Consider the following 922746-nt stretch of genomic DNA (forward strand, 5'->3'; position numbering starts at 1 on the left):
AGATAGCCCGTGGGCGGTGATCTTTCCACAGATCTGCTCGAAGGAATCCAGCGCTGCAATGAAGTACTGCCGAAGCAGCGAATCGTGCAGGCGTGGTCTCAGCGACTTGATGAATCCCAGGTAACGACTTTGAACATCGCCCCCCTTATCCTTACGACGAAACTCGGTGAACCAACTGTAGAGTTCAATGATGACCGGGCTGGCAAACAGGAAACCGACCTTCACATAATTGCCAAAATTCTCGGCGATAGCTCGGCCCTGCGGCCCAAGACCCAGCCACGTTTCCAGCCGCTGGCGTGTAGTTTCGGGCAATCCTTCATACATCAAGCCCCACAAAGTCGGCATCGTTTTTTCGTACTGTTCACCCGCTCCCCGCGTGCGCTCCTCGTGAAGCGCAAGACGAGCCCGCAACGCTGCGCCCCCGTAATCGTCCCGATCCCGCTCGCCCACGCGCTTGCGGTCATATCCGGTATATCCGCCGCAGCGGTAGTCACTTGCAGGCTCCAGCAACAACGAAAACAGGCTCTCCGGCTTTCGCAAGCGCAAGCTGAAATTCGAGCAGTCCGTGGTCCGGTCTTTGCTCTGTTTCTTGACCACGAACAAGTCAGCAATGTGCGAGGCCAGCTTTTCATCGCCACCCAAGCCATCACGGACCTCAGTCAGATCTTCATCTTGAAGAAAATCATGGTAGCCCGATTCTTCAGCCACCTGCTGGGAGACATATCGAATGAAGAAGGCTCGCGACCAATTCTTCTTCCGCCACCCCTCCACCAACTTCTTCGGATCTCCCGGGTGCCAGGCCTGGACGATACGCCGCGCCAACATCAGGTCACTGGCTGCGTTCATGCGCTGGGTTATCTCCCGCACCGAAGCAATCCGCCTCACAAATACCAGGTGCTTGTGCTCATGCAACGGCATACGAGTGTCGAAGACATCCTCAGGCTGGCACTCGATCATCAGCGTGTCGTACTTGGGATGATCGGGATGGCTCTTGAAATACTCACGGTGCAATTGAGTGAGCTGAGTCAGAATCCCGGTATCCGGGGCACCGGAAAATGCCTGTGCAGAGTGTTCCTGTTCCAGTGATACGGTCGCGCTGGCTGCGGTACCCGGCTGCGTGCCAACAGATTCGAACCCTTCGAGGTAGCCGTACAGGAATCTGCGGCCGCTACCCCTCTGGCCTAGTTGCTGCACCAGCTTCTTCTGGTACAACGCAAAAAACATCTCGGCCTCAGGATTGTCCAGAAAACTGGCCGGCAGCGTCTTTTCATGGCGGTAGTTGTATTTGTTGCGGTAACCCTCAGCGCCCTGCATAAGGCGCAAACGGCGCAATGCATACTTGGCGAGCAACTCATCCGGAGCAGGTTGTGGCCCGTCAGGAGACGGGTCGATGAAATACCCGAGAATGGAGGCTATATCCCGGAGCGAAGAATGGCTAGGCGTGGCGGTAAGCAACAAGACTTTCTGCCCGAGCCGGCCGCCTACTTCCCCGAAGAACTTCCGTGCGGCCTTGGCGCGTTGAGAGCTGCCATCGGCGTTACGGAAATAATGAGCTTCATCCACCACGACCAGGTCAAAGCCCTTGTTCCCCAACGATGACTTGAGCGCACGGTGAATCCTGCCAGCCTCTTCTTGGGCTTTGACGGACACATCACCCGATTGCTTATCCTCCCGCTCAACCAAGTTGCTGAGCGAATGGATAGTGGTGAAGTAAAACTGCCCGCTACCCTGCGCCACTGCATCACTCAGATCATGGAGCCGCTTGTGAATCTGCGCCTCGTGCAGCGGGCTTTTTTCAGGCCCGTCGCAGGTAAGGTGCGTACCGCCCTTGTAGTGGTCGCGCAGGAACGCGGCATACTCACGCGCCCACTGGTGGCATATGTCTTCCCGGGGAGCCATGACCAGCACCTTGGCGTCGGGCTTCAGCTTCCACAGCAACGCGATGACGCCCAATGCCTGGAACGTCTTGCCCATGCCGACCTCGTCGGCCAGCAATGCCACATTGTGCATGGACAACTTGTTCCACAAGCCAGCAACACCCTCGATTTGCCGGGTGGGCATGGAGATGTCGTTAGGCGAGTATTGCCACGCCTCATTGCCAGCGTCGAAGTTGATCCAGTTCGCGACCTGTTCCGGCTTCAACCCACCCCAACCAGTGTCACGCATAACCACATTCCTTCTGAACACGGCGAACATAAGCCAGCTTCCTTTGCAGTTCCTTCGGCAAGCGTGGCGTCGGCACCTGTAGTGTCGACCACAACTCGTCTCCCGCCGTACGGTGGCCGGCCTTGCGGTACAGCCCGGCTGCCAGTTGGTGAAGAGAATTGACCTCCTGGGCGAGGAACCAGTTGAACACGCTGGGCGGGCTGCCGTTAATCTGCTGTCGTGCCTTGGCCGCCAGTTCCTGTAGACAGCCCGGATGACCGAATACCCACAACTCGAGCTGGACCGTATCGGAAGCTGCACGCAAACGCTCGCGATACTGTTCGACTGCGTGGAACAACCGGAAGTAAGACAACGCGTCCTGTTCGATAACGGTTGAGGGCGCTGTCAGGTCCTCATCCGGCCCGGCACCATTGCGCAGGCAAGAGCGCAACACCGTGTTGGTGTCGCTGTTCGGATCGACTCCGGCCAACAGACTGTCGAGCAGGTCCTTCAGTGACTCGAAACTTTGTGCGCGTCGGAAAGACTGACCGCTCTCAACAATGATGCCCCTGAACACCGCAGGGCTGTTCTTGCGCAGAAGAATGCCGTAGCTATGGTCGGCGAGCATGGCTTCGTTATCGGGTGTCACCTGCTTGATCGGTATCAGCAACCACATACCCTCATGGCGCCGTGTGCGCCACTGCAGCGGAATCGGTTCGCTCACACCCGGTAACTTCAGCCAATAACCATCACGGGGTTTGCCTACCCACCAGTTGCCTGATACTGAAAAACAGGCACGCTTCCAGTCATAGAGCACCTGCAGGTCGAAAGGCAGCTCTTCCGGCACATCCAGACGATCGTCGGACAACAACTGCTCGCTGGCAAAATCGGCTTCGGTGACGTCAATGCGCGCTCCCAGCATGTCTGCATCACGCTTGAAGTTCAGCACGATACCGGCTTCGATATTGCGCTGCTCGAAACTGCTGGTACCGGCATGGGTGAAATTCCATGAGCCGATTGCCAGGCAGCTCCCCTGGGGGGCGCGACACAGCCAGGCCTTGGCATGGGTGATTTCGGTGAGCAGATCAGGCGGAGACGGGTTTTTGTGGAACGCCAGCGTTTCCGTCTCTATGCAGGCCGCCAACGCCTCACTCCAAGGCGTCCGGAAGTACCGCCCCTCTAAGCGGTCCGCGACCAGAGCCACCTTCAAATCAGGATTACCTGATTGCTCCTGGAGCCGCTCTAGCAAGTTGGGCACGTCGGCCGCCAGGTAGGGGGACCAAATCTGCAGTGAGGTGATGCGGTCCTGTGCCATGAGATGCTCAAGGAAGGTGCGTTTGTCGAAACTGTGCACAAATTGCCAATCAGGCCCTTCGGCCAGGCGAGGCCGGGTGCGCCAGCGGAGCTCCAGTTCCAGAGGCTCGGCCAAGGCATCGAAGAACTTCTGAATCTGCCTATATTGGTCGTTACTGCAGACGCGCTGGAAGGTGAACACCTCCTGATTGCGTCCCCAGCCGCCGACAGTCAGGTTCGCGCTGCCCGCCCCCAACACCATCTCCCCATTCTTGCTCTCCAGAAAGATGAGCTTGGGGTGAAACAACGTCTGATCGGTAAAACCATGGTAAGAATTCAGAGCGCGAGCAGACACACAATGAACGTTGATGGCCGTGCGCTTGTACTGGTCGGCGCCCAGCATCCGCTTGTCGCAGAACACCCGGAAGTCGATATCTTTCTCCACTAGGTGTGCCTGAAAGCCTTCGAAGTCCATGCGGTTGCGCGGCGGGTCCATGTTCAGCACTGCCGGAAGCAGGTGGGATTCGACAAAACCGAGGTTGAGGTTGAACGTGGTCAGCCAGACCCGTTTGAGTTCGCCCATTTCCTTCAGTTGCTGCTTGAAGGCTCCGATCAGCTTCATGCGGCCACCCCATGCAAGCCCGCAAGAAAGTGCCGAAACTGGGGAATGTAGTACTGGTGCACCCAGCCACCCAACGGACGCTCGGCAAGGGTCGGCTCACTGCGGGGCCGCACATGGATCTTTAGCTGCTTGCTATCGGCCCGGGTCACCCACGGCGACTGGCCGCGGTTTTCCATGATAAACGCGTGATAGCTCAACAATGCGTCCATCTGTGCGTCGGCGTCGCCTTGGCCTGCCACGTTCAACAAACCCTGGAGGCGTGCTTGCCCAGTAGTGGAAAGCACCGTCGTCATGGAGCTGTCGGCTTTGATGGCAGCCGCACAGGCGGCCAGGGTCGAGGCATTACGCCCCAGGGCTTTCCAGCGCTGCCAGACCGTTTTGACGGGCTGGGATTTCTCGGCCAGCGTCAGGTGGAACAACAGGTCCAGCTCGCTGAGCAGCGGTTCCAGCAAGCGCACGTGCACGAGTTTTCGCTGTGCGTCTTTCGGCAGCGGCTGCTTCATCGCCTCCTCAAAGACATTCGCAACCGCCCCGTCGCCGTGCTTGGGCGAAGACAACACGTTATACAAGGCTCCCGGGGCACCCCGATCCAGGTCCGTGGTGGACAACCAGAAACCGCATGTTCTGGCACCTACCGCCGCCGATGACGGAAAGGCCTCGACCAGAGCCTCGGGAAGCGTTGCCGGTATGTCCTGGAAGTTTATCTTCGGCTGGCTGCGACTGTTTGCCAGCAGGTCTTGCAGGTGAGGACGCAGGAGGTTGTAGAGGCGGGAAAGCGTCGGGGTGATGCTGATCAACGCGTCTGCGTCTTTCCACAGTACCGTCGCCGTGGGCAGGTTGTAGCGATAGTGACGGTCGAAGAAGCCCATTTCTACCAACGGCGTCTTGTAGCGGCCGCTTACGCCTAGCAGGGTTTGCCGAGCCAGTACCTGCGCTTCCGGGACATGGCTGAAGGTGAGCGAAGGGTTCCCTGTACTGTCGAACCACCCTCTTCGCGCCTTGCTGATCCCCAGCACGCCGGTGCTTTCCAGACCCGCGGTATTTTCATGGGCGATGACGCTGTAGACGTAGAGATTTTCCAGGTACACCAAACAGGCATGTTTGAACCTGAGATCGTGTTTGCCATCGTAGACCCTCTTCAATCCGCTGCCTAGCGCAATTGAGTCGTCCTCGACTAGGCTCTTGATCAAGAAGTGATTGAACAGGTTCAGGGTGAAATTACGGATATCGTTGGAAATGGAGCTGATTCGGTTCTGGAAAATCTGCTGGCCGAATCCAGACCAGATCACCTGCAACCCCAAGGGATCGATATTCAGTTCATTACCGAGGCTTTCGTCGTACTCGGTCAGAAAAGCATTTAGCAACACACCCGGACACCTCTAAAACGGACAATTCCTTTGTATCCGCCCTTGAAGCTGGCTGGATCCAACCCGACCCGAAAAATTGCATTTCGCCACTATCACTGTCAAGGGCGGCGCCGTCGTCGCTGGAACGGCAAGTTCAAGCCAGCCATCGACGAATGTTTATCAATGATCCGCGCTTCAGCTGCTGGATCCGTAGGACTAAGTCCATCTCTCCTCCTATTCGAAGTACTCGGGTAGTTACCACACAGTCAGGGTGGATATAGCTACCGCTGAGACAAGCGGCCCCCTTAAGACACGGCCTCGCCCTGCTTCTGACTATCCCGCCATGGAGCTACTCTGACGTCCAGAGTGCACCACCACGACAGCTGTCAGGAATCGCCATTCACGATCGCTAGCACAGCCGGTGCAAGTGGAGCACAGCTTGGGGCACAACTCTTTTTTATCGGCCTGAAATAACCGTCTTAGAGCCCAGTCAAAATGTTTTTCGGCTACCCTGAGAGTCTTTAGCTTTCGTCGGGCAGGCTGTTTAGGCGATCATTTATGCCTTTTCATAGACCATGGAGATCTACCCACCTCCAGAGGATTCCCACACTCGGGGCATATCTGAAGGCATGCTTTGGATGATTTGAGAAGGATGCCCCTACCAGAAATGCTGGTGGTGATGGAATGATACTGCTTCGCGGATACATCTCAGTGAAGCACCTAAACCCCTCACCTGCTCTCCAGCACCTGCTTGCCCACCCCATAAGCCGTCCCGCTGATCCCCAGAAAAATCAACCAGGTCGGATCGAACACCGGATAGCTCAACTGCTGCTGTACATGGAAGATTCCCACCACCAGCAGCAGGATATTCACCACCACCGCCTGGTAGCGATGCAGTTGCTTGCGCTCGTCGAAGCCGGTTAGAAGGTCGTACCAGAACCCACGACTTGGCACGTAGCTGCGGCCGCTCGGGGCATTGCGGTCAGTGATCCAGGACAGGCCCGCCGTGCCGATACTGATGCCGAGCAGGACCAGCAGCGATCCATCTATCCGACGCAGGTCCCCATACAACAGCCACAGGAACAGCCCGGTGGCAACGGCGAAAGTGAACCACAGTGCCATCTGAGTGCGGCTAAGGCTGAAGGACGCGCGCACGGGTTTCCAGTCGGGCTTGCGCAGCGCCAGGCCAAAGCATGTGGCATCGACGTCCGCCGCCTCGACCGGCTCCCCAGCAAGTGCCTTGCTGGCCAGGTCGTCGTAGCGCAGGACATCGGTTCCGTCATAGCCGGGGTATTCCTTGAGGTACTGGTTCCGAGTCGTATCGTCCGGAAACTGCGCCAGCCTGGTCCGGAGCTTGCGTGCTTCCTTCCACCACGGTGGGATCGTCGAGTCCGGCTCGTCACGCAGGGTGTCCGTCGCCCTTCCGACATATACGATGGCGGCGATGGCCAGCACGACCAGCAAAAGCGCAAGCGCCAGCCTGGCTCCGGTGGTGATGCTCACTGATGTGGCCTGGCCACGTGATGGAATCATCGCCAGCGCGGCATCGTTGCTGGACTGCCATCCGAGTGCCGCATACAGGTCCGTCGGGGCAAACAGGGCCCCGTCGGCATACAGCATGGACCACAGGCGTTGGGTTTCCGGCCCCTGGCGGATCCGGAACCTGAGCTGGACATATTGATCCACCGTTTCTGAGGCGATCAGCACGGCATCGTCGGGCAAGGGCACGCCATTGAGATACAGCACGAATGCCCCGTTCAAGGCTTCCTGCGACGTCTGCAAGGCAGTGAACGCCGCCTTGTCCACGGCTATGACCAAGTCGCCGGTGCCGACCAACGGACGAGCGTCGCTACCCAGGGTGGCACAAGCCGGGTCGCGGTTGCTCTCGCCTGTCTTGAGTGTCGCGTTCTTTTTGTCGGCCAATCTGCTTTCAAAAAGCCCTGAATCTCTTACCACTATGCATTTTGTCGCCAGTTGCGGCGTTTCCGTGGCCGCCGCGCCGGCGGCAAACAGATTCAGCGCCAGCAGTGCGCCCATGAGTCCCCACAGCTTTTTCATCATCGCAATCGCCCTCCTCTTTCGATGAGCCGCAGGTCAATGCGCCCGCGACCTGCATGTCCCTTTGCCCCACCTCAACCGTTCATGGAAATCAGTGGTGATACCGAGATGATCCTTGCTTGAACCTCATGCAATCCACGCAGCGCGTCTTCGCTTGCGGCGGTGTCGGGCGACAGCGGGTCGGCCCCGAAGAACCAGTCCAGATCCAGGGTGCTATTGAAACCGTGGCGAGCGCTGTTGCCTTCGGTCAGCGAGGTGGCGAGCATCGCGACCTCTAGCCAGAGCTCACGGTCCAGCCCGTCCTTGAATTTCGCCGGCTCGACGGTCATGACCAGCCCCTGCATCGCGTCGGTGTTCCATGGGATTCCGAGCCACTGAGCGTCCACCGCCTGCCGCATACCGTCGCGGTCGACGGCCCACGCTGCCAAGACCTGGACCTTTCCGGTACCATCGACACTGAGATCCACGCCGAACGTAGCCCACTCGCTGACGGAGGTGCTCTTCAACTCCAAAACACCGACCTCGCTGGTCTTCGTGCTCTCGGGACGCAGGCCCAGGCGAAGCTCCACCACTCTGGAGCGCGCCTCCAGATTTGCGACCAGCCGCATATTCAGGGACAGCAGCGTTCGTGCCCCGGACGCCGGCGGTACTGCGATACCCGGTGCGACCAGGTCCAGATAACCGAACTTGTATTGATCCGGTATGCTCACGGCACCACGGCCAATAATGATGGCCGGGGTCTCGAATTCGACCACCCGCACCCGCCCGTTTTTGACGTCAGGCACGACGCCAGAAATCCCTTGGAGGCTGTTCGAGCCAAGCATGTACAGTGCCGTCGGCCGCTCCAGCGGCCGACCTAGGCCTGAACGCACCTCACTGAATAACAAGGCAAGATGACGCTGGGTGTGGGTTGGGAACGGCTGCATCCCTTGAGCGGGCCTGAGCCACAAGCGCCCGTTGGCAGATTCCCTGGCGTTGAACTTCAGTGCACCATCCTCCAGACGCGCCTGCAAATCCTTGACCTGCCGGGGCTTGCCCATTTCCAGTGGATTGCCATCCGCAACGAAAACGGTGGCGAAGTTGCGGTTGGTTCTAGCCCAGTGCATTGACGTGCTCTGGCTGAGGCAGATTTCGCACGTCCACATGTGCTTGTCCTGCGCAGGGACCTGCACGTCAGCGAAGCCATGACCGGCCGGCAACGTCCATTCGATACTTGCCAGCAACTTCGGAGCATTGCCGGCGCCTCGCTCCTCGGCCGTCGGCGGCACCAGGAAGACCGAAAGCAATGCTCGCCGTTCGCTCATTGGCGCATGCAGTAGCGCGCACTGCCAGCCGGTGAAGGCTTTGACCGTGGGCAGCCGCAGCAACGACATGCGCTGGTCCCCGGTCGCCGTGATGTCCAGTATCCGCCAATCCAGGGTCACCTCCCATGCCGTTGCGGACATGTCGATTTTTACAAGGTCCATGGCGCCTCCCCCTGAGCCTAGAGAGAGAGTGCCTTGCATGCCCGGCAGTTGAATCCAGCAGTTGCGGGTCAGGTCCGGCGGGTTCTGCCAATCGATGCCACTGACCAGCCAATGCGGATGTAGGTAGCGCCGCAAGCCGACGCTGAGGAAATGTTCCTCCAGTTCCAGTGACTGCATGGTCGGTACGCCGTGGGTGTCGACCTCCAGGCTCACCGGATCGAGCACCAGCGCGGTATTGGGGAATGCCGGCGCCGAGACCGCATCTGATTCAAAGGTGAGACCGATCGGCCCCTCAATGGAGAGCAGCGTGTTCTTCCCCTTGGCCTCGTCATAGGCTTCATAGGCAAGGCGTGGATCGCGGCCGATTTCCTTGCGTACGTCGGCTGGGTGGACAATTCCGCTGGCGCCGGCAGACATGGCATACCCGACACCCGAGCGAACCTCAGCGATGACACGGTCCGCCAGCCCGCCATGGGCGAAGGGCCGCTCTTGCAGGATGGCCATCAGCGGCGGCGTGCGTCCCTCGCCCTCCTCCGGCGACTGGGTCAGCGGAATCAGGGCGCGCAACTGCGGCCGGGTCAGCTCGATTCGGGCCGCTTCGGCAAGCATCGCCACGCGCAGCCAGGCCCGCTCGAGGTCGTCGGACCACGCCTGGCGCCACCCGTCAGTCTCGCGCTGGAACGCAGCGGTGTAGCGAGAATGCAGAGTGAAGCGATGACGGAACACGGTAGCCGAGGGCTTTTCCCAATGAACGGTGCGCAGGGTGGTGCTGGCCGGCGCGGGCAGCAGGTTGATCGTGGACGACTGACCATCCCTGTCGCGCCCGGCAAAGGCCTGTATCTCGAAATTGGCCAACTGGCTGTTGCCGGTGAGCAAACGCGAAGCGCGCCCGGGTTTTTCGACCCTGACGTCGTTCTCCTTGGGGTTGATCCAAGCATAGATCGGCCGACCGTCGAAGCGCCAGCGTTGGGTCAGTACGGTGATCGCGCCCAGTTGCCGCCATTGCCATGCCCTGGCGTAGGAGGGGTCGGCCTTGAGCATATAGCTGCGCGCGGTTCCGGCTGCCTCATAGTGGATATCGGAGTGAGCCAGTGTTGTCCATTCTTCACGACTCGCTGACAACACCTGCATGCTTTCGATCAGTACCCTTGCGCCATCGAACACCACGAGATTGCCATTTCTGCCTATGGCCAATGTCTCCAGGCGGCTGTCGAGCACTCCCGATTGAGCGCTGAACAGTCCGGATTCGACTTGTGGTCTTGCGAGCAACTGGACACAGGTACCAGCGGGGACATGCAATACGCGGCCATCGAACGAAAGTGCCTGGCCGGTGTTCGCGGCGAAGCTGCGGACGCTCAGGGAGTGCCGGCATTGCTTGTCCACCAGCGTCAGGATATCTTTGATGCGACCCTTATCGAGTAGCGTACCAAGGCGGGCTCCAAGACTCGCGAGGATCTCGCCCAGTGATGGAATCTTCTTCTGATAGACCGTCTGGGGCTTGAGCTCCGGCCGCTGACCCAGCCGCTCGGTGGAATCCATCAGCCCATCCAGTACCACCACGTCCAGGCGCAGACTGCTTACTGCGGGATCGAGCAGTGCGTCCAGTAATTTGCCAAGCTCCAGATCGCGCGAACGGTCGATGTTGGCGGCTTCGAGCAGACATAAGAAGAGTTTGATCTGGTGGTCATCCTGCAGGCCTGTGAACACATTACGGCGAAGGTCCGGATTGGCGATCCAGCGCACGAAGTCGCTGTAGGGCACCCGTGGGAAGTTCACCTTGAGGGCGGCGTCATTGCCGAAAGGAGCCCGCCATCCACCGCCGGCGAGCCCCGTGAACGACGCCCCCAGCAGGAGCAGGTTCTCCGCTTTTGGGCCCTGCCCCGTGGCCCGCTCTACCGACGCGGCAGGATCGGCGAAACTGACGGTTGCCAAGCCTGGTGAGGTCAAACCCAGGCGTAACGACAACGAGTCGACTCCGTGCTCCTTCGCAATGCTGATTTTTTTACCTTCGAAATCGATCTGGAACGTGTCGCCCTCCAGCACAATCGACAGTGCCTTCTTCGCTGATGTACCCGAGATCGGTACTGCCGGAACTGTGTGGAGGGTGGCACCATGGTAAATACTCAGCGTTAACTTGCCGCCGTCCGGCCCCGAGTAGCGGAAATCCTCCAGATAGATTTCCCTGGACGGTTGAGCCGCATCGAAATGCAACGCACCGCTGCCATCCACCTGGCGGAACAAATCCAGCGGCAGACTCGCATCGCTGTGCAGGCCCAGTCGTGGATAGTCCGCCGACAAGGGTTGCAGGCCTGCAGGGATCACGCCGAGGCGCTGGACAGTTTCACTGTCGTTGATGGTCGTGCGACCAATCGCCGTGCGGCGCGAATACATCAGGCTCAGTTTCGGTTTACCGTCGACCTCGATCTTCGCTGCGGGCAACCAGGGGACGCTACCCTGCATGCCCCTCGGCAAGCTTCCACTACGCCCGACGACATGGGCGCAGACCTCATACCGCGCACCGTAGGCGAGCGTTGGCAACGCTTGGAAGCCATTTTGCAGTGTCGCCGGATAGTCCGTACCAAAAAACGCCTTGCCCAGAGGATCGAAGCCGGCACCCGGCAGGCTTTCGTCAAAAGCGCTGCAGGCCAGTGGCAGTCCGTCATAGTGCAGGAACAAGGATCGACGGCCATCGTTGATAGTCGTGGGCACCGCTTGTACGGTAATCGTGTCGGCCAGTGAGGCAGGTGACGGGCTGGCCGGATGATGGAAATCGGCGAGGTTGGCGTAGGCCCACGGGGTGTACGTCGTGTCATCGAAAGTTCGCCGCAGGGCCAGCGCCATCCCGGAAAAAGCGGCGGAGAATTCGTCCTTCTCCAAGTCGTCGATCACCGGGTCGACGGTGAGCGGGATCGCCAAGGGACTCGGAGCGAGGTCAGGAGAAAAGCGGGTACTGGCCGGAACGAACAGTTCACGCTGCACGGCCCCCTGCATCTGTTCGCTGACCAACGCCAGGGCTGCCAATGCCTCTTTATCTGCCGGGAGTTCCGTGGGCTGGCCCTTGGGCAGGTCTGTGAAAAAATCATCAAAAGTGGGGATGAACGCCAGGCAATCGAGCAGTGATTGCGTGGTGTCCGGCACCGGCCCGGTTCCACGGCCGCCCAGCCGCCAATTCCAGAACTCAAGCCCTTGGGCTGCTTTTTCCAGCGTCTGGGTAGTCGCTTTCGACTGATGCAGTACCATGTCACAGATCAGTTTGCCTACCGATTGACGGGCGGCATCGGCGCCGTTGAGTCCTGTGTTCAGCAGTCCTTCGAATTCCAGCACTGCCTGATCGTAAACCGTCAGGGCCTTTTTCGGGTCACCTTCGACGAACTGCTTGAGACTTTCGGAAACTGTCTCGCGAATCTGGCGCAACAAGCGCAGTACTGTTGATTCGAAGCCGTTCTCACTGAGAATTGCCTCTTGCAGGGGTGCCAGTTCGGCACTGAGTTTTTCAAGCGGGAGTGTCTCCAGTTCCTTCCATTTCTGCACTGTCGGTTGGGCAGAGGCTTGCAGCAATCGATACAGCATCGAGTCGGTAGCGGCGAACGAGGATGTCCCCTGCCCGCCCTGCGGCCGACAGATGTCCAGCAGCACGTCGATATAGGCTTTCATGTCCACCGGTTTCAGCATGTGCTGAATACCTCCCCGGATGGCCTTGCGCAGCACAGAGCGAGGCGTGTCGGCGGGCATACCGTCCTTTTTCAGGCCTTCGATCAGCACATCGAGCAAAGGCCCGAGCAAGCCCCCTTCCCGTGGACTGTCCGCCGTCTGGTCAACGTGAGGCATCATCAGCGCCAGCAGCAGGGTGTCCAGGCTGGTGGCTAGCGTGACCAAGGCACGCCAGGACTCGCGACGCACCTTTTGCAACGGCGAGGGTTTATCCTTCCATTGCACCTCACTGACCGCAAAGAAACCGGTGAACAACGAACCAGCCCGCTGCTCGAGCCTTGTCAGCGCTCGGTAGGCTGCCTGTTCAGAGTCATTGTTCCCGAAGTTGACGAAGCCCGTCTCCGGATCAATCAGCATGTCACCCATCGCCGGGCGGTGAGCGCGGTTCGAACTGCAGAAATCCGCTATCCCCGATGCATAGGCGAACTCCACATCATCCGCCTCGAGCCGACCTTCGGTGTCCCCAGGTGAAAGAACGTCATCGATAAAGGGCTGGAATACCACATCCTCACTGCCCGCGTAGTCGATGTGCAGGACATAGGCGAGCCCCAGGCGCTGCGGGACCGGAGCGACCCAACTGGATGCGCCCACCAGCACGGCATGGGCATCGAGATTCGCTGTGTTATCGATGCCATTGAGATAGATACCGCGCAGGGCCCAAAAGCCTGCACCTTTGTTCGCGGCGACTTGTTCGTGGTCCTCGAACCAGGTCCTGAAATCATCGAGCAGCGCCGTGGTCACGCCGGGTGGTGGCTGAAGGTCCGCAATCGCCTTGGGGGGTTGGCCGTCAACGACGGTATAGGCACGAAACTTCAAGCCTCCGCCGCTCAGCAAATCGAAGAACGCCTGGTATGCCTGACGAGCCTGTTCCTCCGTTTCTCCCTCCGCCGTCTCTGCCTTGAAAGCGAGCCGGACTGAAAACCCACGCTGTTGTTCGCCCTGGAATCCCTTGAGCTCTTCCTCGGTCATGCAGATGATGGTCCGCTTCATCCTTTCAGCCTCCCCTGTCCATCGATCAGTTTCCGGGCCTTCTCAAGGCTCTCGGAACGCACCTGGCTTTCGCTGCTGCTCGTGACCTCCTTGCGCCCCCCGGTCATGCGATAGCGCACCTGCCCCCCGGCACTCACGGTGAAGAATCGCGAAATCCGAATGCTCACTCTGAAGGTCCCGATAGCATCGATATCGCCGTTGTCCTGGTAACTCAGGCGCAGGGTCACCGAGAGGTAGGCGCTGGCGATCCGCAGCACATCGACCACGCCGACGATGACCACCACCATCGATACAGTCAGCCCGCCGCCGGGCTGGCCGATCAGCTTGCGGTAGGTCAGTGCGACGTTGAGCGAAATCGATACCGTTCCCGACACGCCGCAGAAGGAAAACCCCAGCGAGCCCGAGCCGCCCGCCGCCGCATCCACCACCACCGCCAGTTCGTTCTTGAACGGCCGATAGTTCAGGTCGACGGTGAGCCAACCGCTGCCGCCGATGATGAATACCGAGAACAGGAACGGTAGGTCGGCACGGGCCAGGGCGAAGCTGTTGCTGATGACAAAATCGGGAAACGCCAGCAGGCGGAATGCGTTGCTGATCTGGATGTTCTGCACCCCGCTGGTGCCGAACATCATGCCCATGGGTGGCAGCGCGAACAGGTGCTCCACGCCGACGGGAATGCCGTTGTCCTTGATGATCTTGAGCCCGCCGATCTCGTCGCCGAAGATCGACTGAAAAGTGTTCTGGATGAACTGGAAGCTCGGATTGAGGCGGATCTGGCGCGGGTCGAAATCGACTTTGAGGCCTCCGCTCTTGTCGAAGCGCACGGCCACTTGGCTTAGTGTAACCATGGACGTCCCGGCGACGACTGCATCGAAGTCGGTCAACAGTATCGCCGTGCCGCTTTGCTCGACTTCGGCGCTGTCCTTCGAGGCCTCCAGGCGCACGACCGCGGAGATCCTCGTGTTGAGCAGGTCCAGGGACACCGGTCCGACGCTGAAAAGGGAGCGACGTTCGGGCAATGGCAGGTCGACATCGACCTGGACCCAGGCTCGCAGGTTCTTCTTGTCGAACTCATGGGTGACGCGGATGGCATCCTTAGCCGCGGCCGGTAGCGTGTAGCCGGGCAGGAGTTTACGCAGGTCGAGCCCAGCCAGGTTCTGCAGGACCTTGCCGATGTCCTGCTTCGACAGGTCGACCGGGATCAGGCGCTCACTGAGTCCGTCGATCTGCATGTCCAGGCCCAGTGCCTTGAGATCATCCCCCAGTCGACCGAACCAGGCATCGATCTGCGGCATGTCCACCCGGTCCTCGACCCAGCCGAAGAAGTACGGCGAATTCAGGCGCGAGAAGTCCAGGTTGGGCAATTCAGGCGTGGAGCCAAAGGCTGCCATGGCCCGCAGGATGTTGTTGGGGGCAGCCAGCAGGCCGCCCTCGCCCAGGCGGCCGACGGCGTCGATCACCCGGTCGCCGTAGCCTTCGACCAGGTTGCGGGTTGCGGCGAGGTCGTTGCACAGGCCGCGGACGTCCTGGCCGAAGGTCTCGAACTTATTCAGCAGTGTCTTGTACTTTTCGTCATCACCCAGCATGTCGTCGAGGCTGGCGAACAGTTCCTTCTCTGCCTCTTTCAGACGATCTTTAAGAGGCAGCATTATGTCTGCAGTTTTCTGGACAAGTCGATCCCGCAATCCACTGATCCCGCTAGCCACGCTTCGGCAAGCTTCCAGGACTGCATCATTGACGCCCCCGAGCAGTGCAGCCGCGTTGTCCAGACTGCTGATCAATTCGTCGGTGCAAGTGTCAATCAGGTCGATGGCCGCTTTGCGCCGATCCTCGATCGCCTGCGTGGTGTCGAACACCGAAGGCCCCACCCGGTCCAGAACCAGAACTACTGCCGGCAGGCCCTGCAGGCCCCTCACCAATTGCTCTACCAGCGCTTTACTGCCTAACGCTTCCTCCGCCTTGTTCACTTTTTCAAGGGTCGTCTCGATAACCCTTTCGAGCTCCTCATTCAACGGCCTGGTTTGGCCTGTAAGCCATTGTTCGCTGTCATCAATGGCTATCCTGGCCTGCTCAAAAAGATGGTCGGCCCATTTCCCTGCCTGCGGAAATACCGCAAGCAATCTCTCGACCTCGGCCGGAACGGTAATCGACACCGAGGCCAGCGCTGCGTCGAACGCTTGGAGCAAATCATCGACGACGTCGGAAACCGCCTTCTTCAGATCGCCACTCAGGGTACTCGCCTCCGTTTTCAGACGCTCCCGCGCATCCACCAGATGGGCGACGATTGCCACTGCCTCTTGCGAGAGTAGTTCACCCGGTACAGCCAGTTTCTCGGAAACCGTTCTGGCGTTGTCCAGCCCTTCGCCAATCGACTTCAGTGCGCTGCGGATCGGTTTGAGCGCCTCGACCCGCTCGGGGGTCGTCTCGATTTTCAGCAGTACGTTCTCGACGTTCGCCACGTATGCCGTCACGACGGCTGCGTCAGGCAAAACGTTTTTCACGCTAGCAAAGAACCGGGCCAACAATTGCAGTTGCATTGCCCCCTTGAGGGCCTGTTCGATCACCCGGGTAGCGACCGCCCCGATACGCTGGGCAAAGTCGTCGAGTTCCACGGACAGACGCTGCCGGGCACTGTTGAGTTCTCCCTGAAGCACCTCGCTCGTGCGCGTCAGCGCACGAGCGATCTGTTGCTCCAGATCTTGCCCACGGCTGGCTGACCAAGGTTTAGCCTGGTCGATAGTCTTGCTCAGGGCATCGACTTCGGCGCGTGCCCGGTCAAACCCGTCATGCCCGGCAGCTATCGCCCCGTTGACGGTGAGACGGGTGATTTCGATACCGCGCCGCAACTTGCCCAGTTCTGCCGTTGTTGACTCGAACAGGGGCAGCAGCAGCTTTTTCAGTTCCCTTTGCAGGTACAAGTCAAAGTCACTACGGAGGGCGAACTCGCCGGGTAACGCCCGGGACAGCATCTGAATCTGTTCCTGCCGCCAGGCATCCAGTTCCTGAACCATGGCCATGCGCCTGGCCGTGATTGCGCTGCCGAGGTTCTTCTGCAAGGCCGCACAGGGCAAAGGTACCGAACCGTCCAGTTGCTCGAATTGCTTTTCTAGGCTCTTGAAGGCTGTGTCGCAACCGGCTTTCAGATTATCGAAGTGCTGCTGAATGCCGCTTTTGACGATGGCATCCGGTGATGCCGCAGCACCCAGCGCAACCAGGCGCGCCTTCAGGGCGCCCAGTTCCGCAGCATCCGCCGGACGTTTCGCCGGCAGATCGCCAACACTCGCCAGGCAGCTGGACAACTCCCTCAATGGCCCCGTAACCACTTTCCCCTTACTCAGCACCCCTTCGAACAATTCCTTGGTAAGGTCACCTTGCTTCAGGGCAGTAGGCAACTTATCCAGCAGTATCCGTGCAGAGTTCTCCGGCAGGTTCTGCGGACTTTCCTGTCGCCCGGCACGCATGAAGGTCAGCGTTTCCAGCCCGACATACACCGGTTTGTCGGCCCGTCCGGCATTGATCGTGGTGCGTTGCGCCGCCGGCGCCAGGCGCCAGGTGAACCGGGCGAAGCCTGCCGGCACCGTGGCCGTGGCGTCAGCGTGCCGGGGCGGCGGCAGGTCGGTGTAATCGATGCCCCGATGCACGGCCCAGGCGTTGGTGTCGTCGGTTTGCCCCGGGGTGGTATCGGCAAAGAAGTACAGGTTGTCGGGGTTGAGGCACTCCTGGGCAGCCCGCGGATCGTCGCCATCGCCTTCGGCAGCAGTGACGAAAGCGACGTCAGGCATTGCATAAACCTGCGGCCGCTGCCTGGCGGCATGGCGGTTCCACAGCGGGACGATCCAGCCACTGGTGCCCACGTCTTCGGCCCAGAAGCTGTCCACCGGAATGATCCGCTTGTTGAAGCGCAACGCCCTCAGGAAACTGCTGGTGTGCGCCGCGGCGGTGGGCATGTCCGGATACTGACGCTCCGGCTCGAGGATCTCGATGTATTCGCTGATCTTGCGCAGCACCGGCCGGCGGGTTCGGGTTCCCAGCCCGCCCTCGGGGGTGAACTGCGCGGAAGGGTTGACCGTGCGTTCGTACACCACCACATGCTTGGCACGGTGCCAGAACACCGCGATGCGACCGAGCACTTCGACCTTCTGGCGCTGGACGAAGCCGCCGCGGGTCTCGCTGATGATCGACACGCGATTGTTGTTGAACTTGACCGTCTGGTCGGCATCACCGCCGAGGGGCGACAAAGCGATGCTCTCGATCGAACCACCGCTGGCCCGTGGCTGGGTCAGGACCAGCCGCAGTACGTTGGCTGACTCGATCGGCCACAGCGCGCCCCCGGACAATCCGTTCGGATGCAGGCGCGGCGACAGCTCGGGCACTACCTGGACTGGCGTGCCCGGCGTCCTGTCCAAGTCGACCGGTGCCTCCAGCGCTGCCACGGCCGCTCGGTGCAGTGCCGTCGTGCGCAAGGCGAAACACGCGCCAGCGCTGAAGCGCACTGGCGCGAACTGCAGCCGCTGCGCAGGATCGTCAGCCCACAGCTCGAGGCGCTGCGGGCGAGTCTGCAGCGACTTGTGCAACAGGTTCCAGCGGTCTTGTTCACGCCCCTCGTAGGGCGGCACCGGGCGCCCGGTCAGCGCCTCGATTTCTGCGACCCGGGTGCGCCGCGCAGCGCCCTGTTCCAGTTTTGGCGTCACGCCGAAGGCCAGGCCGTAGAGGAATTCCCCATGCAGCGAGGTCAGCGCGCACCCCAGACCCAGCTCGCCACGCTGGCTGAACAGATCGGCCGCGGCCCACTCAGGCAGCACGTAGTTGCGCTCCACATCCGCCGGCCGAATCCACAGGTGGGCGGCGGGCGTCAGGCGGAATTCGACGGCGCGCCGGTATGACTGGGTGACTGTCGGGTCCTGGCTTGCGTCGATCGGGCGAACGAACCCGTTGGCGGTGAATTCCGTCCCGACATTGGCATCCTGCAGTTCAAGCCGGCGCGGCTTGTCCATGCTCTCGCCGATTACCTGTGGGGGCAGCACATAGTGGTAGAGCCCGTTGGACTGCCTGAACTTCCAGCCCCGGTCATCGCTGTCGTAGCTGGCGATGGTCGCACTATCTACGCCACTGAGCATGTCCAGCGGTGTGGAATAGAAACGCTGGATCGTGAAGGGTTGCTCGCCTATCAACAGGCTCTTTTGCGCCCCTGAATTGCTCTGGATGTCTTCATCCAGATTGGCCTGCAGGCGCCATTGGCGATCGCCGCGGATCTCTTCGGTGCACTTGAGCAGGTATTGGCCGCTGCCGGCCTTGGCACCCGGTTCGCGATACAGCAATGGCTGGGCACGCCCGCTGCGGTCGCCGCGCAGGACGTCCACGGCCAGCGGTTCGACCCTCGCGACGGCGAGCTTCAGGAGCACCTTGATGCCTAGCATTGCGGCGGTACCGCTGACGCCTGGACCGTCGCGCAGCCGCATACGGATCGACGTCGAATCGACAAATACAGGCTTGTCGTGGATAAGTTCCAGACCGCCCAGTAAGGCAATGAGGGGCATTTTGCCGACGAGATTTTCGGTTTGTACCAGTTTTAGACGGATGCCGCGAAGGTCGTCTTCATCATCGCCTGTCTCATGGGACAGGTAGCATCCCAACGGCATGGGTTGCCGATGCAATGAAGGCCAACTGACCCGTAATGGTATACGCGTCTGCATTTCGGCCTTTGCGCGGTCATTGAAGACACTCGTATCTTCGGGATTGGCCAACATCGCCGACCAGATCCACGGTTTCTCATCGAGTTCAACCATGCCATCGGACAGGAGACCGCTGCGACACTTGGCGTACAGCCCGAAATGCATCGGCCCATTGCCTGACGGGGTCGCCACTTCAAGCTTTGGCAGGCTCGACTGGGGCTGGTCAGGCGCTAACTGGTGCAACGAAAACCGTGCACGGTTCATGGAGGAAATGGAGGCATGGATCAGTTCAAGAAAGTCAGTGCCCTGAATTCTGGGGGCAAAGTTGCCGCTCACTTTCCCTAAATCATTGGAGTTGTACTCCGTGATACCGCCAATGCTCACCTGCACGGAGATTTCGTGCTTTTCGCTCCAGACGTCAGTGACCGTCCCGGTCATGACCACGGTGATATGCAACTGCTTGCCAAAGCTGAGCCAGGTACCATCCATGCCTTCAGCGCGCAGCTCGATAAGGTTGCTTCTGACCCTGATATCCGAGGCCATGTCCTTACCCGAAGATGGGAGCTGGGAATTCAAAGCGAATCGTTGTTCGATGCGATAACCGGGGCGGTCTCTTTCCCCTGAACTTCTGATCGCAACGCCGAGCGCGGGCAACAGCGCCCCGATGTCGCCCTCTTCGAAGCGAACGTCGAACGCAGCACTGTCGGGAGGGGGACGCACACCCAGAACGGGTAGCAGATGCCCCAGGATCGATTTCGCAGAGGGCCAATAATCCGGTTTTCTGATTTCGACCCAGGACTCTACGTTCCTGTTTTTTGGCCAGGTGTCCCAGGCGAAGCCGAATCGGCCAATAGCCTTCATCGAAGGTGGTCGCAACGAGCTGAATGAAACGCCCTGCTCCCCAACGCTTCCGGTGGAGCGATCCTGGCGACCGAACGCCATGTTCTCCACGAGCAAGGGTTGCGCAATCGGTGTGAAACCGGACACGGCCTCCCTGGAGTGATACAACGCGGAAAACGCGACAAATGCTCGTCCTGCCTTGAACTGCTCATCATCCTGGGGTGACAGTAGCGGCAGCGCCAGGTCGAACCGCAACAGGGGATTTTTGTCCTGACCAATCAGTACCCGGCTCTTGTAGTGACTCGCTGAAACTGAAGGAAAGTGCTCTCGGACCAAGGCGACCCGCAGATCCAGTTCCTGTTGAAATGCCCCCGCCTGGTCTTTGCGCACAGCGTACTGCTCGAATACCTGCACGCCTTCGAATGCCAGCACGACACCCGATTGATCGAAACGCCACGCATGAGTCTTGTCGGCGGCATTTTTCAGCGCAGTCTTGGCAGCATCCGTGGTCTTCGGTAAGGGTGGGATGTCGCCCAGGGAGGTCGTGAATTCGAGATCCGACTTCCAGGTGTCCCTGGGCACCCAGCGCGCGCACCCCACCATTGCGGCTTTCTCGGCATCGAGAACGTAATGAATCTCGAGCACCCCCTGCACTGCCGGTTCGTCGGGCTCGACGGACTTCAACGGCGGCCAGGCGAAAGTACCGAAACAACGAAACGCCAGAAAACGGTCAGACATTGTCCACCTCCCTGTGAGCCCGTGCATTTGCCAGAGAACGGCGTGTTCGGGTGCCTCGGCTGTTTGCAGGAACAGACGCTGCATTGATAGCAATATGCTAGTCGTCGTTTTGTTTCGCGCTATGCATGCAAACAAATTTTTTTTGGCTACATTCCCTGAACGTATCAACTTCAAAGGAATGTTCTCGTGGCCAACAGCGTCTCTGTAAAACTAACCATCGGTATTCCCAGCGAAGCCGTCTATTACCTTACCTATGCCTTCAGTGGCGGCACCAAGTGCAGCCCGAGTGCGACGCTGGATCTGGATCAGGCGGGCCCGACTTCTTTGAAACTTCCCGAGTTGGCCTGGGGCTCCACGCGCGAGTACGCCAGTGGCGATGTATTGACTATTCCCGGAAAACCGGACTGGTTCCGCTCCCTCCGCCCGGGTGCGAAGCCAACCGGGACAGCTACCCTGGCGCGAACGGCGGACAACCTGAATGTGGGCTGGACGTCTTTCGACGGCGCCAGCCATGCGGTGAAATTTATCGTCGACGGGGGCAACCCGATGATGCCCGTGGCACCCCATATCGATGCCGCGATCCTTGTCGGTCTGCGCAAGGCCGGCGGTGGCGTGCAGTTCAGTGTCGACGGCATACATGACGGATTTCCCAACTACACGCTGCAGATTAATGGCAAAACGGTCTACGAGTGGGATGCCGTAAAACAGGGTGAAGATCCATCTGCCCTGGGAGGTACAGGCGATCAAAGTATAAAGATCGCCTGGAAGACACTATGACGATCTGATGGTCGAACTCGAGATTGCGCCCGGAAATTGCTTGAACTTGGCTGGAGATTATTCAATTTGCAGAGATGTATGCCGTTCGAATGGCCTCTGGCGACCCTGAGAGCCTTTAGGTTTCGTCGGGCAGGCTGTTTAGCTGATCATTTCTGGCTTTTCATAGGCCATGGAGATCCATTTACTTCCAGACGATTGCTACATTGGGGGCATATCTGAGGGCATGCTTTGGATGGTTTGAAAAGGATGCCCCCAGCCTAAAGCCAAGCAGGTTGTTGGATGGGGATAGCTCCAACTGAATTTCTGCGATTCGATAGACCGGCCTGAGGCTTTCAGCGAAACGGTGGACATTGCAACCGATGAACAAACAACACTACCTCCGTAAAGACTCGTTTTCCAATGTAGTAACTAATCATTAATAATCATGCACTTACTTAGCAATATCGCGTTAGCTCTGCCCGAGTAACTCAAGATTGGAGGGGGCTGACACTTTCCATGCGCTAGATCCAAGGGCTAGGCTCTGGGTGGCAACATTCATAGATAGCACGGCGCATTTTCCTTCAGTGCTCACCTATCAATGCATACGCTAGTTCATTCTGACACCTGCGAGGATTGTTTGGCAGATTCAGCCGCTAATTTCAAAGCTAATGCATAGGGACCTGATGACGTACAAAGATATCGATCTCGGAAATTTGCTGGCCGACCCGCTGCCGGTGATCGCCGACATTCTTGATCCCATGCTTGGCGAGTTGCCTTGGAAACTGATGCATTGGGAAAGTTTTCAGAAGCTTTGCGCTCAGCTGATCCAGCGTCAGTACATTGGAAGTGGCACCCAAGTGTTCCAGTTCGGAAAATCTGGTCAGGCGCAGGGTGGAATCGACATAATTTGGAAAACCACCAAGGCGAACAAATACAGCGTTGCAGAGGTGAAACACTGGGAAACCGTCAAGCCGTCAAACATTCGAAAGTGGCTGAATGCATTCCTGGATGGCCAGTTAGCGAAGGATTCCCGCGTTTGGATTCTCTGCGTCTCAGTCAACATAGAACATGACGATAAGCTCGTGAAAGCTTGGCACCTCGCAGAAGCCGAGCTTGAGTCACGCGACATCCAAGCGGTGGTTTGGGACCGAGGCGTTATTGAAGAGCTTCTTCGGGACAGCCCTGAGCTTGTCGAGCGTTTTTTTTCTAAGGAGATTCGCGACCGCTTTTGCTACACCCTCAGCATGCCAACCGAAGAGCCAACACTCTTTCGTCGTACCTACATCAGCCAATCCGACTCTCGTCTCACTGCCGAAAACGAAAGCGTCAGAATGGAGGTGATTCTGCCCAATCGCAGCTCCCCCCGCGCGTCTGCCATTCTCTCGTTCGCCCGCTCCAATTTAGAGGGCGTATCACTCGCAATTGACGGAAAAGATCTTGTGCGATGGGTGCAATGGGCAGGACATCCTCACAATCCGCTTAAGAGCCCTTTCACTCTGCCGTTGAGCGACCCAGATCGTTTTCTCCTCACAACACCAAAGTTTCAACTAAGCCTGGATAGCACTGAGCTCGAACAGCTAGATTGGTGCCTGCGACAGACATGGACCCACTACCTTTCCGCAATAGAGGCACTGGAAAACGATTGGAGGTCTCTGCGGTTTAAGAGACTCAGCGAATCAACCGAACCAGTCCATGCGCTGGTCAGCCTGCCACGACCTCTGTGGCGTGTGATCATGGATTACGTCAACGAACACGATTACAGCAAAGGTGAGTCTGATAAGCACATTTTCGATGCGTCCAACAGCGTCCTAAAAGTGTTTTCGCCAATAACGACAGCTGCGATGGACGCTGGATATCATCTGATTTCATATGCGTATGACGAAGGGGGTCCAACAGGCCGCTACGAACCTGATATCACCATTTGCTGGAACCCCAATAATCTGCGCGAGCTTTCCAGCGTTTGGGGGCCGAGAGGACAATGGGATGCTGAATTTACCCATGATTGGATGTTTTCGACACTGCTGCCTAACGTCAGGGGTTGGTACCGACACAAAACCCAGCAGGAGCTATCATGGTTGACCAACCCAGTTGAAAAGCTCACGGGTAATGTTCCGGTTTTTGCCACAGAGGAGTATGTCATTTCGCTAGCTCGGCTCAGCGTGCGACATATAGCAGCGGCAATGACAGCCGAGCAATTGGACAGTTGCCTGCATTCAATGCAGTTGCATTTCAGCTGCCTTGCCACTGCGGCTGATATTGAGCACGACTTGCTGAAGCGTGTTTTACGCTGTGTTCAACATTTGGCATACCGCCTGCCTGAGCAGCACCACAGTTACATCCGAAGCAATCTCCAACTGGATCAAAGGCCACTGGTAGAAAGCCTTGCAGATCTGACAGAGCACAGCAGTACGCGCTTGACCAGTTGCACGATGTTGGAAATGGCGCTTCGGTCGCTTATTTGCTGCTTTGAGGCCATCAGCTGCACTGCGGACGACTTAAAGTGGACTAGACAGATGCTCGACCCAGTCTGGGCAAGGATGCGTGAAGACTTGTTATGCGAAATGTTCTCCTGAAGTCTCGAACAAGGCTTGAACCAGGCGCTTCAGTTCGAAACCGCACCACGCGGCTGGTGGGTATTGATTTAGTGATGAGTTTTGCTGGATGTGAAGGAGGATGGAACCATGACTGATACTGCACAAAGTGCGAGCGAGCTGTGGCTATACATGCATGCACCAGGTTTTCGGGATCTACCTGATCAGGATCGCCGCGCCATTTTTGACTTCTCCTTCCTTTGGAGTCTGTTCGAGTCAAAAATCATGGGCAATTACGCGCAAGCAGGCCTCATTCGTGCGAAGGTCGATGATTGGGTAGCAGAAGGTACGCTTGAGGATGGCCTGTACGATGAAGAACTTACGTATTTTCAGAACCGCTATTTCGCGAACGGCGAACTGACACATCACTTCCAGTTTCTCAACCTTCGAACCTCAGATCACCCTGACCTCGTGGTAAGTGTGATTGAGCGAAAGAACGACGATCCGCGTGACAAAATACTTTGCCTACTCATGATCGTATGGAGGCTTAGGAACAACCTGTTCCATGGCGAAAAGTGGGCATATTACCTCAGAGATCAACTCGACAATTTTACTCATGCCAATAGCGTCTTGATGACAGTGCTAGAGCGCCATGGACGACTCTGGTAACAACCATATATATCTTGCCCTGGTTGACGCAGAGAAGAACATTGCCAACGATCACACGACCATAAAGATGCACCGAAAGAGCGATGCCAGTCGCCAGGCAGCAAAGGTTTGATGCTGCCGTGGTGCGTCATGAATGAATTGCAATTTTACGAGTCGCTGGGGAAGGTAATTCGAGATGCCTGCAATCAAAAAACTGATGCTCCAAAACTTCAAGAAGTTCGACTCGCTGATGCTCGAGTTTGATGCCGGGGTCAACGTGCTGATCGGTGACAACGAGACAGGCAAAAGCAGCGTGCTGCTCGCATTGGATCTTGCCCTAAGCGCGAGCCGAAGCCGTGTTGAAACCATCGGCTATGAATCAATTCTTGCGCAGGCAGCGGTGCGTGCTTTCAAACGAGGGCCGCGGACTCTCGACCTGCTTCCGACGTTGATCGTGGATGTATTCTTGGAGGAAGGTGACGACCAAGGATTCTACGGCACGCAAAATTTGGCAGGAGCGATGACTGATGGAATCCGGATGGAGATTGCGCCTCTGATCGAGGAATTCGGCGCGACGATCCTGCAATTGCTTCGCGAGGATCCCGATAATTTCCCTTACGAATACTACGCCGTGAAATTCTCCACGTTCTCAGCGGCCCCGCATGTCAGCTACCGACGTCCAGTGAAGCACCTGATGCTGGACAGCTCTCGCATCGATAGCGAATACGCAGCGCGAGAGTACACGCGCACAGTTTTCAGCTTCAACGCTGAACCGGCGCAGCGCTACAGCCTCGAGAACTGCTATCGTCGAGGCAAAGAGGCGTTCCGTGATAACGAACTTGCTGCACTTAATGCAGAACTGGGCGCCTATCAATTCGGGGTAAGAACCAGCATCCGCTCCAATCTCGAAACCGATCTGATCATCACCAAAGATGGCATCCCCATCGAAAACCGCGGCAAAGGTGAGCAGTGTTTCATCAAGACAGAGTTCGCGCTGCGACGGCATGAGGCCAAAGGCGAACTGCACGCCCTGCTCCTCGAGGAGCCCGAGAACCATCTCAGCCATACTAAGATGAAGCTCTTGGTCGAGCAGTTAGCCAACACAGCGGGCAATCAGCTCTTCATAGCCACACACAGCAGCCACATCTGCTCCAGGCTCGACCTTCGCCATGCGCTACTACTGGGGAGCGACCAGAAGGCTGGTCGTCTAAGAGCGCTTTCCGACGGCACCGCCACCTTTTTCATGAAGGCTCCTGACAACAACGTCCTGGAGTTTGCGCTCTCCAAGAAGGTCATTTTGGTCGAGGGTGATGCCGAGTTCATCCTCATCGAAGAGATGTACAAGAAGTACTCCGAAGGCCGATCGCCACAAGCGGATCAGGTGCACATCATTTCCATCGGTGGCACCAGCTTCAAACGCTACCTGGAGCTCGGAAAGCTTCTGGGAATCAACGTGGCGGCAATCCGCGACAACGACGGGAACTACCAGCAGTACTGTGTGGAGAATTATGAGGGCTGCCTCTACAACGGCGCCCGAATATTTGCAGATCAGGACAACAATCGCTCGACGTTCGAGATCGGTCTGTACCAGGACAACCAGGCCGCCTGTGAAGCCCTGTTCGCCGCAGGGCGGAAGAAGCTAACCGTTCAAGAGTACATGCTCAAGAACAAGGCAGACGCAGCCTTCGAGCTGCTCACAAAGAAAGCGGACGAGTTGGTTGCCCCTCAGTACATCAAGGATGCGATCGCATGGATAAAAGAGTGATCTTTGCAGTGGCAGGCTCGGGTAAAACCACGCATCTGATCAGCTGTCTCAGCTTGGAAAAGCGCGCTCTTATCATCACCTACACCGAGAATAACCATAGCCACCTGCGTAACCGAATCATTCAGAAATTTGGCACCATTCCGTCGAACATATCCCTGATGACCTACTTCTCGTTCCTGCATGGATTCTGTTATCGCCCCATAATGCAGCTTCAGATGAACACGAGGGGAATGAATTTCAGGCGACCGCCACAACGGAACTTTGCACTCGATGACATGAGACGTTATCGCGACCCTAGCGGAAGGCTGTACCACAACCGTCTCGCTAAGTTGATCGAGGTGAAGGGCTTCCTGCCGGTAGTTAGGGCTCGCATCGAACGGTTCTACGATGCCGTTTACGTTGACGAAGTGCAGGATTTTGCCGGGCACGATTTTAATCTCTTACTGGAGATATCTGCCGCCAACGCCGACATGCTTCTCGTGGGCGACTTTTACCAGCACACATTCGACACAAGCCGCGATGGGGCGGTCAATGGCTCGCTCCACAACGACATATTGCGTTACGAGAAGAGGTTCAAGGACGCCAAAATCACGGTCGACAAGGAGACCCTAAGCAAGAGCTGGCGATGTGGGACGACAGTGTGTGAGTTTATTCGTGTTCACCTGCAGATCAACATAGACGCTCATGAAGACAGGGTGAGCGAGGTGGTGAACGTCAACACCCAGGAGCTAGCCGATCAGCTTCATCGCGATCAAAACGTGGTCAAACTCTTCTATGAGCAGCATTACAAATACGGGTGTTGCTCGCAGAATTGGGGAGCAAGCAAGGGCCAGGATCACTATGAAGACATCTGCGTGATACTAGGCACTAAAGCGTGGAATCAGTATCTCGAGGGCAAACTTCACGAGTCTGTGGCTCAGACGCGAAATAAGCTTTACGTGGCATTCTCGCGGGCGCGAGGTAGGGTCTATGTGGCGCCAGACAACCTATTCAAGCAATACAAAACTTAGCATTCGCGCATATGTGGAGTGCTCATCCTAACCACTTCTGCATGCTGGAGGTGTGCCAATGTTGTTGAGCGAAATGCCTGGGTATACATATCCGACGCTGGCGACCTTTCCGTTTCGCTGGTATGAGACGAATCGCTGGTTGATCTACGCCCTCAAGTTACTTCCTTCAGGTGACCTGAAATGGCTGCCTGATTACGTTGAGTCAGAAGGTCACGCTAAGGCGCACAACTACGCAACGCAGGAGGAAGCTCGACAAGTCGCATCTAGTTTCAATGAAGGTATTGCGGAACGGATCGAGATGCTTGGCCTCAGCGAGCCTCAGAAGACATCAGTGACCCTCAAGGCCGAAAAAGAAATCACCGTGCAAGAACGCCTGGCTGATGAAGAACTTCTGATGCTCACTGAGGCGCTGCGCAGGCATGCTTCCAGTCCACGCCCTGCGGCGCAAGACCTCATTCTGCCCTCTGAACTTCAGGGGCTGCACGAGGATCTTGTCCGTCAACTCGAGGAAGCCCCCTACCTGCAAATCATCAACTTCCCGCGTTACCGAGTCGCCTTAGCTCGGACGAAGGAATTCGACTGGACACATCGCTTAAGCCCCTCCAAAAAATGTGCGGTGTACTGCGTTCGCGAAAAAATAGCGAGAGGGTTTGGTTTCTCAGGTACTGACCATTGGGGGAAGACAAAAGCTGCGATCCGCGCCTTGCTGCTGCCTCGCGCCAACCAGCTGCTTCAACATGCAAGCATCCAGAAGATTCTGCTTGAGGCCAAGTCCCGCGGTCAGCGGGTAGTGGTCATGAGTGGCTTCGTTTTTTGGTACGAGGAAAATGGTAAACCAGGCTGGGTAGTCAAAACCATCGGTGGCGACTCAGCTAGCGGCAGCGGCCAAACTATTTGGCACGAGGGCACGATCATCTCGAAGAATCATGGCCGTATCGTCGTGCTCCCCTACATCAAGGAGAATGGTGAAAAGGTGCAGGGTCATACGAAGAACTCGAGTCATGACGGTAAAGCCATTCCTAGGCATCCGGACGAGTATATTGAGCTCCCATTTGAAATCCTCAGTGGGGATCTGATGATAGGGCTTCTTGGTGAGCTGCCTTACGAATGAGGTCTTCGAACCGACTGCGCTCTTAGCTCGCCCTCAGCTGCATTACAGACCTTTCTTAACGGCGCTTTTCTCGTCCCAAGTTTCGATAACGAATGCACTGATGGTGTGCGCTGCATGGATAGCAAGCCGTGCATGGCGGGGTTTAAGCTTGTAAGGCCGCTTTCCTGCGCCGTGGGCGGAGCTCGCATGGGTGCGCAAGGCGCCGATCCCATTGACGGTGGCTACAACACCCGTGACGATCTCTTGAAGATCTCGCTCTTCGAGGATCGATGCATCCAGTCCAAGGTCTGCCCTGACGATTTTCCACACACCCTGCAAGTCCTGTTTGGCGGGCATGATGAGATGAGCGTGCTCTTCGATGTAGACCTTGAAGACTGATTCGAGAATATTGCATGCCGCAGACACTGCTTCACGCGGGCTTGATTCAATATTTTTCAACGCGCGCTCGAACTCAAAGTCGATCGCCTGGATGTTCCGGCTTTTGATGAGCTCCGACAGGGTTTTGGTGGCTAGGCCTTCGCCTTTGGAGAGAATCCCGCCGTTCGTGTAGACGATGCTTGCCCGCCCTAATGCTTGCTTAATCCTGTCGATCCTAAGCTTCTTCTCCTTAATAATCGCTTCCCCGCCAAAAAGGCTCGGAGTGTCTTCGATCTCTTCCTCCATGTACTTTTCGATAATTCGTCCAACTATCGAGAGGGTTTCCTTACCACCTTCCTTATTGATCCTCCGTAGCCATTCCAGAGCTTTTACAGCCTTGCTCCCCTCGGGTGGATCTCCTGGAGCATTTGCGTACATGAACAGGCTATCAAGACCCGCATGGGTCTCTGAGGATGAAACGGCGTCAGCGATAGCAGAGATCAGATACGAGGGGATAGCAAAGTTTTCCATTTTTCATCCTGAATGGCGGTCTAACGTGGGGGAGCGCAAGCCAGCAGCGCTGCAGTGAGGTCACCTGACTGACTCAGCGGTTCCACGATACACGAGCCCTTTCCATGGTCGCAGTGATGCCGACAAGCCGAAGGGCGTTTCGGCAACTTTCATCTCATAAATGGGCGTTGGTTTGAATTTTTCAAGGTGGAAGCATTGGCCTTGTATGATGCGTAAACCAAGTGCGTACGGTATCAGGGTCTCTCAGCCAGAGCGTGCCCCTTAGTCGTCACGGATTACTATCACAGGAAAGCCACCCCATGGATCTGGATGAGCTCATAACAATCGAGCCCGCTGCGTTTAAGCAACTCCTGGAAGAAGACTATTTCGACAACAACGGCATCTACATCATCCGGGTCTACAACGCGCTGATGCGCAGTGCGCAGGATCAACCTGTCCAAGTTGCATGCCTTGCTGAAGTTGCCGTCGAGGTCTATTCCGAAGCAGGGAAAGACGACGAGACAATCTTGTACCTTGAGCTGCAGATACGCGCATTGCTCTGCGATCAGAATCTCAATCAAGTAATGCTTCTAGTCGAACGTATTGCCTGTATAGACCATGGCGCCAGTGAGACAACCGTGCTGGAGCTGGCCGAAGACATCTTGAGCAGTAATCATATGGGGTTAGCGTTGACCAGCGTCCACGCATCCTCGCTCATGTTGCGCGGCTGATTCAACGCTATGGTCAACAGGAGAGAGTGGCCCATCTCTATCTGGAGGCTGCCAGCCTCTACTCAAGTCATGGTGCGTTTCAACCGGCATATCGCTGTGTGGTTGATGCCGAAGAAATCTCCCAATCATTGGACTCATTGGCGCTTAAGGCACGTTGCTATGCAACCCTGATGAGCGTCGCGTGCGAAGAAAATGATTACAGCTTTGGTGTGACCACGGGTGAAATGGCAATAAGTGCCTATCAGGCGTTTGGTGAGACATCTCCCGCCATGCTTCTTGGAAATCTAGGCGTGGCTTACATGAACTCTGATGAGGAGGATAAAGCGATCGGCTATTTCGAACAGGCCCTCGCGAGTGCTGATTGCACGGATCACATGACAATCACGGTAAGAGGCAACCTGTCCGTATGTCTGAGACGCTGCGGTCGGCTCGTTGAGGCCGAAAATGTGCTTGCCATGGCCGAAGCCGCGCTCGTGGACGATGCACAGAACCCAGAAGGACTTTTAGAGATTTCTTTGAGCGGTGCAAAGCTAGCGATAGAACGACAGGATGCACCGCTTCTGATCAAGCGGCTTCAAGACGCCTCGCATCATTTCGATCGAATTCTTTCCGATGCATTAAGACTGCACCACCGACGCGGTATCCGAGAGCGTTATATCACCAGAATTGAAGGCCTGCTGCGTGCATTGCCTCCTACTGGAAGCACTACAGATGCGCTGTTGCCTATCGTCGCTACTAGGGGCAATGCGATGGGAGACTGGCTTACGATTTTGAGTTGGGCTAGCGATGTCCGCACGTCTCGACCAGCGTTGGACGAAACCGTCCTGCAGCTTGACCGCGCGCTACAGGCCATACGAGAGATCGGCGCTCCTCATCTCTATGGAATAAGAGAAAAAGGGGATGATGCATGGAGTGTCTTCAACACCACGCGCGTGTGGGACGAACTCTCAAATATCGCTGCGATCATTTACTCCCAGAGTGCCGATCGCCCCCTCGATTGCGCTAATGCTCAACATCAGGCCGCGCTTTGCCTTTCTCGCCTAAATGCTGGTCACTGCCTGATGGTAATGACTTATGCGGGGGAATCGGCGTTGCTTTGGCACTTCATCGGCGGTCAGTACAAACGGATCTCCATTCCATTAGCCCCAATGACGGAGTGGCATGCAGCTCAGCTCGATTTTGCTCAGCAGTTCATGAGCAGGAGCGATTTTATGGCGGCGATTAGCAAGCTGATCACTTCGCTAGCGCCATCGCTGGACAACGTGTTCTCTGATATTGCCGGGGCAGGCTGTAAGTCCGTCCGATTCATTGAGGACTGTTTTAATGACGTCCCGCTGATAGAGTTTGCACTGCGTAATTCCGAGCTCTGTGCACGGATGGCGGAGGGGAAGTTTGAGGTCAGAATGGTTCCCGCCCTAATCGAACCGATTGAAGTAGAGGGCCCTCTTTTAACCACCGCCGCTATAGTTGACCGCAAGGAAGACCTTCTGCTCGCCCCCTATGAATCCACGGCTTTTACCCAGGCTGCGGGTCTGGCTCCGGCTGTGTTGATGCAAGCAGATGGGCATGCTGATCTAGAAGATCTCATGGGAAAATACGATGCGTTGATCGTCTCCACACATGGTCATTCGTTGAAGTTTTTCCAAGACGCTTATTTTGCTCATCTGGGGAGCCGTGAACACCCGCACCCTATTAGCGTTGCGGCTATGCAGGTGGCCGCACCAAATCTTCAACTGCGCTTAGCATTAATAAACACGTGCTTCTCTGGTTCAAGGTCTTCGCGCAATTTCCAAAAGAGGTTTCGTACGAGTGACTCTGTTGCATTACCAAACCTCTTTTTGCTCAATCGAAAAGCCATCGCGCTCGCTGGAATTTGGAAGATATCTGACACTGCATGTTTCACACTTACATACCTGGCAGGCGAAGGGCTCAAGCTCGGGCTTGAGCCCTCCATTGCGGTGGCGAGGGCGGATGCGAAGGTTCGCATGAGCACGCTTACATCTGTGACCAGCATCCTAATAAATAACCTCCCTGCATCGCTTCATGCTGAGGCACTCAAGCGGATATCAGGCGCTCCAGAGGTTGGAATGTTCTCTAGCCCTTATGTCACAGCAGGTTTCACCATACACGGCCTCCTATGACAGCATTCACGGTTGCCGATCGCATGCTTGTCGTTTGGAAACTTCCAGCCGTTACACATCGGATACCAACCGTGACCAAAAGTAGTATGAGCTAGGAGACTTAATGGCACCACTCTGATCGAGCAGCAGTCTTCTATGTAACTCGAGAAAATCGTGATCTCGTAGGTCTGTTCTCATCACTGCTCAACTCCGTTGTGCCCAATCGTGACTCTGCGCAAGCGTCCGGCCAAGTCGCCTGCCCCCACCTGAATGACAGATTGCAGGGTGGGGACACGGCTACAAGATGTGAAAGGCAAGACTGCGCAACTGAACCGCCTCTGATATAGGGCAACGCTGAGCATGTCCTGCTCAGCGCCTAAGGCCGCGATTAGCTGAGCTCTGGAGAGTAAAAATTAGGTTCAGATGCTTTCAGGCACCCACAGGATTGTCTTCACCGGACGTGTGCAGCGTCCGCTTACGTTCGACGGATCACAAGAGTGGATGGTCTGCCAACTTCGATAGAAGCGAGAATCGTCTAAGGCTGGCGCATAAGTCTCCAAGAGTCAGAACGCGTAGCTTTGCGCTACGCGTTAACTATTTTTGAGCTCAGACGTCTTGAGGCTTATCGGCACCAGACGTCAGAACGGCCAGCGAAGCCAGTCTTCATTGCGCACACCAAATCTAATATTTGACCATTCATCCGTCATTTCACAGATTTTCTGATAGTGCTCGTGATTCGCAGGAAGGTCAGCCGTCATTCGCCAAGAAACAAAGCCCTTATCACCAGCAGCACATATCAACTTATCAGTATAGTTCTTTATACCAATTTGCATGCCAAGGTGCGTCTGCTTGTTACCACCACATAATTGATGCTCAAGAGATGTGGCCTCAATGCTCTGCAGTCTGAATAGATGGGATGGGTAATCATCATCTTGAGTGTCATTGCGCATTGGCCGCTGAAAACTTAACGCCCAGAACAAGGAAGCAACCATGTAGATGCACATGCCAAAATTTATGACGCGCAACCCACCCTCATCTCGACCAGCGTATTCCGACTCCGGAAGTAAGCATTCTCTGAGCTCGACAAGCATGAACTGAAACGCATAAGTATCAGCAATTATTTCGCGAGTGTGTGTGGCTAGCCTGTCGGCCTCACTTTCCGCCTCAGCGCTTCCTAAAGCCTCATGAACGAAGATTTCATCAGCGTCTAAAGAGGGTGAAGATTTTGAGTTCCCAGCTCGTCTGTCCCCATGCAAATTGTGAAGATGCCCTATTTCATGCAAGACAAGGAATACAAATAAGCCTTCGGCAAGCATTTCAAAAGCTTTTCTATAATCATTCTGATGAAGCCACCAATACCTTTCATCCGACCAATCGAATTCCGCATTCTTAAACCAAAAGCTAAGATTGTTTCTCCAAGGCTCGTAGAATTCATCCTCTGGAAATTTTTGGCGCCGCTCTGCTCCTACCATCATTGCGGAGGCACGAAATATCAGATCTAGCATCCCCTTACAAACTAAAACTGCCTGGTGGCCATGAACAGCAGCGGCTTGGACTTGCACGCTATCTAAGAGATAGAAACTCGAATCACCCTCAATATACTTCTGGCACAACAATCGACCGACAAAATCTAACTCAGAATAGATTACATCTTCTTCAATCGAAGGATCGAGAAATGCCTCACCAGTTTTTGAGAAGATGTGCCTCTGAATATAATCTTCAACCGTATCTTTATAGCTTTGCATAACAATCCCTTGTGCAGGTGATATTTCGGGTTTGAGTGTTGGAAAAATTCAGGGCTTACTTATAAGCCTGATCATGCAAGAACACCATGGCCGAAGCTGTCACGTTGAGCGCGTACTTTGCTACATGCTCGGGAACCACCTTCGCCTTCTCTCCTGCTCCGTGGGCGGAGCCAAGTTTGTTGCGAAGTGTGCCCACAATTAAGAGTGGCGACTCCCAGAAGCTGTCCATTTGAGTCTGCCCCATGATCGTTCTCAAGAGCTTCGAGGTGGTGTCTCCCTGGGTATACCCGAAGCCCTTCTGGCCGCAGATCACCTTCATCACGCTTTCGTAGCTGGAATTACACTTGGTGACACAGTCTCCAAATTTCTGGTGTCTGTAGTCCTCCAGTGCAGCTATGAATTCGGTATTGGCATGGCGGAAGGCGGGTTGCCGAAGCAACTGAAGAGCCGGCTCGATCGCCGTTTCATGGATCACTTGGCTGTCTTTCGGAATTACCTTGGACTCTTCGAGCAACCGGATGGATTGGCCGCGAAAGTCGTCACTCTGCCAAGGCTCCCAAATCTGCTTAGTGATGAAATAAGGTAGGTCGTCGACACTCAAAAACTCGTTCAGCCTATCCACTACCTTCTCTTGCTGTCCGCCCAAGCAACGGTGTGCTTCTGAATGGACAACGTATTCCACAGCATCGAGAAAGTGGGCGTCACTACACGTACGGAGGAACTCCATGGCATCCTCCATAATAGAGTCAACCTTGGACTGAGTCAGCGGAACTCGACCAACCAAATAGGCCAGTTTTCCATGAAGAAACTCAAGGATTTCATACAGACTTCCGCCATTTGCATCGCGTAGCAACATGAGCGTGCGATGCCTGAATCCGGCTGTCAGTGGTTTTCTAACCACCGTCTGGTTTTCCTTCCTTCGAGAAAAGACGTTGAAAATGTTGCCTATCACATCGTCATCCTATTGCTAGGTAAACAGGAGAGCAGCGTATATGGAATGTATCCTGAGAGGTAACCCATCAAATAGGTAGAGGCTCAGCCGGCATTGACTCATATCGCATCACGGCGCGTGCCCACACGTCGCCTTTGATCGCCGCCTTCTTAATCGAGGAAGGCGATGTCGCCAGCCACTTGCCGATTTTCGGCTTGACCAGAGGCTGCGCCATGCGGGCGTGACAGGCTGCCAGGAACGGCACCATTTTTTCGATGATGTGTGGTTCGAGATGGGCTACTTCCGGCGAGGAATAACGAGCTTCATGAGCATATCTGAGCCCTTTGGGCATGCGATAACCCGTATCCCAAAACAGCGCCGGCATCTCACTTGCCGGGAAGCTTGAGCCTATGGGCAGGTAATATGTGCCCAGATCAATGATTGCACCGTCAAGCTCTATCCAATAATGAGAGTGCCCGCCCGAATCAGATGCATATCCTTGCATGGTGGCCTGACGTTGATCCCGCGAGACGACAAAGGCTAGGAAATCCCCCCCCACGACTGCAGGGCTGCGCCCCATTGCTTGAAGGAGACCGTGCACACCAAAGGATGCGTACAGACACCGCTTGTAGTAATCGTCAGGAAACTGGCCTTTCAGACATCTATCAACCACGCAGAGGACGCGCTCAATTACGGCAGCATCAACCAAAACAAACTCCTTCTCGATAACGGCGACTCCATATAATGGCCATTACATGGCATATGCTAGGTAAAGTCCACCCTTAAGGCTCCATAATGCTCGCGCCCTCTGTGGGGCTTCACTATGAGTAGCGGCACCGGCATTGGGACTTTTCACAGTCCACAGTCCAGACGGACACGATATGGCAAGGACATAAAGATGGGGGGGAAGTATGCAGGAGTCGGAAGAATTCATGTCGTCAACAGAGTTTGTTGGCATGATGCTTGGCCAGGTTCATCCAGTGATCCTCAGCAGTGAGCACCATGACGAGCACTTTTCCCACCATGGAGTCGGAACTGCTTTCGTGCTGGAGTATGCGGGAGAACTCTTCGTATTAACCGCCCAGCACGTGCTCAACAATCAAGGTGCAGCGCATAACGAATTGCGGATTCTGCTCCGGAACGCGCCTCTGTCCATCCTGTTCGATCAGCACGCAGTTTTCCGGGACGAATCTGACCCCGATCTGGATTCCGACCTAGTCATTCTGCGGGTCGTGAAATCCCAGCATGCAGCCTTGTTCGCCGCAGGGCTCGCAAGCCTGGACGCGGCCCGTTGCGCGGAAACCGAAGACTTTGGCCGAGCTGACCTCTTCCACGTTTTCGGCTACCCAGACGAGGGCCGAGGGTACGACTACGACAACAGGGTGTTGGACGCGCAGTTGCACTGGCTTAGAGGGCAGCTCGTCGCACCAGGAACTCCTGGCCTTTCAACCATAAAAATCGTGGGTGATCGTCCGGAGGACTTTCGTGGCATGAGTGGGTCGGTGGTCATCGCCGATGCCGATGACGTCTGGAGGTTTGCCGGCATGGTCACGCTTGCAAGCGAGAAGAATGACCTTTTGAATTTCATCCCCGCAGGGAAGATTGCTTACTATTTGAACAAGATGGTGCTGACGGAAATGGTGGCGCGTTGATGACGACTCGGGAGACACGCCAGCAGGCTTTTTCCCGTCTGGTTGGCCGACATTATCACCACTCGCGGAAGCCAACCACTCCATTGCAGCCTTAACGCTTGAGGCACCTGCTACGGCTGATTGCTTTCAATGCGGTCCTCACCGCCAAGGGATCGACCACCCCCTGAACCCCAGCAGGCGAGACAACCGTGAAAAACGCAGACTCGCTGTGAATCGTTGTGATGCCTTCGCCGTGATTGCTACTGACCCATGCCTCCGTCGGCCCCCACCTTACTTTGTTCAGGGGGCACCGCCGTTTGAAATCAGGCGATTCTTGTTGCGACAACTTGCAGGACGAGCGCTGAAATGGCTTTAGCTGTCACCGCCTACAACCTTAAGCGGGCGATCAGTGTCCTAGGCGCTCGGAAAATGATGCAGTTGTGGGCTGAAGAGCCTTCTCCAAATCGAGTAGGAGTCCGCCGCCTTGACGCCGCGCTGTCGCGCAGAGAACACGCCGATAAAGTGGCTAAAAATTTATATTACTTATGAGATAGATCGCAGTTCGTAATCGCGCGTGCATCCCGTGTTACTGGGGGCAAATCTGGGGGCATATCAAGATTTTTTAAAGCTGAAAATGCCGTCTTAGAGCCATGTCAAAATGTTTTTTGGGGACCCTGAGAGTCTCTAGGCGTCCTCGGGCAGGCTGTTTATCTGATTACCAATGGAGATTTTTTGTTTGCGGGAGCGTCGATCATTCCCGCTCTCCAGCGTAGGAGCGCAGCCGTGACGCTCTCACGCCCCTGCGTGGAAATGCAGTCTGAGACCGCCGCCCCACGGTATAAGGCTATAAATTAAAGGCATCCATAGAAATTACTCTCTGACCTGAGAAAAAGTTACCACTGGGCCATATTCCTGATCGGACACTATCGCTTGCACACAAAATTTCTTTTCTGGAAATTTACTCAGCAACACCATCCTCCATGACTGAGCAACAATCCTGCACAGCTGTTCATAAACAGCCTCATCCACTCTATCCCTGCAACCTCCAAAAACATCATACAGATGCGTATGATTCAAAACCTTCTCCACTGCCACCACATCATTATTACAAGCTTCCATCCAAGTAGAGAACGCTTCAACAGTAAAGCTGCGCTCCAGAAACACACCTGATTCATGAATGACAAAATCTGGAAATAAAACCTTGCAAAACAACAAGGCATCTTCAGGATGTACAACATCACTGATATAAGAAAACTCATCCAGCTCGGACTGATCCTCCCATTGGCTTTTCCAATGCTCGTATCTTGGAGAACTGACTGAGTCTGTAATCTTGATTATTTTCATGGAATTTCTTCTGCACTGATGCCCCGTGGAGGTTTCTTGCTCGATGGAGATTGTACCCTGATCGATCCATCCGGCAACTTGTTGCGACCATAGTCAATAGCATGAGGCGTAGGTATCCCTGCATGTGAATCGCCCGTCACATCGACCCGCTTGAGAATCATACCTTTATCATCATAAACGGCATAACTCGTTATATTCCCTTTATTATCAGCACGATAAAGAGTTCCATTGGCAGGCCCTCCCTCCAGCATAAAATGCCCACTGAACTTATCGGCTTTCTCCAGAGGTCCGCCTTCTAGATTCTTGGCATTCCTCGGCACTACAGGCTTGCCATTAATATCGCACAGACCAACGTTGTGCACCCAGGTCTTCAACTTACCCACATAAAACGTATGACCAACGTCCACGGTCAGGTTATAGGTTTTTCCTTGTGGAAGAAACAACTCCAGAGACTCAACCCTGGTCGAGACACCTTCAGTAGGACCGTCCCCTAACGACTGAAGCAAATCGCCTGATTTAAGCTGGATAACCGGCACAAAGTCATGTCGTGCGGGAACGTAGAATGGATGGCCCGGTGTAACCAGAAGCGTTTCTTTCTCTGAAACTCCATCTGCCCGGATGTTTTTCAACTTGAGCTGGTAAATCGGCTGATCAGTACGAATGTGTGTAGCCGAAATAGCGGCGGCGAATGGCTCCCCCCCTGTTTCTCGCTTACTCCAGACAATATCTCCCACGCTTAGGGTATCAATCGCGCGAGGGCCTTGCGGGGTGGCAACCATGGTTCCTGCGGCGAAACAGCAAGGCTTGACCGGTTTCGTAACAGTGGGGCTATTTCCGAACCCATCGGCATCCGTCGACACACCATTGCCGGGTTTCCCGCCTTTACCGACACCCGCAACAATCTTGGTCCCCCACCCCTCGGTCAGCAACGTGTTGCCCATGTTGCTGATCATGGCGGCTCTTTCGGCCACGCTGAGTTTGCGGCCCGCCGCATCGTCCAGCCAGGAGGTCTTGTTTTCCCATTCTTTGAGATTGGCGCTCTCGGCGGGCGTCAACCAGCCTTCCTTGATGTACTTGGCCGTGATGATCTGGTCATCGGTCACATAGGTATTACCCCAAGGGTCATACCCTTGAGCCGGTTGTGCGATGAGCCCTGGATTGCCCACCAGCATCCCGACCATGTCATAGGAGACCTTGTTCCGGTAGAAGCTGAGCAATTCCTGTGCAACCGGATCGTCCATGGCGATGGTGTTGGCTTTCAAGCCTTCGACACAGGCCCGGGTTTCACACAAATCGATCAACTGCGAACGTTCGGCCGAGATCTTTTCAAACTTGTCTATCAGGTCTCGCTGTTTCGCTTCGGTGCAATTTCCGCCGGACTTACAGCCCTTCAGTTCGTTAAGCAACCGCTCGGCGGTCGGGTGATCGAGGCTGTTGAACTTGGTGGCCTGTTGGGCGACCCAGCCCGCCACTTCCTGTTCTTTATCAGAGCCGCCTGCGGCTGCCGAGACCGTTACGCCGATCAATTGCGAGGTCATCGCCAGCAACTGATCATGCATGTCGCCCACGAAGATCTTGTCGCCGACCGAGGCGACAAAGGCCTCATTGGCACCGGCTGCCAAGGCCCCAGTCCGGAAGCTGCCTCCGGCTGCTTCCGCGATCAGGCCACCGACAATCGCATGAGCGCCGACCTTGGCCGGAATCCCGGTGAATTCCAGCTGGGTACCCAATCGGTTATAGATGGAAGCTGAAAGGACATCAGCAGCCGCACTGATACTGGCCTGTGCCAGATTGTTCTTGAGGCTGCCACCGTTGATCGCGGTATTGGTGACCGCACCAAAGCCCTTTTCAGCCAAGGTGTAACCGACAAACTTGGTCAGGCCATCGGTGCTCGCCAGTTCAAAGCCATGCGTCGCTTTACTGGCATTTTCGGCGGAAACACCAAACGCCTTGTCCAGGACACCCGATGCAAAACCCGCAGCCAGCCCACTGGTCAAATAACCCTTGAGGCTTTCCGTCGAGGTGACATCCTTGAGGACCGCGCCCAGGTTGCCTTTGTTGTTTATCGTACTGACCACCGACTGAACCACGGCAGCGGTGTAGGCTGCCGATGCAGCCGCACCAATCGCGGTGGCCGTGGTCGCACTGATCCCCACGGCTGTCGCGGCCCCGCTTGCGCTGGTGCCAACGGTAGCGGCGGTTCCCGAACCCGCCGTCAGCACCGTCACGATAATAACCACCGCCAGCATTGCCCCCGTGCCCATGCCGGAGTTGCTGTATTTGAAGGAGTCGTGGACCTCTTTCACGCGCCGCCAATCGACATCGCCACGCTGCTCGGCTTCTTTGAGCCAAGCCAACTGAGGGTCCGCCTGAACCATCGCATCAATGGTCTGACTGACCGTCTTCTGGTCAATCTGCTTGATGTCGATATGCACGCCCTTGGCGGCAGTGATCGCCAGGTCCCCCTTGCTGATCAACTCGCTCTGGCGCAGGGTCTCGTCGGTATGGCCCTTACCCTTCGATGAATTCCAGGCGAGGCTGTTATTGCTCTTCTCGTGGCTCTCCTGGCTCAGGTCCTTGACGCCCTCGAAGGTGATGGCTCCGCCACTTCTCAGTGTCAGATCCGCGCCACTTTCAAGCTTCGCGACCTGATAACGTTGGTCACCACCACTGACCAGCGTCAGATCACGCCCCGTGGTGATCTGGGTGCCGACGTTGATGGTTTTTGTCACCTCATCGTGTCGGGTCTGCTTGCGCCCCCAACTGCCCTTCTTCTTTTTGTCATACAGCGAGTAATCCGTGTCCTGGGCCGCCAGCACATCGAGTTGTCCAACCGCTGCCAGGTAGGCCTCGTTGCCAGCATTGATCCGGCTCGAGATCAGCGTCATATCGTTGCCGGCATTGAAAGTAACGTCTTGCCCGGCGCTCACGACACTGGAAACCTGTTTGACGTGATCTTCCTGTTTCGTGACTTTCTTCGATTTGGAATACGAATGGCTTTCATTGGCAGCCGAAGCCACCGTAAGGTTTTCGCCTGCGCCGAAATCGATGTACTGATTTGCCTCTATCTGGCTGGCAACCACTGCCAGATCACGCCCCGCCTGGACAGAGAGGTCACGCCCCACCGTCAGATCCGAGCCGTACTGGGTAACGCTGCTGCTCTTGGTATCAGCCACAACGCTGTTGTGCTGTTCGGCGGCCGCGATGAAAGCGTCCCGACCGGCGGTGATCGTGGTGTCGCTACCACTTTGCAAGGTGCTGCCGGTGCTGACGAAGTCCCGCGCGGCCTTGATGGTTAGGTCGTTCGCAGCTTCTATTCGGGACCCGCTGTCGACATACTCGCTGTGCGCGTTTTCTCCCTTGTAGCGTATATCGGTGCCGGTCACCATGCGTTGGTTGATCACGTCACCGGCAATCGCGGTCATGTTGACATCGCGCCCCGCGATGACTCCGCCCGCCTTGTTGATGATGTCGTTACCGGCCAGCAGGTCCAGACGGTTACCGGCCTCGATCAGACCACTGTTGACCAGGTCGTTGCCGGCCGTGGCCGCCAGGTTGTTGCTGGCACGCAGGGTACCGACGTTGTTCAGGTTCTTGCCGGCGATCAACGTAACGTCCGATCCTTGGATCAAGGCCCCGTTCGGTGCCAGGCGGTTCGTGGCCTGGGCCAGGTACAGCACCGGCACCAGAACCTTCTCGCCATTCACTTCATGCTCTTCGAGCCAGACGATATCGTGGGTCAGCGCCGCGACCTGCTGGGAGGTCAGGCTGACCCCCACCGACAGGTCGAGTTGTTGCTTGCTCTTGATGGCGTTGTCCATCAGATATCTATAGAGCGCTTCGTCGGAGGTCTGGCCGTCGATAAAACGTTGACCGGTGCGCGCGATTACCGCCTGCTGGATCAGCTTCTGTTCATAGAATCCATCGCCCAGGCGCTTGGCGCTTTCATCAGGGTTGTAGCCGAGGTTCGCCAGCAGGTAGTCCGAACTCATGAACTGCCTTAGGTCGGTCAGCACCGGGTTGGTTTCAATCAGGTACTTCTGTGGATTGGACCGGCCCGAGGTGTCCGGCAGGCCCTGCACGCGATTGATGACCTGGATGCCCACCGGGGAAACCACGCCCCCCTGCCCTGGCAACTCGACACTGCCGGAATCGCCCGGGGCACTGACATTGATCACGCTGCTGGAAACACCGCCGCCCGTGGCCTGGCGGGTAGTTTGTTCGAGCTGAAGATTACTCGCGGCGATCCGCGCCGCATCGGTGAATTGCAGGTTGCGCGCCTGGACGTCATCCGCACCCTGCTGGCGCTGGGCACTGCTCACCGCCGCGCTGCCCATGCTCCAGGATTGGGCCCCCGCGTTGGCCTGGCTGGCCTGCGTCGGCGAACCACCCTGCCCACTCAGACGGAACAGGCCGTTTTGTCCGATCGGCAGGCTGAATCCCGGTAGAACCAGGGGATTGACCTGCTGCTTGGCAAGGTCCGGCGGCAACTGGGCATTGAACCGGATCACGACGGGCGCGCCAGTGCCTGCCGCTTGCGTGCCCTGGACTTTGTTGGCGCCCGGACCGACCGCGTAATCCTGGTGGATGACGCTGTTGTTCAGATTCTGGGAAGCAGTAATCGAAACCTTGCCACCTGCCTGGATAATTGCACTGCGCCCTGAACCACTGCCATCTCTCGAAACTTCAACGTCGCCGGTCTGGGTGTACGACTGCAATTGAGCGGGCAGCGCCATTAGATTATTCGGGTCATACTGGGGCGGTTGGTTCAGCCCGTACCGAGTGCCAAAGGCCAATGTGGTTACCAACTGGCCCGTGACGGCATCCCTGAACCGGACAGCTGGAGCCGTGGTTCCCGGGCTTCCTACTGGGACGGGGCGCTCATAAGTCTCGGCAATCGCCTTGCTCAGGCCCCCAGCGTCATTGATGTAGTAAATGTTCGGGTAGTCGGGATCATTTCGCGCGTTGTAGCTGACAGCCTGGTTAACGAAGGCAAGAGCAGTGAGGTTAGCAATCGCTTGTGTGCGATAACTGCGCGTACGCTCGATGATGCCGCCCATCGAGCCTACGTTGGTCAGATTGCTTGCCTGGATGGAAATATTGCCGCCTGCACTGACGGTACTCTTGCTATTGAGAAAGTCGCCACCGCTAAAAACGAAGTCTCCGCCTGCTGAAAGCAAGGCCGCCGCACTGGTGTCGTTGTCCTGTCCTTCGTAAGTCTCACGAACGGCGATGCTGAGATCATAGTCTCCTCCCCCGCAATCCAGACATCGGACGGCGATAGACGCCGAAATCAGTTTGCGTCCCAGGCTAAAACCTTCTGTGCGATTTTCGAAGCTGGCGGCATTTATGCTGAATCTACCAATACTCTCCAACGACCCGGAGATATTGGTGACTTGAGCCGACTGAGCCTGCCCCCCAAAGCCTTCGATACTGACGGTACCCAGGCTGTAGAGTTGTGCCGTATGGTTAGTGAAACCATTGACCTGTAACTTTGTGTCGCCGCCGCTGAACATCAGGCCATTTTCGTTCAGTAAGCCAGGGGTGTTCAGCAGCAGGTTGGCGTTGCTGCCCAAAGTTCCGTAGTTGTTGATCGACCCGGCGTTCACCCTCATCCCGGCTGCCGAAGTGATTCGGCCGTAGTTATTCGCCTGCCCACCGACGTTGATCAGAGTATCGGCCCCTCCGGCGATGCTGCCTGTGCTGCCCAGGTTGAACGAGGCGGCTGTCAGGCCCAGCGTATTCAGGCTGGTATAACGTCCACGGCCGTTGTAGCTGCCACTCAGGTTCAGGTTCGCAGTCCCATCGCTGGCGATCAGCCCGTCGTTGTTCCAATTGCCGCCGTTGCCGGCCAGGCTGTCGGAGGCCAGCAGTTGTCCACCCGCCGTCTGGTTGAGAGTGTTGACGTTCACCGTCAGGCGCCCGGCCTGGATCACGCTGCTGTTGGTCCAGCTGTCCGCCGTGAGCGTCAGGCCGCCACGGGTCACCAGGCTGCCGCCGGCATTGGTGATGTTGGCAGTGCTGATATCAAAGGTACCGTCGCCCACATGCAGCAGTCTGCCCCCCAGGTTCTGGAAGCCGCTGGCATTGAGCGTCAAGTCGCTGTTGGCGGTTTCCAGCTTGCCGTTGCGGTTATCGAACAGGCCGCCGATCTGGAAGTCGGTCTTGCCGTCGGCGCCCAGCGCACGGATCTGGCCGGTCTGGTTGTCGAGGCTGGCTGCGCGTACGCGCAGTGTGCTGTCGCTTTCAATGACACCCAGGCGATTGTTCAGCACGCCGTTGAGGCTAAGGTCGATGCGTTGGCCGGCGATCTGCCCGCCGTTGTCGCCACTGTTGTCGAAGTTGTTGCCGCTGACCTGCACCAGTCTCTTGGCGTAAAGACCACCATTGCGGTTGTCGAAGTCGGCGGTGGTGACCAGGGCATCGCCGCTCTGCGCCGCGATCCGCCCGCCGTAGTTATCGATGCCGCCCTGGGCGCCGAGATTCAGGCGCTGGGCCTGGACGATGCCGCCCTGGCGGTTGTTGCCCAGGTCATAGCCGTTTTTCAGCACGCCGACGATACGGGCCTCGAGGGCGCCCTTGACGCTGGCCAGGGTGCCGCCACGGTTGTCGAGGTTGGCCGCGCTCACAGTCAGGTCGCCATTCTGGGCAATCAGCCTGCCGCTCTGGTTGTCAATATTGCCGCTGACGGTCAGGTTCAGCGCACCCTGCCCTTGCAGGGAGCCCTTGCCGTTGGCGAGGCTCGTGGCGTCCAGGCGGACGTCGGCGTTCTGGCTGTAGATCAAACCGTCGCTGTTGTTCTGTACGGCGCCAGTACTGCTAATGACGAGGTTGTCATTGGCCGCGACGGTACCACGATTTCGATTGTCCAGACTGCCGGTGAACAGGCTCAGCAAGCCCTGGCTGACCAGTTGGCCGCCCTGGTTGCCGATCTGGCTGCTGCGGCTGATCACCAGCGGCCCGGCGCTGGCGAGCTTGCCGTTGGTGTTGGTCAGGGCTCCGAGCAGATCGAGGCTGACCGCGCCCTTGCCGACCAGGGTGCCGTTGCTGTTATCCAGGGTGGTGCCGGTGAAACCGATGCTCTGCTGCGCGCTGATGGTGCCGCTATTGTTCAGGGCCATGGCTTGCAGGGTCAGGGCCGCACCGCTGTCGATGGAGCCGCCCTGGGCGTTGTTCAACAGGCCGCTGACCGTCAGCTGCTGGGCGCCGCCACTGGACAGAATACCGGCGCTGTTTTCGAGGCTGGCGGCGTTGACGGTCAAGGCCTGCTGGCTGACCAGCGCACCGGCATTGCTGTTGAGCAATGCGCCGCTGACGTTGACACCAAGGTTGCCGTTGCGGCTGGACAAAGTACCGCTGTTGCGGTTGTCCAGGCTCGCGCCGTTGACGGCCAGTCCCTGCCAACCGGAAATCAGGCCGCCCTGGTTGATCAGGCTGTTGCCGGTCACGACCAACTGGTTGTTGCTGATCAGCTTGCCGCCGCTGTTGTCGAACGTCCGTCCGACGAGGTTGAAGCTCTGGTTGCTGGAAAGCTCGCCACCCTGGTTGTTCAGGTCACGCAGACGATTGAGGGTCAGGGCGCCCTTGGCGTTGAGCAGGCCGTTGCGGTTGTCGAGATCACCACCCGCCAGGTCGAGGCGGATGGCCTGGTCGCCGAGCAGGCGACCACCGTTCTGGGCCAGAGTCCCAAGGGTCAGGTCGATATCGCCCTTGGCCGAGACTTCACCGCCATTGCCGGAGTCCAGGCTGCTGGCGTTGATCGTCAGACCGCCCTGGCTGTTTATCAGGCCCCTGCCACTGTTGCTCAGCGCCATGGCGTTGAGGGTCACGGCGACGGCACCGAGCAAGGCGCCGCCCTGGTTGTCGAGGTCGGCGCTGCTGAGCTTCAAGGCTTGCGCGGCGTTGATCAGACCCTGGCTGCGATTGCTCAGTTGACCACTGGTGGTCAGGTCGAGGTCGCCACGGCTGGTGACGGTACCGCCACTGTTGTCGAGGCTGGCGGCGCGGATATCGAGCGCAGCGGCGGCGATTTGGCCCTTGAGGTTGACCAGCGCCTGGTTGATCCGCAGGGTCACGGCCTGGTTGCTCAGCAATTTGCCATTGCTGTTGTCCAGGCTGTCGGCGGTCAGTGCGAAGGCCTGGGCGCTGGAGATTTCACCGCCCTGGTTGTTCACGCCCTTGAGGTTGTCGAGCACCAGTGACGGCGCGTTGATCAGACCGTTCTGGTTGTTCAACTGGCCGTTGTTCAGGTCCAGGGTCAGTGCCGTGTTGCTGAAGAGCTTGCCGTCCTGCTGGTCCAGGCCAGTGACGCTGGCGACCAGGGCCTTGTCGCTGCCGATGCGGCCGTTCTGGTTGCTGACCTGCCCTGCCGTCAGGGTGAGGCTGTCGCTGCTGCTCAGGTTGCCGGTGCGATTGTCATAGGCGCCGGTACTGACAGTGACCGCACCTTTACCGCTGATCACTCCCCGCTGGGTGTTGTCGAGACTGGCACTGCTCAGGTTAATGCTGCTGTCACTGACCAGGCGTCCACCCTGGTTGCCCAATGTACCGCTGGCCTTGACCTTGAGAGCCCCGGCGCTCGACAGGCTGCCGGTAGTGTTGGTCAGCCCGGCGCTGCTGACGTCCAGCCGGCCTTCGCTGCTGATCAGGCCACCGCTGTTGTCGAGGTCCGCGCCGAGGGTGAGTCGTGCATCTTGGTCACTGAGTAGTTGGCCGTCGGTATTGTCGAAGGTCTGGCCGTCCAGCGTGACGCCGGTCTTACCCTTGAGCAGTCCTAGGTTGCGGTTGAGTACCTCAGCCATTTCGAGTGTCAGTGTCGTATCGGCAAGGAGCTTGCCGCTGTCGCTATTGTCCAGGCGCTTGCCGGTCAGGCGGATATTGGCACTGCTGGAGAGTTCACCGCCGCGGTTGTCGATAGCATCGACATCGAGTGTCAGCGCTTTTGTCGCCCCTACCAGACCGTTCTGGCGGTTATCCATGAAGGCACCGCTCAGGGTCAGCGCGCCGCTGGCGATCAGCTTGCCGCTGCGGTTGTCCAGGGCGGCAATATTCGCCGTGGCATCGGCCTTGCCGGAGACGGCACCGTTGCTGTTATCCAGGCTGTTGGCCGCCAACAGGATCGTGCCGTCGCCCACCAGGGTACCGCCCTGGTTGATAAACGCCCCGCTCACACCCAGGTCGATCGCACCCCGGCTGCTGATCAAGCCCTGGCTGTTGTCCAGGCTGGCGCTACGACTGTCGAGAGAAACTGCGGCCACTAAGCCCTTGATGTTGCTCAGCACCTGATCGATACGCAGGGTCAGGCCCTGGTTGCTCAGCAGCTTGCCGTTGCTGTTGTCGAGGCTTTTCGCGGCCAGGGCAAAGGCTTGGGCACTGGAGATTTCACCGCCCCGACTGACCACCTCGTCGAGGTTCTTCAGCACCAGCAGCGGGCCGTTGATCAGGCCGCCACTGTTGTCCAGGCGGCCGTTGTGCAGGTCCAGGCTCAGTTGGGTCTTGCTGAACAGTTCGCCACCCTGCTGGTCGAGGCCGGTGACGCTGGCGGTCAGGTCCTTGGCACTGGCAATACGGCCGGAAGTACCATTGCTCACCTGGGTCGCCGTCAGGTCCAGGCGGTCATCGCTGGTCAGCCGGCCTCCCTGGCTGTTGTCGAGGGTGCCAGTGGTGACGCGGGTGGCACCCTTACCGCTGATCAGACCTTTGCGGCTGTTGTCGAGGCTGCTGCTGGCGAGTACCAGGTCCTGGTCCGTGAGGATCGAGCCGCCCTGATTGAGCAACGCCCCCAGGCTGTCGACCGACAGGTCGGCGGCACTGCCGAGCTTTCCGGCCGTGTTGTCCAGGCTGCCGACCTTGAGGCCCAGGGCGCCTTCGCTGCTGAGCAAGCCGGTGTTGTTGAGCAGCGCGCCATCGAGGCGGATATCCAGACCCTGGAGGGCGGAGATGTTCCCGCCGCTGTTATCCAGGGTCGTGCCGTTCAGGTTGACACTGCCCCTGGCGAACAGGCGGCCCTTGTTCTGGTTGATCACTTGCGCCACGACAAGGCCGAGGTCGGTCTCGGTCAGCAGCTTGCCGCCATCGCTGTTATCCAGGCGCTGTCCGCTGACACTGACGCTGCTGCGGGTGCTAGACAGCTCGCCGGCACGGTTGTCAATCTGTTCGACATTGACGGTCAGGCCCTGGGTGCTGGCGACCGTACCGCCATTACGGTTGTCGAGACTCTTGCCGGTCAGCAGCAGAGAACCCTGGGCCACCAGCGCCCCGCCCTGCTGGCTCAGGCTGTCGATGCTGGCTTCGAGGTCGCCCTGGCTGGCAATACGGCCCTGGGTGTTGGCAACCTCCTTGGCCTTGAGACGGATCGGGCCGACTGCGCTGAGCAGACCGCCGCTGTTGTCCAGGCGGGTGCCTTCGAAGTCGATGGTCGCCCCGGCGACAAGATTGCCCTTGTCGCGGTTGTCCAACTGATCGACCAGCAGCTTGAGGTCCTTGTCGGCCTGGATCAGGCCGCCACGATTGTCCGCCGAACCGCCGCGCAAGGTCAGGTGATCCTTGCCCGCCAGGCTGCCGCCGCGGTTGTCCAGGCTGCCGGCGTTCAGTTCGATGCTGCCCGTGGCGCGCAGCTTGCCCTGTTCGCGGTTATCGAATGCGCCGTTGAGGGTGGCGCTCAGCTTGCCGTCCGCCGCAAGCACCATGCCCGCCGCGCGGTTGTCGAGGCTGGCGGCGGCCAGGGTCAAGGCCTTGCCGGAACCCAGGATCCCACCGTGGTTATCCAAGGCGTCGCTGAGGTCGATGCTTAAGCCCAGATCGCCGGTGATCTGCCCCCGAGTATTGTCCAGGCTGACGGCCTTCAGGATGGCCAGGGTTGAACTCGACAAGGTGCCATCACGGTTATTGATCGCACCGCTGGCCGTGAGACTGAGCCCCTTGTCAGCCGCGATCAGGCCGGAGGTATTGTCGAGGCTGGCGACATTCAGGGTGACATCGGCCAGACTGGAAATTTCCCCGCCGCGATTGCCCAGCGCGTCGACGTTGACTACCAGGTCGCCGTTGCTGGAGATCAGACCGTCCTGGCCGTTCACGGCCTTGTCGGCGGTCAAGGTCAGACGGTCGGCGCTGATCACCCGGCCCTTGTTCTGGTTGTCGAGGGTGCCGGTGATGACGGTGGTCTGCCGCTGTCCGCTGAGGGTGCCGCCCTGGTTGTTCAGAGTCTGGGTGGTGGTGATGTCGAGGTCACGGCTGGCAATGATGTTCTTGCCGAGGTTGTTGAGGCGCTGCGCGCTGATGCTGATATCGGCGTCGGTGTTGCGGGTGTTATCGAGATTGACCCCGGCTTCGATGATGCCGTTGTTGGTCAACTGGCCGCCGCTGGCGAGGGTGATGCGGTCCTTGGCGACGAGGTTGTTCTGGCTGGTCAGGTCGCCCTGGGTTTGTATGTCCAGGGTGGTACCGGCGTAGACCGGGCCTTTGGTCTCCAGGCTCTGGGCCTTGACGTTGACCGCGCCGGTCGCCGCCGTGTCGACCATGCTCAGGTGCCCGTTGGCGTCGAGCTGGATGTCGCCACCGCTGGCGACCATTTTGCCGTCGAGTTTTACCCCGACACCGGCTTCGGTACCCACCAGTTTGATAGCGCCGGCGTACATGCCGCCGAGGGCCGAGGAATCGATCGCCAGTTGCGGGGCAGTGGCGGGATTGGCAGTGCGTGCCGTTGCTTTCAACGTCTGGGCATCGACATCGTTGGCGCCGGCGATGATCGCCAGGTTCTTCGCCTGGATCTCGGCATTGAGCCTGACCGAGCGGGTGATGATTTCGAAGCGGTCGATATTGTCGGCGTTAAGCCCGGCACCTTCGATGGAAACGCTGCCCTGGTCCACCTGATAACCCGACACCTGGCCGTTGGTAATCACCGCCTTGCCGGTGGTCAGGGTCGCCTGAGGTGTGTTGATAAAACCGCAGCCGCTGCAACTGATGCCATAAGGGTTAGCGACGATCACATGGGCCGACTGCCCCGCCACTTCGGTGTAGCCGCGTAACTGGCTGGGGTTACCGCCGTTGACTTCGTTGAGGATGGTCGTGGCGGCCGTGCCGTTGAAGTTCGGGTTACCGAGGATGATCCCGCCCAGTTGCGTGGGCTGGGTGCGGGCGGTGGCGTTGTTGAGGATCACACCGTTGCTGCCGACGTTGTAATCCTGGAATTGGTTGTGGGACAGGCCGCTGCCGTTGGGCCGGGCGATGTTGATGATGGGCACGCCATTGCCGGCTTGATCGAGCGTCGTCCCCGACGCGCTGACCACAATACCGTCCGCCTGCGCCCATAGCGGCTGCCAGAACATGACGTTCGCCAGCAGGAACGCCAAGCCGCGCTTGGGCAGTCCGAGGAAGTGCTCATGATTTTTCAGGGCAGCGGAAGGCTGGCGCGCAAGAAGCGCGAACTGGCGGACGTCCATGTCAGGAATCTCGAATCAGATGAAACGCAGGGTGAGAAGACGCTCAACTGCAAGGAGATCGTGTACGACGGGCAGCCACCCGGCCGGATACAGTCGGCAAGTGAAAACCTCGGTTTGATCCCCCCGAAACAAGCGGTAACATCAAAATGACATCGCGATGCTAAAGAGACAAAACAATGGCGTCAATTAAATTGCGGAAAATATTTCAGTCCCGATACATGCCGGAAAATCACCCTGCCGGGCGCGATCAAAGCCGACCGGGTCCTCTCGCCACAAGGGTTCTATCGTTCCCAGCTTCAGCGTGGGCAGGATTGGTAATTGCCGCAGAATCAGAAAAGATCCACGGTATGCGTCAGGTACACCCAGTGCCTGGATGCGTTTCTTGTCACGCTAAAAATTTCGCGACCTGAAACCACCGTCCTAGAGCCCAGTCAAAATGTTTTTTGGCGATCCGGATAGCCTTTAACGGATCTCCACTGTATTGAAAACCCTTCCCAAAGTGACTCACGAGCCGTGTTGAACTGTTTCAGTTGGCTTGCCATGCTGCGCATGCGATGGCATTAGCGGCAAAGGCAACCGCTGCCCCCTCACAAATGATCACCTTCAAATGCCTTTCGCTTCAGAAGCGATAAAGCCCCCATTTCACTCTCGCCGCAGGAGAGTGTGGGGAGCAATGCCGAACGCCTTGCGAAAAGCGTGGCTGAAATGAGAGAAGTCGGAGAAGCCGAAATCCAGCGCCGCCTGGGAAATACTGCGGACTTGACCGCGCTCAATCGCGTCGCGGCTCGCGAGCAATCGCGCCTTCCAAATTTCCGCGACCGGCGATTTCTGATGACGAGCGAAAGCACGCGTAACAGTGCGCGTGGAGACATGGTGAGCTTGAGCAATGCGTTCGAGCGACAGGTCCGCCTCGGTCAAATATTGGCGGATGTAATTCATGATCCGACCATACAGGTCCAACTCGTCATGAGTCTGCTTTAAATCCTGGAGTTCCAGGCTGACCACCAGAAGGTCGAGCAACGTGCTGGAGTAACGACTGGATACTCCTGTGTTCTGGAAGCCTAATGGCATACTCGCAGCCTGGCGTAGCATCTCGCGTAACGGAATCACCCCTGGACGACGATCATCCAGAACCACAGCGGTGCAATCTGCTATGCCGGGCAACCGCTGGCTGAGCAGTTGTCGCGGAATGCGGACAAGGTGATTGTCCGTACCACCGAAGCTGAATCTGAACGGCTGGGATGCGTCATAAAGAAACAGATCGTCCGCCGTCAGCTTCGTCCGTCGGTCAGCTTGCTCCAGTTCGCCATAACCGCTCCTGGTAAAGCCCAACCACAAATCGTCGTTAGGATCACTGCGTAAGTGCTGGGCGGACCGCTCCCAATAGTGCAAGGGTGCAGACAACGTGCAGATGTCCAATACGCCCATGCTATGTACCTCCAGCGCCCCGTCAAAATCGCTCTGCGCCAGCAGTTTGCTGTCTGCGTCCAGGCAGTGGTGACAAACCACTTCCTTCCAGTAATCGAACCGCAGGGGTGCCGTAACGGCAAGAGTTGAATACTGACATGTCTGGCTCATTGCATTCACCTCGCGGCGGCGGTTCAACAAAAAAGCTTGGTAACGTTTTTTGCGAGCAAAGCAATTAGCAGGCCATCTCCACAGCCTCATTCCCGCTGTCAGACACCTTGGAAGATAGCCGCCTGCGAACTCGGCTGGCGTTAAATAGGTAGATCCTTCCAACACTCCCCATGCCACTTCTCGGGGCGCCTCGCCCCCTTGTTTCACAAGCCCCGCACCATTGCTGCGCGCTGATATGCCGGCCTTTTTTACCTGTCCTTTTTAACCAAACGGTTGTCCATTCGAGCCAAGCACGTTTCATCTCCCCTGGATAATTTTCACTCCACACCGTGTCCCTACAAGCACGAATGATGAGGTGTCTCATGCATCCACGAGAACAGCAGCGACTGTCCGATTCATCCTGGTTTCTACAGAGATGGGACATGGCACCCGAAGAGTTTGCCACTTACCTACTACAGCTCGGGACCTTGGTGCTGCAACGCCGACGGAGTGGTACCCACCGCAAAACACCAACATCCACTGGGATGTAGAACAGCGAACCGTCCGTTTGAGACGGAAATAAAGGAGCCCCCATGGAATCTGCAATCGATAAACATCTCAAATGTCCCCGGACTTTGTCCCGTCGTGTTCACGACGATTACAAGCCGCCCTTCCCGATGTTTGTTGGGCGAGCTGACGAAAACGTGAAGCAAGTTGTGATGGCCTACCTCGGGGTGCAATTTCGCGACGAACAACGCGCCGCCGCCCTGCAGGCCATGCGCTACATTGACGCCAGCTTTGCCCTCGCCGATGGACCCGGGAATCACGACCTGACCTACCACCTCGACAATCAGGGTTATGGAAACTTCATCGCCGTGGGCTACTGGCGTGATCCCGCCGCCTATCACCGTTGGTTACTTTCAGCGCCTGTAGCCGACTGGTGGGGTGACGAGGCACGCCTGAGCGAGGGACTGGGGTATTTCCGCGAGGTCATCGCACCGCGCACCGATCAGTTCGAGACGTTGTATGCATTCAAGGAAGATTTGCCAGGTGTCGGTGCGGTCATGGACGGCATTAGTGGCGAGGTCGAAGAGCACGGCTACTGGGGTTCGGCACGCGACCGCTTTGCCATCTCACAGACCGATTGGATGCAACCGACCGGCGAACTACAAGTGATTTCCGGGGACCCGACCAAGGGCGGCAAGGTCGTGATACGCGGCCACGACAACCTGACGCTGATCCGTTCTGGACAGGACTGGGTCGAAGCCGGCGAGGAAGAGCGCGCGCTGTACTTCACCGAAATGCTCCCCCCTCTACAAGACGGCATGAACTTCCTGCGTGACGAGGGCCAGGCATTGGGCTGCTACAGCAATCGCTTCGTACGCAATGTCGACCTGGATGGCAATCTGCTCGACATCGCCTATGACATCGGTCACTGGCGATCGCTCGACAAACTGGAACGCTGGGCAGAATCCCATCCCACTCACTTGCGCATTTTCACCACGTTCTTTCGCGTGATCGGGGGCCTTTCGAAGCTGCGGCTGTATCACGAGGTCTCGGTAGCGGACGGTAGCCAGCAACTGTTCGAGTACATCAACTGCCATCCGCAGACCGGGATGATGCGCGACGCGCAAGTGTCGCCCACCTGACTCCATCGCTGACTCCACTTTTAGCCCTGCGCGTCGCCTGATTGGCGCCTGCGGGGCTCTTTTTGCCCGAAAAAAGGATCTTCGATCATGAAACAGTTCCGCTACCTGTCGCTTGCAGCCCTCCTCCCCAGCCTTTCCTCCCACGCTCTCGAGGTGGATCCTGGCGATTACGAGCCGCTCCCCGTTGGGGCGACCATTGGCGTGGTCTACTACCAGCACGCCACCACGGACAACGCCTACTCCCAGGGGCACAAGACCAGTTCCGATTTCAACCTGACTTCCGATATCGGCATTCTGCGTCTGCTGCACGTCTACCAATTGAGCGAGCGGCTGACCATCGAGCCGCAATTCCTGTTGCCCTTCGGTCATGTCTCAGGCGGTGGCGACGCTTCTGGTTTAGGCGACGCCAGCGGCATCGGCGACCTCATTCTTACAGCGCCACTCAAGTACCGTCTCAACGACGCCAATGACACCCTCGGTGCGACTGCTTACTTGTACGTGCCGACTGGCGACTATGACAAAGACGACGCACTCAACCTTGGCGAGAACCGTTGGAAGGTCGATCTCCAGGCCGCTTACGTCAAGCACTTCTCGGACAAGTGGGCCATCGACCTCGTAGGTGACGCCATCTGGTACGCCGACAACAACGACTTCGGCGCCAGCTCCGCCCGTCGGGAGCAGGACGTTTCCTACGGCGCTCAGTTGATGGGGCGCTACATGCCCAACGAGACAACTGCGCTGGCTATCGGCTTCGGCCACAGTTGGGGCGGGGAAAACCAGATCGATGGAGTCAACCAGGACGACAGGATGGAAAACACCAACGTCCGCGTCACGGCCAGAAAGTTTTTCACCGCCAAGGACCAAATCCAAGTGCAACTTGGACGCGACCTTGCGGTAGAGAACGGCCCCAAGGAGGACTTTCGCATGAACCTGCGCTACGTGCGGGTTTTCTAGATCCGCCCGCCTCCACCAACCGTTGTCCTTATCAACCAAGCGTGTGCCCAACGACGAATTCGACTTGGATCCGTCGCAAGACTTCACATCCCGTAGCAACCGTGCCAACGCGACAGTTGGCTAATGAGATGACCCTCACTCGAAACGGAGAAACCAGGCAATGACCGACCAGCAACCCTCCATGGAAAAACAACCCTCCCTCTATACCCGTCTTGGTGGCTATGACGCTATCTATCAGTTCGCAGGCGCAGTGTTGAGAAAAACAATGGGACACCCCGCCATCGGGCACATCTGGGCCCATATGTCGGAATCAACGTTCCAAAAGGAGCACATCAATTTTGTCGATTTCCTTTCCGAGCACTGGGGTGGAAGCGCCAAATACAGGGGCAGAGACATGGTCACCGCGCACCGCGGGATGGGCCTGACCGAGGTGCACTGGCAAGCCGTGCTCGATTGTCTCGAAGCGTGCTACGACGATTACGGTCTGGCACCGGATCTGCGCAAGGAGGTCAATGACTTCCTCATCAAGTTCAAACCGGCGGTGATTGGGAGCCCCTCCTATCGGGACGTCGTACTCGCGCACCCGGAAATGGACCCAGCCAAGGGAATGAAGAGCGTTGGGGTTTTCTGGCCGAAACCCGGGAAGTCATCTCAGAAACAGACCACGCCTGAATCCGAAAACTGACACGCTCGTCAAAAAACTGAGCCACACCAATGGGGGCGCATCCATGGGGTGCCCTCCATGCTGCAGAGGCTCGCTCCGGCAGCCGACGGTTACCGTGGCGTGGCTAAAAAAACACGGGCACCCGTGTCCCGCTCAACCAAGCGAATGTCCTCCTCAACCAAGCACCGCTCAATTTGCGGAGATAGCTTGATACCAGCCCCGGCCGCGACTTCGCCAATAGTGCACACCGTGCCCGGGCATCCCGAGATGACGTTTGAACAGACATTGCCACCCTACGGGTTGGCACAGGAAACAGGACACCCCATGGCCATCATCCGCCCGACTCTCGAACAAGTGCAGGATCTCGCCAACCGCCTGCACATACAGCTGACACCCGAGCAAGCCAGCGAATACCTGGCACTTATGCAACCCAGTTTTGATGCCTATGATCTCGTCGATGAGTTGCCAGACTTCATCCCTCCAGTGCGCTACGAGCGCAGTTCTGGTTATCGCCCTTCAAGCACAGATAATCCGCTAAACGCCTGGTACTACAGAACGGAGGTGATGGGCGCCAGTTCGGGCAAGCTTGCTGGCAAGACGGTAGCGCTCAAAGACAATATCTCTCTGGCCGGTGTCCCCATGATGAACGGTGCCGCACCACTGGAGGGTTTCATACCGTCGTTCGATGCCACCGTGGTGACGCGTTTGCTCGACGCTGGAGCAACGATTCTCGGCAAAGCCACCTGTGAACATTACTGCCTCTCCGGTGGTAGCCATACCTCAGACCCAGCGCCTGTGCACAACCCTTTTCGCCAGGGTTTCACGACGGGCGGTTCGTCTTCTGGCAGCGCGGCGCTTGTGGCAACGGGCGAGGTCGACTTGGCTATCGGTGGAGACCAAGGCGGCTCCATCCGCATTCCTGCAGCATGGTGCGGCATTTATGGAATGAAGCCCACCTTCGGTCTGGTGCCCTATACCGGCGTCATGGCGATCGAGTCCACCTTCGACCATGTCGGCCCCATGACGAGCAACGTACGCGATAACGCTCTCATGCTGGAAGTGATGGCCGGAGCGGACGGGCTCGACCCTCGCCAGACCACCCCCAAGGTCGATGCCTATTGCGATTATTTGGAACGAGGCGTGATCGGACTCAGGATCGGGGTTCTCCAGGAAGGCTTCCAACTCGCTAACCAAGATCCACGTATCGCAGAAAAGGTGCGCAGCGCTATCGCCCAGCTCGAGGCTTTGGGCGCGCTGGTCGAGGAGGTATCGGTTCCCGAACACAACCTGGCGGGATCGTTGTGGAGCCCTATCGGCTGTGAAGGCCTGACCATGCAAATGATGCACGGCAATGGAGCGGGTTTTAACTGGAAGGGGCTTTACGACGTGGGCCTGCTGGACAAACAGGTCGGTTGGCGCGATCAGGCCAACGCATTGTCCCCGTCACTCAAGCTTTGCATGTTCGTGGGCCAGTTCGGCCTGGAGCGTTACAACGGTCGCTACTACGCCAAGGCCCAGAACATTGCGCGCTTTGCCCGAGACGCCTATGACAAGGCGTTGAACACCTATGACCTGCTAGTCATGCCGACTGTGCCAATCACCGCTCAGCCGCTGCCGGAACCGGGTTCTTCAATCACCGAGAACGTCACTCGTGCGTTGGAGATGCTTGGCAATACGGCCGCTCAAGACATTACGGGGCATCCAGCCATGTCGATCCCTTGTGGCCTGGTGGACGGACTGCCCGTGGGGCTGATGCTTGTCGGAAGACATTATGCGGAAGGCACCCTCTATCAAGCGGCGGCAGCATTCGAGGCCTCTGTCGACTGGCGGACGTTGTAAACCTACGCATCGCATTGGCGAACAAACACCGGCAAGCAGCACTGAAAGTGAGTATCAACTTCAGAGGAGCCAATACATGAGCCATACGCACGAACATCATCACCATCACGACCACACCGAGCCACCCGAGGCCATCGCCTTGCGTGTCAAGGCGCTCGAATCCCTGTTAATAGAAAAGGGCTTGGTCGACCCAACCGCCATGGATGCTCTGGTGGACACTTACCAGCACAAGGTCGGCCCGCGCAACGGCGCTCAGGTGGTCGCCAAGGCCTGGTCCGACCCCGAATACAAACATCGGCTGCTGGAAGATGCCACGGCGGCCATTGCCGAACTGGGGTTTTCCGGCGTGCAGGGCGAAGACATGGTGGTGGTGGAGAACACCGCGACCGTGCACAACGTGACGGTCTGCACGCTGTGCTCCTGCTACCCCTGGCCGACCCTGGGCCTGCCCCCAGCCTGGTACAAATCCGCGCCCTATCGGTCACGGATAGTCATCGACCCGCGCAGCGTGCTGGCCGAATTCGGTTTGGGCATTCCCAATGACAAGGAAGTTCGCGTCTGGGACAGCAGTGCTGAGTTGCGCTACCTGGTTCTGCCGGAACGTCCGGCGGGCACTGACGGTTGGAGTGAGGAGCAGTTGGTCGAGCTCGTAACGCGTGACGCCATGATCGGCACTGGCCTGCCCAAGACGCCGGGCGACGAAGCCTGAGCCCGAGAAGGAGAAAACCATGAACGGTGTACACGACTTAGGCGGTATGCACGGTTTCGGCCCAGTGCTCACCGAAGAAAATGAACCCATCTTCCATCACGACTGGGAGCGCAGGGTCTTCCCGCTGTTTGCCTCGCTCTTCGTCGGCGGACACTTCAATGTCGACGAATTCCGACACGCCATTGAACGCATGGAACCGGCTGAATACTTGCAGTCGAGTTACTACGAACACTGGCTTCACGCCTTCGAGACCCTGCTGCTGGAAAAAGGCGTGATCAGCGCTGCCGAACTGCAAGGCACGGTCAAACCGACCTCACCGGCACAACCCCCTACGGTGCTCACACCGGACATCGTCGAGGCTGTGATCCTTGGAGGCGCCTCATCCAGGGCAAAGGAACATATCTGCGGCCGCTTCCGGGTCGGTGACCGGGTGCGGACGAAGAACCTCAATCCAACCACCCACACCCGACTGCCGCGCTACGCGCGCGGCAAGGTCGGGACAATCGAGATTGCACACGGCGCGTTTGCCACCCCAGACACAATGGCCCACGGTCTGGGCGAACAACCCCAACAGGTCTATGCCGTTCGCTTCAGTGCCACAGAATTGTGGGGAGTGGCGCGACCGGACAGTGTTTGCATTGATCTGTGGGACAACTATCTGGAGGCCGTATGAGCGCAAGCATGCCTCTCATCCCCCCAATAGCCGGTCTGTCTCTCGACGATGAAGGCCCGGTGTTCGACAAACCTTGGCAGGCCCAGGCTTTTTCCCTGCTGCTACACCTGCACCAAATCGGTCTATTCCCCTGGAAGGACTGGGTGCAGGTATTCAGCGACGAGATCAAGGCGAACCCGGCGCAGCCCGGAGAAAGCGTCAACGACACTTACTACCGGCAATGGATCACTGCGATGGAAAGAATGGTCACCACACTCGGTTTAACGGGTATGGCGGACATCACCCAGCGCACCGAGGAATGGCAGCGAGCTTACTTGAATACCCCCCATGGACAACCGGTAACACTGCTCAACGCGAGTTGCCCACCGGCCCATGGAAACGGGCACGAACACCTGCCACGGCACGAGCCGGTAGCGATCAGCCGTGCCACTCGCTGAGGCCTGGATAGTCTTATTTTAACTTTCGAGGTCGCGAAGCGGCCAAGGGGCAATCGTCATGCATATCGAACCTAATCTGGTGGAAGCTGGAAAAATCTGGCTGAGCTATGTCACTGCCGCAGGTGTCGGCGCCTATACACTCAAACTCGCTGCGCAAGCCATTGGTGAGCGTGGTGTCTTCTCGCTTCTCGCTCGCACTGTCACTGCCACAGCCCTGGTATTCAGCTTCTTCGAGCTACTACCGCACTATCCAGTCGGTGTTTCCGAGGTGCATCTCATCCTGGGGTCAACGCTGTTTCTGCTGCTTGGCGCCGCACCCGCAGCGGCGGGCCTCGTCCTGGGACTGCTGATCCAGAGTCTGTTCTTCGCGCCATTCGACCTGCCGCAATACGGCATGAACGTCACCACTCTTCTGGTACCGCTGTTCGCAGTCGCTGCCCTGGCGAAACGCATCATCGCGCCAAACACGCCGTATGTGGAGCTGAGCTATAGACAAGCTCTGGGGCTGTCGACGGCCTTCCAGGCGGGCATTGTCGCCTGGGTTGCCTTCTGGGCCTTCTACGGGCAAGGCTTCACAGCAGAAAACGCAATGTCAATTCTGACCTTCGGCAGTGCCTACATGACCGTCGTCACCCTCGAACCGCTGTTGGACCTGGCCGTGCTGGCCGGTGCCAAGGCAACCCATCGTCTGCGTGGTAGCACGCTGGTCGAGCGCCGGCTGTACCAGGCCGCCTGAGTCGGCGTACGCCAGTCCAAGTCAGACTGTCCCCGGGCATTCGAAGGCCGTAATGCTCGGGGCGTCAAGAGCAACATCACCCCGCAACCTCGAGAGCAAAAGCAGAGGAATTTGATGTTTTTCAGAAATAGCACCCGCAAGGAACTGAAGCTGCTCGGCGACAGGCTGGAACACCCCGACGGCGAGGGGGTATCCATAGCGGCGAGCGATTCGTTACTGCGACGGGTACTGGATGGCGTAGAACGCCTGCTCTCCGATCGCACGGCGCTCCGAGCCAGCGTGGTCGACCTTAATGCTGAACAACAACGCCTCAAGCTTCAGCTTGGTGAATACGAAACGCAGTTGCACGATCAAGAACAACTTTGGCAATTGGCGGCATGCGGGGCGGGTGATTTGCTCTGGAAATTGCAGCTCAATGGCAGCCTGCAGCCCTCCCGCGACACAGTACTGCAATGGTTCGGCAACCTGCCCACCCAAGCGGACCTCCCCGTCTATCTAGGCCCCTGGAACGATTGTCTTCACCCTGATGACCGCCAGGCCAACCTGGATGCCCTGGCTCATCACCTTGCCGATCGCAACGGGCATGCCCCCTACCAGGTGGAGGTGCGCCTCGCGAGCCACTCGGGAGAATACCGCTGGGTCCAAATCTCTGGCGAAACGCTCCGTGACAAACGGGGCATGCCACAGGTCAGCGTCGGTATTTTGCGTGACATCCATAAGCAGCGCCTGCGAGACGAAGAATTCGCGATGCTTTCAGCCCGCTTCGATATTTCCCGCGAATGCATTCAGGACGCACTCTGGGACATCAATATCATCGCAGGCGATCCAGCCAACCCGCACAACGTCATCTGGTTCTCGTCCCAGATGCGTCGCCTGCTCGGCTACGAAACCGTCGAACAGTTTCCCAATGTATTCGAAAGCTGGTTGTCTCGCCTGCATCCCGAAGACAGCCAGCGTGCCGTGCAGGCTTTTGTCGAACATGTCGCCGATCGCTCCGGCCAAACACCCTTCGATGTGACCTACCGCCTCAGGCACCGCAACGACGAGTATCGTTGGTTCAGAGGCAAAGGTCAGACCCAGCGAAGCACCGACGGCACTCCCTTACGTACAGTGGGGGCGATCACAGACGTGCACTCCTTCCGCGAGGAAAGCCAATTGCGCCAGACTCAGGAACGTCAGCATCAAGCTATGCAGGAAAACCTCGCTCAGCTGACGCAGATAGTCGCCACCATCCAAAGCATCGCCAAACAGACCAATCTACTGGCACTGAACGCGGCCATAGAGGCGGCCAGAGCCGGTGAGGCCGGAAGGGGCTTCGCTGTAGTCGCCGACGAGGTCCGCAAGCTGGCCACCCGTACCAGTCAAGCGACCCAACAGGCGGCCGACATGATGGAGAAGTATTGAGTTCAAGCTACTCGGTGCGAATGGGGTAAAAATGGGGGTATAACTCGCTTTTTTTTGAGCTGAATCCACCGGCCTAGAGCCCAGTCCAAATGTTTTTTGGAGATCCGGAAAGCCTGTAACAGAACTCCACCGAGTTTCGAAAAACGTTTAATACGACTGCACCGCAACGCGGTCCTATTTACACAGGTGTTGAGTGGCCTTGACAGCTTCAGTCATTGAAACAGTCATGGCGCACTCAACAACGGATTACGCTCTCGACCTCGCAAAATCCTAGGCTAGAGCTCTGATTTCTTCAGACTAAAACCTGTGTGGCATCACACTCTCCACTCCGCTTTAAGGCTCAAACCAATTCGGCTAAAGACGCCGGATTGAAGCCCTTCAGCTCCGCGTAATCGCCATTTTCCACTTTGGCGACCCAATCCTTGTCACTCAGCAGAACACGTCCTACGGCGATCAGATCAAACTCTTCGCGCTCCATACGCTCGACCAGGCGGTCCAAGCTTGCAGGGGCTGAGCCCTGGCCGGCGAAGGCGTTAGTGACATCGTTATCCAGCCCGACCGAGCCGACGCTAATGGTTGTGGCTCCAGTGACTTTCTTCGCCCAGCCCGCGCAGTTCAGCCCGTTCTCACCATCAATTTCGGGAAACTCAGGATCCCAGAAGCGTCGCTGCGAGCAATGCAGAACATCAACACCCGCCTCAACCAATGGCAGCAACCAGTCTTCCATCAGTGCTGGGGTCTCGGCGAGACGCACCCCAAAGTCCTGCTGCTTCCACTGGCTGACGCGCATGATGATAGGGAATTCGGGGCCGACCGCATGACGAACGGCAGACACAATCTCAGCGGCAAAGCGCGAGCGCTCTTTGATCGTCGGTCCGCCATAACGATCGATGCGCTGATTGGTGCCAGCCCAGAAGAACTGATCGATCAAATAACCATGGGCCCCATGGATCTCGACGGTGTCGAAACCCAGTCGTTTGGCATCCGCTGCTGCCTTGGCAAAAGCAGCAACTGCGTCTGCAATATCCTCTTCGCTCATTGCCACACCGCGCGGGACATTTGGCGAGTCGAGGCCAGATGGGCTTTCAACCGGCGCATCAGGCTCCCAGCCGCTGACGTCACGCACAGCACCGGTGTGCCAGAGTTGCGGCCCCATACGGCCACCCGCGTTGCGAACAGAATCAATCACGTTCTTCCATCCAGCCAGCGCTGCTTCACCGTGGAAAAAAGGAATGCCGGAACCGTTACGTGAAGCGGGTCGATTAACGACGGTCCCTTCTGACAAAATCAATCCGACCCGCCCCTCGGCCCGCCGCCGGTAGTAGGCAGCGCTCCCTTCACCGGGGATGCCCTCTGGCGAAAATTGCCTCGTCATCGGCGACATGACAATCCGGTTTTTCAGTTCAAGCGATCGGATGGAAAAAGGGCGGAATAGAATGCTGGTATCAGGGTTTGACATTGGATGGACTCCGTTTGCTTTTGGAAGCCATATAAGTATATTTTGTAAACCAGATGTCAATTAGGCACTTAGAGTCGCCTAGGTATACATGAGGAAACGTCGATGCTGGAATTAAAGCCGCAATGTTTTTCGTCGGAGTGCCCAAGCCGGGCGCTGTTCGACCAGATCGCAGATAAGTGGTCAATGATGGTACTGGCGGTGCTGGATGATGGCCCGCACCGCTTTAATGCCATCAAGCGCCGCCTGGAGGGCGTCACTCAGAAGGCACTGACACAGTGCTTGCGGCGGCTGGAACGAAATGGCCTCGTCTCGCGCAAGGTCATTTCGTTCTCGCCCGTGGCAGTGCAGTATGAGATCACCCAACTGGGTCGAACACTGCAGCAGCCATTTCGCGAATTGCATAAATGGACACTCGACAAATTGCCTGAGGTTGAAGCGGCCCGTTTGAAGTTTGACGAGACTGCTGAGGTAAACCTACAAATGCCACATTAAGTGCCTGTTTGACCCTAGGCTTACCTGCAACCGCCTGATGAAGTTAGTTGCTGTTCAAGCGATCGCAGAAGCCACGCTGCCAGGTATTGGGCGAGCGGAATTCGTCACAATAACGATATAGGGTAATTAATAAAGATCCGATTTTCATCAAATTCGTTGGTACTGAAGTCCCTGCGAATACTCGAGTTTCGCCATCTAACGCTGAGATTTTTCAGCGCGCCGGACTGCACCACGTAGGCCAGTTCCGATTCTCGGCCCCATTCTTTGCCATCGGTAATCGGACCTGTATGGACATCATCACCGCTGATATATCGGTTCATTAATGTCAGGCCCGGTACGCCGAGTACCACGAAGTTGCGCGGTCTCTGTCTGGATTAAGGTGATTGGGTCGCTTAATTAGTCGAGCCGTCCACCATTCTCCCGTGCGTGCTTGATGTCTCTTGAGGGTGGGGCTCCGAAACGCCGGGCATATTCGCGACTGAATTGAGCGACGCTTTCATAGCCGACCCGCAACGCGGCGGTATTCACGTCTACCCTCTCGGTCAACATCAGGCTGCGCGCGGCTTGCAGCCGTAGCGATTTTTGATACTGAATGGGGCTGGTACCTGTCAGCTTGCGAAAGCGGTGATGCAGGGTAGAGCTGGCCATGCCCGATCGTTCGGCGAGGTCGGCCACTTGCAACGGTTTATCGTAGTGATATTTGAGCCATTCAATGGCTCTCACGATGCCCTTGTCTCGGTAACCCTCGCGAGTGACACTGCGCAACAAATGCCCCGCTTCACTGAGCAGCAGCCTACCGTATATCTCCCGCTTGATAAGGCCCGACATCAAGCCTGCTTCAAGCGGCCGTTCGATCAGCGTGGCGAGTCGAACGAACGCATCGAGCATCTCACTCGTCGCCACACCGGATACGAAGCCCCGCGCCGCAGTAGTCATTTCCTGCTTTGGCGGTTCCAGGGTCAGGATCACTTCATTGAGCATGGAAAAATCGAGCTTCAACACAACTGATAAATAAGGGGTTTGCTCGTTAGCCGCGGTAACGCGAGCCAGTGTGGGTATATCGACCGAAGTGACGAAAAACGCCCCTTGCTCAAACTCACAGGCTTGCTCGCCGAACGCGATCTCCTTCGCGCCCTGCAGAATGATGGCCACGCAAGGCTCATAAATGCAGTACGTGGGCGTACCTAGCTCGGCTACTCGATAAAAGCTCAAGCCTGGAATCGACGTTGTGCAAGCCTCGTTCAACCCAATCTGCCGGGTGACTTTTTCAATAAGCCGTCTGAGTGCCTGGAGGCGTTCGTTGGGCTGAGCGGGTTCGTGCATGCCCAGGGAACGCACATGGCTGAAACGGAACTGCGAGGAGGAACCGCTCGTCATCACATGTGCCCCTATATAAGGAATGCTCGAGTTTGCTGAGAGTGCGTGACCAGCACAAGTGCATCGGCAGGATTGTGCAAAAGATATGGCGTATTAGGGTCACTCGGCTAACCCTCGTTGCTCTAACTTCTAGTACCAATTACCGGCTTCGATGAGCCCGAGAACCCTCAGTCGCGAAAGGAATGCTGGATGGACAGACGAGATTTTCTTACCTATTCGGCGGCTGGCGCTGTTGCAGCCGCTTTGCTGCCAGCATCGACTGTCGCAAGTTCGCTGGCTACAGCTCCAGCGCCCTCTTCGCTGACAGAACGCGGAAGCGTGATGCCTACGCAAGGGCGGCTCGTGCGCACAGACCTGCCCCTCAATTTGCCCTCGCTTGCCATGAGATACATGACGCCTCAACGCTTTGGTATGGGCGGGACGCAGATTGGCAATATCTTTGCGCCAATCAGCGACGAGCAGGCGGCTTTGGTTCTGCAAGCTGCTTGGGGTGCCGGTGTAAGGCTTTACGACACGTCGCCGTTCTACGGGTTTGGCTTGAGTGAATATCGCCTAGGCCGCTTCCTGCACGACAAAAATCCAGACGATTATGTGGTCTCAACCAAGGTCGGCCGCGTATTGACGGCCGCTGGCGGCCGGCGTGCGGACCATGCCATCTGGAAGTCGCCGGCGCCCTTCAACTATCGATATGACTACACCGCAGCAGGCACGCGCCGCTCCGTGGAAGACAGCCTGCAGCGTCTGGGGTTACCCCGTATCGATATCGTCTTTATCCATGACCTCTCGCCAGATAACACTGAGCTGGAGGGCGGATGGGAAGCGGCGTATCAAATTGCGCGCACAGGGGCGATGGTTGAGCTTGAAAAGATGCGTAATGAAGGGCTCATCAAGGCATGGGGCTTCGGAGTCAATACACCGAACGCCGTGGTTCAGGCCCTGACCAGTAATGACCCGACGCCCGACATCGTGTTGCTTGCCTGCCAGTATTCCCTCCTCGACCACAGCGATGCGTTGCGCAACACCTTTCCGGCATTGAGAAGCAAGGGCACCAGTGTCGTGGTTGGAACACCCCTGAATGATGGATTTCTGGGAGGGCGCAGCCGATACAACTTCAGCCTGGATCTACCTGCCGGAGCGGTAGAAAAACGCGCGCGGATCATGACGGTTGCCAGCCGACATGGCATCGACATTCATACTGCCGCCCTGCAGTTCGCCGCGGCACATCCGCAAGTGTCCGCGATCATTCCGGGGGCACGTTCGCCGGGGCAGATAGTTTCCAATGTACAAGCGATGAAGGTCGGTATTCCGTCAGCCTTTTGGGAGGAGCTCAAGAGCCAGAGCTTGATCGATGCGCAAGCACCGGTTCCTTCCTGAATAGGGTCCACGCCCGTGCTACCAGCTGAATAAGAACACTAGCCTGAGGTCGTAACAAATGAAGATACGAACTTCTTTCATGATTTTCGGCGGCCTACTTGCGCTCTCCAGTAGCGGTCACTTACTCGCGGACACACTTGCGCTGAGCGTTCCCTTGCCTGACCCATTCCCACAGCTAAACGTTCTGACACTCCTTGTAGGTATACACCTGCTCGGTATGTGCTTCGGTCTCGGCGGGGCAACGATGCTGGACCTCTGGATTTTGCGGTGGATGCGCAGAGGTAGCCTCCCCGTTGAAATCGGACGCACCTTTCACTTCATCAGCGACGCGGTCACTGCTGGACTATGCCTCCTGTGGCTTTCAGGCCTTGGTTTCCTGGCCCTTTACGCGATGGAGTCGCCGGAAAAGTTGGAAAATCCTAAACTCTGGGCCAAGGTGATTGTGGTGATCGTCCTGACCATCAATGGAATAATCATCCACGCGTTTGTGTTGCCAGCAGCCCTACGCGACTTGAGTCGTCCGCTGCTCTTTGGAGTCTCCCGCAGGAGAGCTGCCTTATTTCTCGCATCAGGTGCAGTTTCGGGTGTGTCTTGGTACACCGCTTTTGCCTTCGGCATTTTCCGTGAGTTGAATAATACCGTCACATTCCCCCTGTTGGTCATCATGTGGCTCACGCTGATAGTAGCCGCCTCTCTCGCAGCCATTCTGCTCTGGCTAAACTCTGTAGCAGGCGCAAGAAAACTTCCTTCGCTCAGCCCTCCCACTTAAGCGGAGCCTGGACCTGACGATTGTGTACGGGACAACCACATGGGTTACAAAAAAAGTGCATTCCCATAGGTGACACTTTGATTGAAACATAGCCGTCCTTTGCCTCCCTGGCGTTGACCTGACCTTGAGGGTATATAGCGGGAGGCCGGGGTTTTCTAGCCAACCGGGCTCAATTCGCTCAGGAAGTTGCAAGCCGACAGGCAGCGGGAATGTCCTATTGGCGGGCCAGTTCTTCAAAGTACGCCCGCAATGTGCGCGGCTCACGACCGAGGATCGTCCGCAGGGCCAGTGCGCTGCCGAGCAGACCCGCATGTTCATAGTGCGCGAACATGCTGATCATGTCGCCCGGCGAGTCAGTGAGCATTGCGCGGTCGATCGTACCAACCCCGATATTTCGTCCAAGGACCTCACTCAGTATCGCTGCCACTTCGGAGCGAGACTGGATACCTGGCGCGCACAGTTCGAAGGTACCGTACGCCAGTCGATCCTCAGTCAACGCAATGGCCGCCACTTCGGCAACGTCGTGAAACGGATACTCCGCTGCGAACGAAATATCCTTTTCTGAAAATGTTTAAAGCTTGTGGCTACCCAGGGCCATGAACCGCTCCGGGGACACCTGGCGAAGTCGCGCGGCCAGGAACACGCCAGCCAGCAGGGCCGCGGGAATGATCGCGCAGAGTCCATATGACAAGGCCTTGCTCGCGCCCGTCAGCACATCGAAATGCACCACTGCGATAAACAGGACTGCCAACAGTGCAACGCAAGAGAATCCCGGAAAAATCCGTCCACGCCAGATCCCCAGCTTGAGCTCGGGGTGACGCTGGGCAAAGACCCATACCGCGGCGGAAGTGAGCGCCATCAGCAAGATCACGCAAAGCGTAGCCAGGTTGGACAGCCAGGCAAACAACTGCAGGATCGGATCGGCGTCCATGGCGGCGAAAATCAGCACGACTACGGCGGAGATCAAGCTCTGCAACACCGAGCCCATGTGCGGACTCTGGTGCACACGATGGGTGGTCCCCAGCCGGCTGTGCAGCAAACCGTCACGGCCGATCGCATAGAAGTAACGGGCCGCGGCATTGTGGAACGCCAACAGCCCGGCGTAGATACTGACCATGAACAGCACGCGGATGACCTGGGTCAGGTGCGGGCCGACAAAGTGATCGGACATGCCATAGATGAACGTCGTCGGGTCCTGCAAGGCCTGGAGCGTGGCGACGATTTTGTCCGCCCCTACGCCGATCACCATCGACCAGACCGACAGCGCGTAGAAACCACCGATCAGCAGCACCGAGCAGTAGGTTGCAATCGGGATCGTGCGTTGCGGGTTCTTGGCTTCTTCGCCGTAGATGGTGGTGGCCTCGAAGCCGATGAACGCGGCGAAGCAGAACAGCAAGCCGATTGAGGGAGTGCCGCTAAGTACGTGGCTGCGATCGAATGCGTCGAGATTGATGCCACTGTCACCGCCCGTCCTGAGAATGGCGAAGTCCAGGAGCAGGATTGCCAGGTATTCGGCGATCACGATGACCGACAACACCCGGGCGGACAGGTCGATCTTGCGATAGCCAAGGATCGCAATGCTGGCCATCGCCATCAGCGAATACGTCCACCAGGGCAACACCAGGCCGAACACACTCGCCATCGTGCCGCTGACCACGCCACCGAACATGCCATACAGCCCCACCTGGAGGATGTTGTAGGCAAACATCGCCAACACTCCCGCCGCCCCGCCAGCCAAACCACCCAGGCCGCGAGAAGTGAATGCATAGAAACCACCGGCGTTGGTGACATGCCGGGACATGGTGGTGTAGCCCACCGAGAACGCCAGCAACACCAGCAGGGCCAGGATCAGCAAGGCCGGTGTACCGGCGCCGTTACCCAGCATGATGCCTATGGGGAAGCCGCCGGCGATGACACTCAAGGGACTCGCCGCCGAAACCACGAAGAAGATGATGAAGCCGACACCCAGGGCCCCACGCTTGAGCTCCGTGGAGCTGTTGACCGGGAGAGATACACTCATGTTTTCTTGACCTTATTGTATGAGGCAGTCGCTGTAGGATCGATGCAGTCAACCGCTCACCGCCATCGAATAGCGTTGTCGTTCTCGTTGCACGCTGGATTCGATCCTATGCCTCTCCCTGAACGCTCCACTATCCCAAATCGGTAACCAGAGTCCGCTCCTCGAAAAAAACCGCAGGGCTGTCATCCGGCCCCCGCTATCACCTCATTGCAAGGCGATGCGCGCCGTCAGTTCCGACGCCGCGCCGGTCACCAGATCGCACAGGTAGCCCGGTTGAAACGCACGGAACCGCTCACTGCGTCCAACCAGGGTCATGCTGCCAAGGACGCGCTGCTTTTCGTCGAAGATCGGCGCCGCGACGCCACTGCGTCCCGGATGCAGCTCGCTTTCGCTCATACAGTAGCCCTGCTTGCGGATGGCAAGCAGGCTCTTGCTGAACGGTTTCCACGCCAAGCCCTGCTGCTGGGGTTCGGTTGGGTGCGCGTGAGCGTCATAGATGCGGCGGATCTGGCGTGGCAGCAGATACGCCAATACGACCCGTGAAGTCGCGCTGTGGAGCAGATCGATCGGTCGTCCCCTGTCGCCACCAACCGGGCCGACATCGGAGCCCCGCTGGATCAGCACGTTGACCACTGAATCACCATGCCATTCGCTGACCAGCGCATCCAGGCCGGTATCGTCGACCAATTTATCGACCAGGTCCCGGCTGCACGCCAGCAAGGGATCGTACTTCGTCATCTGATGCTCCAGCGTGACGATTCGCGGGCCGAGTGCGTAGCCGCGCGGCAATCGCTTCAAGAAGCCGGCATCGCCGAGTTCGCGCAGATAGCGATAGGCGGTCGCGGGCGTGAAGCCGAGTTCCTGGCAAATGATCTCCACGTCAATGACCGGTTGTTCAGGGCGAAACAAGTCGAAGACCATGAGCAGGCGGCGAAGGCTATTCATCTTTTCTACATCCTTGTGCAGTCGACACCATGCTCGGTAGATGCTCAGGCACGCGCGCAATCGGCGATGGCCGCGCGGGCGGTATGGGAGGGCAATTCTGCGAACAGTTCCTGATACTCCGCCGCAAAATGACTGAGGTGATAGAAGCCCCATTGGGCCGCGACATCACCGATCGAGAGATGCGCGGCCCGGGTGGACATCAAGGTTCGGCGTACACCGTTGAGCCGCACGGAGCGCAAGTAATTGATGGGTGTCGTCTCGGCAACCGAGCGGAAGCTGTTCTGCACGGTACGTCGACTCACCTGGAGTCGCTGGCACAACTCGTCCACGCTGGGCACGTTGTTCAATTCCGCGGTCGCCAGGCGATGGCACTTCTCGACAATAAAGCTGCGTGTGGAGCTTGGAAGACGCTGCTGCTTGTCGCAGGCCGGGTCGGTCATCAGTTGCAGCAACTCGCCGAGCATGGCCTGTTCCAGTTCCAGCTCCCGATCTTGCGTATTGCCAAGATCTTCGTTCGAGAGCGCCTGGGAGAATACGGCCAGCATTCGACGTCGAGCGTCTGCATAGCGTTGCGTGGAGACCCTGATCACCGGCTGACGCAGCAACTGGCTGATTTCCCTGGCCGATGCTGTTTGTGCCAGCGCCTGCTCGAACAGTTCACGTTCGAAGGTAATGGCCAGCAGCTCCATGCCCACCGGCATGTGAAACATGAACTCCTCGCCACCGTGAAGAAAGAACAGGCTGCTGTCGTCCACTTCCCGCCCCTGCATCCGAATCGAACCCGGGACGGTGATGGGCACGGCAAAGCACATCTTGCCTCGGGGGGCCACGCCATGCTGCACCACGCGTTGGTTGATCTGCTCGCGGAATATGTGGCAACGCGCCGTCGTCAACTGTATGAGCGAACTCTCGATCGAGCCAGCGGTTAACTGGCTGTAGTCCTGATTCCACTCCTGGACGGTAGCGGCGTGGACATGGATGTCACGAAAGTGGCTGATGTTCTGAATTTTCATGATGACGAAAGCCTCGGCCAATATTCTTCTTTTTAGGTTGCCCTCCTTGGCGATATTCTCACATTAAGAGAATTCTGCAAATTTCTTTGTGCAAGGGGTCATTCTTCGAAACAAGCGTTCGAGGCGACCCTCCCAATGTGCCGATTCGGGCTACCGGCCAGACAGACGCGACGGGGATGATCGAGACACTGAAAACCGACATCCTGAGAGACCGTCATGAGTGAAACCAAGCTTGAATCCCTCCACTTCGCGGATGCCCCGCGGATCACTTCCACCATTCCTGGCCCCAAGACCACCGAGGCCCTGGCGTTGTCGGCGCGTACCGAGTCGATGGCCCGCGGCGGCGGACGCATGCCCGTGGCCATGGACCGGGCTTTCGGCGCGACCTTCAAGGACGCTGATGGCAACACCTATATCGATTTGTCCGCAGGCGTGGGCGTCAGCAGCGTAGGTCGCTGCCACCCGAAAGTGGTGCAGGCCATCCGCGAACAGTCCGAAGTGCTGATGCACGCCCTGGAAGTCAACAGCACCCGGCGCACCGAACTGGCCGCCAAACTCTCCGAGATCGCACCCGACGGCTTGCGCGGCGATTGCATTACGTTCTTCACGCAAAGCGGCAGCGATGCGCTGGAAGCCGCGATCAAATTCGCCAAACGCGTTACCGGACGGCACCAGATCATCGCCTTCCATGGCGGCTACCACGGCGTGTGGAACGCCTCCGGTGCGCTGACGACCGGTACGGCCTACCGCAAGGGTTACGGCGCCCAGATGGGTGGCGTCATTCACGCCCCCTACCCTTATGCCTACCGCTTCCCCTTCGACACCACGCACAAAAGCGCCGAACAGATCGCCGGCGACTACGTGGATTACCTGCTGAATACCCCTTACACCGCCGCCGATGACGTGGCCGCCGTGATCGTGGAGCCGGTACAGGGTGAAGGCGGCTACGTGCCTCCCTCGCCAGAGTTCCTGCAACTGCTGCGCAAGGCCTGCGACCGCAGCGGCGCGTTGTTGATCGTCGATGAAGTGCAATCCGGGGCGGGACGTACCGGCAAGATGTGGGCGGTCGAGCATTCGGGTGTAAAACCCGACATGCTTACCTTCGGCAAAGGTATCGGCAGCGACCTGCCGATGGCGGGCCTGATCATGCGCTCGGACCTGGCGGCGGCGATTCCTGACGGTTCGATGCCCAATACCTTCGCCGCCAACTCGTTGTCTGCGGCAGTGGCGCTGACCAACATCAGCATCCTGCAGGACCCTGAGCTCGATCTGCTCAATCGCGCTCACACGCTGGGCCTGGAAGCCCAGGAGCGTATCCGTGGCTTCAAGAGCCCCTTCGTCGGCGAGGTTCGCGGGCGTGGCCTGATGATCGGTATCGAGCTGGTCGAAGACCCGGTCACCAAAGCACCGCTGGAGGGTGCCAAGATCGGTCAACTCATGGGTTACCTGCTGAACCACGGCGTGCTGATGATTCCCTGCGGTCGCTACAGCAACGTGATGCGCGTCATGCCCTCGCTGACGATCACACGCTCGCTGTTTTTCAAGGCGCTGGACATCTTTGGCGACGCCCTGGCCTCCCTCGAAGCATGAGGCGCGCAACCCCCGATCACTCACATTACGCAGGGCCCCTAACATGACTCAGCACCTGAATCACTTCATCCAAGGAGCGTCCTTCGAGGCCTCCGACGGTGGGCGCATAACCCTCATCAACCCCGTGACAGAACAGGTGTACGGCAGCTCCGCACGCGGCACGAGCGCGGATGTGGACCGCGCCGTGGAGGCAGCGCGCAGCCAACTCGAGGGTGGCGCCTGGAGCCAGCTCGACGGTGCCCAGCGCGGTCGACTGCTGTCGAAGCTGGCTGACCTGGTGGAACGCGACACCGAGTTGCTGGCTGATCTGGACGCCAACGCCATCGGTCGCTCCCCGATCGAGCCACGCCGGATGGACCTGCCCAACGCGATCGCCAACCTGCGCGCCGCCGCCGGCTGGGCCAACCAACTGGAGGGGCGCACCATTCCCACCGGTGGCTACTTCGGCAGCAAGACCCTCTCGTACACAGTGCGCGAGCCGGTGGGCGTGGTTGGTGCCATCGTGCCCTGGAATTCGCCGCTGATGATCACGGTCTGGAAGCTCGCCGCTTTGCTGGCGGCAGGCTGCACCGTGGTCATCAAGCCTTCGGAAGAAACCCCGCAGTCGGCGCTGCACCTGGCGGCGCTGGCCCAGGAAGCGGGTTTCCCTGATGGTGTGATCAACGTGGTTACCGGCTACGGTGCACAGGTGGGTCGCGCCTTGTGCGAACACCCGCACGTGGCCAAGATCAGTTTCACCGGCAGCCCCGAGGCCGGACGCGAGATCCAGCGCACCGCCGGCGTGCTGTTCAAGCGTGTGGCACTGGAGCTGGGCGGCAAGAGCCCACAGATTGTCTTTGACGACGCGTCCTTCGACGACGCGTTGCGCGGCTGCGCGCTTGGCTTGTTCGTCAACCAGGGCCAGGTCTGTGCCGCTGGCTCGCGTATCCTGGTGCAGCGCAGCATCGCCGATCGCTTCGCCGCAGCGCTTGCCGATGCCGCCCGAGCAGTCAAGGTGGGCGATCCTCGACAGCCCGACGTGCAGATGGGGCCAGTGGCCAAGAAAGCACAGTTCGAGCGGGTCAACCGTTACATCCAGCTGGGCATCGAACAAGGCGCCTCCCTGCTGGCCGGCGGCGTATCGAACCCCGAGCAGGGCTGGTTTGTGCAGCCGACCATCTTCGCCAACGCCCGCAATGACATGGCGATCGCCCGAGACGAGATCTTCGGCCCCGTTGGCACGGTGATCACGTTCGACAGCGAAGATGAGGCGATCGCAATGGCCAACGATTCCACCTACGGCCTGGCGGCCACGATCTGGACGAGCGATCTGGTGCGAGCGCACCGCGTCGCCGCGGCGGTAAAGGCCGGTGCCGTGGGCATCAACTGCTGGAGCCCGCTGGATGCCAACCTGCCCTGGGGCGGCGTCAAGTCCAGTGGCATTGGCCGTGAAGGCGGGTTCAGCGGCGCGTTGGCCTATACCGAAGAAAAGGTCATCACCGTGCTGCTGCCTAACTGAGAACAAAAAAAACCGCACTGACCGGACCACCCTCCAAGCCCCTGTGTCGTAGAGGGTGGCCGTTCAAATGTGCATTGCGATGCCTTGATGATCGATGGAGAGACTGCGATGAATCCGGTAAATCAAACAACAATTGATCGGTATCCTACGTCCCTGCGTATGTTGCACTGGGTGCGCGCCGTGCTCATCGCCGGCCTCCTCTGGGCTGGCTGGCATATGACCGGGATGAATGATGAAGTGGCAAGCAAATACGAACTCTATTACCCGTGGCACAAATCCTTTGGGGTGTTGATGCTGTTGGTGGTTCTGGTCCAGATCGCCCTGCGCTGGCGCACCCCCAAGCTTCCACAACCCCTGGAAACACTGGCTGGACATGAGCGGTTTTTGTCACAGCTTGTGCAGCGTGCCATGTACGTGCTTATCGTGATTGTGCCGTTGATGGGTTACTCGATGTCGAGTACCTACACGATGAGCGACGGGGTATTCTTTTTTGGGGTGAACCTGCCGGAGCTGCTACCGAAAAATGACGACTGGTTCGTCGTCTTCCAGTGGCTGCACAAAGTACTCGCCTATACCCTGCTCGGCCTGATCGTGCTGCATGTCGCCGGCGCCCTCAAGCACCGGTTCTTCGACCCGGACCCTCGCAACGACGTCCTGCGCCGCATGCTGTGACCGTCCCGTCTTAATCACCTCTCCCGCCGGAAAGCGCCACCGCTGGTGGCGCCTGCGCATCTAACTCTCTGCAACAGATGCCGCCAGCGGCGACTCAGATCAGAACGTCACCCACACGATGAACTGCAAGTAAGTGTTGGTTGATGCGCTCCCGCTCTGCAAACCACCGTCGCCGAGCCACTTCCTTGGCTTGTAGAAACCCACCAGCGGCGACAGCGTGACGTTATCCGTCACCATCCAGTCCAGATACAGGTCGACCTCACGGGCACTGAAGTCTTGAGTGTCCCGGTCGGAGAGTTGGTTATAGTGGAAGTACATCGCGTTGAGTGTCAGTTTGTCGGTCGGCTGAACCGAGAACAGCACATCGTTGATTTGCATGTTCGAAGTCACTGAACCGGCATAGTTCGCGGCGACTTCACCTTGGTATCGTTTGCGGAAACCGCCCTGGAACAGGAAGTCCCAGCCTTCGGAATAACGCGAATAACGGTAACTTACCGCCGGTTGCCATTTGACGTCGGCAAAGGTGTAGCCCGCGTCGAAGAACATCGCCCGCTGCGACCCCGAACGTTTTTCCTGGCGCGCCACCTCGAATGCAAAATCAGCGTTCTCGATGCCGGCATTGCCCTGGCCACGGATGCTGTAGATATCCATGCCCTTGCGCTCACTCCGATCGGCGAAGGTATATCGCTCGTTGACATCCAGCCCGTGCACATAGGTCGAACCAATCGAGCCGATGGCCGTCGTGTAGTCGATGGTGGCGGCCGCCACTTCGGTCTCCGACTGTCCTGGATTGTCCGACTTCAACCACATCAGGCTGCCGTGAAGCCCCTGCGTACCGCCCAGCTTCAGAACGGCCGTATTGCCGAAGGCCAATCGCGGCCCCAGGTAAAAGGCGCCGCCGCGATTGAACCGACCGTCCGCGACACCAGGGATGGGGCTGAAGGCCTTGCCGGGGGCGAACCCGTCGTCGGTGATCAGGAAACCGTCCACCGTCACGATCTGCCGACCAAAAGAGAAATCAACGCCATCCGTACCCAGGGCGGGAATCAGATCACCTGACTTCCAACCCAGATAGGCATCTTCTACCGCCGTTCTTCTTTCATTCCCGGCAGTGATCGCTCCCGCGTCCCCGTCGCCCCATGAGCCCGTACTGATCAGGCTGAACCCGCCGTAGATCGAGCCGGGACCGATCTTGTCCGTCGTGCCGTTTACACCGTACTTGGCGAAGCCTTCCTGCCATCGCATCCTGCCGGGCTCCTCCTGCGGGTTGGCGAGGTAATTCTTTTCACTGCCGAACCAACCAAACCCCGCCCAGAGGTCGGCATTCAGGACAGTTGCACCATCGTCTTCGTTGTAGAGCTCGTAGGCCTGTGCCTGCGGCTCCAATGTGCAGAGTGCAACCAACGAAAGTAATGGGGCGTAGTGGGGGGTGCGCATGACGTCTCTCCTGTTTTTATATTTATGAGGCGAGTCATGAGTGTTCCGACTCGGGCTGCCCATGCGGTAGCCCAAATCAGCATGTGGACATGGGTTGCCCCTCCATTCCCTTGGTCCCATCGCTGCCCACTGAAAACCTGTCCTGGGATTTGAATGGTTGCCGTTTTGGGCTACGGCCTGCGCAGGTGTCCCCCTATGCTGGGGCCATAAGAACGCATAAGAACGAGGCATCCGTCATGATCCCATCCCCGCTGTTACGTCAGGGGCTTTGCCTGCTGACCATCGTCGCTTGCAGTGCCCTACCGTCCCTGGCCACCGCCCACCATTCATTCGCGCTTTTCGACCAGACCAAGACGGTCACGGTCCAGGGCGTGGTCGAGCGCTTCGCCTGGACCAATCCGCACATCACGATCTACCTCGATACGCCCGGCCCGCCCTCCCAGCGCTACAAGATCGAGACCGGCAGTGTCAACGCGCTGCAACGCGCGGGCTGGAGCGCTGACTCGATCAAGGCCGGCGAGAGCGCCGAGGTGTCCTTCAGGCCGCTGAAGAACGGTGACCCGGGAGGACTGCTCGTGGAGATCAAGATCGGTGACGTCGTGCTCACGGGCGGCGGTTAGGCGAAGTCCTTCCCTCCCCCGCTTCATGACCATCGAACTTAACCGAACCAAACAGGCCAGCAGCGTGGAGACGTTTCAATGAAACCGACACGAACCTTGAGCGCAGCAACGATCTTCCTCGGCATCGTCCTCGTGACCGTCGCCGGGATGTGCAACGCGGCAGCGTCGAAGACCCAGCACGACAAGCGCCCGGACATCAGCGGCACCTGGGAAAGGACTCCGGATGACTGGTTCGGAGAGAACCCGGACGAGCCGGTGCACCCGGGCGGACCGATGGACCTGAAGGAACCCTATGCCAGCCAATACGCCGAGTTGAAGAAAAAACAGGCCGTCGCGAACGAAGCCGGGACGCCGCTGGCCACGACGAGCTCCAGATGCCTGCCCGAGGGCATGCCAACGTTGATGGCGGCGCTCTTCCCGATCCAGATCATTCACGACGACAAGCAAGTGGTTGTCCTTGGCGAATACCTCCAGCAGGTACGCCGGATTCTCTTGAACGAGGCAATGCCGCCAAAAGAGAAGCTCGACCCCAAGTACCAGGGCCATTCGCGCGGCCACTGGGAAGGCGACACGCTCGTCGTGGAGACACAACGTGTGCGAACGGACGTGACGTTCTATGACGTTCCCCATGGTGCGGACATGAAGATCACCGAACGCATCAGGCTGCGGGGGCCGGACCACTTGGAGAACCAGGTGGTGATCGAGGACCCGCAGGTGCTCAACACCCCGTATCGCTTCACGTTCGACTACAAGCGCTCCAACTACGCCATTCAAGAGTATGTCTGCGAGAACAACCAGATCGTGATCGACAGCGAGGGCAAGGCGTCCCTCAGCCGTGAGTGAAGCCCTATCAATGACCCCTTGGAGGTGACCGGATGGAACGACCGATGACCATCAGCATCCTGCGGCCAACGCTACAAGGCGCCCTGCTGTCGCTGATGCTGACCTCGAACACCTTCGCCGAGGTGCCCCGCATGCCCACGGTCATTGCCGTGCCGCCCTCCAGCGTACTGCCGCTGTCGTCGGCGAAGCGACCGGGCACCGAACACAGCGACCTCGACATGTACGACTACATCGAAGAGGAGTTTTACCTGCAAGGCATCGCCCCGGCCATTACCGCCGCGGGCAAAACCCTCCTCGAGGCGCCCTATACCACGCGCATTCTGGTGCGCAAGCCGGCAGACCCCGCGCACTTCAATGGCACGGTGGTAATCGAGCCATTCAGTTGGTTTGGCGAGCGCGGCGCGGGATGGATCCTGACCCGTGATTACTTGCTGCGGCGTGGCTACGCGTACATCGGCTACACGCTGAACATGAACAAGCCGACTGTCGATCCCAAATTCATCTCGGACACCCCGGCTGCCGAGGCCGAGCAGGTCGCCCAATACGGACGGATCGTGAACTTCGAATTCATGCGCCGCTTCGACTACGCACGCTATGCGCCGTTGGGCACCTATTACGATCCGGAGCGTTTCACGCGCGGTGCCGGTCCCGATCCGTTCGCTCCACAATCCCAGGGCATTGGCGCGCAACTGGCGCTGCTGCTCAAGACCAATGCGGCGCAAGGCCCGTTGGCAGGCCTCGACGTGAAGCGAGTCTACGTCAATAGCTGGGCCGTGACCGCGCAAGTCTGGATGGACTACCTCGACCAGGGCCGGCACCAGCAATGGCGCATGCCCGACGCAAGCCCCTTGATCGATGCCTACATGACGGGGCGCATGGCCTATGGCGAGGTGGGCGGCGACGTCATCCGGCTGCCGCGGCAGATGCCCGACGGCGCGCCGTTCGTGACCGTCTACAGCCAGTCCGAACTGATGCACGACGTGATCGAAGGCATCGACCTGCCGCCGGATACCGACAGCCCGCAGCTTCGCTACTACGAAGTGACCGGCATACCGCATCTGCGGCTGGCCGACCTCGGTACGGAGCATACCGAACTGTTAGCTGCCGACATCGGCAAGGGCGACGACCCACGGTGCCGGACGCTGTACGACGAACCGGTGGAGCTGGTCGTCTCGGCGCTCCTCGATGGCATGGACCAATGGGCGCGCGAGGGCAAAGCCATGCCGAAGGCGCCGCGAGTCCTGCGCGAAGGCAAGGCCGTCGCACGCGACCCCGCCACCGGCAACCTGCAAGGAGGCGTGCGCCCGCCGTGGATCCAGGTGCCCAGCGCGACCTACCTCACGGACCAGGAGACCGGTTGCGGCCTGATCTACGACACCAAAGTGCCCTATTCCAAGGAAGTGCTTGGTCAGCGCTACGGTAGTTTCAGCCACTACGAGCAGGCATTCGAAGAGGCCAAGGGCCTCTCGATCAGGCAGGGCTATCTCCTCCCGGAGGATGCCAAGGGCCTGCGTCCGATCGCAAAACCCCAAGACTTCTAACCCCATGCGGAAGCAAAGCAAATGTCATCAGAACTCATCATCGCCTGGATCTACGCATCACCGTTGAGCACTGCCATCAGGGACCTGTCCTGGGTCGTGCCCACCATCCAGAGCGTTCATATCATTGCCATCGCGGTGATCTTCGGCGCCGCCGTGATCTCTGACCTGCGGCTGGCCGGCATGCTCGCCACGGACGAACCCTTGCGCGGCGTCATTCGCCGTTACTACCCATGGATGCGCGCCGCACTCATCGTCCTGCTCCTCACCGGGTTGGTGATGATCATCGGCGAGCCAGACCGCGTACTGGTCAACACGACGTTCTGGCTGAAGATGTTCCTGGTCGTTGCCGTGTTCACCCTGGCCTGGACAATTCGACGTCCATTGTTGCGCCCCGCTGCTCAGGCTCAAGGCGATAACGAGAAGCCTCCCATCAAGGCGCTGGCCTGGCTGTCGATCGCCCTGTGGTGCGGCGTGATCTTCTGTGGTCGCTGGATTGCTTACTGATCCCAGCGTGTTCAACGAACGTTTTCTCAGGTATTCGCCATGGACATTCAATCGATACTGCAAGCCCTCGAGGACACCCCGGTCGCCGCCCAGATCAGAGAGTCGGGTTCCATTTTCCCAAACCTGGAGTCGGTGCATGTGATCGGCATCGCCCTCGTGTTCGGGACCATCGCCGTCGTCGACTTGCGCCTGCTCGGCGTCGCCTCCCATCGCCGAAGCGCGCTACGGCTGATCCGGGAACTGCTGCCATTCACCTGGGTTGCCTTCGCAGCCTGCGTGATCACTGGCCTGCTCATGTTCGCCTCCAATGCCACCACCTATGCGCAGAACAGCGTTTTCTGGTGGAAGATGGGGCTGTTGGCGCTGGCCGGCCTCAACATGGGGATATTCCACCTGGGCGCCTATCGCCGGATCGACGAGTGGGACACCACCCTGCCGCCTCCCAGCCAGGCACGTATCGCCGGATTCAGTTCGCTGACACTGTGGGTGAGCGTGATATGCCTTGGCCGCTGGATCGGGTTTGTCTGATGGCTCACCTGTCACGAACCAGCCTCGGCGATAACGTAAACGGAGCGGTCCATGTCGTGCGCCCGGCTTCCAGCCGCTGGGAATCGCTGGCCCTGCTGTTTGCAGCCCTGGCAATCATCGCCAGCGTGACAGGTTATGTGCTGCTGCGCCCACAGCACGCCGGCCCACCGACACCCTTGAGCTGGCAGGTGCGCTCCTTCGATGGCCTCGGTGCAGTCGACCAGGCCATCCACAGCGCCCTGCTGCCCGCCGGTGAAGAAATCATCTGGAACAATAACGACACCGGCGGTTGGATCACCCTGGAGCAAGCCCAGAAGATCTTGCTGCCGCCGTTCTACCGAGACGCCTTCTGGAAGACCAATGGCGAGGTGCATTGGCAGTTGATTTTGCCTGGCACCCACCTGCCTCATGCTGGTTCCGTCGATGATCACGACGACGCCGACGCCCCGACGCCGCCGAGCCCCAGCGACGTCTCGAAAGCCACCCAGGGCCAGGGCGCCACGGTCTACTACGGCTCCGTCGGTCGCGCGCGCGGCCAGAGCGCCTACCTGCTCGTCATTGGGCACGCCCATGCCGGCGTCATGTGGGCCAACCAGGCCACGATCTGGATCCACCGCGACCCGAACGCACCTTACCCAGGCATCGTCAAGCCCGAATCGCTGGTCGGCCAAGGTTGGCGCCAGGTCATTCCTTACGACGGTGCCAGCGAAGTCGAACGTGTAAAAGGAAACCAGCCATGACCGTTTCTACCAGACGCCGCGCACTGTGGCGCAGCTGCCTTGCGCTGCTGGTGCTGATACCTGCCCTTGCATTCGCCGGCCCGACAGCGCCCTTGGGCAAGAAGCTCAAGATCGGCGTCACCCTGCACCCCTACTACAGCTTCGTGGCGAACATCGTCGGCGATCGGGCCGAGGTCGTTGCGCTCATTCCGGCGCAAGCGAACCCGCATAACTATCAGCCGCAGCCCGACGACATCACCCGCGCGATGACCCTCGATGCCCTGGTCGTCAACGGCATCGGCCACGATGAATGGGCCTTCCAGATCATCAAGGCCGCCGGTCGCGGGACGACGCTGCCGATCATCCAGGCCAATGCCTCGGTGGCCCTCATTCCCATCGGTGGCGACCAGGACGGTGCCAAGGTGGTCAATCCACATACCTTCGTTTCCACCACGGCGGCGATACAGCAGGTCTTCGAGATCACTCGCAGGCTGGGGGAGCTGGACCCACACAACGCTGCTGCGTATCGACAGAACGCCCTGGCCTATGCCGCGCGCATCCGCGCGCTACGGGCCGGTTTCATGACCCGCTTCGCCGCGCTGGATTTGTCTTCCTTCCGCTGCGCGACCACGCATGCCGGCTACGACTACATGATGCAGGAGTTCGGCCTGTTCGTGAGCGCTGTGATCGAGCCCCGTCACGGCGTCGCGCCGACCGCGCGGCAACTGGCCAACACCCTCGACGCAATCAAGAAGGCCAATGTGAAGGTGTTGTTCGCCGAGAAAAACTTCTCCCTCGATCTCGCCAAGCCTATCGAGGCCGCCACCGGCGTGAAGGTCTTCTCGCTGTCTCATATCACCGGCGATACCTACAGCGCGGACGAATTCGAGGTGGCGATGCGCGAAAACCTCGAGACCTTGGCCGAAGCCGTTGAGTTCATGCAGCGATGAAGGAGAAACAAGCGATGTGCGGTCCCGCCATAGTGTTCGACAACGTCTCCCTGCGACTGGGAGGCACGCAAGTGCTTGAAGACGTCAGTTTTCGGGTGGAAGCCGGGGCGCTGCACTGCCTGGTCGGCCCGAACGGTGGCGGCAAGACTTCACTGGTGCGTGCGCTGCTGGGCCAGATGCCGCATTCGGGAGCGGTCCGCTTCGAGGGCCAGGTCACGACCCCCGTGGGCTATGTCCCGCAATTGCCGGACTTCGACCGCAACGTGCCGATGACGGTCAACGATCTCATGGCCCTTCTCGGTCAACGCCGGCCGGCCTTCCTGGGTGCCAACCGATCCGCCAAGTCGGCCAATGCCGAGGCCCTGTCTCGTACCGGCATGGCCGGAATGGGCACCCACCCCTTTGGCAGCCTGTCCGGTGGCCAGCGCCAGCGAGTATTGCTCGCCCAGGCGATCAGCCCGGCGCCCTGGTTGCTGATCCTCGACGAACCGACTGCCGGCATCGACGAATCGGGGGTGCGACTGGTGGAGGCGCTAGTGGCCGAGTTGCACGGCCGTGGCGTCACCATTCTGTGGATCAACCATGACCTGGAACAAGTCAGGCGCATCGCCCAATCGGTGACGGTTATCAACCGCAGGGTGCTGTTCCATGGCGCCCCCGACCAAGTCGCTTACTCGCTGGAGGGGGCCCAATGAGCGCCCTGTACGACTTCATTCGCAACCACCTGCAGGCGCTCGCCGCGAGTGGCATCCTGCCGCAGCCGTTCGAGTATGAGTTCGTGATCAACGCCCTGCTCTGCGCAGTGCTCATCGGCCCCCTGCTGGGCGTGCTGGGTACGATGGTAATGATCAAGCGCATGGCGTTTTTCAGTCAGTCCGTCGGCAATGCTGCGATGACCGGCGTCGCCATTGGCGTGCTGATCGGCGAATCCTATACGTCTCCCTACTTCTCGATGTTCGGCTTCTGCCTGCTGTTCGCGCTGACGCTCAAGTACACGCAGCATCGCACCACGTTGGCCAATGACACGCTGATCGGTGTGTTCCTGTCCATCTCACTGGCGGTCGGTGCCTCGCTGTTGCTGTTCGTATCGGCAAAGATCAACACCCACGTGATGGAAAGCGTGCTGTTCGGCTCGATCCTGGCGGTGGACCACACCGACATGAACGTGCTGCTTGGCGTAACGGCGCTGTGTGCCGTGCTCGGACTGCCGCTGTACAACGGCATGTTGTTGGCCAGCCTCAATCCGAGCCTGGCCCATGCTCGCGGTGTGCGGGTGCGAAGCGTCGAGTACCTGTTTGTGGTGCTGGTCACCCTGGTGACGGTCGCTTGCCTGAAAATCATCGGCGCCGTGCTCGTCGAAGCCCTTCTGCTCATACCGGCGGCGGCAGCACGCAACATCAGCCACTCGCTCCCGGGGCTGGTCGCACGCGCCATCCTGATTGCGACCTTTTCCTGCGTGGTGGGGATCCTGGCGCCGATGCAATTCCACATCCCCGTACCAACCGGCGGGGCAATCGTGATAGTCGCCGCCCTGGTGTTCGTCGTCACCACCGTCATGCGCGCTACCGCGTCCCGATTCAGGGGGGCCAGCGTATGAATAGGAAAGGGTTCTACAGGTCCTGGCTGACGATGCTGGCACTGTTGCTGGGCCTCCCTTTTTCGGCCTTTGCCGATAACGCAAGGCAGCAGGTGCTTGTCGCACTGCCTGCCGTGTATGCGCTCACCTCGGCACTCAGCGAGGGCACGACCCTTGAGGTCGTCCGTCTTCCGGCGGAAGCTGCGGTGCCTATGGAAAGCCAGGCCAACGCGCTGTCACGCCTGGACGCCAAGGTGTTCCAGCAAGCCGAAGCCGTGGTCACCCTCAGTAGTCTCTGGCGTGCCGACCCGCTGTATGCGACGGCGCGCCGCCACAATCTGCGGATCATCGAGATCGATGCCTCGCGCTCATGGGACACCGTTAAACCCAGCGTGGCGGTGACCCGCGTACCGTCGAGCGACGTTCCCTGGGCCGCGGCGAGCGATGTCGAAGAGGGCCCGTCGCCGTATGCCTGGCTCGGTCCCGTCAACGCCATGCGCATGTCGGCACTGATCGCCACCGACCTGGAACGCCTGGCCCCCGCCGATGCGCCGCGAATACAGCACAACCTCGCCGCACTTGAAGACCGTTTGCGCCGGCTCAAGGCTGACTACGGTACCCGCCTGACGGCGGTGCCGGATCTGCGCGTGCTGTCGCTGGCCAATGAGTTCATCTACCTGTTCGGCGAATTCGGCGTCTTTGTCGACGGCTGGTTCGTCCGACAGGACATCGACTGGAGCGACCCTGACTACGCCGCGCTGACCCATTACCTGCGCGAGCGCGACATTCGCGTGGTGGTCCACAAGTGGGCACCGGACGCCAAGATCGTCAAAGCCATCGAGGACGGGGGCGCGCGGTTGTTGGTACTCGATACGGGCAACCCGGGAATACTCGCCGACACGGCCAACGGATACGAAGCGCTCCTGGACTCGAACCTGCAAGCCTTGCTGGCGGCCTTCGCCGCGACTGGCAACGACAACACGAGAGGCGACGGCCAGTCGCCTGCCCAATGATCGATCTTGACGGCGAGGCGTTATGAAACCCATAGGTTCAGCAATGCGAATAGCGATGGCAGGTGCTCTGGCGTTCTGCCAGGCGACCTTCGCCCATGGTCCCGTCTTCGATTGCTACATCGAGGGCGATAACCAGGTGAAGTGCGAGGCGGGCTTCACCGATGGCAGCTCGGCCAACGGCAGAAAAATCCATGTCCAGGACCCAAGCAACAAAGTGTTGCTTGAGGGCGAAGTCGGCAAGGACAACACCTACACGTTCCAGCCCCCCACAGGAAACTACTCCGTGGTGTTCCTCGGTGGCGCCGGCCATGAACTCACGATTCAGTCTTCCGACATTTCAAGGTGAAAACGACCATGACGTTCAAACGAAAACTGCTCCAAGCCCTTGCCGCTACGACATTCACTGGCTTGGCCGGCGCTGCGCATGCCCATTTCCAGATGCTCTACGTGGAAGAAACGGCGCTGCAGCGTGCGGAAAATCTCGAGTTCGCGCTGGTGTTCACCCACCCCTTCTCCGGCGGCCCCACCATGGCCATGGGTACACCTCGCGCCTTCAATCACATCAGCTCCCACGGCGGGGAGAAAATCGACCTGCGCAAGTACTTGCGTCCCATCGAGTGGCAGAGTCGCGACAACCGGACGCCGGCCTATCGCGCCTCGATTCCACGGGAGTTGGTGCGTTCACTGGGTGACCATATCTTCGTACTCGAACCCGAGCCTTACCTGGAAACTGAAGAAGATGTCTACATCCAACAGTTCACCAAGTTGATCGTGAACGTGGGCGGAGTCCCCGGAAACTGGTCAGAGCCACAAGGGTTGCCGGTGGAGATCCAGCCACTGAACAAGCCTTATGCCAACTGGACGGGAGGTGTGTTCCGCGCGGTGGTGCTGGCCGATGGCAAGCCTGTTCCGTTCGCCGAAATCGAAATCGAATACGTCAACCATTCCGTTGATCTTGAAAAAAACGCTTTCGGCCAGCAAGACTATGTGACGGCACCTCAAGCATCATTCAAAGCCCTGAGCACCTACGCGGACGCCCAAGGCATCGTGACCATTGGCCTGCCCCGGGCCGGCTGGTGGGGCATCGCGGCGCTCGACATCGGTACAACGAAGACCCACATGGGCAAGCCCTTGTCGCAAGACGCAGTGTTGTGGGTGCAGGCCAGAGACATGAAGTGATCAACAGCACCCCAGGGCGCCAGTGTTTACGCTGAGATGCCGTCATGGGAATCGGCTCGCCGAAAGAATCAGGCGTTCACATCCACGACGGTGCGCCCGCGAACCTTCCCTTCCAGCACCCGACCGGCGATTGCCGGAACTTCAGCCAGGCCCACGACTTGGGTGGTGCGGGCAAGCTTGTCCACGTCAAGGTCACGCGCCAGTCGTGACCATGCTTGCACACGGGCACTCTGGGGCGCATTGACAGAGTCGATACCGGCCAGGGTTACGTTACGCAGGATGAACGGCAGCACCGACCCCGGCAGATCTGCCCCCTGGGCCAAACCGAAGGCGGCGACAACCCCTCGGTATTGGGTCTGTGCCAACGCATTGACCAGGGTATGACTACCGACAGAATCGATGACGCCCGCCCAGCGTTCCTTGCCGATCGGGGCGCCTGCCTCGGACAGGGTCCGACGATCGATGACCTGTGCCGCACCGAGCTCGTGCAGGTAGTCGGTTTCCTCTTGCCGCCCGGTCGAGGCGATCACGCGATACCCCAGGCCCGACAACAGCGCGATCGCCACCGAGCCGGCACCGCCACTGGCGCCAGTCACCAGGATATCGCCGCGCTCGGGGCTCAGGCCGCCATGCTCCAACGCCAGCACGCTGAGCATTGCCGTGTAGCCCGCAGTGCCGATGGCCATGGCTTGCTGGGTTGAAAATGCCTCTGGGACCTTCACCAGCCAGTCGCCACTCACCCGCGCTTTCTGCGCGAAGCCACCATGGTGGGTCTGGCTCAGCCCCCAACCGTTGACCAGCACCCGATCGCCGGCCGCGAAACCGGGATGGCTGGAGGTCTCGACGATACCGGCGAAATCAATGCCCGGGATCAACGGAAACTGGCGAATGACCGGCGAGCGACCACTCAGGGCCAAGGCATCCTTGTAGTTCACGGTCGAATACTCAATCACAACGGTCACGTCGCCCGGCATCAGGTCCTCGTCCTGGAAGTCGACCAGGTGGGTCGCGATTGCATCGCCGGGTTTGCTTGCGAGCAGAGCCTTGAATGTCATTGTTTTTCTCCGGTTCGGATGAGCGGGTTATCCGCCCCCGCTTGTAGACGTCTCAGGCAAACAGGTCAGTATGCCTTTTGAGTATCGAGCTGCAGCGACTTACGGATGCCTGCATCCAGCATCCGCTGCGCAGAAGCATCGCATGAATTGCAGCAGGCCGGCTGCTTTGCCAGCGGGCGTGAGGTTGCCAGGCCCGAAGGCCCGGCGCCCTTTCAGATGGCCGCGGCCAGATGCTGGAGATGCTCATACCCTGCTGCTTTGGCGAAGAGGGGCAGGCTCCAGATGACGCCATTGGCTCCCCACGCGCCGTCAGCCACGTCGTGCAGCACGATCGAAGTCACCAATTGGCGTTTGTCATCGACAGGCAGCGCTTGCGTGAAAGCGCCGTGCATCAACTCGACATAGCTGGCCCTTGAGACCGCATCCAGTACCCCGGCCGGTACGTAGACCATGGCCATGCAGGGCAGCATTTGCGAGGTCACATCGACGGAGCCACAGGTCCAACCTCCAGGCTCAACCTCCTCGACAACCACCCAACACAAGAATCGCTTCTTCGGATCGTCCGCAATCCGCTCTGCAAGGGCGGCGGCCGCGTTGATGCGGCGGACCAAGGTCGATCGCGCTTCACCAGGGAAAGAACCCTTCGGTATTTTTAAAAGGACATTAGGCATGAACCGCTCCAGTGGTTGAGGTGTACGGCATTAGGCGCTGAGAAGCTGTAGGCTTACAGTGTCCGATATGACTCCTTTCAGGCCTTTTAAGACAATGCACGATTTCACCCTCCTGGTCCTTCCTGGGGCCTATGCGACCAGCGTCGCGGCAACCCTGGATATCTTGAATGCCGCAGTCACGCTAGCGCCACGGCTTAAGGTGACTCGTCCGACCTGGCGCATCGTTTCTGCGCACGGCAAGTCGGTCGCGTTGAGTGGTGGATTGAGCGTCGAAGCGACACCGATACCCCGCGCAGTGCTCACCGATCAGAGCACCTGGATCGTTCCGGGGTTGGGTGTCGAGAGTGCCCATGACCTAGCAGGACGGCTGGCGAGCGACGCTGGGCAACGCGCGATCGAGGCCATCAAGGCGCATGGAGCTCACGGCGGCTCAGTAGCGGCATCGTGCACGGGGGTTTTTCTGCTGCAGGCTGCGCAGTTGCTCATGAATCGCCGAGTGACAACTTCATGGTGGCTGGCCGCAGAGTTGCGCCAACTCGAGCCACGCTGCGTTGTCGACGTGGATCGGATGGTGTGCGCCGATGGCCCGGTCATAACGGCGGGAGCGGCCTTCGCGCAAACCGATTTGATGCTTCATTTGTTGCGGTCGCGCTTTGGAGCCCCGCTGGCGGACGAAGTGGGTCGTGTGCTCTTGATTGATGGTCGCCAGGCTCAGTCACCGTTCATCGTTCCGATGATGCTTTCCAACGGCAACGAGTTGATTGCTCGCCTGACCCAACGCATCGAATCAGCGTTGCCGAACCTTCCAAGCGTGGCCGCACTGGCGGATGAATTTGCCATGTCTACGCGAACGCTCTCACGGCACGTGCAGGCAGCCACGGGCAAGAGCACGCTGGCGCTTGTGCAAAGCGTGCGGCTCAATCGAGCCCGCATGTTGATCGAGACCAGCCGGATGACGATCGAACAGGTCGCGGCGCAAGTGGGTTACGAGGACCCCACCGCCCTGCGCCGGTTGATGCTGAAAGTGTTCGGGGCCAACCCGAGCAAGTTCCGGTTGGCGCTGATGGAGGGTTGAGCGGCATCCTCTGCTTGCGAAGAAGATGCCCTTCCAGTTAGAACCAGGTTTCCATCTGTATGCCGTATTGCCACACGCCGCCTGCGTTGAAGTCAGACTTGCCGAAGGAATCCGCGGTGCTGTATCTGTCCAGATCCGAGGACCAGTCCATGACACTGGCAAACACACGCAGTTCGGGGCGTGTGAGAAGGTCCCCGAAATCAGGCTTGAAGGTCGGGGCAACCGTGAACTTCCAGAAGTTACCGTTGACCGCATTGCGTTGCATGTAGCCCTTGGGATCGAGGTCCATGGTCTGCCAGCTCATCTCGTAGGCCATCTCGAAATTGCTGTTGATTTCATTGGCCAGGCGCACGTTCAGTGTCATCCAGCGGTAGTCATCGCCTTTGACGTATCGATCCTTGCTCTGTTCGGCCAGTAAACTGGGACCGATGCGCCAGCCGGGAGCGATAGGTGTTTCACCGTAGAGCGCCAGGCGCAGTGCGCGGGCATCGTCGATCAGTTCGCCATCCGCGCCAATGTTCTTGACCTCTGCCCCCAGGCCTTGCCCGTAGAGCAGCGCCGCCTTGGTGAAACCTTCCCTGCCGAAAAAGTTCTTCTGATGGTTGGCCACCATGCTGTGCAAGCCCGAATCGGCAGGCGTCAGGCCCGCTTCATTGCTACGAGTACCGATGTCGTTTTCCTTGGCACCGATGGCGTTGAACATCCACTGCCACTGGCCATTGTCGAAAAACTGGTTGGAGGTCAGGACGTAGCTTTCCACATCGGCATTGACGCCGCCCTCACTGAACTCGCCGTAGTTTCGTCCGATCAACGAGTAATTCGAGCGCCAATTCTTATTCATCTGCACGTCGTAGATTCCGCCCCCGGTGCCAGCCAGGTAGACGACGTCCGAGTCCAGCCAGTGAATATCGAAATTGTCTCGATCGAAACGCTTGCCTGCCCACAGGGTGGCGTTTTCAAACACCGAGTTTCCCTTGAAGGCAGCGATATGATCGAGTTCGGTAAACACCTGGCGCACGTTCAGGTCGCTTTCGTCGGCAGTCCAGTCATTGGAGCTTTCCACGCCATCGGCGATGGATACCGTGAATTTGGAACGGGTGCCGTTCTGCGCGTACATTTCTTTGGACAGATCGATGCGCATGTAGGTGTCGTCCTCGTTACCGAGTCGCCCGACAGCGCCACCGACAGAGCCGGCTGGAGTGGTATAAGGACCGCCGCGACCACCGCCCAAGCCATCATTGACCAACAATCCGGAACGAGCGTAACCCTTGAAGCTGAACCCATCCGTGAGGTGTGCGCTACTGCCCTGCTTTTCCATGCTTTGCTGGCGGGCTTCGAGGTTTGCCAACCGCGTGTCCAGCGTGGGGTTCGTAACAGTCGCCGTGGACGCCACAGGTTGGATGGCAGGCGTGGCGCGTTTGAGTTGCTGCAGCTCCCTGGCCAGCGCCTGGGTTTGCTGTTCGGCTGCGGCGGCGCGCTTTTCCGCTGCGCTGGCACGGGCTTCGAACGCAGCCATACGTTCTTCCAGCGTCGCAGCTTGAGAGGTGGCCGCCGAGGTGCCGAGCACGCCTGCGAGAAGCCAGCTTGATGCTTTCTGCATGTGGATTTCCCTGTTTTGTTTTTATTTTTTTGTCCCGCGACTGTCTTTTCCCTTGGCTTTTGGATTGTCCAAGAACCGCGAAAAAAAGGATGCCTCATCGCAAATACGCTGCTACATTTGGCGATGTTAACGTTAACTTTTCTAAAAACAAAAATAAAGAGGGCTTTATGAAACAGCTCAAAACGCTCCTTCCTGCTGCGCTGCTCGGCCTTTGTGTCGGGCTTCCATCCCTTTCGACTGCCGCCAATCTGACGATCTCCTGCGGTGCGGTGGGGGCTGAATTGCAACTGTGCAAGGAGGCTGTCGAGACATGGTCGAAGCAGACCGGCAACAGCGTCGAAGTGGTGTCCACGCCTAACTCGGCGACCGAGCGGTTGTCGTTCTACCAACAGATCCTCAGCGCCCAGTCCAGCGACATCGACATCATTCAAATCGACATGGTGTGGCCGGGGATGCTGGCCAAACATCTGCTGGACCTGCGCGAGGTGCTTCCCGCCAACGCGACCCAGGGCTACTTCAAGGCCCAGGTGGATAACGCCACGGTAAACGGACGGCTGGTAACCATGCCGTGGTTCACCGATTCGGGCCTGCTGTATTACCGCAAGGACTTGCTTGAGAAGTACCACAAGCCGGTGCCGCAGACCTGGGAGCAAATGACCGCTACGGCCAGGGAAGTTCAGCAGGCCGAACGCAGCGCCGGGAACGCCAATGCCTGGGGTTACGTATTTCAAGGTCGGGCCTACGAGGGCCTGACGTGCAATGCGCTGGAGTGGATCAGCAGCCAACCGCAAGGCGGGCTGGTCAATTCGCAAGGCGACATCGTGGTCAACAGCCAGGCCTCAAGAGCGGCGTTGACCCTGGCGAAAAGCTGGGTGGGCGACATTTCCCCGCGCGGTGTACTCAATTACACCGAGGAAGAAGGACGTGGCGTATTCCAGTCGGGTAATGCGCTGTTCATGCGTAACTGGCCGTATGTCTGGGCCTTGGTGCAAAGCCCCGACAGCGTCGTAAAAGACAAGGTCGGTGTCGCGCCCCTGCCCCGCGGTGGCGAGACGGGCACCCACGCGTCCACCCTCGGTGGCTGGGGCCTGGCGGTGTCGCGCTACAGCGCCAACCCCAAGCTGGCCGCAGAATTGGTGAGCTACCTGAGCAGTGCTCAACAGCAGAAACATCGTGCCCTGGTCGGCGCCTATAACCCGGTGATCGAGTCGCTTTATCAAGATCCCGAGTTACTCGCGGCGATGCCTTACTACAGCCAACTGCACAGCATTCTCAATGACGGGGTCATGCGCCCCGCCGCCATCACCGCCGATCGCTATCCACGGGTCTCCAATGCGTTCTTCGACCAAGTCCACGGCGTGTTGGCGGGCGAGCGGCCTGTCGAGCAGGCGCTGGCCGAGCTGGAAAGCGAACTGACGCGCATCAAACGCCGGAACTGGTAAGCCACAAGGAAGGAAATCACCATGTCTGTCTCCACTACCCTGGCCCCCGATGATGAGCTGTTGCTCACCCGGGAAACGCCGGTACAACGCCGCCGGGTTCGCGCCGCCTGGCTGTTTCTGACACCAATGTTGCTGTGTCTGGCCCTGGTGGCGGCGTGGCCGCTGCTGCGCACATTCTGGTTCAGCCTGACCGACGCCAGCCTGGCGGACACCGGTGATGCAACCTTCGTCGGCTTGAGCAATTACCTGTTCCACAGCGGCTCCGGCTGGTCAGGCATCCTGGTCGATCCACAATGGTGGAACGCCGTGCGCAACACCCTGCATTTCACCGTGGTCTCAGTGGGATTGGAAATGGTGCTGGGGCTGTTGGTGGCGCTGCTGCTGAACGTCAAGTTCACCGGACGCGCCCTGGTGCGGGCATTGATTCTGATTCCCTGGGCGATACCCACCATTGTCTCGGCGAAGATCTGGTCATGGATGCTCAACGACCAGTTCGGCATCATCAATCATCTGATGCTGGGCGCCGGCCTGATTGACGCGCCCCTGGCCTGGACGGCAGACGCGGACCTGTCGATGTGGGCAGTGATTATCGTCGACGTCTGGAAGACCGTCCCGTTCGTCACGCTGCTGATGTTGGCGGCCTTGCAGATGTTGCCGGGCGATTGCTACGAAGCCGCCCGCGTCGACGGCATTCATCCGCTGAAGGTGTTCTGGCGGGTCACGCTGCCACTGCTGATGCCGGCGTTGCTGGTGGCGGCGATCTTTCGCATTCTCGACTCCTTGCGGGTGTTCGACGTCATCTATGTGCTGACCTCGAATTCGTCGAGCACCATGAGCATGTCGGTCTACGCCCGCCAGCATCTGGTGGAGTTCCAGGATGTTGGCTACGGCAGCGCGGCCTCGACCCTGCTGTTTCTGGTGGTTGCGGTGATCGCCATGGCTTACCTGTACCTCGGACGCCGTCAAATGGAGGTTCGCTCATGAGCCCGCGCCTATTGAAAAAAGCGCTGCTGCGCGTCGGATTCTGGTGCCTGATCGGGATTTTGCTACTGTATGCGGTCTTCCCTTTCTACTACGCCATCGTGACTTCGCTGAAGTCATCCAGCGCCTTGTTCCAGGTGAGCTACTGGATCGACAACCCCGACTTCTCCAACTATGCCGCCGTGCTCCACCAAGCCTCGTTCCTGCGGGCGATCGGTAACTCTCTGGTGGTTGCGCTGAGTGTGGTCGCGCTGGCGCTGTTCCTCAGCCTGACCGCCGCCTATGCCTTGGGCCGGGTGAAGTTTCGTGGACGTGGCACGGTGCTGATGCTGGTCCTTGGCGTGTCGATGTTTCCCCAGGTCGCGGTGCTGTCGGGGTTGTTCGAGGTGATCCGTGTCCTGGGACTGTACAACACGTCCTGGGCGCTGATCCTGAGCTACACGATTTTCACCCTGCCCTTCACCGTCTGGGTACTGACCACGTTCATGGGCCAACTGCCCCATGAACTGGAAGAGGCGGCGATCATGGATGGTGCCTCACCCTGGGTCACCCTGACCCGCGTGCTGTTGCCGCTGCTCTGGCCCGCGCTGGTCACCACTGGCCTGTTGGCGTTCATTGCCGCGTGGAACGAGTTCCTGTTTGCCCTGACCTTCACCCTCACCGACACGCAACGCACGGTGCCGGTGGCCATCGCCCTGATTTCCGGCGGCAGCTCCCATGAGTTGCCTTGGGGGCTGTTGATGGCCGCTTCGGTGCTGGTCACCGTCCCATTGGTGATTCTGGTGCTGATCTTCCAGCGCCGAATCGTTTCCGGCCTCACTACCGGCGCGTTAAAGGGTTGATGCCCAACAAAGACAAGAAGGAACAGCATCGTGATCAAGTTGAAACTGGACAACGTGAACAAACAACTGGGCGGCATGCGCATTCTTCGCGACGTCAGCCTGGAAATCGCCGCGGGTGAATTCGTGGTGTTCGTCGGTCCTTCGGGCTGCGGAAAGTCGACCCTGTTGCGACTGATCGCCGGACTGGACTCCATTTGCGCCGGCGACCTGCTGATCGATGGACGCCGGGTCAACGACCTGGAACCGCGCGAGCGTGGCGTCGGCATGGTGTTTCAATCGTATGCGCTCTACCCGCACATGAGCGTCTACGACAACATCAGTTTTGGTCTCAAACTGGCCAAGACTGAAAAGACCAGCCTGCGTGAGCGTGTGCTGAAAACCGCGCAAATCCTGCAATTGGATAGACTGCTGCAACGCAAGCCCAAGGAGTTGTCGGGCGGACAGCGCCAGCGCGTGGCCATGGGCCGGGCCATGGCGCGGGAGCCGGACATTTTGCTGTTCGATGAGCCGCTGTCCAACCTGGACGCCTCGTTGCGGGTGCAGATGCGTAACGAAATCGCCCGGCTGCATGCCCGATTGGGCACGACCATGATCTACGTCACCCACGACCAGGTCGAAGCAATGACCCTGGCCGACAAGATTGTCGTGCTCAATGGCGGTCGTATCGAGCAGGTTGGCTCGCCACGTGAGCTCTATGAACGCCCGGCCACGCGCTTTGTCGCCGGTTTCCTGGGGTCGCCCAGAATGAATTTTCTTCCAGCGTTCCTGTACACGCCTGGCGAAACCAGCCTGGTTGAAAGCCTCGTATTGGGGAAGGCTTCCCTGCCCTTCGACAGCTCGGGCCTGGTGGCGGACACGCAACTGAGCCTGGGGATCCGCCCGGAACATGTATCGCTCAAGGCAGCGCAAGGCAGCGCTGGCGTCGCCGTGACCGTTGTCGAATACCTGGGCAGCGAAACCTATGTGCACCTCGATACCGGTCAGCAAGAACCGCTGATCTGTCGTTGTGAGGTCAACGCCGGATGGCGCGTGGGAGATCGGGTCGAATTGCAGCTGGAGACCGATAACCTGCACCTGTTCGATGTCGACGGCAGGGCCTTGAGCCGCCCCCCAAAAGCCACTGAAAACCCGTCGGATGACGCCACCCTGCGCTCGGTACGAGCAGGCGCCCTATGACTGTGTCTGTAAATGCCATGAGTGCTCCAATGTCCGCAGCCCTTGAACTTGCGCAGCAGGCGCTGAAGGATGGCCTGTCTCGCGTCATCGACGCCTATCGCCCCGATTATCATCTGGCCCCACCGGTGGGCTGGATGAACGACCCGAATGGCGTGGTGTACTTCCAGGGCGAGTATCACGTGTTCTATCAACACCACCCCTTCGATGCGAAATGGGGCCCGATGTATTGGGGGCATGCCAAGAGTGCCGACCTGGTCCATTGGCAACACCTGCCCATCGCGCTGGCGCCGGGCGATGACTTTGACCGCGACGGTTGCTTTTCCGGCAGCGCGGTGGTGTGTGGCGATACCCTGGCGTTGATCTACACCGGGCACACCTGGCTGGGGGAAGTGGGTGACGAACGCCAGATCCGTCAAGTCCAGTGCCTGGCCACCAGTGTCGACGGCATCCGGTTCGTCAAGCACGGCGCCGTCATCGAGACTGCGCCGCAAGACGCGATCATGCACTTTCGTGACCCCAAGGTCTGGAAGGAAAATGACCATTGGTACCTGATTGCCGGCGCCCGTCTGGACGATACGCCGCTGCTCCCGCTGTACCGTTCCACGGACCTGCACGCCTGGGAATTCCTTGATTACGTGTCCAGCGGCAACGAGGGCGATGGCTACATGTGGGAGTGCCCGGATCTGTTCCAACTCGATGGCCGCGATGTACTGCTGTACTCCCCCCAGGGCATGCAGCCCGAGGGTTACGACCGGCTCAACAAGTACCACACCGGTTATCGAGTAGGCCAACTCGACAGCGAATGGCATTTCAGCGGCGGGCCGTTTATCGAACTGGATAACGGCCACGATTTCTATGCCGCGCAAACCTTGGTGGCCGCCGATGGTCGGCGCCTGGTGTGGGCCTGGCTCGACATGTGGGAAAGCCCGATGCCAAGCCAGGCTCATCACTGGTGCGGCATGCTCGGACTGCCACGCGAGCTGCAATTGCATGCTGATCGCCTCAGGGTATTCCCGGCCCGGGAACTGACGGCGTTGCGCAAGGCGCCGTTGCCAAGCACGCCTGCGTGGGGTGAATCAGGCAGTCGGTGGGTACCGCAAGTGAATGGCGACAGGCTCGAGATCCATGTGCAGCTGGATTTACTCGACTGCACCGAAGGCACGCTGGGCATCGCCCTGCGCTGCAGTGCCGATGGCGATGAATACACCCTGCTTTACTACGATGCGTCACTGCGGCGCCTGGTGCTCGACCGCAGTCGTTCGGGGGCACAAGTGAGCGGTCAGCGCAGTGTGGCGATCGACCGGGGGCAAGAGCATCTGCAACTGCGTGTGTTTCTGGACCGCTCGTCCATCGAGGTGTTTGAGGAAAGCGGGCGCTTCAGTCTCAGCAGCCGCATCTACCCTCAGCCCGACAGCCTGGGGGTGAAGTTGCTCGCAAGCGGGACTGGCGGGGACGTCTCCATCACCCACGCATGGCCTTTGGCCTCGGGGTGGCTATGAGCATCGTCATTCGAGTCGCGAGAAGCCCGGGCCCTGTGTCATGATTCTGCGTCAACCTGACTGGCCGCACCTCGCATGACTTCAGTGAAAGACGTTGCACAGCTGGCCGGCGTGTCCCTGATGACGGTTTCTCGAGCGCTCAATACCCCGGAAAAACTGAGCCCCGAAACCCTCCAGCGGGTGCGTCGCGCCATTGACGAATTGCAATTCGTACCGAGCCTGTCGGCGCGCAGGATGCGCGGCGACAACCTCCAGGCGCGAACCATTGGTGTGTTCGCACTGGACACCGCGACCACCCCCTTCGCGGTCGAGCTGCTGCTGTCCATCGAACAGACCGCGCAACAAGCGGGCTGGAATGTCTTTATCCTCAACTTGCTGAGCAACCCGCCCACCGACCAGAACATCGACCTGATGCTGTCGCACCGTCCCGACGGGTTGATCTTCAGCGCCATGGGGTTACGCCAGGTGAGCATTCCCGAGCGGTTGAAAAGCAAACCGCTGGTGCTCGCCAATTGCCTGGCCGATGACAGTCGCCTGGTCAGTTACGTGCCCGATGATGAAGCGGGGCAGTATCGAGCCGTGCATCATGCGTTGAGCCAAGGCTATCGGCGCCCGCTGTGCATCAATCTGCCAAAACAGAGTGTGGCCTGGAGCCTGCGCCAGGCAGGCCTGCGGCGTGCCTGTCAGGCATCCGGGCTGGCGCCTGAAGCCCTGCTGCAATACGACCTTTCTGATCACGATGCCTATGGCGAAACCGCTGCCATCCTCGACCGGCACATTGTCGAGGGTCGCCCCCAATTCGACATCCTGATCTGCGGCAACGACCGCATTGCCTTTTGTGCCTATCAGCTGTTGTTGGGACGCGGCCTGAAGATTCCCGAGGACGTCGCCGTGCTCGGCTATGACAACATGATCGGTATCGCCGAACTGTTCATCCCGCCACTGACAACGGTACAGCTGCCGTACTACGAGATCGGGCGCCAGGCGGCCCGACACCTGATCGAAAGCCTCGAGGTGTCGGGTGCCCAGCCCGTGGATTGCCCGCTGGTGGTCAGGGCGTCGGTATAAACTCAATGGCTCAGGGGGATCCCTCCCCCATGCCTTGGATTTACCGCAACGGGACGCAAGGCCGCTTTATCAAGCGACCAAGTCATTGGCGGTGAAGGTGTTGACACCCACTAACTGGATCTCGAAATCCGCTCCCAGATCGCCGTTGATGTTGCCGGAAAGCACTTGATCGACGAAGCGCAGTTGCCCTGCACCCGTGAAGTCATTCGAATCGATGAAAGTGAACTTTTCAAACAGCAGCGTCGGGGCATTGGCATCCAGTTTCGACAGGTCAACCTTATCGCCCTGAAGTCTGCTGAAGTCGAAAATAGTGTCGCGGGCAATTCCCAGGCCCAACTCATTCAAGAAGCTGAAAACAAACCGGTCGGCGCCATCGCCACCGGTCATGGTGTCAGTACCCATTCCGCCGTTCAGCGAGTCATTGCCGGCACCGCCGTTGAGTTGATCGTTGCCTGCCCCACCGGTTAATACGTTGTTCCCGGCGTTGCCGATCAGCACGTTGTCCAAACCGTTGCCGGCGCCATTGAGGTGGGCAGCGCCGGTTAGCGTGAGATTCTCCAGGTTGGCGCCCAGGCTCCAGCTCACCGAAGAGCGCACGGTATCGATTTCGCTGGCCAGGGTGTTGGTTTCGCTGACGATGTCCTTGAGATTGTCGACGATGTAGGTGTCGTTGCCGGTGCCACCGATGAGGGTGTCGATACCGGCACCACCGTCCAGGGTGTCCGCACCGTCCAGGCCATTGAGCACGTTGGCGCCGGCGTTGCCGATCAGGCTGTTGTCCGAAGCGTTGCCGACCAGACTGAGGGCGGCGACGCTTAACAGTTGTCCATCTTCGACGTTGGCGGACAAGGTATGGCTCACCGTCGTGCGCACCAGGTCGCGGCCTTCGTTGGCGAGCTCAACGACGCTGTCGCCGAGGTTGTCGAGCATATAGATGTCGTCGCCGGCACCGCCGATCAGCGTGTCCCGCCCGACGCCACCGTTGAGCAGGTTATTGCCGGCGTTACCGGTCAGCACGTTGTTCAGCGCATTGCCGGTGCCATTGAGGTGGGCGATGCCGGTCAGCGTGAGGTTTTCCAGGTTGGCGCCCAGGCTCCAAGTCACCGAGGCGCGCACGGTATCGATTTCGCTGGCCAGGGTGCTCGTTTCGCTGACGAGGTCCTTGAGGTTATCGACCACATAGGTGTCGTTGCCGGCACCACCGATCAGGGTGTCGATACCCACACCGCCGTCCAGAACGTTGGCGCCGGCGTTGCCGGTGATGCGGTTGTTCAGTGCGTTGCCGGTACCGTTGATGCTGCCACTGTCGCTGAGGGTCAGGACCTCAAGATTGCTGCCAAGGGTGTAACTGATCGACGAGATAACGCTGTCGATTTCGGTGAGCGAGGCGCCTCGCTCGATGATCGTATCGCCGAGGTTGTCGACCACATAAGTGTCGTTGCCGGCGCCACCGTCAAGTTGGTCGCTGCCGGCACCACCATTCAATACGTTGTTCCCGGCGTTGCCGGTCAGCACGTTGTCCAGGGCGTTGCCGGTGCCATTGAGGTGCGCGGTGCCGGTCAGCGTGAGGTTTTCCAGGTTGGCGCCCAAGCTCCAGCTCACCGAGGAGCGTACATTGTCGATTTCGCTAACCAGGGTGCTGGTCTCGCTGACAACATCCTTGAGGTTGTCGACGATGTAGGTGTCGTTACCGGTGCCACCGATGAGAGTATCGATACCGGCACCACCGTCCAGGGTGTCCGCACCGTCCAGGCCATTGAGCACGTTGGCGCCGGCGTTGCCGATCAGGCTGTTGTCCAAAGCGTTGCCGACCAGACTGAGGGCGGCGACGCTTAACAGCTGTCCATCTTCAACGTTGGCGGACAAGGTATGGCTCACCGTCGTGCGCACCAGGTCGCGGCCTTCATTGGCGAGCTCAACGACGCTGTCGCCGAGGTTGTCGAGCATATAGATGTCGTCGCCGGCACCGCCGATCAGCGTGTCCCGCCCAACGCCACCGTTGAGCAGGTTATTGCCGGCGTTACCGGTCAGCACGTTGTTCAGCGCATTGCCGGTACCATTGAGGTGGGCGATGCCGGTCAGCGTGAGGTTTTCCAGGTTGGCGCCCAGGCTCCAAGTCACCGAGGCGCGCACGGTATCGATTTCGCTGGCCAGGGTGCTGGTTTCGCTGACGAGGTCCTTGAGGTTATCGACCACATAGGTGTCGTTGCCGGCACCACCGATCAGGGTGTCGATACCCACGCCGCCGTCCAGAACGTTGGCGCCAGCGTTGCCGGTGATGCGGTTGTTCAGTGCGTTGCCGGTACCGTTGATGCTGCTACTGTCGCTGAGGGTCAGGACCTCAAGATTGCTGCCAAGGGTGTAACTGATCGACGAGATAACGCTGTCGATTTCGGTGAGCGAGGCGCCTCGCTCGATGATCGTATCGCCGAGGTTGTCGACCACATAAGTGTCGTTGCCGGCGCCACCGTCAAGTTGGTCGCTGCCGGCGCCACCGTTCAATACGTTGTTCCCGGCGTTGCCGGTCAGCACGTTGTCCAGGGCGTTGCCGGTGCCATTGAGTTGGGCAGCGCCGGTTAGCGTGAGATTCTCCAGGTTGGCGCTCAGGCTCCAGTTCACCGAGGAGCGCACGGTATCGATTTCGCTAACCAGGGTGCTGGTCTCGCTGACAACATCCTTGAGGTTGTCGACGATGTAGGTGTCGTTACCGGTGCCACCGATGAGAGTATCGATACCGGCACCACCGTCCAGGGTGTCCGCACCGTCCAGGCCATTGAGCACGTTGGCGCCGGCGTTGCCGATCAGGCTGTTGTCCAAAGCGTTGCCGACCAGACTGAGGGCGGCGACGCTTAACAGCTGTCCATCTTCAACGTTGGCGGACAAGGTATGGCTCACCGTCGTGCGCACCAGGTCGCGACCTTCGTTGGCGAGCTCAATGACGCTGTCGCCGACGTTGTCGAGCATATAGATGTCGTCGCCGGCACCGCCGATCAGCGTGTCCCGCCCGACGCCACCGTTGAGCAGGTTATTGCCGGCGTTACCGGTCAGCACGTTGTCCAGGGCGTTGCCTGTGCCATTGAGGTGGGCGATGCCGGTCAGCGTGAGGTTTTCCAGGTTGGCGCCCAGGCTCCAAGTCAAGGAGGAACGTACGGTATCGATTTCGCTGGCCAGGGTGCTGGTTTCGCTGACGAGGTCCTTGAGGTTATCGACCACATAGGTGTCGTTGCCGGCACCACCGATCAGGGTGTCGATACCCACGCCGCCGTCCAGAACGTTGGCGCCAGCGTTGCCGGTGATGCGGTTGTTCAGTGCGTTGCCGGTACCGTTGATGCTGCTACTGTCGCTGAGGGTCAGGACCTCAAGATTGCTGCCAAGGGTGTAACTGATTGACGAGATAACACTGTCGATTTCGGTGAGCGAGGCGCCTCGCTCGATGATCGTATCGCCGAGGTTGTCGACCACATAAGTGTCGTTGCCGGCGCCACCGTCAAGGGTATCCGCACCGCCCAGACCATTGAGGACGTTGGCGGCGTTGTTACCGATCAGGCTATTGTTCGAGGCGTTGCCGACAAGATTGAGGGCGGCAATGCCGAGCAGTTGGCCATCCTCGACATTGGCCGACAAGGTGTAGCTGACCGTTGTGCGTACCAGGTCGCGGCCTTGGTCGGCGAGCTCGATGACACTGTCACCGAGGTTGTCGATCATATAGGTGTCATTGCCGACAGCACCGATCAGCGTGTCCCGTCCGACGCCGCCATTGAGCAGGTTGTCACCGGTGTTGCCGGTCAGCACGTTGCCCAGGGCGTTGCCGGTGCCATTGATATTGGCACTGCCCGTCAGCGTGAGGTTTTCCAGGTTGGCACCCAGGCTCCAGCTTACCGAGGCGCGCACGGTGTCGATTTCGCTGACCAGGGCACTGGTTTCGCTGACGACATCCATGAGGTTGTCGACGACGTAGGTATCATTGCCTGCCCCGCCGGTCATCGAGTCTATGCCGGCGCCACCATTTAGAAGGTTGCCCAGTGCATTGCCAATCAGGGTGTCGTTATTGGCCGAGCCAATTGCGTTTTCGATTTTAGCGCCGTAGGCAATCGCGAGCCCTTCATTGAAGGAAGCCCCGGTCTTGAGGTTGGTGAAGGCCTGGCCGATCTTGCTGAACTGGCCTTCATTCAGGTTGATGCGCACCGCTCCTGCCTGATTGCTTGCATCAATGGTGTCATTGCCGCCAGCGTCCCAGATCGTCTCGAACACCGATTGACCCGCCGCCCAGCTATAGGTGGTATTGCCAGTCTGCCACTGGGTGTTTGCGCCATAGAGACTCTGGATGGCAGCGATATCCAGCAGCATGGGCGTGGTCGGCTCATAGGAATACCCAGTGTTGTAACTCATGAGCGTGTAGCGCACGTCATCAAACTGAGCGGAAAGCACCGTGGGGTTTGACAGGACTTTGGAGAACGGATGCTTGAGGCCCAACGCATGGCCGATCTCATGCATGAAAACCAGGTAGTCGTAGGAACCCTTGTCGGGTGTCGGATCGTTCGTGACTGGCCCCAGCCAGACGTCACCAGCGCTGGGAGTGTTACCGGGAAGATAGGCCCAGGCAGCAGTGTTGTCGTCCATCCACCAAAAGCCACCGAACCGCAAGTCACCGACATTGGTGGAGGACTCTTCGACTTGGGTGAACTTAAGATTGGCGACCGCACTCCAGGTAGCGAGTGCGCTGACAATGCCGTCTTGCTGTGCTGACGTCAGGACGTAGTCGGCCAGGTCCTCTCTTTCTTCGCTATAGCGGCGGGCGTAACTCGAATTCACAGTTATGAAGCTATACGTGAGAGACGTACCCGTGATCGCGTTGCCGGTCCAATAAGTGCCATAAAGCAAGCTGTTGACCTGCACGTTACCGGTCAACTTTGCGGACGAAACGGATGAGTAACCAGTTGGACTAGGCATACGAGCTTCCTGTGAACTATCTACGGCCCTTCCTGGATGCGACCGCTACAAAAAACGTTATTTTGCATGAGAAACAGTGGCATTGATATCACTTGGCCACCTATTTAACCATTAGTCCGATGTCGACGGCGCAACCAACCATTCGTTAGCCTTGCGAATATCCCCATCGGCCAATCTTCCGCTCCAGCGATGCAGCACCAGCAAACTGGTCACGAACCGGTATTGGGACTGATAGAAATCACGCCGTGCGCGAAACGCTTCCTTGATGCTGTCCAGGACATCGACGGCATTCTTGACCCCGTACGCAAAGGCTTTCTCCGTGGCTATCCGTGACTTTTCAGCGGATTCCAGCGCCCGGCGCGTCGCCTTGATTCGACTGAGTTCTGCCGTCATCCCCAGGTAGGCCGTGCAAGTTTCCTTGATGACCTGGCGCCGCAGGGCTTCCAGCTCTTGCTGGGCGACTTCCTTATCGCTTTCCGAGGTCGACACCCGGGCACGGGTGGAGCCGCCACTGTAGAGCGGCACCTGCAAGTCGAGGGATGCGATGAGGTTGTCCGAGCGCGGCGTCAACGTGCCCTCGTAGCCGATATCACTGCGTTGCGCCGTCAAGTTCAGGCCCAATCGGGGTAGATGGCCGGCCTTGGCTTCGCCAATCGCCGCATCGGCGGCACGGATACTGTGTTCGCGGGCGTGCAGTGCCGGGTTGCTGTCCAGTGCCGTCTGCACCCAGTAGTCCTGCGCCTGCGCGGGCAGACTGAACGCCGGATTGTCGCCGATGCGCTTGAACGGCTCCTGGACGTCGCGCCCCACCAGCTCGGAAATCGCTTCACGACTGACCTGGACCTTGTTGGTGGCTTCGATCTCGTCAGCCTTGAGCGCATCCACTCGAGCCTCCAGGTCCAGCGTGTCGGTCACCATCGCCATCTGGCGCGCATACAGGGCATTGACTCGCTTGAGGTTACGCTCGGTCGCCTCCAGCTCGCTGCGCACCAGGGACAGCTCGTCCTCGGCCGCCAGCACAGCGAAATAGCGCTCGGACAGATCAATGCTGGCCTGCACCTGGGTGTCATCGGATTCGTATTCGCCCTGCCGGGCCAGCTCTACGTACTTCTGATAGCTGCGCCAGACCTGCGGATCGTAGATCACCTGATTGAGCACCAGCGCCATGCGCTTGCCGTTGTACTGGATACGCTCCAGGTCATCGTCGCGTCGACTGCGATTGACACTGCCGCTGGCGTTGAGCTGCGGCAGCAATTGACCAAAGGCTGCACGTTCGTTGCCCTCACCACTACGGATCAGCGCCTGCGCCCGCAGGATGCGCGGATCGGCGCCCTGTGCTTCCTGATGCAGTTGCCACAGGTCGATATAAGTGTTGTCAGCCAGGACGCCAAGCGGCATGACGGCCAGACACAGCGCGATCAAAGACTTCATGTCAGTCCTCGATCAACGAACGGGCGAACGCATTGCTGGCAGGCTGCATCAAGTACTGCAACAACGTCCGCGCCCCCGTATTGATCAGCACTTCGACCGGCATTCCCGGCACCAGGGTGAGATCGCCCAGGGCCTGACGCCCGTTGTCGGTCAGGGCCACGCGTGCCAGGTAATAAGCGGTGCCGGTGTCTTTATTGGTCAGGCGATCGGCGGATATCTGCACCAACTGCCCTTCGATGACCGGCGTGGTGCTGCTCTTGAACGCACTGAAACGGATCTGCGCCAGTTTGCCCAATGCGATACGATCGATGTCCATCGGTGAAATCTGCGCTTCGACGATCAGCTCTTCGTTGGCCGGGACGATGTCCAACAGCGCAGTACCTGGGCTGACCACCCCGCCCGTCGTGTGCAGGGTCATCCCCATGACCATCCCCGACTCGGGCGCCAGGATATCGGTGCGCTGGTCGCGGTCCTGCAGGCTGGCCAGGCGCTCGCGCAGTTCATACACCTTGCTCCGCGCATCGCCCAACAGACCGGCGACCTCGGTGGCAAAGGTCTTTTTCAACTGCAGTATTTTCAACTGCGCCTCGTCGATATGAACCCGCGCTCGCGCAATTTCGGACTGGCTTTCAGCTATTTCGGCCTGCAGCCGAGAGAGCGCGCGCTCCTGCTCACGCAGGCGCTGCTTGTCCACGTAACCGTCGGCCAACAGGGCGCGCAAGTCGACAATCTCTTCTTGATAGGACGCCGCCAGTGTCTGCTTGCTGGCAATGATGGCCTTGAGGCCGCGAATCTGCTCCTCGATCTGTCCGATGGACTTCTCCTGCAAGCCGATTTCGCCGAGCAACGAGGTCCGTCGGGTCTGGAAGATCCGCGCTTCACTGTCGCGGGCTTCGCGCACGCGCGGGTCAGCCGGATCCAGCGTCGGCTCGGCGGGTGGTTCGGGCAGCGAGTCACGTTCAGCCACCAGTCGGGCTTGCAGTTCGAGCGCGGCGATCAACTGGCTGCGCATGGCTTCCATTTCCGAACGTGCCTGGGTGTTGTCGAGCACCAGCAACACATCACCGGCTTTCACCCGGTCGCCATCATGCACACGCAGTTCACGCACGATGCCGCCTTCAAGATGCTGTACGGTCTTGCGGTAGCTTTTGACCGTGACCACGCCTGGCGCAAGTGCCGCACTGTCGAGCGGCGCCAGGGTAGCCCAGCCGCCGAACAGGCCAAAGGTGACCAGCAACATGAGGTAGCCGATACGCCGTACCGGCGCATCATCGATGGGGAGCCCGGGTGAATCGGCGGATGAGTACTGACTGTTTTGCATAAAGTTGCTCATCCGCCTCTTACGGTTGAATCGCGCTAGCGGGGTGGATTGCAGGCGTAACGCCCTGCAGTCGCGCCAGGACCTTGTCGCGCGGCCCGAACAGGCTTAGCTCGCCCTGATTGAGCACCAGCAATTTATCCACCTGCGCCAATACCCCGGACCGATGGGTAATGACAAACACGGTGGCACGGCTCTGCCTGAGTTTTTGCAGTGCCTCGGCGAGCATTTTTTCTCCAGCGTCATCGAGATTGGAGTTCGGTTCATCGAGCACCACCAGGCGCGGCTCACCGTACAAGGCGCGGGCCAGCCCGATGCGCTGCCGCTGGCCGCCGGACAAGCCACCGCCATTGGCGCCGATCACGGTGTCGTAGCCATCGGGCAGTTGCAGCACCAGCTCATGGACGCCGGCCATGCGCGCGGCGGCGACCACCGCGGGCGCATCTGCCGGGCCGAAGCGCGAGATGTTCTGGCTGATGGAGCCCTCGAACAGTTCGATGTCCTGTGGCAAATAGCCGATGTACTGACCCAATTCGTCTCGGCGCCATTGGCTGATGTCCGCACCGTCCAGGCGCACAGTACCGGCCTGGCTTGGCCAGACCCCCAGCAATGCCCTGGCCAGGGTCGACTTGCCGGCGCCGCTGGGTCCGATGATCCCCACCACCTCACCGGCGGATACCTGGAAGTCCACCCCGCGAATAATTGGCTTGCCACCGTGCGGGGGGGCCACCGAAAGCCCCTCGACACGGATCGCCCCTTCAGGCGCGGGCAAGGACATGCGCTCAGGCTCGGCGGCAATCTTGACCAGCAATTCGTGCAGCCGGGCATATTGCGAGCGTGCGCCCAGGAAGCCTTTCCACACGCCGATCAACTGATCGATGGGCGCCAGCGCGCGCCCCAACAAAATCGAACCGGCAATCATCAACCCGGAAGAAATCTCATGATTGATCGCCAGGTAAGCCCCCAGGCCCAACACCAACGACTGGACGATCTGACGGAACGTCCTCGACACGGCGGAAATGGTCGTGGCGCGGTCGCTGGCCAGGCTTTGCAAGGTCAGGACCTTATGGGTTTGCCCGTTCCAGCGCTGGCGCAGACTTGCAAGCATGCCCATGGACTCAACCACTTCGGCATTACGCAAGCTCTTGTTGGTGAAGGCGGTGGCCGCCATCTGCTCACGGTTGGCCGCCTGCAGCGGTGCACGGGTGAGCTTTTCGTTAACGAAGGCCAACACCCCCAGGAACACCGCGCTCAACACCCCCATCCAACCGTACCAGGGGTGAAAAATGAACATGACGGCCAGGTAGATCGGAATCCAGGGCGTGTCGAAAAACGCAAACAGGCCGTTACCGGTGAGGAACTGGCGCAACGCATTCAGATCGCTCAATGGCTGGGCCGTGGCATTCATGCCACCGGTATTGAGCGCCTGCTTGAAGCTGGCGTCGAACAGACGTTGGCCCAGCAGCGTGTCCAGGCGAGTACTGATTCGCACCATGATCCGCGAGCGAACCCATTCCAGGCCCCCCATCGTAACCATCAACAGCAACATGATCAGCGTCAGCATCAACAGCGTCGACAGGCTGGCACTGACTACAGCGCGGTCATACACCTGCAGCATGTAGAACGATGGAACCAGCATCAGCAAGTTGACGAAAAAGCTGAAAAAACCAACGGAAAGAAAACTGCCCTTGCAGGCGGCAAGGGCGCTTTCCAGCTCGGTCCTGGGATGGGCTGACATGGTTTATTACCTGAGGTCCGCTTATGTACAAACCTGCAAAAACGTAGTGGATACAGGCGAACGAACGCCTTGGGAATTTTGCGCAGGACTCCGCTGGCGGCTGCACAATAGGACCTACGCGCGTTGTATCGGCATGTTTGGGCGGTTCTGAAGGGCTTGGACGACGGCTTACTACCAGCGCGTGCGCAAAGTCATGCCGACGCTGCGCGGATCGCCGGTCAGCACCCCGTAGTCACCCGCACCCAGCTTGGCGTAGACAGCAGTGATGTACTGCTCGTCGAACAGGTTGCGCGCCCATAGTTCAGCTTCCCAGCGCCTGTTGCTACGGCGCAAGCCAAGACGCAGGTTGGTCAGCCCATAGGACGGTTGATAGCTGCCGGGGCCGCCTTCGAGCGTGCCGTAGTAACCGCTGCGGAACTTGTAATCAAGGCCACTGAACAGCTCCAGGCCGTGCTCCAGCGGGTGGCGATAGTCAATCCCAGCGTTGGCGTTCCACTCCGGTGCGTTGAACAGACGCTGGCCTTTCAAGTCGCAGGACCACTGCGCGCTGGCCGGTGAACAGGGCGCATTGGGAAACTCACGGTAGCGTGCGTCGTTCCAGGCGATCCCCAGCCGCAGATCGATCCGTTCGCTGGCCCGCAGCAGGGCGTCCAGCTCGATGCCACGCAGGCGCACCTTGCCGACATTGATCAGGTTGTCGCGGATCGGTGGGGCAAACGGGCTAGCCGGCGCACGGTTGGTCAGCGCCTGGTAATCGTCGACATCCATCTGGTACACGGCCACGTCGAGCTGGCCCCGGTCGCTCCAGAAACCCTGCTTGACCCCAACCTCGAGCGAGCTCACCCGCTCGGCATCAAACGTCGACTCGGCGCTGGGACCGATCACCTCGAGGTTGATCCCGCCGGCCTTGTAGCCACGCGCCCAAGTGGCATAGCCGAGCAGGTCATCGCGAAACTGGTAGCTGAAGGTCAATTGCCCGGAGAGGTTGCCCTCCTCTACCGCGTCACGCCGGTAATACTCGCCGCCAAGTGCGGTACTGCGCAGCAAAGGTCCCGCCAGCTGGGAAACCAAGTCCGGCCCGAGCGGCGCCAGCCCCGAGACGCTACGGGAAATCCAGCCCTGCTTGCTTTCACGGGTGTAACGCAGTCCCGGCGTAATCGCCAGGCGGTCGGTGGCATGCCAGGTAAGCTGGCCGAACACGGCGCGACTGTCGGTGCGCTGCTCGCCATCGAAGCTCTGCTGCGCGCCCTCCAGCAACGAGGCCGGAATCATCCCCGGCGTAATACCGAGCAATGCGATTTCCGGTCGATCACCCAGAAAGTAAGCCGCCGCGTCCTTGCCGAAGCGCACACCCACCTCACGGTTCAACTTCTGCCGCAAGTAATAGAGACCTACCACGTAATCGAAGTGCTCGTTAGGCGAATCGGCCAGACGCAACTCCTGGCTGAATTGATGGTGATTGAGCTGCACGGCGGCGTTTTCGGCGATGGACAGCGCCATGCCATCGCCATCCTGGTCGGTGTCGTAGGTCCAATCCCGATATCCGCTGATGCTGGTCAGCGTGGCCCCGCTGTCCAACCACCAGTTCAGCTCCAGCGAGGCACCGGTCTGCAATGTCTTTATATTATTCGGCTCATCCTGCTGCACACGGCGCGCGTAGGGGTCGACAGGCAACTGGCGGTAGCCGACGAAAGCGGCCCGCTTGAGGGTCGTCTCACTGTAGTTACTGGCCGCATAAGCACCTCCCTGCTCGTCCTGCCAACCGTACTCGCCGATCAGCCGCGCGCTGAACGCTTCGCCGGGTGTCCACAGCAATTGGCCGCGCAGACCTTGGCGGTTCTGATCGCCAAGGTGGCTGCCGTCGTAACGGTTATCGATGAGACCGTCGCGCTCCACGTCGTAACCGGTCAGGCGCCCGGCCAATACGCCGTCGATCAGCGCGCCTGAAACCGTACCGCGGTACTGACGCAACCCCTTTTCACCGACCGAGACCTCGCCACTGCCCTCCGGCTCGAAGGTCGGCGCGCGACTGCTGACGTTGATCGCGCCGGCCGTGGTGTTCTTGCCATACAAGGTCCCCTGTGGCCCGCGCAATACCTCGACGCGTTCGACGTCAACCAGGTCGCCAAGCGACATGCCTTGGCGGCCCAGGTAAACCCCATCGAGAAACACCCCGACACTGCCATCGATGCCATCGTTGTAGGAGCTCGTGCCCAGCCCGCGAATGCCGTAGCTGGCATAACGCGCACTGGGCACCGTCACCAGCAGACTTGGTACGCGCTGCTGCAGGTCCTCGGTTCGGTAGAGGCCGGCATCGTTCAACTGCTCGCCATTGAGTACGCTCATGCTGATCGGCACTGTCTGCTGGAACTCCTCGCGACGCCGCGCCGTGACCGTTACCTCGTCGAGCACCAGGGCTGAATCGAGACGGGGCACAGCCTGCTCAGCGACCGGATATTCTGCAGCATGCGCCTCACTCAAACAGAAAAGACACACCACATAGAGCGGGCAGCCATTGCGCAATGCTCAATCCTCTTCAACGGTAGCGAGCGCCCCCGTTCATTCGCCGGCGGGACGCGCGAAAGCGTTGAGCGTGTCACGGAGTGCTTCCTGCCCATCGTCATCAAGCTGGCAAGCGGTGTTGATCTTATCGGTCACAGCCAAGAGTTCTTTACTCAACGCCAACGCGGCGTCAGTCAGGGCAATCAGCACACGACGTTCGTCACCTCTGTCTCGGGTTCGAGTCACCATGCCCGATGCCTCGAGACGCTTGAGCAACGGCGTGATTGTCCCGGTATCCATGGCGAGTTTGGTGCCCAGGTCGCCTACGGTCCTGGGCGCTTCAGTGAACAGTTCCAACATCACGAGGTATTGGGGGAACGTCAGCCCCAGCGGTTCCAACAAGGGTTTGTGCAGGCGAATCATCCGATTGGCCGCACCGTACAAGGCAAAGGACAACTGTTCCCCCACTTCCCCGGAGGCTGCAGCGCCATGAGCAGGTACCTGTTTCTGTTGCTCAATATTATCTAGCACACTAGTTAATATTGAATCTGACTGCTTATGCTGCGGCGCGTCTGTCGCCGCCCACCCAGACGGCTTATCAACATCAAGTAGCTCATCACGCGTCGCGCGTAAAATTCGATCCGATAGCTGCGGCTCATCCACTGCGCGGGCGAGCACCATCGCGCCGACAATCGCCGCCAGGAAGCCGATCGCCTGGTCCTCCCTGGAGCGACCGCGCCGCCAGGGAAGACTGGAGGTGAGCAACTCGATCATCCCGACCACCCGGCTCGTGAAGGCGCGGCGCATCCCCGGCTCACGGGAAACATCGATGGCCAGCGCAGGCATGGCGCACCCGGCTTCCGGGTGGTCGCGGTGTCGCTGGCTGAGGTACCTGCCCAGAAAGGCCTCCTTGGGCGCATCACTGCCGGAGACCGTTTCCCGCAGTTCGAGCGCCAACTGGTCCATGGCGCGCTCAAGGCTGGCACAGACCAGCGCGTCCTTGGAGTCGAAATGCGCATAGAAGGCACCGTGGGTCAGGCCTGACGCCTTCATGACTTCGGCAATGCTCGCCCCGGCGATACCCTTGCCACGAAATAGCCGAGACGCCTCCTCCAGGATTTTCTCGCGTCGCTCTGCAGTCTGGCTTGGGGGATGCCTCATGAAAAACCTCCAATCTTGAACTTGACGAATTGCATGATGATCATCATGCTCACCTCACAATATGACGACCATCATACATGCTGGCAGGAAGATCAAACCGATTTCGCATCTACCGGTTCGACCTACCGCAACCGCGCCTACAAACGCCAAAGGTGTAAATCCATGACAACAACTGTTGCGACTGCCCCGACTCAAACCGTCCAACCGCTGACCGGGAAGGTTGTGGCACTGCTTGCAGGCCTGGCGGCAATCAGCATGTTGTCCACGAATATCATCCTCCCGGCGTTCCCAGCCATTGGTGAAGACCTCGGGGTGAGCGCACGGGAGCTTGGCCTGACACTGTCCAGCTTCTTCATCACCTTCGCACTGGGCCAGTTGGTGGTCGGGCCGTTGGCCGACCGTTACGGGCGCAAGAAACTGGTGCTGGGCGGGCTCTGCATTTTTGTCGTCGGCACCGTCATCGCAGGCTTGGCTTCCACGCTCGACATGCTGATTGCGGGGCGCATCATCCAGGCCCTGGGGGTATGCGCCGCCTCGGTGTTGTCGCGCGCCATCGCACGGGATCTATTTGAAGGCGAGACGCTCGCTCGCGCCTTGTCCTTGACCATGATTGCCACCGCCGCCGCGCCAGGTTTTTCGCCACTGCTTGGCAGCCTGCTGTCCGCCACGCTCGGATGGCGCGCCATCTTCATCCTGGTGGGGCTGGCCGCTGTCGCACTGGCGTTCTTCTATGTCCAGAGCCTGGGAGAAACCCATCCCGTCGACCGCCGAGCCCCGCATTCAACCAGGAGCGTGGTGCTCGCCTATCGAAAATTGGCACTGGATACGCGCTTCATCCTTCCGGCCGTTTCGATGAGTCTGTTGATGAGTGGGTTGTTTGCATCATTCGCCGCAGCCCCGGCGATCCTGATGAAAGGGATTGGCCTGACGTCATTGCAGACCGGCTTGTACTTCGCCGCCACGGTGTTCGTCGTGTTCGCCGCCGGCATGGCGGCTCCGCGCCTGGCGCACCGCCACGGTTCCCGGATCATTACGTTGCTGGGCATTGCCTGCGCCATGGCGGGCGGCGGCCTGCTGCTCGTGGGCCCGGCCGATCCAAGCCTTGGCTGGTACGCCTTATCGATGGTCACGTTTCTCTGGGGCATGGGGCTCGCCAATCCACTCGGCACGGCCATCGCCATGCAGCCTTTCGGCAGAGAGGCCGGGATGACTTCCGCGCTGCTGGGTTTTATCTCCATGGGCGCCGCTGCACTCACCACCTGGCTGGCCTCGGTGCTGACCTTCGCGCCAGTCACGACACTGGGGGGCATCCAGGCGACGGCCTGCCTGATCGCATGGGTCTTGTTTGTTCTGCGAGGCAGTCTCGCGAAGTAAACCAGTAAGGCGCTCATGCGCCGCTTTGTTCTTTTTCGTCAATCATTGGAGAATCGACATGCAAATCAAAGGCAGTGTGGCGCTGGTGACCGGCGCCAACCGTGGCCTGGGCAAGGCATTCGTGCAGGCACTTCTCGCGGCGGGCGCCGCAAAGGTGTATGCCGCGGCACGCGACCCGGCCACCCTCGAAGCCCAGCCCAATGTGGTGCCGATCAAACTCGACGTCACCCGCCCCGAAGACATCGCGGCCGTAGCCGAGAGCGCACCGGATCTGACATTGCTGATCAACAACGCGGGCATCAGCGGATTCGAAGGCAAAGACCAGGACAGCAACAGCCTGACCACTCTTCGCCACGAGCTTGAAACCAACGCAGTCGCTCCGCTGGCCACCAGCCTGGCCTTCGCGCCAATCCTGGCGGCGAACGGCGGCGGGGTTATCGTCAACATGCATTCGGCCCTGAGCTGGGTGAACCTTCCCGGCACCCTCACCTATTCGGCCAGCAAAGCAGCCGCCTGGTCGCTCACCAATGGCCTGCGCCTGCAATTGGCAGCCCAGGGCACGCTGGTAGTGGGCGTGCACGTTGCGTTCGTGGACACGGACATGACACGGGGCATCGAAGGCGTGCCAAAGGCGTCTCCCCAGGATGTCGTCCAGCGCGTACTGGATGGGGTGATCAACGGCCAGCCGGAGGTGTTGGCAGACGAGACGAGCCAGCAACTCAAGCAGAACCTGAGTAACGGTATTTACCTGCGGCCGATCTCCTGAAACCAAACGCTCCCACAGATCTTTGTGGGAGCGCGCTTGCTCACGATAGCGGTGGGTCAGCCTGCATCAATGTTGACCGTGCCGGATCAAGCCTCCCAGCGCCGAAACAGCACACTTGCATTCACCCCGCCGAACCCGAATCCATTTGAAAGTGCGTGGGTGATCGGCATCTTCCGAGCATTCAGGGCGACCAGATCGAGCCCCTCGGCGGCCTCGTCAGGGTGAAGCAGGTTCAGGGTTGGTGGCACCACCTGATCACGAAGCGCCAACACCGTGAAGATCGCCTCGATGCCTCCCGCCGCGCCCAGCAGGTGCCCGGTAGCAGATTTGGTCGAGGTGATTGCCACGCCGGAATCACGCCCGAACAACGAGCGAATCGCCGCTAGTTCCCCGCTGTCGCCAACCTGGGTGGAGGTGGCGTGGGCATTGATATGCTGCACGTCGGCAGGGCTGACAGTGGCCTGGCGCAGCGCCTGCTCCATCGCCCGCCGTGCGCCGTTGCCATCTGCCGGACCTGCCGTCAGGTGATAGGCATCGGCACTGGTGCCATAGCCGACCAGTTCCGCCAGGGGTTTGGCACCACGACCCAGGGCATGCTCCAGCGATTCGATCACCAGCAACCCGGCACCTTCGGCCATGACAAAGCCGTCACGATCACGATCAAAGGGACGCGAAGCTTCTTGCGGGCGCTCGGCAAACCCCGTGGAGAGTGCGCGGGCGGCCGCAAAACAACCCAGCGTCACACGGTCTATCGCCGCTTCGGTGCCGCCGCACAGAGCGATATCCGCCTCACCACTTCGGATGAGCCTGGCCGCATCACCAACGGCCTGCACCCCGGCAGCACAGGCTGTGACGGGCGCGCCGAGAGGCCCTTTGAAACCGTGACGGATGGAAACGTGCCCAGCCGCCATGTTGGCGAGAAAGGCCGGTGCGCTGAACGGCGACAAGCGGCGCGGACCACGAGCATCGGTGGTGCGTACAGCATCGGCAATCGCGCCAAAGCCACCCACGCCCGATGAAATGATCGTCGCGGTGCGTTCCTGATCGGCGGCGTCAGTCGGATGCCAGCCCGCCTGCGCCAGCGCTTCGTCAGCGGCCACCAGGGCGAACTCAATGAAACGATCCATTTTCTTGCGGTCCTTGGTCGAGATGAAACGCTCCGGGTCATACCCCGCAACGGCATCCACCTCCAGGGACGGCACCCGCCCACCCACTGCAACACCCGTTCCCTCAGTCATATCGTCGGGCAGGTGACGAATACCAGAGCAGCCAGCCAGCAACCGCCGCCAGACTTCCTCTACGCCGCAGCCCAGTGGCCCGACAATTCCAACGCCCGTGACGACAATGCGTTTTTGGCCTTCAGGAGTAATCATAAGAACCTCTTCATTTCTCGGTCGACGCCCACTAACAGCAGCATCCGCTTGCTGGCTTACACCCGCCTCGCGGCTTCGGTTTGCGCTGGATGCTCAGGACGGATCTTGAACCAGATGGAATACATCGCCGGCAGGAACACCAGCGTCATGATGGTGCCAACGAACGTGCCGCCAATCAGGGTGTAGGCCAGCGTTCCCCAGAACACCGAGTGCGTCAGCGGGATAAACGCCAGAATGGCCGCCAGTGCCGTCAGCAGCACCGGGCGGGCCCGCTGGACCGTGGCCTCGATCACTGCATGGAACGGGTCCAACCCTTCTTGCGTGTTGTGATGGATCTGCCCGATCAGAATCAACGTATTGCGCATCAGAATGCCCGAGAGCGCGATCAGGCCAACCAAGGCGTTGATGCCAAACGGCTGCTGGAAAATCAGCAAGGTCGGGACCACGCCAATCAATCCCAGCGGTGCGGTGAAGAACACCATGATCATGGCCGAGATCGAACGCACCTGGACAATGATGATCAGCAGCGTCAAAGCCACCATGATCGGCACCAGCGGCACGATCGCCTTGCCGGCCTTGCCGGATTCCTCGATAGCCCCCGCCTGCTCGATCCGGTAGCCGTCAGGAAGGCTGTCGATGACCGGCTGCAGTTGCTTGATGATTGCGCTCGAGACGTCCGGAGGCTGCAAGTCTTCGGCGATGTCGCCACGCACGGTAATGGTTGGCGTGCGATCACGCCGCCGCAGGATCGGATCCTCCATGCGCACATCGACCTCGCCGACCTGGGACAACGGAATACGCTGCCCCGCTGAGCCCACCAACGTAAAGCCTTCTATCCTGGCCGGGTCGAGGCGGATATCACCGGCCGCGCGACCGACCACCTGCACCGAGCGGATGTCTTCACGAACTGCGGTGATCGGCACCCCCGTGAGCAGGAACTGCAACTGCTGGGCGACGGCATTTGAGGTCAGGCCTACTGCCTGCATGCGGTCCTGATCCAGGCTGAAATGCAGCGCCGGCGTCAGTGGGCCCCAGTCGGTATTGACGGTGCGCATCATCGGGCTCGCTTGCATGACGTCTCGTACCTGATCGGCAATCTCGCGCAGCTTTGACGGATCAGGCCCCATCACCCGATAGGCAACCGGGAATGGCGAATACGGACCAAACACCAATTGAGTCACCCGCACCCGTGCCTGGGGAGCGAGCCCTTCGGCGACCGCTTCACGCAGGCGGAACTTGAGGGTTTCACGGGCCTCCTGGCTGTCCGTCAGCACCACAATCTTGGCGAACGACGGGTCGGGAAGCTCCGGCGCCATCGCCAGGTAGAAGCGCGGTGCGCCTTGACCGATGTAAGCCGTGACGATTTTTGCCTCATCCTGCTTTTGCAGCCATTGCTCGACCTTGGCGGTAGTGGCGCTGGTTTGCTCGATGGAGGTCCCATAGGGCATTTGCACTTCGATCAGCACCTCTGGACGGTCCGAAGTGGGAAAGAACTGCTTCTTGACCAGGCTCATGCCAAGGATTGCCACGACAAACGTCGCGATCACCGTGCCGGCCACCCACCATTTATGGGCAATGACACGCGTCAGAACCTGGCGAAAGCGATTGTAATGACGGGTGTTGTAGATGGCCGCGTGACCGCCCTCGACCTGCTTGATGTCCGGCAACAGCTTCACCCCAAGATAAGGGGTAAAAGCCACCGCGACGACCCAGGAGGCGATCAGGGCGATGCCGACGATCCAGAACATGTTGCTGGTGTACTCGCCAGCGGTCGATTGCGCGAAACCGTTGGGCATGAAACCGATGGCCGTTACCAACGTACCGGACAACATCGGCGCGGCGGTATGACTCCAGGCATACGCGGAGGCTTTGATCCGGTCGTAGCCCTCCTCCATTTTCACCACCATCATTTCGATCGCGATGATGGCGTCGTCCACCAGCAATCCGAGCGCCAGAATCAGCGAACCCAGAGTAATCCGGTCGAAGTTCTTTCCGGTGGCCGCCATCACTACAAACACTATCGCCAGTGTCAACGGTACGGCGGCTGCGACCACAACGCCTACACGCCAGCCCATGCTTAGAAAGCAAACGAGCATGACAACCAGCAGCGCGACAAAAAATTTGACCATGAACTCACCGACAGCCGAGTCAATGTTCACGGCTTGATCGGTGACCTTGGTCAACGTCATGCCCAGTGGCATGCCTTCATTTATCTTGGCCGTCTCCGCGTCCAGGGCCTTGCCCAGGTCCAGGCCGTTCCAACCCTCTCGCATTATGACCCCCAGCAACAAGGCCTCCTCGCCGTTACTGCGCACCAGGAAGGTGGCCGGGTCTTCATATCCGCGCTCGACTGTCGCGACGTCCGAGAGCTTGAGCGTGCGGCCTTGAATCGCAAGGGGGGTGTCACGAATTTTCGCCAACTTATCGAAGGCGCCGTCCACCCGCAGGACGACCTGCGGCCCATTGGTTTCGATCGAACCGGCGGGCGTCAGCACGTTCTGGCTGTTCAGCGCGGCGAAGATGTCCTGGGGCGAGACGCCCAAGGTGGCCAGCCGATCATGGGAGAAGGACACAAAAATGCGTTCGGCTTGCTCACCGATGATGTTGACCTTCTTCACCCCCGCCACGTGCAACAGGCGCTGGCGCAACGCCTCAGCATCTCGCACCAGCAAGCGCTGCGGCTCACCCTTGGCTTTCAGGGCGAACAGCGCGAATGTCACATCGGCAAACTCATCGTTGACCATCGGCCCGATGACGCCCGCCGGCAGCCTCGCGGCCTCATCGTCGAGCTTCTTGCGCGCCTGATAGAACTCCTCCTGCACTTGCGAGGGCGGCGTGCGATCGACCAACGACACCATGGTGAAAGCCAGACCGGGACGGGTGTAGGTTTCCGTGCGGTCGTACCATTTCAGTTCTTGCAGGCGCTTTTCCAAGGGTTCTGCGACCTGATCCTGCATCTCCTGCGCCGTCGCGCCCGGCCATGCGGTAATGACGGTCAACTGCTTGACCGTAAAAGGAGGATCCTCGGCCCGCCCCAGCTGGAAGAACGCCAGCGTGCCCGCCACGGCGATCAGGAAGATCAGGAACACGGTGATAGAGCGCTCGCGAACGGCGAGCGCCGATAAATTGAGGCTCATTGACGGCCCCCGGCAACCTTCACATCACCCTGTTGAGCCAGCCGTACTTCCTCGCCATCGCGCAGCAGATGCGCGCCGAGCCCGACAATGTGCTCGCCCACCTTGAGATCGCCGGCGACGCGTGCGGCGTCGTCGCTCAAGCCCAGGACCTGGACGGGTCGCCAGGTGACTTTCGCAGGCTCACCGGCGATCACCCACACGCCAGTGCCTTTGCCCGGGTCATACACCGCGGCGATCGGCACTTGCAGCACCTGTTCCTGCGCTGCGCCTTCGGCAATGCGAAGGGTGACGGTCGAACCCAGCGGCGCATTCGCCAGCGCCCCCTCCAACACATACCGCGCCTCAAAGGTGCGCGTCACACGGTCAGCCGAATCCGAAAGCAACCTCAGCTTCGCGGTGACCGCAGCCGAGGTATTGCCATACAACGTCGCCTGCGCGGTGGCCCCTACCGCCGGCCGTAGCGTCTCTGGCAGTTGCACCAGGGCTTCGCGCTGCCCGGCCCGCGCCAGTCGAACCACGGTTTGCCCGGGGCTGACGACTTGCCCCGGCTCGGCGAGCGTTTCCATCACCACACCATCGGCGTCGGCCAGCAGCACGGCATAGCCCGATGCATTACGGGCCACGTCAGCCTGGGCTTGCGCGGCACTGAGTTGTGCCTTGGCGGTATCGGCCGCGGCTTTGATCTGGTCGTAGCCCGAGGCAGAAATGGCGCCTGCGGCCACCAGATCACGATAGCGAGCCTCGTCATCGGCAGTCTGTTTGGCTCGGGCTTTGGCGGCAGCGACCGCCTCCTGCTGCGCTCGCGCCTGCAACCCCAAGTCGATGGGGTCAAGACGCATGAGCGGTTGACCCCGTTTAACGGTCTGCCCGGCATCGACCAAACGCTCAAGCACCTTGCCCGACACCCGGAAACCCAGGTCGCTCTGGACCCGAGCCGCCACGACGCCGGTAAAAGAACGCGAGATATTGGACGAACCCTGAACTTCAGAAACTCTCACCAGGGGGGCGAGCGTGCGCGGATCTTTGGCGGTGGAAGCGTCACCACACGCCGTCAGGACGAGAGGCAACAAGCAAGCGGCGAAGGTGACAGGTCGGAGCCGGAGCATAGGTTCCCTTTACTTGAGCAAATTAGGACAGGAGCCATATTCTCAGTCTCGTGACCAATACTGTCAATGGTCACATAACGCCCGACATCCACCTTTTAGATCCCCTCCCCTATGCTTCCAGTTAACTCTGGATCGCTCAGCAAGAGCATCAATTGACAGAAAGTGACCATAATATAATATGGTCACAAATCAACCGCCCCTTCCAGGAATCCCAATGCCGCATCTCCGCCCCCTTGCTCTTTTGGTGAGCGCCAGCTTGATGGCCGGTTGCGCGGTCGGTCCGGACTACCATCGTCCGGAGACTGCGCTTTCGAACCGCTTCCTGGGTCAGTCTTCTGTCGAACAGAGGCCCGGCGCAACACGTGCCAGTCTTGTAGCCTGGTGGGAAGGCTTTGGTGATCCAGTGTTGACCGAGTTCGTCGCCAAGGCGCTTGAACAGAACCTGGACCTGGCTCAGGCGGCTGCGCGAGTCGCGCAAGCACGGGCAGGCCTGGGGGCCGCCAATGCCGCGTTACTGCCTTCGGGCAACATCAACGGTCAAGCCGCGCGCGCCCGCCAGTCTGTGGAGACGCCACTCGGCCAAGTGCTGAACTCGACGCCCGGCTATGATCGGTATGGCAGCGCCTATGAACTCAACCTCAACGCCGGTTGGGAGATAGACGTTTTTGGTGGCCTGCGACGCGGACGCGAGGCCGCACTGGCTGAATACCAAGCCTCTGAAGCGGGCGTCGCCGCCACACGCCTGGCCGTCGCCGCGCAGACCGCCGATATCTACATCACCCTGCGCGGGCTGCAGGCTCGGCTGGACATTACCAACCGACAAGTCAAAACCCAGCAAGACCTGCTGGAGAAAGTCCAATTGCTCTATAGCAAGGGCCTCGCCGCCAACTATCAGGTTCACCAGACTGAGGGCGCCCTGTCTCAAGTCCAGGCGACAGTACCGGTGCTGCAAACCGGCCTGGATTCCGCCATGAACGCGCTGGATGTCATGCTCGGCACACCGCCGGGCACCCATCGCCGGCAACTGGCAACGATGGAAAGTATCCCTGCGGCACCGCAGATAACCGCCATGGGCACGCCGGCCGATCTGCTGCGCCGCAGACCGGATCTCATCGTCGCTGAGCGCCGCCTCGCGGCCTCCAACGCCCGCATCGGCGAAGCAATCGCCGAGTACTACCCAAAATTTTCCCTCAGCGCGTTGCTCGGCAGTGCCACGGCGGTATCCGCCGGAAACCTGTTCACTGGCGACGCCAGCCAGGCGACGGGCGCACTGGGCCTGCGCTGGAGACTCTTCGACTTTGGCCGCATCAACGCCCAGATTGATCAAGCCAAAGGACAGGAAGCCGAAGCCCTCGCCGCTTACCGCCAGTCCGTGCTGCGCGCCACCGAAGACGTTGAGAACGCCTTCTCGGCACTGGTCAATCGAGAAACCCAGACCACCACCCTCACCCAGGGCGAAGCGTCACTGACCCAGGCTCGACAATCATCATTCATCGCCTATCAGAAAGGCACGGCCAGCCTGATCGATGTTCTGAATGCCGACCAGACACTGCTGCAGGCCTCCGATGCCCGGGCCCAAGCACGAACGGAGTCGGCCCGTGCGGCGGTCGCGGCATTTCGGGCGCTCGGGGGTGGCTGGCAGCCGCCTGACGCCCAGCCAGTGGCAGCCAGATGACTGATACCCCTTTCTTTCAACTCAACAACCCGAGACCAACGACATGAAACCGAACGATAACTCCTGGGTGCTCATCACAGGCGCCTCAAGCGGATTTGGCGAGGAGTTTGCCCGGCAATACGCAGCACAAGGGAAATCTCTCGTTCTGGTAGCACGCAGGCTGGATAAGCTCGAAACGCTATCGGCGCAATTGCGCGAACGTTTCAGTGTTGATGTCATAGTCGAGCAAGTAGACCTTTCCTCGATCCCGGCGGTCATCGAGTTGCACCAGCGGCTGCGCGAGCGCAATGTCGTGATCGATGTGCTCATTAACAATGCGGGACATGGCTTGCAGGGGCCTTTCCTGGATCAGCCCCTGGACCAGTCCCTAGCCATGATTGATTTGGATATCGCCAGTCTGACGGCCCTGACTCACGTCTTCGCGGCAGACATGCGAGCCCGCAAACGTGGACATATCCTGATGGTCGCCAGCCTGCTGTCTTTTCAAGGCGTGAAGAATTTTGCCGTTTACTCTGCCGCTAAAGCTTACGTGCTGCGCTTCTCTGATGCGTTGCATCGTGAACTCAAAAGCGACGGCGTCATCGTGACGGCACTTTGTCCGGGGATGTCGGATACCGGGTTTGCGCAAAGCGCCAGGCAAACGATTACGCCAGCCTTGAAAATGGTGATGATGCAGCCACAACCCGTTGTAGCGGCAGGAATCCGTGCACTGCAAGCCGGACGCATAAGTGTCGTACCCGGCTTTGGCAACAAGGCTATGACCGTCCTGACCTGGGCCACGCCTCGCCGGTTTCACCAGGGTCTTATGGCGCGCATCATGGGTGCCTGAGCAGGTAATGAAGCGGCCTTGCACACGCCAACCAAAGGCCGGGGCAGCATGCGCTCCCGGCTTTTAGAGCAGCACTCAATCAAAAGCGATAGCTGACCGAAGTCCCGAAACCGCTCGCACTGTTTTTGTACTTGGAGCTGTAGGCACCCCGGGTGGCCGAGGCATCGTTGACCTGCACGCTTTCTTCCCACAGATAGGAATAAGCGACATCCACGGTGACATTGTCCACCGGAGTCCAGCCCGCGCCGAAGCTGATCACCTGCCGGTCGCCGGTAGGAATACGTGGCCCGCGGTTGGTGTTGTTGGCAGGCGACTGGTCAACCGAAAAGCCTGCACGCAGCACCCACTGATTGTTCAATCGATACGCCGTACCGATAGCGTGAGCCCACGTGTCATGCCAGTTCTGCTCTTCGCTGATGGTACCCAACTGACCGCTCAACAAAGGCGGCAGCCCGGAGTTCTCGATGGTCAGCTCCTTGAAGCGACTCCAGCGTGTCCAGGTACTGCCCAGGTACAGAGTCCAGTCATTGTTGAGCTGGTGAGTCACCGAGAAGTCGACCGATTCCGGGGTATCCACATCCAGCGAAGCGTCATAGCTGCGCCCGCTTACACCTAACAAGCTGAAGGTTCCGCCGCTGACCTTGGTCTTGGCGTCCAAGCGGTAACTGACCTTGGAATGGTAGGTCAACCCCAGGCGGGTTCGGTCTGTCGCCTGCACCAGGATCCCCGCGTTGAAACCCAGGGCCGTGTCGTCGCCGGTGCTTTTGAGTTTTCCATCATTGCTACCCGGACTGAATGCATTGGGCACCATCGCGGATATCTCACCGCTGATGCGGTTGATCGTAGGTCCAAACCCGATCGACACCGTGTCGTTGAAGGCATAGCTGATAGTGGGCTGGAACGTGAGTGTCTTGACCTCGCTTTTATTAGCGTAATAACGCCCGGCGAAATCACTGCCGTAATCGGTAATCAAGCCGAACGGCACATAAAAACCAACGCCGAACGCCCAGTGTTCATCCACGGGTTTGACGTAGTAACCCATCGGCACCGTGGTTGTTGGCACCATGTCACCGTCTTCCTGGCCGCCGAAGGTACTGCGGGTCCGGCTTATTTCGGAGTTGGTGAAAAGCGTCGCCGCCCCCAGGCTGACCTGTTCCTTCTTCAAGCGAGACATCCCCGCCGGATTACCGAAGACCGTGCTCGCATCTTCAGCGGAGGAAGAACGGCCGGCAAAGCCTGAGCCCATCCCACTGACGCTTTGTTCATTGAGCGCGAAGCCGCTGGCAAACACATGAGAACTTGCGAGCACGACGGAGAGACCCAGCGGGGTCTTGAGCAATATTTTTTTCATTATGAGAACTCTAAGGAGCAGTAGCTGAGGTAATGGAGCGGTTGGGTTGTGTTACGTAAAAATCGCCACGGTCTGGCGAGCCCAAAGCACTCGCCGACCGCTCTCGTCCCAGATCTCCATATCCTGCAGTGAGTAACCTTCCAGGGCCTGCTGGCTAAAGGAGTTGATCAGGAACCACTCTCCACCGACGGCCGGCTGCGGCAGATCGATCGTCCAGGACGCAGAACTGATGGCGGCGGGCTCGGTGAAGCAGGTCATGGCGGCCGGCGGCAAACTGTCAGCCAGGGCAATCAGGGCGACTGCCGGGTCTACACCCCGCGCATCCAGATGGCGCACCCACATCAGTAATTCTGGATTATCAGCGCCGGATACCGGGAGCGAACCACCCGCAGGACGCATCTCAAAGTTGTAGGCACAGGCTGGTGCGACCCGGCTGTCCAACTCCAATGTGGCGTACCGGGAGGGTCCGTCTACCAGCGGACGCCCCCAAGCATCATGGGTAATACGGCTCGCCCGTGGCTGAGCGAACAGCAGGGTCGTGCGCAACGCCAGGTCATCACCCGACAGGCAGTCGACCGATACCGAGGTGACTGACCGGCCTTGACGCAACACGCTGACATCGAATGTCTGGGCCTGCGTGACCGGACCTATGAACGACACCTGGGCGGACTTGAACGGCGGAAAACCCGTCGGACGCTCAAGCAAAACCGCTTGCAGTGACAACGCTGCGGACAGCCCTCCAAAAATCGTACGGCCCTGCCGCCAGTTGGGCGGAGACACAAACGGCGCATCCGGATCGAATTGCTGCAGCAACTGGGCGAAGCTCGTCATGCCGACGCTCCCTGGGCCAAGGGCAGATGCACCATACTTATTCATGTGACTATTTGTGTCAATAGTCACAATCGAAGTAAATGAATACCCTATATCAACCCGCCATGACCGAGCGTTGAAAACGAGGAGGAATGTGTCGTTTGCAAACCGTCAGCCGACGATCACGGCATGAGGCTACGTAAAATGAGATTGGAGGTGAGCGTGGGGGCCTCTTCGATGACGTCGAGGCTGTACTGCAACAGCAACGGATTGACGAAAGGCCGTAGCGCCAAGTGGATCGCATCTACTGTCTCGTCCAGCGGCGTCTTGCGTTCGAACTCACCGAGTTCTCGTCCTTCTCGCACGATTTGCAACACGAAGCTCTTGATTCGTGCGTTATAGACTTGCGAGCTGGGCCAGCGCTCCGACGCCGAGAACGCGGCAATGTCATAGAGCTTGCGGTCATTGAAGAACAGGTTCACGCCGGTAGTCACCAGGGTTTTGACCAGGCGTCGAAAACGCTCCGTCGGCGAGAGCCCCTCTTCGCTGATGGCCAGCTCCACCGCCGCAACGATTTCCGCCAGGCACCGGGTACAGATGGCCTCGCCGATCGCCTGCTTGGAGTCGAAGAACTTGTAGATGTATGCCTTGGAAAACCCGATGGCCTTGGCCAGGTCGGACACCGTGGTCTTACCGTAACCGTATTGACTGAAGTGCTCATTGGCCGCCGCGACGATCTGATCTCGGATGTCGTGATCGGCCGGGCCGCGGGTGCTGGGCGAAGATGGGGATGGCTGGTTCATGGGGGCAGCTTACGCATCCTGGAGACGGTTGACAACTTGTGACTCTTTTACAACAAAGTCACAAATCGTACATTAGCAGAAGCGCTTCCAGGGATCACGGCCCGGGCAAAAAAACGAATTATTCATAAGGTCAGGGCCTTCCCCGATGCGAGGATTTCGGTTCAAGTTTTCGCAACGGCTGGACCGGGCCGCACAAAGCACTGCTCCGTGACCCACTCTCCCCATTGCTGCCCCTCTTGCTCCCGCTCCAGCCTGAAACCAAAGTCTTCATACAATTTACGCGCGGCATCAAGGCCCTGGAACGTCCAGAGCCTCGTTGCACAAAAACCCCATTCGTCACAGAACTTCATTGCCTCAGCCAGCAAGCGTTTGCCCGCGCCCTTGCCTCGTGCAGAGTCATCCAGAATAAAGAAGCGCAGAACCGCCTCACCGCCTTCTCCTTCACCATCAATAGCGATCGATCCAACCATTCGCTGATCATCCAATGCCACCCAGACCTCATTGCGTGGGTTGTGCAAACGCCCCATGAGGTTAGCCATATCCGCGGCAACCAGGCTCTCGAAGGGCTGGCCAAAACTGAAATATCTTGCGTAGTAGTCAGCATGCATTTGCACGACGCGAGCAATTACGCCAGGCCGATAACCTCGTGCGATACCCAGCTCGACAGTGGCCGGCGGTTGTGTATCGAGTCGATGGGCTTGCAGGGCTGCGGCATAGTTGGCAATGCCCTCACTCGCTGTTTGCCATTGCTCGCGGGTCAAATGAGCCATGGCTGCCGCCACCTGTTTCGTAGCAAACGAATCAATGGATTGCAGGGTCCGTTTGCCTTGAGTCGAGAGCTGCAGCTTCTTGGAGCGCGCATCCTCCTCATGGGCAATTTCTTCAATTTCACCGGCCTCCACCAGCTTGCGAACCATCCGGCTCACGCTGGATTTTTCCAGGCCGAGCAGCTCAACAAGCTCCACCGCCGTCAGCGCCTGGCGATTCCCGATCTCAATGATTGCGTGCACGGATGACGCCGGATACCCCGTCGCCGCCAGCGTGGCGTGCAAAAAGCCCAGCTCTCGCACCATGAGGCGCGAAGCCGAACGGATTTTCTCAATCAACGCTTGTTGGGAATGGATCAAGGGAAATGCCTCAAATGGAACAGTCACATAGTTGTATCGCACAACTAATTACAGGTCAATTGAGGTCACACGCTGCGTAAACCCAGGTCCTTGCAACGCCTGGGCCACAGGGGCTCAGTTTTCATGGATGCAACGGTCACGCTATCTATCCAGCCGGCATCAATTTTCAAGGCTCAAGGTTTTTGTCAATTGGATGATCTATACCTTAGGAACACGCAATAAGGCCAAGACGACAACGTTGACGTGCCCCGATAAAAAGACTGTGGCAAACCCGCTTTCGGTTCGCTGCATCGCATAACACATTGGCCTGCTGGACGATGTTTCCCGACGCCAAGCACACGTAGAATGGCGCACCACTTTCAATGCCTGAAGTATCGATCATGAGCCCGATCCCCCGCGTTTTGAATGTCCACACCAAGGCGCTTCGCAGGCTTTGTCTGTTGTTACCGCTGCTGGTTGTCTATAACGCGTGCGGTGAACCCCTAGTGATTGAATTGCACATCCTGGACGCTCCCCCGCTAACCTTTGTCAACGACCCCAGGGGCTACGGAGTCGTGGGCGATGTCGCCGTGGCAGCCATGGCCAAAGCCGGATACACGATGAAAATCCATGTGCTCCCCTGGGCCAGGTCGCAGAAACACGTGAGCGAGGAACATGACCATTTGATCACCCCCCTGTCGCGCATACCGGAACGTGAAGACCGCTTCACCTGGATCGCCTCGATCATGCCCATGGAGCGAGCCTTTTTCAGCCTCGACCGGAAAGTGAACAGTTTCGCGCAAGCAAAAGAAACCTACCGCAAGATTGGCGTCGGCCTGGGCAGTGCCCAGGAGCAGATCCTGCGCAGCGAAGGATTCAGCGATGAGCAGATCTATCCGCTGGCCATTGGCGATAACCCCGCCCAGATGCTTTTGATGGGACGCATCGATGCCTGGTTCAACGGCGTCCCGGAGAGTCGCTACATTTGGCCGAACGTGTCCAAACGTAAACTGCTCATGAGTACAGTCGGCAGCCATGCCGATCTCTACCTGGCCTGCTCGAAGCACTGCTCGCCCAAAATGGTGGAGGATTTGCGCGAAGCGGTTGAAGCGCTTCACAAAGACGGTTCAGTCAAGCGTATCCATGATCTCTATTTGCCGGAATAGGCTCCTCCAGAGAGGATTCTCGCCAGCAAACGAGCATTAATTAGATTGATAGCTGACTAACGAAAGCCCCAGCCTAGAGGGCTCGTCGATGGCTTATATCATTCCGAATGATAGTTACCTTTGTTTCATTCGATTCGTTCCCCTGCCTTCGGCCACGCATCATCCGCCCATTCTCAATACATTGGCGGATGCTATCCATGGAACATTCACTTTCAAAACTGCGCTTTCCCCTCGCACTGCTGGCAGTGCTGGTGATGAGCGCCTGCGGCAAGACTCCCGACACGGCAGCGTCGATGCCGCCGGCCAAAGTCAGCGTGGCCAAGGTGCTGGAGCAACCGGTCAACGAATGGGATGAATTCACCGGGCGCCTCGAGGCACCGGAAACCGTCGAGATCCGCCCACGGGTTTCCGGGCAGATCGACGAAGTCGCCTTCACTGAGGGCGCGCTGGTCAAGAAAGGCGACCTGTTGTTCCAGATCGACCCACGCCCGTTCCAGGCTGAAGTACGTCGTCTCGAAGCCCAACTGGCCCAGTCCCGTGCTACCGCCACCCGTAGCGAGAACGAAGCCCAACGTGGCGAACGCCTGCGCTTGAGCAATGCCATTTCCGCCGAGCTGGCCGACTCGCGCACCAGCGCCGCCCAGGAAGCCCGCGCCGCCGCTGCGGCCATCCAGGCACAACTGGACCTGGCCAAGCTGAACCTGAGCTTCACCCGCGTCACCTCGCCCATCAGTGGTCGCGTCAGCCGGGCAGACATCACCGCCGGTAACCTGGTGACCGCCGATGTCACGCCGCTGACCAGCGTGGTCTCCACCGACAAGGTCTACGCCTACTTTGACGCCGACGAGCGCGTCTTCCTCAAGTACACCCAACTCGCCCGCCAGGGCCAGCGCGGCCAGGCCACGCCGGTCTACATGGGCCTGTCCAACGAAGACGGCAACCCGCACCAGGGCCAGATGAACTTCATCGACAACCAGGTCAACCCGCAAACCGGCACCATCCGTGGTCGCGCCGTATTCGACAACAAGGACGGCGCCTACACCCCTGGCCTGTATGCCCGCCTGAAGCTGGTGGGCAGTGGCACTTATTCCGCCGTGCTGATCAACGACGAAGCCGTAGGCACCGACCTGGGCAAAAAATTCGTGTTGGTGATGGATGCCGACAACAAGCCGGCCTACCGCGCTGTCGAGCTGGGGCCGAAAATCGAAGGCCTGCGTATCGTGCGTAACGGCCTGAGCAAAGACGACACCATCATCGTCAAGGGCCTGCAGCGGGCTCGCCCGGGGTCGCCGGTCACGCCTGAAACCGTGCCGATGGCCAGCGACGAAACCATTGCCGCCCTGGCACAACAACGTAAAGCGCTCGAAGCCAGCAACCTGCCCCAAGTCGCGCCGTCCAAGGCCGCGTCTGGATCGGCAGGCAAGCTGGCCGCTGCGACCCCACGCGGTTAAGGGACTGAATCCAAGATGAAATTTTCCCAGTTCTTCATTTCGCGGCCGATCTTCGCAGCGGTACTTTCGCTGCTGATCCTGATCGCCGGCGCCATTTCGCTGTTCCAGTTGCCGATCAGCGAATACCCGGAAGTCGTGCCACCGACGGTGGTCGTGCGCGCCAACTTCCCGGGCGCCAACCCCAAGGTCATCGGCGAAACCGTGGCCGCGCCCCTGGAACAAGCCATCACGGGTGTCGAGAACATGCTGTACATGTCCTCGCAGTCTACCGCTGACGGCAAGATCACCCTGACCATCACCTTCGCCCTGGGCACCGACCTGGACAACGCTCAGGTGCAGGTGCAGAACCGCGTCACCCGGACCGAGCCCAAGCTGCCGGAAGAAGTGACCCGGATCGGCATCACGGTGGACAAGGCGTCGCCCGACCTGACCATGGTCGTGCACTTGACCTCGCCGGATCAACGCTACGACATGCTCTACCTGTCCAACTACGCCCTGCTCAACATCAAGGATGAGCTGGCGCGCCTGGGCGGCGTGGGGGATGTCCAGCTGTTTGGCATGGGCGACTATTCCCTGCGGGTCTGGCTGGATCCGAACAAGACCGCTTCGCGCAACCTGACCGCCACCGACGTGGTCACCGCGATCCGTGAACAGAACCGTCAGGTCGCCGCCGGCGCCCTGGGTGCGCCGCCAGCGCCGAACGCCCAGGCCTTCCAGCTCTCGATCAACACCCAGGGTCGCCTGGTGAATGAGGAAGAGTTCGAGAACATCATCATTCGCTCCGGGGCCAACGGTGAGATCACTCGCCTGAAAGACATTGCCCGGGTCGAGCTGGGTTCCAGCCAATATGCCCTGCGCTCACTGCTGGACAACCAGCCAGCGGTGGCGATCCCGATCTTCCAGCGTCCGGGCTCCAACGCCATCCAGATCTCCAATGACGTTCGCGCCAAGATGGACGAACTGAAGAAGGGCTTCCCGGCGGGGATGGACTACAGCATCGTCTATGACCCGACGATCTTCGTCCGTGGCTCCATCGAGGCGGTGGTCCACACCCTGTTCGAAGCACTGATTCTCGTGGTGCTGGTGGTGATCCTGTTCCTGCAGACCTGGCGCGCCTCGATCATTCCACTGGTGGCTGTGCCGGTATCGCTGATCGGTACGTTTGCCGTGATGCACCTGTTCGGCTTCTCCCTCAATGCCCTCTCGTTGTTCGGCCTGGTACTGGCCATCGGCATCGTGGTGGATGACGCCATCGTGGTGGTGGAGAACGTCGAGCGAAACATCGAACTGGGGCTCACCCCCGTGGAGGCGACCAAGCGCGCCATGGGCGAAGTGACCGGGCCGATCATCGCCACGGCGCTGGTGCTGTGCGCGGTCTTTATTCCGGCGGCGTTCATCAGTGGCTTGACCGGACAGTTCTATAAGCAGTTCGCCCTGACCATTGCCATTTCCACGGTGATCTCGGCGGTCAACTCCCTCACGCTGTCCCCCGCCCTGGCCGCGGTATTGCTCAAGAGCCACGACGCGCCCAAGGATCGCTTCTCCAAGTTCCTGGACAAGATTTTCGGTGGCTGGCTGTTCCGTCCGTTCAACCGTTTCTTCGAGCGTGCCAGCCACGGCTACGTGGGCACCGTTGGACGCGTGATCCGCAGTAGCGGCATCGCCCTGCTGCTCTATGCGGGCCTGATGGTGTTGACCTTCTTCGGTTTCTCCAACACCCCGACCGGTTTCGTGCCCGGCCAGGACAAGCAGTACCTGGTGGCCTTCGCACAACTGCCGGATGCGGCGAGCCTGGACCGCACCGAAGACGTGATCAAGCGCATGTCCGACCTGGCTCTCAAACAACCGGGCGTACAGAGCGCGGTGGCCTTCCCTGGCCTGTCGATCAACGGCTTCACCAACAGCCCGAACGCCGGCATCGTGTTCGTGACCCTCAAGCCCTTCGACGAGCGCAAGGACCCGAGCATGTCGGCCGGTGCCATCGCCGGAGCCTTGAACGGCCAGTACTCGGAGATCCAGGAAGCCTACATGGCGATCTTCCCACCGCCGCCGGTACAGGGCCTGGGCACCATTGGTGGTTTCCGCCTGCAAATCGAAGACCGGGGCAACCTGGGCTACGACGAGCTGTACAAAGAAACCATGAACATCATCACCAAGAGCCGCAGCGTGCCGGAACTGGCCGGGTTGTTCACCAGCTACACCGTGAACGTGCCGCAGGTCGATGCCGCCATCGATCGTGAAAAAGCCAAGACCCACGGCGTGGCCGTCAGTGACATCTTCGACACCCTGCAGATCTACCTGGGCTCGCTGTATGCCAACGACTTCAACCGCTTTGGCCGCACCTATCAGGTCAACGTTCAGGCCGAGCAACAGTTCCGCCTGGAGTCGGACCAGATTGGCCAGCTCAAGGTGCGCAACAACCGTGGCGAGATGATCCCGCTGGCGACCTTCATCAAGGTCAGCAACACCTCGGGGCCGGACCGTGTGATGCACTACAACGGCTTCATCACCGCTGAAATCAACGGTGCCGCCGCCCCTGGCTACAGCTCCGGCCAGGCTGAAAAAGCCATCGAGAAACTGCTCAAGGACGAACTGCCCAACGGCATGACCTACGAGTGGACCGACCTGACGTACCAGCAGATCCTCTCGGGCAACACCGCGCTGTTCGTGTTCCCGCTCTGCGTCCTGCTGGCGTTCCTGGTGCTTGCAGCTCAGTACGAAAGCTGGAGCCTGCCGCTGGCGGTGATCCTGATCGTACCGATGACCCTGTTGTCGGCCATTACCGGGGTGATTCTGTCCGGCGGTGACAACAACATCTTTACCCAGATCGGCTTGATCGTACTGGTGGGGCTTGCCTGTAAGAACGCGATTCTGATCGTCGAGTTCGCCAAGGATAAACAGCTTGAGGGCATGAATCCGCTGGCCGCGGTGCTGGAAGCGTGCCGGCTGCGTCTGCGGCCGATCCTGATGACCTCCTTCGCCTTCATCATGGGCGTGGTGCCCCTGGTGTTCTCCAGCGGTGCTGGTGCCGAAATGCGCCATGCCATGGGTGTGGCGGTGTTCTCCGGGATGCTCGGGGTGACCTTCTTCGGCCTGCTGCTCACGCCAGTGTTCTATGTACTGATTCGCAACTTCGTCGAGCGCAGCGAGGCCCGCAAGGCGGCCCGGGCTTTGAAACTGGAGGCGCAACAATGAGTTTGAAAGTGTTCATGCCGAGCTTGCTGGTTCTGGCACTGAGTGCCTGCGCTGTAGGCCCGGACTACAAGGCACCGCAGACGGAGGCGGCGACTATCACCACCGCCACCGACGGCGCCGCCGGCCAGAAGAATTTCGACCGGGCCCGTTTCGAAGGCATCTGGTGGCAGCAATTTGAAGACCCGACCCTCAACGCACTGGTGACCCGCTCCCTGGACGGCAACCGCGAGTTGCGCGTGGCCTTCGCCCGTTTGCGGGCAGCCCGGGCCATTCGCGATGACGCCAGCAATGACGTCATGCCGACCATCACCAGCCGTGCCAGCAGCGAACTGGGCAAAGGCCAGAATCCAATGGGGCAAACTGACGACCGGGTCAATTCCGAGCGTTACGACCTGGGCCTGGACATGGCCTGGGAGCTGGATCTGTTCGGGCGCATACGGCGCAACCTGGAAGCCACCGACGCAGACCAGCAGGCGATCGAAGCCGACCTCTATCAGCTGCAGGTGACGATGATCGCCGAACTGGTGGACGCCTATGGTCAATTGCGCGGCGCCCAACTGCGGGAAAAAATCGCCCTGGCGAACCTCAAGAACCAACAGGACTCGCGCAAGATCACCGAAAGCCTGCGTGACGCCGGCGTCGGTGATCAACTCGACGTGGTCCGCGCCGATGCGCGCCTGGCCTCGGTAGAAGCCAGCGTGCCGCAACTGCAGGCCGAACAGGTGCGTCAACGCAATCGCATCGCCACGTTGCTGGGCGAGCGCCCGGACAAACTGAGTGTGGACCTGAGCCCGCAACAGTTGCCAGCCATCGCCAAGGCCCTGCCCATCGGCGACCCGGGCGAACTGCTGCAACGCCGCCCGGATATCCTCAGCGCCGAACGCCAACTGGCCGCCGCCACGGCACGCATCGGCGTGGCCAAGGCCGACCTGTTCCCACGGGTCAGCCTCAGCGGTTTCCTGGGCTTTACCGCCGGGCGCGGTTCGCAGATCGGTTCCTCGGCGGCCAACGCCTGGGCACTGGGCCCGAGCATTACCTGGGCGGCTTTTGACCTGGGCAGCGTGCGGGCTCGCCTGCGCGGGGCTGACGCCGAGGCCGATGGCGCCCTGGCGAGCTACGAACAGCAAGTGCTGTTGGCCTTGGAAGAATCGGAAAATGCCTTCAGTGATTACGGCAAGCGCCAACAACGCCTGATCTCGCTGATCCGTCAGAGTGAATCGAGCCGCGCCGCCGCTGACCTGGCCGAGATTCGCTACCGCGAAGGCACCGTGGATTTCCTCGTGTTGCTCGATGCCCAACGGGAACGCCTGGCCGCCGAAGACACCCAGGCCCAGGCCGAAGTGGAGCTGTATCGCGGCATCGTCGCAATCTACAAAGCTCTGGGCGGCGGCTGGAAACCGGAAACCGTCGCCAGCAACTAATCCCCTTTCTCCACCGAGCTCCTTTGGTTGGCCGCAACCAACCAAATTTTTGCCCCGCCTCCCATTTGGAGGCGGGGCTTTTTTTGCTTCAGCACACCATGGATTCGAGGCCACCCAGCCTCAAGCAGCGCCCTATGCCTGCTGCAGATGGCTGGAGCGGAAATCCTTGGGCGAGCGCTCGAACTGCTTTTTGAACGAACGGCTGAAGTGGGCCGAATCGGTGAAGCCCCACTTGTAGGCGATCGAAGTAATGGATTCGTCCCGCAAGAACGGGTTGCTCAGGTCGTCGGCGCTGCGTTTGAGTCGAGCGCGCTGGATGTAGCGGCAGACGCTGTCATCCTGCTCTTCGAACAAACGGTACAAATGCCGCACCGAAATGTTCAGGCGATTGGCCAGGCCCACCGGGCTCAGGCCGGGTTGAGTCAGGGATTCATCAATGACTTTCTGCACATAGCTGCGCAGTTGGCTACCTTGCAACGCGGCCCCCTCGTCACGGGCGTCGGTGTCCTGATCCAGAGCCGAACCCAACAGCGAAACGAACGCACTTTGCAACGCCTCCCCCTCTCCTGCCACCCCCTCGCCGTCCGGGGTGTCCTTGCATAGCTGATCCATCAACACATGCAGCATCCGCCCGCAGGCCTTGCTTGAGGAAATCTTGCCAAAGGTCTTGGCTTCTCCGCCCAGTTGCCGGGACACGTCCTGGCGAGACAGGGACAGCACGACGTGTTCAATCAGGCCGAACGGACTGATTTCAAGAGCGCCCACCGAATCCATCAATAACAGTTCGCCGGGCGCCAGTTGAATGCTCAGGCCGTTCTGGGTAATCCGGGAAAAGCCGCTGCGCTGGCTGACCAGAAAGCAATCCTGGTCGTCGTCATGATCTGGATTGGGTGAGTGGCGCTTGATGGCGCCGGCGTTGGTGCGCAGGTTGGCGAGGGCAAGGCCGCCCCGGGAGAAATTGGACACCTGGCCGATAAACAGCGCGCGATTAAAAGCCAGTTCCGTATCGAAATGACCGCAAGTCGCGCGCAGATCCCGGTTCCACGTCTCCAGCCCGTCTTGCCCAGCCTGTTGCATGCTCATGGCGTTCTCCGCAGTGGCTTATTGTTTTTGTCCGGCAATAGTTAACATGTTATCTATATGCGCGCAACAAGTACCTGATCGCCAGAGCAGTAGCAGGATTGATGCCAGGACAACGCCAAAAATCAGAGGGTTCCCAATACCCGCTGCAAACCGCTCAAGGCCGCCAGCAAGGCAGTACGCTGCTCGCGGCCCAGAGGAATGTAACGACGAAAGGCCGGCATGCGGTTCACCACTTCACTGCCGCCCATGTGCTCCAACCGTACGCACCATTGGCGCCCTTGCAGGTCAATGCGCAGGCGTTTGAAGTCCAGGGGCATGAGGGCTTGATACAGCGCTGAATCGCTTTCTATCGCCGCCTTCAATCGGTCCGACAGCTCCCCGTCGCCGCCGCGCTGCCGATAGCTTATGCCACGGCGTCGAACCGCCCCGCTGTGGTGCAACTCCAAGCGTGCCGCGCCCTCTCTCGACGCAGGCACGCGCAGTACGAACTCAGTCATCACCAGATGCATCAACAGCTGCGACTCGGTGCGCTCGACAATCTCCAACTGCAGGCGGTCATCGTCGGTGGCGACAGTCGCCGTCGCCGGCCCCGACATCTCGAATCGTGCCAGTCCGAGGTTGCGCCGCAACAGCGCCAGGGTCACCCCCGGTCGGTAGCCGGCCGGGGCACGCTGGGCACTGAACAGCTCAGACAGTTTTTGCAGCACGGTCATCAAACTCACCGGCAGATTGCCCTGGCTCATGGGAAAACTCCTTGGCCAGCACGTCTTCCACCGACGCTGGCTTGAATGGATTGACCTTCTGCACCACCAGGGTCCAGAACAAAGCGTACACCGCGGTGCCACCGAGCATCACTGCGAACGGAATGTAAATGTCCGCCGGGTTCATGCCAGGCGGGGTAATGAACCACATGCCAATGACGATGCCGACACTGGACAGGATTTGCGGCAACGGGAAAAACGGCGAGCGATAGGCACGCGGCAGGTCCGGGCGGCGAATGCGCAAACTGACCACTGACACGGTCACCAGCAGGTAGGCGAAACTCCAGGCACACACGGCGGCCAGCACCAGGTGCATGATGTTGTCGGTGTTGCCGCCAAGCCACAGTGCGTGCAAGCAAGGAATCAGCATCGCCACCAGGATGCACAATAGCGGCGTCTTGAAGCGCGGGTGCAGATAGGTGAAGACTTTCGGCAACGCACCATCTACCGCCATGCCGTAGAGAATCCGTGGCACCCCGGCCATCAGGGTATTGATAGTCGCCGCCCCGGCAAACAGGAAGCCGATCCCCAGCCACATCGGGCCTATGTCGCCCATGACCTGCTCGGCAAAACGCGGAATCGCCATGGGCGTATCCAGCAAATGCACGCCGCTGGTGGCATCCAACAGCACGTTTTCCACCTGGCGCTTCATCGCCGCGCCGTAAATGAACATGCAGGTGGCGACGCTGAATAACCCCAGCATCATGGCCCGGGGCATGGTTCTGGCCGAACGGCGCAGGTCCGGCGCCAGTGGCGTGACGAATTCGCAGCCGACAAACATGAACATCGCCATGCCCACCAATGACAGCACCGTGACCAGGTCGGTGCCCACTACGGAAGCGCCGAACCAGCCCTCCAGCTCCACCGCCGGTGCGGCGATCAGACCCAACACACCGAACACCATCAGGGTCGTCCACATGCCAAACGTGAGGATGATTTCAGCCCGGCCAAAGGCGCTCACGCCGAACCCATTGAGTACGCCAAACACCACGACAAACCCCACGCCCAGCAACCATGAACCACCCGCCGATTCGGCCAGGGTGTTGAGGTGCTCGAAATTCACCAGGGCCATGACCCCGGCCAGGATGGTCTCGGCGGTGCCGGCGAACACATGGACAATCAAATAAGCCGACAGCGTGCCAGTGATCGCAAAGAAGCGTCCCATGCCACAGTTGATGTAGTCATAGACCGAACCGGTAGTGGGCAGGATCGACGCGGCCTCGGCGAAGGTGGTGGCCTGGGCCATCATCATCACCAGGGCGATCAGCATCGCCATGGCAAAGGCACTGCCGCCGATGCCGAAACCCATGGTCGCGGTGAGGATCACCGGGCTTGCCATGATCAGGCCAATGGTGCTGGCCAACGCGGTGGGGAAGCCCACCGTACCCCGGTTCAAGTGCTCGGTGAGCCTGTCATTGATCGACATGGTGCAGATCCTCGAAAGCGGATTTTTAGTATGGATGCCTCAGCCGTCCAGGAGCTGGCGTTCAACCCTCCCCAGCCAGTCCCTGATCGAAACGGCGGTGCGTGCAGCATTACTCTGCGCCGCGCCGCCTCGGGCGTCTTGCCCATGTCTGCCGTCGGTTTTGTTGCTGCCTGCCAGCACTCGCCCCTTGGCGGGCTGAATCAATTGCCTGGCAGGCAGGTGAAAGACTTCCCCGTGCCCTACTCCCCTTAATGCGCGCTCTGCTGACCTATCACACCGGGGAAACCACCATGGAGCAAACACGCAAAGCACCTTTGTTATCCAAGGCAATCGGCCTGGGCATCGCCCTGCTGGTCGCCGATTCATCGGCCCACGCTTATGAGCTGTACGCCGACGAAGACACCACCGTTACCGGCAACTTCCTGGCGGTCTACGGGATGTTCAACAGCCGCAAGAACTACGACGGCAGCACCGGCGGTTCGAGCTGGCGCGAGGGCTTTATCAAGTATGGCTTGAGTATCGATCAGACGCTCAATGGCCTGGGCAGTGTCTACGGGACGGCCAACCTGGTCAGCTCTGGCACCTGGGGCGACGGCGATGCGGCTGGCCTGAGCGATGGTTCCGAGCGCACCACAAAATTCGATGAAGCCTTTGCCGGCTGGCGTTCGGGGGATCTGTTCCCGGTGCTGGGCAAGGACGGCGTCGACGTGTCCTATGGTCGCCAGGTAATCACCCTCGGCGATGGTTTCATCGTCAACGACGACGGCCTGAACCTGGGCAAAGGTGTGGCCGATGGCGAACTCAACCGCGGCGGCGCCTATTACCTGGCGGCCCGTCATGCCTTCGACAAAACCGCCGTGCTGCGCCTGGGTGGCAAGGAAGGCGTGCATGGCAGCCTGATGTGGATCAAGTCCGACAATCGCGCCCAGGCCAACACTGAAATGGCCGCCGGCACCCTGGAGTACAGCGCCGCGCCTGGCACCCTGGGGCTGACCTATATCCATGGCATCGATGTCGACGACCACTACGCCAGCGACTTCCAGAAGCAACGCGAAGGCATGAACATCTACAGCCTGCGTGGCGCCGGGAACGCCGGCATCGAAAACGCCCACTTCGCCTTCGAATACGCCTGGCAAGACAAGGACGCCGGCCCGGAGAAAGCCTGGTACACCGAAGCCGGCTACACCTTCGCCGACCTGCCCTGGACGCCCGACCTGACCTATCGCTACAGCCGTTATTCGAAAAACTGGGACTCGATGTTCAACGGCCAGAACCGTGGCTATGGCACCTGGTTCCAGGGCGAAGTGGCCGGCAACTACTCCGGGCCATTCAACAGCAACACCGCGATCCAGCACGTCGGGCTCAAGCTCAAACCAGCGGAAACGGTGACCATCGGCGCATTGTTCTTCGACTACAAAACCCTGCACACCCGCGAGGCGTTGAACCTCGATGGGCGCGAAATGGACCTGTATGTGGAATGGGCGGTGAACGAGCACCTGATCGTCACGCCGTTGGTGGGCTTGTACAAGCCTGAGAAGGATGCGGACAGCGGCGGCAATCAGGTGGGCGGCAATGGCACCAACGTCTACAGCCAATTGGTGGTGGCGGTTCCATTCTAACGGTGTCGGGAGCTGCCCCAGCGGCGGCTCCCGCCCGGTTTATTGTTTGTGCTGATGCAACATGGTCTGGATCTGATGCGTTGCCTGGCGGGTGCTTTCAGCCAACTTGCGCACCTCGTCGGCGACCACGGAGAAACCGCGCCCGACCTCACCAGCCCTGGCGGCCTCAATCGCCGCGTTCAGTGCGAGCAGATTGGTCTGGTCGGCAATGCCCTTGATCACCCCCACCACCGTGGCAATCTGGGCGTAGGTCACCTGGTTCTGCTCCAGCATGCGCTGATGGGTGGACTGGGCCGAGCGTTCATCGCTGATGTCGCGTACCGCGCCGATGACGCGAACCAGGCAGCCCTGGGCGTCCCGGACCGCACGACCACGTTCGCGGCACCAGATGTAATCCCGCGTCTTGTGGCGCATCCGGTATTCGAACACGTATTCGCCGCTGCCTTGGGAACCGAGGATTTCCCGATCGAAAATCGCCATGATCTTCGGCAGGTCATCCGGGTGGGTAATGCCGACTTGTGCATCCCAGCCGTCAGGCAATTCGTTTGCCCCGTAGCCCAGCAACGCGCGAAACTGGCTGGAAAATCGCATGCCGCTGGCCGGGTGCTGAAGATCACCGTTGACCACCGTGATGTCCCAGCAGCCTTCGGTCAGGGTCGATTGCAACAGCTCCCAGATCTGCGCTTCCTGGCGCTGTTGCTGTAGCTGCTGGCTGTGCTCATCCAGGCGGGCTTGCAGCAGCTGTTCGCGCTCCCGGGCCTGTTCCAGTTGTTGGCGAACGGCTTCCAGCGCGTGCTCACTTTGCTGCCCCCGACAGGTTTGCTCAGTCAGCCGTTCTTCGGCCTGGCGAAGCTGCTCGGTAGCGTTGGCCATCTGCCGGGCATGCTGCTCCAGACAACCGCGCAGTTGCGGATACGTCTCCAGCATCGGCGCATCGTCCGTTGCGCCGGCCAGGGTTCGCTGCATTTGTTCGATCAATGCCAGTTTCTGTTTGTTGGTCTGGAGAAACATCGCCCGCCCCTTTGCCCATCAAGTCGAAACACTGATCTGAACGCAAACCGGACGTGCAGGCTTGTACTTGGCTGCACCGGCCTTTGCACCAGCCTGCCAGCCCCAGGCAATTGGCAGCCACAGACATACCGTGGGGCAGGCACAGTCAAGCGCCCCTGCGCCCCGGGGATTAACCTCGGGCTTTCCCTTGTTCGCGATCAGGAACCCCTCATGAGCGATATTGCCCTGCTGCCTCAGGTCAAAGCCTTTCTCGGTCGACACCACGCACTGTTCATCGATGGCCACGCCCTCGAAAGCCAAAGTGGCCAGACGCTGGACGTCATCAATCCCGCCACCGGCCAGGTCATTGCCCAGGTCGGCACTGCATCGCCGGGCGATATCGACGCGGCGGTGGCGTCTTCCCGGCGCGGCTTCAAGCAGTGGTCCCAGGCAGCGCCAGCAGTTCGCGGCCAGGTGCTGCTCAAGCTGGCGGATCTGTTGGAACAGCATCGTGAAGAGCTGGCGCAGATCGAAACCTGCCAGTCGGGGAAAATCATTCATATTTCCCGCGCCTTCGAAGTCGACCAGGCCGCCCACTTCCTGCGTTACTACGCCGGTTGGGCCACCAAGATCGGCGGCCAGACGATCACCCCGTCTCTGCCCTCCTTCGCCGGGGAACGCTACACCGCGTTCACCCTGCGTGAACCGGTCGGGATAGTGGTCGGCATCGTGCCGTGGAATTTTTCCACCATGATCGCCATCTGGAAACTCGCCTCGGCGTTGGTGACCGGCTGCAGCATCATCATCAAACCCAGTGAGTTCACCCCACTGACCATCCTGCGCATCGCCGAACTGGCCATGGAGGCCGGCCTGCCGGCGGGCGTCCTCAATGTAGTGACCGGTGGCGGCCAGGTGGGCCAGGGCTTGATCGAGCATCCGGGCACCAACAAGGTCTCGTTCACCGGTTCCGTGGCGACCGGCATCGCCGTCGGCCAAGGCGCCATGGGCGCCGGGTTGACCCGAGCGACCCTGGAACTTGGCGGCAAGAATGCGGCGGGGTTCCTGCGGGATGTGGATCCCGACGTGGCAGTCAACGGCATCATCGAAGCGGGCTTCCTGCACTCGGGGCAAATCTGTGCGGCGGCCGAGCGCTTCTTTGTCCATCGCTCGCAACTTGAACCGATCGTGGACAAACTGGCCCAGCGCCTGAGCAAGCTCAACATCGGCTCGCCCCTGGACGAGCGCACCGAGTTCGGCCCGGTTACCAACCGTCAGCATCAACAGAAACTCGCGGCGTTCTTCGACAAGGCCCGGGCGCAAAACAACACCATCGTCCACGGCGGCAAACTGATCGACGGCCCTGGTTGCTACGTCGAGCCGACCATCATCCTCGCCAACCGTCGCGACGACAGCCTGCTCAACGAAGAGACCTTCGGCCCGATTGCCACGTTCTTCCCCTACGACAGCGAAGAGGAACTGCTGGAGCTGATGAACGACACGCCTTATGGCCTGAGCGCCAGCCTGTGGACCAACGACCTGGGCAAGGCCCTGCGCATGGTTCCCGCCATCGAAGCCGGCACTGTATGGGTGAACATGCACACCCTGCTCGATCCGGCGGTGCCCTTTGGTGGCAGCAAATCTTCAGGGATAGGCCGGGAGTTTGGCAGCGCGTTTATCGACGACTACACCGAACTGAAATCGGTGATGATTCGATACTGACGGTCAACGCCCAGGAGTCTGCGTCCAGCACATTTTCCGGGGTGCCCGGAGAGTTTGTGTACACCCCAAAATCCCCTGTGGGAGCGGGCTTGCTCGCGATAGCGGTGGGTCAGCTTGCAACGAAGTTGACTGGATACACGAAAAAACCGGAACTGCCCAAGCCTCCCGTCAGTCGCATGAACAGGTACGTCTGATTCAGGAGTAAATGTGACTCACGATCCCGACTGGCGGGCCGTCGAATCAGTGCCATTGGGCTCGCCTGCGGCGGTCCACCGGCTGCGGGTTCTGACGGTCAACACCCACAAGGGTTTCACCGCCCTCAACCGTCGTTTCATCCTGCCCGAATTGCGTGAAGCGGTGCGCAGTACCGGCGCCGACCTGGTGTTCCTGCAAGAAGTGCTGGGTGTACACGACCGCCACGCATCGCGCTACGACAACTGGCCGCAGACGTCGCAATACGAATTTCTCGCCGACAGTATGTGGAGCGACTTCGCCTACGGTCGCAACGCGGTGTACCCCGACGGCCATCACGGCAATGCCTTACTGTCCAAATACCCGATCCGCCAATTCCGCAACCTCGACGTCTCGATCACCGGCCCGGAACGACGGGGGTTGCTGCATTGCGTGCTGGACGTCCCCGGCCACGCCGAGGTCCATGGGATCTGCGTGCACCTGAGCCTTTTGGAAAGTCATCGCCAATTGCAGCTCAAACTGCTCTGCCAATTGCTCGACTCGCTGCCCGACGACGCCCCGGTGATCATCGCCGGCGATTTCAACGACTGGCAGTTGCGCGGCAATACCGCCCTGGCCCGCCGTCAATACCTGCACGAAGCCTTCGAGCACCATCACGGCCGCCCTGCCCGGACCTATCCGGCCCGCTTCCCCCTGCTGCGCCTGGACCGCATTTACCTGCGTAACGCCACCAGCCGTGCCCCACAAATCCTCGGCAGCAAACCCTGGACCCACCTGAGCGATCACCTGCCACTTTCGGTGGAAGTGCATCTATCCCCCCCCTTAAAAGCTGCGCCCTACCTGTAAGTTCTGACAGTAGCGACGCCCCTTATTCGTTGTTAGCGTGCCATTCCATACAGCGAGCGTTGCCAGGCCCTGTGTGCCTTCTGTAGTGCAACCGATGCTGAATCCGGCATACCACGGATGCCGAAGCAGAGGGATAGCACATGAACTTGCGCGAGCATGGATTCAATCGGCTGTTCAACGCCCTATGGGTATCGGCCCCCTTCCTCCTACCTGTCCCGTCTGCCCTGGCGGCTTGCACGTTGACGCCAACCGCTGGCAATGACACCTATGTCTGCGACAGTGGCACCAGCCCCGGGCTGACGGATCTTTCAGGCAATAACCGCCTGACGATGCCGGCCAATGGTGGCGGCGTCATTCAGGGTGACGTCACTTTTGGCGCCGGAGTCGACAGGATCGAGATTAACGCCAACGGTGTGATTCAGGGCGACGTACAACAAGGCTCCGGCATTGACGATTTCGTCATGAATGGCGGCACCATCGAGTCACTGGCCCAAGGCGACGGCCTCGATACATTTTTCATGACTGGCGGCACCATTATCGGAGCGTTCGAAGACGGCGATGAAGCCAAAATGACCGGTGGCACCATTGGTAGGGTCGACATGAAACTCGACGACAACATTTTCGATATGTCCGGCGGGCAGATTCTCGGCAATTTGGTGACCGGTTTTGGCCAGGACACCATTACCCTGTCCGCAGGACGCATCGGCGGTAACGTGAGTGTCAGCGGCGGCAACGACAGTATTACCGTGAGCGGTGGCGAAATCGTCGGCGAGGTCCGTAGCAGTTTCGGCGATGACCAACTGCAGTGGAGCGGCGGCCTGATTCGCTCGGCCATTTTGATGGGTGAAGGCAACGACACGGCGCTGCTGAGCAGCCTCGATGAAACCGTGCTCGCCACCACACCCAGCCTGGATGGCGGGTTGGGCCAGGACGTTTTGAGCTTCGAAGGCACGACCTCCGGCACCGGCTCCCGCTACATCAACTGGGAAACGGTCAACCTCACCCAAGGCTCGCGCCTGGACCTCAATGACACGCTGACATTGGGCGACAGTGCCACCGCCACCGGGACACTCAACATCGAAAGCGGTAGCACGCTGACGGCGACCCAAGGCGTCATTGCCCCTTTTACTGCCGGTCAACTGGCGACGCTCAACAACGCCGGCACGGTTGACCTTACCGCCGACAACAGCCGCACCGACGATACCCTCACCGTCCAGGGCAATTACGTCGGCAACAATGGCCAGTTGCGCCTGCAAACGGTACTCGGCGCCGACGACTCCCCCAGCGATAAACTGGTGGTCAATGGCGCAACGCTCACCGGCAGTACCGCCATCACGGTCACCAACCTGAACGGCGCGGGCGCCTTGACCACCCAGGACGGCATCGAACTGGTCCAGGCACAAGGCGGGGCTGTCAGCGACAGCGGTGCTTTTTCACTGGCCCAAGCGGTCTCGGCCGGCGCATTCGACTACCGCTTGTTCAAGGGGGGTGTGACCGGCAATGAAAACAACTGGTACCTGCGCTCCACCGTGGTAGCAGGCCCGATAGCGGCGCCCAGTCCGACATTGCCTGCTCTACCTGTCGCGGTGCCCGGTGCCGCGCCGATTCCGTTGTATCGCCCGGAAGTGCCGACCTGGTCGGTGTTGCCTCCTGCTGCGGCGCAACTGACGCTGATGGCCCTGGGCACGTTCCATGACCGCCAGGGTGACCAGCGCTTGCTCACGGAGACCGGGGCATTCGCCGCGGGTTGGGGCCGGGTCTATGGCAAGGATCTGGATCAGACCTGGGCCGGCACCGTAACCCCGCGCCTGGACGGCTCCATCAAGGGCTTTCAAGTAGGCAACGATCTGTACAGCTCGGCGCTGTCCGGCGGCCAGACCCAACGCCTCGGCTTCTTCGTCGGCCATACCGAACTCAATGGCGATGTCAAAGGTTTCAACCTGGGCTTCCAAGGTCGGCACGCCGGCAAGATAGAACTCGACGGCGACAGTTTCGGGCTGTACTGGACCCTCATCGATCCCTCCGGTGGCTACGTCGACACAGTGATGATGGGCACACGGCTGAATGGCGACAACCGTTCCGAACGCGGGGTAAAAATCGACAATCGCGGGCACGCCTTGACCTTATCGGCGGAGGCTGGTTATCCCTTCGCCATGGCCGCCAACTGGGTCCTCGAACCCCAGGTCCAAATCATCCATCAGAAAGTGTCCCTGGACACCCAGGATGACGGGATCTCCAGGGTCGAGTTCGATTCCGACAGTGCCAGGACTGGCCGCCTCGGCGCTCGCCTCAAGGGCCGCTATCAGGTCAGCGGCATACCCGTGGAACCGTATCTGCGTGCCAACCTCTGGCACACTTTTTCCGGCACCGATGCGGTGACGTTCGACAATGTCCAAAGGATCGAAACTCAACAGCGCGCCTCCACTGGCGAACTGGGTATTGGTGTCATCGTGAGCCTGGCCCCCACGGTCAACGTCTACGCCGGGGCGGACTACAGCAACAACCTCGACAGCAATCAGCAGCGCAGTCTGGCCGGCAAACTCGGCATAAGGATCAGATGGTAAACCTGCAACCATTAAAAAATAAAATACGATATAAAACATCAAGTTATACATCCTGATTAAACATTGCCATTCATCGTCCATTTTCTTGACGCAACGGCATCGATCCTCTTGACTACAACGTACTACCCCCGGAAATACAGTCAGGGGCAGGCCTCTGGAACCCGCTACAACGGGCCGCCAGAGGCTTGCCTCAATCCATTCGGTCGCCCCTCATTCGGGGTAGGAGAGACGCCAAAAGCGAGAAACGCATGCGATTGCAAGGCAGGCCCCCATGAAAACCTCCCTCCGCCCACAAGAGATCACCACCACTTTTTACACCGTCTCGACGTCGTTGCTGCTTCTTTCGTCCATGGAGGTTCAGGCCTGGCCTGTCGAAGAGACGTCGCAACCCTGGTACGGTCGAACATCGCAGGACAGCCAGAATGCCGCGGTCAGCGGCACTGACGTGGCATCGAACAAAAGCCCCGCCCTATTCACACTGCGCAACGACAGCGGGCACACCCAGCGTATGGGTCTGATCAGTGGACAAAACCAAATCATCTCCAACGCCGGTGGCGTGCTGATGACGCCAGCCATGGCCGAACCGGGAAAAGACGCGTTGAACCTGCAGGGCCCTAACCTGGGTGCCTACTGGAGCCTGACCGGACCCACCGGCTGGCACGTGGACCTGAGCGCCAGCGGTGGGCGGGTCAACGGCTACGGCCGAACCGAACAAGGCCAGCGCCAGGCTGCCGAAGGCAACGCTGTGACGCTGTCGGTCGAAGGTGGCTTTCCGATCGGCATCAGCACCCACTGGGTGGTCGAACCCCAGGCGCAATTGATCAACCAGCGCGTCACCCTCGAAACACCGAATGCCGAGAGCGGCACCCGTAATGAACTGAACACCTGGAGCGGTCGCGTTGGCGCACGCCTCAAAGGTAATTACCAGGTCAACGGCCTGGGCGTGGAGCCCTACGTGCGAACCAACCTGTGGCATACCGTCCAGAACAACGACACCTTGACCCTGGACAAGGTCGACAAGATCAGCAGCAGCCGCAAATCTTCCACCGTCGAAGTTGGCCTGGGCCTGGTGGCCCGGGTCACGCCGCTGGTAAGCCTGTATGTCAGCGCCGACTACAGCAGTGATGTCGACGACAACGATTTGAACGGCATCATTACCAGCATGGGTGTGCGGATGCGCTGGTAAAACCCTGCCAAGGCGGGTCGGCACAACGTGCTGCCGGCCCGTCGGGCTGCTCGGTTAAAATTCCCGTCACCCGCCCATGCCACTTAAAAAAAACCTCCATTAAGGCGTATAACGCTAAAAGCGCTTTACGCCTGCAAGCCGTTTGCCCATGGCTCATTTCATTGATGGAGTAACGACATGACCACAGCCCCTCTCCTCGCCAAGCTGTTTCCCAGTGCTGCCGAGATCCCGGATGCCTACCGCCTCGAGGGTCAGATCGAGCAACGCGAGTACCTGGTCGATGGCGTCCTGGAAACCTGGCAAGGGCCGCTGGCCACGGTGCGCAGCCCGGTGTACCTGGCCGGCCCCCATGGCGATGAGCAAGTGATTCTTGGCAGTACGCCGCTGCTCGATGCCGAAACAGCCCTCACCGCCCTGGATGCGGCCGTCCGGGCCTATGATCGCGGCCAAGGCCAGTGGCCAACCATGCGCGTCGCCGAGCGTATCCGTCATGTGGAAACCTTCCTGGCACGCATGCGCGAGCAACGCGAAGCGGTGGTCAAGTTACTGATGTGGGAAATCGGCAAGAACCTCAAGGACTCCCAGAAGGAGTTCGACCGTACCTGCGACTACATCGTCGACACCATCAATGCCCTCAAGGAACTGGACCGGCGCTCCAGCCGCTTCGAACTCGAACAAGATACCCTCGGGCAGATCCGCCGCGTGCCCCTGGGCGTAGCCTTGTGCATGGGGCCCTACAACTATCCATTGAACGAAACCTTCACCACGTTGATTCCCGCCTTGATCATGGGTAACACCGTGGTGTTCAAGCCGGCCAAACTCGGGGTCCTGCTGATTCGTCCGTTGCTGGAGGCCTTCCGCGACAGCTTCCCGGCAGGCGTGATCAATGTGATTTACGGCAGCGGCCGGGAAACCGTCAGCGCGCTGATGGCCAGCGGCAAGATCGACATCTTCGCCTTCATCGGCACCAACAAGGCCGCCAGTGACCTGAAGAAACTCCACCCGCGCCCACACCGTTTGCGTGCTGCCCTGGGCCTGGACGCGAAGAACCCCGGGCTGGTGCTGCGGGACGTCGACCTCGACAACGCCGTCAGCGAGGCGCTGACCGGCTCGTTGTCATTCAACGGCCAGCGCTGCACGGCGTTGAAAATCCTGTTTGTCCATGAAGATGTGGCACCGGCGTTCATCGAAAAATTCAATGCCCGGCTCGCGGCCCTGAAACCCGGCATGCCGTGGGAAGACGGCGTGGCGCTGACGCCGTTGCCGGAGGCAGGCAAGGCCGACTATCTGCACTCGCTGGTGGCCGATGCGCTCGCCAAAGGCGCAGCGGTGACCAATGCCCACGGTGGCGAATCCCGCAGCTCGTTCTTCTACCCGGCCGTGCTCTATCCGGTGAATACCGCGATGCGGGTCTACCACGAAGAACAATTTGGCCCGGTCGTCCCCATCGTGCCGTACCGCGACCTCAATACCGTGGTCGATTACGTGCTCGAATCCGACTTCGGCCAACAGCTGAGTATTTTCGGCACCAATCCGGCCGAAGTCGGCAAGCTGGTGGACACCTTCGCCAACCAGGTCGGGCGCATCAACATCAACGCCCAGTGCCAGCGTGGCCCCGACACCTTCCCGTTCAACGGCCGGAAAAACTCCGCCGAGGGCACCTTGTCCGTGCACGATGCCCTGCGTACTTTTTCGATCCGCACCCTGGTGGCAACCAAGTTCCAGGACAACAACAAGGCGCTGATCAGCGACATCATCCGCGACCGGGACTCGAACTTCCTGAGCACCGACTACATTTTCTGAACCACGCCGAACGGTGGGCTACGACAGGGCTGGGCGACGCAACTTGATGCCCCAGCCCTGTTGCATACCCGCCGCCGCCAACAGGATCGCCGCCACCCCCAGCCATTGCAGCGGCTCGAGGCGATGACCGAAGGCAAACCAATCGACGAAGATCGCCGCAATCGGATAAATGAACGACAGCGCGCCGGTGAGCGCAGTCGGCAATCGTTGAATCGCGCTGTACAACAACACGTACATCACGCCGGTGTGCACCATGCCCAGGGTCAGCAGGCTGGCCCACGCTTCGGCGTGTTGCGGCAGCGCAGAGAAGTTTGCCCAGGGCGCCAACAGCAATACACCGGTGCTGACCTGAATCAGCGCGATCAGATGCGGCGGCGTGCCGGTCAGGCGCTTGATGATCAGCGCCGCGATGGCATACAGCAATGCTGCGCCCAGCGCCAACGCGATGCCCAGCAGATAGTCGTCGCCACCCTGCCCTTGCTCACCGTGGGCGCTGACGATTGCCAACATTCCAAGAAACGACACCGCCAGCCAGAGCAGTTTTTGCGCGGTGATCTTTTCCCCGAGGAACAACGCCGCCAGCCCCACCAACATGAACGGTTGAACGTTGTACACCGCCGTACCGATGGCAATCGAAGCGCGGGAGTAAGAGGCAAACAACAACACCCAGTTGCCGACAATCGCCACACCACTGAGCACCGCCAGCAGGAATGTCGTACGCGTCAGGATGCCCGGACGCAAGAAGCCGAAACCGGCGCAGATCAGTAACAAGGTGGCGGCACCGAACACGCAGCGCCAGAACACCACATCCAGCACCGGCAGGCCCGAGACCAGCACGAACCAGCCGATGGTTCCGGAAATCAGCATGGCGGCCGTCATTTCGAGCGAACCGCGGCGTAGGGTCTTGTCCATCTTCAGGCTCCTTCAGCAAGTGAGGCACAGTATGCCGAGCCGGCGGGAGGCTTCTCCATGGCTTGAAAAAGGCTAAACTGGCTTTCGACCTTTTTTATCAAGGCAACTTCGAGCATTCACCTAACGGAGCCGAAATGACTGACGACATCGACCAGATCCTCATCAGTGCCCTGATGGAAGACTCCCGGCGCTCCCTCAAGGCCCTGGCAAACCTCAGTGGCCTGTCGTCCCCCAGCGTCGCCGAACGACTTCGCCGGCTCGAAGAGCGCGGCGTACTCAGGGGCTACACCGTGGAGGTGGACCCGAAGTGCTTTGGCTATCAACTCCAGGCCATTGTGCGAATTCGCCCGCTACCGGGGCAGTTGCAGGAAGTGGAACGGCAGATCCAGGCCATCGCTGAATTTACCGAATGCGACAAGGTGACCGGTGACGACTGCTTCATCGCCCGGCTGCACGTGCGCTCGATGGAACAGCTGGACACGCTGCTGGACAGGCTCAATGTCCTGGCCGAGACCAATACGGCTATCGTCAAGAAGACGCCAGTCAAGCGGCGCTTGCCACCGATGGCGTGAGTTGGATCCGGCCTCGGTGTGTATCCGAGGCCGGAGGGTACGCTACTCCAGGTCTTCCAGTTCAGGGCTGCGTTGGACTTTTTGCACCTCTTGCTCAGGTGCATTGCTCGCTTTTATCAGCTTAAGTGTCTGTATTTTGGCGCAAGCATTGATGCCGTCCGCATAGATTCCGCTGTGGTTGCATTTCCAGTCGTAGAAGTTGGCCAGGGCGCCGGACAATTGCAGGCTGTAGTCGGTGCTCTGGGTGCCTGGGGTAAAGGGTTGACCCGCCGGAATGTTCTGGAACCACTTCATCCAGATATCACCACCAACGGGTGGCGAACTGGCCTGGAAGGTTGGGTTCATAATCGCCAGTTGTTGGTACTCAGCGGTCATGTGGCAACTCAGGCAGGAAGCCTGGGGGTTGTCCACGGGACCATTGAGGCGCCCGTTCCAACCCAGATGGGTCGGTGGCAGCTCTTTGGTATTGGCATTGATGGCGGTCTGCTTGAGCGCACGGTTGATTTTGGTTTCAGTGGGTGTCGGGTTGGTGAAATTGTTGCCGGTCTCTTTCGGATCGTTCCCCCACATGATCCCCACGGGCACCAGATTGTCCCAGCCCGGCTTACCGGTTACGGCACCGTTGTATTGGAAGGTGCCAAACAGCCAACCGGTATCTTTCACACGGGTATCCCGTACCGCGATGTCCATCTGAATCAATGCAACCTTGGTGACCTGGCGTTTTGTCGAGTAGAAGTCCGTGGTGGTGTAAGCACTCCAGAGCACTGGATTGACCAGAAACGGCACCGTACTGACGTCGATGTCGGCAAACAGCGCCTTGCACACCACCGTGCCGTTCGGAAAGCTTTTAGGGCTTGATGTATAGCTCGGGTCAGGATTCTGCGGGTCCTTCCAGACCTGGCCAATAGTGTAGGCGCCTATGTCGTTATAAATGCCCACTGCATAAGTCTGGCCACTCCCGGCTTGCGAACTCGCCAATTGATTGGGTTGGATCGGAGCTTCTTTGGTAAGGCCGTGCATAGCTTCACGGCCGTTGGGGCCATAATGCTGCCAAGGCATGTGATACCACTGACGAACCTTGTTTTTCTGCACATTCCAGTTGACCTCCGTATTGCCCTCTAGGCAGTACTTTTTCACCTCGTTCATATAGCTGCGCCAGGTTTCAAAATCGTTGTTGAAATTGGCGGGCAGTTGCTTGAAGAACGCCGGCATCGAAGAAGAGCCCGGCGCCACGGTGGGATAGTCCTGGCTGAGACGGAAAAGTTGAGTTCCGCCGGGGTACGCGGTCTTGGGCGGAGCAAAACCGAAATCCGGGAAGGTTCCAGCGTTGGCGCCAGCCATGTACAACGCGCCTGTCATGGCCAGCAGTGCAGCGATCTTTCCTTGGGGGTGGTTCATCAATATCTCCTTATAGGGAGAACGCCTGCCGTCCCATCGGATTGCTGACCGATGCGCAGGGCCTCCTTCTGTTATCAGGCTGAGGCAAAATGCCTAGCCCGCTCACGGTCCGCGTTCAGTGATGTGATACACCTCCTTGGTGCCCGGAAAACGGGCACGACCAGACAAGGCCGGGTAGCCAAATGCGTACGGTATGGGGGGGTTGTGGCGAGATTTCGCGCAGTCACTGATCGATCCACTTCATGCCGCCCCTGGCAATGCATTCCCTAGCCATAGGTGTAGATCATTTGTGCAAAGGTGCCATCACGTTTAAGGCTTTTTGCGGGCCATTGGCCACAGCACCAAAACGCAGGCGAAAAAAAGCCCGCCGAAGCGGGCTTTTCGTTCATCGCGAATGCAATCAGTCGTCGCGGCCCATCAGGCCGAACAGCTGCAGCAGGCTGACGAACAGGTTGTAGATCGACACATACAGGCTGACGGTCGCCATGATGTAGTTGCGCTCGCCGCCGTGGATGATGGCGCTGGTCTGGTACAGGATGCAGACCGACGAGAACAGCACGAAGCCGGCGCTGATCGCCAGTTGCAGGCCGCTGATCTGGAAGAAGAAGCTGGCCAGCACCGCGCCCATCAACACGAAGAAACCGGCGGTGATGAAGCCACCCAGGAAGCTCATGTCCTTGCGGGAGATCAGCACATAGGCCGACAGACCACCGAACACCAGTGCGGTCATGGCGAACGCCGAGCTGACCACTTCGGCACCACCCTGCATCTGCAGGTAACGGTTGAGAATCGGGCCGAGCAGGAAACCCATGAAACCGGTCAGGGCGAAGGTCGATACCAGGCCCCAGGCCGAATCACGGAGCTTGTTGGTGAGGAAGAAAAGACCGTAGAAACCGATCAGCACGACGAAGATGTTCGGGTAACCCACGCGCATCTGTTGTGCGACGTAGGCCATCACACCGCTGAAAGCGAGCGTGAGGGCCAGCAGGCCATAAGTGTTGCGCAGGACGCGGCTAACCTCTAGCTGCTCAGCCTGCACGCTGTTGTTCACTGCGTAATCCTGTTCGCGCATGGCGACACTCCTCCGGTTTTGAAACATTCAGTGGCAAGGATCATAACAGACGCTCTGTAACAAGCTACGTAGAGAGTTTGACAGTGTGTTTCATTCGGGTATTATGGCGCCCGCAACGCAATACGGAGGTGTGGCCGAGTGGTTTAAGGCAACGGTCTTGAAAACCGTCGACTGTAACAGGTCCATGAGTTCGAATCCCATCGCCTCCGCCATTTTCTTACGTTAAAGCCCTGATTATTCAGGGCTTTTTCGTGTCTGGCGTTCAGAAAGAATGCCCGCTTCGGTTTCAACATAGGTGCATAGCTATGGCAAAACCTACCCCTCCACTCAAGGAAAGAAACGTGACCAGTAAAACCATCGGATCTCTAGTGGCGGCACTCACAGGCATCGTCCTGTTGTTTGTCTTCTTTGGCAGTTGGTACACGGTCGACGAAACCGAACGCGGTGTTCTGCTGCGCAACGGTGCGCTGGTCGGGGTGGTGGAGCCAGGGCTGTCCTTCAAGACGCCGTTCATCGAGTCGGTACGCCTGATCAGCGTACAAAGCCAGGTTACGGCTTATGAAGACCTCCAGGCCTACAGCAAGGACCAACAGTCCGCGCAGCTCAAGGTATCGGTGTCCTGGCACATCGCGCCTTCCGATGTGGCGAAGGTCTACACCCAGTTCAAGGACCTTGAAGGCATCCGCGACCGGATGATCAGCCGCCAAGTGCCGACCCAGGTCGAAAACGTGTTCGGCAAGTTCAACGCCGTGGCCGCCGTGCAGAACCGTGTTCAGCTGGTCAACGATATTTCAACCGCTATCAAGGCGACCATCACCGGGCCGGTAATCATCGACAGCGTCCAAGTCGAAAACATCGACTTCAGTGACGCTTATGAGAAAGCCATCGAAGCGCGCATGGCGGCCGAAGTACAGGTTAAAACCCGTGAGCAGCAACTGGCGACCGAGCAGGTTCAAGCCCAGATTCGCGTGACCCAGGCCCAGGCGGAAGCCGACTCGCAAGTTGCGCAGGCCAAGGCAGACGCACTGGCCACTGAATTGCGTGGCAAGGCCGAAGCAGAAGCGATCAAGGCTCGCGCCCAGGCCCTGGCCAGTAACCAGAACCTGGTAGAGCTCACCAAAGCCGAACGCTGGAATGGTGTATTACCCACCACCGTGCTGCCGAACGGCGCCCTGCCCTTCATTGACATCAAGAACCAGTAAGCCCTTACCGGCGCGGCCAGTCCTGGCCGCGCTCGTCCGTCGTCTCGGTCCTTGCGGTCAATGACATCGACCTGTCTCGTTAACGCTACACTGACCTCACTGACGACCCCCGACGTTCACCGTTAGCAGGGAGCTCAACGTGTACCCAGGCAAAAGCACAGCGACGCAACTGTCGATACGACAACTACATCTTCACCCCCGCGATTACCGCCTTGAGCAGTCCTCCCCACTCGGAAATTCACCTATACCCTCGATAGCTGCTCTGCACAGGAGAACGGCGTGAGCACCCTTATCAAAAAATATAAATGGCCGGCCTTACTGGCTGTCGCGCTGATTGTCTTTTCCGCACTGATATTCTTTTTGATCAAGTCATACACCTACGACTCTTCGACCTACTTCGAATCCCGCGACTTCATTCGTCAGCTCAAACAATCGGATGCGAACTGGAGCGTCAAGATCCTGAGGAAAAAGATCGGCCTCAACAACAACCTGTCGCTGGCCCCACCGCTTGAAGCGAATAGCCGATGGGAGCAGTTGGAGCGACTCAATAACGCAGGGCCCCTGGCGGCGCTTTGGGCGTCCAGGCGCCAGGGCTATGTGGATGCGGTCAAGAACAAGACCCTGCTGGTCGAGCAATTCCAGCAACACAACGCCAATCTGCGCACATCCCTGGATGCGCTGCCGCTTGTCGAAGACCAGATTCAAACGTTGCTCAAGGACATGAACATCGAAAGCCCTACGCAGCGCCTGACCGCGGCGTCGAATATTCTTGAGCTGACACTGACCACCCTGGAATACACCCTCTATGTGACGTCAAGCAAAGCCAAGGAAGTGCAAAGCCAACTGGATGAGTTTGAGCAATACATTGCCCAGTTGCCTGCCGCCCATCAGCCACCCTTCATCATCCTGACCCAGCACATCAAGACCATTATCCAGGAACAACCGATCGTCAATGATCTGCTTGACCGCATCAGCGTGATTCCGGTCGCCCAGGAACTGGACAACATCACTGAGCTGCTGAACGAGACACAGCGCAGGACCGCCGCAACGGATCGTCAATATCATATCTATCTGGCCGTGTGTGCCAGCCTGATGGCGCTTTTCATGATCTACCTGGCAGTGCGGTTGGTGCGCAGCTACGCCGTCATCAACCAGATCAACCACGAACTGCAATCGTCCAATGAGCGGCTCGAGGAGCGAGTGCAAGAGCGTACTCGCGAGCTGATGGAGGCCGAGCGCGAACTGGTAGAGGCTGCGCGGATGGCGGGAATGGCCGAGATCGCCACGAATGTCTTGCACAACGTCGGGAATGTGCTCAACAGCGTGAATATTTCCGCGGACCTTGTGACGCGGAAATTGCGCAGCAGCAAGACACAGGGCCTCGCAAAAGCGGTAAAAATGATGAATGAACATGCCGAAGACCTCGGCCAGTTCATCACCTTCGATGAAAAAGGCAAATTATTGCCTCGCTACTTCAACGAGCTGGTCGACTCCATCGCCACCGAACAAGCACAGCTCATCGAAGAACTGGCGCAACTGACCAAAAGCATCGACCACATCAAAGAAATCGTCACCACTCAACAATCTTATGCCGGCGCCGCCAGGCTGATCGAAACGCTCAATATCAGTGACCTGTTCGAAGACGCATTACGCATGAACTCGGGTGCACTCAGTCGGCATCACGTCACCGTCATCAAAGATTATCAGGACGTCCCTACGATCGCTGGCGACAAGCACAGGTTGCTGTTGATCCTGATCAACCTCATCAGTAACGCCAAATTTGCGATGTCTCACGTCAGCGATCATCCGCGGGAAATGACGCTGGGGATCCGGATCCTCGATCAGACGACGTTGTGCCTCAGCGTCAAGGATCGAGGCGAGGGCATTGCGCCCGAGAACCTGGCCCGCATCTTCAACCACGGCTTCACGACTCGTAAGGACGGCCATGGCTTCGGCTTGCACAGCTGCGCCCTGGCCGCGGTTGAAATGCATGGCCGCCTCCACGTTCATAGCGACGGGCCGGGACAGGGAGCCTTGTTCACCTTGGAGATTCCACTGGAGCTGGCACACAGCTAAAGGCCCGTGTCGCCTGACGCCACGCTCGTGGGGCCCTGTCAGTGGGAATCCGAATCCCATAACCAATCCCACAAACCAGGCAGATGCACCGACTGGGCGGTGTCCTTGACCGTGCGCGCCAGCGCCGCGCGCTCCAGCGCCTGACGGTCATCATAGAAAGGCTTGGCGTCGGTCTTCACCCCCGTAGCTCGCGCAGCGTCGATCAGGATCTGCAGGTATTCCCGGGCATGTCGGGCGGTATAACGATTGAGGTCGTGAAAGGTGACCACCACCGGAATCACCCCATCAACCGCAGGCAACTGCCCCGCAGCGATGCGCTCACGCACTTCCGAGAGCTGGCGCGTCAGGTTGATTCGCCGTCGCGGGCTGACAGTGATACCCCAGACTTTGCCGTCATTGGCGCTCAGGTCAGTCAGCAATACATGCAGACCGTGCTGCTGGTAGGCCGCAAAGGTACGTCTGTTGTAGCTCCAGAACGGCGGCCTCACCAAAGTCGGCGCGGCACCGGTGATCGCGGCAATATCGGCGCTCCCCCTGACGAGTGACTGCTCCAGTTCGTCAGCACTCAAAAAGCGGTGATTGGTGTGCCAATAGGTCGCCGTATGAAAACCCAGTACGTGACCTTCGCGATGCTCACGGTGCATTACCGAGCGTCCGATATCACTGTTACCGGCTCGTAACGCACGGGTCTGGACAAAAAATACCGCCTTGATCCCCGGTTGCACGGGGTTGTGTTCAAGGGCATCCAGCACGTCCAGGCTCGGGTTCCAGAAGGACGATGCGCTGGGCCCGTCATCGAATGTCAGCAGGAAACGGATCGGGGGTTGTGACTGCAGGCTTTGCTCGGTTTTCGGGGTCAATTCGATGGGCGGGCCGATGCATCCCGACACACCGATGGCGAGGACTGCAATAGCCAGCGCCCTGACGATGTTTTTCATGTTTTGCCTTAATGTGATGCCGCACTGCCTTGCCTTTAATCCCTGGCCACGGTGTTGAAGCTCACCTTGGAGAAGGTTAACCGGGTTTGGTTCCTGACCGTGAGCACCGACTTGGCTGCTCTGGCTCCTGGTCTGATTTTTGACCGTCTGGATAATCCGATGGAATTTTCCGCCCGCCTCCGCATCCATCCGTATAGAACTAATTAGGGAGGATTTATGGGCGGGCCATCGCTTTACATCATCGACTACGTGCTCCATGGCGAGCCGAAGTCATTCATCATTCGCGCTGAAGTGATGAATAACTCCGAGGCTTGGCATTGGGCCAGTTGCGACGCGGGGGTCGGGCGCATACCGAAATTCGGACGGGAAAAGGTCAAGCGGGTCTCCAAACCCCTTGCCGAAAAATACGGCATTACCGACGTACGCTGGAGAGCGAGCGTCGCGCCGTCCTGGATCAAGGAGTCCGGCTGACTTAAATAACCCAGTTTCCGGCGCACCGGTTGTCCAGCCGGGCGCCGAATTCTTCGACAGAACCGATATAACTCAACTACGCTTAAACGACAGCATCACCCGCCTCTGGCGGGCTTTGTGCTGCCTTATCAACTTTGAATGCAACTCTGAATGTCTGAATGGAGGTGTGACATGTCCGAAAAAGAGTCCATCACCACGCTGCTTACCTTACTCGAATCGCGCCAGGCTAGACTCGCGGCGGCCTGCAAGGAAATCGCCGACTGGGTCGACCACCAGGGCGGGCATCCTACCGCGGTACGCATCCGCGACCGGCTCAACGACATTGATAAAGATGCTCCGTCGATCCAGAGCGCACTGACTTCGCTTAAGCCCATTGAGCGACCATTACCCAAGTTCCGCTAACGTTAGCCAGAGACATCGCTCCCCCTGGGCTCTACCGGCTGGAAAGCCGATGGACCGAGGGCGTTCTTTGCGCCTCGATTTTGATAAGTACCGATGCAAAGAGCCGCAGATGACGGGCGTTCGTTATGGATTAGGTGTAACCGCCCAGCCGTCGTTCAAAGAACTCGCGCCCTGGGGCGCGCGTTGCATCTACAGTCGCTCATTCAGATGAGCAACCCACTGCTCATAGGCTTCATGTTGACGCTGGACCGCTTCTTCCCAGGCTGTCCCGGTCATCTGATGAACACAAATGAGCTTCATCATTTCAGATGTCGCCGCGTCGAGCTCCACCAGGAGCTCGTGGGATTTGATTTTGAAGTCTTCAACGGTGGTCATCTTTTCTCTCCCCAATGCCAGGGGCTGGCCATCCACCCAATGAGCAATGGATTCATTTTTTCCAAGCTGATTCATTCCAGGCGATGACCGGTACTCCGCGCTAGGCCGGTGCTTGGCTTGATAGAACGAGCCTCAAACCAAGAATGAATTCAATCTTTACCCTCTCGTGGCGGTCGTACTGATATGACCTCGGAACAATCGCTTTTTTGAACAAGCTGATGACGCCTGGAACAAATATTGCAGTTATATTTCAATTTAATGACAGTCACTGATTGAGCAAGCCTATGAAAATTCGAGCGACCGTCATCTGCGAAGAGGATCGCCACATCCTGCTGGTCCGCAAAGCCAACAGCCGTTGGACACTGCCGGGGGGTACCGTCGAGCGCGGCGAAACCCATGCTGGGGCTGCACTCAGAGAGCTGGCGGAAGAAACCGGATTGGGCGCCGAAGACCTGCTGTACTTGATGCGGATCAGCGACGGTGAAACCGAACACCACGTGTTCGAAGCCTCGGTCAGTGACTCAAGGGCAGCCAGGCCACAAAATGAAATCAGCGATTGCCTTTGGCATCCGCTGGATGCCATTGCCCAATTGCAGATGAAAAAAGTCACGCGGGAGATTCTCGAGGCGTTTCGGCGGCGGTTGTGAGACATAACTCTCGGCGCCGGCATGAACAATGGAGACAAAAAAGGTTGCATGAGAAATCTCATGCAACCTTTTGTTTTTAACTCACTCGGATCTCGACACCCTTCCCGCCACCCAATAATGCGCACCCAACTCGACCCAGCTTCCATAACGCACCGGGCAAGCCTTTCTGGAGGGGTGGATTCACTTTTTCTTCCAGTCGGTGCTGATCGGATTGATGACCGTATTTTTTTCCTGCGTATAGGTTCCGTTCTGCTGTGCAATCGCCTCGCCAGTATCAACAATGGCGTTTTGGATGAACACGTTTTCCGTATCACCTCGGATAAAGGTCAGCTGGTGATACGCCGTTTTGTTCCCCCAGTCTGCGGAAGGCAGGGAGATAAATTTCACGGTGTACGTCTCATCACTGTGTTGTCCCTGCAAGACATAGACACCGTAATGATTTTCTCCCTGGGAAATGATCTTATACAGCCCGTTGCTGTAGTAATAAATTTCCGCATCGGGAAAGGGTTTCTTGTCGTACATTTTTCGATAGTGGAGCACCTGTTTAACCGTCGGCTCGCCGAAGTTCACGGCCAGCGTTTTCCCATCAGGGGACGTCGTTTCCCCTGCGCATACGGCACTGCTACTCATCAAGCCCAATAGGCTCATCGCTGCAACTGTCTTCACTGGATACCTCTTCCTTGGGGTTAAAGGATTAGCACACTGGACAGGTTCTGGAATCCGATAGCCGCAGCATTGCATTGCGCAGCCACCACTGTTGGCCATACCGCCAGGCCAACTCACCTTGCTAATCTCAACGCCCATTGTAGAGACTCGTGCTGAAAACACCCGCCTTCGCCTGGGATACCGGTTGCCCTGTTACCGTGGACGCACTTTAAAAAAGTGCTCGACCTCAGGTCTCATCTTCGGCGCTAGCCGGAGGAAGTGCTCCACATGAAAAAGGCTCGATGCAGGAAACTGTTGAAGCGAGCGGCATCACGCCGTAGCCCTGCCTGTTGACCACCAATCAGGCACAGATGGGCCATCTGACCAATCACTTCTGCTTGGCCTGGCATACGGACCAAGCGGCGGCTCGTCTGTATCGCGAAATCCAGTCGCCTTGTGTCAACACGCTGCTGAAACTCACCTACCAACGGATCGTGCAGCGACCAGGCTCGGATGGAAACTTCCCGCCCAGGTTGTTTCTCAGCGGCAATACTCAAGTAGCGTTTCAAGATTTCGCCCGCGCTACGACCCTGCGCCGCATAAGCGAGCATGCGCTCCGTGTAGTCTTCTTCCCAAGCGGCCAGCAAGGTGCGGACGAAGTCTTCGCGATTGCGGAAATGGTGATAGAACGATCCGCGGGTCACATTCAATCGGCGCGATAGACTCTCGGCCGAAACGCCAACATGCCCTATTTGGTCGAGAGCCTCAAAACCAGCCACGATCCAATGGTTACGAGTTAGTTTTCTCACCCGTTATGTCGCTCCCTATTTAGCGCCATACAGGCTGTGTATGGTGCGCAATCGATTGATACGCTGCGAACACCAGCAAAGATGGCCGTTGCGTTCTGCACGCCAGCACTTTTCATGGAGCTCGCCTTGAAGAAAATCGCTCTGATTGCTTTCGACCAATTCACTGATATCGACCTATTCCTGATGTGGGACATTCTAGGCCGCAACACTGAGGACTGGCACGTCCGAATATTGGGTTCTCGCTCTATCGTGCGATCGGCGCACGGCCTGCCTGTTGCGGTGCACGGTCCGCTTTGCGAGGCCAATAGTGCCGACGCGGTCTTGTTCGCCAGCGGCAAGGAAGGGATACCCGCCGCACTTGCCGCCCCAGATTTCCTGCCGTCGTTTGAACTTGACTCCAGACGCCAGCGAATCGGCTCCATATGCGCCGGAGCTTTCATTCTCGAACGGCTTGGGCTGCTCAGCGGCCAAGCGACTACACACCCGGATGCACGATCGAACTTGCAAGCTCTGGGACTTGAATCCGTGGACAAGCCTCTTGTGTCCCAGGGGAACGTTGCAACCGCTGGCGGATGCCTTTCGGCACTCTATCTGGTGGGATGGCTGGTTGAATCCTGGTTCGATGTCGACAAGCGCCGTGCGACGTTGCGCCCTGTTCTGCCCGCTGGGCAGCAAGAGCTCTATGATGCCTTGATCGGGCTCAGCATCCGACAAGGAGAAGTTGGCGCCTCAACAACATCCAGTTAATCCGTGCTCGCGCCATCGCCACAAGAAACGCGACATGGCATGTCGTCTAATTAGTCGTTAGAACTCAGGAGAGATCCCCGATGCCCCGAGAATTTGAGCTCATCATGTCCGTGCCAGTCCCCTCGAGGTCCGGCATCACCCACCTTTACAAGTCGATGAACCTGGCGGACGCTTTTGCAGTTCGGCTCCCTGCGGGCACATCCAGCAATCCAGACTTGCTAGCTCGATTCATCCTTTCCCACCAGCCATCCTGGATCGGATGGCTCCTGAAAGTCCGAGACACTATCGTTGTCTGTTTTGGTCTCAAGACAGCCAAACACTTGGCATCACTTGCTAATCGGATTGGCGTTTTCAAGGTCTACAGCACGAACCAGACTGAAATCGTGTTGGGAGAGGACGACAAGCACCTCGACTTCCGGATATCGATCCTATGTTCTGGAGAGGCAGAGCCAGAAGGCAGTCGCCAACTCGTTTTTTCAACCGTGGTCCACTGCCACAACCGTCTAGGCCGGGCCTACATCTTCGTTATTGCACCCTTTCATCGCTTGGTTGTTAAGGCCAGCCTCCTGCGTGCAGCGCGCATCGGTTGGCCTCTGCAAACGTTAGACCTCTAAGGCTTATTGTAAGCGCACGCCCAACTCACCTTGCGTAAGTCAGGCCTCGGCAGCCGTGCCAGAAAGGTGCCACAGGCGGCAGCGCTTTTGGCCGGCCCGTTCACGCTGACGGGGCCACGCGGGTGCTGGATTTCAACGCAGATGCTCAATGAAGGAGCCAGGAGACGCCCTTAGGCTAGCGGCATATGAAGTGGAGTATTTTTGCGGGGCAGAAACGAACAAGGGTTTACATCAGCTTTCGCTCGCAAACCCTTGATTTTAGATGGTGCCCGAAGCCGGAATCGAACCGGCACGCCCTTACGAGCGGGGGATTTTAAGTCCCATGCGTCTACCAGTTTCGCCATTCGGGCGGTAGCGCGGTCAAGCTGGGTGGAACTGGCAAATATCGGATTGGCCAGTTTCGAGCCTGGTGCAGCAGAGGGAGGAATATATACATCCCACCCCGCCGAAGCAAGGAGGCCCAAGGCCTTTTCCAGACAAAACTTTTCATTGCCTCGAAAATAAAAAAGCTCTGTAGATCAAAGATCTACAGAGCTTTTTAAAAGTGGAATTCGAAGTCGGAATCGAACCGCCGTAGGTGGGATTTCAATCCATCCACTTTGTTCAGCTTTTCAATAGCTTAGCATCGGAATCGTCCCGTAGGCTACAGATTTTTGACGGTCTATAGCAGGGTTCCATGGTCGATATCCACTGACGCCGGCGGTGGTACTGGCCGCCGACCTGGCCCGGGAATGGCTAGCTGCTTCGGCAGGATATCCTTGGCTCCGATCAGGTCGGGGTCGTTCAGGTCGCTTTGTTCCAGCAGCCGAACTGGTATGGCTTCAGGCAGAAACCGCCATAGCCCTCGCCCCACCACGAACGGTCCTTTCCGTCGAGCACGCGATAGGCCACGGAGATCTGGCCGGCGAGGCCTTCACCCTTTGTTTCACCCCACAGAGGGCGCGCCAGGCTGTCGCGCCCCTTCTCGGTTACGGTCATAAGTTTCCTCCAGACAGAAGAGTCCTGTCTCAGTCGGAGCAAAAGGATTTGTCACTGTTTGTAGAAAAAGATATCCATTCCGATACAATGCCGGCCCCATAATCCCTCCGGTGATGTCCTAACTGATGACCATGCCAATCGCGCCTAATGGAACCAGAGTGTCGTATTCCTACAGAGTGGAAGCTCTGGATTGGCAGCGAGGACTACTAGCACTATCCATCATGATTTATCATCTAATGTTCTGGCATGGAGAAACAACCACTGCCTCGAGCGTTATCGGTCGCTTAGGCATTTATGCGGTATCAATGTTCTTTGTTCTTTCAGGCCTGAGCATGGCCATCGCCCATGAGCGTTACGAACTAACAATAAAAAGCTCCATTCAGTTCTATATCAGACGAATCTTTAGGATATGGCCGTTACTTTGGCTAGCTATTTTCGCAGTCACAGCCAAAAGCCTGCTACTAAAGAACGAAGACATATCGATATATAAAATACTGTTAAATCTAACAACAGCCTTTGGCTTTATCGAGCCATCCGCATACTTGAATACAGGCGCGTGGTCAATCGGAAATGAAATGGTGTACTACGCATTGACACCGATCATTCTTGTAATTTATCGCAGAAGCGTGACCGGAGGGAACATTCTAGCTTTGGCCTCCATCGCAATCGGGGGGGTCTACGCATTAAATCTTCTTACCCCGGCCCAACCACTTGAGCTCCAGTGGAATACATATATACACCCACTCAACAACCTATTTTTTTATGTCATGGGCGTTGCTATATACTACAATGCAAAACACCTAAAGCCACAGCTCGCACTACCAGCCGCATGCATCTTTTTATCGGCATGCATCTTTGCGATCTTCCCAAGTGGCAGCGACAACTCATCTATTGTAACGAGCCTCAACCGCCTGGTTTTTTCCTCAGCCTCGGTACTGATGGTGTTCGGTTTTTTCAAAATAACGCCAATTCTATCGAAAACGCTATCCAGCCCCCTAGAGAGGCTGGGCATCATTACATATGGCGTTTACCTTCTGCACCCCATCGTGAACTCTGCAGTGACTATGTTATTTGCCAGGCTCGACTGGCAACTGGGAGCACCGACAAGGATCCTTATTATTTCGCTGGCCACCATTGCAGTAGCAAACATTGCGTATGAGCTTATTGAAAAACCAATGATACGACTTGGCAAAAAATTAGCGTGAAATCGTCGCCCCGAGGGCATAAACACCTGCGGGGCATTCAACCTGCCTTAAATGCCGCAAGCTCTTCAAGCGACATCACCTCAGTGTTCTGCCCAGGCAGAGATCTGTTCAGCACACTCCCCACTCTGAACCCCGCGAGGTTTATGGAGCGCTTACTGTGCCATTATCAGCAACGCCCACGCATGAGCCAGGCGATGTTACGCGAAGCAAGGGAAAAGGCAGTTGTTAAGGCTGCGGCCGAGGGTGACTGACTCTACGCTGAGCACAGCTACTACTCGTCAGCTCCAATTCCAGGATATTCGACCCAAAGCAGCGAGCGAAATTGAGGAAATCACCGCACATCGCTTAGAAGCAGTCAAAAAAAAACCCGTAACTCATTGAGCTACGGGTTTTTCAATAGTGGAGGCCGAAGTCGGAATCGAACCGGCGTAGGTGGATTTGCAATCCACTGCATAACCATTTTGCTATTCGGCCTCAAAACGCTTGATGCAATACAGCCACATCAACCGCGTACAAACCTGATCAGGAAACAGAGCACTTATGCAGCGCTATCTCCTTGAAAACATTGAGATTTTTTACGTCCCAGTGCGTTCGATGGGCGCAATTATGGACTCATTTGCCTAAGCTGACAACCCCTTGATTTCAAAAAAAAATCGTCGATTGTTCGGCTTCCGCAGGCGCCTGCTGCATTTTTTTCTTGCTCAGATCCACACAACTGTCGGATAAGACTCAGCCTTCCGCCTCTGCGAGTCTGTCCATGCCCCGTGCCGGTATCCCCCAGGGTTCGAGCGTTCGCTTGCTGATCTATCTGTTGTTTGCGATCCAGCTGGTTTCCATGGGCGCAATGGAGATGAGCGGGCCGTTCTGGCCCGTTCACCTGCGACAACTGACCAGCAACGATGCGGTGTTCAGCTTCGCCAGCACGGCGGTGTATGTCGGCCCTATGCTCGGCATTATCCTGACCAGTGCTTTCTGGGGCCGTATCGGTGATCGCTACGGGCATAAATTGATGATGATTCGGGCACTGGCCGGGTTGTCCCTGACTCAGCTTGGCCTGGCGCTATGCAACGATATCTGGGTGATCCTGGTCCTGCGCTTCCTGCAGGGTGCGTTCGCCGGGTATATCGCCCCCGCCCAGGCCTATGGCGTGAGCATCGAGGCACCCTCGCGGCGGGCCAGGCTGTTTGCCATCCTGCAGATTTCCACCAATGTCGGCTCGCTGCTGGGCGCGGTCGCGGGCGGGCTGATCCTGGACCATGCCACGTTTTTCTGGATCAACATCGTGGCCTCAGGCTTGTGCGCATTGTGTACCGTGATCGCGGCGTTGACGCTGCCCGACGTAGCGCCGGCCACGAAGACAACCGCCAGCAGCGCTCCCTCCGCCCCCTCGCGCCCCGGGCTGTATAACCCGCTGACTTTATCGCTCCTGGGTATCATGGGTCTTCTGCTGCTGGCGCGAATGCTCCCGCAGACTTCGTTTTCGCTGTATGTCAGCTCGACCTTCGACGTCAGCAATGCCCTGGTCGGGCTCTGCTATGGCCTGCTGGCCCTGGGCTTTATCCTTTGCGCAACGTCCTGGTCACGCTACTTCGAGCAACGCAACCCGACACAGACGCTGCAGGCCATCACCGCCATCGTGATCGCTTGCATAACCCTGACCGCCATGGCCGGCCTGACGCGTCAGCCGTTGGTCTTCGCCATTGTCTACTTCGCCTGGGGCGTCCTCTTGGGCGCAACCACCCCGGTACTGACCGCGCTCATCTCCAAAAGCACCGACAACAGCCGCCAAGGCCAGGTGCTGGGACTCGCCCAAGGGGTTTCGCAAACGGCGTCCATCATCGGCATTTCCCTGGGTGCCTTGCTCAGCCAGGTCTATGGCCTTCAATACACCTACCTTTACGTCAGCCTTGCCTATGGCGTGGTGCTGTTGCCCTTGGTGCTACTGCGCTACAGGTCGGTCGGCGTGCTGGACCGGGCGAGCGAATAGCGGTTCTCATCCCCCCTGCCCCAACACAATTGCTCATTGCCGCAGGATGATCTTGCGTGCCGCCGAGCACCTCCACTACTATTGGGAATAATTCTCACTATCAAAAATATAAACAGCCATGAGCGATCCCGGTTCAGCGACCAACGATTGTCATCTGCGCACCGTCGCAGACCTCTACAGCGGACACCATGGCTGGTTGTACGCCCGACTCTACCGCAAACTGGGCAATGCGCTGGATGCCGCAGACCTGGCGCATGACACCTTCATCCGTATCCTCGCCTCGAAGGTCGCGGTCATCGAAGAGCCACGCGCGTACCTCAGCTGCGTGGCCGGTGGCATCCTGGTCAACTGGTTCCAGCGCAAGGCCTTGGAGCGTGCCTATCTGCAGGCACTGGCGCTGCTGCCCGAACCCGAAGCGCCCTCGCCGGAACGCCGCCTGCTGGTGCTGGAAACCCTGCATGAAATCGACGCTATGCTCGACACCCTCCCCGGGCCGGTCAAACGGGCGTTTCTGTTATCGCAAATCAGCGGCTTGAAATACAACGACATCGCTCATCAGTTGGGAGTCTCGCTGATTACGGTCAAGCGCTACATGAAGCAGGCCTTCCTGCACTGCCTGATGTTGGTGGACTGAATGCCTGCTCGCGATAGTCACGCCGTCGATCCCGCCATCCTCAATGAAGCAGCCGACTGGCTGATGCGCCTGAGCGAAGGCAGTGTCAACGACAGCGAGCGCCTGGAATGGGAACGCTGGCGCAACAGCAGCCCGGCGCACCGCCAGGCCTGGGCACGGGCCGAATTGCTGCTGAGCAAACTGCAAGGCTTGCCACCGGCGTTGGCCATGCCGGCGCTGGACCGTCCCAGCAACCCCGAGCGCCGTGCCGCCATGGGCAAACTGGCGACCTTGCTCGCGCTGGCGCCACTGGCCTGGGGCAGTTGGAAGCTCAACGACTGGCAGAACTGGACCGCCGACTACCGCGCGCCCGTGGGCGAGCGTCGCGACCTGACATTGACCGACGGTACTCGCGTGACGTTGAACACCGACACCGCCATTGATGTGTATTTCGATCAGCGCCAGCGCCTGTTGCTGTTGCGCCGCGGCGAAATATTGGTCCAGACCGCACCGGACCCGTCGCCTGTCGCCCGGCCATTCAGGGTGGAAACCCACGAGGGCCGGATGCAAGCGCTCGGCACGCGTTTCAGTGTTCGCGAAGAGCGCGGGCACACCCGCCTCGCCGTGCTCGAGGGCGCAGTCAGTATCCAGCTCAAAGGCATTGGTGAGAAAGTCGTCGAGGCTGGTCAGAGCAGTGGTTTCACAGCGTTCGCCATTGACGGATTGAAACCTGTCGATAAATCGGTGCTGGCCTGGACCCAAGGCATGCTGATGGCCGACAACATGCGCCTGGCCGATTTCATCGGTGAACTGACCCGCTATCGCAACGGCGTCCTGCGTTACGACCCGGCCATCGCCGACCTGCGGATTTCCGGTGCCTTCCCCATCAGCGACACTCCACGAACCCTGAACATGCTCGCCCGGACCTACCCAATCCGCGTCACTTCGCGCCTGGGCGACTACTGGATCATGTTGGCACCGGCGTGAGCCAAAAAATAATCGTGCGAGGGTGATACTTTTTTCGATCCTGGCTGGCTAGAGAACAAACCCCTCTGAACAGGATCATCAAGCCATGCCCGTTGCCCGCCCCCTGCGCTCGGATCGCACGCTGAATCTGGCGATTCGCAGTGCAATGCTCGGCCTTGCACTTTCGACCTTAAGCCCAGGCAGCTGGGCCGCACCGGGCGCGCCGCTGGACAGCATCGCCAGCCAATCCTACAACATTCAACCCGGTCCCCTGGGGCCGACCCTCTCGACGTTCGCCGTGCAGGCCGGCGTCGCCCTGTCGTTCGAACCGTCCCTGACCCAGGGCCTGGACAGCCCAGGCCTGTCCGGTCAGTTCACCGCGCGCGAAGCGTTTGCCCGGCTGCTGGCCGGCAGCAGCCTGGACCTGGTGGCTCGCGACGATGGCAGCTATACCTTGCAAAAACGCAGCACCGACGGCGGACTGACCCTGGCGCCAACCACCGTCAGCGCCACCGAAGCTCGCCCTGGTGATTTGCCGGCCGCCTACAGTGGCGGTCAGGTCGCCCGTGGCGGTCGTGTAGGCCTGTTGGGCAACAAGGACCTGATGGACACACCGTTCAGTGTGAGCAACTACACCTCGACGCTGATGAAAGACCAACAAGCCGTGACCGCCGCCGACGTGCTGGAGCGTGACTCCTCGGTGCGCTCAACCGGCCAGACCGGCGGCATCGTTGACTCGTTCTTCATTCGTGGCTTTCCCGTGGGCGAAGGCAACCTGGGGGAGTTGGCGTTCGACGGCGTGTACGGCGTAGCCCCCAACTATCGGGTATTTACCGAGTACGCTGAGCGTATCGAAGTGATCAAGGGCCCGGCCGCCCTGCTCTACGGCATGTCCCCCAACAGTGGCGTGGGCGGTGTCATCAATATCGTACCCAAGCGCTCGCTGGACGAAGACTTGACCCGTGTGACCGCCAATTACGCCATGGACTCGCAAGCGGGTGGCCACGTCGATATCAGCCGTCGCTTTGGCGAGGAACGACGCTTTGGCGTGCGGGTCAATGGCAGTCTCCAGGGCGGCGACACGGCGATCGACAAGCAGTCGCGGGATGTGGGTATCGGCTCGATCTCCCTGGATTACCAGGGCGACCGATTCAGGACCAGCCTGGACCTGATCAGCCAGGAAGAACAGTGGGACGCGCCGTCCCGACCGTTTCAGATCGCGAACGGTGTCGAGGTACCGTCGGCCGCCAACGGGCGCAGCAACGTGACCCAGGAATGGGGCTGGTCGAAGACCCGCGATAAATCGGCGTTGCTCAGTGGTGAATATGACCTGAGCGACAGCCTGACGGTATTTGGCCATGCTGGGGGCGGCAAGTCCGATGTAGCAAGGCTGTCGGACCAGACACCCACAATTATCAATAGCGCCGGGGATACCCGATCGACGCCCGGCTATTACAAGTTCGAAGTGGAGCGCTACACCGTGGACGCTGGTGCCCGGGCCCGTTTCGAGACTGGTCCGGTCAGTCACAGCACCACGCTGCAGGTCAGTCGCTACCGCGATGAACTGCGCAGGGGGATCAATTCAGGCGCCCCCGTATTATCGAACATCTACCACCCGGTGGAGCGCGGCAAACCCTCCATTGCCTCCCCCGACGTGCTGAAGATTTCCGACACCGAACTGTCTGGTGTCGCCCTGGCCGACACCCTGTCGATCCTCGACGAACGTGTTCAGGTGACCTTGGGCCTACGCAAGCAAAGCATCGAATCGAACAACTATAACGCTGCTGGAGCGGTCACCACTGCGTATGACGAAAGCGAAACCACACCGCTGTTCGGTGCGGTGATCAAGCCTTGGGAACATGTATCGTTCTACTACAACTACATCGAAGGCCTGAGCAAGGGCGATACCGCGCCTGCGAATGCGAGCAACTCCGGTGAAATATTCAAGCCCTACATCTCCCGCCAGCAGGAAGTTGGGGTCAAGGTCGATTACGGCACCTTCACCTCGACCCTGGCGCTGTTCCAGGTCAAGAAACCCGCCGGCGAATTGACTAACAACACGGCAAACAGTGTGTATTCGGTCCAAGGCGAACAACGCAACCGTGGCATCGAGCTGAACATGTTCGGTGAACTGCGCGAAGGCACTCGCCTGTTGGGTGGTGTCACGTTGCTGGACGGCGAACTGACCAAAAGCGGCACCGCCGCCAATCGCGGCAACAAGCCGGTCGGCGTACCCGAAGTGCAGGCCAACCTCTGGGCCGAATGGGACACGCCATGGGTCCAGGGCGTGACCCTCACCGGCGGCGCGATCTACACCGGCAGCCAGTACGTCGACCAGGCCAACACCCGCGAACTCGATCCTTGGACGCGCTTCGACGCGGGTGCTCGTTATAGCACCGTGCTCGATGGCCGGCCGACTACGTTCCGCGCCACGGTGCAGAACGTCTTCGACCGCGAGTACTGGTCCGGCGTGGCCTCCTATGGTGCGTTCTCCCAAGGGGCACCGCGCACCCTGCTGCTCTCGGCCACGGTCGACTTCTGAGTTTCCCCCGGCCCGGCAGCGCGTGCATCGCTGTCGGCCGGGGCCGTCATCAAGGTTTAAACGATGTTATCCAGACCTCGAAAGCTTGCGTCGCTCATCGCTGTGCTGCTGGGCGCCATGACCCTGCTGCTGAGCGGGTTCGCCTGTTCAGACACGGCACCAGACAGCACGCCAAGAACCACTGTCACCGATTTACTGGGCCGCCAGGTCCAAGTGCGCATTCCCGTACGCCGGGTGATCCTGGGTGAAGGTCGTCAGCTGTATCTGGTGGCAGCCCTCGACACCGCCAACCCGATCCGGCGCATCGTTGGCTGGCGCAAGGATCTGATCCAGTCCGACCCGGACACCTACGGCGCCTACCTGCGGCGTTATCCGGACCTTGCCAAAGTCCCGACGTTCGGCGGTTTCGAAGACGGCACCTTCGACATCGAGCAAGCGATCAGCCAACAGCCGGACGTCATTATCCTCAACATCGAAGCCCAGCATGCCACCGAGGACGCCCGCTACATCGAAAAGCTCGACGCCCTTGGCATCCCGGTGGTGTACGTGGATTTTCGCAACAACCCGATGCAGAACACCGAACCGACCATGCGCCTGTTCGGCCAGTTGTTCGGCGAAGAAGCCCGCGCCGAGGCGTTCATTGCCTTTAGCCAGCAACAGATCCGGCGTGTCACCGATGTGATCGAGGCCCGCCAACCGCCCAGGCCCAAGGTCTTCATCGAACGCATCGGCGGCTACACCGACGACTGCTGCTTGAGTTTCGGCAATGAAAACTTCGGCCGTTTCGTCGAACTGGCCGGCGGTCACAACATCGCCCGCGCCATCATCCCCAACACCTTCGGCCAGTTGAACCCCGAACAGGTGATCGTCGCCGACCCGGATCAGGTGGTGGTCACCAGCGCAAACTGGCAAGCCTTCGCCCCTGGCGGACATTGGGTTGGTGTCGGGCCCGGTGCCGATCTGGTCGAGGCACGGCGCAAACTGCAGTGGTTCACCCAGCGCCCCGCCTACGCCGGAATCAAGGCCCAGCAAACCCGGGCGTTTCACGCCATCTGGCATCAGTTCTACAACAGTCCTTACCAGTTCATCGCCATCCAGCAACTGGCCAAGTGGTTCCACCCGGATCTGTTCGCCGACCTGGACCCCGATGCCACGTTTCGTGAGTTCCACGACCGATTCCTGCCGGTGCCCTATGAACCAGGCTATTTCGTCAGCCTCAAGCCCGCGCAGGCCCAACCATGAACGGCGGTATCGATCAACTCGCCCTCGGCACGATCTATCGCGCGCAGGTCTGGCGTAAACGACTGATTCTAGTTGGCCTGGGAGCGCTGTTGCTGTTCAGCGTGCTGCTGGACCTGGCCCTCGGCCCGGCCAGCTATGGCCTGGCCGAGGTGCTGGGCGCGCTGTTTGCGCCCGAGTCCGCCGCCCCCCAGGTACGGGTGGTGATGTGGGACATTCGCCTGCCGGTGGCACTGATGGCGGTGGCAGTGGGCGCCGCGCTGTCCTTGGCCGGCGCGCAGATGCAGACCATCCTCAACAACCCATTGGCCAGCCCGTTCACCCTGGGCATCTCGGCGGCGGCCAGTTTTGGCGCCGCCCTGGGGCTGGCGTTCGGCGTGGCGCTGGTGCCGGTGATCGCTCAATACATGGTGCCACTCAACGCCTTTGTCATGGCGATGCTCTCGGCGTTGCTGATTCATGTGTTGAGCCTGCGCCGCGGCATGACCAGCGAAACCATCGTGCTGCTGGGTATCGCCCTGGTGTTCACCTTCAATGCCCTGCTGGCGCTGGTGCAGTTCTTCGCCACCGAGCAAGCCGTTGCGGCAGTGGTGTTCTGGACCATGGGCAGCCTGACCAAGGCCACCTGGCCGAAGCTTGGGGTGATTTGCCTGGTGATCCTTGTCACCTTGCCGATTTTTGCCCGCCGCGCCTGGGCCATGACCGCGCTGCGCCTGGGGGATGAGAAGGCCGCAAGCTTCGGCATCAATGTGCGCAAGTTACGTTTGCAGACCCTGATCATGGTCAGCCTGCTGGCCTCATTTCCCGTGGCGTTTGTCGGCACCATCGGCTTCATCGGCCTGGTGGGCCCGCACATTGCGCGGATGCTGATCGGAGAGGACCAGCGCTTCTTCCTGCCGGCCTCGTTGCTGACTGGCGCGTTGATCCTGTCGGCCAGCTCGGTGGTGAGCAAAACCCTGATACCAGGCGCGATCTTCCCCATCGGCGTGGTCACGTCACTGATCGGCGTGCCTTTTTTCATCTCTCTCATTCTTGGCGGGAAGAAGCAGTCATGGTGACGATTGAACTGACAGGCCTCGGCGCCCGTTATGGTAGTCGACCGATCCTCGAGGCAATCAATACCCCGGTTTTCTGCGGTGGTGAAGTGGTTGCGGTGGTTGGCCCCAACGCGGCCGGTAAATCCACGCTGTTCAAACGCATCGCCGGCCTGATCGACGGCCCCGGCCAGGTGCGGTTGGAAGGTTCGCGCAAAGGCCCGGAGGGCATCTGCTACATGCCGCAGAACCTCAACACCAGTGCCCGGCTGACGGTCTACGAATCGGTGCTGCTGGCCCGCAAGCAACAGGCTCCGGGCTGGGCCGTACAAGCCGATGAACTGGCGGTGGTGGACCGCATCCTTGCATCCCTGGGCATCAGCGAGCTGTCGTTTCGCAACCTCGGTGAATTGAGCGGCGGGCAGCAGCAACTGGTGTCCATCGCCCAGACACTGGTGCGCGAACCCGAGGTCTTGCTGATGGATGAGCCCACCAGTGCCCTGGACATGCACCGTCAGGTCCAGGTCCTGACCTTCATGCGCACCCTCGCCCGCCAACATGGAATCATCCTGTTCATCGCCATCCATGACCTGAACCAGGCGTTGCGCTTCGCTGACCAGGTGTTGGTCATCGCCCAAGGCACCCTGCAAGGCAGCGGTCCGAGTGAGGACGTCATCACCGAGCAGATGCTGCGCACGGTGTACCGGGTCCAGGCGCGGATCGAGCGGTGTTCACGGGGTGAGCGGCATATCATTGTCGATGATGTGGTTTGAGGGCTGTGACCGAACTCTGTGGGGGCTTACGGGACTGCGCACCCACCGGCTGTCGCAGCCCTGCACCATTATGGGTAACATACCGGCCTTCCCCGCAGCCCTTCTGCGATCTGCCGAATAAGTCCATTCCATGCCTTTCGAACTCAGTGTTGACCTCACTACCCTCGCTATCCTTGCCGTTGTCGCCTTCATTGCCGGTTTCATCGATGCCATAGCCGGCGGCGGTGGCCTGTTGACCACGCCTGCGCTGTTGACCGCCGGCCTGCCACCGCACCTGGTGCTGGGCACCAACAAGCTCAGCTCGACCTTCGGCTCGGCCACGGCCAGCTTCACCTTCTACAAGCGCAAGCTGTTCCACCCCCGGCAATGGACCCACGCCCTCGTCGGCACGCTGGTGGGTGCCTTGACCGGCGCCATCGTCGCCCATTACCTGCCTGCCGAATGGCTGAACAAGATGCTGCCGGTGATCGTCTTCGCTTGCGGCCTGTACCTGCTGTTCGGCGGCACGCCCAAAGCGCCGCTGGACAGCGACGCACCGATCAAGAAAACGTGGCAATCACCCCAGGGCTTCAGCCTGGGTTTCTATGACGGCGTGGCCGGCCCAGGCACGGGTGCGTTCTGGACCGTCAGCAGCCTGCTGCTCTACCCCATCGACCTGGTCAAGGCCAGCGGCGTGGCCCGCAGCATGAACTTCGTCAGCAACATCGCGGCGCTGTCGGTGTTCATCTTCTCGGGTCAGGTGGATTGGATCATCGGCCTGAGCATGGGCCTGTCGGTGATGGTCGGCGCGTTCTTCGGCGCTCGCACCGCCATCAGCGGTGGCGCGAAGTTCATTCGACCGGTGTTCATCACCGTGGTACTGGGCTTGACCGTGCGCCTAGCCTGGCAGCACTGGTTCAGCGTGGCCTAAACGCCGCGCCACGTAGAGATCGATCAGGTAACGGGCGATGGAACGCGAGGCCGGCAACGGCGGCAGGTCGTGGACGTTGAACCACTGGGCGTCCTCGATTTCATCCTCCTGGGGCACGATGTCGCCACTGGCGTATTCGGCGTGAAAGCCCAGCATCATCGAATGGGGGAACGGCCAGCACTGGCTGCCCATGTACTGGATGTTCTTCACCTCGATGCTGACCTCCTCGCGCACCTCGCGAATCAGGCAATCCTCAGCCGACTCGCCCGGTTCGGCAAACCCGGCCAGGGTGCTGTAGACGCCGGTGACGAAACGCGGCGAACGGGCCAGCAGGACTTCATCGCCGCGGGTAATCAACACGATCATGCTCGGTGAGATCCGCGGGTAATGCCGCAGATCACAGACATCGCAATACATCGCCCGCTCCAGCCGGATCTGACTCATGCGCTTACCGCAACTGCCGCAGAAACGGTGTTCCCGGGCCCAGGTACCGATCTGCGCCGCGTAGCCCAGCACTTTGTACAGCGTGTGGTCATCTTCGAGCATGAAGGCCCGCAGGCCTTTCCAGTTACAGCCGGGAACGTCCAGCGAGCTGTGCAATTCCAGCAGGTAGACCGGCTCACCATCCAGGTGGCCGATACCGTGCTCGGCAAGAATCGACAGGTCCTGGCGCTTGAGCCAGTCGCGGGGAAACAGCGCGCCGTTGTCATCGAACAGAAAGCCTTCCGGGCTACGGGCCACGGCCCAGCCGCCAGGAAGGTCGGTATCGAGTACTGCGGTGGTCCAGCGTGAAATCATGATCATTCAATCCAGAAATTCGGGCTTCTGTTTGCTCATATGGGCGGCCATGGCCACACGCAGGTCGGTCGATTGCAGCATGGCGGCGTTCCACGTGGCGACGTATTCCAGGCCGTCGTCGATGCGGTGATCGCGCATGTAGCTGATCATTTCCTTGGTACCGGTCACGGCAATCGGCGACTTGGCGGCGATTTCCCGGGCAATGCCCATCACCCCGTCGAGCAGGCTGGCGGCATCGCTGTAGACACGATTGACCAGGCCGATGCTGCGCGCTTCTTCGGCACCGAAGGTGCGCCCCGTATAAGCGAGTTCACGCAGCATGCCGTCCCCGATGATCCGCGGCAAGCGTTGCAAGGTGCCAACGTCGGCGGCCATGCCAATGTCGATTTCCTTGATGGAGAACTGGGCGTCCTCGGCGGCGTAACGCATGTCGCAGGCGGCAATCAGATCAATGGCGCCGCCCAGGCAGTAGCCCTGGATCGCTGCGAGCACCGGTTTGCGGCAGTTGTCCACGGCGTTGAACGAGGCTTGCAGTTGCAGGATCTTGCGCCGTAACAGGCGCGCATTACGCCCCACATCCTTGCCCAGTTCGTTGGCCACACCGGCCAGCATCATCAGGTCTATCCCTGAGGAAAAGTGTTTGCCAGCACCGCTGAGCACCACCACCCGTGCTTCGTCGGTGTCATCGATCCATTGGAAAATTTCGATGATCTCGCTCCAGAACGCGGCATTCATCGAGTTGATCTTTTCCGGGCGATTGATCTGCACATGGGCGATGTTGTCTGCAAGTTCGACGTTGAACGCTTGGTATTGCGACATGGCAGTGATCCTTTACCGGTTGAAAAGAGGCCTGAACTATAACAAGCCAACGCGACAGGTCGTAGACAGTGCATCGGCCAAAAGCGGGACTGCCTAGGCATTACAGGAGCCCTTGCTCGCGATAGCGGTGAACCAGTCAATACAGATGTCGGCTGACTTGACGCTATCGCGAGCAAGCTCACTCCCACAGGTTTTTGCAGCGCCCTGGTTCCTCGCGATTATTCGTTCACCTGCATCTGCCCATCCCACCCCCCACCCAGCGCAGCGATCAACTGCACGCTGGCAATCAACCGGCTCTGCTGAAGGCTCAACACATTGCGCTCATTGCTCAAGGCCGTGGCCTGGACCGTCACCACGTCAAGGTAGGCAATCAGCCCGGCCTTGTACTGGTTCTGGGTCAGGCGCAGGGATTCACGGGCGGCATCCAAGGCTTCCTGGCGCACACGAGCTTCGTCTTCCAGCACCTTGAGCTGGATCATGTAGTTTTCCACCTCGCGAAAACCGTCGAGCACGGTCTGGCGGTAGGTGGCGACGGTCTGGTCATAGGCCGCGACCGTGCGATCGACTTCCGCCGAACGCTGGCCGCCGTCAAACAGCGTCATCGCCAATTGCGGCCCTACCGACCAGAAGCGGTTCGGCACGCTGACCCAATTATCGTAGGTACTGCTGCTGTAGCCACCGCTCAGGCTCAGGGTCAGGTCCGGGTAATAGGCGGCCTTGGCCACGCCAATGTTGGCGTTGGCGGCCATCACCGAGCGTTCTGCCGAGGCGATGTCCGGTCGGCGTTCGAGCAGTTGCGACGGCAGCGCCACCGGAATTTGCGGCAGCGCCGGGATGTCCTGGGTTTCGGCCAGGTTGAACTCGGCGGGCGGCAGGCCCATCAGCACGGCGATGGCGTTTTCGAACTGGGCCCGCTGCCAGATCAGGTCGATCAGGTCGCCCTGGGTGGTCTTGAGCTGGTTCTGCGCCTGGGCCACCGCATCCTTGCCGGACACCCCGGCGCGGTACTGGTTTTCGGTCATCTTCAGCGAGCGCTGATAGTTGTCGACGGTGGTCTGCAACAGGCGTTTCTGTTCATCGATGACCCGCAATTGCAGGTAGTTCTGCACCAACTCCGATTGCTGACTCAGGCGCATCGCGGCCAGGTCGGCGAAGCTGGCTTGCGCGCTGGCCTCGTCGGCTTCCAGGGTCCGACGCAGTTTGCCCCAGACGTCGGCCTCCCAACTGACTCCGGCCTGGGCATTGTAGGTGTCGCGGATGCCGCTGGAGGAGCTGCTCAGGCTCGAACTGCTGCTGCCGGTGCCCTGGCTGGAGCGGGTCTTGCCCACGGTCAGGTCGACGGTCGGAAAAAATGCGCCACGGGCACTGCGCACCAGCGCCCGGGCCTGCCGGTACTGGGCTTCGGCCTGGGCCACGGTCTGGTTGGAGGTGTTGAGTTTCTCCACCAAACCATTGAGCTGCGCGTCACCGTACAACTCCCACCAGGCGCCACGGGCCAACGCGTCACTGGGGTTGGCCTGGCGCCAGCCCTGGGCCTCCTTGTACTGCACCGGCGCGGCAGCCGGCGGGCGCTGGTAATCCGGGCCGATGGCGCAGGCGCTGAGCATCGCCACGCACAGGGCCAGGCTCAGCACCCGCGAGCCACGGGCAGTCGCCAGCGGTGCGGCAAGATTGAAAAGCGAACGGTCGGTCATAGCGGAGTTTCCAGGGCAGCATCAGTGCGCACGCCGCGCCAGCGATTGAAACGATGGCGCAGTTTATCGAGATAAAGGTAAACCACCGGGGTGGTGTAAAGGGTCAGGACCTGGCTGAACACCAGCCCACCGATGATGGTCAGGCCCAGCGGCTGGCGCATTTCCGAACCTTCGGCGGCACCGAGTAGCAGCGGCAAGGCGCCGAGGATCGCCGCCAGCGTGGTCATCAGGATCGGTCGCAAGCGCAACAGGCAGGCACTGCGGATCGACTCCAGCGGCGCCTGGCCTGCGCGTTCCAACTGCAGCGCCAGGTCAATCATCAGGATCGCGTTTTTCTTCACCACACCGATCAGCAGGAACAACCCCAACAGGGAGATCAGGCTGAACTCCCCGCCCAGTGCGTAGATCGACAGCAACGCGCCGACCCCGGCCGATGGCAAGGTGGACAGAATGGTCAACGGATGGATGTAGCTTTCGTACAGCACGCCCAGCACCAGGTACACCGCCAGCAACGCGCCCAGGATCATGAACGGCTGGCTCTTCTGGGTGGCGGCGAAGGCGTCGGCGGTGCCGGCCATTTTCGCGATGACATCCTCGGGCAAGCCCAGCTTGGCGATGGCCCGTTCAATGGCAGCGGTGCCCTGCTCCACCGTCACGCCTTCGGCCATGTCGAAGGAGATGCCCTCGGACGCGAACTGGCCTTCATGGCTGACCCGGTCGTCCTCCAGGCTGTTTTCATAATGGGCAATGGCCGACAGCGGCACGCGCGCGCCGTCAGCGGTAATGACCTGGACCTGTTCAAGGGTCTTGGGGTCCTGGGCGTACTTGGGATTGACCTCCATTACCACCTGATACTGGTTGAGGCTGTCGTAGATGGTGGAAATCTGCCGCTGGCTGTAGGCGTTGTTCAGCACGGCGGTGACCATGTCCATATCGATGCCCAGGCGCTTGGCCTGGTCGCGATCCACCACCAGCGTCACCTGCTGGGCACCACCGCCGTCACGGGCGTCGATGGCGGTCAGTTCCGGCAAGGCACGGAAGGCGGCCACCACCTTGGGGTACCACGTGCGCAGGGAGGCCAGGTCTGCGCTTTGCAGGATGTAGGAGAACTGCGAAGTGGTCTGCTCGCGGCCGCCGCCAAACTGCAGGTCCTGGTCGGCCATCAGCATCAATTGGCCGCCGGGAACCTTGGGCATTTCCTTGCGCAGGCGCTCGATGACTTTCTGCGCGGAAATCCCGCGCTCCTTGATCGGCTTGAGGCGCACCAGCATGAAGGCATTGTTGGTGCCGTTGTTGCCGCCGATGAAACCGGCGACGCTCTGCACCGCCTCGTCCTTGAGCACGGCGCGGCGAAAGATTTCCATCTTCGGCTGCATTACGTTGAACGACAGTCCGTCATCGCCACGCACGAAACCTATCAACTGGCCGGTGTCCTGCTGCGGCATGAAGGTCTTTGGCACTACCACGTACAACGCGATGTTCACGCCAATGGTCAGCAACAGGCTCAGCAAGGTCAGGCGCCGATGGCGCAGGACCCAGTCGAGGCTGGTGGCGTAACCACGGACCATCCGCTCGTTGAGCCGCTGGCTCCAGCGCTGCAAGCGGTTCTCCTGACCAGGCACGTGCGGCTTGAGCCAACGCGCACAGAGCATGGGCGTGAGGGTCAGCGACACCACCAGCGAGACCACGATGGACGCCGCCAGGGTGATGGAAAACTCACGGAACAGGCTCTCGATGATCCCGCCCATGAACAGGATCGACAGGAACACCGCCACCAGCGAGACGTTCATCGACAACAACGTAAAGCCGACTTCTTCGGCCCCCAGGTAGGCGGCTTTCATCGGCGGCACGCCTTCGTCGATGTGCCGGGAGATGTTCTCCAGCACCACGATGGCATCGTCCACCACCAATCCGGTGGCCAGGATCAGCGCCATCAGTGACAGGTTGTTCAAGGAAAAGCCGTAGAGGTACATCACCGCGAATGTGCCCACCAGCGACACCGGCACCGCCAGGGTCGGGATCAGTGAAGCGCGGAAATTACCGAGAAACAGGAACACCACCAGCACCACCAGGGCGACGGCGATCAGCAAGGTCATTTCCGCTTCATGCAGCGTGGCCTTGATTACCGGCGAGCGGTCCATGGCCAGGTTCAACTTGACGCTGGCCGGCAGCACGGCCTGCAACGCCGGCAGTTGGGCCTTGATCTCGTTGACCGTCTCGATGATGTTGGCGCCGGCCTGGCGGTTGATCACCAGCAGCACGGCGGCATCGTTATTGAAGAATCCACTGTTGTAGCGATCCTCGACACTGTCGGTGACTTTCGCCACGTCCTTGAGCCGCAGCACCGAGCCGTCCTGGTAGCGGATGATCAGCGTTTCGTAGTCCTTGGCCTTCTCCAACTGGTCATTGGCCTGGACCTGCCACATGCGTCGGTCATCCTCCACCGAACCCTTGGGCCGGCGTACGTTGCTGTCGGCAATGGCGGTGCGCACATCATCCAGGGCCACGCCGTACTGATTGAGCAACTGCGGTTCCAGTTCGATACGTACCGCCGGCAAGGAGCTGCCGCCAATCTGCACCTCGCCGACGCCCGAGACCTGGGACAGGCTCTGGGACAGGATGGTCGAAGCCAGGTCGTAGAGCTGGCCCTTTTCCAACACATCCGAGGTCAGCGACAGCACCATGATCGGCGCCTGGGACGGGTTGACCTTCTTATAGGTCGGCATACTGCGCATGCCGCTGGGCAGCAAATTACGCGAGGCGTTGATTGCCGCTTGTACCTCCCGCGCCGCGCCGTTGATGTCGCGGTCCAGGTCGAATTGCAGGATCACCCGGGTCGAGCCCTGGCTGGAACGGCTGCTCATGGTGTTGACGCCGGCGATGGCGCCGAAGGAGCGTTCCAGCGGGGTCGCTACGGTGGAAGCCATCACCTCGGGGCTGGCCCCGGGCAAGTTGGCCTGGACCACGATCACCGGAAAATCCATCTGCGGTAGCGGTGCAACCGGCAACAGGCCAAAGCACACACCGCCGAGCAGCATGATGGCGAAGCTCAGGAGCATGGTTGCTACAGGGCGGCGGATGAAGGGGCCGGACAGGTTCATCGGCAGCCGCTCCAGACTTCAAGCGACTGGCTGCAAGAAATGGCTAGGCTTTTGTGGTGAGGGAGCTTGCTCCCGCTTGAGTGCGCAGCGCTCACAAAAGGGGCTGCTGCGCAGCCCAGCGGGAGCAAGCTCCCTCGCCACGAAAAGCCTCCATGTCCCAGGATTCCGGACGCGGCCATCATACCTGGACCTCTTTCCCTTCCGGCTTGGCAAACCGCCGCCCCAGACGATCAAAATACAGGTAGATCACCGGGGTGGTGAACAACGTCAGTATCTGGCTCACCAACAACCCACCCACCATCACCAACCCCAGGGGCTGGCGCAGTTCGGCACCGGAACCGGTGGCGAGCATCAGCGGCACCGCGCCGAACAAGGCCGCCAAGGTGGTCATCAGGATCGGCCGGAAGCGCAGCAACGCAGCCTGGTAGATCGCCGTCTGCGGGTCCATGCCCTGGTTGCGTTCGGCGTCAAGGGCGAAGTCGATCATCATGATCGCGTTCTTCTTCACGATGCCGATCAGCAGGATGATGCCGATGATTGCGATCAAGCCCAGGTCGTTGCCACTGATGATCAACGCCAGCAAGGCGCCGATGGCCGCCGAGGGCAATGTCGAGAGGATAGTGATCGGGTGGATGTAGCTCTCGTACAAAACGCCCAGGACGATGTACATGGTCACCACCGCCGCCAGGATCAGCAGCAAGGTGCTCGACAACGATGCCTGGAACGCCTGGGCCGCGCCCTGGAACTCGGTCTGCACGCCCACCGGCATGCCGATGTCCTGCTGGACCTTCTCGATCACATCCACCGCATGCCCGAGGGCCACGCCCGGCGCGAGATTGAACGACATCATCACCGCTGGAAACTGACCGATATGGGCAATCGCCAGTTGCGCCTGACGCTCCTCGACACGGGCCAGGCTCGACAGTCGGACCTGGCCGCCATCGGTGGTCTTGACGTGAATCTGATCCAGCGCCTGCGGTCCGATCCGTTCCCCAGCCTGGGCTTGCAGCACCACACGGTACTGGCTGGCCTGGGTGTAGATGGTGGAAATCTGCCGCTGGCCGAAGGCGTCATACAACGCATCGGTGATGTTCGACACCGACACGCCCAGGCGTGAGGCGGCGTCGCGGTCGATCACCAGATAAACCTGCAAGCCCTTATCCTGCAAGTCACTGGCGACGTCGGTCAGTTCCGGCTGCTGGGCCAGGGCCTCGACCAGACGACCGCTCCAGAGGCTGAGCAACTCGGCGTCCGGCGACGACAGGCTGAACTGGTACTGGGTGCGACTGACCCGATCTTCGATGGTCAGGTCCTGCACCGGTTGCATGAACAGGCGGATGCCCACCAATCGGTCCAACTGGGGCTGCAAGCGGGTAATGATCTCGCTGGCGCTGTCATCCCGCTCGCTGTGGGGCTTGAGGTTGATCAGCAGCCGGCCACTGTTGAGCGTGGCGTTGTCGCCGTCCACGCCGATGTAGGAAGACAGACTCTCCACCGCCGGGTCGGCGAGGATCACCTTGGCCAGTTGCTGCTGGCGCTCGCTCATGGCCGCGAAGGAAATCGACTGCGGCGCCTCGGAAATGCCCTGGATTACCCCCGTGTCCTGCACCGGAAAAAAGCCCTTGGGCACGGCCAGGTACAACACCACCGTCAGCACCAGGCTGCCCACCGCTACCAGCAGGGTCAACGGCTGATGCTTGAGCACCCACTGCAACTTGCGCCCATAGGCGGCGATCAGCCAGTCGATCCAGGCGCCGCTGGCGCGGTAGAAACGGCCCTGTTCTGCCTCCTTGGGTTCACGCTTGAGCAGCCGGGCGCACATCATCGGCGTCAGGGTCAGGGACACCACCAGGGAAATCAGGATCGCCACCGCAAGCGTGATGGCGAACTCACGGAACAGCCGCCCCACCACGTCGGCCATGAACAACAGCGGGATCAGCACTGCAATCAGCGACAAGGTCAGGGAGATCAACGTGAAACCGATCTGCTTGGCGCCCTTGAGCGCAGCCTGCAATGGGCTGTCGCCCTCTTCGATGTAGCGGGCGATGTTCTCCAGCATGACGATGGCATCGTCCACCACGAAACCGGTGGCGATGGTCAAGGCCATCAGCGTCAGGTTGTTGATGGAGAACCCGGCCAGGTACATCACGCCAAACGTACCGATCAACGACAGCGGCACGGCCACCGACGGAATGATGGTAGCGCTGACGCGACGCAGGAACAGGAACGTCACCATGACCACCAGGACGATGGCGATCAGCAATTCATGCTGCACGTCGGTGACCGAGGCGCGGATGGTCTGGGTGCGGTCGGTGAGCACCGTGACGTCCAGGCCGGCCGGCAGGTTGTCGGTGATGCTCGGTAGCAGGGCCTTGATCCGGTCCACCACTTCGATGACGTTGGCCCCTGGCTGGCGCTGGATGTTCAGCAGCACGGCCTGGTTTTCATTGGCCCAGGCGGCAAGACGCTCGTTTTCAGCGCCGTCGACAATCTGCGCCACATCCTTGAGCCGCAACGGTGCGCCGTTGGCGTAGGCCAGGATCAGTTCGGCGTAATCCTTGGGCGAGGTCAACTGATCGTTGGCGTCGAGCATCGAGACCCGGGTCGGGCCGTCGAAGTTACCCTTGGGCTGGTTGACGTTGGAAGCCCCGATCAGGGTGCGCACATCCGCCAGGTTCAGGCCGTTGGCCGCCAGGGCCTCGGGGTTGACCTTGATCCGCACGGCCTGGCGCTGGCCACCGGCGATGGTGACCATGCCCACCCCGCTGATCTGGGCGATTTTCTGCGCCATGCGGGTGTCCACCAGGTCATTGAGCTTGGGCAGCAGCATGGTCTTGGAGGTGATTGCCAGGGTCAGCACCGGGGTATCCGCCGGGTTGACCTTGTTGTACACCGGCGGTGCCGGCAGGTCCTTGGGCAACAGATTGGTGGCCGCGTTGATCGCCGCCTGCACCTGCTGCTCGGCGACGTCCATGTTGATGTCGAGGTTGAAGCGCAGGGTAATCACCGACGCGCCGCCGGAACTGGTGGAGGCCATCTGCGTCAGGCCCGGCATCTGCCCGAACTGGCGCTCCAGGGGGGCGGTCACCGCGCTGGTCATCACATCGGGGCTGGCGCCCGGGTACAGGGTCATCACGCGGATGGTCGGGTAATCGACCTGGGGCAATGCCGACACCGGCAGCAGCCGATAGGCGATCAGGCCAGCCAGGATGATGGCCAGCATGCTCAGGGTGGTGGCGACCGGGCGAAGGATGAACAGCCGCGAGAGATTCATGCGCCGCCCTTTTTCGCCTTGTCGGCCACGGCCGATTCAGTCGGGGTCGCCGCGGTTTTGCCTTGCAGGTGCTCGGTCGGCGTAGTGGGTACGTCCTGGCTGTCGTTGACCACTTCCACTTCGCTGCCCTCCTTCAAGCGATCGGTACCTTCGAGCACGACCCGGTCGCCAGCGGCCAGGCCTTCGGTGACCACGGTATTTTCACCGTCGCTGGCGCCGATTTTCAGCTTTTTGATGGTGACTTTCTTATCGCCGTCCAAGGCATAGACGAAGGTGCCGTTGGTGCCGAACTGAATGGCGGCCGTCGGCGCCAGGACCACACCTTTGAGGGTGTCGGCCAGCAGGTGGACGTTGACGAATTGGTTGGGGAACAGCGACTGGTCGCGGTTGTCGTAGCGGGCCTTGAATTTCAGGGTGCCGGTGGTGATGTCAATCTGGTTGTCCAGGCTTTGCAGCACACCGCTGGCCTGGAGTTTCACGTCGCCACGGTCCCAGGCGTCGACCGGCAGTTTCGCCCCGCTGCGGTAGCGGGCGAGCACTGTGTCGAGGTTGTTTTCCGGCAGGGTGAACACCACGCTGATGGGCTGGGTCTGGGTGATCACCGCCAGAGCCGTGGTGTCGTTGGCCGCCACCAGGTTGCCGACGTCCAGTTGTCGCAGGCCGACCCGCCCGGAAATCGGCGCACGAATCTTGGTGAACTCCAGGTTGAGCTTGGCGTCGTTGACCGCCGCCTGGTTGGTCTTGACCGTGCCCTGATACTGACCCACCAGCGCGGCGGCGGTGTCGAGGGTCTGCTTGGCAATGCTGTCCTCGGCATACAGGCCACGATAACGCTCGAGGTCCACCTGGGCATTCTTCAATTGGGCCTGGTTCTGCAACAGCGTGCCTTCGGCCTGGAGCAAAGCGTTCTGGTACGGACGCGGATCGATCTCGACCAGCAGGTCCCCGGCCTTGACCATTTGCCCTTCTTCAAAAGCAATCTTGACCAGCTCACCGCCCACCCGGCTGCGCACATTGATGGTGTTGAGGGCCGTGACCGTACCCAGCGCCTTGTAGTACAGCGGGAAATCCCCGGTGACCGCCGGTGCCACCCGCACCGGGATGGGCCCCGTTGCACCGCCGAACCCAGGTCGCATGCCACCCGATCGTCCCATGTGTCCAGCTGCGGCCTTCTGCTCTGCCGCGGTTTTTGGAGCCGTGCCGGCGGGCCAGAATTTCCAGACCAGCAGCGCGACGACCAATACGACAAACAGACCGAACAGCCAGCGACGGGAATTGCGGGAAACAGAGGATTGCATGGAGTGATCAACCATTGGGCGCGTGGGCTTCTTTTACAGGAGGCTGAACGATAAGCACTGGCAGGTATTTAGCAAAGCGCCTTTACCGGCAATTTACCTTTGGCTTACGCATCGCATAGTCGGCTAAGGCCTTGAAGCGCAAATAAAAACGGCCTGGACGAGACCAGGCCGTTAATAATTGTAATAAATACGTTACTTCAGAACGGCGAGCGCGGCGTCGTAGTTCGGTTCTTCACCGATTTCCTTGACCAATTCGCTGTGCAGCACGGAGTCGTTTTCGTCCAGCACGACCACGGCACGGGCGGTCAGGCCTTTCAGCGGACCGTCAGCGATGGCCACGCCGTAGTTCTCGATGAACTCGGCACCACGCAGTGTGGACAGGTTCTGAACATTTTCCAGGCCTTCGGCACCGCAGAAACGTGCCTGGGCGAACGGCAGGTCAGCCGAGATGCACAGCACCACAGTATTTTTCAGATCATTGGCCTGGGCGTTGAACTTGCGTACGGAGGTCGCGCAGGTCGGGGTGTCGACGCTTGGGAAAATGTTCAGCACTTTGCGCTTGCCGGCGAAATCCTTCAGGGAAACGTCCGACAGATTGCCGGCCACCAGGGAAAAGGCTGGCGCCTTGGAACCGGCTTGTGGCAACTGGCCATTGACTTGAACCGGGTTGCCTTTGAGAGTGACTTGAGCCATGAACGGTTTCCTTCTGACTTGTTTGAAAATGGTGGAGGCCGGAGTTAACCATAAAACGGCTTCTCGACCTATGGCTGGATTATGTAGGAGCTGGCAAAACCTGCGATCTTTTGATTCTTGATTTTTCGCTTGAGACTCAAGTGTCAGGGGAAAGATCGCAGCCTCGCTTCGCTCGGCAGCGCCTACGGATGTCAGCGCCTATTTAGCCTTGAGCTTGAGAAACGACTGGTGCAGATCCGCCGCCCAGCCATCGATCACGCCCTTGACGTCATCGGGTTTCATCACCTGGGACTCGTTGGACAACGGTTTACCGGTGCCTTTGCGCACCACCTGGGCAACCACCGCATTGCTGCCACCGTCGAGGAACACCGCTTCGGTGCCCAGTGTGGTTTCCTGGTCGCGAATGCCGCTGGCAGTGCTGACGGCGGCGGCCACCAACGCAATCGGAACCACCTCATAGGGTTTCAGGCCTTCGGTCTTGCTGCTGACTGCGGTAATGGCCGCGCGCATCACCAATACCCCCGGCCCGGGCGCGGTTGCCAAGGGCAAGGATTTTCCCGCTTCGCGCTTGAGCGCCTGGTCGTAGTAACCGGTGATGCCGGACAAGGTCGCCTGGGGGATCCTGGTGGTCGGCTGCGGCTTGGGATAAAGCTGCGTCGGCTCGATGTAAAGGCTGGTGTACTTGCCCGGATCGATCTTGGGATCGACCCAGCGCATCACCTCGGCCCCCGACGGTGATTTTTCCTCCTTGAGCCGGCTGTAATCCCCCAGGAAACCGGAGTATTCATCCGGCTGGGTGATCTTGCTGGAGCAACCCGCCAAGGCGAGCGAGGCGATGCATACGGTGCCAATCATTGACGCGAACTTCATGCTGTCACTCCTGTAAGCCACACGAGATGGGGCCGGGCATTACAGGTATAGCCAATGGTCAGGTTTTTGCCTGCTCTGAAAAGAACAAGTGATTCAGCTTCGCTCACGCGGTATCAGGCTTTGTAACTGCTGTGCGAGAAAACCGGCGTCGAAGGCAAACGTGTCCGGGTCTTTCAACCCGTTGGTCCGGCGCCATTGCCACTGCACCGAAGGTGGCTGGCAAACCAGCGAAATGCTGCCATAACGTGTTGCGGTCAGTCCCATGATCGACAGGGAAATCTGTCCGCCCGGCCCCATGACCTCCGGCACGAACTCCACCGGCTTGCCGGTAATGGACAAGGTCAGTTTTTCCGTCTTGAAAGCCGACGTTTCTACCGGAACACTCGGCCCATGCGCCACATACGCCTCACGGCGCAACTCCAGGAGGTTCGGCGCCATGATTGGCGCCAGCCATTGTTCGATTTGCCCGTACAACGCCTCGATCTGTTGCGCCCACACCGCTGCCTGGGCCTGGTGCTGTTGCTTCTTGTGCGCCTCGCTGTCGGCGTAGTGACGAAGCATCTCGCCCAATTGCTGTACATCGTCCATGCGCTGTTCCTCGATTAAGGGCCTGCTGCGAAACTGGATGATGACAGGTTCAAGACGCCGGCGTACGCAAAAGCCACTTCGCCTGACCGGCTGCCCCTTCAGCGCAGTCGCGCCATGGCCAGGGTGTCCACCCAGCGCCCGTCACGCACGGCATAGTCGCGCATCAAGCCTTCGGTTTCGAAGCCGAACTTTCGGTACAACCCGATGGCGGCCTCATTGTCAGCGTATACGGTCAACTCGACCCGCCGCAGATTCATCCAATTGTCCGCCACGTCCAGCGCGGCGGCCAGCAGCATCGAACCCACGCCCCTGCCCTGCCAGGCGACTGCCACCCCCATGCCCAGACTGCCGCAATGAGCACGACGGATGCGCGAGTACTGTTCCAGCCCGAGATTACCGATGACCTCGCCCTGATGCAGCGCCACCAGTTTCACCAGGCGTTCATCATCCATCGCCAGGCGCTTGCGCCAGACCTCGGTGGACTGGAAAGGCATCTGCAGCACCTGACGGGTGACCGCCGGGTCGTTGTAGAGCGCGGTGACACCTGTGATATGGGCTTCAGTGAAGCGTGCAAGGGTGATTGAAAACTCGGACATGTGGCTCCTCCCTGGAGAGATGACAAGGCCAATCACTATAAGCCGTCGATCATCCAAGTGGCCAGGTCCCCTGTGGGAGCGAGCAAGCTCGTTCCCACAGGTTTATCGCGATGCCAACTAGGGTTGAAACCACTCCCTGCGTTCATCCAGAGTGTGGTGAATCAGCTCGACGAGCATCTGCACCTCCGGCGAGCCTTGGGCCTGGGCGTTGATTGCCATCCACAGGTGGCGCTGCATCGGCAGGCCGAACAGCCCCGGCAAGGCGACCAGACCCCGGTCAAAGCGACTCATGTACTGCGGCAACAGGCCAATGCAGGCGCTGCAGCGAATCATTTCCAGCATCAATTCGTAGGATTGCACCTGCACCACACCCACACGGCGTTGCTCCATCAAGGCGTTCCACGGCGTGAAATTGTCCACCTGACGGTCCGCCTGCCATTGCACCAGCATGTAATCGTTCAAGTCGTCCAGACAGTCCGGGCGGGTCGTCGGTCTTGAATAACGTTTGGCGATATGCGGCACATAATCCAGGCGTCCCAGTCGCTCTGGCGCCAGGGTGGCAAAACTCGGCCCCGGCACCGCGGCGTGCGCATCGCTCAACCACAGCACCAGGTCGGCAGTGACAGCCTGCAGCGCCAGTTCACTGTCCAGGGTAATGATCTGCAAGCGCACGCTGGCATTGCGTCGCAGCAAGGAGATCAGGTTGCGGCCCAGGATGTCATGCAGGATCGACTCGGCCACAGCCAGGCGAATCAGCGGTTGATCGGCCAGGGACGGCAGGCCTTCGTTAGCCAGGGCCACCAGCCGCGCCTGCAACTGCCGGCCTTCACGACTGAGGGTCAAGGTGTTGCCCTGAAAGCTGAACAACGTGCATTGCAGGCGCGCCTCCAGATGCGCCAGTTGCTTGCGCAACCAGGTCGTCTTGACGTTGAGGCTGCGGGCCGCCTGCATGAAGCAGCCGCAACGGGCACTGACCAGAAAACACTGCGCCACCTGCGGCTCGATACCCCCGACCAGCGCCAGCCAGGGAGCGGGAACACGCAACGGCGTGCGATAAGGGGTAATAGCCTGGCGTCCTGCGGGCTCGATGAATGACATTGGTGACTCCCTGTCGGTTATGCGAATACGTGTGGCTGCGCGAGTCTTCCAAACAACACAGCTCCCTCGCCACGGGTTTGGTGTAGACCTGGCTAAAGCCCCTCCTCCAACACCTTGCTCAACTGTGCCCCATCAATACTCAAGGTCGCGGTGTCGAGCATGCCGTCCAGGTAGGCCTTGGCGATCTGCTCCTGGCGCTGGGCGCGCAAGGCCTGGGTCAGGCGCTCGCGGACTTCGTCCAGGGTCGCCTCCCGGGCCGGTTGTTGTTCGGTGAGCTTGATCACATGAAACCCCGCCGCACTCTGCACCGGGTCCGACACAGCGCCGATTTTCAAGCGTGCCACCGCCTCACGCACCGGCGGCACCAGTTGCTGCAGCGGCTGGAAACCACTGTCGCCACCGCGCTCGGCACTGGCGCGATCCTGGGAAAAACGGCTGGCCAGGACGGCAAAATCGGCGGGCGACGCCTGGGCTTTTTTGCTCAGCTCCAGCGCTTGCCGGCGCACCGCTTCTACCGTTTGCGGCTCGGTCGCCGCCAGGAAAATCTGACTCACCCGGTACAACGCTGGCGCGGTCCAATTGGCTTTCCCGGCGTCGTAAGCCTGTTTCAACTCTTCGTCACTGGGAAAGCCGGCCGGCACCTGGCTGACTGACTGCAAGTAGTCGCGAAAGACGATTTGCTCGACGGCAGCCTGCGTCTGGCGTTCCACTTCCGGACGCTGCCGCCAGCCCTGGGCATCGGCTTGCTCCAGCACGGCTTTTTCCGCCAGCCGCGCACGGATCCAACCTTCCAGCGCGGCCCGGTTGCCACGCATTTGCTGGCGAACTTCGGGGGCCAGGGTTGCCAACAACGTCTTGAGTTCATCAGGGCTGACTTGCTGGTTGCCCAGCCGCGCCAGGCTCGGCGCGTCGACTGAAACAACGCTTGCGGCTTGCACCGCAGCCACCGGATCGTTGCCCGGCCGCAGGCCAAGCACCACGGCCACGGCGACCAGCCCTAGCGCCGCGGCGCTGATGACGACAGTCGGTTTTTTCACGATGCGGCAACCTCCTCCAGCGAGACCTCGGCGGCCTCGTCCTGGGTTTGCACTCGCGCCGCGTTCTGGCTGTATTCGCGCAGGTAGACAATGAACTCCTGCAACAGGCGATCCCACAGCTCCAGATTGCTGCGCAAATGATCGGCGCTCACGCCTGCGGCGACCACCACGTCCATTTCCATCACCAGGAACTCGCCTTGCAGCGACAAACGGGCAAAGCGCCGCGAGGCGTTCCACAGTTCCACCAACCCGGCCGGCAACTCACCCTGCACGCGCAAGGCGCAGCTAAAGGTGAAGTCCAGATACTCGCCCGCCGTCGGCGCCGGGTTGCCGAAGCGCACCGCATAGCCGATGCCCTGGCTGGCACTGAGCAGCTGCACGATGCCGTTTTGCTCGGTTTCGTTGACCCGGTATCCGGCGGTCTGCAACAGCTCGGTCAGGGACTTTACCGAGACGTGTTCGATCATTGAAGTCATGTCGATTCTTCCTTGCTAATCAGTGAGTGATCGAGGCCTGGGGCGCATCGAAACGGTTCTTGTAGAGGTCATCGCCAAAGCCTTGGGCCAGTTCTTCGAAACGCACCCGAGTCTTGGCGGCGAACGGCTGGCGGATCTTCATGATGTCGCTCACATCAATGGTTTCGTAGGCGTGGAGCAGCGTCTTGGCGACTTCGTACATCTGCTGATTCTTGACCGAACATTGCTGCACTTGTGTGTCACGCTCGGTCAATTGCGCCGCCAGACGCGCGCGCTCGGTCTCCTTGCCACGGGCCAGGGTCAACAGTTCGTCGTAGGCTTTCTTGAACTTGCCGATCTGCTCGTTGCTGGCCGCGACCTGCGCCTGGGCCTGGCTTTGCAGGTTTTGCTGGTGCCCGGCCAACTGCTCATTCAGGGCCTGGGCCTTGCTCAGTTGTGCAGTCAATTGCTTGATCTGCGCCTGGGCCTCCTTGGCTTGGCCCTCTGCAGCCTGCCGCGCTGCGCTGGCCTGGGCCTGTTCGCTCTGCAGGGCTTGCAACTGCGCGGTGGTGCTGCGCAGCTGGGCCCGCAGTCGTTCTTCCAGGCCTTCGCCGTGAGCCAGGCCGCTCAGCAGCAGCCCCAGCACCAGCAACGCACCCGGACATGGGTATTTGGCTCGCCTTTTCATGAGGCCTCCCTGCGCTTAAAAGCGCGTGTTGATTTCAAGCTGCAAGACATCGATGTCGTACGGCGCGCCGTACACCGCTTCGGAACTCAGCCAGCGGCCAGTGGCGAAGACGTTGCTCGCCAAGCCATAGTTGCCGCCCAGGAAATAGCCCTTGGCGTTGGTGCCGCCCAAGTGGAACGACGAGTCATTGAAGCCGTCCGGCAAGGCGTCCGGCTGGATGTACTTGTAGCCGGCGAACAGGTTCCAGTCGCCCTCGCGCTTGAGCTCCAGCGAATTGCCCAGGGTGAACTGGAGCATCCAGGCGTTCGCGCCGCTTTCCACGTTGCCGTCACTGTCCAGGTTGTTGGCGAACTGCCCTGCGGAACGCTTGCGCATCTCGCCTTCGTCGTAGCCCAGGTTGTGGACGTAGTTGGCCTGGCTGCGCAGTTTCAGGTCTTCGGGCAGATCGGCATCCCATACCAGGTTCAGGTCCAGCAGGTTGAACTCCGAGGCCAGGCCGACATACTGCGGCTGTGGCGTGGTGGACGGGTTGAGCGGGTTGGGCGTGATGTCCCGCAGCAGGAACACGGTGTTGCCCTTTTGCATGAATGCCACGCGTGAACCGTCGCTGTCGCAGCCAGGGTCCCCTGCCCAAGGTTGGCACGGCGAAGAACGCTGGCCTTCGATGTCGTCGAAACGGTAGTAGGCCAATGCCCCCTTGAGGCGGTTGCTGCCGTTGATCGCCCAGTTGGCCCCCAGTTGCGCGCCGTACAGCCACTTGTTGTCGCTCTCTTCCTTGTCCGAGCCATTGCTGGTGCTGGTGTCGTTGGTGTACTCCACCGGAAACGCCCCGACGGTGCCGAACAGGCCCCAATCCTGATTGAGCTTGCGGTTGAAAATCGCCGCCACGCCGTCGAAGTTCAGGTCACCGGAATAGAGCAGATCGGTGGCGAAAAACGGGTTGGCGATACGCCCGCCGGTCAGGGTCAATTCATCCGAGGGCTTCCAGGTCAGGTAACCCTGGTCGAGCCAGATGTCTTTCTTGCCAAAACCGCCGCCCAGGGTCTGCGTGGTGGACACCGGGTTGTTGTCCGAGCCGGTGCCGATGCGAATGCCCGCGGTCCATTGCGGGGCTATCACCGCTTTCATACCCAGGCGTGCGCGCAGGCGAAACAGGTTTTCCCGGTCTTCGCGGGTGTTGAGCAACGGTGGCAGGCTGGAACTGCTGTTGGGATTGACGTCGTACGGCCCCCGGTCATTGAGTCGGGCGAAGTCGACGATTTCATTGCTGTTGGTGCCCGAGTAGTAGCGCGACTCATCCCGCAGGCGAATGTCGCCATCAAAACTGATCCGCGAAACCCAATCCGGGAACGTGTTGGGCTGCGCCCAGTTTTCCTGTTTGGCGGTGGCCATGACTTCAGCCTTGACCTGATCCCGAATCTGCTCGCGCACGATATTCGGCACGTATTGCACCCGCACGTCCCCCGGCGCCCCGGCGGGCGCTGCGGCAACCGCCGTGGCCGCCTGGCGGGCCTGCACGGCTTCCCGTTCGGCCTGGGCGATCAAGCCATCGGCCTGGTCCTGCTTCAACACGCCCTGCTGCACCAGCAGGCGGATCAGATTGATCGTGGCGTTTTCCGAAGGCGCCGGGGCGGCCAACGAGTGCCCGGACAGGCCCAGAACGATCAGGCCGACTGCCCACGACAATCGATTCACATTGGAAATCATCTGCACACAACTCCTGTTGGCAAGCTGTCAAATAGTCGGTTAACCCGGACGCCGTCCCTGCAAGGACAGGCGTACAGGCAAAGTCAGGGAGGCCGGTGGCCGCTCACTCAAATGGGGCGCGGTACGCAGGGCTGTCATCACCTGTTCATCCACTTGCGGGTTGCCGCTGGACTTGACCAGCTCGACCCGGGTGATTTCGCCCACGGCACTGAGCCAGACGTCGGCCTGCAGCGAGAACGCCAGGCTGCGCAGGTCGGGGTTTTCCCGCAGCAGACGCTGAAAGGTGAACGCCAGGAACTGGCTATAGGTGCCATTGCCCAGGCGTCCGCCGCCGGCCCCGGCCATGCCGCCCCCCTTGCCGGCGCCGATGTTGAAAGCGTCATTGCCAGACTGGGCATCACCCTCCATCTGCATCGGGTTGGCCAGGTCATCCACCGGCGACGGCGGCGCTTCTTCCTCGGGCTTGACCTCTTCGGGTTCCGGGGTCGGCTCTGGCTCGGGCACCTTTTCCTCGACCTGGGGCTCCGGTTCCTTGGGTTTCTCCGGCGGCGGGGGTGGCGGTGGCGGCAGTGGGATAATGGTCGGCACCTTCGGCGCTTCGCGCCGCACACCGCTCATGTCGTTGGCCCACTGCCACAGCAGCCAGGCCGCCACGGCGCCGAGCACCAGGCCAGCGGCCCACTTGAGCAGGCGCAGCGGCGAGGTCTTCACCGGGGGCGGGTTGATGGGAAGTCTGGCAGTCATGATCAGCCCTGACTCGGTTTGCCGGTCACGAGACCGACCTGGGACAGTTCCAGACGCCGCAACAGATCCAGCACTTCGATGACTTTCTGGTACTGCACCGTGGCGTCGCCGCGCACGATGATCGGGAAGTCCGGGTTCTGGGCCTTCTCGATGCGCAGGCGCTCTTCCAGCTCGGCCAGGGTCACCGGGTAGGCATCGAGGAACACCTGCCCGCCGTCATTCACCGAAATCGCCTTGGTCTTGGCCTCGGACAACGACACCGAGGCGCTGGCCTTGGGCAGATTGATCTGGATACCCGACACCTGGGCCGTGGCGGTGAGGATGAACATCACCAACACCACCATGAGCACGTCCACCAGCGGCGTGATGTTGATGCTGTCGACCGCCGCGTCATCGTCGTCATCGTGTGAAGCGTTTACGCTAGCCATGACAATTTCCTCAGGCCGGTACGGACGATGGGGCGTGATGATTGCGGCGCTGCGCCGCTTCACCGGACTGGCCTTCACCGTGCATCTCGGCCAGGCGCGTGATGAACTCGTCGACGAACACCCGCATGTCGGCGCTGACTTCCTTGTTGCGGGTGATCAGGCGGTTGTAGCCAAACAGCGCGGGAATCGCGACGAACAGGCCCATGGCGGTGGCGAGCAATGCCGCGGCCATGCCCGGGGCGATGGCGTTGATGTTCACGTCACCGGCCATCGCCGTGCCGAGGAACACCACCATGATCCCCAGCACCGTGCCGAGCAGGCCGATGTACGGGCCGCCGGCGATGGCATTGGACAGGGTCGAGAGCTTCGAACTGAGCTGCTGGTTTTCTCGGGTGCGCACACCGTCCATGGAGCAGCGGATCGCTTCGATGGTGGCCGCTGACACCGACGAGGTGTCGGCGCCCTGCTCGCGGCGGGTGCGGATTTCCTTGACGGCCACCAGGTACAAGCGCCACAAGGACGAGTGTTGCAGGCGCTGGGCGAGGTCCTGGTCGTCGGCGAACATTTCCAGGCGTGTACCGATCCTGGCGAACTGCTCGCGGAAGGCTTCGTTGGCCACGCTGAGGCGACTGACCATGCGGTTCTTGCGGATCATGATGATCCACGACTGGAACATCATCAGCACCAGCACCCCGATGATCACCCAGGCGTCCATCGGCACGGCGTTGAGCAGGAAACCCAGGCTGCCGAAACCGAAGCCGGATTGCTCTTCATCGACCCCATAGGCCACCAGTTTCGATTCCGCGCCCTGGGCATTGGCGTCGGCCAACAGCAGTGGCGCCGGGCGGGCAACCTTGGACAGGCGCGCTTCATCCATGGCCCCGCTGAAGGGCGCGAAGGCCCCGGCGGAAACGTCAGCGCCCAAGGCAATCGGCGCATTGAACGCTGGCATCGCCACCGCCAGACTCGCGGTTTCACGTCCATTGACATACAACACGACCCGGTCGCCCGAGGCAGTCAACGCCAGGTGCTGCCATTGGCCGGGATTCAGCGGCTGGGTCGAGACCGCGCGCTGGTCGTTGATCGCTACGAACGGCACACCCTGGTTTACGCCAATCAACAGGCTGGTGGCGGCTTCGCGACGGGCCAGGACGATTTGCTCGCCGCTGGCCTGGTCCTGACGCAGCCAAGTGCTGAAGGTGAACGCCGCGCCAGCACTGTGTTGCAACGAAGGGCTGGCCGGCAACAACAGCGGCTGGCCGTTGAACTGCAAGGCACGCCCGATCACGCCGTCGATGCTGGTGCCGGCCGCACCCTGGGCATTGTTACCGTAGGCGGTGGTGTCCTTGGGCGGTACGCCAGTGGCGCCGTCGAAGTGATACAGCGCGGTGTAGTCCGGGTCGAAGGTCAACTGGCCGCTGCCGGTGGCCGGCGCTTTCTGGTTGCCGTAATACATCCACAGGTCCTGACGCTGACCGCCCTCCACGCTTGGCACATCGACCCAGATCAGCGCCATGCCCATCAGCGGGTCGAAGCTTTCGACCTGGTGATTGAACACGGTCTTGTCATCGGCACTGACAAAGCGCAGATCCGAGCCGTCGTCCTTGACGCCGTCGAAGGTGAAGTTGCCGGTGTGCAGACGCACCAGCAGCGCGGTGCGCCCCAGGGCCTGGGTGATGGCAGCCCCCTGGGGCGTGGTGTCCACCGAAATCTGTTTGCGATAATGCCAATCGTCCTGCCACCAGGCATTGGCGGTGGCCGGAAGCGCCAGCCCCAGGCAAATAAACAGGGATAACAATAAGCGTTGCATGGACATGACTCCTGGGTTCAAAACGTCGCTTGCAGGTTGAAGTGCAGGCGCGATTCCTGTTTCAAGGTGTTCGGCCCGTCGAGCAGCGGGAAGCCCCAATCGAGGCTGCCTGACAGCCATTTGCTCAGGCTCGCGCGAGTGCCCAGGCCAACGCTGGCCAGGCTGTAGTCGGCTTCCTGGTCAGGCAGTTCGTCACGCAGGTACAACTGGGCGCCTTCGGCGAAGGCATAGAAACGCCATTCCTGGACGTAGCTGCCGAGGAACTTGGCGAGGGACGGTGTGCGCAGCTCCTGGGACAGCAGGTAGCCGTCGTCCCCGGTGCGCTCGGCGGCCAGATAACCGCGTACCGACGTGGCGCCACCGGCGGAAAACTGCTCGTTGGAGACCAGCGGCCCGGAGGCGAGCTGGAAGGCAGCCTTGGACGCAGTCTGCCAATCGTTGCCGAAGGTGAAGGTGTAGTTGCCGTCGCCCTTGAGCACCGCGAAGCTGGGGCTGGCGCGATAGCGTTTGTAGTCGAACTCTTCGTCGGAACTGCCGTAACCCAGCAGGCTGCGAGTGCCCGCCACCAGGCTCAGGCCGAGGCCCAACTGGCTGTTTTCGGTGTAGCGAAAGCCGTTGTAAGCGAACGTGAATGGCGCGTACTTGAGCGGAGCCTTGTCACTGGCGCCGCCCAGGTTCAGCTCTTCCTCGAAGTCCTTGAAATCGACTCCGACGGAAAAGGTGTTGGCCCAGGCGCCGCTGGACGGCAGGGTGTAGATCGCCGAGACACCATAGGAATGACCTTTGCCTAACACATTGCTACCGCCCACCGTTGCCACGTTGCTGTCGGACTGATAACCAGAGAACTGCACGCTCCAGCGTTCGCTCAACGGTGCGGTATAGGAACCCGACCAGACCTTGGCATTCTCGGTGTCCTGGGGCGCGGTGAAGAAGGTCAGCGAAATGCTGTGGCCCAGTTGCCAGAGGTTGTTGTAGCCCAGGCTGGCGACGGTGCGCAGCTTCTCGGTGTCGGCGCTGTAGTCGTTGTTCAACCCCAGGCTGGCTTGCCAGGGGTTCTGGTCTTCGACCTGCAAGTCAACGTCCATGGTGCCCGGTCGCTGGCCCTCGCGCACCAGCGGCATCACCTGCCGTCCCGGGGTTTTGTTCAATTGCGCCAACTCGCTCTGGACCTGGGCGAAGTCGGGCACTTCACCCTCCTTGAGCGCTGGAACATCCTCGCGAATTTCCACGGGCGAATAGTGCTTGGCCCCGACGACACGGACCCGGCCGACCTTGGTCTCGCTGACCTGCAAGTAGACGATACCGTCCTCGACCTTCTGCTCCGGCAGCTCGACGAACACCGATTGATAACCGCGTGCCTGATAAGCTTTTTGCAATGCTTCCCGGGCCCCTTCAATATCGCTCAAGGCCTTCTGTGGGCCGAGGAACGGATATACCGCTTCTTCGATGGCCCGGGCGTCGAGCACGGTGTTGCCGCGGACGAAATACTCGTTCACATCCACCAGGCGCGCCGGTGCCGCTTCGGCCTCCTGCCCTCCTTCTGCAGCGAATGCCGACGGCCCCCCGACCGCCAGCAACAGCCAGCCCCACAGCGCTGGCCGCGATTTGAAGAAATGCTCCACACCACCCCCTGAATTCAAAGTACGGCTCAATTACTTGCGGTCGATGTCGTGATGTGCCGGGCCAGCCAGGTGTGCAACAGTGCGAAGTTCAAGGAGAACTCCGGCATTTGCAGCAAGGCGCCACAGAACACTTCACCGATGATTTTCTGGATGAGCCTCACCGCACGCGCATCGCCCAGCAGCGTGGCGAGGTCTTTGCTCAGGACGTTGAAGCTCCAGACCTTCTGATTCAGGTCCAGGCCGACGAACCAGCGGAACAGCAGGTTGTAGTTGAGTTGTTCATAGAGCTGCTGCTCGCTGGGCACCGAATAGAGCAGTTGCAGCAGGAGGATATGCATGGCGGTCTGTGGCGCGATCAGCATTTCGGCGTGCGCGTTGAGGCCTTGCAGCACGTCACGATGCTCGTCCAGCAGGTCGTCGATCTGCGGACGCAGCAACACCAGGGAATGGCCCTGTGGGATATAGCTGGACACCTCCTTGAGCGCGCCCTGCCAGTCATCCTGGGAAACAATCCAAACCCACGGAGCGCCGTAGCGATACACCGAGACCGGCTGCTTGCGCGCCGCCTCGACGATCTTCGACAGCCGCTGGTCGAGCTCCTGCATGCCCACTTTTGAATAACGTTCCATAGTCCCCATTGCCTCACTCCCGGCTTCGCGCCCCGGTTCCAAAACGACCTTGCAGGTCCCCTTGAACACGTCACACAGGCATGACGGGAATGGCGATGTGCTACCGAACTTTTGTCACGAAAGCTTCATTTGGTGGGTACGCAGGGGTCAGGGGTGACGGCTGATTTTTGTGGGCGAGCGAGCCTGCTCGCGATGGCGGTGAGTCAGCTTGCGGCGATGTTGGCCGGGCGACCGCCATCGCGAGCAAGCTCGGCTCCCACAGGGGTTCTCGGGTGTTTTCAGATCTGATGCTCGCCACAGACCTTCTGTGGGAGCGGGCTTGCTCGCGAAAGCGGTGGGTCAGCTGACGGTTATGTCGGATGGGCTGCCGCCATCGCGAGCAAGCTCGCTCCCACAGGGGTTCTCGGGTGTTCATCGATTCGATGTTCACCACCAATACCCGTGGGAGCGAGCCTGCTCGCGATGAGGTCTTCAGGTTTACTGGGCTACTGGTGCTGCACCTGCACCATCGAGCTCACCTGCACCCTTGCCTGCATCTGCTCCGCCCCGCCGCCGCGACGCATGCCGCGTACCGGGCAGGCGTCGAGGTAGTCCAGGCCGACCGCCAGTTTCAGGTGGCGGTCTGGGCGAGTCAGGCGGTTGGTCACGTCGAAGCTGTACCAGCCGTCGTCCAGCCAGGCTTCCGCCCAGGCATGGCTCGCCAGATGGTTTTCATCTTCGGTGCACAGGTAACCGGACACATAGCGTGCCGGGATCCCCAGGCTGCGCGCGCAGGCCAGGAACGCATGAGTGTGGTCCTGACACACCCCGCTACCACCGGCAAACGCCTCGGCGGCGGTGCTGCTGACTGCCGTCGTGCCGGGGCTGTAGGGCATGCGGGCAGCCAGGCCATGCATCAAGTCGGTCAGCGCCGCACGATCACGCCGTGCCCCGCATTGCTCCACAGCGAAGGCGCTGAGCGCATCATCTGCCTGGGTCAGAGGGCTGGTGCGCAGGAATGGCAATGGCGACTGAGTGTCCGCCTCCATCTCCACCGTCTGGTCGATTTCCACCTGGCCATAAGCCGTCAGCACCAAGGCGCCGTGGGGCTCGTCCATGGTCATCACGTGCAGGATGTTGCCGTAAGGGTCGATCTGACTGCGCACCAGCCGCGGCAGTTCCAAGTGCCACTCAAGGATGCGCTGGCGCTCGGTGTTCTTGGGCGTCAAACGCAGAAACTGGATGCTGGTGCAGACTTCATCGGCATAGCTGTAGGTCGTGTCGTGGCGTATGGACAGTTTCATACGACCTCCAGATAAGACTCGTGAACGGTCTGGCCCAAATGGCGGATCTGGCCAATGAGGTCGGTCAACCACTGGTGCAGGCCCGAGGCGAGGATCTCGTCGATCCCGGAATAGCGCAGGCGCGCATTCAGCTCGGCGGCCAGGCGCTGCGCCGGCCGGCCGTTGTTGCCCGGCAGGCTGGCGAGGATATGGTCCAACTCCTCGATACAGGCATGCAGCGAGCGCGGAACGTCGGCGCGCAGCAGCAACATCTCCGAGACCTGCTCGGCATTGGGCGCGTTACGGTAGATCTCGTTGAACGCTTCAAACGAGGACAGCGCGCGCAACAAGGCGCTCCATTGGTAATAGCCACGGGCAGAATTGTCGCTGACCTCCTCCGACTCCTCGCCGAACATTTCGTAGCGTGCGTCCAGCAGGCGCAGGGTGTTGTCCGCCCGCTCGATAAAGGTCCCAAGGCGAATGAAGCAGTAGGCATCGTTGCGCATGATGGTGCCCGAGGTCGCGCCACGGAACAGGTGCGAGCGCTCCTTGACCCATTCGCAGAAATGACTGATGCCATAGCGGCCCAGGCCGTTGCTGGCGATGTTGCGCATTTCCAGCCAGGTGGCGTTGATGTTCTCCCACATGTCGGCGGTGATCCGCCCGCGCACCGCATGGGCGTTGGTCCGTGCGGCCCGCAGGCAGCTATAGATACTGCCCGGGTTGGTTTCATCCAGCGCGAAGAAGTGCAGCATGCGTTCGGTGTTCAGCGCGTCATAACGCGCGTTGTAATCGTCCAGCGTACCAGCCGCCAGCAGCGACATCGCCAGCTCGGCATGGCCATCGCTGCGTCCGGCCTGGGGCATCAATGACAGCGAGTAACTGACTTCGAGCATACGCGCCAGGTTCTCGGCGCGTTCCAGGTAGCGGGACATCCAATAGAGGTCAGAAGCGGTTCTTGAAAGCATGTCTTAGTCCTCCACTACCCAAGTGTCTTTGGTGCCGCCGCCCTGGGACGAGTTCACCACCAGCGAGCCTTCGCGAAGCGCCACGCGGGTCAGCCCGCCAGGCACCAGGCGGGTTTCCTTGCCCGACAGCACGAACGGACGCAGGTCGATGTGACGCGGGGCGATGCCGCTCTCGACAAAGGTCGGGCATGTGGAGAGGCTCAAGGTTGGCTGGGCAATGTAGGCTTCGGGACGGGCCTTGAGGCGCGTACGGAAGTCTTCGATTTCCGCCGCCGTGGCCGCAGGGCCGACCAGCATGCCGTAGCCGCCGGAGCCTTGGGTTTCCTTGACCACCAGGTCGGGCAGGTTGGCCAGCACATGGGACAGGTCCTGGGGCTTGCGGCACTGCCAGGTGGGCACGTTCTTCAGGATCGGTTCTTCGGTCAGGTAGAAACGGATCATCTCGTCGACGTAAGGGTAAATCGACTTGTCATCGGCCACGCCCGTGCCGACCGCGTTCGCCAGTACCACATTGCCCGCACGGTAAACGGCGATCAGCCCTGGAACACCCAACATGGAGTCGGGGTTGAACGACAACGGGTCGAGGTAGGCATCGTCAAGACGGCGATAAATAACATCCACCTGCCGAGGGCCGGCGGTGGTGCGCATGTAGACGTGGTCGTCACGCACAAACAGATCGGCGCCTTCCACCAGTTCCACACCCATTTCACGGGCCAGGAACGCGTGTTCGAAATAGGCACTGTTGAAGCGGCCCGGGGTCAGCACCACGGCGGTGGGATTGTCCAGGGGGCTTGAGCTTTTCAGGGTATCGAGCAGCAGGTTCGGATAGTGGTCGATGGGGGCTACGCGTTGGGCGGCAAAGAGCTCAGGGAACAGGCGCATCATCATCTTGCGGTCTTCGAGCATGTAGCTCACGCCGCTGGGGGTGCGAAGGTTGTCTTCGAGCACGTAGTAACTGCCGTCACCGTCGCGAACCAGGTCGACACCGGCGATGTGGGCATAAATGCCCCGGTGCAGGTTCAGGCCCTGCATCGCGATCTGATAACCCTCGTTGGCGAGCACCTGCTCGGCTGGAATGATGCCTTCCTTGAGGATGTGCTGCCCGTGGTAGATGTCGGCCAGGAACATGTTCAGGGCCTGGACCCGCTGGATACAGCCCCGCTCGACCATCTGCCACTCGCTGGCCTTGATGCTGCGAGGAATGATGTCGAATGGAATCAACCGTTCGGTGCCCTGCTCGTCCCCATAGAGGGTGAACGTAATACCGGCCCGGTGGAACAGCAGGTCAGCTTCGCGACGGCGTTGTTCAAGCAGTTCAAGCGGCGTGTCCGCCAGCCAGCGTGAGAAGGCTTGGTAATGCGGGCGGCAGTCACCCTTTGCGTCATACATTTCATTAAAAAAAGCGTGGGGCATAGCCAACTCCGAGCCGCGTTCTACACGGCATTTCTTATCACTTCGTCATTCCAATGGTCCGGCCTTGCTTTGTTTTAATGAGCCCTGTTTCTCTGAGCACCTCGATAGCAACGGTCTCTGATCTGGCCTTTGCGTCTGGATGACGTGCGCCCCCTTGATTAAATCTGCGTGGCGAAATGACTCCTATACTGAATCCAACGATGCGCTGGTTTTCGCTATTGAGCCGTAGCAAAGGCTGTGCCCAAGCGCGATGCATCAAGACTGCGCTAGAAAAACCGGCGCAAAGTTACGGCAAAGCGAAATTTATTTTCGTTTTTGCGACAAAACAGCCTAAAAAAGCTGAAACGTTTATTTCAGCTTTTTTAGGCGAGCCCTGGAACGGGTCGAATAGGTGCAAAAAGGCAGGTAACAGGGATTGAGTGCCCTGAAAGGGGGAAATTTTTACTCACTGCTGGCTGCGAAGGCTGGGTTCCTTCTGGGAGAGCCGCCTAGATAACGTTTGGATCAAGCTCACCGGCCCAAGCCAGTAATGCCGCCAGCAGGAAAAAACTGCCACAGGCCGACTCCACTTTCTGCTCCTCAGCGGCCGATGTCCGGTAGCAATGGCCGACGAAACGTCCCTCGTGAAAATCGCCGCCGCGAATAATCGCCGCCAGTTGCGCACCGACCTGATGGTGCAGTACCTCGCCGGCGGGTACCTGGGACGCCAGCCCTAGGAGGGCCAGCGACGCCATCGCCGCCGCACAGGGATCGTCCGGCCCCTGGGGTTCGGAAAGGCGATTGAACGGTGCGTCCACACCCCGACTGCGTTGCCAGTACTGGCAGGCCTGCACGGCATCCTGTTGGTAAGGCGCGCCATACAACCGGGCACCGACACTCAGGCCAAGCATCGCCCAGGCCTGGCCCCGGGACCAATTGCCCGGCCTGTCGTCGGCACGCCACTGGCCATTTTCATGGCAAGCCTGACTGCTCCAGGCCCCGTCGCCAGCGGCGCAACCACGAAAGGAAGCCTGCAGTTGTTGCCGTCCGAGGCTCAACAGCCGAGGGTCGGCCCGACGCGAGAACAATTGCAGTGTGGCAGCCAGCGGGTCGATGCTCAGGCGCTGATCACCCTGCTCGCCGCCGCCCATGTCCCGCCCCAGTGCAATGCAACCGAGCAACGGATCGAAGGCCCGCGCCAGTTCCAGCACCGCTTGCTCCGCGAGTTCATGGGCCATGGCGTCATCCAGCAAACAACTGCCCAGCCCTGCGCCGTAATGAAAGATCAGGCTGCGATGATGCGTGGCGCTGCCCAGTTTGTCCCGCAGCCGTTCGGTGATCCGGCGGGCCTGGCGACGGTCGTCCAGCAGTGCGCTGCGATGGGCGCGCAGCCACCACATTCCAGCCCAGAACCCGCCCAGCCAGGAGCCGCCAGCCGACACTTTCCAATGACTGTCAGCCCCCGTGCAATACAACGGAAAACCCTGCGCACAAGAGGCCTGGATCTGCTCCATGCGCCTGAGGATCGCCGCAATGGCGCGATAGGTCTCATCGAGCCGCAACGGTTCTTGCCACGCCTGGGCGAGGTTCATTTGACCGCCCTCAGCCCGGTGACGGCCGACGCCTTGTGGCGTTGCCGCAGACGAATCAACAGCAGGCTCGACGCGCCACCCACCACGAGTACGCCGATCAACAGCAACCACGCATCGGCGAACCCCCACGGTCCGCGCTGGAACAGGCCAAACAAAGGTGGCCCCACGGCAAACCCGCCGAAAAAACCCGCCGACAGCAGCCCGGCAGCCGACGCCGGGCTACCAAACCCTGGATCGCGCAGCACCATGCTCATCGCGATGGCGTTGGTCGCCACGGCGGTCAAGCCCATGCCCAAGGCGCCCGCCCACAGCGGCCAATGACGCACAGGCAAGGCCAACGAGGTCAGCCACAACGCCACGCCTGACAACAGCAACAGCACCAACAGCAACCAGGACTCATCGACCATCCGCGCGCCCAACGGGGTGAGCACGACCCGGGCGGCGATGCCCATCACGCCGAAACCGGCGATCAATGCGCCGATCCATTGCGCGGTCATGCCTTGCTGGGCGGCAAAGACCCCAAGAAAAGTCACGAACGACGACAACACGATGCCTACACACAGTTGCACGCTCATCAGCAACGCCAGGCGTGTGTTGGGTCGACTCAAGGCAAATCCCAGGGGGTTGCCCGAATGTTCACGGGCGGCCACCCGCGGGCCCAACAGCGCCAGGAACAATGCTGGCAACAGCAGCGTGGCCAAGGCACCGCGCCAGCCCAGACTCAGGGCCAGGCTGGGCAACAACAGGCCAGCGAACAAGGCCGAGACCTGCACCCCGGACTGTTTCAAGCCGACCACCGCCGCCTTTTGCCGGGGCTCGACGCGCTCGGCGATCAACAGATTGGTCGCCGGATTGGCCAGCGCCTGGGCAATGCCGCAGGCCGCCAGGGCCAGTACGACGCCCATGAATCCGGGCAAGCTCGCCAGTAACCCATAAGCCGCCACCGTGCTCCAGAACAGCAATGCCAGGGCACGCCGGGTTCCCAGACGATTGACCAATGGCCCGGCCCACAACGACAGCACGGCGGCAAAACCGAACGCGCTGGTGATCAGCCATCCCAACCAATGGGTCGGCACACCGAGGTCTGCGACCATCAACGGCCCGAGGGTGCCGACTGCGTAGAAAATCAGCATCGGCAAGGCCATTGCCGCCGTCAGCACCAGCCGCAGCCAAACGCCCCGTGAAGGATTGTGCTCGCTCATCGACCTGCCCCCGCCATCACGGACGGCCAATCGAAGTCCAGGCCCGTTTCGTCGCAGCTGTCGAGCAACTGCCGGCCTACCGCGCTCACCAGCGCATCGTCGGTGCCGTCGAGGATATGGGTGGTGCGCGCCGTGCGATAAATCCCCGACAACGGTGACAGTTCGCTCAGGCCTTCGGCACCCATGATCTGGATCGCCGAGTCCGCAGCCTCGCTCAAGGCCTGGGAAGCGGCGACCTTGGCGATGTTCACCTCAATACTGTTGGCAACGCCGGCATCGTATTTGTCGGCGGCGTCGTGAAGCAGTGCGCGCGCGCTGGCAATGCCCTGGTAAACCCGGAACACCCGCTGGCGCACCAGTTGTTTGTCCGCCAGCCGCGCCTGCACGCCGCGGGCCGAATGGATGCGTGCGCACATCAGGTCGAAGCAGCGTTGGGCCAGCCCCAGCCAATGCACCGAACGCAGGATGCGCCCCAGCGCCAGGCGCTCTTGCATCAATGCCAGGCCCTGCCCTACCTCGCCCAGCACATGACTGGCCGGGACTTGAACCTGATCGAATGAAAGCTCCCCCTGTCCGGAAAACCGCCCGAGAATCGACAAGGGTCGTTCCACGCGAAAGCCAGGCAAGTCGGTGGGAACCAACAACATCGATAACCCACTCTCCAATGGCCCTGGCGCGGTGCGGGCAATCACCGTGACCAATGCCGCCCGTTCGGCACGGCAGATGAACCACTTGCGCCCACTCAACCGCCAGTGGCCGTCAACCAGTTCGGCGTGGCTGCTCAGGGTCGCCGGGATCGAACCGATGCTGTCCGGCTCGGACATGCCATAGCTGGAGACCATCGTCCCCGCCGCCAACGGAGCAAGAAAGCGCTGGCGGATCTCCTCGCCGGCATGGCGGCTCAACATGTGCAGATCCAACGTGGCGTCGTCGCCGAAGATCGCCGGCCCGTACTCGGACCGGCCCTCCTGCTCGGCCACCAGCAGATAAGCACGCAGGCTGGCAATCCGACCGCCCAAGGCCTGGGGGTAGAAGCTGCCCCACAACCCGGCAGCCCGGGCCTGGGCACTCAGTTCGGCGATACGTCGAGCGGCTTGTCGGGGTTCGGCCGCCAGCTCGGGCTCCACCGGAAGGATGCGCTCATCGACAAAACGCCGAACCTGGCGCGCCCGCTCATCAACGTCCTGAGCGCTGCCGACTCTCATCGCGCTCAACATGCGATGCCCGCCCCGCTCTCCAGGAACGCCACTTCGGCGGCCAGGGATTTCTTGTCGATCTTGCCCGCGGGTGTCAGCGGCAGCTGTTTATAGAAGCGCAGGTACTCGGGCAGTTTATTGACTTCCAATCCTTGCTCGCGCAGGTAGTCGGTCAATTCACTCAAGCTGAAGCGCGGCGCGCCCTCGCGCAGGGTCACGCAAATGCACACGCGCTGGCCCAGGTCCGGGTCCGGCACGGCCACACAGGCGACACTGACCACATCGGGATGACCGGTCGCCAGGGTTTCGATCTGCACCGGGCTGATGTTGGCGCCGCCACGGATAATGATGTCTTTCTTGCGTCCGGCCAGAATCAAATAGCCGTCTGCATCGATGTAGCCAAGGTCGCCGGTCTTGACCCAGCCTTCGGCGTCTCGATACTGCGCATCGAGTTCCGGAGCGTTGACGTATTGCATCGGGCTCAGGGGCCCCCGCGCGCGGATTTCACCGACGCTGCCCTGGGGCAGTTCCTGGTCCTGCTCATCGAAAATCTTGATGGCGCACACCGCCGGGTTCGGTCGGCCGACACTGTAGAACACCACCTCCAGCGCATCGTCCAGCGTGTTGTGGCAGTTCACCCCGTCCGCCGAACCATACAGGCTGATGAAGCCACAGCCAAAGGCCTCGACACAACGGCGCACCGTGACTTCGTCGATCAGCGAGCCGCCGCAGATCAAACCCTGCAGGCTGGATTTGTCGACTTCGGCCAGACGTGCATCGGCTGCGATGCGCTGAAGCATCGTTGGCACTCCGAGGATGTGGGTCGGGCGCAGCCGTTCAATGGCCTCGATGGCCGCTGCTACATCGAACTGCGGCAGGACGGCAATCGACCCACCGAGCCACGACAGGCTGCCAAAGGTGGCGGTGGAACCGAACGATGAGCCCAGCGGCACCAGGTACAACCCGCGGAACGTGGCGCCCTCGGGATGGATGCGTTGCAGGAAGCGCCCGCGTCCGCCCACCAGGGCATTGTGCGAGTAAGCCACCAGTTTGGGTTCCGACTCGGTGCCGGAAGACACCAGCAGGCGCACCGGTGAATTGGGGCAAACCTGAGGCAGTTGCGCCGCTTCAAGGGGCTCGGTTTCGAGCAGGTCCTGCAGGCTCAACCAGCCATCGCGGGTACTGCCCTCGACGATCAACACCCGGAGTGACAACAAGGTCGGGCGCAGTGCCTCGACGACCTGGCATAGATCGATGCCGGCATACTCGGCCGGAACGATCACGGCCCGGGCATCGCAGCGCCGCACCAGTGCCTGGATGTCCAGGCTGCCGCGTCCTGGCGGAAACGGCGCAACCACGGCGCCCAGCGCCGCGGCGGCCAGGTCGATGGCGCAGCAACGCCAACTGTTGGTGAGCTGGTAGGCCACCACATCGCCGGGCATGATCCCGGCGGCGCGCAGTCCGGCGGCCATGCGCAAGGCATAGTCATGCAACTGGCCATAACTGAGGGTGCCCTCGGGTGAGAGCACGGCGGTTTTTTCCGGCTCACGCTGGGCGTGCTCGCGGAACAGTTGGTAAACCGAACGGTTGGGGTAGGTTCCGTCACGTTCCCAGACACTGCGAACCTCAACGGGAACCAGATCAATGATGCCTGCGTTATTCATCGAAAACTCCAGTGAGCGTTGACTGAGGTATAGGCATTGAGGCTTAAGCACGGCTTCAATCGGCGGTCTTGGGCCAGCTGCGACAGGTCGTCTACGACCACGCAGGCCGGTATGGCAGCGGCGTCCAGCGCCTGTTCCCAGGTCGCGGCCGCTTGCGAAGACAGGGCGCTGCCCAGCAATGCGTCCAACCTCTGCGGGCTGGTTTGCGGGTCCAGGGCGAGGATTCGGTTCAGTTGTTCAAGTTGCGCCGGGGTCTGGCAATCGATCGCCAGTAACCCGGACTGGGTCGGGTACACCCCCTTGAGCAGGCTGGCCTGGGGCTGATCCGCGTCCTGCAGTGATGGGGCACACAATAAATTGGCCGCCCCGAGCAAGGAGCTGTCGACGCGCACTGACTGGCCGCTGAGGGCACGATGGACCAGGGCGGCGGTCACCCCTTGGGCGGCGACCACACCGCCCAGCACATCGAGCACGGTGAACAGCGAGCCACCCGGGGTGCCCGAGGCCTGGCCGATCTGTTCGCCGACACCGGACCATGCCTGGACAACAAAGTCGGTGCCCGGCAAGGGTTCACCTGGGCGGTCATGGCCCCAGCCACCGGCATAGGCATACACCAGGCCCGGGTTGATCCGTGCCAGGTCGGCGCGGTCCAGCGCCAGCTCCGCCGCCTTGCCCGGTGCCCAGTTGTGCAGGAACACGTCAGCATGACGGACCCGCTCGTAGAGCTCTTCGCGACCGGCGGCTGACTTGATATCGAGTTCGCGTACCGGCTTGAGGCGATTGAGGGCATCGAAGCGCACCGACACGCCGTCGACGCACGGCGGCATGGCCCGCAACGGATCGCCACCGGGCAACTCGATGCGCAGCACCTCGGCACCCAGCATCGCCAGTAAATGACCGGCCAACGGCCCCTGGATCCGGCGACAGGATTCAATCACCGTCAGACCGCTCAAGGGCAACTCGCCCAGTGCCAGCGCGGGCAATGTCCGGCCATCGGCAGCGCTGCAGTCGAACGCCCAAGGGCCTTGTTTCAATTGCCCGGGCAAATCTTCGTCGGCACGCCGCTCGGCGAGGCTGCGCAGCGGGCACACAGCCATGCCGTTCAACGCGCACAAGGCACTGATGCGAGCCATGGACAGCCGCGCCAAGGCCTGGCGAAACACCGTTGGCATCGGCGCAACCGCCTTGGCGTAACGCAACAGGAACGCCTTCCAGCCCTGCCCGGCCTGTTCGGCGTCGATGCCCACCGCAGCCCAGAAACGTCGCCAAGGCTCGGCGTCGAGGGTTTCCAGTTCGAAATGCACACCGTCGGCGGAAACGAAAGGTGGACGATTCTTCGAACAGGTCGCGCCGGGGAGCAGCCGTTCGGCCTCATCAGAGGCCGTGGCACCGGCCAGGTATTGACCAACACCGAGCACCCCGGCGGCGCCCAGGGAACTGCTGACGTGACTGAAACGACCGCCACGCAACTGCCCCAGGGCGGCGGCCAGCGCGCCCTGGAGGGCCAGGCTGGCGCTCAAGGTCGAGACATAATCGAGCCCCAGCCCCTGGGCCTTGCCACTGGCCCGGCCATGCACCGACATCAATCCGCAGGCCGCCTGCACGGTGTGTTCGGTGACGCCGTGGGCACGGCCATCGGGCCACCCGTGAATCACCCCTTCGATGGGCGAAAGATCCGGATGATGAAAGGCAAACCCCAGACCGCAAGCCAGCGGATCACCCTGGGAGTGGCGGTGCTCCAGGCCCAGCGCCGTCGCCTGGTAGCGCAGTGACGCGGCCAGCGCAGCAAAGCCGGCGGGCACCTGTTCAACACAGCCAGAGAGGCTGCAACCTTGTAGAAGACGCGACATAAGACATACACCAGCAGGTTTCCATACCGCCACGCGCGGGCCTCTGGTGAGGTGCCGCGCGCAGCCCCGGGTCAGCGTCCGGCCTCAACCACCAGCGACGGCGGGGAGGATGGTGAGGCTGTCGCCGGCCTTGAGCGTGGTGGCGAGATTGTCGGCAAAGCGGATGTCGTCATCGTTGACGTAGATGTTCACGAAACGATGCACCTGACCGTCGCCGATCAGTCGTTCCTTGACCCCCGGATACTGTTTTTCCATGTCTTCGATGACTTCAAGAACGGTCTGCCCCTGGACTTCGACGCGTTTTTGATCTTGGGTAAACGTACGCAACAAAGTTGGCACCGTGACAAAAATCGACATGCAAAACTCCCTGAGCCTTATACAGCTCTTTGATCATTGATTACTTAATTGAGCGACGCCGCTTATAAGTTTCAGCGAACCACGCAAATACGCTCTTCGGTCACTTTGTTATTGATGATTCGAAAACTTCGAATGCACTCATCAACCGTCTGCAGTGTTGAAACAATGACGTAATGCACCGATGAATCACCGGCAAAACGCACATCTTCGGCGCTCGGAAAGGCGATGCTGGCGGTATGGGAGTGATAGATCACCCGACACTCCTCGTCTCGCTCATCCAGCGCTCGCCAGACCGCCAGTTGTTGCCTGGGATCAAAACTGAAGAACGTTGGCGAACGGGCGGCGTTGTCCATCGGCACCAATCGTTCGGCGGTGCGAACACCTGCCGGTGCGACGACAATGCCGCAGGTTTCCAATGGATGATCCCGCCGCGCCTGCTCCAGCATGGCTTCCAGTAGGCCGGCACGAATACTCAACATCCTCGGTCCTCATCTTCAGGTTCAGTAGGCCGGCAACGCAGGGTCGATATCCCGGACCCAGGCCAGCACGCCGCCTTCAAGGTTGCGTACGTTGCTGAAGCCTCGCGCCTGGAGTTCACGCAATACCGCCTTGGAGCGCACACCGGTTTTGCAGTGCAGGACCAGATTGGCCTGCTTGCCGAACCGAGCTTCGATCAGCTCTGCCGTCTTCGGGCCCTTGGGAAGGTGCTGGGCGCCGTGGATCCGCACGATGTCCCATTCAGCGCGGTCACGCACATCGATCAACAACACGTTCTGGCCGCTTTCACGCAACGCCTGCAATTGCCTGGCACTGATCGAGGGAATGTCCGAATCCTGCACACCCTGGGGCGCGCTCAGGCCGCAAAAGGCCTGATAGTCGCTCAGGGCCGTGATGGGCTGGCGGCCCGGGGAGCGGCGCAACGGCATCTGCCGGTAGGTCATATCCAGCGCGTCGTAGACCATCAGGCGCCCCAGCAGGCTATCGCCGATGCCAGTGATCAACTTGATCGCCTCAGTGGCCATGATTGCGCCGATGGATGCACACAGAATGCCCAGCACCCCACCCTCGGAACAGGATGGCGCCAGCTCGGGCGGAGGCGGTTCGGGGTATAGGTCGCGGTAGTTGAGGCCGACCCCGCCCGGCGCGTCTTCCCAGAACACCGAGGCCTGGCCTTCGAAGCGGAAGATCGAACCCCAGACATAGGGTTTGCCGGCCAACACACAGGCATCGTTGACCAGGTAACGAGTGGCGAAATTGTCAGTGCCATCGAGGATCAGGTCGTACTGGCTGAACAACTGCACGGCGCTTTGCGGCTCCAGCCGCTGTTCGTGGCGTTCGACTTTCACATAGGGGTTCAGCGCGTGGATGGCCTCGGCGGCACTGTCAACTTTCAATTGGCCCACCGTGGCAACCCGGTGGATCACCTGGCGCTGCAGGTTGGACTCGTCCACCCGGTCGAAGTCGATGATGCCCAGGGTACCGATACCGGCCGCCGCCAGGTAAAGCAACGCCGGCGAACCCAGCCCCCCGGCACCGATCACCAATACTTTGCTGCTTTTTAAACGACACTGCCCTTCCAGGCCCACATCAGGAATCAATAAGTGTCGACTGTAACGGGTTATCTCTTCGTTACTTAGACTCGAAACAGCAGCGACAAGCGGAGGAAGTTTCATGTTTAATACCTGTTACTGAATGTAAGTAATTCTCATGCAGCGTCTTTGATTAATCAATTCAAAGGGCTTTGAATTTCATATGCACAAGGTCCGTTTTCGTATGCATTTAGAATGGCCATTACGCGATATGCGTTTATCGACAGCATGGATCGAGGAGAAACTTCGCAGTAACTCCCACGCCACAAAAACACCGACAGATAGACAAAAGCCCTCTTTCGAGGGCTTTTGCAGGTCGTTCGACCGGTCAGGCGAGAAAAGTCGACATGTCCTTGCACACGGCGCTGAAGGCGTCGACAAAATGCTGCGCTTCGACATCAGTAAGCACCAGCGGTGGCTGGATGCGCATGACCCGGTTGTTGTTGGCGGTGACGAAAGTCAGCACACCATGCTCTTGGGACAATTTGCTGACGAAACGCAAAACGAACATCTCCTCGAAGTTTTTCTCCACCTCACTGATGGCCTCCTCGATATACCGCTTGGCCTTGCCCGAAAGCATGCGGTAGGTGCCTGCGGCGTTGCCCGGGATGCGGCTGGCAAATTCCCGCACGAAGGCCTCGACGCCGCCCTTGAAGCTGTATTCGAACTCGATGGCGATCATCAACCCGACGCCGCGTACTTCACGAATGAACGGGTACGGACTGACCGCCTCCTGCAGGGCCTGCTTGAGCTGCCCCCCCACCCGGGCGGCGTTGCCGGCCAAGTCTTCTGTGGCAATCACCTCAAGCGTCGCCAGGGCCGAAGCCGAGGCAAAGTTGCCGCCGCCGAAGGTCGAGGTGTGCAATGCAAAGGTGTCGATGCTGCCATAGGCACGATCCCACAACGCCGCGCTGGACAGCGTCGCGCCAATGGGTACCGCACCGCCAGACAACGATTTGGACAGCACCAGGATATCCGGCACCACCGCCTCCCACTCACAGGCGAACAACTTGCCGGTGCGGCCCAGGCCGGTCTGGATTTCATCGACAATCAATAGGCAATCGTAGGCGCTGCAAAGCGCGCGAACCTGCTTCAGGTAGCCCTGCGGCGGCACGATCACCCCACCCTCACCCTGGATCGGCTCGAGAATAAAGGCGCCGACATCCCCGTGGCGCAAGGCATCTTCCAGCGCCGCCAGATCGCCAAAAGGGATCGAATCGCAGCGCGCCAGCAAGGGTTTGAAGGGCTCGCGGTGCTTGTCCCGTCCAGTGACAGACAATGCCCCCAGGGTCTTGCCGTGATAGCCGTTGTCGCAATACAGGACTCGAGGTCGCTGCATGGCAGCCATCGCCAGCTTCAACGCCGCCTCGATCGCCTCGGTGCCCGAATTACTGAAAAACACTCGCTCCAGGTTCCCCGGCGCCAGCTCACTCAGGCGCTGGGCCAACAGGCTGGTCTGCAAGGGCACCGACACGTATTGGACGAACGTGGGGTATTGCTGTTGCAGATACGCCTGTAGCGCCTGGTTGATGTGCGGATGATTGTGTCCGGTATTGAGGCAACCATAGCCTGCGACGAAATCCAGGTAACGGCCGCCGTCCAGGTCCGTCAGCCAGCAACCACTGCCATGGGTGAACACCCGTTCGATGTGGTTGAACTGGTAGAACTCACGCAGCACCGGGTTGATGTGCTGACCGAAGCAACGCAAGGCTTCGGCACGCAGGGCTACCGGCTGATCGGCGGCTTGTTCGAGGACGGCGGGGACTTTCGTGGTCCGATGGAAGCGTCGCAGGGCCTGGAAATCCGCATCGGCCAGGCGCTCGCCATAAGACGCCATGGGCGACGGTGAGAAACCGTGCAGTTCGGCGATGCGGCCGATCTCCAGCACCCGCTCCTCGGGCAATTCGCGACCGATGGAAAACGCCTCGGCACGCCCCTCCAGTGCCAGCACCAGGGTTTCCGCCAGGCAGCCGTTGAGGAATTTTTTCGGCGCCAACCCCAGGGTTTCAGTGCCGAAACGCAAATCGGCGCTGGCCGACACCAGGCCACCGTCAATGATCAGGATGTCCTGGCGGTCTTGATGAAACGGCAGCACATCCCGGGGCAGCGCGGCGTCCACCACCACCGACCCCGGCGCGAGTCGGTAGGGGTCGATCACCCCGCCGCTGGACGTCGCCGCTACGTAAAAACGCACGTGCTCGTAGCAACTGTCGATATCCGTCGTCAGTTGTACCTGGCCGTGAAATTGCGCTGGCAGCCAGGCCAGGCTTTCACGGCCCTGCTCCGCGCTGCCACGATGGACCAGGCGCAGGCGGCAACCGTCGCGGGCCAGTAGTTTGGCGATGACCAAAGCAATCGAACCGGGATAACCAACCACCGCCACTTCACTGTCAGCCGGCGCCACCTCCAGCCGGGCCATGGCCTCCAGCACGTTCTTGTAGGCGGCGTAGGCCGTCAACGAGTTTCCGGTGGTGACCGGTACACCGCTGCGGTCCAGGGTCTGCAACCCGCGGTTGCCGACAATCGCGGTAAAGCCCCCCAGACCTACCAGTTGCGCGCCCTGCTCCTGCAGGCTGTGTACGCCTTCGAGTACCCGTGCGGCAATGGTTCGCGGCTGGCTGAGCATTTGCTCGGCGGTCAGCGGCAGGTAATGCAAGATGCCCTCGCACACCGCGCCACTGGCGCTGACGATGCGCCCGAAGTCCGCGAACGGCACCAGGTTGCGCGACTTCCAGAGCTGAGCCTGATACCCGCGGTCCTGTTCAGCGAGCGTGCGGTCCAACAGGTCGATGATCTTCACCTGACGTTGCAGGGCAATGGAGGTCGGGTGGGCGATGAAGCCGAATTTCATAGGGGTGCGTCCTTGGCGAGGGTTCATTGACGGTTCCAGGCGGTTTCGGAGACCAGGCTCAAGCCGTCGCCCTCCGAGTTATGGGCCAGCAATACGTCGAAAATGTTCAGTTGTCCGGGTTGTGTCAGGGCTTGGCGCAAGGCGGCTTCGTCGAAGTTGACCAGGCGTTCGCGGTGCACACTGATGGCCCCGATCCGTTCCAGTGGCGCGGCCATTGCCGCGGCGCTGGTCACGGCGACTTGCTGGGCACCGTTGTGGGCATAGCGTTTATCGAGGTACGTCTGGATCAACGACAACATGCCGTTGGTGAGGTAGAAAAGACTGACGTTGCGCTGGTTCGCGCACGGGTCCTGGGCCAATCCTTGCGCCAGGCGTGCCTCGATATCCGGCACCAGCGCCCGGGCACCATCGCCGATAAAGGCCAGGACATTGCCCTCGGCGGTCATGGCGATATAGGGCAAGGCCATCAGCGCATCGCCCATCAACGCCCGACCATACCATCCGGAAAAACCCGGGTCGGTACGTGGCACGTTACGCACCGCCGAAATACCGCAGCGGCCGACATCGTAGACACCGATATAGCGATAACCCTGGTGCTCGATCAGCTCGCGCACCAGGTGGCCGAGTCGATGGAAAAAGTAGTTGGCGGTCATGGGCAGGGTCTCGATGTGATCCGCCGCCACGGTTTCGCTGCGCTGCGCCATCTCCCGCAGCTTGCCACGCCGCAACGCGAGCACCTGGGGCTCGACCTGCAATCCACGCTCGATATGGTCCAGGAACACATCCAGCGGCACGTCCAGCGCCAGGTCCGTGAACGGTGAAAGGTGCCGTGGTTCATGATTGACCTGGACCACCCGCAGCTGACGCTTGAGCTTGCCTTCGGAAAATGGCGTGGAGGCTTGGTCGACCTTGCCCTTGAGAAAGAACACGCAGTGGTCCTGGGCCCCGTTCAACTCATGCTCGCAATGCATGAACTGGTACACCCGCCGGCTGAACCCATAGAGAGACAGTGGCCCAAGGTATTCGGGCACCGCCCGCCCCTCGTAATAGGGACCGACACTGCCGGGTTGGGTAATACTGTCAGCCAGGCCGATGGCACCACGCTCAGCCAGGGCATGGACCCGGCGGCGCTGCTCGGCGCTGAGCTTGCCGCACTGCCATAACAGGTGCACCGACTCGTGATTGATCAGATGCAGGGCCTGGTCCAGCGCAGCGGCCTGCCGTGCGTCGGGGCGCCAGGTCGGCACCGGCATGACCTCGGGCAGGCGTACGTCCAGCGGCACCAGTGGCCGGGATTCAAGTACCCCCTGGGTGGCCAGGATGAACACCGGTTCGGGCCGTTCGGCGAGCATGGCGAACGCCTCTTCCAGGCGCGGGCCGATTTCCTCGACCTTGCGGATGAAGACCTGGCGCAGACCCCGGGCTTCGATGACCCGGCAGCCATCATTGTCCAGGTCGTGGGTACCCTGGAAGGCAAACCAGACGTTCTCCGGGCTGTCGGCACAGACGATCAACCCCGGGGCACCAAGGCGCTTGAGATTGGCCAGGGTGCCGCGAAACTCATCGATCATGCCCGAGGTCACGGCAATCACGTAGGCCCGGCCGAACAGTTGCCAGCCAGCCATGGCGCTGACCGCCAGGCTGTGTTCGTTGCAGCCGCTCAGGCAACGCACGCCGGTGCCGGCGACGTTCTGCTGCATCGACTGGATCAGCCCCGCCACCATCGATCCGGTGTAGGCATGAAAGTCCCAGCGCTGTTGCCAGCGGTTGCACATGAACCGGGTGATTTCCGTCGCCAGGCTCACCGACAGCAGCGGACCGCTGATGGAGCGCGCCAGCAAACGGTTGAAGTGCGCGTGCTCCAGGTGATCGAGGATGATTCGCAGCAGGTCCGCCCGACGCGCGGCCCGGTCCTGTCCCGTGACCCGCAGATGACGGTTGCCGCCGATCCGGTTCATCCAGCCCGGCAGCGCCGGCAAGGCGCAATACAGCAGCGCCGAATGGGGTGACAGGCGTGAGCCGGGCGCGGCGGCGATCAGTTCATCGAAGGGGTCCTGATCCCCCGCCTCGGTTTGCTGGCAAAGATCGAGAATGAATAGCTCGTTGGACAACGGCGGGGTCTGTCGTCGTAAGCTTTGCCGGGCGGCCTGGGCTGAATCAAAGGTCAGCACCCACAAGTCGGGCACGGCCGCAGCTACGCACGGGTTGCCCTGTAAATAGCGCTGGGCCTGGACCATCAGGGTCTCCAGGACCGCTTCGCCGTGGGGCCTGGGGCCCAAGGCGCGATGCATTGGCTCATTGCCTCTGATCGAGATCGGCCAATCGGGATTATTTGCCGGAGGCTGCAAGCAGGCCTGCAAATAATCAACGACAAATGCCACATCCTCGATCAGAGGCTGCGTCTGGGTAATCAAACAGATACCTAAGGTTGCCTTCATGGACTCCATTCCTATTGAGTCTAACTAACTTGTGGGGCGGGTTTACTTTTAGCTCGGTCAGCTCGGTCGTCGGGGATACAGGCATCCACCGTGGCCTGGGCAATCGAACGTCGCGCAGCCATCGCCAGCGCACACACGCCGAGCGTTGCCAGGCACAAGCCGACAAGCATTCCCGCCGGGCCACTGCGATCGAGCAGCGCTCCGGCGCCGATCGGCACCAACAGGCGCGTGAGCACAAACAGGCTGGCCTGGAGGCCGTAGTCGTCGGCCTGGTGCTGCTGGCGGGAGAAAAACATCATCAGGCCAAACATCAGGCTCGATACCGCGCCCATGGCCGTGGCCAATAGATAAGCCGCCACCACCAGCCACAAGGTCGAGGCCTGGAGCCATACCGCGCCAGTCAAGGCCAGCAGCGCCACCAAGGCCCCGACCATGAACCACGGCGTCACCCAGGCCGGGCCCAGGCGTTGCACCAGCCTGGCGCCCAGAATGCTCGCCAGGACACCGACTACTCCGCCGCCGACGCCGGCAACCCAGGCCACCTGCTGCGCAGGCATCCCCTGGTCCAGCAACAGCGGCTTGAGGTAAAGCCACGCGGCGCCGAGAAAGGGGAAACCACTGAGCAGCAGCCAGATCCACAGACGTGCGCCGGGCTGCCGGAAAAAACCCGACCAATCCACCAGTGCCGGCCGGGTTGCCTGGCACTCGACAGCCAGGACATCCGCCTCGTGCAGTCGCCCGAGAAACGGCAGCGCCAGCAACAGCCCGGCGGCCATCAACAGAAACGGCGCCTGCCAGCCCCAGCGCTGCTGCACCAACAGCATCACCCCGGCGCCCACAATGGCAGCGAGGAACAGCGCCGCCGAACGAATGCCCCCTGCCCTCAATCGCTGCGTTTGTGGCAATAACTTGATGGCCAGGGCATTGACCGGAATGTCGGCCCAGGTCGCCAGCACCCCAGCGGCAAAAGCCAGGCCGAAAAGGACCAGGCGATTGGTGGTCATCGCCTGCTGACTAGCCAACACCAGCAGCAGCGCCAGCAGCAGGCACAGCCCCAGCGCCCAAAGGCGATAGTGCCCCTGGGGCGCGCGATACCGCTGCACGGGCAAGGCCAACAGGAATTTGAACACCGCTGGCAGCCCCGTCAGTTGGAACAATCCGATGTCAGTGCCGGACCAGCCGTGTTCGCGCATGACCAACGGAAGCCCCAGCAGCAGGTAGATGCTGGGTACTGCAAGGACGAAATGGAGCCAGCCGAACAGCAACTGAAGGCGCCACATACGGGCGCTTTCCTGACCTTTCATGGATGACTCCTACGCGCCACTTGTACCGCGACCGGCGCGACGGCAAAGGCCACTTCAGGGTAATGGTCGATATCGACGAAACCGGCCTGGGTCAATGCATCGGCCAGGCCGCCGGCGTGGGTGACCTGGCGACCGAGCATCTGCATCGACAGGTAGTAAGGCATGACCCGCCGGGCCAGCTCCGGGTCCAGGGGGACTTCGGCATGAGCACTGACCAGCACGCCGCCAGGACGCAACGCGGCGTGGATTTTCTTGAGGCTGGCGGCCAGGTCCGGGACAAAGTGCAGCACCGAGGAACACCAGATCAGGTCATAACCCTCACCGATGTCGTCGTTTGCCAGGTCTCCGCCACGGACCCCGAGGCGCTGCTGGAGGCCGGCCTTATGGATATTTTCCGCCGCCACGCTGACGGTCTGGGGGAAATCAAACACTTCACCACTCAACATCGGGTTATCCCGGGCCAAAGCAATCGCAACCAGCCCTGGGCCGCCCCCCAGGTCGAGGAATCGACGGGCGTGGACGAACTCGGGAATCCCTGCCATCAGGCGCAACGCCACCTCAACGGTAACCGCCCGTTGCTCCTGGGCCAGTTGCAAACGCGCAGCGGCCGTCCAGTTCTCGATGGTGGTCGCCACGTTCGGCGCCTGTCCGCTGGGCTGACCCGCCCGTACCTGGTCGCCCAACTGCCCTCCGAAATGCCGAAGCCCGCGCAGACGGAACGTCCACGCATCACCGCAGTAATCCGGTGCCTCGGCGCGCAAGTAGTCGTGGGCCACAGCGGCGTTGTGGTAACGCGGCGGTTGCTGTTGGTCACGGACCAGCAAGGCCATGCTCCATAGCGCTTCCAGCCAGTAACCGGTGTTGACGGGGTCGAGTTGCAACTGCCGGGCAATGGTCTGTGCCGTGACAGGCACTTGCAGCAAGTTGAACAGCTTCCATTCCAGCGCGATGCGCAAGGCGTCGGCGCGCACGCCGGCCAGGGTCAGATCCCAGTAGGGTTGCAGGGGATGTGGTGTTGCCAGGTCGCTTCCATTCATCATTCGCAGCTCACAGTTCATAGCTCACACGCAGGCCGATTTCCCTTGGCGGGCTGTAGACCCGCGCGGTGCCGTTCAAATAGCCGACGGCGTCGTAGCGCTTGTCGGCGGCGTTCTTCACGTAGGCACTGATGCCGTATTGGCCAAAGTCATAACCGGCATTGAGGTTGATCAAGCCGTAGCCGCCACGGCTGTACTGGTTGGCCGAGTCCAGGTAGGTCTTGCCGACCACGTCCACGCCACCCTGGGTCCACCAACCGGTGGGGGCGTCGTAGCGCAGGCTCAGATGGCCGGTGAAGTCGGGGGCGTAGGGATTGCGATTGCCCTGGTAGTCATTGTTGCCGTCGCTGAAACGCTCGAAACGGGTGCGGTTCAAGCCCACGGAACCGACCAGCGTCCAGTTGTCGGCGAGGAGGTACTGGGCTTCGAGCTCCATCCCCGTGGAATGCGCCGACGCCGCGTTGGTGATGTACACCACGCCCGGCTGGAGCAGTTGCTGCACTTGCATGTCGCGCACGTCCATCCAATACAGCGCCGCCGAATAACGCAGGCGCCGGTCGTCCAGCCAGCCCTTGGCGCCGACCTCATAAGTCTTGACCTTTTCCGGGTCATAACCGGGGTAATTGGCGGCGCTGGAAAAGGCATTGAAACCGCCGGCGCGAAAACCTTCGGCATAGCTGGCGTACAGGTAGGCATCCGGCTGCCACTCGTATTGCAGCGAGACCTTGGGGGTAAAGCGTTGCCATGCCTGGCTCTGGCGCCCAGCACCCCGGGGGTCGATGTGCACTTTGTCCTGTTCGACGCGGGCGCCGAGGGTCAGGGTCCAGCGTTCGGCCAAGGGCATCAGCCACTGGCCGAACAGCGCCGTGGTGTTGCCACCCAATTGCACATCCGTGCGGGACAGGCCGCCGGGCAATTTCTGTTGGTAAGACAGGTCGTGATCATCGCGGTCCGCATAGACGCCGAGCAGCCACTGGCTCTCATCCCATTGGCCCTCCAGACGGAACTCCTGGGACAACGTGTTGAAGTGGTAATCACGGGCGACGTGGAAGCGGTCGACCGGCTGGAAATCGGTGTCTTGGCGAACCCGGTCGTAGAAATCATTGCGTGCGGTGATCGAGCGCAACTTCAGGCCCGATTCGAACTCATGCAGCACGTCCAAAGACAGGCTGCGACCGCTGGAATGGTTCCAGCTCGAGGTGCCGGAGCGTACCTGGCGCCGGGATGACTCCGCCGGGCCCCACTGAGAGCCGCCGTCGCGATAATCCTGGCGGCTGTAACGCAGGTTGACGTCCGTGGCCAACGTGGGCGTCCAGCGCAGCACCATGCGGGCGCTGTGACGTTCGCGATCATCGGCTTGCCCGCCGCGCCAGTCGTTGTCGATGTAGCCATCGCGCGCTTGCCATTGCCCGGAAACCCCGGCGTACAGCATGTCCGGGAGCAGCGCGGCACTGGTATCAACGCCCAAGATACGCTCGTCGCGGCTGCCGCCACCGCCTTCGATCCGGGCGTAGGGCAGTGCTTCAGGCTGGCGAGTGTGGATGCTCAATACGCCGGCTTCTGCGTTGCGGCCATACAGGGTCGACTGGGGGCCGCGCAGGATTTCGATGCGCTCCACGCCCAGCAGATTGTGGTCAAAGCCCTGCCCCATCAAGGTCGGCACGCCGTCGACCAACATCAGCATCGAAGAGGAAAACGCCGTAGGACTGGCAGTCAGGCCACGCACCACAGGCAGGTTCGTACCCGACTGGCCGAATGGCTGGAAAGTAAAGCCGGGAGTGGCTCGCGCCAGGTCTTGCAGGTCACTGATGCCGCCCTTGCGCAGGTCTTCGCCCGATAGCACCGACAGACTGGCGGGAACCGTTTCCTGAGCCTGTTCAATCTTGTTCGCCGTCACCGTGACCGGCGCCAGCTCGGTCTGCGCCGCCACGTTCACGGCCGCACCCAGACAGCAACCGATGCACAGCATGTAACCGCAGGCTTTCAATACAGGCTTGCCCATCGCACTCCCCATCAATGAATCAACGACCGCCTCGTTCTTGCGATAGCAGTTGAGATGCAAACATGGTATTGATTAATGAGAATAGTTATCATGTAGTTCATATGGAATCTGGATCAATCCATATGCAAGCCAGAGTCAACCAAGGAGGACAATAAAAGTGGCGGCCTTACAGAAGATTTCCCAGTCGTATCGAGTTGCGCCAACGCACTCGCGGCTGATCAGCAACGACCCCTGTGGCTGGACACGTCAGCAACTGCCGGGGGAACTGGGCGAGTGCTATTCCGAGCGCTATTTCGTCGACAACGACCTGATGGTGGTGCGCTCGCGCTACCGGCCCACACGTAATCTGATCGAAGAAACCGTCAGCCCGCACAATCGGCACATGCTGGTCATCACGTTCGGTATGCAAGGCGATTCCGGATACAAGGGCGCCGACGGTTCGGCAGTGTCGTTCCGAGCCGGCTACACCACCATCACCTCGTTCCAATTAAGTCTGGGCGAGCGGTGCTACGAAGCCGGGACGACCGTATCCCAGCTCAGGCTGTTGATCGGTGAAAGCATGCTCAACAAATACATCGGCGAGCAGCGCACCCGCCAGTTGCTGGGCAACGGCAATGTGCGCCAACTGGCCTTCCAGAAAACCTCGGCTACCAGCGCCAGCCACGCCACCGCCCTGGCGCGCTATCTCAACCAGGGCGCCACCGGTGCGTTGGACATGCACATCCACACCCTCTGCCTGCTGTCCGAACAGCTGAAACTGCTGAGCCCACCCACCTGTATCCAGAACCCGCAATTCAGCGCCAGTGACATCGAAAAGCTCGACCAGGCACGGGACATCATGATCGAGCAAATGGACCAGCCGCTGACCATTCCCTACCTGTGCGCCGCGGTCGGGCTCAACGAATTCAAGCTCAAGGAAGGCCTGCACTACCGCTTCAACTCCACGCCCCACCGCATGCTTCACGAGATCCGCATGCGCAAGGCCTACACATTGCTTGAAAGCGGTTGCCAGGTCGCCCAGGCGGCTTACAAGGTCGGCTACAAATTCCCGAATAATTTCAGCGCCGCGTTCACCCGGTTCTTTGGCAAATCGCCGAAAACAGTATTTGGCAAACGCCGCTGAGTCCGCCCTGGCGCCCAGGTAATTCGGGGCGCCAGACCCTCGCCTCTTAAAATCCCCCGAATCCCCCGCCACGGCTACCTGCTGGCCAGGGCGGCCTTCTGTCGCCTTCCCACGCACAAACGCCCAACCGCCACTTGCGCTAGCAATATTATGGTATACCATCATACGCACAGACCAATTTCCACCCTCCTACGGAGCAGCTCATGAGTTTCGAAATTCGCAAGATCGTCAGCTATGTCGAAGAAACCTTTATCGAAGGCGGCAAGGCCAGCGATAAGCCGGTGACCATGGTCGGGTTGGCGGTGGTGATGAAAAACCCTTGGCTGGGCCGTGGCTTCGTTGAAGACCTGAAACCGGAAATCCGCGCCAACTGCTCCGACCTCGGTGCTCTGATGGTCGAACGCCTGGTGGGCATCATTGGCGGCGCGGAAAAAATCGAAGCCTATGGCAAGGCCGCCGTGGTCGGTGCCGATGGCGAAATCGAGCACGCCTCCGCCGTGATCCACACCCTGCGCTTCGGCAACCATTATCGTGAAGCGGTCAAAGCCAAGAGCTACCTGAGCTTTACCAACAAACGCGGCGGCCCGGGCACATCGATCCAGATCCCGATGATGCACAAGGACGACGAAGGCCTGCGCTCGCACTACATCACCCTGGAAATGCAGATTGAAGACGCCCCGCGCGCCGACGAAATTGTCGTGGTGCTCGGTTGCGCCGATGGCGGCCGCCTGCATCCGCGTATCGGCAACCGCTACATCGACCTGGAAGAACTGGCCGCCGAGAATGCGCAGTAATCCAGCCTGGGCAACCACAATAAAAAGGCATGCAGGAGCGCTCCATGATTCGGCTCACCGCTGAACTCACCCCGGCCGGCACCAGTTACCTGGCGACCGGCCAAGGCCAGCCCGTGGTCCTGATCCACGGTGTGGGCCTGAACAAAGAAATGTGGGGTGGCCAGATCGTTGGCCTGGCCACGAAATACCAAGTGATTGCCTACGACATGCTCGGCCACGGTGCCAGCCCGCGCCCCGACAGCGGCACCGCCCTGCTGGGCTACGCCGACCAGTTGCTGGAGCTGCTCGATCATTTGCAACTGCCTCAGGCGACGGTGATCGGTTTCTCCATGGGCGGCCTGGTGGCCCGGGCGTTTGCCTTGCATTACCCGCAGCGCCTGCACGGCCTGGTGGTGCTCAACAGCGTGTTCAACCGCAGCGCCGAACAGCGTGCCGGGGTCATCGCCCGCACCGCCCAGGCCGCCGAACACGGGCCGGACGCCAATGCCGAGGCCGCGCTGTCGCGCTGGTTCAGCCGCGAATACCAGGCGGCCAACCCGGCGCAGATTGCCGCGCTGCGCCAGACCCTGGCGGGTAACGATCCCCAGGGCTACCTGACCACCTATGAACTGTTCGCCACCCAGGACATGTACCGCGCCGATGACCTGGGCAATATCCAGGTGCCGACGCTGATCGCCACCGGCGAACTGGACCCCGGCTCGACGCCGGAAATGGCCCGGCAGCTGGCCAAGCGAATTCCTGGCGCCACCGTTGCCGTGCTCGCCGAGCAGCGGCATATGATGCCGGTAGAATCGCCGCGCCTGGTCAACCAGTTGCTGCTGGCGTTTCTCGACACGGCAAGCGCCCGACAAAACCAGATAAAGGGGATCGTTGCATGACACTCGCACGTTTTTCGATGTGCATCGGCGGCGAATGGGTCGATGCCCTCTGCGGCAAGACTTTTGAAAGCCTGAACCCGGCCTCGGCCCAGCCCTGGGCTGAATTGCCCGATGCCGACGAAGCCGATGTCGAGCGCGCCGTGCAGGCAGCGCAGGCCGCTTTCGAGAGCCCGGCCTGGCGTGGCTTGACCGCCACCGCTCGCGGCAAACTGCTGCGACGCCTGGGTGACCTGATCGCCGAAAACAAAGAACAGTTGGCCCAGCTGGAAAGCCGCGACAACGGCAAGCTGATCCGCGAAACCCGTGGCCAGGTCGGCTACCTGCCGGAGTTTTTCCACTACACCGCCGGCCTGGCCGACAAACTCGAAGGCGGTACCCTGCCGCTGGACAAGCCGGACCTGTTTGCCTACACCGTGCACGAAGCCATGGGCGTGGTCGCGGCGATCATTCCCTGGAACAGCCCGCTGTACCTGACCGCGATCAAGCTCGCCCCGGCACTGGCGGCGGGCAACACCATCGTGATCAAACCGTCTGAGCACGCCTCGGCGACCGTTCTGGAGCTGGCTCGCCTGGCCCTCGAAGCCGGGATTCCGCCGGGCGTGGTCAACGTCGTCACCGGTTACGGCCCAAGCACCGGAGCCGCCCTCACCCGCCATCCGCTGGTGCGCAAGATCGCCTTCACCGGCGGCGCCGCCACGGCCCGGCATGTGGTGCGCAGCAGCGCGGAGAACTTCGCCAAACTGTCCCTGGAACTGGGCGGCAAATCACCGAACATTATCTTTGCCGATGCCGACCTCGACAGCGCCATCAATGGGGCGATTGCCGGGATCTACGCGGCATCCGGCCAGAGCTGCGTGTCCGGTTCCCGGCTGTTGGTGCAGGACGAAATCTATGACGAGTTCGTCTCGCGCCTGATCGAACGCGCCCAACGCATCCGTATTGGCAATCCGCAGGAAGACGCCAGTGAAATGGGCCCCATGGCCACCGCCCAGCAACTGGCCGTGGTTGAAGGCCTGGTGGCCGATGCCATCGCCGAAGGTGCGCGTCTGCGCCTGGGCGGCAAGCGTCCGCAAAACCTGGGCGACGGCTGGTTCTACGAACCGACCCTGTTCGAATGCGACCACAACTCGATGAAGATCATGCAGGAAGAAGTCTTTGGCCCGGTGGCCTCGGTCATCCGTTTCAAGGACGAAGCCGAGGCGCTGGCGATTGCCAACGACTCGCAGTTCGGCCTCGCCGCCGGCATCTGGACCCGCGACCTGGGACGGGCCCACCGTCTGGCCCGGGACGTGCGCTCCGGGATCATCTGGGTCAACACCTACCGTGCGGTCTCGGCGATGGCGCCCATCGGCGGCTTCAAGAACAGCGGTTATGGACGCGAAAGCGGCATCGATTCGGTGCTGGCTTATACCGAACTGAAGACGGTGTGGATCAATCTTTCCCAGGCGCCCATGCCTGATCCGTTCGTGATGCGCTAGGAGTCCTGAGAAATGATCGAACCCGGCATCTACAAAGAAGTCATGAGCTCCTTCCCGTCCGGCGTCACAGTGGTCACCACCCTGGACCCGGACGGCAATATCGTCGGCATCACCGCCAGCGCCTTCAGTGCGCTGTCAATCGACCCGGCGCTGGTGCTGTTCTGCCCCAACTACGCTTCCGACACCTACCCGATCCTGCGGGACAGCAAGCAGTTCGCGATCCACTTGCTGTCCGCCGACCAGACCGCCGAAGCCTACGCGTTTGCAGGCAAAGGCAAGGACAAGGCCAAAGGCATCGACTGGCACCTCAGCGCGCTGGGCAACCCACTGCTGAGCAAGGCCACGGCGATTATCGAATGTGAACTGTGGCGCGAATACGACGGCGGCGACCACGCGATCATCGTTGGCGCGGTGAAGCACCTGATCCTGCCCGAACAGCCGGTCACACCGATGATCTACCACAAAGGCAAGCTGGGCCCGCTGCCGGCACTGGCCTGAGGTTACTTTTGGGTTGCACCTCACCACTCCCTGGTGCGGCCCGTTTTTATACTAGCCCCCACGCCCCTGAGTGATGGGCTGACTTAAGAGCACACACCGATGAGCAACGATAAATACGAACAAGGCCTCAAGATCCGCACTCAGGTGCTGGGCGAGGCTTATGTGCAGCGCTCCATCGAGAACGCCGACGACTTCACCCGCCCCCTGCAGGAAATGGTCACCGAATACTGCTGGGGCCATGTCTGGGGTCGTGAGGGTTTGTCGCTCCAGGAACGCAGCATGATTAACCTGGCGATGATCTCGGCACTCAATCGCCCCCACGAACTCAAGCTGCATGTGCGTGGCGCCTTGCGTAACGGCTTGAGTCGTGAGCAAATACGCGAAATTCTGCTTCAGGTCGGTATCTATTGCGGCGTCCCGGCTGCCGTGGACAGTTTCCGGCTTGCCCGTGAAGCCTTCGCCGAAGCCGACGCCGAGGCCTCCAGTCAACCCTCGGCTGTTTGATCTGAACGTGCACGGATGTTGCCCGTTTGGCATGGACAGCCATATTACAGAGCGGACCCCATGAAACGCCTGCCACTCGACGACAGCTTCAAGGTCAATCGCAACCCCGTTACCCTGCGCGAGATCGTGCTGGATAAATTGCGAAGTGCCATCATGAACTTCCAGCTTCTGCCGGGCGATCGCCTGGTCGAACGCGATCTGTGCGATCGCCTGGGCGTGAGCCGCACGTCGGTGCGCGAAGCCTTGCGTCACCTCGAGTCTGAAGGCCTGGTGGAATTCGCCGATGCCAAGGGACCACGGGTGGCGATCATCACCCTGGCCGATGCCGGCGACATCTATGAATTGCGCTGTGTGCTCGAAGGCTTGATCGTCCAGCTCTTCACCCTGCGGGCCAAGGCCAAGGACATCAAGGCGCTGGAGAAAGCCCTGGAAGAGAACCGCAAGGCCCTCAAGGATGGCGAGCTGCAACAGGTCATCGACTCGGTACAGGGCTTCTACGACGTACTGCTCGAAGGTTCCGGCAACCATGTCGCCGCCACCCAGTTGCGCCAGTTGCAGGCCCGCATCAGCTACCTGCGGGCCACATCGGTGTCCCAGGAAAACCGTCGCGGCAGCAGCAACCAGGAAATGGAACGCATGGTCGAGGCCATCAAGAGCGGCGATCCGCTGGCCGCCCACCAGGCGTGCGTCGACCACGTGCGCGCCGCCGCCAAGGTCGCTCTGGACTACCTCAAGCGCAAGCAGGAAGAAACCGGCGACATCCCTGAAATCACGGCGCCCATCGCCCTGAAAGAACCTCGCATAGGTCGCTGATATGTTCAGCCCGAGCTTTTGTCCAAAGTGTGGCGGCAGTGACCTGAGTCACCGCCTGCCAGCGGGCGATACCCACCAGCGACTGATGTGCGGCGGCTGCGGCTACATCCATTACGTCAACCCGAAGATCATTGCCGGCTGCATCATCGAGCAGGACGGCAAATACCTGTTGTGCCAGCGCGCCATCCCACCGCGCCCCGGCACCTGGACCTTGCCGGCCGGTTTCATGGAAGGTGGCGAAACCACTGAGGACGCGGCGCTGCGGGAAGTCTGGGAAGAGACCGGCGTGCGCGCAGAAATTGTCTCGCCCTACTCGATTTTCAGCGTGCCGAAGATCAGCGAGGTGTACATCATCTTCCGCGCTACAGCGCTGGAGATCACCGGCCAGTACGGGCCGGAAACCCTCGCCTGCCAGTTCTTCGCCCCGGAAGACATTCCGTGGGACAGCATCTATTACCCGGCCATCCGGCAGATCCTCGAACGTTACATCGAGGAACGCCAGGCCGGGGTCTATGGCATCTACATCGGCAACGACGACAGCGGCAAGATCCATTTCATCCGCTGACAGGCCTCAGGTTGCCACGCCCTCGACGATGATCACCTCGGCCCGGGCCACACCCTCGCGATGCCCCTTCGCCGCCTGATACTGCTCCGAGTGATAACAGGCCAGCGCCTGCTCGTAGGAGTCGAACTCGATGACCACGCTACGTTGCGGCGTAGCCCTGCCTTCCATCGCCTCGCTACGCCCACCCCGAGCCAGCATCCGACCGCCATACAGAGCAAACGCCGCTGGCGCCCGCTGGGTGTATTGGCTGTATTGATCGGGGTCGGTGACATCCACATGAGCAATCCAGTACGCCTTCATAGTGACCTCTCGGGTTATTTTGTATTATGGTATACCACAAGATAATTCCAGCAAGCGCCCATCAAAACAAAGAGAGCCCGACATGGCCTTTAACAGCATTCAGGAAATCATCGAAGACTACCGCCTGGGCAAGATGGTGTTGCTGGTGGATGACGAAGACCGGGAAAACGAAGGTGACCTGCTGCTGGCCGCCGACTGCTGCAACGCCCAGGCCATCAACTTCATGGCCCGGGAAGCCCGCGGGCTGATCTGCCTGACCTTGACCGACGAACACTGCCAGCGCTTGGGTCTGGAACAAATGGTACCGAGCAACGGCAGCGTGTTCAGCACCGCGTTCACCATTTCTATCGAAGCCGCCACAGGCGTGACCACCGGCATATCCGCCGCCGACCGTGCGCGTACCGTCGCCGCCGCCGTTGCCGCCGACGCGGGGCCCGCCGATATCGTGCAGCCGGGGCATATCTTCCCGTTGCGCGCCAAGGAAGGTGGCGTGCTGACCCGCGCCGGACACACCGAAGCCGGTTGCGACCTGGCGCGCCTGGCCGGCTTCACGCCAGCATCGGTGATCGTCGAAGTGATGAACGACGACGGCACCATGGCCCGCCGCCCGGACCTGGAGGTGTTCGCCCGCAAGCACGGAATCAAGATCGGCACCATCGCCGACCTGATCCACTACCGCCTGAGCACCGAACACACCGTGCTGCGCATCGGCGAACGGGAGTTGCCCACGGTGCACGGCACATTCCGCTTGTTCACCTTCGAAGATCGCATCGAAGGCGGCGTACACATGGCGATGGTCATGGGCGACATTCGCCGGGAAGAACCGACCCTGGTGCGGGTGCACGTGATCGACCCGCTGCGGGATCTGGTGGGCGCCGAATACAACGGTCCTTCCAACTGGACCCTATGGGCGGCCCTACAACGGGTCGCCGAAGAAGGCTGTGGCGTGGTGGTGGTGCTGGCCAACCACGAGTCGTCCCAGGCGCTGCTCGAGCGTGTACCGCAACTGACCCAGCCGCCGCGACAGTTCAGCCGGTCGCAATCGCGCATCTATTCTGAAGTGGGCACCGGGGCGCAGATCCTCCAAGACCTGGGCGTCGGCAAATTGCGTCATTTGGGCCCGCCGCTCAAGTACGCGGGGTTGACGGGGTATGACTTGGAGGTGGTGGAGAGTATTCCCTTTACCGGCTAGGGCCGAGCCTACATACACGGACCTGTGGGAGCGGGCTTGCTCGCGAAAGCGGTGGATCAGCTTGCAGCAATGTTGAATGTTGGGCCGTCTTCGCGAGCAAGCCCGCTCCCACAGGGGTACACAAAAACTCATTCAGGCAGATAGCCGGTACGGCAAAATGCTTGCAGAAAGTTTGGAATACCATAATATGATATTCCATAGACCGAACACTTCAGCCAAGTGCCCCCTGACAGGGAAAGCACAAACAAGAGCCCTTGGCACGGTCGCCTTTAAGGCCAGATGGACCTACTGCTCCCGATAGGCGGGCAACAAAAGCCCGCTCAAAAACACAACAATGAGGGCGTGAAAATGGTGTTGAAGAAAAGTGCAGCCGCAATCTTTTTTGCGGGCCTGTTGAGCGTCGCCAGCCAGGCAACGTTGGCAGCTGAAAGCGTCAACTTCGTCAGTTGGGGCGGCAGCACCCAGGACGCGCAGAAGCAGGCCTGGGCCGACCCGTTCAGCAAGGCCAGCGGCATCACCGTGGTCCAAGATGGCCCGACTGACTATGGCAAGCTCAAGGCCATGGTCGAAAGCGGCAACGTGCAGTGGGACGTGGTCGATGTCGAGGCAGACTTCGCCTTGCGCGCCGCCGCTGAAGGCCTGCTCGAACCCCTGGATTTCTCAGTCATCCAGCGCGACAAGATCGACCCGCGCTTCGTCTCCGATCACGGTGTCGGTTCGTTCTACTTCTCGTTCGTCCTCGGTTACAACGAAGGCAAGCTGGGCTCCGGCAAGCCCCAGGACTGGACCGCCCTGTTCGACACCAAAACCTACCCAGGCAAACGCGCCCTGTACAAATGGCCGAGCCCAGGCGTCCTTGAACTGGCCCTGCTGGCCGATGGCGTAGCGGCAGACAAGCTCTACCCGCTGGACCTGGACCGCGCCTTCAAGAAACTCGACACCATCAAGAAAGACATCGTCTGGTGGGGCGGCGGCGCCCAGTCCCAGCAACTGCTTGCCTCCGGCGAAGCCAGCATCGGGCAGTTCTGGAACGGGCGCATCTATGCCCTGCAACAGGACGGCGCGCCGGTTGGCGTGAGCTGGAAGCAGAACCTGGTCATGGCCGACATCCTGGTCATCCCAAAGGGTTCGAAAAACAAGGCCGCAGCCATGAAGTTCCTGGCCAACGCCAGCAGCGCCAAGGGCCAGGCCGACTTTTCCAACCTGACCGCCTATGCCCCGGTCAACGTCGACAGCGTCGCGCGCCTGGACTCGGTGCTCGCCCCCAACCTGCCGACCGCCTACGCCAAGGATCAGATCACGCTTGATTTCGCGTACTGGGCCAAGAACGGTCAGGACATCGCGACACGGTGGAACGAATGGCTGGTGAAATGAAAATGTCGGCAACGACACCCCGCACCGGGAGCGCCCTTGGCGCTGCCGGTACGGCAACCGGCAAGACGCTGGCGACTGCGCAAAACCCGTCGCTGGCCCAGCGCTGGCGCGGGGTCGGCAACCTGGTTCCCGCCCTGCTGTTCCTCGGCCTGTTCTTCCTGGCGCCGCTGATTGGCCTGCTGTTGCGTGGGGTGTTGGAACCGGTGCCCGGCTTGGGTAATTACGAGCAACTGTTCGCCAACTCGGCCTATGCCCGGGTGTTGTTCAACACCTTTTCGGTGGCCGGGCTGGTGACGCTGTTCAGCCTGTTGCTGGGCTTTCCCCTGGCCTGGGCCATCACCCTGGTGCCCCGAGGCTGGGGGCGCTGGATGCTGAACATCGTCTTGCTGTCGATGTGGACCAGCCTGCTGGCCCGCACCTACTCCTGGCTGGTGTTGTTGCAAGCCTCCGGGGTGATCAACAAGGCGTTGATGGCCATGGGCATCATCGACCAGCCGTTGGAGATGGTGCACAACCTCACCGGCGTGGTGATCGGCATGAGCTACATCATGATCCCGTTCATCGTCCTGCCGTTGCAGGCAACCATGCAGGCTATCGACCCGATGATCCTGCAGGCCGGCTCCATCTGTGGCGCCAGCCCCTGGACCAACTTCTTCCGGGTGTTCCTGCCACTGTGCCGACCGGGGCTGTTCTCCGGTGGGTTGATGGTGTTCGTGATGTCCCTCGGTTACTACGTGACCCCGGCACTGCTGGGCGGTGCGCAGAACATGATGCTGCCTGAATTCATCATCCAGCAGGTGCAGTCGTTCCTCAATTGGGGCCTGGCCAGTGCCGGCGCCGCCTTGTTGGTGGCGATCACCCTGGTGTTGTTCTACTTCTACCTGAAGCTCCAGCCGGAATCCCCGGTGGGTGCCAGCAACGCGAGGTAAGCCGTCATGCTCCTGACCCCCAATGCCATGAGCCGGCGCATGCGGTTCGGCCTGTACTTCACCACCGGCCTGATCGCGCTGTTCCTGCTGTTGCCGATCGTGTTCATCGTGCTGCTGTCGTTCGGTTCATCCCAGTGGCTGGTGTTCCCGCCACCGGGCTGGACGTTGAAATGGTACGGCCAGTTCTTCTCCAACCCCGACTGGATGAACGCGGCGCTGACCAGCCTCAAGGTCGCGGTCCTGACCACCGTCTGCGCCGTGGCGCTGGGTTTGCCCACCGCGTTTGCCTTGGTCCGCGGACGTTTCCCGGGCCGGGAACTGCTCTATGGCCTGTTCACCCTGCCGATGATCGTGCCGCTGGTGATCATCGCGGTGGCGGTGTACGCGCTGTTCCTGAAACTGGGTTACACCGGGACGCTGTTCGCGTTCGTGGTCAGTCACGTGATCGTCGCACTGCCCTTCACCATTATCTCGATCATCAACTCGCTCAAGCTGTTCGACCAATCCATCGAGGACGCGGCGGTGATCTGCGGCGCCTCACGCCTGCAAGCGGTGTTCAAGGTGACGTTCCCGGCGATTCGCCCGGGCATGGTTGCCGGCGCCCTGTTCGCGTTCCTGGTGTCGTGGGACGAGGTGGTGCTGAGCGTGATGATGGCCAGCCCGACCCTGCAAACCCTGCCGGTAAAAATGTGGACCACCCTGCGCCAGGACCTGACGCCTGTGATCGCCGTCGCTTCGACGCTGCTGATCGGCCTCTCGGTGTTGGTGATGGTGATCGCCGCCGCCCTGCGCCGGCGCAATGAAATCAGCGCCTGAGCGCCTAGGAGAACACGATGAGTGCCGTCAAAGACCCCGCACAACAGCACAACAAGACCCTGGTCAGCCTGCGCAACCTGAACAAGCACTACGGCGACTTTGCCGCCGTGGACGATATCTCCCTGGACATCCAGGACGGTGAATTCCTGACCTTCCTCGGCTCCAGTGGCTCGGGCAAGAGCACCACGCTGTCGATGCTCGCCGGGTTTGAAACCCCCAGCAGCGGCGAGATCCTCGTGGACGGCAAGTCCCTGGTCAACGTCCCACCGCACAAACGCGACATCGGCATGGTGTTCCAGCGGTACTCGCTGTTCCCGCATCTGTCGGTGCGCGACAACATCGCGTTCCCTTTGGCGATCCGCAAACTGGCGACGGCTGAACGCGAGCGCCGGGTCGATGCGATGCTCAAGCTGGTGCAACTCGGAGAATTCGCCCATCGTCGTCCTTCGCAACTCTCCGGCGGCCAGCAGCAGCGCGTGGCGATTGCCCGGGCGCTGGTCTATGAGCCACGCATCCTGCTGATGGACGAACCTCTCGGCGCGCTGGACAAAAAACTCCGTGAAGACCTGCAAGATGAACTACGCCAGCTGCATCGGCGCCTGGGCATTACCATCGTCTACGTGACCCACGACCAGGAAGAAGCCATGCGCCTGTCCCAGCGCATTGCGATTTTCAGCCACGGCAAGATCGTCGGCCTGGGCAGCGGCTATGACCTCTATCAGAACCCGCCGAATGCCTTCGTGGCCTCGTTCTTGGGCAACTCCAATTTCCTCAAGCTCAAGGCCCAGGGCAACGCGGTGGCGACCTTTGAAGGCCAGTCACTGTCGATCCGCCTGACCGCCGGCCTGCAAACAGACCAGGATGTGCTGCTGATGGTGCGTCCGGAAAAAGCCCTCGCCTTGAGCGTCGAACAAGCCGCCCAGGAGCCCTTGGCAGCCGGCTGGAATGAAGTCTCGGCCAAGGTCGTCGAAGTGCTGTTTCTCGGCGAAAGCCAGACCTGCAGCGTGGTGACTTCCAGTGGAACCGCCATGACCGTCAAGGCGCTTTCCGCCGCCGGCATGCCCCTCAAGGCCGGCGACCCGGTGCGTGTGCGCTGGGCCACCGCCGATGCCTGCGTCTACACCCAATGGGTCGAGAGCGACCTGAACAAAGCCGCCGGTGCCCATTGATGAACGCCGCCTGCCCCTCCATGAAAGCCGCACCCGAGGATCGTCCAATGATCGACGCCGCCGTTTACAAACAAGTCATGGGCTCGTTCCCGTCCGGCGTGACGGTGATCACCACGCTCGATGACGATGGGCAAATCGTCGGCCTCACCGCCAGCGCGTTCAGCTCGTTGTCGATGGACCCGGCCCTGGTGCTGTTCTGCCCCAACTACAGCTCCGATTCCTACCCGGTGCTGATCAAGAACCGCCGCTTCGCCATCCACGTGCTCTCCGGCGGGCAACAGAACGAAGCCTACGCCTTCGCGCGCAAAGGCAAGGACAAGGCCCAGGGCATCGAGTGGACCCTGAGCGAGTTGGGCAACCCGCTGCTGAGCAATGCCACCGCCATCATCGAATGCGAACTGTGGCGTGAATACGAAGGCGGCGACCACGCCATCATGGTCGGTGCCGTGAAGAATCTGATCGTGCCGCAACACACACCGGGGCCGCTGGTTTATTGCCACGGCAAGATGGGCGCCCTGCCCGTCCTCGCCTGAACCGATCGTCAACGACAAGAGAAAGCGCCATGAAATTTTCCCTGTTTGTACACATGGAGCGTTGGGACGAAAGCGTCAGCCATCGCCAGTTGTTCGAGAACCTGAGCGAGCTGACCCTGCTGGCCGAGGCCGGCGGCTTCAGCACCGTGTGGATCGGCGAACACCACGCCATGGAATACACCATCTCGCCCAGCCCGATGCCGCTGCTGGCGTACCTGGCGGGCAAGACCACCACCATCCACCTCGGCGCCGGCACCATCATCGCGCCGTTCTGGCATCCGCTGCGGGTGGCCGGCGAATGCGCGCTGCTGGACGTGATCAGTAACGGCCGCATGGAAGTCGGTCTGGCCCGTGGCGCCTATCAGGTGGAGTTCGACCGCATGGCTGGCGGCATGCCAGCGTCCTCCGGCGGCCAGGCCCTGCGGGAAATGGTCCCGGTGGTGCGCGCCCTGTGGCAAGGCGACTACGCCCATGACGGCGAAATCTGGAAGTTCCCCACCTCCACCAGCGTGCCCAAGCCGATCCGCAAACCCTACCCGCCGATGTGGATCGCCGCCCGCGACCCGGACTCCCACAACTTCGCCGTCGCCAATGGCTGCAATGTGATGGTCACGCCGTTGATGAAGGGCGATGAAGAAGTCCTGGACCTGAAGAACAAGTTCCAGGCCGCCCTGGACAACAACCCTGACGTACCGCGCCCGCAATTGATGGTGCTGCGCCACACCCACGTGCATGCCGTGGACGATCCCGAGGGCTGGAAAGTCGGTGCCCAGGCAATCTCCAAGTTCTATCGCACCTTCGATGCCTGGTTCGGCAACAAGCAAGTGCCGGTCAACGGTTTCCTCGCGCCAAGCCCCGAAGAAAAATTCGCCGAGCGTCCGGAGTTCCAACTGGAAAACATCCGCAAGAACACCATGATTGGCACACCGCAGGAAATCATCGAGCGGATCAAGTACTACCAGGAATTGGGGGTGGATGAGTTCAGCTTCTGGTGCGACAACAGCTTGTCCCATGCCGAGAAGAAGAAGTCTCTGGAGTTGTTTATCCAGCAGGTGGTGCCGGCGTTTCGCTGATCCGCAGCCCTTGAGACCTGATAGTGGGAGCGAGCTTGCTCGCGATGGCGGCCGAAATCTGAAGGTGATCCCCAAAAAAATGCCCGGACTTCAAGGTCCGGGCATTTTGTTTTCAGGAGGGATCAGAACGTCACGCTGGCACTCAGGCGGGCGGTACGCGGTTCACCGACATTGACTTGCTGTTCGCTGCCGGTGGACGACGGGTAGTACTGCTTGTCGAACAGGTTGTCCACGTTCAACTGCAACGAGGTTTTGTGCCCCAGCACTGGAGATTCCCAGCGCAGGAACGCGTCGGCGACGGTGTAGCTGCTGAGCCAGAAGTCGTTGGCCTTGTTAGCGGCGCGCTCGCCGACATACCGCGCACCGGCGCCGGCGTGCCAGACACCGAATTCGGCTGGCACGTTCAGGTGGTGGCTCAGGTATAGGCTGGCGGTGTGCTTGGGTGCATCGGCGAGGCGATGGCCTTCGTCCTTGGGATCATCAAGTATTTCTGTATGGGTATAGGCGTAGGTGCCGATCAAGTCCCAACGCTCAGCCAAACGACCGGTGATGTCGAGTTCCAGGCCTTGGGAGCCGACTTTGCCGGCAGCCTCCGACAGGGTCACACCATTGACAGTGGAGGACGTCACAACGTTCTTTTTCACGATGTCGAACAGTGCCAGATTGATATTCAGCCCCGGCAATGGATCGTACTTGGCGCCGACTTCGTAACTGCGTCCTTCCTCCGGTTTAAAAGTGCTGAGATTGTCGTCGACGGTATCGTTGGGCTTGAAAGAGCGACTGTAGTTGCCATACAGAGACAGGGTCTCGGTGGCTTTATAGACCAGTCCCAGGAACGGAACAAAAGCATCACCATTGTCGTCACGAACCGGCACGCTCGTGATCAGCCCCTGCTTGCTGAATTGGTCGTAATGCTGGTAGCGCCCCCCAAAGACCAGGATCCAGCGATCATCCAGGTGCCAGTTGTCTTTCAGGTACACCGAGCTGGAAGTCAGTTTGTTGCTCAAGTTGCTTTGGCCTGGACTGATGACGCTGGGTTCTTCCAGACCACCGTACACCGGTGCTGTGATGTCGAAACCCGCTTGATAGGCCCCACGGTAGGTCTTGCCACGGAACTGATCGGATACCTGGTTATCCACGCCGATCAACAGGTCATGACGTTGACCGAATAGCTCCTGCTTGCCGATGAAATCCCAGCTGGCGTAGCGGGTTTCATCGTCGTAGTGCGCGCCGTTGGCAGCACGCTGGAAAACACCGCCGCTTGTCATCCGCGGCTGCGCGATTGAAAGGCTATACCGGTCATTGTTCCAGCCATAGGTGACCCGCGTTTTCCAATCCTCGCTCAGTTCATACTCAAACCGCGCCGTGGCCGTCTCGCGAATTCCCACGCTCTTGGCCCACGGCTCATCCAGACGCTTGTCATAGTCGATATCCTCCGGATGCCCATTCCTGAACACCGTTCCGCGATCGAATGGATTGGAATATTCGTTGTACTCGTAACTGAGGTTCAACGAAGCCCGCTCCCCCGTCCAAGCCAAGGACGGCGCCACCAGCGTGCTCTCGTTGACGCCGTAGTTGCGCCAGTAGTCCTCGTGCCCACGCTCGGCAATCAAACGATAAGCCAGGCCGGTATCGCCCAACGGCCCAGTGGTGTCCAGGGCCATGGTGCCGCCGCCCTCGCTGTAGGCCGAGCCGCTCAGCGTGGTGCTCTGGGTGTACTCGGGTTTCTTGCTGATGACGTTGACCAGGCCCCCAGGCTCCAGCGCGCCGTACAGCATCGAGGCCGGGCCCTTGAGCACTTCGACCCGTTCGGTGGTGGCGCTGAAGTTGTGCCCCAGGTTCGAACGCACGCCATCACGCAGGATCGAGCCGTCGTCGTTGGTGCCAAAACCACGCTTGACCAACGAGTCCCGCGAGCCGCCCAAGGTATTGCCCTGGCTGACGCCGCTGACGAACTTCATTGCGTCGGCCAGCGAACGCACCTGATAGTCGTCCAGGGTCTGCTGGGTCACCACGTTGATCGATTGCGCCTCTTCCTTGATCGGTACATCGCTTTTGCTCGCCGTGCTGGCTTGCGATGCCGTGTAGCCCTCGTCCTGAGTGATGCGACTGCCCTGGATGTCCGTAGCCGGCAGTTCAAGGGTGTCCTGTGCCCACACCGGACTTGCGATGAAGCAGCAAGACAAGGTTGGCAATACACACTTGATGAAGACGTTGCGATTAGCGAGGGGGGTGGAACGATTCAAGACGCTGCACTCATAGGGGGGGATGTTAATGAGAGCGAATATACTTTGAGAACGATTCCCAGTAAATCTTTTCTATTCATTACTGACCATCATCAAACCCCTGTGGGAGCGGGCTTGCTCGAATGCGATGGGTCAGTTGCATCAGTGTTGAATGTGCTACCGCCTTCGCGAGCAAGCCCGCTCCCACGGGTCCGTGCTGCGCTGGGCTACGCCAAATCACGTAAAGTGATATCAAATCGCCCTATCCCCCTAAAGCTTTGCCACTCGCGGTCGAATGTATTCCATTGAGAGATTTCTTTGCCCAGGAGCAGCGGCATGCAGACGTTAAAGGCCTTGTACGAGTCTATCGAAATGCAATTTTTCGATACGCTCACCAAAAAGCTGTCGAGCCTTTTCCTGCTGGTGTTGGTCAGTGGCCTGCTGTACTGGGTGACCCTCAGCGCACGCGCCGATATCCTGCTGCAATTGCGCAACGCGCAGTTGGACGGCGCAATGCTGGGGCAGATCGAGGGTCGGCTCGACAGCCTCACCCATGCCCTGCTCTTCGGTGCGTTTCTGTCGCTGTGCATGATCAGCTTCATGGTCTGGTACTTGCGCCACCTCATCGTGCGCCCCGTCACCGCCATGACCAAGGCCCTGGAAGAGATCGCCAACGGCGAAGGCGACTTGTCCAAGGACCTGCCGCTGGTGACCCACGACGAGATTCGGACGCTGGCCGGCACCTGCAATCGTTTCCTGGCCAAGCAGCGGGAGATCATCAGCAACGTCCAGGCCCTGACCGTGCACATCGCCGTCGAATCGGCGCGTTCGCTGAAGAACATCAGCGATTCCAGTGACAGCGCTACCCACCAGGCCCGCTTCGCCAAGGAAGTGATGGACCAGAGCAACACCGCCGTGGGCCGCATTGAAGAAGTCTCGCGCCAGACCCAGGGCATCTCCAGCACCACCGCCCAGAACCTGAGCATGGCCCGCGACTCCTACGCCGAGCTTCTGGAAGTGACTGGCAACATCAGTGAAATCTCCAGCAGCCTCAATGAATTCGCGACGCTGGTGGGCGCCTTGAACCAGCGCTCTTCAAGCATCAAATCCATTGTCGGGTTGATCCAGCAAATCTCTGCCCAGACCAACCTGCTGGCCCTCAACGCTGCCATCGAAGCCGCCCGGGCTGGTGAAAGTGGCCGGGGCTTCGCCGTAGTGGCCGATGAAGTGCGCACATTGGCGCAGAATGTCAGCCGGGCAACGGACGATATCTCGCGCAACATCGACGCCATGCTTGAAGAGGTCGGCTCCACCCACGAGCAGACCACCCAGATCAGCCACAGCGCCCGGGAAACTCAGAAAGTGGTGGAGCGCGCCTCCGGTCATTTCGAAAGCATGATCGGCGATTTCGAATCCACCAACGGCAAACTGGCGGACATTGCCACGCATATCCAGCAGTTCGCCGACAGCAATACGGGCATCAACGAACGGGTGACCCAGATCCATGCCGATAGCCAGTTGATCGACCAGCGTATGCAGCATTCGGCGACGGCGACCCGTGACCTCTCCGGTGTTGCCGAAAAAGTGCAGGCGCTGTTGGGTCGGTTCGTGCTCGGCCACGGCAAGCTGGATGCCGCCATCACCCGGGCCAGCCAGTGCCGCGACATCCTCCAGGTACGCCTGGAAGCGCTGCAAAAGGAAGGCCTCAACCTGTTCGACCAGAACTACCAATTGATCCCCGGCACCGACCCCAAGCAATACATGACCGGCTATACCGAACGCTTTGCCCAGGTCTGCCAGGAAGAATGCGACAAGCTCACCCGCAGCACGCCGGGTGGCAAGGTGTCGTTTATCGTCGATACCAAGGGCTATTGCCCGGTGAACAACAGCTGGGTGTCGAAGCCGCCCACGGGTGATCGCACAGTCGACCTGCCGGTATGCCGCAACAAACGGATCTTCGGCGACCCGATCGGCCTGCGCGCAGCGGGCAACGTCCAGCGCTTCCTGCTCCAGACCTACCTGCGCGATACCGGGGAAATCATGACCGAGATCGACGTACCCTTCTTCTTCGGCGGCCGTCATTGGGGCAACTTGCGGGTGGGTTTCGATGCGGCGGTGTTGTTGGCGGAGTGATCGCCAGGCAAATACCCCGTGGCGAGGGCGCTTGCTGCCACAGGGTTTGCATTTTAATGGTGTATCCGGGCCGACGCTGAGGTCTTCAGCGAGCCAAGCAAGCCGCTGCGGGTCGCCCGGTTGACGGCGCTCACCAAGGCCTTCAAGGACGCCGACAGGAAGCTGCCATCGCGCGCCGCGCCAAAGATGAACTGGCTGCCCAAGCGGATCTCGACGTAGGCAATTGCTTCGGATTGAGCTCCGTCACGCGTCGCATGCTCATGGTAATCGGCAATATCCAGGTTGATGCCGCAGGCGGCGAGCGCATCGACCATGGCCGCCAACGGGCCGTTACCCTCGCCGGCCAGGTGCACCGGGCCCTGTGGTCCGACCAACCGCGCATCGATGTAGGTCGTGTCACCTTCGCTGACCACTTGCGGTTTGCCGAGCCGGTAAGGCATCCCTTCGGTGAGGTACTGTTCGGTAAAACACTCCAGGATCATCTCGCTGGTGATCTCCCGGCCTGTATCGTCAGCCACTTGCTGGACCAGGCCGCTGAACTCCATTTGCAGGCGCCGCGGCAGGACGATGCCGTATTGCTCCAGCAGGTAGGCCACGCCGCCCTTGCCGGACTGGCTGTTGACGCGGATGACCGCCTCATAGCTGCGCCCCATGTCTGCCGGGTCGATGGGCAGGTAAGGAACTTCCCAGAACCCGTCGGGGTGGGCGTTGCGGGCGGCAAAGCCTTTCTTGATCGCGTCCTGATGCGAACCGGAAAACGCCGTGAATACCAGCTCGCCGGCATAGGGATGCCGCGGGTGGGTCGGCAACTGGTTGCAGTACTCGACTTCACGCTGCACATGCACGATGTCGGAAAAGTCCAGCCGTGGGGAAATCCCGCTGGTATAGAGGTTCATTGCCAGCGTGAGGATATCGACGTTACCGGTACGCTCGCCATTGCCAAACAGCGTTCCTTCGATCCGCTGGGCACCCGCCAGGCAAGCCTGCTCGGCCGTGGCGACACCGGTGCCGCGGTCGTTGTGCGGATGGACGCTGATGATCACGCTGTCCAAACGACTGAAGTGACGGCAGAACCATTCGATCTGATCGGCAAACACGTTCGCGGTGGAGACCTCCACGGTGGTCGGCAGATTGAGGATCATTTTGTTCTGCGGGGTGGGCTCGAATTGCGCGGCCACGGCCTCACAAATCTCCAGGCCGAAATCCAGCTCGGTGAAACAGAAGGTTTCCGGCGAATACTGGAACGTCCACTCGGTCTGCGGGTACTGCTGCATCAGCGCCTTGATTTCCCGCGTTGCATCGGTGGCAATCTTGATGCAACCGGCTTTATCGACCCCGAACACCACATCACGGAACACCGGTGCGGTGGCGTTATAGACATGAACGATGGCACGCGGGGCGCCCTTCAGCGCTTCGAAGGTTCGCTCGATCAAATGCGTACGCGCCTGGGTCATGACCTGGATGGTCACGTCCGGTGGAATTTTGTTGCCCTCGATCAACTCACGCACATAGTCGAAATCGGTCTGCGAAGCGGCGGGGAAACCCACCTCAATCTCCTTGAAGCCGGTCTTGACCAACAGCTCGAAGAACCGCCGCTTGCGCTCGGCGTTCATCGGCTCGATGAGCGCCTGGTTGCCATCGCGCATGTCGACGCTGCACCAGGTCGGTGCCTGGCGCTGGACCTTGGACGGCCATTGCCGGTCAGGCAAGTCCACGGTGGAGAAATGGCGGTATTTGAGGGAAGGGTCGCTGAGCATCATGCGTTCGTCTCCTTGAGGACAACAGCCACTGGATCGATTCGCGAGAGGCGAACCAGATTGGATCCAATACACCGTATTCTAGAGATTGCCGGCTGCTCAAGGATTGCAAACTATGTCTTAAAATACGAAGAAAATGATAGCAAAAACGAATTATCAAAACTTTTCAGCAATAAATAATCAAAATAGCCGCATCATCAACAACGCCAAAAACCTGCACGTCAACGCGCCCCTGTGCACCAATTACGACCACCACTAAGTTAATCAGCCCTACAGCCGATAAAGGACAGGTGCGGGTGAAATCGCTTTTGGCTGATGACTTATTTATGACTGAAGATGCTGGCAACGACTCAATCGTTCTTTCCCCGGGCTCGCCAACCCGAAGCTTCACCCGTCGTACCTTCCCGGCCATCATGCTCCTGCTGTTTGTCATGTCCGCATTGGCGATCGCCGTGTTGCTCAACATCACCCAGGTCCAGGACCAGCGCGCCCGTGAACAGAGCCTGTTTTTTGCCCAGCGGGCCATTGATGGTATCCGCACGGGCATCGGGCGGGACCTGAGCGATTATTCCAAGTGGAGCGATGCTTACCGGCATTTGCATGTCGAAATGGACAAAGAGTGGGCCTACGACCAGGAAAATGTCGGCAGCAGCGTTTACTCGCTCTACGGTTACCAGGCGGTGTTTGTCATTTCCCCGACAGGTAAAACCGTCTATTCGGTGATCGATGGCAAGATGGATGAGGTCGATGCCGACACATGGCTGACCGGCAACCTGCGCGCATTGGAGGAAAAAGCCAGTGCATCGGAGAACCGCGATGAAGTTGTCGTCGAACTGTTGCATCACGACGGCATGCCCGCGTTCGTCGCCACTTCCGCCATCACCACCGGCACGGACGATAGCGTGGCCGAAATCCCCGGCCCGCCCAGCCTGCTGCTGTTCGTAAAAGTCCTCGATTCCGCCGCCCTGCAAGGCCTGGCGCGGGACTTTGCCCTGCCCGATGCCCATATCGCCAGAACACCGGGCCCCAGTGATACCGCCCAGGTGCTGCTCGACAACTTGACCCAAGAGGCCCTGGCATGGCGGCCATCGACGCCGGGTCAGGATCTGCGCAGGATCCTGCTGCCCTTGCTGGCCCTGGCATTACTGGTCTTGGCCTTTCTGGCGCTGGCCGTGTTACGCCATGCCCTGGCCATGCTCCGCGCACAGGAGCGCCAGTACACCAGCTTACTGGCTCACCGCAAGGCCTTGGAACGCAGTGAAGAACGCTTCAGAGACATTGCCGAAGTGTCCTCTGACTGGCTGTGGGAGATCGACTCGAACGGGACGCTGACCTACCTGTCTGATCGCTTCGAACAAGTGACCGGGTTCAGCCCTACCGAGTGGTTGGGCAAGCCCCTCTACCGGCTGCTGCACCCCCACGGTGGCTCGATTTCGATTGCTCAATGGTTGCTCGGCGGCGCCGACAGCGCCTCATCCGCCCCACTGTTATGCGAGTACACCGCACGCAACCAGCGCATCCGCACCTGCAAGCTGTCGGTGCGGGCCATCGAATCCGGCGCGTTGGGATTTCGCGGCACCGCCACCGATATCACCGACGAGCTACGGGCCCTGGCGCAGATCAAGCATCTTTCCCTGCACGACCCGCTGACCGGCCTGGCCAACCGAAACCATCTGTTCGATTGCCTGCGCAAGCACCTGGATCGATCTGACGGTACCTCGCTGGCGGTGTTGAACCTGGACATGGATCGGTTCAAACCGGTCAACGATTCCCTGGGGCATGCCGTGGGGGACAAGGTGCTCAGGGAGGTGGCCCATATCCTTCAGCAAAACGTGCGCGACACCGATCTGGTGGCCCGTCTGGGCGGTGATGAGTTTGTCATCGTCATGCCCGACCCGGGCAATGCGCACGATCTCGATCAACTCTGTGAGCGCTTGATCGATTGCATGCAACGCCCCATGCACCTGGACGGTAATACCCTGTACCTGGGGGTGAGCATCGGCGTTGTCTGGTCGCAACCCGGCGACGAACATGCCGATGAATTATTGCGCCACGCTGATATTGCCTTGTATGCGGCCAAGGCGGCTGGTCGTAATACCTGGCGCGTATATGTCGAGGCCATGGGCAATGTGGCCCGCGACCGTCGACGATACGAGCAACAACTACGTGATGCGATGCAGGAGGATCAGCTGGAGCTGCGTTATCTACCGCGCTTCAACGTGAGCGCCGAGCAACTGCATGGCTTTGAAGCCCAGACCTTCTGGCATCATCCCGAAAAAGGTGAACTGGGCGGGTCCGACTTCATACCGGTCGCCGAAGCGTCAGGCCAGTTGGAAGAACTGGGGACCTGGATGCTGATCAACGTCTGTGAGGAAGCAGCTACCTGGCCGACCGCCGTCAGCGTGTCCGTCGCGGTTTCGCCCAAGTGGTTCAGCAGCAGCTTTCTGCTCAACCAGGTGCAAACGGCCCTTGACGCAAGCGGCCTGGAGCCTCATCGGCTGACCCTGGAAGTGGCCGAAGGGGTGCTGTTGGCCGACCATAAGACCGTCGCCCGCACCCTTCATGCCCTGAAAGATCTCGGCGTACGGATCAACATCGACAAGTTCGGCACGAGCATCGCATCCCTTCGCGAAGTATTGAACCAGCCGTTCGATGGCATCCGCTTCGATCGCAATATCCTCGCGCAGCTGGGCTTGGAACATGACCAGGAAGGCGTCCTGGCGATGATCCGATTGAGCCGCAGCGTAGGGCTGATGGTCACCGCCGAAGGCATCGAAAACGCCCGGCAATTCAGCCAACTGCGCAGCGTCGCTTGCGACCATGTGCAAGGCCCCTACTTCGGCTCGGCACTGGCCCGCTCGGAAATGGCCTCGTTCTTCACCACGCCCAGGTGGTTATAGAGCTGGCTCGCGCCTTTCTCCCACAGGAGATTCGGAGTGGATACATTTGATGGGATCTGAGTCTTCCGCCCTCCAGGACTAGTCCATCAATGACTCATCGGCGACATGGCCGTCGCCTGCCCCAACAACTGCTGGTCAATGTCGTCCAGGCGCAACACCCGGCCGCCGGTGTCCCTGGCGAGTTTTTCCGCCGCCTGGGCGTCGGAGAACGAGGCCAGGACCACGCCCATGGCGCCCTTGAGCCCGGAGCCGATCACGAAATAAGCGGTCCTGGCATCGATCAGATGAGCATCATCCGGCGTATCCCAATGGCTGCGCCCCATGTCGTGGACGTACAGTTGCACATCGGCGCGGTGGTTTTCCGGCTGTAACCACCAGCCAAGCATCTCCGCCGGCGAGCAGAACTTCCTGACGTTCCCCGCGCCGACCGCTGCGCCCTTGGGCCCGGGAAAGTCGTTGATGACCATGCCGCAGACGTGGCATTCGTCAGTGGGGTGAAACGCCAGCGCCGCCTCGCTGACCGGTGGCGGGGCTTTGTCACACGCCACCAGCGCCAGGCACACCAACACCCCGGCCAAGAGACGGCTCGCCTTGAAATACAGCCTGTTCATCGTTGCATGCTCCCTTATAAACATCAGAAATCACGGACACCGGCGATTGAACAACCGATAAGCCAACCACAACGGCAATGCCACCCACAGCCACAGGCACACCCACAGCAAAGGCCCCGACACCGGCAGGTCGCTGCCCAGGGTCAGCACGGCGGCGCCGCTGGACGCAGGATCGAACCCGGACAGATTGATCAGCCGATACACATCCGTGGGGTTGAACAGCAGCAACCACGGCAACAGGTCCGGGCTGAACCGGCCTTCGCTAAGCACCAATAGCGCCAGCAGCACCAGGTCGAACACCAGCACAAAGAAAAACCACACCCCCAGCGCCAGCCCGGCTGCGGTGGACTTTTCCGCCGAGAGGCTGCTCAGCACATAGGCCAGCCCGAGAAAGCCCCAGCCGAGCAAGGTGGTGGACAACATGAAGCGGCCGAAGGCCCAGAGCAGCAGGCTCAGTTCGATATCGTCCACCAATAGGGCAATGGCCAGCATCGCGCAACCGAAGCCAATCAGCGTCGCCAGGGTCAGGATCAGGCCCTGACCGACGAACTTGCCCAGCAGCAACTGACCGCGCCCCAACGGATAGGTGAGCAACAGCAGCAAAGTGCCGCTCTCGTCTTCGCCGACAATCGCGTCGTAGGCCAAGAGCAAGGCGATCAAGGGCATCAGGAACGTCGCCAGGCTGGCCAGGCTCGCCACCGTCGCTGGCACCGAGGTAAACCCCAATTGGCCAGAGGCCGCCGCGCCGAGCCAGGCGATGCCGATGGCCAGCGCCGCGAACAACAGGCTGATCGCCAGCAGCCAGCGATTACGCAAGCCATCGCTGAATTCCTTGCGGGCCATGTTCCAGATCGGGTTCATGAGCTGGCCTCCTCGGCCGCCGCGCGGACCATGTAATGGCGGTACAGATCCTCCAGGGACGGCGGCTTGATCTCGACATCCGTCGGGTTGTCCTGGGCCAGCAACTGCCGCAGCAAGACGAGCTTGCTGCCGTCCGGCGCGGACACCTGCAAGCCTGCCGCGCCCCAACCCTGGGTGACATGCCCTTCGCTGCGCCAGCGTTGCAGCAACTGCGCGGAACGAACCAACCCCGAAGCACGGATCAAGGTCGGCAACCCTGCGTCTTCGCGCAACCGAGCCAGACTGCCCAAGGCCAACAGACGCCCCTGGGTCAGGATCGCGGCGCGGTTGATGTGCGCCTCGACCCCCGGCAGGACATGGGAGCAGAGAATGATGCTGGTGCCCTGCCAGCGCAGGCGATCAAGCAGTTGATAGAGGTCCTGGGTGGCGATGGGGTCCAGGCCCACGGTCGGTTCGTCCAGCAGCAACAGACGCGGCTGGCCGAGCAAGGCTTGCGCCAGGCCAAGGCGTTGACGCATGCCCTTGGAATAGGTTCGCACGCGCCGCCGGGCCGCATCTGCCAGCCCTACCTCCTCCAACAAACGCTCGACCTGTTCCGGTGCCGCGCCTTTGAGCCGGGCAAAGTGACGCAGGGTTTCCAGCCCACTCAACTGCGGGTAGAACATGACGTTCTCCGGCAGGTAGCCGAGCATCTGCCGCACGCTCGAGTCGCTGGGCGCTCGACCGAAGACACGCACCTGGCCTTCGCTGGCCCGCAGCAGGCCGAGTATCAACTTCATGGTCGTAGTCTTGCCCGCACCGTTGTGCCCGAACAGGCCCAGCACTTCGCCCTGGGCCAAATTCAGGTTCAGCCCGCGCAACACTGCGACGTCGCCGTAGTGTTGGCTGACGCCTTCGATCTCGACGACGTTCAAGACGCGTCCTCCTGCGCACTGTTGCGTGATGGGGGATGGACCGGGGTTTCCATCAACGGATGGCTGTCCATGACCCCAGGGGATTTCATCACCGGGAACGCCCGCTGCACCCAACGCAGCAGTTCGATCCCCGGACTGTTCATCAACAGCCGTACCTGGGGGTACAGCCACAGCAGGCGATCAACGTTGTCGTTGGGTTCATAGGCCACGTCCCCTACCCCGTCACCGTTGCGATCCCAACCCAGGTAGTCGCTCCAGTAATTGCCGCGCCCCTCCGCCGACCATTCCTGCAGCCGGGTGGCGACGTATTTGACTTGGCGCTGGTTATGGACGAAGGCGTTGCCGGCGATGCGGTTGTCCTCCGAGCCGGCAGTCAGGTGGATGCCCACCGCACTGCGTTCGAAGTGATTGCCTTCGATGCGGTTGAACAACGAGTTGTAGATGAACAGGGCCTTGCCCTCCGCGCCGGTGATCATGGTGTCGCCGGTAGACCCGTCGCGCACGTCGGTGACGAAGTTGTCGCGCAGGGTGGAATAGGTGATGTAGTTCATCAGGATCCCGTAGTTCTGGTCCTGTTCGGAACGGTTGCCGATCACGGTCAGCTGACGACTTTGCATCAAGGCATAACCGGTGCGAGTACGCCGGGTGACGTTGTCCAGCAGGCGGTTATCGTTGGCGAACATGTAATGCACGCCATAGCGCAGGTCCTCCAGGGTATTGCCCTGCAACAGGTTGCCGCTGGAGGTGTCGATGTAGATGCCGTCGCGGGTTTCGCGCACCTGGTTGCCGATGACGCGGGCACCGTGCACGGCATACAGATGAATGCCATTGCCGCGATCCTGGGAGCGCAGGCTGGGGTCGCCCTGGATGCGGTTGTCGATCAGGCTCACGTCCCGCGTGCCATCGACCCAGATGCCGAAGCCCTGGCCCTGCATCCGGTTTGCGCGAACCACCGCACCCTGAGCGACGGGCTGAATGAATACGGCAGCGTTCATGGCCGTCAGGTCATGTCCCCAGTCCAGGAACGTGCAGCCCTGGACCTGGACGTTCGGCGCGCGAATGATCAACCCGTTGCCCTCGCCCTGCCCCTGGAACACAGCGCCCGGCGCACAGGTGAGCGTCATCGGCTGGTCGATGCTGAACGAGCCCTGGTATTGCCCGGCAGGTAGACGCCAGTGCTGGTCGCCCTCGGCCTGCAAAGGCAGATTGGTGATCGGCTGCGGCGCGGCGAGCGCACCGCCCGACATCAAACAAAGCACCAGCGCAATGACCGGTTGGCGAGCATGGCCCGCAGGTTGCTGCGTGTTCCCAGTCATTGAACCTGCCTCCTTGATAAGCCGTCTCAGGCCTTTTCAACCAGCATGCGCCCGACCATCTCCATGTGCAGGGCATGGCAGAACCAGCTGCAGTAGTACCAATGCAAGCCAGCCTTATCGGCGATGAAGGTGATCGATGAGGTCTGTTGCGGGCTGATCTCCATGCTCGCGCCATGGTTGGTCATGACAAAACCGTGGGAAACGTCCTCGATCTGGTCGATGTTGGTGATGGTGACCGTCACCTCGTTGCCTTGCTTGACGGTGAACTCGGTCAAGCCATAGGCCGGCGCCATCGACGTCATGTAGACCCGCACCTTGTTGCCGTCACGGATGACTTTGTTGTCGGTCTCCAGGTTGATGCCGTCTTTCTTGGCCAGCTCCACGGTGCCGGCGAAGAACGGGTCGTTGCGGTTCCAGATCTTCTGGGTCTTGATCTGGTCGCGCCGGGCGAGGATGCAGTCGTGGGGTTCGGCGAAGGCCGGGCCGTCGTGCACCAGCTTCATTTCCTCGCCGGAGATGTCGATCAGTTGATCGTTCTCCGGGTGCAGCGGACCGGTGGGCAGGAAACGGTCCTTGGAGAACTTGCACAACACCACCAGCCATTTGCCGTCCGCCTCGCTGGTTTCGGTCAGGGAGGCATGGTTGTGGCCGGGCTGGTACTGCACGTCGAGTTTCTGCTTGATGTAGTTGACCTTCTCACCCTTGTAGGCGCGGATCGCCTCGTCCATGTTCCACTTCACCACCTGGCTGTCGATGAACAAGGTCGTGTAGGCATTGCCGCGTCCGTCGAACGTGGTGTGCAGCGGCCCCAGGCCCAGTTCCGGCTCGGCGACGATCACTTCGCGAGGGTCTTTGAAGCGGTCGGCGAACAGGTCATCGAGGCGGTCGATGGCGATCATCGAGACGGTGGGCGACAGCTTGCCGTTGGCGATGAAGTATTTGCCGTCCGACGAGGTATTGAGCCCGTGGGGATTCTTCGGCACGGGGATGTAGCGGGTGAACTCGGAGTCCTTGCCATCGGTCTTGCGGCCATCGACCACCGGCACTTTGGAGCCGTCCAGGTGAATGAATTTGCCGGCCTTGATCGCGGCTTCGATACGCGGAATGTTGAACACCACCACCCAATCGCGCTCGTTGCGCATCATGCCGCCCAGGTCGTAGGCCTTCTCCGAGTTGTAGCAGGTGCTGGCAGCGTATTTGCCGGTGTAGTCGGCGTCGGAGTTGTCCAGGTTACCGTCGACGATCACCTGGAAAGCCATTTCCATTTTCTCGGCATCGATGGCGTTGAACATCGTGAAGCTGTTTTTGTCTTGCAGGTCGAAGGTATGCCCGTCGTTGGGGTGCGGGATCACGAACTCGGCGTTAGCGAACACGTACTTGGTGTACGGCACCTTTTGCAGGCGCAGGCCGTGGATCGCCTGCACGTTGGGCACGGTGAGAATCTTGTCGCACTTCATGATGTCCAGGCGAATACGCGCGACCCGGGAGTTGGCCTTGTCGTTGATGAACAGGTATTTGCCGTCGTATTTGCCGTCGGTCATGGAGATGTGCGGGTGGTGGCAGTCGCCGTTCTGATATTTGGCGCTGTCGCCCAGGATGCGCTTGCTTTCGTTGGTCAGGCCCCAACCGGTGGCCGAGTCCACGTTGAACACCGGGATGCGCATCAGCTCGCGCATCGACGGCACCCCCAGCACCCGCACCTCGCCTTGGTGGCCGCCGCTCCAGAAGCCATAGTATTCATCCAGCTCGCCAGGCCCGACATGGACCTTGGACTTGGCCTCCTTGGCCGCTGCGGCCCAGGACTCACGCGTGAACGTGCCGGCGCCCAGCGCCGTGGCGCCGGCCAGTACCGCGCCGGTGACGGCACCGGTGCCCAGAAAGCTGCGTCGGCTGACACCCCGGGGTTCTTCCGCTGTACCGGTGGTTTCGGTTTTTTTGTCGCTCATGCTGTGTGCTCCACGAAGAATGAAAGGATCAAGGGACAGGACATTCGGGTGCCTCAAGGCGCCGGGCTCACCTGCACCACGGGAATCAATTGCGCCTCGGTCGCGGTCGCCTTGCCGCGCTTCTTGCGCTTGTTGATCAGCGGCGGGCATTTTTTTTCGTTGTGCCAAGTCATCTGGCAGTCGAGGCAGTAGTGACATTCGTTGGCGTTGATCCGGCCATCGGGGTGAATCGCCTGGATCTCGCATTCCTTGGCGCACAACTGGCAGGGGTTGCCACACTCCTTGCGGCGCTTGAGCCAGTCGAACAAGCGCAACCGGGTGGGCATCGCCAGGGCGGCCCCCAGCGGACAGATGTAGCGGCAATAGACTTTGCGGGTGAACAGGTTGACCAGCAGCAGGCCCGCCGCATACGCCACGAACCACCACTGACGGTCGAACCGCAGGGTGATGGCGGTCTTGAAGGGCTCGACTTCAGCCAGCCGTTCGGCGGTGGCCATCGACTCCAGGGAGACGCCGAACAGCACCAGCAAAATGATGTACTTGATCGCCCACAGCCGCTCGTGGATGGCGAACGGCAGTTCGTATTGCGGCACCTTGAGCTTGCGCGCCAGCTCGTTGATCAACTCCTGCAGCGCGCCGAACGGACACAGCCAGCCGCAGAACACCCCGCGGCCCCAGAGCAGAATGCTCGCGGCGGTGAACACCCAGAGGATGAAAATCAACGGATCGGTGAGGAACAGTTCCCAGCGAAAGCCTTGGAACAGTGCGTGGACGAAAGTCAGCACGTTGACCACCGACAGCTGCGCCAACCCATAGCCACCGAGAAACACCACGGTGAACACCAGGTAACCGCGACGCACCCAATGCAACAGTTTCGGCCGCCGGGCCAAGGCATCCTGAAAGAACAGGATTGCCGTGAGCACCAGCAAGGCAACTCCGAGTATCGAGATTTCGACGTTTTTCTGATACCACAGGGTCAGCCACATCGGCCGGCTGGCTTCTTCGGCCGCCGCCAATTGCTCAGCGCTAGGCAATGGCCGCTCCAGATACGGCTCGGGCAGTTGATAGGCCAGCTCGAAGCTGCTGAAGGTGCCGCTGACCGGCCCGGTCTGGCGGCGCACCAGCAACTCCAGGCTCCAGGGCGAACCGGGATCGAAACGGTGCGCGGCGCGGACGATGAAAATCGCCATTTCGTCGAACTCAGGCATGTCCTCGGCGGCCACGTCATCCAAACGCTGGAAATCCAGGTCGCGGAAACTGATGGCATCGCCGAACTGACGCAACAGCACCCGATCGAAAATACCGCCGCGCACATACCCAGAGCCCTTGAAGGAATAGCGCCCGCTGCCCATCACGGCGATGGCTTGCTCGCCCGGCTTGAGTTCGCTCATCAGCGTGCGGTATTGCGCCTCACCCAACAGGTTGCGACCGATGGTGGGTGGGTTGAGGTGGGTGACATAGAGGTCGATGAAGGTGTCGCCTGCCTGCTCGGCGCTGGCGACTTCGACCTGTTCGGCTTCGGTTCCCTTGAAGGAGGCATCTACTTGGCCGCGGGTCAGGTGCAAACGACGTATTGCACCGTTACCGGTCAAGGTCGCCCAGTCAGCGGGTTGATAGAGATCATCGCGCACACGGGCCGGCGCCACGGCCAGCCCCGCGTCACCCTTGACCAGGCCCAGGGAGACCGCGACATCGTGGGCGGCACGCATGATGACTTCGTTGACCACCATCGCCGTCACGGTGGCCCCCGCGATGGCATCCACCGTTACCGCATTCGGGTCACTGGAATGCCCCACCACCACCCGCTGGTTGACCTTGATGCCGCTGTAGCGCGCACTGAACGCGTGGAGTTTCTCTTCGGCGATGCCGATCAGCAGAATCGGCTCATGGTGTTCAAGCACGTAGGCATCGAGGATCACACCGGCAGGATCGAGGATCACCTGGACATTGATCGGCTTACCTGAATAGGCGGGAATGTCCACGACATCCAGGCTTTGAAACACATAACCCAGGACCTTGCCCGCCGCAGACAGCGTGCGCACCTTGAAGGGCCCTTCGGGCTCGGAGATCGCGTCGGTCTGATCCAGGACATGGTGGATGCGCTGTTGCTGGATCTCACCGTAGTCCTTGGCCTGGGCCAGGCCCGCGAATAGGAACAAAAGAGTGAACAGTGCACGGAGCCAGAAGCGGGGTGGGTATTGCATCGCAAAAAGAGGGGTCATGGACGCCAGGTCTTGAAGACAGGATCTTGGCGATCATCGTAGGGCTCGCCCCCCTGCCCGGCCCTTGATTGAAATCAACTTGAAAAAAACTTAACCCCGAACGGTCCGTATCCGTGGGAATTGCACAGCTTTTCTCCACTCCTGCGTCCGGAATGAATTTTTATTGCACGAGAACGGTTGAACCCGGTCGCATAATTGTCGGCGCTGTGATCCAGTCCACTCTCCCACCGCCATAACGCCCCGATGCGTTGCACCAACGTCCACAAGGAATACCCGATGCCCTCACGCTCCTTCCCTGCTCCAACCGCTGACTTGCCACAAGACACTGGTTTCGTCCGGGTGCGTGGCGCGCGCGAACACAACCTCAAGAATGTTGACGTGGACATCCCACGCAATGCCTTGGTGGTGTTCACCGGCGTGTCGGGCTCCGGCAAGTCATCACTGGCCTTCTCCACGCTCTACGCCGAAGCCCAGCGTTGCTATTTCGAGTCCGTCGCGCCTTATGCGCGGCGCCTGATCGACCAGGTGGGTGTGCCGGACGTGGACAGCATCGACGGCCTGCCGCCGGCAGTGGCTTTGCAGCAACAGCGCGGCACGCCCAGCGCGCGCTCTTCGGTGGGCAGCGTCACCACCTTGTCGAGCCTGATCCGCATGCTCTACTCCCGCGCCGGCAGCTACCCGGCCGACCAACCGATGCTCTACGCCGAGGACTTCTCGCCCAACACGCCCCAGGGCGCCTGCACGGAATGTCACGGCCTGGGTCGGGTCTATGAAGTGACCGAAGCCTCCATGGTGCCCGACCCTTCGCTGACCATCCGCGAACGCGCCGTGGCAGCCTGGCCCATGGCCTGGCAGGGCCAGAACCTGCGGGACATCCTGGTGACCCTGGGGTATGACGTCGACATTCCCTGGCGCGACCTGCCGAAAAAACAGCGGGACTGGATACTCTTCACCGAGGAAACACCCACCGTTCCCGTGTATGCCGGCCTCACGCCGGCCCAGACCCGCGCCGCCCTAAAACGCAAGCTCGAGCCCAGTTACCAGGGCACCTTCAGCGGCGCCCGGCGCTATCTGCTGCACACGTTCATGCACTCGCAAAGCGCCCAGATGCGCAAACGCGTGGCGCAATACATGCGTGCCAGTCCCTGCCCCGTGTGCGAGGGCAAGCGGCTCAAGCGCCAAGCGTTGACGGTGACCTTCGCCGGCCTGGACATCGCCGAACTGTCTCACCTGCCCTTGCTGGAACTGGCCAAGGTACTTAAAGAGGTCGTGGCGCCGGTTTACCTGGAGCAGGCCGAAGAACCGGGGGAAGTCCTCAGCCACCGGCAAACCCGTGAGGCTCGCGAGCAACGCGCCGCCAGGGACGACAACCCCCACGCGGGAGGGCCGGACGCCCGCCACACCCCCAACCTGTCTCTGGAAAAACGCCTGGCCGCCCAGCGCATCGCCGCTGAACTGCTGGAGAGGATCGTCACCCTCATCGACCTCGGCCTTGGCTACCTGGCCCTGGAGCGCAGCACGCCCACGCTGTCCTCCGGCGAACTGCAACGCCTGCGACTGGCGACCCAGCTCAACTCCCAACTGTTCGGCGTGATCTACGTGCTGGACGAACCTTCCGCCGGCCTGCACCCGGCCGACAGCGAAGCGCTGTTCGACGCCCTGCAGCGTCTGAAGGCCGCGGGCAATTCGGTGTTTGTGGTTGAACACGACTTGGACACCATGCGCCGCGCCGACTGGCTGATCGACGTCGGCCCGGATGCGGGTGAACAAGGCGGGAAAGTCCTCTACAGCGGTCCACCCAAAGGACTGGAGCAAGTGCCTGAGTCACGGACCCGTACCTACCTGTTTTCCGAAGACTGCGCCGCCGCGCGCAGCCCTCGAGAGCCCAAGGATTGGTTGCGTCTGGACGGCATCACCCGCAACAACCTCGACAACCTGAGCGCCGCGTTCCCCCTGGGCTGTTTCACCGCGGTAACCGGCATCTCGGGCTCAGGTAAATCCAGTCTCGTCAGTCAGGCCCTGCTGGACCTGGTAGGCGCGCACTTGGGCCAGGCCAGCCCCAACGCCGAACCCGATGAACAAAGCCTCGAAGACGAGCCCGCGCAAACCAGCGGCGGTCGCGTCAGCGCCGGGCTCGACGCCATCAAGCGGCTGGTGCAGGTGGACCAGAAACCCATCGGCCGCACGCCACGCTCCAACCTCGCCACCTATACCGGGTTGTTCGATCACGTGCGCAAACTGTTCGCCGCGACCGAGCAGGCGCAGGCGTTGGGATTCGATGCCGGACGGTTTTCCTTCAACGTCGCCAAGGGGCGCTGCGAGACGTGTGAGGGCGAGGGTTTCGTCAGTGTGGAATTGCTGTTCATGCCCAGCGTGTACGCGCCCTGCCCCACCTGCCACGGGGCACGCTACAACCCGCAGACCCTGGAAGTGAACTGGCAGGGCTTGAACATTTCCCAGGTGCTGCAACTGACCGTGAACCAGGCACTCGAGGTGTTTGCCGAGCACGCGGCGGCCAGGCGTTCATTGCAAGTGCTGCAGGATATCGGCCTCGGTTATTTGCGCCTGGGACAACCGGCCACGGAACTGTCCGGCGGTGAGGCGCAGCGGATCAAGCTGGCGACGGAACTGCAGCGCAAGGCCCGGGGAGCCACGTTGTATGTGCTGGATGAACCGACTAACGGGCTGCACCCCCAGGACGTGGATCGCTTGCTGCTGCAGTTGAATCGACTGGTGGTGGACGGTCATACGGTGGTGGTCGTGGAACATGACATGCGAGTAGTCGCCCAAAGTGATTGGGTCATCGATATCGGCCCGGGGGCTGGGAACCAGGGTGGGCAGGTGGTGATATGCGGCGACCCGCAGAAAGTGGCAAGATGCAATGATAGTCGGACAGCAGCATTCCTGAAAAAAGCTTTGCAGCTTGAAAAGTAAAGCTTTTTTTAATGTTTTTCGCTGTTTCGAAAAAGATGTCTATACTGTCCTCCAGTTAATCGTTTCAGTAGTCGAACTTAACTGCAGCCTCATGGAGTAACGGTATTGAGGCTGCCCATGCCAGGAGGCGCAATGACAGCAACCTTGTCGAGAAAAGCAGAACTGCACCGCGAGCCGAGACATTCCTATCGCTCCTCGCACCGCCTCCCGCTGAACGGCTACCCGCCCAACACGCCGAGTCCATTCATAATGCTGACTGCGGCCACAAAATACGCTTGTGGTTGTTGATACCGGCGCTATAAAAAATTGCAGTTCCCGCTTGCCGACTATCAAGATAAAGCGTCTGGCCACTGCATAGTCTCAAATCAATATTTCGAGCGCGTCCATTATGCTCAAGCCCACTTCAAGCCATCTATTCAATTTAATTCAAGAGATCGAGAGTAATATTTCAGGGGCAAACAAAGACGAGTACACCGAACTCTTGGCCTGGACATTCTCGAAACTGGGAATCAACAAGTTTGCCTATGTCCACCTGGAGCCCACGCCCTTCAATAACTCAAAAATCTCTATCCACAGCAACTACCCCGCCGAATGGGTTGAAACTTACCGCAAGAACGCACTCTATAAATCAGACCCGGTCATGGCCAATACAGCCATTACCGCCACCCCTTTTTTCTGGGATGAAATCCCTCAAGAAATAGACAATAATCCTGAACTATTTGATCAATCAGCCGCCTATGGCATCAAGCAAGGGTTCACCGTTCCAATTCACGAACCCGGCAGGTCATTCGGCTCCATTCATTTATCTTCCGAAGAAAATGACCCGGATTTCCCCATCCTCGTTCGTTCGCATCTGGTCATTATAAAAACCCTCAGCATCATCGCCAATCAGCATCGTCCCACGGAGGACAGCAATGAGATCAACCTCAAACTATCCCCCAGGGAAATTGAATTCCTGCGCTGGCTCGTGCTGGGGAAAAATTACAAGGAGATAGGTCTGATCATGAACATCACCGAGCGAACAGTAAAGTTTCACGCCAAGCAAATGACTGAAAAACTGGACTGTATCAATGTCAAGCAGGCGATGTTCAAAGCCGTGCATTTGAACCTCGTTTAAAGTCACGCCATCGCTCGTCCACCAAGACTGTCCTGCTCGAATAGCATCGGCCCGGCTGTACAGAGCCGACGCCATGTTCAACTTATCCCCTACTCAAGCAAATCCGGCCTGCGCGGCAATGTTGAACAGCATGCCGCATGCAAACAAACCAATCACCAAGGAAATCGCTCGACTTAACAATCGTCCCGATACAATCGCGTGCAATTTCCGCCCGCAAAAAGCTCCTGCCGCAATCCAGACCAGCCCTACCGGAAAAATAATCAGCGAAAATAGCAACATGAATGACACCCAGCTATTCAGCGACAAGAATGTGCCTGCGGGCGCAACGAAGGAAACAAAAAACAACCCTTTGGGATTGGTCAGCGTCGCCACGAACAGATCAGGCACGGCAATTCCCGTGGTTGCACCTGGCGTGTTGTCTTTTACTGAAAACCACAATTTCAAGGAAATATAAAATAAAAAGCATACGGCAAAAATCTTCGTTGCAATCACCACCCAGGAATGCTCGGTCATCAGTAGATCAATGAACACGCCCCATAGGGTCATCTGAATGACGTAAGCCAACCACTCGGCTGCGACGAACCTCATTGAACGCGCGTTGAACCCTCGGCTTACACCGATTTGCAGCAACAATGAGTTCGTCGGCCCCGGAACCAACAGTACAGTCAACAGTGAAAGCGCAATATAATTCATAACACCATCCATATGAGGAGCCTGCACGGCTCATTTTTCAGGGTCAGATCAATCCATCATCTTTCCACATGACGTCCGCCTCTAGTCATGCGAGGTCAGACATCCAGCCAATAGAGTAATCACACTAGACCAACATCAATGTGCCACTCACTTATTTCAACTCGCTAGTCGATGCCATTGCATCCATCAGGCAAGCACACGTTCGCTAGCGAAAGCAACGCTGCCACAACTCCATGACTCTCTGATTACATGCGTCAAATTAAGGGCCGAGCACGTCAATTTTTTGAATCACTAAATATCATACAGTTAGGGCCACTAATTTCGTGCGTCAAAAAAACGATGCATGCAATGGACGCCCGTACAAGAGAATAACCCTGGAACACCCCCCATTCGCCACTACTGCATGTCTATACTTTTTTGGATTCACGATGATACAAATCTTACTACTGACATCCACACTAATACTTATAAGCCACCTGCGGAAAGCCGCCGACTAATTAGGCTATCCACTCTATAAATCAAAGACTGTACTTTAGGACAGTTGAAATGCGTTAGTGCAAAGTTAACAGTAGCTTCACCTTGCAGCCAAGAACTCGCACTCATGAACTACTCCCCGTGCACCTATCAATTTTCCGGCGTCACCACCCGCGTCGCAGGCTACTCGAAAATCCCACCAAAAATCCTCGAACAAATATTTTCCATTCGCAAACTCGCTTTCATCGACAGAAAAAAGTGGGACATTGAAAGTTACCAAGGCAGTGATTACGAGTGGGATGAATACGACGACCTCGATGCGACTTATATCTATACCCACCAAAACGATCAAGTAACCGGCTGTGTTCGACTACGCCCCTCCAGCAAACCGACGCTGATGAGTGGCCCTTTGAGCTTTATCCTTCCAACTGAAGAAACCAGAGCACACTTACAGCATTGCTGGGAAGCCACGCGATTTGCACTTTCGAGCGATGACTTCGCAACAGGAGAACTCACTCAAGCTAATGTAGACATTCGCACGGCGGCACTTTTCCTGTCAATGATTAAGTTTGCCCAACAACAAAATGTACGCACTTATGAAATTGTCGTTGACACCATGATGGAAAAAATACTCAAGCGTTCCGGATGGACAGTTGATCGGCGCAATATTGCATTGGGATCGAAAGGTGAAAAAATCATCTACGGCACATTGCCATGCACACTCCTGACTTATGAAGAGGTCCTCAAGAAAAACGCCATCCACAAAGCCACCGTATATCACCAACCCCTTATTACCTGCCGTTCGTCAGACTCACTCGATAAACCCCAGGTAATCCCCCAAACACTCCCAAACCGAAACATTCCAGCAAAGATATCTATGCACACTGTGCTTCAGCTATAAATCAGATACTTGGATGAGTTAGGAGAAAGGATGAACCTACAACGATTGTTCCCGCACGTTGGCAAAGTCATTGCCAGTACAGGCAGCCGCCATTTTCCTCGCATGCTGCACGACCTCATACTCACGGAAATACCTGTAGATGCAACACATATTACTGAGCAAAGGATAGGCACAAGTAATATTTCTGAGCCGAGCACCTCCAGCATCGGTTGCGTCGGCATGGATAACGCCTGCATCGACGCTGTCATGGACGCTCATACAGCAAAGCCTTTTTTCCTGGCCGACGATATTTTTTTTGAAGAGGCAGCGCCGCAAAAAGTGCCCAACTTCTCCCGCTGTCTACTCGCCCGCGAGCGTCCGGATAAAACGCCTTCTCACAACACCACGACTCAATTACACCTGACCACCCGAAAGAATGGTCGCCGTTATGTACTGTCCATCTACCGTTCACCTTTTTCCAAAGGATTTTCCGCGCAGGAACATGCTTTGCTGAAAGATTTTTCCTGCCTTTTATTGCCCATGGTCGAAGAGCACGTTGCTGCCCTGGCTCCAGCAGAGTCTGTTCGGCAAGATCCCGGTCTTGCATTGGATACTTCGGAAAACGGAGGCATGGAAGCGCTGCGCCAAAGATTCGCCGATCGGTTACTTTTATCTGGCTTGAGTTTGTCCTCTCGTGAAACGGAAGTGTGCGTTGGTCTGCTGGCCGGGCGTACTGCACCTGAACTTGCAGAGCAACTGAACCTGAAAGTCAATACGGTGGAAAGTTATCTGAAACGCGCAGCCATAAAGATGGGGATTGGCGGACGCCGCTCGCTGATCCGATGGATGCATTCGATGGATGCCACCCCCGCGCAGGTCGAATGGAATGGTAATGGCGTGATCCAACAAGCCGTATAAAACCTCCCCCCAACGACTGCTCGATCACCGCCGAATCGAGTATTTGTTGGGGGATTACTGCTCACCCCCTCGAACTCCCCTCTGCCACACTTCCTTCCATTGCTGTCCGAGTACGACGTTTCAACCACTCCAGCACATCATCCACATAAGTAAAAATCACCGGTACCACCAACAGGCTCAACAGCGTCGAAGTCAGCAAACCACCCATCACCACCACAGCCATCGGCTGCCTGAAACTGGGGTCTTCGCCCATCCCCATCGCAGTCGGCAACATCCCCGCGCCCATGGCGATGGTGGTCATCAGGATCGGGCGGGCGCGCTTGTGACAGGCATCCACCAACGCCTCGTATCGACTCAGGCCATAATCGCGGCGGGCCATGATGGCGTACTCCACCAACAGAATGGAGTTCTTGGTCACGATCCCCATCAACATCAGCAAACCGATAACCGATGGCAGGGAAAAACTGAAGTTGCACAGCAACAGGGCTAGCAGCGCCCCCCCCAGGGAAAGCGGGAGTGCCGAAAGAATCGTGGCCGGCTGCAAGAAGTCATGGAACAACAACACCAGGACCGAATAGATACAAAACACACCGATGGCCATGGCCAGGCTGAAACTGCCGAACAGTTCAGTCATCAGTTGCAATTCGCCCTGCTGCACCAGTTTCACTTCGGCTGGAAGATTGCGCATCACCGGCAGTTGGCTGGCTTCGGCCATGACCTCGCCCAGATTGCGCCCATTGAGTTCGATAGACAGGGTGATATTGCGCAGGCGATCCAGGCGACTGATTTGTGCCGGCCCACTGCCCATGCTGATCTCCCCCAACGAAGACAGGGCGACCTGACCGTCGCGACCGGTCACCCGCAATTGACTGATGGTCTGCAGGTCATCGCGTAGCAGCGAATCCATACGCACCCGCACATCCACCTGGCGCTGGGACAGATTGATTTTGCCCAGTTGCGAGGAATATTCACCGTAGGTCGCCATGCGCAAGGTGTCGGCGATATCCTGACTGGTGATGCCCAGTTCCGCCGCTCGGGCGAAATCCGGCCGCATTTGGATTTCCGGGCGTTGCAAGGCGCTGCTGGACGACACGTTTCCAATCCCGTGCAGTTCACGCAACTGCGGCTCAAGGGCACTCGCCGTGCGTTCCAGCAGATCACCGTCATCACTGGCCAGGACAATATTGAGTTTCTCTCCGCTGCCATCGCCGCCAACATTGATGCGAACCCCTGGCAGGGTACGCAACACCTGACGCATCTGTGCTTCGACCTCCACCTGCTTGCGATCCCGTACCTCTCGATCCGCCAGCGTCACCGTCAGGATGGCATCGCCGGCACCGGTGATATCTCCAGGCCCGGAGCCCGAACTACTGGCTGTTCCCACCGAGCTGAAGACATGTTTGACATCCGGTATGTCCCGCAATCTTTCGCTGGCCTGCAATGCCATCGCGGTGGTTTGTTCCAACGTCGTACCGGGTGGCAGCTCCAAGGTTATTTTGCTGCGACCGGTGTCCTGCGCGGGAAGGAAGCTGGTGGGCAGCAATGGGACCAGCGCCAAGGCGCCGACAAAACATAGGCTGGCCAGTAACATCGTGGTCTTGCGCCGGGTCAGGCTGGCGTGAATCCAGCCCAGGTAGCGGGTCATCAACGGGCCGTCGGCGGCGGTTTGATGGGTTGCCTTGAGAAAATAGGCCGCCATCATTGGCGTCAGCACGCGCGCCACCAGTAGCGAAAACAACAGCGCCACCGAAGCCGTCACGCCAAACTGACGAAACAGTTTCCCGGCAATGCCACCCATGAATGCCGTGGGCAGGAATACCGCAACCAGGGTGACTGTCGTGGCGAGCACTGCCAGGCCGATTTCATCCGCCGCCTCGGTGGCGGCCTGACGGGGGGTCTTGCCCATGCGCAAATGCCGCGCGATGTTCTCGATCTCGACGATCGCATCGTCCACCAATACACCGATGACCAACGCCAGGGCCAGCAGCGAAACCGCATTGAGTGTAAACCCGGCCAGGTACATCACGCCAAAGGTGGGGATGATCGACAACGGTAACGCCGTGGCCACGATGAGCGTGGCGCGCCAGTCCCGCAAGAACCACCAGACCACCAACACCGCCAGCAGCATGCCTTCGTACAGCAGGTTCATCGAGTCGTGATAATTGGCGAGGACGGCCTTGACCGTGTCATTGGCTTCAACGATCCGCACGTTGGGATGCTGTTCCACGAACGTGGTCATGGCCTTGCGTACGTCATTGGCCACGCCGACATCGGAGAACCCCAGGGAACGGGTGACCTGAAAGCCGATGACCGGCCTGCCGTCATGAAACGCCCGGGTACTGCGTTCAGCGTGGGTGTCGCGAATGTCGGCCAACTGACTCAACGCCAACAGGCGACCGTCACCGCTGGGGATGTCGATGGCTCCAAGGGCTGCCGGATCGTCAATGGCCCCCAAGGTCCGCATGGCCTGCTGACCACTGCCCAGGTTGCCCTGGCCGCCGGAATTGTCCTTCTGCATGGCACGCAGTTGGCTGGCTACATCCGAAACGCGAATGCCCAGCCCCGCCATCAGGGCCGGATCGAGATTGACCTGGACCTCCCGATCGACGCCCCCCATGCGCGAGATCAGTGCCACCCCCGGCACCGCCAGCAGTTGTTTGCTCAGTTCATTGTCGACGAACCAGGACAAGGCATCTTCATCCAGATTGTCGGAGTCGATAACATAGGTGAGCAACGCGGAGGCACTGGTGGTCAGCCGGGAAACCGATGGTGTGTCCAGGTTCGCCGGTAGCTGCGGCATGGCGCTGTCGACCGCGTTACGCACTTCGTTCAGGGCCTCGTTGCCATCCTTGTCGATGTCAAAGCTGACGTTGATGGTGACGGCACCGTCGGTGATGATCGTCGTGACATGCTTGAGCAAGCGCAGGGACGTCAGTTTATCCTCGATCTTGCGCGCCACTTCCGTTTCCAGTTGCTCCGGGGCCGCGCCTTCGAGCGAGGCGCTGATCACCACCACCGGCAGGTCCATGTCCGGGAAATCCTGGATGGCGAGTTTTCCAAAACCGGCCAGGCCCAAGAGCGTCAGCAGAATGAACAGCATGACGGCCGGAACCGGATAGCGGATCGACAAGGCTGAGATGTTCATGGCTGGGCGACCTGGGCTTGGACGAGGGTCACACTCGCGCCATCGTTGAGGAACGCGCCGCCGGCGCGCACGATTCGGGCAGGCTCATCGAGGCCGCTGAGGATCTCCACGGCCTGGTGCAAGCGTCGGCCGACCACCACCGGTCGCTGGACGACGCGCATGTCCTCATTGAGCGTGAACACATAGGAACGTCCATCCCGCAGGATGACCGCGGTGTCCGGTACCGTGACGGCCTCACGAGGCGCCAACTCGATCTGGCCACTGGCGTACATGCCGGCCTGGGCTGCGCTGTCGTTTGGCAAGGAGATGTAGACCAGCGCCCGGCTGGTCTTGGTGCTCAAGGTGGGCGATACCAGACGCACTCGCCCTTCCACGCTCTGACCGCCCGGCAATGTCATACGGGCGATCTGGCCAGGCTGAACCTGGGCCAACTGGCGTGCATCCAGTTCGGCCTGCCATTCGATGCGGCCGTCGCGCACCAGGCGAAACAGCTCGTCGCCGGCGGAGAGGACCTTGCCGAGCAACGCCGTGCGCGCCGAAATGATGCCGTCGTCCACCGCCACGATGCGTGTCTGCCTGAGCCTGATGCGAGTGCTCTGCAATTCGGCGCGGGCGCTGGCCAGATCCGCCTCGGCGAGTGCGACCTTGATTCGATAGTCTTCGCGCTGCTGCTCCGACAAGGCCCCACCCTCTCCGACGACCTGGGCGCGACGATCATTGGAACGGGCCTGCTTCAGGTTTGCCTCGGCTTGGGCGACGAGTGCCTTCTGTTTGCTTTCTTCGGCGACGACCGTTTCGGAGGCCAGCGTGGCCAGCAATTGGCCCTTCTTCACCCGGCTGCCCACATCGGCCTCAATGCTGGCAATGCGCAGGTTGCTGGTCTCGGCATTGATGACCGCTTCCTGCCAAGGCGCTAGCGCTCCATTGGCAAACAGCAGTTGCGGCCAGATCTGGCGCCGCGCCTGAACGACCTCCACGCTCAAGCTACTGACCTCGGGAGCGGCCACCGCCGGTTCGGCGCCGCGGCGAAAATAGATCGACGCCACCACGAGCGCACATACTATGATCGCCAACGCGAATCTGCCTGACCTCGACCTCACGCGCCCTCTCCACTCAATGCCCGGCTCCGCGCCAATGGTTGACTGGCTTGCCAGCCGCCCCCCAGCGCCTTGTACAGGGCGATCCAGTAGCGCACTTGATTCTGCTGCAGGGTGATCAATTCAATCTCGGCGGTCAGCGCCTGGCGGCGTGCGGTTTCCCGGTCCAGCAAGCTGACATTGCCGGCTTGCCAATTGCGGTCGATGGCCTCGAAAGACTCACGAAACCCGGCCGTGGAGCGTTCCACATCCAACTCCCGGCGACGTGCCGAATCGAGGCGTACCAGCGCCTGCTCCACTTCCATCACGCTGGTGCGCAGCGTCTGGCGATAGACCGCGAGTGCCGCGTCATAAGAAGCCTTGGCACCGTCGACCGCCGCGCGGCGCTTGCCACCATCGAACAGCGGAATCGACAACACCGGGCCCAGCGACCAGGAACGGTTGCGCTGACCGACCATGGTGCCCACGGAAAATGTCCCGGAAAGACTCAGGCTCGGCAATCGATCCGCCTGGGCCACGCCGATCTCGGCGTTGGCCGCAGCCAACTCGCGCTCACTGGAGGCGAGGTCCGGGCGCTGACGCACGAGATCGGCGGGTATCTGCTGCACATTAAGCTCAGCCGGTTGAGGCAACTGCGCCGGGGTGTGGCCGAGCACCTCCAGCAGTCGTCCTTCATCACTGCCGGTCAGCGCCACCAGGCTTTTGAGCAGCACCTGGCATTCACTCTGCTGCTGGACCAGGGTCGCGACGCTGCTGGCAGCGCTGGCATCGGCCAGGGCCGCGTCAGCGGAGGACGTGAAGCCCGCCCCGAACGACTGGCGAGTGATACGCGCGGTGTCCTGTTGTGACTGGGCCTGGTCCCCATAAGCCAGCACCAGCTTCTGGCAACCACGGTATTGCACGTAGTAGTCGCCGACCTGGGCCGCCAGCGAAACCCGCGCGTCATGCCAATCATCCACCCGCGCCTGGACACGGGACTTTGCCGCTTCATTGTTGCGGCGCAACTTGCCGAACAGATCGAGTTCCCAGGCCGCATCCATTGTCGCCGAAGAGCCCGACCCACCCAGGCGTTCAGCACCGGTCTGTTGCCCGCCACGGCCACCGGACAATCTGCCGTCGATTTTCGGCAAGGCGTCCGCAGCGTCACTGGCAGCGGTAGCCCGGGCCAACGAGATATTGGCCCAGGCCTGGTCCATGGACGGGCTATCGGCTTCGGCCAGGCGCAACAGTTCGGCCAACGCCGGGTCGTCGAACTGCTGCCACCAGTCGGCCAACGCTACCACCGACGCACCATGGGGCAGCGGCGCTTGCCATTTGGCCGCCACCGGGACGTCCGGCAGTCGATAGTCAGGGCCCAACATGCAGCCACTCAAGGCCACCGCACACAGTGTCACCAGCAATACGTTTTCTGCAGGCTTGAGGACATGCATAGGGTTCTCTATGGGGTGACAAGGTGAAGAAAAGCGAGGCACCCGGCACCGGCATAGCTCTGGAAGTGGGCAGATTATTGACGATGGCTTGATGAGGCTCGTGTGGCAGTCATTTAACCCTGTGCCGGATTGGGTGTCTGGCGTGGAAAACGGGGACAGGTGCCGGCAAGAAAACTCGCGGTAAAGACGGGGGCCTGTTGAAATGACCCGGACCTGCCAAGTACAGACCGCCCCCGCTGTCGAGCACGAATGACAGCCTCGCTCGGTTCACTTTCCATAGCCAATGGATGATCGAATATGGAAGCACTCAATTACCTCGAAAACGTCGAGTCAAACGCACGCACCTATGCGCAGACTTTCCAGCGAATGTTCGTCAGCGGCAAAGGCATGCGCATCAAGGACGCCAGCGGCCAGGAGTTCCTCGATTGCCTGTCGAACGCCGGGACCCTGGCCCTCGGTCACAATCCGCCCGAAGTCCGGGATGCGGTGATGCGTTTCCTCGACAGCGACCACCTGCAGCAGGCACTGGACCTGGCCACGCCAGCCAAACACGCGTTTGTGCAGGAGCTGTTCTCGATGCTCCCGGCGCAAATGCGCGACACCAGCAAGATTCTCTTCTGTGGCCCCAGTGGCTCGGATGCGGTCGAGGCAGCCATCAAGTTGGCGCGCCACTACACCAAGCGCTCGCCATTGATGGCCTTCCACGGTGGTTACCACGGGATGACGGCCGGTGCACTGTCGGCGATGGGCAAGCTGTCTCCCAAGAGCGGTGATGGCCTGATTGCCCAAGGCACGCACTTTCTACCATTCCCCTACCGGTTTCGCTGCCCGTTCGGCACCGATGGCGAGCACACCGACCAACTGTCCATCGACTACATCCGCACCGTCCTGTCGGACCCCGAAGGCGGCGTTGCCAAGCCGGCGGCGGTTATCGTCGAGGTGGTACAAGGCGAAGGCGGTTGCATCCCGGCCTCGGCCAACTGGCTGCGCGCCCTGCGGGAAATCACCCTGGAACAGGACATCTTGCTGATCGTCGATGAGGTCCAGACCGGCCTCGGCCGCACCGGCAGCACGTTCGCCATTGAACACGCAGGCATCGTCCCCGACATCCTGGTGCTGTCAAAAGCCATTGGCGGTGGCTATCCGCTGGCGGTGATCGTGTATGCCGATTACCTGGACACCTGGGGCCCCGGCATGCACGCGGGGACTTTCCGTGGCAATCAAGTGGCGATGGTCGCCGGTGCTGCAACCATGCAGCAAATCCGCAAAGACAATCTCGTCGCCCATGCCGCCCGGATGGGCCAGAAATTGGAGAGCGGCCTGGAGCAAATCGCCCAACGCTTTCCATGTATCGGCGATATCCGCGGTCGCGGCTTGATGATCGGCGTGGAAATCACCCAGCCAGGCAGCAACCAGCGCGCCGGCCAGGCTGACGGTGTCCGTGCCCACGCCATCAAGCTCAACTGCTTCGACAACGGGTTGATGATGGAGACCGGTGGACGCCATGGCGCGGTGCTCAGGTTCCTGCCGCCCCTGACCATCACCGAGGCCGAGGTCGGCATGGTATTGGAGCGTTTCGAACACGCGGTGAGGAAAGTCGGCGAGCCGCGCTCCCATGCGGCCCGAATAGCGGTATAAGAGGCCTGGCACAGGCCTTTGTGGCGAGGGCGCCATGCTCTCGCCACAGGGGCATGCTCCTGGTTCAAGCCATGCAGGTCAGCTCAATCACGCGCTAACGCGTTGATCGGATCGAGCCGCGCGGCATTGCGCGCGGGCACGAAACCAAACACGATCCCGATGAGGGTCGAACAGACGACCGCGGTGACAATCGACCCCACCGAGAACACCATTTGCCATTCCTTGACGAAGATCGAAAAGACGTAACCGATCCCGAACGACAAGGCGATGCCAATCGTGCCCCCCATCAGGCACACCATCACCGCCTCCACCAGGAACTGCTGGCGTATGTCGGACTGGCGTGCGCCGACGGCCATGCGGATACCGATCTCACGGGTACGTTCGGTCACCGAGACGAGCATGATGTTCATCACCCCGATGCCCCCCACCACCAGCGAAATGATCGCAATCAACGAGAGCAGCAGCGCCAACGACTGGCTGGTCTTCTGCACCGTTTGCATCACGCTGTCGAGGTTGTAGGTGAAAAAGTCCTTGGTCCCATGGCGCTGCTCCAGGAGCTTGACCACGCTGTCTTCCACTAACTTGCTTGGTTGCCCGTCCTTGATCCGCACCGTGACGCTGTCCAGGAAACGCTGGCCCAGTAACCGACCGGCTGCGGTTTCATAGGGCATCCAGATATTCAGGTTCTTGCTGGTGTTGAACACACTTTTGCGGTCTTCGGTCACGCCGATGACCGTGCAAGGCAAGTTGTCGACCAGAATCACCTTGCCCAGTGGGTCTGTGTGTAAGCCAAACAGTCGTTTGCTCGTGTTGTGGTCGATCACCACCACTTGCGACTGCCGGCGGCCATCGTCCTTGCCGAACGCCACACCCGAGCCGATCTTGATCCCGCGAACCTGGAAATAGCTGGCGCTCACACCGTTGACGGTCGCATTGACGTCGATGTTTTCATAACGCAACAACAGGTTGCGCCCCAGGTTGGGGGTGGCGCTGTCGATGTAATATTGGTCGCTCAGGGCGGTCACGTCGGACAACACCAGCGTCTCGATGGCGGTCGAACGACTGTCCCCCCAATCGGCCCCAGGCATGATCTCGATCGTATTGCTGCCGATCGCCTCGATGTCTTTCAGGACATATTGCTTGACCCCCTCACCGATGGCCACGATCGACACCACGGAGGTGATGCCAATAATGATGCCCAACATGGTCAGCAGGGTTCGCATCCGGTGCGAGATCAACGCCACCCAGGCCATGTTGAACGCTTCGCTGAACAGTCCGAAACGGGCAAGCAGACCGTTGGTGGGCTTGACCTTGGCCGGACGCACGTTTTGTTCCGGCAGATCTTGCAGCGGCCCCTGCGGATTGGGACGATCACTGACGATCTCGCCGTCGCGGATCTCGATGATGCGCTGGGCGTGGGCCGCCACTTTCTCATCATGGGTCACGATGATGACCGTATGCCCCGCCGCGTTGAGCTCCAGCAGGATCTTCATCACCTCCTTGCCGCTGGTGGTATCCAGTGCACCGGTGGGTTCGTCCGCCAGAATGATCTCGCCGCCATTCATCAGGGCCCGGGCGATACTCACCCGCTGCTGCTGGCCACCGGAGAGTTGGCTGGGCCGATTGCTCAAGTGCCCTACCAGTCCCAGCCGTCCCAACAACTCTCCGGCGCGCGTGTGCCGTTGTTTCTCTGCCGCGCCAGCGTAAATGGCCGGCATCTCGACGTTGTGCAAGGCACTGAGGTGCGGCAGCAAATGGTAACGCTGGAAAATGAAACCGAAGTGGTCACGCCGCAGCACCGCCAGCTCGTGATCGTCCATCGAGCCGGTTTCGCGTCCGTCCACTTTGTAACTGCCGGAATTCGGATGGTCGAGGCAGCCGAGCACGTTCATCAGCGTGGATTTGCCGGAGCCGGAAGCGCCGGTGATCGCCACGACCTCTCCGGCGTTGATCGTCAGGTTGATGTTCTTGAGCGCGATGAACTCCTTTTCACCCGCGAGGAAACTGCGGGTAATCCCCTCGAGTTCCAACAGTGGTCGCGTCATGGTCAGGCTCCCGCCACGGCTGGGGTCGGCTCGCCGATGACGACCTTGTCACCTTCCGCCAGGCCATCCTTGATCTCGGCCCGGACGTTGTTGTTGATGCCCATCTGTACATTGCGCGGCTGGGCCTTGCCTTCGGCATCGAGGACACGGACCACATAGCTGCCATCCTGGTTTTTTGCACCCAGGGCGGCGACGGGGACCGTCAATACATCCTTGGCCTTGTCCAACACGATACGGACCTGGGCCGTCATGGAAATACGCAGGCGATGATCAGGGTTCGGCACGTCGAAGAGGCTGTTGTAGAACACTGCCGTATTTTGCTTCGGCGCCCCGGCGGTCTGGGTTTCGAGGAAGTTCTGTGGCGCCGGCTCGGTGCCCCGCAGCTTGGCGTAATAGCGCTTTTCCGATTCCCCCAGGATAGTGAAATACACCTCCTGGCCGGGAACGATGTGAATCACATCGGCTTCCGAGACCTGGGCCTTGACCGTCATGGTGTCCAGGTCGGCAAGCTTGAGCAGCACCGGCGCCAGTTGCTCGGCGATCACGGTCTGGCCTTCCTGCGTCACGATCCCCACGACATAGCCATCGATCGGCGCGACGATGTGGGTGTAGGCCAGGTTGACCCGCGCGGTTTCCACCTGGATACGGGCGTCCTTTATCTGCGCATCGAGAGAGAGCAGGTTCGCCGCTTCCACCTTGTAGTTCGACTCAGCGGTCTCGTACTCCTGCTTGGAGATCGCGTCGTCCGGTTGCAGTTTTTTGTAACGATCATAGGTGGCCTTGGCGTCCTTGAGTTGCGCCGCCGTGGCCTGCCGCTTAGCCATCAGGTTCTCTTCATTGACCTGGGCCTGGCGCAATGAATTCTGCGCCAGCATAGGGTCGATTTCCGCCAGCCACTGGCCCTTCTTGACCTTGTCGCCCAGTTTGACCTTGAGCGATTTCAGTTGGCCCGACACTTGTGCACCGACATCGACCTGCTTGACGCCCTGCAGCGTCCCGGACGCCAGTACCGCGTTCTCGATGTCAGTACGTTGGACCTCGGCAGTCAGGTACTCCGGCGGTTTGCCCGGCGACTGCGCACTGTAGAAAATCAGCGCGGCCACCACGACCAGTACAAGCACGATAGCGATTTTGCGAAACTTCGACTTTTCCATAAATAACCATGAGTGCGTTGATTTCAGGCCCGGCCAGTGAGGCGCCGGGTTCCATGGATGCGCGCGAAGGAAGGACGGCTAGACACAATCACTGGCCGCCTCCTCATCGAGCATGGGAAGGCTGTCCTGCCACCAGGCTGCCAGGTTGTGTACATGAGGGGCCTTGAGGATCGTGAAGTGGTTACCCGGACCGTACCAGATACTGAGGTCAGGGATATGCTTGCGCCATCCTTCGATCATTTGTTCCTGTTCACGTTTGTTACCGGCTGTGTCCAGGGTTGGATCATTGGCCAACACCAGCCGCACCGGCCCGGTGTATCGATGTTGTGGTTGATAAACCGTACGCAGGGCCGTGCCAAAGGCCCGCGCCGGACCGCGCATCGAATCCACCGCCGAACGCTGCGGCAGCATGCCGGCACGGACCATGCCGGCATGCAGCAAACGCATCTGCGCGGTATCGTCCTGGGCACCGAAGAACGTGGCATCGATACCCAGGGACTTGCCGGAAGCCAGCTGCATTGCCTCGATCAACCGATTCAAGACTCCCGTCGCGGTGTAAGGCCTACCCACCACCCCGTTGCCACCCGGCGACTCACTGTCGATCAGTGTCAACGAGGCCACCTTGCGACCGCGAGCGTGCAGGCGGGCCGCCATTTCGAAGACGATCCAGCCACCGAAGGAATGGCCGAGCAGATGCACCGGGCCCTGCGGTTGCACCTTGTCGATGGCTTCGAGATAGGCCTGGGCGGCGGTTTCCACGAGACCGAAAGGCTCGGTGTTGCCGTCCAATCCACGAGGTTGCAACCCATGGATGGGCCAGTCCGGGCCAAAGGCGTCGGTCAGACCGATAAAACCAGTCACGCTGTCGCCGGCACCAGGTACACAGAAGATCGGCGCCCGATCGGCACGCCCTCCCTGGATCGTCAGCAGCGGCTGGTAACTATTGCGCCGGGAAGGCGCCGGGCGCGAAGCGACGGTGCGCAATGCATCGTCAATGGCCTGCCCCAATGCCTTGACCTGGGGCGCCTGCATCATCGTCTGATGGTTGCCCGGAACCTTGACGCAGTGGATCTGGGCCTTGGGCAGGACCGCATCCCAGCCCAGGTAGCCGGAATGTTCGGGCGCATCGTCCTTGCGCTCCTCGGCGACCAGCAGGTGCACCGGCACCGAAATCGGATACACCGAGTAATGGGCCAGCGCATGACCGTGGGCGACTTCGCGATCCAGGTATTGCCAGAGCTGGGCCGCGTTGTAGTCCGCCAGTTCCGGCGGTAACAGGCCTTGCTCAGCGCACCGCTGTACCAGCCCCTCGAACTCGAAGTCACTCAGTTGAACCTGCAGGCTGGCCAACTTCGTGAGGACCAGGGTGAGGTCCCCGTCGACCACTGTTCCAGCCCTCCAGAACACCTCGCAACGGTCGAGCAAATGACGTTTGTGCGCTTCGTCCGGCGACCAGCGCTCCCTGCCCTGGTCCACCAGCCGAGGCAGGTAGCTGTCGATCAGGCCGAGGAACTCGACCTCTTCGTCAAGGCCAATGAGCTGGATGGCGATCTCGTACGCCAGCACACCACCGAATGACCAGCCCGCCAGGCGATAAGGCCCCTTGGGCTGGACCGAACGGATGATGCCCACCAGCCGCGAAGCCAGGCACTCCATCGTGTGCAACTGTGGTTCACCCCACGCAATGGCGGGCAGGCCATAGACCGGGATATCCGGATCGATGTGCTTGCCCAGCACCGGAAAGTAGAGATCCAGGCCGCTGAACTCATGCACCAGGAACAACGGATTCTGCTGGCCGGTGGTGCGCACCGGCACGAACGGCTCCTGCACTTGGACCTCGGTGGTACGGTTCTGCAGCAGCGATGCCATGGACGCGACACTTTCATGCTGGAACAACTCGGCCAGTGACACCGTCAGGTTGGCCTGCGCCAGCAGCCCCACCAAGCGGATCGCCAGTAGGGAATGCCCGCCCATTTCGAAGAAGTTGTCATGGCGACCGACCCGTTGCAGGCCCAGCAAGTCTTGCCAGAGCTGCGCCAACAAGGTTTCCACCTCACCTTGCGGGGCTTCGTAGGCACGGCTGACGAAGGCGTCCTGATCCGGTGCCGGCAATGCCCGACGATCCAGCTTGCCGTTGGCGGTCAGCGAGAAGGCTGGCAGCGCCACGAAGGCGCTGGGCAGCATGTATTCCGGTAACTGCGCCTGCAGATAGCCGCGCAAGTCTTCGACCGGCAGCATTGCGTCCACCGCGTGCTGGGTAAAGTAAGCCACCAGGCGTTTCTCGCCCGGGGCGTCTTCACGCACCAGCACTACCGCTTCCTTGACCTCGTCATGCAGATTCAACCGCGCTTCGATCTCGCCCAATTCGATACGGAAACCACGGATTTTCACCTGGTCGTCGTTACGCCCCAGGTAATCCACCGTGCCGTCCGCCCGCCAGCGCGCCAGGTCGCCGGTGCGGTAGAGCAAGGCACCGGGATCGGCATTGAACGGATCGGCGACGAACTTCTCGGCGGTCAGTTCAGGGCGATTCAGATACCCTTTCGCCACGCCGTCGCCACCGATGTACAACTCGCCGGCCACGCCGATGGGCACGGGTTGCCGGTTGGCATCCAGCACATAGACCCGGCTGTTGCCAATCGGTCGGCCAATCGGGATTCCACCCTCGCCCACGGTTTTGATCTCGTGGGTGGTGGTGAAGGTGGTGGCTTCGGTCGGGCCGTAGCCGTTGAGCAGATGAGCCGGTGCGCCTTCCTTCAGGACGCGGCCGATCACCGCCGGGTCGAGCACATCGCCGCCGACGATCAGGTAGCGCAACTGGGCGAACACTGACATCAGCCCGGCGGCGTACTGGTGGAACAGGCCGGCGGTCATCCACAGCACGCTGACCGATTGCTCTTGCAGCAGTGCCGCAAAACGTTCCTGTGTCAGCAACACGTCCTGGTCGACCACCACCACGCAACCGCCGTTGAGCAACGGCGCCCAGACGTCGAGGGTACTGGCGTCGAATGCCGGGTTGGAGGCAAAGGCCACTCGATCCTCGGCGTTGAAGTCGGCGTAACCGTTATTGATCACCAGCCGGTTGATCGCCCGGTGCGGCACCAGCACACCTTTGGGGGTGCCGGTGGAACCGGAGGTGTACATGATGTAGCCCACCGACTCGGTGCTTTGCGTCAGGTCGAGGTTATCGGCGGCTTCATTGACGACCAGCGTATCCAGGTCCACCCGTTGCGAGGCTTCAGGCGCTAGCGCCGTGCTCAACGTCAGCACGACTTGCGCGCCGCTGTCCTGGACCATGAACTGCTGACGCTCCAGCGGTGCGCTGATGTCCAGCGGCACGTAGGCGGCGGCGCACTTGAGAATCGCCAGTTGGCTGACCAGCAGCTCAATCGAACGCTCCAGCGCAATCGCCACTCGATCGCCCGGTTGCACACCGAGACCGACCAAATGGCGCGCCAGGCGATTGGCCCGGTGGTTCAACTCGACATAGCTCAGGCTGTACGCGTCGTGCACAGCTGCAATAGCCTGCGGACGCTCCTTGGCCTGGGCTTCGAACAGGCCATGAACGGTCCTGTCCTGGGGATAGCGACGGGTCGTGGCGTTGAAGTCCACCAACAATTGCCGACGTTCGGCGGACGGCAGGATCGACACGCTGCTCAACGGCGCCTGCGGTGCCTGTTCCAGCGCCTGCACCAGATGCTCCAGGGCAATGTTCATGTAAACACACATCCGCTGCGCGCCGATCCGCGGCAGCGCCAGTGCCGATACGCTAAAACCTTCGCCCAGGTCATCCACCGACAAGGTCAAAGGATAGTTGGTGCGCTCTTCACTGCTCAGGGCCTCGATGCCTTCCCAGGCGTTCAGGGCTTCGCTCGAAACCGTCTGGCCTGCGCTGTGCCGGTAATTGAGCAAGGCACTGAACAACGGCAGCGGCGCGGCCACTCCGCTGCAACGTTGGGCCAAGGCCAGCGAAGCGTGCTCATGGCCGAGCAGGCCGGTGAGGCGAGCGTGGGTGGCTTTCACACCGTCACGCACACCTTGGCTACCGAGATCCACTCGCAGTGGCAAGGTGTTGATGAACATACCCAGCGCCCGGTCGGCGCCCTCGCCGCCCTGCATCCGGCCCATCAGCACGGTGCCAAAGACCACGTTCTGTTTGCCGGACACCTGCCCCAGCACGTGTGCCCAAGCCAAGTGATGCAGGCTCGCCGCGCTCACACCCAATTGACGAGCCTGAGCCCGCAAACGACGACTCAGATCGGCAGAAAGGTTCAGTCCGGCGGTTTCGATATCGCTGCCGTCGCCATGTACATCCAGCACGCCGAACGGCAATGTCGGCTCGTCCACATCACCCAGCATGTCGCGGAAGAACCCTTCATGCTCCTCGCGACTGATGCCCAAACGGGCCTGGGCCACGTAATTGCGGAACGGTACTGCTGCGCCCAACTGATCGGCCTGGCCCAGCAAATGCGCCTGCATCTCGTGCTGCACCACCTCCAGCGCCGTGTGATCGAGGGCCATGTGGTGGAACAGCAGCATGGCGATCCAGCGCTGGTTGGCCGGGTCATGGGCAAACGCCATGCGCATCAGCGGTGCCTGGCGTACATCGAGGCTGTAGTGTCGAGGGTTGAAGCGTTCGAGCAATTGCGCGGTGATGTCATCACTTGGCTCGAAAACACACTCTTGCAGAATCAGTCGTGCCTGGCGAAGCACCACCTGGACCGGCTCGCGCAGTCCTTCCCAAAGCACGGCGGTGCGCAGGATGTCGTGCCGATCGATGACAGCTTGCAAAGCGTCGACAAAGGCCTGCAGCCGGCCACGATCCTTGAAGTTGAACGTGGCCTGCTGCACATAGAGATCGCCCTGCTGCGAAGCCAGGTGGTGATACAGGATCCCTTCCTGCAATGGCGCCAGGGCGTAGATGTCCTGGACGTTTGCCACGCCGCCGGGCACCGTCGCGGCAATCTGATCGATCTCGTCTTGCGACAGGTCGATGAGGGGCAGCATGTCCGGCGTGATGCGTTGGCCAGCCTGGGTAATTGCGTTGTCCGGCACCACGACCTCCGTCGTACCGCCCACTGCCGCCGCCAATGCCGCCAACGTCGGCTGGCCGAACAGTACGCGGACATCGGCACTCAAGCCTACCTGGCGCATGCGTTCGATCAACGTGACCGCCAACAACGAGTGACCGCCCAGTTCGAAGAAGTGGTCATGCCGCCCCACCCGCTCAACCTGGAGCAAATCGGCCCAAAGCTGCGCCAACGTTGTCTCGGCCGTACCTTGCGGTGCCTCGTAATCCCGGGTGATAACCGAAGCCAGGTCCGGCGCTGGCAAGGCCTTGCGGTCGAGCTTGCCGTTGGGGGTCAGCGGCAAGGCGTCGAGGCGCACGTAGGCGCTCGGCACCATGTACTCCGGCAGTTGCCCTTGCAGATGGGCGCGCAGGGCTTCGATATCGGCAGCGGCCTCGACAGCATGCGTGGTGAAATAAGCCACCAGGCGCTTCTCGCCTGACGCCTCTTCACGGGCCAGCACCACGGTTTCCTTGATACCCGCGTATTGCGCCAGCCGGGCTTCGATCTCGCCCAACTCGATGCGGAAACCGCGGATCTTCACCTGGTCATCGTCACGCCCCAGGTAGTCGATGTTGCCGTCCGGCAAATAGCGTCCCAGGTCGCCGGTTTTGTACATACGCGCGTTCGGGGCCGTGCTGAACGGGTCTTTGAGGAAACGCTCGGCGGTCAGTTCCGCACGGTGCAGGTAACCCCGCGCCACCTGGACCCCGCCGATATAAATCTCCCCAGCCACGCCCATGGGCACCGGTTGTTGATGGGCATCGAGCAGGTAGATCCGCGTGTTGGCGATCGGCTTGCCAATGGGCGTGCTGTCCGGGGTTTGCGCGCCTGCGCAGTCCCACGCGGTCACGTCCACCGCCGCTTCGGTCGGGCCGTACAGGTTGTACAAGCCGGTCTGCGGTAGTTGCGCCTTGAAGCGCCGCACCAGGTGCCCCGGCAAGGCCTCGCCGCTGCACATCACCCGGAGCAGGCTCGCGCACTCGTCCGCCTCGCCATGGGCCAGGAACACATCCAGCATCGACGGCACGAAGTGCAGCGTGGTGATGCCTTGGGCCTGGATCACTTCGCGCAGGTACGCCGGTTCGCGATGCCCGCCGGGGCGGGCCATCACCAGCTGCGCACCGCTGAACAGCGGCCAGAAGAACTCCCACACCGACACGTCGAAGCTGAACGGGGTCTTTTGCAGCACAGCGTCCGCGGCGGTCAGTTTGTATTCGTCCTGCATCCACAGCAGGCGGTTGACCACCGCGCCATGCTCGTTCATCACGCCTTTTGGCTGGCCAGTCGAACCCGAGGTGTAGATCACATAGGCCAGGTGATTGGCCTGCAGGCCCTCCACCAGCGGATCGCTGGTCGGCTGCGTCGAGAAGCCTTCCTCGTCGGCCGCGTCCAACAGCATGACTCGGGCAGTGGTCGCCGGCAGGCTGGCCTGCAAGGCACGCTGGGTCAGCACCACCGTCGGCGCGCTGTTTTCCAGCATGTAGGCCAGCCGATCGAGTGGGTAATCCGGGTCGAGCGGCACATAGGCCGCACCAGCCTTGAGGATGCCCAACAGGCCCGCGACCATCTCCACGCTGCGATCCACACAGATCGCCACGCGGTCGTCCGGGCGGATACCCAGGGCCAGCAGTCGGTGGGCAACCTGATTGGCGCGGCGGTTCAATTGCGCGTAACTCAGTTGTTCTTCGTCGGAGACCACGGCCACGGCATCCGGACTCGTCGCAACCCGCGCCTCGAACAAACCATGCAGCGTCAGGCCTGACGGATATTCAACCGTGGTGGCGTTGAACCCTTCCAGCAGATGCTCGCGCTCGTTGTCACCCAGCAGTGGGATCTGCGCCACGATAGCCTGCTCGTCGGCAACCATGGCCCGCAGTACGCATTCGAGGTAACCGAGATAGCGTTCCATCGTGGCCTGGTCGAACAGCGCCGTGGCGTATTCCAGCGAACCGAACAGGCGCCCATCGATCAGGGCCATGTCCAGCAACACATCGAACTTCGCGGTGCGGCTGGTCACGCCCAGCCCTTGCAGGGAGATATCGCCCAGTTCCAACCCGGTGCTTTCGTTGTTCTGCCAGGACAGCATGGCCTGGAACACCGGGCTGTGGGACAGGCTGCGCAAGGGCCGGACCACTTCCACCACTTGCTCGAACGGCAGGTCCTGATGCGCCTGGGCCCCCAAGGTCTGGGCCTTCACCTGTTGCAGTAAGCCTTGAACCGTCAGGTCGGCCGCCACATCGACGCGCAGCGCCAGGGTGTTGACGAACAGACCGATCAGGCCCTCGACCTCCGATTGCATGCGGTTCGCCACGGGCGTGCCGATGACAACGTCGTCCTGCCCGGCCATGCGACTGAGCACTGCGGCCCAGGCGGCCATGACCGTCATGAACAACGTGGCGCCATGGCGCTGGCTCAACGCCTTGAGGTTTTCAGTCAGGCTTTCATCCAGTGCAATCCCCACGGCACTGCCTGCATGATCTTGTTGTGCGGGGCGTGGCCGGTCGGTCGGCAACGTCAGCAGCGCCGGTACATCGGCCAGGGTTTGCTGCCAGTAGCGCTCCTGCTGCTCCAAGACCTCGCCGGTGAGCCAGTGCCGTTGCCATAGGGCGTAGTCGGCGTACTGGATTGGCAGGGCCGGCAGCGGGTCATCCCGATCCTGGCTGAACGCCTCGTACAGCACGCCCAACTCATGGGTCAGTACATCGGCGGACCAACCATCGGCGACGATGTGATGCAGGGTCACCAGCAGCACGTGGTCGTCGTCAGCCATACGTACCAGTCGACCACGGGCCAGTGGACCACGGGCCAGGTCGAAGGCTTGGCGAGCCTCTTGCTCGGCCATGATCAACAACTCGGCCTCGGCATCCGGACGCCCGGCCAGGACATGTCGTTGCAAGGCAAAACCGATGTCAGCCGGGGCAATGCGTTGCTGTGCCTCCTGCCCCTGCGCCTGCACAAAGGTGGTACGCAGCGCTTCGTGACGGGCCACGATGCGATCCAGTGCGCGAGTGAGCGCCGGCATATCCAGCGCACCCCGCAAACGCAGGCCGGTGGGAATGTGATACGCCGCGCTGCCGCCGTCCAGTTGCGCCAGGAACCATAGGCGTTGCTGGGCAAACGACAACGGCAGGACCTGGTCACGGGACACCGGCACAATGTCCGGCCGGGTGCTGCGTGCTGCCTGGGAAAGTATCTGGGCCAGCGCGCTTAACTGCGGTTGGGCGAAGACATCGCTCAGATTCAGCTCCACACCCAGTTGTTCGCGCACCTGGGCGATCAAGCGCATCACCAGCAATGAATGGCCACCCAGTTCGAAGAAGTGGTCATGACGCCCCACCGACTCGACCTTGAGCAGAGTTCGCCAGATTTGCGCCAGGGCGATTTCAGCCTGGCCTTGGGGCGCTTCCTGGCTACGGCTGGCGTAGGCCTCGGCATCGGGCGCCGGTAATGCCTGGCGGTCGAGCTTGCGGTTCGGTGTCAGCGGCAGTGCGGACAGGCTGACGAAGGCACTGGGCAGCATGTATTCGGCCAGTTGCATCGACAACTGCGCGCGCAAGGCCGCTGGGTTCAGGCTCGCGTCGGCCTGCGGCACCACATAGGCCACCAGGCGTTTGTCGCCCGGGGTGTCTTCGCGCACGATCACCGCCGCTTCCTTGACTCCGGCACAGTGGCCCAGCCTGGACTCGATCTCGCCCAGTTCGATACGGAACCCACGGACCTTGACCTGGAAGTCATTGCGACCCAGGTACTCAAGGCGTCCGTCCGCACGATAACGGGCCAGGTCGCCGGTCTTGTACATCCGCGCATCGGGCTGATCGCTGAAAGGATCGGCCAGGAAACGTTCAGCGTTGATAGCGTCAAGGTTCAAGTAACCACGCGCCACACCCTCGCCACCGATGAAGATTTCCCCCGCGACGCCGAACGGCACCGGCTGGCGATGCCCATCGAGCAGGTAAATACGAGTGTTGGCCATCGGCGTGCCAATCGTTGCATTGCCACAGGCAGCGTCGTACTTCATATACGCGGCGGTGCAGGACACCGTCGCCTCGGTCGGGCCATAGGTGTTGATCAGTTGCGTATGGGGCGGACGAATCGCGTCCCACATCTGCAACTTCTGCGTCGACAAGGCATCCCCAGTGACGTTGATCAACCGCACGTCCCGCAGCAGGTCGCGGGCCAGAGCCGGGGTGTTGTGCCACTCGGCCGCGAGGGTATGCCAATGGGCCGCCGTCAGGTGCAGGAAGGTCGGACGGACGTCGCCATTGCTTTGCAGCTCGGCACTGCCAAACAGCTGCCGGGTCGGCGCCAGGGTGGCACCGGCAAGCAGTGCCGGGAAGATTTCCTCCACCGACAGGTCGAAGTTCAGGGTGTTCTGTTGCAGCACCGTGTCGGCCGCAGTCAGGCCGAACAGCCGGACCGCATCGACGCAGTAGTTGACCAGGCCCCGGTGTTCGATCATCACCCCTTTGGGGTTGCCGGTGGAGCCCGAGGTGTAGATCACGTAGGCCAGGTGGCGCACGCCCAGGGACGCTACGAGCGGGTTGTCGTCGCGCCCGACGCAAATGCCGCTACGAACACGCTCAGCGTGATCGAGCAACACCACTGGCACCGTCAATGCCGGCAGACGACCTTGCAACCCACCTTGGGTCAGCAGCGCCACCGGGGCACTGTCGGCGAGCATGTAGGCCAGGCGTTCAGCCGGATATGCCGGATCGAGCGGCACATAACCAGCGCCGGCCTTGAGAATCGCCAACAGGCCGACCAGCATTTCAGCGCCGCGTTCGACACAGATCGCCACCCGATCATCCGGGCGAATACCCAGTCCGATCAGGTGATGGGCCAGCTGGTTGGCCTGGCGGTTCAGTTCCGCGTAGCTCAACCGTTCACCCTCGAACAGCACCGCGATGGCGTCTGGACGAGCCGCGACCTGCGCTTCGAACAACTGATGGATGGTCTGTCCACGAGGGTATGCGGCCTGGGTAGCGTTGAGGTCCACCAGCAAATGCTCGCGCTCGGCTTCGTCCAGCAACGCCACCCGTTCGATCAAGCTCTGGTCACCAGCCACCATCGCTCGCAGCAGGCGCTCGAAGTAGCCGAGATAACGCTGCACCGTGGTCTCGTCGAACAGCGCCGTGGCGTATTCGAGGGCGCCGAACATCTGCCCTTGGGCCTCGCCCAGCTCCAGGGACAGATCAAACTTGGCGACAGTGCTCGCCGCGCCCAGGCCTTCGAGTTTCAGGTCACCCAGCACCAGCTCGGTGTTGTCCACCGTCTGCCATGACAGCATGGCCTGGAACAGCGGCGTATGGGCCAGGCTGCGCACCGGCTTGAGCACTTCCACCACTTGTTCGAACGGCAGGTCCTGATGCGCCTGGGCGCCCAAAGCCTGAGTCTTGACCCGCGCCAACAGGGTTTCGACAGTCGGCGCCCCCGAAACATCGACGCGCACCGCCAGGGTGTTGACGAAGAGACCGATCAACCCTTCGACTTCCGAGCGGGTACGGTTGGCCACCGGCGAACCGATCACCACCTCATCCTGACCGGAAAGCCGGCTCAACAGTGCGCCCCAGGCGGCCATCAACGTCATGTACAGCGTGACGCCGTGGCGCTGGCTCAGCGCCTTGAGGCTTGCCGTCAGGTCGGCGTCGAAGGCCACTGGCAATGCAGCCCCGGTGTAGTCTTGCTGAGGCGGCCGTGCCCGGTCGGTGGGCAGCATCAGCAGCGCCGGCGCGTCGGCCAGGGCTTGCTGCCAGTAGCTGCTCTGGGTTTGCAGCACCTCACCGCTCAACCAGCGGCGTTGCCAGACGGCGTAGTCGCTGTACTGCACCGCCAGCGCCGGCAGCGGATCGTCCAGACCGTGACGGAACGCTTCATAGAGCGCCGCCAGTTCCTTGATCAACACGCCGATGGACCAGCCGTCCGAAACGATGTGGTGCATGGTCACCAGCAGCACATGGTCCTCGCTGCCGAGGCGGATCAGCCTTCCCCGGATCAACGGACCGTGCTCCAGGTCGAAAGCGTTCGTGGCTTCCTCTGCCAGCAATGCCTGCAGATGGCCCTCGGCATCGTCCTGATCGGACAGGTCCTGCTGGAACAGTGCAAGACCGATCTCGGCAGGCGCGACGCACTGCCGTGCCTCCTGGCCTTGCTCCTGCACGAAGGTGGTACGCAGCGCCTCGTGACGGGCGACGATGCGATCCAGCGCCCGCTGCAAGGCCACGCGATCCAGGATGCCACGCAGGCGCAGGCCAGCGGGCATGTGGTAGGCCGCGCTGGCGCCTTCCATCTGCGCCAGGAACCACAGGCGCTGCTGGGCGAACGACAGCGGCAGGTCTTTCTCACCAGAGACCTGGACGATCTCCGGCAATGTGCTGCGCCCGGCGTGGGCCACCGCCTGCGCCAGGTCCATGAGTTGCGGATGGGCGAACAGCTCGGCCAGGCTGAGTTCAACGCCCAAGCGCAGGCGCACCTGGGAAATCAGCTGGATCGCCAACAACGAGTGGCCACCCAGCTCGAAGAACTGGTCATGGCGACCGACCTGTTGCAGGCCCAGCAGGTTTTGCCAGATCTGCGAGAGAGTGGTTTCGAGCTCGCCTTGTGGGGCTTCGTAGCCGCGGGAGATGACTGAATCCTGGTCCGGCGCCGGAAGTGCCTTGCGATCGAGCTTACCGTTGGGGGTCAGCGGCAGTGCGCCGAGGCGTACGTAAGCCGACGGCACCATATAGGCCGGCAGCCGGATCTGCAGATGACTACGCAGGGCTTCGACATCGATGTCGTCACCCGGCGAATGTTCGGTGAAATACGCGACCAGGCGCTTGTCACCCGGGACGTCTTCGCGGGCTTGCACCACGGCTTCCTTGAGAGCCGGGTGCTGGGCCAGTTTGGCTTCGATCTCACCCAGTTCGATGCGGAAACCACGGATCTTCACCTGGTCGTCGTTGCGCCCCAGGTATTCGATGTTGCCGTCCGCCAGGTAGCGACCGAGGTCACCGGTCCTGTACATCCGGGTATTTGGCGTGGTGCTGAACGGGTCTTTGAGGAACCGTTCGGCGGTGAGGTCATCGCGGTTGAGATAACCACGGGCCACCCCGGCACCACCGATGTAGATCTCGCCAGGTACGCCCAGCGGCACCGGTTGTTGGTGCTCGTCCAGCAGGTAGAACTGGGTGTTCGCCACCGGCTTGCCAATGTGTGCCGCAAACCCGTCCTCACGAGCCATCGACACCCAACTTGAGTAGGTCGTGGTTTCCGAAGGGCCGTAGAGGTTGCACAGACGCTTGACCTGGGTCTGTTCGAACAGCGTTTCCACCAGGCTGCGCTTGAGCGCTTCGCCAGCGACGTTGACCGTGTCGACGCCCTCGCCCAGTCCCCCGGACTCCAGCAAGGCCTTGAGCGCCGAGGGCACGGTGTTGATCAGGGTGATGTCGTGCTCACCCTGTTGCAGTTCCAGCACATTAGTCACGACTTCGATGCTGCCGCCCGACGTCAACGGCGCGAAGCATTCATAAACGGCCAGGTCGAAGTTCAGCGAGGTGGAAAACAGGGTTTTCGACAACGTGGCGTCATCGAACGAACGATGGGCCCAGGTCAGGAAGTTCACCGTGTTGCGGTGTTCGATCATCACGCCCTTGGGCAGACCGGTGGAACCGGACGTGTAGATCACATAGGCCAGGTGTGACGAGGTCAGGCCCGGCACCTGTGGATTAGGCGCCGCTTCGTCCTGCCAGACGCCCTGGTCGAGGTCGATCACCGGTACCGCCATCTCGCCCAGCAAGTGGCGCGTGGTTCCTTGAACCAGGATCGCCGCCGGGGCACTGTCTTCGAGCATGTAGGCAATGCGGTCCTGCGGATAAGCCGGGTCGAGCGGCACATAACCGCCCCCGGCCTTGAGAATCGCCAGCAAGCCAACGACCATGTCGATGCCGCGTTCGACGCAGATCGCCACCCGCGAATCCGGCTGCACGCCCTGCTTGCGCAGGTAATGGGCCAAGCGGTTGGCCAGGCCATTGAGCTCGCGGTAGTTGAGCTGACGTCGGCCATGGCGCACCGCCACGGCATCCGGCGTACACTGCACCTGTTCTTCGAACAACCCATGAATCGTCTGCTGCCGCGGATAGTCTGCCTCGGTGGCGTTGAACGTCACCAGCAGTTGCTCGCGCTCCGTGGCCGGCACAATCGACAGTTCACGCAACGCCAGGTCAGGCGTGTGCTCCAACGCCATCACCAGGCTTTCCAGCGCCGTGTGCATGTACCCGCAGACACGCCGGGCACCCACTGCGACCACGGTCTGGGCCGTGAGCCGGAAGCCTTCGCCCAGGTCGTCCACGTTCAGGCACAACGGATAGTTCGTCCGCTCCTCCATGCTCAGGGTTTGAATGCCGTGCCAGGCCGATATGGCCGTGTCGGACACCGCTTCCGCCGCGCTGTGTCGATAGTTCAACAAGGTACTGAACAACGGCAGCGAGGCCGGTACGCCACTGCAACGCTGGGCCAGGGACAACGAAGCGTGTTCATGCCCGAGCAAGGCCGACAGCCGCCCATGGGTCGCCCGGACACCTGCCCGGGCGCCTTGGCCACCGACGCTGACGCGTAATGGCAAGGTATTGATGAACATCCCCAGGGCCCGATCAGCCCCGTCGCCGCCCTGCATCCGCCCCATCAGCACGGTGCCGAACACCACTTCTTCACGGCCCGAGACCCGGCCGACCACCTGCGCCCAGGCCAGGTGCACCAGGCTTGCCGCGCTCACCCCGAGCTGACGGGCCTGCATTCGCAGGCGCTGGGCCAGTTCGGCATCCACATCCAGGTGCTGTTCTTCGATACCGCTGCCATCCCCCTGCACATCCTGCAGGCCGAATGGCAGCGTAGGCTCATCGATATCGGCGAGCATGTCGCGGAAAAACGCTTCATGCTGCTCACGACTGACCCCAAGCCGGGCCTGCGCCACATGGTTGCGATACGGTACCGCTGGCGAAAGCAACTGGGCCTGCCCCAGCAGGCTGGCCTGCATTTCGTGCACCACCACTTCCAGCGCCGTATGGTCCAGGGCCATGTGATGGAACAACAGGATGCCGACCCAACGCTGATTCGCCAAATCCTGGGCATAGGCCAGGCGCATCAGCGGTGCCTGGGCGATATCGAGGCGGTAATGACGCGGATCGAAGCGCTCGTGCAGTTGCTGCACCACGTCATCCCCGGCCGGATCCACTTCGATCTCCTCAAAGCCCAGGGTCGCATGCCGCCAGACCACTTGCACCGGCGCTTCAAGGCCTTGCCAGACCATGCTGGTGCGCAGGATATCGTTACGCGAAACCACGCTCTGCAAGGCATGGGCGAAGGCTTGCAGCCGCTCACGGTTGTCAAAGCCAAACAGTACCTGCAGCACGTAGGGGTCGCCCTGCTCGGCGGCAAGGTGGTGGTAGAGAATCCCCTCCTGCAACGGCGCCAGGGCGTAGATATCCTGCACATTGGCCACGCCGCCCGGCACCGTGGCCACGATGCGGTCGATGGCAGCCTGGCCCAGATCGGCCAGGGGCAACATGTCCGGGGTGATGCGCATGCAGCCGTCCGGGATGGCGTTATCCGGCACCACGACTTCCGTGTGCCCGCCCACGGCGGCGGCCAATGCGGCCAGCGTCGGCTGGCCGAACAGCACCCGCACATCGGCGGCCAGGTCGACCTGACGCATGCGCTCGATCAACTTCACGGCCAACAACGAGTGCCCGCCCAGCTCGAAGAAATTATCGTGGCGACCGATCTGCTCGATCTTGAGCAAGTCTTGCCAGATCCGCGCGATAGCCACTTCGACTTCGCCTTGCGGAGCCTGGTATTCACGACTGATCACCGCCGACTGATCCGGTGCCGGCAGCGCCTTGCGGTCGAGCTTGCCGTTGGTGGTCAATGGGAACGCGGCCAGCGTCACAAAGGCGCTAGGCACCATGTATTCGGCTAACGAAGCCAGCAACTGGGTACGCAGGTCAGCGGCTGACAGCTGCGCGTCTTCGTCGGCAATCACATAGGCCACCAGGCGCTTGTCGCCCGATTCGTCTTCGCGGGCAATGACCACCGCCTCGCTGACCCCCTCGCACGCGGCCAGCGCTGCTTCGATCTCGCCCAGTTCGATGCGGAAACCACGGATCTTCACCTGGTCATCGTTGCGGCCCAGGTATTCAATGCTGCCGTCCGCCAACCAGCGACCGAGGTCGCCGGTCCGGTACAGGCGGGCGTTCGGCGCGGTGCTGAACGGGTCGTCGAGGAAACGCTCGGCGGTCAATGCCTCGCGGTTCAGATAACCACGACTGACGCCGGCCCCTCCCACGTACATCTCACCGACCACGCCCACCGGCACCGGCTCGCGCTGGGCATCGAGCACGTACAGCTGCAAATCGGGAATGCGTTTGCCGATCGGGCTGATACCCGTCAATTGCGCGTCCGCTGCGGTCAGGGGACGGTACGTCACGTGCACCGTGGTTTCAGTGATGCCGTACATGTTGACCAGTTGCGTTCCGGCATTGACTCCACGGGCATACCACGGCTTGAGAATGCCGGTTTCCAGTGCCTCGCCGCCGAAAATCACCTGGCGCAGGCTATGGCTCAGGTCGCTTTCGCCCTGGGCCGCGATCAACTGCCGGAAAGCACTCGGCGTCTGGTTCAGCACCGTGACACCGGCCTCGCACAACAGCGCGTAGCAGTCCTGTGGCGAACGGCTGACCCATTGCGGCACCACCAGCAAGCGGCCGCCATGGGTCAGTGCGCCCCAGATTTCCCAGACCGAGAAATCGAAGGCAAAGGAATGGAACAGCGCCCACACGTCGTGCGGACCGAAATCGAACCACGGTTGTGTCGCCGAAAACAGCCGGGCGACGTTGCGGTGTTCGACCATCACGCCCTTGGGCAATCCGGTCGAACCGGAGGTGTAGATCACGTAGGCCAGATGGCTGGAGTCCAGGCCCGGCACTTGTGGGTTGGCATCGGACTGGTCCTGCCAGTTGCCGTCATCGAGCACCAGCACCGGTACCGAAACTTCAGCCACTGCACGGTACGTGGCGGCTTGGGCCAACACTGCCATGGGTGCGCTGTCACGCAACAGGTAGGCAATACGTTCGGCCGGATAGGCCGGATCCACGGGCACATAACCGGCGCCGGATTTCAGGATCCCCAACAGACCAACGATCATGTCCAGGCCACGTTCGACACAGATCGCGACCCGATCATCCGGGCGAATACCTAGCGATAGCAAGCGATGAGCGACCCGGTTCGCCCTGGCGTTGAGTTCGCCATAGGTCAGCGTCCGATCTTCTAACACCACCGCCACCGCATCAGGCTGCGCGGCGGCGCGAACTTCGAATTGGCCATGGATCAAGGAGTCATCGGCGTACAAGGCATCTGTCGTATTCCAGGTTTCGAGCAACTGTCGGCGCTCGGCCGGCGGCAGGATTGCCAACCCATGCAATGGGGCCAGCGGTGATTGCTCCAGGGCCCGCACCAGGTTTTCCAGAGCGCAGTTCACATAGCTGCAAACCCTCCCAGAGCCAATCGGTGCCTGGGCCATGACCGTCAGGTTGAAGTCTTCGCCCAAGTCATCCACCGACAACGTCAGCGGATAGTTGGTGCGTTCCTCACCTTCCAGCGTCTGGATACCGTTCCAGGCGGCTATGATTTCGCTGGAAGCCGTCTGCGTACCGAGATGGCGATAGTTGAGCAACGCGCTGAACAACGGAGTCGGCGTGGCCACGCCGCTGCAACGTTGCGCCAGGACCAGCGAGGCGTGCTCGTGCCCCAGCAACGCCGTCAAACGTGCATGGGTAGCCTTGACCCCGGCGCGTACGCCTTGCGCCCCCAGGCCGACACGCAACGGCAGGGTGTTGATGAACATGCCCAACGCCCGGTCGGCGCCTTCGCCGCCCTGCATGCGCCCCAGCAACACTGTGCCGAAGACCACGTCGTCCTGGCCCGACACCTTGCCCAACACCTGCGCCCAGGCCAGGTGATACAAGCTTGCCGCGCTTACGCCGAGCTGGCGCGCCTGCACCCGCAGACGCCGGCTGAGCTGGGCATCGACCCGCTGGCGGACCTCCTCGATATCGTGTCCATCGCCCTGCACATTCTGCAAACCGAAGGGCAGCGTCGGTTCGGTCACATCACCCAGCATTTCGCGGAAAAAGGCTTCGTGGTCCTCGCGGCTCACGCCCAGCCGCGCTTGTGCGACATAGTTGCGATACGGCACCGATGCCGCCAATTGCTGCCCGTTCCCGGCCATGTAGGCGCCAATTTCCGCAGTGAGCATGCCCAGCGAAGTCGCGTCATCCACCATGTGGTGGAACAGCAACATGCCCACCCAACGATTGTTCGTCACATCTTGTGCATAACCGATACGCATCATCGGCGCCCGGCGAATGTCCAGGCGATAGTGCCGTGGGTCCAAGTGTTCGCGCAGTTGCCGGGCAATATCCCCCGCCTCAGCGTCCAGTGCTATCTCCTCGAGCTCCAGTTGCGCCTCACGCCAGACCACCTGGACCGGGTCGTCCAAGCCTTCCCAGACCACTGCGGTGCGCAAGATGTCATGCCTGGACACCACGTTCTGCAGTGCCTGGGCGAAGGTATCCAGATGTGCACGGCTGTCGAAAGCAAACAGCACGTATTGCAGGTAAGGATCACCTTTGGCCGCCGCGAGGTGGTGGTACAAAATCCCTTCCTGCAGCGGTGCCAGGGCGTAAATGTCCTGCACATTGCCCACGCCGCCGGGCACCGTCGCCACGACGCGGTCGATCTCGTCCTGGCTCAGTGTGGCCAGTGGCAACAGGTCTGGCGTGATCCGCGAACAGTCGTCCGGAATGAGGTTAGCCGGCACCTGGACTTCCTGGCTGCCGCCCACCGCCGCGGCCAGGGCCGCCAGCGTCGGCTGGCCGAACAACACTCGCACGTCGGCGGCCAGGTCGACCTGACGCATGCGCTCGATCAATTTCACCGCCAACAACGAATGCCCGCCCATTTCAAAAAAGTGGTCATGACGACCGACCCGTTCCACCTGCAACAGGTCTTGCCAGATCCGCGCAATGCTCGTCTCGACCTCACCTTGGGGCGCTTCGTATTCGCGGGTCACCACCGACGACTGATCCGGTACTGGCAAGGCCTTGCGATCCAGCTTGCCATTGGTGGTCAACGGGAAGGCCGTCAGCATCACGAACGCGCTGGGCACCATGTATTCGGCCAGCGAACCCAGCAACTCAGCACGTAGCTCAGCGGCCGACGGTGGCTCGCCCTCTTCGGCAATCACATAAGCCACCAGGCGCTGATCGCCCGGCGCGTCCTGGCGGGCCATCACCACGGCCTCACGTACACCGTTGCAGGCAGCCAGCTTCGCCTCGATCTCTCCCAGTTCGATACGGAAACCGCGGATCTTCACCTGGTCGTCGTTGCGCCCCAGGTATTCAATGCTGCCGTCCGCCAACCAGCGGCCGAGGTCACCGGTCTTGTACATCCGCGCGTTCGCCTCGGGGCGGAACGGGTTGTCGAGGAAACGCTCGGCGGTCAGTTCGTCACGGTTCAGGTAACCACGACTGACACCCGCTCCCCCCACGTACATTTCCCCGACCACGCCCACCGGCACCGGCTCGTGCTGGGCATCGAGCACGTACAGCTGCAAATCGGGAATGCGTTTGCCGATCGGGCTGACACCCGTCAATTGCGCGTCCGCTGCGGTCAGGGGACGGTACGTCACGTGCACGGTGGTTTCGGTGATGCCGTACATGTTGACCAGTTGCGTCCGAGCGTTAGCTTGGCGGGCATACCAGGGCTTGAGAATGCCGGTTTCCAGTGCCTCGCCGCCGAAAACCACCTGGCGCAGGCTGTGTCCCAGGTCGCTTTCACCTTGGGCGGCAATCAGTTGGCGGAAGGCACTCGGCGTCTGGTTGAGGATGGTCACGCCCGCTTCGCACAACAAGGCATAGCAATATTGCGGTGAACGGCTGACCAATTGCGGCACCACCAGCAAGCGGCCGCCATGGGTCAATGCGCCCCAGATTTCCCAGACAGAGAAATCGAAGGCAAAGGAATGGAACAGCGCCCACACGTCGTGCGGGCCGAATTCGAACCACGGCTGGGTCGCCGAAAACAGCCGGGCGACGTTACGGTGCTCGACCATCACCCCCTTGGGCAGGCCGGTGGAGCCGGAGGTATAGATCACGTAGGCCAGGTGGCTGGAGTCCAGACCCGGGACGTCGGGGTTGTGCTGCGGTTGCTGGCTCATTTCGCCGGCGTCGGCCAGGTCGAGCACAAGGGTGGGCACCGGCAATACCGGCAGGCTGTCGCGCCATTGCGCCTGGGTCACCAACGCCACGGGGCTGCTGTCATCCAGCATGTAGGCGATGCGCTCGGGTGGATAAGCCGGGTCCAGCGGTACATAGCCCGCACCGGCTTTCAGGATACCCAGCAGGCCAACGATCATGTCCAGGCCGCGCTCGACACAGATCGCCACGCGGTCATCCGGGCGAACACCCTGGGCCACCAGTCTGTGGGCCAGTTGGTTGGCGCGGGCATTGAGCTCACCGTAGGTCAATGCCTGGTCTTCATGCACGACGGCCACGGTGTCGGGTTGAGACGCGGCCCAGCCCTCGACTTGCCGATGGATCAGGGCATCGTCGGCATACACGGCGTCGGTCGTGTTCCAGGTTTCCAGCAACTGCCGACGCTCGGCCGGTGGCAGGATCGCCAAGGCGTGCAGCGGAGTGTGCGGTGCCTGCTCGAGGGCCACGACCAGGTTTTCCAGGGCCACCTGCATGTAACCGCAAATACGCTGCGCACCGATGGACGTATCGACCATCGCCGTGAGGAAGAAGCCGTCGCCCATATCATCCACGTTGAGGGTCAACGGATAATTGGTCCGCTCATCACCGCCCAGCGCGTTGATCCCGCTCCAGGCCGACAGGGCGTCCTGGGTCACTTGGACTGCGCTGTGGCGGTAGTTGAGCAAGGCACTGAACAGCGGCGTCGGCGCGACCACGCCACTGCACCGTTGCGCCAGTGCCAGCGAGGCATGTTCGTGGCCCAGCAAGGCCGTCAATCGCCCGTGAGTGGCCTTGACGCCGCTGCGTACGTCCTGGGTGCCCACATCCACCCGCAACGGCAAGGTGTTGATGAACATCCCCAGGGCACGGTCGGCACCGTCGCCGCCCTGCATCCGGCCCAGCAGGACCGTACCGAACACCACCTCTTGTTTGCCGGATACCTTGCCCAGCACCTGCGCCCAGGCCAGGTGCACCAGGCTGGCGGCACTCACCCCCAGGTGGCGTGCCTGTGTCCGCAGGCGCCTGGACAACGCCAGATCCACCGGCTGGCGGACCTCATCGATGCCATGCCCCTCACCCTGCACGTCCTGCAGACCAAAGGGCAGCGTCGGCTCGTCGATATCGCCGAGCATCTCGCGGAAAAAGGCTTCATGTTCTTGTTCGCTGGCCCCCAGACGGGCCTGGGCCACGTAGTTGCGATACGGCATCGCTTCGCCCAACTGGCCGTCCTGGCCCAACAGGTGCATTTGCATCTCGTGCTGCATCACATCCAGGGCCGTGTGGTCCAGGGCCATGTGATGGAACAGCAGGATCGCCACCCAGCGATCCTGGGCCTCATCGCGGGCGTAAGCCAATTGCAGCAACGGCGCCTGGCCCAAGTCGAGGCGATAGTGTCGGGCATCGAAACGGCTGGCCAGCTGCGTCGCGATGTCGCCAGCCGAAGCGTCTGGAACAATGCATTGCGGCGCCAGCACCACCTCGCGCCAGACCACTTGCACCGGCTCATCCAACCCTTCCCAGACCACGCTGGTGCGCAAGATGTCGTGGCGATCGATCACCACTTGCAGCGCCCCGATGAAGGCGTCGAGGCGTTCACGGTTGTCAAAGGCGAATTGCGTCTGCAATACATAGGGGTCGCCCTGCTCGGCGGCCAAGTGGTGATAAAGAATCCCTTCCTGCAACGGTGCCAGCGGGTAGATGTCCTGCACGTTGCGCGCACCACCGGGCACCGTGGCGACGATCTGGTCGATGGCGTCCTGGGACAGCGTGACCAGTGGCAGCATGTCCGGGCTGATGTGCTCGCAATCTGCCGGGATCCGATTCGCCGGAACACGGATCTCCTTACCGCTACCAACGGCCGCCGCCAGCGCCGCCAGGGTCGGTTGGCTGAACAGCACGCGCACGTCGGCGCTCAAGCCGGCCTGGCGCATGCGTTCGATCAGCGTGACCGCCAGCAACGAATGGCCGCCCAGCTCAAAGAAATGATCGTGGCGACCGACTTTCTCGACCTTGAGCACATCGACCCAGATCTGTGCCAGGGTCTGCTCCACCTCACCCTGCGGCGCTTCATATTCGCGCGAGGCATAGGCCTCGGCATCCGGCGCCGGCAGTGCGCGGCGGTCCAGCTTACCGTTGGCGGTCAGCGGGAAGGCTGGCAGCACCACCAAGGCGCTGGGCAGCATGTAGTCGGCCAGCACGCTCGACAATTGCCCCCGTAAGTCGTGAACCGACAAGGTCACGCCCGGTTCGGCAATCACATAACCCACCAGGCGCTTGGGCCCGGCATCGTCTTGCCGCGCCAGCACCACCGCGTCTTTCACGCCCGGGCACTGGCCCAAGCGGGCTTCGACCTCGCCCAGCTCAATGCGGAAACCACGGATTTTCACCTGGTCGTCGTTACGCCCCAGGTAATCCACCGTACCGTCCGCCCGCCAGCGCGCCAGGTCGCCGGTGCGGTAGAGCAAGGCACCGGGATCGGCATTGAACGGATCGGCGACGAACTTCTCGGCGGTCAGTTCAGGGCGATTCAGATACCCTTTCGCCACGCCGTCGCCACCGATGTACAGCTCGCCGGCCACGCCGATGGGCACGGGTTGCCGGTTGGCATCCAGCACATAGACCCGGCTGTTGCCAATCGGTCGGCCAATCGGGATTCCACCCTCGCCCACGGTTTTGATCTCGTGGGTGGTGGTGAAGGTGGTGGCTTCGGTCGGGCCGTAGCCGTTGAGCAGGTGCAGCGGCGCGCCTTCGTTCAGGACGCGGCCGATCACCGCCGGGTCGAGCACATCGCCGCCGACGATCAGGTAGCGCAACTGGGCGAACACTGACATCAGCCCGGCGGCGTACTGATGGAACAGGCCGGCGGTCATCCACAGCACGCTGACCGATTGCTCTTGCAGCAGTGCCGCAAAACGTTCCTGTGTCAGCAACACGTCCTGGTCGACCACCACCACGCAACCGCCGTTGAGCAACGGCGCCCAGACGTCGAGGGTACTGGCGTCGAATGCCGGGTTGGAGGCAAAGGCGACGCGGTCCTCGGTGTTGAAGTCGGCGTAACCGTTATTGATCACCAGCCGGTTGATCGCCCGGTGCGGCACCAGCACGCCTTTGGGGGTACCGGTGGAACCGGAGGTGTACATGATGTAGGCCACCGATTCGGTGCTTTGTATCAACCTCAGGTCATGATCCGCCTCGCTATCCAGGACGACGGTGTCCAGATCCACACGGGCAATCCCCTCAGGGGCCGTCATCGTGCTCAGGCTCAGAAGCGTCCGGGCACCGCTGTCGCGCACCATGAACTCCTGACGCTCCAGCGGCGCGCTGACGTCCAGCGGCACGTAGGCGGCGGCGCACTTGAGAATCGCCAGTTGGCTGACCAGCAGCTCAATCGAACGCTCCAACGCAATCGCCACTCGATCGCCCGGTTGCACACCGAGGCCGACCAAATGGCGCGCCAGGCGATTGGCCCGGTGGTTCAACTCGGCGTAGCCCAGGCTGTACGCGTCGTGCACAGCTGCAATAGCCTGCGGACGTTCCTTGGCCTGGGCTTCGAACAGGCCATGGACGGTCCTGTCCTGGGGATAGCTGCGAGTAGTGGCGTTGAAATCCACCAGCAATTGCCGACGCTCGGTCGACGGTAGAATCGACAGGCTGTGCAACGGCGTCTGCGGAGCTTGTTCCAGCGCCTCGACCAGATGCTCCAGGGCAACGCTCATGTAAGCACACATCCGTTGCGCGCCGATCTGCGGCACCGCCAGCGCCGACAAGCGGAAATCTTCGCCCAGGTCATCCACCGACAAGGTCAGCGGGTAGTTGGTACGCTCTTCGTTGCTCAGCAGTTGAATACCGTCCCAAGCCACCAAGGCTTCGCTCGAGGCGGCATCCGCGGCGCTGTGCCGGTAATTGAGCAACGCGCTGAACAATGGCAGCGGCGCGGCCACGGCGCTGCAACGCTGGGCCAAGGCCAACGAGGCGTGCTCGTGCCCCAAAAGACCGGTCAGGCGCGCGTGTGCGGCTTTCACCCCGTCGCGCACGCCTTGGGCTCCGACACTCACCCGCAGCGGCAAGGTGTTGATGAACATGCCCAGCGCCCGGTCGGCGCCCTCGCCGCCCTGCATCCGCCCCATCAGCACGGTGCCAAAGACAACGTCCTGCTTGCCGGATACCTGCCCCAGCACGTGTGCCCACGCCAGGTGATGCAGGCTCGCGGCGCTCACGCCCAATTGACGGGCCTGGGCCCGCAGACGACGACTCAAGTCGACAGGCAGACTCAGTCCGGCTTCTTCGATATCGCTACCGTCGCCGCGAACGTCCAGCACGCCAAACGGCAATGTCGGCTCGTCGACATCGCTCAACATGTCACGGAAGAACCCTTCGTGCTCCGCGCGGCTCACGCCCAGGCGGGCCTGGGCCACGTAATTGCGAAACGGTACTGCCTCGCCCAACTGGTCGGCCTGGCCCAGCAGGTGCGCCTGCATCTCGTGCTGCACCACTTCCAGCGCCGTGTGATCGAGGGCCATGTGGTGGAACAGCAGCATCGCCACCCAGCGTTGATGGGCAGGATCGTGGGCGTATGCGATGCGCATCAATGGCGCCTGTTGCATGTCCAGGCGGTAATGCAGGGTGTCGAAGCGCTCGTGTAACTGCCCGGCGATGTCGCCCGCCTCGGCGGTCAGCGCCAGCTCTTCCACCGCCAGTTGCGCTTTGCGCCAGACCACCTGCACCGGCTCGTCCAGGCCTTCCCAGACCACCGAGGTGCGCAGGATGTCATGGCGATCGATGACGCCTTGCAAGGCCTGGGCAAACGCCTCCAGCCGCTCGCGATCCGTGACGATGAACGTGGCTTGCAACACATAGGGATCCCCCGTGTGCGCAGCGATGTGGTGATAGAGAATCCCCTCCTGCAACGGTGCCAACGGGTAGATGTCCTGCACGTTGCGCGCACCACCCGGCACCGTCTCCACGATGCGGTCGATGTCTAGCTGGTCCAGCACCACCAAGGGCAGCATCGATGGCGTGATTCGGGTACAGCCCAGCAGAATGCCGTTGTCCGGCACCACAACCTCGCTGCCACTGCCAACCGCCGACGCCAGCGCCGCGAGCGTTGGCTGGCTGAACAGCACCCGCACGTCCGCCGACAAGCCGAGCTGGCGCATCCGGCCAATCAAGCTGACGGCCAACAGCGAATGCCCGCCCAGTTCGAAGAAATGATCATGACGGCCCACACGCTCGACCTTGAGCAGGTCCTGCCAGATCTGCGCCAGGGCGGTTTCGACTTCGCCTTGCGGGGCTTCGTAGCCACGGGTGATGACGGCATCCAGGTCCGGCGCCGGTAGCGTCTTTCGATCAAGTTTACCGTTGGGGGTCAGCGGTAAGGCATCCAGGCGCACGTAGGCGGCAGGTACCATGTAAGCCGGCAGTTGCGCTTGCAAGTGCGTGCGCAGGGTTTCTATTTCTACTGTTTCATCCGGTGAGTGTTGGGTGAAATAGGCCACCAGGCGTTTGTCGCCCGGCACGTCTTCGCGGGCCAGGACCACGGTTTCCTTGATGTTTGGAGCCTGGACGAGCTTGGCTTCGATCTCACCCAGTTCGATGCGGAAACCACGGATCTTGACCTGGTCGTCGTTGCGGCCCAGGTATTCGATGTTGCCGTCCGGCAGGTAACGGCCCAGGTCGCCGGTTTTGTACATGCGCGCGTTCGGGGCCGTGCTGAACGGATCCTTGAGGAAACGCTCGGCGGTGAGGTCATCGCGATTCAGGTAACCCCGCGCCACGCCGGCACCACCGATGTAGATTTCACCCGGCACGCCCAATGGCACCGGCTGTTGGTGTTCGTCCAGCAAGTAGAACTGGGTATTCGCCACCGGTTTGCCGATGTGTGCGGCAAACCCGTCTTCGCGAGCCATCGACACCCAACTTGAGTAGGTTGTGGTTTCCGAAGGGCCGTAGAGGTTGCACAGACGCTTGACCTGGGTCTGTTCGAACAGCGTTTCCACCAGGCTGCGCTTGAGCGCTTCGCCAGCGACGTTGACCGTGTCGACGCCCTCGCCCAGTCCACCGGATTCCAGCAAGGCCTTGAGCGCCGAGGGCACGGTGTTGATCAGGGTGATGTCGTGCTCACCCTGTTGCAGTTCCAGCACATTAGTCACGACTTCGATGCTGCCGCCCGACGTCAACGGCGCGAAGCATTCATAAACGGCCAAGTCGAAGTTCAGCGAGGTGGAAAACAGGGTTTTCGACAACGTGGCGTCATCGAACGAACGATGGGCCCAGGTCAGGAAGTTCACCGTGTTGCGGTGTTCGATCATCACGCCCTTGGGCAGACCGGTGGAACCGGACGTGTAGATCACATAGGCCAGGTGTGACGAGGTCAGGCCCGGCACCTGTGGATTAGGCGCCGCTTCGTCCTGCCAGACGCCCTGGTCGAGGTCGATCACCGGTACCGCCATCTCGCCCAGCAAGTGGCGCGTGGTTCCTTGAACCAGGATCGCCGCCGGGGCACTGTCTTCGAGCATGTAGGCAATGCGGTCCTGCGGATAAGCCGGGTCGAGCGGCACATAACCGCCCCCGGCCTTCAGAATGGCGAGCAGCCCTACAACCATGTCGATACCACGTTCGACACAAATCGCCACCCGCGAATCAGGCTTCACACCCTGCTTGCGCAGGTAATGCGCCAAGCGGTTGGCCCGTTCATTCAACTCGCGATAGTTCAGGCGTTGCTCGCCGCGAATCACCGCAACGGCATCCGGCGTACGCTGCACCTGCTCCTCGAACAGCCCATGAATGGTCTGCTGCCGCGGATAATCGGCTTCGGTGGCGTTGAACGTCACCAGCAGTCGTTCACGTTCCGAGGCCGGCAGGATCGACAGGCGATACAGAGCCGCCTGTGGCGTCTGCTCCAGTGCCTGCACCAGCGTTTGCAGCGCTGCGTGCATATAAGCGCAAACCCGTTGGGCGCCGATCTGCTGCGCGACCAGCACCGTCAGGTTGAAACCGGTCCCCAGGTCATCGACGTTCAAGGTCAACGGATAATTGGTACGGTCTTCCCCATCCAGGACGTTGATACCGCGCCATGCTTGCAATGCCTGAGCCGACGCCTCGCCCGTGGCGCGGTGCCGATAGTTGAGCAAGGCGCTGAACAGCGGCAACGGCGCCGCCACACCACTGCAACGCTGGGCCAGCGCCAGCGAAGCGTGCTCGTGCCCGAGCAAGGCCGTCAGTTGCCCATGGACCGCCTTGACACCAGCCTTGACACCTTGGCCGCCCAAGCTCACGCGCAGCGGCAAGGTATTGATGAACATCCCCAGTGCGCGGTCGGCGCCCTCGCCAGCCTGCATCCGGCCCATCAGGACCGTACCGAACACCACCTCCTGCTTGCCGGACACCTTGGCCAGCACTTGCGCCCACGCCAGGTGCACCAGGCTGGCGGCACTCACCCCCAGTTGACGGGCTTGGGCCCGCAAGCGCAGGTCCAAGGCGGCATCCACCGCCTGGGTGGTCTCTTCAATATCGCGACCACCACCCTGCACGTCCTGCAGATTGAAGGGCAGTGTCGGCTCGTCGATATCGCCGAGCATGTCGTGAAAGAACGCCTCATGTTCTTCCCGACTCACACCCAAGCGTGCCTGGGCTACGTAATTGCGATAGGGCACCGCTGCGGTCAGTTGCCCGGCTTCACCCAGCAGGTGCGCTTGCATCTCGTGCTGCACCACGTCCATCGCCGTGTGGTCCAGGGCGATGTGATGGAACAACAGTGTCGCGACCAAGCGATGATTGGCCTCGTCCCTTGCGTAAGCCAAGCGCATCAGCGGCGCCTGGGCGACATCGATACGGTGGTGGCGCGGGTCGAAACGCTGGCGCAATTGCCCAACGATATCGCCAGCGGCCGGGTCGAGATCGAGCGCTTCGAGGTGCAGCCTGGCTTCACGCCAGACCACTTGCATGGGCTCTTCCAGGCCTTCCCAGACGATGCTGGTGCGCAAGATGTCATGACGATCGATGACGACCTGCAATGCCTGGACGAACGCCTCGAGACGCTCCTGGTTGTCGAAGGCAAACTGTGACTGGAGCAGATACGGGTCGCCCTGCTCGGCAGCCAGGTGATGATAGAGGATACCTTCCTGCAATGGAGCCAGCGGGTAGATATCCTGCACATTGCGCGCCCCGCACGGCACCGTCGCCACGAGACGGTCGATGGTTTCCTGGGAGAGGTTGGCCAGCGGCAACAGATCGGCGGTGATGCGCTCGCAATCCAGCGCAATGAGGTTCGCCGGAACGCTGACTTCCTTTCCACTGCCAACGGCGGCCGCCAGCGCGGCCAGGGTCGGTTGATTGAACAGTACGCGCACATCGGCGCTCAAACCGGCCTGACGCATGCGTTCGATCAGGCTGACCGCCAGCAGCGAATGCCCGCCCAGTTCGAAGAAATGATCATGACGGCCCACACGCTCGACCTTGAGCAAGTCCTGCCAGATCTGCGCCAGGACGGTTTCGACTTCGCCTTGCGGGGCTTCGTAGCCACGGGTGATGACGGCATCCAGGTCCGGCGCCGGTAGCGCCTTTCGATCAAGTTTACCGTTGGGGGTCAGCGGTAAGGCATCCAGGCGCACGTAGGCGGCAGGTACCATGTAAGCCGGCAGGTGCGCTTGCAGGTGCGTGCGCAGGGTTTCTATTTCTACTGTTTCATCCGGTGAGTGTTGGGTGAAATAGGCCACCAGGCGTTTGTCGCCCGGCACGTCTTCGCGGGCCAGGACCACGGTTTCCTTCAGCCCATCGTGGCGCGCAAGTTTGGCTTCGATCTCGCCGAGTTCAATGCGGAAGCCGCGGATCTTGACCTGATCGTCGTTGCGGCCCAGGTATTCAATGTTGCCGTCCGGCAGGTAACGGCCCAGGTCGCCGGTTTTGTACATGCGCGCGTTCGGGGCCGTGCTGAACGGATCCTTGAGGAAACGCTCGGCGGTGAGGTCATCGCGATTCAGGTAACCCCGTGCCACCCCGGCACCACCGATGTAGATTTCACCCGGCACACCCAATGGCACCGGCTGTTGGTGCTCGTCGAGCAGGTAGAACTGGGTGTTCGCCACCGGCTTGCCAATGTGCGCGGCAAACCCGTCTTCGCGAGCCATCGACACCCAACTTGAGTAGGTTGTGGTTTCCGAAGGGCCGTAGAGGTTGCACAGACGCTTGACCTGGGTCTGTTCGAACAGCGTTTCCACCAGGCTGCGCTTGAGCGCTTCACCGGCGACGTTGACCGTGTCGACGCCCTCGCCCAGTCCCCCGGACTCCAGCAACGCCTTGAGCGCCGAGGGCACGGTGTTGATCAGGGTAATGTCGTGCTCACTCTGTTGCAGTTCCAGCACATTAGTGACCACGTCGATGCTGCCGCCCGACGTCAGCGGCGCGAAGCATTCGTAGACCGCCAGGTCGAAGTTCAGCGAGGTCGAGAACAGGGTTTTCGACAGGGTTTGAGCATCAAACGAACGATGCGCCCAGGTCAGGAAGTTCACCGTGTTGCGGTGTTCGATCATCACACCCTTGGGCAGACCAGTGGAACCGGAGGTGTAGATCACGTAGGCCAGATGTGCGGACGTCAGCTCGGCAACCTGCGGATTCTGGACGGATTCGCCCTGCCACAGCCCGCTGTCGAGATTGATCACTGGCATCGAGGCGCCGGCCAGCAGTTCAACAGTCGCGGTCTGGGCCAACACCGCTGCTGGGGCACTGTCTTCCAGCATGTAGACAATGCGGTCCAGCGGATAGGTCGGGTCCAACGGCACATAACCGCCGCCGGCCTTGAGGATCGCCAGCAGGCCCACAACCATGTCGATACCACGTTCGACACAAATCGCCACCCGCGAATCAGGCTTCACACCCTGCTTGCGCAGGTAATGCGCCAAGCGGTTGGCCCGTTCGTTCAACTCGCGATAAGTCAGCCGTTGCTCGCCACGGATCACCGCAACGGCATCCGGCGTACGCTGCACCTGCTCCTCGAACAGCCCATGAATGGTCTGCTGCCGCGGATAATCGGCTTCGGTGGCGTTGAACGTCACCAGCAGTTGTTCACGTTCCGAGGCTGGCAGGATCGACACGTGCTGCAAGGGCAGGTCCGGCGTCTGTTCCAGCATGCGGACCAGACTTTCCAGTGTCTGGCGCATATAGCCAGCAATGCGCTGGGCGCCAATCCCGGCCAGGGCCAGCACGCTGAGACTGAAGCCTTCGCCCAAATCATCCACCGATAAGGTCAGTGGATAGTTGGTGCCCTCCGCACCGCCCAGCGAATGCAGACCCTCCCACGCCTCCAGCGTCTGTACCGTGGGCGCTTGCGCCGTGCCGCTGTGGCGGTAGTTGAGCAACGAACCGAATAACGGCGCGGGCGCGGGTACACCGCTGCAACGCTGGGCCAACGCCAACGAAGCGTGTTCATGGCCGAGCAACGCTGTCAGGCCCGCGTGGGTGGCCTTCACGCCTTCGCGCACACCCTGCCCGGCCAGTTTCACCCGCAACGGCAGTGTGTTGATGAACATGCCCAGTGCGCGGTCGGCACCGTCGCCACCCTGCATCCGGCCCATCAATACTGTGCCGAACACCACGTCCTGTCGGCCGGAAACAGCGCCGACCACCCGCGCCCAGGCCAAGTGATACAAGGCTGCCGCGCTGACACCCAACTGGCGGGCCTGCGCTCGCAAGCGACGGCTCAATTCTACATCGATCGGCAGGTGGACTTCCTCGACCACCGATTCGCCTTCGGGCACTGCGGAAAACCCCAGCGGCAACGTTGGCTCATCGACATCGCCCAGCATCTCGCGGAAAAATGCTTCATGGGAATCGCCGCCCACACCCAGGCGGACCTGCGCCACATAGTTGCGATAAGGTACGGGCTCGGGTAACTGGTCGGCCTGCCCGAGCAGAAACGCCTGCATCTCATGCTGCACCAACTCCAGCGCCGCATGGTCCATCGCCATGTGGTGGAACAACAGGATCGCGACCCAACGCTGGTGGGTTTGATCCTGCGCACAGACCAGACGCATCAGCGGCGCCTGGCCGACGTCCAGTCGGTGATGCCGAGTGTCGAAGCGTTGCTGCAGTTGCCAGAGAATCTCGCCATCGGCAGGGTCCAGCACGATCTCTTCCAGCGACAATCTGGCCTGGTGCCAGACCACTTGCACGGGCTCGTCCAAGCCTTCCCACACCATCGAAGTGCGCAATATGTCGTGGCGATCGATCACGCCTTGCAGAGCCTGGGTAAAGTCATCCAATCGTGCGCGTCGGTCCGCGCCGAACAAGGCCTGCAACACATAGGGATCACCCTGCTCCGCGGCGAGGTGATGATAGAGAATGCCCTCCTGCAACGGCGCCAGGGGGTAAATGTCCTGCACGTTGCCCGCACCGCCAGGAACGCTGTCGACGATCCGGTCGATCGCCTCCTGGCTGAGGCGGGCCAGGGGCAGCATGTCTGGCGTGATACGGAATGCCGGGCTCAGCCAGTCGCCACCGTTTCTCTCCACCAGCTCAAGCAGTTCGCGCTTATGGACAATGAGGCTGTCCCACAGCGCGTTGTCCAGTCCTTCGTCGTCGCCCAGGATCACAAGGTTGTCGTCGTCCTGTTGGAGACGGATCGGGTACTGGGACAGAGCTGTCATCAATTCGCTGAATTGCATCGAAGGACCTGCTTTTCTAGTTCGGAGTGGTTGACGATAAAAACGTGTTGTTCAGGTACGGCGCCGCGCCTGGACGGTGGTTGGCCGACCTCGGCGCACGGGCCAAAGCGATGGATAATCGTCACGTTCAACCGAAGGAGGCGGTTTGCGAACCGCCCCCTTACAGGCCAAAAAAAATTAGAGCATTCGGTAGGTGATGTCTGTCATGGGAAGCAGGGACAAGCCCCGACGTCGCTCAGCCAGGACGTACAGACGCGCAGGATTCGGGGCGAGCGCCCTGCCCGGAAAGCCCGGGACAGGGCATTCACCCCTCGGATGAAGCTGCCGACTCAGATACTGCGTTTGCGCGTGAGCGCGGGAATTTTCGTCATCGGCACATCGATATGCCGTACCTCGCCCACGGCGGCAGCCACGAGGGCCAGGGTGGGCTGGCCGAACAACACACGGATATCGGCCTCCATGCCGTCCTTGCGCATGCGTTCGATCAGCGTCACGGCGAGCAACGAGTGACCACCCAGTTCGAAGAAGTGGTCATGACGCCCCACCCGCTCGACCTTGAGCAACTCCGCCCACAACGCCGCAAGCTTGACCTCCATATCGCCCACCGGAGCCTCATACAGACGCGTGGTGTACGCATTGCTGTCGGGGGTCGGTAGCGCCTTGCGGTCGAGCTTGCCATTGGGGGTCAACGGCAATGCATCCAGGCGCACGTAGGCGGCAGGTACCATGTAAGCCGGCAGTTGCGCTTGCAGGTGCGTGCGCAGGGTTTCTATCTCTACTGTTTCATCCGGTGAGTGTTGGGTGAAATAGGCCACCAGACGCTTGTCACCCGGCACGTCTTCGCGGGCCAGGACCACGGTTTCCTTGATGTTTGGAGCCTGAGCGAGCTTGGCTTCGATCTCACCCAGTTCGATGCGGAAACCACGGATCTTCACCTGATCGTCGTTGCGGCCCAGGTATTCGATGTTGCCGTCCGGCAGATAACGACCCAGGTCACCGGTCTTGTACATCCGGGTATTTGGCGTGGTGCTGAACGGGTCCTTGAGGAAGCGTTCAGCGGTGAAGTCATCGCGGTTGAGATACCCGCGAGCGACCCCGGCACCGCCGATGTAGATTTCGCCCGGCACGCCCAGTGGCACCGGTTGTTGGTGCTCATCCAGCAAGTAGAACTGGGTATTGGCCACCGGTTTGCCGATGTGTGCAGCGAAACCGTCCTCACGGGCCATCGACACCCAACTGGAGTAAGTCGTGGTTTCCGAAGGGCCATAGAGGTTGCACAGGCGCTTGACCTGGGTCTGTTCGAACAGCGTTTCCACCAGGCTGCGCTTGAGCGCTTCACCGGCGACGTTGACCGTGTCGACGCCCTCGCCCAGTCCCCCGGACTCCAGCAAGGCCTTGAGCGCCGACGGCACGGTGTTGATCAGGGTAATGTCGTGCTCGCCCTGTTGCAGTTCCAGCACATTAGTGACCACGTCGATGCTGCCGCCCGACGTCAGCGGCGCGAAGCATTCATAAACGGCCAAGTCGAAGTTCAGCGAGGTCGAGAACAGGGTTTTCGACAGGGTTTGAGCATCAAACGAACGATGGGCCCAGGTCAGGAAGTTCACCGTGTTGCGGTGTTCGATCATCACACCCTTGGGCAGGCCGGTCGAACCCGAGGTGTAGATCACGTAGGCCAGATGTGCGGACGTCAGCTCGGCAACCTGCGGATTCTGGACGGATTCGTCCTGCCACAGCCCGCTGTCGAGATTGATCACTGGCATCGAGGCACCGGTCAACAACCCGACTGTAGCGTCCTGGGCCAACACGGCTGCTGGCGCACTGTCTTCCAGCATGTAGGCAATCCGGTCCAGCGGATAAGCCGGATCCAGCGGCACATAACCACCGCCGGCCTTGAGAATGGCGAGCAGCCCTACAACCATGTCGATACCACGCTCGACACAAATCGCCACCCGTGAATCAGGCTTCACACCCTGCTTTCGCAGGTAATGCGCCAAGCGGTTAGCCCGCTCGTTCAGTTCCCCATAGCTCAGGCGTTGCTCGCCGCGAATCACCGCAACGGCATCCGGCGTAAGCTGCACCTGCTCTTCGAACAACCCGTGAATGGTCTGCTGCTGTGGGTAATCGGCTTCGGTGGCGTTGAACGTCACCAGCAGTTGTTCACGTTCCGAGGCCGGCAGGATCGCCAACTGATGCAGCGGTGCCTCCGGCGTCTGCTCCAGCATCCGGACCAGATTCTCCAGCGTGTGCTGCACATAACCACAAAGCCGCTGCGCACCAATGCGTGCCGGGGTCATGACGGTAAAGCTGAACGCCTCGCCCTGATCGTCCACCGACAACATCAATGGGTAGTTGGTCCGCTCTTCGCCACTGAGAATCTGGATACCGTTCCAGGCTGACAATGCCTCGCTCGACACTGTCGCGCCGGTGTGGCGGTAGTTGAGCAAGGCACTGAACAACGGCGTCGGCGCCTCTACGCCGCTGCAGCGTTGCGCCAGCGCCAAGGCGGCGTGTTCATGACCGAGCAATGCGGTCAGGCGAGCGTGGGTCGCTTTCACACCCGCACGAACGCCGGTTTGCCCGACACTCACTCGCAGCGGCAAGGTGTTGATGAACATCCCCAGCGCCCGGTCGGCGCCCTCGCCGCCCTGCATCCGCCCCACCAGCACCGTACCGAACACGACATCGTCCTTGCCCGATACCTTACCCAGGACCTGCGCCCAAACCAGGTGATACAAGCTCGCCGCGCTCACCCCAAGCTGTCGCGCCTGAGCTCGCAGCCGGCGACTCAGAGCGGCCTCGACCTCCTGACGCACCTCTTCGAGGCCGCTGCCGTCGCCTTGCACATCCTGCAAATCGAACGGCAACGTCGGCTCTTCGATGTCCCCGAGCATCTCGCGGAAGAAGGTTTCGTGCGCTTCACGGCTCACACCCAAGCGGGCCTGGGCCACGAAGTTGCGGTACGGCACCGACGCCGACAGCCGCTGCGCCTGGCCGAGCATATGCGCCTCGATTTCCGCGGACAGCACCGCCAGTGACGTAACGTCGTCCACCAGATGGTGAAACAACAGCATGCCCACCCAGCGTTGGTTCGCCGGGTCTTGCCCATAGACCAACCGCATCATGGGCGCCTGACGAATGTCCAGGCGGTAGAACCGGGGGTCGAACCGCTGGTGCAGTTGCGCGGCGATGTCACCCTGGGCCGGATCCAGCTCAACCGACTCGACACTCAATGGCGCGTCACGCCAGACCACCTGCATGGGCTCGGGCAGGCCTTCCCAGAGCACGGCGGTGCGCAGGATATCGTGCCGGGCAATGACGGCTTGCAGCGCGTGGGCGAAATCTTCCAGGCGCGTGAAACGGTCGAAAGCGAATATCACCTGTTGCAGATAGGGGTCGCCTTCGGCGGCGGCCAAGTGGTGATAGAGGATCCCTTCCTGCAGCGGCGCCAGGGCATAAATGTCCTGGACATTGCTCACGCCGCCCGGCACCGCCGCGACGATCTGCTCGATCTCTTCTTGGGACAGATCCGCCAGCGGCAGCATGTCCGGTGTGATGCGGGTGCAACCGGCCGGGATATCGTTGGCCGGCACGATGACTTCCCGGTAGCCACCGACGGCGGCGGCCAACGCTGCCAGCGTCGGCTGACCGAACAAAACCCGCACATCGACGCTCAGGTCGACCTGGCGCATGCGTTCGATCATTTTCACCGCCAACAGCGAGTGCCCGCCCAACTCAAAGAAATTGTCGTGACGACCGACTTGTTCAAGCTTGAGCAAGTCCTCCCAGATCCGGGCAATGCTGGTTTCCACTTCACCTTGTGGCGCCTCGTATTCGCGGACAATCACCGCTGAATGATCCGGTGCCGGCAACGCCTTGCGATCGAGCTTGCCATTGGGAGTCAACGGCAGTGCAGCGAGCCGCACGTAAGCGGTCGGCACCATGTATTCCGGCAGTTGCCCTTGCAAATGGGTGCGCAGGCTTTCGATATCCGCCATCTCATCCACCGAATGCGTGGTGAAATAAGCCACCAGACGCTTCTCGCCCGGTACGTCTTCACGGGCCAGCACCACGGTTTCCTTCACCGCCTCGTGTTGCGCCAGTTTGGCTTCGATCTCGCCCAACTCGATGCGGAAACCACGGATCTTCACCTGGTCATCGTTACGCCCCAGGTAATCGATATTGCCGTCCGGCAGGTAACGACCCAGGTCGCCAGTGCGGTACATCCGGGCGTTCGCCGCGTCGCTGAACGGATCGCGCAGGAAACGTTCGACGGTCAGTTCCGGACGGTTCAGGTAACCCCGCGCCACCTGCACACCACCAATGTAAATCTCGCCGGCCACACCCAGGGGCACCGGTTGTTGATGGGCATCGAGCAGGTAGATCCGCGTGTTGGCAATCGGCTTGCCGATGGGCGTGCTGTCCGGCGTCTCTGCACCCGCGCAGTCCCACGCGGTCACGTCCACCGCCGCTTCGGTCGGGCCGTACAGGTTGTACAGGCCGGCGTGCGGCAGTTGCGCCTTGAAGCGTCGCACCAGATGCCCCGGCAAGGCCTCGCCGCTGCACATCACCCGCACCAGGCCACCGCACTCGCCCGCCTCGCCATGGGCCAGGAACACATCCAGCATCGACGGCACGAAATGCAACGTGGTGATGCCTTGGGCCTGGATCACTTCGCGCAGGTACGCCGGATCGCGATGCCCACCAGGACGGGCCATCACCAGCCGTGCGCCGCTGAACAGTGGCCAGAAGAACTCCCACACCGACACGTCGAAGCTGAACGGGGTCTTTTGCAGCACCGCGTCCGCCGCGCTCAAGCCGTATTCGTCCTGCATCCACAGCAGGCGGTTGACCACCGCGCCATGCTCGTTCATCACACCCTTGGGCATGCCAGTGGAGCCTGAGGTGTAGATGACATAAGCCAGGTGATTGGCCCGCAGACCCTCGACCTGGGGATTGTGGGTCGGCTGCGTCGAGAAACCTTCCGCCTCATCCAGCAGCAGGGTCCGCGCCTGCGTAGCCGGCAGGCTGGCCTGCAACGCACGTTGGGTCAGCACCACCATCGGCGCGCTGTTTTCCAGCATGTAGGCCAGCCGATCGAGCGGGTAATCCGGGTCCAGCGGCACATACGCCGCGCCGGCCTTGAGAATGCCCAACAGGCCCGCGACCATTTCCAGGCTGCGGTCCACGCAGATCGCCACGCGGTCATCCGGGCCAATGCCCAGCGACAGCAGACGATGGGCAATCTGGTTGGCACGCTCATTGAGTTGCCCATAGTTCAGTTGCGTCTGGCCCGATACTACGGCGACCGCGTCCGGGCAAACCGCGACCCGCGCCTCGAACAATCCGTGCAAGGTCAGGCCTTGCGGGTAGTCGACCGCAGTGGCATTGAACGCTTCCAACAGGTGCTGACGTTCGGCCACCGGCAGGCTCGCGAGGGCATGCAGAGGTGTATCCGGCGCCTGCTCCAGTGCCTTGACCAGGCCTTCGAGCGTAGTCTGCACATATTCGCCAATACGCCGCGCACCAGTCCCCACCAGCGCCTGCACCACCAGGCTGAAGCCCTCGCCTTCATCATCCACGGCCAGCGCCAAAGGGTAATTGGTACGTTCTTCACCGCCAATCGACTCGATGCCTTGCCACGCCGTCAGCGCCTGCGCGGTCACCTCGACCCCGCAATGACGATAATTGAGCATCGAGCTGAACAATGGCGTTGGCGCAGCCACACCACTGCACCGCTGGGCCAGTGCCAACGGTGCATGCTCATGGCCCAGCAGGCCAGTGAGTCGCTGGTGGGTAGCCTTTACCGCTGCGTATACGCCTTGACCACCCAGGCTCACCCGCAATGGCAGGGTGTTGATGAACATGCCCAGGGCCCGATCAGCCCCGTCACCGCCCTGCATGCGGCCCAACAGCACGGTACCGAAGACCACGTCGTCGCGACCGCTGACACGGCCCAAGACTTGCGCCCAGGCCAAATGCATCAGGCTGGCCGCGCTGACGCCCAACTGACGGGCCTGGACGCGCAGACGACGGCACAGGCCCGCTTCCATGGCCAGCTTCACCTCTTCCACGCCATTGCCATCACCCTGCACGTCCCGCAGGCCGAACGGCAGCGTTGGCTCGTCGATATCGCCGAGCATCTCGCGGAAAAACGCTTCATGCGCCTGTTGGTCGATACCCAGGCGCGCCTGAGCCACATAGTTGCGATAAGGTACCGACTCGCCCAGTTCGTGCACCTTGCCCAGCAACTGCGCCTGCATTTCACGTTCCAGCACTTCCAGGCCGGTATGGTCCAGGACCATGTGGTGGAACAGCAGCATGGCGACCCAACGCCGGTTGGCGACGTCCTCGGCGATGGCCAGACGCAACATGGGTGCCTGACGCACGTCCAGTCGGTAATGCCGCGCATCGAAACGCTCATACAACCGGGCAACGGCATCGCCGGCACTCGGGTCCGCGTCCAACTCGTCAACGCTGAGCCGAGCCTGTCGCCACACCACTTGCATCGGTTCGTCGAGGTTTTCCCAGACCATCGACGTCCTGAGAATGTCGTGCCGGTCGATCACCCCTTGCAATGCCTGGGCAAAGTCATCCAGACGGGCGCGGCTGTCAAAACCGAACAGCGTTTGCAGTACGTACGGATCACCCATTTTTGCCGTCAAATGGTGATACAGAATGCCTTCCTGCAACGGCGCCAGCGGATAGATCTCCTGCACGTTGCGCGCCCCTCCCGGCACGCTCGCCACGATCCGATCGATGGCCTCCTGGCTCAATGCAGCCAGCGGCAACATATCCGGGGTGATGCGCTCACAGCCTTCGACAATGGCGCAAGCCGGCACCATCACGTCCCGGTGCCCGCCCACCGCAGCGGCCAGTGCGGCCAGGGTCGGTTGGCTGAACAGCACACGTACATCCACCGACAGCTCAGCCTGGCGCATGCGCTCGATCAACCTCATCGCCAGCAACGAGTGGCCACCCAGCTCGAAGAAATTGTCGTGGCGACCGATCCGTTCCACTTTCAACAACTCGGCCCACATGCCGGCCAAGGCCTGTTCGACCTCACCCTGCGGCGCCTCGTAGGCCTGGCTGGCGTAAGCCTCGGCATGCGGTGCCGGCAAGGCCTTGCGGTCCACCTTGCCGTTGAGGGTCAATGGGAACGCCGGCAGCATCACGAACGCCGCGGGCACCATGTAGTCAGACAGGACCGTGGACAATTGCTCGCGCAACGCGGCAACGCCCAGCGTGACCTGCGGCTGTGCAATGACATAGGCCACCAGGCGCTTCTCACCCGACTCGTCGGCCCGCACCATGACCACTGCGTCCTTCACGCCATCGCAGGCGACGAGTTTGGCTTCGATCTCGCCCAGCTCGATGCGGAAACCGCGGATTTTCACCTGATCGTCGTTACGTCCCAGGCATTCCAGGTTACCCTCCGGCAACCAGCGCCCGAGGTCGCCGGTGCGGTACAGCAACGCGTCCGGTTCATGGCTGAACGGATCGGCGATGAATTTTTCCGCGGTCAGGTCAGGTCGATTCAGATACCCCTTGGCCACGCCCTTGCCGCCGATATACATCTCGCCGACGACACCCAATGGCGCCAGTTGCTGGCGCGCATCGAGCACATAGACCTGGGTATTGCCAATTGGGCCGCCGATGGGCACGCATTCGGCGTCCGCCGCCACGGCCTTCACCTCCAGGGTGGTGGCGTAGGTGGTGGTTTCGGTCGGGCCATAGCAATGCACCAGGCGCAAACTGGGCGCCAGGTCCAGCAAGCGCCGGAACGACGCTACGTCGGCCCGTTCGCCGCCGCACAACAGGATGCGCAAGCCGCCAATGGCCTCCGGGATCAGTTGCACGTACTGATTGAAAATCGCCGTGGTCACGAACAGCACCGTGACGCCCGCGTCCTCCAGCACTTGGGCGAACTGCGCAGGCTCCAACAAGGTTTCGTGGTCGATCACCACCACCTGGCCGCCATTGAGCAAGGCGCCCCAGACGTCCATGGTGCTGGCGTCGAACGCCGGGTTGGAGGCAAAGGCGATCCGGTCGCGCTCATTGAAATCGGCGTAACCGTTGTTGATCACCAGGCGGTTGATGGCCCGGTGCGGCACCAGCACGCCTTTCGGGGTGCCGGTGGAGCCCGAGGTGTACATGATGTAGGCAATCGATTCACTGGACTGCGCCAGCGCCGGGTTATGCCGCAGCCCCTGGTCGTCCAGCGTGTCCAGGTCGATGCGCGAGGCGCCCTCAGGCACAGTCTCGGTACTGAACGTCAGCAGGCACCGGGCCTGGCAATCCTCGAGCATGAAGCCCTGGCGTTCCAGGGAGGCATTGCGGTCCAGCGGCACATAGGCCGCCGCACACTTGAGGATCGCCAACTGACTGGCCAGCAGCTCGATGGAGCGTGGCAGCAGGATCGCCACGCAGTCGTCCGGCTGCACGCCAAGGCCGATCAAGTGATGGGCCAGGCGATTGGCCCGCTCGTTCAGCTCTGCGTAAGTCACTTGGCGCTGCCCGTGCACCACTGCAATTGCATGTGGCAGGTGCGCCGCCTGGGCCTCGAACAGGGCCAGCACGGTCTGGTCCTGCGGATAGGCACGCTTGGTGGCGTTGAAATCCACCAGCAGCTGGTTGCGTTCGCTTTCCGGCAGGATCTCCAGGCGGTTGAGTGGCGTCTGGGGCGCGTGTTCGAGGGCCTGTACCAGGCTTTCCAGGGCGGTGTGCATGTAGGCGCAGATGCGCGCCGCACCAATCCCCTGCAATACCAGGGCACTCAACAGGAAGCCATCGCCCAGGTCATCCACCGACAGGGTCAGTGGGTAGTTGGTCCGCTCTTCGTTACTCAGGATTTCCATGCCCTGCCAGGCACTCATGGCCTCGGCTGAAGCCGAACCGGTCGCGCTGTGCCGGTAGTTCAGCAGCGCGCTGAACAACGGGGCCGGTGCGGCCACGCGGCTGCAACGTTGCGCCAGGGCCAACGAGGCATGCTCGTGACCGAGCAATGCCGTCAGCCGCCCATGGGTGGTCTTGACCCCGGCGCGTGCGCCCTGCTCATCCAGGTTGACCCGCAGCGGCAAGGTGTTGATGAACATGCCAAGGACCCGGTCGGCACCCTCGCCGCCCTGCATCCGGCCCATCAGGACCGTGCCGAACACCACGTCCTCCCGCGCGGACAGGCGCCCCAGTACCTGCGCCCAAGCCAAGTGATGCAGGCTGGCCGCACTCACACCGAGCTGCCGCGCCTGCGCCCGCAAGCGGCGGCTCAAACTGGCGTCCAGTTCCAGCTTGGCTTCCTCGATCCCGCGACCGTCACCCTGCACCTGCTGCAGCCCCAACGGCAGGGTCGGCTCGTCGACATCGCCGAGCATCTCGCGGAAAAACCCTTCGTGCTCTGCCTCGCTGACACCCAGGCGGGCCTGGGCCACATAGTTGCGGTACGGCAGCGCGGCGGCCAATTGGTCGGCCTGGCCCAGCAGGTGCGCCTGCATTTCCTGCTGTACCACCTCCAGCGCGGTATGGTCCAGGGCAATGTGGTGGAACAACAGCATCGCCACCCAGCGCTGGTTGACCGGGTCATGGGCATAACGCAGGCACATCAGCGGGGCCTGGCGAATGTCCAGGCGATGATGACGGGAGTCGTAGCGTGCATGCAGTTGGGTCACGGCATCGGCATCCGACGCGTCCAACTGCAGTTGCTCGACGCTCAACAGCGCCTTGCGCCAGACCACCTGAATCGGCTGCTCCAGCCCCTCCCACAGGATCGAAGTGCGCAGGATGTCATGGCGGTCGATGACACCTTGCAATGCCTGGGCGAAAGCATCGAGGCGCGCTTCGTCCTGAAAGGCGAACAGCGCCTGCAACACATAGGGGTCGCCCTGCTGCGCCGAGACATGGTGATAGAGAATACCTTCCTGCAACGGCGCCAGCGGGTAGATGTCCTGTACGTTGGGCACACCACCCGGCACCGTGGCAACGATCCGATCGATCGCCTCCTGGGTCAATGTCGCCAGCGCCAGCATGTCCGGGGTGATCCGCTCACAATCGGAGGTGATGCCGTTGGCTGGCACCTGGACCTCACTACCGCCCCCCACTGCCGCAGCCAGTGCCGCGAGGGTCGGCTGGCCGAACAGCACGCGGACATCGGCACTCAAGCCGACCTGGCGCATCTGCTCGATCAGGTTGACCGCCAGCAAGGAATGGCCGCCCAGTTCGAAGAAATGATCGTGGCGTCCCACCCGCTCGACGTTGAGGACTTGCCGCCACAGGCGGGCCAGGGTGATTTCGGTGTCGCCCAGCGGGGCTTCATAGCCCCGGGTAATGATGGACGCCTGGTCCGGCATCGGCAGCGCCTTGCGGTCGAGCTTGCCGTTGGGGGTCAGCGGCAAGGCATCGAGCCGTATGTAGGCCGCCGGAACCATATAGTCCGGCAAACGGCTTTGCAGGTGCACGCGCAGGGCTTCGATGTCCGCGCTGTCATCCGTTGAGTGCAAGGTGAAATAGGCCACCAGGCGTTTTTCGCCGGGAACGTCTTCGCGCACCAGTACCGTCGTTTCTTTCACCGCAGCGTGTTGGGCCAGGCAGGCTTCGATCTCCCCCGGTTCGATGCGAAAACCACGGATCTTCACCTGGCCGTCGTTGCGGCCCAGGTACTCGATGTTGCCGTCCTCCCGGAAGCGGCCGAGGTCGCCGGTGCGGTACATCAAGGCCTGGGCGGTCTGGCTGAACGGGTCGAGGAGAAATTTCTCGGCACTCAGGTCCGGGCGGTTCAAGTAGCCTTTGGCGACCCCCAGGCCGCCGATGTGCAGCTCGCCGACTACGCCTTGGGGCACGGGTCGCTGCTGCGAATCGAGGATGTAGACCCGGGTGTTGCCCAAGGGACGGCCAATCGGGACGCTGCCCTCGCCCACAGCCTTGATTTCGTAGGTGGTCGAGAACGTCGTCGCTTCCGTCGGGCCGTAGCCGTTGAGCAGGTGGGCCGGCGCGCCGTCCTTCAGGACACGGCCGATCACCGCCGGATCCAGCACGTCCCCCCCGACGATCAAGTAGCGCAATTGGGCGAACACGTCCATCAGGCGGTCGGCATATTGGTGAAACAGCCCCGCGGTCATCCACAACACATTCACCGCCTGCTCTAGCAACAGCCCGTGCAAGCGCTCCTGGGACAACAGCACGTCCTGCTCGACCACGACGACGCAGCCACCGTTGAGCAATGGCGCCCAGACTTCAAGGGTGCTGGCGTCGAAGGCCGGATTGGAAGCGAAGGCCACCCGATCCTGCTCGTTGAAGTCGGCGTAGCCGTTATTGATCACCAGCCGGCTGATGGCCCGGTGCGGCACCAGCACGCCCTTGGGCGTACCCGTGGACCCTGAGGTGTACATGATGTAGGCCGGCGCTTCGCTGGACGCCGGTTGCTGGCTGCAATGGGCCGACGACAAGGGAAGGTCGACGCTGTCCAGGTCCACCCGACGCATGCCCGGCGCCAAGGCTTCGCGGCTGTGAGTCAAGGCCAATACAGCGTGACTGTCCTCGATCATGAACTGCTGGCGCTCGGCGGGCGCGTTGACGTCGAGTGGCAGGTACACCGCCGCGCACTTGAGGACCGCCAACTGGCTGATCAGCAGATCAAGCGAGCGCGGCAGCAGGATCGCCACGGTTTGACCCGTTTGCAGGCCAAGGTCGAGCAGATGCCTGGCCAGACGTTCGGCTTTGCTGTCCAGTTCGCGGTAAGTCAGGACTTGCCCACCCTGCACCGCAGCCGGCGCGTCTGGACGCACCTCGACCTGGGCCTCGAACAAGGCATGAATCGACTGTTCCCGCGGATAATCACGGTCGGTGTCGTTGAAGGACAACAGTACCCGTTCGCGCTCCGATGCCGGCAGGAACGACAGGCTGTTGAGCATCGCTCCGGGCGCGGATTCCAGGGCCGCAACCAGACTTTCAACGGCGGCCAGCATGTAATCGCCGATGCGTAGCGCGCCAATCAGCGCAGTGGCTTGCACCGACAAGGCGAAGTCATCGGAAAAATCGTCCACCGAGAGGATCAGCGGGTAGTTGGTGCGTTCTTCCGCGCCCAGTGCCTCGATACCGTCCCAGGCCAGGCTGACCTCGGCCGGGAGCTCTTGAGCGGCGCTGGCACTGTGACGATAGTTCAGCAATGTGCTGAACAGCGGCGCCGGCGCGGCCACGCCGCTGCAACGTTGGGCCAGGGCCAGGGACGCATATTCGTGACTGAGCAGGCGGCTCAACCAGGCATGGGTGCTTTTCACCCCATCGCGCACGTTCTGTGCACCGACGTTCACGCGCAGGGGCAAGGTATTGATGAACATGCCCAGCGCCCGGCTCAGACTCTCGCCGGCCTGCATGCGCCCCAGCATCACCGTGCCGAACACCACGTCTTCGCGGCCCGATACGCCGCCCAGCACCTGGGCCCAGGCCAAGTGGAAAATGCTCGCCGCACTCACACCGAGCTGGCGCGCCTGCGCGCGTAGGCGGCGGCTGAGGTCTGGCGTCAGCGCTTGATGGCTCTCTTCGATGGCGCTGCCGTCGCCCAAGACGTCCTGTTGGCCGAAGGGCAAGGTTGGCTCTTCGACATCCCCCAGCATTTCACCAAAGAACGCCTCGTCGGCCTGGCGCTGGCCGGCCTGGCGGGTGCGCACCACGTAATGACGGTAAGGGATGGCGGGTTGCAATTGCCCGGTCTGCCCCATCAGCCAGGCCTGCATTTCGCTCTGCACCACCATCAGGGCCGCGTGGTCGAGGGCCATGTGATGGAACAGCAGCATGGCGACCCAGCGCTGGTTGGCCGGGTCTTCGGCGACCACCAGCAGCAACAGCGGCGCCTGGCTGACGTCCAGGCGATAGTGCCGAGGATCAAAGCGCGCCTGCAATTGCGCCATGACGTCGCCCTCGGCGAGATCGGCGCTGATGTCCTTGACCCCCAGGCGGGCCTCGCGCCAGACCACCTGTACCGCCTCTTGCAACCCTTCGCGGACGATGGCGGTGCGCAGGATGTCGTGGCGATCGATCACGCTTTGCAAGGCGTCGACAAAATCCGTCAGGCGCTCCTGTCGGGTGATGCTGAAATGCGCCTGCAACACATAGGGATCGCCCTGGGTGGCAGTCAGATGGTGATAAAGAATGCCCTCCTGCAACGGTGCCAGCGGGTAGATATCCTGCACATTGGCCGCGCCGCCCGGCACGGTAGCAACGATACGGTCGATGGCCGCCTGGTCCAGGGTCACCAACGGCAGCATCTGCGGCGTGATGTGCAGGCAACCGGCCGGGATGGCGTTGTCCGGGATGTCAACCTCACCAGCCTTGCTGGCATCGTATTGTCCAGCCTGGATCAACTCGATCAGCGCGGCTTTGTGCTCGCGCAGCAAGGCCAGCACCGCCGGCTCGCTCAGCGACTGCTTCCGTCCCCGTACCACGAGCTGATCGCCCTTGACTGAAAGCTGTACGTCTTTTTCTTTTAGTGTCGCCAACAGTTCGATCACACTCACAGGACAATCTCCATTTTTTCTGTCGTTGCCGCGTATTCCGAGAGCGTGGGCCGCTCGAACAACGTCCGTACATCCGCTTCCATACCCTCTTGGCGCATCCGCTCCATCAGGCTGACGGCAAGCAAGGAATGCCCGCCCAGCTCGAAGAAGTGATCGTGACGGCCAACGCGCTCTACGTTGAGCACTTCAGCCCACAACTGGGCCAGTGTGATTTCGGTTTCGCCGATGGGGGCTTCGTAGCCCCGGGTGATGAAGGCATCCAAGTCCGGTGCCGGCAGCACTTTACGGTTGAGCTTGCCGTTGGGCGTCAGCGGCATGGTGTCGAGGCGTACATAGGCCACCGGCACCATGAAGGCCGGCAGTTGGGCCAACAGGCAGGCACGCAGCGCGTCGATGTCCACTGTTTCGCCCGCCGCGTATTCGGTGAAATAGGCCACCAGGCGTTTTTCCCCCGGTACGTCCTCGCGGACCAGCACCGCAGCCTCTTTCACCGTATCGTGTTGGGCGAGCTTGGCTTCGATCTCACCCAGTTCGATACGGAACCCGCGGATCTTCACCTGATCGTCATTACGCCCCAGGTACTGCAACGTGCCGTCGGGCAACCAGCGACCGATGTCGCCGGTCTTGTACAGGCGGGCGTCGGCCTTGCCATAGAACGGGTCGGCGATAAAGCGCTCGGCGCTGAGCTGCGGCAGGTTGAGGTAGCCGCGCGCGACTCCGATACCGCCGATGTGGATCTCACCGGGTACGCCCACCGGCAGCAACTGCCCGTGGCTGTCCAGTACATGCAACTGCATGTTGCGGATCGGTCGGCCAATCGGGATCGACTGGTGCCGGTAGGTCTCGAGATCGCTATCAGCGGTGTACCAGGCGACCACGTCACTGCACTCGGTCGGCCCGTAGCTGTTGATCACCGTTGGCCGTGGCAGAGGGAGTTTTTCCAGCATGGCGAGCTGGATCGGCTCACCGCCCAACACCACCCGTTTCAGACAGGCAAGGGCTTGCTGATGATCGGCGTCCACCAGCGCGTGGAAGGCGCTGGGCGACATGTTGAGGTGCGTGATGCCGGCGTCGGCGATCTGCGCGACGATGGCGCCGGGGTTGAAGGGTTCTTCGGCCAGGTGCAGCGTGGCGCCGACCAGCAGTGGCGCGAGGATGTTTTTCTGGGTCAGGTCGAAGTTGTAGGAGGACGCCAGCAGCACGGCATCGCCAGCATCGAACGCCAGGTCTTCGAGGTACCAGTCCAGCAGGTTGCGCAGGCCGCGATGTTCAACCATCACGCCCTTGGGCAAGCCGGTGGAGCCGGAGGTGTAGATCACGTAGGCCAGGTGGGCCGGCGCCAGCTCGCTGACCTGCGGAACCTGTTCCGGCTCGTCTTGCCACGGGCCGGCGTCCAGGTCGATCAGTGGCACCTGGACCTGCGACAAGAGCCCTCGGGTCGCTGCCTGGGCCAGCACCGCAGCCGGCTCGCTGTCGGCCAGCATGTAGGCAATCCGTTCCGCAGGATAAGCCGGATCCAATGGCACATAACCACCGCCCGCCTTGAGAATCGCCAACAACCCGATCACCATCTCGGCGCTGCGCTGGACACAGATCGCCACGCGCGAATCCGCTTGCACGCCCTGCTTGCGCAGGTAATGCGCCAACTGGTTGGCTCGCGTGTCCAACTGGCGATAGCTCAACGCGTGCTCGCCATGCAGGACGGCCACGCTGTCCGGCGTGCGCTGGACCTGGGCTTCGAACAGGCCGAGAACGGTCTGCTCCCGCGGGTTATCGGCGCCACCGGTATTGAACTCGGCCAACAGTTTCAGACGCTCGCTCGGCGGCAGGATCGACAACTGGTGCAACGGCGCTTCTGGCGTCTGCTCAAGCATCTGGATCAGGCCTTCCAGCGCCTGCCGGACATACCCACAAAGCCGCTGCGCACCGACGCGGGCCGGGGTCATGACGGTGAAACTGAACGCCTCGCCCTGGTCATCCACCGACAACGTCAGCGGGTAGTTGGTCCGTTCTTCGCCACCCAGCACCTGGATACCGTCCCAGGCCGACAGCGCTTCGGCGGAAGCGGTCACGCCGGTGTGGCGATAGTTGAGCAAGGCACTGAACAATGGCGTCGGCGCCTCTACGCCGCTGCAGCGTTGCGCCAGCACCAGCGAGGCGTGCTCATGGCCGAGCAACGCGGTCAGTCGGGCATGGGTCGCTTTCACACCGGCACGGACCCCGGTCTGCCCCAGGCTCACCCGCAACGGCAACGTATTGATGAACATCCCCAGTGCCCGGTCGGCGCCCTCGCCGCCCTGCATCCGTCCCACCAACACCGTGCCGAACACCACGTCGTCGCGACCCGACACCGTGCCCAGTACCTGGGCCCAAACCAAGTGATACAGGCTCGCCGCACTCACCCCGAGCTGACGGGCCTGGGCCCGCAATCGACGACTGAGGTCGGCCTCGACCTCCTCGCGAACCTCTTCGATGCCGCTACCATCGCCCTGCACATCCTGTAAATCGAACGGCAATGTCGGCTCGTCGACATCACCGAGCATGTCGCGGAAGAACAGCTCATGGGCTTCGTGACTCACACCCAAGCGAGCCTGGGCTACGTAGTTGCGGTACGGCACCGATGCCGGCAAGCGTTGCGCCTGGCCGAGCATGTGCGCCTCGATCTCGGCCGACAGCACGGCCAGCGAGGTGGCATCGTCCACCAGGTGATGGAACAACAGCATGCCCACCCAGCGCTGGTTGGCCGGGTCTTGCGCATAAGCGACCCGCATCAGCGGCGCCTGGCGGATGTCCAGGCGATAGTGCCGGGGGTCGAAACGCTGATGCAACTGCGTGGCAACCTCCCCGGCCGCCGGATCCAGCTCGACCGACTCGACCACCAGCCGCGCCTCACGCCAGACCACCTGCATCGGCTCGACCAGGCCCTCCCAGAGCACACCGGTGCGCAGGATATCGTGACGGGAGACGACGGCTTGCAGTGCTTGGGTGAAATGGTCCACGTGGACGAAGCTGTCGAACGCGAACATCACGTATTGCAAGTAGGGATCGCCCTGGGCGGCGGCGATGTGGTGATACAGGATCCCTTCCTGCAACGGCGCCAGGGCGTAGATATCCTGCACATTCGTCACGCCACCTGGCACCGTGGCCACGATGCGGTCGATGGCGTCCTGGTCCAGATCGGCCAGGGGCAGCATGTCCGGGGTGATCCGCGTGCAACCGTCCGGGATCGCGTTGCCCGGCACCACGACTTCTGTGTGCCCGCCCACGGCGGCGGCCAACGCGGCCAGCGTCGGTTGGCCGAACAGCACCCGCACATCGGCACTCAAGCCGACGTGGCGCATGCGCTCGATCAGCTTCACCGCCAGCAGCGAATGACCGCCCAATTCGAAGAAATTGTCGTGACGACCGATCCGCTCGAGGTCCAGCAGGTCTTGCCAGATCGCGGCGATGATCGTCTCGGCCTCGCCTTGCGGCGCTTCGTATTCACGGGTCGCCACCGCCGATTGATCCGGCACCGGCAAAGCCTTGCGGTCGAGCTTGCCGTTGGTGGTCAGCGGGAACGCCTCGAGGACCACGAACGCGCCAGGCACCATGTAGTCCGCCAGCGAAGCCAGCAATTGTGTACGCAGCTCGGTGGCTGACGGTTGCGCGCCGTCTGCGGCAATCACATAACCCACCAGGCGCTTGTCGCCCGGCGTGTCTTCACGGGCAATCACCAGCGCCTCGCTGACCCCCTCGCAAGCGGCCAAGGTCGCTTCGATCTCGCCCAACTCGATACGGAAACCGCGGATTTTCACCTGGTCATCGTTGCGGCCCAGGTATTCGATGCTCCCGTCCGCCAGCCAGCGACCGAGGTCACCGGTCCTGTACAGGCGCGCCCCTTCACACCCGCTAAAGGTGTCGACGATAAAGCGTTCCTGGGTCAACTCGGGACGATTCAGGTAACCCCGTGCCACACCCGCGCCGCCCACATACATCTCACCCACCACCCCCACCGGCACCGGCTCGCGCTGGGCGTCGAGCACGTACAGTTGCAGGTCGGGAATGCGCTTGCCGATCGGGCTGACGCCGGTCAACTGCGCGTCCGCCGCTTCTAGCGGGCGATACGTCACGTGCACCGTCGTCTCGGTGATGCCGTACATGTTCACCAACTGTGTCCCGGCGTTGGCTACACGGGCATACCAGGGCTTGAGAATGCCGGTTTCCAGCGCTTCGCCACCAAAGATCACCTGGCGCAGGCTGTGGCGCAGGTCGCTTTCGCCCTGGGCCACGATCAGTTGCCGGAAAGCGCTCGGCGTCTGGTTCAACACCGTGACGCCAGCCTCGCATAGCAGCGCGTAGCAGTCTTGCGGGGAACGACTGACCAACTGCGGTACCACCAACAGGCGGCCACCATGGATCAACGCCCCCCAAATCTCCCAGACCGAGAAGTCGAAAGCGAAGGAATGGAACAGCGCCCATACATCCCGCTGGCCGAACTCGAACCAGGGCTGGGTCGCCGAGAACAGCCGGGCGACGTTGCGGTGCTCGACCATCACGCCCTTGGGTAACCCGGTGGAACCGGAGGTGTAGATCACGTAGGCCAATTGCGACGACGTCAGGCCAGGCACTTGCGGGTTGACGGTGGACTGGCTGCGCAATGCCGGGTTATCGAGCTCGATCACCCGTATGGACTCTTCGGCCAGCAGCACATGGGTGGCGGCATGCACCACGATCGCCACGGGGGAACTGTCCTCGAGCATGTAGGCAATGCGTTCGGCCGGATAAGCCGGATCCAGCGGCACATAACCGGCGCCGGACTTCAAGATGCCCAGCAGGCCGACGATCATGTCCAGGCCGCGTTCGACACAGATCGCCACCCGGTCATCCGGGCGAATGCCCAGCGACAGCAGGCGATGGGCGAGCTGGTTGGCCTGGGCGTTGAGCTCGCCGTAGGTCAGCGCCTGATCTTCGAACACCACCGCTACCGCGTCGGGTTGCGTCGCGACCTGGGCCTCGAATTGACGATGGATCATCGCGTCATGGGCATACGTCGCCTCTGGCGCATTCCAGGTTTCCAACAGTTGCTTGCGTTCGGCCGGTGGCAATACCGCGAGGTTGCGCACCGCCGTCTGCGGCGCGTGTTCCAGGGAGTCGACCAGGCTCTGCAGGGTCACCTGCACATAGTCACAGATACGTTGCGCACCGATCCGGGACTCGACCTGCACCGTCAGGCTGAAGCCTTCGCCCAGGTCATCGACGTTCAGCGTCAGCGGATAGTTGGTGCGCTCCTCGCTGGACAACATTTGCATGCCGCTCCAGGCCGACAACCCCTCATCCGTCACCTGCAGCGAACTGTGGCGGAAGTTCAGCAGCGTGCTGAACAGTGGCGCTGGCGAGGCCACGTCACTGCAGCGTTGGGCCAAGGCCAGGGACGCATGCTCATGCCCCAGCAACCCGGTCAGGCGTGCATGGGTGGTCTTCACTGCATCCCGCACGCTCTGCTCATCCACGGGCACGCAGATCGGCAAGGTGTTGATGAACATGCCCAGGGCCCGGTCAGCCCCGTCGCCGCCTTGCAACCGTCCCAGCAGGACCGTGCCGAAGACCACGTTCTCCTGGCCCGAGGCCACGGCCAGGACCCGGGCCCAGGCCAGATGGACCAGGCTGGCGGCACTGACACCAAGCTGGCGGGCTTGAGTCCGCAGGCGCAGGCTCAAGGCGTCATCGACAAACACTTTCACTTCCTCGATGCCATGCCCGTCGCCCTGGACCTGGGCCAGGCCGAATGGCAGCGTCGGCTCGTCGATATCACCGAGCATCTCGCGGAAGAATTTTTCGTGTTCCTCTTCGCTCGTCCCCAGACGGGCCTGGGCCACGTAGTTGCGATAAGGCACCGATGCGCTCAGGTGTTCATCCTGACCCAACAGGTACATTTGCATCTCGTGCTGCATCACATCCAGGGCCGTGTGGTCCAGGGCCATGTGATGGAACAGCAGGATGGCGACCCAGCGATCCAGGGCCTCGTCCCGGGCGTAAGCCAGGTGCAACAGCGGGGCCCGGCCCAAATCCAGGCGGCTGTGCCGCGCATCGAATCGACTGGCCAGTTGCGTGGCGATGTCGCCGGCCGAGGCATCGAGAACAATGCACTGCGGCGCCAGCACCACCTCGCGCCAGACCACTTGCACCGGCTCATCCAACCCTTCCCAGACCACACTGGTGCGCAAGATATCGTGGCGATCGATCACCACTTGCAACGCCCCGATGAAGGCGTCGAGGCGTTCACGGTTGTCGAAGGCGAACTGGGTCTGCAACACATAGGGGTCGCCTTGCTCGGCGGCCAAGTGGTGATAGAGGATGCCTTCCTGCAACGGTGCCAGCGGGTAGATGTCCTGTACGTTACGAACGCCACCCGGCACGCTGGCGACGAGTCGGTCGACGGCGTCCTGGCTCAGGTTGACCAGCGGCAACAAGTCCGGGGTGATGCGTTCGCAATCCAAAGCAATCAGGTTCGCCGGAACACTCACCTCCCTGCCGCTGCCAATCGCCGCGGCCAGTGCGGCCAGGGTCGGTTGGCTGAACAGCACGCGCACATCGGCGCTCAAGCCGGCCTGGCGCATGCGTTCGATCAACGTCACCGCCAGCAACGAGTGGCCACCCAGCTCGAAGAAATTGTCGTGGCGACCGATCCGTTCCACCTTCAACAACTCGGCCCACATGCCGGCCAAGGCCTGTTCGACCTCACCCTGCGGCGCCTCGTAGGCCTGGCTGGCGTAAGCCTCGGCGTGCGGTGCCGGCAGGGCCTTGCGGTCCACCTTGCCGTTGAGGGTCAATGGGAACGCCGGCAACATCACGAACGCCGCGGGCACCATGTAGTCAGACAGGACCGTGGACAATTGCTCGCGCAACACGGCAACGCCCAGCGTGACCTGCGGCTGTGCAATGACATAGGCCACCAGGCGCTTCTCGCCCGACTCGTCGGCCCGCACCATGACCACTGCGTCCTTCACGCCATCGCAGGCGACGAGTTTGGCTTCGATCTCGCCCAGCTCGATGCGGAAACCGCGGATTTTCACCTGATCGTCGTTACGTCCCAGGCATTCCAGGTTACCCTCCGGCAACCAGCGCCCGAGGTCGCCGGTGCGGTACAGCAACGCGTCCGGTTCATGGCTGAACGGATCGGCGATGAATTTTTCCGCGGTCAGGTCAGGTCGATTCAGATACCCCTTGGCCACGCCCTTGCCGCCGATATACATCTCGCCGACGACACCCAATGGCGCCAGTTGCTGGCGCGCATCGAGCACATAGACCTGGGTGTTGCCAATTGGGCCGCCGATGGGCACGCATTCGGCGTCCGCCGCCACGGCCTTCACCTCCAGGGTGGTGGCGTAGGTGGTGGTTTCGGTCGGGCCATAGCAATGCACCAGGCGCAAACTGGGCGCCAGGTCCAGCAAGCGCCGGAACGACGCTACGTCGGCCCGTTCGCCGCCGCACAACAGGATGCGCAAGCCGCCAATGGCCTCCGGGATCAGTTGCACGTACTGATTGAAAATCGCCGTGGTCACGAACAGCACCGTGACGCCCGCGTCCTCCAGCACTTGGGCGAACTGCGCAGGCTCCAACAAGGTTTCGTGGTCGATCACCACCACCTGGCCGCCATTGAGCAAGGCGCCCCAGACGTCCATGGTGCTGGCGTCGAACGCCGGGTTGGAAGCAAAGGCGATCCGGTCGCGCTCATTGAAATCGGCGTAACCGTTGTTGATCACCAGGCGGTTGATGGCCCGGTGCGGCACCAGCACGCCTTTCGGGGTGCCGGTGGAACCCGAGGTGTACATGATGTAGGCAATCGATTCACTGGACTGCGCCAGCGCCGGGTTGTGAACCGCACCCTGCGTTTCCAGGGCGTCGAGGTCGATGCGCGAAGCGCCCTCAGGCACGGTCTCGGTACTGAACGTCAGCAGGCACCGGGCCTGGCAATCCTCGAGCATGAAGCCCTGGCGTTCCAGGGAGGCATTGCGGTCCAGCGGCACATAGGCCGCCGCACACTTGAGGATCGCCAACTGACTGGCCAGCAGCTCGATGGAGCGTGGCAGCAGGATCGCCACGCAGTCGTCCGGCTGCACGCCAAGGCCGATCAAGTGATGGGCCAGGCGATTGGCCCGCTCGTTCAGCTCTGCGTAAGTCACTTGGCGCTGCCCGTGCACCACTGCAATTGCATGTGGCAGGTGCGCCGCCTGGGCCTCGAACAGCGCCAGCACGGTCTGGTCCTGCGGATAGGCACGCTTGGTGGCGTTGAAATCCACCAGCAGCTGGTTGCGTTCGCTTTCCGGCAGGATCTCCAGGCGGTTGAGTGGCGTCTGGGGCGCGTGTTCGAGGGCCTGTACCAGGCTTTCCAGGGCGGTGTGCATGTAGGAGCAGATGCGCGCCGCACCAATCCCCTGCAATACCAGGGCACTCAACAGGAAGCCATCGCCCAGGTCATCCACCGACAGGGTCAGTGGGTAGTTGGTCCGTTCTTCGTTGCCCAGGAACTCAATACCCTCCCACGCGGCCAGGGTTTCATTCGAGACCTCGGTCGCTGCGCCGGCGCTGTGTCGATAATTGAGCAGCGCGCTGAACAGCGGCAACGGTGCAACCACGCCGCTGCAACGCTGGGCCAAGGCCAGCGAGGCGTGTTCATGTCCCAACAACCCGGTCAGCCGTGCGTGGGTGGTTTTCACCCCCTCGCGCACGCCTTGGCTGCTCACTTCAACCCGCAACGGCAAGGTATTGATGAACATCCCCAGCGCCCGGTCGGCGCCATCGCCGCCCTGCATCCGGCCCAGCAGGACCGTACCGAACACCACATCGTCCTTGCCTGACACACGCCCCAGTACCTGCGCCCAGGCCAGGTGGACCAGGCTGGCGGCACTCACGCCCAACTGCCGGGCTTGAGCCCGCAGCCGCAGGCTCAACGTCGCCTCGACAACTTGCCGGGCGTGCTCGATGTCCTGCCCGTCGCCGCTCACGTCCTGCAAGCCGAACGGCAAGGTCGGCTCGTCGACATCGCCGAGCATCTCGCGGAAAAACCCTTCGTGTTCTTGTTGACTCACACCCAGGCGTGCTTGCGCCACATAGTTGCGGTACGGCATCGCCACAGGCAGTTGGTCGGCCTGGCCGAGCAGGTGCGCCTGCATCTCTTGCTGCACGACTTCCAGCGCCGTGTGGTCGAGGGCCATATGGTGGAACAACAACACCGCCACCCAGCGCTGGTTGACCGCGTCTTCGGCAAAGACCAGACGCATCAGCGGCGCCTGGGTGATGTCCAGCCGGTAGTGTTGCGGGTCGAAACGCTCCTGCAACTGCGCCGCGATCTCGCCCTCGGCAATGTCCAGGGCAATCTCTTCCAGATGCAATTTGGCTTCGCGCCATACCACTTGGATCGGTGCGTCGAAGCCTTGCCACACCACACTGGTGCGCAGGATGTCGTGCCGATCGATGACGTGTTGCAACGCGTCCACAAACGCCGCCAACCGGTCGCGACTTTGCAGTTCGAACACGGTTTTCAGCACATAGGGGTCGCCCTGCTCGGCGGCCAGGTGATGGTAGAGAATACCGTCCTGCAGCGGCGCCAGTGGGTAGATGTCCTGCACGTTCGGCGCCCCTCCTGGCACCGTCGCCACGACCCGGTCAATGGCCGCCTGATCAAGCTGTATCAGCGTGAGCATGTCCGGGGTGATCCGTTCACAGGCCGGGACAATCCGGTTCACCGGAACAGCCACCTCGCGGCCACTGCCGATGGCCGCACCCAGTGCGGCCAGGGTCGGCTGGCTGAACAACACCCGCACGTCGGCGCTCAAGCCGGCCTGGCGCATGCGTTCGATCAGCGTGACCGCCAACAGCGAATGGCCGCCCAGTTCGAAGAAATTGTCGTGACGCCCCACTTGGTCAACCCGGAGCAGCTCGGCCCAGAGTTGTGCCAATAGCTGCTCGATCTCGCCTTGCGGGGCTTCATATTCGCGGCTGACGTAGGCGTCGCTGTCCGGCGCCGGCAGTGCACGGCGGTCGAGCTTGCCGTTGGCGGTCAACGGCAGTGCGTCGAGGCGAACATAAGCCACCGGAATCATGTAGTCCGGCAATTGCCCTTGCAGGTGAGTACGCAGGGTTTCGATGTGCGGCGCAACGTCCAGTGCCTGCGGCGTGAAATACGCCACCAGGCGTTTCTCGCCCGGGGCGTCTTCACGCACCAGCACTACCGCTTCCTTGACCTCGTCATGCAGATTCAACCGCGCTTCGATCTCGCCCAATTCGATACGGAAACCACGGATTTTCACCTGGTCGTCGTTACGCCCCAGGTAATCCACCGTGCCGTCCGCCCGCCAGCGCGCCAGGTCGCCGGTGCGGTAGAGCAAGGCACCGGGATCGGCATTGAACGGATCGGCGACGAACTTCTCGGCGGTCAGTTCAGGGCGATTCAGATACCCTTTCGCCACGCCGTCGCCACCGATGTACAACTCGCCGGCCACGCCGATGGGCACGGGTTGCCGGTTGGCATCCAGCACATAGACCCGGCTGTTGCCAATCGGTCGGCCAATCGGGATTCCACCCTCGCCCACGGTTTTGATCTCGTGGGTGGTGGTGAACGTGGTGGCCTCGGTTGGGCCGTAGCCGTTGAGCAGATGAGCCGGTGCGCCTTCGTTCAGGACGCGGCCGATCACCGCCGGGTCGAGCACATCGCCGCCGACGATCAGGTAGCGCAACTGGGCGAACACTGACATCAGCCCGACGGCGTACTGGTGGAACAGGCCGGCGGTCATCCACAGCACGCTGACCGATTGCTCTTGCAGCAGTGCCGCAAAACGTTCCTGTGTCAGCAACACGTCCTGGTCGACCACCACCACGCAACCGCCGTTGAGCAACGGCGCCCAGACGTCGAGGGTACTGGCGTCGAATGCCGGGTTGGAGGCAAAGGCGACGCGGTCCTCGGTGTTGAAGTCGGCGTAACCGTTATTGATCACCAGCCGGTTGATCGCCCGGTGCGGCACCAGCACGCCTTTGGGGGTACCGGTGGAACCGGAGGTGTACATGATGTAGGCCACCGATTCGGTGCTTTGCGTCAGGTCGAGGTTATCGGCGACTTCATTGACGACCAGCGTATCCAGGTCCACCCGTTGCGAGGCTTCAGGCGCTAGCGCCGTGCTCAACGTCAGCACGACTTGCGCGCCGCTGTCCTGGACCATGAACTGCTGACGCTCCAGCGGTGCGCTGATGTCCAGCGGCACGTAGGCGGCGGCGCACTTGAGAATCGCCAGTTGGCTGACCAGCAGCTCGAGCGAACGCTCCAGCGCAATCGCCACTCGATCGCCCGGTTGCACACCGAGACCGACCAAATGGCGCGCCAGGCGATTGGCCCGGTGGTTCAACTCGACGTAGCTCAGGCTGTACCCGTCGTGCACAGCTGCAATAGCCTGCGGACGCTCCTTGGCCTGGGCTTCGAACAGGCCATGAACGGTCCTGTCCTGGGGATAGCGACGGGTCGTGGCGTTGAAGTCGATCAGTATCTGTTGACGCTCGGCTTGCGGCAGTACCGTCAGGGTCTGCAAGCGCGATGCCGGGTTGGATTCCAATGCGGTGGCCAGGCTGTGCAACGCGGTCGCCATGTAGGCACAGACCCGCTGCGCACCGACGCCACTCGTGGCCAGGACGGTCAGGGCGAAGTCTTCGCCCAAGTCGTCGACACACAGCGTCAAGGGATAGTTGGTACGCGCTTCGCCACTCAGCGTCTCGATGCCGTGCCAGGCCGACAGCGCCGCCTCGGTATCGGCCTGCTCGCTGGAGTTGCGGTAGTTCAACAAGGCGCTGAACAGCGGCAGCGGCGCGGCCACGCCGCTGCAACGCTGGGCCAGTGCCAGCGAGGCGTGCTCATGGCCCAACAGGGCGGTCAATTGCCCGTGGACCGCCTTGACACCGGCCTTGACGGCCTGGTCGCCAACGCTCACGCGCAGCGGCAAGGTATTGATGAACATCCCCAACGCACGGTCAGCGCCCTGGCCGCCCTGCATCCGGCCCATCAGCACGGTACCGAACACCACGTCCTGCTTGCCGGACGCCTGCGCCAATACTTGCGCCCAGGCCAAGTGATGCAAGCTCGCGACGCCCACGCCCGCTTGGCGTGCCAGGCGCCGCAGCCGGCGACTCAAGTCGCTGTCGAGCAGCAGGCTCGCATCCTCGATGTCATCCTGCACCTGCTGCAAACCGAATGGCAGCGTGGGCTCGTCGACATCGCCAAGCATGTCGCGGAAGAACGCTTCCTGCGCTTCATGATCCCCACCCAAGCGAGCCTGGGCCACGTAGTTACGATACGGTACCGGGACGTCCAATTGATCGGTCTGCCCCAGCAGGTACGCCTGCATCTCGGCCTGTACGACTTTCAGCGCCGCATGATCGAGGGCGATGTGATGGAACAACAGCATCGCCACCCAGCGCTGGTTGGGCTTGTCCTGGGCAAAGGCCAGGCGCATCAGCGGTGCCTGGGACATGTCCAGGGCATAGTGCCGGGTGTCGAAACGGTCCTGTAGCTGTTGGGTGATCGCTCCGGCTTGCGGGTCCAGCAGCAGTTCTTCAAGGCCCAGCCGCGCTTCACGCCAGACCACTTGTCGAGGCGCGTCGAGACCTTCCCAGAGAATGGCGGTGCGCAAGATGTCGTGACGGTCGATGACACTTTGCAGGGCCTGGGTGAAAGCGTCGAGGCGTTCGCGGCTGTCAAAGGCAAACTGCGCGTGCAAGACATAGGGATCGCCCTGCTCGGCCGACAGGTGATGGTAAAGAATGCCCTCCTGCAACGGTGCCACCGGGTAAATCTCTTGCACGTTGCGGGCACCACCCGGCACCGTCGCCACGATGCGGTCGATGGCGTCCTGGTCGAGGTTTGTCAGCGTCAGCATGTCAGGCGTGATGCGCTCGCAACCGGACGGGATGCCGTTGACCGGCACGTCGATTTCAGTGCCGCCCCCCACTGCCGCCGCCAGCGCGACCAGGGTCGGTTGGCTGAACAGTACACGTACATCGGCGCTCAAGCCGGCCTGACGCATGCGTTCGATCAGGCCCACCGCCAGCAGCGAATGCCCGCCCAGTTCGAAGAAATGATCATGACGGCCCACGCGCTCGACCTTGAGCAGGTCCTGCCAGATCTGCGCCAGGACGGTTTCGACTTCGCCTTGTGGGGCTTCGTAGCCACGGGTGATGACGGCATCGAGGTCCGGCGCCGGCAAGACCTTGCGGTCGAGCTTGCCGTTGGGGGTCAGCGGTAAGGCATCCAGGCGCACGTAGGCGGCGGGCACCATGTAAGCCGGCAGTTGCGCTTGCAAGTGCGTGCGCAGGCCTTCGATGTCCAGCACTTCGTCTGGTGAATGCTGGGTGAAATAGGCCACCAGGCGCTTGTCACCCGGCACGTCTTCGCGGGCCAGGACCACGGTTTCCTTCAGCCCATCGTGGCGCGCAAGTTTGGCTTCGATCTCGCCGAGTTCAATGCGGAAGCCGCGGATCTTGACCTGATCGTCGTTGCGGCCCAGGTATTCGATATTGCCGTCCGCCAGGTAGCAGCCCAAGTCGCCGGTCCTGTACATCCGGGCATTTGGCGTGGTGCTGAACGGATCCTTGAGGAAACGCTCGGCGGTGAGGTCATCGCGATTCAGGTAACCCCGCGCCACCCCGGCACCACCGATGTAGATTTCACCCGGCACGCCCAATGGCACCGGCTGTTGGTGTTCGTCCAGCAAGTAGAACTGGGTATTCGCCACCGGTTTGCCGATGTGTGCGGCAAACCCGTCTTCGTGAGCCATCGACACCCAACTTGAGTAGGTTGTGGTTTCCGAAGGGCCGTAGAGGTTGCACAGACGCTTGACCTGGGTCTGTTCGAACAGCGTTTCCACCAGGCTGCGCTTGAGCGCTTCGCCGGCGACGTTGACCGTGTCGACGCCCTCGCCTACACCGCCCGACTCCAACAAGGCCTTGAGCGCCGACGGCACCGTGTTGATCAGGGTAATGTCGTGCTCACCCTGTTGCAGTTCCAGCACATTAGTGACCACGTCGATGCTGCCGCCCGACGTCAACGGCGCGAAGCATTCGTAGACCGCCAGGTCGAAGTTCAGCGAGGTCGAGAACAGGGTTTTCGACAGGGTTTGAGCATCAAACGAACGATGGGCCCAAGTCAGGAAGTTCACCGTGTTGCGGTGTTCGATCATCACACCCTTGGGCAGACCAGTGGAACCGGAGGTGTAGATCACGTAGGCCAGATGTGCGGACGTCAGCTCGGCAACCTGCGGATTCTGGACGGACTCGTCCTGCCACAGCCCGCTGTCGAGATTGATCACTGGCATCGAGGCGCCGGCCAACAGTTCAACAGTCGCGGTCTGGGCCAACACCGCTGCTGGCGCACTGTCTTCCAGCATGTAGGCAATCCGGTCCAGCGGATAGGCCGGATCCAGCGGCACGTAACCGCCGCCGGCCTTCAGAATCGCCAGCAAGCCTACAACCATGTCCACGCTGCGCTCGACACAAATCGCCACTCGAGAATCGGGTTTCACCCCTTGCGTGCGCAGGTAATGCGCCAAGCGGTTAGCCCGCTCGTTCAGTTCCCCATAGCTCAGGCGTTGCTCGCCGCGAATCACCGCAACGGCATCCGGCGTACGCTGCACCTGCTCTTCGAACAACCCATGAATGGTCTGCTGCTGTGGGTAATCGGCTTCGGTGGCGTTGAACGTCACCAACAGTTGCTCACGTTCCGAGGCTGGCAGGATCGACACGCGCTGCAAGGACAAGTCCGGCTGCTGCTCAAGCATATCGACCAGGTTTTCCAGGGTGTGCTGCACATAACCACAGAGTCGCTGCGCACCAATGCGTGCCGGGGTCATGACGGTAAAGCTGAACGCCTCGCCCTGGTCATCCACCGACAACATCAGTGGGTAGTTGGTCCGCTCTTCGCCGCCCAACACCTGAATGCCGTTCCAGGCCGACAGCGCCTCGGCCGAGGTCGACACAGCGGTGTGGCGGTAGTTGAGCAAGGCACTGAACAACGGTGTCGGCGCCTCTACGCCGCTGCAGCGTTGCGCCAGCGCCAAGGCGGCGTGTTCATGACCGAGCAATGCGGTCAGGCGAGCGTGAGTCGCTTTCACACCCGCACGAACGCCGCTTTGCCCGACACCCACTCGCAACGGCAGGGTATTGATGAACATCCCCAGCGCCCGGTCGGCGCCCTCGCCGCCCTGCATCCGGCCCAGCAGGACCGTACCGAACACGACATCATCCTTGCCCGATACCTTACCCAGGACCTGCGCCCAAACCAGGTGATACAAGCTCGCCGCGCTCACCCCGAGCTGACGTGCCTGGGCCCGCAACCGACGACCGAGGTCGGCTTCCACCTCATGGCGGGCTTCCTCGATGTCGCTGCCATCGCCTTGCACATCCTGCAAGCCGAACGGCAACGTTGGCTCATCGACGTCACCGAGCATGTCGCGGAAAAACCGTTCATGGGCCTCAGCGCTCACACCCAAGCGGGCCTGGGCCACATAATTGCGATACGGCATCGCGGCGCCCAACTGATCAGCCTGCCCCAGCAGATGCGCCTGCATTTCCTGTTGCACCACCTCCAGCGCGGTGTGGTCCAGGGCCATGTGGTGGAACAGCAGCATCGCCAGCCAACGATCGTTACTGGCATCGTGGGCATAAACCAGGCGCAGCATCGGTGCCCGGGTAATCTCCAGGCGGTTCTGCCGCGAATCGAAGCGCTTATGCAACTGCACGGCGACGTCTCCGTCGGCCGGGTCCAGGATCGCCTCTTGCTGAATCAGCAGCGCCTTGCGCCAGACCACTTGCACCGGTTGTTCGAACCCTTCCCAAAGCACCGACGTGCGCAGAATGTCGTGACGGTCGATGACCTTTTGCAAGGCTTGGGAAAAGTCTTCCAGGCGCCCACGGTTGTCGAAGGCGAACTGCGTCTGGAGCACATAGGGATCGCCGCGTTCGGCGGCCAGGTGATGGTAAAGAATGCCTTCCTGCAGGGGCGCCAGCGGGTAGATATCCTGCACGTTGCCGGCACCGCCCGGTACCGTCGATGCGATCCGGTCGATGGCGTCCTGGTCCAGATCGACCATCGGCAGCATGTCCGCCGTGATGTATTCGCAATTCAACGGAATCAGATTCGCCGGGACACGGACCTCGCGGCCACTGCCGACTGCTGCCGCCAATGCCGCCAGGGTGGACTGGCTGAACAGTACGCCGACGTCGGCACTCAGCCCTGCCTGGCGCATCCGCTCGATCAGGCTGACGGCCAGCAGCGAATGCCCGCCCAGCTCGAAGAAATGGTCGTGTCGGCCGACGCGCTCAACCTTGAGCAGCTCGGACCAGATCCGCGCCAGTGCCGTTTCGATCTCGCCTTGCGGGGCTTCGTAACCGCGGCCCGAATAGGCCTCGCTGTCCGGGACAGGCAAGGCTCGGCGGTCGAGTTTACCGTTCGGGGTCAGGGGCAAGGCGTCCAGGCGCATATAGGCCGCAGGCACCATGTGGCTGGGCAAATGCACTTGCAATTGTTCGCGCAGGCGCTCGGCTGTCAACGCTTGATCCAGACTGTCGTGCGCCGTGTAGTACGCCACCAGGCGCTGGTCATCCGCAGCCTCTCCCACCGCGATGACAACAGCTTCCCGCACACCGGGGCACGCACCAAGCCTGGCCTCGATTTCACCCAGTTCGATACGCAGGCCACGGATTTTCAGTTGGCTGTCGTTGCGCCCCAGGTAGTCGATATTGCCATCCGGCAAGTAGCGCGCCAGGTCACCGGTGCGGTACATCCGCGCGTCCTGCACGGTGCTGAACGGGTCCTTCACAAAGCGCTCGGCGGTCAACTGCGCACGGTTCAAGTAGCCCCGGGCAACGCCGGCGCCACCGATATACAACTCCCCCGCCACGCCGACCGGAACCGGCTGCAGGTGGGCATCGAGCAAGTAGACCTGGGTGTTGGCCACCGGTCTGCCGATATGCAACACCGCCTGCGAGGCATCGATCCGCCCCGAGGTGGCCACAACCGTCGCTTCCGTAGGACCGTAGTTGTTGATCAGTTCAAAAGGCAGATCGGCCGGTAGCTTGCGCAGGCGGTCGCCGCCAATCAGCAAGGTGCGCAGTTGATCGTGCGCCATGTCGCGGCCAAATGCGTATTCGGCAATGGGCGTGGGCAGGAAGCACACGTCCAGCGCCTGGGCCTGCCACCAGTCGAGCAGCGCGCCGACGTCCTCGCTGCCCGCATGGGCCGGCGGCAACAGCAACGTCGCCCCCGCACACAACGAAGGCCAGATCTCCCAGGCCGCCGCATCGAAACCGAAACCGGCGACACTGGACGTGCGGCTGCCGCGCTTCACATCGAAGGCCTGGCAATGCCAGCCCACCAGGTTGCTGAGGTTGCGATGCTCAACCATCACGCCCTTGGGCAGACCGGTCGAACCGGACGTGTAGATCACATACGCCAGATGGCTGGCTTCGAGCCCCGGCACCTCTGGGTTGGAGACGGATTCGTCCTGCCAATCGCCGCTATCGAGATCAATGACCGGCGCCGAGCCGACGGCCAGTAAACCGTGGGTGATGCTCTGCGCCAACACCGCGACCGGTGCACTGTCCTGCAACAAGTAGCCGATACGTTCCGCCGGGTAGGCCGGGTCCACGGGTACATAACCGGCTCCGGCTTTCAGCACGCCCAACAGGCCGACGACCATTTCCAGGCTACGCTCGACACAGATCGCCACCCGATCATCGGGGCATACGCCCAGGGCCAGCAGACGGTGCGCGACCTGATTCGCCCGGGCGTTGAGTTCGCAGTAGGTCAGTGTCTGGTCGGCATACACCACCGCCACCGCTTGCGGGTGCGCGGCGGCCTGGGCTTCGAACTGCCGATGGATCAGCGGGTCATGGGTATAGGTCGCCCCCGTCGCATTCCAGGTTTCAAGCAATTGCTTGCGTTCGGCCGGCGGCAAGATCGCCAGGCTGTGCAACGGCGTCTGTGGCGCATGTTCCAGCGCATCGACCAGGTTTTCCAACGCCACTTGCATATAACCACAGACACGTTGGGCACCGATCCGGGATTCGACCAACGCCGTCAGGCTGAAATCTTCACCCAGGTCATCGACACTCATCGTCAGCGGATAATTGGTGCGCTCTTCGCCTCCCAGTGCCTCGATGCCCTGCCAGGCGGACGAGGTTTGCAGCGCGATGGGCGCGGCGACCGAATGCCGGTAATTGAGCAACGCGCTGAACAACGGCGTCGGGGCCATGACGCCACTGCAACGCTGGGCCAACGCCAGGGAAGCATGTTCATGGCCCAGCAGGCCGGTCAGCCGTGCGTGGGTCGCCAGTACGCCGTCGCGCACGCTTTGCGCACCGACCTGCACGCCAATCGGCAAGGTGTTGATGAACATCCCCAATGCCCGGTCGGCACCTTCGCCGCCCTGCATCCGCCCCATCAGCACCGTGCCGAACACCACCGCTTCGCGCCCCGACACCCGGCCCAGCACCAGGGCCCAGGCCAGGTGATGCAAGGCGGCCGCGCTCACGCCCAAGCGGCGGGCCTGGGTACGCAGGCGGCGACTCAAATCCGTCGCGAGACCCTGTCGGGCTTCCTCGACAAGGCTGCCATCGCCGCGCACATCCTGCAGGCCGAACGGCAGTGTCGGCTCGTCGATGGTGCCGAGCATTTCACGGAAAAATGCCTCGTGTGCTTCGCGACTCACACCCAGGCAGGCCTGGGCCACGTAGTTGCGATACGGCACCGCCTCACCCAGTTGGCCGGCCTGGCCCAACAGGTGCGCCTGCATCTCGTGCCGCACCACGTCCAGCGCCGTATGGTCGAGCGCCATGTGATGGAACAGCAGGGTCGCCACCCAACGTTGGTTGAGTACATCCTCGGCAAACCGGATGCACATCAATGGCGCCTGCCGGATGTCCAGGCGATATTGCCCTGCGTCGAAGCGCGCCTTCAGCCGGCTGCCGATGTCGCCGTCCCCAGCGCCGAGGACCACTTGCTCGACACCCAGCGATGCCGTGCGCCAGACCACCTGCAGCGGCTCGTCCAGGCCTTCCCAGGCCATGGCGGTACGCAGGATGTCATGGCGATCGATCACACCCTGCAAGGCCTGAGTGAAAGCGTCGAGACGTTCGCGGTTGTCAAAGGCAAACTGTGCCTGCAAGACATACGGATCGCCCTGCTCGGCGGTCAGGTGATGGTAGAGAATGCCTTCCTGCAACGGCGCCAGCGGGTAGATGTCCTGCACATTGCCCGCCCCGCCCGGCACGGTCGCCACGATGCGGTCGATGGCGTCCTGGCTCAACGCGGCCAGCGGCAGCATTGCCGGGGTGATGTGGGTGCAACCCAGCGGAATCAGGTTGGCCGGAACGGCGATTTCATTGCCATCATGACCAACGGCTGCCGCCAGCGCGGCCAGGGTCGGTTGATTGAACAGCACGCGCACGTCGGTGCTCAAACCGACCTGACGCATCCGCTCGATCAGGCTGACCGCCAACAGCGAGTGCCCGCCCAGCTCGAAGAAGTGGTCGTGTCGACCGACTCGCTCAAGCCCAAGCAGGTCCTGCCAGATTTGCGCCAGGACGGTTTCGGTTTCACCTTGTGGGGCTTCGTAGCCACGGGAGATGACGGCATCCAGATCCGGTGCCGGCAGCGCCTTGCGGTCGAGCTTACCGTTGGGGGTCAGTGGCAGCGCGTCCAGTCGGACGTAGGCCATCGGGACCATGTAATCCGGCAGTTGCGCTTGCAAGTGCGTGCGCAGGGTTTCGATGTCCAGTGCTTGATCTGGCGAGTGCTGGGTGAAATAGGCCACCAGGCGTTTGTCGCCCGGCACGTCTTCGCGGGCCAGGACCACGGTTTCCTTGATGTTTGGAGCCTGAGCGAGCTTGGCTTCGATCTCACCCAGTTCGATGCGGAAACCACGGATCTTGACCTGATCGTCGTTGCGACCCAGGTATTCGATGTTGCCGTCCGCCAGGTAACGGCCCAGGTCGCCGGTTTTGTACATGCGCGCGTTCGGGGCCGTGCTGAACGGATCCTTGAGGAAACGCTCGGCGGTCAGGTCATCGCGATTCAGGTAACCCCGCGCCACCCCGGCACCACCGATGTAGATTTCACCCGGCACGCCCAACGGCACCAGTTGTTGGTGCTCATCCAGCAGGTAGAACTGGGTGTTCGCCACCGGTTTGCCGATGTGTGCGGCAAACCCGTCTTCGCGAGCCATCGACACCCAACTGGAGTAAGTCGTGGTTTCCGAAGGGCCATAGAGGTTGCACAGGCGCTTGACCTGGGTCTGTTCGAACAGCGCTTCCACCAGGCTGCGCTTGAGCGCTTCGCCGGCGACGTTGACCGTGTCGACGCCCTCGCCCAATCCACCGGATTCCAGCAAGGCCTTGAGCGCCGAGGGCACGGTGTTGATCAGGGTAATGTCGTGCTCACCCTGTTGCAGTTCCAGCACATTAGTGACCACGTCGATGCTGCCGCCCGACGTCAACGGCGCGAAGCATTCATAAACGGCCAAGTCGAAATTCAGCGAGGTCGAGAACAGGGTTTTCGCCAGCGTCTCGGCGTCGAACGAACGACGCGCCCAGGTCAGGAAGTTCACCGTATTGCGGTGTTCGATCATCACACCCTTGGGCAGACCAGTGGAACCGGAGGTGTAGATCACGTAGGCCAGATGTGCGGACGTCAGCTCGGCAACCTGCGGATTCTGGACGGATTCGTCCTGCCACAGCCCGCTGTCGAGATTGATCATTGGCATCGAGGCGCCGGCCAGCAGTTCAACAGTCGCGGTCTGGGCCAACACCGCTGCTGGGGCACTGTCTTCCAGCATGTAGGCAATCCGGTCCAGCGGATAGGCCGGATCCAGCGGCACATAACCGCCGCCGGCCTTGAGGATCGCCAGCAGGCCCACAACCATGTCGATACCACGTTCGACACAAATCGCCACCCGCGAATCAGGCTGCACGCCCTGTTGGCGCAGGTAATGGGCCAAGCGGTTGGCCCGTTCGTTCAACTCGCGATAAGTCAGCCGTTGCTCGCCACGGATCACCGCAACGGCATCCGGCGTAAGCTGCACCTGCTCTTCGAACAACCCGTGAATGGTCTGCTGCCGCGGATAGTCCGCCACGGTGGCGTTGAAATCGCGCAACAACTGCCAACGCTCATCTCCAGGCAAGATATCCAGCTCGTTGACCAGCGATCGAGGCGCGAACTCCAGCGCCTCCACCAAGCTCGCCAGAGCTGTCTCCATGTAGGCGCCAACCTGCCGGGCATCGACCGCGCCAGCGGTCTGCACACTCAACAGGAAGCCCTCACCCTGATCATCGACCGACAACATGCACGGATAATTGGTCCGTTCCATGACCGCCAGCACTTGCGCACCCGCCCAACGCTCGATGCCGTCGTTCTCCTGGAACGGGCTGTGGCGGTAGTTCAGCAAAGCGCTGAACAGCGGCAACGAAGCCGGCACGCCGCTGCAGCGCTGGGCCAGTGCCAGCGAGGCGTGTTCATGACCGAGCAACGCGGTCAGTCGCTCATGGGTCGCCTTGACGCCGGTACGTACATCCTCGGCGCCCACTTGCACTCGCAGCGGCAAGGTATTGATGAACATGCCCAGCGCGCGGTCCGCGCCTTCGCCGCTCTGCATGCGGCCCAACAACACGGTGCCGAAGACCACGTCTTCACGACCGGACAAGCGTCCCAGCACCCTGGCCCACGCCAAGTGATGCAAGGCCGCCGGGCTCACCCCCAACAGGCGCGCCTGTCGCCGCAGGCGCACGCTCAATGTGGCATCGAGGTTCAACTTGACCTCTTCGATGCCCCGGCCGTCGCCCTGTACTTCACGCAGCCCGAACGGCAGCGTCGGCTCCTCGACATCGCCGAGCATGTCGCGGAAGAAGCCTTCGTGTTGCTCGCGGCTGACGCCCAGCAAGGTCTGCGCCACATAATTGCGGTACGGCATGGCGGCGTCCAGGCGCTCGGCCTCACCGCTGAGGCACGCCAGCATTTCCTCCTGCATCACGTCCAGTGCCGTATGGTCCAGGGCGATGTGGTGGAACAGCAGGATCGCGACCCAGCGCTGTTGGACGCGGTCCCAGGCGCACGCCAAACGCATCAGTGGCGCCTGGCCCAGGTCCAGGCGACAGTGCCGAGGGTCGAAAAGCGCTTGTAGTTGCGTGGCGATATCGCCTTGGGCCGAGTCCAACAGCGGTTCTTCGAGTAGCAGTTCGGTACGGCGCAGGACTACTTGCAAGGGCTGGTCGAAGCCTTCCCAAAGCACGGCGGTCCGAAGGATGTCGTGGCGGTCGATGACCGCCTGCAAGGCCTGGACGAACCCATCGAGCTGGGCACGGCTGTCCAAGGCAAACACGGCTTGCAACAGGTACGGGTCGCCCGCTTGCGCGGCAATATGGTGGTAGAGAATCCCCTCTTGCAGCGGAGCCAGCGGGTAGATGTCCTGCACATTATCGACACCGCCGGGCACCGTGGCGACAATCCGGTCGATGGTTGGCTGATCCAGCGACACCAGCGGCAGCATGGCCGGCGTGATCCGCTGGCAACCTGCGGTGATGGCATTGGCCGGCACCACGATGTCAGCGCGACCGCCCACAGCCGCGGCCAGGGCGGCCAGGGTCGGTTGACCGAACAATACACGCACATCGGCGCTCAGACCGGCCTGGCGCATGCGTTCGATCAGTTTCACGGCCAGCAGCGAATGTCCGCCCAACTCGAAGAAATGGTCATGGCGCCCCACCCGCTCCACACCCAGGACCTCGGTCCACAGCCGGGCGAGAACAGTCTCCACCTCGCCCAGCGGTGCTTCATAGGCACGGCTGGCAAAAGCGTCCGCCTCGGGCGCTGGCAGCGCCCGTCGGTCCAGCTTGCCATTGGGTGACAGGGGCAGTTTTTCCAGTCGCACATAGGCCGCCGGGACCATGTAGTCCGGCAAGAGAGCCTGCAGATGGGCGCGCAGCGAATCGGCGTCGGGCCACAGGTCCGCGATCGCAGGCGTGAAGTACGCCACCAGGCGTTTGTCGCCAGGGCTGTCTTCGCGGGCAATGACCGCCGCCTCTTTGATCCCGGCGTGCTGGCAAAGCCTGGCCTCGACTTCCCCCAGCTCGACGCGGAAACCGCGGATCTTGATCTGATCGTCGTTGCGCCCCAGGTATTCAATGCAACCGTCGGGCTGGTAACGCCCCAGGTCACCGGTCTTGTACAGACGCGCCTGGCCATCCACCGCGAAAGGATCGCGGATGAAACGTTCGGCACTGAGGTCGTCGCGGTTCAGGTAGCCACGGGCAACGCACACGCCGCCGATGTGGAGCTCGCCGGCCACGCCGGCTGGAACCGGACGCAGGTGTTCATCCAGCAGATAGATGCGCGTATTGGCCACCGGGTACCCGATGGCCGGTAGCGTTGGCCAGGCGGCGACATCGTCCGGTAAGGCCAGCGCGGTGGCGACGTGGGACTCGGTCGGGCCGTAGTGGTTGTGCAGGCGGCAGCCGTCCAGGCGGGCGAAAAAGCCACGGATCTGTGGCGTGATGCGCAGTTGCTCGCCCGCGGTGATGACGTCGCGCAGCGGGCAGGCCAACGGACCGCTCTCGCCATCGCCCAGCACCGCCTCGGCCAACGCCTGCAGGGCGACACACGGCAGGTAGAGCCGTTCGATGCGCTGCTCGCGGATGTGCTGGAACAGACGATGGAAATTCAACCGGATATCGGCATGGATCAACGACAGTTCGCCACCGGCGCACAGGGTGCTGAAAATCTCCTGGAAGGCAACGTCAAAGCCCAGGGCCGCGAACTGCAAGGTGCGTGCCGCCGCGCGGCCCTGCTGCTGGGCCTGTGCGATTTGCCACTGCATCAGGTTGACCAGGGCCCTGTGCGGCATGGCCACGCCCTTGGGCTGGCCAGTAGAACCGGAGGTATAGATGACATACGCCAGGCTGTCGGGGCTCAGGCCGCTCACCTGCGGAGGGATTTGCGGCTGGGCGCTGATACCGGCGGCATCGCGTTCCTCGACGTCGAGCAACAACACCGGCATGCAAGGTTGCGGGAAACGCGCCTGCAAATCGCGCTGGGTCAGCAGCACCTTGGGCGCGCTGTCGTCCAGCATGTAGGCCAGGCGTTCGCTCGGATAGGCCGGGTCCAGCGGCACATAACCGGCACCCGCCTTGAGAATCCCCAGCAGCCCCGCGACCATTTCCAGGCTGCGATCCACGCAGATCGCCACGCGATCATCGGCGCCGATCCCCTGCTCGATCAGCCGATGGGCAATCTGGTTCGCCAGCCGATTCAGCTCACCGTAGCTCAGGCGCAAGTCCTGATACGTCAGCGCGACAGCTTCCGGCCGGGCCTGGGCCTGGGCTTCGAACAACTGATGAATCAACACTCCTGCCGGATAGGCCGTATCGAAGGCATTGAAGTCCTCGATCAATTGCCGACGCTCATTGGCGGGGACAATATCCAGGCCATGCAGCGGTGTGTCGACCGCCTGATCGAGCGCATCGGCCAGTGCCTCGAGCACGGTATTCATATAGCCGCAAACGCGCTGCGCACCAATACCGGCCACGGCTTGCACCGTCAGCCCGAACGACTCGCCCAGGTCGTCTATGGACAGCGACAGCGGGTAGTTGGTCCGCTCCTCGCCGCCCAGGATCTCCACACCGGCCCAGGTTCGCGCCAGGCCGGCGTCCTTGGGTGCCTGCGCGGCCACCGCGGTTTGCCGGTAGTTCAGCAATGCGCTGAACAGGGGCGTCGGTGCGGCGACCCCGCTGCAGCGCTGCGCCAGGGATAACGGCGCGTGTTCGTGACCAAGCAGTGCCGCCAGGCGCTCGTGGGTAGTCTTGAGAGCCGCCAGCACGCCCTGGCCCCCTGCCTCGACGCGCAGCGGCAGCGTGTTCACGAACATGCCCAGGGCGTGTCCATCGTCCTGGCCGCTGTGCAAGCGGCCCATCAACACCGTACCGAACACCACATCCTGACGACCGGACAAACGCCCCACCACTTGAGCCCAAGCCAAATGGTGCAGGCTCGCCGTGCTGACCCCAAGGCGCCGTGCCTGAGCGCGCAGGCGCTGGGTCAAGTCGGCAGCCAGCGCCAGCGAAGCCTCTTCGATACCGGTGCCGTCGCCCTGCACATCCTGCAAGCCGAACGGCAGGGTCGGCTCGTCCACGTCCCCGAGCATTTCACTGAAGAACGCTTCATGTTGGCCAGGATCGCTGCCCAAGCGGACCTGCGCCACATAGTTACGATAAGGCACGGATTTGGGCAGTTCACCCGAACGGTTTTCCAGGTGTGCCTCGATTTCCTTGCCCAGCATGCCCAGGGAAGTGGCGTCATCGATCAAGTGATGGAACAGCAATACCGCGACCCAACTGCCGTTGGCGAGGTCTTCGGCCACGTGGATGCGCATCATCGGTGCCTGACGCAGGTCGAAGCGGGTATGGCGAGGATCGAAGCGGGCCTGCAATTGCTCGGCGATGTCGCCTTCGGCCGCCTCCAGGACGAGTTCTTCTACAATCAGCCGGGCCTGGCGCCAGACCACCTGGACCGGCTCGCCCAGGTCTTCCCACATCACCGACGTGCGCAGGATGTCGTGCCGCTCGATCACCGCCTGCAAGGCTTGCACGAACGCATCCAACTGTTCGCGACTGCCCACGCGCAACAGTGCTTGCAGCAGATAGGGATCGCCCTGAGTCGTCGCCAGGTGGTGATACAGGATGCCTTCCTGCAACGGCACCAGCGCGTAGATGTCCTGGACGTTGCTCACCCCACCCGGTACCGCCGCGACAATACGGTCGATCTCGTCCTGGGTCAGCGTGGCCAGTGGCAGCATGTCCGGCGTGATGCGCTCGGCATCATGGGCAATGGCGTTGTCCGGTACGACGATGCCGCCGCTGGTCCCCGTGACGGCCGCCAGTGTCGCCAGGGTTGGCTGGCCGAACAGCACCCGCACGTCGGTGTCCAGATTGACCTGGCGCATGCGCTCGATCAGCTTGACCGCCAGCAGCGAGTGACCGCCCAGTTCGAAGAACCGGTCATGGCGCCCCACCCGCTCGACGCCGAGCAGTTCAGTCCAGAGCCCGGCCAAGGTGATTTCCACGTCGCCTACCGGCGCTTCGAACACGCGATGGGCATAAGCCTCTGCATCGGGCGCCGGCAGCGCCTTGCGATCGAGCTTGCCATTGGTGGTCAGCGGGAATCGTTCAAGGACCACGAAGGCACTGGGCACCATGTAGTCCGTCAACGAACCCAGCAGGGTTGAACGCAGTTCGACCACCGACAGCCGTACGCCTTCATTGGCGATCAGATAGGCCACCAGACGTTGATCGCCCGACGCGTCTTCACGGGCGACCACCACCACTTCACGTACACCTTCGCACGCCGCCAGCTTCGCCTCGATCTCGCCAAGCTCGATACGGAAGCCGCGAATTTTCACCTGCTCGTCGTTACGCCCCAGGTATTGCAGCTCACCGTTCTCCAACCAGCGGCCCAGATCACCGGTGCGATACATCCGCGCCCCGGCGGCGCTGTCGAACGGATCGGCGAGGAAGCGGGTGTCATTGAGTTCGGGCCTGTTCAGGTAGCCTCGCGCCACCCCCGCGCCAGCGACATACAGCTCACCTTCCACGCCCACCGGCACCGGTTGGCCATACGGGTCGAGCAGGTACAGGCGCAAATCCGGAATTCGCTTACCGATCGGACTGACCCCGATCAACTGCGCGTCGGCCGGTTCAAGCGGACGATACGTCACGTGCACCGTCGTCTCGGTGATGCCGTACATGTTGACCAGCCGTGTCCCGATGTTGGCTACACGGGCATACCAGGGCTTGAGAATGCCGGTTTCCAGCGCTTCGCCACCAAAGATCACCTGGCGCAGGCTGTGACGCAGATCGCTTTCGCCCTGGGCCGCGATCAACTGCCGGAAGGCGCTCGGCGTCTGGTTCAACACCGTGACGCCGGCCTCGCACAGCAGCGCGTAGCAGTCTTGCGGGGAACGGCTGACCAACTGCGGTACCACCAACAGGCGGCCACCATGGCTCAGCGCCCCCCAAATCTCCCAGACCGAGAAGTCGAAAGCGAAGGAATGGAACAGCGCCCATACATCCTGCTGGCCGAACTCGAACCAGGGCTGGGTCGCCGAGAACAGCCGGGCGACGTTGCGGTGTTCGACCATCACCCCTTTGGGCAACCCGGTGGAACCGGAGGTGTAGATCACATAAGCCAAGTGATGCGACGCCAGCGTCGCGACGTCAGGGTTGTGCGCCGGCTGCGGGGCGATCCCCGCGCTGGCGGGCTGATCGAGCCATAACACCGGGGCAGACAGCGCCGGCAGTTGCACCTCCAGCGCCGACTGAGTGAGCAACGCCACCGGGGAGCTGTCCTCAAGCATGAAGGCCAGGCGTTCCGGGGGATAGGCCGGGTCCAGCGGCACGTAACCGGCGCCGGACTTGAGGATACCCAGCAGGCCGACGATCATGTCCAGGCCACGCTCGACACAGATCGCCACCCGGTCATCCGGGCGAACCCCCAACGCCAGCAGGCGATGGGCAACCTGGTTGGCCCGGGCATTGAGCTCACCGTAGGTCAATGCCTGCTCTTCGTATACCACCGCCAGCGCATCGGGTTGCGCGGCCGCTTGCACTTCGAACAGGCCATGGATCGTGCGGTCATGCTCATAGTGCTGCCCATCGTTGGCGTTCCAGGCCTGAAGCTGACGGGCTTCGGCCGGCGTCGGCAGCACAAACTCGCGGATCGGCAATGCGTCATTGCTCAAGCCTTGCTCCAGCACCTGCATGAAGCGCTCGGCCATCGCCTCGATTTCACCCTCCTGGAAAAATGCTGCGTTGTAGATCCAGTGCAACCAGGCGTTATCGTCGTGCGGGTTGCTCCGGACGTGGATGGCCAACGGCATCTGTTCATGGCCGTTCGAGCATTTCACCGAACGGGCCGGGGCTTGCCCGAACATGAACTGATGATCGTCCAACTCATAGGAGAACGATATGTCGAACAATTGCGCGCGATTGCCCTGCAGCAGCTCCAGCGAACGGTTCATATCGCTCAGGGGGAAGCGCTGGTGGCGATAGTCCTGTTTGAGAGTGCGCGCCACTTCGTGGACCAGCTCACCGAATGACAGGTCGGCGCTGAAGCGCAGGCGCACGGCGCTCACCTGGGTGAACATGCCCATGGTTTTCTTGAACGTCGCGTTGGAGCGGTTCAAGACCGGCAAGCCGATCACCAGCTCTTCGCGCTGGGTGGTGCGAACAAAATAAACGTGCAGCGCGGCCAGCAGCACCGCCGAGCGTGACGACTGGTGCAGTTGCGCCAAGGCGTCGATCCGCTCGTTCAGTGCCTGGGCATAGGGCCATACGACATGGCCACTGGGGGCCACGCCGCCAGGGTAGCGATCACGGTTGCGGGCAACGAACAAGGGCGGTGGCACTTCCTGGTATTTTTCCAGCCAGTACTGCCGTTCACGGGCAAACCGCGGGGAATCGCGATAGCGGGCATCGTCTTCGATGAATGCCACGTAGGACGGTGCTGTCACGTCCGGTGCCTGGTTGCTTTCCAGCGCGCTGTAAAGCTCGCCGAGCTCCTTGAACATCAAGCCGATGCTCCAACCATCCAGGACGATGTGATGAACCTGGATAACGAAATAGAACGATGCGTCATTGAGCTTGAGCAGCGCCAGGCGGAACAGCGGCCCCCCATCCAGTGGAAACGCCATCGCCATCCGCTGCTCGACCCAGGCCTGCGCCGATGCTTGCGGGTCGCGCTGATCAGACAAATCATGCACAGGCACCTGCACCACCAGCGTATCGGCCAGCGTCTGCATCGGCACGCCGCCTGCGTCGGCTTCGCAGAGCAATACCGTGCGCAGGGCATCATGCTTTTGCACCAACAGGTCGACCGCCTGCTGGAACCGCTCGGGGTCAACCACACCGTCGATGTGCAGGTATCCGCCGATGTTGTACAACGGGGAGTCGCCCTGGACCATTTGCTCCAGCCAGATGTCTCGCTGGGCGGCGGTCAACGGGTAGGTTTGCGAGAACTGCAGGGACTGGTTCATACCCGCCCCTCCGACACCCGAACGCGGACCGACAACGGACTGCCCTGGGCCATCCTGCCCGGTTGCTGTCCATCGCACCGGTTGGCCAAACGGCCGGTTGCAACAACGTCACCCACCACACGCGCAAAGAAAAATTTCATACGGTCCTTCTCAGAGATTTGTCAGTGCTGCCCGGGTTGAATGCAACAGGCACGCCTGGAATTGATGCAAATCCGCGCGGGTAGTCGGCGCGGCATTGGGTCGGTCGAACGACCGGAGCGTTCTTGCATGGCGCAGGCACCCGGCGCCGGACTCACGTCTGCCGGGTGGGGGCGGTGCCAAGCGGTTTCACGGGTGTTCAGCAGTACTGTCACGACATCGCGGGCCGGACCCTGGGACCTGAATGGACATTCAGGCTCGCTTGTCGCGCAGGGCGCAGTTGATATCGGAAACGATCTGGCCATCCGATAACTTGATGATGCGATCGGCCAGTTGGAAATACTGGTCGTCATGGGTAATGATCAGCACCGTCTTGCCACGACGCTTGAGGTCGGGCAGCAGTTCCTCGTAGAAGAACTTCTTGAACGGCGGATCCTGGTCCGCGGCCCATTCGTCCAGTACGTAGACCGACCGGTCTTCCATGTAGGCGCACACCAGCGCCAGGCGTTTTTGCTGGCCATAGGACAAGGCCTTCAAGGTTGAATACCCCTGCCCTTCGATCTTGATCTTGTCGGCCAGCCCCAGGGTTTCGAGGTACTTGCTCGCCAGCGTCGGGCTGCCGTCCTCTTCGTCGGGGCCGATGAGACGGTTGAACAAGTGGAAATCGGAAAACACCGCAGAGAACAAATCACGATAGTCATTGCGACTTTCATCGGTGATGGGCTTGCCATCGAGCAGGACCTCACCATCCTGGGGGATGTAGAGCCCGCAGAGGAGCTTGGCCAAGGTGCTCTTGCCGCAACCGTTGCCACCGACGATGTAGATCAACTCGCCTGCCTGCACCGTCAGGTCGATGGGCCCCAGGGAGAAACCGGTCTCCGCATGCATATCCTGGTAGTGCATGCGCACGGCTTTCAATTCGATGCGATTCCACGACTTCTTGTGCTCCAGCAGATGAACCTTGGGCACGTCGGTCTCGATCGGCTCCGGATGCGGATCGTTGATCGAGAAACCAAACTCCGAAAGACGTGTACAGGCCACCCGGCCCGCCGCCAGCAAGGGCATCGCCCCGACCAGCAACGACAACGGGCCCATGATGTACAACACGGCCAGGACGCTGGCGGTCATGATTTTCGGATCGACGGCACTGACCAGGGGCGCGGCGAACAGCAGACAACCGATCAGCAACGACAGCGTGAACTGCCCGACGTTGTCGGCGGCGGTGTACCACAGGCGCTCCACGAAGTTGTAGCGCGCCACACGGGTGGAAGACGCCTCGATGGCCGAGCGACCGAACCAACGGCGCCGCACGCCATTGAGCTTCAGCTCCTTCAGGCCGAACACCAGCGCGTGGGTGTACTCATTGAACGCGGTGTATTCATCCCGTACGCGGGACGTGTTCCTGACGCCACAGGAAAAGAAGAACAGATACAGCCCCACTCCCAGGATCATCAGTGAAACCGTCAAGGCCAAAACCACCCATGACAGGTAAGCCAGGTAGGCGATGCCGAACAGAAAGACCGTCGTCTCCACCAGGATCGTGGGCATGATGATCAACGTGGTATTCAATTGCGGGATGTCGTTGGTCAACATCGTCAGCACATTGGGCGGGCCGCGCCGGTCCACTTCTTCCAGCGGCGTGGCGAGGATCTTGCGACACAGCGCAATGCGCAGGCGCGTCATGATCCGCATGCTGGCGTAAGCCGGGAACAAGGCTGCACCGTTGCGCAAGATCAGCGCCGTGGCACTGAGCCCGATGAACCAGTACAGCGCGTGCAGGCGAGAGCCGTCATTGTGGATCGCATCGTTGATCACACTCACCACCGCGATAGACGCGACCCCGCTGATGACACCGCAGACCAAGGTAAAGAGCGTCAGCCAGGGGTGGTTGCGCCACAGCAGGCGCATGACCGAGCCTGGTCTGGGCTTCTTCACTTTCTTCGCTTTCTTCTCTTTCATCGGTAGCTATCCTCGAGTGGAGTCGCGAAAAGGCTCACGCCGGCTGCCATACGTCGCCGCGGGCGGTCATCTCGCCCATGGCCACGACAATCAGGCGCGGCTCCTCGTAAGGATCGCGAGCATGGGCGGCCAACATGTTGTCGAGCATCACCACATCGCCCTTGCGCCAGGCGAACCTGACGGCACAGGCCTCATAGGCCTCGCCGAGCAACGCCATGACGTTGTCTTCTATCGGTGTTCCGTCGCCATAACTGACCATGCGTGGCAGACGATCGGCGCCGAACATGTCGAGCAGGTCTTCGCGCATTTCCTCGCCCAGACAAAACGGATGGTGCAGCTGAACCTGGTTGAAGAAGGCGCGCTCGCCGGTCACCGGGTGCTTGATGACCGCCGGGCAGAGGGTGCGCACTTGCAGGGTTTCGCCGTCGAGCCATTCGAAATCGGTGCCCTGCTCCCGGCAACGCTGCTCGACAGCCGCGCGGTCGGTGGTGCCAAAGAACGACTCCCAGCTCGGCTCGACACCGACGGTAAAGGTGCGGCTGTACATCAAGCCTTTCTGTTCGAAGCGCGCCACCACCTCCGCCGGCAGGCATTGCAGTACCTGCCGGATGTCCGCCAGGGGGGTCGCGCCGCCGACCCGTGACGGCTGCTCGCAGTAGAACCATTGCTTGCGCGGCCAGCTTTCCAGGTGCGAACTCTCGTTGTGATAGAGGATCATCTCGCGCTCGGGGTAAGGCGTGGAGCGATAGACGTTGCGTCCGCCCTCCTTTTTCGGCAGGTCGCCGTAACTGCCATGCAGCCCGGGCGACAGGGCTTCGGCGAACGCCTCGAAGTCCGGCACCGAGGCCAAGTCAAAACCGCGAAACAGCACCGCGCCGTGGCGACACAGCAACGCCTCGATCGCCTCGCGATGGGTGCTGGCCCACAGCGACGGGTCCAGCCCCGGCTCGATGGGTTCTATCACCACCGGCAAACTCAAACCGTCGGCGAGCGACGACAGCCTTACCGATTCGCCGGCGCCGTGACCGGGCCAGACGAGCGAATCCGCCACCCCGTCAGAGGGCATGACGGGTGAAGCGTCAGTTTGAAGACTCATGCATAACTCCTGAACCACAGATCCTCGGATCCACGTCGCAGGGCCAAATCAATACGCCCCACCATCGGGCAAGGATAAAAACACTGATCCGCGATGGTGTCTGGCACCGCAAACCGGGACAGAGCCCGGCACCTGTCGCTACACCGACACGGTCGATCCGCATCAGGATCGTTTGTCCCCATTTCCCCCGACAGACGCAGACACGAAGTCGGTGCTGAAATGCGCCAGCTGCGATTCGCACAGGTACCTCCAACGATCCCGTGGGCCGCAGTGACGTATCGAGTGCAGCGGTTTGCGTACCACGCAAACACGCTGCACGTGGCATTTAACAGGAGCGTTAGTCATGCCGATTAAGAACACTGGCGGATCGGTCAACCCCGCGCCAGCCCCCCTCACGTCTGGTGCATTGCTGCATGAAATATTCACCGCCCGGGCCCGTGAATTCCCCGAGCGAACCGCGGTATCCGACGCCTCGCGCTCATTGAGCTATGCCCAACTCGACACGGCGTCATCGAAGCTGGCGGCCCGGCTTCGCCAGGAAGGCGTCCAGGACGGCATGCTGGTGGGGATGTGCCTGCCACGCGGCGTCGACCTGGTCATCAGCCTGCTGGGCATTCTCAAGGCCGGTGGCGCTTATGTCCCGGTCGACCCGCAGTACCCTGGCAAGCGTGTCGAACACATCGTTCGCTACAGTGGCCTGAGCCTGGTGATCGGCGAACTGGCCGACCTGCCGCAGAGCGCGTCCGTGCGCGTCCTGCCCCTCGCCGATCTACTGGCCGGTCCGGACCTGGCACCACTTGCCGACAGCGACCGTCGCCACCCCGACGAGGCCGCGGCGTACGTCATCTACACCTCCGGCTCAACCGGGGAACCCAAGGGTGTCCTGGTCGCGCACGGCAATGTCAGCCGTCTGCTGGAAAGCACCCAGCGTTCGTTCGCCTTCAACGAGAACGACGTCTGGTCGATGTTCCACTCCATCGGTTTCGATTTTTCGGTCTGGGAAATCTGGGGCGCCCTCGCCCACGGCGGCCACGTAGCCGTAGTGCCTTACGAGGTGTCGCGCTCGCCCGGTGACATGCGCCAATGGTTGGCGGACCAGGGTGTGACAGTCCTGAGCCAGACACCCTCGGCGTTCCGTGGCCTCGATGAAGCCGACCGCTCCGCCCCTGCCCCCCTGGCGCTGCGCTATGTGGTGTTCGGCGGCGAGGCGCTACCGGCCACCGTGCTGCGCCCATGGGTCGAGCGTCACGGCGATCAGAAGCCGGCCTTGATCAACATGTACGGCATCACCGAAGCCACCGTCCACACCACCTTCAAGCGCGTGCTCGGCCAGGACCTGGAAAGCGCCGCCATGGTTTCCATCGGCGCGCCACTGGATGGCTGGCGTTTGCATCTGCTCGACGCCGATCAGCAACCGGTGCCCCAAGGCAACGCCGGTGAGCTGTACATCGAAGGTGCCGGTGTAGCGCTGGGCTACCTGAATCGCCCTACCCTGAATGCCGAGCGCTTCGTCCAGTTGCCGGGCACCTCGAGCCGTGCCTATCGCACCGGAGACCTGCTGGTCCTGGGGGATGACGGCGAGTACCGCTACGCCGGACGTTGCGATGAACAATTGAAGATCCGTGGTTTCCGGATCGAGCCGGGAGAAGTCGAGGCTTGCCTGCAAACCAGCCCGGCCATCGCTGCGGCCCATGTCGTCGGCCACGATTACGGCGAGGGCGACTGGCGCCTGGTCACCTACGTGGTGCCGTCCCAGGGCGTCGACGCCTGGACCGAACAGACCCGCAACGAAGTGGCCGCGCTGGTGGCCGCCAGTCTGCCGGACTACATGCGTCCTTCAGCCTACATTGCATTGGCGCAATTGCCGGTCACGGACCACGGCAAGATCGACAAGGCCCGCCTGCCCTCGCCTGACTCGGTACCTTCGAGCGTGGAACATGCCAGCGAACCCGGCCTCACTGAACAGGAGCAGTTCGTGCTCAAGATCTGGTCGGACGATATCGGCCTGAAGAACATTGGCCTGAACGATGACTTCTTCGATTTCGGCGGCACCTCCCTGGCCCTGATCCGCTCGCTGAGCACGCTCAAGGCCCATTACCGGGTCAACCTCGACCCAGGCGTGCTGGCAGATGGCGCGACCGCCAAGGTATTGGCCGGTTGCATCCAGCGTTCCCTTGTTCAAGCCCATTGATCGAAAAGGAAAAGCCCATGAGCAAAAAATTCGCCTTGACCCCGGAAGAACGTGCGTCCTTTGAAAAGAACGGTTTCATCGGCCCGTTCGACGCCTATTCGCCAGAAGAAATGAAAGAGACCTGGAAGCGCACCCGTCTGCGCCTGCTCGACCGCAGCGCCGCGGCATACCAGGATCTGGATGCGATCTCCGGCGCCACCAACATCGCCAACTATGATCGCCACCTGGACGACGAATTCCTCGCCAGTCACATCTGTCGCCCGCAAATCTGCGACCGCGTCGAGAGCATTCTCGGCCCGGATGTATTGTGCTGGCGTACCGAATTTTTCCCTAAATACCCGGGCGACGAAGGCACCGACTGGCACCAGGCCGACACCTTTGCCAATGCGTCGGGCAAGCCGCAGATCCTCTGGCCGGAAAATGAAGACTTCGGCGGCACCATTACCGTCTGGACCGCCTTCACCGACGCCAACATTGCCAACGGTTGCCTGCAATTCATTCCCGGCACCCAGAACAGCATGAACTACGACGAAACCAAGCGCATGAGCTACGAACCCGAGACCAACAACTCGGTGGTCAAGGATGGTGTGCGACGCGGTTTCTTCGGCTACGACTATCGCCAGCTGCAGATCGACGAGAACTGGAAACCTGACGAAGCCGCCGCCGTGCCCATGCAGATGAAGGCCGGTCAGTTCATCATTTTCTGGTCGACCCTGATGCACGCCTCCTATCCCCACAGCGGTGAGTCCCAGGACATGCGCATGGGCTTCGCTTCGCGCTATGTGCCGTCGTTCGTGAAGATTTATCCGGACTCCGACCACATCGAGGAATACGGCGGTCGTATCAGCCTGGAAAAATACGGAGCGGTCCAAGTGATCGGGGACAAGACCCCGGAATACAACCGCCTTGTCACCCACACCACCCGAGGCAAGAAATTCGAAGCGGTCTGATTTTCTCAGTGCCATATGACAGTTGGCATGCGTAACGTGCCTGACAGGAGTCCCCCAATCCATGACTATTTCCACCGACGCAGCCACGCGCCTGTGTGAGACCGTGAGGATGCTTAGGCACCTTGCCATCCATCTGCCCGATCCTATCTGCCTGAGCTTTCTCGCCCAGGGGAGCGACCTGACACCCGATCAGTCCTCCCCTAGCGTCAGAGCCACGGAGCGGGCGGTCAGTACCGCCTTCGCGCGGATCGGCGTCAAGGCCGTGCAGTACTTGCACGACGGCGAGACGCAACTGTCGTCCTTCGAAATGTTTATCAGCAAGAAAATCTGCCAGGCGCTCGATTTCTCCTACGACCACTTCGACGACGTCGACAGTGCCAAGGAGTTCGGACGCCTGGTCAGACACTTCGATTTCAGCGGTGCAGTGCCCGAGGTCGAGACACTGCACCTGATCACCCGCGACAACGTGGCGCTGTCGGTCCACGCCAGCACCGAGCGCCAGCGCCCGGCCATCGTCCTGGCCCTGCCCTGTGGCATGCCATTCGACCTGTGCCGCGAGTGGTTCAATGCGCTGAGCGAGCGGTTCTTCGTGGTCACCTGGGAAACCCGTGGGCTATTCGGTTCCTGCACCTCGTTCGACCAGTTGTCGGTGGATACCGACGCCCAGGTCGGCGACCTGATCAACGTGATGAATCACTACGGATTGCAGAGCGCGCACCTGATGGGCATCTGCGGCGGGGCGGTGATTGCGCTGAGCGCTGCCGCCACCTATCCGGATCGGGTCAACTCCCTGAGCCTTTGGCATGGTGATTACAACCTGGGCGACGACAGCCTGCGCACCGCCCACCAGCAGAACTTCGAATGGCTGATGGAATCGGCCGCCGTGGACCGTAACGAAGCCAGCGACTTGCAGGCGTTGTTCCTGGACCAGGCGACACTGGCGACCATTCCGGACTCCATCGCCCATGCGGCGCTCTATCCTTACGTCAATGAGGAGCTGTTCTACCGCTATGCACGGCTCAACGATGCGCTGAACAAGACCGAGTTGAAGTCGCGCCTGGAACAGATCACCGTGCCCACCCTGGTGGTCGCCGGCGACGCCGATGAAACCACTCACATCGGCGGTTCCCGGCTCATTGCCGAGGCCATCAGCGACGCCCTGCTGCATGTGGAACGCAACGGCAGTCATCTGGCGTTCTTCGAGTCCACCCAGCGCTCGAAGCACACCGCTTTCCACTTCCTGGAATCGACCCTCGAAGCGACGGCTGTTTGACCTCGGCGAACCTGGGCAAAGCAAAACCTGTGGGAGCGGACTCGCTCCCACATTGGTTTCTCCCGCATTAAGAAATCCGGTGTCCTCCACTCATACGTCAGGCAGCGTCGGTGTCCATGAATTTGCGCTGCTGAAGATTCAAGGTGGAGGCGAGCCTGCTCGCACACAAGAGAATGCGACCCAACCAAAACCAGGCCGGGTATCAGGCCGCCATCGCGAGCAAGCGCGCTCCCACCAAGGATTTGCGGCGACCTCAATCTCCCAGTCGCCACCCTCCCCCCTGCCACAGATCCACCTCAAGCCACCATGTGCTTCTCACGATGAAACTCAAGATACAGCACAGTCCGGTGCGCCCGAGAAGCGTTGACGGCAAAGTGGTCGAGAGAGCCGTCGAAGATCACCAGGTTGCCGTTGGTGCTCTGGTTGAAGCTGCCATTGACGTTGAGGTAGGCATAGTTCTGAGTGGTGGGTGCGTCGATGGTCAGTTGCATGTGCAGCAAGCCTTCTTCCCAGGTACCGGTGTGGGAGTGGGTGCCGAGGAACACGTTGGGCTCCATGCGCAGCAAGGCACAAAGCTTGATGCCGGGGATCTTTTTCAGCAGTTCGATGGTGCCGGGCATGGCGGCCTGGGCGTAAGGGATCGGCGTGTCGTAGGCGACCAGGCCATACTGGGTCCACTCCGGCATGACGTCCATGTCGTCACCCCATCCCCAGAGCCAGCCATACTCGCCGCCGGCCTCCATGTGAGCGGTCACTTCGTCGACGATCTCGGTAATCGACTTGCCCACACGGTTGATGGTCAGGGTCGGCGCATCGAGGGCCAGAAATTCCTCGCGGATCACTTCCCAGTTGTCAGCCAGGTTCTTGAGTGCCGGGAAACGGCTGGGATCATAAAACGACGGGCGCATAGTTGCTCCTTTTATTGAGGGTTGTCGATTCCGATGGCGCTGCGAAGGCAGCCCTGCCCGCGGGATACGGGCACAGCAGAAGAGCCTGCAAAGGTTGCCCCACCGGGCCCGACCTGTCTGTCACGGGAATCCGGTACAGCAGGCCGCGCCGGGCATTACAGCGGCTCGACCTGGGGGGTGTCGGCCAACCGTACGACGGCCGCCTGCGTGGGTGTCTCGTCCAATCGGCGCATCGGCCCGTAGAGCAGAACGCTCAAGGGCAGGAGCGCAAACAGCCCCCCGGCCACGACGAACAGCAACCCGACGCCACGTCCCGGCCCTACGCCCAGCCAGCGCCCAATCGACTCGGCATAGAGACCACCCGGCATCAGCGCCGGCTGGAACCAGTGATCCACCAGGAAGCCACCGACGATCACCGCCAGGCTGGTGGTGGCAATGGTCAACATGCTGATCAGCGCAAAGACACTGGCACGGCTGCCGGCGGGGATCCTGCGCATCCAGAGCGAGTTCACGCTGGCATCGGCGATACTCGCCATGGTGATCGCGACAAAGGCCAGCGCGCAGTACGCAACGGCCTGCGACACCATCCCCAGGGCAACGACACAGGCCGCCAGCAACAGATCGGCCACCGCCACCAGCGCCATCAAGCGCCGCGGGTTGCCCATGGAAATCAACAGCCCCGCACCGGCCAGGCCACCCAGGGCCGCCCAGGTGTAGGCCATGCCCAGCGTCTGGCTACCCAGGGTCGACAGCAACAACGGCGTCATCATCAAGGTGGCCAGCGACAACAATGCGGTACGCATCATGGTGTAGACCAGCAGCCCGGCCATCAGCCGTTCGGCCATGAAAAACTTCAGTGCCGCCGCAACGTTGCTCACCGCGCCCCCGAACACCGAGCCTTTGCTAGTACGCTCATGACGGTCCGACGCACCGCGCACATGGGAGAACGCCTTGATCACCAGCAAGGTGCCCGAGCAGAAGGTAATCAGGTCCACCGCCAGGATCGTCACCAGCCCGGCACTGGCCATGATCGCCCCGGCCAGCAGCGGCGCCACCAGGGCCGAAGCGTTCTTGCTGATGCTGATCAACCCCGAGGCCCGGGTGAATTTGTCGGGGGCGACAATGGTACTCACGGCGGCCTGATAGGCCGGTTTGCGAAAGGCTCCGACAATGGACGCCAGGCAATTGAAAATGTACAGGTGCAGCGGTTCCAGGCGTTCGAACCAGAGCAGCGCCATCACCCCCAGAAGCAGTATCGCCAGGCTCACATCGCAACAGACAATGATCACCCGGTGGCTGATCCGATCGGCCAGCCCGCCCGCCAGTGGCAGAAACAGCACCGCCGGCAAGGTCGCCGCCAGCACGACATTGGCGAAGGCCACCGCCGAACCGGTATGGGTATACACCCAGACGCCCAGGGCGAACTCCATCAACGCGGTGCCGACCACCGCCAGCGACTCACCACACCAGAGGAAATAGAAACCTCGCCCCAGATCAAAGCCCCGGCGACCACTGCCCAAGCTCATGGGCGCACATCGCGAGGCATGGCGACATCGATTAACTTGCTCAACAACCGATAACCCAGGGAATAGGCCACCGCACCCAATACCACCGGCGCATAACGGGAAAACAGATAGGTGCGCAACACCCGCCTGGCGATAGGCGAACTGATGTCGCCGCTGACATGCAAGGGCGTCGGGAAGGTCGCGGCGACGGTGGCGCCGAATTCATCGTCCATCGATTGCACCGCATGCCACCAATAGACCGGGATGTACAACGCATCTCCCGGCTCCACCACCGTGCGCAGCGCTCGCAGTTGCCGAGTACCTGGAAAACGCCCGGTGTCGATGTCGTACAGGTAGCCCGCCTGTTCGATCACTGGCTGCAACGCCCGCCAACTGGTTTCGTCCGGCGGCAACAGCAGCACCTCCTTGGCACCGACCACCTGGGCCATGAACGTTTCATCGACGACATGGAAATGCCAATCGGTGTAGGAGTTGCGGTACAGGAAACTGCGATGGGGCGGGTAATGCCGGGACTTGCCCAACTGCGGCATGAACGGTAACCCACCGACGTCCTCTTTCATCTGCTCGATGGCCGAGCCTTCGGAAAACCGGCAACTGTCGGCCACCCAAGGCCCATCACCCTCACCCAGGCCGTCGAGGAATTCGTGGAACGGCATTTCCCGGTAGACGCTGTTCGCATACTCGGTCAACTCGGCCTTGACCTTGGGACTGGACCAACCGATGACCTCGGAGACGATCTGCGAACGCACCACCACCGCGCTGTTGCGTGAATGGGCCTTGAGGTAATCCAGGCGCTTCCATTTCTGAAAAGCCGGCCAATGTCGCACTGCATTCTTGACCAGGCAGGGGCGGTTGCGATTGACGTACCGACGGGTGAAGTCCTCTTTGGAGATCGACAGCGCATCGATCACTTCGACCGGGCCTGCCTGGGGGTGGTTGGGAAAACGGGACAGGCTCCAGAACTTCGATACCGGGCGGTCCGGTTCGGCAATTAGTGGCATTTTCGACCCTCGCAAGCACACTCAGGGTCGTTGGTATAACAGACTCACGCGACCACGCCCAAGCACCGCCAAGCCCCGTTCCTCGCCGTTGTCCCTGCTTCCCATGACAGACAGTCCCCACCGGATGCTCTAATTTTTTCTCACTTTGTGAAGGGACTCCAGGCGCCCGCGCGCCACCGCCAAGGTCCTTACTCACGGCTATTGATCCGCCGACTGGCAGTCGCCCAGGCCTCCACACATCGCTGCCTTTCGAACGGAGACAAAACCTCAATTGATTCTGCAAGCAGGTGCTCCGATATGGATTCGTCGACCGATATGTCGCTCTCGCAAGATTGCGTGTCCCATGAGCTGGCCTCAGTCCAGCAGGGCATCTGGCTGGACCAGATCGCGCACCCTGACCTGCCCTACTACAACATCGGCATGTCCCTGGAGATCAGGGGTGAGATCAACATCCCATTGTTCGAGAAAGCCATCGAGCTGGTCGCCAACCGTCACGATGCCCTGCGCCTGAGCTTCAGTCATGAGGGTGGCATCGGGCGCCAGCGAGTCCTGCCCGAGGTCAAGGTGAACCTGCAAGTGGTGGAGTTCTCCGAGGAGCAGGCTGCCGCCGGCCTGGCCATGGACTACCTGCGCGACGCTTTCCGCCAACCGTTCGAATCGCTGACCGGCCAGCTCTGGGAGGCGCGCATGGTCCGTTGTGGCCCGAACCTCCATTACTGGCTCAACCGCTACCACCACCTGGTCACCGACGGCATTGGCGTGGCGCTGATCGGCCACGCCGTGGGCGCGGCCTACAACGGCCTGCTGGCCGGCAATGACGAAGTCGCCCAAGGGCATTCCTACCTGTCGTTCCTGGAAGATGACCGGGCTTACCTCGCATCGTCCCGCTACGAGCGCGACCGCCAGTTCTGGCAGGAAACCTACGCGCAAATGCCGCCATCGCTCTTGCAACGCCGCGCTGACTTCAAGACCGGCCAGGCCAATGCGCTGGCGCCCAGCGCCCAGGTGCAGGCGATGCTTCCCCGGGCGCTGTACGACGCCCTGACGCAATTCGCCAGCGAGCGCAGCCTGTCGGTCGCCCATGTGCTGATCAGCGTGGTGGCCACCTATTTCTGCCGCACCGTGGGGGTCGATGAAATCGTCATCGGCATGCCCGTGCACAACCGCACCACCGCCCGTACCAAAGAAACCGCGGGCATGTTTTCCTCGGTCAGCCCGATCCGCCTGCCTGTCGACTTCGACGCCTCACTGCTGGACCTGATGCATACCGCCGGTGGACAACTGCGCCGCTGCTACCGCCATCAGCGCTTCCCCATCGCCGAGCTCAACCGCAGCCTGCGCCTGGCACAGAGCGGACGTCGGCAACTGTTCGACATCTCCTTGTCGTTCGAAAGCCTGGACGGCGACGATCAGTTCGGCGGCACCTCGTCCACCGTCATCACCATGGATAACGGCTACGAACAGACGCCCATGGCGATCTTCGTGCGCGACTACCATCCGTTCGAAGACGTCCATCTGGACTTCAACTTCAACACCGCCTATTTCAGCCTGGAAGAAGCCCGACTCCTGCAACAACGCATGCTCTCGATGCTCGAAGCGGTGCTGGAGCACCATGACACCGCCGTGGGCCATTACCCGCTCATGAGCCAGGCCGAGCGGCTACGCCTGCAAGTCGAATTCAATGCCACCGCCCGCGACTATCCGCAGGACGTGCTGATCCATCAGTTGTTCGAACAGCAAGCCGAGCAGCGCCCGGCTGCCTGCGCCGTGCGCGACGACACCGGTCCTTTGCTCAGTTACGGCCAACTCAATCGCCAGGCCAACCGGCTCGCCCATCGCCTGATCGAACTGGGGGTGAAGCCGGATGACCGGGTGGCCGTGAGCCTCAGACGCGGGCCGGAAATGGTCGTCGCCCTGCTGGGCATACTCAAGGCTGGCGGCGCCTACGTGCCTATCGACCCGGACCTGCCGAGCGCCCGCCAGGCGTTCATGCTTGCCGACAGTGCCCCGCGAGCCGTGCTGACCAGCCAGGCACTGCTGGCCCAGCTGCCGCCGTTGGATGTTCCGCTGCTGGCACTCGATGGCGACGAAGATCACGCGCAACTGGCCACGCAGCCCGAGCATGACCCGGCGCCACACGCCCTGGGGCTGACACCCCGGCACCTGGCCTACGTGCTCTACACCTCAGGTTCCACCGGCAACCCCAAAGGGGTGATGAATGAACACCTCGGGGTGGTCAACCGCCTGCTGTGGGCCAGGGACCAATACGGCGTCGATGCCAGCGACCGGGTGCTGCAAAAGACCCCGTTCGGATTTGACGTGTCGGTCTGGGAGTTTTTCCTGCCGTTGCTGGCCGGCGCCGAGCTGGTCATGGCCCGTCCGGGCGGCCACCAGGAGCCGGATTACCTGGCCCGACTGATGCGCCAGGCCGGCGTCACGCTGCTGCACTTCGTACCGTCGATGCTCGACCTGTTCCTCGAACACCACGACAGACAGGACTTCCCTGCCCTGCGTCGGGTGCTGTGCAGCGGCGAAGCCCTGCCTCGCGGCCTGCAACGGCGCTTCGAACAACAACTGGCGGGGGTCGAGCTGCACAATCTCTATGGTCCGACCGAAGCGGCCATCGACGTCACCGCCTGGCAGTGCCGCCCCAGTGATCCCGGCGAAAGCGTGCCCATCGGCAAGCCGATCGCCAACATCCAGATGCATGTCCTCGACGCCCGGGGCGAACCCCAACCGTTGGGCGTCGCCGGGGAGCTGCACATCGGCGGCATCGGCGTCGCCCGAGGCTACTTGAACCAAGCGGAACTGAGCGCCGAACGGTTCATCGCCGACCCGTTCAGCACTGAACCGAATGCACGCCTGTACAAGACTGGCGACCTTGGCCGGTGGCTGGCCAACGGTGCATTGGAGTACCTGGGGCGCAACGACTTCCAGGTTAAAATCCGCGGCCTGCGCATCGAGATCGGCGAAGTCGAAGCGGCCCTGGCCCTGTGCCCCGGCGTTCGCGAAGTGGTGGTCATTGCCCGGGAAGACCATCCTGGGCAAGCGGACAGCAAACGCCTGGTTGCCTACGTCTGCGGCGAGCCGGTGCCGGCCGAGCAACTGCGTAGCACCCTGCTCAAGCACCTGCCCGAATACATGGTGCCCAGCGCCTTCGTGCACCTCGATGCCCTGCCCCTCACCGCCAACGGCAAGCTCGACCGCCGCGCCCTGCCTGCGCCGGGCCTGGAATCCCTGGCGAGCAAAACCTACGAAGCGCCCCAGGGCGACACTGAACTCGCCATCGCCGAAATCTGGAAACACCTGCTTGGCCTGGATCAGGTCGGCCGTCACGACGGTTTCCTCGAACTCGGCGGTCACTCGCTGCTGACCGTGCAACTGCAAGCGCGTCTGCACCAGGACCTCGGTGTCGAGATCGACCTGCGCACCCTCTTCGCCCAGACCTCGTTGAGTGAACTGGCCCAACGGGTGGAACAGGCCGGCCAGTCCCAGGTCCAGCCGATTGCCGTGGTGTCCCGCGAGCAAGCATTGCCGCTGTCCCTGGCCCAACAACGCCTGTGGTTCCTCGATCAACTGGACCACGCCGCCAGCGTCGCCTATCACATGCCCGCTGCCCTGCACCTGCGCGGCCAGCTGGATCGCCACGCCTTGCAACGCGCCCTGGACCGCATCGTCGCCCGCCACGAAAGCCTGCGCACCACCTTCGAACGCCATGACGGCGAGGTCCGCCAGCGCTTCGCCGCCGCCGACATCGGCTTCGCCTTGCAGGAACACGACCTGCAAGCCCTCGACACCGAGGCCCGGCAGGCGGCCGTCGAGCAATTGACCCAGGCCGAAGCCCGGGACGCTTTCGATCTGAGCCAGGGACCGCTGATTCGTGGCCGCCTGCTGCGCCTGGACGCCGACGAACATATTCTGCTGGTGACCCAGCACCACATCGTCTCCGACGGTTGGTCGGTGGCGGTGTTGATCGGTGAATTCAACGCGCTCTATGCCGCCTTCAGCCAGGATCTCGACGATCCACTGCCGCCCCTGGCCCTGCAATACGCCGACTATGCCGCCTGGCAACAGCAGCACCTGCAAGGTGAACGCCTGCAAGCCCAGGTCGGCTTCTGGAAGGAACACCTCAGCGGCGCCCCGGCGCTGCTGGAACTGCCCAGCGACCATAACCGCCCGCAAGTGCAAAGCTACCAGGGTGCCGCGCTGGCCCTGCAACTGCCCGCAGCACTCAGCACTCGCCTGCGCCGCTTCAGCCAGCAACAGGGCCTGACGCCGTTCATGACCCTGCTCGGCGCCTGGTCGATCCTGCTTTCGCGCCTGAGCAACCAACCGCAAGTGGTGGTCGGCACCCCGGTGGCCAACCGTCCACGCCAGGAAACCGAGGCGCTGATCGGCTTCTTCGTCAACACCCTGGCCCTGCGCATCGACGTCCAGGCCCACAGCCGTGTCGACCAGTTGCTGGCGCAGATCAAGGCCACCACCCTTGACGCCTACAGCCATCAGGACCTGCCGTTCGAGCAGGTAGTCGAAGTCCTGCAACCGGAGCGCAGCCTCGGCCACAGCCCGCTGTTCCAGGCCATGCTGGTGCTGGGCAATACCCCGCGCGACCAGGCGTTGGAATTGCCAGGGCTGAGCCTGACCCCACTGCCCCAGCCCACCGGCACCACCCAATTCGACGTGAGTTTGTCGCTCAACGACGATGGCGAAACCATCAGTGGCCAGTTCGAGTACGCCACCGACCTGTTCGACGAGAGCACCATCGCCCGTTGGGGCCAGCATTTGCTGCATCTGCTCGACGCGATGCTCGACGATGCCCACCAAGCGCTGGCGACCCTGCCGTTGCTGGACAACCAGCAACGCCGGCAACTGCTCGGTGGCTTCAATCAGACCCATGCCCCGTTTCCCGAAGGCAGGCTGGTGCATGAGTGGTTCGAACAACAGGTGCAGGATCGCCCCCGCGCCATCGCTGTCCAGGCTGAAAACAGCCGCCTCAGCTATGGCGAACTCAATGCCCGTGCCAACCGTATCGCTCACCGCTTGATCGCCGCCGGCCTGCGCCCGGATGAACGCGTGACGCTGCTGGTGGAACGCAGCCCCGAGATGATCATTGGTATCCTGGCCATCCTCAAGGCCGGCGGCGCCTATGTGCCGCTGGACCCGAACTATCCGCAGGATCGCCTGCAGCACATGCTCAGCGACAGCTCGCCGCGAGTACTGCTGACCCAAGGCAACCTGGCCGGACAACTGCCACCGCTGCCGATCGCGCAGCTGTCGCTGGACGATCCAGCCGCTGGCGATGAACGCAACCCACGGGTCGAAGGCCTGACCTCCCGGCACCTGGCCTACGTCATGTACACCTCGGGCTCCACCGGTAAGCCGAAGGGGGTGATGCTCGAACACCGTTCGGTGTGCAACCAGATCGGCGCCCTGCAAGAGCGTTATGGCCTCAACCCCAAGGACCGCATCCTGCAATTCGCCACCATGACCTTCGACATGTCGGTGGAAGAGATTTTCGGGGCATTACTGTCCGGTGCCACCCTGGTTCTGCGCAGCGATGCCTGGATTGCCGGGACTGCGGCCTTCGCCGCCCTGTGCGAACAACATGCGATCACCGTCGCCAACCTGCCGACCGTGTTCTGGCAGCAGGTCAGCCGCGACCTGCATGTAGCGCTGCCCTCCTCGCTGCGTCAGTTCATGATCGGTGGCGAAGCGGTGGGTAAACAGGCCGTGACCCAGTGGTTCGCCCGGGCCGGTCATCGCCCGGCGCTGTTCAACGCCTACGGCCCGACCGAAGCCACCGTGAACGCCTCGATCCGCCTGATGGAAAGCGATCACGACGACTTCCGCTCGATCGGCAAACCGGTACGCAACACCCAGCTGCACGTGCTCGATGCCAGCGGCAACCTTGTCCCACTGGGGGTCGCCGGAGAAATTCACATTGGCGGTGTCGGTGTCGCGCGCGGTTACCTCAATCGCCAGGAGCTGACCGCCGAACGCTTCATTGCCGACCCTTTCAGCACCGACCCGGACGCGCGCCTGTACAAGACCGGCGACCTCGGTCGCTGGCTGGCCGATGGCACTCTCCAGTACCTGGGACGCAACGACGATCAGGTGAAGATCCGCGGTTTCCGTGTGGAGCTGGGCGAGATCGAAGCCATCCTCGCCGGCTGCGCCGGTGTGCGTGAAGCGGTGGTGGTCGCCCAGGAGAGCAAACCGGGTCAATCGGACAGCAAGCGCTTGATCGCCTATCTGTGTGGTGAATCGGTCCCCGTTGAACAGTTGCGCACCGCGTTGCTCGCGGCACTGCCCGAATACATGGTGCCCAGCGCCTTTGTGCACCTCGAAGCCCTGCCATTGACCCCCAACGGCAAACTCGACCGCCGCGCCCTGCCCGCACCGGGTCAGGAAGCGTTCGCCAGCCGTGCCTACGAGGCACCGCGGGGCGAGGTCGAGCAGATCGTCGCGACCGTCTGGCAGGATCTGCTGGGCATCGAGAAGGTCGGCCGGCATGACCGCTTCTTCGAACTCGGCGGGCATTCGTTGCTGGCTGTCAGCCTGATCGACCGTTTGCGCCAGCACGGCCTCAGCGCCACGGTGCGCACCGTGTTCACCGCCCCCAGCGTACGGGAGATGGCCCAAGCCCTGAGCCGCAGCGAGGAAGTCTTGTTCCTGGCCCCGGCCAACCGGATTCCGGCCGATTGCACGGCGTTGACGCCGGACATGCTGCCCCTGGTGGAACTGACCCCGAGCCAGCTCGAACGTATCGTCAGCGCCGTGCCCGGCGGTGCCGCGAACATCCAGGACATCTACCCCCTGGCCCCATTGCAGCAAGGCATTCTGTTCCATCATTTGCTCGGGCATGAAGGCGACGCCTATCTGGTGCGCTCGATGATCGAGTTCGACGACCGCCAGCGCCTCGATGCCTTTGTCACGGCCCTGCAACAGGTCATTGACCGCCACGACATCCTGCGCAGCGCCGTGCATTGGGTCGGCCAGCCGCAAGCGGTGCAGGTGGTGCAACGTCGGGCCGTGTTGCCGGTCCAGCCCATCACCCTGGCGGCCGATGAGGATCCGCGCGCGCAACTGGAGCGTTTGAGCGATCCACGACACCTGCGCCTGGATTTGCAACAGGCACCGCTGATGCGTGCCTGCATCGCCCAGGACCCGCATTCCCAACGCTGGTGGCTGGCATTGCTGGACCACCACATGATCAGCGACCACGTGTCCCTGGGCATCGTGCTCGAGGAAATCCAGACCCTGATGCAGGGTCAGGGGGCCGACCTGCCGACACCCATGCCGTATCGGGAGTTCGTCGCGCAGATTCTCGCCACCCCGCCCCAGGCCCACGAAGCCTATTTCGCTGGGCGCCTGGCCAGTGTCGATGAGCCGACGGCCCCATTCGGTGTGCTGGATGTCCAGGGCGACGGTGCCCAGGTGGTGGAAACCAGTGTGCGTCTCGACCCGGCCCTGAGCCTGCGGATCCGCGCGCAATCGCGTACGGCCGGGGTGACGCCGGCGGTACTGTTTCATCTGGCCTGGGCCCAGGTGCTCGGGCGGTGCACGGGGCGTGACGACGTAGTGTTCGGCACCGTGGTCACCGGACGCCTGCAAGGTTCACTGGGTGCCGACCGGGCCCTTGGCGTGTTCATCAACACCCTACCAGTACGGGTGCAATTGGCCGGGCTCAGTGTCAGCACGCTGGTGGACGAAACCTATCGCGACCTCAGCGAACTGCTCGCCCACGAACAGGCCTCCCTGGCCCTGGCCCAACGCTGCAGCGGGGTTACCGCGGGCCTGCCGCTGTTCACCACCCTGCTCAACTACCGCCATCAGACCGACGGCGGCTCGTTGGCCAACACAGATCAGGTCCTGGCCTGGGACGGTGTGCGCTTCCTGAGCAATGAAGCCCGTACCAACTATCCGATCGAAGTGGCTGTGGCGGATGAAGGCGACGACTTCTCCCTGACCGCCCAAGCCATCACTGGCATCGACCCGCAACGCATCGCCGCCTACCTCGGCCAAGCCGTGGCCGCCCTGGTGGAAGCCCTTGAACAGGCCCCCGAACGCCTCGCCAGCGATCTGGAAGTGCTGCCCGAAACCGAGCGGCAATTGCTGCTGGCGGACTTCAACCGCACCGCCAGCGACTTCGGGCCTGCCCAGCCAATCCACACCCTGTTCGAAACCCAGGTCCAGGCCAATCCCGAGGCCGTGGCCCTGGTTTGCGAGAACCAGCAACTGAGCTACCGCCAGCTCAACCGCCGCGCCAACCACCTGGCCCGACAGTTGCTCGAACTCGGTATCCAACCCGATCAACGCGTGGCGATCTGTGCCGAGCGCAGCCTGGACATGATCGTCGGCCTGCTGGGGGTGCTCAAGGCCGGCGCCGCCTACGTGCCGATCGACCCGGCCCACCCTGCCGAGCGCATGGCGTTCATGGTGCAGGACAGCCAGCCACGGGCGTTGTTGAGCCAAGCGGCCCTCAACTTGCCGGCAGGCGAGCTGCCGCTGTTGTTGCTCGACACGGTTGATTCGTTGCAGGCTGCGAGCAATCCGGCCTTTGATGCCAATCCGCAAGTGCCAGGCCTGACAGCCGAGCACCTGGCCTATGTGATCTACACCTCCGGCTCCACCGGCCAATCCAAGGGCGTGATGGTCGAGCACCGTTCGGTGTTCAACTTCTGGCAGGTGCTGACCCGCAGCACCCACCGGCACTGCCCGACACCGGCCACCGTGGCGCTGAATGCCGGGTTCTTCTTCGACATGTCGATCAAGGGCATCTCGCAGCTATTCTCCGGCCACCGTTTGGTGATCATCCCGCAACTGATCCGCGCCAGCGGCCACGAGCTGCTGGATTTCCTCGAACAGCATCAGGTGCATGCCTTCGATTCCACGCCGTCGCAGCTCGACACTCTGCTCGCCGCCGGCCTGCTGGAGCGCCAGAGCTATCAGCCGGTGAGCGTGCTGCTCGGTGGCGAGGCGATCAACGCCGCGACCTGGGAGAAACTGCGCAACTGCCCGAACATTCGTTTCTACAACATGTACGGCCCGACCGAATGCACGGTAGACGCCACCATCGACCTGATCCGCGACCTCGGCGAACGGCCGAGCATTGGCCGGCCGATCGCCAACGTCCAGGTGCACGTGCTCGACGCCCGGGGGCAACCGACGCCGCTGGGCGTGGCCGGCGAGCTGCACATCGGCGGGGCCGGTGTGGCCCGCGGTTACCTGAACCGTCCGGAGCTGAGCGCCGAACGTTTTATCGCCGACCGGTTCAGCACTGACCCGAACGCACGCCTGTACAAGACCGGCGACCTCGGTCGTTGGCTGGCCGATGGCACGCTAGAGTACCTGGGGCGTAATGACTTCCAGGTGAAAATCCGTGGTTTCCGCATCGAATTGGGTGAGATTGAGAATGCCCTGGTGGCCTACCCGGGTATCCGCGAGGCCGTGGTCATCGCCCGGGAAGACAATCGCCTGGTGGCGTATCTGTGCGGCGAATCGGTCAGTGCCGAACAACTGCGTAGCACCCTGCTCAAGCACCTGCCCGAATACATGGTGCCCAGCGCCTTCGTGCACCTGGACACCCTGCCCCTCACCGCCAACGGCAAACTCGACCGCCGCGCCCTGCCTGCGCCGGGCCTGGAATCCCTGGCGAGCAAAACCTACGAAGCGCCCCAGGGCGACACTGAAATCGCCATCGCCGAAATCTGGAAACACCTGCTTGGCCTGGATCAGGTCGGCCGTCACGACGGTTTTCTCGAACTCGGCGGTCACTCGCTGCTGACCGTGCAACTGCAAGCGCGTCTGCACCAGGACCTCGGTGTCGAGATCGACCTGCGAACCCTCTTCGCCCAGACCTCGTTGAGTGAACTGGCCCAACGGGTGGAACAGGCCGGCCAGTCCCAGGTCCAGCCGATTGCCGTGGTGTCCCGCGAGCAAGCATTGCCGCTGTCCCTGGCCCAACAACGCCTGTGGTTCCTCGATCAACTGGACCACGCCGCCAGCGTCGCCTATCACATGCCCGCTGCCCTGCACCTGCGCGGCCAGCTGGATCGCCACGCCTTGCAACGCGCCCTGGACCGCATCGTCGCCCGCCACGAAAGCCTGCGCACCACCTTCGAACGCCATGACGGCGAGGTCCGCCAGCGCTTCGCCGCCGCCGACATCGGCTTCGCCTTGCAGGAACACGACCTGCAAGCCCTCGACACCGAGGCCCGGCAGGCGGCCGTCGAGCAATTGACCCAGGCCGAAGCGCGGGACGCTTTCGATCTGAGCCAGGGACCGCTGATTCGTGGCCGCCTGCTGCGCCTGGACGCCGACGAACATATTCTGCTGGTAACCCAGCACCACATCGTTTCCGACGGTTGGTCGGTGGCGGTGTTGATCGGTGAATTCAACGCGCTCTATGCCGCCTTCAGCCAGGATCTCGACGATCCACTGCCGCCCCTGGCCCTGCAATACGCCGACTACGCCGCCTGGCAACAGCAGCACCTGCAAGGTGAACGCCTGCAAGCCCAGGTCGGCTTCTGGAAGGAACACCTCAGCGGCGCCCCGGCGCTGCTGGAACTGCCCAGCGACCATAACCGCCCGCAAGTGCAAAGCTACCAGGGTGCCGCGCTGGCCCTGCAACTGCCCGCAGCACTCAGCACTCGCCTGCGCCGCTTCAGCCAGCAACAGGGCCTGACCCCGTTCATGACCCTGCTCGGCGCCTGGTCGATCCTGCTTTCGCGCCTGAGCAACCAACCGCAAGTGGTGGTCGGCACCCCGGTGGCCAACCGTCCACGCCAGGAAACCGAGGCGCTGATCGGCTTCTTCGTCAACACCCTGGCCCTGCGCATCGACGTCCAGGCCCACAGCCGTGTCGACCAGTTGCTGGCGCAGATCAAGGCCACCACCCTCGACGCCTACAGCCATCAAGACCTGCCGTTCGAGCAGGTGGTCGAAGTCCTGCAACCGGAGCGCAGCCTCGGCCACAGCCCGCTGTTCCAGGCCATGCTGGTGCTGGGCAATACCCCGCGCGACCAGGCGTTGGAATTGCCAGGGCTGAGCCTGACCCCACTGCCCCAGCCCACCGGCACCACCCAATTCGACGTGAGTTTGTCGCTCAACGACGATGGCGAAACCATCAGTGGCCAGTTCGAGTACGCCACCGACCTGTTCGACGAGAGCACCATCGCCCGTTGGGGCCAGCATTTGCTGCATCTGCTCGACGCGATGCTCGACGATGCCCACCAAGCGCTGGCGACCCTGCCGTTGCTGGATGACTCGCAGCGTCAACAACTGCTGGAAACCTTCAACCCGGCCAACATCGCTTTGGACGAAAGCCCAAGCCGTTTCCCGCACGTGGCGTTCGAAGCACAGGCGAGCCGCACCCCGGACGCCGTGGCGCTGGTCTGCGCCGGGCAAAGCCTGAGCTACGCCGAACTCAATACCCAGGCCAACCGCATCGCCCACGCGCTGATCGCCCTGGGCGTGCAACCCGACGACACCGTCGGCCTCTGCGCCCGGCGCAGTGCGCAAATGGTCATTGGCCTGCTGGGCATCCTCAAGGCCGGCGCGGCCTATGTACCGCTCGATCCGCAGTACCCGGCGCAACGTCTGGCCCATATGCTGGCCGACAGCAAGCCACGAGCCCTGGTTCGCCAGCAAGGCCTGGACGAGTTGCCGCTGCCCCAAGGCCTGGCCACGCTGGAGCTGGGCAGCGCGGCGCTGCTGCAAGTCCCCGAGCACAATCCTTCAGTGACAGCGCTGGGCTTCGGCCACCTGGCCTACGTGATCTACACCTCCGGCTCCACCGGCTTGCCCAAGGGCGTGATGGTCGAACATCGCGGCCTGCGCAACCTGCTGGACTGGTACCTCGAAGACCTGGCGTTCGATGCTGGCGATGCCGTGCTGCTGGCGTCCTCCTACAACTTCGACCTGACCCAGAAAAATATCCTCGCGCCACTGCTGGTCGGCGCCACGCTGCACCTGGCCGAAGAACCCTTCAACCCCGGCGCCATCGTCGCGCAGATCGCCGACGCCGGCATCACGCACCTCAACATGTCGCCCAGCGCCTTCCACGCGCTGGTGGACGCCGATCATCAGCAAGCCCTTGCCTGTCTGAAACGGGTGGTGTTGGGCGGTGAGCCGATCCAGCTCGCCATGCTGGAAAAACTCCCTCTGCCACGGCCAACGGTGATCAACAGCTACGGGCCGACCGAGTGCAGTGACGTGGTCGCCTGGTACACCGCTGATAGCGATCTCGAGACCTACCGGCACCAGTCGATCCCGATTGGCCGACCGATCCGCAACATGCAGTTGCATGTACTGGACAGCCACGGGCAGTTGCTGCCGGTGGGCGTACCCGGTGAGATCCACATCGGCGGTATCGGTGTGGCCCGCGGCTACCTCAACCTGCCGCAGCTCAGCGCCGAGCGCTTTATCGCCGACCCGTTCTACGGCAAGGCCGACGCCCGGCTGTACAAGACCGGTGACATCGGTCGCTGGTTGCCCGACGGCACGTTGCAGTACCTGGGGCGTAATGACGATCAGGTGAAGATTCGCGGCCTGCGTGTCGAACTGGGGGAAATCGAAGCCGCCCTCGCCGCCCTCGCAGGTGTTCGCGAAGCGGCGGTCGTTGCCCACGATCACCAGTCCGGCAAACGCCTGGTGGCCTACCTGTGCGGCGAACCGGCCGCTGCCGGACAATTGCGCGCCGAACTGCTCAGTCGCCTGCCCGAACACATGGTGCCCAGCGCCTTCGTGGTGCTGGACGCATTGCCGCTCACCCCCAACGGCAAGCTCGACCGCCGCGCCCTGCCCGAACCGGACCAGGATGCCTACGCCAGCCGCGCCTACGAGGCACCTGAAGGGCGTGTGGAACAGATCCTCGCCGAAATCTGGCAAGCCTTGCTGGGGATCGAGCGCATCGGTCGTCACGACGGCTTCTTTGAACTGGGCGGCCACTCGCTGATGGCCGTCAGCCTGATCGAACGCCTGCGCGAACAAGGCCTGAACGCCAACGTGCGCATGGTTTTCAGCGCCCCGAGCCTGCGAGAACTGGCCCTGGCCCTGACGACCAGCACAAATCCGGTTTTCCAGGCGCCGGCCAATCGTATTCCGGACGCTTGCCTGGCACTGACACCGCAGATGTTGCCGCTGGTGGACCTGACCTCAGCCCAGCTCAAACACATCGTCGCTGCCGTGCCTGGGGGCGCGCAGAATATCCAGGACATCTACCCCCTGGCGCCACTGCAACAAGGCATCCTGTTCCATCATTTGCTCGGGCATGAAGGCGACGCCTATCTGGTGCGCTCGATGCTTGAGTTCGACAACCGCCAGCGCCTCGACGCCTTCATCGCCGCCTTGCAACAGGTGATCGACCGCCACGACATCCTGCGCACCTGCGTACATTGGGACGGTCTGCCCCAGCCAGTACAGGTCGTACAGCGCCAGGCGCGTTTGCCGGTGCACAGTGTTTCCCTCGACGGCCACAAGGACCCGCGCAGCCAGCTCGAAGCCTTGAGCGACCCACGGCAACTGCGCCTGGATCTGCGCCAGGCGCCGCTGATGCGTGCCTGCATCGCCCAGGATCCGCACTCCGAACGCTGGCTGCTGGCGCTGCTCAACCACCACATGGCCAGCGACCATGTGACCCTGGAAATCGTCCTGGAAGAAATCCACGCGATCCTTCATGGACAAAGCGAGAGCCTGGCGGCACCCCAGCCCTATCGCGACTTCATTGCCCAGGCCCAAGCCATCCCGGCCGACGTTCACGAAGCCTACTTCACCCGCCGGTTGGCGGATATCGATGCCCCCACCGCGCCCTTCGATCTGTTGGAAGTGCAAGGCGACGGCAGCCATATCGAAGAAGCCAGTGTGCCGTTGGGCGTCGAGCTCAACCTGCGCATCCGCGCCCAGGCCCGGGAGCGAGGCATCACCCCGGCGACGCTGTTCCACGTTGCCTGGGCCCAGGTCCTGGCCCGCTGCACCGGCCGCGACGATGTGGTATTCGGTACGGTGGTCGCCGGGCGCCTGCAAGGCTCGGCCGGGGCGGAACGCGCCTTGGGCGTGTTCATCAACACCCTGCCGGTGCGCCTGCAACTGAGCGCCGGGGCCAATGAACAGGTCCTGGCCACCCACCGCGACCTGATCGAGCTGCTGGACCACGAACAGGCCTCCCTGGCCCTGGCACAGCGTTGCAGTGGCGTACCCAACGCCTTGCCGCTGTTCACCACGCTGCTCAACTATCGCCACCAGCGCGACGACAGCCAACTGCACTGGCCGGGCATGCGTATCCTCGACAGTGCCGAGCGGACCAATTACCCACTGACCCTGTCGGTCAACGACTATGGCGATGCCCTGGGCCTGACCGTGCAAAGTGTGCAGGGGGTTGACCCGCAGCGCATCTGCGCCTTGATGCAACGGGCGCTGGAGCAACTGACCCAGGCCTTGATGTACACGCCACAGATCCCACTCACGCAACTGGACGTGCTGCCTGCCCAGGAGCGCACCCTACTGCTGGAAACCTTTAACCAGACCAAGGTGGACTACCCGACGCACCTGTGCATTCAACAGTTGTTCGAAGAGCAGGCGCGCCGCACACCGCACGCCTGTGCACTGCTCGACAGCCGGCAATCGCTCAGTTATGCCGAGCTCAATGCCCAGGCCAACGGTCTGGCGCACCAGTTGATCGCAGCAGGGGTCCAACCGGGGGATCTGGTCGCCATCTGTGTCGAACGCAGCGTGGCGATGATCACTGCCCTGCTGGGGATTCTCAAGGCCGGTGGTGCCTACGTGCCGCTGGATCCGACCTACCCGGCCGAGCGCCTGGCCTCGATCATCGAGGACGCCAGGCCACGCCTGTTGCTGGCCGATCCGGTCGGTCGCACGGCCGTGGGCACACTGCAGGAGGGCACTCGCTACCTGGCCATCGAACGGGCGCTGGCAGTGCGCTCGAGCAGCCAGGACCCACAACGGGATGCCCAGGGCCTGATCCCGGCGCACCTGGCCTATGTGATCTACACCTCTGGCTCCACCGGTAAACCCAAGGGGGTGATGATCGAACATCGTAACCTGGTGGCCTCGACGCTGGCCCGTGGCACGGTGTATGGGCCGGCAACCGGCAAGCGCTTCCTGCTGTTGTCGTCGATTGCCTTCGACAGCTCCGTGGCCGGGGTCTTCGGGACCCTGGTCGGTGGCGGCACCTTGTGCATCCCGGATGCCGAGACCGCCCGGGATCCCGATGCCATCGCCCGGTTCATTGGTGAACAGGCCATCACCTCACTGCTGTGCGTGCCGTCCCTGGGACGCCTGGTGCTGGCAAGCCTCGCCAGCGGCCACGGTCATGGCAGCCTGCAAGAAATGATCGTCGCCGGCGAAGCCTGTCCCGCGCAGTTGGTGCAGGAATGTGCTGGGCTGGAACCTGAGATCACCTTGTACAACGAGTACGGCCCCACCGAAGCCACCGTATGGGCTTCGGTGCATCGCTGCACCGCCCAGGACCGGGGCACGGTGCCCATCGGGCGGGCGATCCCCAACAGTCGCCTGTACGTGCTCGACGAACAGCGCGAGCCGGTGCCACTCGGCGTGCCGGGCGAATTGTACGTAGGCGGCGCGGGGGTGGCGCGAGGTTACCTGGACCGGGCGTCACTGAACGCCGAGCACTTCCTCAGCGACCCATTCGGCCCGGGCGACACGCCACGGATGTACCGCACCGGCGATCTGGTGCGCATGCGCGCCGATGGGGTGATCGAGTTCCTTGGGCGCAACGACCAACAGGTCAAGATCCGTGGTTTCCGTATCGAACCCGGTGAAATCGAAGCCCTGATGCTGACCCTGCCGGGGGTGCGTGAGGCAGCCGTCATCGCCCGCGAAGACACACCGGGAGCCACGCGTCTGGTGGCGTACCTGAGCGTCGAGCCGCACCTGACCGGGCGTAACGCCAGCAGCACGCTACGGCCCTACCTGACCTCGCAGTTACCAGACTACATGGTCCCGGCGGCATTCGTGGTGGTCGAGCAGTTGCCCTTGAGCCCCAACGGCAAGCTCGATCGCAACGCCCTGCCGGCGCCTGCCAGCGAAGACTTCGCGTACCGCCAGTACGAAGCGCCAAGCGGCGAGACCGAAGCGTTGCTGTCGGCCATCTGGTCCGACCTGCTGGGGCTGGAGCGGATTGGCCGTCACGACAATTTCTTCGAGCTCGGCGGCCACTCGCTGCTGGCGGTGCAAGTCACGCTCCGGGCACGAGAAACCTTCGGCGTCGAAGTGCCGCTCAGAGGGCTGTTCGAACACCCCTCGCTGCTGGCCCTGGCCGACCTGATCAACACCCTGCAACTGGCGCAGTACGAGTCGGATGAACTGCTCGACCTGCAACAAGAAATGGCTTCGCTGTCTGAAAGCGAACTGCTCGCTATCGTCTCCAAGGATGCTGAATAAATTGAACGAACATAACGATAGTCTCGACCAGTTGAAACGTGCCGCGCTCCTGCGCCTGCTCAAGCAACGCGGTGCGACACGGGTCATCGAAAGTGCTCCTGACGACATGACCGGCGTCGACCGCGACGCTCCGCTGGCGCTATCGTTCGCCCAGCAGCGGCTGTGGTTCCTCGACCAGTTGGACCCCACCGCCAGCGCCGCCTATCACATGCCTGCCGCCTTGGTGCTGCGCGGCGCCCTCGACCAGGCGGCGCTCAAGGAAGCCCTGAATCGTCTGGTGGCGCGGCATGAAAGCCTGCGCACCACCTTCCGCCGTGAAGGCGAACACCCGGTGCAAATCATCGCCCCGGCCGATTGCGGCTTCAGCCTGGTGGAGCATGACCTGCGCCATCTATCCCGGGACGAAGCCGCGGCCCAGGTCGCGCGCCTGAGCGAAGAGGCAGCCAAACAACCGTTCGATCTGCTGCACGGGCCGCTGATTCGCGGCAGCCTGCTACGCCTGGCCGACGACGAGCACCGGCTGCTGATCACCCAGCACCACATCATCTCCGACGGTTGGTCCATCGGCATCCTGGTCAAGGAATTCGCCACCTTGTACCAGGCATTCAGCGCCGGGCAGCCCGACCCACTGCCACCCCTGCCCCGGCAATACGCCGACTACGCGGCCTGGCAGCGCCAGCACCTGGAAGGCGCACGCCTGGACCAGCAAGTGGAGTTCTGGCGCACTCACCTGGCCGGCGCCCCGCCCCTGCTTTCATTGCCCACCGACCGCCCACGCCCAGCAGTGCAGAGCTACCGCGGCGAAACCCTGGGCTTCGATCTGCCCGCGTCGCTGTCCGGTGCCATCGCCCGGTTCGCCCAGTCCCGCGCCGCCACGCCGTTCATGACCTTGATGGCCGCCTGGGCAGTCCTGCTGGCTCGGATCAGTGGCCAGCAAGACCTGGTGATCGGCACCGTCGCCGCCAACCGCGACCGCCAGGATGTGCAGTCGCTGATCGGTTTCTTCGTTAACACCCTGGCCCTGCGCGTACGCCTGGAAGCCAACCCGACCCTCGATCAGGTGCTGCAACAGGTCAAGCACCTGATGCTGGAATCCTCGCCTCACCAGGACACGCCCTTCGAGCTGGTGGTCGAAGCCCTCAAGCCACCACGCAGCGCCAGCTACAGCCCGGTGTTCCAGACCATGCTCTACACCAATGCCGGGGGCGCAGGTGGCCAGCTGCAGTTGCCGGGGCTGAACCTGGAGTTTTTACCGTCGCCCAAGGACAACACCCAGCACGACCTGTCCCTGCACATCGACGAAGGGGGTCCAAGCCTGTCCTGCAGCCTGTCGTATTCCACCGCGTTGTTCGACGCCTCCACCATCGAGCGACTGGCGGGGCGTTTCGAACGTCTGCTGCACTGCTTCACCGAAGCCCCGGACACCCGGATCGCTGCGCTGGAGCTGGACCCGGCCCTGGCCTTGCCTGAGGTCAAGGCCCTTGTGCCTGTACCGGAGCGACTGCCGCTGTCCTTTCACCAGGAGCGGATGTGGTTCGTCGACACCTTCGAAACCGGCTACCTGTACAACGCCAACCCGGTCTATCACAACATTGCGCTGCTGCTGGAACTGAGCGGCGAGGTCAATCAACCGGCCCTGCAAACCGCCCTCGACGGACTGCTGGCCCGCCACGCCATCCTGCGCTGCCGGGTGCTCAGCGACGGCAGCAGCGCCTGGCAGCAATTCGACGGGCCGGCGACCCTGGCGCTCGAACTGATCCAGGGCAACCCTCACGACCTGGCGGCCCAGGCCCTGGCCGAAACCCGCCGCCCCTTGACCATGGACGGCGGCAGCCTGGTGCGCGCCAGCCTGGTACGAGCGGACGAGCGCCGCGCCATCCTGGCCATCGCCGTGCACCACTTGCTGGCCGACCGCAGCGCCATGCAGTTGCTCAAGCGCGACCTGCTGGCGCTCTATGAAGCCGCCTGCGCCGACCGCCGCGCCGAGCTACCGGCCTTGTCGTTAGGCTACGGCGACTTCGCCGCCTGGCAACGCAACCTGCCGGCCACGGTGCTGGAAAACCTGCGGGCCTACTGGGCCTATCAACTGCGCGGCAAACTGCAAGCCCTGGAGCTGCCACTGAATCGACCGCGGGCGGCGGTGCATGTGTTTGCCGAAGCCAGCCACAGTTTCACCCTCGAACCGGCGCTGGTACGGCGCCTTGAGGCCCTGGCCCGGGAAGTCGGCGTGAGCTGCGATAGCCTGGCCCTGAGCGCTTTCACGGCGCTGCTGCGCCGCTACGCCGGCCACGATGAGCTGGTGGTCGGCACCACGGCCGCCTGTCGTGAGCCGGCCTTGCGCGATGTCGTCGGACCGCTGGACAACCTGCTGGTGATGCGTGGCCAGTGTGACAGCGAGACCACCCTGCAACAGCTGTGGGAACAGACCGCGAGCAACCTGGCCCAGGGCCTGCGGCACCGGCACATGCAGTTCGACCAATTGGTACTGGCCCTCAATCCGGCCAAGGACATGAGCCGCACCGCGTTGTTCGATGTGCTCTTCAACTTCCAGCACACCACCGACGCCAGTGCGCTGGTCGCGGGCCTGGCGGTCAATACCCTGGAAACCAACCTCGGCTACGGCAAGAACGACCTGCACCTGCTGATCACGGCCGGTGAGCCCCAATGGGCCGGGCACCTGGTGTACAACGCGGAGTTCTTCGACGCCGAATTCATCCAACAGCTGATGCGCCATTACGTGCGCTTGCTGGAGGCCTTCGTCGCAGATTCGCAGCAGCGGGTCGACGACGTCCCATTGTTAGATAGCGCCGAACGCCGGCGGCAGATTCTCGACTTCAACGACAGCGAAGCCGCCTGGCCCGACACCCTGACCCTGCATCAGATTTTCGAGGAGCAGGCCCGCCAACACCCGGAACGCACCGCCGTCAACCTGGGCCCGGAGCACTTGAGCTATCGACAGCTCAACGAACAGGCCAACCGCCTCGCCCACCGTTTGCGCTCGGCCGGCGTGCAGCCGCAAGAACTGGTGGCCATCGCCCTGGATCGCTCGGTGCAAATGATCGTCGCCACCCTGGCGGTGCTCAAGGCCGGCGGCGCCTACGTGCCGATCGACCCGAGCTCGCCCCAGGAGCGCATCGCCTATGTGTTGCGTGACAGCGGCGCACGCAAGGCCATCGCTCGCCAGGACATGAGCCCGGCGTTACAGGATCTTGGCATCGAAGTCTTCGATGCCACCCCGGCCAATGGCAGCAGCGCCGCCGACCTGCCGAACCTCACCGCAGCGAACCACCTCTGCTATGTGATCTACACCTCGGGTTCCACTGGCGAACCCAAGGGTGCGTTGCTCGAACATCGCAACGTTGTGCGATTGCTGCACAACAATCGCCTGGATTTTCAGTTCAATGCCGACGATGTCTGGTCGTTGTTCCACTCCAACGCCTTCGATTTCTCGGTCTGGGAAATCTTCGGCGCCCTGCTCTACGGCGCGCGCCTGAGCCTGGTACCCGAAGCCCTGCGTCGTGATCCGGTGGAGCTATTGGGTTTCCTTGAACGCGAACAGGTGACGGTGCTGAACCAGACGCCCTCGGCGTTCCATCAGCTCAGCGCCGCGGCCCTGACGACGCCGGATGTGCGTCTGGAGCACTTGCGTTATGTGATTTTCGGTGGGGAAAGCCTGGAGTTGGGCAGGCTCGACGCCTTCCATCGGGCCTTCGGACATGTGGCGCTGGTGAACATGTACGGCATCACCGAAACCTGCGTGCACGTGACCTACAAGGCCATTGGCGCAGCGGACATCGCCGCCGGCGTCTCCAATGTCGGGCGGCCGATCCCGACCACCGTGGCCTATGTGCTCGATGCCCGTCAGCGGTTGTTGCCGGTGGGGGTGGCCGGTGAGATCTGCGTCGGTGGGCTGGGGGTCGGTCGCGGTTACCTGAACCGTCCGGCCCTGAGTGCCGAGCGTTTCATTGCCGACCCATTCCGTCCCGGGGAACGGCTGTACCGCTCCGGAGACCTGGGCAAGTTGCTGGACAACGGCGAGATCGTTCACCTGGGGCGGATGGACGCCCAGGTGAAGATCCGCGGTTTCCGGATCGAACTGGGGGAGATCGAAGCGAAGCTGCTGGCCTGCGCCGGTGTGCGTGAAGCCCGGGTACTGGCGCGCGAGGACATGAGCCAGGGCAAGCGCCTGATCGCCTACCTGATCCCCCTGCGGGGAACCACGCTGGAAGTGGCCGCATTGCGCAAGCAATTGGGCGCTACCCTGCCCGACTACATGATCCCCAGCGCCTTTGTCAGCCTGCACGCCTACCCACTCACGGCCAACGGCAAGCTGGACCAGGATGCGCTGCCGGCGCCGGACCTGGATGCCATGTCCGAACGTGGCTATGTCGCCCCCGAAGGCGCCACCGAAACCGCCCTGGCGCGGATTTTCCAGGAGCTGCTCGGCCTGGAACGGGTCGGTCGTAGCGACAGTTTCTTTGAATTGGGTGGGCATTCCCTGCTCGCCGCGCAACTGGTCTCCCGAGTGCGGCAACAACTGGGCGGCGACCTGATGCTGCGCGAGTTGTTCAGCCATCCGACCGTGGAGGAACTGGCGCGGGTAGTGGGCGACCGGCAAACAGCACACACCGAGACCATCGGTCTGGTAGACCGCGACAAACCCCTGGCGCTGTCCTTTGCCCAGCAACGCCTGTGGTTCCTCGACCAGCTCGATGCCGACGCGGGCAGCGCATATCACATGCCCGCGGCGCTGCTGCTGCGCGGCAATCTCGACCGTGCCGCGCTCAAGGCAGCCTTGGACCGCTTGGTGGCGCGGCATGAAAGCCTGCGCACCACCTTCGTACGCCGTGGCGAGCAACCGGTACAGGTCATTGCCCCGGCACACTGTGGCTTTGCTCTCAGCGAACAGGACCTGCGCTCGCTGCCGTATGAGCAGGCCAGCCTCAGTGCGGCCCGCATCGGCAATAGCGAAGCCCTGGCGCCGTTCGACCTGGCTCAGGGACCGTTGATTCGCGGTCGCCTGCTGCAGTTGGCCGACGACGAGCACATCCTGCTGATCACCCAGCACCACATCATCTCCGACGGTTGGTCGGTGGGTGTATTGGTCAAGGAATTCGCGGCCCTCTACCGGGCCTTCAGCCAGGGGCAGGTCGATCCGTTGCCGGCGCTGCCGATCCAATACGCCGACTACGCGGCCTGGCAACACCAGGCCCTGAACGGCGAGCGCCTGAGCCGCCAGGCCGACTTCTGGCGTGAGCACCTGGGCGGTGCGCCGGCGTTGCTGTCCTTGCCCACCGATCGTCCGCGTCCGGCGACGCAAAGCTATCGGGGTGGCGACGTCCCGGTGGAGATCGCGCCGGCATTGCGCGAACGCTTGGAACGTTTCGGCCAACGACACAACGTCACCCTGTTCATGACCTTGCTCAGCGCCTGGTCGGTGCTTATGGCACGCCTGGGTAACGAGCGCGACGTGGTCATTGGCGTGCCGACCGCGAACCGCGGTCGCACCGAAACGGAAAACCTGATCGGTTTCTTCGTCAACACCCTGGCCCTGCGCGTGAACCTGACAGAAAACCCGAGCGTGGTGCAGTTGCTGGAACAGATCAAGCACACCACGCTGGCGGCCCACGAACACCAGGACATTCCCTTCGAGCAGGTCATCGAAGCCTTGCAACCACCGCGCTCGTTGAGCCACAACCCGCTGTGCCAGGTTGCCCTGTCGCTGGATAACACCCCCGGTGGCGGCGAATTGAGCCTGCCCGGCCTGACCTTGACCCCCGTGGCCCAAGCCCATGAAACCTCGCAGTTCGACCTGATGCTGACGCTGGGCAATGACGGCGGCAGCCTGGCCGGGGTGATCGAATACGCCAGTGACCTGTTCGACCGTTCCACCGTGGAACGCTTTGCCCAGCACTTTCAAACGTTGCTGGAAGCCCTGGTGGAAGATATCGAACAACCGGTGTTCGCCCTACCGCTGCTCAGCCCGGCACAGCGCCAGGCCTCGCCGGCAACCCTGCCTCCTAAAGCCGCGTTCCCTACGCAACTGCTGATTCATCAGCGCTTCGAACAGATCGCCGCCGCACAACCCAGCGCCACCGCCCTGGTCCTGGGCGAACTCGAACTGAGCTATCAGGCCCTCAATCGCCGCGCCAACCGCATCGCCCGTGAACTGCTCGCCCAAGGTATACGCCCCGATGACCGGGTGGCGATCCTGGCTCGGCGCGGGGTGGAAATGGTCTGCGCGGTGCTGGCCGTGCTCAAGGCCGGTGCCGCCTATGTACCGCTGGATCCGGCGTACCCCAGCGAGCGCCTCGGCTATCTGCTGGCCGACAGTACTCCGGTGGCCTTGCTGGCCCAGCCGGACTGCCTCGACGTGCTGCCCGAACATACCGTGCCGGTGGTGAACCTCAAGGATTACGTCGCGGCAGACGACCTGGCGGACGTGTCCCTGGACTACAACCTTGAGGCCAAGGCGCTGGGCCTGACGCCACGGCACCTGGCCTACGTCATATACACCTCGGGGTCCACTGGGTTGCCCAAGGGTGTGTTGGTGGAACATGGCAATGTCGCTCGGCTGTTCGATGCCACCGCCGGGTTGTTCGACTTCGACCAGAACGACGTGTGGACGCTGTTCCACTCTTTTGCCTTCGATTTCTCGGTCTGGGAAATCTGGGGTGCGTTGAGTTATGGCGGCAAGCTGGTGATCGTCCCGAGTGACGTGGCCCGCTCCCCCGATGACTTCTATGCGCTGGTCTGTCAACAGCACGTCACGGTCCTGAACCAGACGCCGAGTGCCTTCCGTCAGTTCATCGAGGCCCGTGAACGCAGCGACCGGGAACATGCCCTGCGCGAAGTGATCTTCGGCGGCGAGGCCTTGGATTTCCGTAGCCTGCGCCCTTGGACCGTACGCACCGCGCTGTCGCGCACACGCCTGGTGAACATGTACGGAATCACCGAAATCACCGTGCACGCGACTTTCTATCCGATCAGCCAAGTGGAAATCGACACAGGCGCACCAAGCCTGATCGGTCCGCCATTGCCGGACCTGTGCCTGCGCATTCTCGACGAGTACCAGCAACCGGTGCCGGTGGGGGTCAATGGGGAAATCTACATCGGCGGCGCGGGCGTGGCCCGGCATTACCTGAACCGCCCCGAACTCAATGCCGAGCGGTTCATCCGCGACCCGTACGCCGTGGAACCCGCGGCGCGGTTGTATCGCACTGGCGATATCGCCCGCTACCGCGCCGACAGCGGTGTGGTCTACGTGGGCCGCAACGATTCGCAGATCAAGATCCGTGGCTTTCGCATCGAGCTGGGGGAAATCGAAGCCCAGTTGCTGGCCCTGGCCGATGTGCGCGAAGCCTTGGTGATCGTGCGCGAGGACCAGCCCGGCGACAAACGCCTGGTGGCGTACTTGATCGCCCATGACGGAGTTGTGCTGGAGTCTTCGGTCTTGCGCAGCCAACTGGCCGGCGTGCTGGCCGAACATATGTTGCCCGGGGCCTTCGTGACCCTGCAAGCCTGGCCGCTGACCACCAATGGCAAGCTCGACCGCAATGCGTTGCCGGCACCGGATTTGTCTGCCGCCGCGAGCAAGCATTACGAAGCCCCCTTGGGCGAAATCGAACGCACCCTGGCCAGCGCCTGGCAGGAGTTGCTTGGGGTTGAGCGGGTGGGTCGCCAGGACCACTTCTTCGAACTGGGCGGCCACTCGTTCCTGGTCATCAGCCTGATCGAACGCCTGCGTCAGGCCGACCTGCAACTGGATGTGCGCACGGTATTTTCCGCGCCAACGCTCAAGGCCATGGCGGCGGTCCTGGCCGGTGGTAACAACGTCCAGCAGTTCGTGCCGGCCAACCTGATCCCGGCCGACTGCATGGCCATCGAACCGCAGATGCTGCCGCTGGTGAGCCTCAGCCAGGGCGAAATCGAGCAGATCGTCGCCGATGTCCCCGGCGGGGCCAGTAACGTGCAGGACATCTATCCCCTGTCGTCATTGCAGGAAGGCATTCTGTTCCACCACTTGCTGCAGGCCGAAGGCGACGCGTATCTGATGCGTACTGTGGTGACGTTCAATCGTCGCCAGTTGCTCGATGACTTCCTGGCTGCCGTACAGGTGGTGATCGACCGGCACGATATCCTGCGCACCGCGCTGCGCTGGCATGGGTTGCCGCAGCCGGTGCAGGTGGTGCATCGCCAGGCGCAGTTGCCGGTGGTCACCTTGGACTGCGCCCCCGGTGAAGACGCCTTGCAGATTTTGCGCGACCACACCGATACCCACCATCTGCGACTGGATCTGCAGCGGGCGCCGCTGATCGCCGCGTACATCATCTACGACGCGCCGAATGAGCAGTGGCTGCTGGCGTTGCTCGACCACCATTTGGTCAGCGATAACGTGACGCTGCGTCTGATCATGCTGGAGATCCAGGCCGTCCTGGCCGGACAGACCGACAGCCTGCCGCCGTCCCAGCCTTACCGAAACTTCATCGCCCAGGCCGCCAACGTGTCCCAGGCCGACCACGAAGCTTACTTCCGTCGCCTGCTGGCCGATGTCGACTCCACCACCGCGCCTTACGGGGTGCTGGATGTGCGCGGCAATGGCGCCGGGATCAAGCGCGCGGTCGAGCACTTGAGCGAGGCACTCAGTGCCCGGGTGCATCGCATGGCACGCCAGCAAGGGGTGCCGACCTCCGTGCTGTTCCATGCCGCCTGGGGTCTGGTGGTAGCGGCGACCAGCGGACGCGACGACGGGATTTTCGGTACGGTGCTGTCGGGACGTTCCCAAGGCACCGCCGGTGCCGACCATGCCCTGGGCATGTTCATCAACACCTTGCCAATGCGCATTCGCTTGCAGCAGAACACCGTCAGCGACATCGTCCGCGACGCCTACCAGCAGCTCAGTGAATTGCTGACCCACGAACAGGCGTCCCTGGCCCTGGCCCAGCGTTGCAGTGCCGTGGATGCCTCGCTGCCGCTGTTCACGGTGATCCTCAACTGCCGCCATGGCGACCTGGTCAATGCCGCCGGGGAAAACGTCGAGGACATGGGCGATCACGAAGGCATGCACTTCATCGCCTCGGAAACCCGCACCAATTACCCTATCGAAATCGCCGTGGCGAATGTGGGCAAAGGGTTCTCCCTGACCGCCCAATCCATCACCGGCATCGACCCGCAACGCATCGCCGCCTACCTCGGCCAAGCCGTGGCCGCCTTGGTGGAAGCCCTTGAACAGGCCCCCGAACGCCTCGCCAGCGATCTTGAAGTGCTGCCCGAAACCGAGCGGCAATTGCTGCTGGCGGACTTCAACCGCACCGCCAGCGACTTCGGGCCTGCCCAGCCAATCCACACCCTGTTCGAAACCCAGGTCCAGGCCAATCCCGAGGCCGTGGCCCTGGTTTGCGAGAACCAGCAACTGAGCTACCGCCAGCTCAACCGCCGCGCCAACCACCTGGCCCGACAGTTGCTCGAACTCGGTATCCAACCCGATCAACGCGTGGCGATCTGTGCCGAGCGCAGCCTGGACATGATCGTCGGCCTGCTGGGGGTGCTCAAGGCCGGCGCCGCCTACGTGCCGATCGACCCGGCCCATCCTGCCGAGCGCATGGCGTTCATGGTGCAGGACAGCCAGCCACGGGCGTTGTTGAGCCAAGCGGCCCTCAGCTTTCCGGCAGGCGAGATGCCGCTGTTGTTGCTCGACACGGTTGATTCGTTGCAGGCTGCGAGCAATCCGGCCTTTGATGCCAATCCGCAAGTGCCAGGCCTGACAGCCGAGCACCTAGCCTATGTGATCTACACCTCCGGCTCCACCGGCCAATCCAAGGGCGTGATGGTCGAGCACCGTTCGGTGTTCAACTTCTGGCAGGTGCTGACCCGCAGCACCCACCGGCATTGCCCAACACCGGCCACCGTGGCGCTGAATGCCGGGTTCTTCTTCGACATGTCGATCAAGGGCATCTCGCAGCTGTTCTCCGGCCACCGTTTGGTGATCATCCCGCAACTGATCCGCGCCAGCGGCCACGAGCTGCTGGACTTCCTCGAACAGCATCAGGTGCACGCCTTCGATTCCACGCCGTCGCAGCTCGACACCCTGCTCGCCGCCGGCCTGCTGGAGCGCCAGAGCTATCAGCCGGTGAGCGTGCTGCTCGGTGGCGAGGCGATCAACGCCGCGACCTGGGAGAAACTGCGCAACTGCCCGAACATTCGTTTCTACAACATGTACGGCCCGACCGAATGCACGGTAGACGCCACCATCGACCTGATCCGCGACCTCGGCGAGCGGCCGAGCATTGGCCGGCCGATCGCCAACGTCCAGGTGCACGTGCTCGACGCCCGGGGCGAACCGACACCGCTGTGCGTGGCCGGCGAGCTGCACATCGGCGGGGCCGGTGTGGCCCGCGGTTACCTGAACCGCCCGGAGCTGAGCGCCGAACGGTTCATCGCCGATCCGTTCAGCACTGAACCAAACGCACGCCTGTACAAGACCGGTGACCTTGGCCGCTGGTTGGCCGATGGCACGCTGGAGTACCTGGGGCGTAATGACTTCCAGGTGAAGATCCGTGGCTTCCGCATTGAATTGGGTGAAATTGAGAACGCCCTGGTGGCCTACCCGGGTATCCGCGAGGCCGTGGTCATCGCCCGGGAAGACAGCCAAGGCGATTCGGACAACAAGCGTCTGGTCGCCTATGTCTGCGGCGAACCCGTCCCGGCCGAACACCTGCGCAGCGCGTTGTTGAGCGGCCTGCCGGAGTACATGGTGCCCAGCGCCTTCGTGCACCTCGATGCCCTGCCCCTCACCGCCAATGGCAAGCTCGACCGCCGCGCCCTGCCAGCACCTGGTCAGGAATCGTTGGCGAGCAAAACCTATGAAGCGCCCCAGGGCGACACTGAACTCGCCATTGCCGAAATCTGGAAAGGTTTGCTGCATCTGGATCAAGTCGGTCGTCATGACGGCTTCCTCGAACTCGGCGGCCATTCGCTGCTCGCCGTGCAGCTGCTCTCGCGACTGCGGCGCAAGCTGGGCGCACGGATCACCCTGCGCGAACTGTTCGACGCGCCGACCGTGCGTGGCCTCGCCGCCCTGGTGCATGCCGCGTCGCCCACCGAATCGGCGTCGATTCCATTGGCCAACCGCTCGGGGCGACTGCCGTTATCCTTCGCCCAGCAACGGCTGTGGTTCCTCGACCACCTGGACCATGCGGCGGGCGCCGCTTATCACCTGCCCCTGGCCTTGCGCTTGAAGGGTTCGCTGGACAAATCGGCGCTGCAGGCCACCCTCGACCGCCTGGTGGCACGTCACGAAACCTTGCGTACCCGGTTCGAACTGGTGGACGGCGAGCCAGTGCAAAAAATCGCACCGACCGATCACGGTTTCCAATTGGACCAGCAGGACCTGCGCACGCTAGCGCTCGATGAACGCAAGACCAGGCTGGAGCACCTCGGCCAGATCAACGCTACGCAATTGTTCGACCTGAGCCATGGACCACTGATGCGCGGCCATCTGGTGCAACTGGAGGACGAGGAACATGTGCTGTTCATCACCCTGCACCACATCGTTTCCGATGGCTGGTCCAACAGTGTGCTGGCGCGGGAGGTCAGTGTGCTCTACAGCGCGTTTACCCAGGGCCAGAAAGATCCGTTGCCGCCCCTGGCGTTGCAATACGTGGACTATGCCGCCTGGCAACGGCAGTCCCTTGAAGGCCCGGCACTGCAAGCGCAGATCGACTTCTGGCGGCAACATCTGGAAGGTGCGCCCGCGCTGTTGAACCTGCCACTGGATCGTCCGCGCCCGGCAATACAAAGTTATGCCGGCGGTATCCTCGAATGCAGCTTTTCGCCGGCCCTGAGTGCTGATCTGCGGGCTTTCAGCCAGGCCCAGGGCACCACGCTGTTCATGGTGCTGCTGGCCGGCTGGTCGGTGTTGATGAGCCACCTGAGCGGCCAGGCAGATGTGGTGGTCGGCACCCCAGTGGCCAATCGTCAACGGCCGGAGCTGGAGGCGTTGATCGGTTTCTTTGCCAATACCCTGGCCTTGAGAGTCAGCACAGAACGCGATACCCGTGTCGAAGAACTGCTGGCGCGGATCAAGAACCTGACCCTGAGCGCCTACAATCATCAGGACCTGCCTTTCGAGCAGGTGGTGAGCGCATTGCAACCGACCCGCAGCATGAGCCACAGCCCGTTGTTCCAGGTCATGTTGAGCCTGGACAACACGCCACCGGCACCGCTGCAGTTGCCTGGGCTTGAGGTGAAAACCCTGGAAAGCCCCCATAACACCACGCAGTTCGACCTCTCGCTGTCCCTCATTGACAACGGCGAGCGCATCGGCGGCAGCCTGCAATACGCCAATGACCTGTTCGACAGGCCGACGGTACAGAACATTGCCGAGCTCTTCGCCAAGCTCCTGGAAAACCTGGTGACCGACGGGCAGCAATCCATCGGCCAACTGCTGGAGAGCACACCGCCGTTGGTGCGCTCGGTCAATGCCATCGCCCAGTCGGGCTTTGGCGATGACAGCCCTGCCCCGGCCTTGCCTTACGAGGCGCCCAAGGGCGACACCGAGATCGCCATCGCGGCCCTCTGGCAAGAATTGCTCAAACTGGAACGGGTCAGCCGCCATGATGATTTCTTCAGCCTCGGCGGGATTTCGTTGATGGCGGTGCAGATGGCCTCGCGTCTGCGCAAGGTCCTCGGTAAGCCGATTGCCGTGCGCGACCTGTTTGTCGAGCCGACCATTGCCGGCTTCGCCAGGACCCTCGACGGCCAGGCCCGGCCGGGCGGCCACAGCAATCTGGTGCCGATCCGGCGCACCGGCTCCCAGCGGCCGCTGTATCTGGTCCATCCGCTGGGCGGTGAGGTGCAATATGCACGGGACCTGGCGCCGATGCTCGATCCCCAGGTCCCCGTCTACGGCTTGGCGGCCAGTGGCCTGGTGGCGGGTGAGGCGCCGCTGGCCGATGTGCCGACCATCGCGGCGCGTTACCTGACGGCCATCCGACAAACCCAGCCGCAAGGTCCGTATCGGATCGCTGGTTGGTCGGCCGGTGGCCTGATCGCCTATGAAATGGCTCGTCAGTTGCAGACCGGTGGCGAGGTCGTGGAATTCCTCGGCATCATTGATGCATCGGCACGCCCCGATCCGGTACCGACGCAATCGATCAGCGAAGCACAGTTCCTGATGGCCTGGCTGCCGGAGCAGATCGATCCCGGGCTGATGCGGCAACTGACGACACTGGCGGAACACTCGGACATCGACGCGATGCTGGCGCTGTGCATCACCCAGCGCCTGCTACCGGAGGAACTGCCCCACGACATCGATGCCGCCCTGCTGCGTACTCACCTGGAAGTCGCCTATCGGATGCGGCAGGCCATCGGCGCCTACGTCAGCCCACCCAGCCCGCTCAAGGTGTCGCTGTTCACCGCGAGCGAACAGCAACGCAGCGACCCCACCCTGGGCTGGCGTGCGCTGCTGGCGGATCAGGTCAACGTGACACCACTGCCCGGCACCCATAACACGCTGGTCAAGGCACCTCATGTGGCCAAGCTGGGCGCGGCGATTTCGCAGGCGTTGAAAACCGCCGCGGTGTCGTAAAGGCGCCTGGGGTGTCCGGTGAGCAATGCACCGGGTACCCCAGGATTCGACACATACTCCGTGGGAACGTGCGTGCTCGCGATAGCGGTGGTTCCGTGCCGCTGTCATCGCGAGCAAGCTCGCTCCCGCAGGGTCAACAGCCCTGATCCGCACGCCAGGATGTCCCCGTTTTCCGCTACAGACGCTGCCTACCTGCAACCGCTTAAATACGCCCCTCAAGCTGAATCGTTTCTGTGGATGGACTCCACAGGCGATGCCTGGTCGCCCGTCGATCAGACCTGTCACCCACCGCACGATCACTCTAGAGGGAGCCTTATGCACGTGATCATTACGGCCATCGGTTCAGCCGGTGACGTCCACCCGTTTGTCGGGATCGGTCGTACGCTCGCAGCACGCGGGCATCGGATAACGTTTTGCGCCAGCGCGGTGTTCGCCCCGGTGATCGAGCGCTGCGGCTTCAAGTTCCTGCCATTGGGTACCCGCGAGGAATATCAAGCGGTCATGGCTGACCCGGCGCTGTGGCACCCGCGCACGTCACTGCCCACCCTCTGGAAAACCGTCGGCGGCACCTTGCGCGAACAGTACCGGCTACTGGAGCAAGCGTGTGACGACGACACCGTCATGCTCGGTTCGTTATGGGCGTTTTCCGCCCGCCTGCTGCAAGAAAAGCACGGCATCCCGCTGGTCACCGGGCAGGTCACACCGTTCGCCATCTGGTCGCCCCTCGCACGCCCTACCCATCCACCGGGAGCGAACCTGCCGGCCTTTGTCCCGTATCCCTTGAGACGCCTGCTGCTGGGGGTCATCGAGCACGCCTTCCTCGATCGGCTCATGAAACCGGAACTCAACGGTTTTCGCCGCGAATTGGGCCTGCCCCCGGTCAAGCGCATCATCAGCCAGTGGATCTCCTCGCCCGATCGGGTCTTGGGCCTGTTCCCGGACTGGTTCGCCCGAATCCAACAGGACTGGCCTGCCCAGACGGTACTGACCGGATTCCCGTTATTCGATGAATCCGGCTTCGAGGAACCTGACGCCGAACTGGAAGATTTCTTGAGCGTGGCCCCACCGGTGGTGTTCACCCCGGGTTCGACCACAGTCAATGCCGAGCAATATTTCGCCGCCGCGGCTCAAGCGCTGAAGTTGATCGACCGCCGCGGAGTGTTCCTGACCAGTCAGCCGGTAGACCCGGCGCTGTCCAGCGACGGCAGGATCCTGGTCAGGCGCTACGTCCCCATGAGCCGCATCCTCCCTCACACCTCGGCCCTGGTGCATCACGGAGGCGTCGGGACCACGGCCCTGGCGATCGCCGCTGGGGTGCCACAGATCATCACGCCATTTGCGCACGACCATTTCGACAATGCCGCACGAATGCAAAGCCTGGGGTGCGGCCTGCGGATTTTCTCGCCTGCTTCTGCCGAGTCACTGGCCACGGCCCTGGACAAGGTGCTGAACAGTCATGACGTGCGCGCCAGTTGTGACCGCTACAGCAAGCTGATGCCCAGTGGTGAAAGCGCCCGCGAAGCGGCAGCGCTGCAAGTCGAGGCACTCGCTCGCACGGCCACGTATCGCGTCGCGTAATCACGGATTGATCGGCGTTTGACTCTGCGCTGCCAATGGCCCGGCCTGAAGGCATCACTCTTTTCATTCGTTTCATCGGGCCAGCGGATCGGCCCACGGAGAACCTCATGACTCAGACCATGCCCGCTTCGAGCGCAGAGCAGGTGCTTTATCCCCTCACCGCTCCGCAACTGGATATCTGGCTGGACCAGGTGCTGCACGGTGACAGTCCGTTGTACAACATCGGCGGCTATGCACGCATCAACGGCGCGGTCGATGCATCACTGATGCAAACGGCCATCGATCAAGTAGTCAACCGCCACGACGCGCTGCGGATCCAGCTGGTACCCGGCTCAAGCGAACATCCTCTGCCACGGCAACGGTTCCTGGGGGCTGTCAGCGTTCCGATGACGGTACATGACGTATCGGGCCATGACGATCCGCAGGCCAGCGCACTGGCGTTGCTGCAGGAAAACCTGCAGACCCCGTTTTCCTTTGACCGCGGACTGCTGTTGCGCGCCGACCTGATCAAGATTCGGGAAAACCTCTACTACTTTTTCGTCAACTGCCATCACCTGATCGTCGATGGCTGGTCCTTCGCCATGATCGGCCGTGCTGTCAGCCAGGCCTATACCGCCCTGCACGAGCAGACGCACAACCCAGTCACGGCGCCGAGCTATCAAGCATTTATCGAGCAGCAAGTCACCCACAAGGATTCGGCCGCGTTCCAGCGCCAACGCCAATACTGGTTGGACAAGTACCGTACCCTGCCCGAGCCCCTGCTCGCCCCCCGCTATCAGAGTCGCTTCGGCCAGCACCTGGCACCCAGTCAGAACCATGCCTGGCGCCTGCCACGGGCGCTTTACAATCGCCTCGCCGAACAGGCGAAAGACTCGGGCCAGGGGACTGTCTTCCACGTCATGCTGGCCGCGCTGTACAGCTACTTTGCACGCATCGAGCAGCGCGATGAGCTCGTGATCGGCCTGCCCATCCTCAACCGCGCCAATGCCGCGCACAAGGCCACGCTCGGTCTGTTCGTCGGCATGAGCCCGGTACGCCTGGACCTGGGCACCGACCTGAGTTTTGCCGAGCTGGTCGGCAAGATTGCCCTGACGCTCAAGCAGGACTATCGCTATCAACGCTTTCCGTTGAGTGAACTGAACCGTGAACTCGGGCTGCAGAACCTCGGCCGGCGACAGTTGTTCGACGTGGTGGTGTCCTACGAACAGGACCAGGACACCTGGTACGGGCCGGCACTGGCGCAACCGGTCAAGCTCAGCAATGGCTACGAACAGTTGCCACTGGCGATGCACATTCGCGAGGCAGCGCCAGAGGACGATGTGTGGATGCATTTCATCTACAACGAAGCCTATTTCGAAGCCGCGCAGATCGAGACACTGCAACAGCGCTTCATGCACATCGTGCAGGTCGTGGCGGATAACTTCGACGTACCGGTCAACACCCTCGATCTGATGCCGGCGCATGAACGCCAGGTGCTGCATGAATGCAATTGCACTGACGTCGACTACCCCAGGGATGTGCTGCTCCATCAATTGATCGAGGCCCAGGTCACGGCTCGCCCCGAAGCCCTCGCAGTACGGTTCGCGGAGCAAGCGCTGACCTACGACCAACTGAACCGACAGGCCAACCGGCTGGCCCACGCCCTGCTGGAAACCGGCCTTGGCCCGGACGCCCGAGTCGCCATCTGCGTGGAGCGCAGCCTGGAGATGGTGGTAGGCCTGCTGGGCATTCTCAAAGCGGGCGCCGCCTACGTGCCCCTGGATCCGGGTTATCCGGCCGACCGCTTGAGCCACATGCTGAGCGACAGTGCACCCAGCGCGCTGATAACCACCCGAGGGTTATTGGCGAGCCTGCCCGCCGCGACGATGCCGGTACTGTGCCTGGATACCGACCAGGAACGCTTGTCCCGGCAGCCGGAGCACAACCCGGACGCCGCTGCGCTCGGGCTGACGCCCCAACATTTGGCCTACGTGATCTACACCTCCGGCTCCACGGGCCTGCCCAAAGGCGTCATGAACCAACATGACGGGGTGGTGAATCGACTGCTCTGGGCCCGCGATGCCTATGGCGTCGATGAGCACAGCCGCGCGCTGCAGAAGACTCCGTTCAGTTTCGACGTGTCCGTCTGGGAATTTTTCCTGCCGTTGCTCAGTGGCGCGCAACTGGTCGTCGCTGCTCCCGACGGGCACAAGGATCCAGGCTATTTGATGGACATCATGGCGAGCGCCGGCATCACGCTGTTGCATTTCGTGCCGTCGATGTTGCAAATCTTCCTCGATCAGGTCGAACCACAGCGTTTGCCGGCGCTCGAGCAGGTACTGTGCAGTGGCGAAGCCTTGCCCCATGCCTTGCAGAAGCGTTTTTTTGAACGCTTGCCCAACGTGCAGCTGCACAACCTCTATGGCCCCACCGAAGCAGCCATTGATGTCACGGCCTGGCATTGCCGGGCCGACATGCACGAAGGCATCGTGCCGATCGGCCAGCCGATCGCGAACATTCAAATGCATGTCCTGGATGCGAACCTGCAACTGCTGCCACCTGGTGTGGCTGGCGAGCTTCATATTGGTGGGCTGGGTGTCGCCCGAGGTTACCTGAACCGTCCCGAGCTGACGGCCGAACGCTTCATCCAGGACCCATTCCGGGATGACCCGCAGGCCCGCCTGTACAAGACCGGCGACCTGGGGCGTTGGCTGCCCGATGGCAGCCTCGAATACCTGGGGCGCAATGATTTCCAGGTGAAGATCCGCGGCCTGCGCATTGAACTCGGCGAGATCGAAGCGCACCTGCTCGCCTGCGAGGGCGTCAAGGACGTGGTGGTGATCGCTCGCCAGGAAACCGAAGGTGATGCGTACTTGTGCGCCTATCTGGTGAGCGAACCCGGATGCAAGCTGTCACCGCAAGCGCTGCAAGATGATTTGCGCCAGCAGGTACCCGACTACATGGTGCCCAGGCACCTGATCGAGCTTGAACAATTGCCGTTGAATGTAAATGGCAAGCTGGACCGCAAGGCCTTGCCCGAGCCTGCCGACACCCTGGGCACCGATACCACAGCGCCGCGCACGGCATTGGAGCAGGCGCTGGCCGACCTCTGGCAGGAAAACCTCAAACGCACGACGCTGGGCATCCACGACAACTATTTCATGCTTGGCGGCGATTCCTTGAAGGTCATTCACTTGCAGATCCATGCACGTGAACAAGGCATAGCGCTGACCCTGGCGCAAATTTACCAGCACCCCACTATCGCGCAACTGGCCCAGTCGCTACAGACGCAAGACCTGTCATCCACCCCGCTGCTGCCTTTGAAGCACGTGGCACCTTTTGCCCAGGTGCCGGCAGAGATCCGCGTGACCAGCGCGGGTCTGTACGATGATGTGTTTGCGGCTTCGCAGCTGCAAGTCGGGATGATCTATCACTCGATGATGCATCCGGAGTCGGCGATCTATCACGACATCTTCCGCTATCGCCTGCGTCTGCGTTGGGATGCAACGGCTTGGGATCGTGCCTGCGAGACATTGATCCGGCGCCACCCGGCCCTGCGCATGTCATTCGACATCGGCCACGCCGAAGTGCCCATGGCCCGGGTGCATTCGACGGTCGAATCGCCGGTGCAAGTCATCGATGTCGTTGCACTGAGCCCGGACGCACGTGCCCAGGTCATTGCCACCTACGTGGAGGAACGCAAGGGTTACCGCGAAGACTGGCAGCGGGCGCCGCTGTATCAGTTCTGCGTGTTCGTCGCGGAGGCTGAAATCGACCTGGTCTTGAGCTTCCATCATGCGATCCTCGATGGCTGGAGCGTTGCCACCTTGATGCGCGACTTGATCACGCTCTACACCTCGGCGCCTGGAACCGACGCCCTGCCAGCCCTGACCACCACGCCGGCCGACTTCATTGCCCAGGAGCAGGCCGCCATGGCAAGCGATGTTCACCGCCGGTTCTGGGGCGAATACCTGCGCGATGCGCCTGCCGCCGCCATGACCAGCTGGATCCACGCGGTCGCTCCGGATCCGACGCCGCATCGCTCGGCCTATCGGGAATTGCCTGCAGCGGAGCTGGCCCGCCTCGAAGCGTTCTGTCGGGCCCACGACCTGCCGTTGCGGGCGGTCTTGCTGACGGCCCACGGTTTCGCCCAAGCCATCATGTCCAATCAAAAGGAAGTGCTGTGCGGCGTCATCAGCCATGGGCGGCCAGAGTTCGAGGATGCCGCCTCGGTCCTGGGGCTGTTCCTCAACACCCTGCCGGTGCGCTTCAACACCCAGGGCCAGAATTGGCTTGAAGTCATCCGGGCCTTGATTGCCCAGGAACAACAGGTGTTCGCTCACCGGCGCTATCCGTTTGCTCTGATTCATCGCGAAACCGATGTCGCTCTGAACGTGGTGTTCAATTACGTCGATTTTTATGTGCTCAAAGACATGCTGGCCCAGGGCCAAGAAGTCCTCACCGAGTGGGAAACCACCGAAGCCAGCAACTATGACTTGCTGACCACGCTGGGCCGCCACCCTGGCAACGGTTCGCTGATGCTGAAAATGGACTACTGCACAACGCGTGTCGCCACGAGCCAGGTCGAGGCCTACGCCGAATACTTGCTGCGCACACTGGAACTGATGATCGCCGCCCCCGATGCCAAGCCCAGCATCCCGGCCTGGCTGCCGCGCCTCGAACGACCCACGCCACAGGCAGCCGCGACAGTTGCCCCTGACAATCTGTCGGCCCTGCTACTGGACAGCTTCGCCCGCCACGAGCAGCAGACCGCCGTCAGTTTTGGCCAGGCCCGCCTGTCTTATCGCCAGTTGGGAGATACCTGCGCACAACTGGCGAGTTGGCTGCACCAGCAGGGTATCGGCCAGGGCGACCGGGTCGCGATCATGATGCCGCGCTCGCCTGACCTGATCATTGCCTTGCTCGGCGTCCTACAGGCTGGTGCCGCGTATGTACCGATTGACCTGAGTTATCCGAATGAGCGCATCCAGCTGATTCTCGAAGACTCGCAACCGGGACTGGTGCTCTTCACCGATGCATCTGCGCATCTGGCGATGACCCTGGCCGGCCAGGCCGACACCCGGCACTGGGACAGTGTGGTCGCCGGCTTCGACACCAACCTGGCGCGCAGCCACGCACGGGTTGCCTCCATTGCCACCGACATCGTGGCTGACGATAACGCCTACTTACTCTATACATCCGGCTCGACGGGCCGTCCCAAGGGCGTGGCGATGCCGCACCGGGCGTTGACCAATATGATCCTCTGGCAGAACCGCCAGCCGCCGACCGGACCACTGAAGACGCTGCAATACTCGCCGATCTCGTTCGACGTTTCGTTCCAGGAGATTCTCTCGACGCTGTCTAGCGGCGAAGAACTGGTGATGATTGATGAGGGGCTGCGCTATGACTTCATCCGGCTGTTGAAATTCATCTGCGCGCAACAGGTCAATCGCCTGTTCCTGCCCTACGTCGCCTTCCAGGGGTTGGCCGAAGTCGCCATGCAGCTCGGCATCCGACCGGTATCGCTGCGCCAGATCAACGTGGCCGGCGAACAATTGAAAATCACCGCCGAAATCCGTGAACTGATCGATGGCATCGGCGATTGCCGGGTCGAAAACCACTATGGCCCGACCGAGGCCCATGTGGTCACCCGCCTGACGCTTGAAGGCGCCACGGCGAGCTGGCCGAGCATGCCGTCGATTGGCACGCCCATCGACGGGGTGCGCATGCATGTCCTGGATGGGGCGGGCAACCCCTGCCCGGTTGGAGTCATGGGCGACCTGTTCATCGAAGGAGAATGCCTGGCCAACGGCTACTGGAACCGACCTGACCTGACCGACGAACGTTTTATCTATCGCCAGTTGGCAGGCCAGACCCGGCGCTTGTATGAAACCGGCGACATCGGTTTCTACCTGCCCGGAGGCGATCTGGTCTACCAAGGCCGCAGCGACGCACAAGTCAAGATCCGTGGCTATCGCGTCGAGCTGGGCGAGATCGAAGTGGCCATGCTCGGCTCCGCCCGGTTCAGGGCCGACATCCAGCAGGTGGCGGTCATCGACAAGCCCGCGCCCGATGGCAGTCGGTATCTGGTGGGCTTCGTCCAGCCCCTGCCGGGCCGCGAGCCGGACCTGGACCAACTCAAGGCTGAAATGCGCCTGGCGCTGCCCGACTACATGGTGCCGAACACCCTGGTCAGCATCGCCAAGCTACCCCTCGGGCCTACCGGCAAGATCGACCGGCTGCGGTTGCAGAAGGTAGAAGTCCACAGCACGCTGCAGCGTCCCTTCATCGCACCGAGAAATGCCATGGAGGACCTGCTGCAAGCCTACTGGCAAGAAACCCTGGGCCTGGAAGACATCAGCGTTTACGACAACTTCTTCGAACTGGGGGGCAACTCGCTCAAGGCCGTGCAACTGGTTGCCATGCTCGCCAGGCATCAGGGCCTGGAGCCGTCGCTGTCGGACTTCATCCAGGCCCCGACCATCGCCGAATTCGCCCAGGTGCTGCAACACACCGAAACCGGGCACCCTGAGACCGGTGCGCTGGTGGACTTCAAGAACGCCACGCGCAAGCCACCGTTGTTCCTGGTGCACCCCATCGGTGGACATGTGCTGTGTTATGCGGCACTGGCACGGGTGCTCAAGGACCAGGTCCACCTGTACGCACTGCAAGCACCAGGTACATGGGATGCCCGTGCCCCTTTGCAATCGGTACAGGCCCAGGCGCTGTACTACGCGGATGCCATTGAACAGGTCGCGCCTGAAGGGCCACTGAACATTGGCGGCTGGTCCTATGGCGGCGTCGTGGCGTATGAGCTGGCGAGCGAGTTGCAGCGGCGCGGGCGGCGTCTGCATAACGTGTTTCTGCTCGACACCATCGTGCGCGTCAGACAGGGCGAGGTGCAGATAGAACGCACCGAGTTCATGAATTGGTTCATGTGGGAACTGCTCAGCGGCGATGGGCAAAAGGAATACGCCTACCACGCCCTGGACTTCACCTCCATGGGCGACTCCCAGGCCTTCGCGGCGATCAGGCAGCACGGCATCGACCAGGGCATTTTCGACCAGACCATCACCCTGGCGACACTGGATCAGCTGTTCCGGGTATTTCACGCAAACTGGCAAGGTTTGCTGGACTATCGCTTCCCGCCCCTGGACTTGCCGATCACGTTGTTCGCGGCGGATGTCGAACTGCCCGATGTGCTGCAAGCGCCCCATGAACTGGTGGGTACGGCCTTTCGCGACCCCTACCGTGGCTGGCGCTCGATTGCGCCCCAGGTGCAGCGAGTCGCCGTAGAGGGCGACCATTTGACCATGATGCGCGAACCTCATATCGAGCGAGTGGGCCAATTCATCGAGTCACGAATGGACGCGGCCCGGGCCAGGAATGCCGGAGCCATGCCGGCATTCGCATAACCGTTACCGACTGGTCACGGGGCAGGATTGGCTGCCCCGCCAGACTCATATGCCCGGTCGTTCCGGGCCAGAAACAGGTGAAACAACATGACAGAACCCAGAAAAGCCATTGTGGCTGGCGCCGGGATCGGCGGCCTGACCGCCGCCATCGCGCTGCAGCGAGCAGGCTGGCAGGTCAAGGTCTTCGAAGCGGCCCAGACGCTGCGTACCGGCGGCACCGGCTTGTCGATCATGGCCAATGCCATGGCGGCGCTGCATTCGATCGACGCCCATGTTCCGGTGGAGCAGGCAGGCCAGGTGATCCGCCAGTTTTTCTTCAAGAAACAAAACGGCGATCCCATCACCAGCATGCCTATCCACGAGATCGGCGAACAGTTGGGCTACCCCAACGTGAATATCCAGCGTCCCCTGCTGCTGCGTGCCCTGGCGCAGCAACTCACGCCCGACACCCTGACGACCGGATTGCGTTGCGTGGGTTATATCCATCGCCCGGATGGCGTGGTGGTGCAGTTCGAAGATGGCAGCAGCCAGGAGGCTGACCTGCTGATCGGCGCCGATGGCCTGAACTCGGTGATCCGCCAGCAGATGCTCGGTGAAACGCCCACCCGCCCATCGGGTTATGTCGCCTGGCTGGCGGTGACGCCCTTCAGCCATCCAGTCATGACCGACGGCTATGTCGCGCACTATTGGGGGCGTGGCAAGCGTTTCGGGCTCTGCGATGTGGGGGACGGCCAGGCGTATTGGTGGGGAACCTGCAACCACGCGAACGCGGCGGATGCAGCCTTGAACATCAGCAAGCAGGAAGTGCTCAGTGCCTACAGCGGCTGGGCGCCGGAAGTCATGGCGGCCATCGAGGCGACACCCGAGAGTGTCATATTGAAAATGCACGCCCGGGATCGCCATCCCGTGGAGCAATTCTGTGACGGCCATGTGGTGCTGTTGGGTGATGCGGCTCATCCCATGCTGCCCAGCCTCGGCCAGGGCGCGGCGCAGGCGATCGAGGATGCGGTGGTGCTGGGCAATCGCCTGGCGCACACCCAGGACCTGCGCACCGCACTGGCAGACTACCAGGCGTATCGCCACCCCCGGGCCAATGGGATCGTCAATGCCGCTCGCTTCATGAGCGGCATCGAACAGGCCGAGTCGACACTCGCCTGCTGGCTTCGGGAATGGTATTTCCGCCTGACCCCGCAAAGCAGCCTGCGTAAAAAGAACATCGACATCCTGTCGTTCAAGCCTTGCGCATAAGCCGTCAAGGGCAACCGGTCTGGCCATGACGCGCCAGCGTGTCTTGGCCGGGCGAACTCCGGATGAGTCAATGACGAAAAGCGACTCCTACACAGACAGAAAACGACACTTTCATGGAGGAGAATCGAGAAATCAGAATAATTCGCCATAATCGGAATCTGAATTTCTGACATTTCTACCAGAGAATTCCCACACGCAAGATCGTCAAAAAACAGATAACGAATGCCCTCAAAGGAGCACAAACAGAACCCAAGCCACTGATTTAAATAAATATTTTACAAAAAACAGCTTAAGGCCCGTCCTTCGTCGCAATCACTGCCCGAAGAAAAGCCTTTCTCCAAATGTGTACTTTTTGCCAGGAGCCTAACGAAACGGCGCCACCCTACTGTCCAGGAATGTCCCTGTTTTCCCTTACAGACTTTTCCTACGCTGGAACGCTTAATAGCCCTACCCGCTGAACCGTTGTTTGTGAATGGATTCACAGGTGATATTTGACCCCAGGTATCAAATCCAGAAGAGGCTTCAGCATTTTGAGAAGCGGTCGGATTTTCTTCCGTCAACGATCACTGAGATGCAGAGCTTTTTCGCAGTATGCAGGATAAGCATAATGAATCGACATGCGTATATTGAGGGCGCGGAGAAATCGCACCTCTACGTAGAGCTAGGAAAGCTGATTTCAAGTGTCGGGCACGAGAGTTTCTTGACCAACATGCACCAGATGATCGAAACATCGGTGTCTGTCAGTCGACTCGAATTGAGTGAATGGACAGTCGACGATACCCAATCGAACGTCCTCGATGTCCAGCTGTTAGGGCATGTGGGTTTAGAGAAATACGCGCAAATGCAATCCGCCTGCCCTACCAGCGCGGTACAGCGCAACGATCACCCTTTGGTGAAAAGAGTGCTGGAGGTGGATGACGCCCTGCTGATTCATCTGAACGCCCGGATGAAGGACGAAAAAGGCAACACCTGCCTCGGCACATCCCATCAATGCAATCTGATTTCCCGCAAGGCCAATCGTCGTTGTGTGATCTCGTTGCATCGCCCTCAGGTACAACGCGACTTTTCCCTCCGGGAACTGTCCTTTTTGAAATACCTTTCCGAGACACTGCTGCCTCTGGCGGAGCGCCATGCGCACCTCAATCGGCAGTCTTGCTTCAAAACCCCTGGCAACGCCACGAGCCAGTTACTCAATGCCGTTGACCAGACTCAGTTGCAGCGCGATTTCCATGAGCGGCTGAGCCCGTGCGACGTGACCCTTTCGGTGCGGGAAAAAGAAGTGTGCCTGGGGTTGCTGGCCGGAGGCACCGTACCGGAGATCGCAGAAAAGCTCAGGGTCAAGAACAGCTCCATCGAAACCTATCTCAAACGTGCCGCCGCCAAGCTGGGCGTCAGCGGGCGACATGGGCTGGCGAAATGGATGATCGGATCATGACGACGCGCGGCGGGTGAGCGCGGACCCAACAGAACCCGCCTGCCCGCGCCTGCGGGACCTGAACGGGTACCACGATGAGGCAGGTCAATGCGTAGACTCTTGAGCCCCCTGGCGGCCGCGGCATTCATGCTCGGTGGTTGTTCGCTTATCCCGGACTACCAACGCCCCGTTGCACCGATAGCTGGACAATACCCACAGACGTCTGCCTATGCCCCAGCCCTGTCAGGTCCTATCGCGGCCGAGCAGGGTTGGCGCGACTTGTTCCAGGATCCAGTGCTGCAGCAACTTATCGAAGGTGCACTGCTCAACAACCGCGATTTGCGGGTGGCGGCCCTGAACGTCGAGGCTTACCAGGCGCAATATCGGATTCAGCGAGCGGACCTTTTCCCGGCGGTCAGTGCCAATGGCACTGGTACGCGCCAGCGACTGCCGGCCGACCTGACGGGAACCGGCGCCCCCGGCATTAGCCGCTCGTATTCGGCAACATTGGGAATCAGTGCCTATGAGCTGGACTTGTTCGGGCGAATACGCAGCCTCAGCGACGAGGCCTCGCTGGTCTACCTGTCCAGCGAAGAAGCCCGTCGCAGCACCCAATTGAGTCTGGTGGCCAGCGTGGCCAGCGCCTACCTGACCTGGCGTGCCGATCAGGAACTGTTGGCGCTGACCCACGACACCCTACAGTCCTACGAGCAAAGCCTGCGCCTGACCGAGCGCAGTAATCAGGTCGGCACCGCCTCGGCGCTGGACTTGAGCCAATCGCGCACTTCGGTGGAAAGCGCCAAGGCCAGCTTGGCCAAATTCCAGCGCCAGGTCGCCCAGGACCTCAACAACCTGACGTTGCTGGTGGGCACGTCGGTCGCCGATGAGCTGCCCGGCCGCCCACTGGCGTCCGACTTGCTCAGCGAAGTGCCCGCAGGCTTGCCTTCGGACTTGTTGCAACGGCGGCCGGACATTCTTGAGGCCGAGTACCTGCTGCAATCGGCCAATGCCAACATCGGTGCGGCCCGTGCCGCATTCTTTCCGAGCATCAGCCTGACCGCCAATGCCGGCAGTTCGAGCAGCGAACTGTCCGGGTTGTTCAAGGGTGGTTCGGGCAGTTGGACGTTCCAACCGCAGATCAACCTGCCGATTTTCAATGCCGGCAGCCTTCGGGCGAGCCTCAATTATTCGAAGATCCAGAAAGACATCCGCGTGTCGCAATACGAGAAAGCCATCCAGACCGCCTTCCAGGAAGTGTCCGATGGCTTGGCGGCGCGCAAGACCTATAAAGACCAATTGATCGCCCAACGCGATCTGGTCCAGGCCAACCAGGACTACTACCGCTTGGCGGAACGACGCTATCGCATTGGCGTGGATAGCAGCCTGACGTTCCTGGATGCCCAACGCTCGCTGTTCAGCGCCCGACAAACCCTGATCGTCGACCGGCTGTCGCAGTTGCTGGCCGAGGTCAACCTGTACAAGGCCCTGGGCGGAGGTTGGGTAGAACGCACAAACAAAGTGACTGTGAGGTGACTGCAGATGGGCACATTCGAACCAGGGGCACTTGTACGCCTACGCTCGGGAGGTAAAACAATGGTGGTCAAACACTCTTCGTCGATCTCCCAGTTGCCCGATACCTTGCTGCTGCTGTGCGAGTACCGGGCCAAGAAGCGCCTGGTACAAGGCTTCTATGCGATCCGCGACTTGATCCCGATCTCTGGAACCCCGGGCAGCGAAAGATCCTAGCGAACCTGGGAATCGGGACGAACACCAGCCCTTGTGACGAGGGCAGCCCGATGCCCCCTGCTCTTTCTTACCTGCGTCGTCAGACCGTACGTGAATACTGGACCGTCTTGTCGACCTCCAGATACGCGTCAAAAGCCATGGCGACGCTGCGCATCATCAATTGCCCTTGGGGCAGCAGCACCAGCGCTTGATCGGTGATGTCCAGCAGGCCGTCGCGAACCTGCTCGCGGAGCCGCTCCAGCGCATCGGCGAAATACTCGGTAAAACGAATGCCGTGCTCGGCCTCGATCTGGCCGAACTCTACCCGTCCATGGCACATCAGCTCGCTGATGACCTCGCGCCGCAAGCGGTCATCGTCGCTCAGGCGATAGCCGCGCTGCACCGGTAGCAAGCCTTGATCCAGACGGGCGTAATACTGGGATAGCTCCTTGACGTTCTGGTTGTAGCTATCGCCGACCTTGCCGATCGAGGACACGCCCAGGCCAATCAAATCGCAGTCGGCGTGAGTGGAATAGCCCTGGAAGTTACGCTGCAACGTGCCCTGGGCGCGGGCGCGCACCAGCTCATCGTCCGGCAAGGCGAAATGGTCCATGCCAATGTAGACATAACCGGCTTCGGTGAGGCGATTGATGGTCAGCTCGAGCAGCTCCAGCTTGCGTTCCGGCGGCGGCATGTCTTCGGGGCGGATCATCCGCTGCGCCCTCACCCGTTGTGGCAGATGCGCATAGCTGTAGGCGGCAATGCGGTCGGGTCGCAGTGCGATGATCTTGCTCAAGGTGACATCGAAACTGGCGATGGTTTGCAGTGGCAAGCCATAAATCAGGTCCACACTGACAGACTTGAAGCGCGCCAGGCGGGCCGCCGTCACCAGCTCGGCCACCTGTGCTTCGCTTTGTACTCGATTGACCGCCACCTGCACCTGGGCGTCGAAATCCTGGACGCCGAAACTCAGGCGGTTGAACCCCAACTGGCGCAGGCCTTGGATCTGTTGCCCATCGATGGTCCGAGGATCGACCTCGATGGAAAACTCATGCTCGTCGCTGTCGTCCATGTCGAACGATTGGTGCAGGCAGTCCATCAGATCAGCCAATTGTTCATGGGTCAGGTAAGTCGGTGTACCTCCTCCCAAGTGCAGTTGGGTCAGTTTGCGCGAGCGGTCGAACAAGGTGGCCTGCTGGGCAATCTCGCGCTTGAGGTACGTCAGGTATTCGGCGGCGCGATGGGTCTTGCGCGTGATGATTTTATTGCACGCGCAGTAATAGCAGAGGCTCTGGCAGAACGGGATATGGATGTACACCGATAACGGCTTGGGCACTGCCGCCTGGTTGCTGCGCTGGGCAGCGTGGCGGTATTCGTCCATGGCAAACGCCTGGTGAAACTGCGGGGCCGTGGGATAAGAGGTGTAGCGCGGCCCCGGGCGGTCGTATTTTTCCACCAGGGCACGATTGAAACCGGATACAGCATTCATGAAGGATTCAACTTTTCAAAAGTATGTGGGCCTGCGTCATCCAACGTGGGATCGAACAGATTGCAGATCGCGTCCACAGTCAGGCGCCCAGCGGGCAGGATGCCGATGAAACGGCTCGACAGTTCAATCAAGCCCTTGTCGTGCAACATCTCCAGCAACGGCCAGATCGACGCGAAGTGTTCGCGAAACTGCAAGCCAAAACGCGCCTCGATGGCCGGGATATCCAGCTCCAGGTCGCAGGAAAGCTGTTCGATCACGGTCGCACTGACCTGATCCTGCGCCTCGCAGCGCCAGCCACGACACACCGGCAACTGCCCGGCGTCCAGCTGCTGACAGTACTGCAGCAGATCGTCAGTGTTCTGCACGTACAAATGTTCGATCTGGGTGACGGCCGACAAGCCAAACCCCACGTGATCGCAGCAACCGTGGCGGGTAAAACCCTGGCAATTGCGATGCAGGCGACCGTGCTCCTGGGCAACCGCCAGGTCATCGTCGGCCCTGACGAACTGCCCCAGGCCGATGTAGTGATAACCCGCGCCGAGCAGTTGCTCGCAGCAAATCCGCCGCATGGCCTCCTTGTCGGCCTGGCTGCAAAAAGCGCCGGCCACCCCAGCGTTTTTCGAGCGGTAACGATAAGGCGCGCGGGCATAGTCGAAAACGTACAGCCGATCGGGCTCCAGCTCGATCAGCGTGGCCAGCTTCAGGGCGAAACTGTGGGGCGTCTGCCAGGCATGGCCGTAGCCAAGGTCAATGTTGATCGAGCGAAAACCAAAGGTCCGCGCCGCATCGATCAGCGAATGAATCGGGGCCGGGTTCTGATAGCAATCGACCGACAAATCACTGTCAGCGCCGATGTCCGGCACACCAATGCTGACATGGGTGAAACCCTGGTCCCGAATCAGACCCATGGTCGACCAGTCGGTGTGGTGCAGATCCACTTCGATGCTGTGATCGCCGCTGTCGTATTCGCAGAAGTCGAAGCGTTTGCGCAGATCACTCATCAGCTTCTGCAAATGAGCGATCACTGGGGTGCCACCGGTCAGGCAAAACTGTTCGACCCGCCGCCCCGGCCCCAGATGGCAGCCGACCAGGCCCATCTCATACGTCAGGCGTTGCAGATAGCCCTCGATTTCCCCGCACCGACAAACGCTGGCCAATGGCGAACACGACGCCAGTCTCAAACGCGAAGGCAGATGCACCGAAAGGGACAGAGGGCGCCGCGTCTGGCGGCTGTCACGCAATCCGCGCAGCAGGTCGAGCGAGCCGATACCACCATGGAATTTTCGCGTGCCGACCGGGCAATCGGCATCAGCCACCGCCGGGGCACTTCCCGCAGGTCGCTCTCCGAGGGTTTGAAACAGGTCGAACATGACAATCTCCGAGTGGCAGCACGGCGACAGTGTCCGACGTTATCCGCCGGGGCTCCTTGACCTGTATCAAGCGCCTTGGAACCACGCCGCTATCGCTCACCACGTGACGTAGAACATGCCCTTGGCCAGCAACACAATCGCCACCATATGGAGAAACACACTGGTATGGATGATGTGCACGTAACGGGCGTTCATGCGGGCGCTTCTGAACAACCACATGGCCCAGAGAAAATGTCCCAGCACACTGCCCGCCAGCAGGATCTTCAGCCCCAGCAGCAAACCGAAGGATGATTGCAATGGCGACGACAGCAACGGCCAATAGCGCAGCCAGACCATGGCGCCACCGGCGCCGAACAGCACCAGCAGCACCCACGGCATCAACTGGCGCGCGCGTTGGCTGATGCCTTGCTCCAGCAGCACCATGACCTTGGCGGGCAGTTGTTTACGGATGCTCTCGAGGAACAGCACCTCGAAAAACACCGTGCCGATGAACACCAGTGCGGCGAACAGGTGCAATGTCAGAAACAGCGGATAGCTCATGGGACTCCTCGGCCACCCGGCTTGACCGGGCGGCGGTTTATTCGAGGTTATCGCGCGGGCGGTACGAGGGGGTTGATGCCAATCAAGGAAAGCATGTGTCCGGTATAAGCTCGCTTGTATGTTTAGACTTGAAGGGGTGGGCGGGACTAAAAGCTCGATTCCGACTCTAGCCAGTACGGACCGTGGGAGACTTCTCGTTCCGCCCTTTCTACCTAAAGCGCCGATAAGGAATTCATCGGTAAAACCGACGATAGAGGCAAGCCAGCGCAAAGGTAGACCCCGACAAGCACCTAAACCCTAGCTCCGAGGATTCGTCATGACAATCCTTAACTCACCAACGGTTATTGGTATCGATGTAGCGAAGGCCGAAATCGTCGTTTACCGCGAAGACCTGAAAATCACTCAAGCCATCGACAACAATCGAGACGCTCTTGGCCGGTGGCTCAAAACACTACCAGCCCAAAGCTCGATTGCGCTGGAAGCCACCAGTTTTTATCACCTGGACACAGCTGAGCTGGCCCATGGAATGGGGTTTCATGTTTACGTTGTGGATCCTTATCGGGTGGCTCATTACCGTGAAAGTATTGGTCTGCGGGCTAAAACTGATCCTTGTGATGCGCGTTTGCTGGCTCGTTATCTAACGAACGAACAAGCAAGGCTGCGTATCTGGAGCCCACCTCCAGAAGCCTACAAAGTGTTAAAAAGCCTGCTTAGAAAACGTGCGGCACTCATCAAGGCCCGCGTCAGCATCGTGCTGAGCTTTTCGAACGAACCGCGTCTGAAGGACATCTTGGCCCGGCAGTTGGAGGTCTTCAAAGAGTCCGATCAGGCCATTCAGAAACTAATGCGTGAGGCCAGCCAAGCGGCAGGGATCACTGAAAACATCAACCGCTGCAAAGCCATTGAAGGGATTGGTGAACTGACGGCCATTGGCTTGGCGACCGCATTCATGCGCGGTCACTTCGTCAGTGGCGATGCATTCATTGCTTTCTTGGGGATGGATTTGCGTCCAAAAGATTCAGGGAAGAAGCACAGTCCTCGTCACTTGAGCAAAAAAGGGGACGGGGAGCTACGACGCTTGGCGCACAACGCCGCGATGGCGGCCTGTCGGTCTCCTGCCTGGAAACCTTACTATGAGGCCTTCTTGGCACGAGGCCTGGCCAGAACTCAGGCCTTGGTTATCCTCGCTCGCAAGTTGTGTCGGGTAGCATTCGCCCTGATGAAAAATCAGAGCGAATACCAACCAAATTCAGGGTTGCAGGGTTCCCCTGCAACATAGAATCTCCCACAGGATTACGCCGCTGAAACCGTCAACATAACGTTACTTTTTTGAAACACCTCACAACCGTTGATCAGTTACTCCGTTTTTTTGACACTTCACCGATATTCGGTCACAACTTTTGCGCTCCGCTGGGTCATAACACGGTGGCTGCCGATGGAATATTGGCATCTAGCGCGGTTCTAGCCAGATACGGAGATAAGCTCATGATTTTCAACGTACAATATTTTGGCGCCAAAGGAGATGGCATCACCGATGACACGGCGGCGATACAAAGTGCGATTGATGCGGCGGCCGCGGCAGGTGGAGGTCAGGTGTACATGCCGACCGGAACTTATATCGTTTCGGCAGGCGAGGAACCCTCCGACGGCTGTTTGATGCTTAAAAGCAACGTCTACCTGTACGGCGACGGCATGGGCGAAACCACGGTCAAGGTGGCGGACGGCTCCGACACCAAAATCACCGGGATCATCCGCTCCGCCTATGGCGAGGAAACCCACGACTTCGGAGTCAGCAACCTCACCATCGACGGCAACCGTGACAACACCACAGGCAAGATCGACGGCTGGTTCAACGGCTATATCCCTGGCGAAGAGGGCTACGACTCCAACGTCACCCTCGACAGCGTCGAGATCAAGGACTGCTCCGGGTACGGTTTCGACCCCCATGAGCAAACCGTCAACATGGTCATCAAGAACAGCGTGGCCCACGGCAACGGCCTGGATGGCTTCGTTGCCGACTTCCTCAGTGACAGCACCTTCGAAAACAACATCGCCTACGACAACGACCGTCACGGTTTCAACGTCGTCACCAGCACCCACGATTTCACCATGACCAATAACGTCGCCTACGACAATGGCGGCAATGGCATCGTGGTGCAGCGTGGCAGCGAGGACATTCCCTCGCCCAGCAACATCACCATCACCGGTGGCGAGGTGTACGGCAACGGCGCCGAAGGGGTGCTGATCAAGCTGTCCAGCGAAGTGACCGTCAGCGGCGTCGACATTCACGACAACACCAGCGCCGGGATCCGCATCTACGGCAGTAACCACGTCGAGATCATCGATAACACACTCAACAACAATTCCCTGGGCGCACCGGTACCGGAAATCATCATCCAGTCCTACGATGACACCCTGGGGGTGTCCGGCAAGTACTTCAACGGCAGCGATAACACGATCCAGGGCAACGTCATCAGCGGCAGCGACCTGTCGACCTACGGTGTCGCCGAACGCAACGAAGACGGCACTGATCGCAACGCGATCATTGCCAACACCATCAGCCACACCAGCAAGGGCGCCACGCTGGTCTATGGCGACGGCAGCTATGTCAGCGCCACCGTGCCGATGACCACCGTGCAAGGCACGGCGGGCAACGACACCCTGCTGGGCAGCGCCGCCAGCGAGATTTTCTACGGCGGCGCCGGCAACGACACCATCAATGGCGGAGCCGGTGTCGATATTCTGGTGGGTGGTGCAGGCCTCGACAAACTCACTGGCGGCACGGGCGCCGATACGTTCCGGTTCGTCGCTCAATCCGACAGTTACCGGAACGCCACCTCAAGTTTCGATGACACCATCACCGACTTCGATGTCACCCAGGACAAGATCGACCTCGCCGGCCTCGGTTTCACCGGCCTGGGCAATGGCCGTGGCGGCACCCTGCAAGTCAGCTACAACGCCAGCAGCAACCGCACCTACATCAAGGACTACGACGCCGATGCCAGCGGCAATCGCTTCGAACTGATCCTTTCGGGCAACCTGGCCAGCACCCTGACCGCCAGCAACTTCATCTTCAATCGTGTGATCACCGGCACCAGCGCCAGCGACTCGCTGTCGGGTAGCGATGCCGCTGACACCCTGCTCGGCCTGGCGGGCAACGACAGCCTCAGTGGCGGCGCGGGCGACGACAAACTCGACGGCGGCGCCGGCATGGATACCCTTACCGGTGGCACCGGGGCGGACACCTTTGTGTTTTCCAACCGCCTGGACAGTTACCGCAACTACAACACCGGCGGCGCCAATCTTGGCGACGTGATCACCGACTTCAATATCTCCGCCGACAAAATCGACCTTTCAGCCATGGGCTTCACTGGCCTGGGGGATGGCAGGAACAACACCGTGTACCTGGTACTCAACAGTGCCGGCACCAAGACCTACATCAAGTCCCTGGACGCCGACGCCAATGGCAACCGCTTCGAAGTGGCATTGGACGGCAACTACCTCAACACGCTGACCAACGCCAATTTTGTCTTCGCCACCTCCTCGCCAACCAACCAGGCACCGGTACTGGCCACGCCGTTGCTGGACCAGAACGCGACCGAAAACACCCCGTTCAGCTACGTGGTGCCGGCCACCAGCTTTACCGACCCGGATAACGACAGCCTCAGCTACACCGCCAAGCTGGCCAATGGCAGCGCCCTGCCCAGTTGGCTGGTTTTCGATGCGGCCACCCGTACGTTCAGCGGCACCCCCAGCGACACTGCGTCGGGTACTTACTCCATACAGGTCACCGCGACCGACGGCAGCAACGCCACCGTCAGCGACAGCTTTACCCTCGCGGTGCAGGACGTGCCCACCGCCCCCACCGTGATCAACGGCACACCAAACAACGACACGCTGACCGGCACCGCGGCCAACGAGCAGCTGTTTGGCGGCGCCGGTAACGACACCCTCAATGGCGCCGCCGGCAACGACATCCTGGTGGGGGGTACTGGCGTGGACAAACTCACCGGCGGTGCGGGTGCCGATGTGTTTCGCTACGCCTCCAAGCTCGACAGCTACCGCACCAGCTCCACCAGCGCCAGTGACCAGATCCTCGATTTCGATGTGGCCGCCGACAAAATCGACGTCTCGGCGCTCGGCTACACCGGCCTGGGCAATGGCCTGAACGGCACACTGCAAGTGACCTACAGCGCCTCCACCAACCGCACCTACCTCAAGGACCTCACGGTGGACGCCAACGGCAACCGCTTCGAGGTATCGCTGGCGGGCAACCTGGTGAGCAGCCTGACGGCCAGTCATTTTGTCTTCGCCGACCAGAACACGCCCAGCAATGTGGCACCGGTCGTGGCCATCCCGCTCCTCGACCAGAATGCCACCGAAAGCACGCCGTTCAGCTACACCGTGACCCACGACAGCTTCACCGATGCCAACCAGGATGTACTGACCTACACCGCAACCCTGGCCGATGGCAGCGCCCTGCCCGCCTGGCTGAGCTTCAATGCCAGCAACCTGACCTTCACCGGTACCCCCACCAGCACCGCGTCCGGCAACTACAACGTCCTGGTCAAGGCCACCGATCCTTCAGGCGCTTCGGTCAGCGACAGCTTCGCCCTGACCGTGGCCGATGCGCCCGCCAACACCATCACCGGCACTAACAACGCCGAAACCCTCAACGGCACGGCCGGCGCGGACCTGATCCTCGGCCTCGCTGGCAACGACACGATCAAGGCCGGCACCGGCACGGACATCGTCGACGGCGGCGCCGGACGCGACTCGCTGTACGGCGGCGACGGTGCCGACACCTTCCGCTACACCAACGTCCTCGACAGCTATCGCGACTACGACACGGGTGGCGTGACGGCCACCGACACGATCTATGACTTCACCGCAGGCGTCGACAAAATCGACGTTTCAGGACTGGGTTTTCTCGGCCTTGGCGATGGCAGCAATGGCACGCTGTACATGACCCTGAACGCGGCTGGCGACAAGACCTACATCAAATCCGCCGAGGCCGACGCCGAGGGCAATCGTTTTGAAATCGCCCTCAGCGGCAACTACCTCAACACCCTGACCGCCAGTGATTTCGTGTTTGGCGAACGTGCCCAGCAAGACATCCTCTACATGCCGACCCTTGGCCAATCCAATGCGCGCCTGCTGCGCATGACCGAAGATGACGACCAGTCCGGCACCTCCATGCTGGTCAATGACCTGGACCGGTACACCACCTATGACGTGCGCAGCCAGTTCACCGATGCCGACGGCAATGGCATCGACATCGCGGTGGGCGGCAGCACGGTCAACGGCCTGTCCACCCTGGGACCCGATGAGCTCAAATTGTGCTGGTGGTTGACCGACACCAACCAACCGGGACCTGCGCTGTTGCGGGCCGTGACGCTGTTGCGCGAACAACTCACCGAGCTGCAATCGATCGATAACGTCACCATGGGCATCATTTGGGGCCAGGGCGAGGAAGCCGCCCAGGAGATCGCCCGGTCCACGGACAAAGTGGCGGCGGCAGCGGCCTACAAGGCCGCGACCCTGAAGGTGTTTGATTACCTGCACGCCCAGTTCGGCAATTTCAGCGTGTACCTGATGGAAACCGGTCACTACGAGGAGGATGCCGCCCGTGCCCGGGGCTATTCGGAGGAGAAAATCGCCTCCATCGTCGAGGGTGTCGGCTACGTCCGCGCCGCCCAGGAGGCCATGGCCGCCGAACGCGCCGACGTCAAACTGGCGGTGGACTACACCGACCTGCCCTTGCGCTACGAAGTCGATCCGCTGGTGTACCCCGATGACGTCTGGCACTTGCACGAGGAATCGGCGGAAATCGTCGGCCAGCGCCTGGCCGACTACATCGCCGATGATCTTGGCTTCCAGGGCAACCCCAACGACAACAACAGCGTGCAGGACATTTTCGACAACGCGCAGAACCAAGGTGGAATGATTGCCGGCACCGACCAGGACGATACCCTGGTCGGCAGCTCGGGTAACGACACCCTGGATGGCGACCTGGGTGCCGACACCCTGACCGGTGGCGATGGCAACGATATCTATGTGGTCGACAACGCGTTCGACAGCGTGGTGGAAAGCAACACCTCGACCGCTCAGGTCGATACGGTGCAAGCGTCGGTCAGTTGGACCCTGGGCGCCAATCTCGAAAACCTGGTGCTCACCGGGGTGTCGGAGATCGACGGCACTGGCAATGAGCGGCGCAACTTCATCACCGGCAACGCCGCCAATAACGTGATCGATGGCGCCGCCGGGGTCGACAGCATGAGCGGTGGCGATGGCAACGACACTTACTATGTCGACAACGCCGACGACGCCGTGATCGAGACCAACAGCAACACGGTGCCTGGCGGCATCGACAGTGTCCACAGCAGCTTGGCGGCCTATACCCTGGGCAACAACGTCGAGAATTTGTATATCGACAGCACGGGCGCCGCCAATGGCACGGGCAACGCCCTGGACAACACGCTGTTCGCCGGCGCCGGCAACAACGTGCTGGATGGGCGCGACGGCAATGACACGGTCTCGTTTGAACGGGCCCTGGCCGGCGTTACCGTGAACCTCTCGACCTCTGCGCAACAGAACACCGTGGAGTCCGGGCTCGACACCCTGAAATTCATCGAGAACCTCACGGGAGGCGCCTACGCCGACACGCTGTCGGGAAATAGCGCGGCGAACGTTCTGAACGGTGGCGCGGGCAACGATACGCTGGTGGGTGGTTCGGGCGATGATCGACTGATTGGCGGCGCAGGCACCGACAACCTCACCGGTGGCACGGGCGCCGACACCTATGCGTTCGGCGCGTTGTCGGACATGGGCGTCGGTGCTTTGCGCGATGTGATCAACGGCTTCAAGACCACCGAGGGCGATCACCTTGATCTCACCGGCCTGGACGCCAACCCGCTGACCGCCACGGTCGACGCCTTCACGTTCATCGGCAGCAACGCCTTCGACCCCACCAACGCCACCGGCCAACTGCGCTTTGTCGATGGCATCGTCTACGGCAGCACCAACGCCGACGCCACCCCCGAGTTCGAATTCGAACTGGTGGGCGTCAAGGAGCTGCATGCCAGCGACTTCACCGCCTGATCTGATGGGGCGAGTCATTCAGCATGGATGCTGAGCGACCCACCGCTATCGCGAGCAGGCTCGCTCCCACAGGGGATTGGCTGTGCCTCAAAACTCGAAGTTCACCACAGGCAGTAGGCTGAGATCTTAAGCTTTGGTGGGCATCCCGGGTTGTTCAAAACAGGCTTTGCACCCGCTCCAGGACCGCGCGGTTCATCTGGCCGGTGTGGGTGTGCAGGCTCACATAGCTTTGCAGCATGTCGAGTTTGGTGTTGAGCAGGTCTCGACGGGCCTGGAATAGCCGTTGCTGCGCATCAAGAATATCCACCGTGGAGCGCACGCCGCCCTGGAAGCCTTTTTCCGTGGAGGTCAGTGCCCGCTGATTGGACTCCACCGCACGCTGCATCGCCTTGCTCTTGGTGAACCCGGCCACCACCCCCAGGTAATCGGCTTCGATATCCTCGGCCAATTGTTGCCGCTGCACGTCATAGTCGGACTGGGCACCGGCCAGTTGCGCTTCGGCCTTGGCCACGGAAGCGCGTACCGCGCCGCCACGGTACAACGGAATATCCAACTGAACCCCCACGTAGTAGGTGTCCTGGCGCGGGTCGAGCTCCTGGTACTGGCGGGTTTCCCGGCGGGTCAGTTGCGTGGTCAGCGACAGGGTCGGGTAATGCCCGGCGCGCTGGCTGTCGGCCTGCGCCTCGGCGACTCTCACCGCCGCCAGCCGCGCCGCCAGTTCCGGGCTAGCCTCACGGGCGATCGCCGTCCAGTAGGGCAAATCCTGCTCCGGTGGGATCGGACTGCCGGCGGCAATCTCCTCGCGCATCGGCTGGATATCATCGATGGGCACACTCGCCCGACCGGACAACGCTCGCAGCGCAGCCACTCGACGGGCCTGGGCTTCGGCCTCCTGGGCCTCCACCAGATCGAGTCGCGCCTGGGCTTCGTCGATATCGGTGATCGCGCCCTGGCCTCCCTGATAGAGTTTTTTGCTCTGGGTGACCAACCCGTTGATGACGGCTTTCTGCTGGGTGATCAACTTGATTTCGTTCTCGGCCCGGGCGACGTCGAAATACCCTTTGGCCACCCGGTCGTACAGGGTCTGGCCGGCAACGTCGAATAACTGATTGCCCAATTGCCCCCTGGCCTTGCCCTCTTGATACGCCGCCCAGCGCCCCTTGTCGTAGAGCGGTTGCTGCGCAGCCAGGGTGACGTTGTTCGCCTGGTAATCGTTACTGTTGACGTAGCCACTGTCGTCACCGCCGTCGGTACGCCCACCGTAGCCGTAGCGCGAGGACAGCGACACTTGCGGGTAGAGGCCGCCGCGACCGATGTCCTCCTCATGCCGCGAAGCCTCAAAGGCGTGGGCGGCCGATTGCACAGTCGGATCGTTGAGGCGTGAGGCGTCGTAGGCAGCGGTCAGGCTCAGCCCCTCCTCAGCGGCCCATACAGGAATGATTGCTGCCCAACTGGTACACAGGCCTAGCAGTACACGAGAGCGATAGCGGCAACGGTCGGTCATGCTCATTCCTCTTTGAAAGCCGCAAGCAAGCGTTCGCGCAGGGGTTTCATCAGGTAATTCATCAAGGTGCGTTCCCCCGTCACCACCGTGACATCGGCGAGCATGCCGGGGCGCACCAGCAGCCCGGCGCCCTGCAACGAAGCAACGGTCTGGGCAGGAATCTCGACCTTGGCGGAGAAGTACGGTTGGTGCGTCTGTTCATCGATCAATTGGTCCGCCGATACCGTGGTCACCGTACCGGTGACGGTCGGCGTATCCACCCGCTGCAGCGCGGTGAAATGCACATGCACCGGCAACCCGGGGCGCAATTTGTTGGCCATCAGCGGCTCGAAACGCGCAGTAATCGCCATCGGCGCATCCAGTGGCACCACCTGCATCAAAGTTTGCCCGGCCTGCGCGACGCCTCCGACCGTATGAATGCTCAGGTCCATGACCTGCCCGGCCACGGGTGCACGGATCGCGCCGTTGTCGACTTCAAACTGCAAGGCACGAATCTGATCGGCATAACCCGACGCCTCGGCAGAGACCTCGCTCAGCTGGGTTTCGGCATCGCGGCGGAACTCCTGCTGCGCCTGCAAGGCCTTGAGCCGGCTTTCGTTGATCGCCTGGCGAGTCCTGCCGACATCACCCACACCAGACGCAATCTGCCCGGCCAATTGAGCCGCATTGCGCTCGGCCTCGAAGAGCTTGTTGCGCGGAACGTAGCCTTCGCGGGCCAGATCACGCAGGCCTTCGAGTTCCTGTTGCTGGAAGCGCATCTGTGCGTCGTAGTTACGCTTGACGCCTTCATAGCCGAGCAACTGCTGCTGCAACGCCGCCGCTTCGTGTTCGATGATCTGCAAGCGGCTGCCCAGCTCCGCGCGACGGGTCAGAAACAACTGGCTCTGCAAAGCCATGGCCGCCTTGACCCGCGGCTCATCGGCGCGCTCCAGCAGCTCGGCTGGCCACTGGATCTCGGCGCTGCCCAGGCGCTCGGCGATCAACCGCGCCTCGACACTGCGATCGTTGAGCAACTTGCCCAGGGTCACGTCCAGTTGCGACTGCGCCTGCACGGTATTGAGCTGCACCAGCAACTGGCCCTGAGTGACGCGGTCGCCATCACTGACCAGCAGCTTTTCCACGACCCCGCCGACCAATGACTGCACAGCCTTGCGCTCGCCCGCCACCACCACGGTGCCGCTGCCCACGACGCCCTGGTCGAGCGGCGCGAGGAACGCCCAGAGCAGAAAACCGCCCAACGTCAGGACCAGGAAGCCCATGCCATAACGGGCGGCGCCGCCGGCATCGGTACTGGCGCTGGGCAAGGTATTGGCGCTGATCACTCGCATCGCCTGTTCGCTGTGCGTTTGCGCACCTGGAGTCAGATCACGCATCTTCGCCAGCCTCCCGTACCGTGGCCGATCTCGGTGCGGGCATCAACGCCTTGAGCACCCGGTCCCGAGGGCCGAATGCCTGTTGGGTACCGTCCTTGAGCACCAGGATGTGATCGACGATCGCCAGTACGCTGGGCCGATGGGTAATCAGCACCACAGTGCTGCCGGCGGCTTTGAGCACGTTGATGGCCTGCACCAGCGCCGCCTCGCCAGCGTCATCAAGATTGGAATTGGGCTCGTCGAGGACGATCAGCGTCGGGTGCCCATACAGCGCGCGGGCCAGGCCCAGACGCTGTTTCTGCCCACCGGACAAACCAAGCCCGCCGGGCCCCAACGGCGTGTCGTAACCCTTGGGAAACCGCAGGATCATCTCGTGAATACCGGCGTGACGGCTGGCGGCGATGATCTTGTCGGCGTCCTGCTCACCGAAGCGGGCAATGTTGTCGGCCACGCTGCCGTCGAACAGCTCGATATCCTGCGGCAAGTAGCCGAGGTGCGGGCCCAAGGCGTCGTGGGACCACTGGCTGATCTCAGCGTCGTCCAGGCGCACCGACCCGCCCATGGCCGGCCATACCCCGACCAGCGCCCTGGCCAGGGTCGACTTGCCACTGGCACTGGCGCCAACAACGGCAAGCACATCCCCTTTGGCCAGGCTGAAATTAATGCCCCGCAGGATCGGCTGCGAGGCGCCGGGCGGGCCGACATACAGCTGCTCCAGGCGCACCGCGCCGGTGGGCGGTGGCAACGGCATGCGCAGGCGATCGCGTGGGTGCTGGGTCAGGAGCTGGCTCAGGCGCTGATAGCTCTGGCGCCCGGCGTTAAATTGCTTCCACGAGCCGATGGCGATTTCCACGGGGGCCAGGGCACGCCCCAGCAGCAGCGACATCGCAATCATCATGCCCGCCGACAGTTGGCCTTCGAGCACCAGCAATGCCCCGAGGCCCAGGGCCAGCGACTGCCCGGAGATGCGCACGAAACGGGTTGTCGAGGTGATACGGGCACTGCGGTCGCTGGCGTGGGCCTGGGCGGCAATGATGCGCTGTTGCAGCAAACTCCAGCGCTGGCGCAACGGCCCGAGCATGCCCAGCGCCTGGATGACTTCGGCATTGTGCAGCGTGCTGTTCACATAGATCGACGACTGCACACCGAGCCGATTGGCCTCCCCCAGGCGCGCCCGGGTCGCCAGCTCGCCCCACAGCGCCAGGCCGACCAGCACCAGGGCGAGCACCAGCGTCAGCACCCCGAACCACGGATGAAAGATGAACGCCACCAGCAGGAAGATCGGCAACCACGGCGCATCGAGCAAGGCGATCAGGCCCTGCCCGGTGATCAACTGCCGCAGCGTCGCCAGGTCACTGAGTACCTGGGCCGGGTTGGCGTTGTGCTCGCGCAGGCTGCGGGCGAAAGCGGCGTCGAAAATCCGCTCGCCCAGGGCATCGTCCAGCCCCGCGCTCATGCGAATCATCACCTGGCCGCGCACCCACTCGATCAGGGCACTGAACATGAACAGGCCCAGGGCGATCAAGGTGAGCATGAACAAGGTGGTTTCGTTACGGCTGGTGAGGACTCGGTCGTACACCTGCATCATGTAGAGCGACGGCACCAAAACCAGCAGATTGATCACGCCACTGAACAGCGCCAAGGACCAGAAAACCCGGCGATAGCTGAGCAAGGCAGCATCAATGTCATGACGCGGATCGAGTAGAAAGCGCATAGAGAATCAACCCGCAAAAGGAATAGTCGGTCCCAGCGCAATCCATCGCGAGTTATTTGCCCGAAGGCGTCAAAAAAAAGTGCGTCATGTTGCTGACGTGCGGCTATCTGAGCCGATCGTCGGCGCTACAGACGCCAAATACTGACAACGTAACCTTGGGTTAGTGCCGGGCACACAGTGAGCGTTTTCACATCAATGACCAGTGGAACGCTGCCCTTGAAAAAGGACACTGTCGAAATAACTGCTTTAAAAATTTTACTCAGTTAAGTATTTTGCTTGAGTACACAGGTGTAGGCCATGCCACAAACCTGTGGGAGCGAGCTTGCTCGCGATGGCGTCATGTCAGCCACATCAATGTCAACTGGTCGACCGCTATCGCGAGCAAGCTCGCTCCCACAGGATTACCGCATTGCGCCGCCCTCCTCTTTCTATGACAAGGACCTCCCGTGAGCGGACTGCGTGAACGTCAAAAAGCCGAACGACGCCAAGCCATCAGCAAGGCAGCGGTGGAATTGTTCGAGCGCCAGGGTTTCCAGAACACCACCATCGAACAAATCGCCAGCCAGGCCGGAGTATCGGCACCCACCGTGTTCAAGTACTTCGGCAACAAACAGGAGATCATCCTCGAGATCCTGCACGACGCCGACCAGCGTGCGCTCACGGACACCCGCAGCCAGATCCCGGAAATGGAAGATCCGGTCGAAGCGCTGTGTTACCTGGAGCGGCTGCTTACCGGCTACGCCCTGGAAGTCATGCACCCCAGTCTCTGGCGCGAACTGCTGCCGCTGATTCTGTTTGGTGGCGACAACGGCCTGCCCGAAGGCTATCGCGCCATGAACGATGCGCTCAGGGCTGAAATCAGCGGTTTGATCAGAGAATTGCAGCAGGCCGGCAAGCTGCGCGCCGACCTCGACGTTGAGCTGGCCGCCTTCCTGCTGAACGACTACTCACACTTGCAGCTGTTCAGGCTGGTCAATCAGGAACAGCCGGATATCGAGGCACATTCCACACAGGTGCGGCGTATCACCGAGCTGCTGTTTCAGGGCATGCGCGCCTGAGTACACCCAGCCAGTAAACGCCCGACGCCGCGACGCCGGGCCACGCTGATCAGCGATGGGTCTTGATGGCGGTCCAGGTGCGGGTGCGGATCCGTTCCACGGCGGCCGGCACCGGTTCCAGCGCGAACAGGGTCTTGCGGGCTTCATCCGGCACATACATGGCGGGGTTGTTGCGGATATCGGCGTTCACCAACGCAGTGGCGTCCTTGTTCGGGTTGGGGTAACCGATCTTGTTGCTGATCCGGGCAATCACATCCGGACGCAGGATGTAGTTGATGAACGCGTAAGCCTCTGTGGCATGAGGGGCGTTGGTGGGCACCATCATCACGTCTGACCACATCGGCGCACCCTCCTTGGGCAGCGCCATCTCCACCTTGACGCCCTTGCCAGCATCTTCGGCCAACCGCTTGGCCAAAGCCACGCCGCCAGACCAGCCCACCCCTACGCAGATCTCACCGTTGGCCAGGTCCATGCCGTAGCGCGACGAATTGAAATAGGTGATGTAGGGACGAACCCTGGCCATTGCCTTCTGCGCCTGCTGGTAGTCTTCGCGCTTCTGGCTATTGGGGTCCAGGCCCTCGTAGTGCAAGGCGATGGGTACGATCTCATTGGCCGCATCAAGCAAACCGACACCGCAACTGGCCAGCTTGGCCATATTCTCTTCCTTGAACAGGATGTCCCAGGTATTCATCTGCACGTCGGCCCCAAGCACCTGGCGAACCTTGTCGACGTTGTAGCCGATCAGCGTGGTGCCCCAGAGGTACGGCGCTGCATAGCGATTGCCTTCGTCACCGACGGCCTCCAGGGACTTCATGAACTCGGGGTCCAGATGCTGCCAGTTGGGCAGTTGGCTGCGGTCCAGGGGTTGCACTGCGCCGGCAGCGATCAGGTGACTGACGTTGGAGCTGCTCGGGTACACCACGTCATACCCGGAGTTGCCGGTCAGCAGTTTGGATTCCAGCGTCTCGACACTGTCGAAGACGTCATAGATCGGGCGGATGCCGGTTTCCTCCTGGAAGCTCTTCAGGATTTCCGGCGGCAGGTACTCGATCCAGTTGTAGATCCGCACCGTCCGCTCTTCGGCCAGGCTCGCGCCACTGACCAGCATCGAAACAGCAGTACCCAACAAGGTGTTACGCAAAAGCCTGTTCATGATCAAACACTCCAGCGCGGCCGCGAAGGCTCGCGGCACTTAATAGCGGTAGGTGAAATAGAGTTCCAGCGCGCTGAATTTTTTATCGTCGCCGAACACCTGCTTGGCCGCGGCCATCGGCTTGACCCAGTTGTAGGACAGCGAGGTGCTCAGCGACTTCGAAGCAGCCCAGTCGAGGAAGACTACGCTCTCGTCGGCAAATCGGCGGTCACTGACGGCTGCGCCCATGTAGTTTTTCTCATCCAGCCAGAACTGGTAGTGAATCGCGCCGAGGGTCAGGCCTTCGTTGAGGTGAGTCTTGAGTGAAAACTGCTGGACGTTTTCGTTGCTGTTGAACAGCAGGTAGTTGCCAACAACATCGCCGATCAACCAGGTGCTCCAGTCGACGAACCCCTTGCTCAGGGACTCCCACGCCTCCTGGCGGTTGTCTGTGAGATTGCCGTCGCCGGAAAAGCTCGCGTAGCGGTAACCAATGATCGGGGTCAGCGGCAACGTGTTGAAGGCGTAATCCGCCTGGCCATACCAAGCCTTGGCATCGTAATCCACGCCTTCTCCACTGCCTCGCTCCAGGGCATATTCAGCATTCAGGGTCAGGTCAGGGATGCCCGGGACCTTGGCATTCAACGCCCTCACGTTGTACACCAGCATGCCATCGCGATGTCGCGGCGATGCCCGGCTTATGGGGCCCATGGCCTTGACCTTCATGGCCGTAGCCCCCAGCGTTACCTGATCGTCGAGGTTGTAATCCAGGTTCGCGCCACTCATGCGAAAGTCGCCAAGGTCGCTGTCGGTCCCCAGGCTGAACGCTTGAGCCTTCAAGGCGCCATGGTCCCAGGCAATCACTGCGGAATCCTTGAACGCTGTACGCGGGGCGAGCCAATAGGCGCCGTCTTTCAACTGATCAAGGTTGCCATCCATCACGATGAAACCGGTGCCGATCATGTAGTTCTGACGACCGGCGGTGACTGTCCACTCCCCCGCCCGGAAACCGCCGTAGAGCTCTTCGGTGTCCACCTTGCCATCGGAACGGCGGGTGAAGCCACCCGCATCGCCGTCGCCCAACGTGGTCGCCCCCACCAAAGAGCCGCCAGCCAGCAGGCTGAAGTCCGGCTGCACGGCGTACTCCAGCTTGACGCCGGGTTTGACGTAGAACTCCTGCCAGTCGATTTTGGTGCCGCCGTTCTTACCGCTGCGCATATCGACGCGACCACCGCCGAAATTGACATTACGGGTAGAAACAGCCGCCCCACCGGCAGTGAGGTTGACCTCGCCCTTGAGGTTGCCGTCCTCGAAGGTGTAGCCCGCCCATGCAAGCTGGGTGGTCAGGGGTAACCCAAGCGCTAAGAGCGTTCGGGAAAAACGCGTCATGGAAACCATTTGAAGCTCCTGTGTGATTATTGTTGTTACAGGGCAGTGAATGGCGGCGCAAAACGTCGCCAACACCTGGCCGGGCCAGGTGAACGGAACGCGGATCTCTTGTTTTATCGGGTCACGTCAGCGGGCAAGGTCCGCCGCGATGGCACGCAGCATGCGCACGCTGTCCCCGTCGAACGGGCTGACGGCCTCGCTCAGCGATGACTGCTTGACGATCACCACGCCGGAGGGTTTGTCGACGAACAGGTACTGGCCGTGAATGCCGCCGGCCATGAGTGCCTGGCTGTGGTCGTTGAAGACGTACCACTGGCTGCGATAGGACGCGCCTGGGGTCCATGCCGCGAAGTCTGGGGACGTGACATAGATCGCCGGGTCGGCACCGGCGGCGATCCGGGGGATCGTCTCGCTCGACAGCAGTTGTCGTTCATCCTGACGACCATCGTTGGCCAACAGGCGACCGAAGCGCGCCATGTCTCGCAAGGTCGCACTGAAACCGGCACCGGCAACGCTACGCCCCCAGGGATCGGCCATGAAGTAGCCGTCGCGCTCACAGCCCAATTGGCTCCATAGATCCTGCAGCAACCGGTCGCACGCCTTGCCGCTGGCGCGCTCCATCACCCAGGCCAAGGCTTCGGTGGTGGCGGTCACATAATGGAAGAAGCCACCGTGGCTGCCGCGTTTTTTCAGTGACGGCAGGTATTGATACAAAGACTCGAACTGAGCGTACTGCGCCGGAGCTGGCTGGAAACCACAGGCGTAGCCGTACTGGGAGCTCTCTGAATCCGGATCCTCATAAACCTCGCTGTAATCGATGCCCACCGCCATGTCGAACAGTTGCCTGACCGTGGCATCGCCAAACGCGCTGCCCACCAGTTCCGGCACGTAATACGCGGCGGACAACGTCGGATCCAGTACACCCTCACTGACCAACTGTTCGCCCAGGGTGCCGATCAGCGACTTGGTCACTGAAAACATGATGTGCCGGTCCTGGGGACGCTGGCCGTTGAAGTACCGTTCAAACAGCAGTGTGTCGCCTTGCAGCACCAGAAAGGCGTCGGTCTGGCTGGCGATCAGATGCTCGATCACGCTGATGCTCAAACCCGACTCGCTGTCGAAGTGCAGCTCATCCAGCGGCCGAGGAGCCTGTTCAAACCGACTGATCGGCCCGCCCCCTGCCTGCACATCAATGGACGGACGCAGACGCGCCAGGTTGCGAAACCCCCATTGATTGAACGGAGGTCGCATCCAGTTGCTCCAGGTAACGCGACGGTGTGGTTCGGCCGGAAAGCCTTGCATGAGTAATGGCGCGCTGCAGGTGTCGGACGGCGATTCAGTCGCCTCGACGTAAAGACGTGCCAACGAAGGCATGGTGTTCTGACTCATCGGGTTGCCCCTGAAAAGTGACTCTGCGTGAAAGCAGATGCAGGGGAATAATTACTCGCTATTTATTTTTAGTCAATAAAGTTTTTTATTGATTGTTTTTTATTTGACACAGCTTTTCGCAGGGCTATGCGCAAGAGTTGCTTCATTCCAGTGCCATGACTGTCGTCGAAGACGCTAAGCAAATAACTTAAAGTTATTTGTTCTGTTGTTTTTAGATCATTTAGATTAATCCTTACGCCCAATGGCTCCGCGCGGTGATGCCATCACGGAGCGTTGGCACTCACCATCAGTCACTGCACTCTCATTAACGGGCCACCGTCATGCAGCTCCTCACGCTTCCCCCTTCTCCCGGCCTGGCCACCTCGATTCGCGCCACGGCCCAAGTCTTTGAAGACCCGACGTCCCGGGCGCTGTTGGCGCATCTGCAACGCGTAGCGCCCAGTGATGCCAGTGTGTTGATCATTGGCCAGACCGGCACCGGCAAGGAGCTGGTCGCCCGCCATGTACACAACCTCAGCGCCCGCCGCGACAAGCCGTTCGTGGCGGTCAACTGCGGGGCGTTTTCCGAGACGCTGGTGGAGGCCGAACTGTTCGGCCATGAAAAAGGCGCCTTCACCGGCGCATTGACGGCCAAGGCCGGCTGGTTCGAGGAGGCCGACGGTGGCACGCTGTTCCTGGATGAAATCGGTGATTTGCCGCTGCCGATCCAGGTGAAGCTGCTGCGGGTGCTGCAAGAGCGTGAAGTGGTCCGCCTGGGCTCGCGCAAGAGCATCAAGATCAATGTCCGGGTACTGGCGGCCACCAATGTGCAACTGGAAAAAGCCATCAACGCCGGGCACTTTCGCGAGGATCTCTACTACCGTCTCAATGTCGTCAGCCTGGCGCTCAAGCCCTTGCGCGAACGCCCCGGCGACATCCTCCCGTTGATCCGCCACTTCATCGCCGAGTACAGCCGCAGGCTGGGTCACGGTGAGGTAACGCTGGACGCCCAGGCGCAGCGCAAACTGCTCGACTACTCCTGGCCGGGGAATATCCGCGAGCTGGAAAACGTCATCCATCACACGCTGCTGATTTGCCGTAACAACGTGATCGGCGAACAGGACCTGCACCTGTCGAACTTTCGCATCGAGCGCCAGGACAACCCGCAGGAAAGCGCCCCTCAAAGCGCCGAGACACTCTTGCAAAAGGCCTTTGAAAAACTGCTCGAGCAGGAGCACGGCAACCTCCATGAGCAGGTCGAAGCAGCGCTGTTGCGTGCCGCCTATCGTTACGCCAATTGCAATCAGGTGCACACCGCCAGCTTGCTGGGCCTGAGCCGCAACGTCACGCGCACGCTGCTGATCAAGTTTGGTGAGCTGGTGGTCAACAAACGTCGTTCAACGTTGAGCACACAGGATGGTCGGGTGATCAACCTGTCTACCTGAATTCCCCCCATGGCGAGGGAGCAAGCTCCCTCGCCACAATAGCAACTCGGCGGTGTGCTCGTTTATGGGGAGCGCTGCTCTTCAATCCCGGCAGCTTCCTGCCCTCTCGCTTGCGCGCCCAAATAAAAATCCTGGAGATCGTCGCGGGTCGCCAGTTGTTCGGCGCTGCCTTCGCTGACCACGCGACCGCTTTCCAACACATAGCCATAGTGGGCATGACGCAGGGCGATGTTGATGTTCTGTTCGGCGATCAAAAAGCTCACGCCATCGCGCTGATTGAGTTGGCGGACGATTTCGAAGATTTCCTCGACGATCTGCGGCGCCAGGCCCATCGACGGTTCGTCCAGCAACACCAGTTGCGGCTTGGCCATCAGCGCGCGTCCGATCGCGATCATCTGTTGCTCGCCACCCGAGGTGTAGCCGGCCAGGCTTTTGCGCCGCAGTTTCAGACGGGGAAAATGGGCGTAGACCCACTCCAGGTCGGCCAGAAGCTGGCGCCGCGGAACCTGGCGCGCCAGGGCGCCGGCCAAGAGATTTTCTTCCACGGTCAACTGGGCAAAGCAGTGCCGGCCCTCCAGCACTTGCAGCAATCCGTTCGCCGCCAGCGTGTGAGGCGCACTGTGGGTCACCTCCTTTCCCTGGTACACAATCCGCCCCCGCACCACTTCGCCCCGTTCGGCGCGCACCAGGTTGGAGGCCGCTTTCAAGGTCGTGCTCTTACCCGCGCCGTTGGCGCCCAGCAGCACCACGACCTGCCCTTTTGCCACCGTCAGCGACACGCTGCGCACGGCCAGGATGGTGTGTTCGTAGAGCACTTCAATATCGTCGATCTGCAGGATCGGCACTTGCGTGGTCATGCTTTTCGCCTCTTCAGGGAGCGACCGGACGCGAGCGTCCGGGTCGCCGTGATACCTCAGGATTCCTTGCTGCAATCACGCGGGGTAATGCCTTTTTCCCGGGCGTACTGATGCGAAGAGGCTTCAATGATCGGCCGCAGCAAGGCGCGGTCGGCCTGCACCCAGTCGCTGATCAGCTTCCACTGGGTCCCGTCCCATTGCTGGAAGCGCACCGCACCACCGCCTTCATGGTCCGCGCACGACAGCTGCAATGGCTGCACCAGGCCCAGCGCCCCCAGTTCCTTGAGTCGGGCGTCGTCGAGCTTGAGATTCTCGAACCCCCAACGCACCTGCTCACCGGTCAGCGGCTGCTTGCCGAACTTCTGCTGGGCAATCCGTAGCGCCTCAACGTTGAGGATGCCGTTGACCACGCCGAGGTTGTAATACACGGTGCCGAACCGCTTGGGATCGGCCAAGTCGCCATGACCGGCGTCGACCACTTGCTGCTTGATGCCCTGCAGAACCGGAAAATCGGTGCCCGAAGGGTGAGTGGTGATGGCGATGAAGCCCTTGGCCGCGGCACCGGCCGGCGCCGCGTCATCCTCGGAATTGCTCCAGATATTGCCAATGATGTGGTCGGCCGGGAAACCGACTTTCTGCGCGGTTTTCAGCGCCACCGGGTTCATCACCCCCCAACCGCGCAAGATCACCCAATCGGGTTTTTCCCGGCGGATATTCAGCCATTGCGATTGTTGCTCGTTGCCCGGGTGCGGCACCTCCAGCAAGGTCAGCGCAAAGCCGTACTTGTCGGCCAGGGTTTGCAGGACCTCGTTGGTTTCCTTGCCATAGGGCGAGCCGTGATACAAGGTGACGATCTTCAGGCCCTTGAGTTTGTCCAACCCGCCAGCGCGCTGGCCGATGTAGTTGATGATCGCCGAGACCTCGGAATACGGGTTCAACTGCAACGGAAAAACGTAGGGAAACACACTGCCGTCGGTGGAATCCGTGCGACCGTGGTTGATGGTGATCAGCGGCAGTTTGTCGGCTGTCGAACGCTCCAAAGTGGCATAGGCGATGCCCACCGACAACGGGTTGGTGGCCGCCGCTGGCGCGCCGTTCAAGCCTTTCTTCAGGCGCTCATAGCACTCGACGCCTTTTTCCACCACGTACTCGGTTTCGCACTCGCTCCAGGTCAGCTTGACGCCATTCACGCCGCCGTTGGCGTTGACGTACTTGAGGTAGTCGATGAAGCCGCCGAAAAAACCGGTCCCGCCGGCCGCATAAGGACCGACACGATAGCTTTGCAGCGGGAAGTATTGTTCGTTGTCCGCCTGGACGGAAAAGGCTGCGGCGGTGAGGCTGAGCGCCAGTGCCAGGCTGCTGGCGAATGATCGTTTGAACATCGGATTTTCCTTGTGATGAAGCCAGTGATAAGCCAACAAAATGGAACTGCAAACCCGCTTGTGCGCATCGCTCAGTAGCGCAACGGCCACAGCCGTGCGCGCTCGCGAAAGCGCTGCCAGAGGCGCGCAAGGCCCTCTGGTTCCTTGATCAGGAACAGGATGATCAGCGCGCCGAATAGCATCTTCTGCAGGTTCTCCACCTGGCCGGCGTCCACCAGCCCGCCGGGCAGCAAAGCCACCAGGTTCGAGAGCAACACCGGAAACAAAACGATGAAGGCCGCGCCGAGAAAGTTGCCCAGCAGGCTGCCGAGGCCGCCGATAATGATGATGAACAGGATCTGGAACGACCGGTTGAGATCGAAGCCATGGGGCTCCACGGTGCCCAGGTAGGCAAAGGCCCACAGGGCACCGGCCACACCGAGAAAAAAACCACTGATGGCGAAGGCCAGCAGCTTGGTTTTCGCCAATGGGATGCCGATCACCGCTGCGGCGGTGTCCATGTCACGCACCGCCATCCAGTTGCGCCCCAGCTCGCTGCGCACCAGGTTCTTACCCAGCCAGAACAGTGCCACCACGACTGTCAGGGTCAGCAGATAGCGCCCGGCCGGTGCGTCCAGGCTCACCCCGAATACGTCCAGGCGCGGCGCGGTGATCACGCCCGAGGCGCTGTTGTTGGAAAACCAGCTGAACCGGGTCAACGCCCAGGTTACGAAAAACTGTGCCGCCAGGGTCGAGACCAACAGGTAAAAACCCTTGATGCGCAGGCTCGGCAGACCGAACAGCACCGCCACCAGCGCCGCCGTCAGCCCGCCCAGGGCGATGCTGAACAACAACGGCAAGCCGGCGACACGCAGTTCGAGGTTGTAGGTGGCAAAGGCCCCCACCGCCATGAACGCGGCTGAGCCGAGGGACAATTGCCCGGCATAACCGGTCAGCAGGTTGAGCCCCAGCCCGGCCAGGGACAGCACCAGGAACGGAATCAGGATCGCGCTGAACCAGTAGTCATTCCCCAGCCAGGGCACCACGACGAACGCAACCAGCAACAATACGGCGAGCCCGTGGCGATCCTGGCGCAGGGCGAAGACACGGCGGTCCTGGGCATAGCGGGTGTTGAACTGACCTGCTTCTCGATAAAACATGTGGCTTCTCCCCTAGACTCGCTCGATGGCCCGCTCGCCAAACAATCCGGCCGGACGCACCAGCAAGAACAGCAGCGCCAGCACATAGGGAAACCAGTTCTCGATGCCACTGCCGATGAAGGGCCCGAGGTAAACCTCCGCCAGCTTCTCCGAGGCACCGATAATCAGCCCGCCGACGATCGCCCCGCTGATGGAGGTAAAGCCGCCGATGATCAACACCGGCAGGGCCTTGAGCACCACCAGCGAGAGCGAGAACTGCACGCCCAGGCGAGCGCCCCAGAGCAGGCCGGCGACCAACCCGACAAACCCCGCCACCGCCCACACCACCACCCAGACCCGTTGCAAGCGGATGCCCACGGCCAACGCCGCCAGTGGGTCATCGGCCACCGCGCGCAACGCCAGCCCCAGTCGGGTCTTGTTGAACAGCCAGGACAACAGCAGTACCAACGCAGCGGCCGTCAGCGCGGCAAAAATGTCGAACTGCGACAACAACATCCCACCCAACTCCAGCGGTTCATCGCTGATGCCCAGTTCCAGGCCGTGCACCTGGGCACCCCACAGCGCCTGGGCGAAACCCTCGACGACGTAGGAAAGCCCGAGAGTGGCCATGAACAGCGTGATCGGTGAGCGGTTGACCAACGGCCGCAGCACCACGCGCTCCACCGCCACGGCGATCAGCACCATCGCTGCCAGGCTGATGACGAACGCCAGCCAGAACGGCACACCGCGCTCCAGCAGGCTGACAAAGGTCAGTGCCGAGAACAGCACCATCGCGCCCTGGGCGAAATTGAACACGCCGGAGGCCTTGTAGATCAGCACAAAACCGATGGCCACCAGGGCATACATCACCCCCGCCAACAGCCCGCCAATCAATACTTCAAAGAAAAATTCCATGCCTGTTCCTGTTCTGCGGGCGCAACTTGCCTGCCCTCTCCAAACGGAGAAGCCTGCGAATGCCCAGGGTTAGTGGCGCGTGCCCAGATAGGCCGCAATGACCTCGGGGTTCTGCCGTACATCTTCGGGCGGTCCGTCGCCGATCTTGCGACCGTAATCGAGCACCACCACGTGATCGCTGATGCCCATGACCACGCCGATGTCATGCTCGATCAACACCACAGTGGTGCCCAGTTCACGGTTGATGTCGACGATGAAGCGGCTCATCTGCTGCTTCTCCTCGGCATTCATCCCGGCCATGGGTTCGTCCAGCAGCAACAGCCGGGGCTCCGCCGCCAGGGCCCGGGCCAGCTCCACGCGTTTCTGCAAGCCATAGGGCAACTTGCCGACCAGCACGTCGCGCCAAGGCTGCAAGTGCAGGAACTCGATGACCTGCTCCGCCGCTTCACGCTGGATGTCATCCTCGGCCCGAGCCCGGCCGATGCGCAGGGCCTGTTCAATCCAACTGCTGCGCCGCTTGAGATTGCGTCCGGTGAGCACGTTGTCGAGCACGCTCATGCCCTTGAACAAGGCGATGTTCTGGAACGTCCGGGCGATGCCGCGCACCGCCACCTCGTGGGCGCGCATCCGGCGCCGCTCCTGCCGGTCGAAACGTATGCGCCCGTCCTGGGCCTGGTACACGCCGCTGATGACATTCAACAGCGAACTCTTGCCAGCACCGTTGGGGCCGATCAAGGCGCAGATCTCACCGGTGGCCACCCGAAAACTGATGTCGGTAACCGCCTTGACGCCTTTGAATGACAGTGAAATATGCTCCAGCTCCAACAAATGCGTGGCGGCCGTGTGTGTCATGGGTCGCCTCCTCTCAGGCCAATTGCGAATGGCGTTCTATCCAATCGTCGGTGGTTTCTTTCACGGGAGTTTCTGGTGCATCCCACTCGGTCGAATCGCGCCAATGGCGGACCTGGATCCCCAAGGCCTCGAAAAACGCCTGGGTCTCGGGGCTCAAGGCATCCCCCACCAGCAACGGCGCGCGAGTGCGAGAAAAACCCAGGACGTCGCGCAAGGGTCGCCGGACCAACCAGTGCCCCAAATAGCGTTGCAACAGACCCGGGCGCGCTGCCAAGGCCCAGTCCACCAGCCGGCGCTGCCAACTGCCCGCCTCCGGCAAACGCGCCAGCGCCTCCCTGTGCAGGCGCGCGTAGGTCTCACGCGTGCCCGCCACCAGCGTCGGGCCCAGCTCACGCCGGTCACGATCACGGGTCGCCAGGTTCTCCGGGAAGTTCAGGCGAAAGCCGGCAATCAGCCAAGGCGCCAACAAGTAGCGAGCCTGACCGCCCGAGGCGAAAGCCCGGGCCGCCAGTGCTTCTTCCTGGCGCCCCAACCCTTCCCGTTGCACCAGGCGCCGACCTTCCTGCAACAGCTCGGCGTGGCTGATGCGTTGTTGCTCGATGGCCTGCGGGCCCTGGCGGTAAAAGACAAAAGCCGTATGCAGCGGCCGCGCTTGCGGCGTCAGTTCAGCGGACGTGCGCTCGGCCACCAAGGCCGAGTAGTCCAGCACTTGACCGAACGCGGCTGAACCCGACTGGCCACGCTTGTCGAGATAGATCACAACCTGCGGCCTCACCCGCGCAGCACACAGCAGAAGGATTTCCTCGTGCCCTTCGGCCAGTACGAAATCCGGTTGCAGTTCGCCGAGCAGTGACGTGCTCGACAGGTCCAACGGATCGATCAGGCTCGCCACGCCGCCCAACCACTGCGCAGCCAAGGCCGCCAGCAGCGCCTGCGGCCGCGGGCGGCTGATGATCGTCAGGGTCGCGCCCACCGAAAAGCCCAAGGCCTGCAAGGCACTCGCCAGACTGTGCACCTCGTTAGCCAGCTGCCGCCAGGTTCGCTCCTGCCAAACGCCCAGGTGCTTATGGCGCAGGGCAATGCCGCTGCCGTGCCAGTGCGCCTGCTGGCGCAGCCACTGGGGCAAACTGGCCGGCATCGCGTGCCGTGGTGTGTCGGTGGACGTGACCATGTGCTCTCCCGGGCCTAAGCGACTGCCGCCGTTCTGGGCGCCACTGTGCGTTGTTCGAGTTCACGCACCAGCGGCAGGACCTTGCGGCCGAAATACTCGACTTCTTCCTGGAAGTGCAAAAAGCCCGCGAGCACCAGGTCAACCCCCACGGCCTTGAGCGCCACGATGCGCTCGGCGATCTGCTGCGGCGTGCCGATCAGGTTGGTCTTGAAGCCGTCGTTGTACTGCACAAGGTCCTCGAAGCTGGATTTGGCCCAGTTGCCCTCACCTTCCGGGCTGGACTTGCCGGCCTGTTTCGCCGCATCACCGAAGGCATTCACCGCTTCGGGGTCGGCCTGGTCGATGATCTGGGCGAGGACCGCACGCGCCTCTTCCTCGGTGTCGCGGGCGATGACGAACGCGTTCACCCCGACCTTGACCTTGTGGTTGTTGGCCGCGGCTTTCGCCTGGATGTCATCGACCTGAGCCTTGATCCCCTCGACGGTATTGCCGTTGGTGAAATACCAGTCGGAGACACGGGCGGCCATGTCCCGGGCGGCACGTGAGCTGCCGCCCTGGAAGATTTCCGGATGCTGCTGCAACGGCTTTGGCTTGAGGGTGTAGTCATGAAAGCGGTAGAAGTCACCGCGAAAGGTGAAGTTGTCGGTGGTCCAGATGCCCTTGAGTGCCGTGATGAATTCCTCGGAACGGCGATAGCGCTCATCGTGCTCCAGCCACGGTTCGCCAATGGCGGTGAACTCGCCCTTGAACCAGCCCGACACGATGTTGACCGCCACTCGGCCGCCGGTCAGGTGATCGATGGTTGCGATCTGCTTGGCCAGCACCGACGGCGTCCATGGCCCCGGCAACACGGCGGCGATGACTTTCAGGCGTGTGGTGGCGGCCAGCAAGGCGTGACTGAACGCCACCGATTCATGCTGGTATTCGGCACCGTACCCGGCGGTAAAGCGCACCTGGGAAAGGGCGTAGTCGAAGCCTGCATCCTCAGCGATTTGCGCAAGCTTGCGGTTGTAGTCGATCCCCCAGTCGGTGCGCTGTTCGATCTTGCTGACCACCAACCCTCCGCTGACATTGGGCACCCAGTAAGCAAATTTGATCGTGTCCTGGCTCATTGCATGTACTCCACGGCTCGTTGAAATGAAGTGATTGATCAGGCGGCGCTGGCGTTGCGCCGCACATCCGGGACAAGGCTCAGCAACGCCGACTCGACAGCGCGCTCGATGCGCTCCAGCACCTGCGCGCTGGAGATCCCGTAGTGAGTGAAATCGGTTTCGCTGGCATACACCCCCACGGGCAGACTGAGGGCCTGGAAGAAGCCGAACAGTGGCCGCAACTGGTGGTCGATGATCAAGGCATGGCGATCGGAACCCCCAGTCGCGGCCAGCAGCACCGGCACGTTTTTAAGGGCTTCGTGATGAACGAAATCGAATAGATGCTTGAACAGGCCGGTGTACGACGCCCGATAGACCGGGCTCGCCGCAATCAGCAGATCAGCGCTTTCAATGGCCTGCAGGTCTTCTTGCACGGCGGCGGGCAACGCCTCGCGACGCAGTACGCCGGCGAACTGTGGACCGATCCTGGCCAGCTCGACCAAACGCACCTCGATCGGCAATTGCTGCCCGAGCCTTTCCACCAGCGCCTTGAGCAGGACCAGGGTGCGCGACGGTTGCTGCACGCTGCCTGACACCGCCACCACTTTGAATTGCTTGCTCATCACTTACCTCATGCCAGTAGACGCCGTCGCAGCGTCTGCACAAGGTCTACAGCAGCAACCGTGCCACCTTAATATTCCGTTATTAATCAAATACTTAATAGGTTAAGACAATCTCTGTGCTGTCGCCCGACCGACAAGCTGTTGCTGCGCTGTTGCCTGGGCAACACCCCGGGGTGTCGTTGCTCGCGGCGATGACTGTTGCCCAGCACACAGTCGCGCAACAGATTGTCCGCAGGCCGACACCCCTTTCACCCATGAGGGCCGTGCAGCCCCAGGTTTTACGGGCCTTTGACGTCAGGCATGGAGCGTGCAATGGCTCCAGGCACCGGCAGGTCTTCAGCCTGCCCACCCTCTCGTCATCAGTAGGAACTTCATCATGACCGCACAGCAACAACACCTGCCGCCTGTCCTGTCCACCGGCACTGACTACCAAGCCTTGGCCGAGCGGTTTCGGCCGATTTTCGCGCGTATCCAGAGCGGCGCCCTGGAGCGTGAGCAGACCCGCAGCCTGCCCTTCGAACAGGTCAAGTGGTTGAAGGAAGCCGGCTTTGGCGCCGTGCGCGTACCGGTCGAGTTCGGCGGTGCCGGGGCTTCGCTGCCGCAATTATTGCAACTGCTGATCGAACTGGCCGAGGCCGACTCCAACCTGCCCCAGGCCCTGCGCGGCCACTTCGCCTTTGTCGAGGACCGCCTCAATGCCCACGCCAGCAGTCCACAGGACACCTGGTTCAAGCGCTTCGTCGAGGGCGATCTGGTGGGTAATGCCTGGACCGAAATTGGCGCGGTGAAAATCGGCGAAGTCGGTACCCGCGTGTCCCGCCAGGGCGATCAATGGGTCGTCAACGGCACCAAGTACTACAGCACCGGCAGTATTTTTGCCGACTGGATCGACCTGTATGCCCAGCGTGACGACAACGGCAGCGACGTGATCGCCGCCGTCAATGTCCACCAGCCGGGCGTCAAGCAAAGTGACGATTGGGACGGCTTTGGCCAACGCACCACCGGCAGCGGGACGTCGGTGTTCGAGAACGCCGTGGTCGAGGCCGAAAACCTCATCGACTTCGCCACTCGCTTCAAGTACCAGACGGCGTTCTATCAACTGGTGTTGCTGGCGGTGCTGGCCGGCTCCGGTCGCGCAGCCGTACGCGACATCACCGAGCAGGTGAACAAACGCACACGGATCTTCAGCACCGGCAATGCCAGCCAAGTCAGCCAGGACGTCCAAGTGCAACAAGTGGTCGGCAAGGCCTCGGCCCAGGTCTACGCTGCCGAAGCCACTGCCCTGCGTGCCGCGGGCGCCTCGCAACGCGCCTACGAAAGCCGCTTTGGCAATAACTCCGAGGCCGAGCACACCGCCAACATCGCCGCCGAACTGGAATCCGCCCAGGCCCAGGTGGTGATCTCCGACCTGGTGCTGCGCGCCACCAGCGACCTGTTCAACGCCCTCGGCGCTTCGGCCACCAGCACCGGCAAAGCCCTCGACCGCCACTGGCGCAATGCGCGCACCGCCGCCTCGCACAACCCGCTGATCTATAAGGAGCGCATCATTGGCGACTGGGAAATCAACGGCACGGAGCCGCCGTATGTCTGGCAGATTGGCAGAGGGTCCAAACAAGGCTGAGCACTGAGTCTGCGGGGTAGATCATTGGGGCGTATTTGATTCATGGTTGCGAGGGGGCTTGCTCGCGAAGGGGGCTACTGCGCAGCCCAGCGCGAGCAAGCTCCCTCGCCACGGGGTTATCTGCTGTCCATGGAAACGGCTTCGATCAGCACCTGTTCCAGGATGGCAAAAAAACATTTGATATGGGCCTGTTTCAATGCCTGTGGCCGGGTCACCAGATAAACCTCCAAGTCTGGAAGCTCGATCTGCGGGAACACCTCGACCAGATCCTTTGCAAGAATCCGCGGCAACACGCCTACCCCCATACCTCGTCTCACCGATTCAAGCTGTGCGGCGAAGGAGCTCACGCTGATCTGCGCGCGCTCCAGGCCCGCGGCTGTTGCCGCACGCATTTGCGGCAACATGTCCAACGGCGGCAACAGGGCAATGTTGGCCGCAGTGGCCAGCGTCATGCCGGGAAACCGTTGCAGATAACTGGCAGCCGCGAAGACACCGTAGGCGAATTTGCCGATGGGGCGATAAATCAGCGACGGCTCGCCCAAATGGGCCGTGCGTACCGCAATGTCCGCCACGCCGCGGACGATTTTGTGGAAGTCTGGCGTTGACAGCAACTCCACCGAACAGCGCGGATGCAAAGCAGTAAAGCGACTGGCGGCCTCCAGCACGCCAGATGAAAAACCCTCCCCGGCACTGACGACAACACTGCCCGATAGCTCCTTGGGCTGCTCGGACAGGTCCGCCACGGCTTGGCGTCGCAAACCCGATTCCGCAGCCAGGGCAACCTCCAGCAGCGATTGGCCGCGCGGGGTCAGCCAGCATCCATCCACGCCCCGCTCCACCAGTGGCTCACCCAGGGCGCTCTCCAACTGGGTCAAACGGCGGGACACCGTGGACGGTGCTATCCCCAGCAACTGGCCCGCTTGAAGAAAGCTGCCACGCCGCGAAACCGCCAACAGCAGGCGAAGATCATCCCAATTTGCTTGCAACGCCATGCGTCATCCTTCCCTGGTCTGCATATATGCAAAGCCATTATGCAGCAGCCGCTGTTTTTCGCGAGGGGCCTGGACGGTATATCTACACGCCGTCAAAACAACAGGAAGGATTCGAACCATGTACAGCGTCTTCGTCACTGGCGCCACGGGCTTGCTGGGCAACAACTTGGTGCGTGAATTGATCGCGCGTGGCTACGCGGTCAAAGCCCTGGTCCGGTCAAGGGCCAAAGGTGAACAGCAGTTCGCCAAGCTGCCACGGGTGGAACTGATCGTGGGGGACATGGCCGACGTCGAGGCCTTCGCACCGGCGCTGCAAGGCTGCGATACGGTGTTTCACACGGCGGCATTCTTTCGCGACAACTACAAGGGCGGCAGCCACTGGAAAGCTCTGGAAAAGATCAATGTCACCGGTACCCGGGAGCTGATTGACCAGGCCTTCCGCGCCGGCATCCGACGGTTCATCCATACCTCATCGATCGCCGTGCTCGACGGGGCGCCCGGCACATCCATCGATGAAACCTGTTTGCGTGCCGAGGCCGACGCGGATGACTACTACCGCAGCAAGATTCTCGCCGACCGAGTCATTCTGTCGTTTCTGCAAGACCATCCCGAAATGCATGCCTGCATGGTCCTGCCTGGCTGGATGTGGGGCCCCGCCGACATTGGGCCGACCTCCTCGGGGCAGTTGGTCAACGATGTCGTGAACGGCAAATTGCCCGGCCTGATCCCCGGCAGTTTTTCCGTGGTCGATGCCCGCGATGTGGCATTGGCGCATATTGCCGCTGCCGACCATGGGCGCCGGGGAGAACGTTATCTCGCCGCAGGCCGGCATATGACCATGGGCGAACTGGTGCCTGTCCTTGGACGCATCGCGGGCGTCAAGACACCCGCTCGACAAGTACCGCTGCCCCTTCTATACATACTGGCGGCGGTGCAAGAGCTCTATGCGCGTATCACCCGCAAACCGGTTCTGCTGAGCATGGCCACCTTGCGCCTGTTAGTGCGAGAAGCCGGCCGCAGCCGGTTCAATCACAGCAAAAGTGAACAAGAGCTCGGCGTACGCTTTCGCACGCTGGAGCGGACCATCAGCGATACCGTGGCGTGGTATCGTGAGCATGATTGGTTCAAAAACTACAGTGCACCTGCCTCGCAGGAAAAACGCACCTGATACAAGGACGTCACAGACTGTGCCCAGAGAAATAATCCTGATGCGTCACGGCCAGCCAAAACTGGGCGCGACCGCCAAGGTATCAGCGCTCGATATGAAAGACTGGATCGAACACTACGACCGCTCGGAAATCACTCATCACCCCGCCCCGGATGCCAGCCAACAGCTCGCCGCGACCGCCACGGTCATCGTTTCCAGCTCCGCGCCCCGTGCGCTGGCCTCTGCCCTGGCGCTAGGCCTGGAGCCCACAGTCGTCGACGCGCTTTTCTGTGAAGCGCAACTGCCTTATGGCCGCTGGAAATGGCCAAGGCTCTCACCGTTTACCTGGGCGTTCATCCTGCGGATCTTATGGTTGTGCGGCTACTCACGCCGAGTTGAATCCGCAGGTGCCGCGAAGCTGCGTGCCAACAGCGCAGCGCAACGGCTGCAGGCACTTGCCGGCAATGGCCCGGTCCTGCTGCTGGGGCATGGCTGGATGAATCGAATGATCGCCAAGCAATTGGAGGCAGACGGCTGGACTCGTCAGAAGCGCAACAGCAGCCAGTATTGGAGTGCGGCGGTCTACCAGGGCTAGTCCCCGCGGTTTTTTTTACACCAGCGCACAGCCTGACAGTATTTGACCTTGAAAAATCTGCCTACTTTTCCACAAAGCCGCTAGCAACCCATACCAGACGGCCGAGAATGCTGGCAGCATGCCTTTCCTTCTTTGCACTCATGGAGTGACTGTGACGAATCTTGGTGCCGCCCCTCAGTTCCTACCCGCCCCCACTTCTGCGGGTTACCGCTTCTTCCGGCGATTGGGCATGTTCGTTCTTGCCACCCTGGTGTTTTTTCTAGCCGCAATACCCGCGGTTCTCCTCATACCGGCAGAGTCGTACCTATCGCTTACCGCCACGATGGGCTCAGTCGCGCTTATTCTCCTCGCCCTGTTCGTCTGGCAATACCGTGCCGATTCGTGCGCCCAACTGCGCGGTAACGCCATCAGTAAACCGCTGCGGGTCGGCGCGCTCGGCATCATCGGGGCCTATGCGCTTTGCGGGGTCGCCATCGCCGCGCTCGGGTTGCCTCAAGAGGCCTTCATGGCCGAATTCCTGGCAGGCCTCACCGGTTGGCAACTCGCGATCAAAGTCGCCTCACTGATCGTGCTTCCACCCATCGCCGAGGAGTTGTTTTTCCGCCATTACCTGCTGCGACTGTTCCCCTACGAGAACAGCGCTGCCTGGAAATGGATCGCGATCATCGTGACGTCGGCCATCTTCGCCGGCATTCACATCCAATACGGTAACTGGACAACCGTCGCGCTGCTCTTTGCTTGTGGCTGCGTGCTCGCCATCGCGAGAATCAACAGCGGTGGCCTGCTGGTCCCGATACTGCTGCACTCGCTGGCGGAGATCGTAGCCCTGACCACTGATGGGGCTTTTCGCCTGTTGGGGCTCTACAGTTGATCTACAAGTACCTGACTTCTCGGCTGGCCAGGCAACTGGTCTTGGGCGTTTTTGCAGCACATCCCCCCTCCAGGCATTCGCAACAATGAAAAATCATACGATGGGTTATGCCCTGGCTGCTTTGGCACTTTCAATTCTGGCTGAGCCAGCACAAGCCGCCACCTGGCAAATTTGCCGTTTGGAACTGCGTATCGTTGAAGTGCTGAAACAACCGTATCCGCAGCTACAGGCCCAGGTCCTGAAAGTCAGTCCGGCATCGACCAGCGTAGAATGCCCGGAGGCAGGGACCACGCTCACTTTCACGCCAGAAACGACTGATTACCAAGCCACGCTCCCCCGCCGGCAATGGCCCAAGAAAGGCCAATCGGTACGTATCGATTACCGGTATCTGGATGGCATATGTAAAGGCGACGGCAACAGCTACGCCTGTCGTATCAAGCACTACCCGTTAGCGGGTCGATAAAGGAAGGTCGGTGTGAGCATGAACCCTGTCACCATTCGTACCCTGCACAGTTCGGATACTGAAGCGCTACTGGCCTTTGAGCTGGACAACCGCGAGTGGTTCGAGCGCCACATTGACCCTCGCGATCCGGCTTTTTACTCGGTGCAGGGCGTCACCGAGCACATCGCAACATACCTGTCTGATTTCGCCGCCGGAACCTGGCATCCATTTGTCATCGAAGATTCTGAGGGGAAAATCGTGGGCCGAGCGAACCTCAAAGACATCGACATGGCCGAGGGGTCAGCAGAGGTCGGCTATCGGATAGCCCAAAGCGCCTGCGGACAGGGACTGGCGACACTGGCGGTGAAGCACCTGATCCAGCAGGCTCAGGCGCACTGGAACCTTAAACGCTTGGTGGCCCACGTCTACGCCGACAATATCGGCTCGACCAAAGTACTCAAGCGGTGTGGTTTCCTGATCGAGCAATTAGCGCTGCACGAAGGGACAGAACGCGATTATCGGTTTGGCCTGTGGGTTTAGGAAGGTGGTACGCGGATCCCCTTTGGGCACGACGACCAAGGCGCACCATTCAAGTGACCGGCATTTATCAGAGCCGTCGCGAACTGCACTGCATACGTCCGGCAGCCGTAGATAGGACTGGCGAACAAAGCGCAGAACAGGCAAAACAGAGCACCAATCAAACAATGAACGCGAACACGATATCCCGGGATCATAGGCGCTCCATTCATCCTGGTATAAAGCAGGCTTTCATTCTGGCACACGAGTATCATCCAGGATAACCAAGCCCGCCGGACCCACGCTGATGCCCGCCTCCCAAATCCGATCCTCTGCCGCGCCATTGCTCAAGCCTGGCGAGACCGTGGTCTTGTTCGACGGCGTGTGCAAGCTGTGCAATGGCTGGGCGAGATTTTTGATCCGCCATGACCACGACCGACGCGTCCGGTTGGCCGCCGTACAGTCGCCCGAGGGCCAGGCGCTGCTTGACTGGGCAGGCTTGCCCCTGGATCAATTCGACACCATGGCGGTGATTCGTGACCGGCACTACTGGGTACGTTCGGATGCGTTTTTCGAAGTCGCCGCCCAGTTGCCCGCCCGTTGGCGATCGGTGAAGCTTTTACGCATTTTCCCCCGCGCGCTTCGCGATTGGGCCTATGACCGGGTTGCCTTGAATCGCTATTGGCTCTTCGGAAAATACGACACGTGCCTTCTGCCGGACCCGGATCATGAACGACGTTTCTTGAAGGCGCCCAGCTGATCGCCCTCCTACGCCAACAACCCAACCAATCGCCATGGCGTCATCTTGGTCACCATGATCATCACGATCACAAACATCCCCGAAAATCCGCAGATACCCAACCAGAACCATTTTCTGTACACGGGAAGGTACTGATCATCGAGCGTTTTTCCAGTTTCGACCGCGCTTGACGCCAGCACGAACAACCGCTTCTGCAGCACCAATACCGGCAGCCAAAGCGCCCCCACGCACAGGAAGATGATCAGCGAGGTCATCACCCATTCGGTGGTCAGGGGAAGCCCGGCGAGCGTCAGCAGCAGGTAGCCCGTGATGATCTGAATAAAGCCGGCCGGCGTGGTAATCCAGGTGTCGAACCGTACGACCGCCCTGGCCACGTGCGCGATCACTTGAGGGTTGGCCGTGCGGCTGGCGGCGATCAGGTACAGGTAGGAGCCCATGCCGAATCCGAACAGGAAAACAGCGGCGATGACGTGGATGTATTTCAGGCACAGATAGAGCATGGTCAGCCCTGCTCGTCAGAAAAGTGCACGGACAGGCTCAGGTTTTCCGGATCGTTGATCGCGGCCATGTATTCGTCGACGGTGATTTCGCCGACGCACGCGCGGGCACCGGGTGCGGGCAAGTAGCCCTGGGCGAGTTTCGCAGCCAAGGCAACGGTAGCGCAGCTGGGGATTTCCGGGCCCTTGTCATTCAAGGCCGTGAGCTGCGCCGTCATGAACAACGGTTTTCCTTCAAGCCCGATGCCTCGGACATCGATGTACATCGCGCTTTTGCCATCGCCGAATCGCTCGAACCACAGCCCCCAGCGATGAAGCCTTGCGGCCCAGGGGGCATGGTCACGGACGATGCCTTTGCGCAGTGCCTGGGCCAGCAGGTAGTTGGCCACGCCGCCGAGCTTAAGGCCTGAACCGGCCTTGAAACTCAGGGTCTGGGCGCCATAGCGGCCGGCAAAGATATCCATGTCCGGCACGTCGACATTGGCCAGCAGCCGAGTGCCCATGTGCTGCATTTTGCGCAGTTCAAGATCCTGCCAGCCCAACACCTCATGCACCTGGCCGTTCCTGAGCTGCTTGATCGGCTTGCCGGCGTAGGCCAGGACGCCTTCGACGGTGGACAGTCCGGGCATCTTGGCCGAAGAGGAAATACCATGTTCGATCGAGTCGATGCGTTTAAAGCGATAGCGCTGCTGATCAATGATCGCGGCCGATAGCGTCGGCACTGAACTGCAACCACTGAGGATCGCCACGCCCGCCTGTTTTGCCCGGGCATCGAGAGCGCCAATGCCAGTGACGAAGGCCCTGGAATCGGACAGGTCACAGTAGTTCACGCCCGCGTCGATACAACTCTCAGCCACTGCATAGGATTGCCCCTGGAACGGCCCGCCGGTGTGGATGACCAACTGAATGTTCATCGAGCCCAGCACGGATTTGAACTCAGGCCCCATGGCATCGCCGCACCAGCTGTCGCAGACCGTGCCCGATTGGGTGTTCAACTCAGCGACTTTGCGCAGCAACTTCTTGGGATCACGGCCCGAGAGCACCAGCTCTATACCTGGCATCACCGCCAAATGCCTGCAAACAATGCTGCCGAAATTGCCATACCCACCGACCACCAACACCCTGAACGCCATTCAAATGCTTCCCTAATAAGTCGATGAGCCAGCGCCCTTGCCGCAGCCCTGTCCAGCATTAATCCATGCCTGCACATCGTATTCGTTAAATATTCGATGACGCTAAATCATTGATCCTATTATCGGCTGAGCGCCACCACAAACTCTAGAAACGCTCGCACCTTGGCCGGCGGCAAGTGCCTTGAAGGGTACAAAGCGTAGAGCGGGAAATGTTCATCTGGCCAATCCGGAAAGAGTTCGATGAGCCTTCCTTCACGCAGGGCAGCGTCCAGACCCAACTCCAATACCTGGGCAACGGCCTGACCTTCCTCACAGATTCGGTGCATCGTGCCTACATCATTGACCATCAGTCTTCCGTGCGTTTTGATACTCAAACGCTCGGCACCTCGATGGAATTCCCAAATGAAAGGCTTGCCTGTTTGAGGATTTCGAAAGTCCACGCATACATGCTCCGCGCGCTCGAGCTCGGACGGATGCAGCGGACGACCGTGTTTTTCCAGGTAAGCCGGGGACGCGACGGTAAGCACCCGAGTTTGCAGCAACTGCCGGCCTATCAGTGACGAAGAAGGTTGCTCGCCAAAGCGCACAGCCAGGTCAACTCCATCTGCTATCAGGTCCCCCATCTGCTCGCGGGTCACTAGATCCAGCTCAATCGCAGGGTAGGTTGCCATGAAGCCCCCAAGGGCAGGCGCCAAGATCAACCTGGAGAAATACGGGTCAACATTGACCCTAAGCTTTCCCCGTACAGCCGTAGCACTGCCAGATGCGAACGTCGCCGCCTCCTCCAATCCGGCGAGCAATGGCGCTATCTCTTCGTAAAGACGGCGTCCTTCATCTGTGAGTTTCACCGAGCGAGTAGTCCTGTCAAACAAGCGAATTCCTAGCCTTGCTTCGAGGCGAGCGACAGCCCTGCTGACCCCGGACTGAGTCATATCCAGCGCATTCGCAGCCTTAACGAAACTTCCGCTATCGACCACCGCCGAGAGTATCCCCATACCGCTGACCAAACGCCCGTCGAAGCTCATTAATGATTCTCCGTCATATAAGCAATGAGACTCATGATATCGAAGAAAAATTAGAGGCAACGCAATAATTCGCCCATAGCGGCACCAGGTCGCTCTTCGAGAGGAATTCGTATGTATACGGTTATGGGTGTTACGGGTCAGGTAGGTGCCGAAGTTGCTCGCAACCTGCTGGCTGCAAACAAGCGAGTTAGAGTTGTAGTGCGGGATGGGGAGAAAGGCAAAGCGTGGGCCGCGAAAGGTTGCGAAGTCGCGGTTGCCGACGCTAATGACATCAGCGCACTGATCCCTGCTTTCAGTGCCAGTACTGGAGTGTTCATTCTGCTGCCTGCCAACTTCGATCCTTCCGAAGGCTTTCCGGAGACACGTCAGATCATCGAAAACCTGCGCGTAGCGCTTGAGACAGCCAAGCCTGAAAAGGTGCTGTGCATCTCCACGATTGGCGCCCAGGCACATCAGCCAAATCTGCTGAACCAGCTTCAAATCCTCGAACAGAGTTTTGGCATGCTGAACCTGCCAATCACTTTTCTACGCCCAGCCTGGTTCATGGAAAACAGCCTTTGGGACATTGAGCCCGCCAAGAACAACGGCGTGATCCTGAGCTTCCTCCAGCCACTGGATAAGCCAGTTCCTATGATCGCTACAGCCGACGTAGGCAGAGTAAGCGCCGAATTGCTGCAGGAAGATTGGTGCGGCAAGCGAATCGTCGAGCTGGAATCTGAACAACAGGTTACGCCCAATGACATCGCAGCTGCTTTTTCGGAGCTGCTGGATAAACCCGTGAAAATGGAAGTGGTACCCAGCCATGCCTGGGAGACACTGTTCCGCTCTCAAGGCATGAGCAACCCCAATCCGCGCATCCAGATGCTCCATGGTTTCAATGAAGGCTGGATTCACTTCGAAGGTATTCCACGCAAAGGGAGTGTTGGCTTGAAAGAAGTATTGTCGGCGCTTCTCTCTCGCTGACCACAGTGCGGGTCAGTGAGTCGCTGCGTTAGCGCCCTGTTGATATTCCCGAGGCGTGCAGCCAAATTCGCGGCGGAACACTGTGTGCAGGTACTGCGCCGACTTGAAGCCGCAATTCTGCGCAATGTCGGCAATTGGCGAATCAGTGTTTTCCAGTCCGCTGGCGGCCGCTGCCAGTTTGAAGCGCAGGATCTCGTCGTGGACGCTGCAGCCCCGTTCCTTGCGAAAGTGCGATTCCAGCGATGAGCGCGACACGCCGACATAGGCCGCCACCTGGGCAGTCTTGATGCCCTGACAGGCGTATTGGCGGATGAACAGCAGCGCCTGCATGACATAGGGATTGCCCAACGGTTGATGCAGGCTCGAGGCTTGCACGTTGATCGCATCGGGGGGAATCAGCACCTGTGTACCCGTGGACGGCATGCCGTGGAGCATTTGATGAAGCAGGCGCGCGGCGGTGCGGCCCATGGTTTCGGTGCCTTGGATTACCGAACTCAACGGCACTCGCGTCAGGCTGCGGGTCAGCGGGTCGTTATCGATGCCGATCAACGCCACCTGCTCGGGCACCGCGATGCCGGCGGTCAGGCAGGCTTGCAGCAGTTGCCTAGCGCGCGCGTCGCTGACGGCGATGATGCCGATGGGTTTGGGCAGGCTTTGCAGCCAGGCGATCTGTTGTTCGACGGCACTGTCCCACAGCGGCGCGCTGGTGCCCATGCCGCGATAGACCTCGACGTGCAGACCATCGCGCTGCAGCAGTCGGCGAAAAGCTTTTTCCCGTTCCTGGGCCCAGCGATTGGTTTGTGCTTCCGGCAAGCTGAAACAGGCAAAACGTGTCAAGCCGGCCTCGATCAGGTGCTCGTAGGCCAATTTCATCAGCGCATCATTGTCGGTGGCGACATAGGGAATGCCTTTGGGATAGGCGCGCGCATCCTGATAAGACCCGCCCACCGCCACGACCGGCAACTTGATCCCGGCCAGCGCCTCGCCAATCAGCGGGTCGTCGAAGTCGGCAATGATCCCGTCGCCCTGCCAGCGCTCGATCCCTTTCAAGCGACAGAGAAAATCTTCCTCGAGGAACAAATCCCAGGACGCGCGGGTGCTGCTCAGGTAATTGCCGATACCGCTGATGATGCCGCGGTCGTAGATCTTGCTGCCATTGAACAACAGTGCAATGCGGTGGACGGGCGGGACGGTTTTCATTGTTTTTACCCTGGACCAGTGAACACAGACTAGGCGCGCAATCAACGAATCTCAATACTCAAAATCGAACGACCTGTTGGTGATTTTCATAATCAGCAGCCACAGGCACGGCGTTAGTATCGAGACACCGCCAAGAATAAAAAGGAAATCGCCCATGCCGTACTTCCCCGGTGTCGACAAGATTCGCTATGAAGGCCCCAACAGCCACTCGTCCCTCGCCTTCCGCCACTACGATGCCGACAAGCTGGTGCTCGGCAAACCCATGCGCGAGCACCTGCGCATGGCGGTTTGTTACTGGCATACCTTCGTCTGGCCGGGCTCCGATGTGTTCGGCGCCGGCACCTTCAAGCGCCCGTGGCAGCGCAGCGGGGATCCGATGGAGTTGGCCATCGGCAAGGCCGAAGCGGCTTTCGAGTTCTTCTCCAAACTGGGCATCGACTACTACTGCTTCCACGACACCGATGTCGCCCCGGAAGGCAATTCACTGAAGGACTACCGTAACAACTTCGCGCAGATGGTCGACCACCTGGAGCGCCATCAGGAGCAGGCCGGGATCAAGCTGTTGTGGGGCACCGCCAACTGTTTCAGCAACCCGCGTTTTGCCGCCGGCGCCGCCAGTAACCCGGACCCGGAAGTGTTCGCCTGTGCCGCCGCCCAGGTGTTCAGCGCCATGAACGCCACCCAACGGCTCAAAGGCTCCAATTACGTGTTGTGGGGCGGTCGCGAAGGTTATGAAACCCTGCTCAACACCGACTTGAAGCGCGAGCGCGAACAACTGGGCCGCTTCATGCAAATGGTGGTCGAGCACAAGCACAAGATCGGCTTCAAGGGCGACCTGCTGATCGAGCCCAAGCCCCAGGAGCCGACCAAGCACCAATACGATTACGACAGCGCCACGGTGTTCGGCTTCCTGCAACAGTACGGCCTGGAGAACGAGATCAAGGTCAACATCGAGGCCAACCACGCGACCCTGGCCGGGCACAGCTTCCATCACGAGATCGCCACGGCGGTGTCGCTGGGGATCTTCGGCAGCATCGACGCCAACCGTGGCGATCCGCAGAACGGCTGGGACACCGACCAGTTCCCCAATAGCGTCGAGGAAATGACCCTGGCCACCTACGAGATCCTCAAGGCCGGCGGTTTCACTAACGGTGGGTTCAACTTCGACTCCAAGGTCCGCCGCCAGAGCGTCGACGACGTCGACCTGTTCCACGGCCACGTCGCCGCCATGGACGTCCTCGCCCTGGCCCTGGAACGCGCGGCGACCATGGTGCAGAACGATCAACTGCAGCAATTCAAGGACCAACGCTACGCAGGCTGGCAGCAGCCATTCGGCCAGGCAGTGCTGGCGGGTGAGTTCAGCCTCGCGTCACTGGCTGAGCATGCCTTCAATAACGAACTCAATCCCCAGGCTGTCAGCGGTCGACAGGAGATGCTGGAAAACGTGGTCAACCGCTTTATCTACCCCTGACAACAGGCGGCGTCCGCAACGCAGAGGCTGTTACATTCTCGCGACAAATCTCTGCACGCGGCGCCCGGTGAGTCTCTACAGTTCTATCCGCACCACGCTCATCGTCAGGCAGTGTCTTTCAAACAACAATAAAAGGACGCACCACCATGAAAAAACTACAACGCACGTTACTCGCCGGCGCCCTGGCCCTGCTCTCGCTGCCGGTCATGGCCGATGCGGCCCACCCCAAGATCGGCTTTTCCATCGATGACCTGCGTCTGGAACGCTGGTCGCGGGATCGTGACTACTTCGTCGCCGCAGCGGAAAAACTCGACGCCAAGGTCTTCGTGCAGTCGGCCGACGCCAACGAGCAGAAGCAGATATCCCAGATCGAAAACCTCATTTCCCGTGGCGTCGATGTGATCGTCATCGTGCCGTTCAACGCCACCGTGCTGACCAACGCCGTCGCCGAAGCCAAGAAGGCCGGGATCAAGGTGGTGTCCTATGACCGCCTGATCCTCAATGCCGACATCGACGCCTACATCTCCTTCGATAACGAAAAAGTCGGCGAGATGCAGGCCAGTGGCGTGTTGAAAGCGGCGCCCAAGGGCAACTACTTCTTGCTCGGTGGCGCGCCAACGGACAACAACGCCAAGGTCCTGCGCGAAGGCCAGATGAAGGTGCTGCAACCGGCCATCGACAAGGGTGATATCAAGATTGTCGGCCAACAGTGGGTGAAGGAATGGAACCCCACCGAAGCCCTGAGCATCGTTGAAAACGCCCTGACCCGCAACGACAACAAAATCGATGGCATCGTCGCCTCCAACGATGCCACCGCTGGCGGCGCGATCCAGGCCCTGGCGGCGCAGAAAATGGCCGGTAAGGTGCCGATCTCGGGGCAGGACGCCGACCTGGCAGCGGTCAAGCGGGTGATCGATGGCACCCAGACCATGACGGTCTACAAGCCGCTGAAACTGATCGCCTCGGAAGCCGCCAAGCTCTCGGTGCAACTGGCGCGTAACGAGAAACCCAGCTACAGCTCGCAATACGACAATGGCAGCAAAAAAGTCGACACCATCCTGCTCACTCCGATCCCATTGACCAAGGACAACATCGACTTGCTGGAAAAGGATGGGTTCTACACCAAGGCGCAGATCGCCGGGCAGTGATTTCTGTAGGAGCGGGCTTGCTCGCGAAAGCGGTGGGTCAGTCAACATCAATGCAGACTGATGCACCGCTTTCGCGAGCAAGCCCGCTCCCACAGGGACTTTGCCTGACTCTGGCATTAGGGTGCGCCTGGCCCCCGGCCATCCCCACCTGCTTATGTGTGAGCCCTTTTCTATGAGCCCTCGCCATGTCCGATTACCTGCTGCAAATGAATGGCATCGTCAAAACCTTCAGCGGTGTCAAAGCCCTGAACGGCATCGACATCAAGGTCCGGCCGGGTGAATGCGTCGGCCTGTGCGGCGAGAACGGCGCCGGTAAATCCACGCTGATGAAAGTCCTCTCGGCGGTCTACCCCTACGGCACCTGGGACGGTGAAATCCTCTGGGACGGCCAGCCGCTCAAGGCGCAGTCCATCAGCGAAACCGAAGCCGCCGGGATCGTCATCATTCACCAGGAACTGACCCTGGTCCCCGACCTGTCGGTCGCCGAAAACATCTTCATGGGCCACGAGCTGACGCTGCCCGGCGGGCGCATGAACTACCCGGCGATGATCCACCGCGCCGAGGCCCTGATGCGTGAACTCAAAGTGCCGGACATGAACGTCTCGCTACCGGTTTCCCAGTACGGTGGTGGCTACCAGCAACTGGTGGAAATTGCCAAGGCGCTGAACAAGCAAGCGCGGCTGCTGATCCTCGATGAGCCCTCCTCGGCCCTGACCCGTTCGGAAATCGAGGTGCTGCTGGACATCATCCGCGACCTCAAGGCCAAGGGCGTTGCCTGCGTGTACATCTCCCACAAGCTCGATGAAGTGGCCGCCGTGTGCGACACCATTTCGGTGATCCGCGATGGCAAACACATCGCCACCACCGCCATGACCGAGATGGATATTCCGAAGATCATCACCCAGATGGTCGGACGGGAAATGAGCAACCTCTACCCCACCGAACCCCATGACATCGGCGAGGTGATATTCGAGGCGCGCCACGTCACCTGCTACGACGTCGACAACCCCAAGCGCAAACGGGTCGACGACATTTCCTTCTCTCTCAAGCGCGGGGAAATCCTCGGCATCGCCGGGCTGGTCGGCGCCGGTCGCACCGAGCTAGTGTCGGCACTGTTCGGCGCCTATCCCGGCCGCTACGAAGGCGAAGTCTGGCTCAACGGCCAACAGGTCGATACGCGCACACCGCTCAAGTCGATCCGCGCCGGCCTGTGCATGGTCCCTGAGGACCGCAAGCGCCAAGGCATCATTCCGGACCTGGGAGTTGGCCAGAACATCACCCTGGCCGTGCTGGACAACTACTCGAAAATGACTCGGATCGACGCCGAAGCCGAACTGGGCAGCATCGACAAGGAAATCTCGCGCATGCACCTCAAGACCGCGAGCCCGTTCCTGCCGATCACCAGCCTTTCCGGCGGCAACCAGCAAAAAGCCGTGCTGGCGAAGATGCTGCTGACCAAACCCCGCGTGTTGATCCTCGACGAGCCGACCCGCGGCGTGGATGTCGGCGCCAAATATGAAATCTACAAGCTGATGGGCGCGCTGGCGGCCGAAGGCGTGTCGATCATCATGGTCTCCTCGGAACTGGCCGAAGTGCTGGGGGTATCCGACCGCGTGCTGGTGATCGGCGAAGGCCAGTTGCGCGGCGACTTCATCAACCACGAACTCACCCAGGAACAGGTGCTCGCCGCCGCACTCAGCCAGCCCGATGGCCATAACAATAATGATCGGAAGTCCGCGTAGATGAATCAGGTCAAACAACTCTTCAGCCGCTACAAAATGCTCGCCCTGGTGATCGCCGTGGCGGTGATCTGGCTGTTCTTCAGCTGGCAGACCGACGGCGGGTTCCTGACCCCGCGCAACCTCTCCAACCTGCTGCGGCAGATGTCCATCACCGGGATCCTGGCCTGCGGCATGGTGCTGGTGATCATCAGCGGCGAGATCGATTTGTCGGTGGGTTCATTGCTTGGGCTGCTCGGTGGCCTGGCGGCGATTCTCGACGTGGTCTATCACATCCCGTTGCTGGCGAACCTGAGCCTGGTCGCCTTGTGCGGTTTGGTGATTGGCTTGGGCAACGGCTACATGACCGCCTACCTGCGTATCCCGTCGTTCATTGTCGGCCTGGGCGGCATGCTCGCCTTTCGCGGCATTCTGCTGGGGGTGACCGGCGGCACCACCATTGCCCCGGTATCGCCGGAGCTGGTCTACGTCGGCCAGGGTTATTTGCCGCACACAGTCGGGACCGGGCTGGGTGTGCTGCTGTTCGCCTTGACCCTGTTCCTGACCTGGAAACAGCGGCGCAATCGTGCCCTGCATGGCCTGGCGGCGCATTCACTGGTGCGTGACGTATTGCGCGTGGTGCTGATCGGCGCGGTGCTGGCCGGCTTCGTCTATACCCTCAACAGCTACGACGGCATCCCGGTGCCGGTGCTGCTCTTGTTGGTCCTGCTGGGGGTGTTCAGCTACGTCACCAGCCAGACCGTGTTCGGCCGCCGCGTCTACTCGGTGGGCAGCAACATGGAAGCCACGCGCCTGTCGGGCATCAACGTGCAAGCGGTGAAACTGTGGATCTTTGGCATCATGGGCGTGATGTGCGCCCTCGCCGGCATGGTCAACACCGCGCGCCTGGCCGCCGGCTCGCCCTCGGCCGGCAACATGGGCGAACTCGATGCCATCGCCGCCTGCTTCATCGGCGGCACCTCCATGCGCGGCGGCTCCGGCACCGTCTACGGCGCACTCCTCGGCGCGCTGGTCATCACCAGCCTGGACAACGGCATGTCCATGCTCGACGTCGACAGCTATTGGCAGATGATCGTCAAAGGCAGCATTCTGGTGTTGGCGGTTTGGGTGGATGTGAGTACGCGCACGGGACGGCGTTGACTTGTATGCGTCACTTGCTGGCAGAAGCCATCAGCACGCCAAATCCGAGGAAGGTGATACCCGACAGCTTGCCGACAATCCTCGCGCCCTTGTTAGTGGAGAGCCAGCCTCTTGCGGCTTGGGCCGTCAGGGCATAACCGGAATGCACCAAGACCACGAGCAAACTGTAGGACGACACCAGCAAGAAGAACTGGCTGTAGTAGTCACCCGCCGGCCTGATGAACTGGGGAAAGACAGCCAGGAAGAAGAACCCCGCCTTGGGGTTGAGCAACTGGATTGACAACGCTTCGATAAATCGTCGCCAAGGACGCGGCGACGTGGCGTTGAGTTCGGGAATAAAACGCTGGGTACGCCACATCTTGATGCCCAGGTACAACAAGTACAGGGCACCGATGTATTTGAGCAGCGTGAAGGCTGTTGCCGAGGCGGCCAGGATCAATCCCAGGCTACTGGCGCAAATGCCCGCCACGATAAAAGCGCCCAAGGCGATCCCGAAGATGCCCGGCAGCGCACCGTTCCAGCCATGACGCAAGGCATTGGAGATCGTCAGCACCACGCCGGGGCCCGGGCTGAGCACCGTCAGGGTCGCCAGAATCAGAAAAAGTCCGTAACTGGCCATTAATCACTCCACATTGAAGGGCGCATTGATTCGGCCTGCAGATTGACGTGGCCCCCCAACGCTGACAAACGCTTTAATTGCACCTCATATGTGACTAAATTAGACACATGATTGCCAACCTCCCCCCGTTGAACGCCGTCCGCGCCTTCGCCGCTGCCGCTCGCCACCAGAGTTTCAGCCGCGCAGCCGAGGAGCTGCACGTCAGCCACAGTGCCGTCAGCCGGCACGTAAAGTTGCTCGAAGAGCGCTTGGGCGTGCCGCTGTTCGAACGTCGAACCCGCCAGTCCTTGCTCACTCCTGCCGGTCGGATTTTCTACGAGCAGGTCAGCGAGGCACTGACCCAGATCGCCAACGCCGCCACCGCACTGACTCGCAGTGCTGCCCAGCGCAGAGTGACCATTAACGTACGCCCCTCCTTCGCGGTGCGTTGGCTGATCCCACGGTTGCCCGATTTCATGGCGCGCCATCCGGACATCAAGCCTGACGTCGCCACCAGCACGCGGCCTCCCGATCCATCACGGGAACCGTTCGACGTGGTCATCCGTCGCGGGCACGCCGGCTGGTCGCCCTATGTACAGCCCACGGTGTTGCTGGAAGACGACCTGCTGCTGGTCGCCGCACCGTCGTTGCTGCAAAGCATGCCATTGGAAAACGTCCACGACCTGGCCCGGCACACCTTGTTGTCGGGCAGGACACGCAGCAGCGATTGGCAAGATTGGGTGGAGCACGCGGGGATCGATCCATTGAACAACCTGCCGCCGCTGCAATTCGATCACATGCACCTCGTGCTGCAAGCCGCCGTCGATGGCCTGGGCGTGGCGTTGTGTCCGGCTTCGCTGCTGGGCAGGGATTTGTCCAACGGGCGCCTGACCTGTCCACTGCCGTCGTTGCGTCTGCCGTTAGCCCGCTATTACTACGGGGTTTCCGGGGATGCGGTGGCTGAGACGCAGGTTTTTGTTGATTGGTTGCTGACCCATTGTGGGAGCGAGCTTGCTCGCGATGGCGGCGGCAGAACCAACATCTGCGCAAACTGACGGACCGCTTTCGCAAGCAAGCTGACATACCCACTTGCCAAACCTGACGGCCGGACGTTAGTGTCAGCACCATGAACCTGCCACAGTTTGCCTCGACCACCACGACCACGACCGCCAAGGCGGGTCGTGAGGTGTCGTGAGCCAATAACACACGTATCCCAAAGGCCCGCCAGTGATGGTAAGGGCCTTTTCTTTTGCCCTTGTGTCACTGGCCCAAACGCAAGGAAAGCACGATGCATGCTCTGTTGATTCTCGATATGCAGGTCGGGTTGTTTCATGGCCCGGAAAAACCCTGGGCCGGCGAAGCGCTGCTGGACACTTTGAATGGCTTGCTGCTCAAGGCCCGGAGGGCTGGAGCACCGATTTTCCTGGCGCGCCACGTCGGCCCACCTGGCTCGCCCATCGAACCAGCGAGTCCGTTGACGCAATTGGTGCAAGAGCTACGACTGGAAGGCGACGAGGTCATCTTCGAAAAAAGCCGCCCCAACGCTTTTGCCATGACAGACCTGGCCAATCGCTTGAAAGCCTGTGGCGCTGAAGGCGTGGTTATCACCGGCATGAAGACCCAGTATTGTGTCGACAGCACCTGCCGTGCGGCCCGGGACCTGGGTTTCGATGCGGTGTTGATCGCCGACGGCCATACTTGCGCCGACACGTCTGAATTGACGGCAGAAATGATCATCGCCCATCACAATACAACCCTGGCTGGCCCCTTCTGCCGAGTCGTTTACGCTGAAGAGTGGAGTTTCTAGTCCATAGCAGAGGATCGGCTCAAGCTGGGCCGTTCCTCTTCCACAAGGAGTGACCTACATGGAAACCCACCCTCCGTTGCAACCCTCGGAATGCGCAGGCATGGAGGATATCCGGCGCGAAGTCGATGCCCTCGACCAGGCCATTATCAAGCTGTTGGGCAAGCGCCTTGGCTACGTGCAGGCGGCCTCGAAATTCAAGACCTCGGCGACTGCAGTGCAGGCTCCGGAGCGTTTCAAGGCCATGCTCGGGACACGACGCGAGTGGGCTAAGGCCGAAGGCCTGAACCCAGATGTCATCGAAAAGATGTACAGCGACCTGGTGACTCACTTCATTGCTGAAGAGATGAAGCAGTGGACGGCTCATCAATCCGACACCTGAGCCGCCACTCTTCCTCACCACGGGGGCGCGTGCCCCCATGGCTCACTAGGCACTCACTTGCGACTCTGTCAGCGCCGCCAGCACCAGTGGGTGCAGGACCGCGTCAGGGTGTGTTGTCTGCCAAGCCATTAACTCGCGGCGCATGCCCGGCGTCCAGAAGCTCTTCATATGCTGCCGTACCCCATTGACGGCCAGTGTGTGGTCCGGTTCGCTGGCGAAGTACTGGGCAATCTGGTTGGCCATTTTGATCAGGCTTTCAGAGCTCATCGACGCACCTCGGCTTTCTCGGCATGGCGGCGCTCCTTCAGCAGGCGCCCCTGTTCATCACTGAACGCCTGGTAGCGTTTCTGCCATTCCGAAGGCTGGCTGACCCGTACGATCTCCACCGCCGTCACCTTGTATTCCGGGCAGTTGGTGGCCCAGTCTGAGTTGTCGGTGGTGATCACGTTGGCACCCGATTCAGGGAAGTGGAACGTGGTGTAAACCACGCCCGGCGCCACCCGTTCGGTCACTTTCGCCCGCAGTACCGTTTGCCCGGCGCGGCTGCCGATGCCGACCCAATCGTCTTCGACAATGCCGCGGTTCTCGGCGTCGGTTGGGTGGATTTCCAAGCGGTCTTCCTCGTGCCAGGCCACGTTATCGGTACGCCGGGTCTGGGCGCCAACGTTGTACTGGCTGAGGATGCGTCCGGTGGTCAGCAACAGCGGATAGCGGTTGTTGACCTTCTCTTCGGTGGGCACATAGCCGGTGAGCATGAAGCGCCCTTTACCGCGCACGAACTGATCGATGTGCATGGTCGGCGTACCGTCCGGCGCAGCATCGTTGCACGGCCATTGCAGGCTGCCATGACGCTCCAGTTCGGCGTAGCTGACGCGGCTGAACGTCGGCGTCAGGCTAGCGATTTCATCCATGATTTCCGAGGGGTGGTTGTAGTGCATCTTGTAGCCCAAGGCATCGGCCAGGGCGATGGTGGCTTCCCAGTCGGCCTTGCCGGCCAACGGGTCCATGACCTTGCGAACCCGGGAGATGCGGCGTTCGGCGTTGGTAAAGGTGCCGTCCTTCTCCAGGAACGAGCTGCCCGGCAGGAATACGTGGGCGAACTTGGCCGTCTCGTTGAGGAAGATGTCCTGCACCACCACGCACTCCATGGCGCTCAGGGCGGCAGTCACGTGCTGGGTGTTGGGGTCGCTTTGGGCAATGTCCTCACCCTGGCAATACAGCGCCTTGAAAGTGCCGTCCAGGGCGGCCTCGAACATGTTCGGAATGCGCAGGCCCGGATCAGGTTGCAAGGTCACGTTCCACGCCTGTTCGAACTGGGCGCGCACCGTTTCGTTGGAAATGTGCCGATAGCCCGGCAGCTCGTGGGGGAACGAGCCCATGTCGCAGGAACCCTGCACGTTGTTCTGCCCGCGCAACGGGTTCACCCCGACACCCTCGCGGCCGATGTTGCCGGTGACCATTGCCAGGTTGGCGATGCCCATCACCGAGGTACTGCCCTGGCTGTGCTCGGTGACACCGAGGCCATAGTAGATGGCCGCGTTGCCGCCGGTGGCGTAGAGCCGTGCAGCGGCGCGAATCTGCTCGGCGGGCACACCGCACACCGGGCCGAGCACTTCAGGAGAGTTCTCCGCCAGGCTGACGAAATCGCGCCAGCGCGCAAAGTCCGCCACCTCGCAGCGCTCCTCGACGAAAGCCTGATCCACCAGCCCTTCGCTGACAATCACATGGGCCAGTGCGTTGAGCATCGCCACGTTGGTGCCCGGACGCAGTTGCAAGTGCAAGTCGGCGCGGGCGTGGGGCGAATCCACCAGGTCGATACGGCGCGGGTCGATGACAATCAGCCGTGCGCCCTGACGCAGGCGCCGCTTGAGCTGGGAGCCGAATACCGGGTGCGCATCGGTGGGGTTGGCGCCCATTACCAGGATGACGTCGGCCTTCATCACCGAGTCGAAATTCTGGGTACCGGCAGATTCGCCGAGGGTTTGCTTGAGGCCGTAACCGGTCGGCGAATGGCAAACGCGGGCACAGGTGTCGACGTTGTTGTTGCCAAACGCGGTGCGCACCAGTTTCTGCACCAGATAGGTTTCTTCGTTGGTGCAACGGCTGGAGGTGATGCCGCCGATGGAGTCGCGTCCGTACTTCAGCTGGATGCGCCGCAGCTCGCTGGCGGCGTAAGTCACCGCCTCTTCCCAGCTGACTTCTTGCCACGGGTCGCTGATGTGCTTGCGGATCATCGGCTTGGTGATGCGGTCCGGGTGAGTCGCGTAGCCCCAGGCGAAACGGCCCTTGACGCAGGAGTGGCCATGGTTGGCCTGACCGTTTTTGTCCGGGACCATGCGCACCAGTTGCTCGCCTTTCATTTCGGCGCGGAACGAACAACCCACGCCGCAGTAGGCACACGTGGTGATGACGCTGCGCTCCGGCTGGCCGATCTGCACGACACTCTTGTCGATCAGCGTCGCGGTCGGGCACGCCTGCACGCAAGCGCCGCAGGAGACGCATTCGGAGTCGAGGAAATTGTCACCGCCGGCCGCTGCCACACGGGAGTCGAAACCGCGCCCGGTGATGGTCAGGGCGAAAGTGCCCTGGATTTCCTCGCAAGCACGCACGCAACGGTTGCAGACGATGCACTTGCTCGGGTCGTATTCAAAATAGGGGTTGGAAACGTCCTTGGTTTCAGCCAGGTGATTGGCGCCTTCGTAGCCGTAGCGCACTTCGCGAAGGCCCACCTGCCCCGCCACGGTCTGCAACTCGCAATTGCCGTTGGCCGCGCACGTCAGGCAGTCCAGCGGGTGGTCGGAGATGTACAGCTCCATCACGTTGCGCCGCAGATCGGCGAGCTTGGAGGTCTGGGTGCGCACCACCATGCCCTCGGTCACTGGCGTGGTGCAGGAGGCCGGATAGCCGCGCATGCCGTCGATCTCCACCAGGCACATGCGGCAGGAGCCGAACGCCTCCAGGCTGTCGGTGGCACAGAGTTTCGGGATGGTGGTGCCGAGCAACGCTGCGGCGCGCATCACCGAGGTGCCGGAGGCGACGCTGATTTCGCGCCCGTCGATGGTCAGGCTGACCTGCACGTCGCTCTCACGAGCCGGGGTGCCGAGGTCGATATCGCTGCTGGGGTCGAAGATGTTGATCATTGGTCGGCCTCCGTGGTCGCCAGACCGAAGTCGGCGGGGAAATACTTCAGGGCACTGGCGACCGGATAGGAAGTCATCCCACCGAGGGCACAGAGCGAGCCGTATTGCAGGGTGTCGCAGAGATCCTTGAGCAGCAGGACCTGTTCCTCACGGGCAGCGGCGTCGGTGCTGGCCATCAAGCGGTCCACCGCTTCGACGCCACGGGTAGAACCTATCCGGCAGGGCGTGCACTTGCCGCACGACTCTTCGGCGCAGAACTGCAAGGCGAAACGAGCCATGTGGGCCATGTCCAGAGTGTCGTCGGCGACCACCACACCACCGTGGCCGAGCATCGCGCCCATGGCGGCGAACGCCTCGTAGTCCAGCGGTGTATCGAATTGCGCCGGAGGCACCCAGGCACCCAACGGTCCGCCGACTTGCGCGGCTTTCAGCGGTCGACCGCTGGCGGTTCCGCCACCATAGCCTTCCACCAACTCGCGCAGGCTCAGGCCGAAAGCGCGCTCCACCAGGCCGCCGTGACGGACGTTGCCGGCCAGTTGGAACGGCATCGTGCCCAGGGAACGACCCATGCCGAAGTCGCGGTAGAACTGCGCGCCCTTCTCCATGATCACCGGCACCGAGGCCAGGGTCACCACGTTGTGAACCAGCGTAGGCAGCCCGAACAGGCCTTGAATGGCGGGCAACGGTGGCTTGGCGCGAACCGTGCCGCGCTTGCCCTCGAGGGATTCGAGCAGTGCGGTTTCTTCGCCACAGATATAGGCGCCGGCACCCACGCGAACGTCAATATCGAAGGCGCAGCCGCTACCGCTCACGTTCGCGCCGAGATAACCGGCGTCACGGGCGATGCGCAAGGCATCGTTCAAAGTACTGATGGCGTCCGGGTATTCCGAACGCACGTAGATGTAACCCATCGTCGCGCCTACGGCGATACCGGCGATGATCATGCCTTCGATCAGCAGGAAGGGGTCGCCTTCCATCAGCATGCGGTCGGCGAAGGTGCCGGAGTCGCCCTCATCGGCATTACAGACCACATACTTCTGTGGCCCCACGGCATCGCGCACGGTGCGCCACTTGATGCCCGCCGGGAACGCCGCACCGCCCCGGCCACGCAGGCCGGAATCGAGCACGCTGGCGACCACCTCCGCACCGTCCATCTGGATAGCCCGAGCCAGGCCCAGAAAGCCGCCCTGGGCTCGGTAATCGTCCAGGGACAACGGCTGGGTAATGCCGGCGCGGGCGAACAGCAGACGCTGCTGACTCTTGAGATAGGGAATTTCCTCCACCGGCCCCAAGGCCAACGGGTGGCTGGCCGGATCGCCGATCAGGGCGTCCAGCAGGCTTGGCACGTCTTGCGGCGTAACGGGACCGAAACCGAGCCGGACGCCAGCGCTTTCCAGCTCCACCAGCGGCTCCAGCCAATAGAGGCCACGGGAAGAGGTGCGGCGCAGGTCCAGCGGCAGTTGCCGACGTTCGGCCTCACGCACCAGCGCAACGGCCACCTTGTCCGCGCCCACGGCACGGGCCACCGAATCGCGAGGGATATAGAGCGTCAGCATGCCCCATCCTCCATGCAGCCATTCACCAGCTCGCGCAGGCGTTCGGGCGTGAGCCGGGCATGCAGCTCACCGTCCAGCTCCAGGGCTGGCGAGCAGACGCAAGCGCCCAGGCAATACACCGGCCGCAAGCTGATGCTGCCATCGGCACTGGTGCCATGGTCATCCAATGCCAGTTGCTCGCGCAACTGCGCAGCCAGGCGCTCGGCGCCCATGCTCTGGCACGACTCGGCCCGGCACAGGCGCAGGGTATGGCGTGCGGGCGGCGTGGTGCGGAAGTCATGGTAGAAGCTGATTACGCCGCGCACTTCAGCCTGGCTGAGGTTGAGGGCATGGGCGATTTCCGGGACGGCGACGTCGGGGACGTACCCGCAGCCTTCCTGGATGGCGTGGAGAATCGGCAACAAGGCACCGGGGGTGTCCTTTTCGCGCGCCAATACGCTGTGAATCAGAGGCAGGTGAAGCGTCTCATCGGGCATAAAATACCTCGGCATCTCGAACGCTACCGCTATAGCGGCAGCCGTCCGGAGTCTTGGCTGCGGCGTCCGGCCCACGTCACGGTAGCGTGGCACATCCGATCGCCATTCTCGCTCTCCGGCCAGGTGTCTTTGGCGCACCTGGTCCGGGGCATCTTCACAGCTTGCCACTCCCGGGGGTTGGCGATTGCACGTGGACGACTAAACGTGTCCTGAAAGCGACTTGGGGTGAAAAGTCGTCCTGCGCGCGACGGAACGAAATTCACTACTGATTGTAGGCTACCTACAGGGCGATGACGGGGTGCTTTCGGCCAAGCGCATTCGGTCCACCCAAGACGCGTGAGTTAAGATGATGAACCGATCCAATCAAGGAAGATCACGATATTGAAAACAGCTCTCGGCGCACTGCTCCTGATCTGCCTGACCACCCGCGCATTCGCAGACAATAGCCCTATCGGCTTCCAGGCTTCTACGCTGCCAGACCCGCATAATGACCGCCCGTTGGAAATGGTGGTCTGGTATCCCAGTGCAACCACCGCCACACCGCAGTTGATCGCCGACAATCCGGTGTTTGTCAGTGCCCTGGCCGTGCGCAACGCACCACCGGCTGCTGGCGAGCATCCATTGGTGGTGCTCTCCCACGGTTACGGGGGAAATTGGCGAAACCAGACGTGGCTGGCCAGTGCATTGGCCCATAAGGGTTACATCGTCGCGGCGGTCAACCACCCCGGCACCACCAGCCAGGACCGCAGCCCTCAAGCCGCGGCGCAGTTATGGCGGCGGCCCGCCGACCTCAGCCGCGCCATCGACGCGGTCATGGCTCAGCCGGAACAATTTGGTGTGGTCGCAAAACCTCGAATTGCAGCAGTGGGCCATTCACTTGGCGGCTGGACCATCCTGGAAATCGCCGGCGCACGTTTCGATCCCAACCGTTTTGCCCAGGACTGCCAGGCCCACCCGAAGTTGGCCAGTTGCACCGTTTACCAACTGATGAACCCCGAAGGCAGCACAGAATCGAAGGCGCGGATGGGCGCGGATTTGAGCGACAAACGCGTCACCGCCGTTGTTTCATTGGACCTGGGCCTGTCACGCGGGCTGACCGATGCGAGCCTTGCGGCGCTGCCGGTCCCGGCACTGGTGATTGCGGCGGGTGTGCCGTCTAAGGAGCTTCCCGCGCAGATGGAGTCGGCAAACTTGGCCAAACGCCTGCCCCCAGCGTCGACGCGCTACGTCGAGATCAGCGATGCCAGCCATTTCAGTTTCATGGCGCAGTGCAAACCCGGCGGGGCGGCGTTGATCGAAGAGAACACGCCAGGCGATGGCATGATTTGCGCGGATGGCGACGGCGCTCGCCCACGTGACGTGATCCAGCAACAGATTGCCTCGCTGGTCAGCGAGTTTCTGGCGGGGCCACCGCCCCACTGAAGGGGATGATTTTATTAACGGTTGCACGTCGAGGTTGCCGGTGGTCGCCAAGGTTGCCGCCGGAACCGCTGTCGCGCCAGTGCAACCTGTCAGCTCAACTGACTGGGAGTGACAGCTGTGCAGTTAGCAGACGCTCACTGCAACACCTGGATTATCTTCATCGCGTAAGGCAACGACCGCCAACGACGCAATCCAGATCACCGAAACCCCGTAATTGAGCCGCTGGTACAGGCCGAACAAGCGACCGTCGGCCAATGCCGTCGCCATCAGCATAACGGTCACGATGGCCAGGATGACGCAGATCGCCGAGAACATGGCGAACCTGGACGACAGCAGCCGCTTGCCGACAAGCGTCCACAATACCCCCGCCAGGGTAAGCGAGATGAACATCACCAACCCCGCAAGATTGTGGTTCTGCTGCGAGACCGACGGTTGAACCGGCGCACAGCCCTGATCGCAGGAAAAATAGCCGGTCGCGAAGCTTGCCAAACCATGGACGAGAATCAGTGTTGCGCTAATCAAGGCCAACCGCGATGCCTTGAACCGCCGCGCCACGCCTATGGCGAAGAGCACGAACATCACACCCAGCGGAAAATTGTTCACCCAGGCAGAGAAGCCGTGGGTGGGCGCTCCCAGAGCACCCAGTTGGCTCATGGCTTGATCCAGATGGCTATAGCCCGGATAGGCTCGCGCAGTCAGCGCAACCCCCAAAAACAGCCAGAGCGGAATAAGTAACCCCACCCCCAGCAAAGCCCGATCCATGGTTTTCATGTTGCAACGCTCCCTGTTGTTGTGATGTCCGTTTACACGTGAAGCGAAATCCGCTCGCTACCAAGCAGCATTCTCCCTTCAAGATCGATTTCGTCTCGGCAATAACCGCGCAAGGGTATCATCACCCACCCAATAATGATGGAACAAACCGGCCGCCGCATGCAGGCCGATCAACCAGTAACCGCTGGTGCCGAGCAGCTCATGCCAATATTTCAACTGCTTGGCCAGGTCAGGATCCACCGTCACGGGAGCCGGCAGGAAGAAGCCGAAATACGGCATCGGTTTACCCCCAGCGGCCAGCATCAGCCAAGCCAGCACCGGGGTCGCGATCATCAGGCCATACAGCGCCAGGTGCATCAGGTGCGCAAGGCCGGTCTGCCAGGTCGGTGGCGCGGGCGTGATGGGCGGGCGCGGCGTGAGGCGTCCTAACAGGCGAACCCATACCAGCGCAAAGATGCTCAGGCCGAACACCCCGTGCAACCCTAGAAACAGACTTCGCGCGTTGCTGCCACGGGGCAGCAAGCCTTTGATCTCGATGCACGCGTACACGCCGACAAACAGCACGAGCATCAGCCAATGCAAAGTCATCGACAATTTTCCATAACGGTTTACGGCAATATCGCGGGTCATAGCGCGCCTCGTGAAAGTTTGAGCGACCGTCGAATCATTCGACTGCCTTGATCCTGGAGTTGCGAATCGACGTCGCCAGCCTGCCGTTAAAGTCTTAAGGCAATCTGAAGAGCGAGTTTCTTCACCTTCAGACTTCGTTAAGAAATGCCTCGGATACTCCTCCCCAATCCATTAAGGGAGGCGTTCTGCCCATGCCCATTGTCAACTGGAACATCCCCCTGCCCTTGCACTTCGACCAAGCCGAGGCGCCGCAGATGATCCTGTCCGCAGCCCTGCCGGACGACGTGCAGCGGCCGTCGTTCGAAGCGTTTATCCAGCAGCGTTTTCGCAAGGCCCACGGCGCCGACATCCGGCATTTCATGCCGCAGCTGTTTGGCTTGAGCAACGCTGACCACGGGCTCTGTGCCGTGGCCGGGGTGCGCATGGCCAATGACGAATCCCTGTTTCTGGAGCGCTACCTGGACGAGCCGATCGAGCCCCTGATCGGCGCCGCCGCGGGGCATCCGGTGGATCGCGCCGGGATCGTCGAAGTCGGCAACCTTGCCGCCAGCGACACCGGCAGCGCTCGGCTGAGCATCATCGCCATCACTTATCTATTGGCCATGGGTGGCCTGGAATGGGTGGCCTTCACCGGCAACATCGGCTTGGTCAACAGCTTCCACCGGCTCGGCTTGAAACCCGTGACGTTGTGCGCCGCCGACCCGGCGCGGTTGGGCGATGAACGCCACAGCTGGGGCAGCTACTACGAAAGTAAACCCTGGGTACACGTGGGCAATATCCGCGCAGGTTTCATTCACTTGCGCAACATCGGCCTGTTCACCCGACTGGGCTTGCCAGCCTCCCTGGAGGACACCTGTCATGTCGCCTGAACTGCAGCGCTTCCGGCAAACCCTGCGTAGCCATGCCGAGCGCCACACCCGGCGCATCGCGCTGTGGGGTGATCAGCTGAAACTCGATTACGCCACACTGTACGCCGAGGTGGTGTACCGCCAGCAACGTCTGCGCGATGAACAGGTATCCGTCATCGCGTTGGCGCTGGACAACGGCGTCGAAGCGATGCTCTGGGACCTGGCGGCACTGTTCGAAGGCCTGGCCTGTGTGACCTTGCCGCCCTTTTTCAGCCCGACCCAACGTGCCCACTGCCTGGAGCAAAGCCAGGCGGAACGGGTCGTTGCCGAACCGGAGTTGGCCGCCGAATTGCTCGCCGCCGGCTATGAAAAAAATGGCGAGTTCTGGCATCGCACATTCACCGGACCGAACCGGATGCCCGCCGGCACCGCCAAGCTGACCTTTACTTCAGGCACCACGGGCACCCCCAAGGGGGTATGCCTGAGTGCCGAAAGCCTGCTGCGGGTCGCGCGCGAGCTCGATCACGCCAGCAAACCCGCCGACCCGCAGCATCACCTGGCGCTGTTGCCGCTGGCGATCCTGCTGGAAAACCTCGGCTGCTATGCGGCGCTGTATGCCGGCGCCACGCTGAGCGTACCGAGCCAGAAAAGCCTCGGCATCCAGGGTGCCAGCGGTGTCGACACTCCGCGCCTGCTCGCGTGTTTGGCCAGTCGTGCCCCCGAGAGCCTGATTCTGGTACCACAGCTCTTGCAGATACTGGTCAGCGCCGCCGAACAGAAAGCGTTCGCCCCGCACAAATTGCGCTTTGCCGCCGTGGGGGGCGCGCGGGTCTCAGAGAGCCTGTTGCACCGCGCCAAAAGCGTCGGCCTGGCGGTCTACGAGGGTTACGGCCTGTCCGAATGCGCCTCGGTGGTCTGCCTCAATCGCCCCGATGCACAGCGTCCGGGCAGTGTCGGCAAGCCCCTGCCCCATATCCAGATACGCCTGGCCGAAGACGGCGAAGTGCTGATCAAGGGGTCGACCCTGCTCGGCTACCTGGGTGATGCCCCTTTCGCCGAGGCTTGGTGGCCCAGCGGGGACCTGGGTGAATTCGACGCGGATGGTTTTCTTTACCTCAAGGGCCGCAAAAAACACCAGTTCGTCACCAGCTATGGGCGCAACGTCAACCCGGAATGGGTCGAGGCCGAACTGACCCAGCGTCGACACATCGCCCAAGCCTTTGTCTACGGCGAAGCGCTGCCGCGCAATCATGCCCTGCTGTGGCCCCACCGCCCGGATTGCACCGACGCAGAACTGACCGCCGCCGTGGCCGAGGCCAACGAGACCTTGCCCGATTATGCCCAGGTGCATCGCTGGACACGCCTGCCCCACCCCTTCACCGCCGCCAACGGCCTGTTGACCGCCAATGGCCGCCCGCGACGCGACGCCATCGTCGCGCTGTACCGCGTGCAACTGACTGAATCCGCCCATTTCGAGGAATCCGCATCATGATGTTTTTCGACACCCTGCAAGAAGCCACGAAAGAAGAACGCCACGAACTGTTCAACTTGCCGATCATCCGTGACGCCCTCGACGGCAAGGTCAGCCTGGAGAGCTACCGGGCGTTTCTCGTCGAAGCTTATTACCACGTGCGCCACACCGTGCCACTGATGATGGCCTGCGGCGCGCGCCTGCCCGCTCACCTTGAATGGCTGCGTAAAGCGGTGTGCGAGTACATCGATGAAGAATACGGCCACGAACAATGGGTCCTCGACGATATCGTCGCCTGCGGCGGTGATCGCAATGCCGTGCGCAACGGCCAGCCTTCGTTGCCGATAGAGCTGATGGTCAGTTTTCTCTACGACCTGATCGCCCGGGGCAACCCAGTGGGGCTGTTCGGCATGGTCAACGTGCTGGAAGGCACCAGTATCGCCCTGGCCACCCACGCGGCGGACAGCATCCGGGATCACTTGGCGTTGCCGGCCAGCGCCTTCAGCTACTTGAGCTCCCACGGATCCCTCGACATCGGGCACATGCAGACCTATCGCGGCCTGATGAACGAACTCGACGACCCGGAGGATCAAGCGGCGGTAATCCACGCCTCTAAAGTGGTGTACCGGCTCTACACCGACATGTTCCGGGGTTTACCGCGGGACACGGAGGCTCACCATGCAACTGCGTGACGCCCGCGTGGTATTGACCGGCGCCAGCGGCGGCATCGGCCAGGCCATCGCCGCTGCACTGTGCGCCGCCGGGGCCAGGGTATTGGCCGTGGCGCGAGATCAGCAATCGCTGCTGCCACTGCTGGCGCGCTATCCACAGAACCTGTGCTGTGTGGCCGCTGACCTGACGTCACCCGGCGACCGCCGCAAGATCCTCGCCGCCGCCACTGCCCTTGACGGCGTCAACCTGCTGATCAACGCAGCGGGAATCAACCACTTCGCCATGCTCGAACAGCTGGATGACAGTGACGTCAACGCGATGCTGGCGGTGAATATCGGTGCGCCGATTTGTCTGACCAAACTGCTGCTGCCGCTGCTCAAGCAAGCCGACAGCGCCATGGTGGTCAACGTGGGCTCAACCTATGGCTCCATCGGCTACCCCGGCTACGCCAGTTATTGTGCCAGCAAGTTTGCCTTGCGCGGCTTTTCCGAAGCCCTGCGCCGGGAACTGGCGGACACCCGGGTCGGCGTCCTCTACGTCGCCCCCCGCGCCACCCGCACCTCGATGAACAGCCCGGCGGCCCAGGCGCTGAACGATGCACTCAAAGCCAACGTCGATGATCCGCAAGCGGTGGCCAACGCAGTGACCCACGCCATCGCCGGTGACCGTCGCGATCTTTACCTGGGCTGGCCGGAGCGCTTTTTCGTGCGCCTCAACAGCCTGCTGCCGAACCTGGTGGACCGTGGCCTGCGCAAGCAATTGCCGCTGATCCGTCGCCTGAGTCACAAACCTGAAAACGAGCACCTGAAACCATGAAAAAACTTCTCGCCGGCCTGATGATCGTCGCCATGGGCCAAAGCGCCTGGGCGCTGGATACCACTGACCAGCAACGCCTCGTCGGCATCCAGCAAAGCTGGGCGCACATACAATATGAGTTGCCGGAAAAACAACGCGAGGCTGCGTTCGAGCAGTTGGCGACGCAAGCCTCGACATTCACCCGTGAACGCCCGGAGCTGGCCGAAGCCTGGATCTGGTCGGGCATCGTCACCAGCAGTTGGGCCGGTGCCCAGGGCGGGCTTGGCGCCTTGAGCAAAGTCAAAGAGGCCAGGACCGACCTGGAAAAAGCCCTGGTCCTCGACCCGAAAGCCCTGCAAGGCTCGGCCTATACCAGCCTTGCGGCGCTGTATGACCGGGTGCCCGGCTGGCCGATCGGTTTCGGTGATGCCGACAAAGCCGAGCAGTTGCTCAAACAGGCGCTGCAACTCAACCCCGACGGTATCGACAGCCTGTACTTCTGGGGTGATCACCTTTACCGTCAGAAACGCTACGCTGAAGCCCAAGGCGCCCTGCAGAAAGCCCTCAATGCCGCGCCACGCCCCGGACGTGAACAGGCCGATGCCGGGCGTCGCAAGGAAATCCAGGCACTCTTGATTGAAGTGAACAAAAAACTCAACTGACTAGGAGTCCGTGTGCGTGTACTACTGATCGAGGATGACGTGGCCCTGGGCGAAGGCATCCATCAGGCCCTGGGGCGCGAAGGCTACACCGTCGACTGGCTCAAGGACGGCAAAAGCGCCTTGCACGCGCTGCTCAGCGAAACCTTTGACCTGGCCGTGCTCGACCTCGGCCTGCCGCGCATGGACGGGCTGGAAGTGCTTCAGCGCCTGCGCGCCAGCGGTTCCAACCTACCGGTGCTGATCCTCACCGCCCGCGATGCGACCGAAGACCGCATCGCCGGGCTGGACGCCGGTGCCGACGACTACTTGGTCAAACCGTTTGACCTAGCCGAACTCAAGGCCCGCTTGCGCGCCCTGCTACGGCGCAGTGCCGGGCGCGCACAAATGCTGATCGAACACGCCGGCATCAGCCTCAACCCTGGCACACAGCAGGTCAGCTATCTCGGTAAGCCCGTGGTGTTGACGCCCAAGGAATATCAGTTGCTGCACGAATTGCTCTCGCCCCCCGGCCGCGTCATGACCCGCGATCACCTCATGCAACTGTTGTACGGCTGGAGTGAAGAAGCCGAGAGCAACACCCTTGAGGTGCATATCCACCACCTGCGCAAGAAGTTCTCCAGCGAGCTGATCCGCACCGTGCGCGGCGTGGGGTATCTGGTGGAGGAACATCGATGACTTCGATTCGCCGCCGTACGCTGACCCTGATCATCGGCCTGATGCTCGCAGGGCTCGCGGTGATCAGCGTGCTCAACCTGCACGACAGCAATCATGAAATCGCCGAGGTCTACGACGCGCAACTGGCACAAAACGCCCGCCTGCTCCAAGGCGTGATGCACATGCCGATGGCGAGCCAGGCCCACGCCGACCTGTATCGGGCGTTCAACACCGCATTGGGCGAGGCAGCGCCACGAACCGACGGCCATCCTTACGAAAGCAAAATCGCCTTCCAGGTATGGAACGCCCAGGGCGAAGTGCTGGTGCATACCGCCAGCGCCCCCTCCTTCCGCACACCGCCGACCGAACCCGGTTTCAGCGATGTGGTGGATTTAAACAACCGCCACTGGCGAGCCTTTGTCCTCAAGGACAAACAGAACGGCCTGAACATCTGGGTCGGTGAACGCGATGACGTACGGGCGGACTTGGTCGATCGCATCGTGCGCCATACCCTGTGGCCGAACATATTGGGCAGCCTGATCCTGGCAGCGATGGTCTGGCTGGCCATCGGCTGGGGTCTCAAGCCGTTGGCCGACATGGCGGCCACCCTGCGCGCGCGCCACAGCGGCTCGCTGGAGCCGCTGCAACTGACACCCCTGCCCAGCGAACTGGAACCGATGCAAGCGGCGCTCAACCGCATGCTTGCGCAAATCCAGGACGTGCTCGAACGCGAACGGCGCTTCATCGCCGATGCCGCCCACGAACTGCGTACCCCCCTGGCCGTGCTGCGGGTACATGCGCAAAACCTGCTGGAGGCCGGCACCGAACATGAGCGCCGGGAATCACTTGAACACCTGATCGCCGGCGTTGACCGGGCCAGCCGGCTGGTCAATCAACTGCTGACCATGGCTCGGATCGAACCGAAGACAGGAGCACGCATCCCTCCCCTTATCGACCTGGCCGCTACCGTCCGGGAAAGCCTGGTTCAACTGACACCCTGGCTCCTGAGCAAGGGACTTGAACTGGTGTTCGATGTCAGCGACGACATCGAGCCGGTCAGGGTGGACCCGGCCGACATCAACATTGCCTTGAACAATCTGGTGACCAACGCCGCCAACTTCTCCCCCGCCCAGGGGCAGATTACGGTGCGACTGGTCAAAAACGGCAACCACTATGAGCTATCGGTCGAAGACGAAGGCCCGGGCATCGACGAATCCGAGTCCAATCGGCTCCTCGAACGCTTTTACAGCCGCGGCAATGACCAAGGCGCCGGATTGGGCCTGGCCATCGTAAAAGCCATCGCCGATCGCTTGGAAGGACAAGTCAGGCTGGAAAATCGCAGCCCGATGGGGACGCGTGCGACGCTAGTGCTGGGCCGTGTCTGAAACCGATTGATCGCGCTGGGCGGCCAGTCAAACCAGGACGAGTCAACTCAACCTCGGCTTTCCTGCGATAGCCGAACAGGTTCGTTGCTCAAAGGACAGCAATCAGCCGGAACCTCTGTCATCATCCAAGACTTAAAAGCCGAGTAGAAAACATGAATCGTCGTAAAAAAATAAAGCAGTTGCTCCAAGCACACGCTAAAAAGGCCAGTGCCAAATTGGCACCGCCAAAGAAGGACAAATACATCAGTAAAGCGGACCGTTTGAAACTGGCTGCCGAGCCCAGCCAAGACTCAACCATTTCCTCCGAAAGCGCGGACGTCACGCGATAAAATTGCACGTTGACCCAGTCCGCTTCGTCCTGCTCAGGACTTAGCAGAACAATGCGTCTGGCTGAAGACCTCATCCTGCAGCCTTACGTTATGTCTACCTGTTGCAGTGAGTGCAATCCTTCCAGAGGCAGGTGAACACCTGCGGCTTTGCTTGGAAAATTCGGCGCGAAAGTTGGTTACCATGGCAACTCGAGACAGCGCAAGCTGACAGGCCTGCTACAAGCACATGGGATTATCAGCAAACGCGGCTAGGCACGCTCCTCCCGCTATAGTCGATTCTATTGCGACCGTACTTCCAAGAGCCTTTCCAGTGTCTGACATGCCGACCCACTTCGCCTACACAAAACGCTTCAACGCCGTACTCGCCTATATCGATGACAACCTCGAAGGCGACCTGTCGGTGAAGACGCTGAGCCAAGTGGCGAATTTCTCGGCATTTCACTTCCATCGCCAATTCACCGCGTTCGTCGGCGTGCCGGTCTCACGTTATGTGCAACTGATGCGGCTACGACGCGCGGCACATCGCCTCGCCGCCCTGCCCGATTACTCGGTACTGGACGCCGCATCTGGTGCTGGTTTTGAAAGTCCCGAGGCATTTTGCAGGGCGTTCAGGCGCTCGCTCGGTATGACACCCAGTGCGTTCCGCAAGGAACCGAACTGGCAGGTCTGGAACTCGGTGTTCGCAATTCCTCACTTTTCCAGGACTATCATCATGCAAGTACAAATCGTGGAGTTCCCTGAAGTCAGGGTAGCAACGCTCGAGCACTGCGGCCCCCCCGGGCTCGTCAATGAGAGCGTGCGCAAGTTCATCGAGTGGCGTATGCAGAGCGGCCAGTCGCCGGTGGCATCGAGTCGCTCCTTTGGCATTCCCTACGGCAACCCCGATACGACACCTCCACAAGCATTCCGCTTCGCCATCTGCGGCGAGATTCACGAGGCCGTGGTGCCAAATGAATTCGGCGTGCATGAAACCGTCATTCCTGGCGGTCGCTGCGCCGTGGTGCGGCACGCAGGGTCACCGGATCACATCGGCGAAACGATCTATCCGATTTACCGCGACTGGCTGCCTGCCAGTGGAGAGGAACTGCGTGACCAGCCGCTGTTCTTCCATTACCTGAGCGTCTATCCCGAGACACCGCAGGATCAATGGCAGACCGATGTGTATGTTCCGCTGCAATAACGGAGCAAGCAGCCTTCGACCCTGAGGTGACGTTGGCGAGTGTCCGCTCAGGGTCGTCGACCTCGATCAAATCGGTCAGGCGGCGCCCGGGACATTGGTTCCCATGCCCGCCGGCAGGAACGGTCGAATCTCCTCGATTTCCGCAGCACTGAGGCGCCACTGCGAACCTGCAATCAGCCCATCCACTTGTGCGGGACGGCGGGCACCGACGATGGCGCCCGTCACAGCCGGCTGGCGAAGTACCCAGGCGATGGCGACTGCCGCGGCGCCGACCCCATGCCGTTCGCCAATGCGTGCCATGACGTCCACCAATGCCAGGTTTGCGCTCAAACGGGGCTCCTGGAAGTCAGCACTTCGGGCTTTGCGCCAATCGTCTTCGGGCAGTTGCGAGATGCGCTCGCGGGTCATGCTGCCGGAAAGCAGCCCCGATTGAAGCGTGGAATAGGCCAGGACACCCATCCCGGCCTGCTCGCAGAATGGCAGGACGTCCTTCTCGATATCGCGCATCAACGCGGAGTATGGCGGCTGGAGCGAAACAATCTCGGTGACCGCCTGGGCTCGTTTGAGTTGAGCAACGTCGAAATTCGAGACACCGATCGCACGAATTTTTCCCTGGTCACGGGCCGTTGCCAAAGCCGAAAGCGCCATTTCGATACCTTCGCTGCTGGCGTCGGCCGGAAAAGCGGGCCAGTGGATCTGATAGAGATCGATTGCCTCGACTTGAAGCCGGCGCAAACTGGCATCGACTTCGGCGAGCAACGATTGGGGCGCCAGCGAGTGCGCAATCGCCTTCGTGACCGGATCCCAGACCAAGCTGCCTTTGGTGAACACCAAAGGACGTCGCGAGGCCGGCACCCGCCGCAACAATTGCCCGACTAATTGCTCGGCATGGCCCAAGCCATAAACCGCAGCGGTATCGATCCAGTTCACCCCACGTTCGATGGCATATTCCAGTGCGTCCAGACTGTCGTTGTCATCCTGCGCGCCCCAACTGTATTCCCAACCGGTGCCGGCAATGGCCCACGTTCCCAGGCCAATCGGCGAAATCAGGAACTGCGATGAGCCAAGACGATTCTTTTGCATAGCGACCTCTCCACGAATGATGGAGGCAGTATCCGGGAGCAATCTGATGAAGATAAGATAGGTAATCTTCTTTGGACTACTGAACAAAATTCATGAGTCAGCACCCCGACCTCTCTGAACTCGATGCCTTTGCCGCCGTCGCTCGCCATCGCAGCTTTCGCAAGGCCGCCGACGAACGTGGCGTCTCGGCTTCGGCGTTGAGTCACGCGATGCGCGCGCTGGAAACACGCCTGGGCGTCAGGCTACTGAACCGGACCACGCGTAGCGTGACCCCGACCGAGGCCGGCCAGCAGCTTTTGGCAACGCTGGCGCCGACCCTGCACCAGGTTGCCGAGGCCTTGGCGCAATTGACCTCGATGCAGGCAGTGCCCGTCGGCAAACTGCGTCTCAACGTGGCACGTCCGGCGGCACGCATTGTGTTTGCGCAAGTGCTCGCGCCCTTCGTGGCCAGGTATCCACGCATTCAGCTGGAGCTGATCACCGATGATGGCTTGACCGATATCGTCAACGACGGGTTTGACGCGGGAGTCCGCTTTGGGGAAAACCTGGCCGGCGACATGATCGCAGTGCCTGTCGGCGCCCCCCAGTCATTCGTCACCGTTGCCGCACCGAGCTATCTAGCCGCGAAAGGGGTCGCACAAGTACCCCGCGACCTGCTCGATCATGCGTGCATTGCCAGGCGTTTTCCCAGCGGCAAACTGTACGCTTGGGAGTATCAGGCCGAGGGTCAGCCGATACGTTTATCCGTCACCGGCCCGCTCATCCTGGAAGACGATGGGCTGATGATCCAAGCCGCGAAAGATGGCGCTGGAATAGCCTACGTCTACGAGGCACTGGCGCGCGACGACATCCGCCGCGGGCATCTCAGAGAAATACTCCAGGATTGGAAAGCCCCACCGAGCCGCTTCTTTGTGTATTACTCCAGCCGACGCCACGTGCCACCGGCCTTGAAAGCGCTCATCGAATTCATCAGGGCAGACGACTCGCGAATCTGATCCAAGCAGACAAAAAAAAGCCCCGCAACCGAATACGGTGCGGGGCAAGGAATTGGTTGGTTGCGGCCAACCAAAGGAGCACGGTGAAAAGCGTTTACGGGCCGGGGTCAGATGCAATCCTGTGCGGCGCGGCCAAAACTCGAAGGCAGCAGGTTCGAAGCCAGCAGATGCCGCTCATAGATGAATACCTTGCCACCGTTGCCAGACTTGTAGGCTTCCAGCACGTTGTCCGCAGAGATTTTGCTCGGCACCACGATCCGGTAGCTGCGCTGGGTCTGCGAGACCATTGGGCTCAATGCACTGCCCTGCAATTTCGGTACGACACATTCGGCGTATTGGGCCGGTGTCTTGCTGGTCTGCAAGGTCAGGGTCGGGTCGTTCGGCACGGAGGCGCAACCGGCGAGCGACAGCGAGGCAAACGTCATGAGAAGCACAAATAAAGAGCGCATCGATCTATCCTGAAAACAAAGGGTTCGGTCATCAAGCGCCCAGATGTCTGGGGCGACGTGTTCGATGGAGGTGATTTTCCACCGATCTCCGACAAAGCAGAACTTACGTTGCGTAATGGTCACTATCACCTCTAGCGATAGTTACGCGCCGTGAAGACAGATACACACTAAGATCACCACTAAAAAAATGATGAGGACTTTTCCTTGAGAACGTTTGATCTGATCCGCGATGCTGTCTTGCCCGACTTTCGTGACCGCGTGGCCGAGTACCTGGTCCAGTACGAAACCGTGCTGTTAAGCGAGATCGCCCCCGACCCGGAACTGGCGCGGGCCACCGCCAACCAGTTGCGCGGTTATTTGCGTGGGCTGAACACCACGCGGGTATTGGGCATGGCGGATTGGGAGGAGCTGGATCGGCGGGTGGTCAATACGTGGCTCGAGTAATCAGCCTTGGAGCGCTAGCGAGTCGATGTGCCTGGACAAGCGATTATTTCAGGCTCTACATCAAGGAGGACCTGATGATGCCGCAAGCAACTCATGGTCGCGAAAGGCAAATTGATCTCGCCCCAAAACGCCTCTCCCTATCAGCAACATTCGAGACACAGCCGAGGGGCCGGCGCCCCCTCGGCGCGCCCATCATCCAGCATCCGCCGCAGCGACCCCCCGTCGAAAATCCTCGACCAACGCCTCGACGTTCTCCAGCCCTACATGCAAGCGCACCACCGGATTCAACGCCCGATCTGCTGCGCTGTCGCGATCCCCGGTATCCGCAACGGTTCTCATACCCACCCCACGAATCCCCAACCCAAACAACTGGCACGCCGGGCTTATGAACTGATCAGGAATCATCAGGGACATGGAAACCGAATGCTCGCCAGGAATGTGGCTACGCCAGCCCCCGGCAAGTCAACGCCAGTCCCTGGACTTTCGCGGCGGGATTCAAGAGCGCTTGATGCGCTCTACCAAACGCGCCTGCAGAACTTTGAGCGCCTCAGGGTCGGCCTTTCCTCTTCCATGCTCCCCAGGTGCTTCACCCTCCCAGCGCGGGATGATGTGCACATGAATGTGGTAGACCGTTTGCCCGGCCACAGCGCCATTGAATTGCGCGACCTGCACGCCGTCCGGCTCCAATTCATCCACGATGACGCGAGTGAGCCGCTGCACGGCCGACATCATCGCCCCGAGCGTAGCGGGTTCGACATCCAGAATATTGCGGGCCTGGGAGGCTTTGGGGATCACCAGGACGTGACCGCGGGATTGAGGAAAAATATCCAGGAAGGCCATGACGTCGGCGTCTTCATAAATCTTGTAGCACGGCGCTTCGCCCCGAAGGATCAGCGCAAAAATGTTCTGCGAATCGTACTGGCCGTGGAGGCTCATGATCAGTCCCTTAAAAGTGCTTCTAGACAAGTTGGCTGCCAGCAAGCTGGCATCGACCGATCAAACGGTTTAGCACAAACCTGTCCTTAACGCCCAGCCCAGCGAAACACTTCGCTCCAGAAGCTTGCCGTGATCCCTCGCCCCTGGCGCAGATTCCGTGATCCCAACTCTGCAGACTCGCTGGCTAAGGCGCCCATCAGTTGCGGCAGCAAAAACCCACTTTCGTACTCGCTGTGGGTTACGTTCAAAGACTCTGGCCAAGGGCTGTCGGCGCAGGCATGGAGGGTGTCGTTCATGAGGAATCTCCTGGTGGATAGAGAACGCTGCCCAGGCCTGAGAAGGTCCGTTGCGTCTGGGGTCAGTTTCGTCGGCAGGCAGGGTTTAGAGAAGGATCAGGGACCGCATGACTTAATTGCATGGCATGAAACAATGAGTTGAAAAGCCCCGGCACCTTGCGGCGCCTGGGGCCAGATGTGGCGTGCAATCACGCCGGTCTGTTCAATGCGTCATAGGCTTCAAGCGAACGCAGCGAGTAAATGTACGCAGCCCCCGCATTCAGCGAGATCGCGGTGGCCAGGGCTGCGGTCACTTCCTCGCGGCTTGCACCGGCTTTGATCGCCGAGTCCGTGTGCGCGGCGATGCAACCGTCGCAGCGGGTGGTGACAGCGATGGCGATCGAGATCAACTCGCGCGTCTTCGCATCGAGCACGTTGTTCTCGCTGGTGGCCTCACCAAGGGCCATGTAGGCCTTGACCATTTTCGGGTTGCTCTTGCCCAGTGCGCCGAAGGCTTTCTGAATAGTGGGCAATAATTCGGACCAGTTATTGAACATGGCATTAACTCCTGAGTGGGTTGGGTGTACTGTTTCGACGCACTCAGTTTTTCACCCTGGCGCAGCTCGGGTTTGTTCAATCCACTCAGTTTTTTTTGCGAAACGCTCAAATGAATGCGATCGATAAACTCATCAGTCTGGCCAATGTGCGCGGCAGCCTGGATCTGCGTTGTCAGTTCCAGGGCGATTGGGCTGTGGATCATGAGCAGCAAGCGCTGGGCAAAGCGCCCTATCACATCGTGTTGGCAGGAGAATGCCGGGTAGAGTTTCCCGACGGGCAGCGTTTACCCATGCGTGCAGGCGACATTCTGCTGCTGCCTCGTGGGGCCCGGCACCTCATGCACAGCCCTGGAAAGACAGTAGCGCCAACCACCCCAGACATCGTCCCGGGGAGCATGCTGCCGATACATCACATCGGTGGCGCCAGCCCGGAGCTGGACATGCTCTGTGGTGGCTTTCACTTCAACCGCGCCTCCCTGCTGTTTGCGTCCCTGCCCGAATACCTGGTGATTCCCAGCGGCGCCTTGCCGGCCAATGGGCCACTACCAGCGTTGGTCGAGGTCATTCGAGGGGAAGCGGACGGGGATAAGGTCGGCGCTCGGTTTTTGCTCGACGCGCTTTCCCAGGCGTTGTTCACCCTGATTCTGCGCGCGCACCTGGCAAACCATGGCCAGGACAGCGGCTCGTTGGCCCTGCTGGGCGATAAACGTTTGGGCCGGGCCTGGCAGGCGATGCTGGCGGACCCTGCGCACGAGTGGACGATTCAAGGCCTGGCCGAGACCGCGAACATGTCCCGCGCATCCTTCATGCGGGCATTCGTTCAAGTGGCCGGGGTATCACCGTGGGTATTGCTGACGCAAGTACGCATGGAGCTGGCGTTCGGTCTGCTGAGCCATTCACATCTCGGCTTGAGCGACATCGCAGTGCAGGTGGGTTACCAATCCCAGGCGGCGTTCAGCAAGAAATTCAAGGATATCTATGGCCAAGCACCCGGAAGAGTGCGGCGCGCAATTTGAAACTGACTGGGCTCCTTAGCAGACATCAGGCCTCATGGCCGGATGCTCGCGCAGCCGTTCAACAATGTAATCGACGAAACTGCGCACGCGCATTGGAGCTTTACGTCTCTCACGGTAAACCACTTGGACTGGCGTCGAGGGCGGTTCATAGGGCTGCAAGACCCTGCGCAATCGTCCGCTGTTCAAATAATCGTACAACGGATAGCTCACACAACGCGTCACCCCTGCCCCATGCGTCGCGGCATCGATGGCCGACTGTAATGTCGCGCAACTGAGTCGCGTGCGAGCCCTGATGTTGCTTGGCTCGCCCTGCATTTGGAAAGACCATTGAACCCTGTCCTGATTGGCTTGCGTGGCGATCAGTCGATGATTGCGCAAATCCTGCGGCACGACGGGTTCACCATGAGCAGCCAGATACGCCGGGCTGGCGCAAACGATCGAGCGAACATTGCCGACAGCTCGTGCGATCAATGCAGAACTGGGCAAATGCCCCACCAGCACGGCCACATCCAAGCCTTCCTCATTCATGTTCGCAATACGATCATGGTACTGCGCGAACACCCTTATCTCGGGGTACAGATCCATGTAATCGGCCAGCAGCGGAGCCATGACATAGCGACTGAAGAGCAACGGCAACAGCACCGTCAGACTGCCCTGCGCCTGGACATGCAAGCCCTGGGCGCAGGCTTCGGCCTCATCGACCTCTTTGAGGATACGTGAACAATCGGCCATGAATGCCGCACCGGCTTCAGTCAGCAGCACCCCACGAGTGCTTCGCGACAGTAATTGGACGCCGAGTCGGGCCTCCAACCGAGCAATGGCACGCACGACGGTCGGGCCGGATACGTTAAGGCGCTGGGCGGCTGACGCGAGGCTCGGGCTTTGCGAAATCGCGTGGAACATCAGCATTTCATGGTGGCGTCCCATCAGCCAACGCCCTTGCCGAGCGATTTGAGCGTCACGTCGGCCCCGAGCCGATCAGCGAGAAAGTCGACGAAGGTACGCACCTTGGCAGGCACCCGATTGCTCTTCTGATACACCACATGAATCGGCAGCGCCGGCAGCTCAAAATCTTCGAGCACCACTTCCAGCGATCCGTCAGCGACGTGCCTGGCCACCTGATAGGACAATACCCGCGTGATTCCCCAGCCCAGGCACGCAATATTGATCGCGGCCTGATTGGCGGTAACCACCAGGCGCGGATCAAACCGTAAACTCAATGGCTTGGCGCCATCCATGAATTGCCAATCGCTCAGCAAGTGACTGGCCGAAGACATCACGATCTTGGCTGTGCTCAACTCTGCCGGGTGCCGTGGCCTTGCGTGCCGCTCGAAATATTCGGGCGCGGCGCATATCACCTGACGTACTTCGCCGACCTTGATGGCGTGCTGAGCGTTATCGTGCAAATGACCAATGCGTATCGCCACATCGATCCCTTCGTCAGCCATGTTCACCACTCGATCGACCAATAATGCGTTGAGATGCACCGAAGGAAATTGATCAAGGTAATCCGTCAGCAGTGGCGCCACGTACAGTTCGCCAAACAGGACCGGTGCCGTGACGGTCAGGTATCCGCACGGTATCAGGTAGCTGCCGGCGGCGGCCTCCTCCGCTTCTTCGAGCTCGCCGAGAATCCGCCGGCAATCTTCCAGGTAGCGTTGCCCCGCTTCGGTCAGGTGCACATTGCGGGTGGTCCTGGATAACAGCTGGGTGCCGATCCTTTCTTCCATTGCAGCGACGGCTCGCGTCACACTCGGAGGGGAAATATGCAAGCGACGGGCTGCCGCGGCAAACCCCTCTTCCTCGGCAACCGCCATAAAAACCTGCATTTCCTGAAAGCGATCCATGGGCGATCCCGTTTTGGTGGAGCAGCTACCGCGCGGCGTAATGGGGCTTGCCGCAAGATGCTTCACGGCAAGCCCCAACTGCTTGAATCAAGCGTGTTGCAAGCCCTTGGCAGTCCGTTGCATGCCAACGAAATTCGGCAACGCTTCAATGCTGCCCAGCCACGCACGGACATGCGGATAGTCGGTCAACGCGACATTGCCCTCCGGGGCGTGCGCCACGTAGGTGTATGCGGCAACGTCGGCGATAGTCGGTTTGTCAGCCGCCAGGAAAGCACTTTGCCCCAACTCGCTCTCCATGACTTTCAGCAAGGCGTGGGAACGATTGATAGCATCCTCGGCGTTATAGCCCGCGCCAAACACTGTGATCAATCGCGCGTTGGCGGGGCCCGAGTTGATCTGCCCAGCGGCCACCGAAAGCCAGCGCTGAACCCTGGCTTGAGCGAGCGGGTCACTCGGCAACCATTGGCCATTGCCATACTTTGCCGCGAGGTAAACCAGGATCGCGTTGGAGTCCGTCAGGACGGTGCCGTTGTCATCGATCACCGGTACCTGACCAAACCGGTTGATGGCCAGGAACTCGGGGGTCTTGTGCTCACCCTTCATCAGGTCCACGAATATCAGTTCGGTCGGCAGGCCGAGCAGCGAGAGCATCAACTCGACGCGATGGGCGTGACCAGACAACGGATGGCGATAGAGCTTGATCGCTTTCTGAGACATGACGTACTCCATGTTGTTTTTTGGGGTCGAGGCGGGAATCGCGTCGATGGCGCTATCCTCCCCTCCTATCCCAAACAGCGGAATCACCAGCTTTTACAATCCAGCATTCCACTATTTGAAATAGTCAGCGGCCGGTCGGTTTGACGCTCTCTCAAACCTCCAGCACCAACGTCTCACTGCCCTGGGCCGGCACCGCGCAGCAGATCAGCACCTCATCTTCGGTCAAAGGCTCCGCCGGGCTATTGAGGTAATGCACCTGGCCGCGTTTCAACCGGGTTTTACAGGTGCCACAGGAGCCGCCGCGGCAACTGAACTCAGGGCTCAAGCCGCGCGCCTCCGCCAGCTCGAGCAAGGTGCCACTGCCGGGCTCCCAGCGCGCTTCCTTGCCGGAGGTGGCGAACAAGACCTTCACTGCTTCGCTCGCCGCCGGCGTTTGCGGTGTCGCTGGCACGCTGACTTCGGCGTCGCGGACAAGCGTCGACGGGCCAAAGGTCTCGGCGTGGATACGATCATCAGGAATGCGCAATTTACGCAGTCCGTCATACAGCGCCTGGGTAAAGCTGCCCGGTCCACACAAGTAGTAGTCGTAGTCATCGAGGGGCAGCAACTGCTTGAGCAACCCCACGTCAATCCGGCCCGTCGCGTCGTAGCCCTCGCCTGCCGGCGCCTCGGCGGGCGGTTGGCTGACCATGCGCAGTATCCGCAGCTTGTCACCGGCGCGGGCCGCCAACTCATTGAGCTCGTCACGAAACGCCAGGTCAGCCACCGAGCGCGCGCTTTGCACCAGCCAGACCGGGCGCATGCGGCTGATGCGCTGCCCTTGGTAAACCACCTCGCGCAACATCGACAGCAGCGGCGTAATGCCGACGCCGGCGGCCAGGAGTACCAACGGACGCCGTTCGGTGGGCTGGACGGTGAAATGCCCCTGGGGCGCTCGCGCTTCAATCTCGTGGGCCACCTGAATCTGCTCATGCAGGTGCGAAGACACCGAGCCGTCGCGCTTGACGCTGATGCGCAGGAAGTCATCCGACGGCGCGCTGGAGACGCTATAGGTTCGAATCAACGGTGCGTGTTGTCCTTCCAGCAAGACCCGCACAGGCAGATGCTGGCCGGCTTCAAAACGGGGTAAGCCAGCACCGTCAGCCGCTTGCAGATAGAAAGAGCGAATATTGTGGCTTTCATCCACCACGCGTTCGACCCGCAGTGGCCGCCAATGGCTACGCACGGCTTCGGCCTGCAAGCGCTCGGCGGCTTGTTCCCAACTGCCGGTCATCAATGAATTGGGCGAGTCCCCTTCGGCCTGGTCTTTCCAGCGCAAGGGAATCGCCGCCGGGCGATAGACAATACGCTGCGGCGTGAAGCGCATCAGCCGCTCGGCGCCTTGGAACGCGGTGATTTGCGGGTCGTCCAGCAGCACTTGCGCCGAACCGCTCATGTGCAGGAGGTCGCCGCTCTGGAAATCGACGAACACCAGTCCTGCACGCGGGTTCAGCAGGATGTTGCCCAGGGTGTTGAAGAACAGGTTTCCGGAAAAATCCGGAATGGTCAGCGTCCCGTCCTCGTCCATGCGCACAAACCCCGGCTTACCGCCACGATGGGACGCATCAACCTGGCGCTCGCCGTCGCGAACCACATAGGTGGCGATATAAAACGAGTCGGCGGCCGTGACCAGGCGACGTACCAACGGGTCTGTCGGGGCCAACTGAACAGGCTCGGCGGCCTGCTCTTCGACAAAGCGATACTGGCGCAGGTTGATGTAGCGCGGGCAGTTGCCATAGGCCTGACTGACTGAAATCTCCAGGCCGTCGTCCAGTTGACGACGCACATTGCCGTTCATGCGGTTACGTCGACGGGTGTGCAACTCGATACCCAACATACCGATGGCATCCCCCTCGCCCATGCCCTCCTGGGCCGGGTCGCTGGGCTGTGGCTTGAGATCGATGCGCAAGGTTTGCGGGTCGGGCGACTGCATGAAGCCGGGCTGCCCGGTGCGCAGGGTCGCCCACACGTCGCCTTGCCGATCCACGGTACCCAACACCACGAAGGGCAACTGGGCGTAGAACTCCCGGTGCTGATCCGGCATCCAGGTGCGGGCCAATTGCCGCTGGCCAACGCTGGCCATCATGTCGACCGCGCCGACAGAGCGCTGCAATGTCAGCTCACCTTCATGCCAGGGCGAGGATGGTGGTTTCGAGGCTTCGTTCATCAGCTACTCCTCGCGCCCGCCGCATTGCAGCCTGGGCCAGTGCGCTACGATTAGGGAAGCTGCGCTACGTCTCTTGCCGAGGCATGCAGTGCAGGTGAGGCCATCTTCTTCCCAAAGCGTCTTCGCAGGAATACGCACAAACTGCAATCCACCGTTTCATAAAATGAAATGGCGGCTTCCAGAGCGGTTGACGGGGAAATCTCCAAGGCCCGGTAGCGACCCCTTTTGGAGCTGGAGGTCAGCGCCTCAGTGCAAGCGCGACTTTTTGCTGCAAGGCACTTTGCGAAAACGGCTTGTGCAGGACCAGGTGCTGGGCGAAATCGCTCGGCAGCCCGCTGGCGCCGTATCCGGTGCTGAATACCATTGGGATGCCGCGATCGCGGAGAATTTCGGCAACCGGGAAAACACGCTCGCCCGCCAGGTTAACGTCCAGGATCGCCAGGTCAATTTCCGCCGAGCTGGCTATTTCAAGGGCCGTGACGAGCCGGGCCACTGACGCCACTACTTCACACCCGAACTCATCGAGCATTTCCTCGATCATCATGGCAATCGCGCCTTCGTCCTCGACCACGAGCACCCTGACTCCAGCGAATGGGCTCATGCCCCGGACGCGCCGATCAGAAACGAGAAGCGGCAGAAAATGCCCTGCGGGACGAAGTTGAGCTCAAATTTCCCACCCAAATCGCGCTCGATGCAGCGTTTCATCAGACGAGACCCCAGCCCTTCTCGTTTTGGCGGTGACACCGCAGGCCCTCCGTGCTCGCGCCAGTCCAGGGTCAGCAACGCTCCGTCCGGTTGAGGTTGCACCTTCCAGGTCACTGACAGCGTGCCCGTCTCGACAGACATCGCTCCGTATTTAAGCGCATTGATTGCCAGTTCATTGAGGGTCATCGTGAGATTGAGCGCGACCCGGGTGCTGACGTCGACTGAAGCACCCTGGACGTTGATGCGACTGGGCTCATGGCCGAATACCGGCATCAGCACTTCCTGGGCAAGGGAATCCAGGGGCGTATGGCCCCAATGCCGCCTCGTCAAAAGATCATGGGCGCGGGACAACGCCAGAAGCCTGGCTTCAAAACGGTAGTAACCGTCTTTCGCGTCCTCGGCGTTGCGCGCCGTTTGCGCCGCCAGGGATTGCACCGTGGCCAGGGTGTTCTTGACCCGATGATTAAGCTCGTCAATCAGGGTCTTGTGCCGGTTTTCCGCCTGTTTTCGCTCGGTGATATCGACCAGCATATTGATCGCCCCCACCAAATTGCCGTCACCATCATGCAGCGGTGTGGGATACGGAACAAAGGGGACACGGGTGCCGTCCGGCCGCTCGGCGATCGCCTCGACACCGCGAATCGGCCGGTTTTCCTTCAAGGCCACCGCCATCGGGCACTCGTCATGGGGAAGCGGGGTTTCGTCCGTGTTGAACAGTTTCCAGGTCACGCACCACATTTCACCCAACTGAGGTGTGCGACCTGACAACTCGACAGCCGCGCGATTGTAGAAGGTGATGCGGCCCTCCGCGTCGGTGGTATAAACCGCGGCGGGCAACGCCTCGAGAAGGTTACGCATATGCCGTTCGCTCTCGCGAAACTGGCTTTCCATCCGCTGGGCGATGCTGACGTCGATCGTGAAACAGCGGGTGTTGAAGAGCTTGCCTTCTTCGAACCGTCCATTGGAGGTGATCGCAACATGCTTGATCGAACCGTCTTTGGCCCTTAGGCGCGCCGGATAACTTTCCAGACAGTCGCCGCTGCCGAGTTTATTGAGGATATCACCAATAACCGGCGCATCTACATGAAACTCCGTAATGTGGCGCCCCATGTACTCTTGCGCCGAATAACCCAGCAGCGCCAACTCAGCCTTGTTGGCACGCAGGATGATTCCGTCACCACTGACGATGTGAAGGCCCACTGCGCTGTTTTCGAAAAAGTCCTCAAGCTCGGCACTCTTGCACCGAAGCTCTTCGGCCATGGCATGGTGCGCCGAGACGTCTTGAAAGCAATTGATCGCGCCTTGGATCGCCCCCTCTCGATCTTTAAGTGCGCGGATGTTCATCAGAGCCACGAACCGCGAGCCATCCGGGCGCTGGATGAGGACTTCCTGATTGCGCGTCGCAACGCCCCCATCAAGTGCCAACGCCGTCGGGCAATGTTCAAAAGCCAACGGTGTGCCGTCTGTCAAATAAAGTCGATGCGAGCCACAGAAACGATCACCGTTCTCCCCCAATGCCGGGGTTCTCCCCCACAGTTCGGCGGCCTCGCTGTTGTACCGGACGAGCCAGCCTTGGCGATCACAGAGATACACTGCACCCGGAATGGCCTCGAGCGCGCTTGTTCCTATGGAAACCAAACTGTCGTACTCGCTCAGGGTAAACGTTTCCCTGGCAAGCTCTTCAACATTCGACATCAATCAATCCTCAATCCGCCTGGCTGAAACGTCCCTGCTGTCTGTCGACCGAAAAATTATCATCCTGAGTCAGCGATCCCAGCTCGGATTAACCCGATTGAATGCGGGTACGGATATTTTTAAAAACTGCAGTGCTGAACTCTTGATCCTGATTCGCTTTGCTAGTTCATAAAAACCCCGCACCTCGTAACCGTTAGTTCTCACATCCAGGCCCGTCGGGGCGTTTCGAGGACGGTTGCGCCCCTGATCACCGTCGGGATTTTCCTGCCGCGCTGCTCGCCAATGGCTGCATTGCATCAGAGCCCGAAACCTTCAGCCCGTTGGCGTCGTCCTCCAGCGGGCACAGCCACAAACCAGGCAAACGAAGCCCCCGACCGTCGACCTCAATGGGCGCTGATCAGCCTGGCTATTCTTTTGCGTCATAGTCGTGACGGCATGCCCACACAAATGGTTGTTTCAAACGTGAAACCCGCGTTTCCAGTTTAGGTTACGATGAGCAAACGAGAAGATCAGGAGGATCTTGAGCATGACGTGCAGGGTAATAGTGGCCGATGACCACCCACTGTTTCGCGAAGGGATGCTGAAAACCATAGAACGACTTCTACCGACGGCGTCCATAGAACAAGCCGGCAACCTTGATGAGGTATTGGCGCTCGCGCGGTCGGGTGCGGAAGTGGACTCGCTGATTCTTGATTTGCGCTTCCCCGGTATCAAATCGCTGCAGGTCATAGGGCATTTGCGCAACGAGTTCAAACGCACCTCAATCATTGTGGTTTCAATGATTGACGACATCGACATTATTTCCCAGGTGATGTCACTGGGTGCAGACGGTTTTATTGGAAAGAATATCGACCCCGTCGGCATAGCCGACGCCATCATGGCAATTCGCGAAGGCGAAGTGATCGTCAGGTACCACTCGGAAAATTCGATCCTGGACGACTTGCAGTCAGCGTCGCTTACTCAACTGACCGCGCGCCAGCGCCAAGTACTGGGCTTGGTGGCTGATGGCAAGACCAATAAGGAAATCGCCAAGGCACTTGGCATTTCACCCTTCACGGTTCGCATCCATGTATCAAGCTTGCTAAAAGCCCTGGGAGTCCCGACCCGCGCGGCCGCCGCCGCACAACTCTCCAATTATCCCAGCAGTGGCGCCTGGCCAGAAAAAAACAAACCGTAGATGGGTCGGCCTTGAGCCTGTCTCCCTACAAAGCAACGGTATAAAAATATAAGTGTAATGGTCAAAAAGTTATATACAGCGTCATCCTCGCTAACCTGCTCACCGCCATAGCACACTTGTGCTATGGCCTGCTCCAGCTTTTACACTCTACTCTGTGAGTGCTCTATTAAGGCTGACGCGAGCAGTCCAAATACTTAGACAATAAATGAGCCATACGCCGGGCAGGCGACCGCGCGTATCGATGCTTTGTGGCTTGCGGGCCCTATTGGGTTAAACAGATCGATTGGCTGCGCAACGCTGGGCCAACTTCACCGCTTGTTCGGTCGAAGAATGGAACGGTCCTGAAAACAATCACTCAAGGTAAGTCTCTATGTCCTTCAATCATGGAAAAACACTAAAAAATGGAATAGCGCTGTGCGTGCTGGCTGGACTCATCAGCGGCTGTACAAACACGGGCGACTTAATGAATTCCTTGAACTCGTTGAATTCCTTGAGCGCCTTGAACTCAGGCGCCAAGAAATTCGATGTCACTTATCTAAAACAGACGATTTATCCCGGCAAGACGACCAAAACTCAGATTACCCAAATGTTCGGCGCCCCCTCGACTCAAGAACTCAACTCGACAAGTACCAGCAACGAGTCGAATTGGACTTACGCCAAGCAAGAAGAGGGTCTCGACAGGTATATGAAGTTGGCTAACAAATATGTGTCGGACGAGACGCGCATGAAGATGTATGACGCATCGGCACAAATCGCCAAAGTGCAAAAGGTGGCCAGTGACGTCAGCAGTGCAACCGGCACCAACACGTCCCAGGCCCAGGCCCAGGGGACAGTACTGACGATCTATTTCGTCGACGATGTGGTGAAATATTACCGAGTCTATTAAGGTTCAAGACAACTCGCCGACTCGGCATGCCCACTGGCCTGATCGGCCTGGTGGATAGCCGAGTCGGCCTGATTCACCCTTTCCCAGTACCTGCGCTCAATCCACCCGGTCATAAGGTTGAAGGTCAGTGGAAAAGAACAGCGAACTCAATCAGGCTACGGTACGGCTGATCGTCAGTGCCTGTGCGCTGTTGTACATCATCATCCTGGCCAGCATCGAGACCGATGACGCCGCGGCCTACACGCCGATCATCATTTACATCGTGACGTTCATCATTGCGTCGGTGTTCCTGCGCTTGCTTATCCAGCGCAAGCCGGGGCACTTCTTCTGGCGGCGCCTGTTCACCATGCTCCATGACTACGCCGGCATTGCGTTTGCCATGGTGCTGGGGGGTGAAGGTGCATTGCCCATTTACGCGGCGCTGCTCTGGGTAACGCTGGGCAACGGAGTGCGCTTCGGCTCCCGCTACCTGGCACTGGCGACCGTCATCGCACTGTCGGTATTGGTGCTGATTTTCTGGCTCAATCCATTCTGGCGGACCCAGCCGTACCTGTTCCTGATGCTAATCGTGACCACCGTCGTGGTGCCGGCCTATGCGCACACTCTGCTCAAGCGTACGCGGATTGCCTCCGAAGAAGCGATCACGGCCAACCAGGAGAAATCTCGTTTCCTCGCCCAGGCCAGCCATGACCTGCGCCAACCGATCCACTCCATTGGCCTGTTCACCGCCTGCCTGCGTGACGCCAAGCTAGGCGTGGAAGAGTTGCGGCTGGTGGATAACATCGACCGTTCGCTGCACACCGTGTCGCAGCTGTTTCGCTCGATCCTCGATATCTACACCCTGGACCACGGCAAACTGGTGCCACAGTCCGATACGGTTCACTTGGGCGAGCTGCTGCAGGACGTCGTCAAACAGAACACCGAGGCGGCACGCTGGGCGGGGGTTGAGCTGCGCTTGCGTGCCAGCCCTTACTGGGTCAACGTCAACCCGGGACTGCTGACCACCATGGTTCAGAACCTGCTGTCCAACGCTCTCAAATATGCCCCAGGCCAACCGGTATTAATCGGCGTACGCCGCCAGGGAACGGGGCTGGCCGTGGTGATCTACGACAAGGGACGGGGTATCGCCGCCGAGCATTTGCCCGAGGTGTTCAAGGAGTTTTACCGAGTGCGCCACGTACGCGACAAGGATGTCGAAGGGTTGGGGCTTGGGCTGTCCATCGTCAAGCGCATCAGCCAGTTACTTGAGGTCGATGTGCACATCCATTCCCGGGTCGGACGCGGCACCAAGGTGGCGATCAGCGGCCTGGAGCAAGCTACTCCGAAGATCCTGACGCCCAAGCTGAAGACGGTCCACAGCCGACTGAACGGGTTGCGGGTATGCCTGGTAGAAGACGATGCCAACGTCTTGATGGCGACCTCGGTGCTGCTGGAAAAATGGGGTTGCAAGGTGCAAACCCACAGCGACGACCAAGGGCTGGCCAGCGATTGCGACATCATCATCGCCGACTTCGACCTGGGTACGAAGGTTTCAGGAGCCGAGTGTATCGCGGTCATACGCGAGCAACGCGGTTGGGAAGTCCCGGCGCTGGTCATTACCGGGCATGAGATAGCGCGGATACGCGAATCCCTGCAAAGCCTGAACATCGCGGTGTTGGCCAAGCCGGTGCGACCGCCGGAGCTGCGCGCGGTATTGCTGGAATTGGTCAAGGCCAATGGACCCAGGGTGCAACTCGACGTGTCGAAAATCCCTGCAAGCTGACCCACCGCTATCGCGAGCAAGCTTGGCTCCCACAGGGAATGAGGGTGTGTATGAATCTCGCGGTCGACCCAGAATCCTGGATCGACCTGGAAGAACGCGGGTTCAGCCGACCCAGCCAACGGCCGTCTTGGGTATCACTTCGGACTCATCGAGCTTGGACGCGAACATGCTCACCGCTTCGAGTGCATCCGTCGTCCCAGCCCTGATTTGCAGGATGACCGAACCCGCCTGGTCTGCCAGCGTGACGCCCCGCAGCGCGCCTTCATGGGTGACGCTCATGCTCGCGACTGCGTCGCGGGTTTCGGACAGGATCATGCCGATCATCTCGGAAATTTCGGCTGTCGAACGGCTTGTACGCCCAGCCAACTGCCGGACTTCGTCGGCGACCACCGCAAACCCCCGGCCCTGGTCCCCTGCCCGCGCGGCCTCGATTGCCGCGTTAAGCGCAAGCAGGTTGGTCTGGTCAGCAATGCCGCGAATGGTATTGACGATGGCGGTGATTTCTTCTGAACGAGCCCCCAACTGCCCGACCAGACGCCCGGATGCCCCGATGTTGTCGGCGATCTGGCGCATTTCCTTGGCCGTCTGCTGGATGACCTGCGCGCCTTGTTCGGCGACTTTCTCAGTCTCGGCGGAGATATGATAAGCGCGGGAGGCGCCGCGGGAGTCCTCTTCGAACTTCTCTACCCGCTCGGTGATGTCACTGGCAAACTTCACGATCTTGCTCAGTTTGCCTTCGGCATCGTAGACCGGGTTGTAGCTCGCCTCCAGCCACACGACCTTGCCGTGCTTGCCCAGGCGCTTGAATTGACCGCTGAAAAACTCACCGGCATTCAGACGACGCCAGAAATCACTGTACTCAGCACCGCTGACCAGGTTCGGCTCGCAAAACATCCGGTGGTGTTTGCCTTTGATCTCGGCCAGCGAATAATTCAAGGTATGGAGGAAGTTATCATTGGCGGTCAAGACGTTACCGCTCAAATCGAACTCGATCACCGCCATCGCCCGATCGAGTGCTGTAAGACTGCCGCGTGTTTCTGCCTCACTGACGACCCGGGCAGTGACGTCGAGTGCGTACTTGACGACTTTTGCCACGCGGCCTTGCTCATCCATTACAGGGTTATAACTGGCCTCCAGCCACACGTTCTGGCCCTGGGAGGTGCGTCGCTGAAAAGTGCCGGAAACGAATTGACCGGCCCGCAGCTGACTCCAGAACTCACGGTACTCGGCACTGCCTGCCAGCGCGGGGGTACAGAAATCCCGATGGGACAGCCCCGCCAACTGCTCGGCGCGGTAGCCCATGGTTTTCAAGAAGTTTTCGTTGGCGCGCAGGACCTTGCCATCCGGGCTGAACTCGATAACGGCCATCGACCGTTCGAGAGCGCCGACTAATCCCTTGTATGTTGCCAATTCGGCTGTCCTAGCCGCCAGTTCAGTTTTTAGATTCTTATTAAACATGACGTACCCTCAGCGAACCCGGAAATTAATCGGACCTACAAGGGTATCGGCTGCCAGGTTGAGCGCTTGATACGCCACGGAGGAAATATGTTTTGACGCCAGGAAACAAGCGTCCAGACAACCTCGACCCTGGCTCAATAATTGAAATCATGCTCCAACTCTTGATCGGCGCCCTGCTCCTCAAAACCTGAACAACGACCGGGGGGCTTCTACCAGCAATGCATGCTTAAGCGGCGCCGAGCACTGCAAGGCTTGCAACTGGCTTATCACCGTATCGAACCCGACGTCTTTTTCATGCTGCGTATGTGGCCAGTCGCTGCCCCATACCAAACGGTGCGGGCCGAAACTCTGCTCCAGCAGGGACAGCGAAGCCCGGGCGAATTCCAGATTCTGTTGATCCGTCCCGGCCAATCGATAGATACCGGAAACCTTCATCCACACTCGCCCGCTCAGCCCCAACTCGATCAACTCAGCAAAACCTGGTTGATCGGTGCCCAACCGCGCATCAGGACGGCCGAAGTGATCGATCACCAGCTTGATGCCAAAGGGCATCAACTGACGAATCAACCCTGGCAAATCCTCGGCATGGCGGTGCAACTCGACATGCCAATCCAACTCAGCGAGGTGGCCGAAAAAATCTCTCCAGGCGGCGTCGCGAAAGTCAGGCAAGGCTTTGCCCATCAGGTTCAGACGCACGCCGACCACGCCCAGCCGGGCCATGTCGTCCAACACGGTGCGGCTGACCTCTCGCTCCAGCACCACGACCCCGCGCAATTGCGCCGGAGCCTGCCGCAATGCCGCCAGCAGGTAGCGGTTATCGGTACCGAGAAAGCTCGGCTGCACCAATACGCCATGGCTCAGGCCATGGGTTTGCAGATGTTCGAGGTACTGCGCAAGCGTGGCGTCATAGTCGGGGGTATAACGCCGTGCAGTGGCCAGCTTCAGCTCACGGCTGAACACATGAGCGTGGGCATCGATGCCGGTGATCGGCTTGGAACAGGTATCAAGCATGGGTTTCATCTATCGAGGTGAAAGTCATCAGGCTCGGGCGCTCTCGGTCCCGCCGGCAGAGGTTTGCACCGATGCCGCCGAGGCTTCAAGGCTGCGGCCTCGGGTTTCCGGCAAACACAGCGCCGCGATCACGGCTACGCCATAGGCGATCCCGGCATCGATGCCGATGGCCGAACCCAACGACATGGAGTCGCTCATGTGACCGACCAGGAACGGAAACAGCGCCGAGAGCACGCGGCCAAAGTTGTAGCAGAACCCCACGCCGGCACCGCGGACATCCGCCGGGTACAACTCGTTGAACAGCGCTCCGAGACTGGCCGGAATGCCGGCGGCGAAGAAACCGAGCGGGAAGCCCAGGAACAGCATCTGAGTGTTGGTCAGTGGCAGGAATACATAGCACTGCACGGTCACCACGCAGCACAACGCGAACAGCACGATGTTTTTGCGCCGGCCTATGCGATCGATCAACAAGCCACTGACCACGCAGCCACACCAGAAGGCAAAGATGATCACAGCCAGGTAGCCGCCAGAGTTGAGCACCGACAGGTTGCGCTCGGTCTTGAGAAAGGTCGGCAGCCAGGTCATCACCGCGTGATAACCGCCGTGGGCGCCCAGGCCCAACAGCCCGCCAAACAACGTCACGCGGATCAGTTCAGGGCGAAAGATGCCGGCCAGGGACTTGAAAAAACTTTGCGGGATGACTTTGTCTTTTTGCAGGCGCTGGAAGCTGTCGGGCTCCTCCACGTTGCGACGCACCCAGATGATCAGGAACGACGGCAGCAGGCCAACGATGAACATCACCCGCCAGGCCATGTCTTGTGGCACAAAAGAATAGATCAGCGTGAAGACCCCGACCGCCAGCCCCCAACCCACTGCCCAGGCGCTTTGTACCGTGCCCATGACCTTGCCGCGATACTTGGGATTGATGGTCTCGGCCATCAATACCGCACCGGCGGCCCATTCCCCACCGATCCCGAACCCCTGTAGCGCCTTGACGATCAACAACTGATGAAAACCGGTGACGAATGCGGACAGGAAGGTGAAGCACGAGAACCACAAAATCATCCACTGCAGCGTGCGCACCCGACCGTAGCGATCCGACAGCGTGCCACCGACCCAGCCACCAATGGCCGAGGTGACCAGGGTCACGCCGCTGATCAGCCCCGCATCGCCCTTGCTCAAGGCGAACGCGGCGATCAATGCCGGAATCGCCAGGCCGAACATTTGTACTTCGAGTGCGTCAAGGGACCATCCGCCGAAGCAGGCCCAAAACGTTTTGCGCTCCCGCGCAGTGACTTGGCGATACCAACTGAACATGATTTTTATCCTTATAAATGGAACGAAAGGCAGCCGAGAGCGAACCGCGCCGCTGCAGGGCCAGTCATGGCAAACACAATGGTTAAAACAGCGGCCACCGACGGGCCGCTGAACGCTCCGTCAACCCGGCATGGGTCAGCGAATTTCCACGCTGTAGCGGAAATGCTCGGCATGCCCGCGAGAGCGACGCCACTCCAGGGGGGTGCCGGCGTAATCACGCGCCAGGCGCTCGATCACCACCACCGGACTGTTGACCGGTACCTGCAGCAATCGCGCGTGCACCTCATTCACCGATTCGGCGGTGAGGGTTTCTTCGGCATAGGCGACAACCTGGCCGCAGGTTTCTTCATAGATGGGGTAAAGCAATGGCCCTTTCTGACTCAAGTCGATCTCGAGCAACGGTTGGAAGCGGCTACGCGGCAACCAGATTTCTTCGGCGAGCACCGGCTTCACATCCAGCAGACGCACACGCACGATACGAATCACCGGTGCGTCGCCCGGCAGCCCCAGCGCCTGGGCGACTGCCGAGGGTGCCGGCACTGGCTCGATAGACAAGATGCGGCTCTCCGGCACCCGGCGTTCACCGGCAGCGGTTTGAAACCGGAAGAAACGGAACAGCGAGGACTGAAACTGAGGCCGGCGAATGAAGGTGCCGCGGCCTTGCTGGCGCTCCAGCACGCCCTCGCTGACCAGCGCATCGACCGCTTTGCGCACGGTGCCGGTGGACAGTTGGTATTCCGCCGAAAGCGCGGCCTCGGTAGGAATCGCCTCCCCCGGACGCCAGCGATTGTTGGCGATCTGTTCGGCCAATTGGTCGCGCAGACGTTGATAAAGCGGCAAGCGGACATCGCTGGAGAGAGAGTTCATTGACCTTATTCACCTTGTTATCTAGTCATATATATGAATATGGGTGGCGAGTATTTGCTCAGGCTGGATCGTTGTCAAGAATGAACCGAGTACCTTGTGGACCAGTGGTGAAGAATCCATTACCGAATAGACCCTCAGACTGCAGGCGTAGTACAGTGGGCAAAAGCCGATAAATATCCACTTTGAGATGCCAGGATCTGATTTTGTACGGCCCTGCACTGTCATCCCTCTGCCGCGACGGTAATAGCATGATCGAAATCACCGAAGTCTCCATTGCCCAACTGCGTGCGGCCCTCGAGTCCGGCCAGACGACTGCGGTCGAGCTGGTCCAGGCCTATCTCGCCCGGATCGATGCCTACGACGGCCCCGACACGCCCACCGCCCTCAACGCCGTGGTGGTTCGCAACCCCGATGCGCTGGAGCAAGCGCAGGCGTCCGATACCCGTAGGGCCAAGGGCCAGACCCTGGGTCCGCTCGATGGCATTCCCTATACGGCCAAGGACAGTTATCTGGTCAAGGGCCTCACCGCCGCTTCCGGAAGCCCGGCGTTCAAGGACCTGGTGGCCTACCGTGATGCGTTCACCATCGAACGACTTCGCGCCGCCGGGGCGATCTGCCTGGGCAAGACCAATATGCCGCCCATGGCCAATGGCGGCATGCAGCGCGGGGTCTATGGCCGTGCGGAGAGTCCATATAACGGCGATTACCTCACCGCACCGTTTGCCTCGGGCTCCTCGAATGGCGCGGGTACGGCAACTGCGGCCAGTTTTGCCGCATTTGGGCTCGCAGAAGAAACCTGGTCCAGTGGACGCGGCCCGGCGTCGAACAATGGTTTGTGCGCCTACACCCCTTCGCGTGGCGTGATCTCGGTGCGCGGCAACTGGCCGTTGACCCCGACGATGGACGTTGTCGTGCCCTACGCCAGGACCATGGCTGATCTTCTCGAAGTGCTGGACGTAGTGGTGGCAAACGACCCTGACACCCGTGGCGATCTGTGGCGCCTGCAACCCTGGGTGCCGATTCCCAGCGTCGACTCGGTTCGTCCCGCCTCGTATCCGAGCCTTGCCAGTGGCATCGGTGCACTCGCGGGCATTCGCTTCGGTGTTCCGCGCATGTACATCAACGCCGACCCAGATGCGGGTACGGCGGACACGCCCGGCATTGGTGGTCCGACAGGGCAGCGAATCATCACCCGTGCCTCGGTGATCGACCTCTGGAAAGAGGCCCGCAAGGCTCTCGAAGCCTGTGGTGCCGAAGTGGTCGAGGTGGATTTCCCGCTGGTGTCCAACTGCGAAGGCGATCGCCCCGGTGCCCCGACGGTATTTACTCGTGGCCTGGTATCCAAGGCGTTCATGCACCACGAGCTGTGGGACCTGTCGGCCTGGGCGTTCGATGATTTCCTGCGGGCCAACGGCGATCCGAACTTGAATCGTCTGGCCGATGTCGACGGACCGAAGATCTTCCCCCACGACCCTGGCACCCTGCCCAACCGGGAGGACGATCTTGCCGCCGGCATGGATGAATACGTGAAGATGGCCCAGCGGGGCATCACGCCTTGGGACCAGATCCCGACCCTGCCCGATGGACTGCGCGGACTCGAAGAAACCCGGCGAATCGATCTTGAAGACTGGATGGATCGGCTTGGCCTGAATGCGGTGATCTTCCCCACCGTTGCCGATGTCGGGCCGGCAGATGCCGATATCAATCCGGTGTCTGCCGATATTGCCTGGAGCAATGGCGTGTGGGTCGCCAACGGCAACCTCGCCATCCGCCACCTGGGCGTACCCACCGTGACAGTGCCGATGGGCATCATGGCGGACATCGGCATGCCTGTCGGGTTGACCTTTGCCGGACGCGCCTATGACGATTCGACGCTGTTGCAATTGGCTTCGGCGTTTGAGTCGATGGGATCCAAACGGATGATCCCACCTCGGACGCCACCACTGGGGAGTGGCAAGCAATAACTTGGGGGCGGGCTCAGGCCCGCCCTTCTCCTGGCGATAAAACCAACGCCCAACACGCGAGCGCATGGCAGGCCAAGCCTGCTGTTCAACCTTCGATCGTCGAGGCGAGCGGTAACCAGACGCCGACTTCGAATCCGTCCTGCCGGCCCTTTGCCGGTGATGCCAGCATGATTCGTCCGTTCACCCCTTGCACAATCGTTTTGACAATCGCCAAACCCAACCCCGCCCCGCTGACTTCACTCTGACCGCGCACGAAACGTTCGGTCAACTGCTGCAATACGGGTTCCGGCACCACGGGCCCGCCGTTGACCACCCGTAGCAACGCCTGGCCAGAGAGGCTGACTTCAATGGGTTGAGCGGCCGCACCGTACTTCAAGGCATTTTCGATCAGGTTGCGCAAAAGGATCCCAAAAGCGTCCGGGTCAATGGTCGAGTACACACTGGCCTGCGTAGGAAGCTGCAGCTCGATCTGCCGATCACTGCTGTGACGCCACTCATCGACCACATGGGCCAGCAACGGAATGAGGTCCTGGGGCGCCTCCGACAACAGTCCTCCGCCCTCGGCCTTGGCCAGTTGCATGAGTTTTTCCGAGAGCCGCGCCAATTCGCGTAGCGAGTGTTCGATTTTCGCCGCACGCAGCCGCAACGGGCCCTCGGGCGCTTCATGGCGCAGGCGCTGGACCTGGGCCAAGGTCGCGGCCAATGGCGTGCGCAATTCATGGGCGCTGTTGGCGGTAAAGCTGCGCTCGGCCTCCAAGGCCTTGCGCAAGCGCTTGAGCAAATGGTTGACCGCATCCGCCAACGGGCTGATTTCCGCCGGCAGGTGCGACACCTTGATCGGCGACAGATCGCCCGCGCCACGGGTCTCCACGGCACGCCGATAGGCCAGCACACTGCGCAGGCTCATGCGTACGAACAACCAGGTGCCCAACAGGCTGACGGGTATCAACGCCAATAACGGCAAGAGCAAGGCCAACAAAGCTTCCCGTGCAGCCTCACGGCGATGCCCAAGGGGCTCGGCGATTTCGATGAACACCGACTCGCGCAGCGCACTGGCGCCATACAGACGGTATTTTCCAGTGGTGGAGAAGCCTTCAATCGGTTGTTTGCTGAAGATTTTCGGATTGGCATCGTGGGACTGCATCAGGATCCTGCCCTGGGCATCGCGGACCAAGTAGGTCAGGTATTCTTTGTGCATTTTCAGCGCTGCCACCAGTTGCGCCTTATCCGCATCTTCACGATTACTGATTTCCAGCACGGCCAAGGGCAGGATCCGCTGCGCGGTCTCCGCCAGCGCACTGTCAAACATCTCATCCAACTCATGCTGCACCACCCGCCATGTGCCGACGGTCGCGGCAAGCCAAAGCACAGTCATGCCCAGTGTCAATCCCAGGCAAAGGCGTTTTTGCAGGCTGAACGAGGCACTCATGGGGATATCAACCGATAGCCCATGCCACGCACGGTTTCAATGAAGTCGCGACCCAGCTTCTTGCGCAGCCGGCTGATATAGACCTCGATCGTGTTGCTCTCGATCTCCGCGCCGAAGGCATACAGGCGCTCTTCGAGTTGCGTCTTGGACAGCAACGCGCCGGGACGCTGGACGAATGCCTCGAACAACGCCCATTCCCGCGCCGTCAGGTCCACGGACACACCGGCCCGCTGGACCGTCCGAGCACTCATGTCGATGTGCAGCTCGCCGATTCTGATCTGCGGGTTGGGGTTGCCACTGTACCGACGGGCCACCGCCGCCACACGGGCCGAGAGCTCAAACAGGTCGAACGGCTTGACCAGATAGTCATCGGCTCCGGCATTGAGCCCGGCGATGCGATCGGATATCTGGTCCTGGGCGGTCAGGATGATCACCGGGGTCGCATCCCCTGCACCACGTTGCTGGCGCAGGAAATCCAGTCCGCGACCGTCCGGCAGCATCAAGTCGAGCAGGATCAGGTCGTAAGGGGTCGTGCGTACGCTGTTGCGCGCATGAGCCAGGCATTGCACCCAATCGACGGCGTGGCCGTCATCGGCGATCTGTTCGCGCACCGCCTCCCCCAACCTTGGCGCGTCCTCAACCAATAAAACCCGCATCTGGCAGCTCCTGTGATGGTGGTCGTGCAGCACCTTATCCGCCTTACCTGACGTGAATCTGAAGATTCAGCTGGTTGTCAGGAATGCACCGTAGGGTATGCCAACGAAGAAACCCCGGCAGGAGACAGATCATGAAACCAGGCTTTATCGCCAGCACTGCGCTGGTGAGTGTGCTGATAAACGGCTACGCCTTGGCCGATGACGATTGCAGCGAACCGGTCAGCGACTGGCAACCACGGGAAACCTTGCGCCAGCAGGTAGAACAGCGACACGGCTGGAGCGTGCAGCGCATCAAGGTCGATGACGGTTGCTACAAGCTCAAGGGCCTGGACCGCAAAGGCAATGTCATCGAAGCCCGTTACTCACCGGCGTCGCTGCATCTGCGCAAGCTTGAGATCTACTTCCGCGACGATGACGACGCCAGGGATTACCTCGACCGTGCGACCACACCGTGACATTTCGACACGCTTGCCCGGCCTTTCAGGTTGCTGTCAGCAAGCCGGTACAGGCTCTGGACCTAACGATCAAAAGGACAACCCCATGAAAAAGATTATCGCTGCAACCTGCCTCGCTGGCGCCATCGTTCTGCCGGGGCTGGCTCAGGCCCGTGAGGTGACGCTGACGACCGCGCTCAAGCGCTACAGCGGAAATGATGCCTACCTGGCGATCTACCTCACGGACGCCAGCGGCCAATATCAGAAAACCCTCTGGGTGGCCGGCAAGAAGGCCAAGTACTACAAGCACCTGGCCGACTGGGCCCGTGGCAGCAAGATGAGCCCGAGCGAGTTCGACGGCGTCAGCGGCGCCAGTGTCGGCAGTGGAGACACGCTCAAAGTCAGCGTCGAGCTGGCAGACACCCTGATCGACGCCGGGTATCAAATCCGTATCGACAGTGCCGTGGAGGACAAACGCGATGCTCGGGCCGATGTCGTCGTGCCTCTGACGACTGAAGGCGCGGGCAAGCCGGCGGCGGGCAATACCTACGTCGAATCCTTTACTTACGATTTGTAGCACCTACCTTTTCGGAGGCCGAACATGCTTCGCCAGCTCCACTCCCTGCCCGGCTTGATCGCCGCCGTGTTGGTCATGCTCTTGGCCATCAGCGGCGCGATATTGTCTGTCGATCCGGCCCTGGAACGCCTGAGCGGCACCGCCACCAGGGCCGGGCAAGTCAATGTCGGACAGTTGGCCGGACGCGTTGCCAGCCACTTTCCGGGCGTGGAGCAGATCCAGCGCACAGCGTCCGGGACCGTCATCGTCTACTTCAATCAGGCCGGCCAGGTCGGGGCCGAAAAGGTCGACCCACTGACCGGGCAAGGCCTGGCTCCCTACGAACCTTCCGCTTTCTCGCGCTGGATGAAAGACTTGCACCGCTCGCTGTTTCTTGGCACACCGGGCCACGGGGTGGCGGGTGTCGGCGCGCTGTTCATGCTGGTGCTATCAGTGTCCGGCGCGCTGTTGCTGGTCCGGCGGGTGGGCGGCTGGCGCAACCTGCTGCGGCCGTTGCAGGGCAATTTCAGCCAGCGCTGGCACGCGCAGGTTGGGCGCCTGGCGTTACTTGGGCTGCTGCTATCGGCACTGAGCGGGCTCTACATGTGTGCCACGACCTTCGATTTCATCGCCGACGGCAGTCAGGGCGAGCCCGCATTCCCCGACCACATCAGCGCAGGCCCGGCCTTGCCGGTGGCGAACCTGCAAGCGTTGCAGGCCACCGACCTCAATGACCTGCACGAGCTCGTCTATCCCAGCCCGAATAATCCGCAAGACGTGTTTTCCCTGCGCACGGCCCAGGGCGACGGCTACGTGGACCCGGCCAGCGGCACCCTGCTGTCCTATCAAGCCCATGACTCGATGCACAACGTCTACGAATTGATCTATCAGTTGCACACCGGTGAAGGGCTCTGGTGGCTGGGCCTGTTGCTGGGCCTCTGTGCCCTCTGCGTGCCCTTGATGAGCATCACCGGCATCCTGATGTGGTGGCGCCGCCGCCAGGCCGGGCCGAACATCCGCCATAACAGCGCTGCGCAAGCCGCCGACAGCGTGATATTGGTGGGCACTGAGACCAACACTACCTGGGGCTTTGCCAACGCCTTGCATGATGCCTTGCACCAGGCCGGTCACCGCGTGCATAGCGCGGTGATGAATCAATACGCCAACCACTACATCAACGCTCAACGGGTGTTCATCCTCACGGCGACCCACGGTGACGGCAATGCTCCGGCCTCGGCTTCGCAATTCCTGGCACGACTGGCCGAAGCCGGGCTCAAACCTGGCCAGCCGTTTGTCGTGCTGGGCTTTGGTGACCGACAGTTTGCGCAGTTCTGTCAGTTTGCCCATCAGGTGCAGGCAGCCTTGGTGCAAGCCGGTGGCGCGCCGTTGATGGACTTGGAAACCATCAATCGCCAATCGTCCCAGGAATTTGCTCGTTGGGGCCACGCCTTGGGTGAAGCGCTGGGGCGCGACCTGACGCTGGTCCACACCCCGCGGCAGCCACAAACCCATCAACTGGTGCTGGCCGAGCGCATTGCCTATGGCGAGCAGGTGGATGCACCTACACACGTACTGCGGTTCAAGGCGGCGGGAAGGTTGCCGGACTTTGAAGCCGGAGATCTGGTGGGCATTGTGCCGCCGGGCAGCCCCATCCCACGCTTCTATTCCCTGGCCTGCGATTCACAGGACGGCGTGTTGGAGATCTGTGTCCGCAAACACAAAGGCGGCGTGTGCTCGGAATATCTTCACGGCTTGCACATCGGCGCGCCGATCCAAGCCTTTATCCAGCCGAACCCACAATTTCGCCCCGCGTCGGGCGCTCATCCGGTGATCCTGATCGGCGCCGGTACCGGCATCGGTCCCTTGACCGGTTTTATCCGCAACAACAGGGCCCACCATCCCATGCACTTGTATTGGGGCGGGCGCAATCCGACCTCGGATTTCCTTTACGAATCCGAACTCAACCATTATTTGGCGGACCACCGTCTCACGGCATTGCACGCCGCCTTTTCCCAGGTCAAGGACCGTTCTTACGTGCAAGACCGGCTGATCAGCGACGCCCTGATCTTGCGCCGGCTGATTGAGAAAGGCGCCCAGGTGTTGGTATGCGGCGGTCGCGAGATGGCCAAGGGTGTGATGCTGGCCCTGGATGAAGTGCTGGCACCGCTCAACCTGAATGTGCGGACCCTCAAGGCACAAGGACGCTATCGTGAAGACGTCTACTGAATTGCAACGCTACAGCCTGAACGGCGAGACCATGGGCACCCGCTACACCGCCCTGTTCTATGCTGAAACCGAACTCGACACCCGCACGATCAGCCACAGCCTGGCGGGCGCCGTGGCCCGGGTAGACCAGCAAATGTCGACCTGGAAACCCGACTCCGACCTCAACCGCCTCAACACTGCGCCTTTGCAGGAATGGATAGCAGTGCCCGAGGAACTGGCCACGGTCCTGTCTGCGGCGTTGCGCGTCAGCCGGCAATCGGGCGGCGCCTTCGACATCGCCATCGGCGACCTGATCGACGCCTGGGGCTTCGGTCCCGGCGAACGGTCGATCACCGAACTGGCGCTCGATGGGTTGCCCGCACCCACTCGACGCTCGACCAGTACAGCGCTGATCGTTGATTCCCAACGCAACCAAGTACGCAAACAGGCACCGCTGAACCTCAACTTGAACGGCATCGCCAAAGGTTTTGGTGTCGATGAGCTGGCCCGCTGCCTGGACAGGTACGGCATCACGCGCTACCTGGTAGGCATTGACGGAGAGATGCGCGCCCGCGGCAGCAAACCTGACGCGCAGCCTTGGGCCGTGGCCATGGAAAAGCCCTGTCGAGGCGTGCGTGAAGTCATGGGGGTGATGGAACTCTGCGACGCCGCCATCGCCACATCCGGGGATTACCGACATTGGGTCGACGTCAGGGGGCAGTCCTTCGCCCACACGATGAACCCGGCCACCGGCGCCCCCCTGTGCAACGCACTCGCGGCCGTCACGGTGGTGTCGGGCTCATGCATGCTCGCCGACGCCTGGGCCACAGCTCTGATGGTATTGGGCGAAACCCAAGGCCCCCGCTTGGCACAAGAACGCGCGATGGACGCATTGTTCGTTGTGCGCGACGGTTCGCAGTTCAAGGAAATATCCATTGTCGGGGGACAACTGCAGGCTCAGGTCCAAACGCGCTGACGCCGAGTCTCGCGGGTTGAGGGAAGAACGGCCATTTATACACCAGCCGGAGACGGCCATCGTGCACTCGCCTCACAGCGCAAAAAATTGCAGCCATGTGCTGAGTGAGTGCAATTAACAACGTTTAACTCGCACGCTCGCGCCCCACGCCCAAGAATGAAGCCATCTCTCTGCCCAGACCTGCTTTCTCAAGCGGGAAACGGCCGGCCCACCGCGCGGTGCGCCGGGCAATTTCCACTGACACGGAATTTTTGTCATGGCTCACGCATCGCACACCACCGTCAGGGCGCCGCTCAAGCCAACGCGCAAAACCAGCACCGGAGGCCTGTCTCCCTGGCGCGAAAGCCTGGTCAAGAAAATGATTCTCGACGGCCTGAGCGACACCCTGGAAATTGCTGAACTGGCCAAGGCCTGCGCCCTGTCCCGCAGTCATTTTTCCCGGGCCTTCAAGTGCAGCACCGGCCAGTCTCCCCAGGCCTGGATCCGTGGTCAGCGTATCGCCCGGGCCAAGCAACTGATCAGGGAGACCGAGCTGACCCTGACGCAGATCAGCCTGGAATGTGGGTTCTGCGATCAGGCGCACTTTTGCCACATCTTCACCCACAGCGAAGGCATCAGCCCGTTTGCCTGGCGGTGTCGGGTGTCGGCAACTCATTTTTCACCCGGGAATTGAAGCATGTTGTTTGCACCGAAAAATGCCGCCTCAGAGTTGGCATCCGTCTCGCTGAAACCGCTCTGGCTCCTTGCAGCGCTCACCCCGGCGATGGCCGCGCAGACCACGCAAAGCGCGCCTGGGTTTCTCAACGGGGCGAGCCTTGAAGTGCTCAGCCGCAACTTCTACCTCAACAGCGACTACCGCTCCCCGACCCCAGCAGGCAAAAGCTACAAGCAGGAATGGGCCCAAGGCTTCATCGCCTCGTTCGAGTCCGGCTTCACCCCCGGCACGATCGGCGTAGGCCTCGACGCCCACGGCTTCCTGGGTTTGAAACTGGACGGCGGCAAGGGGCATTCCGGTACGGGGCTTCTGCCGTTGGATGATGAAGGGCGAAGCGAAGAGCGCTATGCCAGTGCCGGCGGCGCGCTGAAATTCAAAGCCTCCAAAACCACCCTGGCACTCGGTGAAATGACCGTGGAAAACCCGGTATTCGACACCGCAGACAAGCGCCTGCAACCGGAGTACGCCAGCGGCCTGCTGCTCTCCAGCCGTGAGTTCGAAGGGATCGACCTGCAAGCGGGTCATTTCAGCGCGTTCAAGAATCAGGACGCCTCGACCGGCAAGGGCGATTTTTCCGGCTATGGGGCGACGACGCGCCACGGCGCCATCGATTTCATCGGCGCCGACTTGCTCAGCGGCCAAACCCTCGGTGGTGCGCTCTATGCCTCCGAACTGAGCGACACCTGGCGCCAGTACTACGCCAACCTGCACACCACGCTTGGCGAGCTGTTCCTCGACGGCAACCTCTACCACACCCGCGACGATGGCAAGGCCATCGCGGGGGCCATCGACACCACCGCCTATAGCCTGAGTGGCAAATACCGGATCAATGCCCAGGCGTTCACCCTGGCCTATCAGAAAATCAACGGCGACACGCCCTTCGATTTCGTCGGCGGCGACTCCATCTACCTGGCCAACTCGATCAAATATGCCGACTTCAACGGCCCCGGCGAGCTCTCATGGCAAGCGCGCTACGACCTCGACCTGGGCACCTTGGGCATCCCCGGCCTGAGCTTCATGGCCCGCTATGTGACGGGACGCGGGATCGACGGCAGCCATGCCCCCCAAGGCGGTGCGTACAACCCGTTCGATACCGACACCGGCAGTTACCGTCCACAACAAGGTGACGGCGGACGCCATTGGGAGCGCGACCTGGACCTGCACTACATCGTGCAGTCAGGCCCAGCCAAGGACCTGTCGTTGCAACTGTCCCACGTCACCCATCGCGCCAACAGCAGCCAGGCCGGCGATGACATCGACCGGCTGTATGTCGTCATCCAGTACCCGCTCAAGCTGGGGCCGTTCTAACCCCGCCGTAGCTGATACGAAATAGGCTATCCGTTATGTACACATGCTCGAATCAACCTAGCACTTCACTGATTTTCGGTGTGTCCGAGCGACTCACCAGGTCCATCAACCAGGTTCTAAACGCCTGCACTTTTTTCGAGCTTGCCGATTCAAGCGGCGTCACGAGGTAGAAGCCCAGATCCGACTTCAACCTCAGGTTGAACGGTGCCACCAACCGTCCCGCTTTCAGGTCGTCATCAACGTAGCTCGAGCGTCCAATGCAGACACCCAAACCGTCGATGGCGGCCTGCACGGCCATCATGGCGAGGTCGAATGTCAGCCGAGCGTCTTCGGCAAATCTTGTCGGTTGACCCGCCGCACTCAACCATAGGTTCCAGTCGTCATGGGTCATCCCGCTGACCTGCAGCAATGTCTGATTGGCTAAATCAGCGGGACTGCTCAACCCATTGCGCCCCTCCAGCAACGTGGGACTGCACACTGGAAAAATCTCATCGGACATCAGCCAATCCGCACGCAAACCTTTCCAGTCACCGAAGCCGTAGCGAATCGCCGCGTCAATTCCACCCTTGCGAAAGTCCACCAGCTCGGTGGAGGCCGTCACGCGCACGTCGATATCGGGAAATGCCTCCTGGAAAGACGCCAATCGCGGCAACAGCCATTTGGAGGCCAAGGACACCAGGGTACTGATCGTCAGCACGCTGTTATTCCCGCCGTCCAGCAGTCGCTCCGTGGCACGGCGAATCTCATGAAATGCTGAGCTGATTCCGGGCAAATAAGCCTGGCCTTCACTGGTCAGGGCCAGGCCGTCTTTGAGTCGCAAGAACAACCGAACGCCCAGTTCGTCTTCGAGTCGCCGGATTTGATGACTTACGGCTGTTTGAGTGACGTTCAGCTCCTCTGCGGCCTTGGTGAAGCTCATGTGCCGGGCAGCGGACTCGAAGGCTTTCAAGCCATTAAGAGAGGGGGTTTTGGCGGCCATATGACTTGCAGCGCTCATGAGATTTTGTCATAGGCTAGCAGCCAATAAGTCCTTTGCAAAATGAACCCGCTCTCACCGATTCTGGAGGCGTCGAGACCTATCCGTTCGTGAGGAAACACCGTGAAATTGTACTTTGCCCCCATGACCTGCTCCTTGTCCCCGCACATCGTGCTGCGAGAACTGGGCATCGCTTTCGAGCTGGTCCGGGTTAACAACCAGACCAAGCAAACCGCTGACGGGCTGAACTTCCTGGACCTCAATCCCAAAGGCTACGTCGCAGCCTTGGTACTGGATAACGGCAGCGTGCTGACCGAGGGGCCTGCCATCGTTCAGTATCTGGCCGATCTTGTCCCGGGCAATGCCCTGGCACCGGTCAATGGCACCTGGGAACGGGTTCGCCTCCAGGAGTGGCTGAACTTCATTTCGTCGGAGATCCACAGCGGTTGCGCGCCACTGTTCAACGCCGATATCCCAGAGCCGACCAAGGCCCTGTTCAAACAAAAACTGTTCAAGCGCCTGGACTACCTGAGCCTGGCGCTTGAAGAGCAGGACTACCTGATGGGCACCTTTGGCCTGGCTGATGCTTACTTGTTCAGCGTACTCAAATGGTTGCCGTTCTTCGATATCCAAGTTGAGAACTGGCCGGTGTTGGCGGCGTACATGGAACGGATCGAGGCACGCCCCAGCGTTCGGGCTGCCATGGCTGAGGAAGCGGCAACTTCACCGGTTTAACAGCGACTGGTCTGGCTATCACTTCCCAATTCACCTTCAAGCCAGTCGATCAGCGCCTTAACCTCAACCCGATCGTCCCCGCCCGGCCGGCTGAAAACAGAGACCGCCTCAGGCAAGGGGACACTTTCTACGCAAGGTCTCAGCAACGCACCGCTTTCAATCAGCCTTTGGGCGGTGCGCCGCCACCCCAACGCGATGCCATGCCCCTCGACCGCTGCCTGGAGCATCAAGGGGTAGCTATCGAACACCGAGCCCTTGGAAGCGTCATCCAACGTCTGCCCGAACGCCTGGAGCCAGCCATCCCACTGCATCCAATGAGGCGGCGTGGCGCGATAGTGCAAAAGGCTGTGGGACGGCAGGTCACTGACTTGCAGCGCCTTGCGGGTACGCAGGTAATGGGGACTGCACACCGGAAACACTTCATCAGCCGCGGTAAACATCAAACGATGAGCACCGCTGGGACGTCCCGTGCTTTGCAGGGCCACGTCAAAATGCTCATTGAAATCAGTCAACGGTCGGGTGGAGGTGGCCACCTGGATCTCGATTTCCGGGTATCGCTGATGGAACGTCGAAAGGCGCGGCATCAGCCAGTAGAACGCTTCGCACAATTGGCACAGTAAAACGACACGGTTTTTACCTGGCGATTGACGAAGGCTGACGGCGCTGGCGCTGATGCTTTGCAACGCGTTGCTCACCACACGTCCCAGCTCACGCCCTTCCTGGGTCAAGAAGACGGCGCGGTTGCGACGGCAGAAAAGCTTCAGCCCCAAGTCCTCTTCAAGCCCGCGAATCTGCCGACTGATCGCCGCTTGGGTGATGTGCAGCTCCTCGGCGGCTTTGGAGAAACTTTCCAAGCGCGCAGCCGCTTCGAAGGGCAACAAGCTGGCCAGCGGCGGCAATGACTTTCCAAGGCTATTCATAATCAGGGGTAATGCATCCAGGGCCGAGAACTCGTTTGTAGCATAGCTGCGACGCTGTGCAACATGAGCTGACTGCCTTATGGATATGCGTGAATGCCCACTACTGACTCGAACACCCTCGCCGGCGTGACCCTTGCCGTCGTCGCGACACTGAGCTGGGCATTGAATTTCATTGCGCCTTACGTCACCGGTGTCTACACGATCTACGATTTGATGATCATACGGTTCCTGATCGCCGGCGCGCTGGGCGTGGCTGTCGTGGTCCTTTATCGAACCCAACTTAAGCGTCTGCGCCGCGACCAACTGTTTCGTGGTGCAAGCCTCGGGGTCATCGGCTACCTCGGTTACAGCACCTGCATTGCCGCAGGCGTCATTTTTGGCGGGCCGGTGCTGACCCCGGCGTTTATTGGCATGGTGCCGGTATTGCTGGCATTGCTCGGCAACGCCACCCACAAAACCGTGCAATGGCGAAGACTGGCGATACCACTGGCTTTTTTAACGGGCGGGCTATTGCTGTCGAACATCGGCAGCATCAATCACTTTTCGACCGGCGACGGTTCATGGCTGCTGGGCTTGCTTTTCTCGATCGCTGCCGTGGTTTTGTGGCTGGTATTCAGTTGGTTGAACCAGAGTGCCCTGGTCAACCTCCCGGCCAATGCATCAGGTGCCTGGACCGGGCTCATGATGGTCGGCGGGGGAATCGGCACCTTGTGCTTGTTACCACTGGTGCAGGCGCTTGATCTTCTCAAGCTCCCGAGCCTGGGTTTCAGGGGTTCCCTGGCGGGACACTTGTATGCCTGGGGCTTCGTTATCGCGCTGATGTCGTCAGTCGTCGGGGCCTGGGCGTGGAACGCGGCCTCCCGACGCCTCCCCATGGTGCTTTCCGGGCAGTTGATATCCCTGGAATCGCTATTCGCCACGCTATTGGGCTTGGTGTTTCATCAGCGGTTGCCAACACTTTTAGAAGCGTTGGGTCTTGCTGGCGTGCTTGTGGGGGTGGTGATGGCTGTTCGTATCATCCTGACGTCCACTGCCCCCGACAGAAAAGCCTCCACCGCCGGGCCATGCCTTGACTGAAACGCTTGAAGCAAGCCCCTTTCACCGCTAATCGATTCGCGCCAAACTCATTCGCTCTCATAGGCAAAACGGTGAGTCATCATGATCTCTCATGTATTTTTAGGTATCGCTGATTTTGACCGTGCCTTGGACTTCTACGCAAAGATAATGGCCGAACTGGGCCTCAAGTTGAAATTTTGCGACGCCGACAAAGGCTGGGCCGGCTGGGTTTCTGAGTCGTCCCCCCGACCGATTTTCGTGATTGGAAAGCCCTTCGACGGCAAGGCAAACGCGCCCGGTAATGGTCAGATGGTCGCGCTACTCGCACCGAGCCGAGAGATCGTCAGGAGCAGCCACGCAACAGCCTTGGCATTGGGCGGGACATGTGAGGGAGCGCCGGGATTGAGACCCCACTACCACCCCGACTATTACGGCGCCTACTTTCGAGACCTTGACGGCAACAAGCTGTGTGTCTGCTGTCATGATCCGGTATCGGATTGATCTGTCGTCATGGACCGATCTGCCGGCGCCACCAGGACAGATCGCTGCCTTAACCCGACGCAGAAGCCGTCCGACCTTGCAAACAAATGACTAATCAAAGCGGCCAACAGCAAGATGGCCGACCTCAGGCCGTGCATACAAATACCCTTGCATCAGTTCGATACCCATGCCTAACAGCATTGAGCTTTCTTCACGGGTCTCGACACCTTCGGCGATGACTAGAATTCCCAGGCGCCTGGCGACCAGGATGATGCCTTCAACGATCGCCTGTTTGACGGGGTCTTGATCGATAGCGCGGGTCAACGCCATATCGATCTTCAGCACCTGAGGCTGGAACATGGCCAGCAGGTTAAGGCCCGAATAGCCAGAACCGAAATCGTCAATGGCGGTGGTGAAGCCTTGACGTTCGTATTCCACGAAAATGGCTTTGAGATGATCCGGGTCGTCCATCTTTTCGCCTTCGGTCACTTCGAACATGAGCCTGTCCGGCGGGAAGTTTGTCAGGCGCGCGGCTTCCAGGGTGGCCCGGATACAGGTCTCGGGCCGGTACACCGCGTTGGGCAGAAAGTTAATGCTCAACAAGCAATTGGGGATGTCCAGAATGCCCAATCTTGCCGCTTCTTCGATGGCCTTCACGCGGCATGCCTGATCGAATCGGTAACGGTTGCCGTCGTTCACCAGCCCCAGAATGTAGCCTGCCGACTCGCCATTGACGCCCCTCACCAACGCCTCATAGGCAAACGCCGCGCGCGTCCGGACGTTGAAGATCGGCTGAAAGGCCATGGTGAAATCAAACCCCAGCGCCTCATGGTTACGGCACTCGGCGCAACCGAGCGATTGGAACGCAGAGCCTTTCGTCATGATCAGTCTTCCGTGTCGGGAATGGCGCGCCTTTGCAGTTGCACAGAAGTGTAGCCATTCCCACTGAGTCGGCATGGGCCCGGGTCTCTCAAGTGCCAGGAAACCGAAGATCGCCGCGCCCGGCCTCTTGAGCATGCCGCATGCATCCACTGATTACTTGCGCGTGGCCTTATCGGTCATCCGGGTGGCGCGGATGGTCGCCTCTTCGGCGGTACGTTGCGCCTGTTCGGCCATTATCTCGGCCTGCTCAGCTTTCCTGTAGGCCTCATCCGCCCTGAGTCTTGCCGTTGCGGCGTTATTTTCCGCCGACTCCAATCGGGCATCTATTTCCTGGGCATGCTTATGACTGCACCCGGCGGTGGTCGCTAGAAAAATACTCATCAATACGACCGGAAAATATCTATTCATGGTCATGGCTATTTCCTCGGTTAAGCGCGACAGGAACTACGTCTAACAACTGACCCGATTATCTGGCAACACTCTCTGCCCACTCTGATCTTTGTCAACTGCATGGCCCGTCCGACGCCCCCGCACCGTGGCTCACTAGAGCCTTGTTGATTTAGCTCAATGTCTTTGCGGCACTCAGGCGTAAAAAAAGCAAACCGGGCGCGTACGCCCCGCCTTTTCCTGATTACCTGGAGGACGCCGTGATGGACGACTTGACGCTGCGCAAGACCATTCTGGAAGAACTCGAGTTCCAACCTGACATCAACGCTGCAAATATCGGGGTGGCCGTGGACAACGGCGTGGTCACCCTCTCCGGTCATGTCAGCACTTATGCTCAGAAGATCAATGCCGAACGCGCAGTCAAAGGCATCAAAGGCGTGCGCGCCGTAGCTGAGGAAATCAAGGTTCGGCTGGATAAAGGCGCTGGCACGGCGGACGACACCATTGCCGCTCGCGCCTTGAAGATCATCAACTGGAGCTCGGACGTTCCCGAAGGCGACATAAAAGTCATCGTGCAGAACGGTTGGGTCAACCTGGAGGGTGAAGTCGATTGGCAGTACCAGAAGGAAACCGTGGAGCGGGCAGTGTTCAAGTTGTCCGGCGTGGTTGGGGTAAATAACCGACTCACCCTGCGACCTCGAGTGGACGCCGGCAATATCCAGCGCCGTATCGAGGAGGCCCTCAAGCGCAGCGCCGAGGTGGATGCCCAGGGCATTCGCGTCAAGGTCGACGGTGACGTGGTAAGGCTTGAAGGCAAGGTTCACCTATGGCGCCAGCGGCGGATAGCGGAGCGGGCGGCCTGGTCGGTACCTGGCGTCAGGGAAGTGGACGATCATCTGCTCCTGGCTTGAGTTGCAGACCGGGGAGTTTGCAGTCTTCCCGGTCACTCGTGCACGGCCTCTTCATCCGGGGCCTTTTACTGAGTCGAGGCCATGAAAAAAAACCACCAATGGAATCTGTCCTACTTCTTCATCGCATTCATCGCGCTCAGCCTCGTGCAGTTTTTGTTTCTTGAACGATCCAGTGTGCAAGTCATCCCCTACAGCCAGTTTCTGCAGCTATTGAACAATCAGAAGGTCAGCGATCTTCGCGTCGAGAAAGAACAGATCAGCGGCAAACTGAAGGAGCCGATCGAGGGGCACACGCTATTCTCCACCGTACGGGTCGATCCAGCATTGGCAACAGACCTCGCCCACTCAGGGGTCGGCTTTACAGGCATCAACGAAAACACCTTTTTAAGCGGCTTGCTGGGCTGGTTGCTGCCCTTCATGCTGATCATGGTGATCTGGCATTTCCTGTTTCGCGGGCTGGCGGAAAAACAGGGCCTGGGTGGGCTCATGAACATTGGCAAGTCCCGGGCCAAGGTGTTCGTCGAACGCGATACCGGGGTGACCTTCGCCGATGTCGCCGGTATCGACGAAGCCAAGACCGAACTGGTGGAAATTGTCTCCTTCCTCAAGGACAAGGCGAAATATGCCCGCCTCGGCGCGCACATCCCCAAGGGAACGTTACTGATCGGCCCGCCCGGCACCGGCAAGACCCTGGTCGCCAAAGCCATCGCCGGAGAAGCCGGCGTGCCCTTCTTCTCGATATCGGGGTCTGAATTCGTCGAGATGTTCGTCGGCGTCGGAGCGGCTCGCGTGCATGACTTGTTCGAGCAAGCCCGGCAGGCAGCGCCCTGTATCATTTTTATCGATGAACTCGATGCGCTGGGCAAAATGCGTGGCGTCGGCGCCTTTGGGGGCAACGACGAGAAAGAACAAACCCTCAACCAATTGCTCTCAGAGCTCGATGGCTTCGACCCGCGTGAGGGGGTTGTACTGCTCGCCGCGACCAACCGGCCTGAGGTGCTGGACCCGGCGTTGCTGCGAGCCGGCCGGATCGACCGGCAGATTCTGATTGATCGCCCCGACCGCAAAGGTCGCCAGGCGATCCTCAAGGTCCATCTTCAGAAAATCCTCACGGGACCGAACCTCGACAGTGAGCGTATCGCTGACATCACCACCGGTTTTACGGGTGCCGACCTGGCCAACCTGGTCAACGAAGCCGCCATCGTCGCCACCCGTCGCGGCGCCGAAGCGGTCAGCCTCGACGATTTCACGGCAGCCGTGGAGCGCATCATTGCCGGGGTTGAACGCAAGAGCAGCCTGCTGCACCCCGATGAACGCCAAGTGGTGGCCTATCACGAAATGGGCCATGCCCTGGCCGCCAGCAACCTGCCGGCCATGGACCCGGTCCACAAGGTTTCGATCGTGCCGCGCGCCATCGGCTCGCTGGGGTATACCTTGCAGCGTCCGACCGAGGATCATTTCCTCATCAGTTGCCAGATGCTCAAGGACCGCATGGTCGTGCTGATGGCCGGGCGGGCTGCAGAATCCCTGGTCTATGGCCAGATTTCCACCGGGGCCGCCGACGACTTGGCCCACGCGACGGATATCGCCCGCCAGTTGATCACCCGGTTCGGCATGAGCCCTGAGCTGGGCCAGGCCGTGCTGGAGCGCAAAAGCGCAACCTACCTGGGCGACCGCCTGCAGGACAGCGGTGAAAAAGATTACTCGGAGCAAACGGCCAGGGAAATCGACCTGGGCATTCGTGCGTTGCTCGATGAAGCCTATCAACGCGCCAAGACCTTGCTTGAAAGTCGCCGGACTGATCTGGACACTGGAGCTCGTCTGTTATTGGAAAGGGAGACCCTGACCCCTGAAGAGTTTGCCCCGCTCTTACCGACCAAGCGTCCGGTGGCGGCGCTGCGACTTCTTTGACAGCCCTCTTTTATGGGGCTGGCGAGCTACTGGGATGGCGGTCCTGCGCGGCCTCTCGCTCCCAGGCTCGCTGCAACAACTCGACAACCACTTCATCCGGGGCCTGAGGAAAAATCCTCATACCCATATCCATTGAAACCATCCAGTCAGGCATAAGCGGGAAAATCGCCTGATCCACTCGCTGCACAGCGCCTCCACCGTTTCAAGCGCGGCCACCGGCACCGCATGGATCGCCGCCATCATCTCTGAGTCATTGGAAAGCCTTCCCAGGTCACGATGCCCGTCATTTCGTCACGAACACATCCGCAGAATGGCCGTTGAATACGCCCCGTGCAGCTGAAAACGCTAGTGGGACGAGTTTGCTGCTGCGCGGTGCCGATTGCCTGCGAACTGAGCGCCAATCGACAGCCGGTATGCCTTTTGATGACAAAAAACAGGCGCGGTGGGATTGGTCTTCTATGCTTGCTTCGTCAAAGGAGTTTTCCCAATGGCCGAGAGCGAACCTAGACTTCTGCGCGTGCACGCCCTCAAAACCGCCTGCTCCAATTGCAGCGTGCTTGAGCTGTGCCTGCCCATCGGCCTGACGGGCGGTGAAGTCGAGCGCCTCGACACCCTGATTGCCCAGCGGGTGAAGGTCAAGAAGGGCTCGGCGCTATACCGCACTGGCGACCCGTTGCGCTCGTTGTATGCGGTGCGGCTGGGCTTCTTCAAGACCAGCGTGCTGTCGGTGGACGGTCGCGAACAGGTCACCGGGTTCCAGATGCCAGGTGAAATGCTCGGCCTGGACGCCATCAGCACCGATCACTACGCCTGTGATGCGATAGCCCTGGAAGACAGCGAGGTTTGCCCGATCCCTTTCAACCACCTGGAAAAACTTGCCCACGACCTGCCATCGCTGCAGCACAACCTGAATAAATTATTGAGCCAGGAGATCGTGCGCGATCACAGCATGTTGCTGCTGCTCGGCAATATGAACGCCGAAGAGCGCCTGGCCGCGTTTCTCTTGAACCTGTCACAACGGCTGAACATGCGCGGCTATTCCTCCAGGGAGTTTGTGCTGCGCATGAGCCGCGAAGCCATCGGCTCCTACCTGGGTCTGCGCCTGGAAACCATCTGTCGGGGCATCGCCCACCTGCGCCAAGAGGAACTGGTGGACGTGCATGGACGCAACGTCACGATCCTGGACTTGCCCGGCCTCAAGCAAAAGGTCGTCGGTTGCCATCGTCACGCCGAACTCTGAAATTCCCCCCGCACACCTTGCATGACCTCTGATCTAAATCAATGCCTCCTGCTGCCTTTGCGCCGAGATTAATACCAGCGTTCGGACCTTCGCATGGGCGACGGTCTCGGACCTTTCGTCTCGTGGAGGCCCTATCATGGCAACGCACCTGCAAGGCACGGAACCGGTCATCCCGACCGTCACACCTCACCCTTTAGCTGGCAGTTTGCGAAAGGTCGAACCTAAACGCTTGTCGTTGAGCCTGCTGATCGCCCTGGTGGTGGGCTCAATGATCGGCAGCGGCATCTTCAGCCTGCCCCAGAACATGGCCGCCAGCGCGGGCGCCGGGGCGATCCTCATCGGTTGGCTGATCACCGGCGTGGGCATGCTGTCGTTGGCCCTGGTCTATCAGATGCTCTCCAATCGCCAGCCTGAGCTCGATAACGGCGTGTTCGCTTACGCCCGCGCGCTGGGGGGTGAATTCCTGGGTTTCAATTCGGCCTGGGGCTACTGGATCAGCGCCTGGATCGGCAACGTCAGTTACCTGGTGATTCTGTTCGCCGCGCTCAGTTACTTCTTTCCGCTGTTCGGCGAAGGCAATAACAAAGCGGCCATTGCCGGTGCGTCGGTGGTGTTGTGGGCGCTGCACTGGATGATCCTGCGCGGCATGCGCACCGCCGCCAAGGCGAACGCCCTGACCACCATAGCCAAGGTGGTGCCGCTGCTGTTGTTCGTTGGGCTGGTGATCGCCGGTTTCTCCAAGGACACCTTCCTGGTGGACTTTTGGGGCACGCCAGCACTGGGCAGTACGCTGGATCAGGTCAAGAGCACCATGCTGGTGACGGTCTGGGTGTTTATCGGCATTGAAGGCGCCAACGTATTTTCCGCCCGTGCCGCCGAACGGGCGGACGTGGGCCGGGCCACCGTGATTGGTTTCGTCTTGACGTTGTTGCTGCTGATCGCCGTTTCCCTGTTGTCGCTGGGTATCCTCAGACAACCTGAACTGGCCGCCCTGAAGAACCCGTCCATGGCGGGGGTATTGGAAGCGGTGGCCGGACCCTGGGGGGCGGTGCTGATCAGCATCGGCCTGATCGTTTCGGTGGGCGGCGCCTTGCTGGCCTGGACCCTGCTGGCGGCTGAGTCGGTGTTCACCCCGGCCAAGGAAAAGGTCATGCCGCGTCTGCTGGCCTCGGAAAACCAGCAGGGAGTCCCCGCCAATGCGCTGTGGATCACCAATGGTTGCATCCAGTTGTTCCTGTTGTTGACGCTGTATTCGAGTGCCAGCTACCTGGCCCTCATTTCGCTCGCCACTTCGATGATCCTGCTGCCGTACCTGTTCAGCGGCCTGTATGCGCTGAAGATGACCTGGCAAGGCCAGACCTACGCCGGCCATCGCAGCCTGCAACTGCGCGACATGGCCATAGCCCTGGTCGCCACCGCCTATTGCGTCTGGCTGCTGTACGCCGCCGGTCCCCGGTACATGCTGCTCAGTGCCCTGCTCTATGCCCCCGGCTCGTTGATCTACCTGAGCGCTCAACGGGCCAGGACAGGCCAGGCCCTGAACGGTTTTGGCTGGGCCCTGCTGCTGGTGATCTGGGTGGCGGCGATCTTCGCCGGTTGGATGCTCTGGTCCGGCCAGCTCTCGTTGTAAAAGCTTGCAAGCGTGCATTGACCCGTCCGGGACCGGCCCCTGGCAATGGCGCCAGGAGCCATCCGGACATCACCAAAGAGGAAAATCAAATGTCCAATTCAGTGAAAAAAATGCCGGTCAACACCGAAAAAAATGCTCCGCATCCCGCCAAGACTGACCTCTGGCATCCGCTGGAAAAACTCCGTCAGCAGGTCGATCACCTGTTCGATGACTTCAGCCGGGGGACAGGGCTCTCACCCTTCAGTCGCGGATTGTTCGATGTCGAGCCCTTCTGGCGCCGCGAGTTCGCCACCAGCCTGCCGGCCGTGGATATCAGCGAAAAGGATAAGAGCTTTGAAATCACTGCCGAACTGCCTGGCATGGATCAAAAGGACATCGAAATCCGCCTGGCCAATGGCAACCTGATCATCAAGGGGGAGAAAAAAGAAACCAAGGAAGAAAATAAAAAAGGTTATCACCTGTCCGAACGCCATTACGGCTCCTTCGAAAGGGTGTTCAACCTGCCAAAAGGGATCGACAGCGACAAGATCGAAGCCCAGTTCAGCAAAGGCGTGCTGACACTGACGCTGCCTAAAAAACCGGAAGCACTGAAAGCGGAAAAAGTCGTGCCGATCAAGGCTGACTGAACGCTCGATAGCCTGCCCCTCGCCGGCCAACGACGAGGGGCTTTTTTGTGGCTGGGCTTATTTCAGGCTGACGACGTCATTGCCGCTACCGGCCTCTTCGCGAGCAAGCTCGCGATGGCGGTGGGGTCAGAGCTCCACGCTATCGCGGTATTCCGGCACCGACACTGACCAGCCCAGTTCGTCGTGAATGCGATGGCGCAGGACATCGGAAGCGTTGGGCTCGCCGTGGACGACATAGGTATGCCGTGGCGGGGTCTTGAAGCCGCGCAGCCATTGCATGATTTCGTCGGCATCGGCGTGGGCAGACAGCGTCTGCATCGGCACCACTTCAGCATTGATCGGCACGTCCTTGCCATGGATACGCACCGAGGGCTCGCCCGCCACAATCCTTGCGCCCCGCGTACCACCCGCCTGGAACCCCGGCATCAACAAGGTGTTGATGGGGTTGGGGGCAAGACTCTTGAGGTGGTGCAGCACCCGTCCACCGGTGGCCATGCCACTGGCGGCGATGATCACTGCCGGGGTGCGTTGCAGGTCCAGGGCCATGGAGTCCTTGGCCGAGCGAACCGGATGTGCAATGTGACACATGCCTTCGCATTCTTCCCTGGACAGCCGATGCTCAGCGCCAAAGCGCTGATACAACCGGGTGACATCGATGGCCATGGGACTGTTGAGGTAAATCGGGATATCCGGGATGGCGTGGCGCTGTTTCAGGCGATACAGGTGATACATCAGCAGCTGTGCACGTCCGACCGTGAACGAAGGCACCAGGGTGATGCCGCGACGCAATGCCGTGCGGGTAATGACATCGGCCAGTTGATCTTCCGGTGACTCCCGTGGGTGCCGACGGTCGCCGTAGGTGGATTCCACCAGCAGATAATCCGCCTGCTCGATGGCCTGGGGGGCAAACATCACCGGGTCCTCGGGCCGCCCCAGGTCCCCGGAACACACCAGCGTCACCCCGCCAGCCTGGACCTGCACCGTGGCGGCGCCGAGGATATGCCCGGCGCGGCGCAGCAATATCGTCACCCCTCGGGCAATTTCCACCGGATGTTCAAACGCGATCGGCCGCAGTAACTTCAGCGCCCGCTCGGCGTTCTCGAGGGTGTACAACGGCAACGCCGGGTCGTGCTTGGAGAATCCCTTGCGGTTAGCGTACTCGGCCTCTTCTTCCTGCAGGCGGGCACTGTCGCGCAAGAGGATTTTCACCAGTTCACAGGTCGCCGGCGAGGCATAGATCGGACCGCGATAACCATTGCGCACCAGCACCGGTAGATAACCGCTGTGGTCCAGGTGCGCATGGGTCAATACGATCGCGTCCAGCTCCCGCATTGGCAGTTCGAACGGGTCCCAGTTGTGCAAGCGCAATTGCTTGTACCCCTGGAAGAGACCGCAATCGATCAGGATGTGCTGTTCGTCGTGTTCCAGCAGGTATTTGCTGCCGGTGACCGTGCCGGCTGCTCCCAGAAAGGTCATGCGCATGACGGTGCTCCTGAACAGTCGATAGAGGCTCTATGGGTCACATCATTCACCTTGCCTGCCGTTGATTTTAGTCAACAACACAGTGGCCAGGGCCGATTGCTCAAACCGCCAGAACACTGCACGACACCTGGTACAGAATGTGCTCGGTCGTGCTGCCCAAGAGTCCATGCAGATCATTGTGTTGGAATCGGCCCATGACGATCACGTCTACCTCGTGCTCCAAGGCGAACTCACTCAGGGCCGACACTGGATGGCCCAGTAGAAAATGCCGGCGCTCGGCCGGCACACCGAACAGATTCGCCAGTTCCAGGAAGGTTTTTTCCAGGCTCCTGCGAAACTCCTTGCTGAGCTGCGACAGCGACAAGCCGCCACCGCCCACATCCCCCAGATAGACTGACGACACCTCATAGGCATGAACCAGATGCAGCTCGGCGTCGCACTGCAAGGCCAGCCCCATTGCCTCGCGGATGATCCGGTCGTTCAGCCCACTGTTCTGGGCAAATGCACTGGAAGGGTCCACCGCCGCGACCACTTTACGCGGCAGCGCATGACCGGTGGCCCCCACCAGGTACATCGGTACAGGGCAATTGCGCAGTAGTTGCCAGTCCAGCGGCGTGAAAAAAGCGCGTTTGAGTAAAGGCTCGTGTTGCACCTGCTTGATCAGCAAGTCGGGTTGGATCTGCGTGACGTGTTGCAGGATCTGCTTGCCCATCTTATGGGCCCACTCCACCTCGGTGGTGACCCGCAGGCCACGACGACGCATCTTGTCCGCCTCATCCTCCAACCAGTGGCGATGGTCCTGGAGATAGTTCTGCCGCGCCTCTTCGCGCGGCTCCTCTTCAAGCAGCGACAGGATCTCCAGTGAGGGGATCAATGCGGTGATGTGCAGGTGCGCCCCGCTGGCCGCCGCCAGGGCCGCGCCGTGATGAAGGGCGGGCGAATGGCGTTGGGCCGGGTTGAGGATCAGCAGCAGGCGTTGGTACTGGCTCATGATGGGTCTCCAAAGTCAGGCTCGAACGCCACGGTGCAGCGTCGATGCCATGAGGCGTGTTGGCAGTCATTGCGGCGTCGGCGTCCAGCGCCAGTTCAATACTTCGGGCATGTCCTGGCCATGCTCGATGAGGTACAGCTGATGCTTTTCCATGGTTGCCCAGTAGCGATCCCGAGCGCTGTCCACCAGCGGCTGCAAGCCTGGCACGCGCTGGATGACATCGAGCGCCAGTTGGTAGCGATCCAAGTGGTTGATCACCGCCATGTCGAACGGCGTGGTGGTGGCGCCCTCCTCCATGAAACCGCGGACATGGAAGTTATCGTGATTGTGGCGTTTGTAGACCAGCCGATGGATCAGCGACGGATAACCGTGGAAGGCGAAAATCACCGGCTTATCCACGGTAAACAACCCATCGAACTCGGCGTCCGGCAACCCGTGGGTATGCTGTTGCGGCGGTTGCAGGGCCATCAGGTCCACGACATTCACTACCCGCACACGCAGGTCGGGCACGTACTCACGCAGCAGCGTGACAGCAGCCAGGGTTTCCAGGGTCGGCACGTCACCGGCACAGGCCATCACCACGTCCGGGTCCTCGTCGTTGTGGCAGGCAAAGGCCCAGCGACCGATCCCGATCGAGCAGTGCCGGATGGCCGAATCGATGTCCAGCCATTGCCATTCCGGCTGCTTGCCGGCCACGATGACATTGATGTAATCGCGGCTCTTGAGGCAGTGATCGGCAACGGACAACAAGCAATTGGCGTCTGCTGGCAGGTAGATGCGCACCACGTCGGCGCTCTTGTTCGCCACCAGGTCGATGAACCCCGGGTCCTGATGGGAAAACCCATTGTGGTCCTGACGCCAGACGTGGGATGTGAGCAGGTAATTGAGCGAAGCGATGGGCGCGCGCCACGGGATCTGGGCAGCGGTCTTGAGCCACTTGGCGTGCTGGTTGAACATCGAATCGACGATGTGGATGAACGCCTCATAGCAGGAAAACAGCCCGTGCCGACCGCTCAGCAAATACCCTTCCAGCCAACCTTCACACACCTGTTCACTGAGGATTTCCATCACCCGGCCTTCGCACTCCAGGTTCGTATCGCCCGCCTCCAGCGCCGCCATCCAGGCTTTGCCACTGACCTCGTACACCGCATCGAGGCGATTGGAGGCGGTTTCGTCGGGGCCGAACAGGCGGAAATTGCCCGCCCGCAGGTTGTGCTTCATCACATCTCGCACAAAGCCGCCCAACACCCGTGTGGACTCTGCCTGCACGCTGCCGGGGGCGCTGAGTTGCACGGCGTAATCAGTAAACCGAGGCAGCTCCAGGGGTTTGAGGAGCAAGCCGCCATTGGCGTGGGGATTGGCGCCCAGGCGCCGATGTCCGGTCGGCGCCAACGCGGCAATATCCGGCAGCAACGCACCGTTGGCGTCGAACAGTTCCTGGGGCCGATAACTCTGGAGCCACTGTTCCAGTTGCGTCAAGTGCATGGGCAGCTCGAAATGGCTCAGCGGTACCTGGTGAGAGCGCCAGGTGCCTTCAACCTGCTGCCCGTCGACGAACTTCGGACCGGTCCAGCCCTTGGGCGTGCGCAACACCAGCATCGGCCAGAGCTGACGCTCCGGCGCCTCCCCCGACGAATCCGCGCGGGCCATGCGCTGGATCTCGCGAATCTTGAGCAACATGCCGTCCAAGGTCCTGGCCAACTGCTGGTGCACCGCTTGCGGGTCGTCGCCTTCGACAAAATAAGGGTCATAGCCGTAGCCATACATCAGGGCCGCCAGTTCGTCTTCACTGATGCGCGAAAGCAGCGTCGGGTTGGCGATCTTGAAGCCGTTGAGATGCAGGATGGGCAATACGGCGCCATCGCGCCGGGGGTTGAGGAACTTGTTGGAGTGCCAGCTTGCCGCCAACGTGCCGGTTTCGGCTTCACCGTCACCAATGACGCAGGCCACGATCAGGTCCGGGTTGTCGAACGCCGCCCCATAGGCATGGGCCAGGGAATAGCCCAGCTCCCCGCCTTCGTGGATAGAGCCAGGAATCTGCGCCGAGACATGACTGGACAGCCCATAGGGCCAGGAGAATTGCCGGAACAGGCGCAGCATTCCGTTTTCGTTCTGCTCCACTGCGGGATAGCACTGGGTGAAGCTGCCCTCCAGGTAACTCTGGGCGACGATGGCCGGGCCGCCATGCCCGGGGCCGGTGATCAGGATCATGTCCAGGTCATGACGCTTGATCAGGTGATTGAGGTGCACGTAAATCAGGTTCAGCCCTGGCGTCGTGCCCCAATGGCCCAGCAAGCGAGGCTTGACGTGACCCTGTTGCAGCGGTTTGCGCAGCAAGGGGTTGTCCTTGAGGTAGATCTGGCCCACGGCCAGGTAATTGGACGCTCGCCAGTAGGCGTCAATGCCTTCCAGTTGGTCGGGGCTGAGAAAATCGCTCATCACGTCCTCCGCAAAAAACAGGGTTGGCGGCAGCTGACCCTGATCGCTTGAACCGTTCTCGAACGGCTTGCCATGCCTGATTCTGGAGCGCCCGAATGAGCACGACTTGATTTACATCAGAACCAGGGAGGCTAAGGTCATACAAGGTTCTCGTTCGATGTTCTGGCACCGCCCAAACAGGAGATTGCTCATGCGCGCCATGGTCCTGCACACGCCCGGCCAGCCCTTGCAACTGGAGGAACGTCCGCGACCGACGCCGGCCTCCGGGCAAATGCTGATCAAGGTGCAAGCCAGCGGTGTGTGCCGTACCGACCTGCACCTATTCGACGGAGAACTACCGCAGGCCCGGTTGCCGCGGGTGCCGGGCCACGAGATTGTCGGTGAGGTGATCGCCGTTGGCGCGCAGGTGGCCGCGGACTGGATTGGCCGGCGGGTAGGCGTGCCCTGGCTGGGGTGGACGTGCGGGGTGTGTGAGTTCTGCCGCTCGGGTCGGGAGAACCTCTGCGACCAGGCGTTGTTCACCGGCTGCCAGCTGGACGGCGGTTATGCCGATTACACCGTCGCCGATGCGCGGTTCTGCTTCCCCCTCCCCGACACGCTGGAGGCCGCCGAAGCGGCGCCCTTGCTGTGTGCCGGGCTGATCGGTTTCCGGGCCTTGCAGATGGCGCAAAACGCCCCTCACCTCGGTCTTTATGGTTTCGGCGCAGCTGCACACCTGGCGATCCAGGTCGCTGTGGGCCGGGGTCAGCAGGTCTATGCCTTCACTCGTCCCGGTGATGACAGCGGCCAGGACTATGCCCGTTCGCTGGGCGCCACCTGGGCCGGGCCATCGGATCAGGCGCCGCCACACTTGCTCGACGCCAGCCTGATATTCGCCCCCGTCGGCGCCCTGGTGCCGCTGGCCTTGCAAGCCACTGCCAAAGGCGGCTGCGTGGTGTGTGCCGGCATTCACATGAGCGACATCCCGGCCTTCCCCTATCGCCTGTTGTGGCAGGAGCGCAGCGTGCGCTCAGTGGCCAACCTGACTCGCGCGGACGGCGTGGCGTTTTTCGAGCAGATCCAGCGTACGCCTGTGCATTGCAACGTGACCTGCTACCCACTGGATCAAGCCAACCAAGCCCTGGAGCGCCTGAGGAGCGGCCAGGTCAACGGGGCCATCGTGCTCATCCCTTGACCGCCAGCAGACTGCCCGGCACCGAATACAGGGCCCGCTCGGTCGTACTGCCAATCAAACGCTCAAGACCGGCGCGGTGCACGGTGCCCATCACCACCACGTCCGCCTCGAACGCCTCGAGGAATTCATGAATCACCGGCACGGGCAGGCCGATGACGAAGTGCCGGCGCTCGGCCGGCACCTCACAATGTTCGGCGAGGGTGATGAACGCTGCGTGCAACGATTCGCGCAAGGCGTCGGCAAAGTCCTCATCCCAGGCCCCGGCCAGTAACGCGGCTTCGCCATTGAAGGCCGGCGACAGGTCGCAGGCATACAGCAGGTGCAACGCAGCATCGCATTGCCGGGCCAAGGCAGCGGCCGTCTGGACGATGCGCTCGTTCAAGGCATTGGCCTCGGGATCCGAGGGGTCCACCGCAGCCACCACCCGACGCGGCAAGCCGTTTACTGCCTGGTTGACCAAATGCACGGGGACCGGGCAGTCGCGCAACAGATGACAATCCAGCGGCGTGGCGAAAACGCGCTTGAGCAAAGGTTCGAGGGTGACGTCCTTGATCAACAGGTCGGGCTGGAACTGTTCGACGTAGCGCAGAATGTCCAGCAACGGATGGATGGTCCAGACCACGTGTGTCGTCACCTCCAGCCCTTCCTCCTTGAGCAGCGAGGCCTCCTCCACCATCCAGCGACGATAACGGTGCAAATAGCGCTGGATCGTCGCCTGGTCGATTTTTTCACCCCACAAATGGGTACGCGGTGGCGGCTGAACGAAGGCGCATAAATGCAGCTCGGCGCCACTGGCCCTGGCCAGGGCACAGGCCCGTCGCATCGCCGCGGAAGGATGCAGATCGGGTTCGACAATCAAGAGCAGGCGCTGGTATTGCCCCATCACACACCTCCATCGGGTTGTTCACCTCGAATCGGAAACCGCGCGCCGAAGCGTTGCGGCGTGATCTGCAGCGTGCGCCCATCAACGCCCCAAACGGTTTGATCTGAATCAACTACGGGGCAATCGACAGCTGGGTACACGAGGACTGATCCAGATCAGAATCAATCGCCGCCGCGGGCGTAGAACAATACCGAATGCGTAGCTTTTTTTGCCGCACCGCAGGTTCACATCCGAAGGAGGATCACATCATGCTCACAGTCAAAGACCACAACGAACGCGCCGCCGCCCTGTATGCCAGCATCAGTGGCAAGCACTGGATCCAGGCCCTTAAAGACGGCCGGCACGTGTTGATCAGGCCGCTGCGCGATGAAGACCGCCAGCGCGAATATGACTTCATCAAGCGCCTGTCACCGGAGTCCCGGCACATGCGTTTCCTGGCGCAAATCAATGAGCCAGGCACGGCCATGCTCGATCAATTGATGGATATCGATTGCAAGACACGCATGGCCTACATCGCCCTGGTCCATGACAACGGCCAGTTGATCGAGATCGGCGTCAGCCGCTATTGCGCGACCGGCGAACATGAATGCGAGTGTGCCGTGACCGTCGCCGATTCCTGGCAGCACCTGGGGCTGGGGACGTTGTTGATGGAGCATTTGATCGAGACCGCGCGCAAAAACGGTTATCGCCAGATGTATTCCGTCGACGCCGCCAGCAACGCCCCCATGCGGGACCTGGCCCATAGCCTGGGGTTTGAAACCCGTTCCGACCCCGACGACACCCGGCAGGTCATCCACCGTCTCTATCTCTAGTCACAACACTGGCGCGGGGCCACGCATCGAGGCCCCGCGCGGAGTTGATCCCCTCACTCCTGCGGCTTGATTGCCAACACGCTGCAGGGGGCCCGTTGCAAGATGAGTTCGGCGGTGGTGCCCAAACGCCGGTCCAGGCCACGATGCCCGGTGGTGCCCATGACAATGACGTCGACCTGGTGATCGGCGGCGAACGTGCAGATGCTGTTCAATGGCGTGCCTTCAATGAAATGACGCTGCTGCGGCTCGACCCCATGGCGCTCGGCCAGGGACTCGAAGACCTCGTGCTGCGCCCGGCCCAGTGCTTCGTAGAGTCCCGTGGCCAGGGGTAGCGCGCCGATGCCCATGTCCGAGGCGTACACCGCCGTCCAATCGAAAGCGTGCAGCAACTCCACTTGGGCGTTGCACTGTTCAGCCAGTTTCACGGCGGCGTTGACGATCTGGTCGTTGAACACCAGGTCCTGGTCTTCACTGCGCAGCACATCGACAATCGCCAGGATCCGCCGAGGCCGGGGGTGACGGGCGTCCGTGACCAGGTGTACCGGCACCGGACAGTCACGCAGCAAGCGCCAGTCCAGTGGCGTGAAGAAAATTCGCTTCATCGCCGGTTCCGGCTCGGCGTCCTTGATGATCAGTGCCAATGGCATCTCTTTGACGTATTGCTGCAAAGCTTGATAGGGATCTTTGCCCCAAACCACTTCACAGCTCACCTCGACCCCGTGTCGGCGCGCCAGCTCAGCCTGTTGCCACAGCCAGTGCCGATGCGTCTCCAGGTAGCCCTCGCGCGCTTGTTTGACCTGCTCCGGGGCGAAAAGACCGGCCACCGAGAGCAAATCCAGGTAATCGATCGCGACGATGTGCAGGGGCAAATCCAGGGCCAGAGCCAGTTCGGTGGCGCGGTCGAACGCTGGCGTACGGATCATGGCGTCAGGCGCCAATAACAACAAACGTTGAGTCTGGGACATGGAACACCTCGGCACGTGGCGGCTGCCACTTAAAGGATTGAGGGTTCCAGAATGGACGCATGCCAAGCGCAGGACTTGATCTTCATCAAACTGCCATCACTCAGGCTCACGGACTCGGGAGTAGTAGCCCGGCCCACATCGCCAGCGTCACCAGCACCTGACCTGGGATCACATACCCGGCGAAACCGCGCCCACCGCTGAGCCAGGCCACCACGCATTTGCTCAGGGAGTTGCTGCTCAGCGCCATCAAGACCGGCACGGCGACGACATCGAAGGGCATCAACCCGGCCTTCGCCAAAGAAGCAATGGAGGCTGTCGAGGCATGGGCGTCGACCAGTCCGCTGAAAATCGCAGTCACGGTCACACCGGTCTGCCCGAATTGCTCAAGCATCGCCGATGACAGGAGCGTGATACCGCTCATCACCAGAACGACCGTCAATGCCAGTTTGAGGCTGAAGGCCCCGCCGTGCTTGATAGGCTCATCGGCCCGAACCCTGGGGCGGGGAAACATCAGCAGGCCAGCGTAGAGCAACGTCATCAGCAGCCCGCACAGCAGCGGCCCCCACATCCAACGCAACAGAGCGGGCTCCACCGCAAAGAGGATCAACCCCATTTGAACCACCGTCGCCAGGTTGGACAATACGGCGGCGGCACTCAGCACCTTGAGATTGAGCGGCTCTTTCGCGGCGATATTACCCATGGTCGCGACGGTCGCCGTGGCCGAGGCGAACCCCGAGGCAATCGCGCTGAGGGCGTAACCGTAACGGGTGCCAAGGGTGCGGACTGCGACATGCCCCAGCGCCCCCACCGCCATCAGCATGACTGTCAGGGTGCAAAGGGTGCGCGGATTGATTGCATTGTAGGGTCCGAGGAAACGATCCGGCGCCAGCGGTAGCACCACCAGGGCAGCAATCAACAGCAACAGGCCATCACGCAGTTCGGCAGCGGTCAGTTGGTTGCGGGCGAAGTGGTGCAGCGTCTGCCGACTGGCGAGCAGCCCGGCTATGACCACACCAATCGCGATCGCCAGGGCCGGCGCGCTCACACATAACGCCCCCAAGGCCAGCACCGCGAACACAGTCACCTCGCTGGTGATGCCGGGGTCTTTGTCGAGGTTTTTCCAGTACGCCATCGTGACCACTGCCCCCAGCGCAAGCGCGACGAACCCAAGCAACAACGGGCCGCCGGCCCGGACCGTGACATAACCCAGCAAAGACGTAATGGCAAAGGTGCGCAGGCCAGCAAAGTCGCGTCTATCGCCCTCGCCTTTACGCCGCTCGCGCTCCAGCCCCACCAACAGGCCGATTCCCAGCGCAGCGGCAGCATTGGCAAAGCCCAGGGTTTCGCTTATGGGGGCGTCGATGGCGATTACTCCAACGGTATCTATATCCAGGGGGAACCCGAGCCTGCCCGGCTTTTGCCCTGGGGAGAGTGATCATGATCAAACATAGCGCTATTGCTCGAGCGCTGCAGGACGCGATACCACGTTTTCGGCCAGGTTTGATGTAAATCAAACCGCCGGATCTACGGACGATCATGATCAAACCCAGACGCCACGCCGTGCGAAGGGTCGCCCGGTGCCAATACGTCCGTACCCGGGAGGTTTGTCATGTCTACGCAATCGCGCTTGATGCTGGTCGTCTCACCGCTGATGGAACACAACCCGGCGTTCGACCGGGCAGCCGCCCTGGCCAAGGCCGAAGGCGCCGCCCTGCATATCGTCGCGTTCGACTACCTGGAGGGCCTGGCCACCGCCGGCCTGGTCAATGAGCAGGCGCTGGAACAGATGCGCCTGGGCTACATTGAACGCCATCGGCAATGGCTGGAGGAGCAGGCCCGGCCGCTGCGCAAGCTCGGCATCGAAGTCACGACAGAAGTGACGTGGGTCGAGCGTCCATTGCAGGAGATCCTGATTCACCTCAAGGAGCAGCCGATGGATGCGCTGATCAAGACGGTGGACCCTGAGTCCTGGTTCTCACGCCTGATGTTCACTCCGCTGGACGTGCACCTTCTGCGCGAATGCGCAGTCCCGCTGCACTTCGTCAATAAGGTCACCCATCCCCGCCCGCGCAAGATTCTGGCGGCCATCGACCCGTTTCATCGCGACGGGCGCTACGAAGGTCTCAATGACCGGGTCTTGAGCGAAGCCAACAAACTGGCGGTCAGCTGCGACGCAACGCTGGAAGTCATCTACGCTTACGACCTGTCCTCCATCACCGCCGCCGAATACGGCTTCGGCAATGGCTCGACATTCTTCTCCTCAACCCTGGCCCGTCAGCTCTACGAGTCCCAGGGCGCAGCCTTCGACGCCCTGGCAGAACGCAACGGCATCGCCCCGGAACAACGGCGCATGATCATGGGCGAGCCGGCCAAGGTGCTGACCAGTTACGCGGCCGCCCATGATATTGACGTCATCGTCATGGGCCGAGTGCGCTATGGAGGCTTGGACAAGCTGATCGGCAGCACCGTGGAGGGGTTGTTGTACAAGATGCCCTGCAGCTTGTGGGTGATTGCGCCGCAACAGGTCGGCTCAAGCGTGTAAAGCAACCGCCACACGCAAAGGAACATGCCTTGATGAATAGACCAAGCAACGCATCGCAGGAGCAACATCCGATTCCCACAGATGCCTTGGCTTGGTACACGTTACCTGCGGAGCAGGTGCTGAACCTGCTTGAGGTCAATGAGCAAGCCGGGCTGAGCGCGGCGCAAGTGCAAGCCCGGCTTGAGCGCACGGGCTTCAATCGTCTGCCCGAATCAGCTCGGCGGCCAGCGTGGCTGCGATTCTTGCTGCAGTTCCACAACATTCTGATTTATGTACTCCTGGCGTCTGCCGCGCTGACGGCGATGTTGCAGCACCTGTGGGACACCGTGGTCATTGTGGCGGTAGTGCTTGCCAATGCAGTTATCGGCTACGTCCAGGAAGGCAAGGCAGAACAAGCCATGGACGCCATCCGGCAGATGCTGGCGCCGTGCGCGGCAGTGATCAGGGCCGGCCAACGCCTGGGTGTCGCGGGTGAGGTGCTGGTTCCGGGCGATATCGTTTTGCTGGAGGCCGGTGACAAGGTCCCCGCCGATCTTCGCCTGCTGCACGCCAACAGGTTGCAGATCCAGGAAGCCATTCTGACCGGCGAATCCGCCCCCGTGGAAAAACACACCCAACCGGTGCGACTGGCGGCGCCCCTGGGCGATCGTGCCTGCATGGCCTTCAGCGGCACCCTGGTGACCTGCGGACAAGCGACAGGGGTCGTTGTGGCGACCGGCACATCAGCCGAAATCGGCCGCATCAGCAACCTGCTGTCGGGCGTCGAAACACTGACGACGCCCCTGGTGCAGCAAATGAACGTTTTCGCACGCTGGCTGACGCTATTGATTCTGTCCGTCGCGGGGTTGCTGCTCATTTACGGTCACTTTGTCAGGCATTACCCATTCACCGAGATATTCATGGTCGTGGTGGGGCTGTCGGTCGCGGCCATACCTGAAGGGTTGCCCGCGGTGCTCACCATCAGCCTGGCGGTCGGGGTTCGGGCGATGGCCCGTCGCAACGCCATCGTGCGGCGCCTGCCTGCCATCGAGACGCTGGGTTCGATATCCGTCATCTGCACGGACAAGACCGGCACCCTCACCCGCAACGAAATGATGGTGGCGTCGGTTGTCATCAGTGATCTTACTTTCACAGTCGATGGTGCGGGATATCAGCCCACGGGCAACATGAACCTTGCCGATCAGTTGATCGATACAGCCAATCACCCGACATTGGCGCAACTGGGGCGCGCGGCCAGTCTCTGTAATGACGCCATGTTGAGGCAGCATGAACAGGCATGGAAAGTCGAAGGGGATCCGATGGAGGGCGCATTGCTGGTGTTTTCGGCAAAGGCCGGCATCAATAGCGAAGAAGAACGCGGTACGTGGGCTCGCACCGATGCCATTCCGTTTGACGCCAAACACCGATTCATGGCGACTCTGCATCACAACCATGACCGACAAGCCTCTATTTATGTCAAAGGCGCGCCTGAGCAGATTCTCGCCATGTGTACACAGCAGCGTGGCAGTGCTGGAGCGGCCGAGCGGCTTGACGCCGATTACTGGCACCAACAAGCCAATACCATCGCCAGCAAAGGCCAGCGGGTCTTGGCGTTTGCAATCAGGTCAGTGCCGCCCGAACACACCGTATTGCAGTTGGCTGATGTGCAAGGGACGCTGACCTTGCTTGGCCTGGTGGGCATGATCGACCCGCCTCGTCCAGAAACGATACAGGCCATTGAGCAATGCCAGGCGGCCGGTATCGCCGTTAAAATGATCACGGGGGATCACTCCGGTACCGCCCGCGCCATCGGCTATCAGATTGGCTTGCAAAACCCTGACAGGGTCCTGACCGGCCTCGATCTGGACGCCATGAACGATGGCGTACTGAAAGAAGCGTTAAAGGAGGTGAACATCTTCGCCCGCACCAGCCCTGAACATAAGCTCAGGTTGGTGACGTTGTTGCAATCGAACGGCATGACCGTGGCAATGACCGGCGATGGCGTCAACGACGCACCCGCGCTCAAGCGCGCAGACGCCGGCATCGCCATGGGAGGCAAAGGCAGTGAAGCGGCGAAAGAGGCTGCGGACCTGGTGCTGGCCGATGACAACTTCGCCTCCATCGTGGCTGCGGTACGTGAGGGACGGACGGTCTATGACAACATCAAGAAAGTGTTGAGTTGGACGTTACCGACCAATGCCGGCGAGACAATGACCATCATCGTCGCGCTGCTGTTTGGCTTTACGCTGCCAGTCACGGCCATACAGATTTTGTGGATCAATCTGATCACCGCAGTAACACTCGGAATCGCCCTGGCGTTCGAGCCGACCGAGGAGCACAGCATGCGCAGGCCTCCGCGCGCCAGGCATGAGCCTTTGATCAGCGGCGCCCTGGTCTGGCACATGGTGCTGGTTTCCATCCTTTTCCTGTGCGGCGTCAACGGTATTTTTTCGTACGCGCTCGACCGTGGTTATTCAGTGGAGTTGGCCCGTACCCTTGCGGTCAATACGTTGGTCGTGATGGAAATATTCCACTTGTTCTTCATACGCAATCTGTACGGCACCTCTTTCACGTGGAAGGCCATTCGAGGCACGAAGGTGGTGTGGCTGACCATCGCAGTGGTGACCGTCGCTCAATTCGCCATTACGTACGTGCCAACATTGCAAAAGGTCTTTGCCACCGAGGCCGTCTCATTCATGGATGGACTCCTGATCATAGGGATTGGCATGGCCTTCTTTGCCCTCATCGAGATTGAGAAACAGATTCGCCTACGCCTGACCGAGCCCGGGATTGAGGCGCCTTCAGCAGGGCCAACCGTGTAGAGGTCACCCGACGCTGATACGCCAGCGATCAACGCCAGTACTTTAACGCCCCTGCAAGCACCAGTGCCCCAAAGCAGATCCACCCCGAAAATAACCACCGCCAGATCCGCCTGCGTGGAACGAAACCCACCCCCCTCACAAACGCCACGCTCATGGCTGCGAACAACGCGCTGGCCAGAGCATGATCGGCTTTCCCATCAGGGGTTGCGATCATGGGGGGATAAAGCGTGCAGGCCAGCATGATGGTCACTGCAATGATCAAACTCAGTACATGAATACGTGAGGACGGCTGGGCCGCGCAGAGGTGCGGCTTCATCGCGGCGCCTCGTCACTATCACTCAAGGCTCGACCCGCCTCGTTCTCGCCCCACATCGCATTCAATATCGCCAGTAGTAACGCAAAACCGACGCCTAGCATCCAGGCGAAATACCACATGTCTTTGACTCCTTTGCAGGCACTAGTAGGCTGAATGTTCGTTGGCTTTGATCTGTGCAACGGTGACCTTGCCGCGCATGACGCGGTACGCCCAGGAGGTGTAAAGGACAATCAGTGGCATGAAGATCAACGTGGCCCAGAACATGATGGCCAGGCTCAGATGACTGGAGACGCTGTCCCATACCGTGAGGCTCGCCGCTGGCATCGTTGATGACGGCATGACGAAGGGAAACATCGATACGCCTGCGGTGCTGATGACACCGACCACCGCAAGCGATGAGGCGACAAATGCTGAAAGCGTACGGCGCATCACCAGCAACAGCGCGGCACCGGCTGCGCCAGCCAAGCCCAGCGCCGGCAACAGCCACAGCGCCGGATAATGGCCATAGTTAGCCATCCAGGCCCCCGCCTCTCTCACGACCGATTTGTTGAGAATGTCAGGCAACCCGGCGGTATCCACCACCGACGCAATGCGATAGCCCTCAATCCATTGCAACCAGATACCGGCAACGATGAATGAACACACCAGCACTATCGCAGCGCCCACCGCGCCTGTTATAGCCCTGGACTGAATGCCCCCCTCAGTGCGATGGGCCAGATACGCGCCGCCCTGCAGGGTAATCATGGCGCTGCTTACGATGCCGGTCAGCAGCGCGAAAGGGTTGAGCAATTGCCAGAAACTGCCGGTGTACGTCGACACCAGGTATTGATCGAAGTGAAACGGGACCCCCAGCAGCAAATTGCCAAACGCGATCCCGAACACCAACGGCGGCACCGCCCCGCCGACGAAAAGCCCCCAATCCCAGGTACTGCGCCAGGCAGGGTTGTGGATCTTGCTGCGATAGTCAAAACCCACCGGGCGGAAAAACAATGCCCAGAGGACCAGGATCATCGCCCAGTAGAATCCGCTGAATGCGGTGGCATACACCACCGGCCAGGCGGCGAACAGCGCGCCGCCGGCCGTGATGAACCAGACCTGATTCCCATCCCAATGCGGTCCCACGGTATTGATGACGACGCGGCGCTCCATGTCATTGCGGCCAACAAACGGCAGCAGCGTACCCACGCCCATATCGTGGCCGTCCATGATGGCGAAACCTATCAACAGGACGCCGACCAGCGCCCACCAGATAATCTTCAGGGTGAAGTAATCAAGCATGGTGCAGCTCCTTCAACTTGGCGTCGTAGACATAACGGCCTGTACCCAGGCTGCCGGGCCCCTGGCGGGCGAACTTGACCATCAGGAACATTTCCACCATCAGCAGTACGGTGTAGAAAACAACGAACCCGGCCAGCGAGCCGTACAGGTTGTTGACGCTGAGGGTGGAGACGCTCATGTGGGTCGGCAGTACGCCGTAGATGGTCCAGGGTTGGCGACCGTATTCGGCAACAAACCAGCCCAGCTCGCAGGCGAGCCATGGCGCAGGCAGCATGAAAAGAGCCCCGCGCAGTAACCAGCGATGGTGTGTAGAACCGGACTTCAAGGTGCTCCAGAATGCCAGCCCGAAAAGCATCAGCATGGCAAAACCAAGGCCCACCATAATGCGAAATGCCCAGAACATCGGCGTCACGCGTGGAACGCTATCGTTAACGGCCGTTTCGATGATTGCCGGCGTCGCCTGGTTGACGTCCTGGACATAACGTTTGAGCAGCAAGCCGAAACCCAGATCAGCCTTATAGGCTTCGAAGGTGTTGAGTGCGACGGGATCGCCGCGATTTGCCCTCAGTGTTTCAAGGGCATTGACGGCGGTAATACCGCGAATGATTCGAGCGCGGTTTTTCTCCTTGATGTCGTGAATACCCGGAATCTGTTTGCTGACCGAGCGGGTTCCAATCAGCCCCATCAGCCAGGGCACCTCGACTTCCCAATTGTTCCTGGACTCAGCTTCATTGATGCTCGCCACCAGGGTCAGGCCGGCCGGTGCGGGTTTTGTCTCCCACATGGCTTCCATGGCGGCCATTTTGGTTTGCTGCGCTTCACCCACCGTGTAGCCGGACTCATCCCCCAGCACTATCACGCTCAAGACAGAAGCCAACCCGAAAGCCGCCGCCACCCGAAAGCTGCGTTTGGCAAACTCGACGTCACGACGCTTGAGCAAATACCAACTGGAAATCGACAATACAAACATCGAGCCAGTGACATAACCCGCCGAAACGGTATGCACGAACTTGGCTTGGGCCACCGGATTGAAAACCACTGTCCAGAAATCGACCATCTCCATGCGCATGGTGATGTAGCTGAACTCTGAACCCACCGGATTCTGCATCCATCCGTTGGCAATCAGGATCCACAGCGCCGACAGGTTCGTACCAATCGCCATCAGCAATGTGACCAGCAAGTGATGCTGCTTCTTCAGACGGTCCCAACCAAAAAAGAACAGGCCGATCATGGTGGACTCGAGAAAGAACGCCATCAGGCCCTCAATCGCCAGGGGGGCGCCGAAGATGTCGCCGACGTAGTGCGAGTAGTACGCCCAGTTGGTACCGAACTGAAACTCCAGCGTGATCCCTGTCGTCACCCCCAAAGCGAAGTTGATGCCGAACAGCTTGCCCCAGAAGCGTGTCATGTCTTTCCAGATGACATTGCCGGTCATGACATAGACGCTTTCCATGATGACCAGCAGCCAGACCATGCCCACGGTGAGCGGTACAAAAAGAAAGTGATAAAGCGCAGTGGCTGCAAATTGCAGCCGTGACAGGTCCACCAGTTGTTCTGAAATCACTTGCTTGCCCCTTGAGCCGAGGTGGGTACGCCGAACCTTTCGCCGATGGTGTTCGAGTCGACGCTGACGCGCGAATCCCGGACGAACACCCACCACAGCACTGTCAGCACAATCAGCTTGATCAGTACTGCTGTGAGCAAATGGCGCCGCAGTCGTTTATCGGAAATAGTCATGACGGGGCATTAGCACGCGTCATGCCAAAGGCAGGAAATCAGATTTTTTATTGATATAACAATAAGTTAGAAACCGGCGCTCAGTACGCCGGGTACCCGGAAAGGAAAAAGTCCTGCCAGGGTGGCAGTCAATGGCAGTCAGGGCTGACGGCCTTCAGGACAAACCTTGTTCTTTCAGTCGCCTGTACAACGTACGTTCACTCACACCCAAGTGTTCAGCCAGTTCGCTACGCGTACCTTTAAAAGTTGCCAGCACCTGCGCCAATGTCCTGCTGTCGAGCACTGGCGTAGCCAATGGGCTGGACACCGCGGTAGCCTGGGGTAACTGCACCGAGTGGATCACGCCGTCATCGGCGAACAGGCTGGCCCTTTCCAGAACATTACGCAGCTCACGGATATTGCCCGGCCAGGAAAACTGCTGCAGCTGCTTCAAGGCAGCGGAGTCGATAGTCAGCCGGCGCTTGCCTCTACCGGCACGTTGCAGGAACGAATGTACCAGCAAGCTGATGTCTTCCACCCGGTTACGCAAAGGGGGTAAGTGAATGGGAAAAACGCTGATGCGGTAGTACAGGTCTTGCCTGAACTCACCGGTTTCCACCATTTTCTCCAAAGGTTTGTGGGTCGCCGCCACCAGCCTGAAATTGGCATGCAGGGTCTCGACACTGCCAACACGGCGATAGGTTCCAGACTCAATCAACCGCAGCAATTTCACCTGCATGGTCAGCGGGACGTCACCGATCTCATCAAGAAACAACGTTCCGCCCTGGGCCGTTTCAACCAGGCCCGGCTTGCGCGTTGTGGCCCCCGTGAACGCCCCCTTTTCATGACCGAACAGCTCGCTCTCGAACAACGTTTCGGTCAACCCGGAGCAATCGACCACCACAAAGGGTCCCGAGGCACGTTCACTGGTTTCATGAACCGCCCTGGCGAACAGTTCCTTGCCTGTGCCGGACTCTCCCAGCAACAACACCGGCAACATCGATGGCGCGACTCGCTGCAGTTCTGACAGCGCCTGGTTGAAGGCCGGTGAATGGCCTACCAAGCCCTCATTGCTGGGCCGGGCTGACGCGCTGCGCACCAGGGTCAACCGTTCCACGTAAGCGGTGATATCGCCGTGCTCATCCAGGATCGGGCGCAGCTCCACATCAACGTGCTCAGGTCCACGGGGGGTGTGGTGGATGTGCAAGACCCGATCCGGGCCGCGCATTTCCTTGGCCTTTTTCATCGGGCAGTGCTCACCGGCCTGATCGCAAGGGACATCGTAGTGATGGGAAATCCGATAGCACTTATGACCGATAAAGGATTTGTCGGCACTGCCGAACTGACGCAGGTAAGCCGTATTCGCTGCCAGGATGTTGTAATCGGGATCAAGCACGATCATCGGATGAGGCTCGTGCTCGAGAAACGAGACCAGGGACTGCACCTGGTCCGGATGCGGAAGATGTTCTTGGGTGGACGGCAGGATGTTGATCATCGCGGCTCCGGTGCATAGTCCTGGCTAAACTGACACTGCCACTATGCCAACAAATACTGCCAGTGGCAGTACCTTTGTATCAACGCGCGTAAAGACATCGCACGAAAGAGCATTAAAAACTAATAAAATCAAATAGTTGAGTGTAATCCTCGCTTTGATCATGGCATGGCAGACTTATTGCTGTATGTATTCTTTGAGCGGCTGCTACAGTCCTGAGGAGGCAAGTCATGACCGTAAAATTGCACGTCGAAGGGTTCTTCGATCCTGAGACCCACACTGTCAGTTATCTTGTGCTGGATGAATCGACCGGTTACTGCGCCTTGGTCGACAGCGTCCTGGATTACGACCCAAAGTCGGGCCGTACCACGACGTCGTCTGCCGACAAGTTAATGGCCCGGGTGGCGACGTTGAACGCTACGGTCCAATGGATTCTCGAAACCCACGTCCATGCCGACCACCTCACCGCCGCACCCTATTTGAAGGAAAAGCTCGGCGGTAACATCGGTATCGGCAGCCACATTGCCGCGGTGCAGGAAGTCTTTGGCACCCTGTTCAATACCGGTGGCGACATGGCCCGCGATGGAAGCCAGTTCGATCACCTGTTTGTCGATGACGAACCTTTCATGATCGGTGCATTGCAATGTCGCGCGCTTCATACACCGGGCCATACCCCGGCCTGCATGACGTACGTCATCAGCGACGGCCTGGAAACGGCTGCATTCATCGGCGACACCTTGTTCATGCCCGACTACGGTACCGCACGATGCGATTTTCCGGGTGGTGACGCCCGCGCGTTGTTCCAATCCATCAACAAGGTGTTGAGCCTGCCGGCCAACACCGTGCTCTACACCTGCCACGATTATCAGCCCGGTGGCCGCGAGGTGCAGTTTGCCAGCACGGTTGCCGAACAACGCGCCGACAACGTCCATGTCCGTAACGGCATCAGTGAAGAAGCCTTTGTCGCAATGCGCACCAAGCGTGACGCTTTGATGGACATGCCGACGCTGATCCTGCCATCGGTGCAAGTCAACATGCGCGCCGGCCACTTTCCCGAGCCTGAATCCAACGGCACGCGCTATCTCAAGATCCCGCTCAACGTGCTCTGACGCTCCCTAAAAGAAAAACTTCCCGATCGGAGACATTTATGGACATCCGCCACCTTGCGCCCGGCTTATCGGTTTCAGAGCAGATTTTTCCCAATCAGTTGAATGAACTCAAAAATGCCGGCTTTCGCGCCATCATTTGTAACCGTCCGGACGGTGAAGGCAGCGATCAACCGTTGTTTGCCGAGATCAAACGTGTGGCTCAAGCGATGGGCATTGAAGCCCACTATCTGCCCGCCGAGTCCGGCAAGGTCACGGACGAACAAGGCGTAGCGTTCGCCAAGTTGCTTGAAACAGTGCCGAAACCAATATTGGCCTATTGCCGTTCCGGCATGCGCTCGACAACGATGTGGGCGCTGTCGCAAGCCGGGCACCAACCGTTGCCACAGATCGTCGACACAGCCAAAAAGGCCGGGTTCGACATGAAAGGCGTCATTCGCCGCATTGCCAATAACGGACGCACGCCGGTCGAAGTGGCCGAGGCCGAACACGCCGTGGTGATTATCGGTGGCGGCGCCGCGGGCATCGCCACGGCATCGAGTTTACTGGCCCGCGAACCAGGACTCGACATTGCCATCATCGACCCGGCGGATGTGCACTACTACCAGCCTGGCTGGACGCTGGTCGGCGGCGGGGTCTTCGAAGCCTCCCAAACAGCCCACACCATGGGCGCGACCATTCCCCGTGGCGTGCACTGGATCAAGTCCGCGGTAGCGGCTTTCGAACCGGACAGAAATGCCGTCATTCTCGACGGCTGCAGAGTCGTCCGCTACGAACAACTGATCGTGTGCCCAGGCCTCAAACTCAACTGGCATGCCATTGAAGGTTTATCGGACACCCTGGGGCGAAACGGTGTGACGTCCAACTATCTGTACCACCTGGCGCCCTATACCTGGGAACTGGTGCGACAACTGCGCGGTGGACAAGCCGTGTTCACGCAACCCCCCATGCCGATCAAGTGTGCCGGTGCCCCACAAAAAGCCATGTACTTGTCTGCCGACCACTGGCGGCGCGAAGGCGTGCTGGGGGATATCGAGATCGATTTCTGCAGTGCCGCGACGGTGCTGTTCGGTGTTCCCGACTACGTGCCCGCCTTGATGAAGTACATCCACGCCTACGGCATCGACTTGAATTTCGGCGACACCCTGACGAGCGTCAATGGTCCCGAGCGCACGGCCACCTTCAGTTGCGTCGGGCCCGATGGCAGCTCTCACCCTGTCACCCGCGACTTCGACCTGCTTCATGTGGTGCCGCCACAGGTTGCGCCGGACTTTATTCGTGTCAGCCCCCTCGCGGATGCGGCAGGATGGCTTGACGTCGATCCTGCAACCCTGCGCCACAAAGGGTGGGCGAATGTCCACGCGCTGGGAGACGCGGCCAATACCAGCAACGCTAAAACCGCAGCGGCGGCGCGCAAGCAGGCCCCCGTGGTCGCCCATAACGTGCTGGCGGCGATGGGCAAGGCCGAGGGCTGCGCCCAATACGACGGCTACGGTTCCTGCCCGCTGACGGTGGAACGGGGCAAGATCGTCCTCGCCGAATTCACCTATGGCGGTAAGGTTGCCCCCAGTTTCCCATCCTGGCTGATTGACGGAACCCGCCCCTCGCGGCTGGCGTGGCTGCTCAAAGAGCGGATCCTGCCGCCCCTGTATTGGAAGGGAATGCTCAAGGGCCATGAGTGGCTGGCAAAACCCGAGTTGGCGGACCTATGAAATCGGACTTGAACGCCAGGAGAACAAGATGATGAGCGTCTTGCTACTGGGCTTCACCGTGGGGGTGATTCTGGCGCTGACCGGCGCGGGTGGAGGCATACTCGCGGTCCCGTTCCTGGTGTTTGGTGTGGGATTAAGCATGGCCGAAGCCGGGCCTATTGGTCTACTCGCCGTGGGTTTAGCCGCCACCCTGGGCGCCGTGATGGGGCTCAAAAACGGCATCGTACGCTATAAAGCCGCACTTCTGACCGCCGGGGCGGGGATCGTCTGCTCCCCCGTCGGCTTGTGGTTGGCTCAACGTACTCCCAACGCCCCCTTGACGATCATGTTTGCCCTTTTGCTGATGTACGTGGCTTGGCGGGCCTTTCAAAAATCACGGCCTGCGCACGCGCGGGCAAAGGCATCTGGCAGGGGCAAGCCACCGCCCTGTGTCCTGGATGAGAACCGCGGCAAACTGAACTGGACCGGCCCCTGTGCCTGGGCGCTCACCGCTTCCGGCGTGGTCGCAGGGGTGCTTTCCGGCTTGCTCGGAGTCGGCGGTGGTTTCGTCATGGTCCCGGCGCTGCAGCGCTACACCAATTTGACCACGCAGTCGGTGCTCGCCACGTCGCTGACGGTGATTGCACTGGTTTCCATGTCGGGGGTTGTGGCGAGTTCGGCGGCCGGTCACTTGCAATGGGCGGTAGCCGTGCCATTTTCCATTGGCGCACTCAGCGGCATGCTTGGCGGGCGCTTGATTGCGGCCAGGTTGCCGGAACCCTACTTGCAAAAAGGCTTTGCCCTGGTCTCTACGCTGGTGGCGGTGGCCCTGCTGGTAAAAGTCCTGGGTTGAACCCTGTCGTGGAATAGCAACGATTGTGTATCGGAGAACGCTCATGAATGTTGACTGGCTCAATTTCACACCTTGGTCATCCCTCGCCGGCGGCCTGTTGATCGGCCTGGCGGCCAGCCTGTTCGTCGTCGCCAATGGACGTATCGCTGGCATCAGTGGGTTGATCGGCAGCCTTCTGCAGCGCGGCGGCGAAGGCGTGGGCGAGAAAGCCCTGTTCCTTCTGGGTCTGCTGGTCGCACCGCTTTTATGGGGGCTGTTTGCCACTTTGCCGCCGATTGAGTTCCACAGCGGCTGGGTCGGGCTGGTCGTCGCCGGCCTGTTGGTGGGGATCGGCACCCGCTATGGCTCGGGCTGCACCAGCGGCCATGGCGTGTGCGGCATATCGCGCCTGTCGCCGCGCTCAATGATCGCCACGGCCTGCTTCATGTTCAGCGGTTTCGCGACAGTCTTTGTCCTGCGTCATGTGATGGGGGTTTGATCATGCTCAAACTGACTGCATTCATCGCCGGCCTGCTCTTTGGCTTCGGTCTGCTCCTGGCGGGGATGGCCAACCCGGGAAAAGTGCTGGCCTTTCTGGATTTGGCCGGGGCCTGGGACCCGTCCCTGGCGTTGGTGATGATCGGTGCGATTGGCGTTGCCATCGGCCCGCTCACCTGGGCTCGCCGGCAATCGCGTTCAGTGCTGGGAAGCCCTATGCAACTACCGGTCAAACGTGAGCTGGACCCACGCCTGATCGGCGGCAGCCTGGTGTTCGGCATCGGCTGGGGCATAGCCGGTATCTGTCCTGGCCCTGCCGTGGCCATCCTGCTGACCGGACACTGGCAAATCATTGTGTTCATGCTGGCCATGTTGGCGGGCATGTTGTTGTTCACGGCGCTGGAGACCCGGCGCCCCCATTGATCGGGAGATCAGCATGAAAGCCAATATCAGAACCATTGACCGTAGCCTGCGCATAGTCATCGGGCTTGTTCTCATCGCCCTGAGCCTGACCGGTGTGATCGGCTTGTGGGGCTGGATCGGCCTGGTGCCGCTGGCCACTGGCATTTTCCGCTTCTGCCCGATCTATACGTTACTGGGCATCAAAACGTGCAAGCGTTATTGAGACGGTTCCTTGGCAGGGACCACTGCCGCCGTTCCATCCACGCCCTTGAAGGTTCGCCGTCATGACTGATTCGCCCTCCAGCGCATTTGACGTTGTCATTATCGGTGGGGGTCAATCTGCCTTGGCGGTGGCCTATTTCCTGCGCCGCACGCAATTGACGTTTGTCATCCTCGACGCCGAGCAAGAACCAGGAGGCGCATGGCGGCATGGCTGGGACTCGTTGCGCCTGTTCTCCCCGGCCACGTGGAGTTCGATCCCTGGCTGGATGATGCCCCCCACGCAAGCAGGCTATCCATCGCGCGACCACGTGATCGACTACCTCAAGCAGTACGAACAACGCTATCAGTTTGCGGTGGTGCGTCCGGTACGGGTCAATCGGGTGGAGCGCACAGCACTGGGCTTGCGCGTATGGGCTGACGGCCGGCATTGGGATGCCAAGGCAGTGGTCAGTGCCACGGGCACTTGGAGCAATCCTTACATTCCTTACTACCCGGATGCCGAGTCATTCGCCGGCCAACAGTTGCACTCCGCGAACTATGTCCAGGCGCAGCCGTTCGCGGGTAAGCGTGTGTTGGTGGTGGGCGGTGGCAATTCAGGGGCGCAGATTCTGGCGGAGGTTTCCAAAGTCGCGCAGACCACCTGGGTGACGCCTGTCGAACCCTTGTTCTTGCCCGACGAAGTGGATGGGCGCGTGTTGTTCGAGCGCGCCACCGAGCGCTGGAAAGCCCAACAGCAAGGCCTTGTCATAGAGCAGCCCGTGGGCGGACTGGGCGATATCGTCATGGTGCCGCCCGTTATCGATGCGCGAGCACGCCATGCGCTCAAATCTGTCCGGCCTTTCCAACGGTTTACCCGCAACGGGGTAATTTGGGCCGATGGTTCAGAGTCTGCGGTGGACGTGGTGATCTGGTGCACCGGTTTCCGACCGGCCCTGCAGCATCTGGATGCGCTGGGCGTGGTCAACAGCGAGGGCCGTGTCGAGGTCGAAGGCACCCGTTCGATTGAAGAACCCAGGCTATGGCTGGTTGGCTACGGTGAGTGGACCGGTTCGGCTTCCGCCACGTTGATCGGCGTAACGCGTACGGCTCGCAGCACGGTCAGCGAAATCGCAGCGGCTCTGGCCGATCAATCGGTGGCCTAGCCCGGCTCCGTCCCAGGAGGTGTGGACATGAACGAGATCATTGTGCGCTGGCCACAGCGCAGTCCCCGCCTTTTTTTGGTGGCAGCCGTGCTTATTTGGTTCGGTTTGTATGAGGCCCTTATCCCTGTCTCGGAGGCATTGGTTGCAGCGCTGCCTGTCGAGCGTGACAGCCACCTGGGTGGTGCCCTGCAGTTTTTTTTCTATGACACGCCCAAGGTGCTGATGCTGCTGACCGGCATCGTGTTCTTGATGGGAATGGTCAACTCGTACTTCACACCTGAACGCACCCGCGCAACATTGGCCGGACGAAGCGAGGGCATGGCCAACGTCATGGCGGCGTCTCTCGGGGTGTTTACCCCGTTCTGCTCCTGCTCCGCAGTTCCTCTGTTTATCGGCTTTGTTCAGGCAGGCGTGCCCTTAGGGGTGACCTTCTCGTTTCTCATTGCCGCGCCCATGGTGAACGAGGTCGCATTGACACTGCTATTGGGCTTGTTCGGCTGGAAAGTTGCGCTGCTGTACCTGAGTCTCGGTTTGTTTATTGCTGTGGTTGCAGGCTGGATCATCGGGCGCTTGAAAATGGAGGACTCTCTAGAGGATTGGGTTCGCGACATGCCCAAAGTCCAGGCAACCGCAGAAGACATACACATGCCGCTGCATGAACGGATCTATGCCGGTTTTGGCAGCGTGCGTGAAATCGTCGGAAACGTTTGGCCTTACATCCTGGCCGGTATCGCCATTGGCGCAGGTATTCATGGCTACGTGCCCGAAGATTTCATGGCCGGTTTCATGGGTAAAGAGGCGTGGTGGTCTGTCCCAGTCGCGATCCTGATAGGCATTCCCATGTATACCAACGCAGCAGGGATCATTCCCATTGTCCAGGCGCTACTCGCCAAAGGTGCAGCGTTGGGCACGGTACTGGCCTTCATGATGAGCGTCATTGCCCTCTCCCTCCCTGAGATGGTGATTCTGCGCAAGGTGTTGAAAGTCCGCCTGATCGCCACCTTCATTGGTGTCGTCGCCGCCGGCATTCTCGTCGTTGGCTACGCCTTCAACTTCGTTCTGTAAGTCCATCCGCCGAGGTTCCCATGAAAGATATCAAGGTGCTAGGTACCGGTTGCTCCAAGTGTAAATCGACAATCGCCATCATCGAGCAAGTCGCTCAAGCGAAAGGCGTGCCTGTGAAGTTGGAAAAAGTGGAAGAGCTGCGTGACATCATGAGCTATGGGGTTATATCGACACCCAGCGTGGTCATTGATGGCAAAGTTGTTCATTCCGGAGGCATTCCGAGCCGAGATAAAGTCGAACTGTGGCTGAGCGCTTAAGCAGGCTACGTCCGCCGATCGACCACTCACATCGATGGTGAACCGACGGAGCGTGGACATCTGATTCTCTGATCGTCTCCCAGCCAGGGTCTCTGGCGCGCCGACCACCACGCGCCGCGCAGCCTATGATAGCTTCTCTGCTTTCATTCGAAGGCCAGGCTTCGGCCTCTCTGGCGTGCCGCTTACCGCATCACGCCAGGCGCCCCCCTCTTGCGCGGTCTACGTGTACACCGCCAGCAAACGATGAGGTACGTTCCATGAGTCAAGCGTCCTACGTTCCGCCCAAGGTCTGGAAAAATGAGGCCCCGTCTGGCGGCCAGTTCGCCAGCATCAACCGCCCGATCGCCGGGCCGACCCACGAAAAGAAATTGCCGATCGGCAAGCACCCGTTGCAGCTCTATTCGCTGGCCACGCCCAATGGCGTGAAAGTGACCATCCTGCTTGAGGAACTGCTGGCGCTCGGGCATGCAGGCGCGGAATACGACGCCTGGCTGATTCGCATCGGCGAGGGCGACCAGTTCTCCAGCGGTTTTGTCGAGATCAATCCAAACTCAAAAATCCCGGCCTTGCAGGACCGCAGTGTGGAGCCGCCCATCCGCGTCTTCGAGTCCGGTTCGATCCTGCTTTACCTGGCAGAGAAATTCGGCGCCTTCCTGCCCACTGACCTGGCCGGGCGCACCGAAACCCTGAACTGGCTGTTCTGGCAAATGGGCGCTGCGCCCTACCTGGGTGGCGGCTTCGGGCATTTCTATGCCTACGCACCGGAGAAGCTTGAGTACCCCATCAATCGCTTCACCATGGAGGCCAAGCGCCAACTGGATGTCCTGGATCGCCGCCTGGGTGAAAGCCAATACCTGGCGGGCGACCACTACTCCATCGCCGATATCGCGGTCTGGCCCTGGTATGGCCAACTGGTGCGCAACAACGTGTACTCGGCCGCAGAGTTTCTCGCTGCCCACGAATACACCCATGTGCAGCGTTGGGCGGAAGAAATCGCCAAACGGCCGGCGGTCATCCGTGGGCAACGCGTCAACCGGACGTGGGGGGATGAGGCGAGCCAGGTGCCGGAGCGGCATCAGGCTGAAGATTTGGGCTGAAAGACGGCTGCCCGCCATCGCACCCAGCGTCGGATAGCGACAGAATCGAACGCAAGCGCAGCCAGTCGACGCATGGATCGACTGGCCCCCCTCCTGCGGTTAATCCCTGACAGCGCCTAGTCGTAGAACGGTTCAACCGACGCGCGGCTACCGACAAAAAAGCTGTCTGCGACCAGTCGCAGCGGCTGCAGGTCCACGTCGCTGGCCTTGTCAGCAATCAGTTGTTGGAAATGCCGATACACCGCTGCGTACTCGCCCTCCTGCGAAACGGCCTGGCGCACGCCATCGATACTCAACAGTGCGCCGCCGTTGTCCAGGCGCAACAGGCCTTCGGTGCAGCGGATCTCGATGCTCCAGAGTTCATCATGACCATGGTCGAAATCGAACTCCGCGCGGACATCGAGACGACCCGCGTCAGACATTTTAATGTTAGCGGCGATAGGCGACTGGCAGTTGCTGGGGACGCGCAGTTCGGCCGATTCGACGAACAGTGACAGTGGCAGCAGGTGGGTCACAATCGACAAGGCATTGATGCCCGGGTCGAAAACGCCCAGGCCTCCGGGTTGCCAGATCCACGCCTGGCCCGGGTGCCACTTGCGCACGTCTTCCTTCCAGTCGATTTTCACGCTTTGCAGGGTACGGCTGGCCAGCCAGTCACGGGCCGCCTGGATGCCTTGTGCGTAACGCGAATGCCAGGCGAACAGACCGCTGACGCCTTGCTCCCGGATCTGCTCCACCAACACCATCGCCTCGCCCAACGTGGCGCACGGCGGCTTCTCTACCAGGACGTGTTTGCCAGCGGCCAACGCTTGTTGCACCAACGCGAATCGACCTTGCGGCGGTGTGCAGAACGCAATCGCATCGACGTGCGGGCCCTTTTCGAGCAATTCGCCCAGGGACTGGAAGTTCTCCACCCCGTCGCAGGGTTTCCCCTGCGTGGCGACAGCGACCAACTGGAACGCGGGGTTGGCGAGGATAGCGGGAAGATGTTGATCCTGGGCTATCTTGCCGTAGCCCACCAGACCGAGACGAATCGGTTGCATCGATGACTCCTGTTTTTGTCCTTATGATGGGGCAGCAAACTAGACGTAAATGACGTGGCGGACAATGGGGTCGTCCGGCATCCGTTTGATTGCTGCTCCTGCCAAGGCAACCATCTCAAGCCTGGCCTTGTCCGCGCCGCTGTTCGCAGGCCGCCGTCATCACCTTGGAAACCCTGCCGAAAAAAGGCTCCAGTCGCTCGCGCGGCGCATCGTGCTCCACCACCAGGACAGCGATTTCTTCACACGATGCCACCTGATAGTGCGCAACGCTCGACAGTTTTTCATTGGTCACGGCTGCCACCACTTGACCGCTGGCGGCGACCACCGCGCGTTTGAACTCAGCATCGTCCAGACCGAACGCGGTGACGCCGTTGTCCGGGTCGATGGCGCAGGCCCCCAGAAAACACAGGTCAAAACTGAATTGGCGCAATTGCTGTACCGCCGTCAGCCCGATCGAACCTCCAGCCACCGGGTTCAGGCGACCGCCCAGCACAATGACTTCGGCGCGCGGCAGTTTCATCAACTGCACCGCAATCAACGGTGAGTTGGTCGTGAGGGTCAGCTCAAGTTGCGGGTCAATGGCGCAGGCAATGGCCAGGTTGGTCGACCCGGCATCGATGAAGACATGCTGGCCGGCCCTCAGCAATGAAGCCGCCGCTTGGCCAAGACTGCTTTTGCGCACGGTGTCTTGCTGTACTCGAACCTCCAACGGCCCTTCCGCACCGGGCAACAGTATGGCGCCGCCATAAACGCGCTTGCACAACCCCGCCGCCGCCAATGCACCCAGATCGCGCCGTATCGAGTGCTCGGACACATTGAGCTCGCTGGCCAGATCAGCCGCGATCACCCGGCCGTACTGGGCAAGACGCCGACGGATCAATTGCTGGCGTTCGCCGGGAAACGCTTCGTGAGGTGAAGTCATGGCATTACAACCTACATAAACGAGCATAAATACTCACAATCGAGCAAATATGCCGTCTATCCGGCGGGGCGTCAAACCCCGCGTTTTATAACGTCAGGAACAGCGCCGAAGTCCAGACCCGGGATTGATCCCGTTGACGGGCACAGATGAACAGTGGATGTTCACGGCCCTGCTCCAGGTTCAACCGGGCCAGTTCAATGCTCCCTCGCAGCTCACGGGGCAGCGCTGCAGCGGTGGTCCTTTCCAGGGAGACTTTCAATTCGGCGCCCGGTAGCTCTTCGATGACTTGCGATTGCGCCAGCAACTCCTCCCCGGACAGCTCCATCAGCACCGCCGGCGCATGCACATAGGGTTGCGGTTCGGCCGGATCACCGACCTTGACGTAGTTGTCGATACGGCTGTGAATCTGCAACGTCGCGCCGGCCAGGTGCGACAGGTCGATTTCGATGCTGTCGGTATCGCCATTGGTGTCCGTGCGAAAGGCCAGGACAGTGGCATCCTTGCGCCAGACGGTTTGCTCGGGATGATCGAGGCCCAAGGCGCGAAAACCATTGATGACCGCGCCGGTGATGCGAATCTCGCCGGTCCAGTAAGCGCCGCGATAACGGTCCTTGATCCGCGCGCCACCCAGACGCAAGCGAATGCGTTGCGTGGAAAAACCCAGTTCCTGATGCAGGTTGCGTGACCAGATCAACTTGTCGCCATCAAACAGATCGACCTGCTCCCAACCTGCCTCTCCCAGCAGTCGATAGTCCAGCGTGGCATTCGAATCGGCGGTGAAGACTTCACCCATGAAATGCTTGCCCTGGCTCAGGCTGGCAAACGAGCGCTCGCCGGTCGTGGCGAAGGTGCGACGGGCGCGAAGCGCCTTACCGACATTGGCTCGATCAAAGCCGTCAGCAACCACTCCCGTCAACCCGCCCCGCGAACCAAACACTGCCGTGGCCGGAACCCCGCCGCCGCAACGGCCCTGGTGTTCATCACTGTTCGCCGCGGCCCCCACCCGATAGCCACGCTGCAGCGCTTCGGCATACACCCAATGGAACTGACCCCAGGCCGAACCGACTTCGATCAGCCGCTCAAGCTCCGGATGGTGCCAGTCAAGGTTGCAACGGCGCCCGCCGACATGGGGCATCATTAGATGGCCTTCGGGGTCCTTGGCATAGGCGGCGTACAGCTCGTCCACCGGCCAGGCGCCCGGTTTGATCGTACCGGCGGTGAACTCGTTCCATTCGAAGGAGCGCACCAGCCGTCCCTGATTGTCGAAGGGAAACTCGGGTTTGCGGTCATGCAGGAACACCACATTACGATCCCCGCCCGCGCAGGAGTTACCGCACCACTCGGTGCCGGGATAGCAAACAAATCGGCCCGGTTCATTGAGCTCGTGGATCAGCTTGACCGCCTGGTCCCAACGCTGCTCGGTGATGTTGAAGTCGTTGGCGGTGTAGCCAAGGACATCGAGCCCGGCCACGTCGCGACCGTAGCTGAGGTTGTACAAGGTGTCGTTGGTGCCCACGGTGTCATCGGAGTGCACATGCAGGTCGGCATAGAGCGGACGCAGCGCTGTACCGGCCGGATCGACCGTGACAAACGCCTGGGCGCCACGGACCGAGGTCGACTGTACCTCGGCGGACAAACGCCACTCACCCTGGGCACCTAGGTCAATGCCCTCAAGCCGCGCAGTGGCCCAGCCGCTAGCCGCCAAGGTAAACGGCTGCCGCCGTTCTCCGCCTTCAGGATCGATGAAGGTCAAAACGCCCTTGAGTGGCAACTGGCGGCAAGTATTGCCCCAGGCATCATCCGCCCTGAGCAGCACGTCAAACGCCTCACCCGCACTGACCAGTCGCGGCACGATCAACTGTAGGCTCCGGGCCGGTCCCGGCACGATGTCCAGCAACGGATCACCCGGCACCTCGGCAAACTTCGAACTGCCCAACGGGTCGATGAACAGCCGGAAGCGGAAGTCTTTCTCGACGAAACTCTGCACCCGTGTCCCCGCGCCGCCCTGCCGGCGATCCCCCAGGCGAATGATGACTTTGTCCCCTGGATTCAGGTAACCGTCGACGATGTCGATGATGATCGCTTTCTGGAAGGGCCGCTCATGGCCCTTCTGGTCGAAGCGTACTTTGAGGTGTTGCACGGTGGCCTGACTCTGGCCCGGGACCAACTCTCCGGCTTGATATTCCGCGCTGACATAGTTGGGCCCAGCCGGGTTCGAGGTCTGGAACAAGGCCCAGTCTGAGTAGAACTTGAAGGCCAGCTTGAGCCAGGCACCGTCCGCCAGGCCACTGCCACCGACCTCGTAGACCAAGGTAATTTCATCCCATTGACCGGCGATCAGCGTGTCTCGATCACAGTCGATGCTGCCCAGGAACGGGCGTTTCTTGTTGCGTTCGTAGAGGCCTTGCGGGGCAATGTAATGCCCGGCTTCGCGGGGATCGAAAACGTTACTCACATGACACCTCGTGCAGTGGTCCACTGAAGGTTTTGGATACGGGGGGCGATGCTTATTGCAAGCGCCATTTCTGGTAGTGGCGCTCGATGCGCCGGAACACGAAGCTCTCCATCAGCCAGGCAATCAGGCCGATCACGACAATGCCCAGCAACACCTGGCTGCTGTTGCCGATCTGCCCGCCCGTGGAGACCATCCAGCCGATGCCCTGGGACGCACCGATCATTTCCGCCGCGACCAACGCCCTCCAGCCCTGGCTGAAACCGATGCGCAACGCTGCAGTCACAAAGGGCAACGAGGCCGGCAAGTAGACATGGGCCAACAGTTGCCAGGAATTGGCCCCCAGGGTGCGCGCCGCGCGGACTTCACCACCGCGAATACTCTGCACGCCCTCCTGGATGGTCACGGCCATGGGGAACATCGCGGCGATGAAAATCACCAGCACGATGGAGACGTAGCCGAGGCCGAAAATGATCATGATCAGCGGCGCCCAAGCGATCGGCGGAATGGCCATGAACAGGCTGTTGAGCGGCGAGATAAAGTCGCGAAATCGCAAAGACAAACCTGCGGCCGTGCCCAACAGGAGCGCAACGATCACCGCCGCGCAGAAACCACCCAACTCTTCCAGGACACTGGCCCGCAGGTGCTGCCACAGCGAGCTATCGCCCAGCCAGCGCAGCGCCTCGCGGGCAACGTCCCAGGGCTGCGGCAGGATGTACGTGGGAAAGCGGCTGGCCAGGGCCACCCAGATCAACAATAGGAACGGCAGCGACGCCCATCCCCAATTCGGTTTTGGCAAGGACATGACGGACTCAGTGCGCGGCTTTTTCCAGGTAGGAGGTATCCACGATCTGTTCGGTCTTGAGCGTGGTGTCGATAAAACCCAGATCGTGGGAATAGTTCATCAGGCGCTGGATGAACTGGATATCCGTTGCCTGCAAGTCCGCCGACCAGCCCAAGCGAGTACGTGCCTGGGCGACGATGTCTTCGGGTGCGATGGTCCGGCCGTCGGTGCCTTGCACCGCTTCAAGCTTGAACGCCTCGGCGATGAGCCGGTTCGCTTCAGCGGGATGCTCGTTGAGGAAGGCGATGGCCTTGCGATGGGCGCGCAGCAGTTTCACCACATCGTCCGGGCGCTCCTGCAAGGTCTTCGGCAAGGCGATCACCACGTACCACGGGTAATTGGGCAGCGCCTGGTTCACGTCCAGCAGGATCCGGCTCGAACCGCGCAACAGCGACTGGCTGACAAAGGGTTCCCAGGAAAACGCCGCGTCGACGATGCCGCGATCCAGGGCCGCGTTCATGTTGCCGGGCGGCATGTCGATGATGTCCAGATCCTTGTCAGGATTGAGCCCGGCCTTTTCTTTCAGGACATAACCGCGCAGCAACACATCCATGCCACTGCCCTTCTTGACCCCGGCGAGTCTTTTGTCCTTGAGTTGCTCCAGGCTGTTAATCGGACTTTTTGCGTCGACAATCACCGCAGCCTGACCGTAATTGACCTTCGCCAGGATCCGGCTTTGCAGCCCCCGGGAAAACCACTGGTACACCGGCGGGGTCCCGACATAGGCCACATCCAGCTCTCCGGCGGCCAGTGCTTGCTGGATCACCGGGCCATCGCCCAACGCCTTGAGGTCGACATTCAGGCCTTCCTCGCGGTAGTAACCCTGTTTGTCCGCGATCAGCGCCGGGGCATTGGCCATGGCGAAGACATACCCCACGCGCAAGGGTTTCTCCTCGCCCGCCACGGCGAATGCGCTGCTTGCCAGGGCGGCAACAGACAATGAAAGGGCAAGCAGCGAACGTTTGATCATGCTGTCAGCTCGAGTTGTGGGGTGAGGTAAGCAGTGGCTTGGGACGCATCCATGATCTGGGAAATGCGCTCCATCAGCTCATTGCGGTAATCGAGAAAGGCCGGCAGGCGACGGGTTTTCAGGTTGGAACGGGGACGCGGCAGATGGATGTCCAGTTCGCTGTGGATACCGCCAGGGGCGATATTGAGCACAATGACCCGATCCGCCAGGAACACCGCTTCATCAATGTCATGGGTAATAAACAACACCGTCTGGCCCAGTTCGGCCCAGAGGCGCAACGTCTCTTCATTCATGCTGTTGCGGCTGATGGCATCCAGCGCGGCGAACGGCTCGTCCATCAGCAATACGCTGGGCTCCAAGGCCAGGGTCCTGGCCAGGGAAACGCGCTGTTGCATGCCACCGGAAAGCTGGTGCGGCAGCCGATGCGCCGCGCTCTCCAGGCCGACCAGGCGCAGGTACTGCAAGGCCTGCGCGCGCTGCTGCGCTTCGTTGGTCTGAGCGCTCATCCGCAGGCCGAAACGGACGTTCTCCAGAGCGCTCAACCAGGGAAACAATTGCGGTGCCTGGAACACATAACCCAGTTCCGAACGCTCCGGACGCACCGCCGTCTGATTGATGGTGATAAGGCCACTTTGCGGTTGCACGAAACCTGACAACAAATTCAGCAGCGTGGTTTTCCCGCAGCCCGATGGCCCAAGGATCGCGACGAACTCGCCGGGCTTGGCGTTCAGGCTGAACGAGGAAAAAACCCGGTGCCCGTTGGGGTAACTGAAGCTGATGTCATCGACCGTCAGAGCATCGGCTTGCTGCTGGGGGTAGGGAACGGTTTTGAGCATGGCAAGTGTCGTCAGGTCGTCTACAATGGGATTGCCTGACATAATACGTATTAATACAAGTAGTCCCAATAACCTATTTTTATAACCTTAGAAGTGAAGGCACCCTGCCCCACTCAAGGTCACGGAAGCTGACAGTGTCCACGCCCATTCTTCGCGACAGCAGCACCTCACTTTACGAACAGATTGCCCATCAGTTACTGGAGGAAATCCAGCGCGGCGATTACCAACCCAACGGCAAGCTGCCGTCTGAAGCGGAATTGGGCGAGCGCTTTGGCGTGAGCCGCGTCACGGTGCGCCTGGCGGTGGGCAAGCTCAGCGAAGAAGGCGTGGTGGAACGCAAACAAGGCAAAGGCACCTTCGTCGCCGCCAAACAGGTCCGCCACGGCCTGGATGCGTTGCGCAGTTTTCATGAGGCGTTGTTGCTGCAAGGGCTGCAACCGAGCATGCGGGTGGTCAGTCACGCCCTGCAGCCGGTTCCCGAGGCATTGCGAGGCCTGTTTGAAGGCGCAGACGATTGCCTGCTGCTGGAGCGACTGCATTTCGTCGATGAAGAACCTATCGCGCTGGGACGCAGCCATTTACCGGCCGAGCTGGCCAGCGTGACTTGGGCTGACGTCGAACATCAACCGATCTATTCCATTCTCGAGTCAATCACCGGCCTGACAGTCACTCGCGCCGACCTGGCCATCCGCGCGCAGGAAGCCGACAAACGCCTGGCCAGCGCGCTGCACGTCAAACGCGGCACCGCACTGCTGGTCATGGAGCGCACCTCCTGGTTTGCCGACGGCCGCTGCTGCGACCGCACGACGTTTTTCATTCGTCCGGAACGTTATGCCTTTGTACTCAGTGGAGTTTTCAAATCCCATCCAACCAGTTGAAAATCAGGCCCCGCGCGACCTCCCGGCTCACCGGCAACTGACCGCCGCTATCGCGAGCAAGCTCGCTCCCACAGAGGATGTGTGGTGAACGCTGGATCTGTGGACACTCAGGGACTCCTGTGGGAGCCGAGCTTGCTCGCGAGGGCGGCGGCACATTCACATCAATGCTCGGTATGAATGCTATTGACCCGGCTGTCCGCCAGCTTGAACACCACGCGCTGAGGATGGTTGATCGAGACCAGGTACTCCACCGGCCGTCCCTGGCGGTCGAAAATCACGCCCCGATAAACCAGCGCGGCCGTCCCCGGTTCGACTTCGAGCAGGCGCGCCTCCTGGTCGTTCATCGTGGCAATGCTCAACGTGCCCTCGTCGCTTTCTATTTCGATCTGGTACCGCGATAACAGCAAGGCATACAACGATGCCCCCTCGATCAGGTCCCCGGCTACCAGCTCCGGCGCGCGTGCCGCGGGGATGTAGCTGGTCTCGATGCAGAAAGGTTTCTGGTCCACGGTGCGCAGACGCCGAATGGTCAGCAAAGCATCCCCTTCCTGAATCTTCAGTAATTTGGCGACGCGTGCGCTGGCCTGGGTTTGTTCGAAGTAGAGCAGCTTACTGCCAGGCCTCGCCCCGGCCTGCTCGACCACTTCAGCGATGCCTTTGCGCGCCACGGTATTAAGGGGACGCTCGACACCCGGGGCGGTGACGAAGGTCCCACGATTGCCCCGGCGCTCCAGAACCCCACGATCGATCAGCGTTTGCAGGGCCTTGCGCAACGTCATCCGACTGATGCCCAAATGCTCGGCCAGGTCCCGTTCCGCTGGAATACGTTCAGTCGGCCCGAACTCCGGGCGTTCGAGCATTTCGAGCAACGCCTGGACGGCCTGCCACGCCACCTGCTTGCGTTCGGGCGCCAGCAGCGCCACATCAGAGGACTTTGGAGGAACAACTTTCATGGTCTACATCCTGGATTATTTTTCTGACGCATCAATGTTGCGATAAAAACCAAAAAAACCACCGCAACCCCGCCAGCTTGATGGCAATAAGCAAACTCACTTCAAATAACACGCTGAAAACTGCTGAACGGCTCATTAGACCACGGACAAAAAGCCTTGTAATGGTATTTTTCATGGTATAGCTTTTGGTCTAAATGGTGATCATGAACAGCAACATGAAGCACCGCAACAAGGCATCCAGGAGCTCACATGGCGATCCAGTTCAACCGGGAAGACTTCATCACTTCCTTGCAGCAATCCGTGCAAATCGTCGACGACGCCCAGCAGTTTGGCCAGGAGTTGGCGACGCGGATCGACCGTATCTATTTCGTCAGTTGCGGCGCGCCCAACCGCATCATGCTCGGCTTGCAGTACTGGCTTGAGCGCTACAGCCACACACTGGAAGTACGCCGCTATTTCCCGGCCGATTTCATGGACATCGATCCGCCGCGCCTGGATGAACGCACTCTGGTGGTCCTCGCGTCCAAATCCGGAACGACCCGGGAAACCATCGCCGCCGCACGCTTTCTGCAAGACAAGCCCTGCCTCACCGTAGGCGTGACACAAACCGCCGAGCTGCCACTGGCCCAGGCCGTGCAACATTGCTTTCTGCTGGGGCGTACCGATGAGGCGTACTTCGGGTGCTTCATGATCCTCCAGGCCTTGATCGGTGGCATCTTGGCCAAGCGCGAAGGCTGGCCACTGCTGGACAAGCTCACGCGCTCGCTCAAAGCATTGCCACAGGCACTGGCCGACGCGGCGATCAATAACGACCAACGGGCAACCGAAGAAGCACGCCTCTACAAAGATGACCGCGTCATGTACTTCCTCGCCTCGGGTCCGATGTTCACCACTGCCTATGTGTTTGGCGTCTGCGTGGTGATGGAAAGCCAATGGCTGCATTGCCTGCCGGTGGAGGCTGCCGAGTTTTTCCATGGTCCGTTCGAAGCCATCGACGCGACCACCCCGCTGCTGTTGCTGGTGGGCGAAGATCCCAGCCGGGCGCAGATGGAGCGGGTCGTGCGCTTCTGCCAGCGGTACACCGAGCGGGTCATGGTCTATGACTCCAAGGACTTCCCGATGGAGGGCATCGATCCGGAAATCCGCGCGATTGTCGCCCCCTACATCGTCGGTATCGCCGCGGAACGCATCGCCGCCCACCTGGCGGTCTGGCACCAGCAGCCGCTGACGACGCGTCGCTACATGTGGAAAACGGAGTACTGAGCATGGCCAGCCTGATCGCAGTCGGCGACAACACCCTGGATGTGTACCTGGACCGAAACCTCGAATACCCCGGCGGAAATGCGCTCAACGTGGCGGTATTCGCGTCCCGGCTGGGCACTCGCAGCGCCTACCTGGGCTGTGTTGGCGATGATCGATACGGCCAGCGCCTGCTCGATTGCCTGCAACAGGAAGCCGTCGATGTTTCACGCTGCCAAACGTTGCCGGGCGCCAACGGCTGGGCATGCGTCAACAGCATCGATAGCGAGCGAGTGTTTCTCGGCAGCGATCCTGGAGTATGTCGTCAACTGCGACTCAATGCCGACGACCTGGCCTATGTCGCGACATTCCCGCTGGCACACAGCAGCCTCTACAGCGGCCTGGAAAGCCAATTGGCGCAGATCCGCCAGGCCTGCGGCTGCCTGTCATTCGACTTCTCGGACAACTGGGTCGAGTTCGATTGGCCGGCCTTGTTGGAGCATGTCGACATTGCGTTTTTCTCGGCGGCCGACCTGTCGTCGAACGAAGCCCATGAGTTGGCGAACTCGATGCGCGCCATGGGCCCGGCGGTTGTGGTCGTCACTCGCGGTGCCCAGGGCGCACTCGCGATCGATGCACAGGGCGTCCATGAGCAACCGGCACTGCCCTGCACGTTCGTCGACAGCATGGGCGCCGGCGACGGCTTCATCGCGGCGTTTTTGCTGGCGTGGCAAGACGGGCACAGCCTCGCCCAATGCCTTTTACGCGGCGTCGATTATGCCGGCCAGGTGTGCGGCTGGGCCGGTGGCTTTGGCCATGGTCACGCGGTGGACGCCGAACGCGCCCGGCAATTGAAACAAGCCTTGAACATTCAAGGCTGATGCGTGCTGCCCCGGGCCATTCCGGGGCGGTTCTACCAACCTGTCGTGGATACCCTGTCGATGAAAAAATGTCTGATCGGTTTGATGCTCGTGGCCAGCCCGTTGATGACCTGGGGCGCCAGTGAAGAGTTGCGTTTCGGGGTCGATCCCACCTACCCGCCCTTCGAGTCCAAGCGACCGGACGGCTCGCTGACAGGTTTCGACATCGAGTTGGGGGAAAGCCTGTGCGCCGAGTTGCAGCGGCGTTGCGTCTGGGTGGAGAACGCCTTCGACGGCATGGTCTCGGCCCTCAAGGGCAGGAAGTTCGACGGGATACTCTCGGCGCTGTCGATTACCGAAGAACGCAAAGCTGAAATCGCTTTTTCCAACACCCTCTACGACACCCCGGCGCGCCTGGTGGCCCCGAAAGGCAGCCCTTTGCAACCCACGGCCGAATCCCTGCGCGGCAAGCGCGTCGGCGTGCAGCAAGGCAGTGTGTTCGAGGTCTATGCCAAGCGGATGTGGGGGCTCAAAGGTGTGGAAGTGGTGCCTTACCAGAGCAGTGACCTGACCTACTCGGACTTGATCAACGGCCGCCTGGATGCCGCGTTCGACGATGCCATCGCAGTTTCCGAAGGCCTGCTGAAAAAGCCGATGGGCAAAGACTTCGGCTACGCCGGAGAAGTGGTGAAATCAGCGGAAATCTTCGGGCCGGGCACCGGGATCGGCTTGCGCAAAAGCGATACGGCCCTTGCCGGTGAAATCAATCAGGCGCTCGAGCGGATCCACCAGAACGGCACCTACGAACGCATTGCCAAAAAATACTTCGACTTCGACATCTCGCCCAAGTAAACCAGCCGCGCGGAGCCTGAAAGCATGTTTCTCGAAGGGTACGGCTATCTCATCTTCCAGGGCGCATGGTTGACCGTCCAGGTGGCCACGTGGGCCGCCTGCGTAGCCCTCGTCCTTGGCCTGTTCGGGGCCTTGGCCAAGCTTTCGTCGCTGGCGCCGCTACGGATAGTGGCGACGGTCTATACCACGCTGGTGCGCAGCGTGCCGGACCTGGTCCTGATGCTGCTCATCTACTACAGCGCGCAAATCGGGCTCAACCAGATGGCGGACGCGCTCAGCCAGGAATCGTTCCAGTTGAACCCTTACGGCACTGCCATCGGCACCCTGGGTTTCATCTACGGTGCCTATTGCACCGAGACCTTTCGCGGCGCCTTCCAGGCCATCCCATCCGGGCAGCTGGAAGCGGCCCGGGCCTATGGCATGAGTCACTGGCAAGTCCTGCGGCGTATCCGTCTCCCGCAGATGATACGGTTCGCACTGCCCGGCATCGGCAATATCTGGCAGGTGTTGTTGAAAAGCGCCGGCCTGATTTCATTGCTGGGCCTCAATGACATGGTTCAGGTCGCCAAACAGGCGGGCAATGCGACCTCCAGGCAGATGTTTTTCTACCTGGTGATCGCCGCGATATTTCTTGCCTTTGCGATCCTTTCAAGCCTTGCACTCAAACACCTTGAGCGGCGCTACAGCATCGAACCGCAGCGGAGCGTGTCATGATCGAGATATTGAAGGAGTTCGGACCGAACTTCCTGTGGTCCGACGGCTACCGCTGGAGCGGCCTGTCCGTGACACTATGGCTGTTGGTGACATCCGCCGTCACCGGTTTGTGTGCGGCGATACCACTGGCACTGATTCGCACCTACGGCAGCCGCTGGGTGGCACTGCCGATCCAGCTCTACACCCTGGTGTTTCGCGGCACGCCATTGTTCGTGCAGTTGCTGATCATCTACAGCGGCCTGGCCAGCCTGAGCCTCATCAGAGCATCACCAGGCCTGTGGTGGTTCTTCCGCGACGGCATGCACTGCGTCATCCTCGCGCTGGCCTTGAACACCTGCGCCTACACCATCGAAATTCTCGCCGGTGTACTGCGCACCACCCCACGCGGCGAGATCGAAGCAGCCCTGGCCCTGGGCATGACTCGCAGCCAATTGATCATGCTGGTGCTGATACCGAGCATGCTGCGCCGGGCACTCCCCGCCTACAGCAACGAAGTGATTTTTGTCTTGCATGCCACGGCCATTGCCTTTACCGCCACCGTGCCCGACGTCCTGAAAATCGCGGCGGATGTTAACGCGGCCACGTTCAAGACTTTTCAAGCCTATGGGATCGCCGCCCTGCTCTATATGTTGGTGGCGTTTGCGCTGGTGGGTGTATTCCGACTGGCAGAGCGTCGGTTGCTGGCCTATGGGCAATTAAGCCGATAAAAACCTGTGGGTCGTGAGGCGTAGCGAAGTTGTCATAAATTGCGAATAGCGTTTGCCGCACCCACGACGCGAGCGCCCACCATGTCAGCCATCCAAGACACCTTGATACAGCGTATCCACCGTGAACTGCTCGATCACAGCGACGAAGAACTGGAGCTGGAATTGGCCGAAGACGGGCACGGCTTGAATGCATTGTTCGATGAACACGACCAGGACGCCAGCGAGAAGGAAATCCGCCGACTGTATTTCAGCGAACTATTTCGCCTGCAAGGCGAATTGGTGAAGCTGCAAAGTTGGGTAGTCAAGACCGGGCACAAGGTCGTGATCCTGTTCGAAGGCCGCGATGCCGCCGGCAAAGGGGGCGTGATCAAGCGCATTACCCAGCGCCTCAATCCCCGGGTATGTCGGGTTGCCGCCCTGCCCGCCCCCAATGACCGCGAACGCACTCAGTGGTACTTCCAGCGCTACGTCTCACACCTGCCGGCGGCGGGTGAAATCGTGCTGTTCGACCGTAGCTGGTACAACCGCGCCGGGGTCGAACAAGTCATGGGGTTTTGCAACGCCGACCAGTACGAAGAGTTCTTCCGCACGGTGCCTGAGTTTGAACGGATGCTCGCCCGTTCCGGCATTCAGCTGATCAAATACTGGTTCTCCATTTCCGACCAGGAACAGCACCTGCGCTTCCTCAGTCGCATTCATGATCCGCTCAAGCAATGGAAACTCAGCCCCATGGACCTGGAGTCCCGGCGGCGCTGGGAGGCCTACACCAAGGCCAAGGAAATCATGCTCGAGCGCACCCACATCGCCGAAGCCCCCTGGTGGGTGGTGCAAGCCGACGACAAGAAAAAAGCCCGCCTCAATTGCATCCATCACCTGCTCGGGCAGATGCCCTATGAAGAGGTGGAGCTACCGGTGATTGAACTGCCACAGCGCGTGCGTCAGGAGGACTACTCCCGCAGCCCGACGCCACCGGAGCTCATCGTGCCTCAGGTCTATTAAGGCAGACCCGGCTCGAACCGATCCCCCTGCCCGCCCGGGTCAAAACTCTCCAGATAGGTTCGAGTACCGACCCAATACCTCCTGTTGCCCGCCACCGGTAAGCAGGTCCTCATTGGCGCCATGGCCACTGCGGACCTGCGCAACAACAGCAGCCGTTTGCTCGAAGTTCGCCGGCGTCGTTCGACGGGCGATGCTCAAGCTGACGCTCGCCCGGTCGATAACCATTAAGTCAATGGCTCGTAGACCCGCCAGGTTCTGCTGGTTGCACAGGATAATTTCGATGGCTCTGGCGCTTAACCGCTTTCTAATATTCGGCATTCTGGTGCTTCTGGCTGCCTGCGGATCCCCGCCAAGCGTTGCAGCAGAGACCGCGCTGCGTATCGTTACGGAGGAATTGCCGCCCTACAACATGACGCAGAATGGGCGGGTGACCGGCATGGCCACCGAGGTGGTGCAGGCCGTATTCAAGGAAGCCGGCGTCGAATCGCCTCCTATCCAGCCCATGCCTTGGGCCCGTGCGTATGAACTGGCACTCAATGAAAGTAATGTGCTGATCTATTCAATCGTCCGCACACCTGCCCGCGAATCGCTTTTCCAATGGATCGGCGCCATTGCCCCTACGCAGTGGTACATATATTCGCTGGCCGTCCGCCCGGTAAAACTCAACTCGCTGGCCGATGCCCATGGTCACCAGATCGCCACGGTCAATCAGGATGTGGGGGAGCAGTATCTGATCTCAAAGGGCTTCCGCATCGGTGAAGAGTTGCAGTCGAGCACCAAGTACGAGCACAACTACCGCAAGCTCAAGGTCGACCATGTGGAGCTATGGATTTCCAATGAACTCAACGCGCTGTACCTGACTCGCCAGAATGGCGAGGACCCGGAAAAAGTGCTGATCCGCTCGCTGCCGCTTCCCGAGTTGAGCAACGCAGAGGGCTTCTACATGGCGTTCAGCCGCAAGACGCCGACCGAAACGGTCGACAAATTCCGTACAGGCCTCGAGGCCATCCGTCGCAATGGTGTTTTCGATGCCATCGTGCGCAAATGGTTATGACATGGGAGACCACTTGCCGGCGCCGTCCTCCCCACAGCCGAAGACCAGGACGTTCAGTTCATTGGGTCGGCGCCTGGTGCTCGCAACATTGGTGTTCTGTCTGCTCTTTACCCTGGCCATGGTCACTCTCCGGACCTGGATGGCTTGGGAGAGCAACCTGACGGAGATGAACTCGGAGCTTGCCCTGATCGATCAAGTGTTCCAGAACACCTTGGCTCACGCCATCTGGGAAATGGACCGCGAATCGCTGGACAAGCAGCTCAGCAGCGTCGCGAAGGCTGCGCCGGTGGGGCGCGTGGCGCTGAATATTTTACGACCAGGCCAGTCGCCTGAAACTATCGAATTCAATCGATATCCCCTCGGCCCCTCAGGTGTGGTGCCAGTGCTGCATCGCCAGCTCGTCGCGCAACCCTACATCGGCGCCAACGAAAAAGTCGGCGAGCTGACCATTGAAGGCGACAATCACCTGCTTTGGGAGCGTCTCTGGAAGGAAGCCCGCAGCATCGTCATCACTCAGATTATCCAATCGTTGCTGCTGGCCGGCTTGGTCATGACCATGTTCAACCGCCTGGTGACCGTGCACGTGGTACAGATCGCCCGACATCTGAGCGGTCTCGCCCCGCAGACACTCAAGCATCACCTCAAGCTGCAACGCTCGGTGCACGGCCAAGATGAGCTGAGTCTGCTCGAATTCCAAGTCAATGCTCTTCAAGACAATCTCCACGCCCACTTGGAGCGCCAGCATTCGGATGAACTGGCGATTGCCGCCAGCCGCGATCAACTGGCCGAACTGGTCGAGGCGCGTACCGCCGAACTCAAGGCGGCCAACCAGTCCCTGGAAGCCCTGTCACGTCACGATGCCTTGACCGGCCTGGCCAACCGTCGCTATTTCGACGAACTGAAGGAAGTCGAATTTCGCCGCGCGATCCGCCACAGGACCCCGCTGGCCGTGCTCATGTGCGATGTCGATTTTTTCAAGATCTACAACGACACCTACGGCCACATACAGGGGGATCAGTGCTTGAAGCAGATCGCTGAAACCCTGAGCAGCGTTTTCGGGCGCTCTGGCGAACTGACCGCCCGCGTCGGGGGTGAGGAGTTCGTCGTGGTGCTGCCCAACATCGATGCAAACCAGGCTTACGACGCTGCCCAGCGACTTCGTGCAAGCCTGGCCGAACGTGAGCTTCCCCACAGCGGCTCAGCGGTCTCCTCCTTCGTCACCCTGAGCATCGGCGTCGCCGAGCTGGACCCGGAGACCATGGATCATTTCGATCAACTGTTGCAACGCGCCGACCAGGCGCTGTACCGGGCCAAACACCAAGGGCGCGACCGCGTCGTTATATAAACCATCGCATGTAATGAGGTCTGTATGCATTCTCGTCTGACGCTCTGTTCATGTTTGCTCCTGGCCTTGATCAGCTTCAAAAGCCATGCCGAGGCGATTGAAGTCGTGACCGAAGACTCCTTGTACGCTTACGCCCGTGAAGGCCAGCTCGTCGGGCCAGGCACTCGCATAGCCGAAGAAACATTGAAACGCGCAGAACTCACTGACTTTCGGATGGGGCTGTATCCGTGGGCACGGGCTTACGAAAAGGCCTTGCATGAGCCTAATGTGCTGATCTTCCCATTGGATCGTACGCCGGCCCGCGAAGAGCTATTCAAGTGGGTGGGTGAAATACATCAGTCGACCACCAAGCTCTACAAAATGCGCGGGGGCGAGGCCATCACCATAAACAGCCTTGAAGAGGCCAAGCAGTACGACATAGGCGTGGTTCGCAATGACGCCAAGCAAGTTTACCTGCAGCAGCAAGGCTTTACCCGGCTGGTGGTGTCGGTCGATAACCACGATAACTTTCAGAAGCTGCTGAATCATCAGATCCAGTTGCTACCGATGCCCGAAAATACGGCGCGCCTGATGAGCAAGGATGCCGCTGTGGATTTCACTTCACTGGAGGAAGTCTACTCCCTTGATGAGCGGCCCCATCGGGTACACCTGGCCTTCAGTCTGAGCACTTCGAACGAAGTCGTCGCCAAGGCCCAGCGGGCTTTCGAGCAGCTCAAGGCATCAGGCGAAGTAGCGCGGATCATGCGCGAAGAGCCGTAGGTAACGGTCGCCTGCCAGTCCCCCCCTGAAACGGGCAAGGCAATAGCGGGTACGGTTTGTGGTCTATAGTTCTTTCAGGTCCGATTTTTTTGCTCGGGCAATCAGGAGCGTCCCCCCCTCCTCGAGCGATTATCGCGCCGCATAACCGCAAGCCTTCAGTATTGAAACGATGCAGGGAGCACATCATGCTGATCCAACAGCCGAATACCGCGAGGTCGGCCCCTGGCATCGAGAATTCCCCGGGCGCCATTTCTGTTACCACGGATAAACTGTTTCGGCGCGTCTTCGACCAGACTAAAGAAGCCTACATTTTATTCCCGCTATTAGCCGTGCTCCTGTTACTGGCCATCTGGACGGCCACCCTGTACCTGATCAAGGTCGAACAGATTCGCGCCCAGCAGGGAGCAGCGACAGCGAGCATGGAAATCGGCGCCACGTACGAAGCACAAATGTTGCGCGCCATTCATGAGATTGATCAGACCCTCAAGCTGGTCAAATACACCTACGAGACTGAGGGTGAGCGCAATCCCCTGCCCCGACTCAAGGAACGCGCATTGTTGCCGCCGGCCCTGGTGTTTGACGTCAGTGTGGTCAATCCGCGCGGAGAGCTGGTGGCGAGCACACGGGGGCACGAGAGTGAAAAAAACGCCGACCCGGACGAGCAGCAGGCACTGCAGAACAACGATTCACTGTTGATCAGTCGTCCTTGGAAAAGCCCTGAGACAGGCGAATGGCGATTACGCTTCAGTCGCCGGCTGAATGCAGCGGGTGGCGCGTTTTCCGGAATCGCCAGGGTTGAGGTCGATGCCGCCTATTTCGTCAGCAGCTACGACGCCTCGAAGCTCGGCGACCAGGGCGCACTCGGACTCCTGGGCACTGACGGCATCTTCCGCGTACGACGCACCGGGGAGGCAGTATTGGCCGGTGATGCGGTCGATTACGCGGCGGTGGTGCCAGACACCGAAAATACCGAGGCGGTACTCTCGGTCAATGCATGGGACGGTGTACGGCGCTACACCAGCGCCCGCCAACTCTACGATTTGCCGCTGGCGGTGATTGTCGGTTTGTCCGAGAAGGAACAATTGGCCGCAGTGACTCGACAAGCGCACACCTACCTCTGGCGGGCGGCGGGCGGCAGCCTGGTGCTGGTGTTGTTGGTGGGGCTGCTCGCCCGGATGAGTTGGCAACTGGCGCAAAGCCGCTTGCGCGCCGCCGAAACCCAGACTCAACTCGCCGCGGTAGCCCGCCAGGCCGGCATGGCAGAAATCGCCACCAACGTGCTGCATAACGTCGGCAACGTGCTTAATAGCGTGAATATCTCCGCAGAGCTGGTCACCCGTAAGCTGCGCAACAGCAAGGCCTTGGGGCTTGGCAAGGCGGTGCAATTGATGAACCAGCATGCCGAAGATCTGGGTGATTACATCTCCCATGACGAGAAAGGCAAGCTTCTGCCTGGTTACCTGAACCAACTGGTGGAGGCCCTGGCGGTCGAGCAACAAAGCATGACCAACGAACTTGAGCAACTGAGCAAAAGCGTTGATCACATCAAGGAAATCGTCTCCGCGCAGCAATCCTATGCAGGCGCTTCCAGCATCGCCGAGGCCGTACAAATAAAGGAACTGATCGAGGACGCCCTGCGCATGAACGCCGGAATAATCGCGGCACGCCAGATAACCGTGGTGCGAGACTTCGCAGAAACGCCCTTGCTGCAGCTGGACAAACACCGGGTACTGCTGATCCTGGTCAACCTGATAAAAAATGCCAGCAGTGCGATGGATGACAGACTGGAACGTAGCCCTCAGATCACCCTTCACAGTGAAGTCCAGCAAGAAAACACCTTGGCTATCAAGGTGATCGACAACGGTGAAGGTATTGCGTCAGAGAACCTGACGCGGATTTTTGCCCATGGCTTCACCACGCGCAAAGATGGCCACGGGTTTGGCTTGCACAGCTGCGTCCTGGCAGCCATGGAGATGGGAGGCTCACTGGAGGCGCACAGCGATGGGCCAGGAAAAGGGGCGACCTTTACGCTCAAGCTGGCGATCTAGGCTACTCTTCGGTTCGTGCCTCACGCAGTTTCAGCCAACGTTACAAGGAACAGAACGAATGGCGGCAGACCCGTGGCAAAACTAAATACCCTGGCGCTGGCAGTGGTGACCTTGCAGGCCAGCGCCGTCAACGCCGGCGCCCCAGACACGTCGATGTTTTCGCTAAGCACTTTCGGCACAGTGGGGATAGTCCATTCCAGCGAGAGAAAAGCTGACTTCACCTCCACTATCTTCAAACCCAACGGTGCAGGTCACTCACGCAGTTGGAGCGCCGACGTCGACAGTTTGATGGGTGCCCAGGTGATCGCCACGTTCACTCCCCAGCTTTCCGCCGTGGTACAAGTCATTTCAGAGCAGCGTTACGACAACAGCTATCGGCCCTTCGTCGAGTGGGCCAACATCAAATATCAGTTCACGCCGGATTTCAGCGCACGTGTCGGCCGCACCGTTTTGCCGGTTTTCTTGCTCTCCGACACCCGAAAAGTGGGGTACACCCTGCCCTGGGTGCGTCCACCGATGGAGGTTTACAGCCTGATTCCCATCACCAGCAGCGACGGCGTGGACCTCAGCTACAGATTTCATGTCGATGAACTCACCAATACCGTGCAGGGTAACTACGGCCAGCACGACAGCCGCCAGCCCGACGGTGCCGGCAAGGCGATGGCAAGGAATCTGTGGGGCATTACCAACACCACCGAGTTCGGCGCCCTGACCACGCGCATCACCTATATGAAAACCGACCTGACCGTGGAGCAATTCAATTCACTCTTCGATACGTTCAGGGCGTTCGGTGCAGAAGGCAACGCTATTGCCAAACGTTACGACTCCAATGACACACCCGTCGGTTTTTTCGGGATAGGCGCCAGCTACGATCCGGGCGACTGGTTCGTCATGAGCGAGTGGGGGCGTCTCGATAGTCGCTCCGCGTTAGGCACCACAAGCGCCTGGTATGTCAGCGGTGGCTACCGGGTCGAGGCATTCACCCCCTACATCACTTACGCGCGATCCAGGACGGAATCTGAAACCTCCGCCTCGGGTTTGACGGTGTCGACTTTACCCCCCGCCTTCGCTGAGGCTGCTGTCGGCCTCAACGGCGCCCTCAACACCATCCTGGGATCTGGTGAAGGCCGCCAAACACTTTCCCTTGGCGTGCGCTGGGACTTCACGAAGAACATGGACGCCAAATTGCAGTACGACCACACACGTCTCAAGGGCAACTCTGTCGGTCCGTTGATCAACCCCCAACCAGACTTTGAGCCGGGAGGGTCATTCAGCGTGATCAGCCTAGCTGTCGATTTTGTGTTCTGATGGAGCAGGCCATGAGGTTTGTGAGGCTCATCGGATTTGCTCTAGCGGGGCTTGCCATGTGCACAGCCAGCGCTGCCATCAAGGCCGATGTGGTCGTGGTCGTTGCCACCTCCAATCCGGTAAAAACCCTGGCGCGCAATCAGGTTGCGGATATCTTCCTGGGCAAAACCAGCCGTTTTCCCGACGGCGGACAGGCCGTCCCGATTGATCAGACCGAAGATTCAACGACCCGCGATGAGTTTTACTCAACCTTCACCGGCAAGTCTGCGTCCCAGCTCAAGGCGCACTGGTCGAAAATCATTTTTACCGGCAGAGGACAGCCTCCGCAGGCTGTTTCAAGCAGCGCGGAAGTCAAGAAACGTATCGCGGAGAATCCCGAAACCATTGGCTACATCGACGCACGCGATGTGGACAGCAGCGTCAAGGCGCTACCGCTTGCCCCCCAATGAGTACCCGTTGTTCATCAGCCCGTTGGACCTCTACCTATCGGCCCCCGGATGAGCCGTCTGTGCTTGCAGCAATGCCTTGAACTGGTCGGCAGGCACCGGCCGGTTAAAGTAAAAACCCTGGAATTCGTCGCAGGCATTGTCCCGTAGAAAGTCGGCCTGTTCCTTGGTTTCCACGCCTTGGGCAACCACGGTCAGGCTGAGGGTCCTACCCATCGCAATAATGGCCTCGGTCAAGGCTTTGTCTTCCGAGACATCGCAGATATCACGAATAAACGAACGATCGATCTTGATGACGTCGAGGGGAAATTGCTTGAGTGCCGAGAGCGAAGAATAGCCGATACCGAAGTCATCGATGGCAATCCGGACCTTCAAGTCTTTAAGACCGATCAATACCTTCAATGCTCTTTTGGCATCTTGCATGAGCAGGCTTTCGGCAATTTCGAGTTCCAGCAGACCGGCGTCCATACCAGTTTCTGCCAGTATCGCGGCGAGATCCGTGAGTAAGTTCTCATCGGCAAACTGCCGCGCGGTCAGGTTCACGGCCATCCCCAAATGCGGCAGCCCCTGTTGTTGCCAGGTAACGTTTTGTCGGCAGGCGGTCTTGAGCACCCACTTGCCGATCGACACGATTAAGCCGGTCTCTTCCGCGACCGGAATAAATTGCATGGGCGCCACCACACCCAAATCGGGATGTTCCCAACGCAAGAGCGCTTCCATGCCCGTGATCTGGCCGCTGCGCACATCTCGCTTGGCCTGGTAGTGAAGTTGGAACTCCTCGCGCTCCAGGGCGTGGCGCAAACTCAACTCCAGCGTCAGCCGTTCCAGCGAGTCCGCATTCAGTTTCTCGGAATAGAATTGGAAGTTGTTCTTGCCTTGTTGCTTGGCCTGGTACATCGCAATATCGGCGTTTTTCTTGAGTGTCTGCTCGTCCAGGCCATCGCGAGGATAAACACTGATGCCGACACTGGCGGTGATACGGAACTCCTGACCGTGGAGGTTAAAGGGCCGGGCAATGGTCGACAGGATTTTCTGCGCGGTGACCGCCACGTACGAGTCCTCCGACAGCTCCGGCAGCAAGATCACGAATTCGTCGCCGCCTAATCGAGCTACGGTGTCACTGGCGCGCAGACAGGCCCGAAGGCGCAGTGCAACGGCTTGCAGCAGTTGGTCACCGGCATCATGCCCAAGCGTGTCATTGATTTGCTTGAAACGATCAAGGTCCAGGAAGAGCACCGCCAACTGCCGATCATATCGGCTTGCCTCGCGGATACTCTGAGCCAACATCTTGCTGAACAAACTACGATTAGGCAGCGACGTAAGACCGTCGTGATAGGCGAGATACTCGACACGTTCGGCGTAGGCTACTTTGGCTTCGGCGGCCCGCAAACGGCTTTGCACCAGTTGCCAGCTCATCCGACTCAGCAGACTGACCAACAACACCAGCAACAGGCTACCGCCCGCCGCCCGCCACAGGTAGGTATGCGCCTGCCGCGTCACCGCAGCCAGTTGCTCCTCCTCGGACAAGCCGACAATCACTGCCAATGGATAGTCGTAGAGTTGACGGGCGCTGGTGTAGCGCCGTACCCCGTCCCATCCATTGGTCGAGAGTAGCGCTTCAGTGTTTTCAGTGTCCGGCACCACCGCCGCGTAATCGACCGTATCGCCGGCTATTACCGCCTCCCCGGTACGCCGAACCCGGAAGATGCCATCGGTCCCCAGCAGCCCGAGCGTGCCCTGATCGCCGAGCTTCGAGGCGTCGTAGCTGCTGACGAAATACGCCGCGTCGACCTCGACCATTGCGATCCCAGAGAATGCGCCCCCCGCCGAATTGAGACGCCGGCTGAAGCGCAGCGTCCACTCGCCCGTCGCAGGATTTTTCCAGGGACGACTGATCGACAGGGTATTGTCGCGCCACCGCGTTTGCGCCTCATCCTGGGCGACGACAATGCCCACTTCACTCGCCTGCGTACTGGCGACCACCACACCGCTGGCGTCCACCACGCTGACGTCAAACAGGAAAGGGGGTGGCAATAACGCCCGCTCCTTGAGTTTTGGCAGCGGGTTTTGTTCCCCCTCGGACTCGTAAGTGTATTTGACGAGTTTGAGGGTCTGATCAATTTCACGCACGGCCCGCAGAATTTGCGCCTCGTACGTGGCGCCGATTTCCAGGCTTGCCGTGGCGGCGCCCTGTTGCGCGCGAACCTGTTCGACCTTGATCAGGTACAGGGTGCCCGCCCAGATGGCCAGCAACAGGAGCACCGTTAGCAGCGGAAATAAAATGTAGATTTCTTTGGCTTGGTCGAACCCGCGCCGAAACAGGCTATGGGTGGTAGCGGAAACGGAGTTTGCAGCATTGGCAATATCAGAGGCCGATCCCAATATATTCGACCGTTGGACCGGCATGATGTGCTCCCTGCATCGTTTCACTGCTGACGGCTTGCGGGCCTTTGACGCGGTAACGGCTCCTGGAGTTAATTGCTCCTGATCGGCCACGCGAAAGGATTCCGGCTCTGGTGAAAACTATAGACTACAAAGAGCGCCTGTCAGGCGAGAGCCTATTGGTTTGAGGTCAAAATCAGTATCCAAAGGCAAGATCAAGCAACCGCCTGCGCCACCTCAGTCATCCAATCACTTTCGCATACACCGATCTATCGACATTCCCACCCGACAGAATCACCCCCACCTTCCTCCCCTTCATCGCTTCACGCTCCTGCATGAGCGCTGCCAAAGCGGCCGCGCCAGCCCCTTCAGCGAGGTTATGGGTATCGGTGTAATACACACGCATGGCTTCGGTAATTTCCTGGTCGCTGACCGATACGATCCGTGTCGCAGCGGCCCCGTAGATGGCGAAGGCCTCGGCAATTGGCCTGCGCACGGCAAGGCCGTCAGCAAAGGTGTTGGCCGAGGCGGTTTCGCACAGGTCTCCCGTTTCAAACGATAACTTTGCCGCCATCGCCTCAGTGGACACCACACCCACTACCTGGGTTTTCAGGCCCAAGGCATCACGGGCGGCAATCACCGCACAAATCCCCGAGCCACAGCCAATCGGCACATAGACAGTGTCCAGGTCCGGCGCGGCCTTGAACAATTCAAAGGCATAAGTGGCCACGCCTTTGACCAACTCCATATGAAACGGTGGCACCAGGTAGAGGCCATGCACTTGCGCCAGGCGCGCAGCCTCCTCACGGGCCTCATCGAAATCGCGGCCGTACTCAATCACCTCGCCGCCAAAGCCGCGCATGGCGTTGTTCTTTTCGACGGAATTACGCTCCGGCACCACGATCAACGCCCGCAAACCCTGCGCCGTTGCCGACAGCGCCAGGCTCTGGCCATGGTTGCCACGGGTGGCGGTGACCACGCCTTTCACGTCCGGGTGGGTGCGTTTGAGCCAGTGCATGAAGGTGATACCACCGCGCACCTTGAAAGCACCGGTCGGGGTGTGGTTTTCGTGCTTGACCCACACCGTGCAACCCAGCCGTTCAGCCAGCAACGGCCAGGCGTATTGGGCGGTTGCCGGCATGACTTGATAGACATGATGCGCAGCTTGTTCAAGATCGTCGCGAGTCAGTGTGTGCATGAGTGACCTCCAGGTTTTGCCCAGTCTAGGCATGGGCGCCAGACGGCGGCTTTCAGAAAACTGACCTGACTTTTGTGCTCGCTCTTCTCTACTATGGTGTTCATGAGCCATCGAAACCGCCTGCCGCCATCGCGTCCATCCGAACCGGTCCGTCGTATCGAGGCTGGCCCATGGGCGATCGAATTGTTACCCGGCTGCGCCTACGCGGCCCGTTATGTCGCGACCCAGGCGGCGATTGGCTTTGCCTTTGACAGCCAGCGAGGCGTGCATGCCATTGGCAGCGACCGCGTGCAGCCCTTCGAGGCCATGCCCAATGGCCTGGCGTTCGTCCCGGCCGAGTGTGACGTGTTCTCCGAATCACCGGGGGGCGGTGAATACCTGCGGGTCATGCGTACAGACGGTTTTCCATTGGTAGGCGATCGGGCCTTCAACAATCGCATTGATCAACAGGCCATCGCCCTCGCCCGACGAATGCGCGGGGCACTGTTGCGGGCCTCCATCGAGGACGATTGGGAGGCCTGGGCACTCGGGCTGGCTGAACGGACGATGGATAACCTGGCGTTGTCGACCCCGCCCCCAGGGTCTATCACCGGCAACCGCATGCGTCTGCTCGATGAGTTCATCGACGCTGGCCTCGACGGCCCACTGAGTGTACCGGCCATGGCGGGATTGCTCGGATTGTCCGAAGGCTATTTCATGCGCGCCTTCAAGCATGCGACGGGCAAAAGCCCCCATAGCTACCTGATCGACCGACGCCTGGCCAAGGCCCGCGCCCTGATGCGTGATTCAACAGCCGGGTTGGCGCAGATCGCCCACACCTGCGGCTTTAACTCCCAGGCGCACATGGCGACTGTCTTCAGGCAGCGCCTTGGCGTCAGCCCGGGGCAGTTGCGTAGAAGTTCGAGGGACTAGGTGAGCAGCTGGCTTACGCAGGACCGGTTAACAACCCTCTACCTGTTTATTTTTTGATCGTCTGTTGAAACGCTCCAACCGCCTGGCCGCGACGCGGTTATCCACAGACATACTCACGGTTTTTCTGGATAACTATGGATGAGTGCAGCGACGCAAGTGCTTGAGCGTTCACTGTTTCCGGGTAGATTAAACCACCGTCGGAATGCATCGCTCCGGCCGGGGGCCGACGCTGGCTTGGGCCCTGTCCACCAGCCATTGCACCCACCTGGCATCCTGGTCATTGACCACGGCAAAACGGTTCGGCGGGAAAAAGGTCCAGTGATGGGCAATCTCTACAAGGCGCTTGAGTTCATCGGCGGACATCCAATACGGCGTCTGCGTCAACGGCATTGGCGCCCCGTCGAAACGCCGCCCCAGAGGTAGGTTGGTACCGGGGGCAAAGGCAAACGCCAGTTGTTGGCGGGGTTGCATCTGTTTGTCCAGCGCAGGCATTCGCCCGACCCGCTCGTAGGTGAAACTGCCCGGATATCCCTCCTTGAGCGCGAGCCAGTGGCCCGCAGCGGTCTTGGCCAGGACCCATTGCGACACACCGGAGTCTTGCATACGCTCAAGTTTGCCATTGGTCCACTGCATGAGGGCGTTGCAATCCGGGTCATAGTCACAAGACCATAGGCTGATGCCAGAGACCAGGGTATGGCGCTCAAGCTCGACCAGTCCTTGGTCCGGCATCGACTGCCAGTAGCGTCTGGTCGGGGCGCGGGTATCGCGCAAAAAGTTGTGCAGCGCCCAACCGGCCATGAACAGCAACGTCGCCAGCGCAAGCCAGCCAAGGGAGTCACCGACGATCCGGTCAACGTCCAGACCTGGGGCGACTAGCGCTCGATACAGCCACAGGCCGAGTAAAAACGCGATGCCCGGCAGCACAGGGCCAAAGCACAACGGCGGCACGAGCACCGCGATCCAGCTGAAGCGGTGCATGGCAGCGTGCTCATGCGCCCAGGCCAGCTCCTGGGCGAGCATCGGCACCTGTTCCCGTGGAGCAATTGCAGGGTCGGGGGTCTTGAAGCGCGTGAACAGTGTGTAGGAGTCATCGCTCATGGATCGAATCAGGCTCTTGCGTCATCGTTCATCGGATCGTCGATCATGCCAGGCTCAGCTTGCTTCTGCTGACTGCGACAATGAGTGCAGGTGATTTCAATCAAGCCTGGTCCGGCGCGATATTTAGATCAAGAACTGCTTGCATCGCCAGTTTGAGCTTGTAGGATCCCGGCAATGCTGCCAACAGCGATCCACCGGGGCAGCCAAAAAACGGTCATCGGGCTCCCGCTCGTCTACCCTCACAAAGCGCCGTGCCTTTAACAACCTGTGGCTAGCGCTTAAACATTCTTGCGTTAATGTACCGGAGATCTTCCATGTTCAAGCGTTCCCTGGCACTGGCTGCAGGCTTGACCCTGTCTTTTTGCACCCTGCTGACGCAGGCCGCCGACACACTCAAGGTCAGCGCGATTCCCGATGAAGCCCCTACCGAGCTGCTGCGCAAGTTCAAGCCACTTGGCGCTTACCTGGAACAGCAAACCGGCATGAAAGTCGAGTTCGTGCCCGTGAGCGACTACCCGGCCGTGGTCGAGGCACTGGCCACCGACCGGATCGACATGGCCTGGCTGGGTGGCTTCACGTTCGTACAAGCCCGCCTGAAAACCGGGAATGCCATTCCGTTGGTACAGCGCGAGCAGGACGCCCAATTCACCAGCAAATTCATCACCGCCGACCCCGCCGTCAAGTCCCTGGCCGACCTCAAGGGCAAGACCTTCGCATTCGGCTCGGTGTCGTCGACTTCCGGCAGTTTGATGCCGCGTTATTTCATGCTCCAGGACGGCATCAAGCCGGAAACCTACTTCAGCCGCGTCGGCTACTCGGGCGCCCATGACGCCACCGTCGCCTGGGTCCAGGCCGGTAAGGTCGATGCCGGGGTGCTGAATGCCAGTGTCTGGGAAAAACTGGTCGCCGCCGGCAAGGTCGACACCACCAAGGTCAAGGTGTTTGCTACCACACCGGCCTACTTCGACTACAACTGGACGGTGCGCGGCACCCTCGATCCCGCCCTGGCCGCCAAGATAAAAGCCGCCTTCCTGGCACTCGATCCGGCGAACCCGAAAGACAAGGAAATCCTCGACCTGCAGGCCGCCAGCCGCTTCATCGAAACCAAGCCTGAGAACTACAAGGGCATCGAGGAAGCCGCACGCGCCGCCGAACTGCTCAAATGACATTGCACCTGACCCAGGTCAGCCTGGTCCACGGCAACGGTGTCCAGGCACTGCGTGACGTGGACCTGCACATCGGCGCCAACGAACAGGTCGCCATCATCGGCCCGTCCGGTGCGGGCAAGTCGAGCCTGCTCAACGTGTTGGGCACCGCCCTGCGCCCGGGCAGCGGTGAAATGCAAGTGCTCGGCGTGCGAGCCTGGCAGTTGTCGGCGCGCCAGCGTCAACGCCTGCGCGCGCGCATCGGCCTGATCCATCAAGCGCCCCCGCTGCCGCCGCGCCAGCGCGTGGTCACTGCGGTTCTGGCTGGCAAGCTGGGCCAGTGGGGGATTGGCAAGAGCCTGCTGAACCTGCTGCATCCGCTGGATATTCCCGGTGCTCGCGCGGCATTGGCCAGGCTGGACCTGGGCGACAAGCTGTTCGCCCAATGCCAGCAACTGTCCGGCGGCCAGCTCCAGCGCGTGGGCATCGCTCGCGTGCTGTATCAAGCGCCCGAGGTGTTGCTGGCCGACGAGCCGGTATCGGCCATGGACCCGGTCTTGGCCGAGCACACACTGTCGGTGCTTTGCCACCATGCCCGGGAGCACAACGTCACCCTGGTCGCCAGCCTGCATGCGGTGGAGCTGGCCCTGGCGCATTTTTCGCGGATCGTTGGCCTGCGCGATGGCCAGATCCTGTTCGACTTGCCAACCGATGCGGTCGACCGTGGGCTGCTCGACACGCTCTACGCCAATGAACAATTGCAGTCCACACCGATCCCGGCGCCGCCCTTGAGCGTACAGATTCCCCGATGCTGACACGCGATACCCGAGACCCCGCCACCCGCCCTCGCCTGCTGCTCAGTTTGCTGGCACTGGTTCTGCTGTGGCCGGGCATTCGATTCAGTGAGTTGGACCTCAGTGTGTTGGTGGCCAGTGACAGTCAGAGCGAAATGGGCCGCTTTGTCTCAGCCTTCTGGCCTCCAGCCCATGGCGAGGAATTCATTGAGCTGCTGTTGCAAGCCACCTTGCAAACGCTGGCGATCGCCACGGCGGGCATGGCCCTGGCGTTGCTGTTGGCCGTTCCCGCCAGCCTGCTGGCCAGCCGTGCCCTGTCGCTGTCTGCGGCCTCCCATGCCGGCATTCCAGGCTATTGGGGCCAACTGTTGCGGTGGCCCGTACGCGGTTTACTGATCTTCCTGCGCAGCGTGCCGGAAATCGTCTGGGCCCTGCTCTTCGTGCGCGCCGTCGGCCTCGGCCCGACCGCCGGGGTATTGGCCATTGCCATTACCTACAGCGGCATGTTGGGCAAGGTCTACGCGGAAATCTACGAGTCAGTCGACCAGCGTCCGGCCCACGCGTTGCTGCAGGCCGGCAGCAGCCGGCTCGCGGCCTTCGGCTATGGGATCCTGCCCAATGTCGCGGCAGAGCTGTTGTCCTACACGGTGTACCGCTGGGAGTGCGCCATCCGCGCTTCGGTGGTAATGGGCTTCGTCGGTGCCGGTGGCCTGGGCCAGCAAATGGACCTGTCGTTGCGCATGTTCGCCGGCGGTGAAGTGGCCAGCCTGCTGCTGACGTTCCTCGTCCTGGTGTTGCTCGCCGATCACCTCAGCCGCCTGCTGCGCTGGAGGCTGGCATGAATCGTCTGTTCAACGCGCTCATTGTCCTGGGTATCGGCGCGGCGGTCGTCGCCTCGTTCGCCTATCTGGGCATCGACCTCGGCGAGCTCAACGACAGCGGCAACCTGACCCGGATGGGCGCTTATGCCCAGCGTTTTCTCAGCCCGGACCTGAGCCTGGGCCACCTGCGCGCGATTGGCCAGGGCGCCGTGGAAACCCTTGCGATGTCCGCCATCGGCACGCTGCTGGCGGCGGTCTTCGGCCTGTTATTGGCATTGCCCGCGGCCGGGCGCTACGGCTGGCCGTTCCAGAGCGCCTCGCGCCTTGTGCTCAATGCCTTGCGCGCGGTTCCGGAACTGGTGTGGGCCGCGCTGATGGTCTTGGCCGCAGGGCTCGGGCCCAATGCCGGCACCCTGGCGTTAGCCCTGCACACCACCGGCGTACTCGGCCGGCTGTTCGCCGAAGCGCTGGAAAACACCCCGGCAGAACCGGCCAATGCCATCCGCCTGCAGGGTGGCAATGCTGTCGTGGCGTTCTGTTACGGCACACTGCCCAATCTGTTGCCCCAGTTGCTGGCCTATACCCTGTACCGCTGGGAAAACAATATCCGCATGGCCAGCGTGCTCGGCTTCGTCGGTGCCGGGGGGTTGGGCCAGATGCTCTATGTCAGCCTCAGCCTGTTCCAGGAGGCCCAGGGCAGCACAGTGATCCTGGCGATGCTGCTACTGGTGTTCGTGGTCGATACGTTGAGTAGCTGGAGTCGTCAGCGTTGGGTCCAGGCTTGACGTGGTCGCGCGCCTCTAGACCCTCACCATCAACTCCCGCTGCGTATCCGCCACCCCGTGCAACAACTCGATCACCCAGTCGATAAAGACCCGCACCCGAGGCGATAACTGTCGATGCGGTGGGTACACCGCTGAGATCGGCCACAACGGCACGGCGTATTCATCCAGCACTTGCACCAGGCGCCCCTCGGCCAATTGCCGCTGGACGTGGTAACGCGGTACTTGAATCAAGCCCAAGCCGGCCTCACAGGCCATTACGTAGGCGTCGGCATTGTTGACGGTCAGCTCGCCCGGCAATTGCACTTCGCGCACCTGCCCTGCCACCTCGAACTCAAACGGGAAAAATCGTCCATTGCCCGAGGCAAAGTTGATGGCCCGATGCGCCGGCAAATCCTCCAACCGTTGGGGCGTGCCCGAGCGGGCCAGGTAGTCGGGGCTGGCGCAGGTCAGTTGCTGCAGCCGCACAATGGGCCGTGCCACCAATGCCTGGTCGACGACGTTGCCGGCCCGAATCGCACAATCCACGCCCTCGCGCTGCAGATGGACCTGCCGGTCGTGGAAGCCGATGTCCAGTTGCAACCCTGGGTAGCGCCGATAGAAATCCGGCAGATGCGGCAGGATCCAGGTGCAGCCGAAGGCGATGGGCATGTCCACCCTCAAGGTGCCGCGCGGTTGGCTGCGCTGCACCGACAACGCGCTCTCGAGGTCATCGAGGTCGTCGAGCAGTTGGCCGCAGCGCTGGTAATAGGCCTCACCATCGAGTGTCGCGCGCACCTGCCGTGTGGTGCGCTGCAGCAGTTGCACGCCCAGATGGGTTTCCAGCTGCTGTATCAACAGGCTGACGCTCGCCCGGGGCAGTCCAAGGTCATCGGCCGCCTTGCCAAAACCGCCCAGCTCGACGATGCGCCTGAACACCTGCATGGCCTGTAATCGATCCATTCTCGGGCTCACTATTTAGATAGTGCGAATAGTTAAACCAAAAATCACGGGTTTATCCAGAAAACAGCTTGCTGGAGACTGAACGAGTCATTCACCGCCAGGAGCAATCATCATGATGACCCGCCAACTCGGCCATCACGGCCCCCACGTTTCAGCCATCGGCCTGGGCTGCATGGGCATGTCGGACTTCTACACCACCGGGGTGGATGAGCGAGAGGCCATTGCCACGCTGCACCGCGCCGTGGAACTGGGCGTGACCCTGTTCGACACCGCTGACATGTATGGCCCGCACACCAACGAAGAACTGCTCGGACGCGCCTTGCACGGCAAGCGTGAAAGCATCTACCTGGCCACCAAGTTCGGCCTGGTGCGCAGCAGCGACCCCCACGCCCGAGGCGTCAATGGCCGCCCTGAATACGTCAGGCAATCGGTCGAGGGTAGCCTCAAACGCCTCAAGACCGACTACCTCGACCTCTACTACCAGCACCGCGTTGACCCCCTCGTCCCCATCGAAGAGACCATCGGGGCCATGGCCGAGCTGGTCAAGGCGGGCAAGGTCCGCCACATTGGCATCTCAGAAGCCAGCGCCGAGACCATCCAACGCGCCCATGCGATTCATCCACTGGCAGCGGTCCAGAGCGAATACTCGTTGTGGTCCCGTGACCCTGAACACAACAGTGTGCTCGATACCTGTCGACGCCTGGACATTGCCTTCGTCGCCTACAGCCCCCTGGGTCGCGGGTTTCTGACGGGTGAACTGAAGAGTCCGGACGATTTTGCCGCCGATGATTATCGCCGTTTCAACCCACGCTTCCAGGCCGACAACTTCACTCGCAACCTGATACTGGTGGAACGGGTCAAAGCATTGGCCGCAGATAAGGGCATCAGCGCTTCGCAACTGGCCCTGGCGTGGGTATTGGCCCAGGGCAACCATGTCATCCCGATCCCGGGCACCAAACAGCGCAAATATCTGGAGAGCAATGTCGCGGCCACGGCCGTTACATTGAGCGCCGACGAACGGGTTCATCTGGATGACATTTTCGGCGCCGAAGGTGTGGTAGCGGGCGATAGATACGCCGCTCAGACGATGACCCTATTGAACGGCTGATCGATCGGTCGAGCGGCTGTGCCGTTTTGCACCCGCAGCCAATCGTCCGATTTACATGGCGAAGAAGGACCTTCGCAAACGGTGTGGAGGGGACGCCGGGCAGCTTTGCTGTGTTTCTGCGCAGATGTGTACGAAAGTCGTTGATCGATAGACGCAGTAAAAGCCAACGAAAAGACAATGTGGAGCGGGAAAGCAAATAGATAGTTTGAGACTGGGCAATACACAGGGGTCATCCACCGTTGGTGGTCCCTGTATATAGCCTGAGCGCCGCCGGGCGCCTCTGCGTAACCAACTCTAACAAGCTCGCTTTCGCAGAAGAGGACAGAGGAAGGCCCCGCGCGTATGCCGCGTATGCATCACGTCGCACTCAAACGAGTCCAGCCATGAACCTACTGAATCTCTTCAAAAAGGCCCGCGCCCACGCACAAGGTGCTGTCAGCGTGGTCTGCACCGCCAGTGAGCTTGACCAGGCGCTGGCCAGCGTGCGCGTAGACCCGGTGTTGGTCACCGGCTTTGTCTCTCCTCACCTGGACATCGACCAGATCGCCGCCAAAATCAAAAAGCGCTTTGGCCACAGTGCAATCAGCCTGTGCACGACGTCGGGAGAGCTGTGCAACGGCGCGAGCACGCTGTACTGCCAGACCGGCGAGACGTGGGACCGGGTGGTGCTGCAACTGTTTGATTCCAGTGTGATTGCTTCGGCCGAGGTGGTGATGGTGCCGCTGGAGTGCGAAGACATTCGCAGCGGGGGCAAACGTCTGGCCATGCGCGAGCGAATCGCCAAACTGGTGAACAATATCAAGCAGGCGCAGGTGAGCACGCCCATTGACCACCGCGACACCTTGGCCTACGTGGTGTTCGATGGTCTTTCGGCGTCCGAGTCGTTCTTTATGGAGGCGCTCTACGAGTCCGGGCGCTTCCCTTGCCTGTTCGTCGGCGGCTCTGCCGGGGGCAAGACGGATTTCAAGAAAACCCTGATCAGCGATGGCCAGCGCAGTTACCAGAACCATGCGCAAATTGTTTTTCTGAAAACCGCGGCGGATGTGCGCTTCGGGGTATTCAAAAGCCAGAACTTCCAACCCGCCGGATTAAGCCTCAACGTGCTGACCGCGTCGGTGGAAGACCGCACCATCGACCAGGTCATCGACAGCCGCGGCAATATCAAGAGCATGGTGCAGGCCCTGTGCGACGCATTCGAGTGCACGGCCCAAACGCTGGAAAAGAAGCTGGCCGACTACTCATTCGCCATCCGGGTGGGTGAAGAACTGTTCGTGCGCTCCATTGCTCGCATCGACTATCAACAACAAATCATCCAGTTGTTCTGCGACGTTGCGCCCGGCGAAGAGCTGGTGATGGTCAAGCGCACGCCTCTTCGCGAAGCGACCCGCATCGACTACGAGAAATTCCTCAGAGGTAAAGGTGGCCGGCCGGTAGCGGCCATTCTCAACGACTGCATCCTGCGCCGGCTCAACAACGGCTGTGACCTGGGCAGCATGGCCGGTATTTTCGGCGACGTGCCTTTGGCCGGTTTCTCGACTTTTGGTGAAATCCTGGGCCTGAACCTGAACCAGACGCTCACGGCGATTTTCTTCTTTCGAATCACCAAGGGCGCCCGTTTTGCCGATGAATACGTCGACAACTTCATCGCCCACTATGGCGAGTTCAAGGCCTTCTTCCTGCGTCGTCAGATCAAGAAACTGGCCGGCCTGAACCATGTAGTGGTCAAGCAGATCATGGCGTTCAAGATGAATGACTTCAACAGCGCCTTGGACACCCGCGGCCTGGATAACACGGTCCTGCCGGTGTTCAACGGCCTGACGGACCTGGGCCAGGTATTGGCACAGGCCAGCCAGCAGCAAGAGGAAATGGCCACGCAAATCAAGCATTACTCCGGTGAGCTGCACCTGTCGATGGATGACCTGACGGGCACGATAGATCGGCAAAATAGCGTTGCCGAGCAGGCGGGCACAACCGTGGAACAACTGGCCACGCAAGCCGGTGAAGCGGTGGTCGGCGCGCGTGCGCTCGCCAGCTCAAGCCTGCGTATCCAGTCGATCGTGCAGGTAATTCAGCAAATCGCCGGGCAGACCAACCTGTTGGCGCTCAACGCCGCCATCGAAGCCGCCCGGGCGGGTGAAATGGGCAGAGGTTTCGCCGTGGTGGCTGACGAGGTGCGTAAGCTGGCGGAAATCACCCGCAAGAATGCGGCTGAAATCGGCGTGGATATCGACCTGCTGTCAAAGGAGATCCAAGGCGTCGCCCAACAGATCGAAGATCAGTCCGTGGCCGTGGGCGCACTGCGCGAAATGCTCGATGTCCTGGAGGACTCCAGCCGCACCACTGAAGGCACAGCGCAACGCACCAAGACCATCGCCGACACCTTGACCGGGCTGACCCATGCCAGTGCTTGAGCCCTTCAGGGCACAAAACCGGCGGCCACCTTCGAAGATGACATAAATCAAGGTTGTCCCGGGGATATCTACTCATCATTTGGGGGCGTTAGTAAGCGACTGTCATGCTGAAGTCCATGAGTTCCGGCGAATGCGGCTGACTCCACTCTCCACAATCGTGTGAAACCTGTGATTTTGGTTCGGCTCCTCCCCCACATAGGTAGCTCGACATGAAAAATACCCGACTGGCCATGCTTTTCCTTCTTGCATCGCTTTCCCCCCTATGGACGTCAGCAGCCGAGCAATCTGAAGTGCCGTCGACGCAGCAACAAACCCCCAATGTTGCAGAGTTCGATACGCAGATGGCCCAGGCGCAAGAGACCTTCCAGAAAATGCAGGAGCAGATGGAGAAAATCCAGCAGACCCAGGATCCCCAGGAGCGGCAGAAGCTCCTTCAGGAACATTGGAATACGATGCAAAGTGGCATGGCCATGATGAATGGGATGGGGGGGCCGGGAATGATGGGATGCTGCCGAGGCCCCGGCATGATGGGCAAAGGAAAGATGATGGGCGGTGGTCATATGATGGGCTGGCAGGACTACTCCAAGCTGCCCCCGGAGCAAAGAAGTCAACGCCAGTACATGATGGATAGATTCACCGGCATGCAACAGATGATGATGGACCAGATGATGCGGCATCAAAACTACATGCAGGGGCAACCACCGGCCAAGCCTGGCGCATAAGTTATCGCCAGTGGTGCGGTGGCCGCCGACATGGATCGGGGAGGATATTGCGCTCATAGGCGGCCCAAACCGGGCCGCCTCCTGCGACGGCTCAGGCCGTCTGTTCCTGCGCCAGCCGCTTGAGCAACGCTTTGGCGGTGGCTTCGGATGAAGCCGGATTCTGACCGGTGATCAAATGCCCGTCCTCGACCACATAGCTGGCCCAGTCCGCGGCCTTGGAATACTCGCCGCCTTTGGCTTTGAGCATGTCCTCCACCAGAAACGGCACCACTTGCGTCAGTCCCACGGCGTCTTCCTCAGAGTTGGTGAAACCGGTGACTTTTTTGCCTTTCACCACCGACTGGCCATCCGGGGCTTGAACGTTCTTGAACACGCCAGGGGCGTGGCAAACCGCGGCCACGGGCTTATTTGCGGCATAAAAGGCTTCGAGGAGGGTCTTCGAATCCGTGTCCTCGGCCAGGTCCCAGAGCGGCCCATGACCGCCGGGGTAGAACACGGCATCGAAGTCATAAGGGTCAATCTCGCCCAGCGGCACCGTGTTGGCCAGGGCCGCTTGGGCGATCGTATCGGTACGAAAACGGTGGGTAGCCTCAGTCTGGGCGTCCTCTTCATCACTTTTGGGGTCTAGCGGCGGCTGTCCACCCTTGGGAGAGGCAAGCGTGACTGTCGCCTTGGCGTCGACAAACACGTAATAGGGAGCGACGAACTCTTCCAGCCAAAACCCTGTTTTCTTGCCGGTATCGCCCAACTGATCGTGGGATGTAAGGACCATTAGAATGTTCATGTGAGCCTTTCCTCCTGGTGTCAACGGGCGGCACGAGGTCGCCGCCCTGCTTTAGGTTCAGAGGCCACGCGGGCGCAGACGTTCAGTGGGCCGTCGCGATACTTTCCCGACTGGCAGGACCGGATGAATGTGCTTGGCTCAATCATCGAGCGCTACACTGTCAAATGCCCTTCCGCCTGGCATGAAGAACAATAGAAGCCTATGAACATTCTCTACGATGAGCGCGTCGATGGCGTATTACCTCGGGTCGACAAGTCCGCGCTGATTTCAGAACTGCGTGAGGCCCTGCCCGACCTGGCGCTGCTGCACAGCGCGGAGGACCTGAGGCCGTATGAGTGCGACGGGCTTTCGGCCTACCGCGTCATGCCGTTGCTGGTCGTCCTGCCCGAGCGCATCGAGCAGGTACAAGCGCTGCTGCGCATCTGCCATGCCCGTCAGGTACCGGTGGTGGCCCGGGGCGCCGGTACCGGGTTGTCGGGGGGCGCCTTGCCGCTGGAACAGGGAGTCCTGTTGGTGATGGCACGCTTCAACCGCATCCTTGAAATCAATCCCCAAGGCCGCTATGCGCGAGTCCAGCCCGGGGTGCGCAACCTGGCGATCTCCCAGGCGGCCGCGCCACATGGCTTGTACTACGCACCCGATCCGTCCTCCCAGATCGCCTGTTCCATCGGTGGCAACGTGGCGGAAAATGCCGGCGGCGTGCATTGCCTGAAGTACGGCCTGACCGTGCACAATCTGCTCAAGGTCGACATCCTCACCGTCGAGGGCGAAAGCATGACCCTGGGCAGCGACGCCCTGGACGCGCCAGGATTTGATTTACTCGCCCTGTTCACGGGCTCGGAAGGGATGCTTGGCATCATCACCGAAGTGACGGTCAAGTTGCTGCCCAAGCCCCAGGTGGCGCGCGTGCTGCTCGCCAGTTTCGACTCGGTGGAAAAGGCCGGTCGCGCCGTCGGCGACATCATTGCCGCCGGGATCATCCCCGGTGGGTTGGAGATGATGGACAATCTGTCGATTCGGGCCACTGAAGACTTTATCCACGCCGGCTACCCAGTCGATGCCGCCGCCATCCTGTTGTGCGAACTCGACGGTGTGGAGGCCGACGTGCAGGACGATTGCCAACGGGTCGAGGCGGTCTTGAAGGCTGCTGGCGCCGTGCATGTGCGGGTGGCCTGCGACGAGGCCGAACGGGCGCGTTTCTGGGCCGGGCGCAAAAATGCGTTCCCTGCCGTAGGGCGCATCTCCCCTGATTATTACTGCATGGACGGCACCATCCCACGACGCGAGTTGCCACGGGTGCTAAAAGGCATCAGCGACCTGTCGGACGAACATGGCTTGCGCGTGGCCAACGTGTTCCATGCGGGGGACGGCAACATGCACCCGCTCATTCTGTTCGACGCCAACCAGCCCGGCGAACTGGAGCGCGCCGAGACGCTGGGGGGCAAAATCCTGGAACTGTGCGTGCAAGTCGGCGGCAGCATTACCGGGGAGCATGGCGTCGGGCGCGAGAAGATCAACCAAATGTGCGCGCAGTTCAACAGCGACGAGTTGACCGTGTTTCACGCGGTGAAAAAGGCCTTTGATCCGCAAGGCCTGCTCAACCCCGGCAAGAACATCCCGACCCTGCAGCGTTGCGCGGAGTTCGGCTCGATGCACGTGCACCTCGGCAAACTGCCGTTCCCGGAACTGGAGCGCTTTTGATGCCCTACGATCATGACGCCAGCGCCGCGCTGTTGGAACAGGTCAACCATGCCCTCAACCAACGCACGGCGCTGCGCATCCAGGGCGGCAACAGCAAAGCCATGCTGGGCCGCCCGGTCTGCGCTGAAGTACTCGATACCCGTCAGCACCGCGGCATCGTCAGCTACGACCCCACCGAGCTGGTGCTGACCGCACGCGCCGGTACTCCCCTGGTGGAGATCGAAGCGGCGCTCAACGAGGCCGGGCAATTTCTACCGTTCGAGCCCCCGCACCTGGGCCCAGGGGCTACCTTGGGCGGTATGGTCGCCACGGGCCTGTCCGGGCCACGGCGCCCCTGGGCCGGCTCGGTGCGGGATTACGTGCTGGGCACTCGGGTCATCACCGGCCAGGGCAAGTTGCTGCGTTTTGGTGGCGAAGTCATGAAGAACGTCGCCGGTTATGACCTGTCGCGCCTCATGACCGGCAGCTTCGGCTGCCTGGGGCTACTCACGGAAGTGTCCTTGAAGGTCCTGCCCAAGCCACGCCAGTGCCTGAGCGTGCGACTGGCAATGGATGTTCGCCAGGCGTTGGCTGAACTGGCCGAATGGGGCCAGCAGCCGATCCCGATCAGCGCGGCCTGTCATGACGGCGAGGCACTGCACTTGCGCCTGGAAGGTGGTGAGGGCTCGGTGGCCTCGGCCATCGACCGTTTCGGTGGCGACGCCCTCGACAACAGTTATTGGGCTGACCTGCGGGAGCAGCGCCTGGGGTTCTTTGCCACACCCGAGCCGCTGTGGCGGCTTTCGTTGCCGAACAACACCGGGCCTCTCGACCTGCCCGGTCGGCAACTGCTGGACTGGGGCGGCGCCCAGCGCTGGCTGAAATCCGCGGCCCTGCCGCAAATCATTCGCCAGACGGCGTCCAGCGTTGGTGGTCACGCCACCCTCTATGCCGTCGACGAAGCGCCTTTCCACCCGCTGGCCGAGCCGTTGTTGCGTTATCACCAGAACCTGAAGAAACAGCTCGACCCCCAGGGGATCTTCAATCCGGGCCGTATGTACGCCGACGTCTGAGGACGAGCCATGCAAACCCATCTGAGCGAACAAGCCAAAAGCCTTCCCCGTGCCGAGGAGGCCGAGCGCATCCTGCGCTCATGTGTGCACTGTGGATTCTGTACGGCCACCTGCCCCACCTACCAATTGCTGGGCGATGAGCTGGACGGCCCCCGCGGGCGCATCTACCTGATCAAGCAGGTGCTTGAAGGCCAGGCAGTCACCGCGAAGACTCAGCTACATCTGGACCGTTGCCTGACCTGCCGCAGCTGCGAGACCACCTGTCCATCCGGCGTGCAGTACCACAACCTGCTGGACATCGGCCGCGCTGTCGTTGAGCAGAAAGTGCCCCGTCCCCTCGCCCAGCGCGCGTTTCGCCAGGCCCTGCGGGCAGTACTGCCACGGCCTGCACTCTTCCAAGCGTTGATCCAGGCCGCGAAGGTTTTCCGTCCGCTGCTGCCCCACGCCCTGCAAACCAAGCTGCCGCGCCAGCACCCTCCGGCCAAGCCACGCCCGCCAGTGCGGCATCCGCGCCATGTACTGATGCTCGAAGGTTGTGTGCAACCAACCCTGGCGCCCAACACCAACGCCGCTGCTGCTCGCGTCCTGGATCGCCTGGGCATTTCGGTGGTATCGGCCCGCGAGGCCGGTTGTTGCGGGGCAATCGACTACCACCTCAATGCCCAGGAAAAAGGCCTTGAGCGGGCCAGGGGCAACATCGACGCCTGGTGGCCGGCCATCGAGACCGGGGTCGAAGCCATTGTCCAGACGGCCAGCGGTTGCGGCGCCTTCGTGCGCGAATATGGTCAGTTGCTCAAGGATGACCCGGCCTACGCGGCCAAGGCCGAACGCGTCAGCGCCTTGGCCAGCGACCTGGTGCAAGTGCTAGGCGCCGAACCCTTGGAAGCCCTCGGCATGCGCGGTGATCGGCGCCTGGCCTTCCATTGCCCCTGCACCCTGCAGCATGCCCAGAAACTCGGTGGCGCCGTCGAGGGAGTGCTCGAGCGCCTGGGTTTCAGCCTCACGGCGGTGCCCGACAGTCACCTGTGTTGCGGCTCGGCAGGCACGTATTCGCTGACCCAACCCGAGCTGTCCCGGCAGTTGCGCGATAACAAACTCAATGCCTTGGAGAGCGGTAATCCGCAAGTGATCGTAACGGCCAACATCGGCTGCCAGACCCACCTCGACGGTGCCGCACGCACACCCGTGCGCCACTGGATCGAGCTTGTCGAAGAAGCCCTGCCCCAGACGTAACCCCCCGCAACGCAAAGCTGTACGCGAAAACACCGATGCCACCTGTCTTCGCGCCGGTGCTCGTAAAGTGCATGCTGAGTGATGTTGGGGGGACCGGGGTACAGCTACTCCTCGGCAGGCTTCATATGAAAAATCGTATAAGGCAGGATCAACGTATCGGCGATAATACTGAAAGGGAGGTCGATTATTGCAAGCGGTGCCAATACCCGCAGGGCTCCAGCGTTTTCCGCGGTCGTGGCCTTGATCACCTCGATATCAGTAGCAGCGCCGCAGTAGGGATGAAGGCCGCAGAGTTGTCCATTGCCAAAGGTTTCGTTGGCCGTTGCGCATCCTCCGAGCAGTGTCATTACCAAAGCCGTTACTACGATCCGCATGACGTCCCCTCCCCCCTGAAAGCGCGGGACTGTAGCATTGATGGCAAGCGGCCTACAGGGGCGAATCCTGATGTGTCGCTGGACAAACTTTTTGGCGCATTTTTGGAGCGCTTCCACCACGGACGTTTGCAGGCTCAGCGCAACGCTCAACGATTCACCCATGGATAACGCAGCATGATCGACAACACACGACCGCACGCCCCGCCCATGCCTTCGCTCTCTTTCACACGGCGCAATCTACTCCAGGCCGGCATGGCTGGGATGGCCCTCGGTGTGCTGTCGCCCTGGTCGGCATGGGCCGCCTCTTCAGGCGTCCTGGTTAACGATGTGACGCTACTCAACCCGATTTGGGTGAGCCGCGTGCTCGCCCCACGTACCACGAACGAAATCCGCCAGGCCCTCACTCTGTGGTCAGGCCCAATCAGTATCGGGGGCGCCCGCTATAGCATGGGCGGACAGATTGCCGCCGAAGACAGCCTGCACCTCGATATGCGTCAGTTCAATCAGGTCATTCGTTACTCACCGGAGCACAGGGTCATACGTGTGCAAACAGGGATACGCTGGCGCGACCTGCAGTCGGTGATCGATCCGCATGACCTCTCGGTAAAGATCATGCAGAGCTATGCCAACTTCACCGTTGGCGGAGCGCTGTCAGTCAATGCGCATGGGCGTTATGTCGGTGCTGGCCCGGTGAGTAACTCAGTCCGAGCCCTGCAATTGGTGCTCGCCGACGGCTCGGTAGTAGAAGCGTCCCGCACCGCCAATACCGACTTGTTCCACGCGGCCATCGGCAGCTACGGCGCGTTGGGGGTTATCACTGAGGTCGAGTTGGACCTCGCGCCAAACGTCTCGATGGAACGTCAGGTACACCGCATGCCCGTTGCCGATTACACCAGGTTTTTCAATGAACAGATCCGCGACAACGAACAGGCTATCCTGCATAACGCCGATCTGGCGCCTCCTTACTTTGACCAAGCGACGGCCGTCACCTGGCGCACGACGGACAAAGAGCTGACAGTTGCGCAGAGGCTGGTCGCTCCGGGGCAATCCTACACATTCGATCGGACCCTCATGTGGGGTGTGACGAGGCTTCCCGGTGGTCCATTGATTCGCAAGGATGTAATCGACCCGTTGCGCTACCTCAGCCAACCGGTTGTACGGCGCAATTACGAAGCCAGCCGGGACGTTGCCTCGCTCGGGCCTCTCGCGACACAGGACAGCACCTACGCGCTGCAGGAATATTTTGTGCCGGTCGCCCAGCTCAACGGGTTTGTCGAACACATGGCGAGCATCCTGCGGGCGCACAACGTGAACGCCGTGAACATCTCCATCCGGCATGCACCAGCCGCGCCTGATTCGTGCCTGTCCTGGGCCCGTGAAGAGGTGTTCTCGTTCGTACTCTATTATTGGCAACACGTCAGCGCGGCCGACCGCGAGAAAGTCGGCACGTGGACGCGCGAACTCATCGACGCCGCACTGTCGTTCGGCGGAACCTATTATCTGCCCTACCAGTTGCATGCCACCCGGGCACAATTCGCCCGCGCCTACCCCCACGCGCAACGCCTGTTCGCACTCAAGGCGCAATTCGATCCGGACAACCGGTTTCGGAACAAGCTTTGGGACAAGTATTACGGGGCTGGGCACATGGTGTAAGCGCCCAACCGGCCTCGCCATTCTGGATGGATCCCTCGATAAACCCTATGCATTAGGTGCTCTTTGCTACCCTATGGCATGATGCATCTAAGTGTTTCCCTGATATCCATCCACCTATGAGAGCCTTCTGTGTCAGTGATTCCCCTAGTGGTGTGTGACGACTCCAACATGGCCCGTAAACAGGTGTTACGCGCGCTGCCCGCGGACTGGCCGGTTTCGGTCACCGAGGCCGTCAATGGTCGCCAGGCCATGGACGCGATACGCCAGGGCCTGGGCCAAGTGGTGTTGCTCGACCTGACCATGCCGGAGATGGACGGTTACCAGGTGTTGAGCGCGTTGCGCGCCGAAGGGTTGCAGGCGCAAGTCATCGTGATCTCCGGTGACGTCCAGGAGGAAGCGGTGCGCCGCGTGCATGAGCTGGGTGCGCTGGCGTTCCTGAAAAAGCCTTTCGACGAAAATGAACTGCGCCAGACCCTAAGTCGCTTGGGACTCTTGGCGAAACCCGGCCAGGCACCGCTACAGCATCGTCCAGTATCGAACACAACCATCAGCTTCAACGATGTATTCCGCGAAACGGTCAACGTAGCCATCGGCCAGGCAGCCGCCCTGATCGCCAAGGTATTGGGCGTTTTTGTGCAGTTGCCCGTCCCCAATGTGAACATCCTCGAAGTCGGCGAGTTGCACATGGCGCTGAACGATGCCAGCAGCTCACAGCAACTCACGGCTATCTGCCAGGGCTTTATTGGCAGCGGCATCGCTGGCGAAGCCCTGCTGATGTTTCACGACTCGGAAATCAGCGACATCGCGCAATTGATGCAACGTCAGAGCAGCGACTATTCGGACCTGGAAATGTTGCTGGACCTCTCCAGCGTACTGATCGGTGCGTGCCTGACCAGCATTGCCGAACAGATCGACGTAGGATTCTCTCAAGGCCACCCACAGATCCTCGGCCAGCACGCGGCCATTGATGAGCTGATCCGGGTCAACCGCACGCGCTGGAAAAAGACCCTGGCGGTGGAAATCAGCTACAGCCTGGAAGGGCACGATATTCGTTTCGACCTATTGCTGTTGTTCACGGAAGACTCCATCGAGCGGTTGACCCACAAACTCGCCTACCTGATGAACTGAGCCATGAACGATTCTATTGATCTGAACGAATTTCACTGGTTGCTTGCCGTGGTTCAGAGCATCGACGTCGGCGTGGTGGTGCTCGACCGCGACTACCGCGTGCAGGTCTGGAACACCTTCATGGAGAACCGCTCGGGGGTGCAGCCAAAGGACGCCCACAATCAGTCCTTCTTCAGCCTGTTCCCCGAAATCGATCGCCAATGGTTCAGCCGCAAAGTGGAAAGCGTCGCCACCCTGGGCACTCCAGCGTTTACGGTCTGGGAGCAGCGGCCGTATCTGGTGCGGTTCGAGAACTATCAGCCGATCACCGGCAGCGAAGAGTTCATGTACCAGAACACTACCCTGCTACCGCTGCGCTCCCCTGACAGCAAAATCAACCATATTTGCCTGGTGATCTATGACGTCACCGACGTCGCCACCAACCGGCATCAGCTTCAGGCCGCCAATGCGCAACTGCAACAGCTCTCCAGCACCGATCGACTGACGGGGCTGTACAACCGCGGTCATTGGGAAGAAAGCCTCAGGGCCGCCTATGCCCGACATCACCGCTATGGCAATACGTTGAGCCTGGTGATGCTCGATATCGACCACTTCAAACGAGTCAACGACGCCTATGGGCACCAGGCGGGCGACAAGGTCATCGAGCATGTCGCCAGGCTGCTGCGCGAACATGCGCGCGACTCCGATGTGGTCGGGCGGTATGGCGGTGAAGAGTTTGGTGTGGTGCTTTCGGATACCGACAGCAGCGGCGCCCAAACTTTCGCCGAACGCATGCGCCACTCCGTGGAAGCGCTGGAGGTGGTGTACAACGACCAGCACATCCGTTTCACCATCAGCCTGGGCGTGGCCGACCTGAGCCAGCCCTCGAACAGCCACGCCGATCTGATCGCCCGGGCGGACCAGGCGTTGTATACGTCGAAGAAGACCGGGCGTAACCGGGTGACGGTGCATGAGTAGATAATGCCGCAACAGCCCATGCCTGATGGGCAATGCCCGCCGTGAGAGCTTGCTCGCGATGTCGGTGGCGCATTCAGCATTCATAGGCGAACAAAGGCTGCACTTCATTCACCAATGGGAGTTGGCGAGATTGCGCCATATTTGCTCATCAGCTTGAGTGTCACCCCGTTGGTCCAGCCGAAGCCGTCCTGCAACTCATACTCGCCGCCTCCACCGCCATTTCCCTGGCCCGATAAATCGTATTTCTCTACCAGCTTGTTCTCTTTGCTGTAGAGGTTCTGAACCTGCTGCAAAAAGCGACTGCCAATCTGTTGGGCCAGTGCACTGTGCTGGTAGCGGTCCAGCCCCTCCACTGCCACCCATTGCAACGGTGCCCAGCCATTGGGTTCATCCCACTGTTGGCCGTTACTGACCTGGGTGGTGGCAATGCCACCGGGACGCAACAAGCCTTCACGTACCGCATCGGCGGTGCGATTGGCGTGCTCGGTGGAGGCCAGGCCGGTAAACAGCGGAAAAAGCGCAGCGGCGGTGAGTGGCTGGCGTTGTTGGTTTTGCTGCCAGTCGTAGTCCACGTAGAAGCCTTTTTCAGCATCCCACAAGTGCTGCTCGATGGCCCGCTGACGCAATTCGGCGCGCTGCCCATAAGCCTGGACGCATGGCCTGTTCTGCACGGTTTCGCAGGCTTTGGCGATGGTGCGTTCCAGGTGATAGATCAGGCTGTTCAGGTCCACCGGCACAATGGATGTGGTGCGGATGGTCGCCAGGTCCTGGCCATCGCCCAACCAGCGAGAGCTGAAGTCCCAGCCGCTTTCGGCGCCAGCACGCAAGTCACGCCAGACCTCCTCCTTGGGCCTGTCCGGCGCCTGCTCGGCAGTCTTGACGTCTTGCAACCAGGATTCCTGGCGAGGCGTCGGGCTGGCATCCCAATAGCGATTGAGCACACTGCCATCGGCCAGTTTGACCACGTGCTTGGCGGCCGTCCCAGATTTGAGCGTCTGGGCTCCGTCCATCCAATAGGCATATTCCTTCTGCAATTGTGGCAGGTAGCGCCCATAGGCCTGGTCACCTTCGATGTGCGCCTGCAACTCCACCATGTAGGCAAAGAACGGCGGCTGCGACCGGCTCAGGTAGTAGGTGCGATTGCCGTTGGGGATGTGGCCGTAGGTGTCAATCATGTAGGCGAAATTGTCGGTCATCTGGCGAACCCGGGCCTTCTCACCGCTTTGCTCAAGTCCCAGCATGGTGAAATAGGAATCCCAGTAATACATCTCGCGAAAGCGCCCGCCCGGCACCACATAGGGCTGCGGCAAGGGCAGCAAGCTGCTGTATTGCGGCACCTGGCTATAGCTGCGGCTCAACACCGGCCAAAGGCTGTCGATGTGTTCTTCGATCGAAGCGTCAGGTTTAGACGCCGGGCTTTGCGCCTCGCCGGATTCGATGAAATTGTCGTGCACAAAAGCTTTGGGATCGAAGCCATCACTGTCCCGACGGGCCAGGTAATCGGCGCGAATTTTCGCCGGGTCACGCTTGGGCAGCGCGTCCACGAAGTGTTTCTGGTCAGTGAAAAGCTGCCCGCGCTGAACCGCTTCAAACAGTTCGGGGTAGGCCTGGTCGGGCGGCAGATTGGCTCGCCCCTGGGCATCTTCGTAGCTCCATGTCGCGGGCGGTTGGCTTGAGCAAGCCGCGCAGAGCAGCGCGGCGAGGGATAGGCTGGTGAAATCCATTGGTCGCATAGGCAACTCCATCATGTTGTCGTTCCTGACAGACGAATGACATGAGGGAATCGCCTGGGTTCATTAAAAGCCCTCCGACTTGAAGACCTCGGGATACAACTCCCGCGCCTGCTGCTCACCAATGACATCGGCATAACGCTCAAGCTGCTCCCAGAACGCGCCGCAGGATGAACATCGATGCAAGCGGGAATGGAGAACGACGCTCACCGCAAGCTCTGGAGGACGCTGGCCGGACTCCCATAGCGCCCGGCAAACATCGCAGCCTTTTTTGGTCCATTCAGTGTTCATTGAAACGTCCCCACAGGATTCCACCCGCCGTTTGGTCCGACATCAACCCCATTTTGCCTTTTACCCCTGGGCCTGGCGATGCCCGTAGAGAGGCCTCAAAATTGGTCTGTCCAATTTTGTTATTTATTAATTGGTCTTGCCAATATTTTTTTTGGCGTGTAGTTTCGACCCAAGATCACCCCAGCGGACGCCCGTCCGCCTACAACAAAAAAAGAGATCCTCGGAATGTGCAGATCCCTCGCCAACCGGGCGCTCAACGCCCTCCCCTCGTTAGCTGGCATTCGTCGCCTGTGTGCCCGCCAAGGAGCATCATCATGCTGACTGTCATCTGTAACGAACCCGGCTTGTTAACCGCCATCGAGCGCGAAAAACCCCTCAGGAAACCGGGCGAGGTCCTCATCCAGGTCCGACGGGTCGGGGTCTGCGGCACCGACCTGCATATCTTCACCGGCAATCAGCCCTACCTCGAATACCCGCGCGTCATGGGCCATGAGTTTTCCGGGGTTGTAGACGAGACGGACGGCGCCAGCGACCTCGCCATCGGCGATGTGGTCTATGTGATGCCCTACCTTTCCTGCGGCGCATGTATCGCCTGCCGCCAGGGCAAGACCAACTGCTGCACCCGCATTCAAGTGCTGGGGGTTCATTGCGATGGGGCGTTCACGGAGTACCTGAGCGTTCCCCACCAATTCGTACACAAAGCCGTGGGGGTTTCCCTTGATCAGGCGGCGATGATCGAGTTCCTGTCCATCGGCGCTCACGCCGTGCGGCGTTCAAATGTCCAGGAGGATAAACGCGCGCTGGTGGTCGGCACCGGACCGATCGGCATGGCGGCGGCGATCTTCGCCAGCCTGCGTGGGGCGCAAGTCACCGTCCTGGATACCCGTGAGGATCGTCTTGCGTTCTGTAAGCAACACTTGGATATCCACGCCGCCGTGCAAATCGGCCAAGGCGACAAGCAGACCCTGGCTGAACTGACAGAGGGTGATTTTTTCGACGTGGTGTTCGATGCCACCGGCAACGCACGGGCCATGGAGCGCGGGTTCGAGTTCATCGCCCACGGCGGCACCTATGTGATGATTTCAGTGGTGCGGGACTCCATCACCTTCTCCGACCCGGAGTTTCACAAGCGTGAAGCCACGCTGATGGGCAGCCGCAACGCCACCCAGGAAGACTTCCGTCATGTAGAGGAATGCCTGCGCAACGGATTGATTCCGGACGCGGCCCTGAATACCCATCGTCTGACGCTCAGCGATGTTGCCCATTCGTTCAGCACCTTGCTCGACCCCAAGCAAGGTGTCGTCAAGGCAATCATCGAGTGCTAGGAGGAAGACGCACCATGAACCCGCCGTCTTCTTTGCTTGTTTTAACCCCCGGTGATGATGTTGCCGTGGCCCGAGGCGATATTGCCCAAGGGCAACAGCTGAGCGCCGACGGCATCGTGCTGGTCGCCCGGCAACCCATCCCGTCCGGCCACAAGATCGCCCTGCGCAGGGTGCTGGCCGGCCAACGGGTGCTCAAGTATGGCCAGACCATCGGCCAGGCGACCCGGGACATCGAGCCCGGCGATTACGTCCATGTGCACAACCTGGACATGCCCACGACCAATGCCGAACACAGCGTGCGCAACATTTATGCCCCCACGGTGCCCAGCACTACTGCGGCGACGTTCGAGGGTTTCGTCCGCGATGATGGCCGCGTCGGCACCCGCAACTACATCGGCGTTATTTCCAGCGTCAATTGCTCGGCAACCGTGTGCAAACACATCGCCAACGCCTTTTCTTCGGGGCGCCTGAAAGACTTCCCCAACGTCGATGGCGTCGTGGCGATTACTCATGGCAGTGGCTGCGGCATGGGGGCCAAAGGCGAAGGCATCGATATTCTCAAACGCACCTTACGCGGGTATGCCGATCATCCCAATTTCGCCGGAATCGTGTTGATCGGCCTGGGTTGCGAAGTCAACCAGCTCGTCCCGCTGATGGAAGAGCTCGGCGATCGCCCAGCGCCGCTCAAGGCCAGCCTGATCATCCAGGACGCCGGCGGTACTCGTGAAACCGTGCAACGGGGCATCGCCCATATCGAACAGATGCTGCCAATCATCAACGACCTCCAGCGTACCGTCGTTGCGGCCAGCCACCTGAGTGTCGGCTTGCAATGTGGCGGTTCGGATGGTTATTCAGGCATCAGCGCCAATCCAGCACTCGGCGCCGCTGTAGACCTGCTGGTGCGAAATGGCGGCACCGCCATTCTGTCGGAAACACCGGAAATTTATGGCGCCGAACACCTGCTGACGGCCCGCGCGGCATCCGCTGACATCTCGGCAAAATTGATGCAGCGGATCCGTTGGTGGGAAGCCTACGTGCACCACAACGATGGGGACATGAACAACAATCCCTCGCCTGGCAACAAGGCCGGGGGCATCACCACCATTCTGGAGAAATCCCTCGGCGCCGTGGCGAAGGCAGGCGCCAGCGGGTTAATGGGCGTTTACCAATACGCTGAAACGGTCGATGCCAAGGGACTGGTGTTCATGGACACCCCCGGCTACGACCCGGTGTCCGCGACCGGTCAGGTCGCGGGAGGCGCAAACCTCATCTGCTTCACCACGGGTCGCGGTTCGACCTATGGTTGCAAACCCACGCCATCCTTGAAGATCGCCACCAACACCCGCCTGTTCCAACGCATGGAGCTGGACATGGACTTCAACGCCGGGGGTATTGTCGATGGCCTGGAGTCGGTGGCCGAGGCCGGTGAGCGGTTGTTCCGATTGATGCTCGATACCGCTTCCGGGCGTCGCACCTGCAGTGAAGAAAACGGTTTGGGTGATAACGAGTTTGTGCCTTGGCAGATTGGCGCGGTGATGTGATTGCCGCACCACCGCTCCCACATAAATGAACAGCACCAAGCGCCTATGGTAGCCTTCGCAGACTATCTGATGGACACCGTTGCCATGGTCTCACCGATCAACGCCGCCGAGCGAAAGCCGTACCAGAAAATCGCTGACCAACTGCGAAACTACATCGTCCAGGGGGATTTCAAGGCAGGCTCCAGGCTTCCTCCCGAGCGTGATTTGACCCAACTGCTGGGGGTTTCCCGGCCTTCGCTGCGCGAGGCGCTCATCGCCCTGGAAATCGAGGGCGAAATTGAAATCAAGATGGGCTCGGGCGTGTATGTCCGCGCCAGGCCCACAGATGGAAAAAATCCTGCCGGCACCTTGGGCGAAAGCCCCTCGGAACTGATGCAGGCGCGCGCCTTGATCGAAGGTGAGTCAGTGGTCCTGGCCTGTTTGCATGGCAAAAAAAGCGACTACCGCTATCTGCAGGAATGCATCGACGCCATGCGCGCCAGCATTGCCAACGGCCTGCCCCCGCTGGAAGACGACCGTAGATTTCATCAGCGTCTGGCCAAAATGAGTGGCAACTCTGCCTTGGTCCGGATCATCACTGCGCTGTTTGATGAACGACACAACCCGATTTCGGCGCACTTGAGCAAGCATTCAGAAAATGCTCTGACATGGGAAGCCGCGGTGGCCGAGCATGAAGCGATCCTGCATGCCGTCGCCAACAAAGATGTGCTCGGTGCACAAACCTGCATGCGCCAGCACTTGAGCCGTTCGGAGAACCGTTGGCTGCAAGCGCTGGAACCAGAAGACATGAGTGGCTAGACCTGCGGTGGATGGGCGCTTGTGTGGATCACTCAAACTCAATCAACTGCACACCGAACCTGTGGCGAGGGAGCTTGCTCCCGCTGGGGTGCGCAGCGCCCCCAGGCAGGTTGTATGTAGTCTGCCTGATACACCGAGGTGTCCGGTTTGGGGGCTGCTGCGCAGCCCAACGGGGATAAATCCCCTCGCCACAAATGCCCTCGGCAACTGATACATCGCCACAGGTTTTTTGGCCTGACGGATTTCCCCTGTTTATCTTCAAGCCTCAGCCCAACTGTTGCCGCACGGCCAGTTCCACACCGCGGATTTCGGCGAGGCCCTTGAGGCGGCCGATCAGCGAGTAGCCGGGATTGCTTTTGCGGTGTTGATCATCGAGCAGTTGATGCCCATGGTCCGGCCGTAGCGGCAAGCGCGGGCCGCCTTCGCGTTCACGCCTGCGCTCCTCGGCCACCAAGGCACTGATAACCCCGACCATGTCAACGTCGCCATCCAGGTGATGGGCCTCGTGGAAGCTGCGCGGATCCGCTTCCCTGCGGGTTGAACGCAGGTGGGTGAAGTAGATGAACGGCGCAAACTGCTTGGCCATCGCCACCAGGTCGTTGTCTTCGCGCACGCCATAGGAACCGGTGCAGAACGTCAGGCCATTGGCCGGGCTCGGAGCGGCGTCCAGCAACCATTGGGCGTCTTCGGCGGTGGACAGAATGCGTGGCAGGCCGAGCAGCGCCCGGGGTGGATCGTCCGGGTGGATCGCCATGCGCACTCCCACTTCCTCTGCTACCGGGATCATCGCGCGCAAGAAATACCCCAGGTGTTCACGCAATTTCACCTCGTCGATGTCGGCGTAGGTGCGCAGCAAGGCCCGGAAGTTCTCCAGGCTGTAGTGTTCCTCGGCGCCGGGCAGGCCGGCGATCAAAGTATTGACCAAGGTCTCGCTCTGGGCTGGCGTCAGTTGCTCGAAGTAGGCCTTGGCCTGTTGGATATCCTCGGCACGGTATTCGGCCTGCGCACCCGGACGCTGGAGGATGAACAGGTCGAAGGCGGCAAACGCGGTTTGATCGAAACGCAGCGCCCAGCCGCCATCCGCCAGCTCAAAGGTCAGGTCGGTGCGGGTCCAGTCCAATACCGGCATGAAGTTGTAGCACACGATATCGATGCCGCAGCTCGCCAGGTTGCGTACGCTTTGCTGGTAGTTGGCGATGTACTCGTCACGCCGCCCGCAGCCGCGCTTGATGTCCTCGTGCACCGGAATGCTTTCCACCACTGACCAGCTCAAGCCAGCGGCTTCGATCATCGCTTTACGCGCCGCGATGGCGTCCACCGGCCACACTTGGCCATTGGGGATTTCGTGCAACGCGGTGACGATGCCGGTCGCACCGGTTTGGCGAACGTCCGCCAGGGAGATCGGGTCTTTGGGGCCAAACCAACGCCATGTCGGTTCCATGTTGTTCTCCTTTTTGTTAGTTGGGTGCGGCAAAGGTCTGCAAAAGGCTGCCGATGCCGTCGCGGGTCAGCGCGGTATAAGCATGTTGCACGGCCTCGCGAAGCGCCGGGCGCTCCGACAACGCGGCCGGGAAGACTTCGCCTAATTCGAGAAAGGCCTCCACCAACGATACGCCGTCGAAGCGCCCCGCCAGATCGGCAAACGTTGCACTCAAAGGGTCGTCAACCACGTGCATCGGATGACCAGGCAACGGTTGCGTGCAGTAGTGAATCCATGCCGCAATGCCCAGCGCGGTACAGCCGATGCCTCGCCCTTGATCGAGCAAGTGCCGGGCGCCGAGCAACCAGCGTTGCGGCAGTTTCTGCGAACCGTCCATGGCGATCTGGCGCAGGCGATGTTGCAGGCTGTCATTGGCAAAGCGCGCCTTCAGATCGCGGGCATACAGCGAAAGATCGATGCCCGCCGGCATGTCCAGGGTGGGCGCCGCTTCCTCGGCCATGTAGCGCTCGAAGAGCCGTGCCAGATTCGCGTCACTGACGGCGTCGAACACCGACTCATGGCCCGCCAGCAACCCCACATAGGCCAGCAACGAATGGCTGCCATTGAGCATGCGCAGTTTCATCGTCTCGAACGGGCGCACGTCCTCCACCATTTGCACACCCTCCACTTCCCAATCCGGGCGTCCGAGGGGAAAGTGATCCTCGATCACCCACTGGCTGAAGCTTTCACAGACCACTGCCGCCGGGTCGTGACAGTCCAATTGTTCCAGCCGTCGAAAGGACTCGCCGTCCATCGCGGGCACAATGCGATCGACCATGCAGCTGGGAAACGCCACCTGTTGGTCGATCCACTGCGCCAGCGCCTCATCCTGCCTCGCCGCCAACGTGCTGACCGCCTGGCGGGTGCGTTGACCGTTGTCGGGCATGTTGTCACAGCACAACACGGTGAAGGCCGGGATGCCGGCGGCGCGGCGACGGCGCAGGGCCTCAAGGACAATACCGGGGGCCGAGCGCGGCGCTTGTGGATGAGCGATGTCATGGGCAATCAGCGGATCTTCACTGCGCAGTTGCCCGGAGGATGGGCTCAGGCAATAGCCTTTTTCGGTGACGGTGAGGGTGACGATCTTCGTCTGCGGCGCAGCCATGCGCTGCAACAGCAGTTCCAGGTCGTGGCCGCCCTCGCCCACATACAAGGCCTGACGCAAGACCGCGATCTCGCGCAGCGTCACCTGCTCGCGGTCGCGGTACTCGGCCACATGGTAGCGACCATCCTGCTCGCGCAATTGATCGACCAAGGTGCGATTGGAGCGCAGGTTGGCGCTGCAAAGCCCCCAGTCACTTTCACCATGACGATTGAGATGGCGCTGCAGGTAGACCGCCTGGTGGGCGCGATGAAACGCGCCCAAACCCAGATGGACGATACCGATCTGCGCTGCAGCCCCGGTGGAGGGCGCTCGTTTCACAACAGGCATCAATACACTCCTTCTGTTCAGGGATGGCTCAGGGCCGAAGCCGGTTGCGAGCCTTGTGCCGCCGAGTCACCGGTATTGACCACCACCAGGGGTTTTACATAGCGCGCCACACACACCGCACCGATCACGGTCAACAGCCCTGCCAGCAGGAACGCACTGGTGAACGAACCGGTGAACTGCACCAGGAAACCGGTCAAGGTCGGGCCAACAATGCCCGAGGTGTTCGCCAGAAAGTGCATGAAGCCACTGACCCCACCCACCCGCGCCGCCGGGACGGTGTCCTGGATGATCGCCCAGTAAATAGCGCCGGTGAGGTAAAGGAAGAACACCGCCAAGGCCACAAGGGCGACCGCCGGATACAAGGTCTTGACCATACCGGCACAAGCGATACAGACAGCGCAGGCCAACAGGCACGTCACCAGCACCACTTTGCGCGAGAACATCATCCGCCCGGTTTTCTTGAACACGAAGTCGGAAATGAAACCGCCCAAGGCCAGGCCGAGGAAACCCAGGACCCAGGGAATGACCGTGGCAATGCTCATGTCCTTGACGTTCAGGCCGTGGGCCATGGTCAGGTAGCTGGGGAACCAGGTCAGGAAGAAGAACAACGTGTAGTTATAGGAAAAGAACGCCAGGGAGGTGAACAGCACCGTCGGTTGCTTGAGGTAATAGCGCAGCGGGAACACCGGTTGTGCCGCCAGCTCGCTTTGCCCCTCGGCTCGAAGAATCTCCTCGGCGCCCTCACCTTCTGGCCTTTCCTTGACGAACTTGAACCACACCGCCGCCCAGACCAGGCCAATCAGCATGATGATAATGAACGACATTTTCCAGCCGTAGGTGACGGCGATAAAGCCCACCACGGGGCCGGAAATCGCCCCGCCCAGCGGCGTGCCGGACATCGACGTGCCAATCGCCCGCGCCCTGCGCTTGGGGGTGTACCAGTTGTTCACCATCTTGCTGGTGGTGACACTCAGCGGTCCTTCACCCATGCCGAACAGAATCCGGATGAGCACCAGCGAAGCGAAGCCCACTGTTAGCACGGTCAGGCCGCTGAACAACGACCACAACACCATGGCCAGCAGCAACGTGGTCTTGGCGCCGTAACGGTCGGCAGCCCAGCCCCCGATGAAGTTGAAGGCGGCATAGCCGACGAAAAAACTACTGAAAATCATGCCCATCTCACCCGTACTCAAACCGTAGTCCTTCTGGATGAAAGGGGCTGCCACAGACAATGCCGACCGGTCGAGGTAATTGATGACCCCTGCCAGGAACAGCATGATGATGATTAAGCTACGTCCTTGACCAAACATGGTGGAGCCTCCCGCTTGTTGTGTTTATTCGGTGAGGGTGCCCGCACTCGGGCACGATAAGGTCGGAAGATCAGTGGTGGGCGTTCGTCAGTTCCACCAGTACCTTTCGGGTTTGCTCGGGGTGTTTTTCGATCAGGTCGATGGCGCCAGGCATCTCGTCGAACGTGACGCGATGGCTGATCAGGTCCTGGACCTGCAACTGGCCGCTGGCGATCAGTTCAATCACCCTGGGGAACTTGCGGTTGTTGAGCCGCGAGCCCACCAGGGTCAACTCCTTCTTGATCATTTCCAACTGCACCAGATCACTGGGCGTGGCATTGAAACCCAGCAGGCCGATGCGTCCGGCTGGCGAAGCGAGGCGCACCATCTGTGGCATCAGTGCCGGGATGCAGGCGGCGTCGACAATCAACGGCACGCCTTCACCCTGGGTGAGTTCACGCATTGTGCTTTCGACATCGACTTGCTGGCCGTTGAGAGTCCGGCTCGCACCCAGTGCCCGCGCCGTCTCCAGGCGACTGTCGATGACATCGGTCACGGTGATGTCGGTCAGCCCCAGCGCCCGGGCCATCTGCACCAGGGTCAGGCCAATGACACCGGCGCCATAGATCAGCACGCTGTCGCCCGGATGGGGCTGCATGCGATCGAGCACATTCAGGGCAATGGAATAAGGCTCTACCAGGGCCCCGTGGCTGAGGGACATCGAGTCGGGCAAGCGATGGGCATTCTCGGCCGGTACGCAGACCTGTTCACTGAAGCCACCGTCGCGATGCACGCCGATCACTTGCAGCCGTGTGCAGACATTCGGTCGGCCGATGCGGCAGGGATAACAGGTGCCGCAACTGATCACCGGATCGACGCACACCCGGTCGCCCACCTGCAGGTGTTCGACGCCTTCGCCGACTTGCCGGATCACCCCGGAGAATTCATGGCCGGTGACACGAGGGAAACGCACGAATGCGTTCTGCCCATGAATGATGTGCATGTCCGAGCCGCAGATGCCGGCGTAAGCCACATCGACCTGGACTTCACCACGAGCCACCTGCGGTCCGTCGACCTCGGCCAGCCCGAACTCAAAAGGTGCTCTTACCTGGAACGCTTTCATCGGGTCACTCCTGGCGAGGACATCCGCCCCGCCGCTTGATGGGTTGGAAACGCTTCACCAATGCCAGAGCGTGCCGTCTTCAAGACGGTTGACCGGCAGACTGGCACGCTTGTAGGGGTACTGACGGGCGAGGTCTTCATCAATGTCGACGCCATGCCCCGGCGCATCGCCGGGCGTGAAATGACCGTCCTCGAAGCGATAGGCATGGGGGAAGACTTCTTCGATACGGTCTTCATGAGGCATGTGTTCCTGGATGCCGAAATTGGGCACCCACGTATCGAAATGCAGGGCCGCGCCCATGCACACCGGTGACAGGTCGGTGGCGCCATGGAAACCAGTACGCACTTGGAACAGCGCGGCGAAATCGGCAATGCGCCGCACATGGGTGATGCCGCCGGCATGCACCAGCGTCGTGCGGATGTAGTCGATCAACTGTTCCTGGATCAACTCGCGACAGTCATGGATGGAGTTGAACACCTCGCCAACGGCCAGGGGCGTGGTGGTGTGCTGGCGGATCAGGCGAAAGCTCTGCTGGTTTTCGGCCGGCGTACAGTCTTCGAGCCAGAACAGGTTGTACGGCTCCACGGCCTTGCCCAGGCGCCCCGCTTCGATGGGGGTCAGGCGATGGTGAACGTCATGGAGGATATGCAGGTCATCGCCAAAGCGCTCGCGCACGGCGGCAAACAGCTTGGGCACATAGTTGAGGTATTTGGCGGTGTCCCAGACGTGCTCGGCGGGCAGGTCGCTGTCGGCCGGCTCATAACGTTCGCCGCTGCGCTTGGCAACACCGTAGGTGGTGGCAATACCTGGTACACCACATTGCACGCGCACGGCTTTGTAGCCCAACTCGACGTGGCGAGCGACTTCGTCCAGGCAGCCTTCGATGTCCTTGCCGGTGGCATGCCCGTAGACCATCACCCGCTCACGGCTCTTGCCGCCCAGCAACTGATACAGCGGCATGTTCGCCGCCTTGGCCTTGATGTCCCAGAGTGCGACGTCAACGGCGGCGATGGCGGTCATGGTCACCGGGCCACGGCGCCAATACGCACCGCGATACAGGTACTGCCAGATGTCCTCGATGCGGTGGGCATCGCGGCCGATCAGCGCGGGAAGGACGTGCTCTTCCAGATATGCGACCACCGCCAGTTCGCGGCCATTGAGCGTCGCATCGCCAATGCCATAAATGCCCTCATCGGTGACAATCTTCAGGGTGACCAGGTTGCGACCCGGGCAGGTAACAATGACGCGCGCTTCAAGAATTTTCATAAGGTCAAACCTGTGCAACAGAAGGAAATGAGGGCGTCCCCATGCTCGGCATCGCCGCTTGGGGGATCAGCGCACCTCGGTACTGGACAACCTGGGCCGCCAGGCGGTGGCCCCAGCGAGCGGCCTGCTCCGGGTCGCCGCCCTGCAGGCGGCAGGCCAGGTAAGCGGCGCTGAACGAGTCGCCGGCAGCGGTGGTATCGAGGACACGGGCAACGTGCTGGGCAGGCACTTCGAAACGGCCCGCCGGGCATTGGATCAAGCAGGAATCGGCACCGCGCTTGAGGGCAACTTCGCCGATGCCCTCTTGCGCGTAAGCACTGAACAAGGCCTCGGTGTCGCGGTAGCCGAACAGGATGGCGTCATCTTCCCAGGTGATCAGGGCCAGGTCGGTCAGGCGCAACAGTTCGCGATAGGCCTGCCGGGCCGCTTCAGGATTGGGCCAAAGGTGGGGACGGTAGTTGTTGTCGAAGACGATGCGCGTGCCGCCTTGCCTGGCCAGGTGCAAGGCCTGCATCAGGCGTTCACGGCCTTCGCCGCTGAGGATCGCCAGGCTGATACCACTCAGATAGATGTAGTCGTACTCGGCCAGCGCAGCCAGCATGGCGTCGGCCTCAGGCCCGTCGAACATGCGCCGCGCCGCCGCTTCCCCGCGCCAGTAGAGAAAACGTCGCTCACCGTGCAGATCGGTCTGGATGAAATACAGCCCCGGCAGCGCGTCTTCGATCACCCGTACATGAGCGTCCGCGATCCCTTCGGTTCGCCAGGAGCGGCGCATGGCCACGCTAAACGCATCGCCCCCCACGGCCGTCATGTAGTCCACGACCACTGCGCCACGGCTGCTCAATCGCGCCAGATACACCGCCGTGTTGAGCGTATCGCCGCCGAAGGTCTGGGAGATCGAGGCGCCCGGTTCACCGCGCATCTCAATCATGCACTCCCCCACCAACGCCACCTTCAACGGGCGGGCATGGGAGCCATGCACAAGTGTCATATCCATTGTCACGCGCCTTTTTTATGTTTTTAAAACGGCGTTTCATTTTTCTTTCAAGGCCCGAGTCTAGTCAGATTTATCGCCTCGTCAAGCAAAAATGAAACAGCGTTTTGTTCTGCTTGCGTATATCCTTGGGTTTTACTTTTCACGTTGGAGCCTTCATGGACAACAGCGTCATCCCAAACAACGAGCTGGTGTCGGCGGTGGGCCGGACCATGGCCGTACTCGAGGCCCTGGCCGAGCATCCGGAAGAAAGCGGCGTCTCGGAAATCGCCAACAAACTGGACATGTCCAAGGCCACGGTTTATCGCTTTTTGCAGTCGCTCAAGGCGCGCGGATATGTGGTGCAGGATGCCGAGGATCGCTATCGTCTCAGCGTCCGTCTATTTGAGCTGGGCGCCCAGGCCCTACCCCACCTGGACATCGTCCGGGAAGCGGAGCCGGGCATGCGGCGGATCAACGAGCTGACGGGGGAGACGGTTCACCTGGGGATTCTTGATGAGGGCAGCATCGTCTACGTGCACAAGATCGACTCCAAGTACAACCTGCGCATGTACTCGCGCATTGGCCGGCGAGCGCCGCTGTACTGCACCGGCATCGGCAAGGTGCTGATGGCCTGGCTTGAAGAAGATGAGTTGCTCGCGCACCTCAAGGAAGAAAGCTTCGAGCGCCGCACAGCCAACACACTGACCAGCATCGAAGCCTATCTGGAAGAATTGGAAACCGTCCGCCGGCAAGGCTATGCCGAAGACCATGAAGAGTTCGAAGACAACATGCGCTGCCTGGCGGCGCCGATTCGTGACCGCTTTGGTCACGTGATCGGCGGCATGAGCGTTTCATTCCCGTGTTTTCGCTTCCGGGAAGAACTGAAGCAGGATTACGTCAAGCAGCTGATGGAAGCCACGCAGCAGATTTCAGCTCAGTTGGGCTGGCACTCGCGTTGAGTCTTACCAGCCACTGCACGGTGACGATAACCCGCCACATTGATCCAGAAAGGCACCACTGGAAACTCATTGACCATCTGCGGCCCCGCAATCCTGTGGGTGCTGACACCCATGCGCCTGAGCAGGCGCTCGTTTCCCGGCGCACTGAACGCAATCAACCGACGTGCGCCAAGGGTCTGCGCGACGCCGATGACCTTGCTCATCAACCATGTAGTGTCGTGCCAGGCCCGCATGACCTGGGCCCGTCGCGACAGTGGACGCCGGCTGGCAAACCGGGACAGCTCCCAGACGGTGCTTGAGGACGGCAACGGCGTGTCACCCATCAACTGGGGAAACACCTCCCCCAACAGAAAGGGGCGATCGGTAGGAATCAAGCGTGCACACCCGACGATTTCCTGCCTGCTGTCGCGGGCCAGGACATACACCGTGTCCGGCCGATCGAAAGCATCCACCTCGAAGCCCTCGGCGCAGGGCAATGCCCAGCCGAGGCCCTTGACGAACACATCATACCGATAGCGCGCCAGTGCCTTGAACAGGGCCGGGGACATCTCACTGCGGGTGCTGGCAATCACTTCGAGCATGGTCGAGCCTCCCCGGCACCGGAGGTTGATATGAACCCGGTGATGGCCGCAACGACCTCCGCCCCCCGCTCAAGATAGGGCACATGCCCAGAGTCCTCGATGACCTGGCCACGGGCGTCGGGCAGTTGTTGGAGCAGGTCCTCCAGGGCGGCAGGCAGGAAGACCTGGTCATGCTGCCCCCAGATCACCAGCGTCCTCGAAGCGATCTGTGGAAGCCGCACGAGAAGTACGTCCAGGCCTTCGCGGCGGAAATCCTCAATGGCCCGCTGCACCGCAGCAAACCGCGACCTGCCGCTGGCCGCCATGGCCTGCGCCAGGCGTCCTCGCACTTGGGGTGGCCGCCTGAACACCAGGCTCCAGAAGCGCCTCATCTCCTCGACCGTACGATAGCCGAAGACATTTCCTTGCCCTTGCAGGCCGGCTTGCAATGCCGGCCCCAGCACCGTCGGGCCGAGACCGGCAGGCGCCAGCAAGACCAGGTGACTGACGCGCCGGGGGTATTTCGCGGCATACAACCCGGCCACGCAACCGCCCAAAGAGCTGCCGACCAGCACGAAGGGACCCTCGCCTACCGTTTCCAACAAATTCTCCAGCGCTGCCAGCAAGGCCTGCGGTCCGAAGCCCGCAGGCGGCTCGTACAAAGATTGGCCATGTCCCGGCAAATCGACAAAGACGCAAGGGTGATGGCGTGCCAAGCCCAGGATCGCAGGCCCCCACTGGTCCTTGCTGGCCCCCAAGCCATGAAGGATGACCAATGTCGGCCCCTTCTGACGCGCAGCGCTTTGCAGATAGGCCAAGCGCCCTTGCGCACTGGTGTGCCAGCGCAGTTTCAAACCGAACCGCCAGCGCTGAACCAGGCGCAAGGTGCTGAGCAACAGGCGATCAACGCTGTTCATCCGCCACTCCTTGCCCTTTGCTGCCGCCTTTGAGAAAGAACTTTGCGGGCAGGCGCAGTTGGCAGAGCGCCACGCCGGACAGCGTCAACGCGGCGCCGATCAGCAGGCGCTGGCTGATGCCTTCGGCGAGCATGATCTGGCTGACGGCGATCGCGAACAACGGCACCAGGAGCAGGTACGGGCTCAGTTGCTGCATCGAATTGCGTCCGAGCAACCAGAACCACAGGCCGAACCCCAGCAGACCGCCGCTGAGTGCCGTGTAGAGGACCGCCCACCATGCCTGGGCGCTGGCCGTGTGGACGCTTGCCCATTGCCCGCCTTCCTGGATGAAGGACCACAACAACAGTTGCGGCGCGGCGATGACAGCCGTCCAGGCACTCAAGGCCAGCGGATCCAGCGGCCCGAGACGCTTGGTCAACACCGATCCGACCGCGAATGCCAAGGCCGCCAGCGCCACCAGCAGCATGCCGACAAAAGTCCCGCTCGCCGACGGTTTGGCCAGCAATACCAGGACCCCGGCGAACGCCAGCAGGATGCCCACCAGCACCCGCACTTTCAGGACTTCACCCAATACCGCAAACGCCAGAACGAGGGTGAGGGGTGCCGCCAGCTGATAGATGATTGCCGAGGTAGAAGCGTCTACCCGGGCGATACCGCAGTACAGCAAACCAAAATGCAAAGTGCCGGTAATCGTCGCGATCACGACCATCGGCCCGAACTGCTCGCGCTTGACCCGCTTGAGCAATGGCATGAGAAACAGCGCCATGATCGCGTAACGCATGGCGACCATGAGGATAGGTGGCAGCTCGGCGCCACCCATCTTCACGGCAGTGACCTGGGCGCCCCAGAGAAACGCGACCAGCAGCGCCAGCAATGAATCTTTCAATGGCATGACAGTTATCCCTTCTGAAATTGAATGGGCCGCAGGATTCTTTCCGGCTTGCCCGTGGCAACCCCTGTGGGATTAAGACGACGGTAGTGCTCACAGAGCCGGTCCAGCGTCTCGCACAAGGCCTGTTCCGCTTCAGGATCGTGGGCCAGCTGTGTCTGGAAGCACGGCGGGAATCCCGAGCCGACCAGAATCATCTTGTTGAGCAGTACGTTCAGCGCGACCTGGGAGAAAACAGCCGTGTGCCCATAGCGCCGACCGACCACCGCAATCGCCGCGAGCTTGTCGCGCAGGGGACGTTGGCGTGGACGCATGAAGCCATAGCCGACCCGCTCCAGGAACGCCTGGAAGCGGCTGTTGGTGCCGTAGGCATGCATGACGGGGAGATAGAGCACCGCATCGGCGCGGTCCAACCGCGCCACCAACTGCCCGACGTCGTCCTGCACGGCGCAGTCCTGATCCGAACAGGCGTTATCGGCGTCGCAATAATCGATCCGGTAATCCTTGAGCCAGATGTCATCGATCTCAATCTCCTCGCCCAAGTGGCGGCGCACCAGCGCCACCACCCGTGCACTGACACCACAAGGTCGGCTAGAGCCAACAATGATGGTCAGATTCATGATTCAGGACGCCTCTCGCAGCCCTTCTTCGCCAGCCAGATAGGCTCGCAGCGCTTCCTCCATCAACTGTCCGGTCAGCCACAACGTGACGCGTGCGACTTCCTTGATCTGGCGACGATCGTCCTCGGTCTTCACCGCACGTTGGATGGCCAGGCGCACTTCTTCGGCGTGCTTCTCATCGATGGTCGAGTGGGCGACGAAGAACGTCATCTGCTCATCCTTCAAGCCCAGGTCGGTGCGGAACCGGTCCAGGATCGGCTGGATGTGCTCGTAGACGTCCTCGGCCCAATAGCTGTAGCCCAACCTTGCGATCGGCCCCTTGCGGATAGCCACATCATTGAGGAAGGCGATCAGTGCCTGGGTTGGCGCCAGGGGTGCCGGCATGTCCTGTGGCAGCAGCCCGACCGACTCGAGGTCACGCAGTACCATGCGCTCGTGACCCAGCTCTTCCAGGGCGTGCTTGTAGACGAAGCGCAGCAGCGTCGTTTCTTCCGGGTCGGCACTGTAGGCGCAGGCGGCCTGGTTGACCGAGTTGTAGCGGGTGTAGTGGTACACCTGCAGCATGAGCTGTTGGTAGAGGGCTGGCGGTGTAGGGTTGTCCAGGCTGAATTTCCAGTAGGCGCCCTGCTTGATCTGGGCCCAACCCGCGTCGACGATAGCGTCGAGTTCCTTGAAGAATGCTTGCATTTCAATTGGCTCCTTTAACATTGTGGTAAACACTTTCGAGTTCCAGGTACACGAGGCTGTAGCGCCGCTCGACCTGTTCCCCCGTCCAGGTCACGTCTTCCTCCAGCACGCGCCCGCCCAGGCCGACATACAGCGCAGCCAGTTGGCCGCGACACAGTGCCGAGATGAATCGCAGGTGGGTGTTGGCTTTCAGCCAGATCGCCGCCTGCAGGAGAAACATGCGCAGGTGCCGCCCGCCGCGGTAACGCTCGTCCAGCACCAGCCGATTGGCATCGAAGGCATCCGTCGACTGCTGGAAATAGGCATGCACATTGACGGCCCGCTCGACGAAACTCAGGCCATGGCCCAGCGGTGTGACGCGCAGCGTCCCGACCACTTCGTCGTTGTCCAGATAGATCAGGTGGTAAGACATGGCGTCGCGCAGCTGCTCCCTTCGCTCGAAGTCATCCTCCTTCGCCGGGTTAGTCCCCAGGTAGCGACTGCGCAGTTGCCTGACGGACTCGAACAGATCACTGGCGCTGTCGATCACGCGAACAGACAAGCTCATCGGTGACCTCACTGGCCTTCGCGTTGATCGACGATGCGGGCTTCTTTCCAACTGAACCAACTGCCCAGGTTCACGTGTTCGGCAAGATCGCCCACCACCATGACCGTGGCTTCGACGCCCAGCCGTTCACGCAGGCGCTCCTTGATCAGCAGCACCAGGCGTGCACGGTCGCCATCGAAGAAGCGCGACATTTCCAGTTTGGCGATGACCGTGTCGCGATCATTGGCGCGGCTAAGGACGATCTGATAGCCCAGGCACTGTTCAACGCCTTCAAGCAGCGCCTGCTCGATCTGCGCGGCCGAGAAGGCGCGATCGTTCAACTGCACGGCATCCTTCACTCGACCGACGACCTTGACGGTCTGGCGCATCGATTGGGGATAGCCCGGACGCGACTGGATCGAGACCAGGTCACCCGTGCGGTAGCGGATCAACGGCTTGCTACCAGGGATCAGCATGGTCACGCACAACTCGCCATCGCCGGTGCCGCCCAGGCTTTCGCCAGTTTTGGGATCAAGCACTTCGATGAGGTAGTTGAGGCGATGAGGCACCAGTTGGTCGTTGGCGTTGCAAGCCGCGATGATCATCGCTTCCTGGGAGCCATACAGGCTGTTGTAGGCTTGCGCCCCCCACAGGCTGAAGAGGTTGTTCTTCAACGCAGGGGTGCACAGCTCGCCACTCATCATGAAGGCACGCAGGGCGAAGTCCTCGCGTGGGTTAAAGCCCTGGCGCTCGGCTTCCTTGGCCATGGCCAGCAAAAGCCCCGGTGCGGAAGCGAGCACCCCGATGCGCAGGTCCTTGAGCAGTTGCAGCGCCTTGGGCCAGCCGATCACCGGTGAGTGCGGCCAGATCTTGGCATTGCACACGTCGAGCTGAGTGCAGACGTCGCCCAGGGTGTCACCGAAGGAATGGACCTCGGTGGGGCCCATGATGCCGACCACGGTCTTCTCACCCGGAAAGTGCTTTTCGATCACCGCCTGATAGGCCATGGCCAGTTGGCGATTGCTCGCGTAGCTTTCCTTGCGATCCCGTGGGCATGGCGTAGCAGGCCCGGTGGTGCCCGTCGTCTCGTAATAGAAGATGCTGTCTTCCAGCGGGCCGGACAGAATGTCGAAGCCTGCCTCGCGCAAATCATCCTTGGTCGTGAATGGCAAGGTGACGAGGTCATCCAAGGTCAGCGAACGCTCGTCGACCTGGGCAAGGTGCCTGGAATAGAACGGCGAAGAACGCTTCACGTGGCCGATCACTTCCCGCAACTGTTCCTGATGCCATGCCGCCAACGCGGTGTCGCTGAGGACGTCGGTCCAATAGGCATGATGAATCGGATCGTACCGTTTCTTGAATGTGTCTAAATGCTCTTTCATTTCAGCCGCTCAGGTTTGATGGGTTACTGGAACTCAACGGCCGCTACGTTAGTGACAGAAGTTACAAATACCCAGCTGCGTTATCCCGCAGTTGTGCGCGCACGAGTTTCTTGTTAAAAGCACGCGCGATTACATATGCGCAGGAATAGTTGTTGTGCCTGACGACACTAAGAAATGAATGAAATATTAATATCCGCCCAACAGTTGACAGCCCCGGGGCACACTGGTAATTTCGCCGCACTGCCGCTCGTTCCCGCAGTGCCTAGCCAAGACTGGGATGTCTAAAATGTACTATCACCTTTCTGCTATCAGCTCTTCCCACAGCTACCCCGACAGCTGTTCCCGGGCCATTCTGGCCATCTTCAAAAGCAATATCTGGCGTCGCTAATAATCTAGCGAAGACCAGCGTCTGTCTGCTGCCTGCCAGCAACGTCCTGCTCTCTCCCCAATGAAATTCTAAGGCGCTCGCGCCTTGTGCCCTGCGCATCGCTGGCTGCAATCCGTTGCAAGCCTGGTATTGCGCGCGACATGAACAGCGTCCGCCCCGAATATTCAGGATATCCGTCAACACCTATTTAAAGTGCCTGTGCACTTTATATTCCCGTGGCGCTCTCTTAATCGAGTGCCTGAATCGTTGCACCTTGAAAATGGTATTAACCGTGAACAAACATTTAATTGGCGTCAATGTTCTTCGCCGCGAAGAACGTCGACCTACAGATGCACTTGGCATATATGAAAATGCACTGGAGCAACTGGGTCGCGAGTCTGTCTTCATTCTTGAATCACTGTCCGGTCCAAGCCGTGATCGCCGGGCGACGATCATCGGGCTCGAGCCCCTTTTCGAAGTGTGTATCGATGAGGGCCAGGCACAACTGCGAGGCTGTCCTGCGCTGTGTGAACACTTGTCCGCCAGCCTGCGACAAGGGGGGGTACAGGTCGATCCCGAGCACAAGATCCATCTACCGGACAGCGAGGCAGCGTGGAACCTGCTCCGGGCCATCCAGGCTACGTTCCAGCCTGCACCCAATGCCCCTTCCAGCCTGGCGTTCTTCGGCTATTTCTCCTACGACTGCGTTCGCCTGATCGAGCGCCTTCCCGATGTCGCCGAACAGACCTACAGCTACCCGCTCATCGCCCTGTCGGTCTATCAGACACTGGTTTATTTCCACAGCAACGGCATTGTCGAAACCCTGATCAACAACCACCCTCTGTGGGCGCCCCGTACAGTGGAGGATTACCCCTTCCTGAGCGCGCCCCCGGCGTGCGAGGCAGTGGATCTGCCACCGTATCCAGAGACATTCGAGGAAAGCCGCACGGTCACCCCGGAGCAATTTTGCGAACGTGTCGAAGTCGCGATGGAGCACATCCGCGCGGGCGACGTCTACCAGATCCAGCTCGGCCATGAGATCCGCATTCGCTCGCAGGTTGCGCCGTTCGATGTGTACCAGAACCTGCGCCTGCGCAACCCCTCTCCTTACATGTACCTGGCCCATGTAGGCGGTATCGACCTGATCGGAGCCAGTCCTGAACTGTTCGTCAGGATCAAGGACGATTTGATAGAGATGCGTCCTATCGCCGGCACTGTCGGCAAGAAGCCTGGCGTCGATCCGACCCAGCTGGTGCTGGAGTTGACCCGCTCGGAGAAGGAACGCGCCGAGCACCTGATGCTCATCGATCTGTGTCGCAATGATATCGGTCGCGTTTGCCAGGCCGGCTCGCTGGAAGTCGACGAGTTCATGCTGGTGGAGGAGTACTCGCACCTCTATCACATGGTGTCGAACGTTCGCGGTCTGCTGCGCCCAGGCCTGGATGCCTACGACGTGATCAAGGCCTCGTTCCCCGCCGGAACCATGTCCGGCGCGCCCAAGGTCAGGGCGATGGAGTTGATCGAGGGAATGGAGAGCAACCGCCGCGGCATCTACGCCGGAGCCCTAGGTCTGGTAGGTTTTGATGGCAGCGTCAATACCGCCCTGTGCATTCGCTCGACCGTCTTCGACGAGGGCACCTACCACTTGCGGGCATCCGCCGGGGTGGTTGCCGACTCGGTTCCCGAGATGGAGTGGAAAGAGACGTTGTACAAAATGGGTTCTGTCTACCGGGCAGTGACCGGCAAGGAGATCGCACTGTGAAAGTATTCCTGATCGATGCCTACGACAGCTTCGTCTTTATCATCAGCCAGTACCTGGAACAACTGGGGCTGGAAACCCGCGTCGAGCGTCACGACGTGCCAGACCTCCTGCAACGCATCGAGGATTTTTCACCGGACTTCTGCGTGCTGGGCCCTGGGCCTGGGCATCCGGCCGACGTTGGCTACATCGAAGTCATCAAGCACTTTCAGGGGCGTTTGCCGCTGTTGGGCGTTTGCCTGGGTCATCAGGCCATCGGCCTGGCCTTCGGCGCCCAGGTTTGCCGCGCCCCGCACGTGATGCACGGCAAGGTGAGCAAGATCGAGAATGATGGCAAGGGCGTCTACGACCATACGCAAGCACGTGCCATACAAGCCACCCGCTACCACTCGTTGATGGTCAGCGACCAGCAATTACCCGACTGTCTGGAAGTCACCTCGCGATCCACCGACGACGGCTATGTGATGGGCGTGCGGCATCGCCACCTGCCAGTGGAGGGGGTGCAGTTTCACCCTGAGAGCATCCTGACCGAAAACGGCTTGGACCTGTTCCGCAGTTTCATCAAGTGTTACGTGCACCAGTGACCCACCAGGAGGGGCGCACGCCCCTTCTTTTCCGTGCTCCGGCTGTTTCATTCCCGCTATAACAAGAGCGACTCGTTTATGGACAAACTCAACTCTCCCGTCTGCGGCCGGACCCAGGCCGGGCGTACCGCACCGCTGACCGCCTTCATGAGTCTGGCCAAGGATGCCAACCGTTGCGATTGGGAGCGCCTGGTCAACAAAGTGCTGCGCCAACTCGGCTTTGGCAGCTACCTCATCAGTCTGGGACCGGCAGCGCCAAGGGACACCGACCCTCTCGCCGGCCTTATCACCACCTTTCCCAAACGCTGGCTGGAACACTATCGCGGTGACGGGCTGATCGAGATCGACCCGATACTCAGGCACTGTCGGCGCGAACTGCTGCCTTTTTTCTGGGACAACGAGCGCAGGCGCGCCCGTGGACGCTCCCGGCACTTCTGGCAGCAACGCGAGCAACACGGCCTGCGCAGCGGCCTGAGCATCCCGCTGCGCTACGAGATGCTCAGGGGAACACTGAGTGTGGCGTTCGATGACACCCAGATCACCGAGCGAGAAGGGCTTTCCAACCCCGCCGTCTATCAATTATTCATGCTCATCCCCTACCTGCTCGCCGGGATGCGCCATCAGTTGCAGAGTCCAGCAACCCAGCCCCGCCAGAACCTCACGCCCAAAGAATTGGACTGCCTGTATTGGGCCAGCGCCGGCAAGACCACCTGGGAGATCAGCCACATCCTGACCTGTTCCGAACGCACCATCGACTTCCACCTGCTCAATGCCCGACGCAAACTCGGTTCGGTGAGTCGCCAGCAGGCCGTCAGTGCTGCGGTGGCCTGCGGGCTCGTCACGCCGACGGTTGAACCAGCGGTCTACAGACGCCAGAAATGATAACCCTCGGCCTCGTAGGACTCCCGATCCAGAACAGCCTTGACATCAATCACACAGGCCCCGGGCAATAACTTGGTGCGCATTTGCTGCAATGAGGTGCGCCGATAGGCCTCATGCGGCACAGCCACGATCATCGCATCGCCTGCGGGCAGCTGTTCCCAACTGCTCAATGCGCAGTCGTACTCACGCATGACCGTCGCTGCGTCGGCCAGCGGGTCATGCACATGGACGTTGACGCCATAGGCTCGCAATTCGACGATGATGTCGTGAACCTTCGAATTGCGTACATCCGCGCAGTTTTCCTTGAACGTGATCCCCAGCACATTGATCGTCGAGCCCTTCACCACACGGTTGGCGGCGATCAGCAGCTTGATGGTTTTCTCGACGATCCACTTGCCCATGCCATCGTTGATCCGTCGCCCGGCAAGGATCACCTGGGGATGGTAGCCATGGGACTCGGCCTTGTAGGTGAGGTAATAGGGATCTACGCCAATGCAGTGACCGCCTACCAGCCCTGGCTTGAAATCAAGGAAGTTCCACTTGGTGTTCGCCGCTTCCAGCACCTGGCAGGTGTCGATCTTCAGTTCCGAGAAGATCAGCGATAACTCATTCATCAGGGCGATGTTCAGGTCGCGCTGGGTATTCTCGATGACCTTGGCCGCTTCGGCCACCTTGATCGAAGGAGCACGATGCACCCCCGGCCGGACAATCACCTCGTACAACGCGGCCACGGTCTGCAAGCTCTGCGGACTGTCGCCGGACACGACTTTGACAATGTCGCAAAGCGTGTGGGTACGATCGCCGGGATTGATTCGCTCAGGCGAGTAGCCGACAGTGAAGCCCTCTTTCCACACCAGCCCCGAAGCCTCCTGCAAAGCGGGAATGCACCGTTCCTCGGTCGCGCCCGGGTAAACGGTCGACTCGTAGATGACCAATGCCCCGGGCTTCATGTTCCGCCCCACCGTTTCACTGGCTCGTATCAAGGGTGACAAATCAGGTTGATTCGCCGCATCCACGGGTGTGGGGACCGCGACGATGATAATGTCCGCGCCGCGCAACGCCGCTGGATCGCTCGTATAGGTGAGCAAGTGCGCCTGCTGCATCTGCTCCTCGCCAAGCTCCCCGGAGGGATCTATGGCATCGCGTAATTGATCGATACTGTGCTGGCAGATATCGAAGCCTATGGTCGGCATGCGCTTGCCGAACTCAACTGCCAGAGGAAGCCCGACATAGCCCAGCCCCACCACCGCGACAGTCCCAAAAACCTGTTCCATCCTTCGCTCCTTGAAACCCGGCTGTGCCTTCAATTTCGCAATCCACGGGTAAATGACAACAACGATTCATAGGTTTGCATGGCCTTTCCGCTGTCCAGAATGCCGGTCGCCAGCTCCAGCCCCTGGGCGATACTCTCGACCCTGTCGCCCAGGTAGAGCGCCGCGGCACTGTTGAGCAGGACAATGTCGCGTGGAGCACCTTCCCGACCCGCGAGCACTTCCAGGCATAACGCCCGGGCCTGGTCGATGTTGCTGACCTGGAGGCTTGCCAGATCACACACCTTCATTCCGAAATCGCTGGGGTGGAGGTGGTACTGGCGTATGTCGCCATCCCAGAGTTCAGCGACCAGCGTGCTACCGGATAGGGAAATCTCGTCCAAGCCATCCTCGCCGTGGACCACCAGCGCCCGCTCGCTGCCCAGTGCCCTGAGTACCTGCGCCATGATCGGCACCAGCTCGGCGCTGAACACACCCAGCAATTGCCTGCTCGCCGCGGCGGGGTTGGTCAGCGGGCCGATGACATTGAAAATCGTGCGGATGGCCAGTTCACTGCGGACCCGCGTCAAGCCCGGCAGAGCCGGTCGATGGGCTGGCGAGAACATGAAGCCAATTCCCACCCGTTCCAGGCACGTAGCGATCTGTGCGGGCGTCAATTGCAAATCCAGGCCCAGCGCTTCCAGTACATCGGCGCTGCCACAGGTCGAGCTGACACTGCGGTTGCCATGCTTGGCCACCCGCACACCCGCCGCGGCCACCACAAAGCTGGCGGTGGTCGACACGTTGAACGTGGCCCGCGCATCCCCTCCTGTTCCGCACAGGTCCACCAGCGGCCCCGCCACCGAATGCCGGACCGGAATCAGAAATTCACGCACCACGCGGGCGACACACTCGATCGCCTGGGCCTCCAAGCCCTTCACTTGCAAAGCCACCAGCAGCGCAGCGATCAACGAGTCCGGCAGCTGTCCCTGCATCAATGCTCGAAAGGCGCTTTGCAACTGATGCGCCTCGACCGGCTCCCCCTGGCTGTACCGTGCAACCACTCCACGCACGTTCTGCGGCATTGTTTTCCCTCACTTGTTAGCTGGGCTTATCCCGCCTGTTGGCAGGCCACGGCGGCTGCCGTCATTACTGATTGCTGCTGCGTTGCGCGCGTCGCACTTGCCCGAAGGCGATCCGGGCATTTCGACAGAACTCGTCAATAGCCTGGGGCGACTTGCAACCTGGCGACGACTCCACCCCCGAGGACACATCCACGGCCGCGGGTTCGAGTGCTTCGATCAACGCGGCGACACTGTTGACCGTCAAACCGCCCGCGATCATCGCCTCCGGGTAGCGCGCGGCCGGCCAAGGATGCGCAATCCCATGGCCTGCCCCTGCATCGACCAGTGGTAGCGCCGAGGCCCTTCGATCGCGGCGGTAATCCGACGGCATCACACGACGGATCAAAGGCCGTCCCAGTTGCTCCCAACAACGCCCCTGCTCCTGGCCATGCAACTGCACCAGATCCAGGTCCAGGGCCTGGGTGGTTTCGTAGACCTGGCTGTACGGCTGATTCATGAACACGCCCACGACCCTGGCCTGGTCACCGATCAGGTCACGCAAGACCGTTGCCTGTTTGAGCGACAGTTCGCGCTTCGAACCTGGCACCAGTACCAGACCGATCAAATCGACACGGGCTTGCAGGCATGCCTGGATGTCTTCCGGTGTCCGTACCCCGCACACTTTGATCGTTCCCTGCTTCCAGCCATTCATCGCCGGCCCCCGGCCTTGAAACCAGCGAGATAGTGGTGGGCCTGCGTAGCGGCTTCGACTGGGTCGGCCAGCCGGCGTGCCAAAGCGCTGCCAATGATCACGCCCTCTGCCTGCTGCCACATGACTCGGGCCTGTTCGGGCGTGCCGATGCCGAAACCAACCGCCAAAGGCAAGTCAGTAAATCGCCGTACCCGCTCCACGAACGGACCGATGTCGGCCAATTGGTCGCGCTCACCGGTCGTGCCCAGCACCGACACCAGATAGATGAACCCCTTGGCGTGTTTGGCAATCGTGCGCAGGCGCTCATCGCTGAGGTTCGGTGTCATCAGAAAAATCTGATACAAACCTTGCGCCTCCAGGGCGGCACGCAACTCGCCACTGGCCTCGACCGGCATGTCCGGGACAATCACTGCACTGATGCCCGCCTCGGCCGCCTGCGCGGCGAACCGCTCGTATCCATGGTTAAGCAGAAGATTCGTGTAGGTCATCACCACCAGCGCGGGCGCCTGGTCGTCCTGGGGAAGTTCGGCGATCTGCTTCAATGCCAACGTCATGGTCATGCCATTGGCAATCGCTGCATGGCTGGTCTGCTGGATCACCGGACCATCGGCGACCGGATCGGAGAAAGGCACACCCAGCTCGATGACATCCGCACCAGCATTGCGTGCGGCCTGTACCAGCTCCGGCAGGCTGTCCAGTGCCGGATAGCCGACCGTCAGGTAAGGCATCAGAGCCTTCTCGCCCCGCCGTGCGAGATCGGCGAAACAGCTGTCGATACGGTTCATTGGGGGTTTTCCTCCGCACTCGTGAGCTGGGCAATGGTTTGCATGTCCTTGTCGCCACGCCCGCTGAGGTTGACGATGATTCGCGCGCCCGGGGGCAGTTGCCGCGCGACCTTGATGGCGCCGGCCAACGCATGGGCGCTTTCCAGGGCCGGGATGATGCCTTCACAGCGCGATAGCAGTTGGAGTGCTTGCAGCGCCTCGTCATCGCTGGCCCAGAGATAATTGGCGCGGCCGCTGTCACGCAACTGGGCATGCTCAGGCCCGACCATCGGGTAATCCAGCCCGGGCGCGATGCTGTGGGTTTCACCTATCTGCCCATTGGCGTCCTGCAGGACGTAGGAGCGACACCCTTGCAAGACCCCGGAACGGCTCTGTCCGCCCTGGCCGAAACGGATCGAATGATTGCCACTGCTCTCGCCCTGGCCGGCGGCCTCGACACCGAACAACTGCACGTCAGGCTCCTCGATGAAGGCCGAAAACAACCCGATGGCGTTCGATCCCCCTCCGACACATGCCACCAGCGCATCCGGGAGTGCTCCGTCCTCAAGCGCGGCGAACTGCTGCCTGGCCTCGTCGCCGATGACGCTCTGGAAATAGCGGACGATGGCCGGGTAAGGGTGCGGGCCCAACGCCGATCCCAGCAGGTAATAGGTCGTGTCGGCATTGGCCACCCAGTCGCGCAGGGCGTCGTTGATCGCGTCCTTGAGGGTCTGGGTCCCGCCGGTGGCCGCCACTACCCGCGCGCCCATCAACCGTATGCGTTGTACGTTTAGCGCCTGGCGTTGCATGTCACGCAAGCCCATGTAGATCACGCATTCGATCCCCAGCAAGGCACAGGCCGCTGCAGTCGCCACGCCATGTTGGCCTGCGCCTGTTTCTGCGATCACGCGGCGTTTACCCATCATCTGCGCCAGCAACGCCTGACCCAGGGCATTGTTGATCTTGTGGGCGCCGGTATGGGCCAGGTCTTCGCGTTTGAGGTAGGTTTTCACCCCGATTTCCCGGGAGAAGTTCTCCACCAACGTCAAGGGAGTAGCCCGCCCGACATAGTGTTTGAGCAAGCTGCGATAACGTTGCTGGAAAGCTGCACTGGCGATGATTTGCTGATAACGCTCGGTCAGTTCGCTGACCGGAGGCGAGAGTGTTTCAGCGATGAAACACCCACCATGGTCATCGAACCAAGGACCTTGCCCTGCCAGGGTTTCCAGCGCTGGCGAACGCCCACCTCCCAGGCGTTGCGCGACAAGTTGCAGGGCTGCCCTGACTGGTGTGCTGTCGAGTGGCGGCAATACGCACCCTAGCAACAGCAGGTCAGAGGTGCTGTCGCGGGTAGCGGTATGGACCGTGTCTCGAATGGAAAACAGCGACAAGACTTTCTTTGAGTCACGCAGCACCAGCAGGCCGGCCGGCAGCGGCTCGCGTCCTTGGCCGCCAACGGGCTCGTACGACTCGTCCTCGCCAGAGAGGTCCAGCAGCACCGGTCCCTCGATCCCCGCGGCATCAAATGCCCCCAGCGAAGTCATGGTGGAAACCGCCACCCAATTGACCGTATCGACCACCCCATTTATGCGCGGCAACCGTGCCTGGGCTCGGCCGAATGCACGGTGGATGAAGTTGGCGACCGAAGGCAGGTGCTTGCGCGGATTAATGCCCGCACGTTGGTAGTAGTTCGCATACGGCGCAATCGATGGGTGGGCCAGCAAGGCATCCTTGTCCACGCCAGTCCATGCCGCGCGGTTGGCCGACCAGTCAAGCCCCGCCCCATCGACGCTTCCCACGCCAGGCAAGCGCATCGCCAGGACCCTGGCGCCTGGAAACTGCACGCGCGCCGCTGCCGATACATCGATCTCGAATATCTCGTTCATTGCTCTTCCTCGAAGTGCAGGTAACTGCCTAAGCCGCAATCCCGGAGGGTGCCACCGGTCAGCAGGTCGTCCGCCGCTATCAGGATGTTGTAGTGGTTGGGAAAGTGGCATTCGTCAAAGCCAATGACCTGACCAATGCAGGTGTCGCCCAGCAGCACCCGGTCACCGCGCTCGATGACCCCGGCCTGCTGGATTTCGACGAAGCCGATGAAACCGACCCGCTCAACCCGGTCGCCCGGCTCGGCCCCTGCCTGGTCGGTCGTCACCACTTCGTGCAACTCACCGCGCCGCACACATCGGGAGCGGTGCTCGATCAGCGTCATGCCACGTGCTTGCTGAGTGTGATAGAGCAGCTTCACCAGCCTCGCCTCGAGCCTGGCCTTGGACGGCCGACGGGGCTGTTCAGCGAGCATCGCGGGCCTCCATCGCATAGGTAGCGCGTACCAGCCGCACCGCATCGACACCGATCGAACCGTCTTCGACCATGCCTTGGATGCTCCGGGCGAGATGGGCGATGACGCCCTCGTATTCGTGATAGAGGGACGTCTTGAAACCCACGCTGTCCTTGAGCAGGTCGACGATGACCTGGCGTCCGTCGGCGTAGTCGATCACCAGGTCCTTCTGTTCGCCGTGGGCATAGTCCCAGCTCAGTTCAACGCTCGCCTCCAGCCCGACCGCGTTGGTCAGCGTGACCAACGCCCCCATGTCGATCCCCAACGCATTTCGACGAACCTGCGCCCCGGTGACCTCGAATCGGCCAAGCACAAAGCTCAGCGTGTCGTAGACATTCGGGCCATTGTCGGCAATGCAGCCGCCACCACAGGCGGCACTGTCCAAATACCAGGTGTCATGGCCGGCATGATCCTCGATGCGCTCGTGGTAACGCGCCCGGACATGCACCGCGTCATTGAACAGGCCTTGCTTCACGGCATTGAGCAAGTGGATGTTGTAGCGTCGGTGAAAGGCCGTGAGCAGCGTCAGGTTCAAGCGGCGGGCCATGTCGCGCAATTGCTCGGCCTGGTCCAGTTCGAGGGTCAATGGTTTCTCGCAGCACACATGCTTGCCCGCCTCCAGGGCGGCCATGCAAGCGGTGAAGTGAAGATGGTTGGGCAGGTTGATGATCACCGCGTCGAGGTCCGGGTCGGCGAGCAAGGTGGTGTAATCGGTATGGCAACGCACATCCGTCGCCGCGAATGGCGCCAGCCGTTCGGGCGCCTTGTCGCACACTGCCACCAGTTGGCACAGGGTGCTGTCTTGCAGCGCCTTGAGGTAGTAGTGGGAAATCACTCCCATGCCGATGATGCCAAGCCTTATGGTCATGCCGCTGTCCTCGTGATTCGGGAAATACCGAGTTGTCCCGCGATGCTGTCGAGCTGCTCCAACAGTGCGGCATCGACGGGAATGCCCTGTGCCAGGCGTTCGGTACGCACCCCCAGGTCAGGCGCGCCGGGATAGCTCAGTGGGTCGAACGCCGGATGCACGGGCGCCTGCGTGATGTACTGGAGCAATCGGTCCATCGACGAGCGGAAACCTTCGCCAGCACCAAAGGCTTCGGGGGACAGGGCCAGGAAGAAGTGGCCGATGCTATTGCGCCCTGGGTTGCCAAAGTCCGCACCGGTCTGGGCACCACTGAGCACCCCGCACAGGATCTCGACCATCATTCCAAGGCCCAAGCCCTTGTGTCCGCCCTGCTCCGCGTAAGCCCCGCCGAGCATCGGCAGCATCGCGCTGCCGTCCAGGTACGCGCCAGGATCGCTAACCTCGCGGCCTTCGGCATCGTGAAGCCAGCCGGTGGGAATGGTTTGCTGGCGTCGAATGGCCTGTTTGATCTTGCCGCTGGCGCAGACCGTCGTGCTCATGTCCAACAGGAATGGCGCTGGCATAGCCGCCACCGGAGCCGCCAGGCTGATCGGGTTCGTCCCCATCAAGGGCGCCATACTGCCCAGCGGATGAGCGACAGGCTCACGACCCAGGTTGGTCATGGCCATGCCGATCATGCCGTGTTCCAGTGCCATGCTGGCGTAGAAACCTGCCGCGCCAAAGTGCGAACTGTTACGCACCACCACACAGCCGATCCCAAAGTCCCGGGCCTTGTCGATGGCCCGTTCCATGGCCTGCTGTCCCGCCAACAGTCCCAGCCCGCCGTCGGCATCAAGGGTGGCGCAGGCCCCTTGGTCGCTGATCCACTGGCCGGTGGCGGCCAGGTTGATTTCACCACTCCGGGCACCGGCGATATAGACATTGACCAGGTTGGCGATGCCATGGGTATCGTGGCCGTTCAGATCGGCATGCAGTAACACGGGCGCCGCCTTCTGGGCCTGGGATGCGGTGAAGCCTGCTGCCTTAAGGGCAGCCACAGTGAACCCATGCAGCTCGTTGGCTGCAATGCAGAAGAAATCCATAGCGTTTTATCCTTGCTTGAGAGTGTTTTCGATCGGCTCGGCAAAGCGACGTAGCAGCCCCTTTACAGCGACTGCAAAGGTGTCCAGGTCATTGATCGAAACGTATTCACGGGAGGTGTGCGCTCCGTTGTCGGCCAGTGAGCCCGGCCCCCAGACGACGCTGTAGGCGCCGTTGCCCTGAGCCCACATCGCATCGCAGGTGAAGGCCTGTTCGGCATCCGGGTTCGGCACGATGCCGGCCTCGCCCAACAGGCGCTGCAAGGCCACATGGCGGTTGTTCAGGACCGGCAAGCCGCGCTTGAGCCAACGAGCGCTGCAGGTCGTGCGCAGGCGTTCGACAGTCATGAGGAATGGCGGGCTTTGGGCGAAACGTGAGCCGCACTGCTGCAACGCCTGGTCGAACGCCTGCTCGATCAACACCTCGGCATCCCGCGCCTGAGCGGTGCTGCGATAGGCAAAATTGAAGAGACAGTGCCCGCTACCGTAAACCCGGTTGTGGTGTATGCCGGTATGCAGGCCGGCCAGGGTCATCTTCACCTGCAGCGCGTGCAACGGCTCTGCCAACTGGGCAGCCATGGCCTGGGCGATGAAACCCAGAACCAGCGAAGCATTGTCGCCCTGTTGCGGAAAGTCGTCGGTCGAATCCCTGCCGTCCATCCGTACTTCGTATGTCATCGAGGTGGTAGAGGCATCGAAGTAACCGGGGCCGGTAGGCTCCACGAAGATGTTCAGACAGCCCAGGTAGCCTTGCTCGCACAGGTAGCGGGTACCATAGACGCCCATGGCGCCCCCTTCTTCACCGGCGACCACTTGGATCAGCACCCGGATATCGTCCAGCACCTGCGGCTCTTGCATCTGCAAGGCCTCCAGCGCTGCCAGCACCGCCAGGCCTGGCCCCTTATTGTCCACCGCGCCGCGGCCCTGTACGCAGCCGTCGACTACCTGCACAGGCAGATGAGGTGACACGGTGTCCATGTGGAAATTGAACATGACCGTACGTTCCCGTGGCCCGTTGCCGATCTCCAGCACGCTATGGGGCTGCCAAGCCAGGAACTGCGGCGCCTCGTTCATCCGGCGCTGTACCGACACCGGCACTCGCGCCTCATCGGGCAAGGCACCAGGACCGTTGAACACCTCGCGCATGCCCACTGCCTGCGCCCACTGGGCGAAGAGCATATTGGCCTGTGCGATGCACGAGGGCTGGCCGGTCTCCATCGGGGTCACCGTGTCGATGCACAGCAGTTGCTCAAGCCGGTCTACGTATTTATCCGTGAACAGCATGTTTCGCCTCCTGGCAGGATTGCAGCAAGTCCCGTGCATGCCCGGCATAGGCCTGATAGGTCTGCCGTTGTCGATGCGGATCCGTGGCCGACTGTTTGAGGTGCGGAATCAGGCACAGGTGCGGCTCGATCGAAAACCAGCCGTTGTAACCCTTGTCCAGCAGCAGATTGATGCAGTCTTTGGCCCGCACCTGGCCTTCCCCGGGGAAGGTGTAGTGCACTTCGTCCGCTTCCCGGCAGCCATCCTTCAGATGCACATGCGCCACGTGCGGGAGAACCTGGCGCAGGAACGCCAAGGCGTCATAGCCATAACTCAGGCCATTGCCGATATCGAACAACAGCTTCAAGTGATCCGAGCCAACGGCATCGAGCAACTGCAAGGTCTGCTCGGCGCCCTGGCCGGCCCAACCGGCACAGTTCTCGTGTATCAGCACGACATCGGCGTCTTCGGCCACCTCGACCAGACGCTTGAATCGCTCAATGACCGCATGCCGCCAGCGGGCCTCGTCCCAGCCACAATTGGGGTAGGACATGACACGGATCATCCGCGTCCCCAGACGCCCGGCCATCTGCAACAGGCATTGCAACTCGGCCCAGTCAGTCTGCCAGTCGGTATCGATCCTGCTGCCCCAATTGCCGATCTGCGAGGCCAGGACCACCACGTCCACGGACTGTGCGAGCAGCGAATCGCACATCGATACGCGTGATCGTTCCGACAGGTTGGCCAGCGGCACGCTGTCGACACTGCGCAGCTCGAGATGCCGCCAGCCCAGTTCAGCGTGGCACGCCAACTGCTCGGCCAAGGACGCGCAGCCTTCATCGGCGATCCCCGTGAGCTTAAATGACCTCGGCATGGCTGAACTCCTTCAACGCCTCGATGACGCGCGATACCTGCCCATCGCTCATGCCGGAGCACAGGGGCAATGCCAGGCATTGCTTGCCCAGCAGACGCGCATTGGGGTAGTGCGCCGGCCCTGCGGACCATTGGACAAACGCCGGCTGCTCAGGCAACGGCACAGGAAAATGCACGCGGGTCTGGATACCGCGCGCGGTGAGATGCCTGGTCAGCCGCTCACGCTCGGCACTGCGCACGACATAAGCGTGAGGGGAGAAATCCGGGGTACCGCGATGCTGGCCGAGCAACACGCCGTCGCTGGCTTCGATGGCTTCGTCGTAGGCCTTTGCAATGGCCTGCTTGCGGGCCAGGTGCAAGTCGTTTTCCCGCAACCGGGCCTGCAGCCAGGCGGCATTGGTCTCATCCATGCGGCTGTTGTATCCCAAGCGCTGGTGGTAGAAACGCCGACGGCCGTCCTGCCCATGATTGCGCAGCATCCGGACGGCTCCCGCCACCTGGTCGTCGTCAGTAATCACCGCGCCACCGTCGCCGATACCGCCCAAGGGTTTGGCCGGAAAGAAGGAATACACGCCAATGTCACCGAGTGTGCCGGCATGACGGCCGCGCAGGCGCGCACCGAATGCGGTGGCACTGTCCTCGAGAATCAGGACATCGTCGGGCAATGCCTCACGCAACGCGTCGACGTCAGCCAGGCCGCTGAACAGGTGGGCGACCAATACCGCCCGCGTCCGGGGGGTCAAGGCGCGGACGACGGCCTCGGCCTCGAGCACGCCGCTGTGGGGGGCGACGTCCACGAATATCGGTGTAGCACCCGCCTGCACAATGGATGAGGCGGCCGATACATAGCAAAAAGCAGGTGTTATGACCTCATCTCCCGGTCCAATACCGGATGCAATCAGCGACAGGGTCAGGCCAGAGGTCGCAGAACTTACACAGACAGCGTGGCGCGCACCGACCTTGGTCGCCAGGACTTGCTCGAAATTCTGAACCTGCTGCTTGAGAATGAAATCGCCTTGTTGGACCCGGGCAGCGAGAATCTCGAGTATCTGTGTCTGCGCATTGGGATAACGGCGTTGGAAATCCTGGTACTTGATCATGACTGGGCTCCGGCGGCGGCATAGAACTCGGTGATCGCCTGGCACACGCTGGCAACATCTGACGCAGTCAGATCGGCATAGAGAGGAAGGCCCAACGCCCGGGTGGCGGCCCGCTCGGCGACCGGAAAACGACCCTCGGCATGGGTTGGCCCGGCGCACACCGGCTGCAGGTGCAGCGGCAGCGGGTAGTAGGCCTCGACGCCAATCCCGCGCGCAGCGAGATGCTCGGCCAGACCGTCACGGTTCTGCGCCTCGATCAGGTAGACATAGTCGACGCATCGCTGGCGCGCTGCCCGAGGCAACGTGACCGGCACCTGCAGGTATTCACCCAAGGGCCCCAGGTGCAAGTCGTAGGCATCGCGAAGCGCGGCACGTCGTTCGATCTCCTGGTCCAGCTCGGGCAATCGTGCCCTCAGCCATAGGGCCTGCAGGTCGTCCATTCGGCTGTTGTAGCCCAGGCACTGCGCCAGGCCGCTGGCATCACGGCCATTGTCGAGGATCTGTCGCACCCGCCTGGCCAGATCCGCATCGCGGGTCAGGACCATTCCGGCATCGCCGAGCGCACCCAGGGTCTTGGTGGGGAAGAACGACAGTACGCCAAGGTCCCCGATCAGCCCGGCATGCCTGTCGTTCCAGCGCATTCCGATACCTTCGGCGCTGTCCTCGACAACCTTCAAACCATGTCGACGGGCGATGTCCATCAACGCGTCCATTTCGGCCATTTGCCTGAACAGATGGACCGGCATGATGGCTCGGGTACGCGGGGTGATGCAGGCTTCGATCAGGGAGCAGTCAATTGCGTAGCTGCCAGGTTCGATATCGACGAACACCGGCGTCGCCCCCACTTGCAGGATGCAGGAGACCGAAGCGAAGAAGCTGTAGCAAGGCACGATGACTTCATCACCCGGGCCGATGCCCAGCGCCATCAGACAGATGATCAGCGAATCGGTAGCGTTGCCGGTGGCGATAGCATGGGGCGCGCCGGTATAAGTGGCGATAGCCTGCTCAAACGCCCGCACCTGTTGGTCATTGACCCAACCGGACTGTCGATGAAACTCCGCCAGCCCCTCCTCCAGCAGCGGCAAGGCGCGGGTGAATCCTTCGGTGATCTGGAAAAACGGAACACTCATCGAACGGCCTCCTTGGCCATATGCATATTGATCGACGCCAATGCGCTGGCAGATGCAACGCCGCGGGCCTGCTCCAGCAACTCGACAACCTGCTGGTTGAACGCCACTGTGCCGCTGCGAGGCATATCGGCGCCGTGACCCTGCAGGTGGTTCCTGAAATAGCGGTAGTACTCGCCCACACATGTGGTCAGGGGCTCGTCAGCGAAGATCTGGTGAGCAGTACTGCCACTGTGCTCGGTGTCGCATCTGAGCTGTGCGTAGCTGTCGTCGGCGCCTACGGGGAAAAAGCCTTCGCAGCATTCGCCACTCTCCAGTTGCAGGCGCACACTGCGTTGGCGGATCGGGCTGGCAAGATCCGATTCGAGCAGCACCTCGATGCCTTGCTCATCGCGCCAGCCGATGCTGCCGGCCTTCATGGCCTGGCGCAGCTTGCCTTCGACGCGCAGATCTTCGGTGTGCGCGCGGAACCCGGACGCCGGAGCACCCGCGAACAGCAACGCCAGGCTGACCTGATGCGGCATTTCAATGTCGAACAGGTGTTCGCCATGGCGGGTGAAAGAGCGCGAAAAGCGAGGCTTGTCATGGACGATGTGCACACTGCGAAGCGGCTGTTCACTGGCTTCCAGCCACCGGGTGAGCCGTGGGACCAACTGACTGTGGCCCCACACCGAAACCACCAGGATCTGCGCACCATATTGTTGCTCCATGGAACGCAGCGCCTGGGCCTCGGCCAGGTTCATCACCATGGGTTTCTCAATGATGATGTATCGGAAACCGGCCATAAGCGCTTCGTGCACATGACGCAAGTGCAGGGCCGGTGGCGTACAGATATGCACGACACCTACCCTGCCCTGCAGTGCCGACGCCTCGGGTAGGCAGCGCTGCATCACCAGGCCATCGACCAACCCACTGCCCAGCTCAGGGTCCACGACCGTGATGGTGGTGTCGACGTCGGGCAGGCAGCCCTGCCGATGCAATGAGCGCAGGCTGGCCAGATGCAGGTTTCTCCCGCAGTGACCGAAGCCTAGGATGATTGAGCGCAGCATCGTCATACAGCCTCATCCGCGCCCAGCAGCCGACGGCTCTCCAGGCAAGGGTCAGCAGCTGTTAGCAGACGTTCCCCCACCAACGCGGCGGCAAAGCCGATGCGTTCTACCAATTGCATGTCCTGATGACCGGCAACACCGCTTTCCGCCACGGCGATTACCGAAGCAGGCAGACACTCGAACAATTGGGCGGAACGGTCGAAGTCGACCTTGAAGGTATCGAGGTCGCGATTGTTGATACCCACTATCGACGCGTCGACCGATAGCGCCTGGTCGATGTCCGCCTCGTCAAAAGTCTCCACCAATACATCCAGCCCCAGCTGGTTCGCCAAGGCATGCAACCTCGCAAGGCTGCCGGGCGGCAGGCAGCGGACGATCATCAATATCGCGTCGGCGCCCAGAGCCCGCGCCTCGTAGACTTGATACTCATCGACGATGAAGTCCTTGTACATCACCGGCAAGGTGATTTGAGGATGGTTGGCCAGCATGCCAACGACATGGGGCGCATTACCAAAGAACCGACTGTCGGCGATGACCGACAAGGCACTGGCGCCCCCGGCCTGGTAAGCCATCGCCAACTGGAGTGGATCATAGTCAGCACGCAGCACGCCCTTGGACGGCGAGCGGTACTTGGCTTCGGCAATGAGCGAGATTCCCTCGCCTGCCAAGGCACCGGCAAAGTGACGGGGCGCCCGTGCGTCACGAATCCGCTTGAGCAGGGCATCGATACCGTGCGCCTGCTTGCGTTGAGCCGTTTCCTGGACTTTGTATCTGACAATCTCTTCGAGCATGGAACGACCACCATCAATGAGTTTGGGATAACGCCGGTAACAAGGCTGCAGAGAAACAGCGAGCGGTTCCTCTGCCAGCCGGCGAGGAGCAAACCTAATGGCCGTGAAGGTTTAAAACCACCTACCCAATGGGGTAGGCAGGCGGCAGGATGCCATCGGCGATGGGCTGCACCAGCATGCGATGGCACTGGCCCTGCAGGCTTTCCAAGGGGATTTCGCTGGGGTATAACAAACGCTGGGAAACGGCATCCGGAAATGGAGATTCGATGCGTACTTGGCTCGCAAACCTGCTGGCATGGACAAGCTCGGTCAAAGATGAGCAGGACTTGGTGAACGGCGTTCAACGCGTTGCCTGGGAGTTGGATTTCGAATGGTTTTCGTTCGGTGTCTGCACAGCCCTGCCTTTTTCCAACCCCATCATGCAGATGCGCTGCAATTTCTCGAGCACCTGGCAGCGCCGCTACAGCGACGCCGATTTCCTGCTTGTCGACCCTTCGGTACAGCGAGCGCGCGCCTGCACCACACCCTTTTTGTGGCAGGGAGAACTCATGCGCAAGATGCCGCAATTCTGGGAAGAAGCTCGCGCCGCAGGCCTGCGATACGGCTGGGCCTGCTCGCGCACCAATGCCTCGCGCCACCAAAGCATGCTGACGCTCGCCCGCAGCGGCTCTACGCTGGATGTGACCGAACTCAATGCCAAGGAACTCAAGATGCGCTGGCTTGCCGAGACTATTGCGCCAGTGATGGAAAGGCTGCTGATCACCCCGTCACATCAGGCCCAGCATTACCGGCTGACCGCACGGGAAATCGAGGTGCTACGTTGGACGGCCGATGGCAAGACACAGGAAGAGATCGCGCAGATCCTGGCCATCTCCTTCGACACCGTCAAATTCCATGTGAAGAACGCCGTGGGCAAGCTCGGCGCCACTAACAAAACCGCAGCGGTGGTCAGGGCAGCCGTCCTGGGCATCATCAGTTGACCCCACACCTACCTCGCAGGGAGCGTCACCGTGTTTCCAATGGATATCTGGTTCACCTACACCACAGCTTGCGTGCTGCTGGTCCTCTCTCCAGGCCCTGACAATTTGCTGGCGATAGGACGCGGGCTCAGCCAGGGTCGCCTGGCAGCCCTCGTGTCGGGCCTGTCGTCTGGCCTGGGTATCCTGTTTCACGTCACCACCGCGTCGCTGGGGCTCACGTTGTTGATCCAGACCTCGACCGTCGCCTTCTGGGTGGTCAAGTTGGTGGGGGCCGCCTACCTGCTCTGGCTCGGGATCAAGGTGCTGCGTGCCAAAAGCTTGATCACCTTCGCGCCCGCCGCGCGACAGCCCCTGCGCAGCATCTTGCTGACAGGCTTCCTTTCAGCGGCGCTCAATCCCAAGCCAGGGTTGTTCGTGCTGGCGTTCATCCCTCAATTCATCAACCCCGCACTTGGCTCGGTCACTGTGCAGATGCTGGTCTACGGGTTCTGGTTCGCTCTGCTGACGGCCGTGGGATTTTCGTTGATGGGTATCTTCGCCACGCGCCTGTCGCAATACATTTACAAACGCCCGCGCCTCGCCAACGGGCTCAACCTCGGCGCGGGGTTGACCTTCATCGTGTCAGGACTTTCCATCGCTGCCCTCAGCCAGAAATAACACTCACAGGTTTGGCCGATGCAATCAAAAAAAGCCGCGATCCGCCTTCAGCGGTCGCGGCTTTTCTTCAAGAGTGTTCAGGCGACGAGGATTTCCTCGAGGAACTCAATGAACACATTGATGCGACTGGAGCCGCGGTGGTTGGGCAGATACAGCGCGTTGATGCAGGAGCTGGCGGCCCCGGGATTGACTTCGTAGTGTTCCAGGACGCGGCTAAGGCGGCCCTGGCCGACATCGTCGCGCACCAGCCAGTCGGCCAGCAGCGCCACGCCGCCACCGGCCAGCGCCGCCTCTCGCAGGATGTCGGCGTTATTGCTCTGCAAGCGCCCCTGCACATTCAGGCTCAAGACAGCTTCGTCGCCCTGGAAAGTCCAGGCATGGTGCGCTGCGCCATAATCAAAACGCAGGCACTGGTGTTTGAGCAGGTCATTGGGGTGGCGTGGCAAACCGGTCCGTGCCAGGTACTCGGGGCTGGCCACGACCCAACGCTGGAAATGGCCGATCCTTTTACTGACGATGTCATCGCTGACCACCGACGAACCGAGACGCACCGACACATCGATTCGCTCGCTGATCAGGTCACTGACCCGATCGCTCAACGACAGGCTGATTTCCAGGCCGGGATGACGATCAAGCAGACGGCCCAGGTGGGGAGCGATGATGCGCCGGCCGAACTCCACCGGGACACTGACACGCAGATGCCCTTGGGGCTCAGTGCCACGGTCGGCGACAATGGCATCGGCTTCGTCGATGGACTCGATAATCGCCAGGGCCTTCTCGAAATAGGCTTGCCCGGCGACCGTGACGCTGGTGTTGCGCGTGGTGCGATTAAGCAGGCTGGCGCCCAGTTCCCCTTCCAACGCCGCCACCTGCCGGGTCACCGAAGACGTGGAAATACCCAGCTTGCGCGCCGCCGATGAATAGCCGCCACAACGCACGGTTTCAACAAACATCTTCAGCGCCAGCAACTTGTCCATAAGCCGATTCCGAGAGCGAAAAATCACCTCGACGACTATGCCTGAGCACGCAAGAGCTGTCTTGTATGACTGTGCTCAAGCCTTGCGATGGCGACGGCTTAGGAACAGCACCAACGCCAAGCCTGGAACACAGGCGATCGCAGCCGCCGACAGGTTCCACCCGACCTGCTCATACAGGGGGCTGGCGATCAACGAACCCAGGGCCCCGCCGACAAAGATGCTGGTCATGTACACGGCATTCAGACGCGCCCGGCTATGGGGATCGATGGCGTACACCTCACGCTGGCCGAGGACCATGTTGAGCTGCACGGCAAAATCCAGCAGCACCGCGCACACCACCAGCCAGAGATAACCACTGCCTGGCAGGGCCCCCAACCACAACGCAACAGGGGCCAGTATCAACGCAGCGAGGGTGCCACGCTGGCCATGCCCGGCGTCCGCCAATCGACCGGCAATCGGGGCCGCGATCGCACCAACGGCCCCTACCAAGGCAAACATCGCGACCTGCGCCTGGCTGAAACCGTGTTGACGAATCAGTTCAATGGGCACGATGGTCCAGAACAGGCTGAAGCTGGCGAACAGCAACCCTTGATACAAGGAACGCTCTCGCAGGCTTGGGTGGCGTCGCGCAAGGGCAAATACCGAGCGGATCAACTCGCCGTAAGAGGACTGATGGGTTGGCATGCGCCGTGGCAGGGCAACGGCCATGACCAAGGCAATCAACGCCATCAGGGCTGCGGCGCTGAAGAACACACCACGCCAACCGACCGCCTGTGCCAGCAGGCTCGACAGTGGGCGTGAGAGCAGAATCCCCAGCAGCAAGCCGCTCATGATATTGCCAACGACACGGCCACGGCTTGCTTCAGGGGCCATGTGCGCCGCCAGCGGTACGAGAATCTGCACGGCCACGGAAGTGAGGCCTATCAGCAATGAGAACAACAGGAACAACGAAGGCGAGTCGGTGAAGCCTGCCGCTACCAGGCACAGGCTGGCGACGAGCGTGAAGCCCACCACCAGGCGGCGATTTTCCATCAAGTCAGCCAAAGGCACCAACAGCAGCAGGCCCACGGCATAGCCTAATTGGGTCAGCGAAACGATCAGGCTGGCGTTGGCGCTGGACAGGCCGATTTGCGGGGCGATCAGCTCGACGATCGGCTGGGCGTAGTAGAGGTTGGCGACGACGGCCCCACAACAGAAAGCCAGCAAGGCGACCAGGGTGCTGGAGATTGGAGCCGGTCGTTCGCCTGCCTGCGCCGTATTTGCCGGAGTTGCAAAGTTGCCGATGGCCATGATGGAACCTCATTCGATGGAGAGAGTGTCGCCAAGGCTAGGCGCGACGCTCGCCCAGGAGAATCCGTCGCTGGGGCAATGCAGCGATGCGCATGACGCAACGACCCCAGCGTTGCCAATGACGCAAAACGTCATTGCGCGGGTTGGCAATACCGCAACCCATACCCCTTCGCTACGCTTGGGCACGGGCTACGGAGAACCGGCGAATGAAGGGGCGAATCATGAAAACCAAGCCGCTGTGGGTGGGCGCCGTCGTACTCGCCTTGGTGGGTGGAATAGGTGCCGCGTTGTTGATGTGGCGCCCGGCGATCGCTCCCGCCGACGCGCAATCACCATTCGATTCCAGCCAAGTGCACCGCGGTGCGCGGGTAGCCGAAGCCGGCGACTGCGCGGTCTGCCATACCCGTCCCGGCGGTCAGTACCTGGCCGGAGGATTGGCGCTGGTCACACCGTTCGGCACGCTCTATAGCACCAACATCACGCCGGATATCGAGACCGGGATTGGCCAGTGGTCATTGCCAGCGTTCCAGCGGGCGATGCGCGAGGGCGTTTCCCGGGACGGGCATTTGCTGTATCCCGCTTTCCCTTACGCGTACTACCGGCGCATGACCGACGAGGATATCGCGGACGTCTACGCCTACTTGATGAGTGGCCCCGCCGTACACGCACCAGCCGTGCAAAACCGGATGAACTTCCCGATGAACATCCGGCCATTGGTGTCGTTCTGGAACCTGCTGTTTCTGCATCAGCAACCCTTGACGCCCGTGGCCCAACAATCTGCAACCTGGAATCGTGGACGTTATCTGGTCGAAGGCCCTGGCCACTGTGGCGGCTGCCATTCGCCGCTCAATCCGTTGGGCGCGGAGAAATCCAACCAGCATCTTGCTGGAGGGCATGTAGACGGATGGGAGGCCCCTTCCCTGCTGGGTATGGCCAGCCGCCGGACATTCCCCTGGAGCAGCGCGCAACTGGCGCGCTACCTGCGGGCGGAGGTGGTCGAGGGCCATGGCACCGCCGCGGGACCGATGCGACCGGTCAGCCTCAGCCTGACCAACATGCCGGCCAGCGACGCCGACGCGATCGCCGAATATCTCCTGAGCCTCAAGGCCCCCGCGCCCAGCCCGGTCGCGCCCTCGATCAAACCTCCCAGCGAGGTGATCGGGCAAACGCCTGGCCCTCTACTGTTCCAGAGCGCCTGTGCAGGCTGCCATGGCCCGGCCGCGCCCATGCGCCAGATCGATGGGCGCCCTGCACTGGACCGCACATCGGCGCTGCATGCGACGAGCGCGCGCAACTTTCTCAAGACCGTGCTTGAAGGTGTGCCCGCCACCCCGGGGCGCCCCGGACCGAGCATGCCACCTTTCGCTGCCAGCCTCGACAACCACCAGCTCGCCGCCCTGGCCGGGTTCCTGCGCGAGCAGGCCAAGCCTGGCCAACCGTGGGCGGATCTTTCTTCCACTATTGATGAGTTACGTCAGGAGGCGCAATGACCCAAGTGACCCTCAACGTCAACGGCTCGCCCCATTCGCTGGAACTGGAGCCGGACATGCCGCTGCTGTACGCGCTGCGCAATCACCTGGGGCTCAACGGCGCCAAATACGGATGCGGCCTGGGTCAGTGCGGAGCCTGCACCGTGCTGGTCGATGACCAGCCCGTGTTCTCCTGCCTGACGCCCTGCTCCGGCCTGGAAAACAAGCACATCCGTACGGTCGAAAGCCTGGGCACGGCGGATCGTCCTGGCCCGTTGCAACGGGCCTTTATCGAGACCCAGGCCGCACAGTGCGGTTACTGCATCGCCGGCATGCTGATGCGCGCCCAGGCGTTGCTTGAGCGCGATCCCCATCCGGACGAACAGACCCTACGCGAGCACATGGCAACCAACTTGTGCCGTTGCGGAACCCATTTGCGCATCATCGACGCCATCAGCCGCGTTGCCAGGCCAGACAGGAGTGCCACATGACCCTTCGCGATGAAGTCGACCAAGGGCGCCGCGCGTTCCTGCGCGGGGGCGCGCTGGTGCTGGCGTTCACCTTGGTACCGGCGGCGCGTCATGCGCTGGCCGATAGCGAGGTCGATACCCTTGGCACGGTCGTGCTGGCGCCCGATCTTCCAGGAAGCCTGCGCACCAATCCCTACCTCGATGCGTGGATCCGCGTCAGTGCCGAAGGCATCACGGTCTACACCGGTAAAGTCGAATTGGGGACCGGGGTAAAAACAGCCCTCCTGCAGATTGCCGCGGAGCGCCTGCACGTCTCGCCAGGGGCGATCACCCTGCTCACCGCCGACACCGCCCTGACCCCGAACGAAGGCTATACCGCCGGCAGCCACAGCATCTTCGACAGTGGCACCGCCTTGTTCAATGCCGCCGCTCAGGTGCGGCAATTGCTGCTGGAATCGGCAGCACGCAACTGGGGTGTGGAAGCCGCATTGCTGGTGACTGACGAGGGCGTCATCCAGGGCCCGGCTGGCCAGCGAATGTCCTACGCCGAGGCCGTCAAGGGCGTCGACTTGCACCTTTACGCGAAGGCGCAATCGCCATCGCTGCCACCGTCCGCCTTCAAGCTGATCGGCCATTCGCTTCCACGCCTGGATATCCCGGCCAAGGTCAGTGGCGGCGCCGCTTTTGTCCAGGACATGCGCCTGCCAGGCATGCTGCATGCGCGGGTCATCCGCCCGCCACGTCCTGGTTGCGCTCTTGAAGACTTCGATACCGAATCGATAAAACGCCTGCCCGGCGTCGTACAGGTGGTGCGCGACGGCAACTACCTGGCGGTGGTTGCCCGAGATGAGTGGCAGGCCATCAAGGCGATGCGCAGCGGCTATGAGCTGGCGCGCTGGAGCGGCGCAGAGCCGCTCCCCGACCCTCAGGACATCCACGGATTACTGACACGCCTGCCCGCCCGCCGCTACCCGATCAGCCATGAAGGCACACCAGCGGCCACAGCCAGCGCGAGCTATCGCGCCCGGGTCACCAAGCAGTACCTCATGCACGGTTCCATCGGCCCTTCCTGCGCCGTGGCCTGGTTCAAGGATGGCCTGCTCACCGTTTGGACTCATACCCAGGGGGTCTTCCCTCTTCGCGCGGGAATCGCCGAAATGCTGGGGCTGACAGTCGAACGAGTGCGCTGCATCCATGTCGAGGGCTCCGGCTGTTACGGCCACAATGGTGCGGACGACGCGGCAGCCGATGCCGCATTGATCGCAATGCGCGTCGCCGGCACGCCGGTGCGCGTGCAATGGATGCGCGAACAGGAAAATCTCTGGGAGCCCTACAGTTGCGCCATGCTCACCGAGGTCCGGGCCAGCCTCGATCCGCAGGGCAAATTGCAGGACTGGACCTATGAACTGTGGACGACGCCGCACAACGAACGCATCGTAAACGCCGGCAGGTTGATTCCCGCCCGGTTGTTGGCTCGCCCGTTCGTTTCCGCGCCGTCGGTGCCGATCGCCCAGCCCGAAGGGGATGGCGATCGAAATGCCGTGCCGCTGTACAGCCTGGCGTCCACCCGCATCGACATGAACTTCGTGACCCAAATGCCGTTTCGCACCTCAGCGATGCGCTCGCTGGGGGCGCACATCAATATCTTCGCCATCGAAGCCTGCATCGATGAACTGGCCGTCCAGGCCGGCGCCGATCCAGTCGCCTTTCGCCTCGCCCATCTCACAGCCCCACGGGCACGTGCGGTGATCGAGCGTGTCCGGGACGCTATGGGCTGGCCGCACAAAAGCAACGAACCAGGTTCAGGCATAGGGTTCGCGTTTGCCCGCTACAAAAACATCATGGGTTACTGCGCCCTGGCTGTCCGTCTACAGGTGCATCCGCTGACAGGCGAGGTACAACTCGATCACGTGGTGACAGCGGTGGACGTGGGCCAAATCGTCAACCCCGATGGCCTGCGCAACCAGGTGGAGGGCGGCATTGTGCAGTCCGCCAGTTGGACGCTGTTTGAAAAAGTCGGTTACGACCCCGGTGGCGTACGCAGCTACGACTGGAGCGGTTATCCGATCCTGCGCTTTACACAATTGCCCAGGCAGGTCGATGTGCATTTGCTCGATCAACCGGGGCAGCCATTTCTCGGTGCCGCCGAGATCGTTCAGGGCCCCATGGCCGCCGCCCTCGGCAATGCCGTGGCGAATGCCACTGGCCGGCGTTGGCTGAACCTTCCCCTGACCCGGTCAGCGCAGCCGCAATAGCCCGGCCTCACGCCGCCCCAAAGCGTTGCGTTTGACGCAATGCAGCGTAGAGCTTCGACTGGATTATCACTCGACGCCGGGAGGATTAAGTTAGTGACCAACCGCTGCACCCTGCCATGTCGTCACGAGGAACACCCATGACTCAGCACCTGCTTGAACCCATTAAGGTTGGCCCCTACACACTTGCTCATCGCATGGCCATGGCGCCCCTGACGCGCTCCCGGGCCGGGCAGCCGGGCGACCTGCCAACCGCCATGAACGCTGAATATTATCGGCAACGCGCGAGCGCCGCGCTGATCATTACCGAAGCCACGCAGATTTCCCGCCAAGGTCAGGGCTACGCCTGGACGCCAGGTATCTACAGCGACGAGCAGGTCGATGCCTGGCGTCAGGTGAGCACACACGTGCATGAAGCCGGTGGGCGGATATTCATGCAGCTGTGGCATGTTGGACGGGTTTCTCACCCCAGTTTCCAACCCGATAACGCCCTGCCGGTTGCCCCCAGCGCACTGCCCGTTCCAGGCAAGACGTTCATTGTCGATGATCAGGGCAACGGCGTTTGGGAGGATGTACCCACGCCCCGCGCCCTGGAAGCATTTGAGATCGCCGACATCATCAGCGACTACAGTCGCGCAGCGCGCAATGCCTTGAGAGCCGGCATGGACGGCGTCGAGATTCACGCCGGCAACGGTTATCTGCTCGACCAATTCATCAATAGCAACAGTAACCAGCGTGAGGACAATTACGGCAGTAGCGTGGCGAATCGCGCCCGGCTCTTGCTGGACGTCGTGGAAGCGGTTGCCGATGAGGTGGGGGCAGAACGCGTGGGCGTACGGCTGACGCCCATGGGACGCTTCATGGGCATGGGTGATGCGACACCCGAGGCCACATTCGGCTACATCGTCCGCTCGTTGAACCGCTGGCCCCTGGCCTACCTGCATCTCGTAGAACCGGCCGTGGTAGGCACCGTCAAGGACGAAAACTTCGATCCGCGCTGGGACGCGATCATCAGTCAGTTGCGTACGCAATGGAACGGCGTATTGATGATCGCCGGAGGCTACGACCCGCAAACAGCGGAGCAAGCCCTGGCCGCCAACCGTGCGGACATCATTGCCTTTGGCAGACCTTTCCTGGCCAACCCTGACTTGCCACGACGGATCCGCGACGGGCTAGCGCTCAACACCCCAGACCCGAGTACCTTCTTTGGCGGTGACCAGCGCGGATACATCGACTATCCCGCCCATCCATAAGGCAAACATTATCCCAGGCTCGGTCTGCCCGGTGCGCTGTCCTCAGGCGCCTGGCGACCGAGCAGCGAAGTCGCCAACAAGGCGTCCAGCCCCATCGGCTTGGCAAAATAATAACCTTGGGCCTGCCCTGCCCCCATTTCGCGCAACAAGAGCAGCGTTTCTTCATCCTCGACACCTTCGGCCACCACGCTGAGGTCCAGAGACTCGGCCATCCGCACGATCGCCCGGACGATGGCGCGGCTGCGGGGGCTGCTGGTCAGTTCGAAGATGAACGACTTGTCGATCTTCAAGCCGCTGAAACGGTATTGATGCACATAGCTCAGGGATGAAAATCCCGCGCCGAAGTCATCGAGCACCACCGACATACCGTTGTCGGCCAATTGCTGCATGGTCAAGCGGGCAATAGCAGGCTCGGCCACCAGCGCGCCTTCGGTCAATTCCAGGCAGATCCGCGACGGCTCGACCTGGTACCGCGCCAACAGGGCAAGCACATCATCGGCGAAGTCCGGGCGCGTCATGCTGTAGCTGGAGCAATTGACATGCACCGGCGGCCAATTGGCGTGCTCGGGCTGTGCGAGGATCACGGCGATGCGGGTGAGCATATACAGGTCCAATCGACCGATCAGGCGCAAACCCTCGACATCCGGCAAAAACTCGCCCGGCGCGATGATGCGACCGCCCGGCTGATGCCAGCGAATCAGCGCTTCAAGGGCCACCAGCTCGCCGTTTTCAACGCTGACAATCGGCTGGAAATACGGCAGCAGTTCGTCGGTACGCTTGAGCGCATTGCGCAACGCCCCTTCACGCTCGACCTGATCGGAGACTTGCCGACGCACTTCCTGGTTGAACACCCCGTAGCTGTCGCGCCCGGCACTTTTAACCCGATACATCGCCACATCGGCATCGCGCAGCAAGTCGGCGGGCTCGTGATGGAACTGACGGTCGGCGCTGACAATACCGATGCTGCAGGAGGAAAAAATTTCGTGGCCATTGATGAAAAATGGCAAATCGAACACCGCCAGGATCCGTTCGGCGATTTCGATCGCCACCTCCAGCGTCGCTTCCGGCGCCAGCACCGAAAACTCATCGCCCCCCAGGCGCGCCAGCATGTCGGTGTCACGCAAGCAACTGCGCAAACGGTGGGCAGCCTGCATCAACAGCAGGTCGCCAAAGTGATGGCCGAAGCTGTCGTTGACCCTCTTGAAGCGGTCGAGGTCGATGAACATCACCGTCAGTTGCCCGCCTTCGCTCTCGAACCGCGACCAGGCCAGATTGAGGCGCTGTTGCAGATAAGTACGATTCGGTAGCCCAGTCAGCGCATCGTGGGCGTTTTCGTGCTGCAACTTGGCGTTGGCGTGATCGAGTTCGCGGGTGCGGTCCTGCACGCGGGCTTCCAGCTTGAGGTTGGCGGCATGGATCGCCTCGGCTGCGGTGCGGCGCGACAACGCCGTGTCAATGTGCCGGGACACGAACGTCAGCAGCTCCTGGTCGCGCAGGGTGTAGCCCACCTGCGAGGTATAGCTTTGCACCGCCAGCACGCCACGCACGACATCGCCATCGAACAACGGGATGCCCAGCCAGGAATGAAATCGGACCGACTCGTAGGTGACTTCGAGTTCACCTTGCGCAGACAACCGATCAGCATCGAAGGGATCAATCAGGCAAGGGCGACGCTGGCGGATAACGTACTCGGTCAAGCCCCGGCACCCACGTCGTGCCGCCGGGAGGGTCGTTTTCCGCTCATCGACATAGTACGGAAAGGTCACTTCACCGATCGCGTCGTCGAACAGCGCGATGTAGAAGTTCTGCGCGAACAGCAGATCACCGACGATGCCATGCAAGGTTTGAAATAGCTCAGCCATGTCCCCGGGCTGGCTCGACAGCTCTGCAATCTGGAACAGCGCGCTCTGCAAATGTTCGGCGCGCTCTCGGTCTGCCACTTCCTGGCGCAATGCGTCGTTGAGTACCGAAAGCTCCAGCGTACGACGCATCACCGTCTCCTCCATGCCCTCTCGGTTCAGAATCCGGTCCAGGGCCATGGCCACGTGACGGGCAACCACCAGAAACAGCGCGCGGTCCTCAGCGCTGTAGGTACGCGCAACGTCGTAGACCTGCATGGCAAGCATGCCAAATACCTCATCCGAGGCATTTTTCAACGGCGCCCCCATCCAGAACTCGGGACGATCACCCACGCAGTAGAAACGGCCCTCGGCCTGAGCCTCGCAAATGCCGGCAGCGTCGATCAGCAACGGCTGGCCCGTGGTCAACACCTGGCCGGTCAGCGACAGATGCGCAGGGTCAAGGTATTCGTAATGCTGGGACTCCACGGCATCAACGTCGATGATGTCGACGTAATACGGGTAGTCGATCTTGCCTGTGCGCGGGTCATACAACGCGAGATAGAAGTTCTCGGCGTCGATCAGGCTCGCGAGCAACTGGTGAACCCCAACCAGGAACACGGAGCGGTCGCGGGTTGAACTGGCCAGGTAGGTAATCTCGTACAGCACACGTTGAGTGACCTGGGCACGGGCAAGGGTATTGGTCTGAACCTCAATGCCCAAGCGCCGGGCAAACTCGGCGAGCGCCGGCTCCTGGGCATCGGTGACTGGCGCCAGTAGCCATCCCAGCACGCTTTCGCCTCTACCGGTCGGCCAACGGTGCAACTGCCCACTCCGGCAGAAAGCCTCAAACTCTGTATTGGCAATGCTTGATGGCCATTGCACCCGAGGATCGCCTTGCCCGACCAGATGCATCTGCTCACCGGCGCGATATACCACCCATTGGGTGGTATGGGCCCAGTTACGCGCCGATTCCAACAATTGCTCAATCGTGTCTTCGTCGCCTGCGTATGCCATGCCGACAGGATCCGGGGGTTCTTGGCTGTGAGGTGTGACAACGTAATTGTTCGATTGCGGTGGGGAATCGCTCAATGGACGAACACTCATCAGCGCTCCCTGAGCCAATAAATGGCGTGATTTTACTTATCGACTGCCAGAAATATGCCAGAGAGCCCTTGATGTAAAGCTTCCATGCGAATTCCTTATCGGCAATGGGACAGCGCTCACTGGCACGGCGACTTAACAAGTGAGCGCTGTATTGCCGGAAGGTTCAGATGAGGCCGGGAAGTCCTTTGCGAGAGTGGTGTTCTGGAAACGTGTGTTTGGGACAGCCGAATCGCCTCACCACACAGCAATATGCGAATCCGCCCTGGGCTCGGTCCCACCACACAGCACCCCGCTGACCGGATCGCGCAAGATGATCTGGCCCCGCCCGTAATCGGTCAGGTCGCTGGCGATCCGCACGTCATGACCTCGCCGCGCCAGGGCATTGGCCAGGTCGCGGGAGGCACCGTGCTCGATGCCGACTTTCATTTCGCCCAGCCATTGCCAACGCGGAGCGTCCAGGGCCGCTTGCGGGTTCAGGCCGAAGTCCACCAGGTTCATCACCATCTGCACATGGCCTTGGGGCTGCATGTAGCCGCCCATTACGCCGAAAGGTCCAAGGGCCTGGCCATTGCGGGTGAGGAAACCGGGAATGATGGTGTGGAAAGTCTTCTTGCCCGGGGCCAGGCAATTGGCATGGCTCGAATCGAGGCTGAATTCCTGCCCGCGATTCTGCAAGGCAATGCCGCTGTCGGGCAGTACCACGCCGGAGCCAAATCCGTGGTAGTTGCTCTGGATGAACGAGACCATGTTGCCTTCCCCGTCAGCGGTCGCCAGGTACACCGTGCCGCTGGCGTGAGGGTCGCCAGGCTTGGGTGGCAGGGCCTGTTCGCTGATCTGGCTGCGACGGCGAGCGCTGTACTCGGCGCTCAGCAGGTCAGCCACCGCCACGCGCATGTGCAGGGGGTCGGTGATGTAGTGCAGGCCATCGCTGTAGGCCAACTTCATGGCCTCCAACTGGCGATGCCAGGTCTGCGGGCTGTCGCGGTGATCGAAGCTGAAGCCTTCCAGTATTTTCAGCGCCATCAAGGCCACCAGGCCCTGCCCGCTCGGCGGGATTTCCCAGACATCGACGCCTCGGTAGTTGACGTGGATCGGCGCCACCCATTGGGCGCGATAATCCTGCAGGTCCGTGGCGCGAAGGTAACCGCCGCTGGCCCGGGAGTGGGCATCCAGGCGTGCGGCCAGGGCACCGCGATACAGGCTTTCGCAGCGGGTGGCGGCCAGTTCTTCAAGGGTGCGGGCCTGGGCCGGGTTGCAGAAAATCTCCCCGGCTTGTGGCGCGCGACCGTCAATCAGAAAGGTTTGGAACCAGGCATCCAGGACCTGATCACGATGGGGCGCGAACTCGTTCAGCGCGATCTGCCATTGATGGGCAACCACCGGCGACAGTGCAAAACCGTCCCGCGCCAAGCTGATCGCCGGCTGCAGCAACACGGCAAAGGGCAGCTTGCCAAAACGTTGCGACAACTCGGCCCAGGCCGATGGGCAACCCGGGACAGTCACCGGCGTCCAGCCATAGAGCGGCATCTGTTCATGGCCGGCCGCCTTGACCGCCTCGATACTCAGGGTCGCCGGTGCATAGCCGTTGCCGTTGAGGCCGTGCAATTGGCCTTTGCACCAGACCAAGGCAAAAGCATCGCCGCCGATGCCGCAGCCAGTGGGTTCGACTACCGTCAGCGCCGCCGCCGTGGCGATGGCGGCATCAATGGCATTGCCGCCTTTTTGCATGATCTCGATGCCCGCCTGAGCCGCCAGGGGCTGGGAAGCGGCGACCATGCCCCGGCGGGCAAAAACGCTCTGGCGTTGCGACGGATAAGGGTACTCGTGAGCAGAAAATTTCAGCATGGCAAAGGCTCTTCAGCACAAGGATTCATGGGTCGAACTTAGGGGAACACTCTTGCAAAGGTCATAACACGCGACTGAGAAAAGCCCGGGTTCGAGGGTGCGTGGGATGACTGAAAATCTGCTCCGGCGGGCCTTGCTCGATGAGTTCGCCTTGATCCAGCACCACCACACGGTCTGCCACTTCTCGGGCAAAACCCATTTCATGGGTGACCACGACCATGGTCATGCCCTCCTCTGCCAACGCTTTCATCACTTGCAGCACCTCGCCAACGGTTTCCGGGTCAAGAGCGCTGGTGGGTTCGTCGAACAACATGGCCTGGGGTTTCATCGCCAGGGCACGGGCAATCGCCACCCGTTGCTGCTGGCCGCCGGAGAGCATCGACGGGTAGTGGTTGGCCTTGTCCGCCAGACCGACCCGCTCCAGCAGGTTGCGGGCCTGTTCCAGCGCCGCGGCGCGAGGCATCCCGAGCACCTGGATCGGCGCCTCGATGATGTTCTCCAGGGCCGTCATGTGAGGAAACAGGTTGAAGCGCTGAAACACCATGCCGATGTCCCGCCGCTGGCGAGCGATGTTGCGCTCCGAATCGCGCACCAGGCTACCGTCGGCCCGCTCGCGATACCCCATGGCCCGGCCATTGACGCGGATGCGCCCGCCCTGGATGTCTTCCAGCAGATTGATGCAGCGGATAAAGGTGGTCTTGCCCGAGCCGGAAGCGCCGATCAGCACCACCACTTCGCCACGCCGTACTTGCAAGGATATGCCCTTGAGGATCTGCAACTCGCCAAAGGACTTGTGCACATCCAGGGCTTCGATGATCAGCTCTTCACTTTTGTGCGCCATGGTTAACGTGCCCTCAGCAGGTTCAGGGTGCTGCGACCGAACATCCGCGTCGACGCCGGCGGTGGTGACGAGGGCCGGTCCGATTGGCCGAAACGGGCTTCCAGCCAGCGCTGGAAAAAGCCCCACAGCGTGGTCAGCAACAGGAAATAGATCGCCACCACCAGGTACAGCTCGAACACGCGGAACGTGGCCGACGTGACCATCTGGGTGCTGAGCAGCAGTTCCTGTACGCCGATCACGCTGACCAACGTGGTGTTCTTGAGCATCACGTTGAACTCGTTACCCAGCGGCGGAACGATGACCCGGAACGCCTGGGGCAGGACCACGCGGCGCATCAGCTTGGCGAAGGTCATGCCCAGGGAGCGCCCGGCCTCGTATTGGCCTTTGTCCACCGCGCCGATACCGGCCCGGATGATCTCGGCCATATAAGCGCCTTCGTTGAGGCCCAGGGCAATGATCGCCGCCTGGATATTGCCGGGGATCACCAGGCCAAACAGGTCGATGTCTTCGAAGCGGAAAATCCCGCCGGCGGCCAGCGCAGTGTAGAGAAAGACGATTTGCACCAGCAGCGGCGTGCCACGCATCAGCCACACGTAAAAGCGCACCGGCAGGTTCAGCAACGGGTTGCGCGACAACCGCAGCAACGCCGCCGCCAGCCCCAGTGCACAGCCCAGCAACATCGCCAGCACACTGATCACGCAGGTCAGCCAGAGCCCGGTGAGGTAGACCCCGCTGGGCTGTAACAGGTACTGCCAGAACACATCCCAATTGAAATTCATCGGTGGTTCACCTCAATCGAGTGTGTCACTGGCGACATGCCATTTACCGAGAAGTTGGCTGTAGCTGCCATCGCTGCGCATGTCGCTGATCACCTGCTGCACGGCGGCGGTCAATTGCGGATCATCCTTGCGAATGCCCAGGCCGGTGAGAATCCGACTGAAGGCTGGAACCCCTTCTTCGAACAGGTCGGGAGCCATGGCGGCGTAATAACCGGCGGTTTCCACGGTGGTGCCGTAGGCGTCGACCTGGCCGATGCGCAAGGCCTGGAAAGCATCGGTGTCAGTGTTGTAGACCACCAGTTTCATCCCCGGTTTGCCGGACTTGGCCAGGGTTTCGTTCTCGGCGTCGAGCAGGGTCTTGATCGTAGAGCCGTTGAGCACCGCAACCTTGTGTCCAGACAAGTCAGGCAGCGTCTTGAGGGCCTTAGGATTGCCCTTGGGCACCACCACCGCCTGGCTGGAGTACATGTAGTTGACGATATCGATCACCTCGCGGCGCTCGGGCTTGTCAAACAACTGATCGACGATCATGTCGCACTGCTTGGCCAGCAAGGCCGGGAGCAGTCCGGAAAAGGGAATGACCCGCCACTCGACCTTCTTGTCACCCAGGCGCTTGGCGATTTCCAGGCCCAGGTCGACGGTCAGCCCCCTGGGTTTTTGTGCTTCATCGAAAGACACCAGGGGCGGCGAATCCATACCCGAGCAATAGACGAGTTTATCGACCTTGAGCAAGCGCTCCGGAACAACGGGCGCGGCAACCGCCCACTGAGCACAGAATCCCAAGGATAGGGCGACAACCAACAGGCGAGGCTTATGCATGACCAGACACTCCAGTTCAGTAAGTAACGGGCAGTACTCAAAGTCAAAACACCGGCAGGCTCGGGGCCCGCTCTGGTTATTTTTTCGATTGCAGAAATTGGATCAACTCAGGAACGGTGCCTTCGATGTGCGCGCGCACCACTGCCTCGGCCTTATCGGCGTCGCCAGTACGAATTGCGTCGAGGATCACCGCGTGTTCCTGGCGCGCACTCAGGGGTTTTTCCACGTGCTGCAGCCATAGGCGCATGGGCGCCTCGATCAGGGAATAGAGGGCACTGATCTGCTTCAGCAACCGGGGACGACCGCTGAGGCTGCACAGGTATTCATGAAAAGCGCGATGCCGGCTGACCCACTCGGCGCTTTCCTCACGGTAATCGTCCATCTCGTCCAGCAGACGCTCCAGGGCCGCCAATTGGCGCTCGCCTATCCTGGCGACCGCGACACGGATCGCCAGGCCTTCGAGAACGCTGCGCATCTCGAAGACTTCGTGCAGTTCATCGATATCCAGGCCACTGACAATGGCCCCGCGATTGGGCCGAAGGGTCACCAGGCCTTGGGCATCCAATCGACGAAACGCCTCGCGCACCGGCATCCGGCTCATGCCGATCTCGCTGGCGATGTCCTCGGCGATCAGTCGGTCACCCTTGCGGAATCGACCGCCGCAAATGGCGTCCAGCAGGAAGTTGTAAGCCTCCTCCTCGGCCGTCATCGGCGGGCGTTCAACGTAACTCGGAGCGAATTGCATGGCTGCACCTTCTGAATTTTTGTATCCAATTATCCATAAATTCAAAAAAGCAGAATGCATGCCAACTGCATGGATTGATGTGCAAGTGATTGATTTAAAGGAAAGGGCTTACTGTGGGGCATGCAAGAGCCCCGGCGTTAATTGGGTAGACGTGCTACCAAATGGCTCAGGCGGTGACCATTACTGTGCACAGCGGTAGCCAGGTAACACCCAATCATCCAGCCCTGGGAGTGTCCGAAGGTGATTCACCAAACAGCGTTCGGTAATGAGTCGCGAAGTGACTCAGGTGGAAGAACCCCATGGCGACGGCGATCTCACTGACATTCAGCGTGCTTGCACAGGTCGTGATCAAGCGCCGCCGCACGGCATTGAGCCTCAGGTTACGCAGATACTCGACCGGACGCATTCCGGTGACCGCCTGGAAACTGTTTTGCAGGGTCCTGCGGCTCACCCGTAATTGCTCGCACAAATCAAGAATGCTCAGCGGTGTGTCACCACTGTCTACGACCAGTTCCTGGCAGCGCTTGACCAGGTAGGCACTGACGGCAACGTTTCCGCGACGGCCACGCACCTCGTCCGAGGCGTGGCTGAACAGATCGAGGAAGGCGTTGAGCAGCACCTCCTCCAGCATTTTTTCCGAGGCTGGCGTGATGGCATCCGTTTGTTCCAGAAGGTGACGGAACAACGGATGAATCCTTTGCTGGACTCTGAGCAGCACCGCTTCATCCACGCTGATCTGGGACTCGCTTTTCAAACGCTTGAGCTGTTCGTTCGACAGTTCGTAGGCCGCCAGTTTGGCGAATCGAACGGTGTCCACGTTGACCGCGAAGAAGTGCGTGCCTTCCGGGGCATGCAAGACAAAGTCCTCTCCATCGCGCAGCAACACCACGCTGTGGGCACCCACCTGATGCCCCTGGACCACCGGCGCGCTGCCGCTGCCCAGCGACATGGCAATGCACAAGCGCCCTTTTGGCGCGCAGCCGCGCTGCACCACACGCTTATCCAGCACTTCCTGGAAGATCTGGAAACGGTCGGCGCAAATCTGCCGCAGCTCGCTGGAAAGGCATCCTCGACCGAGTTGGTCATAGACTTGTTGCCAGCCCAGGATGGACCCGGCGTGTTGCTGGGAATCATTGAAGGTACGGACTTCGGCGAGCATGATCATCGTTCCTCGGTGGTTCTGCCCTTACTGCCCTTACTGCCTGATGCTGTGTAGGAGCTGTCGAGTGCAACGAGGCTGCGATCTTTCCCCAGACACTTGAATCTCAAGCGAAAGATCAAAAGATCGCAGCCTTCGACAGCTCCTACGTGAACAGTGCCTATTGCTGGAAAACCAAAGCCAGTTCCATGCCAAGCATGTGCAACCGGTACTCGCCCGCCTGGACAGCCATGGGCGGCAGCAACGCTCCAGACAGCACGACCTGGCCCGCCTCAACGCATTGCCCGTCGGCCAGCAAGCGTCGCACCAGCCAGCACAGGTTTGCCTGGGGTGTGTCCTCGCGCGCCTGGGCATTGCCTTCGCCGCAGGGCACCCCGTCGCATTCCAGGCGATAGGTCACGTGGGTCAATTGCTCAGGATGAAACCTGATTCGCGAACCAAGGCAATAAAGCCCCGCGGCGGCGTTGTCGGCCAGAAACGCCCCGACGCCGAAACGCCAGCCCTCCCAGCGGCAATCGGCAATTTCGAACGCCGGCGCGACCTCTGACACGGCGGCCAGGATATCTTCGTCGCTGTAAAAACCAGGCACCAGCGTACGTCCCAGGACAAACGCCAACTCGATTTCCAGCTTGGGCTGGATCAGCCGGGCAAACGCCAGCGTACTGCCGGGCTCCACAGTCATGGCATCGGTCAAACCGCCCAAGACCGGTTCATCAATACCAAAACGGTCCTGGGCGGCGCGGCCAGCGAAGGCCACCTTCCATCCGGTCAACCGCTCACCAGCGACCAGGCGTCGGCGCAATGCCTCGCGCTGCAAGGTGTAGCCCGCCGATAGGTCGAAGGCATGAGGCTCCAACGAAGGCAAGGCGTGTACGGCCTGCGCGGCATCGTGAAGCCGGACCAGCAGATCATCTTCGCGCCTCATGAGAGTTGCTCCGCCAGTTTGCGCAATACGCCTTCAAGCCGCTCGGGTGTGGTGATCGCGGCGACAAATCGATCCGGCCGCACCACCACGATGCAATCTCGCACCTTGGCAAACCACTCGCCCAGGCGGTTATCGATGTCCTCGACGCAGATGGCGCCATCGGCAGACAAGGGTTGGTTACGCCCCACGCCACTGCGCGAACGATTGATCTGGATGAAGCGCGTGTCCCAGCGCGCCCACCAGGCCGCGGTTTGCTCGCTGAGCTGCTCGCTCGGATTGACCCGATACCCCAGGACCGCATAGGAATGCCCCAACACCTCGTCCAGACGCCGGCGCTGGCCCTGGGCATCTTCGATAGACGGCTGGATGAACAACTGCCCGACCAGATCATCCTCATGCAGCTCGGCGCGCTCGTGATACACCAGGCCTTTGGTGATGGTCGCCTTGGGTTTGAACTTGAATTCCAGCAAGTGCGAGCGAAGGTTGTCGACGCTATTGACGGCCTGGAACAACCAGTCCCGGACACCGGCCATCAGCGGATTGGTCAGCCCCAGGACGGCGCCCATGTTGTCGGCCAACGCGATAAGATCGGTCGCATGCCCACGGCGCTCCTGATCGTAACTGGCAAGAATCGCCGGCGACGCCCGTCCTTGGAGAATCGCGGCAAGCTTCCAGGTGACGTTGGCGACATCCCGCAGGCCCGAGTTGAGCCCCTGCCCGGCCCAGGGCGGGGAAATATGCGCCGCATCCCCCACCAGTGCCACCCGGCCCTGGACAAAGCGCGCCGCGACCCGGGAGTTATGGGTGTAGGCGCGGATCCGGATGATTTCCAGTTGATCGACCGCATCGCCGATATGCCCACGGATCAAGTCCCGGATCGTCGCCTCCTCGCACATCCTGGTCTCGTCTTCACCCTCCAGGAGCATGAACTCCCAGCGCCGTTGCTGATACGGCAGGTAGATGCAGACGAAGGGGCGCTGAGGATCGGCATGCAAGGCCGTATAAGGTGCGTCCAGGGTATCGTTGGCTGTGTCGATGACCACCCATTTGCGCGGATGGGTCAGCCCCAGCAGTTCGATCCCGAGCTTCTTGCGCACGCTGGAACGTCCGCCATCGGCGCCGATCACGTACTGCGCCTGCAATTGATAGAGCTCACCCCCGGCATCGCGCACCTGCAAGGTCACGCCCTCGGCATCCTGCTCCAGGTCGAGCATTTCATGGCCCTGGCGCAACTGGACGCTGGTGTGTTTGCCCAGTTGCTCGCGCAACGTCGTTTCAAGCAACTGTTGCATGAAGATGTTGCGCATCGGCCAGCCATAGTTAGCCGTGCTCGGCTTGACCTCGGCAAAACAGACGCCGCGCGCATTGTAGTAACGCAACGGCACGTTGCAGATCATGTCGCGCGCGGCCAGCTCGGCGATGCCGATGCCTTGCAACACCCGCAGCGCCTCGTCATCCATGCCCACCGCGCGGGGATACGGCAGGACGCCGTCAGCCAGCTCAAGGACGACGCAGTCGATTCCGTACAGCCCCATGTAATGAGCAGCCGTGATCCCGTTCGGGCCGCCACCCACAATGACAACCTGGGTTTTCTCCTGCTTCATCGCTATTCACCGCTTTGTTGTTGTGGTTGTAGGCGTTGGTCGTGCAAATAATCCATGACGACAAGGTTGAACATTTCGCTCTGGTCATCATGGACGTAATGACTGGCGTCGGCGATTTCCTCTGCCCGTACCCATGGATTGGCTTGCTTGATCGCCTCAAGGGTCGCCAAGGGCAGGAAATCGGAACGCGCGCCACGGATGAACAGCGTCGGACAATCCAGTGCCCGTACCGCAGGCCAAAGGTCAGTCGGGGTAATACTCAGGCGCGCCTGGGCAATGCCTTGCTGATCGTGACGCCATTCGATTCCGGACAGCGTTTCTTTCATGGAGTGCATCAATCTGGAAGCCAACCCCTCCAGCGACAGGCCTGGTCGGGCCTGGCGCCAGAATTGAGCGGCACTCTCCCAGTCAGGAAACACCAGCGGCGTCTGGCTCATCTCGCGCCGAATGCGTTCGGCGCCATCACCACTGACCGAAGAGCCGGGACCGATGTCCTCGATCACCAAGGCTTGCAGTCGCCCCGGATTGAGCCGCGCATACTCCAAGGCATTGGTGCCGCCGAGGGAATGCCCCACCAGGACAAAACGCTGCAGTCCCAAATGCGCCACCAGGTCTTCAAGGTCGCTGACATAGGCCTCGGTCCGGTAACTGGAGGGATCCGCCCAGTCGCTGTAGCCACGACCGCGCTGGTCAAGGGCATAGCAGCAGTAGCGCTCGCCCAGCGCATTGGCCAGGCCATCCCAGGTCTGGGCGTAGGAGCGCAGCCCGTGCAGCAACACCACCGCGATGCCCGACGGGTTGCCCCACGACAGATAGTGCAGGCGCATCTGCGAGCGATTGGTGAAGAAGTGGCTGTTTGCAGACATTCGTTTGCTCTCCACGATCAACCCACCTCAATGCAGGCCATCATTGCCCTTGATGTCTGCGGCCTGGAGACCGCCCAGGCGTGCATGCAAACGCCCGCGCGTGGCGAAAGCCCAGATGATGATCAACTCGTCCGCCGAGGGTCCATCACCGAACGACAGCGAAATGCTGTCGTAGTGCGAGCGGACATACAGCGCGTCCTTGTGAGCCAGCGGCACATCGATGGTCGCGCCAGGCCCGCCACGCTTGCCTGTGGAAGGGACCCAGGACTTGCCACCGCCCAATGCGACGCGGATAGGATCCGCCGCCGGATTGGTCAGCAATGCGTTGCCATGCTCGTACTCGCCCTGGCTGCCCACCAGGCACGCCTTGCCATAACTGACAACCTCACGCTGCCCCGCCAGTTCCTGTATGCGCCGGCCAAATTCCTGGCCCAACAAAGGGGATGGCTCGATCAGTTCGGCCAGACTTTCGCTGTAGCGCCCGGCATAGGGATTGGCGATCACTGCGGCAATGGCGTATTTGAACAATGGTTCGCCATCGGCCAACTGGCCACTTTCGTTGGCCAGGGTTTCCTCGACGAAGCTATACCATTTGCGGATGTGGTAACTGGCGAAATTTGCGGTTTTCATAAGACAGGTCTCTTTAAAGTGGGTCGAGATCAAAATTGCGGCTGGGTGCTCCGGCGGCCTTGAAACGGGCCTTGCCTCGCTCATCGTCGTGTTCGGTCTCGAGAAAGAATTCCATGCGATTGCCGTCGGGGTCGTTGAAGTACACGCCGTTGCCGATTTCGTGATCGGTGATCTTCACCACCTCGATTCCCTTGGCGAGCAACATGCCGTAGAGCTGGCGCAGCGTGGTCATGTCACCCGCGATTTCCAGCCCGTAGTGCTGCAGGCCCAAGCCGCCCTGATGGGCCCCCGGTTCTGCGCGGATCAAGGCAATGTCGTGATGCTTGGCACCAAACGCCATCATGACCCAGCTATCACCCCTGGCGCTTTCGTGCATGCCCAGAACATCGGCGTACCAACGTGCCGACGCTTCAGGATCGCTCACGAACAGCGACAGGTGAGTTCGAACGACCTCGACTTTCATCGTGCGATACCTCAGTTTTTCTTGACGATGGATTGATGCCCGGACTTGATCTGTGCCACGGCGGGCGTCCAGAGCACATCGGCGATTTCACTGAACTCACGCCACTGCTTCTGCCAGCCGTCACCGCCATTTTCGGAGGTGAACAGGTGTCCGTACTTGGTCCCGGCGACGATCTGGCGAGGGTCGGCAGGGTTGAAGGCAATCGCCCAGATACAGGAATTGGGTTGTTGCGGCAGTGGCAACACTTCCCAACTGAGGGCGGCATCCCGGGAGATGAGCACCTTGCTGGTCGTGCCAGGAGTCCCGTCGGAAATACTCAGGTAGAGGGTGCTTTCACTGCCCAGCGGTGCGTTCATGGCGCGCACGTAGTACAGGCCGAACGTTTCCCGGGCGATGATGCCCGTCCAGGTTTGCCCTTCGTCCAGGCTGCGGTAAACGGCGTTGACGCACACCACCACGATGACCTTCTGGCCATGGTTGGGCAAAACCAGGATGTTGTGGACATCCGAGTTGAAGTCCCACAGCAGCCGATCGTCGACGCGGGTCCAGGAATCACCACCATCACGGCTGTGAAACAACCCGCCCTCTTCCAGGCCGAACCAGAGCTGGTTGCGATCCGTCGGGTCGTAGGCGAAGGCCAGCAAGCGCGGACGACTGACCCCTTCACAGAATTCGGGGATATCCACCGGCGCGCGCTCCCAGCTCAGGCCGGCGTCGAGGGTACGCCACAGCACGGCACGTGAAGGCGCGCCGGTGCCGACGAAAATACGCCGCGCATCCTGCGGATCGACGGCAACCTTCCATACGGTCTGGCCGTTGAACGGCGAATCCACCCGCTGCCAATGGCCGCCGGTGTCATGACTGACGCACAGGCCGACGTCGGTACCGGCATAGATCACTTCAGGCGCGCCGGGATGAACGCTCAGGGATCGGGTGATTGCATCAAACTCAAGATCTTGTCCCAGCCCCAGGCGATGCCAGGTATGGCCATCGTCGGCGCTACGGATCACCGCCTGTCCCACAGTGGCGACCAAAAGGGTTCCGTTACTCATCACTGCTGCTCCTCAAATGAAGATGCCACGGGTCAAGCCGCCATCGATGCCAATGGATTCCCCAGTCACGGCGCCCGCCTTGGGGGAAGCCAGGAAACCGATCAGCCAGCCCATTTCGATAGGCGCCAACGTGCGCCGGATCGGCGTCGCGTCGATGTAGCCCTGCTCTACCTGCTCAGGTGTCTTGCCCTGCTTGACGCCTTCGCGCTCGTACAGCTCCTGGATGTGCGGGGTGTCCACTACACCGGGGTGAATCAGATTGACGGTGATGCCCGATGGGCCCAATTGATCGGAGAGGGTCTTGGTCATGTGGGCGATGGCCAGGTTGCGCATGCCCGAGAGCACCTTGCTGCCACGCCCGGTCAGGCCACCGATGTTGATGATGCGACCGAAACCGCCGGCCTTCATGTGCGGGGTCACCGCCTTGGCGCAACGGAAATAGCCGATCACCTTGGTGTTCAGGTCCGAGAGCAATTCGTCGTCACCGGCGTGTTCGATGTCGTTGCGCACCACACCGGACGGGGCCGCGGCGCCGTTGACCAGGATGTCGATGCGGCCAAAGTGCTTGTGGGCCGCCTCGACCATGTCGGACACCGCCGACATCTGGTTGGTGTCACAGAACAGCGGCAGCACTTCGTTGCCGGTCTCTGCGGTGATTTCCTCGGCGGCCTGCTGGAGAAACTCCATGCGCCGCGCACAGATCACCACCTTGCAACCTTCCTGGGACAGAAAACGCGCGACTTCCTTGCCGATGCCCATACCACCGCCGGTGACGATCGCCACGCGGCCTTGCAATTCCAGATCCATAGCAGTTCCTCTTGTGATTGTTCGGCTCAGGCGAGATCGACGAAGACACTTTTGGTTTCGGTGTAGGCATCGATCACGTTCTTGCCCATTTCCCGGCCCCAGCCGGATTGTTTGTAGCCGCCAAATGGCGAGGCCGGGTCGACTACGTTCCAGCAGTTGATCCACACCGAACCGGCCTTCAACTGCGCAGCCACGCGATGGGCGGAACGCAAGTCACGGGTCCAGAGACCGGCGGCCAGGCCGTAGGGCGAGTCGTTGGCACGCAGCACCAACTCATCGATCTCGGTCCAACTCATCACGGTCAGCACCGGACCGAAGATTTCTTCCCGGGCGACACAGGCACGCTCGGCGCGGTCGAGAAACACGCTAGGCCGGATGAAGTGGCCACGTTCCAGGTGGGCCGGCCGGTCACCGCCGCAGATCAGTTCGGCGCCTTCTTCCTGGCCCCGTTGCAGGTAGCCACGCACCGTGCCCAATTGCCGCGCCGAGACCAGCGGGCCCATGCTGCTGGCCGGATCCAGGCCAGGCCCCAACACATGGGCGGCCGCGTGGCGCTGGAGTTCTTCAAGCACCTGGTCAAGGACGCTGGCGTGCACGTACAGACGCGATCCAGCGGTGCAGACTTGCCCCTGGTTGTAGAAAATGCCGTCGGCGGCGCCTTTGGCGGCCCGGACGATATCGGCGTCCGGCAGGATGATGTTGGGGGACTTGCCACCCAACTCCAACGAAACCTTCTTCATGTTGCCGGTGGCGGCCTGGGCGATCAGTCGTCCCACCTGGGTCGAGCCGGTGAAGGCGATCTTGTCCACGTCCAGGTGCTGGGCCAGCGGTGCGCCGGTATGCACACCAAGACCGGTGAGCAGGTTGACCACCCCGGCCGGAAAACCGGCGGCCTCGATCAGTTGCACCAGGCGAATGGCAACCAGGGGGGTCTGCTCGGCGGGCTTGAGTACGGCGACACAGCCGGTCGCCAATACCGGGCCGAGCTTCCATACGCACATGGTCAACGGGAAGTTCCACGGCACGATCAACGCGCAGACACCCACCGGCTCACGCAAGGTGTAGTTGAGCATCGGTGCGCCACTGGAGGGCGATACCGGCAGCGTGCTGCCTTCGATCTTGGTCGGCCAGCCGGCGAAGTAGCGAATGATATTGGCCGCACTCGCGGCTTCCCCGCGGGCGTTGGCAATCGGCTTGCCGTTTTCCAGGGTGATCAGTTGCGCCAGCTCTTCGCGATGCTGGTCGAGCAGTTCCGCCAGGCGAAACAGCAACAACCCACGCTGGGCCGGTGACTGCTGTGCCCAGGTCCCCGTGAAGGCCGCGCGGGCGGCAGCGACGGCGGCATCCACGTCGCGTTCGCCGCCTTCGGCGACTTCAGCCAGGGTCTGTTCAGTGGCTGGGTTCTCAACGGCAAACCGGCGGCCATTGGCGGCGTCCTGCCAGGTGCCGCCGATAAACAGGCGGCCCGGTTGCGACAGGAACTTCTCGACGGCAGGTAACAATTGAATCTGGTTCATATCCGCTCCTTCACAGCGCCATTTCAATCAGGCAAGGACCGCCGTCGGCCTTGGCGTTGGCCAGGGCGCGGTGCAGCTCACCATTGGTGTGCACAGTGCTGGCCGGCAAGCCATAGCCCTTGGCCAGGGCTTTCCAATCAATGCGTGGACGGTCCAGTACGGTCAGGCTCAAGGCTTCGGGGCCCAGTTCGGTCATGCCAAAGCGGCGCAACTCGTTCTGCAAAATGGCGTAGCGATGGTTGGCCGCGATCAGGATCACCACCGGCAATTGTTCGCGGGCGATGCTCCACAAGGTCTGGATGGTGTACTGGGCACTGCCGTCCGATTGCAGGCAGAACACCGCGTTGCCACGCTCGGCCATGGCGGCGCCAAAGCCCACCGGTATACCCTGGCCGATGGCCCCACCGGTGTTGGTCAAGACCCGATGCCGCGCGGCGTGGGCCGAGGCGGTGAAGAATGGATAGCCACATGTCCCGCCTTCCACCGAAACGATGCAGTCGTCCGGCAGCGATGCGGCCAGCACTTGCCCTACGGATTGGGGCGTCAACGTGGCATCGCCTGACGGCAGCTCAATACCGGTTGGCGTTGGCACATAAGCCGGCGCCTCAAGCGCATCGGCAAGCGCAGTGAGCGCTCCGGCAACGTCGTCCCCCACTTCCGCCAGGCAGAGCAGGCGTTCACGTTCCGCCAGGCGAGAAGCGATGCCTTCATAGCCGAAATAACTGATCGGATCCGGCACGCCGGCACAAACCACCGCGTCGTATTGATCAAGGATCTCAATGGCCACTTCGGGGAAGTAAGGCAGGCGATCCAGGTCAGGCAGGCCACCCCCGCGATAGCTCAAGCGCGGAAAGGTTTCGGCGAACAGGCGCACACCCGGCAACTGGGCCAGGCGCCCTGCCGCTTCGAGCCCGGCCACGGACAAGCCTTGGTCGCCAACGATAAAAACCAGGCGCCGGCCATCACGCAGTGCCTGTGCGACCGCTTCGATCCGGTCACCGGCAAAACGCCGAACCGGAGCCTGCAACGCGGTGAAGGCGCGCTCACTCTGTACTTCATGGGCTTGCAGGTCCATTGGCAGGATCAGGCTGGAAATCTGCCCCTTGGCTTGCCAGGCCGCGCGCACCGCTTCCTGGAAATCTTCCCCTACGCCTGAGGCGGTACGCGATGTGCGCACCCAGCCGGAAACACTCCCGGCCAGCGCCTGGATATCACTGGCCAGCGGCGGATCGTAATTGACGTGCCATGACGCGTGATCGCCGATGACGTTGACAATCGGGGTGTTGGCGCGCCGCGCGTTGTGCAGGTTGGCAATGCCATTGGCAAAGCCTGGCCCCAAGTGAGTCAGGGTCATCGCCGGCTTACCGGCAATCCGGCCATAGCCGTCCGCAGCACCGGTGCATACCCCCTCGAACAAGGACAACACTGGCTTGAGAGCTGGCGCACTGGCCATGGCTGCCACCAGGGGAATTTCAGTCGTTCCGGGATTGGCGAAGCAGTATTCGATACCGCTTGCCACCGCCGCCTTCACTATCAGTTGCGCACCATTCATTTCCAGCCCTCTTGATCGAGCGTTTGCAGTGGCTGAGATTTATCACACAGAAGAATCGACAAAACAAGCTATTTTCTTGCATTAAAATCATATCTTGAGATTAATGCATTTTTTAAGCGAGCAATTCGCTGCAATTCAGCTTGTATTTCTCAGGCGTTGGGTTACCGTGACAACGCGCTCCTGAGCGAGCCGGCGGGCTTTTCTTCACCGCCGCGGCTACCTATAGTGCTCACCCAACGACCACCAACGCGCCATTCCCCCTCTAGGAGCGAAATGAGCAGTCTGAGCAAAATGCTGAGTGTGCTGGACCTCTTCGGCCCGGCCACGCTGAAGATCGACCCCGAGACCATCGCCGAGCGCATGGGCCTGTCACGGGCGACCGTGTACCGCTATGTCAAGGACTTGTGTGATGCCGGCCTGCTGGTGCGGGTGGATGCCGGCAGCTATGGCCTGGGGCCGCGCATCATCGAACTCGACTGGATGATGCGCCAGTACGACCCGATCCTCGTGGCGGGCCGCGAGTTGATGCACGAGCTGTCCGAAGCCACTGGCCTGGCAGTGTTCGCCAGCGTTTTCTATGACGGGCACATCATCAACACCTACATCGCCGAACCGAATGACACCTACCAGTTCGCATTCGGGCGCGGCCAGCCGCTGCCGTTTTTTCGCGGTGCACAATCCAAGGTACTGATCGCCTTTCAAAAGGGACGGCGCCTGCAACGCTTGTTCGAAGAGCACATGGCCAATGACCCGGACAATGCCTATGACTGGGCAAGCTTTTCCAAGGCAGCGAAAAAGATCCGCAAGGATGGTTATTGCCTGACGCACGACGAACTCAACCTGGGGCTCACGGGTATTGCGGCGCCGATCGTCAACCCAGAGCTCGACGAAGTGGTGGGCAGCCTTTCGGCCGTCGGCAGTACCCACAACTTCAAGCTGCTGCGCCAGGAAACCGTGATTGAAATGGTGATGGACACCACCCGCCGCATCGCCGAACGAATGCACTGAACCCGTGTGGGCCGGGCTGGCGCTGTAGGAGCTGTCGAGCGAAGCGAGGCTGCGATCTTTCTCCCGGACACTTGAATCTCAAGCGAAAGATCAAAAGATCGCAGACTTCGGCAGCTCCTACAGTGCGCCCCAGCGCTACGGGTTTAGCCAATCAGCTCCCCGCCTCAGAACGGCACGGCCACCGTCACCTGGCTGTACACGTTGGTACCATTGCCCGCCACTTGATTGCCCCCCGTCGTGGCGTCCCGATCCGGCTTGTAGAGACCTATCAACGGCGTGACGATCAAATGCTGATTGACGGCCCACTCGGCATATAGATCCAGCTCCTGCGCGTCCAGATTGAGGGCGTTGCTTTTGCGCACGGTATTGAAATCAAAGTACAACACGCCGAGGGTCAGGTTTTCCAACGGCATGGCCTTCAGGCCGACATGGTGGATACCCGTGTTGGTGTTGAATGGCCCAGCGTAGTTACCCGCGACTTCGCCCTGGAACCAGGTGCCATAGCCGGTACTTTGACCGGTAAACAGCGAATCCCACTTCTGCGAATAGCGGGTATAGCGATAGGTCAGCTTCGGCGCCCAGGCGACGTTTGCAAAGGTGTATCCGGCCTCGGCGTACCAGGCTTTCTCGGGACCGGCGTCCTTGTCTTGCCAGGCGTACTCAAATGCCAGGCTGGCATTCTCGATCCCCGCATCGCCTTCCCCGCGAATGCTGTAGACGTCCATGCCCTTGCGCTGTTTCTGGAAATCGCTGGCCCACCGGTCATTCACGTCGATGCCATGCACCCACGTCAGCCCCAACGTACCGGCCTTGGCGGTGTAATCCAGCGTCCCGGCGGCGAGTTCGGTTTCGGCCTGGGCGCGGTTGTCGGACTTGAGCCACACCGCACTGCCATGCAGCCCATCCTGCCCACCCAGGCGCAACACGGCGGTTTGATCGAAGGCGTGCCGGGCCGCAAGGTAATAGGCGCCCCCACGATTCAAGCGACCATCGGCCGGCCCTTTGCCCAGGTTCGGCCCGTCATCGTTGATCAAGAATCCCCGGCCCAGCTTGACCACCTGGCGGCCACCGGAGATGTCGACACCGTCCTGCCCCAGCACAGGGAACAGATCGGCGGAGCGCCAACCCAGGTAAGCGTCTTCGATCTTGGTGGTGCGCTCGGACCCAAGGGAATTACCGGCCGGATCGCCATCGCCCCAAGTGGCGGAACTGATCAGGTTGAACGCACCATAGGCAGTGCCACGGCCGACCAGGCCCTGGTCGCCGCTGACGCCATACTTGATGAAACCTTCGCGCCAGGTTGAACCGCCGGGCGTGCCGTCGTAGTTCTTGCGGCTGTTGAAATGGCCGAACACCGCCAGCATGTCGGCGTTGAGGTGAGTGTCTTCGTCGGCATACAACTCATAGGCCTGAACCTGACTCGTGGCACAAAGCGCCAGCGTACAGGCAAGACCTCTGCCGAAAAAACCCATACGCGATAGAGACCGCATGGCTGGAGCTCCTTGTGGCGCACCTTTGAAGGCCGTCTTTATATTCAGGAGCCGGCGCAGGACACTGCGCCGGCTAACAGGTTAACAGGCTAGCGGCAATCGGCGAGCGCGCTGTCCAACGCGCCGACCATCAGGGCAGCCTCGTCGCTGGTGAGGGTCAGCGGTGGCGACATCACGATTTTGTTACCTATCGGGCGCACCAGTACGCCGGCCCGACGCGCTTGCTCGGCGATGCGCGAGGCCAGGCCGTTGGCCGGGTCAAGCGGCTCGCGCGTGACCTTGTCCGCCACCAGGTCCACGGCGATCATCAAGCCCTTGCCGCGCACCTCGCCCACCACCGCATAACGTTCGGTCAGCGGTTGCAGTTGCTCCAGCAACTGGGCTCCGACTGTCCCCGCGTTACCCGGCAGATCCTCGGCCTCGACAATGTCCAGCACCGCCAGGGCCGCCGCACAAGCGGTCGGATGCCCGCTGTAGGTGTAGCCGTGCATGATCACACTGCTGAAGCCCGGGCCATTCTCGATCGCATCGACGATGCGCTGGTTGAAGACGGTGGCACCCATGGGGATGTAACCGGCGGTAATGCCCTTGGCCAGGCACAGCACGTCCGGCGCGACACCCCAACCACGACTGCCCAGCATGCAACCCGTGCGACCGAAACCCGTCACGACTTCATCAGCGATCAACAAAATGCCATGGCGATCACAGACTTCGCGTAGCTTCTTCCAGTAATACTTCGGCGGCACAATCACCCCACCGGCGCCCTGCACCGGCTCGGCGATCAGCGCAGCGATGGTCTGGGCACCCAGCAGTGCGATCTGCTCTTCCAACTGGCGAATGCAGTGGGCGGTCAGCTCTTCCGGATCCCGGCAATCCCAGGGATTGCGGTACAACCAGGGCGTATCAAGCAAATGACAGCCCGCCAACAGCGGCCCGTGGTTGTAGTGGTAGACACCGTTGCCCCCCACGGAGGTACCGCCCATGTGTACGCCGTGGTAACCGTTGCGTAGCGACAAAAAGCGGATTCGCCCCGGCTCACCACTGGCAACCCAGTACTGGCGCGCCATTTTCAGCGCGGTCTCCACCGCATCGGAACCGCCGGAACTGAACAGCACCCGCGTCATGTTCTCTTGGGCAAACATTGAGGTCAGGCGCTCAGCCAGGTCGAACACCCGGGGATGGGCGATGCCGTCGAATGTCTGGTAATAGGCCAGTTCATCCAGCTGCGCGGCGATAGCCGCCTTCACCGAAGCGCGGTTGTGGCCCACGTTGACGTTCCACAAACCGCCAACGCCATCGAGCATGCGATGGCCCTCGATATCGGTGATGTAGTTACCGTCACCCCGAGCGATGACCAACGTCTTGGCGCGCTGCGCTGGCGCCGAAGAGCTCATCGGGTGCCAGAACTTTTTCTGCGCTGTCTTGTATTGCTCATACATGGTTCAAGTCCTCACTCAGTTTCACGCTTGCGTACAAACAGCAGTTGCTGGCCAGTAAATTCCAGCAACCCTTCAAGGCCGAACTCCACACCGAACCCGGACATCTTGCTGCCGCCAAAGGGTGTATTCGGCTGGATTTGTGCGTGACAGTTGACCCAGGCCACGCCGCTTTCAAGGCGACCGGCCAAGGCCTGTGCCTGCTCGACATCAGCGCCCCAGACCGACCCACCCAACCCCATGTCGCCGGCATTGGCGCGGCGCAGGACATCCTCGACATTCTGATAAGCAATCAGCGGCAACACCGGGCCGAACTGCTCCTCATCCACCAGGCGCTGCCCGTCCGTCACATCGGCGACCAGGGTCGGCGGATAGAAAAATCCCGGTCGGTCCAGACGTGCACCCCCGCACAAAACGCGAGCCCCCTGGGCGCGCGCGTCAGCCACCAGCGCCTCCACCAGCTCCAACTGCTCCAGGTTCTGCACCGGACCGAAAGTGACCTCGGGCTCCAAACCGTCGCCCACGACCTGACGCGCGGCAATGCGCATCAGGGCTTGGGCAAAGGCTTCATATTGGGATTGGTGAATGTACAACCGCTTGAGGGCGGCGCAGGTCTGCCCCATGTTCAGGAAGGCCGCTTGGAAAATGTCTTCGACCACCGCCTCGACCGGCGTGCCAGGCAGCACGATGGCGGCATCATTGCCGCCCAGCTCCAGCGTCAAGCGCTTGAGATTGCCAGCGGCGCCGCGCATCACGCTTTGGCCCGTGGCGGTCGAGCCAGTGAAGACAATCTTCTGGATACCGGCGTGCGCGGTGATCGCACTGCCGAAACCTTGCTCACCGGTCACGACATTGATCACGCCCCGTGGAACATGGCGGGCGATGATCTCCACCAGGCGCAGCGTGCTCAAGGGGGTCAGGCTCGACGGTTTGCTGATCACACAGTTACCGGCACGCAGCGCCGGCATGATGTGCCAGACAGCGATCATGAAAGGCCAATTCCAGGGGGTTATAGAGGCCACGACCCCCAGTGGCTTGCGGTGCAACTCGATGCGCTGGGTCGGGGTATCTTCCACCAGTTCCACTGGAATCTGCTGCTCGGCGGCATAGCGCGTCCAAGCCGCCGCGCCCATGACCTCGGAGACGGCGAGCGCCAATGGTTTGCCTTGTTCCAGGACGATGAGCCGGGCCAATGCCTGGGCTTGCTGCTCGATATCCGCGGCGATGCTCAGCAGGCGCTCGCGACGATCCTCGTGAGTGCTGTGGCGCCACTCGCCGAAGGCTGCCTGCGCCGCTGCGACCGCGAGGTCCAACTGAGCCAGGGAACCGGCGGGGCATTGGGCGAATACGCTACCGGTCGCCGGGTTGAGTACATCAAAGTGGCCGTTTTCACCCCTGACCTGAACCCCATTGATGAGCATGTGATAATCGTGCATAAGAGCCTCCCTTTCGCGCGCTGACGGGCCGTCCCGAACAACGTGGATCGGTATTTTCGTGAGAGTTGAACAGTGCCGCGTGATGCCCTAGAGCTTGTGGCTGCCCAGGGCCATGAACCGCTCGGGCGAGACCTCGCGCAGCCGGGCTGCGAGGAATACGCCGCCGATCAGTGCCGCGGGAATGACGGCGCAGAGGGCATACGACAAGAGTTTGCTGGCGCCGGTCAGCACATCGAAATGCATCACCGCAAGCAGCAGGACCACTACCAACGCCAGGCAGGAGAAGCCCGGCAAGACCTGGCCGCGCAGGACGCCCACCTTGAGTTCCGGGTGACGCCGAAAGTAGACAAACACCGCTGCCGAGGTCATTGCCATGAGCAGAATCACGCACAGCGTGGCCAGGTTGGAGAACCAGGCGAACAGTTGCAGGATCGGATCGGCATCCAACGCAGCGAAAATCAATACCACCACGGCAGCGATCAGGCTTTGCAGCGCCGAGCCCATGTGCGGGCTCTGGTGGACACGATGGGTAGTACCCAATTGGCGCGGCAACAGACCGTCACGCCCGATGGCATAGAAGTAACGTGCGGCGGCATTGTGAAACGCCAACAGCCCGGCGTAGATACTGACCATGAACAGCACCCGGATGATCTGGGTCAGTTGCGGGCCGACAAAATGATCGGACATGCCATAAATGAACGTGGTGGGATCCTGCAGGGCTTGCAGCATTGGAACGATCTTGTCCGCCCCCACGCCCACCACCATCGACCAGACCGACAAGGCGTAGAAACCGCCGATCAACAATACCGAGCTGTAGGTTGCAATCGGAATGGTACGGTGCGGATTCTTGGCTTCCTCACCATAAATGGTGGTGGCCTCAAAGCCGATAAAGGCGGCGAAACAGAACAGCAAGCCGATAGAAGGCGTCCCACTGAACACATGGCTGCGGTCGAAGGAATCGAGATTGATGCCACTGTCGCCACCGGTTCTGAGAATGGCGAAATCCAGTACCAGGATGGCCAGGTACTCGGCAATCACCATCACCGACAGCACCCGGGCAGACAGGTCGATCTTGCGATAACCGAGAATCGCCACGCTCGCCATCGCCAGGAGCGAATAGCACCACCATGGCAGTTCCACGCCGAAGACGCTGGCCATGGTGCCGCTAACGACACCGCCGAACATGCCGTACAGGCCAACCTGGAGAATGTTGTAGGCAAACATCGCCAACACCCCCGCCGCACCACCGGCCAGGCCGCCGAGGCCACGGGAAGTGAACGCATAGAAACCGCCGGCGTTGGTCAGGTGCCGGGACATGGCGGTATAGCCCACCGAGAACGCCAGCAGCACCAGTAGCGCCAGGATCAGCAAGGCCGGTGTGCCAGCGCCATTGCCCAGCATGATGCCAATGGGAAAGCCCCCGGCGATGACGCTCAGCGGGCTCGCTGCCGAAATCACAAAGAAAATAATGAAGCCAACGCCCAGGGCGCCTCGCTTCAACTCCGTCGAGCTGCTGATCGGGAAAGACACACTCATTTCTCTTGACCTTATTGTATGAGGCAGTCGCTGTAGGATCGGGCCGCGGCCAGCTTCACCGCTTTCCAGACGCTTATTGTTTTGGTTGCACGCTGGATTCGATCCTATGCCCTGGCCAAAACCCTTCGCTATCCCAAATCGGCAGCATCCCCGACGCCGCCCCAAAGTGGACCACCGCCATGTCAGGCCATACCGCCGTCGTTGCCGATTCGGGCTAACTGGCCGGCCCCTCCTCGCGCAAGATAGCCTTGCCCGCCCTTCCACCCCGGTGCCGGTCGCAGAACAATAAAAATCAAGTGGCTCGCGCCTTGCCAACGCCTGAACAGGTCTTGGCCCGCGCGGCCTGAAGCCCCAGGCGCAGGAACCTCGACATGCTCTTCACTCGCCTCACTATCCAATGGCGCATCACACTCTTGAGTGGGCTGTCCCTGCTGGCCGTCGTCGGTGCATTGACTGGCGCGTCCCTGTATCAGAATCAACAGGGTGCCAAGCTGTTGAAACTGCAGAGCAGCCAGTTGCTTGGGCAATCGGCCCTGGAAGGTCTAAAGGCCCAGGCCTTCGCTCACGGCCAGCGAGTGGAACGTTTTTTCAGCGAAACCGCCCTGTACGGGGAAGGGTTTGCCCAAGAGGTCCTGCAACTGCGCGCCCAGGCCCAGAGCGGGCGTTTGACCGCCGAGCAACTGCGGCAGGACCTGATCAGCGCTACCCGCCAAACACTGCTCAATCGCGAGAAGATTCTCGGCCTGTACGTCGTGCTGCTTCCCGATGCGCTGGCAGGTAAAGATTCAGCGTTCGCAGGGCAACGTGGCTTGGCCAGTAACGAACAAGGTCGCTTTGCCCTGTATTGGTCGCAAAGCCAGCCTGGGAACCTGTTTCAAGAAGTGCTCAGCGAAGCGCAGATCTTCGCCAATGAGGCGCCGGCGGGCAGCGAACCGGCGAACGCCTGGTACGTCTGCCCACAGACTCAGGAGCGCACCTGCGTGACAGAGCCTTATGCGGTTGAGGTCGAAGGCCAGAAAACCCTGATGAGCAGCATTTCGGTGCCGCTGATGGACAAGGGCAAAGCCATCGGCGTCGTGGGCATGGACATCAGCCTCGATACCCTGCAGAAACTCGCCGGCAGTCTTGCCGCGGACCTGTATCCCGGCCACAGCGAAATCACCATTCTGTCCCCGTCCGGCCAAACGGCCGGCCACAGCGGCAGCGTGACGGGTGTCTCCATAGACGTGCGGCAAGCGGTGCAAACCGTCACGCAAAGCGCCCCTTGGCAGTTGCAGATACGCGTGCCCGAAGCGCTGGTTCAGGCACCTGCCCTGCAAATGCAGGCGCAGTTGGACGACAAGCATCGCCAAGCCAACTGGTTCAACCTCAGCCTCGGATTGCTGGCCAGCAGCCTGGGATTATTGCTCATCTGGCTGACCGCCTACGGCGTGACCCGACCGCTGCTCAGTGTGGCCCATATGCTCAATGCCATTGTCGAGGGCGACGGTGACCTCACCCAGCGCCTGCCCAACGATCGCAGCGATGAACTGGGCCAATTGACCAGTGGGTTCAATCGCTTTCTCGACAAATTGCAGCCCATCATCCGGGACATCCAGCAGGCTTCCCAGGATACCCGGGACACCGCCGATACCTCTGCGCGGGTTGCCCGGGAGGTCAGTGCGGGCATGCACAAGCAGTATCAGGAAGTCGAACTGGCCGCCACCGCATTGCATGAAATGAGCACCAGCGCCCAGGAAGTCGCCCGCCACTCTCACCAAGCGGCAGACGCTGCCACCGTCGCCGAAAGTGCCAGCCGATCAGGGCGGGAATTGTTCGCCAACGCCGTCAATAGCATCGATACCCTCGACCGGCGCCTGGAAACGACACTCGGACAGGTGAAGGCACTGGCTGACAATAGCCAACAAATCGACCAGGTCCTGGACGTCATCTGTGCCATCGCCCAACAGACCAACTTGCTGGCCTTGAATGCCGCCATCGAAGCAGCCAGGGCGGGTGAACAGGGGCGTGGCTTCGCGGTGGTGGCTGACGAAGTTCGCCACCTGGCCAGCAACACCCAGAACTCGGTCGAGCAGATACGCACCGTGATCGAAGCGTTACAACAATTAAGCCAGGACGTGGTGCACAGCACCCAATTGAGCCGCGAACTGGCCCGGGGCAGCGTCGTTCAAGTCGAACAAACCCAAGGGGCACTGCAACACATCACCGACGCCGTGGAGTTGATCGAACAAATGAACCAGCAAATCGCCAGCGCGGCCCTGGAGCAAAGTTCAGTCGTGGAAGACATCAGCCGTCGCGTCAGTGACATCCGAAGCATCAGCGAAACACTGACCGGCCAGATGCAGGATGCGTCGCAGGCCAGCCACTCGCTGCATGCCATGGCCAACCATCAGCAGCGCCTGGTGGGTCATTTCAAGATTTAAAGGGCGTAACGCTGGCTGACGCGCTTTCACCTGGACGACCGCAGTGCCTGGTCTGGGGCTGCTGCGCAGCCCAGCAGGGATATCCGGCTACCACAGCGCGATATCGTACGTCAGATAGAGACGGTTACTGTCGCGTCCCCGGGCAAAGTCCGCACGGTAGACATAATTGCGCAGCTTCGCCCCCAATCCCTTGAGCGGCCCGGACTGCAGCACATAGGCCAATTCGATGTCCCGTTCCCACTCGCTCAGGCCGTCGCTGCCGGAGCGGCCATTGTCGCCGCTCAGGTAACGCGTCATGAAGGTCAATCCCGGTAGACCCGAAACAGAAAAGTCATAGGCGTAGCTGGCCATCCAAGTCTTTTCCTCTTCCTCGATGAACTTGCCGATGCCCACGTTGCTGAACGAGTACACAGTGGCGCCGCTGATATAGGGCAACCCGCCCTCCCCATCCAGCACCTGATAGCCGGCGCCGAAGGTGTGGCCACTGTGGGCGTACGCCAATTGCCCGCTGAGCATGTCGTTGTCGATACGCCCACCATAAGCCGCACCGCCGTCGCGACTGTTGAAGTAACGCAGGTCGCTGGTCAGCACCCCGCCCGCCAGGGGCAAGTCGTGCTGGATACCGGCGAAGTCCTGGCGGTAGAAACCGTCGAGTTCACCGTGAAAATAGCTCAGGCGCAGGGTCTTGCTCACCTTGTAGTCGGCGCCGGCATAGCTGAAGTCGCCCGATTTGCTGCCGCTGTAGCCGTCCATGTAGAGGCCGGTGCTGTCGGAGGAATCACGCAGCTTGAAACGATCCAGTTGGGCAGCGGTCAGGGTCAGGCCGTCGATGTCGTTGCTGACCATCTGGGTGCCCTGGTAGGTCTGCGGCAGCAGGCGCGCATCGTTGTAGACCAGGACCGGTGTCTTGGGCAGCAAGGTGCCGTACTTGACGACGGTGCTACCCAGCCTGGCCTTGGCCGTAGCGCCGGCGCTGGCGAACTCGTCTGCGGCGCGGCCGTCGTCATGCACCGGGAGCAACCCCGTCCCGCTACGCCCCCGTCCCGAGTCGAGGCGCATGCCGACCAGGCCCAACGCATCCACGCCAAGCCCCAGGGTGCCTTGAGTGAAGCCGGACTGGTAGTCGAGCAGAAAGCCCTGGGCCCATTCCACCCGCTCACTTTTCGCGGTAGCGGCGGCGCGTGCACTCAGGCCCTGTTCGTCGCGGAAGTTTTCGTTGAAGTAGACGTTGCGCAGTTGCAGCTTGAGCTTGCTGTCATCGATGAAACCGGCAGCGCCGGCCACAGGGACGCAGGCACACAGCGTGGCGCAGGCAGCGCCGCGGAGAATGACTCGGGACATAGTCGAATACTCTTTTTGTTGTTGAGATCGCTGGCGGCAGGCGCCAATGTGGCGCCCGCAGGCCGGGTTCAGACGAAGAGGGAGATGGCGCCGGTGGCCAGGGCAAGGCCGGTGATGACCAGGGAGGTCAGCACTGCCCATTTGACGGTGGCCCTCTGGAAATCACCGATATCCCGGTCGACCATGCCTACCAGCAGCAGCGTGGAGGCAACCAACGGGCTCATCAGATGCACCGGTTGACCGAGAACCGAAGCACGGGCGATCTCCACCGGGGAGATGCCGTAGGCCGCGGCGGCGTTGGCCAGGATAGGCACCACGCCAAAGTAGTAGGCATCGTTGGACAGTACGAACGTCAACGGCATGCTGGTCACGGCCACGACCAGCGGGAACCAATTCCCCCAGGATTGCGGGATCCAGTCGACCAGGGTCTGCGCCAGGGCATCGACCATCTTGGTGCCCGAGAAGATACCGGCGAAAATACCGGCGGCGAACACCAGCAGGACGACGGTCATGGCGTTACCGGAATGGGCCAGGATCCGTTCCTTCTGCACATCAAGTTGCGGATAGTTGATCATCAGGGCGACCACAAAGCCGATCATGAACAGGATCGCGGCGTGCATCACCCCCAGTACCAGCGCGGTCATCACCGCGATCACCAGCACCAGGTTGACGTAGGCCAGGCGCGGCCGCTTGTGCGGGGTGTCTTCCAGGATCGCCTTGATATAGCAGTTGCCGCCCCCGGACTCGAGCGTGATATTGCCAATGCGCTTACGCTCTCTGCGCCCCAGCAGAAACGCAGTGAACACCACCCACGCCGCGCCACCGATGACCGTCGGCAGCATCGGGATGAAATACTCGGTGGCGTCCAGGCCAAGGGCTGCGATAGCACGTGTGGCCGGGCCTCCCCAGGGGCTCATGCCACTCATGATGCTCAGCGACAACATCGAGATGGTCGCCAGGATCATCGGGTTCATGCCGATGCGCTTGTACAGCGGCAGCATCGCGGCGCAGGTGATCATGTAAGTGGTGGTGCCGTCTCCATCGAGTGCCACCAGCAGGGACAACAGCGAGGTCCCGATGGCAATTTTCACCGGATCGCCATTGACCCGCTTGAGGATCTTGCGGATCAGCGGATCGAACAATCCGGCATCGATCATCAACCCGAAGAACAGAATGGCAAACAGCAAGAGTGCGGCTGAGGGCGCGACCATCTTCAGGCCATCGAGCATCATCTTGCCGGTGGTCGGCGCGAAACCGCCAATGACGGCAAAGACGATGGGCACGACCGTCAGGGCGACGATGGGTGACAGGCGTTTACTCATGATCAGGTAGGTAAAGGCCACCACCATGACCAAGCCAAGGAGTGCGAGCATGGGTTGTTTCTCTTGTTTTTATTGTCTTTGTGACCACCCGACAGGCAGGCGGCCGCCTATCGCACCCGATACCTGGCGGCACTCGGAGCGATTGTATTGCAACATCAAGGTTTACGGATGCGCGGGTGAACCAAACTCAGCCGGCGAGCCGACGCACCGTCGGGGCGTAGACAAAACCCGAGAACAGCCGGCGGGCGGTGCGCACGACCGAAGCCTGGATCGTCTTGCCGTCTGCACCGCTGCGTGAAAGCGCAACCTCGATACCGCCACTGGGGTGTTCGAGACGCACCAGGCTCAGCTCCTGCGCGGTCGCGCCGAGCAGATCCATTACCACGGTGCCGGGGCTGACACAGGCCGTCGCCAGGCCGATGGCGCCAGTGATAGCCAGTGCCCGGTGGCAGCTGTGGGGCATGAAGTAGCGAACCTGCAGCGTGCCACCTTCGCGTGGGTGGGAAACAAGCACCGGTTTTGGAATCACCATGTTGCTCACGTCGCCCAGGCCCATTGCACGGCCGGCCTTGAGGCGCAACGCCTCCAGGCGCTTGCGCAGTTGCGTGTCGGCGTCGAGGTCGGCCGGACGTTCACTGCCGGTCATGCCCAAGTGGCTGGCATGGACGATCATCATGGGCATAGCCATGTCAATGCAGGTCAGCGGGATACCATCGATGACATCGGTTGCCTGGCCGGTGGGAAACAGCTTGCCGGTCTTGCTGCCGACGGCATCGAGGAACGTCAGCTGGACCGGCGCCGCAGTACCCGGCACGCCATCGATGGCCGTGCGGCCCTCGTAGCGCACGACGCCACCGGGCGTCTCTACCAAAGCGTTGACGAAGGTCTGGGTGTTCAGGTTACGGATGCGCACCAGGGTCTTGCCGTCAGTGGCCTTGACCAACCCCTGTTCGATGGCGAACGGGCCGACCGCACAGAGCATGTTGCCGCAGTTGGGTGCAGTGTCGACACGGCGATCGGCGACCATGACCTGAACGAACAGGTAGTCGACATCGGCATCGGCATGCAATGACGGACTGATGATTGCCACTTTACTGGTCTGCGGGCTGCCACCGCCGATGCCATCGATTTCCAGCTCGTGACCGGAGCCCATCAGGTTGATCAACATCTCGTCGCGCTCGACGATATTGGTAGGCAGATCCCAGGCGTGGAAGAAAGGTCCTTTGGAGGTACCGCCGCGCATGAGCACACAAGGAATTCGTTGCATAACTACTGACTCTTGTTGATCAATTGGGGACATTGATGTGTTGAAAACAAGAGTGACAGGGGTGGATAAATCAATCCAATGCAAATATCGTCGCTATTATTGCTTCACAAACATGAATAGATTCTTGCTCAAAGGAACGGTCTCCCTATGAATTATGAGCTGCAAGATATTCGATCTTTCGTGAAAATCGCCGAACTGGGCAGCTTTCATGAGGCGGCAGAAGTCCTGCACTTGTCGCAGCCTGCCCTGAGTCGTCGAATCAAGAAGCTTGAAGAGGGTCTGGGTACCCCTCTGCTCGAACGCACCACCCGCCGCGTCGGCCTGACCAGCGTGGGGCGCGATTTCCTGCCCAAGGCACGCCGCCTGCTCGATGACTTCGAGGACTCGATACTGAGCATCCGCGAATTGGCCGAACGGCAGACCGGCCAGGTCACCTTGGCCTGCATTCCGACCGCAGCGTTTTACTTCCTGCCCTCGGTCATCCGGCAATACAACGAGCAGTACCCGAAGATTCGCATTCGCTTGCTCGACCTCAGCGCCAACGACGGCCTGGAGGCCGTGCTGCGCGGCGAAGCCGATTTCGGTATCAATATGATGAGTGGGCAGCACCCGGACATCGAGTTCGTATCCCTGGTCCAGGAGCACTTCGTGCTGGCCTGCCGCCGTGATCATGAACTCGCCAGCCGAGCTTCGGTGAGCTGGACCGAGTTGGTCGAGCACCGCCTGATCGGCGTGGGCCGCCTCAGCGGCAACCGCATGCTGCTCGACCATGCGTTGTCTGGGCTTGGCCTACGGCCCAAGTGGTTCTACGAGGTGCAGCACCTGTCGACCTCGCTGGGGATGGTCGAAGCCGGCCTCGGCGTGTCGGCCATGCCGAGCCTGGCGATGCCCGCCGCCGATCATCCGACCCTGGTCAGCGTGCCACTGATCGAGCCGGAAGTGACGCGTACCTTGGGCCTGGTTTATCGCCGTGGCGCTTCCCTTTCGCCTGCCGCAGAGAAGTTTGTGGCGATTTTGCTCGGGCAGTGGCGCATCGACTGAATACAGCGTGGGTAGCCGGGCCGGCGGCGAGAACCGCTGGCTCAGTCCGCCTGCACTGTGACCTGACGCTGCTCACCCAACCCCGCAATCCCCAGGCGCAGGGTCTGGCCCGGACGCAGGAAAACCGGCTGTGGCTTGATGCCCAAGCCTACGCCGGGTGGCGTGCCGGTCGAGATCACGTCGCCAGGTTGCAGGCTCATGCAGCGGCTCAGGTAGGCAATCAGTTGCGGCACACTGAAGATCAGCGTCCGGGTATTGCCATTTTGATAGCGGTGTCCGTCGACCTCCAGCCAGAGATCCAGCGTATGCGGATCAGCGATTTCGTCCCGGGTGACCAACCACGGGCCAAGCGGACCAAAGGTGTCGAAGCCTTTGCCCTTGTCCCAAGTGCCGCCGCGTTCCAATTGCCACTCGCGCTCGGACACGTCGTTAATGACGCAATAGCCGGCGACATGCTCCATGGCGTTTACTTCATCGATGTAGCGCCCGCCTTTACCGATGACCACGCCCAACTCGACTTCCCAGTCGGTCTTGAGTGAGCCGCGCGGGATCTGGATGTCGTCGTTCGGCCCGCAGATGGCGCTGGTCCATTTGTTGAAGATGATCGGCTCTTTCGGCACCTCCATATTCGACTCGGCCGCATGGTCGGCGTAGTTCAGGCCGATGCAGATGAACTTGCCGACCTGCCCGACACAGGCGCCGATCCTAGGCTGGCCGGCAACCAGCGGCAGGCTGCGCGGGTCGAGGGCGGCAAGCGCTGCCAGGCTGTCTGGGCCCAGGACCTGTCCGGCGATGTCCGGGACATGGCCCGACAGGTCGCGGATCTGATGATCGGCATCCAACAGGCCGGGCTTCTCCGAACCTTTTTCGCCATAACGCAACAGTTTCATGGATTTCTCCTGTTCAAATTCAAAGTGAAAACCGGGCTCAGATGCTCATGCCGCCATCGATGACATGCACGCCACCAGTGGTGTAGCTCGACGCATCGCTGCCCAGATACACCGCCAACTGGGCGACTTCTTCGGTACTGCCGATACGGCCCATGGGCTGGCGCTCGAGGAATTGCCGATAGACCTGTGCCTCCTCCACGCCCTGTTGCGCGGCTTGGGCGGCGATGCGTTGACGCAGCGACGGAGAGTCCACGGTACCCGGGCATATCGCATTGCAACGGATGCCCTGAGTCACGAAATCGATGGCAACGGCCTTCGTCAGGCCCACCACGGCCGCCTTGCTGGCCGCGTAGGCAAAACGGTTCGGCACGCCTTTGAGGCTGGAGGCCACCGACGACATGTTGATGATCGAACCGCCACCCCGCGCCAGCATGCCTGGCAAGAATGCGCGGATCGTCCGGTACATGGCCGTGACATTGAGGTCCAGCGAACGCGCCCAGGCGGCTTCGTCGCATTCGAGGATGTTCCCGCTGTGCACGTAACCGGCGCAGTTGAACAGCACGTCCAACCCACCGATACGTTCGCAGGCGGCGCTGATGGCGGTGGCCGATGTGACATCCAGGGTGATGGCGGTGACCCCATCGATACCCGCCAGGGCGTGGATATCGATATCACTGGCAAACACCTCGGCACCGGCCCGGGCGAAGGCCATGGCGCAGGCCAGGCCGATGCCCTGCCCTGCGGCGGTGACCAGCACCCGTTTGTTCTGCAGGTTCATGCGGCCTCCAGGTTTGCCGGGGTGATCGCGGTTTTTGGCGTCCTGCCGAGCATCGATGCGGGAATGGCCAGGATCAGCCCGCCACTGACCAACAGACACAGGGCCAGCACATAGGTGCCGTTGTTGATGTTGCCGGTGAGGTTTTCCGCCACGGCGGTGATCATCGAGCCGGTGAAACCCGACAAGTTGCCGATGGCGTTGATCATGCCGATGCCCGCCGCGGCGGCAACGCCCGAGAGCACCGTCCCGGGCAGGGTCCAGAAAATCGGCATCAGGCTGAGGATCCCCGAGGCGGAGACACTGAGAAAGAGCACGGACAACACCAGGTTGTCGGCGAAGAAGGCACTGAGGATCAGGCCCACGCCACCGATGAAGGCAGGAATGGCCGCGTGCAGGCGCCGCTCACCGGTGCGATTGGAGTGCCGTGCATTGAGCAGCATCGCCACGATCGCCACCGAGTAAGGGATGGCGGTGAGCAGACCAATGTGCAAACTGTTGGTGATGCCGGTGCTCTTGATGATCGAGGGCATCCAGAACGCCAGGCCGTAGAAGCCGGTATTGAAGGTCAGCAGAATCAGTACCAGCAACCACACCCGAGGGTTGAAAAACACTTCGCTCAAGCGTGTGGCCTTGCCCTGGTTGTCGGTGTGCAGATTGGCCTTGAGCATGGCTTTTTCCGCGACACTCAGCCATTTGGCTTTGTCGATGTTGTCGGCCAGGCAGACGATCACCACAAACGCCATGATGATTGACGGAATGCCTTCGATGAGCAGCATCCATTGCCAGCCGGACAGGCCATGCACCCCTTGCATGCTGTTCATCAGCCAACCGGAGAGTATCCCGCCCAGGGTCAGGCTGACTGGTAGGGCCAGCAGGAAACCGGACATCACCCGGCTTTGCCGATGGGTGGGAAACCAGTAGTTGAGGTACAGGATCACGCCGGGGAAAAACCCGGCTTCACAGATGCCCAACAGAAAGCGCAGCACGTAGAACATGCTGCTCGATTCGATGTGGAAGAAGCCCGCCAGCGGCACGGTGTAGGCCACGGCCATGGAAATGACCGCCCAGCTCAGCATGATCCGGGCAATCCAGAACCGCGCGCCAAAGCGATGCAGCAACAGGTTGCTGGGGACTTCGAAAAGGAAATAACCCCAGAAAAACATACTGGCGCCCAAGGCATACACCGTGTTGCTAAATTGCAGCTCGCTGAGCATGTCGAGCTTGGCAAAGCCGATATTCACCCGGTCGAGGTACGCCGCCATGTAACACAAGAGCAGGACGGGAAGGATCCGCCAGATCACCTTGCGATAGGTCCGGTCCTCAAAGTCGAGTTCGCAGGCAGGCGCTTGCGCTGGCAAATGCTCGGATACGGTTTGCATGAGGTCACCCCAGGGCATGTGGGCATGCCTGATTGTTTTTATGAGGGGGTCACTCTACTGTCGAGAATTGATTCTTTCCCAATGGCATTTTTGGATTAACTGATAACGGATCGTTATCGAAGTGCCAGCGGCAATCACTTAACTTGTGGCGAGGGGATTTATCTGTGGGAGCATGGCTTGCCCGCGATGAAGACGACGCGGTCAGCGGGAATACGAGGCGCCTGCATCGCGGGCAAGCCTTGCTCCCACAGATTCACCTACTTTCTTGAGTGGACGATGTTGCAGCCAGACGAGCGTTTTCCTTGAGAATGTCCGCGAACTCCAGTGCCGCCCCCACCAATTGCTCGCCCTTGCGCGTGAGGATGCCGTAATCCTGCGGCACCAGGTGCAGTGGTGTGTCGAGGGTGATCAATTGGCCGCTTTCAAGCAACGGGTTGACCATGGCATTGGGCAGCATCCCGATCATTGGCCCGCGCTGCAGGACCTGGAGAAAGGTCTGCATGGAGATGGTGTCGATGGTGTTGCGCGGCATCCCTACTCCGGCTTCGGCGAAGGCCAGTTCCATGCGTGCGCGTATCGGCGTGCCGACCGGGTAGAGAATCCACGGCAAGTCCACCAGTTGCTGCAAGGACGTCGGCCCGGCGTTCGCCAGCGGATGCTGGCTGTTGACCACGATGCAGAACGGCTCCGGGGCCAACGGCTGGAAGTCATAATACTGCTGCTGGCTTTGATCGGTAAAACGCGCTACTGCCAGATCGAGCCTTTTCTCTTCGAGCATCTCCATCAGGTGGTTACTGGTCTGTTCCACCACTTCAATCGACAGCAACGGCCAACGCTGCTTGATCTGCAGGATCGCCTCGGGCAGGGCCACCGCCGTGGCGGCGAAGATCCCGCCGACCTTGAGATAGCCGTGACCGCCCTCGCGCAGGCTGCTGATTTGCTCGACGAACGAACGCGCGTCATTCAAGGCGATCTGCGCATAACGCAGCACATGCTCACCCAGAGCGGTGGGCGGCATGCTCCGTGACAGTCGCTCGAACAAAGCAAAGCCGAGCAGGCTTTCGATTTCCTTGAGCATCTTGCTGATGGCCGGCTGGCTGAGGTTCATCTGCTGCGCCGCCAAATGCATATTGCGCGTACGCCCCAAGGTGTCGATCAGCAACAGATGACGGAATTTGAGCCAGCCGCAGAAGCTGGAAAAGGACAGATCTGACATGGATTTTCCTCGGACCGGCAATAACCTGGCGTTATCGAATACTGAATATATCTCATTGGAGTTTATCGACCCTGCATCCTAGCGTGAAGGCTTTACGAACCAGGAAAAACGCCATGTCGCTACTCCTTACTCCCGAGAACACCCTGCCGGTCGATGGCGTGGCTGGAACCCTGATTGGCCGCGCCTGGGTGCCTGGCCGGATCGCCGGCCCCTCGCCCATTGTGCTGCGCAGCGACGGGGTGTTCGATCTGTCGGATCGTTTCGCGACCTTGAGTGACTTGCTGGAAACCGACTCGCCACTGGCCGCCGTGCGGCAGACACCGGGCACCTTCATTGCCAGCGTCGAAGCCCTGCTGGCCAACACCGGCCTCAACGCCGATCCGTCCAAACCGTCGCTGTTGCCCCCCCTGGATTTGCAAGTGATCAAGGCCGCCGGCGTGACCTTCGCCGCCAGCATGATCGAACGGGTGATCGAGGAACAGGCCGGCGGTGACGCGGCAAAAGCCGAAGCTGTGCGCGCCACGGTGCACAATGTGATCGGCGACAACTTGCGCTCGATCGTGCCGGGCTCTGAGCAGGCCATGCGCCTGAAAGCCTGGCTCATCGAACAGGGCATGTGGTCGCAGTATCTGGAAGTCGGCATCGGCCCGGATGCGGAAATCTTCACCAAGGCACCGGTCCTGGCCGCCGTCGGCAGCGGCAGCCACATTGGCATTCATCCCGGCTCCCAATGGAACAACCCGGAACCGGAAGTGGTGCTGGCGGTGAACAGCCGCGGCCAGATCCACGGCGCCAGCTTGGGCAACGACGTCAATCTGCGGGATTTCGAAGGCCGCAGTGCGCTGCTGTTGAGCAAGGCCAAGGACAACAATGCGTCCTGCGCCATCGGGCCGTTCATTCGTCTGTTTGACGAAGGCTTCAGCCTCGATGATGTGCGGGCCTGCGTGGTCGATCTGGAGGTTCGAGGCGAGGACGGTTACCGCCTGCACGGCTCGAGTTCGATGAGCCAGATCAGCCGTGACCCGCAGGACCTGGCAGGCCAGACACTCAATGGCAATCACCAATATCCGGACGGCTTCCTGTTGTTTCTGGGTACTTTGTTTGCCCCCACCGCAGACCGTGATCATGCCGGCGGCGGTTTCACCCACAAACTGGGTGATCGGGTCAGTATCAGCAGCCCGTTGCTCGGCAGCCTGCATAATCAAGTGACCCACAGCTGCGACGCCACACCCTGGACCTTCGGCGTCGGCGCCTTGCTGCGCAACCTGGCCGCCCGAGGACTGCTCGCCCGCTGAACCGTTTGCCGATTCGCCTAATTACAAGAGAGAAATGAATCATGACTGACACGCCAAAACGCCGCCTGCGCAGCGAGCAATGGTTCAACGACCCTGCCCACGCGGACATGACTGCCCTGTATGTCGAACGCTACATGAACTACGGGATGACCCGCGAAGAGCTGCAATCGGGACGCCCGATCATCGGCATCGCCCAGACCGGCAGCGACCTGACACCCTGCAACCGGCATCACCTGGAGCTGGCACAACGGGTCAAGGCCGGTATCCGTGACGCCGGCGGCATTCCCATGGAATTCCCGGTGCACCCGATCGCCGAGCAGTCGCGCCGGCCCACCGCGGCACTGGACCGTAACCTGGCCTACCTGGGATTGGTGGAGATCCTTCATGGTTATCCATTGGACGGCGTGGTGCTCACCACCGGTTGCGACAAGACCACCCCGGCCTGCCTGATGGCGGCGGCCACCACCGATCTGCCGGCGATTGTCCTGTCCGGCGGGCCGATGCTCGACGGTCACCACAAGGGCGAGTTGATCGGCTCCGGTACCGTGCTCTGGCATGCGCGCAACCTGATGGCCGCCGGGGAGATCGATTACGAAGGCTTCATGGAAATGACCACCGCCGCATCGCCGTCGGTGGGTCACTGCAACACCATGGGCACCGCCCTGTCGATGAACGCCCTGGCCGAAGCCCTGGGCATGTCGCTGCCCGGTTGCGCGAGCATTCCAGCGCCCTACCGCGAACGCGGACAAATGGCCTATGCCACCGGCAAGCGCATCTGCGAACTGGTGCTGCAAGACGTCCGCCCATCACAGATCATGACCCGCGAAGCCTTCGAGAACGCCATCGCCGTGGCCTCGGCATTGGGTGCTTCGAGCAACTGCCCACCGCACCTGATCGCCATTGCCCGGCACATGGGTGTCGAACTGAGCCTGGATGACTGGCAACGAATTGGCGAGGACGTGCCGCTACTGGTCAATTGCATGCCGGCGGGCAAGTACCTGGGTGAAGGTTTCCATCGGGCCGGTGGCGTGCCCGCGGTCATGCATGAACTGCAAAAAGCCGGACGCCTGCATGAAGACTGCGCCACGGTCAGCGGCAAGACCATCGGCGAAATCGTGCGCAGCAGCCTGACCAGCAACGCCGATGTGATCCACCCCTTCGACACCCCGCTCAAACACCGAGCCGGGTTCATCGTGCTCAGCGGCAATTTCTTCGACAGCGCGATCATGAAGATGTCGGTGGTGGGCGAAGCGTTCCGCAAGACCTACCTGTCCGAACCCGGTGCCGAGAATAGCTTCGAAGCCCGCGCCATCGTGTTCGAAGGACCGGAGGACTACCACGCCCGGATCGACGACCCGGCACTGGACATCGACGAGCGCTGCATCCTGGTGATCCGCGGCGTTGGCACCGTGGGCTACCCTGGCAGCGCCGAAGTGGTGAACATGGCCCCTCCGGCGGCGCTGATCAAGCAAGGCATCGACTCCCTGCCCTGCCTCGGCGACGGGCGCCAGAGCGGCACATCGGCAAGCCCGTCGATCCTCAACATGTCCCCGGAGGCAGCCGTGGGCGGCGGCCTGGCGTTGCTGAAAACCAACGACCGGCTGAAAGTGGACCTGAACACCCGAACCGTGAACTTGCTGATCGACGACGCCGAAATGAACCGCCGCCGGCTTGAGTGGACGCCGAACATTCCGCCGTCGCAAACGCCTTGGCAGGAACTGTATCGGCAATTGGTGGGACAGCTGTCCACGGGGGGCTGCCTGGAGCCTGCGACTTTGCATCTGCGAGTGATTGCTCGTAGTGGGGAGCCGCGTCATTCGCATTGACGAGGGCAAGCTCAGTATCGCTTCCGCGCACCGAGCGTGAAGCGATACACCAGTCCTGATACCTGGCAAATAGGCTTGCCTTACAGCATACGAGAAACGTAACCTTCTGGGCACGACACCCTTGCTGATCCGTCATTCAAGGCTATCGTCACCTCACGCGTGAAGGATTAACCGCAGCGATTCCCTGCTGCCCGATATCAAGGATGAAACATGATTCGACCCTCGTTTTCCAGCGCATGGGCCGCCTCTCAACGGATCTACGACACCGTCAATCCGTCTGAAAAAGTGGCGACCGTCATCGGCGGCAATGTTGCAACGAACATCAACAGCCGTGATCCGGCCCTACGGTGGGTCAACACCTGCGCAGTGCGCATGAGTTATATCCTCAACTACTCCGGCTCACTCATACCGCACATACGTGGCGAAACCGTGTCCGGCGCTGACAAGCGCTGGTACTTTTATCGCGTCAAAAGCCTGATTGCCTATCTGGAACAGCAATGGGGAAAAGCCGAGACGATCAGGTACCCGGCCGCCGATGGCGGCCCCCTGGCAGGCAAGAAGGGGCTGATTTTGTTTGAAGTTTCTGGCTGGTCGGACGCCCAGGGGCATGCCACGTTGTTTGACGGCAGAATGTGCTATGACCATTGCTATTTCAATGAGCCGGGCGTGAACTATCAGACCGACCGGGCGAACTTCTGGAGTTTGCCTTGATGAAGTATTTGACTGCGATCCTGGTACTGGCCTGGGCAGCCGCACCTTCCAACAGTTGGGCCAAGGATGATCCGATCCGCTCGCCACAGGCAGGCGAGCGCACCTACGCGCAAAACTACAAGGATATGGTGCTGGCGGACTGCATCGCTACCGCCTACAAGCGCGAACCTGAAACGGCCCAGGACGCCGGAAGCAGTGCCAGTGCGCTGATGGATTGGACCTATTTCGATCTGGAGCAAGCCCCCCAAGCCGGTAGGCCTCTGATTGACCAGTTTCTGGCCCGTGATTATCACAACCCCCTGGTCGAATCAGAGCGGCCAGGCGTGCGCTTTGAGTTGCTCAAATGCCTGGACCTGTACCACAGCAAGGAATTGGACAATCAGGTCAAGCAAGTGGTGATCAACCCCCAGCACACCTATCGCCAGGACAACCCGCCACGCCCCAAAAAGGAATGAGCCCTGCGCGCCGCCATCCGTGGTGCTGGCCGGACGGATAAGCTCTGTAAACGGCAATGCCCTTTCGCAGCGCTCCATTCCACATAACGCAGCAACAGGTGTGCCCGACCGTACACAGCCTTCGTGACGGTTGAAACCCGTGCTTGCCGGTGCTCATCACTGACGTTGTAGAGCGCACAAAAATCCGTTGCCACGGCTTTGGCTACGGATAGATCGGCAAGCTCCCTACGCAAGAAACCGAGATAAGACGCGCCCGTTCCATCGACTCATAGCCATGGGTGAGGCAAACGTGGCGCGCGACCGCAAAGTTTTGCGCGGGGCTGCATACCCCGCATCTACAAGCGGTGCTCTGCTTGCTTATGCCCGATCTATCCGCCCCGAGTAACAACCCTGCTTCGCGTTGTGAACGTGAATGTAACTGACCTCTGGATTGGCAAGCATCTGGTGGATCACAGGCTCTATCGCTTGCCCATCTACAACATCGGCATCCAACAGTATCCCGTCCTCGGAAAAAGCTCGAAGCGACAGTAGGCGCGTTCGCATCACCTCGGGCACCTGGTTGACGGCATCATAAGCTTGAGTAGCCCCTTCCCGAATGAAGATCGCATGGCAGGCGCGGTAGGGTGTGTTGGCCGGCTGGCTGACATGGTTCAGTAGCAGCATGCTTTGCCCAAGCTCTGCTTCTTTCATTTCTATACGATCAGGAAAGCCTGGTTTGCTGTCAACGAGATGACGCTCTACCCCTCTTGACGCGAGTTCTTCAGCAGACAATCCAAACAGTGTGCGAAATGACTCAGGGGCCAGGCCTGTGATGCGAAAGTCCATGATGGGCGCCTCTTGATGTGGGCGTCCATAAGGCGATAACCAGATCTGTATTCGCGATCCGATTCTTGCGGCCAAAAAATCAATGCCCCCCGGACAAGGCTTTTCGAAGGAGCCGCCATCCACGGCACTGATTGTTCTCTGTTATTGAATTCAGATGGCAATCCAGCAGGGTTTATCTCACAAACCCAAACAAGAAGAATGCGCTCCATGGGCTTGCGCCCTTCCCTCCCAGATCTGTTTCACACCCACGGAGCAAACCGATGCCATTCGCCAACTACAAATTCCCGGAAGGAATCCTGGACCACGCCCGCAAAGAAGAGATCATCCATCGCACCACGCAGATGTTCGTCGAGTATTTCGGCGAGCAGGTTCGTCCATTCACCATGGTCCTGGTCGAAGAAGTGGCAGATGGCGGCTGGGGCCGCGCCGACGAGACGCTGACGCTTGAGAAGATGGGGTTGCCAGCCAAGGGACAATAACGCCTTCGCAAGCCCGAGACGCCCATCCTGGCGGTCATCGATCACGACCGCTCGTTGACTACCAGGGACTTTCCATGACCACGGAAAACGCATCATCGTTGCGCCCCGCTTTAGCCGCTGTGAACGCACGGGCCGCCAGCTTCGAACCTTATCTGTACGCCCTGCTGCGAATCACCTTCGCCGTGATCCTTTTTACCCACGGATTGCCGAAGGTTCTGCGCACCTCCCACGGATCGATGGCCGACCCAATGGCCGGGTCGATCAACCTCATCCAGAACGTGATGGGCTTACCTTTCGCTGCGCAACTCGCCTTCCTGGTCATGCTGCTGGAGACGGCAGGTGCGCTCATGCTGGCAACCGGGCTCGGCACGAGGTTGATAGCGCTGCTCGTCACACTTGAAATGGTTGCAATCAGCTATGCGCTCGGGCCGACCTGGCCCTGGATAGATCGAGGCATCGAGTTTCCTGTGCTGATGGGAGTTCTTGCCCTGTACATCGTCGCTCGCGGAGGCGGAGCCTATTCGTTGGACTCACGCTTGCGGCCGCGCGGCCTCAACATCTGAACCTGGGATATGGCCCTCCTGGTCCAGCGGTTAGTGGATATCACGATGTCGCCGCAACCACTCATCGACAACATCTCCCAACGTCTTGGTAACGTCATTGCGCACCCAAGCCATGAAATCCCTGTCGAATTTAAAGTCCACGCCGCAGTGTTCCACCATGAACCTGCGAACGTTCTGTGTATTCCTGTAGCCTTTACAAACCAGCGTATCTCTTGTGAGCGGGTCACTGTGCCAATTGAAACTCATGGGCAAATTCCTTACGCAGCGCTGTGACTCATACATTCATGGCAGACACCCATCCTACGAATCGGCTGCCTGATTTCTTGCAATCGGTATCCACACCTCTACGTAGCCCTTCCCTTGGGACGGCTCAAAATCAGCACTGTATTGCTCGAACTCAGGAGCGTCTGCAAGCTCGTATTCAGACTCAGGCAACCAGTGGTTGAAAATGCTGAAGAACGTCTGATGGATCGTCGAGATATGGCCCAGGTGTCGAAACACGGCATAGTTTTTCCGCGGCACTCTGAAGTGTCGAAAAACGGCGGGAAGATCGTCGACGCGGGACACCTCAGTGCCGGCAATGTACTCGAAACTGCCATCCTCTGCGGGATTGCAGCACAGGCCGTAGGTCCAAGTGCTTATCTGATCGGGCATCCGCTCAATGTAAGGAGCGAAGGCTTGCCACAAACCCACGATGCCTTCGTTCTTGTCGAAGGTAAAACGCTCGCCCAGACCCGCAATGAAAAACTCGGATCGGGTTTCAAAGCGAGGCTCGGAGAGTGTTATGAGTTTGCGTTCTTTCATGCGTAAAGGCTCCACCAATGGAAGATTCTCATCCTTGTGCTCACGAACCTGCTTCGGAGTGCGCCCAAACAGATCGCAGAAAGCACGCGTAAAAGCCTCATGGGAGCCGTAGCCGGCATCCAGTGCTACCTGCAGGATATCCGGCGCCCCCCGGCGCAATGTGAGAGCTGCCTGGCTCAAACGCCGCGCGCGGATGTAACGCATCACCGACCAACCCGTCGACAGCGCAAACAAACGAGCCAGTGCAAAAGAAGACAGCTTGCAATGCTGCGCAACACGCCCCAGATCGAGGTTCGACCCCAGCTCCAGTTCGATGTACCACAGCGCTCTTTCAATGTTGCGCATGACGATGCTCCTTGAAAACTGGGGCAACGTTAGCAAATGAATAGGTTGGGTATTTGATCGTTCTTGTGATTTTTGCTTTCGACTCGAAGCGTGTAAAAAACTTCAGTGTCACACTAACGTGATTGCCGACACTCACCCGCAATAAGGGGAAGACTCACGGGAGTGCTTAAATCGCTGCCCGCAACTCACGTGGCGATAGACCGTAGTGTGAGCGAAAGCGCACCGCAAAACGTGAGGCCGAGGCGTAACCGCAGGCGCCGGCAATTTCACCAATGGGACGAGAAGTTGTCTGCAGCCATTGCAACGCTGCCGCCAGTCGAACGCCCTCCAGAATATCGCGGAAACTGTCCCCCTCATTCGCCAGTTGACGACGCAAGGTCGACTCACCCAGGTTCAGATGTTGGGCAACGCTCGCAACCGTCCAATCACTCTGTGGGCTGCCCATCACCAACTGCTGCACGCGCTCGGAAATCGGATCGTCGCGCCCCATCAGCAGCGGCCCGAGCTGGCCGCCAAGGCACAGGCTCAGAAGGACCGCTTCCCCGTAGAGGGTGCGTAATGCATCCGGGGCATTCCCGTTGATGGCGGCCAACAACTGATCCCATGCCTGTGTTGTGTGTCTGTCCAACCGCACGCACAGCTCGGTCTTCAACACGCCGCTGTGGCTCATGATCTGCTGGCTATATCGAGCGCTGAAGTTGCGCAATATCGAGACGGGGAAGGACACCGCATCGGCGATGTAGTGTCCGTGAGGGCCAGGGATATTGGAGATACCCAGTTCGCGCCCGGCCGGCATCAGAATCAGATGTTGCGGCCCTGCACGCATTTGCCGGTCATCCCATTGCAGCAGCTTTTCCCCCTGCCGCACCCGACATAAGGTGCTCACGAACACCGGCACCCTTGTCAACGTAACGGGCAGGCGCGACCGTATGACACTCGCATCGATAATATTTTGCCGGTGCTGTATGCCGTCACAAGGGTGCATCGTTCTTAACGCCCGTAAGTTGAAGTAATGGTCGCTTTGGCCAAGGCGTTGGCATTGAGCATATACCCCACCAAGGCTCCGCTGGCCTGGCTGTCGAGCGGTAGCTTATCGACTTTCAATGCCCATACGGTGAATTGATAGCGATGGGGTTTATCCCCTACTGGAGGACAAGCACCGCCAAACGCTGACTGACCATAATCTGTCCGCCCTTGTACTGCACCGGCAGGCAAACTCGACCCGGCTCCGCTTGGCAGGCTATGGAGAGAAGCTGGCAGGTTAAAGACCGTCCAATGCCACCAGCCGCTACCGGTCGGTGCATCGGGATCGTAGACCGTGATCGCGTAACTTCGGGTACCTGCGGGGGCGTTCGCCCATGAAAGTTCGGGGGAGGTGTTGCCACCTTCGCAACCGAAGCCCTGGAACACTTCGCGACGGGTCAGCGGACGATTGTCCGCAATATCCTGGCTGGTCAGTGAAAAGTCAGCAGCGTAGCCACTCAATGAAACGAGCATTGAGAGTGCAGGCAAAATTAATCTGATGTTCATCGCGACTCCATCTGGGGCTAAAAATGAAGCACGAGTCTAGGTTGAACAAAGAGTGGCTACTGTGCCGAAATGCTCGACAACTGTGCCGAAACGCTCGATTGCACCTGAGTTGACCAAGGGTCAGGCGCCGGCTGAACGCCGGCGCCTGATTGACACGCTTACTTGAGGCCGTCCTGGAAGAAGCGGGTCAGCTTGGCAAAGGGAATCAGGTTGACCCGATCATACAGGTCGACATGTCCGGCGCCGGGGACGATGTACAACTCCTTGGGCTGCCCGGCCAGGCGGTAGGCGTCTTCGCTGAACTCCCGCGAATGGGCGTTTTCTCCGGCGATGAAGAGCATCGGGCGCGGCGAGATGGTCTCGATGTCGTTGAACGGGTAGAAGTTCATGAACTTGATATTGCTGGTCAACGTCGGGTGGGTGGTCAACTGCGCCGAATAGCCTTGCGGGGTGAACTCCCCACGAGGAGTACGGTAGAAGTCGTAGAATTCACGCTGGATCGGGTGGGTATCGGCGTTGAGTTCATGCACCGTGCCGCTGGTGTACTCGGTCTGGCCGCCGGTGAATTCAACGTAGCGCTGCTGCGCGGCGGCAGCGATGGCTGCCTTGCGTTGCTCCAGGGTCTGTGAATGCTTGAGACCGTTACGATTGACCGCGCCCATGTCGTACATGCTCACGGTGGCGATGGCTTTCATGCGAGGGTCGATCTTCGCTGCGCTGATCACGAAACTGCCGCTGCCGCAAATACCCAAGGCACCGATGCGCTCCTGGTCAATGAAAGGCCGGGAGCCAAGAAAGTCCACCGCCGCGCTGAAGTCCTCTGCGTACAGGTCCGGCAGTACGGCGTTGCGTATCGCCCCCTCGCTTTCCCCCCAAAAAGACAGGTCCAGGGACAACGTGACGAAGCCCTGTTCGGCCAGTTTCTGTGCGTACAGGTTAGCGCTCTGTTCCTTCACCGCCCCCATGGGATGGCCGACGACAATTGCCGGGTGCTTGCGCTGCTTATCGAGGCCCTTGGGCAGGTAGAGGTTACCCGCCACGATCATCTGGTACTGGTTGCGAAACGTGACCTTCTGCACGGTCAGCTTGTCGCTCTGGTAGAAATTGTCAGCACCGTTGGACATATCGGCTCCTGTCGCGGCAAGCGAGCTCATCAGAAGTCCAAGCAACACGAATAATCTTTTCACTGGATCTCCCCTGGGGTTGGCGGACGGGCAGCGCCCGTTGACATGAAGCCCCGAGGCTCGGGGCCGTGAGCATCTTCGCGCACTGCGCAGACTTTGATTAGCTAATGAATACTTAAAGAGGTTATAACCCCTGCTAATCAGTCAACCGAGACCGCAGCATGCCCAAGCACAACTTCAACGACCTCATGGCGTTCGTCGTGGTCGCCCGCGAAAGCAGCTTCACCCGTGCAGCAGCGCACCTGGGGATCACCCAATCCGCCGTCAGCCAAGTGGTCTCCGGGCTCGAGACACGGCTGAAAATCCGTCTGCTTACACGAACCACTCGCAGCGTTTCGCTGACCGCGGCGGGCGAACGCCTGCTCCAGTCGATCGGCCATCGCTTCGACGAGATCGAATGTGAGCTGGACGCCCTCACCGAACTGCGCGACAAACCGGCCGGCACCGTGCGCATCACCTGTGGCGATCACGTGGTCAAGACCACACTCCTCCCCCGACTACTGCCGCTGCTGCGCGAATACCCGGACATTCGCCTGGAGCTGGACATCAACTACGGTTTTCGCGACATCGTTGCCGATCGCTTCGATGCAGGTGTGCGCTTTGGAGAAACCGTGGACCTGGACATGATCGCCGTGCCTATCGGGCCGGACGTGCGCATGGCGGTCGTGGCCACGCCCGAATACTTCACCGAGCACGGCCTTCCGAAAACCCCGCGTGATCTGGTGGCGCATCGTTGTATCAATACTCGTTTTCCCACCTACGGCGGCGTGGATGCCTGGGAGTTCGAGCAAAAGGGCAAAAAACTCAAAGTGCGCGTTGACGGTCAGTTAGTGTTCAACACCTCGACACACGTGCCTGAGGCCGTCCTCGATGGCGTGGGTATTGCCTACCTGCCGGAAGAGGAGTTCGCCCCGTACCTGAACGAGGGGCGGCTGATGCGAGTACTGGAAGACTGGTGTCCGGCGTTTTCGGGCTACCACCTCTACTACCCGAGCCGCCGACAGCCGTCTCCGGCCTTTTCTCTGGTGGTCGATGCGCTACGGGCTAAGCGCCCTGCAGCTTGATTGATAAGAGAAGCTACTAACCCTATTCAGAATTGATCAGCTAGTCAGTGGGCGCTTCATCGGCGAGCATTTGCGAATGACCATTCGACGATCAAATTTGGCGGTATTCGGACTGCTGGCGTATCTGACCTGCGCAACAGCACACTCTCAGTCGACGGATGAAAAAATGGAGGCGCCTGCAATGTGGATGACGGTTGGCAATCAGCGTTTTTCCATCACCCTTGACGATAATCCCAGCGCCCGGGCACTGGTGCGGCAACTGCCGCTGCGATTGGACATGAGAGAGCTCAACGGCAATGAGAAGTACGCCAGCCTGCCTGCCCCACTGGCGACCAATGCAACCAGACCCGGCACGCTGCGCAATGGCGACTTGATGCTGTATGGCGACGACACATTGGTGGTCTTCTACTCAACGCTCAAGTCGTCGTATGCCTATACACGCCTTGGGCGGGTGAATACTCCTGACGATCTGCCCAAGACCCTCGGCCCTGGGGATGTCCAGGCTATTTTTTCAAGGGATTGAGCAACCGGGTCACGAGTAAAAGCATCGATTCGATCTGCTCTCCACCCTGGGTATCGCAGATACGCCAACTTCAATTTATAGGGAAAACATCCTGCCGGGGCATAAAAAAACGAGTAAACAGTTCGGATTGTGACTTGATATTCAATTTGGTGTAGATATTGCGCCGATGAACTTTTATCGTTTCTGCCGACAGGGAAAGCTTGCCGGCGATTTCTTTATTGGAGAAGCCACTCAACAACAACTTGAGCACATCCTTTTCACGCGCTGTTATTTGTGCACCGAGCGAGACAATCGATTCTGGCCATGGCGTTGGCTCGGCAAAATCCTTTTCCACATCCACTTCAAAATGCATGCGCTGCTGCATTAATGCAGTCACCCATGGCTTGATCATATCAAGCGTTGTTATCTGCTCCTGATTAAAATGGACATTGCTGCCAAAGGAAATGCATAACGTTCTTTCAGCATCAAGCCGGACATTGTACTGAGCCTCATCCACCGAAATATATTGCTCGAAATACTGATGATAATATTCAGTCTCACGAAAGTGCTCCGGCGCGATATCCAGCATATGAAAGAAGCCGCTTTGTGGATTCTCCCGATCCGCAATATAAAACGGATCCAGCATATACAGCCCCTTCACATAACGATGAATGAATGCATCGACCTCTTCCGTATCTATCATTTCAGGAAGGCTCACGACTTGCACTTGCTGATTGCTAAAAATCAATACAACCCAGTTATCGATCTGCACATATTCATTTAACGTACGAACAAGTGAGCTCCAGAATTCTGGACGATTCAACTGCATGATCAGCTTTCCAATCGATCGATGCCAAGCCAGGCTGTGAAGGTCGAGTGGCATTTTCTACCCCTTTTGGGTTAGGGATTCGTCGGGCGGGGATAAGTATTCGTAGGTATTTACTATTCGTCAATGCCCGGTATATTCACTGCCCGGGGTTACGATGGCCATGAGGGCGATCGTCTTGACAAGGATAGTTGTATGAGCAAATCACGTCTGCGAACCATTTTTTCAGCGTCGCTTCTTTGTGCCGGGATAAGCACATCGGCGGGGGCTGTAGAACCTGGGGTGTATCTGTACAACTGGTTTGGCTTTATCGCACCGCAGACGCCAAAGGAGTTTGAGCAGGAAACCGGCACCCGCTTCCATATGGATGCATTCGACAGTGCCGAAATCATGCAAAGTAAAGTAATGGCCGGGCGCACGGGCTATGACGTGGTTGTGGCCACCTCCAATGTGTTGCCAAGCCTGATCCAGGCCGGAGTGCTTCAGCCATTGGATCGCAATCAACTGAGCAACTTGTCACACATCGATCCCGCTATTTTGTCCCAGCTTGCGGTCAATGACCCAGGTAATCGCTACGCCGTCCCCTATCTATGGGGTACCACCGGCATTGGCTATGACGTGGATAAAGTCAAAGCGGCATTAGGCGATAATGCGCCGGTCGATAGCTGGGATTTAATCTTCAAAGAAGAGAACATCAGCAAACTCAAGTCGTGTGGCGTGGCGATGCTTGATTCTCCCAGCGAGATCATTTCAATTGCCTTGCATTACCTTGGGCTCCCTAGCAATAGCAAGAACCCGGATGATTACCAGAAGGCGCAAGCGCTGCTGTTAAAAATCCGCCCCTATGTCGTCTATTTCGACTCATCCAGAATCGACTCCGACCTGGCCGATGGCAATATTTGTGCGGTAGTCGGATGGGCGAATGGTGCGCTTGCTGCGCAGGCCATGAACGAGAAGGCCAACACTGGACGCAAAATTGCCTACAGCCTTCCTCGCGAGGGCGCACTGGTCTGGTCGGAAAATCTGGTTTTGCTAAAGAATGCTCCTCACCCGAAAGAAGGCATGGCGTTCATTAATTACATGTTGCGACCCGACGTTATTGCCAAGACTTCAAACCACACCCTCTACCCTAACGCCAATAAAGACGCCACTGAATTTGTCGAGCAAAAACTGCGCGACAATCCTTGGATTTATCCAGACAAAAAGACCATCGCCACACTTGTTCCGCTGGAGCCACTGCCATTGAAACTGGAGCGAATCCGCACCCGGGTCTGGACCAAAGTTAAGAGTGGTACATGATCTGACTGGGTTATCGCCTTTGTTTCCCTCTACCACCTCTGTTTTATCTGAGGGAGGCATTTCTGCGATAACTGCTTTGGGGCAATGAACATCACATAGGGAGCAGGGACAGCCCCGATCAGCCGACTGACTGAGGGGCGGTCATAGCGGTTCCAGGGAAGGATAGAATCATGAGCCAAGGTGATTACCAGTGGCACTTGGAGTCGGACGACTACAAAGCCTACATGGAGATTGAGGAACAAATCGGCCATTGCACACCCGACCAAGCCTGGGCCATGTATTCCATTTCAGGCGGGGCGGTGCGTGCACACATCACCCGGGCAGTGATGAAACTCATTGCCAGCGGTAACGAGGCCCTGCTGGTTGAATTCCCCGAACTCGCACCAGCTGAAAAGGGAAATCACAAATCGAGCTGACACATGCGTGTTGTCACGCTCTCGTAGTCTGGCCTCAAGCCAGCAGCTCGGTGATCCACCGTGCCTGCCGGGCAATCTCTTGCACCTTCTCCTCGGGCACGGCCTGCCGCGCTCGGGTGAAGTGGCTCAGGGTCCGCTGCTTCTCGCGCAGAATACGCTGCCATTTGGCCAGGAACACCGGGCTGCGCGCCTGCATCTGCAATGGGCCGAAGTACAGTTGCTCGGCGGTATACCCCACCTGCGCGGCGCGCTCAGCGACGATGATCTCGTAGTAGAAACGATTTTCCCGCAGCACTTCTTCGCAGAGGATGCGGTAGCCATTTTCCATCAACCATTGGCGCAGTGGCTGCTCGCCGCCGTTGGGCTGCAGAATCAGGCGCTCATGGCCGCTCAGGCGCGCCTTGCCGCTATCGAGGATGTCACGGATCGTCTCGCCGCCCATGCCGCAGATGCTGATCGCCGTAATTCCATCCGCTGGCTGGATCGCCGCCAGGCCATTGGCCAGGCGCACGGTGATCCGCTGGTCGAGGCCATTCTCGCCCACGGTGCGTTCGGCCGCGCGAAACGGCGTCAACGCCACCTCACCCGCCACCGCCGCCGCAATGGCCCCCCGGCGCATCAACGCCACCGGCAGGTAGCCATGATCCGAGCCGATATCGGCCAGGCGTGCGCCTGCTGGCACATGCGCTGCCACGCGCTCCAGGCGCATGGACAATGTCTGTTCCTTCAACTGCGGTTCCTTTTCACCACGAACGTCCGCACCTTTGGCCGGATCGGGGCGCGACTCTATCGAGCAACGCCGTGGGTTTCAAATTCCCGCGATCAGTGCCCTGGTTTCTACCCCGATCACGTACATTTTCGCCCCAAAACGACAACATAATGGCGCCGGCATTGAGAGAGTAAAAAACAAACGTAAAAGTGCCATTTTTCCGACGATCGGCATCAATTTGCCATTGCTGAAGATTTGAATGAAGGCAGATCATTCGCCTAGTCACGGCTACGCGCTTAGGCCCGCCAGCCATGACTGACAACGGATGTATTGATCGCTTCACTCGATTGGAGCAACCCAGGATGATGACGGTTTATTTTGTGGTGATGGCCATCTGCAGTGGCGTCGAAGGCTGCGTGGAAGAACGGAAGCCGGGGCCAACCTTTGCTTCCAGAGCAATGTGCATGGAGACGGCCAGGGTCATGCCACCACGCAAAGGTGTGAAGTTCAAATGTCGCAGCGAGCGTTTATGGGTGCGTGAAACGCCGCGTGCAGACGGTTACGAAAGCTTTGTCTCGACGGGTGCCAAGACGCAGCCTTAGTGATATGAAATTTCGTCAGTGGCTCAGAGGGTGGCGCCGGACAGTTGAACGTTAAGCTGCGACGGATCAACCCCCGCAACGAACCGAGCAACAAAAGGCTCGGCTCGTTGCGCACACGGCACCACTCCCACGGCATCACGCGATGTGCAGCGTTCTTCCCTTGACCTCTGCCAGAGCATTCGCCAAGGCAACCTGGAAGAGTTCGACCAACAAATCGACCTCTTCAGGCTGGATGATCAATGGCGGCAGGAATCGCACAACGGCGCCATGACGTCCACCAAGCTCCAGAATGACACCCAGGCGCAGGCATTGACGCTGAATGGCCTGGGCCAAGGCCGTATCTGCCGCAGGAACACGCTTGTCGCTCGGCGTATCGCTGACGATTTCCACCCCCACCATCAATCCTCGGCCGCGTACCTGACCCAGGCAGGTGTAATCGCTTTGCAACCCACGCAGATGCCCCATCAGTCGTTGCCCCATGACATCGGCATGCCCCGGCAAGTCTTCACTGATGATATGGCGCAGCGTTGCGGCCCCCGCCGCCATCGCCATTTGATTGCCGCGGAATGTGCCGGCGTGGGCGCCTGGTTTCCAGGTATCCAACTCTTCGCGATACACCATCACGGCCAACGGCAGGCCACCACCGATTGCCTTGGAGAGTACGAGGATGTCAGGCTCGATATCCGCGTGCTCGAAAGCAAACAATTTGCCCGTACGACCCAGGCCGGTCTGTACTTCATCAATAATCAGTGCCACGCCAAACTTGCGGGTCAATTGACGCAGGCCCTGGAGCCACCGGATCGGTGCCGGAATCACCCCACCCTCGCCTTGCACGACTTCAACCACTACAGCTGCGGGTGGCAACACTCCCGACTCCGGGTCGCTGAGTAATTGCTCGATAAAATGCAAGCCGGCATCGATACCGGCTTCGCCGCCGATGCCGAACGGACAACGGTAGTCATAGGGGTACGGCAGGAACTGCACATCAGCCATCAGCGAACCCAGTGCCTGCTTCGGCCCGAGGTTGCCCATCAGGCTCAATGTTCCCAGCGTCATGCCGTGGTAGCCACCAGAGAACGACAGAATCGGCTTGCGCCCGGTAGCCGTCCTGGCCAGCTTCAATGCCGCCTCAATGCCATCGGCACCGGTCGGACCGCAAAACTGGATGCGCGCGTGACGGGCAAAGTTTTCCGGCAGCGCATTGAACAGGTCTTCGACGAAGCGATCCTTGACCGGAGTCGTAAGATCCAGGGTGTGCAAAGGCAAGCCGGAATCGAGCGTCTGGCGCATGGCCGCGATGGCTACCGGATGGTTATGCCCCAGCGCCAGAGTCCCCGCCCCCGCCAGACAATCCATGAACAGTTGACCTTGGGTATCGCGAACATAGAGGCCATGGGCCTCTTGCAGCGCCAACGGAATACGCCGCGGATAAGACCGGGCATTCGATTCCCGGGCAGCCTGGCGCTGAAGATACGGGTTGGTATTCAGTTCACGCGGAGCTTGCTGGCGAAACTGTTCCAGCGAGAAGGTTGCGCTGGATGATAGACGGGGCTGGACGCTTTCCATATTGAATCCCTGAGGTAAAAACTCTGTCGCGGGCGATCAGCCCTGTCCTTGTGCCTGCATGGCCTGGCGCAGGCTCAGCGGGCGCATATCGGTCCAGACCTTTTCGATATAGTCCAGACACTCTTGCTTGCTGCCTTTCACGTCGAGCGTGCGCCAGCCGTTGGGCACGCTTCGATAATCCGGCCAGATTGAGTACTGCTCTTGATCATTGACTACAACCAGAAAGCGCGTATCCGGGCTGTCCAAACTCATTGCTTGCTCCTTGACTGGCATGGTGGAAAGGATCTCAGGATACAATACTAATGGTAGCGATTCTCATTAATCTTTTAAAATTTATGCAGGGTTCTCAAATTTCCCTGTCGACGATGAACAGTCGCAAGACGGCAACGCCCTGTTTATACTTCGACCCCCTCTGAACGATAACCTCTCTCAACTGCGGTCCACGGATGAGTCGATGATTCCCAGCCTTGCCCCGCTGTTCACAGGTCCCCTTGCCGACCATGGTGAAAAGCTGCAACTGCGCAGCCATCCCCGTACAGACGTGCCGGGTGACAGGTTCTTCCAGCACGAGTATTTCGGTGCATTCGTCGACGACCTGCAGGCCCGGTACAAAACCGATGAGCGCCTGGCCCTGGTATCGCTGTGGTCCAAATGGTACTTCAGCACGTTCCTGGCACCGGTGATGGCCGCCAATCTGCTCCAGCAGTGCGATCTGCCACTGGCCCTTGCCGACACCGGGATACAACTGGGCAATGACGCCAGGCCGCAGGCGTTGCACTTGTCCCATGCCGGCCACCCCTTGGGCCCCTGCACGGCCTTCGAGCGATTTCATACCCTGATCGAAGGTCATCTGGAGCCCGTCATCGAAACCCTGGTCAAGGTTTCCCGGGCCTCGCCCCGGTTGTTCTGGAGCAATGCCGGCAATACGTTCGAGTTCGTCACCAGCCGTCTCGACCTGCACCCGTTGGCCAACGCGCACAGCACCGCGCCGGCCAGAGAAATCCTGACCACCCGCCTGCGGCCCAATGGCCGGCGCAATCCTTTATTCGCCCCCGTGCATTACCACGATATCGGCGAAGAGGAGCCACAGCGCCTGAGGCGCATCTGCTGCATTCGCTACCGCCTTCCCGGCGTCGGCTATTGCAGCAGTTGCCCACTCGATGAGTGCAAACAGCAGGAGCAGGCCGTTTGACGGCAACCCTATTTCGCCAGTTGAAAAGGGTTCTCTGTCGTTCGGTCGTAGTCCACGAGATGGCCGTAGTCGAGACGATAGACTCGGTCGGCAACATCGAAATAACGGTCGTCATGGGTGATTGCAATCACCGTCTTGCCGGCCGCCTTCAACTCGGGTAGCAGTTCGTTGTAGAACACATGGCGGAACACCGGATCCTGATCGGCCGCCCATTCGTCCAGCAGGAACACTTCCCGGCCTTCCATCATCAGCAGCAACAGTGCCAGACGCTTGCGCTGGCCCTGGGACAACGCCGTGGTCGACAACCGCCCGGCCGCGAATTCGACTTTATGGGCCAGCCCCAGGCGGGCAAGATAATGATCCACCCGAGCCTCGAGCCCTTCATGATTGCCAGCCTCGCCCAGCACATCGGCGAACAGATAGAAGTCGGCAAAAATGGCGGCGAAATGCTCTCGATGCCACTCACTGGTGCTGGCATCGAGTACCGCACCATTCAGCGAAACCTGCCCCGAAGTCGGCACGTAGAGCCCGGTCAGCAGCTTGGCCAGGGTCGATTTGCCGCTGCCATTACCGCCGACAATGAAAATCAGCTCACCGCGACGAATCGTCAGGTCGATCGGCCCCAGCTCGAACGCGAACTCATCGCTCTGCCCGGGATAGCGATAATGCACGTTTGACAGGCGCAACTCGCCGAAGGGTTGCGCCGCTTGCGCAGGTGTCTTGAACTGCACCGTCTCACCCAGCGCCAGGGCATCGATGGCCTGCAAGGCGACATGGCCGCGAATGACCGCAGGAATGGCATCCAGAATCATCGAGATCGGCGTGCGCAGAAACATGATTGCCAGCACGTAACCCACCACGACCTGCTGACTGAGCAACCCCAGCCCCTGGCCGAGAAAGAACAGCGTACCGATCAGTACGAACACCAGCAGTGTCGTCCAGTTCAGGTTCACCGCCCACAAGGTGTCGGCACGTACCGACGCATCCAGCGAGGCCCGCGCGATGGGTTCGAGCTTGTGTTCATAGAGCAGGTGCCGGCGTTCCCGGCTCAGGCCCAACTCGCAACGCCCCTGGATGGCAGCCTCGAACTGCTCGGTCAACTGGTCGTCCTGTTGCCGTACGGCCTGCATCAAGGTCTTGACCTTGCGCCCAAGCAACACATCAAGCCCCACCCCAAGGGCGATCACCCCAAGGGTCAGGAAAAAAAACGGCATGCTCAGCCAGGCCATGTAAGCAAGCCCCGCCAGCAACAGCAAACCGTTGTACAAGGAGATCGGCAACTGCTTGAACGCCGTGGCGACGGTGGTCACATCCTTGGTCAGGGCGTTGTAGATACGCGGGCTGCCCAGCCGCTCGATGCGCTCCAGTGCGGTGCCCAACACCTTGCCCACCAGCCGCAGGCGCAACTGGTAAACCAGGCGATGCCCGATCTGCACCAGCAGCCATTGCGACGTGACACCACTGATGAACAATAGGATCAGCAGGCCACCGAACAGCAACAAGCCCCGGCCGATATCATCGAGTCCGTGCTCCAGGCTGCGATTGATATACCCGATCAGGCCGATACTGGTTGCCGCACTCAAGGCGCTGCTCAGAATCGCCAGCAGAATGCGCCATCGAGCGTCGTGCAACAGTTCTTTCAATAGGATCATGAGGCAGACACCACCTTGGCAGAGGTTTGCAACAGTAAAGGCAACAGGCTTTCGACCAATCGCGGCTCTGCGAGCATCTCGTGATGCCCTACGTCCAGTGTCCACTGGCGAACAGCTTGCCGGGTATGCCCTTGCCACTGAGCACGCAAGTCGGCATGGGCATTACCGCGCCAGAGCCACAGCGGCACATCGACGATGGGCAAGGGTTGCTCATACAAGCGCATCTTGATCGAGCGATATTGCGCCAATAGCGTGAGCAAATCAGCATCGGCGGCTCGCCATTGCAGATGCGCACGCACCTGGTCATCGTTGAGCAACCGGGCAACCCCCTCGGCATAGTCCAGACCCGCCAACAGGCCCGTCAAACGCTCGCGCAGTGACTCACCGATTGGCTGGGCGTGAGTGCGGCAGTAGAAAGCAAAATCTGCAATCAACTGGCCTGCTTCATCGCCCTCGCCGGCCAGGCTGCGCTGCGCATCGTGGTCGAGTACCACAAGCCCTTCGACGTTAAAGCCGTGGGCTTGCAGATGGGGCACCAGCATCAATGCCAGCCGCGACGCCAGGCTCCAGCCCAGCAGCACAAGTGGACGCTGTTTCAAATGGACGGGAATGCTCGCCACGTATTGCTGCAATAGCCCGTCCATGGTGCCCTCATCCCAGCCCTTTTCCAGGGCGGCCAGACCAAAGACCGCGACTTTACCACTTAGATTGTCTACCAGCGGCTGATACGCCTGCAGGTGCCCTTGCGCCCCGTGCACCAGCAGCAGGGCCGGCGAATGCTCATCCGCGTCATTCAAGACTTTCCATGGGCCGCCGCTGTCGCCGTTGCCCAGGCCATGAACCAGATCACGCACGGTATGCCGCTCGAACAGCAGATTGGTCGGCAACTCCAGAGACAGCCGTTCGCGAATCAGCGACACCACTTTGATCGCCGCCAGCGAGTGCCCGCCGACATTGAAGAAGTTGTCGGTCACCCCCAGGTCGTCGACACCCAGCACCTCGCACCAGATGCCCAGAATGGCGCTTTCCAGCTCGCCGACAGGCGCCACGCGGGTGTTCTGCAAGCGCTGCCTGGCACGCTCGAGCAGGTTTTTGCGATCAAGCTTGCCATTGCTGTTCAGTGGCAGTGTCTTGAGCGCAAGGATACCGCTGGGCAGCATGTAGTCCGGTAGCTGGCGAGCCAGGGCGGCGTACAGGTGCTCAGTCGTCTGCAACCGAGCGTCGTCCTTGACCACGAAAGCCAGCAAGCGCCCATGGTCGCCTTCGCCGTCGAGCAAGACAGCGGCCTGCAATACCCCCGGCTGGGCCAACAATGCCTGTTCGACTTCCGCCAACTCGAGGCGAAACCCGCGGATTTTCACCTGCTGATCATTACGCCCCAGAATGCGAACGGCACCATCGGCCTGGCGCAAAGCGAGATCACCAGTGCGATACAGGCGGCGGCCGCTGAGCGGATCGACACCAAAGGCACTGCCACCGACACCGCCCACGTAACCGCGCCCGACACTGGCGCCACTGATGCACAACTCCCCGGCCTGACCTGACGGCACCGCTCGTTGCTGGTCGTCGAGCAAGTGGATACGGTTATCACCCAATACTTGATTCAAGGCGCTGTCACTCACGCCCTGGCTGACATCGATCGCCCGCCATAGCACGCCCACCGTGGTCTCTGTCGGACCGTAATGGTTGTAGAGGCGACAGGCCGGTTTCGCTTGGGCCAGACGGCTCAGCAAATGCTCACTGAGCGGCTCTCCGCCCAGTACCAGGACCTGGCGTGGAAGAATGCCGTTGGGAGCGTGCTCGCCCATCAGCGCTTCGAGGTGTGAAGGAACGATTTTGAGCACGTCCAATGGGTAGCGCTGAAGTTCTTCGGCGAACGCCCGGGCATCGGTCACGGTGGACTGCTCCAGCACATGCACGCAACCGCCCTGCAACCAGGCCGGAAACAGCACGGTGTTCCCCAGATCCGCGAGCAGTGAGGACACCAGGCCATAATGCCCGGCCTCGGGCAATTGGAGCGCGCGGGTCACTTGCGTGACGTAATGGCGCAATTGACCTTGCTCGATTTGCACACCTTTGGGCTTGCCGCTGGTGCCCGAGGTATAGAGCACGTAGGCCAGGTCTTGCGCAGAGCCCCGCACCGGCGAATCGAACACCGGCCCGGTGCAGGCCTGCGACCAGCACAGGGTATCGACCGAGGTATCGGGCAGCAGGCCCTCTACGTACAGCAACAGGGTCGGTCGGGCATCCTCGATAATGTCGGCCAGCCGCAGCGGTGGTTGTTGAGGATCAAGAGGCAGATAGGCAGCACCGGCCTTGAAGCAGGCCAGCATCGCGATCAGCATCTGCGCGCCACGGGGCAAATACAGGCCGACCACGTGTTCCTGGCCGACACCGGCCTGACGCAGGCTGCCGGCCACACGATCGCTCAAGGCATCGAGTTCGGCGTAAGAGAACAGTTGCTCTGCATAGCGCAACGCCGGCCGATCCGGTTGTGTCCGGGCGTGCTCGCGCACGGTGGCGACGATATCGAGATCCGGCGCCAGGGCGGGACGCGTCGGCGACGCCAACAGCTCCTCGGGCAAGTGCGGATCAACGCCAGCGATGAGGCCGTTGGGCGACTGCAGCAATTGCTCGAGCCAATGGGCGAAGCGCTTGAGCAAGACCTGCATCTGCTCTTCACGGTACAGACCACGGTCATAGGCCAGTGTCAGTTCCCCACTGTCCTGGGCATCGAGCGTCAGTTGCAATTGCAGTTCGACCGGGGTGTCGAAGGACAGGACTTGCAGCCCCCCCAGCAGCGGTGCATGCACGACGCGCAGCCCAGCCTGAAAACTGGCACGCCACTCGGGCAATAGCTGCGCCTGACCGACATATTCCTGCCAAGCCACCGCGTTTTCCAGTTGCCGGGCCACTGGCCGGGCCAGGTTGATCCAGGTGCTGTGTTCGGACACCCGCACCACCATCGGCAGAGTCTGCTCGAACAGCCCATAGGCCCCCGAGAGCTCTTCATAGTCATCGCGAGGATCGTGCTGCAAACCCAACTGGCCGTGCTGCTGGCCATTGAGCCTGCCCAGCAATGAGCCCCAGGCGGCCAGGGCCAGTGCTTCGACCGCCACGCCTTCGCGCTCGGCCAGCGCCGTCAACGCCGCTGGCATTGTCTGCGCAAGCTTTAGCCGAACAACGGCATGGTTGCCACTGGCGATGCCATAGCGCTCGATCAGGCGCATGCCCGGAATGTCCTGCAAGGCCAGGTTGCGCCAGAACTGCGCACCCTGCTCGGCATCCTCGTCCAGTTGCAGGCCATTGATCCATTCGACGTATTCGCCGTACTGCATGGGTTCGCTTTCAAACGACGCGGCGCGCCCCAGCAATTGCTCCTGCAACTGGATCAGGCTGCGCTGATCCAGCGAATACACCGGGACCGCCAACAGCAGACAATCGTCGAGTAACCAGGCCAACACATCGGGTTGTTCGGCAAGGCAATGCGCCTGGGCCTCACGCAGCCACTGTTGCTCATCATGCCCGTCACCTGAGCGGCCCTGGCGCCAGTTCAGGCGCAACTCAAGGGGCTCGACCACACGCTGGCGCAATCCCGTGGCGCCGACCGGGCGCTGGTAACGCATGCGCAGTGCCTGATGCTGCCGCAAGCAGTCACGCAGTCGCTGTTCGAGAATGCCTTCGGGCACGCCCGACAGTTGCATTCGAACCCAGCGCCAGGCTTGCGGACTGGCCTGGGCCAGTTGTTTTTGTTGAGGTGAAAGCGTTAGTCCAAGGTCCATCATGGTTTCAACTCTGCGGGTGTCTCTTCGGTCTGCGCCGGCGCAGCCATGACCTGATCACGACCATAGATTTCGCCCATGGCCACCACTATTTTGCGCTCGCCTTCGAACGGATCCCGGGCGTGCGCCGCCAGCATGTTATCGAGCATGACCACATCGCCCTGCTGCCAGTCGAAGCGCACGGCACAACGGTCGTAGGCGGCGTTGATGGCCTCGATGGCACTCGGCTCGAGCTCGGAACCGTCACCGTAGAACACTTGCCTCGGCATCGCCGTTTCACCATCGCGTAAAAACTGCTCGCGCACATCGGCATCGAGGAAGGCCGGGTGATAAAGCTGGATCTGGTTGAAGAAACTCTCCTCTCCCGTCAGCGGATGCAGGATCACCGCCGGGCAAACCTGACGGGTGTGCAGATCGTTGGCGCCGCGCCACTCAAAATCGATGTTGCTCTCACGGCAGATCCGCTCGACTTGCTCGCGCTCCTGGGTCTGGAAGAAGTGCTGCCAACTGACGTCCAGGCTGGTGCTGAAATTGCGCACATACATCAGTTGCTTGCGACGCAGATTCGCTTGCAGCCAGGCTGGCAGTTCACGGTAAACCTGACGGCTGTCGACGATCGGGGTCGCGCCACCGGAAGTGGCGGGCGTCTGGCAGTAGAACCATTGGCGCCGCGGCCAGCGATGCTGATGAGCACTCTCGTTGTGGAACAGGATCATCCGATCCTTGGGATAGGGCGTGGACTTGTAGATGTTCTTGCCGCCCTCTTCCTTCGGCAGATCACCGTACTGACCATACAACTGCGGACACAGCGCCTGGCAAAAGGCTTCGAAATCCGCCGGTGTCGGCAAATCAAAACCACGCAAGAGAATGCCACCGTGCTCGCGCAACCAGCTTTCGACCTTCTCACGGTTGGCCTCAGCCCAAATGGCCGGCGCCAGCTCGCGATCACGCAGTTGAATCAACAGGGGGAACTTCGAACCTTCGCGCAACGGTCGGGCTTCAAAGGGCTCGCGGGTGACGGGCGATCCGCTCTGGCGCATCTTGCCCAATTTGCTCATTTTGCGTTGCAGCGGATTGTCCGTGGACATTGCAGCAGCTCCTTTTGGAGTCGGAATCAGGGTATCGATTGGGTTGTCCGGTGCGCCGAGGGCCATGTCCAGCAGCGACTCGAAGGCATCACGCAAGCGTTCGACCGTAGCCGGGCGGAACAGGCTGGTGCGGTACACCCAGCGCAGGTTGAACACATCGTCGTCTTCGCTGGCGAACAGGGCCATGTCGAACTTGGAATGGTGCTGCTCGCCCGTCAGTGGCTCGACCTGCAAACTGCCGAGTTGGCGTTGCTGGCGCGGCGTGTTGTCGAGGACAAACAACGTCTGCAACAGCGGGTGGACATTCGCCACCCGTGGCAGCTCCAGGCATTCGACGACACGCTCGAACGGCGTGTCCTGCCAGGCAAACGCTTGCAGGCAGGTCTCCCGGACCTGCTGCGCTTGCTCACGGAAACTCAGTTCCGGTTGCAGACGGATACGCAAGGCCAGCAGATTGACGAAAAAGCCGATCAGCGATTCAGTGGCCGGATGGTCGCGGTTGGCCACGTCCGTGCCGATGACCAGATCACGGCCTTGCGTTTCGCGTTGCAGCACGGCGGCATAGCACGTCAGTAGCACCATGAACGGCGACGTTGCGCTGTCCTGCGCGAAAGCCTTCAGCCGGCCAACCGTGGCTGCTGACAACTGGAAGTCCAGGGCCGCCCCGGTGCCGCTGTCGCGCTCCGGACGGGGGAAGTCGAACGGCAGTGGCACCTGCGCCGGAATGCCGGCCAGGGTCTGCCGCCAGAAGTCCAGGCCTTCACGCTGACGCAGCTGTACCGGCGCCGAACCTTGCCATACGGCATAGTCGATGTACTGAATCGCCAGTTCACTCTGTGGCGGCAGCACACCCGCGCTGTAGGCTTCGTAGCCCTGGATCAGTTCATCCACCAGCACGGCGCCGGACCAGCCATCGGAGGCGATGTGGTGCATGACCAGTTGCAGCACATGTTCCTGTTCGCCGAGGCGGTACAGAACCGCCCGCAGCGGTGCCTCGCTGGCGAGGTCGAACGGTCGCAGCGCAATGTCGCGGGCATCGTCCGGCCACTGCGCGTCGCTCGACACGACCACTTGCAACGCCACCGACATTTGCCCGTGAATCCGCTGGTACAACTCGCCGTTACGCTGGTGATAGGTGGTACGCAAGATGGCATGGCGGTCTACCAGCCGGTGCAATGAACGCTCCAGGGCATGGCGGTCCAGTGGTCCGCGCAAACGTACATTGCTACTCATGTTGAAGCTGCTGTCGGCCAGATCCAGCTGCTGCATCAACCAGACGCGTTGCTGCGCCGAGGACAAGGGTTGGTCCAACTGCCGGTCGACCTGAGGGATCTGCAACGAAGCCAGATCCAGATGGTACGCAAGGCCCTCGATACGCTGTGCGAGGTCCGCCAGTACCGGCGTTTCGAACAGCCAGCGCAACGGCACTTCAAAGCCCTGTTCACGCAAGCGCGCACGCACCTGGGCCGCCATCAGCGAATGCCCGCCCAATTGGAAGAAGTGCCCATCGGCAGGGATCTGTTGCAGGTTCAGCACCGCCGCCCAGACCTCGGCCAGCGTCGCCTCGCTGGTCGTCAGGGCGCGCTGAGCAACACCCGCGCTGGAGATTTCCAACTGCAAGCGCGGCAGCTGTTTACGATCCACCTTGCCATTGGTATTGAGGGGCAGTTGTTCCAGCGCCTGCAAATGCGTCGGCAACATGTAGGCCGGCAAACGTCCCTGTAAGTAGGTGCGGATAGAGGCTGCGTCAGGTGGATTGTCAGGATTGGCGACCCAGAAGGCGGCCAGATGCTCGCCTTGCACGGCCACGACCGCCTGCAGCAGTTCGGGGTGGCTGAGCAGCACGGCCTCAATCTCCCCCAGTTCGATGCGATAACCGCGCAATTTGATCTGGTCATCGGTGCGGCCGAGGTAATACAACTGCCCATCGGGCTGCCAACGCGCCAGATCGCCGGTGCGGTACAAACGCCCGCCGTCGCGGCTGAACGGATCGGCAATGAAACGCTCGGCGGTCAACCCCGGCTGCCCGGCATAACCGCGGGCCAGGCCGTCACCGGCAATATAAAGCTCGCCCACGCAGCCGGGAGGCACTTCGCACAAGTGTTCATCGAGGACGTGGCAACGGGTGTTGAGCAATGGCCGGCCAATGGGCGCGACGGGTAATTGCAGGGCATCGATCGGCGTCTGGGTGGACCACACCGTGGTTTCTGTCGGGCCGTAGACGTTGACGAGGTGAGCCACGCATTGCCTGAGCTCGGTCGCCATTTCCGCCGCCAGCGCCTCACCACCGGCCAGGGCCACACGCCCGGCCAGCACCTTGCGATCGCCTTGCAGCAGCATCGCCCAGGTCGCCGGGGTGGCCTGGATGAGGTCCACGGCCTGGTCCTGAATCAATCGCCCAAGCAACAGGGGATCCTGTCGTTCGTCATCATCGGCCAACACCACGGTGCCGCCGCGTACCAGCGGCAGACACAGCTCCAGGCCGCAAATGTCGAAGGTCACGGTGGTCAGGGCCAGATAACGCTGCACGTTTTCCAGTGGCAGCGCCTCTTCCATGGCCAGCAGGAAGTTGGCGAAATTCCCTCGACTGATCTGCACGCCCTTGGGTTGCCCGGTCGATCCGGAGGTGTAGAGCGTGTAAGCCAACTGCTCAAGCGTCGTCGCCAAGGCCGGGGCTTGTGCAGGGAACTGGGCCAATGGCAGGTCCGCCCATAGGCAGCAGCGCAGGTGCCCAGGAATGTCCGCGGACAGCGTATCGCAGAGCAGCAATTGCGGCCGCGCCCGGGTGAGAATCTGCGCCTGACGTGCCGGTGGATGAGCCGGGTCGAGCGGCAGGTAGCCAGCGCCGGCCTTCTGGATCCCCAACAGGCACACCAGCAATCTTTCGTCCCGAGGCAGGCAGAAGGCAATCGTCGACTCTTGCCCCACGCCCTGCGCCAGCAGCCATTGGGCCAGACGGTTTGCTTGAGCATCCAGCTCTGCGTAGCTCAAGCGGCGATCAGCGCAGCACACCGCGATACGCTCGGGATGAACGGCGGCCTGCACTTCAAAGCGCGTGACAAAATCGGCCTCGCCGTGCAAGTGCATGGACGTGCCCGCCGTGGCCAAGGTAGTGACTGAGCCGAGGGGGACTTCCAGCAAGCGCTGCTGAAGATCGAGGCTGACCAGGCTGGCGAGCAATCCCTGGTAATCCTCGACAAGTCGTTGGGTGGTGTCGGGGCGCAGCAGCGCCGTCGCGTATTCGACAATCAAGCCGGTACGCGCATCGGGCCCGCGGCCTTGGGTGAACAGATTGAACGTCAGGTCGAACTTGGCACTCACCACGCCGTCCGGCAACGCCAGTGCTTGCACGCTGACGCCCGGCAGGCTGAGGCTGCGCGAATCGCGGTGGTCCGCCTGATAGTTGAACATGGCCTGGAACACCGGCGTGCGATCCAGGCTGCGCTCGACATCCAGCATGTCCAACAGTTGCTCGAACGGCAGCGCCTGATGGGACAAATCATCGGCCAACTGCCCGTTCAGGGTCTGGATAAAGGATTGCAGGCTTTGCCGGGGATCAATCTGCACCCGATGCGCCAGTGTGTTGACGAACAAACCGACCAATGCCTGGCTCTCGGCCGATTCGCGCCCTGCCACTGGCAAGCCAATGGCGAAATCCTTGCTCCCGCCATGACGCCAGAGCAGGAGTTGGTAGGCGGCGAAATACAGCACGAAGGGCGTGACACCCAGTGCCCGGGCCCGGGTCTCGACCGCCGCGCTCAACGAAACGGGCAAGGCCAGCTCGCTGCGGGCGCCAGCGTATGCCTGCAGCGCCGGGCGCGTGCAATGGTCGGGCAGTTCCAGCGGTTCGTTGCTCAGACCTTGCAAGCGTTGTTGCCAGTAGGCCAGCAACTGGCTGCCCTGCTCCCCTTCCAGATCTCGCCGCTGCGCTTCGATCAATGGCAACAATCCGGTAGTCGCAGGCGTGGCCCGGTCTTGGTAGATCAGCGCAAAGTCCTCGACCAACAAGCCCATGGACCAGCCGTCCACGGCAATGTGGTGGACATTGAACAGCAAGCGATAATCACCCGGTGCCACACAAAATACATCGATGGCCAGCAACGGCCCCTGCACAAGATCAAAAACCCGCTGGGCGGCCCCGGCAATGGCTGCGGCCTGTTGTGATTCATCCGGGTCCTGGAGGTCATGCACATTGAAGATTGCAGCGGCCGTCTCATCCAGGCGCTGCCAGACTTGCCCTTGCTCTTCGAAAAACCTGCAGCGCAACGCGTCATGGCGCGAGACGAGGGTCTGGCAAGCGCGTTGCAGTCGAGGCACATCCAGGTCACCACGCAAGGCCAGCAACTGCGTAACGTTGTAAGCCGTTGCAGCCGGATCGAGCTGTTGCATGAACCACACCCGTTGCTGGGCGTGGGACAGTGCACGTGGCGGCGCCAAGGTTTCGCTGGCAAGCGTCGGTGCAACAGCCTGCGACGCTGAGGCCGTCAGAACCTCGGCCAGTTGCCGGGCACTGGGGTTCTCCAGCAATTGCCGGGGCATCAGGCGCAGTTCGGCCTGGCGCAGACGCGCGATCAATTGCAGGCTGAGGATCGAATCCCCGCCCTCGGCAAAGAAGTCGGCGTCCGGCCCCAGGCCAGGCTGTTCAAGCAACTCGCGAAAAGCCGCGAGGACGCTGAGCAACACCGGGTTCAACCGGCCATCGATGCACAGGGCCATGGCCGCCAGGGTGGGATGTTGCAGGACATCGCGGGGTTGCAACTTGAGTCCTTCGCGCGAAGCCAGGCCGATCAATTGCAAGCTGAGAATCGAATCACCGCCGAGGGCGAAAAAATCATCCTCGCGTCCGACGTGCGCGCAATCGAGAATCTGACACCACAGCTGCGCCAGGCGCTGTTCCGTGGCGCCGATCGGTGGCCGGGTGGATGCAGCGGCCGACTCGGTCTCGGTCGGCTCAGGCAATGCCCGCCGATCCAGCTTGCCATTGGCCGTAAGCGGCAGCGTATCCAGTACCCACCAATGACTGGGCACCATGTGTTCCGGCAATTGACGCTTGGCCTCGGCTTGCAGGGCCGCCAATGCTTCGGTTGCCAAGGCGGGACTGAGATACGCCACCAGTTGCGTGCGCCCTTTCACCTCGCAGGCCAGCACCGCCCCTTCGCGAACCTGGGGCTGAGCAGTGAGCCAGGCACTGACCTCGCCCGGTTCAACGCGAAAACCGCGGATCTTGACCTGATCATCCTGACGCCCCAGGAACACCAGTTGCCCACTGCGATCCAGGCGAACCCGGTCGCCGCTGCGATAAAAGCGTTGCCCCTGGGCAGTGGAGCCAAATACCTGGTCGGTCAACTCAGGTTGACCGAGGTAGCCCTGGGCAACCTGAGGGCCTGCGATCAGCAGCTCGCCGGCGACACCCAGCGGCACCGCCACGTCATTGCTGTCCACGATGCGCAAATGGCAGTCCGCTAACGGCTGGCCCAAGGGCAGATACAGACCCGCGTCAAGCGAGTCGAGGCCCTGGATTTCCCCGCAGATCACGCCGACCGTGGTTTCCGAAGGCCCGTAATGGTTGAAGATGCGCAGTTGCGGTGCCAGTTCACGCACCCGTGCGAACAAGGTGTGATCGAAACCCTCACCGCCCAGGATCAATACGTCCCTGGGCAAGACGCGTCGGGCATCGTCCAGCGCCAACAGCCCGCGCAAGTGCGACGGCGCAATCTTCAGGCAATCCACGGGCTGCTCGTCGAGAAAGTCAGCCCAGCCGGGCGGATCGAAGGTCAACGATGCGGGCGGCAAAATCAGCGGGTCGCCGGCATTCAGCGCGGCGAACACGCATGTCAGCCCCAGATCCGCAGCCACGGTCGCCAACGTCGCCCAGCGGCTGCCCGGCTTCGCTTGCAAGCGTTGACCGATCGCGCTCGCGTAATGCGCCAGGTTGCCATGAGTGACCAGGACACCTTTGGGCTGACCGGTCGAGCCCGAGGTATAAATGAGGTATGCAGGCAGGTGCGGCTGGCTGAGGCTCTCGCCCAGACCATCTTCTGAGGCCAGCGCGGACAAGTCGGCAGTACTGAGTACCAGGCGCGCCAGGTCGGCGTCCATTTCAGGGGCCTCGGCCAGTGTCACCCACAGGGTCGCGCCACTGTCTTGCAGCAACTGCGCAAGTCGCTGTGGCGGCTGCACCGGGTCAAGAAACAGACACACCGCACCGCGTTGCCAACAGGCCAGCATCGCCAGCAGTTGTTCCGCGCAACGCGGCATGCACAGCGCAACCACCTGGCCCGGGCCGATGCCCTGCCCGGCCAGTCGCGTGGCCAGTGCACGGGTCGCGGCACCGAGCGCGGCATAGTCGACGATTTGCCCAGCGCTGCATAAGGCTGCCGCGTTCGGCGTGTACGTTGCCCAATGAAGCACCTGCTGATCCAGCGGCATGGGGAGCGCGCCCAATGCTGGGCCGCGCACCTCACTCGGCGGCGAAACCAGTTGCAGTTCGGCCAGCCGTCGCTGGGGATTGCTTGATGCCTCTTTTAAAATCGCCAGCAAGTCATCCAGCATCTGCTCAACCGTCGCCGCGTCGAACAATTCGTCGCTGTATTCCAACTCGCAGCGCAGGCGCGCGTCAGCGGTACGTACCAGGCGCAGCGTAAGGTCGAAGCGTGCATGGCGCTGCGGCGGGTCGAGCACTTCAACCGCGACACCGGGCAATGTCAGGGTGCGGCTTTCGGGTAAATCGACCTGGACGAACATCACTTGGAACAGCGGGCTCGAACGCAAACGGTCAAGGCTTTCGAGGACATTTTCGAAAGGCAGCAACTGATGATCGAAGGCTGCCGCCACGGTGTCACGGGTGCGCAGCAGTGCGCTGGCGAAGTCCGGGTTATCGTGCAGGCGTTGACGGATCACCAGGGTATTGAGCAACGGGCCGATCAAGGGCACCAGTTCTGGACGATCACGTTGTGCCGCCGAGGTGCCCAGGCACAGGTCATGCTCGCCACTGTAGCGCGACAGCAGGCAACTGAAGGCCGTCAGGCCGTAGATGTACAGCGTCACGCCATGACCGCGAATGGCGGCCTCTACCGCCGCTGTCAGCTGCGGTGAAAGCTCCCGGGCAAGCACCGCGCCGCTATGGCGGCGTTGAGCAGGCGCAGGGCGTGGTCGATCCAGGGGCAATGCCAATGGCGCCGGCGCATCCGCCAGTTGGCTGCGCCAGAAGTCGATGTGCTGCCGGCAGCTTTCGCTGTCCAGCCACTCGCGTTCCCAGGCGGCGTAATCGGCGTACTGGATACTCAATTCGGGTTGGCGGGCCGGCTCATTCAATGCCAGCGCCCGGTAAGCCTCGGCCAGTTCAAGGGTCAGTTGCTGAGCCGACCAGGCATCGTAGGCCACATGGTGAATGGTGAAAAACAACCAGGTCGATTGCTCTTGCGCGTCGCTGAAGGCTTGCCAGCGCCAAGGCGCCGATTGAGCGAGATCGAAGGGCTCGGCGAGCTGGCGGGCGTATTCATCGGCGCACCACTGCTCGTATTCAGAAGCAGCCAGGGTCAACGGTTCGACGGTTGGCAGCGGCACTTGTTGCGACTCACAATGGGGCTGCATCTGGCCTTGGGAATCGGTGGTGTAACGGGTGCGCAGGATCTGATGACGATCAGTCAACTGCTGCATGGCCTGTTGCAAACGTTCGCCATCGAGGCGGCCGTCAAAACGCAGTACCGAGCACAGATTGTAAAGGGCACGACCACTCAGGGCTTCCGCCGACAGAAATCGCCGCTGCGCCTGCGCCAACGGCATGTGCTCACCTTCGCCGAGCACGGCGGGAACGATCGGCAGGCGCCAGCTATCGATGCCCTTCTCGGCCAGGCGCTGGCGAAAGATTTTTTTCTTGTCCGCGGGCAAGGAAGCCAGCCGCTGCGCAATCTCCAGGAAAGCTTGTTGCGTCATCGCACTCATCCTTACTCTTCCATCTCTGATAACAGGCGCTGCATTTCGTCCAGGGCTTCGTCAGTCGAAGGACCTTGGGGTTTCTCGATCTGCTCGGCAAGACCGGCAATCGTCGGGTTATGGAACAGGCTGCGCAGCTCGATCCTGATGCCGAAACGGCTCTCGACCTGGGTCATCAGGCGCATCGCCAACAACGAATGCCCGCCCAGCTCGAAGAAACTGTTGAACACCCCGACTTGCGGCACCTCAAGCAGGCCCTGCCAGATTTCGGCCAGTTGCCGCTCCAGTTCGTTGCGCGGCGCCACGCCCTGTACAGCGATGGGCTGCGGTGCCGGCAAGGCCTTGCGGTCGATTTTGCCGTTGGCATTGAGGGCAAAACGCGGCTGCTCGATAAAACCGGCCGGGACCATGTAGCCCGGCAACACGCCTTCGAGATGCCGTCGCAGGGCCACTTGATCAATGGGGCTGGGCGCCTGCAGCCAAGCGAACAGGCTTTGACTGCGCGGATCAATCATCACCACGGCCTCCTCCACGCCTGGGTAACGACGTATCAGCGATTCGATCTCACCGGGCTCGATGCGGAACCCACGCACCTTGACCTGGAAGTCGCTGCGACCGACATAAGCCAGCCGACCGTCAGCGCGCCGGCGTACCAGGTCGCCGGTGCGATACATGCGGCTGCCAGGTTCGCCGGCATAGGGGTCAGGCAGATAGACCGCAGCCGTTGCGGCGGCGGCATGCTGATAGCCACGGGTAACCCCGGCGCCCGCGATATACAGCTCCCCGGTCGTGCCCAGCGGCACCGGACGCAGCATCTCATCGAGCACATAGCAGCGGGTATTGAGCAACGGCGCGCCAATATCAGCCACGCCGGACGGCACGTCCTGCAACGCCTGCGTGGTCGACCAGACGGTGGTTTCGGTCGGACCGTAGGCGTTGATCAGTACCACGCCGCGGCTACGCAGCTCGGTCACCAGTTCGCCCGGAACCGCTTCACCACCAATCAGCCCGCGCACGGGCGGCCAGTCGGCCTGCCCGGTTTCCAGCAGGATCTGCCAGCCAGCGGGAGTCGCCTGGAACACCGTGGCGCGGCGCAGCAAGGCAAACAGTTGATGGCCATCGACGACCTGCTCGCGACGGGCCAGCAATAGGGCCGCGCCATTGACCAGCGGCAAAAACAGTTCCGGCTTGCACATATCAAACGCGTAAGTGGTACTGGCCAACCAGACATCCGTGGCGCTGAGTGGCAACTGCCGATCGAGCCCGGACAGCAGGTTGCTCAGGTTCTCGCGGGTGACCTGCACGCCTTTTGGTGTACCGGTCGAGCCCGAGGTGTAGATCACATAAGCACGTTGCTGAGGGTTGACCGCCAGCGCCAGGTTGTCGGCGCTGCATGCCTCCAGCGACAACTGATCGAGCCAGACATTGTCGACACCGCTCAAGGCATCGCCACACTGACTTTCGCTGAGCACCAGGGCCGGACGCGCGTGCTCGATGATAAAGCGCAGGCGATCTGCCGGGTGTTGCGGATCCAGGGGCAGGTACGCCGCGCCGGCTTTGTGAATGGCCAGCAGGGTTGGCAGCAACCACGGGCCTCGACTCAGGCAGACGGCAATCAGGTCATCGGTGCCGACACCCTGCGCCCGCAGCCAATGGGCCAGGCGATTGCTGAGGGCATTGAGCTGGGCATAACTCAATTGCCGATCCTGGCAATCGACCGCCAACGCCTGGGGTGTCAACGCCACTTGACGCTCGAAGCGGGCAATCAGATCCACTTCGCCGTGCAATGCCTCGGCGGGCTGGTGCCATGGCCGCTGGGCCAGGGCGTGATCGGCATTGGCCAGGTCGATGTCCCATAGGCGCGCCTGTGAGTTTTTCAGCATGCCGTCGAGCAGATGCAGATATTCGTCGGCATAACGTTGCGCCGTCCGGGCCAGGAACAGGTCGGTGTTGTACTCCAGCACACATTGCCAATCGTCACCGTGCTGCTCGATGTGCAAGCCGATATCCACCAGGGCGCTGTCACTTTCCACATCCAACCGCTGTGCCGGCAAACCGGCGAAGCTGTGCTCACCCTTTGCGGCGACATCGCGCTGGATCAGGTTGAACAACGCCTGGAACAGCGGTGTGTGGCTAAGGTCGCGGCGCACTTGCAACGCCTCCACCAGTCGCTCGAAAGGGACATCCCCATGCTGCTGAGCAGCCAGGTGAGTGGCTTGCAGTTGCTGCCAGAACTGTTCGACCGGTTGCTGGGCATCAATGTGACTGCGCATCACCTGGGTGGTCGCGAAGTAGCCAATCAGGTTGTCGGTGTGGGCCTGGTGGCGATGGGCGACCGGCAGGCCAATCCAGATTTCACGCTGGCCCGAGTGTCTGGCCAGGAGAACTTTCCAGGCTGCCAGCAACGGCGCGAACGCCGTCAGCCCATGGCGTTGCGCGGTCTCACGCAACTCCTTGACCAGGGTTGCCGGCAGGCTGAAGCGCAAGCGCTGGCCGTTGTAACCCTGCTGCGCAGGGCGTGGCAGGTCGGTCGGCAGGTTCAGCACCGGCGGCTCCCCTGCCAGGGTTCGACGCCAGTACTCCAACTGCGATTCGATACACGCTTGCCCTGCGGGACTCTGCCAACTGGCGGCGATGTCAGAAAACTGCAGCGGTAGTGGCGCCAGGCAAGCGCTGTGCCCTTCCAGCAACGCCTGGTAGATCAGTTGCAGTTCATTGAAGAAAATTTCCAGCGAACGGGCATCGGCGATGATGTGGTGCAAGGTGACCTGCAACACACTCAGGCTTTGGCCCTGGTACACACGTACCCGCCACAGCGGGGGCGCCGAAAGATCGAAGGGACGCTGCGCCTCTTGACTCAGTTTCTGCGCAAAAACTGGCGAATGCGCGTCTATCTCCAGCGGCTCGAAGCTCAGCGGTAGCGCCGTGAGCGCCTCGACCTGCTGACGTGCGCCCTCGGACGTTTCGCTGAACACCGTGCGCAGACTGTGCTGGCGGCTGATCAGTTGCGTCAGTGCCTGCTCCAGCAACGACGGTTGCAGCGCCCCCTCCAGACGCAAGGCGAGGGACAAATGGTAGGCCTGGGTATCGCCCTGCAAACGATCGAGGAACCACAGCCGTTGCTGGGTGAAATGCAGCGGTGCCATGGGTTCTGCAAAATGACGCAGGACGCCCTCGGCCTCAACGCTCGCCGCCGCCAGCTGCGCCGCCAGATCCCGCAGGACCGGCTGCTCGAACACCGTGCGCAAAGGCAGGCGCCGGCCATGCTGCTCGGCCATTCGCGCCACCAGACGCGCCGCCAGCAGAGAATGGCCGCCCAAGGCGAAGAAATTATCGTCGGCACCGATATCGGTGCATCCCAACAGTTCCTCCCAGAGCTTGGCCAGCGCCTGCTCCCATTCGCCCGAAAGCACACCGCTCTGGCCGTCGCGCGGTACCGGTGCCGGCAACGCCTTGCGGTCGACCTTGCCGCTTGGGCTCAAAGGCAGGGTGTCCAGGCGCACGAACTGGCTTGGCAACATGTAGTCCGGCAATTGCGCGCCGAGCGTCTCACGCAGCATCGCTTCATCCAGTGCGTCGCCGGCGTAGTAACCCACCAGACTCGCTGTTTCACCGCTGCCCAACAGCACGACAGCCGCTTCGCGAACCCCGGGAATACGCGCCAGCAGCGCTTCGATTTCACCCAGTTCGATTCGGAAGCCGCGCAGTTTGACCTGGAAATCCAGACGCCCCAGGTAATCCAGGCCGCCCTGGCTGTTGCGACGAACCCGGTCACCGGTGCGGTACATGCGGGCGCCAGGCACGAAAGGATCGGGCAGGAAAGCCGCCGCGGTCAGTCGCGCCGCCGCGAAGTAACCACGACCGAGGTTGGCCCCGGCCAGATACAGTTCACCCGGTACACCTGCGGCCACTGGCTGCAGATCAGCATCGAGGACATACGCCGCGGTATTGGCCACCGGTTGCCCGATCGGCACTTCCACACCCGCCTCACCACCGCTGCGTACTTCAAAAGTGCTGTAGACCGTCGCTTCTGTCGGCCCGTAACCGTTGATGACCCTGGCGCCCCTGCCCTCGATGGCTTCGGCCAATGCACACGGCAAGGCCTCCCCACCGGAAACGGCACGCACGCCTTGCCAACTGCGCGAGGTATGCGCCACCAGCATCCGCCAGGTCGCCGGAGTGGCTTGCATGACCGTCGGTTGCCCTGTCATCAACAGCTGATCGATCGCTTGGGGATCGCGCGCCTGTTCGCGATCGGCCAACAGGATGCTGGCGCCATGCGCCAAAGGCAGCAGCAACTCGACAATGGCGATATCAAAGGTCGCGGTGGTCAATGCCAGCACCCGATCCCGGGCCGTCATCGGCAAGACCTGCTCCACGGCCAGCATCAGGTTCATCAGGTTGCCACGGCTGATGGCCACGCCTTTGGGCTGGCCGGTGGAGCCGGAGGTGTACAACACGTAAGCGAGCTGCTCCGCAGTCGATGCCGGCGCCTTGTAGCTGTCGACGGCGCTCATGGCATCGATGTCAAGCAACGGCACGCCGCTATTCCACTGCGCCAACACCGCCAGGCTCGCGGCAGTGCCCAGACACAGTTTGGGTTGCGCCGCCTCAAGAATGTAACGACCGCGCTCCGGTGGCGTGTCCTCGGCCAGCGGCACATAGGCGGCGCCGGCCTTGAGGATCGCCAGCATGGCCATGGGCAGACGGGCATCACGGGGCAGGCTCAGGGCCACTCGATCTTCGATGCCAACGCCATGGGCCTGCAAGGCCGCCGCCAGTCGCTCGGCGGCCTGATCCAGTTCGGCATAGCTCAGGCGCTCATTGCCGGCCAGTACGGCGATTGCGTCGGGTTGGCGGGCCACCTGAAGCGCAAAGGCCTGGAGGATGTCCTGCTGACCGGCCACGCCGTGCCCTTCGATCCGGGCAAGGCCGCGTTCGGCAGGTTGCCAGGCCAGCTCACCCAAGGCTTGCCCTGGCTGCTCGAGCAGCGCGTCGAGCAACGCCAGATACTGCTCGGCCATCGCCTGCACCGTCTGTTCGCGGAACAGGTCGCTGCTGTATTGAAGGCTCAGGCTGATGCCATGTTCGCTGTCACGCACATCCAGGTGCAGGTCACACAGGGCGCTGTCCGGGCGGTTATCCAACGGCTCGGCGATCACATCGGTCAGTTCGAAACGCTCCAGGGCGTTACCCGGAAAGTAGTTGAACATCGCCTGGAACAAGGGGTTGTAACTCACCTGCCGAGCCACGCCGAGCTGCTCGATCAAGTAATCGAACGGTAAATCCTGATGGGACTGAACCGACACGGACAACGCTTGCAGCTCGTTCATCAGTTGCAGCAGGCTGCGTTCGCCCGAGAGTTTTTTGCGATACACCAGCGTGTTGACGAAGCAACCGACCAGGGGCTGCAGGACCCCATGGTGCCGGTTGGCGACGGGAATCCCGACCAGAATGTCGTCCACGCCGCTGCGGCTGCGCAACAGCAGCTGAAACGCGGTCAGCATCGGGATGAAATTGCTCCAGCCGTGACGGGCACTGAACGCGCGCAAGCGGGCCGTCAGGGCCTCGGACAAACGCCGTTCAACACGCCCACCCGCCTGGCTGGCCTGGGCCGGACGGGGAAAATCGGCCGCCAGCTCCAGCACCGGCAGCTCGCCGGCCAATTGCTCGCGCCAGTAGGCCAGTTCCTGCTCGCACGCCTTGCTGTTCATCCATTGGCGTTGCCAGAGTGCGTAGTCGGCGTACTGCATCGACGGCGCCGGCTGCTCTGTGGTCAGACCCTCTCGCCGGTTGCGGTACTGCTTGCATACACCGTCGATGATCAATTGCAGGGACCAGCCATCGGCAACGATGTGATGGCAGTTCAACGACAGGACACAGACATCCGGCGCCAGGCGATAGAGTCTGGCCCGCAGCAACGGCGCGGCTTCCAGGGCGAACGGGGTCATTGCATCCTGACGCAGCAGCTCGTGCAGCGCCTGTTCGCTCCGCACCTCGATCAATGGCATCTCAAGCTCGATACGAGCCAGGATCACCTGGCTCGGCCCTTGAGCTTCGCCGATAAACCCGGTGCGCAGCACTTCGTGCTGATCGACCACGGCCTGCAGGGCAGCCTGCAGGTCGGCGATATGCAGCTCGCCGGTCAAGCGCACGGCACCGGCCAGGTTGTAGGCGGGACTTTGCGGATCCAGTTGTTGCAGGAACCACAGGCGCTGCTGGGCAAACGACAGTGGCAGTTTCTCAGGGCGCGGCAACAGCGTTGGCGATGACTTCACCGTGCTGGCCTGGCTTTCCAGCCAATCGGCCATGGCGGCGATGGTCGGGCGCTCGAACACCACGCGCAGGGGCAAGTCCTTGCCACTGAGTTTGCCGATCAGACCAATCAGTTGTGTGGCCAACAGCGAATGACCGCCTAGCTCGAAGAAGTTGTCTTCGACACCCACCTGACCCAGTCCCAGCACACTTTGCCAGGCCTCGACCAACTGCCCTTGCAGCTCGCTGCTGGGCGCGACATAGCGGGCCTGGCTTTGCGCGGCGAAATCCGGCGCGGGCAAGGATTTACGGTCGATCTTGCCATTGCCATTGAGTGGAAAGCGCTCAAGAAACACAAAGGCGCCCGGCGTCATGTACGGCGGCAGGTTACCCAGGACATGCTCGCGCAAGGCCTCGATGCTGGCCTGGGCATCGGCCACTACATAAGCCACCAGGACCTTGGCGCGTTGCTGGTCATCACGGGCAACAACCACCGCTTCCCGGACTCCTGGGTAACGGGTCAGGCAGGCTTCGATCTCGTCCAGTTCAATACGGTGTCCGCGGATCTTGACTTGATGGTCGGTACGGCCGACGTATTCAAGATCCCCATTGGGCAGGAAGCGCGCCAAGTCGCCAGTGCGATAAAGACGGGAACCATCGTTGGCGATCGGGTCCGGCAGGAACACCGCCGCCGTGCGCGCCGGGTCGGCCATGTAACCGCGCCCGACGCCAACCCCGGCGACGAAGATTTCCCCGACAGCACCCGCCGGTACGGGCTGCAGATCAGCATTGAGCAGGTACAAGCGGTTATTCAGCGTGGCGCGACCGATCGGCACATTGATACGTTGCTCCGGCAAACGTTCGAGCAACGGATGAAAAGCCACGTCATCGGAGCATTCGGCCGGTCCATAGGCGTTCATCAACGGAATAGCGGGATAGCGTTCGAACCAGCGCCGCGCCAATGCCGGCGGCAGCGCCTCGCCAGTGGCCAACACCCAGCGCAGGGGCGAACGTTCGAGCCCTGCGTCGAGCAGGCTCTGCATCAACGACGGCACGGCTTCGAGAATGCTGATGCCATGCCGTTCAATGGCCGAAGCCAGCGCGTCAGGATCCTGCACGACGCAATCGCCGAGGATCACCGTGCGCGCGCCGAGCACCAGGCCGGCGAGGGTTTGCCAGACGGAAATGTCGAAGCACTGCGGCGCGGTCTGGGCAATCACATCGGTCGCATCGAGCCCCAGCCCCGGCAGTTTGCCGAGAATGTTATTGAGCATGCCGGCGTGCGCCACCATGGCCCCTTTGGGCGTGCCGGTGGAGCCGGAAGTGAAGATGCAATAGGCCAGCGAACGGTCGTGAACCGGGATGTTCAGGTCGTCATCGCCGTAGCTGCCCAGTGCCGAGGGCTCGTAGAGCACAGACTTGGGGCGCTGTTCGAGAAACCCTAAAGCCTCCATCGCCAGTTCGCCCTGCCCGACGCTGTGAACCAGCAACGGCGTGCGGCTCTGGCGCAGGACCTGGGCCAATCGTTGAGGCGGGTTGCGTGGATCGAGCGGCAACCAACCGGCACCGGCCTTGAGCGTGGCGACAATCATCACCACCAGGTCCAGGCCTCGCTCATCGAACACCGCGATCAAATCGTCGGCTTTGACACCCTGTGCGCGCAAGTGCCGGGCCAGACGGTTGGCGGCGCGGTTCAACTGGTCGAACGTCAGGCTTTGCTCGCCGTGAACCATGGCAATGCGTTCGGGCGTCTGGCGAACCTGTTGCTGAAAGCGCTCGATGTACAGCGGATTCAGCAGCTGTTCGTCGGCCGCCAGACCACCTCCGGCCCAAACCTGCTGCTGGAGGGCAACTTCACGTTCATCGAGCATCGCCAAGTGATGCAAGGGGGTCTCGGCGTTCGTGCGCAGGGCATCACCGATGTTCAGCAGCAACGTGCGGAAGTGGCGCAGCATCTGCTCGACTTCTTCGCGCAGGAACCAGTCGGTCTGATAGGTCAGTTGCAAATGCAGGCGCTCTCCCGGAACGATCACCACCGTGATGGGGTAGTTCGTATGGGTGCGGTTGGCCATGTCGCTGATCAGGTAGTCCAGTTGCCCCTGACGCAAGTCGGCGGCAATGGGCGCGTTCTCGAACACGAACAGGCTCTGGAACAAATCCTGACGCTGTACTTCGCTCCAGCGCTGGATCTCGGCCAGGGACACACTCTCGTGTTCGCGCAGGCTCAAGTTCTCGGTCTGCAAGGCCTTCAACCACGGGCCCAGCGCGTCATCCGGGCGCCAACCCCAGCGCAGCGGCAAACTGTTGATGAACAGCCCGACGATGCTTTCCATACCTTGCAGGTGGACCGGGCGACCGGCGACCGTGATACCGAACACCAGATCGCGATCACCGCTGTAACGCGCCAACAGCAAAGCCCAGGCCCCCTGCACCAGGGTGTTCAGGGTAATGCCGTGTTGGGCCGCCGCGCTTTGCAGCGCCTGGGTCTGCTCAAGCTCCAGATGTTCGACACAGTCCTCAACGGGCTCGGCGGCGCCCTGAATGCGCCCGACATGACCGAAGCCAAATTCATTGGGCGTGTCGAAACCCGCCAGGCGCTGTTGCCAGAACGCCTGATGATCTTCCGGCTTCTGGGTTTCCAGCCAACGAATGAAATCACGGTACGGACGCGGTGCCGGCAAATTCAGCCGACGACCTTCCTGGGCGGCGCGGTAGCCGTTGAGGAAGTCCATCATGATGATCGAGAAGCACCAGGCGTCCATCAGGATGTGGTGATAGCTGCGCACGAACTGGTAGGTGTCGGGCGCCAACTTGTAGAGCCTGACGCGCATCAGGGGCGCCTTGGTAAAGTCCAGCCCCTGGGTGCGTTCGTCGCTGAGCAATTGCTCCAGGCGATCCTGCTGCTCGCCTTCGCTTAGATGCGACCAGTCCTCGTAGGTGATCGGTAATTCGACCTGCTTGTGCACCACCTGCATCGGACGCTTTTGCTGTTTCCAGACAAAGGAGGTGCGCAGCAACTCGTGGCGCTCCACCACCTGCGCCCAGGCCTGACGGAACGCCGCCAGATCGAGATTCGGCATGACCATGACATGACGGTATTGCAGCAGATACATACCCTTGCCCGGGTGCAGCAGACTGTGGAACAACAGTCCTTGCTGCATGGGAGCCAGCGGATAAATCGCTTCGATGTTGCGCGAAAGTGCTTTGACCTTGTCGTTCATGCTGACGGTATCCGAACCTGTAATGTATGGGGACGCAGGGGTAATCACTGCTCGAGTTGTTCGAGCAGCCCCAGGAATTCATCGTCGGACAAGCCGGAGTCAGCGAAGTCCGAAGCCGTGGCGCGACCCACCGTGGGCGCCAGGCAGTGCTCCAGCAAGGCCGCAATGCGCTGCTGGAACTGCTGCGCCAACTCGCGGACCAACGCTGGCTCGTGGACCTGCGGGTCATAACGCCATTCGATATGCAGCCGACCTTCGTTCACCAGCGCGGTGACATCCAGCAAATGCGTGCGGCGGGTGCTGTCGGCGCGCATGCCAGGACAGATCGGCCGAGCCAATCGCCAAAGGCTGGACGCCTCGAGCCATTGGTCGACCCGCCCCAGGTAGTTGAACGTCAACAGCGAGGCCGCCCCCAGGCCGTGGGCAGGATCGAGGCGCAGCAGACCGTAACCCATGCCTTGTTCAGGTACGCGACGCAGGGCTTCCTTGGCCGCGATGATCGAATGTTCGAGATCCCATGAGGTATCGACGGCCAGCGGATAACGGCTGGTGTGCCAACCGATCGAACGGGACAGATCAGGGCCCTGCTCCCAACCGCTGCGACCGTGGCTTTCCAGTTCCAGGGTGACTCGCTCCCGTCCCTGCCACTGCCCCACGGCTCCCGCCAGCGCGGCCACCAACAGATCCTGGACCTGGGTGCCGTAAGCGCCATGACAATCGCCCAACAGCAACTGCGTCTGCTCAACCGACAGTTGCGCGTCCAGCGTCCGGCTCTCACCGTACAAACTGACCTGTTCAGGCACCACGCCCTCAGCGGCCAGTTGCTGATGCCAGAAATCCACCTGAGCCAACACATCAGGCTCACCACGGTGGCGCTGCAACGCTTCGCTCCACACATGGAAACCTGCCGTGACGGCGGGCAGAACCACGCCAGGTTGCAGGTACAGGCTTTCCAGTTCGTGCAACAGCACCTGCCACGACACCGCATCGACCAACAGGTGATGGGCCGTGCAGAGCAGCTCCCGGGTTTGGGCGAAGTACACCCAGCGGATCAGCGGAGCCTGGGCCAGGTTCCAGCCCTGCTGCGAGCGTTGCAGCAAGGCTTCGGTCAAGGGTTCTTCCACCACCTGGAACAGCGCTTCGACCTGGCCTTGGGAAAAGGCTTGATAACGTTGTTGCCAGCCATTCGCAGAGGCTTCAAAGGTCAGGCGCAAGCTGGCATGACGTTCAAGCAAAGAGCCTAGAGCCCGGGTAAACCGGCCCTGATCCAGTGGTTCGTCCAGGGCCAGCAACAGCGACTGGTTCCAGTGTTCGGCCAGGTTCTGCTGCTGGGCAAAAAACCAATCCTGGATCGGCGTCAAGGCGAACGCCGTGGTGGGCTCAGGCCCGTCGCTGGCAGGCTGCGCATTCATCGCGCCAAGGTCCACCACCTGCTCGGCCCAGCCACGCACGGTGGGGTATTCGAAAATCTGCTTGGGCTTGAGCTGCAGGCCCTGCTGCTTGGCCCGGGCGATGATCTGCAAACTCAGAATCGAGTCGCCGCCGACCGCGAAGAAATTGTCATCGGCCCGCAGATCCGGGTTGTTGAGAATCTCCCGGGCGATTTCGAGCAGGTGCTGCTCCAGGGTGCGCTGTGGTGTCTGCACCACTCGAGCCAAGGCACGCACGGTTTGCTCGGCAAACAATTGCTTGGGCGTCATCAGAATCTGTTGCTGGCGCGCCAGGGCGATGATTTGCAGGCCGAGAATGGAATCGCCACCCAGGGCGAAGAAGTTGTCATCAGGCCCCACCTCGGGGTTGCCGAGCATCGCCCGCCAGATGTCCAGCAACGCGGCTTCCACGACGTTCAACGGCTGATCGCTCGACAGCTCCGCCCCCTGGGCGGGAGCCGGCGTTTGCTCGGCCAGGCGCAACAACGCCTGGCGATCGACCTTACCGTTGGGCAGCAAGGCGAAACCGTCGAGACAATGCCACTGGGCCGGCTGCATGTAGTCCGGCAATTGCAGCTGCAGAGCCGCCTGGATGTCGGCCAGTGCGGCCGACGGCGCGACCAGGAAGGCGACCAGTCGATTGCCCGACAGCGGCGTCGGACTGTTCAGCACCCTGACGTCGCTGACCTGCGGCATGGCGCGCAACTGCGCCGCGACTTCCGCCGGCTCAACCCGGTAGCCCCTGATCTTGACCTGCTCATCGAGGCGGCCGAGAAACTCCACCTGCCCCTGGTGATTGAGCCGCACGCGGTCGCCGGTGCGATAACCGTGCTCACCAAAGCGTGCGTGATCGGCATCCGAGGCACTGAGATAACCCTGCGCGACGGTTGCCCCTTGAACGTACAGTTCGCCGCTGACACCGATCGGCAACAGAGCGCCGTCAGGTGAGCGCACGCTGACCTGGACATTGGCCAGTGGCCGGCCCAACGGCGCCGCGCCGCTGGCATCGACCTCGTGGGTCAACACCCCGACGGTGGTTTCGCTCGGGCCATAGTGGTTGACGATGCGCAGATCGGCTTTCAATGCGCGCAAGCGCGTCACCAGATCGTGGCCCAAGGCTTCGCCACCGGTGACCAGGCATTGACGCGGCAACAACCGCTGCGGGTCTTTGGCGATCAACAAGGCGTTGAGGTGCGACGGCACGATTTTCAACAGGTCGACGGGCTGGCGCTCAAGCACGGCTGCCAGTTCCTCGGCGTCGAAGGCCAACTCCTCGGCCAGCAGGCGCAGACAGCGGCCGCTCAGCAGTGCGCCGAACAAGGCGGTATGACCCAGGTCGGTCGCACAACTGGCCAGACTCGCCAGGCTCGCATCGGCCGGCAGATTCAGGCGCTCAAGGCTTCCACTCACGTAATGAATCAGATTGCCCTGGCTGACCTTCACGCCCTTTGGCCGACCACTGGAGCCTGAGGTGTACACCACGTAAGCCGCAAGATCAGCCGCCAGGGCCGCTCGCAAGGGTGACTCACTGGACAAGGGCGCAGGCGGCAACGCCAACCACCGAACCTGCTCAGGCAACCACTCGGGGCGCGCGCCCTCACTGATCCACACCTTGGGCATCGCATCCTGACAGATAGCCTGCAAACGCGACGGCGGCCACTGCGGATCGAGGGCCAGGTAGGTCGCGCTGCACTGCCACGTCGCGAGCATATGCATCACCAGCTCACGACTGCGCGGCAGGCACAAGGCGATGCGTTCACCGGCCAGGCTCGAACCCTCCTGCAAGCGTTCGCCACGGGCGACCACAGCACGCCCCAGTTCGGCATAGCTGAGCGTACCCTGCTCATCCTCAAGAGCAATCGAGCGAGGCTTGAGTTCACACTGCTCAGTGAACGACTGCCAGGCGTTGCTGACGGCGACCGGCGCATCCTCCCCTTTCAAGAATGACTGCTGCTCGGGCACCAACCAATCGAGTTCGGCAAACGGCACTTGGGGTTGTTCGAGCACCGCCAGAGCCAGGGCGACGAACTGATCCCGATAGCGCTCGATCGTTTCATGGCGGTACAACGCCTTGCTGTAACGCCAACGGCAGAGGAACCCCTCTTCTTCGTCGATGATCACCATGTTCAGCTCGTGGGCCGCGCCGCGCTGCTCCGACAGCAAGCGGTCAACGTACTGCTCGAAAGGCGCGATGCGTTCCTTGTTCAGCGTGAACATATGCTGGAACAGCGGCGCCCTGCCCACCTGGCGCGGTAAATCCAACTGTTTGACCAGGCGCGAGAATGGATAGTGGCGGTGCTGCAAGGCCTGTTTGACGGTAGCGTCTACCTGCCTTGCCCAGTCGCCACTGGACAGATCCCGACGCAGACGGCAGCGGATCGGCAGCGGATTGACCAGATAACCCGGCAGATTGACGTGCTCGCGGCGCAAGCGCCAACCGCTGGGCGTTCCGAGGACGAAATCGTCCTGGCCTGACAGTACGCCGAGAAACTGCTGGAACAGTGAGAACCACAGCACATACGGCGTCACCCCCAACTCTCGGGCGACGGCGCGAAACCGTGCCGTGGTGGCCGGATCGAAGCGGACCGACAACTCCCCGCCCTTGAATGCCTGATTGCTGCCGTGGGGAAAGTCTGTCGGCAACTCCAGCGTCGGGGCTTCGGCCAGCTGTGCCTGCCACCATGCCAGCTCTACGGGCTCGGCCGCTTCGCTGCGGATATGCAGATCACTGCAATAGTCGCGATAGGCGTCGGGATTCACGGCGGGCAGCGACTGATCGTTGATCAATGCGAACAGCTCATTGAGCACAATGTAGAACGTGGCCAGATCCGCCGCGATGTGATGAATCACCAGCAACACGGTGTGCTCGGCCTGGCCGTCGCGCGCGTTGCTCAACAGGACTACCCGACTGACGTCCCCCTCTTCCAGTCTGAAGGGAAGATCGGCCATCTCGGTGATGCGTTGCTGCAACGTCGCTGCGTCCGCGTCCTGCATGGCCACACACTGCAACGGCTGGACCCGCTCGCGGTGGCTCCACTGCAACAAATCACCGTTGCGCTCGGCATAGGGCGTGCACAGCATCGGATAGCGCTGCTGGACCGTGGCCCATGCGTCCTGCAGACGTTGGGGCAAGTCCTGGGTAACGAACTGCGGCTTGATCCGTCCGGCGTAGGCAATGTTATAGGCGCAGCTGTCAGGCTCCAGACGTTGAAGAAACCACAACGCCTGCTCGTTATCCGTCAGGGGCCGGGCAGCGAAATAATCAGGGTGCTGCTGCAGCCATTGCCGCACTTCGGCGTCGCGTGCGTGGAGCTCGGCATTGAGCTCATCATCCAGCGCGCCTGGCGACCCGTGCGTAACGATCAATTGACCTTCGGCTATCGATAGGCGAATTCCACGCAGCCAGCAGCGATGCATCAGACGATCGAGCATTTGATGTCCTTGATTGTGCTTGTTCGAAATAGGCCGCCCATTGCGACGGCTTTCTGAAAGTGGGAGGCGATCAGCTCGCCGAGGCAGGCTCGGCCATGGCGACCACGACCTTGCGCGATCCCTGGAAGGTCGAGCGACCGTGAGCCACCAGCATGTTGTCGAGCATCAACACATCACCCGCCTGCCAGGGGAAGCTCACCTGACAGCGTTGCAGGACCTCGCGGATGTGCTCCAGCGCCTCCAGCTCAATCGGCGAGCCGTCACCATAAAACACGTTACGCGGCACGCCCTGCTCCCCGACGATGGAGATCAATGTCTCACGCACCGGCGCTGCAAGGTTGGAGATATGGAACAGATGCGCCTGATTGAACCACACCCAATCACCGGTAACCGGGTGCTGGGCAACGGCCTGGCAGACCTGGCGAGTGGAAAGCTCACCGTCGTCCTTCCACTGGAATTCGATGTTGCTGGCGCGACAGAAACGCTCGACCTGCGAGCGGTCCTCGGTACTGAAAGCCTGTTGCCAGGGCAAGTCCAGGCCGTTGCCGTAATTGCGCACGTACATCAGGCGCTTCTCGGCAAAACGCTGACGGATAGCGGGGTCGAGTTGCTGGTAAACAAGGCGGCTGTCGGCAATGGGTGTTTCACCGCCGACCTGCGAGGGCTGCACACAATGGAACCAGATCTTCATCGGCCAATTCAGCGAATAGGACTGTTCATTGTGCAGCGGGATAACCTGATGGGCCGGGTACTCGGTGGAGGTGTATACCCGGTTGTTGAGCTTGGTGCGCGGGGTGGACGCGTAGTCGTAGGTCAGCAGTTCATGACCGAAGCTACGAGCAAACTCCTCGAAGTCCGCCTCTCCCTTGAACGCAAAACCGCGAAACAAAATGCCACCTGCACGCGGCAACTCAGTTTCTACGACCTGCAAGATCTGCGCTCGACTGGCTTGCCAGGCATCCCCGGCAAGCGGGGCCTGGACTATGAACGGCAGGGTCTGCTCGCTACCCGGTACAACATCCATGAATTGAACCTGTGCACGCACCAAACCGCTTTCCATTTAAGCCCCCCGCCATTGCAATCAGCGTATTTTTCGAGAGCATAAACTAATACAAACGAGTAACACCTGCAATAGAGAATCATTGTCATTAATGACGATTGTATCGCAGATGATACGTTTTACTTGGCCTGCAGCACGCTCTCCCGCTCAGCGATATGCGACATCAGCAAATAGGCAGAACCCAACAGGCCCTGCATCGTATCGGCATAGCGGCTGCGATTGAGGTACAAAAACTGGCGATTTTTCACCGCAAACAGATTCTGCCACTGGGGGGACTGACGAAACGCCGCCGTGCTGGCTTCTGAGTCCAGAAGCTCCTCATACGTGTCGATAATGAAATCACTGTCGAAGTCGCCGATGCGCTCCAGGCTGTACGGCACGTTTTGCCGCGCCTCGCGGTACGCGGCGACACGTCCCAGGCCAAAATCGGTGATGACATCGTCCATGCCACCGCGGCCGATCAACTGGAAACCATCGCTGTAGACTTCCAGCGTCGTGACGGTGATGCGTGAAGGATCTTTCACGCGCTTCTTGAACTCGCTGACGACCCATTGATATTCGTTGAGCATTTCTTCATAGCGCTGCTGCTTGCCGACCAGCTCGGCGAGTTCCTTGGCGTAGGTCTTGATGTCGCTTTCCCGAGCGGGCAGCAGCACGACCGGCGCGATCTTGCTGAGTTTTTCCTTGATGTCGGCGTGATACGACAAGCCAACAATCAAATCCGGCTTCAAGGCTGCGATGGCTTCCAGATCGGGCGACTGGTGCGAGCCGATATACTGGATGCCCGTCACATTGAACCGCTGCTGCGTCCCGCGAAACAACACGTCCGAGAACAGTTTCTTGCGCCCCGTCGAACCACAGGGCTTGACTCCCAGCTCCAGCAACTGGGCCGTCAGGCTGAAGTCATGCAAAGACACAATGCAATGCGGCGCAACAGGCACCTCGACTCGGCCAAAACTGTTTTCGAACACTTTGGTTTCAGCGGCGCCAGCCTGTGCAGCCACCAATGCCAGCGGCACACACAGCATGCCGACCACGCCTCGAAAAAAACCTTTCACCCATTCCCGCACGCATTTACCTCCAGACAATTCAATAAGCACCACTGTGTTTTCAGCGACTGCGCTGACGCGCCAGCAAGACAATCAGATAAGGCGCGCCGATAATTGCGACAACCAGCCCCGCAGGCAACTGCAAAGGCGGGAAAAGCCCCCGGCCCAGGGTGTCACCGGCCAACACCAACAACGCCCCCACCAATGCCGACAAGGGGATCAACGCGCCATGACGGTCACCCGCCATTTGCCGCGCCAGGTGCGGCGCCACCAGCCCGACAAACGTCATGGTGCCCACGTTTGCCACTGCCGCCGCCGTCAACATGACGCTGCACAGTAACAAGGAAATCATGACCCACGTGACATTCAGGCCTCGACTGAGCGCGACTTTTTCACCCAGTTGCAACAGATTCAGCTGACGATGACAGAACAGCAACGGCACCCCGGCCAGCATCAGCCAAATGCCCAGGCTATGGACCTGCGCCCAGCCGGCCCGGTGCAGACTGCCGCCCAGCCACATCAGGGCCGACTCCACTTGGTCGATATTGCCGTAAGTGATGAGCAGGTCGGCCACCGCGCTGAGCATGGCGGTAAGCCCCACGCCGACCAGGATCAAGCGTAACGGCGAGATACCCTGGCGCCAGGACAGCAGCGCGACGAAGAACGCCACCGCCAACCCTCCGGCCAGTGCCGCCAATGGATAAAACTCCAGGGGCAAAAGCGCCGGCCAAAGCACGATGATCAACAACATGGTGACACTGGCGCCTGACTCCACGCCCACCAGGCCCGGCGCCGCCAGAGGGTTACGCGTCAACGACTGCATCAACAGCCCGGCAAGGGACATGGCCGCGCCGGCCAGGACCGCCAGCAAGACACGCGGCAATCGCAGCTCCCAGAGCAGGTTGCGCATGGTCGAATTGACTTGCTCAGGCGCCAGCAAGGCTTGCCATACCTGGGCAACATTCAGCGAGTAGCTGCCAACGGTCAATGCATAGAGCGCCAACCCCACAACGGCAACCATCAGTAACAGCACCGAAATCAAGTCGATCGGTCGGGCTACCCAGGGCAGCAACCGATAGGCTCGGGGCAAGGTCAATCCCGCTCGCATCATCGGACCTTCCTCAATACCAGCACGACAAAAATGGGGCCGCCGATAAGGGCTGTCACGATACCGGTGTTGAGTTCGAACGGACGCACCACGGTTCTTGCCGCGATATCCGCCAGGATCAGCAGCAATGCCCCCAGCAGCGGGGCAGCCAGCAACAGTCGGCGATAGTCATCGCCAAACAGCAACCGCGCCGCATGGGGCACCACCAGGCCGACAAAACCAATGGGCCCCGCCAAGGCCACTGCCCCGCCTGACAACAGCACCACCGACGCCAGGCCGAGCACACGCATTTTCAACAGATTGACGCCCATGCCGGCCGCCGCCTGCGGACCAAGACGATGGGCATTCAATGCGCGGACGTTTACCAGGCACAGGCACATGCCCAGCAAGACATAGGGCCAGACCCAAGCCTGCATCGAGCCCCCGGTCACGCCGATGGAGCCGGTCAGCCAGCGACGCAGACTGTCGAGCCCCTGCTGATCGAGCAGCAACAGGATCGAGGTAATCGCGCTGAACAACGCCGCGATCATCGCCCCGGACAATGTCAGTCGAATCGGGTTGTGCCCCCGCCCCGCCAACATCAGGACACCAATGGAGGCCACCAGTGCGCCCGCAAATGCAAATAAGGGAATCATCGACATATCGTTGCCCGGCAGCACCAGCAAACCGAACACGACGAATAACGCAGCGCCGCTGTTGATGCCGAGAATGCCCGGGTCGGCCAACGGGTTATCACCGACCGCTTGCATGATTGCACCCGCGAGCCCCAGGCTGGCCCCCACCAACATCGCGACCAGCAGACGCGGCAAGCGGCTGCCACGGATGACACTCTGGTCGGGGTTGCCTGGCGCATAGGCGACCAAAGCCTGCCAAGCCTCATGCCAGGGTATGTCCTTGGCGCCGACGGCCAGATGAACCAGCGCCGTCAGGGCAATCGCCACCAATAAACCCAGCCAGACCGGCAACCGTAAACCGTGATTCACATCGCCTCCCGCACAGCCAACGGCTGGCTTCGGCTCGTCTGCGGTACGCATAACGGATCACCGGAATAAGGGTCGGTGATAATGTGCGCATCCAGATCAAACACCGCCTTGAGATTTTCCCGAGTGAATACCTTGGCGGGCGCACCCTGGGCGAGCAAGCGCCCTTCGCGCATCATCACCAGGTGGTCGGCATAACGCGCGGCCTGGTTCAAGTCGTGCAGTACCGCCACGATGGTTTTGCCTTGCTCACGCAGATCAACCAGCAACTCAAGCAGCGTGATCTGATGCGCAATATCGAGAAAGGTCGTTGGCTCATCCAGCAGAATCACTGGCGTATCCTGGGCCAGGGTCATGGCAATCCAGCAACGTTGCAACTGTCCACCCGACAGGGTTGCCAATGAACGATCAAGCAGGGAACTGATGCCGGCCAGGTCAATGGCGCGGTCAATGGCCTGTTGATCCTGTTCGGACCATTGGCGCCACCAGCTCTGCCAGGGAAAACGCCCCTGCATCACGAGCTCACGCACACTCATCCCGGCGGGCGATGTGGTGCGCTGAGGCAGTAGCGCCATCTGTTGCGCCAGCGCCCGACGCGAATGCTGCCCCAACGGCTTTCCCGCCAACTGCACGCTGCCAGCGCTCGGCCGCAACATATGCGCAAGCACATTCAGCAAAGTGGTCTTGCCGCAACCATTGGCCCCGATCAACGCCGTGAAACACCCTTCAGGAATATCCAGGCTGACACCGTTGAGAATCTGCTGTTCGCCATAGCTCAGCCGCACATCGGTGGCTTTCAGCATGACCGTCCCTCCACGCCCAAAAGGCCTGATCGAATGATTCGTCGAGCAACGCCCCCGCGATATTTTTTCGTCCGGTAACACCGTAGGGAGTCGGCCGAGGGGGGCATTAAGTGGCCGACAGGATATGTCGAAAATAAAATAATTGCCTACAAGACTGACAACACTAATGCAAACCCTTATCATTTACAGCTAACATGTGGCCAGTAGACACCAACCCTGATGGTCTATTGATCGAACTGAATCAGGGCATAAGGCCCCCCAAAGCCAAAATGTAAACTCAAGGATTCCCTCGATGCTCGGAACAAAAACAACAGTTGGCACCGGAAAACGTTACGTCGCGCGTCACCCAGCGTTTCACCTGAGCACCCTTGCACTGGCTTTGGGGAGCATCTTTTCAGCCCAGGCGATCGCCGCGCAGGATGACACCCCCGACAAGGGCGCCGCCGTTCAACTCGGCGAAATCAACATCAACGCCGCCCCCCTGGAGAACCCGACTGGCCCGGTCAACGGCAAAGTCGCCTTGCGTAACACCAGCGCCACCAAAACCAACGCGGCCATTACCGAAACGCCGCAGTCGTTGTCCGTGGTGACCGCCGATGAAATGCGCGATCGCAAGTCCGACACCCTGGCCGACACCCTGAGCTACACCCCGGGTTTCACCAGCCAGCCAAGCAGCTTCAACCGGACTTCCGATCGGTTCCGCATTCGTGGCTTCGACGTAGAGTCCGCCACCGGCGGCTCGCTACGCGATGGCATGCGCCTGCAAAACAACTCCTACGATGGCGTCCAGGAACCCTTCGGCCTGGAACGCGTGGAAGTGATCCGCGGCGCGGCGTCGGTACTGTACGGGCAACTGTCCCCAGGTGGATTTGTCAACGGCGTCAGCAAGCGCCCCACCGAAACACCGCTGCATGAATTGGGCCTGCAATACGGCAATCATGATCGCAAGCAACTGACAGCCGACTTCAGCGGCCCCCTCGGCGACAGCGAGACCCTCAGCTATCGCCTGACCATGCTTCAGCGCGACAGTGATACCCAGCAGGACTACGTCAACGACGACAAGACCTACATCGCCCCGGCCCTGACCTGGCGCCCGAACGATGACACCTCGCTGACACTGTTGTCTTTCTATCAAAAAAGTGACACACGCTTCTCCGCCCCCCTGCCCTACCAACTCGTCAAGGGTGTCGGCAACGGACCGTTCACCATCGGCCGCCACGATTTCATCGGTGAGCCTGACTACGACGATATGAATGGCGAAATGTCCGCCATTGGCTACGAGTTCGAACACCGTTTCGACGAGCACACCCGTATCAGCAACAAACTGCGTTACTACGAAGCGGATGTGAAATGGAAATACCTGCAGGCCCAGACGAGTGCGGCGGCCATCAACAGCGCGGCCACTACGGGCATCCTGCGTCGTCAGTACAGCGATCGCCATGAGCGTTCCAGGGCCCTGGCCAGCGACACCAATATCGAGACACGCTGGAACATCGGCGGCATTGAAAATACCTTCTTGGTGGGCGCCGACACCTACGATGCCTCGTACGACTCGCATAACTTCCGGGCCAATGCGCCTTCTATCAATATCGGTGACTACAACTACGGGCAACCGGTAGTGGTGGACAAGAGACAAAGTCGTGATCGTGGCTCAGAGATTGATACCCTGCAGACAGGCATCTACCTGCAAGACCAGATCAAGTTCGACGACCATTGGTTGCTGTTGCTCGGCGGTCGACACGACTGGGCCGACCAGGATCAAAGAGCTTTCGCCACTGGCCAGAAGCTCGACCAGAGCAACGAAGCCACCACCTGGCGTGCCGGCCTTGTTTATCAGGCAGATAACGGCCTGGCCCCGTACATCAGCTACAGCGAATCGTTCTTCCCGGTTGCGGTGGCCGAGGCACCTGGCCAGAAATTCGATCCCACCGAAGGCAAGCAGTACGAAATCGGCATCCGCTACCAGCCCCCTGGCAGCAACACGTTGTTGAGCGCAGCGGTTTATGAGCTGACGCAAGAAAACGTAGTGAAGCGCGACCTGGCGGGCCTAAATCCCCAGCAGATTGGCGAACAGCGCTCCCGCGGACTGGAACTGGAAGCCAAGACAGAGGTGACGCCTCAACTGAGTGTCATTGCGACCTACGCCTACACCGATGCCCGCATTACCAAAAGCGTGATCCAGAGCGAAGTAGGCCAGCGCAGCGAAGATACCCCCTACCACCAGGCCGCCGTATGGGCTGACTACAACTTCGCCCTGCTCGGCTTGCCGCAGTTGAAGATCGGTGGCGGTGCTCGCTATAAGGGAACGACCCAGGCCTCGGGTATCGACTCGCAGATGCCGGCCTATACCCTGTTCGATGCCATGGCCAGCTACCAGATCGACAAGAACTGGGACATCGCCCTCAACGCGAACAATGTGACGAACAAAAAGTACACCTACTGTGAGTTTGCCATCTGCCGCTACGGCGACGAGCGCGAGTTGGTGACGTCCGTTAACTTCAGGTGGTAAGCATGGGCTCGGTCGGCACTCCAGGTGCCGACCGAGCCTTGCAACTGTGCTGAACATCGAAACCCTACGCCGAACTGAATATGGCGAGCCCTCAATGCCTGGGCATTGGATTATTCGGGCGCTCTACATCACGTTGCCTGACCGATTCAGGGCTCACAATGCGGCTCGGTTGAAGCAACCGAGGCGTACACAACAACAGACTGATCTCCTGCGCACTGACCGCTTTGCTGAAGAAGTAACCCTGTATTTCATCGCAGCCGTTTTCACGCAGGAAGCTCAGTTGTTCTTCGGTTTCAACACCTTCGGCAATGACCTTGAGGTTCAGTTTATGCCCCAACGAAATCACCGCGGTGGCGATGGCTTTGTCGTTCTCGTTGTCGGGCAGATCGCGCACGAAAGACTGGTCGATCTTGAGTCTGGCGATCGGGAAACTTTTCAATGCCGCAAGGCTCGAGTAGCCGGTGCCGAAGTCGTCGATCGAGAGACGGATCCCCATCGATTGCAGCTCCTTCATTTTGCTGACGGCTTGCTGAAGGTCTTGCATGATCAGGCTTTCGGTCAGCTCCAGCTCAAGGTACATCGGGTCCAGTCCGGTTTCTTGCAAGGCATGCATCACTCGGTCGACCAGGTCCCTTTCAATGAACTGGCGGGCTGAAATATTCACCGACATGGTAATCGGCGGCCAGCCTGCGTCCTGCCAGTCCTTGTTCTGTCTGCACGCGGTATGGATCACCCAGTCGCCGATGGGCACGATCAACCCGGTCTCTTCGGCCTGCGGAATGAATTTGATGGGAGACACCATGCCAAGCTCCGGGTGCTGCCAGCGGATCAGTGCCTCTACGCCAACAATCTGACCTGACTGCAAATCCACCTGCGGTTGGTACAACAGCAGGAACTCGTCATGGTTGAGTGCGTTTCGAAGCCCGTCTTGCAGGGCGAGCTTGCCCTGGACCTTGTTATTCATCTCGCTCGTGTAGAACTGGTAACTGTTGCGCCCCAACTCCTTGGCCCGGTACATGGCGGCGTCCGCGTTGCTGAGTAACGTGTCGGGATCGCTGCCATCAGCAGGATAGGCAGCCACCCCCATGCTGCAGGTGACGTGGAGTGTATGTCCGCTGAGCTGAATCGGTCGCAGGATGGCTTCCTGGATTTTGCGCAAGGCTGGCGTCACACCGTCGAGGTCCGAGGGCTGGTCGAACAGGACGATCACAAACTCGTCGCCCCCCAATCGCACGACGGTGTCGGTGCGGCGTACACACTCCTGCATGCGCTGGGCGACGGTTTTCAGCAGTTCATCTCCAGCACTGTGTCCAAGGCTGTCATTCACCAGTTTGAATTTGTCCAGGTCAAGAAACACCACCGTCACCAGGCGGTTGTAGCGCTGGGCATAGAGTATTGCCTGCTTGAGACGGTCTTCGAGCAGGGTGCGATTGGGCAGACCGGTCAGTGCATCGTGGTCGCCCATATAGCGAATGCGTTTTTCAGTCAGTTGGCGTTCTATCGCGATGCCGGCAAGCGGTGTCGCCATGTCGATCAGTCGCTTCTCGATCGAGCTCGGGCTGCGTACGGTGCTGGAATACAAGGCAAACGTTCCCAATACCTTTCGCTCATGGGACAGAATCGGCGTCGACCAGCAGGAACGAAACCCATAGAGCGCAGCGAGCGAACGGTAGTCCTCCCACAGCGGATCCAGTTCGATATCGGTGACGATGACCGCTTCTCGTCGATACACCGCGGTGCCGCATGAGCCGACGTTCGGACCAATCGCAACCCCGTCAATGACCTGGTTATAGGCTTTCGGCAAACTGGGGGCAGCCCCGTGCAGCAGATGCGTGCCCTCCTCATCCAGCACCAGGATGGACACCATCATTCCTTCCAGTTGGGACTCGACCAAGTGAGCCAGGCTGTCGAGGACTTCTGCAAGCTCGGTGCTCCTGGCGATCAACTCCAGGACATGGCCTTGTCCGGCCCGGATGATTGCCTCTTGCTCCAATCGGCTGTTTTGCAGGGCGAGCCGCTCTGTGGCGATACTCAGTTGGACGGTTCTTTTTTCCAGCTGAACGCGGTCTTTGAGGAATTGATTCACCGCACGAGCCATGTTGCCGATCTCGTCCTTCCCATGTTCGGCCATCATCACATGCTTTTTGTCAGTGTGTTCCTGACGCAATTGCCGGCTTATCTCATTCAGGCGCACGAGCACATGATGGCCCATGAAGACCCGGGTCACGAACCAGGCGAACACCAGGCTGGCGCCCAACATGATCAGCACCCATTGCTGGCTACGATTTGAGGCCTCGACCAGGCGTTGCACGGCTTCGCGATAGTCTTTGGTGTAAGCATTGGATTGCGCACGGGCCACCGCGACCAGAACCCCGGCCTCATTCTGCAGTTTCTCATTGAAGCGCCGTATGACGTTGTACTGTTCGATGAGCGTCAGGCGCAGAGAGAAGAGATCGGGCATTTCCCTATCGGCGTCGGGTAACGTGCCTGCGGTGCGTGACAGACGCTCATATCGGATCCGAAGCCGTTGCACCGCATCACTGTCAACAGCCTGCGGCAGATCGAAAAGCAACACCGCCAGTTCCAGGCTGGCCCGGGTCTGGGTCGCGGTCAGGCGAGCGGTGTAATCCTTCAGGGTTTGCTCGAAGGTCACCTCGGTTTGCAGCAGACTGTCGCGCAGTTGCGCAACGATGTTAGCGGTATTGCGGAACATCTGACTCGACTGATGCATGTCGAGTATTGCGACGCCACTGTTCGCGGCGGTCAGCTGCTGCACCAGCTGATCAAGGGCCGCAAGCTGTTTGACGGTCGCCGCATAGCTTGAACGCAGCGTGTCGGGAGAGCGGGTTGTGAGCAGTTGATCGGTCTGGCGTTCGATCAGCAACGTACGCTGCAGCATGTCTTGCCCATCTTGCATGCGGACCAGTCGCTCATCCGTCAATTGGCGGGTGGCGCTGTTTGAGGTGCGCAACGCATAGACTGCAGTTGCCCCTCCCGCCAGGATTAGCAGCGCGAGCGTCAGAAACGCCAGTGTGAACTGTGCGCGTAGCGATTGCGGCAATAGCCGGCGTCCGAGCCGGGAAGTAAAGTCCAATATCAGGGATTCCATTGGTAACGATAGATTTCTCGATAACCATTGTCAGGGTCGTACAGGAGTTTTTTCCCGCCGTCGAAGGCAATATTGTCGACATTGACCAGGTGAATCGGTGCTACGAAACCGCTCACTGGCTGACCCGCCAACAGCCGGTTCAATTCATCAATCACCTGCCAGCCATGCAGGTTGAGCGGCTCGGCCACAGTGACCGTCTGGTAGGTTTTGGCCTGTATGCGCAAGAAAGCCGAAGAGCTGCCATCACCGGCAGACAACAGACTGATGCCGTCGCTGGGTATTGCGGCCTTGGTCAAGGAGGCAATCGCGTGGTCAAAATAGATATCGTTGATCGCCAGCGTGTGGGTCCAGCGCTTGCCATAGCGCTGAAGCAGCTCCGTGGTGATCGCCGGCATCTTCTGGGCACTTTCGGAAATCGCGACATCGCGCACTTCCAGCACCGTACACTCCCGACAGGCGCGAATGACGCTTTCCATGGCTTTGGCTTTCGCCATGGCGATGGCGTACTTGGAGTCGGTCAGGATGACAACGCCGGCGTGTCCGTTTGACTGTGCCACTGCCGCCATGGCCGTGAGGCGAGCCACTTCGAGTGGGTCGGTCGAGACGTTCATGGCCACCGGCGTGCCGTCAATCGGCCCGGGGCGTGCCCCGGCGTGCCAACCCACCACCGGTATCCCCTTGTCGGCGAAGAGAGCCAACTCTGCCTTGTTCTCCAGGGCGTCGGCGCCACACAGAATGAGGCCGTCGGGGTTCGCCGCCAGGGCATCGGCAAAGGCCTTTGCGCGCCCGGCCTGTGTTCCAGCGCCATCGAAGACCCTCAGCGTCCACCCCATCGCCTTGACTGCCTCGCGAGCGCCCTGGGCGACACCGACAATGCCTCCATTACGCAAATCTTCAGCGACAATGGCGATGCTCTTGCCCCGCAGGGCCTTCGGGCCGGATTCCGGGCCGCTCCAGCGAACGGCTTGGAGGGAGGCCCCGGCAACGATTTCCTGCGCTTGAGTCACCGTCACGGCGGCGTTTTCGTCAGCCGCTGCGGTTGGCAGGTTCTGCCCGTGGCCGGGAGCCGCCGTGAAAAAACAGAAAACCGTAACTGAAGCCATCCAGAGTAGCCTGGGCCTGCTCAGACAATTTCGATCACCGCATGTAATGCCGGGTCTGGAACCGATGGCGCGATCATAATCTGACATGACGTCCCTTTTTTATAAGAGTGTGTTCACTGCCCGAAAGAATAGTCGGTTCTGCTGTCCTCAGGTCTTTTTTGAATGAAGCCATTTCAAAGAGGCGTGGTGCCTGGCCGGTGATCAAGGTCACCCAGGGCAATGCGCAGCAATGGTTGCAGTTGGCGCCGTAGCAAGGAAATACCGATGCTTTTGCCCTGCGGCCGCAAGACGTCATGTGCATTCCCTGTCAATTTAGCGACAAGGCTTACGTGCGCGGTTCAGCGCGCGGCGTCAATGACCATTCCGCCGTCAGGTGTGAGGCTATAGCCCGTAATGAATATCCATCAGTTAAGAGATGCTGAAAACACGGTAGTTGCAGGTGCGTAAGGCGACTGCACTTCACGAGCAGCGTTTTGCGTTGCGAAGGAGACGACCAAAAAAATCAGGCCCAGGGCGGCGGGAAGTGCGTCTTTAGGCTTGCGAGCGCCCAGGTGAGCCATGCCAGACAAAATCAAGTGATAGAACATACCGGCATAGGCGAGATCGCTCAGCGCCACGTTGAAGTGCCCAAGAATGGCGAGCGGGCCGAGTATCTTGACGACGATCATGAGCGGCACCAGAAATGGAGCGGAATACCCCAAGTCTGCTTGCGCCTTTCGCACGAAATCGCCTTTGGCGATATACAAGCCTGCGGAGGCGAAATAGAGCAGCGACAGCAGCGCGGTACTGATCCAGTAAATATATGCAGTGGTCATATGTTTTGATCTCTCGGCATTAAGTTCAATATGCCGAGAGGATGTCGCCTAATATAACTAGCGACAAGTAGGATGAATCAATGGTGCTTAGTATGGAAAACCAGACTAATGAAGAAGTGGAAGTGAACATGCATGAGGAAATGCGTCGCGCATTTGCCCTGCTTTCAGGAAAATGGAAGTTAGAAATCATGTGGTTGCTCAACCAGCGGGTCTATCGCTTTGGCGAGCTGCGCAAAGCCATTCCAGGCATTACTCAACACATGCTTACGGCGCAGCTACGCGAACTGGAGACCGACGGTTTGGTAACACGAACCGTATTTGCGGAGGTCCCCCCGCGCGTCGAGTATGAAATTACACACAAGGCTCGTGGCCTTGGCCCGACGATGGAAGCGCTCACTGCTTGGTGGAGCGAGTACGGCACAAGCGTGCCGGTTAAGCCTGGCGCTCGTGGGCGCAAAGCCAGTACGAAGTAAGCTATGGTCCTACCAGGTTGACTGGGGCAGGCCTCAATCTTAGGGGGATCGCAGTCTTTGACGGTTACGCGCTTTTATTTCCCGACGGGTTGCTCATACCGATACTGGATGCGCCGCAACTCGCCAGAGCGGCGCAACTGCTCCAGGGCACGGGCCCACGCGGTGACCACTTTGTCTTCAGAGTCGAGGCTAAAGGCGATGTACAACGATGAGTGATAGAGTTCGATGGGGATTTTGCGCAGCGTGCCGGGGGCGATGTCCAACTGGCGGCTGTAGTAAGCCACCCCCGCATCGGTGTCGCCAACGATGATGCTGGTGCGCCCGGCGAGCAGCATGCGGTAGAGCTGCTTGCTCTCGGTTGCACTTTTGTCCAGGTTGTTGAAGCCCAGCGACTGCAGCATCTGCGGCACCAGGCCGGCATGGCGCGTGGTGATCTGCGGGGCGCGCAGCAGTTGTTCCAGGGAGCTCAGCGGCGGCGCACTGGCCAACTGATAGGGGTGAATGGACTCTTCCACGATCGGGCCGACCCACTTGTACAACGACTCGCGTTCCGCCGTGCGGAACATGGAGTACATGATGGTCTTGCGCCGGGTCTTCAGTATCTGGCTGGCGCGCATACTCGGCTTGAGCAGCACTTCAAAGTCATCTCCGGTCAGCGCCATGATGGCCCGGACGACTTCCGTGGTCATGCCAGTGAGCTGATTGTTTTCCTGGTAGTTATACGGTGCCCACTCCTCAGTGACGACCTGATACTCCTCGGCCCTGGCAACCGTGCCGAGCAACAGACAGAGCAGCACTGCGGCAGGTGTCGTATGTTTCACGTGCTCTCCTGGTGGACCGTTCGGTGTTCATAGGGGCCTTCTTGAAAGGACAAGATAAGCATAGACCCAAACACGCGCCTGACGGCTGATGCAGTCCACCCGCCTTCCCTTAGCAATTTTTACACCTTGATGTACGATCAGCGCCAACCGGGCGGCGCTCAACTTATCCTGGGCGTCCATCTCCCCCTCTTCATACGATCCCACCTACATGAAGCCAATCGACCTGCTGTCGTTTCAACGTGTCACCACCACCCATGGCAAGCTTGAGGGCGCGGCGTATTTCGATGCGCAAGAAAGCATTGTTCATGATGTGTTTACTGACCGCATCGTTTTCCAGACCAACTATCTGGATTACACCAGCTATGAAGTCGGCCTCGCCGAGGATGGGATTCGTGTGCGCAAGACGCGGCTGGATAATTACCAGCGCGGCCACAAGGCTCAGGTGATCGAGGATGGCATGGATGAAGAGGACTGGGAGGAGTTGGACGGTCTGTGGCAGCGCTTGAGTCGGGATCTGGATACCCAGGTACAAGCGCCGCCGCTCGATTTGACCGATACGCTGGCCGACCTGTTTTACTGCCTGTTTGATGAGGAACAAGCGCAAGCACTCACTGGGAACATTCCGGCCCCGACAGCGCAGTGGGATTGGGCCTGGACGCAAGTCGAGTCAGCACTCACCGGGGCTGATCAGTTGGCCCGGTTCGAGTGGAAGGATTGGTCGTCCTATGGGGTCGATGCGGTAAATGCCCTGGCACCGTTACGGCAGTTGGGCATTGAAGTTTCCAAGCCTGAGCGTAAAACCATCAATGCTGTTAACGGCGCCAACGATTGGGAACGGGCACTGCTCCAGTACTTCAACGCGCAGTTGGACGCTCATGATTTGAAGTTGCTGGCCATCGGCACTCATTTCGATGAATGCCAGAGCTTTGCGTGCCTGCCCATGAACGGCTTGGGCCTGGTCAATGCATTGGAGATCATGGGTAAGCTGGGCATCGTCTATAAGTATTAAGCCTCCCGCTTCAACAAGCCCACGACGGACCACAATGCTGCTCACTTGAGGCAGCACTAAGCAGGAGCTGAACACATGCACACCACTGTCGATCACCTTGTCATCGTGGCACCGGACCTCGACACCGGCTGCAGATTCGTGACAAGCGCGCTGGGCGTCGAACTTCAACCAGGCGGCGCCCATTCCCGCATGGGTACCCATAACCGGCTGCTTCACCTTGGCCCCGGTCTCTATCTGGAAGTGATCGCCGTGGACCCCAGCGCTGAACGTCCGGACCGGGCCCGCTGGTTTGGCCTTGATCAGTTGGCTCCCCATTCCCCGGCACGGCTGGCGACCTGGGTTGCCCGAACCGATGATATCCAGGCTGCCCATGACGCTTGCCACGACATTGTCGGAGCCATTGAACCGATGACGAGAGGATCATTGAACTGGCACATAACCGTACCGACCGACGGTAACCTTCCCTTGGCCGGAGCAGCCCCCACCCTCATCCAATGGGCCGACGGACCGCACCCGGCGAGCACACTCCAGGACCAAGGTTGCTCGCTGTTGGCATTGGAGGTCTTCCACACCGATCCGGAAAAAATCAAAGAGATTCTGACGGCCATGAACTTTTCTGGACCGGTTCAGCTGCATGCACTCGCCCTGGCTTCAACCCCTTATCTGCTTGCGCATATTCAAACGCCAAGTGGTTCGAAAACATTGCCGCTTTCACGAGAGTGAAGCCTGAACCTAGAAGTGACGACATGACAAACTGTGATCAATGCGGGTCCCTCCTCCTTCACGACACTGCTGTTTGCCAGCGATGTGACGGGGGGATGACGCTCACGGTAGAGACGCTCGCGCCAAGGTCTCAGCCGTCGAAAGGGTGGAAAATCCTGAAGTGGGTGCTGATCGGCCTTGTCGTCGCGGTGCTGGCCGCCGTAGCGGCGGTCACGTGGATCTTGCACTCGTTGGGGCCGATGCCTTCTTTTGGTTGAGGGCTACAGTGGTTTAAGAGCAGCAAGTCTGTGACGAAAAGTTGAAACGCTCTCAATGGGCCAATACAGGCGCCGAAGAGGCCTGGCCTTTTCCATAGAGGCTCAATTTCGCAACGATGCTCAGAAGCGCCAGCGCGGCAAAAATGATGCGGCTCCATACCAGGTTGTGCGTACCCAGACTCGCGATGACCCAACCAGCCAACGACGCACCTAGGGTAATACCCAAGTTCGAGAATGAGATATAGAGACTATTGGCGAATTCTGGCGCTTCACTGGCGTCACGCATCAACCAACTCTGACTGATGACCAGGCCTGCGGAGTGCAGCAGCCCCCACAAAAGGGTCAACAGCACCATGGCCGAGAATGATCCGCCGAGAAGATAAACCAGTACGTAAATACCGATATAGAGCAGCGGGTAGATGATCCTGGTACGGATTGCATTTTTTTGCAGCCAGGCGCTGAACAAAAAATTCCCGAAGAACCCGAAAATACCAAACGCCATCAACATTGCACTCACCCATGTTCCATTCATGTGAGTGACGCCTTCCAGATACTCGGCAATAAAGCTATAGCCGGAGAACATCGTCGCAAATACAAATACGACGGTCGAAAGGCTGAGCCAGACAGACCCTTGCTTCAAAATCTTGAGTTGACTCTTGATCGACATTTTCTTCTGGGTGGGTATCGAGGGCATGAGCAACAAGATGCCCACAAATGCGCTTCGCGCTCCAAAAGCGTAACGCAGAGCGCGAAACGGTGAGGCACCGGCAAACCCTCGTCACGCAATTTTGTTCGGCTTGATTATCGGGATAACGCAGGTATCCGTTATTCCCATAGTTGCTATCGACACCCTGCAGTTCTGGTCATCGGCCTCTCGCTTTAATCTGCCCACCAAGCGATCGATGACGATCGCAGCAGATCAAACCGACCCTTATGGAGAGAGCAACGATGAACACTTTCAACCGCACCATGGCCGTCGCGACCCTGGCCCTCGCAACCCTCAGCGCCGAGGCCGCATCACCTGTTCAGGCCGGTGCGAGCGCGTCCGCTGTCGGCAGTGTTGTCCAGTCCGCCAGTTACATCACCACCCAGGATGGCGTGCAGCTTTACTACAAGGACTGGGGTCCGAGGAATGGCCAGGTCGTGACCTTCAGCCACGGCTGGCCACTGGACTCCGATAGCTGGGAAGCGCAGATGATGTTCCTCGCCTCGAAGGGTTATCGCGTGGTCGCCCACGATCGCCGCGGCCACGGACGCTCCAGCCAGCCTTGGGAAGGCAACGACATGGATCACTACGCCGACGACTTGGCGGCGGTCATTGAAGCGCTGGACCTGAAGGACGTGACCTTGGTCGGTTTCTCCACCGGGGGCGGTGAAGTGGCTCGCTACATCGGTCGCCACGGTACCGGTCGGGTGAAGAAAGCGGTCCTGGTTTCCTCCGTACCGCCGCTGATGCTCAAGACCGAAACCAACCCTGGCGGCCTGCCCATCGAAGTGTTCGATGGCCTGCGCAAGGCGTCCCTGGAGAACCGTTCGCAGCTTTACCTGGACATCGCCTCGGGCCCTTTCTTCGGCTACAACCGCAAGGGTGCCAAGCCGTCCCAAGGTCTGATCCAGACCTTCTGGGCGCAGGGCATGCAGGGCGGCAGCAAGAATACCTATGACTCGATCGCGGCGTTCTCGGCCAGCGATTTTCGCGGTGACCTGAAGAAGTTCGATGTGCCAACCATGGTCATCCATGGGGACGACGATCAGATCGTACCTATCGACGCATCGGGTCGGGCCTCGGCGGCACTGATCAAGGGCGCTAAACTCATCGTCTACGCCGGTGCCCCCCATGGCTTGACCGAGACTCACAAGGATCGTCTGAATCAGGATCTGTTGAAGTTTCTTCAGGAATAAAAGCGGTGCAGAGTGATCTACTGTGGGAGCGGGCTTGCTCGCGAAAGCGGTGGATCAGCTTGCATCAATCCTGGAGTGCCGCCGTCTTCGCGAGCAAGCCCGCTCCCACCTGATCTCGGGTGGTCACAGATTCAGCATCCACCTAGCAAAACCCTTCCCACGAAGGGCTTTTGCGTTGTCGCTCATCCCTCGCCCCCCCTGGCAAGCACGGTCATCGATCCGTGTGAACCTAGCCGCCACCCTGCCCTCCGATACTGAGGACGTACCAAGGGTGACCCACATGGCAATCGAAGACACTTTATTACGTCAACGCAAGGTGCTCGCCGAATTCGGTGAGTTGGCCCTGGTTTCAGACGATCTGGAACACATCCTCGACGAGGCCTGTCGCCTGGTGGGAGATGCACTGCAAACCCAGCTGGCGAAGTTCATGCTGCTGGAGGACGACGGCCTCACCTTTCTCGTGCGAAACGGCGTGGGCTGGACGCCGGGGGTCGTGGGCAACGTCCGGGTGCAGGCATTGGAAGGAACCCCGGAACACTTTTCCCTCGATACCGGTAGCGCCGTCATCTCAACGGATATCTCGGCTGAAACACGCTTTCGCTACCACGATTTTCAACGGCAAAACGGGGTCCAGGCGTTCGTCAACGTATTGGTTTTTGGCGCCACCGAAACACGCCCTTTCGGAATTTTCGAGGTCGACAGTCGTCATCCGCGACAGTTTGCCGAGAGCGATATCGATTTTCTGCGCGGTTACGGCAACCTGCTCGGTGCGGCATTAAAGCGCTCCAAAGCGCTGCAGGCCATGCGCCTGACCGAAGAAAAACTGCGTGAAAGCGAAAGACACTACCGGATCGCGGCCGAGCTCAACCCTCACTGGCCGTGGACGGCCGACAGCCATGGCGCAGTGATGTCCCTGGATCAGCGTTGGTATGACTACACCGGAAGGTCACCGGCACAGACGCTGGGGCGCCAGTGGCTCAATGCAACGCACCCCGACGACAAAATCGCCATCGCCCGGTTATGGAATTTGTCGCTGTCAAACCTGCAACCCTTCGACTCGCAAATCCGCCTGCGAAAACTCACCGGGGAATACCGATGGTTCAGGATCCGGGCGTTTTGCAGCCTGAGCCCTGGTGGGCAATGCGAACAGTGGTACGGCACCGTCGAAGATATCAATGAACGGGTACAGCTGGAGGCCGCGCTGAGGGATTGGAACGATCGGCTCGAAGAACGTATCACCCAGCGTACCGGGCAGCTTGAGGCCGAACAACACGAGCGCGCCTTGGCCGAGTCCAAGTTGCGGCAAAGTCAGAAAATGGAAGCCGTCGGCCAACTGACCGGGGGTATCGCCCATGACTTCAACAACCTGCTGGCAGGCATCACCAGTAGTTTGGAACTGATGCAACGCCGCATTGACAGCCACCACTATGACCAACTGTCGCGCTACAACAGCGTCGCCCTGACCTCGGCGGCACGTGCAGCCGCCCTCACCCAGCGTTTGCTGGCGTTTTCTCGGCAGCAATCACTCCAGCCGGAAGTGCTCGAACCGCGCCGGGTGGTGGCGGGCCTTGAGGAGATGATCCGGCGCTCCGTGGGCCCCAGCATCAATGTCGAGTGTTCTTTCAGAAGCAACGACCCGATCAAGTGCGACCCCAATGAACTGGAAAACGCACTGCTCAATCTTGCGATCAACGCTCGGGACGCGATGCCCGGGGGTGGCGCCTTGAAGCTTGATGTGTACCGCTGCGTGATCGACGAAAAGTCTTCCAGCGAAAAGATAATGCCTGCGGGCCCGTACGTGGGGATATCGGTCACGGACTCAGGCATGGGGATCAGTGCCGAGATCATGTCTCGCGTGTTCGATCCGTTCTTCACCACGAAGCGCATTGGTGAAGGTTCCGGTTTGGGTCTTTCGATGATCTACGGATTCGCCCAGCAATCCGGAGGTCAGGTGAAGATCCACAGCACCGTCGGAGTGGGCACGACGGTGACGATGTACTTTCCTGTTGTGCGCCGGTTCCCCTCCCCGCTGAAAAGCGCCAAGCCGACCGGAATTGAACCGCTGCCACCTGGGAGCAACGAAACGATTCTGCTGGTTGACGACGAAGCGGCCATTCGCCAAATGGTCGCGGAGTTCCTGAGCGAAAACGGTTACCGCGTCCTCCAGGCGCTGGACAGCGACTCGGCCTTGAAGCAAGCCGATAACGCCGAGCACATCGATGTATTGCTGACAGACATCGGCCTGCCCGGCGCCATGAACGGCATCAACCTGGCGGACGAACTGAGGGCCCGGCACCCAACGCTGAAAGTGTTGTTCATCACCGGGTTTGCCGAGGGCGAAAGCCTGGTCTCGGTCGACGCAACGACTCGGGTGATGACCAAGCCGTTCAACTTGACCGATCTGGGTCTGCGAGTCGGTGCGCTGATTCATTCGGCTGATGGCAGTGCTGGGTCACACTGAACATGACGCCTTATCAATGCCGCAGTAGCTTGCGCAACGGGATCTCGTCCTTGCGCACGGGTGACTTGATGACGATGTAGCTGAAGTACTTGGAGATGCCGATGTTCTTGTCCAGCAGGCTTTCCATCACGTCTTGGTAGTCCTGGATGCTGCGGGTCATGAAGCGCACCAGGTAATCGTAGCCGCCGCTGATCAGGTGGCATTCGAGCACTTCATCCACCAGGCGGATGTTGGATTCGAACTTGGCGAAATCCTCGCGTTTGTGGTCGCTCAGGGTAATCTCGGTGAAAACCGTCACCGAATCGGTAATCTTGGCCAGGTTCAGATGGGCCTTGTAGCTGGAGATATACCCCAGCGATTCCAACCGCTTGACCCGCTGCAAACAGGGGCTGGCGGACAACCCCACGGCATCGGCCAGGCTGACGTTGGTCATGCGACCGTCTTTTTGAAGCTCTACCAAAATGCTGATGTCGATCCGGTCCAGTTTCGCTAAACCTTCCATCGCATACCTCTTGCCTACCGTTTGTAAGACAATCTTCTAACAAAATCAGCGTCGTAAAGACAGCTGATGCTGAGCCACCAGATCAGCCATGCTGTTGATGCAATAGTCCGCCGTGCATGGCGTGGACGGGTTTTCGCTGCTGCGACAGATCAGGCAAACCGCCCCGACCTTGTGTGGACGGGCACCAGGACGGGTTATCTGTAGGATAGCTTCAGCATCCAGATCGTTGGCCAACAACCACTCGTGATCCTGCAACGGGTCGCTCGCCAGGGAAATAAAATCCTCCGGCTCGATGCCCAGGCGCTCGCACAGGGCGCCCCGGTCCTCTGCATCGCGATCGCCGTGCACCAGCAGGCGATAGAACTTGCGCAAATAGAGCATCGCACCCGGCGCGTCCTCGAACAGCGTCCAGACGGCAGCCGACCGGGCGAAGCTCATACCCTCCTCCCAACTGATCTTGAGCTTCCAGCGCTCGGCCAATTGCCGGTGGGCGAAGCACAGCAAGCCGCTGAAACCCAGTTCGCCAAAGCGTGGATACAGCGCTTGCAGCACCTCATCGAACTCGGCCAGCACGCGGGCCTTGTCCGGTGCGTCGCCGTGCTGCTCCAGCAGCGGCTGCAACGCACTCCAGACGCCGGAGTCGCGATCCACCAGAACCTCATCGCAGTCGATCAACAACGCCCGATATTCAGTCAGCCTCATCTTTAAAGTCTCCGATGATGTCCCATCGATCACGCTCCATTAACCAGCACTGACGCTTGCCTTGGCAAACGTCATGCACGCTGGCATTCAACCCAGGACGCGCGCCAGGGCGGCGTCGAGAATCTGCAACGCTTCATCAATCTGCGTTTCAGTCGTCACCAGCGGCGCAAGGAAACGCAACACGTTGCGGTAGACCCCGCATTTGATCACCAGCAAGCCGCCCGCTCGCGCTTCGTCGATCAGGCGTTGATTCAGCTCGGCATCCGGGGTGCGGGCGTCGTCATTCTTGATCAGCTCGATGGCCAGCATGAAGCCGCTGCCGCGCACGTCGCCAATTTGCGGGTAACGCGCTTGCAACTGCAACAAGCCTTGGCGCAGACGCTCGCCCAGGGCTTCGCCACGGGCCAGCAGTTGTTCCTGCTCATAGGCGTCGATCACCGCCAGCGCCGCTGCGCAGGACAGCGCGTTACCGCCGTATGTGCCACCCAGGCCACCAGGGAGCGGCGCGTCCATGATCTCAGCCTTGCCAACGACGCCGGACAACGGCAAGCCGCCGGCGAGGCTTTTGGCGACGGTGACCAGGTCCGGTTGGATGCCAGCATGCTGGAAACCGAACCATTTCCCGGTGCGACCGAAACCGGTCTGGATTTCATCGAGAATCAACACAATGCCGTGCTTTTGCGTCAGCGCGCGCAAACCCTGCAGAAACTCGGCCGGTGCCGAAAGGAAACCGCCATCGCCCTGCACCGGCTCAATGATGATCGCCGCGACCCGCTCAGGGGCTACTTGCGTGGCCAACAGCTCGTCCAACGCCAGCAGCGCCATCTCACTGGTGACGCCGCGATAAGCGTTCGGATACGGGGTGTGGAACACCTCCGGCGCGAACGGACCGAAGTTCTGCTTATACGGCTGGCTCATCCCGGTCAGCGTAGTGCCGAGCAAAGTCCGGCCATGGAACCCGCCGCGAAAAGCGATCACCGCCGAGCGGTTGGTGTGGGCACGGGCAATCTTCACCGCGTTCTCCACTGCTTCGGCGCCGGAAGTGAAGAACGCCGCTTTGTAGGCCTCGTGGCCACCGATCATTTCGCACAGGCGTTGGGCCAGGTCCAGGTAAGGCTTGTAGGCCACGACCTGGAAGCAGGCATGGGTGACTTTCTGCAACTGGGCCTGCACCGCCGCGACCACCTTGGGGTGATTGTGGCCGATGTTCAACACACCGATACCGCCGACGAAGTCCAGGTAGCGCTTGCCGTCCACGTCCCACAATTGCGAGCCTTGGGCCCTGTCGATCACCAGTGGGTGCGCGGTGACCAGGCCACGTGGCACGAATTGATCACGTTGACGGAGCAGACTTGGGGTTTCTTCGACTTTACTGTTCATTGGCATTTCCCATCGTGAGCCTCGCACCCAGGAAGCGGTTGCGCTGTGTTCACAGGTTAAGGGTTCGACGCGATTGTCTAAGCCGAACTTGGCCGCTGAGAAATCCGGATCGACTGTTTACACCCCGGCAAACAGCAGAAAACTCCAGAGACCTCCCACCCCATGGAATCTGCCGGCAAGAGCGTCTTACAACGCAGCGTAATGCGGCTAAGCGGGTCCTTTCGACAGATCCTGCTCTGGCGTTGAGGCATGCTGGATACTCCTTAATTTCAGGCGAGAAGTGATCCATGGCCCTGCTTTATAAAGCTGACCCGGTACGCGGCGAACACTGGCGGCGCCTGTTCGCCGAACACGCTCCGGATATCGAGTGGCGTGCCTGGCCGGATATCGGCGACGCGCGGGACATTCAGTACCTCGCGGCCTGGCAGGCACCGGATGACATCGAAACCGTGTTGCCGAACCTCAAGGTTCTGTTCGCCTTGTCAGCCGGGGTCGATCAGCTTGACCTTGGTCGCTTGCCGACGACGCTGCCGGTGGTGCGCTTGCTCGACCCGGGGATCAGTCAGGGCATGTGCGAGTACGCCAGTTTCGCGGTGCTCAGTCTGCATCGGGACATGTTGCGCTACCGCCAGCAACAGGCCGAACGGTGCTGGCAGGCGCACCGGCTGGTGCCCGCCCGGCAACGCCGGATCGGGGTCATGGGCCTGGGTTTGCAGGCGCAGCAGATACTCGCCACCTTGAAGACCTTTGGCTTTGCCTTGTCGGGCTGGGCCCGCAGCGAGCATCGTATTGAAGGGGTGGAGTGTTTTGCCGGCACCGAGCAACTGCCGGCCTTTCTCAGCCAGTGCGACATCGTCGTGTGTGTCCTGCCGTTGACCGAGCAGACCCGAGGAATTCTCGACCGTCAGCTGTTCCAGCATCTGCCCGAGGGTGCCGCCTTGATCAACATGGGCCGGGGTGGGCATCTGGTCGAGACGGACCTGCTTGAAGCGCTTGCCAGCGGCCAACTCAGCGCGGCGGTGCTCGATGTCCTGGAACAGGAACCGGCTGCCTCGGACCATCCGTTCTGGGACCATCCACAGATACTGCTGACGCCACACATCGCCGCGATGACTCAGCCCGAGAGTGCCTTTGGCGTGTTGCTGGAGAATATCCGCCGGCATCAACGGGGTGAATCGATGCTGGGCCTGGTTGATCGTGAGCGTAACTACTGACCCTTCCTCCGCCTTTTGTGCAGTCTCGAAGGCGGAAAAACGCTCCAGTATTTCCTGCTGGCCCGGCGTCGGATTTGAGCAAGAAATGTGGCCGGCCGCACCGTTGCTTACGGAACCTGCCGAATCAATTAGCGGCCCTTGTCAGGCCTCGTTGCAGGTGAGATACACACACTTTCAGCGGACAAAAACCGTCCGATTACAGGCCTTTTCAGTGGTGATCTGCCATGTCCATGTCGCAACGCCCCACCTACTTTTATCGCTCCATGACCGCAGCCGATGTACCTTCGGCGCACACCTTGTCCGTGCAGCTGAAATGGCCCCATCGCCTGGAAGACTGGGCGATGTTGCAGCGCATCGCCGAGGGTTTTGTCGTGGAAGACCAGGGCCGCTTGATCGGTACTGCGTTCACCTGCGCCCAGGGCAGCTACGCCACCATTGGCCTGGTGATCGTCGATGATGAGTACCAGGGCCAGGGCATCGGTCGCAAACTGATGGAACTGGCAATCGAAGCTTGCGGATCGCGCACCGCGATTCTCAATGCGACACTGGCCGGTGCCCCGCTGTATGCCAGCCAGGGGTTCGTTGACTTTGGGCATATCCAGCAGCATCAGGGGCAGGCGCTGGTGCCTGCCCTGCCGGAACTGACTGTTGGCGAGCAGTGCCGTGTGCTGACCGCAGCCGATCAGGCCGAGCTGATCAAGCTGGCCAACGCCGGTAGCGGGCTGGACCGCGAGGCCGTGCTCAATGACCTGTTCGATGTCGTTGAACACGCCGTGGGCATAGAGCACGACGGTCATTTGTGCGCCTTCGCTTTGCTGCGCCCCTTCGGCCGAGGTCGCTGTATCGGCCCGGTCATCGCGCAAAACCCTGAGCAGGCCCGGCACTTGATCGCCTCGCTGCTGGCCCAGGTGCCGGACGCCTTCGTACGCATCGACATTCCCTCAAACAGCGGCCTGGCGCCCTGGCTGGAAGCAGCTGGACTCAAGCAGGTCGACACCGTCGCGCAGATGGCCCGTGGCACGCCCCCAGAGGCTCGCGGCGACGTGCGACAGTTCGCGCTGGTGACCCAGGCTATTGGCTGAAAATCCTACGTCCTCTCAACGCTCCCCTGGAGAATCACCTTCATGTCCGAACCCACTGCAGTGCTGCTGGCACACGCCGATGGCCGCCTCGCCTCAACGCCATTCACCTCAGGTTCGTTGGCGGCCAACGATCCGTTCAAGCGGCTCATCGCTTATGCCGGAACGGACGGCATGGCTGCCGGCGTGGTCCGGGCAAGCGGTCGGTTCAGCGCAACCGAATACCCCTTCAGCGAAACGATCGTGGTGCATGCCGGAAGCGTGACACTGCGCAACCAGGGGCAGGCGCTGCAGCTCAAGCCCGGTGAAAGCGCGGTGATCGGTCGGGGGACGGCGCTTGAGGTCGAGGCGCAAGCGGAGTCTGTCTGGGCCTTCTGCGCCGATACCCAACTTGTTGCGGCAAACGCTCCTGGGTTGACTGCGCTGACGGCGCACACCCTGCTCTCACCCTCCGCACCACCCGACGACGAGATACTGCTCAGTCCGCCGCCGCAATGTCGCTCGCACAATCTGTTTGTCGAGGAAGCGAGCAACCTGCGCATCGGCATCTGGGATTCGACGCCCTATACCCGCAAGTCACGGCCGCACAAACTGCATGAGCTGATGCACCTGCTCGAAGGCAGCGTCACCCTGCAAGCTGCCGATGGCACCGACCTGACGGTCAACACTGGCGACACCGTATTCGTGCCCCTGCATGCGCCGTGTGCCTGGAAGAGCAGCGTCTATGTGCGCAAGGTCTACGTCGTCAAATAATCCTGCGTGGCGATAGCGCCGACGCTATCGCGAGCAAGCTCGCTCCCACAGGGGATTCGTGGTGGACACAAATCTCGCGGCCACCCAGGACCCAATGTGGGAGCGAGCTTGCTCGCGATGACGGCGGCACACCCAACATCACAGCAACTGACCCACCGCTTTCGCGAGCAAGCTTGCTGCCACTGGGGCTTGTGGTGGATATCAGTCTTGCGGCAAAAAAAAGCCCGCAGTGTGCGCGGGCAAGAAGTGTCGCAGGTTAGTGTCAGGCCTCAAAGCGCTGCAGCGATTGCTTTGCCCACATCCTGGGTCGAGCCTTTCCCACCCAGGTCGGGGGTAATAGGCCCTTCAGCGATGACCCGCTCGATGGCCTTGAGAATCCCATCATGGGCCGCGCGATAACGCTCATCGCCGTTACCCAGAAAGTCCAGCATCAATGCACCGGACCAGATCATCGCAATCGGGTTGGCGATGTTCTGCCCATAGATATCCGGCGCCGAGCCATGCACAGGTTCGAACAACGACGGGAAGCGCCGCAGCGGATCGAGGTTGGCCGACGGGGCGATGCCGATGGTGCCGGCGCAGGCCGGGCCCAGGTCGGAGAGGATGTCGCCGAACAGGTTCGATGCCACCACCACATCAAAACGATCCGGCTGCAAAACGAAACGAGCACACAGAATGTCGATGTGTTGCTTGTCCCATTGCACATCCGGGTACTGCTCGGCCATCAACGCCGTGCGCTCGTCCCAGTACGGCATGCTGATGGAGATGCCGTTGGATTTGGTCGCCGCCGTCAGGCGTTTGCGCGGCCGGGTCTGGGCCAGGTCGAAGGCGAACTTGAGGATCCGGTCGACCCCTCGGCGGGTGAACACCGACTCCTGGAGCACGAACTCATGCTCGGTGCCTTCGAACATCTTGCCGCCGACCGAGGAATATTCGCCCTCGGTGTTTTCGCGGATCACCACAAAATCGATGTCCCCCGCTTCGCGCCCAGCCAAGGGGCACGGCACGCCCGGAAACAGGCGCACCGGACGGATGTTCACGTACTGGTCGAAGTCGCGGCGGAACTTGAGCAGCGAGCCCCACAGGGAGATGTGATCCGGGACCTTGTCCGGCCAGCCCACGGCACCGAAGTAGATCGCGTCGAAGCCCTTGAGTTGCTCGAACCAGTCAGCGGGCATCATCTGCCCGTGCTCCAGGTAGTAATCGCAGTGGGCCCAATCAAGCACTTCGATACTCAGCGACAACTGCCATTTTTTCGCGGCCTGCTCCAGTACCCGCAGTCCTTCAGGCAGGACCTCTTTACCGATGCCATCGCCAGCAATCGCGGCGATTCGAAATGGTTTGCTCATCAAGTGTGGCTCCCGAATGTCTGTTCAAACGCTGGCCGCATCACAGCCCACCGATGTGGAAGGCTTTGACTTCAAGGTATTCATCCAGGCCGTATTTGCTGCCTTCACGGCCCAGGCCCGACTGTTTGATGCCGCCGAACGGGGCGACTTCCATGGAAATCAGCCCAGTATTGAGACCGACCATGCCGAACTCCAGCGCCTCGCCGAAGCGCCATGAACGGCGCAGGTCCTGGGTGAAGTAATAGGCCCCCAGGCCATACGGCGTGGCATTGGCCAGGGCCAAGGCCTCCTCTTCGGTAGTAAAGCGCATCAGCGGGGCAACCGGGCCGAAGGTTTCTTCGTTGGCCAGCAACATCCCGGCGTGAGCCTCACCCAGCACCGTTGGCTCGACGAACTGACTGTCGCCCTCGGGAACAGCGCCACAGAGCAGACGCGCGCCCTGACTCAACGCATCGTCGATGTGCCGGGCGACTTTGTTCACCGCAGCCAGGTTGATCAGCGGACCGATCGTTACCCCTGCCTCCAGGCCATTGCCAACCTTGAGCTTGCCCACCTCCTCCACCAGGCGCTCGGCAAAGCGTTGGTAGATGCCGTCCTGCACCAGGATGCGGTTGGCGCAGACGCAGGTCTGGCCGGCGTTGCGAAACTTGCTGAGCATGATCCCGGCCACCGCCTGCTCCAGGTCTGCGTCGTCGAAGACAATGAACGGCGCGTTGCCGCCCAGTTCCAGGCTCAAGCGCTTGATGTGTTCGGCGCTCTGGCGCATCAGCAGCCGCCCGACTGCAGTGGAGCCAGTAAAGGAAATCTTGCGCACCGTCGGGTTGCCGGTCAGCTCTTCGCCGATGCCGGCCGGCAGGCCAGTGACAACGTTGAATACCCCGGCCGGAATCCCGACCCGCTCGGCCAGCACCGCCAGCGCCAGGGCCGACAAAGGCGTCAGGTCCGAGGGTTTGACGATGACCGGGCAGCCCGCCGCCAAGGCCGGGGCGCATTTGCGGGTGATCATCGCATTGGGGAAATTCCACGGGGTAATCGCCGCGCAAACACCCACCGGTTGCTTGAGCGTGAGCAGGCGACGGTCGCCGCTGGGCGCCGGTATGGTTTCGCCATAAACCCGGCGGGCTTCTTCGGCAAACCATTTGGCGAAACCGGCTCCATAGCGGATTTCGCCTTTGGCTTCGTTCAGCGGCTTGCCCTGTTCGCAGGTCATGATCAGCGCCAGGTCGTCAAGGTTGTCCATCATGGCCTGGTACCAACGCTCCAGCAGCGCCGCACGTTCCGCTGCCGGCCGCGCACGCCAGGCCGGCCAGACGCGCTCGGCCGCCTCGATGGCGCGCCGGGTTTCCACACCTTGCATGGCCGGCACCCGGGCCAGCACTTCACCTGTCGCCGGGTCGATGACATCCAGGGTGGCCGCATTGTCGGCACCGATCCACTGACCGTCGACATAAGCGAGTTCTGCCAACAGGCTGGGGTCTTTCAATTGATTCTTGAGCATGGTCGCGTCCTGTTCCGAGGTGATTCCAGTCTAAGGAGATGCCACGGGGCAGGATGCTGAAAGCGGGTTTTGGGCAGTGTTGGATGCTGAAATTTGCGGGGAAGCAGCAGGCTCTACCGAGGCACCAGGCTAAACACCGAAGCTTTGCTCCCACAGGAGTACTCCCACATTTTGTTCTGTGTATGGCTTAGATTTTCAAGGAGCCCAGCACCCCTTCCAAAAACCGCTCCCCCGCGTCCATCTGGCTGATTTCGATGAACTCATCCGGCTTGTGCGCCTGTTCGATGGAGCCCGGGCCGCAGACCACGACCGGCACGTCCAGGCGCTGTTTGAACAAACCACCTTCGGTGCCAAAGGAGACTTTCGCGGTGCCGGTGTCCGGGGCGGCGAAGTTTTTCAGGAAGCGCACGGCTTCGATACTCGGGTGGGTATCGAGGCCCGGGTAGACGTTCAAGGTTTCGATTTCGATGTCCGCCACGCTAGAGAGCTTTTTCGCCTCGCGCACGATCACTTCGGCATGCTCGCGCAACTGTTCCAGAAACAAGTCCAGGTTATCGGCCGGCAAGTTGCGCACTTCGAAATCCAGGGTGCACAGGTTCGGTACGATGTTCAGCGCCTTGCCGCCGACAATCTGCCCGACGTGCACGGTGCTGTAGGGCACGTCGTAATCCGCATCCTGGGCGCCCTGCGCCTGCAATTGCTGCTGGCTCTGGCGCAACGCCGCGATGAAGTCGCAGGCGACGTGAATCGCATTGACCGAGCGCGGCGCCAACGACGAGTGCGCCTCCAGGCCGCGACAGTAAGTGCGATAAGAACCCTTGCCCTTGTGGCCAAGCACGAACTGCATGTTGGTCGGCTCGCCAATCACGCACAGAAACGGCCGCACCGGCGCCAGGTGCAGCACGTCGAGCAAACGCCGCACCCCCACGCAACCGATCTCTTCATCATGGGAGAGCGCCAGTTGCAGTGGCCGGCTCAAGGCATGGTCGGCGGCATCGAGCATGGCGTCGATGGCCAACGCAATGAACCCTTTCATGTCACAGCTGCCACGCCCATAGACCCGCCCGTCTCGCACGGTCGCCTGGAACGCCGGGACGGTCCAGGCCTGCCCCGCCGCCGGCACCACGTCGGTATGCCCGGACAGCAGAATCCCCGGCAGCTCCCGGGGCCCGGTGCTGGCGAACAGGTTGGCCTTCTTGCCGCTTTCATCCTTGACGATCAGCGACTCGATGCCCTTGCTCAGCAGCAATTCGCGCACGTAGTCGATCAGGGCCAGGTTCGATTCTGATGAGACCGTTTCAAACGCCAGCAGGCGTTCGAAAATGGCTAACACGCGGGGTTTCATGAGGCCTTGCTCCGTTGCTCGACTGAAAGGGCGAACCGGCGGATGGAAAACGGCTCGATCGACGTGCTGGTGCTGCCGGTGCTGATCAGCTCAGCCATGACGTCGCCGACGCCCGGGCCAAGCTGGAAGCCATGCCCGCAGAAACCGAACGCATAGTACAGCCCATCGACGTTGCCACTGGGGCCCATCACCGGCAGGGAATCGGGCAGGTAGCCTTCGATGCCGCTCCACACGCGGATGATGTTCAGGTTACCGACACCCGGCAGCAGGCGACGCATCTGGTCGAGCTGGTTGAGGATGCTGCGCGGCTCGACATAGGCCCGGCGGTTGAGCATGTCCGGTTTGCTGCGATAGCCGCCACCGATGACGATGTTGCCCCGGGGGATCTGGCGGAAATAGATCACCTCTTCGGGGATCTTGGTGTACACCCCGATCACCGTCGGCAAGGCATAGGGCACCGGCTCGGTGACGGCCATTTGCGGTCCGTTGGTCTCCAGTGGCACCGGCTCGCCGAACTGTGCCGAGAGCTTCTGGCCCCAGGCACCCGCGGTAATCAGCAACTGAGCGGCACTGAACTGGCGCCCGTCGGTGGTGCTGATGCTGAAGCCGTCACCCATTTTCTGCACTTCGGCCACTTCGGTGCGTTCCTCGATGCGTGCGCCGAGGCGCCGGGCCGCCCGGGCAAACGCCGGGGCCGCCAGGCGCGGGTTGGCGTGACCGTCGTGCGGAGCATAAGAGCCGCCCTTGACGTCCTTGCCGAGGAACGGAAAACGCGCGTGCAGTTCGCTACCGCGATAGATCTGCAAATCCAGTTGCGCCGCTTCCGGGGCCGCCGCGTAGGCCTCGAGCTCGGGGATTTCGTCTTCGCGATAACACACGCGCATGTGCCCGCTGGCAATGAACTCCAGGTCGTCATCGATCAGCTCCGGCAGGCGTTTCCACAACGCCCAGGAGCGGTTCGCCAGCTCCAGTTGCCCGAGGAAACGCCCCTGGCGCCGCACGTTGCCGAAGTTCACACCGCTGGCATACTGACCGATCTGGTCACGCTCGAGCAGGATCACCGACTGCCCCCGTTGACGCAGGAAAAACGCCGCCGCCGAGCCCATCAGGCCACCGCCAACAATCACCACATCGGCTTTTTCCAGCGTCATGGCGCTACCTCCCGGGTGAGCATCGAAAGAGGTTTCACTGGCGCCTGACCGCGCTGGCGCCCCACCTCCTGCACCTGGACACCGGCCGCTGCGGCAATCACTTCGGCCCCGGCCTGGGAGCAGTAACGCCCCTGGCAGCGACCCATGCCGACCCGACTGAAAGCCTTGGCCCGGTTGACTTCACAGGCGCCCTTTTCGCTGACCGCGCGGCGCAGTTCGCCAGCGCTGATCATCTCGCAGCGGCAAACAATGGCCTCGTCCGGCAAGGCCTTGGCTTGCGCAGCGGGCCAGGGAAATGCCTGGGCCAAACCAAGACGAAAATCATCCATGACCTTGAGTGCCTGGCGCTGCTCGGCGACCTGTGCGGCGTTCACTGGCTGTTGCAGATCGCCCAACAGCGCCAGGGCGACCAGGCGCCCGGCGTGCTCGGCCGCATCGGCGCCACGAATTTTCGATCCATCCCCCGCGGCATACACGCCGCTGACGGAGGTCCGACCTTCTTCATCGGTGTCCAGCCACCATTGGCTGGACGCCTCGTCGAAGCGCATGCGACAGCCCGCCAGGTCGGCCAGTTGGGTTTCCGGACGCAAGTGATAACCCAGCGCCACCGCATCACAATCCACTGTCAACGTCTCCCCTCTCGCGGTGCGTACCCGTACGCCACTGACGCCGGTGATCGCCTCACCGAGCACTTGCAGGGGCGAAATACCCAAGTGCACCGGGATCTTCGCCCGATACAACTGGGCCAACAGTTTCATGCCGGTGAACAGCAATCCCGGCCGCGCCATGAGTTTGGGCAAGGCTTTGATGCGCTGGCTCAGCGGCGAAGTATCCAACACCGCGGCCACACTGGCCCCGGCTTTTACGTATTGACTGGCGACGAGGTACAACAACGGCCCGCTGCCCATGAACACCACGCGGTGGCCGATGGAGACCGCCTGGGCCTTGAGCGCAATCTGCGCCCCGCCGAGGCTGTAGGTGCCGCCCAGTTGCCAGCCATCGATCGGCATCAGGCGGTCGGTGGCACCGGTGCAAAGAATCAGCGCGTCGTAATCCACCGTCGAATGTTGGCCCTGGCTGACGCAGCACAACTGCCCCGGCGTCAGGTTCCACACCAGGGTGTCCGGGCGGTAGTCGATCTGTGGGCGCAGGCGATCGAAGCTTTCGTGCAGGTCCCGGGCCTTGTCCGCCTCGGTGCCGTACAGCGTCGTGTAGGTGCGGGTGAACCCTTCAGGTTGACGCCGGTAGATCTGCCCGCCATCGCGTCGATTTTCGTCGATCAGGATCGGTTTGAAGCCGGCCGCCACCAAGGTCTGGGCACACCGGATGCCCGCCGGCCCGGCGCCTACGATGACGACTCGATGTGTGTTCAACCGCGCAGTGGCCATATCGCCTCCGGTTGCCTGGTGATGATGTCCAGCCCTTCGCGCACTTCATTGGAGCAGGCACGCAAGCGCTCGCCGCTGCGGGTCCAGACCCAGCAGTCCTGGCAGGCACCCATCAGGCAGAAGCCGGCACGGCTGCCCGGATCGAATTCCGACTGGCGCAACGCCGGGCCCTGGGTCAGCAGCGCTACCATCAACGTGTCGCCCTGCAAGGCCTCGACCGGTACGCCATCCACTTTCAATTTGACGATGGGCCGGCCCTGTTCGGCCAGCCTCACGAAACGAGCGTTCATGCGTAGGCTCCCACGATCATGCTGTTTGAATCCTGTTGGCTTTTGAGCAGCTCAGCGCTGTCGTGATGACAGAGCACTTCACTGCCGCCGTCGATGATTCGCCGAGGCGGCGCGCTGTGGTTGCACAGCCCATCGACCCGCACCGGGCAGCGGTTGAGAAAGGTGCACAGTTGCGGCACATCGGCTTTCTCGCCCAACGCCGGCAGTGAGCCGCAAGTGGTGGCGCCGCATGTTTCCAGCCAGCCCTGGCGCAACTCCGGCACCGAATGGATCAACAGGTCGGTGTAGGGATGGAACGGTGCCTGGGCGAACGATTGCCGCGTGCCCGCCTGGACTTTGTGGCCGCTGTACATCACCACGATGTCGTCGCACAGCGCCCGCACCGTGGAGATGTCGTGGCTGATGAACAGGTAGGACACCCCCAGTTGCTGGCGCAGGTCACGCAGCAGTTCGAGAATCGCCGCGCCGACCACGGTATCGAGGGCCGAGGTCACTTCATCGCACAAAATCAAATCCGGCTTGGCCGCCAGCGCCCGGGCCAGGTTGACCCGCTGCTTCTGCCCGCCGGAGAGTTCGCTCGGGCGGCGCTCGGCCATGTCCCGTGGCAGACGTACCAGGTCCAGCAACTCGCCAATACGCTCACGCAGCGCCGCGCCCTTGAGGCCGAAGTACATCTTCAGCGGCCGGCTCAGAATGGTGCTGATGTTGTGCATCGGGTTAAGCGCGGTGTCGGCGTTCTGGAACACCATTTGAATACGCCGGAACTGTTCATCGGTGCGCTCGGAAAGGCTGCCGCCCAGCGGCTGGCCATCGAAGGTCAGCCCGCCGACTGCCGGGGTCAGCAACCCCGCCACCACCCGCGCCAGGGTCGATTTACCCGAACCCGACTCGCCGATCACACCGATGGCCTGGCCCCGACGCACGGTCAGGTCGATGTCTTCCAGCACCCGGATCTGCGGCATGCCGTGCTGGTTCTTGTTGCCGTAGCCGGCAGTCAAACCCTGGATGGTCAGCAGCGGCGTGTCTTCGGCCACACCACAGGGCGGGCGAATCGTCGTGTCCGGTCGCGCCGCCGCCAACAGGCTGCGGGTGTAGGCGTGGGCCGGGCCTTTGAGCAGCGGCGCAGTGGCGCTGTGTTCAAAGATCTGCCCGCCGTTGAGCACCACGATCTGGTCGGCCATCTGCGCAACGACGGCCAGGTCGTGGGAGACGTAGACCGCCGTCGCGCCTCGTTCACGGACCACGCGTTTGAAGGCGCGCAACACGTCGATCTGAGTGGTTACATCGAGGGCGGTGGTCGGCTCATCGAGCACCACCAGCAGCGGATCGCTGATCAGCGCCATGGCCGCCATCACCCGCTGCAATTGTCCGCCGGACACTTGATGGGGATAGCGCCGGCCGATGCGCTCGGGGTTTGGCAGCGCCAGGTCGCGAAACAACTCGATGGCCTTGGCTTCAAGCGTGGCCCGGCTACCCAGGCCATGGATCAATGCGCCCTCCACCACCTGGTCAATCAGTCGTTTTGCCGGGTTGAACGCTGCGGCCGCGCTTTGAGCGATGTAGGACACACGGTTGCCGCGCAGGCCTTGCAACTCGCCCTCGCTCAACGCCAGCATGTCGTGCTCGCCGATCTGCACCACGCCGCCGGCCAGGCGACAACCACGTCGGGCATAGCCGAGCAGTGCCAGGGCGATGGTGGTCTTGCCGGAGCCGGACTCGCCAATCAGCGCCAGCACCTCACCTTTTTCCAGGGAGAAGCTCACGCCCTTGACGATCTCCACTTCGCCGCGCTCGCCACCGGCGACTACGCGCAGGTTCTCGACTCGGATCAATTCGCTCATATCAATGGCCTCCCGTACGTCGATTGCGCCGCGAAGACAGGCGGTCGATAAACAGATTGACGCCGATGGTCAGGGTGCCAATGGCCAGGGCTGGAATCACGATGGCCGGCGCGCCCTGGTTGAGGCCGCCGATGTTTTCGCGCACCAGGGAACCCAGGTCGGCGTCCGGCGGTTGCACACCCAGGCCGAGGAAACTCATGCCACTGAGCAGCAGTACGATGAAACCGAAGCGCAAGCCCAAGTCAGCCAGCACCGGGTTGAGCATGTTCGGCAGAATTTCCACGCAAGCGATGTACAGCCGGCGTTCGCCACGGGTGCGGGCCACTTGCACGTATTCCAGGGCCTCGATGTTCACCGCCATGCTGCGAGCGATACGGAACGCACCCGGTGTGTAGCTCAACACCGCCGTACACACCAATAAAGTCACCGACGAACCAAACGCCGAGACCATGATCAGCGCCAGCATCTTGCTCGGGATCGAAATGAAAGCGTCCATCAAGCGACTGATCAATTCATCCAGCCACTTCGGTGAAACCACCGACAGCAGTGCGCAACCGGTCCCAAGCCCACTGGACAGGACCGCGGCCACCAGCGCCAGGCCCACGGTGAACTGTGCGCCGACCAGAATGCGGCTCAGCATGTCACGGCCCAGGTAATCGGTACCCAGCGGGTGAGCGGCGCTGAAGCTGCCGAAAACATTGTCGGAGACCACTTCCCCCACCGGGTGCGGCGCCAGCCATGGGCCGAAGATCGCCACCAGCAACCAGAGTGCACACATCACCGCGCCGACCAGTCCAAGCCAGGACGAGCCGTGAGCGTCTTTGCCCAACGCCAGAGCGACCGCCGCGGTCGGGGGTTTCACAATGAGTTTGTTCATTGATTTCTCAGCCTCGGGTTGGAAAGGATCGCGCACAGATCGGCAATCAGCACCAACGTCAGGTACGCCGTGCAAAACAGCATGGTGCAGGCCTGGACCAGTGCCATGTCGCGGTTCGTCACCGCATCGACCATCAGACTGGCGATGCCGGGATAGTTGAAAATCGTCTCGACAATCACCACCCCACCCAGCAGGTAGGAAAGGCTCAAGGCGATGGCGTTGGCGATCGGTCCGATGGCGTTGGGCAAGGCATGGCGCAGGACCACTCGCACCGGACTCACGCCTTTGAGACGAGCCATTTCCACGTAAGGGCTGTCCAACTGATCGATCACCGCCGCCCGGGTCATGCGCGCCATTTGCGCGACGATCACGCAGCACAGCGTCATGACCGGCAAGGCATAGGTGCGCATGAATTGCAGCGGTGAAGTGATCTCACTGGAATAGGACAACGCGGAAAGCCAGCCCAGGTTCACTGCGAAGATCAGCACCGCCAGGGTGGCGACCAGAAATTCCGGCACTGCCACCATCATCAGGGTAAAAAAACTCATGAAGCCGTCGATGCGACCACCACGCCCCATCGCCGAACCAATGCCCAGAATCAATGCCACTGGCACCGATACCAGCGCCGTGGCGGCCGCCAGCATCAGCGTGTTGGGCACCCTGCCCGCCATCAGCTCGGTGACTGGCACGGCATTGGATACCGACACGCCCATGTCGCCGCTGAGCAGACTCGTCAACCAGTGCAGGTAACGCAGCACACCAGGCTGATCGAGGCCCATTTTCGCCCGCAGGGCCGCCACCTGTTCCGGCGTGGCGAACTGTCCAAGGGACTGTTGCGCCGCGTCTCCCGGCAACACCGCCGTGATGGCGAACACCACCATCGAGACGATCAACAGCGTCACGATCGCGGCGCCTACGCGCCGGCCGATCAACCAGAGTGTGCTGCTATTCATCAATCTGCCCTCCTGCCCTGCCACCCAGCGAATACCCGACGTTCATCAGGCGTCCAGCCAGACTTGCTCGGAGAACATGTAGCCCATGAAACCGCCCAGCGGATTGGTGCCATAGCCTTTGACGCGCTGGTCGACGCCGTCGATGTTGCTGATGAACACCGGAATGCCGATACCGCTGTGGTCATGCACCAGGGTTTGCATGTCGGCGTACATCTTGCCGCGCTTGGCCTCGTCGGTTTCACCTCGGGCCTGGATCAACAGCTGGTCGAACTGTTCATTTTTCCAGCCGGACTCGTTCCATGGCGCCGTGGACTGGAAGAACTGCGAAAACAGCATGTCGGCGTTGGGCCGTGGGTTGATGTTGCCAAAGCTCACTGGATGCTTGGCCCAGTGATTGGACCAGTAGCCATCGCTCGGCAAACGGTTGACGTTGAGCTTGAGCCCGGCCTCCTTGGCCGATTGCTGCAGCAATACGGCGACGTCCACCGAACCGGTGGCGGCCGGCGAGCACATCACCGGCATGGTGATGTTTTCCATACCGGCCTTCTTCAGCAGGAAGCGCGCCTTTTCCGGATCGTAGGTCCGTTGCGGCAGATCGGCATTGTAGAAACGTGCGCCGGGTGCGATCGGATGGTCGTTGCCGACCCTGGCGAAGCCACGGAAAATCGCCGACTTGACTTGCTCCCGGTCCAGCAGCAGCTTCATGGCCTCGGTGAATTCCGGGCTTTTGCCGGGCATCTGGTCCTGGCGAATGATCAGGTCGGTGTAGTTACCCGACGGTGAATCCACGACACGGTGGGTGCTGCTGTCCTTGATGCGCGTGGTCGAACGCGGGTTGACCTCGTTGATGATCTGCACATCGCCGGAGAGCAGCGCATTGACCCGTGACGGTTCGTCGGCGATGCCGATGAACTCGATCTCGTCCAGGTAAGGCAAGCCCGGTTTCCAGTAGTTGGTGTTGCGCGCGCCGATGGAACGCACCCCTGGTTTGAATTCCTTGACCTTGAACGGACCGGTACCGATGCCCTGGCTGAAATCGCTGGTGCCTTCGGGCACGATCAACAGGTGGGAAACCGCCAGAATCGATGGCAGCTCGGCGTTCGGGCCGCTCAACGTTATCTGCACTTCATGGGTGCCGTTGGCCTTGACCTCGGCAAACTGCGACGCCAGCGGCAGGACTTTGGAGCCGGTAATCGGGTCCTTGTGCCGCAGCAGGGAAAACACCACGTCAGCGGCGGTCAGTCCCTTGCCGTTGTGGAAGGTCACTTCTTTGCGCAGGGTAATCACCCAAAGCGTGGCATCGGTGGTGTCGATGCGTTCAGCCAGCTCCAGTTGCGGCACCATGTGATTGTCGAAGCGGGTCAAGCCGTTGTAGAACATGTAGTGGCGCACATAGTCCGTGGACGACGAGCCTTTGGCCGGGTCCAGGGTATCGGCGGTGGAACTGGAGATGCCCGCCACCCGAATACGCCCGCCGGGCTTGCCTTTGCCAGGGCTCGCGGTGTCATCGGCCAGCAGTTTTCCGGCGGTGCCGAACAGGCTGCCGGCACCGGCGGCGGCCACGCCTGCCAACCCGAGCATTTGCAATGCATGGCGGCGAGACATGCCGCGGTTGAGCCCTTCGAAAACACGCAGACTTTCTGTACCGGTGATCAACTGGTCTTTGATGCCGTTTTTATTGTCACTCATGTCAGTTCTACCTTTCGGAAAATGATAGGGCCCGATTGCGCACGATTAACGCAACGTGTTGAAACGCCAAACAACACCATATAAATCAGTGTAGGTAGTCCTGCAGGCGGTAATACGCGCCTACCAGCGGCAGGAACCAGGGTTTGCCGAAATGTCCGGGGATGGCCGGCCAATCGAGCTCGCGCCAAGGGTTGGCCTCGACCTTGCCGTTCATGACCTCAGCCATGACCTGCCCCATGTGCACCGACATCTGCACTCCGTGGCCGCTGTAGCCCATGGAGTGATAAACCCCTCCATGCTGGCCGGCCCGGGGTAAACGGTCGGATGTCATGTCCACCAAACCGCCCCAGCAATAGTCGATCCGGGTGTTCGCCAACTGCGGGAACATCTGCACCATCGCCGCTTGCAGCACCTTGCCGCTCTTGGCGTCGGAAACGCTGTCGGACATGGCAAACCGCGCCCGACCGCCAAACAGCAGACGGTTGTCCGGCGTCAGGCGAAAATAGTTACCGATCATGCGGCTGGTGACATAAGAGCGGCGTGCCGGCAGCAAGCTGTCGATCAGCGCCTGGGGCAGCACTTCGGTGGCGACTACAAAACTGCCCACCGGCACGATCCGCCGCCGATACCAGCCCAGGCCACCTTGCTGAGACGCGCCGGTCGCCAGCAGGATCTGCTTGGCGTGCAACGCGCCTTTGCTGGTGTTGACTTGATAGCCGCCGGCGCGGGCCTTCCAGTCCCTCACCTCGACGCCTTGAAAGATCAACGCACCGTGACGGGCCGCCGCCTCGGCCAGGCCGACACCGAAGCGCCCGACATGCATCTGCACGCCATTGCGCTGCAGCAGGCCGCCGTGGAACTGGGCCGAGTTGACTTCCGCACGCGTCTCTTGGGCAGAGAGCAACTCGACCTCGGCATCGACCTCCTTGCGAATCAATTCACAGGTGCGCGCCAGTCCCTCGTAGTGCATGGGTTTGGCGGCGAGTTTGAGTTTGCCGTTACGCTTGAGATCGCAGGCAATCCCCTCCTGCTCCACCAGCGAGACCACGCTCTGCACGGCACTTTCATAGGCCTGGTAATACGCACGCGCCTTGTCTGCGCCAAGACTGGCGGTGAGCGCCGCGTAATCCTGGGCCACGCCGGTACTGCAATGCCCACCGTTGCGCCCCGACGCCTCGCCAATCACCCGACCGGCTTCCAGCACCGCCACACTCGCCCCCTTCAAGGCCAGGGCCCGGGCCGCCGCCAGGCCGGTGAAGCCGCCACCGACGATGGCGACATCGACCTGCCCGGGCAACCCGCCGAGCTGGGCACCGGTGAAGGCCGGTGCGGTATCGAGCCAATAGGACTCACTGCCCATGTCTAACCCCTTTCACCTTGAAGAGTGCGCTCAACTCAGAGCCCGACCAAACCGGCCAAACCGCCGATGTCCGGGATCTGGTGGTAGCCGTACACGGCATTGGCTGGTTGTTCGTGACCACGGGCCACGAAGGCTTTGTTCTTGATTTTCATGTCGTGGGCCGGCATGAGGTCGTAGCGGAAGCTCGACGATACATGCAGCACATCCTCCGGCCCGCAGCCGAGGTTATCGAGCATGAATTCGAAGGCCGCCAGACGCGGCTTGTAGGCCTGGGCCTGCTGGGCCGTGAAGACCTTATGGAAAGGCGCGCCGAGCTTGTCGACGTTGGACATGATCTGCTCGTCCATCGCGTTGGAAAAAATCACCAGGGGAATCTTGTCGGCAATTTTCGACAGACCCGCCGGCACATCGGCGTGGGGGCCCCAGCTTGGAACGGCGTCGTAATAGAGCTGTCCTTCGCCCCGGTACTCGACACCCCAACGCTTGCAGACCCGCATCAGGGAGGTCTTGATGATTTCATCATAGGGCCGCCAGTCACCCATCACCTGATCCAGGCGATAAGCGGAGAAATCCTTGACGAACTGGTCCATCTGCCCGGCATCGACACGGTCGGCGAACAGCTCGCGCGTCATGTTGCCCATCTGGAAATTGGTCAACGTGCCGTAGCAGTCGAAGGTGATGTACTTGGGTCGAAGAAAGCTCATGAGTGCGGTCCTGGATTGTTGTTGAAGACATGACGAGGCAAACATTGATGCCGTTCGTGAAGCATCGCTGCAACGCTGCATCACGTTTTCATTACAACACCATGAGACCGTGGATAAATCGTTAAAAATGCCGGCCGCTTGGTACAAACCACCGTTTTGCAGGGTTCGCTCAGCAGACTTTGCGGGATGCTCCAGGCGTGGGCGCTGCACCCGTGTTTCTGTGGGTTTGCGGGCAGTTATGGTGCGCAAACCGGCACCGCAAAGGGCTGTTTGCGGCAGAATCTACGCCTTGGCGTGGACCGCTTCAGCAGCTTTGCTGAATGGGCTGCCGTCATCGCGAGCAAGCTCGCTCCCACAGGGATCTTGGGCGGTCGCATGATTGGTGTTCGCCACAGACCCACTGTGGGAGCGAGCTTGCTCGCGATGGCGGTGGGTGTCGGCAAGAACAGTAGGCCCTGTGCTCAGGCTTTCAGTTCAACCTCAAGAAAGCTCACCAACGCCTGTACCCGCGCACTGCGCAGTTTGCGCGAGGGCACCAGCAGGTTGATCGGGGCGCTATCGAATTGCCAATCGGCGAGCACCCGCACCAAGCGGCCAGCGGCGATGGCTTTGCTGACGTCCCATTGCGAACGCAGCACCAGCCCCAGGCCCTGTTCTGCCCAGCGGCGGGCCACGCTGCCGTCGTTGCTCAATAAAGCCGGTTTGATCCGCAGGGTTTTGCGCCCTTGCTCATTACGCAGATGCCACAGCGTGACATCTTCATCGTTTTCACGAATACAAATGCAGCGGTGCTCGGCGAGTTGCTCAGGCGATGACGGCGTACCGTACTGCTCCAGGTAGGCAGGGCTCGCGCAGAGCCATCGGTGGTTCTGCGTCAGGGGCCGGGCGACCCACAGGCTGTCGCTGAGGGTGCCGATGTGAATCACCGCATCGCTGTCATGGCGATCGGGCCAGGGCGTTTCCCGCAGATCCAGATGCAGGCACAACTGCGGATGCAACCTGGCAAAACGGGCCAGCAGAGGCGCGATGTGTTGTCGCCCATAGCCAAACGGCGCCGCCAACCTGAGGGTTCCGGCCAACTGATCGTCCTGCTGCTTGAACGACTCGGGAAGCGCCTCCAGCTGTTCCAGCAACAGCGCACTCTGCCGGGAAAAACGCTCGCCGTCGGCGGTGAGGCTCAGGCGCCGGGCGTCGCGGTTGGCCAAGGTCAGGCCCAGCAGCGTCTCCAGTTTGCGCAGGCGCATGGACAGCGCCGGCGGCGAGACATTAAGTGCCCTGGCGGCGGCGCTCAACGACTCGGAGCGCGCCAGCGTCACAGCCATGCGCAGGTCTTCGATGGTAATCATTCAGTTCAACTTAATGATTGATGACAAAGCATTGAACCACGACTTCACGATGGCTGAGTAGAGTCGAGCCTGTCTCCAACCACCGAGCCCTGTTCATGCCAGCTTCAATTGCCTCCCTCGACACCCCGGTCGCGCTCATTGATGTGCCGCAAATGCAGCGCAATATCCAACGCATGCAGCAACGCATGGACAACTTGGGTGTGCGCCTGCGGCCCCACATCAAAACCAGTAAATGCCTGCCCGTGGTCCAGGCGCAGATCAAGGCAGGCGCCAGCGGCGTCACGGTTTCCACGTTGAAGGAAGCCGAGCATTGTTTCGCTGAAGGCATCCAGGACATCTTCTACGCCGTCGCCATGGCCCCCGGCAAACTGGCCCAGGCCCTGACGCTCAAGCGCAAGGGATGCCAACTGAGCATCTTGACCGACAGCCTGATCGCAGCCCAAACCATCGTCGACTTTGGCCAGCAACACGACGAGCGTTTCGACGTGTGGATCGAGATCGATTGCGACGGCCATCGTTCCGGCCTGCGGGTCGAGGACGAGTCGCTCGTCGACATCGCGCGGATACTCAGTGAAGGAGGCATGCAACTGTGCGGCGTGATGACCCACGCCGGGTCCAGCTACGAACTCGACACGCCCCAAGCGCTGCAGGCCTTGGCCGAACAGGAACGGCACGTCTGCGTCCGCGCCGCCCAGCGCATCCGTGAAGCCGGGCTGGCCTGCCCGCAGGTCAGCATCGGCTCGACGCCCACGGCATTGTCGGCACTGAGCCTGGAAGGCGTCACCGAAGTTCGCGCAGGTGTCTATGTGTTCTTCGATCTGGTGATGCACAACGTCGGCGTCTGCGTGGCAGACGAGTTGGCCCTCAGTGTATTGACCACCGTGATCGGTCACCAGAAAGACAAGGGCTGGGTCATCACCGATGCCGGCTGGATGGCCATGAGTCGTGACCGGGGTACGCAGCGCCAGCAACGGGACTTCGGCTATGGACAGGTGTGTACCGAAACCGGCGACTGGATCGACGGCGCCCTGCTCTCCAGCGCCAACCAGGAACACGGCATCATCACCCTTTCAAGTATCGGGGACATCGATATCACCGCGCGTTTTCCCATTGGCAGCCGCCTGCGCATCCTGCCCAACCACGCCTGCGCCACCGGTGCGCAATTCCCTGATTACCGCGCCTGCGATGCCTCTGGCGAGGTGCAAACCTGGAGTCGTCTGCATGGCTGGTGAGATCGAGTTGATTCACACAACCCAGGCCGCCGCTGCGGGTGGACATTACGCCCAGGCGCTGTCGCACCAAGGCGTCTTGTACGTGTCCGGACAACTGCCGGTGCGCGCCGATGGCAGCCACAGTGTTGACCAACCGTTCGAGGTCCAAGCCTGCATCGCTCTGGACAACCTGATGGCGATTCTCAGCGCGGCTGGCCGTCGTCCGAGTGACCTGCTGAAGGTGACAGTCTATGTCGCCGGTATCGAACACTGGCCTGCTTTCGACCGGATCTACGCCCGCTATCTGGGCGAACACCGGCCTGCACGCGCGGTGGTGCCCGTCCCGGCGTTGCACCATGGGTACTTGATTGAAATCGAAGCGCTGGCGGGGAGTGAGAGAACATCATGAAGCCACACAAAAGCGACGTACTGATTATCGGTGGCGGGATCATGGGGTCGGCGTCGGCGTTTTTCCTGCGCCAGCGCGGACATTCGGTGACGTTGCTGGAGCGCGACCTGATTGGCCAATACGCCAGCGGGGTGAATTTTGGCAACGTGCGACGCCAAGGGCGCTTCCTCGGCCAGCTGGAACTGTCCAATCGCTCGTACGGCTTGTGGAAACGGCTGCCCGAGTTGATCGGCGACGACTTGGAGTTCATCCCCAGCGGCCATATGCGCGTCTGCTATCGCGAAGATGAAATCGCCGAACTGCAAGCCTACGCCGCCGCCCCCGAGGCCCGTGAACTGGACTTGCAGATCATCACCGGCAAAGCCTTGCACGAGCGCTTCCCGTTCCTCGGCCCGGAGGTCAAGGGTGGCTCCTACGCACCTCACGACGGCCACGCCAACCCGCGCCTGGCGGCACCGGCGTTTGCCCGCGCGGCGACACGGGCCGGGGCCAGCGTCCGCGAGCGAACGGAAGTCGCCGACGTACAAAAGGTGAATGGCGAATTCCACGTGACCACCACCGACGGCCAGCTGTTCGTCGCCGAGCAACTGCTGATCACGGCGGGCGCCTGGGGCGCGAAGCTGTCCGAACAATTCGACGAAGCCGTGCCGTTGGAAGCCAATGGCCCACAAATGTCGGTCACGGAACCGGTGCCCTATGCCTTACCGACGGTGATCGGCGTGTTCACCAAAATAAAGGAAGAGGTGATTTATTTCCGGCAGATACCCCGGGGCAACATCATCATCGGCGGCGGCAACCGCTGCAAACCGGACATGCTCAACCGGCGCGCCTACTTCAAGCCGGAAAGCCTGCTCAACCAGATGCAGCAGATGAGCCGCTTGTTACCTGGAGCCGCGAACCTCAACATCATCCGGGTCTGGAGCGGTATCGAGAGCTATACGCCGGACTCGCTGCCGATCATGGGCCCCAGCGGCAAGGTCAAGGGCTTGTTCTATGCCTTTGGATTCTGTGGGCATGGCTTCCAGCTCGGCCCGGGCGTCGGCGACGTTATGGCCGAGCTGATCAGCACCGGTAGCACCCGCACCTTGATCAGCCCTTTCGATATTCGAAGGTTCACCGACCCGACTGCCCTGGCAATGCCTCAGGCGAGCTTTCCCAGCACCGGCAGACTTGTTTGAAGCCATCCGATCAACGCATGGACGCGCTTTTTCGCCCTGAACCGATGCCGCTACTTTTTTTGCGAAGTTAGCCAGGCAGATACAGCAGATTCTTCTTTGCCAGGCTCGAGAACGGCATATCCCATCAGCGCCGCTTTGTTAGTTTATCGAGAGGAAAAACGGCATCACGATCTGCTGCCGGCAGCGCTATCAACGCTCTATGGGAGCCCGTTGGATGACAACCCAATCTTCAAATAATCCGCCGACGTCCCGGCAGTTTTATATCAATGGTGACTGGCAGCCTCCGGTGTATCCGGCAACGCTGCCCGTGGTCAATCCGGCCAGCGAGGAAGTCATTGCCGAGGTCGCCCGAGGGTCAAGCGAAGACGTTGATCGGGCGGTAGCGGCGGCGCGCGCAGCGTTTCCTGGCTGGTCGGCGACCCCGGTGGATTCGCGGGTATCGATCCTTGGAAAGATCCATGAATTGATCCTTGAGCGCAAAGAGGCATTGGCCCAGGCGCTCTCGCTGGAAATGGGCGCCGCCATCGGTTTCGCCCGAGCCATGCAAGTACCGCTGGCAGCCGAACACGTCCGCGTGGCCCGCGACGTGCTGTCCAGCTATTGTTTCCAGAAAGTCGAAGGCGGCACAGCAATTACCCGCGAACCCATCGGCGTCTGCGGTCTCATCACGCCATGGAACTGGCCGTTGTATCAAATCACCGCCAAAGTCGCCCCGGCGATTGCCGCCGGCTGCACGGTGGTTTTGAAACCGAGCGAACTGTCCCCGCTGAGCGCCCTGCTCTTTGCTCAACTGGTGCACGACGCGGGCCTTCCAGCGGGGGTCTTCAACCTGGTGAATGGCAGCGGTGCCGAGGTCGGCGCGGCCATGGCGGCGCATCCCGACATCGACATGATCTCCATCACCGGCTCGAACCGCGCGGGCGCGCTGGTGGCCCAGGCCGCCGCGCCTACAGTGAAGCGTGTCACCCAGGAATTGGGCGGCAAATCGCCGAACGTGCTTCTGCCCGACGCCGACTTTGCCAAAGCCGTGCCGCCGGGGGTGATGTCGGCGTTCCGCAACGTCGGCCAGTCATGCAGCGCACCGACCCGAATGATCGTACCCAGGAATCGCCTGGCGGAAGTCGAAGCCTTGGCTGCCGCTACCGCCAACGCAATCATCGTCGGCGACCCACAGTCGCAAGCAACCGTCCTCGGCCCCATCGCCAACGAGGCCCAGTTCAATCGGGTGCAAGCCATGATCGAAGTCGGCCTGGGGGAAGGTGCGAAACTGCTGTGCGGCGGGCCAGGACGCGTGCCAGGCTTTGCAAAAGGCTTCTACGCCCGACCGACTGTGTTCTCCCAGGTGGACAGCGCCATGCGCATCGCCCAGGAAGAAATCTTCGGCCCGGTGCTGTGCATCATCCCCTATGACTCGGTGGATGAAGCGGTCGCCATCGCCAACGACACCGTCTACGGTCTGGGTGCTCATGTTCAGGGCCAGGACCTTGAACAGGCGCGCAGCGTTGCCTCGCGTATTCGCTCCGGGCAAGTGCTGTTGAACTACCCGGCGTGGAATCCGATGGCGCCGTTCGGCGGCTACAAGCGCTCAGGCAATGGGCGTGAGTACGGTGTCCATGGGTTTGAGGAATATCTGGAGATCAAGGCGATTGTCGGGTTTGAGTGATTACCCTAGCCTTCGGAGCGCCCGCTACCCTCGCGATCATGCTCGTAGTGTCGGGTGAACGGAAACGCCGGCAGCCAGGACTCACGGCGCACGGTCCAGCTTTCGTAGGTGGGCACCAGTTGGTCAGGCGCGTCCAGCGTCCCGAGGTTCACTTCGATTTCATCGCCGGTGCGGGCGAACACCGATGAGCCACAACGTGGACAGAAAAAGCGCCCGGCGTAGTCCCGTGTTTCACCTTCGATCGTCACCGCATCCTGGGGGAACACGGCAGAAGCGTAGAAGAGCGCCCCGTGATGCTTGCGGCAGTCGAGGCAATGGCAGAGGCCGACCCGGTACGGGCGGCCCGAGGCCTGGAGGCGAACGTTGCCGCACAGGCAACCGCCGGTGAATCGGTCCATGTGAGTCTCCTCCACACACGTAATAAACCGCCCCCATGCCCGCGCAGACGGCCATATCAGTGGTTATGAACATAGCAGCAAACGACCGCCATGAGGTCGCTTCGCCCTGTTCAAGCCCCTTCTTATTTAATAACCGAATAAACCCCCGGCCTGGATAACAAATAAGTCCACTGCGGCGAAAACTTGCCTTGCGCCACACTCATCAGCAATGCCAAATGCGCCAAATAGCCTCGAGCGATGTATGGATGAGCTGAAAAATACGCGTTACAGGCTTCCGACCGTAATGAAAAAACCAGCCCTCCAGTACGTTTAATCTGCTCGATTCTTTCTAGAGCGACCTGCGCCGCTTGAGACGCGGGCAGCGCTAGAGCAAGGTTTACTTCTTTGACGACACTAGACAGTTCGTATTTGGCTGGACAGGCTCCTCTTGATACCGGTAGACCTCAACAGCATTAACTGCTGCCTGAATATCGACCGTATGGATCAACAAAAAATTGGCAACAGCCAAGCTTCGGGTTACACAACCATCATTCATTTCGACACAGAGTTGCACACCTCTGATTGTTTCGTACATTTGAGCGTCAGCAGACAGAAACAGAGACTCCATATACAGTTTATCGTCACCCTCTGGAGCGATATCTTCACGTCTTAAAACCTGCTCTCCTCCGACCAGATCGATAGCCCAGCGTACTTTTTCAGCCTGGACCGAAAACCAGAAAAAAAACACATAAACCAATACTGCCGCGACTCCCAAAAACACCATGACGCCGACTATTCTAGCTCTTGTCATCTCACCACTTCCCTCGACACGGCCCCACTCGGATCCTGCGTTCCCACCGTTACTCAATCACTCCAGACCCAGACCATCAAGCCAAATGACTTATGAGACCTTTTAAGAGCCAGCCCCAAAAATACACATAAGCAATAGAAAAAGACCATGAAAAACAACCGAGCCAATGGATACCCACAACCCTGCCTTCTTCAGAACATTTACCTTGATCAAAACGCCGACAAGTGCCAACGCCCCGCCCAACCAGCCAATTTGCGCAAACGCCAACAAATCAAAAAGAAAATTCACCCAACTCCAGTCTTCAGGCCCACTTGCATAAACCCACACGACATAACAAAAAAGGCTGAGAGGGAGACTAAAGCCCCCTATAAATAACGAAGCGACTTTAGAGGGTTTTATCTTCAGCGCCATTACGCTGAGCAACGGGATCGCCAACAGCAAGCCAAGGTAAATTTCACCAAGCAAGCTCACAAAAACCTTCTTGAGTTCCATCATCAGCGCCTCCATGCATCTTCCTTTCGCCACCCAACAAAAATCAAAAAAACGGAAGTTTCCATCACAGCAAAAAATCAGCTCGGATAGCCGCCATCCAGCGTGATGAGAGGCCGTTTCGTGACAAACAAAACATGGTGAATTTTATTCATGAACAGATTTCTTTTGATGGCGCGAAAACCGCACAAAAAAATCCGCTGTCTCTCGATGACGGCGGCAAACTAAGTGAGTTGCTGAAAGAGGTCAAGCGCTCAAGCACAAACGCTAAAGCCCCACCATCGGCACCGCAATCAGCAATATCGCGGTCCCATGAGTCGCCGTCGACGCCACCACCCCGTAGCGCATACGAACCAGCCCGCACGCCAGGCCTTCAATCAAGGTGAAGAGCAGGATGGGCCAACCGAGCTGGGTGACGCTCAAGGCCAGAAAGGCATGTAGCGCGGAGAATGTCAGGGCGCTAAGCAGTGCGGCTCGTAGGGCGCTGACGTGCTGCTCAAGGAAACCTTGCAGGAACCCCCGAAACAGCACTTCTTCCAACGCATTGGCGCCGTACGCGAGCACCGCCATACCAAGCAACCAGCTCCAGTAGTCTGGAATCGCCGCGACTTCGGCGCCTTGATAAAGCCGCAGTGGCACACCGATCAAACACCCTGCGACGATGCCCACGAGCGCACCGATCAGTCGATTACCCTTGAATAAAACCACCAGTCGCCACAAATCCGGCAACAGGCGAGCGATCAGCGCGACCAGCAGCAGCGACGAACCGCCCAACAGGGCCAGCGCGAACGGGTTGGCCAGAAAGCCGATCTGCAGCTCGCCATTGAGCGACCACATGCGCAACGGCGTCATCACGTCGCGCATCAACACGAACGCCAACACTAAGATCAGGATGCGCAATCCTGTCTGGGTCCTGGGCGTCAAAGCGAACCAGAGGCCGAAGAGCGCGAGGCCCGGCATCAGATACATTGCGTAGTCCAGCAGTACGGTGAATCCTTCGGCGATCATTCGGCTCTTCCCTTGGCCTCAACCGGCGCATGTTGCGCCATCAGTTCCACAACCCACTCGATAAACACCCGCAACTTGGCACTGATATGCCGGTTCGGGGGATAGGCCACATAAAGCGGCATCGGCTCGAGGCGCCAGTCTTCGAACAGCGGCACCAACTCACCTTGCGCTTCATGAGCCTTGGACATGTACTTAGGCAGCCAGAGCACACCCAACCCGGCCAAGCCAGCCGCGAGGTAGGCGTTGCCATCGTCGACGGCCAGTGCATAGCGGCCTTTGATGTGCAGATGCTCGGCGTGGTTGTGCATAGCGTAAGGCACGGCTTTGCCGGTGCGCGCCCAGAGGAAACCGACGACGCGATGCGGGGAATCTTCCAGTTCCAGCGGATGCGCTGGCGTGCCCACGCGCGCCAGGTAGCTCGGTGCGGCAAACACGCCCAGGGCCAGGTCGCCGACGCGTCGGGCGATCAGTGATTGATCCGTCAGCTCGCCGCCACGTACCACGCAATCGACGTTTTCATCGATCATGTCGACGATGCGATCGCTCACGCCCAGGTCGATCTGGATGTCCGGGTAGCGGGCGTAGAATGCCGGTAACGCCGGCACCAGGATCAGGGCGGCCAGCGGGCTCGGTACGTCCACCCGCAAGCGGCCCCTGGGCGACGCTTGCGCGCTGGACAGGCTGGTCTCGGCATCGTCCATGTCGGCCAGCAGCCGGATCACCCGTTCGTAATAGACGGCGCCGTCGGCGGTGACATTGACCTTGCGTGTGGTGCGGTTGAGCAGCTTGACCCGCAGCCGTGCTTCAAGCTGCTGCACCAGTTGGGTCACGGTGGTCTTGCTCATGTGCAGGGTTTCAGCCGCCTTGGTGAAACTGCCCGCCTCCACGACTCGTGCGAACGCTTGCATCGCATCAAAACGATCCATTTCTGCCCCGGGTATCCATCGATTGTTTGGATTTCACAAACAGTGATCGCCAAGGTTGCTCGTTTATCGCCTGGGCACAAGCCCCTAGAGTGTTTTCATCGTTGGATTTGACCCTTGATGGAGGTACCTATGACGCAGCGTGATGTAGTTTTCCCAGCCGGACGCCAGGCGCTTTATGAGCGTAATCGTTATTCGCCGGCTATTCGCTCCAATGGCTTTCTGTTCGTCTCGGGGCAAGTCGGCAGTACCGAAGACGGCTCGCCGGAACCCGATCTGGAAGACCAGGTCCGACTGGCATTCAACAACCTGAAGGCGATTCTCGCCGCTGCCGGCTGCAGCTTTGACGATGTGATCGATGTCACGGTCTTTATTGTCGATCCCGAGTCGATATTCGAGCGGATCTGGAAAGTCGTGCCTGAATTCTGGGGTGACGCACCGCATCCGACGCTGACTGGGGTGGGGGTGACGTGGTTGTATGGTTTTCAGTTTGAAATCAAGGTGATTGCCAAATTGCCTGAGTGATGGGCCACACACAGGATCTGCGGTGACCGTTGGTTAACCCTTCAACGCCGCTTCAATCGCTGCAATATCGATCTTGGCCATTTGCATCATGGCTTCGAACACGCGCTTGGCGGCTGCTCGGTCGGGGCTGGCTATCGCAGTGGTCAGAATGCGCGGAGTGATCTGCCACGACAGGCCCCACTTGTCCTTGCACCAGCCACAGGCGCTCGCCTCGCCGCCGTTGCCGATAATCGCGTCCCACAAGCGGTCCGTTTCGGCCTGGTCATCGGTCGCCACTTGGAATGAAAAGGCTTCGTTGTGCTTGAACATCGGGCCGCCGTTCAGCCCGAGACAAGGAATGCCCATCACCGTGAATTCCACCGTCAACTCATCACCCTGCTTGCCTGCGGGATAGTCGCCAGGGGCGTGATGAACGGCGTGCACCGCACTGTCCGGGAAGGTCGCCGCGTAGAACTGCGCCGCTTCCAGTGCAGTGCCGTCATACCACAGACATATCCTGTTCTTGTTGTTCATCCGGATTCTCCGAGAGAAGGACTGGACGGTGAAGTCTAGCAGCGCTCCGGACAGGTGACAGGGAACGAATCGGGCTTAGGCGCTCACCCGCTCCCCATGTTCGACCATCCAGCGAATCATTCTCGCCAGCGGTACCCGATGTTGATGGATCGCGCACCAGCTGACGTGCTCATGGCGGTACAGTTCGACATAGCGACTGAGCAGCACATGACCGCCCTCCTCGGCCAGCCGCAGTTCAACTTCGCGGCAATGCAACGTCGTTGGGTCAAGCGCCCTCATCCGTCGATGCAAGACCAGCGTCTGGTTACTCATCGGCCATTTCTCCACTCTGGCAATCCGAGACGACGGCGCCCAACTTCCCCTGTGCGACAAAATCGGCGCGCCGCTGTGCCGTCGCATCTCGAAGCGCCGAGTAGTAGTCCGCTTGGGTCTTCAGCTCGTCCGTCAGCGGCAAGGCTTGCGCACGGCCATCGACGATGCCGCCGGCAGTATTGATCGTGCCCAGGGTCTCAACGGTGCTGCTGTTGTCGCCAAACGGATCGACGGCAAAGCTCACCACTTTGCCCGTGGCGTCCCTCAGGTTCGCGGTGCCCAGCAGCGGCAATTCCACAATCGGCCCCGGGGCGATGTTCCAGACGCCGAACGTCTGGCCGAAATCGGCCTCATGCCGCTCGATGCCCAGCTTGCCCGACACATCGATCAACCCGACGATACCGGCGGTGCTGTTGATGACGAAACGGCCCAGGGTAGTGACCGAGCGTTGTGCATTGCCTTGCAGCAGATCGTTGATGAACACCTTGGGCTCACCGAAGTTCGCCACGAAGTTGTGAACGCCGGTCTGGAACACCTCCGGCAGCTTGAGATAACCACGGGCAACGGGGGCCAGCGCGTAGTCATCCACGGTTCGGTTGAACGCGAAAATGCCGCGGTTGATGGGCTCAACAGGATCATGAACGGTGTAGGTCGCACTGTCACAACTGCCCGAAGTGGCAGCAGGCGTGGTGGTGCAACCGCTGGCGAGAGCCGCCAGTGCAATGACTAGAGAGGTACGAGCGCATAACGGCGCGGGTTTGAACGTCGGCATACAAGGTGATCTCGGCAAGGAAAAAAGTGGTGCTACCAACGCCAGTCAAAAGCCGAACCCGTGGCGAGGGAGCTTGCTCCCTCGCCACAGAGGTCGGTGTTGGCTGGCTATTTGACTGACTGACATTGGGCCATCCTGCCCTTGCTTTTTTGCCTGAAGATTTCCAGAACATTGCCCGCCGGCAACTTTATTTCCGGATTGAAATATATGACGCAGCCCGCGGATTGCCCCTAGTATCCGCTCCTGTATTCCTTGCCCTGCGTGCCCACCGTGAGCCATTTATTACTGGTGGACGACGACCTCGAAGTCCTCGCCCTCTTGCGCAAATTCCTCGAAAAACATGGCTACAGCGTGGAAGTGGCCGCCGACGGCGCCGCCCTGTGGCAAGCGGTGGAACGGCGGGTGCCGGACCTGATCATCCTCGACGTCATGCTGCCGGGCGATAGCGGGCTGGTGCTCTGCCAGCGCCTGCGGGCCGAGCACACGGTCGGCATCATCATGCTCACCGCCATGGGCGAGTTGAGTGATCGCGTGGTCGGCCTGGAGCTGGGGGCGGACGATTACCTGACCAAGCCCTTCGACGCACGCGAGCTGTTGGCCCGGGTGCGTGCCGTGCTCAGGCGCACCGGTGAAGCCAAGGGCACGTTGAAGGATTCATCGCGGCCGATCCTGGAGTTCGAAAACTGGCAGTTGGACGTCACCCGCCGCGAATTGCGCTCACCGGAAAAAGTCATGATCCCGCTGTCCACCGGGGAGTTCGAACTGTTGCTGGTATTCGCCGAACACCCACGCCGGGTGCTGACCCGCCAGCAATTGCTGGATTTGGCGCGAGGGGAAACGTTCGAGGCGTTTGACCGAAGCATCGACGTCCAGGTCAGCCGACTGCGGCGCAAGCTGGAGACCGATATCACCGGCGCCTCGATGATCCGCACCGTGCGCAACAGCGGCTACCTGTTCAGCCCTCACGTGGTGAAGCGATGAAACAGCAACGCTCGAACACTCATCGACCACGGGACACGGTGGCGCGCTGGATCGCCCTGACCACCATGGTTGCGATGCTGACGTTGCTGGCCTTGAATGAACTGTTCAGCCTGCTGGCTGGAGCCTGGGCCCGCCCACCGCTGATGGAAACCGGCCTGATGGATAAGGCCGCCGCCATCACCCGCATCATCGAGTCCGTCACGCCCGCGCAACGGCCCGACATGGCTAGGGCCGCCAGTGATCAGGCGTTCAACGCGCAATGGCTACAGCGCCATGAAGAGGCGCGGTTGCCAGTGATTGACGACCCGGCGTTCAGTGAGGGATCAGGGTTCCTGCGCCAGCAACTGGGCAGGCCCGACGCCAGGATTGAAGCCTACGAGCCCAACGATTGGCCAGCCGATCAGCCCAACCCACGCTACGCCGTGGTGATCGAATTGAGCGACCATTCCTGGGTGGTTTTTTCCGTGCCCTCGCGCAGTTGGGGCTTGGAGGAATGGGCGCGCAACCTGATTATCATCGCCCTGATTCTTCTCTCGACGTGCATCGTCGCCCTGATCGCCACACGGCACTTGGCCGCCCCCCTGGAGCGCTTTGCCGAAGGCGCCAGGCGCTTTGGCGTGGATCACAGGGCCCCGCCCATTCCGGTCATCGGCCCCTACGAGATCCGCCAGGCAATCCTCGCCTTCAATGCCATGCAGGCCCAGCTCAAACACTTCCTGCAGGACCGCACGCAAATGCTCGCCGCCATCTCCCATGACCTGCGCGCGCCGTTGACCCGCATGCGCCTGCGCGGGGAATTCATCGAGGATGCCGAGCAACAATCGAAGCTGTTCAGGGACGTGGATGAAATGCAGGCGATGGTCAATTCGGCCCTGGAATTCTTCCGCGACGAAGCACGGCTCGAGCACGCCACGGCGTTCGACCTGACCGAACTGCTGCACACTGTCGTCGACGACTTCAGGGATGCGGGTATCGAGGTGTCCTTCAAGTGCGTCCAGCGGTTGGTCTTCGTAGGCCGGCCCATCGGGATCAAGCGTGCGCTGGTCAACCTGATCGACAACGCGATCAAATACGGCAACGAGCCAGGCGTTGAACTCAGGGCGCTGATAGACCGCGTCGAGATTCGAGTCCTCGACCGCGGGCCCGGCATCGCGCCCCAACTCCATGAGCAGGTGTTCGCGCCCTTCTTTCGCATCGAAGGCTCACGTAACAAGAACACCGGCGGTGTCGGCCTCGGTCTGTCGGCGGCACGGGCGACGGTGCTGGAGCATGGAGGGACGCTGGCCCTCAGGAATCGCCAGGGAGGCGGCCTGGAGGTCAGGGTCTCGCTGCCGCTGGATTGCCCCTGACACGACACGCCGGCAAACAATGTCCTAAACAACCCATGCCTTCCTCGGTAGGATGTCCGACCTTTTGCCCTGGACCCAGCCTGCTGGAATTGCCCTGATGATTCTGATCGTTTACGCCCATCCCTACCCCGACCAATCGCGGGTCAATCAGCAAATGCTCAAGCGGGCATCCAGCCATCCGGACGTGGTAATACGGTCCCTCTACGATCTTTATCCGAACTTCGACATCGACGTCGAGGCCGAACATCGGGCCATCGAACAGGCACAACTGGTCGTCCTCCAACACCCGATGTATTGGTACAGCATGCCGCCGCTTTTGAAATTGTGGATCGATAAAGTGTTCACCCACGGTTGGGCCTACGGAAAAGGCTCCACTGCCCTTAAAGGCAAGCACCTGCTGTGGGCCGTCACCACCGGTGGCCAGCAGAATCATTTCCAGATCGGCGACTACCCAGGTTTTTCGGTGTTGGCCCAACCCCTCCATGCCACGGCCATCTATTGCGGCATGCGCTGGCTGGACCCCGTCGTGGTGCACGGCGCGTATACCGGTGCCTGCGAAAGCCAGCAAGCACAAATCGAACACTATGGCGCCCGCCTGGCTGCCTGGAAGGAAGATTGATATGGAAACCCACAGCCTGATTGAAATGCTCATTTACCTGGGCTCGGCGGCGTTGATCGTGCCGATTGCCGTCCGGTTGGGGCTGGGCCCGGTGCTCGGCTATTTGCTGGCCGGGTGTGTCATCGGCCCATGGGGGTTGAAGCTCATCACCGATGTAAAAGCCATTCTGGAATTCGCCGAAATTGGCGTCGTCCTGATGTTGTTCATCATCGGGCTTGAGCTCGATCCCAAACGGCTCTGGGCCCTGCGCAGGATGGTGTTTGGTGGCGGCGCTCTGCAGATGCTGGCTTGTGGCGCGGCCATTGCGTTGTTCTGCACGGCCCTTGGCCTGAACTGGACAGCAGCGCTGCTGGTAGGCCTGACACTGAGCCTCTCCTCCACGGCGATTGCCATGCAGGCGATGAACGAACGCAACCTGACCGCCACCTCCGTAGGGCGCAGCAGCTTTGCCGTGCTGCTGTTTCAGGACATCGCGGCCATTCCCCTGGTCGCCATGATTCCCCTGTTGTCGGCGCACGGTGATACACCTTCAGGCACAGCCTTGCTGCTGTCGATCGGCAAAATCGTTGCCGCCATCACGGTCGTCGTTTTGTTGGGCCGCTACGTGACCCGGCCACTACTGCGCTTCGCCGCACGCTCAGGCTTGCGCGAGATTTTCAGCGCCGTAGCGCTGTTTCTGGTGTTCGGTTTCGGTTTTCTCCTGGAAGAAGCCGGCCTGTCGATGGCCATGGGCGCGTTCCTCGCCGGGGTGTTGCTGGCCAGTTCCGAATACCGCCATGCCCTGGAAAGCGACATCGAACCGTTCAAAGGCCTGCTGCTGGGCCTGTTTTTCATCGGCGTGGGTATGTCGATCGATTTCGGCACCCTGATCAATGCACCGCTGAAAGTCATGACCCTGACCTTGGGTTTCATCCTGATCAAGCTGCTGGTGATCAAGGCCGTGGGCCGGTTCCTGAACGTCCCAGCCGGCCAGCGCTCCTGGCAGGCGATATTGCTGGGCCAGGGTAGCGAGTTTGCCTTTGTGGTGTTCGGCGCGGCGACGGTCGCGGGGATCTTGAGCGATCAATGGGGCAAAAGCCTGACGCTGGCGGTGGCCCTGTCCATGTGCCTGACGCCCCTGCTCATTCTGCTGCTGGATCGCGTGGAGTCCGCGACCAAAAAAGACCAGCGGGAATCGGACCTCATCGACCAGCAGAATCCACGGGTGATCATCGCCGGGTTCGGTCGTTTCGGGCAGATCGCCGGGCGTCTCCTGATGTCCTGCGGTGTCGAAGTGGTGGTACTGGATCACGACCCCGACAACATCGAGACCCTGCGCAAATTCGGCGTGAAGGTCTTTTATGGCGATGCCACGCGCCTCGATTTGCTGCATGCCGCCGGCGCAGCCCAGGCCGTTGTGCTGATCAATGCGATAGACGACCAGGAAGACAATCTGCTGCTGACCCGGCTGGCTCAAGAGCACTTCCCCACGTTGAAGCTGATCGTGCGGGCGCGGGACATGGGCCACCTCATCACCCTTCGACAGATGGGCGTGGATGCGGCCGAGCGGGAAACCTTTGAAAGCGCATTGTCATTGGGTCGCAGTGCGCTGGTGCACATGGGTGTCGGGCAGTACGAGGCGCGTGAACGAGCTGATCAGTTCCGCCGCCTGAACCTCAATATGCTGGAGGAAATCGTGGCCCAGCCGGACGCTGACCTCAAATTCAGACACGACGCTTATCGGCGCGCCAACGCCTTGTTGACGGACATGTTCAACGAAGATCGGGCGCGTCCGATCAACAGTTGGCCTGAGCATCATCGGACCGAGGTGGATGAAAACCACAGCTAAGCGGCGCGCCCTTCAGCCTGCCACCCGCTCGTCTCCTCGCCGTCAGGATTTTCGAACCAAGCGTCTCGCTACGGCTCGGAGCTACATGACACCGCTGAAAGCGCTCCGACAGTCACAGCTTGAACGGCGGGTGCATTGAGGTTGCTTGCAGTTCACTGCCGGGAGTTTCGCCATGTATGAATGCCTTGTTCAGCAGGTTTCTTCAAAGGATTCCCTGGCGTTTTTCGCCCAGCGAGGCAGCCATGGCGCAGGCTTCAATACCAACGCGGCAAGCGCAGGTTTGTGTGTAACGGCGAACCCGAAACCCCACGCTCAGCAAAGCCTGATCAAGCCAAACATGCAGGTCAGCGCCATCCGTCGTCGCGGCGGGCATCTGGAATGTATCAAGGTGCGCTGGGGCTGGTCGCCGATCTGGTCGGTGGGGACCATGCCACCGATGACTCATCTGCCCCTGCACCTGGTGATGCGCTCCAAGGTTTTTGATCGAATCAAGCGCGAGGGACGGGTCCTGGTCGCGGTGGACGGTTGGTACGAGTCCGCGGAAACGGCCCAGCGCCTGAGCTATACGACCTCCAGGCAGCGGTCGCCGATCTTCCTCGCCGCCCTGGCCCAAGCCAGCGAGACACCCAACGGTTGCGATGGACTGACCCTGGTGACCTATGGCGACATTACCAACAAGCAGCAACGCCTTCTGGCCTTCACTGGTGAGGAGGCACTGCGGTGGTTGAGGCCCGACCTGGATTGGGAGCAGGCGCAACAGATCGCAGCCAGCGCGGCGGTGGCTGAACCGCAACTCGAACGGGTGCTGGCAACCCAACGCAGGGTCCAGGGCGGACACTGAGGTTGGGTATTGCCGAGAATTCAAGGAAATCACGAAAGGCTCGTTGATGGGCGGTAAACTGGCGATCCGGTCGCTGTGGCACGACCGACCCCTTACCCTTTTCGAGCAAGAGACTTCCATGGCAAACCAAGACATCACGTTCATTCCTGACCCGGACGCGGATTCCATCTCTTCCGACGTCGCCGGCTTCGGCGGCCTGCTGGTTTCCACTCAGATTCCAACCCACGCCGACGGCAGCCTGGAACTGGGCGACATCACCCTGCAAAGCGAGTGCACGTTGCAGGCGCTCAAGACCGCGCTGGAAGGCGCCGGCAGCTCCATGGACCGTGTGTTGCACTTGACCATTTACCTCACCGACATGGCTGATCGCGCTGCCTTCAACGAGGTTTACAAGCGTTTCTTCGCCAAGCCGTGGCCGGTTCGCGCCGCAGTCGGCGTGGCGACGCTGGCCGTTGAGGGGATGCGGGTGGAAGTGACTGCGATGGCGGCCAAGGGCTGAAGTCGGCGAGGTTCCCTGTTTGGACCGGGGACATGGTTACCCCTGTGGCGAGGGTAGTCAGACGCACCTCACCCTGATCAAGCGCCAGCCAGCAACCGCGCAAGACAGAGACGTCGAAGGCCTGGCAACTCTGTCTTAGCACCACCGTCCCAATTCCCTCCCCGATCCGCGCCTATACTCCTCTGCCAATCCCTACGGGGCCTGCACTTCCAACAATAAAAAGCAGAGGTGGAACATGGTCTGGCAACAAGTCTACGATCCCTTCGGTAATACGGTGCTTTCGACGCTTCTGGCGGCGGTCCCGGTGGTGGTGATGCTGGCGTCCCTGGCGTTCTTTCGTATCAAGGCGCACCTGGCGGCGCTGCTGGCCCTGGCCTCGGCCTTGCTGATCGCCATCTTCGCCTTCGGCATGCCCGCCGGCATGGCCGGTTCGGCGGCGTTGTATGGGGCGGCCAACGGCTTGCTGCCCATCGGCTGGATCGTGCTCAACATCATTTTCCTGCACCGACTGACCACCGAGAACGGTTCGTTCAAGGTGCTGCAGGACTCCCTCGCGCGTATTACCGACGACCGGCGCCTGCAATTGCTGTTGATCGCTTTCTGCTTTGGCGCGTTCTTCGAGGGCGCAGCCGGCTTCGGTACGCCAGTAGCGGTGACCGGCGCAATCCTGATCGGCCTGGGCTTCTCACCTTTGGCCGCGTCGGGCCTGGCACTGATCGCCAACACCGCACCGGTGGCTTTCGGCGCCCTGGGCACACCGATCATCACTCTGGCCAAAGTCACCGGGCTGGATGAAATGGAGCTGTCGATGATGGTCGGTCGGCAGCTGCCGTTTTTCTCGGTGATCGTACCGTTCTGGTTGATCTGGGCATTTGCCGGGTGGCGCAAAATGCTGGAGATCTGGCCGGCGATCCTGGTGGCCGGCGTGAGCTTCGCCATCCCCCAGTTCCTGGTCTCCAACTACCACGGGCCGATGCTGGTGGATGTGATAGCGGCGCTGATTTCCATGGCCTGCCTCACCGGTTTTCTCAAGCTCTGGAAACCGGCCACAATCCACACGTCTGCGGCGCTATCAGGAAGGGTCGATGATTCGAAAATCGACGTCAGCGAAGATGACACACCGGTAGCCAGCAGCACATTTGCCAGCGACGCGCGACCGGCCGTGCTGCGGGCCTGGATGCCGTGGATCATCCTTACGGTGTTCGTGTTCGCCTGGGGCACCCAGGGCTTCAAGAATCTGTTCGATACTCGCCCGGCGCTGGACCCACAGACGCAATCGGCCAAGCTTGACCCACAAGGCAAGCCGATGCGCGAAGCGAACCCGATCTTCTCACCCCTGCTGACCTTCGGCACCATCCACCAGCAGATCGAAAAAGTCCCGCCCGTGGTGCCCCAGCCTAAAACCGAGGAAGCGGTCTACAAGTTCAACTGGTTCACCGCCACCGGCAGCGGGATCTTCCTGGCCGCCATTCTCGGTGGCTTGCTGATGGGCTACTCCATCCCGCAACTGGCGCACCACTACCTGCGAACGCTATGGGTGGTGCGTTATTCGCTGATCACTATTGTGGCGATGCTGGCCCTGGGGTTTCTCACGCGCTACTCCGGGCTGGACGCGACCATGGGCCTGGCCTTCGCCGCGACAGGCATTTTCTACCCGATGTTCGGCACCCTATTGGGCTGGCTCGGCGTGGCGCTGACCGGCTCGGACACTGCGTCCAACGTGTTGTTCGGAGGCTTGCAACGGGTGACGGCGGAGCAGTTGGGGATCAGTCCGGTGTTGATGGCGGCGGCGAACAGTTCCGGCGGGGTCATGGGCAAGATGGTCGACGCCCAGTCGATTGTGGTCGCCTCCACCGCGACTCGCTGGTACGGCCATGAAGGGGAAATCCTGCGCTATGTGTTTTTCCACTCAGTGGTGCTGGCGATTCTGGTGGGCGGGCTGGTGACGTTGCAGGCGTATGTGGCGCCGTTCAGTCATATGGTGGTGGGAGGACGTTGATCGAGTGCGTCCTGTAGGAACTGCCGAAGGCTGCGATCTTTTGATCTTGATCGTTCACTTGAAACTCAAGTGAACTCGGAAAGATCGCAGCCTCGCTTCGCTCGACAGCTCCTACGAGGCACGGCTCAAGCAGGGACAGCTGGGTTTTTACTGAACGCTTTTCAGCTTGACCACATCACCAGACACCGAGGTGGTGTAACCGGTCAGGACCCAGGCCCAGAACCAGTTTTCCTGCACTTGGGTGTTGATCATGGCGTCGCCGCCCTTGGCCTTGATCGCCGCGGTCTGGGCGCGCACGAAACGGTTGTTCTGCCGGATCGGGATCACGCCGAACAGCAGCAGGCCGGTGGCCTTGGCTTCACTGTGGCCGACAACGGTGTATTGGCTGGCGTCGTACTGCTGGGTTTTCATCGGGGTGCCGGTGCAACCCGCCAGGGCCAGGCCGAACAGTGCGCAGGCAACAACTTTGCTGATGTGGTTCATTGAATACTCCATGAGAAAACGCCCGGGATCCATCTCTCGGGCGGCGCGTACTCTAACCGATCAACGTCAAATTGACATTATCCTCGCGCCATCAGAAAAACCGTCTGAGAGGCTCAACACAGAGCCACTCGTCAGTTGCCGCTGTAGCCAAACGGACCCTCGTCGATAACATGAACACTGTGCCACAGAAGGTAATCCTGCCCATTCCGGCTGATGAGTAATGGCCGGTTCTGTTGGAGCATTTGATCATGATTGACCTGACTGTCTGGAACATTACCCTGCCCGTGCAAACGCCAGCGCAAGTCGTGGCGACCAAAGCCATGCCGACCCTGAAAAACAAGTATTTCGACAGTAACGGCCAGCGGATCGTCTTCTGGGCGCCGGTCACTGGCTCCCATACCGGCAAAAGCGAATACCCGCGCTCCGAACTGCGGGAAACCAGCAAGGACGGAAAACTGCGCAATTGGCGCTACAACAGCGGCATCAATACCCTCAAGGGCACCCTGGCCGTAAACCAGGTGCCTTCCGAAGGCCGCGTAGTCGTGGCGCAGATCCACGCCAAGGACGCCCCCACGCCGTTGTTGAAGCTGGTGTACCGCTACGCCAAGGGCACCGGCAATATCGACGTGGAGTATCGGGTCAAACCCAAGGACAAGAAAAGCCCGGTGATCTACACCGTGCCAAACGTGCCGTTGAACAAAACCTTCTCCTACTCGCTGCAAATGGACAAGCAAGGCAAGCTCTCGGTGTTGATCAACAATGTGGGCAAACAGGTGAAGCTCGACCCGTCCTGGTACGCCTACAACTTCTATTTCAAGGCCGGCGTCTACACCCTGGACAACGTTGGGTATGCCTCCGAAGGCGGGAAAGTGACCTACACCAAACTGGACGTCAGCCACAAATGACTGGCGCCCAGCCCTGCCTTTGCCTCAGGCCTTGGACGACGCGGCAACCACCTGTCGGCCGCTGAAGGTCAACAGGAAGCAGACGAACACCACCAGTGCGAAACCGGCGGGAAACAGCCAGATGTTTTTCCAGTCATGACCGCCGGCCACGGCAAAATGATCGGTCACCTGCCCCGCTACCCAGAAGCCGATCAGCATCCCGACGCCATAGGTCGCCAGGGTGATCAGCCCCTGGGCCGAGCTGCGAAAGCGCTCCGGCGCCTTGGCATCGGTGTAGATCTGCCCCGAGACAAAAAAGAAGTCGTAGCAGATGCCATGCAGGGCAATCCCCGTGAACAGCATGAACGCCAGGTCGCCGTTATTGCCGTAGGCGAACAACAGATAACGCAACGCCCACGCCAACATGCCCACCAACAGCGCCAGCTTGATGCCGAAGCGCTGGATGAACAGCGGCAACAGCAGCATGAACAACACTTCTGAGACTTGCCCGATGGCCATCTTCGCCGTCGGGTTGGTCATGCCGGTTTCAGCCAGGAACGGGTTGGCATTCTGGTAATAGAACGCCAAGGGAATGCAGATCAGGATCGAGGCGATAAAAAACACCAGGTAGCTGCGGTCCTTCAACAACCCCAACGCATCCAGCCCCAGCAACTGCTTGACGCCGCCATCGCTGGCCTGCGCCTTGAGCGGTGCCGTGGCCGGCAGCGTGAAGCTGTAGAGCCCCAGGACCAGGGACGCGATGGCCGCCATCAGGAAGGTATTGCGCAAGCCGCCCGTTGAGATCGCTTCGCGCGAATCCCAGGCAAATACAAAGCTGATCACCACGCCCGCGACGATCCAGCCGAGGGTGCCCCACACCCGAATGCGCGAGAACTCCAGTGCCGGGTCGCGCATCTGCCGGAACGCCACGGAATTGACCAGCGCCAGCGTCGGCATGTAGACCACCATGTACGCCAGCACGTACGGGTAGAACACGCTGAAGTCCGCCGCCGAGTACAGCTGGTACAGCAACACCGCGCCCAACAGGTGCAACACCGCGAGGATGCGCTCGGCATTGAAATAGCGGTCGGCGATCAGGCCGATCACGAACGGCGCAATGATCGCTCCCCACGACTGCGTGGAAAACGCCATGCCGATCTGCCCACCACTGGCGCCCAGCGTGCTGGACAGAAAGGTGCCGAGGGTGACGAACCAGCCCCCCCAGATAAAGAACTGCAGGAACATCATCACGCTCAAGCGTGCGTTCATTGTGGTCATGACAGTCACCGTTTTATTGTTGTTCTTGTGAAAAATGAAATTTTGCAGGGCTTCTCTGTGGCGAGGGTTATGTCATTGGGGGCAAACCCAACAGCCGCCGATTGGAATCTTCATCAGCCGTTACACTGGCGAAGTCATCAAATGCCTTGCGGGTCTTGCTGATCATGTGCCGCTGGATGAACGCCGCCCCTTCAGCAGCGCCCTGCTGCGAATCCTTCAGGCAGCACTCCCATTCCAACACCGCCCAGCCGCTGAAATCGTATTGGGTCAGTTTGCTGAAGATCGATTTGAAATCGATCTGGCCGTCGCCCAGTGAACGGAACCGACCGGGGCGATCGACCCAGCCCTGGTAACCGCCGTACACCCCGGAACGGGCGTCGGGGCGGAACTCGGCGTCCTTGACGTGGAACATGCGGATGCGCGCGTGGTAGCGATCGATGAAGCCCAGGTAGTCCATCTGTTGCAGCAACAGATGGCTGGGGTCGTAGAGGATCGCCGCCCGAGGGTGATGATCGACGGCCTCCAGGAAGCGCTCGAACGAGGCGCCGTCGTGCAGGTCTTCGCCGGGGTGGATCTCGTAGCACAGGTCCACGCCGGCCGCGTCGAAGCAGTCCAGAATCGGCAACCAGCGCCGGGCCAGTTCGGCGAAACCTTGTTCCACCAGGCCGGCCGGACGTTGTGGCCACGGGTAGAGATACGGCCACAGCAGCGCACCGGAAAACGTCGCGTGGGCCTTGAGGCCCAGGCGCTGGCTGGCGCGGGCGGCGAGCTTGAGTTGCTCGATCGCCCACTCGGTCCGCGCCTGGGGCTGGCCCCGCAGATGCGCCGGGGCGAAGTCGTCGAACAGCGTGTCGAACGCCGGGTGCACCGCCACCAACTGACCTTGCAAATGCGTCGACAATTCGCTGATTTCGACACCGGCCTGGGCGCATGTGGCCTTGAGCTGATCACAATATTCCTGGCTCTCGGCGGCCCGGGCCAGGTCGATGTACTGCGTGCCGGACGTCGGCAGTTGAATGGCCTTGTAGCCTTGCGACGCGGCCCATTTGGCGATGTTGGCCAGGGTGTCGAACGGCGCTTCGGCAGACATGAACTGCGCGAGGAAAATACCCGGGCCACGCAGGCCCGTCGGTGTCTCAGCAATGGAAGTCACAGGATTCTCCGGGTTCATGCCGTGCAGACCAGTTCGGTCCATTTGGCGTTGCCGCGATGATTGGCGACAGCGGTCTCAATAAAGGCCATGCCGCGCAAACCGATTTGAATGCCGGGTACGCCGGGGGCTTCATTGCCTTCAACGTTGCCTCGAATGGCCCGGGCAAAATCGCCGTAGAGGTTGGCCATCGCCTCCAGATAACCTTCGGGGTGCCCGGCTGGCAGGCGCATGCGCTGGCTGGCGGCCTCGCTCAACCACGGCTGGCCGACACCGGAACGCAGGGTGCGCATGGGTTGGTCGAGCGCACGATGGATCAGGCTTGCCGGTTCTTCCTGGCGCCACTCCAGGGCGCCCTTGTCGCCATAGACGCGGATCTTCAACGGGTTCTCTTCGCCGGCGCAGACCTGGCTGGCGATCAACACGCCGCTGGCGCCGGTGCTCATCTGGAACAGCATCGACACGTCATCGTCCAACTGCCGACCCGGGATGTGGGTGCCCAACGCGGCGCATAACCGCTCAATGGGTTGGTCGGCGACAAACTCCGCCAGGGAAAACGCATGGGTGCCGATGTCGCCAATACAGCCACCCAAACCCGATTGTTGCGGATCGTCGCGCCAACCGGCCTGTTTGTTGCCCTGTCCGGCGACATCCTGGCTGAGCCAGCCTTGGGGGTATTCCACCAGCACTTTGCGCACCGCGCCGATCACACCTGTGCGCACCATGTCCCGGGCTTGCCAGACCATCGGATAGCCCAGATAGGTGTGGGCCAGACCGTAGAGCCGATCGCTGCTTTCGAGCACTTCCTTGAGGGCCAGCAATTCACGCAGGTTCAGCGCGGCGGGCTTTTCGCTGAACACATGAAAACCGGCCTCCAGCGCCTGGCTGGCAATCGGTGCATGCAGATGGTTGGGGGTGACGATGACCAGCAGTTCCATGCGCTGGTCCGCTGGCAGCGCCGCTTCGGTATCGAGCATCAATTGCCAGTCGCTGTAGCAGCGGGACGCGGCCAGGCCCAGGGCCGCGCCGGTTTGCCGGTTGTTCTGCGCATCACGGCTGAACGCGCCACACACCAGTTCGAAACCGCCGTCCAGGCCCGCGGCCTGGCGATGGGCCTGGCCGATGAAAGCGCCCGCACCACCGCCGACAAAGCCCATTCTTATTTTGGGAGCTACAGGATTCATTGCGATTCTCTTAGGCTATGATCGATGATGTAACCGGTTACATCATGACGGGAATCTAGGCCCAGTTTGGCGGTGTGTCAAACCCCAGGCGAAATGCCCGAGCCTGTGTGCGGCGCTCAACCTGCGGTAAGCTCCCAGCAGTGCCAACACTTTTGGCGCCGAATCGAGGTGATCTTGTCCAATATCCGTGAAGTGGCCCGGCTGGCCGGTGTGTCGGTGGCCACGGTTTCCAGAACGCTGAAATCCCCCGAGCGGGTACTTCCCCAGACGCGGGACAAGGTTAATGCGGCGGTGGAACAGGCTGGCTATCGGCCAAACCTGATGGCGGTGCAGTTTCGCTCCCGCCGCACCGGCAACCTGGTGATCCTGGTGCCGGCCATCGCCAACACGTTTTTCGCCCGGGTCATCAGCGGCGCCCAACAGGCAGCGCAGGCGGCGGGCTATCGATTGTTGCTGTGCGACACCCAGGGCCGGGAAGAAATCGAAGAGGAATTTGCCGCGCTGGTCTATGCGCACCAGGCCGACGGGGTGATCCAGTTGCGCGCCAGCGATCCTTTCGAGTCCTTGCCCCCCGGCGCCGAGCCCCTGCCGCTGGTGAACGCCTGCGAAGTGGTCAAGAACGCCCCCTACCCAACCATCAGCCTCGACAACCGAGCCGCCGCCCAGGCCATGACCGAACACCTGATCGGTCTCGGCCACCGGCGCATCGGCATCATTAAAGGGCCTCGAAGCAGCCCCCTGACCCTGGACCGCGTCGCCGGTTACCAGGATGCCCTGCGCCAGGCCGGCATCGCCGCCGACCCCAGCCTGATCTGTCACGGCGACTTCACCTTGAAGGCCGGTTACGAGGGCGCCGGCGCGATGTTGGCGCTGGCCGACCGCCCCAGTGCGCTGTTCTGTGAAAACGACGAAATGGCCATCGGTGCGCTCACCCGCATCAAGCAAATGGGCCTGCGGGTGCCCGAGGATATTTCCCTGGTGGGGTTTGACGACATCCCGTTCGCTGCGTATTGCGACCCGCCCCTGACCACCATTTCGCAACCTGCCGAAATCTTTGGCCAGAAAGCGGTAGAGATGCTGATCGCCCTGATCGAGAAGAAGCCGATTGCCGAACGCCACGTGTTGCTGCCGTTTGAGTTGACGGTGCGCGGTAGCACGGCAGCGCAGAACGATAGTCCATAACCAGGCCCGCCACAAAAGGCCTTTACCGCCGTTCGACTCGCCACCGCCCACGTTTGAACTACAGTGGAAAGACTCTGCATAAAGCCATAACAAGACGGAGAGTCCCCATGCGAGTCAACAAGCGCTTCACCCTCCTGGCCGCCGCGGCAGCTTTGGTGGTCACGACCACCGCCCAGGCAGCCCCGGTGTACATCAATATCCTGACGGGGGGCACCAGCGGGGTTTATTACCCGATAGGCGTCGGGCTGTCGCAGATCTATAGCAGTGGCATCAAGGACTCCAAGACCTCGGTGCAAGCCACCAAGGCCTCGGTGGAAAACCTGAACCTGCTACAGGCCGGGCGCGGGGAACTGGCGCTGGCCCTGGGCGACTCGGTGGCGGATGCCAAAAATGGTGTGGAGGATGCCGGGTTCAAGGCACCATTGACCAAGCTGCGCGCCATCGCCGGCGCCTACCCCAATTACATCCAGATCGTCGCCAGCCAGGAATCCGGGATCAAGACATTGGCCGATCTCAAGGGCAAGACCGTTTCCGTCGGTGCGGCGAAATCCGGCACCGAGCTCAACGCCCGGGCGATCTTCAAGGCTGCGGGGCTGACCTATCAGGACATGAAGGTCCAGTACCTGCCGTTCGCCGAGTCGGTGGACCTGATCAAGAACCGCCAACTGGATGCCACGCTGCAGTCCTCCGGCCTGGGGATGGCGGCCATTCGTGACCTGGCCTCGACCATGGCGTTGAACTATGTGTCGGTGCCCACCGACGTCGTCGAGAAAATCGGCAACCCGGCCTACCAAAGCGCGATGATTCCGGCCAACACCTACGACGGCCAAACCGAGGCCGTACCGACCGTGGCCATTACCAACATTCTGGTGACCCGCGAGGATGTCCCGGATGAGGTGGCCTACCAGATGACCAAGCTGCTGTTCGAGAACCTCAATCGCCTGGGCACCTCCCATTCGGCGGCCAAGGACATCACCCTGAAAAACGCCGCGAAAAACCTGCCAATCGCGCTCCACCCCGGTGCCGAGCGCTACTACAAGGAAGTGGGCGCGCTGTAGCCCCAAACGCGTCAACGGCGCCCGTCGCCGTTGACGCGTCGTGTTTTCGCACCTTGAATGTGAACAGAAGGCAGGCACCTCATGAGTGAAGACCAGCACGGCATCGCCACGGACCCGCGGGACTGGCCCAAGACACTGTTCTACGTGGCCTTGCTGTTTTCCGTGTTTCAAATTGTCACCGCCGCGTTTTCCCCGGTCTCCAGCATCGTGCTGCGGGCGGTGCATGTCGGCTTCCTGCTGTGGGTGGTGTTCCTCAGCTACCCGGCCTATGGCAAGCAACGTCCCTGGCAACCCCTGGCCTGGGTCCTGAGCCTGGCGGGCGTGGCGACGGCCGTCTATCAATGGGTGTTCGAGGCCGACCTGATCCAACGTTCTGGCGACCTGACCACCGCCGACATGGTGATAGGCGTTGTGCTGATTGTGCTGGTGTTCGAAGCGGCACGGCGGGTGATGGGCATCGCGCTGCCGATCATTTGCGCCCTGTTCCTGGCGTATGGCCTGTTTGGCGAATATCTGCCGGGGGATTTAGCCCATCGCGGCTATGGCGTCGATCAAATCATCAACCAACTGTCGTTCGGTACCGAGGGTTTGTACGGCACGCCGACCTATGTGTCGGCCACTTATATCTTCCTGTTCATCCTGTTCGGCGCGTTCCTGGAAAAGGCCGGCATGATCAAGCTGTTCACCGATTTCGCCATGGGCCTGTTCGGCCACAAACTGGGCGGGCCGGCGAAAGTAGCCGTGGTCTCATCGGCGCTGATGGGCACCATCACCGGCTCGGGCATCGCCAACGTGGTCACCACCGGGCAATTCACCATCCCGCTGATGAAACGCTTCGGCTACAGGGCCGCGTTTGCCGGTGGCGTGGAAGCGACGTCCAGCATGGGCAGCCAGATCATGCCACCGGTGATGGGCGCGGTGGCCTTCATCATGGCCGAAACCATCAATGTACCGTTCGTGGAAATTGCCAAGGCGGCGTTGATACCGGCGTGCCTGTACTTCGGTTCGGTGTTCTGGATGGTTCACCTGGAAGCCAAACGTTCCGACCTCAAGGGCCTGCCCAAGGACCAGTGCCCCAGCGCCTGGGGCGCGGTCAAGGAAAGCTGGTACCTGCTGATCCCGCTTGGGGTGTTGGTCTACCTGCTGTTTTCCGGACGCACACCGCTGTTTTCCGGCATGGTGGGCCTGGCGTTGACGGCCATCGTGATTCTCGGCTCGGCGATTATTCTCAAGGTCTCGAACTACGCCTTGCGCTGTGCTTTCTGGGTCGCGCTGGGCTTGCTTTGCGTCGGTTTTTTCCGGTTGGGCATCGGTGTCGTTTTTGCGGTGATCGGCGTGCTGGTGGTGGTCTGCTGGTTCATGAAAGGCACGCGCGAAACCCTCATCATCTGCCTGCACGCCCTGGTGGACGGTGCGCGTCACGCCGTTCCCGTGGGGATCGCCTGTACGCTGGTGGGCAGCATCATCGCAGTGGTCTCGCTGACTGGCGTAGCCTCCACCTTTGCCGGTTACATCCTGGCAATCGGCAGGGACAACCTGCTGCTGTCGCTGATCCTCACCATGCTCACCTGCCTGGTGTTGGGCATGGGCATCCCGACCATTCCCAACTACATCATCACCAGCTCGATTGCCGCGCCCGCCTTGCTGGAACTCGGCGTGCCATTAATCGTGTCGCACATGTTCGTGTTCTATTTCGGCATCCTCGCCGACCTGACGCCACCGGTGGCGCTGGCCTGTTTCGCCGCTGCGCCCATCGCAAGGGAGAGTGGCCTGAAGATCAGCTTCTGGGCGGTGCGCATCGCCCTCGCCGGCTTTGTCATTCCATTCATGACCGTCTATAACCCGGCATTGATGCTGCAGGGCGACAACTTATGGATGACGGCGTACATGCTGATCAAGACGTTGCTGGCCGTCGGCCTCTGGGGCATGGCATCCACCGGCTATCTGCAACAGAAAATGCCGCTCTGGGAACGCCTGATGTGTTTTGCCGCCGGCGCCTTGTTGGTGGTGGCCCTGCCGCTGACCGATGAGATTGGCTTCGTACTGGGCGCACTGCTGATCTTCCAGCATGTGTGGCGCGCGCGGCGCAGCGGGCGGGCCTTGGCGTGATCGGTTTGTGCCTGGGCCTGTCCGGTGTGGTCTGGGCCCAGCTTCCAATTGCCGATTTCACGCTGGCGTGGAACCACACCATCGAGAAGGTCCGCTGGGAAGAAGACTACCGCGTCACCCAACAGGGCCTGGTCCTGGGTGAGGCCAGGGTCAAAGGCAACGGCGCTGGCATGGAGATTCCCGAAGACGCCCGGCTGGAAAACGGCAGTTGGCACTATCGGCGCCAACTGCCGCCCCTGCAACCACTGAAACTGGCACGCACGCCGCAGGCCGGCGACTATCAATTGTGCTTCGATGGCCGTTGCCGGTCGATGAGCCAATGGTTGGGGCCACCTGCGGCGGGTCAGCCGACCGTGGAACTGTGGAGTTGCGAATAACCCGCCAAGCGCAGAACCGACTATGGGAAGCAGTATCTGCGGATCAGTCGTTCATTCAGGCAAACGTCGCCCCTCGGGTATTCACAAACAGCGAATACAACGAGTGGCTGCCGGCCATGAATAACCGATTACCTTCCCGGCCACCAAAGCACACATTGGGGCAGCGCTCCGGCAGGGAGATGTGCCCAATGGCCTTGCCTTCGGGGTTGAACACCCGCACGCCGTCGAGTTTTTCCAGGTCGGCCTTGGGGTCGCCGTTGCCGCCCCAACCGCACCAGAGGTTGCCGCTCTCATCACACTTGAGCCCGTCGATGGCGGCGTAATCCAAGCCTTCGATGTGCTTGCGCCGCTCACCCAGCGTGCCATCGTCCTTGACACTGATCGCCCAGATCAAGCGATTGGGCTTGGCTCGGCCTTCGACCACGTAGAGGATTTTCTCGTCTGGGGAAAAACACAGGCCATTGGGCCCCGCCAGGTCGTCGATCACCCGGCTGAGTTTGCCGGTTTCGCCGTCGATGCGGTACACCGCGTGGGGTTGGGCCGGCGTGACTTTGTGTCCTTCGTAATTGTTGCCGGTCTGGAACGGTGGGTCGGTGAACCAGACCGAACCGTCGCGTTTGCACACGATGTCGTTGGGAGAGTTAAGCGGCTTGCCTTCGAAACTGTCCGCCAGCACGGTGATCGTGCCGTTGTGCTCGGTGCGGGTGATGCGCCGGCCTTCGCTCGAGGTGGTGGAACCTTCGCACACCAGCAACCGCCCCTGGCGATCGCGGCACATGCCGTTGGAGAAGTTGGAGTTCTCCCGATAAACCGACAGGCCACCAGTGATTTCATCCCAGCGCACGATGCGGTTGTTGGGAATGTCGCTGACCAGCAGGTAACGACCGTCGCCGACCCACACCGGCCCTTCCGCCCAGCGCAGGCCAGTGGCGAGTTTTTCCACACTGGCGTTGAAGATGCGCAAGTCCATGAAACTGGGGTCAAGGATATTGATCAGTGGGTCAGGGTAACGCTGGCTCAAGGGCTCGGCCTGGGCCAGCCCTGGCAGGTTGCCAAGGGTGGCGGCGGCGGCCGAGACCACCAGGGATTTTTTCAGGAATATCCGGCGGCCCTGATCGGCGGCGGTTGCAGATTGCGAAGCATCCATCGTGCGTCTCCGTTAATTATTATTGGACGGGACGACAGTTTTACACCGTGATAAGACATCGTACAAGTAGACTACATGTACGCCTGAACACCCCCATCAGTGGGGGTGCAACGGGATACGAACGGTGAACGTAGTGCCCGCCCGCGCCTTCGAGTGAACTTCGATGGTGCCCTTATGGGCCGAGACAATCGCCGAGGCGATATACAGGCCAAGCCCCAGCCCGGCCGTAGAACCGTACTGTACTTCACCGCTGCGCAAATGCCGGATCATCGGGTTGAAGATGCTGGCGATCGCGTCGCTTTCGATAGGCTTGCCCTGGTTGTTGATCGCGATCACCGCCATATCGTCTTCAGCGCTCAACGAAACAACAATCGGCGTGCCCTCGGTGCCATGCTGGACGGCATTCCCGATCAGGTTGGAGAACACCTGCTCCATGCGAGCCTGGTCAAACAGTCCTTCCAGGGGACCGGTTGTTTCAAAGAGGATTCTGTTTTCCGGATGATAGGCCCGCGCCTCCTCCACCATGCCTTCGCAAGCCGCCACCAGGTCACCGTTGAAACGCTGCACCGGAATGCCCGAGCCCAGTTGGGTACGGGTGAAATCCAGCAGGTCGCCGACAATTTTGTTGGCTCGCTTGACGCTGGTGTAGATGCGCGACGAAATCTTGGTGGCTTTGGCGGGCAGGTCTCCGGCTCGCAGCAGCACCTCGGAACTCAGCAGGATCGCGCCCAAGGGGCTACGCAGGTCATGCCCCAGGATCCCGAGAAAGATGTTGCGCGATGCATCGACCGCGCCCGAGTAACTGACCACCGATTCCGCCAAGGCCTGGTCCACCGCCTCGTTGAATCGAATCAGATCGGCCATGACCTGCTTTTGATCCAGCTGGGTGTGGGGCATCCAGAGCATCAGCACACTGGTGCGCAACGCCCGGTACTCCGAGACCATCTGCTCCACGGTAAAACCTGAAGACTGACGAATGACCGCATGGGTTTCGGCGGCGGTTTCGGCATCCGCCGTCGGGGCATCGCCGTGGGACTTGGCAATCTGCTCCTTGCGCGTCTGCTTGGTGCGCAGATCTGCGGCGATGGTGCGCAGCATCTGCTCGGCATGGTCGCGCAGGGCAACGGAATCCATGCCAATGGACGCGGGAGTGATGGTTTTGGCGAAATCTTCCCACGCCTGAAGGATTGGCTCGATATTGTCGAGAATGAAATCAGCCAGACGCATGGAGTGCTCCGCAAATGGGGCGATGCTGCAAACGACACAACGGTCAGGTTGTTGTACAGCAAAGCGCAGGACAATGTGCGCGGTCTTGCGCAGAGTCGCCGCACCGAGGTGACAGATCGTGCCGCTTCTGGCCTTGTCTCTTCCAACCCTATAGGGTAAAAACCCTCCTCGAAGTTGTACGACAACCTATAACTAAAAAACAGCCAACCCGAAGCGCTTTGCTCGGGCGGCCCTCCTTTGAGACACCCTGCCATGACTCGCCCCAGCGCTGCACCTGACACCCCCACGCCCTTCCCCCGCCACCTCGCGGTGCTCATTCTGCTGTGCATGGGGTGTGCTTTTGCTGGCAACCATGTCGCCGCGCGGGCGGCGTTCGATGATGGTGCCGGTGTGTTGCTGGCGATCCTGCTGCGTTCGGGCGGGACCCTGCTGGTGTTGGCCGCCATGGTGTTGTGGCAGCGCCAGAGCCTGCGCTTGCCGCCGGGGGCGTGGCGTTGGCAACTGACCCTGGGGCTGTTGATCGGCGCCCAAAGCCTGTGCCTGTACTCCGCCGTGGCGCGGGTGCCGGTAGCGTTGGCGCTGTTGGTGGGCAACGTCTTTCCGATTTTGCTGGCGTTGCTGACTTGGGCGCTGGGCGGGCCACGACCGACCGCACGCACCGCCGCGTTGATGGGGATGATTCTGGTGGGGCTGGTGTTCGTGCTGGAGGTGCCCGCCCGGTTAGCGTCGGAACAGAGCGTCGGCCCGCAATGGCTGCTCGGGGTTGGCCTGGCTTTCTGCGCCGCCTGCGTGTTCGCTGGCGCGCTGTGGATCACCGACCACAAGTTGTCCCAGGTGCGAGGTTCGGTGCGCAGCCTGCTGACCATTTTCATCGTCTTCAGCAGCGTCAACCTTGCCGGCCTGACCGGCGCCCTCCCCGGCGGCTTCGACCTGCCGGCCAGCAGCACCGGCTGGTTGGCCCTGGCGACCCTGGTGGTGCTCTATGGCACCGGGTTTATCGTGCTGTTCATTTCCGTGCCTCGCCTGGACATGCCCCGCAACGCCCCGGTGATGAACATCGAACCGCTGGCAACGTTGCTGATCGGCTGGCTGGTGCTGGACCAGATGCTCAACCCGGGCCAGGTACTTGGCGGGGTAATCGTGGTCACCGGCATTGTGCTGCTGACTTATCGCAAGGTTGAGCGGGTCAAGGTGCCCGTGGCCGAGGCAGTTGGACGCACCTGACCCCTCTGTTGACTGCCCTCGCCACAGTGTCCCAGTCCAAAATAGAGCCTGCGTAGGCCTGCGGATAAGTCTTCACCCTCCTGAAACTTGTTTTCAAACCCGCAGTCCTACCCCAGCCGTGAAAACCTCGCCAATCGACAGCGACAGGTTTTCCGGTTGATCGGCGCCAAGCCTGGCGCTAAAGCAACTCCCCTCTCTCGAGCCGTTCGCCCCATGCGCCACACTGTTCGCTCTTGCCGTTTCGCTTCGCTTTGCCTCCTCACCCTACTGCCCTTAATTACCAACCCCGCCCATGCCCGAGGCGAAGGGCAACTGGTGCAAGCGATCAACGACTACCGCAGCCAATCCCACCGTTGTGACTGGCGGACATTGCGCCCTTCGCAGCCATTGGTGCTGCGTTCGAGCCTGGCCTTGCCGATTGGCTTTCGCGCAGGGTTGCGGGAAACCTTGAAGGACGCAGGCTATCAGGCCCAGACAGTGCGCAGCATCCGCCTGACTGACGCGCGGGACGCCGAAGAAGCTTTCGAGATGCTGGCGGACGAGCACTGCGCGGCGCTGCTGGACAACCAGTACACCGACATCGGCGTCAACCGGGTCGGTGATGAATGGCGAGTGGTACTGGCCCAGCCCATGGGCGGTAGCCGGGTAGACAACGTTGCTTCCGCGGACAAGACGCTGCTGGCCCAGGTCAACGCCGCGCGAGCCAGATCCAGGATGTGTGGTCGCCAACGTTTCGCCGCCGCCCGGCCGTTGAGCTGGAACGCCGCCCTCGGCACAGCCGCCCAGGGGCACAGCCGGGCGATGGCCCGCGGCAACTATTTCGCCCACCAGGACCCTGACGGCCGCTCCGTGGCCGACCGAGCCAAAGGCGCGGGTTTCCGTGGGCGCAAGCTCGGCGAAAACATCGCCGCCGGACAAGGCTCGCCAAGCAAGGCCATGCAAGACTGGTTGGCCAGCCCCGGACATTGCGCCAACCTGATGAACCCGATGTTCACCCAGGTGGGCGCGGCGTACGCCACCGACTCGCGCAGCGATGCGGGGGTTTATTGGACCATGGTGTTTGGGGCGCCTTGAGGGTGAGGAAGCCATTGCCCTCGCCACAGAGTGCGGTGTCACCCCATCAAGGGGTTCAGGTCAGAGACGAATCTCCTGCGCCGGCACCACATCGATCCGCGACACCGCACTGCTCAAGCGCCCCAGCCTGTTGTTGTGGTTGGCGATGATCTGTTCGGCCGCCATGCTACCGTTGGCCACCGTAGAGTGGGCGTCGGCAGCCAGGACCACCTCGTACCCCAGGGCATGGGCCTGGCGCACGGTGGCGTTGATGCAATAGTCGGTCTGTAGCCCGCAGATCACCAGGCGGTCGATGCCTCGGGCTTGCAGCAGCGAGAGCAGATCGGTCTGGTAGAAAGCGTCGGGCGTGGTCTTGCGCACCCGCAGGTCATCGGCAGCGGTCAACAGGCCATCGGCCAATTGCCAGGCGACAGAACCATACGTCAGCGAGCCTTCCAGCTCTTCGTGCTGGATCAAGATCACCGACAAACCAACAGCCCGGGCCCTGGCGCTGAGGGCGTTGATGGTCCGGATGAGGCGCTGGCTCTCAAAACATTCTTCTTCACCGCTGCACAGTGCGTTCTGGATATCGATGATCAGCAATGCAGTGTTCATGACTTTCCTCTTCGAAACGGTGCGCGATCCCAACCGCGATTGCATTAGGCAGTATGGCCCGGTTTGCGTAATGCGCCTGTTTCCCCGTCGACCGGGTGACGCCACGACAGCCTTTGGGATAGGCTCGTCCAGTTCATCACTCACCGCATAAGGACAGCGCCGATGACGCTACGAATCGAACGCACGGACACCCCTACCGACGAAGAACGCCAAGCCATCCTCGCGCCGCTACGCGCCTATAACACGGCCAAGACCGGCGGGACAGTGCCGGAACTGGTCGCCTGGCTGGTACGGGACGAACACAGCAACGAAATCGTTGGTGGGCTGTACGGACGGGTGTTTTTCCGCTGGTTCTATATCGAGCTGCTGGTCGTGCCGGAACAGGCTCGCGGCCAAGGCACGGGCTCGACCTTGATGCAGATGGCCGAAGACCTGGCCAGGGAGAAAAACTGCGTGGGCATCTGGCTCGACACCTTCGACTTCCAGGCCCCAGCGTTCTACAAAAAACACGGTTTCACGGAAATCGGCCAGATCGACGACTACCCGCCAGGGCACCAGCACTTCTTCCTCCAGAAGCGCCTGAACCCTGCTGACTGAAACACAAATCCTGTGGGAGCGAGCTTGCTCGCGAAGGCGGTGGGTCAGGCGACATTAATGTCGAATGGTAAGCCGCATTCGCGAGCAAGCCCGCTCCCACATTGATCCGGGACTCCGTGCGAGTTATTTACAGACAAGTCGCCAACGCCGCCAACCGGCGCTTGGCCACGAAGTCATCCTGCTTGGCGTAGTAATTCAACACCGTGCCCGAGGCCCCGGTTTCCAAATCGACGAACGACTCAGCCGAGCGAGTGTAAACAGTCGAACCACCCTTCTTGCCCGGTTGCAGGTAAGCGCCAGCATCGACACCAAACACCGCTTCGTCCTGCCAGGAAAACTGTATGCACTGGGCCACGAGCTGCTCGGGTTTGTCCGAGCTCAGGGTCTTATAAGGGGTTTGAGTCCGGGCCTGGTTCATCGCCGAACCCGCGCAGCCGGCCAGCAAGGTTGCGGCCAGGGCCACCGTCAACATTCGCATTGCGTTCACTCATCGAGAAAAAAACGGACTGTAGCACTGCGGCCCCCGCCTTCGTGCTGCTTTACTGAAATTTACACGGGACATCGGCCAACGATTCGCGCAACCTGTCGCGCCATTCCCACCAGCCATCGCGGAACACTCCATGACCCCCAACGCCGAGTTCTACAAACCCACCGCCGAATACGCCGACAAACTGATCAGCCAGATCGGCCAGACACCTTCCTGGATCGCCAAGCGAATCGGCGTCACCGACAAACGGATTCGCTACATCCTCGACGGTGAACGTACCGTCAAGGGCGAAACCACGCCGATCCAGATGACCTACACCGAACAATTCGCCCTCGAATGCCTGGCGGCTGCGGCCAAGGCCAGCAAGAAGCAGTCCTCAACCCCCAAGGAGTGACCATGGCGGCAACCGAACAGCAACACGAACGGGCCCTGGAAAATTTTCTCGATGAGCGCCCCGAGCTGCGCGTCGAGTTGGACCACCTCAACCCGCTGCTGGCCCAGGCCAAGGGCGAGACCGCCGCGCAGTACCGCGCTGAGCGGTTGCATGAAGCATTCGAAGCCGAGGCCGAGCGCCTGGGCCTGTTCGCCTGGGAACTGACCCTGCAACTGACCGCGGCTTCGCCCCAGGACTACCAGGCCCAACGCCTGGAGGTGCACAGGGAAGTGGCGGAGATGGCGGGGATGGAGTGGGCGGAGTATTGCGAGCTGCATGGCCTCAAGCAGTAGCCTGATCGCACGCCCATCTGTGGGAGCAAAGCTTGCTCGCGATACAGGCGCCTCGGCTTTCCGGAGACCGCGTGGCCCTCATCGCGGGCAAGCTGCTCCCACACAGGCCTCGCTGCACCAGCCTTGCTCCCGCACAGGCATACACAATCGCCCCCCCGCCCATAAAGCATTATCATGGCCGCAGTTTTGCTGATCGGGTCTCTCATGAAGTTCGCCATCGCGCTGTTTTCCGCCGCCCATGCGCCCTCCTCGCGCCGCGCCTTGCTGTTTGCCCAGGCTGCGCTCGCGGGTGGGCATGAAATCGTGCGGCTGTTTTTCTATCAGGACGGCGTTTATAACGCCGCCGGCAGTGTCGTCACGCCCCAGGATGAGCAGGACCTGCCCAAACAGTGGCGCGCGTTCGTCAGCGACAACCAGCTCGACGGCGTGGTGTGCATCGCAGCGGCATTGCGCCGTGGCGTGTTGAACGACGAAGAAGCCCAGCGCTACCAGCGTTCGGCGGTCAGTGTCGAAGCGCCCTGGGCCTTGTCCGGCCTGGGTCAGTTGCATGATGGAATCCAGGACGCCGACCGTCTGATCTGTTTTGGAGGCGCGTGAATGGCCAAGTCTTTGTTGCTCATCAGCCGCCAGGCCCCATGGTCCGGCCCCGGCGCCCGGGAGGCGCTGGACATCGTGCTGGCCGGCGGCGCGTTCGACCTGCCCATCGGCCTGCTGTTTCTCGATGACGGCGTGTTCCAGCTCGCCGCCGGCCAGAACGCCAAGGCCGTCCAGCAAAAAGACCTGAGCGCGAACTTGCAGGCGCTGCCCATGTTCGGCATCGAAGCGCTTTTTGTCTGTGCCCAGAGCGCCGCTGAACGCGGTATCGCCGCCGATGCGTTGGCATTGGACGACCTGACAGTGCTGGCCGCGCCGGACATCACTGCGCTTATTGACCGTTACGACCAGGTGATCACCCTCTGATGTCGACTTTGCATGTGTTGTCTCATTCACCTTTCGGCGATAACCGCCTCGCCAGTTGCCTGCGAATCCTGGGGAGTCAAGATGCGCTGCTGCTGTGCGGCGACGCGACGTACGCGTTGCAACCGGGCACCGCGCCGTTTGAAAAACTGCAGGTCGGCGGCCGGAAATTGTTCGTGCTCGCCGAAGATGTCCAGGCTCGGGCCTTGCCGCTTCCAGACTGGGCCGAAGCCATCGACTACCCGGCCTTTGTCGAGCTGTCGATCCAGCATGACAAGGTCAACACCTGGCTATGAAGGCGCTGATCGTGGGCGAGCGCGCCATCGCACTGGACAAGGACGGCTACCTGGCCGACCTTGACGACTGGTCGGCCGATGTGGCGATTGCCCTGGCGGCCGCCGAAGACATCGAGCTGAGCCCCGAACATTGGGAGATCCTTGAGCTGCTGCGCGGTTTCTACAACGAATTCCAGCTCTCCCCCGCGACCCGGCCGCTGATCAAGTACACCGCGCTGAAACTGGGCGCGGACAAGGGCAACAGCCTGCACCTGAACCGATTGTTCAAAGGCACCCCCGCCAAACTCGCCGCCAAGCTGGCGGGCCTGCCCAAACCGACGAATTGCTTATGACCGACTTCCCATCGCTGACCCTTGAGACCCCGGCCGAACACCCGTTCGCCCAGTTCGTGCGCATCCTTGGCAAAGGCAAGCGCGGCGCCCGCAACCTGACCCGCGAAGAAGCCCGCGAGGCCATGGGCCTGGTGCTCGACGACAAGGTCGAAGACACCCAGCTCGGCGCCTTCCTGATGCTGTTGCGGCACAAGGAAGAAAGCGCCGAGGAAATGGCCGGCTTTACCGAAGCCCTGCGTGAGCGCCTGGTGGTCCCCGCGTTGGCGGTGGACCTCGACTGGCCAACCTATGCCGGCAAGAAGCGTCATTTGCCGTGGTACTTGTTGGCGGCCAAGTGCCTTGGGCAGAACGGTGTGCGGATCTTCATGCACGGCGGCGGCGCGCACACGGCGGGCCGGCTCTACACCGAGCAATTGCTGGATTTGCTGCACATCCCGCTGTGCCGCGACTGGCAGCAAGTCGGCAACGCGCTGGACAACGGCGGGCTGGCCTTCATGCCGCTGGTGGACTGGGCGCCGCAAATGCAGCGGATGATCGACCTGCGTAACACCCTGGGCCTGCGTTCACCGATTCACTCCCTGGCACGGATCCTCAACCCGCTGGGCGCCCGTTGCGGGCTGCAAAGCATCTTCCACCCGGGCTACCAGGCAGTGCATCGCGATGCCAGCGGCTTGCTGGGCGACACCACCATCGTGATCAAGGGCGACGGCGGCGAGATCGAGATCAACCCGGATGCCGACAGTCACCTGTATGGCACCACCGGCGGCGCCAGCTGGGACGAAGAATGGCCGCGACTGTCCGAGCAGCGCCACGTCAAACCGGAAAGCCTCGACCCCGAGTACCTGAAAGCCATCTGGCGCGGCGACGTGCAAGACAGCTACCCGCAACTGGCGTTGATCGCGACCATGGCGTTGGCCCTGCGCGGCCTGGGCCTGGCTCGCGAAGAGGCATTCGACAAGGCCCGGCAGTATTGGGATGCCCGGAACCGTTCGATTTAACCGATCAATAACGCCTAACCTTTGCGCTTTTTGTTCGAACCTATCGGAATAGACTCGCCTCCAACGTTTATTGGCCGAGGAGATCAAGATGGGTTTGTTAGTCGAGGGCCGCTGGCAGGATCAGTGGTATGAAAGCAAGGACGGCACGTTCCAACGCGAACAGGCGCAACGCCGTCACTGGATCACCACCGACGGCAGTGCCGGCCCCACTGGCGAGAGCGGGTTTGCCGCCGAGGCCGGGCGCTACCATTTGTATGTGTCCCTGGCCTGCCCCTGGGCCCATCGCACACTGATCTTTCGCAAGCTCAAAGGCCTGGAAGACCTGATCGACGTCTCGGTGGTCAGCTACCTGATGCTGGAAAACGGCTGGACCTTCGACAAGACCCACGGCTCCACTGGCGACAAACTGGACGACCTGAGCTTCCTCCATCAGCGCTACACCGCTGACACCTCCGATTACACCGGCCGCGTCACCGTGCCGGTGCTGTGGGACAAACAGCAACAGCGCATCGTGAATAACGAATCAGCGGAAATCATCCGCATGTTCAACAGCGCCTTCGATGGCCTGACCGGCAATGGATTGGATCTGTATCCCGAGCCTTTGCGCAGGAATATCGACGCCTTGAACGAGCGTATCTATCCGGCGGTGAACAATGGCGTGTATCGCGCAGGGTTCGCCACCACCCAGGCCGCCTATGAAGAAGCGTTCGACGGACTTTTTGCCGAACTGGATCGGCTGGAGGCCCTGCTGGAAGCCCGCCGCTACCTGGCCGGCGAATACCTGACCGAGGCCGACATCCGCCTGTTCACCACGATCATCCGCTTCGACGCCGTGTATTTCGGTCACTTCAAATGCAACCTGCGGCGCATCGCCGATTACCCGAACCTGTCGAACTGGCTGCGGGAGCTGTATCAGTGGCCGGGCATTGCCGAGACCGTGGATTTCCCCCACATCCAGGGCCATTACTACGGCAGCCACAAAACCATCAACCCCAATGGGATCGTGCCCAAGGGACCGAAGCAGGACTTCATGGTTGGCCATGATCGGGAAAGGTTGAGTGGGAAAGGGATTTGGCTTGGGACCCGGGATTGATCCGGGATCTTTGTTGCGGTTGAGGGCCTCTTCGCGAGCAAGCCCGCTCCCACATTGGATCGGGGTAAGCCTTAATTCTTCGGCTGAACGCGATCAAATGTGGGAGCGGGCTTGCTCGCGAAGGGCGCGACTCGGTCTTTAGACCTGCCCCTGAGCCCCTTCAAACCAAGCCAGTTTCTCGCGCAATTGCACCACTTCCCCAACAATCACCAACGTCGGCGCATGAACTTCATGCTCGGCCACCAGCCGTGGCAAGTCCGCCAGGGTGCCGGTGAAGACCCGCTGGTTGGACGTCGTGCCCTGCTGGATCAACGCCGCAGGCGTATCCGCTGCGCGACCGTGCTTGATCAGCTCGTCGCAGATGACCGGCAATCCCACCAACCCCATGTAGAACACCAGGGTCTGGGCTGGCGAGACCAGGTCCGCCCACGGCAAATCACTGGTGCCGTCCTTGAGATGGCCGGTGATAAACCGCACCGACTGGGCGTAGTCGCGATGGGTCAGCGGAATCCCGGCGTAGGCTGCGCAACCACTGGCCGCGGTGATGCCCGGAACGACCTGGAACGGGATGCCGTGAGCCGCCAGTTCTTCGATTTCCTCTCCGCCGCGACCAAAGATGAACGGATCCCCGCCCTTCAACCGCACCACACGCTTGCCTTGCCGGGCCAGGTCCACCAATTGCTGGTTGATCTGCTCCTGGGGCACGGCGTGTTCGGAGCGGCGCTTGCCGACGTAGATGCGCTCGGCGTCGCGCCGGCACAGCTCGAGGATCGCCGGAGCCACCAGGCGGTCGTAAAGCACCACATCCGCTTGCTGCATCAGGCGCAGGGCACGGAAGGTCAGCAGGTCCGGATCACCCGGCCCGGCGCCCACCAGATAAACTTCGCCCGGCGCGTTCGGCGCCTGGCCGGCGATCTTGTCCTGCAGCAGGCGCTCAGCCTCGGCGCCCTGCCCGGCCAGTTGGCGGTCGGCGATGGGGCCCTGGAACACCTCTTCCCAGAACGCCCGCCGTTGCTGCACGTCCGGGAACAATCCTTTGACCTGGCTTCGAAAACGCGCCGCCAGCCCAGCCAGTTGCCCATAGGTCGACGGAATCCAGGTCTCCAGCTTGGCCCGGATCAGCCGCGCCAGCACCGGCGCGTCGCCGCCGCTGGACACCGCGATGACCAGGGGCGAGCGGTCGACAATCGCCGGGAAGATCACGCTGCACAGGGCCGGCGCGTCCACCACGTTGACCGGCACGCAACGCTTATGGGCGTCGGCCGAGACCTGGGCATTAAGTGGCTCATCATCGGTGGCGGCAATGATCAGGCCGCAGCCGTCCAGGTCCGTTTCGAGATAACCGCGCAGGACACATTCACCACCGCTACCACTGACCAGTTCCCGCAATTGCGGTTCAATTTCGGGTGCGACGACCCGCAGCAGCGCGCCGGCATCGGCCAGCAGGCGAGACTTGCGCAAGGCAATCTCGCCACCGCCGACCACCAGCACGCGGCTGCCGCGCAGGTTGTGGAACAGTGGCAAATAGTCCATTTAGCCGATGACCTCGATGCCGCCCATGTACGGTTTCAGCACTTCAGGCACACGGATCGAGCCGTCGGCCTGCTGGTAGTTTTCCAGCACCGCCACCAGGGTACGACCCACCGCCAGGCCGGAACCATTGAGGGTGTGAACCAGTTCCGGCTTACCGGTTTCCGGGTTGCGGAAGCGCGCCTGCATGCGACGGGCCTGGAAATCGCCACAGTTGGAGCACGAGGAAATCTCGCGGTACTTGTCCTGGCTCGGGATCCAGACTTCCAGGTCGTAGGTCTTGACCGCGCTGAAGCCCATGTCACCGGTGCACAACGCAAGGGTGCGATACGGCAGTTCCAGCAGTTGCAGGACCTTTTCAGCGTTGCTGGTCAAGCTTTCCAGCGCTTCCATGGACTTCGAAGGCTCGACGATCTGCACCATCTCGACTTTGTCGAACTGGTGCTGGCGGATCATGCCACGGGTGTCACGACCCGATGCCCCGGCTTCACTGCGGAAGCACGGCGTGTGGGCGACAAACTTGATCGGCAGTTGCTTGGCGTCGACGATCTCGCCGGCCACGATGTTGGTCAACGACACTTCGGCAGTCGGGATCAGGTACAGGTCAGCCTCGCCTTCGCGGCTGATCTTGAACAGGTCTTCCTCGAACTTCGGCAACTGGCCGGTGCCCTGCAGCGCCGGCGCCTGGACCAGGTACGGGGTGTAGGCTTCTTCGTAGCCGTGTTCGGTGACGTGCAGGTTGATCATGAATTGCGCCAGGGCGCGATGCAGACGGGCAATCGGTCCGCGCAACAGGGCGAAACGCGCGCCCGACAGCTTGGCGGCGGTTTCGAAGTCCAGCCAGCCGAATTTCTCGCCCAGGGCTACGTGGTCCTGCACCGGGAAATCGAAGGCTGTTGGCGTGCCCCAGCGGCGCACTTCGACGTTGCCCTCCTCGTCTTCACCGACCGGCACCGATTCGTGGGGCAGGTTCGGGATCCCCAGCAGGATTGAATCCAGCTCGGTCTGGATCGCGTCCAGCTCGACCTTGCCGGCACTCAATTCGCCCGCCATGCGCTCGACATCAGCCATCAGCGGCGCGATGTCTTCGCCGCGCTGCTTGGCCTGACCGATAGACTTGGAGCGCGCGTTACGTTCAGCCTGCAGGGCTTCGGTGCGGGTCTGGACGGTCTTGCGCTGTTCTTCCAGCGCTTCGATGCGCGCAACGTCCAGGGCAAAGCCACGGGATGCCAGGCGGTCCGCTACGTCCTGAAGGTTGCTACGTAACAGTTTGGAATCGAGCATGTCGGTCTCTCGTTATCAAAGTTTGGTCAGGGACAGGCCGGCCCATGTGGCGAGCAGCCCGCCGAATACACTGATGGCCGCGTAGCCCAGGGCCAGCGGCACCTGCCCGCTTTCCAGCAGGCGCACCGTATCCAGTGAAAAGGATGAAAAAGTCGTCAGGCCGCCGAGAAAGCCAACCATCAGCCCCGCACGCACCTCAATGGGCACCTCGGGGCGTATCAAAAACAGACCGTATAAAACGCCGATCAGCAGACAGCCCACGATATTAACGGCCAGCGTCGCGGTATAGAAGTGCCGGGGCCAATTTGCATTGACCCAGTTGCCGGTGGCGAAGCGCAACAACGTGCCGGCAACACCGCCGGCAGAGACTGCAAGAATCAAAGGGATCAAGGTTTTCTCCGCTGCCGTGGGCTCAGGCGATCCAGTTGCGCCAGGTGGTTGAGTTTCTCGCCGATCTTCAGCTCCAGGCCACGAGGCACCGGCTGATAGAACCGCTGGGGTTCGAGTTCATCAGGAAAATAATCTTCGCCGGCGGCATAGGCGTCCGGCTCATCGTGGGCATAGCGGTATTCTTCGCCATAACCCAGCTGCTTCATGAGTTTGGTCGGTGCGTTGCGCAGGTGCAGCGGTACCTCGAGGGAACCGTGCTCGGTGGCGCTGCGCATTGCTGCCTTGAAGCCCATGTACACCGCATTGCTTTTCGGCGCGCAGGCCAGATAGGTGATGGCCTGGGCCACGGCGAGTTCGCCTTCCGGGCTGCCGAGACGCTCTTGTACATCCCAGGCCGCCAGGCACAGGCCCAGGGCTCGCGGGTCAGCGTTGCCGATGTCCTCGCTGGCCATGCGCACCACGCGCCGCGCCAGATACAACGGATCGCAACCGCCGTCGATCATTCGCGCAAACCAGTACAAGGCTGCGTCTGGGTTGGAGCCGCGGATGGATTTATGCAGCGCCGAAATCTGATCGTAGAACGCCTCGCCACCCTTGTCGAAGCGCCGACGGGTATCGCCCAGCAGGCTTTGCAGCAGCTCGACGTCGATCTCGCTGTTGTCTTCGGCCAGGTCCGAGGCGTTCTCCAGCAGGTTGAGCAAGCGCCGGCCATCGCCATCGGCGGCTGAAAACAGGATCTGGAAGCCTTCATCGCTGAGGCTCAGCTGGCGCTTGCCCAGGCCACGCTCTTCAGTCAGCGCCCGGTGCACCAGCTTGCGCATCGCCGCCTCGTCGAGGCTCTTGAGCACATAGACCCGCGCCCGCGACAACAAGGCGTTGTTGAGCTCGAACGAAGGGTTTTCGGTGGTCGCGCCGATGAAGATCAGCGTGCCGTCTTCGACGTAGGGCAGGAAGGCATCCTGTTGGGACTTGTTGAAGCGGTGCACTTCGTCGACGAACAGGATCGTGCGCTTGCCGTACTGGCCGGCCTGCTGCTTGGCCACTTCCACCGCTTGGCGGATTTCCTTGACCCCGGCCAGCACCGCCGAAACCGTTTCGAAATGCGCGTCCGAGACTTCCGCCAACAGCCGCGCCAGGGTGGTCTTGCCCACGCCTGGCGGCCCCCAGAAGATCATCGAGTGCAAGGCGCCCTGCTCCAGCGCTTCGCGCAGAGGCTTGCCACGAGCGAGCACATGCTCCTGGCCGACGTACTCATCCAGGTTGGTCGCGCGCAGGCGGGCGGCCAATGGCTGGGCAATCGGGGCGCTTCGAAACAGGTCCATCACTACTTATGCAACCTCCACTGGGTCCTGGTGCCGATCCTCTCTGCCGGAGCAGATCTGTGGGAGCAAGGCTTGCCCGCGATACAGACACCTCGGTGCATCTGGTAGACCGAGGCGAGGCAATCGCGGGCAAGCCTTGCTCCCACAGGCCATTTCCCACAGGGGCTTTGTGTTTATTCCTGGATCACGTCCGCACCCTTGGGGATGTCGAACTTGAACTTGGACGCGGCGATCGGCTCGTTGGCCTTGACCCCGGTGAACAGGATATTGGTGCGCTGGCCGACGCTGTCGATCAATTGCATGTCATTGACCAGGCCGTTGCGGAACGACAGGCGCAGGCTGTCGAACAGGCTGTCCTTGGTCTTGGGCTTGAGGGTGAAGTCAATGACGCCACCGGCCTCCTTGGCACTGATATCGAAACTCTGGCTGATCTTGGAAATGTCGCCGGAGAGCAACAACGCCGGGGTCTGGGTCAGGCGCTGGTCGAGGGTCTTGATGGTCACCTGCTCCAGGTCCGGGTCCCACAGGGAGACTTTCTTGCCATCGGAGACCATCAGTTGCTCGGCCGGTGCATCGGTGTGCCAGTAGAACAGGCCCGGACGCTGCAAGGCCATGTCGCCAGCGGTTTCCTGCAACTGGGTGCCGCTGCCGTCGAGGGTCAGCTGGGAAAAGCGCGCGGTCAGGGTCTGGGACCGCTCCAGTAACTGGGTCAGGCGGGCCACGTCCTTTTCATCGGCGTGGGCCGACAAGGTGGTCAGGGCCAGTACGGGCAACAGCAACATGCGAATCAGGCGCATGGGAGTCCTCATGAAGTCGTGGGGGGCGAGCGGCCTGTCGCCAGGCCGCTCAAGTCGTTAGTCGCGCATCGGGCCCGGCGCCAGTACTTCGCGCGAACCGTTGGTGTTCATCGCCGTCACCACGCCGGCCATTTCCATGGCTTCGATCATGCGTGCGGCACGGTTGTAGCCGATCTTCAGCTTGCGCTGAACGGCAGAAATCGAGGCCCGGCGGCTTTCCAGGACGAACTGCACCGCTTCATCGTAGAGCGCATCGGTTTCAGCATCGTCGTCACCGCCGCCGCTGCCCTCGAAGCCGCTGCCGGCTTCCTCGACACCGTTGAGGATGTCGTCGTTGTATTCAGGGGCGCCACGCAGTTTCCAGGCCTCCACCACGCGGTGCACTTCGTCGTCGGAGACAAACGCACCGTGGACACGGATCGGCAGGCTGGTGCCCGGCGGCATGTAGAGCATGTCACCGTGACCGAGCAACTGCTCGGCGCCGCCCTGGTCGATGATGGTCCGCGAGTCGATCTTGCTCGACACCTGAAACGCCATGCGGGTCGGAATGTTGGCCTTGATCAGACCGGTGATCACGTCCACCGACGGCCGCTGGGTCGCAAGAATCAAGTGGATACCTGCGGCACGGGCCTTCTGGGCGATACGAGCGATCAGTTCTTCGACCTTCTTGCCGACGATCATCATCATGTCGGCGAATTCGTCCACCACCACCACGATGGTCGGCAGCTTGTGCAACAGCGGCGCTTCGTCGTGGATGTTTTCGCGGTGATACAGCGGATCGGTCAGCGGCGTACCGGCTTCCTCGGCTTCCTTGACCTTGGCGTTGAAGCCCGACAGGTTACGCACGCCCATCTTCGCCATCAGCTTGTAGCGACGCTCCATCTCGGCGACGCTCCAGCGCAAGGCGTTGGCGGCGTCCTTCATGTCGGTGACCACCGGGCAGAGCAAGTGCGGAATGCCTTCGTAGATCGACAGTTCGAGCATTTTCGGGTCGATCATGATCAGCTTGGCGTCTTCCGGGCCGGACTTGAACAGAATCGACAGGATCATCGCGTTCACACCCACCGACTTACCGGAACCGGTGGTACCGGCCACCAGCAGGTGAGGCATTTTCGCCAGGTCAGTGATGACCGGCTTGCCGCCGATGTCGTGGCCCAGGGCCAGGGTGACCGGCGATTTGTGATTGTCATACTCAGGTGTCGACAGCACCTCGGAGAAGCGCACGATCTGCCGGTCTTCGTTGGGAATCTCGATACCCACGGTGGTCTTGCCGGGAATCACTTCCACCACCCGTACGCTGGTCACGGCGAGGGAGCGCGCCAAGTCCTTGGCCAGGTTGGAGATGCGGCTGACCTTTACACCGGCGGCTGGCTGGATTTCGTAACGGGTGATGACCGGGCCCGGGTGAATCGAATCCACCGAAACCTCGACGCCGAACTCCTTGAGCTTGATCTCCAGCAAGTGGCCGACGGCCGCCAGGGATTCGGGGGAATAGTTGAGCTGTTTCTTTTCGGCCGGGTCCAGGATCGAGATCGGCGGCAAGGTGCCTTCCACCGCGCTGTCGACGAACAGCGGCGCCTGCTTCTCTTTCTGTACGCGCTTGCTCTGCTCCGGCGGCTTGGCCGGGGCCATGGTGATGACCGGCGGCACCTGTTTCTCGCGCTCGGACATGTGTTTGCTCAACGCCTGCTCACGCTCGATCAGCCGTTCCTTGACCTTGGCCTGCTCGCGCTTGTCCGGCGTCGTCGGGGCCACCACCTCATGGACCCGGTCGTCGACTTCACGCAACTGCGCCACCAGTTGCTTGCGTTCGGTACGCGCCGCCCACCAGCGGTTCATCGCGCCCTGGATCAGCTCGATCAGGTCGAGGGTGATCTTGCCGGTGACATCCATGACCTTGAACCACGACAGGTCGGTGAACACCGTCAGGCCGAACAGGAACAGGGCGATGAACAACAGCGTGCTGCCCTGGATGTTCAGGGCATTCCTGGCCAGGTCGCCGAGGCTTTCACCCAGCGCGCCGCCCGCCCCGGCCGGCAAGCCAGTGGGTGCATGAAAATGGATATGGGCCAGTGCGGCCCCCGACAGCACCAGGAACACCAGGCCGATCAGGCGCCAGGAGAACAGCCAGCCGCTCCACTGCCACGGCTCGTGGCGCTGGCGGAAGATCTGATAGGCCTTGATCGCCAGCAACAGCGGAAAGATGTAGGCGAAATAACCCAGCACCATGAACAGGATATCGGCGCTGTAGGAGCCGGCCGGACCGCCGAAATTCTGCACGTCGTCGATCTTGCTGTTATGGCTCCAGCCCGGATCGTCCTTGCCGTAGGTCAGCAAGGCCATCATCAGGAACAGGCACAAGGCACCGATGGCGATCAATGCACCTTCCTTGAGCCGGTAGTGCAACTGCTGGCGCCAGAGCGGAACGACTGTTTTGGGTGCTGCGGTGGATTTCTTCAAAACGCTTCTTTTCCTGCGCCAAGGGCGCGTCCATCTGTTGAATGACTATAAAAAACTGCCCATGACGAGCAGGTAAAAAAGTGAATGTGCACAACCGGTACTACTTTTACCACTGTGAGGTGCATCCAGAAAACCGCAGGTGTTGCCGAAGTTTTTGATCTTTAGCCCATCCTGCGTTCAAAGCTCAAGCATTGTACGGGTTTGTCGGCCCCAAGGCATTGCTCGCACGCTGGATGACAGCATAGCCAGAAACAGGGCGCACATGGGTCAATTGGAGCATGCATTCTCTTTTGTGACAAAGGCTTATGAGGTGTTTTTTATGAGCGAAGTGAAGCATTCACAATGGAACGCATGCAGCGACACGCAGATCGTCTACGACCCCGTTTACACCGCCAAGTTGCAACAGCGTCCGCTCAAGCTCGCCGCAGAGAGTATGTCGATGACAGCCCTGCCGTTTGGCAGTTAACCTCTAGGCGGGCTCGCGCTTGTGGGCGGGGCCCGCCGCCCTCCCCTTCTACAAGCCGGATAACGATGCTCACTTGGCTACAACGCAACACTTTCGATTTCCCGCCACTGGCAAAAGCCATGCGCGAACCCAACGGGCTACTGGCCGCAGGCGGCGATCTATCCGCCGACCGGCTGATCCAGGCCTATCGCCACGGCTGCTTCCCGTGGTTTTCCGAGGGGCAACCGATCTTGTGGTGGTCTCCGGACCCGCGCACGGTATTGTTTCCCGACGAACTGCATGTGTCCCGCAGCCTGGGCAAACTGCTGCGCAAGCAGCGCTATGAAGTGACCTTCGACACCGATTTTGCGGCGGTTATCAAGGCCTGCGCCGAGCCGCGGGACTATGCCGACGGCACGTGGATCACCACAGCCATGCAAACCGCGTATCTGGAACTGCACCGACGTGGCTTCGCCCATTCGGTGGAAGTCTGGGACCACGGCCAACTGGTGGGCGGCCTGTACGGCCTGGCCATGGGGCAGCTGTTTTTTGGTGAGTCCATGTTCAGTCGGGCCGACAACGCGTCGAAATTCGGCTTTGTGACCCTGGTCCAGCACCTCAAGGCCGCCGGTTTCGTGCTGATCGACTGCCAGATGCCCACCGAGCACCTGCACAGCCTGGGCGCGCGATCCATTCCACGCGTTGAATTTGCTGGCTATCTAAAGGCGCATCTGGACCTACCCAACCACGCGACATGGGTTTGCTGAGCGACATTCGCGCTCCTGGCTTACAATTAAATTCAAAGCTTATCCCGAGGGTCGATCATGACCGAGTTGGCGCGGTTGAAGTTCTATGCCACTCAGCCCCACTCTTGCAGTTACCTGCCCGAGGAGCAGGCCACGACGCTGTTCCTCGACCCTAGCCAGCCCATGGATGTGCATGTCTACGCAGACCTGTCGGAGATGGGCTTTCGTCGCAGCGGCGATCATCTCTACCGGCCCCATTGCCAGCATTGCAATGCGTGCGTTCCGGCGCGCATTCCCGTGGCTCAATTTGTGCCCAATCGCCAGCAGAAGCGCATCTTCAAGCGCAACGCCGACCTGCAAGTCCGGCCGGCCAAGCCGCAGTTCAGTGAGGAATATTTCGACCTGTACCAACGCTACATCGAGCAACGCCACGCCGACGGCGACATGTACCCGCCCAGCCGCGATCAGTTCTCGACCTTTCTGGTGCGCGACCTGCCGTTTTCGCGCTTCTATGAATTCCGCCTCGAAGGACGCCTGGTGGCCATCGCCGTCACGGACCTGCTGCCCAACGGACTTTCGGCGGTGTACACCTTCTATGAACCGGAGGAAGAGCGACGCAGCCTGGGGCGCTTTGCCATCCTTTGGCAAATCAACGAAGCCCGGCGCCTGGGGCTGGAAGCGGTGTACTTGGGCTACTGGATCAAGAACTGCAAAAAAATGAATTACAAGACCCAATATCGGCCCATCGAGCTACTGGTTAACCAGCGCTGGGTCGTCCTCAGCTAGAGCCCTTCGGCTTAAACGTTAGAACCCCTTGGCTTGCCCCCCCTTTTTCGGGCACAATGCACGCCGCTTTTGCCTGGCGCAGTTGCACCGGGCCATTCACTGGATACCGAGGGCTTTACTGCATGTCGAAAGAAGACAGCTTCGAAATGGAAGGCACTGTCGTCGACACCCTGCCCAACACCATGTTTCGTGTGGAGTTGGAAAATGGGCACGTCGTAACCGCGCATATCTCCGGCAAGATGCGCAAGAACTACATTCGTATTCTTACCGGTGACAAAGTGCGCGTCGAGCTGACGCCCTATGACTTGAGCAAAGGGCGCATCACTTACCGCGCTCGCTAACAAGTCAATACAAAACGCCCGGCTGATACCGGGCGTTTTTGTTTGTCCGCAATTTGCCCCTCTCCCCATGAACACACAACACCCTGTGGGAGCGAGCTTGCTCGCTCCCACAGGGTGTTGATGTGAGTTCGGAATAGCAAAAAGGCGCCTTTCGGCGCCTTTTGCTTTGTTGCGGGTAACGATCAGGCCATTTCGGCCGTGGTTTCGAAGTCGAAGGTCAGTTCGCCGTCCTTGATGTCGATGTGCACCACACCGCCATGCTCGGCCAGTTCGCCAAAGAGGATTTCCTCGGCCAGCGGACGCTTGATCTTGTCCTGGATCAGACGCGCCATTGGTCGAGCCCCCATCGTCACATCGTAACCACCTTCGGCCAGCCAGCTGCGAGCCGCATCGGTGACTTCCAGTAGCACACGCTTGTCTTCGAGCTGCGCCTGAAGTTCGGTAAGGAACTTGTCCACCACGCTTTTGATGACCTCATGACTGAGGCGACCAAACTGGATAATGGTGTCCAGGCGATTGCGGAATTCAGGCGTGAAACTCTTCTTGATCACTTCCATCGCATCAGACGAGTGGTCCTGATGGGTGAAACCGATCGAAGCGCGCGCCGCGGTTTCGGCACCAGCGTTCGTGGTCATGATGATGATCACGTTACGGAAGTCCGCCTTGCGCCCGTTGTTATCGGTCAGCGTACCGTGGTCCATGACCTGCAGCAGCAGGTTGAAGACTTCCGGATGCGCCTTCTCGATCTCATCGAGCAGCAGCACGCAGTGTGGCTGCTTGGTGATGGCTTCCGTCAGCAAGCCGCCCTGGTCGAAACCAACATAGCCTGGAGGCGCACCGATCAGGCGCGACACGGTGTGGCGCTCCATGTACTCGGACATATCGAAGCGCACCAGCTCGATGCCCATCGCCTTGGCCAACTGCCGTGCCGCCTCGGTCTTGCCGACCCCGGTAGGCCCCGCGAACAGGAAGGAACCCACTGGCTTGTCCGGCGACTTGAGACCGGCACGAGACAGCTTGATGGCAGTCGACAGCGAGTCGATGGCCGCATCCTGACCGAACACGGTCAGCTTCAGGTCGCGCTCCAGGTTACGCAGCAGTTCTTTGTCGGAACTGGTGACGTGCTTAGGCGGAATCCGCGCGATTTTCGCCACGATGTCCTCGACCTGAGGCACCTCGATGCGTTTGACGCGCTTCTCCACCGGCTGCAGGCGCTGATAGGCACCCGCCTCGTCGATGACGTCGATAGCCTTGTCCGGCATGTGCCGGTCATTGATATAGCGCGAGGCCAGTTCCGCCGCTGCGCGCAGGGCTTCATCACTGTATTCGATGTTGTGGTGCAACTCGAACCGCCCTTTCAGGCCGCGCAGGATGCCAATGGTGTCCTCCACCGAAGGCTCAGACACATCGACCTTCTGGAAGCGCCGGGCCAAGGCACGGTCCTTCTCGAAGATCCCGCGAAATTCCTGGAACGTCGTCGAACCGATGCAACGGATATCACCCGATGACAGCAACGGCTTGAGCAGGTTGGAGGCATCCATGACCCCACCGGACGCAGCACCGGCACCGATGATGGTGTGGATTTCATCGATGAACAGGATCGCTTGCGGACGTTTTTTCAGTTCGCCGAGCAACGCCTTGAAGCGCTTCTCGAAATCACCACGGTACTTGGTGCCAGCCAGCAAGGCACCCAGGTCAAGGGAATAGACCACGCTGTTGGCCAGCAGGTCCGGCACCTGATTGTCGACGATGCGCTTGGCGAGGCCTTCGGCAATCGCCGTCTTACCCACGCCCGCCTCGCCCACCAGCAACGGATTGTTCTTGCGACGCCGGGCCAGGATCTGCGCAACGCGCTCGACCTCTGCCTCGCGTCCGACCAGCGGATCGATACGCCCCTGGCGTGCCAGCTCATTCAGATTGCTGGCATAGGCGTCCAGCGGGTTGCCTGAGGAAGAAGACTCACCGCCCTCGTCGTCCTGCATATCCTGCTCACCCTCGGAATGATCGCCATGCCCAGGCACCTTGGAGATGCCATGGGCGATGTAATTGACGACATCGATACGTGCAACGCTCTGCTGCTTGAGCAGGAAAACCGCCTGGCTTTCCTGTTCGCTGAAGATGGCAACCAGCACGTTGGCACCGGTGACTTCACGTTTGCCCGAGCTCTGTACATGAAAGACAGCACGCTGCAGGACACGCTGGAAGCCCAGGGTTGGCTGGGTTTCCCGATCCTCGTCATGCACGGGGATCAGTGGCGTGGTGGAGTCGATGAACTCCTGCAGATCATGCTTGAGTTTATCGAGGTTCGCGCCGCAGGCACGCAAAACGGTGGCGGCAGCCTCGTTATCCAATAGGGCCAGCAGCAGGTGCTCGACGGTCATGAATTCATGACGCTTCGAACGAGCCTCCTTGAAGGCAAGATTGAGGGTGACTTCGAGCTCGCGGTTTAACATAGCTTCACCTCATACCCAAGTGGTCGGCGTTAACCGTCCTTCTCGATTTCACAGAGTAGCGGATGCTGGCTTTCCCGGGCGTACTGGTTGACCTGCATGGCCTTCGTCTCGGCGATGTCGCGGGTAAACACTCCACATACTGCCCGTCCCTCTGTATGGACGGCCAGCATGACCTTGGTCGCCAGCTCGCGATTCAGGTTAAAAAACACCTCGAGCACTTCGACGACGAAATCCATCGGTGTGTAGTCATCGTTGAACAAAACCACCTTGTACATCGGTGGCGCCTGTAATGCAGGCTTTGCTTCCTGAACAGCAATGCCTGCGGAATCGTCGTCGTGTAGATCCGGGCGATCCTGATTGAATGTTAGTCGAATCTGGCTGACTGCATGCATGGAAAGAAAGGTTCGTTTAGTTGGCGAATACAGTGATGGGGGCGCTTTCGGGCGATTTCAACCACGACAACCCGGTCACCTTGACTATCGGCAAAACGGTGTTACAACCAATAGAGCCCATCGTGGGTCAAAAAGGTCCGTGGAATCTATCCTGTCAACAGATTAGCCTGCGGATGAACTGGATGATACTCCAGTGATGGAGTGTGTTGCAGAGGGATATGGTTTATGTCGGTCGTCAAGATGAGTGGCAAGGTGAAATGGTTCAACAATGCCAAGGGCTTCGGTTTCATTATCGCCGACGGCATGGAAGAAGACCTCTTCACCCATTACTCGGCAATCAACATGGAAGGCTATAAAACCCTGAAGGCCGGACAGCCTGTGACATTCGACGTCATCCAGGGACCCAAGGGCCTGCACGCGGTCAACATCAAGGTAGCCATCACCGAAGACACGACCGCGCCTGTCAATGCCAGGATCACTGAGACCCACTGACCGGCTGTCGTCGCCCGGACAAATAAAAATGCCCGACTCGATCATTCGAGTCGGGCATCGTTGCTGAGCGCCGTTGCGCTTACATGTGCGAGATCAGCGCATCGCCAAAGCCCGAAGACGATACCAGCTTGGCACCCTCCATCAGGCGTTCGAAGTCATAGGTCACGGTCTTGGCCGAAATCGCCCCGTTGGTGCCCTTGATGATCAGGTCGGCCGCTTCGGTCCACCCCATGTGGCGCAGCATCATTTCAGCCGACAGGATCAGCGACCCCGGGTTGACCTGGTCCTTGCCGGCATACTTGGGCGCGGTACCGTGGGTGGCTTCGAACATCGCCACGGTGTCGGACAGGTTGGCGCCCGGCGCAATACCAATACCGCCCACTTCCGCCGCCAGGGCGTCGGACAGGTAGTCACCATTCAGGTTCAGGGTGGCGATCACGTCATACTCGGCCGGGCGCAGCAGGATCTGCTGGAGCATCGCATCGGCGATGGCGTCCTTGACGATGACATTCTTGCCGGTCCGCGGGTTCTTGAACTGCATCCAAGGCCCACCGTCGAGCAGGGTCGCACCGAATTCCTCGGCCGCCACTTCGTAGGCCCATTCCTTGAAGGCACCTTCGGTGAACTTCATGATGTTGCCTTTGTGCACGATAGTCAGCGAATCACGGTCATTGTCGACAACATATTGCAAGGCCTTGCGGGCCAGGCGCTTGGTGCCCTGCTTGGAAACCGGCTTGATGCCGATGCCGCAGTCCTGGTCGAAACGGATCTTGGTCACACCCATTTCTTCTTTCAGGAACTTGATGACCTTGGTGGCTTCGGGCGAACCGGCTTTCCACTCGATACCGGCGTAGATGTCTTCGGAGTTCTCACGGAAGATCGTCATATCCACGTCGCCAGGCTTCTTGACCGGGCTCGGCACGCCTTCGAACCAGCGCACCGGACGCAGGCATACATACAGGTCAAGCTGTTGACGCAGGGCCACGTTCAACGAACGGATACCGCCACCGACCGGCGTGGTCAGCGGACCCTTGATGGAAACCACGTAGTCCTTGACCGCGTCCAGGGTTTCCTGGGGGAGCCAGGTGTCCTGGTCGTAAACCTGAGTCGCTTTCTCACCGGCATAGACTTCCATCCAGGAAATCTTGCGCTTGCCGCCATAGGCCTTCTGAACCGCAGCGTCCACAACCTTGATCATGACCGGACTGATATCGACGCCAATGCCGTCGCCTTCGATGAAGGGGATGATCGGGTTGTCGGGAACATTAAGAGAATGGTCTGCATTGACGGTGATTTTGTCACCGACGGCTGGAACCTGAATCTTTTGATACCCCATGCTGAACTCCATTGCTTGGATTGAACATCTGGCTGCGTTCGAGCGTACCCCAGTTGAATCGGCGCGCAAACCCTACGTTCGGCTCATGTGGCATAAAGCGCTGCAGTTGGTGGTGTACAAGCCTGAAAATCAAGGGAAAAGCGCCAAACATGAGCATAGTCCGCTACCGCCGTCCTGCGACGTTTAGACCAATGGACGTGTACGGAAGTCTATGAACCATCGGCAGATTGCCAGCTACCTATGTATAATGCCGCCGCTGACCACAGGGTCACGACGGCCGACGGCTCTACGACAGGACTTTCGGCCCGTTAAAAGCCGGACCGTTACCGCGGCCCGACCGCTTGACGCTCGACTGATGCACCCAACATCACCGCGAAGAAACCTCGACATTCGGTTCACGGATGACTTTGAACGAACGCGCTTACCCGGCGCCCCTCGAGTTTCTGCGCATGCTTTAGCAAAGAAGAGAGTTAATCCGAATATGCCCACCCGCTCGAAGATCATCTATACCTTCACCGACGAAGCTCCCGCCCTCGCCACCTATTCGCTGCTGCCGATCGTCGAAGCCTTTACCGCTTCGGCCGATATCGCCGTGGAAACCCGCGATATCTCCCTCGCAGGGCGCATCCTGGCCAGCTTCCCCGAGCAACTGGGTGACAAAGCCGTAGCCGACCACCTCGCCGAACTGGGCGACCTGGCCGTTACGCCTGAAGCCAACATCATCAAGCTGCCGAACATCAGCGCCTCGGTGCCGCAACTGCAGGCCGCGATCAAGGAATTGCAGGCCCAGGGCTACGCGCTGCCGGACTACCCGGAAACCGTAACCAGCGACGCTGAGAAAGACGCCCGCGCCCGCTACGACAAAATCAAGGGCAGCGCCGTGAACCCGGTCCTGCGCGAAGGCAACTCCGACCGCCGCGCCCCGCTGTCGGTCAAGAACTACGCGCGCAAGCACCCGCACAAAATGGGCGCCTGGGCAGCCGACTCCAAGTCCCATGTGGCCCACATGAGCACTGGCGATTTCTACGGCAGCGAAAAAGCTGCCCTGATCGACACTGCCGGCAGCGTGAAAATCGAGCTGATCGCCCAGGACGGCACCGCCACTGTCCTGAAGGAAAAGACCACCGTACAAGCCGGTGAGATCCTCGACTGCGCCGTGATGAGCAAAAACGCCCTGCGCGACTTCATCGCCGCTGAAATCGAAGACGCCAAGCAAAAAGGCGTCCTGCTGTCGGTTCACCTCAAGGCCACCATGATGAAGGTCTCCGACCCGATCATGTTCGGCCAGATCGTTGCCGAGTTCTATAAAGATGCCCTGGCCAAGCACGCACAAGTGCTGGAGCAGATCGGCTTCAACCTGAACAACGGCATCGGCGACCTGTACGCCCGCATCAAGGCCCTGCCGGCCGAGCAGCAGGCGCAGATCGAAGCCGACATCCAGGCGGTCTACGCGGCGCGTCCATCCCTGGCGATGGTCAACTCCGACAAAGGCATCACCAACCTGCACGTGCCGAGCGACGTCATTGTCGACGCCTCGATGCCGGCCATGATCCGTGACTCCGGCAAAATGTGGGGCACCGACGGCCAACTGCACGACACCAAGGCCGTGATCCCGGATCGCTGCTACGCCACCATCTACCAGGCGGTAATCGAAGACTGCAAGCAACACGGCGCCTTCGACCCGACCACCATGGGTAGCGTGCCGAACGTCGGCCTGATGGCCAAGAAAGCCGAAGAGTACGGCTCCCACGACAAGACCTTCCAGATCAAGGCCAATGGCGTGGTGCGTGTTTCCGACAGCACCGGTCGCACCCTGCTGGAGCAGAACGTCGAGGCTGGCGACATCTTCCGCATGTGCCAGACCAAGGACGCGCCGATCCAGGATTGGGTCAAACTGGCCGTCAACCGTGCCCGCGCCAGCAGCACCCCGGCGATTTTCTGGCTCGACCCAATGCGCGCCCATGACGGTGTGGTGATCGAAAAAGTCCAGACGTACCTGAAGGACTACGACACTGCCGGCCTGGACATCCGCATCATGTCGCCGGTCGACGCGATGAAGTTCACCCTGGCCCGCACCCGCGAAGGCAAGGACACCATTTCGGTGACCGGCAACGTACTGCGCGACTACCTGACCGACCTGTTCCCGATCATGGAACTGGGCACCAGCGCCAAGATGCTGTCCATCGTGCCGCTGATGAACGGCGGTGGCCTGTTCGAAACCGGCGCCGGCGGTTCGGCACCCAAGCACGTTCAGCAGTTGCTGGAAGAAAACTTCCTGCGCTGGGACTCCCTGGGCGAGTTCCTGGCCCTGGCCGCTTCCCTCGAACACCTGGGCGTGACCTACAACAACCCTAAAGCCCTGGTACTGGCCAAGACCCTGGACCAGGCTACCGGTGAGTTCCTGGACCGCAACAAGTCGCCTTCGCGCAAGGTCGGCGGCATCGACAACCGTGGCAGCCACTTCTACCTGACCCTGTTCTGGGCCCAGGCACTGGCCGCTCAAAATGACGATGCAGCCCTCAAGGCTCAGTTCACCGCCCTGGCCAAGACGCTGACCGACAACGAAGAAAAAATCGTTGCCGAGCTCAACGCCGTTCAAGGCAAGCCAGTGGACATCGGCGGTTACTACTTCGCCAACCCGGAGCTGACCAGCAAGGCCATGCGCCCAAGCAACACCTTCAACGCGGCGATTGCTGCGCTGGTGTAAGGTTGTAAGGGAACATCACAAACCCCGGCCTGGTGCCGGGGTTTGTGCTTCCGGACACACCATATTTCCCCTGACAACACAGTGGCCCGCATTCCAATCTGAGAAATAGAGGAAACCCCATGGACTGGAAACCCCACATCACCGTCGCCACCATCGTCGAAGACAACGGCCGTTTCCTGATGGTCGAAGAATCCAAAGGCGGACGAGCGGTGCTCAACCAGCCCGCCGGTCACCTGGACCCGGACGAAACGCTGATCGAAGCCGCGGTGCGCGAAACCCTGGAAGAAACCGGCTGGGACGTCGAACCCACCAGCGTGGTGGGCATTTACCTGTACACCGCCCCCAGCAATGGCGTGACCTACCAGCGAGTCTGTTTCGCCGCCAAGGCCTTGAACCATCGCCCCGACTATCAACTGGACGACGGCATCCTCGGCGCCAAATGGCTGACCCGCGACGAACTGCTCGAGCAGCGCGAGTACTGGCGCAGCGAGCTGATCATCCGCTGCATCGACGATTATCTGGACGGCCACCACCACAGTCTGACGCTGATCCGTCCTTCTCTTTAGCCTTGCGCGCCCGGGCCTGATAGAATCGCGTCCTTTTTCAAGACACTCATTGAACTCCTATGCGTGATCCAGCCCCTTCTGACACCACCAAGAAGCGCGTCATTGTCGGCATGTCCGGCGGCGTGGACTCTTCCGTTTCCGCCCTTCTGCTGATCGAGCAGGGTTATGAGGTGGAAGGCCTGTTCATGAAGAACTGGGAAGAAGACGACGGAACCGAATACTGCACGGCCATGGACGACCTCGCGGACGCCCAGGCCGTGTGCGACAAGATCGGCATCAAGCTGCACACCGCCAACTTCGCCGCCGAGTACTGGGACAACGTGTTCGAGCACTTCCTGGCCGAATACAAGGCCGGCCGCACGCCGAACCCGGACATCCTGTGCAACCGCGAAATCAAGTTCAAGGCGTTCCTCGACTACGCCATGATGCTCGGTGCCGACCTGATCGCCACCGGTCACTACGTGCGCCGCCGCGACATTGACGGCCGCACCGAACTGCTCAAGGGCCTGGACCCGAACAAGGACCAGAGCTACTTCCTGCACGCCGTCGGCGGCGAACAGATCGCCAAGACCCTGTTCCCGGTGGGCGAACTGGAAAAACCCGAAGTGCGCGCGATTGCTGAAAAACACCAGCTCGCCACCGCCAAGAAGAAAGACTCCACCGGCATCTGCTTCATCGGCGAACGCCGCTTCAGCGACTTCCTCAAGCAGTACCTGCCGGCCCAGCCGGGCGAAATCAAAACTACCGAAGGCGAGGTCATTGGCCGTCACCATGGCCTGATGTACCACACCATTGGCCAGCGCCAGGGCTTGGGCATCGGCGGCTTGAAAGACGCCGGTGAAGAGCCGTGGTATGTGCTGATCAAGGATCTGGAGCACAACGAGTTGATCGTCGGCCAGGGCAACGACCATCCGTGGTTGTTTTCCCGCGCCCTGCTCGCCTCCGACATCTACTGGGTCAACCCGATCGACCTGAGCGAACCGCGCCGCCTGACGGCCAAGGTTCGCTACCGCCAGAGCGACCAGCCCTGCACCCTGGAAAAAACCGCCACGGGCTACCGGGCCATTTTCGATGACCCGCAACGCGCGGTCACACCCGGTCAGTCCGTGGTGTTCTACGATGGCGAAATCTGCCTGGGCGGTGGCGTGATCGAAATCGCAGAGCCCTGGAGCAGCAAGGCATGACCCCGACCCAGGAGCAACTGACGGCATTGGGCGGCGTGTTTCTTGCCGCCGTGCTGGTGGACAGGATCGCCAAGACCGGCCAGGCCACCGAAGCAGGCCTGAGCTGCATGCTCGGCAGCCTGCTGGTTCGCGACCCCAAGGACACCCTGGAAGTCTATGGTGGTGACGACCTGAACCTGCGTGAAGGCTACCGTGCGCTGGTCGGCGCCCTGGAGCGCGACCCCAGCGCCCTGCAACGCGAGCCGCTGCGCTATGCCCTGTCGATGCTGGGCCTTGAACGTCAACTGGCCAAGCGCGACGACCTGCTGGAAACCATTGGCAAACGCCTGCCGCAGATCCAGTCCCAGGTCGAACACTTCGGCCCGTCCCACGAAAACGTCATTGCCGCCTGCGGCGCACTGTACCAGGACACCCTGAGCACCCTGCGCCAGCGCATCCAGGTGCATGGCGACATGCGCAACCTGCAGCAACCGAGCAACGCCTCGAAGATCCGCGCCCTGTTGCTGGCCGGCATCCGCTCGGCCCGCTTGTGGCGGCAGCTGGGCGGCCATCGCTGGCAGTTGGTGATCAGCCGACGCAAATTGCTTAAAGAGCTTTACCCGTTGATGCGCAACGAATAAGTCGCCTCAACCCGTTTTTTGTACATCGTTACGCGTAATACGCCGGTCAGTTGGCAACGGACCGGCGCTGGTTTTCATGTATGATACGCGCCCCATTTCGTTGCCCGACTGTCCGAGAACACCCCATGCAGCTCTCTTCGCTCACTGCGGTTTCCCCTGTAGACGGCCGCTACGCCGGCAAAACCCAGGCCCTGCGCCCGATTTTCAGCGAGTACGGCTTGATCCGTGCTCGCGTCCTGGTTGAAGTGCGCTGGCTCCAGCGCCTCGCCGCTCACCCCGCCATTGGCGAAGTCCCGGCGTTTTCCGCCGAAGCCAACGCGGTACTGAACACCCTGGCGGACAACTTTGCGCTGGAGCACGCCGAGCGCGTCAAAGAGATCGAGCGCACCACCAACCACGACGTCAAAGCCATCGAATACCTGCTCAAGGAGCAGGCGGCCAAGCTGCCGGAACTGGCCAACGTCAGCGAGTTCATCCACTTCGCCTGCACCAGCGAGGACATCAACAACCTGTCCCACGCCCTGATGCTGCGTGAAGGCCGTGATGACGTGATGCTGCCGCTGATGCGCCAGACCGCCCAGGCCATCCGTGAGCTGGCGATCCGCTTCGCCGACGTGCCGATGCTGTCGCGCACCCATGGTCAACCGGCTTCGCCGACCACCCTGGGCAAGGAACTGGCGAACGTGGTGTACCGCCTGGAACGCCAGATCGCTCAAGTCGCCGCCGTGCCGCTGCTGGGCAAAATCAACGGCGCCGTGGGCAACTACAACGCCCACCTGTCGGCCTACCCGGACATCGACTGGGAAGCCAACGCCCGCGCCTTCATCGAAGACGAGCTGGGCCTGAGCTTCAACCCGTATACCACCCAGATCGAGCCGCACGACTACATCGCCGAGCTGTTCGATGCGATCGCGCGCTTCAACACCATCCTGATCGACTTCGACCGTGACATCTGGGGCTACATCTCCCTGGGCTACTTCAAGCAGCGCACCATTGCCGGCGAAATCGGTTCCTCGACCATGCCGCACAAGGTCAACCCGATCGACTTCGAAAACTCCGAAGGCAACCTGGGCATCGCCAACGCACTGTTCCAGCACCTGGCGAGCAAACTGCCGATCTCCCGCTGGCAGCGCGACCTGACCGACTCCACCGTGCTGCGCAACCTGGGCGTGGGTTTTGCCCACAGCGTCATTGCTTACGAAGCCAGCCTCAAGGGCATCAGCAAGCTGGAACTGAACGAACAGAAAATCGCCGCGGACCTGGACGCCTGCTGGGAAGTCCTGGCCGAGCCGATCCAGACCGTGATGCGTCGCTACAACATCGAAAACCCGTACGAAAAGCTGAAAGAACTGACCCGTGGCAAGGGCATCAGCCCTGAAGCGTTGCAGACTTTCATCGATGGCCTGGACATGCCTGCCGACGCCCGCGCCGAGCTGAAAAAGCTCACGCCGGCCAATTACATCGGCAACGCAGCGGCACAAGCCAAGCGCATCTGACACAACGCTTTACCTTTGAGACGCCCGGCCGCGCCGGGCGTTTTTATTCGCGTCTGAAAAGTAATTTTTTTCAATAGGTTACACATGAATCCTGATATTCCTCTGCAACTCCTGGGCGGCATCACGGCACGGGAGTTCCTGCGCGACTACTGGCAGAAAAAACCGCTGCTGATTCGTCAGGCAATTCCTGACTTCCAAAGCCCGATCGATGCCGACGAACTGGCCGGCCTGGCCCTGGAAGAAGAAGTTGAATCGCGCCTGGTGATCGAGCACGGCGAACGCCCCTGGGAATTGCGTCGCGGCCCGTTCGCCGAAGACGAATTCAGCAAACTGCCGGAGCGCGAGTGGACCCTGCTGGTACAGGCCGTCGATCAGTTCGTACCAGAGGTCAGCGAACTGCTGGAGCACTTCCGCTTCCTGCCGAGCTGGCGCATCGACGATGTGATGATCAGCTTCGCCGCCCCCGGTGGCAGCGTTGGCCCGCATTTCGATAACTACGACGTGTTCCTGCTGCAGGGCCATGGCCAGCGCAACTGGAAAATCGGCCAGATGTGCGACTCCGAGAGCCCCCTGCTGCAGCACGCCGACCTGCGCATCCTCGCCGAATTCGAGGCCACCGACGAGTGGACCCTGGAACCGGGCGACATGCTTTACCTGCCGCCGCGCCTGGCCCACTGCGGCGTGGCCGTGGATGACTGCATGACCTACTCGGTGGGTTTCCGTGCGCCGAGCGCCGCCGAAGTGCTGACCCACTTCACCGACTTCCTCAGCCAGTTCCTGCCGGACGAAGAGCGCTACACCGACGCCGATGCACGGCCCGTGGCCGACCCGCACCAGATCCAGCACGACGCCCTCGATCGCCTCAAGGGCCTGCTCGCCGAGCACATGAGTGACGAGCGCTTGCTGCTGACCTGGTTCGGCCAGTTCATGACCGAGCCACGCTACCCGGAACTGGTGGTGGGTCCGGAGCTGGAAGAAGACGATCTGCTGGCCGGCCTGGAACAGGGCGCAGTGATCATCCGCAACCCAAGCGCACGCCTGGCCTGGTCGGAAGTCGATGATGACCTGCTGCTGTTTGCCAGCGGCCAGAGCCGTTATCTGCCGGGCAAGCTGCGTGACCTGCTGAAAATGATCTGCGCCGCCGACGCCCTGCACAGCGAAAACCTCGGCCCATGGCTGGCCGACGAAGACGGCCGTGGCCTGATCTGCGAGCTGGTCAAGCAAGGCAGCCTGGGGTTCGCCGATGAATAAAATTCACGTTCGTGTCGCAGACTGGCAAAAGGATAACGCCGAGATCCGGCGCATTCGTGAGACCGTGTTCATTGCCGAGCAGTCCGTCCCGCCCGAGCTGGAATGGGATGCCGATGACCAGAGCGCGGTGCATTTCCTGGCGTTCGAAGGCGATTTTCCCATCGGCACCGCGCGCCTGTTGACTGATGGCCATATCGGTCGCGTCTCGGTCCTCAAGGACTGGCGTGGCCTGAAGGTGGGCGATGCGCTGATGCACGCGGCGATCGCCGAAGCCGAGAAACGTGGGCTCAAGCAACAGATGCTCAGCGCCCAGGTGCATGCCACGCCGTTCTATGAGCGCCTGGGGTTTGCGGTGGTCAGTGAGGAATTCCTGGAAGCCGGGATTCCGCATGTGGACATGGTTCGCCATTCCACCTGAACCTCGCCACAAAAGCATCATCAACACCACAAAACGCCCCGCCATCCACCGATGCCGGGGCGTTTTGCCGTCTACCATTCAACTTGCCCCACCCCAGGCCGACAAACTGGCAATATCAAGCCTTTGTCTCGCGGAGAAATGGACATGTCCTTACGCACCCTGCTGACCACCCTACTGCTCGGCTGCAGCCTGTCGGTCATGGCGGACACGCAAATCGTGCCACTGAACTACCGCACCAGCGCCGACCTGCTGCCGGTGGCGCAGAACTTCATCGGCAAAGACGGTCAAGTCAGCGCCTACGGCAACCAACTGATCGTCAACGCCGAGCCCGGCAAGATCGAAGAACTCAGGGAGTTCCTAGCCCAGTTGGACACCGCTCCCAAGCGCCTGCTGATCACCGTCGATACCAACGAAAACAACCTGCAGGGCAACCAGGGTTACTCGGTCAATGGCGCGGCCCCCAGCCAGACCCGCATCATCAACCGCAGCACCGCCAGCCGTGAAGGCGGCGTGCAGCAGGTGCAAGCCAGTGAGGGCCAGCCAGCGCTGATCCAGGTTGGCCAGAGCGTGCCGTTCACCAGCAACCAGACCGACAACTACGGCCGCATGCAAAGCCAGACCGAATACCGCAACGTCACCCAGGGTTTTTATGTCACCGCCAGCGTCACCGGCGAGACCGTTCATCTGAGCATCAGCACCAATCGTGACCGCATGAGCCAGGAACGTCCCGATGTAGTGAACGTTCAGAGTACCGACACAACTGTCAGCGGACGCCTGGGCGAATGGATCACCCTGGCCGGGGTAAATCGTCAGACCCAAGCCGACAAACAGGGCCTGACCCGCAGCTACTCGACCCAGGGCCGGGACGACATGATTTTGCGGGTCAAGGTCGACACCCTGAACTGAAGCACCAAAAACTGACTGATGAGTCGTATTAGACCAAAGATGTAGTGCCATGAAAAAAGCACTACAAAACGTTTGACGAGCCAAAAAACCAAAGGCATGATGGCCTCGCTCCCGCTAATCAGGGGCCCTGGCAAGGGCCTTCGGGTCGACGCTTGCAACTACCCTGCGAGCCGATTCGTGTCTGTACCGCCCACAAGGTGTGTTTGACGAGGTTGCGACTGGAACGAAGTTGTCCCGAGGGACGGAAGCGTAACTAGGTAACCCGGCATCACTCTGAGTTCGTATAAAGGCCCACGACGCCCGAATGCGCCCGCAGTTCGCCCCTACCTGCTCACTTTCCCCTCGAGCTCATCGTTCATCCCGTCGCCTCCCCGCTTGAACCGACTTGGCTGCCCAACCCCTGGTCGGCAGGAGCAGGAATTTTCCACCCCAGACCTATGCGACGAGGTTTATCTCCATGGCACTGACACGCGAACAGCAAATTGCAGCCCTTGAAAAAGACTGGGCTGAAAACCCGCGCTGGAAAGGCGTGACGCGCAATTACTCCGCTGCTGACGTCGTCCGCCTGCGTGGCTCGGTTCAACCTGAGCACACCTTTGCGAAAATGGGCGCCGAGAAGCTGTGGAACCTGGTCACCCAGGGCGCCAAGCCAGCCTTCCGTCCCGAGAAAGATTTCGTCAACTGCATGGGCGCCCTGACCGGCGGCCAGGCTGTGCAGCAAGTCAAGGCCGGTATCCAGGCGATCTACCTGTCGGGCTGGCAAGTGGCTGCGGACAACAACTCCGCCGAGTCCATGTACCCTGACCAATCGCTGTACCCGGTGGATTCGGTTCCAACCGTGGTCAAGCGCATCAACAACTCGTTCCGTCGCGCCGACCAGATCCAGTGGAAAGCCGGCAAGAACCCGGGCGACGAAGGCTACATCGACTACTTCGCACCGATCGTGGCTGACGCCGAAGCCGGTTTCGGTGGCGTCCTGAACGCCTACGAGCTGATGAAGAGCATGATCGAAGCAGGCGCCGCCGGCGTTCACTTCGAAGACCAACTGGCATCGGTAAAGAAATGCGGCCACATGGGCGGCAAAGTATTGGTGCCGACCCAGGAAGCCGTGCAGAAGCTGACCGCTGCCCGCCTGGCCGCCGACGTTGCCGGCGTACCGACCATCATCCTGGCCCGTACCGACGCCAACGCCGCTGACCTGCTGACCTCCGACTGCGACCCGTACGACCAGCCGTTCGTGACCGGTACCCGCACCCAGGAAGGTTTCTACAAGGTGCGCGCCGGCCTCGACCAGGCCATCGCTCGCGGCCTGGCCTACGCGCCGTACGCTGACCTGATCTGGTGCGAAACCGCCAAGCCGGACCTGGACGAAGCTCGTCGCTTCGCCGAAGCGATCAAAAAGGAATACCCGGACCAACTGCTGTCGTACAACTGCTCGCCTTCCTTCAACTGGAAGAAAAACCTGGACGACGCGACCATCGCCAAGTTCCAGCGCGAACTGTCCGCCATGGGCTACAAGCACCAGTTCATCACCCTGGCCGGCATTCACAACATGTGGCACAGCATGTTCAACCTGGCGCACGACTACGCCCGCAACGACATGACCGCCTACGTGAAACTGCAAGAGCAAGAGTTCGCTGACGCCGCCAAGGGCTACACCTTCGTGGCGCACCAGCAGGAAGTGGGCACTGGCTACTTCGACGACATGACCACCGTGATCCAGGGTGGCACTTCGTCGGTGACTGCACTGACCGGCTCCACCGAAGAAGAACAGTTCCACTGATTCACACGCTTGCCTCGAGTAAGCGGCCCTTGCGGACCGAGTAAAAGCTAACCGCAAAGCCGACGATCTGACGCCCCGACTGGTTCGGGGCTTTTTTTCGCCGGTTTTCCTCAGCCTTCACCCACTGTTGATCGTCAAGGCGTTGCAGGGTTTGGTGTGAGTGGAGCACGGCCGCCAGAACGCCCCACTGTTCACACCTTGAAGTGACTGACCAACTGCTGCAACTGGTTACCCAGGCGCGCCAGTTCGATGCTGGAGGCGGCGGTTTCCTCGCTGGCTGAGGCGGTCTGCTCGGATACATCGCGCACGCTCAGGATACTGCGGCTGATCTCCTCGGCCACCGAGCTCTGTTGCACCGCGGCGGCGGCAATCTGTTGGTTCATGGCCTGAATACCGGAAACCGCCTGGGTGATGTTGCCCAGGGATGTGCCGGCTTTGCCTGCCAATTCCACGCTGCTGTCGGTCAGCTCACGACTACTTTGCATGATGATCGAGACCTGGCGCGTGCCGTTCTGCAAGCCCGCCACCAGGCTTTCAATCTCTTCGGTGGATTGCTGGGTACGCTGGGCCAGCCCACGTACTTCGTCGGCGACCACGGCAAAACCGCGCCCGGCGTCACCCGCGCGAGCGGCCTCGATGGCGGCGTTAAGGGCCAGCAGGTTGGTCTGCTCGGCCACCGCCCTGATCACATCCATGATCTTGCCGATGCGCCCGCTTTCCTGTTCCAACTGGTTCATGGCTTCGGCGGAGCGCCCGACTTCGCTGGCCAAACGCTCAATCTGAACGATGGCTTGGGCGACCACTTGGTCGCCGATACGGGCTTGTGCATCGGCCTCTGATGCGGCTGCACGAGCTTGTTCGGCATTACGCGCGACTTCATGCACGGTGACCGACATTTCGTGCATGGCGGTAGCCACCTGATCGGTCTCGGTCTTCTGACTATTGACCCCGGCACTGGTCTGCTCGGTGACAGCCGATAACTCTTCGGCGGCACTGGCGATTTGGGTGACGCCATCGCGGATGCCACTGATCAGGTCGCGCAAGGTGGCGCCCATACGCTGAATACCTTGCTGCAAGACACCCAGCTCATCACGCCGGGTTACGACCATCTGTTGCGTGAGGTCGCCTGCCGCAATGCGATCGACCACAGCCAATGTGTCCTGCAACGGCCGTGTAATCTGGCGGGTGATGATCAGGGCGGCAAAAATCCCCAACAACATCGCCAAGGCAGTACAGCTCAGTTGCAGGATGCGCGCCTGGGTGCTGTCTTCGTCACGGGAGACCAATTGGCTGGCATACATCTCGTCAGTCAGACGGGTGATGGTTTCACCCAAATCGATGGTGTCCTGCACGGCCTTGCCAATGGCCTGATTACTGGCGGTGAAATTCTGTACCGAGTGGCGGTAAGCAATCAGCGCGGTTTCCAGCTGCTTGATGGTGTCGGCATAGGTCGGGCCGAAAGCGCTGTTGAGGGTTTCAATGCCCTTGAGCGCATTTTCGAGCTGGCGGGTGGCGGCTTGTTCGGTGGCGCTGTTGGGGTTGCCGGTATAGCCACGCACTTCATAACGCACCAGCGCCACGTCCTCTTTGGCCTTGAGGATGATCCTGTACAACTCGAAACGGCGCTCATCCGAGGCAGGCATTGCCTCTACGTCATTGATGACCTTGGCAATCAGCGCGGCGCCCTTGACCGCATTGACACCCATCTCCTTGCGCATGGCTGCGTCATTGCGATAAGCCTCGCGCATCGTATTCAGTGCCACTTGATACTGCGTGCTGGCCTGCTCGATCAGCGCAAGTTTCTTCAGGTTGTCCGGTTTCCTCAGCTCTTTTGCGAGACTTTTTTGCTGGGCGACAAACTGCTCCAGCGACGCTTGGATCAATGCCCCCTTTTGCTCATCACCCTTGTCCACCTGGTATTGCAAGCGAGCCCTGCGCAGGTGATCAAGACGGTTGCCGAGTTCGGTAATGCTAGTCATTCGATCCGTACGCTCGATCATTTTCCCCAGGCTGAACCAGCCGGTCGCGGCCAGGATAGCGGTCAGAAGCAGCACAACGGCAAAGCCCAAAGCCAGCTTGAGCATGACGCTCATATTCGCGATCCAAGAGTTCATGACATTCCTTATGGTAATCAGCCGCGAGTGATGAAAACTGGCGCGGTTGTCTAAGAAGGGGGGCAATAATCTAACCATATTGATATAGATGATTAGATGAAAGAGGCACAAAGATAGCCATTTGCCATCAATCCTTCAAGGCTTTAAGTCCGGCCTCGCGCCGATTTTTGCTCGCAAAGCGGCGTCGCTTAACGCGCAAATCCCCTGGCCACAGCGCTGCATTGGCTCAACTGATCGACATTGATCTGAGGACCTCGGTTTTTTTCATCCTTTTTTTTTGAAGCGACCTACTCTGTAAGAGCAAGCCTGCATCTGTGGGAGTCAGGCTTACCCGCAATGAACGATGACGCAGTCTGCCTCGGGACCGCGTTGTCGGCATCGCGAGCAAGCCTGGCTCCCACAGGAGCAGTTCCCCCTGCAGATCCACCCCTCACCGAGACCCTCCCCCACCAAACTTCGGCGCACTGTCAGAAAAATTGATCGAACGCAGTATTGGGCAGTCCGAAAAGGAGTAAAACGTCCAGCGCTGACAATTACAGTAGCGGCGATGTAAGACAGCCTCTCAGGCACCACACTAAGAGCACCGTAGAAAGGTCGCCACAGATAATAATAATTATCATTTGGAAGTCATTATCATTGTTACATTCCGCACGAAATATTATTGATGAATAGCCGGCCAACGCCCACCGGGCCTGGGCCGCAGGGTCCTGGGGGTGCGCTATGTCCTTATTCCAATAAATAATTTCGCTATAGGAATTTTACTTGCCCGGTGTTTAGCCATAAAATCACCGCGATTGATTGCTGCGACATATCGTCACTGCGTTATTTCATTCAAGCTCAGAGACCTTTGCTCTCTGTTAAGGATTTCCAGCATGTCCGAAGCGACAGGACTCATGGCCCACAACTGGGGCTTTGCCATTTTCCTTCTGGGCGTTGTTGGCCTGTGTGCTTTCATGCTCGGTGTGTCGAGCCTACTTGGGTCAAAAGCCTGGGGCCGCAGCAAAAATGAACCGTTCGAGTCCGGCATGCTGCCTACCGGTGGCGCCCGCTTGCGGCTCTCAGCCAAATTCTATCTGGTCGCGATGCTGTTCGTGATCTTCGATATCGAAGCCCTCTTTCTCTTTGCATGGTCTGTGTCCGTCCGCGAAAGCGGCTGGACCGGATTCGTCGAAGCTCTCGTTTTCATAGCAATTCTGTTGGCAGGTCTTGTCTACCTATACCGGGTGGGGGCGCTTGATTGGGCTCCGGAAGCTCGGCGCAAGCGGCAAGCGAAGCTGAAACAATGAGGCTTTGGCAATGCAATACAATCTCACCAGGATCGACCCCGATGCTCCTAACGAGCAGTATCCGATTGGCGAGCGGGAAACCGTCGCTGATCCGTTAGAAGATCAAGTCCACAAAAACATCTTCATGGGCAAGCTCGAAGACGTGCTGAACAGCACGGTCAACTGGGGTCGCAAGAACTCCCTGTGGCCGTACAACTTCGGCCTTTCGTGCTGCTACGTGGAAATGACCACCGCCTTCACGGCGCCCCACGACATCGCGCGCTTTGGCGCCGAGGTGATCCGGGCATCGCCGCGCCAGGCGGATTTCATGGTTATCGCCGGAACCTGCTTCATCAAGATGGCGCCGATCATCCAGCGTCTCTACGAGCAAATGCTCGAACCGAAGTGGGTTATCTCCATGGGTTCGTGCGCCAACTCCGGTGGCATGTATGACATCTACTCCGTCGTTCAAGGGGTGGACAAGTTCCTGCCCGTGGACGTCTACGTGCCTGGCTGCCCCCCTCGCCCTGAAGCTTTCCTGCAAGGCTTGATGCTGTTGCAGGAGTCGATTGGCCAGGAGCGTCGCCCACTGTCCTGGGTCGTTGGTGATCAAGGCGTCTATCGCGCCGAGATGCCATCGCAAAAGGAACAGCGCCGCGAACAGCGTATCGCAGTCACCAACCTGCGCAGCCCCGACGAAGTCTGATCCAGCTCTGCTCTGCATAAGAAACGAGAACCTGGCTTCATTCTTTACGTTGACCGAAAGCGATAAATAACCATGACTACAGGCAGTGCTCTGTACATCCCGCCTTACAAGGCAGACGACCAGGATGTGGTCGTCGAACTGAACAACCGTTTTGGCCCCGAGGCGTTCACCGCCCAGCCGACCCGTACCGGCATGCCGGTGCTGTGGGTTGCCCGGGCCAAACTCGTCGAAGTCCTGACTTTCCTGCGCAACCTGCCCAAGCCGTACGTCATGCTCTATGACCTGCACGGCGTGGACGAGCGTCTGCGCACCAAGCGTCAAGGGTTGCCCGACGGTGTCGATTTCACCGTGTTCTATCACCTGCTGTCGATCGAACGTAATAGTGACGTCATGATCAAGGTCGCCTTGTCCGAGAGCGACCTCAGCGTGCCCACCGTGACCGGTATCTGGCCGAACGCCAACTGGTACGAACGCGAAGTGTGGGACATGTTCGGGATCGATTTCCCGGGCCACCCGCACCTGACCCGCATCATGATGCCGCCGACCTGGGAAGGTCACCCGCTGCGCAAGGACTTCCCGGCCCGCGCCACCGAGTTCGACCCGTTCAGCCTGTCCCTGGCCAAGCAGCAGCTCGAAGAAGAAGCCGCGCGCTTCAAGCCCGAAGACTGGGGCATGAAGCGCTCCGGGGCGAACGAGGACTACATGTTCCTCAACCTCGGCCCGAACCACCCTTCGGCCCACGGTGCCTTCCGCATCATCCTGCAGCTGGACGGTGAAGAGATCGTCGACTGCGTGCCGGACATCGGTTACCACCACCGTGGCGCCGAGAAAATGGGCGAGCGCCAGTCCTGGCACAGCTACATTCCCTACACCGACCGCATCGATTACCTCGGTGGGGTGATGAACAACCTGCCGTACGTGCTTTCGGTCGAGAAACTGGCCGGGATCAAGGTGCCGGAGAAGGTCGACGTCATCCGCATCATGATGGCCGAGTTCTTCCGGATCACCAGCCACCTGCTGTTCCTGGGCACCTACATCCAGGACGTGGGCGCCATGACGCCGGTGTTCTTCACCTTCACCGATCGCCAGAAGGCCTACACGGTGATCGAAGCCATCACCGGTTTCCGCCTGCACCCGGCCTGGTACCGCATTGGTGGGGTTGCCCACGACCTGCCGCGGGGCTGGGAAAAGCTGGTCAAGGACTTCGTCGAGTGGATGCCCAAGCGCCTGGACGAATACACCAAGGCCGCCCTGCAGAACAGCATCCTCAAGGGTCGTACCATCGGGGTCGCCGCCTACAACACCAAAGAGGCCCTGGAATGGGGCGTCACCGGTGCCGGCCTGCGTTCCACCGGTTGCGACTTCGACCTGCGCAAGGCACGCCCTTACTCCGGCTATGAAAACTTCGAATTCGAAGTCCCGCTGGCGGCCAACGGTGACGCCTACGACCGCTGCATGGTTCGCGTCGAGGAAATGCGCCAGAGCATCAAGATCATCGACCAGTGCATGCGCAACATGCCGGAAGGCCCGTACAAGGCGGATCACCCGCTGACCACGCCGCCGCCCAAAGAGCGCACGCTGCAACACATCGAGACCCTGATCACGCACTTCCTGCAGGTTTCGTGGGGCCCGGTCATGCCGGCCAACGAATCCTTCCAGATGATCGAAGCGACCAAGGGCATCAACAGTTATTACCTGACGAGCGACGGCGGCACCATGAGCTACCGCACCCGGATTCGCACCCCAAGCTTCCCACACCTGCAGCAGATCCCTTCGGTGATCAAAGGCAGCATGGTCGCGGACATGATTGCGTACCTGGGTAGTATCGATTTCGTTATGGCCGACGTGGACCGCTAAGCATGAACAGCACGCTTATCCAGACAGACCGTTTCGCCCTGAGCGAAACCGAGCGCTCGGCCATCGAGCACGAGCTGCATCACTACGAAGACCCGCGCGCGGCGTCGATCGAAGCCCTGAAGATCGTCCAGAAGGAACGTGGCTGGGTGCCCGATGGCGCGCTCTACGCCATCGGCGAAATCCTCGGCATCCCGGCCAGCGACGTCGAAGGCGTGGCCACTTTCTATAGCCAGATCTTCCGCCAGCCAGTGGGCCGTCACATCATTCGCGTCTGCGACAGCATGGTCTGCTACATCGGTGGCCACGAGTCCGTGGTCAGCGAGATCCAGGGCAAGCTGGGTATCGGCCTGGGCCAGACCACCGCCGACGGTCGCTTCACCCTGCTGCCGGTGTGCTGCCTGGGCAACTGCGACAAGGCACCGGCGCTGATGATCGACGACGACACCTTCGGTGACGTCCAGCCTGACGGCGTCGCCAAACTGCTGGAGGGCTACGTATGACCCTGACTTCCTTCGGGCCCGCCAACCGCATCCAGCGTTCGGCCGAAACCCATCCCCTGACCTGGCGTCTGCGTGACGACGGCGAAGCGGTGTGGCTGGACGAATACCAGGCCAAGAACGGCTACGCTGCCGCGCGCAAGGCCTTCACCGACATGGCCCAGGACGACATCGTCCAGACCGTGAAAGACTCCGGCCTCAAGGGTCGCGGCGGTGCGGGCTTCCCCACCGGCGTGAAGTGGGGCCTGATGCCCAAGGATGAGTCCATCAACATCCGCTACTTGCTGTGCAACGCGGATGAAATGGAACCCAACACCTGGAAAGACCGCATGCTGATGGAGCAACTGCCCCATCTGCTGATCGAAGGCATGCTGATCAGCGCCCGCGCGCTGAAGACCTACCGCGGCTATATCTTCCTGCGTGGCGAATACACCACCGCCGCCAAGCACCTGAACCGTGCCGTGGAAGAAGCCAAGGCCGCCGGCCTGCTGGGCAAGAACATCCTGGGCTCAGGTTTTGATTTCGAGTTGTTCGTCCACACCGGTGCCGGGCGTTATATCTGCGGTGAAGAAACCGCGCTGATCAACTCCCTGGAAGGCCGCCGCGCCAACCCGCGCTCCAAGCCGCCCTTCCCTGCCGCCGTCGGCGTGTGGGGCAAGCCGACCTGTGTGAACAACGTCGAGACCCTGTGCAACGTGCCGGCGATCATCGCCGACGGCGTGGACTGGTACAAATCCCTGGCCCGCGACGGCAGCGAAGACATGGGCACCAAGCTCATGGGCTTCTCCGGCAAGGTCAAGAACCCTGGCCTTTGGGAACTGCCGTTTGGCGTCACTGGCCGCGAGCTGTTCGAAGACTACGCCGGCGGCATGCGCGACGGTTACAAACTCAAGTGCTGGCAACCCGGCGGCGCCGGTACCGGCTTCCTGTTGCCGGAGCACCTGGACGCACAAATGTACGCCGGCGGCATCGCCAAGGTGGGCACCCGCATGGGTACCGGCCTGGCCATGGCGGTGGACGACAGTGTCAACATGGTGTCCCTGCTGCGCAACATGGAAGAGTTCTTCTCCCGTGAGTCGTGCGGTTTCTGCACCCCTTGCCGCGATGGCCTGCCGTGGAGCGTCAAGCTGCTGCGAGCCATTGAAAACGGCGAAGGCCAGGCCGGCGACATCGAGACCCTGCTGGGTCTGGTGGGTTTCCTCGGCCCAGGCAAGACCTTCTGTGCTCACGCACCGGGTGCCGTGGAGCCGTTGGGCAGCGCGATCAAATACTTCCGCCCTGAATTCGAGGCCGGCATCGCGCCAACGCGCGCCGCAGATCTCAATCAGGTGGTCACGCCGACCATGGTCGGCGCGTAACGACGCTTAAAAAGGCGAAGGGTCCGTGCCCTTCGCCTTTCGTTCGATGACGCCTTTTCACCAAGGCTGTTTGGATTCGGACGAATAACAAGATTCCATTAGCCACGCCCGCTGACACCGGGCCAACGAAGAACTTTGAACCATGGCCACTATCCACGTAGACGGCAAAGAGCTCGAAGTCGATGGCGCAGACAACCTGTTACAGGCATGTCTGTCGCTGGGCCTCGACATTCCTTATTTCTGCTGGCACCCCGCCCTTGGCAGCGTTGGCGCCTGTCGCCAGTGCGCGGTCAAGCAGTACACCGACGAAAACGACAAGCGTGGTCGGATCGTCATGTCCTGCATGACCCCCGCCACCGACGGCAGCTGGATCTCCATCGACGACGAAGAAGCGAAAGTGTTTCGCGCCAGCGTCGTCGAATGGCTGATGACCAACCACCCTCACGACTGCCCGGTCTGTGAGGAAGGCGGTCACTGCCACCTGCAAGACATGACGGTGATGACCGGCCACAACGAGCGCCGTTATCGCTTCACCAAGCGCACCCACCAGAACCAGCAACTGGGCCCGTTCATCTCCCACGAGATGAACCGCTGCATCGCCTGCTACCGCTGCGTGCGTTTCTACAAGGACTACGCCGGCGGCACCGACCTGGGCGTATTCGGTGCCCACGACAACGTGTACTTCGGTCGCGTTGAAGACGGCACCCTGGAAAGCGAGTTCTCCGGCAACCTCACCGAGGTCTGCCCGACCGGTGTGTTCACCGACAAGACTCACTCCGAGCGCTACAACCGCAAGTGGGACATGCAGTTCTCGCCGAGCATCTGCCATGGCTGCTCCAGCGGTTGCAACATTTCCCCGGGCGAGCGCTACGGTGAACTGCGTCGCATCGAGAACCGCTTCAACGGATCGGTGAACCAGTACTTCCTGTGTGACCGTGGCCGTTTCGGCTATGGCTACGTCAACCGCACCGATCGTCCGCGCCAGCCACAGCTGGCGGGCGGCGCCAAGCTGAGCCTGGACGAAGCGCTGGACAAGGCCGCCGAACTGCTGCGCGGTCGCAACATCGTCGGCATCGGTTCGCCACGGGCCAGCCTGGAAAGCAACTACGCGCTGCGTGAACTGGTCGGCGCCGAGCACTTCTACAGTGGCATCGAAGCCGGCGAGCTGGAACGCATCCGCCTGGTGCTGCAAGTGCTCAAGGACAGCCCGCTGCCCGTGCCGACGATGCGTGACATCGAAGACCACGACGCGGTGTTCGTGCTTGGCGAAGACCTGACCCAGACCGCCGCGCGCATGGCCCTGGCCCTGCGCCAGTCGGTCAAGGGCAAGGCCGAAGACATGGCCGACGCCATGCGCGTGCAGCCATGGCTCGACGCCGCCGTGAAGAACATCGGCCAGCACGCGCTGAACCCGTTGTTCATCGCCAGCCTCGCTGAAACCAAGCTCGACGACGTGGCCGAAGAATGCGTCCACGCCGCTCCCGACGACCTGGCGCGCATCGGTTTCGCCGTGGCCCACGCCCTGGACGCCAGCGCCCCGGCCGTCGAAGGCCTGGACAGCGAAGCGACCGCATTGGCCCAGCGCATCGCCGACGCCCTGTTGGCAGCCAAGCGCCCATTGATCATCGCCGGCACCTCCCTGGGTTCCAAGGCATTGATCGAAGCCGCCGCCAACATCGCCAAGGCCTTGAAGCTGCGGGAGAAGAACGGTTCCATCAGCCTGATCGTGCCGGAAGCCAACAGCCTCGGCCTGGCCATGCTCGGTGGCGAGTCGCTGGACGCGGCCCTGCAAGCGGTGATCGACGGCAGCGCCGACGCCATCGTGGTGCTGGAAAACGACCTCTACACCCGCACCGACAAAGCCCGGGTGGACGCCGCCCTGAACGCCGCGAAAGTGCTGATCGTTGCCGACCACCAGAAAACCGCCACCACCGACCGCGCCCACCTGGTGCTGCCGGCGGCGAGCTTCGCCGAAGGCGACGGTACGCTGGTCAGCCAGGAAGGCCGCGCCCAGCGCTTCTTCCAGGTGTTCGACCCGCAATACCTGGACGCTGGCATCCTGGTCCATGAAGGCTGGCGCTGGCTGCATGCCCTGCGCGCCACTCTGCTGGACCAACCGATCGACTGGACGCAACTGGACCACGTCACCGCAGCCGTCGCTTCGAGCAGCCAGCAACTGGCCGCCATCGTCGACGCCGCACCGTCCGCCGCGTTCCGCATCAAGGGGCTGAAACTGGCCCGTGAACCGCTGCGTTATTCCGGCCGCACGGCCATGCGCGCCAACATCAGCGTTCACGAACCGCGCACCCCGCAAGACAAGGACACCGCGTTCGCCTTCTCCATGGAAGGTTACTCGGGCTCCGCCGAACCGCGCTCGCAAGTGCCGTTCGCCTGGTCGCCGGGCTGGAACTCGCCGCAGGCCTGGAACAAGTTCCAGGACGAAGTCGGCGGTCACCTGCGTGCCGGTGACCCAGGCACCCGCCTGATCGAAAGCCAGGGCGATGGCCTGAGCTGGTTCGCCAGCGTGCCACGCGCCTTCAACCCGGCACCGGGTACTTGGCAGGTCGTGCCGTTCCATCACCTGTTCGGCAGCGAAGAGAACTCTTCCAAGGCCGCGCCGGTGCAGGAACGCATCCCCGCCGCCTACGTGTCGCTGGCCAAGTCCGAAGCCGATCGCCTGGGCGTCAACGACGGTGCCCTGCTGAGCCTGAACGTGGCCGGCCAGACCCTGCGTCTGCCGCTGCGCATCAATGAAGAACTGGGCGCCGGCCTGGTGGCCCTGCCGGCTGGCCTGGCGGGCATTCCACCGGCGATATTCGGCAAAACCGTCGACGGTCTGCAGGAGGCAGCGCAATGAGCTGGTTCACCCCTGAAGTGATCGCTGTGATCCTGACGGTCCTCAAGGCCATCGTGATCCTGCTGGCCGTGGTGGTCTGCGGCGCCTTGCTGAGCTTTGTCGAACGTCGCTTGCTGGGTTGGTGGCAGGACCGCTACGGTCCGAACCGCGTTGGCCCGTTCGGCATGTTCCAGATCGCCGCCGACATGATCAAGATGTTCTTCAAGGAAGACTGGACACCACCGTTTGCCGACAAGGTGATCTTCACCCTGGCACCGGTCGTGGCCATGAGCGCCTTGCTGATCGCCTTCGCGATCATCCCGATCACCCCGACCTGGGGCGTGGCGGACCTGAACATCGGCCTGCTGTTCTTCTTCGCCATGGCCGGCCTGTCGGTGTATGCGGTGCTATTCGCCGGTTGGTCGAGCAACAACAAGTTCGCCCTGCTGGGCAGCCTGCGGGCCTCGGCCCAGACCGTGTCCTACGAAGTGTTCATGGGCCTGGCGCTCATGGGCATCGTGATCCAGGCCGGTTCGTTCAACATGCGCGACATCGTCGAGTACCAGGCCCAGAACCTGTGGTTCATCATTCCGCAGTTCTTCGGTTTCTGTACCTTCTTCATCGCGGGCGTGGCCGTGACTCACCGTCACCCCTTCGACCAGCCGGAAGCGGAACAGGAACTGGCCGACGGTTACCACATTGAATATGCCGGCATGAAATGGGGCATGTTCTTCGTCGGTGAGTACATCGGCATCATCCTGATCTCGGCGCTGCTGGTGACGTTGTTCTTCGGTGGCTGGCACGGTCCGTTCGGCATCCTGCCGCAACTGTCCTTCGTCTGGTTCGCCCTGAAGACCGCGTTCTTCATCATGCTGTTCGTCCTGCTGCGCGCCTCGATCCCGCGCCCACGCTACGACCAGGTGATGGACTTCAGCTGGAAATTCTGCCTGCCGCTGACCCTGATCAACATGCTGGTGACCGCTGCGATCGTTTTGATGAACGCGCCTGCGGCCGCGGTTCAGTGAGGATTTGACCCATGTTCAAATATATTGGCGACATCGTTAAGGGTACCGGTACCCAACTGCGAAGCCTGGTCATGATCTTCGGCCATGGCTTTCGCAAGCGCGACACCCTGCAATACCCGGAAGAGCCGGTCTACCTGGCGCCGCGCTACCGCGGTCGCATCGTCCTGACCCGCGACCCCGACGGCGAAGAGCGCTGCGTAGCCTGCAACCTGTGCGCCGTGGCGTGCCCGGTGGGCTGCATCTCGCTGCAGAAAGCTGAAACCGAAGACGGTCGCTGGTACCCGGACTTCTTCCGCATCAACTTCTCGCGCTGCATTTTCTGCGGCCTCTGCGAAGAAGCGTGCCCGACCACCGCGATCCAGCTCACGCCGGATTTCGAAATGGCCGAGTTCAAACGTCAGGACCTGGTGTACGAGAAAGAAGATCTGCTGATTTCCGGTCCCGGTAAAAACCCTGATTACAACTTCTATCGTGTTGCAGGTATGGCCATTGCCGGTAAGCCAAAAGGCGCCGCGCAGAATGAAGCCGAACCGATCAACGTGAAGAGCTTGCTGCCTTAAGGAAGAAAGATGGAATTCGCTTTCTATTTCGCATCGGGTATCGCGGTGGTGTCCACGCTTCGAGTGGTCACCAACACCAACCCTGTGCACGCCCTGCTCTACCTGATCATTTCGCTGATTGCCGTGGCCATGACCTTCTTCAGCCTCGGCGCACCGTTCGCCGGTGCCTTGGAAGTGATCGCCTACGCCGGCGCCATCATGGTGCTGTTCGTGTTCGTGGTGATGATGCTGAACCTGGGCCCGGCCTCGGTCCAGCAGGAACGCTCCTGGCTCAAGCCCGGCATCTGGGCAGGACCGGTGATTCTCGCCGCCCTGCTGCTGGGTGAACTGCTGTATGTGCTGTTCGCTCACCAGAGCGGCCAGGCCATCGGCCACACCACCGTGGGCGCCAAGGCCGTGGGCATCAGCCTGTTCGGTCCGTACCTGCTGGTGGTCGAACTCGCCTCGATGCTGCTGCTTGCCGCAGCCATCACGGCGTTCCATTTGGGCCGTAACGAGGCGAAGGAGTAATCACATGCCTGCTATCCCTCTCGAGCATGGTCTGGCGGTTGCCGGCATCCTGTTCTGTCTCGGTCTGGTCGGCCTGATGGTCCGCCGTAACATTCTGTTCGTGCTGATGAGCCTGGAGGTCATGATGAATGCCTCCGCCCTGGCCTTCATCGTCGCGGGCGCTCGCTGGGCCCAGCCGGATGGACAGATCATGTTCATCCTGGTGATCAGCCTGGCAGCCGCCGAGGCCAGTATCGGCCTGGCGATTCTGTTGCAGCTGTACCGCCGCTTCCACACTCTCGATATTGACGCTGCCAGCGAGATGCGCGGATGAACCTGATCTTTCTGACTTTCGTATTTCCCCTCATCGGTTTTCTGCTGCTGTCGTTCTCCCGTGGACGCTGGTCGGAAAACCTTTCGGCGCTGGTCGGCGTGGGGTCCATTGGCCTGTCTGCCATCGTCGCGGCCTACGTGATCTGGCAATTCAACGTCGCTCCGCCCGAAGGTGGCGCGTACGTGCAGGTGCTGTGGCAATGGATGGCGGTGGAAGGTTTCACGCCGAACTTCGCCCTGTACCTGGACGGCCTGTCCATCACCATGCTCGGCGTGGTGGTCGGCGTGGGTTTCCTGATCCACCTGTTCGCCTCCTGGTACATGCGCGGCGAAGCCGGTTACTCGCGCTTCTTCGCCTACACCAACCTGTTCATCGCCAGCATGCTGTTCCTGGTGCTCGGCGATAACCTGTTGTTCCTGTACTTCGGCTGGGAAGGCGTGGGCCTGTGCTCGTACCTGTTGATCGGTTTCTACTACAGCAACCGCAACAACGGTAACGCCGCACTCAAGGCGTTCATCGTGACCCGGATCGGCGACGTGTTCATGGCCATCGGCCTGTTCATCCTGTTCCAGCAACTGGGTACGCTGAACATCCAGGAACTGTTGGTCAAGGCACCGGAACACTTCAAGGTCGGTGACTTCTGGATCGTCCTGGCGACCCTGATGCTGCTCGGTGGCGCTGTTGGTAAATCCGCGCAACTGCCGCTGCAAACCTGGCTGGCGGACGCGATGGCCGGTCCTACCCCGGTCTCGGCACTGATCCACGCCGCGACCATGGTGACCGCCGGTGTCTACCTGATCGCCCGTACCCACGGCCTGTTCGCCCTGGCGCCGGACATCCTGCACCTGGTCGGCATCGTCGGCGGCGTGACCCTGGTCCTGGCCGGTTTTGCCGCTCTGGTACAGACCGACATCAAGCGCATCCTCGCCTACTCGACCATGAGCCAGATCGGCTACATGTTCCTGGCCCTGGGCGTCGGTGCCTGGGAAGGCGCGATCTTCCACCTGATGACCCACGCCTTCTTCAAGGCCCTGCTGTTCCTTGCCTCCGGTGCGGTGATCGTTGCCTGCCACCACGAGCAGAACATCTTCAAGATGGGCGGCCTGTGGAAGAAACTGCCGCTGGCCTACACCAGCTTCATCGTCGGCGGCGCGGCCCTGGCGGCCCTGCCACTGGTCACTGCCGGTTTCTACTCCAAGGACGAAATCCTCTGGGAAGCGTTCGCCAGCGGTAACCAAGGCCTGCTGTATGCCGGCCTGGTGGGTGCGTTCATGACCTCGCTGTACACCTTCCGCCTGATCTTCATCGCGTTCCACGGTGAAGCCAAGACCGAAGCCCACGCAGGCCACGGCATTGCCCACTGGCTGCCACTGTCGGTGCTGATCGTGCTGTCGACCTTCGTCGGCGCCATGATCACCCCACCGCTGGCCGATGTGCTGCCGCAAAGCGTCGGCCATGCCGGCGGCGAAGCCAAGCACAGCCTGGAAATCGCCTCGGGCGCCATCGCCCTGGCGGGGATCCTGCTGGCTGCCCTGCTGTTCCTGGGCAAGCGTCGTTTCGTCACGGCGATCGCCAACAGCGGCATCGGGCGTTTCCTTTCGGCCTGGTGGTTCGCCGCCTGGGGCTTCGATTGGATCTACGACAAACTGTTCGTCAAGCCATACCTTGCGATCAGCCACATTCTGCGCAAAGACCCGCTCGACCAGACCATTGGCCTGATCCCGCGCATGGCCAAGGGCGGCCACACGGCCCTGAGCCGTACCGAGACCGGTCAACTGCGTTGGTATGCGGCTTCCATGGCGGCTGGCGCCGTGCTGGTTATCGGCGCCATCGTGCTGGTAGCGGTCTGATATGAACCTTGCGAACTTGCGAAAGGAAACGAGCCCGTCATGATTCTGCCCTGGCTAATCCTGATCCCCTTCATCGGCGGCCTGCTGTGCTGGATCGCGGAGCGCTCCAGCTCCACGCTCCCGCGCTGGATTGCGCTGCTGACCATGTCCCTGGAACTCGCGCTCGGCCTCTGGCTGTGGGCGACCGGCGACTATTCATTCGCTCCGGCCCCTGGCGCCGATCCGACCTGGGCGCTTGAATTCAAGCACGTCTGGATCGCGCGCTTCGGCATCAGCGTGCACCTGGCCCTCGACGGCCTGTCGCTGCTGATGATCCTGCTGACCGGCCTGCTGGGTATCCTCTCGGTCCTGTGCTCCTGGAAAGAGATCCAGCGTCACGTCGGCTTCTTCCACCTGAACCTGATGTGGATCCTGGGCGGTGTCATCGGCGTGTTCCTCGCGCTGGACCTGTTCATGTTCTTCTTCTTCTGGGAAATGATGCTGGTGCCGATGTACTTCCTCATCGCGCTCTGGGGTCACAGTTCTTCGGACGGCAAGAAAACCCGGATCTACGCGGCGACCAAGTTCTTCATCTTCACCCAGGCTTCCGGCCTGATCATGTTGGTGGCGATCCTGGGTCTGGTACTGGTCAACTTCAACAACACCGGCGTGATTACCTTCAACTACGCCGACCTGTTGAAAGTGCAAATGTCCAAGACCACCGAGTACGTGCTGATGCTGGGCTTCTTCATCGCCTTCGCGGTGAAGCTGCCGGTGGTGCCGTTCCACTCCTGGCTGCCAGATGCCCACGCCCAGGCGCCGACCGCAGGTTCCGTGGACCTGGCGGGTATCTTGCTGAAGACGGCGGCCTATGGCCTGCTGCGCTTTGCCCTGCCGCTGTTCCCCAATGCCTCGGCCGAGTTCGCGCCAATCGCCATGACCCTGGGCCTGATCGGGATTTTCTACGGTGCGTTCCTGGCGTTCGCCCAGACCGACATCAAGCGCCTGATTGCCTTCTCCAGCGTTTCGCACATGGGCTTCGTGCTGATCGGGATCTACTCCGGCAGCCAGCTCGCCCTGCAAGGCGCGGTGATCCAGATGCTCGCTCACGGTCTGTCGGCGGCGGCGCTGTTTATTCTCAGCGGCCAGTTGTACGAACGCCTGCACACCCGGGACATGCGTGAGATGGGTGGCCTGTGGTCACGCATCGCTTACCTGCCGGCCATCAGCCTGTTCTTCGCGGCCGCCTCCCTGGGCCTGCCGGGCACCGGCAACTTTGTCGGCGAGTTCCTGATCCTGATCGGCTCGTTCGTCAGCGCACCGTGGATCACCGCCATTGCCACCTCCGGCCTGGTGTTCGGTTCGGTCTACTCGCTGATCATGATCCACCGCGCCTACTTCGGCCCGTCCAAGTCGGACGAAGCGCTGCGCGGCATGGACGGTCGCGAACTGATCATGGTGCTCGGCCTTGCGGTGCTGCTGGTTTACCTCGGCGTTTCCCCGCAACCGTTCCTCGACACCTCTGCCGCCACGATGCATGGCGTGCAGCAGTGGCTCGGCACCGCCTTCTCTCAACTCGCTTCGGCCCGGTAAGAGCGCTATGGAATTCACGATTCAACACTTTATCGCGCTTGCGCCGCTGTTGATCACCAGCGCCACGATCATCGTGGTGATGCTGGCGATCGCCTGGCGGCGCAATCACTCACAGACCTTCCTGCTGTCGGTGGCGGGGCTGAACCTGGCCCTGCTGTCGATCTTGCCGGCCCTGAAAGTCGCGCCACTGGCAGTTACGCCGCTGTTGCAGATCGACAGCTTCGCCTGCCTCTATATGGCGCTGATCCTGGTCGCCACCCTGGCCTGTGTCACCCTCGCCCACGCTTACCTCGGCGATGGTGGTTCGGGTTACCCGGGTAACCGCGAAGAACTGTACCTGCTGATCCTGATGGCCGCCGCCGGTGGCCTGGTCCTGGTCAGCGCGCAGCACCTGGCCAGCTTGTTCATTGGCCTGGAACTGCTGTCGGTACCGGTCTACGGCCTGGTGGCCTACGCCTTCTTCAACAAGCGCTCCCTGGAAGCCGGCATCAAGTACATGGTGCTGTCGGCGGCCGGTTCGGCGTTCCTGTTGTTCGGCATGGCGCTGCTGTACGCCGAAGCCGGCACCCTGAGCTTCGTCGGCATCGGCCAGGCCCTGGCGGCCACCGGCCTGCCTAGCCCGATCGCACAACTGGGCCTGGGCATGATGCTGATCGGCCTGGCGTTCAAGCTGTCGCTGGTGCCCTTCCACCTCTGGACCCCGGACGTCTACGAAGGCGCCCCGGCGCCAGTGGCGGCGTTCCTGGCCACCGCGTCGAAAGTGGCGGTGTTCGCGGTGATGGTGCGTCTGTTCCAGATCTCGCCCGTGGCCAGCAGCGGTGTGCTGAGCAACGTACTGACCATCATCGCCATCGCGTCGATCCTGTTCGGTAACCTGCTGGCGCTGACCCAAAGCAACCTCAAGCGTCTGCTGGGTTACTCGTCCATCGCCCACTTCGGTTACCTGCTGATCGCCCTGATCGCCAGCAAGGGCCTGGCCGTGGAAGCCATCGGCGTGTACCTGGTCACCTACGTGATCACCAGCCTCGGCGCGTTCGGCGTGATCACCCTGATGTCCTCGCCATACAACGGCCGCGACGCCGACGCCCTGTACGAGTACCGCGGCCTGTTCTGGCGCCGTCCGTACCTGACCGCCGTGCTGACCGTGATGATGCTGTCCCTGGCCGGCATCCCGCTGACCGCCGGCTTCATCGGCAAGTTCTACATCATCGCCACCGGCGTCGAGGCCCACCAATGGTGGCTGGTCGGCTCCCTGGTGCTGGGCAGTGCCATCGGCGTGTTCTACTACCTGCGCGTCATGGTCACCCTGTACCTGATGGAACCGAACCTGCGTCGCCACGATGCCGAGTTGCACTGGGAACAAAAGGCAGGCGGCGTGATGCTGCTGGCCATCGCCGTGTTGGCGTTCTTCCTCGGTGTGTACCCACAGCCGTTGCTGACCCTGGTTCAGCAGGCAGGCCTGACAGGCTGATCGCCTGAACGCTGTAGCCATCGAAAAAGCCCGTATCGCCAGATACGGGCTTTTTTTATACCTGCTGGTTTCTCAGGGAGTGGCGGGAACATCACACCCGCGCTACACCCACTTCCCCAGCGCGGGCTATCCTGAACCCGCCAACCTGTAGCCCTGAAGGAGGAACAACGTTGAGTGTCGATATCGAGTGCGTCGTCGTAGGCGCTGGGGTCGTCGGGCTCGCCATAGCCCGGGAAATGGCCCAGGCCGGACACGAAGTGCTGCTGATCGAAGCCGGTGAAGCCATCGGCATCGGCACCAGCTCGCGCAATTCCGAAGTCATCCATGCCGGCATTTATTACCCACCGGGCAGCCTCAAGGCGCAGTTGTGCGTCGAAGGCCGGCACCAGCTGTACGACTATTGCCAGAGCCATGGGGTCGCGACTCAACGGCTCGGCAAGTTGATCGTAGCCAAGGACCCGGCACAAATGACCGGGCTCGCGGCATTGCTCGAACGGGGTTTGATGAACGGCGTGGACGACCTGCGCCTGCTCGATCAACGACAGGCGTTGGACCTGGAGCCGGCCCTGTCCTGTGTTGGCGCGTTGTATTCGCCTTCCACCGGTATCGTCGACTCTCACGCGCTGATGCTGGCCTTGCAGGGCGATGCCGAAGCGGCCGGTGCGAGCGTCGCGTTCCACACACCGTTGCTAAAGGCTCGCGTTACCGTCGATGGCTTCGTGCTGGAGCTGGGCGGTACGGCACAGATGAGTTTGTCCTGCCAACGACTGATCAACGCCGCCGGCCTCCACGCCCCCGCCCTCGCCCGCCGCATCGAAGGCCTGGCACCGCAGTCAGTGCCCCGCGAGTATTTGTGCAAGGGCAACTACTTCAGCCTGACCGGCCGCGCGCCCTTCCGGCACTTGGTCTATCCCGCGCCGCAAGCGGCTGGCCTGGGTATCCACATGACCCTGGACCTGGGGGGCCAGGCGCGGTTCGGTCCTGACGTCGAATGGGTCGAGCAGGAAGACTACCGAGTCGACCCGGCACGGGCCGAAGTCTTCTACCCGGCGATCCGCAATTACTGGCCGGGCCTGCCGGACCAGAGCCTGCAACCGGGCTACAGCGGCATCCGCCCAAAGATCTCCGCACCCGGCGAGCCCGCTTGCGACTTTCTCATCAGCAGCCAAGCCGAACATCAGGTTCCTGGGTTGATCAACCTGTTCGGGATTGAATCGCCGGGGCTGACCTCTTGCCTGGCGATTGCCGGGCGGGTCCGGCAACTGATCGAAAGCGTTTAGCCATCAGCAAAGTGCAAGGCGTTTTCCCCAGCTTCTTGCAGCTTGCACGGACATAAAACCAGCGAAAAATACAACCACCTGTTTTTAAACATCTTTTTAACAAGGCCCGACTGGCACGGTGGATGCAATTTACCTCTTACGCGGCGTCGGCGCTTGAAGCCGGCCCGCATCCGTGAATTGCCAGGAGCTACTTATGAACGCCATCGACCTGTTGAAAGCCGACCATGAACGCGTCAAAGCCATTCTCACCCAACTGAGCGAATCCACTGATCGTGCCGTCAAGAAACGCACTGATCTGTTGGCGAAATTGGAAATGGAAATTTCCATCCACACCCGTCTGGAAGAAGAGATTCTGTACCCGGCATTCAAGCAGGCAGGCAGCAAGGACGAGGCCGAGATGTATTACGAGGCCAAGGAAGAACACCGCACCGTCGATTCACTGGTGCTGCCGGACCTGAAAGCCACCGATCCGACCCAGCCGGAATTTGCCGGTCGCGTGAAAGTCGTCAAGGAACTGCTGGAGCACCACATCGAAGAAGAAGAGAAGGAGATGTTCCCCCACGCGAAAAAACTGCTGGGCAAAGCGAAACTCGATGCCCTGGGTGAAGAGATGGAAACCATGAAGGCGCAGTACAAAAAAGAACTGAGCAGTGCCAATCTCGCCGCCTGATTCAAGGGCCGAGGATGCTTCAGCCGTCAGTTGACGGCTGAATGCTGCGGCATTTTATTGCATCTGTTCGCGCAAGAATTCCACCAACGCCTGCACCGGGCGTGAGCTTTGCCGGTGTTGCGGGTAAACCGCCGACAACGTCAGCGGCTCGGTCTCAAAGCCCCCCAGCACCTTGATCAATCGACCGTCCTTCAGAGCCTCGCCGACGATGAAGGTTGGCAGATAGGTGACGCCCATTGCGGCAATGGCCGCATCCCTGAGCAAATCGCCGTTGTTGGCGCGCATGCGTCCACTGACCTCCAACGCCAACGGTTTGCCCGCGCCACCGAATCGCCACTGCACCTGACGGCTGTGACCGTAGGGCAGGCAGTCATGATTGCGCAGGTCTTCAGGTCGCTCGGGCGTACCCCGTTGCGCCAGGTAGGCCGGGCTGGCGCAGTACACCCGCTCAATGGTCGCAATGCGCCGGGCGATCAAGGTCGAATCCTCCAGCACGCCGATCCGTAGCGCCAGATCATACCCCTCCCCCAGCAGGTCCACCGAGCGGTCACTCAAGTCCACCTCTACGCTGACGTCCTGATAACGCTGCAGAAACAGCGGCAACAGACTGCCCAGGTGCGCCACGGCGAAGGACAGCGGAGCACTGAGGCGAACGGTGCCGCGGGGTTCGTCGGTCTGGCCGCTGATGCCCTGTTCCACCTGTTCAACTTCGCTGAGCAGCCGCAGCGCCGCTTCGTAATAGCGCTGGCCCAGGGGCGTGACATCTAACCGCCGCGTCGAGCGATTGAGCAGGCGCACGCCCAGGCGCTGCTCCAGCTCCATGAGCTTGCGGCTGACGAACTGCTTGGACAATCCCAGCTTGTCCGCCGCTGCAGTGAAACTGCCCGACTCCATGACCTGGGCAAAGATGCGCATTTCTTCGAAGGGGTTCATTGTCATACCAGAGTGGACAGTCAGGATGTTCTGTTGGGCATTGTGGTCGGCGTGAGACAGATTGGGAAGGTGTCGCATGTGTCGCCGTCATCGCGAGCAAGCTTTGCGCCCACCTCTGCGCAGCCGCAAGACCTGTGGGAGCAAAGCTTGTTCGCGACAGCGGTGGATCAGCCTGAAAGAAGTGGATGCCAAGCGCAAAAAAACGCCCGCACAAGGCGGGCGTCATTCAGCAGCAACCGTTCAGCTTACTTGGCCGTCAGCGCCGAATAGCTGTTCATCAGGTTGCGGTAGTTCGGAATGCGCTGGGACAGCAGGTTGCCCAGGCCTTCGATGTCGTTGCGCCAGTCTTGCTGCAGCTCACAGGCCACCGAGAACCAGTTCATCATTTGTGCGCCGGCGGCGGTCATGCGCACCCAGGCGGCCTGTTGCACGGTTTCGTTGAAAGTGCCCGAAGCGTCGGTCACCACAAACACTTCAAAACCTTCAGCCAATGCCGACAGGGTCGGGAATGCCACGCAGACGTCGGTCACCACGCCGGCAATGATCAACTGCTTGCGACCGGTGGCCTTGATCGCCTTGACGAAGTCTTCGTTGTCCCAGGCATTGATCTGGCCTGGACGTGGGATGTATGGCGCGTCCGGAAACATTTCCTTGAGTTCCGGTACGATCGGGCCGTTAGGGCCTTTTTCGAAGCTGGTGGTCAGGATGGTCGGCAGTTCGAAGAATTTCGCCAGGTCAGCCAGGGCCAGCACGTTGTTCTTGAACTCGTTCGGCGAGAAGTCCTGGACCAGGGAAATCAGGCCGGTCTGGTGGTCGACCAGCAGGACGACCGCGTCTTCCTTGTTCAGGCGTTTGATAGCGGGAACGTTGCTCATGGGATGACTCCTTTGGGATGGATGTTACGAAACCTTGTGGGAGCGGGCTTGCTCGCGAAAGCGGTGTGTCAGCTTGCGACGTTGTCGGATGTGCCGACGCATTCGCGAGCAAGCCCGCTCCCACAGGGGGATCTGTGTGTAATCAGTCAGAAGGCAAAGCAGGAGCAACCAAACGCGCCCCAGAAGCCTTGGAAATCGCTGACCGGAACGTTCGACAACCGCGCCCGTTCATGGCTGTGGGAGTGCACCGTGCACGGACCGCTGCACTGGTGAACCTGCGCCTGCAAGGGCGAGGTCGGGCGCCAGTGGCCCGGGACCTTGACCACCGGCGACCAGTCCGGCAGTACCGGTACACTGGCCGGCCCAAGCTTTTCGAAGTCGCCGGCGGCGTACACCACCTTGCCGTCGACCACCGTCAACACGGACTCGATCCACTTGATGGCTTCTTCCTCGACGCTGAAGAAATCCGCGCTCAGGGCCGCCAGGTCCGCCAGTTGACCGACCTTGATCTGGCCTTTCTTGCCCTGCTCCGAGGAGAACCAGGCGCTGCCATGGGTGAACAGCTCCAGCGCGGTCAGGCGCGGCAGGCCCTCTTCGTGCAACGAGAGGCCGCCGACCGTGCGGCCGCTGACCATCCAGTACAGCGAGGTCCAGGGGTTGTAGCTCGACACCCGAGTAGCGTCGGTGCCCGCCCCCACCGGCACACCTTCGGCCAGCATGCGCTTGATCGGTGGCGTGGCTTCGGCGGCCTTGGCGCCGTAGCGGTCGACAAAATATTCACCCTGAAAGGCCATGCGGTCCTGGATCGCGATACCGCCGCCCAGCGCCCGGACCCGTTCGATGTTCTTCGGCGTGATGGTCTCGGCGTGGTCGAAAAACCATGGCAGGCCGTTGAACGGGATGTCGCGGTTGACCTTCTCGAACACATCGAGCATGCGGCTGATGGACTCGTCATAGGTGGCATGCAGGCGGAACGGCCAGCGCTGCTCCACCAGGTGCCGAACCACCGGTTCCAGATCCTGCTCCATGCCCGGCGGCAGGTCCGGACGCGGCTCCAGGAAGTCCTCGAAATCCGCCGCCGAGAACACCAGCATTTCACCGGCGCCGTTGTGCCGCAGGAAATCATCGCCCTGGTGCAATTTGACGCTGCCGGTCCAGTTCTTGAAGTCGCTGAGTTCTTCCTTGGGCTTCTGGGTGAACAGGTTGTAGGCGATGCGCACCGTCAACTGCTGTTCCCGCGCCAACTGCTCGATCACCGCGTAATCGTCCGGGTAGTTCTGGAAACCGCCGCCGGCATCGATGGCGCTGGTCAGCCCCAGGCGATTGAGTTCACGCATGAACTGGCGCGTGGAGTTGACCTGATATTCCAACGGCAACTTCGGTCCCTTGGCCAATGTCGAGTAAAGAATCATCGCGTTAGGCCGCGCCACCAGCATGCCGGTGGGCTCGCCCTTGCTGTCGCGCACGATCTCGCCACCTGGCGGGTTCGGCGTGTCACGGGTGTAACCGGCCACCCGCAGCGCGGCGCGGTTGAGCAAGGCGCGGTCATACAGGTGCAGCACGAACACCGGCGTATCGGGAGCCGCCTGGTTGAGTTCTTCCAGGGTCGGCATGCGTTTTTCGGCGAACTGGAATTCGTTCCAGCCGCCCACCACGCGCACCCACTGTGGCGTCGGCGTGCGATCTGCCTGGTCCTTGAGCATGCGCAAGGCATCGGCCAGGGACGGTACACCTTCCCAACGCAGTTCGAGGTTGTAGTTCAGGCCACCACGGATCAGGTGCAAGTGCGAGTCGTTGAGCCCAGGGATGACAGTGCGGCCCTTGAGGTCGATGACTTGGGTGCCGCTGCCGCGCAGGGCCATGGCCTCGGCGTCGGTGCCCACGGCAATGAACTTGCCCTGGCTGATGGCTACCGCGCTGGCGCGGGGTTTCTCACGGTCGACCGTGTGGAGTTGACCATTGAATAGAATCAGATCGGCGTTCATCGGATTTCCTTCTGAATGGGAAGAGGCAAAGGACAGGCGGGGCCAGAAAGCCGCCGCCGCGCTGAGCAGGGATCCGGCGGCCAGTAACTGGCGGCGCAGCGGATCGCTCGGGTCATCTTTATTGGCCATGGTCGGACTCCAGGTGTTCATGGGCCTTGGAGGCTTCCAGCCACGGTGCGAACAGGCGGGTCGCCAGCGGCATGCACACGTACACCACCGAAAGCACGATCGTCACTGTGATCAAGAATGTGGCGACCACGTAGTTGGAGAGGAACGCGTGGAGCTGCAGTAACGGCCCCCAGATCAGCGGCACCAGCAAGGTGTGCGGCAGGATGACCAGCAGCGTCACCACCGCCTGCTTCCAACGCGGCGGTGGCGTCGAGGCATCGGCCAACGGGGCGAACCAGAATTCCTTGTGCGGCGCGACTTCGGTCTGGTCGCCGTCGGCCAGCAAGGGCGCGGCTTCTTCCACCAGGTCCCGGCGTTCGGGGGAATCCAGCCAGCGTTGCATGGCCTCGGTGGAACAGAAACGCAGCACGCAGGTGAACAGCGACAACCCGCCCAGTTTGCCGCGCACCACGTCCACACCCAGGTGGCCCGGCCATTGACCGGCCACGCGCACGATGCGGCGTAACCAGGCCTCGTACGCCGCGTCCTGGCCGGCCTTGATCCGGTGCTTGACCACCAGGGTCACGATTTCATCGAAGCCGGGTTTGGCCGGGCTCGCGGGGGATTCAATGGCTTGAGATTCAGACATGGCGAAGCACTCCAACAAAACGCGTATTGATTGCCAGGCGCCCGGGCCCGGCGATGAACACGCTGGTAAATATGATCAGCAGCAGCCAGCCGAACTGCCCCTCTTCCAGGCTCCACTGCGGGTGCACCACCAACAGCGCCACCGCCAGCAGAAACAGGATAGGCAAGCAGGCCAGGCGCACCAGGACACCGGCCATGATCAGCAGCGGGCACAGCACTTCGGCAAAAATCGCCAGGATCAGGGTCGGCGCCGCGCCGAGGTGAAACGGGTCTTCGATGCGGGTCAGCTCAACGCTGTAGTGCAGCAGCTTCGGCAGGCCATGGACCCAGAGCAAAAACAGCGCGCCACTCAGGCGCAGGAACAACAAGCCCAGGTCCTGCAACGGGCGTTCATCGGTCATGTTCATCGGTGAGCTCCGTCCGGGTCCGCCGAGGCGGCGGCCGGCAGCGGTTGGGACATGTAGGTGGCAATGCGCGAGCGCAGCCAGCGCTCGGCCGGGTCGTTGTCATGCACGCCGCTCCAGACCATCGACAACTCGGCCGCGTTGATCTCGAACGGCGGATCCTCGGCCCGCAGCGCGCAGCCTTCCACCAGCGCGCAGGCGGCGTAGTCGGGTACGGTGGCGATCAGTTCGGTGCCGGCCAGCAACGCCCGCAACCCGCTGAATTGCGGCACCGCCAGCACCACTTTGCGGGCCCGGCCGATGTGGGCCAGGTCCAGGTCGATGTTGCCGCTCAGGTCGCCCGAGAACGAGACCATGGCGTGGGGCCGCGCGCAGTATTCGTCCAGGGTCAGTGGCCCCGGACGTTTGTCGCCGCGCAAGACCTTGCAGGGAATGTCCCGCAGTTTCTTGCGCTTGGCATTGGCCGGCAGGTCGGTGGTGTAACTGACCCCGACGCTGATTTCACCGCTGGCCAGCAGCGACGACATCAGCAGGAAATTGGCCCGGCGCACCACGACGATGATGCCCGGCGCTTCTTCACGCAGTTGGCTCAGCAACGGTGGAAACAGGCCGAACTCGGCATCGTCGGACAAGCCGATGCGAAACACATCGCAACTGGTGGACGGATCAAACGCCTTGGCCCGGCTGACCGCGCTGGAAATCGTGTCCATGGCCGGTTGCAGTTCTTGCAGGATGGCCAGGGCCCGCGGAGTCGGCTCCATGCCGCGACCGTGACGGATCAGCAGCGGGTCATCGAACAGATCCCGCAGCCGCCCCAGCGCCGCGCTCACCGCCGGCTGGCCCATGAACAGCTTTTCGGCGACGCGGGTCAGGTTTTTCTCGAACATCAGCGCCTCGAAAATCACCAGCAGGTTCATGTCGAGGCGGCGTAAGTCGTTGCGGTTCATGGGTGTGAGTCCTATCGATCCTGTGGGAGCGGGCTTGCTCGCGAAAGCGGAGTGTCAGGCGGCGGCAATGTTGACTGTTGCGCCGCCATCGTCGGAACGCCGCCCGGAGCAAGCTCGCTCCCACAGGTTAGTGCGTGGTCAACCCTGGATGAACGCCAGCAGGTCGGTGTTCAACCGATCCTTGTGGGTATCGGTCAAGCCATGAGGTGCGCCTGGGTAAACCAGCAACTGCGCGTTCTTGAGCAACTTGGCGGCTGCGATGCCGGCGGTTTCAATGGGGACCACCTGATCGTCATCGCCATGGACCACCAGGGTCGGCACGTCGATGTTGCGCAGGTCTTCGGAAAGATCAGTCTCCGAGAACGCCTTGATGCAGTCGTAGGTGTTCTTGTGGCCGGCGAGCATGCCTTGCATCCAGAACCAGTCGATCATGCCTTGGGAGACTTTGGCACCCGGACGGTTGGCGCCGAAAAACGCGCTGGCCACATCTTTGTATAGCTGAGAACGGTCGGCCAGGGAGGCCTGGCGGAAACCGTCGAACACCTCGATGGGCAAGCCGCCGGGGTTGGTCGCGGTCCTGACCATCAGCGGCGTCACCGCCGAAATCAGCCCGAGTTTGGCAACGCGCGCGGAGCCATGGCGACCGATGTAGCGCGCCACTTCACCGCCGCCGGTGGAGAAGCCCAGCAGCACTGCATTCTTCAAATCCAGGCGCTCGATCAGCTCGGCCAGGTCATCGGCGTAGGTGTCCATGTCATTGCCGTCCCACGGCTGGCTGGAGCGCCCGTGGCCACGACGATCATGAGCGATCACCCGGTAGCCGTGGGACGCCAGGAACATCATTTGCGCCTCCCAACTGTCCGAGTTCAACGGCCAGCCGTGGCTGAAAACCACCGGTTGACCACTGCCCCAGTCCTTGTAGTAAATCTCGGTGCCGTCGCGGGTAATGAAGGTGCTCATGACATGACTCCTTGAGGTGGGTGGATGGCTTTATGGTCCGGCCATGGGGGGCACCTGCGTGAGTTAAACGTTGTTAATTTTTTCGGGACGGGCGTGTTAATCCCCCCGCTTTCGTGGCGAGGGAGCTGGCTCCCTCGCCACGGGGTTCTATGTTTGGCCAAAAATATGCAAAAGCTCTTCACCGTTGCGCGTGACGCAAAACCTGAGGAATATGCTCGGGGATAACCCCTGCACCGGGACCAGAACATTGAGAGCGACATGAGCCATTACCTCAACCTGCCCGTCGAACAGACCGTGCATTTCGGCCCTTACCGGGTCCATCCTCGCCAGCGCCTGGTGCTGGAGGGTGGGCAACCGTTGCGCCTGGGGCGGCGGGCAGTAGAGATTCTGCTGGTGCTGCTCGAACACGCCGGGCAGGTGGTGAGCAAACAGCAACTGATCGCCCGCGTCTGGCCCAAGAGCATCGTTGAAGACACCAACCTGCGGGTGCACGTCGCGGCATTGCGCAAAGCCCTGGGGGATGGTCAGGCGGGCCAGCGTTACATCGTCACCGTCGCCCAGCGCGGCTACAGTTTTGTCGCACCGGTGTCGCTCGAGCCCTTCGAGCAACTGGCGCGCATCCCGCATCCGTCACTGGCCCGCAACCTGCCGCTGCGCCGTACACGAATGATCGGACGCCAGGCCTTGGTAGACGCCTTGGTGGCCCAGTTGCCGCGAAAACGCTTTATCACGCTGGTGGGTACCGGCGGTATCGGCAAGACCACCGTCGCCCTGCGGGTCGCCGAACAGTTGATCGGCCACTACCGCGACGGTACTTGTCTGCTGGACCTGGCAGCGCTCAACGACCCGGCCATGATCGCTCCCAACCTGTGCGCGCTGCTGGATTTGCCGCTGCATGACGGCGACCCGCTGGACACCATCGCCCGCCAGCTCAAGGAGCGGCATCTGTTGCTGGTGATCGACAACTGCGAGCACCTGATCGACGCCATCGCTCTACTCTGCGAAACCCTGCTGCGCGGCGCCCCTCACCTGCATGTCCTGGCCACCAGCCGCGAAGGCCTGCGTGCCGAAGGTGAGCACGTGCAGCGCCTGGACTCCCTGGCGTTCCCGCCGCGAGAGACGCCTATCGAGGGTTATCCCGCCGTGGAGTACCCGGCACTGCAACTGTTCGCCGAGCGGGCCATGGCCAGCCAGGACGACTTCGAACTGACCGACCACGAAGTACCGTTGGTGATCGACATCTGCCAGCGGCTGGACGGCATTCCCCTGGCCATTGAACTGGCCGCCGCGCAAATCGGCCGTTTCGGGCTGGAGGAACTTCACCGACAACTGCAAGACAGCGTCGCCCTGCTGCACAACGAAATCGACGCCGCACCGCGCCAGCAAACCCTGCGTGCCACGCTGGATTGGAGCTTCGCGCTGCTTATCCCGTGCGAGCAGATCTGCCTGCGGCGGCTGGCGGTGTTCATGGGCAGTTTCAACCTGACATCGGCCGCCGCAGTGATCATCGGCCAGCATGTGGCGCCCGATCAGGTGCTGGTGTCAGTCAGCCAGTTGGTCGCCAAATCGTTGCTCAATGTAGAGATTGGCGATGAAGAGGTGCGCTATCGGCTGCTCGATACCACCCGCAGCTATGCCTTGGAGAAACTGGCCGAAGCCGGGGAACTGGCGGCCAGCCAGGAACGTCACGCCGAGCGTTGCCTGACGCTGATGGAGCAAGCCGAAAGCGACTGGGAAAACACCCCCACGCGGCTGTGGATCGCCCGCTACGCTGCCTATCGCGACGACATCCGTGCGGCGCTCGACCGGGGCTTGGGTCCACAGGGCTCGCACACCGTGGCAATCCGCCTGACCGCTCGCACCCTGCCCCTCTGGCAGGAACTGTCGCTGCTCAAGGAGCACGGCCTTTACGTCAGCAAAGCGTTGAAATTATTACAAGCCAGCCCCTCGCCGTGCCCAAGGCTGACCCTCGCCCTGGAACTGGCCCACGCCAGTTTCAACTACCACACCGAGGGTGGCACGCCGGCCACCGTCCGCGCTTTCGTCACGGCCCGGCAACTGGCGCAGCACTGCCAGGACCTGGCGAGCGAACTGCGGGCGGTATCGGGGCACATGACCGTCAACCTCAGTCGTGGCAACTATCGGGAGGCGCTGGAACAAAGCCAGGACTTCGACCGGCTGGGGCCCCACGGCGACCCGAACCTCTCCCTGAGCACCCAACGCCTGCGTGTGCTGGCGCTGCATTTTACCGGTGACCAGGGCGCGGCTCGACGCGATGCCGAGCAGGTGATCCAGCGCCTGGCCCAGAGCGGCCATCTCAGCCGGTTCAGCCACGGTTTTGGCGTGCAATACGACCAGAGCGTGGCTGCGCTGACGATTCTGGCGCGCATCCTCTGGCTGCAGGGCTTTGCCGAGAAAGCCCGACGCACCGCCAACCTGGCGTTGCAGATCGCCTTGCAGATCAACCACGGCATCTCGATCTGCTACACCCTGGCGATGAGCGGTTGCGTGATCGCCCATTACAACGGTGATCACGCAACCGCCCGAGAAAGGCTCGATCTGTTGAAGCTACAGGCGAAAAAACATTCGGTGATGCTGTTCCATGACTGGGCCCGCCACTACGACTGCGCATTCACCGGTGAAACCCTGGAGGCGAGTCCGACGGCTGCCGGGCTGATCCGCGACATCGTGGTCACGCTACGGGCCGACTTCGTTAGCCAGGCGCAAATCGAACGCGCCCACGACGGTGCGGCGGGCTGGTGCTCGGCGGAGATCCTGCGGGCCGGCGCCGAAAACTGGCTGACACACAATGACCCATCCCTTGAAGGGCACGCCGAAGAACAATTGCTGGCAGCCCTGACCGTAGCCCGGCGGCACAACGCCCTGGCCTGGGAACTGCGCAGCGCCATGTCCCTGGCCCGGTTATGGCAACGCCAGGGGCAGGAACACGCCGCACGCGATCTGCTCGGGCCGGTCTATCGACGCTTCACCGAAGGGTTCGATACCCCCGACCTACAGGAAGCCGGCGCGCTGCTCCAAAGGTTGAGTCAACGACTGGAGCCCTGAGCGGCAGGGTTGCCAAGCCTCCTGCAACACGTAATGCCGCTGGAACACCTGCCACTGGCCGCTGCGCCGCAGCTTTTCCAAGGCATAGGCGCGGGTGGTGTGGAGCAAGTGAAAGCGCCCCCCTTCGGCGTGCTGCTCAAGCATCACCAACGACTGACTTACCAATCGTGACAGCAGCCAGGGCAGTTGCCCGACACCCAGCTCGGCGCAACTGATCACCGCCATCGCCGCCCTCAGGCTGAAGGGTGCCTCGAACACCGCCAGACGCTGGAGCACCGCTTGTTCATCAGTGCTCAAGCGCTCGAAACTCCAATCCAGCAAGGCCTCCAGGCTCCGGTGGCGGGCCACCGCCGTGCGTCGTCCATGGCTCAAGAATGACAGGCCAAAATCCAACTGCTCCAGCACTCCTGCCACCCCTAACGCATCGACCTGGACTGCCGCCAACTCCAACGCCAGCGGCAAACCGTCCAGGCGGTGGCAGATTTGCGCAATGGTCAGCAAGTCGCGCTCACCCGGTGTGAAGCCTTGCTGCCGGGCGCCGACCCGATCGATCAACAGCTGCACGGCCGGGCACGCCAATATTTGATGCTCCGGCTCAAGGGGCGACGCCACCGCCAGGCCCTGCAACTGCACAACATTTTCATCCGTGATACCCAAGGGTTCGCGACTGCTCAACAACAGCGCCACCCCAGGTGCCGAGCGCAGTGCCTGGGCCAGCTCCTGGCAGGCGTCGAGCACATGTTCGCAGCCATCGAGCACCAACAACATTCGACAGGAGGCCAGTTGCGCGCTCCAGTGCGCGCCTGCCAAACCGAGCGTGCGAGCGACCTGCACCGACACCTGCGAAGAGTCGCTGGTGGCGGACAGGTCAACGAACCAGGCACCGTCGTCAAAATACTCCAGCAACAATTCCGCTACCCGCGACACCACCGTGGTCTTGCCAACACCGCCCGGACCGGTCACGGTGGTCAAGGGCCGACGGGGCACATCGGCCAGTAACTGCCCCAGCACTTTGTCGCGGCCGATCAGCGGGTTCAGCCGGGCCGGCAGGTTGTGTCGCGCGGACCATCGGTTGGGACACCGTTCGACACTCGCCTCCAAGGCCACGGAGGCGGCAAAACAATAGCCTTGCCGGGGATGATTGAGGATATAGCGACAGCCGTCCCGCCCATCGCCGAAGGCCCGCCGCAGCGCCGCGATGTGCACCCGCAGGTTGATTTCTTCCACGACGCTGTCAGGCCATACATGCGCGATAAGTGCTTGCTTGCTGACGAAGCTGCCGGCGTGCTCGACCAGCACTTGAAGAATGTCCAGGGCACGTCCGCCCAGCGCCAACGGCTTGCCGTCACGGGTGACCAGCCGCTGCTGTCGGTAAAAGGCAAACGGACCGAAGCCCAGCGCCGGCTCGGTATCGGGTTTGACGAAACTGTTCATGGGCGATCCAGCGCCGGGTAACCGGGGCGGGCATGACGTTGCAGGTCAGCGAACGCGTCTGCCCTGGCTCCTGCGCATCCTTTCCAGAGGGTTCGCCGTTATCTTGGCAGTCGCAGCCCACAGGACAATGCTGGCACAGGGAGCGTCACGGACATCACGGTGCCCTGGACGGACACCGATGGCTCAACTGAACTGCTGGCGATACTGCACCGGGGTCAGTCCGAGCTTTTCACTGAACAGGAAGCGCATGTGCCGCACACTGCCAAAGCCACTGCGAAACGCCACGGTCTTGAGGGGCAAATCCGTGCTTTCCAGCAACTGACGGGCCCGGTCGATACGCGCACCTTGCAGGAACTCCATGGGCGTCATCTTCACTTCACGGGCAAAGACCCGGGCGAAATGCCGCGAGCTCATGGCGGCCAGCGCGGCCATGCGTTCAATGGTGAAGGGTTCTTCCAGATGCTCCATCACATGATTCTGCACCCGGGTAATGGCTGACTCCTGGGACGCCACCGCAGCTACCAGAGGACTGAACTGCGCCTGCCCGCCCTGGCGTTTCATCACCACCAGCAACACCTTGGCCACATCCAGCGCGACCTTGCGGCCGTGGTCTTGCGCGACGATGGACAGCGCCAGGTCGATACCGGCGGTGACACCGCCAGAGGTGATCAGGCGGCGGTCCTGCAGGAAGATCTTGTCGGTTTCCACCAGTGCCTTGGGGAAACGGCGGATCAGGCGCTCGGTGTAATGCCAGTGGGTGGTAACGCGATAACCATCGAGCAACCCCGCCTCACCGAGCACAAAGGCCCCCGTACAAATGGAGCCATAGCGCGTGGCCCGTTGCGCCGCGGCCCGCAGCCAGGTGTGCAAGCCCGGATGCTGGTCGTTATAGGCCCCCGGCCCGCCCGGGACCAGCAAAACGTCATAGGCCGCCCAAGCCTGGTCGATATGAATATCGGCCTGCACCGCCACACCGTTAGACGCCCGTAATGCACCGCGCTCGGTGCCCAGGGTCAATAATTGATAACGCTGATCCGGCTCGAGATAACGATTGGCGATGGAAAACACTTCAAGAGGCCCGGCCATGTCGAGCAGCAGGAAATCCGGGAACAGCACCATTGCAACGGTTTTCATTGGGGATACGCCAAAAATCGGGGAAAACGACACACCGCAGATGATCCCCTGTGGGAGCGGGCTTGCTCGCGAAGAGGGCATCACATTCAACATGTGTGCTGACTGCCGCATCGCCTTCGCGAGCAAGCCCGCTCCCACAGGGTTTATCATATGGCTGACAGGTATCGACATTATGTCGAAGCAAAGCGCCCGCTGGTAGGAGTCATCAATTGTCCACCCAAAACGGACAGTCTTTCGTTTTCCACCTGCTTATTGAATGGTTCGATAACCATTAATCTTCTTCTGAACCCGGTGAACGGTCACAGCCGTCGCCCACTGAACCAGGAGAACTACCATGCTGACCCTTCGCAAAGCTTCGGACCGCGGCATCGCCCGCCACGGCTGGCTGACCTCGTTCCATACCTTTTCGTTCGCCAACTACCGCAACATCAATGAACAAGGCTTCTCCGACCTGCTGGTCATCAATGACGACCGGGTCGCCGCCGCCAAGGGCTTCGGCCAGCATCCCCATCGGGACATGGAGATTTTCTCCTATGTGCTTGAAGGTGCGCTGGAGCACAAGGACACCCTGGGTACGGGCTCGGTCATTCGCCCCGGCGACGTGCAGTTGATGAGCGCCGGCAGTGGCGTAGCCCACAGTGAGTTCAACCACAGTGCCGACGAGTTGGTGCACTTCCTGCAAATCTGGATCGTGCCCAACGTCAGTGGCGCCACACCGCGCTATCAACAGGAACACTTCAGCGCCGAACAAAAACGCGGTCGCCTGCAGTTGATCATCTCCCCGGACGGCGCCAACGGCTCGCTCCAGGTGCGCCAGGACGCCCGAGTCTACGCTGGGCTGTTCAATGGCCAGGAAAGCGCCACCCTGACCCTGGCCCCAGATCGCTATGCCTACGTGCATGTGGCCCGGGGCAGTGTCGAGCTTAACGGTGTGCCGCTACAGGAAGGTGACGGAGTGCGGGTACGCCAGGAACAGGCACTGACACTGAGCAACGGCCAGGATGCCGAGGTGCTGGTGTTTGACCTGCGCCCGCAAGAGCTGCCGCAGATGCCATGACAGCAGTGTCTGTGACCTCCAATGAAACTGTGGGAGCGGGCTTGCTCGCGAAAGCGGTGTATCAATCAACAACGATGTTGGATATGCCGGCCCTTTCGCGAGCAAGCCCGCTCTCACAAGGTCTCATTCGTTTTCCAACGCAAATACCTCGACAATCTCATCGATCACCGCCCGCACTCGCGCGGTATGGCGCAGGTCCGCGTGGGTGACCAGCCATACCTCGTACGGCAACGCACGCGTGCGCTCCGGCCACAGTCTCACCAAGCCATCCGCTCCCCCATCAATGCCAGCGGCAATCGAGCGGCGCACCAACAGGCTCGAACTCAGGCTTGCGACAATAGCCTTCGAATGCGCTGCCAGGCGATGGTACGCCATGGACATCGACATAAGCCTGGGAGGCGAATAACCCCACCGGCCAACGCGCAATTCGCCGGGCGATCAGGTCAGGATTGTCCGGCCGGTGGTTGCGCACGGCGATGTCCGCTTCGCGCTTGACCAGGCTGAGGATCTGCGTGGAGGCGTCCAGTTGCACCCGAAGGGCTGCACAGCAGCCCGAAACGTTACTTGCGCGCAAACGTCGAACGATAACTGCCCGGTGGAACGCCGAAAAAATCCCGGAAACGCCGCTGAAAGTGCGGCGAGCTGACGAAGCCCGTCGCCACGGCGATTTCGGTCACGGACCGATTGGTCTGCTGGATGAGTTGGCGCGCGCGTGTCAGACGTAGCTCCAGGTAATACCGCGTTGGGGTCGCCCCGAGAAAACTGCAGAAGCGTCGTTCCAACTGCCGCTTGGAAATCTTCACGCACGCTGCCAGCTCATCGATGGTCAAGGGTTCCTCTACGTTTTGCCACATCAGCTCCAAAGCCAGCTTGAGACTTTCCGGCAGCGTCGGGTCCGTCTCGACGAAGACCGGCGGCAAATCCGAAGCATCATCGCCTGATTCATCACAGCGAAGAATTTCCTCGATGGCACCCACCAGCGCCTGCCCTCCCGTCTTGCTGATCAACTGGAGCATCATGCGCAGCGAACTGTTCGCACCGGCGCAACTGACCCGCTCCCGGTCAACGACATAGGCCCGACTGGAAACCTTCACGTGGGGAAACATCTCCGTCATCATCGCCCGGCTTTCCGGATGAACAGCGCATTCGAAACCATCGAGCAGATGGGCATCGGCGACAAAAAACACGCCGTTCCACAGCCCGCCCAGTATCGCCCCGGACGTCGCATTGGCGCGCAGCTTGCGGCGCAACAATGGATGGCCTTGCAACTTCACACGAAAGCCGCCGGCGACGATCAGCACGTCCTGGTTTTCCGGCATCTGCGCCAGCTCGATGTCGGTCGAGATGACGATCCCCAGGTCACTCGTCACCTGTGCCCCTGAAACCCCGACCGTCAATACCTCGTAAAGGGGCATGTCGCTCATCAGGTTGGCGGTCACCAGCGCGTCCACCGCACCGGTGAAGGACATCATCGAGAAGTTGTCCATCAATACAAACGCGACGCGGATCGGTGCCTGGCTGGCAGGTGCCGATCCGAGTGGTCGATAAGCCATGTTCTTGTTTTTAAGTACGCTTTCGAATGCGCTTGGCATAGGGCCTCGTTAACACATGAAGACGATCAGGGCTTGCCTGACTCTGGTGCCTTGAGAAAAGGCCAGGAAATGCAGAGCCGTCGGCACTATCTTCCAGATTAGCGACGCTGTCTGCAATCGCCTCGCTGCAGCTTGATCGACGTCCGGTGGCAACCCATCGGCCTAAAGTACATGGGACTTTGGTCGATATGCTGTGGGTAGGCATGGGCGCTTCCCCTCCAGAATTCGTAACGCTCACCGCTAATGTTTCCGCCGTTCCAACACCTAAAATATTCCGCGGGAGAAGTCATGAATATCAAACAGAAGCTGACATGGGCGTTCGCGGCCATTGCCTGCCTCCCGGTTGTCCTGGTGGCAGTGCTCGTCGTGTTGAACTTGCGCGACGCCGCAAAAGCCAACTTCCTGGACAGCAGTGGCCGTGAAATCCGCCAGATCGACAATGGCATGAAACAGTTTTTCGACGGTATCAGCCAGAACGTCGAATTCTTCGCCAAGGATCCCCGGATCGTCGCGGCCAAGGATCTCAAAAACTATTCCGGTGCCGACGCCGCACAAATCCCTCTTCCTGAGAACAACAAACAGCTTTTGGAGATCTTCGACAGATTTGCCAAGAGCCATCCGACCACCGCCTATCTTTCCGTAGGCCTGGCCGACGGCGGCTATGCCAGCTGGCCTGACGATCCTAAAATCTCCAACTACGACCCTCGGGTACGTCCATGGTACAAGGCAGCCATCGCCGCACCGGGCACCACCGTCCGCACAGACGCCTATTACTGGGCGCCGGATGATGTGTCACTGATCGGCATCGTGCATACGGTCTCAGACGCCGCCGGCAAGCTGGTGGGGGTCGTTGGCCTCGACGTCTCGCTCAAGCAACTGACCGAGCTGGTCAAGAACATCAAGCTGGGCGACAGCGGTTACCTGATGCTGGTGGAAGCCAACGGCAACGTTCTGGTGGACGCCGCCGATGCCAAACACAACTTCAAGCCGCTGGCCGACCTTGGCGCCAACTATGCCGAACTGGCCAAGAGCAGCGATGGCGTGACCCAGATCGAGATTGACGGCGTGCCCTATATGGCCAACGTGGTCAGTTCCAAAGGCTTGGGCTGGCGCTTCATTGGCCTGATCAAGCGCGATGAAGTGATGGCCGAGGCTTCGAGCCTGACCTGGTTGATCGCCATCATCGCCGCTGCGCTGGCCGTGGTCTTCGCCATCGTCGGTGCCAGTTTCGCCAGTGTCATCGTGCGGCCGATCCGCGGCGTCGCCAATGGCCTGCAGGAAATCGCCGAAGGTGAAGGTGACCTCACCCGTAAGCTTACCGTGCAAGGCAAGGACGAAACCGCCACCCTGGCCAGCTGGTTCAACCAGTTCCTGGGCATGATCGCGCAGCTGGTACAGCGCATCGGCAGTGCCTCTTCCGACCTGCAAAGCGCCGCCGCCGACACCCGCGAAGTGGCGCAAAACATGAACGAAGCCGCCGGGCGCCAGCGTCAGGCCGTGGAGCTGGTGAGCACCGCGTTCAACGAGATGGTCGCCACCGCCAACGAAGTGGCCCGCTCGTGCAGCCAGGCCGCCTCCAGCGCGGACGAGGGTTACCGCGACGTACACGATGGCCAGCATCACATCGGCGAAGCCACCGGCAGCGTGCTGAAGTTGAGCGACGACCTGCAAAAGTCGACCCAGACCATGCAGGCGTTGGAGCAGGACAGCAAGAACATCAACACCATCCTCGACACCATTCGCTCGATCGCCGAACAGACCAACCTGCTGGCCCTCAACGCCGCCATCGAGGCCGCGCGCGCCGGTGATCAGGGTCGCGGCTTTGCCGTGGTGGCCGACGAAGTCCGCGCCCTGGCCCGGCGCACCGCCGACTCCACCGGCGAGATCGACAGCCTGCTGGGCAACCTCGCGCGGCGTACCCAGGAAGTCACCCTGCAGATGCAAGGCAGCCTGCAGGTGTCGCAAACCAGCGTGGAACGCATCCAACAGGCCCGCGACAGTTTCGACAAAATCCGCATCTCGGTGGACTCGATCCGCGACCAGAACACCCAGATCGCCACGGCCGCAGAGGAACAGCATCAGGTGGCCGAAGACATCAACCGACACATCGCGCAGATCCATACCGACGCACAATTGGTCGAGGAATTTGCTCACTCGGCGCAGACCGGCTCGGGGCGCTTGACCGATATTTCCGGGCAGCTCAAGGGGTTGGTGGGGCGGTTCAAGTTCTAGCTTGTTTGGGATGGCGAGCCAGGGACGGCTCGCAGCTCAGGACGATACAAACGAAAAGCCGCAACGGACAGCACTGCGTTCATACTCCACAAGACATTCATAGTCAGCCTCACTGGCCGGCAGCACTTCCCTGATCGCCAGGTCACGAGAGACCTCAGGAAGTTGGCTCAAGGCTTCATTCATTGCGTTCCTGATTGAATCTGCGTCCGCGGCTGTTCGGCGAATTGAAGTGATGTATGGCAGGCAGGGACTGCGCACACTTCGCGCCAGGATCCTCAGGCCTTCGATCTCGTCACTGTTATCTCTCGCAAGATAGTCGTAGGTGACGCTGTCGATAGAAGCCAAATCATCGTCGTTTCCTTCAACCTGCGAATACTCTCCCTGTGCGAGCCGGTGAAGGTTAGTTTCGAGAAAAAACCGCAGCCGCTGATCCCGGCAAGCGCGTGGCGCAATAAGTTCATTCCAGAGTTGGAATCCGGGGCGTTGATCAGTCCATGGCTGCCCTGGAAACCCGCCAGGTCAGCCACGGCCGAATCAGCTCTACAGAGCAGCAAACTGCAATGGTCACCGCCTGAGCTATGGGCAAGTTCGTAGCTTGGACGCCCGATCAGCCTAACCCTTCCCCGCAGCGATGTGACTAATGGATAGCCGCAGGTCTGGGACAGCGAATAAACTCGAACAGGATGTCTACCCTTTCACCTTGATCGCATACAGCCCACCGGCAATCACCATGCACGCCCCTGCGACTGTCCATGTGTCAGGAAGCTCGCCAAATGCGAACAAGCCTATCAACGTGGCAAACACCAGAAGCGTGTAGTTGAAGGGCTGGAGCGTGGCCGCCGTCGCGTATCTAAGCGCTTGGATAAGTAAAAGCTGGGCCACTACGCCTGTTATCGAAAGGACCCCGATCAGTACCCATTGCTTCGGGCTTGGAGAAACCCAGCCCGGAAGACCCAGCAAGGTGATGGCTATCGCACCGAAGAACCCCATGTAGAGCATGTTCGTAGCAAACGAATCATCTTGGCTGATTCGTCGGGTCAGCACGCTGAAAACAGCGAACCCCAGGGCCGACAGCAGTGGGATAAGCGCTGCCAGTTCAAAAACACCGGTGCCTGGTCGAAGGATCACCACCGTGCCCGTGAAACCGATAGCGGCGGCAATCCATCGGCGAATGCCAACGTACTCCCCCAAAAATGCACCTGCCAAAGCCAGGGTCATCAGGGGAAACACGGCGTACAGGGCATGCATTTCAGCCAGCCCCAGGTAGCGCAGCCCTAATCCAAACAAAGCGATTTCACCGACTCCGATCAACGCACGAATGATCTGGAGAAAAGGGTGCTGGCTTCGACATGCGGTTCGCAAGCTTCCTTGATAAACGCTGTAACCGACGGCAAAGGCCAGGAATACCCAATAGCGCACCATGACGAGTTGCGCGATGGGTAGATCCTTGACAAGCACCTTGGTGATGCCGTCCTGGCTTGCAAAGATCAACATCGACAGCAGACACAAGATGATTCCAAGTTGAGGCCTGGGAACATCGTAATGACGCACGGCATTTTCCAGCTGACTGCTCATACATTCCCCTAGGCGGTTCTGCACTTCACGATGACATCATTCACGGCCGGCACGCCATTCACGCAAACGTAAGTCGGCTTTGGCGCCAATGCTCAGAAATGGCTGGGGCGGAAGGTTTTTGGGCGAGTCATAATTGGAAAAAATTTCAACCAACTGCGATTTCAGCCCCACGGCTGCCTCAGCCGCTGCAATCCCGGCAGCCGTAGATTTCGAAGCTCCCAGGCCATTGCACGCACAAGCGACGAACAATCCAGGCTCGATCTCGCCAAAAATCGGCACACTGTTCCAGGTCAGCGCCATCGGACCGCCCCATCGATATTGCATCTTCACGCCTGCCAGGCCGGGGAAGCGATCAACGAACTTGCCATCATGTACGCGTCCCGCGCTACGGACATGGCCCTCATTGATTTCCAGCCCGGCGTGATAGGAGTAACGCGAACGAATCAGGATGCGATCACCCTCAGCGCCACTGACCCGACGCACGGTCGTGCCCATGGGCAGCGCCGGCGTGGCCGCCCAATCTCGCTTCCCGCTCAAGCGTCGTGGGTCAAAAGGCTCCGACATCGACGCATAGGTAAAGACATGCAGCAGTTGCCCGGGAAACAGGCCAAAACTCTGTGCATGGCCGTTGTTGGCCAAAATGATGCGTTTGGCCGTAACGGTGCCCTTGGACGTTTTAAGTGACCAGCCTCCCGGCTGCTTGTCGAAGGACCGGACCGCAGAGTTTTCATACAGCGTTATCGGATTGCGCAGACTGTCTGCAACCGCTCGTATGTAGGCCGCTGGCTGCACCATCACCGTACCAGGCAGGTAGAGCCCGGACGTATAGAGCTGGCTGCCAGTCACCGCATGAATGCCTTTGGCATCCAGGACTTCATGGGCCTCATTGAGCCCTTGCAGTTGTCGGGCATACGCCTTGATGTGGGCATCACCCTTCTGGCTGATTGCCACGCTGTAACGACCGCACGGGTCAATGATATCGCGCCCCCAGCCGTGCTCCTGCGCCATGTCCGTGGCCAAGCCGATCGCCGTGCGGTAAAGCGTGATGTCCCGTCGAGCCCGGTCGGTTGATGAGCCCCCGAAATCTTCCGAGCTGACCTCATGGGGCAAATCAATAATGAAGCCTGAGTTGCGCCCGGTGGCGCCCTCTGCGACAACACCAGCTTCCAGTATCGCAACCCGCAGTGTCGAATCGAGCTGGGACAACCGACGCGCGGCCGAGAGGCCGGCAAAGCCGGCACCGATGATCGCAACGTCAGCGGTCACTGCGCCCTCCAGCGGGAGGGTCGGTACGCGCGTAGGAAGCATGGCCACCCAGGCGGAAAGACTGCTGTTTTTTGGAAATTTATCGGCCACGTACATGACTTGCTCCCAAGATCGTCAGGCGAGTTCGGACTCGAGAGCGATCAAAGGCTCAAGGGCTGTCTTTAGCACGGCGATCTTCTCAGCAGGCAGACGCGCCAACGGTCGGCGAGGATTGCCCGCGCCATAACCGGTGATCTCGGCACCGGCATAGACCGATTGCACGTAATCACCCTGCCAAATCAACGACATCACCGGCTCGATCGACCGCCAGATCTCCCGGGCACGCGCCCAGTCCTGCTCCATGGCCGCCTTCACTACCGCAACGCAAGATCGCGGCGCCATGTTCGCCCCGCCCCAGATCAGCCCCGCCGCACCGGCAAAGAGCGCGTATGGCACCAGTGGGTCGGCGCCGTTCATTGTCGCCAGCCCCGTACGGATCAGCGATGCCTGAGCCGCCAAATCGCCGCTGCTGTCTTTGACCGATACGAAGTTCGGAATTTCGCTGAGTTGGCGAAACAGATCCGGGCTCACTTCGACGCCCACCGCCTGAGGCACGTTGTAGCCGATGACGGGCAGCCCCGCTTCAGACACGGTGGAATAGAAGTCGACGATGCCCTGATCATCAGTGGGCCCCTCGAAAAACGGCGGAAGCACCATGACGCCATCCGCACCGCACTCGGCGGCATGCCGGGTGCGCTCCACCACCTCGTCAGCCAGCAAGGCAGAAGTTTGAACGATGATGCGGGCACGCCCGTCAATGACGTTGGCGCCAAAGGCAACCAACTGCCTGGACTCTTCTTTGCTCAGGTAAACATGCATGCCCGTCCCGGAACTCAGGACAAAGCCATGTACGCCGGCAGCGAGATAGCGTTCGAGCAGGCTCTCAAAGCGTGGATAGTCGATCTTGCCCTGGGCATCAAAAGGCGTGGTGACCGCAAGATTGAGACCGGAAAAAGCGAATGCAGTCATGGGATCAAATCTCTTCTTCGCAGGCAAGATCCAGCCAGATGGTTTTCAGTTGGGTGTACTGATCGTGGGCATGCAACGAGTTGTCGCGACCACCGAAACCTGATTGCTTATAACCACCAAACGGCGTGGTGATGTCACCTTCTCCAAACGAGTTGACGGTTACCGTCCCGGCCTTGAGCGCGCGGGCAATACGTATGGCGCGCTTGCCGTTGTCCGTGAACACCGAAGCAGCGAGTCCATAGTCTGTGTCGTTGGCCACTGCCACCGCTTCCTGGAGGCTGCTGACGGTGATCACGGTGAGGATCGGACCGAAGATTTCTTCGCGCGCAGGCCTTGCGTCATTGCTTGAGACTTCGATGATGGTCGGGTGTACATACCGCCCTTGGCTGGTCTGCCCGCCGAAGAGCACTGGCTCACCCTGGCCCAGGTAAGAACTGACCTTGCTGAAATGTTCGGTGGACACCAACGGGCCGACGCGGTTGGTCGGATCGAGTGGGTCACCCACATGCCAGTCGTTGGCGAAGTGCTTGATGCGCTCGATCAGGGCGTGCTTGATGTCCTCATGCACGATCAGTCGGGAGATCGCGGAGCAGTTCTCCCCCATGTTCCAGAACGCACCGTTCACGATGTGCGAGGCTACACTGTCCAGGTCACTGACATCGTCCAGGACGATGCAAGGGTTCTTGCCCCCCATCTCTAGTACCACTTCCTTGAGATTGGTCTCGGCGGAGTATTTCAGGAAGCGGCGCCCGGTATCTGTCGAGCCAGTGAAAGAGATGACATCAATATCAGGATGACGGCCAATGGGCTCACCTACCTCAGCCCCGCCCCCGGTCACAACGTTGAATACCCCGGCGGGGATACCGGCCTCCAAGGCCAACTGAGCAACGCGCAGGGTCGTCAACGACGTTTCTTCCGCCGGCTTGACCACCAGTGAGCAACCTGCGGCCAGCGACGGGCCGATTTTCCAGGCCAGCATCAACAGCGGGAAGTTCCAAGGCAAGACCAGGCCAACCACACCGATCGCCTCACGGACAACCAACGCGAGATGACCGTCGGACGCAGGCGATACCTGGTCATAGATCTTGTCGATGGCTTCGGCGTGCCAGCGCAGGCAGTTAATGGTTTCCGGCACATCGACTGTCTGGCAGTCGAAAATAGTCTTGCCGCTGTCCAGGCTTTCCATCACCGCGAGTTCCAGCGCGTTTTCTTCGATCAACGCAGCCAGACGCAGGATCGCCTGCTTACGCGCACCGGGATGAAGCTTTGACCAACGACCATCATTGAAAGCGGCCCGCGCTGCTGTGACGGCCGCGTCCACATCAGCTGACGAACAAGCAGCCACATCGGCAAGGTGCTCACCATTGGCGGGATTAACGGTGCCAAACGTTGCGCCGGAAAGTGCCGAGCGTATTTCACCATCGATCACAGCCTTGTTTGGCAAGGTCAGCTGCCGAGCAATCGACTGGTATTCTTCTGTTGTTTTCAACTGAGTCATTTTGATCTTCCCGCACACTTGTTTTTGAGCGATAGCGTTCCCGGCAACGTCAGTTACCGAATCGGCACAGAGGGGCAGTAGTTGCTAATTCGAATGCTGGTTAGATTCGACACCGAATAACCGGCGCCCAGCGGAAACTGAATTCCTGGCAGGCGAATACGACGCGAACCGCGCCGATATCAACCAGCACTCGCATTTGTTCGTTCAGGAAATAGTGGTCATTCCCTCACCTTGAGACACGCGTTACGTTCTGGGCTCTCAAGGTGAAAGAATAAAGACAGGCGGGAACAGCACACAGCGACTTTTATGTGGAGCAACTGATGATCTGCGGTTATGTACGGGCTTCGTCCGGCTCCTCAAACGCCTCCCTATCGAACTGTGCCAGCAGCCAGTCGCGCAGCTTGCAGCAGCTGGGATCGCGCGCCTTGTCTTCATTGAAGTTCAAATAGTGAAGGGTTTCCTTGTGCACCAGCTTTTCCTCGACCGGGCGCACCAACAGCCCCTTTTCAATCAGCGGCGCTACCAGATGATCCCAGCCCAATGCGACGCCCTGATTGCCCAGCACGAGCTGGATCAGGAGGCTGTAGTCATTGGCGTTGAAAAAGTGAGACGCCTTGCTGGAGCGCGCCTTAAGGTCGATATCGTAGTGAGCGAGCCACCCATACCAGTCCAAATGCTCTGCGACCTGCGAGCGCCCGAAGGGGCTGAGGTTCAGCAACGCGCTGTCGCGAAGATCATGGATCGATTGCAGTTCTGGATGTTGCTCCAGATAGAGCGGCGTGCACACTGGGTAGATGACGTCGCACATTAGAGGCTCGCTGTGGTAGCCGTCGTGGCTCTTCATCATCTTGCAGATGATGATATCCGGATGCACCCCCGTCTCCATCGACAGGAAGTTCTGGGTCACAACCAGGTTGAGGTCAATCTCAGGATGGGCTTCGAAAAAAGCCGGCAGTCGCGGCCCGAGCCAAAAGTTGGTAAAGGCCGGCGAACAGCACAGCGTGACCACATGCTTAGAGACAGATTTGCTGCGCATACGCTCAGCGGCCTGAGCGATGCTGCTGAATGACAACTGCACCACATCATAGAAGTTGGAGCCAGCGTCGGTCAGCTTGACGGCACGACCTGCCCGATCGAAAAGCTCGGTCCCGAGATGCTCTTCCAAATCCCGTATATGGCGACTGATGGCGGCCTGCGTCACGCAGAGCGCTTCAGCGGCCCGGGTAAAATTCTGATACCTGGCTGCGGCCAGGAAAGCCTTGACTGCCCGCAGCGAGGGCATCTTGATCAGCGCCTGATCGGGTTCGGTCTGCTTAACCATGACAGTAGATCATCATTACCCCATAAAAAATGTCGATTCTTCAGGCCTGTGGCCTCGTCCTAGACTGTTTGCAAGCAGTAGCGACCGAAATCCAGGCGCATCCATGCCGTAAGGCTAGCTGAATTGGACGCAGCGTTGAAGCAAGTTCGCAGCGTTACCAAGTAAGCGATTCATCTGCGCGAGCAGAAACGCTGCACTAAGCCCCGATAATAAGGAGTGCATGAAAGAAATGCCTAAGTACACCGACGTATTAGACCTGATCAAGCAGCGCAAACCGCAGCATGGTCTTCCTGGCGCTGCTTATTCTGATGCCGATCTGTATCGCCAGGATCTGGAGCAGATTTGGCATCGGGAGTGGATTTTTGCGGGGCACACTTTTGAGCTAGAGAAGCCAGGCCAATACCTGACCTTGCAGATCGGTGATTACCCGGTAGTCGTAGTACGAGGAAAAGACGGTAACCTCCGGGCGTTCCACAACGCTTGTCGTCATCGTGGCTCGAAAGTCTGCACCGAGGAAAAAGGCAAGGTCGCGAAACTGGTCTGCCCCTACCACAAGTGGACGTTCGAACTCGACGGCAAGCTTCTCTATGCAGGCAACATGGGCCCGGACTTCAACGCCGCCGACCATGGACTTATACCAGCGCATTGTGAAGTGGTGCACAGCTACATTTATGTCTGCGTCGCCAAGGTTGCACCGGATTTCGAGAAGTTCCGCAGCGCCGTTTCGCCGTTCATCGGCCCTCACCATCTGGAAGACTGCAAAGTTGCTTTCGAGGCCCACCTGGTCGAGAAAGGTAACTGGAAACTTGTCTTCGAGAATAATCGCGAGTGCTATCACTGTGACGGGACCCACCCCGAATTGCTGAAGTCGTTTGTAGAAAACGTATCCGTCCAGGGCATCGGCGGTGACGAAGATCCGGAGCTTGCCGCCCATTGGAGCACCTGCGAGGCAGCGGGTCTGGCCAGCCGGATCAATATGGATCCTGCAGGTCAATATCGAATGACCCGGATTCCGCTCAGTGATGGCGCCAGCAGCTATACCATGGACGGCAAACCCGCCGTCACCGGACGCCTGGATCGCAGTGGCGTCGAGAATATCGGTGCGCTGCTCTACTTCAATTACCCATCGACCTGGAATCACTTTCTTGGCGACCACGCACTGAGCTTTCGCGTGTTGCCTCAAGGCCCGGGCCAGACCGTCGTAACCACCCGCTGGTTAGTGCACAAGGATGCACAGGAAGGGGTCGACTACGATATCGAGCGCCTGACCAAGGTCTGGATGGCGACCAATGACCAAGATCGACGCCTGGTGGAGGGCGCGCAGGTCGGCGTCACCTCACCCGCTTATCAACCGGGCCCGTACTCACCGCTGGTAGAGAATGGCGTCAACCAGTTCGTCGACTGGTACTGCGAGGTCATGACCCGTCGCCTGACGGAAGCGGCTTCAAGAGTTCTATAAGCAGCGCAAACCGAGGCAGACCAGCCATAAAACGTCCATTTGATTTAAACGCTTCTATACATAAATAAGAACATTGGCATTGGATACTTCACGAAGTGGCCAATGCCATAACGGGTGCGTGTAAGCCAAGGAGGCATCGAAGTTCAAGGCAGAACTATGACGCACCGCAATGACTCACGTTCGGCATTCGAACGGACTGCCAATATGCGCTTGCCCGCCAGCTGTAATAGCGACTGAGACAAGTTAAATATTTGGTCATAAAGATAAGAAGAGGGTCGTATGAGCCATGACGATGAAATTCTTTCGGTAAAAAACATTTTCAAGGTCTTTGGTTCTAATCCAGACACCGCCATGAAAATGCTGCGCAATGGCGCCGACAAGAACGAGATTTTTGATAAAACCGGCCATGTGGTCGGTGTATTTGACGCAAGTTTCTCGGTCAAGCGAGGCGAAATTTTCGTGATCATGGGGCTGTCAGGTTCTGGCAAATCGACCATGGTGCGCCTGTTCAATCGCTTGATCGAACCCACCTCGGGAAGCATTCACCTCAACGGTCGCGAAATTACCGGCCTTTCCGATAAAACCCTGCTCGACGTACGGCGCAAGGAAATGGGCATGGTGTTCCAATCCTTTGCGCTGATGCCCCACATGAGCGTGCTGGAAAATACCGCCTTTGGCCTGGAAATCGCCGGCGTGCCAGAGAAAGAACGCCACCTGCGCGCCCGGGAAGCCTTGAGCCAGGTTGGCTTGGCGGGCCAGGAACACAGCTACCCTCATCAACTGTCTGGCGGAATGCAACAACGTGTCGGGCTGGCCAGAGCATTGGCCAACGACCCGACGATCCTGCTGATGGACGAGGCATTTTCGGCCCTCGACCCATTGATCCGCAGCGAGATGCAGGGCGAGCTGATCCGCCTGCAGGCTGAACAACAGCGCACCATCATTTTCATCTCCCACGACATCGAGGAAGCCATTCGCATCGGCCATCGCATCGCGATCATGGAGGGCGGCCGGGTCGTGCAGATCGGTACTCCGCAGGAACTGATCAACCAGCCGGCGACGGATTATGTGCGCAACTTCTTCAAGGGCTTCGACAGCTCAAGGGTCCTGACCGCAGGGGATGTGGCTCAACTGGATCCGGAAATGATCTGCCGGGTGAACGGTAAAGCGCCCAGTTTCAAAGCAGGCACACCCTATGGCTACCTGATCAACGAGCAAGATCAACTGCTGGGTGTCGTCGATACCGATGGCCACGGCGGCGTAGCGCAGGACCTGGCAGGTCAACGCCACAGCCTGCATGAACAACGCCCCGTATACCTCGATACACCGCTGCATGACGTACTGGATATCGCCGCGACACTTCCTTATCCAGTGCCGGTGCTTGACCGCGCAGGCGCCCTCAAGGGGACGCTTTCCAAGAGTCAGCTACTTCAAACCCTGAGTCGCCATTAAGTGTCGGTGCAAATAGAAAAGAGGTAGCCACCATGTCGGATTTCAGTTTTCTAGACCCCTTCCAAACGGCGATCATCCCGTTGGGCGAATGGGTGCAAAACGCGCTCAACTATCTCGTCCACAACTTCCGGGACGTGTTCCGGGCGGTGCGCTGGCCAATCGATCAAGTGCTCAACGGCATTGAGTTCATCCTGCAAAGCATCCCGCCGACTATCGGGATCCTGCTGTCGTCGCTCTTGGGTTGGCAACTGGCAGGCAAGCGCATGGCGCTGCTTTGCCTGGTGACCCTGACCCTGCTCGGCATGATCGGGGTGTGGTCCGAGTCCATGACCACGCTGTCCCTCGTCCTCACCTCGGTGTTCTTCTGTGCGTTGTTCGGGGTGCCGTTGGGTATTCTCAGCGCCAGGAACGACCACCTGGAACGGGCCATAAGACCGGCCCTGGACGCCATGCAAACACTGCCGGCATTCGTCTATCTGGTGCCGGTGGTGATGTTGTTCGGCATCGGCAACGTCCCCGGTGTTCTGGTGACCATCGTCTTTGCCCTTCCGCCACTGGTGCGCCTGACCAACCTGGGTATCCGCCAAGTGCCGGAAGACAAGATCGAGGCGGCCCGCGCTTTCGGCTGCACGCCTCGGCAAATGCTCATGCGCGTGCAACTGCCATTGGCCACGTCAACCATCATGGCGGGCCTGAACCAAACCCTGATGCTCTCCCTGTCGATGGTGGTCATCGCTTCGATGATCTCTGTGGGCGGGCTGGGCCAGATGGTCCTGCGTGGTATCGGTCGCCTGGACATGGGCTTGGCCACCGTAGGGGGAGTCGGACTGGTATTGCTTGCCATCTTCCTCGATCGCCTTACGCAGGCCATGGGAGAACGCAGCAAAGCCGACCCAAGTTTGCGCTGGTACCACACCGGCCCGGTCGGGCTTGTCATGCGCCTCTTTGGCTCACGCCAGCCTTCAGCGCGGCGCAAGACCGCTTGACACTTCGAACTTAGAACTGCCGCACTCAACTAAAAAAACGAAGAAAGGTATGTGAAATGCGCGAATTGAAACTCTCCCGCAACATCCGGCGGTGCCTCTCGGCTGTCGCCCTGACCGTCTTGTCACTCCATGCCATGGCCTCGGCAGAGAAGCCCGGCGATGGTGTCTCGATAACACCGATCTTTCCTTCCATCGCCGAAGAGCGCTTTCGGGGTGAGATCGCCATGGAGGGTCTGCGTGAACTTGGCTACAAGGTCAAGGAGCCGAAGGAAACCGAGTACTCCGTCATGTTGGTGGCCTTGGGCAGCGGCGACGCGGATTTCACCGTGCACTTGTGGGACAAGCTCCACGACACCTTCTACCAGAAAGCGGGCGGTGACGAGGACATGATCAAGGCAGGCGATATCATGCCTGGGGTATTGCAGGGCTATCTGATCGATAAAAAGACTGCCGACGCCTACAACATCAAATACCTGACGGACCTCAAGAAGCCAGAGATCGCGAAGCTGTTCGATGTCGACGGAGATGGAAAAGCGGACCTGACCGGCTGCAACCCCGGCTGGGGCTGTGAGCTGACCATCGACCATCACCTCAAGGCCTATGGTCTCGAGAAAACGGTCAGCCATAATCGTGGTTCCTATTTCGCATTGATGGCCGACACCATCACCCGCTACAAACAGGGTCAGCCGATCCTCTATTACACCTGGGTTCCTCAATGGATCGCCGGCGTGTTGGTCGAGGGTAAAGACGTAGTATGGCTCGAAGTGCCGTACACCGACCTGCCAGGCGGCAACAACAAAGTCGACACCTCCTACAAAGGCAAGAATCTCGGTTTCGCCGTAGACAAGGTAGAGGCTGTACTCAACCGGGACTTTGCCAACAAGAATCCAGCGGCCCTGAAGTTTCTTTCGCAAATGCAGATCAGCACTGACGACGAAAGCGCGCAGAACCTGAGAATGCAAAAAGGTGAGAACAAGCCAGCGGATATCACCCGGCATGCCAAGGAGTGGATTGCCGCTCACCGTCAGCAAATCGACGCCTGGCTCCAGGCTTCACGGGATGCAGCCAAAGCCAGCAAGTAACGACCCTCTCCCTCCGCCAGGCGCTTGTCGCCCGGCCACTCAACCTGGCCTTGAATGACGCGCTGTGTCCGATGGTTATCCAGCCATCGACAAAGTAGCGCCTCATGGCTAGGTGAAGTGGCGGTGTATCTGATGAATCAGGATAGGATTTATGACGACTTCACCTTTTTCAATTCCCGCCAGCGCTCGCCGCATCGATCCAGCCCGGCAACGCGCAGCTGCGCTGAAAGCCGACGGCTCCGTCGACGACAACAATCGCGTCGAGATAGGCCCTACACCGCTGGCTTTCGCGGAGTGGGCCCAATTGGGCTTGCAAGCGCCTCATCTACCGACCATGCGCCAATACCGACTGCAACGGATCGTCGACCAACTGGTAGCCCGAGACCTGGGCGGCATCCTGCTGTTTGACCCGCTGAATATCCGCTATGCCACCGACACCACGAACATGCAATTGTGGACGACCCATAACCCCGCGCGAGCCTGTTTCGTCGCGGCCAGCGGCCACGTTGTGCTGTGGGATTTCCATGGTTGTGATCACCTCTCCTCCCACTTGCCGCTGGTTACCGAGTTACGCAGCGGCGCGTCGTTCTTTTACTTCGAGACCGGTGAACACACCGATCGCCATGCCAGGCATTTCGCAGGCCAAATCGACGAGCTGCTGCGCCAACACGCTGGAGCCAACCGACGCTTGGCGGTAGACCGGATTGAAGTGGCAGGCGTGCGCGCGCTGGATGCGCTCGCGGTGGAGATTTGCAGCGGCCAGGAAGTGACCGAGTTTGCGCGGATGATCAAAGGCCCCGATGAAATCAAGGCGATGCGCTGCGCGGTGGCTTCATGCGAAGCGTCCATCGCCGAAATGCATCGGGCATTACGGGCAGGAGCAACGGAAAACGATGTCTGGGCCGCCCTGCACTCCGGCAACATTCGCCGGGGCGGTGAGTGGATAGAAACGCGAATACTCAGTTCCGGCCCACGCACCAACCCGTGGTTCCAGGAGTCCGGCCCACGGGTATTGAACGATGGCGACTTGTTGTCGTTCGACACGGACCTGATCGGCACCTACGGTATGTGCGTGGACATGTCCCGCAGTTGGATCTGTGGGGGGCTGGAGCCAACAGCCGAACAGAAGCGCCTCTATCGAATCGCCCATGACCATATCATCCATAACACCGAGTTGATCAAGCCAGGCGTACGCTTTACCGAGCTGACCGCCAAGGCACACCGGTTGCCCGAACCCTGCCGGGCTCAGCGCTATGGCGTGCTTTACCACGGTGTAGGGCTGTGTGATGAGTACCCCAGCATTCGCTATCCGGAAGACTTGGACTCCTACGGATACGAAGGTGAGTTGCAGCCAGGCATGGCCCTTTGTGTCGAGGCGTATGTGGGTGAAGTGGGTGGGCAGGACGGGATCAAATTGGAGAACCAACTGTTGGTCACGGAAACCGGTTATGAACTGCTCACCCACTACCCTTTCGACGAAAGTTTTCTGCTGGATACGAAGCCCAACTCATGAGTCAATCGATCGAGGCCCGCAAAGCATCGAGCATAGGATTCCTCCTGCTTGATAGCTTCTCCCTGACTTGTTTCACGCAATGCCTGGACGTGCTGATGACCGCTAACTTCATCCAGCCTGGCTCGATAAAAGTCCATACATTCAGTCGCAACGATTGCGAAGTCATCAGCGACCTGGCAATACCCATCAGACCCGATACGCCGCTGACCGATATCAGGATCGCGGCACTGGACCTGATGGTTGTCTGCGGCGGGCTACGCACGCCCAGAGCAGTCCCTGAAGGGCTGATAAAGCTTCTGAACAAACTCGCAAGCATGCCCATTGCGCTCGGTGGGTTGTGGAATGGTGCCTGGTACCTGGGCAAAGCCGGACTGCTCGATGGCTACCGATGCGCCATTCATGCAGAACAACGAATCGCCCTATCGGAATTTTCACCCAACACGACTGTAACCCTCGACACCGTGGTATTTGATCGTGACCGACTCACAGCGTCCAACCCCGCTGGCGCCTTTCAAATCATGATGAAATGGCTTTACGCGGCCCTCGACCATAAAGTCGCAGACGCCGTGTTTGATCTATTGGATTATGACCAGTCTCGGCTCCGGACCTCGGCCAAGGTCCAAGGTCGTAACGTGAGTGCACCGCTGCAAGAAATAATCAAGCTGATGGAGTACAACCTTGAAGAGCCGTTAGGCCTGGATTTGCTCGCAGAATGCGTTCGACTTTCCAAGCGCCAGATCCAACGCCTGTTTCGAGAGCAAATCAACACATCCCCTCAGCGCTACTATCTGGAGCTGCGACTTAGAGAAGCGCGTCGCCTGATACAAAATTCCAAACTGTCAGTCACTGATGTCGCCATTGCCTGCGGTTTCGTCTCGACCCCTCATTTCAGCAAATGCTATAGCACCTTCTTCAACTGCCCCCCGTCGAAAGAAAATCGCTACGAGATATAGCATTGGCCGACAGATTATTCGGCTGTGCCGACGGACGTTCGTATGACTACGGGCGGCCGCGACCCAGCCTGCCTGAACGTTGGCAATGAGTGGTGATGAGTGACCAGTCCGCAGCCGCGATCCCTATTGGTCCGGCGTCAACTTATAACGCAGGGTCATGTATTGCTGTTAATAAATGTTAGTTGTTGCGCCAGCGTTTGCCCCCGTAATCTGCATACGAACCAAAACCGCAACTATTTTAATAACAGGGCACTGTATGAACTTTGATGGCGTGTGGACTCCCGTTGTAACTCCCTTTAATACTTCGGGCGCCGTGGACTTCAGGTCGCTGGAAAACATCATTGACTCACTTATCGAACACGGTGTGCATGGCCTGATCGTCGGTGGTACGACGGGCGAATACTATGCCTTGTCCCATGATGAGCGGCTGGCGCTGTTCGACTTCATCGCCGACTACGCCAAATCGCGTATTCCCTTGATGGCGGGCATCAATGCCACCACCACCCAGGAAAGCCTCACGCTGGGCCTGCATGCAAAAAAAGTGGGCTTCAATGCCATTCTTCTTGCCGCTCCCTACTACTGCCAACCGACCCAACAAGAACTGCTGGTCCATGCCTTGAGCGTCGATGACGCGCTCGACATGCCCATCATGCTCTACAACTTTCCGGCCCGTACCGGGACCGAAATGTCCTGGGAATTCATCAACGGGCTCAAGGGCCGTCCCAACTTCCAGGCGATCAAGGAAAGCACCGGCTCAATTGAACGCATGCACGGCCTGCTCAACGAACACACCGATCAGTTGCAAGTGAGCTGCGGCATGGACGACCAGGTGCTGGAATTTTTCACCTGGGGCGCCCGCAGCTGGGTCGCTGGCGCATCCAACTTCCTTGCGCCAGAACATGTCGCACTGTATCAGGCGTGTGTCGTGGCAAAGGACATGATCAAAGGTCGTGAACTGGCGACCCGTTTGTTGCCGATGCTCAACCTGCTCGAACAAGGCGGCAAGTTCTGCCAGTACATCAAACACGGCTGCGAATTGGCCGGCCAGCCGGTGGGTGTGACCCGTCTGCCTTTGCAACCGCTCAGCGACGCAGAGAAAAGCGCATTCAAGACTGTCTATGAACAGCTGACGGCTCATCGCGCCTGACACATACGGCGGAGGCGCTTGCCATGCAGCTTCAGTGTAATTTCCTACCTCAAAACGATGGCCAACCCGGTTGGTACGAAACGCTGCCACCACCGGCACCCAGCACCCCGCTCAAAGGCGCCGTCAGGGCCGACTGGGCGGTTCTCGGCGCCGGCCTGGCGGGGTTGGCTGCCGCCCGGAGACTGGCCGAACTTTTACCCGAGGCGTCGATTGCATTGATCGACGCCAAGCGGGTAGGTTTCGGTGCGGCCGGACGCAACTCCGGCTTCATGGTGGACTTGCCCCATGACCTGACGTCCCACAGCTACACCTCCGACCGTACCGCCGACCAGCGCATCATTCGGTTGAGTCGTGGCGGCATCGATTTCATGCGCCAGATCGTCCAGCGCGAAGGCATCGAGTGCGATTGGCGCGAGCAGGGCAAGTTGCATGGCGCCGTCAACCCACAAGGCATCGCCGCGCTTGAGTCCTTTGCCAAAGGGCTGAGCGGATTGGGGGAACCCTACACGACGCTGGATGCCGCGCGGATGAAAGCGATCACCGGTACCGACTTCTACAAATCGGGGCTGCATGCCCCCGGTTGCGTACTCGTTCAACCCGCCGCGTTGTGCCGGGGGCTGGCGCAATCGTTGCCAGCGAACGTCACGTTGTATGAAGACAGCCCGGTATTGAACATTGAACTTGGCAAACCTCATGAGCTGACTACCGCCCAAGGCGTGCTTTCGGCGCCGCGCATGGTGATGGCCAACAATGCCTACGCGGCACCGTTCGGTCAGCTTGGACTCAAGGGTCGGTTACTGCCCGTCTACACGTACGCCAGCCTGACCCGAGAGTTGACTGCCCAGGAGCAGGCCCGCCTGGGTGGCGAGCAAAGCTGGGGGCTCATTCCCGCCGACCCGCTGGGCACCACCGTGCGCAGGCTCGCCAATGGCCGGATTTGCATTCGCAACTCCTTCACCTACAACCCGCGCCTGACAGCGAGTCCCCGTACGCTTGAGCGTGTACGCCGCGCTCACCGCCACTCCTTCGAGGCACGCTTTCCAATGTTGTCAGGCGTGCCGTTCGAATACACCTGGGGCGGCGCGCTGTGCATTTCGCGCAACTCCGGCTCTGTCTTTGGCGAGATCGCGCCGGACGTGTTCAGCGCCGTGTGCTGCAACGGCTTGGGCCTGACCCGCAGCACCGTGGCGGGCAAACTGATCGCCGAATACGCCGTGGGGATGGGCAGTGAACTGCTGGACATCATGCTCGATCAACCTGACCCCTGCTGGAATCCCCCGGAACCGTTCCTGGGCTTAGGGCTGCGTTCTTCCATTGCTTGGAAGGAGTGGCAGGCAGGCGCGGAACTCTGAAGAACCCATCTCTCAGATCTCAAGAGGAGCGCAGCACCGTGTCCACTTCCCAGGGCCCTGCACCACGATCCGCCGGATTCCTTTTGTTGGATGGCTTTGGTTGCAGCTTTGGTTCATCTGCGGAGTATTTCGGTGTGATACCTCGTGATGAACGCACTTCGTCGAATGACTATGGGTAACTCCAACGCTTCCCGGGACGGTCACCGTCTCCACGCAGACGGTGACCGGATTTTGATGGGGCCCGAATGCATCGAGCCTTCATCCACCAAGGGTTGGCCTTAGACGGCTTCGACAGCCTGCAAGTGGGCGTAGCTGGCGACAAAGCGACTGTATTTGTGTTGGCCACAGGTGTAAGGCGCGTATTTGGCAGGGTTACTGAGGCTGATGCACGTTGGCACAGTCTCGACAGTCGCGTCGAAGTCCAAGTCGATGAAGAATGGAATGGAGTACCGTTCGACACCGCTGGTATTGATGACGCGGTGCATAGTCGACGTGTAGCGGTCATTCGTCAGGGTTTGCACCAGATCACCGATGTTGACGATGAACGTATCTTCCACCGGTGGGGCGCTTACCCAGTCACCCGCACGATTGCGCACTTGCAAGCCACCGACCTTGTCTTGGAAAAGGATCGTCAGAAAGCCATAGTCCGTATGCGCTCCGATCCCGATTTCCTTTTGTGAAATTTCGCCACTCTGCGGGGGATAGTGCAGCAAGCGCTGGATGGTGATCGGTTTGCGTTGCAGTTTTTCAAAGTAGTCCGCTGGCAGATCGAGGCTCAGTGCAATGGCGCTGATGAGCTTGCGCGCCAGGTCAAGCATTGCACGATGGTAGGCGTCACAGACATCCGAAAAATCCGTGAGCTCAACCGGCATCAGGTTTGCCCCGAAGAAAGGAGACACTTCGTCATAGTGGACGCCATAGTCGAAGCACTCCTTGAAATCGCGGGTATTTTCCGGATCGACGTTTTCCGCGTACATGGGTATGTAGCCGCGAAGCGTGGGACCTGAATTAACCACGTTCAGCTTATTCTTCTTATCAAAAGGCATGGCAAAGAAGCCTTTCGTCTGGGCATACATCGCGTCGATCAAGGCGCGCGGAACTCCATGGTTTTTAATATAGAAAAAACCAACTTTCTCGCAAGTTTCTCCCATCTGGCGCGCAACTTCTCGCGGGTCGCTCCCATCGAGTAACGGTGCGACATCAATGAAGGGAATTTCTTCGAATGTCGTCTGCTTGCTTGTAAGCCTGGTATCGGTCATCTGAACCATCGGTCGATCCTCAACGAAAGCGCCGTGCTTTAATTATCCTGAAGTGAGTTGTAGCTCCTGGGACCAAGCATCTTCACCTTGACCTTGTAAGCTGAACTCATTGTTCAGAACTGAACGGGCACGAACAAACCATTTTTCATTCAATACTCATGAGAAAAAATCAAGTATGAGAATACGACCGCGCCTATATCTTTCGATGTCATACAGGCATAGCCTTTCATGGTTTGCTTAGATCAAATTTCGTCAATTATCATTCGGTCTGGCAGGTCCGGGCAGGCCATTCCGCCATCAAGTCAAGCCATCGCTACTGCAAATTTTGCAAAGCCGTCGTGCGATGCTGTGACGCCTCGTATCTTTTTCCAAAAGTTCGACCGCTATAAGCTCTTCGATGCCAGCACCGGCTTCAACCTTTTCAATAAAATTCAGAATTGCATTTTTCATGAACCAATGAGAGGTGCGATCCAACCTGGCCGACGCTGACTTCAGCCTGGCCCGCGTTTCTTCATCCAACTTGATGCCCTGCGTGGTCACCGCCATATTTCATCCTCTCAATCGCTACCCGAATTCATTCACTTTTTATAACGAGGCATTAATGCATCAAGCCCCACAGTGCCAAAAGTGGAACACCCATCGACTTCATTGCATGGACACAGGATGGGGGATTGAAGACTAAACCTCCTGGTCCAGGATTCCACCAGCCCACGTCCTCCCGGTACCAGTCACCCGGTGACAGCACGAGATAGAACTCGGCAGGCGGGTGTTGGTGATAGGGGTAACAAGTCTCAGGCATCATGAGCGCCAACCCCAAGGTCAAGGTGGAACATTCAAATAGCCCTCCAGGCCCTGCGATCATCCCGTGGCGATGTCGCTCCACGAAAGCACTGTCTTGGCCAGCCTTGGCTTGACGGTTTATCCAGGTGACATGGGGCAAGAGCGTGCCTAGCGCATCCAGTATCGACACCAGAGACTCATTAGCCCTAGGTGCAGCATCAAGCGCCTCGGATAAATGGCGCTCCAGAAAACCTGGTAACGCATTTGAAATTTCCGCAGTCTCCCTGATACTCCATTGGGCCGTATTTAGAGACACGGTATGTGCTTGCGCCTTATCGCAACCACTGCCCGACAGGACGTTCTGAAGCGAACGCCTGAGCAAGTCGCCGTTGCTGATGATGTCCCGATCCCACGATGGCTCTTCAGTGCTGTTTATCATCGTCTTCAGTCCCATTTCCCGAGCAATGTGTCGAACTCGTTCGATGTATCCGCTGCCCTTCACGTTCGGTCAAGGTCAGCGAATTGCAACGCAACTATCGGACAGCAACCGCCATTACTGGGCCGGTGTCGCGGAAGCGGTCCGGCTGCCAAACATCGCCTCGAAACGAGGCTTGTTGGCGGCGTAGTACTCTGCAACGACCTTGTCGGCCGAGCTATCGCGTGCGGCGGCCATCAACGTCTCAAGGTCAGCTTTAGGAATTTTGAAGTTGGCGAAGAACCGGGCGACGTCTGGATGTTCGGCGCTGAAACCTTTGCGTGCAATCGCATGAATTTGCTCAGCGCCACCGAAAATCTGCTTTGGATCATCCAGGTAGCGCAGCGGCCACTTGGCGAACATCCAGTGCGGGCTCCAGGCATTGATCAACGACCATTTGTCACGCTTGAGGTTGCGATCCAACTCGCTCAGCATTCCAGACTCTGAAGAAGCGACCATCTTGTAACCATCGAGTTTATATTCCTTGATGGCCTGCTCCGTGAGTTTGTATTGGCCGTTACCTACTTCCGAAGTCAGGATCTTGCCACTGAGTTTCTCCCGCACTTCTGGCTTATTAAGGTCTTCGACACTGGCAATCTCGCTGGTCGGAATAGAAGTGGGCACCGCCATGCCGATCCGACCCTCATACAGCACACCGAGGTCTTCGAGTTTGTCTTTGTACTTGTCATAGAAAGATTTGTGAGTACTCGGCAGCCAGACCATCGGGATCAGGTCGATGTTGCCGTTGGCCAGGGCCTGGAACTGAATGCCGATATCGGCAAGCACCAATTTGACCGGTTGCTTGAGATGGTCGCGCAATGCCGTGTCTGCCAGTTTTACAGCGATTTCCGTATCCGACCAATTCACCCATCCGATACGGATGGGCATGGGCTCCTCGGCTTGAGCCATCAGGCTACTGGAGGCCATCGCCAGGCCTGCAAGCCAGCCGATACACGTTTTACTGGATAGCTTAACCATGGTGCATCTCCGCGTACTGTATTAATAGTTATTGGCAGGGCAGCAGAAGAATTAACTTCCCTCATAAAAGCAAAATACATCGTGCTCTCAAGAGCTTTTATATGAGGCATGGACAACTTTTAATCGCGCGATGTTTTCAGGTCGTCCGGCCCTCCTCCGCCGTTTCGGCGAAGCGTTATGTGTCCATGGATCGATGCCTGGAATGACCGACCACACGAACCCGATCCTCCCTGTTTCGGCTGGATGTTAATCCTGGTTTTTCCGCCACGCAAGAAAAATGTACACCTGTGTCCCAATCATTGACACACATGAACATTCAACATACCGTTATGTCAAAACCAAGCCTGATGTTCTGTTCCCGGAGCGCAACACCATGTCCAGCGATCCTCTGCTGCAGCCCTATAAAATCAAACACCTGACCCTCAAAAACCGGATCATGACCACCTCCCATGAGCCCGCGTATCCCGTCGACGGCATGCCGAAGGATCTGTACCGGGCTTATCACGTTGAACGGGCGAAAGCCGGCGTGGCCCTGACCATGACTGCGGGCTCCGCCGCTGTTTCCCGTGACAGCCCGCCAGTGTTCAACAACGTGCTGGCGTACAAGGATGAAGTGGTCAAATGGATGAAAGACCTGACCGACGAATGCCACGAACACGGCGCCGCAGTGATGATTCAACTGACCCACCTGGGACGCCGTACGCGCTGGGACAAGGCCGACTGGCTCCCGGTCGTATCGCCTTCTCATCGCCGTGAAGCATCCCACCGGGCCTTCCCCAAAAAGATGGAAGAGTGGGATATCGACCGGATCATCAAGGACTACGTGGACGCCGCCGAACGCATGAAGGCTGCTGGTCTTGATGGTTTGGAATTGCAGGCCTACGGACACCTCATGGATCAGTTCTGGTCGCCACTGACCAACGACCTTGAGGGCCCCTACGGCGGCTCGCTGGAAAACCGCCTGCGCTTCACCTTTGATGTGTTGCGTGGCATCCGCCAGCGCTGTGGCGAAGACTTCCTGCTCGGAGTTCGTTACACCGGAGACGAGGACCTTCCGGGCGGCTTCGGTGCCAAAGACGGCATCCAGATTTCCCACATGCTCAAGGACAGCGGGCTGGTGGATTTTCTCAACGTCGTTCGCGGTCACATCGATACCGATGCGGGCCTCACCGATGTGATTCCGATCCAAGGCATGCGTAACTCGCCACACCTGGATTTTGCTGGCGAGATCCGCTCGGCCACCGGCTTTCCGACGTTCCATGCGGCCAAGATCCCGGACGTGGCCACGGCTCGACACGCCATCGCCTCCGGCAAGGTGGACATGATCGGCATGACCCGGGCGCACATGACCGACCCGCACATCGTGCGCAAGATCATCGAAAAGCGTGAAGAAGAAATCCGACCCTGCGTCGGCGCCAACTATTGCCTGGACCGCATCTACCAGGGCGGCGCGGCGTATTGCATCCACAACGCCGCCACTGGCCGCGAAACCACCATGCCCCACGAAATCCCCAAAGCGCCGGTCAAGCGCAAGGTAGTGGTGGTCGGCACCGGCCCGGCGGGCCTGGAGGCGGCACGGGTCGCCGGTGAACGCGGCCACGACGTCACGGTGTTCGAAGTCGCCGACCAGCCCGGCGGCCAGATCCGCTTGACCGCCCTGAGCGAGCGTCGTCGCGAGATGATCAGCATCATCGACTGGCGCATGGTGCAATGCGAACGCCTGGGCGTGAAGTTCCACTTCAACACCTGGGCCGAAGCCGAAACAGTCATGGCCGAAGAACCGGACGTGGTCATCGTCGCCACCGGCGGCTTGCCCCACACCGAGGTGCTCAAGCAAGGCAATGAACTGGTGGTGTCGACCTGGGACATTATTTCCGGCGACGTCAAGCCCGGCCAGAACGTGCTGATCTTCGATGACGCCGGCGACCACGCAGCGCTACAAGCGGCCGAGGTCATTGCCAACAGCGGCGCAAAACTGGAGATCGTCACGCCGGACCGCTCGTTTGCGCCGGAGGTAATGGCGATGAACCTGGTGCCTTACATGCGCAGCCTGCAAGACCTGAACGTCACCTTCACGGTCACCTATCGGGTCGACTCCGTAGAAAAACGCGACGGTCAGTTGGTGGCCAACTTCGGCAGCGATTATGGCCAGGTGCACAAGCAGCGCGTGGTCGATCAGGTGGTGATCAACTACGGCACCCTGCCCTTGGACGATCTGTACTTCGACCTGCGCCCGCATTCAAGCAACAACGGCGCGGTTGAACAGCACGATCTGATCGCCGGAAAAACCCAAAATATCGTGACCAACCCTGAAGGCCGCTTCCAGCTGTTCCGGATCGGCGACGCGGTGTCGGCACGTAATACCCACGCAGCCATCTACGATGCGCTGCGGCTGGTGAAAGACATCTGAGGTCATGCCCCTGATCCCATGAATCAGGAGCATCTTTCATATTTCACACGAGGCTCTTCCATGTCAGCACAGACCTTGAAGTCCAGGGCTGCGGTCGCGTTCGCGCCCAATGAACCACTGCGGCTGATCACTATCGATGTCGCCCCGCCCAAGGCCGGCGAGGTGCGGGTTCGCATCGTTGCCACCGGCGTCTGTCACACGGATGCGTTCACCCTTTCGGGCAGCGATCCTGAAGGTATTTTCCCCTCGGTGCTGGGGCATGAAGGCGGTGGTATCGTCGAGTCCATCGGCGAAGGCGTGACTTCGCTGCAAGTCGGCGACCACGTGATCCCGCTCTATACCGCCGAATGCCGGCAGTGCAAATTCTGCCTGTCCGGCAAGACCAACCTCTGCCAGGCCGTCAGGGCTACCCAGGGCAAAGGCCTGATGCCCGATGGCACCTCGCGCTTCTCCTACGAAGGCCAGCCGCTGTTCCACTACATGGGTTGCTCGACCTTTTCCGAGTACACGGTGCTGCCGGAAATTTCCCTGGCGAAGATTTCAAAGAATGCTCCGCTGGAGCAGGTGTGCCTGCTTGGCTGCGGGGTGACCACGGGGATTGGCGCGGTACTCAACACCGCCAAGGTCGAGGCTGGCGCCAGCGTTGCAGTCTTTGGGCTGGGCGGTATCGGCCTGGCCGCGATCATCGGCGCAAAGATGGCCAAGGCCGCACGCATCCTTGCCATCGATATCAACCCGGCCAAGCGCGATGTCGCCCTGTCATTGGGCGCGACGGACTTCATCAACCCCAAGGACTATAACCGGCCCATCCAGGACGTCATCGTCGAACTCACCGACGGTGGCGTGGATTACTCGTTCGAGTGTGTCGGCAATGTGCAATTGATGCGCGCGGCACTGGAGTGCTGCCACAAGGGTTGGGGCGAGTCGATCATCATCGGTGTGGCCGGCGCCGGCCAGGAAATCAGCACCCGCCCCTTCCAGCTCGTCACCGGTCGTGTATGGCGCGGCAGTGCCTTCGGCGGAGTGAAGGGCCGCACGGAACTGCCCAGTTATGTCGAGAAGGCTGGCCGCGGGGAAATCCCGCTGGAGACCTTCATCACCCACAACATGCCCCTGGAAGCGATCAACGAAGCCTTCGAGTTGATGCACACAGGGCAAAGCATTCGTACCGTCATTCATTTCTGAGATGCGGTCGAAAGTCCAATTCCCCCCCACCGAAAGGAAACCAAGATGTCCGTTTTTACTCATGTCACCGTCGGCACCAACAACCTGGCAAAAGCACGTGCGTTTTATGATGCCACCTTGAAAGAGATCGGCCTCAAACGTGTTGCCGACCTCGACGATGCCGGCTCCATTTGGGGCGTCGACAAGCCTTCGTTCTTTGTACTCAACCCGGCCAATGGCAGTCCGGCGACCATCGGCAACGGTGTCACTGTGAGTTTCGAAGCACCGAACCGCTCTGCGGTCCTGGCGTTCCATACTGCAGCGTTGGCAAACGGTGGCGTATGCGAAGGCCTGCCAGGCCCTCGTAGCTGGGCTGATAACGCCTACGCCGCTTATGCTCGGGATCTGGACGGAAACAAGCTGGCGGTGTATTGCTTCAAGGCTGAATAAGCGTACCAGTCTGACGCCTGAACAACGAAGGCCCCTTAAAAGGCCTCCGTTGCTTATCTCTTGGGTTACATGCCGCTGGGTCGATGAGCTCGACCAAAATGTAGTGAATTGAATGCCCGACTCGAGGCCCCTCGGAAGGGGCCTGACTTCCAATGGCAGCGCTTGGCTTTTACGCCCCGCCCTCTACGACAAACCCTCTGTACGAGGCACCTGCATGCCTGTGTTTAGCCGCCAATTGGTACGCTTCGCTGTAGTACCAATTCCTGGCATCCTCAATGGTCGGAAAAGAGAAGAGAACAACGCCTTCTGGCGTTTCGCCCTCGAATACTTCCAGGTGCCCATAAGCAGAAAGCAATTGGACAGGAACACTGGGGAACGTGGCCGGAACCTTTTCGGCGTAGATATCCATTTCGCGTTGATCCAGTGTCTTCTCTCTAATAAAGATAACGTACGCGGTCATGACGACTCCTTAAACAGTGAGTACTGGTTGCAGGCCTTTAGTGTCAGTGATTGATCACTAGCTTTCCGAAGACGTTGCGAGTCATCAACCTCTCGAATGCGGCCTGCGCATCCACGAATGGGAAGCGGCTGTCGATGACCGGACGGATCTTGTGTTCGGCAATAAATCGCACCAAGGCTTCAAGATCCTGGCGGCTGCCCAGCGCGATACTCTGGTAGCGCGCCTGGCTCATGAACATGGGCAGAACTTCGACCGCTCCTTGCAATCCCGCCACCGCCCCTACCATTGATACCTGTCCACCTACAGCAATGGCCTTGATCGATTGCGCAAATGTTCCTGCACCTCCGACTTCAACGATGCGAGAGACACCAATTCCGCCAGTCAGCTCACGCACTTGCTGGGACCATTCCGGCTGTTCTTTGTAGTTGATCGTTTCGTCCGCCCCCAAGGCTTTGAGTTGCTGGGCCTTCGTGTCGCTGGAAGTGGTGGCGATGACCTTGGCCCCCATCGCTTTCGCCAGTTGGACGGCAAACAACGACACACCGCCAGTGCCAAGAGTGAGAACGATGTCGCCCGCTTTCACGCCTTTGACGGCAGACCATGCGGTGATACCGGCGCACGGCAGCGTAGCCGCTTCGTCATACTCCAGGCTGTCTGGAATCGAGATCAACGCGTCAGCGGCCACCGCTCGATAGTCAGTGAGCCAACCGTCTATATCACCAGAGTATTGTGCGTACTTTCCGGTAAAAGGGCCGTCGATCCATTCAGGGAAGAACGAGTTCGTCACCCGATCGCCTACCTTGAACCGGGTGACACCCTGCCCCACGGCTACCACCTCACCAGCGCCGTCCGAAAGCGGAATACGGCCTTCCAGGTTGGGAATGGGATAATTGCCCTCCAGGATAATCACGTCCCGATAGTTCAACGATGACGCTCGTACATGCACGAGTACTTCGCCTGGCGCTGGCGTAGGAACAGGAGCTGTACGAACGGATAGGCCGGCGATGCCGACAGTTTTATCGATGATAAAAGCGCGGGATTGTTTGGTGGCGGTAATCATGAGCGTTCCTCAAAGGTTGAGGCCTCCATCTTTCCCCATTGAATTACGCTTGAGAATCCGTCTCCAACTGCTCAAACTGTGTAGATGAACTACACAATTGGTCGAGGCGATCTGGACGGCATAGTGGTATTCCTGGCGGTTGCTGAGGAGCACGGCTTCCGCGCGGCTGCCAGGCGCCTGGGCATTACCCCATCCGCCGTTAGTCAGGCAATCCGCGCTTTTGAAGGTCGTATCGGGGTGACGCTGCTGGCGCGTACGACGCGAAGCGTCGGGCTGACCGAAGCCGGGGAAAGGCTGCTACTGCAAGTTCGACCGGCAGCACAGCAATTGCTCCATGGAATCGAGTCCGCTCGCAGCCTGGGACACTCGGTCACCGGGCTGTTGCGCATCAGCGTTCCCAAGGCAAGCGTCCCGTTACTGACCGAGCGTTTTGTTGCGGGATTTCTTGTTGCGCATCCCCATCTGCAACTGGAGTTCGTCGGCGACGACCGCTTGGTGGATATTGTGGCTGAGGGGTGTGACGCCGGCGTACGACCTCGGTCATTCGTACATGCGGACATGGTGGCGGTGCCGCTCACCAGTGAGGAGCCACAAGTAGTGGTTGCTTCCCCCGCACTGCTGGCGCGCTATGGACGGCCCACGCTACCGGAAGACATCCAGAACATTCCGTGCATCACGTTTCGACAGGCTGGCATCGTACTCGACGAATGGGAATTCAACATCAGTGGCGAGCGGCACAGCATCCACGTACGCGGGCCATTGATACTCGACGACGCTGGCGCGTGTGTCCACGCTGCGGAACAAGGCGTGGGGCTGTTCAGGCTCCCACGCTCCATCGTTGCTCGCCAGATTCATGCAGGAACGTTGGAGGTCATTCTCAGCAGCTACTCCACGAACTTTCCTGGATTGGCGCTCTACTACCCCAGTCGGAGTACGGTTCTTCCGAAGCTGCGCGCTTTCGTGGATTACGTGTTAGCCCATAAAAACTGACAAGGCACTGAATGGCCCTCGAAATACTTTACGACTTGCGCACGAACCCGATCGTTTATCAGGCTTGAAGTCCCTTGCGAGCAAGGGCGGCACCTGCCTGCAACGCCCTTCCAATCTGCTCTTCGAAATGCCCCTGAATCATCGCTTGCAAGGCTGCAGCCGTCACCCCCCGGTAGGCCGCCAAGGCGTCGATCATCTGTTGAGCATCGTGGCTGGCCAGCAGCTGACTGCTGTTGACCACGACATTCTTCGCGGCGAGCTGTGCGATGTCGGCGGGAATGCCGGCAGCCATCGCCTGATTGGCCAGGGCCGTCATCAACAAGGCAGGAAAAGCCGGGCCTGTACCCGAAAGCGCCGAAAGGTAATCGATGAAGTCTTCTTGCTGAACCTCTGCCGCCGTGCCCACACATTCGAACAAACGCTGCACGAGGCTTTTCGTCGTTGCTGCTATCTCCGCAAAACAATACCAAGGCGTAAAAGACTGCCCGATCTCCACCGCCGCATTGGGCATCGCCCGCACCACCGCCGAAGCCTGGGTCTGTGCGGCAATCGTCTGTGCGGTCATCCCGGCCATCAGGGAAATAACGGTTTTGCCAGCCGCGTTGATGTTCAGGCTGGCGAAATGCTCGGGGCGAACTGAGATGATCACGAGGTCGCTGCGATCCACCAGGTCCTGATTGTCAGTGACCAGGCAGGCGCCTTGTTGCGCCAATGGGTGGTTTCCCGAACGATTGGAAATTATCAGGTTTCCCGTCGGCACCAATCCCTTCGCCAAGACCGCCTTGGCAATCGCACCGCCCAGCCAGCCAGTTCCACCAATGATTCCCACTGTCTCATTAATCATCGGCATGGCCTTCGAAAGTATCCGTCAAGGGAACGAAGACGCCGGGCTCTTTTTCGGCGTAGCCGAACTTCCCGTAGAAACGATCCAGTTCGCGCTGCTTCGGGACTCTGCCGGTGAAAATACTCACGTAATGCGGAATGCGCTGGAAACGCACGGTGATCAGCTCACTCGTATTCATGGTGATATAGCCGATCTGCGTCAGATAAATCGTTCTGGCCCGGGTATCAGCGGCTTGGCTGTCATAGCCAAAGCGCTTGAACATGCTCGCCAGAGCGTTCATTCGCTGCTCGTCTACCGCAGCGACCTCTTGAGCCACTTCAGCGGACTGAAGCGCCCAACTGCGCACGGCAAACTCGAACTGCGAATCGAACAACTGCGGGTTAAGCCAGCACTCGAACACATTGAGGATCGCCTCGGAGATGCTTTCGGCATAGCTTTCACTTTGCCGGATCAAGCCTCCCGTATTGGTCTCCCGCCAGCGAGACAGCAAAGCAGCCAGCAACTGCTCGCGATCCTCGAAGAACCAGTAGAAGCTGGTGCGCGACAAGCCCAGGCGCTTGGCCAGCGGCATGACCCGAACCGCATCGATACCCGACTCCTTCAGGGCCTCGTAGGCCGCTTCCAGCCATCCCTCCGGCGAGCCCCGCCAGCCTGCGTCCTGAGCCTTGCCGCGCGCCTTCCCTACCTGGGACATCCTGCTTACCTTCTTTAAATAATGCGTAACGCGAATGTACTTGGATGACCGCAGAATGTACATCGAAGTACATTTAATTGACTTCCCTCCCTTGCTACACCCACAGTCATTAATGACAAAAACTCATGGTCCGTTGACTTAAAATGGTTTGTCGGCGAAGTGCACCTGGATAAATATCTCCCACAGGCAAAGGACTCCAAACCAAAACAACAACGAGCCGCCCTCATGAATCTTGCAGTGCACGTCTTTGAAAGCAGTTCGACATCCGGCCAAAGAATGCCGGAGCGATCGACTTGGCCACAGGTTTCCTCTGTTACTCATCCCCTGCCCAAACTTCGATAACTGCCCACGCGAACGCCTCGCACACTCGGGCACAACCTGTCACCCCCGTTCCCTTTGAATCGATCCTGCCGCCACTGACCGACGTTGAGTTTGAGCGAGCCCCATCATGAATATAAATACTGTGAAAACCCATCGTGAACTTCTCGCCGACCGCACGCCGGGCCATGGCATGCCTGGCGGTTTGTTTGGCCGCCAAGATGTTTTCGAGACAGACGTGGATATCTTTTTCACCAAACACTGGATTCTGCTTGGTGTCACCAGTGATATCCCCGAGCCCGGTGATGTCTCGACTCTCGATATTGGAACGTCTTCCATCATCCTGGTACGCGATGATGACGAACAGGTACGGGCTTTTCGCAATGTCTGCCGTCACCGCGGGGCGCGTTTGAAACAGGCCGGTAAGTCGACGGTGGGCATGCTGGTCTGCCCCTATCATCAGTGGAGCTACGACCTCGATGGCAGCCTCAAACATGCGGCGCACATGGGCCAGGGTTTCGACCCCAAATGCAAAAGCCTGATCCCTGTCCATACGCGAGTCATCGGCACCCATGTCTTCGTCTGCCTGGGCGACGAACCGCCAGAAGACATCGTGCATCTTGACCAGGTCATGACACCGCGTTTCGCTCAATACGACATCACCCGCTCAAAGATCGCCTACGAATCGGAAATCATCGAGAACGGCAATTGGAAACTGGTGATCGAGAATAACCGCGAGTGTTATCACTGCGCCGCCACCCACCCGGAATTGACCGCGTCTTTCCTGCCCGAAGATTTCGGTTTCTGCACCGATGGGCTTGGAGAGGATTCACTTCAAGCGTTGGACGAGTATCACCGCCGCAATGCCCACACCAAGAACAACTGGGAGAGCGAAGGTTATATCTGCGACGCCGTCGAGTACTTGGGCGAAGAAGCCGTGACCCAATTCCGCTCGCAGCGATTGGTCATTGCCGGCAACGGCGAATCCCAGACCCTGGATACCCGTGTGGCCTGCACCCGGCTGTTTGGCGAGCTCCCCCGCCGCGACTTGGGCGACGTGCATCTTTGGACGCACAACTCGTGGACCCATGTCATGAGCGACCATGCCGTGGTGTCCTACATCATCCCGCTGGCGCCCGATAAAACCTTGGTGCGAACCAAATGGCTGGTACACGCCGATGCCGTCGAGGGCGTCGATTACCAAGTGAATCAACTGACTGAAGTCTGGGCGGCGACAAACCTGCAGGACGCCAGCCTCGTCGGCATTACCCATAGCGGCACCCAGGATCCTGCCTACACGCCCGGGCCGTTCTCAGCTTTTACCGAAACCTATGTCGACCAGTTCTCTCGCTGGTACGCGGCGCGTCTGGCCGCCCATGGCGTGTGAGGAATGAACATGACGACTTATGAACATTTAACGCACCCGGAAAACATCCGCGCCGTTCAACGTTTCACCGCCCCCACGACCTGGAGCACGTTCGGTTCGCCATGGAACAGCGGCGAACAGAAACCCCTGCAATGTTGCGCGGTGCGACAAGAAACCCATGATGTGAAGACGTTCATCTTTCGTTGCGCGGACTTCAGCGCACTGAACTTCGAGCCAGGTCAGTTCATCACGATCTCGCCGGTCATTGGCGGGCAGACCGTCGCCCGCTGCTACACCCTGTCGTCTTCCCCCACCCGGCCCTTTGCGTTTTCCATTACCGTCAAGCGCGTGCCTGGGGGACCTGTGTCGAACTGGCTGCATGACAACCTCAAGCCAGGAGACAGCCTGAAAGCTTCCGGCCCGGCGGGCAGCTTTACACCGGTCGGCCATCCTGCAACCAAGTTGTTGTACCTGTCCGCCGGCTCGGGCGTGACGCCCTTGATGTCGATGACCCGGGCCGCCTGCGACATGGCCGGCAACCTCGACATCGTTTTTGTGCACAGCGCTCGCACCCCCGCAGACATCATCTTCCACGAAGAACTGACACGCATGCAGGCCGCCATGCCGGGGCTGCGGGTCATCAGTGTTTGCGAAGGTCTCGGCGACACCGCTCAATGGCAGCAACCGATAGGCCGGCTCGATTTGTCGTTGTTAAGCCAGCAAGTGCCGGACTACCAGGAACGGGAAATTTTTACCTGCGGCCCCCAGGGCTACATGGAAGCGGTCAAGTCACTGCTCAGGGAAGCGGCGTTCGATTTCAGCCACTACCATCAGGAAAGCTTCGACATTGCCGCGCTGAATGAGGAACCGTTGATTGAGCAGGCCGCCTCGCTCGATCAGCAGGACGCTTTCACGGTGACCCTGTCCCGTTCGGGGAAAACGTTCAGCATGCAGGGCAACCAGACCGTGCTGATCGCCGCCAAAAAAGCCGGCGCAATCGTGCCCTCCTCCTGCAGCCAAGGTGTTTGTGGCACCTGCAAGACCACCCTGTTGCAGGGTACGGTAGAGATGAATCACAACGGCGGTATCCGGCAGCGGGAAATCGACAAAGGCCTGCGTTTGCTGTGCTGCAGCAAACCCACGTCTGACCTGGTCCTTGATCTTTAGCCTTGCATCGCCAATAAAGTAGTCACTGCATACTGGCGTCTGCACAACTCCGTGCGCCTAACATTTACAAGACAGTGACCCAGCCTGATGAAACTGCAACCCTTGCCGCCCCTCAACAGCCTGGTGGCGTTCGAGGCCGCCGCCCGCCACTTGAGCTTCACCGTGGCGGCGCGCGAACTGAACGTCACCCAAGGCGCCATCAGTCGCCAGATACGCTTGCTCGAAGACTATCTGGGCACGGCGCTGTTCACCCGTACGACCCGTGAAATCAACCTCACCGCCTCGGGCAGCCAGTATTACGAGAGTATCCGCGATACGTTGCAGCAAATCGCCCATGCCACAGCTGGAATGCGCCATTGGCAAGGCGCGCAGCAGGTCACCGTCGTCACCAGCACGGCGATGGCCTCACTGTGGCTGCTGCCACTAGTATCGGAATTCCAGCGTCAGAATGAAGAGATTGACTTGCGCATCATCGCGACAGATCAAGTCAGTGACTTTTCCCGACTGGACTGTGACCTGGCGCTTTATTACTGCAGCACCCCGCCAAAAAACATGAAAGTCACGCCGTTGTTCAACGAAGAGATTTTCCCGGTATGCAGCCCCGCCTATCTGGCCCAGCACCCAGGAATTGAAACGCTGGAACAGTTGGGTGGATGTACTTGGTTGTGGCTGGAAGACCAGCACCGGGACTGGATTGGCTGGAAAGAATGGTTCCAACGCCTTGGCTACCCAGCGCCAGAACCCCGGCGGCGGATTAATATCAACAGCTACTCCATGTTGATTCAGTCGGCGCTGGCCGGCCAGGGGATCGCCTTGGCCTGGTCGGGCCTGCTCAGCAACCACTTGCAGACCGGCAACCTCGTGCGGCCGACGCAAACCATCCTGCGCACCGACGCACAGTTCTGCCTGCTGGAACCTCAAGGCCGCGCCCCAAACAGACAAAGCGTCAACCGCTTCCGCCAGTGGCTGATGGCACATCTGGCAGAAACGGTTGACGCTTGATGGAACAGTCGAACTAGCCGACTTTCACGTTCATGGTGATGCGCGCCGTGAAGACCTTCACGCCACCCTCGTCGAAGATATCGACCGGGACAACCTTGTCGCCCGAGGTCGCCCAGTCGATTTCGCTGCCATCAGCAATCGCATGAATGGAGGTCTTGGCTTTGGCCAGGTATTCAACGGTCATGCCCTTCGGAATCCAGCGAGCGCCGCTGGGGATGGACACCTCAGTCATCATGCCGCCTGCGAGCTCCGCCGCGTTGCACAGCGCGATCGCATGTACGGAGGCCAGGTGATTGGTGATTTCCTTGCGAAACGGCACCTTCACTTCACCACGACCGGGGGTCAACACAGAAATTTCCGGGTTGATGGTGCCGAAGTACGGTGCCATCTGGCAGGCCATATTGCTGAAAGCAGAAGCGCCAACGCTTTGGTACATGCTGAGAGTCTGGCTCATGGGGTATCTCTGGTCAGGTGGATGAAAGTCATGAACAGAACACTACCCAATTACAGAATATTGCTCTGTTACAGAACATTATTCTGTAATTGGCCAGCCTGTCAATCTCTCGTGTCGAGCCTTCGTTTCAATTACCATGGCCCCTTTTTGCCTGGGCCGAAAAATGGAACCTGTCGATCTCCTCGAGCGCTGCTACCCAGGGCGTCGTGCCGAGTCCAAGCGGCACATCCTCCGATGCGCCCTGGCGTTGTTTAACCAGCAGGGCATTGAAGCGACCACCATCGAGATCATTCGCGCCGAAAGCGAGATGAGCGTGGGGGCGATCTATCACCACTTCGAAAACAAGGAAGGACTGGTCGCTGCGTTGTACATGACCGCCCTGGATGATCAGGCGCGGCTTAGAGATCGCTACCTCAGCGAGGTCACGTCGACCAAGGACTGGGTTCACGCTTTGGTTTATAGCTATGTCGACTGGGTCGTCAGCCAACCGGACTGGGCACGCTTCCAGTACCAGGCTCGCTTTGCCGTCGCGAAAAGCAGCCTGGGTGATCGGCTTGCAGAGGCCAACCTCGTGAGGAACGCCCAGTTGAAGGAATGGTTCAGCGACCCTGCTCACCGCCAGGATCTACAGGACCTGCCTTTTGAGCTGATGCCTTCGCTCATCATCGGTTCGGCAGAGAGCTACTGCCGAGCGTGGCTCTCCACCAGAGTCAAACGTAGCCCGGAACTCTACAGACGGCAGCTTGCTGAGGCCGCTTGGCGCAGCGTTGGACGTACGGACTGACCTCCCCGGCCCAACTGACAGGAACCAATGACACCTGAGCGGCAGGTAACGGCTGAAGAGCCGCACAGCCCTACTGTCTTTCGCATGCTGGCGCTCCCAGTCAACTCTGGCCGTTGCACTCAAGCATCACCCACAACCGGGACTTAAAGTCGAAGTGCCAGGGGAAGTTCCCCCGCTCACAATTCCAAGAATAGAGCCACTTCAATGAGCCTGACCAAATCCCTGCCAGCGTGCCTGGCACTCAGCTTCGCCTCATTTGCCGCCCATGCCGCCGATGGCCCGCCTCCACCTTCGGTGAGTCAGCCCAGCGGTATCAACCTGGGCGGTACCAGCTTCTACGACGGCTTTGCCGGGCCGCCCGGGCTGACTCACCAGACCTACCTGAAGTTCAGCACCGCCAGCAGCATCAGGACCAACGAGGGCAAGAAAAACAGCGCCTTCGATGATCCGAAGATCAACGTCATCACGATGGTCAATCAGTTGAGCTACTACTCACCCGACACCTTAGCGGGCGGGGCGCACCTGGGCTGGAGTCTATTGGTGCCCGTCGTTTCCCTGGACGGTGACTTCGGCGATAACGGCGCCAAGCTCAAGGATAACGCCGCAGGCCTTGGCGATGTCACGCTTGGACCGCAGGTCCAGTTCGACCCGATCGTCGACGCGACCGGCAGGCCGGTTTTCGTGCAGCGCATGGCCTTCGACACCATCCTGCCAACGGGCAAATACGACAAACACAAAGACCTGAACCCAGGCTCCAACTACTTCTCCCTGAACCCCTACTGGGCAGCGACCTGGATGCCGGCGCCTCGCTGGGAGGTGAGCTGGAGGCTGAACTACCTGTACAACTTCAAGAACGACGATCCGGCGAGCAGTTCGGCGCAGTTCTTCGAAGGGCAATCCGTACGCGACACCCAGTCGGGACAGTCGGCGTGGGCCAACTTCACCGTCTCGTACGAAGTGCTCCCGAAGGTTTCGGTCGGCATCAACGGCTACTACTTCCGGCAGATTTCCGATGACAAGGTCAACGGCAACACCCTGACCGACTCCCGGGAAAAGGTACTGGGCTTTGGCCCGGGGCTGTTCTGGAAAATCACCGAAGACAAAGCCTTCTGGCTCAACACCTATAAAGAAACCGGCGTCGAGAATCGCTCCCGAGCGGATTACCAGGTGCAGGTTCGTTACGTCCACAAGTTCTGATTGACGTATACGCCTGCTCACCCATGAGCGGGCCCATTACCCGAGGTGATGCTTCATGAACGCACTCGACTCCATCGACAGTAAAAAATCACTGGGCGCCATCTGCCTGATGATGGTCATTTCCCTGGGGACACTGCAGATCCAGCCGATCCTTGGCGGTGCCTTGATCGACCAACTCGGCCTGCCGCTCAATGCGATAGGCGCCATTTTCGCCGCCGAACTCATGGCGATGGCCGTCGCTTGCGGCGTCTGTGCCCTGTTCATGGCCAGCGTCGACCGACGCCGCTTCGCCCTGGTGGCCTTGTTGATCCTGGCAGTGGGTAACCTGGTCAGCACACAACTGCACAGTCAGGCCGGGCTGGTCCTTTCCAGGATGGTCTGTGGTGCGAGCGGCGGCGCGGTCATGGCGGTGGTCTATGCCACCGCGGCACTGCGTACGTCCAAGGACGCGACCTTCGCCGTCATCAACATCGGCAATCTGCTGTGGGGCATGCTGCTGGTGACCTCCATGCCGCTGATCCTTAAATCGTTCGGTGTGAACGGGGCGTTTTTTCTATTGGCGATCACCAGCGTGCTTGCGGCGTTGGGGTGCTGGAGAGTGCCCAAGCGCTACCCCGAAGCTCATCGCTTGGCCAGTGGCTCGATCCAGCCATTCGGTCTCACCGCCGTGCTGTTGATCCTGCTGTTTGCCCTGTTGTTTTTCGGGCACTCGGCCCTATGGGTCTACCAGGAGCGCATCGGCAAGAGCATTGGCCTGGAGCCGCAGCAGATTGGTGGGATTCTCGGCGGCAGCATTCTGGCCGGCGCCCTGGGCGCAGGCCTGGCCGGGCTGATTGGCCGACGCCTTGGCCTGCTGTTTCCGCAACTGTTGAGCTTCGGCACGGCATTACTGGCGACGCTGATCATGGTCTACGGCACCAGCCCCATTGCCTTTGTCACCACGGCCTGCCTGATCCATATGGTCTGGTTTTTCAGCCTGCCGTACCTGCTTTCCATGGCCGCCGAACTGGACCCTTCCGGCCGATTGGCGGGCCTGGGGAACGCGGCGATTTTCGTCGGCCAGGGGCTGGGGCCGTTTGGCGCCGCACTGGTCGTCGGTGAGGGCCACTTCCGGGCGGTCGGATGGCTGGCCGCATCAGCCTATTTGCTAGCCTTGGTGATCTCGTGCCTGATGGTTACACGCTTTCGCCGCGGCATTAAGTCTTCCAGCCCGGCCCTGTCTCCACAATCGGTCTGAACCTGAATGAAACTGTACATTGATGAGATTGCCCGATGACTATTCCATTCCCGCAAACCCCTGAATTTTCCGGTGCGCTTTACACGCCCAGCCGTGTGGAAGCAGAGGTGTTCGACCTCGAGATCGAAGGCGTCCTGCCCGCTTCGATCGGCGGGACTTTTTATCAGGTGGCACCAGACCCGCAGTACCCACCCATGCTGGGCAACGATATCTTTTTCAACGGCGACGGCGTGGTCAGCCGCTTCAACTTTGCCAATGGCAAGGTCTCGATGCGCCGCCGCTATGTGAAGACCGATCGCCTACTGGCCCAGCGCCGTGAAGGTCGTTCGCTCAATGGTGTCTACCGCAACGTCTACACCAACGACCGCCTCGCGGCGAAAAACAACACCACTGCCAACACCACCGTCATCCCGCACAACGGCGTCCTGCTGGCACTCAAGGAAGATGCCCTGCCCTGGGCGATGGATCTCGACACCCTGGAGACCCTCGGCGAATGGACATTTGACGGGCAGATCAAATCCGCGACGTTCACCGCCCACCCCAAGCTCGACCCGGTAACAGGCAACCTGCTGGCCTGCAGCTATGAAGCCAAAGGCGACGGCACGCCCGATCTGGCGTACTTCGAGATCTCGCCGGACGGCAAACTGCTGCATGAAATCTGGTTCCAGGCGCCTTATGCGGCCATGGTGCATGATTTTGCGGTGACCGAACGCTACGTCGTGTTCCCACTGATTCCATTGACGGTTGACGTCGAACGCATGAAAAACGGCGGGCCGCATTTCCAATGGCAACCCGACCTGCCCCAGCTGTTTGCCGTCGTGCCGCGCAACGGTAATGCGCAGGATGTGCGTTGGTTCAAGGGCCCCAAGGACGGGTTCCAGGGGCATACGCTCAATGCGTTCGATGAGGACGGCAAGGTCTACGTCGACATGCCGGTCACCGGCGGGAACATCTTCTACTTCTTTCCCCAGGCGGACGGTTATGTCCCGCCGCCCGAAACCCTGGCGGCCAGCCTGATGCGCTGGACCTTTGACCTGAACAGCGCCCTGGACGAGGTCGAACCGCAACCACTGACCGACTACCCCTGCGAATTCCCCAGGTGTGATGACCGCTACATCGGCCGAAAGTACCAGCATGGTTTCCTGCTCGCCTTCGATCCCGAGCGCCCCTACAACCCGGCGAATGGACCGATACCTTTTCAGTTCTTCAACCTGCTGGTCCATTTGAACCTGAAGACAGGCATCACCGACGCCTGGTTTCCCGGTGACAGCGGCTGCTTCCAGGAGCCCATCTTCATTCCGCGCTCTGCCGATGCAGAGGAAGCCGATGGCTACGTCGTTGCCCTTCTCAATCTCATCGCCGAGGGGCGCAGTGAGCTGGTCGTGCTGGACTCCCGTGACATGGCCAGCGGGCCCATTGCCCGCATCCGGATTCCCTTCCGGATGCGCATGTCGCTGCATGGGTGCTGGACTGCTGACCCGAATTAGGCCAGTCAATTAAGCGAAGTACATGTGGGAGCGGGTTTGCTCGCGAAGGCGGCGCTACAGTCGACATTGATGTCGCTTGTGACGCCGTCTTCGCGAGCAAGCCCGCTCCCACAGGTTCAGATTCTTTTCACCCTGCCATCCCCGTCCTATGTGGTTGGCTGTCTGCCTCCTCTCCCTTTGCTCCCCAAGGTTCGCTAAAGGTACTGCCTCGCCAAAATAAACATAAATTCCATATTTTAGGATTTTTGCACAAATCCTACTTTACAGGATTTTTCCGCAGGACTAGATTAGCCCTCATTGCATCCGGTGCCATGCACCCTCTCTCTCCCAAGGAGACTCCATGAAACTTGCAAGTTTTATTGTTCAAGGTCGTAGCAGCTACGGCGTCGTCGAAGGCGACCAGGTGATTGACCTGGAAACAGTCAAGCCCACCTTTGGCAGTGATCTCAAGCAAGCCATCGCCCACAACCGCCTGGGCGAGTTGACCCGCGAGACCCTGGCAGGCCTGCCGCGCATCCCATTGGCTGAAGTGACGTTCCTGCCGGTGATCCCGAACCCGGGCAAAGTGCTGTGCATCGGCATCAACTACGCCACTCACGTGCGCGAAACCGGTCGTGAGATGCCGATCTACCCGATGATTTTTACCCGCTTCGCCGACAGCCAGACCGCCCACCTGCAACCCATCGTGCGCCCCAAGGCTTCCCACAAGCTGGATTTCGAGGGCGAACTGGCGGTGGTGATCGGTAAAGCGGCGCGTCACGTCAAGGCTGCCGACGCGCTGGACCATGTCGCCGGCTACGCCTGCTACAACGACGGCAGCGTCCGCGATTGGCAGAAGCACACCATTCAGTTCGTACCCGGCAAGAACTTCCCGAATACCGGTGGCTTCGGCCCTTGGCTGGTGACCGGCGATGAGATCGGCGACCCACAGGACCTGGAACTGACCACCCGCCTCAATGGCGAAGTGATGCAGCACACCCGCACCAGCGACATGATTTTCGATGTGCGCCGGCTGATCGAGTATTGCTCCACCTTCACCGAACTGGCCCCCGGGGACGTCATCGTCACCGGCACCACCGGAGGTGTTGGCGCATTCCGTGAGCCGCCGGTATGGATGAAGCCAGGCGATGAAGTCGAGGTCGAGATTGCACGCATCGGCACCTTGCGCAACAGCATCGTGGACGAGCAATAAGCCATGAATCACCTACACACCGCTGAACAACCGCCAGAACAGGATGCCGACAGCAAAGGCTCGAGCCTGGAGCGCATGTTGCGGGTGCTCGACCTGTTCACCGAAGAAAACCCGATCTGGGCGGTCGACGACATGGGCACTGCCCTGGGTTTCACCCGCTCGACGATCTACCGCTATGTGCGTGAGCTGGCCGAGGCCAACCTGCTGTTCCAGGTCGAAGCCGGGCGTTATGCACTGGGCGCGCGGATCATCACCTGGGATCGTCAATTACGCCTGAGCGACCCGCTCGTGCGCGCTGCGCAATCACTGGAACCCAGCTTTCCGCAGTGGAACGAGCAGCAAGTCTGGCTGATCTGCCGGCTGTTCAAGGACCAGGTCGTGTGCATTCATCAGCACGGCAATCTGTTCAGTGAAGTCAGCTATTCCCGTGGTTCGCCCAGGCCGTTGTTCCTCGGGGCGACGTCCAAGGCGATCCTCGCCAACATGACCTCGCGGCAACACAACCAGCTGTTTCTGGACAATCCCGATGAGGTGCGCGCCAGCAGCCTTGGCCAGACCTGGGACCAGTTCCGCCGCACCCTGCAGCAGTTGCGGCGCCAGGGCTATGTGGCCAGCGCAGGCGAAGTCGACCCTGGCGTCTATGGCCTCGCCGCGCCGATCTTCGACGGCGATGGCAAGGTCATCGGCAGCATCAGTTGCGTGCGCCCGATCCAAGCACGTGACGACGCCCAGGAAGCGGCACAAGGGCAACAGATCCTGGCCTTGGCCCAAGACTTGTCGCAGCGCATGGCGGCGCTCGCCAACCGCCCCAAGCCACTGGGCTGAGCCATCCGCAAAGGGAATAACAATGACAACCCTCAAACGTCTCAATACCCAGGTACTGGTCATCGGTGCCGGCCCTACCGGGCTGACCCTGGCCAACCTGCTCGGCCAGGCCAATGTCGACACTTTGATCATCGATCGCAAGCCCGGCACTGTGACCGAGCCACGGGCGGTTTCGATCGACGATGAATCCCTGCGCACCATGCAGGCCATCGGTCTGGACCAAGCTGTGCTCAAGGACGTGGTTCCCGGCTACGGCGTGCACTATTTCACCCGGCCCGGCGGCCGTTGCTTTGGCAAGGTCGAGCCGACCGGCAAGCTGTACGGTTTCCCCAAGCGCAATGCCTTTCGCCAACCGCTGTTCGAGGCCACGCTCAAGGCAGGCCTCGAACGCTTTGCCAGTCTCAAGGCACGCTTCAGCCACGAGCTGCTGGAGTTTCATCAAGACCAGCATGGCGTGCGTGCGCTGATTCGTGACGCTGATGGCGAACTGTTGGAAGTCCAAGCAGCCTATCTGGTGGCCTGCGACGGTGGCCGCAGCCCGGTACGCAAACAACTCGGGATCGAGATGGTCGGTTCGAGCTTCTCCTCGCGCTGGCTGGTGGTCGATACCGACCAGGATGACGACCCGTTCTGGCAAACCCGCGTGTATTGCGATGCCCGGCGCCCAGTGGTTGACGTGCCCGGTCCTCACCGTACGCGCCGCTTCGAGTTTCTGCTGAAGGCGGACGAAACCGATGAGCAGGTGCTCGGCGAAACCCGCCTGCAGGCGCTGCTGCGTCCGTTCAAGGGTGAAGCGCCGGTTTCCATCGTGCGCAAGACGGTCTACACCTTCCACGCCCGGGTCGCCGAGCGCTGGCAGGTGGAGCGCGTGTTCCTCGCCGGTGACGCCGCGCACCTGACCCCGCCCTATGCCGGCCAAGGCATGAACAGCGGTGTGCGCGATGCCCACAACCTGGGCTGGAAGCTGATCGGCGTGCTGAAAGGAAAAATGGCGGAAACCGCCCTGCTGTCTTACGAAAGCGAGCGACGCGATCATGCCTGGGCATTGATCAAGCTGGCCTTGAACCTCGGCGTGGTCATGGCGCCGGCCACTGTCCTTCGCGCTCGCCTGATCAGTTCTGCGTTCGCCTTGATCGGCCTGTTGCCACCGTTGCGGGACTATTTCCTGCAAATGCGTTTCAAGCCCAAGCCCCGGTTCACCAAAGGCCTGGTACTGACCGAGGGTGAAGCCGGGAAACTGTCCTGCGGGCAGATGTTCCCGCAACCGATGCTCACCGATGCCCATGGCCACGAATGCCTGCTCGATGAGGCCATCGGCGCCGGCTTCGCCTTGATTCAATACGGCGCACCTACCCGGCAACGGCTCGATGAACTCAAGCATGGCTTCTGGAACCATCTGGAAGCCAAACGGATCCTGATCCTCCCCGAGCCCATCGAAGCCATGCCGACGATTCCTGGCTGCACAGTGCTCCAGGACCGGGACGGTTTGCTCAAGGCCATACTGGGCGAATCAAACCGGTTTCTGCTGCTGCGCCCGGATCGCTATATCGCCGCCATTTTCGACAAGGCCACCGAAACAGAAGCTGCCGAAGCGTTGCAGTCGCTGTTGGGCATCGCCGCGACGAGAAGCAGCGAAATCGAGTCGGGCATCGCCCCCGCCTTTCACTGAACCTTTCAAGCCCCCGAGGTGTTTATGCAAACACTCCAGACTTCCACACCGGCACGCTTGTGCTACCTGCACCTGGCGAGCAAAGAACCGCAACGGCAGATCGATTTCTATCGCCGACTGCTGGACATGGACAGCTCGGCGCAGGCCGACGGCAGCTGGCTACTCAGCGGCCCGCAACGGGCCATGCTCGTGTCGCCGGCTGACCACAGTGGCCTGCTCGCGGCGGCGTTTGACCTGGGCGATCAGGCTCGACTGACAGCGCTGCGGCTTCGCCTGGTCGAGAGCGGCTGTGCTGTCGAAGCGCTCGACTCGCCGTTACTCGAACCCGGTGCCTTCCTGATCCATGATCCCCAGGGTCGGCAAACGATCTTCGGGGTGTCGCGCAGCCACGCCGCTGTTGATCGACATGGCATGCCTGGCCGCCTGCAGCACGTGGTGTTCCAGACCACTGAACTGGAAGCGATGATCGATTTCTACGTCAACACGGTGGGGTTTACCGTCTCGGACAATGTCGTGGATGAGCAGAGCGGCCAGCTCATGACGTGTTTCCTGCGCTCGGACGATGAGCATCACACACTGGCGTTTTTCCGTGGTTCGAAAAACGAGTGGGATCATCACTGCTACGAAACCAACGAATGGAACGACATTCGCGACTGGGGTGATCGCTTCGCCAAGGAGCGCATCACCCTCTTCTTCGGCCCTGGCCGGCATGGGCCAGGCAACAACCTGTTCTTCATGGTGGTCGATGCCGACCGCAACCGCCTGGAGTTCTCCGCCGAGCTGGAAGTCACCGAGGCCTCGCGCCAACCCGGCGTCTGGCCCCAGGAGGAATACACGCTCAATTCCTGGGGACGTGCCTGGATCCGAAGCTGAGCCCTTTTCATCGACAGCGTTGGCACCCTCAACTGCTTGAACGACGCGATCACCTGCCGCCAAAGGTAAGATTATGACCACTCAACCGCTCGCCCCTTACGCCATCACTGGCGACCAATACATCAACGGCACCTGGCGTGCCGGTCGCTCCGCGCGCCGCCTGGACGACCGCAACCCGTTCAACGGCGAACAACTGCTGGAAATGCCGTTGGCCTCGATCGGCGATCTCGATGACGCCTATCAGGCCGCCCATCAAGCGCAAGCAGCCTGGGCCCAACTGCACCCGACACAGCGCAGCGCATACCTTGAAAAACTCGCCCTGGTTATCCAGGACCGTCGTGACGAAATCGTTGACTGGCTGATTCGTGAGTCGGGCAGCACCCGGATCAAGGCGAGCATGGAATGGCAGTTCACGCTCAACCTTGTGCGCGAGTGCACAAGCATGCCGATGCAGGTCGAGGGACGCATCCTCACCAGCTACAAGCCCGGCGAACAGAGCTTCGTGTTTCGCGAGCCGCTCGGCGTGGTGGGTGTGATCAGCCCGTGGAACTTCCCGTTGTACCTGAGCATGCGTTCGGTGGTGCCGGCGCTGGCGCTGGGTAACACCATCGTGCTCAAGCCCGCCAGCGACACGGCAGTGACCGGCGGCCTGCTGATTGCCCACCTGTTCGAAGAAGCCGGCTTCCCGCAAGGCTCGCTCAACGTCGTGGTCGGTGCCGGTTCGGAGATTGGCGACGCCTTCGTCGCGCATCCCGTACCGAGCCTGATTTCCTTCACCGGCTCGACGGATGTGGGCCGTAATGTCGGGCGCATTGCTACCGGCGGCAAACACATCAAGCGTGTCGCCCTGGAGCTGGGTGGCAATGCTCCACTGGTGGTGCTCGATGACGCGGATGTTGAAATAGCCGCCCACGCTGCGGTAGTCGGACGCTTCCTGCACCAAGGGCAGATCTGCATGAGCGTCAACCGGGTGATCGTCGACCGTTCGCTGTATGCCGACTTCGCCGCGCTGGTGGTGGAACGCGTGCGCAACCTCAAGACCGGCGACCCGGCCAAGGCAGACACGGTGATCGGGCCGGTGGTCAATCAGAGCCAGCTCGATGGCCTGCTGCGTAAAATCGACGGGGCCCAGAGCGCCGGCCTCAAGCCGCTGTGTGGCGGCCCGGCCTCCGGGCTAGTGCTGCCTGCCCACGTGTTCGGTGAGGTGGGGGCCGATCAGGAACTGGCCCGCGATGAAACGTTCGGGCCTTTGCTGCCGCTGCTGATCGCCGAGAACGAAGGTCACGCCTTGGCGTTGGCGAACGCCAGTGAATATGGCCTGTCCAGCGCGGTGTTCACCCGAGACATGGCCCGTGGCTTGAACTTCGCCCGGGGCATTGTCGCGGGCATGACCCATATCAACGACATCACGGTCGATGACCAACCCAACGCGCCCTTCGGCGGTGAAAAGAACTCCGGGCTCGGCCGCTTCAATGGTCACTATGCCTTGGACGAATTCACCCGTGCCCATTGGGTCACCTGGCAGCCCGGAAGCCATCACTACCCTTTTTGATCACTAACCCGCAGGGACGCAGCCAGGATTGGGCAAGTTGACCTCTTTGCCCAATCAACAAAAAACAATAAAAAATAGAGGCGACAAATGACCCATTTAGCCTGTGTGTCCACTGATCAGGTTGTGCGTTCCGATCGGCTGATGAAGTGGAAAGAATTCATGAGTGACCACCTGGGTCGCACGCCGGACTATGTCAAACGTCTGGAGTCGACCTTCATCGATCCGTTGCATGACAGCAACTTCCAGGGCCGGCTGGAGTACGGAGACCTGGGCCAGCTGCGGTTCTGTCGAATGACCGCCAGTGCCCATCGCTACTCCCGTCATCTGAGCAAGGCCATCGACTCCCTCGAGACGCCGCGCATGTTGATCCTGCAGATTGCGGGGGTCAGCCATTTCGAGCAGGGGCAACAACGCAGCGTACTGGCGCCTGACGAAATGCTCCTGGTCGACTGCGGAAAACCTTTCGACGTCACCAGCACCCAAGGCTGCGAACACTTCATCCTGCTGTTCCAGGGCGCCCCTGGACAACTCGCGCCAACCGGCGACATGCACCTTAATGGTCGCAACGGCCTGGGCCGGATGCTGATGCACCTGGTCAGCGATGCCTACAACCAATACCCCTTGCTCAACAACCATTCGGCCGGGCTGATCGGCGACAGCATCACCGGTCTGCTGGATAACGCACTGAAGAACAAGCAGGAAGAAAAGCAACTCGAACACGACTTCCGCTTCTTCAAGCAGAACCGCCTCAAGGCGTATATCGAACGCCATCTGGCCGACCGCGACCTGACCATCGAACGCATCGCCAACGCCGAGCAGTGCTCGGTACGCAGCCTGCACCGGGCGTTTCAGGATGAACTGGGGTGCAGCGTCAGCGAGTACATCTGGCAGCGGCGCCTGGCCCGCTGCGCCGAAGACCTGCGCAGCCGGGAACATGCCCATCGCTCACTCACCGAGATCGCCTACGCCTGGGGCTATGGCAGCAGCTCCCACTTCAGCCGACACTTCAAATCGACCTTCGGCATGTCGCCCCGGCTGTTCCGGGAAACCGCGAGCGACAGCCGGGTCAAATCGACGGCGGCGTGAGCCAATTTTCAATCCGTATGGGATTTGTTCGCGATGGCGGTGGGTCAGTTTGCGGTGATGTTGAATGTGCCGCCTTCGCGAGCAAGCCCGCTCGCACAGATTCAGGTCATTGGCATTGCGCCCTCGCCCTGCCCTTAATTCCAGCCGCCCCCCATCACCTTGTACAACGTCACCCGGTTGCTCTGTTCGGTCAGACGCAGGCTGATCAGGTCCTGTTGGGCGCTGTAGAGGGAACGCTGGGCATCCAGGGCTTCGAGATAGCTTTGCGAACCGCCGCGGTACAGGGCATCGGAGAGTTCGAAGCTCTTGCGGCTGGCGTCAGTCAACGCCTGCTGGGCCTCGATGCGGCGATCCAGGGTGCTGCGCACCGCCAGGGCATCGGCCACTTCCTTGAAGGCGCTTTGCAGTGTCTGCTGATAGGTCTGCACCTGAATCTCGCGCTCGGTCTTGGCCGCGTCCAGCGTTGCGCGGTTGCTGCCACCGTCGAAGATCGGCAGGCTGACGCTCGGGGCGAACGACCAGGCGCCACTGCCGGACTTGAACAGGCTGGACAAGGCCGAACTGGAAGAACCGGCACTGGCCGTCAGGCTGATGCTCGGGAAGAACGCCGCACGGGCCGCGCCGATGTCGATATTGGCCGACTTGAGTGTGTGTTCGGCGGCCAATACATCCGGACGCCGTTGCAGCAGGCTGGAAGGCAGCTCGGCCGGTACCTGGACCAGCGCCGCAGCCGATTCCAGGGTCGAGCCTGGCAGCAGTTCCTCGGGAACATCACTGCCCACCAGCAGGCGCAGGGCATTGCGATCCTGGAGAATCTGGCTTTCATACGCCGCCGCGTCGGCCCGGGCTGACTCCACGGTGGTTTGCGCCTGGGCCACCGACAATCCGGAGGAACCACCCAGTGCGTGGCTGCGCTGGGTCAATTCGTAGGTCGCCAGCTGACTGCGCAAGGTCTCCTGGGCCAGGTGCAGCCGCTCGTTGTCCGCCGCCAGGGTCAACCAGGCCGTGGCCACTTCGGCCACCAGGCTGATCTGCGTGCTGCGCCGGGTTTCGGTCAGGGCCAGATAGTCTTCCAGCGCTTCGTCCTGCAGGTTCTGCACCCGCCCGAACAGGTCCACTTCATAACTGCTCAGCCCCAGTTGCGCGCTGTAGTCATGGGTGGTGGTCGCCGAGCCGCTGTTGGACAACGAGCCGGGTGTACGACTGTGGGTGCCACTGACGCTGGCATCGATCGACGGTAAAGACTCCGCGCGCTGGATGCGGTATTGCGCCTGGGCCTTTTCGACGTTCAGGGCGGCCAGGCGCAGGTCGCGATTGTTGCTCAGCGCCAGAGTCTGCAAGCGTGCCAGACGGCTGTCAGTGAAAAACTGTTGCCACTCGATGTCGGCGGCCACCTGCCCCTTGGGTGTGCTGGCGGGCGCCAGCCATTGCTCGGCGATCGGCGCCTCGGGGCGCTCGTACTGCGGCGCCAGATTGATGCAGCCACCGAGCAGCGCGAGGACGGCCAGCAAGGGCCAACGGAACTTGATCATGCGTCACCTGACTGGGTGGTTGGAACGGAAGTCGACGCCGTGGAAACCCGGGAAAAACGCCGGCGAATCTGCACGAAGAACAACGGTACGAAAAAGATCCCCAGCACCGTGGCGGACAACATCCCGCCCAGCACCCCGGTACCAATGGCCTGGCGCCCGGCGGAACCTGCGCCGCTGCTCAGGGCCAGGGGCAACACACCGAACATGAAGGCCAGGGATGTCATCAGAATCGGCCGCAAGCGTTGGCGCACGGCAATCAGCGTCGCTTCCCGCAAGCTGTTGCCCCGCTCTTGCAGGTGTTTGGCGAACTCGACGATCAGAATCGCGTTCTTGGCCGCCAACCCCACGGTGGTCAATAGCCCGACCTGGAAATAGACATCGTTGCTCAAGCCACTGAAACGGGTGGCCAGCACCGCGCCCACCACCCCCAGCGGCACCACCAGCATCACCGAAAAAGGCACAGACCAACTCTCATAGAGCGCGGCCAGGCACAGGAATACAAACAGCACCGATATCCCGTACAGCAACGGTGCCTGCGAACCGGAAAGGCGCAGTTGATAGGACTGCCCGGTCCACTCGTAACCGATGCCCTCCGGCAATTGCTTGATAATCGCTTCCACCGCGTCCATGGCGTCCCCGGAACTGACCCCGGGCGCCGGGTCGCCGACCACCTCCAGCGACGCGTTGCCGTTGTAGCGTTCCAGCAACGGCGAGCCGTAGCTCCAGGCACTGCTGGCGAACGAGGAAAAAGGCACCATCTCGTTGTTGCTGTTGCGCACGAACCAATGCTCCAGGTCGGCCGCCTGCATGCGCGACGCAGCCTCGCCCTGGACATAGACCTTCTTCACCCGGCCCTGGTTGAGGAAGTCATTGACGTAAGTGCCGCCCAACGCCGTGGACAGCGTGGTGTTGATGTCGCTGGTGCTCAGGCTCAAGGCCCCGGCCTTGCGATCATCGATGCTGACCTTGAGCTGCGGTGCGTCATCCAGGCCATTGCTGCGCACCCCGAGCAAACGAGGATCCTGGTTGGCCAGTTCGATGAATTTTTCCCGCGCCGCCACCAGCGCGTCATGCCCCAGGCCGGCGAGATCCTTGAGTTGCAGGTCGAAGCCGGACGTCTGCCCCAGGCCGCGCACGGCCGGTGGCTGCATGACGAACACATTGGCATCGCCGATGCTCGACAGCGCCATGGTCGCGCGCTGGGCAATGGACGCCGCATCCTGCCCGGCCCCGGTACGCTCGCTCCAGTCCTTGAGGCGGATAAAGGCACGGGCGCTGTTCTGGCTGTTGCCGTTCATGCCCAGGCCGGAAATGCTGATCAGCGCTTCGACTTCCGGTTGCTCGAGGAGGTAGCTTTCGAACTGTTTGACCACCGCTTGAGTACGGCTGTCTGTAGCCCCTACCGGCAACTGCACCTGAGCCATGAGAATGCCCTGGTCTTCATCGGGCAGGAACGACGTTGGCAGGCTCAGATAACCGGCAGCCATCACCAGCACCACCAGCCCGTACACCAGCCAACTGACGCGCCCGCGCTGCAAAATGCCCCCCACCCGACGTTTATAGGCCTCGGCAGCCCGCTCGAATGTGCGGTTGAACCAGCCGAAGAAACCCCGTTGCGCGCCATGCCCCTCAGCGTCGGAAGGCTTGAGCAGGGTCGCGCACAATGCCGGCGTCAGCGTCATCGCTACCAGCACCGAGAGCACCATGGCCGAAACAATGGTGACCGAAAACTGCCGATAGATAACCCCCGTGGAGCCGCCAAAAAAAGCCATGGGAATGAACACCGCGCTGAGCACCAAGGCGATGCCGACCAGGGCGCTGGTGATTTCATCCATCGACTGGCGCGTGGCGTCCAGGGCCGACAACCCCTGCTCGCCCATCACCCGTTCGACGTTCTCCACCACCACAATCGCATCGTCCACCAACAGGCCGATGGCCAGGACCATGGCGAACATGGTCAAGGTATTGATCGAATAACCGAACAGCGCCAGCACGCCAAACGTACCGAGCAGCACCACCGGCACGGTGATCGCCGGGATCAGCGTCGCCCGCAGGTTCTGCAGGAACAGGAACATGATCAGTACCACCAGGACGATGGCCTCGCCCAAGGACTTGACCACCTCTTCGATGGACAGGCTGACAAACGGTGTGGTGTCGTAGGCGATCACGTTCTTGAGCTGCATTTCAGCCGGATAGAACGGCTCGAGCTCCTTGAGCTTGGCCTTCACCGCTTCACCCACGTTCAGGGCATTGGCCCCGGCGGCGAGCTGTACGCCCATGGCGGCCGCGGGTTTACCGTTAAGGGCGGAACTCACGTCGTAGCTTTCACTGCCCAATTCAACCCGCGCCACATCCCCGAGCAGTACCACGGCACCGTTGCTGGTGGACTTGACCACCACATTGCGAAACTCTTCGACGGTTTGCAGCTTGCTGCGGGCGCTGATGGTGGCGTTCAACTGCTGGCCCTTCACCGCCGGCATGGCGCCGAGCTGACCGGCGGAGACCTCAGTGTTCTGCGCCTCCAGGGCACTGCTGATGTCCGAGGGCATCAGCGCATATTTCTCCATCAGCGCCGGATCCAGCCAGATGCGCATGGCGTAGCCTGAACCCAAGGTCTGCACATCACCAACGCCGTCGATGCGGCTGATGGAATCGAGCAAGGTGCTGGAAATGTAGTCGCCGATCTGGGTGCCGGTGACGCTCGGGTTGTCGGACGCCAGGGCGGCAATCATCAGGAAGTCCGAACCGCCCTTGGTCACGGTCAAGCCCTCGCTTTGCACCGACTGCGGCAGCCTCGATTCAGCCTGTTGCAGCTTGTTCTGCACCTGCATCTGGGCCACGTCCGGGTTCGTGCCGGCGGTGAAGGTCAGGCTGATGCTGGCACTGCCGTCCGAACTGCTGGAGGCCGACATGTAGGTCAGGTTATCCAGGCCTTTCATCTGCTGCTCGATGACTTGGGTCACCGAGTCTTCCACGGTCTTGGCCGAGGCGCCGGTGTAGGTCGCGGAAATACGCACCGTCGGCGGCGCGATGTCCGGGTACTGCTCCAGGGGCAACTGGCTGATGGACAAGGCGCCAGCGAGCATGATGACGATGGCGATGACCCAGGCAAAAATCGGCCGGTCGATAAAGAAACGCGCCATGTTCAACCCTCCTGCGCAATGGCAACAGGCGTCGCTTTCTGCGTACGGCTGCGGGTGCCGGTGTTCTGTGCCACGACGCTGTCACCGACCCGGACTTTCTGCCCGCCCTCGACAATCACCTGGTCTCCCGCGTTCAGCCCAGCCGTGACCCACCACTGGTTGTCCACGGCGCGGTCGATGGTCAGCAGCCGCTGCTCGACCTTGCCGTTGACCACCAGCAGCACCGAGGTCGCGCCGCTGGCGCTGCGGGTCACGGCCTTCTGTGGAATCAGGATCGCCTTATCGTCCCGCGCCTGTTCCAGGACTGCCCGCACGTACATGCCCGGCAGCAACAACCGCTCCGGGTTGGCGATTTGCGCCCGCAAGGTCACGGTGCCGGTGCCTTCATTGACGCTGACCCCGCTGAACTTCAAGCGCCCCTCATGGGCGTAGGTACTGCCGTCATCGAGCTTGAGACTGATCCGCGCTTCGCCTTCACCATTGCTCTGGAGCACACCGCTGGCCAGGTCACGCTTGAGGCGCAGCAGCTCGGTGGTCGACTGGGTGACGTCGACATACATCGGGTCCAACTGCTGCACCGTGGTCAGTGCGCTGTCTTGGTTGGCAACCACCAGCGCGCCAGGGGTGACCGTCGAGGTTTCGATGCGGCCGCTGACGGGAGAACTGATGCGGGTATACGCCAGGTTGATGCGTGCGGTGTCGACATCGGCCTGGGCCACTTGCAATTCCGCTTCGGCGGTCAGCAGGCTGGCCTGGGCATCCTCGTTGTCCTGCTGGCTGATGGCATCGATTTTCACCAACTGTGCATCACGCTTGGCCTTGGCCTGGGCTGACTTCAAGGTGGCGCGTGCCTTGGCGAGGTTGGCCTGGGCTTCAGCCAGCGCGGCCTTGTAGGAGGAAGCATCCAGTTGATACAACGCCTGCCCGGCCTTGACCTCGGCGCCTTCGACAAACAGTCGCTGCTGGACGATACCGCCCACCTGCGGGCGAATCTCGGCGACCATGAATGCCTGGGTGCGCCCGGCCAGCTCCGTGGTCAGCGCCTGGCTTTGCGGCTGCACGGTAATCACTGAAACCTTCGGCGGTTCGAGCACCGGGGCGGATTCGCCGGAGCAACCGCCCAACAGGAACAGAATGATCAAGCACACCAGGACGGCGGCGGTCACCAGGGATTTGGCGAATAATTTGGTCGACATAAATGCCTCTGCAAGACGGATGGTTCAAGCCAGGCGCCATACTGCGAGGCAAATGTGCAGGAAAATTGAAGATTGCCCGCCGCCCTTGAATCTTCATCGCACCAGGGCCTAAATGGATGGGCATTCATCGACCTGCCCGAGCCCATGAAACTGAGCATCTCCACCAAGCTGTTTATTGCCGTACTGGCCAGCGTGCTATTCGTCATCCTGAGCATGGGGGTGGCCAACGGCTGGAGCTTTGGCAAAGGTTTCCTCGACTACCTCAACGAACAGGCGCTGTTGCGCATGACGCCGGTGCTACCGCGCCTGGCCAACGCCTACGCGCGCGAGGGCGACTGGGAATTCCTGCGCAACCAGCCGGATCGCTGGTTCGAACTGCTGCGCCCGGAACCGGGGGAAAACGACAGCGACCCGCAGCGGCCGTCCATGCCGATGTCCGACCTGACCGGCGCGGTATTTCGCATCGCCCTGCTGGACCAGCAAAAACAGTTGGTCATGGGTTACTCGGCGATTGCCAACGACGCCCTCATGCGCCCGGTGGAGGTTGGCGGCAAAACCGTCGGCTGGCTGGCGGTGACGCCGTTCCAGAACGTGACCGAAGCCGGCGGCGAACGTTTTCGGCAGTACCTGGTGCGCACCAGCCTGGCCATGGGCGTGTTCTCGTTGCTATTGGCGATGCTGATCGCCTGGTGGATCGCCCGCACCCTGCTCGACCCGGTCAAGCGAGTGGCCGCTGCCACGCACCGGCTGGCCGCCGGCGAATACAGCAACCGGGTGACGGTGTCCTCCAATGACGAAGTCGGTCAGTTGGCGCGGGACTTCAATCAACTGGCGTATACCCTGGAGCGCAACGAGAAAATGCGCCGGGAGTTCATGGCCGATGTGTCCCATGAACTGCGCACCCCGCTGTCGGTATTGCGCGGAGAGCTGGAGGCCATCGAAGACGGCGTGCGCACCCTCGATCAAGCCTCGATGAAATCGCTGCAAGGCGAAGTCGGCATGCTCAGCAAACTGGTGGACGATCTGTATGAACTGTCCCTGGCCGATGTCGGCGCGCTGACTTACCGCAAGAGCGAATGCGATCTCAACGACCTGCTGGACGGCTGCGTGGCGATGTTCCAGGAACGCTGCAACACCCGGCATCTGCGTTTGGAGCTGGAGCTGCCGACAACGCCGCTGGAGGTCGAAGCCGACCCCAAACGCCTGCAGCAACTGTTCGGCAATCTGCTGGAAAATGCGGTGCGCTATACCGATGAAGGCGGTGTGCTGCGCATTCGTGCCGCCAGCGAGGGTGACGTGGTGCGCATCGATTTTCTCGACTCCGGCCCCGGGGTCGATGCGGATCAATTGCCACGGCTGTTCGAGCGCTTTTACCGCGGCGAAACCTCACGCAATCGCGCCAGCGGTGGCGCCGGCCTGGGGCTCGCCATCTGCCACAGCATCGCCCTGGCCCACGGCGGCAGCCTCAGCGCCGATCACTCGCCGCTGGGTGGTCTTTGGCTGACCCTGCGCCTGCCACGGAACGCCTGAACCATGACCGATGACAGTCCGATCCTTATCGTCGAAGACGAACCCAAACTGGCCGCATTGATGCGCGACTACCTGATCGCCGCCGGCTACGCGACCCAATGCCTGGACAATGGCCTTCAAGTGGTGCCAGCGGTACGGGTCAACGAGCCGCGGCTGATCCTGCTCGACCTGATGCTGCCGGGGCGTGACGGCCTGCAAGTGTGCCAGGAGCTACGTAGTTTCAGCGCTGTGCCGATCATCATGATCACCGCCCGCGTCGAGGAAGTGGACCGCCTGCTCGGGCTGGACCTGGGGGCCGACGACTACATCTGCAAGCCCTTCAGCCCTCGCGAAGTGGTGGCCCGGGTCAAGGCGATCCTGCGGCGCAGCCCGCAACTTCTGAACTCTGCGCCAAAGCGTCTGCTGATTGACGAAGAACAGTACCTGGCGTCTTTCGACGGCATCGCCCTGGACCTCACACCGCTGGAGCTACGCCTGCTCAGCACCCTCGCCCGCTCCCCGGGGCGGGTGTTTTCCCGGGACCAGTTGCTGGACCGGATCTATTCCGATCACCGGGTGGTCACCGATCGCACCGTCGACAGTCATATCCGTAACCTGCGGCGCAAGCTCGAACAGGCCTGCCCGGGTGAACAGCCGATTGAGTCGTTGTATGGGGTGGGTTATCGGTTTCAGCTTGCCGATGGCTGAGGCGTTGCAGCAAAACGAGGCAGCCTCATAGCCGGCCTGATTTGGGCGAGCCCGCTCCCACAGGTTTTTGTGTCGTTTGCAGATACAGTGAACACCCGCAGCCCCATGTGGGAGCGAGATTGCTCGCGACAGCGGTCGTTCAGCTACATAGATGCTGGGGGTCTCCTGCTCTGCTTTGGCTGTTGATCTTGGCGCCCCATTAAACAGACATTGCGCAGTGAGCACCCCGGCACCTCGAAGTCGAGCCTACTGATCCGCCGAATAGATAATAGTTTGCGCGCTGTCGCCCATAGCAGGCCGACGAGTGAAGTAGGTATCGCCTTCATCCGTCTGGATCTCGTAGTCAACCTTGCTGGCAACACAACTCGATGCATCGGTGTGCTTGATGATTTTCAGCACCCGCTGGAACTTCACGCTTTGCGTACCATTCTGGGCGGGGCCGGTGAGCACATTGACCTTCTGGAACCAGCCTTCCTGCTTTTTGTTCGACACCAGCGTGCCGGTCAGGGCTTCAAAGCGCTCCAGACGGGTAAAGCCCCAGAGCGTCTGCTCCTCAACCACTTTGCCCGGGGTGGCGGAACCCGTGAAGACAAACAGGTTGAGGCCCGGATTGTCCTCGCAGAAGAAGTCGTAGGGCACCAGGCCGTCAACCATTCTCTTGCCGGGGACGAAGCCCTTCTTATGAACCAGAAACATGAGCACCTCCACGCTGAGACATCAGCAAACGCTGAGTAAGTTAGAGCGCAAAGTCTACTGAGACGGGGCGTACAGAGCCGTCAAGCCAATGTAATATCGTGTAAAGATCATGCCTGATGGGGCAAGCTGATTTCCACGGTCAGCCCACCGGCTGGCTCGTTGCGCGCCATGATCGTGCCGCCGTGTATTTCCACGGCCCTAGAAGCGATTGCCAAGCCCAGGCCGAAACCGGCACTGCTGTCGTTCAGGCCCCGCTCGAACGGATGGAAAATATCCTGCAAGCGGTCGTTTTCAACACCCGGGCCCTGATCGCTAATCCGCACCGTCAGGCAGCCTGCCTCGGGGTTGGTCTCAGCCACGACCACCACCGTGCTCCCCGGCCGGGTATAACGCACCGCATTTCGAATGACGTTCTCGAAACAGCGATACAACAGTTCGCCGCTGACTCGACTGATAAAGGCCGAGCCCGCCTGCAAACTGACCTGGCAACCTTTCATTTGCGCCTCGAATCGAGCGTCCTCGACGATCACCGACAGCAATTCAACCATATCGATTGGCTCACGCTCGATACTCTCAGGCCGCCCCTGCATGCGCGCCAGGGTCAACAACGCCTCGATCAGCGTGTCCATGCGCACCGACTCACGGTCGATGCGTTCGACCATTTCCAGGCGAGCCGGATCTTGCTGCAGCAGCCCGATGGCCGCTTGCATGCGGGTCAACGGTGAGCGCAATTCGTGGGAGATGTCGTGCAGCAAGTGTTGCTGGGCCTCTACCAGCAGTTTCAACTGGTTGGCCATTCGGTCGCAGTCCTCGGCCAGATCGACGACTTCATCCCGGCGCGCGCCCATCATCGGCTTGACCCGTGTTTCGAAGCGCCCCTGGGCCACGTCGCTCATGGCCCGCCGAAGATAGGCCAGCGGCCATGCCAGGTAGAACGCCATATAACCACTGAACAACGCACTCATGACCGTGCCGATGATCAACGGTGTCCAGGGGCTTGGCCCTTTGTCACGCTCTTTACCCAAGGGATGAGTAGACCTGAGCGACAGCGCAGCACCGTCCTTGCTGACGACCGAGCGCTCATAGGCCGGTTGCGTAACCGGTGCCCCGGCCAGCAGTTGACCGGCACTGTCATACACGCCAACGGCCTGGTCCGCCGGGTGCTCCCACACCGCCAGCAGTTGCCGGCCCGACTCCACGCCAAACTGGCGCAACAGCTGTTCTTCGGTGGCCAGGATGGTTTCCAGATGAGGATCCCCGGGCCTGGAACTGCCCATCACCAGGATGCCCAACCCGACCAGAAACGTCAGGCTGGTGGAGAGCCAGAACGCCAGGAACAGTTTCCAGAACAGCCGGCTGGGTTTCATTGTTCGGCGATCATCAGGTAACCGAGGCCACGCACGCTCTGGATCCAGGCCTTGGTGTCGGGGCGAGGTCCGAGCTTGTGGCGAATGCTGCTGATGTGCACGTCGATACGCCGGTCGTAGCGGGTCAAAGGGCAGCCCAAGGCGTTGAGGGACAGGTCCTGTTTGCTTACCACCTGCCCGGCACAACGGGCCAGCTCTTCGAGCAGGCTGAACTCGGTGCTGGTTACCGCCAGCTCGCGTCCATGCCACTGGGCCTGGCGCTTGCCGGGCCACAAGACCAGCGGGCCGGTCCTGATCACTTCGCTGGTGGGCTGGTCCGCCGGCTGCACCCGGCGCATGATCGCCCGTAGACGCGCCACCAACTCCCCCGGTGAGCTGGGCTTGGGCACATAGTCATCGGCCCCCAGTTCCAGGCCGGTGATTTTGTCGATGTTGTCGCCACGGGCCGTGAGCAACACCACCGGCACCTGATTCACCGCCCGAATGCGCCTGAGCACCTCAATACCCGACAGCCCCGGCAGCATCACGTCCAGCACCACGATGCTATAGCGACCGGAGAGCGCCTGCACCTCGCCCTCCTCGCCGGTGTGCACGGCCGTCGCCTCAAAGCCTTCACGCTCCAGGTATTGGCTGAGCATTCCCGTCAGTTCCTGGTCATCGTCGACAAGCAATACGCGGATCATGGGACGCTCTTGAGTGGAGGGCGGTGCATTATCGCCCTTGCATGGCACAGCGTCATCGCCGCGAGCCAACCTTTACCTAACTTGACATTGGGTTAACCGCACCAAACGCACCGAGCTTTTATGCTGCACTTCCACCAGCCTGCTCGCTGCGCGGTGACTTGTCTTGCTGTGAGATATCCGCGCCCGCCTACGCTGCTTGTCGATGTGTCCTGGATAAGATCTTGATGAATTTTTCGCGCCTGCTCTGCTCGGCTGCACTGCTGCTCAATGCCACATTTGCACACGCTCAAGGCTTCAAAATTTCCGACATCCGTATCAACGGCCTTCAGCGCGTTTCCGCCGGCAGCGTGTTCGGCGCCTTGCCATTGAACGTGGGTGATCAAGCGGATGAGCGGCGCCTGGTGGAGTCCACCCGCGCGTTGTTCAAGACCGGTTTCTTCCAGGACATCCAACTGGGACACGACGCCGATGTCCTGGTCATCACGGTAGTGGAGCGCCCGTCGGTCGCCAGTATCGAGATCGAAGGCAACAAGGCGATCTCCACTGAAGACCTGATGAAAGGCCTCAAGCAATCCGGCCTGGCCGAAGGCGAGATCTTCCAGCGCGCCACCCTCGAAGGCGTGCGTAACGAGCTGCAGCGCCAATACGTCGCCCAGGGTCGCTACTCGGCCACCGTCGATGCCGAAGTGATCGCGCAACCGCGTAACCGTGTGGGCCTGAAAATCAAGATAGACGAAGGCGCCGTCGCAGCGATCCAGCACATCAATGTGGTGGGCAATACCGTCTTCACCACGCAAGAATTGACCGATCAATTCACCCTCAAGACCAGCAACTGGCTGTCGTTCTTCAAGAACGACGACAAGTACGCCCGCGAAAAACTCTCCGGTGACCTCGAGCGCCTGCGTTCCTACTACCTGGACCGTGGCTACATCAACATGGACATCGCTTCGACCCAGGTGTCCATCACCCCGGACAAGAAGCACGTCTACATCACCGTCAACGTCACCGAAGGCCAGAAGTACACCGTCCGTGACGTCAAGCTCAGCGGTGACCTGAAAGTGCCTGAGGACCAGCTCAAGTCGCTGCTGCTGGTGCAGAAAAACCAGGTGTTCTCGCGCAAGATCATGACCACGACCTCGGACTTGATCACCCGTCGCCTGGGCAACGAGGGCTACACCTTTGCCAACGTCAACGCGGTGCCGACTCCGCACAATGAAGACCATAGCGTCGACATCACTTTCGCTGTCGACCCGGGTAAGCGCGCCTACGTCAACCGCATCAACTTCCGGGGCAACACCAAGACCGCCGACGAAGTGCTGCGCCGAGAAATGCGCCAGATGGAAGGGGGGTGGGCGTCGACCTACCTGATCGACCAGTCCAAGACCCGCCTGGAGCGCCTGGGCTTTTTCAAGGAGGTCAACGTCGAGACCCCGGCCGTACCGGGCATCGATGACCAGGTCGACGTGAATTACAGCGTCGAGGAACAGGCCTCCGGTTCGATCACCGCCAGCGTCGGTTTCTCCCAGAGCGCCGGCCTGATCCTCGGTGGTTCGATCACCCAGAACAACTTCCTCGGCAGCGGCAACTACGCCAGCCTCGGCCTGACCCGTTCGTCTTACCAAAGCAAGTACAACATCGGCTTCACCGACCCTTATTTCACGCCGGACGGCGTGAGCCTGGGCTATAACGCGTTCTACAGCGCCACCGACTATAACGAGTATTACGATGACGACAATTCGTACTACTCCATCAATAGCTTTGGTGCCGGGACCACGGTGGGCTACCCGATCAATGAAACCTCACGGCTGAGCTTCGGCGTGACGGTGCAACATGACAGCATCGAAGCCGGCACCTACAGTTCTGATGAGATCTACGACTTTATCCAACGCGAAGGCAGCGAGTTCACCAACCTCAAGGCCAACCTCGGCTGGTCGGAATCGACCCTCAACCGCGCCGTGCTGGCGACCCGTGGCCATTCGCAAAACCTCAACCTGATGATGACCGTGCCGGGCAGCGACTTGAATTTCTACAAGCTCGACTACACCGGGCAAACCTTTGTGCCGGTCACCGACGCCACCTCCCTGCGGTTCCATACCAAACTCGGCTACGGCAACAGCTACGGCTCGACCGACGGCCTGCCGTTCTACGAGAACTACACCGCCGGTGGCGAGGGCTCGGTGCGCGGCTTCGAAAGCGGCACCCTCGGCCCCCACAGCACACCGGCCACCGGCACCTATGCCAGTGAAGGACAGAAGTATTATTCCGACCGCGACACCGAATCACTGGGCGGCAACATCCTCATCACCGGCGGCGTGGAATACCTGTTCCCGATGCCCTTTATCAAAGACAACAAATCCGTGCGCACGTCGGTGTTCTGGGACGTTGGCAGCGTGTACTCCAACAAGTGCTACCTGAGCACCACCCAGGGCTGCGACGGAGTCGACCTCGACCAGATGGCCAGTTCCGTCGGCGTTGGAGTGACCTGGTACAGTCCGTTGGGGCCGTTGAGTGTCAACCTGGCCTTCCCGGTACGCACGCCTGAAAACGCGGATACGCAGGTGTTCCAGTTCTCCATGGGGCAGACTTTTTAAGCCTGGCGACTCGTCCAGATCCGCGAGACGCGCCGCTCATCAATAAATCTCAAAAACCCCAAACAGCTGCCGATACCCAGATAAGACCCCAGTGGCTGGGTTTCAGGATTGAACGGCGGACCAGGTAATGACAGAGATTTATCTGCTGATAGCACACGGCACGGATCAGGGCGAAGCGTACGTTCTGGGTTGGTTCGATGACAGGGCCAAAGCCAGGGAAGTGGCCGAGCAGAAAGAGTGGGAGGCTTACCGCGCCAGCTTGAAGGCGGAGCATCCATGGTCAACCCACAAACCCTTGGCGCCGGACCAGACCGACTATCGGCGCTACTGGATCAAGACCATTTCCAAGTTTGACCAGGTGCCTGTTCCAAGATCCTTCGCGGTTCATTGATCAGCCGTGAGTGAACATTCAACGAAACGAGCGGTGTCGAGGGTGGTCTAGAAGATTAAGCCCATCCGATGAGAGCATTGTCATGTTGAAATTTCTTGGCGGCACCGTAGGTATCATCTTCATCATCGGCCTGATCGTGGTCATTGGCCTGCTCAGTTTGATCTTCTGATCGCGACAGCGCGCCCCCTGGCCTGGGGTTCCATTTCTCTGGCCTGAACAAGCCCAATCTTTTCAGATTGGGCTAAATGATTGCGGCCAGCCGGCTCCGGGATTCATGATGGCATGAATCCCGGAGCCTTTAGCGGTTAGCCAAGCAATAACATGACAGACATAGAAACGGATATCGCTGACTGGGAGCCGCTGAATCTTGAGTGGCATCAGACCTTCGCATTTCTGGACGGTGCGCTACTGGGCGACGGGCAAGTACCGGATGTGTACATCATGCTCAACGCTGAAGGCCAGCAGCCCCACGAGATAGCACAACGCGCCAGCACTGGGCATTATCCGCCCTCCCCCTTGCTGGCCGGTCAATCGGTTTGGCGGCATCGACGCAATCCTCGGCTCTTGCGCGATGCCCTGCGCGATTACTACCTGCTCCCCGGCTACCTCGAGCGCCTTGGTTACCACGCCCTGCACGCGCTAGCGTTTCGGTTCGACAAGGGCCTGGAAAACCTGGGTTACCAATACTGGCGTGACGAAACCGGCGCCTATTGGTTCGGCGAGTACTCGATCACCCAAATCCCGGAGGCAAGACCCGCCAGTCTTGCCCTGCTGGAGTCGTCGCCAGCGTCGGTGACTTCAGCGTCTGCGCTGTTCAGTGACGGCGTGAATATCTTTCTGCATGGGCAATTCATCGCCAGCGCCACGGCCCGGGTTCGTTATTGCAATCATCCGTCCTATCGCGTGATCGACGATCAGGTCTACAAGGGCTTCAAGCCGCTGCACCAAAAGGACGGCTCGCCGCTGCCAGTCGCCAACCCGCACGACTTCCAGATGCTCGCGCCCCGTTGGGGCACGGATGGACAGTCGATCATCGTGCAGGCGCAGCAAGGCTCAAGCATTTCATACGAGTACTTCTACCGCATCGACAATGCCGACCTGGCAACCTTCACCGTGCTTAACGAACGCTACGCCAAAGACCGGCAACGCGCCTATTACCTGACCGGCAAGACCATTCGCTACGTTGGCGATTTCCGCCTGCTCAAGTGCTGGCAGCCGGCGTTCGATGAGTGCGGTCGCGTGGTCAGCGCCAGCGAACGCGAAGATGGCTATTTTGCCGTGGACGACAAGTTCGTCTACGCAGCCGGGACTCGCCTGCGTGACGCCCATGGCCCGAGTTTTCGTCACCTGGGGTTCGATTATTACCGTGATCACCAGCACGCCTACAGGCGCCAGAAACGCCTTGATGTCGACGTAGAGAGCTTCGTGGTGACGCAGCTCTATCAGAATGAACAGGATTACTCGCCCGTACTGGCAGGTGACAAGAACGGCCCACTGGGCTCCGGCGGCGTCATCGATGCGGCCATGCAACGGGCATGGGCACCCTACTTCGAGGCGCATCCGCAACGGCAGGACTATTGGTGGCATCGCCTGCAAGCACTGCCTGACGCCGCGCAAACCCACACCGAAACGGAGCCCTTACGGGCCATCGGTCTCGGTTTCGAGCTGGGCCGTCAGGTGTATTTCCATGGTCGCGTGATCAACGGGCTGGACGCGGCGAGTTTCAAATTGCTCGACACTCATCTGTGCGGCGATGCCAAGGGCTTGTATCTGATCCCGTTTCATAACGCCGAAACCGACGTCCCCGAACGGTTTTCCGAGGAGCCAGCGGAGCATTTCCGCTCACTGGGTGCGCCCTACCTGACTGACGGTAAGACCGTGTTCTGTCACCGGATTTTTTACCATCCCCCGGAACCGATTCGTAAGGCGCAAGCAGCCACGTTCGAATCCTGCGGCCATGGTTGGGCCAAGGACCGAGAGGCGGTGTATTACTATGGCGAGACGAAAAAACGTCTGCATCCCTCCAATACCCGCATTCTCGGTACTTATGCCGTCAGCCCCACGCTGATCCTTTCGGAAGGCAAGCCGCTGGACGTGGCGTTCGATCCCGATGAGGTCCGCGTGCCGCATCCCGATTTTTTGCAATTGGGCACGCGTAAGTTGTTCTGTCGCCGGCGCCCGCTGAGCGCCAAGCGCATCGACCTGGCCACCCTCGAGTTTCTGACTGAGCGCTATGCCCGGGACCGACATCGAATCTACCATTACGACGGTTATGCAACCCTGACCGAAGTTGACGAGGCGCAGTATCGGGAATCGCTCGGTCATCGCTGATGACCAACTCCCGGTGCTCCGCCGATACCGAGCGTCTCCACCAGCGGCCAAGGCAAACGACGTTAAAGAATTCCCAAGGGATAACTGATAATCATGCGATTTTCATCATAATCCGCACTGTTGAATCCACGGCGCACACTTGCATTGCGCCAACGCACGGCCAGGTTCTTCAGCCTTCCGCTCTGAACCACATAGCCAAGCTCACTCTCCCGCACCCACTCCGACCCATCTTCGACGCGTTGTAACCTTACATCGTCGCCATGAACATAACGGGTCATCAACGACAATCCCGGCACACCATAACCGGCAAAATCCAAGTCGTAGCGCAACTGCCAGGATCGCTCTCCTGGGTTATCGAAGGCATGGTTGAACGTATTGTTTGCCAGGTAGATACCTCCAGTACCGGAGACTCTCATCCAGCCAGTCTCACCGCTGACCTGTTGCCAACCAAGGCTGAACGTATGCTGATCAACGCCCAGGCCTACCATCAATGACGCCGTGCGATTATCCAAACGCCCAGCTTTGGCGGCGCCGTCGTCCTTACCCCAGAAATACCCCAGGTTAGTATTCAATGCGACGCTCGGGGATAACGACCAGCGCTGGTTCAGACCGACATAGCGTTGCTGGTAGATATCCTTCAACTGCCCACTCCACAGACGAAATGTGCTGTTTTTAGACGCTGAACGGTAGTCGGCCCCCAGATAGTTGAACGCATCGCTACGAGCGCTACCGAAAGCCAGATCCTCCATGGATGAATCGTTACGCAGGCTGGTTTTATTGAATTGCCCGGCGAAAAGCGTCCAGTACTTCACATCCTGCGAAGACAACTGTGTCCCTTCGAACGTTTGTGGCAACGCGCGGAAATCGTCGGCGGTGATAATCGGCAGATTGGGCATCCATTCGCCTACCTTCAATTCGGTGGCGGAAATTTTCGCTTTAAGGGCGACGCCAAGTCGGCCAAAGCTACCCGCCGGGTCCCCGTCACCATCCTTGGGCAATAACAATGCACCGTAACGTCCCGCCCCACCGTCCAGCTTGACGGCATACTTGCCTAATACGTCAGCGCCGATGCCAACGGTACCGGAAGTAAAGCCGGATCGAAGATCGAAAATGAAGCTCTGGGTCCACTCCCGGGCCTGCCCCAGCGGGGCATCAGGTGCAGTGAAATGACGTTCGAAGAAGAAGTTTCTGAGGGTCAGAGTTGCCTTGCTGTCGTCAACCAAACCTTGGGCGAATACCCGGGGTGACAGCAATCCAATGCACAGTAAAGTGCCAGCAAGACGCAGCGTTATTGTTTTCACGACCATGATTCCCCTGTTGTTGTTATTGAAGGGCACAAACGGTCCGCTATCCCTCAGGAACGATTGATCGAATCGCTGGGGGATGGAGCTGATCGATGATTGGATCGGATGTTTCAGTGGGTGCGAATGGACCAGAAGGGTCCCGAGATCACGGAACCCTGTTCGGCCAGGCACAACAGCAAGGGCGCATCGTTAGCGCCCCTCCTGAGGTCAGATCAGACCGGCGGAGCGCAAGGCGTCAGCGATTTCGCGATCAGCGCCTGGTGCCAGTGGCAGCAACGGCGAACGCACCGTGGCGTGGTCCAGAATGCCGCGAGCCACCAGGCCATGCTTGAGCGCCACCGTGCCTTCCATGTGGGAGCCGCGGTGGTAGACGTTGCGTGTAACCGGCAGCAATTTGTCGTGGATGGCGCGAGCGGCCGGATAGTCCCTGCGCTTACCGGCGGCGATCAGTTCGATCAACGGCTCAGGCGTCAGACTGCCATAGCCCACCAACGCCCCGTCCACGTCGAACATAGTGTGCAACAGGTATTCGTCATGGCAGGTGAGGATCTGCAGGTCCGGGACCTCACGACGTACCACCGGGATCTCGGTATCCCAACGACGCATGTTACGCACGCCGTTCTTCATGGCGAAAACCCCTGGCTGCTTGGCGATTTCCAACTGGGTTTCCAGGTCGTAGGTTGCCTTGGTCACGTCCGGGTATTGGAACAAGATCAGAGGCAGGCCGCTGTGCTCGTAAATCGCCCGGTAGCGATCTTGTGCGGCCCCCTTCTGGTAACCGAAACGCAGCCAGCCATGAGAGGGATAAACCAAGCCCGCACTGGCACCTGCATCAACGGCGCGCTGGGCTTCCTCGGCGGCCACTTGGGTGCCTTCCCCGGTGATACCGGCAATGATCGGTAGCCGCCCGCCTACCGATTCCTTGAAGCTCTGAATCACCAGGGCCTGCTCGGCCTGGGTCAGGAATGTGCCCTCGCCGGCATGGCCCAACACCACCAAGCCCTTCACGCCGTCGAAACTACCCAACCAGGAGCCCAACTTCTGGATCGCGTCATAGTCGACCTTGCCATCGCGAGTAAACGGAGTGACGGGAGCCGGTACCAGGCCTTTGAGATCAATCGTGTTCTTAGTACTCATTTTATTTCCTCAGGTTTACTAAGTGTCCGCAACTGACGCGTGCAGGGACGCAAGCAATACAATCAAATATCACTTGAGGTTTATCGAGATTTAAGTTCCAGCCAGTTAATCAATGCTTACGCGTGTTTCTTATCAAGGCGAAAGTTCCTCCAGTATTCGCCCCTTGGTTTCAATGGCAAACAATGCCGTGATGCAACCGGTAATAACTAATATTCCGGCAAATATGCCAAACACATAATGCACACCGACACTGGACACCGTCAGGCCTACCACCAACGGTCCAGTGGCGGACCCCAAGCGCAACCAGGCACTGCCCAGTCCGGTCCCCAATGCACGCAGGCGTGTGGGATAGAGCTCTGCCGAATACAGATAAAGTGAGAAAGTAACGGTTTGCACCAGCGCGTATCCGAGACCGGCCAAAAGCAGAATCTGCATCGGCGAGGTCGCTCCAGTCAGCGCCAGGATCGACAACGGAAGTGCAGCCAGAAACAATGCCCCCATATACCAGCGGCGGCGACCGAACTTGTCGATCAACAAGGCACAGATGACGGCTGCAACGACGCCGGCCCCCGAAGTGATGAAGCCGTAAGCCAAACTGGTGTCCAGAGGCAGATTGAAATGCTGGCGATAAAGCGTGGGCAACCAGGTGATCAATCCATTGGCAACCATGTAGGCACCGAACCACATTGCCCAGATGACCATGGACCGTTTGAAATACATGCCATGGAACAGCTCACGCCAACCTTGAGCGCCTTTGGGTTGTTCTATCTGTGGCACTTCTACAGCGGGTGCAAGTTGCTTGCCTGCTTTCAAGACGCTGTTTTCCAGGCGCGTCACAATGCGATCAGCCTCTTGCAATCGACCTTTGGAGGCCAACCAACGTGGCGACTCAAAGAGAAAGAAGCGCAGTGGGATCAAAATCGTCGCAGGGACAAGGCCCACCACGAACATGGCCTTCCAGCCGTAGATCGGTACCAGCAGGTATCCAATGATTCCCGCACCTACCAGTCCGAGGAGGAACATGACTTCATAGAGCAGAAAAAACTTGCCGCGCTTTTTCGAGCCGATCAATTCGTTGACATAGGCGCTGGCGACCGGCACCTCGCCTCCCGTGCCAATGCCTTGCAGGAAACGAAACAGAATCATGGACCCGGCGCTCCAGGCGAACAGACAGGCCACATCCATGGCAACGAATAGAAGAATGGTGAACGTCAGTACTTTCATCCGACCAATGCGTTCCGCCAACCAGCCGAAAAACACTGCGCCCAATAACTGGCCGAGGTAACCGAACGAAAGAATCATGCCGATCTGGGTCGCGGTCAGATTCCACTCTTTGGCCAGCACCGGCATTGCATAGGCAATCGCGATGACTGTATAGCCGTCAAAGAACGTGGCGGCACCAATAATGTTCCTGGCCCAGAAGACTTGCCGGGTAATAGGCAAGCGCTCAAGTCTCGCACTTATATTCGCTTGGCTTTTCAGCCCATCAATCACGGGCTCTGTTTCTAAGTTTTGCATCAACATGGCACTTCCTTTCTTATTTTCAATATTGTCGGGGCGTGCAGGTGCTAGCGTTGTGATATTCACAATGCTTGAAACTCATTGAGGCAATAGACGGGCTTTAACGTGAGCCCGTGCGTGAACGACTAACGTTTAGAAGTTCGAACCGATACTTCCATTGGCCTCCAATGCCTTGCCAATGTCCTTGGCAGCTTCCAGGGTAGAACTCAGTGCACGGTTTTTAAGCTCCTGCGCAGTACACCGGACCGAAGGGGCGGCAATACTGATCGCCCCTACGGGGTATCCATCGATATCCAGTACGGGGACCGCAAGAATTCTCAGGCCATCGGTGAACAGGGATTCGGTCAAGACGAAGCCATCGTCGCGAATTTGCTCGAGCAGTTCGGCCAGCGGACGCTCAAGGACATGTGGCTTCATGATGAATGGCGTTGTCGGTGTGAGTTCCTGGACTTTCTGCACCTGTTGCTCCGGCAGGAAGGCAAGGATCGACTGGCCGATAGCCGTCTGAGTTGCAGGCACCGTGGTGCCGATACGGATATCCACACCCAGCCGGGTGATGCCCGCCCGCACCCGCTCCAGGTAGAGCACATCGGCGCCCTGCAGGACGGCAAAGCTGGCAGCTTCACTGGTTTCACTGACCAGGCTTCGAAGGATAGGCCGCACGATGCTGCGCAAATCAGTCCGGGCAATGGCGTGGAAGCCTAGATCCAGCACCTTGAGCGTCAACGCAAAACGGCGGCTTTCCGGAATCCTTGAGACATACCCCAAATCGACCAAGGTATTGAGCATGCGGAAGGTCGTACCAGGATCGAGATCAGCCGTCGCGGCGATCTGACTCAAGGTCAATTCATCGTTTTCGGCAGTGAACGACTCCAGTACGCGAAAACCCTTGGCCAAGGATTGAACGGTGCTTCGAGCCTTCTTTTCATCCCAGCCCTGGATCGAATCGGCGCTGCCTTCTGAACGCTTTGGAATCTTGATCATTTTTTTCGCTCTTTTTAGTTTTTTCGGATTGCGAAATTATTTTCTTTCAATTAGGATATTATTTTGGCAGGACCTTGTCCTATATCTATTAAGACAAGTTCTTATTATTTATATATCTTTTGGCTATAAAAGATGATCAACCCCGCGCCGCTCAGCCCTCAGGCCCGGGCAAGCAGACGTTTCGATAAGTGGGTTGAGCGTTCGACGACCTGAATAATCACCGACCTAACACGATGTGCTTGCAAAGGCGCTCGGATGGTCGGTGAAGCTTAAAACGTCTGATTCAGGGCCCCTGTATTCCCACTCGCAGAGGTAGCCTGCATTCCGCCATCGCCATCAAGATCAGCCGTTAAAGCGCAATGCCGGAATCGCTTAGAACTGCGTCACGACCGTGACCCCTGCCGTATCAAACCGATCCATGTTCATGAGCGCCTCAATGGATTGCTCAAGGCTGATGGTCTTGCCTACCAGCTTTTCAGGCGCCAGCTTGCCGGAGGTGATCATCTCTAGCATCGCGCCATAACGGTGAGCTTGCATGCCATGGCTGCCACAGATCTCAAGTTCGTGGGCAATGACTTTGCTCATCGGGATCGCAGGCGTGCTGTGGTCAGCCAGCATCAAACCGACCTGGACATGTTTGCCACGACGTCTCAGATTATTGATGGAGTTGAAGCATGTGGTTGGATGACCGAGAGCATCCAGCGAAACGTGCGCGCCGCCCTTGGTAATTTCAAGTACCGCCTCAGTGACATCAGCAACGCGGCTTGCGTTGACGGTAGCGACGGCACCGAGCGATTGGGCAAGCTTCAGTTTGTCGTCCGAGATATCGATGGCGACGACGTTCGCGCCGATAGCTTGGGCGATCATTACCGCAGACAACCCCACCCCACCGCAGCCATGAACCGCGACCCACTGCCCCGCCGTGACCCTGCCTTGATCGACAACCGCGCGGAACGACGTGACGAAACGACAGCCCAGGCTCGCCGCTGTGGCGAAGTCCATGCTTTCAGGCAACGCGACCAGATTCGAATCGGCCTTGTGGATACCCACATACTCAGCGAAGGAACCCCAATGGGTGAAACCCGGCTGAAATTGGCTATGACACACTTGTTGGTTGCCGCTATTGCACTCAGGGCAAGCACCACAGCCACCAACAAAAGGAACGGTAATGCGATCGCCCACCTTCCATTTGGTGACGTCTTTACCCACCTCGGCCACGATCCCCGCCAACTCGTGACCGGGCACATGAGGCAGCTGGATGTCAGGATCATGACCTTTCCAGCCATGCCAGTCGCTTCGGCATACGCCCGTGCCAAGGACTTGAACAACCACACCATGACGTTCAGGCGTCGGGTCTTCGACCGTCATCAAACGAGGAGGCTGGGAAAAGGCTTCGTAAACTACGGCTTTCATGAGAATCCCTCTACTTTAGAAAAACGCTACGCACGAAGACAATACCGTGGCTGATCCGCGCCATGTTTGGCGCACCCCAAAAAAAAGCCCAATCTTTTCAGATTGGGCCCATTCGTTCGGGTATTCGTAAACGATCAGGAAGAAAAGACTTCCGAGCGTGATTGCGCTGGCGGCTTGTGTCTGAGCGGTTGCTGCCAAGCCAGCTGTGCCTGGAGTGCAGTGGCTGCATCGAGGACTCTCTGCGCCCAGTTCTCATCATCCGGACGGACTACCACGACGCGAAAACCGTGATCATAACCTTCAATCTGCACGCCCTCGGAATCATCGACGTGCAGGTCGATATCGAATGCTGGCGGAAATTTCGAGGGGGAGTTGGAAAGCCCATGTACCGTCAGGGCACGGTTATGCCGGACACTGTTGACCACGCCGTCAACGCGGATACCGTACAGTAATAGCCAGCGCCTGATGTAAGACGGTGTCCGACCGGACGACGTGTAGACCCAGATGCTGCATCCCTGGCTACGTAAGGCTCGGGTCAAGGAGCGTGTTCCGCTACGCAATGGCTCACCCAGCCAACGATGAATACAGGCCGGTAGCCGGCTTTGCTCGACGGCGCAGTGGTGGAGCTGGCATGCCAGCGTGTCATCGATATCAAACGAAATACGGATGTGCTGGCGCCTGCGCAAGTGCATCGGGATGGCGCGCTGGATGGTTTGCCCCACACGGCTGACGGAGCTTCGGCATTTAGCGAGCGTTGGATACCAGCGCATCAATGGCCCCCTTGATAGACGGACAGGGGCTTGTCTTTGAGATAAAACCTCATGGGATCAGGCGCCTGTTCTTCCAGGAAGGCTGCATATTTTTTCTTGATCTTGGGCAATTCGTACAAGGCCTTGACACCATGCTTGGCGGAGTTGCGTATGACCGATGACGGGTTAAAGTAGCCCTCGGCGTTATCCAGCGTCAGCACGAACGGCGGCAAACCGGCACGCATGAGCAAATAGCTGACGATGAGCGAGCCGCTGCGGTTATTGCCTTCAATGAACAACTGCGGCTTGCTGAGGATTCGTACATAGACACCGGCCGCACGCTTCCAGACTGATTCGCTGCGATACGCGCAGTACCAATTGAACAAGTCCTTTATCCCGCCCTCAACGTTGTTGAAGAAGTGCTCCTCGGTCGCCGCCAGGTGCTGGGCATATTCCAACCGGCGCGCCGGGTCTCGGCCACAGAGAACGGTGGCATTGATCTCCAGCATCAGGTTCAGTTGCTGAAGATCGAACAGGTCGACGCCACGTGCGACATAGTCGTCAATCAACGCATAGCCTTCAAGCACATTCTTCAGCACTTCGTCAGTCAAGGGATCACGCAGCTCGGTGAAGTGCCGGCTCAGCTCGGCAAAGCGATTCTGCACTTCACGCAGTGCGCGTTCAATCGCAGGCAAATCAAGACGACGCGTTGCAGACATTATCATTCCTGAAAAACGGTAGACAAGAGGGTAAAACGAGCGGATGCCGGCCAAATCCTTTTGGCGCTTGGCAGCATGCGACCTTGACCGCAGGTTGGTTGCTCAGCTGAACTTGCCGCTGATGTAATCCCCAGTCATTTGTTCGCGCGGGTTGTCGAAAATCTGGGTGGTTGGGCCCATCTCAACCAGATAGCCGGTGCGCGTGCCCTGGGTAATGTCCACCGAGAAAAAGGCTGTCGTGTCAGCGACACGGATGGCCTGCTGCATATTGTGGGTCACCAAGGCGATGGTGTAGTCCTTCTTCAACTCGACCATCAATTCCTCGACCCGGCGGGTGGCGATCGGGTCGAGTGCCGAACAGGGCTCATCCAGCAGCAGGACTTCCGGTTCGGTGGCGATGGCGCGGGCGATACATAGCCGTTGCTGCTGGCCACCGGAGAGCGACAGGCCGCTGACCTTGAGCTTGTCCTTGACTTCATCCCACAGCGCGGCGCCTTGCAGGGCGTGCTTTACACGGTCGCCCAGATCGCCCTTGTAGCGATTGAGGCGCAGGCCGAATGCGACATTGTCGAAGATGCTCATCGAGAACGGGTTCGGCTGTTGAAACACCATGCCGATATAGCGGCGCACGACGACAGGATCAACGCCCTTGCCATAGACGTCTTGCCCGAGGAAATGCACATGGCCCTCAAAGCGAAAACCTTTGACCAGGTCGTTCATCCGATTGAGGCTGCGCAGCACGGTACTTTTGCCGCAACCGGAAGGACCGATGAAGCCAGTGATCTTGTTTTTCTCGATCGGCACATGACTGTCACGGACCGCCATGAAGTTGCCGTAGAAAATCTTGTCCAGTTTGCAGTCCATGACCACAGGCGCTTGGGTAGCCAACGGAGCGTTTTTTTGCGCAATTGATACGTTCAAAATTCAGATGCTCCCGTTCTCAGTACTTGGGCTTGCCGAAAATACGGCTGACAATATTCACGACCAGCACGATCATCACCAGCACCAGCGAGGCCGCCCATGCGAGCTCGAGCTGGTTGTCGAAAGGCATGCCGGAGAAGTTGTAAATCAACACGGCCAGCGACGCCGTCGGATTCATGACTTCCAGGCTGCCTTCGTGGTAGATCCAGTAGTTGCTGAACAACGCGGTAAACAACAACGGCGCGGTTTCGCCCGCGGCGCGTGCCACGGCCAACATGACACCCGTCAGGATTGCCGGCATGCCGGTAGGCAATACGATTTTCCAGATCACCTGCGAGCGGGTGCAGCCCATGCCATAGGCGGCGTCCTTCATGATCTTGGGCACCATCCTCATCGACTCCTCAGCCGTCAGCACGACGATGGGCAGCATCAGTACCGCCAGTGCCACGCCACCGGCCGGTGCCGAGTAGGTACCGGTGGTCATCACCACCAGGGCGTAGGCAAAAACCCCGGCCAGGATGGAAGGCAGACCGGTCAGCATCTTGGCGGCAAAACGCGCGGCGTTTGCCAGCTTGCTGTCCGGCCCAAGTTCGGCCAGGAAGATCGCCGCCATGATGCCGACCGGAACCGCGATTGCCGCCGCGATACCGACCATGACAAAGGTGCCTGCCATCGCGTTGCCGAAGCCGCCACCCGTCTCGAACCCCGTCGGCGGCAGTTCGGTGAATACTTCCAGGTTCAGGCGTGCGCCTCCACGCGTGATCAGCATGTAGAGCACGGAAATCAGCGGCACGCTGGCCAATAGCGCGCCACCCCAGACCAGTGTGGTCAACACCAGGCTGCGCAGGGCACGGCCTTCAAACTTGCGCTGCAGGCTTGGCAAAGCGGCTGTTGGGGAAGTGAGGTCAGTCATCATTTAGTACCACGTTGGGCATAGACCATAATCATGGAGCCGATGATGTTCACCAGTAGCGTGATCAACATCAGTACCAGTGCGGCGTACATCAACACCTCGATCTCGTTCGGCCCGGCCTCAGGGAAGTTCAGCGCCAACAAGGCCGCCAAGGTATTGGCCGGGGCAAACAGAGAAAGCGAAATATTGTTCGCGTTGCCTACCAGCATGGCCAGGGCCATGGTTTCGCCCAGCGCGCGCCCCAGGCCCAGGACCAGGGAGCCGAAGATGCCAGTGGCGGCGGATGGCACCATCACCTTGAGAATCGCTTCCCAATGGGTGGTCCCCATGCCATAGGCGGCCTGCTTGGTTTTCATCGGCACACCGGTGAGGGCGTCCTGGGACACGGCGGCGATGGTCGGCAGAATCATGATGGCAAGTACGAGCGCTGCTGGAAGCAGCCCCGGCCCGCTCAAGGACGTGCCGAAAAACGGAATCCAGCCGAGCTCAGTGTTCAACCACGCCGTCAGCGGCCGAATCGCCGGGATCACCACGTAGATCCCCCACAAGCCGTAAACGACGCTGGGGATGGCCGCGAGTAATTCGACGATGGTGCGAAATACGGCTGCAAGCTTGGCGGGCAGGAAATCCTGGGTCAGGAAAATCGCCATGCTGACGCCGAAAAAGCCTGCGATCAGCAACGCGATCAGGGCACTGTAGAGCGTCCCCCAAATGGCCGGCAAAATGCCGTACTTGCCTTGGTTAACGTCCCAGACGCTTCCCAACAGCACGTCAAAACCGTGCTTTTCCATGCCTGGAAGCGCCTTGCGTCCCACCTCGAATACGAGGGCAAATACCAACGCCAGAACCAGAACCACCCCTATTCGCGCAAGCGCACGGAAGGTGCGATCAACCAGGAAATCCTTCGCAGAGGGTGGTTGGCAGGCAGAATCCGGGTTAACCGGTACGACAAAAGGTGTGTTCATGGGCGAGTTCCGGAACAGGGGGAAAACTCTCCCGGCATGGCTGACAGCACACACCGAGAGAGGCCTCACGAGCGTTACTGGATGTTGGAAGAAGCTTTGCGGACCTGATCGACGACCGATGGCGGCAGAGGGATATAACCCATCGAATCGGCGATTTTCTGCCCCTCGGTCAGGCTGTACTCGACCATTTCACGCATGGCTTTGGCCTTGGCCGGGTTCTCGTTTTGCTTACGGAAGATCATCCAGGTGTAGGAAGTGATCGGATAGGACTTGGCGCCATCCGGATCAGGCAACCAGGCCACCAGATTGTCTGGCATCTTCACCGCTGCCAGCGCCTCGGCACCGCTTTCCGCGTTCGGTACAACGTAGTGACCGGCCTTGTTCTGCAACTGGGCAAAGTCGACCTTGGCCAGTTTGGCGAAGCCGTATTCGATGTAACCAATGGCTCCCGGAGTCTGGCGTACGGTGGCGGTAACACCATCGTTCTTGGGCGACTTGATGAATTTGTCGGTGGCTGGCCAGTTGACCGTGTTGCCTTCACCCAACGCCTTCTTGAACTCTGGATTGATTGCCGATACGTGCTTGGTGAATACCGCAGTCGTGCCGCTGGAGTCTGCACGCACGACAACGGTGATCGGCATGTCAGGCAGCTTCAGTTCCGGGTTGGCCGCGACGATCTGCGGATCGTTCCAGTGGGTGATCTTGCCCAGGAAAATGTTCGAGTAAACGTCCCGTGGCAGTTTCAACCCTTTAGGACTGCCGGGCAGGTTATAGGCCAATACGATTTCACCCGCGGTCATCGGCAGCAACTGCGCGCCTTCGGCGACCTTGGCAATGTCTTCGTCTTTCATTGCCGAGTCACTGGCGGCGAAATCAACGGTTTTGTTCAGGAAGTCTTGTACCCCTGCACCGCTGCCCTTGGACTGGTAATCGACGGTGACGCCAGCGGACTTTTTGCTGAAATCCTTGAACCATGTGAGGTAAATCGGTGCAGGGAAACTGGCGCCGGAACCTGTCAGGCGAACGCTTTCCGCAGCGAAGGACACTGAGGTGGCACAAAGAGAAACCGTAATGGCGAGAGCAGCAGACTTCATTAAATTTTTCATCGAAGGAACTCCTTGTGATAACGGGCTCCCGAACTCTGCAGCAAGCTTGTTACGCTTTTATGAAAGTCGAATGGCACAAGGTTTCGCTGACTCGCCTGGTAGCGGTGGCCATACTCCTTACCCGGTCGGCGCCAACTCACCAGTCCATCAATGCTTACACATCAGGTCATGAAGAACGCCGAACCTCAGACCCGTTTCGGAAGGCGTCATATGCGTGACACCAAACACCTTGAACGCCGCGAGCATGAGCACCAGCCCGCCAGGCAAAATACTCAGGCGCTGGCTTTGCAAACCCGCCAGTCTGAGCTGTTTGACATGCCCCACTTCAAGCAGGCGCAACGACAAGCGCAGTAAACCACCATAGGTGATGCCACTTTGGCCATCGTCGTTCAACCCGTTGGCCTTGAGTACTTTGGCCAGCATCCGGGCAGTACCTGAAGAACCTATCACTTGCTGCCAGCCCAGCGCGCGAAAGCGCCGTGCCACTTTTTCAAACTGTAGAGTGGCCAAGCGCTCAGCCTCCAGGAGCGCCTGAGCCGTGATCCGGCCCTCCTGAAAGTAACGCGCGCCAAAGGTGCTGCTGCCAATGGCAATGCTCTCCGTCAGCAGCGGTTGAGCGCCCTGCCCCAAGATCAACTCAGTGGAGCCGCCACCGATATCCACGACCAGGCGCATACTCTCTTTACCGGGTACCGTATGAGCAACACCGGCATAGACCAGTCGAGCCTCTTCATGCCCGGAGATAACGTCAATCCGGAAACCCAGGTGCCGCTCCGCGCTTGCCAGAAACAGCTGAGCGTTGTCGGCTTCGCGGACCGCGCTGGTAGCCACTGCCCGCACACGCCCCTCTTCAAAGCCGCGTAGTTTTTTGCCAAATCGCGCAAGCGCCTGCCATCCCCGATCCAACGCCAACTCGTCCAGCGACCCTCCCCGCGCGCCCTCGGCTAAACGAACGGGCTCACGCAAGGTTTTCACTTCCTGAATCTCGAACCCCTGATTCCGCCTGACCGACTGGCCGATCATCATGCGAAATGCATTAGAACCAAGATCAACGGCCGCAAACAGAGAGGCGTCTCCTTTCATGGTAACTTCCTTGCAAGTTCATCAAGCAACAGGCACAGGCCCGCTGTGCGCTCAAGATGGTTTGCATGGATGTTGCCATTCGTTCGATGACGGCAAGATGACACCGGGGGACTTATTCGCGAGTATGTGATGCCCGTTCTGCATGGCGAGGCCGATGTTCTTCATGGTCTCGGCCCTCTCCACGAAGCGGTTCATGGCGCGAAGGTGGAATGCACGTTGGCGATTGGTATCTCGCCCCCCTTAAAGCCTTCAAAATGGTAGGTTCTCATCCGTAGCGAACAACCTAGAGCAGAATGAAATGAATGACCCGCATCATCCAGAACCCAAGGCCCCGAAATTCAAGTTTCTTACCCTCCTAAAGGATGGGACCTGGTTTGCCGGCTTCACAGCGCTGCTGATTTTTGCAATCAATGTAGTCGATGAGCGAAGCCAACTTAGAAGCGATGTCAAACACCTGACTGACACCTTGGCTGAGGTGAGAAAAGACCTCGAGTCAGCTCATCTCGAAAACAGGCAGCTCAACGATTCACTACGCCAGAGCCAAATCAATCTCGCGACGAAAGAGGTTCGTCTCGAAGAGATCGATAAACAACTCGCCTCCGTCAATCGGGATGCTTTGAGCTCCAAGGCAGAGGCCG

General features: G+C 60.7%; 673 protein-coding genes, 3 tRNA genes and 16 pseudogenes (2 of these 692 running past the window's edge). 332 read left to right on the forward strand and 360 right to left on the reverse strand.

The genetic code is table 11. The features are described 5' to 3' along the window. The 6 genes from EPZ47_RS15255 to EPZ47_RS15280 all read right to left on the reverse strand — a co-directional run. Window positions 1-2166, reverse strand: partial view of a DEAD/DEAH box helicase gene (locus EPZ47_RS15255; protein ID WP_135845551.1) — the 5' portion only. The gene continues 558 nt to the left of window position 1, outside the view; the window shows 2166 of its 2724 coding nt (coding positions 1-2166); it begins with the start codon at window positions 2164-2166; its stop codon lies off the left edge, out of view. Then, window positions 2159-4060, reverse strand: a complete 1902-nt coding sequence (locus EPZ47_RS15260; protein ID WP_135845552.1) for a phospholipase D-like domain-containing protein — start codon at window positions 4058-4060, stop codon at window positions 2159-2161. Before EPZ47_RS15260 ends, EPZ47_RS15255 begins: the two co-directional genes overlap by 8 nt. Further along, on the reverse strand, window positions 4057-5427 hold the full coding sequence (locus EPZ47_RS15265) for a hypothetical protein (protein WP_135845553.1): 1371 nt from the start codon (window positions 5425-5427) through the stop codon (window positions 4057-4059). Before EPZ47_RS15265 ends, EPZ47_RS15260 begins: the two co-directional genes overlap by 4 nt. Before the next feature lie 708 nt (window positions 5428-6135). Then, window positions 6136-7467, reverse strand: a complete 1332-nt coding sequence (locus tag EPZ47_RS15270) for a hypothetical protein (protein WP_074750349.1) — start codon at window positions 7465-7467, stop codon at window positions 6136-6138. A 71-nt stretch (window positions 7468-7538) separates the two neighbouring features. Continuing rightward, a complete protein-coding gene (locus EPZ47_RS15275) occupies window positions 7539-13631 on the reverse strand; it encodes a hypothetical protein (protein ID WP_135845554.1) in 6093 nt (2030 codons plus the stop codon). Then, window positions 13628-20881 (reverse strand): hypothetical protein, encoded by a 7254-nt coding sequence (locus EPZ47_RS15280; RefSeq protein WP_135845555.1) that lies wholly within the window; start codon window positions 20879-20881, stop codon window positions 13628-13630. The genes EPZ47_RS15275 and EPZ47_RS15280 overlap by 4 nt, the downstream gene beginning before the upstream one ends. 186 nt (window positions 20882-21067) lie before the next feature. On the opposite strand from EPZ47_RS15280, the gene EPZ47_RS15285 reads away from it, so the two are divergent. The 6 genes from EPZ47_RS15285 to EPZ47_RS15310 all read left to right on the forward strand — a co-directional run bounded on the left by EPZ47_RS15285 (window position 21068) and on the right by EPZ47_RS15310 (window position 28702). After that, complete coding sequence (locus EPZ47_RS15285; protein ID WP_135845556.1) at window positions 21068-21658, forward strand: hypothetical protein; 591 nt, start codon at window positions 21068-21070, stop codon at window positions 21656-21658. A gap of 662 nt (window positions 21659-22320) precedes the next feature. Further along, entirely contained in the window at window positions 22321-24210 is a 1890-nt protein-coding gene (locus tag EPZ47_RS15290; protein WP_238346618.1) for a hypothetical protein, read from the forward strand. A 108-nt stretch (window positions 24211-24318) separates the two neighbouring features. Next, the gene (locus EPZ47_RS15295) at window positions 24319-24837 is read left to right on the forward strand and encodes a hypothetical protein (RefSeq protein ID WP_135845557.1); all 519 of its coding nucleotides are present in this window, start codon (window positions 24319-24321) and stop codon (window positions 24835-24837) included. 175 nt (window positions 24838-25012) lie between these two features. Further along, window positions 25013-26581: an ATP-dependent nuclease gene (locus EPZ47_RS15300; protein ID WP_135845558.1), complete on the forward strand. Its 1569-nt coding sequence runs from the start codon at window positions 25013-25015 to the stop codon at window positions 26579-26581. Beyond that, complete coding sequence (locus EPZ47_RS15305) at window positions 26566-27591, forward strand: DEAD/DEAH box helicase family protein (protein ID WP_135845559.1); 1026 nt, start codon at window positions 26566-26568, stop codon at window positions 27589-27591. The genes EPZ47_RS15300 and EPZ47_RS15305 overlap by 16 nt, the downstream gene beginning before the upstream one ends. A gap of 58 nt (window positions 27592-27649) precedes the next feature. After that, complete coding sequence (locus EPZ47_RS15310) at window positions 27650-28702, forward strand: hypothetical protein (RefSeq protein WP_135845560.1); 1053 nt, start codon at window positions 27650-27652, stop codon at window positions 28700-28702. A gap of 42 nt (window positions 28703-28744) precedes the next feature. On the opposite strand, the gene EPZ47_RS15315 is transcribed toward EPZ47_RS15310, so the two are convergent. After that, window positions 28745-29590, reverse strand: a complete 846-nt coding sequence (locus EPZ47_RS15315) for an abortive infection family protein (RefSeq protein WP_135845561.1) — start codon at window positions 29588-29590, stop codon at window positions 28745-28747. Window positions 29591-29889: 299 nt separating this feature from the next. On the opposite strand from EPZ47_RS15315, the gene EPZ47_RS15320 reads away from it, so the two are divergent. Together EPZ47_RS15320 and EPZ47_RS15325 are read left to right on the forward strand one after the other, a co-directional pair. Next, window positions 29890-30300, forward strand: coding sequence for a hypothetical protein (locus EPZ47_RS15320; protein WP_135845562.1), 411 nt, complete (start codon window positions 29890-29892; stop codon window positions 30298-30300). Between the two features lie 26 nt (window positions 30301-30326). Further along, complete coding sequence (locus EPZ47_RS15325; RefSeq protein ID WP_135845563.1) at window positions 30327-32441, forward strand: tetratricopeptide repeat protein; 2115 nt, start codon at window positions 30327-30329, stop codon at window positions 32439-32441. A 617-nt stretch (window positions 32442-33058) separates the two neighbouring features. Here the strand turns inward: EPZ47_RS15325 and EPZ47_RS15330 are convergent. From EPZ47_RS15330 to EPZ47_RS15340, 3 genes are all read right to left on the reverse strand, one after another. Further along, on the reverse strand, window positions 33059-34165 hold the full coding sequence (locus EPZ47_RS15330; protein ID WP_135845564.1) for a hypothetical protein: 1107 nt from the start codon (window positions 34163-34165) through the stop codon (window positions 33059-33061). 55 nt (window positions 34166-34220) lie between these two features. Next, complete coding sequence (locus tag EPZ47_RS15335) at window positions 34221-35021, reverse strand: abortive infection family protein (protein ID WP_135845565.1); 801 nt, start codon at window positions 35019-35021, stop codon at window positions 34221-34223. 163 nt (window positions 35022-35184) lie between these two features. Then, window positions 35185-35805 carry a hypothetical protein gene (locus tag EPZ47_RS15340; RefSeq protein ID WP_095058126.1) on the reverse strand — a complete coding sequence of 207 codons (621 nt, stop codon included), beginning with the start codon at window positions 35803-35805 and terminating at the stop codon, window positions 35185-35187. A 202-nt stretch (window positions 35806-36007) separates the two neighbouring features. On the opposite strand from EPZ47_RS15340, the gene EPZ47_RS30225 reads away from it, so the two are divergent. Further along, window positions 36008-36748 carry a serine protease family protein gene (locus EPZ47_RS30225; protein ID WP_178084226.1) on the forward strand — a complete coding sequence of 247 codons (741 nt, stop codon included), beginning with the start codon at window positions 36008-36010 and terminating at the stop codon, window positions 36746-36748. A gap of 849 nt (window positions 36749-37597) precedes the next feature. Here EPZ47_RS30225 and EPZ47_RS15350 read toward each other — a convergent pair. The 3 genes from EPZ47_RS15350 to EPZ47_RS15360 all read right to left on the reverse strand — a co-directional run bounded on the left by EPZ47_RS15350 (window position 37598) and on the right by EPZ47_RS15360 (window position 52089). Next, window positions 37598-38071: a hypothetical protein gene (locus EPZ47_RS15350; protein ID WP_135845566.1), complete on the reverse strand. Its 474-nt coding sequence runs from the start codon at window positions 38069-38071 to the stop codon at window positions 37598-37600. Continuing rightward, window positions 38068-50511 (reverse strand): two-partner secretion domain-containing protein, encoded by a 12444-nt coding sequence (locus EPZ47_RS15355; protein WP_135845567.1) that lies wholly within the window; start codon window positions 50509-50511, stop codon window positions 38068-38070. Before EPZ47_RS15355 ends, EPZ47_RS15350 begins: the two co-directional genes overlap by 4 nt. Before the next feature lie 642 nt (window positions 50512-51153). Next, on the reverse strand, window positions 51154-52089 hold the full coding sequence (locus EPZ47_RS15360) for an AraC-like ligand-binding domain-containing protein (protein ID WP_135845568.1): 936 nt from the start codon (window positions 52087-52089) through the stop codon (window positions 51154-51156). A 572-nt stretch (window positions 52090-52661) separates the two neighbouring features. Between EPZ47_RS15360 and oxdA the strand changes: the two genes are divergently transcribed. From oxdA to EPZ47_RS30810, 10 genes and pseudogenes are all read left to right on the forward strand, one after another. Beyond that, window positions 52662-53717, forward strand: a complete 1056-nt coding sequence (oxdA, locus tag EPZ47_RS15365) for an aliphatic aldoxime dehydratase (RefSeq protein WP_135845569.1) — start codon at window positions 52662-52664, stop codon at window positions 53715-53717. An 87-nt stretch (window positions 53718-53804) separates the two neighbouring features. Continuing rightward, window positions 53805-54671, forward strand: a complete 867-nt coding sequence (locus EPZ47_RS15370) for a transporter (protein WP_135845570.1) — start codon at window positions 53805-53807, stop codon at window positions 54669-54671. A 160-nt stretch (window positions 54672-54831) separates the two neighbouring features. Further along, window positions 54832-55356: a group I truncated hemoglobin gene (locus EPZ47_RS15375; protein ID WP_025569551.1), complete on the forward strand. Its 525-nt coding sequence runs from the start codon at window positions 54832-54834 to the stop codon at window positions 55354-55356. A gap of 303 nt (window positions 55357-55659) precedes the next feature. Then, window positions 55660-57174 carry an amidase gene (locus EPZ47_RS15380; RefSeq protein WP_135845571.1) on the forward strand — a complete coding sequence of 505 codons (1515 nt, stop codon included), beginning with the start codon at window positions 55660-55662 and terminating at the stop codon, window positions 57172-57174. Between the two features lie 76 nt (window positions 57175-57250). Continuing rightward, window positions 57251-57883, forward strand: a complete 633-nt coding sequence (nthA, locus tag EPZ47_RS15385; RefSeq protein ID WP_135845572.1) for a nitrile hydratase subunit alpha — start codon at window positions 57251-57253, stop codon at window positions 57881-57883. Window positions 57884-57902: 19 nt separating this feature from the next. Continuing rightward, on the forward strand, window positions 57903-58556 hold the full coding sequence (gene nthB / locus EPZ47_RS15390; RefSeq protein ID WP_135845573.1) for a nitrile hydratase subunit beta: 654 nt from the start codon (window positions 57903-57905) through the stop codon (window positions 58554-58556). 8 nt (window positions 58557-58564) lie between these two features. Then, window positions 58565-58993: a nitrile hydratase accessory protein gene (locus EPZ47_RS15395; RefSeq protein WP_238346620.1), complete on the forward strand. Its 429-nt coding sequence runs from the start codon at window positions 58565-58567 to the stop codon at window positions 58991-58993. A 58-nt stretch (window positions 58994-59051) separates the two neighbouring features. Further along, the gene (locus tag EPZ47_RS15400) at window positions 59052-59729 is read left to right on the forward strand and encodes an energy-coupling factor ABC transporter permease (RefSeq protein WP_135845575.1); all 678 of its coding nucleotides are present in this window, start codon (window positions 59052-59054) and stop codon (window positions 59727-59729) included. Between the two features lie 114 nt (window positions 59730-59843). Continuing rightward, a pseudogene (locus EPZ47_RS15405) lies at window positions 59844-60836 on the forward strand (PAS domain-containing protein); the annotation flags it as partial. Between the two features lie 99 nt (window positions 60837-60935). Beyond that, window positions 60936-61094, forward strand: a pseudogene (locus EPZ47_RS30810) (methyl-accepting chemotaxis protein); the annotation flags it as partial. Between the two features lie 379 nt (window positions 61095-61473). On the opposite strand, the gene EPZ47_RS15410 reads toward EPZ47_RS30810, so the two are convergent. Further along, a complete protein-coding gene (locus tag EPZ47_RS15410) occupies window positions 61474-62592 on the reverse strand; it encodes an NADH:flavin oxidoreductase (RefSeq protein WP_135845577.1) in 1119 nt (372 codons plus the stop codon). Window positions 62593-62694: 102 nt separating this feature from the next. Between EPZ47_RS15410 and EPZ47_RS15415 the strand changes: the two genes are divergently transcribed. Then, window positions 62695-63084 (forward strand): winged helix-turn-helix transcriptional regulator, encoded by a 390-nt coding sequence (locus EPZ47_RS15415; protein WP_135845578.1) that lies wholly within the window; start codon window positions 62695-62697, stop codon window positions 63082-63084. 104 nt (window positions 63085-63188) lie between these two features. Here EPZ47_RS15415 and EPZ47_RS15420 read toward each other — a convergent pair. After that, window positions 63189-63440: pseudogene (locus tag EPZ47_RS15420) on the reverse strand (OprD family outer membrane porin); the annotation flags it as partial. A 40-nt stretch (window positions 63441-63480) separates the two neighbouring features. Then, a complete protein-coding gene (locus tag EPZ47_RS15425) occupies window positions 63481-64461 on the reverse strand; it encodes an AraC family transcriptional regulator (protein WP_178084259.1) in 981 nt (326 codons plus the stop codon). Between the two features lie 189 nt (window positions 64462-64650). Here EPZ47_RS15425 and EPZ47_RS15430 point away from each other — a divergent pair, with 189 nt between their 5' ends. Together EPZ47_RS15430 and EPZ47_RS15435 are read left to right on the forward strand one after the other, a co-directional pair. Continuing rightward, complete coding sequence (locus EPZ47_RS15430; RefSeq protein WP_135845579.1) at window positions 64651-65835, forward strand: aldo/keto reductase; 1185 nt, start codon at window positions 64651-64653, stop codon at window positions 65833-65835. A gap of 58 nt (window positions 65836-65893) precedes the next feature. Next, window positions 65894-66604, forward strand: a complete 711-nt coding sequence (locus tag EPZ47_RS15435; protein WP_178084260.1) for a hypothetical protein — start codon at window positions 65894-65896, stop codon at window positions 66602-66604. 214 nt (window positions 66605-66818) lie between these two features. Here EPZ47_RS15435 and EPZ47_RS30115 read toward each other — a convergent pair whose 3' ends face one another. The 4 genes from EPZ47_RS30115 to EPZ47_RS15450 form a co-directional block, all read right to left on the reverse strand. Continuing rightward, entirely contained in the window at window positions 66819-66968 is a 150-nt protein-coding gene (locus EPZ47_RS30115) for a hypothetical protein (protein WP_158296357.1), read from the reverse strand. Between the two features lie 207 nt (window positions 66969-67175). Further along, complete coding sequence (locus EPZ47_RS15440) at window positions 67176-68624, reverse strand: APC family permease (protein WP_135845580.1); 1449 nt, start codon at window positions 68622-68624, stop codon at window positions 67176-67178. 204 nt (window positions 68625-68828) lie between these two features. Next, window positions 68829-69569 (reverse strand): IclR family transcriptional regulator, encoded by a 741-nt coding sequence (locus EPZ47_RS15445; protein WP_135845581.1) that lies wholly within the window; start codon window positions 69567-69569, stop codon window positions 68829-68831. A 44-nt stretch (window positions 69570-69613) separates the two neighbouring features. Continuing rightward, window positions 69614-70582, reverse strand: a complete 969-nt coding sequence (locus EPZ47_RS15450) for a helix-turn-helix domain-containing protein (protein WP_135845582.1) — start codon at window positions 70580-70582, stop codon at window positions 69614-69616. Between the two features lie 216 nt (window positions 70583-70798). Between EPZ47_RS15450 and EPZ47_RS15455 the strand changes: the two genes are divergently transcribed. From EPZ47_RS15455 to EPZ47_RS15465, 3 genes are all read left to right on the forward strand, one after another. After that, window positions 70799-72172 carry an aspartate aminotransferase family protein gene (locus EPZ47_RS15455; protein ID WP_135845583.1) on the forward strand — a complete coding sequence of 458 codons (1374 nt, stop codon included), beginning with the start codon at window positions 70799-70801 and terminating at the stop codon, window positions 72170-72172. Window positions 72173-72215: 43 nt separating this feature from the next. After that, window positions 72216-73670, forward strand: a complete 1455-nt coding sequence (locus EPZ47_RS15460) for an aldehyde dehydrogenase family protein (RefSeq protein WP_135845584.1) — start codon at window positions 72216-72218, stop codon at window positions 73668-73670. A gap of 108 nt (window positions 73671-73778) precedes the next feature. After that, window positions 73779-74342, forward strand: coding sequence for a cytochrome b (locus EPZ47_RS15465; RefSeq protein ID WP_135845585.1), 564 nt, complete (start codon window positions 73779-73781; stop codon window positions 74340-74342). Between the two features lie 99 nt (window positions 74343-74441). Here EPZ47_RS15465 and EPZ47_RS15470 read toward each other — a convergent pair whose 3' ends face one another. Further along, complete coding sequence (locus tag EPZ47_RS15470) at window positions 74442-75779, reverse strand: alginate export family protein (RefSeq protein WP_135845586.1); 1338 nt, start codon at window positions 75777-75779, stop codon at window positions 74442-74444. A 236-nt stretch (window positions 75780-76015) separates the two neighbouring features. Here EPZ47_RS15470 and EPZ47_RS15475 point away from each other — a divergent pair, with 236 nt between their 5' ends. The 12 genes from EPZ47_RS15475 to EPZ47_RS15530 all read left to right on the forward strand — a co-directional run bounded on the left by EPZ47_RS15475 (window position 76016) and on the right by EPZ47_RS15530 (window position 85252). Continuing rightward, window positions 76016-76399 carry a DUF6152 family protein gene (locus EPZ47_RS15475; RefSeq protein ID WP_135845587.1) on the forward strand — a complete coding sequence of 128 codons (384 nt, stop codon included), beginning with the start codon at window positions 76016-76018 and terminating at the stop codon, window positions 76397-76399. Between the two features lie 78 nt (window positions 76400-76477). Continuing rightward, on the forward strand, window positions 76478-77242 hold the full coding sequence (locus EPZ47_RS15480) for a hypothetical protein (protein WP_135845588.1): 765 nt from the start codon (window positions 76478-76480) through the stop codon (window positions 77240-77242). 44 nt (window positions 77243-77286) lie between these two features. Then, a complete protein-coding gene (locus EPZ47_RS15485) occupies window positions 77287-78783 on the forward strand; it encodes an alpha/beta hydrolase domain-containing protein (protein ID WP_238346622.1) in 1497 nt (498 codons plus the stop codon). 21 nt (window positions 78784-78804) lie between these two features. Next, on the forward strand, window positions 78805-79287 hold the full coding sequence (locus tag EPZ47_RS15490) for a DUF6644 family protein (protein ID WP_135845590.1): 483 nt from the start codon (window positions 78805-78807) through the stop codon (window positions 79285-79287). 39 nt (window positions 79288-79326) lie between these two features. Further along, on the forward strand, window positions 79327-79815 hold the full coding sequence (locus EPZ47_RS15495) for a DUF6644 family protein (RefSeq protein WP_135845591.1): 489 nt from the start codon (window positions 79327-79329) through the stop codon (window positions 79813-79815). Next, window positions 79815-80555: a DUF6162 family protein gene (locus EPZ47_RS15500; protein WP_135845592.1), complete on the forward strand. Its 741-nt coding sequence runs from the start codon at window positions 79815-79817 to the stop codon at window positions 80553-80555. The genes EPZ47_RS15495 and EPZ47_RS15500 overlap by 1 nt, the downstream gene beginning before the upstream one ends. Beyond that, a complete protein-coding gene (locus tag EPZ47_RS15505; protein ID WP_135845593.1) occupies window positions 80552-81484 on the forward strand; it encodes a metal ABC transporter solute-binding protein, Zn/Mn family in 933 nt (310 codons plus the stop codon). Before EPZ47_RS15500 ends, EPZ47_RS15505 begins: the two co-directional genes overlap by 4 nt. Before the next feature lie 14 nt (window positions 81485-81498). Then, complete coding sequence (locus tag EPZ47_RS15510) at window positions 81499-82179, forward strand: metal ABC transporter ATP-binding protein (RefSeq protein ID WP_238346624.1); 681 nt, start codon at window positions 81499-81501, stop codon at window positions 82177-82179. Further along, a complete protein-coding gene (locus EPZ47_RS15515) occupies window positions 82176-83081 on the forward strand; it encodes a metal ABC transporter permease (protein WP_135845595.1) in 906 nt (301 codons plus the stop codon). The genes EPZ47_RS15510 and EPZ47_RS15515 overlap by 4 nt, the downstream gene beginning before the upstream one ends. Beyond that, window positions 83078-84073 carry a metal ABC transporter solute-binding protein, Zn/Mn family gene (locus tag EPZ47_RS15520; RefSeq protein ID WP_238346625.1) on the forward strand — a complete coding sequence of 332 codons (996 nt, stop codon included), beginning with the start codon at window positions 83078-83080 and terminating at the stop codon, window positions 84071-84073. The genes EPZ47_RS15515 and EPZ47_RS15520 overlap by 4 nt, the downstream gene beginning before the upstream one ends. Before the next feature lie 55 nt (window positions 84074-84128). Continuing rightward, the gene (locus EPZ47_RS15525; RefSeq protein WP_238346627.1) at window positions 84129-84419 is read left to right on the forward strand and encodes a hypothetical protein; all 291 of its coding nucleotides are present in this window, start codon (window positions 84129-84131) and stop codon (window positions 84417-84419) included. Between the two features lie 8 nt (window positions 84420-84427). Next, window positions 84428-85252, forward strand: coding sequence for a DUF4198 domain-containing protein (locus EPZ47_RS15530; protein ID WP_135845597.1), 825 nt, complete (start codon window positions 84428-84430; stop codon window positions 85250-85252). Window positions 85253-85320: 68 nt separating this feature from the next. On the opposite strand, the gene acuI is transcribed toward EPZ47_RS15530, so the two are convergent. Together acuI and EPZ47_RS15540 are read right to left on the reverse strand one after the other, a co-directional pair. Continuing rightward, entirely contained in the window at window positions 85321-86307 is a 987-nt protein-coding gene (gene acuI / locus EPZ47_RS15535) for an acrylyl-CoA reductase (NADPH) (protein ID WP_135845598.1), read from the reverse strand. 212 nt (window positions 86308-86519) lie between these two features. Next, window positions 86520-86978: a tautomerase gene (locus EPZ47_RS15540; RefSeq protein WP_178084261.1), complete on the reverse strand. Its 459-nt coding sequence runs from the start codon at window positions 86976-86978 to the stop codon at window positions 86520-86522. A 94-nt stretch (window positions 86979-87072) separates the two neighbouring features. Here EPZ47_RS15540 and EPZ47_RS15545 point away from each other — a divergent pair, with 94 nt between their 5' ends. After that, window positions 87073-88053: a GlxA family transcriptional regulator gene (locus tag EPZ47_RS15545; RefSeq protein ID WP_135845600.1), complete on the forward strand. Its 981-nt coding sequence runs from the start codon at window positions 87073-87075 to the stop codon at window positions 88051-88053. Window positions 88054-88090: 37 nt separating this feature from the next. Here the strand turns inward: EPZ47_RS15545 and EPZ47_RS15550 are convergent, their stop codons facing one another. Next, window positions 88091-89653 (reverse strand): carbohydrate porin, encoded by a 1563-nt coding sequence (locus tag EPZ47_RS15550; RefSeq protein ID WP_135845601.1) that lies wholly within the window; start codon window positions 89651-89653, stop codon window positions 88091-88093. Window positions 89654-89820: 167 nt separating this feature from the next. Here EPZ47_RS15550 and EPZ47_RS15555 point away from each other — a divergent pair, with 167 nt between their 5' ends. From EPZ47_RS15555 to EPZ47_RS15580, 6 genes are all read left to right on the forward strand, one after another. Further along, the gene (locus EPZ47_RS15555; RefSeq protein WP_135845602.1) at window positions 89821-91095 is read left to right on the forward strand and encodes an ABC transporter substrate-binding protein; all 1275 of its coding nucleotides are present in this window, start codon (window positions 89821-89823) and stop codon (window positions 91093-91095) included. 21 nt (window positions 91096-91116) lie between these two features. Continuing rightward, on the forward strand, window positions 91117-92079 hold the full coding sequence (locus tag EPZ47_RS15560) for a carbohydrate ABC transporter permease (protein ID WP_135845603.1): 963 nt from the start codon (window positions 91117-91119) through the stop codon (window positions 92077-92079). Beyond that, complete coding sequence (locus tag EPZ47_RS15565; protein ID WP_135845604.1) at window positions 92076-92918, forward strand: carbohydrate ABC transporter permease; 843 nt, start codon at window positions 92076-92078, stop codon at window positions 92916-92918. The genes EPZ47_RS15560 and EPZ47_RS15565 overlap by 4 nt, the downstream gene beginning before the upstream one ends. A 30-nt stretch (window positions 92919-92948) precedes the next feature. Then, entirely contained in the window at window positions 92949-94094 is a 1146-nt protein-coding gene (locus tag EPZ47_RS15570) for an ABC transporter ATP-binding protein (RefSeq protein WP_135845605.1), read from the forward strand. Then, window positions 94091-95593, forward strand: a complete 1503-nt coding sequence (locus EPZ47_RS15575) for a glycoside hydrolase family 32 protein (RefSeq protein WP_178084262.1) — start codon at window positions 94091-94093, stop codon at window positions 95591-95593. The genes EPZ47_RS15570 and EPZ47_RS15575 overlap by 4 nt, the downstream gene beginning before the upstream one ends. Window positions 95594-95668: 75 nt before the next feature. Further along, window positions 95669-96661, forward strand: coding sequence for a LacI family DNA-binding transcriptional regulator (locus EPZ47_RS15580; RefSeq protein WP_135845607.1), 993 nt, complete (start codon window positions 95669-95671; stop codon window positions 96659-96661). Between the two features lie 69 nt (window positions 96662-96730). Here EPZ47_RS15580 and EPZ47_RS15585 read toward each other — a convergent pair whose 3' ends face one another. The 6 genes from EPZ47_RS15585 to EPZ47_RS30290 form a co-directional block, all read right to left on the reverse strand. Next, complete coding sequence (locus tag EPZ47_RS15585; RefSeq protein WP_135845608.1) at window positions 96731-101611, reverse strand: M10 family metallopeptidase; 4881 nt, start codon at window positions 101609-101611, stop codon at window positions 96731-96733. A 111-nt stretch (window positions 101612-101722) separates the two neighbouring features. Further along, window positions 101723-103042 (reverse strand): TolC family protein, encoded by a 1320-nt coding sequence (locus tag EPZ47_RS15590; protein WP_135845609.1) that lies wholly within the window; start codon window positions 103040-103042, stop codon window positions 101723-101725. A 1-nt stretch (window position 103043) separates the two neighbouring features. Next, window positions 103044-104363, reverse strand: coding sequence for an HlyD family type I secretion periplasmic adaptor subunit (locus EPZ47_RS15595; protein ID WP_238346628.1), 1320 nt, complete (start codon window positions 104361-104363; stop codon window positions 103044-103046). Between the two features lie 19 nt (window positions 104364-104382). Beyond that, complete coding sequence (locus EPZ47_RS15600) at window positions 104383-106098, reverse strand: type I secretion system permease/ATPase (protein WP_135845611.1); 1716 nt, start codon at window positions 106096-106098, stop codon at window positions 104383-104385. A 171-nt stretch (window positions 106099-106269) separates the two neighbouring features. Then, the gene (locus EPZ47_RS15605) at window positions 106270-108534 is read right to left on the reverse strand and encodes a TonB-dependent receptor (RefSeq protein WP_238346629.1); all 2265 of its coding nucleotides are present in this window, start codon (window positions 108532-108534) and stop codon (window positions 106270-106272) included. Between the two features lie 123 nt (window positions 108535-108657). Further along, complete coding sequence (locus tag EPZ47_RS30290; protein WP_202879077.1) at window positions 108658-109761, reverse strand: transcriptional regulator, SarA/Rot family; 1104 nt, start codon at window positions 109759-109761, stop codon at window positions 108658-108660. Window positions 109762-109794: 33 nt separating this feature from the next. On the opposite strand from EPZ47_RS30290, the gene EPZ47_RS15620 reads away from it, so the two are divergent. Both EPZ47_RS15620 and EPZ47_RS15625 read left to right on the forward strand, forming a co-directional pair. Then, a complete protein-coding gene (locus tag EPZ47_RS15620; protein ID WP_238346630.1) occupies window positions 109795-111135 on the forward strand; it encodes a multidrug effflux MFS transporter in 1341 nt (446 codons plus the stop codon). A gap of 58 nt (window positions 111136-111193) precedes the next feature. After that, the gene (locus EPZ47_RS15625; protein ID WP_135845613.1) at window positions 111194-111901 is read left to right on the forward strand and encodes an SDR family oxidoreductase; all 708 of its coding nucleotides are present in this window, start codon (window positions 111194-111196) and stop codon (window positions 111899-111901) included. 86 nt (window positions 111902-111987) lie between these two features. Here EPZ47_RS15625 and fabF read toward each other — a convergent pair whose 3' ends face one another. The 3 genes from fabF to EPZ47_RS15640 are packed head-to-tail and all read right to left on the reverse strand — an operon-like array spanning window position 111988 to window position 117517. Further along, on the reverse strand, window positions 111988-113274 hold the full coding sequence (gene fabF / locus EPZ47_RS15630; RefSeq protein WP_135845614.1) for a beta-ketoacyl-ACP synthase II: 1287 nt from the start codon (window positions 113272-113274) through the stop codon (window positions 111988-111990). Window positions 113275-113330: 56 nt separating this feature from the next. After that, on the reverse strand, window positions 113331-116411 hold the full coding sequence (locus EPZ47_RS15635) for an efflux RND transporter permease subunit (RefSeq protein ID WP_135845615.1): 3081 nt from the start codon (window positions 116409-116411) through the stop codon (window positions 113331-113333). Further along, window positions 116408-117517, reverse strand: a complete 1110-nt coding sequence (locus EPZ47_RS15640) for an efflux RND transporter periplasmic adaptor subunit (protein WP_135845616.1) — start codon at window positions 117515-117517, stop codon at window positions 116408-116410. Before EPZ47_RS15640 ends, EPZ47_RS15635 begins: the two co-directional genes overlap by 4 nt. 214 nt (window positions 117518-117731) lie before the next feature. Here EPZ47_RS15640 and EPZ47_RS15645 point away from each other — a divergent pair, with 214 nt between their 5' ends. Beyond that, window positions 117732-119192: an efflux transporter outer membrane subunit gene (locus EPZ47_RS15645; RefSeq protein WP_135845617.1), complete on the forward strand. Its 1461-nt coding sequence runs from the start codon at window positions 117732-117734 to the stop codon at window positions 119190-119192. Window positions 119193-119235: 43 nt separating this feature from the next. Then, the gene (locus tag EPZ47_RS15650) at window positions 119236-120021 is read left to right on the forward strand and encodes an SDR family NAD(P)-dependent oxidoreductase (protein WP_135845618.1); all 786 of its coding nucleotides are present in this window, start codon (window positions 119236-119238) and stop codon (window positions 120019-120021) included. Between the two features lie 79 nt (window positions 120022-120100). Here EPZ47_RS15650 and EPZ47_RS15655 read toward each other — a convergent pair whose 3' ends face one another. From EPZ47_RS15655 to EPZ47_RS15670, 4 genes are all read right to left on the reverse strand, one after another. Beyond that, entirely contained in the window at window positions 120101-121372 is a 1272-nt protein-coding gene (locus tag EPZ47_RS15655; protein WP_135845619.1) for an OmpP1/FadL family transporter, read from the reverse strand. 51 nt (window positions 121373-121423) lie between these two features. Further along, on the reverse strand, window positions 121424-122203 hold the full coding sequence (locus EPZ47_RS15660) for a thioesterase family protein (protein ID WP_135845620.1): 780 nt from the start codon (window positions 122201-122203) through the stop codon (window positions 121424-121426). Window positions 122204-122364: 161 nt separating this feature from the next. Then, window positions 122365-122985, reverse strand: a complete 621-nt coding sequence (locus tag EPZ47_RS15665) for a TetR/AcrR family transcriptional regulator (protein ID WP_135845621.1) — start codon at window positions 122983-122985, stop codon at window positions 122365-122367. Window positions 122986-123146: 161 nt separating this feature from the next. Next, a complete protein-coding gene (locus EPZ47_RS15670; protein ID WP_135848006.1) occupies window positions 123147-124058 on the reverse strand; it encodes a bifunctional helix-turn-helix transcriptional regulator/GNAT family N-acetyltransferase in 912 nt (303 codons plus the stop codon). Between the two features lie 434 nt (window positions 124059-124492). Here EPZ47_RS15670 and EPZ47_RS15675 point away from each other — a divergent pair, with 434 nt between their 5' ends. From EPZ47_RS15675 to EPZ47_RS15690, 4 genes are all read left to right on the forward strand, one after another. Further along, window positions 124493-125257: a substrate-binding periplasmic protein gene (locus EPZ47_RS15675; protein WP_135848007.1), complete on the forward strand. Its 765-nt coding sequence runs from the start codon at window positions 124493-124495 to the stop codon at window positions 125255-125257. A gap of 197 nt (window positions 125258-125454) precedes the next feature. Beyond that, window positions 125455-126708: a multidrug efflux RND transporter periplasmic adaptor subunit MexE gene (gene mexE, locus EPZ47_RS15680; protein WP_135845622.1), complete on the forward strand. Its 1254-nt coding sequence runs from the start codon at window positions 125455-125457 to the stop codon at window positions 126706-126708. Window positions 126709-126723: 15 nt separating this feature from the next. After that, window positions 126724-129903: an efflux RND transporter permease subunit gene (locus EPZ47_RS15685; protein ID WP_135845623.1), complete on the forward strand. Its 3180-nt coding sequence runs from the start codon at window positions 126724-126726 to the stop codon at window positions 129901-129903. After that, window positions 129900-131324, forward strand: a complete 1425-nt coding sequence (locus tag EPZ47_RS15690; protein ID WP_135845624.1) for an efflux transporter outer membrane subunit — start codon at window positions 129900-129902, stop codon at window positions 131322-131324. Before EPZ47_RS15685 ends, EPZ47_RS15690 begins: the two co-directional genes overlap by 4 nt. A gap of 132 nt (window positions 131325-131456) precedes the next feature. Here EPZ47_RS15690 and feaR read toward each other — a convergent pair whose 3' ends face one another. The 3 genes from feaR to EPZ47_RS15705 form a co-directional block, all read right to left on the reverse strand. Continuing rightward, on the reverse strand, window positions 131457-132407 hold the full coding sequence (feaR, locus tag EPZ47_RS15695) for a transcriptional regulator FeaR (protein WP_135845625.1): 951 nt from the start codon (window positions 132405-132407) through the stop codon (window positions 131457-131459). A gap of 122 nt (window positions 132408-132529) precedes the next feature. After that, window positions 132530-133150 (reverse strand): DUF3156 family protein, encoded by a 621-nt coding sequence (locus EPZ47_RS15700; RefSeq protein ID WP_135845626.1) that lies wholly within the window; start codon window positions 133148-133150, stop codon window positions 132530-132532. Next, on the reverse strand, window positions 133095-134594 hold the full coding sequence (locus tag EPZ47_RS15705) for an APC family permease (protein WP_135845627.1): 1500 nt from the start codon (window positions 134592-134594) through the stop codon (window positions 133095-133097). The genes EPZ47_RS15700 and EPZ47_RS15705 overlap by 56 nt, the downstream gene beginning before the upstream one ends. A 290-nt stretch (window positions 134595-134884) precedes the next feature. Between EPZ47_RS15705 and EPZ47_RS15710 the strand changes: the two genes are divergently transcribed. After that, a complete protein-coding gene (locus EPZ47_RS15710; protein WP_135845628.1) occupies window positions 134885-136213 on the forward strand; it encodes an alginate export family protein in 1329 nt (442 codons plus the stop codon). 39 nt (window positions 136214-136252) lie between these two features. On the opposite strand, the gene EPZ47_RS30605 is transcribed toward EPZ47_RS15710, so the two are convergent. After that, window positions 136253-137224: a methyl-accepting chemotaxis protein gene (locus EPZ47_RS30605; protein WP_135845629.1), complete on the reverse strand. Its 972-nt coding sequence runs from the start codon at window positions 137222-137224 to the stop codon at window positions 136253-136255. A gap of 210 nt (window positions 137225-137434) precedes the next feature. Between EPZ47_RS30605 and EPZ47_RS15720 the strand changes: the two genes are divergently transcribed. From EPZ47_RS15720 to EPZ47_RS15740, 5 genes are all read left to right on the forward strand, one after another. Then, a complete protein-coding gene (locus tag EPZ47_RS15720) occupies window positions 137435-138922 on the forward strand; it encodes an aldehyde dehydrogenase family protein (protein ID WP_135845630.1) in 1488 nt (495 codons plus the stop codon). Between the two features lie 207 nt (window positions 138923-139129). Then, entirely contained in the window at window positions 139130-139960 is an 831-nt protein-coding gene (locus tag EPZ47_RS15725) for an endonuclease/exonuclease/phosphatase family protein (protein WP_135845631.1), read from the forward strand. A 140-nt stretch (window positions 139961-140100) separates the two neighbouring features. Next, complete coding sequence (locus tag EPZ47_RS15730; protein WP_135845632.1) at window positions 140101-142524, forward strand: autotransporter family protein; 2424 nt, start codon at window positions 140101-140103, stop codon at window positions 142522-142524. 271 nt (window positions 142525-142795) lie between these two features. After that, on the forward strand, window positions 142796-143710 hold the full coding sequence (locus EPZ47_RS15735; protein WP_135845633.1) for an autotransporter domain-containing protein: 915 nt from the start codon (window positions 142796-142798) through the stop codon (window positions 143708-143710). Window positions 143711-143887: 177 nt separating this feature from the next. After that, the gene (locus tag EPZ47_RS15740; RefSeq protein WP_135845634.1) at window positions 143888-145513 is read left to right on the forward strand and encodes an NADP-dependent glyceraldehyde-3-phosphate dehydrogenase; all 1626 of its coding nucleotides are present in this window, start codon (window positions 143888-143890) and stop codon (window positions 145511-145513) included. Between the two features lie 18 nt (window positions 145514-145531). Here EPZ47_RS15740 and EPZ47_RS15745 read toward each other — a convergent pair whose 3' ends face one another. Next, window positions 145532-146425 (reverse strand): DMT family transporter, encoded by an 894-nt coding sequence (locus tag EPZ47_RS15745; RefSeq protein WP_135845635.1) that lies wholly within the window; start codon window positions 146423-146425, stop codon window positions 145532-145534. Between the two features lie 134 nt (window positions 146426-146559). On the opposite strand from EPZ47_RS15745, the gene EPZ47_RS15750 reads away from it, so the two are divergent. After that, window positions 146560-146997, forward strand: a complete 438-nt coding sequence (locus EPZ47_RS15750; RefSeq protein WP_135845636.1) for an Lrp/AsnC family transcriptional regulator — start codon at window positions 146560-146562, stop codon at window positions 146995-146997. A gap of 42 nt (window positions 146998-147039) precedes the next feature. Here EPZ47_RS15750 and EPZ47_RS15755 read toward each other — a convergent pair whose 3' ends face one another. Beyond that, a complete protein-coding gene (locus tag EPZ47_RS15755) occupies window positions 147040-148395 on the reverse strand; it encodes a hypothetical protein (protein ID WP_135845637.1) in 1356 nt (451 codons plus the stop codon). 400 nt (window positions 148396-148795) lie between these two features. Further along, window positions 148796-149467 carry a Bax inhibitor-1/YccA family protein gene (locus EPZ47_RS15760; RefSeq protein WP_122564621.1) on the reverse strand — a complete coding sequence of 224 codons (672 nt, stop codon included), beginning with the start codon at window positions 149465-149467 and terminating at the stop codon, window positions 148796-148798. A gap of 124 nt (window positions 149468-149591) precedes the next feature. On the opposite strand from EPZ47_RS15760, the gene EPZ47_RS15765 reads away from it, so the two are divergent. From EPZ47_RS15765 to EPZ47_RS15775, 3 genes are all read left to right on the forward strand, one after another. Then, window positions 149592-149679, forward strand: a tRNA-Ser gene (locus tag EPZ47_RS15765). A 129-nt stretch (window positions 149680-149808) separates the two neighbouring features. After that, the gene (locus EPZ47_RS15770) at window positions 149809-150669 is read left to right on the forward strand and encodes a prohibitin family protein (RefSeq protein WP_135845638.1); all 861 of its coding nucleotides are present in this window, start codon (window positions 149809-149811) and stop codon (window positions 150667-150669) included. Between the two features lie 279 nt (window positions 150670-150948). Further along, entirely contained in the window at window positions 150949-152745 is a 1797-nt protein-coding gene (locus tag EPZ47_RS15775) for a DAHL domain-containing protein (protein ID WP_135845639.1), read from the forward strand. A 38-nt stretch (window positions 152746-152783) separates the two neighbouring features. Here the strand turns inward: EPZ47_RS15775 and EPZ47_RS15780 are convergent, their stop codons facing one another. Then, window positions 152784-153683, reverse strand: coding sequence for a polysaccharide deacetylase family protein (locus tag EPZ47_RS15780; RefSeq protein WP_135845640.1), 900 nt, complete (start codon window positions 153681-153683; stop codon window positions 152784-152786). 216 nt (window positions 153684-153899) lie between these two features. On the opposite strand from EPZ47_RS15780, the gene EPZ47_RS15785 reads away from it, so the two are divergent. Both EPZ47_RS15785 and EPZ47_RS15790 read left to right on the forward strand, forming a co-directional pair. Then, window positions 153900-154154, forward strand: coding sequence for a DUF6555 family protein (locus EPZ47_RS15785; protein ID WP_025213787.1), 255 nt, complete (start codon window positions 153900-153902; stop codon window positions 154152-154154). 171 nt (window positions 154155-154325) lie between these two features. Next, complete coding sequence (locus tag EPZ47_RS15790; protein ID WP_135845641.1) at window positions 154326-154556, forward strand: hypothetical protein; 231 nt, start codon at window positions 154326-154328, stop codon at window positions 154554-154556. A 189-nt stretch (window positions 154557-154745) separates the two neighbouring features. Here EPZ47_RS15790 and EPZ47_RS15795 read toward each other — a convergent pair whose 3' ends face one another. Continuing rightward, window positions 154746-154931 carry a hypothetical protein gene (locus EPZ47_RS15795; RefSeq protein WP_135845642.1) on the reverse strand — a complete coding sequence of 62 codons (186 nt, stop codon included), beginning with the start codon at window positions 154929-154931 and terminating at the stop codon, window positions 154746-154748. A 284-nt stretch (window positions 154932-155215) separates the two neighbouring features. Here EPZ47_RS15795 and EPZ47_RS15800 point away from each other — a divergent pair, with 284 nt between their 5' ends. After that, complete coding sequence (locus EPZ47_RS15800) at window positions 155216-155578, forward strand: NUDIX hydrolase (protein WP_135845643.1); 363 nt, start codon at window positions 155216-155218, stop codon at window positions 155576-155578. 180 nt (window positions 155579-155758) lie between these two features. On the opposite strand, the gene EPZ47_RS15805 is transcribed toward EPZ47_RS15800, so the two are convergent. Both EPZ47_RS15805 and EPZ47_RS15810 read right to left on the reverse strand, forming a co-directional pair. Beyond that, the gene (locus EPZ47_RS15805; protein WP_135848008.1) at window positions 155759-156226 is read right to left on the reverse strand and encodes a hypothetical protein; all 468 of its coding nucleotides are present in this window, start codon (window positions 156224-156226) and stop codon (window positions 155759-155761) included. A gap of 263 nt (window positions 156227-156489) precedes the next feature. Continuing rightward, on the reverse strand, window positions 156490-157032 hold the full coding sequence (locus EPZ47_RS15810; RefSeq protein WP_135845644.1) for a TetR/AcrR family transcriptional regulator: 543 nt from the start codon (window positions 157030-157032) through the stop codon (window positions 156490-156492). 126 nt (window positions 157033-157158) lie between these two features. Between EPZ47_RS15810 and EPZ47_RS15815 the strand changes: the two genes are divergently transcribed. Both EPZ47_RS15815 and EPZ47_RS15820 read left to right on the forward strand, forming a co-directional pair. Continuing rightward, window positions 157159-157779 (forward strand): DJ-1/PfpI family protein, encoded by a 621-nt coding sequence (locus EPZ47_RS15815; RefSeq protein WP_135845645.1) that lies wholly within the window; start codon window positions 157159-157161, stop codon window positions 157777-157779. 80 nt (window positions 157780-157859) lie between these two features. Further along, the gene (locus EPZ47_RS15820) at window positions 157860-158393 is read left to right on the forward strand and encodes a DUF2867 domain-containing protein (protein WP_135845646.1); all 534 of its coding nucleotides are present in this window, start codon (window positions 157860-157862) and stop codon (window positions 158391-158393) included. A 263-nt stretch (window positions 158394-158656) separates the two neighbouring features. Here EPZ47_RS15820 and EPZ47_RS15825 read toward each other — a convergent pair. Together EPZ47_RS15825 and EPZ47_RS15830 are read right to left on the reverse strand one after the other, a co-directional pair. Then, window positions 158657-158743 (reverse strand) — tRNA-Leu (locus tag EPZ47_RS15825). Window positions 158744-159126: 383 nt separating this feature from the next. Continuing rightward, window positions 159127-159371, reverse strand: a pseudogene (locus EPZ47_RS15830) (cell wall hydrolase); the annotation flags it as partial. A gap of 158 nt (window positions 159372-159529) precedes the next feature. On the opposite strand from EPZ47_RS15830, the gene EPZ47_RS15835 reads away from it, so the two are divergent. Further along, window positions 159530-160576, forward strand: a complete 1047-nt coding sequence (locus EPZ47_RS15835; RefSeq protein ID WP_158296358.1) for an acyltransferase family protein — start codon at window positions 159530-159532, stop codon at window positions 160574-160576. Between the two features lie 400 nt (window positions 160577-160976). On the opposite strand, the gene EPZ47_RS15845 is transcribed toward EPZ47_RS15835, so the two are convergent. Further along, window positions 160977-161050, reverse strand: a tRNA-Cys gene (locus tag EPZ47_RS15845). Window positions 161051-161333: 283 nt separating this feature from the next. On the opposite strand from EPZ47_RS15845, the gene EPZ47_RS15850 reads away from it, so the two are divergent. The 8 genes from EPZ47_RS15850 (at window position 161334) to EPZ47_RS15885 (ending at window position 170640) form a co-directional block, all read left to right on the forward strand. Next, window positions 161334-162563 carry an MFS transporter gene (locus tag EPZ47_RS15850; RefSeq protein ID WP_135845648.1) on the forward strand — a complete coding sequence of 410 codons (1230 nt, stop codon included), beginning with the start codon at window positions 161334-161336 and terminating at the stop codon, window positions 162561-162563. A 118-nt stretch (window positions 162564-162681) separates the two neighbouring features. Further along, window positions 162682-163197 (forward strand): sigma-70 family RNA polymerase sigma factor, encoded by a 516-nt coding sequence (locus EPZ47_RS15855; protein WP_135845649.1) that lies wholly within the window; start codon window positions 162682-162684, stop codon window positions 163195-163197. After that, window positions 163198-164163 carry a FecR domain-containing protein gene (locus EPZ47_RS15860; protein WP_135845650.1) on the forward strand — a complete coding sequence of 322 codons (966 nt, stop codon included), beginning with the start codon at window positions 163198-163200 and terminating at the stop codon, window positions 164161-164163. Between the two features lie 85 nt (window positions 164164-164248). Next, on the forward strand, window positions 164249-166684 hold the full coding sequence (locus EPZ47_RS15865) for a TonB-dependent receptor (protein ID WP_135845651.1): 2436 nt from the start codon (window positions 164249-164251) through the stop codon (window positions 166682-166684). A 63-nt stretch (window positions 166685-166747) separates the two neighbouring features. Further along, complete coding sequence (locus EPZ47_RS15870; protein ID WP_135845652.1) at window positions 166748-167926, forward strand: ABC transporter substrate-binding protein; 1179 nt, start codon at window positions 166748-166750, stop codon at window positions 167924-167926. Continuing rightward, the gene (locus EPZ47_RS15875) at window positions 167923-168981 is read left to right on the forward strand and encodes a FecCD family ABC transporter permease (protein ID WP_135845653.1); all 1059 of its coding nucleotides are present in this window, start codon (window positions 167923-167925) and stop codon (window positions 168979-168981) included. The genes EPZ47_RS15870 and EPZ47_RS15875 overlap by 4 nt, the downstream gene beginning before the upstream one ends. After that, window positions 168975-169730: an ABC transporter ATP-binding protein gene (locus EPZ47_RS15880; RefSeq protein WP_135845654.1), complete on the forward strand. Its 756-nt coding sequence runs from the start codon at window positions 168975-168977 to the stop codon at window positions 169728-169730. Before EPZ47_RS15875 ends, EPZ47_RS15880 begins: the two co-directional genes overlap by 7 nt. 130 nt (window positions 169731-169860) lie before the next feature. After that, on the forward strand, window positions 169861-170640 hold the full coding sequence (locus EPZ47_RS15885) for a TSUP family transporter (RefSeq protein WP_135845655.1): 780 nt from the start codon (window positions 169861-169863) through the stop codon (window positions 170638-170640). Here the strand turns inward: EPZ47_RS15885 and nudC are convergent. The 36 genes from nudC to EPZ47_RS16075 all read right to left on the reverse strand — a co-directional run bounded on the left by nudC (window position 170608) and on the right by EPZ47_RS16075 (window position 217293). Beyond that, complete coding sequence (nudC, locus tag EPZ47_RS15890; protein WP_135845656.1) at window positions 170608-171438, reverse strand: NAD(+) diphosphatase; 831 nt, start codon at window positions 171436-171438, stop codon at window positions 170608-170610. The two genes, EPZ47_RS15885 and nudC, sit on opposite strands and share 33 nt — an antisense overlap. Window positions 171439-171444: 6 nt before the next feature. Next, window positions 171445-172257, reverse strand: coding sequence for a crotonase/enoyl-CoA hydratase family protein (locus tag EPZ47_RS15895; protein WP_135845657.1), 813 nt, complete (start codon window positions 172255-172257; stop codon window positions 171445-171447). Window positions 172258-172475: 218 nt separating this feature from the next. Next, on the reverse strand, window positions 172476-173951 hold the full coding sequence (locus EPZ47_RS15900; RefSeq protein ID WP_135845658.1) for an efflux transporter outer membrane subunit: 1476 nt from the start codon (window positions 173949-173951) through the stop codon (window positions 172476-172478). Beyond that, window positions 173948-177052: an efflux RND transporter permease subunit gene (locus tag EPZ47_RS15905; RefSeq protein WP_135845659.1), complete on the reverse strand. Its 3105-nt coding sequence runs from the start codon at window positions 177050-177052 to the stop codon at window positions 173948-173950. The genes EPZ47_RS15900 and EPZ47_RS15905 overlap by 4 nt, the downstream gene beginning before the upstream one ends. Window positions 177053-177230: 178 nt before the next feature. Next, window positions 177231-180326 (reverse strand): MdtB/MuxB family multidrug efflux RND transporter permease subunit, encoded by a 3096-nt coding sequence (locus EPZ47_RS15915; protein ID WP_135845660.1) that lies wholly within the window; start codon window positions 180324-180326, stop codon window positions 177231-177233. Beyond that, on the reverse strand, window positions 180323-181639 hold the full coding sequence (locus tag EPZ47_RS15920; protein WP_135845661.1) for an MdtA/MuxA family multidrug efflux RND transporter periplasmic adaptor subunit: 1317 nt from the start codon (window positions 181637-181639) through the stop codon (window positions 180323-180325). The genes EPZ47_RS15915 and EPZ47_RS15920 overlap by 4 nt, the downstream gene beginning before the upstream one ends. Window positions 181640-181816: 177 nt before the next feature. Beyond that, window positions 181817-182317, reverse strand: a complete 501-nt coding sequence (gene tpx, locus EPZ47_RS15925; RefSeq protein ID WP_135845662.1) for a thiol peroxidase — start codon at window positions 182315-182317, stop codon at window positions 181817-181819. A 198-nt stretch (window positions 182318-182515) separates the two neighbouring features. Beyond that, window positions 182516-183187 carry a DUF3313 domain-containing protein gene (locus EPZ47_RS15930; RefSeq protein ID WP_135845663.1) on the reverse strand — a complete coding sequence of 224 codons (672 nt, stop codon included), beginning with the start codon at window positions 183185-183187 and terminating at the stop codon, window positions 182516-182518. Window positions 183188-183280: 93 nt separating this feature from the next. Beyond that, complete coding sequence (locus EPZ47_RS15935; protein ID WP_135845664.1) at window positions 183281-183775, reverse strand: hypothetical protein; 495 nt, start codon at window positions 183773-183775, stop codon at window positions 183281-183283. Between the two features lie 98 nt (window positions 183776-183873). Beyond that, window positions 183874-184371: a GNAT family N-acetyltransferase gene (locus EPZ47_RS15940; protein WP_135845665.1), complete on the reverse strand. Its 498-nt coding sequence runs from the start codon at window positions 184369-184371 to the stop codon at window positions 183874-183876. A 117-nt stretch (window positions 184372-184488) separates the two neighbouring features. Further along, the gene (locus EPZ47_RS15945; protein ID WP_135845666.1) at window positions 184489-185469 is read right to left on the reverse strand and encodes a LysR family transcriptional regulator; all 981 of its coding nucleotides are present in this window, start codon (window positions 185467-185469) and stop codon (window positions 184489-184491) included. A gap of 92 nt (window positions 185470-185561) precedes the next feature. Then, on the reverse strand, window positions 185562-186506 hold the full coding sequence (locus EPZ47_RS15950) for a peptidylprolyl isomerase (protein ID WP_135845667.1): 945 nt from the start codon (window positions 186504-186506) through the stop codon (window positions 185562-185564). Further along, complete coding sequence (locus EPZ47_RS15955) at window positions 186503-186982, reverse strand: YbjN domain-containing protein (RefSeq protein ID WP_135845668.1); 480 nt, start codon at window positions 186980-186982, stop codon at window positions 186503-186505. The genes EPZ47_RS15950 and EPZ47_RS15955 overlap by 4 nt, the downstream gene beginning before the upstream one ends. Before the next feature lie 19 nt (window positions 186983-187001). After that, window positions 187002-187649 carry a DNA repair protein gene (locus EPZ47_RS15960; RefSeq protein WP_135845669.1) on the reverse strand — a complete coding sequence of 216 codons (648 nt, stop codon included), beginning with the start codon at window positions 187647-187649 and terminating at the stop codon, window positions 187002-187004. A 15-nt stretch (window positions 187650-187664) separates the two neighbouring features. After that, entirely contained in the window at window positions 187665-189356 is a 1692-nt protein-coding gene (locus EPZ47_RS15965) for a putative porin (RefSeq protein WP_135845670.1), read from the reverse strand. A gap of 39 nt (window positions 189357-189395) precedes the next feature. Continuing rightward, window positions 189396-190100, reverse strand: a complete 705-nt coding sequence (locus EPZ47_RS15970) for an energy transducer TonB family protein (RefSeq protein ID WP_135845671.1) — start codon at window positions 190098-190100, stop codon at window positions 189396-189398. Window positions 190101-190102: 2 nt separating this feature from the next. Beyond that, window positions 190103-190528 carry an ExbD/TolR family protein gene (locus EPZ47_RS15975; protein ID WP_092348164.1) on the reverse strand — a complete coding sequence of 142 codons (426 nt, stop codon included), beginning with the start codon at window positions 190526-190528 and terminating at the stop codon, window positions 190103-190105. A gap of 10 nt (window positions 190529-190538) precedes the next feature. After that, a complete protein-coding gene (locus tag EPZ47_RS15980; protein WP_135845672.1) occupies window positions 190539-192338 on the reverse strand; it encodes a DUF2341 domain-containing protein in 1800 nt (599 codons plus the stop codon). A 17-nt stretch (window positions 192339-192355) separates the two neighbouring features. Then, complete coding sequence (locus tag EPZ47_RS15985; protein ID WP_420825051.1) at window positions 192356-193918, reverse strand: ShlB/FhaC/HecB family hemolysin secretion/activation protein; 1563 nt, start codon at window positions 193916-193918, stop codon at window positions 192356-192358. A 68-nt stretch (window positions 193919-193986) separates the two neighbouring features. Further along, on the reverse strand, window positions 193987-194589 hold the full coding sequence (locus EPZ47_RS30815; protein WP_135845674.1) for a transposase: 603 nt from the start codon (window positions 194587-194589) through the stop codon (window positions 193987-193989). Window positions 194590-195074: 485 nt separating this feature from the next. Further along, window positions 195075-195872, reverse strand: coding sequence for a transglutaminase family protein (locus tag EPZ47_RS16000; protein ID WP_135845676.1), 798 nt, complete (start codon window positions 195870-195872; stop codon window positions 195075-195077). Beyond that, the gene (locus EPZ47_RS16005) at window positions 195869-196819 is read right to left on the reverse strand and encodes an alpha-E domain-containing protein (protein ID WP_003201699.1); all 951 of its coding nucleotides are present in this window, start codon (window positions 196817-196819) and stop codon (window positions 195869-195871) included. The genes EPZ47_RS16000 and EPZ47_RS16005 overlap by 4 nt, the downstream gene beginning before the upstream one ends. Before the next feature lie 3 nt (window positions 196820-196822). Beyond that, window positions 196823-198232: a circularly permuted type 2 ATP-grasp protein gene (locus tag EPZ47_RS16010; protein WP_135845677.1), complete on the reverse strand. Its 1410-nt coding sequence runs from the start codon at window positions 198230-198232 to the stop codon at window positions 196823-196825. Between the two features lie 488 nt (window positions 198233-198720). Beyond that, window positions 198721-199803: a glucuronyl hydrolase gene (locus tag EPZ47_RS16015; protein ID WP_135845678.1), complete on the reverse strand. Its 1083-nt coding sequence runs from the start codon at window positions 199801-199803 to the stop codon at window positions 198721-198723. Further along, a complete protein-coding gene (locus tag EPZ47_RS16020; RefSeq protein ID WP_135845679.1) occupies window positions 199800-201005 on the reverse strand; it encodes an MFS transporter in 1206 nt (401 codons plus the stop codon). Before EPZ47_RS16020 ends, EPZ47_RS16015 begins: the two co-directional genes overlap by 4 nt. Further along, window positions 201002-202210 (reverse strand): acyl-CoA dehydrogenase family protein, encoded by a 1209-nt coding sequence (locus EPZ47_RS16025; protein ID WP_406550141.1) that lies wholly within the window; start codon window positions 202208-202210, stop codon window positions 201002-201004. The genes EPZ47_RS16020 and EPZ47_RS16025 overlap by 4 nt, the downstream gene beginning before the upstream one ends. A gap of 5 nt (window positions 202211-202215) precedes the next feature. After that, on the reverse strand, window positions 202216-203865 hold the full coding sequence (locus tag EPZ47_RS16030; RefSeq protein WP_135845681.1) for a class I adenylate-forming enzyme family protein: 1650 nt from the start codon (window positions 203863-203865) through the stop codon (window positions 202216-202218). Beyond that, window positions 203862-205715: a CoA transferase gene (locus tag EPZ47_RS16035; protein WP_135845682.1), complete on the reverse strand. Its 1854-nt coding sequence runs from the start codon at window positions 205713-205715 to the stop codon at window positions 203862-203864. The genes EPZ47_RS16030 and EPZ47_RS16035 overlap by 4 nt, the downstream gene beginning before the upstream one ends. 84 nt (window positions 205716-205799) lie before the next feature. After that, complete coding sequence (locus EPZ47_RS16040; protein WP_135845683.1) at window positions 205800-206072, reverse strand: MoaD/ThiS family protein; 273 nt, start codon at window positions 206070-206072, stop codon at window positions 205800-205802. 71 nt (window positions 206073-206143) lie between these two features. After that, window positions 206144-206551, reverse strand: a complete 408-nt coding sequence (locus EPZ47_RS16045; protein ID WP_135845684.1) for a M67 family metallopeptidase — start codon at window positions 206549-206551, stop codon at window positions 206144-206146. A gap of 21 nt (window positions 206552-206572) precedes the next feature. Then, window positions 206573-207745 (reverse strand): molybdopterin-synthase adenylyltransferase MoeB, encoded by a 1173-nt coding sequence (gene moeB, locus EPZ47_RS16050; protein WP_135845685.1) that lies wholly within the window; start codon window positions 207743-207745, stop codon window positions 206573-206575. A gap of 244 nt (window positions 207746-207989) precedes the next feature. Next, the gene (pigE, locus tag EPZ47_RS16055; protein ID WP_135845686.1) at window positions 207990-210512 is read right to left on the reverse strand and encodes a prodigiosin MAP biosynthesis aminotransferase PigE; all 2523 of its coding nucleotides are present in this window, start codon (window positions 210510-210512) and stop codon (window positions 207990-207992) included. A gap of 23 nt (window positions 210513-210535) precedes the next feature. Next, entirely contained in the window at window positions 210536-212803 is a 2268-nt protein-coding gene (locus EPZ47_RS16060; protein WP_238346632.1) for a decarboxylase, read from the reverse strand. A 167-nt stretch (window positions 212804-212970) separates the two neighbouring features. Next, the gene (locus EPZ47_RS16065) at window positions 212971-214254 is read right to left on the reverse strand and encodes an MFS transporter (protein WP_135845688.1); all 1284 of its coding nucleotides are present in this window, start codon (window positions 214252-214254) and stop codon (window positions 212971-212973) included. Continuing rightward, window positions 214251-215291 carry a methyltransferase gene (locus EPZ47_RS16070; protein ID WP_135848010.1) on the reverse strand — a complete coding sequence of 347 codons (1041 nt, stop codon included), beginning with the start codon at window positions 215289-215291 and terminating at the stop codon, window positions 214251-214253. The genes EPZ47_RS16065 and EPZ47_RS16070 overlap by 4 nt, the downstream gene beginning before the upstream one ends. Before the next feature lie 10 nt (window positions 215292-215301). Further along, a complete protein-coding gene (locus EPZ47_RS16075; RefSeq protein WP_135845689.1) occupies window positions 215302-217293 on the reverse strand; it encodes a TonB-dependent receptor in 1992 nt (663 codons plus the stop codon). 157 nt (window positions 217294-217450) lie between these two features. Between EPZ47_RS16075 and EPZ47_RS16080 the strand changes: the two genes are divergently transcribed. The 8 genes from EPZ47_RS16080 (at window position 217451) to EPZ47_RS16115 (ending at window position 223946) form a co-directional block, all read left to right on the forward strand. Further along, a complete protein-coding gene (locus EPZ47_RS16080; protein WP_135845690.1) occupies window positions 217451-218416 on the forward strand; it encodes a helix-turn-helix domain-containing protein in 966 nt (321 codons plus the stop codon). 203 nt (window positions 218417-218619) lie between these two features. Further along, a complete protein-coding gene (locus tag EPZ47_RS16085; protein WP_135845691.1) occupies window positions 218620-219210 on the forward strand; it encodes an amino acid synthesis family protein in 591 nt (196 codons plus the stop codon). A gap of 44 nt (window positions 219211-219254) precedes the next feature. Then, window positions 219255-220088 (forward strand): alpha/beta fold hydrolase, encoded by an 834-nt coding sequence (locus tag EPZ47_RS16090; RefSeq protein ID WP_135845692.1) that lies wholly within the window; start codon window positions 219255-219257, stop codon window positions 220086-220088. Next, entirely contained in the window at window positions 220085-221566 is a 1482-nt protein-coding gene (locus tag EPZ47_RS16095; protein ID WP_135845693.1) for an aldehyde dehydrogenase, read from the forward strand. The genes EPZ47_RS16090 and EPZ47_RS16095 overlap by 4 nt, the downstream gene beginning before the upstream one ends. Window positions 221567-221578: 12 nt before the next feature. Beyond that, window positions 221579-222064, forward strand: a complete 486-nt coding sequence (locus tag EPZ47_RS16100; protein ID WP_135845694.1) for a flavin reductase family protein — start codon at window positions 221579-221581, stop codon at window positions 222062-222064. Between the two features lie 99 nt (window positions 222065-222163). Beyond that, window positions 222164-222568, forward strand: a complete 405-nt coding sequence (locus EPZ47_RS16105) for a carboxymuconolactone decarboxylase family protein (RefSeq protein ID WP_135845695.1) — start codon at window positions 222164-222166, stop codon at window positions 222566-222568. A 60-nt stretch (window positions 222569-222628) separates the two neighbouring features. Next, entirely contained in the window at window positions 222629-223381 is a 753-nt protein-coding gene (locus EPZ47_RS16110) for a GntR family transcriptional regulator (RefSeq protein WP_135845696.1), read from the forward strand. Window position 223382: 1 nt separating this feature from the next. Next, the gene (locus tag EPZ47_RS16115; RefSeq protein ID WP_135845697.1) at window positions 223383-223946 is read left to right on the forward strand and encodes an NUDIX hydrolase; all 564 of its coding nucleotides are present in this window, start codon (window positions 223383-223385) and stop codon (window positions 223944-223946) included. A 6-nt stretch (window positions 223947-223952) separates the two neighbouring features. Here the strand turns inward: EPZ47_RS16115 and EPZ47_RS16120 are convergent, their stop codons facing one another. Next, the gene (locus EPZ47_RS16120; RefSeq protein WP_135845698.1) at window positions 223953-224246 is read right to left on the reverse strand and encodes a DUF1330 domain-containing protein; all 294 of its coding nucleotides are present in this window, start codon (window positions 224244-224246) and stop codon (window positions 223953-223955) included. An 82-nt stretch (window positions 224247-224328) separates the two neighbouring features. Here EPZ47_RS16120 and ribBA point away from each other — a divergent pair, with 82 nt between their 5' ends. From ribBA to EPZ47_RS16160, 7 genes are all read left to right on the forward strand, one after another. Further along, on the forward strand, window positions 224329-225438 hold the full coding sequence (gene ribBA, locus EPZ47_RS16125) for a bifunctional 3,4-dihydroxy-2-butanone-4-phosphate synthase/GTP cyclohydrolase II (RefSeq protein WP_135845699.1): 1110 nt from the start codon (window positions 224329-224331) through the stop codon (window positions 225436-225438). Window positions 225439-225786: 348 nt separating this feature from the next. Then, window positions 225787-226812, forward strand: a complete 1026-nt coding sequence (locus EPZ47_RS16135) for an ABC transporter substrate-binding protein (protein ID WP_135845700.1) — start codon at window positions 225787-225789, stop codon at window positions 226810-226812. Continuing rightward, the gene (locus tag EPZ47_RS16140; protein WP_135848011.1) at window positions 226809-227741 is read left to right on the forward strand and encodes an ABC transporter permease; all 933 of its coding nucleotides are present in this window, start codon (window positions 226809-226811) and stop codon (window positions 227739-227741) included. The genes EPZ47_RS16135 and EPZ47_RS16140 overlap by 4 nt, the downstream gene beginning before the upstream one ends. 6 nt (window positions 227742-227747) lie before the next feature. After that, a complete protein-coding gene (locus tag EPZ47_RS16145) occupies window positions 227748-228557 on the forward strand; it encodes an ABC transporter permease (RefSeq protein WP_135845701.1) in 810 nt (269 codons plus the stop codon). A 17-nt stretch (window positions 228558-228574) separates the two neighbouring features. After that, on the forward strand, window positions 228575-229726 hold the full coding sequence (locus tag EPZ47_RS16150) for an ABC transporter ATP-binding protein (protein ID WP_135845702.1): 1152 nt from the start codon (window positions 228575-228577) through the stop codon (window positions 229724-229726). A gap of 47 nt (window positions 229727-229773) precedes the next feature. Then, complete coding sequence (locus EPZ47_RS16155) at window positions 229774-230259, forward strand: flavin reductase family protein (RefSeq protein WP_135848012.1); 486 nt, start codon at window positions 229774-229776, stop codon at window positions 230257-230259. 29 nt (window positions 230260-230288) lie between these two features. Beyond that, a complete protein-coding gene (locus EPZ47_RS16160; RefSeq protein WP_135845703.1) occupies window positions 230289-231332 on the forward strand; it encodes an LLM class flavin-dependent oxidoreductase in 1044 nt (347 codons plus the stop codon). Window positions 231333-231454: 122 nt separating this feature from the next. Here the strand turns inward: EPZ47_RS16160 and EPZ47_RS16165 are convergent, their stop codons facing one another. Further along, the gene (locus EPZ47_RS16165) at window positions 231455-233578 is read right to left on the reverse strand and encodes a TonB-dependent siderophore receptor (protein ID WP_135845704.1); all 2124 of its coding nucleotides are present in this window, start codon (window positions 233576-233578) and stop codon (window positions 231455-231457) included. A 315-nt stretch (window positions 233579-233893) separates the two neighbouring features. Between EPZ47_RS16165 and EPZ47_RS16170 the strand changes: the two genes are divergently transcribed. Next, window positions 233894-235690 (forward strand): methyl-accepting chemotaxis protein, encoded by a 1797-nt coding sequence (locus tag EPZ47_RS16170; protein WP_135845705.1) that lies wholly within the window; start codon window positions 233894-233896, stop codon window positions 235688-235690. A 53-nt stretch (window positions 235691-235743) separates the two neighbouring features. On the opposite strand, the gene leuA is transcribed toward EPZ47_RS16170, so the two are convergent. Further along, entirely contained in the window at window positions 235744-237450 is a 1707-nt protein-coding gene (gene leuA, locus EPZ47_RS16175) for a 2-isopropylmalate synthase (RefSeq protein WP_135845706.1), read from the reverse strand. A 323-nt stretch (window positions 237451-237773) separates the two neighbouring features. Between leuA and EPZ47_RS16180 the strand changes: the two genes are divergently transcribed. Further along, on the forward strand, window positions 237774-240347 hold the full coding sequence (locus tag EPZ47_RS16180) for a bifunctional diguanylate cyclase/phosphodiesterase (RefSeq protein ID WP_135845707.1): 2574 nt from the start codon (window positions 237774-237776) through the stop codon (window positions 240345-240347). Window positions 240348-240433: 86 nt separating this feature from the next. Here EPZ47_RS16180 and EPZ47_RS16185 read toward each other — a convergent pair whose 3' ends face one another. From EPZ47_RS16185 to nosR, 6 genes are read right to left on the reverse strand one after another with little or no spacing between them, the layout of a single operon-like run. After that, window positions 240434-240958, reverse strand: a complete 525-nt coding sequence (locus tag EPZ47_RS16185) for a nitrous oxide reductase accessory protein NosL (protein WP_135845708.1) — start codon at window positions 240956-240958, stop codon at window positions 240434-240436. Window positions 240959-240988: 30 nt separating this feature from the next. Then, on the reverse strand, window positions 240989-241819 hold the full coding sequence (locus EPZ47_RS16190; protein WP_135845709.1) for an ABC transporter permease: 831 nt from the start codon (window positions 241817-241819) through the stop codon (window positions 240989-240991). After that, window positions 241816-242733: an ABC transporter ATP-binding protein gene (locus EPZ47_RS16195; protein ID WP_135845710.1), complete on the reverse strand. Its 918-nt coding sequence runs from the start codon at window positions 242731-242733 to the stop codon at window positions 241816-241818. The genes EPZ47_RS16190 and EPZ47_RS16195 overlap by 4 nt, the downstream gene beginning before the upstream one ends. Then, window positions 242730-244049: a nitrous oxide reductase family maturation protein NosD gene (locus EPZ47_RS16200; RefSeq protein WP_135845711.1), complete on the reverse strand. Its 1320-nt coding sequence runs from the start codon at window positions 244047-244049 to the stop codon at window positions 242730-242732. The genes EPZ47_RS16195 and EPZ47_RS16200 overlap by 4 nt, the downstream gene beginning before the upstream one ends. Window positions 244050-244075: 26 nt before the next feature. Then, window positions 244076-245995, reverse strand: a complete 1920-nt coding sequence (nosZ, locus tag EPZ47_RS16205; RefSeq protein ID WP_135845712.1) for a TAT-dependent nitrous-oxide reductase — start codon at window positions 245993-245995, stop codon at window positions 244076-244078. 53 nt (window positions 245996-246048) lie between these two features. After that, the gene (nosR, locus tag EPZ47_RS16210) at window positions 246049-248217 is read right to left on the reverse strand and encodes a transcriptional regulator NosR (protein ID WP_135845713.1); all 2169 of its coding nucleotides are present in this window, start codon (window positions 248215-248217) and stop codon (window positions 246049-246051) included. 276 nt (window positions 248218-248493) lie between these two features. On the opposite strand from nosR, the gene EPZ47_RS16215 reads away from it, so the two are divergent. Then, the gene (locus tag EPZ47_RS16215) at window positions 248494-251151 is read left to right on the forward strand and encodes an excinuclease ABC subunit UvrA (RefSeq protein WP_135845714.1); all 2658 of its coding nucleotides are present in this window, start codon (window positions 248494-248496) and stop codon (window positions 251149-251151) included. Between the two features lie 388 nt (window positions 251152-251539). After that, the gene (locus EPZ47_RS16220) at window positions 251540-252268 is read left to right on the forward strand and encodes a helix-turn-helix transcriptional regulator (protein ID WP_135845715.1); all 729 of its coding nucleotides are present in this window, start codon (window positions 251540-251542) and stop codon (window positions 252266-252268) included. 93 nt (window positions 252269-252361) lie between these two features. Here the strand turns inward: EPZ47_RS16220 and EPZ47_RS16225 are convergent, their stop codons facing one another. Further along, on the reverse strand, window positions 252362-252961 hold the full coding sequence (locus tag EPZ47_RS16225) for a LysE family translocator (RefSeq protein ID WP_135845716.1): 600 nt from the start codon (window positions 252959-252961) through the stop codon (window positions 252362-252364). Between the two features lie 601 nt (window positions 252962-253562). Between EPZ47_RS16225 and EPZ47_RS16230 the strand changes: the two genes are divergently transcribed. Together EPZ47_RS16230 and EPZ47_RS16235 are read left to right on the forward strand one after the other, a co-directional pair. After that, window positions 253563-254336, forward strand: a complete 774-nt coding sequence (locus tag EPZ47_RS16230) for an acyl-homoserine-lactone synthase (protein WP_135845717.1) — start codon at window positions 253563-253565, stop codon at window positions 254334-254336. Window positions 254337-254366: 30 nt separating this feature from the next. After that, complete coding sequence (locus EPZ47_RS16235) at window positions 254367-255233, forward strand: helix-turn-helix transcriptional regulator (RefSeq protein WP_135845718.1); 867 nt, start codon at window positions 254367-254369, stop codon at window positions 255231-255233. Window positions 255234-255294: 61 nt separating this feature from the next. On the opposite strand, the gene EPZ47_RS16240 is transcribed toward EPZ47_RS16235, so the two are convergent. Genes EPZ47_RS16240 through EPZ47_RS16250 form a run of 3 tightly spaced genes read right to left on the reverse strand, consistent with a single transcriptional unit; the run spans window position 255295 to window position 260905 of the window. Then, window positions 255295-258378: an efflux RND transporter permease subunit gene (locus tag EPZ47_RS16240; protein WP_135845719.1), complete on the reverse strand. Its 3084-nt coding sequence runs from the start codon at window positions 258376-258378 to the stop codon at window positions 255295-255297. Then, window positions 258375-259424, reverse strand: coding sequence for an efflux RND transporter periplasmic adaptor subunit (locus EPZ47_RS16245; protein ID WP_238346634.1), 1050 nt, complete (start codon window positions 259422-259424; stop codon window positions 258375-258377). The genes EPZ47_RS16240 and EPZ47_RS16245 overlap by 4 nt, the downstream gene beginning before the upstream one ends. A gap of 50 nt (window positions 259425-259474) precedes the next feature. Further along, complete coding sequence (locus EPZ47_RS16250) at window positions 259475-260905, reverse strand: efflux transporter outer membrane subunit (protein ID WP_135845721.1); 1431 nt, start codon at window positions 260903-260905, stop codon at window positions 259475-259477. Window positions 260906-261202: 297 nt separating this feature from the next. On the opposite strand from EPZ47_RS16250, the gene EPZ47_RS16255 reads away from it, so the two are divergent. Continuing rightward, window positions 261203-262543, forward strand: a complete 1341-nt coding sequence (locus EPZ47_RS16255; RefSeq protein ID WP_135845722.1) for a diaminobutyrate--2-oxoglutarate transaminase family protein — start codon at window positions 261203-261205, stop codon at window positions 262541-262543. Between the two features lie 83 nt (window positions 262544-262626). On the opposite strand, the pseudogene EPZ47_RS30820 reads toward EPZ47_RS16255, so the two are convergent. The 8 genes and pseudogenes from EPZ47_RS30820 to EPZ47_RS16290 form a co-directional block, all read right to left on the reverse strand. Next, window positions 262627-263829, reverse strand: a pseudogene (locus EPZ47_RS30820) (ABC transporter permease); the annotation flags it as partial. A 62-nt stretch (window positions 263830-263891) separates the two neighbouring features. Then, window positions 263892-264588: pseudogene (locus tag EPZ47_RS30825) on the reverse strand (ATP-binding cassette domain-containing protein); the annotation flags it as partial. Between the two features lie 2 nt (window positions 264589-264590). Continuing rightward, window positions 264591-265742 (reverse strand): macrolide transporter subunit MacA, encoded by a 1152-nt coding sequence (gene macA, locus EPZ47_RS16265; protein ID WP_135845724.1) that lies wholly within the window; start codon window positions 265740-265742, stop codon window positions 264591-264593. 78 nt (window positions 265743-265820) lie between these two features. After that, the gene (locus EPZ47_RS31020; protein WP_476705384.1) at window positions 265821-296549 is read right to left on the reverse strand and encodes a non-ribosomal peptide synthase/polyketide synthase; all 30729 of its coding nucleotides are present in this window, start codon (window positions 296547-296549) and stop codon (window positions 265821-265823) included. A gap of 536 nt (window positions 296550-297085) precedes the next feature. Beyond that, on the reverse strand, window positions 297086-310261 hold the full coding sequence (locus tag EPZ47_RS16275) for a non-ribosomal peptide synthetase (RefSeq protein WP_158296359.1): 13176 nt from the start codon (window positions 310259-310261) through the stop codon (window positions 297086-297088). Beyond that, the gene (locus tag EPZ47_RS16280) at window positions 310258-339354 is read right to left on the reverse strand and encodes a non-ribosomal peptide synthase/polyketide synthase (protein ID WP_135845726.1); all 29097 of its coding nucleotides are present in this window, start codon (window positions 339352-339354) and stop codon (window positions 310258-310260) included. The genes EPZ47_RS16275 and EPZ47_RS16280 overlap by 4 nt, the downstream gene beginning before the upstream one ends. Window positions 339355-339744: 390 nt before the next feature. Continuing rightward, entirely contained in the window at window positions 339745-341451 is a 1707-nt protein-coding gene (locus tag EPZ47_RS16285) for a cyclic peptide export ABC transporter (RefSeq protein ID WP_135845727.1), read from the reverse strand. 34 nt (window positions 341452-341485) lie between these two features. After that, a complete protein-coding gene (locus EPZ47_RS16290) occupies window positions 341486-342547 on the reverse strand; it encodes a TauD/TfdA family dioxygenase (RefSeq protein WP_135845728.1) in 1062 nt (353 codons plus the stop codon). Window positions 342548-342890: 343 nt separating this feature from the next. On the opposite strand from EPZ47_RS16290, the gene syrB1 reads away from it, so the two are divergent. From syrB1 to syrC, 3 genes are all read left to right on the forward strand, one after another. After that, the gene (gene syrB1 / locus EPZ47_RS16295; protein WP_135845729.1) at window positions 342891-344738 is read left to right on the forward strand and encodes a syringomycin E biosynthesis L-threonine--[L-threonyl-carrier protein] ligase SyrB1; all 1848 of its coding nucleotides are present in this window, start codon (window positions 342891-342893) and stop codon (window positions 344736-344738) included. Between the two features lie 17 nt (window positions 344739-344755). After that, window positions 344756-345688 carry a syringomycin E biosynthesis L-threonyl-[L-threonyl-carrier protein] 4-chlorinase SyrB2 gene (gene syrB2, locus EPZ47_RS16300; RefSeq protein ID WP_135845730.1) on the forward strand — a complete coding sequence of 311 codons (933 nt, stop codon included), beginning with the start codon at window positions 344756-344758 and terminating at the stop codon, window positions 345686-345688. Window positions 345689-345749: 61 nt separating this feature from the next. Beyond that, window positions 345750-346961, forward strand: coding sequence for a syringomycin E biosynthesis aminoacyltransferase SyrC (gene syrC / locus EPZ47_RS16305; RefSeq protein ID WP_135845731.1), 1212 nt, complete (start codon window positions 345750-345752; stop codon window positions 346959-346961). A 296-nt stretch (window positions 346962-347257) separates the two neighbouring features. Here syrC and EPZ47_RS16310 read toward each other — a convergent pair whose 3' ends face one another. The 3 genes from EPZ47_RS16310 to EPZ47_RS16320 form a co-directional block, all read right to left on the reverse strand. Next, on the reverse strand, window positions 347258-347869 hold the full coding sequence (locus EPZ47_RS16310; protein ID WP_135845732.1) for an aspartyl/asparaginyl beta-hydroxylase domain-containing protein: 612 nt from the start codon (window positions 347867-347869) through the stop codon (window positions 347258-347260). Between the two features lie 155 nt (window positions 347870-348024). Next, a complete protein-coding gene (locus EPZ47_RS16315; protein ID WP_135845733.1) occupies window positions 348025-349395 on the reverse strand; it encodes an MFS transporter in 1371 nt (456 codons plus the stop codon). Further along, window positions 349392-350396 carry a cupin-like domain-containing protein gene (locus EPZ47_RS16320; RefSeq protein ID WP_135845734.1) on the reverse strand — a complete coding sequence of 335 codons (1005 nt, stop codon included), beginning with the start codon at window positions 350394-350396 and terminating at the stop codon, window positions 349392-349394. The genes EPZ47_RS16315 and EPZ47_RS16320 overlap by 4 nt, the downstream gene beginning before the upstream one ends. A 297-nt stretch (window positions 350397-350693) precedes the next feature. Between EPZ47_RS16320 and EPZ47_RS16325 the strand changes: the two genes are divergently transcribed. From EPZ47_RS16325 to EPZ47_RS16360, 8 genes are all read left to right on the forward strand, one after another. Next, a complete protein-coding gene (locus EPZ47_RS16325; protein WP_135845735.1) occupies window positions 350694-366818 on the forward strand; it encodes a non-ribosomal peptide synthetase in 16125 nt (5374 codons plus the stop codon). A 1-nt stretch (window position 366819) separates the two neighbouring features. After that, window positions 366820-380406: a non-ribosomal peptide synthetase gene (locus tag EPZ47_RS16330; RefSeq protein ID WP_135845736.1), complete on the forward strand. Its 13587-nt coding sequence runs from the start codon at window positions 366820-366822 to the stop codon at window positions 380404-380406. A 315-nt stretch (window positions 380407-380721) separates the two neighbouring features. Then, window positions 380722-381984: a glycosyltransferase gene (locus tag EPZ47_RS16335; protein WP_158296360.1), complete on the forward strand. Its 1263-nt coding sequence runs from the start codon at window positions 380722-380724 to the stop codon at window positions 381982-381984. A gap of 107 nt (window positions 381985-382091) precedes the next feature. After that, window positions 382092-389378: an amino acid adenylation domain-containing protein gene (locus EPZ47_RS16340; RefSeq protein WP_158296361.1), complete on the forward strand. Its 7287-nt coding sequence runs from the start codon at window positions 382092-382094 to the stop codon at window positions 389376-389378. 87 nt (window positions 389379-389465) lie between these two features. Beyond that, window positions 389466-390626 carry an FAD-dependent monooxygenase gene (locus EPZ47_RS16345; RefSeq protein WP_135845739.1) on the forward strand — a complete coding sequence of 387 codons (1161 nt, stop codon included), beginning with the start codon at window positions 389466-389468 and terminating at the stop codon, window positions 390624-390626. 607 nt (window positions 390627-391233) lie between these two features. Further along, complete coding sequence (locus tag EPZ47_RS16350; protein ID WP_135845740.1) at window positions 391234-392061, forward strand: helix-turn-helix transcriptional regulator; 828 nt, start codon at window positions 391234-391236, stop codon at window positions 392059-392061. An 87-nt stretch (window positions 392062-392148) separates the two neighbouring features. Next, window positions 392149-393573, forward strand: coding sequence for an AdeC/AdeK/OprM family multidrug efflux complex outer membrane factor (gene adeC / locus EPZ47_RS16355; RefSeq protein ID WP_135845741.1), 1425 nt, complete (start codon window positions 392149-392151; stop codon window positions 393571-393573). A 6-nt stretch (window positions 393574-393579) separates the two neighbouring features. Continuing rightward, window positions 393580-393786, forward strand: a complete 207-nt coding sequence (locus EPZ47_RS16360; RefSeq protein WP_135845742.1) for a hypothetical protein — start codon at window positions 393580-393582, stop codon at window positions 393784-393786. A gap of 79 nt (window positions 393787-393865) precedes the next feature. Here EPZ47_RS16360 and hemN read toward each other — a convergent pair whose 3' ends face one another. The 3 genes from hemN to EPZ47_RS16375 all read right to left on the reverse strand — a co-directional run bounded on the left by hemN (window position 393866) and on the right by EPZ47_RS16375 (window position 397164). Continuing rightward, complete coding sequence (gene hemN / locus EPZ47_RS16365) at window positions 393866-395254, reverse strand: oxygen-independent coproporphyrinogen III oxidase (RefSeq protein ID WP_135845743.1); 1389 nt, start codon at window positions 395252-395254, stop codon at window positions 393866-393868. Beyond that, the gene (locus EPZ47_RS16370) at window positions 395251-396624 is read right to left on the reverse strand and encodes an oxygen-independent coproporphyrinogen III oxidase (RefSeq protein WP_135845744.1); all 1374 of its coding nucleotides are present in this window, start codon (window positions 396622-396624) and stop codon (window positions 395251-395253) included. The genes hemN and EPZ47_RS16370 overlap by 4 nt, the downstream gene beginning before the upstream one ends. A 96-nt stretch (window positions 396625-396720) precedes the next feature. After that, window positions 396721-397164, reverse strand: a complete 444-nt coding sequence (locus EPZ47_RS16375) for a CopD family copper resistance protein (protein ID WP_135845745.1) — start codon at window positions 397162-397164, stop codon at window positions 396721-396723. Window positions 397165-397480: 316 nt separating this feature from the next. Here EPZ47_RS16375 and EPZ47_RS16380 point away from each other — a divergent pair, with 316 nt between their 5' ends. Then, window positions 397481-398443, forward strand: coding sequence for an IS110 family transposase (locus tag EPZ47_RS16380; protein ID WP_135845746.1), 963 nt, complete (start codon window positions 397481-397483; stop codon window positions 398441-398443). 206 nt (window positions 398444-398649) lie between these two features. After that, entirely contained in the window at window positions 398650-404265 is a 5616-nt protein-coding gene (locus tag EPZ47_RS16385) for a putative Ig domain-containing protein (RefSeq protein WP_135845747.1), read from the forward strand. 154 nt (window positions 404266-404419) lie between these two features. Here EPZ47_RS16385 and EPZ47_RS16390 read toward each other — a convergent pair whose 3' ends face one another. From EPZ47_RS16390 to EPZ47_RS16400, 3 genes are read right to left on the reverse strand one after another with little or no spacing between them, the layout of a single operon-like run. Then, window positions 404420-405769 (reverse strand): TolC family outer membrane protein, encoded by a 1350-nt coding sequence (locus tag EPZ47_RS16390; RefSeq protein WP_135845748.1) that lies wholly within the window; start codon window positions 405767-405769, stop codon window positions 404420-404422. A 2-nt stretch (window positions 405770-405771) separates the two neighbouring features. Beyond that, window positions 405772-407142 (reverse strand): HlyD family type I secretion periplasmic adaptor subunit, encoded by a 1371-nt coding sequence (locus EPZ47_RS16395; protein WP_135845749.1) that lies wholly within the window; start codon window positions 407140-407142, stop codon window positions 405772-405774. Continuing rightward, window positions 407135-408856: a type I secretion system permease/ATPase gene (locus EPZ47_RS16400; RefSeq protein WP_135845750.1), complete on the reverse strand. Its 1722-nt coding sequence runs from the start codon at window positions 408854-408856 to the stop codon at window positions 407135-407137. Before EPZ47_RS16400 ends, EPZ47_RS16395 begins: the two co-directional genes overlap by 8 nt. A 446-nt stretch (window positions 408857-409302) precedes the next feature. On the opposite strand from EPZ47_RS16400, the gene EPZ47_RS16405 reads away from it, so the two are divergent. Beyond that, window positions 409303-409914, forward strand: a complete 612-nt coding sequence (locus tag EPZ47_RS16405; protein ID WP_135845751.1) for a TetR/AcrR family transcriptional regulator — start codon at window positions 409303-409305, stop codon at window positions 409912-409914. A gap of 49 nt (window positions 409915-409963) precedes the next feature. Here the strand turns inward: EPZ47_RS16405 and EPZ47_RS16410 are convergent, their stop codons facing one another. The 3 genes from EPZ47_RS16410 to EPZ47_RS16420 all read right to left on the reverse strand — a co-directional run bounded on the left by EPZ47_RS16410 (window position 409964) and on the right by EPZ47_RS16420 (window position 413824). Further along, complete coding sequence (locus EPZ47_RS16410) at window positions 409964-411067, reverse strand: polyamine ABC transporter substrate-binding protein (RefSeq protein WP_135845752.1); 1104 nt, start codon at window positions 411065-411067, stop codon at window positions 409964-409966. Between the two features lie 39 nt (window positions 411068-411106). Beyond that, window positions 411107-412444, reverse strand: a complete 1338-nt coding sequence (locus tag EPZ47_RS16415; RefSeq protein ID WP_135845753.1) for an alginate export family protein — start codon at window positions 412442-412444, stop codon at window positions 411107-411109. A gap of 117 nt (window positions 412445-412561) precedes the next feature. Next, complete coding sequence (locus EPZ47_RS16420; protein WP_135845754.1) at window positions 412562-413824, reverse strand: serine hydrolase domain-containing protein; 1263 nt, start codon at window positions 413822-413824, stop codon at window positions 412562-412564. Window positions 413825-414144: 320 nt separating this feature from the next. Here EPZ47_RS16420 and EPZ47_RS16425 point away from each other — a divergent pair, with 320 nt between their 5' ends. Continuing rightward, entirely contained in the window at window positions 414145-415248 is a 1104-nt protein-coding gene (locus tag EPZ47_RS16425) for a sigma-54 interaction domain-containing protein (RefSeq protein ID WP_135845755.1), read from the forward strand. 62 nt (window positions 415249-415310) lie between these two features. On the opposite strand, the gene EPZ47_RS16430 is transcribed toward EPZ47_RS16425, so the two are convergent. From EPZ47_RS16430 to msuE, 8 genes are all read right to left on the reverse strand, one after another. Continuing rightward, on the reverse strand, window positions 415311-416105 hold the full coding sequence (locus EPZ47_RS16430) for an ABC transporter ATP-binding protein (RefSeq protein ID WP_135845756.1): 795 nt from the start codon (window positions 416103-416105) through the stop codon (window positions 415311-415313). Window positions 416106-416161: 56 nt separating this feature from the next. Continuing rightward, window positions 416162-417487: an ABC transporter substrate-binding protein gene (locus tag EPZ47_RS16435; protein ID WP_135845757.1), complete on the reverse strand. Its 1326-nt coding sequence runs from the start codon at window positions 417485-417487 to the stop codon at window positions 416162-416164. A gap of 71 nt (window positions 417488-417558) precedes the next feature. After that, window positions 417559-418626 (reverse strand): branched-chain amino acid ABC transporter permease, encoded by a 1068-nt coding sequence (locus EPZ47_RS16440; RefSeq protein ID WP_135845758.1) that lies wholly within the window; start codon window positions 418624-418626, stop codon window positions 417559-417561. A 12-nt stretch (window positions 418627-418638) separates the two neighbouring features. Further along, a complete protein-coding gene (locus EPZ47_RS16445) occupies window positions 418639-419520 on the reverse strand; it encodes a branched-chain amino acid ABC transporter permease (RefSeq protein ID WP_135845759.1) in 882 nt (293 codons plus the stop codon). 69 nt (window positions 419521-419589) lie between these two features. Next, window positions 419590-420372, reverse strand: a complete 783-nt coding sequence (locus EPZ47_RS16450) for an ABC transporter ATP-binding protein (RefSeq protein WP_135845760.1) — start codon at window positions 420370-420372, stop codon at window positions 419590-419592. Between the two features lie 13 nt (window positions 420373-420385). Next, window positions 420386-421543, reverse strand: coding sequence for an AMP-binding protein (locus EPZ47_RS16455; protein WP_135845761.1), 1158 nt, complete (start codon window positions 421541-421543; stop codon window positions 420386-420388). Between the two features lie 14 nt (window positions 421544-421557). After that, window positions 421558-422655: a dimethylsulfone monooxygenase SfnG gene (gene sfnG / locus EPZ47_RS16460; RefSeq protein ID WP_135845762.1), complete on the reverse strand. Its 1098-nt coding sequence runs from the start codon at window positions 422653-422655 to the stop codon at window positions 421558-421560. A gap of 38 nt (window positions 422656-422693) precedes the next feature. Next, entirely contained in the window at window positions 422694-423257 is a 564-nt protein-coding gene (gene msuE / locus EPZ47_RS16465) for an FMN reductase (protein WP_135845763.1), read from the reverse strand. A gap of 376 nt (window positions 423258-423633) precedes the next feature. On the opposite strand from msuE, the gene EPZ47_RS16470 reads away from it, so the two are divergent. Then, complete coding sequence (locus EPZ47_RS16470) at window positions 423634-424878, forward strand: acyl-CoA dehydrogenase family protein (RefSeq protein ID WP_135845764.1); 1245 nt, start codon at window positions 423634-423636, stop codon at window positions 424876-424878. Window positions 424879-424994: 116 nt separating this feature from the next. Here EPZ47_RS16470 and EPZ47_RS16475 read toward each other — a convergent pair whose 3' ends face one another. After that, a complete protein-coding gene (locus EPZ47_RS16475; protein ID WP_135845765.1) occupies window positions 424995-425870 on the reverse strand; it encodes a LysR family transcriptional regulator in 876 nt (291 codons plus the stop codon). Window positions 425871-425988: 118 nt separating this feature from the next. On the opposite strand from EPZ47_RS16475, the gene EPZ47_RS16480 reads away from it, so the two are divergent. From EPZ47_RS16480 to EPZ47_RS16505, 6 genes are all read left to right on the forward strand, one after another. Next, a complete protein-coding gene (locus EPZ47_RS16480) occupies window positions 425989-427038 on the forward strand; it encodes an SDR family oxidoreductase (protein WP_135845766.1) in 1050 nt (349 codons plus the stop codon). Window positions 427039-427078: 40 nt separating this feature from the next. Beyond that, the gene (locus tag EPZ47_RS16485) at window positions 427079-427612 is read left to right on the forward strand and encodes a histidine phosphatase family protein (RefSeq protein ID WP_135848014.1); all 534 of its coding nucleotides are present in this window, start codon (window positions 427079-427081) and stop codon (window positions 427610-427612) included. Between the two features lie 229 nt (window positions 427613-427841). Continuing rightward, a complete protein-coding gene (locus EPZ47_RS16490) occupies window positions 427842-428483 on the forward strand; it encodes a CPBP family intramembrane glutamic endopeptidase (RefSeq protein WP_178084263.1) in 642 nt (213 codons plus the stop codon). Window positions 428484-428568: 85 nt separating this feature from the next. Further along, the gene (locus tag EPZ47_RS16495) at window positions 428569-428946 is read left to right on the forward strand and encodes a hypothetical protein (protein ID WP_238346636.1); all 378 of its coding nucleotides are present in this window, start codon (window positions 428569-428571) and stop codon (window positions 428944-428946) included. Window positions 428947-428964: 18 nt separating this feature from the next. Beyond that, on the forward strand, window positions 428965-429465 hold the full coding sequence (locus EPZ47_RS16500) for a GNAT family N-acetyltransferase (RefSeq protein ID WP_135848016.1): 501 nt from the start codon (window positions 428965-428967) through the stop codon (window positions 429463-429465). A gap of 283 nt (window positions 429466-429748) precedes the next feature. Continuing rightward, window positions 429749-430201 (forward strand): thiol-disulfide oxidoreductase DCC family protein, encoded by a 453-nt coding sequence (locus tag EPZ47_RS16505; RefSeq protein ID WP_135845768.1) that lies wholly within the window; start codon window positions 429749-429751, stop codon window positions 430199-430201. A gap of 8 nt (window positions 430202-430209) precedes the next feature. Here the strand turns inward: EPZ47_RS16505 and EPZ47_RS16510 are convergent, their stop codons facing one another. From EPZ47_RS16510 to EPZ47_RS16520, 3 genes are all read right to left on the reverse strand, one after another. Then, window positions 430210-430701 (reverse strand): DUF2269 family protein, encoded by a 492-nt coding sequence (locus EPZ47_RS16510; protein WP_135845769.1) that lies wholly within the window; start codon window positions 430699-430701, stop codon window positions 430210-430212. Between the two features lie 2 nt (window positions 430702-430703). Next, complete coding sequence (locus EPZ47_RS16515; RefSeq protein WP_135845770.1) at window positions 430704-431831, reverse strand: saccharopine dehydrogenase family protein; 1128 nt, start codon at window positions 431829-431831, stop codon at window positions 430704-430706. A gap of 119 nt (window positions 431832-431950) precedes the next feature. Further along, the gene (locus EPZ47_RS16520) at window positions 431951-432856 is read right to left on the reverse strand and encodes a LysR family transcriptional regulator (RefSeq protein ID WP_135845771.1); all 906 of its coding nucleotides are present in this window, start codon (window positions 432854-432856) and stop codon (window positions 431951-431953) included. A gap of 111 nt (window positions 432857-432967) precedes the next feature. Between EPZ47_RS16520 and EPZ47_RS16525 the strand changes: the two genes are divergently transcribed. Beyond that, the gene (locus tag EPZ47_RS16525; protein ID WP_135845772.1) at window positions 432968-433819 is read left to right on the forward strand and encodes an NmrA family NAD(P)-binding protein; all 852 of its coding nucleotides are present in this window, start codon (window positions 432968-432970) and stop codon (window positions 433817-433819) included. Between the two features lie 12 nt (window positions 433820-433831). Here EPZ47_RS16525 and EPZ47_RS16530 read toward each other — a convergent pair whose 3' ends face one another. Further along, entirely contained in the window at window positions 433832-435019 is a 1188-nt protein-coding gene (locus EPZ47_RS16530; RefSeq protein WP_135845773.1) for a XylR family transcriptional regulator, read from the reverse strand. A gap of 154 nt (window positions 435020-435173) precedes the next feature. On the opposite strand from EPZ47_RS16530, the gene xylA reads away from it, so the two are divergent. From xylA to EPZ47_RS16555, 4 genes are all read left to right on the forward strand, one after another. Beyond that, window positions 435174-436490 (forward strand): xylose isomerase, encoded by a 1317-nt coding sequence (gene xylA, locus EPZ47_RS16535; RefSeq protein WP_135845774.1) that lies wholly within the window; start codon window positions 435174-435176, stop codon window positions 436488-436490. 146 nt (window positions 436491-436636) lie between these two features. Further along, window positions 436637-437638, forward strand: a complete 1002-nt coding sequence (gene xylF / locus EPZ47_RS16540) for a D-xylose ABC transporter substrate-binding protein (RefSeq protein ID WP_135845775.1) — start codon at window positions 436637-436639, stop codon at window positions 437636-437638. 185 nt (window positions 437639-437823) lie between these two features. Further along, on the forward strand, window positions 437824-439380 hold the full coding sequence (xylG, locus tag EPZ47_RS16550) for a D-xylose ABC transporter ATP-binding protein (RefSeq protein WP_135845777.1): 1557 nt from the start codon (window positions 437824-437826) through the stop codon (window positions 439378-439380). Further along, a complete protein-coding gene (locus EPZ47_RS16555) occupies window positions 439381-440517 on the forward strand; it encodes a sugar ABC transporter permease (protein WP_135845778.1) in 1137 nt (378 codons plus the stop codon). It begins immediately after the preceding gene. A 10-nt stretch (window positions 440518-440527) separates the two neighbouring features. Here the strand turns inward: EPZ47_RS16555 and EPZ47_RS16560 are convergent, their stop codons facing one another. Then, a complete protein-coding gene (locus EPZ47_RS16560) occupies window positions 440528-441136 on the reverse strand; it encodes a LysE family translocator (protein WP_135845779.1) in 609 nt (202 codons plus the stop codon). A gap of 107 nt (window positions 441137-441243) precedes the next feature. Here EPZ47_RS16560 and gcvA point away from each other — a divergent pair, with 107 nt between their 5' ends. The 3 genes from gcvA (at window position 441244) to EPZ47_RS16575 (ending at window position 443301) form a co-directional block, all read left to right on the forward strand. Further along, a complete protein-coding gene (gcvA, locus tag EPZ47_RS16565) occupies window positions 441244-442170 on the forward strand; it encodes a transcriptional regulator GcvA (RefSeq protein WP_135845780.1) in 927 nt (308 codons plus the stop codon). Window positions 442171-442403: 233 nt separating this feature from the next. Then, window positions 442404-442922, forward strand: a complete 519-nt coding sequence (locus EPZ47_RS16570; RefSeq protein WP_135845781.1) for an isochorismatase family protein — start codon at window positions 442404-442406, stop codon at window positions 442920-442922. A 58-nt stretch (window positions 442923-442980) separates the two neighbouring features. After that, window positions 442981-443301, forward strand: coding sequence for an isochorismate lyase (locus EPZ47_RS16575; RefSeq protein WP_135845782.1), 321 nt, complete (start codon window positions 442981-442983; stop codon window positions 443299-443301). A 45-nt stretch (window positions 443302-443346) separates the two neighbouring features. Here the strand turns inward: EPZ47_RS16575 and EPZ47_RS16580 are convergent, their stop codons facing one another. From EPZ47_RS16580 to EPZ47_RS16595, 4 genes are read right to left on the reverse strand one after another with little or no spacing between them, the layout of a single operon-like run. Next, window positions 443347-443568: a formate dehydrogenase subunit delta gene (locus EPZ47_RS16580; RefSeq protein WP_135845783.1), complete on the reverse strand. Its 222-nt coding sequence runs from the start codon at window positions 443566-443568 to the stop codon at window positions 443347-443349. After that, window positions 443565-446441, reverse strand: a complete 2877-nt coding sequence (gene fdhF, locus EPZ47_RS16585) for a formate dehydrogenase subunit alpha (RefSeq protein WP_135845784.1) — start codon at window positions 446439-446441, stop codon at window positions 443565-443567. Before fdhF ends, EPZ47_RS16580 begins: the two co-directional genes overlap by 4 nt. Continuing rightward, window positions 446438-447997 (reverse strand): formate dehydrogenase beta subunit, encoded by a 1560-nt coding sequence (locus EPZ47_RS16590; protein WP_135845785.1) that lies wholly within the window; start codon window positions 447995-447997, stop codon window positions 446438-446440. Before EPZ47_RS16590 ends, fdhF begins: the two co-directional genes overlap by 4 nt. Beyond that, a complete protein-coding gene (locus tag EPZ47_RS16595; protein WP_135845786.1) occupies window positions 447991-448473 on the reverse strand; it encodes a formate dehydrogenase subunit gamma in 483 nt (160 codons plus the stop codon). Before EPZ47_RS16595 ends, EPZ47_RS16590 begins: the two co-directional genes overlap by 7 nt. 381 nt (window positions 448474-448854) lie before the next feature. On the opposite strand from EPZ47_RS16595, the gene EPZ47_RS16600 reads away from it, so the two are divergent. After that, window positions 448855-449895, forward strand: coding sequence for an alpha/beta hydrolase family protein (locus EPZ47_RS16600; protein WP_135845787.1), 1041 nt, complete (start codon window positions 448855-448857; stop codon window positions 449893-449895). A 123-nt stretch (window positions 449896-450018) separates the two neighbouring features. Here the strand turns inward: EPZ47_RS16600 and EPZ47_RS16605 are convergent, their stop codons facing one another. Both EPZ47_RS16605 and EPZ47_RS16610 read right to left on the reverse strand, forming a co-directional pair. After that, window positions 450019-450666 (reverse strand): DUF998 domain-containing protein, encoded by a 648-nt coding sequence (locus EPZ47_RS16605; protein ID WP_135845788.1) that lies wholly within the window; start codon window positions 450664-450666, stop codon window positions 450019-450021. A 78-nt stretch (window positions 450667-450744) separates the two neighbouring features. Continuing rightward, window positions 450745-451296: a cytochrome b gene (locus tag EPZ47_RS16610; RefSeq protein ID WP_135845789.1), complete on the reverse strand. Its 552-nt coding sequence runs from the start codon at window positions 451294-451296 to the stop codon at window positions 450745-450747. A gap of 191 nt (window positions 451297-451487) precedes the next feature. Between EPZ47_RS16610 and EPZ47_RS16615 the strand changes: the two genes are divergently transcribed. From EPZ47_RS16615 to EPZ47_RS16625, 3 genes are read left to right on the forward strand one after another with little or no spacing between them, the layout of a single operon-like run. Then, on the forward strand, window positions 451488-452165 hold the full coding sequence (locus tag EPZ47_RS16615; protein WP_135845790.1) for a thermostable hemolysin: 678 nt from the start codon (window positions 451488-451490) through the stop codon (window positions 452163-452165). After that, the gene (locus EPZ47_RS16620; RefSeq protein WP_135845791.1) at window positions 452155-453636 is read left to right on the forward strand and encodes an AMP-binding protein; all 1482 of its coding nucleotides are present in this window, start codon (window positions 452155-452157) and stop codon (window positions 453634-453636) included. The genes EPZ47_RS16615 and EPZ47_RS16620 overlap by 11 nt, the downstream gene beginning before the upstream one ends. Beyond that, a complete protein-coding gene (locus EPZ47_RS16625; RefSeq protein ID WP_135845792.1) occupies window positions 453633-454307 on the forward strand; it encodes an iron-containing redox enzyme family protein in 675 nt (224 codons plus the stop codon). Before EPZ47_RS16620 ends, EPZ47_RS16625 begins: the two co-directional genes overlap by 4 nt. Here the strand turns inward: EPZ47_RS16625 and EPZ47_RS30845 are convergent. After that, on the reverse strand, window positions 454228-454407 hold the full coding sequence (locus tag EPZ47_RS30845; protein ID WP_420825053.1) for a hypothetical protein: 180 nt from the start codon (window positions 454405-454407) through the stop codon (window positions 454228-454230). The genes EPZ47_RS16625 and EPZ47_RS30845 overlap by 80 nt on opposite strands. Between EPZ47_RS30845 and EPZ47_RS16630 the strand changes: the two genes are divergently transcribed. The 6 genes from EPZ47_RS16630 (at window position 454321) to EPZ47_RS16655 (ending at window position 459292) form a co-directional block, all read left to right on the forward strand. Beyond that, a complete protein-coding gene (locus EPZ47_RS16630) occupies window positions 454321-455103 on the forward strand; it encodes an SDR family oxidoreductase (RefSeq protein WP_406550184.1) in 783 nt (260 codons plus the stop codon). The two genes, EPZ47_RS30845 and EPZ47_RS16630, sit on opposite strands and share 87 nt — an antisense overlap. Then, window positions 455100-455744: a tetratricopeptide repeat protein gene (locus tag EPZ47_RS16635; RefSeq protein WP_135845794.1), complete on the forward strand. Its 645-nt coding sequence runs from the start codon at window positions 455100-455102 to the stop codon at window positions 455742-455744. The genes EPZ47_RS16630 and EPZ47_RS16635 overlap by 4 nt, the downstream gene beginning before the upstream one ends. Before the next feature lie 12 nt (window positions 455745-455756). Further along, a complete protein-coding gene (locus EPZ47_RS16640) occupies window positions 455757-456419 on the forward strand; it encodes a response regulator (RefSeq protein WP_135845795.1) in 663 nt (220 codons plus the stop codon). Continuing rightward, window positions 456416-457783, forward strand: a complete 1368-nt coding sequence (locus EPZ47_RS16645) for a sensor histidine kinase (RefSeq protein WP_135845796.1) — start codon at window positions 456416-456418, stop codon at window positions 457781-457783. The genes EPZ47_RS16640 and EPZ47_RS16645 overlap by 4 nt, the downstream gene beginning before the upstream one ends. Window positions 457784-457935: 152 nt before the next feature. Next, complete coding sequence (locus EPZ47_RS16650) at window positions 457936-458112, forward strand: DUF2986 domain-containing protein (RefSeq protein WP_135845797.1); 177 nt, start codon at window positions 457936-457938, stop codon at window positions 458110-458112. 310 nt (window positions 458113-458422) lie between these two features. Then, on the forward strand, window positions 458423-459292 hold the full coding sequence (locus tag EPZ47_RS16655) for an AraC family transcriptional regulator (RefSeq protein ID WP_135845798.1): 870 nt from the start codon (window positions 458423-458425) through the stop codon (window positions 459290-459292). Between the two features lie 75 nt (window positions 459293-459367). Here EPZ47_RS16655 and EPZ47_RS16660 read toward each other — a convergent pair whose 3' ends face one another. Then, complete coding sequence (locus EPZ47_RS16660) at window positions 459368-460375, reverse strand: aldo/keto reductase (protein ID WP_135845799.1); 1008 nt, start codon at window positions 460373-460375, stop codon at window positions 459368-459370. A gap of 92 nt (window positions 460376-460467) precedes the next feature. Here EPZ47_RS16660 and EPZ47_RS16665 point away from each other — a divergent pair, with 92 nt between their 5' ends. After that, window positions 460468-461370 carry a LysR family transcriptional regulator gene (locus EPZ47_RS16665; RefSeq protein WP_135845800.1) on the forward strand — a complete coding sequence of 301 codons (903 nt, stop codon included), beginning with the start codon at window positions 460468-460470 and terminating at the stop codon, window positions 461368-461370. A gap of 107 nt (window positions 461371-461477) precedes the next feature. Here the strand turns inward: EPZ47_RS16665 and EPZ47_RS16670 are convergent, their stop codons facing one another. Beyond that, entirely contained in the window at window positions 461478-461819 is a 342-nt protein-coding gene (locus EPZ47_RS16670; protein WP_135845801.1) for a YajG family lipoprotein, read from the reverse strand. A gap of 204 nt (window positions 461820-462023) precedes the next feature. Between EPZ47_RS16670 and EPZ47_RS16675 the strand changes: the two genes are divergently transcribed. Continuing rightward, window positions 462024-462263 (forward strand): hypothetical protein, encoded by a 240-nt coding sequence (locus tag EPZ47_RS16675; protein ID WP_135845802.1) that lies wholly within the window; start codon window positions 462024-462026, stop codon window positions 462261-462263. 192 nt (window positions 462264-462455) lie between these two features. Here EPZ47_RS16675 and EPZ47_RS30120 read toward each other — a convergent pair whose 3' ends face one another. From EPZ47_RS30120 to EPZ47_RS16690, 4 genes are all read right to left on the reverse strand, one after another. Next, window positions 462456-462602 (reverse strand): hypothetical protein, encoded by a 147-nt coding sequence (locus EPZ47_RS30120; protein WP_158296362.1) that lies wholly within the window; start codon window positions 462600-462602, stop codon window positions 462456-462458. A gap of 156 nt (window positions 462603-462758) precedes the next feature. Continuing rightward, on the reverse strand, window positions 462759-463199 hold the full coding sequence (locus tag EPZ47_RS16680) for an HIT family protein (protein WP_135845803.1): 441 nt from the start codon (window positions 463197-463199) through the stop codon (window positions 462759-462761). Between the two features lie 86 nt (window positions 463200-463285). Next, complete coding sequence (locus EPZ47_RS16685; protein WP_135845804.1) at window positions 463286-463495, reverse strand: hypothetical protein; 210 nt, start codon at window positions 463493-463495, stop codon at window positions 463286-463288. A gap of 188 nt (window positions 463496-463683) precedes the next feature. After that, window positions 463684-464031, reverse strand: coding sequence for a carboxymuconolactone decarboxylase family protein (locus EPZ47_RS16690; protein WP_135845805.1), 348 nt, complete (start codon window positions 464029-464031; stop codon window positions 463684-463686). A 110-nt stretch (window positions 464032-464141) separates the two neighbouring features. On the opposite strand from EPZ47_RS16690, the gene EPZ47_RS16695 reads away from it, so the two are divergent. Further along, entirely contained in the window at window positions 464142-465047 is a 906-nt protein-coding gene (locus tag EPZ47_RS16695) for an AraC family transcriptional regulator (RefSeq protein WP_135845806.1), read from the forward strand. A 15-nt stretch (window positions 465048-465062) separates the two neighbouring features. Here EPZ47_RS16695 and EPZ47_RS16700 read toward each other — a convergent pair whose 3' ends face one another. From EPZ47_RS16700 to EPZ47_RS16725, 6 genes are all read right to left on the reverse strand, one after another. Continuing rightward, a complete protein-coding gene (locus EPZ47_RS16700) occupies window positions 465063-465974 on the reverse strand; it encodes a LysR family transcriptional regulator (protein ID WP_135845807.1) in 912 nt (303 codons plus the stop codon). After that, a complete protein-coding gene (locus EPZ47_RS16705) occupies window positions 465974-466894 on the reverse strand; it encodes a LysR family transcriptional regulator (protein ID WP_135848017.1) in 921 nt (306 codons plus the stop codon). Before EPZ47_RS16705 ends, EPZ47_RS16700 begins: the two co-directional genes overlap by 1 nt. Window positions 466895-466981: 87 nt before the next feature. Beyond that, window positions 466982-467611: a glutathione S-transferase family protein gene (locus EPZ47_RS16710; RefSeq protein ID WP_135845808.1), complete on the reverse strand. Its 630-nt coding sequence runs from the start codon at window positions 467609-467611 to the stop codon at window positions 466982-466984. Window positions 467612-467762: 151 nt separating this feature from the next. Then, a complete protein-coding gene (locus EPZ47_RS16715; RefSeq protein WP_135845809.1) occupies window positions 467763-469817 on the reverse strand; it encodes a 2Fe-2S iron-sulfur cluster-binding protein in 2055 nt (684 codons plus the stop codon). Window positions 469818-470055: 238 nt separating this feature from the next. Then, window positions 470056-470394: a response regulator gene (locus EPZ47_RS16720; protein ID WP_238346638.1), complete on the reverse strand. Its 339-nt coding sequence runs from the start codon at window positions 470392-470394 to the stop codon at window positions 470056-470058. A gap of 20 nt (window positions 470395-470414) precedes the next feature. Continuing rightward, a complete protein-coding gene (locus tag EPZ47_RS16725) occupies window positions 470415-472217 on the reverse strand; it encodes a sensor histidine kinase (protein WP_135845811.1) in 1803 nt (600 codons plus the stop codon). 526 nt (window positions 472218-472743) lie between these two features. On the opposite strand from EPZ47_RS16725, the gene EPZ47_RS16730 reads away from it, so the two are divergent. From EPZ47_RS16730 to EPZ47_RS16740, 3 genes are all read left to right on the forward strand, one after another. After that, window positions 472744-473394 carry a response regulator gene (locus EPZ47_RS16730; protein WP_135848018.1) on the forward strand — a complete coding sequence of 217 codons (651 nt, stop codon included), beginning with the start codon at window positions 472744-472746 and terminating at the stop codon, window positions 473392-473394. 370 nt (window positions 473395-473764) lie between these two features. After that, window positions 473765-474280 carry a hypothetical protein gene (locus EPZ47_RS16735; protein WP_135845812.1) on the forward strand — a complete coding sequence of 172 codons (516 nt, stop codon included), beginning with the start codon at window positions 473765-473767 and terminating at the stop codon, window positions 474278-474280. A gap of 127 nt (window positions 474281-474407) precedes the next feature. Next, window positions 474408-476042, forward strand: coding sequence for an ATP-binding response regulator (locus EPZ47_RS16740; protein ID WP_135845813.1), 1635 nt, complete (start codon window positions 474408-474410; stop codon window positions 476040-476042). Between the two features lie 102 nt (window positions 476043-476144). Here the strand turns inward: EPZ47_RS16740 and EPZ47_RS30850 are convergent, their stop codons facing one another. From EPZ47_RS30850 to EPZ47_RS16760, 5 genes and pseudogenes are all read right to left on the reverse strand, one after another. After that, window positions 476145-476759 carry a methyl-accepting chemotaxis protein gene (locus tag EPZ47_RS30850; protein ID WP_238346761.1) on the reverse strand — a complete coding sequence of 205 codons (615 nt, stop codon included), beginning with the start codon at window positions 476757-476759 and terminating at the stop codon, window positions 476145-476147. Further along, window positions 476733-477500: pseudogene (locus tag EPZ47_RS30855) on the reverse strand (PAS domain-containing protein); the annotation flags it as partial. The pseudogene EPZ47_RS30855 and the gene EPZ47_RS30850, both read right to left, overlap by 27 nt. A 180-nt stretch (window positions 477501-477680) precedes the next feature. Further along, the gene (locus tag EPZ47_RS16750; protein WP_135845815.1) at window positions 477681-478511 is read right to left on the reverse strand and encodes an amidohydrolase family protein; all 831 of its coding nucleotides are present in this window, start codon (window positions 478509-478511) and stop codon (window positions 477681-477683) included. A gap of 27 nt (window positions 478512-478538) precedes the next feature. Then, entirely contained in the window at window positions 478539-479828 is a 1290-nt protein-coding gene (locus EPZ47_RS16755) for an MFS transporter (protein WP_135845816.1), read from the reverse strand. 135 nt (window positions 479829-479963) lie between these two features. Next, window positions 479964-480695, reverse strand: a complete 732-nt coding sequence (locus EPZ47_RS16760) for a GntR family transcriptional regulator (RefSeq protein ID WP_135845817.1) — start codon at window positions 480693-480695, stop codon at window positions 479964-479966. A gap of 248 nt (window positions 480696-480943) precedes the next feature. Here EPZ47_RS16760 and EPZ47_RS16765 point away from each other — a divergent pair, with 248 nt between their 5' ends. Continuing rightward, the gene (locus tag EPZ47_RS16765; RefSeq protein WP_135845818.1) at window positions 480944-482659 is read left to right on the forward strand and encodes an amidase; all 1716 of its coding nucleotides are present in this window, start codon (window positions 480944-480946) and stop codon (window positions 482657-482659) included. Between the two features lie 85 nt (window positions 482660-482744). Here the strand turns inward: EPZ47_RS16765 and EPZ47_RS16770 are convergent, their stop codons facing one another. Together EPZ47_RS16770 and EPZ47_RS16775 are read right to left on the reverse strand one after the other, a co-directional pair. Beyond that, complete coding sequence (locus tag EPZ47_RS16770; protein ID WP_135845819.1) at window positions 482745-484088, reverse strand: sensor histidine kinase; 1344 nt, start codon at window positions 484086-484088, stop codon at window positions 482745-482747. Continuing rightward, entirely contained in the window at window positions 484085-484744 is a 660-nt protein-coding gene (locus EPZ47_RS16775; RefSeq protein ID WP_135845820.1) for a response regulator transcription factor, read from the reverse strand. Before EPZ47_RS16775 ends, EPZ47_RS16770 begins: the two co-directional genes overlap by 4 nt. 131 nt (window positions 484745-484875) lie before the next feature. On the opposite strand from EPZ47_RS16775, the gene EPZ47_RS16780 reads away from it, so the two are divergent. The 6 genes from EPZ47_RS16780 to EPZ47_RS16805 all read left to right on the forward strand — a co-directional run bounded on the left by EPZ47_RS16780 (window position 484876) and on the right by EPZ47_RS16805 (window position 490938). Next, window positions 484876-485199: a PepSY domain-containing protein gene (locus EPZ47_RS16780; RefSeq protein WP_135845821.1), complete on the forward strand. Its 324-nt coding sequence runs from the start codon at window positions 484876-484878 to the stop codon at window positions 485197-485199. 85 nt (window positions 485200-485284) lie between these two features. Further along, window positions 485285-485755 carry a DUF2271 domain-containing protein gene (locus EPZ47_RS16785; protein ID WP_135845822.1) on the forward strand — a complete coding sequence of 157 codons (471 nt, stop codon included), beginning with the start codon at window positions 485285-485287 and terminating at the stop codon, window positions 485753-485755. 24 nt (window positions 485756-485779) lie between these two features. Further along, window positions 485780-487960: a PepSY domain-containing protein gene (locus EPZ47_RS16790; protein ID WP_135845823.1), complete on the forward strand. Its 2181-nt coding sequence runs from the start codon at window positions 485780-485782 to the stop codon at window positions 487958-487960. After that, window positions 487944-488915, forward strand: a complete 972-nt coding sequence (locus tag EPZ47_RS16795; protein WP_135845824.1) for an FAD:protein FMN transferase — start codon at window positions 487944-487946, stop codon at window positions 488913-488915. The genes EPZ47_RS16790 and EPZ47_RS16795 overlap by 17 nt, the downstream gene beginning before the upstream one ends. Window positions 488916-489171: 256 nt before the next feature. Then, window positions 489172-489588, forward strand: coding sequence for a helix-turn-helix domain-containing protein (locus EPZ47_RS16800; protein WP_135845825.1), 417 nt, complete (start codon window positions 489172-489174; stop codon window positions 489586-489588). A 3-nt stretch (window positions 489589-489591) separates the two neighbouring features. Then, window positions 489592-490938 carry an OprD family porin gene (locus EPZ47_RS16805; RefSeq protein WP_135845826.1) on the forward strand — a complete coding sequence of 449 codons (1347 nt, stop codon included), beginning with the start codon at window positions 489592-489594 and terminating at the stop codon, window positions 490936-490938. A gap of 52 nt (window positions 490939-490990) precedes the next feature. Here the strand turns inward: EPZ47_RS16805 and EPZ47_RS16810 are convergent, their stop codons facing one another. Further along, complete coding sequence (locus tag EPZ47_RS16810; RefSeq protein ID WP_135848019.1) at window positions 490991-491917, reverse strand: transcriptional regulator GcvA; 927 nt, start codon at window positions 491915-491917, stop codon at window positions 490991-490993. Between the two features lie 120 nt (window positions 491918-492037). Between EPZ47_RS16810 and gstA the strand changes: the two genes are divergently transcribed. Continuing rightward, on the forward strand, window positions 492038-492649 hold the full coding sequence (gstA, locus tag EPZ47_RS16815; RefSeq protein ID WP_135845827.1) for a glutathione transferase GstA: 612 nt from the start codon (window positions 492038-492040) through the stop codon (window positions 492647-492649). Here gstA and EPZ47_RS16820 read toward each other — a convergent pair. Beyond that, complete coding sequence (locus EPZ47_RS16820) at window positions 492646-493569, reverse strand: LysR substrate-binding domain-containing protein (RefSeq protein WP_135845828.1); 924 nt, start codon at window positions 493567-493569, stop codon at window positions 492646-492648. The two genes, gstA and EPZ47_RS16820, sit on opposite strands and share 4 nt — an antisense overlap. A 93-nt stretch (window positions 493570-493662) precedes the next feature. Here EPZ47_RS16820 and EPZ47_RS16825 point away from each other — a divergent pair, with 93 nt between their 5' ends. Together EPZ47_RS16825 and EPZ47_RS16830 are read left to right on the forward strand one after the other, a co-directional pair. Beyond that, complete coding sequence (locus EPZ47_RS16825; protein ID WP_135845829.1) at window positions 493663-494646, forward strand: DMT family transporter; 984 nt, start codon at window positions 493663-493665, stop codon at window positions 494644-494646. 81 nt (window positions 494647-494727) lie between these two features. Next, window positions 494728-495126 (forward strand): VOC family protein, encoded by a 399-nt coding sequence (locus EPZ47_RS16830; protein WP_135845830.1) that lies wholly within the window; start codon window positions 494728-494730, stop codon window positions 495124-495126. Window positions 495127-495216: 90 nt separating this feature from the next. Here EPZ47_RS16830 and EPZ47_RS16835 read toward each other — a convergent pair whose 3' ends face one another. Further along, window positions 495217-495987 (reverse strand): EAL domain-containing protein, encoded by a 771-nt coding sequence (locus EPZ47_RS16835; RefSeq protein ID WP_135848020.1) that lies wholly within the window; start codon window positions 495985-495987, stop codon window positions 495217-495219. Between the two features lie 153 nt (window positions 495988-496140). Then, window positions 496141-496395 (reverse strand): Lpp/OprI family alanine-zipper lipoprotein, encoded by a 255-nt coding sequence (locus EPZ47_RS16840; RefSeq protein ID WP_178084314.1) that lies wholly within the window; start codon window positions 496393-496395, stop codon window positions 496141-496143. Between the two features lie 242 nt (window positions 496396-496637). Between EPZ47_RS16840 and EPZ47_RS16845 the strand changes: the two genes are divergently transcribed. The 5 genes from EPZ47_RS16845 (at window position 496638) to EPZ47_RS16865 (ending at window position 502692) form a co-directional block, all read left to right on the forward strand. Then, window positions 496638-497285 carry a BON domain-containing protein gene (locus EPZ47_RS16845; protein WP_135845832.1) on the forward strand — a complete coding sequence of 216 codons (648 nt, stop codon included), beginning with the start codon at window positions 496638-496640 and terminating at the stop codon, window positions 497283-497285. A gap of 81 nt (window positions 497286-497366) precedes the next feature. Further along, window positions 497367-499196 (forward strand): ATP-dependent zinc metalloprotease FtsH, encoded by a 1830-nt coding sequence (gene ftsH, locus EPZ47_RS16850; RefSeq protein ID WP_135845833.1) that lies wholly within the window; start codon window positions 497367-497369, stop codon window positions 499194-499196. Between the two features lie 487 nt (window positions 499197-499683). After that, window positions 499684-500436 carry a fumarate/nitrate reduction transcriptional regulator Fnr gene (gene fnr, locus EPZ47_RS16855; protein WP_135845834.1) on the forward strand — a complete coding sequence of 251 codons (753 nt, stop codon included), beginning with the start codon at window positions 499684-499686 and terminating at the stop codon, window positions 500434-500436. Window positions 500437-500572: 136 nt separating this feature from the next. Continuing rightward, window positions 500573-502066, forward strand: coding sequence for an arginine-ornithine antiporter (gene arcD / locus EPZ47_RS16860; RefSeq protein WP_135845835.1), 1494 nt, complete (start codon window positions 500573-500575; stop codon window positions 502064-502066). Window positions 502067-502155: 89 nt separating this feature from the next. Beyond that, window positions 502156-502692 (forward strand): Hsp20/alpha crystallin family protein, encoded by a 537-nt coding sequence (locus EPZ47_RS16865; protein WP_135845836.1) that lies wholly within the window; start codon window positions 502156-502158, stop codon window positions 502690-502692. A gap of 126 nt (window positions 502693-502818) precedes the next feature. On the opposite strand, the gene EPZ47_RS16870 is transcribed toward EPZ47_RS16865, so the two are convergent. The 3 genes from EPZ47_RS16870 to EPZ47_RS16880 all read right to left on the reverse strand — a co-directional run bounded on the left by EPZ47_RS16870 (window position 502819) and on the right by EPZ47_RS16880 (window position 507604). Next, window positions 502819-504174, reverse strand: a complete 1356-nt coding sequence (locus EPZ47_RS16870) for an MBL fold metallo-hydrolase RNA specificity domain-containing protein (RefSeq protein ID WP_135845837.1) — start codon at window positions 504172-504174, stop codon at window positions 502819-502821. Between the two features lie 100 nt (window positions 504175-504274). Then, window positions 504275-505165 (reverse strand): universal stress protein, encoded by an 891-nt coding sequence (locus EPZ47_RS16875; protein ID WP_135845838.1) that lies wholly within the window; start codon window positions 505163-505165, stop codon window positions 504275-504277. A gap of 66 nt (window positions 505166-505231) precedes the next feature. After that, window positions 505232-507604, reverse strand: coding sequence for a phosphoketolase family protein (locus EPZ47_RS16880; RefSeq protein WP_135845839.1), 2373 nt, complete (start codon window positions 507602-507604; stop codon window positions 505232-505234). Between the two features lie 190 nt (window positions 507605-507794). Here EPZ47_RS16880 and EPZ47_RS16885 point away from each other — a divergent pair, with 190 nt between their 5' ends. Next, window positions 507795-508778 (forward strand): zinc-dependent alcohol dehydrogenase family protein, encoded by a 984-nt coding sequence (locus EPZ47_RS16885; protein ID WP_135845840.1) that lies wholly within the window; start codon window positions 507795-507797, stop codon window positions 508776-508778. Here EPZ47_RS16885 and EPZ47_RS16890 read toward each other — a convergent pair. After that, a complete protein-coding gene (locus tag EPZ47_RS16890; protein ID WP_135845841.1) occupies window positions 508768-509661 on the reverse strand; it encodes a universal stress protein in 894 nt (297 codons plus the stop codon). The two genes, EPZ47_RS16885 and EPZ47_RS16890, sit on opposite strands and share 11 nt — an antisense overlap. Window positions 509662-509909: 248 nt before the next feature. Between EPZ47_RS16890 and EPZ47_RS16895 the strand changes: the two genes are divergently transcribed. Beyond that, window positions 509910-510473 carry a GNAT family N-acetyltransferase gene (locus EPZ47_RS16895; RefSeq protein ID WP_135845842.1) on the forward strand — a complete coding sequence of 188 codons (564 nt, stop codon included), beginning with the start codon at window positions 509910-509912 and terminating at the stop codon, window positions 510471-510473. A gap of 53 nt (window positions 510474-510526) precedes the next feature. On the opposite strand, the gene EPZ47_RS16900 is transcribed toward EPZ47_RS16895, so the two are convergent. Next, a complete protein-coding gene (locus EPZ47_RS16900; RefSeq protein WP_135845843.1) occupies window positions 510527-511438 on the reverse strand; it encodes a universal stress protein in 912 nt (303 codons plus the stop codon). 106 nt (window positions 511439-511544) lie between these two features. Continuing rightward, a complete protein-coding gene (locus tag EPZ47_RS16905) occupies window positions 511545-512789 on the reverse strand; it encodes an MgtC/SapB family protein (protein WP_135845844.1) in 1245 nt (414 codons plus the stop codon). Window positions 512790-513047: 258 nt separating this feature from the next. Here EPZ47_RS16905 and EPZ47_RS16910 point away from each other — a divergent pair, with 258 nt between their 5' ends. Further along, window positions 513048-513980, forward strand: coding sequence for a universal stress protein (locus tag EPZ47_RS16910; protein ID WP_135845845.1), 933 nt, complete (start codon window positions 513048-513050; stop codon window positions 513978-513980). 32 nt (window positions 513981-514012) lie between these two features. Further along, complete coding sequence (locus EPZ47_RS16915; RefSeq protein WP_135845846.1) at window positions 514013-516781, forward strand: cation-transporting P-type ATPase; 2769 nt, start codon at window positions 514013-514015, stop codon at window positions 516779-516781. Between the two features lie 28 nt (window positions 516782-516809). Here EPZ47_RS16915 and EPZ47_RS16920 read toward each other — a convergent pair whose 3' ends face one another. From EPZ47_RS16920 to EPZ47_RS16940, 6 genes are all read right to left on the reverse strand, one after another. Next, window positions 516810-517097 carry a cyd operon YbgE family protein gene (locus tag EPZ47_RS16920; RefSeq protein ID WP_135845847.1) on the reverse strand — a complete coding sequence of 96 codons (288 nt, stop codon included), beginning with the start codon at window positions 517095-517097 and terminating at the stop codon, window positions 516810-516812. Further along, the gene (gene cydX, locus EPZ47_RS16925) at window positions 517094-517216 is read right to left on the reverse strand and encodes a cytochrome bd-I oxidase subunit CydX (RefSeq protein ID WP_135845848.1); all 123 of its coding nucleotides are present in this window, start codon (window positions 517214-517216) and stop codon (window positions 517094-517096) included. Before cydX ends, EPZ47_RS16920 begins: the two co-directional genes overlap by 4 nt. A 22-nt stretch (window positions 517217-517238) precedes the next feature. Then, on the reverse strand, window positions 517239-518375 hold the full coding sequence (gene cydB / locus EPZ47_RS16930; RefSeq protein WP_135845849.1) for a cytochrome d ubiquinol oxidase subunit II: 1137 nt from the start codon (window positions 518373-518375) through the stop codon (window positions 517239-517241). After that, window positions 518368-519939, reverse strand: a complete 1572-nt coding sequence (locus EPZ47_RS16935; protein WP_135845850.1) for a cytochrome ubiquinol oxidase subunit I — start codon at window positions 519937-519939, stop codon at window positions 518368-518370. Before EPZ47_RS16935 ends, cydB begins: the two co-directional genes overlap by 8 nt. Beyond that, window positions 519936-520112: a cytochrome oxidase putative small subunit CydP gene (cydP, locus tag EPZ47_RS30230; RefSeq protein ID WP_178084266.1), complete on the reverse strand. Its 177-nt coding sequence runs from the start codon at window positions 520110-520112 to the stop codon at window positions 519936-519938. Before cydP ends, EPZ47_RS16935 begins: the two co-directional genes overlap by 4 nt. Window positions 520113-520266: 154 nt before the next feature. Beyond that, window positions 520267-521586, reverse strand: a complete 1320-nt coding sequence (locus EPZ47_RS16940) for a sigma-54 interaction domain-containing protein (RefSeq protein ID WP_135845851.1) — start codon at window positions 521584-521586, stop codon at window positions 520267-520269. A 227-nt stretch (window positions 521587-521813) separates the two neighbouring features. Between EPZ47_RS16940 and EPZ47_RS16945 the strand changes: the two genes are divergently transcribed. The 10 genes from EPZ47_RS16945 to yghU all read left to right on the forward strand — a co-directional run bounded on the left by EPZ47_RS16945 (window position 521814) and on the right by yghU (window position 529895). Beyond that, a complete protein-coding gene (locus EPZ47_RS16945) occupies window positions 521814-522692 on the forward strand; it encodes an MBL fold metallo-hydrolase (protein WP_135845852.1) in 879 nt (292 codons plus the stop codon). Between the two features lie 38 nt (window positions 522693-522730). Further along, window positions 522731-524401, forward strand: coding sequence for a bifunctional protein tyrosine phosphatase family protein/NAD(P)/FAD-dependent oxidoreductase (locus EPZ47_RS16950; protein ID WP_135845853.1), 1671 nt, complete (start codon window positions 522731-522733; stop codon window positions 524399-524401). 28 nt (window positions 524402-524429) lie between these two features. Then, entirely contained in the window at window positions 524430-525233 is an 804-nt protein-coding gene (locus EPZ47_RS16955; protein ID WP_135848021.1) for a sulfite exporter TauE/SafE family protein, read from the forward strand. Window positions 525234-525276: 43 nt separating this feature from the next. After that, window positions 525277-525711: a YeeE/YedE family protein gene (locus tag EPZ47_RS16960; protein ID WP_135845854.1), complete on the forward strand. Its 435-nt coding sequence runs from the start codon at window positions 525277-525279 to the stop codon at window positions 525709-525711. A gap of 2 nt (window positions 525712-525713) precedes the next feature. Continuing rightward, window positions 525714-526133, forward strand: a complete 420-nt coding sequence (locus tag EPZ47_RS16965) for a DUF6691 family protein (protein WP_135845855.1) — start codon at window positions 525714-525716, stop codon at window positions 526131-526133. Between the two features lie 13 nt (window positions 526134-526146). Further along, window positions 526147-526335, forward strand: coding sequence for a YgaP family membrane protein (locus EPZ47_RS16970; protein ID WP_135845856.1), 189 nt, complete (start codon window positions 526147-526149; stop codon window positions 526333-526335). Between the two features lie 61 nt (window positions 526336-526396). Continuing rightward, a complete protein-coding gene (locus EPZ47_RS16975) occupies window positions 526397-527476 on the forward strand; it encodes an ArsO family NAD(P)H-dependent flavin-containing monooxygenase (protein ID WP_135845857.1) in 1080 nt (359 codons plus the stop codon). A 27-nt stretch (window positions 527477-527503) separates the two neighbouring features. Then, complete coding sequence (locus EPZ47_RS16980; protein WP_135845858.1) at window positions 527504-528541, forward strand: permease; 1038 nt, start codon at window positions 527504-527506, stop codon at window positions 528539-528541. 20 nt (window positions 528542-528561) lie between these two features. Then, entirely contained in the window at window positions 528562-528798 is a 237-nt protein-coding gene (locus tag EPZ47_RS16985; RefSeq protein ID WP_135845859.1) for a thioredoxin family protein, read from the forward strand. 257 nt (window positions 528799-529055) lie between these two features. After that, entirely contained in the window at window positions 529056-529895 is an 840-nt protein-coding gene (gene yghU, locus EPZ47_RS16990) for a glutathione-dependent disulfide-bond oxidoreductase (RefSeq protein ID WP_135845860.1), read from the forward strand. A gap of 116 nt (window positions 529896-530011) precedes the next feature. On the opposite strand, the gene EPZ47_RS16995 is transcribed toward yghU, so the two are convergent. The 6 genes from EPZ47_RS16995 to EPZ47_RS17020 form a co-directional block, all read right to left on the reverse strand. Beyond that, window positions 530012-530938: a Gfo/Idh/MocA family protein gene (locus EPZ47_RS16995; RefSeq protein WP_135845861.1), complete on the reverse strand. Its 927-nt coding sequence runs from the start codon at window positions 530936-530938 to the stop codon at window positions 530012-530014. Between the two features lie 115 nt (window positions 530939-531053). Next, window positions 531054-531860 carry a DeoR/GlpR family DNA-binding transcription regulator gene (locus tag EPZ47_RS17000; RefSeq protein ID WP_135845862.1) on the reverse strand — a complete coding sequence of 269 codons (807 nt, stop codon included), beginning with the start codon at window positions 531858-531860 and terminating at the stop codon, window positions 531054-531056. Window positions 531861-531945: 85 nt separating this feature from the next. Beyond that, window positions 531946-534315, reverse strand: coding sequence for a CehA/McbA family metallohydrolase domain-containing protein (locus tag EPZ47_RS17005; protein ID WP_135845863.1), 2370 nt, complete (start codon window positions 534313-534315; stop codon window positions 531946-531948). Between the two features lie 52 nt (window positions 534316-534367). Continuing rightward, window positions 534368-535117, reverse strand: a complete 750-nt coding sequence (locus tag EPZ47_RS17010; protein WP_135845864.1) for an ABC transporter permease — start codon at window positions 535115-535117, stop codon at window positions 534368-534370. A 7-nt stretch (window positions 535118-535124) separates the two neighbouring features. Beyond that, window positions 535125-536126, reverse strand: coding sequence for an ABC transporter substrate-binding protein (locus EPZ47_RS17015; RefSeq protein WP_135845865.1), 1002 nt, complete (start codon window positions 536124-536126; stop codon window positions 535125-535127). Then, window positions 536123-536962 carry an ABC transporter ATP-binding protein gene (locus EPZ47_RS17020; protein ID WP_135845866.1) on the reverse strand — a complete coding sequence of 280 codons (840 nt, stop codon included), beginning with the start codon at window positions 536960-536962 and terminating at the stop codon, window positions 536123-536125. Before EPZ47_RS17020 ends, EPZ47_RS17015 begins: the two co-directional genes overlap by 4 nt. Before the next feature lie 134 nt (window positions 536963-537096). Between EPZ47_RS17020 and EPZ47_RS17025 the strand changes: the two genes are divergently transcribed. Further along, on the forward strand, window positions 537097-537840 hold the full coding sequence (locus EPZ47_RS17025; protein ID WP_135845867.1) for a GntR family transcriptional regulator: 744 nt from the start codon (window positions 537097-537099) through the stop codon (window positions 537838-537840). A 161-nt stretch (window positions 537841-538001) separates the two neighbouring features. On the opposite strand, the gene EPZ47_RS17030 is transcribed toward EPZ47_RS17025, so the two are convergent. Both EPZ47_RS17030 and EPZ47_RS30125 read right to left on the reverse strand, forming a co-directional pair. Next, window positions 538002-538793 (reverse strand): GntR family transcriptional regulator, encoded by a 792-nt coding sequence (locus EPZ47_RS17030; protein ID WP_135845868.1) that lies wholly within the window; start codon window positions 538791-538793, stop codon window positions 538002-538004. Window positions 538794-538824: 31 nt separating this feature from the next. After that, on the reverse strand, window positions 538825-538968 hold the full coding sequence (locus tag EPZ47_RS30125) for a hypothetical protein (protein WP_158296363.1): 144 nt from the start codon (window positions 538966-538968) through the stop codon (window positions 538825-538827). Between the two features lie 74 nt (window positions 538969-539042). Here EPZ47_RS30125 and EPZ47_RS17035 point away from each other — a divergent pair, with 74 nt between their 5' ends. From EPZ47_RS17035 to EPZ47_RS17090, 12 genes are all read left to right on the forward strand, one after another. Further along, on the forward strand, window positions 539043-540056 hold the full coding sequence (locus EPZ47_RS17035) for an SIS domain-containing protein (RefSeq protein ID WP_135845869.1): 1014 nt from the start codon (window positions 539043-539045) through the stop codon (window positions 540054-540056). A gap of 2 nt (window positions 540057-540058) precedes the next feature. Then, window positions 540059-540913, forward strand: coding sequence for a PfkB family carbohydrate kinase (locus EPZ47_RS17040; RefSeq protein ID WP_135845870.1), 855 nt, complete (start codon window positions 540059-540061; stop codon window positions 540911-540913). A gap of 60 nt (window positions 540914-540973) precedes the next feature. After that, window positions 540974-541744 carry an ABC transporter substrate-binding protein gene (locus tag EPZ47_RS17045; RefSeq protein WP_135845871.1) on the forward strand — a complete coding sequence of 257 codons (771 nt, stop codon included), beginning with the start codon at window positions 540974-540976 and terminating at the stop codon, window positions 541742-541744. Between the two features lie 24 nt (window positions 541745-541768). Beyond that, a complete protein-coding gene (locus EPZ47_RS17050; protein WP_135845872.1) occupies window positions 541769-542458 on the forward strand; it encodes an ABC transporter permease in 690 nt (229 codons plus the stop codon). Continuing rightward, entirely contained in the window at window positions 542455-543165 is a 711-nt protein-coding gene (hisM, locus tag EPZ47_RS17055) for a histidine ABC transporter permease HisM (protein ID WP_135845873.1), read from the forward strand. The genes EPZ47_RS17050 and hisM overlap by 4 nt, the downstream gene beginning before the upstream one ends. A gap of 81 nt (window positions 543166-543246) precedes the next feature. Beyond that, window positions 543247-544164 carry a polyphosphate kinase 2 gene (gene ppk2, locus EPZ47_RS17060; protein WP_135845874.1) on the forward strand — a complete coding sequence of 306 codons (918 nt, stop codon included), beginning with the start codon at window positions 543247-543249 and terminating at the stop codon, window positions 544162-544164. A 280-nt stretch (window positions 544165-544444) separates the two neighbouring features. Beyond that, window positions 544445-545218 (forward strand): substrate-binding periplasmic protein, encoded by a 774-nt coding sequence (locus tag EPZ47_RS17065; protein ID WP_135845875.1) that lies wholly within the window; start codon window positions 544445-544447, stop codon window positions 545216-545218. 1 nt (window position 545219) lies between these two features. Next, window positions 545220-546563, forward strand: a complete 1344-nt coding sequence (locus EPZ47_RS17070) for a GGDEF domain-containing protein (RefSeq protein WP_135845876.1) — start codon at window positions 545220-545222, stop codon at window positions 546561-546563. A 24-nt stretch (window positions 546564-546587) separates the two neighbouring features. Next, the gene (locus EPZ47_RS17075; RefSeq protein ID WP_135845877.1) at window positions 546588-547322 is read left to right on the forward strand and encodes a substrate-binding periplasmic protein; all 735 of its coding nucleotides are present in this window, start codon (window positions 546588-546590) and stop codon (window positions 547320-547322) included. 185 nt (window positions 547323-547507) lie between these two features. Beyond that, window positions 547508-549370, forward strand: a complete 1863-nt coding sequence (locus EPZ47_RS17080) for an ATP-binding protein (RefSeq protein WP_135845878.1) — start codon at window positions 547508-547510, stop codon at window positions 549368-549370. A gap of 72 nt (window positions 549371-549442) precedes the next feature. Continuing rightward, entirely contained in the window at window positions 549443-550678 is a 1236-nt protein-coding gene (locus EPZ47_RS17085) for a porin (protein ID WP_135845879.1), read from the forward strand. 11 nt (window positions 550679-550689) lie between these two features. After that, window positions 550690-551127: a type 2 periplasmic-binding domain-containing protein gene (locus EPZ47_RS17090; protein ID WP_135845880.1), complete on the forward strand. Its 438-nt coding sequence runs from the start codon at window positions 550690-550692 to the stop codon at window positions 551125-551127. 30 nt (window positions 551128-551157) lie between these two features. On the opposite strand, the gene EPZ47_RS17095 is transcribed toward EPZ47_RS17090, so the two are convergent. Both EPZ47_RS17095 and EPZ47_RS17100 read right to left on the reverse strand, forming a co-directional pair. Further along, window positions 551158-553530: a putative bifunctional diguanylate cyclase/phosphodiesterase gene (locus tag EPZ47_RS17095; RefSeq protein ID WP_135845881.1), complete on the reverse strand. Its 2373-nt coding sequence runs from the start codon at window positions 553528-553530 to the stop codon at window positions 551158-551160. Window positions 553531-553747: 217 nt separating this feature from the next. After that, window positions 553748-554704, reverse strand: coding sequence for a threonine dehydratase (locus EPZ47_RS17100; RefSeq protein ID WP_135845882.1), 957 nt, complete (start codon window positions 554702-554704; stop codon window positions 553748-553750). A gap of 93 nt (window positions 554705-554797) precedes the next feature. Between EPZ47_RS17100 and EPZ47_RS17105 the strand changes: the two genes are divergently transcribed. Next, window positions 554798-555616 (forward strand): helix-turn-helix transcriptional regulator, encoded by an 819-nt coding sequence (locus tag EPZ47_RS17105; RefSeq protein ID WP_135845883.1) that lies wholly within the window; start codon window positions 554798-554800, stop codon window positions 555614-555616. A 186-nt stretch (window positions 555617-555802) separates the two neighbouring features. Here the strand turns inward: EPZ47_RS17105 and EPZ47_RS17110 are convergent, their stop codons facing one another. After that, window positions 555803-556714 carry a hypothetical protein gene (locus EPZ47_RS17110; protein ID WP_238346640.1) on the reverse strand — a complete coding sequence of 304 codons (912 nt, stop codon included), beginning with the start codon at window positions 556712-556714 and terminating at the stop codon, window positions 555803-555805. 314 nt (window positions 556715-557028) lie between these two features. Between EPZ47_RS17110 and EPZ47_RS17115 the strand changes: the two genes are divergently transcribed. The 4 genes from EPZ47_RS17115 to phnE are packed head-to-tail and all read left to right on the forward strand — an operon-like array spanning window position 557029 to window position 560259. Beyond that, window positions 557029-557880, forward strand: coding sequence for a putative selenate ABC transporter substrate-binding protein (locus EPZ47_RS17115; RefSeq protein WP_135845884.1), 852 nt, complete (start codon window positions 557029-557031; stop codon window positions 557878-557880). Then, window positions 557877-558674, forward strand: a complete 798-nt coding sequence (locus EPZ47_RS17120) for a phosphonate ABC transporter ATP-binding protein (protein WP_135845885.1) — start codon at window positions 557877-557879, stop codon at window positions 558672-558674. The genes EPZ47_RS17115 and EPZ47_RS17120 overlap by 4 nt, the downstream gene beginning before the upstream one ends. Beyond that, window positions 558668-559495, forward strand: coding sequence for a PhnE/PtxC family ABC transporter permease (locus tag EPZ47_RS17125; RefSeq protein WP_135845886.1), 828 nt, complete (start codon window positions 558668-558670; stop codon window positions 559493-559495). The genes EPZ47_RS17120 and EPZ47_RS17125 overlap by 7 nt, the downstream gene beginning before the upstream one ends. Beyond that, on the forward strand, window positions 559492-560259 hold the full coding sequence (gene phnE / locus EPZ47_RS17130) for a phosphonate ABC transporter, permease protein PhnE (protein WP_135845887.1): 768 nt from the start codon (window positions 559492-559494) through the stop codon (window positions 560257-560259). The genes EPZ47_RS17125 and phnE overlap by 4 nt, the downstream gene beginning before the upstream one ends. A gap of 15 nt (window positions 560260-560274) precedes the next feature. On the opposite strand, the gene EPZ47_RS17135 is transcribed toward phnE, so the two are convergent. Further along, a complete protein-coding gene (locus EPZ47_RS17135) occupies window positions 560275-561198 on the reverse strand; it encodes a LysR family transcriptional regulator (RefSeq protein ID WP_135845888.1) in 924 nt (307 codons plus the stop codon). A gap of 112 nt (window positions 561199-561310) precedes the next feature. Between EPZ47_RS17135 and EPZ47_RS17140 the strand changes: the two genes are divergently transcribed. The 4 genes and pseudogenes from EPZ47_RS17140 to EPZ47_RS17150 all read left to right on the forward strand — a co-directional run bounded on the left by EPZ47_RS17140 (window position 561311) and on the right by EPZ47_RS17150 (window position 565439). Continuing rightward, window positions 561311-562306, forward strand: coding sequence for an aldo/keto reductase (locus tag EPZ47_RS17140; protein WP_135845889.1), 996 nt, complete (start codon window positions 561311-561313; stop codon window positions 562304-562306). 383 nt (window positions 562307-562689) lie between these two features. After that, window positions 562690-563844, forward strand: a pseudogene (locus tag EPZ47_RS30860) (FIST signal transduction protein); the annotation flags it as partial. 372 nt (window positions 563845-564216) lie between these two features. After that, window positions 564217-564717, forward strand: a complete 501-nt coding sequence (locus EPZ47_RS30865; RefSeq protein WP_256454416.1) for a methyl-accepting chemotaxis protein — start codon at window positions 564217-564219, stop codon at window positions 564715-564717. A gap of 209 nt (window positions 564718-564926) precedes the next feature. After that, on the forward strand, window positions 564927-565439 hold the full coding sequence (locus tag EPZ47_RS17150; RefSeq protein WP_135845891.1) for a hypothetical protein: 513 nt from the start codon (window positions 564927-564929) through the stop codon (window positions 565437-565439). Between the two features lie 91 nt (window positions 565440-565530). On the opposite strand, the gene EPZ47_RS17155 is transcribed toward EPZ47_RS17150, so the two are convergent. Further along, window positions 565531-566223 (reverse strand): type 1 glutamine amidotransferase domain-containing protein, encoded by a 693-nt coding sequence (locus EPZ47_RS17155; protein ID WP_135845892.1) that lies wholly within the window; start codon window positions 566221-566223, stop codon window positions 565531-565533. A gap of 201 nt (window positions 566224-566424) precedes the next feature. Here EPZ47_RS17155 and glcD point away from each other — a divergent pair, with 201 nt between their 5' ends. The 3 genes from glcD to glcF are packed head-to-tail and all read left to right on the forward strand — an operon-like array spanning window position 566425 to window position 570209. Continuing rightward, window positions 566425-567924, forward strand: coding sequence for a glycolate oxidase subunit GlcD (gene glcD, locus EPZ47_RS17160; protein ID WP_135845893.1), 1500 nt, complete (start codon window positions 566425-566427; stop codon window positions 567922-567924). Then, window positions 567924-568976, forward strand: a complete 1053-nt coding sequence (glcE, locus tag EPZ47_RS17165) for a glycolate oxidase subunit GlcE (RefSeq protein WP_135845894.1) — start codon at window positions 567924-567926, stop codon at window positions 568974-568976. The genes glcD and glcE overlap by 1 nt, the downstream gene beginning before the upstream one ends. Before the next feature lie 9 nt (window positions 568977-568985). Beyond that, window positions 568986-570209: a glycolate oxidase subunit GlcF gene (gene glcF / locus EPZ47_RS17170; protein WP_135845895.1), complete on the forward strand. Its 1224-nt coding sequence runs from the start codon at window positions 568986-568988 to the stop codon at window positions 570207-570209. Between the two features lie 104 nt (window positions 570210-570313). Here the strand turns inward: glcF and EPZ47_RS17175 are convergent, their stop codons facing one another. After that, window positions 570314-570583 carry a YceK/YidQ family lipoprotein gene (locus EPZ47_RS17175; protein WP_135845896.1) on the reverse strand — a complete coding sequence of 90 codons (270 nt, stop codon included), beginning with the start codon at window positions 570581-570583 and terminating at the stop codon, window positions 570314-570316. 174 nt (window positions 570584-570757) lie between these two features. Between EPZ47_RS17175 and EPZ47_RS17180 the strand changes: the two genes are divergently transcribed. The 3 genes from EPZ47_RS17180 to EPZ47_RS17190 all read left to right on the forward strand — a co-directional run bounded on the left by EPZ47_RS17180 (window position 570758) and on the right by EPZ47_RS17190 (window position 574321). Then, window positions 570758-572236: an FAD-binding oxidoreductase gene (locus EPZ47_RS17180; RefSeq protein ID WP_238346642.1), complete on the forward strand. Its 1479-nt coding sequence runs from the start codon at window positions 570758-570760 to the stop codon at window positions 572234-572236. A gap of 129 nt (window positions 572237-572365) precedes the next feature. Next, entirely contained in the window at window positions 572366-573364 is a 999-nt protein-coding gene (locus EPZ47_RS17185) for a response regulator (RefSeq protein WP_135845897.1), read from the forward strand. Between the two features lie 3 nt (window positions 573365-573367). Continuing rightward, window positions 573368-574321, forward strand: coding sequence for a sensor domain-containing diguanylate cyclase (locus EPZ47_RS17190; RefSeq protein ID WP_135845898.1), 954 nt, complete (start codon window positions 573368-573370; stop codon window positions 574319-574321). Between the two features lie 104 nt (window positions 574322-574425). Here EPZ47_RS17190 and treA read toward each other — a convergent pair whose 3' ends face one another. Then, window positions 574426-576054: an alpha,alpha-trehalase TreA gene (gene treA / locus EPZ47_RS17195; RefSeq protein ID WP_135845899.1), complete on the reverse strand. Its 1629-nt coding sequence runs from the start codon at window positions 576052-576054 to the stop codon at window positions 574426-574428. 63 nt (window positions 576055-576117) lie between these two features. Beyond that, window positions 576118-576342, reverse strand: coding sequence for a hypothetical protein (locus tag EPZ47_RS17200; RefSeq protein WP_135845900.1), 225 nt, complete (start codon window positions 576340-576342; stop codon window positions 576118-576120). Between the two features lie 314 nt (window positions 576343-576656). Between EPZ47_RS17200 and EPZ47_RS17205 the strand changes: the two genes are divergently transcribed. From EPZ47_RS17205 to EPZ47_RS17215, 3 genes are all read left to right on the forward strand, one after another. Further along, window positions 576657-577667, forward strand: coding sequence for a zinc-binding alcohol dehydrogenase family protein (locus EPZ47_RS17205; RefSeq protein WP_135845901.1), 1011 nt, complete (start codon window positions 576657-576659; stop codon window positions 577665-577667). 14 nt (window positions 577668-577681) lie between these two features. Further along, a complete protein-coding gene (locus EPZ47_RS17210; RefSeq protein WP_135845902.1) occupies window positions 577682-579208 on the forward strand; it encodes a UxaA family hydrolase in 1527 nt (508 codons plus the stop codon). Window positions 579209-579292: 84 nt separating this feature from the next. Beyond that, window positions 579293-580006 carry a FadR/GntR family transcriptional regulator gene (locus tag EPZ47_RS17215; RefSeq protein WP_135848023.1) on the forward strand — a complete coding sequence of 238 codons (714 nt, stop codon included), beginning with the start codon at window positions 579293-579295 and terminating at the stop codon, window positions 580004-580006. Window positions 580007-580271: 265 nt separating this feature from the next. Here EPZ47_RS17215 and uxuA read toward each other — a convergent pair whose 3' ends face one another. The 6 genes from uxuA to EPZ47_RS17245 form a co-directional block, all read right to left on the reverse strand. Further along, window positions 580272-581447, reverse strand: a complete 1176-nt coding sequence (gene uxuA, locus EPZ47_RS17220) for a mannonate dehydratase (protein ID WP_135845903.1) — start codon at window positions 581445-581447, stop codon at window positions 580272-580274. Window positions 581448-581463: 16 nt separating this feature from the next. Further along, window positions 581464-582918, reverse strand: a complete 1455-nt coding sequence (locus EPZ47_RS17225) for a mannitol dehydrogenase family protein (RefSeq protein ID WP_135845904.1) — start codon at window positions 582916-582918, stop codon at window positions 581464-581466. A gap of 17 nt (window positions 582919-582935) precedes the next feature. Next, entirely contained in the window at window positions 582936-584228 is a 1293-nt protein-coding gene (locus EPZ47_RS17230) for an MFS transporter (RefSeq protein ID WP_135845905.1), read from the reverse strand. 70 nt (window positions 584229-584298) lie between these two features. Further along, on the reverse strand, window positions 584299-585330 hold the full coding sequence (locus EPZ47_RS17235; RefSeq protein WP_135845906.1) for a Zn-dependent oxidoreductase: 1032 nt from the start codon (window positions 585328-585330) through the stop codon (window positions 584299-584301). A 54-nt stretch (window positions 585331-585384) separates the two neighbouring features. Then, window positions 585385-586596 carry a D-mannonate dehydratase ManD gene (gene manD / locus EPZ47_RS17240; protein ID WP_135845907.1) on the reverse strand — a complete coding sequence of 404 codons (1212 nt, stop codon included), beginning with the start codon at window positions 586594-586596 and terminating at the stop codon, window positions 585385-585387. A gap of 4 nt (window positions 586597-586600) precedes the next feature. Continuing rightward, window positions 586601-587593 carry a sugar kinase gene (locus EPZ47_RS17245; protein ID WP_135845908.1) on the reverse strand — a complete coding sequence of 331 codons (993 nt, stop codon included), beginning with the start codon at window positions 587591-587593 and terminating at the stop codon, window positions 586601-586603. A gap of 155 nt (window positions 587594-587748) precedes the next feature. On the opposite strand from EPZ47_RS17245, the gene kdgR reads away from it, so the two are divergent. Next, complete coding sequence (gene kdgR / locus EPZ47_RS17250; protein WP_135845909.1) at window positions 587749-588531, forward strand: DNA-binding transcriptional regulator KdgR; 783 nt, start codon at window positions 587749-587751, stop codon at window positions 588529-588531. Here the strand turns inward: kdgR and EPZ47_RS17255 are convergent. The 7 genes from EPZ47_RS17255 to EPZ47_RS17285 are packed head-to-tail and all read right to left on the reverse strand — an operon-like array spanning window position 588507 to window position 594112. Beyond that, complete coding sequence (locus EPZ47_RS17255) at window positions 588507-589112, reverse strand: acyl-homoserine-lactone synthase (protein WP_135845910.1); 606 nt, start codon at window positions 589110-589112, stop codon at window positions 588507-588509. The two genes, kdgR and EPZ47_RS17255, sit on opposite strands and share 25 nt — an antisense overlap. Then, window positions 589100-590008 carry an alpha/beta fold hydrolase gene (locus EPZ47_RS17260; protein WP_135845911.1) on the reverse strand — a complete coding sequence of 303 codons (909 nt, stop codon included), beginning with the start codon at window positions 590006-590008 and terminating at the stop codon, window positions 589100-589102. The genes EPZ47_RS17255 and EPZ47_RS17260 overlap by 13 nt, the downstream gene beginning before the upstream one ends. Further along, a complete protein-coding gene (locus EPZ47_RS17265) occupies window positions 589995-590900 on the reverse strand; it encodes a DMT family transporter (protein ID WP_135845912.1) in 906 nt (301 codons plus the stop codon). The genes EPZ47_RS17260 and EPZ47_RS17265 overlap by 14 nt, the downstream gene beginning before the upstream one ends. A gap of 5 nt (window positions 590901-590905) precedes the next feature. Next, a complete protein-coding gene (locus EPZ47_RS17270; RefSeq protein ID WP_135845913.1) occupies window positions 590906-591517 on the reverse strand; it encodes a flavodoxin family protein in 612 nt (203 codons plus the stop codon). Window positions 591518-591520: 3 nt separating this feature from the next. Beyond that, window positions 591521-592204 carry an iron-containing redox enzyme family protein gene (locus tag EPZ47_RS17275; RefSeq protein ID WP_135845914.1) on the reverse strand — a complete coding sequence of 228 codons (684 nt, stop codon included), beginning with the start codon at window positions 592202-592204 and terminating at the stop codon, window positions 591521-591523. A gap of 1 nt (window position 592205) precedes the next feature. Further along, window positions 592206-592751, reverse strand: coding sequence for a GNAT family N-acetyltransferase (locus EPZ47_RS17280; RefSeq protein WP_135845915.1), 546 nt, complete (start codon window positions 592749-592751; stop codon window positions 592206-592208). Window positions 592752-592759: 8 nt separating this feature from the next. Next, complete coding sequence (locus EPZ47_RS17285) at window positions 592760-594112, reverse strand: phenylacetate--CoA ligase family protein (protein ID WP_135845916.1); 1353 nt, start codon at window positions 594110-594112, stop codon at window positions 592760-592762. A gap of 647 nt (window positions 594113-594759) precedes the next feature. On the opposite strand from EPZ47_RS17285, the gene EPZ47_RS17290 reads away from it, so the two are divergent. From EPZ47_RS17290 to EPZ47_RS17300, 3 genes are all read left to right on the forward strand, one after another. Then, window positions 594760-596241, forward strand: a complete 1482-nt coding sequence (locus EPZ47_RS17290) for an anthranilate synthase component I family protein (RefSeq protein ID WP_178084316.1) — start codon at window positions 594760-594762, stop codon at window positions 596239-596241. Beyond that, window positions 596238-596822, forward strand: coding sequence for an anthranilate synthase component II (locus EPZ47_RS17295; protein WP_135845918.1), 585 nt, complete (start codon window positions 596238-596240; stop codon window positions 596820-596822). The genes EPZ47_RS17290 and EPZ47_RS17295 overlap by 4 nt, the downstream gene beginning before the upstream one ends. Window positions 596823-596900: 78 nt before the next feature. Further along, a complete protein-coding gene (locus EPZ47_RS17300) occupies window positions 596901-597704 on the forward strand; it encodes a helix-turn-helix transcriptional regulator (RefSeq protein WP_135845919.1) in 804 nt (267 codons plus the stop codon). Here EPZ47_RS17300 and EPZ47_RS17305 read toward each other — a convergent pair. From EPZ47_RS17305 to trpC, 15 genes and pseudogenes are all read right to left on the reverse strand, one after another. Next, window positions 597686-599011 carry a nucleotide sugar dehydrogenase gene (locus EPZ47_RS17305; protein ID WP_238346645.1) on the reverse strand — a complete coding sequence of 442 codons (1326 nt, stop codon included), beginning with the start codon at window positions 599009-599011 and terminating at the stop codon, window positions 597686-597688. The genes EPZ47_RS17300 and EPZ47_RS17305 overlap by 19 nt on opposite strands. After that, on the reverse strand, window positions 599008-600039 hold the full coding sequence (gene trpD, locus EPZ47_RS17310) for an anthranilate phosphoribosyltransferase (protein WP_135845920.1): 1032 nt from the start codon (window positions 600037-600039) through the stop codon (window positions 599008-599010). Before trpD ends, EPZ47_RS17305 begins: the two co-directional genes overlap by 4 nt. Before the next feature lie 64 nt (window positions 600040-600103). Further along, window positions 600104-600730, reverse strand: coding sequence for a phosphoribosylanthranilate isomerase (locus tag EPZ47_RS17315; protein ID WP_135845921.1), 627 nt, complete (start codon window positions 600728-600730; stop codon window positions 600104-600106). Continuing rightward, window positions 600727-601515 (reverse strand): tryptophan synthase subunit alpha, encoded by a 789-nt coding sequence (gene trpA, locus EPZ47_RS17320; protein ID WP_135845922.1) that lies wholly within the window; start codon window positions 601513-601515, stop codon window positions 600727-600729. The genes EPZ47_RS17315 and trpA overlap by 4 nt, the downstream gene beginning before the upstream one ends. Next, window positions 601512-602723 (reverse strand): tryptophan synthase subunit beta, encoded by a 1212-nt coding sequence (trpB, locus tag EPZ47_RS30465; protein ID WP_238346762.1) that lies wholly within the window; start codon window positions 602721-602723, stop codon window positions 601512-601514. Before trpB ends, trpA begins: the two co-directional genes overlap by 4 nt. 84 nt (window positions 602724-602807) lie before the next feature. After that, window positions 602808-603491 (reverse strand): annotated as a pseudogene (locus EPZ47_RS30470) (phenylalanine--tRNA ligase beta subunit-related protein); the annotation flags it as partial. Beyond that, window positions 603377-603793, reverse strand: coding sequence for a DUF6917 domain-containing protein (locus EPZ47_RS17330; protein ID WP_135845924.1), 417 nt, complete (start codon window positions 603791-603793; stop codon window positions 603377-603379). The gene EPZ47_RS17330 and the pseudogene EPZ47_RS30470, both read right to left, overlap by 115 nt. Next, window positions 603783-604700: a Gfo/Idh/MocA family protein gene (locus EPZ47_RS17335; protein ID WP_135845925.1), complete on the reverse strand. Its 918-nt coding sequence runs from the start codon at window positions 604698-604700 to the stop codon at window positions 603783-603785. The genes EPZ47_RS17330 and EPZ47_RS17335 overlap by 11 nt, the downstream gene beginning before the upstream one ends. Next, window positions 604697-605782 (reverse strand): Ldh family oxidoreductase, encoded by a 1086-nt coding sequence (locus EPZ47_RS17340; RefSeq protein WP_135845926.1) that lies wholly within the window; start codon window positions 605780-605782, stop codon window positions 604697-604699. Before EPZ47_RS17340 ends, EPZ47_RS17335 begins: the two co-directional genes overlap by 4 nt. A 6-nt stretch (window positions 605783-605788) precedes the next feature. Next, a complete protein-coding gene (locus EPZ47_RS17345) occupies window positions 605789-607063 on the reverse strand; it encodes a M20/M25/M40 family metallo-hydrolase (RefSeq protein WP_158296365.1) in 1275 nt (424 codons plus the stop codon). After that, window positions 607047-607916, reverse strand: coding sequence for a sugar phosphate isomerase/epimerase family protein (locus tag EPZ47_RS17350; RefSeq protein WP_135845928.1), 870 nt, complete (start codon window positions 607914-607916; stop codon window positions 607047-607049). Before EPZ47_RS17350 ends, EPZ47_RS17345 begins: the two co-directional genes overlap by 17 nt. Further along, window positions 607900-609015 carry a DegT/DnrJ/EryC1/StrS family aminotransferase gene (locus EPZ47_RS17355; RefSeq protein ID WP_135845929.1) on the reverse strand — a complete coding sequence of 372 codons (1116 nt, stop codon included), beginning with the start codon at window positions 609013-609015 and terminating at the stop codon, window positions 607900-607902. The genes EPZ47_RS17350 and EPZ47_RS17355 overlap by 17 nt, the downstream gene beginning before the upstream one ends. After that, window positions 609012-610145 (reverse strand): DegT/DnrJ/EryC1/StrS family aminotransferase, encoded by a 1134-nt coding sequence (locus tag EPZ47_RS17360; protein WP_158296366.1) that lies wholly within the window; start codon window positions 610143-610145, stop codon window positions 609012-609014. The genes EPZ47_RS17355 and EPZ47_RS17360 overlap by 4 nt, the downstream gene beginning before the upstream one ends. Further along, window positions 610142-611197: a Gfo/Idh/MocA family oxidoreductase gene (locus EPZ47_RS17365; RefSeq protein WP_135845931.1), complete on the reverse strand. Its 1056-nt coding sequence runs from the start codon at window positions 611195-611197 to the stop codon at window positions 610142-610144. Before EPZ47_RS17365 ends, EPZ47_RS17360 begins: the two co-directional genes overlap by 4 nt. Continuing rightward, entirely contained in the window at window positions 611194-611982 is a 789-nt protein-coding gene (trpC, locus tag EPZ47_RS17370; RefSeq protein WP_135845932.1) for an indole-3-glycerol phosphate synthase TrpC, read from the reverse strand. Before trpC ends, EPZ47_RS17365 begins: the two co-directional genes overlap by 4 nt. Window positions 611983-612248: 266 nt before the next feature. On the opposite strand from trpC, the gene EPZ47_RS17375 reads away from it, so the two are divergent. After that, entirely contained in the window at window positions 612249-612962 is a 714-nt protein-coding gene (locus EPZ47_RS17375; protein WP_158296367.1) for an autoinducer binding domain-containing protein, read from the forward strand. A 30-nt stretch (window positions 612963-612992) separates the two neighbouring features. Next, window positions 612993-613619, forward strand: coding sequence for a LysE family translocator (locus EPZ47_RS17380; protein ID WP_238346647.1), 627 nt, complete (start codon window positions 612993-612995; stop codon window positions 613617-613619). 77 nt (window positions 613620-613696) lie between these two features. Here the strand turns inward: EPZ47_RS17380 and EPZ47_RS17385 are convergent, their stop codons facing one another. After that, entirely contained in the window at window positions 613697-614596 is a 900-nt protein-coding gene (locus EPZ47_RS17385; RefSeq protein WP_135845934.1) for a LysR family transcriptional regulator, read from the reverse strand. 75 nt (window positions 614597-614671) lie between these two features. Continuing rightward, complete coding sequence (locus EPZ47_RS17390; RefSeq protein ID WP_135845935.1) at window positions 614672-615886, reverse strand: MFS transporter; 1215 nt, start codon at window positions 615884-615886, stop codon at window positions 614672-614674. A gap of 221 nt (window positions 615887-616107) precedes the next feature. Between EPZ47_RS17390 and EPZ47_RS17395 the strand changes: the two genes are divergently transcribed. From EPZ47_RS17395 to EPZ47_RS17410, 4 genes are all read left to right on the forward strand, one after another. Next, window positions 616108-617376, forward strand: a complete 1269-nt coding sequence (locus EPZ47_RS17395) for a c-type cytochrome (protein WP_135845936.1) — start codon at window positions 616108-616110, stop codon at window positions 617374-617376. Then, window positions 617373-617846 (forward strand): (2Fe-2S)-binding protein, encoded by a 474-nt coding sequence (locus EPZ47_RS17400; RefSeq protein WP_135845937.1) that lies wholly within the window; start codon window positions 617373-617375, stop codon window positions 617844-617846. The genes EPZ47_RS17395 and EPZ47_RS17400 overlap by 4 nt, the downstream gene beginning before the upstream one ends. Continuing rightward, the gene (locus EPZ47_RS17405; RefSeq protein WP_135845938.1) at window positions 617843-620080 is read left to right on the forward strand and encodes a xanthine dehydrogenase family protein molybdopterin-binding subunit; all 2238 of its coding nucleotides are present in this window, start codon (window positions 617843-617845) and stop codon (window positions 620078-620080) included. The genes EPZ47_RS17400 and EPZ47_RS17405 overlap by 4 nt, the downstream gene beginning before the upstream one ends. Window positions 620081-620217: 137 nt before the next feature. Next, a complete protein-coding gene (locus EPZ47_RS17410; RefSeq protein ID WP_135845939.1) occupies window positions 620218-621330 on the forward strand; it encodes an alkene reductase in 1113 nt (370 codons plus the stop codon). An 8-nt stretch (window positions 621331-621338) separates the two neighbouring features. Here EPZ47_RS17410 and EPZ47_RS17415 read toward each other — a convergent pair whose 3' ends face one another. From EPZ47_RS17415 to EPZ47_RS17490, 16 genes are all read right to left on the reverse strand, one after another. Then, on the reverse strand, window positions 621339-624275 hold the full coding sequence (locus tag EPZ47_RS17415) for a bifunctional diguanylate cyclase/phosphodiesterase (RefSeq protein WP_135845940.1): 2937 nt from the start codon (window positions 624273-624275) through the stop codon (window positions 621339-621341). Between the two features lie 234 nt (window positions 624276-624509). Next, window positions 624510-626120 (reverse strand): gamma-glutamyltransferase family protein, encoded by a 1611-nt coding sequence (locus EPZ47_RS17420; protein WP_135845941.1) that lies wholly within the window; start codon window positions 626118-626120, stop codon window positions 624510-624512. 61 nt (window positions 626121-626181) lie between these two features. Then, a complete protein-coding gene (locus EPZ47_RS17425) occupies window positions 626182-626961 on the reverse strand; it encodes an amino acid ABC transporter ATP-binding protein (protein ID WP_135845942.1) in 780 nt (259 codons plus the stop codon). Window positions 626962-626963: 2 nt separating this feature from the next. After that, window positions 626964-627740 carry an amino acid ABC transporter permease gene (locus EPZ47_RS17430; RefSeq protein ID WP_135845943.1) on the reverse strand — a complete coding sequence of 259 codons (777 nt, stop codon included), beginning with the start codon at window positions 627738-627740 and terminating at the stop codon, window positions 626964-626966. Between the two features lie 12 nt (window positions 627741-627752). After that, a complete protein-coding gene (locus EPZ47_RS17435) occupies window positions 627753-628559 on the reverse strand; it encodes an ABC transporter substrate-binding protein (protein ID WP_135845944.1) in 807 nt (268 codons plus the stop codon). Between the two features lie 76 nt (window positions 628560-628635). Then, complete coding sequence (locus EPZ47_RS17440) at window positions 628636-629304, reverse strand: GntR family transcriptional regulator (protein WP_135845945.1); 669 nt, start codon at window positions 629302-629304, stop codon at window positions 628636-628638. Window positions 629305-629518: 214 nt separating this feature from the next. Further along, window positions 629519-630463, reverse strand: coding sequence for a helix-turn-helix domain-containing protein (locus EPZ47_RS17445; protein ID WP_135845946.1), 945 nt, complete (start codon window positions 630461-630463; stop codon window positions 629519-629521). A gap of 160 nt (window positions 630464-630623) precedes the next feature. After that, the gene (locus EPZ47_RS17450) at window positions 630624-631388 is read right to left on the reverse strand and encodes a 2-keto-4-pentenoate hydratase (RefSeq protein ID WP_135845947.1); all 765 of its coding nucleotides are present in this window, start codon (window positions 631386-631388) and stop codon (window positions 630624-630626) included. Next, window positions 631385-632992, reverse strand: coding sequence for a bifunctional 3-(3-hydroxy-phenyl)propionate/3-hydroxycinnamic acid hydroxylase (locus tag EPZ47_RS17455; RefSeq protein ID WP_135845948.1), 1608 nt, complete (start codon window positions 632990-632992; stop codon window positions 631385-631387). Before EPZ47_RS17455 ends, EPZ47_RS17450 begins: the two co-directional genes overlap by 4 nt. Window positions 632993-632994: 2 nt before the next feature. Then, window positions 632995-633858 (reverse strand): alpha/beta fold hydrolase, encoded by an 864-nt coding sequence (locus tag EPZ47_RS17460; protein WP_135845949.1) that lies wholly within the window; start codon window positions 633856-633858, stop codon window positions 632995-632997. Window positions 633859-633885: 27 nt separating this feature from the next. Then, window positions 633886-634488, reverse strand: a complete 603-nt coding sequence (locus EPZ47_RS17465; protein ID WP_135845950.1) for an amino acid synthesis family protein — start codon at window positions 634486-634488, stop codon at window positions 633886-633888. Window positions 634489-634501: 13 nt separating this feature from the next. Further along, a complete protein-coding gene (locus EPZ47_RS17470; RefSeq protein ID WP_135845951.1) occupies window positions 634502-634951 on the reverse strand; it encodes a VOC family protein in 450 nt (149 codons plus the stop codon). Window positions 634952-634962: 11 nt separating this feature from the next. Continuing rightward, window positions 634963-636003 carry a WD40/YVTN/BNR-like repeat-containing protein gene (locus EPZ47_RS17475; RefSeq protein WP_135845952.1) on the reverse strand — a complete coding sequence of 347 codons (1041 nt, stop codon included), beginning with the start codon at window positions 636001-636003 and terminating at the stop codon, window positions 634963-634965. 12 nt (window positions 636004-636015) lie between these two features. Beyond that, window positions 636016-636810, reverse strand: a complete 795-nt coding sequence (locus EPZ47_RS17480; protein ID WP_092445563.1) for an SDR family NAD(P)-dependent oxidoreductase — start codon at window positions 636808-636810, stop codon at window positions 636016-636018. 26 nt (window positions 636811-636836) lie between these two features. Further along, a complete protein-coding gene (locus tag EPZ47_RS17485) occupies window positions 636837-638327 on the reverse strand; it encodes an aldehyde dehydrogenase family protein (protein ID WP_135845953.1) in 1491 nt (496 codons plus the stop codon). 10 nt (window positions 638328-638337) lie between these two features. Next, window positions 638338-639879 (reverse strand): acetolactate synthase large subunit, encoded by a 1542-nt coding sequence (locus tag EPZ47_RS17490; protein ID WP_135845954.1) that lies wholly within the window; start codon window positions 639877-639879, stop codon window positions 638338-638340. 273 nt (window positions 639880-640152) lie between these two features. On the opposite strand from EPZ47_RS17490, the gene EPZ47_RS17495 reads away from it, so the two are divergent. Next, complete coding sequence (locus EPZ47_RS17495; protein ID WP_135845955.1) at window positions 640153-640887, forward strand: IclR family transcriptional regulator; 735 nt, start codon at window positions 640153-640155, stop codon at window positions 640885-640887. Between the two features lie 164 nt (window positions 640888-641051). Here EPZ47_RS17495 and EPZ47_RS17500 read toward each other — a convergent pair whose 3' ends face one another. From EPZ47_RS17500 to EPZ47_RS17515, 4 genes are all read right to left on the reverse strand, one after another. Further along, entirely contained in the window at window positions 641052-642377 is a 1326-nt protein-coding gene (locus EPZ47_RS17500; RefSeq protein WP_135845956.1) for an alginate export family protein, read from the reverse strand. Between the two features lie 89 nt (window positions 642378-642466). After that, entirely contained in the window at window positions 642467-643816 is a 1350-nt protein-coding gene (locus tag EPZ47_RS17505) for an aminotransferase class III-fold pyridoxal phosphate-dependent enzyme (protein WP_135845957.1), read from the reverse strand. Window positions 643817-643827: 11 nt separating this feature from the next. Beyond that, window positions 643828-645249, reverse strand: a complete 1422-nt coding sequence (locus EPZ47_RS17510; RefSeq protein WP_135845958.1) for an aldehyde dehydrogenase family protein — start codon at window positions 645247-645249, stop codon at window positions 643828-643830. A gap of 87 nt (window positions 645250-645336) precedes the next feature. Next, window positions 645337-646785 (reverse strand): APC family permease, encoded by a 1449-nt coding sequence (locus EPZ47_RS17515; RefSeq protein WP_135845959.1) that lies wholly within the window; start codon window positions 646783-646785, stop codon window positions 645337-645339. Between the two features lie 371 nt (window positions 646786-647156). Here EPZ47_RS17515 and EPZ47_RS30870 point away from each other — a divergent pair. After that, window positions 647157-648350 (forward strand): annotated as a pseudogene (locus tag EPZ47_RS30870) (PDC sensor domain-containing protein); the annotation flags it as partial. A gap of 282 nt (window positions 648351-648632) precedes the next feature. After that, window positions 648633-649208, forward strand: a pseudogene (locus tag EPZ47_RS30875) (methyl-accepting chemotaxis protein); the annotation flags it as partial. A gap of 87 nt (window positions 649209-649295) precedes the next feature. On the opposite strand, the gene EPZ47_RS17525 reads toward EPZ47_RS30875, so the two are convergent. The 3 genes from EPZ47_RS17525 to EPZ47_RS17535 form a co-directional block, all read right to left on the reverse strand. Further along, complete coding sequence (locus EPZ47_RS17525; protein WP_135845961.1) at window positions 649296-650549, reverse strand: OprD family porin; 1254 nt, start codon at window positions 650547-650549, stop codon at window positions 649296-649298. 68 nt (window positions 650550-650617) lie between these two features. Next, window positions 650618-651922, reverse strand: a complete 1305-nt coding sequence (locus EPZ47_RS17530) for a CitMHS family transporter (protein ID WP_135845962.1) — start codon at window positions 651920-651922, stop codon at window positions 650618-650620. A 136-nt stretch (window positions 651923-652058) separates the two neighbouring features. Beyond that, the gene (locus EPZ47_RS17535; RefSeq protein ID WP_135845963.1) at window positions 652059-653138 is read right to left on the reverse strand and encodes a 4-oxalomesaconate tautomerase; all 1080 of its coding nucleotides are present in this window, start codon (window positions 653136-653138) and stop codon (window positions 652059-652061) included. A gap of 147 nt (window positions 653139-653285) precedes the next feature. On the opposite strand from EPZ47_RS17535, the gene EPZ47_RS17540 reads away from it, so the two are divergent. Beyond that, entirely contained in the window at window positions 653286-654179 is an 894-nt protein-coding gene (locus tag EPZ47_RS17540) for a LysR family transcriptional regulator (RefSeq protein WP_135845964.1), read from the forward strand. Between the two features lie 41 nt (window positions 654180-654220). Here the strand turns inward: EPZ47_RS17540 and EPZ47_RS17545 are convergent, their stop codons facing one another. The 4 genes from EPZ47_RS17545 to EPZ47_RS17560 form a co-directional block, all read right to left on the reverse strand. Further along, on the reverse strand, window positions 654221-655069 hold the full coding sequence (locus EPZ47_RS17545) for an ureidoglycolate lyase (RefSeq protein ID WP_135845965.1): 849 nt from the start codon (window positions 655067-655069) through the stop codon (window positions 654221-654223). Between the two features lie 37 nt (window positions 655070-655106). After that, the gene (locus EPZ47_RS17550; protein ID WP_135845966.1) at window positions 655107-655847 is read right to left on the reverse strand and encodes an SDR family oxidoreductase; all 741 of its coding nucleotides are present in this window, start codon (window positions 655845-655847) and stop codon (window positions 655107-655109) included. Further along, window positions 655844-657226, reverse strand: a complete 1383-nt coding sequence (locus EPZ47_RS17555; RefSeq protein ID WP_135845967.1) for an MFS transporter — start codon at window positions 657224-657226, stop codon at window positions 655844-655846. The genes EPZ47_RS17550 and EPZ47_RS17555 overlap by 4 nt, the downstream gene beginning before the upstream one ends. Window positions 657227-657479: 253 nt before the next feature. Then, on the reverse strand, window positions 657480-658442 hold the full coding sequence (locus EPZ47_RS17560) for a LysR family transcriptional regulator (RefSeq protein ID WP_135845968.1): 963 nt from the start codon (window positions 658440-658442) through the stop codon (window positions 657480-657482). A gap of 113 nt (window positions 658443-658555) precedes the next feature. On the opposite strand from EPZ47_RS17560, the gene EPZ47_RS17565 reads away from it, so the two are divergent. The 4 genes from EPZ47_RS17565 (at window position 658556) to EPZ47_RS17580 (ending at window position 662729) form a co-directional block, all read left to right on the forward strand. Next, window positions 658556-659737 (forward strand): fumarylacetoacetate hydrolase family protein, encoded by a 1182-nt coding sequence (locus EPZ47_RS17565; RefSeq protein ID WP_135845969.1) that lies wholly within the window; start codon window positions 658556-658558, stop codon window positions 659735-659737. A gap of 41 nt (window positions 659738-659778) precedes the next feature. Beyond that, window positions 659779-661563 carry an IlvD/Edd family dehydratase gene (locus EPZ47_RS17570; RefSeq protein WP_135845970.1) on the forward strand — a complete coding sequence of 595 codons (1785 nt, stop codon included), beginning with the start codon at window positions 659779-659781 and terminating at the stop codon, window positions 661561-661563. Window positions 661564-661773: 210 nt separating this feature from the next. After that, window positions 661774-662274 carry a type VI secretion system amidase effector protein Tae4 gene (locus tag EPZ47_RS17575; protein WP_135845971.1) on the forward strand — a complete coding sequence of 167 codons (501 nt, stop codon included), beginning with the start codon at window positions 661774-661776 and terminating at the stop codon, window positions 662272-662274. Beyond that, window positions 662274-662729 (forward strand): type VI secretion system amidase immunity protein Tai4, encoded by a 456-nt coding sequence (locus EPZ47_RS17580; protein WP_135845972.1) that lies wholly within the window; start codon window positions 662274-662276, stop codon window positions 662727-662729. Before EPZ47_RS17575 ends, EPZ47_RS17580 begins: the two co-directional genes overlap by 1 nt. 357 nt (window positions 662730-663086) lie before the next feature. Here EPZ47_RS17580 and EPZ47_RS17590 read toward each other — a convergent pair whose 3' ends face one another. Beyond that, complete coding sequence (locus EPZ47_RS17590; RefSeq protein ID WP_135845973.1) at window positions 663087-663554, reverse strand: DUF1203 domain-containing protein; 468 nt, start codon at window positions 663552-663554, stop codon at window positions 663087-663089. A gap of 260 nt (window positions 663555-663814) precedes the next feature. On the opposite strand from EPZ47_RS17590, the gene EPZ47_RS17595 reads away from it, so the two are divergent. Then, window positions 663815-664033 (forward strand): tautomerase family protein, encoded by a 219-nt coding sequence (locus tag EPZ47_RS17595; protein WP_135845974.1) that lies wholly within the window; start codon window positions 663815-663817, stop codon window positions 664031-664033. A gap of 74 nt (window positions 664034-664107) precedes the next feature. Then, window positions 664108-664596: a DoxX family protein gene (locus tag EPZ47_RS17600; RefSeq protein WP_135845975.1), complete on the forward strand. Its 489-nt coding sequence runs from the start codon at window positions 664108-664110 to the stop codon at window positions 664594-664596. Window positions 664597-664626: 30 nt separating this feature from the next. On the opposite strand, the gene EPZ47_RS17605 is transcribed toward EPZ47_RS17600, so the two are convergent. The 5 genes from EPZ47_RS17605 to EPZ47_RS17625 all read right to left on the reverse strand — a co-directional run bounded on the left by EPZ47_RS17605 (window position 664627) and on the right by EPZ47_RS17625 (window position 668462). Beyond that, complete coding sequence (locus tag EPZ47_RS17605) at window positions 664627-664842, reverse strand: DUF6434 domain-containing protein (RefSeq protein ID WP_135845976.1); 216 nt, start codon at window positions 664840-664842, stop codon at window positions 664627-664629. A gap of 54 nt (window positions 664843-664896) precedes the next feature. Next, window positions 664897-665745, reverse strand: a complete 849-nt coding sequence (locus EPZ47_RS17610) for an AraC family transcriptional regulator (protein WP_135845977.1) — start codon at window positions 665743-665745, stop codon at window positions 664897-664899. 166 nt (window positions 665746-665911) lie between these two features. Further along, entirely contained in the window at window positions 665912-666730 is an 819-nt protein-coding gene (locus EPZ47_RS17615; RefSeq protein WP_135845978.1) for a helix-turn-helix transcriptional regulator, read from the reverse strand. A 5-nt stretch (window positions 666731-666735) separates the two neighbouring features. Further along, window positions 666736-667275: a kinase inhibitor gene (locus tag EPZ47_RS17620; protein ID WP_135845979.1), complete on the reverse strand. Its 540-nt coding sequence runs from the start codon at window positions 667273-667275 to the stop codon at window positions 666736-666738. Window positions 667276-667433: 158 nt separating this feature from the next. After that, window positions 667434-668462, reverse strand: a complete 1029-nt coding sequence (locus EPZ47_RS17625) for an alpha/beta hydrolase (protein ID WP_135845980.1) — start codon at window positions 668460-668462, stop codon at window positions 667434-667436. A 158-nt stretch (window positions 668463-668620) separates the two neighbouring features. On the opposite strand from EPZ47_RS17625, the gene EPZ47_RS17630 reads away from it, so the two are divergent. Together EPZ47_RS17630 and EPZ47_RS17635 are read left to right on the forward strand one after the other, a co-directional pair. Next, complete coding sequence (locus EPZ47_RS17630) at window positions 668621-669523, forward strand: LysR family transcriptional regulator (RefSeq protein ID WP_135845981.1); 903 nt, start codon at window positions 668621-668623, stop codon at window positions 669521-669523. Window positions 669524-669599: 76 nt separating this feature from the next. Further along, window positions 669600-670046, forward strand: coding sequence for a cyclophilin-like fold protein (locus EPZ47_RS17635; protein ID WP_238346648.1), 447 nt, complete (start codon window positions 669600-669602; stop codon window positions 670044-670046). Between the two features lie 70 nt (window positions 670047-670116). On the opposite strand, the gene EPZ47_RS17640 is transcribed toward EPZ47_RS17635, so the two are convergent. Continuing rightward, window positions 670117-670908 (reverse strand): helix-turn-helix transcriptional regulator, encoded by a 792-nt coding sequence (locus EPZ47_RS17640; RefSeq protein WP_135845982.1) that lies wholly within the window; start codon window positions 670906-670908, stop codon window positions 670117-670119. Window positions 670909-671046: 138 nt separating this feature from the next. Between EPZ47_RS17640 and EPZ47_RS17645 the strand changes: the two genes are divergently transcribed. Both EPZ47_RS17645 and EPZ47_RS17650 read left to right on the forward strand, forming a co-directional pair. Further along, window positions 671047-672150, forward strand: a complete 1104-nt coding sequence (locus tag EPZ47_RS17645; protein ID WP_135845983.1) for a polyamine ABC transporter substrate-binding protein — start codon at window positions 671047-671049, stop codon at window positions 672148-672150. A 170-nt stretch (window positions 672151-672320) separates the two neighbouring features. Next, window positions 672321-672566, forward strand: a complete 246-nt coding sequence (locus EPZ47_RS17650; RefSeq protein WP_135845984.1) for a hypothetical protein — start codon at window positions 672321-672323, stop codon at window positions 672564-672566. A 34-nt stretch (window positions 672567-672600) separates the two neighbouring features. On the opposite strand, the gene EPZ47_RS17655 is transcribed toward EPZ47_RS17650, so the two are convergent. Beyond that, the gene (locus EPZ47_RS17655) at window positions 672601-673296 is read right to left on the reverse strand and encodes a tRNA (adenine(22)-N(1))-methyltransferase (protein ID WP_135845985.1); all 696 of its coding nucleotides are present in this window, start codon (window positions 673294-673296) and stop codon (window positions 672601-672603) included. Window positions 673297-673586: 290 nt separating this feature from the next. Between EPZ47_RS17655 and EPZ47_RS17660 the strand changes: the two genes are divergently transcribed. Next, window positions 673587-673877: a hypothetical protein gene (locus EPZ47_RS17660; RefSeq protein ID WP_135845986.1), complete on the forward strand. Its 291-nt coding sequence runs from the start codon at window positions 673587-673589 to the stop codon at window positions 673875-673877. Between the two features lie 135 nt (window positions 673878-674012). Here EPZ47_RS17660 and EPZ47_RS17665 read toward each other — a convergent pair whose 3' ends face one another. Further along, complete coding sequence (locus EPZ47_RS17665) at window positions 674013-675443, reverse strand: diaminobutyrate--2-oxoglutarate transaminase (RefSeq protein ID WP_135845987.1); 1431 nt, start codon at window positions 675441-675443, stop codon at window positions 674013-674015. 36 nt (window positions 675444-675479) lie between these two features. After that, a complete protein-coding gene (locus EPZ47_RS17670) occupies window positions 675480-675695 on the reverse strand; it encodes an MbtH family protein (RefSeq protein WP_135845988.1) in 216 nt (71 codons plus the stop codon). Between the two features lie 202 nt (window positions 675696-675897). Between EPZ47_RS17670 and fhuF the strand changes: the two genes are divergently transcribed. Then, window positions 675898-676635, forward strand: coding sequence for a siderophore-iron reductase FhuF (gene fhuF / locus EPZ47_RS17675; RefSeq protein ID WP_135845989.1), 738 nt, complete (start codon window positions 675898-675900; stop codon window positions 676633-676635). An 8-nt stretch (window positions 676636-676643) separates the two neighbouring features. Here fhuF and EPZ47_RS17680 read toward each other — a convergent pair whose 3' ends face one another. The 10 genes from EPZ47_RS17680 to EPZ47_RS17725 form a co-directional block, all read right to left on the reverse strand. After that, window positions 676644-678287 (reverse strand): cyclic peptide export ABC transporter, encoded by a 1644-nt coding sequence (locus EPZ47_RS17680; RefSeq protein ID WP_135845990.1) that lies wholly within the window; start codon window positions 678285-678287, stop codon window positions 676644-676646. After that, window positions 678284-682072 carry a non-ribosomal peptide synthetase gene (locus tag EPZ47_RS17685; protein WP_135845991.1) on the reverse strand — a complete coding sequence of 1263 codons (3789 nt, stop codon included), beginning with the start codon at window positions 682070-682072 and terminating at the stop codon, window positions 678284-678286. The genes EPZ47_RS17680 and EPZ47_RS17685 overlap by 4 nt, the downstream gene beginning before the upstream one ends. Further along, a complete protein-coding gene (locus EPZ47_RS17690) occupies window positions 682069-691092 on the reverse strand; it encodes a non-ribosomal peptide synthetase (RefSeq protein ID WP_158296368.1) in 9024 nt (3007 codons plus the stop codon). The genes EPZ47_RS17685 and EPZ47_RS17690 overlap by 4 nt, the downstream gene beginning before the upstream one ends. Before the next feature lie 11 nt (window positions 691093-691103). Then, window positions 691104-700568: a non-ribosomal peptide synthetase gene (locus tag EPZ47_RS17695; RefSeq protein ID WP_135845993.1), complete on the reverse strand. Its 9465-nt coding sequence runs from the start codon at window positions 700566-700568 to the stop codon at window positions 691104-691106. A 44-nt stretch (window positions 700569-700612) separates the two neighbouring features. Then, window positions 700613-705430 (reverse strand): non-ribosomal peptide synthetase, encoded by a 4818-nt coding sequence (locus EPZ47_RS17700; RefSeq protein WP_135845994.1) that lies wholly within the window; start codon window positions 705428-705430, stop codon window positions 700613-700615. A gap of 70 nt (window positions 705431-705500) precedes the next feature. Continuing rightward, on the reverse strand, window positions 705501-706454 hold the full coding sequence (locus EPZ47_RS17705; RefSeq protein WP_202879078.1) for a TauD/TfdA family dioxygenase: 954 nt from the start codon (window positions 706452-706454) through the stop codon (window positions 705501-705503). Window positions 706455-706609: 155 nt separating this feature from the next. Continuing rightward, the gene (locus EPZ47_RS17710; protein ID WP_238346650.1) at window positions 706610-707560 is read right to left on the reverse strand and encodes an ABC transporter substrate-binding protein; all 951 of its coding nucleotides are present in this window, start codon (window positions 707558-707560) and stop codon (window positions 706610-706612) included. A 40-nt stretch (window positions 707561-707600) separates the two neighbouring features. Further along, window positions 707601-708650, reverse strand: a complete 1050-nt coding sequence (locus EPZ47_RS17715; protein WP_135845996.1) for a FecCD family ABC transporter permease — start codon at window positions 708648-708650, stop codon at window positions 707601-707603. Further along, a complete protein-coding gene (locus EPZ47_RS17720; protein ID WP_135845997.1) occupies window positions 708647-709630 on the reverse strand; it encodes a FecCD family ABC transporter permease in 984 nt (327 codons plus the stop codon). Before EPZ47_RS17720 ends, EPZ47_RS17715 begins: the two co-directional genes overlap by 4 nt. Continuing rightward, the gene (locus EPZ47_RS17725; RefSeq protein ID WP_135845998.1) at window positions 709627-710430 is read right to left on the reverse strand and encodes an ABC transporter ATP-binding protein; all 804 of its coding nucleotides are present in this window, start codon (window positions 710428-710430) and stop codon (window positions 709627-709629) included. Before EPZ47_RS17725 ends, EPZ47_RS17720 begins: the two co-directional genes overlap by 4 nt. A 292-nt stretch (window positions 710431-710722) precedes the next feature. Here EPZ47_RS17725 and EPZ47_RS17730 point away from each other — a divergent pair, with 292 nt between their 5' ends. After that, window positions 710723-712939: a TonB-dependent siderophore receptor gene (locus tag EPZ47_RS17730; RefSeq protein ID WP_135845999.1), complete on the forward strand. Its 2217-nt coding sequence runs from the start codon at window positions 710723-710725 to the stop codon at window positions 712937-712939. Between the two features lie 91 nt (window positions 712940-713030). Here EPZ47_RS17730 and EPZ47_RS17735 read toward each other — a convergent pair whose 3' ends face one another. The 3 genes from EPZ47_RS17735 to EPZ47_RS17745 all read right to left on the reverse strand — a co-directional run bounded on the left by EPZ47_RS17735 (window position 713031) and on the right by EPZ47_RS17745 (window position 717966). Then, a complete protein-coding gene (locus EPZ47_RS17735) occupies window positions 713031-716048 on the reverse strand; it encodes an EAL domain-containing protein (RefSeq protein WP_135846000.1) in 3018 nt (1005 codons plus the stop codon). Beyond that, window positions 716036-717055 (reverse strand): substrate-binding domain-containing protein, encoded by a 1020-nt coding sequence (locus EPZ47_RS17740; RefSeq protein WP_238346763.1) that lies wholly within the window; start codon window positions 717053-717055, stop codon window positions 716036-716038. The genes EPZ47_RS17735 and EPZ47_RS17740 overlap by 13 nt, the downstream gene beginning before the upstream one ends. A 500-nt stretch (window positions 717056-717555) precedes the next feature. Further along, entirely contained in the window at window positions 717556-717966 is a 411-nt protein-coding gene (locus EPZ47_RS17745) for a DoxX family protein (RefSeq protein ID WP_135846002.1), read from the reverse strand. Window positions 717967-718058: 92 nt separating this feature from the next. Between EPZ47_RS17745 and EPZ47_RS17750 the strand changes: the two genes are divergently transcribed. Then, window positions 718059-718439, forward strand: a complete 381-nt coding sequence (locus EPZ47_RS17750) for a winged helix-turn-helix transcriptional regulator (protein WP_135846003.1) — start codon at window positions 718059-718061, stop codon at window positions 718437-718439. Between the two features lie 74 nt (window positions 718440-718513). Here the strand turns inward: EPZ47_RS17750 and EPZ47_RS17755 are convergent, their stop codons facing one another. Further along, window positions 718514-719260, reverse strand: coding sequence for a substrate-binding periplasmic protein (locus EPZ47_RS17755; RefSeq protein ID WP_135846004.1), 747 nt, complete (start codon window positions 719258-719260; stop codon window positions 718514-718516). A 208-nt stretch (window positions 719261-719468) separates the two neighbouring features. Between EPZ47_RS17755 and EPZ47_RS17760 the strand changes: the two genes are divergently transcribed. Together EPZ47_RS17760 and EPZ47_RS17765 are read left to right on the forward strand one after the other, a co-directional pair. Next, window positions 719469-720269, forward strand: a complete 801-nt coding sequence (locus EPZ47_RS17760) for a hypothetical protein (protein WP_135846005.1) — start codon at window positions 719469-719471, stop codon at window positions 720267-720269. 75 nt (window positions 720270-720344) lie between these two features. Continuing rightward, the gene (locus EPZ47_RS17765) at window positions 720345-720992 is read left to right on the forward strand and encodes a VOC family protein (RefSeq protein WP_135846006.1); all 648 of its coding nucleotides are present in this window, start codon (window positions 720345-720347) and stop codon (window positions 720990-720992) included. Window positions 720993-721301: 309 nt separating this feature from the next. Here EPZ47_RS17765 and EPZ47_RS17770 read toward each other — a convergent pair whose 3' ends face one another. After that, window positions 721302-721961 (reverse strand): MFS transporter, encoded by a 660-nt coding sequence (locus tag EPZ47_RS17770; protein WP_135846007.1) that lies wholly within the window; start codon window positions 721959-721961, stop codon window positions 721302-721304. A 236-nt stretch (window positions 721962-722197) separates the two neighbouring features. On the opposite strand from EPZ47_RS17770, the gene EPZ47_RS17775 reads away from it, so the two are divergent. Both EPZ47_RS17775 and EPZ47_RS17780 read left to right on the forward strand, forming a co-directional pair. Further along, window positions 722198-723151 (forward strand): alpha/beta fold hydrolase, encoded by a 954-nt coding sequence (locus tag EPZ47_RS17775; RefSeq protein ID WP_135846008.1) that lies wholly within the window; start codon window positions 722198-722200, stop codon window positions 723149-723151. A 34-nt stretch (window positions 723152-723185) separates the two neighbouring features. Next, window positions 723186-725612 carry an ATP-binding protein gene (locus EPZ47_RS17780; RefSeq protein WP_238346652.1) on the forward strand — a complete coding sequence of 809 codons (2427 nt, stop codon included), beginning with the start codon at window positions 723186-723188 and terminating at the stop codon, window positions 725610-725612. A 13-nt stretch (window positions 725613-725625) separates the two neighbouring features. Here EPZ47_RS17780 and EPZ47_RS17785 read toward each other — a convergent pair whose 3' ends face one another. From EPZ47_RS17785 to gabT, 3 genes are all read right to left on the reverse strand, one after another. Then, on the reverse strand, window positions 725626-726114 hold the full coding sequence (locus EPZ47_RS17785) for an Lrp/AsnC family transcriptional regulator (RefSeq protein WP_135846009.1): 489 nt from the start codon (window positions 726112-726114) through the stop codon (window positions 725626-725628). A gap of 45 nt (window positions 726115-726159) precedes the next feature. Continuing rightward, entirely contained in the window at window positions 726160-726816 is a 657-nt protein-coding gene (locus EPZ47_RS17790) for an HAD family hydrolase (RefSeq protein WP_135846010.1), read from the reverse strand. An 87-nt stretch (window positions 726817-726903) separates the two neighbouring features. Beyond that, window positions 726904-728196, reverse strand: a complete 1293-nt coding sequence (gabT, locus tag EPZ47_RS17795; protein ID WP_135846011.1) for a 4-aminobutyrate--2-oxoglutarate transaminase — start codon at window positions 728194-728196, stop codon at window positions 726904-726906. 287 nt (window positions 728197-728483) lie between these two features. Here gabT and EPZ47_RS17800 point away from each other — a divergent pair, with 287 nt between their 5' ends. From EPZ47_RS17800 to EPZ47_RS17810, 3 genes are all read left to right on the forward strand, one after another. Further along, on the forward strand, window positions 728484-729410 hold the full coding sequence (locus EPZ47_RS17800; RefSeq protein ID WP_135846012.1) for a 2-hydroxyacid dehydrogenase: 927 nt from the start codon (window positions 728484-728486) through the stop codon (window positions 729408-729410). A gap of 224 nt (window positions 729411-729634) precedes the next feature. Further along, a complete protein-coding gene (locus tag EPZ47_RS17805) occupies window positions 729635-730492 on the forward strand; it encodes a GNAT family N-acetyltransferase (RefSeq protein ID WP_135846013.1) in 858 nt (285 codons plus the stop codon). 42 nt (window positions 730493-730534) lie between these two features. After that, window positions 730535-731242, forward strand: a complete 708-nt coding sequence (locus EPZ47_RS17810; RefSeq protein WP_135846014.1) for a cupin domain-containing protein — start codon at window positions 730535-730537, stop codon at window positions 731240-731242. 269 nt (window positions 731243-731511) lie between these two features. On the opposite strand, the gene EPZ47_RS17815 is transcribed toward EPZ47_RS17810, so the two are convergent. The 13 genes from EPZ47_RS17815 to EPZ47_RS17875 all read right to left on the reverse strand — a co-directional run bounded on the left by EPZ47_RS17815 (window position 731512) and on the right by EPZ47_RS17875 (window position 747033). Further along, window positions 731512-732591, reverse strand: a complete 1080-nt coding sequence (locus tag EPZ47_RS17815) for a tartrate dehydrogenase (RefSeq protein WP_135846015.1) — start codon at window positions 732589-732591, stop codon at window positions 731512-731514. Between the two features lie 40 nt (window positions 732592-732631). Beyond that, the gene (locus EPZ47_RS17820) at window positions 732632-734089 is read right to left on the reverse strand and encodes an NAD-dependent succinate-semialdehyde dehydrogenase (protein ID WP_135846016.1); all 1458 of its coding nucleotides are present in this window, start codon (window positions 734087-734089) and stop codon (window positions 732632-732634) included. Window positions 734090-734276: 187 nt separating this feature from the next. Then, on the reverse strand, window positions 734277-735434 hold the full coding sequence (argE, locus tag EPZ47_RS17825; RefSeq protein WP_135846017.1) for an acetylornithine deacetylase: 1158 nt from the start codon (window positions 735432-735434) through the stop codon (window positions 734277-734279). Continuing rightward, window positions 735431-736585, reverse strand: a complete 1155-nt coding sequence (locus EPZ47_RS17830; protein ID WP_135846018.1) for an NAD(P)/FAD-dependent oxidoreductase — start codon at window positions 736583-736585, stop codon at window positions 735431-735433. The genes argE and EPZ47_RS17830 overlap by 4 nt, the downstream gene beginning before the upstream one ends. Further along, window positions 736582-737973: an FAD/NAD(P)-dependent oxidoreductase gene (locus EPZ47_RS17835; protein WP_135846019.1), complete on the reverse strand. Its 1392-nt coding sequence runs from the start codon at window positions 737971-737973 to the stop codon at window positions 736582-736584. Before EPZ47_RS17835 ends, EPZ47_RS17830 begins: the two co-directional genes overlap by 4 nt. After that, on the reverse strand, window positions 737955-738263 hold the full coding sequence (locus EPZ47_RS17840; RefSeq protein ID WP_135846020.1) for a (2Fe-2S)-binding protein: 309 nt from the start codon (window positions 738261-738263) through the stop codon (window positions 737955-737957). Before EPZ47_RS17840 ends, EPZ47_RS17835 begins: the two co-directional genes overlap by 19 nt. Next, window positions 738260-740104, reverse strand: a complete 1845-nt coding sequence (locus EPZ47_RS17845; RefSeq protein ID WP_135846021.1) for an ABC transporter ATP-binding protein — start codon at window positions 740102-740104, stop codon at window positions 738260-738262. The genes EPZ47_RS17840 and EPZ47_RS17845 overlap by 4 nt, the downstream gene beginning before the upstream one ends. Before the next feature lies 1 nt (window position 740105). Next, window positions 740106-740981 (reverse strand): ABC transporter permease, encoded by an 876-nt coding sequence (locus EPZ47_RS17850; protein WP_135846022.1) that lies wholly within the window; start codon window positions 740979-740981, stop codon window positions 740106-740108. Next, window positions 740978-741934, reverse strand: a complete 957-nt coding sequence (locus tag EPZ47_RS17855) for an ABC transporter permease (RefSeq protein ID WP_135846023.1) — start codon at window positions 741932-741934, stop codon at window positions 740978-740980. Before EPZ47_RS17855 ends, EPZ47_RS17850 begins: the two co-directional genes overlap by 4 nt. A 45-nt stretch (window positions 741935-741979) precedes the next feature. Further along, a complete protein-coding gene (locus EPZ47_RS17860; protein WP_135846024.1) occupies window positions 741980-743623 on the reverse strand; it encodes an ABC transporter substrate-binding protein in 1644 nt (547 codons plus the stop codon). An 85-nt stretch (window positions 743624-743708) separates the two neighbouring features. Further along, the gene (locus tag EPZ47_RS17865; RefSeq protein WP_135846025.1) at window positions 743709-744983 is read right to left on the reverse strand and encodes an NAD(P)/FAD-dependent oxidoreductase; all 1275 of its coding nucleotides are present in this window, start codon (window positions 744981-744983) and stop codon (window positions 743709-743711) included. Between the two features lie 35 nt (window positions 744984-745018). Then, complete coding sequence (locus EPZ47_RS17870; RefSeq protein WP_135846026.1) at window positions 745019-745687, reverse strand: haloacid dehalogenase type II; 669 nt, start codon at window positions 745685-745687, stop codon at window positions 745019-745021. 461 nt (window positions 745688-746148) lie between these two features. Further along, window positions 746149-747033, reverse strand: a complete 885-nt coding sequence (locus EPZ47_RS17875) for a LysR family transcriptional regulator (protein WP_135846027.1) — start codon at window positions 747031-747033, stop codon at window positions 746149-746151. A gap of 95 nt (window positions 747034-747128) precedes the next feature. On the opposite strand from EPZ47_RS17875, the gene EPZ47_RS17880 reads away from it, so the two are divergent. From EPZ47_RS17880 to EPZ47_RS17895, 4 genes are all read left to right on the forward strand, one after another. Then, window positions 747129-748265, forward strand: a complete 1137-nt coding sequence (locus EPZ47_RS17880; protein WP_135846028.1) for a DSD1 family PLP-dependent enzyme — start codon at window positions 747129-747131, stop codon at window positions 748263-748265. Further along, entirely contained in the window at window positions 748255-748653 is a 399-nt protein-coding gene (locus EPZ47_RS17885; RefSeq protein WP_135846029.1) for a RidA family protein, read from the forward strand. The genes EPZ47_RS17880 and EPZ47_RS17885 overlap by 11 nt, the downstream gene beginning before the upstream one ends. Beyond that, window positions 748650-749831: an NAD(P)/FAD-dependent oxidoreductase gene (locus EPZ47_RS17890; protein WP_135846030.1), complete on the forward strand. Its 1182-nt coding sequence runs from the start codon at window positions 748650-748652 to the stop codon at window positions 749829-749831. Before EPZ47_RS17885 ends, EPZ47_RS17890 begins: the two co-directional genes overlap by 4 nt. A 214-nt stretch (window positions 749832-750045) precedes the next feature. Then, window positions 750046-751494, forward strand: coding sequence for an aldehyde dehydrogenase family protein (locus EPZ47_RS17895; protein WP_135846031.1), 1449 nt, complete (start codon window positions 750046-750048; stop codon window positions 751492-751494). A 5-nt stretch (window positions 751495-751499) separates the two neighbouring features. On the opposite strand, the gene EPZ47_RS17900 is transcribed toward EPZ47_RS17895, so the two are convergent. The 5 genes from EPZ47_RS17900 to EPZ47_RS17920 all read right to left on the reverse strand — a co-directional run bounded on the left by EPZ47_RS17900 (window position 751500) and on the right by EPZ47_RS17920 (window position 755105). Then, window positions 751500-751892, reverse strand: a complete 393-nt coding sequence (locus EPZ47_RS17900; RefSeq protein WP_135846032.1) for a GFA family protein — start codon at window positions 751890-751892, stop codon at window positions 751500-751502. A 376-nt stretch (window positions 751893-752268) separates the two neighbouring features. Further along, window positions 752269-752682 (reverse strand): hypothetical protein, encoded by a 414-nt coding sequence (locus EPZ47_RS17905; protein WP_135846033.1) that lies wholly within the window; start codon window positions 752680-752682, stop codon window positions 752269-752271. A 102-nt stretch (window positions 752683-752784) separates the two neighbouring features. After that, complete coding sequence (locus EPZ47_RS17910) at window positions 752785-753189, reverse strand: hypothetical protein (protein ID WP_135846034.1); 405 nt, start codon at window positions 753187-753189, stop codon at window positions 752785-752787. Window positions 753190-753438: 249 nt separating this feature from the next. Next, window positions 753439-754179 (reverse strand): CPBP family glutamic-type intramembrane protease, encoded by a 741-nt coding sequence (locus EPZ47_RS17915; protein WP_135846035.1) that lies wholly within the window; start codon window positions 754177-754179, stop codon window positions 753439-753441. Then, entirely contained in the window at window positions 754176-755105 is a 930-nt protein-coding gene (locus EPZ47_RS17920; RefSeq protein WP_135846036.1) for a LysR family transcriptional regulator, read from the reverse strand. The genes EPZ47_RS17915 and EPZ47_RS17920 overlap by 4 nt, the downstream gene beginning before the upstream one ends. Window positions 755106-755234: 129 nt before the next feature. On the opposite strand from EPZ47_RS17920, the gene EPZ47_RS17925 reads away from it, so the two are divergent. After that, the gene (locus tag EPZ47_RS17925; protein WP_135846037.1) at window positions 755235-755627 is read left to right on the forward strand and encodes a RidA family protein; all 393 of its coding nucleotides are present in this window, start codon (window positions 755235-755237) and stop codon (window positions 755625-755627) included. A 33-nt stretch (window positions 755628-755660) separates the two neighbouring features. Here the strand turns inward: EPZ47_RS17925 and EPZ47_RS17930 are convergent, their stop codons facing one another. The 3 genes from EPZ47_RS17930 to EPZ47_RS17940 form a co-directional block, all read right to left on the reverse strand. Continuing rightward, window positions 755661-756140 carry a VOC family protein gene (locus EPZ47_RS17930; protein ID WP_135846038.1) on the reverse strand — a complete coding sequence of 160 codons (480 nt, stop codon included), beginning with the start codon at window positions 756138-756140 and terminating at the stop codon, window positions 755661-755663. A 75-nt stretch (window positions 756141-756215) separates the two neighbouring features. After that, complete coding sequence (locus EPZ47_RS17935; protein ID WP_135846039.1) at window positions 756216-756452, reverse strand: hypothetical protein; 237 nt, start codon at window positions 756450-756452, stop codon at window positions 756216-756218. Beyond that, the gene (locus EPZ47_RS17940; RefSeq protein WP_135846040.1) at window positions 756445-757224 is read right to left on the reverse strand and encodes an MlaA family lipoprotein; all 780 of its coding nucleotides are present in this window, start codon (window positions 757222-757224) and stop codon (window positions 756445-756447) included. Before EPZ47_RS17940 ends, EPZ47_RS17935 begins: the two co-directional genes overlap by 8 nt. Window positions 757225-757494: 270 nt before the next feature. Between EPZ47_RS17940 and EPZ47_RS17945 the strand changes: the two genes are divergently transcribed. The 7 genes from EPZ47_RS17945 (at window position 757495) to EPZ47_RS17975 (ending at window position 765340) form a co-directional block, all read left to right on the forward strand. Further along, on the forward strand, window positions 757495-758205 hold the full coding sequence (locus EPZ47_RS17945) for a response regulator (RefSeq protein WP_135846041.1): 711 nt from the start codon (window positions 757495-757497) through the stop codon (window positions 758203-758205). Further along, the gene (locus EPZ47_RS17950; protein ID WP_135846042.1) at window positions 758202-759554 is read left to right on the forward strand and encodes a sensor histidine kinase; all 1353 of its coding nucleotides are present in this window, start codon (window positions 758202-758204) and stop codon (window positions 759552-759554) included. Before EPZ47_RS17945 ends, EPZ47_RS17950 begins: the two co-directional genes overlap by 4 nt. Before the next feature lie 97 nt (window positions 759555-759651). Further along, window positions 759652-760173: a glutathione-regulated potassium-efflux system oxidoreductase KefF gene (kefF, locus tag EPZ47_RS17955; protein WP_135846043.1), complete on the forward strand. Its 522-nt coding sequence runs from the start codon at window positions 759652-759654 to the stop codon at window positions 760171-760173. A gap of 1 nt (window position 760174) precedes the next feature. After that, complete coding sequence (gene kefC, locus EPZ47_RS17960; RefSeq protein WP_135846044.1) at window positions 760175-762001, forward strand: glutathione-regulated potassium-efflux system protein KefC; 1827 nt, start codon at window positions 760175-760177, stop codon at window positions 761999-762001. A 172-nt stretch (window positions 762002-762173) separates the two neighbouring features. Next, window positions 762174-762842: an SOS response-associated peptidase family protein gene (locus EPZ47_RS17965; protein ID WP_135846045.1), complete on the forward strand. Its 669-nt coding sequence runs from the start codon at window positions 762174-762176 to the stop codon at window positions 762840-762842. Window positions 762843-762960: 118 nt separating this feature from the next. Next, a complete protein-coding gene (locus EPZ47_RS17970) occupies window positions 762961-763341 on the forward strand; it encodes a RidA family protein (RefSeq protein ID WP_135846046.1) in 381 nt (126 codons plus the stop codon). Window positions 763342-763576: 235 nt separating this feature from the next. After that, window positions 763577-765340 (forward strand): L-lactate permease, encoded by a 1764-nt coding sequence (locus EPZ47_RS17975; protein WP_135846047.1) that lies wholly within the window; start codon window positions 763577-763579, stop codon window positions 765338-765340. Window positions 765341-765487: 147 nt separating this feature from the next. Here EPZ47_RS17975 and EPZ47_RS17980 read toward each other — a convergent pair whose 3' ends face one another. After that, entirely contained in the window at window positions 765488-765823 is a 336-nt protein-coding gene (locus tag EPZ47_RS17980) for a hypothetical protein (protein ID WP_135846048.1), read from the reverse strand. Window positions 765824-766071: 248 nt separating this feature from the next. Here EPZ47_RS17980 and EPZ47_RS17985 point away from each other — a divergent pair, with 248 nt between their 5' ends. Continuing rightward, a complete protein-coding gene (locus tag EPZ47_RS17985; RefSeq protein ID WP_135846049.1) occupies window positions 766072-766728 on the forward strand; it encodes a polysaccharide lyase family 7 protein in 657 nt (218 codons plus the stop codon). A gap of 24 nt (window positions 766729-766752) precedes the next feature. Here the strand turns inward: EPZ47_RS17985 and EPZ47_RS17990 are convergent, their stop codons facing one another. From EPZ47_RS17990 to EPZ47_RS18000, 3 genes are all read right to left on the reverse strand, one after another. After that, window positions 766753-767985: a nucleoside permease gene (locus tag EPZ47_RS17990; RefSeq protein WP_135846050.1), complete on the reverse strand. Its 1233-nt coding sequence runs from the start codon at window positions 767983-767985 to the stop codon at window positions 766753-766755. 67 nt (window positions 767986-768052) lie between these two features. Continuing rightward, complete coding sequence (locus EPZ47_RS17995; protein WP_135848029.1) at window positions 768053-769156, reverse strand: sugar phosphate isomerase/epimerase family protein; 1104 nt, start codon at window positions 769154-769156, stop codon at window positions 768053-768055. After that, entirely contained in the window at window positions 769153-770319 is a 1167-nt protein-coding gene (locus EPZ47_RS18000) for a Gfo/Idh/MocA family protein (protein ID WP_135846051.1), read from the reverse strand. The genes EPZ47_RS17995 and EPZ47_RS18000 overlap by 4 nt, the downstream gene beginning before the upstream one ends. A 174-nt stretch (window positions 770320-770493) precedes the next feature. Between EPZ47_RS18000 and EPZ47_RS18005 the strand changes: the two genes are divergently transcribed. The 4 genes from EPZ47_RS18005 (at window position 770494) to EPZ47_RS18020 (ending at window position 775045) form a co-directional block, all read left to right on the forward strand. Continuing rightward, the gene (locus tag EPZ47_RS18005) at window positions 770494-771501 is read left to right on the forward strand and encodes a LacI family DNA-binding transcriptional regulator (RefSeq protein ID WP_135846052.1); all 1008 of its coding nucleotides are present in this window, start codon (window positions 770494-770496) and stop codon (window positions 771499-771501) included. A gap of 107 nt (window positions 771502-771608) precedes the next feature. Beyond that, the gene (locus EPZ47_RS18010) at window positions 771609-772559 is read left to right on the forward strand and encodes a TAXI family TRAP transporter solute-binding subunit (RefSeq protein WP_135846053.1); all 951 of its coding nucleotides are present in this window, start codon (window positions 771609-771611) and stop codon (window positions 772557-772559) included. An 81-nt stretch (window positions 772560-772640) separates the two neighbouring features. Beyond that, a complete protein-coding gene (locus EPZ47_RS18015; protein ID WP_135846054.1) occupies window positions 772641-774668 on the forward strand; it encodes a TRAP transporter permease in 2028 nt (675 codons plus the stop codon). Beyond that, window positions 774665-775045: a DUF1850 domain-containing protein gene (locus EPZ47_RS18020; protein WP_135846055.1), complete on the forward strand. Its 381-nt coding sequence runs from the start codon at window positions 774665-774667 to the stop codon at window positions 775043-775045. Before EPZ47_RS18015 ends, EPZ47_RS18020 begins: the two co-directional genes overlap by 4 nt. Window positions 775046-775100: 55 nt before the next feature. Here EPZ47_RS18020 and EPZ47_RS18025 read toward each other — a convergent pair whose 3' ends face one another. Both EPZ47_RS18025 and EPZ47_RS18030 read right to left on the reverse strand, forming a co-directional pair. Further along, a complete protein-coding gene (locus tag EPZ47_RS18025; protein ID WP_135846056.1) occupies window positions 775101-776192 on the reverse strand; it encodes an SMP-30/gluconolactonase/LRE family protein in 1092 nt (363 codons plus the stop codon). Window positions 776193-776288: 96 nt separating this feature from the next. Continuing rightward, complete coding sequence (locus tag EPZ47_RS18030; protein ID WP_135846057.1) at window positions 776289-777419, reverse strand: sensor histidine kinase; 1131 nt, start codon at window positions 777417-777419, stop codon at window positions 776289-776291. A 252-nt stretch (window positions 777420-777671) separates the two neighbouring features. On the opposite strand from EPZ47_RS18030, the gene EPZ47_RS18035 reads away from it, so the two are divergent. Continuing rightward, the gene (locus EPZ47_RS18035) at window positions 777672-778643 is read left to right on the forward strand and encodes an EamA family transporter (protein WP_135846058.1); all 972 of its coding nucleotides are present in this window, start codon (window positions 777672-777674) and stop codon (window positions 778641-778643) included. Between the two features lie 213 nt (window positions 778644-778856). Beyond that, on the forward strand, window positions 778857-779717 hold the full coding sequence (locus EPZ47_RS18040) for a CAP domain-containing protein (RefSeq protein WP_135846059.1): 861 nt from the start codon (window positions 778857-778859) through the stop codon (window positions 779715-779717). A 60-nt stretch (window positions 779718-779777) separates the two neighbouring features. Here the strand turns inward: EPZ47_RS18040 and EPZ47_RS18045 are convergent, their stop codons facing one another. Beyond that, entirely contained in the window at window positions 779778-780311 is a 534-nt protein-coding gene (locus tag EPZ47_RS18045; RefSeq protein ID WP_135846060.1) for a cysteine hydrolase family protein, read from the reverse strand. Between the two features lie 162 nt (window positions 780312-780473). Here EPZ47_RS18045 and EPZ47_RS18050 point away from each other — a divergent pair, with 162 nt between their 5' ends. Then, a complete protein-coding gene (locus EPZ47_RS18050; protein ID WP_135846061.1) occupies window positions 780474-780908 on the forward strand; it encodes a GNAT family N-acetyltransferase in 435 nt (144 codons plus the stop codon). Between the two features lie 127 nt (window positions 780909-781035). Here EPZ47_RS18050 and EPZ47_RS18055 read toward each other — a convergent pair whose 3' ends face one another. Next, window positions 781036-781386, reverse strand: coding sequence for a hypothetical protein (locus tag EPZ47_RS18055; protein WP_135846062.1), 351 nt, complete (start codon window positions 781384-781386; stop codon window positions 781036-781038). 142 nt (window positions 781387-781528) lie between these two features. Here EPZ47_RS18055 and EPZ47_RS18060 point away from each other — a divergent pair, with 142 nt between their 5' ends. The 8 genes from EPZ47_RS18060 (at window position 781529) to EPZ47_RS18095 (ending at window position 785797) form a co-directional block, all read left to right on the forward strand. After that, window positions 781529-781789, forward strand: a complete 261-nt coding sequence (locus tag EPZ47_RS18060; protein ID WP_135846063.1) for a hypothetical protein — start codon at window positions 781529-781531, stop codon at window positions 781787-781789. A gap of 2 nt (window positions 781790-781791) precedes the next feature. Continuing rightward, a complete protein-coding gene (locus EPZ47_RS18065; RefSeq protein ID WP_135846064.1) occupies window positions 781792-782121 on the forward strand; it encodes a DUF6388 family protein in 330 nt (109 codons plus the stop codon). A gap of 204 nt (window positions 782122-782325) precedes the next feature. Next, window positions 782326-782718, forward strand: coding sequence for a sulfurtransferase complex subunit TusD (tusD, locus tag EPZ47_RS18070; RefSeq protein ID WP_135846065.1), 393 nt, complete (start codon window positions 782326-782328; stop codon window positions 782716-782718). Further along, window positions 782719-783081, forward strand: coding sequence for a sulfurtransferase complex subunit TusC (gene tusC, locus EPZ47_RS18075; RefSeq protein WP_135846066.1), 363 nt, complete (start codon window positions 782719-782721; stop codon window positions 783079-783081). After that, window positions 783081-783374, forward strand: a complete 294-nt coding sequence (gene tusB, locus EPZ47_RS18080; protein ID WP_135846067.1) for a sulfurtransferase complex subunit TusB — start codon at window positions 783081-783083, stop codon at window positions 783372-783374. The genes tusC and tusB overlap by 1 nt, the downstream gene beginning before the upstream one ends. Next, the gene (locus tag EPZ47_RS18085) at window positions 783371-783706 is read left to right on the forward strand and encodes a TusE/DsrC/DsvC family sulfur relay protein (protein ID WP_135846068.1); all 336 of its coding nucleotides are present in this window, start codon (window positions 783371-783373) and stop codon (window positions 783704-783706) included. Before tusB ends, EPZ47_RS18085 begins: the two co-directional genes overlap by 4 nt. Continuing rightward, complete coding sequence (locus EPZ47_RS18090) at window positions 783703-784704, forward strand: glycosyl transferase family protein (RefSeq protein ID WP_135846069.1); 1002 nt, start codon at window positions 783703-783705, stop codon at window positions 784702-784704. Before EPZ47_RS18085 ends, EPZ47_RS18090 begins: the two co-directional genes overlap by 4 nt. Window positions 784705-784792: 88 nt before the next feature. After that, window positions 784793-785797 carry a glutathione S-transferase family protein gene (locus tag EPZ47_RS18095; RefSeq protein WP_135846070.1) on the forward strand — a complete coding sequence of 335 codons (1005 nt, stop codon included), beginning with the start codon at window positions 784793-784795 and terminating at the stop codon, window positions 785795-785797. A 138-nt stretch (window positions 785798-785935) separates the two neighbouring features. Here the strand turns inward: EPZ47_RS18095 and cysG are convergent, their stop codons facing one another. The 6 genes from cysG to EPZ47_RS18125 all read right to left on the reverse strand — a co-directional run bounded on the left by cysG (window position 785936) and on the right by EPZ47_RS18125 (window position 793580). Beyond that, a complete protein-coding gene (cysG, locus tag EPZ47_RS18100) occupies window positions 785936-787330 on the reverse strand; it encodes a siroheme synthase CysG (protein ID WP_135846071.1) in 1395 nt (464 codons plus the stop codon). Beyond that, window positions 787331-788611, reverse strand: a complete 1281-nt coding sequence (gene serS / locus EPZ47_RS18105) for a serine--tRNA ligase (protein ID WP_135846072.1) — start codon at window positions 788609-788611, stop codon at window positions 787331-787333. It abuts the gene before it with no gap. Between the two features lie 15 nt (window positions 788612-788626). Beyond that, window positions 788627-789001: a fluoride efflux transporter CrcB gene (gene crcB / locus EPZ47_RS18110; RefSeq protein ID WP_014337695.1), complete on the reverse strand. Its 375-nt coding sequence runs from the start codon at window positions 788999-789001 to the stop codon at window positions 788627-788629. Then, the gene (locus EPZ47_RS18115) at window positions 788998-790323 is read right to left on the reverse strand and encodes a replication-associated recombination protein A (RefSeq protein WP_135846073.1); all 1326 of its coding nucleotides are present in this window, start codon (window positions 790321-790323) and stop codon (window positions 788998-789000) included. Before EPZ47_RS18115 ends, crcB begins: the two co-directional genes overlap by 4 nt. 173 nt (window positions 790324-790496) lie before the next feature. Next, window positions 790497-791120, reverse strand: a complete 624-nt coding sequence (lolA, locus tag EPZ47_RS18120; RefSeq protein ID WP_123341670.1) for an outer membrane lipoprotein periplasmic chaperone LolA — start codon at window positions 791118-791120, stop codon at window positions 790497-790499. 57 nt (window positions 791121-791177) lie between these two features. Next, complete coding sequence (locus tag EPZ47_RS18125; RefSeq protein WP_135846074.1) at window positions 791178-793580, reverse strand: DNA translocase FtsK; 2403 nt, start codon at window positions 793578-793580, stop codon at window positions 791178-791180. A 319-nt stretch (window positions 793581-793899) separates the two neighbouring features. Between EPZ47_RS18125 and EPZ47_RS30130 the strand changes: the two genes are divergently transcribed. The 4 genes from EPZ47_RS30130 to infA all read left to right on the forward strand — a co-directional run bounded on the left by EPZ47_RS30130 (window position 793900) and on the right by infA (window position 795898). Next, the gene (locus EPZ47_RS30130) at window positions 793900-794046 is read left to right on the forward strand and encodes a hypothetical protein (protein WP_158296369.1); all 147 of its coding nucleotides are present in this window, start codon (window positions 793900-793902) and stop codon (window positions 794044-794046) included. Between the two features lie 65 nt (window positions 794047-794111). Continuing rightward, a complete protein-coding gene (gene aat, locus EPZ47_RS18130; protein WP_135846075.1) occupies window positions 794112-794792 on the forward strand; it encodes a leucyl/phenylalanyl-tRNA--protein transferase in 681 nt (226 codons plus the stop codon). A 57-nt stretch (window positions 794793-794849) separates the two neighbouring features. After that, complete coding sequence (locus EPZ47_RS18135) at window positions 794850-795557, forward strand: arginyltransferase (RefSeq protein ID WP_135846076.1); 708 nt, start codon at window positions 794850-794852, stop codon at window positions 795555-795557. Between the two features lie 122 nt (window positions 795558-795679). Then, complete coding sequence (gene infA, locus EPZ47_RS18140) at window positions 795680-795898, forward strand: translation initiation factor IF-1 (RefSeq protein ID WP_002553999.1); 219 nt, start codon at window positions 795680-795682, stop codon at window positions 795896-795898. Window positions 795899-796080: 182 nt separating this feature from the next. Here infA and clpA read toward each other — a convergent pair whose 3' ends face one another. Continuing rightward, complete coding sequence (gene clpA, locus EPZ47_RS18145; protein WP_003203340.1) at window positions 796081-798351, reverse strand: ATP-dependent Clp protease ATP-binding subunit ClpA; 2271 nt, start codon at window positions 798349-798351, stop codon at window positions 796081-796083. A 29-nt stretch (window positions 798352-798380) separates the two neighbouring features. Then, a complete protein-coding gene (clpS, locus tag EPZ47_RS18150; protein WP_003180089.1) occupies window positions 798381-798743 on the reverse strand; it encodes an ATP-dependent Clp protease adapter ClpS in 363 nt (120 codons plus the stop codon). A 225-nt stretch (window positions 798744-798968) separates the two neighbouring features. On the opposite strand from clpS, the gene cspD reads away from it, so the two are divergent. Then, on the forward strand, window positions 798969-799235 hold the full coding sequence (gene cspD, locus EPZ47_RS18155) for a cold shock domain-containing protein CspD (protein ID WP_135846077.1): 267 nt from the start codon (window positions 798969-798971) through the stop codon (window positions 799233-799235). A gap of 79 nt (window positions 799236-799314) precedes the next feature. Here the strand turns inward: cspD and icd are convergent, their stop codons facing one another. Further along, window positions 799315-800571 (reverse strand): NADP-dependent isocitrate dehydrogenase, encoded by a 1257-nt coding sequence (gene icd / locus EPZ47_RS18160; RefSeq protein ID WP_135846078.1) that lies wholly within the window; start codon window positions 800569-800571, stop codon window positions 799315-799317. Window positions 800572-801052: 481 nt separating this feature from the next. On the opposite strand from icd, the gene EPZ47_RS18170 reads away from it, so the two are divergent. The 9 genes from EPZ47_RS18170 (at window position 801053) to aceA (ending at window position 811502) form a co-directional block, all read left to right on the forward strand. Continuing rightward, a complete protein-coding gene (locus EPZ47_RS18170) occupies window positions 801053-803278 on the forward strand; it encodes an NADP-dependent isocitrate dehydrogenase (RefSeq protein ID WP_135846080.1) in 2226 nt (741 codons plus the stop codon). Window positions 803279-803397: 119 nt separating this feature from the next. After that, the gene (locus tag EPZ47_RS18175; RefSeq protein ID WP_135846081.1) at window positions 803398-803844 is read left to right on the forward strand and encodes an NUDIX hydrolase; all 447 of its coding nucleotides are present in this window, start codon (window positions 803398-803400) and stop codon (window positions 803842-803844) included. A gap of 59 nt (window positions 803845-803903) precedes the next feature. After that, a complete protein-coding gene (mnmA, locus tag EPZ47_RS18180; protein WP_135846082.1) occupies window positions 803904-805028 on the forward strand; it encodes a tRNA 2-thiouridine(34) synthase MnmA in 1125 nt (374 codons plus the stop codon). After that, window positions 805025-805648: a high frequency lysogenization protein HflD gene (gene hflD, locus EPZ47_RS18185; protein WP_135846083.1), complete on the forward strand. Its 624-nt coding sequence runs from the start codon at window positions 805025-805027 to the stop codon at window positions 805646-805648. The genes mnmA and hflD overlap by 4 nt, the downstream gene beginning before the upstream one ends. A gap of 125 nt (window positions 805649-805773) precedes the next feature. Continuing rightward, the gene (gene purB, locus EPZ47_RS18190; RefSeq protein ID WP_135846084.1) at window positions 805774-807144 is read left to right on the forward strand and encodes an adenylosuccinate lyase; all 1371 of its coding nucleotides are present in this window, start codon (window positions 805774-805776) and stop codon (window positions 807142-807144) included. Window positions 807145-807228: 84 nt separating this feature from the next. Further along, window positions 807229-808395: a ribosomal protein uL16 3-hydroxylase gene (locus EPZ47_RS18195; protein WP_135846085.1), complete on the forward strand. Its 1167-nt coding sequence runs from the start codon at window positions 807229-807231 to the stop codon at window positions 808393-808395. Next, window positions 808388-808813 (forward strand): GNAT family N-acetyltransferase, encoded by a 426-nt coding sequence (locus tag EPZ47_RS18200; RefSeq protein ID WP_135846086.1) that lies wholly within the window; start codon window positions 808388-808390, stop codon window positions 808811-808813. Before EPZ47_RS18195 ends, EPZ47_RS18200 begins: the two co-directional genes overlap by 8 nt. Before the next feature lie 144 nt (window positions 808814-808957). Next, the gene (locus EPZ47_RS18205; protein WP_135846087.1) at window positions 808958-809719 is read left to right on the forward strand and encodes a secretin N-terminal domain-containing protein; all 762 of its coding nucleotides are present in this window, start codon (window positions 808958-808960) and stop codon (window positions 809717-809719) included. Between the two features lie 457 nt (window positions 809720-810176). Continuing rightward, window positions 810177-811502: an isocitrate lyase gene (aceA, locus tag EPZ47_RS18210; protein WP_135846088.1), complete on the forward strand. Its 1326-nt coding sequence runs from the start codon at window positions 810177-810179 to the stop codon at window positions 811500-811502. Window positions 811503-811693: 191 nt separating this feature from the next. Here aceA and EPZ47_RS30880 read toward each other — a convergent pair whose 3' ends face one another. Both EPZ47_RS30880 and EPZ47_RS30885 read right to left on the reverse strand, forming a co-directional pair. Then, window positions 811694-812611: a methyl-accepting chemotaxis protein gene (locus EPZ47_RS30880; protein WP_406550185.1), complete on the reverse strand. Its 918-nt coding sequence runs from the start codon at window positions 812609-812611 to the stop codon at window positions 811694-811696. Next, window positions 812597-813694 (reverse strand): annotated as a pseudogene (locus EPZ47_RS30885) (methyl-accepting chemotaxis protein); the annotation flags it as partial. The pseudogene EPZ47_RS30885 and the gene EPZ47_RS30880, both read right to left, overlap by 15 nt. Window positions 813695-814488: 794 nt before the next feature. On the opposite strand from EPZ47_RS30885, the gene EPZ47_RS18220 reads away from it, so the two are divergent. The 15 genes from EPZ47_RS18220 (at window position 814489) to EPZ47_RS18290 (ending at window position 831386) form a co-directional block, all read left to right on the forward strand. After that, complete coding sequence (locus EPZ47_RS18220) at window positions 814489-814902, forward strand: NADH-quinone oxidoreductase subunit A (RefSeq protein WP_003203367.1); 414 nt, start codon at window positions 814489-814491, stop codon at window positions 814900-814902. A 10-nt stretch (window positions 814903-814912) separates the two neighbouring features. Then, complete coding sequence (locus tag EPZ47_RS18225; RefSeq protein WP_003180065.1) at window positions 814913-815587, forward strand: NuoB/complex I 20 kDa subunit family protein; 675 nt, start codon at window positions 814913-814915, stop codon at window positions 815585-815587. 72 nt (window positions 815588-815659) lie between these two features. After that, window positions 815660-817444, forward strand: a complete 1785-nt coding sequence (nuoC, locus tag EPZ47_RS18230; protein ID WP_135846090.1) for an NADH-quinone oxidoreductase subunit C/D — start codon at window positions 815660-815662, stop codon at window positions 817442-817444. A gap of 2 nt (window positions 817445-817446) precedes the next feature. After that, window positions 817447-817944 (forward strand): NADH-quinone oxidoreductase subunit NuoE, encoded by a 498-nt coding sequence (gene nuoE, locus EPZ47_RS18235; RefSeq protein WP_018609201.1) that lies wholly within the window; start codon window positions 817447-817449, stop codon window positions 817942-817944. Further along, window positions 817941-819299 carry an NADH-quinone oxidoreductase subunit NuoF gene (gene nuoF, locus EPZ47_RS18240; protein WP_135846091.1) on the forward strand — a complete coding sequence of 453 codons (1359 nt, stop codon included), beginning with the start codon at window positions 817941-817943 and terminating at the stop codon, window positions 819297-819299. Before nuoE ends, nuoF begins: the two co-directional genes overlap by 4 nt. A gap of 142 nt (window positions 819300-819441) precedes the next feature. Then, window positions 819442-822156, forward strand: coding sequence for an NADH-quinone oxidoreductase subunit NuoG (gene nuoG, locus EPZ47_RS18245; RefSeq protein WP_135846092.1), 2715 nt, complete (start codon window positions 819442-819444; stop codon window positions 822154-822156). After that, window positions 822153-823160 carry an NADH-quinone oxidoreductase subunit NuoH gene (gene nuoH / locus EPZ47_RS18250; RefSeq protein ID WP_025212983.1) on the forward strand — a complete coding sequence of 336 codons (1008 nt, stop codon included), beginning with the start codon at window positions 822153-822155 and terminating at the stop codon, window positions 823158-823160. Before nuoG ends, nuoH begins: the two co-directional genes overlap by 4 nt. Before the next feature lie 11 nt (window positions 823161-823171). Beyond that, window positions 823172-823720, forward strand: coding sequence for an NADH-quinone oxidoreductase subunit NuoI (nuoI, locus tag EPZ47_RS18255; RefSeq protein WP_003180051.1), 549 nt, complete (start codon window positions 823172-823174; stop codon window positions 823718-823720). Window positions 823721-823729: 9 nt separating this feature from the next. After that, window positions 823730-824230, forward strand: coding sequence for an NADH-quinone oxidoreductase subunit J (nuoJ, locus tag EPZ47_RS18260; RefSeq protein ID WP_135846093.1), 501 nt, complete (start codon window positions 823730-823732; stop codon window positions 824228-824230). A gap of 4 nt (window positions 824231-824234) precedes the next feature. Further along, entirely contained in the window at window positions 824235-824543 is a 309-nt protein-coding gene (gene nuoK, locus EPZ47_RS18265; protein WP_003180046.1) for an NADH-quinone oxidoreductase subunit NuoK, read from the forward strand. Next, window positions 824540-826393 carry an NADH-quinone oxidoreductase subunit L gene (gene nuoL, locus EPZ47_RS18270; RefSeq protein WP_135846094.1) on the forward strand — a complete coding sequence of 618 codons (1854 nt, stop codon included), beginning with the start codon at window positions 824540-824542 and terminating at the stop codon, window positions 826391-826393. Before nuoK ends, nuoL begins: the two co-directional genes overlap by 4 nt. Window positions 826394-826432: 39 nt before the next feature. Next, window positions 826433-827965 (forward strand): NADH-quinone oxidoreductase subunit M, encoded by a 1533-nt coding sequence (gene nuoM / locus EPZ47_RS18275; RefSeq protein WP_135846095.1) that lies wholly within the window; start codon window positions 826433-826435, stop codon window positions 827963-827965. A gap of 7 nt (window positions 827966-827972) precedes the next feature. Further along, entirely contained in the window at window positions 827973-829436 is a 1464-nt protein-coding gene (gene nuoN, locus EPZ47_RS18280) for an NADH-quinone oxidoreductase subunit NuoN (protein WP_025212979.1), read from the forward strand. A gap of 170 nt (window positions 829437-829606) precedes the next feature. Then, a complete protein-coding gene (locus EPZ47_RS18285) occupies window positions 829607-830716 on the forward strand; it encodes an NAD(P)/FAD-dependent oxidoreductase (RefSeq protein WP_135846096.1) in 1110 nt (369 codons plus the stop codon). A gap of 193 nt (window positions 830717-830909) precedes the next feature. Next, window positions 830910-831386 (forward strand): hemerythrin domain-containing protein, encoded by a 477-nt coding sequence (locus tag EPZ47_RS18290; RefSeq protein WP_135846097.1) that lies wholly within the window; start codon window positions 830910-830912, stop codon window positions 831384-831386. Window positions 831387-831440: 54 nt separating this feature from the next. On the opposite strand, the gene EPZ47_RS18295 is transcribed toward EPZ47_RS18290, so the two are convergent. From EPZ47_RS18295 to EPZ47_RS18325, 7 genes are all read right to left on the reverse strand, one after another. Next, entirely contained in the window at window positions 831441-832319 is an 879-nt protein-coding gene (locus EPZ47_RS18295) for a LysR family transcriptional regulator (RefSeq protein ID WP_135846098.1), read from the reverse strand. Between the two features lie 245 nt (window positions 832320-832564). Continuing rightward, window positions 832565-833194, reverse strand: coding sequence for an isochorismate family cysteine hydrolase YcaC (gene ycaC, locus EPZ47_RS18300; protein ID WP_135846099.1), 630 nt, complete (start codon window positions 833192-833194; stop codon window positions 832565-832567). 146 nt (window positions 833195-833340) lie between these two features. Then, a complete protein-coding gene (locus tag EPZ47_RS18305) occupies window positions 833341-835179 on the reverse strand; it encodes an amidohydrolase (RefSeq protein WP_135848030.1) in 1839 nt (612 codons plus the stop codon). A 118-nt stretch (window positions 835180-835297) separates the two neighbouring features. Continuing rightward, window positions 835298-835936: an antibiotic biosynthesis monooxygenase gene (locus tag EPZ47_RS18310; RefSeq protein ID WP_135846100.1), complete on the reverse strand. Its 639-nt coding sequence runs from the start codon at window positions 835934-835936 to the stop codon at window positions 835298-835300. Continuing rightward, entirely contained in the window at window positions 835929-836342 is a 414-nt protein-coding gene (locus tag EPZ47_RS18315; protein WP_092144454.1) for a DoxX family protein, read from the reverse strand. Before EPZ47_RS18315 ends, EPZ47_RS18310 begins: the two co-directional genes overlap by 8 nt. Beyond that, window positions 836339-837286, reverse strand: a complete 948-nt coding sequence (locus EPZ47_RS18320) for a LysR family transcriptional regulator (RefSeq protein ID WP_135846101.1) — start codon at window positions 837284-837286, stop codon at window positions 836339-836341. The genes EPZ47_RS18315 and EPZ47_RS18320 overlap by 4 nt, the downstream gene beginning before the upstream one ends. Window positions 837287-837424: 138 nt before the next feature. Continuing rightward, complete coding sequence (locus EPZ47_RS18325; protein ID WP_135846102.1) at window positions 837425-838246, reverse strand: alpha/beta fold hydrolase; 822 nt, start codon at window positions 838244-838246, stop codon at window positions 837425-837427. A gap of 258 nt (window positions 838247-838504) precedes the next feature. Between EPZ47_RS18325 and EPZ47_RS18330 the strand changes: the two genes are divergently transcribed. Further along, window positions 838505-841312: an ATP-binding protein gene (locus tag EPZ47_RS18330; protein ID WP_135846103.1), complete on the forward strand. Its 2808-nt coding sequence runs from the start codon at window positions 838505-838507 to the stop codon at window positions 841310-841312. On the opposite strand, the gene EPZ47_RS18335 is transcribed toward EPZ47_RS18330, so the two are convergent. Next, window positions 841259-842746: an ATP-binding protein gene (locus tag EPZ47_RS18335; RefSeq protein WP_135846104.1), complete on the reverse strand. Its 1488-nt coding sequence runs from the start codon at window positions 842744-842746 to the stop codon at window positions 841259-841261. The genes EPZ47_RS18330 and EPZ47_RS18335 overlap by 54 nt on opposite strands. A 183-nt stretch (window positions 842747-842929) precedes the next feature. Continuing rightward, window positions 842930-843880: a GlxA family transcriptional regulator gene (locus EPZ47_RS18340; RefSeq protein ID WP_135846105.1), complete on the reverse strand. Its 951-nt coding sequence runs from the start codon at window positions 843878-843880 to the stop codon at window positions 842930-842932. Between the two features lie 334 nt (window positions 843881-844214). Here EPZ47_RS18340 and EPZ47_RS18350 point away from each other — a divergent pair, with 334 nt between their 5' ends. Then, entirely contained in the window at window positions 844215-844937 is a 723-nt protein-coding gene (locus EPZ47_RS18350) for a pirin family protein (RefSeq protein WP_135846106.1), read from the forward strand. A gap of 123 nt (window positions 844938-845060) precedes the next feature. On the opposite strand, the pseudogene EPZ47_RS18360 reads toward EPZ47_RS18350, so the two are convergent. Together EPZ47_RS18360 and EPZ47_RS18365 are read right to left on the reverse strand one after the other, a co-directional pair. Continuing rightward, window positions 845061-845475 (reverse strand): annotated as a pseudogene (locus EPZ47_RS18360) (type 2 periplasmic-binding domain-containing protein); the annotation flags it as partial. Between the two features lie 22 nt (window positions 845476-845497). Then, window positions 845498-846529 carry a GlxA family transcriptional regulator gene (locus tag EPZ47_RS18365; protein WP_135846107.1) on the reverse strand — a complete coding sequence of 344 codons (1032 nt, stop codon included), beginning with the start codon at window positions 846527-846529 and terminating at the stop codon, window positions 845498-845500. Window positions 846530-846817: 288 nt separating this feature from the next. On the opposite strand from EPZ47_RS18365, the pseudogene EPZ47_RS30890 reads away from it, so the two are divergent. Further along, window positions 846818-847900 (forward strand): annotated as a pseudogene (locus EPZ47_RS30890) (HAMP domain-containing protein); the annotation flags it as partial. 351 nt (window positions 847901-848251) lie between these two features. After that, window positions 848252-848761, forward strand: a pseudogene (locus EPZ47_RS30895) (methyl-accepting chemotaxis protein); the annotation flags it as partial. 687 nt (window positions 848762-849448) lie between these two features. Here EPZ47_RS30895 and EPZ47_RS18375 read toward each other — a convergent pair. The 5 genes from EPZ47_RS18375 to EPZ47_RS18395 all read right to left on the reverse strand — a co-directional run bounded on the left by EPZ47_RS18375 (window position 849449) and on the right by EPZ47_RS18395 (window position 855429). Further along, entirely contained in the window at window positions 849449-850336 is an 888-nt protein-coding gene (locus EPZ47_RS18375) for a DMT family transporter (protein ID WP_135846109.1), read from the reverse strand. Between the two features lie 36 nt (window positions 850337-850372). After that, window positions 850373-851698, reverse strand: a complete 1326-nt coding sequence (locus EPZ47_RS18380; RefSeq protein ID WP_135846110.1) for an NAD(P)/FAD-dependent oxidoreductase — start codon at window positions 851696-851698, stop codon at window positions 850373-850375. An 18-nt stretch (window positions 851699-851716) separates the two neighbouring features. Next, window positions 851717-852610, reverse strand: coding sequence for a dihydrodipicolinate synthase family protein (locus tag EPZ47_RS18385; RefSeq protein ID WP_135846111.1), 894 nt, complete (start codon window positions 852608-852610; stop codon window positions 851717-851719). A 4-nt stretch (window positions 852611-852614) separates the two neighbouring features. Further along, complete coding sequence (locus EPZ47_RS18390) at window positions 852615-854108, reverse strand: aldehyde dehydrogenase (RefSeq protein ID WP_135846112.1); 1494 nt, start codon at window positions 854106-854108, stop codon at window positions 852615-852617. Between the two features lie 331 nt (window positions 854109-854439). After that, window positions 854440-855429, reverse strand: a complete 990-nt coding sequence (locus EPZ47_RS18395; RefSeq protein WP_135846113.1) for a LysR family transcriptional regulator — start codon at window positions 855427-855429, stop codon at window positions 854440-854442. Between the two features lie 229 nt (window positions 855430-855658). Between EPZ47_RS18395 and EPZ47_RS18400 the strand changes: the two genes are divergently transcribed. The 8 genes and pseudogenes from EPZ47_RS18400 (at window position 855659) to EPZ47_RS18435 (ending at window position 865373) form a co-directional block, all read left to right on the forward strand. Continuing rightward, window positions 855659-856888: an aromatic ring-hydroxylating oxygenase subunit alpha gene (locus EPZ47_RS18400; protein WP_135848031.1), complete on the forward strand. Its 1230-nt coding sequence runs from the start codon at window positions 855659-855661 to the stop codon at window positions 856886-856888. 279 nt (window positions 856889-857167) lie between these two features. After that, a complete protein-coding gene (locus EPZ47_RS18405; protein WP_135846114.1) occupies window positions 857168-858340 on the forward strand; it encodes a quaternary amine ABC transporter ATP-binding protein in 1173 nt (390 codons plus the stop codon). Between the two features lie 11 nt (window positions 858341-858351). Continuing rightward, a pseudogene (gene proW, locus EPZ47_RS18410) lies at window positions 858352-859326 on the forward strand (glycine betaine/L-proline ABC transporter permease ProW); the annotation flags it as partial. 56 nt (window positions 859327-859382) lie between these two features. Further along, window positions 859383-860408: a glycine betaine/L-proline ABC transporter substrate-binding protein ProX gene (proX, locus tag EPZ47_RS18415; protein ID WP_135846116.1), complete on the forward strand. Its 1026-nt coding sequence runs from the start codon at window positions 859383-859385 to the stop codon at window positions 860406-860408. Window positions 860409-860559: 151 nt separating this feature from the next. Then, window positions 860560-861921, forward strand: a complete 1362-nt coding sequence (gene dddP, locus EPZ47_RS18420) for a dimethylsulfonioproprionate lyase DddP (protein ID WP_135846117.1) — start codon at window positions 860560-860562, stop codon at window positions 861919-861921. Further along, window positions 861918-862874, forward strand: a complete 957-nt coding sequence (locus EPZ47_RS18425; protein ID WP_135846118.1) for a GlxA family transcriptional regulator — start codon at window positions 861918-861920, stop codon at window positions 862872-862874. Before dddP ends, EPZ47_RS18425 begins: the two co-directional genes overlap by 4 nt. Before the next feature lie 256 nt (window positions 862875-863130). After that, window positions 863131-864021: a 4-hydroxy-tetrahydrodipicolinate synthase gene (gene dapA / locus EPZ47_RS18430; protein WP_135846119.1), complete on the forward strand. Its 891-nt coding sequence runs from the start codon at window positions 863131-863133 to the stop codon at window positions 864019-864021. Between the two features lie 23 nt (window positions 864022-864044). After that, window positions 864045-865373 (forward strand): NAD(P)/FAD-dependent oxidoreductase, encoded by a 1329-nt coding sequence (locus tag EPZ47_RS18435; RefSeq protein ID WP_135846120.1) that lies wholly within the window; start codon window positions 864045-864047, stop codon window positions 865371-865373. A gap of 278 nt (window positions 865374-865651) precedes the next feature. Here EPZ47_RS18435 and EPZ47_RS18440 read toward each other — a convergent pair whose 3' ends face one another. The 4 genes from EPZ47_RS18440 to EPZ47_RS18455 form a co-directional block, all read right to left on the reverse strand. Beyond that, window positions 865652-866641 (reverse strand): isopenicillin N synthase family dioxygenase, encoded by a 990-nt coding sequence (locus EPZ47_RS18440; RefSeq protein WP_135846121.1) that lies wholly within the window; start codon window positions 866639-866641, stop codon window positions 865652-865654. Window positions 866642-866929: 288 nt separating this feature from the next. Then, window positions 866930-867178 carry a hypothetical protein gene (locus tag EPZ47_RS18445; protein ID WP_135846122.1) on the reverse strand — a complete coding sequence of 83 codons (249 nt, stop codon included), beginning with the start codon at window positions 867176-867178 and terminating at the stop codon, window positions 866930-866932. A 52-nt stretch (window positions 867179-867230) separates the two neighbouring features. Then, window positions 867231-867851 (reverse strand): dimethylsulfonioproprionate lyase family protein, encoded by a 621-nt coding sequence (locus tag EPZ47_RS18450; protein ID WP_238346655.1) that lies wholly within the window; start codon window positions 867849-867851, stop codon window positions 867231-867233. 114 nt (window positions 867852-867965) lie between these two features. Further along, window positions 867966-868865 (reverse strand): glycine betaine ABC transporter substrate-binding protein, encoded by a 900-nt coding sequence (locus tag EPZ47_RS18455; protein ID WP_135846124.1) that lies wholly within the window; start codon window positions 868863-868865, stop codon window positions 867966-867968. A 373-nt stretch (window positions 868866-869238) separates the two neighbouring features. Here EPZ47_RS18455 and EPZ47_RS18460 point away from each other — a divergent pair, with 373 nt between their 5' ends. From EPZ47_RS18460 to EPZ47_RS18470, 3 genes are read left to right on the forward strand one after another with little or no spacing between them, the layout of a single operon-like run. Next, on the forward strand, window positions 869239-871275 hold the full coding sequence (locus tag EPZ47_RS18460; RefSeq protein WP_135846125.1) for an NADH:flavin oxidoreductase: 2037 nt from the start codon (window positions 869239-869241) through the stop codon (window positions 871273-871275). A 60-nt stretch (window positions 871276-871335) separates the two neighbouring features. Beyond that, window positions 871336-872460 carry an S-(hydroxymethyl)glutathione dehydrogenase/class III alcohol dehydrogenase gene (locus EPZ47_RS18465; RefSeq protein ID WP_135846126.1) on the forward strand — a complete coding sequence of 375 codons (1125 nt, stop codon included), beginning with the start codon at window positions 871336-871338 and terminating at the stop codon, window positions 872458-872460. A 45-nt stretch (window positions 872461-872505) separates the two neighbouring features. Further along, window positions 872506-872889 (forward strand): VOC family protein, encoded by a 384-nt coding sequence (locus EPZ47_RS18470; protein ID WP_135846127.1) that lies wholly within the window; start codon window positions 872506-872508, stop codon window positions 872887-872889. A gap of 169 nt (window positions 872890-873058) precedes the next feature. On the opposite strand, the gene EPZ47_RS18475 is transcribed toward EPZ47_RS18470, so the two are convergent. Both EPZ47_RS18475 and EPZ47_RS18480 read right to left on the reverse strand, forming a co-directional pair. Then, window positions 873059-873349 (reverse strand): DUF1330 domain-containing protein, encoded by a 291-nt coding sequence (locus tag EPZ47_RS18475; protein WP_135846128.1) that lies wholly within the window; start codon window positions 873347-873349, stop codon window positions 873059-873061. A 43-nt stretch (window positions 873350-873392) separates the two neighbouring features. After that, window positions 873393-874409: a zinc-dependent alcohol dehydrogenase family protein gene (locus tag EPZ47_RS18480; RefSeq protein ID WP_135846129.1), complete on the reverse strand. Its 1017-nt coding sequence runs from the start codon at window positions 874407-874409 to the stop codon at window positions 873393-873395. A gap of 84 nt (window positions 874410-874493) precedes the next feature. On the opposite strand from EPZ47_RS18480, the gene EPZ47_RS18485 reads away from it, so the two are divergent. Then, complete coding sequence (locus EPZ47_RS18485; protein WP_135846130.1) at window positions 874494-875399, forward strand: LysR family transcriptional regulator; 906 nt, start codon at window positions 874494-874496, stop codon at window positions 875397-875399. Window positions 875400-875457: 58 nt separating this feature from the next. Here EPZ47_RS18485 and EPZ47_RS18490 read toward each other — a convergent pair whose 3' ends face one another. Continuing rightward, window positions 875458-876243: a pyrroline-5-carboxylate reductase family protein gene (locus tag EPZ47_RS18490; RefSeq protein WP_135846131.1), complete on the reverse strand. Its 786-nt coding sequence runs from the start codon at window positions 876241-876243 to the stop codon at window positions 875458-875460. Beyond that, window positions 876236-876937 carry a TetR/AcrR family transcriptional regulator gene (locus EPZ47_RS18495; protein ID WP_135848032.1) on the reverse strand — a complete coding sequence of 234 codons (702 nt, stop codon included), beginning with the start codon at window positions 876935-876937 and terminating at the stop codon, window positions 876236-876238. Before EPZ47_RS18495 ends, EPZ47_RS18490 begins: the two co-directional genes overlap by 8 nt. A 448-nt stretch (window positions 876938-877385) precedes the next feature. Here EPZ47_RS18495 and EPZ47_RS18500 point away from each other — a divergent pair, with 448 nt between their 5' ends. The 3 genes from EPZ47_RS18500 to EPZ47_RS18510 all read left to right on the forward strand — a co-directional run bounded on the left by EPZ47_RS18500 (window position 877386) and on the right by EPZ47_RS18510 (window position 880790). Further along, window positions 877386-878642: an aromatic ring-hydroxylating oxygenase subunit alpha gene (locus tag EPZ47_RS18500; protein WP_135846132.1), complete on the forward strand. Its 1257-nt coding sequence runs from the start codon at window positions 877386-877388 to the stop codon at window positions 878640-878642. Between the two features lie 9 nt (window positions 878643-878651). After that, window positions 878652-879788 (forward strand): FAD-binding oxidoreductase, encoded by a 1137-nt coding sequence (locus EPZ47_RS18505; RefSeq protein WP_135846133.1) that lies wholly within the window; start codon window positions 878652-878654, stop codon window positions 879786-879788. Window positions 879789-879875: 87 nt separating this feature from the next. Continuing rightward, window positions 879876-880790, forward strand: coding sequence for a LysR substrate-binding domain-containing protein (locus EPZ47_RS18510; protein WP_135846134.1), 915 nt, complete (start codon window positions 879876-879878; stop codon window positions 880788-880790). A 13-nt stretch (window positions 880791-880803) separates the two neighbouring features. Here the strand turns inward: EPZ47_RS18510 and EPZ47_RS18515 are convergent, their stop codons facing one another. Then, window positions 880804-881244 (reverse strand): hotdog fold domain-containing protein, encoded by a 441-nt coding sequence (locus EPZ47_RS18515; protein ID WP_135846135.1) that lies wholly within the window; start codon window positions 881242-881244, stop codon window positions 880804-880806. A 163-nt stretch (window positions 881245-881407) separates the two neighbouring features. On the opposite strand from EPZ47_RS18515, the gene EPZ47_RS18520 reads away from it, so the two are divergent. From EPZ47_RS18520 to EPZ47_RS18570, 10 genes are all read left to right on the forward strand, one after another. Continuing rightward, complete coding sequence (locus tag EPZ47_RS18520) at window positions 881408-882028, forward strand: TetR/AcrR family transcriptional regulator (protein ID WP_135846136.1); 621 nt, start codon at window positions 881408-881410, stop codon at window positions 882026-882028. Window positions 882029-882232: 204 nt separating this feature from the next. Further along, entirely contained in the window at window positions 882233-883225 is a 993-nt protein-coding gene (locus tag EPZ47_RS18525; protein ID WP_135846137.1) for a SphA family protein, read from the forward strand. Between the two features lie 55 nt (window positions 883226-883280). Continuing rightward, window positions 883281-884462, forward strand: a complete 1182-nt coding sequence (locus tag EPZ47_RS18530) for an MFS transporter (protein ID WP_135846138.1) — start codon at window positions 883281-883283, stop codon at window positions 884460-884462. 35 nt (window positions 884463-884497) lie between these two features. Further along, entirely contained in the window at window positions 884498-885949 is a 1452-nt protein-coding gene (locus tag EPZ47_RS18535) for a carotenoid oxygenase family protein (protein WP_135846139.1), read from the forward strand. Window positions 885950-886289: 340 nt separating this feature from the next. Then, window positions 886290-887141, forward strand: a complete 852-nt coding sequence (locus EPZ47_RS18545) for a fumarylacetoacetate hydrolase family protein (protein WP_135846140.1) — start codon at window positions 886290-886292, stop codon at window positions 887139-887141. 3 nt (window positions 887142-887144) lie between these two features. After that, a complete protein-coding gene (locus tag EPZ47_RS18550) occupies window positions 887145-887966 on the forward strand; it encodes an IclR family transcriptional regulator (protein ID WP_135846141.1) in 822 nt (273 codons plus the stop codon). A 22-nt stretch (window positions 887967-887988) separates the two neighbouring features. Then, window positions 887989-889635 carry a bifunctional 3-(3-hydroxy-phenyl)propionate/3-hydroxycinnamic acid hydroxylase gene (locus tag EPZ47_RS18555; protein WP_135846142.1) on the forward strand — a complete coding sequence of 549 codons (1647 nt, stop codon included), beginning with the start codon at window positions 887989-887991 and terminating at the stop codon, window positions 889633-889635. A 24-nt stretch (window positions 889636-889659) separates the two neighbouring features. Next, window positions 889660-890508: a VOC family protein gene (locus tag EPZ47_RS18560; protein ID WP_135846143.1), complete on the forward strand. Its 849-nt coding sequence runs from the start codon at window positions 889660-889662 to the stop codon at window positions 890506-890508. 73 nt (window positions 890509-890581) lie between these two features. After that, window positions 890582-892060 carry an aldehyde dehydrogenase family protein gene (locus EPZ47_RS18565; RefSeq protein ID WP_135846144.1) on the forward strand — a complete coding sequence of 493 codons (1479 nt, stop codon included), beginning with the start codon at window positions 890582-890584 and terminating at the stop codon, window positions 892058-892060. 87 nt (window positions 892061-892147) lie between these two features. Beyond that, the gene (locus EPZ47_RS18570) at window positions 892148-893146 is read left to right on the forward strand and encodes a helix-turn-helix domain-containing protein (RefSeq protein ID WP_135846145.1); all 999 of its coding nucleotides are present in this window, start codon (window positions 892148-892150) and stop codon (window positions 893144-893146) included. Window positions 893147-893280: 134 nt separating this feature from the next. On the opposite strand, the gene EPZ47_RS18575 is transcribed toward EPZ47_RS18570, so the two are convergent. The 3 genes from EPZ47_RS18575 to EPZ47_RS18585 are packed head-to-tail and all read right to left on the reverse strand — an operon-like array spanning window position 893281 to window position 899017. Beyond that, window positions 893281-894678 (reverse strand): efflux transporter outer membrane subunit, encoded by a 1398-nt coding sequence (locus EPZ47_RS18575; protein WP_135846146.1) that lies wholly within the window; start codon window positions 894676-894678, stop codon window positions 893281-893283. Then, the gene (locus EPZ47_RS18580) at window positions 894675-897821 is read right to left on the reverse strand and encodes an efflux RND transporter permease subunit (RefSeq protein WP_135846147.1); all 3147 of its coding nucleotides are present in this window, start codon (window positions 897819-897821) and stop codon (window positions 894675-894677) included. Before EPZ47_RS18580 ends, EPZ47_RS18575 begins: the two co-directional genes overlap by 4 nt. A 2-nt stretch (window positions 897822-897823) precedes the next feature. Next, the gene (locus tag EPZ47_RS18585; RefSeq protein ID WP_135846148.1) at window positions 897824-899017 is read right to left on the reverse strand and encodes an efflux RND transporter periplasmic adaptor subunit; all 1194 of its coding nucleotides are present in this window, start codon (window positions 899015-899017) and stop codon (window positions 897824-897826) included. A gap of 144 nt (window positions 899018-899161) precedes the next feature. On the opposite strand from EPZ47_RS18585, the gene baeS reads away from it, so the two are divergent. Then, on the forward strand, window positions 899162-900547 hold the full coding sequence (baeS, locus tag EPZ47_RS18590; RefSeq protein WP_135846149.1) for a sensor histidine kinase efflux regulator BaeS: 1386 nt from the start codon (window positions 899162-899164) through the stop codon (window positions 900545-900547). 3 nt (window positions 900548-900550) lie between these two features. Continuing rightward, window positions 900551-901234, forward strand: coding sequence for a response regulator (locus EPZ47_RS18595; protein ID WP_135846150.1), 684 nt, complete (start codon window positions 900551-900553; stop codon window positions 901232-901234). A 246-nt stretch (window positions 901235-901480) separates the two neighbouring features. Here EPZ47_RS18595 and EPZ47_RS18600 read toward each other — a convergent pair whose 3' ends face one another. From EPZ47_RS18600 to EPZ47_RS18610, 3 genes are all read right to left on the reverse strand, one after another. After that, entirely contained in the window at window positions 901481-901930 is a 450-nt protein-coding gene (locus EPZ47_RS18600) for a hypothetical protein (RefSeq protein WP_135846151.1), read from the reverse strand. 107 nt (window positions 901931-902037) lie between these two features. Then, on the reverse strand, window positions 902038-903297 hold the full coding sequence (locus EPZ47_RS18605; RefSeq protein ID WP_135846152.1) for a HAMP domain-containing sensor histidine kinase: 1260 nt from the start codon (window positions 903295-903297) through the stop codon (window positions 902038-902040). Next, complete coding sequence (locus EPZ47_RS18610) at window positions 903294-903980, reverse strand: response regulator transcription factor (protein WP_135846153.1); 687 nt, start codon at window positions 903978-903980, stop codon at window positions 903294-903296. Before EPZ47_RS18610 ends, EPZ47_RS18605 begins: the two co-directional genes overlap by 4 nt. Before the next feature lie 224 nt (window positions 903981-904204). On the opposite strand from EPZ47_RS18610, the gene bamA reads away from it, so the two are divergent. From bamA to EPZ47_RS18630, 4 genes are all read left to right on the forward strand, one after another. Beyond that, window positions 904205-906571 (forward strand): outer membrane protein assembly factor BamA, encoded by a 2367-nt coding sequence (gene bamA, locus EPZ47_RS18615; protein ID WP_135846154.1) that lies wholly within the window; start codon window positions 904205-904207, stop codon window positions 906569-906571. Between the two features lie 127 nt (window positions 906572-906698). Then, complete coding sequence (locus EPZ47_RS18620) at window positions 906699-906962, forward strand: hypothetical protein (protein WP_135846155.1); 264 nt, start codon at window positions 906699-906701, stop codon at window positions 906960-906962. Window positions 906963-907044: 82 nt separating this feature from the next. Beyond that, on the forward strand, window positions 907045-907131 hold the full coding sequence (locus EPZ47_RS31025; RefSeq protein ID WP_135848033.1) for a small membrane protein YohP: 87 nt from the start codon (window positions 907045-907047) through the stop codon (window positions 907129-907131). A 152-nt stretch (window positions 907132-907283) separates the two neighbouring features. Beyond that, the gene (locus tag EPZ47_RS18630) at window positions 907284-909293 is read left to right on the forward strand and encodes a DKNYY domain-containing protein (RefSeq protein WP_135846156.1); all 2010 of its coding nucleotides are present in this window, start codon (window positions 907284-907286) and stop codon (window positions 909291-909293) included. A 62-nt stretch (window positions 909294-909355) separates the two neighbouring features. Here the strand turns inward: EPZ47_RS18630 and EPZ47_RS18635 are convergent, their stop codons facing one another. From EPZ47_RS18635 to EPZ47_RS18690, 12 genes are all read right to left on the reverse strand, one after another. Next, the gene (locus EPZ47_RS18635; protein WP_178084318.1) at window positions 909356-910600 is read right to left on the reverse strand and encodes an OprD family porin; all 1245 of its coding nucleotides are present in this window, start codon (window positions 910598-910600) and stop codon (window positions 909356-909358) included. Between the two features lie 204 nt (window positions 910601-910804). Further along, window positions 910805-911734 carry a dihydrodipicolinate synthase family protein gene (locus tag EPZ47_RS18640; RefSeq protein WP_135846158.1) on the reverse strand — a complete coding sequence of 310 codons (930 nt, stop codon included), beginning with the start codon at window positions 911732-911734 and terminating at the stop codon, window positions 910805-910807. A gap of 132 nt (window positions 911735-911866) precedes the next feature. Further along, window positions 911867-913258 (reverse strand): MFS transporter, encoded by a 1392-nt coding sequence (locus tag EPZ47_RS18645; protein ID WP_135846159.1) that lies wholly within the window; start codon window positions 913256-913258, stop codon window positions 911867-911869. Window positions 913259-913387: 129 nt separating this feature from the next. Then, the gene (locus tag EPZ47_RS18650; RefSeq protein ID WP_135846160.1) at window positions 913388-914239 is read right to left on the reverse strand and encodes an IclR family transcriptional regulator; all 852 of its coding nucleotides are present in this window, start codon (window positions 914237-914239) and stop codon (window positions 913388-913390) included. A 372-nt stretch (window positions 914240-914611) separates the two neighbouring features. Further along, window positions 914612-915652, reverse strand: coding sequence for a zinc-dependent alcohol dehydrogenase family protein (locus EPZ47_RS18655; protein ID WP_135846161.1), 1041 nt, complete (start codon window positions 915650-915652; stop codon window positions 914612-914614). A 134-nt stretch (window positions 915653-915786) separates the two neighbouring features. Beyond that, window positions 915787-916422, reverse strand: a complete 636-nt coding sequence (locus EPZ47_RS18660) for a hypothetical protein (RefSeq protein WP_135846162.1) — start codon at window positions 916420-916422, stop codon at window positions 915787-915789. Beyond that, window positions 916422-917120, reverse strand: a complete 699-nt coding sequence (locus EPZ47_RS18665) for a hypothetical protein (protein WP_135846163.1) — start codon at window positions 917118-917120, stop codon at window positions 916422-916424. Before EPZ47_RS18665 ends, EPZ47_RS18660 begins: the two co-directional genes overlap by 1 nt. A gap of 102 nt (window positions 917121-917222) precedes the next feature. Then, window positions 917223-917984, reverse strand: coding sequence for a phosphate ABC transporter ATP-binding protein PstB (gene pstB, locus EPZ47_RS18670; protein WP_238346656.1), 762 nt, complete (start codon window positions 917982-917984; stop codon window positions 917223-917225). 76 nt (window positions 917985-918060) lie between these two features. Then, window positions 918061-918954 (reverse strand): phosphate ABC transporter permease PstA, encoded by an 894-nt coding sequence (gene pstA, locus EPZ47_RS18675; protein ID WP_135848034.1) that lies wholly within the window; start codon window positions 918952-918954, stop codon window positions 918061-918063. Next, window positions 918954-919919, reverse strand: a complete 966-nt coding sequence (pstC, locus tag EPZ47_RS18680) for a phosphate ABC transporter permease subunit PstC (protein ID WP_135846165.1) — start codon at window positions 919917-919919, stop codon at window positions 918954-918956. The genes pstA and pstC overlap by 1 nt, the downstream gene beginning before the upstream one ends. A gap of 74 nt (window positions 919920-919993) precedes the next feature. Further along, window positions 919994-921025 (reverse strand): phosphate ABC transporter substrate-binding protein PstS, encoded by a 1032-nt coding sequence (gene pstS / locus EPZ47_RS18685; protein ID WP_135846166.1) that lies wholly within the window; start codon window positions 921023-921025, stop codon window positions 919994-919996. A gap of 147 nt (window positions 921026-921172) precedes the next feature. Next, entirely contained in the window at window positions 921173-922108 is a 936-nt protein-coding gene (locus tag EPZ47_RS18690) for a Ppx/GppA phosphatase family protein (protein WP_135846167.1), read from the reverse strand. Window positions 922109-922406: 298 nt separating this feature from the next. Here EPZ47_RS18690 and EPZ47_RS18700 point away from each other — a divergent pair, with 298 nt between their 5' ends. Then, a protein-coding gene (locus tag EPZ47_RS18700; protein WP_135846168.1) for a hypothetical protein crosses the window boundary here: on the forward strand, window positions 922407-922746 show its 5' portion. Its footprint extends 194 nt past the window's final position; 340 of the gene's 534 nt are visible here — the first part of the coding sequence; its start codon is at window positions 922407-922409; the stop codon falls past the right edge of the window.

It is taken from the genome of Pseudomonas viciae, assembly GCF_004786035.1.
Lineage (GTDB): Bacteria > Pseudomonadota > Gammaproteobacteria > Pseudomonadales > Pseudomonadaceae > Aquipseudomonas > Aquipseudomonas viciae.

Bases quoted from the DNA above. Each gene is read 5' to 3' on its own strand.
- aceA (WP_135846088.1), top strand. From the start codon at position 810,177: ATGGCACTGACACGCGAACAGCAAATTGCAGCCCTTGAAAAAGACTGG.
- EPZ47_RS17920 (WP_135846036.1), bottom strand. From the start codon at position 755,105: ATGGATCGTTTTGATGCGATGCAAGCGTTCGCACGAGTCGTGGAGGCG.
- EPZ47_RS15465 (WP_135845585.1), top strand. From the start codon at position 73,779: ATGAATCCGGTAAATCAAACAACAATTGATCGGTATCCTACGTCCCTG.
- EPZ47_RS15565 (WP_135845604.1), top strand. From the start codon at position 92,076: ATGAGCCCGCGCCTATTGAAAAAAGCGCTGCTGCGCGTCGGATTCTGG.
- EPZ47_RS15865 (WP_135845651.1), top strand. From the start codon at position 164,249: ATGCCCGTTGCCCGCCCCCTGCGCTCGGATCGCACGCTGAATCTGGCG.
- EPZ47_RS16610 (WP_135845789.1), bottom strand. From the start codon at position 451,296: ATGACCCGCGATATTGCCGTAAACCGTTATGGAAAATTGTCGATGACT.
- EPZ47_RS18570 (WP_135846145.1), top strand. From the start codon at position 892,148: ATGACCCATTTAGCCTGTGTGTCCACTGATCAGGTTGTGCGTTCCGAT.
- EPZ47_RS16735 (WP_135845812.1), top strand. From the start codon at position 473,765: ATGTCCTTCAATCATGGAAAAACACTAAAAAATGGAATAGCGCTGTGC.
- msuE (WP_135845763.1), bottom strand. From the start codon at position 423,257: ATGAGCAAGCAATTCAAAGTGGTGGCGGTGTCAGGCAGCGTGCAGCAA.
- EPZ47_RS16455 (WP_135845761.1), bottom strand. From the start codon at position 421,543: ATGGTCACGTCCACCGACACACCACGGCACGCGATGCCGGCCAGTTTG.
- EPZ47_RS17120 (WP_135845885.1), top strand. From the start codon at position 557,877: ATGACATTGCACCTGACCCAGGTCAGCCTGGTCCACGGCAACGGTGTC.
- EPZ47_RS17800 (WP_135846012.1), top strand. From the start codon at position 728,484: ATGGCCCTGCTTTATAAAGCTGACCCGGTACGCGGCGAACACTGGCGG.
- EPZ47_RS16510 (WP_135845769.1), bottom strand. From the start codon at position 430,701: ATGCTCTATCTGTGCCTGAAATACATCCACGTCATCGCCGCTGTTTTC.
- EPZ47_RS16385 (WP_135845747.1), top strand. From the start codon at position 398,650: ATGATTTTCAACGTACAATATTTTGGCGCCAAAGGAGATGGCATCACC.
- EPZ47_RS17065 (WP_135845875.1), top strand. From the start codon at position 544,445: ATGGCTCTGGCGCTTAACCGCTTTCTAATATTCGGCATTCTGGTGCTT.
- EPZ47_RS18135 (WP_135846076.1), top strand. From the start codon at position 794,850: ATGACCGAGTTGGCGCGGTTGAAGTTCTATGCCACTCAGCCCCACTCT.
- EPZ47_RS17510 (WP_135845958.1), bottom strand. From the start codon at position 645,249: ATGCACGATTATCACATGCTCATCAATGGGGTTCAGGTCAGGGGTGAA.
- EPZ47_RS17390 (WP_135845935.1), bottom strand. From the start codon at position 615,886: ATGGCCATCGGCAACTTTGCAACTCCGGCAAATACGGCGCAGGCAGGC.
- EPZ47_RS17525 (WP_135845961.1), bottom strand. From the start codon at position 650,549: ATGTCCCGAGTCATTCTCCGCGGCGCTGCCTGCGCCACGCTGTGTGCC.
- hisM (WP_135845873.1), top strand. From the start codon at position 542,455: ATGATCGAGATATTGAAGGAGTTCGGACCGAACTTCCTGTGGTCCGAC.
- sfnG (WP_135845762.1), bottom strand. From the start codon at position 422,655: ATGAGCCAGGACACGATCAAATTTGCTTACTGGGTGCCCAATGTCAGC.
- EPZ47_RS15655 (WP_135845619.1), bottom strand. From the start codon at position 121,372: ATGAAAAAAATATTGCTCAAGACCCCGCTGGGTCTCTCCGTCGTGCTC.
- EPZ47_RS16760 (WP_135845817.1), bottom strand. From the start codon at position 480,695: ATGAACTCTCTCTCCAGCGATGTCCGCTTGCCGCTTTATCAACGTCTG.
- EPZ47_RS15525 (WP_238346627.1), top strand. From the start codon at position 84,129: ATGGCAGGTGCTCTGGCGTTCTGCCAGGCGACCTTCGCCCATGGTCCC.
- EPZ47_RS15280 (WP_135845555.1), bottom strand. From the start codon at position 20,881: ATGTCTGACCGTTTTCTGGCGTTTCGTTGTTTCGGTACTTTCGCCTGG.
- EPZ47_RS15675 (WP_135848007.1), top strand. From the start codon at position 124,493: ATGAGCCCGATCCCCCGCGTTTTGAATGTCCACACCAAGGCGCTTCGC.
- EPZ47_RS18030 (WP_135846057.1), bottom strand. From the start codon at position 777,419: ATGCGTCTGGCTGATTTCATTCTCGACAATATCGAGCCAATCCTTCAG.
- EPZ47_RS16845 (WP_135845832.1), top strand. From the start codon at position 496,638: ATGGACGACTTGACGCTGCGCAAGACCATTCTGGAAGAACTCGAGTTC.
- EPZ47_RS18425 (WP_135846118.1), top strand. From the start codon at position 861,918: ATGAGTCAATCGATCGAGGCCCGCAAAGCATCGAGCATAGGATTCCTC.
- EPZ47_RS18390 (WP_135846112.1), bottom strand. From the start codon at position 854,108: ATGACTCAGTTGAAAACAACAGAAGAATACCAGTCGATTGCTCGGCAG.
- acuI (WP_135845598.1), bottom strand. From the start codon at position 86,307: ATGACATTCAAGGCTCTGCTCGCAAGCAAACCCGGCGATGCAATCGCG.
- EPZ47_RS17395 (WP_135845936.1), top strand. From the start codon at position 616,108: ATGAAAACCAAGCCGCTGTGGGTGGGCGCCGTCGTACTCGCCTTGGTG.
- EPZ47_RS16520 (WP_135845771.1), bottom strand. From the start codon at position 432,856: ATGAGCTTCGACGGGCGTTTGGTCAGCGGTATGGGGATACTCTCGGCG.
- EPZ47_RS17010 (WP_135845864.1), bottom strand. From the start codon at position 535,117: ATGTCCTTGCCAAAACCGAATTGGGGATGGGCGTCGCTGCCGTTCCTA.
- nudC (WP_135845656.1), bottom strand. From the start codon at position 171,438: ATGATTTCACGCTGGACCACCGCAGTACTCGATACCGACCTTCCTGGC.
- glcD (WP_135845893.1), top strand. From the start codon at position 566,425: ATGAACATTCTCTACGATGAGCGCGTCGATGGCGTATTACCTCGGGTC.
- EPZ47_RS17340 (WP_135845926.1), bottom strand. From the start codon at position 605,782: ATGGATTTCTTCTGCATTGCAGCCAACGAGCTGCATGGGTTCACTGTG.
- EPZ47_RS17330 (WP_135845924.1), bottom strand. From the start codon at position 603,793: ATGCTCGCTGAACAGCCCCGTCGGCCGTCCAAGGCCAGGCTCGAGGCG.
- EPZ47_RS15505 (WP_135845593.1), top strand. From the start codon at position 80,552: ATGACCGTTTCTACCAGACGCCGCGCACTGTGGCGCAGCTGCCTTGCG.
- EPZ47_RS17450 (WP_135845947.1), bottom strand. From the start codon at position 631,388: ATGAGGCGCGAAGATGATCTGCTGGTCCGGCTTCACGATGCCGCGCAG.
- EPZ47_RS17535 (WP_135845963.1), bottom strand. From the start codon at position 653,138: ATGCAACGAATTCCTTGTGTGCTCATGCGCGGCGGTACCTCCAAAGGA.
- EPZ47_RS16575 (WP_135845782.1), top strand. From the start codon at position 442,981: ATGGAAACCCACCCTCCGTTGCAACCCTCGGAATGCGCAGGCATGGAG.
- kefC (WP_135846044.1), top strand. From the start codon at position 760,175: ATGGAAACCCACAGCCTGATTGAAATGCTCATTTACCTGGGCTCGGCG.
- EPZ47_RS18585 (WP_135846148.1), bottom strand. From the start codon at position 899,017: ATGTCGACCAAATTATTCGCCAAATCCCTGGTGACCGCCGCCGTCCTG.
- EPZ47_RS16680 (WP_135845803.1), bottom strand. From the start codon at position 463,199: ATGAGCCTCCACGGCCAGTACGATTCGCAGAACATTTTTGCGCTGATC.
- clpS (WP_003180089.1), bottom strand. From the start codon at position 798,743: ATGCATGCAGTCAGCCAGATTCGACTAACATTCAATCAGGATCGCCCG.
- EPZ47_RS18565 (WP_135846144.1), top strand. From the start codon at position 890,582: ATGACCACTCAACCGCTCGCCCCTTACGCCATCACTGGCGACCAATAC.
- EPZ47_RS16040 (WP_135845683.1), bottom strand. From the start codon at position 206,072: ATGTCGATTTTTGTCACGGTGCCAACTTTGTTGCGTACGTTTACCCAA.
- EPZ47_RS17850 (WP_135846022.1), bottom strand. From the start codon at position 740,981: ATGAACAAACTCATTGTGAAACCCCCGACCGCGGCGGTCGCTCTGGCG.
- EPZ47_RS18365 (WP_135846107.1), bottom strand. From the start codon at position 846,529: ATGCCAAGCGCATTCGAAAGCGTACTTAAAAACAAGAACATGGCTTAT.
- EPZ47_RS17875 (WP_135846027.1), bottom strand. From the start codon at position 747,033: ATGATTACCATCGAAGACCTGCGCATGGCTGTGACGCTGGCGCGCTCC.
- EPZ47_RS16105 (WP_135845695.1), top strand. From the start codon at position 222,164: ATGAGCAACGATAAATACGAACAAGGCCTCAAGATCCGCACTCAGGTG.
- EPZ47_RS16450 (WP_135845760.1), bottom strand. From the start codon at position 420,372: ATGACACACACGGCCGCCACGCATTTGTTGGAGCTGGAGCATATTTCA.
- EPZ47_RS18650 (WP_135846160.1), bottom strand. From the start codon at position 914,239: ATGATCAAGATTCCAAAGCGTTCAGAAGGCAGCGCCGATTCGATCCAG.
- EPZ47_RS17255 (WP_135845910.1), bottom strand. From the start codon at position 589,112: ATGCTCGAAGTGATTGCCAGCACCCGCAGTGAGATGTCCCCGGCCCTG.
- EPZ47_RS18525 (WP_135846137.1), top strand. From the start codon at position 882,233: ATGAGCCTGACCAAATCCCTGCCAGCGTGCCTGGCACTCAGCTTCGCC.
- EPZ47_RS17495 (WP_135845955.1), top strand. From the start codon at position 640,153: ATGAGCAGTCTGAGCAAAATGCTGAGTGTGCTGGACCTCTTCGGCCCG.
- EPZ47_RS17705 (WP_202879078.1), bottom strand. From the start codon at position 706,454: ATGGATGTTGTACCGGGTAGCGAGCAGACCCTGCCGTTCATAGTCCAG.
- EPZ47_RS15370 (WP_135845570.1), top strand. From the start codon at position 53,805: ATGAAACAGTTCCGCTACCTGTCGCTTGCAGCCCTCCTCCCCAGCCTT.
- EPZ47_RS16875 (WP_135845838.1), bottom strand. From the start codon at position 505,165: ATGAGCCAGTACCAACGCCTGCTGCTGATCCTCAACCCGGCCCAACGC.
- EPZ47_RS15970 (WP_135845671.1), bottom strand. From the start codon at position 190,100: ATGACTGCCAGACTTCCCATCAACCCGCCCCCGGTGAAGACCTCGCCG.
- trpA (WP_135845922.1), bottom strand. From the start codon at position 601,515: ATGAACCGTATCGACAGCTGTTTCGCCGATCTCGCACGGCGGGGCGAG.
- EPZ47_RS17155 (WP_135845892.1), bottom strand. From the start codon at position 566,223: ATGAACATTCTAATGGTCCTTACATCCCACGATCAGTTGGGCGATACC.
- moeB (WP_135845685.1), bottom strand. From the start codon at position 207,745: ATGAAACTTCCTCCGCTTGTCGCTGCTGTTTCGAGTCTAAGTAACGAA.
- EPZ47_RS17210 (WP_135845902.1), top strand. From the start codon at position 577,682: ATGAACCCGCCGTCTTCTTTGCTTGTTTTAACCCCCGGTGATGATGTT.
- EPZ47_RS17360 (WP_158296366.1), bottom strand. From the start codon at position 610,145: ATGAGTGTTCCGTTTTTCCAGATCACCGAAGGATTCACCCGCGCCTTG.
- EPZ47_RS18375 (WP_135846109.1), bottom strand. From the start codon at position 850,336: ATGAGCAGTCAGCTGGAAAATGCCGTGCGTCATTACGATGTTCCCAGG.
- EPZ47_RS17620 (WP_135845979.1), bottom strand. From the start codon at position 667,275: ATGAACATCAGATTAATTTTGCCTGCACTCTCAATGCTCGTTTCATTG.
- EPZ47_RS16915 (WP_135845846.1), top strand. From the start codon at position 514,013: ATGAATAGACCAAGCAACGCATCGCAGGAGCAACATCCGATTCCCACA.
- EPZ47_RS15305 (WP_135845559.1), top strand. From the start codon at position 26,566: ATGGATAAAAGAGTGATCTTTGCAGTGGCAGGCTCGGGTAAAACCACG.
- EPZ47_RS16470 (WP_135845764.1), top strand. From the start codon at position 423,634: ATGACCGCACAGCAACAACACCTGCCGCCTGTCCTGTCCACCGGCACT.
- EPZ47_RS16310 (WP_135845732.1), bottom strand. From the start codon at position 347,869: ATGCGCCCGTCGTTTTATGATCCCAGCCGTTTCCCGGCACTCAAGAAC.
- EPZ47_RS15670 (WP_135848006.1), bottom strand. From the start codon at position 124,058: ATGGTGCGAGAGCTGGGCTTTTTGCACGCCACGCTGGCGGCGACGGGG.
- EPZ47_RS18435 (WP_135846120.1), top strand. From the start codon at position 864,045: ATGCAGCTTCAGTGTAATTTCCTACCTCAAAACGATGGCCAACCCGGT.
- EPZ47_RS17475 (WP_135845952.1), bottom strand. From the start codon at position 636,003: ATGAGTAACGGAACCCTTTTGGTCGCCACTGTGGGACAGGCGGTGATC.
- EPZ47_RS17570 (WP_135845970.1), top strand. From the start codon at position 659,779: ATGACTGACACGCCAAAACGCCGCCTGCGCAGCGAGCAATGGTTCAAC.
- EPZ47_RS18050 (WP_135846061.1), top strand. From the start codon at position 780,474: ATGACGCTACGAATCGAACGCACGGACACCCCTACCGACGAAGAACGC.
- EPZ47_RS16430 (WP_135845756.1), bottom strand. From the start codon at position 416,105: ATGACCACGCAAGTGCCGATCCTGCAGATCGACGATATTGAAGTGCTC.
- EPZ47_RS16665 (WP_135845800.1), top strand. From the start codon at position 460,468: ATGAGTCAGCACCCCGACCTCTCTGAACTCGATGCCTTTGCCGCCGTC.
- serS (WP_135846072.1), bottom strand. From the start codon at position 788,611: ATGCTCGATTCCAAACTGTTACGTAGCAACCTTCAGGACGTAGCGGAC.
- EPZ47_RS17135 (WP_135845888.1), bottom strand. From the start codon at position 561,198: ATGGATCGATTACAGGCCATGCAGGTGTTCAGGCGCATCGTCGAGCTG.
- EPZ47_RS17015 (WP_135845865.1), bottom strand. From the start codon at position 536,126: ATGATCAAACGTTCGCTGCTTGCCCTTTCATTGTCTGTTGCCGCCCTG.
- EPZ47_RS17545 (WP_135845965.1), bottom strand. From the start codon at position 655,069: ATGAAACTGTTGCGTTATGGCGAAAAAGGTTCGGAGAAGCCCGGCCTG.
- EPZ47_RS16785 (WP_135845822.1), top strand. From the start codon at position 485,285: ATGAAAAAGATTATCGCTGCAACCTGCCTCGCTGGCGCCATCGTTCTG.
- EPZ47_RS17040 (WP_135845870.1), top strand. From the start codon at position 540,059: ATGGCCAGCCTGATCGCAGTCGGCGACAACACCCTGGATGTGTACCTG.
- EPZ47_RS18205 (WP_135846087.1), top strand. From the start codon at position 808,958: ATGTCCTTACGCACCCTGCTGACCACCCTACTGCTCGGCTGCAGCCTG.
- EPZ47_RS17465 (WP_135845950.1), bottom strand. From the start codon at position 634,488: ATGAAAACCGCAAATTTCGCCAGTTACCACATCCGCAAATGGTATAGC.
- EPZ47_RS17090 (WP_135845880.1), top strand. From the start codon at position 550,690: ATGAGGTTTGTGAGGCTCATCGGATTTGCTCTAGCGGGGCTTGCCATG.
- EPZ47_RS15730 (WP_135845632.1), top strand. From the start codon at position 140,101: ATGAACTTGCGCGAGCATGGATTCAATCGGCTGTTCAACGCCCTATGG.
- EPZ47_RS15585 (WP_135845608.1), bottom strand. From the start codon at position 101,611: ATGCCTAGTCCAACTGGTTACTCATCCGTTTCGTCCGCAAAGTTGACC.
- EPZ47_RS17445 (WP_135845946.1), bottom strand. From the start codon at position 630,463: ATGCTCGCCGAAGTCCGTACCTTCAATGATTCCCAGCAACACGCCGGG.
- dddP (WP_135846117.1), top strand. From the start codon at position 860,560: ATGACGACTTCACCTTTTTCAATTCCCGCCAGCGCTCGCCGCATCGAT.
- EPZ47_RS15860 (WP_135845650.1), top strand. From the start codon at position 163,198: ATGCCTGCTCGCGATAGTCACGCCGTCGATCCCGCCATCCTCAATGAA.
- mnmA (WP_135846082.1), top strand. From the start codon at position 803,904: ATGCGTGATCCAGCCCCTTCTGACACCACCAAGAAGCGCGTCATTGTC.
- EPZ47_RS17555 (WP_135845967.1), bottom strand. From the start codon at position 657,226: ATGCAAACCGTATCCGAGCATTTGCCAGCGCAAGCGCCTGCCTGCGAA.
- EPZ47_RS16065 (WP_135845688.1), bottom strand. From the start codon at position 214,254: ATGAAAGGTCAGGAAAGCGCCCGTATGTGGCGCCTTCAGTTGCTGTTC.
- EPZ47_RS18385 (WP_135846111.1), bottom strand. From the start codon at position 852,610: ATGACTGCATTCGCTTTTTCCGGTCTCAATCTTGCGGTCACCACGCCT.
- EPZ47_RS15620 (WP_238346630.1), top strand. From the start codon at position 109,795: ATGATGATCATCATGCTCACCTCACAATATGACGACCATCATACATGC.
- EPZ47_RS16890 (WP_135845841.1), bottom strand. From the start codon at position 509,661: ATGGGGCAATACCAGCGCCTGCTCTTGATTGTCGAACCCGATCTGCAT.
- EPZ47_RS16135 (WP_135845700.1), top strand. From the start codon at position 225,787: ATGGTGTTGAAGAAAAGTGCAGCCGCAATCTTTTTTGCGGGCCTGTTG.
- EPZ47_RS16715 (WP_135845809.1), bottom strand. From the start codon at position 469,817: ATGAACGAAGCCTCGAAACCACCATCCTCGCCCTGGCATGAAGGTGAG.
- EPZ47_RS16595 (WP_135845786.1), bottom strand. From the start codon at position 448,473: ATGCCCGATGAGACGCTTCACCTGCCTCTGATTCACAGCGTATTGGCG.
- EPZ47_RS18690 (WP_135846167.1), bottom strand. From the start codon at position 922,108: ATGAAAGGAGACGCCTCTCTGTTTGCGGCCGTTGATCTTGGTTCTAAT.
- EPZ47_RS17350 (WP_135845928.1), bottom strand. From the start codon at position 607,916: ATGCCGAGGTCATTTAAGCTCACGGGGATCGCCGATGAAGGCTGCGCG.
- EPZ47_RS18485 (WP_135846130.1), top strand. From the start codon at position 874,494: ATGAACTACACAATTGGTCGAGGCGATCTGGACGGCATAGTGGTATTC.
- ftsH (WP_135845833.1), top strand. From the start codon at position 497,367: ATGAAAAAAAACCACCAATGGAATCTGTCCTACTTCTTCATCGCATTC.
- EPZ47_RS18610 (WP_135846153.1), bottom strand. From the start codon at position 903,980: ATGATCCGCGTATTGCTTGTCGACGATGACCAGGAACTGACGGGAATG.
- EPZ47_RS18380 (WP_135846110.1), bottom strand. From the start codon at position 851,698: ATGTACGTGGCCGATAAATTTCCAAAAAACAGCAGTCTTTCCGCCTGG.
- EPZ47_RS16475 (WP_135845765.1), bottom strand. From the start codon at position 425,870: ATGGCGTTGCAAGCAAATTGGGATGATCTTCGCCTGCTGTTGGCGGTT.
- EPZ47_RS15660 (WP_135845620.1), bottom strand. From the start codon at position 122,203: ATGACGAGCTTCGCCCAGTTGCTGCAGCAATTCGATCCGGATGCGCCG.
- EPZ47_RS18085 (WP_135846068.1), top strand. From the start codon at position 783,371: ATGAAGGCGCTGATCGTGGGCGAGCGCGCCATCGCACTGGACAAGGAC.
- EPZ47_RS16120 (WP_135845698.1), bottom strand. From the start codon at position 224,246: ATGAAGGCGTACTGGATTGCTCATGTGGATGTCACCGACCCCGATCAA.
- EPZ47_RS17810 (WP_135846014.1), top strand. From the start codon at position 730,535: ATGTCCGAACCCACTGCAGTGCTGCTGGCACACGCCGATGGCCGCCTC.
- EPZ47_RS18575 (WP_135846146.1), bottom strand. From the start codon at position 894,678: ATGATCAAGTTCCGTTGGCCCTTGCTGGCCGTCCTCGCGCTGCTCGGT.
- EPZ47_RS17765 (WP_135846006.1), top strand. From the start codon at position 720,345: ATGCACACCACTGTCGATCACCTTGTCATCGTGGCACCGGACCTCGAC.
- EPZ47_RS15490 (WP_135845590.1), top strand. From the start codon at position 78,805: ATGTCATCAGAACTCATCATCGCCTGGATCTACGCATCACCGTTGAGC.
- EPZ47_RS16660 (WP_135845799.1), bottom strand. From the start codon at position 460,375: ATGCAAAAGAATCGTCTTGGCTCATCGCAGTTCCTGATTTCGCCGATT.
- EPZ47_RS15395 (WP_238346620.1), top strand. From the start codon at position 58,565: ATGCCTCTCATCCCCCCAATAGCCGGTCTGTCTCTCGACGATGAAGGC.
- EPZ47_RS16025 (WP_406550141.1), bottom strand. From the start codon at position 202,210: ATGAGAGTCGGCAGCGCTCAGGACGTTGATGAGCGGGCGCGCCAGGTT.
- EPZ47_RS18450 (WP_238346655.1), bottom strand. From the start codon at position 867,851: ATGATAAACAGCACTGAAGAGCCATCGTGGGATCGGGACATCATCAGC.
- EPZ47_RS16145 (WP_135845701.1), top strand. From the start codon at position 227,748: ATGCTCCTGACCCCCAATGCCATGAGCCGGCGCATGCGGTTCGGCCTG.
- EPZ47_RS18220 (WP_003203367.1), top strand. From the start codon at position 814,489: ATGTCCGAAGCGACAGGACTCATGGCCCACAACTGGGGCTTTGCCATT.
- EPZ47_RS15650 (WP_135845618.1), top strand. From the start codon at position 119,236: ATGAAACCGAACGATAACTCCTGGGTGCTCATCACAGGCGCCTCAAGC.
- EPZ47_RS16870 (WP_135845837.1), bottom strand. From the start codon at position 504,174: ATGCGCATGACCTTTCTGGGAGCAGCCGGCACGGTCACCGGCAGCAAA.
- EPZ47_RS17935 (WP_135846039.1), bottom strand. From the start codon at position 756,452: ATGAGTAACCAGACGCTGGTCTTGCATCGACGGATGAGGGCGCTTGAC.
- nuoJ (WP_135846093.1), top strand. From the start codon at position 823,730: ATGGAATTCGCTTTCTATTTCGCATCGGGTATCGCGGTGGTGTCCACG.
- EPZ47_RS16410 (WP_135845752.1), bottom strand. From the start codon at position 411,067: ATGAACAGGCTTTTGCGTAACACCTTGTTGGGTACTGCTGTTTCGATG.
- EPZ47_RS16395 (WP_135845749.1), bottom strand. From the start codon at position 407,142: ATGCGTGATCTGACTCCAGGTGCGCAAACGCACAGCGAACAGGCGATG.
- EPZ47_RS18290 (WP_135846097.1), top strand. From the start codon at position 830,910: ATGAACGCCATCGACCTGTTGAAAGCCGACCATGAACGCGTCAAAGCC.
- EPZ47_RS18600 (WP_135846151.1), bottom strand. From the start codon at position 901,930: ATGTTTCTGGTTCATAAGAAGGGCTTCGTCCCCGGCAAGAGAATGGTT.
- EPZ47_RS16525 (WP_135845772.1), top strand. From the start codon at position 432,968: ATGTATACGGTTATGGGTGTTACGGGTCAGGTAGGTGCCGAAGTTGCT.
- EPZ47_RS17200 (WP_135845900.1), bottom strand. From the start codon at position 576,342: ATGAACACTGAATGGACCAAAAAAGGCTGCGATGTTTGCCGGGCGCTA.
- EPZ47_RS18645 (WP_135846159.1), bottom strand. From the start codon at position 913,258: ATGTTGATGCAAAACTTAGAAACAGAGCCCGTGATTGATGGGCTGAAA.
- EPZ47_RS16320 (WP_135845734.1), bottom strand. From the start codon at position 350,396: ATGCCACTAATTGCCGAACCGGACCGCCCGGTATCGAAGTTCTGGAGC.
- EPZ47_RS15475 (WP_135845587.1), top strand. From the start codon at position 76,016: ATGATCCCATCCCCGCTGTTACGTCAGGGGCTTTGCCTGCTGACCATC.
- EPZ47_RS16690 (WP_135845805.1), bottom strand. From the start codon at position 464,031: ATGTTCAATAACTGGTCCGAATTATTGCCCACTATTCAGAAAGCCTTC.
- EPZ47_RS18090 (WP_135846069.1), top strand. From the start codon at position 783,703: ATGACCGACTTCCCATCGCTGACCCTTGAGACCCCGGCCGAACACCCG.
- EPZ47_RS17080 (WP_135845878.1), top strand. From the start codon at position 547,508: ATGCTGATCCAACAGCCGAATACCGCGAGGTCGGCCCCTGGCATCGAG.
- EPZ47_RS18055 (WP_135846062.1), bottom strand. From the start codon at position 781,386: ATGCGAATGTTGACGGTGGCCCTGGCCGCAACCTTGCTGGCCGGCTGC.
- EPZ47_RS16215 (WP_135845714.1), top strand. From the start codon at position 248,494: ATGCCCTCACGCTCCTTCCCTGCTCCAACCGCTGACTTGCCACAAGAC.
- fdhF (WP_135845784.1), bottom strand. From the start codon at position 446,441: ATGATCAACATCTTCGACCCCAGCAGCGATATCGACCTCGGCACCCCG.
- EPZ47_RS18335 (WP_135846104.1), bottom strand. From the start codon at position 842,746: ATGAACAGTTTCGTCAAACCCGATACCGAGCCGGCGCTGGGCTTCGGT.
- EPZ47_RS16705 (WP_135848017.1), bottom strand. From the start codon at position 466,894: ATGGATCGCTTTCAGGAAATGCAGGTTTTTATGGCGGTTGCCGAGGAA.
- EPZ47_RS15375 (WP_025569551.1), top strand. From the start codon at position 54,832: ATGACCGACCAGCAACCCTCCATGGAAAAACAACCCTCCCTCTATACC.
- EPZ47_RS17230 (WP_135845905.1), bottom strand. From the start codon at position 584,228: ATGTTTGGTCAAGGACGTAGCTTAATCATCATCATGCTGTTCCTGGCA.
- EPZ47_RS17115 (WP_135845884.1), top strand. From the start codon at position 557,029: ATGTTCAAGCGTTCCCTGGCACTGGCTGCAGGCTTGACCCTGTCTTTT.
- EPZ47_RS16645 (WP_135845796.1), top strand. From the start codon at position 456,416: ATGACTTCGATTCGCCGCCGTACGCTGACCCTGATCATCGGCCTGATG.
- EPZ47_RS18465 (WP_135846126.1), top strand. From the start codon at position 871,336: ATGTCAGCACAGACCTTGAAGTCCAGGGCTGCGGTCGCGTTCGCGCCC.
- xylA (WP_135845774.1), top strand. From the start codon at position 435,174: ATGCCGTACTTCCCCGGTGTCGACAAGATTCGCTATGAAGGCCCCAAC.
- proX (WP_135846116.1), top strand. From the start codon at position 859,383: ATGCGCGAATTGAAACTCTCCCGCAACATCCGGCGGTGCCTCTCGGCT.
- EPZ47_RS18405 (WP_135846114.1), top strand. From the start codon at position 857,168: ATGAGCCATGACGATGAAATTCTTTCGGTAAAAAACATTTTCAAGGTC.
- EPZ47_RS15780 (WP_135845640.1), bottom strand. From the start codon at position 153,683: ATGAAAAACATCGTCAGGGCGCTGGCTATTGCAGTCCTCGCCATCGGT.
- EPZ47_RS16230 (WP_135845717.1), top strand. From the start codon at position 253,563: ATGAACTACTCCCCGTGCACCTATCAATTTTCCGGCGTCACCACCCGC.
- EPZ47_RS16770 (WP_135845819.1), bottom strand. From the start codon at position 484,088: ATGAGTGCCTCGTTCAGCCTGCAAAAACGCCTTTGCCTGGGATTGACA.
- EPZ47_RS15430 (WP_135845579.1), top strand. From the start codon at position 64,651: ATGGACAGACGAGATTTTCTTACCTATTCGGCGGCTGGCGCTGTTGCA.
- EPZ47_RS17335 (WP_135845925.1), bottom strand. From the start codon at position 604,700: ATGACCATAAGGCTTGGCATCATCGGCATGGGAGTGATTTCCCACTAC.
- EPZ47_RS16335 (WP_158296360.1), top strand. From the start codon at position 380,722: ATGCACGTGATCATTACGGCCATCGGTTCAGCCGGTGACGTCCACCCG.
- EPZ47_RS17345 (WP_158296365.1), bottom strand. From the start codon at position 607,063: ATGCTGTTCACGGATAAATACGTAGACCGGCTTGAGCAACTGCTGTGC.
- EPZ47_RS17150 (WP_135845891.1), top strand. From the start codon at position 564,927: ATGAAAAATACCCGACTGGCCATGCTTTTCCTTCTTGCATCGCTTTCC.
- EPZ47_RS17700 (WP_135845994.1), bottom strand. From the start codon at position 705,430: ATGCTCGATCGTCTGATGCATCGCTGCTGGCTGCGTGGAATTCGCCTA.
- EPZ47_RS16765 (WP_135845818.1), top strand. From the start codon at position 480,944: ATGATCGAAATCACCGAAGTCTCCATTGCCCAACTGCGTGCGGCCCTC.
- EPZ47_RS18530 (WP_135846138.1), top strand. From the start codon at position 883,281: ATGAACGCACTCGACTCCATCGACAGTAAAAAATCACTGGGCGCCATC.
- nuoL (WP_135846094.1), top strand. From the start codon at position 824,540: ATGAACCTGATCTTTCTGACTTTCGTATTTCCCCTCATCGGTTTTCTG.
- xylG (WP_135845777.1), top strand. From the start codon at position 437,824: ATGTCCGATTACCTGCTGCAAATGAATGGCATCGTCAAAACCTTCAGC.
- EPZ47_RS17285 (WP_135845916.1), bottom strand. From the start codon at position 594,112: ATGAAAGAGCATTTAGACACATTCAAGAAACGGTACGATCCGATTCAT.
- feaR (WP_135845625.1), bottom strand. From the start codon at position 132,407: ATGAGCATGCAACAGGCTGGGCAAGACGGGCTGGAGACGTGGAACCGG.
- EPZ47_RS30815 (WP_135845674.1), bottom strand. From the start codon at position 194,589: ATGGAACGTTATTCAAAAGTGGGCATGCAGGAGCTCGACCAGCGGCTG.
- EPZ47_RS17095 (WP_135845881.1), bottom strand. From the start codon at position 553,530: ATGCCGGTCCAACGGTCGAATATATTGGGATCGGCCTCTGATATTGCC.
- EPZ47_RS17595 (WP_135845974.1), top strand. From the start codon at position 663,815: ATGCCATTCGCCAACTACAAATTCCCGGAAGGAATCCTGGACCACGCC.
- EPZ47_RS17775 (WP_135846008.1), top strand. From the start codon at position 722,198: ATGAACACTTTCAACCGCACCATGGCCGTCGCGACCCTGGCCCTCGCA.
- EPZ47_RS17950 (WP_135846042.1), top strand. From the start codon at position 758,202: ATGAAACAGCAACGCTCGAACACTCATCGACCACGGGACACGGTGGCG.
- EPZ47_RS17835 (WP_135846019.1), bottom strand. From the start codon at position 737,973: ATGGCCACTGCGCGGTTGAACACACATCGAGTCGTCATCGTAGGCGCC.
- EPZ47_RS17075 (WP_135845877.1), top strand. From the start codon at position 546,588: ATGCATTCTCGTCTGACGCTCTGTTCATGTTTGCTCCTGGCCTTGATC.
- EPZ47_RS30880 (WP_406550185.1), bottom strand. From the start codon at position 812,611: ATGGTCGTAACCCGGCGTGATGAGCTGGGTGTCTTGCAGCAAGGTATT.
- EPZ47_RS15485 (WP_238346622.1), top strand. From the start codon at position 77,287: ATGACCATCAGCATCCTGCGGCCAACGCTACAAGGCGCCCTGCTGTCG.
- EPZ47_RS30120 (WP_158296362.1), bottom strand. From the start codon at position 462,602: ATGAGAACCGTTGCGGATACCGGGGATCGCGACAGCGCAGCAGATCGG.
- EPZ47_RS16500 (WP_135848016.1), top strand. From the start codon at position 428,965: ATGAACCCTGTCACCATTCGTACCCTGCACAGTTCGGATACTGAAGCG.
- EPZ47_RS17845 (WP_135846021.1), bottom strand. From the start codon at position 740,104: ATGAGCGAATTGATCCGAGTCGAGAACCTGCGCGTAGTCGCCGGTGGC.
- EPZ47_RS17695 (WP_135845993.1), bottom strand. From the start codon at position 700,568: ATGAACGACAAGGTCAAAGCACTTTCGCGCAACATCGAAGCGATTTAT.
- baeS (WP_135846149.1), top strand. From the start codon at position 899,162: ATGAAACTGAGCATCTCCACCAAGCTGTTTATTGCCGTACTGGCCAGC.
- EPZ47_RS18440 (WP_135846121.1), bottom strand. From the start codon at position 866,641: ATGGTTCAGATGACCGATACCAGGCTTACAAGCAAGCAGACGACATTC.
- EPZ47_RS18660 (WP_135846162.1), bottom strand. From the start codon at position 916,422: ATGCGCTGGTATCCAACGCTCGCTAAATGCCGAAGCTCCGTCAGCCGT.
- EPZ47_RS15555 (WP_135845602.1), top strand. From the start codon at position 89,821: ATGAAACAGCTCAAAACGCTCCTTCCTGCTGCGCTGCTCGGCCTTTGT.
- pstS (WP_135846166.1), bottom strand. From the start codon at position 921,025: ATGAAAAATTTAATGAAGTCTGCTGCTCTCGCCATTACGGTTTCTCTT.
- EPZ47_RS16920 (WP_135845847.1), bottom strand. From the start codon at position 517,097: ATGAAGCCGCACCTCTGCGCGGCCCAGCCGTCCTCACGTATTCATGTA.
- ppk2 (WP_135845874.1), top strand. From the start codon at position 543,247: ATGTCAGCCATCCAAGACACCTTGATACAGCGTATCCACCGTGAACTG.
- EPZ47_RS18320 (WP_135846101.1), bottom strand. From the start codon at position 837,286: ATGAACCGCAACGACTTACGCCGCCTCGACATGAACCTGCTGGTGATT.
- EPZ47_RS17900 (WP_135846032.1), bottom strand. From the start codon at position 751,892: ATGGACCGATTCACCGGCGGTTGCCTGTGCGGCAACGTTCGCCTCCAG.
- EPZ47_RS15290 (WP_238346618.1), top strand. From the start codon at position 22,321: ATGACGTACAAAGATATCGATCTCGGAAATTTGCTGGCCGACCCGCTG.
- EPZ47_RS15710 (WP_135845628.1), top strand. From the start codon at position 134,885: ATGGAGCAAACACGCAAAGCACCTTTGTTATCCAAGGCAATCGGCCTG.
- EPZ47_RS16115 (WP_135845697.1), top strand. From the start codon at position 223,383: ATGTTCAGCCCGAGCTTTTGTCCAAAGTGTGGCGGCAGTGACCTGAGT.
- EPZ47_RS16805 (WP_135845826.1), top strand. From the start codon at position 489,592: ATGTTGTTTGCACCGAAAAATGCCGCCTCAGAGTTGGCATCCGTCTCG.
- EPZ47_RS17300 (WP_135845919.1), top strand. From the start codon at position 596,901: ATGGACAAACTCAACTCTCCCGTCTGCGGCCGGACCCAGGCCGGGCGT.
- EPZ47_RS16340 (WP_158296361.1), top strand. From the start codon at position 382,092: ATGACTCAGACCATGCCCGCTTCGAGCGCAGAGCAGGTGCTTTATCCC.
- EPZ47_RS16315 (WP_135845733.1), bottom strand. From the start codon at position 349,395: ATGAGCTTGGGCAGTGGTCGCCGGGGCTTTGATCTGGGGCGAGGTTTC.
- EPZ47_RS16780 (WP_135845821.1), top strand. From the start codon at position 484,876: ATGAAACCAGGCTTTATCGCCAGCACTGCGCTGGTGAGTGTGCTGATA.
- EPZ47_RS18550 (WP_135846141.1), top strand. From the start codon at position 887,145: ATGAATCACCTACACACCGCTGAACAACCGCCAGAACAGGATGCCGAC.
- EPZ47_RS15690 (WP_135845624.1), top strand. From the start codon at position 129,900: ATGAGTTTGAAAGTGTTCATGCCGAGCTTGCTGGTTCTGGCACTGAGT.
- EPZ47_RS30605 (WP_135845629.1), bottom strand. From the start codon at position 137,224: ATGTTTCTCCAGACCAACAAACAGAAACTGGCATTGATCGAACAAATG.
- EPZ47_RS15850 (WP_135845648.1), top strand. From the start codon at position 161,334: ATGCCCCGTGCCGGTATCCCCCAGGGTTCGAGCGTTCGCTTGCTGATC.
- EPZ47_RS16685 (WP_135845804.1), bottom strand. From the start codon at position 463,495: ATGAACGACACCCTCCATGCCTGCGCCGACAGCCCTTGGCCAGAGTCT.
- EPZ47_RS16995 (WP_135845861.1), bottom strand. From the start codon at position 530,938: ATGCAACCGATTCGTCTCGGTCTGGTGGGCTACGGCAAGATAGCCCAG.
- EPZ47_RS17560 (WP_135845968.1), bottom strand. From the start codon at position 658,442: ATGTCAGATCTGTCCTTTTCCAGCTTCTGCGGCTGGCTCAAATTCCGT.
- syrB1 (WP_135845729.1), top strand. From the start codon at position 342,891: ATGCCGATTAAGAACACTGGCGGATCGGTCAACCCCGCGCCAGCCCCC.
- EPZ47_RS17880 (WP_135846028.1), top strand. From the start codon at position 747,129: ATGCCAGCTTCAATTGCCTCCCTCGACACCCCGGTCGCGCTCATTGAT.
- EPZ47_RS17375 (WP_158296367.1), top strand. From the start codon at position 612,249: ATGCGTACTTGGCTCGCAAACCTGCTGGCATGGACAAGCTCGGTCAAA.
- EPZ47_RS17830 (WP_135846018.1), bottom strand. From the start codon at position 736,585: ATGACGCTGGAAAAAGCCGATGTGGTGATTGTTGGCGGTGGCCTGATG.
- nuoI (WP_003180051.1), top strand. From the start codon at position 823,172: ATGTTCAAATATATTGGCGACATCGTTAAGGGTACCGGTACCCAACTG.
- EPZ47_RS17125 (WP_135845886.1), top strand. From the start codon at position 558,668: ATGCTGACACGCGATACCCGAGACCCCGCCACCCGCCCTCGCCTGCTG.
- EPZ47_RS18595 (WP_135846150.1), top strand. From the start codon at position 900,551: ATGACCGATGACAGTCCGATCCTTATCGTCGAAGACGAACCCAAACTG.
- EPZ47_RS15580 (WP_135845607.1), top strand. From the start codon at position 95,669: ATGACTTCAGTGAAAGACGTTGCACAGCTGGCCGGCGTGTCCCTGATG.
- EPZ47_RS16325 (WP_135845735.1), top strand. From the start codon at position 350,694: ATGGATTCGTCGACCGATATGTCGCTCTCGCAAGATTGCGTGTCCCAT.
- EPZ47_RS16415 (WP_135845753.1), bottom strand. From the start codon at position 412,444: ATGGTTTCCATGACGCGTTTTTCCCGAACGCTCTTAGCGCTTGGGTTA.
- glcF (WP_135845895.1), top strand. From the start codon at position 568,986: ATGCAAACCCATCTGAGCGAACAAGCCAAAAGCCTTCCCCGTGCCGAG.
- EPZ47_RS17460 (WP_135845949.1), bottom strand. From the start codon at position 633,858: ATGTCTGCAAACAGCCACTTCTTCACCAATCGCTCGCAGATGCGCCTG.
- EPZ47_RS17975 (WP_135846047.1), top strand. From the start codon at position 763,577: ATGGTCTGGCAACAAGTCTACGATCCCTTCGGTAATACGGTGCTTTCG.
- EPZ47_RS15330 (WP_135845564.1), bottom strand. From the start codon at position 34,165: ATGCAAAGCTATAAAGATACGGTTGAAGATTATATTCAGAGGCACATC.
- EPZ47_RS18505 (WP_135846133.1), top strand. From the start codon at position 878,652: ATGACGACTTATGAACATTTAACGCACCCGGAAAACATCCGCGCCGTT.
- EPZ47_RS17480 (WP_092445563.1), bottom strand. From the start codon at position 636,810: ATGGATCTGGAATTGCAAGGCCGCGTGGCGATCGTCACCGGCGGTGGT.
- EPZ47_RS17915 (WP_135846035.1), bottom strand. From the start codon at position 754,179: ATGATCGCCGAAGGATTCACCGTACTGCTGGACTACGCAATGTATCTG.
- EPZ47_RS16030 (WP_135845681.1), bottom strand. From the start codon at position 203,865: ATGAATAACGCAGGCATCATTGATCTGGTTCCCGTTGAGGTTCGCAGT.
- EPZ47_RS15760 (WP_122564621.1), bottom strand. From the start codon at position 149,467: ATGCGCGAACAGGATTACGCAGTGAACAACAGCGTGCAGGCTGAGCAG.
- EPZ47_RS18040 (WP_135846059.1), top strand. From the start codon at position 778,857: ATGCGCCACACTGTTCGCTCTTGCCGTTTCGCTTCGCTTTGCCTCCTC.
- EPZ47_RS18605 (WP_135846152.1), bottom strand. From the start codon at position 903,297: ATGAAACCCAGCCGGCTGTTCTGGAAACTGTTCCTGGCGTTCTGGCTC.
- EPZ47_RS17270 (WP_135845913.1), bottom strand. From the start codon at position 591,517: ATGAATCTGACCATCATTGTTGGCTCTAGCCGACCTTGTGGTGTCAGT.
- EPZ47_RS18330 (WP_135846103.1), top strand. From the start codon at position 838,505: ATGAGCCATTACCTCAACCTGCCCGTCGAACAGACCGTGCATTTCGGC.
- EPZ47_RS17910 (WP_135846034.1), bottom strand. From the start codon at position 753,189: ATGGAGGCGCTGATGATGGAACTCAAGAAGGTTTTTGTGAGCTTGCTT.
- EPZ47_RS17455 (WP_135845948.1), bottom strand. From the start codon at position 632,992: ATGAAGCAGGAGAAAACCCAGGTTGTCATTGTGGGTGGCGGCCCGAAC.
- EPZ47_RS16955 (WP_135848021.1), top strand. From the start codon at position 524,430: ATGATGAGCGTCTTGCTACTGGGCTTCACCGTGGGGGTGATTCTGGCG.
- EPZ47_RS15755 (WP_135845637.1), bottom strand. From the start codon at position 148,395: ATGAACCACCCCCAAGGAAAGATCGCTGCACTGCTGGCCATGACAGGC.
- nthA (WP_135845572.1), top strand. From the start codon at position 57,251: ATGAGCCATACGCACGAACATCATCACCATCACGACCACACCGAGCCA.
- cysG (WP_135846071.1), bottom strand. From the start codon at position 787,330: ATGGACTATTTGCCACTGTTCCACAACCTGCGCGGCAGCCGCGTGCTG.
- EPZ47_RS17355 (WP_135845929.1), bottom strand. From the start codon at position 609,015: ATGATCAAGTACCAGGATTTCCAACGCCGTTATCCCAATGCGCAGACA.
- EPZ47_RS16380 (WP_135845746.1), top strand. From the start codon at position 397,481: ATGACAATCCTTAACTCACCAACGGTTATTGGTATCGATGTAGCGAAG.
- EPZ47_RS18170 (WP_135846080.1), top strand. From the start codon at position 801,053: ATGCCCACCCGCTCGAAGATCATCTATACCTTCACCGACGAAGCTCCC.
- EPZ47_RS16865 (WP_135845836.1), top strand. From the start codon at position 502,156: ATGTCCAATTCAGTGAAAAAAATGCCGGTCAACACCGAAAAAAATGCT.
- EPZ47_RS17940 (WP_135846040.1), bottom strand. From the start codon at position 757,224: ATGCCGACGTTCAAACCCGCGCCGTTATGCGCTCGTACCTCTCTAGTC.
- EPZ47_RS16370 (WP_135845744.1), bottom strand. From the start codon at position 396,624: ATGTTCGACCTGTTTCAAACCCTCGGAGAGCGACCTGCGGGAAGTGCC.
- EPZ47_RS16495 (WP_238346636.1), top strand. From the start codon at position 428,569: ATGAAAAATCATACGATGGGTTATGCCCTGGCTGCTTTGGCACTTTCA.
- EPZ47_RS16075 (WP_135845689.1), bottom strand. From the start codon at position 217,293: ATGGGCAAGCCTGTATTGAAAGCCTGCGGTTACATGCTGTGCATCGGT.
- EPZ47_RS16420 (WP_135845754.1), bottom strand. From the start codon at position 413,824: ATGAGTCAGAACACCATGCCTTCGTTGGCACGTCTTTACGTCGAGGCG.
- EPZ47_RS16960 (WP_135845854.1), top strand. From the start codon at position 525,277: ATGAATGTTGACTGGCTCAATTTCACACCTTGGTCATCCCTCGCCGGC.
- EPZ47_RS18325 (WP_135846102.1), bottom strand. From the start codon at position 838,246: ATGAGCACCTTCATTACCCGCGACGGCACCGAGATTTACTACAAGGAC.
- EPZ47_RS15500 (WP_135845592.1), top strand. From the start codon at position 79,815: ATGGCTCACCTGTCACGAACCAGCCTCGGCGATAACGTAAACGGAGCG.
- EPZ47_RS15575 (WP_178084262.1), top strand. From the start codon at position 94,091: ATGACTGTGTCTGTAAATGCCATGAGTGCTCCAATGTCCGCAGCCCTT.
- EPZ47_RS17905 (WP_135846033.1), bottom strand. From the start codon at position 752,682: ATGACAAGAGCTAGAATAGTCGGCGTCATGGTGTTTTTGGGAGTCGCG.
- EPZ47_RS17690 (WP_158296368.1), bottom strand. From the start codon at position 691,092: ATGACGCAACAAGCTTTCCTGGAGATTGCGCAGCGGCTGGCTTCCTTG.
- EPZ47_RS15435 (WP_178084260.1), top strand. From the start codon at position 65,894: ATGAAGATACGAACTTCTTTCATGATTTTCGGCGGCCTACTTGCGCTC.
- fhuF (WP_135845989.1), top strand. From the start codon at position 675,898: ATGATTCCCAGCCTTGCCCCGCTGTTCACAGGTCCCCTTGCCGACCAT.
- EPZ47_RS15530 (WP_135845597.1), top strand. From the start codon at position 84,428: ATGACGTTCAAACGAAAACTGCTCCAAGCCCTTGCCGCTACGACATTC.
- EPZ47_RS16035 (WP_135845682.1), bottom strand. From the start codon at position 205,715: ATGTCGCGTCTTCTACAAGGTTGCAGCCTCTCTGGCTGTGTTGAACAG.
- EPZ47_RS18510 (WP_135846134.1), top strand. From the start codon at position 879,876: ATGAAACTGCAACCCTTGCCGCCCCTCAACAGCCTGGTGGCGTTCGAG.
- argE (WP_135846017.1), bottom strand. From the start codon at position 735,434: ATGAAACCCCGCGTGTTAGCCATTTTCGAACGCCTGCTGGCGTTTGAA.
- EPZ47_RS16710 (WP_135845808.1), bottom strand. From the start codon at position 467,611: ATGTCTCAGAAAGCGATCAAGCTCTATCGCCATCCGTTGTCTGGTCAC.
- EPZ47_RS16800 (WP_135845825.1), top strand. From the start codon at position 489,172: ATGGCTCACGCATCGCACACCACCGTCAGGGCGCCGCTCAAGCCAACG.
- EPZ47_RS15980 (WP_135845672.1), bottom strand. From the start codon at position 192,338: ATGCAACGCTTATTGTTATCCCTGTTTATTTGCCTGGGGCTGGCGCTT.
- EPZ47_RS15300 (WP_135845558.1), top strand. From the start codon at position 25,013: ATGCCTGCAATCAAAAAACTGATGCTCCAAAACTTCAAGAAGTTCGAC.
- EPZ47_RS15895 (WP_135845657.1), bottom strand. From the start codon at position 172,257: ATGTCGCAATACCAAGCGTTCAACGTCGAACTTGCAGACAACATCGCC.
- EPZ47_RS16975 (WP_135845857.1), top strand. From the start codon at position 526,397: ATGACTGATTCGCCCTCCAGCGCATTTGACGTTGTCATTATCGGTGGG.
- EPZ47_RS17665 (WP_135845987.1), bottom strand. From the start codon at position 675,443: ATGGAAAGCGTCCAGCCCCGTCTATCATCCAGCGCAACCTTCTCGCTG.
- EPZ47_RS15750 (WP_135845636.1), top strand. From the start codon at position 146,560: ATGACTGACGACATCGACCAGATCCTCATCAGTGCCCTGATGGAAGAC.
- EPZ47_RS16100 (WP_135845694.1), top strand. From the start codon at position 221,579: ATGATCGAACCCGGCATCTACAAAGAAGTCATGAGCTCCTTCCCGTCC.
- EPZ47_RS16620 (WP_135845791.1), top strand. From the start codon at position 452,155: ATGTCGCCTGAACTGCAGCGCTTCCGGCAAACCCTGCGTAGCCATGCC.
- treA (WP_135845899.1), bottom strand. From the start codon at position 576,054: ATGCGACCAATGGATTTCACCAGCCTATCCCTCGCCGCGCTGCTCTGC.
- EPZ47_RS15625 (WP_135845613.1), top strand. From the start codon at position 111,194: ATGCAAATCAAAGGCAGTGTGGCGCTGGTGACCGGCGCCAACCGTGGC.
- EPZ47_RS15460 (WP_135845584.1), top strand. From the start codon at position 72,216: ATGACTCAGCACCTGAATCACTTCATCCAAGGAGCGTCCTTCGAGGCC.
- nuoH (WP_025212983.1), top strand. From the start codon at position 822,153: ATGAGCTGGTTCACCCCTGAAGTGATCGCTGTGATCCTGACGGTCCTC.
- nuoM (WP_135846095.1), top strand. From the start codon at position 826,433: ATGATTCTGCCCTGGCTAATCCTGATCCCCTTCATCGGCGGCCTGCTG.
- EPZ47_RS16390 (WP_135845748.1), bottom strand. From the start codon at position 405,769: ATGACCGACCGTTGCCGCTATCGCTCTCGTGTACTGCTAGGCCTGTGT.
- EPZ47_RS17180 (WP_238346642.1), top strand. From the start codon at position 570,758: ATGATCGACAACACACGACCGCACGCCCCGCCCATGCCTTCGCTCTCT.
- EPZ47_RS18555 (WP_135846142.1), top strand. From the start codon at position 887,989: ATGACAACCCTCAAACGTCTCAATACCCAGGTACTGGTCATCGGTGCC.
- EPZ47_RS16840 (WP_178084314.1), bottom strand. From the start codon at position 496,395: ATGAATAGATATTTTCCGGTCGTATTGATGAGTATTTTTCTAGCGACC.
- EPZ47_RS16910 (WP_135845845.1), top strand. From the start codon at position 513,048: ATGTCTACGCAATCGCGCTTGATGCTGGTCGTCTCACCGCTGATGGAA.
- EPZ47_RS15440 (WP_135845580.1), bottom strand. From the start codon at position 68,624: ATGAGTGTATCTCTCCCGGTCAACAGCTCCACGGAGCTCAAGCGTGGG.
- EPZ47_RS16170 (WP_135845705.1), top strand. From the start codon at position 233,894: ATGCAGACGTTAAAGGCCTTGTACGAGTCTATCGAAATGCAATTTTTC.
- EPZ47_RS17610 (WP_135845977.1), bottom strand. From the start codon at position 665,745: ATGCGCAACATTGAAAGAGCGCTGTGGTACATCGAACTGGAGCTGGGG.
- EPZ47_RS16885 (WP_135845840.1), top strand. From the start codon at position 507,795: ATGCGCGCCATGGTCCTGCACACGCCCGGCCAGCCCTTGCAACTGGAG.
- EPZ47_RS16695 (WP_135845806.1), top strand. From the start codon at position 464,142: ATGAATGCGATCGATAAACTCATCAGTCTGGCCAATGTGCGCGGCAGC.
- EPZ47_RS18630 (WP_135846156.1), top strand. From the start codon at position 907,284: ATGACAGACATAGAAACGGATATCGCTGACTGGGAGCCGCTGAATCTT.
- EPZ47_RS17045 (WP_135845871.1), top strand. From the start codon at position 540,974: ATGAAAAAATGTCTGATCGGTTTGATGCTCGTGGCCAGCCCGTTGATG.
- EPZ47_RS17070 (WP_135845876.1), top strand. From the start codon at position 545,220: ATGGGAGACCACTTGCCGGCGCCGTCCTCCCCACAGCCGAAGACCAGG.
- xylF (WP_135845775.1), top strand. From the start codon at position 436,637: ATGAAAAAACTACAACGCACGTTACTCGCCGGCGCCCTGGCCCTGCTC.
- EPZ47_RS18520 (WP_135846136.1), top strand. From the start codon at position 881,408: ATGGAACCTGTCGATCTCCTCGAGCGCTGCTACCCAGGGCGTCGTGCC.
- EPZ47_RS16835 (WP_135848020.1), bottom strand. From the start codon at position 495,987: ATGACGAAAGGCTCTGCGTTCCAATCGCTCGGTTGCGCCGAGTGCCGT.
- EPZ47_RS16590 (WP_135845785.1), bottom strand. From the start codon at position 447,997: ATGCTGACGCTCTATATCCCTCGCGATTCGGTGGCCCGTGCCGTGGGC.
- oxdA (WP_135845569.1), top strand. From the start codon at position 52,662: ATGGAATCTGCAATCGATAAACATCTCAAATGTCCCCGGACTTTGTCC.
- EPZ47_RS18015 (WP_135846054.1), top strand. From the start codon at position 772,641: ATGAGTGAAGACCAGCACGGCATCGCCACGGACCCGCGGGACTGGCCC.
- EPZ47_RS15935 (WP_135845664.1), bottom strand. From the start codon at position 183,775: ATGGACGATGTACAGCAATTGGGCGAGATGCTTCGTCACTACGCCGAC.
- EPZ47_RS15445 (WP_135845581.1), bottom strand. From the start codon at position 69,569: ATGAATAGCCTTCGCCGCCTGCTCATGGTCTTCGACTTGTTTCGCCCT.
- EPZ47_RS17660 (WP_135845986.1), top strand. From the start codon at position 673,587: ATGACTGACAACGGATGTATTGATCGCTTCACTCGATTGGAGCAACCC.
- EPZ47_RS17715 (WP_135845996.1), bottom strand. From the start codon at position 708,650: ATGATGCGAGCGGGATTGACCTTGCCCCGAGCCTATCGGTTGCTGCCC.
- leuA (WP_135845706.1), bottom strand. From the start codon at position 237,450: ATGATGCTCAGCGACCCTTCCCTCAAATACCGCCATTTCTCCACCGTG.
- EPZ47_RS17140 (WP_135845889.1), top strand. From the start codon at position 561,311: ATGATGACCCGCCAACTCGGCCATCACGGCCCCCACGTTTCAGCCATC.
- EPZ47_RS17990 (WP_135846050.1), bottom strand. From the start codon at position 767,985: ATGACCACAATGAACGCACGCTTGAGCGTGATGATGTTCCTGCAGTTC.
- EPZ47_RS16445 (WP_135845759.1), bottom strand. From the start codon at position 419,520: ATGGAATTTTTCTTTGAAGTATTGATTGGCGGGCTGTTGGCGGGGGTG.
- EPZ47_RS18305 (WP_135848030.1), bottom strand. From the start codon at position 835,179: ATGAACGCCGATCTGATTCTATTCAATGGTCAACTCCACACGGTCGAC.
- nthB (WP_135845573.1), top strand. From the start codon at position 57,903: ATGAACGGTGTACACGACTTAGGCGGTATGCACGGTTTCGGCCCAGTG.
- cydB (WP_135845849.1), bottom strand. From the start codon at position 518,375: ATGCTTGATTACTTCACCCTGAAGATTATCTGGTGGGCGCTGGTCGGC.
- EPZ47_RS17435 (WP_135845944.1), bottom strand. From the start codon at position 628,559: ATGCATAAGCCTCGCCTGTTGGTTGTCGCCCTATCCTTGGGATTCTGT.
- EPZ47_RS17515 (WP_135845959.1), bottom strand. From the start codon at position 646,785: ATGAGTGTGTCTTTCCCGATCAGCAGCTCGACGGAGTTGAAGCGAGGC.
- EPZ47_RS17265 (WP_135845912.1), bottom strand. From the start codon at position 590,900: ATGCCATTGAAAGATTCATTGCTGGCGCTGCTGGTCGCGTTTCTCTGG.
- EPZ47_RS18560 (WP_135846143.1), top strand. From the start codon at position 889,660: ATGCAAACACTCCAGACTTCCACACCGGCACGCTTGTGCTACCTGCAC.
- EPZ47_RS17600 (WP_135845975.1), top strand. From the start codon at position 664,108: ATGACCACGGAAAACGCATCATCGTTGCGCCCCGCTTTAGCCGCTGTG.
- EPZ47_RS17425 (WP_135845942.1), bottom strand. From the start codon at position 626,961: ATGGCGCACAAAAGTGAAGAGCTGATCATCGAAGCCCTGGATGTGCAC.
- EPZ47_RS16485 (WP_135848014.1), top strand. From the start codon at position 427,079: ATGCGTCACGGCCAGCCAAAACTGGGCGCGACCGCCAAGGTATCAGCG.
- EPZ47_RS16650 (WP_135845797.1), top strand. From the start codon at position 457,936: ATGAATCGTCGTAAAAAAATAAAGCAGTTGCTCCAAGCACACGCTAAA.
- EPZ47_RS16360 (WP_135845742.1), top strand. From the start codon at position 393,580: ATGGGCACATTCGAACCAGGGGCACTTGTACGCCTACGCTCGGGAGGT.
- yghU (WP_135845860.1), top strand. From the start codon at position 529,056: ATGAGTCAAGCGTCCTACGTTCCGCCCAAGGTCTGGAAAAATGAGGCC.
- tusB (WP_135846067.1), top strand. From the start codon at position 783,081: ATGTCGACTTTGCATGTGTTGTCTCATTCACCTTTCGGCGATAACCGC.
- EPZ47_RS16345 (WP_135845739.1), top strand. From the start codon at position 389,466: ATGACAGAACCCAGAAAAGCCATTGTGGCTGGCGCCGGGATCGGCGGC.
- EPZ47_RS17670 (WP_135845988.1), bottom strand. From the start codon at position 675,695: ATGAGTTTGGACAGCCCGGATACGCGCTTTCTGGTTGTAGTCAATGAT.
- EPZ47_RS16605 (WP_135845788.1), bottom strand. From the start codon at position 450,666: ATGAAAACCATGGATCGGGCTTTGCTGGGGGTGGGGTTACTTATTCCG.
- EPZ47_RS17290 (WP_178084316.1), top strand. From the start codon at position 594,760: ATGGTATTAACCGTGAACAAACATTTAATTGGCGTCAATGTTCTTCGC.
- EPZ47_RS17420 (WP_135845941.1), bottom strand. From the start codon at position 626,120: ATGCTGAAATTTTCTGCTCACGAGTACCCTTATCCGTCGCAACGCCAG.
- EPZ47_RS15855 (WP_135845649.1), top strand. From the start codon at position 162,682: ATGAGCGATCCCGGTTCAGCGACCAACGATTGTCATCTGCGCACCGTC.
- pigE (WP_135845686.1), bottom strand. From the start codon at position 210,512: ATGAAATTCGGCTTCATCGCCCACCCGACCTCCATTGCCCTGCAACGT.
- kefF (WP_135846043.1), top strand. From the start codon at position 759,652: ATGATTCTGATCGTTTACGCCCATCCCTACCCCGACCAATCGCGGGTC.
- EPZ47_RS18535 (WP_135846139.1), top strand. From the start codon at position 884,498: ATGACTATTCCATTCCCGCAAACCCCTGAATTTTCCGGTGCGCTTTAC.
- EPZ47_RS16375 (WP_135845745.1), bottom strand. From the start codon at position 397,164: ATGAGCTATCCGCTGTTTCTGACATTGCACCTGTTCGCCGCACTGGTG.
- EPZ47_RS15595 (WP_238346628.1), bottom strand. From the start codon at position 104,363: ATGCAAAACAGTCAGTACTCATCCGCCGATTCACCCGGGCTCCCCATC.
- EPZ47_RS15915 (WP_135845660.1), bottom strand. From the start codon at position 180,326: ATGAATCTCTCGCGGCTGTTCATCCTTCGCCCGGTCGCCACCACCCTG.
- EPZ47_RS16820 (WP_135845828.1), bottom strand. From the start codon at position 493,569: ATGAATAGCCTTGGAAAGTCATTGCCGCCGCTGGCCAGCTTGTTGCCC.
- EPZ47_RS30115 (WP_158296357.1), bottom strand. From the start codon at position 66,968: ATGCTCACTGACTCGCCGGGCGACATGATCAGCATGTTCGCGCACTAT.
- EPZ47_RS18315 (WP_092144454.1), bottom strand. From the start codon at position 836,342: ATGAACATGACCGATGAACGCCCGTTGCAGGACCTGGGCTTGTTGTTC.
- EPZ47_RS17440 (WP_135845945.1), bottom strand. From the start codon at position 629,304: ATGCAATTCGCTCCGAGTTACGTTGAACGCCCGCCGATGACGGCCGAG.
- EPZ47_RS15510 (WP_238346624.1), top strand. From the start codon at position 81,499: ATGTGCGGTCCCGCCATAGTGTTCGACAACGTCTCCCTGCGACTGGGA.
- EPZ47_RS16440 (WP_135845758.1), bottom strand. From the start codon at position 418,626: ATGTTTTATCGAGAAGCAGGTCAGTTCAACACCCGCTATGCCCAGGAC.
- EPZ47_RS15455 (WP_135845583.1), top strand. From the start codon at position 70,799: ATGAGTGAAACCAAGCTTGAATCCCTCCACTTCGCGGATGCCCCGCGG.
- EPZ47_RS17415 (WP_135845940.1), bottom strand. From the start codon at position 624,275: ATGAGTGTTCGTCCATTGAGCGATTCCCCACCGCAATCGAACAATTAC.
- lolA (WP_123341670.1), bottom strand. From the start codon at position 791,120: ATGCGCCTGATTCGCATGTTGCTGTTGCCCGTACTGGCCCTGACCACC.
- tusC (WP_135846066.1), top strand. From the start codon at position 782,719: ATGGCCAAGTCTTTGTTGCTCATCAGCCGCCAGGCCCCATGGTCCGGC.
- tpx (WP_135845662.1), bottom strand. From the start codon at position 182,317: ATGGCTCAAGTCACTCTCAAAGGCAACCCGGTTCAAGTCAATGGCCAG.
- EPZ47_RS17365 (WP_135845931.1), bottom strand. From the start codon at position 611,197: ATGACGATGCTGCGCTCAATCATCCTAGGCTTCGGTCACTGCGGGAGA.
- EPZ47_RS17750 (WP_135846003.1), top strand. From the start codon at position 718,059: ATGGAAAACCAGACTAATGAAGAAGTGGAAGTGAACATGCATGAGGAA.
- EPZ47_RS17245 (WP_135845908.1), bottom strand. From the start codon at position 587,593: ATGGATATGACACTTGTGCATGGCTCCCATGCCCGCCCGTTGAAGGTG.
- EPZ47_RS16140 (WP_135848011.1), top strand. From the start codon at position 226,809: ATGAAAATGTCGGCAACGACACCCCGCACCGGGAGCGCCCTTGGCGCT.
- EPZ47_RS15495 (WP_135845591.1), top strand. From the start codon at position 79,327: ATGGACATTCAATCGATACTGCAAGCCCTCGAGGACACCCCGGTCGCC.
- EPZ47_RS30290 (WP_202879077.1), bottom strand. From the start codon at position 109,761: ATGAGGCATCCCCCAAGCCAGACTGCAGAGCGACGCGAGAAAATCCTG.
- EPZ47_RS17995 (WP_135848029.1), bottom strand. From the start codon at position 769,156: ATGAACCCGGAGAATCCTGTGACTTCCATTGCTGAGACACCGACGGGC.
- EPZ47_RS16810 (WP_135848019.1), bottom strand. From the start codon at position 491,917: ATGGCCGCCAAAACCCCCTCTCTTAATGGCTTGAAAGCCTTCGAGTCC.
- EPZ47_RS15640 (WP_135845616.1), bottom strand. From the start codon at position 117,517: ATGCTCCGGCTCCGACCTGTCACCTTCGCCGCTTGCTTGTTGCCTCTC.
- pstB (WP_238346656.1), bottom strand. From the start codon at position 917,984: ATGGACTGCAAACTGGACAAGATTTTCTACGGCAACTTCATGGCGGTC.
- EPZ47_RS30130 (WP_158296369.1), top strand. From the start codon at position 793,900: ATGAGCGAAGTGAAGCATTCACAATGGAACGCATGCAGCGACACGCAG.
- EPZ47_RS18635 (WP_178084318.1), bottom strand. From the start codon at position 910,600: ATGGTCGTGAAAACAATAACGCTGCGTCTTGCTGGCACTTTACTGTGC.
- EPZ47_RS16095 (WP_135845693.1), top strand. From the start codon at position 220,085: ATGACACTCGCACGTTTTTCGATGTGCATCGGCGGCGAATGGGTCGAT.
- EPZ47_RS18115 (WP_135846073.1), bottom strand. From the start codon at position 790,323: ATGGACCTGTTTCGAAGCGCCCCGATTGCCCAGCCATTGGCCGCCCGC.
- EPZ47_RS16945 (WP_135845852.1), top strand. From the start codon at position 521,814: ATGACCGTAAAATTGCACGTCGAAGGGTTCTTCGATCCTGAGACCCAC.
- EPZ47_RS17575 (WP_135845971.1), top strand. From the start codon at position 661,774: ATGATTCGACCCTCGTTTTCCAGCGCATGGGCCGCCTCTCAACGGATC.
- EPZ47_RS18395 (WP_135846113.1), bottom strand. From the start codon at position 855,429: ATGGTTAAGCAGACCGAACCCGATCAGGCGCTGATCAAGATGCCCTCG.
- cydP (WP_178084266.1), bottom strand. From the start codon at position 520,112: ATGACTATTTCCGATAAACGACTGCGGCGCCATTTGCTCACAGCAGTA.
- EPZ47_RS15360 (WP_135845568.1), bottom strand. From the start codon at position 52,089: ATGAGCCAGACATGTCAGTATTCAACTCTTGCCGTTACGGCACCCCTG.
- EPZ47_RS18310 (WP_135846100.1), bottom strand. From the start codon at position 835,936: ATGTCTGAATCTCAAGCCATTGAATCCCCCGCGAGCCCGGCCAAACCC.
- EPZ47_RS15685 (WP_135845623.1), top strand. From the start codon at position 126,724: ATGAAATTTTCCCAGTTCTTCATTTCGCGGCCGATCTTCGCAGCGGTA.
- EPZ47_RS17100 (WP_135845882.1), bottom strand. From the start codon at position 554,704: ATGCACACACTGACTCGCGACGATCTTGAACAAGCTGCGCATCATGTC.
- EPZ47_RS16950 (WP_135845853.1), top strand. From the start codon at position 522,731: ATGGACATCCGCCACCTTGCGCCCGGCTTATCGGTTTCAGAGCAGATT.
- EPZ47_RS16015 (WP_135845678.1), bottom strand. From the start codon at position 199,803: ATGAACCTCGCCCAGGCGTGGCAAGAACCGTTGCGGCTCGATGAGACC.
- EPZ47_RS15905 (WP_135845659.1), bottom strand. From the start codon at position 177,052: ATGAACCTGTCCGGCCCCTTCATCCGCCGCCCTGTAGCAACCATGCTC.
- EPZ47_RS15540 (WP_178084261.1), bottom strand. From the start codon at position 86,978: ATGCCTAATGTCCTTTTAAAAATACCGAAGGGTTCTTTCCCTGGTGAA.
- EPZ47_RS16580 (WP_135845783.1), bottom strand. From the start codon at position 443,568: ATGAGCTCTGAAAGCCTGATCAAAATGGCCAACCAGATTGCCCAGTAC.
- EPZ47_RS17000 (WP_135845862.1), bottom strand. From the start codon at position 531,860: ATGACTTCACCTCACGAAGCGTTTCCCGGCGAACGCCAGCAATTGATC.
- EPZ47_RS15975 (WP_092348164.1), bottom strand. From the start codon at position 190,528: ATGGCTAGCGTAAACGCTTCACACGATGACGACGATGACGCGGCGGTC.
- EPZ47_RS15875 (WP_135845653.1), top strand. From the start codon at position 167,923: ATGAACGGCGGTATCGATCAACTCGCCCTCGGCACGATCTATCGCGCG.
- EPZ47_RS18490 (WP_135846131.1), bottom strand. From the start codon at position 876,243: ATGATTAATGAGACAGTGGGAATCATTGGTGGAACTGGCTGGCTGGGC.
- EPZ47_RS15295 (WP_135845557.1), top strand. From the start codon at position 24,319: ATGACTGATACTGCACAAAGTGCGAGCGAGCTGTGGCTATACATGCAT.
- nuoE (WP_018609201.1), top strand. From the start codon at position 817,447: ATGAACAGCACGCTTATCCAGACAGACCGTTTCGCCCTGAGCGAAACC.
- EPZ47_RS18295 (WP_135846098.1), bottom strand. From the start codon at position 832,319: ATGAACCCCTTCGAAGAAATGCGCATCTTTGCCCAGGTCATGGAGTCG.
- EPZ47_RS30225 (WP_178084226.1), top strand. From the start codon at position 36,008: ATGCAGGAGTCGGAAGAATTCATGTCGTCAACAGAGTTTGTTGGCATG.
- EPZ47_RS16880 (WP_135845839.1), bottom strand. From the start codon at position 507,604: ATGAGCGATTTTCTCAGCCCCGACCAACTGGAAGGCATTGACGCCTAC.
- EPZ47_RS17615 (WP_135845978.1), bottom strand. From the start codon at position 666,730: ATGCACCCTTGTGACGGCATACAGCACCGGCAAAATATTATCGATGCG.
- EPZ47_RS15900 (WP_135845658.1), bottom strand. From the start codon at position 173,951: ATGACCGACCGTTCGCTTTTCAATCTTGCCGCACCGCTGGCGACTGCC.
- EPZ47_RS16000 (WP_135845676.1), bottom strand. From the start codon at position 195,872: ATGAAACTGTCCATACGCCACGACACGACCTACAGCTATGCCGATGAA.
- EPZ47_RS18445 (WP_135846122.1), bottom strand. From the start codon at position 867,178: ATGGCGGTGACCACGCAGGGCATCAAGTTGGATGAAGAAACGCGGGCC.
- EPZ47_RS16530 (WP_135845773.1), bottom strand. From the start codon at position 435,019: ATGAAAACCGTCCCGCCCGTCCACCGCATTGCACTGTTGTTCAATGGC.
- EPZ47_RS17790 (WP_135846010.1), bottom strand. From the start codon at position 726,816: ATGAGGCTGACTGAATATCGGGCGTTGTTGATCGACTGCGATGAGGTT.
- EPZ47_RS16775 (WP_135845820.1), bottom strand. From the start codon at position 484,744: ATGCGGGTTTTATTGGTTGAGGACGCGCCAAGGTTGGGGGAGGCGGTG.
- EPZ47_RS15735 (WP_135845633.1), top strand. From the start codon at position 142,796: ATGAAAACCTCCCTCCGCCCACAAGAGATCACCACCACTTTTTACACC.
- clpA (WP_003203340.1), bottom strand. From the start codon at position 798,351: ATGTTAAACCGCGAGCTCGAAGTCACCCTCAATCTTGCCTTCAAGGAG.
- EPZ47_RS17815 (WP_135846015.1), bottom strand. From the start codon at position 732,591: ATGAGCAAACCATTTCGAATCGCCGCGATTGCTGGCGATGGCATCGGT.
- mexE (WP_135845622.1), top strand. From the start codon at position 125,455: ATGGAACATTCACTTTCAAAACTGCGCTTTCCCCTCGCACTGCTGGCA.
- EPZ47_RS18640 (WP_135846158.1), bottom strand. From the start codon at position 911,734: ATGAGTACTAAGAACACGATTGATCTCAAAGGCCTGGTACCGGCTCCC.
- EPZ47_RS15955 (WP_135845668.1), bottom strand. From the start codon at position 186,982: ATGACTTCAATGATCGAACACGTCTCGGTAAAGTCCCTGACCGAGCTG.
- EPZ47_RS15400 (WP_135845575.1), top strand. From the start codon at position 59,052: ATGCATATCGAACCTAATCTGGTGGAAGCTGGAAAAATCTGGCTGAGC.
- EPZ47_RS31020 (WP_476705384.1), bottom strand. From the start codon at position 296,549: ATGCTGCCCCTGGCCCGCCTCAGCCAGGAGGCGATCGACCGGATCGTC.
- EPZ47_RS16155 (WP_135848012.1), top strand. From the start codon at position 229,774: ATGATCGACGCCGCCGTTTACAAACAAGTCATGGGCTCGTTCCCGTCC.
- EPZ47_RS17175 (WP_135845896.1), bottom strand. From the start codon at position 570,583: ATGCGGATCGTAGTAACGGCTTTGGTAATGACACTGCTCGGAGGATGC.
- EPZ47_RS16560 (WP_135845779.1), bottom strand. From the start codon at position 441,136: ATGGCCAGTTACGGACTTTTTCTGATTCTGGCGACCCTGACGGTGCTC.
- EPZ47_RS16150 (WP_135845702.1), top strand. From the start codon at position 228,575: ATGAGTGCCGTCAAAGACCCCGCACAACAGCACAACAAGACCCTGGTC.
- EPZ47_RS15960 (WP_135845669.1), bottom strand. From the start codon at position 187,649: ATGAAAAGGCGAGCCAAATACCCATGTCCGGGTGCGTTGCTGGTGCTG.
- EPZ47_RS17605 (WP_135845976.1), bottom strand. From the start codon at position 664,842: ATGAGTTTCAATTGGCACAGTGACCCGCTCACAAGAGATACGCTGGTT.
- EPZ47_RS17430 (WP_135845943.1), bottom strand. From the start codon at position 627,740: ATGAATTTCAATTGGGATGTGTTCTGGCAGTACCTGTTACAGCCCAGC.
- EPZ47_RS16350 (WP_135845740.1), top strand. From the start codon at position 391,234: ATGAATCGACATGCGTATATTGAGGGCGCGGAGAAATCGCACCTCTAC.
- trpD (WP_135845920.1), bottom strand. From the start codon at position 600,039: ATGCCGCAGAACGTGCGTGGAGTGGTTGCACGGTACAGCCAGGGGGAG.
- EPZ47_RS17840 (WP_135846020.1), bottom strand. From the start codon at position 738,263: ATGAACGCTCGTTTCGTGAGGCTGGCCGAACAGGGCCGGCCCATCGTC.
- EPZ47_RS17680 (WP_135845990.1), bottom strand. From the start codon at position 678,287: ATGATCCTATTGAAAGAACTGTTGCACGACGCTCGATGGCGCATTCTG.
- syrB2 (WP_135845730.1), top strand. From the start codon at position 344,756: ATGAGCAAAAAATTCGCCTTGACCCCGGAAGAACGTGCGTCCTTTGAA.
- EPZ47_RS17530 (WP_135845962.1), bottom strand. From the start codon at position 651,922: ATGCTCGCACTCCTTGGCTTGGTCATGGTGGTGGCCTTTACCTACCTG.
- EPZ47_RS18500 (WP_135846132.1), top strand. From the start codon at position 877,386: ATGAATATAAATACTGTGAAAACCCATCGTGAACTTCTCGCCGACCGC.
- EPZ47_RS16435 (WP_135845757.1), bottom strand. From the start codon at position 417,487: ATGTTCAAACGATCATTCGCCAGCAGCCTGGCACTGGCGCTCAGCCTC.
- EPZ47_RS15740 (WP_135845634.1), top strand. From the start codon at position 143,888: ATGACCACAGCCCCTCTCCTCGCCAAGCTGTTTCCCAGTGCTGCCGAG.
- EPZ47_RS15805 (WP_135848008.1), bottom strand. From the start codon at position 156,226: ATGAGCCTATTGGGCTTGATGAGTAGCAGTGCCGTATGCGCAGGGGAA.
- EPZ47_RS18460 (WP_135846125.1), top strand. From the start codon at position 869,239: ATGTCCAGCGATCCTCTGCTGCAGCCCTATAAAATCAAACACCTGACC.
- EPZ47_RS16480 (WP_135845766.1), top strand. From the start codon at position 425,989: ATGTACAGCGTCTTCGTCACTGGCGCCACGGGCTTGCTGGGCAACAAC.
- EPZ47_RS16280 (WP_135845726.1), bottom strand. From the start codon at position 339,354: ATGAACCAGTCCCTGCAGTTCTCGCAAACCTACCCGTTGACCGCCGCC.
- EPZ47_RS16070 (WP_135848010.1), bottom strand. From the start codon at position 215,291: ATGAATGGAAGCGACCTGGCAACACCACATCCCCTGCAACCCTACTGG.
- EPZ47_RS17235 (WP_135845906.1), bottom strand. From the start codon at position 585,330: ATGAAAGCGTTCCAGGTAAGAGCACCTTTTGAGTTCGGGCTGGCCGAG.
- EPZ47_RS15880 (WP_135845654.1), top strand. From the start codon at position 168,975: ATGGTGACGATTGAACTGACAGGCCTCGGCGCCCGTTATGGTAGTCGA.
- nuoG (WP_135846092.1), top strand. From the start codon at position 819,442: ATGGCCACTATCCACGTAGACGGCAAAGAGCTCGAAGTCGATGGCGCA.
- EPZ47_RS16830 (WP_135845830.1), top strand. From the start codon at position 494,728: ATGATCTCTCATGTATTTTTAGGTATCGCTGATTTTGACCGTGCCTTG.
- EPZ47_RS17030 (WP_135845868.1), bottom strand. From the start codon at position 538,793: ATGAAAGTTGTTCCTCCAAAGTCCTCTGATGTGGCGCTGCTGGCGCCC.
- kdgR (WP_135845909.1), top strand. From the start codon at position 587,749: ATGGACAACAGCGTCATCCCAAACAACGAGCTGGTGTCGGCGGTGGGC.
- purB (WP_135846084.1), top strand. From the start codon at position 805,774: ATGCAGCTCTCTTCGCTCACTGCGGTTTCCCCTGTAGACGGCCGCTAC.
- EPZ47_RS17485 (WP_135845953.1), bottom strand. From the start codon at position 638,327: ATGAACCAGATTCAATTGTTACCTGCCGTCGAGAAGTTCCTGTCGCAA.
- EPZ47_RS18515 (WP_135846135.1), bottom strand. From the start codon at position 881,244: ATGAGCCAGACTCTCAGCATGTACCAAAGCGTTGGCGCTTCTGCTTTC.
- EPZ47_RS17540 (WP_135845964.1), top strand. From the start codon at position 653,286: ATGAATTATGAGCTGCAAGATATTCGATCTTTCGTGAAAATCGCCGAA.
- EPZ47_RS18580 (WP_135846147.1), bottom strand. From the start codon at position 897,821: ATGGCGCGTTTCTTTATCGACCGGCCGATTTTTGCCTGGGTCATCGCC.
- EPZ47_RS16290 (WP_135845728.1), bottom strand. From the start codon at position 342,547: ATGAGTCTTCAAACTGACGCTTCACCCGTCATGCCCTCTGACGGGGTG.
- hemN (WP_135845743.1), bottom strand. From the start codon at position 395,254: ATGAATGCTGTATCCGGTTTCAATCGTGCCCTGGTGGAAAAATACGAC.
- EPZ47_RS16400 (WP_135845750.1), bottom strand. From the start codon at position 408,856: ATGCGCTTTCTACTCGATCCGCGTCATGACATTGATGCTGCCTTGCTC.
- EPZ47_RS16190 (WP_135845709.1), bottom strand. From the start codon at position 241,819: ATGAACCCGATCTGGAACATGGCCCGCAAGGAATTCAGCGATGGCTTG.
- trpC (WP_135845932.1), bottom strand. From the start codon at position 611,982: ATGCTCGAAGAGATTGTCAGATACAAAGTCCAGGAAACGGCTCAACGC.
- EPZ47_RS15350 (WP_135845566.1), bottom strand. From the start codon at position 38,071: ATGAAAATAATCAAGATTACAGACTCAGTCAGTTCTCCAAGATACGAG.
- EPZ47_RS16240 (WP_135845719.1), bottom strand. From the start codon at position 258,378: ATGAACATCTCAGCCTTGTCGATCCGCTATCCGGTTCCGGCCGTCATG.
- EPZ47_RS17470 (WP_135845951.1), bottom strand. From the start codon at position 634,951: ATGAAAGTCGAGGTCGTTCGAACTCACCTGTCGCTGTTCGTGAGCGAT.
- EPZ47_RS15275 (WP_135845554.1), bottom strand. From the start codon at position 13,631: ATGAAGCGGACCATCATCTGCATGACCGAGGAAGAGCTCAAGGGATTC.
- EPZ47_RS17730 (WP_135845999.1), top strand. From the start codon at position 710,723: ATGCTCGGAACAAAAACAACAGTTGGCACCGGAAAACGTTACGTCGCG.
- EPZ47_RS18665 (WP_135846163.1), bottom strand. From the start codon at position 917,120: ATGTCTGCAACGCGTCGTCTTGATTTGCCTGCGATTGAACGCGCACTG.
- EPZ47_RS16625 (WP_135845792.1), top strand. From the start codon at position 453,633: ATGATGTTTTTCGACACCCTGCAAGAAGCCACGAAAGAAGAACGCCAC.
- EPZ47_RS17500 (WP_135845956.1), bottom strand. From the start codon at position 642,377: ATGCGGTCTCTATCGCGTATGGGTTTTTTCGGCAGAGGTCTTGCCTGT.
- EPZ47_RS18400 (WP_135848031.1), top strand. From the start codon at position 855,659: ATGCCTAAGTACACCGACGTATTAGACCTGATCAAGCAGCGCAAACCG.
- syrC (WP_135845731.1), top strand. From the start codon at position 345,750: ATGACTATTTCCACCGACGCAGCCACGCGCCTGTGTGAGACCGTGAGG.
- EPZ47_RS15930 (WP_135845663.1), bottom strand. From the start codon at position 183,187: ATGAAGTTCGCGTCAATGATTGGCACCGTATGCATCGCCTCGCTCGCC.
- EPZ47_RS17890 (WP_135846030.1), top strand. From the start codon at position 748,650: ATGAAGCCACACAAAAGCGACGTACTGATTATCGGTGGCGGGATCATG.
- EPZ47_RS16615 (WP_135845790.1), top strand. From the start codon at position 451,488: ATGCCCATTGTCAACTGGAACATCCCCCTGCCCTTGCACTTCGACCAA.
- EPZ47_RS17980 (WP_135846048.1), bottom strand. From the start codon at position 765,823: ATGAACCACATCAGCAAAGTTGTTGCCTGCGCACTGTTCGGCCTGGCC.
- EPZ47_RS15645 (WP_135845617.1), top strand. From the start codon at position 117,732: ATGCCGCATCTCCGCCCCCTTGCTCTTTTGGTGAGCGCCAGCTTGATG.
- EPZ47_RS15415 (WP_135845578.1), top strand. From the start codon at position 62,695: ATGCTGGAATTAAAGCCGCAATGTTTTTCGTCGGAGTGCCCAAGCCGG.
- EPZ47_RS15355 (WP_135845567.1), bottom strand. From the start codon at position 50,511: ATGGACGTCCGCCAGTTCGCGCTTCTTGCGCGCCAGCCTTCCGCTGCC.
- EPZ47_RS17725 (WP_135845998.1), bottom strand. From the start codon at position 710,430: ATGCTGAAAGCCACCGATGTGCGGCTGAGCTATGGCGAACAGCAGATT.
- uxuA (WP_135845903.1), bottom strand. From the start codon at position 581,447: ATGGAACCGACATGGCGTTGGTTTGGCCCCAAAGACCCGATCTCCCTG.
- EPZ47_RS17685 (WP_135845991.1), bottom strand. From the start codon at position 682,072: ATGATGGACCTTGGACTAACGCTTTCACCTCAACAAAAACAACTGGCC.
- EPZ47_RS15315 (WP_135845561.1), bottom strand. From the start codon at position 29,590: ATGGAAAACTTTGCTATCCCCTCGTATCTGATCTCTGCTATCGCTGAC.
- EPZ47_RS18045 (WP_135846060.1), bottom strand. From the start codon at position 780,311: ATGAACACTGCATTGCTGATCATCGATATCCAGAACGCACTGTGCAGC.
- EPZ47_RS18010 (WP_135846053.1), top strand. From the start codon at position 771,609: ATGCGAGTCAACAAGCGCTTCACCCTCCTGGCCGCCGCGGCAGCTTTG.
- EPZ47_RS15965 (WP_135845670.1), bottom strand. From the start codon at position 189,356: ATGATTTCCAATGTGAATCGATTGTCGTGGGCAGTCGGCCTGATCGTT.
- EPZ47_RS15940 (WP_135845665.1), bottom strand. From the start codon at position 184,371: ATGTCCGAGTTTTCAATCACCCTTGCACGCTTCACTGAAGCCCATATC.
- EPZ47_RS16940 (WP_135845851.1), bottom strand. From the start codon at position 521,586: ATGATCAACATCCTGCCGTCCACCCAAGAACATCTTCCGCATCCGGAC.
- EPZ47_RS16060 (WP_238346632.1), bottom strand. From the start codon at position 212,803: ATGCATCGCGCCTTGGGCCCCAGGCCCCACGGCGAAGCGGTCCTGGAG.
- EPZ47_RS15320 (WP_135845562.1), top strand. From the start codon at position 29,890: ATGGATCTGGATGAGCTCATAACAATCGAGCCCGCTGCGTTTAAGCAA.
- EPZ47_RS15480 (WP_135845588.1), top strand. From the start codon at position 76,478: ATGAAACCGACACGAACCTTGAGCGCAGCAACGATCTTCCTCGGCATC.
- nuoF (WP_135846091.1), top strand. From the start codon at position 817,941: ATGACCCTGACTTCCTTCGGGCCCGCCAACCGCATCCAGCGTTCGGCC.
- cspD (WP_135846077.1), top strand. From the start codon at position 798,969: ATGTCGGTCGTCAAGATGAGTGGCAAGGTGAAATGGTTCAACAATGCC.
- EPZ47_RS18480 (WP_135846129.1), bottom strand. From the start codon at position 874,409: ATGATTACCGCCACCAAACAATCCCGCGCTTTTATCATCGATAAAACT.
- EPZ47_RS15450 (WP_135845582.1), bottom strand. From the start codon at position 70,582: ATGAAAATTCAGAACATCAGCCACTTTCGTGACATCCATGTCCACGCC.
- EPZ47_RS17760 (WP_135846005.1), top strand. From the start codon at position 719,469: ATGAAGCCAATCGACCTGCTGTCGTTTCAACGTGTCACCACCACCCAT.
- EPZ47_RS17640 (WP_135845982.1), bottom strand. From the start codon at position 670,908: ATGCCACTCGACCTTCACAGCCTGGCTTGGCATCGATCGATTGGAAAG.
- EPZ47_RS17505 (WP_135845957.1), bottom strand. From the start codon at position 643,816: ATGTATGAGCAATACAAGACAGCGCAGAAAAAGTTCTGGCACCCGATG.
- EPZ47_RS15260 (WP_135845552.1), bottom strand. From the start codon at position 4,060: ATGAAGCTGATCGGAGCCTTCAAGCAGCAACTGAAGGAAATGGGCGAA.
- EPZ47_RS16425 (WP_135845755.1), top strand. From the start codon at position 414,145: ATGCAGCTCCTCACGCTTCCCCCTTCTCCCGGCCTGGCCACCTCGATT.
- EPZ47_RS15785 (WP_025213787.1), top strand. From the start codon at position 153,900: ATGGGCGGGCCATCGCTTTACATCATCGACTACGTGCTCCATGGCGAG.
- EPZ47_RS17315 (WP_135845921.1), bottom strand. From the start codon at position 600,730: ATGAATGGCTGGAAGCAGGGAACGATCAAAGTGTGCGGGGTACGGACA.
- EPZ47_RS18095 (WP_135846070.1), top strand. From the start codon at position 784,793: ATGGGTTTGTTAGTCGAGGGCCGCTGGCAGGATCAGTGGTATGAAAGC.
- EPZ47_RS16220 (WP_135845715.1), top strand. From the start codon at position 251,540: ATGCTCAAGCCCACTTCAAGCCATCTATTCAATTTAATTCAAGAGATC.
- EPZ47_RS16200 (WP_135845711.1), bottom strand. From the start codon at position 244,049: ATGACTGGGAACACGCAGCAACCTGCGGGCCATGCTCGCCAACCGGTC.
- EPZ47_RS18225 (WP_003180065.1), top strand. From the start codon at position 814,913: ATGCAATACAATCTCACCAGGATCGACCCCGATGCTCCTAACGAGCAG.
- EPZ47_RS31025 (WP_135848033.1), top strand. From the start codon at position 907,045: ATGTTGAAATTTCTTGGCGGCACCGTAGGTATCATCTTCATCATCGGC.
- EPZ47_RS16725 (WP_135845811.1), bottom strand. From the start codon at position 472,217: ATGTCGAATGTTGAAGAGCTTGCCAGGGAAACGTTTACCCTGAGCGAG.
- EPZ47_RS15870 (WP_135845652.1), top strand. From the start codon at position 166,748: ATGTTATCCAGACCTCGAAAGCTTGCGTCGCTCATCGCTGTGCTGCTG.
- phnE (WP_135845887.1), top strand. From the start codon at position 559,492: ATGAATCGTCTGTTCAACGCGCTCATTGTCCTGGGTATCGGCGCGGCG.
- EPZ47_RS16965 (WP_135845855.1), top strand. From the start codon at position 525,714: ATGCTCAAACTGACTGCATTCATCGCCGGCCTGCTCTTTGGCTTCGGT.
- EPZ47_RS15590 (WP_135845609.1), bottom strand. From the start codon at position 103,042: ATGAAGTCTTTGATCGCGCTGTGTCTGGCCGTCATGCCGCTTGGCGTC.
- nuoN (WP_025212979.1), top strand. From the start codon at position 827,973: ATGGAATTCACGATTCAACACTTTATCGCGCTTGCGCCGCTGTTGATC.
- EPZ47_RS16825 (WP_135845829.1), top strand. From the start codon at position 493,663: ATGCCCACTACTGACTCGAACACCCTCGCCGGCGTGACCCTTGCCGTC.
- EPZ47_RS15545 (WP_135845600.1), top strand. From the start codon at position 87,073: ATGCACGATTTCACCCTCCTGGTCCTTCCTGGGGCCTATGCGACCAGC.
- EPZ47_RS17650 (WP_135845984.1), top strand. From the start codon at position 672,321: ATGAGCCAAGGTGATTACCAGTGGCACTTGGAGTCGGACGACTACAAA.
- nuoK (WP_003180046.1), top strand. From the start codon at position 824,235: ATGCCTGCTATCCCTCTCGAGCATGGTCTGGCGGTTGCCGGCATCCTG.
- EPZ47_RS17965 (WP_135846045.1), top strand. From the start codon at position 762,174: ATGTATGAATGCCTTGTTCAGCAGGTTTCTTCAAAGGATTCCCTGGCG.
- EPZ47_RS15790 (WP_135845641.1), top strand. From the start codon at position 154,326: ATGTCCGAAAAAGAGTCCATCACCACGCTGCTTACCTTACTCGAATCG.
- EPZ47_RS17275 (WP_135845914.1), bottom strand. From the start codon at position 592,204: ATGCAAGCATTCTTCAAGGAACTCGACGCTATCGTCGACGCGGGTTGG.
- EPZ47_RS15705 (WP_135845627.1), bottom strand. From the start codon at position 134,594: ATGTCGATCAATGACAGGCTCACCGAGCACTTGAACCGGGGTACGGTG.
- EPZ47_RS15700 (WP_135845626.1), bottom strand. From the start codon at position 133,150: ATGAGCCAGGGCAATCTGCCGGTGAGTTTGATGACCGTGCTGCAAAAA.
- EPZ47_RS18475 (WP_135846128.1), bottom strand. From the start codon at position 873,349: ATGACCGCGTACGTTATCTTTATTAGAGAGAAGACACTGGATCAACGC.
- EPZ47_RS15335 (WP_135845565.1), bottom strand. From the start codon at position 35,021: ATGTTGCTACGCGATGCAAATGGCGGAAGTCTGTATGAAATCCTTGAG.
- EPZ47_RS15560 (WP_135845603.1), top strand. From the start codon at position 91,117: ATGTCTGTCTCCACTACCCTGGCCCCCGATGATGAGCTGTTGCTCACC.
- cydX (WP_135845848.1), bottom strand. From the start codon at position 517,216: ATGTGGTATTTCGCCTGGATGCTAGGCGTCGGTTTTGCGTTACTACTG.
- EPZ47_RS17565 (WP_135845969.1), top strand. From the start codon at position 658,556: ATGTCGCTACTCCTTACTCCCGAGAACACCCTGCCGGTCGATGGCGTG.
- EPZ47_RS17410 (WP_135845939.1), top strand. From the start codon at position 620,218: ATGACTCAGCACCTGCTTGAACCCATTAAGGTTGGCCCCTACACACTT.
- ribBA (WP_135845699.1), top strand. From the start codon at position 224,329: ATGGCCTTTAACAGCATTCAGGAAATCATCGAAGACTACCGCCTGGGC.
- EPZ47_RS16755 (WP_135845816.1), bottom strand. From the start codon at position 479,828: ATGTTCAGTTGGTATCGCCAAGTCACTGCGCGGGAGCGCAAAACGTTT.
- EPZ47_RS16185 (WP_135845708.1), bottom strand. From the start codon at position 240,958: ATGAACAGGCTGTATTTCAAGGCGAGCCGTCTCTTGGCCGGGGTGTTG.
- EPZ47_RS15920 (WP_135845661.1), bottom strand. From the start codon at position 181,639: ATGGTTGATCACTCCATGCAATCCTCTGTTTCCCGCAATTCCCGTCGC.
- EPZ47_RS16180 (WP_135845707.1), top strand. From the start codon at position 237,774: ATGACTGAAGATGCTGGCAACGACTCAATCGTTCTTTCCCCGGGCTCG.
- EPZ47_RS18340 (WP_135846105.1), bottom strand. From the start codon at position 843,880: ATGAAAACCGTTGCAATGGTGCTGTTCCCGGATTTCCTGCTGCTCGAC.
- EPZ47_RS17190 (WP_135845898.1), top strand. From the start codon at position 573,368: ATGAACGATTCTATTGATCTGAACGAATTTCACTGGTTGCTTGCCGTG.
- EPZ47_RS17970 (WP_135846046.1), top strand. From the start codon at position 762,961: ATGGCAAACCAAGACATCACGTTCATTCCTGACCCGGACGCGGATTCC.
- EPZ47_RS17205 (WP_135845901.1), top strand. From the start codon at position 576,657: ATGCTGACTGTCATCTGTAACGAACCCGGCTTGTTAACCGCCATCGAG.
- EPZ47_RS18200 (WP_135846086.1), top strand. From the start codon at position 808,388: ATGAATAAAATTCACGTTCGTGTCGCAGACTGGCAAAAGGATAACGCC.
- EPZ47_RS15820 (WP_135845646.1), top strand. From the start codon at position 157,860: ATGCCCCGAGAATTTGAGCTCATCATGTCCGTGCCAGTCCCCTCGAGG.
- EPZ47_RS16045 (WP_135845684.1), bottom strand. From the start codon at position 206,551: ATGTTGAGTATTCGTGCCGGCCTACTGGAAGCCATGCTGGAGCAGGCG.
- EPZ47_RS15635 (WP_135845615.1), bottom strand. From the start codon at position 116,411: ATGAGCCTCAATTTATCGGCGCTCGCCGTTCGCGAGCGCTCTATCACC.
- EPZ47_RS18350 (WP_135846106.1), top strand. From the start codon at position 844,215: ATGCTGACCCTTCGCAAAGCTTCGGACCGCGGCATCGCCCGCCACGGC.
- EPZ47_RS16895 (WP_135845842.1), top strand. From the start codon at position 509,910: ATGCTCACAGTCAAAGACCACAACGAACGCGCCGCCGCCCTGTATGCC.
- ycaC (WP_135846099.1), bottom strand. From the start codon at position 833,194: ATGAGCAACGTTCCCGCTATCAAACGCCTGAACAAGGAAGACGCGGTC.
- EPZ47_RS17860 (WP_135846024.1), bottom strand. From the start codon at position 743,623: ATGAGTGACAATAAAAACGGCATCAAAGACCAGTTGATCACCGGTACA.
- icd (WP_135846078.1), bottom strand. From the start codon at position 800,571: ATGGGGTATCAAAAGATTCAGGTTCCAGCCGTCGGTGACAAAATCACC.
- EPZ47_RS17925 (WP_135846037.1), top strand. From the start codon at position 755,235: ATGACGCAGCGTGATGTAGTTTTCCCAGCCGGACGCCAGGCGCTTTAT.
- EPZ47_RS18470 (WP_135846127.1), top strand. From the start codon at position 872,506: ATGTCCGTTTTTACTCATGTCACCGTCGGCACCAACAACCTGGCAAAA.
- EPZ47_RS16570 (WP_135845781.1), top strand. From the start codon at position 442,404: ATGCATGCTCTGTTGATTCTCGATATGCAGGTCGGGTTGTTTCATGGC.
- pstA (WP_135848034.1), bottom strand. From the start codon at position 918,954: ATGACTGACCTCACTTCCCCAACAGCCGCTTTGCCAAGCCTGCAGCGC.
- EPZ47_RS18175 (WP_135846081.1), top strand. From the start codon at position 803,398: ATGGACTGGAAACCCCACATCACCGTCGCCACCATCGTCGAAGACAAC.
- EPZ47_RS17035 (WP_135845869.1), top strand. From the start codon at position 539,043: ATGGCGATCCAGTTCAACCGGGAAGACTTCATCACTTCCTTGCAGCAA.
- infA (WP_002553999.1), top strand. From the start codon at position 795,680: ATGTCGAAAGAAGACAGCTTCGAAATGGAAGGCACTGTCGTCGACACC.
- EPZ47_RS15795 (WP_135845642.1), bottom strand. From the start codon at position 154,931: ATGACCACCGTTGAAGACTTCAAAATCAAATCCCACGAGCTCCTGGTG.
- EPZ47_RS16225 (WP_135845716.1), bottom strand. From the start codon at position 252,961: ATGAATTATATTGCGCTTTCACTGTTGACTGTACTGTTGGTTCCGGGG.
- EPZ47_RS16970 (WP_135845856.1), top strand. From the start codon at position 526,147: ATGAAAGCCAATATCAGAACCATTGACCGTAGCCTGCGCATAGTCATC.
- EPZ47_RS16235 (WP_135845718.1), top strand. From the start codon at position 254,367: ATGAACCTACAACGATTGTTCCCGCACGTTGGCAAAGTCATTGCCAGT.
- EPZ47_RS16555 (WP_135845778.1), top strand. From the start codon at position 439,381: ATGAATCAGGTCAAACAACTCTTCAGCCGCTACAAAATGCTCGCCCTG.
- macA (WP_135845724.1), bottom strand. From the start codon at position 265,742: ATGGAAAAGTCGAAGTTTCGCAAAATCGCTATCGTGCTTGTACTGGTC.
- EPZ47_RS18195 (WP_135846085.1), top strand. From the start codon at position 807,229: ATGAATCCTGATATTCCTCTGCAACTCCTGGGCGGCATCACGGCACGG.
- hflD (WP_135846083.1), top strand. From the start codon at position 805,025: ATGACCCCGACCCAGGAGCAACTGACGGCATTGGGCGGCGTGTTTCTT.
- EPZ47_RS15885 (WP_135845655.1), top strand. From the start codon at position 169,861: ATGCCTTTCGAACTCAGTGTTGACCTCACTACCCTCGCTATCCTTGCC.
- EPZ47_RS16005 (WP_003201699.1), bottom strand. From the start codon at position 196,819: ATGCTTTCAAGAACCGCTTCTGACCTCTATTGGATGTCCCGCTACCTG.
- EPZ47_RS17865 (WP_135846025.1), bottom strand. From the start codon at position 744,983: ATGGGCAGTGAGTCCTATTGGCTCGATACCGCACCGGCCTTCACCGGT.
- EPZ47_RS30125 (WP_158296363.1), bottom strand. From the start codon at position 538,968: ATGAAAAATACCATTACAAGGCTTTTTGTCCGTGGTCTAATGAGCCGT.
- EPZ47_RS17985 (WP_135846049.1), top strand. From the start codon at position 766,072: ATGATTGACCTGACTGTCTGGAACATTACCCTGCCCGTGCAAACGCCA.
- EPZ47_RS15380 (WP_135845571.1), top strand. From the start codon at position 55,660: ATGGCCATCATCCGCCCGACTCTCGAACAAGTGCAGGATCTCGCCAAC.
- EPZ47_RS17630 (WP_135845981.1), top strand. From the start codon at position 668,621: ATGCCCAAGCACAACTTCAACGACCTCATGGCGTTCGTCGTGGTCGCC.
- EPZ47_RS15270 (WP_074750349.1), bottom strand. From the start codon at position 7,467: ATGATGAAAAAGCTGTGGGGACTCATGGGCGCACTGCTGGCGCTGAAT.
- arcD (WP_135845835.1), top strand. From the start codon at position 500,573: ATGGCAACGCACCTGCAAGGCACGGAACCGGTCATCCCGACCGTCACA.
- EPZ47_RS15520 (WP_238346625.1), top strand. From the start codon at position 83,078: ATGAATAGGAAAGGGTTCTACAGGTCCTGGCTGACGATGCTGGCACTG.
- EPZ47_RS16900 (WP_135845843.1), bottom strand. From the start codon at position 511,438: ATGTCCCAGACTCAACGTTTGTTGTTATTGGCGCCTGACGCCATGATC.
- manD (WP_135845907.1), bottom strand. From the start codon at position 586,596: ATGAAAATTCTTGAAGCGCGCGTCATTGTTACCTGCCCGGGTCGCAAC.
- fnr (WP_135845834.1), top strand. From the start codon at position 499,684: ATGGCCGAGAGCGAACCTAGACTTCTGCGCGTGCACGCCCTCAAAACC.
- EPZ47_RS16790 (WP_135845823.1), top strand. From the start codon at position 485,780: ATGCTTCGCCAGCTCCACTCCCTGCCCGGCTTGATCGCCGCCGTGTTG.
- EPZ47_RS15800 (WP_135845643.1), top strand. From the start codon at position 155,216: ATGAAAATTCGAGCGACCGTCATCTGCGAAGAGGATCGCCACATCCTG.
- EPZ47_RS17735 (WP_135846000.1), bottom strand. From the start codon at position 716,048: ATGGAATCCCTGATATTGGACTTTACTTCCCGGCTCGGACGCCGGCTA.
- adeC (WP_135845741.1), top strand. From the start codon at position 392,149: ATGCGTAGACTCTTGAGCCCCCTGGCGGCCGCGGCATTCATGCTCGGT.
- EPZ47_RS16110 (WP_135845696.1), top strand. From the start codon at position 222,629: ATGAAACGCCTGCCACTCGACGACAGCTTCAAGGTCAATCGCAACCCC.
- EPZ47_RS17930 (WP_135846038.1), bottom strand. From the start codon at position 756,140: ATGAACAACAAGAACAGGATATGTCTGTGGTATGACGGCACTGCACTG.
- EPZ47_RS17260 (WP_135845911.1), bottom strand. From the start codon at position 590,008: ATGAACAGCGTTGATCGCCTGTTGCTCAGCACCTTGCGCCTGGTTCAG.
- EPZ47_RS15310 (WP_135845560.1), top strand. From the start codon at position 27,650: ATGTTGTTGAGCGAAATGCCTGGGTATACATATCCGACGCTGGCGACC.
- EPZ47_RS17590 (WP_135845973.1), bottom strand. From the start codon at position 663,554: ATGGACTTTCGCATCACAGGCCTGGCCCCTGAGTCATTTCGCACACTG.
- EPZ47_RS17105 (WP_135845883.1), top strand. From the start codon at position 554,798: ATGGTGTTCATGAGCCATCGAAACCGCCTGCCGCCATCGCGTCCATCC.
- EPZ47_RS16670 (WP_135845801.1), bottom strand. From the start codon at position 461,819: ATGCGCTCTTTATTTGTGCTTCTCATGACGTTTGCCTCGCTGTCGCTC.
- EPZ47_RS17215 (WP_135848023.1), top strand. From the start codon at position 579,293: ATGGTCTCACCGATCAACGCCGCCGAGCGAAAGCCGTACCAGAAAATC.
- EPZ47_RS16250 (WP_135845721.1), bottom strand. From the start codon at position 260,905: ATGCATGTCCTCAAGCCTGCAGAAAACGTATTGCTGGTGACACTGTGT.
- EPZ47_RS17550 (WP_135845966.1), bottom strand. From the start codon at position 655,847: ATGAACCTGCAGAACAAACGGGTGCTGGTCACCGCCGCAGGGCAGGGC.
- EPZ47_RS17855 (WP_135846023.1), bottom strand. From the start codon at position 741,934: ATGAATAGCAGCACACTCTGGTTGATCGGCCGGCGCGTAGGCGCCGCG.
- EPZ47_RS18495 (WP_135848032.1), bottom strand. From the start codon at position 876,937: ATGTCCCAGGTAGGGAAGGCGCGCGGCAAGGCTCAGGACGCAGGCTGG.
- EPZ47_RS15470 (WP_135845586.1), bottom strand. From the start codon at position 75,779: ATGCGCACCCCCCACTACGCCCCATTACTTTCGTTGGTTGCACTCTGC.
- aat (WP_135846075.1), top strand. From the start codon at position 794,112: ATGCTCACTTGGCTACAACGCAACACTTTCGATTTCCCGCCACTGGCA.
- EPZ47_RS18545 (WP_135846140.1), top strand. From the start codon at position 886,290: ATGAAACTTGCAAGTTTTATTGTTCAAGGTCGTAGCAGCTACGGCGTC.
- EPZ47_RS18065 (WP_135846064.1), top strand. From the start codon at position 781,792: ATGGCGGCAACCGAACAGCAACACGAACGGGCCCTGGAAAATTTTCTC.
- EPZ47_RS16985 (WP_135845859.1), top strand. From the start codon at position 528,562: ATGAAAGATATCAAGGTGCTAGGTACCGGTTGCTCCAAGTGTAAATCG.
- EPZ47_RS17050 (WP_135845872.1), top strand. From the start codon at position 541,769: ATGTTTCTCGAAGGGTACGGCTATCTCATCTTCCAGGGCGCATGGTTG.
- EPZ47_RS16515 (WP_135845770.1), bottom strand. From the start codon at position 431,831: ATGGCGTTCAGGGTGTTGGTGGTCGGTGGGTATGGCAATTTCGGCAGC.
- EPZ47_RS15550 (WP_135845601.1), bottom strand. From the start codon at position 89,653: ATGCAGAAAGCATCAAGCTGGCTTCTCGCAGGCGTGCTCGGCACCTCG.
- fabF (WP_135845614.1), bottom strand. From the start codon at position 113,274: ATGATTACTCCTGAAGGCCAAAAACGCATTGTCGTCACGGGCGTTGGA.
- dapA (WP_135846119.1), top strand. From the start codon at position 863,131: ATGAACTTTGATGGCGTGTGGACTCCCGTTGTAACTCCCTTTAATACT.
- EPZ47_RS16635 (WP_135845794.1), top strand. From the start codon at position 455,100: ATGAAAAAACTTCTCGCCGGCCTGATGATCGTCGCCATGGGCCAAAGC.
- EPZ47_RS30865 (WP_256454416.1), top strand. From the start codon at position 564,217: ATGGATGACCTGACGGGCACGATAGATCGGCAAAATAGCGTTGCCGAG.
- EPZ47_RS15515 (WP_135845595.1), top strand. From the start codon at position 82,176: ATGAGCGCCCTGTACGACTTCATTCGCAACCACCTGCAGGCGCTCGCC.
- EPZ47_RS15600 (WP_135845611.1), bottom strand. From the start codon at position 106,098: ATGTCAGCCCATCCCAGGACCGAGCTGGAAAGCGCCCTTGCCGCCTGC.
- EPZ47_RS17280 (WP_135845915.1), bottom strand. From the start codon at position 592,751: ATGAGCTTGTCTGTTCGCGTGATCGACAGCGCCAGTGATCTGTTCGAG.
- glcE (WP_135845894.1), top strand. From the start codon at position 567,924: ATGCCCTACGATCATGACGCCAGCGCCGCGCTGTTGGAACAGGTCAAC.
- EPZ47_RS15945 (WP_135845666.1), bottom strand. From the start codon at position 185,469: ATGTCATTCATCGAGCCCGCAGGACGCCAGGCTATTACCCCTTATCGC.
- EPZ47_RS16750 (WP_135845815.1), bottom strand. From the start codon at position 478,511: ATGCTTGATACCTGTTCCAAGCCGATCACCGGCATCGATGCCCACGCT.
- EPZ47_RS16160 (WP_135845703.1), top strand. From the start codon at position 230,289: ATGAAATTTTCCCTGTTTGTACACATGGAGCGTTGGGACGAAAGCGTC.
- EPZ47_RS18035 (WP_135846058.1), top strand. From the start codon at position 777,672: ATGACTCGCCCCAGCGCTGCACCTGACACCCCCACGCCCTTCCCCCGC.
- EPZ47_RS18025 (WP_135846056.1), bottom strand. From the start codon at position 776,192: ATGGATGCTTCGCAATCTGCAACCGCCGCCGATCAGGGCCGCCGGATA.
- EPZ47_RS17110 (WP_238346640.1), bottom strand. From the start codon at position 556,714: ATGAGCGATGACTCCTACACACTGTTCACGCGCTTCAAGACCCCCGAC.
- EPZ47_RS17635 (WP_238346648.1), top strand. From the start codon at position 669,600: ATGACCATTCGACGATCAAATTTGGCGGTATTCGGACTGCTGGCGTAT.
- EPZ47_RS15745 (WP_135845635.1), bottom strand. From the start codon at position 146,425: ATGGACAAGACCCTACGCCGCGGTTCGCTCGAAATGACGGCCGCCATG.
- EPZ47_RS17785 (WP_135846009.1), bottom strand. From the start codon at position 726,114: ATGGAAGGTTTAGCGAAACTGGACCGGATCGACATCAGCATTTTGGTA.
- EPZ47_RS17405 (WP_135845938.1), top strand. From the start codon at position 617,843: ATGACCCTTCGCGATGAAGTCGACCAAGGGCGCCGCGCGTTCCTGCGC.
- EPZ47_RS15425 (WP_178084259.1), bottom strand. From the start codon at position 64,461: ATGACGAGCGGTTCCTCCTCGCAGTTCCGTTTCAGCCATGTGCGTTCC.
- EPZ47_RS17225 (WP_135845904.1), bottom strand. From the start codon at position 582,918: ATGCCTGTTGTGAAACGAGCGCCCTCCACCGGGGCTGCAGCGCAGATC.
- EPZ47_RS16010 (WP_135845677.1), bottom strand. From the start codon at position 198,232: ATGCCCCACGCTTTTTTTAATGAAATGTATGACGCAAAGGGTGACTGC.
- EPZ47_RS17490 (WP_135845954.1), bottom strand. From the start codon at position 639,879: ATGAATGGTGCGCAACTGATAGTGAAGGCGGCGGTGGCAAGCGGTATC.
- EPZ47_RS17820 (WP_135846016.1), bottom strand. From the start codon at position 734,089: ATGCTCAAGAATCAATTGAAAGACCCCAGCCTGTTGGCAGAACTCGCT.
- EPZ47_RS17385 (WP_135845934.1), bottom strand. From the start codon at position 614,596: ATGGACAAGTTGCTGGCGCTGAAGATGTTTGTTGAAACCGTGCGTTGT.
- EPZ47_RS16085 (WP_135845691.1), top strand. From the start codon at position 218,620: ATGAGTTTCGAAATTCGCAAGATCGTCAGCTATGTCGAAGAAACCTTT.
- nuoC (WP_135846090.1), top strand. From the start codon at position 815,660: ATGACTACAGGCAGTGCTCTGTACATCCCGCCTTACAAGGCAGACGAC.
- EPZ47_RS17580 (WP_135845972.1), top strand. From the start codon at position 662,274: ATGAAGTATTTGACTGCGATCCTGGTACTGGCCTGGGCAGCCGCACCT.
- pstC (WP_135846165.1), bottom strand. From the start codon at position 919,919: ATGAACACACCTTTTGTCGTACCGGTTAACCCGGATTCTGCCTGCCAA.
- EPZ47_RS17805 (WP_135846013.1), top strand. From the start codon at position 729,635: ATGTCCATGTCGCAACGCCCCACCTACTTTTATCGCTCCATGACCGCA.
- EPZ47_RS18455 (WP_135846124.1), bottom strand. From the start codon at position 868,865: ATGGTTAAGCTATCCAGTAAAACGTGTATCGGCTGGCTTGCAGGCCTG.
- EPZ47_RS18655 (WP_135846161.1), bottom strand. From the start codon at position 915,652: ATGAAAGCCGTAGTTTACGAAGCCTTTTCCCAGCCTCCTCGTTTGATG.
- EPZ47_RS15410 (WP_135845577.1), bottom strand. From the start codon at position 62,592: ATGTCAAACCCTGATACCAGCATTCTATTCCGCCCTTTTTCCATCCGA.
- EPZ47_RS17870 (WP_135846026.1), bottom strand. From the start codon at position 745,687: ATGAGCTTTCTTCGACCCAAGTACATCACCTTCGACTGCTACGGCACG.
- EPZ47_RS17745 (WP_135846002.1), bottom strand. From the start codon at position 717,966: ATGACCACTGCATATATTTACTGGATCAGTACCGCGCTGCTGTCGCTG.
- EPZ47_RS16730 (WP_135848018.1), top strand. From the start codon at position 472,744: ATGACGTGCAGGGTAATAGTGGCCGATGACCACCCACTGTTTCGCGAA.
- EPZ47_RS15720 (WP_135845630.1), top strand. From the start codon at position 137,435: ATGAGCGATATTGCCCTGCTGCCTCAGGTCAAAGCCTTTCTCGGTCGA.
- gcvA (WP_135845780.1), top strand. From the start codon at position 441,244: ATGATTGCCAACCTCCCCCCGTTGAACGCCGTCCGCGCCTTCGCCGCT.
- EPZ47_RS16285 (WP_135845727.1), bottom strand. From the start codon at position 341,451: ATGAAAGAGAAGAAAGCGAAGAAAGTGAAGAAGCCCAGACCAGGCTCG.
- EPZ47_RS18000 (WP_135846051.1), bottom strand. From the start codon at position 770,319: ATGAATCCTGTAGCTCCCAAAATAAGAATGGGCTTTGTCGGCGGTGGT.
- EPZ47_RS17400 (WP_135845937.1), top strand. From the start codon at position 617,373: ATGACCCAAGTGACCCTCAACGTCAACGGCTCGCCCCATTCGCTGGAA.
- nosR (WP_135845713.1), bottom strand. From the start codon at position 248,217: ATGACCCCTCTTTTTGCGATGCAATACCCACCCCGCTTCTGGCTCCGT.
- EPZ47_RS18620 (WP_135846155.1), top strand. From the start codon at position 906,699: ATGACAGAGATTTATCTGCTGATAGCACACGGCACGGATCAGGGCGAA.
- gabT (WP_135846011.1), bottom strand. From the start codon at position 728,196: ATGAACAGTAAAGTCGAAGAAACCCCAAGTCTGCTCCGTCAACGTGAT.
- EPZ47_RS17645 (WP_135845983.1), top strand. From the start codon at position 671,047: ATGAGCAAATCACGTCTGCGAACCATTTTTTCAGCGTCGCTTCTTTGT.
- EPZ47_RS15665 (WP_135845621.1), bottom strand. From the start codon at position 122,985: ATGAACCAGCCATCCCCATCTTCGCCCAGCACCCGCGGCCCGGCCGAT.
- EPZ47_RS17020 (WP_135845866.1), bottom strand. From the start codon at position 536,962: ATGCTCAAAACCGTTCCCTACCCCCAGCAGCAAGCCGATGCTCTGACG.
- bamA (WP_135846154.1), top strand. From the start codon at position 904,205: ATGAATTTTTCGCGCCTGCTCTGCTCGGCTGCACTGCTGCTCAATGCC.
- EPZ47_RS16505 (WP_135845768.1), top strand. From the start codon at position 429,749: ATGCCCGCCTCCCAAATCCGATCCTCTGCCGCGCCATTGCTCAAGCCT.
- EPZ47_RS16980 (WP_135845858.1), top strand. From the start codon at position 527,504: ATGAACGAGATCATTGTGCGCTGGCCACAGCGCAGTCCCCGCCTTTTT.
- EPZ47_RS18060 (WP_135846063.1), top strand. From the start codon at position 781,529: ATGACCCCCAACGCCGAGTTCTACAAACCCACCGCCGAATACGCCGAC.
- EPZ47_RS16090 (WP_135845692.1), top strand. From the start codon at position 219,255: ATGATTCGGCTCACCGCTGAACTCACCCCGGCCGGCACCAGTTACCTG.
- EPZ47_RS17895 (WP_135846031.1), top strand. From the start codon at position 750,046: ATGACAACCCAATCTTCAAATAATCCGCCGACGTCCCGGCAGTTTTAT.
- EPZ47_RS16020 (WP_135845679.1), bottom strand. From the start codon at position 201,005: ATGAGCGAGCACAATCCTTCACGGGGCGTTTGGCTGCGGCTGGTGCTG.
- nosZ (WP_135845712.1), bottom strand. From the start codon at position 245,995: ATGAGCGACAAAAAAACCGAAACCACCGGTACAGCGGAAGAACCCCGG.
- EPZ47_RS17885 (WP_135846029.1), top strand. From the start codon at position 748,255: ATGGCTGGTGAGATCGAGTTGATTCACACAACCCAGGCCGCCGCTGCG.
- EPZ47_RS16490 (WP_178084263.1), top strand. From the start codon at position 427,842: ATGTTCGTTCTTGCCACCCTGGTGTTTTTTCTAGCCGCAATACCCGCG.
- EPZ47_RS16700 (WP_135845807.1), bottom strand. From the start codon at position 465,974: ATGGGACGCCACCATGAAATGCTGATGTTCCACGCGATTTCGCAAAGC.
- tusD (WP_135846065.1), top strand. From the start codon at position 782,326: ATGAAGTTCGCCATCGCGCTGTTTTCCGCCGCCCATGCGCCCTCCTCG.
- EPZ47_RS16255 (WP_135845722.1), top strand. From the start codon at position 261,203: ATGGAAGCACTCAATTACCTCGAAAACGTCGAGTCAAACGCACGCACC.